This window comes from Exiguobacterium sp. KKT215, assembly GCF_055635335.1.
The window spans coordinates 485318-1395364 of record NZ_CM145756.1; the positions used below are offsets into that span (position 1 = coordinate 485318).

904 protein-coding genes, 4 tRNA genes, 2 other RNA genes, 11 pseudogenes, 6 riboswitches and 3 other annotated features (2 of these 930 only partly in view) are annotated in these 910047 nt (G+C 52.6%); of the genes and pseudogenes, 675 read left to right on the plus strand and 246 right to left on the minus strand.

The features are described from left to right. From ACZ2GZ_RS02670 to gtfA, 6 genes are all read left to right on the plus strand, one after another. On the plus strand, positions 1 to 112 hold the 3' portion of the coding sequence (locus ACZ2GZ_RS02670; RefSeq protein WP_233004709.1) for a LacI family DNA-binding transcriptional regulator. It extends 917 nt beyond the left edge of the window; only the last 112 of its 1029 coding nucleotides appear in the window; its start codon lies beyond the left edge, outside the window; it ends in the stop codon at positions 110 to 112. Between the two features lie 110 nt (positions 113 to 222). Beyond that, a complete protein-coding gene (locus tag ACZ2GZ_RS02675) occupies positions 223 to 2433 on the plus strand; it encodes an alpha-galactosidase (protein ID WP_470295443.1) in 2211 nt (736 codons plus the stop codon). Beyond that, positions 2430 to 3677, plus strand: coding sequence for an extracellular solute-binding protein (locus ACZ2GZ_RS02680; protein ID WP_470295444.1), 1248 nt, complete (start codon positions 2430 to 2432; stop codon positions 3675 to 3677). Before ACZ2GZ_RS02675 ends, ACZ2GZ_RS02680 begins: the two co-directional genes overlap by 4 nt. A gap of 21 nt (positions 3678 to 3698) precedes the next feature. Next, positions 3699 to 4571, plus strand: coding sequence for a carbohydrate ABC transporter permease (locus tag ACZ2GZ_RS02685; protein ID WP_114167080.1), 873 nt, complete (start codon positions 3699 to 3701; stop codon positions 4569 to 4571). Between the two features lie 11 nt (positions 4572 to 4582). Further along, a complete protein-coding gene (locus tag ACZ2GZ_RS02690; protein WP_114167079.1) occupies positions 4583 to 5410 on the plus strand; it encodes a carbohydrate ABC transporter permease in 828 nt (275 codons plus the stop codon). A gap of 58 nt (positions 5411 to 5468) precedes the next feature. Then, positions 5469 to 6932 carry a sucrose phosphorylase gene (gene gtfA, locus ACZ2GZ_RS02695; RefSeq protein WP_470295445.1) on the plus strand — a complete coding sequence of 488 codons (1464 nt, stop codon included), beginning with the start codon at positions 5469 to 5471 and terminating at the stop codon, positions 6930 to 6932. A gap of 49 nt (positions 6933 to 6981) precedes the next feature. Here gtfA and ACZ2GZ_RS02700 read toward each other — a convergent pair whose 3' ends face one another. Continuing rightward, positions 6982 to 7407: a DUF1801 domain-containing protein gene (locus tag ACZ2GZ_RS02700; protein WP_470295446.1), complete on the minus strand. Its 426-nt coding sequence runs from the start codon at positions 7405 to 7407 to the stop codon at positions 6982 to 6984. Then, on the minus strand, positions 7407 to 7763 hold the full coding sequence (locus tag ACZ2GZ_RS02705) for a DUF2200 domain-containing protein (RefSeq protein WP_034779123.1): 357 nt from the start codon (positions 7761 to 7763) through the stop codon (positions 7407 to 7409). Before ACZ2GZ_RS02705 ends, ACZ2GZ_RS02700 begins: the two co-directional genes overlap by 1 nt. A gap of 142 nt (positions 7764 to 7905) precedes the next feature. Here ACZ2GZ_RS02705 and ACZ2GZ_RS02710 point away from each other — a divergent pair, with 142 nt between their 5' ends. Then, complete coding sequence (locus tag ACZ2GZ_RS02710) at positions 7906 to 8358, plus strand: MarR family winged helix-turn-helix transcriptional regulator (RefSeq protein WP_058764715.1); 453 nt, start codon at positions 7906 to 7908, stop codon at positions 8356 to 8358. An 8-nt stretch (positions 8359 to 8366) separates the two neighbouring features. Continuing rightward, positions 8367 to 8888 carry a spermidine/spermine N(1)-acetyltransferase gene (paiA, locus tag ACZ2GZ_RS02715; RefSeq protein WP_470295600.1) on the plus strand — a complete coding sequence of 174 codons (522 nt, stop codon included), beginning with the start codon at positions 8367 to 8369 and terminating at the stop codon, positions 8886 to 8888. On the opposite strand, the gene ACZ2GZ_RS02720 is transcribed toward paiA, so the two are convergent. Then, entirely contained in the window at positions 8863 to 9549 is a 687-nt protein-coding gene (locus ACZ2GZ_RS02720) for a haloacid dehalogenase type II (RefSeq protein ID WP_470295447.1), read from the minus strand. The genes paiA and ACZ2GZ_RS02720 overlap by 26 nt on opposite strands. A 107-nt stretch (positions 9550 to 9656) precedes the next feature. On the opposite strand from ACZ2GZ_RS02720, the gene ACZ2GZ_RS02725 reads away from it, so the two are divergent. From ACZ2GZ_RS02725 to ACZ2GZ_RS02745, 5 genes are all read left to right on the plus strand, one after another. Further along, positions 9657 to 10250: an FMN-binding negative transcriptional regulator gene (locus ACZ2GZ_RS02725; protein ID WP_470295448.1), complete on the plus strand. Its 594-nt coding sequence runs from the start codon at positions 9657 to 9659 to the stop codon at positions 10248 to 10250. Between the two features lie 105 nt (positions 10251 to 10355). Then, positions 10356 to 10853: a hypothetical protein gene (locus tag ACZ2GZ_RS02730; protein WP_470295449.1), complete on the plus strand. Its 498-nt coding sequence runs from the start codon at positions 10356 to 10358 to the stop codon at positions 10851 to 10853. Between the two features lie 168 nt (positions 10854 to 11021). Beyond that, positions 11022 to 12056: an iron-siderophore ABC transporter substrate-binding protein gene (locus ACZ2GZ_RS02735; RefSeq protein ID WP_470295450.1), complete on the plus strand. Its 1035-nt coding sequence runs from the start codon at positions 11022 to 11024 to the stop codon at positions 12054 to 12056. Between the two features lie 10 nt (positions 12057 to 12066). Next, entirely contained in the window at positions 12067 to 13080 is a 1014-nt protein-coding gene (locus ACZ2GZ_RS02740; RefSeq protein WP_470295451.1) for a FecCD family ABC transporter permease, read from the plus strand. Beyond that, complete coding sequence (locus tag ACZ2GZ_RS02745) at positions 13077 to 14108, plus strand: FecCD family ABC transporter permease (protein ID WP_029594756.1); 1032 nt, start codon at positions 13077 to 13079, stop codon at positions 14106 to 14108. Before ACZ2GZ_RS02740 ends, ACZ2GZ_RS02745 begins: the two co-directional genes overlap by 4 nt. Before the next feature lie 47 nt (positions 14109 to 14155). Here the strand turns inward: ACZ2GZ_RS02745 and ACZ2GZ_RS02750 are convergent, their stop codons facing one another. Next, positions 14156 to 14905: an SDR family oxidoreductase gene (locus tag ACZ2GZ_RS02750; protein ID WP_058764679.1), complete on the minus strand. Its 750-nt coding sequence runs from the start codon at positions 14903 to 14905 to the stop codon at positions 14156 to 14158. Between the two features lie 141 nt (positions 14906 to 15046). Between ACZ2GZ_RS02750 and ACZ2GZ_RS02755 the strand changes: the two genes are divergently transcribed. Further along, positions 15047 to 15616, plus strand: coding sequence for a TetR/AcrR family transcriptional regulator (locus ACZ2GZ_RS02755; protein ID WP_470295452.1), 570 nt, complete (start codon positions 15047 to 15049; stop codon positions 15614 to 15616). Here ACZ2GZ_RS02755 and ACZ2GZ_RS02760 read toward each other — a convergent pair. Beyond that, positions 15613 to 16491: a LysR family transcriptional regulator gene (locus tag ACZ2GZ_RS02760; protein WP_470295453.1), complete on the minus strand. Its 879-nt coding sequence runs from the start codon at positions 16489 to 16491 to the stop codon at positions 15613 to 15615. The genes ACZ2GZ_RS02755 and ACZ2GZ_RS02760 overlap by 4 nt on opposite strands. Positions 16492 to 16595: 104 nt before the next feature. Here ACZ2GZ_RS02760 and ACZ2GZ_RS02765 point away from each other — a divergent pair, with 104 nt between their 5' ends. The 4 genes from ACZ2GZ_RS02765 (at position 16596) to ACZ2GZ_RS02780 (ending at position 18847) form a co-directional block, all read left to right on the plus strand. Next, positions 16596 to 17327, plus strand: a complete 732-nt coding sequence (locus tag ACZ2GZ_RS02765) for an SDR family oxidoreductase (RefSeq protein WP_470295454.1) — start codon at positions 16596 to 16598, stop codon at positions 17325 to 17327. Then, positions 17327 to 17887 carry a DapH/DapD/GlmU-related protein gene (locus tag ACZ2GZ_RS02770; protein WP_214798882.1) on the plus strand — a complete coding sequence of 187 codons (561 nt, stop codon included), beginning with the start codon at positions 17327 to 17329 and terminating at the stop codon, positions 17885 to 17887. Before ACZ2GZ_RS02765 ends, ACZ2GZ_RS02770 begins: the two co-directional genes overlap by 1 nt. 101 nt (positions 17888 to 17988) lie before the next feature. After that, complete coding sequence (locus ACZ2GZ_RS02775) at positions 17989 to 18315, plus strand: cyclophilin-like fold protein (RefSeq protein WP_470295455.1); 327 nt, start codon at positions 17989 to 17991, stop codon at positions 18313 to 18315. Between the two features lie 133 nt (positions 18316 to 18448). Further along, positions 18449 to 18847, plus strand: coding sequence for a cytidine deaminase (locus ACZ2GZ_RS02780; protein ID WP_021066236.1), 399 nt, complete (start codon positions 18449 to 18451; stop codon positions 18845 to 18847). A gap of 51 nt (positions 18848 to 18898) precedes the next feature. On the opposite strand, the gene ACZ2GZ_RS02785 is transcribed toward ACZ2GZ_RS02780, so the two are convergent. From ACZ2GZ_RS02785 to ACZ2GZ_RS02795, 3 genes are all read right to left on the minus strand, one after another. After that, on the minus strand, positions 18899 to 19837 hold the full coding sequence (locus tag ACZ2GZ_RS02785) for a M23 family metallopeptidase (protein ID WP_470295456.1): 939 nt from the start codon (positions 19835 to 19837) through the stop codon (positions 18899 to 18901). 99 nt (positions 19838 to 19936) lie between these two features. After that, on the minus strand, positions 19937 to 20653 hold the full coding sequence (locus ACZ2GZ_RS02790) for a polysaccharide deacetylase family protein (protein WP_214802142.1): 717 nt from the start codon (positions 20651 to 20653) through the stop codon (positions 19937 to 19939). Between the two features lie 129 nt (positions 20654 to 20782). After that, positions 20783 to 21541 carry an MBL fold metallo-hydrolase gene (locus ACZ2GZ_RS02795; protein WP_470295457.1) on the minus strand — a complete coding sequence of 253 codons (759 nt, stop codon included), beginning with the start codon at positions 21539 to 21541 and terminating at the stop codon, positions 20783 to 20785. 118 nt (positions 21542 to 21659) lie between these two features. On the opposite strand from ACZ2GZ_RS02795, the gene ACZ2GZ_RS02800 reads away from it, so the two are divergent. After that, a complete protein-coding gene (locus ACZ2GZ_RS02800) occupies positions 21660 to 22067 on the plus strand; it encodes an Lrp/AsnC family transcriptional regulator (protein ID WP_029594764.1) in 408 nt (135 codons plus the stop codon). 37 nt (positions 22068 to 22104) lie between these two features. Here ACZ2GZ_RS02800 and ACZ2GZ_RS02805 read toward each other — a convergent pair whose 3' ends face one another. Then, complete coding sequence (locus ACZ2GZ_RS02805) at positions 22105 to 22824, minus strand: GntR family transcriptional regulator (protein WP_029594765.1); 720 nt, start codon at positions 22822 to 22824, stop codon at positions 22105 to 22107. Between the two features lie 146 nt (positions 22825 to 22970). On the opposite strand from ACZ2GZ_RS02805, the gene ACZ2GZ_RS02810 reads away from it, so the two are divergent. Both ACZ2GZ_RS02810 and ACZ2GZ_RS02815 read left to right on the plus strand, forming a co-directional pair. After that, positions 22971 to 24320, plus strand: coding sequence for a 6-phospho-alpha-glucosidase (locus ACZ2GZ_RS02810; protein WP_214802136.1), 1350 nt, complete (start codon positions 22971 to 22973; stop codon positions 24318 to 24320). Between the two features lie 115 nt (positions 24321 to 24435). Next, positions 24436 to 25944, plus strand: coding sequence for a PTS transporter subunit EIIC (locus tag ACZ2GZ_RS02815; RefSeq protein ID WP_470295458.1), 1509 nt, complete (start codon positions 24436 to 24438; stop codon positions 25942 to 25944). Positions 25945 to 25995: 51 nt separating this feature from the next. On the opposite strand, the gene ACZ2GZ_RS02820 is transcribed toward ACZ2GZ_RS02815, so the two are convergent. After that, entirely contained in the window at positions 25996 to 26265 is a 270-nt protein-coding gene (locus tag ACZ2GZ_RS02820; protein ID WP_034779086.1) for a hypothetical protein, read from the minus strand. 84 nt (positions 26266 to 26349) lie between these two features. Beyond that, positions 26350 to 27240 carry a helix-turn-helix transcriptional regulator gene (locus ACZ2GZ_RS02825; protein ID WP_470295459.1) on the minus strand — a complete coding sequence of 297 codons (891 nt, stop codon included), beginning with the start codon at positions 27238 to 27240 and terminating at the stop codon, positions 26350 to 26352. A gap of 75 nt (positions 27241 to 27315) precedes the next feature. Here ACZ2GZ_RS02825 and ACZ2GZ_RS02830 point away from each other — a divergent pair, with 75 nt between their 5' ends. Then, a complete protein-coding gene (locus ACZ2GZ_RS02830) occupies positions 27316 to 27834 on the plus strand; it encodes a dihydrofolate reductase family protein (protein ID WP_470295460.1) in 519 nt (172 codons plus the stop codon). Positions 27835 to 27953: 119 nt separating this feature from the next. Further along, positions 27954 to 28373 carry a hypothetical protein gene (locus ACZ2GZ_RS02835; protein ID WP_470295461.1) on the plus strand — a complete coding sequence of 140 codons (420 nt, stop codon included), beginning with the start codon at positions 27954 to 27956 and terminating at the stop codon, positions 28371 to 28373. Between the two features lie 36 nt (positions 28374 to 28409). On the opposite strand, the pseudogene ACZ2GZ_RS02840 reads toward ACZ2GZ_RS02835, so the two are convergent. Beyond that, positions 28410 to 28751, minus strand: a pseudogene (locus tag ACZ2GZ_RS02840) (FGGY-family carbohydrate kinase); the annotation flags it as partial. 99 nt (positions 28752 to 28850) lie between these two features. Here ACZ2GZ_RS02840 and ACZ2GZ_RS02845 point away from each other — a divergent pair. After that, positions 28851 to 30458, plus strand: a complete 1608-nt coding sequence (locus tag ACZ2GZ_RS02845; protein WP_470295462.1) for a hypothetical protein — start codon at positions 28851 to 28853, stop codon at positions 30456 to 30458. 333 nt (positions 30459 to 30791) lie between these two features. On the opposite strand, the gene gntK is transcribed toward ACZ2GZ_RS02845, so the two are convergent. The 6 genes from gntK to ACZ2GZ_RS02875 all read right to left on the minus strand — a co-directional run bounded on the left by gntK (position 30792) and on the right by ACZ2GZ_RS02875 (position 38765). Then, on the minus strand, positions 30792 to 32291 hold the full coding sequence (gene gntK / locus ACZ2GZ_RS02850) for a gluconokinase (RefSeq protein WP_470295463.1): 1500 nt from the start codon (positions 32289 to 32291) through the stop codon (positions 30792 to 30794). Positions 32292 to 32308: 17 nt separating this feature from the next. Continuing rightward, positions 32309 to 33652 (minus strand): GntT/GntP/DsdX family permease, encoded by a 1344-nt coding sequence (locus ACZ2GZ_RS02855; RefSeq protein WP_214720306.1) that lies wholly within the window; start codon positions 33650 to 33652, stop codon positions 32309 to 32311. Between the two features lie 82 nt (positions 33653 to 33734). Then, complete coding sequence (gene gnd / locus ACZ2GZ_RS02860) at positions 33735 to 34619, minus strand: phosphogluconate dehydrogenase (NAD(+)-dependent, decarboxylating) (protein ID WP_470295464.1); 885 nt, start codon at positions 34617 to 34619, stop codon at positions 33735 to 33737. A gap of 138 nt (positions 34620 to 34757) precedes the next feature. Continuing rightward, the gene (locus ACZ2GZ_RS02865) at positions 34758 to 37184 is read right to left on the minus strand and encodes an EAL domain-containing protein (RefSeq protein WP_470295465.1); all 2427 of its coding nucleotides are present in this window, start codon (positions 37182 to 37184) and stop codon (positions 34758 to 34760) included. A 236-nt stretch (positions 37185 to 37420) separates the two neighbouring features. Continuing rightward, entirely contained in the window at positions 37421 to 38014 is a 594-nt protein-coding gene (locus ACZ2GZ_RS02870; protein WP_021066253.1) for a hypothetical protein, read from the minus strand. Beyond that, positions 38001 to 38765, minus strand: a complete 765-nt coding sequence (locus tag ACZ2GZ_RS02875; protein WP_470295466.1) for a hypothetical protein — start codon at positions 38763 to 38765, stop codon at positions 38001 to 38003. The genes ACZ2GZ_RS02870 and ACZ2GZ_RS02875 overlap by 14 nt, the downstream gene beginning before the upstream one ends. A gap of 175 nt (positions 38766 to 38940) precedes the next feature. Here ACZ2GZ_RS02875 and ACZ2GZ_RS02880 point away from each other — a divergent pair, with 175 nt between their 5' ends. Beyond that, complete coding sequence (locus tag ACZ2GZ_RS02880) at positions 38941 to 39789, plus strand: MurR/RpiR family transcriptional regulator (RefSeq protein WP_470295467.1); 849 nt, start codon at positions 38941 to 38943, stop codon at positions 39787 to 39789. A gap of 588 nt (positions 39790 to 40377) precedes the next feature. Next, on the plus strand, positions 40378 to 41640 hold the full coding sequence (ltrA, locus tag ACZ2GZ_RS02885; protein WP_214798647.1) for a group II intron reverse transcriptase/maturase: 1263 nt from the start codon (positions 40378 to 40380) through the stop codon (positions 41638 to 41640). 65 nt (positions 41641 to 41705) lie between these two features. Here the strand turns inward: ltrA (ACZ2GZ_RS02885) and ACZ2GZ_RS02890 are convergent, their stop codons facing one another. Further along, the gene (locus ACZ2GZ_RS02890; protein WP_470295468.1) at positions 41706 to 42590 is read right to left on the minus strand and encodes a manganese catalase; all 885 of its coding nucleotides are present in this window, start codon (positions 42588 to 42590) and stop codon (positions 41706 to 41708) included. A gap of 202 nt (positions 42591 to 42792) precedes the next feature. Here ACZ2GZ_RS02890 and ACZ2GZ_RS02895 point away from each other — a divergent pair, with 202 nt between their 5' ends. The 6 genes from ACZ2GZ_RS02895 to ACZ2GZ_RS02920 all read left to right on the plus strand — a co-directional run bounded on the left by ACZ2GZ_RS02895 (position 42793) and on the right by ACZ2GZ_RS02920 (position 47608). Beyond that, positions 42793 to 43188, plus strand: coding sequence for a hypothetical protein (locus tag ACZ2GZ_RS02895; RefSeq protein WP_470295469.1), 396 nt, complete (start codon positions 42793 to 42795; stop codon positions 43186 to 43188). A 92-nt stretch (positions 43189 to 43280) separates the two neighbouring features. Continuing rightward, entirely contained in the window at positions 43281 to 44801 is a 1521-nt protein-coding gene (locus ACZ2GZ_RS02900) for an FAD-dependent oxidoreductase (protein ID WP_470295470.1), read from the plus strand. Between the two features lie 213 nt (positions 44802 to 45014). After that, positions 45015 to 45401, plus strand: a complete 387-nt coding sequence (locus tag ACZ2GZ_RS02905; RefSeq protein ID WP_470295471.1) for a DUF2512 family protein — start codon at positions 45015 to 45017, stop codon at positions 45399 to 45401. A gap of 15 nt (positions 45402 to 45416) precedes the next feature. Next, a complete protein-coding gene (locus tag ACZ2GZ_RS02910; RefSeq protein WP_029594786.1) occupies positions 45417 to 45617 on the plus strand; it encodes a hypothetical protein in 201 nt (66 codons plus the stop codon). Positions 45618 to 45630: 13 nt separating this feature from the next. After that, the gene (locus tag ACZ2GZ_RS02915; RefSeq protein ID WP_058764647.1) at positions 45631 to 45927 is read left to right on the plus strand and encodes a spore coat protein; all 297 of its coding nucleotides are present in this window, start codon (positions 45631 to 45633) and stop codon (positions 45925 to 45927) included. Positions 45928 to 46015: 88 nt separating this feature from the next. Then, positions 46016 to 47608 carry an FMN-binding glutamate synthase family protein gene (locus ACZ2GZ_RS02920; RefSeq protein ID WP_470295472.1) on the plus strand — a complete coding sequence of 531 codons (1593 nt, stop codon included), beginning with the start codon at positions 46016 to 46018 and terminating at the stop codon, positions 47606 to 47608. Between the two features lie 6 nt (positions 47609 to 47614). Here the strand turns inward: ACZ2GZ_RS02920 and ACZ2GZ_RS02925 are convergent, their stop codons facing one another. Further along, positions 47615 to 48814 carry an MDR family MFS transporter gene (locus tag ACZ2GZ_RS02925; RefSeq protein ID WP_470295473.1) on the minus strand — a complete coding sequence of 400 codons (1200 nt, stop codon included), beginning with the start codon at positions 48812 to 48814 and terminating at the stop codon, positions 47615 to 47617. 271 nt (positions 48815 to 49085) lie between these two features. Here ACZ2GZ_RS02925 and ACZ2GZ_RS02930 point away from each other — a divergent pair, with 271 nt between their 5' ends. Further along, entirely contained in the window at positions 49086 to 49700 is a 615-nt protein-coding gene (locus tag ACZ2GZ_RS02930; RefSeq protein WP_470295474.1) for a flavodoxin family protein, read from the plus strand. Between the two features lie 42 nt (positions 49701 to 49742). On the opposite strand, the gene ACZ2GZ_RS02935 is transcribed toward ACZ2GZ_RS02930, so the two are convergent. From ACZ2GZ_RS02935 to ACZ2GZ_RS02950, 4 genes are all read right to left on the minus strand, one after another. After that, positions 49743 to 50228 carry a hypothetical protein gene (locus tag ACZ2GZ_RS02935; protein WP_470295475.1) on the minus strand — a complete coding sequence of 162 codons (486 nt, stop codon included), beginning with the start codon at positions 50226 to 50228 and terminating at the stop codon, positions 49743 to 49745. A gap of 239 nt (positions 50229 to 50467) precedes the next feature. Next, the gene (locus ACZ2GZ_RS02940; protein ID WP_470295476.1) at positions 50468 to 50980 is read right to left on the minus strand and encodes a DUF1643 domain-containing protein; all 513 of its coding nucleotides are present in this window, start codon (positions 50978 to 50980) and stop codon (positions 50468 to 50470) included. A 148-nt stretch (positions 50981 to 51128) separates the two neighbouring features. Beyond that, positions 51129 to 52010, minus strand: a complete 882-nt coding sequence (gene gnd, locus ACZ2GZ_RS02945) for a phosphogluconate dehydrogenase (NAD(+)-dependent, decarboxylating) (RefSeq protein WP_470295477.1) — start codon at positions 52008 to 52010, stop codon at positions 51129 to 51131. 61 nt (positions 52011 to 52071) lie between these two features. Beyond that, positions 52072 to 52284 carry a hypothetical protein gene (locus tag ACZ2GZ_RS02950; RefSeq protein WP_029594793.1) on the minus strand — a complete coding sequence of 71 codons (213 nt, stop codon included), beginning with the start codon at positions 52282 to 52284 and terminating at the stop codon, positions 52072 to 52074. Positions 52285 to 52719: 435 nt separating this feature from the next. Here ACZ2GZ_RS02950 and ACZ2GZ_RS02955 point away from each other — a divergent pair, with 435 nt between their 5' ends. From ACZ2GZ_RS02955 to ACZ2GZ_RS02975, 5 genes are all read left to right on the plus strand, one after another. Beyond that, positions 52720 to 53673 (plus strand): LCP family glycopolymer transferase, encoded by a 954-nt coding sequence (locus tag ACZ2GZ_RS02955; protein ID WP_131471353.1) that lies wholly within the window; start codon positions 52720 to 52722, stop codon positions 53671 to 53673. Positions 53674 to 53743: 70 nt separating this feature from the next. Further along, positions 53744 to 54589: a YihY/virulence factor BrkB family protein gene (locus ACZ2GZ_RS02960; RefSeq protein WP_470295478.1), complete on the plus strand. Its 846-nt coding sequence runs from the start codon at positions 53744 to 53746 to the stop codon at positions 54587 to 54589. A gap of 103 nt (positions 54590 to 54692) precedes the next feature. Then, entirely contained in the window at positions 54693 to 55616 is a 924-nt protein-coding gene (locus ACZ2GZ_RS02965; RefSeq protein WP_470295479.1) for an LCP family glycopolymer transferase, read from the plus strand. A gap of 83 nt (positions 55617 to 55699) precedes the next feature. Beyond that, positions 55700 to 56899, plus strand: coding sequence for an alpha-amylase family glycosyl hydrolase (locus ACZ2GZ_RS02970; protein WP_470295480.1), 1200 nt, complete (start codon positions 55700 to 55702; stop codon positions 56897 to 56899). Between the two features lie 125 nt (positions 56900 to 57024). Beyond that, entirely contained in the window at positions 57025 to 57375 is a 351-nt protein-coding gene (locus ACZ2GZ_RS02975; RefSeq protein WP_470295481.1) for a hypothetical protein, read from the plus strand. 23 nt (positions 57376 to 57398) lie between these two features. Here ACZ2GZ_RS02975 and galE (ACZ2GZ_RS02980) read toward each other — a convergent pair whose 3' ends face one another. Then, complete coding sequence (gene galE, locus ACZ2GZ_RS02980) at positions 57399 to 58415, minus strand: UDP-glucose 4-epimerase GalE (protein WP_470295482.1); 1017 nt, start codon at positions 58413 to 58415, stop codon at positions 57399 to 57401. Between the two features lie 32 nt (positions 58416 to 58447). Continuing rightward, entirely contained in the window at positions 58448 to 59680 is a 1233-nt protein-coding gene (locus ACZ2GZ_RS02985) for a flagellar basal body-associated FliL family protein (RefSeq protein ID WP_470295483.1), read from the minus strand. A gap of 195 nt (positions 59681 to 59875) precedes the next feature. Here ACZ2GZ_RS02985 and ACZ2GZ_RS02990 point away from each other — a divergent pair, with 195 nt between their 5' ends. The 15 genes from ACZ2GZ_RS02990 to ACZ2GZ_RS03060 all read left to right on the plus strand — a co-directional run bounded on the left by ACZ2GZ_RS02990 (position 59876) and on the right by ACZ2GZ_RS03060 (position 75230). Then, positions 59876 to 60601 (plus strand): YveK family protein, encoded by a 726-nt coding sequence (locus ACZ2GZ_RS02990; protein WP_131471347.1) that lies wholly within the window; start codon positions 59876 to 59878, stop codon positions 60599 to 60601. Then, the gene (locus ACZ2GZ_RS02995) at positions 60594 to 61310 is read left to right on the plus strand and encodes a CpsD/CapB family tyrosine-protein kinase (RefSeq protein ID WP_470295484.1); all 717 of its coding nucleotides are present in this window, start codon (positions 60594 to 60596) and stop codon (positions 61308 to 61310) included. Before ACZ2GZ_RS02990 ends, ACZ2GZ_RS02995 begins: the two co-directional genes overlap by 8 nt. A gap of 14 nt (positions 61311 to 61324) precedes the next feature. Next, positions 61325 to 62092, plus strand: a complete 768-nt coding sequence (locus ACZ2GZ_RS03000) for a tyrosine-protein phosphatase (RefSeq protein WP_470295485.1) — start codon at positions 61325 to 61327, stop codon at positions 62090 to 62092. A 220-nt stretch (positions 62093 to 62312) separates the two neighbouring features. Further along, positions 62313 to 63212: a UTP--glucose-1-phosphate uridylyltransferase GalU gene (gene galU / locus ACZ2GZ_RS03005; protein WP_470295486.1), complete on the plus strand. Its 900-nt coding sequence runs from the start codon at positions 62313 to 62315 to the stop codon at positions 63210 to 63212. Between the two features lie 12 nt (positions 63213 to 63224). Beyond that, the gene (locus tag ACZ2GZ_RS03010) at positions 63225 to 65138 is read left to right on the plus strand and encodes a polysaccharide biosynthesis protein (RefSeq protein ID WP_470295487.1); all 1914 of its coding nucleotides are present in this window, start codon (positions 63225 to 63227) and stop codon (positions 65136 to 65138) included. Then, a complete protein-coding gene (locus ACZ2GZ_RS03015) occupies positions 65119 to 65718 on the plus strand; it encodes a sugar transferase (RefSeq protein WP_470295488.1) in 600 nt (199 codons plus the stop codon). The genes ACZ2GZ_RS03010 and ACZ2GZ_RS03015 overlap by 20 nt, the downstream gene beginning before the upstream one ends. A gap of 23 nt (positions 65719 to 65741) precedes the next feature. After that, entirely contained in the window at positions 65742 to 66581 is an 840-nt protein-coding gene (locus ACZ2GZ_RS03020; RefSeq protein ID WP_470295601.1) for an aldolase/citrate lyase family protein, read from the plus strand. Beyond that, positions 66553 to 67476, plus strand: coding sequence for an NAD(P)-dependent oxidoreductase (locus ACZ2GZ_RS03025; RefSeq protein WP_470295489.1), 924 nt, complete (start codon positions 66553 to 66555; stop codon positions 67474 to 67476). The genes ACZ2GZ_RS03020 and ACZ2GZ_RS03025 overlap by 29 nt, the downstream gene beginning before the upstream one ends. Continuing rightward, positions 67473 to 68672, plus strand: coding sequence for a glycosyltransferase family 4 protein (locus tag ACZ2GZ_RS03030; protein ID WP_470295490.1), 1200 nt, complete (start codon positions 67473 to 67475; stop codon positions 68670 to 68672). The genes ACZ2GZ_RS03025 and ACZ2GZ_RS03030 overlap by 4 nt, the downstream gene beginning before the upstream one ends. A 15-nt stretch (positions 68673 to 68687) precedes the next feature. Next, positions 68688 to 69677, plus strand: coding sequence for a glycosyltransferase family 2 protein (locus ACZ2GZ_RS03035; protein WP_470295491.1), 990 nt, complete (start codon positions 68688 to 68690; stop codon positions 69675 to 69677). Positions 69678 to 69685: 8 nt separating this feature from the next. Beyond that, positions 69686 to 70882 carry a hypothetical protein gene (locus tag ACZ2GZ_RS03040; protein ID WP_470295492.1) on the plus strand — a complete coding sequence of 399 codons (1197 nt, stop codon included), beginning with the start codon at positions 69686 to 69688 and terminating at the stop codon, positions 70880 to 70882. Beyond that, on the plus strand, positions 70879 to 71967 hold the full coding sequence (locus ACZ2GZ_RS03045; protein ID WP_470295493.1) for a glycosyltransferase family protein: 1089 nt from the start codon (positions 70879 to 70881) through the stop codon (positions 71965 to 71967). Before ACZ2GZ_RS03040 ends, ACZ2GZ_RS03045 begins: the two co-directional genes overlap by 4 nt. A 14-nt stretch (positions 71968 to 71981) precedes the next feature. Further along, positions 71982 to 73073, plus strand: coding sequence for a glycosyltransferase family 2 protein (locus ACZ2GZ_RS03050; RefSeq protein WP_470295494.1), 1092 nt, complete (start codon positions 71982 to 71984; stop codon positions 73071 to 73073). Then, a complete protein-coding gene (gene murJ / locus ACZ2GZ_RS03055) occupies positions 73070 to 74587 on the plus strand; it encodes a murein biosynthesis integral membrane protein MurJ (protein WP_470295495.1) in 1518 nt (505 codons plus the stop codon). Before ACZ2GZ_RS03050 ends, murJ begins: the two co-directional genes overlap by 4 nt. Position 74588: 1 nt before the next feature. Further along, complete coding sequence (locus tag ACZ2GZ_RS03060) at positions 74589 to 75230, plus strand: DUF1919 domain-containing protein (RefSeq protein ID WP_470295496.1); 642 nt, start codon at positions 74589 to 74591, stop codon at positions 75228 to 75230. 559 nt (positions 75231 to 75789) lie between these two features. Here the strand turns inward: ACZ2GZ_RS03060 and ACZ2GZ_RS03065 are convergent. Next, positions 75790 to 76026: pseudogene (locus tag ACZ2GZ_RS03065) on the minus strand (ATP-binding protein); the annotation flags it as partial. Positions 76027 to 76160: 134 nt separating this feature from the next. Between ACZ2GZ_RS03065 and istA (ACZ2GZ_RS03070) the strand changes: the two are divergent. Continuing rightward, complete coding sequence (gene istA, locus ACZ2GZ_RS03070; RefSeq protein WP_470295602.1) at positions 76161 to 77702, plus strand: IS21 family transposase; 1542 nt, start codon at positions 76161 to 76163, stop codon at positions 77700 to 77702. After that, positions 77699 to 78457, plus strand: coding sequence for an IS21-like element helper ATPase IstB (gene istB / locus ACZ2GZ_RS03075; protein ID WP_470295497.1), 759 nt, complete (start codon positions 77699 to 77701; stop codon positions 78455 to 78457). The genes istA (ACZ2GZ_RS03070) and istB (ACZ2GZ_RS03075) overlap by 4 nt, the downstream gene beginning before the upstream one ends. Before the next feature lie 39 nt (positions 78458 to 78496). Here the strand turns inward: istB (ACZ2GZ_RS03075) and ACZ2GZ_RS03080 are convergent, their stop codons facing one another. Next, positions 78497 to 78814, minus strand: a complete 318-nt coding sequence (locus tag ACZ2GZ_RS03080; protein WP_470295498.1) for an ATP-binding protein — start codon at positions 78812 to 78814, stop codon at positions 78497 to 78499. On the opposite strand from ACZ2GZ_RS03080, the pseudogene ACZ2GZ_RS03085 reads away from it, so the two are divergent. Continuing rightward, positions 78755 to 79186, plus strand: a pseudogene (locus tag ACZ2GZ_RS03085) (ATP-binding protein); the annotation flags it as partial. The gene ACZ2GZ_RS03080 and the pseudogene ACZ2GZ_RS03085 overlap by 60 nt on opposite strands. Positions 79187 to 79390: 204 nt before the next feature. Continuing rightward, positions 79391 to 79564, plus strand: a pseudogene (locus ACZ2GZ_RS03090) (ATP-binding protein); the annotation flags it as partial. Positions 79565 to 79651: 87 nt separating this feature from the next. On the opposite strand, the gene ACZ2GZ_RS03095 reads toward ACZ2GZ_RS03090, so the two are convergent. Continuing rightward, positions 79652 to 80521 carry a tyrosine-type recombinase/integrase gene (locus ACZ2GZ_RS03095; RefSeq protein WP_470295499.1) on the minus strand — a complete coding sequence of 290 codons (870 nt, stop codon included), beginning with the start codon at positions 80519 to 80521 and terminating at the stop codon, positions 79652 to 79654. A gap of 5 nt (positions 80522 to 80526) precedes the next feature. Beyond that, the gene (locus ACZ2GZ_RS03100; protein WP_470295500.1) at positions 80527 to 80979 is read right to left on the minus strand and encodes a sigma factor; all 453 of its coding nucleotides are present in this window, start codon (positions 80977 to 80979) and stop codon (positions 80527 to 80529) included. Positions 80980 to 81347: 368 nt separating this feature from the next. Here ACZ2GZ_RS03100 and ACZ2GZ_RS03105 point away from each other — a divergent pair, with 368 nt between their 5' ends. The 11 genes from ACZ2GZ_RS03105 to ACZ2GZ_RS03155 all read left to right on the plus strand — a co-directional run bounded on the left by ACZ2GZ_RS03105 (position 81348) and on the right by ACZ2GZ_RS03155 (position 95034). Continuing rightward, positions 81348 to 82499, plus strand: coding sequence for an ROK family transcriptional regulator (locus ACZ2GZ_RS03105; RefSeq protein WP_470295501.1), 1152 nt, complete (start codon positions 81348 to 81350; stop codon positions 82497 to 82499). A 168-nt stretch (positions 82500 to 82667) separates the two neighbouring features. Next, on the plus strand, positions 82668 to 83114 hold the full coding sequence (locus ACZ2GZ_RS03110; protein ID WP_470295502.1) for a hypothetical protein: 447 nt from the start codon (positions 82668 to 82670) through the stop codon (positions 83112 to 83114). A gap of 19 nt (positions 83115 to 83133) precedes the next feature. Continuing rightward, on the plus strand, positions 83134 to 84435 hold the full coding sequence (locus tag ACZ2GZ_RS03115; RefSeq protein ID WP_470295503.1) for an ABC transporter substrate-binding protein: 1302 nt from the start codon (positions 83134 to 83136) through the stop codon (positions 84433 to 84435). A 66-nt stretch (positions 84436 to 84501) separates the two neighbouring features. Further along, the gene (locus ACZ2GZ_RS03120; protein ID WP_214828741.1) at positions 84502 to 85455 is read left to right on the plus strand and encodes a carbohydrate ABC transporter permease; all 954 of its coding nucleotides are present in this window, start codon (positions 84502 to 84504) and stop codon (positions 85453 to 85455) included. 12 nt (positions 85456 to 85467) lie between these two features. After that, the gene (locus tag ACZ2GZ_RS03125) at positions 85468 to 86253 is read left to right on the plus strand and encodes a carbohydrate ABC transporter permease (RefSeq protein WP_214830215.1); all 786 of its coding nucleotides are present in this window, start codon (positions 85468 to 85470) and stop codon (positions 86251 to 86253) included. An 18-nt stretch (positions 86254 to 86271) separates the two neighbouring features. Next, positions 86272 to 88260: a beta-galactosidase gene (locus tag ACZ2GZ_RS03130; RefSeq protein ID WP_470295504.1), complete on the plus strand. Its 1989-nt coding sequence runs from the start codon at positions 86272 to 86274 to the stop codon at positions 88258 to 88260. Continuing rightward, positions 88257 to 90323: an alpha-galactosidase gene (locus tag ACZ2GZ_RS03135; RefSeq protein ID WP_470295505.1), complete on the plus strand. Its 2067-nt coding sequence runs from the start codon at positions 88257 to 88259 to the stop codon at positions 90321 to 90323. Before ACZ2GZ_RS03130 ends, ACZ2GZ_RS03135 begins: the two co-directional genes overlap by 4 nt. A gap of 22 nt (positions 90324 to 90345) precedes the next feature. Beyond that, entirely contained in the window at positions 90346 to 91530 is a 1185-nt protein-coding gene (locus ACZ2GZ_RS03140; protein WP_470295506.1) for a galactokinase, read from the plus strand. After that, positions 91527 to 92534: a UDP-glucose 4-epimerase GalE gene (galE, locus tag ACZ2GZ_RS03145; protein ID WP_470295507.1), complete on the plus strand. Its 1008-nt coding sequence runs from the start codon at positions 91527 to 91529 to the stop codon at positions 92532 to 92534. The genes ACZ2GZ_RS03140 and galE (ACZ2GZ_RS03145) overlap by 4 nt, the downstream gene beginning before the upstream one ends. Then, positions 92531 to 94045, plus strand: coding sequence for a UDP-glucose--hexose-1-phosphate uridylyltransferase (locus ACZ2GZ_RS03150; protein WP_470295508.1), 1515 nt, complete (start codon positions 92531 to 92533; stop codon positions 94043 to 94045). Before galE (ACZ2GZ_RS03145) ends, ACZ2GZ_RS03150 begins: the two co-directional genes overlap by 4 nt. Positions 94046 to 94068: 23 nt before the next feature. Continuing rightward, a complete protein-coding gene (locus tag ACZ2GZ_RS03155) occupies positions 94069 to 95034 on the plus strand; it encodes an aldose epimerase family protein (RefSeq protein ID WP_470295509.1) in 966 nt (321 codons plus the stop codon). A 77-nt stretch (positions 95035 to 95111) separates the two neighbouring features. Here the strand turns inward: ACZ2GZ_RS03155 and ACZ2GZ_RS03160 are convergent, their stop codons facing one another. From ACZ2GZ_RS03160 to ACZ2GZ_RS03175, 4 genes are all read right to left on the minus strand, one after another. Further along, a complete protein-coding gene (locus ACZ2GZ_RS03160; protein WP_214830207.1) occupies positions 95112 to 95942 on the minus strand; it encodes a carbohydrate ABC transporter permease in 831 nt (276 codons plus the stop codon). Then, entirely contained in the window at positions 95939 to 96955 is a 1017-nt protein-coding gene (locus ACZ2GZ_RS03165) for a carbohydrate ABC transporter permease (RefSeq protein WP_470295510.1), read from the minus strand. The genes ACZ2GZ_RS03160 and ACZ2GZ_RS03165 overlap by 4 nt, the downstream gene beginning before the upstream one ends. A 65-nt stretch (positions 96956 to 97020) precedes the next feature. Then, the gene (locus tag ACZ2GZ_RS03170) at positions 97021 to 98277 is read right to left on the minus strand and encodes an extracellular solute-binding protein (protein ID WP_470295511.1); all 1257 of its coding nucleotides are present in this window, start codon (positions 98275 to 98277) and stop codon (positions 97021 to 97023) included. Positions 98278 to 98553: 276 nt separating this feature from the next. After that, positions 98554 to 99888 (minus strand): PDDEXK-like family protein, encoded by a 1335-nt coding sequence (locus tag ACZ2GZ_RS03175; protein ID WP_470295512.1) that lies wholly within the window; start codon positions 99886 to 99888, stop codon positions 98554 to 98556. Between the two features lie 230 nt (positions 99889 to 100118). On the opposite strand from ACZ2GZ_RS03175, the gene ACZ2GZ_RS03180 reads away from it, so the two are divergent. Together ACZ2GZ_RS03180 and ACZ2GZ_RS03185 are read left to right on the plus strand one after the other, a co-directional pair. Further along, positions 100119 to 100958 carry a hypothetical protein gene (locus tag ACZ2GZ_RS03180; RefSeq protein ID WP_470295513.1) on the plus strand — a complete coding sequence of 280 codons (840 nt, stop codon included), beginning with the start codon at positions 100119 to 100121 and terminating at the stop codon, positions 100956 to 100958. Then, complete coding sequence (locus tag ACZ2GZ_RS03185) at positions 100955 to 102547, plus strand: hypothetical protein (protein ID WP_470295514.1); 1593 nt, start codon at positions 100955 to 100957, stop codon at positions 102545 to 102547. The genes ACZ2GZ_RS03180 and ACZ2GZ_RS03185 overlap by 4 nt, the downstream gene beginning before the upstream one ends. Positions 102548 to 102606: 59 nt before the next feature. Here the strand turns inward: ACZ2GZ_RS03185 and ACZ2GZ_RS03190 are convergent, their stop codons facing one another. From ACZ2GZ_RS03190 to ACZ2GZ_RS03200, 3 genes are read right to left on the minus strand one after another with little or no spacing between them, the layout of a single operon-like run. Further along, positions 102607 to 103299 (minus strand): N-acetylmannosamine-6-phosphate 2-epimerase, encoded by a 693-nt coding sequence (locus ACZ2GZ_RS03190; RefSeq protein WP_470295515.1) that lies wholly within the window; start codon positions 103297 to 103299, stop codon positions 102607 to 102609. Between the two features lie 2 nt (positions 103300 to 103301). Beyond that, complete coding sequence (locus ACZ2GZ_RS03195) at positions 103302 to 104108, minus strand: MurR/RpiR family transcriptional regulator (RefSeq protein WP_131438329.1); 807 nt, start codon at positions 104106 to 104108, stop codon at positions 103302 to 103304. Between the two features lie 24 nt (positions 104109 to 104132). Then, positions 104133 to 105674 carry a maltose/glucose-specific PTS transporter subunit IIC gene (locus ACZ2GZ_RS03200; RefSeq protein ID WP_470295516.1) on the minus strand — a complete coding sequence of 514 codons (1542 nt, stop codon included), beginning with the start codon at positions 105672 to 105674 and terminating at the stop codon, positions 104133 to 104135. 213 nt (positions 105675 to 105887) lie between these two features. Here ACZ2GZ_RS03200 and ACZ2GZ_RS03205 point away from each other — a divergent pair, with 213 nt between their 5' ends. Then, on the plus strand, positions 105888 to 106604 hold the full coding sequence (locus tag ACZ2GZ_RS03205; protein WP_470295517.1) for a DUF421 domain-containing protein: 717 nt from the start codon (positions 105888 to 105890) through the stop codon (positions 106602 to 106604). 82 nt (positions 106605 to 106686) lie between these two features. On the opposite strand, the gene ACZ2GZ_RS03210 is transcribed toward ACZ2GZ_RS03205, so the two are convergent. From ACZ2GZ_RS03210 to ACZ2GZ_RS03240, 7 genes are all read right to left on the minus strand, one after another. Then, positions 106687 to 108138 (minus strand): 6-phospho-beta-glucosidase, encoded by a 1452-nt coding sequence (locus ACZ2GZ_RS03210; protein WP_470295518.1) that lies wholly within the window; start codon positions 108136 to 108138, stop codon positions 106687 to 106689. A 37-nt stretch (positions 108139 to 108175) separates the two neighbouring features. Continuing rightward, positions 108176 to 110083 (minus strand): beta-glucoside-specific PTS transporter subunit IIABC, encoded by a 1908-nt coding sequence (locus ACZ2GZ_RS03215; protein WP_470295519.1) that lies wholly within the window; start codon positions 110081 to 110083, stop codon positions 108176 to 108178. A gap of 307 nt (positions 110084 to 110390) precedes the next feature. Continuing rightward, positions 110391 to 112436 (minus strand): hypothetical protein, encoded by a 2046-nt coding sequence (locus ACZ2GZ_RS03220; protein WP_470295520.1) that lies wholly within the window; start codon positions 112434 to 112436, stop codon positions 110391 to 110393. A gap of 13 nt (positions 112437 to 112449) precedes the next feature. Further along, entirely contained in the window at positions 112450 to 113697 is a 1248-nt protein-coding gene (locus ACZ2GZ_RS03225; protein ID WP_470295521.1) for a glycosyltransferase family 2 protein, read from the minus strand. A gap of 3 nt (positions 113698 to 113700) precedes the next feature. After that, complete coding sequence (locus ACZ2GZ_RS03230) at positions 113701 to 115398, minus strand: DUF2334 domain-containing protein (RefSeq protein ID WP_470295522.1); 1698 nt, start codon at positions 115396 to 115398, stop codon at positions 113701 to 113703. Beyond that, a complete protein-coding gene (locus tag ACZ2GZ_RS03235) occupies positions 115388 to 116245 on the minus strand; it encodes a GGDEF domain-containing protein (RefSeq protein WP_214796823.1) in 858 nt (285 codons plus the stop codon). The genes ACZ2GZ_RS03230 and ACZ2GZ_RS03235 overlap by 11 nt, the downstream gene beginning before the upstream one ends. After that, entirely contained in the window at positions 116226 to 117299 is a 1074-nt protein-coding gene (locus ACZ2GZ_RS03240; RefSeq protein WP_470295523.1) for a hypothetical protein, read from the minus strand. Before ACZ2GZ_RS03240 ends, ACZ2GZ_RS03235 begins: the two co-directional genes overlap by 20 nt. A gap of 267 nt (positions 117300 to 117566) precedes the next feature. On the opposite strand from ACZ2GZ_RS03240, the gene ACZ2GZ_RS03245 reads away from it, so the two are divergent. Further along, positions 117567 to 118022: a hypothetical protein gene (locus tag ACZ2GZ_RS03245; protein ID WP_470295524.1), complete on the plus strand. Its 456-nt coding sequence runs from the start codon at positions 117567 to 117569 to the stop codon at positions 118020 to 118022. Positions 118023 to 118064: 42 nt separating this feature from the next. On the opposite strand, the gene ACZ2GZ_RS03250 is transcribed toward ACZ2GZ_RS03245, so the two are convergent. Further along, on the minus strand, positions 118065 to 118712 hold the full coding sequence (locus ACZ2GZ_RS03250; RefSeq protein ID WP_470295525.1) for an acetyltransferase: 648 nt from the start codon (positions 118710 to 118712) through the stop codon (positions 118065 to 118067). Positions 118713 to 118994: 282 nt separating this feature from the next. Here ACZ2GZ_RS03250 and ACZ2GZ_RS03255 point away from each other — a divergent pair, with 282 nt between their 5' ends. The 11 genes from ACZ2GZ_RS03255 (at position 118995) to ACZ2GZ_RS03305 (ending at position 131200) form a co-directional block, all read left to right on the plus strand. Next, entirely contained in the window at positions 118995 to 119840 is an 846-nt protein-coding gene (locus ACZ2GZ_RS03255) for an aldolase/citrate lyase family protein (protein ID WP_470295526.1), read from the plus strand. Further along, the gene (locus ACZ2GZ_RS03260) at positions 119837 to 120742 is read left to right on the plus strand and encodes an NAD(P)-dependent oxidoreductase (protein WP_214799332.1); all 906 of its coding nucleotides are present in this window, start codon (positions 119837 to 119839) and stop codon (positions 120740 to 120742) included. The genes ACZ2GZ_RS03255 and ACZ2GZ_RS03260 overlap by 4 nt, the downstream gene beginning before the upstream one ends. A gap of 171 nt (positions 120743 to 120913) precedes the next feature. Then, positions 120914 to 121969, plus strand: a complete 1056-nt coding sequence (locus tag ACZ2GZ_RS03265; protein ID WP_470295527.1) for a glycosyltransferase family 2 protein — start codon at positions 120914 to 120916, stop codon at positions 121967 to 121969. Positions 121970 to 121981: 12 nt separating this feature from the next. Continuing rightward, entirely contained in the window at positions 121982 to 123136 is a 1155-nt protein-coding gene (locus tag ACZ2GZ_RS03270) for a glycosyltransferase family 4 protein (RefSeq protein ID WP_470295528.1), read from the plus strand. 17 nt (positions 123137 to 123153) lie between these two features. Next, on the plus strand, positions 123154 to 124344 hold the full coding sequence (locus ACZ2GZ_RS03275; RefSeq protein WP_470295529.1) for a hypothetical protein: 1191 nt from the start codon (positions 123154 to 123156) through the stop codon (positions 124342 to 124344). Between the two features lie 130 nt (positions 124345 to 124474). Beyond that, the gene (locus tag ACZ2GZ_RS03280) at positions 124475 to 125236 is read left to right on the plus strand and encodes a YveK family protein (RefSeq protein WP_051627686.1); all 762 of its coding nucleotides are present in this window, start codon (positions 124475 to 124477) and stop codon (positions 125234 to 125236) included. Next, positions 125205 to 125906 (plus strand): CpsD/CapB family tyrosine-protein kinase, encoded by a 702-nt coding sequence (locus ACZ2GZ_RS03285; RefSeq protein ID WP_029594848.1) that lies wholly within the window; start codon positions 125205 to 125207, stop codon positions 125904 to 125906. The genes ACZ2GZ_RS03280 and ACZ2GZ_RS03285 overlap by 32 nt, the downstream gene beginning before the upstream one ends. Positions 125907 to 125918: 12 nt before the next feature. After that, a complete protein-coding gene (locus ACZ2GZ_RS03290; RefSeq protein WP_470295530.1) occupies positions 125919 to 127472 on the plus strand; it encodes a lipopolysaccharide biosynthesis protein in 1554 nt (517 codons plus the stop codon). After that, the gene (locus tag ACZ2GZ_RS03295; protein ID WP_470295531.1) at positions 127472 to 128116 is read left to right on the plus strand and encodes a sugar transferase; all 645 of its coding nucleotides are present in this window, start codon (positions 127472 to 127474) and stop codon (positions 128114 to 128116) included. Before ACZ2GZ_RS03290 ends, ACZ2GZ_RS03295 begins: the two co-directional genes overlap by 1 nt. A 1542-nt stretch (positions 128117 to 129658) precedes the next feature. Beyond that, positions 129659 to 130417, plus strand: a complete 759-nt coding sequence (locus ACZ2GZ_RS03300) for an Ig-like domain-containing protein (protein WP_470295532.1) — start codon at positions 129659 to 129661, stop codon at positions 130415 to 130417. A gap of 138 nt (positions 130418 to 130555) precedes the next feature. Next, positions 130556 to 131200, plus strand: a complete 645-nt coding sequence (locus ACZ2GZ_RS03305; protein ID WP_470295533.1) for a thioredoxin domain-containing protein — start codon at positions 130556 to 130558, stop codon at positions 131198 to 131200. A 35-nt stretch (positions 131201 to 131235) separates the two neighbouring features. Here ACZ2GZ_RS03305 and ACZ2GZ_RS03310 read toward each other — a convergent pair whose 3' ends face one another. The 4 genes from ACZ2GZ_RS03310 to ACZ2GZ_RS03325 form a co-directional block, all read right to left on the minus strand. After that, positions 131236 to 132087, minus strand: coding sequence for a polysaccharide deacetylase family protein (locus tag ACZ2GZ_RS03310; protein ID WP_470295534.1), 852 nt, complete (start codon positions 132085 to 132087; stop codon positions 131236 to 131238). Then, positions 132087 to 132566 (minus strand): poly-beta-1,6-N-acetyl-D-glucosamine biosynthesis protein PgaD, encoded by a 480-nt coding sequence (gene pgaD / locus ACZ2GZ_RS03315; protein WP_470295535.1) that lies wholly within the window; start codon positions 132564 to 132566, stop codon positions 132087 to 132089. The genes ACZ2GZ_RS03310 and pgaD overlap by 1 nt, the downstream gene beginning before the upstream one ends. Next, positions 132524 to 133783, minus strand: a complete 1260-nt coding sequence (gene pgaC / locus ACZ2GZ_RS03320; RefSeq protein ID WP_021066357.1) for a poly-beta-1,6-N-acetyl-D-glucosamine synthase — start codon at positions 133781 to 133783, stop codon at positions 132524 to 132526. Before pgaC ends, pgaD begins: the two co-directional genes overlap by 43 nt. A 122-nt stretch (positions 133784 to 133905) precedes the next feature. Then, a complete protein-coding gene (locus ACZ2GZ_RS03325) occupies positions 133906 to 134151 on the minus strand; it encodes a hypothetical protein (protein WP_214714203.1) in 246 nt (81 codons plus the stop codon). 126 nt (positions 134152 to 134277) lie between these two features. Here ACZ2GZ_RS03325 and ACZ2GZ_RS03330 point away from each other — a divergent pair, with 126 nt between their 5' ends. After that, a complete protein-coding gene (locus tag ACZ2GZ_RS03330) occupies positions 134278 to 135519 on the plus strand; it encodes a UDP-glucose dehydrogenase family protein (protein ID WP_470295536.1) in 1242 nt (413 codons plus the stop codon). Between the two features lie 34 nt (positions 135520 to 135553). Here the strand turns inward: ACZ2GZ_RS03330 and ACZ2GZ_RS03335 are convergent, their stop codons facing one another. Further along, positions 135554 to 136027, minus strand: a complete 474-nt coding sequence (locus ACZ2GZ_RS03335) for a DinB family protein (RefSeq protein ID WP_408584035.1) — start codon at positions 136025 to 136027, stop codon at positions 135554 to 135556. 107 nt (positions 136028 to 136134) lie between these two features. Between ACZ2GZ_RS03335 and ACZ2GZ_RS03340 the strand changes: the two genes are divergently transcribed. After that, complete coding sequence (locus ACZ2GZ_RS03340) at positions 136135 to 136863, plus strand: DUF3784 domain-containing protein (protein ID WP_470295537.1); 729 nt, start codon at positions 136135 to 136137, stop codon at positions 136861 to 136863. Further along, on the plus strand, positions 136860 to 137126 hold the full coding sequence (locus tag ACZ2GZ_RS03345) for a hypothetical protein (protein WP_470295538.1): 267 nt from the start codon (positions 136860 to 136862) through the stop codon (positions 137124 to 137126). Before ACZ2GZ_RS03340 ends, ACZ2GZ_RS03345 begins: the two co-directional genes overlap by 4 nt. A 31-nt stretch (positions 137127 to 137157) precedes the next feature. On the opposite strand, the gene ACZ2GZ_RS03350 is transcribed toward ACZ2GZ_RS03345, so the two are convergent. Together ACZ2GZ_RS03350 and ACZ2GZ_RS03355 are read right to left on the minus strand one after the other, a co-directional pair. Further along, on the minus strand, positions 137158 to 139866 hold the full coding sequence (locus tag ACZ2GZ_RS03350) for an EAL domain-containing protein (RefSeq protein ID WP_470295539.1): 2709 nt from the start codon (positions 139864 to 139866) through the stop codon (positions 137158 to 137160). 115 nt (positions 139867 to 139981) lie between these two features. Continuing rightward, a complete protein-coding gene (locus ACZ2GZ_RS03355) occupies positions 139982 to 141589 on the minus strand; it encodes a C40 family peptidase (protein WP_251135242.1) in 1608 nt (535 codons plus the stop codon). A gap of 280 nt (positions 141590 to 141869) precedes the next feature. Between ACZ2GZ_RS03355 and ACZ2GZ_RS03360 the strand changes: the two genes are divergently transcribed. After that, a complete protein-coding gene (locus ACZ2GZ_RS03360) occupies positions 141870 to 143723 on the plus strand; it encodes a sensor domain-containing phosphodiesterase (RefSeq protein ID WP_470295540.1) in 1854 nt (617 codons plus the stop codon). A gap of 61 nt (positions 143724 to 143784) precedes the next feature. On the opposite strand, the gene ACZ2GZ_RS03365 is transcribed toward ACZ2GZ_RS03360, so the two are convergent. Then, entirely contained in the window at positions 143785 to 143985 is a 201-nt protein-coding gene (locus ACZ2GZ_RS03365; RefSeq protein WP_214763527.1) for a sensor histidine kinase, read from the minus strand. A 197-nt stretch (positions 143986 to 144182) separates the two neighbouring features. Between ACZ2GZ_RS03365 and ACZ2GZ_RS03370 the strand changes: the two genes are divergently transcribed. Beyond that, the gene (locus tag ACZ2GZ_RS03370; protein WP_470295541.1) at positions 144183 to 144938 is read left to right on the plus strand and encodes a Fic family protein; all 756 of its coding nucleotides are present in this window, start codon (positions 144183 to 144185) and stop codon (positions 144936 to 144938) included. Between the two features lie 29 nt (positions 144939 to 144967). Here ACZ2GZ_RS03370 and ACZ2GZ_RS03375 read toward each other — a convergent pair whose 3' ends face one another. Beyond that, positions 144968 to 145408, minus strand: a complete 441-nt coding sequence (locus ACZ2GZ_RS03375; protein ID WP_029594866.1) for a MerR family transcriptional regulator — start codon at positions 145406 to 145408, stop codon at positions 144968 to 144970. Between the two features lie 320 nt (positions 145409 to 145728). Between ACZ2GZ_RS03375 and ACZ2GZ_RS03380 the strand changes: the two genes are divergently transcribed. The 9 genes from ACZ2GZ_RS03380 (at position 145729) to ACZ2GZ_RS03420 (ending at position 154559) form a co-directional block, all read left to right on the plus strand. Then, positions 145729 to 145941: a hypothetical protein gene (locus ACZ2GZ_RS03380; RefSeq protein ID WP_029594867.1), complete on the plus strand. Its 213-nt coding sequence runs from the start codon at positions 145729 to 145731 to the stop codon at positions 145939 to 145941. A 68-nt stretch (positions 145942 to 146009) separates the two neighbouring features. Continuing rightward, entirely contained in the window at positions 146010 to 146150 is a 141-nt protein-coding gene (locus ACZ2GZ_RS03385) for a YvrJ family protein (protein WP_021066374.1), read from the plus strand. A 26-nt stretch (positions 146151 to 146176) separates the two neighbouring features. Next, entirely contained in the window at positions 146177 to 146389 is a 213-nt protein-coding gene (locus ACZ2GZ_RS03390) for a hypothetical protein (RefSeq protein ID WP_021066375.1), read from the plus strand. A gap of 29 nt (positions 146390 to 146418) precedes the next feature. Then, positions 146419 to 146631, plus strand: coding sequence for a DUF2922 domain-containing protein (locus ACZ2GZ_RS03395; protein ID WP_021066376.1), 213 nt, complete (start codon positions 146419 to 146421; stop codon positions 146629 to 146631). Positions 146632 to 146744: 113 nt separating this feature from the next. Next, positions 146745 to 149486: a hypothetical protein gene (locus tag ACZ2GZ_RS03400; RefSeq protein WP_470295542.1), complete on the plus strand. Its 2742-nt coding sequence runs from the start codon at positions 146745 to 146747 to the stop codon at positions 149484 to 149486. 120 nt (positions 149487 to 149606) lie between these two features. Further along, positions 149607 to 151430: a methyl-accepting chemotaxis protein gene (locus tag ACZ2GZ_RS03405; protein ID WP_470295543.1), complete on the plus strand. Its 1824-nt coding sequence runs from the start codon at positions 149607 to 149609 to the stop codon at positions 151428 to 151430. A 193-nt stretch (positions 151431 to 151623) separates the two neighbouring features. Beyond that, positions 151624 to 153330 carry a methyl-accepting chemotaxis protein gene (locus ACZ2GZ_RS03410; protein ID WP_470295544.1) on the plus strand — a complete coding sequence of 569 codons (1707 nt, stop codon included), beginning with the start codon at positions 151624 to 151626 and terminating at the stop codon, positions 153328 to 153330. 126 nt (positions 153331 to 153456) lie between these two features. After that, complete coding sequence (locus ACZ2GZ_RS03415; RefSeq protein WP_470295545.1) at positions 153457 to 154206, plus strand: SDR family NAD(P)-dependent oxidoreductase; 750 nt, start codon at positions 153457 to 153459, stop codon at positions 154204 to 154206. Positions 154207 to 154301: 95 nt separating this feature from the next. Next, positions 154302 to 154559 (plus strand): AbrB/MazE/SpoVT family DNA-binding domain-containing protein, encoded by a 258-nt coding sequence (locus tag ACZ2GZ_RS03420; RefSeq protein WP_029594872.1) that lies wholly within the window; start codon positions 154302 to 154304, stop codon positions 154557 to 154559. 125 nt (positions 154560 to 154684) lie between these two features. Here ACZ2GZ_RS03420 and ACZ2GZ_RS03425 read toward each other — a convergent pair whose 3' ends face one another. Further along, positions 154685 to 155569: a tetratricopeptide repeat protein gene (locus ACZ2GZ_RS03425; protein WP_470295546.1), complete on the minus strand. Its 885-nt coding sequence runs from the start codon at positions 155567 to 155569 to the stop codon at positions 154685 to 154687. 125 nt (positions 155570 to 155694) lie between these two features. Here ACZ2GZ_RS03425 and ACZ2GZ_RS03430 point away from each other — a divergent pair, with 125 nt between their 5' ends. Both ACZ2GZ_RS03430 and ACZ2GZ_RS03435 read left to right on the plus strand, forming a co-directional pair. After that, positions 155695 to 155922, plus strand: coding sequence for a DUF3221 domain-containing protein (locus ACZ2GZ_RS03430; RefSeq protein WP_214714170.1), 228 nt, complete (start codon positions 155695 to 155697; stop codon positions 155920 to 155922). Positions 155923 to 155941: 19 nt separating this feature from the next. Next, positions 155942 to 156106: a hypothetical protein gene (locus tag ACZ2GZ_RS03435; RefSeq protein ID WP_165569432.1), complete on the plus strand. Its 165-nt coding sequence runs from the start codon at positions 155942 to 155944 to the stop codon at positions 156104 to 156106. Between the two features lie 13 nt (positions 156107 to 156119). On the opposite strand, the gene ACZ2GZ_RS03440 is transcribed toward ACZ2GZ_RS03435, so the two are convergent. After that, the gene (locus ACZ2GZ_RS03440; protein ID WP_470295547.1) at positions 156120 to 157361 is read right to left on the minus strand and encodes a S1 family peptidase; all 1242 of its coding nucleotides are present in this window, start codon (positions 157359 to 157361) and stop codon (positions 156120 to 156122) included. Between the two features lie 270 nt (positions 157362 to 157631). Between ACZ2GZ_RS03440 and ACZ2GZ_RS03445 the strand changes: the two genes are divergently transcribed. The 8 genes and pseudogenes from ACZ2GZ_RS03445 (at position 157632) to ACZ2GZ_RS03480 (ending at position 162443) form a co-directional block, all read left to right on the plus strand. Further along, positions 157632 to 158192, plus strand: a complete 561-nt coding sequence (locus ACZ2GZ_RS03445; RefSeq protein WP_131471779.1) for an AAA family ATPase — start codon at positions 157632 to 157634, stop codon at positions 158190 to 158192. 351 nt (positions 158193 to 158543) lie between these two features. Continuing rightward, positions 158544 to 158828, plus strand: coding sequence for a hypothetical protein (locus ACZ2GZ_RS03450; protein ID WP_214830154.1), 285 nt, complete (start codon positions 158544 to 158546; stop codon positions 158826 to 158828). 767 nt (positions 158829 to 159595) lie between these two features. Beyond that, positions 159596 to 159712, plus strand: a pseudogene (locus tag ACZ2GZ_RS03455) (UTRA domain-containing protein); the annotation flags it as partial. Between the two features lie 130 nt (positions 159713 to 159842). Further along, complete coding sequence (locus tag ACZ2GZ_RS03460) at positions 159843 to 160061, plus strand: DUF6440 family protein (RefSeq protein ID WP_470295548.1); 219 nt, start codon at positions 159843 to 159845, stop codon at positions 160059 to 160061. Continuing rightward, positions 160061 to 160594 (plus strand): GNAT family N-acetyltransferase, encoded by a 534-nt coding sequence (locus tag ACZ2GZ_RS03465; protein WP_470295603.1) that lies wholly within the window; start codon positions 160061 to 160063, stop codon positions 160592 to 160594. The genes ACZ2GZ_RS03460 and ACZ2GZ_RS03465 overlap by 1 nt, the downstream gene beginning before the upstream one ends. A 15-nt stretch (positions 160595 to 160609) precedes the next feature. Continuing rightward, complete coding sequence (locus ACZ2GZ_RS03470) at positions 160610 to 161314, plus strand: ABC transporter ATP-binding protein (RefSeq protein ID WP_470295549.1); 705 nt, start codon at positions 160610 to 160612, stop codon at positions 161312 to 161314. Then, positions 161311 to 162084 carry an ABC transporter permease gene (locus ACZ2GZ_RS03475; protein ID WP_214751501.1) on the plus strand — a complete coding sequence of 258 codons (774 nt, stop codon included), beginning with the start codon at positions 161311 to 161313 and terminating at the stop codon, positions 162082 to 162084. Before ACZ2GZ_RS03470 ends, ACZ2GZ_RS03475 begins: the two co-directional genes overlap by 4 nt. Further along, the gene (locus ACZ2GZ_RS03480) at positions 162081 to 162443 is read left to right on the plus strand and encodes a VOC family protein (RefSeq protein WP_131471789.1); all 363 of its coding nucleotides are present in this window, start codon (positions 162081 to 162083) and stop codon (positions 162441 to 162443) included. Before ACZ2GZ_RS03475 ends, ACZ2GZ_RS03480 begins: the two co-directional genes overlap by 4 nt. A gap of 36 nt (positions 162444 to 162479) precedes the next feature. On the opposite strand, the gene ACZ2GZ_RS03485 is transcribed toward ACZ2GZ_RS03480, so the two are convergent. From ACZ2GZ_RS03485 to ACZ2GZ_RS03505, 5 genes are all read right to left on the minus strand, one after another. Beyond that, on the minus strand, positions 162480 to 162989 hold the full coding sequence (locus ACZ2GZ_RS03485) for a hypothetical protein (protein WP_470295550.1): 510 nt from the start codon (positions 162987 to 162989) through the stop codon (positions 162480 to 162482). A gap of 135 nt (positions 162990 to 163124) precedes the next feature. Further along, positions 163125 to 163472 (minus strand): nuclear transport factor 2 family protein, encoded by a 348-nt coding sequence (locus tag ACZ2GZ_RS03490; protein WP_214801004.1) that lies wholly within the window; start codon positions 163470 to 163472, stop codon positions 163125 to 163127. After that, a complete protein-coding gene (locus tag ACZ2GZ_RS03495) occupies positions 163462 to 163803 on the minus strand; it encodes a DMT family transporter (protein WP_214801007.1) in 342 nt (113 codons plus the stop codon). The genes ACZ2GZ_RS03490 and ACZ2GZ_RS03495 overlap by 11 nt, the downstream gene beginning before the upstream one ends. An 11-nt stretch (positions 163804 to 163814) precedes the next feature. Then, a complete protein-coding gene (locus ACZ2GZ_RS03500) occupies positions 163815 to 164123 on the minus strand; it encodes a DMT family transporter (protein ID WP_214710875.1) in 309 nt (102 codons plus the stop codon). A gap of 1 nt (position 164124) precedes the next feature. After that, entirely contained in the window at positions 164125 to 164652 is a 528-nt protein-coding gene (locus ACZ2GZ_RS03505; RefSeq protein ID WP_214796861.1) for a TetR/AcrR family transcriptional regulator, read from the minus strand. Positions 164653 to 164763: 111 nt separating this feature from the next. Here ACZ2GZ_RS03505 and ACZ2GZ_RS03510 point away from each other — a divergent pair, with 111 nt between their 5' ends. The 7 genes from ACZ2GZ_RS03510 to ACZ2GZ_RS03540 all read left to right on the plus strand — a co-directional run bounded on the left by ACZ2GZ_RS03510 (position 164764) and on the right by ACZ2GZ_RS03540 (position 170475). Continuing rightward, positions 164764 to 165336, plus strand: a complete 573-nt coding sequence (locus ACZ2GZ_RS03510; protein ID WP_470295551.1) for a zinc dependent phospholipase C family protein — start codon at positions 164764 to 164766, stop codon at positions 165334 to 165336. Further along, complete coding sequence (locus tag ACZ2GZ_RS03515) at positions 165333 to 165623, plus strand: hypothetical protein (protein ID WP_029594892.1); 291 nt, start codon at positions 165333 to 165335, stop codon at positions 165621 to 165623. Before ACZ2GZ_RS03510 ends, ACZ2GZ_RS03515 begins: the two co-directional genes overlap by 4 nt. Before the next feature lie 293 nt (positions 165624 to 165916). Then, the gene (locus ACZ2GZ_RS03520) at positions 165917 to 166918 is read left to right on the plus strand and encodes a siderophore ABC transporter substrate-binding protein (protein WP_470295552.1); all 1002 of its coding nucleotides are present in this window, start codon (positions 165917 to 165919) and stop codon (positions 166916 to 166918) included. Positions 166919 to 166942: 24 nt separating this feature from the next. Next, on the plus strand, positions 166943 to 167935 hold the full coding sequence (locus tag ACZ2GZ_RS03525; RefSeq protein WP_251136206.1) for an ABC transporter permease: 993 nt from the start codon (positions 166943 to 166945) through the stop codon (positions 167933 to 167935). Further along, the gene (locus ACZ2GZ_RS03530) at positions 167932 to 169008 is read left to right on the plus strand and encodes an iron chelate uptake ABC transporter family permease subunit (protein WP_470295553.1); all 1077 of its coding nucleotides are present in this window, start codon (positions 167932 to 167934) and stop codon (positions 169006 to 169008) included. Before ACZ2GZ_RS03525 ends, ACZ2GZ_RS03530 begins: the two co-directional genes overlap by 4 nt. Beyond that, a complete protein-coding gene (locus tag ACZ2GZ_RS03535) occupies positions 169005 to 169757 on the plus strand; it encodes an iron ABC transporter ATP-binding protein (protein ID WP_408584013.1) in 753 nt (250 codons plus the stop codon). The genes ACZ2GZ_RS03530 and ACZ2GZ_RS03535 overlap by 4 nt, the downstream gene beginning before the upstream one ends. Positions 169758 to 169776: 19 nt before the next feature. Further along, positions 169777 to 170475 (plus strand): ferredoxin--NADP reductase, encoded by a 699-nt coding sequence (locus ACZ2GZ_RS03540; protein WP_470295554.1) that lies wholly within the window; start codon positions 169777 to 169779, stop codon positions 170473 to 170475. A gap of 3 nt (positions 170476 to 170478) precedes the next feature. On the opposite strand, the gene ACZ2GZ_RS03545 is transcribed toward ACZ2GZ_RS03540, so the two are convergent. The 3 genes from ACZ2GZ_RS03545 to ACZ2GZ_RS03555 form a co-directional block, all read right to left on the minus strand. After that, entirely contained in the window at positions 170479 to 171057 is a 579-nt protein-coding gene (locus ACZ2GZ_RS03545; protein ID WP_470295555.1) for an anthranilate synthase component II, read from the minus strand. Further along, positions 171054 to 172385, minus strand: a complete 1332-nt coding sequence (gene trpE / locus ACZ2GZ_RS03550; protein WP_470295556.1) for an anthranilate synthase component I — start codon at positions 172383 to 172385, stop codon at positions 171054 to 171056. Before trpE ends, ACZ2GZ_RS03545 begins: the two co-directional genes overlap by 4 nt. A gap of 55 nt (positions 172386 to 172440) precedes the next feature. Then, positions 172441 to 172663, minus strand: a binding site (T-box leader). A gap of 73 nt (positions 172664 to 172736) precedes the next feature. Further along, a complete protein-coding gene (locus ACZ2GZ_RS03555) occupies positions 172737 to 173018 on the minus strand; it encodes a hypothetical protein (protein ID WP_470295557.1) in 282 nt (93 codons plus the stop codon). Between the two features lie 180 nt (positions 173019 to 173198). Here ACZ2GZ_RS03555 and ACZ2GZ_RS03560 point away from each other — a divergent pair, with 180 nt between their 5' ends. The 3 genes from ACZ2GZ_RS03560 to ACZ2GZ_RS03570 all read left to right on the plus strand — a co-directional run bounded on the left by ACZ2GZ_RS03560 (position 173199) and on the right by ACZ2GZ_RS03570 (position 178223). Further along, positions 173199 to 173573: a nuclear transport factor 2 family protein gene (locus ACZ2GZ_RS03560; RefSeq protein ID WP_470295558.1), complete on the plus strand. Its 375-nt coding sequence runs from the start codon at positions 173199 to 173201 to the stop codon at positions 173571 to 173573. A 153-nt stretch (positions 173574 to 173726) separates the two neighbouring features. Then, entirely contained in the window at positions 173727 to 175049 is a 1323-nt protein-coding gene (locus ACZ2GZ_RS03565; RefSeq protein ID WP_021066423.1) for an Ig-like domain-containing protein, read from the plus strand. A 762-nt stretch (positions 175050 to 175811) separates the two neighbouring features. After that, positions 175812 to 178223, plus strand: a complete 2412-nt coding sequence (locus tag ACZ2GZ_RS03570; protein ID WP_144060661.1) for an Ig-like domain-containing domain — start codon at positions 175812 to 175814, stop codon at positions 178221 to 178223. 275 nt (positions 178224 to 178498) lie between these two features. On the opposite strand, the gene ACZ2GZ_RS03575 is transcribed toward ACZ2GZ_RS03570, so the two are convergent. Beyond that, positions 178499 to 180322 (minus strand): hypothetical protein, encoded by a 1824-nt coding sequence (locus ACZ2GZ_RS03575; RefSeq protein WP_470295559.1) that lies wholly within the window; start codon positions 180320 to 180322, stop codon positions 178499 to 178501. 149 nt (positions 180323 to 180471) lie between these two features. Continuing rightward, positions 180472 to 180590 (minus strand): annotated as a pseudogene (locus ACZ2GZ_RS03580) (transposase); the annotation flags it as partial. Between the two features lie 300 nt (positions 180591 to 180890). Here ACZ2GZ_RS03580 and ACZ2GZ_RS03585 point away from each other — a divergent pair. The 15 genes and pseudogenes from ACZ2GZ_RS03585 to ACZ2GZ_RS03655 all read left to right on the plus strand — a co-directional run bounded on the left by ACZ2GZ_RS03585 (position 180891) and on the right by ACZ2GZ_RS03655 (position 202276). Then, the gene (locus ACZ2GZ_RS03585) at positions 180891 to 181316 is read left to right on the plus strand and encodes a hypothetical protein (protein WP_235045168.1); all 426 of its coding nucleotides are present in this window, start codon (positions 180891 to 180893) and stop codon (positions 181314 to 181316) included. Positions 181317 to 181387: 71 nt separating this feature from the next. Further along, positions 181388 to 183340 (plus strand): hypothetical protein, encoded by a 1953-nt coding sequence (locus tag ACZ2GZ_RS03590; RefSeq protein WP_470295560.1) that lies wholly within the window; start codon positions 181388 to 181390, stop codon positions 183338 to 183340. 263 nt (positions 183341 to 183603) lie between these two features. Then, a complete protein-coding gene (locus ACZ2GZ_RS03595) occupies positions 183604 to 185679 on the plus strand; it encodes a bifunctional metallophosphatase/5'-nucleotidase (protein WP_029594905.1) in 2076 nt (691 codons plus the stop codon). A 199-nt stretch (positions 185680 to 185878) separates the two neighbouring features. Next, positions 185879 to 188563: a glycosyltransferase gene (locus tag ACZ2GZ_RS03600; RefSeq protein ID WP_470295561.1), complete on the plus strand. Its 2685-nt coding sequence runs from the start codon at positions 185879 to 185881 to the stop codon at positions 188561 to 188563. A 9-nt stretch (positions 188564 to 188572) separates the two neighbouring features. Further along, positions 188573 to 188878: a hypothetical protein gene (locus tag ACZ2GZ_RS03605; protein WP_021066429.1), complete on the plus strand. Its 306-nt coding sequence runs from the start codon at positions 188573 to 188575 to the stop codon at positions 188876 to 188878. Positions 188879 to 188959: 81 nt separating this feature from the next. Further along, complete coding sequence (locus tag ACZ2GZ_RS03610) at positions 188960 to 192031, plus strand: CgeB family protein (protein WP_470295562.1); 3072 nt, start codon at positions 188960 to 188962, stop codon at positions 192029 to 192031. Then, complete coding sequence (locus ACZ2GZ_RS03615) at positions 192028 to 194202, plus strand: glycosyltransferase (protein WP_470295563.1); 2175 nt, start codon at positions 192028 to 192030, stop codon at positions 194200 to 194202. Before ACZ2GZ_RS03610 ends, ACZ2GZ_RS03615 begins: the two co-directional genes overlap by 4 nt. A 141-nt stretch (positions 194203 to 194343) precedes the next feature. Then, the gene (locus ACZ2GZ_RS03620; protein ID WP_021066432.1) at positions 194344 to 195633 is read left to right on the plus strand and encodes a nucleotide sugar dehydrogenase; all 1290 of its coding nucleotides are present in this window, start codon (positions 194344 to 194346) and stop codon (positions 195631 to 195633) included. Positions 195634 to 195649: 16 nt separating this feature from the next. Continuing rightward, a complete protein-coding gene (locus ACZ2GZ_RS03625; protein WP_021066433.1) occupies positions 195650 to 196447 on the plus strand; it encodes an ABC transporter permease in 798 nt (265 codons plus the stop codon). A 7-nt stretch (positions 196448 to 196454) separates the two neighbouring features. Then, positions 196455 to 197231, plus strand: a pseudogene (tagH, locus tag ACZ2GZ_RS03630) (teichoic acids export ABC transporter ATP-binding subunit TagH); the annotation flags it as partial. 80 nt (positions 197232 to 197311) lie between these two features. After that, positions 197312 to 198418, plus strand: a complete 1107-nt coding sequence (wecB, locus tag ACZ2GZ_RS03635) for a non-hydrolyzing UDP-N-acetylglucosamine 2-epimerase (RefSeq protein WP_470295564.1) — start codon at positions 197312 to 197314, stop codon at positions 198416 to 198418. Positions 198419 to 198495: 77 nt separating this feature from the next. Next, on the plus strand, positions 198496 to 198975 hold the full coding sequence (locus ACZ2GZ_RS03640; protein WP_029594910.1) for a hypothetical protein: 480 nt from the start codon (positions 198496 to 198498) through the stop codon (positions 198973 to 198975). A gap of 24 nt (positions 198976 to 198999) precedes the next feature. Continuing rightward, positions 199000 to 200433 carry an MBOAT family O-acyltransferase gene (locus tag ACZ2GZ_RS03645; RefSeq protein WP_029594911.1) on the plus strand — a complete coding sequence of 478 codons (1434 nt, stop codon included), beginning with the start codon at positions 199000 to 199002 and terminating at the stop codon, positions 200431 to 200433. 18 nt (positions 200434 to 200451) lie between these two features. Then, positions 200452 to 201693, plus strand: coding sequence for a DHHW family protein (locus tag ACZ2GZ_RS03650; RefSeq protein WP_470295565.1), 1242 nt, complete (start codon positions 200452 to 200454; stop codon positions 201691 to 201693). A gap of 79 nt (positions 201694 to 201772) precedes the next feature. Then, positions 201773 to 202276 (plus strand): YdcF family protein, encoded by a 504-nt coding sequence (locus tag ACZ2GZ_RS03655; RefSeq protein ID WP_214756252.1) that lies wholly within the window; start codon positions 201773 to 201775, stop codon positions 202274 to 202276. Positions 202277 to 202311: 35 nt separating this feature from the next. Here the strand turns inward: ACZ2GZ_RS03655 and chrA are convergent, their stop codons facing one another. Next, a complete protein-coding gene (gene chrA, locus ACZ2GZ_RS03660) occupies positions 202312 to 203496 on the minus strand; it encodes a chromate efflux transporter (protein ID WP_214756253.1) in 1185 nt (394 codons plus the stop codon). 5 nt (positions 203497 to 203501) lie between these two features. Next, positions 203502 to 203810 (minus strand): PadR family transcriptional regulator, encoded by a 309-nt coding sequence (locus tag ACZ2GZ_RS03665; RefSeq protein ID WP_021066441.1) that lies wholly within the window; start codon positions 203808 to 203810, stop codon positions 203502 to 203504. A gap of 202 nt (positions 203811 to 204012) precedes the next feature. On the opposite strand from ACZ2GZ_RS03665, the gene ACZ2GZ_RS03670 reads away from it, so the two are divergent. Next, complete coding sequence (locus ACZ2GZ_RS03670) at positions 204013 to 206697, plus strand: HD domain-containing phosphohydrolase (RefSeq protein ID WP_353049134.1); 2685 nt, start codon at positions 204013 to 204015, stop codon at positions 206695 to 206697. A gap of 42 nt (positions 206698 to 206739) precedes the next feature. Here ACZ2GZ_RS03670 and ACZ2GZ_RS03675 read toward each other — a convergent pair whose 3' ends face one another. The 3 genes from ACZ2GZ_RS03675 to ACZ2GZ_RS03685 are packed head-to-tail and all read right to left on the minus strand — an operon-like array spanning position 206740 to position 209904. Next, positions 206740 to 207840 (minus strand): ABC transporter permease, encoded by a 1101-nt coding sequence (locus ACZ2GZ_RS03675; protein WP_214801066.1) that lies wholly within the window; start codon positions 207838 to 207840, stop codon positions 206740 to 206742. Then, complete coding sequence (locus ACZ2GZ_RS03680) at positions 207827 to 208966, minus strand: ABC transporter permease (protein ID WP_470295566.1); 1140 nt, start codon at positions 208964 to 208966, stop codon at positions 207827 to 207829. The genes ACZ2GZ_RS03675 and ACZ2GZ_RS03680 overlap by 14 nt, the downstream gene beginning before the upstream one ends. A gap of 5 nt (positions 208967 to 208971) precedes the next feature. Continuing rightward, positions 208972 to 209904: an ABC transporter ATP-binding protein gene (locus tag ACZ2GZ_RS03685; protein ID WP_214756255.1), complete on the minus strand. Its 933-nt coding sequence runs from the start codon at positions 209902 to 209904 to the stop codon at positions 208972 to 208974. Between the two features lie 146 nt (positions 209905 to 210050). Between ACZ2GZ_RS03685 and ACZ2GZ_RS03690 the strand changes: the two genes are divergently transcribed. Together ACZ2GZ_RS03690 and ACZ2GZ_RS03695 are read left to right on the plus strand one after the other, a co-directional pair. Next, entirely contained in the window at positions 210051 to 210449 is a 399-nt protein-coding gene (locus ACZ2GZ_RS03690; RefSeq protein WP_214799265.1) for a hypothetical protein, read from the plus strand. A 55-nt stretch (positions 210450 to 210504) separates the two neighbouring features. Then, complete coding sequence (locus ACZ2GZ_RS03695; protein ID WP_021066447.1) at positions 210505 to 210702, plus strand: CsbD family protein; 198 nt, start codon at positions 210505 to 210507, stop codon at positions 210700 to 210702. A 41-nt stretch (positions 210703 to 210743) separates the two neighbouring features. Here the strand turns inward: ACZ2GZ_RS03695 and ACZ2GZ_RS03700 are convergent, their stop codons facing one another. The 8 genes from ACZ2GZ_RS03700 to ACZ2GZ_RS03735 all read right to left on the minus strand — a co-directional run bounded on the left by ACZ2GZ_RS03700 (position 210744) and on the right by ACZ2GZ_RS03735 (position 218840). After that, on the minus strand, positions 210744 to 211664 hold the full coding sequence (locus ACZ2GZ_RS03700; protein WP_214714126.1) for a CAP domain-containing protein: 921 nt from the start codon (positions 211662 to 211664) through the stop codon (positions 210744 to 210746). A 113-nt stretch (positions 211665 to 211777) separates the two neighbouring features. Then, positions 211778 to 213013 carry an exo-beta-N-acetylmuramidase NamZ family protein gene (locus ACZ2GZ_RS03705; protein ID WP_131471861.1) on the minus strand — a complete coding sequence of 412 codons (1236 nt, stop codon included), beginning with the start codon at positions 213011 to 213013 and terminating at the stop codon, positions 211778 to 211780. A 161-nt stretch (positions 213014 to 213174) separates the two neighbouring features. Then, positions 213175 to 214809, minus strand: a complete 1635-nt coding sequence (locus ACZ2GZ_RS03710) for a C39 family peptidase (protein ID WP_214801072.1) — start codon at positions 214807 to 214809, stop codon at positions 213175 to 213177. Between the two features lie 113 nt (positions 214810 to 214922). Then, positions 214923 to 215681 (minus strand): ABC transporter permease, encoded by a 759-nt coding sequence (locus ACZ2GZ_RS03715; RefSeq protein ID WP_021066451.1) that lies wholly within the window; start codon positions 215679 to 215681, stop codon positions 214923 to 214925. Continuing rightward, a complete protein-coding gene (locus ACZ2GZ_RS03720; RefSeq protein ID WP_131471867.1) occupies positions 215681 to 216529 on the minus strand; it encodes an ABC transporter ATP-binding protein in 849 nt (282 codons plus the stop codon). Before ACZ2GZ_RS03720 ends, ACZ2GZ_RS03715 begins: the two co-directional genes overlap by 1 nt. Beyond that, complete coding sequence (locus ACZ2GZ_RS03725) at positions 216526 to 216729, minus strand: PLD nuclease N-terminal domain-containing protein (protein WP_021066453.1); 204 nt, start codon at positions 216727 to 216729, stop codon at positions 216526 to 216528. Before ACZ2GZ_RS03725 ends, ACZ2GZ_RS03720 begins: the two co-directional genes overlap by 4 nt. A 106-nt stretch (positions 216730 to 216835) precedes the next feature. Next, positions 216836 to 217249, minus strand: a complete 414-nt coding sequence (locus ACZ2GZ_RS03730) for a universal stress protein (protein ID WP_214751611.1) — start codon at positions 217247 to 217249, stop codon at positions 216836 to 216838. Between the two features lie 109 nt (positions 217250 to 217358). Further along, positions 217359 to 218840, minus strand: a complete 1482-nt coding sequence (locus tag ACZ2GZ_RS03735) for a SulP family inorganic anion transporter (protein ID WP_029594923.1) — start codon at positions 218838 to 218840, stop codon at positions 217359 to 217361. Between the two features lie 225 nt (positions 218841 to 219065). Here ACZ2GZ_RS03735 and ACZ2GZ_RS03740 point away from each other — a divergent pair, with 225 nt between their 5' ends. The 7 genes and pseudogenes from ACZ2GZ_RS03740 (at position 219066) to ACZ2GZ_RS03770 (ending at position 225425) form a co-directional block, all read left to right on the plus strand. Continuing rightward, complete coding sequence (locus ACZ2GZ_RS03740; RefSeq protein WP_021066456.1) at positions 219066 to 219383, plus strand: ArsR/SmtB family transcription factor; 318 nt, start codon at positions 219066 to 219068, stop codon at positions 219381 to 219383. A 13-nt stretch (positions 219384 to 219396) separates the two neighbouring features. Continuing rightward, positions 219397 to 219756: an arsenite efflux transporter metallochaperone ArsD gene (gene arsD, locus ACZ2GZ_RS03745; protein WP_029594925.1), complete on the plus strand. Its 360-nt coding sequence runs from the start codon at positions 219397 to 219399 to the stop codon at positions 219754 to 219756. Positions 219757 to 219770: 14 nt separating this feature from the next. Further along, positions 219771 to 221528 (plus strand): annotated as a pseudogene (gene arsA, locus ACZ2GZ_RS03750) (arsenical pump-driving ATPase). Beyond that, positions 221525 to 221803 carry a Fe-S cluster assembly protein HesB gene (locus tag ACZ2GZ_RS03755; RefSeq protein WP_470295567.1) on the plus strand — a complete coding sequence of 93 codons (279 nt, stop codon included), beginning with the start codon at positions 221525 to 221527 and terminating at the stop codon, positions 221801 to 221803. The pseudogene arsA and the gene ACZ2GZ_RS03755 overlap by 4 nt, the downstream one beginning before the upstream one ends. 30 nt (positions 221804 to 221833) lie before the next feature. Further along, positions 221834 to 223120, plus strand: a complete 1287-nt coding sequence (locus ACZ2GZ_RS03760) for an arsenic transporter (protein ID WP_470295568.1) — start codon at positions 221834 to 221836, stop codon at positions 223118 to 223120. Between the two features lie 12 nt (positions 223121 to 223132). Then, positions 223133 to 224791, plus strand: a complete 1659-nt coding sequence (locus ACZ2GZ_RS03765; RefSeq protein ID WP_470295569.1) for an FAD-dependent oxidoreductase — start codon at positions 223133 to 223135, stop codon at positions 224789 to 224791. Between the two features lie 64 nt (positions 224792 to 224855). Then, entirely contained in the window at positions 224856 to 225425 is a 570-nt protein-coding gene (locus ACZ2GZ_RS03770) for a hypothetical protein (RefSeq protein WP_214835418.1), read from the plus strand. A 27-nt stretch (positions 225426 to 225452) separates the two neighbouring features. On the opposite strand, the gene ACZ2GZ_RS03775 is transcribed toward ACZ2GZ_RS03770, so the two are convergent. Further along, positions 225453 to 226583: a GGDEF domain-containing protein gene (locus ACZ2GZ_RS03775; protein WP_408583990.1), complete on the minus strand. Its 1131-nt coding sequence runs from the start codon at positions 226581 to 226583 to the stop codon at positions 225453 to 225455. Between the two features lie 214 nt (positions 226584 to 226797). Here ACZ2GZ_RS03775 and pulA (ACZ2GZ_RS03780) point away from each other — a divergent pair, with 214 nt between their 5' ends. The 8 genes from pulA (ACZ2GZ_RS03780) to ACZ2GZ_RS03815 all read left to right on the plus strand — a co-directional run bounded on the left by pulA (ACZ2GZ_RS03780) (position 226798) and on the right by ACZ2GZ_RS03815 (position 237852). Then, on the plus strand, positions 226798 to 229719 hold the full coding sequence (pulA, locus tag ACZ2GZ_RS03780; protein ID WP_029594931.1) for a type I pullulanase: 2922 nt from the start codon (positions 226798 to 226800) through the stop codon (positions 229717 to 229719). A gap of 225 nt (positions 229720 to 229944) precedes the next feature. Next, on the plus strand, positions 229945 to 232767 hold the full coding sequence (locus tag ACZ2GZ_RS03785) for a sensor domain-containing protein (RefSeq protein ID WP_029594932.1): 2823 nt from the start codon (positions 229945 to 229947) through the stop codon (positions 232765 to 232767). Positions 232768 to 232869: 102 nt separating this feature from the next. Further along, positions 232870 to 233943: a nitric oxide synthase oxygenase gene (locus ACZ2GZ_RS03790; protein WP_029594933.1), complete on the plus strand. Its 1074-nt coding sequence runs from the start codon at positions 232870 to 232872 to the stop codon at positions 233941 to 233943. Positions 233944 to 233961: 18 nt separating this feature from the next. Next, complete coding sequence (locus ACZ2GZ_RS03795) at positions 233962 to 234378, plus strand: RDD family protein (protein ID WP_241764573.1); 417 nt, start codon at positions 233962 to 233964, stop codon at positions 234376 to 234378. Between the two features lie 132 nt (positions 234379 to 234510). Next, on the plus strand, positions 234511 to 235362 hold the full coding sequence (locus ACZ2GZ_RS03800; RefSeq protein ID WP_029594935.1) for a DegV family protein: 852 nt from the start codon (positions 234511 to 234513) through the stop codon (positions 235360 to 235362). Between the two features lie 19 nt (positions 235363 to 235381). Continuing rightward, positions 235382 to 235705, plus strand: coding sequence for a thioredoxin family protein (locus ACZ2GZ_RS03805; RefSeq protein WP_029594936.1), 324 nt, complete (start codon positions 235382 to 235384; stop codon positions 235703 to 235705). 106 nt (positions 235706 to 235811) lie between these two features. Continuing rightward, the gene (locus tag ACZ2GZ_RS03810) at positions 235812 to 236615 is read left to right on the plus strand and encodes a DUF5996 family protein (protein WP_470295570.1); all 804 of its coding nucleotides are present in this window, start codon (positions 235812 to 235814) and stop codon (positions 236613 to 236615) included. Between the two features lie 74 nt (positions 236616 to 236689). Continuing rightward, positions 236690 to 237852, plus strand: a protein-coding gene (locus ACZ2GZ_RS03815; RefSeq protein WP_470295176.1) for an IS3 family transposase whose coding sequence is annotated in 2 segments (ribosomal slippage) — positions 236690 to 236966 and positions 236966 to 237852 — 1164 coding nt in all. Because the reading frame shifts where the segments join, the coding sequence is not laid out codon by codon here. Positions 237853 to 237912: 60 nt separating this feature from the next. On the opposite strand, the gene ACZ2GZ_RS03820 is transcribed toward ACZ2GZ_RS03815, so the two are convergent. From ACZ2GZ_RS03820 to ACZ2GZ_RS03830, 3 genes are all read right to left on the minus strand, one after another. Then, complete coding sequence (locus ACZ2GZ_RS03820) at positions 237913 to 238641, minus strand: DUF4261 domain-containing protein (RefSeq protein ID WP_241764574.1); 729 nt, start codon at positions 238639 to 238641, stop codon at positions 237913 to 237915. 86 nt (positions 238642 to 238727) lie between these two features. Continuing rightward, complete coding sequence (locus tag ACZ2GZ_RS03825) at positions 238728 to 241049, minus strand: ABC transporter permease (RefSeq protein ID WP_131471892.1); 2322 nt, start codon at positions 241047 to 241049, stop codon at positions 238728 to 238730. 5 nt (positions 241050 to 241054) lie between these two features. After that, complete coding sequence (locus tag ACZ2GZ_RS03830) at positions 241055 to 241753, minus strand: ABC transporter ATP-binding protein (protein ID WP_029594940.1); 699 nt, start codon at positions 241751 to 241753, stop codon at positions 241055 to 241057. 169 nt (positions 241754 to 241922) lie between these two features. Between ACZ2GZ_RS03830 and ACZ2GZ_RS03835 the strand changes: the two genes are divergently transcribed. Then, positions 241923 to 242753 (plus strand): DegV family protein, encoded by an 831-nt coding sequence (locus tag ACZ2GZ_RS03835; protein ID WP_021066472.1) that lies wholly within the window; start codon positions 241923 to 241925, stop codon positions 242751 to 242753. A 128-nt stretch (positions 242754 to 242881) separates the two neighbouring features. Next, on the plus strand, positions 242882 to 244564 hold the full coding sequence (locus ACZ2GZ_RS03840; RefSeq protein ID WP_029594941.1) for a GGDEF domain-containing protein: 1683 nt from the start codon (positions 242882 to 242884) through the stop codon (positions 244562 to 244564). A gap of 424 nt (positions 244565 to 244988) precedes the next feature. Here ACZ2GZ_RS03840 and ACZ2GZ_RS03845 read toward each other — a convergent pair whose 3' ends face one another. Further along, positions 244989 to 245630 (minus strand): homing endonuclease associated repeat-containing protein, encoded by a 642-nt coding sequence (locus tag ACZ2GZ_RS03845; protein ID WP_235045171.1) that lies wholly within the window; start codon positions 245628 to 245630, stop codon positions 244989 to 244991. 453 nt (positions 245631 to 246083) lie between these two features. On the opposite strand from ACZ2GZ_RS03845, the gene ACZ2GZ_RS03850 reads away from it, so the two are divergent. The 6 genes from ACZ2GZ_RS03850 to ACZ2GZ_RS03875 all read left to right on the plus strand — a co-directional run bounded on the left by ACZ2GZ_RS03850 (position 246084) and on the right by ACZ2GZ_RS03875 (position 251543). Then, a complete protein-coding gene (locus ACZ2GZ_RS03850) occupies positions 246084 to 246896 on the plus strand; it encodes an undecaprenyl-diphosphate phosphatase (RefSeq protein ID WP_029594943.1) in 813 nt (270 codons plus the stop codon). A gap of 94 nt (positions 246897 to 246990) precedes the next feature. After that, positions 246991 to 247133, plus strand: a riboswitch (FMN riboswitch). Between the two features lie 152 nt (positions 247134 to 247285). Continuing rightward, entirely contained in the window at positions 247286 to 248365 is a 1080-nt protein-coding gene (gene ribD, locus ACZ2GZ_RS03855) for a bifunctional diaminohydroxyphosphoribosylaminopyrimidine deaminase/5-amino-6-(5-phosphoribosylamino)uracil reductase RibD (protein WP_035385646.1), read from the plus strand. Continuing rightward, complete coding sequence (gene ribE / locus ACZ2GZ_RS03860) at positions 248346 to 248987, plus strand: riboflavin synthase (protein WP_029594945.1); 642 nt, start codon at positions 248346 to 248348, stop codon at positions 248985 to 248987. The genes ribD and ribE overlap by 20 nt, the downstream gene beginning before the upstream one ends. Next, a complete protein-coding gene (locus ACZ2GZ_RS03865; RefSeq protein ID WP_029594946.1) occupies positions 248987 to 250171 on the plus strand; it encodes a bifunctional 3,4-dihydroxy-2-butanone-4-phosphate synthase/GTP cyclohydrolase II in 1185 nt (394 codons plus the stop codon). The genes ribE and ACZ2GZ_RS03865 overlap by 1 nt, the downstream gene beginning before the upstream one ends. After that, a complete protein-coding gene (gene ribH, locus ACZ2GZ_RS03870) occupies positions 250168 to 250632 on the plus strand; it encodes a 6,7-dimethyl-8-ribityllumazine synthase (protein WP_029594947.1) in 465 nt (154 codons plus the stop codon). Before ACZ2GZ_RS03865 ends, ribH begins: the two co-directional genes overlap by 4 nt. A 95-nt stretch (positions 250633 to 250727) precedes the next feature. Then, entirely contained in the window at positions 250728 to 251543 is an 816-nt protein-coding gene (locus tag ACZ2GZ_RS03875; protein WP_029594948.1) for a ZIP family metal transporter, read from the plus strand. A 51-nt stretch (positions 251544 to 251594) separates the two neighbouring features. Here ACZ2GZ_RS03875 and ACZ2GZ_RS03880 read toward each other — a convergent pair whose 3' ends face one another. Beyond that, a complete protein-coding gene (locus tag ACZ2GZ_RS03880) occupies positions 251595 to 251963 on the minus strand; it encodes an iron chaperone (protein WP_029594949.1) in 369 nt (122 codons plus the stop codon). Positions 251964 to 252017: 54 nt separating this feature from the next. Further along, positions 252018 to 253562: an L-glutamate gamma-semialdehyde dehydrogenase gene (gene pruA / locus ACZ2GZ_RS03885; protein WP_021066482.1), complete on the minus strand. Its 1545-nt coding sequence runs from the start codon at positions 253560 to 253562 to the stop codon at positions 252018 to 252020. Positions 253563 to 253733: 171 nt separating this feature from the next. Here pruA and ACZ2GZ_RS03890 point away from each other — a divergent pair, with 171 nt between their 5' ends. From ACZ2GZ_RS03890 to ACZ2GZ_RS03900, 3 genes are all read left to right on the plus strand, one after another. Beyond that, positions 253734 to 254549, plus strand: a complete 816-nt coding sequence (locus ACZ2GZ_RS03890) for a nuclear transport factor 2 family protein (RefSeq protein ID WP_029594950.1) — start codon at positions 253734 to 253736, stop codon at positions 254547 to 254549. Between the two features lie 12 nt (positions 254550 to 254561). Then, positions 254562 to 254999 (plus strand): thioredoxin-dependent thiol peroxidase, encoded by a 438-nt coding sequence (bcp, locus tag ACZ2GZ_RS03895; RefSeq protein ID WP_021066484.1) that lies wholly within the window; start codon positions 254562 to 254564, stop codon positions 254997 to 254999. A gap of 231 nt (positions 255000 to 255230) precedes the next feature. Further along, entirely contained in the window at positions 255231 to 256607 is a 1377-nt protein-coding gene (locus ACZ2GZ_RS03900) for an alanine/glycine:cation symporter family protein (protein WP_029594951.1), read from the plus strand. Positions 256608 to 256646: 39 nt separating this feature from the next. Here the strand turns inward: ACZ2GZ_RS03900 and ACZ2GZ_RS03905 are convergent, their stop codons facing one another. Beyond that, complete coding sequence (locus ACZ2GZ_RS03905) at positions 256647 to 258350, minus strand: methyl-accepting chemotaxis protein (protein ID WP_029594952.1); 1704 nt, start codon at positions 258348 to 258350, stop codon at positions 256647 to 256649. Between the two features lie 217 nt (positions 258351 to 258567). On the opposite strand from ACZ2GZ_RS03905, the gene gatC reads away from it, so the two are divergent. From gatC to ACZ2GZ_RS03940, 7 genes are all read left to right on the plus strand, one after another. Further along, entirely contained in the window at positions 258568 to 258858 is a 291-nt protein-coding gene (gatC, locus tag ACZ2GZ_RS03910) for an Asp-tRNA(Asn)/Glu-tRNA(Gln) amidotransferase subunit GatC (RefSeq protein WP_021066487.1), read from the plus strand. Between the two features lie 11 nt (positions 258859 to 258869). Next, positions 258870 to 260312, plus strand: coding sequence for an Asp-tRNA(Asn)/Glu-tRNA(Gln) amidotransferase subunit GatA (gene gatA / locus ACZ2GZ_RS03915; protein WP_029594953.1), 1443 nt, complete (start codon positions 258870 to 258872; stop codon positions 260310 to 260312). 12 nt (positions 260313 to 260324) lie between these two features. Beyond that, complete coding sequence (gatB, locus tag ACZ2GZ_RS03920; RefSeq protein WP_021066489.1) at positions 260325 to 261755, plus strand: Asp-tRNA(Asn)/Glu-tRNA(Gln) amidotransferase subunit GatB; 1431 nt, start codon at positions 260325 to 260327, stop codon at positions 261753 to 261755. A gap of 61 nt (positions 261756 to 261816) precedes the next feature. Then, positions 261817 to 262818: a diacylglycerol kinase gene (locus ACZ2GZ_RS03925; protein ID WP_029594954.1), complete on the plus strand. Its 1002-nt coding sequence runs from the start codon at positions 261817 to 261819 to the stop codon at positions 262816 to 262818. Positions 262819 to 262914: 96 nt separating this feature from the next. After that, a complete protein-coding gene (rlmD, locus tag ACZ2GZ_RS03930) occupies positions 262915 to 264276 on the plus strand; it encodes a 23S rRNA (uracil(1939)-C(5))-methyltransferase RlmD (protein WP_029594955.1) in 1362 nt (453 codons plus the stop codon). Positions 264277 to 264352: 76 nt separating this feature from the next. Then, entirely contained in the window at positions 264353 to 264889 is a 537-nt protein-coding gene (locus tag ACZ2GZ_RS03935) for a GNAT family N-acetyltransferase (protein ID WP_029594956.1), read from the plus strand. 36 nt (positions 264890 to 264925) lie between these two features. Then, positions 264926 to 265456, plus strand: a complete 531-nt coding sequence (locus tag ACZ2GZ_RS03940) for a DM13 domain-containing protein (protein WP_029594957.1) — start codon at positions 264926 to 264928, stop codon at positions 265454 to 265456. 104 nt (positions 265457 to 265560) lie between these two features. Here the strand turns inward: ACZ2GZ_RS03940 and ACZ2GZ_RS03945 are convergent, their stop codons facing one another. From ACZ2GZ_RS03945 to ACZ2GZ_RS03955, 3 genes are all read right to left on the minus strand, one after another. Then, positions 265561 to 266280 (minus strand): Fic/DOC family protein, encoded by a 720-nt coding sequence (locus ACZ2GZ_RS03945; protein ID WP_029594958.1) that lies wholly within the window; start codon positions 266278 to 266280, stop codon positions 265561 to 265563. Continuing rightward, positions 266280 to 266468, minus strand: coding sequence for an antitoxin VbhA family protein (locus tag ACZ2GZ_RS03950; RefSeq protein ID WP_029594959.1), 189 nt, complete (start codon positions 266466 to 266468; stop codon positions 266280 to 266282). The genes ACZ2GZ_RS03945 and ACZ2GZ_RS03950 overlap by 1 nt, the downstream gene beginning before the upstream one ends. 147 nt (positions 266469 to 266615) lie before the next feature. Further along, entirely contained in the window at positions 266616 to 267575 is a 960-nt protein-coding gene (locus ACZ2GZ_RS03955) for a DUF5692 family protein (protein WP_029594960.1), read from the minus strand. A gap of 217 nt (positions 267576 to 267792) precedes the next feature. On the opposite strand from ACZ2GZ_RS03955, the gene ACZ2GZ_RS03960 reads away from it, so the two are divergent. From ACZ2GZ_RS03960 to ACZ2GZ_RS04070, 23 genes are all read left to right on the plus strand, one after another. Then, complete coding sequence (locus tag ACZ2GZ_RS03960; RefSeq protein WP_029594961.1) at positions 267793 to 268395, plus strand: TetR/AcrR family transcriptional regulator; 603 nt, start codon at positions 267793 to 267795, stop codon at positions 268393 to 268395. Between the two features lie 95 nt (positions 268396 to 268490). Further along, the gene (locus tag ACZ2GZ_RS03965; RefSeq protein ID WP_029594962.1) at positions 268491 to 269498 is read left to right on the plus strand and encodes a tRNA dihydrouridine synthase; all 1008 of its coding nucleotides are present in this window, start codon (positions 268491 to 268493) and stop codon (positions 269496 to 269498) included. 116 nt (positions 269499 to 269614) lie between these two features. Next, positions 269615 to 269785: a hypothetical protein gene (locus tag ACZ2GZ_RS03970; protein WP_158001039.1), complete on the plus strand. Its 171-nt coding sequence runs from the start codon at positions 269615 to 269617 to the stop codon at positions 269783 to 269785. Positions 269786 to 269819: 34 nt separating this feature from the next. Further along, complete coding sequence (locus ACZ2GZ_RS03975) at positions 269820 to 270311, plus strand: hypothetical protein (RefSeq protein WP_029594963.1); 492 nt, start codon at positions 269820 to 269822, stop codon at positions 270309 to 270311. A gap of 96 nt (positions 270312 to 270407) precedes the next feature. Next, entirely contained in the window at positions 270408 to 271088 is a 681-nt protein-coding gene (locus tag ACZ2GZ_RS03980; RefSeq protein ID WP_029594964.1) for a response regulator transcription factor, read from the plus strand. 1 nt (position 271089) lies between these two features. Beyond that, the gene (locus ACZ2GZ_RS03985) at positions 271090 to 272091 is read left to right on the plus strand and encodes a sensor histidine kinase (protein ID WP_029594965.1); all 1002 of its coding nucleotides are present in this window, start codon (positions 271090 to 271092) and stop codon (positions 272089 to 272091) included. Positions 272092 to 272185: 94 nt separating this feature from the next. Beyond that, positions 272186 to 272869, plus strand: a complete 684-nt coding sequence (locus ACZ2GZ_RS03990; RefSeq protein ID WP_029594966.1) for an ABC transporter ATP-binding protein — start codon at positions 272186 to 272188, stop codon at positions 272867 to 272869. Then, positions 272866 to 275436 carry an ABC transporter permease gene (locus ACZ2GZ_RS03995; protein ID WP_029594967.1) on the plus strand — a complete coding sequence of 857 codons (2571 nt, stop codon included), beginning with the start codon at positions 272866 to 272868 and terminating at the stop codon, positions 275434 to 275436. Before ACZ2GZ_RS03990 ends, ACZ2GZ_RS03995 begins: the two co-directional genes overlap by 4 nt. A gap of 73 nt (positions 275437 to 275509) precedes the next feature. Further along, positions 275510 to 276019 carry a HEAT repeat domain-containing protein gene (locus ACZ2GZ_RS04000; protein ID WP_029594968.1) on the plus strand — a complete coding sequence of 170 codons (510 nt, stop codon included), beginning with the start codon at positions 275510 to 275512 and terminating at the stop codon, positions 276017 to 276019. Positions 276020 to 276076: 57 nt separating this feature from the next. Then, on the plus strand, positions 276077 to 276622 hold the full coding sequence (locus ACZ2GZ_RS04005) for an RNA polymerase sigma factor (RefSeq protein ID WP_029594969.1): 546 nt from the start codon (positions 276077 to 276079) through the stop codon (positions 276620 to 276622). After that, on the plus strand, positions 276619 to 277353 hold the full coding sequence (locus ACZ2GZ_RS04010) for a hypothetical protein (RefSeq protein WP_029594970.1): 735 nt from the start codon (positions 276619 to 276621) through the stop codon (positions 277351 to 277353). Before ACZ2GZ_RS04005 ends, ACZ2GZ_RS04010 begins: the two co-directional genes overlap by 4 nt. Positions 277354 to 277386: 33 nt before the next feature. Beyond that, a complete protein-coding gene (locus ACZ2GZ_RS04015; protein ID WP_158001040.1) occupies positions 277387 to 277560 on the plus strand; it encodes a hypothetical protein in 174 nt (57 codons plus the stop codon). A gap of 151 nt (positions 277561 to 277711) precedes the next feature. Then, on the plus strand, positions 277712 to 278362 hold the full coding sequence (locus ACZ2GZ_RS04020) for an SIMPL domain-containing protein (RefSeq protein ID WP_029594971.1): 651 nt from the start codon (positions 277712 to 277714) through the stop codon (positions 278360 to 278362). Further along, the gene (locus ACZ2GZ_RS04025) at positions 278359 to 278787 is read left to right on the plus strand and encodes a hypothetical protein (protein WP_029594972.1); all 429 of its coding nucleotides are present in this window, start codon (positions 278359 to 278361) and stop codon (positions 278785 to 278787) included. Before ACZ2GZ_RS04020 ends, ACZ2GZ_RS04025 begins: the two co-directional genes overlap by 4 nt. Before the next feature lie 83 nt (positions 278788 to 278870). After that, positions 278871 to 279341 carry a flavodoxin family protein gene (locus ACZ2GZ_RS04030; protein ID WP_241764575.1) on the plus strand — a complete coding sequence of 157 codons (471 nt, stop codon included), beginning with the start codon at positions 278871 to 278873 and terminating at the stop codon, positions 279339 to 279341. A 110-nt stretch (positions 279342 to 279451) separates the two neighbouring features. Next, positions 279452 to 279853, plus strand: a complete 402-nt coding sequence (locus ACZ2GZ_RS04035; RefSeq protein WP_029594974.1) for a hypothetical protein — start codon at positions 279452 to 279454, stop codon at positions 279851 to 279853. A gap of 87 nt (positions 279854 to 279940) precedes the next feature. Then, positions 279941 to 281053, plus strand: coding sequence for a M14 family metallopeptidase (locus ACZ2GZ_RS04040; RefSeq protein WP_029594975.1), 1113 nt, complete (start codon positions 279941 to 279943; stop codon positions 281051 to 281053). Between the two features lie 85 nt (positions 281054 to 281138). Beyond that, entirely contained in the window at positions 281139 to 281939 is an 801-nt protein-coding gene (locus tag ACZ2GZ_RS04045) for an alpha/beta fold hydrolase (protein WP_029594976.1), read from the plus strand. Positions 281940 to 282329: 390 nt separating this feature from the next. Continuing rightward, positions 282330 to 282758: a CBS domain-containing protein gene (locus ACZ2GZ_RS04050; protein WP_021066516.1), complete on the plus strand. Its 429-nt coding sequence runs from the start codon at positions 282330 to 282332 to the stop codon at positions 282756 to 282758. Between the two features lie 76 nt (positions 282759 to 282834). Further along, the gene (locus ACZ2GZ_RS04055) at positions 282835 to 284088 is read left to right on the plus strand and encodes a hypothetical protein (RefSeq protein ID WP_470295572.1); all 1254 of its coding nucleotides are present in this window, start codon (positions 282835 to 282837) and stop codon (positions 284086 to 284088) included. Positions 284089 to 284283: 195 nt separating this feature from the next. After that, positions 284284 to 285018 (plus strand): pentapeptide repeat-containing protein, encoded by a 735-nt coding sequence (locus ACZ2GZ_RS04060; protein ID WP_198922691.1) that lies wholly within the window; start codon positions 284284 to 284286, stop codon positions 285016 to 285018. A 337-nt stretch (positions 285019 to 285355) separates the two neighbouring features. Beyond that, positions 285356 to 285859, plus strand: a complete 504-nt coding sequence (locus tag ACZ2GZ_RS04065) for a hypothetical protein (protein ID WP_029594979.1) — start codon at positions 285356 to 285358, stop codon at positions 285857 to 285859. After that, positions 285856 to 286746, plus strand: coding sequence for an aldo/keto reductase (locus ACZ2GZ_RS04070; RefSeq protein ID WP_029594980.1), 891 nt, complete (start codon positions 285856 to 285858; stop codon positions 286744 to 286746). The genes ACZ2GZ_RS04065 and ACZ2GZ_RS04070 overlap by 4 nt, the downstream gene beginning before the upstream one ends. A gap of 106 nt (positions 286747 to 286852) precedes the next feature. On the opposite strand, the gene ACZ2GZ_RS04075 is transcribed toward ACZ2GZ_RS04070, so the two are convergent. Beyond that, entirely contained in the window at positions 286853 to 288547 is a 1695-nt protein-coding gene (locus ACZ2GZ_RS04075; RefSeq protein ID WP_214714118.1) for a M3 family oligoendopeptidase, read from the minus strand. 206 nt (positions 288548 to 288753) lie between these two features. On the opposite strand from ACZ2GZ_RS04075, the gene ACZ2GZ_RS04080 reads away from it, so the two are divergent. Further along, the gene (locus ACZ2GZ_RS04080; protein WP_029594982.1) at positions 288754 to 289254 is read left to right on the plus strand and encodes a PTS sugar transporter subunit IIA; all 501 of its coding nucleotides are present in this window, start codon (positions 288754 to 288756) and stop codon (positions 289252 to 289254) included. An 86-nt stretch (positions 289255 to 289340) separates the two neighbouring features. Beyond that, positions 289341 to 289940 carry a helix-turn-helix domain-containing protein gene (locus ACZ2GZ_RS04085; protein ID WP_029594983.1) on the plus strand — a complete coding sequence of 200 codons (600 nt, stop codon included), beginning with the start codon at positions 289341 to 289343 and terminating at the stop codon, positions 289938 to 289940. A gap of 64 nt (positions 289941 to 290004) precedes the next feature. Here ACZ2GZ_RS04085 and ACZ2GZ_RS04090 read toward each other — a convergent pair whose 3' ends face one another. From ACZ2GZ_RS04090 to ACZ2GZ_RS04100, 3 genes are all read right to left on the minus strand, one after another. After that, entirely contained in the window at positions 290005 to 290430 is a 426-nt protein-coding gene (locus tag ACZ2GZ_RS04090; protein WP_214714116.1) for a hypothetical protein, read from the minus strand. Between the two features lie 63 nt (positions 290431 to 290493). After that, on the minus strand, positions 290494 to 291687 hold the full coding sequence (locus ACZ2GZ_RS04095) for an ABC transporter permease (RefSeq protein ID WP_214714114.1): 1194 nt from the start codon (positions 291685 to 291687) through the stop codon (positions 290494 to 290496). Continuing rightward, complete coding sequence (locus tag ACZ2GZ_RS04100) at positions 291677 to 292567, minus strand: ABC transporter ATP-binding protein (RefSeq protein ID WP_214714112.1); 891 nt, start codon at positions 292565 to 292567, stop codon at positions 291677 to 291679. The genes ACZ2GZ_RS04095 and ACZ2GZ_RS04100 overlap by 11 nt, the downstream gene beginning before the upstream one ends. 117 nt (positions 292568 to 292684) lie before the next feature. Between ACZ2GZ_RS04100 and ACZ2GZ_RS04105 the strand changes: the two genes are divergently transcribed. Both ACZ2GZ_RS04105 and ACZ2GZ_RS04110 read left to right on the plus strand, forming a co-directional pair. Next, a complete protein-coding gene (locus tag ACZ2GZ_RS04105; protein ID WP_214714110.1) occupies positions 292685 to 293629 on the plus strand; it encodes a ring-cleaving dioxygenase in 945 nt (314 codons plus the stop codon). Beyond that, on the plus strand, positions 293626 to 294225 hold the full coding sequence (locus ACZ2GZ_RS04110) for an alpha/beta hydrolase (RefSeq protein WP_214714108.1): 600 nt from the start codon (positions 293626 to 293628) through the stop codon (positions 294223 to 294225). Before ACZ2GZ_RS04105 ends, ACZ2GZ_RS04110 begins: the two co-directional genes overlap by 4 nt. On the opposite strand, the gene ACZ2GZ_RS04115 is transcribed toward ACZ2GZ_RS04110, so the two are convergent. Next, positions 294222 to 294710 (minus strand): hypothetical protein, encoded by a 489-nt coding sequence (locus tag ACZ2GZ_RS04115; RefSeq protein WP_029594986.1) that lies wholly within the window; start codon positions 294708 to 294710, stop codon positions 294222 to 294224. The two genes, ACZ2GZ_RS04110 and ACZ2GZ_RS04115, sit on opposite strands and share 4 nt — an antisense overlap. Before the next feature lie 277 nt (positions 294711 to 294987). Here ACZ2GZ_RS04115 and ACZ2GZ_RS04120 point away from each other — a divergent pair, with 277 nt between their 5' ends. From ACZ2GZ_RS04120 to ACZ2GZ_RS04140, 5 genes are all read left to right on the plus strand, one after another. Next, positions 294988 to 296043, plus strand: coding sequence for an acyltransferase family protein (locus ACZ2GZ_RS04120; RefSeq protein WP_029594987.1), 1056 nt, complete (start codon positions 294988 to 294990; stop codon positions 296041 to 296043). Between the two features lie 73 nt (positions 296044 to 296116). Beyond that, positions 296117 to 296452, plus strand: a complete 336-nt coding sequence (locus ACZ2GZ_RS04125) for an Asp23/Gls24 family envelope stress response protein (RefSeq protein WP_029594988.1) — start codon at positions 296117 to 296119, stop codon at positions 296450 to 296452. 200 nt (positions 296453 to 296652) lie between these two features. Further along, positions 296653 to 297318 (plus strand): beta-phosphoglucomutase, encoded by a 666-nt coding sequence (gene pgmB, locus ACZ2GZ_RS04130; RefSeq protein WP_021066537.1) that lies wholly within the window; start codon positions 296653 to 296655, stop codon positions 297316 to 297318. A 218-nt stretch (positions 297319 to 297536) separates the two neighbouring features. Further along, positions 297537 to 297950, plus strand: a complete 414-nt coding sequence (locus ACZ2GZ_RS04135) for a Rok-like winged helix domain-containing protein (RefSeq protein WP_214714107.1) — start codon at positions 297537 to 297539, stop codon at positions 297948 to 297950. Positions 297951 to 298076: 126 nt separating this feature from the next. Next, a complete protein-coding gene (locus ACZ2GZ_RS04140; RefSeq protein WP_021066539.1) occupies positions 298077 to 299129 on the plus strand; it encodes a glycosyltransferase family 4 protein in 1053 nt (350 codons plus the stop codon). A 48-nt stretch (positions 299130 to 299177) separates the two neighbouring features. Here ACZ2GZ_RS04140 and ACZ2GZ_RS04145 read toward each other — a convergent pair whose 3' ends face one another. Further along, positions 299178 to 300200 carry an LCP family protein gene (locus tag ACZ2GZ_RS04145; protein ID WP_214714105.1) on the minus strand — a complete coding sequence of 341 codons (1023 nt, stop codon included), beginning with the start codon at positions 300198 to 300200 and terminating at the stop codon, positions 299178 to 299180. Between the two features lie 41 nt (positions 300201 to 300241). Further along, complete coding sequence (locus tag ACZ2GZ_RS04150) at positions 300242 to 300883, minus strand: YigZ family protein (protein WP_214714103.1); 642 nt, start codon at positions 300881 to 300883, stop codon at positions 300242 to 300244. Between the two features lie 174 nt (positions 300884 to 301057). Between ACZ2GZ_RS04150 and ACZ2GZ_RS04155 the strand changes: the two genes are divergently transcribed. From ACZ2GZ_RS04155 to ACZ2GZ_RS04185, 7 genes are all read left to right on the plus strand, one after another. Further along, a complete protein-coding gene (locus ACZ2GZ_RS04155; protein WP_201455031.1) occupies positions 301058 to 302182 on the plus strand; it encodes a sensor histidine kinase in 1125 nt (374 codons plus the stop codon). A gap of 25 nt (positions 302183 to 302207) precedes the next feature. After that, positions 302208 to 302900, plus strand: coding sequence for a response regulator transcription factor (locus ACZ2GZ_RS04160; RefSeq protein ID WP_034778646.1), 693 nt, complete (start codon positions 302208 to 302210; stop codon positions 302898 to 302900). A gap of 94 nt (positions 302901 to 302994) precedes the next feature. Further along, entirely contained in the window at positions 302995 to 303843 is an 849-nt protein-coding gene (locus ACZ2GZ_RS04165; RefSeq protein WP_058764224.1) for a DegV family protein, read from the plus strand. Positions 303844 to 303934: 91 nt separating this feature from the next. Then, positions 303935 to 304600 (plus strand): trehalose operon repressor, encoded by a 666-nt coding sequence (treR, locus tag ACZ2GZ_RS04170; protein ID WP_058764564.1) that lies wholly within the window; start codon positions 303935 to 303937, stop codon positions 304598 to 304600. 203 nt (positions 304601 to 304803) lie between these two features. Next, on the plus strand, positions 304804 to 306252 hold the full coding sequence (gene treP / locus ACZ2GZ_RS04175) for a PTS system trehalose-specific EIIBC component (protein ID WP_058764222.1): 1449 nt from the start codon (positions 304804 to 304806) through the stop codon (positions 306250 to 306252). A gap of 83 nt (positions 306253 to 306335) precedes the next feature. Beyond that, positions 306336 to 307970 carry an alpha,alpha-phosphotrehalase gene (gene treC / locus ACZ2GZ_RS04180; RefSeq protein ID WP_214714101.1) on the plus strand — a complete coding sequence of 545 codons (1635 nt, stop codon included), beginning with the start codon at positions 306336 to 306338 and terminating at the stop codon, positions 307968 to 307970. 173 nt (positions 307971 to 308143) lie between these two features. After that, entirely contained in the window at positions 308144 to 309484 is a 1341-nt protein-coding gene (locus ACZ2GZ_RS04185; protein ID WP_251128608.1) for a hemolysin family protein, read from the plus strand. A gap of 36 nt (positions 309485 to 309520) precedes the next feature. On the opposite strand, the gene ACZ2GZ_RS04190 is transcribed toward ACZ2GZ_RS04185, so the two are convergent. Beyond that, positions 309521 to 310264 carry a hypothetical protein gene (locus ACZ2GZ_RS04190; RefSeq protein WP_214716464.1) on the minus strand — a complete coding sequence of 248 codons (744 nt, stop codon included), beginning with the start codon at positions 310262 to 310264 and terminating at the stop codon, positions 309521 to 309523. Between the two features lie 183 nt (positions 310265 to 310447). Between ACZ2GZ_RS04190 and ACZ2GZ_RS04195 the strand changes: the two genes are divergently transcribed. From ACZ2GZ_RS04195 to ACZ2GZ_RS04245, 11 genes are all read left to right on the plus strand, one after another. Further along, positions 310448 to 311605: a helicase-related protein gene (locus ACZ2GZ_RS04195; protein ID WP_214716466.1), complete on the plus strand. Its 1158-nt coding sequence runs from the start codon at positions 310448 to 310450 to the stop codon at positions 311603 to 311605. Further along, positions 311602 to 312270 (plus strand): ComF family protein, encoded by a 669-nt coding sequence (locus ACZ2GZ_RS04200; RefSeq protein ID WP_058764216.1) that lies wholly within the window; start codon positions 311602 to 311604, stop codon positions 312268 to 312270. The genes ACZ2GZ_RS04195 and ACZ2GZ_RS04200 overlap by 4 nt, the downstream gene beginning before the upstream one ends. A gap of 13 nt (positions 312271 to 312283) precedes the next feature. Further along, complete coding sequence (locus tag ACZ2GZ_RS04205) at positions 312284 to 312673, plus strand: flagellar protein (RefSeq protein ID WP_470295573.1); 390 nt, start codon at positions 312284 to 312286, stop codon at positions 312671 to 312673. A gap of 24 nt (positions 312674 to 312697) precedes the next feature. Next, positions 312698 to 312949, plus strand: a complete 252-nt coding sequence (locus ACZ2GZ_RS04210) for a flagellar biosynthesis anti-sigma factor FlgM (protein WP_021066556.1) — start codon at positions 312698 to 312700, stop codon at positions 312947 to 312949. A gap of 112 nt (positions 312950 to 313061) precedes the next feature. Beyond that, positions 313062 to 313418, plus strand: a complete 357-nt coding sequence (flgN, locus tag ACZ2GZ_RS04215; protein ID WP_029595003.1) for a flagellar export chaperone FlgN — start codon at positions 313062 to 313064, stop codon at positions 313416 to 313418. A gap of 12 nt (positions 313419 to 313430) precedes the next feature. Then, positions 313431 to 314924, plus strand: a complete 1494-nt coding sequence (gene flgK, locus ACZ2GZ_RS04220; RefSeq protein WP_131472894.1) for a flagellar hook-associated protein FlgK — start codon at positions 313431 to 313433, stop codon at positions 314922 to 314924. A 6-nt stretch (positions 314925 to 314930) separates the two neighbouring features. Beyond that, positions 314931 to 315860 (plus strand): flagellar hook-associated protein FlgL, encoded by a 930-nt coding sequence (gene flgL / locus ACZ2GZ_RS04225; protein WP_214716468.1) that lies wholly within the window; start codon positions 314931 to 314933, stop codon positions 315858 to 315860. Between the two features lie 3 nt (positions 315861 to 315863). After that, positions 315864 to 316439, plus strand: coding sequence for a DUF6470 family protein (locus tag ACZ2GZ_RS04230; RefSeq protein WP_131472892.1), 576 nt, complete (start codon positions 315864 to 315866; stop codon positions 316437 to 316439). Between the two features lie 15 nt (positions 316440 to 316454). Beyond that, a complete protein-coding gene (gene fliW, locus ACZ2GZ_RS04235) occupies positions 316455 to 316892 on the plus strand; it encodes a flagellar assembly protein FliW (protein ID WP_029595007.1) in 438 nt (145 codons plus the stop codon). Beyond that, positions 316892 to 317119, plus strand: coding sequence for a carbon storage regulator CsrA (gene csrA, locus ACZ2GZ_RS04240; protein WP_021066562.1), 228 nt, complete (start codon positions 316892 to 316894; stop codon positions 317117 to 317119). Before fliW ends, csrA begins: the two co-directional genes overlap by 1 nt. 99 nt (positions 317120 to 317218) lie before the next feature. Next, complete coding sequence (locus tag ACZ2GZ_RS04245) at positions 317219 to 318274, plus strand: GGDEF domain-containing protein (RefSeq protein WP_251128595.1); 1056 nt, start codon at positions 317219 to 317221, stop codon at positions 318272 to 318274. A 31-nt stretch (positions 318275 to 318305) separates the two neighbouring features. Here ACZ2GZ_RS04245 and ACZ2GZ_RS04250 read toward each other — a convergent pair whose 3' ends face one another. Then, positions 318306 to 319220, minus strand: a complete 915-nt coding sequence (locus ACZ2GZ_RS04250; protein WP_214716470.1) for a YitT family protein — start codon at positions 319218 to 319220, stop codon at positions 318306 to 318308. Positions 319221 to 319383: 163 nt separating this feature from the next. Here ACZ2GZ_RS04250 and ACZ2GZ_RS04255 point away from each other — a divergent pair, with 163 nt between their 5' ends. The 3 genes from ACZ2GZ_RS04255 to ACZ2GZ_RS04265 all read left to right on the plus strand — a co-directional run bounded on the left by ACZ2GZ_RS04255 (position 319384) and on the right by ACZ2GZ_RS04265 (position 321591). Next, positions 319384 to 320244 carry a YitT family protein gene (locus ACZ2GZ_RS04255; RefSeq protein ID WP_470295574.1) on the plus strand — a complete coding sequence of 287 codons (861 nt, stop codon included), beginning with the start codon at positions 319384 to 319386 and terminating at the stop codon, positions 320242 to 320244. A gap of 97 nt (positions 320245 to 320341) precedes the next feature. Continuing rightward, positions 320342 to 321295 carry a DMT family transporter gene (locus ACZ2GZ_RS04260; protein WP_214716473.1) on the plus strand — a complete coding sequence of 318 codons (954 nt, stop codon included), beginning with the start codon at positions 320342 to 320344 and terminating at the stop codon, positions 321293 to 321295. Between the two features lie 2 nt (positions 321296 to 321297). Continuing rightward, complete coding sequence (locus tag ACZ2GZ_RS04265; protein ID WP_035385647.1) at positions 321298 to 321591, plus strand: putative quinol monooxygenase; 294 nt, start codon at positions 321298 to 321300, stop codon at positions 321589 to 321591. Positions 321592 to 321623: 32 nt separating this feature from the next. On the opposite strand, the gene ACZ2GZ_RS04270 is transcribed toward ACZ2GZ_RS04265, so the two are convergent. Beyond that, positions 321624 to 322121 carry a hypothetical protein gene (locus ACZ2GZ_RS04270; protein WP_021066568.1) on the minus strand — a complete coding sequence of 166 codons (498 nt, stop codon included), beginning with the start codon at positions 322119 to 322121 and terminating at the stop codon, positions 321624 to 321626. A 156-nt stretch (positions 322122 to 322277) separates the two neighbouring features. On the opposite strand from ACZ2GZ_RS04270, the gene ACZ2GZ_RS04275 reads away from it, so the two are divergent. The 5 genes from ACZ2GZ_RS04275 to ACZ2GZ_RS04295 all read left to right on the plus strand — a co-directional run bounded on the left by ACZ2GZ_RS04275 (position 322278) and on the right by ACZ2GZ_RS04295 (position 325601). Then, the gene (locus ACZ2GZ_RS04275; protein WP_021066569.1) at positions 322278 to 322763 is read left to right on the plus strand and encodes a hypothetical protein; all 486 of its coding nucleotides are present in this window, start codon (positions 322278 to 322280) and stop codon (positions 322761 to 322763) included. A 58-nt stretch (positions 322764 to 322821) separates the two neighbouring features. After that, positions 322822 to 323649, plus strand: a complete 828-nt coding sequence (locus ACZ2GZ_RS04280; RefSeq protein ID WP_214716475.1) for a GNAT family N-acetyltransferase — start codon at positions 322822 to 322824, stop codon at positions 323647 to 323649. A 10-nt stretch (positions 323650 to 323659) separates the two neighbouring features. Further along, on the plus strand, positions 323660 to 323983 hold the full coding sequence (locus ACZ2GZ_RS04285) for a hypothetical protein (protein ID WP_214716477.1): 324 nt from the start codon (positions 323660 to 323662) through the stop codon (positions 323981 to 323983). 123 nt (positions 323984 to 324106) lie between these two features. Next, positions 324107 to 325399, plus strand: a complete 1293-nt coding sequence (locus tag ACZ2GZ_RS04290) for a methyl-accepting chemotaxis protein (RefSeq protein ID WP_214716478.1) — start codon at positions 324107 to 324109, stop codon at positions 325397 to 325399. Between the two features lie 64 nt (positions 325400 to 325463). Continuing rightward, positions 325464 to 325601, plus strand: coding sequence for a hypothetical protein (locus ACZ2GZ_RS04295; protein WP_214716480.1), 138 nt, complete (start codon positions 325464 to 325466; stop codon positions 325599 to 325601). Between the two features lie 271 nt (positions 325602 to 325872). Here ACZ2GZ_RS04295 and ACZ2GZ_RS04300 read toward each other — a convergent pair whose 3' ends face one another. Further along, positions 325873 to 326415 (minus strand): hypothetical protein, encoded by a 543-nt coding sequence (locus ACZ2GZ_RS04300; protein ID WP_214716482.1) that lies wholly within the window; start codon positions 326413 to 326415, stop codon positions 325873 to 325875. Between the two features lie 367 nt (positions 326416 to 326782). On the opposite strand from ACZ2GZ_RS04300, the gene ACZ2GZ_RS04305 reads away from it, so the two are divergent. From ACZ2GZ_RS04305 to hag (ACZ2GZ_RS04315), 3 genes are all read left to right on the plus strand, one after another. Further along, positions 326783 to 327718: an IS30 family transposase gene (locus tag ACZ2GZ_RS04305; protein WP_470295575.1), complete on the plus strand. Its 936-nt coding sequence runs from the start codon at positions 326783 to 326785 to the stop codon at positions 327716 to 327718. Between the two features lie 223 nt (positions 327719 to 327941). Beyond that, positions 327942 to 328784 (plus strand): flagellin Hag, encoded by an 843-nt coding sequence (gene hag / locus ACZ2GZ_RS04310; protein ID WP_214716014.1) that lies wholly within the window; start codon positions 327942 to 327944, stop codon positions 328782 to 328784. A gap of 60 nt (positions 328785 to 328844) precedes the next feature. Next, a complete protein-coding gene (gene hag, locus ACZ2GZ_RS04315) occupies positions 328845 to 329738 on the plus strand; it encodes a flagellin Hag (protein ID WP_214716007.1) in 894 nt (297 codons plus the stop codon). 82 nt (positions 329739 to 329820) lie between these two features. Here the strand turns inward: hag (ACZ2GZ_RS04315) and ACZ2GZ_RS04320 are convergent, their stop codons facing one another. After that, positions 329821 to 330696: a hypothetical protein gene (locus ACZ2GZ_RS04320; protein WP_214715999.1), complete on the minus strand. Its 876-nt coding sequence runs from the start codon at positions 330694 to 330696 to the stop codon at positions 329821 to 329823. 271 nt (positions 330697 to 330967) lie between these two features. Here ACZ2GZ_RS04320 and ACZ2GZ_RS04325 point away from each other — a divergent pair, with 271 nt between their 5' ends. From ACZ2GZ_RS04325 to ACZ2GZ_RS04340, 4 genes are read left to right on the plus strand one after another with little or no spacing between them, the layout of a single operon-like run. Continuing rightward, the gene (locus ACZ2GZ_RS04325; RefSeq protein ID WP_214715997.1) at positions 330968 to 331324 is read left to right on the plus strand and encodes a flagellar protein FlaG; all 357 of its coding nucleotides are present in this window, start codon (positions 330968 to 330970) and stop codon (positions 331322 to 331324) included. Between the two features lie 12 nt (positions 331325 to 331336). Continuing rightward, on the plus strand, positions 331337 to 333010 hold the full coding sequence (gene fliD / locus ACZ2GZ_RS04330) for a flagellar filament capping protein FliD (protein WP_214715995.1): 1674 nt from the start codon (positions 331337 to 331339) through the stop codon (positions 333008 to 333010). Between the two features lie 14 nt (positions 333011 to 333024). After that, on the plus strand, positions 333025 to 333399 hold the full coding sequence (fliS, locus tag ACZ2GZ_RS04335) for a flagellar export chaperone FliS (RefSeq protein ID WP_214715981.1): 375 nt from the start codon (positions 333025 to 333027) through the stop codon (positions 333397 to 333399). After that, entirely contained in the window at positions 333396 to 333749 is a 354-nt protein-coding gene (locus ACZ2GZ_RS04340; RefSeq protein ID WP_029595022.1) for a flagellar protein FliT, read from the plus strand. The genes fliS and ACZ2GZ_RS04340 overlap by 4 nt, the downstream gene beginning before the upstream one ends. 35 nt (positions 333750 to 333784) lie before the next feature. Here ACZ2GZ_RS04340 and ACZ2GZ_RS04345 read toward each other — a convergent pair whose 3' ends face one another. Further along, a complete protein-coding gene (locus ACZ2GZ_RS04345) occupies positions 333785 to 334162 on the minus strand; it encodes a DUF3021 family protein (RefSeq protein ID WP_214715973.1) in 378 nt (125 codons plus the stop codon). A gap of 192 nt (positions 334163 to 334354) precedes the next feature. Here ACZ2GZ_RS04345 and ACZ2GZ_RS04350 point away from each other — a divergent pair, with 192 nt between their 5' ends. Continuing rightward, a complete protein-coding gene (locus ACZ2GZ_RS04350; protein ID WP_214715971.1) occupies positions 334355 to 334540 on the plus strand; it encodes a hypothetical protein in 186 nt (61 codons plus the stop codon). 148 nt (positions 334541 to 334688) lie between these two features. After that, positions 334689 to 335318 carry a DUF4352 domain-containing protein gene (locus ACZ2GZ_RS04355; RefSeq protein WP_214715970.1) on the plus strand — a complete coding sequence of 210 codons (630 nt, stop codon included), beginning with the start codon at positions 334689 to 334691 and terminating at the stop codon, positions 335316 to 335318. A gap of 106 nt (positions 335319 to 335424) precedes the next feature. On the opposite strand, the gene ACZ2GZ_RS04360 is transcribed toward ACZ2GZ_RS04355, so the two are convergent. From ACZ2GZ_RS04360 to ACZ2GZ_RS04395, 8 genes are all read right to left on the minus strand, one after another. Next, positions 335425 to 335928 (minus strand): DUF1572 family protein, encoded by a 504-nt coding sequence (locus ACZ2GZ_RS04360; protein WP_214715968.1) that lies wholly within the window; start codon positions 335926 to 335928, stop codon positions 335425 to 335427. 280 nt (positions 335929 to 336208) lie between these two features. Next, complete coding sequence (locus ACZ2GZ_RS04365; RefSeq protein WP_131472870.1) at positions 336209 to 336874, minus strand: DUF2225 domain-containing protein; 666 nt, start codon at positions 336872 to 336874, stop codon at positions 336209 to 336211. Positions 336875 to 336883: 9 nt separating this feature from the next. Beyond that, positions 336884 to 337327, minus strand: a complete 444-nt coding sequence (locus ACZ2GZ_RS04370; protein ID WP_131472869.1) for a YaaR family protein — start codon at positions 337325 to 337327, stop codon at positions 336884 to 336886. Positions 337328 to 337348: 21 nt separating this feature from the next. Continuing rightward, positions 337349 to 338173, minus strand: coding sequence for a flagellin N-terminal helical domain-containing protein (locus ACZ2GZ_RS04375; RefSeq protein ID WP_131472868.1), 825 nt, complete (start codon positions 338171 to 338173; stop codon positions 337349 to 337351). Beyond that, positions 338157 to 338537: a flagellar protein FliS gene (locus ACZ2GZ_RS04380; RefSeq protein WP_214715966.1), complete on the minus strand. Its 381-nt coding sequence runs from the start codon at positions 338535 to 338537 to the stop codon at positions 338157 to 338159. Before ACZ2GZ_RS04380 ends, ACZ2GZ_RS04375 begins: the two co-directional genes overlap by 17 nt. Then, a complete protein-coding gene (locus tag ACZ2GZ_RS04385; RefSeq protein WP_131472867.1) occupies positions 338534 to 338824 on the minus strand; it encodes an EscU/YscU/HrcU family type III secretion system export apparatus switch protein in 291 nt (96 codons plus the stop codon). The genes ACZ2GZ_RS04380 and ACZ2GZ_RS04385 overlap by 4 nt, the downstream gene beginning before the upstream one ends. Before the next feature lie 9 nt (positions 338825 to 338833). After that, on the minus strand, positions 338834 to 340498 hold the full coding sequence (locus tag ACZ2GZ_RS04390) for a hypothetical protein (RefSeq protein ID WP_251135317.1): 1665 nt from the start codon (positions 340496 to 340498) through the stop codon (positions 338834 to 338836). A 90-nt stretch (positions 340499 to 340588) separates the two neighbouring features. Next, positions 340589 to 341083 carry a competence protein ComK gene (locus tag ACZ2GZ_RS04395; RefSeq protein ID WP_029595033.1) on the minus strand — a complete coding sequence of 165 codons (495 nt, stop codon included), beginning with the start codon at positions 341081 to 341083 and terminating at the stop codon, positions 340589 to 340591. A 273-nt stretch (positions 341084 to 341356) separates the two neighbouring features. On the opposite strand from ACZ2GZ_RS04395, the gene cspD reads away from it, so the two are divergent. From cspD to ACZ2GZ_RS04450, 11 genes are all read left to right on the plus strand, one after another. Next, entirely contained in the window at positions 341357 to 341554 is a 198-nt protein-coding gene (gene cspD, locus ACZ2GZ_RS04400; protein ID WP_021065411.1) for a cold-shock protein CspD, read from the plus strand. Between the two features lie 313 nt (positions 341555 to 341867). After that, a complete protein-coding gene (gene hpf, locus ACZ2GZ_RS04405; RefSeq protein ID WP_021065412.1) occupies positions 341868 to 342428 on the plus strand; it encodes a ribosome hibernation-promoting factor, HPF/YfiA family in 561 nt (186 codons plus the stop codon). A gap of 141 nt (positions 342429 to 342569) precedes the next feature. Next, a complete protein-coding gene (gene secA / locus ACZ2GZ_RS04410; RefSeq protein WP_131472865.1) occupies positions 342570 to 345092 on the plus strand; it encodes a preprotein translocase subunit SecA in 2523 nt (840 codons plus the stop codon). 54 nt (positions 345093 to 345146) lie between these two features. Next, positions 345147 to 346247 carry a peptide chain release factor 2 gene (gene prfB, locus ACZ2GZ_RS04415; RefSeq protein ID WP_021065414.1) on the plus strand — a complete coding sequence of 367 codons (1101 nt, stop codon included), beginning with the start codon at positions 345147 to 345149 and terminating at the stop codon, positions 346245 to 346247. Between the two features lie 61 nt (positions 346248 to 346308). Continuing rightward, positions 346309 to 347166: a YitT family protein gene (locus ACZ2GZ_RS04420; RefSeq protein WP_131472864.1), complete on the plus strand. Its 858-nt coding sequence runs from the start codon at positions 346309 to 346311 to the stop codon at positions 347164 to 347166. Positions 347167 to 347273: 107 nt separating this feature from the next. Next, the gene (gene cccB / locus ACZ2GZ_RS04425) at positions 347274 to 347606 is read left to right on the plus strand and encodes a cytochrome c551 (protein WP_029595036.1); all 333 of its coding nucleotides are present in this window, start codon (positions 347274 to 347276) and stop codon (positions 347604 to 347606) included. Positions 347607 to 348039: 433 nt separating this feature from the next. Then, on the plus strand, positions 348040 to 348726 hold the full coding sequence (gene ftsE, locus ACZ2GZ_RS04430) for a cell division ATP-binding protein FtsE (protein ID WP_021065417.1): 687 nt from the start codon (positions 348040 to 348042) through the stop codon (positions 348724 to 348726). Further along, positions 348716 to 349618, plus strand: a complete 903-nt coding sequence (gene ftsX, locus ACZ2GZ_RS04435; RefSeq protein WP_131472317.1) for a permease-like cell division protein FtsX — start codon at positions 348716 to 348718, stop codon at positions 349616 to 349618. Before ftsE ends, ftsX begins: the two co-directional genes overlap by 11 nt. A gap of 30 nt (positions 349619 to 349648) precedes the next feature. Continuing rightward, complete coding sequence (locus ACZ2GZ_RS04440; protein WP_214715963.1) at positions 349649 to 351022, plus strand: murein hydrolase activator EnvC family protein; 1374 nt, start codon at positions 349649 to 349651, stop codon at positions 351020 to 351022. 98 nt (positions 351023 to 351120) lie between these two features. Next, entirely contained in the window at positions 351121 to 352524 is a 1404-nt protein-coding gene (locus tag ACZ2GZ_RS04445) for a S41 family peptidase (protein ID WP_214715961.1), read from the plus strand. Positions 352525 to 352564: 40 nt separating this feature from the next. Continuing rightward, positions 352565 to 353701 (plus strand): PDZ domain-containing protein, encoded by a 1137-nt coding sequence (locus ACZ2GZ_RS04450; protein ID WP_214715954.1) that lies wholly within the window; start codon positions 352565 to 352567, stop codon positions 353699 to 353701. Positions 353702 to 353742: 41 nt separating this feature from the next. Here ACZ2GZ_RS04450 and glpK read toward each other — a convergent pair whose 3' ends face one another. The 3 genes from glpK to ACZ2GZ_RS04465 all read right to left on the minus strand — a co-directional run bounded on the left by glpK (position 353743) and on the right by ACZ2GZ_RS04465 (position 356984). Further along, a complete protein-coding gene (glpK, locus tag ACZ2GZ_RS04455; RefSeq protein WP_029595040.1) occupies positions 353743 to 355260 on the minus strand; it encodes a glycerol kinase GlpK in 1518 nt (505 codons plus the stop codon). 30 nt (positions 355261 to 355290) lie between these two features. Further along, positions 355291 to 355998, minus strand: a complete 708-nt coding sequence (locus ACZ2GZ_RS04460) for an MIP/aquaporin family protein (protein WP_029334585.1) — start codon at positions 355996 to 355998, stop codon at positions 355291 to 355293. A 101-nt stretch (positions 355999 to 356099) separates the two neighbouring features. Then, the gene (locus tag ACZ2GZ_RS04465) at positions 356100 to 356984 is read right to left on the minus strand and encodes a sulfite exporter TauE/SafE family protein (RefSeq protein WP_214715952.1); all 885 of its coding nucleotides are present in this window, start codon (positions 356982 to 356984) and stop codon (positions 356100 to 356102) included. A gap of 114 nt (positions 356985 to 357098) precedes the next feature. Here ACZ2GZ_RS04465 and uvrB point away from each other — a divergent pair, with 114 nt between their 5' ends. From uvrB to ACZ2GZ_RS04485, 4 genes are all read left to right on the plus strand, one after another. Then, entirely contained in the window at positions 357099 to 359075 is a 1977-nt protein-coding gene (gene uvrB / locus ACZ2GZ_RS04470) for an excinuclease ABC subunit UvrB (RefSeq protein ID WP_251135316.1), read from the plus strand. After that, the gene (gene uvrA, locus ACZ2GZ_RS04475; RefSeq protein ID WP_029595043.1) at positions 359076 to 361949 is read left to right on the plus strand and encodes an excinuclease ABC subunit UvrA; all 2874 of its coding nucleotides are present in this window, start codon (positions 359076 to 359078) and stop codon (positions 361947 to 361949) included. A 66-nt stretch (positions 361950 to 362015) separates the two neighbouring features. Further along, the gene (locus ACZ2GZ_RS04480) at positions 362016 to 363194 is read left to right on the plus strand and encodes a DUF4097 family beta strand repeat-containing protein (protein ID WP_029595044.1); all 1179 of its coding nucleotides are present in this window, start codon (positions 362016 to 362018) and stop codon (positions 363192 to 363194) included. 63 nt (positions 363195 to 363257) lie between these two features. After that, entirely contained in the window at positions 363258 to 363617 is a 360-nt protein-coding gene (locus tag ACZ2GZ_RS04485; RefSeq protein WP_029595045.1) for a hypothetical protein, read from the plus strand. A gap of 49 nt (positions 363618 to 363666) precedes the next feature. Here ACZ2GZ_RS04485 and ACZ2GZ_RS04490 read toward each other — a convergent pair whose 3' ends face one another. Further along, complete coding sequence (locus tag ACZ2GZ_RS04490; protein ID WP_029595046.1) at positions 363667 to 364023, minus strand: hypothetical protein; 357 nt, start codon at positions 364021 to 364023, stop codon at positions 363667 to 363669. 151 nt (positions 364024 to 364174) lie between these two features. Between ACZ2GZ_RS04490 and hprK the strand changes: the two genes are divergently transcribed. From hprK to ACZ2GZ_RS04550, 12 genes are all read left to right on the plus strand, one after another. Beyond that, positions 364175 to 365113, plus strand: a complete 939-nt coding sequence (hprK, locus tag ACZ2GZ_RS04495) for an HPr(Ser) kinase/phosphatase (RefSeq protein WP_021065430.1) — start codon at positions 364175 to 364177, stop codon at positions 365111 to 365113. Then, the gene (lgt, locus tag ACZ2GZ_RS04500) at positions 365113 to 365931 is read left to right on the plus strand and encodes a prolipoprotein diacylglyceryl transferase (RefSeq protein ID WP_214715950.1); all 819 of its coding nucleotides are present in this window, start codon (positions 365113 to 365115) and stop codon (positions 365929 to 365931) included. Before hprK ends, lgt begins: the two co-directional genes overlap by 1 nt. After that, entirely contained in the window at positions 365931 to 366581 is a 651-nt protein-coding gene (gene ppaX, locus ACZ2GZ_RS04505) for a pyrophosphatase PpaX (RefSeq protein ID WP_214715941.1), read from the plus strand. Before lgt ends, ppaX begins: the two co-directional genes overlap by 1 nt. After that, on the plus strand, positions 366574 to 367056 hold the full coding sequence (locus ACZ2GZ_RS04510) for an acyltransferase (protein WP_214715939.1): 483 nt from the start codon (positions 366574 to 366576) through the stop codon (positions 367054 to 367056). The genes ppaX and ACZ2GZ_RS04510 overlap by 8 nt, the downstream gene beginning before the upstream one ends. 295 nt (positions 367057 to 367351) lie before the next feature. Next, positions 367352 to 368824: a tetratricopeptide repeat protein gene (locus ACZ2GZ_RS04515; protein ID WP_251135315.1), complete on the plus strand. Its 1473-nt coding sequence runs from the start codon at positions 367352 to 367354 to the stop codon at positions 368822 to 368824. Between the two features lie 68 nt (positions 368825 to 368892). Beyond that, positions 368893 to 369846 carry a thioredoxin-disulfide reductase gene (gene trxB / locus ACZ2GZ_RS04520; protein ID WP_029595052.1) on the plus strand — a complete coding sequence of 318 codons (954 nt, stop codon included), beginning with the start codon at positions 368893 to 368895 and terminating at the stop codon, positions 369844 to 369846. 125 nt (positions 369847 to 369971) lie between these two features. Then, complete coding sequence (rapZ, locus tag ACZ2GZ_RS04525; RefSeq protein WP_029595053.1) at positions 369972 to 370844, plus strand: RNase adapter RapZ; 873 nt, start codon at positions 369972 to 369974, stop codon at positions 370842 to 370844. Between the two features lies 1 nt (position 370845). Further along, positions 370846 to 371841: a gluconeogenesis factor YvcK family protein gene (locus ACZ2GZ_RS04530; protein WP_029595054.1), complete on the plus strand. Its 996-nt coding sequence runs from the start codon at positions 370846 to 370848 to the stop codon at positions 371839 to 371841. 31 nt (positions 371842 to 371872) lie between these two features. Beyond that, on the plus strand, positions 371873 to 372826 hold the full coding sequence (gene whiA, locus ACZ2GZ_RS04535; protein ID WP_029595055.1) for a DNA-binding protein WhiA: 954 nt from the start codon (positions 371873 to 371875) through the stop codon (positions 372824 to 372826). An 87-nt stretch (positions 372827 to 372913) separates the two neighbouring features. Beyond that, entirely contained in the window at positions 372914 to 373150 is a 237-nt protein-coding gene (locus ACZ2GZ_RS04540; RefSeq protein WP_021065439.1) for a hypothetical protein, read from the plus strand. A 95-nt stretch (positions 373151 to 373245) separates the two neighbouring features. Further along, on the plus strand, positions 373246 to 373761 hold the full coding sequence (locus ACZ2GZ_RS04545) for a DUF2179 domain-containing protein (protein WP_021065440.1): 516 nt from the start codon (positions 373246 to 373248) through the stop codon (positions 373759 to 373761). 62 nt (positions 373762 to 373823) lie between these two features. Continuing rightward, entirely contained in the window at positions 373824 to 374264 is a 441-nt protein-coding gene (locus ACZ2GZ_RS04550) for a hypothetical protein (RefSeq protein WP_029595056.1), read from the plus strand. 39 nt (positions 374265 to 374303) lie between these two features. Here ACZ2GZ_RS04550 and clpP read toward each other — a convergent pair whose 3' ends face one another. Further along, positions 374304 to 374879, minus strand: coding sequence for an ATP-dependent Clp endopeptidase proteolytic subunit ClpP (clpP, locus tag ACZ2GZ_RS04555; RefSeq protein ID WP_021065442.1), 576 nt, complete (start codon positions 374877 to 374879; stop codon positions 374304 to 374306). Between the two features lie 154 nt (positions 374880 to 375033). Beyond that, positions 375034 to 375106, minus strand: a tRNA-Arg gene (locus ACZ2GZ_RS04560). 123 nt (positions 375107 to 375229) lie between these two features. Here ACZ2GZ_RS04560 and ACZ2GZ_RS04565 point away from each other — a divergent pair. The 24 genes from ACZ2GZ_RS04565 to ACZ2GZ_RS04680 all read left to right on the plus strand — a co-directional run bounded on the left by ACZ2GZ_RS04565 (position 375230) and on the right by ACZ2GZ_RS04680 (position 399376). After that, on the plus strand, positions 375230 to 376372 hold the full coding sequence (locus ACZ2GZ_RS04565; RefSeq protein WP_029595057.1) for an RNA polymerase factor sigma-54: 1143 nt from the start codon (positions 375230 to 375232) through the stop codon (positions 376370 to 376372). A 1-nt stretch (position 376373) separates the two neighbouring features. After that, the gene (locus ACZ2GZ_RS04570) at positions 376374 to 376631 is read left to right on the plus strand and encodes a glutaredoxin family protein (RefSeq protein WP_021065444.1); all 258 of its coding nucleotides are present in this window, start codon (positions 376374 to 376376) and stop codon (positions 376629 to 376631) included. A 109-nt stretch (positions 376632 to 376740) separates the two neighbouring features. After that, the gene (locus ACZ2GZ_RS04575; protein ID WP_021065445.1) at positions 376741 to 377769 is read left to right on the plus strand and encodes a sugar-binding transcriptional regulator; all 1029 of its coding nucleotides are present in this window, start codon (positions 376741 to 376743) and stop codon (positions 377767 to 377769) included. A 59-nt stretch (positions 377770 to 377828) separates the two neighbouring features. After that, complete coding sequence (gap, locus tag ACZ2GZ_RS04580) at positions 377829 to 378836, plus strand: type I glyceraldehyde-3-phosphate dehydrogenase (protein ID WP_021065446.1); 1008 nt, start codon at positions 377829 to 377831, stop codon at positions 378834 to 378836. 98 nt (positions 378837 to 378934) lie between these two features. Then, positions 378935 to 380119 (plus strand): phosphoglycerate kinase, encoded by a 1185-nt coding sequence (locus ACZ2GZ_RS04585; RefSeq protein ID WP_131472331.1) that lies wholly within the window; start codon positions 378935 to 378937, stop codon positions 380117 to 380119. Between the two features lie 18 nt (positions 380120 to 380137). Beyond that, positions 380138 to 380890: a triose-phosphate isomerase gene (gene tpiA, locus ACZ2GZ_RS04590; RefSeq protein WP_021065448.1), complete on the plus strand. Its 753-nt coding sequence runs from the start codon at positions 380138 to 380140 to the stop codon at positions 380888 to 380890. Then, positions 380891 to 382429, plus strand: a complete 1539-nt coding sequence (gpmI, locus tag ACZ2GZ_RS04595; protein ID WP_131472333.1) for a 2,3-bisphosphoglycerate-independent phosphoglycerate mutase — start codon at positions 380891 to 380893, stop codon at positions 382427 to 382429. 37 nt (positions 382430 to 382466) lie between these two features. Beyond that, entirely contained in the window at positions 382467 to 383759 is a 1293-nt protein-coding gene (gene eno / locus ACZ2GZ_RS04600) for a phosphopyruvate hydratase (protein WP_021065450.1), read from the plus strand. A gap of 383 nt (positions 383760 to 384142) precedes the next feature. Continuing rightward, positions 384143 to 384940 (plus strand): aminoglycoside phosphotransferase family protein, encoded by a 798-nt coding sequence (locus ACZ2GZ_RS04605; protein ID WP_131472335.1) that lies wholly within the window; start codon positions 384143 to 384145, stop codon positions 384938 to 384940. 254 nt (positions 384941 to 385194) lie between these two features. Continuing rightward, complete coding sequence (gene galU / locus ACZ2GZ_RS04610) at positions 385195 to 386076, plus strand: UTP--glucose-1-phosphate uridylyltransferase GalU (protein ID WP_021065453.1); 882 nt, start codon at positions 385195 to 385197, stop codon at positions 386074 to 386076. A 21-nt stretch (positions 386077 to 386097) separates the two neighbouring features. After that, complete coding sequence (locus ACZ2GZ_RS04615) at positions 386098 to 387306, plus strand: glycosyltransferase family 4 protein (RefSeq protein ID WP_029595061.1); 1209 nt, start codon at positions 386098 to 386100, stop codon at positions 387304 to 387306. Continuing rightward, positions 387303 to 388643: a glycosyltransferase gene (locus ACZ2GZ_RS04620; protein WP_035385649.1), complete on the plus strand. Its 1341-nt coding sequence runs from the start codon at positions 387303 to 387305 to the stop codon at positions 388641 to 388643. The genes ACZ2GZ_RS04615 and ACZ2GZ_RS04620 overlap by 4 nt, the downstream gene beginning before the upstream one ends. Before the next feature lie 55 nt (positions 388644 to 388698). Then, a complete protein-coding gene (locus ACZ2GZ_RS04625) occupies positions 388699 to 389586 on the plus strand; it encodes a YitT family protein (RefSeq protein ID WP_051627700.1) in 888 nt (295 codons plus the stop codon). Between the two features lie 73 nt (positions 389587 to 389659). Next, positions 389660 to 389884 (plus strand): preprotein translocase subunit SecG, encoded by a 225-nt coding sequence (gene secG, locus ACZ2GZ_RS04630; RefSeq protein ID WP_012726902.1) that lies wholly within the window; start codon positions 389660 to 389662, stop codon positions 389882 to 389884. Between the two features lie 102 nt (positions 389885 to 389986). After that, positions 389987 to 390727 carry an alpha/beta hydrolase gene (locus tag ACZ2GZ_RS04635; RefSeq protein ID WP_029595064.1) on the plus strand — a complete coding sequence of 247 codons (741 nt, stop codon included), beginning with the start codon at positions 389987 to 389989 and terminating at the stop codon, positions 390725 to 390727. Positions 390728 to 390742: 15 nt separating this feature from the next. Then, a complete protein-coding gene (rnr, locus tag ACZ2GZ_RS04640; RefSeq protein WP_029595065.1) occupies positions 390743 to 393145 on the plus strand; it encodes a ribonuclease R in 2403 nt (800 codons plus the stop codon). A gap of 49 nt (positions 393146 to 393194) precedes the next feature. Beyond that, the gene (gene smpB / locus ACZ2GZ_RS04645; RefSeq protein ID WP_029595066.1) at positions 393195 to 393665 is read left to right on the plus strand and encodes an SsrA-binding protein SmpB; all 471 of its coding nucleotides are present in this window, start codon (positions 393195 to 393197) and stop codon (positions 393663 to 393665) included. 49 nt (positions 393666 to 393714) lie between these two features. Continuing rightward, positions 393715 to 394070: a transfer-messenger RNA gene (ssrA, locus tag ACZ2GZ_RS04650) on the plus strand. A 126-nt stretch (positions 394071 to 394196) separates the two neighbouring features. Continuing rightward, positions 394197 to 394415 (plus strand): hypothetical protein, encoded by a 219-nt coding sequence (locus ACZ2GZ_RS04655; protein ID WP_470295576.1) that lies wholly within the window; start codon positions 394197 to 394199, stop codon positions 394413 to 394415. 90 nt (positions 394416 to 394505) lie between these two features. Beyond that, positions 394506 to 395933: an IS21 family transposase gene (istA, locus tag ACZ2GZ_RS04660; RefSeq protein ID WP_470295604.1), complete on the plus strand. Its 1428-nt coding sequence runs from the start codon at positions 394506 to 394508 to the stop codon at positions 395931 to 395933. Continuing rightward, positions 395930 to 396646 carry an IS21-like element helper ATPase IstB gene (gene istB, locus ACZ2GZ_RS04665; RefSeq protein WP_029595512.1) on the plus strand — a complete coding sequence of 239 codons (717 nt, stop codon included), beginning with the start codon at positions 395930 to 395932 and terminating at the stop codon, positions 396644 to 396646. Before istA (ACZ2GZ_RS04660) ends, istB (ACZ2GZ_RS04665) begins: the two co-directional genes overlap by 4 nt. 265 nt (positions 396647 to 396911) lie before the next feature. Further along, entirely contained in the window at positions 396912 to 397520 is a 609-nt protein-coding gene (locus ACZ2GZ_RS04670) for a hypothetical protein (protein WP_029595068.1), read from the plus strand. Between the two features lie 71 nt (positions 397521 to 397591). Beyond that, on the plus strand, positions 397592 to 398551 hold the full coding sequence (locus ACZ2GZ_RS04675; protein WP_029595069.1) for an HNH endonuclease signature motif containing protein: 960 nt from the start codon (positions 397592 to 397594) through the stop codon (positions 398549 to 398551). A gap of 177 nt (positions 398552 to 398728) precedes the next feature. Continuing rightward, positions 398729 to 399376, plus strand: a complete 648-nt coding sequence (locus tag ACZ2GZ_RS04680) for a hypothetical protein (RefSeq protein ID WP_214715935.1) — start codon at positions 398729 to 398731, stop codon at positions 399374 to 399376. Between the two features lie 48 nt (positions 399377 to 399424). Here ACZ2GZ_RS04680 and ACZ2GZ_RS04685 read toward each other — a convergent pair whose 3' ends face one another. Beyond that, positions 399425 to 399616: a hypothetical protein gene (locus ACZ2GZ_RS04685; protein WP_214712810.1), complete on the minus strand. Its 192-nt coding sequence runs from the start codon at positions 399614 to 399616 to the stop codon at positions 399425 to 399427. A 139-nt stretch (positions 399617 to 399755) separates the two neighbouring features. On the opposite strand from ACZ2GZ_RS04685, the gene ACZ2GZ_RS04690 reads away from it, so the two are divergent. Then, positions 399756 to 401168 (plus strand): NAD-dependent epimerase/dehydratase family protein, encoded by a 1413-nt coding sequence (locus ACZ2GZ_RS04690; RefSeq protein WP_214715933.1) that lies wholly within the window; start codon positions 399756 to 399758, stop codon positions 401166 to 401168. Positions 401169 to 401300: 132 nt separating this feature from the next. Next, positions 401301 to 402857 (plus strand): SulP family inorganic anion transporter, encoded by a 1557-nt coding sequence (locus ACZ2GZ_RS04695; protein WP_214715931.1) that lies wholly within the window; start codon positions 401301 to 401303, stop codon positions 402855 to 402857. Here the strand turns inward: ACZ2GZ_RS04695 and ACZ2GZ_RS04700 are convergent. Continuing rightward, positions 402854 to 403183 (minus strand): YolD-like family protein, encoded by a 330-nt coding sequence (locus ACZ2GZ_RS04700; RefSeq protein ID WP_021065472.1) that lies wholly within the window; start codon positions 403181 to 403183, stop codon positions 402854 to 402856. The two genes, ACZ2GZ_RS04695 and ACZ2GZ_RS04700, sit on opposite strands and share 4 nt — an antisense overlap. Continuing rightward, the gene (locus ACZ2GZ_RS04705; protein ID WP_131472360.1) at positions 403180 to 404475 is read right to left on the minus strand and encodes a Y-family DNA polymerase; all 1296 of its coding nucleotides are present in this window, start codon (positions 404473 to 404475) and stop codon (positions 403180 to 403182) included. The genes ACZ2GZ_RS04700 and ACZ2GZ_RS04705 overlap by 4 nt, the downstream gene beginning before the upstream one ends. 237 nt (positions 404476 to 404712) lie before the next feature. Between ACZ2GZ_RS04705 and secA2 the strand changes: the two genes are divergently transcribed. The 6 genes from secA2 (at position 404713) to ACZ2GZ_RS04735 (ending at position 414428) form a co-directional block, all read left to right on the plus strand. Beyond that, a complete protein-coding gene (secA2, locus tag ACZ2GZ_RS04710) occupies positions 404713 to 407082 on the plus strand; it encodes an accessory Sec system translocase SecA2 (RefSeq protein WP_131472362.1) in 2370 nt (789 codons plus the stop codon). 1 nt (position 407083) lies between these two features. Then, positions 407084 to 407905, plus strand: coding sequence for an SLAP domain-containing protein (locus ACZ2GZ_RS04715; protein ID WP_021065475.1), 822 nt, complete (start codon positions 407084 to 407086; stop codon positions 407903 to 407905). Positions 407906 to 408197: 292 nt separating this feature from the next. After that, positions 408198 to 410936 (plus strand): bifunctional 2',3'-cyclic-nucleotide 2'-phosphodiesterase/3'-nucleotidase, encoded by a 2739-nt coding sequence (locus ACZ2GZ_RS04720; RefSeq protein ID WP_214715924.1) that lies wholly within the window; start codon positions 408198 to 408200, stop codon positions 410934 to 410936. Between the two features lie 207 nt (positions 410937 to 411143). After that, positions 411144 to 412586 carry a carbon starvation CstA family protein gene (locus ACZ2GZ_RS04725; protein WP_021065477.1) on the plus strand — a complete coding sequence of 481 codons (1443 nt, stop codon included), beginning with the start codon at positions 411144 to 411146 and terminating at the stop codon, positions 412584 to 412586. 95 nt (positions 412587 to 412681) lie between these two features. After that, complete coding sequence (gene trhA, locus ACZ2GZ_RS04730) at positions 412682 to 413353, plus strand: PAQR family membrane homeostasis protein TrhA (RefSeq protein ID WP_214715917.1); 672 nt, start codon at positions 412682 to 412684, stop codon at positions 413351 to 413353. A gap of 157 nt (positions 413354 to 413510) precedes the next feature. Then, a complete protein-coding gene (locus tag ACZ2GZ_RS04735) occupies positions 413511 to 414428 on the plus strand; it encodes a proline dehydrogenase family protein (RefSeq protein ID WP_214715910.1) in 918 nt (305 codons plus the stop codon). Positions 414429 to 414443: 15 nt separating this feature from the next. Here the strand turns inward: ACZ2GZ_RS04735 and ACZ2GZ_RS04740 are convergent, their stop codons facing one another. From ACZ2GZ_RS04740 to ACZ2GZ_RS04750, 3 genes are all read right to left on the minus strand, one after another. Beyond that, positions 414444 to 415013: a YcxB family protein gene (locus ACZ2GZ_RS04740; RefSeq protein ID WP_214715908.1), complete on the minus strand. Its 570-nt coding sequence runs from the start codon at positions 415011 to 415013 to the stop codon at positions 414444 to 414446. A gap of 83 nt (positions 415014 to 415096) precedes the next feature. Further along, positions 415097 to 415651 carry a hypothetical protein gene (locus ACZ2GZ_RS04745; protein WP_021065481.1) on the minus strand — a complete coding sequence of 185 codons (555 nt, stop codon included), beginning with the start codon at positions 415649 to 415651 and terminating at the stop codon, positions 415097 to 415099. Positions 415652 to 415781: 130 nt separating this feature from the next. Further along, complete coding sequence (locus ACZ2GZ_RS04750) at positions 415782 to 416684, minus strand: SDR family oxidoreductase (RefSeq protein WP_214715906.1); 903 nt, start codon at positions 416682 to 416684, stop codon at positions 415782 to 415784. A gap of 214 nt (positions 416685 to 416898) precedes the next feature. Here ACZ2GZ_RS04750 and ACZ2GZ_RS04755 point away from each other — a divergent pair, with 214 nt between their 5' ends. From ACZ2GZ_RS04755 to gcvH, 6 genes are all read left to right on the plus strand, one after another. Then, a complete protein-coding gene (locus tag ACZ2GZ_RS04755; RefSeq protein WP_214715905.1) occupies positions 416899 to 419310 on the plus strand; it encodes a 3-hydroxyacyl-CoA dehydrogenase/enoyl-CoA hydratase family protein in 2412 nt (803 codons plus the stop codon). A gap of 19 nt (positions 419311 to 419329) precedes the next feature. Further along, positions 419330 to 420502, plus strand: a complete 1173-nt coding sequence (locus ACZ2GZ_RS04760; RefSeq protein ID WP_021065484.1) for an acetyl-CoA C-acetyltransferase — start codon at positions 419330 to 419332, stop codon at positions 420500 to 420502. A 13-nt stretch (positions 420503 to 420515) separates the two neighbouring features. Further along, entirely contained in the window at positions 420516 to 422300 is a 1785-nt protein-coding gene (locus ACZ2GZ_RS04765) for an acyl-CoA dehydrogenase family protein (protein WP_021065485.1), read from the plus strand. 87 nt (positions 422301 to 422387) lie between these two features. Beyond that, a complete protein-coding gene (locus ACZ2GZ_RS04770) occupies positions 422388 to 423116 on the plus strand; it encodes a hypothetical protein (protein WP_021065486.1) in 729 nt (242 codons plus the stop codon). Positions 423117 to 423161: 45 nt separating this feature from the next. Then, on the plus strand, positions 423162 to 423524 hold the full coding sequence (locus ACZ2GZ_RS04775) for an arsenate reductase family protein (protein ID WP_021065487.1): 363 nt from the start codon (positions 423162 to 423164) through the stop codon (positions 423522 to 423524). Between the two features lie 39 nt (positions 423525 to 423563). Beyond that, positions 423564 to 423947 carry a glycine cleavage system protein GcvH gene (gene gcvH, locus ACZ2GZ_RS04780; protein WP_021065488.1) on the plus strand — a complete coding sequence of 128 codons (384 nt, stop codon included), beginning with the start codon at positions 423564 to 423566 and terminating at the stop codon, positions 423945 to 423947. Positions 423948 to 423989: 42 nt separating this feature from the next. Here gcvH and ACZ2GZ_RS04785 read toward each other — a convergent pair whose 3' ends face one another. Further along, positions 423990 to 425042, minus strand: a complete 1053-nt coding sequence (locus ACZ2GZ_RS04785) for a PTS sugar transporter subunit IIC (protein WP_029595091.1) — start codon at positions 425040 to 425042, stop codon at positions 423990 to 423992. Between the two features lie 178 nt (positions 425043 to 425220). Between ACZ2GZ_RS04785 and ACZ2GZ_RS04790 the strand changes: the two genes are divergently transcribed. The 13 genes from ACZ2GZ_RS04790 (at position 425221) to ACZ2GZ_RS04850 (ending at position 437102) form a co-directional block, all read left to right on the plus strand. Further along, positions 425221 to 425487 carry a thioredoxin family protein gene (locus ACZ2GZ_RS04790; protein WP_353048054.1) on the plus strand — a complete coding sequence of 89 codons (267 nt, stop codon included), beginning with the start codon at positions 425221 to 425223 and terminating at the stop codon, positions 425485 to 425487. 453 nt (positions 425488 to 425940) lie between these two features. After that, positions 425941 to 426046: riboswitch (SAM riboswitch) on the plus strand. A gap of 77 nt (positions 426047 to 426123) precedes the next feature. Continuing rightward, positions 426124 to 427152 (plus strand): methionine ABC transporter ATP-binding protein, encoded by a 1029-nt coding sequence (locus tag ACZ2GZ_RS04795; protein WP_021065491.1) that lies wholly within the window; start codon positions 426124 to 426126, stop codon positions 427150 to 427152. Then, on the plus strand, positions 427142 to 427804 hold the full coding sequence (locus ACZ2GZ_RS04800; RefSeq protein WP_021065492.1) for a methionine ABC transporter permease: 663 nt from the start codon (positions 427142 to 427144) through the stop codon (positions 427802 to 427804). Before ACZ2GZ_RS04795 ends, ACZ2GZ_RS04800 begins: the two co-directional genes overlap by 11 nt. 30 nt (positions 427805 to 427834) lie before the next feature. Then, positions 427835 to 428668, plus strand: coding sequence for a MetQ/NlpA family ABC transporter substrate-binding protein (locus tag ACZ2GZ_RS04805; RefSeq protein WP_029595094.1), 834 nt, complete (start codon positions 427835 to 427837; stop codon positions 428666 to 428668). Between the two features lie 101 nt (positions 428669 to 428769). Then, positions 428770 to 429984 carry an MDR family MFS transporter gene (locus tag ACZ2GZ_RS04810; RefSeq protein WP_021065494.1) on the plus strand — a complete coding sequence of 405 codons (1215 nt, stop codon included), beginning with the start codon at positions 428770 to 428772 and terminating at the stop codon, positions 429982 to 429984. A gap of 172 nt (positions 429985 to 430156) precedes the next feature. Beyond that, positions 430157 to 430918 (plus strand): Fe-S cluster assembly ATPase SufC, encoded by a 762-nt coding sequence (sufC, locus tag ACZ2GZ_RS04815; RefSeq protein ID WP_087576453.1) that lies wholly within the window; start codon positions 430157 to 430159, stop codon positions 430916 to 430918. Between the two features lie 12 nt (positions 430919 to 430930). Continuing rightward, positions 430931 to 432199: a Fe-S cluster assembly protein SufD gene (gene sufD / locus ACZ2GZ_RS04820; RefSeq protein ID WP_021065496.1), complete on the plus strand. Its 1269-nt coding sequence runs from the start codon at positions 430931 to 430933 to the stop codon at positions 432197 to 432199. A 1-nt stretch (position 432200) separates the two neighbouring features. Beyond that, complete coding sequence (locus ACZ2GZ_RS04825; RefSeq protein WP_029595097.1) at positions 432201 to 433421, plus strand: cysteine desulfurase; 1221 nt, start codon at positions 432201 to 432203, stop codon at positions 433419 to 433421. Further along, the gene (gene sufU, locus ACZ2GZ_RS04830) at positions 433411 to 433845 is read left to right on the plus strand and encodes a Fe-S cluster assembly sulfur transfer protein SufU (RefSeq protein WP_024372279.1); all 435 of its coding nucleotides are present in this window, start codon (positions 433411 to 433413) and stop codon (positions 433843 to 433845) included. The genes ACZ2GZ_RS04825 and sufU overlap by 11 nt, the downstream gene beginning before the upstream one ends. A 19-nt stretch (positions 433846 to 433864) precedes the next feature. Next, positions 433865 to 435262 carry a Fe-S cluster assembly protein SufB gene (sufB, locus tag ACZ2GZ_RS04835; protein WP_029595099.1) on the plus strand — a complete coding sequence of 466 codons (1398 nt, stop codon included), beginning with the start codon at positions 433865 to 433867 and terminating at the stop codon, positions 435260 to 435262. Between the two features lie 247 nt (positions 435263 to 435509). Then, positions 435510 to 436178 carry a hypothetical protein gene (locus tag ACZ2GZ_RS04840; protein ID WP_214715899.1) on the plus strand — a complete coding sequence of 223 codons (669 nt, stop codon included), beginning with the start codon at positions 435510 to 435512 and terminating at the stop codon, positions 436176 to 436178. Between the two features lie 50 nt (positions 436179 to 436228). Then, positions 436229 to 436681, plus strand: a complete 453-nt coding sequence (locus tag ACZ2GZ_RS04845; RefSeq protein WP_214715897.1) for a hypothetical protein — start codon at positions 436229 to 436231, stop codon at positions 436679 to 436681. Between the two features lie 4 nt (positions 436682 to 436685). Then, positions 436686 to 437102, plus strand: coding sequence for a protein-export chaperone SecB (locus tag ACZ2GZ_RS04850; protein WP_214715895.1), 417 nt, complete (start codon positions 436686 to 436688; stop codon positions 437100 to 437102). 65 nt (positions 437103 to 437167) lie between these two features. Here the strand turns inward: ACZ2GZ_RS04850 and ACZ2GZ_RS04855 are convergent, their stop codons facing one another. The 6 genes from ACZ2GZ_RS04855 to ACZ2GZ_RS04880 form a co-directional block, all read right to left on the minus strand. Next, a complete protein-coding gene (locus ACZ2GZ_RS04855) occupies positions 437168 to 438100 on the minus strand; it encodes a hypothetical protein (RefSeq protein WP_214715888.1) in 933 nt (310 codons plus the stop codon). Positions 438101 to 438171: 71 nt separating this feature from the next. After that, positions 438172 to 438645, minus strand: a complete 474-nt coding sequence (locus ACZ2GZ_RS04860; RefSeq protein ID WP_214715886.1) for a tyrosine-type recombinase/integrase — start codon at positions 438643 to 438645, stop codon at positions 438172 to 438174. A 30-nt stretch (positions 438646 to 438675) separates the two neighbouring features. Next, positions 438676 to 439392 carry an IS21-like element helper ATPase IstB gene (gene istB, locus ACZ2GZ_RS04865; RefSeq protein WP_029595512.1) on the minus strand — a complete coding sequence of 239 codons (717 nt, stop codon included), beginning with the start codon at positions 439390 to 439392 and terminating at the stop codon, positions 438676 to 438678. Next, entirely contained in the window at positions 439389 to 440834 is a 1446-nt protein-coding gene (gene istA, locus ACZ2GZ_RS04870) for an IS21 family transposase (protein WP_470295344.1), read from the minus strand. The genes istB (ACZ2GZ_RS04865) and istA (ACZ2GZ_RS04870) overlap by 4 nt, the downstream gene beginning before the upstream one ends. Before the next feature lie 72 nt (positions 440835 to 440906). Beyond that, positions 440907 to 441698 carry a tyrosine-type recombinase/integrase gene (locus ACZ2GZ_RS04875; RefSeq protein ID WP_470295605.1) on the minus strand — a complete coding sequence of 264 codons (792 nt, stop codon included), beginning with the start codon at positions 441696 to 441698 and terminating at the stop codon, positions 440907 to 440909. A 153-nt stretch (positions 441699 to 441851) separates the two neighbouring features. Beyond that, positions 441852 to 443213, minus strand: a complete 1362-nt coding sequence (locus ACZ2GZ_RS04880; RefSeq protein ID WP_214714513.1) for an SNIPE associated domain-containing protein — start codon at positions 443211 to 443213, stop codon at positions 441852 to 441854. A 312-nt stretch (positions 443214 to 443525) separates the two neighbouring features. Between ACZ2GZ_RS04880 and ACZ2GZ_RS04885 the strand changes: the two genes are divergently transcribed. Further along, positions 443526 to 443900, plus strand: coding sequence for a YciI family protein (locus ACZ2GZ_RS04885; RefSeq protein ID WP_214714515.1), 375 nt, complete (start codon positions 443526 to 443528; stop codon positions 443898 to 443900). A 690-nt stretch (positions 443901 to 444590) separates the two neighbouring features. Beyond that, positions 444591 to 445565, plus strand: coding sequence for an L-lactate dehydrogenase (locus tag ACZ2GZ_RS04890; protein WP_214714517.1), 975 nt, complete (start codon positions 444591 to 444593; stop codon positions 445563 to 445565). A 36-nt stretch (positions 445566 to 445601) separates the two neighbouring features. Here the strand turns inward: ACZ2GZ_RS04890 and ACZ2GZ_RS04895 are convergent, their stop codons facing one another. Next, positions 445602 to 446984 carry an alanine/glycine:cation symporter family protein gene (locus tag ACZ2GZ_RS04895; protein WP_214714518.1) on the minus strand — a complete coding sequence of 461 codons (1383 nt, stop codon included), beginning with the start codon at positions 446982 to 446984 and terminating at the stop codon, positions 445602 to 445604. A gap of 92 nt (positions 446985 to 447076) precedes the next feature. On the opposite strand from ACZ2GZ_RS04895, the gene ACZ2GZ_RS04900 reads away from it, so the two are divergent. The 8 genes from ACZ2GZ_RS04900 (at position 447077) to ACZ2GZ_RS04935 (ending at position 454093) form a co-directional block, all read left to right on the plus strand. Further along, positions 447077 to 447349 (plus strand): acylphosphatase, encoded by a 273-nt coding sequence (locus ACZ2GZ_RS04900; protein WP_214714519.1) that lies wholly within the window; start codon positions 447077 to 447079, stop codon positions 447347 to 447349. 240 nt (positions 447350 to 447589) lie between these two features. Further along, positions 447590 to 448909, plus strand: a complete 1320-nt coding sequence (gene brnQ, locus ACZ2GZ_RS04905; RefSeq protein WP_214714520.1) for a branched-chain amino acid transport system II carrier protein — start codon at positions 447590 to 447592, stop codon at positions 448907 to 448909. A 114-nt stretch (positions 448910 to 449023) separates the two neighbouring features. Next, positions 449024 to 450205 (plus strand): MFS transporter, encoded by a 1182-nt coding sequence (locus tag ACZ2GZ_RS04910; RefSeq protein WP_214714521.1) that lies wholly within the window; start codon positions 449024 to 449026, stop codon positions 450203 to 450205. Positions 450206 to 450222: 17 nt separating this feature from the next. Beyond that, positions 450223 to 451068 carry a DUF72 domain-containing protein gene (locus tag ACZ2GZ_RS04915; protein WP_214714522.1) on the plus strand — a complete coding sequence of 282 codons (846 nt, stop codon included), beginning with the start codon at positions 450223 to 450225 and terminating at the stop codon, positions 451066 to 451068. Positions 451069 to 451082: 14 nt separating this feature from the next. Beyond that, positions 451083 to 452423 carry a bifunctional metallophosphatase/5'-nucleotidase gene (locus ACZ2GZ_RS04920; RefSeq protein ID WP_251135260.1) on the plus strand — a complete coding sequence of 447 codons (1341 nt, stop codon included), beginning with the start codon at positions 451083 to 451085 and terminating at the stop codon, positions 452421 to 452423. 48 nt (positions 452424 to 452471) lie between these two features. Then, complete coding sequence (locus ACZ2GZ_RS04925; protein WP_021065508.1) at positions 452472 to 452852, plus strand: YutD family protein; 381 nt, start codon at positions 452472 to 452474, stop codon at positions 452850 to 452852. Between the two features lie 165 nt (positions 452853 to 453017). Continuing rightward, the gene (locus ACZ2GZ_RS04930; protein ID WP_021065509.1) at positions 453018 to 453323 is read left to right on the plus strand and encodes a hypothetical protein; all 306 of its coding nucleotides are present in this window, start codon (positions 453018 to 453020) and stop codon (positions 453321 to 453323) included. A gap of 101 nt (positions 453324 to 453424) precedes the next feature. Further along, complete coding sequence (locus tag ACZ2GZ_RS04935) at positions 453425 to 454093, plus strand: DUF975 family protein (protein WP_214714523.1); 669 nt, start codon at positions 453425 to 453427, stop codon at positions 454091 to 454093. Positions 454094 to 454130: 37 nt separating this feature from the next. Here ACZ2GZ_RS04935 and glpX read toward each other — a convergent pair whose 3' ends face one another. Continuing rightward, a complete protein-coding gene (gene glpX / locus ACZ2GZ_RS04940; RefSeq protein ID WP_021065511.1) occupies positions 454131 to 455111 on the minus strand; it encodes a class II fructose-bisphosphatase in 981 nt (326 codons plus the stop codon). A gap of 158 nt (positions 455112 to 455269) precedes the next feature. Here glpX and ACZ2GZ_RS04945 point away from each other — a divergent pair, with 158 nt between their 5' ends. Both ACZ2GZ_RS04945 and ACZ2GZ_RS04950 read left to right on the plus strand, forming a co-directional pair. Further along, positions 455270 to 455713: a DUF86 domain-containing protein gene (locus ACZ2GZ_RS04945; RefSeq protein WP_131472395.1), complete on the plus strand. Its 444-nt coding sequence runs from the start codon at positions 455270 to 455272 to the stop codon at positions 455711 to 455713. A gap of 4 nt (positions 455714 to 455717) precedes the next feature. Then, a complete protein-coding gene (locus tag ACZ2GZ_RS04950; protein ID WP_021065513.1) occupies positions 455718 to 456488 on the plus strand; it encodes a TIGR01457 family HAD-type hydrolase in 771 nt (256 codons plus the stop codon). 34 nt (positions 456489 to 456522) lie between these two features. Here ACZ2GZ_RS04950 and ACZ2GZ_RS04955 read toward each other — a convergent pair whose 3' ends face one another. Next, positions 456523 to 456780 carry a NifU family protein gene (locus ACZ2GZ_RS04955; RefSeq protein ID WP_228617585.1) on the minus strand — a complete coding sequence of 86 codons (258 nt, stop codon included), beginning with the start codon at positions 456778 to 456780 and terminating at the stop codon, positions 456523 to 456525. A 96-nt stretch (positions 456781 to 456876) separates the two neighbouring features. On the opposite strand from ACZ2GZ_RS04955, the gene ACZ2GZ_RS04960 reads away from it, so the two are divergent. After that, on the plus strand, positions 456877 to 457170 hold the full coding sequence (locus ACZ2GZ_RS04960; protein WP_029595112.1) for a DUF1462 family protein: 294 nt from the start codon (positions 456877 to 456879) through the stop codon (positions 457168 to 457170). 38 nt (positions 457171 to 457208) lie between these two features. Here the strand turns inward: ACZ2GZ_RS04960 and ACZ2GZ_RS04965 are convergent, their stop codons facing one another. Further along, positions 457209 to 458639 (minus strand): S8 family serine peptidase, encoded by a 1431-nt coding sequence (locus ACZ2GZ_RS04965; protein WP_214714524.1) that lies wholly within the window; start codon positions 458637 to 458639, stop codon positions 457209 to 457211. Between the two features lie 238 nt (positions 458640 to 458877). Further along, positions 458878 to 459933, minus strand: a complete 1056-nt coding sequence (locus ACZ2GZ_RS04970) for an NAD(P)/FAD-dependent oxidoreductase (protein WP_021065516.1) — start codon at positions 459931 to 459933, stop codon at positions 458878 to 458880. A gap of 97 nt (positions 459934 to 460030) precedes the next feature. Between ACZ2GZ_RS04970 and ACZ2GZ_RS04975 the strand changes: the two genes are divergently transcribed. Together ACZ2GZ_RS04975 and ACZ2GZ_RS04980 are read left to right on the plus strand one after the other, a co-directional pair. Next, positions 460031 to 460267, plus strand: a complete 237-nt coding sequence (locus tag ACZ2GZ_RS04975) for a YuzB family protein (protein WP_021065517.1) — start codon at positions 460031 to 460033, stop codon at positions 460265 to 460267. Positions 460268 to 460477: 210 nt separating this feature from the next. Beyond that, a complete protein-coding gene (locus ACZ2GZ_RS04980; protein ID WP_058764061.1) occupies positions 460478 to 461689 on the plus strand; it encodes a NupC/NupG family nucleoside CNT transporter in 1212 nt (403 codons plus the stop codon). Positions 461690 to 461783: 94 nt separating this feature from the next. Here ACZ2GZ_RS04980 and ACZ2GZ_RS04985 read toward each other — a convergent pair whose 3' ends face one another. Together ACZ2GZ_RS04985 and ACZ2GZ_RS04990 are read right to left on the minus strand one after the other, a co-directional pair. Beyond that, positions 461784 to 462362: a nucleotidyltransferase family protein gene (locus ACZ2GZ_RS04985; RefSeq protein ID WP_251135261.1), complete on the minus strand. Its 579-nt coding sequence runs from the start codon at positions 462360 to 462362 to the stop codon at positions 461784 to 461786. Positions 462363 to 462440: 78 nt separating this feature from the next. Further along, a complete protein-coding gene (locus ACZ2GZ_RS04990) occupies positions 462441 to 463028 on the minus strand; it encodes an ECF transporter S component (protein WP_031199812.1) in 588 nt (195 codons plus the stop codon). A gap of 159 nt (positions 463029 to 463187) precedes the next feature. Further along, positions 463188 to 463329, minus strand: a riboswitch (FMN riboswitch). Between the two features lie 97 nt (positions 463330 to 463426). On the opposite strand from ACZ2GZ_RS04990, the gene ACZ2GZ_RS04995 reads away from it, so the two are divergent. Further along, positions 463427 to 463783, plus strand: coding sequence for a HesB/IscA family protein (locus ACZ2GZ_RS04995; RefSeq protein WP_021065521.1), 357 nt, complete (start codon positions 463427 to 463429; stop codon positions 463781 to 463783). Positions 463784 to 463823: 40 nt separating this feature from the next. On the opposite strand, the gene ACZ2GZ_RS05000 is transcribed toward ACZ2GZ_RS04995, so the two are convergent. Beyond that, positions 463824 to 464066 carry a hypothetical protein gene (locus tag ACZ2GZ_RS05000; protein ID WP_021065522.1) on the minus strand — a complete coding sequence of 81 codons (243 nt, stop codon included), beginning with the start codon at positions 464064 to 464066 and terminating at the stop codon, positions 463824 to 463826. Between the two features lie 128 nt (positions 464067 to 464194). Between ACZ2GZ_RS05000 and ACZ2GZ_RS05005 the strand changes: the two genes are divergently transcribed. Then, entirely contained in the window at positions 464195 to 465049 is an 855-nt protein-coding gene (locus ACZ2GZ_RS05005; protein WP_214714525.1) for an NAD-dependent epimerase/dehydratase family protein, read from the plus strand. A 36-nt stretch (positions 465050 to 465085) separates the two neighbouring features. Here ACZ2GZ_RS05005 and ACZ2GZ_RS05010 read toward each other — a convergent pair whose 3' ends face one another. Continuing rightward, positions 465086 to 466063, minus strand: a complete 978-nt coding sequence (locus tag ACZ2GZ_RS05010) for an NAD(P)/FAD-dependent oxidoreductase (RefSeq protein ID WP_021065524.1) — start codon at positions 466061 to 466063, stop codon at positions 465086 to 465088. 266 nt (positions 466064 to 466329) lie between these two features. Between ACZ2GZ_RS05010 and ACZ2GZ_RS05015 the strand changes: the two genes are divergently transcribed. From ACZ2GZ_RS05015 to ptsG (ACZ2GZ_RS05035), 5 genes and pseudogenes are all read left to right on the plus strand, one after another. Further along, positions 466330 to 467541 carry an NAD(P)/FAD-dependent oxidoreductase gene (locus ACZ2GZ_RS05015; RefSeq protein WP_021065525.1) on the plus strand — a complete coding sequence of 404 codons (1212 nt, stop codon included), beginning with the start codon at positions 466330 to 466332 and terminating at the stop codon, positions 467539 to 467541. Positions 467542 to 467667: 126 nt separating this feature from the next. Then, positions 467668 to 467985 carry a YuiB family protein gene (locus ACZ2GZ_RS05020; RefSeq protein ID WP_021065526.1) on the plus strand — a complete coding sequence of 106 codons (318 nt, stop codon included), beginning with the start codon at positions 467668 to 467670 and terminating at the stop codon, positions 467983 to 467985. A gap of 105 nt (positions 467986 to 468090) precedes the next feature. Further along, the gene (glcT, locus tag ACZ2GZ_RS05025; RefSeq protein WP_021065527.1) at positions 468091 to 468936 is read left to right on the plus strand and encodes a glucose PTS transporter transcription antiterminator GlcT; all 846 of its coding nucleotides are present in this window, start codon (positions 468091 to 468093) and stop codon (positions 468934 to 468936) included. Positions 468937 to 469153: 217 nt separating this feature from the next. Then, positions 469154 to 470653: pseudogene (ptsG, locus tag ACZ2GZ_RS05030) on the plus strand (glucose-specific PTS transporter subunit IIBC); the annotation flags it as partial. A 140-nt stretch (positions 470654 to 470793) separates the two neighbouring features. Further along, positions 470794 to 472731: pseudogene (gene ptsG, locus ACZ2GZ_RS05035) on the plus strand (glucose-specific PTS transporter subunit IIBC); the annotation flags it as partial. Between the two features lie 137 nt (positions 472732 to 472868). On the opposite strand, the gene ptsP reads toward ptsG (ACZ2GZ_RS05035), so the two are convergent. After that, a complete protein-coding gene (gene ptsP, locus ACZ2GZ_RS05040; protein WP_021065530.1) occupies positions 472869 to 474587 on the minus strand; it encodes a phosphoenolpyruvate--protein phosphotransferase in 1719 nt (572 codons plus the stop codon). 329 nt (positions 474588 to 474916) lie between these two features. Between ptsP and ACZ2GZ_RS05045 the strand changes: the two genes are divergently transcribed. Together ACZ2GZ_RS05045 and ACZ2GZ_RS05050 are read left to right on the plus strand one after the other, a co-directional pair. Then, positions 474917 to 476359, plus strand: coding sequence for a leucyl aminopeptidase (locus ACZ2GZ_RS05045; RefSeq protein WP_214714526.1), 1443 nt, complete (start codon positions 474917 to 474919; stop codon positions 476357 to 476359). A gap of 135 nt (positions 476360 to 476494) precedes the next feature. After that, complete coding sequence (locus ACZ2GZ_RS05050) at positions 476495 to 477154, plus strand: DUF429 domain-containing protein (RefSeq protein WP_058764053.1); 660 nt, start codon at positions 476495 to 476497, stop codon at positions 477152 to 477154. 4 nt (positions 477155 to 477158) lie between these two features. On the opposite strand, the gene ytvI is transcribed toward ACZ2GZ_RS05050, so the two are convergent. Next, positions 477159 to 478286, minus strand: a complete 1128-nt coding sequence (gene ytvI, locus ACZ2GZ_RS05055; RefSeq protein WP_214714527.1) for a sporulation integral membrane protein YtvI — start codon at positions 478284 to 478286, stop codon at positions 477159 to 477161. Between the two features lie 85 nt (positions 478287 to 478371). Here ytvI and ACZ2GZ_RS05060 point away from each other — a divergent pair, with 85 nt between their 5' ends. Further along, entirely contained in the window at positions 478372 to 479160 is a 789-nt protein-coding gene (locus tag ACZ2GZ_RS05060; protein WP_214714528.1) for a MazG nucleotide pyrophosphohydrolase domain-containing protein, read from the plus strand. A gap of 126 nt (positions 479161 to 479286) precedes the next feature. After that, the gene (locus ACZ2GZ_RS05065; RefSeq protein WP_214714529.1) at positions 479287 to 481230 is read left to right on the plus strand and encodes an N-acetylmuramoyl-L-alanine amidase; all 1944 of its coding nucleotides are present in this window, start codon (positions 479287 to 479289) and stop codon (positions 481228 to 481230) included. Between the two features lie 54 nt (positions 481231 to 481284). Here ACZ2GZ_RS05065 and ACZ2GZ_RS05070 read toward each other — a convergent pair whose 3' ends face one another. From ACZ2GZ_RS05070 to ACZ2GZ_RS05080, 3 genes are read right to left on the minus strand one after another with little or no spacing between them, the layout of a single operon-like run. Beyond that, positions 481285 to 482325: a ribonucleotide-diphosphate reductase subunit beta gene (locus tag ACZ2GZ_RS05070; protein ID WP_021065536.1), complete on the minus strand. Its 1041-nt coding sequence runs from the start codon at positions 482323 to 482325 to the stop codon at positions 481285 to 481287. Beyond that, the gene (locus tag ACZ2GZ_RS05075; protein ID WP_021065537.1) at positions 482282 to 482788 is read right to left on the minus strand and encodes a flavodoxin domain-containing protein; all 507 of its coding nucleotides are present in this window, start codon (positions 482786 to 482788) and stop codon (positions 482282 to 482284) included. Before ACZ2GZ_RS05075 ends, ACZ2GZ_RS05070 begins: the two co-directional genes overlap by 44 nt. A gap of 29 nt (positions 482789 to 482817) precedes the next feature. Then, complete coding sequence (locus ACZ2GZ_RS05080) at positions 482818 to 485085, minus strand: ribonucleoside-diphosphate reductase subunit alpha (protein WP_035385654.1); 2268 nt, start codon at positions 485083 to 485085, stop codon at positions 482818 to 482820. 509 nt (positions 485086 to 485594) lie between these two features. Here ACZ2GZ_RS05080 and ACZ2GZ_RS05085 point away from each other — a divergent pair. From ACZ2GZ_RS05085 to ACZ2GZ_RS05140, 12 genes are all read left to right on the plus strand, one after another. After that, positions 485595 to 485828 (plus strand): DUF1871 family protein, encoded by a 234-nt coding sequence (locus tag ACZ2GZ_RS05085; RefSeq protein WP_214714530.1) that lies wholly within the window; start codon positions 485595 to 485597, stop codon positions 485826 to 485828. Between the two features lie 13 nt (positions 485829 to 485841). Next, positions 485842 to 486090: a NifU N-terminal domain-containing protein gene (locus ACZ2GZ_RS05090; protein WP_021065540.1), complete on the plus strand. Its 249-nt coding sequence runs from the start codon at positions 485842 to 485844 to the stop codon at positions 486088 to 486090. Continuing rightward, positions 486087 to 486887, plus strand: a complete 801-nt coding sequence (locus ACZ2GZ_RS05095) for a glycosyltransferase family 2 protein (RefSeq protein ID WP_214714531.1) — start codon at positions 486087 to 486089, stop codon at positions 486885 to 486887. The genes ACZ2GZ_RS05090 and ACZ2GZ_RS05095 overlap by 4 nt, the downstream gene beginning before the upstream one ends. A 3-nt stretch (positions 486888 to 486890) precedes the next feature. After that, on the plus strand, positions 486891 to 487385 hold the full coding sequence (locus ACZ2GZ_RS05100) for an Lrp/AsnC family transcriptional regulator (protein WP_021065542.1): 495 nt from the start codon (positions 486891 to 486893) through the stop codon (positions 487383 to 487385). Beyond that, positions 487382 to 488572 (plus strand): aminotransferase, encoded by a 1191-nt coding sequence (locus ACZ2GZ_RS05105; RefSeq protein WP_214714532.1) that lies wholly within the window; start codon positions 487382 to 487384, stop codon positions 488570 to 488572. The genes ACZ2GZ_RS05100 and ACZ2GZ_RS05105 overlap by 4 nt, the downstream gene beginning before the upstream one ends. Positions 488573 to 488630: 58 nt before the next feature. Next, positions 488631 to 489875 carry a lysine N(6)-hydroxylase/L-ornithine N(5)-oxygenase family protein gene (locus tag ACZ2GZ_RS05110; protein WP_214714534.1) on the plus strand — a complete coding sequence of 415 codons (1245 nt, stop codon included), beginning with the start codon at positions 488631 to 488633 and terminating at the stop codon, positions 489873 to 489875. 194 nt (positions 489876 to 490069) lie between these two features. Continuing rightward, the gene (yugI, locus tag ACZ2GZ_RS05115; RefSeq protein ID WP_016509788.1) at positions 490070 to 490462 is read left to right on the plus strand and encodes a S1 domain-containing post-transcriptional regulator GSP13; all 393 of its coding nucleotides are present in this window, start codon (positions 490070 to 490072) and stop codon (positions 490460 to 490462) included. 94 nt (positions 490463 to 490556) lie between these two features. Further along, positions 490557 to 491555: a Gfo/Idh/MocA family protein gene (locus ACZ2GZ_RS05120; protein WP_214714536.1), complete on the plus strand. Its 999-nt coding sequence runs from the start codon at positions 490557 to 490559 to the stop codon at positions 491553 to 491555. Between the two features lie 68 nt (positions 491556 to 491623). Beyond that, positions 491624 to 492787: an iron-containing alcohol dehydrogenase gene (locus tag ACZ2GZ_RS05125; RefSeq protein WP_021065546.1), complete on the plus strand. Its 1164-nt coding sequence runs from the start codon at positions 491624 to 491626 to the stop codon at positions 492785 to 492787. A 106-nt stretch (positions 492788 to 492893) separates the two neighbouring features. Continuing rightward, a complete protein-coding gene (locus ACZ2GZ_RS05130) occupies positions 492894 to 494246 on the plus strand; it encodes a glucose-6-phosphate isomerase (protein WP_214801428.1) in 1353 nt (450 codons plus the stop codon). A 98-nt stretch (positions 494247 to 494344) separates the two neighbouring features. Continuing rightward, positions 494345 to 494818 carry an RNA deprotection pyrophosphohydrolase gene (ytkD, locus tag ACZ2GZ_RS05135; RefSeq protein WP_021065548.1) on the plus strand — a complete coding sequence of 158 codons (474 nt, stop codon included), beginning with the start codon at positions 494345 to 494347 and terminating at the stop codon, positions 494816 to 494818. Continuing rightward, entirely contained in the window at positions 494799 to 495554 is a 756-nt protein-coding gene (locus ACZ2GZ_RS05140; RefSeq protein ID WP_021065549.1) for an alpha/beta hydrolase family protein, read from the plus strand. Before ytkD ends, ACZ2GZ_RS05140 begins: the two co-directional genes overlap by 20 nt. Positions 495555 to 495588: 34 nt before the next feature. Here ACZ2GZ_RS05140 and pckA read toward each other — a convergent pair whose 3' ends face one another. Beyond that, positions 495589 to 497160: a phosphoenolpyruvate carboxykinase (ATP) gene (gene pckA / locus ACZ2GZ_RS05145; RefSeq protein ID WP_029595139.1), complete on the minus strand. Its 1572-nt coding sequence runs from the start codon at positions 497158 to 497160 to the stop codon at positions 495589 to 495591. 315 nt (positions 497161 to 497475) lie between these two features. Beyond that, positions 497476 to 497595: riboswitch (SAM riboswitch) on the plus strand. A gap of 132 nt (positions 497596 to 497727) precedes the next feature. Between pckA and metK the strand changes: the two genes are divergently transcribed. Further along, the gene (gene metK / locus ACZ2GZ_RS05150) at positions 497728 to 498936 is read left to right on the plus strand and encodes a methionine adenosyltransferase (protein WP_021065551.1); all 1209 of its coding nucleotides are present in this window, start codon (positions 497728 to 497730) and stop codon (positions 498934 to 498936) included. Positions 498937 to 498975: 39 nt separating this feature from the next. Here the strand turns inward: metK and ACZ2GZ_RS05155 are convergent, their stop codons facing one another. Then, the gene (locus ACZ2GZ_RS05155) at positions 498976 to 499473 is read right to left on the minus strand and encodes a hypothetical protein (protein ID WP_214714542.1); all 498 of its coding nucleotides are present in this window, start codon (positions 499471 to 499473) and stop codon (positions 498976 to 498978) included. 164 nt (positions 499474 to 499637) lie between these two features. Between ACZ2GZ_RS05155 and ACZ2GZ_RS05160 the strand changes: the two genes are divergently transcribed. Continuing rightward, on the plus strand, positions 499638 to 500108 hold the full coding sequence (locus ACZ2GZ_RS05160; RefSeq protein WP_029595141.1) for a GNAT family N-acetyltransferase: 471 nt from the start codon (positions 499638 to 499640) through the stop codon (positions 500106 to 500108). Positions 500109 to 500197: 89 nt separating this feature from the next. After that, positions 500198 to 500914 carry an alpha/beta fold hydrolase gene (locus ACZ2GZ_RS05165; protein WP_021065554.1) on the plus strand — a complete coding sequence of 239 codons (717 nt, stop codon included), beginning with the start codon at positions 500198 to 500200 and terminating at the stop codon, positions 500912 to 500914. 32 nt (positions 500915 to 500946) lie between these two features. Here the strand turns inward: ACZ2GZ_RS05165 and mnmM are convergent, their stop codons facing one another. Continuing rightward, entirely contained in the window at positions 500947 to 501519 is a 573-nt protein-coding gene (gene mnmM / locus ACZ2GZ_RS05170; protein ID WP_214714544.1) for a tRNA 5-(aminomethyl)-2-thiouridylate-methyltransferase MnmM, read from the minus strand. Beyond that, positions 501473 to 502450, minus strand: coding sequence for a tRNA modification radical SAM protein MnmL/YtqA (gene mnmL / locus ACZ2GZ_RS05175; RefSeq protein WP_029595143.1), 978 nt, complete (start codon positions 502448 to 502450; stop codon positions 501473 to 501475). The genes mnmM and mnmL overlap by 47 nt, the downstream gene beginning before the upstream one ends. Before the next feature lie 176 nt (positions 502451 to 502626). Between mnmL and ACZ2GZ_RS05180 the strand changes: the two genes are divergently transcribed. The 4 genes from ACZ2GZ_RS05180 to ACZ2GZ_RS05195 all read left to right on the plus strand — a co-directional run bounded on the left by ACZ2GZ_RS05180 (position 502627) and on the right by ACZ2GZ_RS05195 (position 508207). Next, positions 502627 to 503817: an MDR family MFS transporter gene (locus tag ACZ2GZ_RS05180; RefSeq protein WP_051627705.1), complete on the plus strand. Its 1191-nt coding sequence runs from the start codon at positions 502627 to 502629 to the stop codon at positions 503815 to 503817. Positions 503818 to 503859: 42 nt separating this feature from the next. Then, positions 503860 to 504078 (plus strand) — a binding site (T-box leader). Positions 504079 to 504116: 38 nt separating this feature from the next. Next, the gene (gene leuS, locus ACZ2GZ_RS05185) at positions 504117 to 506522 is read left to right on the plus strand and encodes a leucine--tRNA ligase (RefSeq protein ID WP_029595145.1); all 2406 of its coding nucleotides are present in this window, start codon (positions 504117 to 504119) and stop codon (positions 506520 to 506522) included. Between the two features lie 117 nt (positions 506523 to 506639). Further along, the gene (locus tag ACZ2GZ_RS05190) at positions 506640 to 507680 is read left to right on the plus strand and encodes a hypothetical protein (RefSeq protein ID WP_214714546.1); all 1041 of its coding nucleotides are present in this window, start codon (positions 506640 to 506642) and stop codon (positions 507678 to 507680) included. A gap of 14 nt (positions 507681 to 507694) precedes the next feature. Further along, the gene (locus ACZ2GZ_RS05195; RefSeq protein ID WP_214714548.1) at positions 507695 to 508207 is read left to right on the plus strand and encodes a pyrophosphohydrolase domain-containing protein; all 513 of its coding nucleotides are present in this window, start codon (positions 507695 to 507697) and stop codon (positions 508205 to 508207) included. 44 nt (positions 508208 to 508251) lie between these two features. On the opposite strand, the gene ACZ2GZ_RS05200 is transcribed toward ACZ2GZ_RS05195, so the two are convergent. Next, the gene (locus ACZ2GZ_RS05200; RefSeq protein WP_214714550.1) at positions 508252 to 509526 is read right to left on the minus strand and encodes a BaiN/RdsA family NAD(P)/FAD-dependent oxidoreductase; all 1275 of its coding nucleotides are present in this window, start codon (positions 509524 to 509526) and stop codon (positions 508252 to 508254) included. Positions 509527 to 509654: 128 nt separating this feature from the next. Here ACZ2GZ_RS05200 and ACZ2GZ_RS05205 point away from each other — a divergent pair, with 128 nt between their 5' ends. Together ACZ2GZ_RS05205 and ACZ2GZ_RS05210 are read left to right on the plus strand one after the other, a co-directional pair. Continuing rightward, complete coding sequence (locus tag ACZ2GZ_RS05205) at positions 509655 to 511352, plus strand: putative polysaccharide biosynthesis protein (protein ID WP_470295577.1); 1698 nt, start codon at positions 509655 to 509657, stop codon at positions 511350 to 511352. Beyond that, positions 511352 to 512062 (plus strand): pseudouridine synthase, encoded by a 711-nt coding sequence (locus ACZ2GZ_RS05210; protein ID WP_131471312.1) that lies wholly within the window; start codon positions 511352 to 511354, stop codon positions 512060 to 512062. The genes ACZ2GZ_RS05205 and ACZ2GZ_RS05210 overlap by 1 nt, the downstream gene beginning before the upstream one ends. 84 nt (positions 512063 to 512146) lie before the next feature. Here ACZ2GZ_RS05210 and ACZ2GZ_RS05215 read toward each other — a convergent pair whose 3' ends face one another. Beyond that, the gene (locus tag ACZ2GZ_RS05215) at positions 512147 to 512368 is read right to left on the minus strand and encodes a DeoR family transcriptional regulator (protein WP_081637897.1); all 222 of its coding nucleotides are present in this window, start codon (positions 512366 to 512368) and stop codon (positions 512147 to 512149) included. A gap of 306 nt (positions 512369 to 512674) precedes the next feature. Here ACZ2GZ_RS05215 and pepV point away from each other — a divergent pair, with 306 nt between their 5' ends. Genes pepV through ACZ2GZ_RS05245 form a run of 6 tightly spaced genes read left to right on the plus strand, consistent with a single transcriptional unit; the run spans position 512675 to position 519693 of the window. After that, positions 512675 to 514060 (plus strand): dipeptidase PepV, encoded by a 1386-nt coding sequence (gene pepV, locus ACZ2GZ_RS05220; protein WP_021065564.1) that lies wholly within the window; start codon positions 512675 to 512677, stop codon positions 514058 to 514060. 59 nt (positions 514061 to 514119) lie between these two features. Further along, positions 514120 to 515271, plus strand: a complete 1152-nt coding sequence (locus ACZ2GZ_RS05225) for an MFS transporter (RefSeq protein ID WP_214714554.1) — start codon at positions 514120 to 514122, stop codon at positions 515269 to 515271. Positions 515272 to 515276: 5 nt separating this feature from the next. Next, positions 515277 to 515852 carry an RNA 2',3'-cyclic phosphodiesterase gene (gene thpR, locus ACZ2GZ_RS05230; RefSeq protein WP_214714556.1) on the plus strand — a complete coding sequence of 192 codons (576 nt, stop codon included), beginning with the start codon at positions 515277 to 515279 and terminating at the stop codon, positions 515850 to 515852. After that, a complete protein-coding gene (locus tag ACZ2GZ_RS05235; protein ID WP_058764022.1) occupies positions 515822 to 516661 on the plus strand; it encodes an NERD domain-containing protein in 840 nt (279 codons plus the stop codon). The genes thpR and ACZ2GZ_RS05235 overlap by 31 nt, the downstream gene beginning before the upstream one ends. Before the next feature lie 21 nt (positions 516662 to 516682). Further along, positions 516683 to 518848 (plus strand): type I pullulanase, encoded by a 2166-nt coding sequence (pulA, locus tag ACZ2GZ_RS05240; RefSeq protein WP_214714558.1) that lies wholly within the window; start codon positions 516683 to 516685, stop codon positions 518846 to 518848. Positions 518849 to 518898: 50 nt separating this feature from the next. Next, positions 518899 to 519693, plus strand: a complete 795-nt coding sequence (locus ACZ2GZ_RS05245) for a phosphotransferase family protein (protein WP_029595153.1) — start codon at positions 518899 to 518901, stop codon at positions 519691 to 519693. Between the two features lie 45 nt (positions 519694 to 519738). Here ACZ2GZ_RS05245 and cydS read toward each other — a convergent pair whose 3' ends face one another. After that, positions 519739 to 519849, minus strand: coding sequence for a cytochrome bd oxidase small subunit CydS family protein (gene cydS, locus ACZ2GZ_RS05250; RefSeq protein ID WP_021065570.1), 111 nt, complete (start codon positions 519847 to 519849; stop codon positions 519739 to 519741). Between the two features lie 135 nt (positions 519850 to 519984). Between cydS and trmB the strand changes: the two genes are divergently transcribed. Next, positions 519985 to 520632 (plus strand): tRNA (guanosine(46)-N7)-methyltransferase TrmB, encoded by a 648-nt coding sequence (gene trmB / locus ACZ2GZ_RS05255; RefSeq protein WP_029595154.1) that lies wholly within the window; start codon positions 519985 to 519987, stop codon positions 520630 to 520632. 105 nt (positions 520633 to 520737) lie between these two features. After that, a complete protein-coding gene (locus tag ACZ2GZ_RS05260) occupies positions 520738 to 521247 on the plus strand; it encodes a hypothetical protein (RefSeq protein WP_021065572.1) in 510 nt (169 codons plus the stop codon). Positions 521248 to 521271: 24 nt separating this feature from the next. On the opposite strand, the gene dhaM is transcribed toward ACZ2GZ_RS05260, so the two are convergent. The 4 genes from dhaM to ACZ2GZ_RS05280 all read right to left on the minus strand — a co-directional run bounded on the left by dhaM (position 521272) and on the right by ACZ2GZ_RS05280 (position 523632). Then, complete coding sequence (dhaM, locus tag ACZ2GZ_RS05265) at positions 521272 to 521640, minus strand: dihydroxyacetone kinase phosphoryl donor subunit DhaM (protein ID WP_021065573.1); 369 nt, start codon at positions 521638 to 521640, stop codon at positions 521272 to 521274. Then, positions 521633 to 522223: a dihydroxyacetone kinase subunit DhaL gene (gene dhaL, locus ACZ2GZ_RS05270; RefSeq protein ID WP_021065574.1), complete on the minus strand. Its 591-nt coding sequence runs from the start codon at positions 522221 to 522223 to the stop codon at positions 521633 to 521635. The genes dhaM and dhaL overlap by 8 nt, the downstream gene beginning before the upstream one ends. Before the next feature lie 23 nt (positions 522224 to 522246). Further along, on the minus strand, positions 522247 to 523224 hold the full coding sequence (gene dhaK, locus ACZ2GZ_RS05275) for a dihydroxyacetone kinase subunit DhaK (RefSeq protein ID WP_029595158.1): 978 nt from the start codon (positions 523222 to 523224) through the stop codon (positions 522247 to 522249). A 105-nt stretch (positions 523225 to 523329) separates the two neighbouring features. Further along, a complete protein-coding gene (locus ACZ2GZ_RS05280) occupies positions 523330 to 523632 on the minus strand; it encodes a PepSY domain-containing protein (protein ID WP_021065576.1) in 303 nt (100 codons plus the stop codon). A 136-nt stretch (positions 523633 to 523768) separates the two neighbouring features. On the opposite strand from ACZ2GZ_RS05280, the gene ACZ2GZ_RS05285 reads away from it, so the two are divergent. Both ACZ2GZ_RS05285 and ACZ2GZ_RS05290 read left to right on the plus strand, forming a co-directional pair. Then, positions 523769 to 524842: a M42 family metallopeptidase gene (locus tag ACZ2GZ_RS05285; RefSeq protein ID WP_029595159.1), complete on the plus strand. Its 1074-nt coding sequence runs from the start codon at positions 523769 to 523771 to the stop codon at positions 524840 to 524842. Positions 524843 to 524970: 128 nt separating this feature from the next. Then, complete coding sequence (locus ACZ2GZ_RS05290) at positions 524971 to 525987, plus strand: PTS sugar transporter subunit IIC (RefSeq protein ID WP_021065578.1); 1017 nt, start codon at positions 524971 to 524973, stop codon at positions 525985 to 525987. A 49-nt stretch (positions 525988 to 526036) separates the two neighbouring features. Here ACZ2GZ_RS05290 and ACZ2GZ_RS05295 read toward each other — a convergent pair whose 3' ends face one another. After that, on the minus strand, positions 526037 to 526369 hold the full coding sequence (locus ACZ2GZ_RS05295) for a hypothetical protein (protein WP_021065579.1): 333 nt from the start codon (positions 526367 to 526369) through the stop codon (positions 526037 to 526039). 114 nt (positions 526370 to 526483) lie between these two features. Here ACZ2GZ_RS05295 and ACZ2GZ_RS05300 point away from each other — a divergent pair, with 114 nt between their 5' ends. From ACZ2GZ_RS05300 to ACZ2GZ_RS05325, 6 genes are all read left to right on the plus strand, one after another. After that, positions 526484 to 526795, plus strand: a complete 312-nt coding sequence (locus ACZ2GZ_RS05300) for a thioredoxin family protein (protein WP_021065580.1) — start codon at positions 526484 to 526486, stop codon at positions 526793 to 526795. 5 nt (positions 526796 to 526800) lie between these two features. Next, positions 526801 to 527592 carry a DUF1444 family protein gene (locus tag ACZ2GZ_RS05305; protein ID WP_029595160.1) on the plus strand — a complete coding sequence of 264 codons (792 nt, stop codon included), beginning with the start codon at positions 526801 to 526803 and terminating at the stop codon, positions 527590 to 527592. Positions 527593 to 527640: 48 nt separating this feature from the next. After that, positions 527641 to 528261 carry a YtpR family tRNA-binding protein gene (ytpR, locus tag ACZ2GZ_RS05310; protein WP_058764015.1) on the plus strand — a complete coding sequence of 207 codons (621 nt, stop codon included), beginning with the start codon at positions 527641 to 527643 and terminating at the stop codon, positions 528259 to 528261. Positions 528262 to 528314: 53 nt separating this feature from the next. Then, positions 528315 to 529226, plus strand: a complete 912-nt coding sequence (locus tag ACZ2GZ_RS05315) for a hypothetical protein (protein ID WP_214802803.1) — start codon at positions 528315 to 528317, stop codon at positions 529224 to 529226. Between the two features lie 88 nt (positions 529227 to 529314). Continuing rightward, entirely contained in the window at positions 529315 to 530622 is a 1308-nt protein-coding gene (gene murC / locus ACZ2GZ_RS05320; protein WP_021065584.1) for a UDP-N-acetylmuramate--L-alanine ligase, read from the plus strand. Between the two features lie 102 nt (positions 530623 to 530724). Beyond that, on the plus strand, positions 530725 to 531177 hold the full coding sequence (locus ACZ2GZ_RS05325) for a Dps family protein (protein WP_021065585.1): 453 nt from the start codon (positions 530725 to 530727) through the stop codon (positions 531175 to 531177). A gap of 40 nt (positions 531178 to 531217) precedes the next feature. On the opposite strand, the gene ACZ2GZ_RS05330 is transcribed toward ACZ2GZ_RS05325, so the two are convergent. Next, positions 531218 to 532330 carry an aminopeptidase gene (locus ACZ2GZ_RS05330; protein WP_029595163.1) on the minus strand — a complete coding sequence of 371 codons (1113 nt, stop codon included), beginning with the start codon at positions 532328 to 532330 and terminating at the stop codon, positions 531218 to 531220. 173 nt (positions 532331 to 532503) lie between these two features. Here ACZ2GZ_RS05330 and ACZ2GZ_RS05335 point away from each other — a divergent pair, with 173 nt between their 5' ends. From ACZ2GZ_RS05335 to ccpA, 4 genes are all read left to right on the plus strand, one after another. Then, positions 532504 to 533022 (plus strand): DUF948 domain-containing protein, encoded by a 519-nt coding sequence (locus ACZ2GZ_RS05335; protein WP_470295578.1) that lies wholly within the window; start codon positions 532504 to 532506, stop codon positions 533020 to 533022. Between the two features lie 22 nt (positions 533023 to 533044). After that, on the plus strand, positions 533045 to 533761 hold the full coding sequence (locus tag ACZ2GZ_RS05340) for a YtxH domain-containing protein (RefSeq protein WP_029595164.1): 717 nt from the start codon (positions 533045 to 533047) through the stop codon (positions 533759 to 533761). Between the two features lie 138 nt (positions 533762 to 533899). After that, complete coding sequence (locus ACZ2GZ_RS05345; protein ID WP_021065589.1) at positions 533900 to 534991, plus strand: bifunctional 3-deoxy-7-phosphoheptulonate synthase/chorismate mutase; 1092 nt, start codon at positions 533900 to 533902, stop codon at positions 534989 to 534991. Positions 534992 to 535117: 126 nt separating this feature from the next. Beyond that, positions 535118 to 536131: a catabolite control protein A gene (ccpA, locus tag ACZ2GZ_RS05350; RefSeq protein ID WP_021065590.1), complete on the plus strand. Its 1014-nt coding sequence runs from the start codon at positions 535118 to 535120 to the stop codon at positions 536129 to 536131. A gap of 49 nt (positions 536132 to 536180) precedes the next feature. On the opposite strand, the gene ACZ2GZ_RS05355 is transcribed toward ccpA, so the two are convergent. The 3 genes from ACZ2GZ_RS05355 to ACZ2GZ_RS05365 are packed head-to-tail and all read right to left on the minus strand — an operon-like array spanning position 536181 to position 538621. Next, entirely contained in the window at positions 536181 to 537350 is a 1170-nt protein-coding gene (locus tag ACZ2GZ_RS05355; protein ID WP_021065591.1) for an acetoin utilization protein AcuC, read from the minus strand. After that, positions 537347 to 537979, minus strand: coding sequence for an acetoin utilization AcuB family protein (locus ACZ2GZ_RS05360; RefSeq protein WP_021065592.1), 633 nt, complete (start codon positions 537977 to 537979; stop codon positions 537347 to 537349). The genes ACZ2GZ_RS05355 and ACZ2GZ_RS05360 overlap by 4 nt, the downstream gene beginning before the upstream one ends. Before the next feature lie 12 nt (positions 537980 to 537991). Continuing rightward, entirely contained in the window at positions 537992 to 538621 is a 630-nt protein-coding gene (locus ACZ2GZ_RS05365; protein ID WP_029595165.1) for a GNAT family N-acetyltransferase, read from the minus strand. A gap of 155 nt (positions 538622 to 538776) precedes the next feature. Here ACZ2GZ_RS05365 and acsA point away from each other — a divergent pair, with 155 nt between their 5' ends. Then, positions 538777 to 540483 carry an acetate--CoA ligase gene (acsA, locus tag ACZ2GZ_RS05370; protein ID WP_021065594.1) on the plus strand — a complete coding sequence of 569 codons (1707 nt, stop codon included), beginning with the start codon at positions 538777 to 538779 and terminating at the stop codon, positions 540481 to 540483. Positions 540484 to 540527: 44 nt separating this feature from the next. Here the strand turns inward: acsA and ACZ2GZ_RS05375 are convergent, their stop codons facing one another. Next, entirely contained in the window at positions 540528 to 542996 is a 2469-nt protein-coding gene (locus tag ACZ2GZ_RS05375) for a transglycosylase domain-containing protein (RefSeq protein WP_470295579.1), read from the minus strand. A gap of 167 nt (positions 542997 to 543163) precedes the next feature. Continuing rightward, positions 543164 to 543361 (plus strand) — a binding site (T-box leader). A gap of 47 nt (positions 543362 to 543408) precedes the next feature. Here ACZ2GZ_RS05375 and tyrS point away from each other — a divergent pair. Continuing rightward, on the plus strand, positions 543409 to 544656 hold the full coding sequence (tyrS, locus tag ACZ2GZ_RS05380) for a tyrosine--tRNA ligase (protein ID WP_214714563.1): 1248 nt from the start codon (positions 543409 to 543411) through the stop codon (positions 544654 to 544656). A gap of 107 nt (positions 544657 to 544763) precedes the next feature. After that, positions 544764 to 545390, plus strand: coding sequence for a GTP pyrophosphokinase (locus ACZ2GZ_RS05385; RefSeq protein ID WP_021065597.1), 627 nt, complete (start codon positions 544764 to 544766; stop codon positions 545388 to 545390). 43 nt (positions 545391 to 545433) lie between these two features. On the opposite strand, the gene rpsD is transcribed toward ACZ2GZ_RS05385, so the two are convergent. Then, positions 545434 to 546033, minus strand: coding sequence for a 30S ribosomal protein S4 (gene rpsD / locus ACZ2GZ_RS05390; RefSeq protein WP_029595169.1), 600 nt, complete (start codon positions 546031 to 546033; stop codon positions 545434 to 545436). Positions 546034 to 546255: 222 nt separating this feature from the next. Continuing rightward, positions 546256 to 546738, minus strand: a complete 483-nt coding sequence (locus ACZ2GZ_RS05395; RefSeq protein WP_021065599.1) for a GAF domain-containing protein — start codon at positions 546736 to 546738, stop codon at positions 546256 to 546258. Between the two features lie 236 nt (positions 546739 to 546974). Here ACZ2GZ_RS05395 and ezrA point away from each other — a divergent pair, with 236 nt between their 5' ends. Further along, the gene (ezrA, locus tag ACZ2GZ_RS05400; RefSeq protein WP_021065600.1) at positions 546975 to 548705 is read left to right on the plus strand and encodes a septation ring formation regulator EzrA; all 1731 of its coding nucleotides are present in this window, start codon (positions 546975 to 546977) and stop codon (positions 548703 to 548705) included. 74 nt (positions 548706 to 548779) lie between these two features. Then, positions 548780 to 550351, plus strand: coding sequence for an amidohydrolase (locus tag ACZ2GZ_RS05405; protein ID WP_214714565.1), 1572 nt, complete (start codon positions 548780 to 548782; stop codon positions 550349 to 550351). 45 nt (positions 550352 to 550396) lie between these two features. On the opposite strand, the gene ACZ2GZ_RS05410 is transcribed toward ACZ2GZ_RS05405, so the two are convergent. Further along, a complete protein-coding gene (locus ACZ2GZ_RS05410) occupies positions 550397 to 551215 on the minus strand; it encodes an NAD kinase (RefSeq protein WP_031199840.1) in 819 nt (272 codons plus the stop codon). A gap of 155 nt (positions 551216 to 551370) precedes the next feature. Between ACZ2GZ_RS05410 and tpx the strand changes: the two genes are divergently transcribed. The 4 genes from tpx (at position 551371) to ACZ2GZ_RS05430 (ending at position 555211) form a co-directional block, all read left to right on the plus strand. Further along, positions 551371 to 551859, plus strand: coding sequence for a thiol peroxidase (gene tpx, locus ACZ2GZ_RS05415; protein WP_021065603.1), 489 nt, complete (start codon positions 551371 to 551373; stop codon positions 551857 to 551859). A gap of 99 nt (positions 551860 to 551958) precedes the next feature. Next, on the plus strand, positions 551959 to 552846 hold the full coding sequence (locus tag ACZ2GZ_RS05420) for a class I SAM-dependent methyltransferase (RefSeq protein ID WP_214714567.1): 888 nt from the start codon (positions 551959 to 551961) through the stop codon (positions 552844 to 552846). 126 nt (positions 552847 to 552972) lie between these two features. Beyond that, entirely contained in the window at positions 552973 to 554184 is a 1212-nt protein-coding gene (locus tag ACZ2GZ_RS05425) for an acetate kinase (protein ID WP_021065605.1), read from the plus strand. A 433-nt stretch (positions 554185 to 554617) separates the two neighbouring features. Next, positions 554618 to 555211 carry a 3D domain-containing protein gene (locus ACZ2GZ_RS05430; protein ID WP_021065606.1) on the plus strand — a complete coding sequence of 198 codons (594 nt, stop codon included), beginning with the start codon at positions 554618 to 554620 and terminating at the stop codon, positions 555209 to 555211. 159 nt (positions 555212 to 555370) lie between these two features. Here ACZ2GZ_RS05430 and ACZ2GZ_RS05435 read toward each other — a convergent pair whose 3' ends face one another. Beyond that, positions 555371 to 555808 (minus strand): universal stress protein, encoded by a 438-nt coding sequence (locus tag ACZ2GZ_RS05435; RefSeq protein ID WP_021065608.1) that lies wholly within the window; start codon positions 555806 to 555808, stop codon positions 555371 to 555373. A gap of 183 nt (positions 555809 to 555991) precedes the next feature. On the opposite strand from ACZ2GZ_RS05435, the gene ACZ2GZ_RS05440 reads away from it, so the two are divergent. Together ACZ2GZ_RS05440 and ACZ2GZ_RS05445 are read left to right on the plus strand one after the other, a co-directional pair. Next, positions 555992 to 556717 carry an SDR family oxidoreductase gene (locus tag ACZ2GZ_RS05440; protein ID WP_021065609.1) on the plus strand — a complete coding sequence of 242 codons (726 nt, stop codon included), beginning with the start codon at positions 555992 to 555994 and terminating at the stop codon, positions 556715 to 556717. 12 nt (positions 556718 to 556729) lie between these two features. Continuing rightward, positions 556730 to 557452: a metallophosphoesterase family protein gene (locus ACZ2GZ_RS05445; protein WP_214714569.1), complete on the plus strand. Its 723-nt coding sequence runs from the start codon at positions 556730 to 556732 to the stop codon at positions 557450 to 557452. 43 nt (positions 557453 to 557495) lie between these two features. Here ACZ2GZ_RS05445 and ACZ2GZ_RS05450 read toward each other — a convergent pair whose 3' ends face one another. Beyond that, a complete protein-coding gene (locus ACZ2GZ_RS05450; protein ID WP_021065611.1) occupies positions 557496 to 558593 on the minus strand; it encodes a M24 family metallopeptidase in 1098 nt (365 codons plus the stop codon). Positions 558594 to 558754: 161 nt separating this feature from the next. On the opposite strand from ACZ2GZ_RS05450, the gene ACZ2GZ_RS05455 reads away from it, so the two are divergent. Continuing rightward, positions 558755 to 560065 (plus strand): DRTGG domain-containing protein, encoded by a 1311-nt coding sequence (locus ACZ2GZ_RS05455; RefSeq protein WP_021065612.1) that lies wholly within the window; start codon positions 558755 to 558757, stop codon positions 560063 to 560065. A gap of 44 nt (positions 560066 to 560109) precedes the next feature. On the opposite strand, the gene ACZ2GZ_RS05460 is transcribed toward ACZ2GZ_RS05455, so the two are convergent. After that, positions 560110 to 560424: a YtpI family protein gene (locus ACZ2GZ_RS05460; RefSeq protein WP_235045157.1), complete on the minus strand. Its 315-nt coding sequence runs from the start codon at positions 560422 to 560424 to the stop codon at positions 560110 to 560112. Between the two features lie 77 nt (positions 560425 to 560501). On the opposite strand from ACZ2GZ_RS05460, the gene ACZ2GZ_RS05465 reads away from it, so the two are divergent. Then, complete coding sequence (locus tag ACZ2GZ_RS05465; RefSeq protein WP_214714571.1) at positions 560502 to 561467, plus strand: DHH family phosphoesterase; 966 nt, start codon at positions 560502 to 560504, stop codon at positions 561465 to 561467. Between the two features lie 18 nt (positions 561468 to 561485). Here ACZ2GZ_RS05465 and ACZ2GZ_RS05470 read toward each other — a convergent pair whose 3' ends face one another. After that, the gene (locus tag ACZ2GZ_RS05470) at positions 561486 to 561677 is read right to left on the minus strand and encodes a YtzJ family protein (RefSeq protein ID WP_021065615.1); all 192 of its coding nucleotides are present in this window, start codon (positions 561675 to 561677) and stop codon (positions 561486 to 561488) included. A gap of 102 nt (positions 561678 to 561779) precedes the next feature. Between ACZ2GZ_RS05470 and dnaE the strand changes: the two genes are divergently transcribed. From dnaE to coaE, 15 genes are all read left to right on the plus strand, one after another. Further along, positions 561780 to 564950 carry a DNA polymerase III subunit alpha gene (gene dnaE, locus ACZ2GZ_RS05475; RefSeq protein ID WP_353048044.1) on the plus strand — a complete coding sequence of 1057 codons (3171 nt, stop codon included), beginning with the start codon at positions 561780 to 561782 and terminating at the stop codon, positions 564948 to 564950. 74 nt (positions 564951 to 565024) lie between these two features. Further along, the gene (locus ACZ2GZ_RS05480) at positions 565025 to 565579 is read left to right on the plus strand and encodes a FadR/GntR family transcriptional regulator (RefSeq protein ID WP_214802781.1); all 555 of its coding nucleotides are present in this window, start codon (positions 565025 to 565027) and stop codon (positions 565577 to 565579) included. Between the two features lie 14 nt (positions 565580 to 565593). Further along, positions 565594 to 566448: an acetyl-CoA carboxylase, carboxyltransferase subunit beta gene (gene accD / locus ACZ2GZ_RS05485; protein ID WP_029595180.1), complete on the plus strand. Its 855-nt coding sequence runs from the start codon at positions 565594 to 565596 to the stop codon at positions 566446 to 566448. Next, complete coding sequence (locus tag ACZ2GZ_RS05490; RefSeq protein WP_021065619.1) at positions 566441 to 567376, plus strand: acetyl-CoA carboxylase carboxyltransferase subunit alpha; 936 nt, start codon at positions 566441 to 566443, stop codon at positions 567374 to 567376. The genes accD and ACZ2GZ_RS05490 overlap by 8 nt, the downstream gene beginning before the upstream one ends. A 160-nt stretch (positions 567377 to 567536) precedes the next feature. After that, entirely contained in the window at positions 567537 to 568505 is a 969-nt protein-coding gene (gene pfkA / locus ACZ2GZ_RS05495) for a 6-phosphofructokinase (protein ID WP_029595181.1), read from the plus strand. Between the two features lie 95 nt (positions 568506 to 568600). Further along, entirely contained in the window at positions 568601 to 570343 is a 1743-nt protein-coding gene (pyk, locus tag ACZ2GZ_RS05500; protein ID WP_021065621.1) for a pyruvate kinase, read from the plus strand. Positions 570344 to 570410: 67 nt separating this feature from the next. Continuing rightward, positions 570411 to 570875, plus strand: coding sequence for a DUF441 domain-containing protein (locus ACZ2GZ_RS05505; protein WP_021065622.1), 465 nt, complete (start codon positions 570411 to 570413; stop codon positions 570873 to 570875). A 183-nt stretch (positions 570876 to 571058) separates the two neighbouring features. Then, positions 571059 to 572171, plus strand: a complete 1113-nt coding sequence (citZ, locus tag ACZ2GZ_RS05510) for a citrate synthase (protein ID WP_021065623.1) — start codon at positions 571059 to 571061, stop codon at positions 572169 to 572171. A gap of 118 nt (positions 572172 to 572289) precedes the next feature. Continuing rightward, positions 572290 to 573558 (plus strand): NADP-dependent isocitrate dehydrogenase, encoded by a 1269-nt coding sequence (icd, locus tag ACZ2GZ_RS05515; RefSeq protein ID WP_029595182.1) that lies wholly within the window; start codon positions 572290 to 572292, stop codon positions 573556 to 573558. 30 nt (positions 573559 to 573588) lie between these two features. Then, a complete protein-coding gene (gene mdh, locus ACZ2GZ_RS05520; protein WP_214714576.1) occupies positions 573589 to 574524 on the plus strand; it encodes a malate dehydrogenase in 936 nt (311 codons plus the stop codon). A gap of 185 nt (positions 574525 to 574709) precedes the next feature. Further along, a complete protein-coding gene (locus ACZ2GZ_RS05525; protein WP_214714578.1) occupies positions 574710 to 575414 on the plus strand; it encodes a response regulator transcription factor in 705 nt (234 codons plus the stop codon). Beyond that, positions 575411 to 577138 carry a two-component system histidine kinase PnpS gene (pnpS, locus tag ACZ2GZ_RS05530; RefSeq protein WP_021065627.1) on the plus strand — a complete coding sequence of 576 codons (1728 nt, stop codon included), beginning with the start codon at positions 575411 to 575413 and terminating at the stop codon, positions 577136 to 577138. Before ACZ2GZ_RS05525 ends, pnpS begins: the two co-directional genes overlap by 4 nt. A 207-nt stretch (positions 577139 to 577345) precedes the next feature. Continuing rightward, on the plus strand, positions 577346 to 579943 hold the full coding sequence (gene polA, locus ACZ2GZ_RS05535; RefSeq protein WP_214714581.1) for a DNA polymerase I: 2598 nt from the start codon (positions 577346 to 577348) through the stop codon (positions 579941 to 579943). 20 nt (positions 579944 to 579963) lie between these two features. Continuing rightward, positions 579964 to 580788 (plus strand): DNA-formamidopyrimidine glycosylase, encoded by an 825-nt coding sequence (gene mutM, locus ACZ2GZ_RS05540; protein ID WP_214714583.1) that lies wholly within the window; start codon positions 579964 to 579966, stop codon positions 580786 to 580788. Between the two features lie 12 nt (positions 580789 to 580800). Continuing rightward, complete coding sequence (gene coaE / locus ACZ2GZ_RS05545) at positions 580801 to 581406, plus strand: dephospho-CoA kinase (RefSeq protein WP_214714585.1); 606 nt, start codon at positions 580801 to 580803, stop codon at positions 581404 to 581406. Between the two features lie 17 nt (positions 581407 to 581423). On the opposite strand, the gene ACZ2GZ_RS05550 is transcribed toward coaE, so the two are convergent. Beyond that, complete coding sequence (locus tag ACZ2GZ_RS05550) at positions 581424 to 581906, minus strand: site-2 protease family protein (protein WP_214714587.1); 483 nt, start codon at positions 581904 to 581906, stop codon at positions 581424 to 581426. A 155-nt stretch (positions 581907 to 582061) separates the two neighbouring features. Here ACZ2GZ_RS05550 and ACZ2GZ_RS05555 point away from each other — a divergent pair, with 155 nt between their 5' ends. The 8 genes from ACZ2GZ_RS05555 to ACZ2GZ_RS05590 all read left to right on the plus strand — a co-directional run bounded on the left by ACZ2GZ_RS05555 (position 582062) and on the right by ACZ2GZ_RS05590 (position 590215). Next, complete coding sequence (locus ACZ2GZ_RS05555; protein WP_058763986.1) at positions 582062 to 583093, plus strand: glyceraldehyde-3-phosphate dehydrogenase; 1032 nt, start codon at positions 582062 to 582064, stop codon at positions 583091 to 583093. Between the two features lie 231 nt (positions 583094 to 583324). Beyond that, entirely contained in the window at positions 583325 to 583711 is a 387-nt protein-coding gene (speD, locus tag ACZ2GZ_RS05560) for an adenosylmethionine decarboxylase (RefSeq protein WP_029595188.1), read from the plus strand. Between the two features lie 111 nt (positions 583712 to 583822). Continuing rightward, on the plus strand, positions 583823 to 584194 hold the full coding sequence (locus ACZ2GZ_RS05565; RefSeq protein ID WP_214714589.1) for a hypothetical protein: 372 nt from the start codon (positions 583823 to 583825) through the stop codon (positions 584192 to 584194). Between the two features lie 12 nt (positions 584195 to 584206). Next, positions 584207 to 584674, plus strand: coding sequence for a transcriptional regulator NrdR (gene nrdR, locus ACZ2GZ_RS05570; RefSeq protein ID WP_021065634.1), 468 nt, complete (start codon positions 584207 to 584209; stop codon positions 584672 to 584674). A gap of 42 nt (positions 584675 to 584716) precedes the next feature. Next, positions 584717 to 586069, plus strand: coding sequence for a DnaD domain protein (locus ACZ2GZ_RS05575; RefSeq protein WP_021065635.1), 1353 nt, complete (start codon positions 584717 to 584719; stop codon positions 586067 to 586069). Between the two features lie 5 nt (positions 586070 to 586074). Further along, a complete protein-coding gene (gene dnaI, locus ACZ2GZ_RS05580; RefSeq protein WP_029595191.1) occupies positions 586075 to 586989 on the plus strand; it encodes a primosomal protein DnaI in 915 nt (304 codons plus the stop codon). Between the two features lie 312 nt (positions 586990 to 587301). Further along, the gene (gene thrS / locus ACZ2GZ_RS05585) at positions 587302 to 589239 is read left to right on the plus strand and encodes a threonine--tRNA ligase (RefSeq protein WP_470295580.1); all 1938 of its coding nucleotides are present in this window, start codon (positions 587302 to 587304) and stop codon (positions 589237 to 589239) included. Between the two features lie 112 nt (positions 589240 to 589351). Continuing rightward, entirely contained in the window at positions 589352 to 590215 is an 864-nt protein-coding gene (locus ACZ2GZ_RS05590; protein WP_031199847.1) for a DUF1002 domain-containing protein, read from the plus strand. A gap of 52 nt (positions 590216 to 590267) precedes the next feature. On the opposite strand, the gene ACZ2GZ_RS05595 is transcribed toward ACZ2GZ_RS05590, so the two are convergent. Beyond that, the gene (locus ACZ2GZ_RS05595) at positions 590268 to 590477 is read right to left on the minus strand and encodes a hypothetical protein (RefSeq protein WP_214714593.1); all 210 of its coding nucleotides are present in this window, start codon (positions 590475 to 590477) and stop codon (positions 590268 to 590270) included. Positions 590478 to 590815: 338 nt separating this feature from the next. Between ACZ2GZ_RS05595 and infC the strand changes: the two genes are divergently transcribed. From infC to pheT, 9 genes are all read left to right on the plus strand, one after another. Beyond that, positions 590816 to 591346: a translation initiation factor IF-3 gene (gene infC, locus ACZ2GZ_RS05600; protein ID WP_021065640.1), complete on the plus strand. Its 531-nt coding sequence runs from the start codon at positions 590816 to 590818 to the stop codon at positions 591344 to 591346. A gap of 30 nt (positions 591347 to 591376) precedes the next feature. Then, positions 591377 to 591571, plus strand: coding sequence for a 50S ribosomal protein L35 (gene rpmI / locus ACZ2GZ_RS05605; RefSeq protein WP_021065641.1), 195 nt, complete (start codon positions 591377 to 591379; stop codon positions 591569 to 591571). 28 nt (positions 591572 to 591599) lie between these two features. Continuing rightward, positions 591600 to 591959: a 50S ribosomal protein L20 gene (rplT, locus tag ACZ2GZ_RS05610; RefSeq protein WP_021065642.1), complete on the plus strand. Its 360-nt coding sequence runs from the start codon at positions 591600 to 591602 to the stop codon at positions 591957 to 591959. Positions 591960 to 592045: 86 nt separating this feature from the next. Continuing rightward, the gene (locus ACZ2GZ_RS05615) at positions 592046 to 592300 is read left to right on the plus strand and encodes a hypothetical protein (protein ID WP_021065643.1); all 255 of its coding nucleotides are present in this window, start codon (positions 592046 to 592048) and stop codon (positions 592298 to 592300) included. A gap of 23 nt (positions 592301 to 592323) precedes the next feature. Then, on the plus strand, positions 592324 to 592806 hold the full coding sequence (locus tag ACZ2GZ_RS05620) for a dUTP diphosphatase (RefSeq protein ID WP_029595195.1): 483 nt from the start codon (positions 592324 to 592326) through the stop codon (positions 592804 to 592806). A 23-nt stretch (positions 592807 to 592829) separates the two neighbouring features. Beyond that, positions 592830 to 593909 (plus strand): M42 family metallopeptidase, encoded by a 1080-nt coding sequence (locus ACZ2GZ_RS05625; protein WP_021065645.1) that lies wholly within the window; start codon positions 592830 to 592832, stop codon positions 593907 to 593909. Between the two features lies 1 nt (position 593910). After that, positions 593911 to 594657, plus strand: a complete 747-nt coding sequence (locus tag ACZ2GZ_RS05630; RefSeq protein WP_021065646.1) for a TrmH family RNA methyltransferase — start codon at positions 593911 to 593913, stop codon at positions 594655 to 594657. Between the two features lie 301 nt (positions 594658 to 594958). Beyond that, on the plus strand, positions 594959 to 595981 hold the full coding sequence (gene pheS, locus ACZ2GZ_RS05635) for a phenylalanine--tRNA ligase subunit alpha (RefSeq protein ID WP_131471292.1): 1023 nt from the start codon (positions 594959 to 594961) through the stop codon (positions 595979 to 595981). A gap of 12 nt (positions 595982 to 595993) precedes the next feature. Further along, on the plus strand, positions 595994 to 598369 hold the full coding sequence (gene pheT / locus ACZ2GZ_RS05640) for a phenylalanine--tRNA ligase subunit beta (RefSeq protein WP_131471291.1): 2376 nt from the start codon (positions 595994 to 595996) through the stop codon (positions 598367 to 598369). A 41-nt stretch (positions 598370 to 598410) separates the two neighbouring features. On the opposite strand, the gene ACZ2GZ_RS05645 is transcribed toward pheT, so the two are convergent. From ACZ2GZ_RS05645 to rnhC, 3 genes are all read right to left on the minus strand, one after another. After that, positions 598411 to 599433 carry a PTS sugar transporter subunit IIC gene (locus ACZ2GZ_RS05645; RefSeq protein WP_034796886.1) on the minus strand — a complete coding sequence of 341 codons (1023 nt, stop codon included), beginning with the start codon at positions 599431 to 599433 and terminating at the stop codon, positions 598411 to 598413. Positions 599434 to 599760: 327 nt separating this feature from the next. Continuing rightward, a complete protein-coding gene (locus ACZ2GZ_RS05650; RefSeq protein WP_021065650.1) occupies positions 599761 to 600573 on the minus strand; it encodes an alpha/beta fold hydrolase in 813 nt (270 codons plus the stop codon). A 72-nt stretch (positions 600574 to 600645) separates the two neighbouring features. After that, complete coding sequence (rnhC, locus tag ACZ2GZ_RS05655; RefSeq protein ID WP_131471290.1) at positions 600646 to 601557, minus strand: ribonuclease HIII; 912 nt, start codon at positions 601555 to 601557, stop codon at positions 600646 to 600648. A 123-nt stretch (positions 601558 to 601680) separates the two neighbouring features. On the opposite strand from rnhC, the gene ACZ2GZ_RS05660 reads away from it, so the two are divergent. From ACZ2GZ_RS05660 to ACZ2GZ_RS05690, 7 genes are all read left to right on the plus strand, one after another. Further along, positions 601681 to 602082 (plus strand): hypothetical protein, encoded by a 402-nt coding sequence (locus tag ACZ2GZ_RS05660; protein ID WP_021065652.1) that lies wholly within the window; start codon positions 601681 to 601683, stop codon positions 602080 to 602082. Next, positions 602082 to 602603, plus strand: a complete 522-nt coding sequence (locus ACZ2GZ_RS05665; RefSeq protein ID WP_021065653.1) for an NfeD family membrane protein — start codon at positions 602082 to 602084, stop codon at positions 602601 to 602603. Before ACZ2GZ_RS05660 ends, ACZ2GZ_RS05665 begins: the two co-directional genes overlap by 1 nt. 3 nt (positions 602604 to 602606) lie before the next feature. Further along, positions 602607 to 604121 (plus strand): flotillin family protein, encoded by a 1515-nt coding sequence (locus ACZ2GZ_RS05670; protein WP_021065654.1) that lies wholly within the window; start codon positions 602607 to 602609, stop codon positions 604119 to 604121. A gap of 143 nt (positions 604122 to 604264) precedes the next feature. Continuing rightward, on the plus strand, positions 604265 to 605236 hold the full coding sequence (locus tag ACZ2GZ_RS05675; RefSeq protein ID WP_021065655.1) for a BMP family lipoprotein: 972 nt from the start codon (positions 604265 to 604267) through the stop codon (positions 605234 to 605236). Beyond that, positions 605233 to 606876, plus strand: coding sequence for a methyl-accepting chemotaxis protein (locus ACZ2GZ_RS05680; protein WP_131471289.1), 1644 nt, complete (start codon positions 605233 to 605235; stop codon positions 606874 to 606876). The genes ACZ2GZ_RS05675 and ACZ2GZ_RS05680 overlap by 4 nt, the downstream gene beginning before the upstream one ends. A gap of 155 nt (positions 606877 to 607031) precedes the next feature. Then, positions 607032 to 607601, plus strand: coding sequence for a helix-hairpin-helix domain-containing protein (locus tag ACZ2GZ_RS05685; protein ID WP_021065657.1), 570 nt, complete (start codon positions 607032 to 607034; stop codon positions 607599 to 607601). A 1-nt stretch (position 607602) separates the two neighbouring features. Beyond that, on the plus strand, positions 607603 to 609735 hold the full coding sequence (locus tag ACZ2GZ_RS05690) for a ComEC/Rec2 family competence protein (RefSeq protein ID WP_131471288.1): 2133 nt from the start codon (positions 607603 to 607605) through the stop codon (positions 609733 to 609735). A gap of 59 nt (positions 609736 to 609794) precedes the next feature. Here ACZ2GZ_RS05690 and ACZ2GZ_RS05695 read toward each other — a convergent pair whose 3' ends face one another. After that, positions 609795 to 609959 carry a YqzM family protein gene (locus ACZ2GZ_RS05695; protein WP_016508105.1) on the minus strand — a complete coding sequence of 55 codons (165 nt, stop codon included), beginning with the start codon at positions 609957 to 609959 and terminating at the stop codon, positions 609795 to 609797. A 90-nt stretch (positions 609960 to 610049) separates the two neighbouring features. Here ACZ2GZ_RS05695 and holA point away from each other — a divergent pair, with 90 nt between their 5' ends. Further along, positions 610050 to 611060 carry a DNA polymerase III subunit delta gene (gene holA, locus ACZ2GZ_RS05700; RefSeq protein WP_235045161.1) on the plus strand — a complete coding sequence of 337 codons (1011 nt, stop codon included), beginning with the start codon at positions 610050 to 610052 and terminating at the stop codon, positions 611058 to 611060. Between the two features lie 9 nt (positions 611061 to 611069). Further along, the gene (locus ACZ2GZ_RS05705) at positions 611070 to 611504 is read left to right on the plus strand and encodes a GNAT family N-acetyltransferase (RefSeq protein WP_029595202.1); all 435 of its coding nucleotides are present in this window, start codon (positions 611070 to 611072) and stop codon (positions 611502 to 611504) included. 30 nt (positions 611505 to 611534) lie between these two features. Here the strand turns inward: ACZ2GZ_RS05705 and rpsT are convergent, their stop codons facing one another. After that, positions 611535 to 611795 (minus strand): 30S ribosomal protein S20, encoded by a 261-nt coding sequence (gene rpsT / locus ACZ2GZ_RS05710; RefSeq protein WP_021065661.1) that lies wholly within the window; start codon positions 611793 to 611795, stop codon positions 611535 to 611537. A 220-nt stretch (positions 611796 to 612015) separates the two neighbouring features. Here rpsT and lepA point away from each other — a divergent pair, with 220 nt between their 5' ends. The 5 genes from lepA to hemW all read left to right on the plus strand — a co-directional run bounded on the left by lepA (position 612016) and on the right by hemW (position 618587). Beyond that, positions 612016 to 613839: a translation elongation factor 4 gene (gene lepA, locus ACZ2GZ_RS05715; protein ID WP_021065662.1), complete on the plus strand. Its 1824-nt coding sequence runs from the start codon at positions 612016 to 612018 to the stop codon at positions 613837 to 613839. Between the two features lie 101 nt (positions 613840 to 613940). Beyond that, the gene (gene serC / locus ACZ2GZ_RS05720) at positions 613941 to 615017 is read left to right on the plus strand and encodes a 3-phosphoserine/phosphohydroxythreonine transaminase (protein ID WP_214714597.1); all 1077 of its coding nucleotides are present in this window, start codon (positions 613941 to 613943) and stop codon (positions 615015 to 615017) included. Further along, positions 614995 to 616158, plus strand: coding sequence for a 3-phosphoglycerate dehydrogenase family protein (locus ACZ2GZ_RS05725; protein ID WP_021065664.1), 1164 nt, complete (start codon positions 614995 to 614997; stop codon positions 616156 to 616158). The genes serC and ACZ2GZ_RS05725 overlap by 23 nt, the downstream gene beginning before the upstream one ends. Before the next feature lie 12 nt (positions 616159 to 616170). After that, positions 616171 to 617355 (plus strand): DUF1015 domain-containing protein, encoded by a 1185-nt coding sequence (locus ACZ2GZ_RS05730; protein WP_214714599.1) that lies wholly within the window; start codon positions 616171 to 616173, stop codon positions 617353 to 617355. 65 nt (positions 617356 to 617420) lie between these two features. Next, positions 617421 to 618587, plus strand: a complete 1167-nt coding sequence (gene hemW / locus ACZ2GZ_RS05735) for a radical SAM family heme chaperone HemW (RefSeq protein WP_029595207.1) — start codon at positions 617421 to 617423, stop codon at positions 618585 to 618587. Positions 618588 to 618630: 43 nt separating this feature from the next. On the opposite strand, the gene ACZ2GZ_RS05740 is transcribed toward hemW, so the two are convergent. Further along, positions 618631 to 619236 carry a DUF1054 domain-containing protein gene (locus ACZ2GZ_RS05740; RefSeq protein WP_029595208.1) on the minus strand — a complete coding sequence of 202 codons (606 nt, stop codon included), beginning with the start codon at positions 619234 to 619236 and terminating at the stop codon, positions 618631 to 618633. Between the two features lie 191 nt (positions 619237 to 619427). Here ACZ2GZ_RS05740 and hrcA point away from each other — a divergent pair, with 191 nt between their 5' ends. The 6 genes from hrcA to ACZ2GZ_RS05770 all read left to right on the plus strand — a co-directional run bounded on the left by hrcA (position 619428) and on the right by ACZ2GZ_RS05770 (position 625819). Beyond that, positions 619428 to 620450: a heat-inducible transcriptional repressor HrcA gene (hrcA, locus tag ACZ2GZ_RS05745; protein WP_029595209.1), complete on the plus strand. Its 1023-nt coding sequence runs from the start codon at positions 619428 to 619430 to the stop codon at positions 620448 to 620450. Between the two features lie 17 nt (positions 620451 to 620467). Next, positions 620468 to 621040: a nucleotide exchange factor GrpE gene (gene grpE, locus ACZ2GZ_RS05750; protein WP_029595210.1), complete on the plus strand. Its 573-nt coding sequence runs from the start codon at positions 620468 to 620470 to the stop codon at positions 621038 to 621040. A gap of 29 nt (positions 621041 to 621069) precedes the next feature. Beyond that, positions 621070 to 622893, plus strand: coding sequence for a molecular chaperone DnaK (dnaK, locus tag ACZ2GZ_RS05755; RefSeq protein WP_029595211.1), 1824 nt, complete (start codon positions 621070 to 621072; stop codon positions 622891 to 622893). A 109-nt stretch (positions 622894 to 623002) separates the two neighbouring features. Then, a complete protein-coding gene (dnaJ, locus tag ACZ2GZ_RS05760; protein ID WP_131471282.1) occupies positions 623003 to 624112 on the plus strand; it encodes a molecular chaperone DnaJ in 1110 nt (369 codons plus the stop codon). A gap of 18 nt (positions 624113 to 624130) precedes the next feature. Further along, entirely contained in the window at positions 624131 to 625069 is a 939-nt protein-coding gene (gene prmA / locus ACZ2GZ_RS05765) for a 50S ribosomal protein L11 methyltransferase (protein WP_029595213.1), read from the plus strand. Positions 625070 to 625072: 3 nt separating this feature from the next. After that, a complete protein-coding gene (locus ACZ2GZ_RS05770; protein WP_131471281.1) occupies positions 625073 to 625819 on the plus strand; it encodes a 16S rRNA (uracil(1498)-N(3))-methyltransferase in 747 nt (248 codons plus the stop codon). Between the two features lie 87 nt (positions 625820 to 625906). On the opposite strand, the gene ACZ2GZ_RS05775 is transcribed toward ACZ2GZ_RS05770, so the two are convergent. Further along, on the minus strand, positions 625907 to 629566 hold the full coding sequence (locus ACZ2GZ_RS05775; protein ID WP_214714602.1) for a S8 family serine peptidase: 3660 nt from the start codon (positions 629564 to 629566) through the stop codon (positions 625907 to 625909). A 339-nt stretch (positions 629567 to 629905) separates the two neighbouring features. On the opposite strand from ACZ2GZ_RS05775, the gene ACZ2GZ_RS05780 reads away from it, so the two are divergent. The 26 genes from ACZ2GZ_RS05780 to ACZ2GZ_RS05905 all read left to right on the plus strand — a co-directional run bounded on the left by ACZ2GZ_RS05780 (position 629906) and on the right by ACZ2GZ_RS05905 (position 653524). Beyond that, the gene (locus ACZ2GZ_RS05780; RefSeq protein ID WP_131471279.1) at positions 629906 to 630550 is read left to right on the plus strand and encodes a class I SAM-dependent methyltransferase; all 645 of its coding nucleotides are present in this window, start codon (positions 629906 to 629908) and stop codon (positions 630548 to 630550) included. Continuing rightward, positions 630547 to 631014 carry an S-ribosylhomocysteine lyase gene (locus ACZ2GZ_RS05785; protein WP_021065678.1) on the plus strand — a complete coding sequence of 156 codons (468 nt, stop codon included), beginning with the start codon at positions 630547 to 630549 and terminating at the stop codon, positions 631012 to 631014. Before ACZ2GZ_RS05780 ends, ACZ2GZ_RS05785 begins: the two co-directional genes overlap by 4 nt. After that, positions 631015 to 631953, plus strand: a complete 939-nt coding sequence (locus ACZ2GZ_RS05790) for a PLP-dependent cysteine synthase family protein (RefSeq protein ID WP_021065679.1) — start codon at positions 631015 to 631017, stop codon at positions 631951 to 631953. Continuing rightward, complete coding sequence (locus tag ACZ2GZ_RS05795; RefSeq protein ID WP_021065680.1) at positions 631919 to 633076, plus strand: bifunctional cystathionine gamma-lyase/homocysteine desulfhydrase; 1158 nt, start codon at positions 631919 to 631921, stop codon at positions 633074 to 633076. The genes ACZ2GZ_RS05790 and ACZ2GZ_RS05795 overlap by 35 nt, the downstream gene beginning before the upstream one ends. Before the next feature lie 132 nt (positions 633077 to 633208). Further along, complete coding sequence (gene rarD / locus ACZ2GZ_RS05800) at positions 633209 to 634087, plus strand: EamA family transporter RarD (RefSeq protein ID WP_021065681.1); 879 nt, start codon at positions 633209 to 633211, stop codon at positions 634085 to 634087. Between the two features lie 91 nt (positions 634088 to 634178). Then, a complete protein-coding gene (deoC, locus tag ACZ2GZ_RS05805; protein WP_021065682.1) occupies positions 634179 to 634844 on the plus strand; it encodes a deoxyribose-phosphate aldolase in 666 nt (221 codons plus the stop codon). Positions 634845 to 634921: 77 nt separating this feature from the next. Next, complete coding sequence (gene rpsU, locus ACZ2GZ_RS05810; RefSeq protein WP_029334745.1) at positions 634922 to 635116, plus strand: 30S ribosomal protein S21; 195 nt, start codon at positions 634922 to 634924, stop codon at positions 635114 to 635116. 33 nt (positions 635117 to 635149) lie between these two features. Beyond that, entirely contained in the window at positions 635150 to 635599 is a 450-nt protein-coding gene (locus ACZ2GZ_RS05815; RefSeq protein WP_021065683.1) for a GatB/YqeY domain-containing protein, read from the plus strand. A gap of 136 nt (positions 635600 to 635735) precedes the next feature. Continuing rightward, a complete protein-coding gene (locus tag ACZ2GZ_RS05820; RefSeq protein WP_021065684.1) occupies positions 635736 to 636248 on the plus strand; it encodes an NfeD family protein in 513 nt (170 codons plus the stop codon). Next, complete coding sequence (gene floA / locus ACZ2GZ_RS05825; RefSeq protein WP_021065685.1) at positions 636245 to 637225, plus strand: flotillin-like protein FloA; 981 nt, start codon at positions 636245 to 636247, stop codon at positions 637223 to 637225. Before ACZ2GZ_RS05820 ends, floA begins: the two co-directional genes overlap by 4 nt. A 5-nt stretch (positions 637226 to 637230) precedes the next feature. Further along, a complete protein-coding gene (locus ACZ2GZ_RS05830) occupies positions 637231 to 637665 on the plus strand; it encodes a hypothetical protein (RefSeq protein WP_021065686.1) in 435 nt (144 codons plus the stop codon). A gap of 134 nt (positions 637666 to 637799) precedes the next feature. After that, on the plus strand, positions 637800 to 638756 hold the full coding sequence (locus tag ACZ2GZ_RS05835; protein ID WP_031199860.1) for a PhoH family protein: 957 nt from the start codon (positions 637800 to 637802) through the stop codon (positions 638754 to 638756). 18 nt (positions 638757 to 638774) lie between these two features. After that, on the plus strand, positions 638775 to 640856 hold the full coding sequence (locus ACZ2GZ_RS05840) for an HD family phosphohydrolase (RefSeq protein ID WP_021065688.1): 2082 nt from the start codon (positions 638775 to 638777) through the stop codon (positions 640854 to 640856). Then, positions 640834 to 641310, plus strand: a complete 477-nt coding sequence (gene ybeY / locus ACZ2GZ_RS05845) for an rRNA maturation RNase YbeY (protein WP_029595223.1) — start codon at positions 640834 to 640836, stop codon at positions 641308 to 641310. Before ACZ2GZ_RS05840 ends, ybeY begins: the two co-directional genes overlap by 23 nt. Beyond that, the gene (locus ACZ2GZ_RS05850; RefSeq protein WP_029595224.1) at positions 641307 to 641657 is read left to right on the plus strand and encodes a diacylglycerol kinase family protein; all 351 of its coding nucleotides are present in this window, start codon (positions 641307 to 641309) and stop codon (positions 641655 to 641657) included. Before ybeY ends, ACZ2GZ_RS05850 begins: the two co-directional genes overlap by 4 nt. A gap of 35 nt (positions 641658 to 641692) precedes the next feature. Beyond that, positions 641693 to 642601 (plus strand): GTPase Era, encoded by a 909-nt coding sequence (gene era / locus ACZ2GZ_RS05855; protein WP_029595225.1) that lies wholly within the window; start codon positions 641693 to 641695, stop codon positions 642599 to 642601. A 3-nt stretch (positions 642602 to 642604) separates the two neighbouring features. Then, positions 642605 to 643354, plus strand: coding sequence for a DNA repair protein RecO (gene recO, locus ACZ2GZ_RS05860; protein WP_021065692.1), 750 nt, complete (start codon positions 642605 to 642607; stop codon positions 643352 to 643354). Between the two features lie 288 nt (positions 643355 to 643642). Then, a complete protein-coding gene (glyQ, locus tag ACZ2GZ_RS05865) occupies positions 643643 to 644536 on the plus strand; it encodes a glycine--tRNA ligase subunit alpha (RefSeq protein ID WP_370447070.1) in 894 nt (297 codons plus the stop codon). Beyond that, the gene (gene glyS / locus ACZ2GZ_RS05870) at positions 644529 to 646583 is read left to right on the plus strand and encodes a glycine--tRNA ligase subunit beta (RefSeq protein WP_214714604.1); all 2055 of its coding nucleotides are present in this window, start codon (positions 644529 to 644531) and stop codon (positions 646581 to 646583) included. The genes glyQ and glyS overlap by 8 nt, the downstream gene beginning before the upstream one ends. 21 nt (positions 646584 to 646604) lie before the next feature. Further along, on the plus strand, positions 646605 to 647234 hold the full coding sequence (locus ACZ2GZ_RS05875) for a helix-turn-helix transcriptional regulator (RefSeq protein WP_021065695.1): 630 nt from the start codon (positions 646605 to 646607) through the stop codon (positions 647232 to 647234). Further along, entirely contained in the window at positions 647221 to 648069 is an 849-nt protein-coding gene (locus ACZ2GZ_RS05880; protein WP_051627707.1) for a pyruvate, water dikinase regulatory protein, read from the plus strand. The genes ACZ2GZ_RS05875 and ACZ2GZ_RS05880 overlap by 14 nt, the downstream gene beginning before the upstream one ends. A gap of 107 nt (positions 648070 to 648176) precedes the next feature. Further along, positions 648177 to 649997, plus strand: a complete 1821-nt coding sequence (gene dnaG, locus ACZ2GZ_RS05885; protein ID WP_353048932.1) for a DNA primase — start codon at positions 648177 to 648179, stop codon at positions 649995 to 649997. A gap of 35 nt (positions 649998 to 650032) precedes the next feature. Further along, positions 650033 to 651127: an RNA polymerase sigma factor RpoD gene (gene rpoD, locus ACZ2GZ_RS05890; RefSeq protein ID WP_021065698.1), complete on the plus strand. Its 1095-nt coding sequence runs from the start codon at positions 650033 to 650035 to the stop codon at positions 651125 to 651127. A gap of 132 nt (positions 651128 to 651259) precedes the next feature. Next, the gene (cccA, locus tag ACZ2GZ_RS05895) at positions 651260 to 651598 is read left to right on the plus strand and encodes a cytochrome c550 (protein WP_021065699.1); all 339 of its coding nucleotides are present in this window, start codon (positions 651260 to 651262) and stop codon (positions 651596 to 651598) included. 97 nt (positions 651599 to 651695) lie between these two features. Continuing rightward, complete coding sequence (locus tag ACZ2GZ_RS05900) at positions 651696 to 652412, plus strand: tRNA (adenine(22)-N(1))-methyltransferase (RefSeq protein WP_021065700.1); 717 nt, start codon at positions 651696 to 651698, stop codon at positions 652410 to 652412. After that, complete coding sequence (locus ACZ2GZ_RS05905) at positions 652412 to 653524, plus strand: Nif3-like dinuclear metal center hexameric protein (protein WP_214756525.1); 1113 nt, start codon at positions 652412 to 652414, stop codon at positions 653522 to 653524. The genes ACZ2GZ_RS05900 and ACZ2GZ_RS05905 overlap by 1 nt, the downstream gene beginning before the upstream one ends. A 42-nt stretch (positions 653525 to 653566) precedes the next feature. Here ACZ2GZ_RS05905 and ACZ2GZ_RS05910 read toward each other — a convergent pair whose 3' ends face one another. Further along, positions 653567 to 654520, minus strand: a complete 954-nt coding sequence (locus ACZ2GZ_RS05910) for a 4-hydroxy-3-methylbut-2-enyl diphosphate reductase (RefSeq protein ID WP_029595228.1) — start codon at positions 654518 to 654520, stop codon at positions 653567 to 653569. A 120-nt stretch (positions 654521 to 654640) separates the two neighbouring features. On the opposite strand from ACZ2GZ_RS05910, the gene ACZ2GZ_RS05915 reads away from it, so the two are divergent. From ACZ2GZ_RS05915 to ACZ2GZ_RS05935, 5 genes are all read left to right on the plus strand, one after another. Continuing rightward, positions 654641 to 656404 (plus strand): ATP-binding protein, encoded by a 1764-nt coding sequence (locus tag ACZ2GZ_RS05915; RefSeq protein ID WP_131471275.1) that lies wholly within the window; start codon positions 654641 to 654643, stop codon positions 656402 to 656404. Further along, positions 656401 to 657339 (plus strand): sugar ABC transporter substrate-binding protein, encoded by a 939-nt coding sequence (locus ACZ2GZ_RS05920; protein ID WP_214802720.1) that lies wholly within the window; start codon positions 656401 to 656403, stop codon positions 657337 to 657339. The genes ACZ2GZ_RS05915 and ACZ2GZ_RS05920 overlap by 4 nt, the downstream gene beginning before the upstream one ends. A 52-nt stretch (positions 657340 to 657391) precedes the next feature. After that, a complete protein-coding gene (locus ACZ2GZ_RS05925; protein WP_031199865.1) occupies positions 657392 to 658744 on the plus strand; it encodes a DEAD/DEAH box helicase in 1353 nt (450 codons plus the stop codon). Between the two features lie 81 nt (positions 658745 to 658825). Continuing rightward, positions 658826 to 659728 carry a deoxyribonuclease IV gene (locus ACZ2GZ_RS05930; RefSeq protein WP_214802717.1) on the plus strand — a complete coding sequence of 301 codons (903 nt, stop codon included), beginning with the start codon at positions 658826 to 658828 and terminating at the stop codon, positions 659726 to 659728. Next, positions 659685 to 660293 (plus strand): hypothetical protein, encoded by a 609-nt coding sequence (locus ACZ2GZ_RS05935; RefSeq protein WP_251128647.1) that lies wholly within the window; start codon positions 659685 to 659687, stop codon positions 660291 to 660293. Before ACZ2GZ_RS05930 ends, ACZ2GZ_RS05935 begins: the two co-directional genes overlap by 44 nt. Positions 660294 to 660326: 33 nt before the next feature. Here ACZ2GZ_RS05935 and ACZ2GZ_RS05940 read toward each other — a convergent pair whose 3' ends face one another. From ACZ2GZ_RS05940 to ACZ2GZ_RS05950, 3 genes are all read right to left on the minus strand, one after another. Then, a complete protein-coding gene (locus ACZ2GZ_RS05940; RefSeq protein ID WP_021065708.1) occupies positions 660327 to 660497 on the minus strand; it encodes a DUF1427 family protein in 171 nt (56 codons plus the stop codon). Between the two features lie 92 nt (positions 660498 to 660589). Continuing rightward, the gene (locus ACZ2GZ_RS05945) at positions 660590 to 662755 is read right to left on the minus strand and encodes an RNA degradosome polyphosphate kinase (protein ID WP_058763938.1); all 2166 of its coding nucleotides are present in this window, start codon (positions 662753 to 662755) and stop codon (positions 660590 to 660592) included. Further along, positions 662752 to 664284, minus strand: coding sequence for a Ppx/GppA family phosphatase (locus ACZ2GZ_RS05950; protein WP_021065710.1), 1533 nt, complete (start codon positions 664282 to 664284; stop codon positions 662752 to 662754). Before ACZ2GZ_RS05950 ends, ACZ2GZ_RS05945 begins: the two co-directional genes overlap by 4 nt. 189 nt (positions 664285 to 664473) lie before the next feature. Here ACZ2GZ_RS05950 and ACZ2GZ_RS05955 point away from each other — a divergent pair, with 189 nt between their 5' ends. Genes ACZ2GZ_RS05955 through ACZ2GZ_RS05970 form a run of 4 tightly spaced genes read left to right on the plus strand, consistent with a single transcriptional unit; the run spans position 664474 to position 667945 of the window. Continuing rightward, positions 664474 to 665232: a metal ABC transporter ATP-binding protein gene (locus ACZ2GZ_RS05955; RefSeq protein WP_021065711.1), complete on the plus strand. Its 759-nt coding sequence runs from the start codon at positions 664474 to 664476 to the stop codon at positions 665230 to 665232. Further along, positions 665229 to 666092, plus strand: a complete 864-nt coding sequence (locus ACZ2GZ_RS05960; RefSeq protein ID WP_214802713.1) for a metal ABC transporter permease — start codon at positions 665229 to 665231, stop codon at positions 666090 to 666092. The genes ACZ2GZ_RS05955 and ACZ2GZ_RS05960 overlap by 4 nt, the downstream gene beginning before the upstream one ends. After that, positions 666079 to 666489 (plus strand): Fur family transcriptional regulator, encoded by a 411-nt coding sequence (locus ACZ2GZ_RS05965; RefSeq protein ID WP_021065713.1) that lies wholly within the window; start codon positions 666079 to 666081, stop codon positions 666487 to 666489. The genes ACZ2GZ_RS05960 and ACZ2GZ_RS05965 overlap by 14 nt, the downstream gene beginning before the upstream one ends. Before the next feature lie 58 nt (positions 666490 to 666547). Further along, positions 666548 to 667945 (plus strand): NAD(P)H-hydrate dehydratase, encoded by a 1398-nt coding sequence (locus tag ACZ2GZ_RS05970; protein WP_214802711.1) that lies wholly within the window; start codon positions 666548 to 666550, stop codon positions 667943 to 667945. A 69-nt stretch (positions 667946 to 668014) separates the two neighbouring features. Here the strand turns inward: ACZ2GZ_RS05970 and ACZ2GZ_RS05975 are convergent. The 3 genes from ACZ2GZ_RS05975 to ispG form a co-directional block, all read right to left on the minus strand. Continuing rightward, positions 668015 to 669177 (minus strand): IS3 family transposase gene (locus tag ACZ2GZ_RS05975; protein ID WP_470295176.1). Its coding sequence is split into 2 segments (ribosomal slippage): positions 668015 to 668901 and positions 668901 to 669177, totalling 1164 coding nucleotides; the frame shifts between segments, so codons are not numbered across the junction. Positions 669178 to 669292: 115 nt separating this feature from the next. Next, positions 669293 to 669874 (minus strand): hypothetical protein, encoded by a 582-nt coding sequence (locus ACZ2GZ_RS05980; protein WP_236355694.1) that lies wholly within the window; start codon positions 669872 to 669874, stop codon positions 669293 to 669295. A gap of 71 nt (positions 669875 to 669945) precedes the next feature. Next, the gene (gene ispG / locus ACZ2GZ_RS05985; protein ID WP_021065716.1) at positions 669946 to 671067 is read right to left on the minus strand and encodes a flavodoxin-dependent (E)-4-hydroxy-3-methylbut-2-enyl-diphosphate synthase; all 1122 of its coding nucleotides are present in this window, start codon (positions 671065 to 671067) and stop codon (positions 669946 to 669948) included. A gap of 217 nt (positions 671068 to 671284) precedes the next feature. Here ispG and ACZ2GZ_RS05990 point away from each other — a divergent pair, with 217 nt between their 5' ends. Beyond that, a complete protein-coding gene (locus tag ACZ2GZ_RS05990; RefSeq protein ID WP_214802708.1) occupies positions 671285 to 672970 on the plus strand; it encodes a methyl-accepting chemotaxis protein in 1686 nt (561 codons plus the stop codon). 43 nt (positions 672971 to 673013) lie between these two features. Here ACZ2GZ_RS05990 and ACZ2GZ_RS05995 read toward each other — a convergent pair whose 3' ends face one another. Then, positions 673014 to 673460, minus strand: coding sequence for a hypothetical protein (locus tag ACZ2GZ_RS05995; RefSeq protein ID WP_251136272.1), 447 nt, complete (start codon positions 673458 to 673460; stop codon positions 673014 to 673016). A 180-nt stretch (positions 673461 to 673640) separates the two neighbouring features. Between ACZ2GZ_RS05995 and ACZ2GZ_RS06000 the strand changes: the two genes are divergently transcribed. From ACZ2GZ_RS06000 to ACZ2GZ_RS06105, 22 genes are all read left to right on the plus strand, one after another. After that, positions 673641 to 675284 (plus strand): Na/Pi cotransporter family protein, encoded by a 1644-nt coding sequence (locus ACZ2GZ_RS06000; protein ID WP_214802705.1) that lies wholly within the window; start codon positions 673641 to 673643, stop codon positions 675282 to 675284. A 108-nt stretch (positions 675285 to 675392) separates the two neighbouring features. Next, positions 675393 to 675469, plus strand: a tRNA-Met gene (locus ACZ2GZ_RS06005). Between the two features lie 5 nt (positions 675470 to 675474). Then, positions 675475 to 675548: transfer RNA gene (locus ACZ2GZ_RS06010), tRNA-Ile, on the plus strand. A 125-nt stretch (positions 675549 to 675673) separates the two neighbouring features. Beyond that, positions 675674 to 677143: an alpha-amylase gene (locus ACZ2GZ_RS06015; RefSeq protein WP_214802702.1), complete on the plus strand. Its 1470-nt coding sequence runs from the start codon at positions 675674 to 675676 to the stop codon at positions 677141 to 677143. Between the two features lie 83 nt (positions 677144 to 677226). Next, complete coding sequence (locus ACZ2GZ_RS06020; protein WP_021065721.1) at positions 677227 to 677835, plus strand: superoxide dismutase; 609 nt, start codon at positions 677227 to 677229, stop codon at positions 677833 to 677835. Between the two features lie 166 nt (positions 677836 to 678001). After that, on the plus strand, positions 678002 to 680059 hold the full coding sequence (locus ACZ2GZ_RS06025) for a peptidoglycan D,D-transpeptidase FtsI family protein (protein ID WP_214802699.1): 2058 nt from the start codon (positions 678002 to 678004) through the stop codon (positions 680057 to 680059). A 153-nt stretch (positions 680060 to 680212) separates the two neighbouring features. After that, positions 680213 to 681151 (plus strand): PstS family phosphate ABC transporter substrate-binding protein, encoded by a 939-nt coding sequence (locus ACZ2GZ_RS06030; protein ID WP_214802696.1) that lies wholly within the window; start codon positions 680213 to 680215, stop codon positions 681149 to 681151. Positions 681152 to 681235: 84 nt separating this feature from the next. After that, positions 681236 to 682180 carry a phosphate ABC transporter permease subunit PstC gene (pstC, locus tag ACZ2GZ_RS06035; protein ID WP_214802693.1) on the plus strand — a complete coding sequence of 315 codons (945 nt, stop codon included), beginning with the start codon at positions 681236 to 681238 and terminating at the stop codon, positions 682178 to 682180. 1 nt (position 682181) lies between these two features. Beyond that, a complete protein-coding gene (gene pstA / locus ACZ2GZ_RS06040) occupies positions 682182 to 683093 on the plus strand; it encodes a phosphate ABC transporter permease PstA (RefSeq protein ID WP_214802690.1) in 912 nt (303 codons plus the stop codon). 103 nt (positions 683094 to 683196) lie between these two features. Next, entirely contained in the window at positions 683197 to 683958 is a 762-nt protein-coding gene (gene pstB / locus ACZ2GZ_RS06045; protein ID WP_251026185.1) for a phosphate ABC transporter ATP-binding protein PstB, read from the plus strand. Between the two features lie 15 nt (positions 683959 to 683973). Continuing rightward, entirely contained in the window at positions 683974 to 684636 is a 663-nt protein-coding gene (gene phoU, locus ACZ2GZ_RS06050) for a phosphate signaling complex protein PhoU (RefSeq protein ID WP_214714626.1), read from the plus strand. Between the two features lie 118 nt (positions 684637 to 684754). Further along, on the plus strand, positions 684755 to 685525 hold the full coding sequence (locus ACZ2GZ_RS06055) for a DUF4912 domain-containing protein (protein ID WP_214714628.1): 771 nt from the start codon (positions 684755 to 684757) through the stop codon (positions 685523 to 685525). Between the two features lie 14 nt (positions 685526 to 685539). Beyond that, complete coding sequence (locus ACZ2GZ_RS06060) at positions 685540 to 687741, plus strand: 1,4-alpha-glucan branching protein domain-containing protein (RefSeq protein WP_214714630.1); 2202 nt, start codon at positions 685540 to 685542, stop codon at positions 687739 to 687741. Positions 687742 to 687825: 84 nt separating this feature from the next. Then, complete coding sequence (rpmG, locus tag ACZ2GZ_RS06065; protein WP_255313299.1) at positions 687826 to 687990, plus strand: 50S ribosomal protein L33; 165 nt, start codon at positions 687826 to 687828, stop codon at positions 687988 to 687990. A gap of 55 nt (positions 687991 to 688045) precedes the next feature. Further along, the gene (locus ACZ2GZ_RS06070) at positions 688046 to 688600 is read left to right on the plus strand and encodes a 5-formyltetrahydrofolate cyclo-ligase (protein WP_131471269.1); all 555 of its coding nucleotides are present in this window, start codon (positions 688046 to 688048) and stop codon (positions 688598 to 688600) included. Beyond that, a complete protein-coding gene (locus ACZ2GZ_RS06075; protein ID WP_214714632.1) occupies positions 688579 to 689349 on the plus strand; it encodes a DUF92 domain-containing protein in 771 nt (256 codons plus the stop codon). The genes ACZ2GZ_RS06070 and ACZ2GZ_RS06075 overlap by 22 nt, the downstream gene beginning before the upstream one ends. Before the next feature lie 169 nt (positions 689350 to 689518). Continuing rightward, positions 689519 to 690475 carry an L-lactate dehydrogenase gene (locus ACZ2GZ_RS06080; protein WP_021065732.1) on the plus strand — a complete coding sequence of 319 codons (957 nt, stop codon included), beginning with the start codon at positions 689519 to 689521 and terminating at the stop codon, positions 690473 to 690475. Between the two features lie 155 nt (positions 690476 to 690630). Next, entirely contained in the window at positions 690631 to 691683 is a 1053-nt protein-coding gene (locus tag ACZ2GZ_RS06085; protein ID WP_131471267.1) for a rhomboid family intramembrane serine protease, read from the plus strand. A 15-nt stretch (positions 691684 to 691698) separates the two neighbouring features. Next, a complete protein-coding gene (locus tag ACZ2GZ_RS06090) occupies positions 691699 to 692721 on the plus strand; it encodes a M42 family metallopeptidase (protein WP_214714634.1) in 1023 nt (340 codons plus the stop codon). Then, positions 692718 to 692912, plus strand: coding sequence for a YqgQ family protein (locus ACZ2GZ_RS06095; RefSeq protein ID WP_021065735.1), 195 nt, complete (start codon positions 692718 to 692720; stop codon positions 692910 to 692912). Before ACZ2GZ_RS06090 ends, ACZ2GZ_RS06095 begins: the two co-directional genes overlap by 4 nt. A 93-nt stretch (positions 692913 to 693005) precedes the next feature. Further along, positions 693006 to 693968 carry an ROK family glucokinase gene (locus tag ACZ2GZ_RS06100; protein ID WP_214714636.1) on the plus strand — a complete coding sequence of 321 codons (963 nt, stop codon included), beginning with the start codon at positions 693006 to 693008 and terminating at the stop codon, positions 693966 to 693968. Positions 693969 to 694209: 241 nt separating this feature from the next. Next, a complete protein-coding gene (locus ACZ2GZ_RS06105) occupies positions 694210 to 696126 on the plus strand; it encodes an LTA synthase family protein (RefSeq protein ID WP_470295581.1) in 1917 nt (638 codons plus the stop codon). Between the two features lie 79 nt (positions 696127 to 696205). Here the strand turns inward: ACZ2GZ_RS06105 and ACZ2GZ_RS06110 are convergent, their stop codons facing one another. Further along, positions 696206 to 696385, minus strand: a complete 180-nt coding sequence (locus tag ACZ2GZ_RS06110) for a DUF2759 domain-containing protein (RefSeq protein ID WP_021067729.1) — start codon at positions 696383 to 696385, stop codon at positions 696206 to 696208. Positions 696386 to 696542: 157 nt separating this feature from the next. Here ACZ2GZ_RS06110 and ACZ2GZ_RS06115 point away from each other — a divergent pair, with 157 nt between their 5' ends. Then, positions 696543 to 697163, plus strand: a complete 621-nt coding sequence (locus ACZ2GZ_RS06115; protein WP_131471263.1) for an MBL fold metallo-hydrolase — start codon at positions 696543 to 696545, stop codon at positions 697161 to 697163. A 37-nt stretch (positions 697164 to 697200) separates the two neighbouring features. Here ACZ2GZ_RS06115 and ACZ2GZ_RS06120 read toward each other — a convergent pair whose 3' ends face one another. Further along, complete coding sequence (locus tag ACZ2GZ_RS06120; protein WP_021067727.1) at positions 697201 to 697464, minus strand: DUF2626 domain-containing protein; 264 nt, start codon at positions 697462 to 697464, stop codon at positions 697201 to 697203. A 249-nt stretch (positions 697465 to 697713) separates the two neighbouring features. Between ACZ2GZ_RS06120 and ACZ2GZ_RS06125 the strand changes: the two genes are divergently transcribed. From ACZ2GZ_RS06125 to gcvPB, 13 genes are all read left to right on the plus strand, one after another. Next, positions 697714 to 698100 (plus strand): Spx/MgsR family RNA polymerase-binding regulatory protein, encoded by a 387-nt coding sequence (locus tag ACZ2GZ_RS06125; RefSeq protein WP_021067726.1) that lies wholly within the window; start codon positions 697714 to 697716, stop codon positions 698098 to 698100. A gap of 61 nt (positions 698101 to 698161) precedes the next feature. Continuing rightward, the gene (locus tag ACZ2GZ_RS06130; RefSeq protein WP_470295582.1) at positions 698162 to 698965 is read left to right on the plus strand and encodes an ATPase, T2SS/T4P/T4SS family; all 804 of its coding nucleotides are present in this window, start codon (positions 698162 to 698164) and stop codon (positions 698963 to 698965) included. Continuing rightward, positions 698947 to 699924: a type II secretion system F family protein gene (locus ACZ2GZ_RS06135; protein ID WP_058763902.1), complete on the plus strand. Its 978-nt coding sequence runs from the start codon at positions 698947 to 698949 to the stop codon at positions 699922 to 699924. Before ACZ2GZ_RS06130 ends, ACZ2GZ_RS06135 begins: the two co-directional genes overlap by 19 nt. A 17-nt stretch (positions 699925 to 699941) precedes the next feature. Further along, positions 699942 to 700253, plus strand: coding sequence for a prepilin-type N-terminal cleavage/methylation domain-containing protein (locus ACZ2GZ_RS06140; RefSeq protein WP_021067723.1), 312 nt, complete (start codon positions 699942 to 699944; stop codon positions 700251 to 700253). Then, positions 700250 to 700687: a prepilin-type N-terminal cleavage/methylation domain-containing protein gene (locus tag ACZ2GZ_RS06145; RefSeq protein ID WP_214714644.1), complete on the plus strand. Its 438-nt coding sequence runs from the start codon at positions 700250 to 700252 to the stop codon at positions 700685 to 700687. Before ACZ2GZ_RS06140 ends, ACZ2GZ_RS06145 begins: the two co-directional genes overlap by 4 nt. Next, complete coding sequence (locus tag ACZ2GZ_RS06150; RefSeq protein ID WP_021067721.1) at positions 700674 to 700910, plus strand: hypothetical protein; 237 nt, start codon at positions 700674 to 700676, stop codon at positions 700908 to 700910. Before ACZ2GZ_RS06145 ends, ACZ2GZ_RS06150 begins: the two co-directional genes overlap by 14 nt. Further along, entirely contained in the window at positions 700846 to 701328 is a 483-nt protein-coding gene (locus tag ACZ2GZ_RS06155; RefSeq protein ID WP_470295583.1) for a prepilin-type N-terminal cleavage/methylation domain-containing protein, read from the plus strand. Before ACZ2GZ_RS06150 ends, ACZ2GZ_RS06155 begins: the two co-directional genes overlap by 65 nt. Further along, on the plus strand, positions 701328 to 701606 hold the full coding sequence (locus ACZ2GZ_RS06160; RefSeq protein WP_214714647.1) for a hypothetical protein: 279 nt from the start codon (positions 701328 to 701330) through the stop codon (positions 701604 to 701606). Before ACZ2GZ_RS06155 ends, ACZ2GZ_RS06160 begins: the two co-directional genes overlap by 1 nt. After that, positions 701599 to 702084 carry a shikimate kinase gene (locus tag ACZ2GZ_RS06165; RefSeq protein WP_236355692.1) on the plus strand — a complete coding sequence of 162 codons (486 nt, stop codon included), beginning with the start codon at positions 701599 to 701601 and terminating at the stop codon, positions 702082 to 702084. The genes ACZ2GZ_RS06160 and ACZ2GZ_RS06165 overlap by 8 nt, the downstream gene beginning before the upstream one ends. Further along, positions 702081 to 702419: a hypothetical protein gene (locus tag ACZ2GZ_RS06170; protein WP_021067717.1), complete on the plus strand. Its 339-nt coding sequence runs from the start codon at positions 702081 to 702083 to the stop codon at positions 702417 to 702419. Before ACZ2GZ_RS06165 ends, ACZ2GZ_RS06170 begins: the two co-directional genes overlap by 4 nt. A gap of 147 nt (positions 702420 to 702566) precedes the next feature. Continuing rightward, positions 702567 to 703640: a glycine cleavage system aminomethyltransferase GcvT gene (gene gcvT / locus ACZ2GZ_RS06175; protein WP_058763896.1), complete on the plus strand. Its 1074-nt coding sequence runs from the start codon at positions 702567 to 702569 to the stop codon at positions 703638 to 703640. Positions 703641 to 703665: 25 nt separating this feature from the next. After that, complete coding sequence (gene gcvPA, locus ACZ2GZ_RS06180) at positions 703666 to 705003, plus strand: aminomethyl-transferring glycine dehydrogenase subunit GcvPA (RefSeq protein ID WP_131471328.1); 1338 nt, start codon at positions 703666 to 703668, stop codon at positions 705001 to 705003. Continuing rightward, entirely contained in the window at positions 705003 to 706478 is a 1476-nt protein-coding gene (gcvPB, locus tag ACZ2GZ_RS06185; RefSeq protein ID WP_021067714.1) for an aminomethyl-transferring glycine dehydrogenase subunit GcvPB, read from the plus strand. Before gcvPA ends, gcvPB begins: the two co-directional genes overlap by 1 nt. 87 nt (positions 706479 to 706565) lie before the next feature. Here gcvPB and ACZ2GZ_RS06190 read toward each other — a convergent pair whose 3' ends face one another. Beyond that, positions 706566 to 706940, minus strand: coding sequence for a rhodanese-like domain-containing protein (locus ACZ2GZ_RS06190; RefSeq protein WP_081637957.1), 375 nt, complete (start codon positions 706938 to 706940; stop codon positions 706566 to 706568). A 170-nt stretch (positions 706941 to 707110) separates the two neighbouring features. Here ACZ2GZ_RS06190 and mntR point away from each other — a divergent pair, with 170 nt between their 5' ends. Then, positions 707111 to 707539 carry a transcriptional regulator MntR gene (gene mntR / locus ACZ2GZ_RS06195; protein WP_029595266.1) on the plus strand — a complete coding sequence of 143 codons (429 nt, stop codon included), beginning with the start codon at positions 707111 to 707113 and terminating at the stop codon, positions 707537 to 707539. A gap of 178 nt (positions 707540 to 707717) precedes the next feature. Further along, on the plus strand, positions 707718 to 708245 hold the full coding sequence (hpt, locus tag ACZ2GZ_RS06200; protein ID WP_029595267.1) for a hypoxanthine phosphoribosyltransferase: 528 nt from the start codon (positions 707718 to 707720) through the stop codon (positions 708243 to 708245). A gap of 35 nt (positions 708246 to 708280) precedes the next feature. Here hpt and ACZ2GZ_RS06205 read toward each other — a convergent pair whose 3' ends face one another. Then, positions 708281 to 708694, minus strand: a complete 414-nt coding sequence (locus ACZ2GZ_RS06205) for an SA1362 family protein (protein WP_021067710.1) — start codon at positions 708692 to 708694, stop codon at positions 708281 to 708283. A gap of 16 nt (positions 708695 to 708710) precedes the next feature. Further along, a complete protein-coding gene (locus tag ACZ2GZ_RS06210) occupies positions 708711 to 709655 on the minus strand; it encodes a DUF1385 domain-containing protein (protein WP_029595268.1) in 945 nt (314 codons plus the stop codon). A 142-nt stretch (positions 709656 to 709797) separates the two neighbouring features. On the opposite strand from ACZ2GZ_RS06210, the gene aroQ reads away from it, so the two are divergent. From aroQ to spo0A, 16 genes are all read left to right on the plus strand, one after another. Beyond that, on the plus strand, positions 709798 to 710235 hold the full coding sequence (aroQ, locus tag ACZ2GZ_RS06215; RefSeq protein ID WP_021067708.1) for a type II 3-dehydroquinate dehydratase: 438 nt from the start codon (positions 709798 to 709800) through the stop codon (positions 710233 to 710235). After that, positions 710231 to 711298: a M24 family metallopeptidase gene (locus ACZ2GZ_RS06220; RefSeq protein WP_031200299.1), complete on the plus strand. Its 1068-nt coding sequence runs from the start codon at positions 710231 to 710233 to the stop codon at positions 711296 to 711298. Before aroQ ends, ACZ2GZ_RS06220 begins: the two co-directional genes overlap by 5 nt. A 29-nt stretch (positions 711299 to 711327) precedes the next feature. Continuing rightward, positions 711328 to 711894, plus strand: a complete 567-nt coding sequence (gene efp, locus ACZ2GZ_RS06225) for an elongation factor P (protein WP_021067706.1) — start codon at positions 711328 to 711330, stop codon at positions 711892 to 711894. Between the two features lie 112 nt (positions 711895 to 712006). Further along, positions 712007 to 712462 (plus strand): acetyl-CoA carboxylase biotin carboxyl carrier protein, encoded by a 456-nt coding sequence (accB, locus tag ACZ2GZ_RS06230; RefSeq protein WP_214714649.1) that lies wholly within the window; start codon positions 712007 to 712009, stop codon positions 712460 to 712462. Between the two features lie 7 nt (positions 712463 to 712469). Next, positions 712470 to 713813 (plus strand): acetyl-CoA carboxylase biotin carboxylase subunit, encoded by a 1344-nt coding sequence (accC, locus tag ACZ2GZ_RS06235; RefSeq protein WP_021067704.1) that lies wholly within the window; start codon positions 712470 to 712472, stop codon positions 713811 to 713813. Positions 713814 to 713925: 112 nt separating this feature from the next. Next, positions 713926 to 714309, plus strand: a complete 384-nt coding sequence (gene nusB / locus ACZ2GZ_RS06240; RefSeq protein ID WP_021067703.1) for a transcription antitermination factor NusB — start codon at positions 713926 to 713928, stop codon at positions 714307 to 714309. A gap of 88 nt (positions 714310 to 714397) precedes the next feature. Next, positions 714398 to 715234, plus strand: a complete 837-nt coding sequence (gene folD / locus ACZ2GZ_RS06245) for a bifunctional methylenetetrahydrofolate dehydrogenase/methenyltetrahydrofolate cyclohydrolase FolD (RefSeq protein WP_021067702.1) — start codon at positions 714398 to 714400, stop codon at positions 715232 to 715234. Next, the gene (xseA, locus tag ACZ2GZ_RS06250) at positions 715227 to 716576 is read left to right on the plus strand and encodes an exodeoxyribonuclease VII large subunit (protein ID WP_058763891.1); all 1350 of its coding nucleotides are present in this window, start codon (positions 715227 to 715229) and stop codon (positions 716574 to 716576) included. The genes folD and xseA overlap by 8 nt, the downstream gene beginning before the upstream one ends. Further along, positions 716545 to 716775 carry an exodeoxyribonuclease VII small subunit gene (gene xseB / locus ACZ2GZ_RS06255; RefSeq protein WP_029595272.1) on the plus strand — a complete coding sequence of 77 codons (231 nt, stop codon included), beginning with the start codon at positions 716545 to 716547 and terminating at the stop codon, positions 716773 to 716775. The genes xseA and xseB overlap by 32 nt, the downstream gene beginning before the upstream one ends. Further along, positions 716772 to 717650, plus strand: coding sequence for a polyprenyl synthetase family protein (locus ACZ2GZ_RS06260; RefSeq protein WP_214714651.1), 879 nt, complete (start codon positions 716772 to 716774; stop codon positions 717648 to 717650). Before xseB ends, ACZ2GZ_RS06260 begins: the two co-directional genes overlap by 4 nt. A gap of 123 nt (positions 717651 to 717773) precedes the next feature. Beyond that, on the plus strand, positions 717774 to 719666 hold the full coding sequence (gene dxs / locus ACZ2GZ_RS06265; protein ID WP_214714653.1) for a 1-deoxy-D-xylulose-5-phosphate synthase: 1893 nt from the start codon (positions 717774 to 717776) through the stop codon (positions 719664 to 719666). 6 nt (positions 719667 to 719672) lie between these two features. Beyond that, complete coding sequence (locus ACZ2GZ_RS06270) at positions 719673 to 720494, plus strand: TlyA family RNA methyltransferase (RefSeq protein ID WP_029595275.1); 822 nt, start codon at positions 719673 to 719675, stop codon at positions 720492 to 720494. A 583-nt stretch (positions 720495 to 721077) separates the two neighbouring features. Continuing rightward, on the plus strand, positions 721078 to 722340 hold the full coding sequence (ltrA, locus tag ACZ2GZ_RS06275; RefSeq protein ID WP_214798647.1) for a group II intron reverse transcriptase/maturase: 1263 nt from the start codon (positions 721078 to 721080) through the stop codon (positions 722338 to 722340). A gap of 185 nt (positions 722341 to 722525) precedes the next feature. Beyond that, a complete protein-coding gene (ahrC, locus tag ACZ2GZ_RS06280) occupies positions 722526 to 722975 on the plus strand; it encodes a transcriptional regulator AhrC/ArgR (RefSeq protein ID WP_131471252.1) in 450 nt (149 codons plus the stop codon). 13 nt (positions 722976 to 722988) lie between these two features. After that, a complete protein-coding gene (gene recN / locus ACZ2GZ_RS06285) occupies positions 722989 to 724686 on the plus strand; it encodes a DNA repair protein RecN (protein ID WP_470295584.1) in 1698 nt (565 codons plus the stop codon). Further along, positions 724687 to 725418 (plus strand): sporulation transcription factor Spo0A, encoded by a 732-nt coding sequence (gene spo0A / locus ACZ2GZ_RS06290; RefSeq protein ID WP_214714657.1) that lies wholly within the window; start codon positions 724687 to 724689, stop codon positions 725416 to 725418. Positions 725419 to 726033: 615 nt separating this feature from the next. On the opposite strand, the gene ACZ2GZ_RS06295 is transcribed toward spo0A, so the two are convergent. Further along, positions 726034 to 726282 carry a DUF2627 family protein gene (locus ACZ2GZ_RS06295; protein WP_021067693.1) on the minus strand — a complete coding sequence of 83 codons (249 nt, stop codon included), beginning with the start codon at positions 726280 to 726282 and terminating at the stop codon, positions 726034 to 726036. A gap of 131 nt (positions 726283 to 726413) precedes the next feature. On the opposite strand from ACZ2GZ_RS06295, the gene ACZ2GZ_RS06300 reads away from it, so the two are divergent. The 8 genes from ACZ2GZ_RS06300 to ACZ2GZ_RS06335 all read left to right on the plus strand — a co-directional run bounded on the left by ACZ2GZ_RS06300 (position 726414) and on the right by ACZ2GZ_RS06335 (position 736025). Then, complete coding sequence (locus ACZ2GZ_RS06300; RefSeq protein WP_214714660.1) at positions 726414 to 728051, plus strand: sigma 54-interacting transcriptional regulator; 1638 nt, start codon at positions 726414 to 726416, stop codon at positions 728049 to 728051. A 122-nt stretch (positions 728052 to 728173) separates the two neighbouring features. Continuing rightward, on the plus strand, positions 728174 to 729070 hold the full coding sequence (gene yqiS / locus ACZ2GZ_RS06305; RefSeq protein ID WP_214714662.1) for a phosphate butyryltransferase: 897 nt from the start codon (positions 728174 to 728176) through the stop codon (positions 729068 to 729070). A 19-nt stretch (positions 729071 to 729089) separates the two neighbouring features. Further along, a complete protein-coding gene (locus ACZ2GZ_RS06310; RefSeq protein ID WP_021067690.1) occupies positions 729090 to 730211 on the plus strand; it encodes a Glu/Leu/Phe/Val family dehydrogenase in 1122 nt (373 codons plus the stop codon). A 1-nt stretch (position 730212) separates the two neighbouring features. Next, positions 730213 to 731304 carry a butyrate kinase gene (gene buk / locus ACZ2GZ_RS06315; protein WP_029595278.1) on the plus strand — a complete coding sequence of 364 codons (1092 nt, stop codon included), beginning with the start codon at positions 730213 to 730215 and terminating at the stop codon, positions 731302 to 731304. Continuing rightward, complete coding sequence (gene lpdA / locus ACZ2GZ_RS06320; protein WP_214714664.1) at positions 731288 to 732697, plus strand: dihydrolipoyl dehydrogenase; 1410 nt, start codon at positions 731288 to 731290, stop codon at positions 732695 to 732697. The genes buk and lpdA overlap by 17 nt, the downstream gene beginning before the upstream one ends. Positions 732698 to 732718: 21 nt before the next feature. Continuing rightward, positions 732719 to 733717, plus strand: a complete 999-nt coding sequence (locus tag ACZ2GZ_RS06325; RefSeq protein WP_131471327.1) for a thiamine pyrophosphate-dependent dehydrogenase E1 component subunit alpha — start codon at positions 732719 to 732721, stop codon at positions 733715 to 733717. Then, positions 733717 to 734694: an alpha-ketoacid dehydrogenase subunit beta gene (locus ACZ2GZ_RS06330; protein WP_029595281.1), complete on the plus strand. Its 978-nt coding sequence runs from the start codon at positions 733717 to 733719 to the stop codon at positions 734692 to 734694. The genes ACZ2GZ_RS06325 and ACZ2GZ_RS06330 overlap by 1 nt, the downstream gene beginning before the upstream one ends. Before the next feature lie 11 nt (positions 734695 to 734705). After that, on the plus strand, positions 734706 to 736025 hold the full coding sequence (locus tag ACZ2GZ_RS06335; protein ID WP_029595282.1) for a dihydrolipoamide acetyltransferase family protein: 1320 nt from the start codon (positions 734706 to 734708) through the stop codon (positions 736023 to 736025). Positions 736026 to 736106: 81 nt separating this feature from the next. Here ACZ2GZ_RS06335 and ACZ2GZ_RS06340 read toward each other — a convergent pair whose 3' ends face one another. Next, positions 736107 to 736883 carry a sporulation protein gene (locus ACZ2GZ_RS06340; protein WP_131471250.1) on the minus strand — a complete coding sequence of 259 codons (777 nt, stop codon included), beginning with the start codon at positions 736881 to 736883 and terminating at the stop codon, positions 736107 to 736109. Between the two features lie 99 nt (positions 736884 to 736982). On the opposite strand from ACZ2GZ_RS06340, the gene ACZ2GZ_RS06345 reads away from it, so the two are divergent. The 8 genes from ACZ2GZ_RS06345 (at position 736983) to ACZ2GZ_RS06380 (ending at position 742734) form a co-directional block, all read left to right on the plus strand. Beyond that, on the plus strand, positions 736983 to 738167 hold the full coding sequence (locus ACZ2GZ_RS06345) for a class I SAM-dependent methyltransferase (RefSeq protein WP_029595284.1): 1185 nt from the start codon (positions 736983 to 736985) through the stop codon (positions 738165 to 738167). A gap of 34 nt (positions 738168 to 738201) precedes the next feature. Further along, entirely contained in the window at positions 738202 to 738630 is a 429-nt protein-coding gene (locus tag ACZ2GZ_RS06350) for a BrxA/BrxB family bacilliredoxin (RefSeq protein WP_021067682.1), read from the plus strand. A gap of 55 nt (positions 738631 to 738685) precedes the next feature. Further along, on the plus strand, positions 738686 to 739027 hold the full coding sequence (locus tag ACZ2GZ_RS06355; protein WP_021067681.1) for a DUF952 domain-containing protein: 342 nt from the start codon (positions 738686 to 738688) through the stop codon (positions 739025 to 739027). 182 nt (positions 739028 to 739209) lie between these two features. Further along, positions 739210 to 739998 (plus strand): transporter substrate-binding domain-containing protein, encoded by a 789-nt coding sequence (locus tag ACZ2GZ_RS06360; RefSeq protein ID WP_029595285.1) that lies wholly within the window; start codon positions 739210 to 739212, stop codon positions 739996 to 739998. Between the two features lie 56 nt (positions 739999 to 740054). Next, complete coding sequence (locus ACZ2GZ_RS06365; protein WP_021067679.1) at positions 740055 to 740714, plus strand: amino acid ABC transporter permease; 660 nt, start codon at positions 740055 to 740057, stop codon at positions 740712 to 740714. After that, a complete protein-coding gene (locus ACZ2GZ_RS06370) occupies positions 740711 to 741433 on the plus strand; it encodes an amino acid ABC transporter ATP-binding protein (protein ID WP_029595286.1) in 723 nt (240 codons plus the stop codon). The genes ACZ2GZ_RS06365 and ACZ2GZ_RS06370 overlap by 4 nt, the downstream gene beginning before the upstream one ends. 39 nt (positions 741434 to 741472) lie before the next feature. Beyond that, positions 741473 to 742147, plus strand: coding sequence for a metal-dependent hydrolase (locus tag ACZ2GZ_RS06375; protein WP_021067677.1), 675 nt, complete (start codon positions 741473 to 741475; stop codon positions 742145 to 742147). Beyond that, positions 742147 to 742734 (plus strand): HD domain-containing protein, encoded by a 588-nt coding sequence (locus ACZ2GZ_RS06380; protein WP_029595287.1) that lies wholly within the window; start codon positions 742147 to 742149, stop codon positions 742732 to 742734. The genes ACZ2GZ_RS06375 and ACZ2GZ_RS06380 overlap by 1 nt, the downstream gene beginning before the upstream one ends. Positions 742735 to 742766: 32 nt before the next feature. Here the strand turns inward: ACZ2GZ_RS06380 and fadH are convergent, their stop codons facing one another. Further along, on the minus strand, positions 742767 to 743531 hold the full coding sequence (gene fadH, locus ACZ2GZ_RS06385; RefSeq protein ID WP_251135265.1) for a 2,4-dienoyl-CoA reductase: 765 nt from the start codon (positions 743529 to 743531) through the stop codon (positions 742767 to 742769). A gap of 93 nt (positions 743532 to 743624) precedes the next feature. Beyond that, positions 743625 to 744704: an N-acetylglucosaminidase gene (locus ACZ2GZ_RS06390; protein ID WP_353048046.1), complete on the minus strand. Its 1080-nt coding sequence runs from the start codon at positions 744702 to 744704 to the stop codon at positions 743625 to 743627. A 68-nt stretch (positions 744705 to 744772) separates the two neighbouring features. Between ACZ2GZ_RS06390 and ACZ2GZ_RS06395 the strand changes: the two genes are divergently transcribed. Continuing rightward, positions 744773 to 745762, plus strand: a complete 990-nt coding sequence (locus ACZ2GZ_RS06395; RefSeq protein ID WP_021067673.1) for an aromatic acid exporter family protein — start codon at positions 744773 to 744775, stop codon at positions 745760 to 745762. 179 nt (positions 745763 to 745941) lie between these two features. After that, entirely contained in the window at positions 745942 to 747072 is a 1131-nt protein-coding gene (locus ACZ2GZ_RS06400) for a M20/M25/M40 family metallo-hydrolase (protein WP_029595289.1), read from the plus strand. A 44-nt stretch (positions 747073 to 747116) separates the two neighbouring features. Here the strand turns inward: ACZ2GZ_RS06400 and ACZ2GZ_RS06405 are convergent, their stop codons facing one another. Beyond that, the gene (locus ACZ2GZ_RS06405; RefSeq protein WP_021067671.1) at positions 747117 to 747290 is read right to left on the minus strand and encodes a hypothetical protein; all 174 of its coding nucleotides are present in this window, start codon (positions 747288 to 747290) and stop codon (positions 747117 to 747119) included. Positions 747291 to 747365: 75 nt separating this feature from the next. On the opposite strand from ACZ2GZ_RS06405, the gene rnz reads away from it, so the two are divergent. From rnz to ACZ2GZ_RS06440, 7 genes are read left to right on the plus strand one after another with little or no spacing between them, the layout of a single operon-like run. Further along, positions 747366 to 748271, plus strand: coding sequence for a ribonuclease Z (gene rnz, locus ACZ2GZ_RS06410; RefSeq protein WP_131471245.1), 906 nt, complete (start codon positions 747366 to 747368; stop codon positions 748269 to 748271). A 1-nt stretch (position 748272) separates the two neighbouring features. Next, positions 748273 to 749163, plus strand: coding sequence for a hypothetical protein (locus tag ACZ2GZ_RS06415; RefSeq protein ID WP_470295585.1), 891 nt, complete (start codon positions 748273 to 748275; stop codon positions 749161 to 749163). Then, a complete protein-coding gene (locus ACZ2GZ_RS06420) occupies positions 749160 to 749570 on the plus strand; it encodes a DUF4430 domain-containing protein (protein WP_214756503.1) in 411 nt (136 codons plus the stop codon). Before ACZ2GZ_RS06415 ends, ACZ2GZ_RS06420 begins: the two co-directional genes overlap by 4 nt. Further along, the gene (locus ACZ2GZ_RS06425) at positions 749548 to 750216 is read left to right on the plus strand and encodes a hypothetical protein (RefSeq protein WP_131471244.1); all 669 of its coding nucleotides are present in this window, start codon (positions 749548 to 749550) and stop codon (positions 750214 to 750216) included. The genes ACZ2GZ_RS06420 and ACZ2GZ_RS06425 overlap by 23 nt, the downstream gene beginning before the upstream one ends. Continuing rightward, positions 750185 to 751144: an ATP-binding cassette domain-containing protein gene (locus tag ACZ2GZ_RS06430; protein WP_214830027.1), complete on the plus strand. Its 960-nt coding sequence runs from the start codon at positions 750185 to 750187 to the stop codon at positions 751142 to 751144. Before ACZ2GZ_RS06425 ends, ACZ2GZ_RS06430 begins: the two co-directional genes overlap by 32 nt. 17 nt (positions 751145 to 751161) lie before the next feature. Then, positions 751162 to 751665 (plus strand): hypothetical protein, encoded by a 504-nt coding sequence (locus ACZ2GZ_RS06435; protein ID WP_242678912.1) that lies wholly within the window; start codon positions 751162 to 751164, stop codon positions 751663 to 751665. Between the two features lie 34 nt (positions 751666 to 751699). Then, on the plus strand, positions 751700 to 752020 hold the full coding sequence (locus tag ACZ2GZ_RS06440; RefSeq protein ID WP_131471241.1) for a hypothetical protein: 321 nt from the start codon (positions 751700 to 751702) through the stop codon (positions 752018 to 752020). A 67-nt stretch (positions 752021 to 752087) separates the two neighbouring features. Here the strand turns inward: ACZ2GZ_RS06440 and ACZ2GZ_RS06445 are convergent, their stop codons facing one another. Then, positions 752088 to 752882 (minus strand): SDR family NAD(P)-dependent oxidoreductase, encoded by a 795-nt coding sequence (locus ACZ2GZ_RS06445; RefSeq protein WP_021067663.1) that lies wholly within the window; start codon positions 752880 to 752882, stop codon positions 752088 to 752090. A 150-nt stretch (positions 752883 to 753032) separates the two neighbouring features. On the opposite strand from ACZ2GZ_RS06445, the gene ACZ2GZ_RS06450 reads away from it, so the two are divergent. The 3 genes from ACZ2GZ_RS06450 (at position 753033) to ACZ2GZ_RS06460 (ending at position 756662) form a co-directional block, all read left to right on the plus strand. Further along, complete coding sequence (locus ACZ2GZ_RS06450) at positions 753033 to 753935, plus strand: peptidase U32 family protein (protein ID WP_470295586.1); 903 nt, start codon at positions 753033 to 753035, stop codon at positions 753933 to 753935. 9 nt (positions 753936 to 753944) lie between these two features. Next, entirely contained in the window at positions 753945 to 755198 is a 1254-nt protein-coding gene (locus ACZ2GZ_RS06455; protein WP_021067661.1) for a peptidase U32 family protein, read from the plus strand. Between the two features lie 81 nt (positions 755199 to 755279). Next, on the plus strand, positions 755280 to 756662 hold the full coding sequence (locus tag ACZ2GZ_RS06460; protein ID WP_470295587.1) for an MATE family efflux transporter: 1383 nt from the start codon (positions 755280 to 755282) through the stop codon (positions 756660 to 756662). Here the strand turns inward: ACZ2GZ_RS06460 and ACZ2GZ_RS06465 are convergent. Then, positions 756657 to 757526, minus strand: a complete 870-nt coding sequence (locus tag ACZ2GZ_RS06465) for a DMT family transporter (RefSeq protein WP_029595301.1) — start codon at positions 757524 to 757526, stop codon at positions 756657 to 756659. The two genes, ACZ2GZ_RS06460 and ACZ2GZ_RS06465, sit on opposite strands and share 6 nt — an antisense overlap. A 124-nt stretch (positions 757527 to 757650) precedes the next feature. On the opposite strand from ACZ2GZ_RS06465, the gene ACZ2GZ_RS06470 reads away from it, so the two are divergent. Beyond that, positions 757651 to 759777, plus strand: coding sequence for a DNA topoisomerase III (locus tag ACZ2GZ_RS06470; RefSeq protein WP_214714686.1), 2127 nt, complete (start codon positions 757651 to 757653; stop codon positions 759775 to 759777). A gap of 25 nt (positions 759778 to 759802) precedes the next feature. Here ACZ2GZ_RS06470 and ytzI read toward each other — a convergent pair whose 3' ends face one another. Next, positions 759803 to 759970, minus strand: coding sequence for a YtzI protein (gene ytzI / locus ACZ2GZ_RS06475; protein ID WP_021067657.1), 168 nt, complete (start codon positions 759968 to 759970; stop codon positions 759803 to 759805). Between the two features lie 161 nt (positions 759971 to 760131). On the opposite strand from ytzI, the gene ACZ2GZ_RS06480 reads away from it, so the two are divergent. Beyond that, entirely contained in the window at positions 760132 to 761244 is a 1113-nt protein-coding gene (locus ACZ2GZ_RS06480) for a PP2C family protein-serine/threonine phosphatase (RefSeq protein WP_029595303.1), read from the plus strand. A gap of 37 nt (positions 761245 to 761281) precedes the next feature. Here ACZ2GZ_RS06480 and ACZ2GZ_RS06485 read toward each other — a convergent pair whose 3' ends face one another. Beyond that, positions 761282 to 762217: a magnesium transporter CorA family protein gene (locus tag ACZ2GZ_RS06485; RefSeq protein ID WP_214714688.1), complete on the minus strand. Its 936-nt coding sequence runs from the start codon at positions 762215 to 762217 to the stop codon at positions 761282 to 761284. Positions 762218 to 762358: 141 nt separating this feature from the next. On the opposite strand from ACZ2GZ_RS06485, the gene ACZ2GZ_RS06490 reads away from it, so the two are divergent. Next, a complete protein-coding gene (locus ACZ2GZ_RS06490; RefSeq protein ID WP_214714698.1) occupies positions 762359 to 762736 on the plus strand; it encodes an Hpt domain-containing protein in 378 nt (125 codons plus the stop codon). A gap of 44 nt (positions 762737 to 762780) precedes the next feature. Here ACZ2GZ_RS06490 and ACZ2GZ_RS06495 read toward each other — a convergent pair whose 3' ends face one another. Continuing rightward, positions 762781 to 763656 (minus strand): chemotaxis protein CheV, encoded by an 876-nt coding sequence (locus ACZ2GZ_RS06495; protein ID WP_021067653.1) that lies wholly within the window; start codon positions 763654 to 763656, stop codon positions 762781 to 762783. 227 nt (positions 763657 to 763883) lie between these two features. On the opposite strand from ACZ2GZ_RS06495, the gene ACZ2GZ_RS06500 reads away from it, so the two are divergent. The 9 genes from ACZ2GZ_RS06500 (at position 763884) to ACZ2GZ_RS06540 (ending at position 772197) form a co-directional block, all read left to right on the plus strand. Next, the gene (locus ACZ2GZ_RS06500) at positions 763884 to 765320 is read left to right on the plus strand and encodes an NADP-dependent glyceraldehyde-3-phosphate dehydrogenase (RefSeq protein WP_214714927.1); all 1437 of its coding nucleotides are present in this window, start codon (positions 763884 to 763886) and stop codon (positions 765318 to 765320) included. A 101-nt stretch (positions 765321 to 765421) separates the two neighbouring features. Beyond that, positions 765422 to 766399 (plus strand): MBL fold metallo-hydrolase, encoded by a 978-nt coding sequence (locus tag ACZ2GZ_RS06505; RefSeq protein ID WP_214714709.1) that lies wholly within the window; start codon positions 765422 to 765424, stop codon positions 766397 to 766399. Then, a complete protein-coding gene (locus ACZ2GZ_RS06510) occupies positions 766396 to 767142 on the plus strand; it encodes an SDR family NAD(P)-dependent oxidoreductase (protein ID WP_214714711.1) in 747 nt (248 codons plus the stop codon). The genes ACZ2GZ_RS06505 and ACZ2GZ_RS06510 overlap by 4 nt, the downstream gene beginning before the upstream one ends. 36 nt (positions 767143 to 767178) lie before the next feature. Next, on the plus strand, positions 767179 to 768348 hold the full coding sequence (locus ACZ2GZ_RS06515) for an ABC transporter substrate-binding protein (RefSeq protein WP_214714713.1): 1170 nt from the start codon (positions 767179 to 767181) through the stop codon (positions 768346 to 768348). Then, complete coding sequence (locus tag ACZ2GZ_RS06520; RefSeq protein WP_214714715.1) at positions 768335 to 769108, plus strand: ABC transporter permease family protein; 774 nt, start codon at positions 768335 to 768337, stop codon at positions 769106 to 769108. Before ACZ2GZ_RS06515 ends, ACZ2GZ_RS06520 begins: the two co-directional genes overlap by 14 nt. Further along, on the plus strand, positions 769105 to 769806 hold the full coding sequence (locus ACZ2GZ_RS06525) for an ABC transporter permease subunit (protein WP_214714717.1): 702 nt from the start codon (positions 769105 to 769107) through the stop codon (positions 769804 to 769806). Before ACZ2GZ_RS06520 ends, ACZ2GZ_RS06525 begins: the two co-directional genes overlap by 4 nt. Beyond that, positions 769803 to 770690, plus strand: coding sequence for an ABC transporter ATP-binding protein (locus tag ACZ2GZ_RS06530; protein WP_214714720.1), 888 nt, complete (start codon positions 769803 to 769805; stop codon positions 770688 to 770690). Before ACZ2GZ_RS06525 ends, ACZ2GZ_RS06530 begins: the two co-directional genes overlap by 4 nt. Continuing rightward, positions 770690 to 771271, plus strand: coding sequence for a CDP-alcohol phosphatidyltransferase family protein (locus ACZ2GZ_RS06535; protein WP_214714722.1), 582 nt, complete (start codon positions 770690 to 770692; stop codon positions 771269 to 771271). The genes ACZ2GZ_RS06530 and ACZ2GZ_RS06535 overlap by 1 nt, the downstream gene beginning before the upstream one ends. Beyond that, on the plus strand, positions 771268 to 772197 hold the full coding sequence (locus tag ACZ2GZ_RS06540) for an NAD(P)/FAD-dependent oxidoreductase (protein ID WP_214714724.1): 930 nt from the start codon (positions 771268 to 771270) through the stop codon (positions 772195 to 772197). The genes ACZ2GZ_RS06535 and ACZ2GZ_RS06540 overlap by 4 nt, the downstream gene beginning before the upstream one ends. 39 nt (positions 772198 to 772236) lie before the next feature. Here ACZ2GZ_RS06540 and ACZ2GZ_RS06545 read toward each other — a convergent pair whose 3' ends face one another. Continuing rightward, a complete protein-coding gene (locus ACZ2GZ_RS06545) occupies positions 772237 to 772551 on the minus strand; it encodes a thioredoxin family protein (protein ID WP_029595313.1) in 315 nt (104 codons plus the stop codon). Positions 772552 to 772679: 128 nt separating this feature from the next. Between ACZ2GZ_RS06545 and ACZ2GZ_RS06550 the strand changes: the two genes are divergently transcribed. Further along, entirely contained in the window at positions 772680 to 773219 is a 540-nt protein-coding gene (locus tag ACZ2GZ_RS06550; RefSeq protein ID WP_021067642.1) for a PadR family transcriptional regulator, read from the plus strand. 3 nt (positions 773220 to 773222) lie between these two features. Here ACZ2GZ_RS06550 and ACZ2GZ_RS06555 read toward each other — a convergent pair whose 3' ends face one another. Then, a complete protein-coding gene (locus ACZ2GZ_RS06555; RefSeq protein WP_214714726.1) occupies positions 773223 to 774053 on the minus strand; it encodes an aldo/keto reductase in 831 nt (276 codons plus the stop codon). A 76-nt stretch (positions 774054 to 774129) separates the two neighbouring features. On the opposite strand from ACZ2GZ_RS06555, the gene ACZ2GZ_RS06560 reads away from it, so the two are divergent. Together ACZ2GZ_RS06560 and fur are read left to right on the plus strand one after the other, a co-directional pair. After that, complete coding sequence (locus ACZ2GZ_RS06560; protein WP_214714728.1) at positions 774130 to 774660, plus strand: NUDIX domain-containing protein; 531 nt, start codon at positions 774130 to 774132, stop codon at positions 774658 to 774660. A 112-nt stretch (positions 774661 to 774772) separates the two neighbouring features. Further along, positions 774773 to 775252, plus strand: coding sequence for a ferric iron uptake transcriptional regulator (gene fur, locus ACZ2GZ_RS06565; protein ID WP_016509373.1), 480 nt, complete (start codon positions 774773 to 774775; stop codon positions 775250 to 775252). 46 nt (positions 775253 to 775298) lie between these two features. On the opposite strand, the gene ACZ2GZ_RS06570 is transcribed toward fur, so the two are convergent. The 4 genes from ACZ2GZ_RS06570 to ACZ2GZ_RS06585 are packed head-to-tail and all read right to left on the minus strand — an operon-like array spanning position 775299 to position 778710. Further along, a complete protein-coding gene (locus ACZ2GZ_RS06570) occupies positions 775299 to 776135 on the minus strand; it encodes a Cof-type HAD-IIB family hydrolase (RefSeq protein WP_214714731.1) in 837 nt (278 codons plus the stop codon). 12 nt (positions 776136 to 776147) lie between these two features. Further along, positions 776148 to 776528: a VOC family protein gene (locus tag ACZ2GZ_RS06575; RefSeq protein ID WP_021067638.1), complete on the minus strand. Its 381-nt coding sequence runs from the start codon at positions 776526 to 776528 to the stop codon at positions 776148 to 776150. Further along, positions 776525 to 777706, minus strand: coding sequence for an MFS transporter (locus ACZ2GZ_RS06580; protein ID WP_214714734.1), 1182 nt, complete (start codon positions 777704 to 777706; stop codon positions 776525 to 776527). The genes ACZ2GZ_RS06575 and ACZ2GZ_RS06580 overlap by 4 nt, the downstream gene beginning before the upstream one ends. Positions 777707 to 777717: 11 nt before the next feature. After that, positions 777718 to 778710 (minus strand): ROK family transcriptional regulator, encoded by a 993-nt coding sequence (locus ACZ2GZ_RS06585; RefSeq protein ID WP_214714736.1) that lies wholly within the window; start codon positions 778708 to 778710, stop codon positions 777718 to 777720. A 225-nt stretch (positions 778711 to 778935) separates the two neighbouring features. On the opposite strand from ACZ2GZ_RS06585, the gene xerD reads away from it, so the two are divergent. The 6 genes from xerD to ACZ2GZ_RS06615 all read left to right on the plus strand — a co-directional run bounded on the left by xerD (position 778936) and on the right by ACZ2GZ_RS06615 (position 784164). Beyond that, positions 778936 to 779820: a site-specific tyrosine recombinase XerD gene (xerD, locus tag ACZ2GZ_RS06590; RefSeq protein WP_114166052.1), complete on the plus strand. Its 885-nt coding sequence runs from the start codon at positions 778936 to 778938 to the stop codon at positions 779818 to 779820. A gap of 23 nt (positions 779821 to 779843) precedes the next feature. After that, positions 779844 to 781010 carry a phosphopentomutase gene (gene deoB, locus ACZ2GZ_RS06595; RefSeq protein ID WP_131471227.1) on the plus strand — a complete coding sequence of 389 codons (1167 nt, stop codon included), beginning with the start codon at positions 779844 to 779846 and terminating at the stop codon, positions 781008 to 781010. A gap of 13 nt (positions 781011 to 781023) precedes the next feature. Continuing rightward, positions 781024 to 781833, plus strand: coding sequence for a purine-nucleoside phosphorylase (locus ACZ2GZ_RS06600; RefSeq protein ID WP_034777854.1), 810 nt, complete (start codon positions 781024 to 781026; stop codon positions 781831 to 781833). Between the two features lie 28 nt (positions 781834 to 781861). Then, complete coding sequence (locus ACZ2GZ_RS06605) at positions 781862 to 783163, plus strand: pyrimidine-nucleoside phosphorylase (RefSeq protein ID WP_131471226.1); 1302 nt, start codon at positions 781862 to 781864, stop codon at positions 783161 to 783163. Between the two features lie 114 nt (positions 783164 to 783277). Further along, a complete protein-coding gene (locus ACZ2GZ_RS06610) occupies positions 783278 to 783718 on the plus strand; it encodes a peptidylprolyl isomerase (RefSeq protein ID WP_029334855.1) in 441 nt (146 codons plus the stop codon). An 89-nt stretch (positions 783719 to 783807) separates the two neighbouring features. Continuing rightward, positions 783808 to 784164 (plus strand): GNAT family N-acetyltransferase, encoded by a 357-nt coding sequence (locus tag ACZ2GZ_RS06615; protein WP_034777852.1) that lies wholly within the window; start codon positions 783808 to 783810, stop codon positions 784162 to 784164. Between the two features lie 12 nt (positions 784165 to 784176). On the opposite strand, the gene ACZ2GZ_RS06620 is transcribed toward ACZ2GZ_RS06615, so the two are convergent. Continuing rightward, positions 784177 to 784647, minus strand: a complete 471-nt coding sequence (locus tag ACZ2GZ_RS06620; RefSeq protein ID WP_029595323.1) for a DUF309 domain-containing protein — start codon at positions 784645 to 784647, stop codon at positions 784177 to 784179. Positions 784648 to 784725: 78 nt separating this feature from the next. Between ACZ2GZ_RS06620 and ACZ2GZ_RS06625 the strand changes: the two genes are divergently transcribed. The 24 genes from ACZ2GZ_RS06625 to ACZ2GZ_RS06740 all read left to right on the plus strand — a co-directional run bounded on the left by ACZ2GZ_RS06625 (position 784726) and on the right by ACZ2GZ_RS06740 (position 807773). Next, positions 784726 to 785493 (plus strand): segregation and condensation protein A, encoded by a 768-nt coding sequence (locus tag ACZ2GZ_RS06625; protein WP_029595324.1) that lies wholly within the window; start codon positions 784726 to 784728, stop codon positions 785491 to 785493. Next, positions 785471 to 786064 carry an SMC-Scp complex subunit ScpB gene (gene scpB / locus ACZ2GZ_RS06630; RefSeq protein WP_029595325.1) on the plus strand — a complete coding sequence of 198 codons (594 nt, stop codon included), beginning with the start codon at positions 785471 to 785473 and terminating at the stop codon, positions 786062 to 786064. The genes ACZ2GZ_RS06625 and scpB overlap by 23 nt, the downstream gene beginning before the upstream one ends. After that, positions 786065 to 786823 (plus strand): pseudouridine synthase, encoded by a 759-nt coding sequence (locus ACZ2GZ_RS06635; protein WP_029595326.1) that lies wholly within the window; start codon positions 786065 to 786067, stop codon positions 786821 to 786823. A 136-nt stretch (positions 786824 to 786959) separates the two neighbouring features. Next, positions 786960 to 787541, plus strand: coding sequence for a redoxin domain-containing protein (locus ACZ2GZ_RS06640; RefSeq protein WP_029595327.1), 582 nt, complete (start codon positions 786960 to 786962; stop codon positions 787539 to 787541). Positions 787542 to 787560: 19 nt separating this feature from the next. Continuing rightward, positions 787561 to 789108, plus strand: coding sequence for a cytochrome c biogenesis protein ResB (resB, locus tag ACZ2GZ_RS06645; protein ID WP_232819540.1), 1548 nt, complete (start codon positions 787561 to 787563; stop codon positions 789106 to 789108). After that, entirely contained in the window at positions 789108 to 790292 is a 1185-nt protein-coding gene (ccsB, locus tag ACZ2GZ_RS06650) for a c-type cytochrome biogenesis protein CcsB (RefSeq protein ID WP_029595329.1), read from the plus strand. The genes resB and ccsB overlap by 1 nt, the downstream gene beginning before the upstream one ends. 158 nt (positions 790293 to 790450) lie before the next feature. Then, a complete protein-coding gene (locus ACZ2GZ_RS06655) occupies positions 790451 to 791167 on the plus strand; it encodes a response regulator transcription factor (protein ID WP_214714738.1) in 717 nt (238 codons plus the stop codon). After that, on the plus strand, positions 791167 to 792870 hold the full coding sequence (locus ACZ2GZ_RS06660; protein WP_470295588.1) for a sensor histidine kinase: 1704 nt from the start codon (positions 791167 to 791169) through the stop codon (positions 792868 to 792870). The genes ACZ2GZ_RS06655 and ACZ2GZ_RS06660 overlap by 1 nt, the downstream gene beginning before the upstream one ends. 53 nt (positions 792871 to 792923) lie before the next feature. Continuing rightward, complete coding sequence (locus ACZ2GZ_RS06665) at positions 792924 to 793475, plus strand: cob(I)yrinic acid a,c-diamide adenosyltransferase (RefSeq protein ID WP_029595332.1); 552 nt, start codon at positions 792924 to 792926, stop codon at positions 793473 to 793475. Between the two features lie 8 nt (positions 793476 to 793483). Next, positions 793484 to 794722, plus strand: a complete 1239-nt coding sequence (gene yfmF / locus ACZ2GZ_RS06670; RefSeq protein ID WP_138859321.1) for an EF-P 5-aminopentanol modification-associated protein YfmF — start codon at positions 793484 to 793486, stop codon at positions 794720 to 794722. Continuing rightward, entirely contained in the window at positions 794719 to 795978 is a 1260-nt protein-coding gene (gene yfmH / locus ACZ2GZ_RS06675) for an EF-P 5-aminopentanol modification-associated protein YfmH (protein ID WP_214753192.1), read from the plus strand. The genes yfmF and yfmH overlap by 4 nt, the downstream gene beginning before the upstream one ends. Then, complete coding sequence (gene ymfI, locus ACZ2GZ_RS06680; RefSeq protein ID WP_214714742.1) at positions 795975 to 796670, plus strand: elongation factor P 5-aminopentanone reductase; 696 nt, start codon at positions 795975 to 795977, stop codon at positions 796668 to 796670. Before yfmH ends, ymfI begins: the two co-directional genes overlap by 4 nt. Positions 796671 to 796767: 97 nt before the next feature. Continuing rightward, positions 796768 to 797544 (plus strand): YmfK family protein, encoded by a 777-nt coding sequence (locus ACZ2GZ_RS06685; RefSeq protein WP_034777827.1) that lies wholly within the window; start codon positions 796768 to 796770, stop codon positions 797542 to 797544. 27 nt (positions 797545 to 797571) lie between these two features. Further along, positions 797572 to 798444, plus strand: a complete 873-nt coding sequence (locus tag ACZ2GZ_RS06690) for a helix-turn-helix domain-containing protein (RefSeq protein WP_029595335.1) — start codon at positions 797572 to 797574, stop codon at positions 798442 to 798444. A gap of 31 nt (positions 798445 to 798475) precedes the next feature. Further along, a complete protein-coding gene (gene pgsA / locus ACZ2GZ_RS06695; RefSeq protein WP_021067614.1) occupies positions 798476 to 799054 on the plus strand; it encodes a CDP-diacylglycerol--glycerol-3-phosphate 3-phosphatidyltransferase in 579 nt (192 codons plus the stop codon). Between the two features lie 68 nt (positions 799055 to 799122). Next, on the plus strand, positions 799123 to 800349 hold the full coding sequence (locus ACZ2GZ_RS06700) for a competence/damage-inducible protein A (RefSeq protein ID WP_214714744.1): 1227 nt from the start codon (positions 799123 to 799125) through the stop codon (positions 800347 to 800349). A 76-nt stretch (positions 800350 to 800425) separates the two neighbouring features. Next, positions 800426 to 801475, plus strand: coding sequence for a recombinase RecA (recA, locus tag ACZ2GZ_RS06705; RefSeq protein ID WP_021067612.1), 1050 nt, complete (start codon positions 800426 to 800428; stop codon positions 801473 to 801475). Between the two features lie 187 nt (positions 801476 to 801662). Beyond that, positions 801663 to 803225, plus strand: coding sequence for a ribonuclease Y (gene rny / locus ACZ2GZ_RS06710; protein ID WP_029595337.1), 1563 nt, complete (start codon positions 801663 to 801665; stop codon positions 803223 to 803225). A gap of 48 nt (positions 803226 to 803273) precedes the next feature. Continuing rightward, entirely contained in the window at positions 803274 to 804068 is a 795-nt protein-coding gene (locus ACZ2GZ_RS06715; RefSeq protein WP_214714746.1) for a TIGR00282 family metallophosphoesterase, read from the plus strand. A gap of 26 nt (positions 804069 to 804094) precedes the next feature. Further along, positions 804095 to 804355 carry a stage V sporulation protein S gene (locus tag ACZ2GZ_RS06720; RefSeq protein WP_012726477.1) on the plus strand — a complete coding sequence of 87 codons (261 nt, stop codon included), beginning with the start codon at positions 804095 to 804097 and terminating at the stop codon, positions 804353 to 804355. Between the two features lie 169 nt (positions 804356 to 804524). Further along, on the plus strand, positions 804525 to 805601 hold the full coding sequence (gene tdh / locus ACZ2GZ_RS06725; protein ID WP_051627709.1) for an L-threonine 3-dehydrogenase: 1077 nt from the start codon (positions 804525 to 804527) through the stop codon (positions 805599 to 805601). 14 nt (positions 805602 to 805615) lie between these two features. Then, on the plus strand, positions 805616 to 806797 hold the full coding sequence (locus ACZ2GZ_RS06730) for a glycine C-acetyltransferase (protein WP_029595339.1): 1182 nt from the start codon (positions 805616 to 805618) through the stop codon (positions 806795 to 806797). A 320-nt stretch (positions 806798 to 807117) separates the two neighbouring features. Then, positions 807118 to 807291, plus strand: a complete 174-nt coding sequence (locus ACZ2GZ_RS06735) for a hypothetical protein (protein ID WP_214714748.1) — start codon at positions 807118 to 807120, stop codon at positions 807289 to 807291. Then, positions 807285 to 807773 carry a hypothetical protein gene (locus tag ACZ2GZ_RS06740; RefSeq protein WP_470295589.1) on the plus strand — a complete coding sequence of 163 codons (489 nt, stop codon included), beginning with the start codon at positions 807285 to 807287 and terminating at the stop codon, positions 807771 to 807773. The genes ACZ2GZ_RS06735 and ACZ2GZ_RS06740 overlap by 7 nt, the downstream gene beginning before the upstream one ends. Before the next feature lie 24 nt (positions 807774 to 807797). Here ACZ2GZ_RS06740 and ACZ2GZ_RS06745 read toward each other — a convergent pair whose 3' ends face one another. Both ACZ2GZ_RS06745 and ACZ2GZ_RS06750 read right to left on the minus strand, forming a co-directional pair. Next, entirely contained in the window at positions 807798 to 808346 is a 549-nt protein-coding gene (locus tag ACZ2GZ_RS06745) for a DUF4256 domain-containing protein (RefSeq protein WP_029595342.1), read from the minus strand. Positions 808347 to 808463: 117 nt separating this feature from the next. After that, on the minus strand, positions 808464 to 809621 hold the full coding sequence (locus tag ACZ2GZ_RS06750; RefSeq protein ID WP_214714752.1) for an MFS transporter: 1158 nt from the start codon (positions 809619 to 809621) through the stop codon (positions 808464 to 808466). Positions 809622 to 809766: 145 nt separating this feature from the next. Here ACZ2GZ_RS06750 and ACZ2GZ_RS06755 point away from each other — a divergent pair, with 145 nt between their 5' ends. Then, positions 809767 to 810315, plus strand: a complete 549-nt coding sequence (locus ACZ2GZ_RS06755; protein ID WP_214714754.1) for a GNAT family N-acetyltransferase — start codon at positions 809767 to 809769, stop codon at positions 810313 to 810315. Between the two features lie 18 nt (positions 810316 to 810333). Here the strand turns inward: ACZ2GZ_RS06755 and ACZ2GZ_RS06760 are convergent, their stop codons facing one another. Further along, positions 810334 to 811344, minus strand: coding sequence for a site-specific integrase (locus ACZ2GZ_RS06760; RefSeq protein WP_029595345.1), 1011 nt, complete (start codon positions 811342 to 811344; stop codon positions 810334 to 810336). Between the two features lie 102 nt (positions 811345 to 811446). Between ACZ2GZ_RS06760 and hflX the strand changes: the two genes are divergently transcribed. The 5 genes from hflX to ACZ2GZ_RS06785 all read left to right on the plus strand — a co-directional run bounded on the left by hflX (position 811447) and on the right by ACZ2GZ_RS06785 (position 817130). Then, complete coding sequence (gene hflX, locus ACZ2GZ_RS06765) at positions 811447 to 812691, plus strand: GTPase HflX (RefSeq protein ID WP_021067595.1); 1245 nt, start codon at positions 811447 to 811449, stop codon at positions 812689 to 812691. 7 nt (positions 812692 to 812698) lie between these two features. Beyond that, entirely contained in the window at positions 812699 to 813994 is a 1296-nt protein-coding gene (locus ACZ2GZ_RS06770; protein WP_058764531.1) for a methionine gamma-lyase family protein, read from the plus strand. Positions 813995 to 814087: 93 nt separating this feature from the next. Beyond that, positions 814088 to 814486, plus strand: coding sequence for a MerR family transcriptional regulator (locus tag ACZ2GZ_RS06775; RefSeq protein WP_029595347.1), 399 nt, complete (start codon positions 814088 to 814090; stop codon positions 814484 to 814486). A gap of 46 nt (positions 814487 to 814532) precedes the next feature. Continuing rightward, positions 814533 to 815873, plus strand: coding sequence for a type I glutamate--ammonia ligase (gene glnA, locus ACZ2GZ_RS06780; protein ID WP_021067592.1), 1341 nt, complete (start codon positions 814533 to 814535; stop codon positions 815871 to 815873). A gap of 156 nt (positions 815874 to 816029) precedes the next feature. Beyond that, positions 816030 to 817130, plus strand: coding sequence for a DNA alkylation repair protein (locus tag ACZ2GZ_RS06785; RefSeq protein WP_214714756.1), 1101 nt, complete (start codon positions 816030 to 816032; stop codon positions 817128 to 817130). 87 nt (positions 817131 to 817217) lie between these two features. On the opposite strand, the gene ACZ2GZ_RS06790 is transcribed toward ACZ2GZ_RS06785, so the two are convergent. Together ACZ2GZ_RS06790 and lexA are read right to left on the minus strand one after the other, a co-directional pair. Beyond that, the gene (locus ACZ2GZ_RS06790) at positions 817218 to 817658 is read right to left on the minus strand and encodes a metal-binding protein (RefSeq protein ID WP_214714758.1); all 441 of its coding nucleotides are present in this window, start codon (positions 817656 to 817658) and stop codon (positions 817218 to 817220) included. Then, a complete protein-coding gene (gene lexA, locus ACZ2GZ_RS06795; RefSeq protein WP_021067589.1) occupies positions 817658 to 818278 on the minus strand; it encodes a transcriptional repressor LexA in 621 nt (206 codons plus the stop codon). The genes ACZ2GZ_RS06790 and lexA overlap by 1 nt, the downstream gene beginning before the upstream one ends. A 205-nt stretch (positions 818279 to 818483) precedes the next feature. Here lexA and ACZ2GZ_RS06800 point away from each other — a divergent pair, with 205 nt between their 5' ends. From ACZ2GZ_RS06800 to ACZ2GZ_RS06830, 7 genes are all read left to right on the plus strand, one after another. Then, on the plus strand, positions 818484 to 818720 hold the full coding sequence (locus ACZ2GZ_RS06800; protein WP_021067588.1) for a hypothetical protein: 237 nt from the start codon (positions 818484 to 818486) through the stop codon (positions 818718 to 818720). Between the two features lie 72 nt (positions 818721 to 818792). Next, the gene (locus tag ACZ2GZ_RS06805; protein WP_214714760.1) at positions 818793 to 819437 is read left to right on the plus strand and encodes a YneB family resolvase-like protein; all 645 of its coding nucleotides are present in this window, start codon (positions 818793 to 818795) and stop codon (positions 819435 to 819437) included. Between the two features lie 60 nt (positions 819438 to 819497). Further along, positions 819498 to 819731 (plus strand): DUF896 domain-containing protein, encoded by a 234-nt coding sequence (locus tag ACZ2GZ_RS06810; protein ID WP_021067586.1) that lies wholly within the window; start codon positions 819498 to 819500, stop codon positions 819729 to 819731. Between the two features lie 198 nt (positions 819732 to 819929). Further along, positions 819930 to 821921: a transketolase gene (gene tkt / locus ACZ2GZ_RS06815; RefSeq protein WP_214714762.1), complete on the plus strand. Its 1992-nt coding sequence runs from the start codon at positions 819930 to 819932 to the stop codon at positions 821919 to 821921. A gap of 123 nt (positions 821922 to 822044) precedes the next feature. Beyond that, positions 822045 to 822275, plus strand: coding sequence for a YneF family protein (locus ACZ2GZ_RS06820; RefSeq protein ID WP_021067584.1), 231 nt, complete (start codon positions 822045 to 822047; stop codon positions 822273 to 822275). Positions 822276 to 822404: 129 nt separating this feature from the next. Further along, positions 822405 to 824159: an ABC transporter transmembrane domain-containing protein gene (locus tag ACZ2GZ_RS06825; RefSeq protein ID WP_470295606.1), complete on the plus strand. Its 1755-nt coding sequence runs from the start codon at positions 822405 to 822407 to the stop codon at positions 824157 to 824159. Continuing rightward, positions 824149 to 825912: an ABC transporter ATP-binding protein gene (locus ACZ2GZ_RS06830; RefSeq protein WP_021067582.1), complete on the plus strand. Its 1764-nt coding sequence runs from the start codon at positions 824149 to 824151 to the stop codon at positions 825910 to 825912. Before ACZ2GZ_RS06825 ends, ACZ2GZ_RS06830 begins: the two co-directional genes overlap by 11 nt. A gap of 82 nt (positions 825913 to 825994) precedes the next feature. On the opposite strand, the gene ACZ2GZ_RS06835 is transcribed toward ACZ2GZ_RS06830, so the two are convergent. Beyond that, positions 825995 to 826177 (minus strand): aspartyl-phosphate phosphatase Spo0E family protein, encoded by a 183-nt coding sequence (locus ACZ2GZ_RS06835; RefSeq protein ID WP_029595353.1) that lies wholly within the window; start codon positions 826175 to 826177, stop codon positions 825995 to 825997. A 192-nt stretch (positions 826178 to 826369) separates the two neighbouring features. Here ACZ2GZ_RS06835 and ACZ2GZ_RS06840 point away from each other — a divergent pair, with 192 nt between their 5' ends. Both ACZ2GZ_RS06840 and ACZ2GZ_RS06845 read left to right on the plus strand, forming a co-directional pair. Next, positions 826370 to 827068: a cytochrome c biogenesis CcdA family protein gene (locus tag ACZ2GZ_RS06840; protein ID WP_214714764.1), complete on the plus strand. Its 699-nt coding sequence runs from the start codon at positions 826370 to 826372 to the stop codon at positions 827066 to 827068. A 19-nt stretch (positions 827069 to 827087) separates the two neighbouring features. Continuing rightward, the gene (locus ACZ2GZ_RS06845; RefSeq protein ID WP_034797347.1) at positions 827088 to 827540 is read left to right on the plus strand and encodes a CcdC family protein; all 453 of its coding nucleotides are present in this window, start codon (positions 827088 to 827090) and stop codon (positions 827538 to 827540) included. Positions 827541 to 827574: 34 nt separating this feature from the next. Here ACZ2GZ_RS06845 and ACZ2GZ_RS06850 read toward each other — a convergent pair whose 3' ends face one another. From ACZ2GZ_RS06850 to ACZ2GZ_RS06860, 3 genes are all read right to left on the minus strand, one after another. Beyond that, positions 827575 to 829137: a solute symporter family protein gene (locus ACZ2GZ_RS06850; RefSeq protein ID WP_470295590.1), complete on the minus strand. Its 1563-nt coding sequence runs from the start codon at positions 829135 to 829137 to the stop codon at positions 827575 to 827577. Further along, positions 829134 to 829466, minus strand: coding sequence for a DUF485 domain-containing protein (locus ACZ2GZ_RS06855; protein WP_470295591.1), 333 nt, complete (start codon positions 829464 to 829466; stop codon positions 829134 to 829136). The genes ACZ2GZ_RS06850 and ACZ2GZ_RS06855 overlap by 4 nt, the downstream gene beginning before the upstream one ends. A 311-nt stretch (positions 829467 to 829777) precedes the next feature. Then, a complete protein-coding gene (locus ACZ2GZ_RS06860; RefSeq protein WP_021067576.1) occupies positions 829778 to 830209 on the minus strand; it encodes a DUF2621 domain-containing protein in 432 nt (143 codons plus the stop codon). A gap of 193 nt (positions 830210 to 830402) precedes the next feature. On the opposite strand from ACZ2GZ_RS06860, the gene ACZ2GZ_RS06865 reads away from it, so the two are divergent. From ACZ2GZ_RS06865 to ACZ2GZ_RS06920, 12 genes are all read left to right on the plus strand, one after another. After that, complete coding sequence (locus tag ACZ2GZ_RS06865; protein WP_058763801.1) at positions 830403 to 831998, plus strand: peptide chain release factor 3; 1596 nt, start codon at positions 830403 to 830405, stop codon at positions 831996 to 831998. Positions 831999 to 832195: 197 nt separating this feature from the next. Then, the gene (acnA, locus tag ACZ2GZ_RS06870) at positions 832196 to 834910 is read left to right on the plus strand and encodes an aconitate hydratase AcnA (protein WP_214714775.1); all 2715 of its coding nucleotides are present in this window, start codon (positions 832196 to 832198) and stop codon (positions 834908 to 834910) included. Between the two features lie 107 nt (positions 834911 to 835017). After that, positions 835018 to 835506 carry a DUF3939 domain-containing protein gene (locus ACZ2GZ_RS06875; protein ID WP_214714777.1) on the plus strand — a complete coding sequence of 163 codons (489 nt, stop codon included), beginning with the start codon at positions 835018 to 835020 and terminating at the stop codon, positions 835504 to 835506. 126 nt (positions 835507 to 835632) lie between these two features. Next, positions 835633 to 837201 (plus strand): BCCT family transporter, encoded by a 1569-nt coding sequence (locus ACZ2GZ_RS06880; protein WP_058763800.1) that lies wholly within the window; start codon positions 835633 to 835635, stop codon positions 837199 to 837201. 102 nt (positions 837202 to 837303) lie between these two features. Next, a complete protein-coding gene (locus ACZ2GZ_RS06885; RefSeq protein ID WP_214714779.1) occupies positions 837304 to 837987 on the plus strand; it encodes a hypothetical protein in 684 nt (227 codons plus the stop codon). Between the two features lie 57 nt (positions 837988 to 838044). Continuing rightward, positions 838045 to 840306 carry an AAA family ATPase gene (locus ACZ2GZ_RS06890; protein WP_214802516.1) on the plus strand — a complete coding sequence of 754 codons (2262 nt, stop codon included), beginning with the start codon at positions 838045 to 838047 and terminating at the stop codon, positions 840304 to 840306. A 30-nt stretch (positions 840307 to 840336) separates the two neighbouring features. Continuing rightward, a complete protein-coding gene (locus tag ACZ2GZ_RS06895; RefSeq protein WP_021067569.1) occupies positions 840337 to 840756 on the plus strand; it encodes an acyl-CoA thioesterase in 420 nt (139 codons plus the stop codon). Between the two features lie 75 nt (positions 840757 to 840831). Beyond that, positions 840832 to 841746: a M15 family metallopeptidase gene (locus tag ACZ2GZ_RS06900; RefSeq protein WP_214714795.1), complete on the plus strand. Its 915-nt coding sequence runs from the start codon at positions 840832 to 840834 to the stop codon at positions 841744 to 841746. Between the two features lie 11 nt (positions 841747 to 841757). Beyond that, positions 841758 to 842372: a glycerol-3-phosphate 1-O-acyltransferase PlsY gene (gene plsY / locus ACZ2GZ_RS06905; RefSeq protein WP_021067567.1), complete on the plus strand. Its 615-nt coding sequence runs from the start codon at positions 841758 to 841760 to the stop codon at positions 842370 to 842372. Positions 842373 to 842612: 240 nt separating this feature from the next. Continuing rightward, the gene (locus ACZ2GZ_RS06910) at positions 842613 to 843383 is read left to right on the plus strand and encodes a DeoR/GlpR family DNA-binding transcription regulator (RefSeq protein WP_021067566.1); all 771 of its coding nucleotides are present in this window, start codon (positions 842613 to 842615) and stop codon (positions 843381 to 843383) included. Positions 843384 to 843397: 14 nt separating this feature from the next. Further along, positions 843398 to 844060 (plus strand): copper homeostasis protein CutC, encoded by a 663-nt coding sequence (locus ACZ2GZ_RS06915; RefSeq protein ID WP_021067565.1) that lies wholly within the window; start codon positions 843398 to 843400, stop codon positions 844058 to 844060. Positions 844061 to 844119: 59 nt separating this feature from the next. Further along, entirely contained in the window at positions 844120 to 844770 is a 651-nt protein-coding gene (locus ACZ2GZ_RS06920; RefSeq protein WP_214714797.1) for a DUF975 family protein, read from the plus strand. Positions 844771 to 844785: 15 nt separating this feature from the next. Here ACZ2GZ_RS06920 and ACZ2GZ_RS06925 read toward each other — a convergent pair whose 3' ends face one another. Genes ACZ2GZ_RS06925 through ACZ2GZ_RS06935 form a run of 3 tightly spaced genes read right to left on the minus strand, consistent with a single transcriptional unit; the run spans position 844786 to position 847668 of the window. Continuing rightward, entirely contained in the window at positions 844786 to 845019 is a 234-nt protein-coding gene (locus ACZ2GZ_RS06925) for a DUF2188 domain-containing protein (protein ID WP_021067563.1), read from the minus strand. A gap of 46 nt (positions 845020 to 845065) precedes the next feature. Then, positions 845066 to 845938, minus strand: a complete 873-nt coding sequence (locus ACZ2GZ_RS06930) for an NAD(P)-dependent oxidoreductase (RefSeq protein WP_029595365.1) — start codon at positions 845936 to 845938, stop codon at positions 845066 to 845068. Further along, positions 845935 to 847668 (minus strand): ABC transporter ATP-binding protein, encoded by a 1734-nt coding sequence (locus tag ACZ2GZ_RS06935; RefSeq protein ID WP_470295592.1) that lies wholly within the window; start codon positions 847666 to 847668, stop codon positions 845935 to 845937. The genes ACZ2GZ_RS06930 and ACZ2GZ_RS06935 overlap by 4 nt, the downstream gene beginning before the upstream one ends. Before the next feature lie 105 nt (positions 847669 to 847773). On the opposite strand from ACZ2GZ_RS06935, the gene ACZ2GZ_RS06940 reads away from it, so the two are divergent. The 5 genes from ACZ2GZ_RS06940 to ACZ2GZ_RS06960 all read left to right on the plus strand — a co-directional run bounded on the left by ACZ2GZ_RS06940 (position 847774) and on the right by ACZ2GZ_RS06960 (position 854523). Further along, positions 847774 to 848880 carry an exonuclease SbcCD subunit D gene (locus ACZ2GZ_RS06940; protein ID WP_214714801.1) on the plus strand — a complete coding sequence of 369 codons (1107 nt, stop codon included), beginning with the start codon at positions 847774 to 847776 and terminating at the stop codon, positions 848878 to 848880. Continuing rightward, on the plus strand, positions 848877 to 851888 hold the full coding sequence (locus tag ACZ2GZ_RS06945; protein ID WP_214714803.1) for an AAA family ATPase: 3012 nt from the start codon (positions 848877 to 848879) through the stop codon (positions 851886 to 851888). The genes ACZ2GZ_RS06940 and ACZ2GZ_RS06945 overlap by 4 nt, the downstream gene beginning before the upstream one ends. A gap of 5 nt (positions 851889 to 851893) precedes the next feature. Continuing rightward, positions 851894 to 852676, plus strand: coding sequence for an AAC(3) family N-acetyltransferase (locus tag ACZ2GZ_RS06950; RefSeq protein WP_214714805.1), 783 nt, complete (start codon positions 851894 to 851896; stop codon positions 852674 to 852676). A 40-nt stretch (positions 852677 to 852716) separates the two neighbouring features. After that, the gene (locus ACZ2GZ_RS06955; RefSeq protein WP_214714807.1) at positions 852717 to 853604 is read left to right on the plus strand and encodes an alpha/beta hydrolase; all 888 of its coding nucleotides are present in this window, start codon (positions 852717 to 852719) and stop codon (positions 853602 to 853604) included. Positions 853605 to 853674: 70 nt separating this feature from the next. Next, positions 853675 to 854523 (plus strand): sulfite exporter TauE/SafE family protein, encoded by an 849-nt coding sequence (locus ACZ2GZ_RS06960; protein WP_214714809.1) that lies wholly within the window; start codon positions 853675 to 853677, stop codon positions 854521 to 854523. Between the two features lie 127 nt (positions 854524 to 854650). On the opposite strand, the gene ACZ2GZ_RS06965 is transcribed toward ACZ2GZ_RS06960, so the two are convergent. The 3 genes from ACZ2GZ_RS06965 to ACZ2GZ_RS06975 all read right to left on the minus strand — a co-directional run bounded on the left by ACZ2GZ_RS06965 (position 854651) and on the right by ACZ2GZ_RS06975 (position 856850). Continuing rightward, positions 854651 to 854839, minus strand: a complete 189-nt coding sequence (locus ACZ2GZ_RS06965; RefSeq protein ID WP_021067555.1) for a hypothetical protein — start codon at positions 854837 to 854839, stop codon at positions 854651 to 854653. A 63-nt stretch (positions 854840 to 854902) separates the two neighbouring features. After that, positions 854903 to 855433, minus strand: a complete 531-nt coding sequence (locus ACZ2GZ_RS06970) for a biotin transporter BioY (protein ID WP_214714812.1) — start codon at positions 855431 to 855433, stop codon at positions 854903 to 854905. Positions 855434 to 855653: 220 nt separating this feature from the next. After that, positions 855654 to 856850: a helix-turn-helix domain-containing protein gene (locus ACZ2GZ_RS06975; protein WP_214714814.1), complete on the minus strand. Its 1197-nt coding sequence runs from the start codon at positions 856848 to 856850 to the stop codon at positions 855654 to 855656. Between the two features lie 195 nt (positions 856851 to 857045). On the opposite strand from ACZ2GZ_RS06975, the gene ACZ2GZ_RS06980 reads away from it, so the two are divergent. Continuing rightward, positions 857046 to 858500 (plus strand): glycoside hydrolase family 1 protein, encoded by a 1455-nt coding sequence (locus ACZ2GZ_RS06980; RefSeq protein ID WP_214714816.1) that lies wholly within the window; start codon positions 857046 to 857048, stop codon positions 858498 to 858500. A gap of 68 nt (positions 858501 to 858568) precedes the next feature. Here the strand turns inward: ACZ2GZ_RS06980 and argH are convergent, their stop codons facing one another. From argH to ACZ2GZ_RS07005, 5 genes are all read right to left on the minus strand, one after another. Further along, positions 858569 to 859951 (minus strand): argininosuccinate lyase, encoded by a 1383-nt coding sequence (gene argH / locus ACZ2GZ_RS06985; protein WP_214714818.1) that lies wholly within the window; start codon positions 859949 to 859951, stop codon positions 858569 to 858571. Further along, positions 859944 to 861155: an argininosuccinate synthase gene (locus tag ACZ2GZ_RS06990; protein ID WP_214714819.1), complete on the minus strand. Its 1212-nt coding sequence runs from the start codon at positions 861153 to 861155 to the stop codon at positions 859944 to 859946. The genes argH and ACZ2GZ_RS06990 overlap by 8 nt, the downstream gene beginning before the upstream one ends. A gap of 126 nt (positions 861156 to 861281) precedes the next feature. Continuing rightward, positions 861282 to 862436: a CapA family protein gene (locus ACZ2GZ_RS06995; protein WP_021067549.1), complete on the minus strand. Its 1155-nt coding sequence runs from the start codon at positions 862434 to 862436 to the stop codon at positions 861282 to 861284. A 126-nt stretch (positions 862437 to 862562) separates the two neighbouring features. Beyond that, positions 862563 to 864050: a sodium/proline symporter PutP gene (gene putP / locus ACZ2GZ_RS07000; RefSeq protein WP_214714821.1), complete on the minus strand. Its 1488-nt coding sequence runs from the start codon at positions 864048 to 864050 to the stop codon at positions 862563 to 862565. A 123-nt stretch (positions 864051 to 864173) separates the two neighbouring features. Beyond that, a complete protein-coding gene (locus ACZ2GZ_RS07005) occupies positions 864174 to 864731 on the minus strand; it encodes a DNA-3-methyladenine glycosylase I (protein ID WP_214714823.1) in 558 nt (185 codons plus the stop codon). Positions 864732 to 864832: 101 nt separating this feature from the next. Between ACZ2GZ_RS07005 and ACZ2GZ_RS07010 the strand changes: the two genes are divergently transcribed. Next, on the plus strand, positions 864833 to 865453 hold the full coding sequence (locus ACZ2GZ_RS07010; protein WP_214714825.1) for a DedA family protein: 621 nt from the start codon (positions 864833 to 864835) through the stop codon (positions 865451 to 865453). Between the two features lie 48 nt (positions 865454 to 865501). On the opposite strand, the gene ACZ2GZ_RS07015 is transcribed toward ACZ2GZ_RS07010, so the two are convergent. Then, complete coding sequence (locus ACZ2GZ_RS07015; RefSeq protein WP_214714827.1) at positions 865502 to 866677, minus strand: cation:proton antiporter; 1176 nt, start codon at positions 866675 to 866677, stop codon at positions 865502 to 865504. Positions 866678 to 866717: 40 nt separating this feature from the next. Continuing rightward, a complete protein-coding gene (locus ACZ2GZ_RS07020) occupies positions 866718 to 867137 on the minus strand; it encodes a GNAT family N-acetyltransferase (protein WP_214714829.1) in 420 nt (139 codons plus the stop codon). A 126-nt stretch (positions 867138 to 867263) separates the two neighbouring features. Here ACZ2GZ_RS07020 and ACZ2GZ_RS07025 point away from each other — a divergent pair, with 126 nt between their 5' ends. From ACZ2GZ_RS07025 to ACZ2GZ_RS07045, 5 genes are all read left to right on the plus strand, one after another. Beyond that, positions 867264 to 867812 (plus strand): glycerol-3-phosphate responsive antiterminator, encoded by a 549-nt coding sequence (locus tag ACZ2GZ_RS07025; protein WP_214714831.1) that lies wholly within the window; start codon positions 867264 to 867266, stop codon positions 867810 to 867812. Between the two features lie 49 nt (positions 867813 to 867861). Beyond that, positions 867862 to 868566 carry an SDR family NAD(P)-dependent oxidoreductase gene (locus ACZ2GZ_RS07030; protein WP_214714833.1) on the plus strand — a complete coding sequence of 235 codons (705 nt, stop codon included), beginning with the start codon at positions 867862 to 867864 and terminating at the stop codon, positions 868564 to 868566. Between the two features lie 116 nt (positions 868567 to 868682). Further along, positions 868683 to 869537 carry an HD domain-containing protein gene (locus ACZ2GZ_RS07035; protein ID WP_214714834.1) on the plus strand — a complete coding sequence of 285 codons (855 nt, stop codon included), beginning with the start codon at positions 868683 to 868685 and terminating at the stop codon, positions 869535 to 869537. A gap of 208 nt (positions 869538 to 869745) precedes the next feature. Continuing rightward, entirely contained in the window at positions 869746 to 870747 is a 1002-nt protein-coding gene (locus ACZ2GZ_RS07040; protein ID WP_214714836.1) for a sodium:calcium antiporter, read from the plus strand. Between the two features lie 103 nt (positions 870748 to 870850). Continuing rightward, the gene (locus tag ACZ2GZ_RS07045) at positions 870851 to 871912 is read left to right on the plus strand and encodes a bifunctional glycosyltransferase family 2/GtrA family protein (RefSeq protein WP_214714838.1); all 1062 of its coding nucleotides are present in this window, start codon (positions 870851 to 870853) and stop codon (positions 871910 to 871912) included. A 43-nt stretch (positions 871913 to 871955) separates the two neighbouring features. Here the strand turns inward: ACZ2GZ_RS07045 and ACZ2GZ_RS07050 are convergent, their stop codons facing one another. The 3 genes from ACZ2GZ_RS07050 to ACZ2GZ_RS07060 form a co-directional block, all read right to left on the minus strand. Then, on the minus strand, positions 871956 to 872522 hold the full coding sequence (locus tag ACZ2GZ_RS07050) for a 3'-5' exonuclease (RefSeq protein ID WP_214714840.1): 567 nt from the start codon (positions 872520 to 872522) through the stop codon (positions 871956 to 871958). A 65-nt stretch (positions 872523 to 872587) separates the two neighbouring features. Beyond that, positions 872588 to 872920 (minus strand): four-helix bundle copper-binding protein, encoded by a 333-nt coding sequence (locus ACZ2GZ_RS07055; RefSeq protein ID WP_021067537.1) that lies wholly within the window; start codon positions 872918 to 872920, stop codon positions 872588 to 872590. Positions 872921 to 873033: 113 nt separating this feature from the next. Next, positions 873034 to 873106 (minus strand) — tRNA-Ala (locus tag ACZ2GZ_RS07060). Between the two features lie 134 nt (positions 873107 to 873240). Between ACZ2GZ_RS07060 and ACZ2GZ_RS07065 the strand changes: the two genes are divergently transcribed. Further along, positions 873241 to 874104, plus strand: a complete 864-nt coding sequence (locus ACZ2GZ_RS07065; protein WP_214714842.1) for a GRP family sugar transporter — start codon at positions 873241 to 873243, stop codon at positions 874102 to 874104. A gap of 29 nt (positions 874105 to 874133) precedes the next feature. Here the strand turns inward: ACZ2GZ_RS07065 and msrA are convergent, their stop codons facing one another. Together msrA and ACZ2GZ_RS07075 are read right to left on the minus strand one after the other, a co-directional pair. After that, the gene (gene msrA, locus ACZ2GZ_RS07070; protein ID WP_029595392.1) at positions 874134 to 874646 is read right to left on the minus strand and encodes a peptide-methionine (S)-S-oxide reductase MsrA; all 513 of its coding nucleotides are present in this window, start codon (positions 874644 to 874646) and stop codon (positions 874134 to 874136) included. Between the two features lie 63 nt (positions 874647 to 874709). Further along, positions 874710 to 874811: riboswitch (SAM riboswitch) on the minus strand. A gap of 44 nt (positions 874812 to 874855) precedes the next feature. Further along, the gene (locus ACZ2GZ_RS07075) at positions 874856 to 875017 is read right to left on the minus strand and encodes a hypothetical protein (RefSeq protein WP_029595393.1); all 162 of its coding nucleotides are present in this window, start codon (positions 875015 to 875017) and stop codon (positions 874856 to 874858) included. A gap of 111 nt (positions 875018 to 875128) precedes the next feature. On the opposite strand from ACZ2GZ_RS07075, the gene ACZ2GZ_RS07080 reads away from it, so the two are divergent. The 9 genes from ACZ2GZ_RS07080 to ACZ2GZ_RS07120 all read left to right on the plus strand — a co-directional run bounded on the left by ACZ2GZ_RS07080 (position 875129) and on the right by ACZ2GZ_RS07120 (position 883756). Then, positions 875129 to 876532, plus strand: a complete 1404-nt coding sequence (locus ACZ2GZ_RS07080; RefSeq protein ID WP_214714844.1) for an amidase family protein — start codon at positions 875129 to 875131, stop codon at positions 876530 to 876532. 69 nt (positions 876533 to 876601) lie between these two features. Then, on the plus strand, positions 876602 to 877663 hold the full coding sequence (gene rlmN, locus ACZ2GZ_RS07085) for a dual-specificity RNA methyltransferase RlmN (RefSeq protein WP_214714851.1): 1062 nt from the start codon (positions 876602 to 876604) through the stop codon (positions 877661 to 877663). 177 nt (positions 877664 to 877840) lie between these two features. Then, positions 877841 to 878722: an SMP-30/gluconolactonase/LRE family protein gene (locus tag ACZ2GZ_RS07090; protein WP_214714859.1), complete on the plus strand. Its 882-nt coding sequence runs from the start codon at positions 877841 to 877843 to the stop codon at positions 878720 to 878722. 12 nt (positions 878723 to 878734) lie between these two features. Then, positions 878735 to 878998: a hypothetical protein gene (locus ACZ2GZ_RS07095; RefSeq protein WP_021067530.1), complete on the plus strand. Its 264-nt coding sequence runs from the start codon at positions 878735 to 878737 to the stop codon at positions 878996 to 878998. A 104-nt stretch (positions 878999 to 879102) separates the two neighbouring features. After that, a complete protein-coding gene (locus ACZ2GZ_RS07100; RefSeq protein ID WP_214714862.1) occupies positions 879103 to 880296 on the plus strand; it encodes a GTP-binding protein in 1194 nt (397 codons plus the stop codon). 61 nt (positions 880297 to 880357) lie between these two features. Then, positions 880358 to 880458, plus strand: a riboswitch (TPP riboswitch). A gap of 81 nt (positions 880459 to 880539) precedes the next feature. Further along, a complete protein-coding gene (locus ACZ2GZ_RS07105; RefSeq protein ID WP_058763762.1) occupies positions 880540 to 881133 on the plus strand; it encodes a YkoF family thiamine/hydroxymethylpyrimidine-binding protein in 594 nt (197 codons plus the stop codon). Continuing rightward, complete coding sequence (locus tag ACZ2GZ_RS07110) at positions 881126 to 881701, plus strand: ECF transporter S component (RefSeq protein WP_214714864.1); 576 nt, start codon at positions 881126 to 881128, stop codon at positions 881699 to 881701. Before ACZ2GZ_RS07105 ends, ACZ2GZ_RS07110 begins: the two co-directional genes overlap by 8 nt. Continuing rightward, positions 881694 to 883022 carry an ABC transporter ATP-binding protein gene (locus ACZ2GZ_RS07115; RefSeq protein WP_214714866.1) on the plus strand — a complete coding sequence of 443 codons (1329 nt, stop codon included), beginning with the start codon at positions 881694 to 881696 and terminating at the stop codon, positions 883020 to 883022. Before ACZ2GZ_RS07110 ends, ACZ2GZ_RS07115 begins: the two co-directional genes overlap by 8 nt. Beyond that, on the plus strand, positions 883022 to 883756 hold the full coding sequence (locus tag ACZ2GZ_RS07120; RefSeq protein ID WP_251135267.1) for an energy-coupling factor transporter transmembrane component T family protein: 735 nt from the start codon (positions 883022 to 883024) through the stop codon (positions 883754 to 883756). Before ACZ2GZ_RS07115 ends, ACZ2GZ_RS07120 begins: the two co-directional genes overlap by 1 nt. Before the next feature lie 15 nt (positions 883757 to 883771). Here ACZ2GZ_RS07120 and ACZ2GZ_RS07125 read toward each other — a convergent pair whose 3' ends face one another. Further along, positions 883772 to 884359, minus strand: coding sequence for a hypothetical protein (locus tag ACZ2GZ_RS07125; protein WP_214714868.1), 588 nt, complete (start codon positions 884357 to 884359; stop codon positions 883772 to 883774). Positions 884360 to 884393: 34 nt separating this feature from the next. Next, positions 884394 to 885086, minus strand: coding sequence for a lytic transglycosylase domain-containing protein (locus ACZ2GZ_RS07130; RefSeq protein ID WP_251135268.1), 693 nt, complete (start codon positions 885084 to 885086; stop codon positions 884394 to 884396). 78 nt (positions 885087 to 885164) lie between these two features. Here ACZ2GZ_RS07130 and ACZ2GZ_RS07135 point away from each other — a divergent pair, with 78 nt between their 5' ends. Continuing rightward, positions 885165 to 885863: a CPBP family intramembrane glutamic endopeptidase gene (locus ACZ2GZ_RS07135; RefSeq protein ID WP_214714870.1), complete on the plus strand. Its 699-nt coding sequence runs from the start codon at positions 885165 to 885167 to the stop codon at positions 885861 to 885863. Here ACZ2GZ_RS07135 and ACZ2GZ_RS07140 read toward each other — a convergent pair. Then, positions 885820 to 886719 (minus strand): alpha/beta hydrolase, encoded by a 900-nt coding sequence (locus ACZ2GZ_RS07140; protein ID WP_214714872.1) that lies wholly within the window; start codon positions 886717 to 886719, stop codon positions 885820 to 885822. The two genes, ACZ2GZ_RS07135 and ACZ2GZ_RS07140, sit on opposite strands and share 44 nt — an antisense overlap. A 141-nt stretch (positions 886720 to 886860) precedes the next feature. Between ACZ2GZ_RS07140 and ACZ2GZ_RS07145 the strand changes: the two genes are divergently transcribed. After that, on the plus strand, positions 886861 to 887331 hold the full coding sequence (locus tag ACZ2GZ_RS07145; RefSeq protein WP_214714874.1) for a hypothetical protein: 471 nt from the start codon (positions 886861 to 886863) through the stop codon (positions 887329 to 887331). Positions 887332 to 887385: 54 nt separating this feature from the next. Here ACZ2GZ_RS07145 and ACZ2GZ_RS07150 read toward each other — a convergent pair whose 3' ends face one another. The 5 genes from ACZ2GZ_RS07150 to ACZ2GZ_RS07170 all read right to left on the minus strand — a co-directional run bounded on the left by ACZ2GZ_RS07150 (position 887386) and on the right by ACZ2GZ_RS07170 (position 892067). Beyond that, positions 887386 to 888033, minus strand: coding sequence for an ABC transporter ATP-binding protein (locus ACZ2GZ_RS07150; RefSeq protein WP_035385665.1), 648 nt, complete (start codon positions 888031 to 888033; stop codon positions 887386 to 887388). Then, positions 888030 to 889037, minus strand: a complete 1008-nt coding sequence (locus tag ACZ2GZ_RS07155) for an ABC transporter permease (protein WP_214714876.1) — start codon at positions 889035 to 889037, stop codon at positions 888030 to 888032. Before ACZ2GZ_RS07155 ends, ACZ2GZ_RS07150 begins: the two co-directional genes overlap by 4 nt. Positions 889038 to 889104: 67 nt before the next feature. Continuing rightward, the gene (locus tag ACZ2GZ_RS07160) at positions 889105 to 890451 is read right to left on the minus strand and encodes a sensor histidine kinase (RefSeq protein ID WP_214714878.1); all 1347 of its coding nucleotides are present in this window, start codon (positions 890449 to 890451) and stop codon (positions 889105 to 889107) included. Next, the gene (locus ACZ2GZ_RS07165) at positions 890448 to 891113 is read right to left on the minus strand and encodes a response regulator transcription factor (RefSeq protein ID WP_214714880.1); all 666 of its coding nucleotides are present in this window, start codon (positions 891111 to 891113) and stop codon (positions 890448 to 890450) included. The genes ACZ2GZ_RS07160 and ACZ2GZ_RS07165 overlap by 4 nt, the downstream gene beginning before the upstream one ends. A 63-nt stretch (positions 891114 to 891176) precedes the next feature. Beyond that, positions 891177 to 892067: a hypothetical protein gene (locus tag ACZ2GZ_RS07170; RefSeq protein WP_058763742.1), complete on the minus strand. Its 891-nt coding sequence runs from the start codon at positions 892065 to 892067 to the stop codon at positions 891177 to 891179. A 169-nt stretch (positions 892068 to 892236) separates the two neighbouring features. Between ACZ2GZ_RS07170 and ACZ2GZ_RS07175 the strand changes: the two genes are divergently transcribed. Together ACZ2GZ_RS07175 and ACZ2GZ_RS07180 are read left to right on the plus strand one after the other, a co-directional pair. After that, positions 892237 to 892644 (plus strand): hypothetical protein, encoded by a 408-nt coding sequence (locus tag ACZ2GZ_RS07175; protein WP_131471184.1) that lies wholly within the window; start codon positions 892237 to 892239, stop codon positions 892642 to 892644. A gap of 105 nt (positions 892645 to 892749) precedes the next feature. Further along, positions 892750 to 894204, plus strand: a complete 1455-nt coding sequence (locus ACZ2GZ_RS07180; protein WP_214714882.1) for a S8 family peptidase — start codon at positions 892750 to 892752, stop codon at positions 894202 to 894204. A gap of 38 nt (positions 894205 to 894242) precedes the next feature. Here ACZ2GZ_RS07180 and ACZ2GZ_RS07185 read toward each other — a convergent pair whose 3' ends face one another. After that, complete coding sequence (locus ACZ2GZ_RS07185; protein WP_021067512.1) at positions 894243 to 894647, minus strand: hypothetical protein; 405 nt, start codon at positions 894645 to 894647, stop codon at positions 894243 to 894245. 121 nt (positions 894648 to 894768) lie between these two features. Here ACZ2GZ_RS07185 and rnpB point away from each other — a divergent pair. From rnpB to ACZ2GZ_RS07210, 5 genes and pseudogenes are all read left to right on the plus strand, one after another. Continuing rightward, positions 894769 to 895136: RNase P RNA component class B (gene rnpB, locus ACZ2GZ_RS07190), an RNA gene on the plus strand. Positions 895137 to 895242: 106 nt separating this feature from the next. Continuing rightward, positions 895243 to 896409 carry a THUMP domain-containing class I SAM-dependent RNA methyltransferase gene (locus tag ACZ2GZ_RS07195; RefSeq protein WP_021067511.1) on the plus strand — a complete coding sequence of 389 codons (1167 nt, stop codon included), beginning with the start codon at positions 895243 to 895245 and terminating at the stop codon, positions 896407 to 896409. Positions 896410 to 896840: 431 nt separating this feature from the next. Next, positions 896841 to 897322 (plus strand): annotated as a pseudogene (locus tag ACZ2GZ_RS07200) (VOC family protein). A gap of 21 nt (positions 897323 to 897343) precedes the next feature. Beyond that, entirely contained in the window at positions 897344 to 897532 is a 189-nt protein-coding gene (locus tag ACZ2GZ_RS07205; protein ID WP_251135270.1) for an NUDIX domain-containing protein, read from the plus strand. 39 nt (positions 897533 to 897571) lie between these two features. Beyond that, positions 897572 to 897841, plus strand: a complete 270-nt coding sequence (locus ACZ2GZ_RS07210; protein WP_251135271.1) for an NUDIX hydrolase — start codon at positions 897572 to 897574, stop codon at positions 897839 to 897841. A 45-nt stretch (positions 897842 to 897886) separates the two neighbouring features. On the opposite strand, the gene ACZ2GZ_RS07215 is transcribed toward ACZ2GZ_RS07210, so the two are convergent. Continuing rightward, a complete protein-coding gene (locus ACZ2GZ_RS07215) occupies positions 897887 to 898753 on the minus strand; it encodes a DNA/RNA non-specific endonuclease (protein ID WP_214714884.1) in 867 nt (288 codons plus the stop codon). Between the two features lie 256 nt (positions 898754 to 899009). Between ACZ2GZ_RS07215 and ACZ2GZ_RS07220 the strand changes: the two genes are divergently transcribed. The 6 genes from ACZ2GZ_RS07220 to ACZ2GZ_RS07245 all read left to right on the plus strand — a co-directional run bounded on the left by ACZ2GZ_RS07220 (position 899010) and on the right by ACZ2GZ_RS07245 (position 903516). Then, the gene (locus tag ACZ2GZ_RS07220; RefSeq protein ID WP_021067507.1) at positions 899010 to 899192 is read left to right on the plus strand and encodes a hypothetical protein; all 183 of its coding nucleotides are present in this window, start codon (positions 899010 to 899012) and stop codon (positions 899190 to 899192) included. Between the two features lie 68 nt (positions 899193 to 899260). Beyond that, complete coding sequence (locus ACZ2GZ_RS07225) at positions 899261 to 900166, plus strand: Gfo/Idh/MocA family protein (RefSeq protein WP_029595415.1); 906 nt, start codon at positions 899261 to 899263, stop codon at positions 900164 to 900166. 59 nt (positions 900167 to 900225) lie between these two features. Then, positions 900226 to 901644 carry an alanine/glycine:cation symporter family protein gene (locus tag ACZ2GZ_RS07230; protein WP_029595416.1) on the plus strand — a complete coding sequence of 473 codons (1419 nt, stop codon included), beginning with the start codon at positions 900226 to 900228 and terminating at the stop codon, positions 901642 to 901644. 108 nt (positions 901645 to 901752) lie between these two features. Next, positions 901753 to 902574 carry a YihY/virulence factor BrkB family protein gene (locus ACZ2GZ_RS07235; RefSeq protein WP_470295593.1) on the plus strand — a complete coding sequence of 274 codons (822 nt, stop codon included), beginning with the start codon at positions 901753 to 901755 and terminating at the stop codon, positions 902572 to 902574. A gap of 79 nt (positions 902575 to 902653) precedes the next feature. Further along, positions 902654 to 903208, plus strand: a complete 555-nt coding sequence (locus tag ACZ2GZ_RS07240) for a hypothetical protein (RefSeq protein WP_029595418.1) — start codon at positions 902654 to 902656, stop codon at positions 903206 to 903208. Between the two features lie 83 nt (positions 903209 to 903291). Continuing rightward, complete coding sequence (locus tag ACZ2GZ_RS07245; protein ID WP_021067502.1) at positions 903292 to 903516, plus strand: hypothetical protein; 225 nt, start codon at positions 903292 to 903294, stop codon at positions 903514 to 903516. Positions 903517 to 903662: 146 nt separating this feature from the next. On the opposite strand, the gene putP (ACZ2GZ_RS07250) is transcribed toward ACZ2GZ_RS07245, so the two are convergent. Continuing rightward, positions 903663 to 905144 (minus strand): sodium/proline symporter PutP, encoded by a 1482-nt coding sequence (putP, locus tag ACZ2GZ_RS07250; protein WP_214714886.1) that lies wholly within the window; start codon positions 905142 to 905144, stop codon positions 903663 to 903665. Positions 905145 to 905502: 358 nt separating this feature from the next. Continuing rightward, entirely contained in the window at positions 905503 to 906519 is a 1017-nt protein-coding gene (locus ACZ2GZ_RS07255) for a D-alanyl-D-alanine carboxypeptidase family protein (RefSeq protein ID WP_029595421.1), read from the minus strand. A gap of 162 nt (positions 906520 to 906681) precedes the next feature. Here ACZ2GZ_RS07255 and ACZ2GZ_RS07260 point away from each other — a divergent pair, with 162 nt between their 5' ends. From ACZ2GZ_RS07260 to ACZ2GZ_RS07270, 3 genes are all read left to right on the plus strand, one after another. Further along, on the plus strand, positions 906682 to 908214 hold the full coding sequence (locus ACZ2GZ_RS07260; RefSeq protein ID WP_214714888.1) for an FAD-dependent oxidoreductase: 1533 nt from the start codon (positions 906682 to 906684) through the stop codon (positions 908212 to 908214). A 66-nt stretch (positions 908215 to 908280) separates the two neighbouring features. Further along, positions 908281 to 909747, plus strand: coding sequence for a carboxypeptidase M32 (locus tag ACZ2GZ_RS07265; RefSeq protein WP_029595423.1), 1467 nt, complete (start codon positions 908281 to 908283; stop codon positions 909745 to 909747). An 11-nt stretch (positions 909748 to 909758) separates the two neighbouring features. Beyond that, positions 909759 to 910047: the start of a glycerophosphodiester phosphodiesterase gene (locus ACZ2GZ_RS07270; RefSeq protein ID WP_214714890.1), read on the plus strand. 425 nt of this gene lie beyond the right edge of the window; the window shows 289 of its 714 coding nt (coding positions 1-289); the start codon lies at positions 909759 to 909761; the stop codon falls past the right edge of the window.

A 910047-nucleotide genomic window follows, 5' to 3' on the forward strand; every position in this document is an offset into this window, starting at 1 on the left:
ATTTGCCGTCAAGTTGGCGTTGGAACGGATCCGCGAAGAACGAGATATTCCCGTACGAGTCATGATTCCGGCCAAACTGATCAAGCGAGAAAGTGTCCAGTATAAAAATTGAATAAAAGCGATTGACAAAGTGTTTACTAAACGTTAAATTATAGATGTGTTTAGTAAACGCTTTTATTTTGAGTTTTAATGAAAGCGCAACCACTATTGGGAGGTTGAGCCATGAAGTTGATTCATGTTAATGAAACAGAGAGAGTATTCCATTTGTCTAATGCAGTGTTTAGCTATGTGCTCCGTATCGAAGAAGGCAACGTGTTGACCAACGAATATTTTGGTCAGGCGATTTCGACATATCGCGGAGGACGAAAGTATCCTCGGGTCGACCGTTCCTTTTCCCCGAACTTTCCGGAGGCGACGGATCGCCTTTATTCCCTCGATACGATCTTGCAAGAATATCCAGGTTACGGGACGGGAGATTATCGGACGCCGGCCCAAGTCATCCGCCACGAAGACGGATCGACTGTCACGGATTTCCGTTACAAGTCCTATGAGATTGTGACAGGAAAACCGCGTCTTGATGGCATGCCTTCGACGTATGTCGAACAGGATGAAGAAGCCGAGACGCTGATCATCACACTCGAAGATCCGAAAGAGCGACTGACTGCTCGTCTCGTCTATACCGTGTATCGTGACCGTCCGGTGTTGGCACGATCCGCTCGAATTGAAAATGAAGGAGCGGAGACCCATTACCTTCAAAAAGCAGCGAGCCTCTCATTGGACCTTCCGCTTCAAGAGCTCGAGGTCATCACGCTGAACGGGATGTGGGGCCGAGAACGAATGATGGAGCGTGAACCAGTAAAACGTGGCGTGAAAGTATTCGACAGCAAACGTGGCTCGAGTAGTCACCAAATGAACCCGTTTCTCGCTCTCGTTTCACCCGAGACGACGGAGTATGCGGGAGAAGCAGTCGGCTTCAGCCTTGTCTACAGCGGAAGTCATCAAATGTTGCTCGAACGAGACCCATACGGACAGACCCGTGTGCAACTCGGCATCAACGAATTTGGATTCGAGTGGCGCTTGGATCCAGGCGCATGTTTCCAAACGCCGGAAGTGAACATCGTCTATAGTGCGAACGGGACGATGGAAATGTCACAAGCATTCCACGCCTTGTATCGTGAACGGCTCGCACGCGGAACCTTCCGTGACGCAGGCCGACCAATTTTGATCAACAACTGGGAAGCGACTTATTTCGACTTCGACGAAGCCAAAATCAAATCGATCGTCGATGAGAGTGCCGCGCTCGGAATCGAGTTGTTCGTGCTGGACGATGGCTGGTTCGGACGTCGCGATGATGATTACACGTCACTAGGCGACTGGTTCGAATATGAGCAAAAGATTCCGAACGGATTGAAAGGACTCGCAGACTACATTCACACCAAAGGCATGAAATTCGGTCTATGGTTCGAACCGGAGATGATTTCGAGAGAGAGCGAACTCTTCGAACAGCATCCGGACTGGGCGATTCAAATCCCGGGACGCGGTCTATCCAAAGGACGAGATCAATATGTACTCGATTTCAGTCGGAAAGAAGTACGAGATAACATCGTGCAGCAGATGACCGAGGTGTTGGACCGCGTCCCGATCGATTATCTCAAATGGGACTTCAACCGTAACGTGACCGAAGTGTTCTCGACGTCACTACCGAGTGACTGTCAAGGAGAAGTGTTACACCGCTATGTCCTTGGACTATATGAAGTGCTCGAGACGATCACATCACGCTATCCGAACATCTTGTTCGAGAGCTGCTCCGGCGGCGGCGGTCGGTTCGATCCAGGCATGTTGTACTACATGCCTCAAACGTGGACGAGTGACAACACGGACGCCATCGCGCGTTTGAAAATTCAACATGGGACGAGCATGGTGTATCCCATCTCCTCGATGGGCGCACACGTCTCGGCTGTGCCAAACCACCAGACACACCGTGAGACGAGTCTCGAGATGCGGGGGAACGTCGCGATGGCTGGCGTGTTCGGTTATGAGCTCGATGTGACTGAGATGTCAGAAGACGAGAAGGCGATCGTCAAACAGCAAGTCGCATTCTATCAGGAGCATCGTCGTACGTTCCAATATGGGACGTTCTACCGGCTGGAGAGCGCATTCGACAGCAATCATCCTTCTTGGATGTTCGTATCGGAAGAGGAAGTCATCGTCTGTGACTATAGCGTGCTCAGCGAAACCGCACCGCTCATCCGTTTGTTGAAATTGAGAGGATTGGACACAACAGCCGTCTATGAAGTAGAGGGCCAGCGTTACGGCGGTGATGAGCTCATGCACGTCGGGCTTTACATCGAGCCGATTGTCAAAGGTGATTTTGTAAGTAAGTTGTACGTACTGAAAAAAGTAAACGAACTTTCAGGAGGCCAATCAAAATGAACAAGACAATGAAACTAGGCATGGTAGGACTCGTCGCATCATCTCTCGTACTCGCAGCTGGTTGCTCGGGCGGAGCGGAGTCGGACAAGACAGAAATCGAATTCTTCTCCCAAAAAGTCGAAATGAAAGGGACGCTCGATGAGATCATCGCTGACTTTGAAAAAGAGAATCCTGATATCGACGTCAAATTGACGAGCGTCAGCAATGCCGGGACCGTATTGAAAACACGGGTTGCCGGCGGTGACATCCCGGATATCGTGCACACGTACCCGCAAAACCCAGACTTTAAAGGGTGGGCGGCTGACGGTAAGTTCCTCGATCTGTCTGACGAAGATTTCTTGAGCAATTTGAAGCAAGGGGCGGCTGAATCGTACGCGGTCGACGGAGGGATTTACTCACTCCCGCTCAATTCGAACGCGTGGGGCTTCTTCTATAACAAGACAAAATTTGAAGAGCTAGGACTGGAGGCGCCGAAAACATGGTCCGAGTTTGAAGACGTCGTCAAAGAGATCAAGGATGCTGGCGAGACACCGTTTGCGGCAGCACTCACAACCGACGATTCCTGGACGATGAACGGCTACCACCAATTGGCTTGGGCGACGACAACAGGCGGTTTCGACCAAACGCAAGACGCGTTGAAAAACAGCCCGAAAGATGGCATCAAAGTCGGCAATGAAGATTTTGAGGCTGTGGCAGATGAGTTAAGCCTCGTCAGCGGTAACACGCAAAAGAATGCGAATGGGGCATCTTACAGCGATGCGGTCGCACTCTTCGCAAGGGAAGAAGCGTTGATTTTCCCGAACGGCATTTGGGCACTCCCGGTCATCCGTGACCAGCAACCTGATTTCGAAGTGAGCATGTTTGCCTTCCCAGGCCAAGAAGCAGGCCAAGAGATGACGGTCGGTGCGGCTGACTTGGCGCTCTCTGTGTCGAGCGCTGGATCGGAAGCGGAACAAGAAGCATCAAAAAAACTGCTCGCGTACATGACGGAAGGAGAAGTCATGCAGAAATACTATGACAAGGACGGTTCTCCGACGTCGGTCGAGGCAGTCGATACAGATGGTGCGTTCGAAGAGACGAAAGCTGTTTCGGACCTCGTGTTCACAGACAAACAAATCATCTGGCTCCATTCTGAATGGCCATCGGAAGAAGAGTTCTGGCACCTCACGGTCGATTATATGAACAAAGAAGATAAAGACCAACTCGCCAAGGATTTGAATGCCTTCTTCAACGGTATGAAATAAAAACATTAAAGGAGTTGCACCATGAGAGAGAAAGGGTTTGTCAACCGCTACTGGCCGTACCTGTTCATTCTTGTGCCGCTCTTGCTTCAAATCGTGTTCTTCTTCATACCGCTCGCACAAGGTGTGATCTACAGTTTCACGGACTGGACAGGGCTAACAAGTTCGTACAATTTCATCGGAATCGATAATTATTTGGCCATCTTCTCAGATGCGAAATTCTTATCGAGTATCGGCTTCACGTTACTCTTCACGATCGGTCTCGTCGTTGGACAAATCGTGTTAGGGATTGCGATCGCACTGCTATTGAATCAAAAAATCAAAGGGGTCGGGCTGTTCCGGACAGCCTACTTCTTCCCTGCGGTCATCAGCACCGTCACACTCGGCTTGATCTTTAAACAGTTCTTCAATTACGGGCTGGCGCCACTCGGTGAATTTTTAGGCATCGAATGGCTCTCGCAAAGTCTAATCGCGAACGAAGGGACGGCGTTCTGGGGCCTCCTCTTTGTCGCCCTCTGGCAAGGGGTCGCCATTCCGGTCGTCATCTTCTTGGCGAACTTACAAAGCATCCCGAACGAGATTCGGGAAGCGGCCTCGATTGACGGGGCGAACCGGTGGCAAACGTTCAAGAGCATCGAATTGCCGTTCTTATCACCAGCCATCAGCATCGTCCTCATCTTGGCGATGAAGGCGGGATTGACGGCGTTCGACCTCATCTACGCCTTGACGGGCGGGGGACCGAGCGGGTCGACGACGTCACTCGGACTGCTCGTATACAACTATGCGTTCAAAAATAACCAATTCGGATACGCCAGTGCGATCGCGATCGTCCTCTTCATCATCATCGCCATCGTCTCGGTCATCCAAATCAATTCTTCGAAAAAATTTGAAGTGTAAGGAGGGGCATCATGAAAAAGGACAAAATTCATATCCCGACGTATGTGTTTCTGACAGTAGGGCTCGTCTTGATCGCCCTTCCGATGTATTTGACCGTCTTGAACTCGTTCAAAGAAACACGGCAAATCACCGGCGGCTTCTTCGAATTGCCGGACCCGTTCACACTCGATAACTTTCAGCGTCTCTTAGACGACGGGGTCGTCCAATACTTTGCGAACTCGATGACGATCACTATCGCGTCCATCGCGCTCATCATCTTGATCGTCCCGATGGCAGCCTATGCGCTCGCACGGACGATGCCGCGCAATCGCGTCTTCCAAGGGATTTACATCATGTTGATTATCGGGATATTCGTCCCGTTCCAAGTCATCATGATCCCGATCACGTCGATGATGTCGGATTTGGGGTTATCGAGTAAACTCGGGTTGATCATCTTGTATCTGACGTACGCGGTCCCGCAGTCACTCTTCTTGTACGCGGGGTACGTCAAGACCGTAATCCCGAAAGAGTTGGATGAGGCGGCGGCCATCGACGGCAGCGGAAAGTTCAACACGTACTTTAAAATCATCTTCCCGATGATGAAGCCGATGCATGCGACGGTCCTCATCCTGAACGCACTCTGGATTTGGAACGACTTCTTGCTTCCGTTGCTTCTACTCAACCGAGATGAATCGACATGGACGCTCCCGTTGTTCCAATTCAACTATCAAGGACAGTATTTCAGTGATTTCGGACCTTCCTTCGCATCGTATGTTGTCGGGATCGTATCGATTCTCATCGTCTACTTGTTCTTCCAGCGCCACATCATCGATGGGATGGCCAACGGATCTGTCAAATAAACGAAGCTCCTACACGTGAAAGCAAGACGGGTAGGAGCTTTTTAAAAGGAGAATGAACATGAAATTGAAAAACGAAGTGATGTTGATCACCTATGCTGATAGTCTCGGTAAAAATTTGAAAGAACTTGATGAGATCACCCGCACGCATCTGGATGGGGTGATTGGCGGAATCCATTTGCTGCCGTTCTATCCTTCGTCAGGTGATCGCGGGTTTGCCCCGATGGATTATACGAAAGTGGACGAAGCGTTCGGGTCATGGGAAGATGTGCAACGCCTCAGTGAACGATATGATTTCATGATGGACTTCATGGTGAACCACATCTCGCGTCAATCGCCTTATTTCCAAGACTTCTTGGAGAAGAAGGACGAGTCCGCCTTCAAAGATTTCTTCATCCGCTATAGCGAGTTTTGGCCTGGCGGGGAACCTACCTCTGAACAAGTCGACCTGATTTATAAACGAAAACCGAGAGCGCCGTACGTAGAAGTCACGTTCGCCGATGGGACGACCGAGAAGGTGTGGTGTACGTTTGATGAAGAACAAATCGATTTAGATGTCACAAAGGACGCCACACGGTCGTTCATCAAGCAACAACTCGAATTCCTTGTAGGAAAAGGGGCGTCAATCATCCGTCTGGACGCGTTCGCCTACGCCAATAAAAAAATTGGGACGAATTGCTTCTTTGTCGAACCGGATATTTGGGAGATGCTCGAGTACTGTGAAGAGGTAGTTGCTGACAAAGGCGCGACGGTCCTGCCTGAAATCCACGAACATCATTCGATTCAAGAACGAATCGCGAAGGAAGGGTATTACGTCTATGACTTCGCTTTGCCGATGCTCGTCCTTCACGGCCTATATAGCGGACGGTCGGAGCGGCTGATTAACTGGATGGAACGTTGCCCGCGCAACCAGTTCACGACACTCGACACGCATGATGGTATCGGAGTGGTCGACGCCAAAGACCTATTGACCGACGACGAGATCGAGATGACGCGTGAGGCACTGTACAGCAAAGGCGCGAACGTGAAGAAAATCTACAGCTCAGAAGCGTATAACAACCTCGACATCTACCAAATCAACTGCACGTACTATAGTGCGCTCGGAAACGATGATGCGTCATACTTACTTGCCCGAGCCATTCAGCTGTTCGCCCCAGGGATTCCGCAAGTGTATTACGTCGGACTTTTAGCTGGTGAGAATGACATCGAGTTGTTAGAAGCGACGAAAGAAGGAAGAAACATCAATCGCCACTACTACTCGAAAGAAGAAGTCGCGAGCGAAGTCGAACGACCTGTGGTGCAGGAACTGTTCGATTTGTTCAAATTCCGTAACCGTTCAACGGCTTTTGATGGGGAGTTCGAAGTGCGGCAACCAACCGAGCGCTCACTAGAGATCACCTGGACACATGGATTAGTTAAAGCAACATTATCCGCCGACTTGTCGACGAAGGCATTTGAGATTCAAGAAACAAAGGAAGGCGAGATGTCGTATGAGTACGAATCACCGTTTTTAATAAACAAATGACACAAAGCCCACACTCAATCATCAAGAGTGTGGGCTTTGTGTCGACTTGTCAACGATTGTGTTCGTAAGCCGCAATCCATTGCTCCGGCGTCATCTTCGAGACGAGTTCACCCATCAACTCATATGGGATATGCTTCACGTTTTTGAAGCGGATACAGCTCTTGCCCATGTCGAGCTTCGTCGGCACTTGTGCGGCGTAGGACTCCTCGAACCAGTGGAGCAGTTCCGGGTCGCTATAGACGCCCATGTGATACACGGCGACATGATTCTTCTGGGCGATGACGCTCAAGAACGGGAGTGGGGTGCCCGGTGTGACGTGATACCCGGACGGATACGTCGACAGCGGGACAATATAATGGATGCCGTTCCCGTCGATCGTCTTCTCGAACCCGGCCGGTAAGTTCGCATCGATGACGTCAATCAAACGGATGAAAGCGTCGAGCCGCTTGTCGTCAACGAGTGTCGTATAGTCCATCAGACGTCGCCTCCTCGTAAAATCTTCGCCATCGCCTTGCCTTTGGCCAGTTCATCGACGAGTTTGTCCAAGTAACGAATCTCGCGCATGAGCGGCTCCTCGACATTCTCGACGCGGACGCCGCAGACGACGCCTTTGATGAGGGCGCGGTCTTCGTTCATTTTCGGTGCCGTGGCGAAGAACGTGTCAAAGTCGACCTCGGCTTCAAGTTGGCGCTCGAGCCCTGCCTCGTCATAACCGGTCAGCCAGCGGATAATCGTATCGACTTCGTCTTTCGTCCGGCCTTTCCGTTCGGCTTTCGCGACGTAAAGCGGATAGACGCTCGCAAAGCTCGTCGTGTAGATGCGGTGTGCCATGAAATCCCCTCGTTTCGTGGAATGATACCTTCATTTTCTCACATAATCAAAGCCCATATCCAAAATACTTTTTGTTGCAAATGCAACTAAATCAATTATACTGAATGTAACGTATTGTAAATACAACAATCAGGAGGATTGTATGAGAGACCAGTTGCGTGAAATCGGGATGATTGCCCGTGCCCTCGACTCGATCAGCAATATCGAGTTCAAAGAGCTCGAGCTGACGAAAGGGCAATATCTGTATTTGGTCCGGATTTGTGAGGAGCCGGGCATCATTCAAGAGAAGCTCGCCGAATTGATCAAAGTCGATCGGACGACGGCGGCGCGGGCGGTTCAAAAGTTGGAAACGAACGGGTTGATCACGAAGCAGGACGACCCGCACAACAAGAAAATCAAACGGCTCGTCCCGACTGAACGGGGCAAGGCGCTGTACCCGGTCATTATCCGCGAGCACGAGCATTCGACTAACGTCGCGCTCGCCGGGCTGAGCGACCAGGAAGCCGAGCAACTGCTCCGACTGTTGAAGCGGGTCCGCCACAATATCGAAGGGGACTGGGATGCCGTGAAAAAAGGGAAGAAACGAGACTACTAGGGGGAACAATCATGATCACCATCAAAGCTTGTACAATCGAAGACGTTGACGCACTTCGCACCATCAGCATCGAGACGTTCACGGAAACGTTCGAAGCCGAGAATGACCCGGCGCATCTGGCCGCGTATCTCGAGCGGGCGTACAACGTGGCGCAACTTGAACAGGAGCTTTCGAATCCGGACTCACAGTTCTTTTTCGCCATGCTCGATGGGGAAGTGGCCGGCTATCTAAAAGTGAACGCCAACAACGCCCAGACCGAGGCCATGGGCGAAGAGGCGTTCGAACTCGAACGAATTTACGTGCGACGTGCCTTCCAAGGAAGCGGTGTCGGCAAGGCGCTGTACGACCAGGCCATCACGTGCGCGGGTGAGCTGAAGAAGCGTGAAATCTGGCTCGGTGTGTGGGAACATAACCACAAGGCACTCGCCTTTTACCGAAAGCACGGCTTCGTCCAGACCGGGGCGCACACGTTTTATATGGGTGACGACGCTCAAGTCGATTTGATTATGGCCAAGCCGCTTCGTCCGTGACCCATTCCAGTATCCCGGACAAGTCCTCATAGACGGCGTCAGGGGCCAGGTCGGGCATGTCGAGCGGCTTGCCGTCACGGTTGATCCAAGCCGTGTGGAACCCGAAGTTCTTCGCACCGGCGATGTCCCAACCGTTCGAGGACAGGAACAGCACCTCGTCCCGCTTCAACCCGCTGTTCTTGAACCAATGCATGTAGGCGGCCGGTGACGGCTTGGCTTGTTTGATGCCGTCGATGCTGACGAGCTCATCGAACAGGTCGGTGAACCCGGCATTATGGATGAGTGCCTCGAGCATTGCGTCCGTCCCGTTCGAGAGGACGATGGTCTGTTTGTGATGCAGCTGGTGTAAGACGTCTTCGACCTCTTCATATGGCGACAGGTCGGCGTAGGTAGCAATCAATGCGTCCTCGGTCTCGGTCGTCCACGTCACGTCGGCTGTCGCCAAGGCGTACCGTAAGGCGTCGCGCGTGACGACAGAGAAATCCGTGTAACGCCCCATGATGTGGCGGGTGAAGAAGTAGTCGAGTTGTTTCGTCCGCCACGTCTGGCTGATTTGGTCACCTTTTCCGGGGAACTGTTCGTCACACGCCGCCTTTACGGAATGGACATCGAACAAGGTCCCGTAGACATCGAACACGAATGCTTTAACATGTGGTTTCATCATATCCCTCCTCAATCATTTAGCGTCATCTACTCTTTACCCTAGTTGGCGTGAATTATACGGAAGGGTCCAGTCAGTTGAACAACGAACAAGACAGGAGGAATTTGATGTACGTCCCGAAACTATACGCCGTGAATGACCCGAAAGAAGTCTACGCCTTTCTGAAGGCCCATCCGTTCGGCACCGTCGTCACGCATGACGGACAGAAGCCGATTGCGACGCACGTGCCGCTCCGTTTCCATGAGGAAGACGGCCGCGTCTGGTTCACGACACACATCGCCAAAAACAATCCACAGTGGCAAACGATTGAAGACCAGACCGTTCTCTTGATCGTCCAAGGCCCGGACGCCTATGTGTCGGCGTCGTGGTACGGACATGAGGATGTATCGACGTGGAACTATCAGGCCGTCCATGCATACGGACAGGCCACCATTTTAAATGCGGACCAACTCGAGGAAGACTTGGCCGGACTGCTTCAAGACCATGAAGGGGACCGGGAGCACGCCGTCGTCTGGGAGGAACTGTCCGAGCCGGTGCAGCGGCAGAAATATGGCGTCGTCGGGTTCCGCATCGACATTTCGGAGATGCAGGCGGCGTTCAAGCTTAGCCAGAATCGAAACGAAACGGATTATACGCGCATCGTCTCGGAGCTCGAGCGGGAAGGGTGTCCGATCGCGGATGTGATGCGTAGGCAACGATAATTTCGATTCATTGACCGGACGTTCGATTCTCGTCTACCCAAGGGAAGCAGTGAGGCGTATCATCAATCGTGGAATCAAATTCAATGATGAAGCGAGCGAAGACAGATGAACAAGAAACGGTTGATGAGGTTGCTAGGTTGGCTAATTGTGATTTTGGCTTTGGTTGAACTGGCGACGGATTGGCCAGACCCACCGAACCCACCGATTGAACACGCGTTTGAAGAACCGACGGCGTTCCCGTTTGAAATCACTCGGCGTTACACAGAAGTCGACATTCAAGTGCCGCATTATCTTCATAGTTTCGTATTTCATTATGTGAACGAAGAGACGACACAAGAGTTGCGCTACATCGTCCATAAAGTCATCGATGAACCTGAAGACATGGAGGAAATTTCGTCATACGGAGACCAATACGTACTTGCGGACGGGACCTCTGCTTTCTATGATGAGGCGGAATCGACGTCCCAAGGGTTATGGTGGATCAACAAAAACGGCTTCACTGCTCGAATCATCTACTACATCGATGGCAACTCCGTCGAACTTGACGACGAGACCCGCTTACCGGTCCAACAACTGATCAATTTGGCCAACCAAACGTTATGACTTCAGCCTGCATCTCACCATTTGAGAGATGCGGGCTGTTTCTATTTTTCAGAAGATATCTTGAAGTTCAGATTGACAGCGTTCGATGATTCGTCCTATACTCATAAATGATAATGATTATCAATGTCGACGTAAAACGTTGTCATAGAGAGAAAAGGGGATTCGAACATGAACTATAAGAAACTGCTACATATGTTCATCATCATGTCTGCTTTCGTGCTCGTGCTCGCAGGATGCGGCTCGAACAATGAAGATGCAGCCACGACAGATGAGTCTGCCGAAACGGCAGAAGGCTATCCAATCACCATCAAACACGCGTTAGGCGAGACGGTTATCGACAAGAAGCCAGAACGCGTCGCCACGGTCGGTTGGTCGAACCAAGACGTGGCGCTCGCGCTTGACGTCGTACCAGTCGGTTTCTCGGCTGCGAACTATGGTGTCCAAGACGGCAGCGGCATGTTGCCATGGACGGCTGACAAGTTGAAAGACCTCGGTGAAGAAAACCCGAACATCTATCAAGACACGGACGGCCTCGACTTTGAAGCGATCGCTGATTCACAGCCGGACGTCATTCTTGCCGCCTACTCAGGCATCACGCAAGAAGACTACGACACGTTGACAGAGATCGCACCGGTCGTCGCATACCAAGAGACGCCTTGGGTGTCATCATGGCAGGACACGGTTCGTTACGACTCAATGGCTATGGGCATGGAAGAAGAAGGCAAACAGTTGATTGAAGACACAGAGAAACTCATCGCCGACAAGGCAGCTGAAGTACCGGAGATGAAAGGGAAGAAAGCGGCATTCGTCGCGCTCAGCCCAGACGATCTCTCGAAGTTCTACATCTACACGACTGGTGACCCACGCGGTGCCTTCATCGAAGAACTCGGCATGGAGTACCCTGAGAACATCACAAGCCAAATCAAAGATGAGAACAGCTTCTACCTCGAGCTCAGCTCAGAGAACGCTGACATCTTGAACGACGTCGACATCTTCGTCGCCTACGGGAACGAAGAGACGTTGAAAGCACTTCAAGCTGACCCGCTCTACAGCAAAGTGCCGGCCATCAAACGCGGTTCGGTCGTCATGATCGAAGACAACACGCCACTCGCGGCTGCTGGGACACCATCACCACTCTCAATCGAATATACGATTGACGACTATGTGAAACTCGTGTCAGAAGCACTCGCGAAAGTCGAGTAATCAAATGAATATGCCGAAGAAGTTACACACGCCGAAACGGTTCGGGCTCCTCCTCGTAGGGTCGCTCGTCCTGCTCGTCGTCTGTATGCTCGCTTCGCTTGCTTTCGGCTCACGGACAGTCGGATGGGATGAACTGCTTGACGGTTTATTCCGTCCGGCTGTTCAGTCGTATGAAGCGGATATCGTCCGGCAGCGGGTCGTTCGGACGGTGTTCAGTTTCATGTGCGGGGCGGCACTCGGTGTCTCGGGCGCATTGATGCAGTCGGTGACGCGCAACCCGATCGCCGATCCGAGCATTCTCGGAGTCAACACGGGAGCGGCGCTGTTCGTCGTCGTCGGGATCGCCTTCTTCAACATCTCGACCGCGAGCGACTATATCTGGTTCGCGCTCGCCGGGGCACTCTTGACGGCGGCGTTCGTGTTCGGGATCGGGTCGCTCGGGCGGGGCGGTTCGACGCCACTCAAACTCGTCTTGGCTGGCGCGGCGACGAGTGCGGCCTTGTCGTCACTCGTCATGGCCATCATGATTCCGCGCTCGAACGTCATGGACCAGTTCCGGTTCTGGCAAGTCGGTAGCGTCGGGGCCGGGACGATGGATTCGATTATGACGTTCCTGCCGTTCTTTATCGGCGGTATCATTATCGCCATCTTGGCGGCACCGTCCCTCAACATCTTGGCGCTCGGGGAAGAGCTCGCCACAGGTCTTGGTGTCCGCATCGGCACGTTGAAATTGATTGCCTCGTTCGCCGGTGTGATCTTGTGCGGGGCGGCGACGGCACTGGCTGGACCAATCGGCTTTATCGGTCTCTTGGCGCCGCACCTCGTCCGCTTGGTCATCGGAGCGGATGAACGGTATATCATCCCGATGTCGGCACTCACCGGCGCGATTTTATTGACGTTCGCTGACGTGGCGGGGCGCTTGCTCGGCAGTCCCGGTGAACTCGAAGTCGGGATCGTCACGGCGTTCGTCGGGGCCCCGATTTTGATCGCCTTGACGATGAAAGTGAAGGTGCGTGGCGTATGACGAACCAATCGATTCAACCCATCATCCATAACAGTCGCAAGCGTCGGCAACGGACCGTCTTCGTGACGCTCGTCTTGTTCGCGTTGGCCCTTACGTTGAGCGCGACGATGCTCATGCTCGGCAACACGATTTATCCGGTCGCAGACGTCATCCGTGTCTTGTTCGGGGAACAAGTACCGGGCGCCTCGTTCGCCGTCGGCACGATCCGTCTGCCGCGCATGCTCGCCGGCGTCTTCGCCGGACTTGCGTTCGGGATCGCCGGGACGGTGTTCCAGACGATGCTCCGTAACCCGCTCGCCAACCCGAACGTCATCGGCATCACGACCGGGTCGAGTGCGGCGGCCGTGTTCGGCATCGTCGTCTTACAGGCGAGCGATACGTTCGTCTCCATCATCTCGATTATCGGCGGGCTGTTGACCGTCCTCGCCATCTACTTCTTGTCGAAAGGCGCCGCCTTCTCGATTGGCCGGCTCGTCTTAGTCGGCATCGGGATTCAGGCGATGCTGACAGCGGTCATCAACTATCTGTTGCTAATCAGCCGCCAAAACGATGTCGGGACGGCGATGCGCTGGTTGAGCGGTAGCTTGAACGGGGTGAAGATGGAGACGCTCCCGCCGCTCATGATCGCGGTCGCGCTCTGCCTCCCGGTCATCCTCCGACTCAGCCGACAGCTCCAGATTTTAGAGCTCGGGGAGATGACGGCGACGTCGCTCGGTGTCAAGACGAACCAGACGCGCGTCCTGCTCATCGTCGCCTCGGTGCTCATGCTCGCGCTCGCGACGGCGACGACCGGACCGATCGCGTTCGTCGCGTTCCTGGCGGGACCGATTGCGAAGCGGCTCGTCGGGGACGGGCGTTCGACAATCATTCCGGCGGCACTCGTCGGGGTCATCTTGGTACTCGCAGCCGATCTCATCGGTCAGTTCGCCTTCACGGCCCGCTACCCGGTCGGTGTCATCACCGGCATGGTCGGAGCGCCGTATTTGATTTATCTCTTAATCCGGATGAACCGGAGAGGGGAGCTATAACGAGAAATGAGCCACATCCCGCGTTTGGATGTGGCTCATTTTTTGGTTTAGTAGGCGGTCCAACCGCCGTCGATGGCGACGACTTGACCATTGATGAAACTCGATTCGTCCGAGCCGAGGAAGAGGGCGAGCTGAGCAATCTCTTCTGGTTGTCCGATGCGTGGGTTGATGGCCATCCCAAGTTGCTGGCGACCGAACCCGGCCTGACTCATGTTCGTCATCGTCGAGCCGATGTTCGTCGCGACCGCGCCCGGTGCGATTCCGTTACAACGGATGTTTTGGTCGGCATACATGAACGCCGTGTTCTTCGTCAATCCGACGACGGCGTGTTTTGACGCCGTATAGGCCGCGCCGGCCCGAGCGCCGTACAAGCCGCCGGCCGAGATATTGTTGACGATGACGCCGTGACCTTGCTTCGTGAACAAGTCGACGGCAATCCGCATCGATTTCATGACCGACACCGTGTTGACAGCAAAGATTTTCTCCCAGCGCTCGTTCGAGATCTCACCGACCGGTTCCATCCCGTCCATGATGCCGGCGTTGTTGACGAGGATGTCGACTTGACCGAACGTCTTCACCGTCTCATCGAACAACTGCTGCAACGCCTCTTCAGACGTGACGTCCGTCTGGATGGCGAACGCTTCGCCCGAAATCCCCTCGACGACGGCCTGTGCCCCATCGAGATTCATATCCGAGACGACGACGCGAGCTCCTTCTTTCGCGTAAAGCTCCGCGATTGCTTTCCCCATTCCTGATGCTGCACCTGTGACAATCGCCACTTTCCCCGATAACCGCATGACTGTCTCCTCCTTTAATTGAACATGTGTTCAATAACTATTATAATGAATGTTAGAAAGCGCTTACAATCATCAAAAAAGAGACGTTCTGTTGAGTAATCAACACTTCCAGCCATAACTGTTGAGAGGAATGTGCAAACTATGAAGCCGGACTTGCGTGTCATCAAAACAAAACGAGCGCTTCATGAGGCGCTCGTCGAATTATTGAGGAATCGTTCGCTCGAACAAGTGACGATTTCGGAACTTTGTCGTGTGGCAAATGTCAATCGGGGCACGTTTTATTTGCATTACGCACGGGTCGAGGACGTATTCGAGGAGTATTTCCAAGAAATCACCGCCGACCTCGCCAAGTCGTATGAGGAGCCGTATCGACATGTGAAGCTGCTCAATCCGCGTGAACTCGAACCGTCGACGATCCGCATCTTTCACCACGTCCAGACGTACGTCGACTTCTATCGCATCGTCTTTTCGAAAAACGTGCCGCTCGCGTACTATTACATGTTGTTCGACGAAGTGCGCAAGTTGCTCCTCCGCGACACGGCGGCGCACAAGCAAGACGAGATTGACCATGCGTTGTTCTGTTCGTATCAAGCGAACGCCATCGTCGGGATGATCATCCATTGGGCCGAACACGACTTTGCGGCCGCCCCGGACGAGATGAACGAGCAGTTGGCGCACATATTGCGCCTCGATTCCGGCCGCCGTGTTTAGGTGGTCGTTTCCCGATCATCGAACAGCTCTAAAAATGTTGAGGCGACGTTCGACAGGCGACTCCCGCTCTTCCAGATCAAATGGACGGAAGACGTGAGCGGGGGATGGAGCGGGACGAACACCAACTCGGTCCCTTGCGTGTTGATGATTCCGTCGAGACAGAGCGCGTGGCCGATGCCTTCCCGGACGAGGAGTGAGGCGTTATAGAGCAGGTTGTACGTCGCGACGACGTCCGTTTCAGTCAAATCGACGCCGAGCCGGGCCGACAAATGCCGGTCGACGAGCGACTGCTCTGACAAGATGAGCGGCAAGTCGAGCAAGTCCTCGGTCTCGATGGCATGCTTTTGTCCGATTGGGCTGTCGCGGCGCGTCATGATGCCCCAACGATCGACGTGGGGGAGCTCGCGCGAGGCGTACGTGGCCAGGTTGATCGGCTCGATGACGACCCCGAAATCGAGGATGCCTCGGTCCAGCTTGTCGATCACGTCGTCTCCGTTGCCGCTATACAGGCGCAACTTGACGTCGGGATGAAGCTGTTTCATCTGTCGGAACGTCTCGATGACCGAGGTGAGCGTCTCCGTCTCACCACCGCCGATGTACAGTTCTCCGCTGACGGGTGTCGCCGTGTTCAAGTTGATCGAGATCTTATCGGCCAGACGGACCATCTCTTTGGCGTGTTCGGCCAAATAGTAGCCTCGTTCCGTCAGCGTGACGCCGCCTTGGCTCCGCTCGAACAACGGTCCACCGAGACTGTCCTCGAGTTGATGGATTTGCCGTGACAGCGCCGGTTGCGACAGTCGTAAATGTTCGGCCGCGCGCGTGATGTTCCTTTCGCTCGCGACGGCGAGGAAGTACCGTAGTTGTTGTAGCTCCATGTCATCCCTCCATGCGTTTTCGTTATGGTTCTTAATCAAATAGTAGCATTAGACATGATGCTTGTCCGTTCCTATACTGAAGTCAATCAAAGGAGGAATGGATTATGACCATCAATAAAGTTGTCATCATCATGGGGGCGTCGAGCGGGATCGGCGAAGCGACGGCCCATCTATTGGCCGAACGGGGCGCGAAACTCGTGCTCGCCGCCCGTCGTCTCGACCGGTTGGAAGCCATCCAAGCGAAGCATCCCGAGGCCGACATCGTCATCCAGCAAGCCGATGTCACGGACTACGCAGCTGTCGACGCGGTGGTGAAGACGGCACTCGACACGTTCGGGACCATCGATGTCTTGTTCAATAACGCTGGCATCATGCCGACCGCGCCGCTCGTCGACGGGCGCCGTGACGAATGGCAGGCCATGCTCGATGTGAACGTGACCGGGGTGTTGAACGGGATTGCCGCCGTGCTTCCAATCATGGAACGTCAACAGTCGGGTCATATCATCGCGACCGATTCGGTGGCCGGCCACGTTGTCTATCCGGAGTCGGCCGTCTACTGCGGGACGAAGTTCGCGGTCCGCGCCATCATGGAAGGCTTGCGCCAAGAACAGCGCGAGAACAACGTCAAATCGACGATTATCTCGCCGGGAGCCGTCCAGACCGAGCTGTACAACACGATCAGCGACAAACAAGCCGCCCAGGCGCTCCATGAGGCGCAAACCGAGTGGGGATTGACGAGTGAGGACGTGGCTGAAGCGGTCGTCTATGCCATCGATACGCCGGACCGGGTCTCTGTCAGCAACCTCATCATCCGTCCGACGAAACAACAGGTGTGATGATGGGTAGCGGATTGAGAGAACGCGTGTCTGGCCGAACGATCGCTGCGGGTGAAGCCGTCTTTGAAGAGATTCATCACATTCAACGAGCCATCGAGCCGATACTCATGCGCCTGAATTATCAGTACTTGCCGAAAGACGAGTTCCAGCGGACGCTCTCGGAGCTGCTCGGGCAAGACGTCGCGGACTCGGTCACGGTGCTGCCGCCGCTCTATACCGATTTCGGGAAACACATCACGCTCGGGACAGACATCTTCATCAACCGCGGTGTCATGTTCACCGATCTCGGCGGCATCGACATCGAGGACCACGTCTTGATCGGCCCGTTCGCCAAGTTGCTGACGGTCAATCATCCGACCGACCCGACCGAACGGCGCGGCTTGATCACGAAGCCGATTCGCGTGAAACGTAACGCCTGGATTGGGGCCGGGGCGACGATTTTGCCGGGTGTCACCATCGGCGAGAACGCCATCGTCGCAGCTGACGCGACGGTGACAAAAGACGTCCCGGACAACGTGACGGTCGCCGGGACACCGGCCCGTATCGTTCAGACGTCATGAACGTCATCCGCCTCGGATTGGTCGCTTCCATGTTGTTTCTCGCTGGGTGTGGGGACGACACGGTGAGGAAGCCGGAGAATCAGGAAGGAGTGACGTCACAAGTGGAAGAACTAAACGTCTCAATACGTTTCGAAACCAACCCGACAGCCGAAGCGCTTCAAGCCCGTCTGCCACTCACGTTGTCGATGCAGGACTTGCATCAGAACGAGAAGTATTTCTATTTCGACGAACCGTTCCCGACGAACCCGGAACGTGTCAGCTCGATTCGGGCTGGGGATGTCATGCTGTATGGGGATGACTGTCTCGTCTTGTTTTATAAAAACGTCGAGACGAGCTATGCGTATACGCGCATCGGTCGGGTTGAGGACTTCTCCACGCTTGCACCGCTACTCGGGAGCGGGACGGTCGAGCTGACGTTTCAAAACTGACACAACAGTGTGACCGCTTTCAAAAATTCATTGACTTCTCTATCGCATGAGGTGTATGCTAAAAATCCTGCCCAAAAAAGAGAGGCCGGGAACTGGCATCAGTTCATTTCGAGTCAGAGAGGACAATGATCCCATGAACCAACAACAATTAGTCGAGCGTGCCCGCCAAGTGAAAGAGAACGCCTACTCGCCGTATTCGAACTTCCGCGTCGGAGCAGCGCTTCTCATGAAGGACGGTACGGTCATCGACGGCGTCAACGTCGAGAACGTCTCATTCGGTGCGACGAACTGTGCCGAGCGCACGGCCATCTTCACAGCGGTCGCGCAAGGGTATAAAAAAGGGGATTTCGAAGCCGTCGCGGTGTCAGGTGATACGGTCGACTTCTTGCCGCCATGCAGTATCTGCCGCCAAGTGCTCGTCGAGTTCGGCGACCCGGACTTCAAAGTGTTGCTCACGAACGGCAACGCCGACGTAAAAGAAGTGACGCTGGAAGAGCTCGTCCCGCTCGCGTTCACAGAACTCGAGATGTAACAGCAATGTCCCCACATCCATCGATGCGGGGACATTTTTTGTAGCTAACGATTACCGCCAAAAATTAAACAAGAGTCGCGGAACGGCGAGCGCGAGTTCGAATAAAAAGTCAGCGGCTAAGTCCGTGCGATTCGGTAAGTTGGATGGTTTCGGTCTGACGATTTGACCACAGACCGGCTTCTTTCTTCCTTTTAGACGAATCCGAAGTGAGGTGGCGGATGCCAAGTCGGGACTGTCCATCACTTGGAAGTGAAGGTGCGGTTCAGACGAATTACCCGAGTTGCCACAACGACCAATCAATTGGCGTGTCTTGACATGGTCCCCGACGTTGACGGCGATTGAGCCATCCTCGAGGTGAGCGAGGAGACTATACTCCCCGCCGGCGTGCTCCAAGATGACGTGATTGCCGAAAGGGCGACTCGAATCTGGAACGTCCGGTACATCATCGACAACCACCACAACCGTCCCATCCAACGGTGTGATGACGCGTTCCCCGAACGCATAAAACGAGTGGTTCCCGGACTTTGTCTTGTTGTATGACCAGTTGTTGTTCACTTTAATGAAATCGTAGGCGTATCGTTGCGCGCGTTCCGGATAATGCCGATTTTCACCAGGATGTGTACCGCCTGATACGACGAGCCAGTCATCCGTGAACGGAAGGTGGTATGTATGTTTCGTGAAGCGACGGTCGCCCCTCGAATCGGGTTGATGTGGCGTCATGAGTAGTTCCTCGATGAGGTCGTCCTGATTGAACATGACACTAAGCACGCGTTCCTTCCGGTCATCTATCCAGACGAGATGACGGCTTCCATTCAATTTCATGTCATTCACGACCCGATAGCGGCGAACACCTTCATTGAATGAAGTGGCGAGCCGGTAGAACGTGTCGAGCGAGGTCTGTTGTTTGAATGAGTCGGTCGTCTGGTTATAGATTGAATCGAATTGACCATCGAGAAATGATTTAGGAAACGTTCGGACGTTGGGTTGCATGTAGGTTCCACCTTTTCTGGTTGTTCCTATTGTATACGGCCTCAAGAAAGTAAAGTTTCGAGCAAACAAAAAGCTGAGCCCAGATGGACTCAGCATGTGTCATTCGTTCGGTTCCCACGGATTGAAAAAGTTGTACGGGGGATGTACCCCTTCTAACGTCCGGAACTCATAGTCGCGTTCTTTCGCGTAGCGGATGATTGTATCGAGCGCTTGCGGTGTCATCGAGTGATCGTGTGCCAAGATGATCGAGGCGATATTCATCTCGAAATTTGCCTCGAGCCGATTGAACACACGCTGCTCGATTGGCGCGTTGTCTTTCTTATAGATGTGATCGAGACTGCCGACGTTCCAGTCCCAAATCTCGAAACCGGCCTCGTCCATCGCTTGCCAATGCGCAGGCGTCATCCCTGCGTCGCTACCGTAAATCGTGCGGGCCATGTTCGTATGGATGCCTGTCAGTTCATATATGAGACGTTGTACGTCCTTCATTTGACGCACGGCCGTCATCGGCGACGCATAAAACTCCTCGCGCACGTGTGTCATCCCATGCAAGGCGATGAGATGGCCTTCGGCGACGATGCGTCGGATGAGGTGCTCATTGCCCTTGATATTCTTCCCAAGAATGAAGAAGGTCGCCTTCACCCGATGCTTCTTCAAGACATCGAGCAGCGCGCCCGTCTTCCGGTTCGGTCCGTCATCGAGCGTCAAATAGATGAGACTGCGGTCGTTATAAGCTTTCGGTTTCGGAATCGCTGCCTGTGACAGGGAGCTGATCAACAAAAAAATCGACATGAGCAAAATGACACGTTTCATCATCCAAACAAAACTCCCTCGAGGCAAAAAACGGGTGACATGGCATCGGTATGAAGCATAGAATACCACAAACAGGAGTCAAAAATGAAGCTAAAAATGCCCCTGACGTGGAAGGTCAGGGGCATCGTATCGTTAGCGTGAAATCGTCTCGCCGTCTTCTGGAACGATGAGTTGATCGGCGAAGCTGTGTGATGTCGCATAAGCACGTAAGTCAGGACGCGACAACTTCCAATGATTGACCGCTTCCATATGGACCGCGATAATCGTCGCGGCTGGAGCCGCCTCATGCACATGGCGTACGTCCTGTTCGTTCATGACGAGCGACCCGCCTTCGACGAATTGGTTGTCCCCGGCGTTGACGACGATGACTGCTGGTTGATGCGCTTGAATCGTCTTGGCGACTTCGTCATACCAGACCGTGTCCCCGGCGACATAGAGCGTCTGTTCCGTAGGGTGGGTGAAGACGACACCGCACACGAGACCGGCCATTTCTAAAATCGGACCGCGACCGTGCTCCCCAGCTGTCTTCGTGAGGTTGATTCCTTCGAATGCTGTCGTGTCGCTCAACACGGTCACGTTCGTGAAGCCGTCGCCTTCGATGACAGTCAAATCATCCTCGTTTTGAACGAACAGCGGGATCGCTTTCGGCAGAACTTGTTTCGCGACCTCGTCGTAGTGGTCGAGATGCAGGTGGGTCAAGATGACGGCATCGATGCCTGTCAGAATGTCGTCAATCGCGATTGGCAGGTCGGCCAATGGATTAGCGTCTTGCCGTTCCGAGTTCGGGAACGGGGGATAGGCGCCCTTCTCCCCGAGGAACGGGTCGATGAGGAACGTCTTTCCGGCGTATTCAACGCGGAGTGTGGCATTACGGATCAGTTGCACGTGCATAGAAAAATCTCTCCTTTTAGCTATAATGTATGTACAGTTTAACAAGCAGCCGTCGTTTCATACATAACACGAATCAAGTGTTTGGACGGATTGGCTTGAATCGTGAAAGGAGTCACCCATGCTCGATCCAACTGACCGCCTCATCATCGAGGCGCTACAGGCGAACAGCCGGATAACGATGAAAGAACTCGGGGCACACGTGCACTTGACCGGGCAGGCGACGGCGACGCGCGTCAAGAAGCTCGAAGACCTCGGCATCATCGAAGGGTATACGATTCGCGTGAACGAGGACAAGCTCGGGCTACCGGTCCACGCGATGATCACCATCTTTACGTCGAGCACGTTCCACGACCCGTACCTCATGTTCCTCGAGGAGCACCGGCCGTATGTCCGCAATAACTACAAGGTGAGCGGGGACGGCTGCTACGTCTTAGAGTGCCGATTCCCGTCGAACCAAGAGTTGAACGCCTTTTTGGACGGGCTCAGCAAGTACGTCAATTATAAGTTGTCGATTGTCATTAACTGACGAAGGACCTGTGAATCGTTTGATTCACAGGTCCTTTTTAATGTCTTCGTCCGGCGCGGATGATGAAGCGGTATTCTTCACTCTTGAAATACGTTTCTGTGAACTCAAACCGACTGCCATCCATAAGAAACGAATAGAGTTCGACTTTGAGTACGGGCGTTCGTTCACTCACTCCGAGCATCTCGGCAATCTCTTTTGTCGGGAGCACCGGGATGAACTCTTGGACGCTGTCCGCAATCTTGAACTGTTTGACTTCTTCGATATAGGCGTACTTCGATTGCGACATCACTTCGTACGTCAAGTCGGGGAACAGCTTTAGCGGCAAGTATGTGTCCTCGACGATGAGCGGTTCGCCGTCTGCGAATCGTTGGCGCCTCACGTAGAAGACGAGCTCGCCATCTTCGAGTTCGAGTGCCTCTCGCACTTTCTCACTCGGTGGCTGCAACGTGAAGGTGAGTACTTTGTTCGTCACTTCTTTCCCTTCTCGTTTCATGTCTTCCGTGAAGCTTTTTAATTCGTACATGTTGTGTTCAATCTTTTCGGACTGGACGTATGTGCCGCTGCCCTGTCGTTTCCATAAGAGACCTTCCTCTTGGAGCAATTTGACCGCCTGCCGGACAGTCACTCGACTGACGCTGAACTCTTCGACGAGTTGAGCCTCGGTCGGAATCGCCTCACCGGGCGCCCACGTGCCGGACTCGATAAACGTGCGCATTTTGTGGGCGACTTGTTGGTAGAGCGGTGATTTTGCTTTCATGACTGACCCTCCGATTTCGACCTGAATTCATACTTCTAGTATACACAAAGTAAAATGTTTTCAAAAATATTGTTGACGTTTAAAATAATATGTATTAAATTTGTATTGTAATCAATAAGATATGTATTCGAAAGGGGAACGCACACATGAAACAAGGACAACGCCTCGTCGTCGTCGGTGGCGGCAGCACGTACACAATCGGTATGATTATGAGCTTGATTGAAGAGAAAGCTCACTTCCCACTACGTTCAATCACGTTTTACGATACGGATGGTGAGCGCCAGGAGCGTGTCGCCAAAGCGACTGAAATCATCTTACGTGAGCATTACCCAGAGCTCGAGCTGTTCGAGTATACGACGGACAAAGAATACGCCTTCCGCGACAAGGACTTCTTCTTCGTTCAAATTCGAACGGGCGGCCTGGAGATGCGCGAGAAAGATGAACAGATTCCGCTCCGTCACGGCGTGGTTGGACAAGAGACGTGTGGACCGGGTGGGATGTCGTACGGGATGCGGTCGATTGGGGACATGATTGATCTCGTCGCAGACATCCGCCAAGGCTCACCGGACGGTTGGATCTTAAATTATACGAACCCGGCCGCAATCGTCGCCGAGGCGTTGAAGCGTGCCTACCCGAATGACAAAAAGATTTTGAATATCTGTGACATGCCGGCCGCAATCATGGTGAGCTACGCGAAGATTCTTGGCAAAGAAATTTGGGATCTCGTGCCGGAATACTTCGGCCTCAACCACTTCGGTTGGTTCACAGGCATCTATGACAAAGAAGGCAACGAATTGACGGAAGACATCAAGCGCGCCATCTTAGAGGACGGGTTTATCCCAGAAGACTCAGAGATCGCAAACGACCCATCTTGGATCAAGACGTTCAAGCAAGTCGAGAAGATGCTCACCGACTTCCCGGAATACTTGCCGAACACGTACCTTCAGTATTATTTGTATCCGTCCGACATGGCGGAGAAGGAAGACGTAGAGAACACGCGGGCCCGTCAAGTCATCAACGGCCGCCAACAACGTGTCTTCTCGACGTGCGATCAAATCATCGCTGACGACTCGCTCGAGAACGTGCATCTTGAAGTCGACATCCACGGTTGTTACATGATTCGCGTCGCAGCGTCACTCGCCTACAACAATGGCGACATCTTCATCGTCATGGTGAAGAACGACGGCATCATCGCTAACTTGCCGGATGATGCGATGGTCGAAGTGCCGGCGATGCTCACGAACCGTGGACCGAAACCGTTCGCTGTCGGACACATTCCTCGCTTCTACAAAGGGATGATTGAAGGACAGCTCGCCTACGAACAGCTCGTCGTCGACGCCTATTTCGAGAACAGCTATGAAAAGGCACTCCAGGCACTCACGCTCAACCGGACCGTCGTCGATGCGCCGGTCGCCCGTCAAATCCTTGACGATTTGATTAACGAGAACGAAAACTATTGGCCGGCCCTCAAACAACGGGAGACGGTCGCACGCTAAAGACGAAGGGGAGTCACTCCCCTTTGTTCGTTTTGAGAATTGATAACGCTTACACACGAGGAGTGAATCAAATGAGTCAATGGTTCGGGTATTTCAAAAATTCGGGAAGGCGCTCATGGTACCAGTCGCGCTCTTGCCGGCGGCCGGTATTTTACTTGGTCTCGGCGCGGCGCTAACAGGTCCGCTTGCAGAAAGTTGGACGTTTTTACAGAACGGGACGGTCGAAGTGATCAGTGCCGGGATGCTTCAAATCGGGTTGAGTATCTTCGCCAACTTGCCAATCATCTTTGCGATTGGTGTCGCGGTTGGTCTGTCCGGCGGGTCGGGAATTGCGGCACTTGCCGCACTCGTCGGCTACGTCATCATGAACACGACGATCTCGATTGCCCTTGGGATCACACCGGAAATGGCGGCTGAGAGCGGGGAGTACGGCATGTTGCTCGGTATCCCGTCACTTGAGACGGGTGTGCTCGGTGGGATCGCGGTCGGCTTGCTTGCGGTCTGGGTGTATAAAAAATTCCACACGTTCAACCCGCCAGAGATGCTCGGCTTTTTCGCCGGAGATCGTTCGGTCGGTATCGTCATGGTATTCTTCTCCATCTTGCTCGGTTTCTTTATGATGCTCATTTGGCCGCCGATTCAGACCGGCCTCACGGCGATAGCGAACGTCATCGCGAGTGATGCGACGAATCCGGCTTACGTCGGGTTATACGGAATGCTCGAACGGTTATTGATTCCGACCGGATTACATCACATCTGGTACGCACCGTTCTTATGGACGTCACTTGGCGGCACGGCGACGGTTGGCGGTTCGATTGTGAGCGGGGACCAATATATTTTCCTCGCTCAAATCGCAGAAGGTGTCGACGTGACGGCCGGACGCTTTATGGCCGGCAAGTTCCCGATCGTCATGTTCGGTCTTCTTGGAGCGGCGTTCGCCATGTACCGTCAGGCCGACCCGGACAAGCGTCCCGTCGTGCGTGGCCTCTTGCTCGCAGCGGCAGGGACGGCGTTCTTGACCGGGATCACCGAACCGATCGAGTTCACGTTCTTATTCATTGCACCACTTCTTTACGTCGTGCATAGTGTGTTGACAGGGGTGTCGTTTGCGCTCATGTACGCTCTTGACGCCCATATCGGCTGGGCCGGTGGCTCGGGATTGATTGACTATGTCTTGGTGAATGTGTTGCCAGGGACGCCGCGCTGGTGGATGAACCTCGTCGTTGGGGCCGGATTCTTCTTCGTCTATTACGGCATCTTCACGTTCGCGATTAAAAAATGGAACTTGGCGACGCCGGGCCGAGGGGGACAAGAGACGAAACTGTTTACCCGCAAAGACTACAATGAAAAGAAATCAGGAAAGACATCAATCCAAACGACGGCACTTGCCATTCAAGAGGCGCTCGGTGGCCGTGACAACATCATCGATATCGATGCCTGTTTCACACGTCTTCGTGTCGAATTGAAAGATGTGTCCCAAATCGATGAGGACGAGTTGAAGGCACTCGGGGCAGCCGGGGTCGTGAAAGTGAAAAATAACATCCAGGCCATCTTTGGAGGACGCTCGGATTTGTACAAGAATGAGTTGCTCAAACTGCATAAAGAGATGGACCAAGCGAATTGAAAAAAGAGCTCAACCGATTTACGGTTGGGCTCTTTGTCCGAGATGAGAAGGTTAGTTCGTAACCGACGAGGCACGATAAAATTGAGCGCCTTTGATGAGTGTCGAAGCGACGAGACCGATAGCGAGCGGCAGCGTGATGACGCCAATCCCTTGCTCGGTGACGATCATGTTGCCTTCCTCATAATAGCCTTTCAAGTAGAACAGCCCTGAACCGATCGTCTCGTTCAGTTCGAGCGTCGAGACGTTAAGGTACACCATGATAGCGAACAATGAGATGACACTGATTGAGACAAATAATTTTGAAAACGATAGCTTGGTCATGCGAACGCTCCTTTACATGTAGCAATATGGACTCATATTACTATATAAAGACAATTCTTACATGAGGACAAAGCATCGATTTGATTAACGATACCGGTTCCATAACCGCTCCGCCTGCTCTCGCATCATCTCCCGCAGTTCAGTCGGCTCGACGACCTCGACTTCCGCCCCGGCCGCGAGCAATTGCCGCGACAAGAAAGGCAACTCGGCTTCCGGTACGTCCCACTCATTCTTATCCCCGATATCGGGTAATACGTCTTCAAGCAGACGGCGGCCGAGCGGGGTGATGTTGAGCCGGACGGTCCCGCCGCTTCGGTCGTCACTCGCCTCGAGCAGCGTCGCCAAATCGTCCGCTTCGAACGTGTCATCAAGGAGACGCAGCGCTTCAATCCGGTCAATCCGATATTGGCGTAGCCCGTATTCCGAGAGACCATACACATACCATTTCGAATCGAGGAGCGCCATCCCGACCGGGGCGACGGTGAACGTGCGGCTGCCTTTCGTCGTCGCGTACGTCACCTCAATGTTGCGTCGTTGCTCGACCGCTTGAAACACGTCTTTCGTGAACGGCGCCGGTGGGACGGTCTTATTCCCGAGCCAAAGGATGTTCTTTTCGAGCTGTGCGATTTTCGTCTCGAGGTCGTGCGGCAATTCATTCACGTACCAGTCTGACAGCGTGTCCCTCATGTCCCCGAACGGCACGTCTGGAATCTGTTTCATCCATTTGAGGGTGAGGTAGAGCGCGACCGCTTCCTGTTCCCGGAGCTGGAGCGGGGGAAGCAGGCGGTTCGGCAACATCTCATAACCGCCGCCCGTGCCGGAGACGCTCCAAATCGGATAGCCGAGTTCCTCGAGCGTCAGCATATCGCGCTGAATCGTCCGGACCGAGGCACCCGTTTCAAGAGCAAGTTCATCCGCTGTGAACCGTCGACCCCGGTTCAATAGTCGAATCAAGTGCAAATGTCGTTTTTTCATCTCATTCATTCCCGTCATGTTTTGTCGTGTTTATCAAGTAAGCTGAATGTATCACGAATCAAGGAGGAATTCATCATGGCAAACGTCGTCTTATATATCGCGACAAGTTTAGATGGAAAAATTGCGCGCACGAACGATCAACTCGACTGGTTGTTCGCGGTCGAGGGGGAAGGGGACAACGGCTACGCCGACTTCTTCCAAACGGTCGGCGCGGTCATCATGGGACGGAAGACGTACGAGGAAGTGCTCCGGCTCGAGGACAATCATTACCCGTACGCAAACATCCCGAACTATATTCTGACGCGGAACCCGGACCGAGAAGCCGAGCACGTCACATTCACTGACGAGCCGATTGAGCAGCTAATCGAACGGTTGAAACAAGACGTCGACGGGGACATTTGGCTCGTCGGGGGAGGCGAGGTCATCAAAGCCGCGATGGAGCATGACTTGATTGACAGCTATGAAATCGCGATCGCCCCGGTCGTATTAGGTGAAGGGATTCCACTCTTCCCGGAAGGCACGAAAGAGACGAAGTTGAAACTGACGAGTCAACGCACGTCCGGACAGTTCGTCATGGTGACCTACAAAAAATAAGTGGTAGATGAGCGTAAATATTAATAATAAAATTCAAACAATAGAAACAGGAAAAGAAATACTCGACCTCTAATAAATACATTGTACAGATTCTGAATACATTTATTAGGAGGGTACGTATGTCTAATGTGGAAGCTTTTCGAGATCATATTAATGAGTTAGAAGTTTTTATGGAAGAAGTGAAATTAGAGAACGGAGATACAGGATTCCGTATGCAAGAAACAATTAAAGGCGGAGGAAATGTCCTATTTGGTATCATATTCAATGCAGAAGAAACGATTGTTGATATTAACGTATGGGGGCTTGCAGACATAACGAATCCAATGAAAAAAGAGGACTTGTTGTATCTTCTTAACACATTAAACCAAGATTACCGTTTCGCAAGATTCATCGAAAATGAGGGGCAAGTAAGTGTGAATTACTCGTATATCATTGATGATGGATACTTTAATCCTGGTAAAGTAATTCAACATTATGTTCTATTGTTGAATTGTTTAGAGAATGTTTATCCTAAATTTATGCGCCTCCAATGGGCGTAAACGAAAGACCAAGTTCGCAATGAACTTGGTCTTTTCTTATACATGCTTCCGCTGAAACGCGGCAATCGCTTCATACTCTTCCGCGAGATGATGAGAGAGCCGGATGTAAATCGGTAGCAACTCCCGGTAAATCGTAGTCGCTTCATGATTGGGCGTATGTTCATGCGGCACTTGCGGCACGGCGGTGAAGTCGTCGATGTCCCCGAACGCATACTCGCCGAGCATGACCGCACCTAAACACGAGCTCTCATGACTCTCCGGCACGACGACCGGCGTATCGAAAATGTCGGCCATCAACTGGTGCCACAGGCTTGACTGGGCGAACCCACCCGTCGCGTGAATCAGGTTCGGCGCGCCCTTCGATTCGTCGAGCGTCAATTTGAAATAATTACCCCTTCGTTAAAAAAAACACCACCTCCCTACTAAAAAACATTATATGATGGACAATGTTGGGAATTTGTAGAAAAGAGGGTATTTATGAAGAAAATATTAGCATTTATTCTAGGGGTTTTAATGTCAATCAGTGGATTGATGCAAGTCGACGCAGCAGTGACAACACCAAATGTTAGCAAATTATCACAGGCAATCACTGACGAGTTCAAAGTGGTGGGTGACAAACTTTATGGTATTGGTGATAGAGATGGACTTGTTTTGTATGATTTAAAGACTGGAACACTGTTACGTGATTATGAAACGTATAGCTCATACTCAAAGTTGGCCGTATCTGATGACGAGTCTCATGTTGTATTGATGTGGTCATACGGTATTCGATCGTTTAATACGTTTGGTGAAGTAAAAGAGGAAATTGAAAAAATTGAATTTGGCCCGTCAATGATGGAAAGTTTTGAAGGCGGCGGAGATTTTCTTCCGAACAGTTCCGTATTGATTCTATCTGGTGATGAAAAGTTAACGGCCTACGACATGACAACAAATGAAGTAAAATGGATGCGTGGAGCCGAGTCCGGCAACGTAACGACCTCAGAGCATTACATCCTTGTTAAAAATCAAAACAGTGGTCGATTATACACGCATGAAGGCGAATTCGTCCATGAATGGACCGATGTCAATGACATCTCAATAAGTCAAAGTGACAAAGTTGTCGTCGTTGGAGACAAAATGGTCAGCAGTTTCGGAGCAAATTCATATGACAAACCTATTCATTCGTTACAAGTACAAGCAACGATTGCAGATATTGAATCGAGCGGACAATTCGTCACCATCAATAACACACCCTATACGTTTGATTTAAAAAAGATTTACATGAATACAGACTTTGGAGGCAAATCAATTGATTTAACCGCGAGCGCAAAATATGTGTTAGCGACAGATTGGGACTATACATATGTGTACTTGGCAAATGGATTCATGGAACGTTCAATATCAGCTTATATTCCATCTACTCTTCAGAAATTGACAGCAGGGACTACGTATAATACGTCGCTCATGGTTAAAGTAGCATCTGGAAAAACAACTAGTGTGAAAAAAGGAGTTGTCTGGACCACGGACAAGCCTCAAATCGCTTACGTTAAAGACGGAAAAATTGTTGCAAAAAGTAAAGGAACCGTTACGTTAAAAGCAACTTACGAAGGACTAACGGCTAAACGCACGGTTACTGTGTTACCGGATCCGCGTCCATCTGACTATAGTTGGCTATTATCACAGAAAGCTCAGATGGTGAGAGGGACTTTCGTTGGAAGTCCTCATAAACTGTATGGTGATTATGCAAAAGTGAAAGGTTCAGCTGGAACGTTTGAAAGCGATTGGGGCTTTGGATATAAAGGTCGTCACCAAGGCGAGTTCATGTTCACTTCAAGTTCCAAACCTCAAAAAATTAACATTATCACCATGTCGCCGTCTCTTCAAAAACGCGATATTACGAAGTACGAGTTTCAAAAAGTGTTCGGAAAACCACGGAATTCTAATGGGGACTATTGGGAAACTTTTAAATTTACAAAAGCAGGGGAAAAATTAAGCGGATATTATATTGAAGAAGTAGCTGAATATAAAATCAACAACAAATTACCGATGTATGTATTCTATGATTCGAACTACCGTGTCCGCTACATTTCCCTTTACTCAAAATAATGCTAGTTCAATAGGTGATAATTCGTTTTTTTTGAACTGAAGCCTGAATGATAGACACTTGATAAAAAGTGCGCATTCAGGTTTTTTTTGCGTACAATCGAATTTATATAACGAGCCTATTTATTCAGACGGCGGAACACATCCATGAGTAAAATCATCCTCAACGAACATCAGATTAGGCAGCTCGAGTCAAATCCGAACTTCGAGTCGGTCTAGGAGCGACTAATCCAGTACACGGGCGATTTCAAGGTACGGGCCGTCCTCGAGAATCAGGAAGGAAAGGACACCCCTCAAATGACGAAAGACCAAGTTCGCAATGAACTTGGTCTTTTCTCATACATGCTTCCGTTGAAACGCGGCAATCGCTTCATACTCTTCCGCGAGATGGCGGGAGAGCCGGATGTAAATCGGCAGCAACTCCCGGTAAATCGTGGTCGCTTCATGATTGGGCGTATGTTCATGCGTCACTTGCGGCACGGCCGTGAAGTCGTCGATGTCCCCGAACGCATACTCGCCGAGCATGACCGCACCGAGACACGAGCTCTCATGGCTCTCCGGTACGACGACAGGCGTATCGAAAATGTCGGCCATCATCTGACGCCATAGGCTCGACTGGGCGAACCCGCCCGTCGCGTGAATCCGGTTCGGCGCGCCCGTCAATTCGTCGAGCGCCAGCATGACTGTATACAAGTTGAAGATGACGCCTTCTAATACGGAGCGGATGAAGTGCTCGCGCTTATGGTGGATACTCAAGCCGAAGAACGAACCGCGTGCGTTCGAGTCCCAGAGCGGGGCCCGTTCCCCCATCAAGTACGGGTGGAACAACAAACCGTCCGAGCCCGGCTTGACCGTCTCAGCGATGCGCGTCAACACATCATACGCGTCCATCCCGAGCCGTTTCGCCGTCTCGACCTCGCTCGCCGCGAACTCGTCGCGGAGCCAGCGCAAGATGATGCCGCCGTTATTGACCGGCCCACCGATGACCCAATGCTTGTCGGTCAAGGCGTAACAGAAGATGCGGCCTTTCGGGTCCTCGACCGGTTCGCGGACGACTGTGCGGATGGCACCGCTCGTCCCGATCGTGACGGCGACGACGCCTTGTTCGAATGCCCCGACCCCGAGGTTTGATAAGACCCCATCACTCGCCCCGATGACGAGCGGGAAGTCCCAACCGAGCGTCTCAACAACATCCGATTTAAGCATTAAAATCTCGGTCGTCGGCACGAGCTCGGACAGTTGCAGGGGCGTGACCCCCGCGACGTCGAGCGCCTCTGGATCCCAATCGCAGTTTTTCAAATTGAACAGTCCTGTCGCCGAGGCGATCGAGTGGTCAATTACAAAGCGACCGGTCAGGCGATAGAAGACGTACTCTTTAATGGAGACGAACTTGGCCGCGTGGTTGAACACGTCCGGATGCTCGGCTTTTAACCAACGCAGCTTCGACAGCGGCGCCATCGGATGGACCGGTGTGCCGGTACGCATATGGAGCGCACTCGCATCGAAGTTCCGTTTGATCTCTTGCGTATACGGGTTGGCCCGGCTGTCGGCCCACGTGATGCTGTGGGTGAGCGGGCGACCTGACGCATCGAGCGCGATCAGGCTGTGCATCGCCGAGCTGAACGAGGCGAAGCGGACCGGACCGTCGGCTTTGGCGCGAACGGCGGAAATCGCCTCGAGCACGGCCCCGTAGATGACGACCGGGTCTTGCTCGGCCGTCTCCGTGTCCGGGGTGAGAAGCGGGTACAACACGTTATGTACCGCGAGTTGTTGCTGGTTATGGAACAGGACGGCTTTCGTACTCGTCGTCCCGATATCGACGCCAATCGTGTACACACACATCACTTCCTAACTTAAATGATAAACAAGCTGATCAAGAAGACGACCGCGAAGCCGGTCAATCCGATAATCGTTTCCATGACGGTCCACGACTTGAGCGTGTCTTTCACGTCCAACCCGAAGTAGCGGTTGACGAGCCAGAAACCTGAGTCGTTGACGTGCGAGAGTACCGTCGCACCCGAGGCGATTGAGATAACGATGAGGCCGAGCGCGGCACCGGTGATATTTTGAAGTTCGAGAAGCGGCGTGATGAGTCCTGCCGCCGTGACCATCGAGACGGTCGCCGAACCTTGGGCGACACGGACGACGGCCGCAATCAAGAAGGCGAGCACAATCGCCGGGAGTGCTGAACCGGCCATCATTTCTCCGAGCACGTCACCGACACCTGAGTCGATCAACACTTGTTTGAACACGCCACCGGCACCCGTGACAAGGATGATAATCCCGGCCGGTTCGAGCGCTTTCGTCGCAATCTCTTGCACCTCGTCACGCGTATAGCCGCGGCGTGTGCCGAGGAAGATGAACGTGAGCAGCGTCGCGAGCGTCAAGGCGACGAACGGGTGACCCATGAACGTGAAGAACGTGCGGATGCCGTTGCCTTCTTCAAGCAAGACGGCGGACAACGTGTTGGCGAGAATCAACACGAGCGGAATCGAGATGAGCGAGACAATCATCTTGAAGCTCGGCAGTTCTTTCGACGTATCAATCTCTTCGAACTCCATATAGTCCGGGATAGTGACGTGAATTTTCTTGGCAATATACTTCGCAAAGATTGGCCCGGCGAGAATTGTTGCCGGAATCCCTGCGATGACCCCGAACAAGATGACCCAGCCGAGCTCGGCACCAATCAAGTTGGCGACGGCAATCGGACCCGGCGTCGGCGGGATGAAGCTGTGCGTGACGGCGAGACCCGCGAGGAGCGGAATCCCGTAGTACAAGAGCGAGCGGCCCGTCTTTTTGGCGAGGCCATAAACGATTGGAACGAGAATGATGAAGCCGACATCGAAGAAGACCGGGACGGCGACGATAAAGCCGGTGAGGGCGAGCGCCCATTGCGCCTTGTCCTCTCCAAACTTATTGACGAGCGTCTGGGCGAGGCGTTCCGCTCCACCCGATACTTCTAGCATCTTCCCGAACATGGCACCGAGACCGACGACGACGGCGACGAAGCCGAGCGTGCCGCCCATCCCGTTCTGGATCGAGGCGATGACGTCCCCGAGCGGCATACCGGCCGCGACCCCGACGAGTAAACTGACGAGGAGAAGTGAGACGAAGGCGTGGAGCTTCGTCCGCATGACTAAGAATAAGAGCAAGAAAATCCCTGCGACTGCGATTAAAATGAGTGTCGAACCCGACATATGTATTTCCCCCTTTACCGTATGTGTAACCGTTTACAAATATTTATAAAGGAAAAGGCCACCCCTGACCTTTTCCTTGCGGTTATTTCTTGACGACCGCGTGGCCACCGAACTCGTTGCGGAGCGCGGCGACGACTTTCCCTGAGAACGTGTCGTCCTCGAGCGAGCGGTAGCGCATCATGAGCGACATGGCGATGACCGGGGCCGCCGCCTGTAGCTCGAGCGCCGTCTCGACCGTCCATTTTCCTTCCCCTGAGGAATGCATGACGCCGCGGATGTCGTCGAGTTTCGCGTCTTTCGAGAACGCGTTCTCGGTCAACTCCATCAACCATGAGCGGACGACCGAGCCGTGGTTCCAGACACGGGCGACCTGTTCGTAGTCGTAATCGAACGGGCTCTTCTCCAAGATGTCGAACCCTTCGGCAATCGCCTGCATCATGCCGTATTCGATGCCGTTGTGGATCATCTTCAAGAAGTGGCCGCTGCCGGCCGGTCCCGTATACAAGTAACCGTTCTCGACCGAGAGATCTTTGAAGATCGGTTCGATCGTCGGCCAGGCGTCGGCGTCACCACCGACCATCGTGCAGGCGCCGTTGCGGGCACCTTCCGTGCCGCCGCTCGTCCCGCAGTCGAAGAAGGCGATGCCTTTGGCACTGAACTGTTCGGCGCGTGCGACCGATAACTTGTAGTTCGAGTTGCCGCCATCGATGACGATGTCACCCGGTTCGAGTTTTTCAAGCAGTTCTGCCAGTACGGCCTCGGTGATGTCACCGGCCGGCACCATTGCCCAGACGACGCGTGGTGTCTCGAGCGAGTTGACGACGTCCTCAAGCTTCGGAACGATTTCAAACTTCGATGTCGCCTCGACGTTCCCGACGTCCGTCCCGACGACGTTGTGACCGTGGTCGCTCAAGTTGAGCGCCAAGTTGTATCCCATCTTGCCTAATCCAATCAAACCGATTTGCATATCGTCACCTCTAAATCGAATTTTTTTCCATCTCTCCACTATAATATCAAATTAAATTCGATTTACAAGTCGAATGACGGAATTTTTTTCGAATAACAAAAAAAAGCGTCCCGACCTAACGAGTAGGCGGGACGAGGGTCAGACACTTTTCTTATATGGATACAGGAACGAGTCGAGCTCTTCGGCGGGCATCGGTTTGTTGTAATAGTAGCCTTGCGCCTGGTTGCAATCCTCGGCCTTGAGGAAGGCGACTTGCGCTTTCGTCTCGACACCTTCGGCGATGACGTTCAGCCCGAGCTCGTGCGCCATCCGGATGATCGTCTTGACGAGGGCGGCGTCCTTCGAATCCGTCTCGATGTTCTTCGTGAAGTGTTGGTCGATTTTCAGCGTGTCGATCGGGAACAGCTTCAAATAACTGAGCGACGAGTAGCCGGTGCCAAAGTCGTCAATCGACAAGTGGACGCCAATGGCGACGAGTTCCTCCATCGTCTCGATGGCACTTTGCGCGCTCTGGATGACGGTCTCGGTCAACTCGAGCTCGAGGTATTCCGGTGCGAGCCCGCTCGCCTCGAGCGCCTGGCTGACAATGTCCGGCAAATCTTTTTGCGCGAACTGGAGCGCCGAGATGTTGACGGCGACGCGGAACGGTTCGACGCCCGCATCCTGCCACGCCTTGTTCTGCTGGCACGCCTCATTCAAGACGTACTCGCCGAGACGATGGATGCTGCCGGTCTCCTCGGCGATCGGGATGAACTCGGCCGGGGAAATCATGCCGAGCTCGGGATGTGTCCAACGCACGAGCGCCTCGACACCGATGAGCACCTCGGTCTCGAGGTGCACTTGCGGCTGATAATGAATCGAGAACTCGCCGCGGCCGATGCCTTTTCGGAGCGCCATCGCGAGCTGTGACTTGCGCGCGACAGACTCGTTCATGTCTTTCGTGAAGAACTGGAACCCGTTCTTGCCGTCCTCTTTCGCCCGATACATGGCGATGTCGGCGTTCTTCAACAAGTCATCGGCGGTCCGCCCGTCGGACGGATAGAGGCTGATGCCAATCGAGAGGCTCGTGAACACGTCCTCACTTTCGAGCAAGAACGGTTGGTTCAACGCGTTCGTAATCTGTTGGGCGCGGTGGGCGGCTAAGTTGCTGCCGGTGTTCGGCGACAGGATGACGAACTCGTCCCCGCCGAGACGGGCGAGCGTGTCGCTCTTATTAATCGTCGTCAACAGCCGGTCCGTCACTTGGCGCAAGAAGACGTCGCCTGATGAGTGGCCGAATCGGTCGTTGATGACCTTGAAGTTGTCGAGATCGATATAAAACAACGAGAACGTCGACTCGCTGCCTTGGGAAAGCAAGGCGTCGAGTCGATCGTTGAACAGGCGTCGGTTCGGTAGGCCGGTCAGCGTGTCCAAATAGACGAGGTCGTTAATTTGTTCTTCGATTTGTTTCCGTTCACTAATATCTCGGATGATGCTGCTGAAGAAGAGGCCCTTCTCCGTCTCCCACGTCCCGAGTGACATCTCGAAGGGGAACTCGGTCCCGTCTTTTCGCAAGCCGACGAGCTCGACCGTGCGGCCGATGACGTTCGCTTCGCGGGTCTGACGATAGCGTTTCATGCCTTGCTCGTGTGCGACTTTAAAGCGCTCGGGCATGATGAGCGTAATCGATTCCCCGAGCACCTCGCTTGCGGCATATCCGAATAGGCGCTCGGCCCCGTGGTTCCATTGCACGATGCGCCGTTCGGCATCCGCGACGATGATGGCATCATTAGCCGACTCGATGACGGACTGGAATTTCGTTTCGAGTTCGATGGACTGACGCTCAAGCTGCTTCTCATTGCGAAGCGAGATCAGCATCAGCACGAACAGCGTCGTGACACTGCCACCGATCCAGAAGGCGAGGAGCGTACTGTCCATCGAGAAGCCGGTCAACGCTTGTGGCGTCGCGAGCGGGGTGAATTCGGCCGCACCCATGCCGATATAGTGCATCCCCGATACGGCGAGCCCAATCAACAGTGAACAGACGAGCTTCCGCCAGTGGAATCGTGACACGTCCGGGAGCGAGAACAAGAGATAGAGTCCGACGAGCGAGGCGACGAACGCGACGACGGCCGATAACAGCCACATGACCGGGTCGTACGTCAATACAGCGTTCATCTGCATCGCTTCCATACCGACGTAATGCATCGACACGATGCCGATGCTGATGAAGACGGCGCTGACGACGAGGTCGCGCGGTCGTGCCGTCTGCAGGCTGACGATATAGAAGGCGAACCCGGACGAGATGATGGCTGGAATGATCGAGGCGATGACGATACCGATATGATAGGATACGTCGGCCTCTAAATGGAATGCCAACATGCCGATGAAATGCATCGCCCAAATGCCGAGCCCGAGACTGAGGGCACCGGCGCTCACCCAACGGAGGCGCGACACCCGTTCGGCATACTTGAGCCGACTGCTAATATCGAGCGAGACGAAGGCCGAGAAGACAGCGACGGCGATCGATAACAAGACGAGGGGAAGACTGTATGTACTATGGAGGTGGTGTTCGATGGGGACCAAACCTTTCTTTAATAAAGTCGGGACAAATGGACGAAAACGGACAGTTTCTCAAAAATGAGCTTTCCTAGCGTAGCATATTTGTCTTGACGTGAAGGGAATATTTTCCACGGTGGGTCAATAGTTTGGCACATTAGAAGGATAAACCTATTATCAGCAGACATTGAAATCATATAAACGAAAAACCGTCCCGCTTCATGATTGAGAGGGACGGTCAAACATATGAAAAACGGGGGGGGTTAAAGGGAATCGAACGTCTTGAATATTTTGTCCACGACATTGTCAGCCGTGACATCCATCAAAGGGATTTGTTTACTGACGATATGTTGCACGCCCCAGTAATGACGATCGCTACTTTCTTGATTAATGGGAGTGATACGAGAATAACCATTGTCCAACTCAATGTTCATCAAATCAGCATTGCGTAATGGATAATAGAATCTCCAATGGTTTGACGGAGAGCACCCTTTCCCCCAGCTCTGCATCGTTTCATTGTCATATACAAATTTGGACAATCGAATACAAGGAAGCTGACTTTCTTTCAACTCTAATTCCTCATCATACAACTCAATCTCCATGACATATAACGGTCCGTCCCGCCATTCATTTTCAAACTCATTATGGTCTTTGTTTTGAAAGATAAGAATAAAATCACCGATGAACCAACCAGCAAAATCATTGTCTGATTTGTAGCGTAGAAACTTATCGACGACACTGACGTAATGACTTTTCTCCGGGGCGATAGTTTTCGTGTAGTCCATTAATTTATGTATGTTCTCGTATGTGTTATAGACGACATGGAAGGCGTTTCTTACGTTCTCAGTTGAATTCATAATATAGCTCCTTGTTGATTAGGGTATCGTTTTTAAAATCGATTGTTACTTTATTGGTTAAAATGTTGAAGTTGAATAATTGGTCTGAATGGATGAATGGTGCTCCGTTGATGTCCATATTGATAAAGTCCTCAAACCCTTTTCTCGTCAACAACTCGATTAAATCTTGGATGATAATCTGTTGAAACTGATCTAATCCATTTAATTGTTTTAATTCATGCAAAAAATCTTGCCAAGAAATGAACCCTAATTCGACACCGTTCTCAATTATTGAGTTGTTAGAGTTTTTAACACTCTGTTCTACAGCCTTACACATTTGTCGATCCGCAATGAAGAGAAGTACTCTATTCTTGTTAGTACCTTTACTTGAAACAATTCGAGATTCCCTTGCAAGTTGGTGTCTGCTTAACGTGTTCAAATCAATGTCAGCATCATCCACTGAAGAGAGACCGCTAATAAATTTCACCTCGATTCCGATAAGGGTGTCATCAAAAGTGAGTAGAGCATCTAGCTCACCTTCTTGGTCATATGGCCAAAATTCAATCTTATTTGCCCAAAAGTCGTCAGTGACTTCTTTAATGATTGATTCGACATTCGATGATTGAACTGAATTCGCTAATACTTTTCCAAGTCCGTCTGAAAAGGGAAGATAGCGTAGAGCACCGAAGACATTGCCTGTTAAATTGTCTTCTAAGCGTTCTGATAAGTTTGAACCGGTACGACTGACTTTTCCTTTAATCTCAGCTAACACAAATCGACCTCCTGATTCTTGAATTATGTAAGAATACATACAGTTATTCGTTAAAAGTAATTTTTTCCCTTTTCAAATCAACATCAATACTTCGTTGAAAATAAAATTGAAGGTCAGTCTTTGATTGCGGAATTTTTTTCGAAACGGTATCGTAAAAAGAAAAAGGGTGAGACATATGGAATCGATGAACGGCCTGGCCCGCATCCGTGGTGCCTATACGACACTCGGCAAGAAAGAGCAACGCATCGCCGACTATATCTTGAAGCAGCCTGAACGCATCATTCACCATACGATCAATCAAGTCGCCGACGACCTCGACGTCGCCGAGTCGACCGTGTTCCGTTTCTGTCAGCGCGTTGGTTTTAAAGGCTATCAGGCGCTGAAAATCGCGCTTGCCACCGACGTCGTCGCACCGCTCCAAGACATTCATGAGGACATCTCGCAAGAAGACACGCCACTTGAGATTGCGGAGAAAATCTTCACGTCGAACGTGAAGACACTCGAGGCGACACGACAAATCTTGGATGGGGCCTCACTCAATAAGTCGGTGGCGCTTCTGTTGTCGGCCCGTCGCATCGAGTTCTTTGGCAGCGGGGGCTCGGCCGTCATCGCGCTCGACGCGTATCATAAGTTCGTCCGGAGCGGATTGTTCGTCACGGCGAACTTGGAATCGCATATGCAGCTCATGTCGGCGTCACAGCTGACGACCGACGACGTCGCCGTCCTCATCTCGCACTCGGGCGCCTCGAAAGACACGCTCGACGTCGCGAAAGTGTTGAACGAGCGCGGCGTCCCGACGATCGCCATCACGAACTATGCGAAGTCACCGCTCTCGAAACTGTGTGACGTCGCCCTCTATACCGTGTCGCAAGAGACGGAGTTCCGTTCCGAGGCGCTCGCCTCGCGCATCGCCGAGCTCAGCCTGATTGACGCGTTGTTCACCGTCGTCATGATGCGGCGCGGGGAAGAAGGCAGGGAATCGCTCCAGAAAATGCGTGAAGCCATCTCGCTTCGACGCATGTGAAAAGGCTGACCCATTCTTGGGCCAGCCTTCTTTCAGTGTGCCCGGCATGGGCGTAATCTATAGGGTGCAAGTCCCGAACTGTGAAGGCAGAAGTAATAGTTAGCCAAGCGCAAGGGTGTCCACGGCGACGTGGAATCTGAAGGAAGCGGGCGGCAAACCTCCGGTCTGAGGTACACGAACTTCATACGAGGCTATGTGCGACTGGGTGAGCCTGCTGAACAAGGCAAAGCCCTTTCTGCCGAAGGTCGCATGCAGTAAATGGAGCAGATAGATGGAGGGAAAGATTGCGTCCTTACCCGGGGAGCTCTGATTGGAACGCCAAGTACCCTTGGTAACCCGCACAGTGATGGGCGGCTGAACAATCAGAAGTCAGCAGAGGCCATAGTACCACCTTGTCTCGAGACGAGTGGGAAGGGCCGAACAATTAAGAGAGAACAACATCTTGGCAGGCAGTCGCTGTGATGAACACAGACAACCCGTCAGGGCTTGCTTGAATGGAGGACGTGGTGAATTCCACTGGGGACATCAAGAGGGTGGAGCAGGGACTGGATAAAGAAGAAGCGTTGTTCACGGAAAGAGGCATAACGAATGTTAATGGAACAGATTCTGTCACGGGAAAATTTAATACGTGCCCTGAACCGAGTGGTTCGGAACAAAGGAAGCCACGGTGTCGACGGAATGCCCGTACAAAACCTGCGAGCGCATGTCATCGAACACTGGGACACCATGAAGGTGGAGCTTCTGTCGGGAACCTACCAGCCGCAACCGGTCCGCAGGGTCGAAATCCCGAAACCTGACGGCGGTGTGCGACTGCTCGGCATCCCTACCGTGATGGATCGCTTCATTCAACAGGCGATCGCCCAGGTGTTGTCGTCTATCTACGACCCCACGTTCTCTGACCACAGCTATGGATTCCGACCGAATCGGAGTGCCCACGGGGCGGTCAAGAAAGCAAAAGGGTACATCGCAGAGGGAAATCGCTGGGTGGTCGATATCGACCTGGAGAAATTCTTCGACCGGGTGAACCATGACAAGCTCATGGGGCTTCTGGCGAAGCGAATCGAGGACAAGTGTCTGCTCAAGCTCATCCACAAGTATCTGAAAACCGGAATCATGATAAACGGAGTCGTGACGGACAACGAGGAAGGCACTCCGCAAGGAGGCCCACTCAGCCCACTGCTCTCGAACATCGTCCTAGACGAACTGGACAAGGAACTCGAGAAGCGTGGACATCAGTTCGTCCGCTACGCCGATGACTGCAACATCTATGTGAAAACACCAAAAGCGGGAAATCGGGTCATGAGGTCGGTGACCTCCTATATCGAAGGGAAGCTGAAGCTGAAAGTGAACGGCAACAAGTCCGCCGTAGACCGCCCATGGAGACGAAAGTTCCTTGGGTTCAGCTTCACGAAGCACAGAGAACCGAAAATACGGATTGCCAAAGCCAGTGTGAACCGGATGAAAGATAAAATCCGCGACATCACATCGCGAAAGAGACCATACTCGATGGAGGTCCGTATCCAAAAGCTGAACCAATACCTGATGGGATGGTGCGGATACTTTGCGTTGGCAGACACACCGAGTGTGTTCAAGACCCTCGAGTCGTGGATTCGAAGAAGGCTACGCATGTGCGTGTGGAAGAGTTGGAAGAAGCCGAGCACAAAAGTGAGAAAGCTCACCGGACTGGGCATCCCGAAAGGGAAGGCCCATGAATGGGGCAACTCACGGAAGGGTTACTGGCGGATTTCAAAAAGTCCGATACTGCACAAAGCCCTCGGGAACTCCTACTGGAGTTCCCGAGGGCTCAAAAGTCTGGTATCACGTTATGAAACTTTGCGTCATACATCTTAATTGAACCGCCGTATACCGAACGGTACGTACGGTGGTGTGAGAGGTCGGGAGTTAATCACTCCCTCCTACTCGATTTTCCGTTTGATTTGGTCGGCGACTTTTTTGACAACTTTCTCGACACCACCCGGGGCATCCAAGTCATGATAGAGCGATTTGTCCGGAATGTCCATGACCGGCTTCTGGCCTTGCGGGGCCGGGTCGCTCAAATAGACGAAATCGCCGGCACCATCCGGCGCGCTGCCCGTCGCCCATTTGCCTTGGCTCGACTCATTGCCTTCCGACAAGTCCCAAAACTCGAGACCGTGTGGCTCAGCCTCTAGCTCATCCTTGGCAGTGAAGGTTGCTGGTACGATGACGCCGTTCTTCTGCTCAAGTTCATCGATGGCTGCCATCCATTGATATTGGTGATAGCGGTCACGGGCGAGCATCTTGCGGAATACTTTCCGGACACCTTCATCTTTCGTCATATGATAGAGACGGGCGACTTGGAGTCGTCCTTGCGTCTCGGCATGCAAGTTCGAGCGCATGTCGGCGAGCAAGTTCCCACTCGCGACGATATACGACCCGTTCCACGGCACCCCGTTCGAGTTCGTCGGCAGTCCGCCGAGCCCGCTGACAATCAAATGCTGGGGGTTCATCCCGCCAAGGATGGCTGCCGTCGCCGGGTCTTTAGCCGCCTCGGCCTGGTCGTCCGGTGACGCCCCGTCGAGCAGTTGCGAGATGAGGGCACAGAGCATCTCGACGTGGCCGATTTCCTCGGTCCCGATATCCATAAGCATGTCCTTATACTTCTCTTCCCCGCGACAGTTGAAGCCTTGGAACAAGTACTGCATCATGACGGTCATTTCCCCGAATTGACCGCCGAGCACTTCTTGGATTTGACGGGCGAGCTGCGGATCCGGACGGTCGACGTTCACTTCGAACTGTAATTCCTTCTGATGGCGAAACATAGAACTCCTCCTTTGTTTGAACAACTGGTAAATGCACGACAAAGGTATAGTTCCACTATCAATATGTATAAAAACCTGGAATTTGAAAAAAAATTACATATACAAGTAGGGGTATGGGTATCTTCTAAGGATTATAATTCACGAAAGGGTGGAATTAGTATACACAGATTGATTTTCGTCTATACAGAGAGGAACGACAGCTATGAACAACCTTGAATTCTTGACGACCGAACACTACGACGTGTTCAAACAGTTGGCCCAGCGCCTCAGTAATCCCGGTGACGTCAAGAAAGAGTATTTCTCCGCCCTATACGTGATCGCCGGGAATGAGCGAGTTCGGAATCTTCTGTTGCCGTACATGGACCTTGAGCAAGGGAAAATCAGCACGGCAACCATCATCGACGATAACACGTTCGAGAAGCAGGATTTCATCCTCGTCAAACTCGTCATCCATTTGTATAACAACAAGGAGTGGGTGCTCCCGACCGAGCTGATCACATTGCCGGAAGTGGACTACCAGCTTGCGATGCAAGCCATCACCCTTTGCCGTGACCAACAGTTCGATGAAATTGTCATCCCGAGCGACCAAGAGACCTGAGCCAGGTCTCTTTTTTTGTTTCTCGTTCTCGAATGAAGGGTAATTCATCCATGCATTCGAAACAGTTGAACTTTCTTGGAGGAGGGACACGTATGTTACAAGATTTTCCGAAATCGTATTGGCGCGACGTCAAGGTAAAGACGCTGAAACCGCTCAATGAAGACGTCCAGACCGAGGTTATCGTGGTCGGAGCCGGCATCGTCGGCGTACTTGCCGCATTGCAGTTGGCCGAACGAGGGAAGCAAGTCGTCTTGGTCGAAGCGGCCCGTTTCGCGACGGGCACGACTGGTTACACCACGGCCAAAGTCTCGGCCCAGCACGGCGTCGTTTATACGGAGCTCGTCAAATCGCTCGGTGAAGACAACGCCCGATTGTATTACGAGGCGAACATGGACGCGCTCCGTTTCCTCGAGGAACAAGTCGACACACTGAACATCGACTGTGACCTCGAGCGCCAGCACGCCTATATGTATTCTCTCTCGTCTTCGAGCTCGGCGAAACTACTCGAGAAAGAAGAAGAGGCGTATGAACAACTCGGGATTGACGGGGGTGACGCCACGGACGAAGTGAACGGTCTGTTGCCATACGACGTCAAGAAGGCGACCGTCATGCGCGACCAGCTCCAATTCCATCCGGTCAAATACTTACAAGGGCTGATGGACCGGTTCCTCGAGCTCGGTGGGACACTCTATGAGATGACTCGGGTGACCGGCATCGAATATGGGACGCCGCACCGTCTCGACACGATCACGGGCCACACAATCGAGGCACATGACGTCGTCGTCGCGACCCACTTCCCGTTCAACGACTTCAAAGGCCTCTATTTCGCGAAGATGGAAGTCGAGCGTTCATACGTCGTCTCGGCCGAGGTCGACATGTTCCCGGAAGGCATGTTCATCAGCGTCGACAAGCCGAGCCGTTCGCTCCGGCACGTCAAACTCGACAATGGCAAGAAACTGGCCATGTTCGGGGGCGAGAACCATTTGACGGGCCATAAGGAAGAGACGTTGTCTTGTTACGAGAAGCTCGGCGAGTTCGGTACACGACATTTCGGTACCGAGACGTTCACCCATCATTGGTCAGCCCAAGATTTGATCACGCTCGACAAAGTGCCATACATCGGGCGGATGACGAACGATACGCCGCATGTGTTTGTCGCGACCGGCTTCTCGAAATGGGGGATGAGCCAAGGCATCGTGGCGGCCCGTCTCATCGTTGATTTGATCTTGAACCGACCGAACCGCTACGAGGACCTATATGACCCGACACGTTCGAAATGGAAGCTTGCGGACGCGGCCCGATTCATCAAGACGAATGCCGATGTGGCCAAAGAACTCGTCAAAGGAAAATTGAAGCCGACGGACAAACGAGTGGATGAGCTCGGTCTCGATGAAGGTGCCATCGTCAAACATAATGGCGAACACGTCGCTGCCTACCGGGATCCCGACGGACACGTCTCGATGGTTGGGTCGGCCTGTACGCACATGGGCTGTACGGTCAATTGGAACCAAGCCGAGCGCTCGTGGGACTGTCCGTGTCATGGCTCGCGTTTCAAACCGAACGGGGAAGTCATCGAAGGGCCGGCCGTGAAATCACTTCCGCCCAAGTCATGACATCAAATTGTAAATATTTCTAGAAAATCATGCTTTTAAGTCATGAGCGAAGCCGATTCGACGTCAAGCGTGAGGACATCCCCTTTTCATTCTGATGCTTCGACGCTCATCATGTTCCTCCGATAATGACCGTGAAACTTTTCGTTTGAACAGTTATGGGAACGGAAAGAGGGTCCATGTACAAACGCCATCACGGAGAAAGGGGGAACATCGATGCAAGTCAATCACGGGAAAGCACTCAGTATCAAATTAGGGGCACTGCTAATCGTCTTCATCGCAATTTTGACGCTCGGGTTTGACGTGCCGTGGTACCACGCCGCCTGGATCTCGATTGCGGTCGGACTGATCGCCTATGGGGTGGGCGACATGTTCGTATTACGGAAATTCGGTAACTTGATTGCGACTTTGGCCGACTTTGGTCTCGTTTTCTTCTTGACGTGGTTCTTCCTGTGGATTTTAGATTTCGATATCGGCACGGAGACGAGTTTCGTCTTGCTCGCGCTTTACACGGCTCTTGTGACCGCCGTCGTCGAGTTTATCTTCCACGGATGGCTGCTCAAGCATAAACGAGAAGAAGCGCATGTCCATTCGACACGATGAAAAGGAGGAAGGAAGATGGCTAAAAACAAACTCGCGATTCATGAGGTGCTAGAGATTCATGAGATGTTGACCTTGAAACAAGCAGGGCTCGTCAAAGGGTATGTGAGCGAACCGCTCATCAAGGACGAAAAGCTTCAGAAGATCGCCCGGAAGCATTTGAAGAACACCGAACAAGCGATCAGTGAACTGAAACAATTGTTGCCGAATAAGGCGTAAGGAGGAGACACATATGGGAATCACCGAAAATTTGAAACGTGCCAGTAAGCAGCGGGACGAACTGATTGCGACCGATTTACTCATCACGGCGAAGTCGGCCGTTCGGGCCTATGCGGTTGCTGTGACCGAGACGGCGTCACCAGAAGTCCGGAAAGTGCTCATCCAGCAATTGAATCAAGCGATTGAAGATCATGCCGAGATTGCCGACTATATGATTAAAAACGACATGTATATGGCGTACGATATCGAAAAGCAGTTGAAGCACGACAAAGAAAAAGTCGACAAAGCGAGCAAATTGATCAAGAAGTGATGGCCGACGGAAACGTCGGTCTTTTTTCGTTTCAGGAATGGTGGCCCGTGGTATCGGATAAGGACTATACGTGAGGGAGGAGACACCCATGTCCGTGAATACGACGATGCTCGCCATCGTGCTCGTCCTGATGGTGTCGATGATTGCCGCCCCGTTCCTGTTCGTCTTCTATCTATGGCGCAAGGACCGCCATCAGCGTGAGCACTCCGTCCTCCGCAACTTCCCGATTCTCGGCAAGGTACGCTATATCTTGGAGAAGGTCGGGCCCGAGATGCGCCAATACTTGTTCTTGAACGACAACGAGGCGAAACCGTTCTCGCGGAACGACTATGAGGCGGCCGTTATTTCCGGGAAATATAAGTCGCGCATTATCGGGTTCGGCTCGGAGCGAGACTTCGAGCGGGGCGGGTTCTATCTGCAGAACGTGCTCTATCCGACGAACCGGAACGAGCTCCGCATCGATAACAGCGAGACCGTGACGACGCACCTCTATCAAGTCGAAGAGGATAACTTGTTCACCCGCAAGGAACGAATCGTCGAACGTGAGGTCGGACCGTACTTATTGACGGAAGAGGACAGCATCGTCATCGGGAAACAGACGTGTCGGGAGCCGTTCCATGTCCGCGGTCTCGTCGGTCAGTCGGCGATGAGTTTCGGTTCGCTTGGCGAGAACGCCATCACGGCGCTGTCGATTGGACTCGGTCGGGCCAAAGGGACGTGGATGAATACCGGCGAGGGTGGACTGTCGGACCATCATTTAAAAGGCGGGGTCGACCTCATCTGTCAAATCGGACCGGCGCTGTTCGGCGTCCGGACCGAGGACGGGGCGTTCTCCGAAGTGGCATTCAAAGCGAAGAGTGAGATTCCGCAAGTGCGTGCCTTTGAGTTGAAGCTCGCCCAAGGTGCGAAGACGAGGGGTGGCCATATCGATGGCGCGAAAGTGACGGAAGAAATCGCCCGTATCCGGAACGTCAAGGTCGGCGTGACGATTGACAGCCCGAACCGGTTCTCGGAATTCAAGACGGACAAGGAACTGCTCAGCTTCATCGATCGGCTGCGCGACATCGGTGACAAACCCGTCGGCATCAAGCTCGTCGTCGGACGTCTCGCAGACATCGAGGCACTCGTTCAAGAGATGGCTTCATCCGGGAAACACCCCGATTTCATAACGGTCGACGGTGGGGAAGGCGGGACCGGGGCGACATACCAAGAGCTCGCCGATTCGGTCGGACTGCCGTTGAAGGCGGCGCTCCCGTATGTGCATCAACTACTCTTGCAATATGGGATTCGTGACCGTATCACCTTGTTCGCCTCCGGCAAGCTCGTCACGGCAGACAAAATTGCCGTCGCGCTCGCACTCGGGGCCGACTGCATCAATATCGCCCGTGGGCTCATGTTCAACGTGGGCTGCATCCAAGCGCAAGTGTGCCATACGAACCGGTGCCCGGTCGGTGTGGCGACGACCGACCCGAAACTGCAGCACGCCCTTGTCGTCGACGAGAAGAGTTACCGCGTGACGAACTATATCATCTCGCTCCGCGAAGGACTCTATAACATGACGGCCGCCGCCGGTCTCGACACGCCGACGAAGCTGTCGCTCGAGCATGTCGCTTACAAGTATCCCGACGGTCGGGTGAAGCGGGGCGAGGAATTATTCGATGGACAGGCGAAAGACGGATGACCGCGGTCATCCGTCTTGTTGTGTGAGCTGGTGGAACAGTTTGGCATACAGTCCCATCCCAATGAGCGCCGACAGCAAGATGAGTGTGAACACGGCAATCGGGGCCACGAAGCCCGAGGCGAGCACCGTCACCGGCGCAAGGAACTTGCCGATCGTGTTTTGGAGCGTATCGGCTGCGAGGTATTGTCCGCGTGACGCCTCTGGGGCATAGCGGCTGACGAAGCTCTGGCTGACCGGGGAGCGGATCAACTCGCCGAATGTGAACACGGTCGTGACGACGAGCAAATACCAGATATTCGACGAGAAGGCGACGAGGAACGTCCCGAACCCGGCGAGGAACGTCGACAACAGGAAGACGCGGCGTTCGTCCCACGCCCGGAACACGCGCGTGACGGGAATGATGAAAACGACGAACAAGAGCCCGTTATAGGCGACGAGCCATCCGAACAGGACCGTGTTCGAGACGTCGAACGTGGCCGGGGCCTGTTCAATCAAATAGACTGGTACATACACGTCGAGCTGCATGATTGGAATCAAGGCGAACACCCCGGCAATCAAATAGAGGCGGAACAACGGATCGCGCAAAATCGTCGCATACGACCGCCCCTGCGTGCGGAATGTTTTGGCGACCGTCTTCTCAGGTGAGGCCGGCCGTGTCTCACGGGTGAGCGCCGCGAGCAGCACTCCGTATCCGAACAGGACGAGAGCGCAACCGAACAGGAGCGCCTGGCGATGCTCGAAGAAGAGGACTGCCCCGAGAATCGGACCGAGCACGGCGCCGATATTGTTCGACGCCATGAACGTCGCGAACACATCCCGTAAATGTTCGGTCGGCACGAGGTCGGCGACCATGGCCGAGCTCGCCGGTTTATAGATGGCGCCCATGAAACCGATGCCGATATAGGTGACATAGTCGACGTAGGCGTTCGTCGAGAAGGCGAAGGCGAGGAACAAGAACCCTTGCGTGAACGTCCCGACGAGCATGACGGGACGGCGTCCGATTTCGTCAGCGAGCGAACCGCCGATCAAACTGCCGATCAACAGGAACAGCGGAGGCACGGCCATGAGCAGACCGGCCAGCTCGACGCCGAGCGTCTGGGCAAAATAGACGGTGATGAACGGGAAGTACATCCAAAACAACAGGTTGAACAGGCCTTCACCGAACAAGCGGACCTTCAGGTTGAGGTCCCAGCGGTATGATTCCATCGTTGTGCTCCTTTCGAGAGTCTATCTCTACTTTAGGGAGTCTAGCTGAGAAAGAATAGACTTATGTTGCGGGATTTGCTACGCTAAGAATAGAAAAAGCGAATATATAGGCGCTTGTTTGCGCTGTACTATAAAACGAACATATGTTTGTTTAACCTTGTTAAAACGACCCGTCATCACATAGATGACGGGTCGTTTTTGACATACCATGACGAATATCCCTTCGTTAAACCGGGAACACCTAACTGTTGATCATCTAAGGAGGGATTCGATGAAAGCCTTATTCTTGAACTGTTCGTTGAAAGGCGAGGGGACGACCTCGCACACGGAAGGGCTCATGAAAGATATCATTCCGCACTTCGACAAACTCGGGGTCGACTCGGAGATTGTCCGTGTCGTCGACTACAACGTCGCGTTCGGAGTGACAGAAGATGAAGGGGGCGGGGACGAGTGGCCGCAGATCTTCGAGAAAGTGAAGACTGCCGACATCTTGATCATCGGGACACCGCTTTGGCTCGGTGAGAAGAGTAGTGTCGCCACGCAAGTCATCGAGCGGTTGTACGGTGGTAGCGCCTTGACGAACGAAAAAGGCCAGGCCATCTATTACAACAAAGTCGGCGGTGTCGTCGTGACGGGGAACGAGGACGGGGCGAAGCATGCCTGTGCGTCCATCTTATATGGGCTATCCCATATCGGCTTCACTGTCCCGCCGAACGTCGACACGTACTGGGTCGGTGAGGCCGGTCCGGGTGACTCCTATATCGATGCCGGCCGCGACAACGCCTTCACGAAAAAGAACGGTCGTGTCATGGCTTACAACCTCTACCATTTCGCGAACCTACTGAAGCAGACGCCAATCCCGGCGGAAGGCAACGTCATGGAGTGACGGACAGCGCGACAGCCCCTAGACATCTAGGGGCTGTTCACATTAGAACCTTGATCGGAGCTCGATCTTGCGGAACTCTTTCAGCAATAAAATCGAGATGTCGTCGATGAAATGATCCCCGACCCAGCATGGTTCAAAGTGGAGCCAATTCGAATACGAGTCCGGCTGGAGAATCAGAATCCCGTTCGACAGCCAGGCCGTTCGCGCCCGGGTCGCTACACCGTCAATATAAAACATGACGTAGATATCTTTCATTTCATGCAAATAAGTCACGTGCATCTCGACGCCGCGGCCATCCTCACACGTTCGTTTCAGCTTGAGCATGTGAATACGGGTGTGGACCAGAGCGTACGCCTCACATAAGAAGTACCCGCCATGCTCGAACGCATGGAACGCTTGGGCGACGAGTTTGTCAAAGCATGCCTCCATGTCCTGCCAGTTATGATTCCGTCTCCGGAACACGGGCCTGTCTCCTGGCTCATACAGCTCTTTCGGGATGTAGACGTTATAGTCGTGAAGTTTACGCATCATGCCGGCTCCTTCTGTGTCACAAGATATGCTGCTCTTTCATCATACGCCTGCTGAAGCGAAAAGAGTTTTACAGAAATTAGTACATTTTTAGAAAAAAATGTACGCGATTTCCATCGGTACCAACGTTTCTTTGATGAAGAGCAAGAGTGACAAATACTACAATAAAAAACCGACTTTAAAAAAATCGGTTTTAGACAACAAGATGAGTAAGGTCTGCAGAATAATAATGCGGATGTTCAATGATTAACAAAAGGGATAGGTGTTAAGTCTCTTCTTAAAAACAGAGGGTGTTTTGGATAAGTGCCACAATTCGTTTTAGCAAGACAGTATAGAGGTTTGTCCCTCAATAAGAATAGTGTTTCCTCCATACGGCTACGGGCAAGGTTTGATGTGATAGATTGACCCCAGGCGAGGACGACCATTTCTGAGTCCTTTGTATATGTTGAGATATAGTAATCATTTTCTGGACCGATTGGATCAGGCATGGAACTTAAGTTCTGAGGCTTAGTGGAAATCCCCGCAAACAAATTAACGACCCTAATGCCGTCATATCCCCAATCCTTAGCAAAATTGATACAGCGTTTTAAAGTCGGATCAGGTCGGTCTTGATTTCCAACACTCGGATTTAACATGATGAATGTGACGTAACGCTCTTTTAAACCCCACGTACACTCAAATAAGTATCGATATTGTTTTTGTTCATCTAACACTGCGCGTACCTTATAACTTGAATCCCATGCATTTGACATCCAATCGCCTCGCTTCAATGAAATAGTTTATTTTATTATATCCATTATGAGGAAAACTGCCTCGTAAAAAAAGATTATAGGTGGACGTTGACAAAGTGGACATACAAAAAACGTCGCCCGAGTTCGACTCGACCGACGCTTACCCCGATTATTTTTTCTCCACCGCATGACCGCCGAACTCGTTCCGCAGGGCGGCGACGACTTTCCCGGAGAACGTATCCTCTTCGAGTGATCGCTGCCGCATCATGAGCGACATAGCGATGACCGGTGCCGGTACCCCGTATTCGAGCGCCGTCTCGACCGTCCACTTGCCTTCGCCTGAGGCATGCATGACCCCTTTAATCTCGTCGAGCTTCGCATCCTTATGGAACGCGCTCTCGGTCAGCTCCATCAGCCACGAGCGGACGACCGAGCCGTGGTTCCAGACGCGGGCGACTTGCTCGTGGTCGTACTCGAACGGGCTCTTCTCGAGAATCTCGAACCCTTCGGCGATGGCCTGCATCATCCCGTACTCGATGCCGTTATGGATCATCTTCAAGAAATGGCCACTGCCACTCGGTCCGGCATACAAATAGCCGTTGTCCGTCGACACGTCGTGGAACAATTCCTCGATTTTGCCGAACGCCTCCAAATCTCCGCCGATCATCGTGCAGGCGCCGTGCCGTGCCCCTTCCATGCCGCCACTCGTCCCGACATCAAAGAAGTAGATGAGCTTGTCCTTGAAGTGCTCGGCCCGCCGCATCGATTCCTTATAGTTCGAGTTGCCGCCGTCGATGACGATATCCCCCGGAGACAACAACGCATGCAGGTCGTTCAAGACGTGCTCCGTCACGTCGCCCGCCGGTACCATCACCCAGACGACCCGTGGCGCTTTGAGCCCGTCGACGACTTCTTCGAGTGACTGTTTCGTCTCGAATTGGCTCGTCGACACATTGCCCGGGTCGTAGCCGAGGACGCGGTGCCCGCCTTCCGTCAAATTGAGCGCCAAGTTCAACCCCATCTTCCCAAGTCCGATCATCCCTAATTCCATATCGGTTCACCCCATTCGTTGATTTGGTTTCCTTATAAGGGTTACCCGATATGAGTGGACTTCAAAAGAGGGGCGGGATGTCATCGATTCGATAGGCGAGAATCGAACCGACCTTCACTTGCTTGCCGTCACTCAATTCGACATAGTCATTGAGCGGGCTCGCCTCCTTCAACGTCTTCTCGAACGTGAACGCTGCCTCATGTTTTGATCCCCCGTACACGATGAACGAACAAGGCTCTTCTTTCTCTAAAAAGCACGTGACGACATAACGCATCTGCCGATTCCTCCAACCAATGAATGGATTTAAATTTACATTTTCATTACGAACAATACAATTATTACAAAAAATCATCCATTTGTCCCATAAAGGTTTTTGAATATAAGGAAACATACCTAAAAAACAGCACATTCGACTAAATATTGACACGATTTCATACAGGTCCTAATCCAAAAGCAGGACCTTATGCGTATGACTGAAATGTGATAACGGTTTCACCTTTACAGAAGCGTGGTACTCTTACAAAGGAATGTCGACGAAACCCTAAACTTTTGATGAGGGAAATCCGATACTTAAAAACGAACGAATATTTCGACATCATTCGGCAATCATTTACCTTTTTTACAAATAATTTAAAAAGTCGAAATGTTTTGCGTGCTAAACTAAAACCTGGTCTATTTCATTCAAGGGTTCGAGGAAAGGTGTTATGTCATGGAAGAGCAAAAGAAAAAGAGAGTCAAGAAACGCCGTAGAAAGAGTTCCCCCGCTAAACGCATCGCGATCATCGCGGGAATCGTAGTAGGGTTGTTCCTGCTCATCGGAGTCGGGGTAGCTACATATCTATACAATCAAGTCGATTCGACCGTCGAACGGTTGAACGAGTCGACGGGCCTCAGCCCGGAACGAATGACGACGGAAGCGATCAACGACAAGAAGCCGATCTCGGTCCTTCTCCTCGGCGTCGACCGTCGTGCCGACGAGCAAGGTCGCAGCGACTCAATCATCGTCATGACGCTCAATCCGAACACGGATCAAAGCGCGATGCTCAGCATCCCGCGTGACACGAAGACGGAGATCGTCGGCAAAGAGACTTCTGATAAGATCAACCACGCTTACGCGTTCGGTGGAGCCGAGATGGCACTCGACACGGTCGAGAACTTGCTCGACATCCCGATCGATTACGTGGCCGAAGTTGATATGAAGGGCTTCCAAGACACCGTCGACCTACTCGGCGGCGTCAACGTGACGAACAACTTGGCGTTCACGTCAGGTGAGCATACGTTCGAACCGGGCGCACTCACACTCAATGGCCCAGAAGCACTCGCGTACACGCGTATGCGCTATGACGACCCGAGCGGGGACTTCGGTCGCCAAGAGCGCCAACGTGACGTCATCACGGCGCTCGTAAATAAAGGTAAAGACGACTTCTCGATCTCGAAGTTCAACAACATGCTCGACGTGCTCGGCAACAATGCCAAGACGAACATGACGTTCAAAGACATCCGGACGCTCTCGAGCGACTATATGGCTGCTTTCAAAAACCAGGACGTCCTTCGCCTCGAAGGAACGGGCGGGAAAGAAAGCGACGGCATCTATTACTGGAACCCGGACGCCGCTTCACTCGAAGACGTGAAGTCGTATCTCGGACAATTGATGGAACAGTGACGTACCGCCTCATCCAATCGGATGGGGCGGTTTGTTTTATGTCATAATAAATAGAAAAGGGGTGACCCGAGTGCTCGACCGCCTAATCCGCCTCGTCATCGACGTCCGTCATCGGTTCAAGGACCACCATATCAACGACTATAGCGCGACGCTCGCGTTCTTTTGGTTTCTCGCCATCTTCCCGACGTTCGTCCTCTTGTTTGCCGTCATGGCGTGGTTCGGGATCGACGATGCCTTGTTGATCGAACAGATTGAGATTCTCATCCCGGGTTCGAGTGTTCGGGACATGCTGTCGATTGTCTATGACGTCAGCGGCAACATCAACGCCGGCCTCGTCTCAATCGGGGCCATCATCGCCGTCTGGTCGGCATCGAACGGGACGGCCCGTCTCGTCAAACTGACCGTATTCGCCTACGGGGAGACGGAGGCCCGGAGCTACGTCGTTCGTCGCTTGATTGGTTTGCTTACGCTCATCGCCTTCAGCGTCGGTGCCGTCATCTTGATTGTGTTCCATATCTTTGGCCGTGAGTTCGTCGAGCTCATGTATACGTGGTTCCCACAGCTCGAGGATTTCGACCGATTGGCGACTTTAGCGCGCTATACGTTGTCGACGATCATCCTCATCTTCGCATTCTCGCTGTTCTATAAGATCGCCCCGCAACAACATGTCAAAATCACGGAAACGCTCCCGGGTGCCATCTTCGCCGTCATCTCTTGGCAGATGCTATCGACGGGCTATAGCGTCTACGTCGACCAGTTCTCGATGTTTGGCGATACGTACGGGACGATCGGCATCGTTATCTTGCTTCAAATTTGGCTCTACTTGACGGCGGCGACGATGCTGCTTGGGGCCGAAATCAACGCGGCCTGGCCCGACCATATGCGGCGCACCCGTTATAAGACGCATTTTCCATAAAAATTGAAAAGATATGGTTAGCATTTTTTTACAACGTGCTATAATACAACACGTGAAGCGGGAATTATATCCATATCTAACGATTTTGAAAGCAGGTGCACGCATGGCGAGACATAAGAAGAAATCACGCTGGAAAAAGGTGTTGGCGATCACGCTCGGCGTCCTGACGATTTTCCTCGTCGCCGGTGGTCTGTTCGTCTGGTCGATGTACCGGGACGTCAACGAGACGGTGACGAAAGTGAACGACAATCTCCAAATCAGTCCGGAACGGAAACAAGTCGAGACGATCGAACAGAAGGAATCGGTGTCGGTGTTGTTACTTGGGATTGACCGCCGTGACGGGGAGCAGGGACGGAGTGACTCGATCATCGTCATGACGCTCAACCCGACGACGGACGAAGGCGCGATGCTAAGCATCCCGCGCGATACGAAGACAGAAATCGTTGGCAAAGGCATGAACGATAAGATCAATCATGCCTATGCGTTCGGTGGGGCCGAGATGGCGATGAACACAGTCGAAGAGTTACTCGATATCCCAATCGATTACGTCGTCGAGGCGGACATGGAGGCGTTCACCGAGGTGGTCGACGCACTCGGCGGCATCACGGTGACGAACAACTTCGCGTTCTCGTCGGACGGCTACAACTATCCGATTGGACAAGTCGATTTGAATGGGGCCTCGGCGTTGTCATACGCCCGTATGCGCTATGACGACCCGAACGGGGACTTCGGTCGCCAAGAGCGGCAACGCGCCGTCGTCGCGGCCATCGTCGAGAAGGGACGTTCTGACTTCTCGGTCGACAAAGTGACGAAGCTGTTAGACGTCGCCGGCAACCGGGCTAAGACGAACATCGAGTTCAATGAGCTCGTGACGTTGTCGACAGACTATATGAAGGCGTTCCGTAACGCCAGCACGCTCCGCATCGAAGGGTCGGGCGGTCTGGAGTCAGACGGTATTTATTACTGGAACCCGGATGCGGCCTCGCTCGCTGATGTCCAAACTGAGCTGCAGCGCTTGATGAACTAAGCCATTCCTCATGGGATGGCTTTTTTTGCGTTTGAAAATCGTTTATCGGTGGGAGTGATAAAGAGACACTGAGGAGGGATCACATGCTTTGGGAAACTGTTGAACCGATCATCAATCAATTAGAGAACGACCATACATCGGAAGACTGGCAAGAGTTGTTCGCCAAGTGGGACGGCCATCATTGGCATGACGGGGAGAGTGTGAGCGAAAAGACAAGCGTCCTCATGATTGACGCCAACTCCATCACGACGGACGGGAGTCCGGACTTGGACGCGCTTCATGAGCTGTTGAAAGAACACGTCCAGGCATCGATCAGCGACTTATATCTCGTCTCGCTGTTCCCATATCCGGCCAAGCCGACCGACACGGCTATTAATCCGCGTATCCGTTTATATGAGGACCTCGGACGCTTCAAGAATGAGTTCGAGCTTATGTATGACACCGAGCCCGACGTCTATAACGAGCTACAGTTTAATTTACTCGAAGAGACGGACGCCTTCATCGAGCGGCTTGCTCAAGGCGCGACGAAGCTGCGTGTCCATGTCCAGTCGTTCCGCGGCATGTCCGAGGAAAGCATTCAACGCGTTGTCGAACTGTGGCACGCGGTGCTCCATCACTATAAACCGCACGGCCAGTTGGTTCTTGCCTATGAAGGAGACGTCCAGGCACTCGGCTCATACATCAGCGTTGCCGATGCGATTTGTCACTTCGACCTCGCCTCGCACACGATGCTCGCCTTTGCGCAAGGAGATGCCAAGAAGTTGTCCGACTGGGCGAATCGGATCGAGGCGCCAGGAGAAGGAAAGACGTACTTCAACTTCTTGTCGATTCATGAACGCGACCCGTTCGAGAAGAACTTGATCGATCCGAGCGTCGACATGATTCTCGCGGCTCACAGCATCCTGTTCTCGCTCCAAGGCATACCGACCGTTGATTATCGGACGCTGCTCGGTGTCCAGACACCGGTTGACCATGACGCGCTCATCCAAGAGCTGAAGACGGACCCGTATCGGTTGCAAGTGTTCTCTGGTATCATCAGCCAGTTGAACGTCAAACGGACACGCTCGGCGTTCTCACCTTACGCCGAGCAGCGCATCGACACGTCCGACAAACGCGTCTTCACGGTCGAACGGAAGAGTGAAGGAGAGACACTCATGTTGTATACGAACGTCAGTAATGAGCCAGTGACTGTGCAAGCGAGCGGGACAAATCTGTTTACGGGTGAACCGGTCGAGACGATTGACCTCGATGCGTATGGGTTTGTTTGGGTGAAATCTGAATAGGACTTTTGATTCAAAATTGAATTGTGTGATTTAGGTGTATTGACTCATGAATCATTTGGTAGGAGAATGGATATAGAAGGAATTTCCATGACAAAATCCTACATACACCTAAGGAGCGAATTCCGATGAATCAATCATTATTTGTCCATTTCTTGAGCCTGACGTTCCATTCATTCTCTTATTGGATGTTCGCGACGTTATTCATCGCATTAGCGGGTTTCGTATTTTTCTACATGTGGGACCGTGAGTTTGCAATCGAGTACCGGACGATTTGGCGCAAGTTTTACTACTTGATGTTCGCAGCGTTCGTCTTGTTCGGATTAATCGTCGGCGAGTTCACGTTCGACGCAGCGTGGGCGCTCGCCGGTATCGCGATTGTGATCGCCGTCCTTGACTTCGGAGTGCTCGTTACGCCAGGCAAGGAACCCGAAATCATTGAAGTTGACATGACAAAACCCCTTACCGAAGAACAGTGATGTTCTCGTGTAAGGGGTTTTTCTTATGTCCGGTAACCGTTCGGATTGTTCGATTGCCAGTTCCAAGCATCGCGGCACATGGCGCGGACGTCATGTTTCGCTTCCCAGCCGAGCACCTGTTTCGACTTCGATGGGTCAGCGAAGCACATGGCGATATCGCCCGGGCGGCGCGGTGTAACTTGATACGGAACAGCTTTTCCACTCTCGGCCTCGAACGCATGGACGAGGTCGAGGACGCTATAGCCGGTCCCGGTCCCTAAGTTGAACGCCTCGGCACCGGTATGGTCCATGACGTAGTCGAGTGCCTTCAAGTGGCCTTCGGCCAAGTCGACGACGTGGATGTAGTCGCGGACACCGGTCCCGTCTGGTGTGTCGTAATCGTCACCGAACACGCTCAATTCGTTCAAGCGGCCGACGGCGACTTGCGTGATGTACGGCATCAAGTTGTTCGGGATGTCGAACGGGTCTTCACCGATCTGACCCGACTCATGGGCTCCGATCGGGTTGAAGTAACGTAGGAGTGCGATGCTCCATGATGGGTCGGCGACAGCGAGGTCGCGCATGATATCTTCAATCATCAGCTTCGTCCGGCCGTATGGGTTCGTCGCGCTGAGCGGGAACGACTCGTCGATTGGTGTCCGTTCCGGCATACCGTATACGGTCGCCGATGAGCTGAAGACAATCCGTTTCACGTCAAACGCGTTCATCACTTCTAAAAGGACGGTCGTACCAACAACGTTGTTTTCGTAATAGCGGAGCGGTTCCGACACCGATTCGCCGACGGCTTTGAGCCCGGCAAAGTGGATGACGGCGTCAATCGTATGCGTCAAAAAGATTTGTTCAAGCAGTTCTCGGTCAAGAATGTCGCCGAGATGGAATGTGACCGATTTCCCTGTCAACGTTTCAACGCGCTCAAGTGCCTCGCGACGGCTGTTCGACAAGTTGTCGACGACGATGACGTCATGACCTATTTCAAGCAATTGTAAGACAGTATGGGTACCGATATAGCCGGCACCGCCTGTGACTAAAATGGTGTTCATATGAATGACCCCTTCCCAAAATCCTCTATCGATTACTTCTCCGTCAAGCGCACCCGGGTCTGTCCGTTTGTGCCTTCAAATAAGCGAAGTGAATATGTCTTACTCTCGTAAACTACTGCATCATCTGTCTCGAGAACTGGTTCGCCGAGTGGACTGAACGCCTCGCGTGTCGTTTGCGTGTTCGTCCAGTCGATGGCATGTACTTTATCCTGTTGAATGACGAAGAAACCACCGTTATAGAACGCATAGGCGTTCAACGCATCCGTCTCCCGACCGTAAGGCGCACCAAGCGTCTCCGTGAGCGCCGCCTCATTCATGGTGAAGAAATCGGGAATCGATTCGCCGAGCCAGTCGTTGTTTAAGTTCGTGATCACCCAATCGAGCAGAGCACTGTCCGTTAGGTCACGTTGTGGCCAGTCGGTTGTGACTGCGTCGAGCGGGGCCCACGCGGTCGTGCCATCCAAATTCACTTCGACATGGTCGTCTTGTTCCTTCACAATCTCGTAGCGGTCGCCGATATCTCCTATATAGGTGACGGTCGTGCCGTTCGGTTCCGAGACGAGGTTGACGTTCTTCGAGGCGAGCCAGACATAATTCGTTTCGGGCTCTTGGACGACTGGCTCAGGATCTGGTTTCGGTGTTTCCTCGACGACTTTGGCTTCTTGCTTTGGCTCCAACAAGTCCATAACATATGGATACCCGATATAGCCGCCTCCTATGAGTAAAGCGAGGAGGAAAAGGACACCGATCCATTTGCCGGATTTCCGGCGAGGGCGGGCTGGTTCGATTGTTCGTTGATACTTGGCTCGTTCCGCCCGTGACGGGACAGGAGCTTCCGGCATGTAGCGAGGTTTTGAAGCGGGTGCTTTATCTTCCGCCTTTGAAGTTTCAACTGCGGTTGGTTCAGGAATAGATACCGATGTCTTGTCCACGATCGGTGTCCCCTTGACGCCTGTCTTGTCAATTGGTGCGGATTGAGGAACCGTCGCTTCTTTGTTCAATACATTCTCATGCATCTCGAGTAAAGACACATAGTATGGAAGAAACGTGGCATCTTTCTTGCCGTCTTTGATCCAAGCAGCGAAGTCCGACCCCGATTTTTCTTCCGTCGATAGTGACTCTAACGTTGTACCCGTCAATTCTTCAAAGGACATGCTTAACGATTTTCCGTCCCCTAAATTTTGTTTAATTACATCTTGTAGTTTTGTACGTGTTGTCGCATTCGTGTCTGCGTACAACTGGAGTAGGCGCTCACTAACATGCACTATTGTCTCCTCCTTTTGTTAAGTTCTTCCTAACAAAGTTTATCAGATTTACATACCAAAAAACCCAAATTTTAAAAAATGGGTCATCAACTGTGAGGATTTTTGCTATAATGTTTTGGTATTGGCATTGTTAAATATTATCTGCGGAATTTTTCCAGTAGTGACTTTAAAGAACAGAGGAGAGAAAACACGAGCATGAAAGAAGAAACAATTTCCCTTGGAGAATTATTCTCCATCTTAAAACGGAGCAAGTGGCTTATTGCAAGTTTAGCAATCATCGCGGCGCTTATCGCCTTTTTACTTAGTTCGTTCGTGATTAGTCCGACATATGAGGCATCGACGCAAGTACTCGTCGCGCCGAAAGAGACACAGAACAATATGATTGATAGTAGCCAAGTTCAGTCGTCGGTCGCACTTGTCAACACATACCGGGTCATCATCCAAAGCCCGGCAATTTTAGAAGCTGTTCAACAGAATGTGATTGGTGCTCCGGAGAATATCAGTAACTTAATCACAGTCAATAGTGAACAAAACTCGCAAGTCATCAATATTAAAGTTCAACACACGAACCCGGTTCTAGCAACGGATATTGCCAATGAAATCAGCACGGTGTTTGCAGGTGAAGTACGCGAATTGATGAGTGGTGTGGATAACGTCAAGGTATTGTCTGATGCGTCAGTTCCAATGTCGCCTGTTAAGCCAAATATTTTACTGAACACAGCCATCGCTACAGTGCTTGGATTAATGATTGGTGTTGCCATCGCATTCTTGAAAGTCGTGTTGGATCGCCGCATTAAAACAGAACAGGACGTTGAAAATATTTTGGAACTCCCGGTTCTTGGATCGATTCCTGTAATCGATAAAGTGGAAATGATGAAACAACGTCAAGCTAACGTGAAAGGTGACCAAGTCCATGTTTAATTTCGGAAAAAAGAAAAGTAAGCATATCAAATATGATAAGACTGGTCGGGACTTAATCACACTGCACAAGCCAAAGTCACCGATTTCGGAGCAATATCGTACAATCCGGACAAACTTAGAATTCACGGCAGTTGACGACGATCTTCAAACAATGGTGATCACTTCTGCTTCATCGGGCGAAGGAAAGTCGACGACGTCGTCTAACCTCGCCGTTGTCTATGCCCAACAAGGAAAGAAAGTGTTGTTAGTCGATTGCGACATGCGTCGTCCGACAGCCCACTTCACGTTCCGTCTTTCGAACGGGATTGGTCTCTCAACAGTATTAGCGAAGAAGACGACCGTCGAAAAAGCCACACATTCGACTCAAGTCGAAAACCTCGATTTGATCGCGGCAGGCCCGATTCCACCAAACCCGTCAGAGCTATTGTCTTCGAAGATGATGGATCGCGTCTTGGAAGAACTACGAGCGAATTACGACATCATCATTTTAGATGCACCTCCGATGATGCAAGTGGCGGATACGCGCCTCTTAGCTCGAAAAGTTGACGGTGTCGTTCTTGTCGTCGGTTGCGATAAATCGGATCGTCAAATGGTCGTCAAAGCGAAAGAACAATTAACGCTCGCTGAAGCCCATATTCTCGGCGTTGTCTTAAACAAACGTGAGCCACAAGGCAGCGACGATTACTACTACTATTACGCATACGAATAAAAGGAGAGCGTGCCATGATTGATATCCATTGTCACTTATTGCCGGCCGTCGATGACGGTCCGGAAACAGTCGAACAAGCGGTCGAGATGGCGAAACGCGCCGTAAGTGAAGGGGTGACCGCAATCGTGGTCACCCCCCACGCGTTTCATCCGCAGTTTGACACAAGCCAGTTAGATGTACCGAACGCTGTAGCGAGGTTGCAGAATGTTTTGCGACAGGAAGGAATCAATCTCGATTTGTATGCAGGACAAGAGATTCGAATCTTTGGAGACCTTACGGAATCGTTAGAACAAGGTAAAGCGTTATCAATTGCTGGGTCACGTTATGTCCTTGTTGAATTCCCTAGTGATTCAGTACCTGCCTATGCGGAACAACTCTTCTTCGGCCTTCAAACGGAAGGCTATACGCCTGTGATCGCCCACCCTGAGCGCAATAAAGAGTTCGCAACCAATCCGAAACGATTGATGGACTTCGTCTCATCGGGTGCATTGTCTCAAATTACAACGAGTAGTTTGACCGGGGAGTTCGGTCAGAACGTAAAAGAACTCGCATTTGCTTTCCTTCGTAACGGGCTGAGCCATTTAATCGCATCAGATGCTCATAGTACCGGACGCCGAACATTTTATTGGACGGAAGTCGAGAAGGCTGTTCGAGAAGAGCTTGGTCAAGGTAAGTGGGAGAATTACGTAGTTAATTCGGAAGCAATTATAAAGGATGACTTCGTATTTATCGATCCGCCGACATTACCGACTAAAAACTGGCGAGGGAAATGGAAAAAATAATTACCTTATTATTAAAGGCTAAATATTGACAATTTATCTAAAAATATGATTCCTTTGTCGACAACTGTCGAACGATTTTAGGTTTATTTTACTCCTCGTATGTTTTTATATTAGGTCGAAAGTGATACCCTTAATTTATAATTTTGAAAGGATGTAAGTTACATCCTTTTTTCTATGAATCAGACAGATAATATATATTTATCCATAGAGGAGGAGCATCATGGCTAGTAAAATAGTGAAAAAAGCTGTGATTCCAGCTGCAGGATTAGGTACACGTTTTTTACCGGCGACAAAAGCAATGCCGAAAGAGATGCTGCCAATCGTCGATAAACCGACTATTCAATACATTATTGAAGAGGCAGTTGAATCAGGGATTGAAGATATTCTAATAGTCACGGGGAAAGGCAAGCGTGCCATCGAGGATCACTTTGATTCAGTTCCAGAACTTGAACAGATTTTAATTGAAAAAGGTAAATCGGAGTTTTTGAAGTTAGTTGAAGAAACTACGAATATCAACATTCATTTTATCCGTCAGTCAAAACCGATGGGACTTGGCCACGCGGTCTTGCAGGCAAAGGCGTTTGTCGGAAATGAGCCATTTGTCGTTATGCTTGGAGATGATATTGTTCAGGCGGAAATCCCTTGTACTAAACAATTGATTGAACAGTACGAGAAAACGCAGAGTTCGATTATCGGTGTTCAACCAGTTTCACGTGACGTTACTCACCGTTATGGAATTGTTGATCTCCGAGACTCACTTGAGGTTGGTTTACATAAAGTTGAATCCTTTGTTGAGAAACCGGCACCAGGTACAGAACCGTCAAATTTGGCTATTTTGGGCCGATATTTGTTTACTCCTCAAATATTTAACTTCTTAGAAACTCAGGTACCAGGAGCGGGTGGCGAAATACAATTGACAGATGCGATCACGCGCTTGAATGAAGTAGAGCTTGTACATGCTTATGAATTCAATGGAAAACGCTATGATGTTGGGGAAAAGCTAGGATTCATACAAACTACTCTTGAGTTTGCATTACAGCGTGATGATCTCAAGGACGATGTATTAAAAATGATAACAGAGCTGATGGAAGAACAGTCTTCTTTGAATCCAGTGAATTAAGGAGGAAAACAGATGTCTATTCCTGAATTAGGTCGAAAATCATTTCGTACAAGCGTACTAGTTGTGCTGGATATTGTCGCTATTTTATCTTCAATGTTCGTCACGTACTTCTTTTTATATCCCATTGAATTTATTGAAAATGTAGATCGCAATCATTTTGTAGAGTCTGCTTTACTATACAGTGCGCTATTTATTGTTATGGCTGGTATCAGTCGTCTTTATCGAGTCGCATGGCGCTTTGCGAGTATGTCAGAAGCGATTCGTCTTGCAGTAACTCTTGTGATGAGTACGTTGACTCTGTATGCCCTCCAATTTGCTGTTTATGGTGAAGCGATGGAAAGAATGCTGTTTCTTAGCTTTTGTTTATCTCTTTTATTATTAGGGGGTATTCGTCTAGGGTCACGGATTTACGTGACGTGGAAACAGGATCATCGCTTAGTATTAGGTAGTAGAAAAATGAAGCATCGTAAGTCTGAGAAGCGGACATTGATTGTTGGGGCTGGACAAGCTGGGCGCATGCTGGTTCGTCAAATCAATCAATCTGATAACCATAGAATGAACCCGGTTGGCTTTATTGATGACAATAATCACCTTCAAAATTTGACTGTAAATGGTGTGAAAGTACTAGGTACACTCACGGAGTTGGAAAGTGTTGTTGAAGAAAATACAATTGATAAAATTGTATTCGCTATTCCTTCAATGAATTATCAAGAACGTCTTAAACTTATAAAGAGAGCGAAAGCAATTTGTACAAATGTTCATACGTTGCCGATGATTGAAGAAGTTGCAGCTGGGAAAGTAGCAGTTAACCAAATGCGCCAAGTATCAATTGACGACTTATTAGGACGTGAACCTGTGGAACTTGATATTTCAGGGATTCAATCAGAAGTTGAGGGAAAAACCATACTCGTTACAGGTGCTGGGGGATCGATTGGTTCAGAGATTTGTCGACAAATTTTAAAATTTAGTCCTGGGCGTCTTCTCTTATTAGGTCACGGGGAAAATAGCATTTATTTAATTGAACGTGAACTCGGTGAACTTAGTTTAGACGTAGACTTGGTTCCAGTTATTGCTGATGTACAGGATATAGAACGGTTGCGTGAAGTATTTGTGAAATATTCACCGCATCTAGTCTTCCATGCAGCAGCCCATAAGCATGTACCTTTAATGGAAGCGAATCCTTTTGAAGCTGTAAAGAATAATATCTATGGTACTAAAAATGTAGCTGAAATGGCTCACGAATACGGAGCTATTCGATTTGTTATGATTTCAACAGATAAAGCGGTCAACCCGACAAATGTCATGGGGTCAACAAAACGTGTTGCTGAAATGGTAGTTCAAAATTTAGCAAAGACTAGCCAAACTAAATATGCAATTGTTCGTTTTGGCAACGTATTAGGTAGCCGTGGTTCAGTTATACCTTTGTTCAAGGAACAAATCGAAAAAGGGGGACCAATCACTGTAACGCATCCCGATATGACGCGATATTTTATGACGATACCTGAAGCTAGTCGTCTTGTTATCCAAGCGGGTATACTCGCTGATGGGGGAGAAGTATTTGTTCTTGATATGGGTGAACCGGTAAAGATTGTTGATCTTGCTAGAAACATGATTAAATTGAGTGGCTTTACAGAAGAACAGATTTCTATTAAATTCAATGGAATTCGTCCTGGCGAAAAAATGTTTGAAGAATTATTGAAAGAAGGAGAAATACATCCAGATGCCATATACCCTAAAATTTTCACTGGAATTGTAACTGAAGAAAATAAATTAAATGAGAAGCTAGAGAAGTTGAGTCAAATAAATAATAGTGAAAAATTAAGTTCTTATTTAGTGAATTGGGCAAATGACAAAGTTGAATTAGAAATGAATCAGGATGAAAAATCAAAGTTAATAGGAGACGAATATGAGCTACAAGTTAGGTAAGAGAATCATAGATATTATTATATCTTTAACCGCCATAATTATTTTAGCACCTATTTTTCTTATAGTTGGAATTTGTATAAGATTAGACTCTCCGGGACCAATAATATTCAAACAGAAAAGATTGGGTGTTAATGGAAAAGAATTTATAATGTATAAATTTAGATCAATGTGTTTAAATGCTGAAGAACAAGGTGTTTACGAATTGAAAGGAGATTACCGTGTTACACGAATAGGTAGATTTATTCGTAAAACTAGTATAGATGAGTTGCCACAATTATTAAATGTTTTAAAAGGCGATATGTCAATTGTTGGCCCTAGACCAGTTTTGATTTATCATCCGTGGCCTTACGAAAAGTACACGATACAACAAAAGAAAATGTTTGAAGTTAAACCCGGTCTGACTGGTTGGGCACAGGTTAATGGAAGAAAAGAAGTTGAATGGAATCGGAGAATTCAATTGAATGTTTATTATGTAGATAATATGTCTATTATCTTTGACACAAAAATTATTTGGATGACATTGTTTAAAGTATTGAAGATGGAAAATAACTATAATAAAAATGTAAAGACTGAAAAATGAAAGGGGGATTTTAATTGAAATTTATGTACATTACTAATAATGTTGACGTTGCAAAAATTGCAGAGAAAAATGGCGTTGACATGATTTTTATCGATTTAGAAATTAACGGTAAAGAAGAACGTCAAGGACATTTAGACACTGTTATTTCTAACCACCATATGGATGATATTAGAGAAATAAAAGAGGTGTTAACAAAATCAAAAGTATTGGTAAGAATAAATCCTTTACATGAAAATACTGAGATAGAGATAAATACTGCAATTATAAACGGAGCAGACATAATTATGTTACCGTTCTTTAAGACTAAATCAGAAGTAGAAAAATTTATTGAATTAGTCAATGGTCGAGTAGAGACAATGTTACTCTTGGAGACATCTGAAGCAGCAGAGGCTATTAGTGAAATTATCAAAATAAATGGAATTGATTATATCCACATAGGACTTAACGATTTACATTTAAGCTATAACTTGAAATTTATGTTTGAATTAATATCAAACGGGACTGTAGAAAAAATTGTAAATGAAATCAAAACAAAAAATATACCATTCGGTTTCGGCGGAATAGCTCAGCTTGGTAAAGGTGAATTATCATCAGAAATCATATTAGCAGAACATTTTAGACTTGGTTCAGAAATGACTATTTTATCAAGGTCATTTTGTGATACTAATAGAAAAAAAGATTTAAAAGAAATTTCTTCGATATTTGATATAGAAATAAATAAAATCAAAGAATATCAAAAATACATTAAAAGTCAGCCCGATACTTATTTAATAGAAAATTTAGAAACGTTAAAAAAAATAACTAGTCAAATAGTTAATCAGAAGGTAAACGTAAATGAAGACTTTACTATTAACAGGTATTGATGAATTAAAAGAGTCAGAAATTAAATTATTTAGTGAATTAGGTCTCCAAGTAAAGCATGTGCTAAATGAAGATTCGCAAATAGTAGCTGAACATTTTGACGCAGAGTATATAGTATGTAACAACCTATTTTCTTATCATAATATTAAAAATTTTAAGAATTTGAAATATGTTCATACAATTAGTTCGGGTACAAATCAATTGCCAATGAAGTTTATTAAATTTAATGACATTCAAGTAGATAATGCAAAAGGTGTATATAGTATTCCTATAGCAGAATGGGTAGTTCTTAAAATTTTAGAAATCCATAAAAAAAGTCATTTTTTTTATGGAAATCAAAAACAGAGAAAATGGGAAAAAAATAGAAATTTATCAGAGCTAACTAATAAGAATGTGCTGATTATAGGTTATGGAGATATAGGAATAGAAATAGCCAAACGCATTAAGGCGTTTGGAGTAAAGATTACCGGAGTTAACAGAACTCCACAATCACATTATTTACTAGATAAATCGATAGGTTTTAAAGATTTAGATCAAGAACTTTCAAACTCCGAAATCATTATATTAACAGTACCACTAACCTCTGAAACGACACATTTGTTAAATGGAGAGAGATTAAAACAACTGAAACAAGAAGCTACTTTGATAAACGTTTCCAGAGGGAAAGTTATTGATGAGAAGAGTCTAATTAAAGAAATTCAATGTGGAAAGTTTTTAGGGGTTGCATTAGACGTATTTGAGAATGAGCCGTTAGCTAACAATCCGCTATGGGATTTTGAAAATGTAATTGTTACTCCTCATAATTCATTCGTTTCTTCAATGAATCGCGAAAGATTAGTGAACTTAATATATACAAATTTATCAAAAAAAATAAAAAAATCAGAGGATGAAATATGAAAGATGTTTTATTAATCACAAACTATTGGCATTTTGAAGAGGAAAAAGAAAGTAGTCGGTATACTAGCTTAGTAAAAAAAATCAGTGAGGATAACTTCAAAGTAGAAGTAGTCACTTCTAATTTTTACCACGCTAACAAGCTACATAGAAAATCGGAATTCAAAAAAAATAATTATGTTGTTACATTGATAGAAGAACCAGGATATAAAAAAAATATATCACTTCAAAGAATTCAAAGTCACGCTTATTTCGCGAGAAATGTAATAAAATATCTTGAAAAAAGAAATAATCCTGATGTCATTTATTGCGTAATTCCGTCTCTTGAAGTCGCATATAAAGTTAGTAAATACGCCAAAAAGCATGGGATAAAAATAATTATTGATATCCAAGATCTGTGGCCAGAGGCTTTTAAAATAGCTTTAAATTTTGGTGTTTTAAATAATATTATTTTTTATCCGATGAGTAGAAAAGCTAATTTTGTATATAAAAATGCAAATGGTATAGTGGCAGTTTCTAAATCATACATGGATTATGCAAAGCGATTTAATGAAGGCGCCCCTTCTTGTTACGCTTATTTGGGAGTAGAGTTAGATCGATTTGATAAATATAAAAACAATATTTCAGATTTTATAACTAAAAAAGAGGAAGATGAAATTTTATTAGCATATGCCGGAACATTAGGACATAGCTATGATTTGACTTTTGTACTTGATGCTATTCATGAATTGAAAAGAAGTTATCGTCGTAAAATTCGTTTTATTGTTATGGGTGATGGGCCACTTAGAGAAAAATTTGAAAGATACGCGAAACAATATAATCTAAATGTTGAGTTCACTGGAAAACTTTCTTATCAAAATATGGTAAGTAATTTAAACTCCTGTGATATTGCGATTAACCCGATTGTGAGTGATTCTGTAGCGAGCATTATTAATAAACACGCAGATTATGCCGCTGCTGGCCTCCCGGTAATTAATACTCAAAATTCAAAAGAATATGTGCAGTTACTCGAAACTTATGATGCTGGAATAAGTGTTTTAAATGGATCCGTGAATGATTTGGCTAGCAGCATTAAATTTTTGAGTGAAAATAGTATACAACGGACGATCAAAGGAAAAGGTAGCCGGAAAATGGCAGAAGATTATTTTGACAGGAATAAGTCATACAAAAAAATAATTGATATGATTAAATATACTTAAAATTGGAGGAAAAACATGGAATTAAGTATTATTATCCCAATGTATAACGTAGAGGATTACATTGAAGAGTGTATGGATTCTGTTTTACCTGCCCTAAAAAGAAAATCTAATATAGAAGTTATTTTAATTAATGATGGCTCAACTGATAATAGTTTGAGTATAGCAAAAAGATACGAAGACATTGATGATAAAATCACTTTATACTCTCAAACCAATCAAGGATTAGCGGCTTCAAGAAATAAAGGGATTGCTAATGCTAAGGGTAAGTACTTAATATTTTTAGATAGTGATGACAAGATATCCATAGATAAACTTTTTAAGTTGTTAAATAAAGTGAAAAAGTACAATGTTGATGTCGGAAGAGGTAAATATATAAAATTTAATGATGGAGAATATAATTCGACTACTACTATTCCAGAAAAAAAAGAAACGTATAAGTTATTGAAAGGTACCGAATATGTTAGCCATTCAGTCCGTAATAAAGAGTATGAAATAGTAAGTTGCACCAGTATCTATAAAAAAGAATATTTAATGAAAAATGAAATTTATTTTAATGAGAATCTATATTTTGAAGATCATGATTTTACTATGAGAGTATTACTTGAAACCGAAAAAAAAATTATGGTCTCAGATATTGATTATTATTATTATCGACAAAGGGAAGGTTCTATAACGAAATCTGTAGACTACAAAAAAATACAGAGCTTTATTAAAGTTCTGCTCAATCAAAAAGAATATATAGAAAAAAAGAATCTAAAACATGTGAAAAAAGCAGGGTATCAAATATCTTCAATTACGATGGAACATTTGATTCAATTCGCATATAGAAACCTTGAATTAGAAGAAATAATGTTGATTCGAAAACAATTAGACAATAATAATCTTCTTTCATGGACATTTATTAATAAGATTATTTACTATACTAGAATCAAATCAATTTTAAAGGTTTTTCTATTTTGTTATTTCCCGACATTATTATTTAAAATATATAAAAAAAACAGATAGGAGTTTTTATGGAATTATACAACACTAAAGCATTTAAAACACATTATATATATGAAAAAATTTTAATGTCAACATTGTTTTTATCAATGATTTTACAAATGCCCTCTTTAATAAGTAACTCAGGTTTAAAGAATTTTTCGTACATACTATGGATCTTTGTGATGGGTATTAGTGTTTTAATTGCCAATCCGATTTTTAGTAAAAGATTTCTTTTGGTGTTTATATCATCATTTCCTATACTAATATATTTTTCTTTTTTAGACTTGGGATTTGGTAGAGAGGCCTTTTTTTATAGAGAAATTTTTATGGTGTTAGGAATTATTACTTTGGGGTATTTTTCAGGCTTCAATCATACCAACCTACTGTCAAATTTAATGAATGTATATATTCTTTCGACAATTATATTAGCTATTGACGCGTATTTTAACTATCTGCAAGGAAGTATTACTAGTGGATGGAATTATAACTATCCTTTTAAAAATAGCTTAGGAATAATAATAGTTAATTCTATTCTTTACCTTTTTCTAAAAAAAACTAGTTCTAATTTTGGGAAAATAATAAATGTTACTCTTATTATTCTATTTTTTATTGTTCTATTTGGTTTGCAAAACAGAACAGGAATTGTAGTGGTTGTTCTTACTATGATAATTGTTACTATTTATAAACTTAAAGTTTTTAAATCGGTAATTGCTTTTTCTACAGTAGTCTTTTCAATATTTGTATTCAATTTTTTGTTTTCTGAAGATAATTTCATTTCTCAAATCATCAAAAAAGGTTTGTTATTGGATGTCCTATCGAGTACAGGGATTGATGGCTGGAGTTCAAGTAGATCCGGAATGGTAAGTTATGGAATGAGTTTGTTTTATAATAATCCTATTTTAGGAACGAAAGTTGCACTTGAAAACGACACTTACATCGAATCATTTTACGTTCAAGTTATTAGTTCGTATGGAATTTTGGGCTTCATTTTAGTCATGATTTTTTTACTAACTGTTATTTATTTTGTGATTAATACATTGCTAAAAGCGACTAAGTCATTTTGGACATTCTATACCTTCATGCTAGTAATTGTTATGTTAATTGTAGGATTGACCGAGCAGATGGCTCCCTTCGGTCCAGGAACGGTGTATTTTTTAAATTGGTTCTTAATAGGTTTTATTTTAAATCCTAATTTCTATTCAAAATTAGAAGGAGTTACAAAATGAAAATAGGTATTATTGCGTTTTCTAATATAGAATATTTACCTTACTTATCAAGATATGAAAATATTCTCTTAAAACAAGAAATAGATTATGACGTAATTTATTGGCAACGTAAACAAATATCAAACGTACCTTCGGAAAAAAAATACAAAGGTTTTATTAACGAATCAGATTTAAATAAACCAAAGATATTAAAAATATTTGATTTTTTGAATTTTAGAAAGTTTGTTGTTTCACAGATTAACGATAATAAATATGATAAGTTAATAATACTTTCTACAATTCCGGGAGTTCTTATATTTGATAAACTATTTACTTCGTACAAAAATAAATACATTCTGGATGTAAGAGACCCTTCTTATGAAAAAAATTTTTTGTTTAGATTTTTATTGAAAATAATTATAAATCATTCAGTTTTTACTCCAATATCTTCAAAAGGATTTTTATCATTTTTACCTGGTAATAAGAATAAATTTGTTTTGATACATAACTATTTACCGGATGATAAGATCGAAGATAATTCTAATAACTTGTTTAGAAATGATATAAATAAAATAATTATACGTTTCTTAGGATTTTTGAGGCACTATGAGGCGAACATTGCATTAATTAACGCACTTAGTAATGACACAAGATTTGAATTGCATTATCATGGCGTAATCGATAGCAAGGACGGATTAAAGCTACAAAAAGAAGTGAAAATAAAAAACTCACACAATATTTTCTTTCATGGATTTTATGACAGAGAAGCAAAGAAAGAAATTATGCAAAAAACTCATATTATTCACAACATTTACAATAACGACTCTACAAAATTTGCTATGGGAAATAAATTATATGATGGAGCAAATTTTTACCTACCACAAATTCTAACACAGGGTTCAATCATGGGAGAATATGCTGACAAATATGGTCTAGGTTTATCTTTAAACATTGAAAGCATTTCTTCAGATGAGATTTATATATGGTATGAAAATTTAAATCTAGATAAGTTCAATGAAAACTGTGATCTTTTCTTGCAACATGTTAAAGAAGAAGAAGAAGAATTCAATGTCCGCTTTTTCTCGTTCATAAATTCCGAAAAATAAAAGGGAGTCCTTAAATGTTAATTAGTATTGTAATTCCTGTCTACAATGTAGAAGATTACATTTTAGAAATGTTAGTGTCTTTAAGAAATCAGAAAGAAAAAGAATTAGAATTTATATTGATAAATGATGGAAGTACTGATAAATCTAAAGAAATAATAGAAAATTTCATTGGGAATGATACGAGATTTAAATTGTTCAATAAGAGTAACTCTGGTGTGAGTGCAGCGAGGAACTTAGGGATAGAAAATGCAAATGGAGACTTTATCGGATTTTTGGATCCTGATGATTGGGTAAACGAGAATTTTTACTGTAGTGTAAAAAAGCATTTAAAAGATTGCGATATTTTAAGTACCGGGTACTATAAAATATACAAAAACGGGAAAATAATCGAAAAGCTTCCTTTTAAATCTGATTCTAATACAAAAATCTTAAATTTTACTAAAAATGGTATATCTTCTACTATTATTCCCATGTTATTTGGATACCATCTTTCAGATGAAGTTAATTTTGATTCTTATGTTTTTGTGGAAGGCATGGTATGGAGAAATTTGTATAACGCGAAATTGATTAAAGAAAATAATATTAAATTTGATGAAAATTTGAGTTACAAAGAGGATGAAATTTTTAACCTGCAATGCCACATGTATGCTGAACGAGTAACACTTTTGAATGAATCACATTATAATTATAGAATCCGTGATAACTCTCTCTGTACTGGATTCAAGAAAAACTTATTAGAACTAGAAAAAGGTATTTATTCTGAAAAAGTAAAATTATTAGAAAATGATAATAGAACCTTTGACTATTTATCGTCATTAACATCATTGAACAATAAATTTTCTAAAGATATGATTGGTATAATAAATAATTTTGCAAGGATAGACAGTGGATTAAATATTGTACAAATTAAAAACGCTATAAAAAATAGTATAAAAGATCCTATAGTAGAAGACATAGTTATAAAAAATAAGGGGTACAAGAAGAAAAATCTTTTTAGCTACGCAGAAAGAGTGTATTTACAGTGTATTAAGAATAAAAGAACAGAGACATTAACTCTATTAGCACTATGTTGGATGTTAAAAAATAGAATCCGTGATATAAAATGAAAAAAGTAATAGTCTACACGTTTATTATTACTATTTTTTCAAAAGTTTTAGGTTTTGGTCGAGAGATTGCTTTATCGTATTATTATGGAGTTTCAAATATTAGCGATGCATATTTAATTTCATTGACCATTCCAACAGTAGTTTTCGGATTCATTACTTCGAGTATAGTAGCTGGATACGTACCTATTTTTACTGAAATCCTTCATAAACATGGTCAAAAAAAAGCAATCGAGTTTACAAATTCATTGATGAATATTACGATTTTAATCAATTCATTCTTTGTTTTCTTTTCAATGATATTTGCAAAAGAAATTGTATTTTTATTTGCATCAGGTTTTGATGAAAATACAATTGAAATGGCAGCCGAGTTTAGTAGAATAACTGTAATTTCTATATACTTTGTATCATTGGTGTCAATATTCTCTGGATATCTACAAGTGAATAATGTACACAATGTGGTGGCGTTTTTAGGTGTTATACTCAATATTACTACAATATCTTTCGTCATTCTAAGTAAAGCTAATATAGTATTCTTACCATTAGGCTTTCTTGTGGCCACATTTTTTCAGTTTACAATAATGTATATTTATTCGCGAAGAAAAAAATATAAATATAAATTAACACTAGATTTGAGAAATGAACACCTAAAGCGGATTGGGATTCTAAGTATTCCAATTATTATTGGTGGGTCGGTAAACCAAATCAACACTTTAGTTGATCGTACTCTTGCATCACATTCAAGTGTAGGAGGAATTTCAGCATTAAATTATGCAAACACTTTAAATTTATTTGTTCAAGGGATTTTTGTCGTTACGATTATTTCAGTAATTTACCCTAAGATGTCTAAAGAAGCGTCTATAAATAATTTTATACAGTATAAAAGATATCTAAGAAAAGCCGTTATACTAATTTGTTATTTGGTGATGCCAATTTCGTTTATTTTTATATTTTATTCTAGTAGCATTATCTCAATTATTTTTCAACGCGGAAATTTTGATGAAAATGCTGTCAAGTTAACTTCTGAAGTTCTTCAAATGTATTCAATTGGGATCTTTGCGTTTGGAATAAGGGAGATGTTAGTGCGAGCTTTTTACTCAATACAAAATACTCGAACGCCAATGGTTAATGGAGTTTGGGGGATGCTATCGAATGTAGTATTTAGTTTTACTTTTGAATTTTTTTTGGGAGTGAAAGGTTTGGCATTAGGAACATCTTTAGCTGCTATTGTAATGGTTTTAACACTTTCGATTAGCCTACATAAGAAAATTGGTGACTATGGTGTGAAGCATATATATTTTTCTTTATTGAAACTAATACTCGTGTCGGCTTTAGCTGGTTTTTTATCATTAGGCTTGTATAACTCATCATTTTTCCCGACAATTACTAATTTGATATTTTCAATTATAATTTTCACTATAATTTACGTACTATTAAGTATGATGGTTAACATACCGGAAATTTCAGAAATTAGAGTGCAATTGCAGAAAAAAATTAAGTTAAAAAAGGATGAGTAAGATGATAAAAAGCTTTAATGACTTCTATAGAGCCTTTAATCGATTGAATCGAAATATATTTCATAATAATATCAACCGGAAAAAATTAAAAAATAAAGATTTCTCCATAATCTCGAATAATTGTTTAGGATCGTTAATTAGTCATGATTTAAATCAACAATTTAACACCCCTACAGTTAACTTATTTATGGGGACATCTGATTTTATTAAATTCGTTAAGGACTTAGAATATTATTTAAATGCAGATTTAAAAGAAATATTTAGTGAAGATTACGACTATCCACTTGGAAAGTTAGATGATAATATTGTAATACATTTTATGCACTATCCAAGCTTTGTCGAAGCAAAAAGGCAATGGGAAAGAAGAAAAACAAGAGTGAACTTCGAGAATATATTTATCCTCATGACAGATAATGATGGATGTAACTCTGAAGACAAGAGAGAGTTTTTAAATTTACCCTATAAAAATAAGGCTTTTTTAGCTAATAATGATTCTAATATTGATCAATCTGATTTTTATTACATTAAAGGATTTGAGTCGGAAAATCATTTAGGAGACTTGACAGTTTACACAGGGTTTTTCGGGAAAAAAATATATGACGATTTTAATTACATTTCATGGTTAAATAAATTTAATAAATAACAATCAGATTTGTCATTTATTTTAGTTTTTAATCACTATTTGTAAACATCTGTTTAAAAAACTCACCACTAATTAGGCTTTACAGTCCATTTTCAGATTCGTTTTTCTTTAATTCGAGGGATTTTAACAGCGTGGATTACACACCTACTAACTATCATCTATGAAATTTAGTGGTTGAGTGCAATAAATGACACAATTGACGACTGTCGTCTTTAAACACGCATCGCCAAATGTGACTCCATAGAGTGAACTCGATGTGTTATGAGAGAACTAAGATTTTTCGCTCGTAATAGAATACAAGTTTCATAGATTCTTTCGTAAGATAGGAGTGCAGAAATGTGTATGTTTTCAATACAAACTTCTGCACCCCTCTTTTACAATACCCACTAAATCTTTCGACTTTACTAGTGATTAGTTTAATACACTGATGGTTTCTTGATTCTGATTATTTGAGATGTGTAAATATAATTCAGTTGTCTCCTTCGATGAGTGACTGTCAACAGCGGTTTAAAATTCCCTCTTAATAACGGATTAAAAATCCCTTTTTTAAACGTTACTCTTAGAAACTATCGACACGGGTCGGCTGGATGCCGGCCCGTTTCTTTTCCCTCATTAGATATGAATTTTCCCGAATGTTAAAAGTTGTCGCATGATGAAGAAGCCGATCTAAAATTGCGGTTGCCAAAACCTCGTCCCCAAATATTTTTCCCCATTTAATATATGACTTGTTTGAAGTCAGGATGATTGAGCCTCTCTCATATCTCTGCGAGATGATTTGAAACAGCGCATTCGCACTGTGTGAACGCTAGAATAAAATTGACAGTTTTTGCTCGATACGATTTTACACTATTGCCGAAAAATCAGAACAGAACTCCGATAGATTAGTTGAGGCTATTTTATCTGGAGGGAATGGATTTGGAGGAAAAGTTAGTGCTACACATCAAGATTCATCAAATGTATCAGCAAAACATGAAAGTGGCTCAAATCGCCACAGCACTGAAGGTCTCGAGACCGACGGTATATAAGTACCTGAAGATGACATATGAAGATGCCCTACATGAATTTGACGGGAAATCCTGTTCACGAAAGAAGAAGCTCGATGCCTATCGAGACTGGATCATTGCATGGTTGGAGGAGTATCCGCATTTGAGCAGCGCACAAGTCCATGACTGGTTACTTGAAAGATATTCCGACCTCTCGGTCGGATCGAGCACGGTCAGGACATACGTGAAGGAAATCCGAGAAATCTATCAGATCGAAAAGAAAAGGATTGTCCGCCATTACGAGGCCATCCCAGAACAACCGATGGGCAAGCAAATACAGGTGGACTGGGGTGAGACCAGACAACGGACTAAAGATGGAAAAATGATAAAGCTTTATTTCATTGCGTTCGTACTTGCGCACTCTCGGATGAAGTATGTCGAATGGAGAGAACGACCGTTCACCACCAAGGATACCATTCACTGCCACGAAAATGCATTCCAATTCTATGGTGGGCGTCCTTCTGAAATCGTCTATGACCAGGATCACCTCATCGCAATCAACGAGAACGCAGGTGACGTCCTATTGACCAATGAGTTTCAAGCCTACGTGAACGAACGAAAGTTTAGAATCCACTTATGTCGTCGGGCCGACCCGGAGTTGAAGGGTATGATCGAGAACGTCGTGAAGTACATCAAACGGAACTTCGCGGACAGCCGAGTGTACCGGCATATCGAGGATTGGAACGACCGTTCCATGAGATGGTTGGAGAGGAAAGGAAATCATAACGTCCATCAGACAACGAAAAAAAGACCAGCTGAAGTGTTCTCCGTCGAAAAACAACACTTACAACCGATCTTATCGCTACTCTCTTTCGAAAGTATCCGTACCGAAAGTATAGCAAGGAACGTCAGCAAGGACAACACAATCCGTTATCGCTCAAACCGTTACACCGTCTCGATCGGGACCTACTCATCGGTCAAGAAGAAAGTGGTGTTCCTCGAGGTGACCGAACAGGACCGGTTATTGATTCGCGAATCTCCCGAGGGAGAAGTGATCGCAGACCACCGGGTCAGCAAAGAGAGCGGAAAACTGATTCAAAGCCGTGACCACCTTCGGGATCGTTCCAAAGGAATCGAAGAACTGAAGCAACAGGTCCTCACCTATTTCGAGAACAGAGAGGCGGCGTCCGATTATCTGGGTGAGCTCTCAAAGCGTTACCCGAGATACCGACGTGACCAGTTCAACATCATCAGGGACGTCGCGACCATGTATCCTAATCACTTAACGATGGTCCTGGAAAAGTGTTCGCAAGAGAGTCTGTTCAGCGCTAACGATTTCCGAGACGTGGTCCACTATCTCGCGATCCTCGCGGACGATCGGTGTGATACAAAACCCGATACTGAACGTCCGAAGAAATCCGGGATACGGGTCGCAACGAGACCGATCCAAGCCTACACCGACATCCTGAAAGGGGTGACGGCAAAATGAGTCAAAGCGTTTCCGAGTTACAACAGGACTTTGGGCAGCTTCGCCTCGCCGAGACGGCTGACGCTCTCCCGCAGATTTTGAGGGAGGCCGAAATGGCCTCCTGGACGTATATCGAATTTCTAAGTGCCATCACGAACCATGAACGCGCCAAACGAGACGCTAAAAGTTTGGAGAGACGAATGAAGTGGGCCCGATTCCCGTTCATTAAATCCCTCTCGGAGTTCAATTTAGAGGAACAGACCGCACTGACCGCCAGACAGCTGAAGCAGTTGAAACAGCTCAACTTGCTCGAACTACAGTACAACCTGATCCTCTTGGGCCCTCCGGGCGTCGGAAAGACGTTTTTGGCCGTGGGACTCGGAATCGAGGCGGTCAACCACGGGTTCAAAGTATACTTCGTCACGATGGGCGAACTCGTCCAACTGTTAAAAAGTGAAGAGTTCTCAAGCAAGTCGAAGATCCAGTTAAAAAGGTTGCGAGATTCGGACCTGGTCATCATCGATGACCTGATGTATATGGCCATGGACCAACGAGAAGCTAATCTCTTCTTCCATCTCGTCAACCATCTTTATGAGCGCAGCTCGATCATCCTGACCTCGAACAAAAGCCCTGATCAATGGGGCGAATTGATCGGGGACCAGGGCATCACGACTGCGATACTGGATCGCTTACTCCATCGCGTCGAAATCATACATAGTGATGACGACAGCCATCGGATGAGGAACCGGAAATCATTGTTTTCGGCAGAAGTGTAAAAGGCAAACGAGCAAAAAGTGTCAAAATCAACTTGACGTCTACACACTGATGGGGTCGAACGGAAAATAACCGATTTCATCTAGAATGAGTGGCTCGGATCGACAGTACCTTTTGATGATACGAGGAAGAAGACCAAGCTTCTCTGCTTTTTGACACTCCTCGATAAAATCGTTCGCGGTAATGAACGAAGTCCGATAACCTTTCGTGACAGCTTCCGCAGCGATTGAAATCGCCAAGTGTGTCTTCCCAACCCCCGGCGGGCCCAATAATAATACATTGAAGCCGTTGTCGATGAACCAACAGGTTCCGGGAAGACCTACCTCGCGACCGCCTTCGGGGTCTCGGCCTGCCGCCAATCGTTCAAGGTGAGATACATCCGTCTGCCTGAACTGTTGAACGAACTGACACTTGCGAAGCTCGCAGCCGACGGAAGCTATCGACGACTTCTCAAAAAGTATACAAAAGTCGACCTACACATCCTCGATGAATGGCTATTAACCGACTTGACGACTGACGAGGCGACGATTCTCCTCGAGATTTCCGAGTCGCGCCATAAGACCGTCTCCACCATCTACTGTTCGCAGATCGACCCGAGCGGATGGCATCTTCGATTAGGAAACGAGACCATCGCAGAAGCGATCCTCGACCGGATCATCCATGACTCTTATCAAATCATGATCGACGGTGAGATATCGATGAGGGAACGCTATGGCATATCAGCACGCTGACGTCCGAGCCATCCAAGTGATGGCTCTTTTCTTCGCACTAGGTGGCTCAGTCGTCCGCAATCGATGGCTCACAATGCCGCAATCCCTTGTCCAATGGACTATGAGTCACATGATGGTCGACATATGTCACCGAGTCGTACTTAACATGGCATTTGGTGGTAAATAAAATGTCAGAGGCGGTAAAAACTCGTGGCCGTAATCAGGTACGAGCGAAAGAGCCTGTTCATCACATCCAACCTTGAGTTTAGCCAGTGGAATCGCATCTTTGGCGACGCGCGCCTAACGGCGACACTCGTCGATCGCGTCATCCATCACGCTCACATATTAAAGTTCACAGGTGACAGTTATCGTGTCACGCATGCGTTGTCGAAACACTAAAACTCAGCTGGCAAAGTTCTGTACTTTTCGTTGCATTATTGTGCACATTTGTATTGCAAAATACAGTCAGGTGGCCTCTTTTCAGATTTATTCATTCAAGCTGTCAATTAACTTACGACTTTGCTCTCTAGATACATGAAGGTAGCGCTCAGTTGTATTAATTGATTTATGTCCGAGGAGTTCGGATACACCGAGAATATTTTGACTCTTATTGTATAATGTCGTCGCAAAACTATGACGCAGCATATGACTTGTCAGCTTCACGCCGAACTGTTCTTGTGCAATTTTCTTCAAATCACCATTCACAAATCCGGGTTGGACGACACGTCCGGTCGGCATCAAGAAAATACGATTCGAATCCCCAACCTTTGGTCGATGCGTGGTGATATACTTCTTCAATTCGGTGGTGAGTCGTGGCGTCATCGGCACATGACGTGTTTTATCGCCTTTTCCTTTTTGAACCGTCAACAATCGCTCCTCAAAATTGATATGAGTAATCTCTAAATTTAGAATCTCACTGATTCGTAATCCGGCATCCCCTCCGACGAGATAAATCGTATATAGGGTGTAGTTGCGGGCGTGGTACAGCACCGTGTTCAATTGGTCGCGGGTAATGATTGTTGGCGGTTCGCTGACGCCCTCCCGTGTGACGATGCGACCGAACGGATTATGTTGCATCCATTGTTGCTCGATGGCAAATGCGAACAGTCCACGGATGCGCATGATGTAGGATTTCACCGTATTGTCAGCCATCCCACTGATGTGTTTCTTGTACGGGATTGCATGGTTCGTCTCAGTGATGTCTTGGATGTGAACCACACCTTGCTCGGCAGCGTAGCGGGCGAAGCGCAGTAGAGAGTTACGCGTACTTTTCAGCGTCGTCTCGGGGGCTTCTTTTCGTTCTCTCATGTCTGTCAAGTACAGGTGAATCGCATCAGTTAATAAAACGTGTTTCATATCGTTCACTCCTTCAAGTTGATTGCCTCTTTCAGTTCGCGTTGGACGTCGGCCTTATATGCCCGTAAACGACTTGGCGAATAAGACAGCGTCTGTTCGGTCCCATCGATTAAGTGGCAGAGGAGTTCGAAATGGCGGGGCGACAGCAATAACCGTTGTTCATCGAGCCAGTCAAAGAGATTGCGCTCGGACGTCATGCATTGTTCCGGGAGCCGTTCGGCGGCGACCTCGTGCTTTAAATGTCTGGCATTCTTCTGTTGGTGGTTCAGGATGGCGCCCCGGATTCGCTGGAAGCAATACGTCTTGGACAGCGTGCAGCCGCGATTCAACGCTTCCCACAAGGCGATTCTTGCGATTTGGGCACAATCTTCCTGTTCGTTCGGGTGAATCGATAGGTGGCGGATGACATAGTGAATCATCGGTTCCCATTCGTGGATTTGATCGTCGATTTGAGTCATGTGGCAATTCTTTTCCGAGCGCTCTGTTGATTTTCCTAGGTTAATTCGAGTATAGTCATCGATATCCGAGATGGACTAGCGCCCTTATCGCACGTAAGCCTAGGGCTTAATTGAAATATCGGCTTACAATAACGATTGGAGTCGGAAGGCGAACGTACAGCAACAACCAATCGTCGAATATCGATGAATATCCGGCGAATATGAAACTATATGGATGAGGGTAGGAAGTTCGCACGTTTTCTCAGCTTGGTTCTATGGAGATACAAAGGTTTTGAGCACGATTGTAGTCAGTTTTTTTCAGCCAACCCATGACCGATTTCCCCGACATGCTATACTAAGAAAAAAGCAAAGAAATGGGTGGAACAGTTATGGGGAAGACGACACCACGGAACTCGAAATGGATGCGGACGTATAACCGCTCGCTCATCCTCCGGCTCATCCGGCTCCATCAGCCGGTGTCGCGGGTCGAGCTCGCCAAGGCGACGAGTCTGACGAAGCCGACGATTTCGAACATCGTCAACGAACTGAAAGAAGAAGGGCTGATCAACGAGCGCGAACTCGGTGTCTCGAGCGGGGGACGACGACCGATTATGCTCGAACTCGCGGCCAGTGACCGCTTCGTCATCGGCATCGACGCGACGCAACGACGACTGCACGGCGTCCTCACGAACATCCATGGGGAGATGTTAGGTGAGGCATGGCATGACGAGCGGTTCGATACGAACGAGGAGTTCATCGAGGCCATCGTGACGCTCTACATAGAACTGGCCGGCAAGGCCCAAGGCGACGTCATCGGGCTCGGCGTGTCCGTCCACGGGATGGTCGAGGCGGGGAATGGGATTGTCCTGTTTGCGCCGCGTTTCCACTTGCATGACATCCCGCTCAAACAAGAACTTGAACAACGCCTGAACCAGAACGTCTTCGTCGAGAATGACGTGCGGACGCTCGCCTTAGGGGAGCTCTATTTCGGCGAGGCGATCGGCATCGACGAGTTCTTCTACGTCTACGCCGGTTACGGGATCGGGGGCGCCTACGTCCACGGCGGCGAACTGATCGACGGGGAGCACCATATCGCCGGTGAGATCGGCCATATGCGCATCATGCTCGACGGGCCGATCTGCTCGTGCGGCAACCGCGGCTGCTTAGAGGCGGTCGCCGGGGAACGGGCCATCTTGAACGAGGCCCGGCAACTGAACCACGAACTCAATCTGAACAATCTTCGCGACGCCGTCGGGACGAACGTCGACATCCAGCAGCTGTATGAGCGAGCCGGGGAGTATATCGGCATCGCGACGCTCAACATGATTCACCTGCTCAACCCGAACCGGATTTTGCTCGGAGGGCCGCTGTTCAACTACGCGCCGAACGTCGTCGCCAACATCCAGGAGCGGGTCGCCCAGACGGCGCTGACGATGGATGCCCGCCAGACCGACATCCGCGTCGTCCCGTGGAATGCGAACCACGGTGCGCTCGGTGCGGCCGCCTTGATCACGAACCAACTGTTCGGCGAGATCCAATGATTCAATCGCTCTCACCTCGAGGGCGATTTTTTCGTGTCGAAAAATAATTTACATGAAACCGTTTACAACTCTAAAAAAGATATGCTATAGTCTGTTTGTAGTTAGATAATAAATTTAATTTACTAAGTAAGGGGTGACACTCTCAAACGGGAAAGTGGAGGGGTAGACATGGACATAGAGAGACCATTGCTAAAAGACAAGTTTCACGATATATTCGGTCGCTACGGGGCGACACGGCTGTTCACAAGGGACGGTTCTTCTTTCAATGAATTGGAAGCGTTATCAAAGGCGGACGGTGTCGTCGTTACCCGCTCACGGCGGGACGGCATCTTCCGGCTCTACGACGAGGAGGCCCGCGACATCCGCCTGTTCCGCGTCTCGGACTTGAACGAGGCCCGCACGAACGACTTCGACGGACTGTTCGAGATGCTTCTATGGCGGTTGAAGCAACAGGACGCGCTGCCGTTCGGGGCCGACCTGTACGTCGTCGGATCGTACATAGACGACCATTGGCAGTTTGATTTGGAACTGATCGCATACACACTCACCCGGCTCGGAGATCAACCGATGCCAGACCACTTGATTCGGGAGCTTTGCCTCAAGTTGGTCGCATAACATTCAAAGGAGAATGAACATGAAGAAAACGACAATCGCACTCGCATCATCGGTACTCGTCTTGTCATCACTGCTCGCCGCTTGCGGCGGCAAGGAAGAGGCGGCCGCGACGACGGAAGACGGCAAGCCGGTCATCAACTGGTGGGGCTGGGCGCCACAACCAGAGGTCGGGGAAGCCATGGCCAAGGCGTTCAACGAGTCGCAAGACGACTACGTCGTCAAGTTCAAACGTCTCGAGGACTATGAACAACAACTCCAAGTCGCCATGCTCGGTGGAGATGGCCCAGATGTCATCGGCCTCAAGGAACCGATGATTCCGCAATACAAGGACCGCCTCGTCCCGGCGAAAGACTACATGGACAAAGCGGCCGGCGCAGGCTGGAAAGAGAAGTTGATCGAGCTCGGCGTCGAACAGACGACGGTCGACGGCGAACAGATGGCGGTACCGGTCGGATTCACAGGCCAGGCGTACCTCATGTACAACAAGACGATGCTCGACAAATACGGCGTGACACCGCCGAAGACGTATGACGAGACGATCGCTGCAATCGACAAGATCAACGACTCGGGCGACAAGGTCATCCCGATGCAGCTCGGCGCGAAAGACGCCTGGGTCGGCACGGACGTCTTCAACGTCTTGAGCCATCAGGTCGCACCAGGGTACATCCAAAAAGTACTCGAGGGTGAGGCGAAGTGGACGGACAAAGAGATGGTCGAGACGGCCGAATTGTGGCAGCAACTGTTCGAAGACAAAGTGTTCCAAGAAGGTGCACTCGGTCTCGCGACATATATGGACGGCATGAACAACTTCTTCGACAAGAAAGCGGCGATGTGGGTCATCGGCTCGTGGGAAGCCCACTCGATGACGACGGTCGAGAAGCGTGACAAGTGGAACAACTTCGAAGACGAGATCGGTTTCGTCCCGCTCCCGAACCTCGCGGGCGGCACAGAACAACCGGTCATCGCCTCGATCGACATGGCGCTCGGCGTCAACAAAGAGTCGAAACAACAAGACGGCGCGGCCGCCTTCATCGCCTACATGACGCAAGGCGAAGGCCAAGCACTCTACATGGAGAAGTTCGAGATGGCTCCGGCCGTCAAAGACATCGAAGTGGCGTACGAGGACAAGTTCACGTCTGACGTGGAACGCGAGTCGTACAAAATCTTGAACGAGACGGTGAAGAACGCCGTCGCGGGCCGCGGCATCCGTGACCCGAAAGTATACGACACGCTCGGCAAAGAACTTCAAAACATCGCCGGCGGTCAAGACGCGAAAGAAGCGCTCGCGCGCATCCAAGCCATCGCCGATCAAGGTAAATAATCGAACGAGCGCCAGTGGCCAGCCTGACTGGCGCTCGATTTTTTGATAGGAAAGTGAGGGAACCTTATGCAACACGCAACCGAGTTACCGGAAGAACAGCCGAAGCTGTCGGCGGTCCCGCCGCAACGACCGGATTCGACGAAAAAGAAAGCGCAGCTGAAGAAGAACTTGATCGGCTGGGCGTTCGTCGCCCCGACCGTCCTGTTCGTCATCGCCTTCATCTATTACGGCATCTTCTATAACGCCTATCACTCGCTGTTCTCGTGGGACGGCATCTCGTTCGAGAAGACGTACATCGGTTTCGAGAACTTCGGCCGCATGTTCAGCGATCCGGAATTTTATAACGCGCTCAAGAACACGGGCATCTTCACTGTCTTGACCGTGACGATTCAAGCCGGGCTCGGGCTCGTCTTGGCGTATCTGCTCCACACGAAAGGCGTCGGCCGCACGTTCTTCAAGTCGGTGTTCTTCTTCCCGGTCGTGTTGAGCCCGGTCGTATTGGGCGCCGCGTTCTCACAAATCTTCGACTTCCAGTTCGGCTATATCAACGAGTTCCTCCGCATGGTCGGTCTCGGTGCGTTCGAACAGAACTGGCTCGGCGACCAGGACGTCGCCTTGTACGCCATCATCTTGATCAACATCTTCCAATGGACGGGCTCATCGATGATCATGTACTACATGGCGATGCTCGCCATCGAGCGTGAAGTGTTCGAGGCGGCGAATATCGACGGTGCCGGCTTCTGGCGCACGCTCTGGAGCGTCGTGTTCCCGAACTTGAAAGGGACGACGTTCACGCTGACGATCCTCGGGGTCATCGGCGGACTGAAGACGTTCGATATCGTCTGGATCTCGACGCAAGGCGGACCGGGTAACTCGACCGAGGTCATCTCGACGTACCTGTTCCGCAAATCGATGTTGCACCAAGAGGTCGGCTACGCCAGTGCCGTCGCCATCATCTTGCTGATCATCGCGCTCAGCATCACGTACTTCCAGACACGCGTACAGAAGAAAATGGACTGAGGAGGGATACCTATGGAAATCCAAACGAAAAAAGGAAGATGGCTCACCAATCTCGGCTTGTCGCTCATGGCAATCATTTGGTTGTTCCCGATCTTCGTCATGTTCAAAGAGAGTTTACGGGTCAACGGCTTCAGTAACTATATCGCGACGTTACAGAACCCGAACTTCCCTCAGTTCGTCTTCAACAGTTTCATCGTCGCGTTCTTCATGATCATCATCTCAATCTCGTTTCTCGCCTTCGCGGCGTTCGGCTTCTCGAAGCTCGAGTTCGCAGGGAAGCGATTGTTGTTCAACCTCGTCTTGGCCGGGCTCATGTTGCCGGTCGCGTCGCTCATCGTCCCGCTCTTCTTCACATTGCGCAACCTTGACGGCTTGAACAGCTACTGGGGCTTGATCGGAGCCGAGGTGGCGTTCTTCCTCCCGTTCGGTCTGATGCTCATCAAGAGCTACTTCGACGAGCTGCCGAACGAACTGATGGAAGCGGCCCATATCGACGGGGCGACGACGTTCCAAATCTTCTATAAGATCATGATGCCACTCGCCAAGCCGGCACTTGCGACGGCGACGATTTATGCGTTCCTCAACTCGTGGAACGAGTACTTGATGGTCCTCACGTTCATGACGGACCCGGCCTATCAGACGGTGACGATGGCCCCGACGTTCTTCACGGAAGCGCTCGGTGGTGACCCAGGTAAACTGTACGCCTCGCTCGTGTTGATCAGCTTGCCGACGATGGTGTTCTATATCTTCTTCCAACGCTTCTTACAGAAAGGCATGACTTCGGGAGCGGTCAAATAATCGATTGAGGTGAATCAAATGTATGTAGGTGTAGATTATTACCCAGAACAGACGGACCGCGCCCTGTGGGACGAGGACGTCCGCTTGATGAAAGAGCTTGGTGTCAACGTGATCCGCATGGCGGAGTTCGCGTGGACGATGATGGAACCGGCCGACGGCGAGTTCGATTTCTCGTTTTGGGACGAGGTCGTCGACACGTTCGGCAAGGACTTCGACGTCATCCTCGGCACGCCGACAGCGACGCCACCGGCCTGGTTGATCGAGAAATATCCGGACATCTTGCCGGTGACGGCGGACGGGGTCCGCATCAGTTTCGGCGCCCGCCGCCACTATACGGTCAACAGCCCGGTATACCGCGAGTATTGCGAGCGTATCACGCGGAAGATGGCGGAGCGTTACGGGAAGCATCCGGCCGTCATCGGCTGGCAGACCGACAACGAGTACGGCCACGAGAAATCGGACCGCTCGTATGGAGACGTCGACCAAGTCGCGTTCCAAGCCTGGCTACAAGACCGCTATGAGACGCTCGACGCGTTGAACGCGGCCTGGGGGACCGTCTTCTGGAGCCATACATACTCGGCATGGAGTCAGATTCCGGTCCCTCGCACCGTGTTCCAAGAGCACAACCCGTCGCTCCTCGTCGACTTCGACCGCTTCTGCTCGGACGCGTACCGTTCGTTCAACAAGCTCCAAGTCGACACGCTCCGTCCGCTCATCCATGACGACGCGTTCATCACACATAACCTCGTCTATAGCGACATGGCGATCAACCAGCAACAGATGGCCCAAGACCTCGATTACGTCTCGTTCGACAACTATCCGGTCTGGGGCGGGTTGCCGGAGCCGAACCGGTTCGAGAAGACGGCGCACGACCACGACTTATGCCGCTCGTCAAAACAAGGCAAAGGCTTCTGGGTGATGGAGCAGCTCAGTGGTGCGCAAGGCTGGAGCCGGATCGGCTACTTGCCGCGACCGGGCCACATCCGTCTGTGGACGCATCAGGCCGTCGCCCGCGGCGCCGAAGCCATCGTCTATTTCCGTTTCCGGGCCGCCCATTTTGGGACCGAGGAGTTCTGCCACGGCATTATCGACCACGATGGCAAGCCGAAACGGAAGTTCGATGAAGTGCAAGGCGTCATGAAAGAATTGACGACGCACGGCGATCTAATCAACGCGGCTGCATACAAGGCCGACGTCGCCGTCTACTTCGACCAAGAGAACCTGTGGGCGTGGACACATCAGCCGCACTCGGACGCGTTCAACTTCAAGCAAGAGTTCGTCCGCTTTTACGGGGCGGCCGTCCGCCAAGGCGTCAACACGGACATCGTCTTCCCAGGGGACGCGCTCGATCGCTACAAACTCGTCGTCGTGCCACTCTATTTCCTCGGAAATGACACGTTCGATGCGTCACTCATCGACTATATCGAGAACGGTGGCCACGTCATCTTCACGTACCGGACGGGCGTCAAAGACCCGATCAACCGCTGTCACGTCGACACGTTACCGGGCAAGTTCGCCAAATACGCCGGCATCGAGATCGATGAGTACGAGAGCTTACAGGCGGTCCAGTCGAACCAGGTCAGACTCGGCGACTATGTGTCCGAGGCGAACATCTGGTGCGATTTGATCACGCCGAAGGGTGCCGACGTGCTCGCGACGTATGAGCAGGCGTTCTATAAAGGGACGGCCGCCGTCACACGCCACACGTATAAAGGTGACGTGACGTACATCGGCTCATCGGTCGACGATGCGATGCTCGATGTGATTTACAACGAGGCGCTCACACGCGCCGGCATCGATGCCAACCGCCTCCCGGACGATGTCGAGAAAGTCGACCGCCACGGCGACGGCTATGTCATTCGCTTCTATATGAATCACTCGACGGACGTGACGTCGACGGTCGACGTGTCAGGCGACTGGCAGACGCTCGACGGGGATGCAGTGTCGGGCACGCTCGAGCTCAACCCGCTCGACGTCGTCATCTTGAAGCAGGAGGTGGGGGCATGATTTACCGCTTCGACAATCGCTTTGTATTAGAAGGGACGAACCTCGCTTACGTGTTCGATGTCGATGCACGCGGACGACTCGTCCATCAATACCTCGGTGGCGGGCTCCTTGAGTCGGATTATGCCGAGTTGCCGGACGCACGCATTTTGCATTCGTCATTCGAGACACCGGAAGGCGTCGCCGCGTACGAGTTCGCCTCGTTCGGCGACCTCGTCTATACGGAACCGACGTTGAAGAGCCGCACCGAAAGTGAACGGCTGCACGCCTTCACGTTCGAAGACGCGCGCATCGATGGCGACACGCTCGAAATCGACTTGCTCGATTCGATTCAACAGTTGACGGTGACGCTACACTTCAAGGTGTATGCGGCGTACGACATTATCGAACGCAAGATGACGATTCAGACAGGCGAGACGGTGACGCTCGAGAGCGCACAGTCGTTCAGCCTCGGCTTGACGGAACGCAAGCTTCGCCTCAGTCATTTCAGTGGGGCGTGGACGAGCGAGTTCCAGCTCCAGCAAGGCGAGTTGCTCCCGGGTAAGAAGACGATCGAGAGCCGCCGCGGTTTGACGAGCCACCAAAGCAATCCGTGGTTCGCCCTCGACCAGTCGGCGACAGAAACGAACGGTGAGGTCATTTACGGCTTCCTCGGTCACTCCGGCAACTGGGCGCTCCACTTCGAGCGCGACCAGTTCGGCTTCACACAAGTGACGGGCGGGCTCAATCCGTTCGACTTCGCGAAGAAACTCGAAGCGGGTGAATCGTTCACAACACCGACCGGCTATATCGGCTACACGCAACAGGGCTTTGGCGGCATGAGCCGGAACGCGCACGATTTTGAGCGCGACGTCATCATGCCGGAACGGGCGCGCGAGACGCTCCGGCCTGTCTTGTATAACTCGTGGGAGGCGACGTATTTCGATGTCAGCGAGGACGGGCAGAAACGGCTCGTCGATGAGGCAGCCGCGATCGGCTGCGAGCTGTTCGTCGTCGACGACGGCTGGTTTGGCGAACGGAACTCGGACGCGGCCGGTCTCGGGGATTGGCACGTCAACACGACGAAGTTCCCGAACGGGCTCGAGCCGCTCATCCGTTACGTCGAGGACAAAGGCCTCCAGTTCGGCCTCTGGGTCGAACCGGAGATGGTTAACCCGGATTCGGATTTGTATCGGGCGCATCCCGATTGGATTTACCAGACGGACGGACGCCCATCGACGACGTCGCGCAACCAGTTCGTGTTGAACTTGGCGCTCCCGGAAGTCGAGGCGCACGTGACCGGTCTATTTGACGAGCTGCTGTCGAAGCATGCGATCCGCTATATCAAGTGGGACATGAACCGCGCCTTCTCAGAGCCGGACAGCCCGCAATTACGCGACGCGAAAGAGCTGTGGCTCCGCCACACGGAAGCCGTCTATCGCATTCTCGATACGCTCCGGGCAAAACATCCGGACGTCGCTTTCGAGTCATGCGCTGGCGGTGGGGGACGGATCGACCTCGGTGTGCTCACGCGCGTCGAACAAGTCTGGACGAGCGACAATACCGATGCGCTCGACCGGCTCGAGATTCAGGAAGGCTTCTCGTACGCCTATAACGCCAAGATGATGAGCTGCTGGGTGACGGACGCACCGAACTGGTTGAACGGCCGCTCGCTCCCGCTCAGTTATCGCTTCGTCAGCGCGATGCAAGGGACGCTCGGCATCGGCGGCAACCTGCTCGAATGGAGCAAGGACGAGCTTGTTGAGGCGGCACAATGGATTAAGACGTACAAGTCGATCCGCCCGCTCGTTCAGCACGGCACGAGCTATCGCCTCGCCTCGCTCAAGACGGACGGGGTACATGCGATGGGTTACACGGACGGGGAGGATTATGTCGTCCTCGTCAACGCCGACCGTCGTCATTACGGTAAGAACCGATTGCGCGTCAAACTCGCCGGGCTCGACCCGGAGCGCGTTTACGTTTACGACGATCGACGCGTGAGCGGACGCTATTTGATGGAACAAGGCCTCACACTCACACAACAACAGGACTATGACGCGTATTGCCTGGTCATCTACCCGGCATGAGCAAAGAAAGGGATGGAGTCGTATGCTTTCATTTGATTCAGCACACCTGAACGAACAGTTCGAGACCGTGTTCTCGGTAAGCCCCGAGCGAAGCTTCTTCGCACCGGGCCGCATCAACTTGATCGGCGAACACACCGATTACAACGGAGGCCACGTCTTCCCATGTGCCATAACGTTCGGCACGTACGGGCTCGTCCGGAAGCGTGAGGATGAACTAATCCGCGTCTACTCGCTCAACTTCGAGGACGTCGGTGTCGTTATGTTCCCGGTGACGGATGGGACGTATGAGACGCAGCATGACTGGGCGAACTACGTCAAAGGTGTCGTCGCGCTCCTTCGCGCGGACGGGCACGCGGTCGGAGGATTCGATTTTCTCCTCGCCGGCAATATCCCGAACGGTGCCGGCTTGTCATCGTCGGCCTCGCTCGAACTCGTGACGGCGCTCATGATCAATGAGGTATACGGACTCGGTCTCGATCGGATTGACCTCGTCCATCTCGGACAGCGTGTCGAGAACGACTTCATCGGCGTCAACAGTGGCATCATGGACCAGTTCGCCATCGGCATGGGAAAAGCGGACCACGCCATCCTGCTCGACTGCGACACGCTCCATCACGACTACGCGCCAATCAAGCTCGACGGCTATGACATCTTGATCATGAACACGAACAAACGCCGTGAACTGGCCGACTCGAAATATAATGAACGCCGCACCGAGTGCGATACGGCACTTGGCCTGTTGCAACAGCATTTCGACATTGCCTCGCTCGGGCAATTATCGGTCGAGACGTTCGAGACGGTGGCGGACGAGCTCCCGGAGACGCTCCGCAAGCGGGCCCGTCACGCCATCTCGGAAAACGAGCGGACGAAGCTCGCCTTCACCGCCCTCGAAGCGGGTCAGCTCCAAGTGTTCGGTCAACTGATGAATGACTCGCATGCGTCACTGAAGCATGACTACGAAGTGACGGGCCGCGAGCTCGACACGCTCGTCGCCTCGACGCAAAGTTGCGACGGTGTCATCGGCAGCCGGATGACCGGTGCCGGCTTCGGCGGCTGTGCCATCGCCATCGTCGACAAGACGACGACGGAAGCGGTCATGCAGACCGTGTCGACCGTGTATGAAGCAGAGATCGGCTACACGCCGACATTTTATATCGCGTCCGTCGGGGACGGTGCGCGTGAACTTGTAGAGGAGGAAGTGAAATGAGTGTACTCGTCGTCGGAGGGGCCGGTTATATCGGCTCACATGCAGTCCGCGCCTTGCTCGCACGCGGGGAAGACGTCATCGTGATCGACAATCTGCAGACCGGTCACCTTGAATCGGTTCCGGAACAGGTCCGTTTCTATGAAGGGGATATCCGCGACCGTACCTTCATGGATCGGGCGTTCGCGAACGAATCGATCACCGAGGTGCTCCATTTCGCCGCCAACTCGCTCGTCGGTGAGTCGATGGAGGAGCCGCTCGCGTATTACGACAACAACGTCTTCGGGACACAAGTGTTACTCGAGACGATGCGCAAACACGGCGTGACCCGAATCGTCTTCTCCTCGACGGCCGCGACATATGGCGACCAGGACGAGATGCCGATCTGCGAGACGGCCGCGACGAACCCGACGAACACGTACGGGGCGACGAAGCTCGCGATGGAGACGATGATGAAGTGGTGCGACCGCGCCTTCGGTATCCGGTTCGTCGCGCTCCGTTACTTCAACGTCGCCGGTGCCGACCCGACCGGTGAAATCGGTGAGGACCATATGCCGGAGACGCACCTCATCCCGCTCGTGCTCGAAGTGGCGAACGGGAAGCGTGACGCCATCACCGTGTTCGGCGACGATTACCAGACGCCGGACGGGACGTGCATCCGCGATTACATCCACGTGCAGGACCTCGTCGACGCCCACGTACGTGCACTCGATTATTTGAAACAGGGCGGTGCGAGCGACGTGTTCAATCTCGGAACGGAGACGGGTCTATCGGTGCTCGAGATCATCGAAGAGGCCCGTCGCGTGACGGGACATGCCATCCCGGTGCAGATGGGCGTCCGTCGTGCCGGTGACCCGGCGATGCTGATCGCGTCACCGGACAAGGCGAAGCAAGTGCTCGGCTGGGTGCCGGAACGGTCGACAGTCGATGTCATTTTGGCCGACGCCTGGAACTGGCACAAGCATCATCCGGAAGGCTATAAACATGTCGAAGGGGTGAGACGATGATCGAATCTACGATTGAAGCGCTCGTCGAGGCAGCGATTCGGGAGGAACTGATTACGGAACAGGATCGCATCTATACGCGGAACCGTGTCCTCGCACGAATCAATCAGCTCGATTTCACGAAACCGACGTTCGTCCCGCACGACTCGATCCCGAATCTGCTCGAGACATTGACAGAACACGCGGTCGAACGCGGGCTCGTCGACGACTTGCTCGAAGAGAAGGACCAGTTCATGGCCGAGGTCATGGACGTGTTCGTCTCGAAACCGTCCGAGGTGACGCGCGCGTTCAACGCGCTTCGAGCTGCCGATGTTGAAGCGGCGACGGATTTCTTCTATAAGATGAGTCAGGCGTCGAACTATATCCAGACGAAACGGATTGCCAACAACATCACGTACAAGGCACCGACCCGCTACGGCACGCTCGATATCACGATCAACCTGTCGAAGCCGGAGAAGGACCCGCGCGAGATTGCACGGGCTCGCCTGCAACCGACGCCGGAAACGAACTATCCGAAAGGGTTGCTCGCGATTGAAAACGAGGGCTACGGCGGCCACTTGAAACATCCGGGCCGGGCCAACCATCGCATCATCCCGCTCACACTCGGCGGACAGGCATGGTCGTTCCAATACTCGCCCTATCTCTACTACAATGAGCACTCGATTTTGTTGTCGAATGAAGTGCGGGACATGGTCATCGACCGGGGCGCATTCGAACGACTGCTCGACTTCGTGTCACAGTTCCCGCATTACTTCGCTGGGTCAAACGCGGACTTGCCGATCGTTGGTGGGTCGATTTTGACGCACGACCATTACCAGGCCGGCCGCTACCGGTTTGCGATGGATGATGCCAAGGTCGTCTCGACGTATCGCTCGGACCGTTACGATCAAGTCGAAATCGAGACGCTCTATTGGCCGCTCTCGGTCGTCCGGCTCCGTTCACGCCAGAAAGAGCAGCTCGTCATGTTGGCGAATCAGTTGCTCGGTCACTGGCGCGAGTATGGTGACGGTGACATCGTCCCGTATTCAGGCGACGTGCGTCACAACACGGTGACGCCGATTGCGCGTCGCCGCGACGGACGCTATGAGCTCGACCTCGTCCTCCGCAACAACCGGACGAGCGACGAGCATCCGGACGGCATCTTCCATCCGCACGCCGACGTCCATCATATCAAGCGCGAGAATATCGGTTTGATCGAAGTGATGGGGCTCGCCGTGTTGCCGGCCCGATTGAAGACCGAACTCGAACAAGTCGTCCGCTATGTGGCCGGCGAAGACGTCGACGTCGCGGACATGCACCGCGCGTGGGCGGACGAGTTGAAGACGAAGTCAGGCGACGCGAAGACGATCGTCGACCAGGCTGTCGTCGACAAGTTCGTCAAAGGGCTCGAGGACGCGGGCGTGTTCAAACAGACGGTGGAAGGACAGGAACGTTTCACCACATTCATGAATGCGTTTTTGAGTCACGTCGATAAAGTGGAGTACGGGGCGACGACTACGGGAATGAACAGGTAAACGAATCGAAGTAGGTGAGCCAGTTGAGAGAAGCAACGATTGAAAACATGAATGGCATGCGTTTATCGGCCATTTCGTACGGATGTGCCATGACCGAGTTGACGGCACCGGACCGTGACGGGAACATGGACTCCGTCATTTTGAAATATGGCAGTCCCGAGCAATACCTCGAGAACCCGGTTTATCTCGGTTCCGTCGTCGGACGGATTGCCGGACGGATCCGCAATGCGGAGATTGATGGTGTGGCCTTGACCCCAAGCGAGGCCCCGCATCATATCCACGGCGGGGACGAGGGCATCACGGCCCGGCATTGGGACATGGACGTCGAGGGGCAGTCGATTACGTTTACTTATCTAAGTCCGGACGGGGAAGAAGGGTATCCCGGTAACGTCACGTTCAAGGTCGTCTATGAGTTGACGGACGATAATGAGCTCGTCGTCACGATGACGGCCCAGACGGACGAACGGACGTGGGTCAACTTGAACCATCACAACTATTTCAATCTCGGCGGACGGCCGACGATTCATGACCATGTGTTGACGCTGCCGGCCGACCATGTCGGGAAGCTTGATGACGAGTCGTTGCCGACGGGCGAGTTACTTGAAGTGGAAACGACACCGTTCGACTTCCGTGACGGGAAGCGAGTCGGTGAAGCGATTACGTCGGAGGACGAAGCGATTGTTAAGGCTGGGGGACTGGACCATCCGTTCCTCTTGAAGGACGGCGTTACCCGGCTGCATGACCCGGTGAGCGGACGCGTGATGGACGTCGAAACGAACCAACCGGTCATGGTCGTCTATTCGGCCAACTTCCTCAGTGAAGAGACACCGGTCACGCTTGAGGGACGGCAGAAACATAGTGCGATTTGTTTAGAAGCGCAAGCGTTTCCAGATGCACCGAACCATCCAGACATCGCCACATCGATCGAACTGAAACCCGAGGAGTTGTATCACTCGAGGACGGTTTATCGGTTTGGGGTAAAAGGCTAAATCAACAAAAAGAGTTGAGGAATCCATCCGGTCCTCAACTCTTTTTGTTGATTTAATTGTTAAAACAGTGAGTCTGATTATTTAATCCCCGAATTCGTGACGCCTTTGACGAAATATTTATTCGCCCAAAGGAAAATCAGAAGAGCCGGCACGGTTGCGACGACGGTCGAGGCCATCATGGCGGCGGGATTGACGAAGTTCGACCCTTGGACGAGCGTCGCAACACCAAGAGTGAGCGTCTTCATCTCATCGCTGTTCGTGACGAGCGAGGGCCAGAGAAAATCGTTATAAATGGCGAGGAACGTGACCACACCGAGTGTCGTGACGACTGGCTTGATGGACGGGAAGATGACTTTCGTCAGCACTTGCCACTGGGTCGCGCCATCAAGGTAGGCGGCTTCCTCGAGCTCTTGTGGGAAAGAGCGCAAGAAGTTATAAATGAGGAACACACCGAGCGTTCCTGCTGAATACGGCAAGATGAGCGGATAATACGTATCTAGCAAATTCACACTTTTAAACAAATAAAACGCAGGGAACAACGTCACAATCCCGGGCACGGTCAGCGCGATGATGACGATGGCCAAAATGATTTTTTTACCAGGAATATTCAACCGCGCCAGCGCATAGGCAGCGAGAACGTCGACGAAGATGACGATGACTGTTCCCATGAGTGTGACGACGGCTGTATTGATTGTCCATTGCACCATATTGGAGTCTGCCGAAGCAGAGAAGATAGTTTGATAGTGCTCGAGCGTCCACTCGTTCGGAAAGAGGCCGGCGCTTGAAAGTGATTCGCTAAGTGTCTTAAACGAGGTAAAGACCATCCAAACGAGTGGGAACAAGAATAAAATGGCAAGGATGGACGTGATTGTCACGAGGAAGATTGATTTGATTCGTTTCTTTTTCATGTGACCTTCCGCTCCTTTTTCTCAATCGTCGTGGCTGGACGTGAGCTGACATTGGTGGGACCGACATTTGTGGCACGAGTGAACCGTTTTTTCTCGGACTTTCCACTTCCCATTTCTTCTTTATTGTTGCGGTACGACATCCAATATTGGACGCCCGTGATGACCACCATGATGAGTCCCATCAAGAGCGCCATGGCAGAGCCGACACCGAGTTGATTGTTCCCGAACACGGTCGCATGAATCCCCATGATCAATGAACTCGTTGATTGACCCGGTCCTCCACGCGTGATGAGGAGGGACTGTCCGTATAAGTTGAATGAGGCGATGACGGTCGTGATCATGATGAAGATGGAAATGTTTCGAATATCGGGCAACGTGATGTAGCGGAACTTGTTCCACGAGGAAGCACCGTCCAAGTCGGCTGCCTCATACAAGTTGGGATCGACTTCATCGAGCGCATTGACGAACAACAGCATATTGAAGCCGATGGTCCACCAAACGGTCGCGATCACGATGACGAACCAGGCGTACGGCTGATCACCGGTCCAGTTGATGGGCGACGTAATCAGGCCCGTGTTCAATAGTAAATTGTTGATGAAACCGCCGTTGGCACCAAATAACCAAAGATAGAGGGCAGAGACGGCAGTGACAGAAATGGCATAGGACAAGAAAAAGACGGTTCGGAAAAATGTCTTCAACCGCTTCGGCAAGTTATCAATTAAGAGGGCCAAGCTGAGGCTGATCAAGATGAGCGGTGGTACGCTCAAGACGATAAACAGCAATGTGTTCTTCAATGAATTCATGAACACGTTGTTATAGAGCGTGTCCGGCGTGAGAATGTCGACATAGTTTTTTAATCCGATGAACCCGTTATTGCCCACAGACAGGCGAAAATCATGGAGACTGATCCAGACACCGTACAGTAAGGGTGTCAGCCAAAAGATGAGAAAACTGAGGAGAAATGGGATCACGAATAAAAAGCCGACCCATTTCGTTCGTTTCGTCATATACATCGCACGTCCTCCTTTCAAAATGATTGATCAGTGTAGGAGCACCCACACTGATCGAACGGTCATCTTTATTGTTGGGTGTCGGCGACTTGTTTCGATGCTTTTGTCGCTTTTTCGAGCTCGGCCATCAAGTCTTCTTTCGTCAGATTCGCTTCACCTGTCAATTTCGTGAAGACGACCTCGTTCATATAACGCATTTGCTCATCGAATTGATACACACGTGGGGCTGGCTCATACATTTCTAACTGCTCCTGGTTTTGATTGGCGAGTGCGTATTTCTCAGGATCTTCTGAAATCAATTCGAGGGTGGCGATGTGCGTCGGTGTCTGACCAGACTCGGCCCAGTTCGCTAAGTTTTCAGGCGTATACATGAACTTCAAGAACTCGGCAATGCCGTCTTTCGTTTCTTGATCGTCGACAGCGGCCGCGACTGAAATCGTGTGAGCGTTACCAGTTGTCGCTTCGGTCTCGAACAAAGTCGGCATTTTTCCGATTCCGAGTGCGTCTCCGTATTTTTCTTTCACGGCTTGGTAATACCAAGGACCAGTGAAGGTGACCGCGGTCTGTTTTGAACTGTCTTCTGCCGACTTCATGAATGCTTGGAACTCCCCGTCTAGACCTAGTTTCTCAGGCGAGGTCTTGTCTTCAAACACCATCGCATGATATTGCATCAACGCGTCGGCGTATGCACTATCAGTGAAATCCAAATAACCTTCTTTGGCTAAATCGATTCCATTTTGCGCGGCAGCGACGGTGAAGTAGAATGTTGTCAGTCCTGTCGATGGAAGTCCGAACGCGTACAAGTTTGAATCTTCAGCTTGAAGCGATTCTCCGAGCTGTTTCAACTGTTCGTAATCGGTCGGCGCTTCTTTGACCATGTCCATGTTATAGAACATCGTGAGCGGGTGAATGTCGAGCGGGACGCCGAACATTTTGTCATCGACTGAACCGGACTGAATCCCCGCCTCGTTAAAGTCACTCTCTGAAATTTCGGCTGCCTCCATGAACGGTCCGACGTCTTGAATCAATTGATCTTTTTGATACGTGTCGAGGTTCGTCTCATGCATGACGACCAGGTCGTAATCACCAGATTTAAACTTGGTGTAGTGTTCTTTTTCTTGGGACTGGACGACTTCATATGTGTCTTGGCTGGAGTTGAAATTATCGACGATTTTTGTCATGTAGTCGCCATCACCACCAGTGAAACCGTTGATAAATTTAATTTCCGTTTTCCCACTATCACTTGAATCGTTCGGAGTACAACCTGAAATCGAGAACGCCAATAAACTAGCTGATGCAAGTATTGCGTATTTTCGGTTAAACATCTCGTTCCTCCTTTTTAGTAAGCGCTTACAATTAACGATGGCGATTTAAAGTCTCGACTAAAATTGAACCAAAAGACGTGTTTCATTTTTTAAACATCTTTCAGCGCATTCACGGCACATGCATATATGATGTTCCCTAAATTGTCACATTTATAAACAAAATATAAATAAATGCTTATCTAACTGAAGTATAAACTCTAGTAAATAAATCGCCTCATCCCTACATTAAAATCATGTAAGATGAGGCGACTGAAAATGATTCAGTTAGGCTATCCTTTAAAGCTCAACTGGCGATTTGGTGTAAATGTTGCTTAAGACTTCGGTCACCGTCTTACTGAACGAGCGGAACGAAGGGTCGTCGATGAGTGATGTCATTGCATCTTTTACGACAGCTGCGTTTGTCCAATCGGAGACATCGGTCGTCTCCGTATAAATGCGCGTGAACTTCTTGCCTTCTTGTTTCCCAGACTTCCAAAACGAGATGTTTTTCGCTTCAAGTGCTTCTAGAAGCGGGAGACGTTCGGCATAATCAATCGGGCCGACTTCCACGTAAAGTTTGAGACGTGTACTGCCTTTCCGTTCAAACCAGATGATCAGTCCATAGTTGAGCCAATAGCGATTCAACCGGTCCATCTGATCCAAATATGGTAACCAGTCGTCCATGACGAAGTTCGGTACGCGAGTATGTGCAGAGTAGGTCGTAATCGCCTGCTCGTTCACAAATTCGAGGAACGCTTGGTGGACGATGTTGCCGCCGGTTTTGAAAATGTAGTCGATGGTTTGTCGCTTCCGGTTATAGATAAGCAGGAGATGTCGTTTCGTCTCCGCGTCGAACGTCTCAAGCGTTTTGACCGCTTGCCGTAGCTCGATTTGTTTATGCTTTGCCGGATTGGCGTTCGCGTAAAGTAAATGAATCGCAGAGGCATAATCTTGATACAGCTCAAGCGCCGTATTCATCGTATCCTCGTCATCGACGAGACGCTCCTCGAGTAGCGCGATATAATACGTCAGGAAATCGTAAATATTGTCGGCAATCGTCGCGCGGTTCAACTCGAGTTCTTGGGTGATCATGAGACGGACATCCTCATAGTCGAGGAACCAGTAATCGTCGTGAGACGGTGCATCACTCGAGAGCGTCAAATAGACCGGCAGGATGTTCCGATTTGGGAATGTCTCGTGGACGTGGTCAAAATAATGGCTGAGCTGTCCGGCCGACTCGCTCGAATGGAATTTGTTTTCGATGAGCAACATCAAGTTCAGGGATGGAATATCAATCAATAAGTCGATGGCGCCATTCCCGGTCCACCATTCGCGATGGACCGTGACGTCCGAGAGGGGGGCGTGCAGGAATGGTAAATAGTCGATGCCGACAATCTTCTCTTCGTTCTCCGGCTTCGTGATTAAGTTCATCAATACTTTCCGTAAAAAGAAGCTACCGAGCCGATGGTTCTCGTTCGGGTCGAACAGCCAAGCGAGGACGTTCGAGTGACGAATCTCGTACTGATCGACACGGAGCACTTTGAGCGGATTGAATTGATGGAACTGCTGATGGAGACGGTTGAATTCGGTCGAGTTTTCGAGTTGTAAGATGGTGTCCAGTGAGTAATGCATATAGGCCTCCTAAGAAGTGTTGTTATACGTAGTACACCATAAAACGTAAGCAGAGGTAGTTACAAAATTAGACGTGGTGTTAAACAATAAAGATGATATTTGAAATTTATCTCCCCCTTTAACAAAAAAGTACCTACATCAATCCTTTATAGTCCTTATACTAACAAAGTACATAAATAGATGGATTGAAATCCCAATCGAATGAGTTGGGAAGAGGAGTGGACTAAATTATGTTGAATCGCAAATTTCGAGAAGACTCGATTGAAACGTATAAGAAGGCAGAACGTAATTATGAAGCGACTAAAATCGATGTCGTCAAAGCATCAGAAACGTTGTTTGGTGAGCGGAAACGACTGAAATCCATCATTGGATTCAACTGGGATATCATCAATGAACTGAAACACAAGACGACTGAAATGGAATTAGAGATCGAAACAATCGAAGTCGAATATAAACGTTACGATACGTTCTTATTGGAAGTACAAACCGAGATTGCAGCCAACGAAAAAATGATGACAGCCGTCGAAACACTGACGATGGGTGCCGCTTCATTGAAAATGACGTCGACTACGGCTGCGGCGATTGCGACGACATTCCGTACCGTCTCGTCGGGAGCGGCGTTGAGCGGAGGTCTCGCTGCAAATGCGTCAATGGCATGGTTAGGCGGAGGGGCGTTTGTAGCAGGCGGCGGTCTAGCTGTAGGTGGTGGATTAATGGGATTGGCAGGGCCTGTTGGATGGACCCTCTTGATTGCAGCGAGCGTCTTCCAAAACGGGAAGAATAAAAAGCTTGGGCGTGAGGCGCTTGAAAAGGCGAGCCATCTCCAAAAAGAACGCGTCTTGCTTCGGGGAAATGAGACCGAAATTCTTGCGTTGAACGAGTTGACTGTACAAAACCGGGTCGGCTTGAACCGGTTGTTGAATGAAATCGAGCCAAGAATTGAACACTACGGCTGGGACATGCGGAAAATCGAACAAGATCAAGAGTTGCTAGAACGAATTGGCGTACTACTGAACACGTTGCAAAGTGCGTCTGAATTATTGAATAAGAAAGTGGGCGAAGCCACATGAGTCACGTGTTTTCAGAATCGCTGCAAACGAATTTTGATATCGATTTGAATCAATCACCTAAGTTGGAAGAATCTCATCTTCAAATTTTGATGAAGCAATATAAAGAGATTGCCTTCACAAAAGTGATTCAAGAGTTCGGGCTCGGTCCCTTTTTGAACGATTACAAAAAGGGTGGGAACGTGACGACGCTCCATAATGCGCAAGAAGGCGTTTTTGCGGATCAAGAAGTGGAAACACGGTTCTCCCGCGGCTATTCGCAAGAGGTGCGTGAAGAGATGTATGAAATAGACTTTGCGAAAATGCGAAAACGGGAGTTCAAACAGAACGATTCGATTACGGATGAATATACGGGCCAATCGTTAAATAAAGACGGACGGACCCACCGTGACCATGTCGTGTCGGCTTCGGAGATTCATCAAAACGATGAAGCTCGTTTGTATATGACCGATGAAGCACGAGGTAAGATGGCGGTTGATGAGCAGAACTTGGCATGGACGAATGGCAGTCTCAATCAGTCGAAAGGGGACAAAGATTTTAAAGTTTGGCTCGACTCACCGAACCCGAAAGACCCGACTCAGACGAACCGTGACCGCTATGGCGTAGATGAACAGGCGGCGATGGAAAAATATATCGAGGCCAAAAAGCATGTCAAAAAATCTGTCACGAAAGCGAAACACACCTACTATGCAAAGAATCTGGCGAAAACCGGAGCGAGCCAAGGACTGCGGGTCGGGGCGAAACAAGCGATTGGACTGTTTCTCTACGAGTTGCAACACATTTTGTTTAAAGAGCTAAAAGGCTTCTTCAAATCGTTTAAACAGTTCACGAATTGGGACGCGCGGATTGAAGCGTTCAAACAATGTCTAGAGCGTGTCTACGCTCATATGATGCAACAGATGAAGCGGTTTGCCACAGCGTTCAAAGATGGCTTCATCGGTGGGTTCATGGGGAATCTGTTGACGGTGTTCATCAACACGTTCATGACGACGTCGAAAAATTTGGCGCGTCTGATCAATGACGGCGTCACTGGACTTTGGAGTGCGTTCAAGCTACTGTGCCAACCACCTGAAGGCATGATGTCGCAGACGGCCATCAAAGAAGCGACGAAACTTGTCGTCGCAGCGGTGGCCACGACCCTCGGCGTACTGTTGACGGAGTCATTCGTGACGTATCTACAAACGACGCCGTTCGCAACGTTTGCCCAATTGATTGGTGGATTGATCGGCGGGATCCTCACCGGGATCGTCGTGGCCACGTTGATGTATGCGATTGACGAATTGGTCGCTTCGCTCCATAAATTGAATGAGTTGATGAATACGTTCAAAGAAGGGTTATACACGAATGCGGAGCAGGTGCGCGCCACATATGAGGCTGCCATCGCGATGATGAATGTGGAGTATCAGGCGGTGCTTCAAACCATCTTCCGACAGTATGAGGAGTATCGACGACTTTCAGCCATCGCCTTTGATGAAACTGAGCGAGTGAGCGTGCGTCTCGATGCGAGTGCCGAGTTGGCAGATTTACTCGACGTGCCGACGGATGATGTCATGCGGAACGCAGATGATGTCCGAAACTTTTTAAGAAGTTGATTTATGTATTTCTATAAAAAAGTGTCTCTTGTTTCAATTCGAAACAGGAGACACTCTTTTTAGTTTGTATTCAATGAAGAAGACATCGCTTCTTTAAACCGTGCCGTAATCTGTTGCGGCCGTGTGATGGCACCGCCGACGACGACGGCGTGCGTGCCGAGGTCCATGCAGCGTTTCGCCATCTCGGGCGTCAAGATGTTGCCTTCGGCGACGACTGGTTGCGTGACGTGGTCGAGCACGTCCTTCAAGAACTTGAAGTCGTCGTGGAAGAGGAGCGAGCCGTTCGTCTCGGCCGTATAGCCATGCAGCGTCGTCGAGATGTAGTCGAAACCGAGTCGATCTGCTTCGATACAGTCCTCAAGCGTCGCACAGTCGGCCATCAACAGTTGGTTAGGATAAATCGAACGGATGGCGTGGACGAGTTCTTGGAGCGCCATGTTGCCGGGACGCAAGCGTTGCGTCGCATCGAGGGCGATGACGTCGACGCCGACTTCAATCAATTCTTCGACTTCTTTCATCGTCGCGGTGATGAACACGTCACTGTCCGCATAGTCACGTTTGACGATCCCGATGATCGGGACGTTCACTTGCTGTTTGATTTCACGGATGTCTTTCGCCGAGTTGGCTCGGATGCCTTTGGCGCCGCCTTGAACGGCTGCGATGGCCATCCGGCCCATGATGTAGTCGCTATGGAGCGGTTCATCTTCGAGTGCTTGGCAGGAGACGATTAATCCGCTTGGTAAATCGGTCATCATTAATCACTTCTTTCCTTTAATCGGTCGAGCGCTTTCAGTGTTTTTAGATAATGCGCTTTTAAGTCTTCATTCGTTTCCATCAACGTCTTCGTCACCGCGTCCGCCGTGAACAGGAGCGGGAGCTGTGTGTTGATTAAGAACGCCTCGCCCGACGCACCGGCCGTCAACAGTCGATGGTCGACGAGCTCGGCGAGCGGGGAGTGCTGATAGCCGACGAAGGCGATGGTCGTGCAGCCCGATTCTTTCGCGAGCTGAACGGCTTGGACGACCTCACGGCTCTCACCACTGTTCGAGAAAGCGATAATCAAGTCGTCTTTCGTCGCGATTGAGGCGTCCATGACCATGCTGTGGCTATCGAACGCCGTCGTGGCGAGCAGTCCCATCCGTCGCAAGCGATACTCCATCTCTTGAGCGACGAGTCCGGCGTTCCCGAGTCCGTATAGATGGACCGAACGGCACCGTCGGATATGGTCACAGATGGCGAGTAGCTCCTCTTGGTCGATCAAGTGGGCGGTCGTCTGAATCAATTCGATATACGACCGCTGCATCGGTTCGAGCGACGTCGCCGTCTGGGGCAAGTTCGTTTCCGTCAATGTCTTTTGCATCATGAGCTTCAGTGCCGAATAGCTCCCGACCCCAATCGTTTTACAGAACCGGGTCACGGTCCCAGGTGACGTCTGGATGGCTTGCGCCAACTCGGTGATCGTCAACTCGATGGCGTCATTCATATTCGTCATGAGGTAATCGGCAATCTTTTTCTCACTGTCCGTCATCTCTGGATAGACGTCTTTCATTTGTTCCCACACGGCTGTTCCCTCCAACACAATTCGTTATTCGCCCCGGCCTAACGCCTCTTGGACTTCATTCTTAATAATTGTAACAGAAGGACCGTAAATTACTTGAATCCCATTTCCTTTTTGCACGACCCCGTGGGCGCCCGTCGCCTTCAACAAATCCTCACGGACGTGTTGGTGGTCGTTGACGGTAACGCGGAGGCGTGTCGCACAGCAGTCGACCGTGTCGATGTTGGCATCGCCACCGAGTGCTGCGATGATGGCCGTCGTGCGGTCTGATGCATCGACGTCGGCCGCCTTAACAGCTGTCTCGTCTGAACGTCCCGGCGTCATGAAGTTGAACTTCGTGATGAGGAAGCGGAACGTCACGTAGTAGAGCAAGAACCAGAAGGCACCGATGACCGGTACGAGCATCCAGTTCGTCTTGTTATTTCCCTGTAAAATCCCGAATAAGATAAAGTCGATGAACCCACCTGAGAACGTTTGACCAATCGTGATCTCAAAGATGTGGGCCATCATGAAGGCGAGCCCGTCAAAGATGGCGTGGACCAAGTAGAGGACCGGCGCCACGAACAAGAAGGCGAACTCGAGCGGTTCGGTGATTCCCGTCAAGAACGACGTGAGCGCCGCCGAGAACAAGAGACCGAAGACGACTTTCTTCTGTTCCGGTTTCGCACAGTGATACATGGCGAGTGCGGCACCGAGCAGACCGAACATCATCGTGATGAAGCGACCTGACATGAAGCGAGCCGTTCCTTCATAGAACTGGGTCGTGCTCGGGTCAGCGAGCTGGGCGAAGAAGATTTTCTGCGTCCCTTCGATCAACGTCCCGTCGATGACCATTGAGCCCCCGAGGCCGGTCGTCCAAAACGGGATGTAGAAGATGTGGTGCAACCCGAACGGTCCGAGCATCCGAAGCACGAAGCCGTAGATGAATGTCCCGACGTATCCTGTCTTGTCGACGAGTCCACCGAGCGAGAAGATACCGCTCTGGACTGTCGGCCAGATGAAGTAAAGCGCAATCCCGACACCGATGGCGACGAACGACGTGATGATCGGCACGAAGCGCGATCCGCTGAAGAAGCCGAGGAACTGCGGGAGCACTTGCTTGTTGTAACGGTTATGCAAGAGTGCCGTCACAATCCCGATGAGAATACCGCCGAAGACACCGGTCTCGAGCGTTTGAATCCCGAGCGCCATTCCTTGACCGGCACTGGCGAGATCCGTCTCCATCAACTCACCCGTGATTTGAAGCATGGCGTTGATGGTGGCGTTCATAATCAGATAGCCGAGCATGGCGGCGAGTCCGGCCGTCCCTTTATCCGACTTGGCGAGCCCGACCGCGACCCCAATCGCGAAGAGGACAGCTAAGTTGGCGAAGACGATCGACCCAGCGGCGGCCATGATGGTGAACAAATGCTGGAGCCAGGTGATGTCGAGGAATGGATACGCCTGGACCGTGTTCGGGTTCGAGAGCGCCCCTCCGATCCCGAGTAATAGTCCCGCTGCCGGTAAGACGGCGATGGGCAACATAAATGATTTCCCGAATTGTTGTGCCCGTTCGAATAGACGTGACATGAGACAAATCCTCCTTAAAATTATTTTCACCTGAATCATAATATGAAAATTATTTTTATGCAAGCGTTTACGGTAAAAATATTTTCGAATGTTTTGGTTCTTATACTTCGGGAAAGCCATTTGATAACGTCCTTGCTTATCTTTACTCAAGCTTTTCGTGTGATAGAATGCGCAGGTCAATTTAATTACTTGAGCCAAAGGAGGATTAACAGCATGACTTATCTTGAAATCGCCACTAAATTATTGTTTGGATTAATTGCGTTATTGATTGTCACCCGGTTCTTTGGAAAGAAAACAATCGCGCAACTCACGCCTTTTGACTTTATTCACTCGATTGTCTTAGGTGGTCTTCTTGAAGAAAGCGTATATGATACAAAAGTTTCTCCGTTTCAGTTATTGTTTGCAGTTTCTGTATGGAGTTTGATGCTGTATACGATTGAAGTACTATCACGAAAACATGACAAGGTACGAATTCTTCTTAAAGGTGAGGCATCAATCTTGATTAAAGATGGTTTTTTGAACGTTCAAGAATTAAATCGTAACCATATTGAAATGGAGCAATTAAGAATCATGCTACGACAGGAAGGTGTTTTCTCAATACGAGAAGTAAAAGACTTATACTTAGAGCCCGGTGGCACAATTAGTTTAAAAAAATATGCCAAATTAGATCAAGTGACTCCTAAAATGTTGAATCTAGATCCTCCAGATGAACCGATGAACTTTTTGTTTATTGATGAGGGAAAAATTAACGAACAAATTTTAGATTATGTAGGAAAAACGAAAGAATGGTTAGTCGAAGAAATCCGCAAACGAGGTTATCGTGAGGTCGACGACGTATTGTTTGCTGAATGGACGGAAGGGGACGGGTTTTATATCCGAAGCTACCAGGAAAATCAACATGAGGGACCAGTACCGGTCAAAGGGAATTGATTAGTTAGTTGTTTGGTATATGAAGAGAAAAAGTGATTAAACGAGAAATGGAGCCCGTGCTATACAGGCTCCACTTCAATATTCATCGGATTTTTGTATGAGGCAATACATCAGCCCCGTTCGTGGCAATGACTTGCTTGTACCAATCGAAGCTCTTCTTCTTCGAGCGGGTGAGGGACCCGTTACCTTCATTGTCTTTGTCGACGTAGATGAAGCCGTACCGTTTCTTCATCTCGCCGGTCGAGGCGCTGACCAAGTCGATTGGACCCCAGCTCGTATAGCCGAGAATCTCGACACCGTCCTGGATCGCCTCATGCATCTGTTCGATATGTTTCGCCATATAGTCGATGCGGTAACCGTCCTCGACGTAGCCGTTCGTATCCGGTGTATCGACGGCACCGAGTCCGTTCTCGACAACGAACAACGGTTTCTGGTAACGGTCGTACAGTTGGTTCGCCGTGATACGGAAGCCGGTCGGATCGATCGTCCAGCCCCACTCCGACTTCTCGAGGAACGGGTTCTCGAGCGAGCTGAAGATGTTTCCTTCGGTCGATGCGTTGATTTCCGGGTCCGTGCTCGTCGTCCGGCTCGCGTAATAGCTGAAGCCGATATAGTCGACGGTGTGCTGTTTCAACAATTCGAGGTCGCCGTCTTCCATCTCGAGCGTGATGCCGTTTTCGTCGAGGAAACGCTTGGCATAGCCTGGGTATTCGCCACGCGACTGGACATCGATGAAGAAGAACGATTCACGATCCTTGTCCATCGCGTCCAAGACGTCGTCCGGGTTGCACGAGTAGGCGTACGTCTGACCGGCCGCGAGCATGCAGCCGACTTGCATGTCAGGATTGATGGCGTGCGCCGCTTTGACCGCTTTCGCGCTCGCGACGAGCTGATGGTGGGCCGCCTGATATTTCACTTGCTGCTTGTCCTCGCCGTCCGCAAAGACGAGACCGGCGCCGATGAACGGCAAGTGCAACAGCATATTGATCTCGTTGAACGTCATCCAATACTTCACTTTGCCGTTATAGCGGGTGAAGAGCGTCGTTGCGTACGTCTCAAAGAAGTCGACGACACGGCGGTCGCGCCAACTGCCATAGTTTTGGATGAGGCTGACCGGTACGTCGAAGTGGGCGATTGTGACGACCGGCTCGATGCCGTGCTTCAACAGTTCGTCGAAGACGTCGTCATAAAATTGTAGTCCTGCCTCGTTCGGCTCGGCGTCGTCACCGTTCGGGAAGATGCGGGCCCATGAAATTGACAGGCGGAGTGCCTTGAATCCCATCTCGGCGAACAGAGCGATATCTTCTTTATAACGGTGATAGAAGTCGATCGCTTCGTGTGACGGATAAAACTCGCCCGGCACCGGCTCAAGTGACGGCAAGTCACCGAACATGACGTCGAAGCGCTTCTTGCCGGTCGGCAACAAGTCGACCGTCGTCAAGCCTTTGCCACCTTCTAAGTACGCACCTTCAGCTTGGTTCGCGGCGATGGCGCCGCCCCATAAAAATCCGTTTGGAAAACTCATCAAATCCATCCTTTCTAAGATAGGGGAGGGACTTGCCCTCCCACATTTATTCGTTAATGACAAACAAGGCTTCGCCTGAGCGAACGTTTGTGGCGCGGCTCGGTGAAATCACTTTCCGATTCGTGACGATGACCGGCGTCGTGAGGGCCCGGCCTGAGCGTTTGATCGCGTCGAGGTCAAACTCGATCAACAGCTGTCCTTTCTCGACGAACTCTCCTTGCGTGACGTGTGCTTTAAAGTATTTGCCTTCGAGTTGAACCGTGTCCATACCGATATGGATGAGCACCTCAGCTCCCGTCTCGGTCGTGATGCCGATGGCGTGATGTGTTGGGAAGAGAGCGGACACTGTCCCAGCGACCGGGGCGACGAGCTTGCCTTCTGTCGGTTCGATGGCGACGCCTTGGCCGAGCGAGCCGGATGAGAAGGCGACGTCTGAGATGTCTTTCAAGTTGACGACGTTGCCGGCGAGTGGGCTGAGGATCTGTTCTTGGCCGACTTTTGTCGCTGAAACTTCCTGTGCGACCGGTGTGACTTCTGGTTGTGGCGTTGCGGCGACCGCTTTATTGACGCCACCGAACAAGTACGTCAAGACGAAACCGACGACGAAGGCGACGGCCGTCCCGATGAGTGATCCGTAGAAGCCGGTCGTGAGTCCTTCCGGTGAGATGTTCGACGGGTAACCGAAGACGCCGAGTCCGCCAATCATATACACTTGTGTACCCATGATGCCCATGATCCCACCACCGACGGCACCACCGATACAGCTCATGATGAACGGTTTTTTAAGTGGAAGCGTGACCCCGTAGATGGCCGGCTCGGTGACTCCGAAGATGCCTGAGATGAAGGCCGGGATCGAGAGCGTTTTAATTTTTTGATTTTTGATGCGAAGGAAGACTGCGAGTACGGCACCGATTTGCGCGAATGAGGCCGCGAAGACGAGTGCGAGTACAGGGTCTGACCCAAGCGACGTCAAGTTGTTGATGGCGACCGGGACGAGTCCCCAGTGCAAGCCGAAGATGACGAACACTTGCCATAAGCCACCGAGGAAGAGACCGGCGACGAGCGGGCTCAAGTTGTAAACGGCGACTGTGGCGCTACCGAGCAACATACCAGCCCATGTCGCGATTGGTCCGATTAAGATGAACGTGAGCGGCACGATGATGAGCAATGTCAATAACGGGACGATGAACATTTTGACGACGTCTGGGATGACCGTCTTCAAGAAGTTCTCAAGCTTCGCTGCGAAGAACGCCGCGATGATGATCGGAATGACCGATGTCGAGTATGTCATCAAGATGACCGGCACACCGAGGAACGTGATATGGATCGGTGACTCGAACATGGTGCCGGCGAAGACAGTATAGAGCGGGTCACCGGCCGTGAGCGTCGACAGCGTCGGATAGACGAGCGCCGCCCCGATGGCCATCCCGATGAACGGACTGCCGCCGAACTTCTTAATGGCCGTATAGCCAAGGAAGATTGGGAAGAAGTAGAACAACGAGTCGCCGATGGCGTTCAACAGCTGATACGTGCCGGATGTGGCGTCGAGCCAACCGAGGGCGACGAAGAGGGCGTTGAACCCTTTAATCATCCCGGTCGCGGCTAAGACGCCGAGGACAGGGGTAAAGATGCTAGAGATGATATCGATGAACCGGCTGAATAATGATCCTTTCGGGCCTTCCTCTTCTTCAATCGGTGACTGGTTCTGGAAACTGCCGACTTCGACGACCGCTTTATACACGTCGGGGACGTGGTTGCCGATGACGACCTGGTATTGACCGCCACTCTTCATGACGGTGACGACACCATCCATGTTTTTGAGGGCTTCCGTGTTGGCCTTGCTCTCATCTTTTAATTTGAAGCGCAAACGGGTGATACAGTGGACGACGCTGTTGACGTTCTCTTTGCCGCCGACTTGCTGGATAATGTCGCGTGCGAGCTGTTCATACTTCATGTCCATACCTTCCTTTTTCATTGGATTTTTGGTTTGCGTCAAATAAAAAACCTGACCCGTGTCAGATGAGATACGTGAAATCACGTCTACCATCTGACTCGAGTCAGGTTATGCCCACTAAAGGTAACATTCCTGCGCAGGAGACCGTTCAGTTGTTATTTGATACTTGAAATGTAGCACGTGCCAAAACGAAATGTCAACGCTTACATTTAGGAATTTTCAGATTTCTTTTATTGGACACAAATATAGAAGGAAGGATTAAATGTAGGCAATATAAAAACGAGTGAAGAATCTCACTCGTTTAGGCTTAGCTTGATTTTTTTCTACGACGCATCATGAGTAACAAACCGACAGTCAGAGCAATCAGGGTAGCGAATCCGACAAAGTACCAAATTGAATTCGTAGTCCGGATTTCGGCAACATCAGTATTTATTGAATCTGCCTGATCCGAGATTGTCGAACTGTTTGTAAAAATGGCACCGTTTTGATTTTTAACAGCTACGCTGAACGTCTCATTCGGGAACGCCAATGTTTGCATGAGAGACGAGTCGATCGAGTCCGTGGTTGCTATGACAACTAGCGCTCGATTGGTATTCCACGGAGAGGGTTGAATCCACGCATACTCTGCTGATGTCTCAGGGGTAAAGCCATACTGTGTTAGATCAATACCTTTGTCGCCTGAAACAATCCAATCTTCTTGTTTCTCTTTCAAGATAGCTGCGTCTTCTGGATTCCCGACAAACATTACGGACCGCTCTTCAAGAATCGATTCGTCCAATTCCGATGCCCGTACAACTTCGACCTGATGGGTGAGCGGGGTGACAGGCAGACCGCTGATGACCGTTGCGACGTTTTTCAGCGTTGCCGAACTGTCATCATCCGGCACGACGAGCACCACACCTTTTTCAGTAGCAAATAGACTCGCCATATTCAAAAAGACTTCGTTGTTTGTATTCCCGTTACTTGTTGGGAGCGTCACTTGACTATCCGATGACACATAAATCCAGCGATCGACATCATTATCCGTACAAGGGGCTTCAGAACGAAGACCTCTTGCCTCAAAGGAGACATCAAGGAAAGTGGCGCGTTCCAAAGTAGATGGAGCGACACGAATCTTATGGTGATAAAAACCCATGTCGTCCGGATCGTTATCCAATGGAATCGAATGTGGGACATTGTTAATCCAAGCAATCAATTCAGCGGATGGTTGCCCATCTTCTTTTACTGCTAGGCTCTCTGACAGTTTGTATGTGACATCGATTTCTACACTCGATGTCGTATCGATGACTGGGAGTGGATAAAAATAGTTTGTACTCTTCGTTTGCGCACCACTCAGGATTAAATCTGATGCACCGACCGTACGGAGCGATACGACATCTTCCGCTGCCTGTAGGGCGGGTGTACTCGACAAAATTAGTTTTTCCCCATCAAATTGTTGGCGGTGTCTTTCTAAGAGGAGATGATCTAATTTTCCTTCAAACGACTCTGAGTTGTTCGCTAGGACGAACAGGGCGTCCACGGAATTGCCTTTTTCGACCAAGTTCACGCGTTGCAACAACATCTCGTCATCTTCTAGAGATGTGTCGAGATCGTCAATGAGTGTGGCGACGGGACCGGTAAAGCCGTCCTGTTCCCCGATGAAAATATAGTTGCCTGTGAATGATTTTAGTTGTCGCTCGTATCGAATCAATACGTTATCTGAGTCGGACGCATCATTTTTTAATTGACGATATAGTAATAGGGCAGCTTCGTAAGAAGCTGCGTCAGGATGGTCTGGCAGCACGAGAGTCAATGTTTTGTTGAACGTTTGAGTAAACGTACTCGAGTATTCGTTCAAGGATAAGTTGGTTTTGTTGCCAATCGAAACAAAGCTGGAAGATCGAACCGTGAACCAACTCCCGGAAGTATTACCTGTGTCACACATTCGTCCACGCAGAATCCCGGTAAAGCGAACGGTGATTTCGTGAGTCCCTTTTGTCAAATGCTCATCCCGGAGTGGAATCGTCACACGATCTTCAGCAGATTTTTTTGACAATGCAATCGAACGGATTGGTTCCCCATCGATTTCAATTGTGACTGCTGAAGGAGGAATGAGTAATTCAGAGTGTGACCAATCCAAAGAGAGGAACTTGGATTTACTTGCAGGCTCAGCACGTAACACGGTGTACGTATACGTGCGAGATGATGTTTCTCCCGGTAAAATGTCATCGCTCATCGTCAAGGCACGTTCACTAATGGAGTCGGCGGATTTGATCGGTAGCGGAGAAGTGAGTTCGCCAGTTGCATGAACAGGTAGTGAAAACGCGGTAAAGAGCAGTATACTACTTAGTAAAATTGAGATTGAGAATTTCATGTCGTTTTTCCTTTCAACCAAAACGGTCTGTTTTATACCATTTAACTTCTTGTTTGAATAACACACGTTTGATTTCTAAGTAGAGTGAATAAATGACGAGTATAATCCATAATTGACTGTACGTGAAGTACATCAGGATGACGGTGAAAAAGTTTTGTGAGTTAAATTCGGAGCGTTCGATACTGAGTGTTACAAAAACTTCTGTCACGAATAGTAAGAAAGCGAGAATCCACAGCACGAGTGTGATATTGCCGACTTTAAGACCGATGTCGACGAATAAATTGATGACAAATAGACTGTTCGATAGGATGACCCCGAAGAAAAATAAAAAATACGTAAAAAAGAAATAGAAAATATCGAACACAATTTTTTTACGTTTTAACGAGAACAGTTGGCGCATAAACTTCAGCACGACGTATTGGTTGCCGCGAGCCCATCGTGTTCGTTGCTTCCACCAAACCTTTAACGTTTGGGGCTCCTGTTCCCACGTCACTGCGGCAGGGAAAAAGCGAATATGCCAGCCAAGTTCATATACACGAATTGTTAACTCGGTATCTTCAGCAAGGGCTTGTTCATCCCATCCCCCAAGTTCCTCGATAATCGAACGTCGAATAGCGAAGTTCGTACCAGGAATAGTAGCGATTTTGAACCATTTCCACCGACCCGCTTGTGCCATCCACTGAAAGCAAATCGTTTCAATGTTGATCAGTCGAGTGAGCAGAGTCTCATAAGCATTAATCACCCGAAACTTCCCGACGACAGCACCTGCTTTCGGATCGTTAAGTAATCCCATCACTAAATGATAGACGCCATCTTTTTCTGGCGTGTTGTCCGCGTCATATACGACGAGTACATCACCGGTTGATTGAGATAGACCGAAATTGAGAGCGGACGATTTTCCTTTCCCTGCGAAAGCAGGGGTTGTCTTCACCACGTGAATGAACGGAAACTTATCCGCAAATGTTTGAGCAATTTCGCCTGTACGATCGGAGGAATTGTCATTGATAAGTAGAATTTCGAGTTTGTCTTTTGGGTACTCGATGCGTGACATGGCACGAAGCGTCGCCGCGACGACTACTTCTTCGTTATGGGCCGGAATCAGGACGGATACTTTCGGTAAATCGTTCATATTTTTGGACCAATCCGTTATCGGTGCCTGATAGGTCATGAAGTGCCAAAATCCGCCTTGCATTAAAAACATATGATACAGCAGCATTGTCCAAATCATAATTAGCGAAAAGAGAAATAGACCATTTGCCATTGTTTATCCACGCTCCTTGAAAAGTCGTTTTTTACGTTGAGCGCGTAAAAAGAGGGTGTACGTCAAAAATGCGATGACGAAGAGCAAGGTTATCACTGCTAGTGCAGTTAGTGCCTGCTCTAAAAATGATTGAGGCATTAACAGACTGAGTCGATTCAGAATGTTACTGCGGTTGTCTTTTAGCACGAGCACTCCGTCTTCCGACTGAACGGAAACTTCATCAGTTCGGACACGCTCGTCGCTCGTTCGTAAATCAAACCATGTAAATCCAGGTACGGACTCCATTAACGCCACGACTTCCGGTAAATACTCTGTTCCAATATAAGGGTGATAGAATGCGCCAATCATCGATTCACGGACGATGAGTGTCTCCTCGAGAGCACGTCTCATTTCATCAACGGGTCGAGGAATATCGGTACGGACGTAACCAATCGTTTCTGGATAGAGCGTCATACCTTGAAGGAGAGACGGTTTTGAAACGTAAGGTGTACTCCCTAAGACTTCCCAATTGGAGTTGCTCCATTGCACTTGACCGAACACATTCGTGAAGTATTCGGACGTTAATGCGTAACCTGAATGAGACATTGCGTAGTGTGGTGCTTCAAAACCTAATGGATGAAGACCTAGTGAGACGAGTTCATGAATTGAATTTGATAGCTTCGAGTGAATGTACGTCGTCTCTTTTTCCAATAACGTATTCAAGTACGACGTATACGCAGATTCGCTTGCGAACGACTCACGCCCTTTTAATTTTGGTGGCATTTCATCCGGCGGAGATAGAACGGGTTGATTGTTTTCTACGTCCCAAAACTCGAAGCCCTCACCAGTTTCTGACGAACGATATTGATGCGTATAGCCGTGTGCGATTACAGTAGCCCCACGCGCTTCAAGTTCGCGTAGTGTGTCGATTAATTCGGGACGGTCCGTAAACCGGACGGTGTCTCCATTCGCGGCATCGGTATAAACCGGTATAACAGCGAGTATAATCGGAATCTCTCGATCTAATAAATACGTGCCGACTTCCTTGACGAGTTCAGGGTCTGAACTCGGATTGATATCTTCAAGGCGTATGTAGCCGACGTGGCCAAGAGAGGCTTCGACGTCGAAGAAATCGAATAGACTGTCCGCAATGAAGAGGGAAGGTCGGTTTAATAGATTTTCAATTCCCGCGTAAAAATTGTCTTTTGCCTGGATGAGAACGGGTAGTACTTTATCGTTACGAACAACACTCGCATGGGTAATCGATGAAGCCTCTGGTTTTACAGTCGTCACTACATCAGCGAATTCAAATGAAAGGCTTTGGTCCGTTCGAGCATGAAGAAATTTGGAGACTCCGGCGACTCGAGTCATCTCGAGTCCTTTGAATGGAGATAGTTGATTCGCATTTTGGCCGATTGCATATAATGGGATCGACGAATGATTCAGTAACTCACGGGTTGACTTAGGTAGTGTCGAAGTGGAGGCGCCATAATAAAAAATGTGGCTAACCTCTGACAGTGCATCAGTCCCTAAATCGATGTCCCGAATCAACTTGATTTCATCAGAGAAGCGAGACACGAGCGCTTCTAACTTATAGACGTCGGGCGGAGTCTCTACCTGTGAAGAACTGTAAACAATCACAACATGTGTAGGTTTTGCCGCATCAATCGGTGTCGGAAACAGTAGGAGTAGCAAGAGAATCATAAGGCACTTATAACGCATAGCTCTTCAACTCGTTTCCAATCAAATTGAGTATCTCTGTTGGAGACTCAATGTCAGTTTCTTTTGTGACCGTATAGTGTGCAATATGATTGGTAAACGTAACGATTTTTCCGGAATCGGTTTTATAGTCGCCCAACATATCGCGGAATCGATTTGTCAGAATGAACATATGTTCTTCAGAAGCATGCGGTAGAATCAAAGCAAACTCTTCTACCGATAGACGAAATTTTTTATCGGTCGTACGTGTCGAGTTATATAATTGCTTACTAAAATAGTTCAGGAAGTTTTCATATTCTCGTTGCCCATACAACTTTTTAAACTCCATCAAATAGTCGATTTTGTATAAGAAGACCGTAAACGCTTCACCGTGGCGTCTCGTCCGATCGATTTCAAGCTGTAACTCGAGGACAAATCTGTCTTGGTTGTCGAGTCCGGTTTCCGTGTCGATTGCAACGAGGCGACGTACTTGTTCGCTTAACGTTTGATTCAAATCACTGATTTCTTTTACTCGTTCATGAAGCGAGCCACTTGAGATTACGAGTGCTAGGAGACAGAAACCATAGTAAAGAAGGGTGGCTTCTGAAAACAACAACGACTGGTCTTCAGGACGGAAAAAGAGATTCCAAAAATAAAGGCTCCCTAAACAAAAGAGGATGACGAGTGAAGTGAACAAGCCGGCCCGTAATCCCGTGAACAGGCTCAACACGATTGCGAATGCAAGTAACATGATACTTTCAGTGTGAACTTGACCCATTTCCGGCATATATTGAACAAATAAAACAAGTAAGATCATAAACACACATACATGTATGCTGACCAGGCTCGTCTTACGGAACGATGTATCCATCGAGAAGTCTCCCTTCGGCTAATAAAGGCAACAAATTATCAAATGAGTGAGTATGTTGCGTCATCACATCAATAAACCCACCGTTATATTCGGAGGATTCATCTTGAACAGCTAAGTCTCGAAGCCGCTCCATCACGACCTCCGCAAACTCGTCTTCACCACGTTCAAGCAGATAAAAGACAGCGAGCGCATAAACAGCTTGTGATTCGTAGGTGACAGTCGGTGTTCCGGTGCTACGATTGTATCGACCATAAATCGGCCCCATCTCAAATGCTTCTTTAAAGAATGTATAGAAAAGGTCTGTGGCGAGATTGAACTGTTCATATCTCAAGGCGACGTACAGTTGATCAATCATATTGATTTCATCATCAAATGTATAAGTTTGATTTTGAATCGAATATGCTTTTGCAAAGAATGGCCCGTCTGTGGGTGCTTCAACAAGAAGGTTCTTACTATTGGAATAAAGGTTGGACGATGCAGGCATCAACTTGAGCGCAGCCTCATCTAAATAGCTGAGTGTAAGGATGTCACTCGATTCCTTTGTCTTCAAATCAACGTAATCGACAGGAAGACCCTCTTTTGTGGCAATCGTTGTCAGCGATTCGGAAATGTTGTTTGCGAGTTCTGCATAAGTCGGCTCATCGAATGATTTTGCAGCTAAATAGAGTGCATGGATAATCCGGGCATCATCAATCCAAGCGTTCACAGGACTGGTGAGTATCGCTTCATCCTTTTGCTCGAGGCGCCAGGCGACTAGATTCGATTCGTCCAAAAAATACTCGGTCAGGACGACTACTTGATCGGCGAATTCTCTTTCTCGATCACGTTCGACTAAAAAAAGTAAGTACAGGCCAAGCGATTCGGACAAAAATTCGTTTTGACGATCTGTGATGTTCGTACGAAGTAGTCCGGTTTCAATAAGAAGATGGGTTCGGATAAAGGCTTCGACTGGAAACTCGCTCTCATAGTCTTGAGGCGGTGCTTTAGGTTTTTCCTCCGAACATGCTGAGAGCAAGAGCAGACAGGAGAGGAAAAGTGGGAAGAAGTTGCGCATTGAAGTCTCCTAGATAATTGTGATGTGGTTCGTGATGGTTCCATGATGTACATCGGATGGAATAGGGAATCATTGAAGCGTGATAAAGAAATGATTTATAGACGTTAGAAAAATAGAATGAGGGCAGCGAAAAACACGCTAATTCGGATTTTCTCAATTTTGTATGAGGATGTCAATCATAAACCTGTAATATACAAAATGATTGAGAATTGGAACATATTCTTACTTTTATCCGTATACATGTAATGTAGAATAGGAGGGGTTTTGATGAGACGTGAACAACATATCCGGCGCCTTGTCGATTACGCACGGCAAGGAAATGCGAAGACATTCATCATTGGGGCCGCTTCGGCCATCATCACGGGAACGCTCGTCCAGTACGTGACTGAATTCGAACTCGTCGTGCTCGGCATCGGGTTTCTCGGCGTCATTCCGTTGGCCATTCGTGAATGGAAACTCGGAACAATCCGAGCCTCGTTCAACAACAATGCTACGTACCAGCGGCTCGTCCGGTTGCCGTTTTGGCTGACGCTATGCGGGTTGGTCATGCTGTACGCGCTTCTCGGCTGGTACGATTCCGGCTCGGCGGGTCCGTCCTTCTTTATCTTGTTCGCAGCGCTCTGCATGGGGATGTTTGGTCTCCAGCGTGCCTTCGACCGGGTTATCTTGAAACTCGAGCCAGACTATATCACTGACCGCGAACTGCATCGCGAGCTGAAATGAAAAAACGAGGTCACCCGGCGCGGGGAGACCTCATTTTTGTGTTCACAAGTAGCGTTCGTTCATGACCCGCCCCCGAATCGGTTTGGCCGGTGAGCCATAAGCGACGACGTGGTTCGGGATGTCCTTGACGACCGTGGCGCCGGCACCGATGACCGTGTCGTGCCCGATGTGGACGTTGTGGATCACCGTCGCGCTCATACCGACGAACGTTCGGGTTCCGACGTGGACGTTGCCGCCGAGATGTGCGCCCGGGGCGATTGAAGCGAACGGTTCGAGCACACAGTCGTGATCGACCGACGCCATCGTATTGATAATACTGTGTGGGCCGATGACGGCGTTCGGATTGATGACGCTCCCTGCCATGACGGCCGTGCCTTCACCGAGGATGACGTTCTTGCCGATGACGGCGCTTGGGTGGATGGCATTGACGAACTCGAAGTCTGGTGTCCGTCCGCGGATGGCGCGCTCGAGTGACTCGCGCTGGACGTTGTCACCGATACCGATGATGCCTTTTTTGGCGACGACGTTGGAATGGACGAGACCGAGCACGGGGTACCCGGCGACGAATTTACCGATTAAGGCTGGGTTGTCGTCATAAATTCCTGCGATCCGGTAGAGTCCCATCAACTCAAGAATATCGATGATGACTTGTGCGTGACCGCCTGCACCAAAAATCACAATCCATTCCATGATTGGTCACCCCTTTTTTGCCGAAAACTGTCGAAAATATTGTTCTGTACGTTAGTTATTTCCGATTCCCTATATTTGAAACAAAACAAAAAAGAAGTTGCGAGCATGATTTGATATCAAAGCATATTCGAGGACGGAACGTGTGACTTCCTATATAGGTATTTGTTCAAAAATCTGTAAACCTTCCATTTACAATCCAAAAGCATTCTCCGCATTTCCGTTTTGTTGTTTTTCGGACGGGCTATTTTCCTAAGGTAATCTACTGATGGGAGGAGTGCTCACATGCCTTTGAAACTGATGTATATCACGAACCAGCCGGAGATCGCGCTGCTCGCTGAACAGAACGGGGTCGATTGGGTGTTCATCGACTTGGAGTTGAACGGGAAGGTGGAACGACAAGGACATCTCGATACGGTCATCTCACGCCATGCGATCCGCGACGTGAGCCGGTTGCGCGCGGTCTTGAAGCATGCGGAGTTGCTCGTCCGCGTCAATCCTATTTTTCAAGGCTCGCGTTATGAGATCAATGAAGTCATCAATCGAGGGGCCGACGTCGTCATGTTGCCGTACTATAAGTCGGTCGACGAAGTCGCGACGTTCATCGAGCTCGTCGACAAGCGGGCGGGCGTCTGTCTGTTGTGCGAGACGAAAGAGGCCGTCGCCTGTATGCCGGACGTGCTCCAACTACCGGGCATCGACTACGTCCATATCGGATTGAACGACCTGCATCTCAGTTACGGGCAGAGCTTTTTATTCGAACCGCTCGCCGACGGGACGGTCGAGGCGGTGACACGTCAACTCCAGATAGCGGGCATCCCGTATGGGTTTGGCGGCATCGCCCGCATCGGAGAAGGGAGGCTCCCGGCTGAGAAAGTGCTTGGGGAGCATATCCGACTCGGCTCGTCGCTCGCCATCTTGTCGCGCAGCTTCTGTAATATCGGGGTGACCGGAAAATTTGACGCCAGACAGGCACAAATGTTCCAAGAAGGGGTATGGAAAATTAGGGTGTACGAGCAACAGCTCGAACACGCGACACCGGAGTGGTTGGAATTGAACCGGTTGAGCCTCGTCTCGACCGTCGATGCCATCGCGACGGAAATCCAGAACCGGAAAGGGATTTTGTCATGAATTTGCTGTCGACAGGAGTGCGGTTGACTCCTGAACAACGCGCCACACTCGAACGACTCGGCTATACGGTGACGACGCTCCGTGAAGAAGCGGACGTGACGGACATCGATGTCTCACAGGTCGAGGGACTGATTTGTAACAACTTGTTTCAATATCGCCAATGTGAGGATTTCAAACGGCTACGGTTCGTCCAGGCCATCAGTGCTGGACTCGATCGTCTGCCGCTCGAAGAACTCGAGAAACGAGACGTCCGCATCTATAATGCTGGCGATACGTATGCCGTACCGATGGCCGAATGGGTTGTCTGGCAATTGCTCGACTTCATGAAGCACGGGGCGGCGTTTCGGGAGAAGCAGGCGAATCGGCATTGGGAGAAGGAACGGCGGTTGCGCGAACTGACTGGGAAGACCGTTGCCTTGCTTGGCCTTGGTCACGTAGGAGAGGCGATCGCGAAGCGGCTCCGGGCGTTCGATATGACCATCATCGGCGTCGGACATCGTGAGAAGCAGGTCCCGTTCGTCGACCGTTACGTGTTGATGGATGAGTTGCACGACGTCTTGGCGGAGAGTGACGTCATCGTCATCGCCTTGCCGCTCACCGACGAGACGTATCATGTCATCGATGCGGAGGCGATTGCGTCCATGAAAGAAGACGCCGTCCTGTTGAACGTCGCACGTGGCGCCATCATCGACGAGACGGCGCTCATCGCGGCACTCGAGGAAGGCAAGTTCTTCGGCGTCGCCTTGGACGTCTTCGAGACCGAGCCGCTCCCGTCGGACCATGCGCTCTATAACTTCGAATGGGTGACGCTCACCCCGCACAATTCATACGTATCGGACCGGGTGAACGAGCGGCTGTTCGAGAACATCGTCCGCAATTTACGGCACGAACAACTTCAGTGACATGCGAAGCTGACCAAACGGTCGGCTTTTTTCGTTTTTTATAATTCACGAAAAGATTATCCACGACTCATTCCGTTTGTGAGTTACCGGGAAGGGCTTACGGGAACAACGAGGATAGACTCACAGCAATCACTCACATCATGAAACGACAACCTAGAAGGAGTGACCTACATGCCAAGCCTCACCCCGCTCGTCAGCCTCGTCGTCCCGGTCTACAATGCGAGCGCCTACGTCCGTCAGTGCCTCGACAGTTTGACACAACAGACGTACCCGCACGTCGAGATCATCTGCATCAACGACGGCAGCACCGACGATAGCCTTCACATCCTGATGGAATATATCCATGACCCGCGTGTCCAAGTGCTCGACCAGACGAATCGGGGCTGCGCCTTCAGCCGCACCCGAGGGCTCGGCATGGCGACAGGGGAGTACATCATGTTCATCGACAGCGATGACTGGCTCGACCTTGACGCGATCCGCATCCTCGTCGAGCACGCCGAACGGGAGCGTGCCGACGCGGTCATGGGCACGTACGTCCGGGAGTACAAGGGTCGGTCGTTACCGAAGAAGATCTTTGACGCGGATTTTTTGTCGTTCGACGCGGTCGAGACGAAACGCCACGTCCATCGTCGCCTGTTCGGACTGGTCGGCGAGGAGCTGGCCCACCCGGAAAACGTCGACGCGCTCAACTCGAACTGTTTCACTCTCTATCACCGCGACCTCGTCAAACATCTGACGTTCGGGGCCGGTCCATATGGCACGTTCAACGACCTCTATTTCCAAATCGAAGCGCTCGAGAATTGCCATCGTTTCGTCTATATCGATTACCCGGTCTACCATTACCGGAAGACGGACGCCGGTTCGATGTCGAGCGCGTATAAGCGAGACCTCGTGTCGTCACGGATGCAGTTCTTCCATATCTTGATGCGCTACATCGAGAAGCACCATCTCGGCGAGGAATACATGCGCGCCCTCTACAATCGCATCGCCCTCAGCATGATCGGCATCGGCTTGAACGAGCTGGCGGCACCGAAATCGCTCTTCGCCCAAGCCGAGTCATTGAAGCAAGTGCTCCGGCAAGACGAATACAAGCAAGCCTATTCGCAGATGGAGCTACAGCATTTCGACGTGAAATGGCGGACGTTCTTCCAGCTCTGTAAACATGAACGGACCGTCCCGCTCGTCTTGATGTTGCATGGGGTCGATTATCTTCGGAAACGTGTGTGAGGAGGAGAAATGATGAAACGAGTGCTCATGGTCGCCTCGGTCGTCTCGATGATCGAGAGCTTCAACCGCGACAATATCCGCATGCTGCAAGAGATGGGGTATCAAGTCGACGTCGCCACGAACTTCGAATGGGGCAGCATGTATTCGCCTGAGAAAATCATCCGCATCAAGCAAGACCTAGAGGCGAATGGGGTCGCGTTGTACCAAATCGATTTCGAACGCGACATCAAGAAGATGAATGGGCACGTCCGCGCCTATCAACAGTTGAAGGCCGTCATGACGGCGAACCGCTATCACTTCATCCACTGCCACTCGCCGATTGGCGGGGTCGTCGGCCGGCTCGTCGCGCGCCAGACGCACACGCCATGCATGTATACGGCGCACGGCTTCCATTTCTTTAAAGGCAGCCCGTCGCTCAACTGGATGCTGTATTATCCGGTCGAACGGACGCTCGCCCGATTGACCGATACGATCGTCACCATCAACGAGGAGGACTTCTCACGGGCACAGACGTTCAAGACGTCGCACACGTTCCGCATCCCCGGCATCGGCGTCGACACGAAACGGATCGAGGCGGTCACGATTGACCGACCGTTGAAACGTCGTGGCCTCGGCATCGACAGCGATACCGACTTCGTCTTGTTGTCAGTCGGCGAGTTGAACGAGAATAAGAACCACGAGACGATTATCCGCGCCATCGCCTCGCTGCATGAACCGACGCTCCGTTATTTGATTGCCGGGACGGGTGACAACAATGACCATCTCGAACGGCTCATCCGGGAGCTCGGGCTCGAGCGGCAAGTGACTTTGCTCGGCTTCCGGGACGACGTCATCGAAGTGATGAAGGCGTCGGACTGCTTCGTCTTCCCATCGAAACGGGAAGGGCTCGGCATGGCCGCGCTCGAGGCGATGGCCGCCGGGCTACCGCTCATCACGTCGAACGTGCACGGCATCAACGACTATTCGATTGACGGGGTGACCGGCTACAAATGTTCGCCGGAAGACGTGGCCGGATTCGCCCGGGCCATCCGGACGATGCAACTCGATTTCGATTTGTCCCACCAGATGGGGCTCCATAACAGTGAGTCGGTCAAGGCGTTCGACGTCGACCGCTCGAAGACGGAGATGCGACGCATCTACGAGAGTTTTGATCGACCGATTGCCTGAAGAGAGGAGGGAGACGCATGAAACTCGATACCGAGGTCGGCGTCGTCAAATATCTGGTGCTGTTCTATTATCTGCTCGCAACGACTGTCTTCTATGCGCTCGCGATTTACGCGACCGGGAACGGCGTGTCGTACCATTTGTTCGGGGAAGGGGATGACGGCGTCTTCTACTGGGAACAGGCGATGAACGTATTTTACGATTTGTCGTGGATCCGGACGTCCATCTATCCATGGGTCATCGGCAAGCTGATGCAGTTGATCGGCACCGAGAGCGTGTTCGCCATCCGATTGTTCAACTTCGTCGGGATGGCGCTCCTCATTCATTTTGCCTTGAAACTCGTCTCCATCCAGCTCGCGACGACGGAGCTCGGGGAGAAAGAGGAACGCATCCGCCATTACGCCTATCTGTACGCCCTGTTTTGCTTCATCGCCTATATCAGCCTGTTCATCAATATCACAACATCGATTTACCGGGACGTCTGGATTTACATGCTCTATATCGCGGCGACGTATCTCGCCATCCGCTGGTTGTTCGAGAAGAACTGGACGTACTTCCTGCTCTTGATTCCGACCGTCTGGTTGCTCGGCGAGTTCCGGACGTACGCGCTCCTGTCGTTCATCATGGCGACCGTCCTATGGCTGACGCTGCAAGCGGTGCGCAAAGTCGCCGGACCGTTCATCATCCTGACGCTCGCGCTCGTCATCTTCGGCGTCATCTATACGTTCTTCATGGATGTCCAAGTCCCGATCGTCGACAAGACGCTCCGCTCAGCGTTGCAGTATCGCTCCGACGGCATCGGCTTCCTCGCCGGTGGCAGTCAGATGGGCATCCGGCTCGACGCATCGAACTACTTCGGCTTCCTGTTCAATTACGTGCACAGTTATCTCGGCAACCTCGTCGGCCCGCTGCCGTGGGACGTCCGTGGCCTCACCATCTTGCTCGTCTTCTTCATCGAGGCGTTGCCGATGACGCTCATCCTGTTGTTCCTCTGGTCACGACGCGCCTACGTCACGAAAGTGCAACAGTTCATCTTGATGCAGGCGTTCGTCTGGAACGGCTTGATCGCCATCACGAACGATAATATCGGGACCGCCTTGCGGCTCCGTGCCATCGCCTATCTGTTGATCTTGCTCGTCTTTGTCGTCGCCTATAGCCGGCATCGGGCCGAGCATGTGAAACAGACCGTCCCGCCCGTCGTCACGACGTAGATAAATCTTTCAAAAAAATGATAGGCATCTCCTTCCTGTTTGCATTTGACGGGAAGCGGGACGGGGAAATGGTCATTATCCAACAACGCATACAACTTTGAGTCGCACCAATGAAGGAGGTTAGGTTGCCGTGAAAGACATCAACGCATCGATTCGCGATATTTGGTTCATCCTGAAAACGAAGAAGTGGGTCATCCTCTTCACCATGGTCCTAGTCGGGGGCATCGCCTACTCGCTCAGCCGCTACGTCATCCCACCGACGTACGAGGCGTCGACCCAAATTCTCGTCGTGCCGAAACAGACGGGGACGGAGACGCTCGACAGCACGCAGATTCAATCGTCCCAAGGACTCGTCAACACGTATCGGATCATCATGAAGAGTCCGATCATCTTGAACGAGGTGCGCGAGAATATCGCCAGCGCCCCGGAGAAACTCGAGGACCAAATCGTCATCGAGAGCGAGGAGAACTCGCAAGTCATCACCATCCGGGCGACGGCCGATTCGGCAGCCCTCGCGTCATCAATCGCCAATGAGCTCGGACGCGTCTTCTCGAACGAGGTACCAAAATTAATGAATATCGATAATACGCAAATCTTGTCGCCGGCGTTCATCCCGGCCGAACCGGTCGAACCGAACATTCCTCGCAACACGGCGCTCGGTGTCCTGGTCGGCTTCATCTTGAGCAGCGGTATCGTCCTCATGCGTTATTTGTTCAATAAACAGATTCGCTCCGAGGCCGAGGCCGAAGCCATCCTCGGTATCCCGGTCATCGCGTCAATCCCGTTGTTTGATCGTCAAATCGCGAAACCTGAGAAACGGAAGCCGCAGGAACCAAAAGTCGTAAAGGAGGGTGAACCGTATGTTCCGAAAACGCAACGAAAACTATCATAACCGGATGACGAAAAACTTGATCACGATTTACGAACCGAAGTCACCGATCTCGGAGCAATACCGGACGCTCCGGACGAATCTCGAGTTCACATCGCTCGGCTCGAAGTTGCAGACGCTTCTCATCACCTCGACGTCGATGGGGGAAGGCAAGTCGACGACCGCGAGCAACTTGGCCGTCGTCTACTCGCAACTCGGCAAGCGCGTCCTGCTCGTCGACTGTGACATGCGACGCCCGACGATCCATCAAATCTTCCATATCGACTCACGGATCGGGCTCTCAAACGTGCTCGCCAAGCGCTCGACGGCCGAGGCGGCCATTCAGCCGACGCAGCTCGACAATCTGTACGTCATGGTCGCGGGCGTCGTCCCGCCGAACCCGTCCGAGTTGCTCGCAGCCCCGGCGTTCCGGGAGATGCTCGATCACTTGAAGGACGACTTTGATATCATCCTGCTCGACGCACCGCCGATCATGCAGGTGGCAGACAGCCGGATTATTGCCCAGGAAGTCGACGGGGCGATCCTCGTCCTCAGCTGTGAATCGGCCGACCGGGATGAGGTCGTCAAAGCACGTGACCAACTGCTCATGACCGGGGCGAAGATTCTCGGCATCGTCTTGAATCGCCGCGAGTCGCGTCAAGGCAAGGACGCCTATTACTATACGTATCAATGAGGAGGCTCTCCCATGGCGACCAAATATGCCATCGAACCGGAACAGACGAGTTCGAATCAAATCAAATACGGCGCCTTGGTCTCGTACGGATCAATCGGGTTCAACATCATCTCGGGGCTCCTCTACACGCCGTGGATGATCAGCAAAATCGGACAAGGGGACTATGGGTTATACGTCCTGTCGTTCTCGATTATCGCCATCTTCGCGTTCAACCTCGGACTTGAAATCGTCGTCGCCCGTTTCCTCAGCAACTATCGGACGCACGGCGACCGAGCCGGGGAGATTCGTTTTCTCGGCATCGCCTATAAGCTGTTTTTCTTCTTGACGCTCATCCTGACCGTCGTCCTCGTCGCCCTCTATTTCCTGCTCGACGTCATTTATGGCAATTTGAGCGCAGGTGACATGGAGAAGTTGAAAGTCATGTATCCGATTGTCGGGTTTTACATCTTGATCACGTTGCTCGCCAAACCGATCGACGCCGTCTTTATCGTCAACGAGCGTTTCATCCAGCTGAACACGCTGCTCTTCCTCGAGAAAATCCTAATCGTCAGCTTCACAATCGGGGCGCTCGTCATGGGGTACGGGGTTTACGCCCTCGTCATCATCAACGCGGCGATGATTTTGCTGATCAACTTGTGTAAGTTGCTGTACGTCTGGAAAGGAACGGATACGGAGGTCGACTTCACCGCATCTGGGAAAGGGATGTATCGCGAGATTTTCGTCTTCGCCTCGTGGCAGACGACGGTGTCGGCGACGCAGAACTTCTTGATGCACATTATGCCGACCGTGCTTGTCATCTTCGCGAGCGGAGTCGCTGTCGCCATCTTCTCGATCGGGATGGTCATCGAAGGCTACGTCCTCTTGATCGCCACAGCCGTCAACTCGCTGTTCTTGCCGAAAGTGACCCGGCTCAACCACTCGGGCGGTTTGAAAGACATCGAGAACTTGATGATCCGGGTTGGTCGCATCCAACTGTACGTCATCGGGCTCATCACGATGGTATTCATCGCGATGGGAGCGGAGTTCATCCACTTCTGGGTCGGGGACGATTTCAAAGAGTCGTATGTCGTCGCGGCCTTGTTGATTGCGATGGGGATTATCACGTTGCCGCAAGAGATTGCCAACATCCATCTTGTTGCGACGAACCAGGTCCGCTACCGGGCGTACGGGATGGTGCTGTCGGCGGTAATCGCCTTGATTGTCTCAGCGTTCCTGAGCGGTCCATACGGGGCGACGGGAGCGGCGCTGTCGGTCATGATCGGATACTTGAGCGGCAATACGCTGTTCATGAACATCATCTACGCGAAAGTGTTGAAGCTCGACGTGTTCCGATTTTTCCGAGAGTGTCATGTGAAGCTCGCCCCGGGATTACTGTTCGTGCTCGGACTCGGCTTCATCGTCCAATATTGGTTTCCAGCTGACACGTTGCTCGGCTTCGTCTTCAAAGGAATGGGACTCGTCCTCGCCTACGCCATCTTCATGTGGGTGTTCACGGTCGATGCGTTCGAGAAAGACTTGGTCCGATCGATGATTCCAAGCAAGCGATTCGGGAAGGGGGAAGTGTGATGGGGATGTATGAGACGTACGTTAAACGGCCACAAGATGTGGTGCTCGCGTCGGCCGCGCTCGTCGTATTGAGTCCCGTCCTCATGACGGTTGCGGGTCTCATCAAGTGGAAGCTCGGGGGACCGGTGCTGTTCAAACAGAAACGTCCCGGGAAGGACGGCGTCATCTTCGAGATGGTGAAATTTCGGACGATGACCGACGAGCGAGATGAACACGGCGACCTGTTGCCGGACGAAGTGCGCTTGACCCCGTTCGGACAGACACTCCGGTCGCTCAGTCTCGATGAGCTGCCGAGTCTGCTCAACATCGTCAAGGGCGACATCGCCATCGTCGGACCGCGCCCGTTGCTCGTCGAGTATTTACAACGTTATAACGAGGAGCAACGCCGACGTCACGATGTACGTCCCGGACTGACGGGCCTCGCCCAAGTGAACGGACGGAACCGGTTGTCGTGGCCGGATCGCTTCGCGCTCGATGTGAAGTATGTCGACAACGTCACGTTCTTCAACGACTGGAAGATCATCTTGCAGACAGTTGGGAAAGTCGTGAAGAAGGACGGCATCTCGTCGGATACGGCGGCGACGATGGAGGCGTTTATGGGGAATGAGATCGTTGAGGCGGAGTATCGGATTGGGAGTAAATGATTGGTGATGACCAGGTTTTCGGTTGGACAAATCGTCTGACGGATACCTGGCATTTTTTATGTCGTGGTATCGAAAAACATACACCTTTTTATAAAAACAGGAGACAAAATTTAGAAGGTAGATGGTATATTGTTCTTTGGAAAATCTTAATGGATGTTACATATGATTGATAAAGGAAGCGACAGAATGAAAAAATGGGTCAGTTTAATTGTAGTGATGTTATTGGTATTTAGTTCGTTTGATTGGAGGGTATTGGGGGCTGAAGATTTAGAACCGCCGACAATTATTAGCCACTCCATTCAATCCGGCTCATTCACGATTGGAGACACGGTGAAAATTAGCGTGTCAGTTAAAGACAATCTATCACCCGACCCGAGGGTACGGATATTCCTCATAGAACCTAAGAGCAAAAATCCTGCTTTCCACGTTCCGTTAAAGTCATTAGGAGGCGGGCAGTATATTGGAGAGATAAAGATTGTAGAGGGGATGGAAGAAGGTCGATACGAGCTGAACTTTCTGGAGAGCTGGGATGATAATGGAAACAGTACCATGTTATGGGGTGAAGAGAGCGGACAAGGGTTCACTTTGATTAATATGAACGAAGATAAGGAAGCTCCTCAAATTTTGAATTTCACAATTGAATCTGGTCCTTTTACAGTTGGTGACAAGGTCAAAGTTGAAGTTAAGGTAAAAGACAACTTGTCTGTCGACCCGGGTGTACGTATTTTTCTTATCGAGCCGAAGAGCAAGAATTCTTCTTTTTATGTTCCACTAAAATCGTTAGGAGGTGGGCAATATATAGGAGAAATAAGAATTGTAGAGGGTATGGAGGAAGGTAGATATGATCTTAATTTCCTAGAAAGCTGGGATGATCACGGGAACAGCGCCATGCTATGGGGAGAAGAAAGTAATCAAGGGTTTACTGTTTATAATACAAACGAAGACATGGAAGCTCCTCAAATAGTAAATTTTAAAATTGATTCTGGTCCTTACACAGTAGGTGACAAGGTGCGTATCGAAATCGAAGTAAAAGATAATCTTTCGGTCGACCCGGATGTACGTATTTTTCTTATCGAGCCGAAGAGCAAGAATTCCTCCTTTTACGTTCCACTGAAGTCTTTAGGAAATGGTCGTTATACTAGCGAACTTACGATTAAAGAAGGAATGGAGGAAGGGCGATACGAGTTAAATTTTTTGGAAAGCTGGGATGATCATGGAAACAGTAACATGTTATGGGGAAAAGAGAACGAACAAGGATTTGAATTAAAGTATCCTTCAAATGATCTAACAAAACCGACATTTACTTCAATAGAAAAAAAAGAAATCATTTTAGATGAATATGTCACAAAGTCGCTTACGATTAATGCTGAGGATGATTTAAAACTTAAATCAGTGCAAGGGACTTTCACTCATGATAATGGGGAGACGGTCATTTTATCGAGTGATCAGGTGACGTCTACTGGTTTTGACTTCCCGATATCATATTATTCGTTTCGGACTCATCCAGGTCGGTGGAGATTATCTAGTCTTACGATTTCTGACTTGAATCAAAATACTTTAACCGTTACGGAAGGGTTTGATGTATCGATTCAAGTTTTACCAATCATCGACCGAACTCCACCGGTTATTTCAGGTATCAGTCAGGGCCAAGTCACGAATCAATCGGTGACGATTCAATACAATGAAGGAACGGCGACGTTGAACGGGAAACGGATTCGCAACAATTGGCCGGTCAAGAACTCGGGCGCTTACACGCTCCGCGTCACTGATCAAGCCGGAAACGTCACGTCACTCACGTTCACGATCGATAAAGTGGCTCCAACGAAACCGACCGTTTCGACGCTCACTAACAAGTCGACGTACGTGTCCGGGAAAGCCGAGAAAGGCGCGACCGTGTATATCACATATAACGGACGCACGTACACGACGAAAGCATCGAGTACAGGCTCATATCGCTACAACGTGAAGACGACGAAGCCAGGGGTGACCGTCTCGGTGCGTGTGAGAGACGCGGCCGGGAACACGTCGAGCAGTACTTCTGTGAAAGTCCTCAACACGTTCCGGACGTTCAGTGTCAACACGGTGAAGTCTACTTCTAACGTGATCATTGGAAAAGGGAACAAGGGGGCGACCGTCCAGGCGTATGTCGGGACGAAACTCGTCAGCAAGACCGCGAAAGTCGATTCGAAAGACAACTACAAGCTGACGATTTCACGTCAGAAACCAGGCGCGGTTGTTACCGTGAAGATGACGCAGAGCGGGTATCAAGAAATGAAGAAGACGACACGCGTCGTCAAATGAAGCGAGCGGGCTATGCGGTCCGCTCGTTTTCTTATGTGTCATTTTTTTTGACGCACTTCACCAGAACGTCACTCGAGTCTGACAGCTCACCATGGTATAACTAATTATGTGAACAATTGAGCAAATAGGAGGTTATATATGAAGCGATTTCTGTTCTTATTCGTCGGACTCATCTTGATTCTCACGGCCTGCAACCAAAGCGAGGCCGTCGATTCGACGAAGATTCATACATACACGACATACGAGCTACCGCTCGAGGATAAAGTCGCGCTCGGGGAAGGCGAGCACGAGATCGTGTTCGTCTTCGACTACAGTTGTCCGTGGTGCAAGAAGTGGATGGAAGAGGTACTACCGGAGATCGAGGAGCGCTGGATTGACAAGGGTGAGGCGACGTTCAAAGGACAGCCACTCGTCTTGTTGAACGAACAGTCGCAACTGCTCGCGAACGTGGATTATAACGTGGAACGGCTCATCCCGGACCGCTACTATGAAGTGCAGCGCGCCATCGGACACGACTCGGGGTCGGACGGCTTCGGGACGGAAGCCCATGTCCAAAAAATCGCCTCTGAGTTCAACCTGAATGTGGACGAACTGCTTGAGAACCACGTCGATATCGGCATCCAGAACTCACGGCTGTTCACGCGCGACTTTGGTGTCAAGTACGTGCCGACGGTGTATGTCGACGGTATCCAGCTCGTGGATGCGTTCAGTTTGGAGGAAATGGAACACATCATGAACGGCACCATCGAAGCGGGCGACGAAGTCGAGGTACCGGAAGACTAAAAATAACCCCTCGTCAGTGACGAGGGGGTGCATCATCAATTCTCGAAATACGGTTTGACGAACAGCTCGAACAGTTCGGCATCGAGCAAGTACCGGTTCGAATAGAACGGGTCGTTGTCCGGCGTGATCGGATTCGGGCTCAAGATGAACGCCTGTTCGAAGCCGAGGTCTTGCACCGTCTCGGTCACGGCGTCGCTCGTGTTGCCGAACGGATAGGCGATCGTCGTGACGCGCGTCCCGAGATTCTTTTCGATGGCGGCGACACTCGTCTCCAAATCTTGTCGGAGCTCATCTTGCATGTCTTCTGGCAAGAAGACGGCGCCTCCGTCTTTGACGTAATGCATGTCATGCGTATGCGTCCCGAAGTCGGCGAGTCCGCTCGCCTGCATGTCTTTCAATTCGGTCCACGGGGCGAGGTCCAAGTTTTGGAACGCCTCGCCGACGTGACCGGTGATGATGAACAGCGTGAACGGGATTTGCTTGTCTTTCAAGATCGGGAACGCGTTCTCATAGACGGTATGATCGACGTCATCGAACGAAATCCACACACATTTGTCCGGAATCGGCTCACCGGCGCGATAGCCGAGCAAGTCGGCCTGCGTCGCGAAGTGGACGCCTTCTTCTTGAAGCCACGTCATCTGTTGCTCGAACTTGTCGGCGTAGACGTTGTAGCGGACAAGTTCGGACGAGCCGGTCACGTTCTCGACGAGCTTGTTCCACGTGTTCGGCTGTTTGACGCGGTGATAGTTGAGACCGAGACAGACGTTCTCGGTCGGGAGGAGCGCCGCATCGGGCACGTCCTCATGTGTCGTCGAGGACACGTCGTACACTTTCCAAGCGATGCCGCCAATAATCAATAGAACGACCAGCCATTTCATGTAGCGCATCATTTCAACTCTTTCACTGGATTTTCTGTGAACACGATGACCTTGTCACGCTGAAGCCGCTCGATATCTTCCGGGTCCATCAAGTCGAGTTTGAGCCAATCGTCGAGCGTCGTGTCCGTCGGCATCTGCCGGCGGTTGAGCGGGCCGTACTTCCGCTTGTTGTACGTCCGCCACAGGAAGAGCAGCAGGGCGGCGACGAACGACGAGACGAGCCCGAAATAGAGCAGCTCGCGGATGTCGGCGTTCGTCACGTTCAAGGCGGTCTTGAGGATGGCGATATAGCGGTCGTTCACGTCGACGACGGCGCTCAAGAAGAACCACGTGACAATGAACGTATACAACCAGAACACGGCCGTGAGCAACAGCTCGATCCCTTTGCGGAACACGTTCTGTTTCGTCTTGACGAGAATCTCTTGTTCGTAATCGTATAACTCACTTACAGGCTGCTTCTCCGTGCCCCCCGGTCTGGTGAACTCCATGTCGCATAACCTCCTTTCACACGGGCTCTAATCGCTTTCGGCGTCGCCGCGATGACGACGAACGTGTTGAGCATCCAGTAGATGACCGGATACCAAGCGGCCCAGACATAATATTTAAACACTTTATCGTAACGGGCGTCGTTCCAGAGCGAGATGATCAGCTGGACGTGGCTGACGAGGACGAGCGCGAACGAGTTGTACGTGAACCAAATCAACATGTCCTGCCATGTGTCGGCCGTCGCGAACAGATACACCGTGACGATGAGCCAGGCATACGCCCAGAGGACGCTGACGACCTGTTCGATATAGACGGGCCAAATCCGGCGCTGGCGCCAGTCTTTGAAGATGTCGAAGTGACGTAAGACGACTTCCTGTCCGCCTTGCGACCAGCGCACGCGCTGTTTCCAAATGCCAGAGATTGACTCCGGGACGAGCATCCAGCAGAGGGCGCGTGGCTCATAGCGGATGTCCCAGAAATTCTTCTGGAGTTTCCACGAGACAGCGATGTCCTCGGTGATCATGTCGCGGTCCCAAAGACCGACCGACAGCAACGCTTTCTTGCGGAACATGACGATGACGCCGGAGACGGTCATGATTTTACCCATGACGCGCTGCGTCCGTTTGATGGAGCCGATAATGGACGAGTATTCGACGAGTTGCATCCGGCTGAGGAGCGTGTCGCGGTTACGGATACGCGGGTTGCCGGTGACAGCACCGACGCGCTCACCGCGATTCAAGAAGTGACGGACGAGGTAATACGGGGCCTCCTCGCTCAAGAACGCGTCCGAATCGACGCAGAGCAAATACTCGGAGCGGGCGGCGTGGGCGGCCATATGTAGCGCGTTCGCCTTGCCTCGGTTTTCATGACAGTCGATGACACGCAAGCGTTCGTACTCGTCGGCGAGTCCGACGAGAATGTCGCCGGTCTTGTCACGGCTGCCATCGTTGACGGCGATAATCTCAAAGTTCGGATAGGTGAGACGGTCCAAATATTCAATCGTCTCGGCAATCGTCTCTTCTTCGTTATAACAAGGAATCAAGATACTGATGAGCGGCCATTCCCGCTCGTTCAAATCGAGTTCTTCCTCTTTCTCACGCGTCAAGCTGAATAAGAGAGCGCCCGAGATCCAAAACAGCGCCATGAAGAACGGATACCAGAACACGAATTGGGCCAGTGGTTCGATCCAAGGTGCGATGTCGAGCCCGTAAAAATTCATAAAGTAGTCTCCCCTTATTATTCAATAAGATATGGTATGTAAGATACTAGTTGATATAGAATTATTATTTCATATTAATTGGGTGAAATATACATTTAATAAAAAAAGACATTCGACGTGTGTCAAATGTCTTGTTGCTTGTTCAGTTTCGTCCGTCTGTCTTTGCGCCATTTCCAAACGAACAAACCGATCAGCGCGAGGACAGGGGCCGCAACCCAAGGGCGGGCTTCGATGATGGAGACGAGTTCGAAAATCGAGAGCCATCCGCTGATCATGATGAGAATCAGCAGGAAAGTCTTGAGTCCACCTCGAATAGGAAACCAGTAGAACACGAAGAGCGTAATCAAAAAGAAAGCGAGCAATCCCATGCGGTTATTCCTTTCTAGCCTCATTTTGACTCATTATAGCAGAGAATATTCAGAGAGTGTTAGAGCCTTCCCTTGCATGCCGCTTTTCGGTACTGTTAATAGAAGACTATTGAAGGAGGAACTATCGTGAAATTTGGAATCATCGGCCTTGGCTATGTCGGGCTGGCCACCCTGTGTGGACTAGCAAAAGCGGGGCATGAGGTCATCGGTGTCGAGAAAGACCAACCGAGACTGCTCCGTCTCATGAACGGGGACGTCCCGTTCCACGAACCGGGCATGGCAGACGTGTTACGCGATCATCACGGTTCAATCACATTCACGGACTCGATGGCCGATACAGAAACGGTCGACTACCTCGTCCTCGCCGTCGGGACGCCGAGCAAGCAAGACGGCAGCTGTGACTTGACGTTCGTCGACGCGGCCTTGTCCGAGGTCGCGTCGAAACATAAAATCATCATCCGCAGCACGGTGCCGCCGGGGACGACCGACATGCTGTCGGTCATGTACCCGGCCCATACGTTCGCCGTCGTGCCGGAATTTCTTCAAGAGGGGCGCGCCCTCGCCGACGTGTTGAAACCGCACCGCGTCGTCATCGGCAGTGACAACCTCGAGATGTGTGAGGAACTTGCCGGTATCTACGGACGCCTCGGGGTGCCGATCGTCTGTACATCACCGATTGACGCCGAGTTCATCAAATACGCCTCGAACGCGTTCCTCGCCACAAAAATCAGTTTCATCAACGACTTGGCGCGTCTCGCCGACAAGGCGGGAGCGGACATCACGACGATCGCCGACGGGATGGGACTCGACCCGCGCATCGGACGTTCGTTCTTGAACGCCGGACTCGGTTACGGGGGCTCGTGCTTCCCGAAAGACATGCACGCGCTCTTGAACGTGGCGAACGAGAACGAGGTCGACTTACCGGTCATCCGAGCGGCCATGCACGCGAACGACGCCCAGATGGAGTACGTCGCCTCGAAAGTCGAACCGAAGAGCGATCTCAAAGTCGCCTTGCTTGGCCTCGCCTTCAAACCGGGGACGGACGACATGCGCGATGCGCCTTCAATGACGCTCGCTCAACTGTTGGAGATACGTGGAGTCGAAGTCATCGGTTACGACCCGCTCGCCAAGTGGGACTTCCCCCAAGCGGAGACGGTCGAAGCTGCGCTCGAGGGAGCGGACATCGCCATCCTCGTCACGGAATGGGACGAGCTCGTCGCGTTGAAACCGGAAGCGTTCGATGGGATGCGGACGAAGCGCTTGATCGATGCGCGCAACGCTTGGAAGTATGCACGCGACCCGGGTACCGTCCAGTACGAAGGGGTCGGTCGGATGCAAAACAAGGAGAATACACCGTCATCGATGTGACGAAAGGCGAGACCCCACGGGGCCTCGCCTTTTTTCACGCCTTCATCTGTTCTTTCGTCGGTCCCATGACGCCCGGGACCGTGAGTCCCGCCTGACGGAGGAGCACCGTCATCTGGCCGCGGTGGTGCGTCTGATGGTCGATCATCATGCGCAAGACGGCGCCACGCGGCTGTTTCGCACCGTGGACGTCGACTTCTTCTAACAGATAGTCTTCCGAGAACTGTTCGGCCGCCTGGCTAATCTCGTCGGCATAGCGCGCATACTGGTCGGCGATCGCCTTGGCGTCGTTCGGTTGCGTCAAACTCTTCAGCGCCGACAAGCGGAAGCCGAGCAAGTTCGTGAAATAGCCGAGCGCAGTCGTCACGTGCCAGCCGATCCAGCCAATCGAGTTGTGGCCCGGGACGATTTCTTGTCCGAGCGCCTCGTCGGTGACGGCGCGGAGCACGTCGAGCGTGCCAGTCGATGATTTGATCCAATCTTGTAGAAAATCTGCTTTCGTACGATACATCGAATTCCTCCTTGAGCGTTCTACCCTGATTATACGACGCAGATTCATGATTTTGAAACGTTTGTCCTCATTTTCACGTAGACTATAGAAGAAAGGGGGGCACCTCTATGTGGGGACTCGTGATTGCAGCACTCATTCTGTTCTTGCTCGGATTTGCCGTCCATCGCTTGGGTTGGCATTTCCTCATCTCGGGATACAACACGATGAAGCGCGAAGACAAAGCGCGCGTCAACATCAAGGCGGTGGCACGGTTAATCGGTTTCATGTGTTACGGCATCGCAACGATCTTTCTCGTCATCGTCGCCATTGACGTGTTTGGTCTCGACATTCCGCTCGAGCCGTTGTTTCTGCTCATCGTCGCGTTCGTCGTCGTGACGCTTTGGCGCGCCCAAAAGTATGACGGGAATATCTTTGATGAACATGGAAAACTTCAGCCTGGGGGCAAGAAGAAACTCATCCCGATCGTTCTCGTCCTGACGCTCATCTTGGGCTTTGTCGGTGGTCTTCTGTTCTGGTTCAGTCAGCCGACCGAGGTGATGCTCACCGAATCGGCACTCGTCATCGAGGGTAGCTACGGCGAGACGGTGCCGTATGATGAAATCGAGACCGTGACATTGACGTATCGGCCGAGCCTCGACCGCCGGACGAACGGTGCCGCCGTCGGTTCACGCTTGACCGGCCACTTCCGGACGACGGACAGGGAGGACGTGCTCGTCTACCTCGACCAAGACATCGAGGCCGCCGTCCGGATTGACTGGAGCGGCAAACCGATTTATGTGAACGTGGAGTCGAACGAGGCGACGGAAGCGTTATATGAGGAGGTACGACTGAAATGACACAACCTTGGTATACACGGCACATGCCGTTCTTTTTCTTGACGTTCTTGTTCGCACCGCTGACTTTGCTACTCCTCGTCTGGCGCTGGGATCAGTTCGACGGCCATGAGCGCGGCATCAAACTGTTCTTTGCCATCGGGATGACGGCGTTCATCATGTTCGGGCTGTTGCCGCGCGGGTCGCTGCCGGTCATCTTGCCGGTCATCGGACTGTTGATCGCACTGAAGCTCGTCTTTAATCTCATCAAACGAAAAACCGGCTGACATGTGTCAACCGGTCGGAGAGGGCGCTCGCTCAGGCGAGGTGCCCTCTTTTGTCGTTCACCCAGGCCTCGAACGTGGTCGCGTCAAGGGCAGGGGCGTAATAATAACCTTGTCCGAGTTCGACACCTTCCGCGATAATCCGCTCGAGGTCCTGTTTCGTCTCGATGCCCTCGGCGAGCGAGGTCAATTTCTGTTCACTCGCGAAGCGGGAGACGGCGCGGAGGAATGACGTGCTGTCCTTCGCTTTGCCGCTGACGTACATGCGGTCGATTTTCACTTCTTGAATCGGCAAGTGCCAAATCGCTTCGAACGAGGCGTAGCCGGTGCCGAAGTCGTCAATCGAGAGGCAATAGCCGAGGTCCGAGATGTCTTCGAGCCGCTCGAGCTCGTTCGTGTGCGACATGATGTCCGCCGACTCGGTCAGTTCGATTTTCAACCGGTCGGGCAGCCATGGATACGTCGTGATCAAGTCGCGCAGCTTGGTGACGATGGACGGGTCGACCGAATGGGCCGACAAGTTATACGACAACGAGATATCGGCGAATGGCGTGTCGCGCCAGGCGACGAGCTGCTCGACGACCAAATCGAGAATCGAGTGCGACAGCCAGAGAATCTGGTCCGAGCGTTCGGCGATGCGGATGAACTCGTTCGGTGGCACGTTGCCGATGTCCGGGTGCTGCCAGCGGGCGAGCGCCTCGGCCCCGACGACCCGGCCCGTCTTCAGCTCGACTTGCGGCTGATAGGCGACGGTGATATGTCCTTGCTCGATCGCCTCCGGGAGCGCCTGTTCAATCAAGGCGGCCCATTGAAGCTGGGCGAGGATGCTCGCGTCGTACCAGACGAACGGGGTCCGCGTCTCTTTGGCGTGCTGCAACGCCTTCGTCGCCTCGAACAGACAATCGTTAAAGCTCGGCGTCGTATGCGTCGCCCCGATTTGAAGGTGGACGGTCTGGCGTTTCTGGTTAATCAATAGCTCGGTCGGGAACAGCTCCAACAATTCGGTCTCGTCGACGTTGCGAAGCCCTTTCACATACAGCATGAGCGTGTCGTCCCGGTAACGGCCGAACAAATGATGCGCATACTTCTCTAGCCGGTCCTCGACGTGACGGGCGAACTCGGTCATGAGCAGGTCGGCGTACGTCGGATCGTACCAGTCAACGAGGTGATGGAAGTCGTTCAATTTAATCAAGAGGAACGTCCCATCGATGTCCTGTTTCTCCCACGCCCGCAGGAAGCCGTACTCGTTGTAGAGCTCGGTGGCGAGGTCGAATCGGACGAGCCGGTCGACCTTGCGCTCGCGTTCGACGCGCTCGGTCTCATCTTCGAGAATGAGGTAATACGTGAGCGTCTCACCGCGCTTGAGCGGGATGATTTTGACGTTCAAGAAGCGGACGTGCTCACCTTTCAAATGCAGAATGAACTGCGCGCTCGTGCCGTTCTCTGTTACCCCGGCGAGCGCCTCGCGCAACAGGCGGCGGCCCGTGTCGGTGAACAGCTGATTGATTTCATACAGGTTCCGTTCGCCGAAGAACTGGCGGAACACATCGTTTCGTTCGATAAAGTTGTACGTGTCATCAATCAAGGCGATGGCGAGCCCCGTCTCGGAGAAAAGGGACGACCAGCGCTCGTGATACCGGAGCAGGTCGTTTGATTTCGTCTCGAGCGTGTGTACCGTCGAATGGACACTGGCGGCAATCTCGCGGAGCTCGTCCTCGATGCCACGGAAGTCGTGGCTCGGCGGGAACGAATCCTCGACCGGTTCCGTGCTCGGGTCGATGGCTAGGGCGCGTGCCTTCAAATGGCTCAAGTCGTGGGCGTACATCTTGCGTGTCGAGCATAGGGCGAACAAGAGCGCGCCTGACAACAGGAGCGTGATGAACAGGACGGCGATGGCGAGTGTACCGTAACGGTCACGCTCGGTCATGAGCGTGTCGTCAGCCGCCGAGCGTACCGCTTGTAGCGCCGCGTGCGAATCCTCATAGAAGCTCGTCCCGTTGACGTAACGGGCCTCGAGCGTCGAATTGGCAGCCGTCACCCGACCGAGGGCGAGCGCGCTCTCAATCAAGTCGTCGACCGATTTCGTCCCGAGAGACGGGTCGGTCGCGACGATGTCCTCAATCAGACGGGCCTCGTTCGCAATCGTCGAGACCTCGAACTCGAGCTGGTCTTGATCCGGTGTCTCGGCGAGCAGGTTCGTGACACCTTCGACGAACGCCATCTGCATGCGCATGATGGCATCGGTCAATTCATAGGCCGTGTTCTCTTGGGCGGTCCGTTCGAGCCCTTGATAGAGCCAGCGCCGGTTGATCGACTCGATGACGTCGAACGGCACCGCTTGGAAGCGGCTCGATCCGTCCTCGTTCAATGTATCTTCAAGTTCTTCCGAGAAGCGAAGCAACGCCTCTCGTTCGCGCTCGTCGACCCCGGTCTCGAAGTCGTCGAGCAGTTGAAAATTGTATTGGAGCGCCCGTTCACGGTACGGGGCCGACAGTAACGCCGTCGGTTGCTCTGAGTTCGTCTCATAGAGCTTGGCCGCGTGATGCAAGACGAGATACGACTCGACGCCGGCCAAGTCGGAGGCGTGGTTCAAGTCGCGCACCGTCTCGTCGACGGCGACGTGTTTTTCTTTCCAGTAATAGCTCAGGCCGAGCCCGAACAACAATACGCCGATGAGACAAGCGACGGCGAGGGCCATCGTGTAAATCCGGTACGGAATTTTAGCGAATCGATTGCTTCCCATCGGACACCTCCTTCTTTCTCTTCCCATTCTATCTCTCGTGTTCGAGTCTTTCGAGGGAAATCCTGCCCCACGAAAAAAAACCCGACAAAGGTCGGGTCTTTCAATGCGCCGAAGGTCACGGTCGCTTGTAACCGATGACGCGTGATTTCCAGTATGGCTCTTTACTGATCGTGTTATAACCGAGTCCGTACGTCCCGGCGTGGATGAACGTGTCCGCGTTAATCATGATCCCCATGTGTGACGGGCCGGCCGTGTACGTGTTCTCGAAGAAGACGAGGTCGCCCGCTTTTGGGACGAACGTCTTGCTGAGCTGTGTTCCGAAATAAGACCCGGCCCAGTACGTGGCGACGTTCGTGCGTGGGACGCTGTAGCCTGCCTGATTGAAGGCATAATAGATGAGTCCAGAGCAGTCAAACCCACCGTTGGCCGGGTTCGAGGATGCCCAGATGTATGGGGTGCCGACGTATTTCTTGGCGACGGCGATGGCGGCGATCCCTGCCTCTGACGTGCCTGGAGCAGGACTTACTGCAGAGCCTTTCGGCACCGCTTTGACGTAAGACGCCGAGACGAAACCGGTCGTATTCCCGATATAGATTTGATGCCAACCGTTCGACGTCTGGACGATCCGGAGCGTCTGTCCGGCCGTGACGCGACCGATGATGGCCGAGCTCGTCGAGGCCGACGTGCGGACGTTGAGCGAGGGTGTATTCACGACGTAGTCGAACGAAGCATTGCCTGCACCGCCGTCTCCGGCGTTCGGTGTGACCGGCGCACTCGGTGCCGTCGTCGTCTGTTTCAAGTAACCGGTGCTGACGTAACCGCTCTTGCCGTTATACGTGACGTATACCCACGTGCCGCTCTGCTTCGTCGCTTTGACGGTCGTGCCGTTCGGGATGCTCGTGACGAGGGCGTAGCCGATGCCCGGGCCTTGACGGACGTTCAAGTTGGCGGTCGTGGTGTACGACTGGTTGATGCTCTGCTCTTGTGGAGCGGCCGGTTTTGTCGGCGTGCTCGGTGTAGTCGGTTTGACGGATGAGTTCGTCAAGTAACCGTTATGTACCCAACCCGTCTTCCCGCCGTAGCTGACTTTCGTCCAGGCGCCGCTCGTTTGAATCGGTTTGAGCGCTTGGCCTTTCGGAATCGTGACGAGTACGTCGTGCCACGTACCTGCGGCGACGCGCATATTCAAGTCTGCCGTCGTGACGGTGGCGTCGCTTGATGGTGCTGGAGCAGCAGGTTTGATTGGAGTCGGTGTGCTCGGTGTAGCTGGTTTGACAGATGAGGCCGTCAAATACCCGTTATGTACCCAACCGGTCTTCCCGCCATAGCTGACTTTCGTCCAGGCACCGCTCGTTTGAATCGGTGTGAGTGCTTGGCCTTTCGGGATCGTGACGAGTACGTCGTGCCACGTGCCTGCGGCGAGACGCATGTTCAACGCGGCCGTCGTGACAGTGCCCGTGCCTGATGTGGCAGCAGGTTTCACTGTGGTCGGGGCGCTCCCGTTCAATTTAAGCGTCTGCCCGATGGCGAGACGGTCTGAATTCAAGTTGTTGAAAGCTTTTAAATTGGCGAGTGACACGTTGTGCTGTTGGCTGATCGACCAGAGCGTGTCACCGGCACGGACGACGTGTGAGCTGGCTGCTGCGACTTCGTCGGCCTGGGCGATGATGCTTACGGCGGCGATGGCTGCGAATGAGTACATGAGGCCGGACTTAGGGGACATTGGGTCACTTCCTTCTCTAATGAGTGCTTTTGACAATTATCGACAGGTAAAGCAATACATGTTTATTGTAGGGTTTACACAAACGGCAAGCAATGGTGGAAATGGCTCAATCAGTGGATTCCGTTAAAAATGAGGTCAATATTTTCGGACACGGATGAGGCGGGAGTACTAAAGAAACAGGGGAATCGAAAATTGACTTTCTGTTGAATTTTGGAAACCTATCCATAGTTCTTTTCGTGCTATCATGAATGCAAAACGTTTGAATGAGAGTAGGGGACTTATGAACGAGGGGAACTTTTCAACACAATCATATCGCAAACATCAAGAGAAACTGTTCGAACTCGTCCGAATGCCAGAGGTGACGGAGGCTGCGGTACGGCAAGCGCTCTTATATATGTGCGAGGTCGTCTCCGATATGCTCGACGTCGACACGGTCTCGATTTGGCATTTCGACGAGACGTATGCCTCGATCAGTTGCCAAGTCGCCTATTCGAAAGAGACGGGACCGAGCGAACCGGTGTTGACAGTCATGCGTGGGGACGCACCTGTCTATTTCGACGCGTTGCGGACGAACCGGGTGCTCCCGTTCGAAGACGTCCGGACCCACGAGTGGGTGAAGGATTTATACCAGCAGCACTTCGTGGAAGGGCAACGGATTTACTCGATGCTCGACGCCCCAATCTATGCGAACAATCGGGCGAAAGGGGTCATCTGTTGCGAGACGTTCGCGCCACGGCAATGGACGTTCATCGAGGAGCTGATCGTCAGCACGCTGTCCGACTTTATCGCCATCCTCTATCTCCGGCTCGACCGCCGCGAGATTGATGAACACATCACGAAGCTCGCCTATACGGATGAACAGACCGGGCTCATGAACTTGAACGGGTTCATCGAGCGGGTGGACGCGCTCCGCGAACAGGCACCGCACCAGCTCGGCTCATTGATTTATCTCCGGGCGGACGAGTTCCGTTCCGTCGAGACGGCAATCGGCATCCAGCGCGCGGACGACATCGTCATCGAACTGTCGGAACGCCTCCAACAAGTCGTCGATGCGTCGCTCTTGGCGCGCGTCTCTCAATCTGGCTTTCTACTGTGGACGCCTTACGGCGACCGCATCAAAGTGAAGGCGCTCGCCGATTTGATTTGTGAGACGGTGACGAGCGAGCCGTTCGCGGTCGGGGAGCTCGACGTCGTCTTGACGATGAGCGCCTTCATCTCGATCGAGGACAAGTCACGCTCGACGCTCGAGATGATGGACACGACCCGAATCACGGCCAATGATCGCCACGTGCAGCGCGGGGGGATCGCCTTCTACGAGGAAGAGATGGGTGAGAAGGCGACGGCCCGTCTGACACTCGAGATGAATTTGCGAAAAGGGCTCGCCTTGAACGAGTTCACGCTCTATTACCAACCGAAGATTGAAGCGGCGACTGGCAAGTTAAAAGGATTCGAAGGGCTGATGCGCTGGATCCATCCGAAACAAGGATTGATTCCACCGCTCGACTTCATCCCGCTCGCCGAATCGACCGGCGTCATCATCGCGCTCGAAGAATGGGCGCTCGAGGCCGCGTGCCGCCAGTTGAAGACGTGGCACGACGATGGCCGGATGTATCAGCTCGCCTTGAACTTGTCAGCCCGTCATTTCCTATCGGACGGGGTCGTCGAAAAGTTGGGCCATATCGTCAAGGAGATGGGCGTCTGCCCGAACTACTTGACGTTCGAGATCACCGAGAGCGTCGGGATGGAGAATCAGCAGCACGTCATCGAGCGGTTCGTCGCGTTCCGGGAACAAGGCTTCTCGATCTCAATCGACGACTTCGGGACCGGCTTCTCGGCGTTCGTCTATTTGAAGCACTATCCGATTCATGAGATTAAAATCGATCGGCAGTTCATCCAAGTGACGGACAACGATCCGACCGGGAACGTCATCGTCCAGTCGATTATCGAGCTCGCCCGCGGGCTCGGCTTGAAGACGGTGTGCGAGGGCATCGAGACGACCGACCAGCGCGACACGCTCCGCTCGCTCGGCTGTGACGAGATGCAAGGCTACTTGTTCTCACGTCCGCTCCCGGTTGACGAGCTCGAGACGTGGATTGAGGATTATGACACGACGAAAAAGGATTCGCTCCGTTGAGCGAATCCTTTTGAATGGACCGCAGACATGTTACGTGTCTGCGTTTTTTTTGCCGCTCGCGTCAGGCCGGCAACTCGATGCGAATCGTCGTTCCAGACCCGCGCGCACTCGTCACCGTGACAGTGCCGCCGTGCGCTTTGATGATGTCCCGGGAAATCGCCATACCGAGGCCGCTGCCGAGTGCGTCGGTCGTGTTCGTGCCCCGGTAGTAGCGCTCGAAGATGTACGGCAGTTCGTTCGCGTCGATGCCGATACCGTTCATTGAGTCGGACGTGCACGATTCGGCCCCGGCGGCAATTCCTCTCCCACTTATCGTCGGGCTGTGCCCGGGACACGATTGAAGTAGGGGGTATCCTTGCCGATTAAAGATGAAATGAGGCGTTCACTCGAAATCGACTTGCTCAGGTAAACAAGCGTATAATTAAATCACGAACACTTGAGAGAAAGGAAGCGGGTTATATGTTTGAGCAACTGACGATGAAAAAAGAACAACTGGATCAAAATCGACCGCTGCCGACGTATACGCTTCAAAGTTTGAGAGCAAAACTCTTTTTAGAATGGACATACAACTCGAATGCCATTGAAGGAAATACGTTGACAATCAACGAGACAAAAGTGGTGCTGGAAGGTATAACGGTTGGCGGGAAGACGATGCGCGAGCATCTTGAAGTGATTAACCACCAGGACGCCATTTCTTATGTAGAAGAGATTGTCCAACGCGAAGAACCGCTGACGGAGTGGCAAATAAAAAATTTGCACCGTCTCGTCTTGAAAGGAATTGATGATGCGTATGCAGGCGTCTATCGGGACCAGCAAGTGTTTATTGCTGGATCCGTTCATATGCCGCCGCCTCCATACCTCATTCAAGAACAGATGGGGCAACTGATGAATTGGTATGAAACAGAGACGAATACGATGCACCCGGTTGAACGGGGCGCTTTGTTGCATGCTAAGTTCGTGGGGATTCACCCGTTCATTGATGGAAATGGTCGTACATCTCGGTTGTTGCTCAATTTAGAGTTGATGAAGTCCGGTTATCCGCCGATTGTCATCAAAGTCGAAAATCGCCTGAGTTATTACAATGCGTTAGATCGAGCGCATACGACAGGAATGTATGACGACTTTGTCGCCCTTGTCGTGACAGAGGTCGAAACATCGCTCGATTTGTACTTGAGCGCGATCGCCCCTCATCCATCCAAAAACAGCCCTTCCTGACGATTCAGGAAGGGCTGCCTCATGTCCGCTCATTCATGCGGGAGTTCGGTTTTCAATTCCAGTTGGAGTATGTACGCCAATTCTTTATGGGCTAGCTCGGAGAAGTTCGTCTTTTTGACGTGTGTCCGGGGCCGTAGTCCGCATTCCAATGCGATGTCGACGATTGTCCGAATCTGATTTTCCGTATAGAAGCGCTTGCGTCCCATCGTGAACGGGGTCGGTGGCAAGACGCCGTCGGTTTCCCATTTGATCAGCTGTTGCTGGCTACGGGGAATCCCGGCGACATGAAACGCACGGCTCAGTTCTTTGAGTGGATAGACGGTCAATGGGCGTTCGTTGTACAGGAGCGGCTTCGCGTTTTCCGGGCGATAAGCATCCCAGTCAGTCGCATAAAACGTCAGGTCGGTGTGGTCGAAGTCGAGTTGAGCGGAAGGAATAGAAGTGTTGAGTGCGAAGTCTAAGCTGTTCATCTAGAGTATCTCCTTCTTCAAGTCAAACTGGTCATTTCGAAAATGCCCTCCTCCGTATAGTAACCCATTTCTAAGCAATTAACTGCCAGTTTTTTCAAAGTGGGGAAATGAATTCGTGGGACTTTAGGCGTGTTTTCGAAATGCGATTGACGTCTATTAAGATACCCTAATTGGTATGAGAATTCAAGGAATAACGCCGATTTTTACCGATGAATGCGCCTTCATTCAGAATAGGTCTATAGTCGTTACGAAAAGGTTACAAGGAAATATGAGCAAACATTCACCAACTTCGGTTAATAGGGGCGAAGGAGGTGAGACATATGGCAGTGTATCGAGAATACGCAAGCGTCTTTTATCTGGACACGAAGCGGCTCGTTGACGGCAAGGAAAAGCGTCAGCTCGTCCGGTTCGGTCCACTCGGTGCGCGGATGGAGACCGAGGAGATCAAGCAGTTCGGTGATCTGTTGATTCCGCTTCTCGCGGTCGAATCCGCCGCATACGTCGTGTCGCGTGAATTCCACGTGACGTTCTAATTGGAGGAACCCCTGATGCGTGTACCGAAGCGTCCCGCCGGAGCCTTGTCCGATGAGCGGGTGGGCCCATGAGCTGGCCCGAACTCATCTCGAACCTCGGCTTCCCAATCGTCGTCTCGCTCTATCTGCTCCACCGGATTGAGACGCGCCTTGAGCGCATGATTCAACTGCTCGAACGTCTCGACTCGACCTATCCATCTGAATTGTAATCCATCCCCGAAAGGAGCCATCCCCCATGGCCGTATTGACTGAAAAGAAAGCCACGCTCGTCTTGACGACGCACCACGATTTGAACAGTTTGAAACCGACGAAGAAAACGCAGCGCTTCGGTCCGATCCGGGCGGCGCTCACGGCTGACAATGCCGAGGCGTTCGGTCACCTCATGCTCGATTTGACCGAGCAAGAAGATTTCACCGTGTCGGTCGTTCGCGAATACGACGTCGTCTAATCACACCCACATCCAAGGAGGACTAACCCATGACTGAGACTAAAGTAGAAATCGCATTTTTGGATATGTTCAATAAAGTATCGCGCTTCCGTTTGAATAATGTGAAACAACCGGTCGATGCGTTGAAAGTGCAAGCGCTCGCCGACTTCATGGTCGCCAACGACCCGCTCGGCAAGAGCGTCGTCAAATGGACCGAGATCAAGATGATCGAAGGCACACAAACCGTGTTGAACGTCCAATAATCCAAAGGCATCGTCTCTCAAAAAAAGAGACGGTGCTTTTTCCTGTTTTGCTTCTAAAAATCACAAATTGAAGGTATATTTTTAATATATTGAATAAAAGGCAGGTATTGTAAATGAAGAAATGGCACTATGCAATTTTATTCGTCGCGCTGTTGTTCGTGATGTTCCCGATGGATCAAGCGAACGCGACTCCGAAGTTCGAGCTGGGCACGCTGCTCGAGCAAGAAGTGAAGACAATTGAAGGGTCTCCCTTCTATTTGGACTATCAAGACGGAGCCACGCGGCTTCATGATGTAGAACGACAGACCGTCGTACCCATCGATTACAACGGCAATCTGACGGCGGATCGGTCGCATGATGAAGAGGGGTCATATGGAGATTTCTATACGTTCAAGCCGAGCTTAGACGGTGAATCATTCATGGCGACGCATCATCGGACGGGGGATATGATTCACGTTAACCGTGATGGGTCGACGCGTACATTCAGCCCTCCATTCGACACAGAGTCGATTCGACTGATTACGTACGATGCGAGTCGCGACATCATGTTGTGGGAGAACAAAGGCTCGAAGCAACTCGTGACGACTGATTCGGATGGCGTCACGAAGTGGGAGCGTACTCTCTCCGATCGTGAACAAGTGATATTGGCGACAAACGCGAACGAACTCGTCGTTGCGGACACGTACTCGGACGTCCTGCTCCATCTGAATCCAGATACAGGCGAGATAATCGAGACAATCAAGATGCCGAATACGGTGACAGCGGTATTTGCTGAACCTACGACAGATCACCTTCTGTTAGAAGGGGTTAGTGACTTACACGTGTATGATTGGAAGCAACGTACCATCACGACGCTTGATTTGAAAAATCAGTCGTTCTATGAAATCGAGTCGTTTACCTATCACAACGGCACGTACTACGCGATGACGGAGTTCGATTATTTGCTCACCATCGATTTAGCCACGAAGACATTGAACAAACTGCGACTGGATTCATTCAATTCACGGCTTGACTACAAACTGTTGCACGGAGGCTACTTGCTTCGAAACGACCAGCGCTTACTGGCGGCAGAGCGTGCCCACCTCATTCCAGGTCAGCTGTACACCTCGCCGAAAGCTACAAAACCGTCTGGAGCCGGCAATACCTGGTTAGGCGAGTCCTATCAACTGATGGCGACCGTCGTGACAATCGATCGCGTCTACCATGAAATCCCTGTCGCCGACTTGGGGTCAGACGCGGAAGTGGTCGATGCGACACGCTCATTCGAGGATGGATACATCGTTCCATCGTTCGATGAATCGTTCAGTTATGCGCTTCGATTCGGAAACCTCACGAGCAACAGAGTCACCTTGAATCCGGTGACGAAAGTGCCGCTTCAAATCGAAACATCATTTGATAACGGGCCGGTAGGGGATATCGTCGGTACGACAGCCCCAAACATGACGGTGTATGTGACTTGTGAAAACAACAAATACGCGAACTGTGACGGTTCGGTCACGGCCGATGAGACAGGACGTTTTACGTTCTCACGCGGTATTCTCTGGGGAAATCAAACCATCACGGTTTGGGTAGCAGACAACGCGACGTATAACCAAGCCACAACAGCATCGGTCAAACAGACGTTCCAAATGAATGAACCGACCGATACGAACATTGCCGAAGTGTTGAGCGAGACGGCGATGGAAGGTGTGACGATTCGGACAAAACCAAATGCCCGAGTCGAGGTGCGTCAATTGTTCTCACCGACAAACTATGAAGTTCGTGAAGTCCAAGCAGACGCATCGGGAGTCGCGAAGTTAACGGAGTACAATCGAGACAAGCCGATGTACTACCGTGTCATTTATCGCATTCTCGACACGAACAGTCAGTATGCGAATCTTTACGTATCAACAGATTATCCGGTGCCTGACGTCACGTGGACAAAACCACCGAAGACAGGTGATACGACTGTGACTGTTCATTATAACGGGACACTCTCTCCACTGCTCGCGGTGGCGCGAAATGGCCGAGATGAATCAGCAAAACGTCTCGTTCCTGGAACGAACGTCATCGCGTTGAAAGGACCACTCTGGGAAGGACAGACGATTCGACTCATCGCGAGTTTCCGTCCTGAGCTCAGTAAAACGTTCGAACAAAAAGTGACGAGTGACGCACCGAAGACACTCAGCATCAAAGATGTGCTCGTCACATCGTCTACTTCAGCGTTTACAGTGTTGAAAGATACACCGGCATACTTGAATTTCATCGTGAATGGGAAGCCAATCTCATACACTGAGGTTGGAAAAGACCGTTACCGGATCTCGGTGAAACCAGGCACGTCGGTCGTCGTCGAGTCGACGATTGGGTCGAAGAAGAAGCGGACGACGTACAAAGTCCCGACGGCTTCGTTGACGTCATTCGCGCCGTCTGACGAAGTGAGCACGTGGAAAGGGAAGACACTCCCGAACGCCACCGTCACCGTGAAGGCCGGGACGAAAGTGATTGGACGGACGAAGGCGAACTCGACCGGCAGCTATCAAGTGAAGTTTGCCCGTCAGCGTACCGGCACGAAACTCGTGTTCGAGGCGAAAGTGGGTGTGGCCCGTGACGCGAAGAGCGCGACCGTCAAAGCAGGTGTCCGCCCGACAGTGAGCACCGGCACGATTCGCTCGACGACGAAATCAATCGCCGTTCGCACGAACGTCCCGTACGGAACAGTAACGATTTATAACGGAAAGACGCTCGTCGCGAAGAAGACGATCACATCGACTTCGACGAACGTGTCCATCAAACCGCAAAAACGGGGGGCGAAGTTGACGATTAAAGTCGTGACGCCGGCCAACCGAAGCGGCCAAACTGTTAAGTCCGTTTTATAATGTAGAGACAAGGTGACTGATTTTTCAGTCATCTTTTTTTATTTTGGTCAATCCCCTTTAGATTCCTCGACGTCAAGACGATATAGGAAGAAACGTTGCATGCGAGAGGGGAATATACATATGTCAGTGAAACAGAAGTGGACAGCGTTACGGAACGGGTTAAACGTCCGGCGCTTTCAATGGAAACCGAAACGACGAAAGCCAAGCACGCGTGAAGAAAAACGAGTGACCGGAACGAACCTGACCATCCGTCAAAAGCTATGGGGACTCGTCATTCTCGCGCTCCTCATGGTCGCAGGTGTCGGTGGCTACTCGCTCTTGTCGCTCGCCGATGCGAATCGTCAAGGCGATGACATCGTCAACAACTGGAACAAAGGGCTCGACTACGCCCACGAGTTGAACACGCTCGCGGCGAACTATCGTGCGCTCGAGCTCGAACACATCGTGACGGATGACGCGGCCGCGAAAGAAGAATTGATGACCGCGATGAAAGAGATTCGGAAACGCATCAATGAGATTGCCCCGAAATATGAACAGACGGTGACGGGTGAGACGGACAAGGAGTTGTTCGCCAACTTCAGCAAGCAATGGGAGATGTATCAACGCGTGTCGGATAACATGCTGATTTTCAGCACGTCCGGCAACAACGGTATGGCTCGCTCGTATTACGATGCCCAGTCCCAATCGACATACGATAATTTCACGCAACGCCTGACCGAGCTCGTCGACTACAACTCGGAAGGTTCACAACGTGTCGGCGCCGACATGGAACGTGAGTTTCAACAGTCGCTCATCGCACTACTCGCGGTGACGATCGGTGCGGTCGTACTCCTGTTGTTCCTCGGACTGAGCTTATTGCGTTCCATCATCAAACCGATGCGGGTGCTCCAAGAGAAGTTTGACGAGTTGGCCTCACAAGGCGGCGACTTGACGATGGCCATCCCGGTCACATCGAACGACGAGATCGCGCAAGTGAGCCGTTCGTTCAACACGTTCCTCGCGACGCTACGCGACATCATGATTGACGTCGACAAGACGGCAAAAGTCGTCCTCGTCTCGTCAAAAGAAGTGGCGACGGAAGTGACCGAACTGAGTCGTTATATGGAAGAGACGTCAGGCACGGTCGAAGAATTGACGGCCGGTATGGAAGAGACGGCCGCGTCGTCGCAAGAGATGAGCGCGTCGACGGTCGAGATGGGCGGATCCATCGATACAATCGTCAACCTCTCGAACGACAGCGCCAAGACAGCGAGCGATGTCGAGCGTCGGGCCCATGCGCTCCGTGAGCAGGCTGTCGCCTCGAAGACAGAAGCGAACACCATCATCGACAAGAAGCGCATCGAGCTCGACGACGCCATCAAAGGGGCGCAGTCGGTCGAACAGATTCGCGTCTTGACGAGTGCCATCTTGACCATCGCCGACCAGACGAACTTGCTCGCCTTGAACGCATCGATCGAGGCGGCCCGGGCCGGGGATGCCGGGCGCGGCTTCGCCGTCGTCGCCTCGGAGATTCGTAAGCTCGCCGAGAACTCGCGCCAGACGGTGAACGAGATTCAAGCGGTATCGCATACGGTCATCGACTCGGTCGCCCGGCTCAACACGAGCTCGGCCGATATGTTGACATTCCTCGATACGAAAGTGCTCGCCGATTACGACCGGCTCGAGGAGTCGGCCACGCAATATGAAGCGGATGCGACCGTGTTCGGACAAACGGCAGAGACGTTCGAGACGAACGCGCTCCAACTTCGCCATATGACCGACAGCATCCTCCACGTCATCCAAGAAGTCGCGACGACGGTGACCGAAGGGGCGGACGGGACCCAATCGATTTCGGAGAAAGTCCAGCTTTCCGTCGAGCGGTTCAACGACGTCCAAACTCGGATGCAGGAGACCGAACAACGAGCGGTCGAACTTTCGAATCGTGTGTCACAGTTCAAGTTATGAAGCTAGATCGCAGCCATGATGGGCTGTGGTCTTTTTTTGTGACAATAAATGGAACATAAGACTCATAAATAAGGTCAATCCATTAATATAATTGGAAACAAATGTGGAAAACCGTTTGCACAAATCGATAGAAATCATGTGATTCCAAAATTTGATAGAAATAGAGGTGTGAGAGGACGAGTTCCTCGAGAAGATGAAAAAAAGGCTAAATCAACTCACATTGACGCAGAAACTGTTTGGCGGGATCGGAATGATTCTTTTACTCGTCGTAATCGGGATGGGTTACAATCTGATGGCGCTGAACGATGCGACGAGCCGATATGAAGAAATGATTTCATCAGATGTCATGCGGATGAAGGCGGCCGATGAACTATCGTTAGGGATGGTCCGTCAGGCGTATGGCCTGCGTGGTTATATTCTTGAACAAGAGCCGGCCCGGCTTGAAGCAGAGCAGCAAGGGTCAGAAGAGAAAAAAGAAGCAATCAATGCCTTGTTAGAACTTTCGCCTTCGACAGAAGGGACGAAAGAACTAGAGAACTTGATGTCATACGCATTAGGTTACGATGACTTAGCACAACAGTTGATTCAAGCAATCGACGCGGATGATCAAGAGACAGTGGACCGACTCGCGCTCCGGTTGTTGCCGGATGTGACGGCATCAATCATTGAGTCAGGAGAGACGATGCAAGCCGAATCGGAAGCCGCGATGTTGGCGAAGCAAGCGCAGCTTGAGAGTCGAGGTCAAAGTGCATTGATATACTCTGCAGTGATCGCCGTCATCATTTTCGTACTCACGCTCGGCGCCGGCTACTTCCTCCAACGCATGGTCACGGTCCCGCTTCGCCAACTATCGGACGAGGTCGGCATCGTCGCCGACGGTGATTTGACACGCGCTGACCTTCAAGCGCTCACGCGCGATGAAATCGGCGAGTTGATGCTTGGCTTCAACCAGATGAAAGGCAATCTCCGCGAACTCATCGACGAAGTGAGCCGGAACGCCCAAGAAATCACGGCGCAGTCGGAAGAACTGTACGCGAGCACAGAAGAGATGTCGTCGCAGACAGAGGAGACGACGCGGATGATTGAACAAGTCGTCGGTGAGACGGTCAACCAGGCGGCGGCTGCTTCGAAGAGCGGACAGGCGGTCGCGGCGGCCGATGAAGGCGTCGAACGAATCGCCACGTCGATCGGGACGATCAGCCAAGACGTCCAGACGAGTCTGAAGCTCGCCGAACGCGGGGAACAGACGATTCAACAAGCGAAACAAGAAGTGCTCGCCCTCGAATCGGAGACGGTCGTGACCGGTCAATCAATCACGGCGTTGAAACAACAGTCAGATGAGATTGCCCTCATTACCGAGGTCATCCAGTCGATCACCGACCAGACGAACCTGCTCGCCTTGAACGCGGCCATCGAAGCGGCCCGGGCCGGGGAACAAGGGAAAGGCTTCGCCGTCGTCGCCGAAGAAGTACGGAAACTCGCGGAACAGTCGAAACAATCGGCGTCCCAAATCGCCGGTTTGATCGAATCGATTCAGACGCAATCGAATGCGGTACTCGAACGTCACGCCATCAGTGCCCGCCGCGTCGAGACGAACACGGCGTTGCTTGAAGAAGCGACGGCGTCGTTCCAACAAATCGTCGGGCAATTGCACGCCTCGGTCGAGAACACGGAACAGATCCGGGTCGCCTCGAGCGAGATCGCGACGACGACGAAACAAGTCGCGACAGCGGCAATCCATATGGCGAGTGACAGTGAAGGCATGGCCGAGACGATGCGTAGCGTAGGTGAGACGGCCGACGCCCAGCTCGCGATGATTCAAGAGTTGAACGGTGTCGCCGAGTCGCTCGGCAATATGACCGGCGACTTGCAGACGCTCATCGGGCGTTTCCAAACATAAGACGGACCGTCCTTTCCTGTTCTAGGGAAAGGATAGTTTTTGCGTGTTGTCAGGATTGATGAGAGGGTGTTACGGGAATTGCGGGAGAGAGACAACATCTCGACTACAGTGAAAAGGGGGCACATCATGAAATATACCGTCATCACCGGAGCAAGTTCAGGTATTGGTTATGAAGCGGCGAAATTGCTCGCCAAGCAAGGGAAGTCACTCGTGCTCGTGGCACGGCGGCACGACGAACTCGAGAAGTTGCGGAGTGAAATCAAGGCGATCGCACCGAAGAGCGATGTCATCATCAAGGCGAAAGACTTGTCATACAGCGAGAACGTATACGGGCTGTATGAATCGCTCGCTGATCTCGACATCGAGACGTGGATCAACAACGCCGGGTTTGGCGATTCGAATTTCGTGAAGGACGTCGAGGTCGGGAAAATCGAGAACATGATTCGCTTGAACGTCGAGGCGTTGACGGTACTGTCGAGCCTATACGTCCGGGACTATCATAACGTCGAAGGGGCGACACTGTTGAACGTCGCATCGGTCGTCGGCTATCATATCGCCAAAAAAGGCGTCACGTATAGCGCGACCAAATTCTTCGTCAGTGCGTATACGGAAGGGCTTGCCCGCGAGCTCATGAACGATGGGGACAAACTGCGAGCGAAAGTGCTCGCGCCGGCCGCGACGGAGACGGGCTTTGCCAACCGCGCTCGCGAAGAAGACGACTTTGACTATAGCCAAAACGTTGAGAAGTACCATACGGCCGAAGAGATGGCCGGGTTCTTAGTGCAACTGCTCGAGAGCGATCAAGTCGTCGGCATCGTCAACCACGAGGACTACTCGTACGAGTTGCGCGGTCCGATTCATCCGTATATGGGGTAAACGTAAGTAAATAAAGTGATTGTGCTCTGAAGAGTCATGTGAGATATATTAGGCACATACCTTGTGTATTAGACGTGTTCAATAGGAGTGGTAGTATGGGAAAGCAAAATCAATATGAGAGAAAATTGATTAAGCATGGCGATTCTGTTTGCATCTCTATTCCAATGACTGTGTTGCGACAGTTGAAGTTAGGTGCGGGTGACGAGGTCTCGATAGTGCCGACAGACAAGGGCATCTTGATTCGACCGCTTGAGGATACAGTACAAACGGATATCGATTCAAAATTTTCTGAGGACATGGAAAAAATAATCGAGCAACACAACGATACGTTCAAAGGATTAGTGGAACGTTAATCTTTTTGAAGAATACGATACCAAGCTTGATTCGAATCAGAATGTGCAATCAAAACAATCATTTTGACAGGAAGTACAACAAACAGCCCGAACCCTTTTAAAGAGTTCGGGCTGTTTGTTTATGTTTACGACGAACGCATCGAATCCCCATAGCCCCCGGTCAAGCGGTGCGTGAGCCGGTGGTACCAATAGCGGAGACGCAAGCGGTATACATACAGTTTCGACGTGTTTGGCAAGACGACGTTGTCGATATAATCGGCGAACATGGCGCGGAACATCTGGTCCTCACTGTCGTCATATGTCGCACTCCACATGCCGTGCTCTTCGACCTCGAGCAACATCGCGATCGTTTCATCGTCGAGCTGATGGTTGTCTTCCGGCAATCGTTTGACGAGCATCTCGACCCGATGGCTGCAGATGGACGCATAGAGCGAGTGGGCGCGTGGATTGCGCGGGTTGGCGTTCAAGTATCCGATGGCCACCTTGAGGAGCTCATCGTTCATCTCGAGCGGAATCTCATCATACACTTGGAAGAATTCGAGCAACATCGGCACCGTCTCTTCGTTGAATCCGGCGAGTCGGACGTAATGCATCAAGTGGAGACCGGCCTCCCCATAAAACTTACGATTGAAGTAATGGACGGCGATCGTACGTTGGACGATTGGTACGTCGGGATAGCGTTCGACGGCGCGAAGGAAATGTTGTTCGGCCTCGAACAAGAAATTTGTATCGTCGCTCAAGATGCCGTGGAGGCAATGAATCATGTAATGGTCGCCCTTCGCGCTCGCGGCTTCGAGCACGTCGCGGGCCCGGCTGAACTCGCCTTCACGGATGAGCGGATACGCCCGCATCGCCGGAAAAAATGGGTCGTCCGGGAAGTTCGTCTCGCCACGGACGACGAGCGACTCGATCGCTTCGGCGTTATAGTCGTCAATCATTTCTTCAAGGAGCATCATCTCGAGGAAGGTGCGTTGAAAGTCTGGATGGTGTAAATCAATGGTGTGTTTCATGAGGGTCCCTCCCGGCGTAAATGAGTGTTGCTTCATTATACCGAGCAATCGAGCGAACGAGTAGAGTTATTTCAAAAAATGGGAAAAGAATAGGGAAGGATTTCCGAGGAAATGGAGGAATGGAGATGGTCACGTTCACAGGTTATATCGTCGAGCTCGAACCGACGCGGATGCGGGTCGCGCCGAATCTAGATGCCGAGCCGTTCGATGGCATCGTGTTTCACTGGGAAGAGCCACTTCGAGAGGATGAGACACCGCTCGCCGTCGGGCAACAGGTGCGCGTCGAGCACGATGAGAAGATGACCCGCTCGCTGCCGCCACAGGCGATGGCGCATCGAATTGATGTGCTATGATGAGACCGAGGTGAAACAAATGGGACAGTCGAATTTTTTGTGGATGGGTGTCGTCATCGCCATCAGTGCGCTGATTGTCTGGTTGTTGCAGGACGTGATGCCATTTTGGATGTTGTCGATTATCTTGCTCCTATTCGGGGCCGCGGTCGGCAACTTGCAGCGACGCTCTCGAAACGACACGTAAAAAAAGCACGTCATCATTCCGATGGCGTGCTTTCTTCATCTTCAGTTTCAACTGAAGCCGGTTCGTCTGTGGCTTCTTCGGTCGTGTCATCGGCGACCGGTTTCTCCTTGACGACGGGCGGCGTCTCTTTCTTGTCAGGTTTAGCGGTGGCTTTCGGCTTGTCTTGTTTCTTGACCGGTGCCGCCTCCGCTTCTTTTTCTTGAACTGCCGGCTGTTCCGGCTCGACCGGTTCGGCCGGTTCGGTCACGGGGACGTCAGGCTCGGTCGGTTGCTCCGTGACGGGAGGGGCCTCCGATTCTTCAGCAGGTTGTTCCGGTTCGGCCGTAGGCTCTTCCTCGACCGGTGCCGGTTCTTCAACTGGAGGCTCGGTCGGTTCCGGTGTGTCTGGTGCTGCCTCGGCTTCCGGTGCTGGTGTCGGTTCGGGCGCGGGTTCCGGTTCAGGAGCCGGAGCTGGTTCGACCGGGTCCTCACGTTTCGGTACCGGTGTAATCGGTGCGACCGGTGCGAGTTCAGCGGCCGGGGCACTGCGTTTTGTCGTCGGTGGCGGGGCCGGTGTATCCGACTCGAGGAACGACAGTACGTCTTGTTCGAACAAGGCGACCGGGAGCGTATTCGTCACCAAGTGAAGGCCGAGCACTCGTCCATTGGCCGTGACGATCGGGCTGCCGATGGCGCGGTTCGGTAAATCGAATTCGCGGCGATAGCTGTCTTCTTCGAACGTGATCGTTCCTTCAATCTGTTCGTCCGGTGCGAGTGTCAACACCGATTCGTCTGGTCCGACAATCGCGTGACTGAACGAGAACGGGGTCGCTTTTACTTTTTCGATGCGGATGACGGCGATGGCGTCAGTCCGGCCGATGACCGTTCCATTCACCGTCTTGTCCCCATGTTTCATCGTGACGCGGGTGATGCCGGCGACGTTATGGGCCGCCGTCAATACATCTTGCGGGCTAATCAGAAACCCGGTACCCGTGCCGACGGTATAGAGGCTATCTTGCAACGTCTCGAGGTCGACGGTGGTGGCACCATCGGCTGAGACCGTGTCTTTCGTGACGTTCAAATCGACTTTGTCGGCGAGTGAATCACTCGAGCGCGGGCTGTCGGTAAGATAGGCGTTCGTTAAAAACGAGACGAATGCGATGAGTGCAATGACGATGGGGACAGCAATCCATTTCAAGCGACGCGGGCGATGGCCACACGTCGGACAAATAGTGGTTTTCGAGCGGGTCTTCGCTCCGCAGCGTGGACAAGTCACGGGATGACACCTTCCTTCATACACATAGATGATATGCCTATTCCTCAAATGAGGATGGGGTAAACAATAATTGACCAGGTTTAGAAAGAGAAATGGGGAATTGGATGATGGGTACTTTCTTGAGATGACTAGGATGACTCTAAATTTATGAATATGAGGTGAATTCCCTTGATTATGAGATGTAGCCATTGCGGATATGAACAAGTTCCTATTGGACGAGTCGAGCGATATGATATGGTATTGAAAATGACAGTAGGGATGGGATTAGACATGAAGTTCGTCGTATTATTTGGTCCACAAGCCGTCGGCAAAATGACGGTCGGGCAAGAACTCGCCAGTATTACCGACTTAAAGCTGTTCCATAACCATATGACGATTGATCTCGTCAGTCCGTTCTTCAGTTACGGGACACCGGAAGGGCGTCGGCTCGTCCAGCTGTTCCGCCATGAGCTGTTCGGCGCGGTCGCGAAAAGTGATTTGGACGGGATGATCTTCACGTTCGTCTGGGCGTTCGATTTAGAAGAGGACTGGGCGTATATCAAACAAGTGACCGACCTGTTCGAGTCGAACGGGGCCGACATCTATTATGTCGAGCTCGAAGCGGACATCGAAGAGCGCCTCATTCGCAACCAAACGGAGAACCGGTTGACCCATAAGCCGACGAAGCGGGACATCGCCTGGTCGGAAGGTGAGTTGAAGCAGACGGCGACGCTATACCGATTGAACTCACAGGACGGGGAACTCGACGTCGACAACTACTTGCGCATCAACAACACATATCTCGATGCGGCGACGGTCGCCGAACGAATCAAACAACATTTCCAGCTATGACGAAAACGAGTCTATTAGGAAAGACGAGTGAGAATCATTGCCATGAATAGAATGATTTTCACTTTTCTTTCTTTTTTTCGGCTTAACCTCAAAAAATCTCTTTTTATCAAAAAACGGCGAAACTACGCCCGTTTCTAAGCGGTTTGGACGAGGACCCGGCGTAAGTGGGTAATGAATCGCCACGACCTTTTTTGGGTATAAATACCTAGAAAGTGTAGATGTGGGTAGTTCAATGCAATTACCGAATTTAAGACTAGGCAGTTTGCTATTCTAATGGTGATAGGAATGGATTAAACACATATTCATGAATTAGGATTCGATTGTTATTTATAAAAAAGAGGAGGGTTCACGTTGACATATTTTGTTGTGGAATTTCCAACGATATCAGAAATATATAAAAATAATGTGTTAAATAACCGTTTCGAAATTGGGCGTAACATCTACAACAGCCTTGCCAATATAACCCTCAAGCGTTACAAGGAAATGATTAAAACCCAACGTTATCGACAGGCACTAGAGCTGCATAAGACTAATAAACGTGAAGCGAATGAAGCCTTTAAAGAATTGTGTGAGGAATATCGTCTTTCAGAATATGAGTTCCACAAAGATGTTAAGCCTATGCAACATCACTTTTAAAAAAATATCGACTCCAACACTTCTCAGAAGATTGCTACTCGATTATGGAAAGCTTTTGATGAGTTATTGTATGGTAATGGGAAACAAATTCACTTCAAGAAATTCGGTGAATGTAATTCCTTAGAAGGAAAGACGAATAAAGCAGGCATCCGATACAAGGATGGGTATTTGTTATGGAATGGTTTATCACTTCAAGTCATTTATGATCAAAACAATTCTTACGAACTCGAGGCTTTTCAAAATGAAGAGAAATGTATCAGCCGTTTTGAAGAATTCCTTTCGAAACATCACATTGAGATTAAACGTTGTAAAAAAATGAATATTATCTAATAAGTAATAACAGGATGTTGACATGCGTCCTATGCCATCACAAAACCCTGCTCAGAGGTTTGATGGTGAAAGTCTAATGGAAAAGGGTTAGTCTCCTATACTTTCGAGTGTCGTTGGAAGCCCTTGTACTTTAGACCCTTACCACCTAGTGGTTAGAGTGTCAGAATAAAGGAAGAAGGATTCTATAAACTACGGCAGGATGTCACAAGAGAGAATTTTAGATAGTAATTCCAAAAAAAGTATTGTCTAGAATCAGTAGCAAATATTATGCAGAGACGAGAAAATTTCTAAGAGTATGAGTTGTGAGAGTAATTTGGTGTCAGTCGGACGGCTTAACAAGTGCACTCAATCAGATGACGGCGAAGGGTACTCATCCCTCAGTGAGGACTTGGCGCGTTTGATATTCAGGGAAAAACCGACAGATATAATCGTATACGCCGTGTTTCTATATCGAGACGGTGACCGAGGACGCCTCTGGACGTACGATTGAATATTCACGGTCCTACTTTAGAGGGGATAAGACGAGCTTCGTCATCGAGCGGAGCTATTCATGAACACGCCACAATCGGGCGTGTTTTTTTGTATGAATTAAAGGGGTTTCACATCCGGCAGTATGGATGCGTCTCATTCATTGAAACGAGAAGATATGTTGCGTACAGTTAGAAGTAGAAAGGTGGGGGTAGGATGTTATTCAAAAAGAAAATAGCAGAAGCAGCGGCAGGATCGAAACGGTTTCACGTCAAGTTGACGGAACAACTGCCGGAACTTGGACAAATCACCATCCTCGTCGATACGAACACCGGCGTGAACTATATCCAGACGTGGGTCGGGACAGGTGGAGGCATCACTCCGCTACTCGATGCGAATGGTGATGTTGTGGTCGAGGAAGGGTACCGATCGTGATGTCACTCAGCACCAATCGGCTGACGTTACGGCGGGTGATAGCGGACGATGCGCCACACCTGTTGGCATATTTATCGAAACCTGAGGTCGTCCGCCATATGGGACTCGACCCGTTCACGTCGTTAGAGGATGCGTTAGAAGAGATTGCCTGGTACGATTCGATTCTCGAGGAAGGGACAGGTGTCCGCTGGGGAATCACGTTGACCGGGCAAAACGAGGTCATCGGCAGTTGCGGATTTTTGAACGTGTCAGCGAAGCACCAGCGAGCCGAAATTGGGTTTGAGCTCAGCTCGGATTATTGGGGAAGAGGTATTGCCGGTGAGGCGCTCCGCGCGGTCGTTCGTCATGGGTTCGCACAACTCGGGTTCCATCGTATCGAGGCGCTCGTCGAGCCGGCGAATACCGCGTCACAACAGCTCCTCGAGCGGGTCGGATTTACGCGAGAAGGGTTGCTGCGGGGGTATGAGTTCACCCGTGGTAAGTACGACGATTTATATATGTATTCATTGCTTGAGACAGACAGCATGACATGATGGAGGACGACACCGATGCAGATTATCGAATTCAAAAACGTGAGTCATGGAGATATTTTACATAATGTGACGGGATATTTCCGGCAAGGACGCATCACGACGTTCGTCGGTCCGAGCGGTGCCGGCAAGACGACGTGCCTGAAGCACATCAATGGCCTGTTATCACCGGACGCCGGTGCGATTTATTTCAAAGGGGAGAATATCGATTCGATCGACGTCATCGAACTGCGCCAACGAATCGGCATGGCGTTCCAAAGCGCGCCGATGATTGACGGGACGGTGTACGACAACATGAACCTGCCGAAAGCCATCTTCGGCGAGACGCTCGAACGGGAACGGGCGGCGGACCTGTTGCAGAAAGTCGACTTGGGCGGGATCTCGCTCGACCAACCGATCAAGAAGTTGTCGGGCGGGGAACGGGGTCGTGTCGCCATTGCCCGGACGCTCGTCAACAAGCCGGACGTGCTGTTGTTGGACGAGATTACGGCGAGCCTCGACTATCGGACCGTGAAAGAGATCGAGCGGTTAATTGTGAGACTACAAAAAGATTTCGGGGTCACCGTCATCTGGATCACGCACGACTTAGATCAGGCCCGCCGTGTCAGTGATGACATGTGGTTCTTGCGAAACGGGGAATTGATTGAATTCGGTGACGCGACGTTCATCGACGAGTCGGACAATCCGATGATCGGTCGCTTCGTGAGGGGGGAGGAGCTATGACGTTCATAGAACTGATGACCTCCTTGATTTTCGTCGCCATCCCGCTCGGTTTGGCGCTGTTTTTAAAGCTCGGACTTGAACGCGACATCTTGATCGCGACGGTGCGGTCGATTGTCCAGTTGCTCATCATCGGCTATATTCTGACGTTCGTCTTCGAGAGCGACAGCCCGGTGTTCATGTTGCTCATGATTCTGTTGATGATTGGGGCGGCGACGCAGAACATCATCAAGAAAGGGGACGGCATCCCAGGCATCACGTGGATGATTCTGCTCACGCTCGTCACGGTCGAGACGTTGACGATGGGCCTCATGCTCGGGCTCGGCATCATCCCGTTCGAGCCGGAGAAAGTCATCCCGATCAGCGGCATGGTCATCGGGAACTGTATGGTGTTGTCGCTCCTGTTCTTGAACAAGTTCAAAGACGAGGTCGAGCGGAGCGATGAAGTGATTGAGCTCATCTTGTCGTTCGGCGGCACACCGAAAGCAGCGATCGAGCGCAGTTTGAAGAGCGCCATCCGCACGAGCATGATCCCGACCGTCGAGGCGCAGAAGACGATGGGGCTCGTCCAACTCCCGGGTATGATGAGCGGTCTCATCATCGGCGGGGCCGACCCGATGGAAGCAGTGCTCTATCAGTTGCTCATCTTGTTTCTCATTTTGACGACCGCGTCGATCTCGGCGGTCATGGTCGGTTATCTCGCGTATCCACGCCTGTTCAACCAAAAACTTCAGTTCGTCGGGTTGACGTATCGAAAGGGGAAAACGACATGATTCAAGGCATCCATCACGTGCAAATCACCATCCCGAAAGGGGAGGAAGCCCGTGCCCGTGCGTTTTATTGCGGCGTGCTCGGTCTTCTAGAAATCGAGAAGCCGGTGTCACTTCAAGGACGGGGCGGGTTTTGGCTCGAGGTCGGCGACCGTAGCGTCCACGTCGGGACCGAGGACGGGGTTGACCGGCTGTCGACGAAAGGACACGTCGCCTACGCCGTGACCGATTTGGCGGAATGGGGACAGAAGCTCGAGGCGGAAGGGATTGAGCGGCTAACGGGTATCCCGATTCCTGGATTCGACCGGTTCGAGTTCCGCGACCCGTTCGGCAATCGAGTCGAGATGATTCAAGCCCTCTGAATGGAGAGTGCCCGCTGTGGGTGCTCTTTTTTTCGTTCAAGAGATCCCGAACAGTTCGGTGACAGCTTTCCAATTGGAAGGATAGGCGTTGCTACCCCCATGCTGATGCAACAGTTTGCCGTGACGGTTCACAGTGAAGTTCCATTGCGTCCCATCCATCGTGAAGTACCCTTTTTCCTCGAATACTTCAGGCCAGCGATGTGAGACGAGCGACACGAATCGCTCATGGACGCGGAAAGCATCTGTTTCGTTGTACCAACCGGAACGGGGAATCGCCGTGCTTAAGTCGAACTCTTCACGCCAGATGACTTCTCGTTTGACCGCGCCATCTTCAAAAAACGTGATGGTGGACTCGTTATGGACGCCGAAGCCGCCGACCGTGAACGTGACGGTGATGGTTGGTCGTTTTTTACGGATGGCATCGAGCGGGATGGTCGGCTCGAACGTCAATTTCGCTTCCCGGGATGCCTTGATGGCCAGCTGTTCGTCTACGGAACGCCTCGGACGTACGGATTGAAGCCATTGCTTTTTTGTTTGTTGATCCATGTTCATCATCCTTTCATCTCATCGGATGGGTTGATTATAAGCAAAATGAACATGATGGGTGTGTACAAAAATGAATCAGGTACGACGAAAGGGAGTGTCGATTGGGACACTCCCTTTTTAGGTGACGATTTAGTTTCAAGAAGGCGGAACGATTGTCCCTTGATGGAAACGCATCTTCCATTGGCCATCAACGTTCACCCAAATCGAACTGCGCAAGGCGATGCGTCCGGTGGAGTGGTCTTCGGTCCGATACGTGGCCAGGACGACGTCGTCTTGAACGGTCTCCAGTGAGAAGTCGGATAGGGTGATTTGAATCTCGCCGAGGTCCATCGTGGCGGCAGATGCCGTCCGATATAACATGCGTCCGGAACTGCCGATTTCAAAAAAATCATCCGTGAGTAGACGGCGCAAATGCTCAGACGATGTGCGCACGTCGGTCGTCAGTAATGCCCGTTCCTGTTGTTCGATTAAGTCAGCCAGCATGTGGTTGCTCCTCCCGTTTTCCAAGATTCATGACGATGACGCCGAGCACGATGACAGTCAGGCCGATGCTGTTCAACGTCGACAGCACTTCCCCGTACACGAACACCCCAATCAGCCCGGTCGCGACCGTGCCGAGCCCGGCCCAGACGCTATAGGCAATGCTGAGCGGAATGGTCTTCAAGACGATGCCCATCAACGTGAACGAGATGGCGAAGCTGATTAAGAGAACGAGACTCGGGAACAGATTGGTAAATCCGTCCGACAGCTTCAACATCGACGTCCCGAGCACCTCGAACGCAATCGATACGAGTAAGATTCCATAGGATTTCATGATTTCCCTCCTCATAGTTTCATCAAGACGAGCCCGATGATGACAAGCCCGATGCCCATGACGGTCTGAATCCGGACTTGTTCCTTGAAGACGAGGAAGCCGATCAGCGCCGTCGCCGCCGTGCCGACCCCGCTCCAAAACGCATAGGCGAAACTGAGCGGGATGGAAAGAAGGGCGAGCGACAACAAGTAAAATGCCGTCACGTAACCGAAGGCGACACCAAGGACGGGCAGGCGGCTCGTTGTCGTCGCGTTCAGCTTCAACATGCTCGAACCGAACAGTTCAGAGACGATGGCACCGACGAGATAGACGAAGCCCATGTTACGATTCTCCTTTTGACAGCGCGTCGCACTTTTGTCGGATGATGCGGGCGGCCCGATCTTTGAACGCAGCGCTATAGCCATATGTCAATGCGAACCAAAACCCGTCACAGAGCAGTCGAAGTTCGAGCACGCGATCAGCGTCAGGACCATCCGCGGCGAACTGTTTATCCCATCGTTTGGCGGCGTCATTCCAAAGCTTTCCGCTCGCATCTTCTTGGGATGAGATGAAGACGGCAATCAAGTCGGCATCACCATCGCTATAATCGAGCGTCGCGAGGGCGTAGGCGCGTGTGAACGGATAAGGACCATCCAACCCGGTTTGATGATGGACGATCCGATTTTCAAATTCATCGAGTGCCATTCTATTCATCTGCTGCAACAGGTTGGCCTTGCTTTCAAAGTGGTATAAGACGCCACCTTTCGTGATACCGGCGCGTTTGGCTAAGTGGTCCATCGACAGTTGTTGAATGCCCTCGGTTTGAATGATTTGTGCGGCGGTCCGCAGTAACAATTGTTTTTTACTCATGTGTGTCCTCCTCACTATACTGAACGGTCAGTATAGTGAGCGTATCAGACTAGAGTTGGATTGTCGAGATGAATACATGAATGGGATAATTAGGAAAAGGGGGGAGGGATGATGGGTTCACATTTAATGCATCTTGTCATCGCGAATGAGGTGTTGGCACATTTGACAGATGTCGATCGCACGGCTTTTTTGTTGGGAAATCTTGCGCCCGATGCGACGACGTCTAAACAAAACACCCACTATTACGCGGGACGGCATGAGGATATGACAAGACGGCTCGACCTTGATCAATATTGGGTGGACAGTGCGGACGAGAATCAATCGTTCCGCCTCGGCTATTATTGCCATCTCGTCGCGGACGAGATTTGGTTGCAGGGGTTTTATAAAGCCTGGCTCAAGCAAGTCATTACGAAAGACCCAGAAAAGCAGGCGATGTATTATACCGATTTTGATTCATATAACGCTCGTTTAGTGCAGCGATTGGACGCCTTCGATTTCGACGTGTTAACCAATGCCGCACAAGGCGAGCTGCTGGCACTCATCCTCAAAATCAAGCAAGATGCGAAGGCGAAAGAGGAAGGGACGTATACGATGTTTTTGCCACACCAGTTCGATGGCTACGTCGAGACGTGCATCCTTCGATGCCGACAGATGGTCCAACAGAAGAGTGGGGTGATTATATGATTCAACGACGTTATGCACCGCTTTACGTGACGTTTGGACTTTCTATTTTGACAATCGTGGCGCTGTTCACTGTGAATGGCCGCTTTTTCCCGGATTTGAACTTGATTACGGCCATATGGGTCTACATTGTCCTAGATGTCGCCCTGATTGCCACATTGATTTGGGGTCTGTTCTCAAAAGACAAGACGGTGCGTGTGTTCAGTCTCGTCGGGAATCTTGGATTGATTGTGCCGCTATCGATTTGGATTTTTTTGTTGGTGCTCGCTAACGGGATTTCGGAAGCGTAATCGGACAAATGAGAGTGACCGAATGAACTCTATTTGCTTAGAAAGTGGACAGGCGTTCCGCTTTCTTTTTTTGTTGGCATTAGATAGAAAGAATAATATTTCCATTTCCAATTTGAAAATTTGGCATTGCGCAACCTATTTTTGTTTGTTATGCTTCTCAATGAAAACGACAATGATAATCATTATCAGTGAGAAAGCATCAGTATTCCTTACATAGAGCAGAAACGTGGACTAGTCGCGGACTCACTGAGAAGGTCGTCATTCAAAAACAGATACATAGGGAGATGGAAAGAATGGGGAAATGGAAAGCAGCAGTCATGCTCACATCACTCGTCTTCACGCTAGCCGCATGCGGTAGCACGGACGAAACGAAAGACGAAGGAAGTGCGGAAGCCGAGACGGCACCGAAGACAGTTGAAATCACAGACGCACATGGAACAATCGACGTACCGATCAATCCGGAGAAGGTCGTCGCGCTCGACAACCGAACGTTCGAGACGCTCTCAGATTGGGGAATCGACTTGGTCGCGGCACCAATCGGATTGATTCCAGCGGACTTGCCTTATAAAAATGATAAAGACATCGTAGACGTCGGGATGCACAATGAGCCGAACCTAGAAGCAATCGCCGGTGTAAATCCGGATGTCGTCATCGTCGGACAACGATTCGCCGATTACTACGACGACATCAAAAAATTGGTCCCAGAAGCAGCCGTCATCGATTTGAACATCGAGCTCCCGGAAGATGCGGGCACGCCAGGTGAAATCTTGGTCGAAGGTTTTGAGACGACGACGCGTTCACTCGGCCAAATCTTTGAAAAGGAAACGGAAGCGGATGCACTCATCGCTAGCTTTGAAGCATCAATCGATAGCGTAAAGGCGGCGTACGACAGTGAAGACACGGTGATGTCAGTCATCGTCTCAGGTGGCGACATCGGCTTCTCGGCACCGAACACCGGTCGTGTCTTCGGGCCGATGTATGACATCTTTGACTGGAAACCAGCCCTCGAGGTAGCGAAAACGACAGGTGACCACCAAGGGGATGAGGTTTCGGTCGAAGCGATTGCTGAGAGTGACCCGGACTGGTTGCTCGTCCTCGACCGTGATGCGGCCATTTCAAGCATGGAAGACGCTGTACCTGCAGCGGACGTGATTGATAACGCACCGGCACTCCAAAAAACGAAAGCCGTGACAGACGAAAAAATCGTGTATGCGCCGAACGATACGTACATCAACGAGTCGATTCAAACTTATTCTGAACTCTTCAACGACATCGCAGCCGCGCTTTCGAAATAAGGGAGTCACGTTGTGCAAAAACCAATGACAGCAAGGGTTGAGACATTGTCTCAGCCCTCCTTTTCTAACATATGGACGAAGTCCTTTATCGTAGCAATGCTTGTGGTGTTCATATTGGCGGGCCTTTCGCTCGTGACCGGCGTCTATGACATTCGTCAAGAAGGTGGGTCGGACATGTTTTGGATCACTCGCGTCCCGCGTACGATTGCAATCATGTTGACCGGTGCCGCCATGGCGATGTCGGGACTGGTCATGCAACTGATCACGCAAAACCGTCTCGTCGAACCGACGACGACCGGTACACTCGAATGGGCGGGGCTCGGCCTGCTCGCTGTGTATCTGCTTGTCCCGGCTCCGACGCTCATGATGCGGATGACGGGGGCGATCGTCTTTTCATTCATCGGAACGATGGTCTTCTTCTGGTTTCTGCGCTCGGTCAAACTCCGCTCGTCGTTGATTGTCCCAATTATCGGACTCATGCTCGGGGCGGTCGTCTCGGCCGTGTCAACGTTTCTCGGTCTATTCTTTCAAGCCAGCCAGACAATCGAAGGTTGGTTCGTCGGGTCGTTCGCATCGGTGCAGGTCGGACGTTATGAATACTTGTGGCTCATCATCCTCGTCACGTTCTTTATCTTCATCCTTGCGAATCGCTTGACGCTCGCTGGACTCGGAGAAGACATCGCGACGAGCCTCGGCGTCAACTATAACCGTCTCATCTTGATCGCGACGGGACTGATTGCCCTCGCGGTCGGTGTCGTGGCGACGGTCATCGGGAATCTGCCGTTCCTCGGACTGATCGTCCCGAATATCGTCTCGATGTTTCGCGGGGACGACCTGCGCAGCAACTTGCCGTGGGTATGCGTCATCGGGATGGGGACGGTGCTCGTCAGCGACTTGATTTCGCGGACGATCATCATGCCGTTCGAATTGCCGGTATCACTCATTCTCGGGACGGTCGGATCAATCGTGTTCATCGCGATTCTCATGAGACAACGGAAGACGGGAGGGGTACGATGAGCACACTTATTGAAAATAAGACGAAGCCACGGGAAGCGTATGATGTCGATGGTCGATCCGTGCATACAGAAGAACGGTGTGCGACGGCGTTCCGTTCGAAACGAGAACAGCGCCGCTACTGGCTATTCCTTGCCTTCTTCATCATCGGAGGATTGCTCTGTGCGTTCGGGTTGCTCGTCTACAACAATCCGGTCCCGCTCGACTCACCGTCGTTCATCCCGGTCGTCGAGCGCCGGGTCGTCGCCGTCATCACGATGGCGATTGCCGCGCTCTGTCAAAGCTTGGCGACGGTCGCGTTTCATTCGGTGACGAACAATCGCATCATCACGCCATCGTTGCTCGGGTTCGACGCGCTTTACTCGACGATTCAGACGAGCATGATTTTCTTCTTTGGGGCAGGGGCGTTAATCGGTTTTTCGGGAACCGGTGCCTTTTTGACGCAGGTCGGCCTCATGGTACTTATGAGCCTGCTGTTGTATGGCTGGCTCTTGTCAGGGAAATACGGGAACTTGCAACTCATGCTTCTCATCGGAATCATCATCGGGACCGGTTTGAACTCGGTGTCTTCGTTCATGCGTCGCATGCTCGCGCCGTCCGAGTTCGACGTCCTGCAGGCCCGCTTGTTCGGATCGGTCATGCATGCCGATGCCGCGTACTTCCCGATTGTCATTCCAATCGTGCTTGTCGTCGGGACGTTGTTGTATAGCTTCTCGAATCGCTTGAACGTCGTCGCGCTCGGGAAAGACGTGGCGACGTCGTTCGGAGTGAACCATCGCCGGAGCGTCATCTTTACGCTCATTCTGATTTCGCTGTTAATGTCAGTATCGACGGCACTGATTGGGCCGCTCACGTTCTTCGGATTCTTGGTGGCGACGCTCAGCTATCAAGTGGCAGCGACGTACGACCATAAGTACGTGTTTCCGATGGCATTCGCGCTCGGTTTCTTCGTGTTGACGAGCGCGTATTTCTTTATGTATCACATTCTCAATACACCGAGTGTCGTGTCCGTCATCATCGAACTGTTCGGCGGCGTGATTTTCTTAGCGGTGATTTTAAGGAAGAGGTCATTATGATTCAATTGGAACAAGTACAAAAATCGTATGCGGACGATGTCCGCATCGGCCCGATTACGCTCGATATCCCGAAAGCTGGGTTCACATCGTTGATTGGTCCGAACGGGGCCGGGAAGTCGACGACGCTCATGATGATTGGCCGACTGCTCGATTTGGATGAAGGTCAAATCCAAGTCGCCGGCATGGACGTGTCGAGCACGAAATCGAAGGACTTGGCGAAGATCATCACGATTTTACGGCAAGAGAATCACTTCGTGACACGTCTCACCGTCCGTCAGCTCGCAGGATTCGGACGCTTCCCGTACTCGAAAGGACGGTTGACGCAAGAGGATGAACGGATTATCTCGAAATATATCGACTTCCTCGATTTGACGGAGCTTGAGCATCGCTATCTCGATGAACTGTCGGGCGGACAGCGCCAACGGGCGTACGTCGCGATGGTGCTCTGTCAGGAGACCGAATACGTGCTTCTCGACGAGCCGCTCAACAACCTCGATATCGCTAGGTCGGTGCAGATGATGGAATACTTGCGCCATGTCGCCGACGAGTTCGGGCGGACGATCGTCACGGTGCTCCATGACATCAACTTCGCAGCCAAATACTCGGATCGGATTTGTGCGATGAAGGACGGGCAGATTGCCGCCTTCGGTACGGTCGAAGAGATTATGGATGCAGATGTCTTGTCCGATATTTTTGAGACGAACCTCGAAATCATTCAAGGACCGTACGGACCGATCGCGGTCTATTAATAGAAGGAGGGAATACGGCATGCAGATTTATTGGACGCCAATTCAGCAAGTCGTGCAGGAAGCACGGGATACATACACGTTCAAACTCGAGTTGCCCGAGGGCTTCACATGGGAAGAAGGCGCACACACACACTTTGCGCTTGAAGGGTTTAATAAAGAAGACAAACCGAACCGGACGTTGATTCGGCATATGTCGATTTCGACGCTACCGCATGAAGGCGCGATCGGTATCACGACCCGGGTCAAACCGGAATGCTCGACGTTCAAATCGATTTTGCGTGACATGAACATCGGGGACAAGGTCGCCATCTTCAAGACGCATTCGAACGTACCATTGAAGCGAGAAGGGAAGAACGTCTATCTGTTGTCGTCGGGTGTCGGCATCGCGACGTTCCGTCCGCTCGTGCTCGCGTATTTGGCGAATGGGGAAGGCGTGCCGCACCTTCATTCGTTGAACGTCGATTCCTCACAGGATTATCTGTTCAGCGATGTGTTCGCGTCAACAGCCGCCTTCACGGCCGAGTTCGTCGACAGTCGTCCGGATTATTATCAGCGTGTCGAGACGCTCGCTGCAGACAAAGATGGGTTGTTTTATGTGGTCGGTAGCGATGATTTCTTGCATGCAACAATTGCCGCGTTGCGTCAAAACGGTGTCACGTCGGACCAAATCATGCTCGACAAGCATGATTTTCAATTTGAAGATTTCTTGAAAGCCTGACGCTCAGACCGAGGACACGTTCCTCGGTCTTTTTGTATGGCAAATCTCAACGAAGCGCTCGAACAGGTCGCGTCCGTCCGGTGTGCCAATCGACTCGGGATGGTACTGGACGCCATACGTCGGGTGTTCGGGATGCTCGAGTGCCATGATGACACCGTCCGTCGTGCGAGCGGTCACGACGAGGTCCGTCTCTTGGACGACGAGCGAATGATAGCGCATGACCTCGCTCGGATTCCCATCGAACAAGACGCTCGGTATTGTCTCGATCACGGACGTCTTCCCATGCATGACCTGCTCGGCCCGTCCGACCGTCCCCCCGAACGCTTCGGCGATGACTTGATGACCGAGACAGACGCCGAGGATGGGGATGGTGCCAGACAAAGAGCGGACGACGTCGAGCGACACACCGGCATCCAGTGGGCCACCTGGACCCGGAGAGATGATGATGCCAGCCGGATTGAGGTCGCGGATCGCGTCGATTGTCAGTTCATCATTACGGATGACCGTCACGTCGCTGAACCGGGCGACATCTTGATACACGTTGTACGTGAACGAGTCGTAGTTATCGATAAGTAGAATCATGCGAACACCTCCAAAAGGGATTTGGCTTTATGCAACGTCTCTTCATATTCTGACACCGGGTCCGAATCGTAGACGATACCGGCGCCCGCTTGTACGTAGGCCGTATCTCCTTGAACGACCATCGTCCGGATGGCGAGAGCGAAATCATAGCCGCCCCGGACGTCGAGATACCCGACGGCCCCGGCATATACTTCGCGTTTCACTGTCTCCAGTTCGTCGATCAGCTGCATCGCCCGAATCTTCGGGGCGCCGGAGACGGTACCGGCCGGGAGACAGGCACGTAACGCATCAATCGGATTCAAGTCGTCACGCAGTTCGCCCTCGACCTCGGAGACGAGATGCATGACGTTTTTGAAGCGCTCGACTTCCATCTGTTTCGGAATCGTGACCGAGCCGACTTTGGCGACCCGGCCGATGTCGTTGCGACCGAGGTCGAGCAGCATGCGGTGCTCGGCGAGTTCTTTCTCGTCTTGAATGAGATCAGCGGCGTGACGCACATCCTCTTCGATTGTCTTGCCACGGGGGCGGGTGCCGGCGATCGGATTCGTCGAGACGCGATTGCCCTCGACGCGGACGAGACTCTCCGGGGACGCCCCGAGGACGATTGCCTCGCCTAGGTCGATATAAAATAAGTACGGACTCGGGTTCTGTTTCCGGAGCGTCCGATAGAAGTGGAACGGGTCGCCGGTGAACGTCGCGTCGATGCGTTGGGACAAGACGAGTTGGAACACCTCACCGGCGAGGATGGCTTCCTTCGCCTGCAGGACACGTTCGACAAATTCATCCTTGCTCGTCAACACCCGTTCACTCGTGCGGACGACAGGGGCGAGCTCGTGTGTCTTCGCCGTCTCGAGCGACCGTTTGACGTGGTGGAGTCGCTTCTCAGCATCAGCATCCCCGGTGTCGATCGCGATGACCTGCTCCTCGACGTGATCATAGAGAACGACCGTCTCATATCGTTGGAACAAGGCGTCCGGCAAACCGCGAGTCTCGCTAGGTGTGTTCGGAATCGGTTCATAGACGCGTTGCATGTCATAGCCGATATAACCGACGGCACCACCGATGAACGGATAGGGGGCATCCGGCGTGTCTCGCGAAACCAGTTCTGATAACAAGGCGAGCGGGTCGTCCGTTTGCATCGTGCCGGATGCGTCGGTCACTTCGTTGCCATTGGCGCGAATCGTCTCGACCGGATTGGAGGCGATAATCGAGTAACGGCCATGCTTGCCTTCGGCGCGGCTCTCAAGTAACACTTTCCGTTCGCCTTCTAATCGATGAAAGATGGCCACCGGTGTCAGTTCGTCGCCGTTGATGATGAGTTGTTTCATGTGATCTCCTCCTTGAAATAAAAAAAGTCCCCCGCCCGACATGTCTAAAAAAGACATGAAGGACGGGGGACCCGTGGTGCCACCTTCGTTGGGGGAGCTCCCCCCACTCATCGCGAACAATCATTCGCTATCCTCGGTAACGGGAGGACCCGTCAGAGCCTACGTATCGGTCTGAACGCTCAAAAGCCCATTCACGTGAGACACGTCGCCGGTTCGCATCGACCACCGGCTTTCTGGAGACAAATCTTCACGCTACTCTTCTTTCTCATCGCGAGTTCGTATGAATGTTATCGTTACTTTAACGGGCTGAAGTCAGAATGTCAATATTGAAACTGTCAGAATGATTAGGGCTCAGGAATGTTTTTCTGTCTGGCGCTCAGTTTTCCGTTTACTGAGAAACGTATAGGCTACGAGAAACGAGGGAATCGGGAAAAGCCAATTCCAAGACGATGGAGAAGTGAGCGTCCCGTAGTACGCGAGGCCCATCGTCATTTCAATTGCGAGATTGAGCACCAACGTGATGAGCGGGGCGATATAAGCCTTTTCGAATCGTAATGCAATAAGGACACCGGTCCCGACGGTGAGGATAGGGACGATGACGAGTTGCCAGATGAACGGGTCGATCAAATCCATAAGCATAGTCCTCTCGAAATGGGATTAACTGTATATTGATAAGTATACAGGGAATAGAGGATAAGAAAAAGAATACTACCGATGTGGTTACATTCAATCGAACAATGAAGATGACCATTACAAGTGAGACGACTCGAGCATACGAGTATGTTATGATGGACGCGAAAGGTAGGTACATCAATGGAAACCATCAACTTAAAACAACTTTCTGACGAACGGGCCGAACTTCAAGTCAAGGGCGACCTGGACGCGATGCGCGGCATCATGCATGACGAGTTTCGTTACGTCGACTCGAGCGGACGTCAGTTCGATAAAGAAACATTTTTAGACCAGTTCGTCGACCCGGCGTCTGTCCAGTGGATCACGCAGGAGACCGTCACGTTCGACGAGACGGTGGCTGGCGAGATCGCACTCGTGCAACTGTTGCTCGAGGAGCGTTTCATTCTCGGAACGAACGCTTACGAAGGCCGGTTCTGGGTGTTGCACGTCTATGTGAAACAAGAAGACACGTGGCTCTGGCAAGGCGGCCAGGCGACGATGATTCATGAGGTGTGAGAACCGTGAACTGCTTTGGGAAACTAAAGCAGTTTTTTTGTGAAATCATTTACCTGATTTATTAAAAATCCGTCATTGTATGAAGTCGAATTATTACAATAGAATTTGGTATTCGACCAATTAACTGTAAAACCTACATAATGGAGGAAAGTCATGAATCATTCATCGTATTTGAAATTGTTCTTAGCCGGTTCACTCATCGTCTCGCCACTCTTGCCGCTCCAAGCGCAAGCAGAAGGATCAACAGAAGAACCACCAGTCGTCGAGACGGTCGACGTCACAGCACCGCTCGCACCTGTCGTCTCGACGCCACTCCATACGTCGAAGTCACTTGTAATTGAAGGAGAGGCTGGCACGACAGCATTGATCGGCATCAACAGCAAAGTGTACACGCGTGTCGTCACGGAAGCGGGGACGGCTCAATTCAACATGAGCCCGCAATCGGTCGGCAAACGGATCTCGGTCAGCTTGCGTGATGCCGCGGGCAACGTCAGTGAGACGACGGAAGTCGTTGTCGCCGTCGATCCGGCCGCACGTCCGGCGACGCCGAAAATCGGAACGGTCAATAACTCGGCTCGTCAAATCGTCGTGACAGGAACGCCTGGCGCGAAAGTGACACTCCAAGTCGGTGCAGCTTCGTACACGGCGCGCTATGACGCGAAAGGCGTCTATCGCCGTGCGACGGTCGCCCTTCCAATCGGAACGGTCATCCGTGCGACGACGGTCGACGCGAAAGGCGCGACAAGCGTCACGCGTTCGACGAAAGTCATTAAAGACGGTGTGGCTCCAGCACGCCCGCGTGTCGCGCAGAGCGTGACGACGACATCGACATCGATCACAGGGACGGCCGAGGCGTATGCGACGGTCTATGCCCAAATCGGAACGAAACTTTACAAAGCGCCGGTCATGTCGACTGGAAAATTCGCGATTAAAATCCCAAAACAAAAACGAGGGCAAGCGATCTCGTTGTATGCGATTGACGGCGCTGGCAATAAAGGCGGCACGCTCAAACTCGGCGTCCAACATGCGCTCTATAACAAGTTCTATCGTTTCCCAGGTCCGGTGACGGTCCACCGTGAAGTGCTCGATAGCTATGGGGAGTTCCGTTATGCGGAGACGTTCGCGCCGGTCTTCTACGGTTCACCGTCGAAAGCGAGCATGCAGTTCTTCCTCAACATCGAATCGGAAGATGGTTTCCTTGAAATGGACACGCTCCGCCTGAAAGTCGGCAGCAAGTCGTATAAAGTGAACCTTGATCAAGACGACATCGAGTACATTGAATACGAGGATGGAACGGTCGCGGAATACGTTGAGTTCAAACCGGATGCGAAGCTCGTCCAATTCGTGAAAGCGAATGTTCGTCCCGAGAACCGAATCGTCGTGACGGTAGAAGGCAGTGAGGACGTCATCGAATGGCCACTCTATGCTGCGGAGAAACGTGCATTCATGGAATCACTCAGTTTCGTCGGTTATTAATCCCCATCAGTTTTAATCGCCCTTCATAGGAGAAGGGCGATTTTTTTTGTTCTCAAAAATAAGGAGCGTCGGTGTTGTGTGCAACAACAATCCCCGTAATTCAATATCCATTTACTGGATAAAATCAAACATTTCTGCGAAAAGCCCGTCATTTTTTTGTGTATCGTCCATTGGACTCACCTTCAAAAGTCCTATTCGAAAAGTGTAATCATTTATTTAAGAATCCAATAAAGAGATAACTGGTAACGAAATGGTTTATTAGAAAACGTTACTTACATAATTATTTGGTTATAAATGGTTATTATTTATCTTATGTTGTAAAAACCAATAAAATAATTGGTAATTATATTTTAATCGTCTAATTCATAAAAATCTAACCTGATGACAGAAGTCTGATCATAATTTCAAATGTTGGTAGCGCTTACTTTATTGATTTAATGAGATTTTATTACAATGGTAATTAATCGAACGCAGAATATTTATTCTAAATAAAATCATGAAAATGCATTATCATTTCCCTTTTTCACTAAAAATTCGCTTGTTTCAACTGGAAACGTTATGTATATTATGGATGTAAGCAATCTGGGACGATGCATAGGCTAAAAGTCAATGTATGGTTTTAGATACCTGTTTTTGTATGACTCGAGTCCTATCGATGCTATACATAACTCGGGCAGTAAGGGTGTCTGAGGAGTGATCGAGAGGACCGAGAAAGTCGAAGACGCAGAAATCGCATTTTACCAAAGGGAGGATTTAAACAAGATGGCAAACAAAAAACAATTTGTCACAGCAGCGGCAGCGTTTGCAGTGACAGCGGCAGCAGTCGCACCAGCAATGTCGGCTTCAGCAGCAATGCCCGTCGTCAAGCTAGGTTCAGATTATGTACGCCAAGGCAATTTGGATGCAGCGCTTGACAAGAAGTATCACGGATCAGAGATCCACTGGTACAAGTCTTCAGTCAACATGAACAAATTGGGAGTCTTCCAAACGGCGGTTGGTTTCGTCAAAGGAAAAGGGATTAAAGTCGAGAAACGCATTCGCGTCTTGAACTATGCCCAAGAAGTGGTCGGACCGAAAGAAATGCTCGTCTTCGAAAAAGGGGAAGCCGTTTCAGGAATCCGCACACAGCCGGTCAAGTTCGCAGATCGCGTCTATATGAAACCGGGTTCATGGTCTGGTATCGACACATCGAAAGTCGGCGAGTTCATGGCTACATTCACGTACACGAACAAAGCGTACGGAACGGTCTCAAAATCGTTCAAGTATAAAGTTGTCGAATCAGCTCCGATGGTATCGAGCGTCAAGTTGCTCAATGCGAAGGAACTTGAAATCAACTTCTCGAAACCAGTAGACGCGAGCACACTCCTTTATAACGGCATGCTCAAAGATGGAACGGTCGAAATCGATCACATTCCAGACGCGCAACGCCTCAAAGGACTTCGCGGCACGCTCTCGAAAGACGGCAAAACGCTCGTCGTTCGCGCCGAGAAGACATTCGACGGCCGCTACGCCGTGCTTGCTAGCTCGAAAATCGAAGGACTCGACGGTAAAGCGCTCGTCCCGTTCAAAGAAATCTACACGTTCGAAGACAACGTACGCCCGGTCCTTAACGACCCTGAGTACCTTGAAAACAACCGCGTGAAGTTCACGTTCTCTGAGCCGGTCAACGTTGACTCGGAAGATGAGCTCGAGAAGAAACTCGAATTGAAAGATGCTTCTGGCGCTGGCTACAAAGTAGATGTCGACAAACTCTCATGGGACGGCAAATCGTTCATCCTTGACTTGTCAGACGCGCAATTCGTCGCAGGCAAAGACTACAAGTTGACGCTCGTCGGTCTCCGTGACTTCGCTGGCAACTTCATCTCGCCAAACCCAGTGACGAAGATCGTTCAGAAGAAAGTCATCGACGCGGTCAACCCTTCAGTCGTCGGCATGTCTTCGTCGAAACCAGGCTACCTCACAGTCACATTCTCTGAGGCTGTCTACGTGGATCGTTACAACCACGTCGCGAAAATCACGCTCACAAACGGCGAAATCGAAGCTGACCTTGATGACAACGCATGGCTCGATGAGTCAGGCAAAGTCCTCACTGTCCGCGACCACTCGTTCATCGGTCAAATCGACGTGAAAGTTTCTCACTTCCGCGACCTTGCTGGCAACTACGGCGCTGCGTCAACGAAATTGGTTAACTTCACGAACGATGAGATGGCTCCGACTGTGACAGATGCGAAAGTGGAAGTCATCGACGGCAAGAACCACCTCGTCCTCACGTTCTCTGAAGAACTCAAGCATGGTGCTTACAGCGACGGTAAGATGTACGGTTCGTACATCACGCCGAACGGTGTCGAGAAGAAAGTGGCGGCATGGACTGACGCCTCGTATTACTCGAAGAACCAAATCAAGACGCCAATCTCGGATCTTGAGCTTGGAAACTACTCAGTCAAACTTCCGGCTAACCTCGTGAAGGATGTCGTCGGCAACGAGAGCCTTGAGCAATCGATCAAGTTCTCAATCGTCTCGAGCCCAATCGAGAAAGAGAAGCCAACTTTCGATGGCTACTACTTCCAAGAGAAGGACAACAGCACGCTTTACCTCAAGTTCAGCGAGAAGCTCGACCCATCGTCACTCAACTTGGGCAACTTCTTGATTGAAGGCAAGGCAATCGCTGAGAAAGCTGTCTTCACGGATGAAGATCGCGACGTCATCAAGTTGACGCTCAAAGAAGGCGCGATTCAAACGACTGGTAAATATGCGTTCGTCATCCAAAACATCAAGGATGTAGTGGGCAACGTCATGGATACAGTCTCGTTGAACGAGAAGTTCGCTGAGAACGACCTTCCAGGCTTGACGTCTGCGGTCCTCACGTCGAACAACGTATCGGGCGACTACGCGGTCATCACGCTCACGTTCGATGAGTCAATCGCGAAGTACTCAATCGAAGATGGCTACGAAGACTTCAAAGTCCTCGTTGGTGACAAAGATCTCTCGAAATCTGCGACAGTCACAGAAATCATGGGATCGCAGTCGAACCAAGTCCAAATCACGATTGATCGTGTGTTGACTCCGGCCGAGACAGCTCAAACGCTCACGCTCAAACCAGGCGCTGCGTTCGAAGTCCTCGACCTCGAGAACAACAAACACCCATTGTTCACTTCGGTGAACATCGCTAAGTAATTAGCGTTGACCTTCATTGACCCTCCCTTAGGGTTAAATAGAGCAAGGCCTTCGGGCTGCGCCATCTTGAAACCGGTAGCGTTTGACGCTACCGGTTTTACTATGTCTAGTTCATCATCGTAATGTGTGGTTGACCTCGGATTTTGAGAACAACTCCGTTAAAGTAAAACCGTCCGATTATACGATGATTGCGGGGCAGTTCTCGAACGCCTGAGTCACGATTATCAGCCAACCGAAATAAGACAAGGTCATCCCGCGCGCGAGATGACCTTGTCTTATTTTTGTTTTGCGTCTTGATAGCCGAATGCTTTGACGGTCAAAGTATCGTTCAATTTTCCGTCGAGTTGCGATAAGATAATTGTCTGTTTTGGGTCCCAGCCGGCGAGGTCGACTGCGTCCGAACTGAGTCGGCCATCTGCCCAGTAGTTTTTATTGACTTGTAACGTGTATCCATACACGCGCTTGAGCCATCGGTTGTCGTTTGAGCGGATCGCTAAATATGAATTGGAACCGCGCAACCCTTTTACGACTTTGACTTCGAATGCAGGCGGTACTTGATTGTAAGAGTCGAGCGTCTTATCGCCAATACGAACGAGTTCTTCCCTATTGAAATGGTTATGCTCGTCGTACGAATAGCGTCCCATCTCAATAACATACGTGAAGCCATTAATTTTCTTGCCATCAATCGAGACAACACGGAACGTTCCGGGACCGTGAGGGTGATTATAGATAAAGTAGCGACCCTGTTTTTCCAGTCGCGCAAACTCGCTGACAGATTGTTCTGGACCTTTGAACGAGATTGTGATGAGGCCGGATTTTCCAATTAGAGCATTCACGATACGCTTATGATAAATCGGATTAGCCCAAGAATTATACTGGATGTTCTTCATCTGAATTTGGATTCGATTCGATGGATTGTTCAATGTAACAAACGGTTCACTGAACTGATTGAATTCAAGCGTGCGATCGACCGCACTGACTACAAACGAGATGTCGGATTTTGTAGTGAAGAACAACTTGTTTGGTCCGGCTGTCTCGTTCAATTTAAATGCTTTCACGTAGTCATTCATATGATTTGATTTATGTTCGATGTTCATTTGTTTAAGTAGCTGAGTGAGTTTAGCGGCAGTCACATTTTGTAATGCTGTAGCAATCGCCCTTTCGTCTGCGCCCATTCGTTTACCTTGTATCACAAGGTTTGGTTTAGTGACACCAAGTAACCCGTTCGGTCCATCGAGGATATGCGTTTTCGTTGGAGCGGATACAGCTCTGACTTTAAAGGTTGATGTGCCGCGCAATACGACGTCTGCATGTTTAACGTTTAAGAAACCAATCTCTCCATTGTATGTGATAGGTAAATCGTAAGAATGTTGAGCCTGGTGGATGTCCCAACGATTAATTGTTCCTTTCCCCCGAAGCGTAAATCGCGTATTTGAGTGGAGTTGTTGAATCGAACCATTCAACGTGACGTTCCATTGTGACGTCTGTTTGTAGGGCTCGAAACCCCAGCCTTCTAGAATAACTTGCCGGAGCGGGGCGGCTGTCGTGATAGTGACTGGTCCTCCGGGCAACTTTAAACTCTGAATTCGTGCAGCGGCATTCCGATCAATAATAATTGGATTCTTGACCTGCACGAATTGGCCGAGTTTCAATTGTTCGAATCCGACGATTGTGTTATTTTGTACGATTGGCTTTGCGAGCGTACTTCGAAGCGCCGCAGCGTTCTGTTTAAAGAAAGGAAGCAACGCCGGAGAGATTTTCGCGCTCTTTCCGTTGACGCTGGCAATCTCAGTCCCTTTATATGTCATGACTTGATTCATGCCATGATCTTTGATTGGGATCTCAAGGGGCAGGATACTATTGAACGGGACGTATCCTCTCGTCTTACCGACTTGGACGTTAGCCCATCCGTTTTTTGTCGAGATGAGCGAGACGTTTGTGTTCGCTTTGAGAGTTTGGATTGTTTTAGCTTTAGAACTTGCGGACACCTTCAGTGGAGTCGACTCGAGCGTCTTGTATGGGGACGACGATGCCTCGGCGTTTCCTATAGTAAACGCGACGAGGGCAATGACAAAAATCATGAACCATTTTTTATACATAAGAATTCTCCTCCTTTAACAAAACCATTATATAGAAATGCGGAGATTTTTATTCCTAATGTTTATTAAAAATGGAAAATGAATTCTTGTTAACAGTGTAAAAGTTAGTTCATCACAATAAACCGTAGTTGACACTAGTTCGACCGATTTCAAATCTGAAGACTGTAGAAGAAACGTTCTAGGTTCCGGTAGCTATATGCACGCCGTTTGATGACCTTGATCTTATTGTTTGTCCTTTCATCTTCCTGTTTGATAGTCGTGAAAGGATCGTTCGTCTCCCCGCAATCGGACAGACGACGTGCAGGTCACGCATACGTTTTGATGATGGACGAGACATAGTAGAACCGATATCACAGAACTCTATTGGTTTTACTATGTATGAAGCTTCAATAAATACATATTAATCCCAATTTATTATGGAAATTTAAAACAAGTGCGGTATGATTATATTGTACTAGTTTTGGGTGAACACTTTATAATTTGGAGGGGGATTATGAGTCGATCACAACGAAAACAGAGGCAAAAGTTTCAAGTTTTCATCAGGACGTTCGTCCTGGTTTTTCTGGTCATGGCGGGCATCATTTACGAACAAAAACAAGAAGCCGAGGCCGATGAGGTGTTGCTTCCGTCCGTAACGGGAAGTGAATTAAGATTCAGCGGCATGGCGTTGCGGCTTGATCCGCAAGGGTTATACATACACGCGAACGGGAGCCATAAACCGCTTGGCTTCACCCAAGCCTATATTGAACCGACGCGGGGCTATATCGTTGTGCGACGCGATCGGGCCGATTCGGTCGTCTCCATTATCGCCGAACCGGATGAGACGCTCACGAAGCGGGGCATCACGATCGGGGCGTCCGGGGGTGGGACGGTGACGCATTTGTTTGTCTATCAGAACGGCGTCCAACTGAACATGGCTGATCCTGTCGATTATGCCAAGACGGCTGGCGTCTTCTCCAATATTTGGATGACCATTATCAGTCAGAGTCGATGAGTCGCCGGCACGACCGGTGCTCGTCCTTTTTAGAGTCAAAGAACGAATTTTCTATAGAATGAGGGGACAGCATGCAAGCTTATCAACGCGGATTTTTAATGACCGCTACCCGGCTACAACGTGAAGGATGGGAAACAATCACTTTGCCGAACGGCGATTTCTTTTATTATGACCCGCTCAGTCCGGTCGACTTGATTCAAGACGGTGCCCGCTGGCTCCTCGCTTTCGGGGACATCCTCGACATCCGAGCGCAACAGCGTGACCGACAGGGAGTGCTCGAACGATTGAACGGGCAAGACGTGGACGCATTTCATGAGGCGCTCGACTTCATGGGTGGCCGCTACGTGTTGATTCGGGGTGACGACACGTCAGTGCGCCTCTATCATGACGCGACCGGGATGCGAGGTGTCTACTTCACGACGGACGCACCGCTCCGAGCGGCGTCGCATCTCGAACTGTTACAAGAAGACGTCCAGTCCGAGGCGCACCCGCTCTGTTCGGACGAATTGCGACAACATAACCATTATCACTTGCCAGGTCATTTCACGATTTATGCGTCGATTCGGATTCTCGTCCCAAACCATTTCGTGGACGAGACGAACCGGATGACACGCTATTATCCACGGCGTCCGCTCGATGCGTTGCCGGTCGAGGCGGCCATCGAACCGCTTCGGGCGTGGTTCGACAATCAGTTGCATCAGCTGCTCGAGTCGGACGAACGCATGATTTTCTCGCTCACGGCCGGGATTGACAGTCGCCTGTCGTTGGCGCTTCTCAAACCGTTCCTCTCGAACATCGAAACGTTCACGTATCAGAACGTGGCGGCAGGTCATCACGTCGAATCGCTCGATATCGATGTCGAAGTCGCAGCGATGATGGCGCGTGACCTTCAGTTTCGCCATCGCGTCATCCCAGTCGATGACCGAGCGTTTGAACAAGCCGAGGAGACGCGGGCATTCCGTTCGATGTTGCGGAAAAGCGTGACATCCCGTCACGGCCATGCCCACGCGTACGAATATATGAAACTGTACAAAGACCGTCCGACGCGCCACTTGCGCTCGAACATCCTTGAAATCGGGCGAGCGTTTTATCGGAAGAACCGGACGCTGCCGGCCGAGTTGACCGTCGAAGGGGCGATTCGTTGCTATTCATGGAAATCGCGGGAAGACGAGCGTGTCGTCTCGCTTTGGACGTCCTACGTGGCCGCAGTCAATTTGACGACTGAGACGCTGCACGGCTACGATCCGTACGACTTGTTGTATTGGGAGTATCGGATGGGCGTCTGGCATCAGCAAGTACTCGCCGAGAGCGATGTCGCGTTTGAGACGTATATCCCGTTCAACGCGCGCGCCATCCTCGAACTGTTCTTGACACCTGATTATGGGGATCGGTTATACGCCAAACTATTTTATGAAGTGATTGGTCACGAATGGCCGGTGCTCGCGTTCTGGGGTGTGAACAAGCGGGACACGATGCGTGACTATATGCATCCAACGCTCGACCAAGGGTGGATGGCGCTCGATGGGGTCATCACGAGCGGCCGTTTGGACGAGACGACGATCCCGTTGACCGTCCGGCGCTTGACGACGAACGTGTCATACCACCTCGAGGCGAACACGATGCAAAAAGGCGATCACATGGCGTATTCACAAATCCTGACGACGAAACCGGGACAGACGTATCGTTTGAATTTGAATGTGATCAACCCGTTCGAGAAGCGGTCGTCGCTCGGCTTGGGGCGGATGCGCTATGAGATTTGGGTCGACGGTGTGCTCTATTTATCTGAAGACATCGCCGCCTGGGGTGGACCGAACCAAGTTTGGGTCGAGTTCGATGCGACGGCTGACGCGACGGAACTCATTGTCCGGACGGTTGCCCTTCGTGATTGTGGACCGAACAAGTGGGGCGCGGCCTCGAAGATGCAGCTCGAGGCGCTCCGTCTTCAAGAAATCGAGCACGGGCATTTGAAGGCAGGGGCGTCGAGTCCGTTCACCCAGCTTCATGAACTGATTGAAACCGAATAAGGTCTTTTTGCCTAACGTATTTAAATTTCCATGGAATCCCTCGATGTTGCAATCGGGGGATTTTTTGGAAAAGATACACGGAATTAACGAAAAATTAATTGTATTTACTAGTGGAATTGGATATGTTTAGAGAGGAAAGTGGTCTCTGAAACGATAGGTCTGAAGACGGAATAGGGAGCAAGGCCGATTATGATCCGTTAGACATTGTAAGCGCTATCATTCGTTTTAGTTCTGCTTCACCACATTTGAAAGGGGAAAATCAAATGCTCACACGTAAAACGAACAAGTTGTACGCTTCACTCGCTGTGGCGGCCATCACCGCTTCATCGATCGTTCCGGCAGCGACAGCTGACGCGGCACCAAAAGTTAAGACGGTCAAACTGAAAGCCGACTTCGTCCGCGGAGGCGACCTCGAAGCGTCACTCGATAAGACATATCAAGGTGCCAACATCCATTGGTACAAGTCATCGGTGAAGTTGAACAAACTCGGTACATATCAAACGGCGAAAGGGATCGTGGTCGGCAAGGGGATTAAAGTCGAGAAGCGTGTCCGCGTCTTGAACTATCCGGTTGCCATCGAACCGGGGGAAGCACTCTCGTTCAAACAAGGGGAGAACGTACCGAGCGCACTTCGTCTCGATGTTCGCTTCGCGAACGGTACGGTCGAGCGTCTCGTCCGTGTTCACGACATCGATACATCAAAAATCGGTTCGTTCACGGCTCATGCGAAATTTACGAGCAATGGCCGCACAATCGAAGCTGAACTTCCATATTCGGTCGGTGGGAACACGGTATCGTTCATGCACACGAACGACACGCACGCTTCACTCGACTTGGCGCCGAAACGCGCAACAGCGGTTAAACAAGTCCGCGCCGAGAAGCCGAACGCACTCTTGATTGACGCTGGGGACGTATTCTCAGGTTCACTTTACTTCAACAAGTTTGAAGGAATGGCTGACTTGAAACTCATGAACTACATGAAGTACGACTTGATGACACTCGGGAACCACGAGTTCGATCTCGGTGGCGACGAAGACGGCAACGCCGAACTTGCCAAGTTCATCCGCTACGCGAACTTCCCGTTCGTCAGCTCGAACCTCGACTTCTCAGCAGACACAGACTTGAACCCGCTCTTCCGTGACGCGGTGACAGACAAGCCATATAACGGTCGTCTGTATGAAGGCGTCATCAAAGAAGTAGACGGCGTCAAAGTCGGATTCTTCGGTCTCACGACAGAAGAAACGTCTGAAATCGCAAGCCCGGGCAACGCCCAGTTCCAAGACTACATCGCGGAAGCGAAAGCGGCTGTCGCAGCGTTCGAAGCAGCTGGCGTCAACCAAATCGTCGCCGTCACGCACTTAGGTTACGATGACAACCCAGCAGTCGACAACGACCAAATCCTCGCGGAAGAAGTCGAAGGCATCGACGTCATCATCGGCGGACACTCGCACTCGCTTCTCGCGAAGCCGGAAGTGAGAAACGCGGATACGGACAACCCGACGTTGATCGTCCAAGCGTATCAATATAGCCAATACCTTGGCACACTTGACGTCACGTTCGACCAAGACGGAAAAGTCGTCGCCCATGAGGGTGCTTTAATCGATGTGACGAAACTTGAAGCGGACGCGAAAGCGACTCAACTCCTCGCACCGTTCAAAGAAGAAGTCGATGAGTTGAAAAACCAACCGACTGGCGCCACGGCAACAGCTGCCCTTACAAACCCACGTACGAGCGACCCAGGCAACACGACTGGCGAGAGCGTCCGTAAGAATGAAACGGCACTCGGGAACTTGATCACGGACGGCATGCTCGCGAAAGCGAAGACGTTCAGCCCTGACGTCATCGGTGCGATTCAAAATGGTGGCGGCATCCGTGCAGCCATCAACGAAGATGAGATCACAATCGGTGAAGTGCTCACGACGCTTCCGTTCGGGAACACGCTCGCGATCGCTGACCTCACAGGGACAGAGATTTATCAAACGTTCGAACGCAGTGTCGGACCGCTTCCGAACGAGAACGGTGGGTTCCTTCACGTCGCTGGTTTGAGAGTGACGTACGATAGCTCGAAACCGTCAGGCGAACGCGTGACGAAAATCGAGTACATGAAAGACGGAGCACCGGTACTTGTGGAAAACGGACCAACGAAATATAAAGTTGCAACGAACGCCTTCACAGCGAAAGGCGGCGACGGTTTCGCGGAGCTCGGTGTTGCTTACACTGAAGGCCGAGTCCAAGACCTCGGTCTCTCGGACTGGGAAAACTTGCGCGACCACGTGGCAAGCCTTGTCACGGTCGAGCCGAAAGTGGAAGGTCGCATCGTCGACGTAGCAGCCGAATAAGCAGTCAAACTCTCCTGATGATTCAGGGGAGTTTTTTTGTTACAGGGAAGGAAAGTCGGGTATTACAAAAGAGGGGAATGGCAAGTCGTCCGATTGTCATCTGACTGAAATTGCTTGCCTATCTGATATTTGATACTATGACAGAGGGTGTAGGTGTGAAACCTACGATACGACATGATGAAAGAATGAGGCGAATTGAATGGATGTAAGACGATTATTGTCCGACGTTCAAGAGCACGCGAAATGGGTACGTGCAGAACGGGAACGGATTTCACAAAAAGAACCGCTAGATGAAGGCGATGTCATTCTCATCAATGACTTGCCGTCGTTGACGAAAAAAGCACAACTCCCATATTGGGATGACCAAAAGCTTGAGACGTATAACACCGGTCTCAAACAAGAATGGGATGCGGCGACCGCGCGTTTCCCGAACGACTTACCGGAATATCCGACATCGAACGGGAGTACTTACTATAAGAAGAAACTCATCGATGTGGCGTTCGTCGGACCGGTCGAACGGGCCGAGGTATGGAACAACGTCTGCAATATTCATACGTTCAAGACGGTCACCGAGTTTTTAGAACTCATCAACGCCGGAGTCAACATTGAATTCTTGATGATTAGCCCAATCCTTCCTGGAGAAGCGGCCACGAGTTTTGAACATATGGGCACACCGCGGTCGCACTCGCGCGAATGGCTTGAAAAGCTAGTCAAACAAGCGAACTATCGCGAGATTCCGACTGTATTCCATACGGAAATGGACACGAACCATTACGCACGTTTCGCCTCACTCGCAGCGAAATGTGACGTCGTCTTCACGGCCAATGAAGAGCGGGTACAAGACTATACGGAACTGTGCAAACATGACCGTGTCTTCGTCATCAAACCGTTCGTCAATCAGTTCGTCCATAACCCGATCGGCATGACGCGCGCCCGTTTGAAAGACGTGCTCGTCACGAATGAGTTCCCGATGCGAAAAGCGTTCTTGGAAGACGTCGACAAATTGATGGATGGCGTCTTAGAGACGGACCACCGTCTCCATGTCGTTAAATCGGACTGCGAGCAGAACGAAGAAGTCGGCGAAGCGCATCGTCAGTATCTCGTCGCGAGCGAGACCGACATGGACCGCTTGAAAAAGTCGGTCGATTGGGTCCTTCACGTCAACGAAGTGAAAAACAGTCCGAGTTACTGTGCGCAAGAGATTTACGATGCACAGGCGCGCGGCAACCTCGTCTTGACGAACTATAATATCGCCGTCAACAACGATTTCCCGAACGTGTTCATCGCCACGGGCCGTCTCGACGCGAAACAGATTTTGAACATGTTCAAGACTGAGGATGAAATGTATCGTCAACAGCTATCTGGCATCCGGACAATCATGTCAGGACACACGATGCACGACCGCTTCGAAGAGATGCTGTTCGCGCTCGGACTCGAGACGGAAACACTCGGGGCCCGTCCGGTCCTCGTCGTCGGATCAGGTGACGAGTCGCATCTTCAAGCCATGGTTGCTGACCAAACGTATGACAACGTTCGTTTCCGCATGGCCGACGCCGTAACGGAGACTGATTTGCAGGAAGCGGCGTTCGTCGCGTTCTTCGACTCGGCGTACACGTATGAAGCTTATTATTTAGAAGATTTGATTAACGCTTTCAAATATACGGACGTGTCGTTCGTGACAAAAGCGGCCTACTTCGACGGAGAGACGTTCGTCGAAGGGCCGGAACATGACTACGTGACCGACGTGACCGACGTGCACCGTTCCGTGTTCGTCGCCGAGCAGCTGTCACATAAAGAAGTCGTGACGCGGACGCTCAAGAGCCGGACGTTGCCGGGTTATGCCGTCGACCGGTTCGAACTCGTCAAAGGCGAGGTCGTCTTCCAACCGAACGCACCGCGCGACTACAAATTGTCTGTCGTCGTGCCGGTCTATAACAATGGTCGTTACTTGTACAACAAGTGCTTCTTCAGCTTGAAGCGGAGCACGATGTTTGACGATATGGAGATTTGGCTCGTGGATGACGGTTCGACCGACAACGAGACGAGCCGTTACGTCGAACGCTTGGCGCGCGAACATGCGAACGTCTACACGTACTCGTTCGCAGACGGCGGCAGCGGCAGTGCCTCACGCCCTCGTAACAAAGGTGTCGAGCTGGCGACGACTCCATATATCGCTTTCCTTGACCCGGACAACGAGGCGGTCAACGATGGTTATCATGAGCTGTATCAGTTGATGACGCGCGAACCGGGACTCGATCTCGCCGTCGGCAGCATGTTGAAGCTGTCGAACCGCGAAGCGATGATCGAACTTGAAGGGCTCGAGAAAGGCGGCATCCGCATGATTGAAGACCCGCGTGCCTACCTGCTCGAGCACAACTTCAAAGTGCAAAGCATCCAGGCGATGGTCATCCGTCGCGACTTCATCGTCGACAACGGCTTGAAACAAGTCATCGGGGCGGTCGGTCAAGATTCGCTCTTCTTCCAAGAGATGTTCTTATCGGCCGAACGTGTCGCACTCGTCGACTTGACGATTCACGACTATTACGCGGCCGTGGCGGGATCGACCGTCAACACGATCACCCGTCGTTACTTCGAGAAATGTGTGTTGCGCGAAACGGCCCGGGCGAAGGCGTTCGAGCGTGAAGGTGTACTCGATGTCTATCGTGAGACTCGCTTCGAACGGTTCTTTGAGCTATGGTATCTCCAGTTCATCCGCCGGTCGCGGGACGAGGACTTCTTCGGCAACGCCGATTTGTTATATGCCATCTACGAGCAGTTCAAGCCGCTCGAACCGAAGAGCCCCCGCTTTAAACAGTTCATCGATCTGTATGAGAGCGGTCAAAAAAATGAATTGAAACGTCTGTATTTCGACGTATTCCGTTGAGGTGACAACATGAGTGAACAATTGAAACAAGAAAAGAACCTTCTCGAGATGCAGCTCGCTGAACAAATCGAGGAAAATAAACGACTTCAACGTGAATACCGCATCACGAGCCAACAATATCAACGTCTGTTGCATCGGTACGCCGAACTGCTCTATACGGTGGAATGGATTTCAAAAGAAGTCGATAAGGCCGATAAACGCTATCGCCAACTTAATCGTAAATATCAAAGTTTGACCCAGTCGAAAGTCGGAAAAGGATTGCTCGCAGCGCGTGCCGTCCGAAGCCGTGTCGGCAAAATCGTCAAACGGAAATGACCAGCCGGGAGCGACATGTGATGTGTCGCTTCCTTATTAGTGAAATCGAGGGGAATACCCCGCAGTTTGGAGGAAAGACATATGGGTTGGCAAACGAAAGCACGTCGGGCGGCACATCTCGGTGTTCAACGCTCGCGTCGCGTCGGGAAACGCATCATCAACAAGGCGCTCAACCGCGTGACATCTCGTCAAGCGGGACCGATCGTCCCGAATTGGTACACCGCATCGGATGCGGTCCATCTAGAAGGGGCCGACGTCGTCATCTCACGCCCGGAAGCGGTCGTCTTGACGTATCGTCCGGACGAGAAAGAAGACACGATCGACATCAAAAAAGTTTTCTCGAAATCGAATCGGACGATGCACGTCCAGTTCCGCGCGAAGGCGGCCGGTGATGTCACACCTGCCATCAAAGTGTCGCTCTATCAACGGAACAAACATTCACGTGACGTGTTCGTCTACAATCAGACGCCGACCGATATCGCCTTGCTCGCGAACGAGACGAAAGTCCGCTTCACGGTCGAGACGGAAGGAAAAGGCTCGTATAGTGTCATCGAACTGAACGTCAACGGTGTCTCGCTCTGGGACGTCGAAGGAATGGCTTATCACATGCAGGATAGCGATTTCGACTATCGCATCGATTTGACGCCGAAACAGCTCGAATTGATTTCGGCCATCAACCGTGTCGTCGACTTTGAAGATGACAAACTGTTGCTGCACGGTGTTGGTGGCCAATACGTCCACTTCGGTGTCGGCGAATCGGCCCTCCCGCATGTGAACACGAAACGCGCCATCGACTTCCCGCTCGGGGATATGGACGATGACGTCTATCGTTTCTATTTAAAAGGGACGGTGACGGGCACGGCGAACGCCTCGCTGTTCGTCGTCACGTATACGGCCGATGGACAAGATCAAATGATCGAGGTCCCGCTCGGACTGAGTGGCATCATCCGTCTGACACCGAGTCATACGACGGTCCGTTATTTCGTCCGCTTGTCTGGCCACGGTGAACTACATGGTTTGAAACTCGGCATGGTCCGCGAGAAGAGCGTCCGCCGTGAAGAAATTTTATCGCTCAAACCATCGATGTGGACGGTGCCGACACCGGACACGATCAAACTGAAACATAAGCACGACCAGCTCGTCGTCAAGTTGAAAACCGGGGAAGGCAATCGCCGTTACATCTCGTATGCTGAGACGAACAACAGCTTCAAGCTGTTACCGGTCGACTTCTTGTTCGACGTCAAATCGAACAGCCGTTACCGGGTCACGCTCGACGGCGAGATGGGAGAAGGGACAAACGTCGTCCTCTATATCATCACGTACTCGACGGAAGGTCGCTTGAACATGCAGCAAGTCCAACTCGGCTCGGAGAAGATTTTCGAGTTTGAGAAAGAGGCGCGTCGTCTCCGCTTCGCGCTCCGTGTCGACGGCGACGGGGAAGCAGTCATCGACCGGATTCGCGTCACTGAAGAGATCATCAGCGACCGCACGCGTAGCCCGGAATGGCTCGATGTGCGCGAGGCCCGTCTCTTCCGTGCCGTGCCGCGTGAGTTGCACGAATTGAAAGTCGCGGCCATCTTTGATGAGTTCACGACCGCCTCGTACCGCCCAGAATGTGACTTGATCACGTTCACACCGGATAACTGGCCGGCCGTCCTCGCCGATGAACAACCGGACTTCTTGATGGTCGAGTCGGCGTGGAAAGGGAACGCCGGGGCGTGGGAGAAGAAGGTCGTCAAATACGGCACGAACACGTGGGAAGAGCTCGATGGCCTGCTTGAATGGTGCCGTCACAACAACATCCCGACCGTGTTCTGGAACAAAGAAGACCCGATTCACTACGACCGTTTCATCGAGACGGCGAAACGGTTCGACTACGTCTATACGACGGACGAGAACCGGGTCGAGGATTACATCCGCGACTGCGGACACGACCGTGTCGGCGCACTCCCGTTCGCGGCACAACCAAAAGAACACAACCCGATTCGTTTACCGGGGACACGTGAACCGTACGCCTCGTTCGCGGGCTCGTATTACGCGAACCGACACGAGTCACGTCGTCAAGACATGGACCGTTTGTTCGCCGCGGCGGACCGTTACGGCCTCGTCATCTATGACCGCAACTATGAGATGAACCAACGCGGCGAGACGGATCAGCTCCAATTCCCGGAACAGTTCCGTGACTCGATTCGCGGCAGTTTGAAATATAACCAAATCGCGAAAGCGTATAAAGGCTTCAAAGTCATGCTGAACGTCAACTCGGTCAACGACTCACCGACGATGTTCTCGCGTCGTGTGTTCGAAGGCCTCGCTTGTGCGACGCCGGTCGTCAGCACGCGCTCGATTGGTGTCAAACAGATGCTCGGCGATTATGTCTTCCTCGATGAGGGTGACGCCATGCTCGACGAGACGTTCAAGAAGCTGTTGACTGATGACGCGTTCTATGAGGACGTCGCCATGCGCGGGATGCGTCACGTGTTGACGTATCATACGTACACGCAACGTCTCGCCCAAGTCGTCGGGGCAATCGGTATCCCATACCGTGTCGACCACGCGCGGGTGGCCATGGTCGCCATCGTCCGCTCGAAAGAGGAGATGGAGCGGGTCGTATCGATTTATGAAACGCAAGACTACACGCATACACACCTCGTCGTGTTCCTCGATAAGTTCGACGGCTATATCGACGTCTATAACGAGTACAACACCGAGACGATCTCGACGTTCATGCTCAGTTATTTGACGCAATATAACGCCTTGTCTGAGATTTTGGACGGCTTCGAATGGATGGCGTTCGTGAACCGGGATGACTATTACGGCCCGTCGTACGTGTCCGACTATATTTTGGCGGCGCGTTATGCCGACGCCAACATCTTGACGAAAGGCGACCACTATACGTTTGATGGGAAGCTCGAGAAACAAGATGTGGATGCGAGCTATCGCTACGTGTTCGACGCCGTGCCGACGCGTTCGCTCGTCAAACCGGCGGCGCTCCGTTTCTACAGCATCCAAGAGGCACTCGACGTGCTGACGAACGATGCGTCGCTCCAAGAGTTGGCCCAGTCCGGCGAGCGGATCTTTAGCATCGACCCGTATCAATACGTCAAAGGCGGAGCCAATCTCTCCGACGAGATGGCCCAGGAGGTAACGTTATGACGAAAGCACCGCTTCGCGTCCTCGTCTATGGGGACGTGAACTTGAACTTGATTGACGGGTCGGCCATCTGGCTGACGTCCGTCGTCCATATGTTGAAACAAGACCCGTCGATTCACGTCGACGTCTTATTGAAACGCTCGATCGTCAAACCGGAAGTGACGGCGTCGATTCGTGAGTTGCCGAACGTCCGCTTCCTCGACGTATTTGGCGAGACGTCACCGAAGAAAGACGAACCGTACTATGAGAAGAAAGTACTCGAGCCGTCTGAAGCGGCCCAACTCATCCATGAGCTCATGATGAGCGGCTCGTACGACTTGGCCTTCATCCGTGGCTTCCAGCTCGCCTACAACTTGTCGGCGTATAAGGACACGATGGCGAAGACGTGGACGTATATCACCGACTTCACCCACGACCATACGCAGGCGTCGGACGAAGAATTGGCCCGCTTGAAGCAAATCGCCTCACGCTCGGCCCGCATGCTCTGCCAGACGTCGGCGATGAAAGATTATTTTGAGACGTTCCTCCCGACGGAGCGACCGTTCCTCATCTTGAACCCGATGATTCCGAACGTGAAAGAGGCGACGCCATCGTTCACGAAACCGAACGACCGCCTCGTCTATACAGGCAAGTTTGCGCCGCTCTGGTATTCGAGCGAGATTTTGACGGCGTTCGCAAAATTGCGCGCCGCACATCCGACGGCCGAGCTGCATGTCGCCGGTGACAAGTTCAATCAAGACCCGAACAACCCGAACTTCCGCAAAGACGTGACACATCGACTCGGTCACGATCCAGGCGTGACATGGCTGAAAGGAATCCCGCGTCGCGACGTCGAGACGTTAATCGAGTCGAGTGCGGTCGGAGTATCTTGGCGCCATCCGGAACTCGACGCCTCGCTCGAACTGTCGACGAAGCTACTCGAGTATGGTGCGCTCGGAAAGCCGGTGCTGCTCAACCGTAATCCGATGCATGAGCTCATCCTCGGGGCGGACTATCCGTTGTTCGTCAATTCAGAGTCAGAGTTCATCGACAAGGCGCGTCTCGCGCTCACGGACGCCACCATCTACCGTGAGGCCGCCAAGCGTCTGTATGACATGGCCCAGTATTATACGTTCACGAACACGCATGCGCGCCTCCGTGACGAGCTGTGGGCGATGAAGAAGTTGACGATCGTCTTCGCGGGCCACGACTTGAAGTTCTTGAAGCTGTTCATGCAGAAGTTCTCGGAGAACCCGCGCTTCAACGTGCTCGTCGACCAATGGGACGGCCATAAGATTCACAACGTCAATCACAGTAAGGCGTGCCTTGAGCAGGCCGATATCATCTTCTGTGAATGGGGACTTGGCAACGCCGTCTGGTACTCGGAGCACAAGTTGCCGCACCAGAAGCTGATCGTGCGGATTCACCGTCAAGAGAAAGAGACACCGTTCCCACGTCAGTACAACTTGCATAACATTGACAAAATCATCCTCGTCTCGCCGTATATGCTCGAAGAGATGTACCGTCTGTTCCGCATTCCGCGCCACAAGATGACGATGATTTATAACGCCGTCGACGGGAAACGCTTGGCTCAGCCGAAAGTGAAACAAGATTTGACGTTCCACCTCGGTATGATTGGCGTCAACCCGAAACTGAAGCGACTCGATTTGGCGCTCGATTTGCTCGAGCAGCTGTTGCAACAAGATCGTCGCTATAAACTCTTCATTAAAGGACATCATCCGAACGAGATTTATTGGATCAATAAACGGGAAGATGAAAGAGCGTATTACGACAAGTTGCTCGTCCGACTTGAAGAGCCGCAGTTTCAGTCGAGCGTCCAGTTCGACGGACACGGCGATGATGTCGCTGAATGGCTACAAAAGATTGGCTTCGTCCTCTCGATGAGCGATCTCGAGAGCTTCCATTTGGCACCTGCCGAAGCGATGACGTCGGGCACGTATCCGCTCATCCGTCACTGGACGGGGAGCGAGACGATTTATCCGGACGCGTTATTATTGGAAGATGTGTCCGACGCCGTCGGCATCATCCGTTCGTACGCCGACGATTCTGATCGTCTGCTCGAAGCGGCAAAACCGCTTCAAACCTATGCATTTGAGCACTTCGCGGTCGAAACACTTGCTAAAAAGCTGGAACAGCTTATACTAGAGGCGTTGTCCGAAACGGAAAAACATTGATTTGTCATTAAAATGTAATTGCCCGGCTGATTTGTTCAAGAGTATAATGAGTATTGTTTTATTGTCGAAACTGAAATAAAATGATGGACATGCTCGCATCGAGAAATCGCAGGGCACACACACACTTGGAGGTTACTACAAATGAAAGTATGTACAGTAGGTCTTGGGTATATTGGTTTGCCGACATCGGCAGTCTTCGCTAAATACGGCGTCGACGTCGTTGGGGTAGACATCTCTCAAAACGTCGTAGATAAATTGAACCGTGGTGAAATCCACATTGAAGAGCCAGGTCTCGGCGAAGTCGTCGCAGACGTCGTCGCGCAAGGCAAGTTCCGTGCGTCACTCTCACCGGAGAAAGCGGACGCATTCATCATCGCTGTCCCGACACCAAACAATGATGACGAGCACAAGTCGTGCGACCTCACATACGTCTTGGACGCGACACGTAAAGTCCTTCCATTCGTCGAGAAAGGCAACGTCATCATCGTCGAGTCGACGATCGCACCACGTACGATGGACGATTTCGTCAAGCCACTCGTCGAAGAAGCTGGATTCGTCGTCGGCGAAGACATCTTCCTCGTTCACTGCCCAGAGCGTGTCCTTCCTGGACAAATCTTGCATGAGCTCGTGCACAACAACCGCATCGTCGGCGGCATCACGCCTGCTTGTGCGGAAGCTGGCGCACGCGTCTACGGCACATTCGTCGAAGGCGAAATCGTCAAGACGGACGCGAAGACGGCTGAAATGTCTAAACTCATGGAGAACACGTTCCGTGACGTCAACATCGCCCTCGCGAACGAACTCGCTAAAGTTTGTAACGACCTCGATATCAACGTCCTCGACGTCATCGAAATGGCAAACAAACACCCGCGCGTCAACTTGCATAGCCCAGGTCCTGGCGTCGGTGGTCACTGCCTCGCGGTCGACCCATACTTCATCGTCGCGAAGTCACCTGACCTCGCTCAAATCATCAACTTGTCGCGTGAGACGAACGTCTCAATGCCAGCCTACGTGGCCGACAACGTTGAGAAGCTCGTTGCGGGCATCGAAGACGCGAAAGTTGCTGTCTTCGGCGTGACGTACAAAGGAAACGTCGACGACATGCGTGAAAGTCCAGCTGTCGACATCTGTGAGCTCTTGCTCGACCGTGGCGTGAACATCTCGGTTCATGACGGTCACGTCGAGAAGTCGACATCGAGCCGCTTCGACCTCGTCTCGAAAGAAGAAGCGATCGCAGGCGCGGACCTCGTCCTCGTCCTCGTCGACCACAACGAGTTCAAGACACTCGATTTCGCTGAACTCAGCGGAGCGATGCGTCGTCCGATGATCTTTGATACGCGCAACATCGTGAAGCCAGCTGGCGAAGATGTGGCAGTCGTTAACTACGGCAACTTGTACAAATTTACAAAGGAAACGAATCTCGTACGTTGATTCAAGGTGAATTCACATGTTTAAATCCGCGAAAGCTATTCTTTCAGAACTGCAGTCGAGTAAGTATCTGATCATGCGTCTCGCGACGTATGAGACGAAGAGCAACTATTCAATGCAGTACCTCGGATTTTTATGGGAATTCGTCACGCCATTGCTGCAAATCGCAGTCTATTGGTTTGTATTTGGATTTGGTATTCGAAGCGGCAGGCCGATTGATGGCGTGCCGTTTCTGCCATGGCTCGTTGCAGGGATTGTCGTCTGGTTCTTTATTGCCGCGGCAATCACTTCTACGGCTCGGTCTGTCTATTCGAAGATTGGGTTAGTTTCCAAGATGAGCTTTCCAATCTCAACGATTCCTGCTTACGTCCTGTTATCGTTGTTTTATCGCCATGCCATTTTAGTGGCGGTATCCTACGTGTTAATGTGGGCGTTCGGCTATCCGATGGGGCTCCATTCGCTTTGGTTCATATACTTGGCGATCAGTGCTCTTGCCTTACTTTACTCGCTAGCGTTAATCACGTCCGCACTGACGACCATCGTGCGCGACTTACAAAACTTACTGCAATCGCTCATGCGAATGCTCATGTACTTGACGCCGATTTTTTGGGTTCCGACCGGCCGTCTCGCAGAGGTTCTTCAAATCAACCCGTTGTACTATTTGATTGAAGGGTATCGTTCGATGTTCCTCGGGACCGATTGGCTCGCGAACAACTGGGCGTATGGTCTCTACTATTGGGCGATCGTGCTCGTCCTCTTCTTTGTCGGTTCGATGATCCATATGCGCTTCCGTCGATATTTCATCGATTACATTTGAGGAGGCTATCATGTACCAAGTTAAATTTGAGAACGTGTCAAAACGTTATACGTTATACAACAAGCCGACCGACAAATTGAAGGAGATTTTCCTCAATAAAACGAACGGCAAGCAATTCTACGCACTCCGGAACGTCACGTTTGAAGTGCCGCCGGGCGAAGTCGTCGGCATCATCGGCATCAACGGGTCAGGGAAATCGACGATGTCGAACCTGCTCGCGGATGTCATGCCGCCAACCCATGGTCAAATCGAGCTGAAAGGCAAGACGGCGCTCATCGCGATCTCGTCTGGCCTGAACGGGAACTTGACCGGGATGGAGAATATCGAATTAAAAGGGCTCATGCTCGGGATGACGAAACATGAGATTGCCGAGTTGACGCCAGAAATCATTGATTTCGCCGATATCGGTGACTTCATTCATCAACCCGTCAAGACGTATTCGAGCGGGATGAAATCACGCCTCGGATTTGCGATTTCGATTAACATCGATCCGGACATCCTCGTCATCGATGAGGCGCTCTCGGTCGGGGACCAAACGTTCACCGACAAGTGTCTCGCCAAGATGAACGAGTTCAAGGATCAAGGTAAGACGATTTTCTTCATCAGCCACTCCGTGTCTCAAGTCCGACAGTTCTGTACGCTCGGACTTTGGCTCGAGTTCGGCGAGGTCCGTGAGTACGGACCGGTCGAAGAAGTCGCGCGTGAATATAACAAGTTTTTAAAATGGTTCCGTAACTTATCAAAAGATCAGCAAGACGCGTTTAAAGCGGATAAGTTGAAACGCCGGACAACCGTTGTCGAATCTACAGAGCTCGGCGAGACGTATATCTTGCCGCCGCTCACAGAAGAGGAGTTAGCGAATCGATGAAAAAAGTAATGACTGTCTTCGGGACACGCCCAGAAGCGATTAAAATGGCACCACTCGTTCTTGAGTTAAAGAAACGTGAAGGGGTCGAACCAATCGTCGTCGTCACGGCGCAGCACCGTCAAATGCTTGACCAAGTGCTCGAGTTGTTCGAAATCAAGCCAGACTACGATTTGGATATCATGAAAGACAAACAAACGTTGTATGACGTGACGTCACGCGTCCTCAAAGGAATGGGAGAAGTCATCGCTGAAACGAAGCCGGACATCGTCCTCGTCCATGGTGACACGACGACGACGTTCGGGGCATCGCTCGCGGCGTTTTACAATCAAGTCGCGGTCGGGCACGTCGAAGCCGGTCTTCGCACGTACAACAAGTACTCGCCGTTCCCAGAAGAGATGAACCGTCAGCTCACAGGTGTCATGGCCGACCTTCACTTCGCACCGACGGAAACGTCGAAAGAGAATTTGCTTCGTGAAGGCAAGCCGGAAGACAAAATCTTCGTCACCGGCAACACGGCAATCGACGCACTCAAAACGACGGTCCGCGAGGACTACTCGAACGAGTTGCTCGATTCAATCCGTGAATCGGGACGCCGTCTCGTCTTGCTCACGGCCCACCGCCGCGAGAACCTCGGCGAGCCGATGCGCAACATGTTCCGCGCTGTGCGCCGTTTGATTGAGAAGTACGACGATATCGAAGTCGTCTATCCGGTCCACATGAACCCGGTCGTGCGCGAACTCGCCAACGAGATTTTGCACGATATCGACCGTGTCCACTTGATTGAACCGCTCGACGTCTTCGACTTCCATAACTATGCATCGATTTCGCACTTGATCCTCACGGACTCGGGCGGCGTGCAAGAAGAAGCACCATCACTCGGTGTTCCGGTCCTCGTCCTTCGTGACACGACGGAACGTCCGGAAGGCGTGGCCGCTGGTACATTGAAACTCGCTGGTGTCGAGGAAGAAGTCATCTTCGGACTTGCCGACGAACTTCTCTCGGACGCAACGGCTTACGAGAAGATGTCGAAAGCCTCGAACCCATACGGTGACGGGGAAGCGTCACGTCGCATCGTCGACGCCATTTTGGCAACAGACTTCTAATAACTTAATGTAAAAGAATAAGAGTTGTCTCGTACATGCGTACGGCAACTCTTTTCTTATAAAACGGAGGAAACGATATGGCAGTCAAAAGAATCCGCCCTGCGATTTATCATTATTATCCGCGCGGTTACCAGAAGGATCACTTACGGATGCGCGAAGAAGGGTATAAGACAGAGGTTACGTTCATGCCGGAGAGTGAGTCCGACTCGATTTACGTGCAACTGTTCGATTTGAAATTCGAGATTCCGCCGTCGCAAATGTTTTTACCGGACGCGCAGATGGACCCTTGCCAAACGATTGGCCTCGATACTCATATTCACGTGCTCAGTGACACGACCGTGAAGCTCGAGATGTATTTTATGCAGTATACGAAGAAAGAACGCGTCTCGAACAAACGTTTCAAGTTGACGCTCAACCCGGGCGACAACCATATCGAGGAGTCAATCCCTCAAGTCGAAGGGGCGGAGTACTTCAAACTCTCTTACAAATATGTGATTGAGACGACGGAGCCGCAGACGATTCGACTCGATGATCTATACCTCTCGTTTGAGGAGTAATCTTGTAGGAAGGGACTAACTGATATGCTATTTAGTTCAACCGTCTTTTTATTCTATTTCTTGCCGATTGTACTCGGCCTATACTTTATCTCACCGCGTCCCATCAAAAACACGATTTTGCTTGTCGCGAGTCTGTTTTTCTATGCTTGGGGTGAACCACGTTTTGTGTTGATTATGCTCGCGTCGATTGCGATGAACTACGTCTTCGGACTGCTCGTCGACCGCGACCGGCATCATGAGAAGAAACTGAAACTATGGATGACACTCATGGTGCTCGGGAACCTCGGGATGCTCGGAGTATTCAAATATACGAGTTTCTTTATCGAAAACGTCAACAGCGTCTTCGGTTTCTCGTTGAACGATCCGGAAATTCCGCTCCCGCTCGGTATCTCGTTCTTCACATTCCAAGCGATGAGTTACGTCATCGACGTGTACCGCAAGGATGGGCAAGTCCAGCGCAACATCTTTGACTTGGCCTTGTACGTCTCGTTCTTCCCACAATTGATTGCCGGACCGATTGTTCGCTATCAAACGGTCGCCGATGAGATTGTCGACCGCCGCGAGACGATTGATGACTTCGTGTCTGGGATTCAGCGCTTCGTCATCGGTCTCGGGAAGAAAATGATTTTAGCGAACAGCGCCGGCTACGTAGCTGACCAGATTTTTGGCATGCCGGCCGGAGAGATGTCGACGACACTCGCCTGGATTGGGATTATCGCCTATTCGCTTCAAATCTACTTCGATTTCTCAGGATATTCAGATATGGCCATTGGGCTAGGGCGTATGTTCGGGTTCCACTTCTTAGAGAACTTTAACTACCCGTATATCTCTCGTTCGGTTTCGGAGTTTTGGCGCAGATGGCATATGTCACTCGGTAGCTGGTTCCGTGACTACGTCTATATTCCCCTCGGCGGAAATCGTCAAGGTGAATGGAAGACGTACCGCAACTTGGCTGTCGTCTGGTTCTTGACCGGGATTTGGCACGGGGCGAGCTGGACGTTTATCGCCTGGGGTGTATACTATGGGGTATTCATCATGCTCGAACGTGCCTTCCTCGGGAAATGGTTGAAGGCGATGCCGTCATGGCTGTCGCTCTCATTCACGCTGTTCGTCGTCATCATCGGTTGGGTCTTCTTCCGAGCTGACGATTTCCCGTATGCGATCGCTTACTTGCAGACGATGTTCGGCCTTCATGGCGGACCGTTGTTTGACCAGCAAGCGCTCTATTACTTGGTCCAATATGGGGTCGTGCTCTTGGTCGCCATCATTGCGGCCACGCCGATTCCACGGATTGTCGTCGGGAAGTTCTTGAGTCAAGAACTCGATGACACGAAAACGATGACGACCCGCCGAATCGTCGGGCTCGTCCGGGTGAGCGGTGTGCTCGTGCTCTTCTTCTTGTCGATTTCGTATATCGTGTCGAGCACGTTCAATCCGTTCATCTACTTCCGCTTCTAAAGAGAAAGGAGCAATATGATGCAGAAGCCATTAGATTCTAGAAAACCTAGCCCGCGGCCGATTGAGCAAAAGCCGAAAGGGCTCGAGCAATCCTGGTTCGCCGATTTTCTGTTGCTCGGTGTCTTTTTAGGAGTGATTTTCCTCGGATTGGCCACGTATTGGTTCGGTCAAGATCGGGAAGTGTCGGTTCTAGAAGGGCGTCAGCTCGCGCAACAACCGGAAGCCTCGGTTAGTGCCGTGCGGGATGGTTCTTATATGGAGGAGTTCGAAAGCTACACGAGCGACCAAGTGTTCCAACGTGACCGTTGGATGGGTCTGCAGGCAGGCTTCCAAAAGAACGTCTTCCAACAAAAAATCAACAACGGGGTACTCGCCCTCGACAACGGGGTGCTCATCGGTCCGGATGAGCCTGTACGCGGGTTCGATAACATGAAGCGTCTGTTCCCTGAGTTCGGGGCAACGATGCAAGAACAGGATGTCCCGGTCTACTTCGCGTCCGCGCCGAGTAAGCCGGTCCATGCGGCGCAAAACGAGATGATTCCGGACTACGTTATCAGTGGCGACTTAGAGAGCCGAGGCAATCTCCATGACGCGGTCGAAGGAGCCGACTTTGAGCTAATCGACCTCGGAGAGACGCTCTTTGAGCAGCCGATGGAAGACATCTATTTCTATAACGATCACCACTGGAACGTGCAAGGCGCATTCCTCGGGTATCAGCAAATCATCGAACGGCTCCAACAGGACTATGAGGACGTGCCAAAATTAGAGGCGTCCGACATGGAGACGTTCAAAATCGAACAGCCTTACTACGGCTCATACGCTCGTGAGATTTCACTCCCGTACGTCGAGAAGCTCGATTACTTGGAGTGGATGGAACCGAAAGACGGTTTCACGACCGAGGTATGTCGGAACGGGGATGATTGCGGTCATTCGGTCATCGCCCGCGAAGAAGCGGAAGAGACGAACCGATTCGCCGATTTCTATAAAGTGTTCATGAAAGACAACTACGCACAGTTGCGCATCGAGCAGAAAGATCCGGTCAACGACTTGCATGTGCTCGTCTTGAAGGATTCATATGCGAACCCGGTGCTCGGCTTCCTCGGAGAGTCATTCGGAACGGTCTCGGCGATTGACGTCCGCTACGCGGAAGGCAAAGTCGATATCACGGACTACGTCGAAGAGAACGATGTCGACCTCGTCTTGTTCATGCATAACGACCGTATCTCCGGGATGTCTGGGGATTATGAAGATAGCTTTTAACAAACTGCCAATCATCCATGTGATGATTGGCTTTTTTTGATGAGAAGTCGTTATACTAACAAGTAGGCAGGTGAGAGAGATGAAACGACGAACCGCCGACGGGACGTATCGGTACGTCCTCGTCCTCGGCGCCAAAGTGAATGGCATCCAACCATCGAGCGCCTTGCGCTATCGGATTGAGGCGGCCGCTGACTATGCAAAGCGGTATCCGCACGTCGAACTGATTGCTAGCGGAGGACAAGGACCTGATGAAGGGATGGCGGAAGCAGACGTCATTGCCCGGGAATTAATGGCCCGAGGGATTGACGAGACCCGCATCCATATCGAGGCGGAGTCGACGTCGACGGTGGAGAATTTTCAGTTGAGCCGCTCGATTTGGGACGGCGCGCCCGGGCTGACGATCGTTACGAACGACTTTCACGTCAGACGGGCCCGACTCGTCGGGCGGCTATATTTTGGACTCTCGACCGACGCGCTCTATGCGAAGACGCCGACGGCCACGAAACTGAAATACGTCGTCCGCGAACAGCTGGCGTACGTGAAACTGTTCATCAACTATATGCGCTGGAAATGGCGAGCATGACAAAAGGGACTTCATCGAGAAGTCCCTTTTTCGTGTTATAGCGTACCGATGATCATCCCACCGATGACTCCGACGATGACGAGCGCCCAAGGCGGCATCTTCCAATACGCGATCATGGCGAACAAGAAGGCGGCGAAGACGAAATCGACCGCACCGTTGACGGTACTTGTGAAAATCGGCTGATAGAACGCCGCAATCAAAATCCCGACGACGGCGGCGTTAACTCCGATGAGTGCGCCCGCGACTTTCGGGTTGCGACGGAGCGCATCCCAAAACGGCAAGGCACCGAGAATCAACAGGAACGCTGGCAAGAAGATGGCGACCGTCGCGAGCAGTCCGCCCGGCACACCATTGATGACCGTCCCGAGGTAAGACGCGAACGTGAAGAGCGGTCCCGGTACGGCTTGGGCGGCCCCGTAACCAGCAAGGAACGCCTCTTCGCTCAAGAAACCGGTCGGTACGAGCTCACGCTCGAGCAGCGGCAAGACGACGTGACCGCCACCGAAGACGAGTGCACCGGCCCGGTAAAAGCTGTCGAACAGGGCAATCGATTGACTTTCAATCGTCTCACGTAAAATCGGCAAGATGACGAGCAACGCACCGAATAGACCGAGCAGCGTCGCCCCGAGTCGTTTCGAGAGCGGGAATGACGCCGATTTGACGTCCAGGTTGTTCGGTTTGAACAGCAAGAATCCGGCCAGACCGGCGAGCAAGATGACGAGCACCTGGCTATAGGCGGTTTGCCATAACAACACGCCGGCGAGCGCGAAGAACGCGATCGTGCGAGTCTTCGCATCCGGTGTCAATTTGCCGGCCATGCCGAGAATGGCGTGGGCGACGATGGCGACGGCGACGACTTTCAAGCCGTAGAGCCAGCCGGCATCGGAGACGTCGAGTCCCGAGACGAGCAAGGCGAACAAGATGAGGGCGATGACGGACGGTGATGTGAAGCCGATGAACGACGTGATCCCGCCGAGAATCCCGCCTCGGACGATGCCAATCCCAATCCCGACCTGACTACTGGCCGGACCGGGCAAGAACTGACAGAGGGCGACGAGGTCGGCGTAGGCACGTTCGTCCATCCATTTGCGGCGACGGACGTACTCCTCATGGAAATAACCGAGGTGGGCGACCGGTCCGCCGAACGACGTCAGTCCGAGTCGGGTCGAGACGAATAAAATCTCTAGTAACGTCTTAAACGTTACACGTTGTTTAGACATGTGATTCACTCCTTAATCTCTTTAAATAGTTCATACGCTTTTTGACGGGCTTCCGCCAATACGACGAGACCTTTTTCGGTCGTCGTATAGTTCTTCCGGATATGGCCTCCGACGAGCTCATTGGTCCGGACGAGCAGGCCATCCTGCTCCATCGTGTGTAAAATTGGATAGAGCGTGCCGGCACTGATTGAGTAGCCGTGCTCTCGAAGTTCTTCGACCATCCACGCGCCATATACCGGATGTTCGGCAGCATGATGCAAGATATGAATATGAATAAAGCCGAGGAACAGCTTGCGAAGGACGCGGTCTTCCACGTACATCATCTCCTTGAAATCGATTTTCGATATCGGATGTCGAAATCAGTGTAACAACCTAAGCAAATTTATGCAACCGACGAACGTCCACCTTTACAAAAACGTAATGTAACCGATTCATAAGAATCGAATCGGCAAATATAGGGAATTCATAAAAAATGAGGTAAACTGAATAATAGAAGTCAGCAGAGGAGGAAACGACGTGGCAGACCTAGACCATACAAAATTCCAATCCTTGTTGCGCCATATGCCCCAAGGCTACGTCGAATTTAAAGTGCTCTACGATGAGGCGGGGGAGCCCGTCGATTACGAGTTCCACGAAGTGAACGAGGCGTTCGAGCGCATCATGAAGGCGAAGCGCGAACACTTTCTCGGGGGACGCATCACCGACAAGTTGAAAGACTTTGAGTACAGCGAGCGGGAGTGGATCGTTCAAGTCGCTCGAGCCGTCGATAGCGGTGAAGCAATCACGTTCGAACATTTCTCACGTCGCAACAAGGCTTGGTATGAGCTGTCCGTGTTCAGTGAACGTCCGGGCTATGTGTCGACGTTGTTCCATGACATCACACCGCACGTCCAAGAGAACAATGCGCTGAAACAACTCGTTAACGTGTCGCACCGGTTTGTCACGACTGGGCGTGAACTGTTGATGAACCAACATTTCCTCGATCAGATTCGAGGTTTTACTGGAGCAAAGGCCGTGACGCTCAACTTGATGGATGATGACGGGAAGACGTATTCGACTGTGGCGTTGTCGGGGATGGATGAACTACTTGAACGGAGCCTCGACGTTCTCGGTTTTCACCCGGTCGGACGTAAATGGCCGATCAGTGCGAAACGTAAAGAGCTGTTAAAGGCACCAAGTCCAATCGTATTCGATGACATCATGCCACTCATCGATGGCATGTTGCCAAAACGACTCATCAAGAATATTTTGCGCATCTTCGACCTCGGTCAAGTCATCCTCTTTAAAATCGAGAAAGACGGTGTATTTTATGGAGATTTGACGATTGTGATGGACAAAAATAGACAGGCGAACCGGCTCGGTCTCGTTGATTTGTATATCGTCCATATCCTCGAACAGATGAAGAAAGCGGATCAACAAATTGGTGAGACGAAAGAATCGATGTTCGAAGGGTTCGCCAATGTTGATTTGGAATGCATCATGTCGTTGAAAACACATGAAATTTTTCATTTGAACGTGGCCTGGGAGCGTGTGCTCGGTTTTCCGCTTGAAGAACTGGAAAATATGGACTTCACGAGTCTCGTCCATCCCGACGATGTCATGAAGACAGAGGAAGCGTTCGCCTCGCTTGAAGAAGGACAAGAAATCTATCGATTCATCAACCGTTACCGCACGATTGATGGGGACTATCGTTCGATTGAATGGCACTCAAAAGTGCAAGGCAATTATATATACGCCGTCGCCAAAGATGTGACGGAGCGAGTCCAGCTCGAAGAAGAGCTGGCCGAACGAGATCGCTTACTCACGAAGCTGTCAGATCAAGTGCCCGGTGCCATCTATCAATTCGAGCGCCTCCCAGACGGTAGTTTCAACTTCCCGTTCTTTAGCCGGGGGTTCGAAGTGTTGACCGGGATCACGCTCGAGGAGATGAAGGACGATCCGGGTCTCGTCTTCTCGAAGATTCATCCTGATGACTATCCGAACGTGATGGCGAGCATCGAGGCGTCGTATGAGAATTTGACGATTTGGGATGCGGAGTTCCGCGTCATCACACCGGACGGAGGGACGACGTGGATTTTAGGATCATCGCGTCCAGAAAAGCTCGATGAAGGTCATGTCCTCTGGCATGGCTATATCGGTGACGTGACCGAGAAGAAGAAGTATGAGATGGAAATCGAATACTTGAGTTATCACGATCAACTGACCGGAGTGAAAAATCGTCGTTATTTCGATGAGGCACTGATCACATATGACGAACCATGCTATTATCCGCTCGCTTTGATTGTCGTTGATATTAACGGATTAAAGTTGACGAATGACGCGTTTGGTCATCTTGTCGGGGACCGTTTGTTGATTGAAGCGACGATGACGCTCAAGCGTGAAATTCGTGGCAAGGATACGGTCGCTCGAATCGGAGGCGATGAGTTCGTCATCATCATGCCGAACACGTCGCGCGACGAGGCAATTCTTTTATCAGAACGCTTGAGTCAGCTGTTTCACGATAAAGCAATCGAAGGCTTGCCAATCTCGGCGTCGTTTGGGGAAGCGGTGAAAGTCGACGACTCGCTTTCCATTTCCGAAGTGTTCAACTTGGCCGAAGATCGAATGTACCACCATAAGGTATCCGAGAAACAGAGCCGGCGACATTACTCGATTCAACTCATCATGCGGACGCTTTATGAGAAGATTCCGCGCGAGGAGGCCCATTCACAGCGCGTTGCCGAATTGTCACGACAACTGGGGCAAGCGATGAACTTCACGAGCGCCGAAGTGAACGAGCTCGTTACGGCCGCAACGCTTCACGATATCGGCAAGGTTGCGATTAGTAATGAGATTTTAGACAAGCCTGGGATGTTGACTGAGGCGGAATGGCGTGAAATCAAACGTCATCCCGAAGTGAGTTATAACATCTTGAGCACGGTGCCGGAGTATGGGCCACTATCCGAGATTGTACTCGCCCATCATGAGCGGTGGGACGGGAAAGGATATCCGAAAGGGATCAGCGGCGAGCAGATTCCGCTCGCGGCACGAATTATCTCGATTGCCGACACGTTCGACGTGATGGTGACGGGACGCCCGTACCGGAAAGCGAAGACGCTTGATGAGGCACTCGCGGTCATCGAAGAAGAAGCGGGCCGGCAGTTCGACCCTGAACTCGTCGAGGTGTTCTTCAAGAAAATCGTGCCGACGTTGCAGCGGTGATTGAAGCATTAGAAAAAGGAGAGCCATCGCGGCTCTCCTTTTTCATGTGAGCGGTCGCTTCTTCAACGCCCAGGCGATGAGGAGGAAGATGACGAGCGCCATCCCGAGCAATATGAGGACCGAGTTGACCGGGAAACGGTCCTCATACATCTGGGCGACCCCGTAGTTGAACCAATACGTCGGCAAGAAGCGCCCGACGACTTGGAGCGTCTCCGGAAGCCACGTCAGACTGATGAAGGCGCCTCCGGTGATGGCCGCTGCCATCGTCACGGACGTCTGCCAAATGTTCGCTTTCTCCCGATTCGTCGCGAGGATGGCGATGAGCGACCCGATGGCGAGACAGACGAACAAATAGACGATGAACAACAACGTCAGGACAGGCAGGTGAGCTAGAATGTCTTGTCGATAGAGCACGGCACTGAAGGCGAGCAACATGAGCACGTAGAGCAACCCGACCGCACAGAACGATACGAACAACAAACCGATGTAACGCCGCGGTGTGACCGGGGCGGCGAACAGGCGGGAATAGATTTTCTCGTCCTGGTCGTCGGCGACGAACAACGGGATGAACTGGAGAAAGGCCGACATCATGACGAACGACAGTAGACCGAGGAACGCCTGCGTTCGCGTCGTCGTCGCCACGCTCTGTTGAAACGGCTCGCTCGAGAGCGTATAGCCGTTCTCCGTCTCAAGATCGGCCAGTTCGTTGAAACGCTCTTCGTCAAAATCACTTGCAATCAGTAACTGCCGCTCACGAGACAGGTGCGAGTTGAGCGCTTGCTCGATCAACGCGGCGTCACTTCCTTCGGTCGCGCTGAACGAGAGACGCGGCGTCTCGCCATTCAAGAGCGCCTCGGTGAATCCGTCCGGAATCGTCAGGACGACGTCTTGTCCTTGCAGTAACGCTTCATCGGTCTCGTCCGTCTCGAGCGGTGTCACCGAACCGAACCGTCCCGCTTCTTCAATCACACGATTGGCGAGTGCCCCGCCATCCCGGTCGAGGATGCCGATGGAGGCGTTCAACGCCGACGTCGAGCTGAGGAAAGATAGAATCAAGGCGAAACCGAATACGGAGACGAACGTGAACACCCATAGCCCTTTTTTCCGCAGCATGCGCTTGGCGACATGTCTAAATAGCACCACGACGGTTCACCCCTTTCCAAAGCAAGAGACTGAGGACGGCGAACACGAGGAGATGCAAGGAGAGCCAACCAAGGCTCTGCCAAAACACGGTCGTATCCCCACCGCGCAGAAGCACCTGGAGCATGCCTTCCCGCATAAAGATCGGCATGAAGACGTATTGGGCCCACGGTGCCACGCTCAGCGTCACTTGATCGAAACCAGGGACGTAACCGCCGGAAAGGATCATGATGATGGCGACGAACCCGTTGACGATCGCATCTTTCGTACCGCGCGAGAGACGGGGCAGACTCGATACGAGAAAACCGAACGCGGTACCGTATAAGGCGAGGGCGAGCAAAGCGATAAACAAGAGCCCGAACTCGACATAATCGAGTGAGAAGCTGCGATAAACGAAGTGGCTGAACCAAAACACGAGCACGAGTTGCAGGAAGATGAGGGTGTATCGGCTCAAGCTGCGAGCCAGGCGATATTCGATCCGTTTGACGGGAGCGGCTTGAATCCGGAGATAACTCCCGGTCATCGGCTTCTCCTCACTGAGCATGCCGGTAATGTAGAATGCACCGAACAGTGCCGTCATGATGGAAATCGTGACGGTGAAATATTCGAGTGATGTCGGGGTCCGACCCGACAAATCGACGCTCTCGCTGTCGATGAACGTCGTGGGCTCGAACGGGGCGGAAACACCTGCCTCAGCGAGCATAATCTGCTGATTGGCGACGTCCGTATATTGCCGGAGAATGGCCTCGATGACGTCAAATTCGATTGTCGACGGTTCCTCGTACAGCAGACGGACGTCGGGACCGTCCAAATGGAGGATGACGTCGGCGTCGCCATCGTTCACGCCGGTTTCAGCAGCGGCGATACTATCGTACGGGACGAGATTGATGAATGCTTTGATGTCGTCGTCGGCGAGGAACGTCTCGAGCGGCACCCGGTAATCATCCGTCGACTGCTCGACGTAGGCGACATCCGTGACCGGGAGCGAGATGTTGCTATTGAAGATGGCCGACAGCATCGTCCCGAGCCCGAAGATGAGAATGATTGGGAAGATGAGCATCCAAAACAAGGTCGAGCGGTCCCGCAGTTGCTGTTTGACATCATATTTGATGAACGTCCATAGTTTCATCGTCATCACTCCCTAAGTGTCTTACCGGTCAGCGCCAGGAAGACGGTATTCAAGGACGGACGGTCGACCGTGATTGAGGTGAAGCGAACCCGCTCGTCATGGAGGACGTCGAGCAGCGGGGCGAGCGGGGTGTCTTTCTCGAGTGACACGTCGAGGAACGGTTCCTCGTAATCGACTTTCTTCACCCGCTCGAGTGATTCGAGTCGTTCCAAGAGGCCCGGAGTGAGGGCGTCGACTTTGATGCGGGCCGTCTCGAGCGTCATGACTTGATCTTTCAGCTCATCTTGCGTGCCCTCGGCGATAATTCGTCCCTCATCGACGATGGCGACACGGTCGCAGAGCATCTCGACTTCCTCCATATAGTGGGACGTATAGATGATCGTCGCCCCGCGTCGATTCAACTCACGGATGTTCTCGAGGATGGTGTTGCGTGACTGCGGGTCGATGGCGACGGTCGGTTCATCCATAAAGATGAGTTCTGGTTCATGCACGATGCCGCAGGCGATGTTGAGACGACGAAGGAGCCCCCCGGACAGTTCCGGCGGACGTTTCTTTTGGTGCGCGGTGAGTTCGACGAAGTCGAGGGCGGCCACGGTCTTTTGTTTGGCCTCGGCCGGTTTGAACCCGTACAGCTCGGCGAAAAATTGAATGTTCTCGAACACCGTCAGCTGGTCGTACACGGAGACATGCTGCGGGACGATACCGACGCGCCGTTTAATCGTCTGCTCGTCTTTTGGCATCGAGTGGTCGAAAATACGGATGGTACCGCTGTCGGCAGGATATAAGTTCAGCATGACAGAAATGGCGGTCGTCTTTCCGGCCCCATTCGGTCCGAGCAAGCCGAACAGTTCACCGGCCTCGACGTGAAGTGAAAAGTCGTTCAAGGCAATTGTCTCACCGAACCGTTTCGTGACATGGTCGAGCGCGATGATAGACACATGGACGCAACTCCTTTCAAATCAGGAACGTGAAAAAGCATACAATGTTTTGTTCCCGTTTGCAGGAACTTCCGAACCCAATGACGAATGAATTATAATAGTCGAATTATTCAGACAATTAATGGAAGTTGAAGTGAGGGATCGCGATGAAAGGGTGGCAGTTCAACAAAGAAGAGTCGAGCGAGAAGTTTCCAGATGAGATGACGTGGGCGTTGTTTTGTACGGTCGAGCCGAAACGGATGGATACGACACTCCCGTTTTATTATGACGAGTCGGTGTTCCGTTTCTCGAACGGGACGGAGTCATTTTATTTTAAAATCTCCCCGAGCTACCACGAGTTCGAGGTGAACGTCAAGGACGCGTCGGGGGAGTTGTTGTACTATCAGCTGCTGCGAACGGTCGGGAAAGTCGAGGTGCTCGAGGATCGCCGCGATCACGGCGAACTGTTGATCGTCATGAACGAGGACCGGAACCGCACGGTGACGACGATTGAGTTGACCGTCCGACCACGTTTCCGGGTTCTTGTCAAAGAGCATTACGTTTGAATTTTCCTCAGAGTGGTACATGAATTAGACATGATACCACGAGGAGGAGATTCACATGAAAGACGGACTAAACAAAAAAGTTGATGGTTTGATCGATAAAGCGGCAGGCAAAGCGAAAGAAGCGGTTGGCAAAGCGACGGACAATCAATCGCTCAAGCGTGAAGGCCAGAAAGATCAAGTGAAGGGTACGGCCAAAGAGAAGACCGGCCAAGCCCAACAAAACCTCGAAAGCCTGAAAGACGAACGCCGCTAATACAAAACGGGAAGTCGCGACAATAGCGACTTCCCGTTTTTTCATTTGGTCAAAAAGACTTGGACATGAATCGTCGAGCCTTGCGCGTTCTTGGCCTTGCCGACACCGAGGTGCGTGAAGTTCCCGTTCAAGATGTTGGCGCGGTGGCCGCTCGAGTTCATCCAGGCGTTCACCGCTGCGCCTGGGTCGTTCGACCCCATATAGATGTTCTCACCCCAACCACGATAGCTGACATCGTAGGCATCGAGCGTGTCCCCTGGGCTCCCGTTCTCACGGAGCTGATGCGAGAACTGGCCCGTCTGTGCCATCTCGTCGGCCCGGACTTGGGCGACACGGTTCGCTTCGCCCGACGCTGCGAGCGCCGATAAGCCAGCCGTCTGACGCTCTTCGTTCGTCTCGGCCAAGACACCGCTCGCCGGGGCTTTGAACGTGATGTGTTTCGCCAAAATATACCCCGTCTTCGTGCCGATGTTCACTTTATACCAACGCGTCGTGCCTGTGTAACGATACGAGATCGTCTCAAGCTTCATTCCTTGGCGCAAGAACACGACGTTCGACGAGGTCGTGAGCGGACGCGACTTTAAGTAGACGCTCGATGGGGCGACGTACGTCGCCTTCGTGAACGCGACTTCGGCTGTCGACAGCTTGATATACGTGGCCGGAACGTAACCGTACCCCGTGCCCCATTGGATTTTGTACCAGCGGGCCCCGTTCGTCGTAAATGACGTCCGGACCATTATCGTGCCGTCGCGAACAATTTTACCTACACTCGTCGCTGAGCTTGACGGTGTTTTTCGGACGTTGATTTGACTGATTCCCGTAACGGAACCTTTCGTGTTGACGGCCGTCTCACGATATGAGGCTTCGACCGTGATCGGATTGACGGTGAGCGGGGACGTCGGGGTAAATGTGAACGCGGTCGCTAAGGCGGCAGCGAGCAAGACTGAGGCAGATTTTTTCAAAATGGGAAGCTCCTTTTTCGATAATATAACCATATAATATATTGAATAGGGCGGGAATGGGTATTACCATTTGATTACAAAAAGAGGCAGACTCAAGTGAGCCTGCCTGCTCCTTATTTATACAACAAATACTCTTTCCGAATCGGCAAGAACGCATCGCGCTCGGCATCGACTTTCGTCATGATCGCCTCAAGCGACTCGCCGGCGAGAATCATGTCTTTCACGTAGGCGTTCCCGGTCAGCTTCGTGATGAAGTCGTTTGAGAGGAACTCGAACTCGTCCGGATACAGGTCGTGCGCCGTCTTGACCATGGCGATACCGGTCTTGACCGCTTCGAACTTCGTCGGCTCTGTGACGTACACCTCGACGCCGTGCGACAGTTTGCCCGCGTTCTTCGAGAACGTCGGCGTGAACGAGGCGGCACGGAACGTGACGCCCGGAAGCTCGAGCGCGTTCAGCGTCTTAGCATAGTCATGCGCCTTCACGTAAGGGGCGCCAATCAATTGGAACGGTTTCGTTGTGCCGCGTCCTTCTGACAGGTTCGTCCCTTCGAACAGACCGGTCGCCGGATAGACGTTGACCGTGTCCGTCGTCGGCATGTTCGGTGACGGCATGACGAACGGGAGTCCCGTATCCTCGTACAGCATCGAGCGCTTCCAACCCTTCATCTTGACGACTTCGAGGTCGGCTTGAATCTGATACTCCGAATTGAACAAGCGTGCGAGCTCACCGACGGTCATCCCATGCTTGAGCGGGATCGGATAGAGGCCGATGAAGCTCGAATAGGCCGGGTTGAGCACTGGACCTTCGACGCGGAGGCCACCTTGCGGGTTTGGACGATCAAGGACGACGAACGGGATGCCATTCTCGGCTGCGGCTTCCATCGCATACGCCATCGTATAGATGTACGTATAGAAGCGTGTGCCGACGTCCTGAATGTCGAAGACGAGCACATCGACGTCTTTGAGCATCTCGGCCGTCGGTTTTTTCGTCGCTCCATACAGACTATAGACGGGGAGTCCCGTCACTTCGTCGATATATGAACTGATCGTCGATCCGGCTTGCGCATCACCGCGGACACCGTGTTCTGGTCCGTACAGTGCCGTCAATTCGAAATCATCTGAGTTATGAAACAAGTCGACGATGCTCGTCATGTTGGCATCGATTCCGGTCGGATTCGTGATCAGTCCGACTCGTTTACCGGCCAAGATTTCAGGATTGTCCATCAACCGGTCGACCCCGAGTTCGACTTTCGGTTTCTTCGGCTCTGACTTGGCATCGGCATCGAGCAACATGACAGATGACGTGACGAGCGTGAGGGCGGCGAGGCCACCAATCCATTTCTTCATAACTTTTCCTCCTTCATGAATGTAAGCGCTTTACTACTTATTGGAAAGTGTACCATTCTGTATTTTTAATTCAATATAAAGTGAATAAAATAGGAAATTTTATTTCTGAATTTGATTCGTTGTACCTAAAAAGCCACCGGATTTCTCCGATGGCTGGTCGATTATCGTACGGCAAGTGCTTTCCATCCCGTCGCGCCCATGACAGAGCTAACTTGGCTTTTCGGGATGACAAGGCGACCGCGGTACGGGTCGTTGATATAGAGGTTGTTCTTGTCATAGCCCGTCGCGAGCATGACATGATAATTGACGAAACCGGTGAATTTTTTGTTCGAAGCGGTATACCAATTGAAGTGACCGTAAGGCTGTTTAAAGTCGACGCTTGCCCAGACGATGACCGGATTGCCGAGTGACAGCTCGCGCTCGATTGAAGATAATCCTTGGCCGGACAAGTCTTTCACAGGCCGGTATTTGCTCGAGAAATTGATCATGCCTTTCGGATAAATGCCGTAGTTGCGATATTTGCTGAGCTTGCCTTTCGGGTCGCCTGTGAACATGACGTTCGGGTCGACCCAGCGGTAGAGCCGATTCTCATAGCGGGCGTTCCACATGCTTTTCGGCATCTCCCGATATAGCGTCTCGGCGCTGACGACGCGTCCTTTTTTCTCGAGCGCCATCTTGAGCGAGAAGAACTCGCAGCCGGACGGGTAGCCCATAGCAAATTGACGATAGAGCGGCACGCTCATCTTATAGGTGGAGAGCGGGTTGCTATAGGCGCCCCGGGCATCGAACGCGGCGTTACCGATGCGTTTGTTCTTATACATGACGCCCGACAGATCGAAGAAATACCATTTGCCGTTGATGACTTGCCAATCTGTCTTCTTCGTCAAGGTCGGTGCAAAATATTCGTATTGCGTCGTATATTTCCAACCAGTCTCACGGACGCCGGTCGAGTGGAAGTAGTAATAGCGAGTCCCGACCTTGTGTTTTCCTTGCAAACGATAGCCGTAGACGGGATGGAACCCGTACACTTTGCCGTCAATCGTCTGCAGGCCGTAGCGACGTTTTCCGTCCGTCCCGAAATAGTAATAGCGAGAGGCGACTTTTTGAACGCCGGCCAACCGATAGCCGTACGTCTCGTGGAAACCGTAAACGGTCGTCCCAATCTTTTTCAGCCCGTGCTGGCGTACACCGCTTGTACCGAAGTAGTAGTGGCGCGTGCCGATTTGGTGCCAGCCGGTCGCGACCTGTCCGTCTTTCAAGAGCAAGTATTTCTTACCGTTGATCGTGTACATGCCCGACCGAATCGTTCCGTTTTCGAATATGTAATGCTTCACGCCGTTGACGGTTTGCCAACCGCTCAACCGTTTCCCTTCAAGAGAGAACAAGTAGCGTTTCCCGTCCACGGTCAAAAAGCCGGTCGCCATGACGCCATTCGATTTGAAGTAATAGAGACCGTTCGTGAGTTGTTGCCAGCCTTTCAGCTGCTTCCCGTCGGCGGCGAACAAGTAGATCGCCCCGTCAATCGAATAGCGCCCGGTGACGAGCACACCGTCCGTTTCAAAATAATATGTAGCGCCATCGATTGCTTGCCAACCGACGGCCATCGTCCCATCTGCCGCGAAATAGTACGTCTTGCCGTCAATCACTTGCCAGCCGGTCAGCACCGTGCCGTCTTCTGTCGTATAGACCGTTCCCGTCGTCGTCGTTTGAAACCCGGCCGCGGCATGGACGTGGTCGTTACTGAGGATGATGCTCATACTGATGGCCAAACCTGCAACTACATGACTCCACTTCATAGTCGTTCCTCCACAATCGAATTGCAAAATTGGAATTATTTTGTAAATTAAGTATACATGAGAAAAGCCGCCCTGACTCGGCGGCTAAAGGACTATTTTGAGAAGGTGTTACATCAGGACGAACGGCTTATGAACAACAACCGTTTCGAGGCGACGAAGAGCGTCGCGCCAATCAACAAGACGCTGCTGACGATCGGCCAAACGAGTAAACTCTCGCCCATGAGCACTTCGGCCGATAACGAGCCGAGCCGCCACGGCATCCAGTCCCACTCGAGCCACCCGAGAAGGAGTGACATGATGAAGTGGAGGGCGAGCGTGATGACAAGGGCGACGAGGCCGCTCTCGAGCAACGCTGCGAACAAGAAGAAAATCGATAGCTGGACGACGAAATGGAGCATGAGCAGCCCGGTCGCGATCAAGAAATCGGTGACGTCGAACGAATCGAACAAAACGATTGTATAGTAGGCGGCGCTCAATTGGGCGAGGCCGATGGCGACGACGGCGAGTAGCGAATAATGTCCCCATTTGCTGAGGACAATGCGCGTGCCCGGAATCTTGAGCGACTTGAGCCAGGCGAGCGTGCCGAGCGACCGTTCGTGACTGAACGTATGCATGGCGGATAACAGCACGACGAGCAGGCCGATTTGTCGCAACTGTTCGCTCGCCGACATGAGCACTTCTTCTGGTGACGGGGTCGGAATTTCGATGACCGCCCCGTCCGGCAGGTTGCCGCCCGAGGCCAAGATGTCCGGGAGGAAATAAAGCGTGAGCGGTTGCATCGCCGCAAGCAACATCAAGGCAATCGGTACCCAAATCATCCGTTTATTGCGCCATGACTCTTTCCACTCTTGTTTGAAGATGGCCAGTTTCATCAGGCGTTCACCTCCAAAAAGAGTGACTCGAGCGATGGATGCCCGACATGGAGCGATTGGAGTCTTAGACCGCGCTCCAGCAGCAGCTGCAGCAACGCTCGTTCCGTCACGTCTTTCGCGTCCGTCTCCAGTTCCCATGTCGTCCCGGAGCGGGTGACGTGGCTGACACCCGGGAGCGTTCGCCACTCATCCTCCGTCACGACGTCATTGAACAGACGGACTTGAATCGAGGACTTCGAGCCGAGTAAATCGGTCACGGTCCCTTCCATGAGCAGGCGACCTTGCCGGAGCAGGAGTACCCAGTCGCTCGCTTCCTCGGCATCGGGGAGCACGTGCGTCGAATAGAGAATCATCCGCTCTCGTTTCAAGTCGCTTAAGAGGTCGAGTACTTCCCGGCGGCCGCGCGGGTCGAGCGCCGAGACGGGTTCATCGAGCAGTAACAGCTCCGGGTCATGCACGAGCGCCTGGGCGATGCCGAGCCGTTGCCGCATGCCGCCGGACAAGTGTGCCGCCGGTCGATCGACGGGCTCGAGTCCGACCCGTTTCAACAGATGGACCGGGTCGACATTCGTGACGCCGGTCAACTCGGCCGCATAGCGAATCGTCTCGACCGGTGTGAGCGATGGATAGAGCGCCGGTCGCTGTGGCAGATAGCCGATGCGGATAGCGTCATGTCCGACGATCTGTCCGGACGTCGGTGTCGTCACGCGGGCAATCATATTGAGCAGTGTCGTCTTGCCGGCCCCGTTCTCACCAAGGAGCGAGGTACAGCCGGGGCGGAGCGAGAAGCTGACGTCGTCGAGCGCGGTGAACGTGCCGAATCGTTTCGTCAGTTGGGTGACGTTCATCGCTTCGTCCGTCCCCATAGGAAGTAGACGATCGGCCCGAGGATGTTGATGAATAGGATGACGAGAAGCCATACCCATTTCGGTCCATTCGTTTCTTGCCGTTTGAGCAAATCAATCAAGGCGACGACGAGCAAGATGAGTTGCAACACGAGCAATGGCAAGAGGATGAGCAATAAATTTGAGTCATTGGTAATGTCCAATTAGGTTCCTCCTTCATAAATGAGTTCACTATTCCATTCCACATATAGGACCTATTTCCTGTATGGAACAGAAAAAAGCCCTTTCTCCGTAAAGAAAGGGTGACGATCATTTGACGATGATGACCGGGGCGAGGGCGCGTTTGGCGAGCTTATGGCTGACGCTGCCGAGCACGAACTCTTGAAACGTGTTCAGTCCGCGTGAACCGACGACGACGTACTCGTACGGTTGATGGTTCGCATATTTGACGAGCTCGACGTCCGGCTCCCCGCGAAGTTCAATATATTCATACTCAAGCCCGGCTGCAACGATTTGATCGAAGAGCGGTTGCAACATCTGCTGGCGCTTCGTTTCAAGATCGATTTTTCCGGTCGAGTTGAGTGCGGCTTCTTTCGATTCTTTGGCGCTGACGACATGGACGATGTCGATGGATGCGTCTGATGCCTTGGCGAGCTGAATCGCTTTCTCAAGTGCCCGCTTCGAGTGGGCAGATCCGTCTGCCGCTAAAAATACCTTTCCCATTGAAACGTCCTCCTCTTTCACACAATCTACTTTTAGTATATGCGATTTACTAGAGCCATGGATATAAAAAAGGAAGCGAACGTGAATGTTCACTCCCGAAGAAATTGAATCAATGGCCGACGCTTGTTTCTTGTTGCTTCAAGTGCAGCGCGAGCGTATTGAGCAGTTTCTCTGAATCTTTGTTCAAGTTCAACAGTTCCGGCTCGATCCCGACTTCACGGTACTTGAAGACAACTTTATCGATGGCACCGATGGCCGAATCGTCCCATAGATGCGTGTTCGAGAAGTCGATTGTGACATGTTTGATCCCGGCTTCGGCGTCTTCGGTCACATCGAACTGATTGACGAACTCGGACGTCGAAGCGAAGAAGAGCTGACCGTTCACGACGTAGCGGGCACGGTCGGCGTCTACACTGCGGTCAAGTTCGACTTTCGAGATTTTTGCGGCGAACAGGATGGCTGCCGTCAAGATCCCGGCGAACACACCGAGTGACAAGTCGTGCGTGACGACCGTGACGAGCACCGTCACGAGCATGACGACCGTATCCGATTTTTGAGCGGTGCGCATCGCTTTGAGCGAGCCCCAGTCAAACGTCGCATACGAGACAAAGAACATGACACCGACAAGGGCGCCGACCGGGATGAGCATCAACACGTCACTCATCGTCATGATCATGATGAATAACGCGAGTCCGGCGACGAACGTCGACAGACGGCCGCGAGCACCGGACGAGACGTTGATGACCGATTGACCGATCATCGCACACCCTGGCATCCCGCCGAAGAGACCGGCGATGATGTTGGCGATACCTTGTCCTTTTGATTCTCGGTTCTTGTTCGAATCCGTGCCCGTCATGTCATCGACGATTTGTGCCGTCAACAGCGACTCGATCAATCCGACGAAGGCGAGGGAGATCGAGTAGGGAAGGATGATCATCAACGTCTCAAACGTCAACGGGACGTTCGGGAATAAAAATTCCGGGAGCGTTGCTGAAATCGTACCCATGTCGCTAATGTTTTTCGTCTCGAGTCCGAGCGTGACCGCCAGAATCGTCATGACGACGATGGCGACGAGCGGTGCCGGGATGACTTTGTTGATGCGTGGGAACAAGAAGATGATGGCGAGCGATCCAATGACGAGCGCCCAGATAATCCAGCTCTCACCTTCAAAGTTCGTCAATTGCGCCTGGAAGATCAAAATCGCCAAGGCATTGACGAAGCCGACCATGACGGCGCGCGGGATGAACTTCATCAAGCGGGCGATGCCGAAATAGCCGAGCGCAATTTGAATGATTCCGGCGAGAATCCCGGCAGCGAGTAAATACTGCAACCCGTAATCGGCGACGAGCGAGACGATGACGAGCGCCATCGCACCGGTCGCAGCCGAAATCATGGCCGGACGCCCACCGGCAATCGAGATGACCATCGCGATGATAAACGACGCATAGAGCCCGACCATCGGATCGACCCCAGCGATGAGCGAGAACGCAATCGCCTCAGGGATGAGGGCGAGTGCGACGACGAAGCCGGCTAGGACGTCGGCCCGGACGTTGCCGAGCCAATCTTGTTTAATCGTATTCAATTTTTCCAAAAGAACACACCTCTCTATATATTTTTTGACTTTGATCTCCGAGTCTCACGAAGATCAAACGCCGCATTATATGAGAGAAGTCGTTCGACCGACACATGTTTTCACAACGTGTTCCATCATACCGAACTTTTTACGAGAAGACAATTGCTCCGCATGAGAAACTATGGTATTTTCATAACGTAAAGGTTATATAACGGATTTGTTATACAGAGAAGGAGAATGACGATGCATACGGTAGATGATTTAAGTAAAGTGCTCAAAGTGCTCGCCGACCCGACCCGTTTGACGATGCTCAAACAAATGCAAGGCGGAGAGCAATGTGCCTGCAGTTTTGTTGATTGTTTCGACATTTCGCAACCGGCCATCAGCCGCCACTTGAAGATGATGCGGCAAGCAGGGCTCCTGTTAGAGCGCCGCGACAAGCAATGGATTCACTATCGATTGAACGAGACGAGCCCATTCTACTCAATCGTCATCGATTTGCTCGACAAAATCGAGACGGTCGAGGCGAATTGTGACTGCGAAACGGACTGTGCGATTTAAGGAGGAGTCAACGATGAAACTTGAAGTATTCGAACCAGCCATGTGCTGCCCGACCGGACTTTGTGGTCCTTCAATCGATCCGGAGCTGACGCGGATTGCGACCATCCATTACGTATTAAAACAACGCGGCTTTGATGTGGCCCGTTATAACCTTGCCTCCGAGCCGAACCGATTCGTCGAGAACGTCCATGTTCAAGCTGAAATCGCGAACGGCCTTGAGACGCTCCCACTTACGGTCGTCGACGGTGCCGTCGTCAAACGAGGCGCTTACATGACGAACGAGGAGATTGCCGAGTTGACAGGACTCCCTGTCGAAGCGTTCGCGAAACAAGATGGCGAAAAGCCGAAAGTCCGCATCACGCTTAAAAAATAAGGAGGCGGGTCATGATGAATCGCTTTGATTTCACGACAATCGAACCAACGCGCTATGTGTTTTTGACCGGTAAAGGCGGTGTCGGCAAGACGTCGACGGCTTCGAGCCTCGCGTTGACGCTTGCTGACCGCGGTAAGCGAGTCTTGCTCGTGTCGACCGACCCTGCGAGCAACCTTCAGGACGTGTTCGAGATGTAGCTCGACGAGACACCACGCCTCGTCCCGGGAACCGGTCTGTTCATCGCGAACTTCGACCCGGAAGAGGCGGCGAAGCAGTACATGGAACGGATGGTCGGCCCGTATCGCGGTGTCCTTCCGGACGTGGCCATCCAGTCGATGGAAGAGCAACTATCGGGGGCCTGCACGGTCGAGATCGCGGCGTTCGACCAGTTCACCGAGCTGTTGACGTCCGAGTCGGCACGTGAGACATACAATCACGTCATCTTTGATACAGCCCCGACCGGTCACACGTTGCGGTTGTTGACGTTGCCGAGTGCGTGGGATGAATTTTTAGAGACGAATACGACCGGTGCGTCGTGCCTCGGTCCGCTCGCTGGTCTGGCCGACAAGCAACTGCAATACAAACGGGCTGTCGAGACGCTCACCGACGGCAGCGAGACGACATTGTTGCTCGTCGCCCGTCCCGAGACATCGACGCTCGTCGAGGCGGCGCGTGCCGCGACCGAGCTTCACGCGATTGGCATCGAGCGGATGCAACTTGTCATCAACGGCGTCGTCGCATCAGACGAAGGGACGGACCGCTATACGAAACGGTTCATCGAGCGTCAACAACAGGCGCTCCACGAACTTCCGAAAGGTGTCGCCGACCTCGAGACGTTCACGCTGTCATATGCGTACGAGAACCTCGTCGGTGTCCCGGCGCTTCGACGCTGGGTAAACGGGGAGACGGCCACCGTCCCAACTACACGTTATGACACGAGTCATTATGGCTCAATCGACCGACTCGTCGATGAAATCGAGATGGATGGACCGAGCGTCATCATGACGATGGGGAAAGGTGGGGTCGGCAAGACGACGCTCGCCTCGCTTGTCGCCGTCGCGCTCAGTGAGCGAGGACACGCCGTCCATTTAACGACGACAGACCCGGCCGCACATGTGGCTTTCACAATCGGGTTAGATGTCCCAGATACGTTCACCGTCGATGCGATTGACCCAAAAGTCGAAATCGAGAAGTACCGGATGGACGTGTTCCGGGAAGCGGGGGATCTGAACGACGAGCAGCGCATGATGCTCGAAGAGGACTTGCGCTCCCCGTGCACCGAGGAGATTGCCGTCTTCCGCGCCTTCGCCGATCAAGTGGCGAAAGCGAAAGACCGCTTCGTCGTCATCGATACGGCGCCGACAGGTCATACGCTTCTTTTGTTGGATGCGACCGAGAGTTATCACCGCGAACTCGAACGATCGACCGGGGTCGTCCCGGAAGCGGTTCGCGAGCTTTTACCGAAACTGCGCGATCCGAAACAGACACACGTCATCATCACGACGCTGCCTGAAGCGACACCGGTGTATGAAGCCGAACGGCTCGTCGCTGACTTGGAACGGGCCGAGATTCAACCGTTCGCCTGGGTCGTCAACCAATCGTTCACACCGCTCGATGTGACAAGCAAGCTGCTGACGGCAAAAGTCGCGAGCGAGGCGCCATGGCTTGAGCGGGTGAACGCTTATCCGCGACCGACGTTACTCGCATGGCAAGAACAACTGCCGGTCGGTTATCCGGCACTGTCACAACTACTCAAGGAGGAAGTTACATGAACATCACGAATGAAGCCATCGATTTTATGAAAGACGCACTGGTTGAAGAGGAAATCAAATCAGTTCGTATCTGTACGGAAGCCGGGTGCTGTGGACCGACGCTCGGTCTCGTCGTCGCCGCTCCGGAAGCGACGGATGACGTCAAAGATTTCGACGGCCTCACGTTCGCCGTCGCGAACGACGCCGAAGCCATGGCGGAAAACGTCACGCTCGACGTCGAGTCGACAGAAGACGGCGTTAGCCTCGTGCTTCGCGGTTTGCAACAGACTTGCTAAACAAATAGAGAATTATTGGAGGAACTCATTGTGCAGTGGATTGCTAGTATTATCTTTTTGGTGACGCTCTTCCTCATCATCAAGCAACCGAAAGGCCTCGGCATCGGTTACTCGGCGATGGGGATGGCGGTCATCGCCCTTCTCACTGGGGTCGTCAATTTGGATGACGTCGGTACTGTCTGGGGAATCATTTGGAACGCGACGTTCACGTTCATCGCCATCATCATCATCTCGCTCATCTTGGACGAGATTGGATTCTTTGAATGGGCTGCCTTACATATGGCCCGCATCGCCAAAGGCGGCGGCGTCAAGCTGTTCGTCTATATCACGTTGCTCGGTGCGCTCGTCGCGGCGTTGTTCGCGAATGACGGGGCGGCGCTCATCTTGACGCCGATTGTCCTCGCCATGGTGCGGGCGCTCAAGCTTCCGGATGCGGTCGTCTTGGCATACGTCATGGCGTCTGGGTTCATCGCTGATACGGCGAGTCTGCCGTTCGTCGTCTCGAACCTCGTCAATATCGTCTCGGCCGACTTCTTCGGCATCGGTTTCGCCGAATATGCGGCGCGGATGGTGTTCGTCAACGTCTTCGCCGTCAGCGGAAGTTTACTTGTCTTGTATTTGTATTTCAAAAAGGACATTCCGAAGCAGTACGATTTATCGAAACTCGTCGAGCCGACCTCGGTCATCAAAGACCATAAAATGTTCCGTTTGTCGTGGGTCGTGCTCGCACTTCTCGTCATCGGATACTTCACAAGCGATATCGTCGGCATCCCGGTCTCGCTCGTCGCGGGGATTATTTCGTTATTCTTCCTCATCATGGCGAATCGTTCACCGGCCGTGCCGACCCGGTCCGTCCTACGCGGGGCGCCTTGGGCGATTGTCTTCTTCTCGCTCGGGATGTATATCGTCGTCTACGGTCTGCAAAACGCGGGACTGACGCAAGTGCTCGCCAACTTCATCGACTGGTTCGCCGTGAACGCCTTCAGCGCCACGTTCGGGATGGGCTTCTTGGCTGCCATCTTATCATCGGTCATGAACAATATGCCGACCGTCATGATTGACGCGCTCGCCATCGATTTGACGACTACGACCGGTCAGATTCGGGAAGCGCTCATCTATGCGAACGTCATCGGGTCCGATCTCGGTCCAAAGATTACACCGATCGGGTCGCTCGCGACGCTACTTTGGCTTCACGTGCTCCGTACGAAAGGGCTTAAAATCGGTTGGGGTCAATACTTTAAAGTCGGGATCATCTTGACGATTCCGACGCTCGCCATCACGTTGCTTGGACTATACATCAGCCTACTACTTTACTAAGGAGTGTTTATTATGAAATTGGTCATTATCGGTTCAGTTGCCGCCGGTACGTCGGTCGCGGCAAAGGCACGTCGTAACAACGAAGACGCACAGATTACGATTTACGACCGCGACTACGATATCTCTTACTCAGGTTGCGGCATTCCGTATTATGTCGGCGGTGAAGTCGAGTCGCGCGACGATTTGACGCCTCGCGATGCGGCGTTCTTCAAGAAGCGCTACAACATCGACGTCATGACACGTCATAACGTGACGGCAGTCGATGCCGACGCACAGACGGTCACGGTCGAGAACCTTGAGACGGGCGAATCGTTCACGGACAGCTATGATTCGTTGGTCCTCGCGACAGGTGCCTCGAGCATCATCCCGCCGATTCCGGGTGTCGATTCGGACAACGTGTTCCCAATCCGTAACATTCAGAACGCGGAAGCGACACGTAACTTCGTCGATGCGACGAACCCGAAACATGCAACCATCATCGGCGCCGGGTTCATCGGACTCGAGATGGCCGAGCAGCTCAAGCTACGTGGCGTCGATGTCACGGTCATCGAGCGCATCCCGCAAGTGATGCCACCACTCGACAAAGATATGGCTTGTCGCGTCGAGGATCACCTCGAGATGAACGGCATCGAGCTCATGCTCGGTGAGACGGTGACGGAACTCGTCGGTGATGGTCATGTCGAACGCGTTGTCACGGAAAGTGGCAAGACAATTGATACGGACCTTGTCATCCTCTCCGTCGGTGTCCGTCCGAACACGGAGCTGGCGAAATCAATCGGTGTCACAATCGGCGAGACGGGTGCGATCGCCATCAATGAGCGGATGGAGACGAACGTGAAGAACGTCTATGCGGCTGGCGATGTCGCTGAAAGTTTCTCGCTCGTCACGGGCAAACCGATTTGGCGTCCGCTCGGTTCGACGGCGAACAAGATGGGCCGTGCCCTTGGGGACCTCATCACAGGCGGCGACCTTGAACACCGTGGCATCCTCGGCACAGGCATCTTCAAGGTGTTCGGCCAAGCCGTTGCGCAGACCGGTCTATCGGAACGTGAGGCCCGCGAGCTCGGATACGACATCGAAGTGCTCCATAACACGAAACCGGACAAGCCGGCCTATATGGGCGGAAAAGACATGACGATTAAAGCAATCGGCGACCGAGCGACACGCCAACTGCTAGGCGTTCAAATTGTCGGCTTTGAAGGTGTCGACAAGCGCATCGACGTATTCGTCACGGCCATCACGTTCAAGGCGAAAGTCGATGATTTGTTCCATCTCGATCTCGCGTACGCGCCGCCGTTCTCGACGACGAAAGACCCGGTCATGTACACGGGCATGGCGCTCGCGAACAGTATGAATCAATCGGCGCGACTCATCACACCAGCCGAACTGCAGAAGCGGATCGATGCGGGTGAAGACATGCAGATTATCGATACGCGTAAAGCGGCACAGTTCGAGAAAGCGTGTGTCGACTGTGCGGTCAACATCCCGCTCGGTAACTTGCGCGAAGCCGCCAAGGACATGGACAAAGACAAGCCGACCGTCGTGTACTGCAATGGCGGGGTGACGGGGAACGCGGCCCAAAACGTGCTCCGTAACCTCGGTTTCACCGACGTTTACAACTTGTCAGGTGGGAACAAGAATTATCAACTCTTTAAAAAATACGGGAACTAACACAGACGGCGTCCGAACCATTCGGACGCCGTTTTTTGGTATGCTGAATCATGAGGTGAATCAGATGAACTATAAGCTGTTACATGAGAAGTTCGAACGGAGAAAGCAGTGGCTCATCTTTGAGAAGGAGGAGGTCGTCCGTCGAGTGATGGTCCGCTATAAGGCACGCGTCATCCCAAAAGCAGACATCATGGACTTGGTGAACGATGATCAGTTGTCGTATGACCATATCTTTTGTTGCTTAACGATTGATGACCCGCGTATGATTGATAAAATCTTTACGGAAAAGGAAAAAAAGGACCATCGCTGGGAACGAGACGATAACGCACGACGTGGGATGGTGTATAAACATAAGGACGAGGCGCATCGACGATACAATCAGTTGATCCTCGACGAGATGGAAGGGCGCCGACTCGACATCATATTCGAAAGTAAGGACGGAAAGTTCGTGACAGGTTTTCTGACGAGGGATATGTCAACACAAGTTGTCTCTTATATCTATGCACATACCGGCGCAGCAAAATTCACCGGGCTCATCCCGCGCTCGTTGTGGCCGCCGGATGTGACAGACGAAGAGTTCAAGCTGAGCTATCGTTGGTACTTAGAGGCGTTAGAAGAATGGAAGAAACTATAATGAACCCCTGATGCCGCGCATCAGGGGTTAGTTCGCTTTCTTTTCGTTCCACTTGCCGAGTCGGTTGCGTCCGCTCCGTTTGGCGACATATAAGCCGACGTCGGCTTTTTTAATCAGTTGGCTCGACGTGGCGATTTTGGACTCTGACGTGCTGGCGATGCCGATGGAGACGGTGACGTCAATGAAGGATCCGTCCGGCAATAAGAACGGCGTTTCGGCGATTTGCCGCAAATAGCGTTTGCCAATGACGAACCCTTGCGACAACGTGCAGTCAGCCAATAAAACCGAGAATTCTTCGCCGCCGTTGCGGCAGACCATGTCATCGGTCCGGGCCGTCTTCGTCAACCGGTTGCCTAATTCGACCAAGATGGCATCACCGGCATCATGGCCGTACGTATCGTTAATCGATTTGAAATGATCGATGTCGAGGAAGAGCAAGGCGACGTCTTGCGTTCCATTGAACACTTCCTCGTCGACGCGCTTCATCTCTTCTTCGAAGCGGCGGCGATTGCCAAGTCCGGTCAACGAGTCGGTGAAGGCCGCTTCTTTATATTTTGAAATGAGCCGTTCCGAGCGTTGGATTTTATGGATGCCCCCGTAGACGATATGGAGAAGGAATCCGGCCGAGTACCCGATGGTGATGAAGGCGAGGAGCGTCATCACATACGTTTCGATTTGATTATAAGTGCTGACGTTTAACAGCGAGAACAACGAGATGAATCCGAGGCTGATCGCATTGACGATTCGGATGTCCCGCGCCGGTTTGATTCGTTCACGGAACCATAGGAAAGCGACAGCAATCGATGCGGCGAGCGTGTAGTCGAGAAACGTGATCAACAAAAGCGTCTCGCTCAAGATGAACGGCAAAACGAGAATGCTCGCGACATACGTGATCCGTACACCCGGCAGGCCGAAGTAGAGCGCCGACATGATGATGGGGACAAATCCGTATTGAAAGTCGGCCTGCGCGTTCCACAACACGCCGTGCAGGGTGATCACAATCGATAGCCCGGCAAGTAAGAAGGAGATGGTGACTTGACGCCGGAGCGGGAGCTTCGTCGTCACGCCCAGCTTCGTGAGGCGCGAAATAATATAGAGACCGACCAGCAACAGACTGGCGTTGGCGATCAAGTTGTTAATGAGGTTCGTAAGTGACATATATTTAAAATTCCTCCTCTAACTTCTATATACAGTCCAATCGACCAATAATGCAATCGTTTTTCAAATGGAAAATAGAGGGGGTTTCCCAACCGATGGCGCAAAGTGGAAGGCGTTAGGTGTTTGTCTAGAAAAACATTGAATTCCGAAAAGGAAACGTTTACAATTTTTGTGTAAGCGTTTTCCTAAAATCATGCTACAAGGAGGGACCCACATGGTCAACAAGCGATGGAAACAGGCATGGGCAGTTGTGCTAACGTTTGCACTAGTGTTCTCAATGTTTCCGATGTCATCGTCCGCTCTCGATAAAGGCAAGTCGACGCTCGTCGTCGTTCACTATCAAGAGGCCCCGGACAATCAAACGGATTGGAACTTATGGCTTTGGGCGAATAACCCAGATTATTTCCCGAATAAAGCCTTCGCCTTCAACGGCGAGGACGATTTCGGAAAGGTGGCGGCCTACGAATTCCCGGTCGATTCACCTGAAAAGCTCGGTCTCATCGTCCGTACGGACAACTGGGAGAAAGATAAAGGGTCGGAGAACGACCGCTTCATCACGAGCGATATGATCAAAGACGGCGTTGCCGAAGTATGGATCAAGTCAGGGGACTCGAAAATCTATACGTCGAACCCAGACGGGGAGACGGCAGCAACGGACGTAGATATGAAAGTTCATTACTTCCGTTACGACAATACATACACGGACTGGGGTCTTTGGACATGGCCAGACGGTGGCGACGGTCAAAACATCAACTTCGATGAGACGGACGCCTTCGGCGGTGTCGCGAACGTGAAGTTTGCCAACCCGGACGCGAAGAAACTCATCGGACTCGTCACGAAAAAAGGCGAATGGGCCGAAAAAGACGGCACAGACCGTTTCGCGCTCAGCACGGCGAAAGAGATTTGGCTCGTCGAAGGGGATTCGACGATTTACTATTCAGAACCAGAAATCGATCGTTCACCGAAAATCGTCTCATTCGAGGCGGACACGTTCCGTCAAGCGGAGCTCACGCTCAACCGCGTCATCGACGAGAAGTTCTTGAGCGAATTGACGGTCGAAGGTGCGACCGTTGAATCGGTTGAGAAGTCAGGCGACAAGTCGGTCACCGTCCGTTTCAGTGCAGACATCGATTTGGCGGCGGTCATCACGGCGAAGCACCCGACGTTCGGAGATAAAGTACTCCAAGCGGGCGACGTCCTCCGGTCACCGGAGTTCGATGCGAAATACGCCTATGATGGCAAACTCGGCGTGACTTACAAGCAGTCAAAATCACAATTCGTCCTTTGGGCCCCGACGGCACAAGACGTGAAGCTCGAACTATGGAACATGCCGAAAACGCGTCCAGCTTCAGATAAAGACTTGAAGAAGACGATCTCGATGAAGCGTGGCGAGCGCGGCACATGGGTCGCGGACGTCCGTGGCGATTTGGACGGCATCGGCTACACGTACAACGTCAAGCACGCGTCCGGCAGCGTCCGCGCGGTCGATCCGTACGCGACAGCAGTCGGTGTGAACGGGGACCAAGGGGTCGTCGTCGACTTGAACGAGACGAAACCGAAACGTTGGAACTCGATGAAGCCGAAATTGGCGAAACGGACAGACGCCATCATCTATGAGACGCACGTTCGCGACTTGTCGATTTTCGACGTCACGTCAGACAAGTACGATTCAGGGATTAAAAACAAAGGCAAATATCTCGGTGTCGTCGAGCCAGGCACACGCCTCCTCGTCAACGGCAAGAAGACAGCCACAAAGACTGGCCTCGACCATATGAAAGACCTCGGTGTCACACACGTCCAGTTCATTCCGGTGTACGACTATAACACGGCCTCGGTCGATGAGACGAAACCGGATGCATCATACAACTGGGGGTATGACCCGAAAAACTATAACGCGCCGGAAGGCTCGTATTCGACGAATCCATATGATGCGAAAGTCCGGATTCGTGAGATGAAACAAATGATTCAAGGGCTCCATGACAACAACTTGCGCGCCGTCATGGACGTCGTCTATAACCACATGTTCGATGCGCAGGCGTCGAACTTGCATAAGATCGTCCCAGGTTACTACTACCGTTACACAGAGGGCGGCGACTTCGCGAACGGAACGGGCGTCGGCAACGACACTGCGTCTGAACGCAAGATGATGCAGAAGCTCATCGTCGACTCGGTCGTCTATTGGGCGCAAGAGTACCATTGGGACGGGTTCCGTTTCGATCTCATGGGCATCCATGACGTCAAGACGATGAACCAAGTCCGTTCGGCGTTGAACAAAGTGGATCCATCTATCCTCGTCTTCGGCGAAGGTTGGGACCTCAGCACGCCGCTCGACCCGGCGAAGAAAGCGAACCAGAAGAACGCATACAAGATGCCAGGCGTCGCACACTTCAACGACAACATCCGCGACGGCTTGAAAGGCAGTGTCTTCATCGACACGGACAACGGCTTCATCAACGGGAAAGCCGGCCTTGAGAACCGCATCAAGACAGGCATCGTCGGTGAAATCGATTATAGCGCCGACATCAAAGGCTTCACGAAAGAACCGACGCAAGCAATCACGTACGTCGAAGCGCACGACAACCACACGCTCTGGGACAAGCTTGAACTCACGAACCCAGAAACGTCGGAAGCGGACCGTACGAAGATGCACCGTCTCGCGTCGAGCATCCTCTTGACGAGCCAAGGAACAACGTTCATTCATGCAGGTCAAGAGTTCATGCGCACGAAAGAAGGCGACCACAACTCGTACAAATCGCCGGACCGCATTAACCAAATGGACTGGAAACGGGCCGCCGACCGTAAGGCGGACGTCCAGTACATGAAGGGCTTAATCGAAATGCGTAAAGATAACCCAGGTCTCCGCATGACGAAGGCGGTTGACGTGAAGAAAAACTTGAAATTCTACAAAGCCGAAGCGAACGTCATCAGCTACTCGATTGATGACAAAGCACCTGGCCAGAAGAAAGACTTGTTCATCACGCACAACGCCAACGCTAAGACGGTTAAAGTGAAATTGCCGAGCGGGCAATGGAACCTCATCGTCGATGGGAAACAAGCGGGCACGAAGACGATTAAACGCGTCTCGGGCACGGTCGATGTACCGGCCTACGGATCGGTCGTCGTGAAACAACGTTAAACGGGAGACCACGGACTCAATTGAGCCGTGGTCTTTTATGATGCTTGAAATAATGACATTAATTTCAAAATATGTACAAAAGAGAGATTATTCCCCTTATTTTCAAAAGTAGAAGCCTCCTTGACGGGTTCCATCTTATATAATCAAAGTAATACGACATTCATGTGACGTTCGTCACACCGGGGAGTGGTGGAAATAGGCTTCTTCCGACAATGGAAGCATGCATTGGAATCAAACGTTGAACAAATGGAACGTGGAGAACGAATCAATATCGATCCGCTCCTGTTAGATCAGTATCCAGATGCCGTCTATGTACTCGATCGAGAGTTAAGGCTCGTCGACTCGAATGAAAAACTGTCGCTTCTTTTTAACGGGGAAGAAGAGCGGTTCGTCCATCCGGCATCATGGTTGCCTGAGACAGAAAGTGAACGGGTCCAGACGTTCCATCAACGGTCGCTCCAAGGTGAAACCGTACATTATGAACTGCAAGCGCGGAACGAGGACGGTCGCTCGATACATCTGTCCATCACAAATACACCGCTCTATACAGGGCGGGTCATCACGGGCCTTTACGGCGTCGTCAAAGATTTGACGACACAGACGGAGTTGAGAGAACGTTACAATCGGATGAAAGTGAGCCGATCGCTATTCGAGCGGATCCCTGGACTCATCTTGATTGAACTCGACCTTGAAACGGGCACGTTCTACCACTCTCCGCAAACCGGACAACTGCTTGGTTTGACAAAACGACAGCTCGCTGAGATGAAGCGGGAAGATTTTCGAAAATTGATTCATGAAGACGATCGGGGTGCGTTCGCGGCGGCAATCGAAACGTTGCTTCAAGACACCGAACAATTTGAATACGAGACGCAACTTCGCGCTTTTAACCCGAAAGTGGAACAGTATTTGGAGTTGATTGTAAAAGTCGGTATATCGAAAGATCGCAAAGCCGTCACATGGGCGATGTTTGATGTGACGAATCTCGTCACGGCCGAGGAAGAATTGACGAGAGAACGGTCGAAAGTAAGGCAGCTTTGCGAGATTGTCGACTCAGTCATTTTTGAGCGCTATTTTGAGTCAAAACAATTCAAGTTTTTGACGCCGGGCTTCTCACTTATCTTTGGATATACGGAAGACCAATTCAACGCTCACCCGGATTACTGGCAAAAAGTTGTCGTTCCAGATGATATTCCAAAAATCAAACAAGCGCGGGAAGTGACACTGAACGGAAAACCATCGACGTTCTCGTATCGTATATTCGCCAAAGGGAACATCAAATGGATCGAAGAGAATCGGGAACCGATTTTTTCTGCGGGCGGGAACGTCATCGGATTCCGGACGCTCGTCAAAGACATCACGCAGTTGAAAGAGCAACAAGAAGAGATTTGGCGTCTTGCCTCGCTCGATCCGATTACAAACATGCCGAATCGTGAGTCGATCACGGAGTCGGTATATCATTTGACCCGCAAGCGGGACCCGTTCACGCTATTCTCGCTATCGTTCAATCGGATTGCCGAGATCAATCATACGTTCGGCTACGAACTTGGCGACGAGTGGCGTGTGGCGACGGTGAACCAATTGATTCGCCTATTGCCGAAAGACGCCATGCTCGGGCATTTAGATGCGGATAACGTGCTCATCGTCTTGCCGCGACGCATGGAAGATCCCGAAGTGCTCGCGCTCGGGAAAAAGCTCGGCACGCTCTCGACCCATCGCTTCCGCGTTGATGTCTATGACTTATTCGCCCGCATTTCGATTGGGGTGAGCCGATATCCGGAAGACGGGGTGCAGGCGAGTGAGCTAATTAAACACGCCTGTATTGCCATGAACCGAGCCGACAAGAAAATCGGGGCTCAACTTGAACTGTATTCCTCACAAATGGATATTGAGTCATTAAAGCGATATGAACTGCTGCGGGATATGCGTGGGGCGCTTCAAAACAAAGAGTTTTATTTAATGTATCAACCGAAAGTGAACGCGTGGACCGGACAAATCGTGGGGGCCGAGGCACTCATGCGTTGGACGCATCCGACGTGGGGATCGATTTCACCAGCCGAGTTCATCCCCCTCGCAGAGGAGAGCAGCCTTCATCTCGAGCTGACGAATTGGCTGATTGAAGAAGTGTGCCGCTATTTGATGACGCTCCCGAAAAAAGTGCCGATTTCAATCAACGTCTCAGCCAAATATTTATATCAAGAGCATTTCGAGCATGTGATCGAGGACACGCTCGCCCGTCACCATATCCCCGCGAGCTATCTCGAGGTCGAAATCTCGGAGACATCGCTGTTAGAAGACGCCCAACAAATCACGCAAGCGTTCGAACGATTGAATGATCTTGGCATCCCGATCGCGTTCGACGATTTCGGGAAAGGCTACTCGTCGCTCGCATACTTGCAGGCGTATAGCGCTCAGACGATTAAAATCGACCGGGTATTCGCCCACAACGTTAACCAAAGCCGGAAGGCCCAAGGAATCATTCGCAGTCTACTCCTCATCGCCGAGGAGTTCGGGATGAATGTCGTCGTCGAGGGTGTCGAGATGATGGACGACCTGCTCCGCCTCCGCGAATTTGGCTGTCACGTCATTCAAGGATTTATTTTCAGCCGTCCGCTCAAAGAGTCAGAGTTCGAACAAGCGCTCGAAGCTGGAACACTGACGCCGATCGAAGAGTATGTCGAGACGCTACCGTCGTCGAGTCGATTGATTCATGCGGGCATCACCATCACGCGCTTGCGCAATCGAGACGTCGCGGTTGGCACATCACCAATCGTCATCATGCGTCGCGGCTTCAAGGCCATCGCCTTTTACGGGTCAATCCGCTTACCGGTTGATAGTGATCTCAGCCTCGTCATCTTGCTTGACGATGGAATGGCACCATTCCCGATTCAAGTGAAGCGTTTGACCGAGCTTGCCAATGGCCTCTATCAATATGAGGCGTCATATGAACAGACGGTTGAACTTGAAAAACGATTGACTGCCTTGGAAAGCGAAAAACCACGAGGCTTTACGATTCAAAAAGCGAAAGACTTGATCGATCAGACAGACTGAAAGCGAGCCGATTGGCTCGCTTTTTCTGTACGCTAAAAGTAGAAACCCGTTATGATATTCTCTAAGATGAGAGGGACAGACTATATAGAGGAGATCGACAATATGGACATTCAGGTAGCCCGACACTTTTTCTCACAACTAGAAGGCGATCATTCGAAACGGCTACAGACGATTGCGGATGAGATTGAACGAACAGGATCGTATACGCTCACGACCGATGAGTTGACGGAAGGGGCAAAACTCGCCTGGCGCAACTCGAATCGATGTATCGGCCGTCTGTTTTGGCAGACGCTGAACGTTCGGGATGCCCGCGACGCAGAGACGTTCGACGACGTGTTCGAGGCGCTCGTCAGTCATTTACGGTATGCGACGAACGATGGCAAGATTCGCTCGACGATGACGGTGCTCCCGAATGAGTTTCGTTTGTTGAACGCGCAACTCATCCGGTACGCGGCGTATGAGACGGAGGACGGAATCATTGGCGACCCGCTATCCTTGACGATGACGCGACAGGCCGAACGACTCGGCTGGAGCGGGGCCGGGACCGAGTTTGACGTCTTGCCGCTGTTGATTACGGATGGTCGTGAGGTCCGGCTCTATGAACTACCAGATGATGCGGTGCTCGAAGTCGAGATTCGGCATGAGGCGTACGACTTGTTCGACGGACGCACAATCAAGTGGCACGCCGTCCCGGCTATCGCCGATATGGAGCTTGAAATCGGTGGCCAGCGCTTCACATCAATCCCGTTCAACGGCTGGTATATGGAGACCGAGATTGGGGCGCGTAACTTAGCCGATACGGACCGCTATAATCTCTTGCCGCTCGTCGGCGCGTCGCTCGGCCTCGACACGTCGAAAGAGCGGACGCTTTGGCGCGACCGGGCTCTCGTCGAATTGAACGTGGCTGTCTTGCAGTCGTTCGAGCGGGCCGGGGTGACGATTGTCGACCACCACACGGCGGCAAAACAGTTCAAACGGTTCGAGAAGAACGAACAGGACGCAGGGCGCGACGTGACCGGCCAATGGAGCTGGCTCATCCCGCCGCTGTCACCCGCCGCGACGCACGTGTTCCACCGCCATTATGATGACAAAATTGTGACGCCCAACTTGTTCGCGCGTTCGGGTTGTCCGTTTTCGGCGTTTCAAGCGAAGGCAAAAGAGGAATCTAAAGCCTAGAACCGAAACGAGAGGATGATGAACGTGGCAGTCCCAATTTGGAAACGTGCCGTTGCTAGTCAAATTGATCAACTCATTTTTCAAACCCCAGCGAAACTCGTCGAGAAGACGATTCGGCAAAAGTTGTTTCCTGGAAAAGAAGTGAAACGTTACTATTTGCCGACGCTCGTGACAATGGCCGGGGAAGTGTACTTCCTGCTCAACAAAAATGGCCAGACGATCGGTGACCAAGTCGTCGGGATTAAAGTCGTCAGTCAAGACGGTCGACCGCTCTCGCTCGAACAAGTCGTGAAGCGGACGTTGTATAAAGATGTCGTCTATCCGGCCACGCTCGGTCTCCCGTTGTTAAAAGCGTTGCAACAAATCAAGTCAGGCAAAGACATGGAATTGCCGCACGATGAGTTTGCCCATACAAAATTGATTTCGACACGATGAGTCGAAGCCGAAGACAGCGCGACGATGAGTCGGGCTGTCTTTTTCGTGCGAATCAGTCAGAAAGGAAGGATTTCGAAAAATAAGGTATAATGAGTTAGGAAAAAATTGAACGACCATTGGAGGATTTTTGTTATGACCAAAATCGCATGGATTACCGATAGTATGGCCAATTTCTCGAAAGAAGAGGCGGCCCGTCTCGGTGTCGATATCGTCCCGATTCAATTGATCGTCGACGGCAGCGGCTACAGCGAAGTGGACTTGTCGCTCGAAGACTTGCATCGCTATATGATCGACCAAAAGAAAGAAGCGAAGACGTCACAGCCGATCTTCGGTGACTTCATCGCCCGTTATGAACGTTTGAAAGAAGAAGGGTATGACTGCGCCATCGCCGTCCATTGCTCGAACGGCTTGAGCTCGACCGTGAAAAACTCGAGTGCGGCGGCCGAAGCGGCCGACTTCAAAGTGTACACGGTCGACTCGCACGCAGCGCTCGAGGAGCAGCAAGAACTCGTCCGTCTCGGTCTCGCCGCCGAGGCTGAAGGTAAGTCGGTCGAAGAAATCGTCGCCTTGCTCGAAGCGTGGCGTGACAAGAAGAACTTCTTCATGATTATCGGCAACATGGAAACGATGCGCCGCGGGGGTCGCGTCTCGTCAGGCGAGATGTTCCTTGCCAACATCCTTAACATCAAACCGATTATCACGCTCGATGAGACGGGGAAAGTCATCCCGTTCAAAAAAGCACGGTCGCTCAAGAAAGCCTACGCCGAGATGGTGACAGAGCTCGAACGTCGTCACGCCGCGAACGGCATTCATAACAACCGTGTCTTCGTTCAGACGGCGCTCGCTCCAGAGATGCAGGACAATATCGTCGCGCTCATCCAAGCGAAGTTGCCAGACATTGAAATCGTCAAGACGCGTTTCTGTCCGTCGATTGCGGTCCACGCAGGCTTTGAGACGGTCGGCATTCTCTGGCTCGACGCGTAACCATAAAGGAGGGAGTTTGATGGAAGCTGTCACCACACTCACGGCGTTACAAGACCGGATTGCGGACTCGGACCAATTGCTCGTCTACGTCTCGCATCCGACCTGTAGCGTCTGCCACTCGCTCAAACCGCAAGTCGAAGAGATGTTGACGGAGTTCCCCGATATCGAGGCGGTCGCCATCGATTCGGATCAGGTGCCGGAAATTGCCGGTGCCTACTCGATTTTCACCGTACCGGTCGTCCTGTTCTTCCTCGACGGCAAAGAGACGCTCCGTCGCGCCCGGTTCGTCCCGATCGGCGAGCTGACGCATCAACTCGAACGTCTCCAAGAGATGCGCAGCTAAGTCCACAGACATACGTCTGTGGACTTTTTTGATTGTTCGCGTTGGGGACGGGGAATCAGGATAGTAGTTGCGTCACTTGTACGAAAGAAGAAATGGGGAAACGCTCATGAATCTGATCCGCCACTCCGACTGGGCCGACACGAAGCTCACGCTCCATCTCGTCTCGCAAATTCTCGGGAAAATCAAACTCGGGCTGGCCCCGCAAGAGCCACAGTGGGCCCACGTCACGTTCCCGCTTGAGAACGGGAAAACGCTCAAAACGTATTACATGGAAATCATCGGTACGCTTCAAGCGTCCGGTGTTCGACTCGAGCTCAATCCGAAGACGCAGGAAATGCGAGAACTCAGATACTTGGACCGGGATGAGGCGCCGCTCGCTTACGATGCCGATGCCGCGCTGAAAGGGCTGCGTTTGTTCCAATATGCCGCACGGGAACAAGCGACGTTTCTCGCCCCGCTCCGATGCCGGAAAGTGAAACCGGCTTTGTTTTGGGGCACGTTCGACGTCTCGTCGATGATCGTCTATGGGAAGTCCGAGCCGTTCCTGGAAGACAAACTGATTGAGAAGGCGGCGTTCGATGAGCACATGATTGAGTTCGGGTTTTGGCTCGGGGATGCGTCCGTCGACGTGCCGACGTTCTTTATCTTGCCGTATCCGTTTCAATACTCCGAGCTCGCCTCGGAACGGCTTCAACCTGCGGACGCCTACTACGACGCCAACATGAGCGAATGTTTTCTGTCGCTGGAGAAAGTAGACCGGTCAAGTGACGTCCAAGCGTTCTTCCGGACATCGTTCGACCTGTTGAGTGAACAGCTCGGATGGGAAGGGTGCGCGCATTATTTCTTGCCGCTCGATATGCCGCCGCAACCAAAACAAGGGCCCACAGACGAAAGTCTTGGGCTAACCTAAATTTTTGAGACAATATAAAAACACCTTCGCAGTGGTACACTTTAAAAAAGTGCTAGCATCGGAGGTGTTTTTGCGTGGGCAAAAACGTATATTCAAGTGAAGTGAAATGGGCAGTGGTGAAAGACAAACTGAGCGGTGAGTTGACGAATAGAGAAATCATGGAGAAACACGGAATCAAAAGTGAGTCCCAGATCCACACATGGATGAGATGGTATCGGTCCAATGAAATCTATCGATTTGACCAGCCGATCGGGAAGCAGTACACCTACGGACTTGGTCCTGATTCCGCCAGCGAGGATGACAAGAAAGAGCGTCAACTATCCCACCTGAAGACGGAGAACGAAATCTTAAAAAAATTCATGGAGATCGAAAGAGAGTTGAGAAAGAAGTAATCCTAAAGACTGTAGAACTCCTGAAGAGGAAATATACGATCACGACGATCCTACGTGTCCTAGACGTGCCACGGGCAACCTATTACCGTTGGGTCAGAGAACCGGTGAAGCACCCTTCGGTGCTAGAGCAAGCAATCGTCGAAGTATGTAAGAATACGAAATATCGATATGGACATCGAAAGATAAAGGCCCTGTTAGAGCAAAACTATGAGTTAACAGCAAACCGGAACACCGTACAGAGAATCATGAAAAAGCACCATCTCCAGTGTCGGATCAAACCCAAACGAAAATGGAGGTCTCAGGGTGAGAGCATCATCATCGCACCTGACCTTCTCAAACGAGACTTCACGGCCAGTGAACCGAATAAGAAGTGGGTGACGGACATCACCTATATCCAATACGGGAGCACGACGAAATATCTTTCGACCATCATCGACCTATTCAACAATGAGATCGTTGCCTATAAGTTGTACGAGCATCAACAGACGCCCCTTGTCATCGATACGTTAAAGAAGGCGTTGGAAAGCCGGAACAACCCCGAAGGGGTCATCATCCATTCGGACCAAGGAAGTGTCTATACCTCATATGCCTTTCAAGATTTCGTTAAGAGGAGCCATCTGACGAGCAGCATGTCTCGAAGAGGCAACTGTTGGGATAATGCGGTGATCGAATCATTCCATTCGAACTTGAAGTCTGAGGGCTTCCAGTACGTCAAGTTCAACTCGTTAAGCGACCAGGAAGTGCATGAACGGGTGAACCATTACTTGACCTACTACAACGAAGAACGTATCCAAGAAAAATTAGGCTACCTCACACCGATAAAATACGGTGGGATGGCAGCCTAATCAAGGTGTTTTTATTAGTGTCTCATTTCGCTAGGTCAGTCTATCTGTGAGCCCTTGTTTTTATTCTGCTGCGACTTGTGGCACGAGGTAAATCAAGCCGAACGGGTTATGGAGCAAATTGTCGATTGACGTCCGCTCGTCTTCACCCATCTCGACCGTGAACGTCTTGCCGTCCTCGAACGTGAAGCTGTCTCCGTCTCCGAACATCGAACCACCCGATATGAGGTGGAAGTTGAACGAGTGGACGACGTGAATCGCGTCTTCAATCTCGAGCGTGGCCGGTACGGCGACGTCGGCGTGACCGAACGCTTTCATGCCCCACGAGACGTAGGCGTCTTCTTCTTCCGTGATGGCCGTCAGAAGTGAGTAGTCGAGGGCGAGATCTTCTTCTTTCGACTCCTGCCATTCGTCTTTCGAGTAGGCAACACCAGCCGTCTCGACCATGACGCCGAGGCCGCCGGCGTTCAAGATGGCGTTGGCTGCACGGCGCGCCGCCGCAATGTCTGACACGTCATTGACGTCGACAATCAAATAGACGATGTGCGTATGGCGGGCGAGCCCTTTCGCGATTTTCGGCGTGAAGCCACCTGAACTGGCGTGAATCATCGCCTCGGCGAGGGCAGGGTCGCGCTCGACGACTTCGACCGTGAATGCTTTCCCAGTCTCGTCTTCTAACAGCAATAGGCCTGCCATCGTGTAGCCTTCGCTATGTAAACTGATTTGTTCGCTGACTGCCTCGCCCGATGACCAGTTTCCTGGGATGGCGAGCAATACTTGTGTACGGTTCATAAGAATCATCCTCTTCTTCTAATAGTCAGGCCCCTCACAGGGAGAGGCCCGGTCTCTTCTCTTATTATGCCCTATTTGGCGACAAATTATTCTTGATATGTCTTCAATACTTCTTGTAACGGGATTTGATCGATTTTCCGACGACTGATGAACGTACTCGCGAAGAAGAGGAGCGTCACCGCGCCGAGCGTATACAGCACGTACACCCATTCAAATTCGAGCGGCAGGACGAGGCCGTAATCTTCTGCGAACACGACGATGATGACCCGCAAGATGAGGAGGGCGATCGGGATGCTGAGGAGCGCAGAGGCGAGCGCGTACATGAAATAGCTGTTCAAAATCATCGAACGGACCTCACGACGGTCATAGCCCATCACTTTCAACAGCGAGATGACGTAATAGTTTTTCTCGACCGTGAGCGCCGTCAAGACGAACAGGATACTGAAGGCGATCAATGCCGACCCGCCGATCATGACGTTCATCATCAAGTTCATATATTCATTGATGGACTGGGACTGCTCGATGAGGCCGCTCCGAGAGATGATGGTCGGATAGTCCGTCTCGTCCGGACGTTCGGTCGCGTAAATGCCGTTGAACAACTCGTCCGTCGTCCCGTCCGACAACTGTTCGCTGAGCGCCGCACGCGATAGATAGACCGTGTCCCCCATATACTCATCCGCGATGCCGCGAATTGGATACGACAGCGTCTCGTCTTCGAGTTCGATCTTGAGGGTGTCCCCGGTCTCGAGTCCGAGCTTCAAGGCGAGCGAGGCGCTCACGATGACCTCGTCTGCGGCGGGCGTCAAGTCATTCCCATCTTCGTCTATAAGCCGATCGAGCGTGTTCGTCGCATCGAGCCCTTTCAACGTGACGAGCTTGTCTTCGACGAACGCGAACGGATAGGTGAGGAACGGTTCTTGTCCGTCACGAAGCGTAGGCTGCGTCGTCGTATACGCCTCATACGCATAGTCGGCCTCATTCAATTCCCCGACGGTCATCCGGTCGACGGCCCCGTTCATCATGAGGGCGAAGACGATGAGAAGGGTGGAGAACAGGATGCCGAGGAAGAAGATGATGAAACTGCCCGTGCTTTTGACGGCGTATAAATATTTGAACTTCGTCTTGCCGCGTGTGTTGCGGAGCATGCGGCTGACGATCCGACTGAGGCGGTTGAGCGATACGTTGTCGCGAGGTGACAACAAAGCGAGCGCGCTCTCACCCATGATTTTATAGATGACCGCCCCTGCGACGAGGGCGAAGAAGAAGAGCGGGGCGAAGACGGCCGTGAGAAAGACGAGCGGGCTTTGAGCGATGGTGATGGACGGCAATAGATAGAAATCGAGATACAGGTTTTTGAGCGGTTCGGCGAAATAGAGCCCGAGAAAGTAGCCGATGACGAGCATGATCGTCGCGAACACCAAGATGAGCACCAGATACGGTATGGCAATTTGGCGTCGGTTATACCCGATTGCTTTCAATAGACCGATTTGTCCGCGTTCTGCCTCGAGCATGTTCGAAATCAAGATGGCGACGATGATGACGGCGATGGAGACGATGAATAAGCTCAAGCCGAGCGCCATCGCTTTACCGGACGAGATTTCGCTATAGATCGCGCCGCTACGCATGATGTTCTCCGTCTCCATGACCGAGATGACGAACGGGAGCTCAATGTCCGTCACGACTGTCCCGTCGGTGGCACCAGCCAAACGGAACGATTCCGTGCCGGTCACTTCCTCGTAAGCGTTGTCCGTCATGAGGAGAAGCGTCTGCGTGCCCGGGTCGAGGTTAAAGTAATTTTCATCAAACAGCGGCAACGTATAGTCCGGGAACAGGACGAACCCGCTCACCGTGAACGGGCTGCCGAGGTCAATCGTGTCGCCGATGGCAATGTCATTCTTCTCGGCGTATTTCGCGTTGATGGCGACCTCGTCGTCTCGCACGGGGCGCTTGCCCGCTTCGAGATACGAGAGGTTGATGGCGTCCGCTTCTTTCAAGACGAGTCCGCGGTGCTCACTCGAGCCGAAGGGATAGTTAATCAGTTTTGAAGCACGCAGTTCGAGCGTCGCGTTGCCCATGTCACGCTCGACGGCATCAATCCGCGCCGTGACCAACGCATCGAACGCCGCCTCGTCGACACGTTGCAAGTCCGATAGTGTATATCGACCTGAGGCGATGAAGTCGGCGAGGGCGGGGGCGGTTGCTTCTTCCGCGGTGACGCGGTTGAGCATCTCGACGGCAAAGTCTTCTTGATTCGATGACGCAAGATATTCCTCGGTCGGGACTTCGATGCCGCTGATGCCATAAAACATCATCGTGTACGTGAGCGAGCTCATGACGATGATGACGGCGATGGCGAGAAGCTGCATCCATTTACCGGCGAGCGTCTTCCATACATTTTTATAAAGCATCTGTCTCACCCCCAGTGGATGTCACGAGCAGATCGTTTAATCGGGTTGTGCGTCAATTCAATAATTCGACCCGAGTTCATTTTGATGACGTCATCGGCCATCTCGCTAATTCCCGTGTTATGGGTGATGACGACAATCGTCTTGTTGTACGTCGTGTTCAATCGTTCGAGTAGCTCGAGCACCCGTTTCGAGTTGTCCTCGTCGAGCGACCCCGTCGGTTCGTCACAGAAGACGATGGACGGATTTTTGGCGAGGCTGCGGGCGATGGAGACGCGCTGTTGCTCGCCCCCGGACAGTTGATACGGGTATTTGTCGCGGGCGGCCGTCAGTCCGACCTGCTCGAGCAACTCATCGATTGGGAGCGGGTTGTCAGATAAATCGGCCCCGATTTGAATGTTTTCATAGACGGTCAGGTTTTGGAGCAGATTATACTGTTGAAAGATAAAGCCGAGATGGTCGCGCCGAAACGCGGTCATTTGTTCCGGGGACAACTTGGTCAGGACGGTATCACCGAACGTAATCGTCCCGGACGTCACCGTGTCGAGGCCGCTGATGACGTTCAACAGTGTGCTCTTGCCGCTCCCGCTCGGTCCCAGGATCACGACGAACGCGCCGTCCTGAATCGTCAACTCGATGTCTTTAAGCGCCGCCGTCTCGACATCCCCGGTCTTATAGATTTTATTGACGTGCTCGATGTGAATCATGCCGATTCCTCCTTTGTCCGATGCTATCTTTTACCCGTTTCAGGCGTATTGTGGACGGGAATATGTGAAACTTCAAGGGAATTCGATTTTTGAAAAAATAGTGAAACCGCTTCACCTGTGATAAAATAATATTACCAGGTACTAATTTTGATTGAAGGAGAGCCCTAACATGAAAATTGCTTATATTACGGACAGCACCGTTGTCCTTCCAGATTCGATTCAGCACCACCCGGACATCCATATCGTCCCGCTCTACGTCGTCAAAGGAGATCAACCGTATAAAGATGGGGTCGAGGTCGATGCCAAGACCGTATACGAATGGATTGATGCGGGCGAACGCGTCTCGACGAGCCAACCGGCTATCGGCGACTTCGTCACGCTGTATGAAGGAATCAAAGATCAGTATGACATGGGCATCGCCGTCCACTTGTCATCCGACTTGAGCGGCACGTATTCGGCATCGGTCCAAGGCGCAGAGATTGCCGAGTTCAAACTGCTCGCGATTGACTCGCGGGCCGGGATTTATACGATGGGACTCATGCTCGAAGAGTTGATTGAACGTGTCGAACGCGGTGACGCGCTCGAGGACGTCGAAGCGTATATGAAACAACGTGTCGAGGATGTCCGCATCGAGTTGATTTTGCAAAATTTGACGCAGATGCAAAAGGGCGGACGTATCTCGAAGTCGAAAGCGCTCATCGGCAACATGTTGCAGTTGAAACCGGTGCTCCGTTTCGAAGACGGGCTCATCGTTCCATATCAGACGGTCCGGACGTATAAAAAAGCGCAGGCCCAGCTATTTGAGGCACTCCGTCAAGCCATCGATTCAGGCGAGTGCACGGACGTCTCCATTTTCCACGGAAACGTGCCAGAGCTGGCCGAGTCGTGGAAACGTGAGCTCGGCGATAAAGCCAAGATTCGGGTCGACACGCTCGCACCGCTCCTCGGAGCACACACCGGATCAGGCTCAATCGGCATCTCGTTTTTAAAAGCGAAGTGATGACAAGATCGTGACGAGAGTCACGGTCTTTTTTTCATTGTCAAAACTTTCAAACAACGGCTGGAATCTTCAACCAAGAACCTTCATACTGTGTAAGAATGATAACGGATAAGGAAAGGGGGGAGACGATGCGATTTCGGAAGTACCTCGTCAGGAGCTGGTTCTCGTGGTCGATCGTCTTCATGGGGATTCTCTCCTATATGTGGCTCGGTATCGGGACGTTTGATTGGTCGTTGTTTTGGTTCATCTTTACGCTCGGTGCCCTGTTCGTGATGAATCCGCTCAAGCGGCGGCACTTGCACTTCACGTTCCATGAGATGTTTGTCTTTATGACGTTCTTCTTGTACGGTCTGCTCCCGGCCTTATTGATGGGACAGCTCCTGCTGCTCACATTCCAGGCCCGGACGTTCGCCAACAAAGTCGGGCGGCGACGATTTTTACATTTCTATCCGCTCAATACGTTGATTGAGGCGATGTTGCTCGTCTTACCAGGACTCGTCTACTTGCGGCTCGGCGGACAAATTGGTCCGAACGTCCATCTGCTCGAGCAAGGTACGGCGCTACTCGGTTTCTTCGCGATCTTGTTCCTCGTCCTCGGATTCAGTTTCCTCATGTCGCGGTTCTTGATCGGGGAACGGATTCCGCTCCCGATCATGTGGCGTCTGCTCCGATTCGACTGGCTCGTCATCTCGCTCGAGCTATTGTTCACGATGGTCGCAATCGAGGCGTTCCAGTTGTTCGGCTATACCGGCCTGATGGCGACGTTCCTCATTCTGTCGCTCCTCAAGATGGGGCTGTCCAAAGCGACGGAGACCGAGGAGACGCAGTCGAAAATCGACCAAGTCGAGCGTTTGAAAGAACAGCTCTACCGAGTCGACAACGAACAACTGCTCATCGAGAAGTTTTGGAACGGGTTAAGAGAAGTCGTCGAACTCGAACGTGGCTGGTTACAAGTCAATCGAACCGGCGACCGCACGTTTTATGACGTCAGTGGACGAAAGTCAAAACCGATTGCCGACGCCTTTACGCTCGAACGGCATCGGGATGCGGAAGAGCCGTACTTCGTGTACGATTCGCTCCATGAGTGGCATCCCGACCTGCAGGCACAACAGACCGAGTTACATCATTCGGCCCTCGTCATCCAGCCCGTGTCGAGCACGACGAACGCGGTCAGTTGCATGATTTCGACGACTGCGAACGGCGCGTATGAAGGGGCAATCGCCGTCGAGATTCATCGACTGTTGAAAACCTTGTCCTGGTCACTCGAACGGATTGACGAGCGCAACCGGCTCCAGCATGAGAGCCTGACCGACCCGATGACCGGACTGCCGAACCAGCGGGCGCTCAAACGTTGGACGAAGGAGCGGTTGAACGACATCGCCTCGTATCCGTTGTCCGTGTTCTTGGTCGACTTGGATCATTTCAAGGCGATTAACGATACGTATGGCCATGCGTTCGGGGATGAAGTGTTAATCGAGGCCGGGGCGCTGTTCAGTCGTCTCGTCCGAAGCGGTGACCTCGTCACTCGATATGGCGGCGAGGAGTTCGTGTTCGTCTTCCCGCGCATGGATGAGGCGGCTGCCATCGTGACGGGGGAGAAGATCCGCCAAGCGCTCCGCGCCCATCCGTTCGGCTCCGAAGGGATCCGCGTCCAAGTGACGGCGAGCATCGGCATCGAGACGATCCACGAGTACGAAGACCTCGACACGCTACTCCGCCACGCCGACCGCGCCATGTACGTCGGTGCAAAATTCAACGGCCGGGACCGTGTCGCCCATTATCGTGATACGTCGACGGAACGGATTCAATGATGAAAGAGAACACCAATAAGCCGGTGTTCTTCTTTTTCGTCTAATCAACATGAACGATGTTCGACCGACGCCCTCCGTTCCTGGGGCGATGCGGATGACTCCGCAGCGCATGCCGCGCTTTACGGGGTCATCCTTGCATCGCTCTCCCCTAGGAGTTCGGGCACCGGCCAAGGCATCGTTCAACAAATATTGAACGAACTTCCATGTCTGACACGGGACATTGATGTACCGTGGCGCGTTCGATGCGCTCGTCCGTCGACGCCCCGACTCTTGCAGGATAGCAATCCGACGGAGACCCAGCAGCGTAAGCGATGCGGCTCCGGGATTGCCTGCAGAAAGCGTGGGCGTCGAAAGGACGATGACGCAACATCTACAAAATAAAGGAGGACACCGGATACCCGGCGTCCTCCTTATGAATGAAAGATTATAATTTCTGATTGAAAATTTCTGACTCGACCGCGTGAATCGCAGCCGACCATGAACCGTAACGATGAAGAATTGCTTTCGTGGATGGTTTGTTGTTCCGTTTTGCCCATTCGCGATACGCTTCGAAGGAAAGAGAGAAGCCCATCTCGTGAATCGCTTCACGGAGTGCGGTGGAGAGCTCTGATTTCGAGTACGTCACACTCGCTTCAAGTCCGGCTTCGGCGCAGGCGTCATGCCACGAACCGAACGTCTTGACGATATGGTAATGGCTCGGTGCTTTCGGATGGAGCTTGCGCCATTCCTGATACTTTTTGAGCGTGATAATCGATCCCATGTCGCGCGAGTAGAGGGCGAGTGTCTCGATGATATCTTCACGCGTGTACTTTGGCATTTTGTCCGGGAGATCGACAGTCGCCTCTCCGTGCCATTCATAGCCGGCGATTGCAAGCGCCTCGGCCCATGACCCGAACTGTCGGATAATCGACTCGGGAGATGGCCAGCTTTGTTCCATCGCGAAGCGACGATACACAGAGCGTCGTGGACGTTCCTTCAACAAGTCGCCGAGCAGTCGAATACAGTGAATCATCCTCTGCTGTTCGGTGGACAAGTGGTGGGATTTAGTGGATAGCGTTTGACTCAATGATGGTTCCTCCTTCCATGGACTCATATCTGAACCGACAAAGATGACGAAGTTGCTTCTACAATCATACTATCGGCCAGTTTTTACAATTTATAAGTGCATTGTTCAAGTTTTTTTAAACCGATTTTATGAACGGGTAGGTCTAAAGTCCTGTTTATACTTTGAAAAAATGGTAACAGTTCTATTACAAATTTAATATTAAATGGGTTCAATTGTAAACAAAAAGTTTTATCGTGGCTAATATGTAATAATCTGTACGAAAAAGTACCCAACTGGCCAATGGGGTCATCACCGTCGCACCAGTTGAGTACTCTTCTATAATAAATTTAATTTTCAGACTAATCAAATGAAAGTTTTGAAAATAACGATTTTTTTTTGAAAGGGTGGTCAGTGAAACGAACGGTCTGCTAAAATAATGGAATTGATGTAAATAAGAAAAGAGGATGTTACGATATGACAATATGGTTATTTTATCTCCTACTCGGCTTGATTCAAGGGTTCACCGAGCCGATTCCAATCTCATCAAGCGGTCACTTGGTCATCTTCCAAGAGCTGTTTGATATCGAGTTACCGGGGCTCTCCTTCGAGATTTTCGTGAACTTTGCCTCGTTGCTCGCCGTGTTAACGATTTATCGGCAGGACGTCGTCCGTCTCGTCGTCAGTCTGTGGACGTTCTTGTTTAAAAAGGACCGCAGTGACGAGACGATGGTCGACGTCAAGTTCATTGGTCTCTTGCTCGTCGCCACGGTCCCAGCCGGTGTGCTCGGCGTCCTGTTCGGCGATTGGATTGGCGAGAAGCTCAGCGGCGTCGCCACGGTCGGTTATACGCTTATCCTGACCGGGGTCGCGCTCTGGTTCATCCGGAATATGCGAGGGAATAAAGGAGACGGCGGCATCACGCTCCGCGACGCCATCTTAATCGGTCTCGCTCAAGCGGTCGCGCTCATCCCAGGGATCAGTCGCTCCGGGGCGACAATCGTCATGGCGATGTTGCTCGGCATCAAACAAGAGTCGGCGCTTCGCTTCTCGTTCTTCCTGTTCATCCCGATCAGTCTCGGGGTGACGATTTTAGAGGGACCGGAGTTGTTCACGAATCCAGAAACACGTGATTTGTTCGGACCGCTCATCTTGGCGTTCATCGCCTCGTATGCGCTCACGGCCATCTCGCTCAAATGGTTCCAGCACATCATGGCGAAAGGCGAGCTCAAATACTTCTCCTTCTATTGCTGGGTTGTCGGACTCCTCGTCGTTTTATTCTTGGCTTGATTTACAAAGCGTTGCTCACACGAGCGGCGCTTTTTTTGCGCATTTCGTTTTGCCATCCATTTATTTTTGCGCTAAAGTGGAGACGTACAAACAAATATTCCTTCGGGGTCGGGTGAAAGTCCCAACCGGCGGTGATGGGCGCGAGCCTTAAGTCCGTGACCCGGTCGCACGTGTGCGAACGGTGGATCTAGTGCGATTCTAGAGCCGACAGTATAGTCTGGATGGGAGAAGGAAACATGACAGGTCCACGCGACCTGTAGTTCGTCGTACGTTTTTCTGTAAAGAAAACGCTTATTTGGCTTGCCCAAATGACGACGGACGACTCCCACCGAGACCTTGAGGATCATTCCTTGAGGTCTTTTTGTTTGTACGAAACAAGGAGGGAGATTATGCAACAGTACATGCAACAAGCCATCCAATTGGCCAAATCCGCCTCTTCGACCGGCGTCAATCCGCGCGTCGGGGCCGTCGTCGTCAAGGACGGTCGGGTCGTCGGGTTCGGCGCCCACTTGAAGGCGGGGGAAGCGCACGCCGAAGTGCACGCCATCCGCATGGCCGGTGCTGCCGCCTATGGCGCCACGATGTATGTCACGCTCGAACCGTGCTCGCATTATGGCAAGACACCGCCGTGTGCCGATTTAGTCGTAGAGTCGGGCATCAAACGGGTCGTCATCGCGATGAGCGACCCGAATCCGCTCGTGTCAGGGCAAGGCATCGCTCGATTGAAAGCGGCCGGGATTGATGTCGAGGTCGGACTGCTCGAGAGTGAGGCACGAACGCTCAACGTGGCGTTCTTGCGCTCGCTCGAGACGAAACGGCCGTATGTCATCTTAAAGACGGCGACGAGCCTTGACGGCAAAGTCGCCCTCGATACCGGTGACAGCAAGTGGGTGACCGGAACCGAAGCGAGACGGGACGTCCATGAACTGCGGGCGTCGGTCGATGCGATTTTGACCGGTGTCGGCACTGTCCTCGCTGATGACCCGGCCCTCACCGTCCGGCTCGACCGCGAGACGACGGAACCGCTCCGGGTCGTGCTAGACCGAGAGTTACGCACGCCGCTGTCAAGTCAGCTCGTCCGGACGGCGAACGATGTGCCGGTGCTACTCTACACGACGTCCGACGATCAAACGAAGCGGGACGCGTTCATCGAGCGCGGCGTCGAACTCGCGGCGTACACGTCGCTCGACGCTGTGCTGCAAGACGTCTACGCACGCGGCATCGGTCGCCTGCTCGTCGAAGCGGGACCGACGCTCGTCACATCACTCTTGGACGGACGGTTCGTCGACGAGTGGGTCATGTACCAGTCACCGCGCGTGTTCGGCGGCAAGGGCGGATTTTACCGTTCGCATCATGACGGTCCGCTCGATGCAATCAATCGGTATGACGTGCAATCGATCGAGACGGTCGGCGCCGACATCAAACTCATCATGCGAGAGGGGGAGTCCGATGTTCACGGGAATCGTTGAAGAAATCGGTAGTGTCAAGGCAGTGAAACGCAACGGTCCGTCCCTCCGGCTCACGCTCGCCGGAAAAATCGTCCTCGAGGACGTGAAGCTCGGTGACAGTATCTCCGTCAACGGCACCTGTCTCACCGTGACGACGTTCGATCGTGACAGCTTCTCGGTCGATGTCATGCCGGAAACGCTGAAGGCGTCGAGTCTCGACGGGGTCCGCCCCGGCACGAACGTTAACTTGGAGCGGGCTATGCCCGCGAACGGACGCTTCGGTGGTCACTTCGTATCGGGTCACGTCGACGGGGTCGGGCGCATCGTCAAAAAACAATCGCTCGCGAACGCGGTCTATGTCGACATCAGCTGTGAGCCATCTCTCCTCCGTTATATCGTCCCGAAAGGTTCGATTTCGGTCGACGGGACGAGCTTGACGGTGTTTGATGTGACGGAACGCGGCTTCACGTTGTCGCTCATCCCGCACACGTACAGTGAGACAGTGCTCGGGATGAAACAGGCTGGGGATGCGGTCAATTTGGAATGTGACATGTTGGCTAAGTATATGGAAAAACTCGTAAGTCAAAAACCGATGACGCTCGAATCGCTGGCGTCACAAGGGTATGGAAAGGCGGGATGGTAATGTTTCACTCGATTAAAGAAGCAGTCGAAGAGTTGAAGATGGGACGTCCCATCATCGTCGTCGACGATGAGGACCGGGAGAACGAAGGGGACTTCGTCGTCCTCGCGGATAAAATGACAGCAGAGACGATGAATTTCCTCATCACGGAAGGCAAAGGGCTCGTCTGCGCTTCTCTCGCTGAAGAAGTGGCCGTCCGGCTCGACTTGCAGCCGATGGTCGCGAACAGTACCGACCCGCACGGCACGGCGTTCACGGTCAGTGTCGACCACGTCGATTCGACGACGGGCATCTCGGCGAGCGAGCGGGCCCATACGGTGCGCGAACTCGCGAATAGCAACGCCCGTCCGGCCGATTTCCAACGTCCTGGTCATATCTTCCCGCTCATCGCCAAAAAAGGTGGCGTCTCCGTCCGGCGCGGGCATACGGAAGCGTCGGTCGATTTGGCGCGACTTGCCGGAAGTGAACCAGTCGCCGTCATCTGTGAGATTATCCGTCCGGACGGCGAGATGGCCCGGTTGCCGGACCTTGAACGTGTCGCACAAGCGCATGATTTAAAATTCATCACGATTGAGGAATTAGTTCGCTATATGGAGACAGACCTCGTCGAACGAGAGGCGGACGTCTCGCTCCCCTCGGTGAAAGGGGACTTCCGATTGATCGGTTATCGGAACGTCCTCGACCGGGAAGAACACGTCGCGCTCGTCAAAGGTGAGATCGAACACGCACCGCTCGTCCGGATTCATTCCGAATGTCTGACCGGTGACGTCTTCGGGTCCCATCGTTGCGATTGCGGGCCACAACTGGACACAGCGATGGCGAAAGTGGAAGCCGAAGGCGGTGTCATCTTGTATATGAGACAAGAAGGGCGTGGCATCGGTCTGCTCAATAAATTGAAGGCGTACGAACTACAAGAACAAGGGCTTGATACGGTCGAGGCGAACGTTGCGCTCGGACTTCATGCCGATTTGCGCGATTACCGGGTCAGCGCGGCCATGCTTCGTGACCTCGGCGTCACGAACGTCCGGCTCATGACGAACAACCCGGAAAAAGTCGATGCGTTAGAAGCGTGCGGCATCACGGTCATCGAACGTGTCCCGATTCTCGTCGGCGCCCATGCGGCGAACGAGAAGTACCGAATGACGAAACAACAAAAAATGAATCACTTTGGAGGAGAAGAATCATGATGCATACATTTGAAGGAAACTTGGTCGGAAAAGGCTTGAAAGTCGGAATCGTCGTCGGACGGTTCAACGATCTCATCACGATGCGCTTGCTAGACGGGGCGAAGGATGCGTTGAAGCGCCACGGCGTCGAACAAGACGACGTCGAGATCGCATTCGTCCCTGGGGCGTTCGAACTCCCACTTGTCGCGAAGAAGATGGCGATGAGCAAGAAATATGATGCCGTCATCACACTCGGGGCCGTCATCCGTGGGGCGACACCACACTTCGACTACGTCTGTAACGAGGCGGCGAAAGGCATCGCCCAGGCGAGTTATCAGTCAGAAGTACCGGTCATTTTCGGTGTCTTGACGACCGAGACGATTGAGCAAGCGATCGAGCGAGCTGGAACGAAAGCCGGGAACAAAGGTTGGGAAGCGGCAACGGCGGCCATCGAAATGGCGAACTTAATGCGCGCATTTTAATTAGAAAAGGGGAGAGCGAAGCGGCTCTCTTCTTTTTTGTTGTTAGCGACGCATGTGTGACGGGAAAAGAATAGCGTGCAAAGGAGGCGACACGGATGTGGGAATGGGTGGCTCAATTGAGCCCGGCCATGCAGGCGTTGCTCGGGACGATGTTCACGTGGGGGATGACCGCGCTCGGGGCGGCCGTCGTCTTCATGACGAAGTCGATTCATGAGCGGTTGATGGACAGCATGCTCGGGTTTGCCGGTGGTGTCATGATTGCGGCCAGTTTTTGGTCACTCCTCGCCCCGGCCATCGAGATGGCGGAACAAGATGCGATGCCGGCTTGGTTGCCGGCCACCGTCGGTTTTTTAGCAGGCGGTCTGTTTTTAGCGGTCGTCGACAAACTGATTCCGCACGTGCATCCGACACCATCCCTAAAAGAAGTGGAAGGTTTCCATCCCCAAAAACGGAAACGGAGCACGTTGCTCGTCTTGGCGATCACGCTGCACAATATCCCGGAAGGACTGGCCATCGGTGTCGCCTTCGGGGCGGTCGCGGCCGATTTCCCGTCCGCCTCGCTGACAGGTGCCATCGCGTTGGCCATCGGTATCGGCATTCAAAACTTTCCGGAAGGTGCCGCCGTATCGCTCCCGCTCAGACGGGATGGGCTCTCCCGGCGCCGCAGTTTTTTCTACGGTCAGTTATCGGGCATGGTCGAACCGGCGGCCGCACTGGTCGGCGTTTGGGCCGTGCTTGTCATGGAGCCGCTCTTGCCGTTCGCGCTCAGCTTTGCCGCCGGGGCGATGATTTTTGTCGTCGTCGAAGAAGTGATCCCGGGCTCGCAAGAGAATGGGCATAAAGATATGGCGTCGATGGCGTTGATGCTCGGCTTCACCATCATGATGATTTTGGACGTGGCGTTAGGATAAGCCACAGAAAAGAAGCGATGACATGCGCGTCATCGCTCCTTTTTTGTCGGGTCAACGCCAAAACGACGTGTGACCGGCCTTATCTTCGATATTGAACGCGATGATGTCACGTAGCAAGTCGTAGTCGACGGCTTGGGTCCACTTGATGCGGAACAGCTGCTTCGTCTGCGTATAGCTCGCCTCCCGGATTCGCATCTGGAACACCTCGAGCGGGACGGCCTCCGGCGCGACGGCAAAGTGTGCTTTGGCCACACTGAAGGAGATGATGAACGTCCCGTGATCGGTGAACATCGGCTGATTCCAGGCGATGCGCTCCTCGAGGTGCGGGAATGTCTCCCGGACCCAAACGAATATGTCGTCCAGTTTGGCACGATGTTCGGGGTCGTCAATCGTTGCTAAAAAATCGTCAAACGTCTCCATGAGAATCCTCCTTTGGTGAAAGAAAGCCCGACTCAGATGAGCCGGGCTGATGGATTAAAACGTCTCAGACGTCGTTTTTGCTTGCATGTGGAGCTGGATGTAATCCGGTCCGCCTGCTTTCGAGTCTGTACCTGACATGTTGAACCCGCCGAACGGCTGATAGCCGACGATGGCGCCTGTGCAACCACGGTTGAAATACAAGTTCCCGACGTGGAAGTTCTGACGCGCGTACTCTTGGTTCGAGCGGTCACGCGTGAGGACGGCACCCGTCAAGCCGTATTCCGTGTTGTTGGCGATGTCGATTGCTTCTTTGAAGTCTTTCGCTTTCGTGAAGGCGACGATCGGTCCAAAGATTTCTTCTTGCATGAGACGTGCTTTCGGAGCGACGTCAGCGACGACCGTCGGCTCGATGAAGTAGCCTGTCGAGTCGTCGGCTTTACCACCGGCGACGATTTTGCCTTCTTCTTTGGCGACGTCGAAGTATGATGTGATCTTCTTGAACGCGGCCGCATCGATGACCGGTCCCATGAAGTGTTCGTTTTGCTCCGTGTTGCCGACCGAGAGTTCGTTCGTCAACTCGACGACGCGGTCGAGCACCGTGTCATACACGCTGTCGACGATGACGGCGCGCGAACAAGCCGAACATTTTTGACCAGAGAAGCCGAACGCCGATTTGACGATTGACTGGGCCGCGAGTTCGAGGTCCGCTGATTCGTCGACGACGATCGTATCTTTTCCGCCCATCTCTGCGATGACGCGTTTGAGCCAGATTTGGCCGTCGTTCAATTTAGAGGCACGCTCGTTGATGCGCAAGCCCACGTCACGTGAACCTGTGAAGCTGATGAAGCGTGTCTTCGGATGGTCGACGAGATAGTCACCGACTTCTGCGCCTGGTCCTGGGATGAAGTTGAGGACGCCTTTCGGAAGGCCTGCTTCTTCCATGACCTCGACGAATTTCGCAGCGACGATCGGTGTCGTCGATGCTGGTTTCAAGAGGATCGTGTTACCAGCAACGATAGCCGCGACGGCCGTCCCTGCCATGATCGCGAACGGGAAGTTCCAAGGGCTGATGACAATCCCGACCCCGAGTGGGATGTAGTCATAGCGGTTGTATTCGCCCGGACGGCTCTCGACTTTTTTACCTGGTTTGAGCTCGAGCATTTGACGTGCATAGTACTCCATGAAGTCGATCGCTTCCGCTGTATCCGCGTCCGCTTCGTTCCACGGCTTGCCTGCCTCTTTGACGAGGTAAGCTGAGAACTCGTGCTTGCGCTTGCGGACGATGTTCGCCGCCTTGAACAAGACGTCGGCACGGACGGCCGGGTCGACATGGCGCCATGAGTCGAACGCTGTGAGCGCTTCTTGCATCGCACGCTCAGCGAGCTCTTGGTTCGCTTTCGAGACGTGACCGATGACTTCTTCTTTATTGGCCGGGTTGTAAGACGTGATTTTGCCTTCCGTCGTAACTTTCTCCCCACCGATTACGAGCGGATAGTCTTTTCCGAGCTCACCGTTGACTTTCTCGATCGCCGCTTGGATGGCTGCGGCGTTCTCTTTGTTTGTAAAGTCTGTGAATGGTTCATGTTTGTATGGAATCATTCTCGTTCCCCCTTAAAAGTGATCGTATATTGAAGCGCTTACGTCTGTATTGTATCGAAAATCATGGTGAAATCCTAGTGAAACAATTTTCCAGAAAAGCGTGTCGTTTTCGCTCGAAATCGAGTCGTGGTAGGATGAGGGTACAGGACGACTTGCGAAGGGAATGATTGAATGAACAAGTGGATGATGCCGCTCGCGCTGACCGTGTTGCTCGCGGGATGCGGGACGGCGGACGAAACGCCGACGGAAGAGGCGGCCGAAGAGACGAAAACGCCGCTCCCGGAAGCGGTCGAGACCTTGTATACGTCATACCAACAAGCGCTCGAAAACGGTGATGCGGCGGCACTCAAAGCCATCGACTATGCGGGCGAGTTGACTGACATCCCGGCGACCGGTGCCGAGATGCGTGGCCTCACGCCGGGCGATATGTACGAGAGCTGGGTGAACGAGGACGGGGACGTCGCGTTCATCGTCCATGAGATGGAGGATGCGGACGGCAATGAACTGCCGAACCGACTTTCGAAAGTCGCTATCAAAGAAGGGGAGGACTGGAAACTCGTCGTCACCCCGGCTCTTATCCCGGCCGACGTGATTGGGGAAGTTGGCGACATGTTGACGGGAATCGAGGCGAACGAGTACGGCGTGAATGCAGAAGCGAACGCCCGTCTCGCCGAAGTGCCGGAAGACGAGGCTGGCCCGATTTATGACCAAGTGAACGCCCAGACCGACTACGTCGCGCTCGAGGCCGACAATAACGTCTTCTTGCTCATGGCCGAGACGCTCACGGTGCCGGAAAACCAAGACACGATGGCCGACTACTTCGAGGCGTACCGGACGTGGTATACCGACAATGAGGCGGCACTTAAAAAGGCCGCTGCAACAGAAGATCCGGTCGAGTATCTCGAAGTGCTCGAACCGCTCAAACAAAAATTAGAACAAGCGATCGACGGTTATGACGAGAATCTCGTCGACCCGTCGTTCGGATAAGGAGGAAATAACATGTTAGCACCGACATTCACATTACCGAACCAAAACGGGGACATGATCTCGCTCGAGGACTACCGGGGCCAGAAAGTCGTGCTTTATTTTTACCCGAAGGACGCGACACCGGGTTGTACGACCGAGGCATGTGACTTCCGCGATGCGACACCGCGATTGAACGGGGCCGTCGTCCTCGGCATCTCGGCCGACAGCCAGAAGAAGCACCAAAACTTCATCGCCAAACATGAGCTGCCGTTCGATTTGCTCGTTGACGACACGCATGAGGTGTCGGAGCTATACGGCGTTTGGCAATTGAAAAAGAATTACGGGAAAGAGTACTATGGCATCGTCCGTTCGACGTTCCTCATCAACGAGGACGGCTATATCGAACAGGAATGGCGCAGTGTGAAAGTGAACGGACACGTCGACGAGGTCGTCGCGGCGCTCACGACATGAAACGAGACGGCTTCCAAAACGGGGGCCGTTTTTTTGTGCGCCTCGCATTACAATTTTATTTCAAATACTAAATTCAGAATTAGGGTAAGATAAAGCGGAAAAGTGGTATATTACAAAAATATTACACGACATCGGACCGGATTAATGCCTTGTCAACTTGACGAAGTTGAGAATGTTCTGAAAAATATGAAGGAACGGTGAACACCAGATTTACATAGGGGGCAGAGTAGCATGGAAAAGTTTGAAGCGGTCCTGACGAGTTTATCGAACCTCGTCTGGGGGCCACACTTATTGATTCTATTGATTGGGACAGGCGTCTATTTGACGTTCCGGCTCGGCTTTATCCAAGTGACGCGGCTCGGATACGGTTTGAAAGAGGCGTTCCTCCCGAAACAGAAAACGGGAGCGGAAGCAGAGAAACAGAAAAAGCAACGCGGTGACATCTCTCACTTCCAAGCGCTCATGACAGCGCTCGCGGCCACGGTCGGGACCGGGAACATGGTCGGCGTTGCGACGGCGGTCGTCCTCGGGGGACCGGGCGCCATCGTCTGGATGTGGCTCTCCGGTTTCATCGGGATGGCGACGAAGTACGCCGAGGCGATTCTCGCCGTCAAATATCGTGTCGTCGATGAGCGGGGCGAGATTGCCGGCGGACCGATGTATTACTTGGAGCACGGCTTGAAGAAGAAGTGGCTCGGCATGACGTTCGCCTTGTTCGCTGCGATTGCCGCGTTCGGCATCGGCAACGGCGTCCAGACGAACTCAATCAGTATGGCACTCAACACGTCATTCGGGATCCCGATGCTCGTGACGGGCATCGGGCTCATGGTGCTGACTGGATTCGTTATCCTCGGGGGCGTCAAATCGATTGGGAAAGTCGTCGGCGTGTTCGTGCCCGTTATGATCATCGGCTATGTCGGTGGGGGTCTCGTCATCCTCGTCATGAACTTCGAGTTGATTCCGTCGGCGTTCGCGACCATCTTCTCGAGCACGTTCAGTGCGGAAGCTATCGGCGGTGGGGCGCTCGGTGCCGCGATTCGATACGGGGTCGCACGCGGCGTGTTCTCGAATGAGGCGGGCCTCGGCTCGGCGCCAATCGCAGCGGCAGCCGCGAAGACCGATTTCCCGGGACGACAGGCGCTCGTCTCGATGACGCAAGTGTTGATCGATACGCTCATCGTCTGTTCGATCACCGGGTTGACGATTGTCATGAGTGGTCAGTATACGAGCGGTCTGCAAGGCATCGAGTTGACGCAAGCGTCATTCGCGTACTTCCTCGGTCCGATTGGGGAACTGATCGTCACAATCTCGCTCGTCTTCTTCGCGTTTTCGACAGTGATCGGCTGGTGTTATTATGGGGAACGGTCGGTCTATTACTTGCTCGGGGAGAAAGCCATCATGCCGTATCGGATGATGTATATCGTCGTCGCCGGACTTGGTGCGATGACGACGAACTTGAACTTGATTTGGGCCATCTCGGACGTCTTCAACGGCCTGATGGCGATTCCAAACTTGATTGGTCTCTTGTTCTTGTCAGGTGTCGTCGTCGCCGAGACGAAGCGTTTCGAGCTCGAACGGAAAAAAGAACTGCGGCAAGCGGCCGCTTAACCAAAAGGAAGCGCCCTCGCATGAGGACGCTTCCTTTTGTCATACTTTGAATTGACCGATCAACGTGTTCAATTCGTCCATCTTCTGTTGCGAGATCTCGGTGACACGGTTCAACTCGCTGAAGCGGTCGACAGACATCGTCACTTTCTCAGCGATTTCCTGCGTGCCGAGCGCACCGTTGTTGACCGTGACGGCCACGTCTTGGATGACCCTGATCATGTTCGACGTCAACTGTTCGAGTTCGATGGCGGCCTCGGCGAACTCGGAGGCGGTCGCTTCGAACCGGCCGGCGTCTTCGCTGTAATGCTCGGCCGCTTCCTCGAGTTGGTCATAGTCTTTCAACACGTTCGTATCGAGGAAATGGAGCATCTCGCTCGACGTGTCGTTCAAATGGTCGACGGAGTGGAGCACGGTCGTCGAGATGGCTTGAATCCGTTCGACGGTCGTCCGGCTCGTCTCGGCCAGTTTCCGAATCTCATCGGCGACGACGGCGAACCCGCGTCCCGCTTCACCGGCCCGAGCGGCTTCAATCGAGGCGTTCAATGACAACAGGTTCGTCTGGGCAGCGATGTCCAAAATGTCGTTCGTGAGCGTCGCAATCTCGCGGACGGCTTTGGCGTCTTGCATTGCCTGCTCCAAGTTGACGCGCGTCGACGACAGGACGTGGAGCGCGGACGCTTTCGCCTCGACGGCATGGTCGCGCAAGGCGACGGCGCGGGTATCGACTTGCTCGGCCTCGGCTTTTCGCTCGGCGGCCATCGTCACGATGTTGTGCAGCGTCCGTTCCATATCAGAGGCGGACGCGTTCATTTCTTGGGCGCTCGCGGCCGTCTGTTGCATCCCGGCCGTCAAGTCCTCGGTCGTGGCGGCCGTCGTCGTCATATACGTGTCGAGCTCGCGCAACTCGTCATACATGTGTGCCGACTGTTCGGTCACCCCGTGAGACACACCGTTCACTTGCAAAATCAATTGCCGCAGATTGGCGAGGAACTGGTTGAAGTCGCGGGCGAGTCCCGAGAACTCGTCGCGGCGCTTCACCGGGATGGCCGTCGTCAAATCACCTTCGCTCGTGGCCAACTCCCGCATCTTCACTTTGAACTCCTTGAGCGGCTCGAAAATCGAGCGGAAGATGAACACCATCATAAGCACGGTGAAGATGACGGCCGCGGCCATGATGACGATGAGCGTGAGCTGGACTTGTTCGAACAGCGCCGCACCGGATTCCGTGTCAGACCGAATCTCATCGCGGTTCAAGTTGACGAGCAGACCGAGCGTGTTCGAGAGGGCGTCGGCGGCCGGTGTCGCCGTGTCCCGGATATAGGCGTCGGCCGCGGCTTGACCGTCCTCGTTCGAGATGCGGACGAGCTCCTCGATGTTCGTTTTAAATGTCGCCCATTGATCCGTCGCTTGATCGAACAGCTCTTGATCGGCTTTCGTGATGATGGTCGATGAATAACCGCTCATTTGTTGTTCGAGAATCGTGATGCCCGTGTTGAGGTTCGTTTCGACATTTTGCTTCGTCACCTCGTCCTCGATCAAGGCGTGACGCATCATCTGTTGACGAATCTCAAGCAGCTGTTTATCGACGAGATGAATTTGGTCCATCCCCGGTACCCACGAGACGGTCATATCTTGTTGGGCGGCCTTGGATGCATTCAACGCATAAAACGAGTAGCCGCTCACCCCGAGCAACAACACGAGCAAGACGGTGAACGCGACGATCAGTTTATTACGAATTGACATAGGAATCCCCCTCGAAAAAATAATGCTTCTTTCTAAGCATAATGAGATTAGGGGACGGACCGAATAGGCGTTTTTGGAAACGAGTCAATATTACGAGGACATTCCCTAAGTTTTCAAAAAAGACATCAAGATTGGCGAGATGGGATTTTCTTTTTTGTCTTATAAAAAAGTGGTATGATAATGGACGATGTATTGAAAACTGTTGGAGGTGGAACCTTTGGCTCGAATCACAGAAGCTGAAGTTCGGCACGTCGCCGGACTCGCCCGACTTGCGATCACAGAAGATGAAGTGACGCACTTCACGGAGCAATTGACAAAAATCCTCGAGTTCGCCGAGCAACTCGATGAATTGGATACGACGGGCGTCATCCCGACGACCCATGCCCTAGATTTGAAAAACGTACTACGCAAAGACGAGGTTCGTCCTTCACTTCCACGCGAGGAAGTCGAACGGATGGCACCTGATTGGGAGAACGGCCAAGTCCGTGTCCCAGCGGTCTTTGAATAAGGAGGCCCTTCATGAGTTTATTTGATCACGGTGTAGCCAAGCTGCATACGCTTATAAAAGAAGGCGAAGTCACGGTATCCGACCTCGTCAAAGAATCATTTGACCGCATCGAGGCGACCGACGAGAAAATCGGTGCCTTCTTGACGCTCAACGAAGACGCGTTCGAACAGGCGAAACGGATGGACGAGCTCGCCAAGACCTCGGACAACCCGCTCTTCGGTTTGCCGATCGGCGTCAAAGACAACATCGTCACGAAAGGGACACGCACGACGTGTGCCTCGAAGTTCCTCGAGAACTTTGTCCCGGCCCATGATGCGACTGTCGTCGAGCGTCTCCATGACGCCGGTGCCGTCACAATCGGGAAGTTGAACATGGACGAGTTCGCGATGGGTTCATCGAACGAGAACTCGGCGTTCAAAGTCGTCCGTAACCCGTGGGACCCAACGCGCGTACCAGGCGGTTCGTCAGGCGGTTCAGCAGCAACGGTCGCGGCCGGACAAGTCCTGTTCAGCCTCGGCTCGGATACGGGTGGCTCGATTCGTCAGCCGGCAGCCTATTGTGGCGTCGTCGGGATGAAACCGACGTACGGTCTCGTCTCACGGTACGGCCTCGTCGCATTCGCCTCGTCGCTCGACCAAATCGGTCCGCTCACACGTACGGTCGAAGATAACGCCTACTTGTTGAACGCGATTGCCGGTCATTGCGACATGGACTCGACGTCAGCAACGGTCGACCTTCCGGATTACACGAAATCGCTTCACGGCGACATCAAAGGCATGAAGCTCGCACTTCCAAAAGAGTTCATGGCCGAAGGCGTGTCAGACGGTGTCCGCAAACAAATTGAAGAAGCGGTCGAGACGCTCAAATCGCTCGGTGCGACGGTCGAGGAGGTCTCGCTCCCGACAGTGAAATACGCGCTCCCGACATACTACTTGCTCGCGTCATCAGAAGCATCTTCGAACCTCGCCCGGTTTGACGGCATCCGTTACGGACGTCGCGCCGAGGCCGATGCGCTCGAAGAAGTGTTCACGTATTCGCGCGAACAAGGTTTCGGGGAAGAAGTGAAACGCCGCATCATGCTCGGGACGTACGCACTCAGCTCGGGTTATTACGATGCGTTCTACAAGAAATCGCAACAGGTCCGCACGCTCATGAAGCAAGACTTCGCGAACGTGTTCGCCGACTACGACGCGATTATCGGACCGACTGCGCCGACGGTCGCGTTCAAACTCGGTGACCAGCTCGAAGATCCGCTCACGATGTATGCCAACGATATTATGACGATTCCGGTCAACTTGGCGGGCATCCCGGCCATCTCGGTACCGGCTGGCTTGTCAGAAGGCCTCCCGGTCGGTTTACAGATCATCGGGAACCATTTCAGTGAACCAACACTCTACCGCGTGGCCCATGCTTTTGAACAAGCAAACGGCGGTTTCAAGATGCCACAGCTCTAAGGAGGACGTACGATGAACTTTGAAACGATCATCGGGATCGAGGTGCACGCCGAGCTGAGCACGAAGTCGAAGATTTGGTGTGGCTGCTCGCGCACATACGGTGCCGAAACGAATACACAGACGTGTCCGATTTGTCTCGGACACCCGGGCGTCTTGCCTAAATTGAACGAAGAGGCGGTCAATCTCGCCATCAAGGCCGCGATGGCACTCAACTGCGAAATCGCGACCGATACGAAATTTGACCGCAAGAACTACTTCTATCCGGATACGCCGAAAGCGTACCAAATCTCGCAGTTCGACCAGCCGATCGGTTTCAACGGCCACGTCGACGTCGAAGTCGACGGTGAGATGAAACGGTTCCGCATCGAACGCGTCCATCTCGAAGAAGATGCCGGGAAGATGAACCACACGGGCGAGAAACACTCGGTCGTCGACTTCAACCGGACCGGGTCACCCCTCATCGAAATCGTCAGTGAGGCTGACATGCGTTCACCGAAAGACGCCGTCGCTTATCTTGAGCGCTTGAAAGAAGTGCTCTCGTTCGCGGGCGTCTCGGACGTCAAGATGGAAGAAGGGTCGCTCCGTTGCGACTGTAACATCTCGGTCCGTCCGTTCGGTCAAGAGCCGTTCGGCACGAAGACGGAGCTCAAAAACTTGAACTCGTTCTCGAACGTCTTGAAGGCGCTCGAGTATGAGGAAGACCGTCACCGTAAACTGCTCATCACGGGCGGCGTCATGCGTCAAGAGACGCTCCGTTTTGACGAGGCGGCGAAGAAGACGATCCTCATGCGTGTCAAAGAAGGAGCGGCCGATTACCGCTACTTCCCAGAGCCGGACCTCGTCCGTCTCGAAATCGATGAGGAATGGAAAGAACGCATCCGCGCCACGCTTCCGGAACTTCCGGTCGCACGTCGCGAACGTTATATGAACAACTACGGCTTGTCGGCTTATGACGCCAAGGCGCTCACGTCGACGCGGGAGTTCTCGGACTTCTTCGAAGCGACGACTGCGGCCGGTGCCGAACCGAAAGCGGCAGCGAACTGGCTCATGGGCGAAGTGCTCGGCCACTTGAACAAATCGGACGATACGATCGAGACGATGAAATTGACGCCGAGCTCGCTCGCGGAGTTGATTCGTTTGATTGGAGAAGGTACAATTTCTTCGAAGATCGCCAAACGCGTGTTCACAGCCATGATCGAAGAAGGCGCCGAGCCGAAGGCGTACGTCGAAGCGAACGGTCTCGCCCAAATCTCGGACGAGAACTTGCTCCGCGGCTACATCCTTGACTTGTTCGAAGCGCATCCGCAGATGATTGAAGACTTTAAGAACGGGAAAGACCGTGCCAAAGGCTTTATCATCGGACAGATCATGAAGCAGACGAAAGGGATGGCGAACCCGGCACTCCTCGATGGCTTGTTCCACGAAGAGATCGCCAAACGCTAAACAAGCGGCGAGGCACTTGTGTCTCGCTTTTCGCTCGACTTGAGCATGGGGAGAGAATAGTATGCAACGAAAACGCGCACGGGTCATCTATAACCCGACATCTGGAAAAGAAGTGATCAAACGGGAACTCCCGTACATTTTGAACCGCCTCGAGGATGCGGGTTATGAGACGTCGACGTACGCGACGAAAGCAATCGGCGACGCGACGCTCGAAGCCGTTCGAGCCGCGGAGGCCGAGTTCGACTTGATTATCGCGGCTGGTGGGGACGGGACGCTGAACGAGGTTATCTCGGGACTCGCCCCGCTCGACACGCGTCCGACGATCGGACTCATCCCAGTCGGAACGACGAACGACTTTGCCCGAGCGATGCGGATTCCGCTCAACGTCGTCGGTGCCCTCGACGTCATCTGTGACGGTTTCGAGATGCCGGTCGACCTCGGTGAGATTGAAGGGGAGACAGGGGATATCCACTACTTCATCAATATCGCCGGTGGCGGCATCATGACGGAGCTGTCGTACGAGGTGCCGTCGAAACTGAAGACGGCGCTCGGTCAGCTCGCCTATTACGTCAAAGGGATGGAGAAGCTTCCACTCATCAAGCCGACGTATATCGAGCTCGAGCACGACGAGGGCACGTTCAGCGGCGAGGTCATGATTTTCCTCACGTCGAACTCGAACTCGGTCGGTGGCTTCGAGAAGATTTCACCACACGCCTCACTGAACGACGGACTGTTCGACTTGTTCATCTTGCGCAAGTGTAACTTGTTCGAGTTCATCCACGTCGTCGGTTTGTTGCTCCGTGGTGAGCACTTGTCGAGTCCGCTCGTCGAGCACGTCAAGACGGGACGCGTCAAGATGAAGACGACGACGGAACGGATGAGTCTCAATATCGACGGCGAATACGGCGGCGAATGCACGGGCGAGATGCGAAACTTGTTCCGTCACTTGACGGTGCTCGCACCGAACGCGCGCATCCGTGAGATGGAAGACTTGAACGCCCAGTATGAACGCGAGCAGATGATCAAACAGCTGTTCAACGTGTCAAACGAGAAAGCAGAATGATTCGGCTCGGCGTGGCGCACACGCCGAGCTTTTCGTTCGCTTGGAACGGGTATGAACCAATACACACTATTTTTTGAATCGGGAAAGGAGAGACTCATGTTACCAGTCCAAAAAAATGACCGTCTCGACGTCCACATCCACGACCTCACGCATGAGGGCGCGGGCGTGGCACGCGTCGACGGTTATACGTTGTTCGTCCCGAACGCACTTCCGGGAGAGACCGTGGAGATCGTCGTGACGAAGACGAATAAACAGTACGGGTTCGCCCGCTTGATCGATGTGAAAGAAGCGAGTGCGGACCGCGTTGAGCCACCGTGCCCGATTTTCTATCAGTGCGGGGGCTGTCAGCTCCAACACTTCAGCTACGACGGCCAGCTCCGTCAAAAACGGGACCGTGTCGTCGATGCGTTGAAGCGACTTGGCCAATTCGATGTGCCTGTCCACGAGACGATCGGCATGCCGGAACCATGGCGTTACCGCAACAAGGCGCAAGTGCCGTTCAAAGACGAGGCCGGCCGCCTCGTCGCCGGTTTTTATCGTCCACGTTCGCACGACATCGTCGAGATGAAGGAATGTCTCATCCAAGACGAGCGCAACGATGAGGCCGTCCAAGTCGTCCGTGACGTGCTCGCGGCGCACGGTGTGCCGGCGTACGATGAGAAGACCGGGCGCGGCGTCATCCGCCACGTCATGGCCCGTTACGGCTACCATTCGGGTGAATTGATGATCGTCCTCATCACGAAGACGACGAAAATCAAAGGCGTGAATGAGATTGTCGCCGACATCTTGAAACGTCTGCCGGACGTGACGTCGATCATGCAAAACGTCAACCCGGACAAGACGAACGTCATCTTAGGGTCGACGAACAAATTGTTGTATGGCCATGAGACGATTGAGGACAAAATCGGCGGACTGACGTTCACGATTTCCCCGCACTCGTTCTTCCAAGTCAACCCGATCCAGACGGAGAAGCTGTACGGCAAGGCGCTTGAATACGCGCAACTCACCGGGACCGAGCAAGTCGTCGACGCCTATTGCGGCATCGGGACGATCAGTCTGTTCCTTGCCCGGAAAGCGGCGCACGTATACGGCGTCGAAGTCGTACCGGAAGCGATTGAGGACGCGAAACAGAACGCGCTCGTCAATGAGATCGACAATGTGACGTACGCGTGTGGCGCAGCGGAAGATGTGTTACCGCAGTGGAAGAAGGATGGCATCAATCCTGACGTCATCGTCGTCGATCCACCACGTAAAGGCTGTGCCGAGTCGTTCCTTGAGACGATGGTCGAGATGGCACCGAAGCGGATTGTCTACGTGTCGTGTAACGTCGCGACGCAGGCGCGCGATATGCGTTACCTCGCCGACCGCGGCTACCGACTCGTTGAAGTCACACCGGTCGACATGTTCCCGCATACGGCGCATGTGGAGACGGTGGCGTGGTTAGAGAAAGTGGAATAAGATGAATACAGATGAACCTTCGATTTTGTTTGAAATCGGAGGTTTTTTTAGGATCAAGACGATAAGGAGCGTGTGGATGAAGATTCAGCGTTATGTAGAGTTAGAACTTGATGAGACATTGAGTAATGAAATCAGTGAGTTGTTGGTGGTGTCATTTGAACCGCTCTATCCGAATCGTCGATATTTCAAGCAATTGCCTCACCTCCGTCTTCTCGCTTTTGGGGACGAAGGTCAAGTCGTTGGTCATGTCGGACTAGACTATCGAGTGATGAATTTGAACGGGGAACCGATTCAAGTTCTTGGTGTGATTGATTTATGCGTCAAAAAAGAGATGCAGGGCGACGGTATTGGTAAGGCGTTATTGGATGAGGTCATTGGTGTAGGAGAGACGAATCAAGTCGATTTCCTCTTATTGTTTGCGGACCGACCTGATCTTTATTTACGAGCGGGATTCAACCATGTCAACAACACGTGTACGTGGCTCAAAATCGACGATGAACGGCAGATGACACGTGGAATTGGGGAAGCATCCTTTGATGAGTTGATGATTCGGCCTGTAGGGAATAAAGCATGGTCGGACGGTCATTTGGATTTAGTAGGTTACTTGTACTGAGAACTGAAGATTTTCTCATGAAAAGGAGTGAAGAGGATGCGAAACGTGACAAAAGTGATCCTAGGTATAGTGGGAGTAGCCGTCCTGTTGATTGGGTGGTGGCTCATTTCTCCTATTTTCTTGGACGAGACGGTTGATGAGGGACTTCCGCCGACGTCAATTGACGCAACTGTAGACGAGGAGGGCGAAGCCGAGGAAGCGACGGAACCCCCGTCGTCTGAGGATGACGGCACCGCTAAGGAGTTTGCCGACTTGGCAGGAGTGTTCATGGATGGAGAAAAGAACTATGAAACGTCAGGGAACATTCAAACGATCCGTGCAGAAGACGGCGTGTACCTGCGCTTCGAAGATTTCCAAACGACAAATGGGCCCGACTTGTTCGTCTATTTGATTCAGCCGGAGATGGAGACGACAGAAGGAATTCGTCTAGGCGCATTAAAGGGCAATACCGGGAACCAAAATTATTTGATTCCTGAAGATGTTGATTTCACGCAATACACGACCGTCGTGATCTGGTGTCGGGCGTTCGATGCAACGTTTGGTACGGGAGAGTTAAGTCCACAATAACGCGAATACATTAAAAGTTAAGGCCTTCATCTAATGACATAAGAAAAACAACAACCTTAGTGTGACCGATGAACGGTTTCTCTAAGGTTGTCTGTTTTTTTGAATTATGATTCATGAGGGTCTGTAGAGAACGGATTCTCTTCGTAACTAGAAACGTTATATGAACCAATTGTGCGATACTTTTCAGAAGAAGCGTCACTATCTGACAAGCTATTAGAGACATCAATAGATAAAGCATCATTTATGATTTTGTATAAATAGGTCGGATCTGGCACTTCATTGATGGCAGCCATGACGAGGGCATTTCTAAGGTAACCAGCGTTATTAGAAAGCAATTCTGCATTAAAAGACAAATTATGATGTTGAGCGAAAAGTTTCATGAAAACAGAAACGGTACGGGTATTCCCTTCGCGAAAAGGATGAACCCGCCACAAATCTGTCATTAGCTTAGCGAAATAGATGGGCAGTCGTATATTTTGATGGGTCCATGTGATTTTTTGTTTCCAATCAAAGATAGATGCTAAGTCCGTTTGAATCTGCAAAGAATCACTGTAAATCACAGATATACCGCCCAAAATTCGCTCATTTTTATAGATATTGATTGAGCGAAAATCGCCGGCCCATTCATATAGTTCGTTGAATAGATGTCGATGGATTTGTTGTAGAGAATGATAACTATCGAAGTCTACTTTCGAAATGAGCGATTCGATTTCTAATAAGTTTGCAATGATAAGTTGCGCTTCAACAGTAATCAGTTGTTGCTCGTCAGTTATCCCAAGCTTATTTATAAGCACACTTGTATTGGGGTAAACGTAAGGATCCATTAGGATTGCTGTGCTTTCGCATACTGCTCCATAATGGCTTGTTTAAACTGAGCTGAAGTGATCTCGCCATTTTCATATCGACTTAGCAATTTTTGTGTGAAAGGACTTGGTTTTCCCCCATCGATTGCAGCCATACCAACTGCAAATTTCACTTGTTTTTGACGTTCGATATATGAATTCTTATCCACTTTTCTCACCCTTTTCACTTTGATCAAATTATTTACAATTATATCATACACGGAAAATCTTTTTTGAAGAGGCAACTTATTTTCAGCTGCTCTCAAAGCTATCTAAATGCACGTAACAAAAGACGGGCATTGAGGCCCGTCTTTTGTTTACAATGCTTTACCGATGACAGCTTCCCGTTCAGGAGCAGTGTCTTCGCGCATCGCATCAATTTCTTTATATTCGTTCGTATCTTTCCACAACTCATCTTTCAACGGATTGAGTTTGTATTTGACAATCCGTATCACTTGCCAGACGGCGAGGACGACGTTCAGTGCCAAACTGAGCAGGGCGATCGTCCAGTTCGCTGCCGGGTTGTATGACACACTCACATTGAACGTGCTACCGACAGCAAAGAAGTAAGGGAACGTCATGACCCACATCATCCAAAACGAAAGCGTCTGGGCACGGTTTTGCATCCATGTACCTTTTGCCCATAAGAGTACGGGCACTGTCGCAGCGATGTTCAAAGCGAAGCCTGAGTAAAAAGCGTTACCCGGTGCACATGAATAGACGTAGGCGATGTTCCAAACACCATAGGCGATAATCCATAGCTTCGTCTGGTCGGGCCAGAGCATGTCTTTCTTTTTACCAGATGTCGCGAAGATCCCGACCCAGCCGCAGATGAGGACCAAGTTCAAAATTCCCGCGACGGCGTTCACATAGTTCCAACCGCCCGAGATGTAGTACATTCCATCGACCATCCCTTCGAATCCCATGATCCCGACTTGGAACTCTCGAACGACGGCCTCGGCGATGTTAAGTGCCAAAATACCTGGGACAAGCATCAAATACCATGGATGCTTCTTATGGTAATCGGTGAAGCGGATGACCATGTAAATCAAGCTTCCGGCCAATGCTGAATACACTTTCACCCAATGGAACCATGAGGTGATTTCAGGATCGGCGGTGAAAAACCAAATCGGGGTCAAGGCGATTGGTACGGCCATGAACATGAAGATACTTGCTTTTTTGTTAGATCGTACGATTTCATTCAACCCGATCAATAGACCGAAGACGACGAACCACATCACGACATTGTACCAAGGGATAGACTCAAAGAAGAACATACGATAACGCCCCTTTCATTTTTAAAGGATAGTGATGAAGCAACGATGAAAAGATAATGTCTTTAAACATACCGAACGTTCGTTATGTTTATGTGAAAAGTGTAACAAACTAATAAAAGCGATGTCAATACGGTTTGGTACGTCACAGGGACATGTCATAAATCTGACAAATCATTATGATATAATTAGCCATTATTACGTGAGGAGCGTCGGGCATATGATGAACGAAGGAAAACAAAAGATATTAGAAGCGGCGCGAGCGACGATTATCGAACACGGGATTCAAGGTACGACGCTTCGGGGAATCGCAAAAAAAGCAGGCTTTAGCACGGGCGCGATCTATCATTATTACAGTTCGAAAGAGGCTATTCTGTATGACGTGATGGACGAAGGATTAGGTGAGATTCGACGAATCGCGACCATCTCGATTGAAGATAAGAAAGAGGCCCGCGAAATCATTCAAGAAATCTTTGATGGGATGCAAGACCGACTCAAAAAAGATGCGGAAAGCCGGTTGCAGTTTTATTTGGCTCACGAGGCGATGCTCGGGAATGTGGAGTTACAAAATAAGTTTAAAGAAAAATACGAGGATTGGATCAATCGCGTCGAAGCCATCTTTGTGAGAGCGTACGGCGTTGAACGCGGACCCTCGACGAGAGCGGTCGCCGCGTGGACGATGGCAGCAATTGATGGGATGGTCCTCCAAACGTTATTGAATGTTCAAGTTGTCGAATCTGAGCATACGAATCGTATATTAGAGTATTTGCTGCAGGACGGGTTTACACACTTCTTTAAAGTCATCGAAAATGAACAACGCTGAGCTTTTTAAAGTATTGTCAGTTGATACATTCCCCCGTCCATAATAAGATAGATAAAGTGATTTTATTGGATTGACTACGAAAGGGAATGATTTTGATGAAAGAAAACTTCTGGCGCGATCTGCCGCGTCCATTCTTTATACTTGCCCCGATGGAAGACGTGACCGATGTCGTCTTCCGTCACGTCGTCGCCCATGCCGGCCGACCTGACGTCTTTTTCACCGAGTTCGCGAACTCGGACAGCTATTGCCATCCAGAAGGGAAAGGCAGCCTGCGCGGACGTTTGACGTTCACCGAGGACGAGCAGCCGATGGTCGCTCACATTTGGGGTGACAACCCGGACTATTTCCGCGAGATGAGCATCGGTATGGCCGAGATGGGCTATAAAGGCCTCGACATCAATATGGGTTGCCCGGTACCGAACGTGGCCAAACGCGGAAAAGGGAGCGGACTCATCCTTCGTCCTGACGTCGCAGCGGAACTCATCCAAGCGGCGAAAGCCGGCGGAATCCCGGTCAGCGTCAAGACGCGTCTCGGATTCGCGAAGCTTGACGAGTGGCGTGACTGGTTGACACATCTCTTGAAGCAAGACATCGCCAACTTGTCGATTCACTTGCGCACACGCAACGAGATGAGTAAAGTCGACGCGCACTGGGAGATGATCCCGGATATCGTGAAACTGCGTGACGAGATTGCACCGGACACGCTCATCACGATTAACGGCGATATCCTCGACCGTCAGATGGGATTAGAACTCGTCGAGAAATATGGCGTCGACGGCGTCATGATCGGCCGCGGGATTTTCAAGAACCCGTTCGCATTCGAGAAAGAGCCGCGTGAGCACTCGATGGAAGAGCACCTCGACTTGCTTCGTCTACAACTCGATTTGCAAGATAAGTTCCAAGAAGAGGTGCCGCGTTCAATCTCGAACTTGCACCGCTTCTTCAAGATTTACGTGAAAGGGTTCCGCGGGGCGAGCGACCTCCGTGTGAAGCTCATGGACACGAAATCGACAGACGAAGTGAGGGAGCACCTTGATGCGTTCGTCGAGAACTATCATAAAGAAGAAGCTGCGCTTGCCGAAGCGGCGTCGACAGTCGAATAATGTTTTACCGGGATTCAGTGTATACTGGGTCCCTTTTTGTATGAAAAATAGTAGATGGGCGATGAAACGTTTGGTCGGGCTACTTCGTATGAAGTGGATGGAAGGGGAGGCTAAACATGAACGAATGGCGTGAATCAGCGGTCGGTCTTGGGCTTGTGTTTGGAACGGCTGGCGGACTACTCATCTCTGTCTTACTCGATTTTCCGTCCATGTATGGCATTGTCATCGGTTCAATCATTGGGTATTGGATTGGACTGATTATCTCGATCCGTGCGATGAAACGATAACGACCCATTATTAATACAGGAGGAGTGTTTCTATATGAGTGAATTCCAATTTATTGCGAGCAATCACCCACTAAAAGAAGTCGAAAATCCATATATCGAGTTCTTATCGATCAACGAGGCTATCAAAAAAGGTGTCATCTTGCCTGACATGCTCACAGACGATGAGGACCTCGACCGTGACGAAAAGATTTTGATGAATGTCGAGTCGGAAGAGCAGCTCGACGAGATTGAGATCAAGCGCGACTTGTACTATGACGTGGAGAATGTTGAGGCGTACTCGGAAAAACCACACGTCGTGGAATTACGTTGGCGTTATACGGATGCGAGAGCCGAACAGCTCGTTGAGTATATCGTCGACCAACTCGAGACAGCAGATGAGGTTGAGATTTGGAAAGTGTGGGTCGATGAACAGACCGAACCAAGCGTCAAGTCAATCACGCGCGACGAGTTGACGATTGATGCGCTACGTTTTTTAGGTGCAGATGGGTTCGATCGGCCGGAATGCCTTCGCGTGACAAAAGCATAACCTGACCGAACGAGATGTCTCGTTCGGTTTTTTGTTTTGTCTCCTCACTTGAAAAAGACTGCTATATTATGAAGAGAAGAGTCAGGAGGGAATCAGATGCACATTTTAATCGTTGAAGACGACCGGACAATCGCCTCCGGTCTCCAATATTCGCTCGAACAAGAACAATTCACGACGACGTTGTGCCAGAACGCGACCGACGCGACACGTTTGATTAAACAACAGTTACATACGATCGACCTGTGTCTATTCGATTTGTCGTTGCCGGACGGGAGCGGCTATGAGTTGTGTCGGCTCGTAAAACAAAAACAGGATACACCTGTCATCTTTTTGACAGCGTTCGATGATGAAGTGAACGTCGTCATGGGACTCGATATGGGGGCGGACGACTACATCACGAAACCGTTCCGGGTCCGTGAACTCATCTCACGGATTCACTCGGTGTTGCGCCGCTGCAATAAACAAGCCAGCTCGCCCGTTTTGACAATCGGGGCGGTTGAAATCAATACCCAAGACGCCAAAGTCAAAAAAGATGGAAGCGAGATCCTGTTGACGGCGCTCGAGTATCGTTTACTGCTCATCTTCGGGAAACATACGGGCCAAGTGTTGTCCCGGGCCCAGTTGCTCGACCAGATTTGGGACATGGGCGGGGACTTCGTGAATGACAATACGTTGACCGTCTATATTAAACGGTTACGTGAGAAGCTCGAGGACGACCCGCAGCGGCCAACGTTGATTAAGACGGTTCGTGGCATCGGCTATAAGGTGGAACGCTGACATGTTGCGAAATAAAGAAATTCGAATTTATTTGCTAAGCGTCTTTGCAATCATCAGCTTGGCCGTAGGGGTGGCGCTGTTCATCTCGCGCGAAGCGATGCTCCTCGTCATCATCCTATCAATTGCACTCTTGATGGCGACCTATCGCTTCACGGTGTGGCGCTATCGGGAGATTGATCAGCTGTCGAGCTACCTCCAAGAAATCAGCAACGGTAACTATAAACTCGATGTCCGCGACAACCGTGAAGGCGAGCTCAGTCTATTGAAGAGCCAAATCTATAAAGTGACGAAGATGCTGTCGGAACAAGGGACGCATCTCGAAGAAGACAAGCAGAAGTTGACGGATGCCATCTCCGACATCTCCCATCAGTTGAAGACCCCGCTCACCTCGATGACCGTCATGGCGGATTTACTCAGTGACCCGCGGCTGTCGGATGACAAGCGTCAAGAGTTCACGCATAACGTGCAGGTGCAGCTCGAGCGGATGGAATGGCTCGTCTCGTCACTGCTCAAGCTGTCTAAAATCGATGCCGGGACGATTCATTTCAAACGGGAACCGGTGTCCGTCCCCGTGCTCGTTCAAGCCGTGACGGAACCGATGCTCGTGCCGATCGATATTAAAATGCAAAGGCTCCAAATCGCGGGTGAGGGCGACGTCACGTTCGAAGGCGATTTAAAGTGGACGACCGAGGCGCTCATCAACATCTTAAAGAATTGCGTCGAGCATACACCGGAACAAGGCGAGCTGTTCATCGATTACAGTGAGAACACACTGTATACGGAAATCGTCATTCGCGACACGGGGAGCGGCATCGCCAAGCAAGACATCCCGTATATTTTCCAACGTTTTTATAAGGGTATGAATGCGAGTGACGACAGCGTCGGCATCGGGCTCGCCATGGCTCACAGCATCATCACGAGCCAGCAAGGTGGACTGACCGTCCGCAGTGAACGCGGAGCTGGGACTGCGTTTCAAATTCGATTCTACAAAGCAATCGTCTAATCGCTTAAGTGACGAAACAGTCACTTTCGAGTCACGGACGTGTCACACTCGCTCGGTACACTCAAAGTAGATCAAGTTACTGGAGGGTGCAACCATGAATATATTAGAAGTGCAAAATTTATCAAAAGTATACGGGAAAGACGAGATGGAAGTCCGGGCGCTCGATGACGTGTCGTTCACCGTGAAAAAAGGTGAGTTCGTCTGTATCGTCGGACCGTCGGGCTCGGGAAAGTCGACGTTGTTACATTTGCTCGGCGGCGTCGATGTCCCGACGAGTGGACAGGTGTTGATCGACAACACGGATATTTATAAATTGGACGAGACGCAGCTCGCCATCTTCCGTCGCCGTCAAATCGGTTTGATTTATCAATTTTACAACTTGATCCCGATCTTGACGGTCGAGGAGAACATTACGTTGCCGATGTTGTTGGACGAACAAAAAGTCGACGCCGCCCATTTGGAGCGCATCATCGGCATCCTTGGTCTGTCGAACCGATTGACGCATCTGCCGAACCAACTGTCTGGCGGGCAGCAGCAACGGGTCTCCATAGGTCGGGCGCTCATCAGCAACCCGGCCATCATCTTGGCCGATGAGCCGACGGGGAACCTGGACAGTCAAAACAGTGAAGAGATCATGAGCCTCCTGAAACTGTTCAACAAGAAGTTCAATCAGACGCTCATCATCATCACGCATGACGAACGGATCGCCTTGCAGGCGGACCGGATCATCTCAATCGAGGATGGGAAGATTGCGAAGAACGAGGTCGTCCGCTCATGAACATCATCAATAAAATGACGCTTCGACACTTGCGCGAGAACAAGCGGCGCTCGCTCGTCACTATCATCGGGGTCATCATCTCGGTGGCGATGATTACGGCCGTGACAACACTGGGTTCGTCGTTCCTGGACTTGATGATCCGTCAAGACATCGCGGACAATGGGGAATGGCACGTCCAATACATCAACACGAATGAGGAGCAGGTCGAGGCGATTCGAAATGATGCATCGACGAAGGACGTCATCCTATCAAGTGACGGCTATGCGGAATTAAACGAATCGCAGAATGCGTATAAACCGTACTTATACGTCCGGAACTATAACACGTCGGGGCTGAAAAACTTTCCCATCGACTTGACGGACGGGCGTTTGCCGAACAAAGAAGGCGAAGTCGTCATTTCCGAGGCCATCCGTCAAAATGCGCAAGTCACGTACAACATCGGTGATCAATTGACGCTTGATGTCGGTGAGCGCGTGGACGAGTCGTCCGGTCGGGTGTTGACCCAAAACGATGGATTGATCCGCGAAGGGGAGACAATTCTTGAACAGTTGAAGGTTGAAGATACGGTAACGTTGACCGTCGTCGGCACAATGACGCGCCCGGCCTGGGAGCCGACTTGGTCGCCAGGTTATACGGTCGTCGGATACATTGACGACAAAGCGTTGAACGGTGCGACCGTCGATACGTTCGTTGCCTTGAACGATGTCGATAACTCGATTTACTCGGATACGGAACGAGTGATGAACGAACAGAAAATTGAAGGGGTCGCCTATAACTCATCGTTGCTTCGCTATTACGGAGTGACAGACGACGGCGGATTGCGTAAGACGTTGTATGGTTTCGTCGGGATCATCATGACGGTCATCGTCATCGGCTCGATTTCGCTCATCTATAACGCGTTCGCCATCAGCGTATCTGAGCGCTCCCGTTATCTCGGGATGCTCGCGAGTGTCGGGGCGACGAAACGGCAAAAACGAAACTCGGTCTTCTTTGAAGGATTGATTATCGGAGGGATTAGCATCCCAATCGGTATCATCGCCGGGGTGACCGGAATCGGAGTCACGTTCTTGTTCATCAATGCCTTTGCTGAGAAAGCGCTCAATGTGACGGAGAAGTTTGAGGTCGTCGTCACACCAATCACGCTCCTGTTGACGGTGCTCATTTCGAGCGTAACAATCTTCATTTCCTGCTACCTGCCGGCCCGCCGCGCATCTAAGATTTCGGCGATTGATGCGATTCGTCAAACCCAGGACGTGCGACTGACGTCGAAGAACGTGAAGACCTCGAAACTCGTGCGACGGATCTTCGGATTGGAAGCGGAGATTGGGCTGAAAAACACAAAACGCAACCGGAAACGGTATTTGGCGACGGTGTTCTCGCTCGTCATCAGTATCGTGCTGTTTTTAGTCGTCAGTTACTTCACGGATCGACTCGAACAGTCACTCGAGATGTCACAAGGCACGTACGAGTTCGACATTCTCGTGAACGGGTCGAATCTCAGTAAAGATGACTTACGTCGCTATGAGACGTTGGATCATGTGACGAGCGGGACGTACTTCGAGAATACGACCGTCCAGACGGTGGTTGACGAAGCGCGGTTACCGAGCGCGGTCACCGAGAATGAAGACTTGGTGTCCACGTTCGTCGATGGGAAATTTGTGTACTACGTTTCTCTTTATCAATTAGATGATGAAAGTTTCGATGCGTACTTGAAGCAGATCGGGGCAGCCGCCAGCAATTTTGAAGACGGAGAGATACCGGGTGCCGTCTTGATTGATGAAATTTCATATCAAGACGTCGACAAGAAGAAATTTGTGAATTCGAAGACGATTGAGACCAAAATCGGTGATACGCTCGAACTCCGGGACGAGAACGCAACGGACGAGGCGGCACCACTTAAAACGATCAAAATCGGAGCCATGACCGACGTTGCCCCGACCGGTGTGATGACGAGTTCACTCGGATGGCTCGATGTGATTGTTCGGGAAGGGACGTTCGAAGAGGATGCGATTGGTCAATTGATGAAGCAATCGAGTCCATCAATCGCTTTGAACACGAGTAATCCCGAAGCGACGCAACAAGTGATTGAAGCGGAACAAAATATGGACCAATATATCTTCAACGTGTCGGAGCAACGTGAACAACAAGAGCAGGTGTTGTTGCTGTTATCGATTTTCGTCTATGGGTTCATCGTCTTGATTTCGCTCATCTCGGTGGCGAACATCTTCAACACAATCTCGACGAGCGTCTCACTCCGCCGCCGCGAATTCGCGATGCTACGGTCGGTTGGGATGACACCGAAAGGGTTCAACAAGATGGTGTACTATGAGAGCATTTTCTACGGCATGAAAGCATTGGCGTATGGGGTGCCGATCAGTGTTCTGATCATGTACCTGATTTACCGGGCGCAGATCAACACGTTCGAAGCACCGTTCACGTTGCCGTGGGGCGATATCTTGTTCGTCACGGTCATAATTTTCCTGATCGTTGGTTCTTCGATGGTATACGCGATTTCGAAAGTGAAGTCGGATAATATCATCGACCGTTTGAAGCAAGAGAATAACTAATATGCATGGAAAGGGATTCAGTGTCTACTGAGTCCCTTTTTTGTAAACTAAGAATGAGAAAAGAGGTGGGAGAATGGACATCCGAGAAGTATTGAGTGGCGGAGATTTGCGCTCGGTCGGCCACGTCGATGAGGTCGTCGCCTACGTCGGGAACGACCCGGACCGATTCAACGAATTGATGACCGGCTTGACCGATGACCGTCCCGTCGTTCGGATGCGGAGCGCAGACGCGATGGAGAAAGTGACACGCCGTCATCCAAAGTTGCTTCAAGCGCATCAAGCGTCCTTGTTCCAACAGTTACATCGTGCCACTCAACAAGAAGTGAGGTGGCACTTGGCGCAACTCATGCCACGGCTGATGTGGACGGAAGACGAGGCGGCCGACGTCGTTCATATGCTCACCGATTGGATTGCTACGGAGACTAGCGCCATCGTCATCGTCAACTCCTTGCAGGCGATCTTCGACTTGAGCGCCGAGCATTCACGCTTCCGTGACGACCTGAAAACCTTGCTCGAATCGCAATTCGAGACGGGGAGTCCAGCCGTGAAGAGCCGCTCAAAAAAACTATTAAAGAAGTTGTGACCGATGGACTTCATTTCCGGTCTATAAAGATGTAAGTACATCGAGAGGGGGATTCGATTGGACGATCAAGCGATTATCGATTTGTATTGGAGGCGTTCCGAGCGAGCGATTGAGGCGACGGCGCAAAAGTACGGCGGCTATTGTCATACGATTTCCTATAACATTTTGCATAGCCGGGAGGACGCGGACGAGTGCGTCAATGACACGTACATGAAGGCGTGGCAAGCAATTCCGCCGACACGTCCAGCGCGGTTCGCTGCCTACTTGGCAAAGCTGGTCCGGAACGTCGCGCTCCACAAGTATGAGAAAGCGAACGCCAAGAAGCGTGGAGCGGGGCAAGTCCCGCTTATCGCGAGCGAGCTCGAGCACTGTCTCGCCGCCTCCGCCGCGACCGATTCGGAAATCGTCGAGTTGTTGAACGACTTTTTGGCCCAGTTGCCGCAAGAGACCCGGCAGATTTTCATGGGGCGTTACTTTCACTTTCAGTCGATCAAGGATATCGTGAAGATACGCAACGTGAGCGAGAGCAAGGTGAAAATGGTGCTGCTTCGGACACGGAACGACTTGAAGCAAGTACTCGAAGCGGAAGGGGTGGCGCTATGAGGCTCACACGTTTGATGGGGGACGTCGATGACCGTTTCGTCGAGGAATCGATGGAAGTCGAGGGAGAGAAACGGAGACATAGGCGTTGGATGGGCGATCTCATCGCTGTCGCTGCCGTCACACTCTTTGCCGTGACATGGGATGGGTTTAAAGAACAGATCCCGCTGTCGGACAGCTCGAGCAATATGTCGGTCGCGTATATCGATGAAAAGGACATCGATGTCGGGATGTCGTCGGCAAACCTGATCGAGATGAGTGAAGATGAACTGTTCTCGAAATGGGAGCCTGTCGTGGTGCGAGGCGTCGTCAAACAGATTGACCACATCGAGCTCGATTTCAACGGACAAGAGGAATATCAGTCGATCGTGACGATCGGCGTGACAGACGTCTATCGGGGCGAGGTTGAGCCGGGGAGTGAGATGAAAGTACTCACCGTTGCAGGTGTCGGTTCGAAAGTGCTTCAGTCGGATGCGGACATCATCTCCGAGCTTCGCCTCGGCATGGAAGGGATTTTTATGCCGAGACTGCATGACACTTCCCACGTCTGGTCACAAAACGGGGCCACGCTTCAAGTCATGGATGTGAGTGATTACGGCTTTCCGGACGGTGAGCGATACATGTTCCTGAACACGGACGAAGGGCTCGTCTTCAGTCGAGACGCCTATCCGTCGCTACGTGGGGCTGAAACACTCGATGACGTAGAGGCGTTCATGATGGACCGGTTCCGTTAACGGGAAGGGATATATAGGAGAGGGGAGACTACGATGACAGAACAGAGTTGGCGAGCGTCGGGTGTAGGACTCGGACTAGTGTTTGGAGCGGGGATTGGCATCATCAGTTCGCTCCTACTCGGATTTGAATTGGTGTATGGGATTGCGACAGGAACAGCACTCGGCTATCTCATCGGACTCGTGGTGTCATTGACAACTCGGGCGTGAGAAGTGAAAAGCGTAAAAATAATCAACCTCACCGATGATGGGAGATTGATGAATTCTATGAAGATTAAAGCTGAAACTTACTTACACGAATGAGGCTCCATCAATTGGTCTAAAAAATCACATGATTTTAAACTCAGAAGGGGGAAATCATATGGACCGCACCATCACCGTGAAAGGCACAGGGAAAGTATCGGCCAAGCCTGATTTGATTGTCGTGAGAATGGATTTAACGTCACGAGCTGTCCGCTATGAGGAGACGATGAACGGGGCGGCACTCGCCGTCACGCGGCTGCAAAAGGCAGTCGAGCAGGCCGGATTCGAGAAGGCAGCGCTCAAAACGACCGACTTCTCGATCGACACCGACTATGAGAGCTACCGCGACAAACAAGGCAACTACAAGTCTCGGTTCCGGGGTTACGTCTGTCAGCAGAAGACGAAGCTCGAGTTTCCGCTCGATACGAAACAGTTGTCCGCGGTCATCGAACACGTCAGCAACTCGTTAGCCGAACCGAAGCTGTCCATCTCGTTCACGATCAAGGATGCGGATTCGGTTCAAGATGAACTGCTCGCGAGCGCGGCGGCGAACGCGCGCCATCGGGCCGAACTGTTGGCGAAAGGGGCCGGGGCGACGCTAGGCGATTTGCTTCAAATCGACTATACGTGGGGCGAGCTCCATCTTTATTCGCCGACGCGTCTCACACTTCATGACGAGGTGCTCTTCTCGGAGGCGGCGATGCCGGAACTCGAACCGGACGAGATTGACTTGAGCGACTCGGCGACGTTCGTGTGGGCGATTCGATGAGACGTGTCATCGGATTGGTGCTATTGTTTCTATCCATCTCCTTGTCGGCCCAAGCTTTGTCGTGGGCGTATGCGTTCGTCGTGTTGGACGGACGGGTGTATGAGGTGATGGATGTCGCCGTATTGGAGGGCGACTTAGGTGAGGTCGTCGGTGAAGTGAGGACGATGGCCGACGATATGGACGGCAGCTATCACGGGGACGCCTCGAACATGTATCCGATCGGGACGACCTATCGGAAAGTGAACGGGGAAGCGATTGAGGACGTGCTCGCGGTCGAGGACGAGGCTGGGTGGAAGCGGGCCGAGTATCGGCATGACGCTCCGTTCAGCATGCGTGACCATTTGGATAAGGTGGCGTATGGGGCGCTTGCTGTCGGTGTGATCGTCTTTGTGTCTATACGTGTGAAGAAAAGACATGAAAATTAAATGAATCCATGATGAGGTTCGGTTCATTAAGGGAACAGTCAACTGTAGACGTGTCGTGTTTTCGTGTAATGGAGGGATTCCCTATGAAAATCCTCATCATCTTTGACTCGATGTACGGGTGTACCGAAAAAGTCGCATATGCCATCAAGGACGGGTTCGGCGACTTACACCGCGTCGACATCATGCAGATCAGCCACGTCGGATACGGCGACCTCGCCAACCTTGATTTGTTCATCGTTGGTTCGCCGACGCATGGCGGGCGCGAGACTGAGGACGTGAAAACCTTTTTAGACGGCCTGTCGGATCATGCGCTCCGAGGCATCCGTGCTGCGGCGTTTGATACGAGCATGGCTGAAGAAGACCAAGGCTTTTTCGTCGGTAAAATCGTCAAATGGTTCGGCCACGCCTCGACCCGGATCGAGCAGCTCTTGTTGGACAAAGGAGCAGAACCGGTGTTGAAAGAATCGTTCATCGTCCTTGATAAAGAAGGTCCACTCAAAGACGGAGAGCTCGAGCGGGCGACCGAATGGGCTCGTCACTTGATGGACAAATAATCTGGCGTGTTCCTTATGGGACGCGTCTTTTTTGACGCGGAATTGTCCGAAGCGTTCGCAAAACGGGTAAATATAAGGGTAGCTCTTTTGTATGGAACGGAGGGAGAATGATGAAAAAATGGGAACGTGACGTCCTCATGGGTTGGATTGTCGTCTTGTTGGTGCTCGTTGCGCATTATGTGATCACGGTATCGCTCGGAAACACGTATTTTGCCGAGTCGACGATGAATCGGATGCTTTGGCTCAGTAGCTTCCCGGCCTTTTTGATTGCCTTTCTCGCAGCCCTCTTCCAAAAAACGAACACGCTCATGCTCGCCGTGCGTCGTGGCGTCATCTGGACGGCCGAACTTGTCGTCGGCTTCTCGCTCGTCGCCTGGTTTTTCCGGGCGTTCGAGACGCTGTTCGTGTCTCCGGGCGCGTATTGGGTGTTCGGAGCGGTCCTACTCGCACCGCTCGTCTATTTGTTCGAGTTCCGCCGTCAGAACCGGGGCACGAAGGCCGGTGCCCACTAAGCGTAGAAAACGTCTCCTCAAGGGGGCGTTTTTAGTCTGGCCAGGAATGGGAATGGGATACAGAAGATTAGAATGGAGGGAGTCACTATGAGTCAGTATTTTTCATCATCATACGAAGAGTCGCGTGAGAAGTTTCTCGCCCTGCTCGACCGCGTCAAACCCTATTATCCGACGGCCCGCGTGATGTCCCACTCAATCGGCGAGGATACGATTGATGTCATCATCGGTGAACCTGCGGGATCACGCGAAGCGGTGCTTCTCATGACAGTCGGGGAGCACGGCATCGAAGGGTACGCCGGGGCCGCCGTGACACACCAGTTCGTCGAGACGCAACTTGAAAACCTTCGGCACGAGTCGACCGGCATCTGTCTCATCCATGCCGTCAATCCGTGGGGAATGAAACACTTCCGCCGCGTCAATGAACATAACGTCGACTTGAACCGAAACTATGTCATCGACCGGGAATCACTCCCGCGTAACGTCAATAAAGAGTATGAAGTCATGCGGCACTTGTTTGTCCCGGACGGCGTCATCGATGACTACCATGAATCGCGCGAACATATCTACTCGTTCCTCGGTTCTGGTATCAAGCTCGACGGGTTTGACGCGATGACCGAGGCGAAAGGCATGGGACAGTATCAGTTCCCGAAAGGTGTCTATTACGGCGGCGAGTCAGATGAACCGTCCGCCATCTTTTTAAAGGAGTTTCAGCACGATTTGCTCGACCGCTACGACCGCGTCATCCACATGGATTGGCACACGGCGCTCGGTCCGACGAACGAGGTGACGATGGTCATCAGTGAACGGGACGGGCGTGATGCGGACGAACTGAAGCGGACATACGGATTGAAAAATATCCAGACGTATGACCCGACCGACGTCCTCGGAGACTCGACGAACCATTTTTATTACGTACGGGACACGCACTATCCGGGCAAACAACTCGTCTCGGCGTTGTTCGAGTTCGGGACATTCGGGACGTCGACGAAAGCGACGATTCGCGAGTTTTTGACGATTATTCTCGAGAACCGGCTCTACTTTGAAGGAACGAAAGACCCGGAAGCCCGCAACGGCATTCGAAAAGAATTCATGGCCATGTTTTATCCGGAAGATGAGTCGTGGCGGACGTCCGTATTACGCGAAGGAGCGGCGGCGATTGAGCATGTCTTGAAAGCCGAATCGCTCTGGCGCGACAGTTGACAGGTTTCCACTTCGGTCAAACGGGAAAAAGTGGGTTGTGGGCAAACACGCACGCCGCTCAACAATCCAACTGGGGGTTTGACCAATGGGGAACTATATTACAGCACATGATGGAACGAGCATTTACGTGGAAGACGTCGGGACAGGCGATGCCGTCGTATTCTTGCACGGCTGGCCGGCAAACAACAACATGTTCGAGTATCAAAAGAATGCGTTGCTCGAAGCAGGCTACCGTTACGTCGGGATCGACTATCGTGGCTACGGCAAGTCGGATGCACCGGCGACAGGTTATGACTATGCGACGATGGCGTCGGACGTGCACATGGTCGTTGACGGTCTTGGCATCAAAGATTTCACGCTCGTCGGCTTCTCGATGGGTGGGGCAATCGCCATCCGTTACGCCGTCGACTTCCCGGATGACGGGTTGAAGAAACTTGTCCTGTCAGGTGCTGCGGCACCGGTGTTCACGCAACGTCCGGACTATCCGTACGGTATGACGCAAGCTGAGGTCGATGCGTTGATTGAAGACACGTTGAAAGACCGACCGAAGATGCTCGAAGGGTTCGGTGAGATTTTCTTCGAGAAAGAACATTCGAAACCGATGCAAAACTGGTTCCATCATCTGTCGCTCGTCGCGTCGAGTCACGGGACAATCGCTTCGGCGAAAGCACTCCGAGATGAAGATTTGCGCGAAGACTTGCCGAAAGTCAATGTCGAGACGCTTATCATCCATGGCGTGCATGACAAGATTTGTCCGTTCGAGTTCGCGCTCGAGATGGAAAAAGGGATCCCGAACTCCCGCATCGAGCGGTTCGAGGAGAGCGGTCACGGTACCGTCCTCGACGAGATGGCCAAGTTCAACAAGACGTTGCTCGAATTTATTTGAGTGTGTGACAAGCCTAGGACGTTCCTAGGCTTTTTTTGATGGCCATCTGTAGCATGTTTGTTACGGTTTTTGAGGCTAGAATGACTTCTAGTCGGGTATAGCTACAGTGAAGCCGTTTCGGGTGATTCCGTTTAGATTGGTCAACAATATATGTGAGACAAGAGGTTTGAATCACGGTCAAGATTGGCTTTGTAGAAGCCGCTCCGGGCCGTGCCTGTTTGTGTGTTGTCACACAATGCGAATAGCTTGTCTGGAAACGCTTCATCAGAAAAATGAAATGAACCTCCTTTTGACAGAACAGATGCAGATTAGATGGTCAATTTGTGCTGACTAGACCCTAATACATGGTACAATGAAGAGGTGGATTTTTAGATTGAGGAGAGATTGTACATGAATATCGCTTTCTTTTTATATCCGAAAGAAGACGTCAAATATCTAGACCCGGAATCGACGGTGCGTCAAGCGCTCGAGAAGATGAAGCATCATCGCTTCACCTCGGTGCCGCTCGTATCCGAGAACGGCTTTTACGCCGGGACGATGACGGAAGGGGATTTGCTCTGGGCACTCGCCGAACAGCTTCGCGGGGAAGAAGACTACGAAAAAGTGCTCCGGACACGGTTGAAAGATATCAAGCAACGCGTACGGTATAAGCCGGTCGCCATCACGGCGCAAATCGAGGAGCTCGTCGATGCGATCACGGATCAAAACTTCGTGCCGGTCGTCGATGACGGGAAGTATTTCATCGGTATCATCCGGCGCCGCGACATCATCGAGTACTACTCGACGAAGTTGCAACAGCTCGAGAATAAAGTGAACTGAACGAACGGACCAACCTGTGTGAAAGCAGGTTGGTTTTTGTATGTGTGAGTACAAGCAACGGGGAGGCGAGCTATAGATGGAAGCGCGAGTCATTGAATCGATTGAACTATGGTTTCAAGAGGCAGGGTCTGAGGAAGCGGTGAACTTCATCGATTTCATGCTGTTTATGAATGAGTCCGCCTATTCTTTGCTTCATCAAGACACGTTACATGGCATCTTCACCTATCAGGTCCGCTACCAAGACGGGACCTCTCAGTCCGTCTCGTACGATAAAGACGAGTGGGTCGCCCATGAACGGAATGAATGGCAAACCGGTATGAACGGCGGTGAGTGGGTATGGTGGCTCATCGAACGATGGCGTTTTGTCGTGGAGTGGCGCAGTGGTCGGGACTTCCGGTCGGGTGACGAGATAGAAGAGAACTTCTATGGGATGATCCCATACGGTGAAATTCAAGACCTCGATATTCTTCTATATAAGATTATTGAAAATGATGCCCTCAACACAAAAGCATTGATCAAAGAGGGGTATTACCATGACCCGCTGCTGCATGAATGGATTGTCATTCCCGAGTCGACGGAGAGCTTACGGCCGCTCGTCTTGGCCGTCTGTTACAACGAAGGAATCACCGAGACACCCCTAACTATCGAGCGGATTGAAGTGACGTTCACCGATGTGACGACAGGAGCGGTCCAATCACTTGCGAGTGCACTCGAAGCGTATGAGAAACCGGCAGATCTCGAATTAGATGATATGAGGTATCGCCATGACATGTTTTATCGCGACGAGTCCATTCAAGGGACGATTCGTTATGAGGTGACGTATCAAGGCGGAAGGGTCCAATTCGTCGAGCATGACAAATCAGAAATGTTCATGGATTGGGACATGGCGTTGATCAATTGGTTTTTCGAGCATTGGCGAAAACTGTACGAAGCTTATGCCGAAAAATCGTTTCCATCAGGTCGACCGTTGCAACGCTTTGAATCGGGCTATGATTATTGGAAAGCCAGACTGTCACCGGAAGCGTGGGACGAGCTCATTCATTCAACAGACCCTTTTGACCAGCGGCTTTTAACGGATCGGAAACCGCATGACGAGATTCAAAGAGCAAAAGAACAGTTTGAGATGATGTTCCATCAAACAGCGGAACTCCATCTCGAAAATTTGCGTCACGGATTCTATGTTGATCACCTATTGGAACAACGCATCGACGTCGAAAGTTCGTTCGATGCTGTGATTGCGCTTTACGAAGAAATATCCGAGGCAGAGCAGAAAAGGCGAACGAGGGAGCAACTGCTTTATGGGGAAAAGGATGAAGGCAAACTTGATTGATTGAATAAAGGCTATGGAAAAATAGGGACATTCCTTATACTTGTACGTATAGAGTCAAGACATACAATGAAGGAGTGACAATGAATGGCGATGCCCGATCTGCATATGCTGCGTGAATCGCTCAAACCGGATTGTGCGAATTGTTTCGGTCTCTGTTGTGTGGCGTTCCACTACTTGAAATCTGAGGATTTCCCCATGGATAAACCCGCAGGACAGCCGTGTGTCCATTTGGCAGATTCGTATGCCTGCAACATCCATTCCGAACTGCGTGAGCGGGGCTTCAAAGGATGTACGGTGTACGACTGTCTCGGGGCCGGGCAGTTCGTGTCACAAGTGACGTTTCACGGACGAAGCTGGCGGGAGGGGGAGGTCGATGGGACGCGCATGTTCGCGACGGTGCCAATCATGAGCCAAGTCCATGAGCTGTTGCTCTACATCACTGACATCCTGACCCGGGAGATCCCTGAGCACGATGCTCGGTTACTCGAGACGTTATTGGAAGAGCTACTGGCTTTCCGTGAGTTGCCGCCTGAACAGTTGACCGGGACGGCGCTGATGGCATTCCGACAACAAGTCCGCCCGTTGTTCGTCCGACTCAGTCAGCACATACGTGCGGAAGGATTGAAACAGGACGGCCTGACGTTGACGTCACGACACGAGCAAGATCGGGCCGATTTGATTGGACGAAACGTGAGTCAGCGTGACGTGAGAGGCACGTGTTATCGAGGCGCCTTGTTGATTGGTGCTAACTTACGTGGGAAAGACCTGTCCTATGTCGATTTCATGGGGGCAGACGTGCGAGATTTGGACGTGCGAGGAGCAACGTTGACTGATAGTCTGTTTTTGACACAGATGCAAGTGAACGCGATGAAAGGGGACCGGCAGACAAGACTGGCACCCGTTTACACGCGACCGAGCCACTGGCTGTAACGCAAGAGACGACTTCCATGTAGGAAAGTCGTCTTTTTTGAGTACATGAGTATTACGAAAGCGGTGGGAAATGGGGGAGCACATATTCACCAAGCTCCTCGATGACCTCGTCTGGGTCATACCCCAAATTGACATTGAGTCTGACCTGAATCGTGCCAATCACTGAGCACTTGTTGCTGGGAAAATGGGGACTGGGATAATACTTCCAACCGATTTTGGATATGATGTGTGCCTGGGGAAGACGTGATCTCCTGACGAAACGGTTGCTCGTGCCGAGCAGCCGTTTTTTGTTGCCTTATGTCGGGTACAGTCTCAAGAGACAAAGGAGGGGGCAACTATGGATATGTTGACATATCGATTTGAAGATGACGGCTCGATTCCGAACAATCCAGATTTTCCGGTGCTGTTATATCGGGGCGTGTTCGACGAGACGGACGGCATGCAGGCGACGTTTGAACATAACGGCTGGGGGAACAGCTGGGTGAACGGCGTGTTCGATTACCATCACTACCACAGTAATACGCATGAAGTGCTGGGCGTGAAGTCGGGCCGGGCGACGGTCCAACTCGGCGGTGCGACGGGAGACCTCGTTTCACTTGAAATGGGAGACGTCTTGATTTTACCGGCCGGGACGGGACATCGCCGTCTCGAGGCGAGTGCAGACTTCGCCATCGTCGGTGCGTATCCGGACGGGCGCGACTACGATACGTTGACCGGGAAACCGGGAGAACGACCGGACAATATCCTACGCATCGAACGAGTCGACAAACCGGCGACCGATCCTGTTTTCGGGACGACCGGACCGTTACATGAACAATGGACGAAGGAGGAGATGGCATGAACCGCATACCACACACATTGATTTTGGCGGCACTGAAACAACACGTGGCTGAACTGCCGGACGGCCGTGAAATGAGAGTCCTTGGGCAAGGCACGTGGCGCATGGGGGAAGACGAATCGAAACGGGATGCCGAGATCGAGGCACTCCGGACGGGACTCGACTGCGGATTACACGTCATCGATACGGCGGAGATGTACGGGGAAGGAAAATCGGAGGCGCTCGTCGGCGAAGCAATCCAAGACCGGCGGGAAGACGTGTTCCTCGTGTCGAAAGTGTATCCACATAACGCCGGGGGCGACAAACTGGTCCAGGCGTGTGACGCCACGCTCGAACGGCTAGGTACCGATTATCTCGACCTCTATTTGCTCCATTGGCGCGGGAACATCCCGCTCGAGGAGACGGTCGATGGGCTCGAACAGTTGAAGGCGGACGGGAAGATCCGGGCGTGGGGCGTGTCGAACTTTGATGTCGACGATATGAAGGAGTTGCTCGCCTTGCCGAACGGGAAACATTGCGCCGTCAACCAAGTGCTGTATCATCTCGGCAGCCGCGGCGTCGAATACGACTTGTTGCCATTTTTACAGGAGCAAGGCATCCCGATGATGGCTTACGCCCCACTCGCCGAAGGAAGCGATGTGAAAGAGAAAGTCTTCAACGATGAGACGGTAAACCAGATCGCCAAAGCGTACAGTGCGACACCGGCCCAAACCTTGCTCGCGTGGACAGTGCGGAGTGGCAACGTCATCGCCATCCCGAAAGCAGGGCAGAAAGCCCACGTCGAAGAGAACGGCGCGGCGATGCTTCTCAACCTGAGCGAGGATGACTTCAATGCGCTCGACGAGGCGTTCCCGCCACCGAGTGGGAAAGAACCGTTAGATGTGATTTGAAGACCACAGGCGAGCTCACTGGCTCAACTGTTGTTGCGCCTTCATCTGAATGTATTCCTAAGCAAGCACGAGAAAACCCACTCACACTGACGTGAGTGGGTTCGTTTTAGTTCGCTAACGGATGCTTCAACAGGTAGTCTTCAATCTGTCCAATCGTCTGTTTCAACACGCCGTCCTCAAACGGCGACTTGAGTCCGGCCAACTCGACGAGCTCGAGGAACGAGCGGCTGCCGCCGGCTTGGCAGAGCGTGAGGTAATCGCTCCACGCTGCTTCACGGTCTTCATGCATGCGCACCCAGAACTGGAAGGCACACACTTGCGCGAGCGTGTAGTCGATATAGTAGAACGGGCTTTGGAAGATGTGCCCTTGTTGGTGCCACCAAGCTCCTGACTCGAGATAACCGTTCGTCTCATAGTCACGGTGCGGGAGGTACACTTTTTCAAGGTCACGCCATGCCTGGCGACGCTCAGCGGCCGTCATTTCTGGGTTGCGGTAGACGACGTGCTGGAACTCATCGACGAGGACGCCGTATGGCAAGAATGTGATGCTTCCGGCCAAGTGATTGAACTTGTACTTGTCGACTTGGTCGCCGAAGAATAGCTCCATCCACGGCCAGCAGAAGAATTCCATCGACATCGAGTGAATCTCGCACGCCTCGTATGTCGGGAACGCGTATTCTGGCGTCGTCAAATGACGGCTCTCGTACACTTGGAAGGCGTGACCGACCTCATGTGTGAGCACGTCGATGTCGCCGGCCGTCCCGTTGAAGTTCGAGAAGATGAACGGGAGACCTTCTGACGGGAGGTACGTGCAGTACCCGCCACCGGACTTGCCCGGTTTCGCCGTAAGATCGAGAGCGCCGCGCTGTTGCATGAACTGGAAGAACTCGTCCGTCTCTTTCGAGAGTTCGCGGTACATCGTGTTCCCGCCCTCGATGATAAACGCCTCGTCGCCTTTCGGTGTCGCGTTGCCGTCCGGGAAGACGAACGACTCGTCGTAGTACGTGAGCGTGTCGACACCGATCCGTTTCGCCTGCTTCTCTTTTAACGTCGTCGCGAGCGGGACGATGATGTCGCGCACTTGCTTGCGGAAGTTGTCGACGTTTGACTCGTCATAGCCGACACGTTGCATCCGGGCGTAACCGAGCTCAACGAACGACGGGAAGCCGAGCGTGTGAGCGATGTCGGTCCGGACGCGTACGAGTTCACCATAAATGCGGTCGAGTTCGTCGCCGTTGTCGGCGAGATATGTATAACGGGCCTCGGACGCCGCTTTTCGAACTGAACGGTCAGGAGATTGCAGATACGGGCCGAACTGGGACAAGTTGAGCGTCTTGCCATCGAATTCGATTTGGGCCGCCGACATGACCTTCTGATAAGCGGTCGTCAATCGGTTCTCTTCCTGTAGTTTCGGGATGAGCGACTCTTCGAACGTCTTGAGCGCGCGCTCGGCGAGTTCGAATAACTGGCTGCCCCATTCCTGTTCGAGTTGGCTGCGGAGGTCGTGCTCGGTCAAGACGCGATAATACGCTTGTACTTCTTTCTCGTACACCGGCAAGGCATCGTCAAAAAACGTCTGCTCGGCCTCGTAGAACGCATCGCGCGTGTCGATCGAGTGGCGGATCGAGACGAGCTGACTTTGCGTCTCGAATTCGTTCCGTTCCTGGTTGATTTGGCGAATCAATTCGTTCGCTTCCTCGAGTGTGCTGGCTTGTTGCAATTCGACTGAATAGTCCGACAATCGGCTGTTTAGAGCCTCCAAATTGGGCCGTTCATATGACAATTTTGTGAAAGTCGTCATTGTAAGCGCCTCCATCGTGTGAAATTTTTATAAAGTGTAAAAAGGGCTTGCAAAAGCGGTTGCACACTCGTATTCTTACGATGTGTAAACGAATTCGCACTACCTTATTACAACTATACCGTTTCTAGGGTAGGGATTGAAGAGGAAGCTTTTCGGGTATAAAAGCTAAGACTTTGATTAACAGAACATGTTGGAGGGATTAAGCTATGGGATTCTTTAAAAAACTATTCGGTGGTAAAGAAGAACAACTTAACGCGGTTTCACCGCTTACAGGGAAGGTCATTGACATCACAAACGTTCCTGACCAAGTGTTCTCGCAAAAAATGATGGGTGACGGTATCGCCGTCGAACCGACAGATGGTAAAGTCGTTTCGCCGGTCAACGGTACAATCGCGACTGTCTTCCCGACAAAACACGCGATTGGGATCAACGCTGACAACGGTGCCGAGTACTTGATTCACATCGGTCTCGACACGGTCAACCTTAAAGGTGAAGGCTTCGAAACGCACGTGACAGAAGGTCAAGCGGTTAAAGCTGGCGACACGCTCGTCACATTCGACCTCGACTTCATCAAAGCGAACGCGCCGTCGACGATCACACCAGTGATCATCACGAACCACGACAGCTTTGGCGTCAACAAACTCGTTGCTGAAGGCGACACGGTCACAGCCGGTTCTTCAGAAGTCGTCGAATTGACGAAAAAATAAGTTGCACATTTTACTCGGAGGCATACGCTTCTGAGTATTTTTTTATGGATTCGGGAACTATACTAAGAAGAGAGGGGGAGAGACACATGGATGGAAAGAACGCACCGTATCGGGGGTATGGGGATCGGATTCGAATTTTACGTGAGCGGGCCGGCATCTCGGTCGAGGCACTCGCCGACCGCATCGGCGTCGCCCCGTACTTTATTCGCCGGACCGAGCTGAGTGAAGTCTACCCGACGATGCCTTACATAGAGGCGCTCGCCGAGGCGCTCAAGATCGACGCGAACTATTTGGCCCGCCATATTTGGACGGGTGAGTCGCTCAAAGTGCTCATGAAAGGAACGGTCCCGGAGCTCGAACAGATGAAGCTCGCCTACGATGAGGCGATGCACGGCAAGTCGACCGAGGACATGCAACGTCAGCTCGAGGCGCGCATGCGCATCTTCGACTTGATGCACGAGGAAGAACTCCGTCGCATCTTTGCCGAAGACGAGGAACCGACGTCACATCAAGCGCTCGAGGCGCTCGTCGATGCTGTGCTCGACCTAGGCCGCTCGCACGAACCGACGCAACGGATTGTTCCGTTCGCTCGCTATATCGAGCAGCTCGTACCGGACCAGTTCGTCGACAACTCGTTCCAATACACGGAGTTCGGGGTCATCGCTAAATCGTATAAATTGCAGTGACAGCCGTGGGAGACCACGGTTTTTGCATACAAAAACAGCCGCTCCGAGGAACGGCTGTTTTCTGTTAACGCGCCATGCGCGCGTCGTAGCGTACTTTCGGTCGTGTCCCGGCAAGTAGGAAGCCGAGCACGATATTGAGAATCGTGAGCACCCAACCGACGTAACCGAACGTGTAGGCGAGGCTCGCGAGCATCGTCTGCCAGTCGAGTAAGGACGCGGCGTCACCACGAACGCTGAAGCGGATCGCGGTGAATCCGATGAGCGTCGTCGCCGTGATCAAGATGCCGATCCACGCGCCGCCGAAACGGGACGTCTCCGGACGACGGCTGACCGGATACCAAAAAGCGAGCGTCCCGAGGAACGTGCTTCCTGCGTATGCGAGCAAGACTTGCCACAGCGCATCGGCGTCCAAGAAGACGGTATAACAGATGAACGTCGTGAGCGTCGTCATGAAAGTAAAGATTAAAGCTGCGAGTAATCGTGATCGCATAGTTCGTTTCCTCCTCATTTTGCACATTCTTTAGAGTATACGAAAACGAAAATGCTGTAAACGTTATTGTCGATTCTGTAATATTTGTCGCCATTGTTTAATCGCATTGTTGCCGTAGAACAAGACACCGCCGCGATAAAATTTCGAGCCGACCCACAAAATCACACCGATCGTGGCGATCATGATGCCAATCGATAACGCGACTTCCCACACAGGCACGTCGACGAGCATGACGCGAAGGAACATGAGCATCGGCGTGAAGAACGGCACGTACGACAGGATTGTGACGATCGGAGCCTCCGGATTGTTCAAGCCGAACATAGCGGCGAGGAACCCGGCGACGAGCAGCATGATAACTGGCATCGTCATCTGTTGCGACTCCTCGACCCGGCTGACGAGCGATCCGAGCACGGCGAACATGGCCGCATAGAGCAGGTAGCCGAGCGTGAAGAAAGTCAACAGATAGACGACGGCGCGGACGTTGCCGGCGTTGTCGATGACGGACTGGGCCATCTCGTTGCTACGAGCGCTGAAGTAACCGAAGCCGAGGAAGATGGCGATTTGGAGCAGGGCGAGCGTCCCGATAGCCGAGATTTTAGCGAGCATGTGCGTCACCGGATGTGTCGTCGAGATGATGAGCTCCATGACACGCGACGATTTCTCGGTCGTGACCTCGGTCGAGATCATCGATCCGTACGTGATGATTGAGATGTAGAGCAACATGAGCATGACGTAGACGAAGGCGAACGACGAGAACAGCTCGTCCGAGTTTTCTCCGCCGCGGCCGAGATACGATTCCTCGACCGTCACGGGTTCATTCAACGCCGCGAGGACGGTTGGGTCGATGTTCGACGCCTCAATCAGCTCGGCGTTCCGGACTTCCCGCAGCGCCGTCTGTAGTACCGTCGTGAAATCCGGTTCCGGCCGTTCCGAGAGGACGCGGGCCGAGTCCTCTTCGATGAAGGCGACGATCTCATAGTCCCCGTTATCGAGCCCGGCACGTGCCTCGGACTCGCTGATGGACGCCGACTCGATATCTTCATAGCCGAGAGACTGCATGAGCGTCGTCAGTTCGTTATTGTCGGTGACGAGGATGGCTTGCGCCTGGTCAGTGTCCTCGAAGTTCGCGAGCAAGCGGTCGATGTTCGTAAAACCGAAGATGAACAGGATTGTCAACAGCGTCGAGATGAGGAACGCCTTCGAGCGCAGTTTCGAGCGTAACGTGAACGAGTAGAGTGGTCCGAAGTTATGAAACATGTTGGCCGACCTCCTTGATGAAGATGTCGTTTAATGAAACGGGCTGGCGCATGAACGTCTTGATGGCGGCCCCGTTCACCACGAGGGCACCGAGCACCGCGTCGCTGTCGTCGAACGAGTCGAGGCGGACGAAGTGGCCATCTTTATATGGCTCGACCGCCCGGACGACCGGGAGGGCTTGCAGCAGGTCCGGTCGATCGGTTTCAATGAACAGTACCGGCTCCTCATAGCGTGTCTTGATTGTAGGTACGTCGCCGCTGACGACGGCACGTCCACCTTTCAAGATGCCGATATGTTGGCACAACTCCTCGACGTGCTCCATCCGATGGCTCGAGAAGACGATTGTCGTCCCGGCGTCACGGAGGGCGAGCACTTCACGCTTTAAAATCTCGACGTTGACCGGGTCGAGTCCGCTGAACGGTTCATCGAGAATGAGCAGCTCCGGGTTGTGGAGCAGGGCGGCCACGAGTTGAATCTTTTGTTGGTTCCCTTTGGACAGTTGTTCGACGCGCATCGTTTCATACTGCGGGATTTCGAGCCGTTCGAGCCACGTCTTGACGGCTCGTTTCGCCTCGGCCTGCCGCATGCCTTTCAAGCTTGCTAAGAAGACGAGCTGGTCACGAACGGGTGACTTTGGATACAGGCCTCGTTCTTCCGGCAGATAGCCGACGATGCGATGGTCGACGTTGCGGCCATCCCACGTAATCGTTCCGGCACTCGGTTTGAGGATATCGAGAATCATGCGGAACGTCGTCGTCTTCCCGGCGCCGTTCGCCCCGAGCAGGCCGAACATCTCACCTTTCGGGACGTGGAAGCTCAAGTCATCGACGGCCGTGAAGTCGCCGAATTGTTTCGAGACACGATCGATTTGTAACGTCATCATATGTACCTCCTTATAAGTGTCTACTATTAGCGTACGCCATGCTGAGCAAAAAGTTTCACATTTCTTCGAAAATGATTTATCTTGAAATCAAGATAATAATAAGGAGGACATGACATGACAAAGCAATCAGCGGGCATCCATCACATTTCAGCGATGGTGAAAGACCCACAACGCACCATCGATTTTTACGGGAATGTCCTCGGACTTCGATTCGTTAAACAGACGGTCAACTTCGACGACCCGGGCACATACCACCTCTATTTCGGGGACGAGCAAGGCTCACCAGGGACGGTCATCACGTTCTTCCCGATCCCAGGGATCGGCAAGGGCAGCGTCGGCAGCGGACAGGTCGGTGTCACGGCCTATCTCGTGCCAGCAGGCAGCCTCTTGTTCTGGGAGAAACGATTGAACGACCATGGCGTTGGAACGGTCGCGACCGAACGATTCGGTGAACCGTCACTCTTGTTTGAAGACCCGGACGGACTCGTCGTCGAGCTTGTCGCCCGGAAAAGTTCGAAACAGACGAGTTGGGTCGTGCCGGGTGTGACGTCAAGCGAGGCGATCACCGGCTTCGCGGGGGCGACGCTGTTGTCGAAAGACCCAGAAGCGACGGTTCGCCTGTTGACCGGACTGTTTGGTTTTGAGACGGTAGGGGAAGATTCGGAGTGGATTCGGCTCGAGGCGGCGGCCGACTACGGCAACGTCATCGACGTGAAAAAGAGCATCCTGCCGAACGGGGTACCTGGTTCGGGAACGGTCCATCATATCGCCTGGCGCATCAACGACGGGGAAGACTACGCCTCGTGGCAAGACGCCATCTTCGAGCTCGGGCTGCGGCCGACCGAAGTGAAAGAGCGTCATTATTTCCGCTCGGTCTATTTCCATGACGGCGGCCGAATTTTGCATGAACTGGCGACCGATGCCCCTGGCTTTTTGGTCGATGAGAGCTTGGAGGGCCTCGGCTCGACGCTCAAGCTCCCGGCTTGGTTCGAACAAGACCGTGAGACGATCACCCGCACGTTACCGACGATTACAATACCGAGAGGAGACATGACATGATTCATCAATTCATCAAAGGTACGACCGAGACGACACTCGTTTTATTGCACGGCACAGGAGGGACGGAACAGGACTTGATTCCGCTCGCTCGAATCCTCGCCCCGGAGGCAAACATTTTGACGCTGCGCGGTGACGTCCTCGAGAACGGCATGTCCCGTTTCTTCCGCCGTCACGCGGAAGGCGTACTCGACCTCGAGGACTTGAAGAAACAGACGGAACGGTTCTTGACGTTCTTGGATGACGCCACGACAGAGTACGGCATCGACCGGGACAAGATGATTCCGCTCGGTTATTCGAACGGCGCCAACTTGATCGGCTCGGCGCTGTACCGACAAAACGCATTCCACGCGTCGCTCTTATTCCACCCGATGGTCCCGGACCGCTCGCTCACGCTGCCGGACCTCGCTGGTGCGAACGTGTTTATCTCGGCCGGAGAACGTGACCCGATTTGCCCGAAAACAGAAACAGAAGAGCTCACGTCGACGCTACGGGTTGCCGGAGCGGACGTCGAACTCTTCTATCACGGAGGTGGGCACGAGCTGCGCATGGAAGAAGTCGAGGCAGCTCGGGCATGGCTAGAACCGTTCCTCGGTTAAGCCATCTTCTTCGGTTTCGGTGGTCTCGAATAGACGACGAGCACACCTCGATCAATCAAATAGGCGGCGAACAGACGTTTCGCCTCTTCAGAACGAACGGTTCGGTCGATTTGGATATACAATCGGCCGAGCTTTTTTTGTGACGTGCGGGTCAATAACCAGATGGAGTCAAGCGTGTACTGCCAACCGCGGAGCGTATCCGCGCCGATGTACATATACCGGTTCGATGTGCGCTCAAGCAGATAATTAAGCCACCAGACGTCCCGGGCGAGCTTCATGGCGACACCGATGAAGAACGAGATGAACACGAACGACAGGGCAGACAGAATCGGATGGATGGCGGTAAATCGTTCCCGGATGGGTTCGAAGGCGACGATGAGCAGTCCGACGGAAAAGGCGCCGGTGAACCACCAAAATCCGAAGTTAGAGAATGAACGTTTCGGGTCATGCACCATATGATGACGGTTACGGATGACGGAAGCCATTCTCCACACCTCCTTTTATTAGAATATTCTGATTATTTAGTAAGACTACTATACTATACTGTACCCACTCTCGTCTATTTGAATACGCGCGAAACGTGCTCTAGCTTGAAGATTTCTTGACGTTTCGGCTTGCAGAGGGCAAATCCGGGGAATGATGACAGTGAAGTCATCATTTTTTTGTGGAATCGTAATTTCATCAGCTCAAAAAATCGGCTATGATGGATGAGGCAAAAAAGAGAGAACATCAGAAAACTAATAAAGAACTAGAGGGAAAGACATGCGAAATCATTGGTACGATAATATTAAAGGCGTGCTCGTCTTGCTCGTCGTGTTCGGTCACTTGTTGACCGACGTACGCGGCGCGTATGATGACATCCTGCCGAAATGGGTCTATTTATTTTTATACACGTTCCACATGCCGTTGTTCATCATGTTGAGCGGTTACTTCTTCCGGGAGAACCGTTATTTGCGCGTCATCCAGTTGTTCGTCGTCTACGTCATCTGGCAAGTGATTCTCGGCTCGTGGTTCGCCTTCACCGAGGGCATCCCGCTCTTATCACTCGAGAACCCTGCACTGAACATCTTGACGCCGTATTGGGCGCTCTGGTATTTGATGGCGATTATCATCTGGTACGTCATCACCCCGTACGTGACACAATTGAAAGGATACGTGCTGTTCGCGCTCTTGTTCGCGCTCCTGTTCGGCTTCCAAGCTGAGTCGACCGGGTTCTTCGCGCTCCGGAAAGTCATCATGTTCTACCCGTTCTTCTTGATCGGGAACTGGATGAGCGAACGGAACACGTTGAACTTCTTTGAATTGCCGAAGCGGGCCGAGCAGCGCAACCGTTACCGGATTGGCGGTTTTGCCGTCTTCACGACGCTCACGCTCGGGCTACTCGCCTCGATGAGTTTCCAACAGGAGGGTACGTTCTATCATATCGGTAACTTGTTCAAATTCCGGTTCGCTTATGAGTCGGCGGTGCCGGAGGCGATTTGGAGCGGGCCGTTCGCTTTCTTGATCGTCTACACGGTGTCGATTCTTATGGCGATCAGCTTCGCCTTGATGATTCCAGGGCGTGAACTGCCGGTGTTCACCCGGGCCGGGAAGTATAGCCTCTATGTCTATTTGGTGCACGTCTTCCTCGTCGTCGCCTGGAAGGCGTTCATCCCAGCCGGTTTCATGCCGACGTCGTGGCTCCAATTGCTCGTCTTGTTCGGCGTCGCCTTCTTGATCGTCCTGGTCATTATCAGCCCGCCGGTCGTCAAGCTGTTGAAGCCGCTCGTTGAGATTGACGTTCGCCGTGCCCAAGATATGAAGGACGTGAAATCGTAAACCCTTTTCTAAATGGCGGTTTTCCGCTACACTTTAAGATGGGAAGCGAAACTAGAGTTAAGGAAGTGACACCATGCCATACGAAAATGGAATGCACAGCACTGAAGGAGACGTCAACGTCTCACGCCACGTCGTGGAAATGATCGCCGCTGTCGTGGTCAAAGAGACGAAATACGTGTCGTTCACACAAGAAGATACGAAATTGTCAGAGCGCGCGCTCATGAAGCACGTCAAAGTCGACGAGTCGTCAGAAGGCGTCACAATCAACTTGTCACTTTACATCGCGTACGGTCAATCGATCGTCAAGACGGTGACGGCCGTGCAAGAACGCATCACGCAAGACATGGACACGATGCTTGCCATGACACCGTTATCGGTGAACGTGAAAGTCGTCGGAATCCAATTATAAGTCGTGGGAGAAGCACCTGCTTCTCCTGCTTTTTTATTTTTTTGCGAAAGCGGTTGCATGATGATGGCTTTTTCATTTATAATAGAAATCGAACAAGTGCAACCGTTTGCATCAATGACCAATCGTGCAACGGGTACTTGTCAAGTTCCCTTAATGTAGTCTGACGACAGAAGCATTAGAAGGAAAGGCGGAAAGCATGTATGTCGACGATTGAAGCAGTCATTTTTGATTTGGACGGTGTCATCACTGACACCGCGGAGTACCATTACCTCGCTTGGAAACAACTTGGAGAAGAGCTCGATATTCCGTTTGACCGCGAGTTCAATGAGACGCTAAAAGGCGTGAGTCGGACGGACTCGCTCGAGCGCATCCTCGCGCTCGGTGGAAGACAGGACGATTTCACACCGGATGAAAAAGCGGAACTCGCACAGAAGAAGAACGAGCATTACGTTGAACTCATTCAACACATCTCTTCAGCCGACTTGTTGCCGGGCATCATTTCATTCCTCGATGAAATTAAAGAGGCTGGTCTCAAAATCGGAATGGCTTCGGCTTCTAAAAACGCATTCGCGGTCGTAGACGCACTTGGTGTCCGTCATTACTTCGATCACATTGTCGATGCAGCAACTGTCGCCGAATCAAAACCACATCCCGAAGTGTTTTTGAAGGCTGCCTCTGCCCTTGGCGTGAAACCCGAACATGCCATCGGCGTTGAAGACGCAGCTGCAGGCGTAACTGCAATCAAAGCGGCAAACATGTTTGCTGTCGCCGTCGGGGAAGAGTCGATGCTCGGTCATGCAGACCTCATCGTTTCTTCGACCGATGAACTCTCGCTCGCACGCATCCTCGAACGCGTCGGCGCGTAAAGACTACGATCATCTTCCGTGAGATGACGACTGCCCCGAACAGTCGTCATCTTTTTGTGTTGGTCCAAAAGACCTAAAATAGATAGAAATGCCTAAAAATAGATGACAAGTACATTACAAAACCGTTACACTTTTATATGGGAACAAGTAATAACTGGTAATAATTGATGAATTTGGGTGATGGGGAACATCAATTAGGTGTAGAGGAGGATTTGTGCATGGAATCTACAAACGTGAATGAAAATATTTATCGGGAACTGATGGAGATCGAAGAGTCGTATCGCCAGCTGCAACGCCGGGCCGAGTATTTGATTTCGGAACTGAACCGGAACAAGCGGGAAGAAGAATCGCTACTCGATCCGTCAAAACGAATGCGCCCACGTCGCGTCAATCAACGTTATCCGCTCGAGGTCTATGTCCATCAGGTAACAGACCTGTTGAAGGAACGGAAGACGATGAGCGTGCGGGACATTCAAATGGAGCTCGAGTTGCGTTATCGTCACCACATTAGCAATATTTACCAATTGATGGTGAAAATCGAATCGGTCAATCCTGACATCAAAAAGATTGGCCGCGGCTTGTATACATACGAGGCCACGGATGACGTGACGACGCATCCGGCCCACGCCTGAACGTGACCCGACGAGACGACCTCGTCGGGATTTTTTCGTTGTAACATTTCTGATACGTCTCGCCTCAAGGGAAATATGCTATAATTCGCCAGAGTCTATTTTTTTATGAGAGAGGAACGTTGGCCCATGTTATGGATTGCCATGTTGGTCAGTTTTGTGATGGCCATCTTGATCACGCCGCTCGTTCGCCGGTTTGCTTTTCTGATCGGAGCGGTCGATCACCCGAACGCCCGAAAAGTACATTTACGGACGATGCCACGGATCGGCGGCCTCGCCATCTTCATCGCTTTCTTTATCGGCTATGCGCTCCTATTGCCGACGAGCCGTTATAACGATGCCATCTTGATTGGGGCGGTCGTCATCCTGTTGACCGGTTTGATTGATGATCGCTTCCAACTGACGGCCCGCGTCAAACTGATGGGCCAGATGATCGCGACGGTCATCGTCTTGAACTCAGGCATGCGCATCGAATTGATTAACCTGCCGTTCGACCAACAGCTGTATCTCGGTTCGTGGAGCATCCCGGTGACGGTGCTCTGGCTGATCGGCATCACGAACGCCATCAACTTGATCGACGGTCTCGACGGACTCGCCGCCGGGGTCTCGAGCATCGCCCTCGGGACGATCGCGCTGCTCGCAATCATCCAAGGGAACGTTTATTTGACGATGATGGCGCTGTTGCTCCTGGCGAGCACGCTCGGCTTTCTCGTCCATAACTTCTATCCAGCGAAGATATTCATGGGCGACACCGGGGCGCTCTTCCTCGGCTATATGCTCGCCGTCTTCTCCTTGATCGGATTCAAGAACGTGACGCTGTTCTCGCTCGTCGTCCCGGTCCTCTTGCTCGGTCTGCCGATCTCGGACACGATTTTTGCGATCGTCCGTCGGCTCGTGCAAGGGCGTCCGCCGATGTCGCCTGATAAGTCGCATATGCATCACCAGTTGATCGATATGGGCTTCACGACGCGGCAAGCCGTCCTGCTCATGTATGGGATGACGTTCTTCTTCGGCATCGCCTCGATTCTGTTCGCGAAGACGACGATGCTCGGAGCCATCATCACGTTCGTCATCGTCCTGATCGTCATCGAGCTGATCGTCGAGTCGACCGAGTTGATTCACCCGAACTATAAGCCGATTATCCAGACGTCCCGGCGTCTGCTCGGACGACCGAAGACGTGAAGCATCAACAAAAGCCCAAGGACATCGTGTCCTTGGGCTTTTGTTTGGTCAGTAGGTCGTCGTTTCGCTGAAACCGTCTTCTGTTTCATTCAAACCGTCGCCGGTCCCGTTGTCACGATCTTCCGCCGTGAGCGGGAGGCCGAGCTCGGTCTTCAAGAGCGAGCGCTTCTCACTCAAGTCGGCCGGGTCGAGTTCATAGTAATACACACCGCCGAGCGTCAAGTCACCGCCTGCGAGCGTCTCTTGGTTGAACGACCGGAGCGACTTCGTGTACGGCTGCAGCTGTGACGCCTCGGACAAGGACATATTCGTTCGGATGTTATCGCCGACCGCATTCATGATCCGGTTGAGCTTCGTGAACGAATTGATCGTCGTCGCCTCGTTGATGATGGCCTCGAGCACCTGCTGTTGACGTTTCGCCCGTCCGACGTCACCCTCGGGGTCGTCTTTGCGCATGCGCGCGTAGGCGAGTGCTTCTTTTCCATCTAACATTTGGACGCCGGGTTCGAGCTCGACGTTACCGGTCGCCCGGCCCGAGATTGGGACGAGCACATCGACCTCGACGCCGCCGACCGCATCGACGAGATCCTCGATGCCGTCAAAGTTGATCGTCGCGTAGTAGTCAATCGGAATGTCGAACAGCTTCTCGACCGTCGCAATCGTCGTGTCGATGCCGCCGTAGGCGTAGGCATGGTTGATTTTGTCTTTGAACTCACCGTCAGTCGTGACGATATCGACGTACGAGTCGCGCGGGATGCTGACGAGCGTCACTTGGCGCGATTCCTTGTTGAACGTCGCCACCATGAGCGAGTCGGTCCGTCCTTCTTCGAGCGAGGCGCCGCCATCGACGCCGGCGAGTAAGACGGAGAAGTGATCTTTCGTCAAATCGACCGTCTCTTCCCGACGGTCCGACTTGTCACCTCGTGTCAGCTCGCTGTTCGTGTTCTCCGCCGTCTCGTTCGCCTTAAAGACGAAGTAGCCGAAGGCCGACCCGCCAATCAACAGGACGAGGCCGAGCACGAGCAGGACGATCTTCCACACGGGGCGTTTCTTGCGGGAGTCTTGTTCCATGTCGTCTCCTCATTTCATTCGTTTCCTTTAGTATACGTGACCTACCGCACAAAATCACGTTCGATGATGCGTTGGTCCTGGGTCTCGAGTCCCCCTTGTCCGTTCGTCAAATCGACGAGCCATGCCATCGCGGCCTCGGTCTCTTCGACCGGCACCGAGATGTGGAACGTGACGGTGTCCGCGTAGACGATGTCGTCGAGGAGGTACGATGATTGCCGCAGTTCGTTCTCGACCTTGCCGATCCAGCCGTAATCGACCGTGAGCGTCAAGCGTTGCATCGGGATGCGCTCGACGATGCCGACCGCGTCGAGCCCTTCGCTCACCGTGCCGCCGTATGCGCGAATCAGTCCGCCGCCGCCGAGCTTGATGCCGCCGAAGTAGCGGGTGACGACGACGACCGTGTCTTTCAACTCGCGTTTCCGGAGCACTTCGAGCATCGGCAGCCCGGCCGTCCCGCTCGGCTCGCCGTCATCGTTCGCTTTTTGGAACTCGTTCCGCTCGCCGATGATATAGGCCGAACAGTTATGATTGGCATTCCAATGCGCCTTCTTGATGGCTTGGATGAACGCCTGCGCCTCCTCTTCGGACGTGACCCGTTTGAAGTGGGCGATAAATTTTGACTTTTGAATGACGACCTCGTATTCTCCGTCTTGTTTTATAGTATAATTTTGTTCAGCAGACATTTCTGAAAATTCTCCTTTCTATTTTTGAATATTTTTTTTAAAATTCAAGTAGGCGTCAACGCCAGTTGCGGCGAAAGGGAAGGAGAGCCTCCAAGTTTTACTGTAAACGAACGTTCCGCAGACGATAATAGGAATAGATGAGGACTTACTACCGAATTATTAGGGGATGGCATCGTGAATCATATTACCGATCGTACAGCTTTAGAACATATCATAACAAATATGATTGATACGGTGACGGAAAGTAAAGAGGAGATCGTCCGGATTACCGAGAGTTCGGCCAACGAATATTCGTTGATTCAGAACGAACTGAAAGAGTTGACGCAAAAGATTGAGTTTTACATCGAGGAGTCGGAACGGCTCGACCTGCTCGTGAAAGCGGCGAAGAACAAACTCGTCCAAGTGAGCAAGAAGTTTCATATACATAGCGAGCAAGAGATTCGGGAGGCATACGAACGCGCCAACCAAATGCAGCTCGAGCGTTTTCTCATCCAAAAAGAAGAGATGGCCGGCCAACAGCGTCGCAACGACCTTGAACGCCGCCTGCTCATTCTCGAGGACACGATTGAGCGGGCCGATAAGCTCGTCAGCCGCGTCTCCGTCGTGCTGAACTTCCTGCGGGACGACCTGCAACAAGAGTACTCGGACATGATGAAGAAGCAAGAGATGGCAATCAGCGTCTTTGAGGCGGCCGAACGTGAACGTCGTCACCTCGCCCGTGAAATGCACGACGGACCAGCGCAATCGCTTGCCCACATCTTGATTCGGGCCGACTTGATCGAGAAGACGTTCGACAAGCGGGGGAAAGACGAGGCGTTCGCCGAACTGCACGAGCTGAAACGCCTCATCCGCGGCGCGCTCGTCGACGTCCGGCGTCTCATCTACGACCTTCGTCCGATGTCGCTTGACGACCTCGGTTTCTTGCCGACGCTCGAACGGTATCTCCATCAGACTGAGGAATACACGGCCATCAAGACCCGGCTCAACTACCGGGGCTCGCGGGCCCGACTGCCTGAGAAATTGGAGATCAACGTGTTCCGGCTCGTCCAAGAGGCAGTCCAAAACGCGATCAAACATTCGAAGACGGCGGAGATTATCGTCAACGTCGAGCAAGCGCATGATGCGATACATATTCATGTACGCGACCATGGGGTCGGATTCGTGCCGAGTTCGATTGGCGAAGAGTCATTCGGGATCGTTGGGATGCGAGAACGGATCGAGCTTGTGAACGGAAGCATGACCATTGATTCGGAAGTCGGCAAAGGGACGGTCGTCCGCATGTCGATTCCGATCACGTAAGACAAGAACAAGGGGGAGTATCCAGATGGAACAATTACAAACACGCATCGCGATTGTGGATGACCATGAGCTGTTTCGAGAAGGCTTGAAACGGATTTTTGATTTAGAGGACGAGTTCACGGTCGTCGCCGAAGGACGGACCGGGACGGAGGCGATTCGCATCGCCGCGGACCACAAGCCGGAAATCTTGATTCTCGATATCAACATGCCTGAATTGAACGGGATTGAGGCGACGAAACAGTTGTCGGTGCTCTCACCAGAGACGCGCGTCCTCATCTTGTCGATTCACGACGATGAGTCGTACATCACGCATGCACTCGAAGCCGGAGCATCTGGGTTCTTACTCAAAGAAGTCGCATCGACCGAGCTGATCTCGGCCGTGCGCTCGGTCGCGAAGGACGGGGCATACTTGCACCCGAAAGTGACGACGAACGTCTTGAAAGAGTACCGTCGCTTGCTCCAATTCAAAGGGGAGCAGGCCGGCCGTAACGTCGAGAACCGCACGGATGATCCGGTCTACCAATTGTTGTCGCGTCGTGAAGTCGAAGTGTTGCACTTGCTCGCCGAGGGCCGCTCGAACCGCGACATCAGCGACATGTTGTTCATCAGCGAGAAGACGGTCAAGAACCACGTCTCGTCGGTGCTCCGCAAGATGGAAGTGAACGACCGGACGCAAGCCGTCGTCGATGCCATCCGCCGCGGATGGGTTGAGATTTGACCTCTACCGATGCAATACATCGTTTTTATGCTACAATATGGAATGGAATCCACATTCAATTGGAAAACGAAACGATGTAAAGTGAGGATATAGCATGGGAAACATAGCCATTTTGACCGACAGTACTGCCTATTTGCCGGCCGAATTTTGTGAGCGCCACGACGTCCACGTCGCACCGCTCAGCGTGATTTTTGACGGGGAGTCGTTCCGCGAAGCCGTCGATATCACGACCGAGGCTTTTTATGACCGGATCGAGGCAGGGAACTTGCCGACGACGTCCCAGCCGAGCATCGGTGAAACGATTGAACTGATTGAGCGTCTCCCGAACGAGGTGACGGACGTGATCGCGATCACGCTCTCGAGCGGCATCAGCGGGACGTATCAATCGATGATCGCCTTGAACGACATGGTCGACGTCAACGTTCACGCATTCGATTCGGAGATCTCATGTATGCCTCAAGCGTTCCTCGTCGAGGAAGCGATTCATTTACGCGATGCAGGCGCGTCGGCGCAAGAAATCATGGCTCACCTTGAAAAGATGCGCGAGTTGATTCGGGCGTACTTCGTCGTCGATGACCTCGACCACCTCCAACGAGGCGGCCGACTCAGCGCGGCGCAAGCGCTCGTCGGGTCGTTCCTTCAAATCAAACCGGTGCTGCATTTCCAAGACCGGATGATCGTCCCGTTCGAGAAGATTCGGACGTACAAGAAGGCGGTCCGTCGCATCGAAGAGATGATGGAACAGTCGATTCAAGGCGACGGGACAGGCTACTGTATCGGCATCATCCACGCCAACTGCCCGGAACGTCAGGCCGAGGAAATCGCCTCGATGAAACAGAAGTTTCCGCAGGCGCATGTCACGGGCGGTCATTTCGGACCGGTCATCGGGACACACCTTGGGCCAGGCGCAATCGGCATCACGTGGTATCGCCGCGAATGGTAAACAAAAGACGGCCATCTGGTCGTCTTTTTCGATAGAGAGGAGTGAGCCTGTGGCCAAATATCGTCAAATCTATGAGCGCCTCGCCGAGCGGATGAAGACGGGCGAGTATGCGGCGGAGTCGAAACTGCCGTCCGAGACCGAACTCATGCACGAGTACGAGGCGAGCCGAGGGACGGTCCGGAAAGCGCTCGATTTGCTCCAAGAGCACGGCTACGTCCGGAAGCATCACGGGAAAGGCGTGTTCGTGCTGCGGCGCGATCAAATCGAGTTCCAGTTCAACGGCATCGTCAGTTTCTCCGAAGTGTACGCCAGCATGCTCGGTCGCTCGATTCAGACATCGGTCGCCTCGTTCGAGGACATCGAGGCGCCGGCGTGGCTCGCCGACCGAATGAATTTGACGCCGGGGACACGGATGTACCGGATTGAGCGGGTCCGCAACTTCGATGGTGAGAACGTCATCTTAGACGTGAACTATTTCGTCAAAGACCTCGTGCCCGGCCTGACAGAAGAAATCGCCGCGCAATCGATTTACGCCTATGTCGAGCACGAGCTCGGGATGCAAATCAGTTACGCCAAACGGAAGATCGCGGCCGAGGACGTGACCGAGCTCGACCGCTTGCGGCTCGACCTGCACGATTATGAATACGTCATCGTCATCACGAACGACACGTTCCTCTATGAGGGCAGACAGTTCGAATATACCGAGTCCCGCCACCGGCTCGACAAGTTCCAGTTCAGCGATGTGGCGCGCCGGTAAGGCTCCTTTTTCGAAAGGAGTCTTTTTTTTCGTTTTGAATCAAGGCAAGAGGGAACAAAAATAGTGAACGCCTGTCACATAGTTGTCACACCTAACTTATATAGATAAGTTGTTGACATGACTTATCTATATAAGTTAAACTTTGTTTGTACTCATAAGTAACCGTTTTCAACAAACGCTTTCAAACAAAGGAGGCCTACAATATGAAGGCAGATTATCGTCAAATCGCCGCGGATATCCTTGAAGCCATCGGGGGCAAGGATAATGTCGACAAAGCGGCACACTGTGTCACGCGGCTCCGTCTTTCGTTGAAAGACCAGTCGCTCGTCAATGAAGCAAAAGTGAAAGAAGCCGATCTCGTCAAAGGCGCATTCGAAAACTCGGGTGTGTATCAGGTCGTCATCGGGGCCGGGGACGTCGAGCGTGTCTACGCCGAGTTCATCAAACTCGCTGGGCTTGAAGCGGCGACGGTCGCCGAGGTCAAATCGTCGGGCGGTAAGAAGATGAACCCGCTCCAGAAGCTCGTCAAAGTGTTCTCGGACGTGTTCATGCCGATCATCCCGGCCATCATCGTTGCCGGTCTATTGATGGGGATTAACAACTTGCTCGCCTCAGAAGGACTGTTCGTCGAAGGTGCGACGTTGATTGAGGAATATCCGAACCTACAAGGGTTATGGGATCTCGTCAACATGATGGCGAACACGGCGTTCGTCTTCCTCCCGGCACTCGTCGGTTGGTCGGCGACGAAACGGTTCGGCGGCAGCGAAGTGCTCGGGATCGTCATGGGTCTCTTGCTCGTCCACCCGGATCTCTTGAATGCATGGGGTTACGGACAAGCAGCGCTGGAGGGCGACGTTCCGACGTTCAATATCCTCGGCTTGTTCGAGATCGAGAAAGTTGGCTACCAAGGTCAGATTCTTCCGATTTTGGCCGCGGCCTTCATTTTGAGCCATATTGAGATTTTCTTGAAAAAACATGTACCGAATGCGATTCAATTGCTCGTCGTGCCAATCACGACAATCGTCATCACTGGTTTCCTTGCGCTTTCGATTGTCGGACCGCTCACACGTGGCCTCGGTAACTTGATTGCAACGGGAATCGTCAACGTGTTTGAAGCGGTACCGGTCGTCGGGGCACTCCTGTTCGGTCTGCTCTACGCACCGCTCGTCGTTACCGGGATGCACCACTTGTTCCTCGCCATCGACTTGCAGCTCATCGCGGAGACGAACGGGACGTTCCTCTGGCCGATGCTCGCTTTGTCGAACATCGCCCAAGGTGCAGCCGCACTCGCGATGTTCCTCGTGTTCAAACACGACGCCAAACAAAAGAGTATGGCTTCGACGTCATCGATCTCGGCATTCTTCGGGATTACCGAGCCGGCCATGTTCGGGGTGAACTTGCCGAACAAGTTCCCATTCTACTCGGCGATGATCGGGTCGGCCGTCGCGGCGGTGTTCATCACATTGAACGACGTCCAGGCGTTCGCTGTCGGGGTCGGGGGTCTTCCTGGATTCCTGTCAATCTTCACCGATAAGATTCTTATCTTCATCGTCGGGATGGTCATCGCCCTCGTCATTCCGTTCGTGTTGACGCTCGCCCTGTCGAAACGTTACATGAAAAAAGGCGAGATCGAGAAAAACAAAGTCGCATAAGAAGATTACTGACAAGGGGAGGGACGGAGGTTCTTCCCCTTTTCCTATCGAAATGAAAACTCTTACAAAAGGAGACTACATCTATGACACAACCAAACTGGCGTAAATCCGTCGTCTATCAAATCTATCCGAAAAGCTTCTATAGCCCGGAAGGCAATGCCACCGGCTCAATCAAAGGGGTGACGGCGAAGCTCGATTACTTGGCCGAGCTCGGCATCGAATACATTTGGATGACCCCGGTGTACAAGTCGCCGCAAAACGACAACGGCTATGACGTCAGCGACTATTACGCGATCGATCCATCATACGGGACGATGGACGATCTCGACGAGCTCGTCCGCGAGGCCGAGGCGCGTGGCATCGGGCTCATGATGGATATCGTCGTCAACCACTCCTCGACCGAGCATGAATGGTTCCAGAAGTCGCTCGCCGGGGACGAACGGTATCGCGACTACTACATCTGGCGCGACGAACCGACGAACTGGGAGTCGAAGTTCGGCGGCAACGCCTGGAAATATGACGAAGCGAGCGGTCAGTACTACCTTCACTTGTTCGACGTGACCCAGGCCGACTTGAACTGGGAGAACGAGCAGATGCGCGAGGACGTCTATGAGATGATGCGCTTTTGGCGCGATAAAGGCATCAAAGGGTTCCGCCTCGACGTCATCAACCTGATCTCGAAGCAGCAGGACTTCCCAGAAGACGATTCGGACGGCCGCAAATTCTATACGGACGGACCGCGCATCCATGAATATTTGAAAGAGATGAACCGCGAGGTGTTCGATGGCCACGACGTCATCACGGTCGGCGAGATGTCGTCGACGACGCTCGACCATTGCGTCCGCTACTCGAGTCCGGACGAGCGCGAGCTCAGCATGACGTTCAGCTTCCATCACTTGAAAGTCGATTATCCGAACGGCGAGAAGTTCGTCGCCGCACCGTTCGACTTTGTGCAATTGAAAGACATCATGTCGACGTGGCAGGAAGGGATGCACGGCAAGGGCTGGAACGCCATCTTCTGGTGCAACCACGACCAGCCGCGCGTCGTCAGCCGCTTCGGTAACGACACCGACCACCGCGTCGAGAGCGCGAAGATGCTCGCGACGGTGCTCCATGGCCTGCAAGGGACGCCGTACATCTATCAAGGCGAGGAAATCGGGATGACGAATCCGGGCTTTGACTCGCTCGACGAGTATCGTGACATCGAGACGCTCAACGCCTATAACTTGAAACGCGAACAGGGCGTGTCGCACGAGGACATGATGGCCGCCATCAAACAGAAGTCGCGCGACAACTCGCGGACGCCGATGCAGTGGGACGCGACGCCGCACGCCGGCTTCACGAGCGGGACGCCGTGGATCAACGTGGCGCCGAACTATACCGATGTCAACGTCGAGACGGCGCTCGACGACCCGAACTCGGTGTTCTACCACTACAAGAACTTGATCTCGCTCCGCAAAGAGTTCGACGTGTTGACGGACGGGGACTATACGCTCCTCACACCGGACGCGCTCGACGTCTGGGCGTACACGCGGAAGACGGAAGACGAGGAAGTGCTCGTCGTCGCCAACTTCTACGGCCCTGAGACGACGTATGAGATCCCGGCAGGTTTCTCGCAGGCCGAGGTCGTCAGCCACAACTATGACGTGCCGCAGCTCGACGGGACGACGTTGTCGCTCCGGGCGTATGAGGCGATCATGTTCTATAAGCAAAACTAAGTGTCCGGAGGCGTTCCATGTGAGCGCCTCCTTTTAGTTGCCGAGAGGCGGGCTATCATGGTAGGTTATTCATTAGGCGAGGAACACAGTCGTGTGACCTTGTAAACTATTTATATGGAGTGACCCTCGAGTCTCTCGAGGAACATGTGGACAGGATCTACTCTACACACGTAATGGCTGCCGGTGGCGGTGGCGGAGAAGTGGAAGGCCCGATTTGGGTATTGTTGTCGTTGGTGGCGCTATTGATCGCGCTCACCGCATTCTTTGTCGGATCGGAGTTCGCGGTCGTCAAAGTGCGGATGTCGCGGCTTGATCAATTGGTGGCGGAAGGGAACAAGTCGGCGATTCTCGCGAAAAAGGTCGCGTCTGACCTCGACTATTACTTATCGGCGTGTCAGCTCGGGATCACGGTGACGGCGCTCGGACTCGGTTTCCTCGGGGAACCGTCGGTCGTGCGATTGCTCACCCCGCTGTTTAACGAGTTCGATATCCTGGCGTCGCTCGCATCGATTATCTCGTTCGCCGTCGCGTTCGCGATCGTGACGTTCTTGCACGTCGTCATCGGGGAACTCGCACCGAAGACGCTCGCGATTCAATATGCGGAACGGATGACGCTCATCTTCGCCCGACCGTTGTTCTGGTTCGGACGGGTCATGTTCCCGTTTATCTGGTTGTTGAACGGATCGGCCCGATTGCTGCTCGGATTGTTCGGCGTCAAACCGGCCGGACATGAGCAAGCGCACTCGGAAGAAGAGTTGAAGATCATCATGGCGCAAAGTTTCCAAAGCGGTGAAATCAACCAGACGGAACTCGCGATGATGCAAAACATCTTCTCGTTCGACCAACACGTCACGAAAGACGTGATGGTGCCACGGACGAAAGTCGAGGCGATTGATATCGAAGCGACGCGGGCCGAAGTGCTCGAGACGTTCGCGGACAGTCAATACACCCGTTACCCGATCACGGAGGACGGCGACAAGGACAACTTGATCGGCTATATCAACGTCAAAGAGGTATTGATGGGACTCGCGGTCAGCCCGTCCATCAATCTCACCACTTATGTGAAAGAGCTTCCGGTCGTGCATGAAATGACGCCTTTGGAAGATACATTGAAACAGATGCGTGAGGCCCGGACCCACATCGCCATCGTCTTGGACGAATACGGCGGGACGGCCGGTCTCATCACGCTCGAAGACTTGCTCGAAGAGATTGTCGGGGAAATCCGTGACGAGTTCGACGAGGACGAGGTCGACCCGATTCATACGGTCGACGACATGACGTACGAAATCGATACGCGCGTCTTGCTCGAAGAACTCGAGGAACGGTTCGGCATCACGTTCGAACGTTCAGAAGGCATCGATACGCTCGGCGGTTGGCTCCAAGTCCACCGCGAGACGCACGAGGTCGGAGACACGCTCGAGTTCGACCGTTACGTCTTGACCGTCATCGAGATGACGGAGAATCACGTGGAGCGGGTACGACTCGTCGTCCGCCCTGACATTCAAGAGGCATAAGAAAAAGGTTCATCCGTTACTACCGGATGAGCCTTTTTAGTCGTTCATGCGTTGTTTTAGTCGTGCCGACAGATGAGGCGAATCGAGGTCGCTGTATCGAATCCCTTCCGCATAACGTTTGATGCCATCGATCGTGATTTGCAGCTTGAGGGAATGGAAGGGAACCCTATTCTCGTCGGCGACACGTTTCACGTCACGCAGTAAAACCATCACGTCTTCGTATGTATAGGAGTCGTCTTCCGCATGAAGGAAGAGGATGCCGTAGCGAGCTCCGTAAAACTCGAGGTCGACGGCTTGATCGAGTTGCAAGTGAGTGACATCATCACCGTGTGCCACATCGTCGCGCCAGGCTGAATCAGACAATTCGGTCATCACATCGATGCGGTCTGAAAAGGTTGGTGCGATTGACTGTTGAACGGCAGCATCATAAGCCTCGCTGATGCGTCGGTATGTGTTTTCCTTTGAGACGACGTCATCTTCATAGCTGTCATCGACGACATGGCCGCCTCGGGTGATTCGTACCACGAACTCGGTATCGACGCTTGTGTCAGAAGCCATCGTCACGTGGTATTTCGGATCGTAGAGTGATAAATACATGACGTCCGCTACATGAAGAGACAGATCCGGGTAAGTGACGTTGACATACTCCTGTGCCGTCTCAATTGCGCGTTGCTCCGCTTTGTCGCTCCCGTCAAAGACATACCAGCCCCACCATCCTACAAAGAAGACGCCGAGCATGCCTAAACCGGTCAAGATGTTGTGGATGGGTCGTTTGAACATCATAGTTGCCTCATTTCCAATAACTGGTCTATTTCTAGTATAGTCGGTCGTTTGCACTTTCACCTCCGTCTACAGCATGAAATGAAGGGACGTCTTTCCGTTAGCCGTCCCTGTTCCATCAACGAACATGACATGTGGATGTGAGGGTTGTATGCTAGCGTCAACAGAAAAAGGACTGATCTTATGGGCCAACTCATCCTAGCACCCGTTGGAACTCCCGCCATCCGATTCGGCGTCTGCCAGCGCTGTCTGAGCACGGACACGCGTGCTTACACATGCCATCACGGGCAGTGCCGCTATTGCCGCAACTGCCTTCATCTCGGTCGCGTCTGTCAATGCGACCGTCTTGCTGAAACAGACATCACGGCGCCGCTGGAAACGACCGACCTCGTCATGCCGTTCGAACTGTCGGGTGACCAGCAGCACGTCAGCCGACAGCTCCTGGCCTGGTGGGCATCTCGGACGAGCGGGCTCGTCCATGCCGTCTGCGGGGCCGGGAAGACGGAGATGACGTTCCCCGTCATCGCGAGTGCCGTCAATGACGGGAAGCGTGTCCTCATCGTCTCACCGCGACGTGACGTCGCCATCGAGTGGGCCGATCGGCTCGAGGCGGCCTTCTCTGTTCCCATCACCCGACGCTACGGAGGTGGGGACAAGGACACGATTGGGATGATCACCGTCGCGACGGCGCCGCTGCTCGTGAACTTGCGACATGTGTTCGATTACGTTCTCGTCGATGAGTCCGACGCCTTCCCGTTCGCTTTCGACCTCGCGCTCTGGTGGACGCTCCGCCGGGCCGGGAAAGGATTGTTTTTATTCGTGACGGCGACGCCGACCGTCTGGCAACGCCAGTTCCCGACCGTTCATCTGTCCCGGCGCTATCATGGCCACGATTTGCCCGTGCCCCGGCTCGTCCGTGAGACAGAGCCAGCCATCCTCGACTTCTGTCGCCGGTACGGGGCGTCACCCCGTCTGTTGTTCGTCCCGACGAAACCGGACCTCGTCCGTTATGGGGAACTGCTCGCGGCGAACGGGTTCGCCTACCAGGCCGTCTCGGCCGACACGGACGAGCGGACGGACGTGCTCGATTGGCTCGAGGCGACGAACGGGATCGTGCTCGCGACATCGATTTGGGAGCGAGGCATGACCGTGACCGGGGTTCACGTCGCCGTCCTCGACAGCAGTCACACCTTGTTCTCGTCCCGCGCCCTCGTCCAGATGGCGGGCCGGGCCGGGCGCAAACCGACCGCGCCGACCGGGGACGTCGTCTTCTTTTACGACGAGCGCACGTTCCGCCAAGATAAAGCCATTCGCGAGATTGAAGAGGCGAACCGGCGATGAATTGTCTCGTCTGCCGGAAACCGTTCACCGTCCCGTGGAGCCCGGCGACGTTGTTGAAGCGAGACTGGGTCTGTCCGGACTGTGAGGGGATGTTGACGCCGCTCGTCGCGGGTTGTCCGCGCTGCGGTCACCCGACCACGGACGGGGCGACGTGTCCTGACTGTATCCGTTGGCTCGCCCTTGGTCTCGACTTGACCGTCCGTTCGCTCTTCGCTTATGACGAGTCGGGCGCGAATTGGCTCCACCGTTATAAGTTCGGCGGCGACGTCGTTCTGGCGCGACAGCTACGCAATGTGCTGCGAGCGACGCGAGAACCAGGGGTCGTCTACGTCCCGATTCCGCTCAGTGAGGAGCGGATGCGGACACGGCGTTTCAATCAGGCGGAGCTGCTCGCAAGGATGATTGGACCGACGGAGCAGGTGCTCGTCAAATCCGAGGTTTCGAGTCAGCGTGAACTTGGGAAAGAAGAAAGGCGGCACCGTACGAATCCGTTCGCTGTACAGCAGTTGCCACGCTGTGGCAAAATTGTCCTCGTCGACGACGTCTATACGACGGGGACGACGCTCCATCAGGCGGCGCTCACCTTGCGCTGGGCCGGGGTGGAACAAGTTTCTGCCGTTTGCCTGTTCCGGACGCTAAACAAATTAAAAATGCGTCCGATATAAAGGGCAGAGGTGAATGACTGTGGAAGCAACAACTTGTCAAACGTGCGGACGGCTGTTCATGAAACAAAGCCGCTCGCCATACTGCCCATCCTGCGCGGAAGTCGATTTCCAAAACTTCTTGAAAGTCCGGGACTTCATCCGCGAACCCGCCAACAAACAGACGACGATCGGAGCCCTCGTCGAAGCGACAGGCGTCTCCGAACTTGATATCACGCGATACATCCATGAAGGACGCCTGATCATCAAGGACAATCCGTCACTGAACATCGCCTGCGTGCGTTGCGGCAATCTGACGAACCAAGGAAAGGTATGCGCGGACTGTCAGACCGACATGCAGCAAGAACTGAAAGGGCTACAAGCCAGCGTCACGAAACAGAGCGTTCGCGCTTATCGTTTGGATTAACAACTGAGAAGAGGGGGGACACGTATGCGCATCGATTCTGCAAAGTGGGTACACTTACCGAACACTTACGAGAAGAAAACGCAACCTGAGACGAAGCCCGAGCTGACACGCCAAACGGACCAATTATCGATATCGGCCGAAGCCCGCGCCCGGTTTGAAGAACCGGTGAAACACCCGGAGCGTCTGGAAAAAATCAACGCCTTGAAGGCGGAGATTAACGCCGGGACGTATTCACGGGACGCGCGCGACATCGCCAAACGCTTTCTACAAGGATGAATGAAAGCGGGGTCCGAGGGAGACCTTCGCATAAATAAGATGGCACGGAAGCTGACTAAACAAGGGACACCCTTTCTTTAGTCGGCTCTTTTTTTGGACAAAGGAGAGACTTATGCTCACATTACATACACGTTTACTCGAACTGGCTTATGACAAAGAACGACTGCTCGTCAACGGAGACATGCCCGCTTTTAGCGCACTCGTCAAGGAAGAGGCGACGATTCTCCGACAAATCAAACAAAAAGAAGCGGAACGACTTCAAGGAACGCTCGTTTTGGACGATGAAGAGAAGGAAGCGTTACGACCGGTCGTCCTCGAGCTGAAACGGCAGAATGAACTGAACGCCGTCCTGCTCGAACAGTCGCTCCGGTATATCGAATGGCATTTGGACATGCTCATGCCAGAGGCAGATGATTTCACGTACGGTCAACAGGCGCTCGAGACGCGCTCGTTCAGCCGGGATGTATAAGGAGGAAGTTTGATGGGCTCAACATTTATGGGATTAGAAACGGCGCGACGCAGTTTAACGACGCACCAATGGGCGCTCCAGGCGACGGGGAATAACGTCGCCAACGCCTCGAATCCGGGTTACTCGCGCCAACGCTTGTCACTCGGCATGACCGAACAACTCAGCGTCAACTTCGGGGGAACGAAGGCCGGGCAGTTCGGGACTGGTGTCCGCGGCGAGACGCTCGCCCGAATCCGCGATTTGATGATCGACCAGCAATACCGCGACGAGTCGGTGAAGAACGCCTACTACGCGACGAAAGAGGCGGCGTTCGGTCGGATGGAGGATATCGTCAACGAGCCTTCCGAGACAGGGCTCGCCAAATCGCTCGACTTGTTCTGGGCCTCGCTCCAAGACTTGTCGGTCAACCCGGATGACGCCGGCGCGCGCAGTGTCGTGCGCCAACGGGCGATGACGCTCGCTGAGACGTTCAACTACATGTCGTCCTCGCTCCAAAAAGTGCAGGCCGACCTCGCCTCAGAAGGTGACGTCGTCGTCAAGAAAGTGAACGACTTGATGACGAAAATCAGTCAGGTCAACCGTCAAATCGGGGATGCGGAGCCGCTCGGCGTGCTTCCGAATGAACTGTATGACGAGCGTGACCGCTATATGGACGAGCTCGCCCAATACATGGACTTCACACGCGTCCCGGTCGACTATACGAACGGGGAGTCGCGCGGTAACTCACAAAAAGTCGCTGAGGGCCGCATCGACATCGTCGTCTCGATCAATGGCGTCGACCACAAACTCGTTGACGGCATCAACGGCACGGTCGGATCGTTCGACGGTCTCGATATGACCGATGCGAGCGGAGCGGACGTGGCACTCACGCACGCCACGATGCCGAACGGCAAATGGAAAGCGCTCGTCGAGATGTACGGCACGGACACGCCAGAATCAGGTAGCGTGAACGGCGTCTACGCGACGATGTTGAAAGACTTGGACGAGATGGCCGGCAAGTTCGCCTCGGCGTTCAACACCGCCCATAGCACAAACATGGACGCCAAAGGCAACGCCGGCACGGCGAACTTCTTTGAAGGAACGGCGAGCGCAGCGACAATTAAAGTGAGCGACGCCGTCATGAACAACCTCGATTTGATCGCCGCTTCTCAAGACGGCAACATCGGGGACGGCAGCGGGGCCCTCGCTTTGGCAAACTTGAAGTCGGCCACGCTCAGTTTCGACGGGTCGGTCCAGACGGATACGTCAATCGGAAAATACTATCAGAACGTCATCGGCAACATGGCCGTCGCTGCCGACCAGAGCGGACGCCTCGCCCAGAGCACATTCGCGCTCATGGCGAGCTCAGACCAGCGCCGCCAAGCGGTGAGCGCCGTGTCGCTCGACGAAGAAATGACGATGATGATTCAATATCAACACGCCTATAATGCGGCGGCCCGCAACATCACGGCTGTCGACGAGATGCTCGACAAAATCATCAACGGCATGGGTGTCGTAGGGAGGTAATGCTTGATGCGAGTCACACAGACGATGCTCACACAGACGAACTTGAAACATTTATCGAGCAGTTATAACAAGCTCGCCCAAGTCCAGGAACAGCTCATCAGCGGGAAACGGATTCAGAAGGCGTCCGAGGACCCGGTCGTCGCCATGCAGGGCATGCGCTACCGGACCGAGGTGCGCGAGGTCGACCAGTTCCGCCGCAACGTCAGTGAAGCGACGAGCTGGATGGACTTGACCGATTCGACATTGAACGAAGTGACGGAAGCCGTCAAACGGATTCGTGAATTGACGACACAGGCGGCAAACGACACATACGAGTCGTCACAGCGTCAAATCATCCAGAGTGAGGTCAATCAGTTGATTGAACACATCGGCTCGCTCGCGAACGCGAAGTCGGGCGAGAAATATATTTACAACGGCACGAAGACGGACCAGCCGCTCGTCGACATGGACGCCTTGAAAGCGTTCCTTGCCGACCCGAACGGGGACGTCAACAGCATCTACCCAGGCGGGGCACCGGCCGCGAGCGGGAAAGTCGCCTTCGAAGTATCGAAAGGCATCACCGTTCAAGTGAACATGCAGCCGGAGACGGTGTTCGGCAGCGACGTGTTCGCCGGACTGCACGACCTCGTCTCGAAATTGGCCGACCCGAACACGACTGGTGAAGTGCTCTCGAACGAGCTCGCCGACCTCGACGTCATCGCCCAAAACTTGATCACGGAGCGGGCCGAGCTCGGCGCGCGTGCCAACCGGTTAGAACTTGTCGACAACCGCCTGCAAGAACATGAGATTATCGCCAAGACGATCATGTCCGATAACGAGGACATCGACATCGAAAAAGTCATCATGGAGCTCAAGTCTCACGAGACGGTGCACCGGGCCGCGCTATCGGCCGGGGCCCGGATCATCCAACCGACGCTCCTCGACTTCCTCCGGTAAGCGATGAATATCGCCCGGCTTGAGATGCGGCAGACGCAGGCCGCCATCCAAATCACGTCGAACCGGCCCCACCTCGAGATGCGGCAAGGCCGGGCCGATGTGTCGATGACGCAAGGCAAGGTCGAGATGACCCAACAGACGACAGGTGGTACGCTCGAGGTCGACTCGTCGGTCGCGCGCAGTGAAAGCAACTTGAAGGCGGCGCTCGAGCTCGGGCGCCATTTCGGTCAGCTCGGGGAACAGGCGGCCCGGGAAGCGACATCGACCACGGCCCGGGACGGGGACCGGCTCATGCGCATCGAGAACGGCAACCCGATCGCCGCGATGGCCGCTGAGAAGACGAGCGCCCCGTACCCGGTCGTCGACATGGACTTCATGCCGAAGTCGCTCGACCGCGTGAAGTTGACGTATACGCCGGCGGATGTCAAAATCGAGTGGAACCTGACGCCGGCACAGATTGATGTATCACTCACCCCGGCCGACATCTCGTTCACGCCATGGACGACGGACATCTCGCTCCGTCAACAGGCATCGCTCGAGATGTGGCCGGTCGGTGGCATGTATGATGAGACGCGTTGAAAGTGAGGACAACCCATGTTCATTGAGACAGACTATTTTGGCAAGATTGAAGTAAATGAAGACGAGACGATCTCGTTCGTCAGCGAGATTCCCGGGTTCCCAGAATCGAAGACGTTCGCCCTCATCCCGTACGGCGACGAGCTCCCGTTCTGGTCGCTCCAGTCGCTCGAGGATCCGGCCTGCGCCTTCGTCGTGACGAACCCGTTCTGGCACAAGTCGGACTATGCGTTCGAGTTGACCGACGGCGCGAAAGAGCAGCTCGGCATCGATGAGGCGGAACACGTCTCGGTGTATGCCATCGTGACGCTCCGCGATCCGTTCGACGCCTCGACGCTCAACTTGAAGGCCCCGATCGTCATCGAGACGAAAGAGCGGCGTGGGAAGCAGGTCATCTTGGATGACGTCTACCCGGCTCGGTTCCCGCTCGGCGGTCAGAAAGAAGAGGTGCGCTGATGCTCGTATTGAAACGAAAACAAGGCGAGGCCATCCATATCGGGGACGATGTGACGCTCACCGTGCTCGCCATCGAAGGCGACCAGGTCAAGCTCGGCATCGATGCCCCGCGCCATATCGATATTCATCGCCACGAGGTGTACGTCCAGATGCAGGCCGAGAACGAATCGGCCCGCGACAGCGCCAACTTGATGAAACAGATGATGCAAAACAAGTCGGAAGCGTGAGCTTCCGGCTTTTTAGCTGTCCTAAAATTTGGATAGGGTGACATGTGTCACTTTTGTACGATAGGATAGGAGGAAATAAATGGCGGGAGAGGACAAGGCTTGGGTCAAGTCATCAACATTTTTTTCATCAATGTCAGTATCATCTATCTCGTTTTATCGCTGGCCCTGTATCTCATGCGCCAGCTGTTGCCGATTCAGGCAGGTTCTCCTTATGCGGTCCGCATCTGGTTCGGTCTCGCCATGGGGCTCGCGGCCGTACTGTTGACGGTCAACTCGTTTCAAGTCGGAGAGGCAAGAGTCGACCTCCGGATTATCCCGCTCGCGCTCTCGGGCGCCTATGCCGGACCGGTCGGAGTCGCCGTCACGATGGGGTTGACTCTTCTCGGTCGCTTCGGTCTCGACGGCATGACCGACCAATTCATCCGCTCGTTCGGCACGCTCGGCTTGTTCTTCGTGTTGTCGCTCGTGTTAAATCGACTGGTGATGCGACGCGGTCACTTGTATTCGGCCTATCTCGTGTTCGGGGCCGTGCTCGTCTTGTTTCGAATTGCTGGCAACGTCCCGATTCAGGCGTTCACGACCGTGTTCTTGCCGTATTTCGTCATGACGTTCCTCGGTGGCTGGATGTGTTACTGGGTCGCGAAACAGATTGAGACGCACCTGCGCATGTTCCGGCTGCACGCGCAGCGGGCGACGATTGACGAGCTGACGGGTCTCCCGAACCGCTATATGACGCTCGAACGTTTGAACGAGGTCGAGATGTCGGGTCTCCCTTGGGCGCTGTTCGTCATCGATGTCGACCGGTTCAAGCAGTTGAACGATACATATGGTCATCGGGCCGGTGACGCAGCGCTTCACCACATCGGTCAAACGTTACAGGCGAACTGTCCGCCGGACGGCTTCGTCGGGCGCTACGGCGGGGAAGAGTTTCTGATGGTGCTCGAGGATGCCGGTGACGTCCGGTTGATCGCGGACGATATCGTCAAGGTCATCCGCGACACCCCGTTCTCGTTCGAAGGGATGCACATCCCGATGACGGTTTCGCTCGGGGCATCGCTCGCCGGGGCCGAGCCGGGCACGGTCGTGTTCGAACGGGCCGACGCCGCCCTTTACGCGGCGAAGACGAGCGGGCGCGATCAAGCAAAAATCGGATAAACAAAAAATCGGTCCCGGGGGGCCGATTTTTTTAGTGGATATTTTTCTTTTTGAACTGGCCGCCTCGGACGTCATGGATATTGCCGATGGCGAGGAACGCCTTCTCGTCATAGTCGTCGAGGATGTCCTTCAATTTCGTTTCTTCTAATCGACTGATGACGGTGAAGACGACTTTCTTTCCGTCGCCCGTATAGGCCCCTTCACCGTGCAGATACGTCACACCCCGGCCGAGCCGGTCCATGATGGCCTGACCGATGTCGTCCGGCGCCGTCGTGATGATCCACGCCGCCTTCGACTGGTCGAGCCCCTCGAGCACAATATCGATCGTCTTGAAGGCAACGAAGTACGTGATGAGCGAGTACATCGCCCGGTCCCAGCTGAAGACGAAGCCGGCCGTCCCGAGGATGAAGATGTTGAAGAACATGACGATCTCACCGACGGAGAACGGGAGCCGGTCCGTGAACGACACGGCTAAAATCTCGGTCCCGTCGAGCGACCCACCGGCCCGGATGACGAGGCCGATGCCGGCTCCGAGCAGGAAGCCGCCGAACACGGTCGACAATAGCAGGTCGTCCGTGAACGGCTCGATTGTATGAAGCAAAATCGTAAAGCCGGACATGAGCATGATGGCGATCAACGTGACGATGGCGAACGTCTTTCCGATTTGGCGATAGCCGAAGAAGATGAACGGCAAGTTGAACATGACGAGCCAGATGGCGAGCTTCGTCTCCGTCAAATAGGACGTGATGATCGAGACGCCGACGATACCGCCGTCGATGATTTGGTTCGGGACCAGGAACGCCTCGAGCCCGATGGCGAAGATGAACGACCCAATCAACAGGAGTAGCCCCTTGGCGAGGAGTTCGGTCGGTTTGATGGGATTATGGACACGTTTCAAACGGAGCACTTCCTCCGGGGACGGGGAAGGCATCGGTGGACGCTGCATCGGGGGTCACTCCTTTTTCTTTTCAGTATAGCAAACCTCACACGGGATGAAGCAGAAGCGGCAGACAATCTGACACAAGTTTTTCATCGACACCGAAGATGTTATTCTACTATTTTTTTATGTTAGACTAGGAAAGTTGATTCAAAAAAGGAAGACGTTACTCATGAAACGTGACAATCGAGCCTGGCTCATGGGCTTTCAAATCATCATGAACATCATCGGCGGGATGATCGCGGCGTACGGCCTCGAATCGGTGTTGATCCCGAACAGCGTATCGGACGGGGGCATCACCGGCATCAGCATCGTCGGCTCCCAACTGACGGGTGTCCCGCTCGGGGTGTTCCTCGGAATTCTCAATCTCCCGTTCGTCTATCTCGGCTATAAACAAATCGGGAAGAGCTTTGCCATCCTATCGGTCACGGGCATCGCCTCGCTCTCGGTCGGGACGCTCATCATGCACCGCGTCCCGACGATTATCGATGGGGACACGCTCCTCGTCACCGTCGTCGGCGGGATCATTCTCGGACTCGGGATGGGGCTGTGGCTCCGGAACGGGGGCGCGCTCGATGGCATCGACATGTTGGCCGTCCTGTTATCGAAGAAGTTGCCGTTCGGGACGAGCGACTTGATTCTCTTCTTGAACGTGTTCGTCTTCATCGTCGTCTCGACGGTGTTCGGCCTGCAAGGAGCGGTCCTGTCGGCCATCGCCTACTTCATCGCCTCGAAAGTGATTCATATCGTCGAGGAAGGACTGAGCGGGGCGAAGACGTTCAAAATCATCACGAGCGTACCGGACGTCATGGTCGAGACGGTGCGGGACCGGCTCGGACGGAGCGCCACGCTCAACCAGATTCAAGGCGCGTACTCAAAAGAGTGCTATTACGAGATCACGTGCGTCATCAACCGGCTCGAGGAGCGGAAGATGAAAGAAATCATCAACCAAGTCGACCCCGAGGCGTTCGTCGTCGTGTACGAGGTGTCCGAGGTCAAAGGTGGGAATTTCCGAAAACGCGATATTCATTGAGACGAATCAAGCAGCCAGCGCTGCTTGATTTTTTGGTGGAGGCAGGGAAATGCGGGATGGATAGGGAACAAGTGGGGATTCAGAAAGGAGAGAACGTATGCGTCCATTGTTATTAGGTGTGCTCGCCGCCTTGTTTTTTGCGAGCACGTTCGTCTTGAATGAATCGATGCAGGTCGGCGGGGGGAGTTGGGCGTATAGCGCCTCGCTCCGCTTCCTGTTCATGATTCCACTGCTCATGCTCGTCGTGGCCGTCCGGGGTGGCATGACGCGGGTGCGCCGCGCCATCGTCGATCAGCCATGGCCGTGGCTCGTCTGGGGGACGGTCGGCTTCGGTCTGTTTTACGTCCCAATCTGTCTCGCCGCCGAGGTCGCCCCGCCTTGGCTCATCGCCGGCACGTGGCAAGTGACGATCATCGCCGGGGCGCTGTTGTCGCCGCTGTTCCGTCGGAGTGACGGGACGCGGGAGCGGATTCCGTGGACGGCGCTCCGCTTCTCGGGACTCATCCTGTTCGGCGTCGTCTTGATGCAAGTCGAGTTCCTCGCCGACTTTGAGCCGCGTTTCCTATGGATTGGGGTGGTGCCGGTATTGATTGCCGCGTTCGCCTATCCGCTCGGCAACCGGAAGATGATGGCCCACACCGACCTCGACGTGTTCGAGCGTATCCTTGGTATGTGTATCGGTTCGCTCCCGGTCTGGCTCCTCCTGTTCGGTTACGGGTTGACGACGGGGGCGCCATCGAGCTCGCAACTGACGCAGACGCTACTCGTCGCACTGTTATCGGGCGTCGTCGCGACAGTGCTCTTCTTCAAGGCGACCGACCTCGTCAAACACGATATGGGGAAACTGGCCACGGTCGAGGCGACCCAGGCGCTCGAGGTGCTGTTCGCGCTCATCGGCGAGTTGATTTTTCTCCAAGCGCATCTGCCGTCCGGACTGTCGCTCATCGGCATCTCGCTCGTCATGGTCGGGGTCGTGCTGCATAGCCGTAGCCAGTTCAAGGTGGAGGAAAAGCCGCACGTTGCGGCGAATCGATACGGGAAGGAGGGATGAACATGTCCTATGGATTGATTGGGAAACTGACGGCCGTACCAGGTGAGCGCGAGACGCTACTCGCGATTTTGCTCGAGGCCGCTACGGCGATGGAACGAGAGCCGACGTGCGCGGCGTACCGGGTGAACATCTCGCTCGACGATGAGTCGATTGTCGTCTATGAGGTGTGGGCAAGTATGGAGGCGCATCAACAATCGCTGTCGCTTGAGACGACGCAGACGTTGATTGGGAAGGCGAAACCGATTTTGGCCAATATCGAGCGTCTCGCCGTGTTCGAGCCAAGGAACGGTCATTAAAAAAATCCACGTCCGAGGACGTGGATGGCGGGTCATGCTTTCGTTAAGCTGCCTTTGACTTGCTCATAAAACTCGTCCATCATCCCAGTCCGGCTACCGAGCTGGCAGATGAGTTCGAGCGTCTCTTTATAGAACTTTTTGACGAGTCCTTTGTTTTTGATGTTGTCCATCGACGCCATCGTCTTGTCGAGGTTTTGGAGAATCTCTTCGATCTGGTCGTCCGAGTCCGGTTTGACGACTGTCATATTGTCCGGGATTTTGACGACTTTGTCTTGCTCCTGATGACGGAACGACGCGCCGAAGCCAAGGTTCTCGATGAACAAGTGCGGCATCACTTTCTGACCGAAGAACTGCTTATGCCATTCTGTCGCTTTCATCGTGTCCATGTCCTGTTTGAACGTGGACGCAGTCGAGACGTACTTTCTGAACAGGTCGGTCATGAACTTCTCAATGACCGGGATTTGAAGGGCGAAGACGTTCTTTAAGAGCGCGTCGAGCTGTGCGCGTGACAATTGTTGTTCGTTTGACATATCAGTTCCTCTTTTCTATAATACGATATCTTCATCGTATGGGATTGACGGACGTGCGTCAACGCATCCCTAAACATTTTTTCAGAATATTTAATGATTTACGGTCATTTTGTGCGATAATCGTCTCATGGCTAGACCAAAGAGGAGTGAATCCATATGAACAAAACAATGAAGTGGGCGGTCGCGCTCGGCGTGACGGGTGCCCTCGTCGCAACGGTCGGTGTCGTTTCGTCCAGAGGGCGGACTGACGACACGACGCAGACGATCCGTGACCGTGAGCTCGGGTACGAGATCATTCTCCCGTCGAAAATTGTCGAGGCGATTGAGCGGGGGGACGTCTATATCGAGAAGGCGCAGGACGTCGTCGATGTCGGCGACAAGAACAGCTACGGCACGTTCGACCTCTACTATAACGTCGAGGACGGCGACGACCAATTGTTGTTCCATTTGGACTTGATTGACCGTGAACTATCGGAAGAGGCGTTCGCCCAGGAAGTCGGCTACGGCAACTACCTCGGTGCGAGCGACAAGACGTTCTTCTGGGTCGAACCGACCGAGGCCGTTCCAGGTGCCGAGGCGCACACGGACGAGATTGCGGAGCTCCTCGAGACGCTCCCAGAGCTCGAATTCCGGACGTTATGAGTCCGCCCGCTACGGCGGGCTTTTTCGATTGTGCTACAATATGACGTGAGGTGATTTCATGAATTGGACAGTAGAAGAAGTAAGACAGGCAGACCAGGTCGCAGCGCTCGAAGCAGCGGTCAACACGTTTGACAAAATCGATGTGAAAATCGGTCACGTGACGGTCGGACAGAACGACTACGCCGTCTATGACGGTGACGCGCTCGTCGGCTATATGGTGCTCTTCCCGTATCTCCCGAACGAGTATGAAGTGAACGCGCTCGTGCATCCGGACTATCGGAAACAAGGCGTCTTCAAGGCGCTCTTTGAAACGGCGAAACAGGACGCGAAACAGAATGGCTGTGAAGCGTTCACGTTCGTCATCGATCGCAAATCGAAGGACGGCAAGGCGGTCATCGACCATCTTGGCGCGGCGTACCAGTTCTCAGAATATAACTTGGTGCTGAAAAAAGCCGAGCTGTTCTTGAAGCCGGACGAAGTGTCGCTCCGCGAGGCGACGGACGCCGACCGTTCGCTCATCATCGAGACGCTCTCTGAAGCGTTCGGCGACCCCGTAGACGTGACAGAGAACATCTATCAACAGATCGATACGCCGGACCGCGTGACGTACATCGGTGAGGTCGACGGTCGTCCGGTCGGGGTCATTCGTGCCCTCCTTTCGGGCGAAGATGCCGGTAGCATCCATGCGTTCGGCGTCAAGGCGGCCGAGCAAGGCAAGGGCTACGGCACGAAGATGTTGAAGCAGATGGTCCAGCAACTGTTCCGCATGGGCCGGACGAAGCTCGAGCTCGACGTCGAGACGGAGAACAAGGCCGCGCTCGAGATTTACAAGCGGGCCGGGTTCGCTGAAAACGGCGGCTATGAGTTCTATCTATTAGAACTGTGAGGTGAGACGAATGGTTCGGAATTTGAAATGGCTCGGTGCCGCGTTCGAGGCGTTCCTCGGCATCCCGGCAATCGGTGGGCTGTTCATCATCAGTATGGGCTACACACCGCTCGGGTTCATGCTCGTGTTCCATATCATCTTGCTCGTCTTATCGGTGTCGCGGCTGAAACGAATTTCAGTCGGGGCAATCGTCGGCATCACGGCTTCGGTACTCGGGGTCATCCCGCTCATCGGCATGGTGCTACACTGGGCAGCCGCGATTGCGCTCGCGCTGGATGCACTTATGACGACGCATAACGAAGAACGTAAGACAAGTGAAGATGACCGTTTTTAATCAAGACGCTCTCGGTGACGAGGGCGTTTTTTCATTGACCAAAACTTCAACTGAAAACGCTATACAAAAGCTGGGATTTGGACGATATAGTAGGTGATGAATTACACAGAGGAGGAACTCATAGTGAAGCTATTCAAAAACTTTACGACCCAACTGCTCGCTTGGATTTTGGTCACATCCTTTATCACGGGCGGAGCGGTCGGCTGGATCACGCTCTTATTACTCACGGAGCTTGAGATGGCGAAAGGTCAGGTCATGCTCGTCGGGACGGCCGTGGCCTTGCTTATTTCAGTGATTGGTGGCGCCGTCATCTACTTGATCGCCCGTCGTCCGCTCAAAGCCATCGAATTGGCGTCGGACAAGGCAGTCGAGGTCGGCAACGGCGATTTGACGGTCGCGTTCGCGGACGAGACGACGACAGACCGTTCGGAGATGGGGCGTCTGCTCCTCTCGATGGACAACATGGTCGGACACCTACGTGAACAAGGGACGAACATGCGCTATACGGCGGACCAGCTCACAGGTTCGGCACAAGAGATTGCGGCAGCGGTCCAAGAAGGCAATATCGCCGGCGAGAACATCCGTCAAGCGATGGACGCCTTGAACAAGATGCTCGAGGATAACGTCAGCGCGACGTACAGCTCGATGGATTTGCTCGGTGCCGTCGCTCGGACGATGGAGAAGATCCGCAACGAGATGGGCTCAGCGCTTGAATCAGCGAGTGAGATGCAACAAGAGGCGGAGAGCGGCAAAGGCCTCGCCTCGTCGTCGGTCGATGCGATGCATGCGATTGCTGGCAAAGTTGAGCAATCGTCGACGCTCAACAGCAAGTTGACAGAGATGACGGGCGAAATTTCGCGCATCACGGACGTTATCAGCGACATCTCGGCGCAGACGAACTTGCTCGCCTTGAACGCGTCGATTGAAGCGGCACGGGCTGGCGAACATGGGCGCGGCTTCGCGGTCGTTGCGGCCGAGGTCAAGAAGCTCGCTGAACAGACGGCGAACTCGACGCAAGAGATCACGGATTTGATTGTCGACGTCAAACGTCTCGTCGGCGATACGTCGTCCTCGATGGCGAACGTGAAAGCGGAAGTGGAGACGGGCGTCGGTCTCGTCGAGAAGGCGGGCGGTGCGTTCGCATCAATCCACAACTCGGCAAACGAAGTGTACAGCCACGTCCATTCGGTCGATGCGCTCTTGGATGAGTCACGCGGACAGATCGACTCGGTCGTCACGAACTCGGCCGGAATTGTCGGCATGGTCGAAGAGGCGTCACGCTACGCGACGGAAGTCACGTCGGCGGCGAGCCAACAGGCGGCCAGTCTCGGTGAAGTGAACGGCGCGATGACGGAGCTCGTCCGTGTCGCGGAGAGTTTGCAGAATGAGACGGAGCAAGTGAAGGTAGAAGCGTAATCCTTAAAGCGTATGCGAGAGCATGCGCTTTTTTGCTCCACCACAGCTAGAAGGATGTCTCATTGTGGGAGACGTGGTGATGGACAAGGACCGGGCGAGCGAGTTGATCGCCTATGAACTCAACTTCGACGTGATGTTTGTTTTGACGGCAGTCGATGAGGAGATGGTCGATTTCGGAAAATCAACGCAACGCGGCCTATAGCAGAGGTCAGTGGCTTAGATAAAAATCAAAGACAGACAATTCCCAGCCGGCAGCAGGTTTCCGAAAGTCGAATCTGTCGTTCGGGATGTCACGTCTAGAGTGTGAGGCAATCATTAAGATGCTTGAGCTAGCGATTGTAGGAAAGACGGAGACGGGGTTTGTGGAGAAATTGATGGTGAAGTGAAAAGTGATCTCTGAAATGATAAATGAGTGATTAATTCAGAAAGGCGGGTGGCTAGATCAATAACAACCCTTGTACCCACCTTTTGTATTACATATTGACTTTTAGCTTTTTCGGGACCATTGGGTATGCTAATAACTCTTCACGCAAGACGTTACTTGCGAAGTCATTCGCTTCTTTTTCATAATTTCTGTCTTGGTAATGAACTGATTGATTTTCGGAAGAAGCGATAGTCTCGAATGTCAAATCACCGCTTAATAGTTGCATGAAATGTTTAAATTCGTGAAGAAGAATAAATTTATAAAAGAGAATTTGTTCTTTTTCTGAGTTTTTAATTAATTGATTTTTTAAATTTAGCGAATGAACTTTGTTTTCATTATTACATTCCGCTCCGAAACGATTCTCGTAAATGAAGAATCTCATAACAAATTTATTTTCATTTTTAGCTAAAGTTGCGATACTCCCCATCTCAGACAATTTTTCTCGTGTATCGAAGTAACCAATTCTTTCGAACTTTTTCTTTAGCATGAAACCAAGCCCTGATATCTGGAAAAAAATTGAATACTCATTCGGTACAGGTGATGATAATAAAGAATCATGCGCCTTTCTTACAATTTCTTCGATTGTCTTCATAAAAATCCTCCTGCTAGCTTTTATTCAGCACATCAGCTAACTACCTCGGCCTACATCAATATTATCGTATTAGGCAGTATAGTAAAAAAGCGGTCTGTCCTCTAAAAACAGGGTTCTCCTTTGATTTTCTGCCTTCTAGAGGGGGGAAGAAGGGGGGGATTGCGGGTCGATACATATTATTAGTGTATTCTCTAACTAATGCGATATTTTTTCTGAACATTAGTTTTAAACAATTGCGGCTCATGTTTTTTGTTTGATGAATTATAAAATTAAGTGCAACATCTGAACGTGAACGCAAAAAAAGCCCACAGCGATGGCCTCGTTTAGAATGAAGTTACGACACAAACATTCATACGGAGGAATCGCTATGAGCTACACCCATCTTACCACAACGGAGCGCGTGAAAATAGAGACCTATCTGGAGCTCGGGATGTCCATCCGGTCCATCGCGAGACGGATCGGGCGACAGCCCTCGACCGTCTCGCGGGAGATCAGACGGAACCCCGGCTACGAGTCAGGACGTGCGCAGAAACGCTACGAGAAGGCGAAAACCCATTGCGGCGTCAAGACGAAGCTCGACGACACGATGCGCCGGACGATCGTCGAGAAGCTGCGTGCGACCTGGTCACCAGAACAGATCGTCGGCCGCCTCTACGCAGGAAAAATTGCCTTCTCCACCATCTACCGCTGGATCTATGCGGGACGGATCGACGTGCCCGTGACCGTGCTCCGCCAGAAGGGGAAACGTCAAAAGCCGACCGAGACGCGCGGTCGCATCAACGTCGGTCTCCCCATCTCGAAACGACCTCCAGAGGTCAGGGGTCGCCGGACATTCGGGCATTGGGAGCTCGACACCGTCGTCTCCGGACGTGGGAAATCGAAGGCGTGCGTCGCGACGTTCGTCGAGCGGAAGAGCCGGTTCTATCTCGCCCTGCCAATCGCGGACCGCACCGCGGCCTCGATGGAGGGGGCAATCCATGCGGTGCACGGTGCCTTCCCGGAAGGCACGTTCGAGACGGCGACGACGGACCGGGGCAAGGAGTTCAGCGGTCACGAGCGCATCCAGGCGTCGCTCGGCGTGCCGATGTATTTCGCCGACCCGTACTCATCGTGGCAACGGGGGAGCAACGAGAACGCCAACGGGCTCCTCCGCGAGTTCTTCCCGAAAGGAACGGACTTCGCGCAGGTCGGTGACGGTGAACTCGCGGATGCGCTGGCCAAGATCAACGGGCGACCGAGAAAGTGCCTGGACTGGAAAACCACACACGAGGCCTTCACCGAGGAAGTGTTGCGCTTAATTTGACAAACCGTCGTTTGATATTAAGAAATGTAACAAAATTTATAAAGTGCCAATAATATATGAATTCAAAAAAGGATTAAACATTCAGTAGACTACTCCGATATAGAGTATGGAAACGATAAAACGTTCCAACTAATACAAGGTGAGGGGCCGGCTAAGCCTTGTATGCTCGGACAAATGGATTTGGAAGAGCGGAAAAAACTCAAACCTATGGAGGGAAATTACAATGATTATTAATCACAACCTTAACTCGATGAACGCACACCGCAACATGTCATTCAACACAGCACAAACTGGTAAAGCAATGGAGAAATTATCTTCAGGACTTCGCATCAACCGTGCTGGTGATGATGCTGCTGGTCTTGCAATCTCTGAAAAAATGCGCGGACAGATTCGTGGTCTTGATATGGCTTCGAAAAACGCGCAAGATGGTATCTCAATGATTCAAACAGCTGAAGGTGCTTTGAATGAAACACACTCAATCCTTCAACGGATGCGTGAACTTGCAGTCCAATCTTCAACAGATACAAACACTGATAAAGATCGTGTAGAGATTCAAAAAGAGGTTACTCAACTCGCTAAAGAAATTACAAGAATTTCTGCAACGACAGAGTTCAACTCACAAAAACTATTAGATGGTTCAGATAATGATGGGAAAGTATTCCAAATCGGGGCGAACGCTAGTCAAAGCCTCACTTTAGTTATTGGTAAAATGGATGCTACAACTTTAGGTGTCGGTACTGGTACTAATGAAGCAGATACGGCTGGAATTAGTGTGGCTAACCAGGCAGATGCAAACACTGCTATAACAGAAATTAGTGATGCTATTGAAACAGTCTCAGGCGAACGTTCAAAACTCGGCGCTACTCAAAACCGTCTTGAGCACACAATTAACAACTTGAGCACGTCTGCTGAAAACCTTCAAGCAGCTGAGTCACGTATCCGTGACGTTGACATGGCAAAAGAAATGATGAACTTCACGAAGAACAATATCCTTAACCAAGCTGCGCAGGCAATGATGGCCCAATCGAACCAACAGCCGCAAGCGGTACTTCAGCTTCTTCGTTAAAAATTAAATTAAAATGACCAAAAGGACTTGGTCATATCATATCTATGGAGGGAAATTACAATGATTATTAACCATAACCTTAACTCGATGAATGCGCACCGCAACATGTCATTCAACACAGCACAGACGGGCAAAGCAATGGAGAAATTATCTTCAGGACTTCGCATCAACCGTGCTGGTGATGATGCTGCTGGCCTTGCAATCTCAGAAAAGATGCGCGGACAGATTCGTGGTCTTGATATGGCATCAAAAAACGCGCAGGATGGAATTTCTCTCATTCAAACAGCTGAAGGAGCATTGAATGAGACGCATTCAATCCTTCAACGTATGCGTGAACTCGCTGTTCAAGGTTCGAATGATACAAACACGCTGACTGACCGTAAAGAACTACAAAAAGAATTCAACGAATTAATTACGGAAATTGATCGTATTTCTACAGATACTGAATTCAACACGAAGAAACTCCTGAACGGTGAAGCTGACGCGGCTTCTGGAGTTGCTGATGCTGCTAATCTAAATTTCCACATTGGGGCAAATGCTGGTCAAACATTAGTTTTGAGTATCTCTCAGATGGACAGCTCAACTTTAGGTAGTACTGCTGCTGGTAGTAAGCTTACAGATTTAAAAGTTGCTGATGTGAGTCTTCCTGCTACCAATTCAGGTGGATTGCTAGATGACGCTGACGGTTCAATTACAATTGTGAATGACGCTATTGAAATGGTTTCGGCTGAACGTTCGAAACTAGGTGCAAACCAAAACCGTCTCGAGCACACAATCAACAACTTAAGCACGTCGGCTGAAAACCTTCAAGCCGCAGAATCACGTATCCGTGACGTCGACATGGCAAAAGAGATGATGAACTTTACAAAGAACAACATCTTGAACCAGGCAGCCCAGGCAATGATGGCCCAATCGAACCAACAGCCGCAAGCGGTTCTTCAACTTCTCCGTTAAGATTTACTTTGCTCTTAACCAACATACACTAGAACTAACCTATGAAAATGTTCGTCTCTCAGTTTTGAGGGACGGACATTTTTTAATATACATAGGCGACTATATCTTCCTTCAAATAATTCTTTTTGATATCTTGCCATTTATACACCACCGACCAGTAAGTACGACCTATCTGCTGGGCAATCGTGGCGTCTGTCATTCCGATCTGCTTTGATCGAATGATAAACTCAATCTCATCTGTCGTATAATCATTTTTTGCTTTTGAAGAAATGACGTTCATATCCGGGTGTTGTTCTCGTTCAATCTGTAATCGATAATCCCAATCAAGTTTTTTACGCATGGATGGAATGGCATACGCATAAGGAGTGAACTCATTTAAGAAACGAATCGCTTCTTCTGTTTTTTGAATACGAAGTGTATAGAAGTGACCATCAGAACGGCGACTCAATACGAAACGATGATGGAAGGTTCGCGCTATAAATGCACTTAATACTTCAAGTTCCTCAGGATAAAAGGCTTGGAGATGAAGATAGATATGTGGAGTGATGATCATTTGATTCAATTTGGATCGCGTAGATTTTGTCAGTGATAGACTACCGTCGTCTAAATACAGAGCCAGTAAAAAAACGGGATGAACACAGTCTTCTAATAAGTGTACCGGAATCTGCTTTTTTCGGTCGTCATAACATTGTTCTCGTAACCAAGTAAATAACTGATCTTTACTTGAATACAGTTCTGCACTTGTTCCTGTCTTTCTCACTTTAATTCCTTCGAATACTCGAGGGACGCTCTTTAATTTCCACTCACGATACTCCATTTGTTTGACTGAAAAATGTTCGCGATACTGTAGTCCATTCTTCGGGGCTACTTTTGCATTTGTTCGTGTAATGGTCCCATCTCCTAATAATGTTCCTAACAATAAACTTTTCTCAAACACGGTCAATTCGTCCCATTCCATCATGCATCCTCCTCGATTCTCTTCAAATTACTACTCTATATTATTTGTTCCCGATTTTATTTTTGATAGTCGGAATACCAATGTAGAAAAAGTAGAGGGTTTAATGTAATTTATGGTTTAAGAAGATGAAAAGTAAATTCGACTAGAACATAATGTTTAAATATTCATTTATATTACTGCATAGTTTTTTAACCCATCAATAAAACTGAAAAATATAGTGTGGTGAACCGATATAGTATGTGAGAACAATGAAAATGAGGAGTAGAAGTTTATGAATCCGATTATGTCTGAAGTCCGGCTTCACCTACCTTCTTCTGTCTTGCCGTATGAACAAACAAAAAACGTGTTCGTCGAAGCGAATCAAAAAGCGCTCGCAGACGAAGGGATTGTCATTCTTCCGACGCCTCAACACGTTACAAAACTAGAGGCGGCTGTCGAGAAGGCGAATCTTGTACTAGAGCAACAACGTACCGGTTTAAAGTTCATGAAACATGAGAAATTGAATGACTTCTATATTCAAATCGTAGATACGAACAACGAAGTCATCCGGGAGATTCCAAGTAAGAAGTCGCTCGATTTTTTTGCGGCATTTATGGAATTCAATCAACTCTTCGATGAACGTATTTAAAGGAGGTATATTATGACGTCACCAATCCGATTTGGCGGACTCGCCAGTGGAATTGATACCGATTCAATTATCAAGCAATTGATGCAAGCTGAACGTATGCCAGTCGATAAACTTGAACAACAAAAACAGACGACCGAATGGAAACGAGATGCGTACCGCGAAATCAACCGTTCGCTCATGACCCTTCGAAACAGTGCGGTCGATCTCATGTTCAGTCGCAATTTTTACGCCAAAACGTCTAGCTCATCTGATGAATCACGTGTCTCTGTCGTAGCAGGACCATCTAGTGGAAACACGGCAATACGTATCGAATCTGTCAGTCAGCTCGCAACAGCTGCTACCCAAGTCGTTGAGCCTAAAGATAAGAATGGAGTTGCAGTAACGAAGACGACAAAAGTTGCGGATATGAACTTACAAGCGGCTGTACAAGAAGTGAAGTTGTCTGCTGATACGAAGGAATGGACGCTTTCTCCTAAACCAAAAGTCGGAGCGACTATTTCGCTGAAAGACGCAACGAATACACTCATTGGTGCCTCAAGTTATACTTATGATGAAGCAACTGGAAAAGTAACGATGAATGACAGTTCTGATATACCGACAGGCACCACGGCCACTTATACTTCTGGTTATCAGATTGAAATTCGGTCCGTTGAAGGCGGAGACTTTCAGACGATCAAGGTAGCGGAAGACGCCACAATGGAGAACCTAGTTACTGCTTTGAATGGAAAAGAATCAGGGGTGTCTGCATTTTTCGAACCGATTTCTGGCAAGCTGTCCATTACTCAAAAGCAGACCGGTGAAAATGCAATCATAGAATTTGACGCAACAACGAAGGCTGCTTTTGGTATCGCTCCTGGAAATCTACCGAAAACAGGAACAGATGCAAGCTTCACAGTGAACGGTATTCCGATGACACAGAGCTCAAACACCGTCACGATTGATAACATGACCGTCACGTTAAAATCAGAGTTCGCGTCTGGTGCAGTGACGCTTTCTGCTGCAACCGACACACAAAAAATCTTTGATAACATCAAAGGATTTGTCGATAAGTATAACGAGACGATTGATCTTATGAATAAGAAAGTCCGTGAAGAACGGTTCCGTTCGTTTGCACCGCTCACACAAGCCCAACGCGATGAACTTTCTGATGACGAAATTAAGAAATGGGAAGAAAAAGCGATGAGTGGAATGCTTCGTGGCGATACGATTGTCCGTAGCGCGATGGATACGATGCGAGGCAAGTGGTCAAGCGCGACGTCGAGTACTAATGAAGATGGGATGAAACAACTCTTCCAAATCGGGCTCTCAACCGGTGCGGATTTTACCAATGGTGGGAAAATTGAGCTGAACGAAGAAAAGCTTAAAGCTGCCATTGAAAAAGACCCGGATCAAGTGTATCAACTCTTCACGAACGCAGAAAGTGGGCTACTTCCACAAATTCGTGATGCAGCGACTAACTCACGATCGTCCATTACTCGGATTGCCGGTGCTGATGGTTCGGGTGCTCCGACGTACTCGATGGGACGTGAGATGACGCAAATCGATACACGGATCAAGCGTTTGAACGATTTGTTAGTCGATAAAGAAAATGCCTACTACCGTCGCTTCGCAGCGATGGAGACGGCAATGAACCAGGCGAACTCGCAAGCCGCCTCACTGCAACAGTTCTTAGGCGGAGGCATGTAAGAGGAGGAATTTAAATGGTAGCCAACCCATATGCAGCATATCAAAACAATGCGGTCACGACCGCGAACCCACAGGAATTGACGCTCATGCTGTACGACGGGGCGCTCAAGTTCATGCGCCTCGCCAAACTCGCCATCGAGCAAGGGAATGTAGATTTAAAGAATACGAATATTCAAAAGACACAAGCCATCTTTCAAGAGATGCGCCTGACTTTGAACAAGGATGTTGCCATCTCGGCGAACTTAGACTCGCTTTATGAATACATGTGGCGTCGTCTCGTCGATGCGAATGTCAAAAACGACACGACCATCCTCGACGAAGTGCTCGACTTTACGACCGAGCTTCGCGACACGTGGAAGGAAGCGATGAAACTCGCGAAGCAAGCATGAGACCCATCGATGAGATCATTTTCAAAACACAACGTTTAAAAGACCTGCTAGCTAAAGTGCCGGAAGAGCCGACGTATGACACGTGGATGGATCAAATCCATGAGTTGCTCGACGATCGCGAGCAGTTGCTTGCGGCGCACGGACCGGACTTAAAGGACGCCGACCAGACGGTGATTCGTCAGCTCGTCGATGACAGCCAACAGATTGCCCGATTAATCGAGGCCGAACATCAACGGCTCGGGATGACGCTCGGGACGGCGCGTCAAGAACGGAAGACGGTCAAGTCGTACGTCGACCCGTACGAGGATGTCGACTCGAACTTCTCGGGATTGTTTGATCAACAGACATAAAACAGCTCGAAGGCGCGCCTTCGAGCTGTTTTCGTTCATAAAGTTTTAACTTGCCGTCGCGCCTTTTGTATTACATAGGATGCGCTAAATAAGAACAACCCGCTCACATTAAACTTCAAGTAAACCATCAGGGCATCTTGAAGTGACGACACCGGCAGAAAACCAGTGAATATGACGAGCGGCAGAATCGTCACATGCATCGTGACCCAATGAATCAAGATCTGTTTCGGGAATGACCAACGTTTCACTTCGTAGATGACGCTCGTCAGACCAAGGAAAAATGCCATCCCGCCATAGACGAGCATATTATGTACACCTTCCATATTTCCGCTCCACCATTGATACATCGCAAGCAACCCAAATAGCATAAACCACTTTACGCCACGAACCAATCCTGTTTTCAATAACATCATCTATATCGTCCCCTCATCTATTCATTATCATCATTTACGACCCAACTACTAAAAAAATTTCATTTCATTTGATAGGGATGCAAAGACGTCTGATTTCATTTACAATCGACTCAATACCATTTAAACCGGTAGAAAACCGGGTAAATACCACTGTAACCGTTGCTTCTGTTCTGGAAAGAGGAGGGAAACGAGATGAGTGAGAAAAAGGTAAAGCCTAAGTCATCGAAAGATCGTCGTTACTTCGTCTATGGTCCAGAAGGGGCGTATGATGAATATGTGGAACGTGACCCTAAACTTGAAGCGTACATCGAAGAAGATACGCCAATCGAGGACGGTCCCGATCCGTATGAAGAAGAAGAGCTTAGATCACGAGGATAAAACATGCGAAGTCAAGGTCCCATTGCGGACCTTGACTTTTATTTACTTAGGATGACGACCCTGCGCATTTTCTTACAACGGTCAGGCTAGACAATCCAGTATGCTCATCTTATCAACTACCACTCACACGAAAAGGGAGAGAATGAAGATGAACATGAAACGATACGGATTGATCCTCGCTTTACCTTTAACACTGCTTGTAGGCTGCGGGGAAGCCGATGAACTGAAGACGACGGCAACCGATACGGAGGAAGTCGTCGAGGCTGAAACGACGGAAGAACCGGTGGCAGAATCAACAGAAGATGCAGAAGTGCAGGAGAGCGAACTCGGGTCGAACCATATCTATATGAAGAACAAAGCGCTCGATATCAAAGAGACGTTCGGCTCCGTGAACTTCGCCATCGATAAAGTCCAGACGTCACGACTGACGGTCAATGAGACGTATCGAGATTCGTTTGACGGACAGGAAGAAGTGACGGTTGTCGCGATGAATGTCATCGTCGAGAATACGATTGATGACACCATCAGTTTCCATCCGAACCAAGCGACGCTCGTGACAAATACGGGAGAACAAGTGTCAGCCGACTTGTGGTTCTCGGATGACGTTGGCGGCGAGTTCCTCGGAAAAGTGAAAAAGGAAGGTAACGTCCTCTTCTTCGTCAAGGCAATGCCAGAAGAGTTGGCTGACGTGAAAGTCGTCATTGACGGACCGGCGGACGCGAACTATGAGTCGATTGGGGAATCCCGCTACGAATATACGATCAACGTCGAGAAATAAAGGATGGCCACTCCAGGGAACTGGTGCGGCCATTTATGTGTGTGAAATCCATGGTGATTGTAGCGTGTGGAATCATCCTTGCCATCGTCGTCTTGTTCACGAGACGTCAGTCGTTACGCTGGTGCGGCAACGGAATCGTCAACACGTTCCAGTTCTCGCCGGCGAATATTTTCGCGAGAAAGACAATCTGTCCGACATGATAGCTGTAGTGCGACACTTGCTTCTCGATCGCCCAGATGACGGTCTTCTCTTCGCCGCGGATGAAGACGGTCTTGCCGAGGTCTTCCGGCGTGAGGCTGACTAAGACGTCGTCCAACAGTTGCCAACGTTCGTCCCATGTCGCCATCAGTTCGGCGCGTGACTGTTGTTGGTCCTCGAACTCGGCGTCACGGTTCCGGTCCGGCTTCTCGCCGTCCGTCGTCAAAAAATCGGTCCAGCGTGACTTCATGTTGTTCGAGATGTGTTGCACGATGACCGCGAGCGAGAGCGTGTCTTTCGCGAGCACGCGATGTATGTCCTCATCGTTCACTTGCTTCAACGCGTCTTCGGCGAGCTGTTTCTGTTCCTGAAAAATCGAGCGTACCGTTTCGATATAGCGGGCTTCAAACATGGGATGACCTCTTTTGGATTCCTACTAACCATACCCCAATCTGTACGTGATAAAAATAATAGTAAAATAGCGAAATCCGAATTATAATGAAAATGAACCGTGCAAGACGCCACCGCGCGATCGGTTCTTGGATGCCCTGTTTAGGTTTTGACATGATTCATGTCGCGTATATCTCCTTTCGGTTTGGGGGTTCATCCGTAACAGAACCGACCGCGTTTGTCCGTGAGTGGATGAGCGCGGTTTTTTTGTATGCGAAAAGGGAGAGCCGCGGCTCTCCCTTTTAAGCGTGTTCGATTCGAAAATCTTCCCAGTGTGACCGGGCCTGGGTCCGGATCCGCTCCGACACTTCCTTGCTGCCGAGCAAGATGCCGTACCAACGCCGTGCGTCCTCATACAGACCGAGCGCGGCCGACAAGTCGGCAATCCGCAGCATGAGCTGGTCGTACGGGAGGCCGGTCCGGATTTGATCCGTGTACGCCTCCTGCACCTCGTTGTACTTGTCGAGCGTCCGCTTCATCCATTCCTTCTCAGACGCCTCGTTCCCCGTCAGGCGATACATCCAGACGAGCCGCATGCCGAGCATGGCGACGACGGACGGCTTCTGGCCGCTCAATTGGGCCGTCACGACGGCGAACTTATAGAGCCGGATGACGTGCTCGGCCGAACGGTCACCGTTGAGCGCCTCGGCGTTGACGCGGTCGAAGTAGCCCGACTCGAGCGCCTCGCGATTGTTTTTCCGTACCTTGTCAAACGAGTCATGGAAGACGAGATGACAATGACTGCAGACGGTCGGCTCATAAAAGTACGGGTTGGCGCCATCGTACGTCGTATAGCCGTCCTTCGCGACTTCCTGCGGCCGGATGTGGCGCGACAGCACGCGCGGCGTCTCGCTCTGTTTCAAACAATACGGACACTTCACTTTTTTCGAAAAGATATGTTCTGCCATTGTCTCACCTCACACGTATACGTTGACGAGCAGGCCGCGAATCTCACCGACTTGGTCGAGGAGCGACAAACGTGACGCCTCGCCCGAGATGACTTGATCGGTCAAGGCGAGCAGCTTCTGGTCGACCTGTTCGACAATCTTATAAATCTTGGCGCGGCCGCGGCGGTTGAAGCCGCGTTTGTCCTCGAGGCGGAGTGCCGCGTCGACGGCGTCTTTCATAAAGTCTTTAATGAGTTGCTTATATTCAGCGAGCGACTCGACCGTCTGGCTCTCGGCGAGGAGCTCGCCTTTCTCGTGGATGGCCGCGATTTGGCGTTGGAAGCGCTCGTGCTCGCGGTCCTCCCGCTTTTGACCGATGACGTTCTGGAACGAGACGCCGGGCTCGGTGTCAGGGCGTTTCGCCTTACTGGCGCCGTGAAGCGACTGCGTCTCCATGATGCGACGAATGTCCATAGGGATCCGTCCTTCCTTAAGTTAGTTCAACAATTGTAGCACGCCTTGCGGCAACGCGTTCGATTGGGCGATCATCGCCATGCCGGATTGGTTCAAGATGTTGAGTCGGGCGAAGTCCATCATCTCACGTGCCATGTCGGCGTCGCGGATGCGTGACTCGGAAGCCGTCAAGTTCTCAGACCCGATCGTGACGACGCTCACATTCGCCTCGAGCCGGTTTTGGATGGCGCCGAGTTTCGAACGTTCGAGCGAGACTTTTTGAATCGCGGCATCGAACTTGGCGATGGCGTCATTGGCGCCACCTTGCGTCGTCACGTCAAGACCATCAATTCCGAGCGCGCCGGCGCGCATGTCGTCGACGTTCAAGACGACGCCTTCGCCGCTGCCGGCCCCGAGTTGGAAGAAGAGTGTCTCATTGCCGGCGATAAAGTCACCGTTCATGATCTTCTTCGAGTTGAACTCGGTCGTCTCGGCGATCCGGGTCACTTCATCCGTGAGGGCAGCAATCTCGTCTTGAATCGCCTTGGCGTCATCACCGCTCAGCGTCCCGTTCGACGCTTGGACCGACAGCTCGCGCATCCGTTGCAGGAGGGAATGGGTCTCGCTCATCCCGCCTTCGAGCGTCTGCGTGAGCGAGATGCCGTCGAGGGTGTTGCGTTCGGCCATCGACAGCGAGTCGAGACGGATGCGCATCTTCTCAGAGATGGCGAGCCCGGCCGCGTCGTCGGACGCCTTGTTGATGCGGACACCGCTCGAGAGGCGATCCATCGTCTTCTTCATCGTCGCCTGGTTGACCGTGAGCGACGAGTAGGCTTTCAGTGCTTGCACGTTATTGGTAATTTTCATAGCGGTTTCCTCCTGCCGGTACGGGCTTTAAACGAGCATTCTCGATTGCCTGGCCCCATGTCTGGTCGAGCTCGGTCGCGAGGCCGTGGAGCTCCTCGATTTTGTCCATATCTTGTTCGATTAACGCTTCAAGGCTCGATTTCGCCATATACAAGTAAAGCTCGTCGAGTTGGGCCGAGATGATACCGCCGCCGTCGTGAAGTCCTTGGTGGAGCTTCGCGAGCAGTTCGCGAGCTTGACGTAAATGGCGATTTCGTTCGGCAATCGTCGCCGTCCTGGCGTTTGCATAATGATAGACGAGCGCGTGGAGCATCGCTTGGGTCAGCTCTTCCGGGCTCATTTCGTATAGTCGATTCGAATTCATGATGGGTCTCCTTTGATGGTGTCGAGTTCTTCAATCAGTAATAGCACTTCGGCCATGACGTCATACAGTTGGGGCGGAATCGCGTCCCCGAGGTCGAGGTCGAGCAGGTGGCCAAGGAGCGAATGGTCATGTTCGATGGCGACGCCGCGTGATCTCGCCTCATCTAAGATTTTATCGGCGACGGCGCCCGTTCCGCGGGCGACAACGACCGGAGCGCGGTCAATCGTCTCATCATAGCGGACGACGGCGGCCGTCTTGCGTTTCGTCAAATCCATGCGTTGATACATAACAGCCTCCTAGATGCGGAAATCATAGCCGGTCGTCTCGAGCGTAGGACGCTCGGTCTCCGGTCGGTCCGCCTTCGTCAATGGGCGGAACTGGGTTGTGACACTGCGATAACCGATCGCCTCGAGCGTTGTCTCGATGTTGCCGAGTAGGGGACGCGCGAGTGCCTCGACGGTCGGGTCATCGTGTTCGAGCGTGAGCCGAAGATTCCGGTCGATCGCTTCGAGCTTGACGCCAATCTCGCCGAGCCGCGGCGTCTCGAGCCGGATATAGAGCACGCTGTTCTCCCAGTCGACGACGTCCCCGGCCTCCCGGTTTTGGATATGGACGTGAATGCCAGTGTCAATCTCTTGGACTTTCGCCGGCAAGGCGAGTATGAGCTGATGGAGCTGCCCACCGTCCAACCGGTTTAACGTCTGTTGGACTTGGAAGAACGAGGCGAGCCGTTGCGCTTCAGGTGTCGCCGCGTCGGGTTTCAATGACAACGTCGACGCCTGGACGCGCTGCGTCGTCTCTTGGATGACGCGGCCCGATAGGTTCGGGTCGACTTTGAACGGCGTGACGCGCGGCAGTTCGCCGGCGCGGGTCGCCTGGTGCGGGATATATTCGAGCCGGACGTGGTTCGGCACGTAGCGGAACTCGTTCAAGCTGGCGCGCACTTCTTTGATGAGCGCGGCGCTCTCGGCCGGTTTCGTCGACAGCAGCCCGAGGGCGACGTCGAGCTTCGCCGTCATCGCGACGAGCGCCTTCTCTTGGGTCGCGCTCGTATGTAACAAGGCGTCCGTCTTTTGGATGAGTTGCGTCAAGCGGGTCGACACCGTCTCGAGTGCGGGGCGTGCCTGATGCGGGTTCGTCTCGACGAGGGCGGCGACTTGGCCGAGCTGTTTCGTGACCGTCACTTGTTCGCTTCTAAACGTGTTCGTCACGTTCGCGAGATGTGACGTCACTTCTTTGACGAGCACCGGTCGTCCGAGGACGGGCGGTAACGCCTCGCGCGGTTCGATTCGCGTCGGGCGCGGCTCCGGCAACTCGTTGATGAGCCGGTCGACCGTCTCCGGTGTCGGCGTCAAACGTTCGCTGACGGGACGCGACAGATTGACGTGCTCGATGAACCGTTCTTTCTGCGGGTACGGCGCGCCAGGTGGCGGTGGTTTCATTTGTTGTCTCGCTTCATCTAATGACGCGACGGCGAGGTCGCGCGCGACATCACGCGGGAGCGTCGGCGCCTCGACCGTCTTCAGCCAGAGGACGGCATCGCGCATGTCGCCTTTAAAGACGGTCTCGAGCAGACGCACCGTGTCCTCGTTCATCGGCAGCCGTCCTGATTGGAGCAAACGGCTGACGGCACTCCGGACCTCGGGCGGGAGCGATGCGAGCAACGCCTGAATCTTCGTATCGAGTTTCACCGGTTGACCGCTCGGCATGTCCGGCGTCTCGGGTTCAGGTTTGACGACGATCGTCGCGATGAGCTGACCGTCTTGTTCGGCGAGCGTCAGTTGGAACGGGTTCGTCTTCGGGAGCCCGCCCTCGAACGTGACCTCGACTTGCTCGCCATTGATTTTGACGATCCCGGAGTCGGGGCCGGTCTGTTTGACGAGCTCGGCTTTATAGATGCGATTCGTCTGGATACCGGCTGTGACCGCGACGGCTGCGGTCATGGGGGCTTGGATTTGCATAGTTGTCACCTCGAACAATATATCGACCTCTTTTTCAAAAAGTGAAGCGAAACCGGCAGAAAAAAACCTCCCGTCGAATCGACGGAAGGGTCAAGAGTTGAGCGTTGCGCTCTGGTTTAATTGTTGGAACCGAGCGACGAGTTCGCCCGTCGCTTTCAATTGATTGCGGAGGACGTATGAGGTCGCGTTCGTGGTGATCCGGTGACCGTTCTGGGTGACGACCAAGCCTTTCGACTCGATTGGGTCACTCGTGATGTCACGGACGTGCGACCAGGCGTACCATTCACACTCAGGTCGCTTCGGGGACATCGTCGGGAAAAAGACGAGACCGGACGTCGGTTCGATGACGACTGGCACTTTGCCTTTGATGCCGGCGACACGCTTGGCGACGAAGATGCGCTCCTCAATCGAACTGCTGTACTGGCGGCATGAGAGCTGCAGGAGCTGGTAGGGCCGGAGTGGGGTCGTAATCTCGGAGCCGTCCTCGAGAATGACGCGCGATTGCGCGGACATCTCATAACAAGGCAGGATGGCCACCGTCCGCTTTGTAATACGGTACTTTTCCTCGGAATGGTAGGGGCGCATATGGCTGCACCGTCCTTTTCGTATTAGATTTTCAGGCTCGGCTCGCCCAAATGGCGTACAAACCTAAATCATCCCTTCCATGATATATCACAAAATATGTAAATTCAATATCTCTATATGAAAAGTAGGGAAATATAATTCCAATGTAAGCCAAAAGACGATTCATTTACAAAAATATGAGAAAGTGTTTGTCACGCTTCTAAGAAGGTGGTAAGATTACCGATAGAGGGAAAGCCTCTGTATTCTTCAATGGTGAAAGGAATGGATTTACACATGGTAGGTAAAGTAAAATGGTTTAACTCAGAAAAAGGTTTTGGATTCATCGAAGTAGAAGGCGGCAAAGACGTATTCGTACACTTCTCTGCAATCCAAACTGACGGCTACAAATCACTTGACGAAGGTCAAGAGGTAGAATTTGAAATCGTTGATGGCGAGCGTGGCCCACAAGCGGCTAACGTTACAAAATTATAATTTCAAGCCGTAAGCTGGTTCCCTCGTGGAGCCGGCTTTTTATTTTTCTTACATAGCGTCCTTCGAATCAAAATCGCGTTTAAGAACGGGCAGAACGGGTAGTTTCTTTTTATACCGCCGATTCAAGTTGAAGACGACGCAATCGGAACAAAATTGTCATTATTTTCTGATGATAACGTTTTCAAACGATTTGAATTCGGGGTATACTATAAATGAGCCACCTGGTTCCACTTTCTTTTCAGAAATGAAGCAGGAGATTCGGTCCAAATCGACGAATCATTGGGTCAAGCGGTTATTTTAAGGAGGAGTTCAGATGATTTATAACATTCGCGGCGAAAACATTGAAGTCACACCAGCTATTCAAGACTATGTCGAGAAAAAGTTGGACAAATTGACTCGGTATTTCACAACTCCTACGGATGCACAGACGGCTTACGTCAACTTGAAAGTGTACAACGAGAAGCAAAAGGTGGAAGTGACGATCCCGATGCCGAACTTGTTGCTCCGTGCTGAGGAAACAAACCTCGACATGTACGCGGCAATCGACCTCGTCGTCGATAAATTGGAGCGTCAAATCCGTAAGCACAAAACGAAACTCAACCGTAAATCACGTGCCAAAGATGGCGGTATCGGCGAGTACTTCAAGTCACTCGAAGGTCCTGAGGACGTGGTCGTCTACGACGAGGACGAGGCAGAACTCGAACTCGTGCGGACGAAGCGTTTCACGCTCAAACCGATGGATACGGAAGAAGCGATTCTTCAGATGGACATGCTCGGCCACAGCTTCTTCGTCTTCTCAGACGCAGAAACGGGCAACACGAACGTCGTCTATCGTCGTAAAGACGGGAAATACGGCTTGATCGAACCAGAATAATTCAACCTTGAAACCACACGGCCCTCCAATTCGGAGGGCCGTTTCGTTTGGCCTTTCCTTGAAAGCGAGGGTCACTTCGGTTAAACTGTACATTAGGGAAAAAACATGCATTTTTCAGTGAATGCAGAGGAGATAAAGCGTATGGCGAACTTTTTGAAAGATTTATTTGCTCCACAGAAACGAGTATTGAAAAAAGCAGAAAAAGCGGCCGACCTCGTCGAGTCGTTCGCCGAACCGATTAAGGCATTGTCTGACGAAGCACTTCAGGCGAAGTCGATTGAGTTCCGGGAGCGTTTGGACAAGGGTGAGACGCTTGATGATATCTTGCCAGAAGCGTTTGCGGTCTGTCGCGAGGCGTCTGAGCGTGTGCTCGGCATGCGCCACTACCGCGTCCAACTCATCGGGGGCTACGTGCTCCATAACGGTGACATCGCTGAGATGAAGACCGGGGAAGGGAAGACCCTCGTCGCAACTCTTCCGGTATATTTGAACGCGCTCACGGGCCGCGGCGTCCACGTCGTGACGGTCAACGAATATTTGGCCCGCCGTGACAAAGAACTCATGGAACCGCTCTACTTTGCACTCGGTCTTTCGGTCGGCCTCAACGTGTCGAACATGGACCGTGTCGAGAAGCAGGCGGCGTATAACTGTGACATCACCTACTCGACGAACAACGAGCTCGGTTTCGACTACTTGCGTGACAACATGGTCCTTTATAAAGAAGACCGTGTCCAACGCGAGCTCTACTTCACAATCGTCGATGAAGTCGACTCGATTCTCGTCGATGAAGCCCGGACCCCGCTCATCATCTCGGGTTCGGCCCAAAAATCGACAGAGCTTTACACACGGGCCGATGCTTTCGTCCGCACGCTCAAAATCGAGGACGACTACACGGTCGACGTGAAGACGAAGTCGGTTCTCCTCACGGACAAAGGGGTCGACCTCGCCGAGAAGTTCTTTGGCATCGACAACTTGTTCGCGATCGAGCACGTCTCGGTCAACCACCACGTCGGGCTCGCCCTTCGTGCCAACGCCGTCATGCATCATGACGTCGACTACATGGTCCGTGACGGCCAAGTCATGATCATCGACCAGTTCACCGGTCGGGTCATGGACGGACGCCGCTACTCGGAAGGGTTGCACCAGGCGATCGAAGCGAAAGAAGGCGTCGAGATTCAGCGTGAATCGATGACGCTCGCGACGATCACGTACCAGAACTACTTCCGTATGTATGAGAAGCTGGCCGGGATGACCGGAACGGCGAAGACAGAGGAAGAAGAGTTCCGTAACATTTACAACATGCAGGTCGTGACGATCCCGACGAACAAACCGATCCTTCGGGAAGATCGTTCGGATCTCATCTTCAAGTCGATGGACGGCAAGTTCAAAGCCGTCGTCGAAGAAATCATGGCAGCCCACGCGACGGGACAACCGGTCCTCGTCGGGACGGTCGCCGTCGAGACGTCGGAGCATTTGAGCAAGCTTCTCTCGAAGAAGAAAATCAAACACGAAGTCTTGAACGCGAAGAACCACGCCCGTGAGGCCGAAATCGTCGAGAACGCCGGCCAAAAAGGCTCGGTCACGATCGCGACGAACATGGCTGGACGCGGAACCGACATCAAGCTCGGCGAAGGCGTCATCGAACTCGGTGGCTTATATATCGTCGGGACCGAGCGCCACGAGTCGCGCCGGATCGACAACCAGCTCCGGGGACGGGCCGGACGTCAAGGAGACCCGGGTAAATCCCAGTTCTACTTGTCACTCGAAGATGAGCTCATGCGCCGCTTCGGGACGGACAGCCTCCAGAACATGATGGAGCGCCTCGGCATGGACGACACGCAACCGATCGAGAGCCGCATGGTCTCGAAAGCGGTCGAGTCGGCCCAGAAACGTGTCGAAGGGAACAACTATGACGCTCGGAAACAGCTCCTCGGTTACGATAACGTCATGGCCGACCAACGGAAAGTCATGTACAAAGACCGGGCCAGCATCCTCGAGAATGAATCGGTCACGGACATCGTCCGTTCGATGATTCAAGAGACGGTCGAGACGGGCGTCGCGCAATATACGCCGCTCGAGCTCGTGCCGGAAGAGTGGAACATCGATGAGCTCGCGCACTGGGCCAACCAGACGCTCGCCCTCGAGCAGCCGGTCGAAGGCAAGGACTTCTACGGCAAAGAGCGCGAAGAGATCATCGAGCTCTTGAACGAACGCACGACCGCGCAGTATGAGGCGAAACGCCAACTCGCGCCGCCGGAACGCTTCAACGAGTTCGAGAAGATCATCGTGCTCCGTGCCGTCGATTCACACTGGATGGCACACATCGACCACATGGACCAACTCCGTCAAGGGATTCACTTGCGTGCCTACGGACAGAACGACCCGCTCCGCGAGTATCAGGCGGAAGGCGTCAACATGTTCGATGCGATGAACGTGGCCATCTCCGAAGAAGTGACCGGCTTCGTGCTTCGTGCCGAAGTCGGTGACAACCTCCGACGCGAGAAAGTCGTCGAGGAGGAAGTGGCGGTGTCTGGCAAGGACGACACGCCGCTCAAGAAAAAGCCGGTCCGTCGCACGGAAGACCAACGGCTCGGGCGCAATGACCCGTGCTGGTGTGGTTCAGGCAAGAAGTTCAAAAACTGCCACGGCAAACAACAGGCTTAATTTTGAAAGAGGCGAGTCCGCTCGCCTCTTTCCTACGGAAAGGTGACCTACACTATGGAAATTTCAGATATTCGCAACGAACTCGAGGCGATGGCGAAACGCCTCGAGAATTATCGCCAATCGCTCAACCTGACAGAGAAGCAGGCCCGCATCGCCGAGCTCGAGAACGAGATGACGTACCCAGACTTCTGGGACAGCCAAGAGAAGGCTCAGAAAGTCATCGACGAGTCGAACGCGCTCAAAGCGATGGTCGACAAATACCAAGAGCTCGCCGATGGGCATGAAGACGGCGAAGTCACGCTCGAACTGATCAAAGAAGAGCCGGACGCCGAGATGCAAGGTGAATTAGGAGAGATGGTCACGGCGCTCAAGGCCGATTTCGACGCGTTCGAACTCGAAATCCTCTTGAACGGACCGTACGACGCCAACAACGCAATCCTCGAGCTTCACCCGGGGGCGGGCGGTACCGAGTCTCAAGACTGGGCCTCGCTCCTGCTTCGGATGTACCAACGCTTCGCGGACAAGCAAGGCTGGAAAGTCGAGACGGTCGACTATCTGCCGGGCGAAGAAGCCGGCGTCAAGTCGGTCACGCTCCGCATCGTCGGGCATAACGCCTACGGCTACTTGAAGGCGGAGAAAGGGATTCACCGTCTCGTTCGCATCTCGCCGTTCGATTCGTCGGGCCGCCGCCATACGTCGTTCGTCTCGTGTGACGTCATGCCGGAATTCAATGACGACATCGAAATCGAAGTGAAGACCGAAGACCTCCGGATCGATACGTACCGCGCGTCAGGCGCCGGCGGTCAGCACATTAACACGACTGACTCGGCCGTCCGGATCACGCACGTGCCGACGGGCGTCGTCGTCTCGTGTCAAGCTGAGCGTTCGCAAATCAAGAACCGCGAAGCAGCGATGAAGATGCTCAAGGCAAAACTGTATCAACGTGAACTCGACGAGCAGCAACGCAAGCTCGATGAGATTCGCGGCGAGAAGACAGACATCGGTTGGGGCAGCCAAATCCGTTCTTACGTCTTCCACCCGTACGCGATGGTCAAGGACCACCGCACGAGTTATGAAGTCGGGAACACGAGCGGCGTCATGGATGGCGACATCATGGGCTTCATCGACGCTTACCTCCGCAAGACAAATATGTGATGCAAGTGGCTCAAGGACTGACGTCTTTGGGCCACGTTGTATGTAGAGGAGAAAACCTTTAATGAAGCAAATCGTCAAAGACTATATCTATTTACTGACCGGGTCCGTCTTCGTCGCCACGGCGTTCAGTTTGTTCCTATTGCCGAACAACCTCGCCTCGGGCGGCGTCAGCGGGATCTCAATCATCACGTACGAGCTGTTCAACATCTCGCCAGGGGCGTTCCAGCTCGTGTCGAACGTGTTGCTCCTCCTCGTCGGCTGGATGATTCTCGGGCTAGGCTTCGGCGTGAAGTCACTCGTCGGGTCGATTTTTTTACCGGGCGTGATCTTATTTTATGAAGCGATTGACGCGGGTGCGGCCGTCAATGACACGCTGCTCGCGGCCATTTTTGGCGGGGCGGGCGTCGGCATCGGTCTCGGGCTCATCTTCCGGGGACGGGCCTCGACCGGGGGAATGGATTTGCTCGCGCAAATCTTACATAAGTTCACCCACATCCCGCTCTACCTCTGTATCGCCATCCTCGACGGGGCGGTCGTCCTCGTCGCTGCTGTCACGTTCTCGTTCACGACGGGACTGTATGCACTTATCGCCTTGTTCATCACGATCAAGATGATCGACTTCGTCCAGCTCGGCTTCACGCAGGACAAGATGGCGTATGTCATCTCAGAGAAACGGGACGTCATCACGCGCGCCGTCTTCGATGAGCTCGATCGGGGCGCGACGGAGATTCAAGCAATCGGGGCGTACTCGCGACTCGAGCGTCCGATGCTCCTCGTCGTCGTCCGCCAGAACGAAGTGAGCCGGCTGAAAGAAATCATTCGCCGCATCGATCCTGATGCGTTCCTCATCTTCAGTGAGGCGCACGAGGTGATGGGGCAAGGGTTCACGTCGGACAAACGCTATATCAACGTTCCCTAAGTTGTGGAATCTTTGTGTATTTTTCGTGAGTTAGGTTAGAAAGCGGTTCATAACGGCTATAATGGTAAAAGTAGGTTATTTCTACAACTTAGGAGGGGAACCCTATTATGAAGAAATGGATGATGGCGATTGGACTTGGCGCCATGCTCACGCTCGGTGCGTGCGGCGGTGGCGATGAAGAAGAGTCGACGAGCAACGGGGACGGCGCCAACACGGCGTCGGTCGACGCGGAAGCGGTCTACGCACAAAACTGTGCGGCATGTCACGGTGCGAATCTAGAAGGAATGAGCGGTCCGAAACTAGCGGACGTCGGTTCACGTCTATCAGCTAGTGAAATTGAAGAAGTCATCAAAAACGGGAAAGGCGCTATGCCTGCGAACGTGATTGAGGACGAAGAAGAAATCACGGCTGTCGCCGCTTGGCTCGCCGAGAAAAAATAATCATGGGGAACCACGAGGAGACTCGTGGTTTTTTTGTTTCCTTCAATCTCGACTGAATCTGGATCGTCAGTGATTGAAGCAAGGGAGTCGTGAACGCGGATAGCTTTTGAATGTGCGTTTCATTATCTGTGTCCGAGTCGTGAAATCTGTCTTCAACACGACAATTTCACACCGAACTCAATCCAACTGAAACATTCCTGTAATGGTTATTTAAAAGTCCGATTGCTATAATTGAAGGCGCTTGAACTATATTGCCTGTCGCCTTTTTGGGTCAGGTTGGCACGAACAGGGTCCCTTGACAGGACGAGTGCTTATCGTGTAGAACAGAGGCTAGACGAAAATATTCACTTAACTAACTAATCCAGTCTTCGTCATAGATGCATGAAACGTGATAGATGCATAAAAAATATATAAAAAGGGTAGGGAATACGTTATGATCTCGATGCAAAAAGTCAGCAAAGTATATCCAAACGGCGTCGTCGCCGTCGATGACCTCGAGTTAGAGATTCAAGACGGCGAGTTCTTATACGTCGTCGGACCATCCGGCGCCGGGAAATCGACGTTTATGAAGATGATTTATCGGGAGGAGAAACCGTCGAGCGGTCTTCTTTTGATTGACGGGATTGACGTCGGCAAGTTGAAAAACCGCCACGTCCCGAAATTACGCCGTCAACTCGGCGTCATCTTCCAAGACTATAAGTTGTTACCGTCACTCACGGTATATGAGAACGTCGCGTTCGCTCTCGAAGTCGTACAGGCCGACACGAACACGATGCGCAAGCAGGTCATGGACGTGTTGAACCTTGTCGGACTGAAACACAAGGCGCGCAACTATCCGGATGAACTATCGGGTGGGGAGCAACAGCGTGTGTCGATCGCTCGTGCCATCGTCAATAAGCCAAAGCTCATCATCGCCGACGAGCCGACGGGTAACTTAGACCCGGACACGGCTTGGGGCATCATGGAAGTGTTCCAAGAGATTCACCGTCGCGGTGCAACCATCGTCATGGCGACCCACAACCGTGATATCGTCGACAAGATCCGCCATCGCGTCATCGCGATCGAGAACGGGAAAGTCGTACGCGATGAAGAGAAAGGAGCATATGGCTATGATATTTAAAAGTGGATTACGTCATCTGCGCGAAGGGTTCAAGGGAACACTACGCAACGGTTGGATGACATTCGCGGCCATCAGTGCCGTTACCATCACCTTGTTACTCGTCGGGGTATTCGCCCTCGTCATGTTCAACGTCAATGAGATTTCAGAGAACGTCGAGAGCGACGTCGAGATTCAAGTATTCGTTACCCGGACCGCGGAGGAAGCGAACGTCGAGAAGCTCGGTGAGAACTTAGAGCAGATTCCAGGCGTCGAATCGGTCACGTTCAGCTCGAAAGAGGATGAACTGGAGAACTTCCGCAACCAACTTGGGGAAGATGCGAACGCCTACGGGACGGTCGAGAAGGACAACCCGCTCCACGACCGCTATATCGTCAAAGCGTCAGACCCGCTCAATACGGAGAAGGTCGCTAATTCGGTGCAGTCACTTGATAACGTCGATAAGGTCACATATGGACAGGACTATATCGACAAGATGTTCGCCTTCTTCAACGGGATTCGCATCGGCGGACTTGCGTTGATCGTCGGTCTCACGCTCATGGCGATGTTCCTCATCTCGAACACGATCAAGATGACGATCTTCTCACGCCGTCGCGAAATCGAGATCATGCGTCTCGTCGGAGCGAAAAACAGCTTCATTCGCTGGCCGTTCTTCATCGAAGGACTTCTCCTCGGTGTATTCGGTGCGCTCATCCCGATCGCCGTCATCTACTTCGGTTATGACGTCGCATATAGTGCTTTACAACCATCGCTAGATCAACTGAATAGTGATATATTTAAATTGATTGATCCATCGATTTTGACGACGCAAGTGTCACTCGTCCTCTTAGCGCTCGGTGCCTTCATCGGGATCTGGGGTTCGACGACATCGCTCGGTCGATTCTTGAAAGTCTAATCTAATTTAAATATGAGGAGGAGTTGGCGGATGAAACGTTCGCTTGCGCTTGGATTAAGTTTGACGCTACTTGCCTCGCCTGTATGGGCGACGGAGAAAGACACGCTGAAAGCACGACAAGATCGTTTATCCAATCAATTGGAGGAATCCAAGAAAGCGCAAGACGAGACGGACGCCGAGCTCGAAGTCACCGAGGCGGAACGTGACGCGGTCACGACAGAAATCCGTGCGGTCAATGAACGTCTCGAAGGCTTAAGTGAACAGATCGCCGTCCAACAGGAAGAAGCGGACGCGGCGCGCACCGAGCTCGAGGAAACCCGTGATCAACTCACTGCCCAAGGGCAGTACCTCGAAAGCCAGAAGGCGCTCCTTAGTGAGCGTCTTCGTGTGCTTCAAGTACATGAGGACCAGTCCTATCTCCAAGTCGTCTTCGAGTCCCGTTCATTCGGAGACTTCGTAACGCGGCTCTTGACCGCGCAGACGATCGCCGATCAGGACCGGGACCTCATACATAGTTACATGAGTGAAGTCGAGCGGCTCGAAGCGCTCGAAGCACGGCAGCGGACCCAGCTCTCGTTCCTTAAACAGAAAGAGCGGGAACTCGTCGTGACGAAACAGGCGCTCGACGTCGCCGCCGAACAAAAGCAGGGTTTGTTGTCGGAACTGAACGAACAAGTCGAACTACTGGAGCTTGAGAAGATGAGCCGTGAAGAAGAACAGGCGCTCATGAGTGAGCAGAGCCGGATCATCGCCGGTCAACTCGAAGCAATCGCCCAAGCGGAGCGGGAAGCCGCCGCCCGCGCCGAGGCCGAAGCGAAGGCCAAGGCACAAGCAGAAGCGCAGGCAAAAGCCGAGGCAGAGGCGAGAGCACGAGCTGATGCCAAAGCGGAAGCGGACAAGCGGGCAGACGACAAAGCGCCAACCGCCCCAGCGCCTGCTCCAACAACCCCACCGCCTGCGGAAACCCCGACGAACGTGACGGGACCGGCGACCTCGTTCGTGCGGCCGGTATCCGGCTACGTGTCGAGCCCTTTCGGCCCGCGGCAAAACCCGCTCACGGGCGTGGCGGAGTCGCACCGTGGCATCGATCTCGTCAATGCGACCGGGACACCGATCGTCGCGGCGGCACCAGGCATCGTCATCAAGGCGGCCCGGGCGACCGGTTACGGCAACGTCGTCTTCGTGTCCCATATCGTCGGCGGGGAAGTATGGACGACCGTCTATGCCCATCTCGACGCGATTACGGTCACGTCGGGGCAAACGGTCGGAGCCGGACAGACCGTCGGCACGCTCGGCAGCACGGGCTGGTCGACAGGCCCGCATCTCCACTTCGAATTACATCGCGGACAATGGGCGCCAGGGCAACCGAATGCGGTCGACCCGGGTCCATACATCGGTTACTGATGAGACGGACGTGTTCCAAATTTCTGGAACACGTCCGTTTTTCTGAACTTTTTGCTATACTGGATGAAAGACTGACAAAGAGAAATGAGGGACTACCCGTGAAAAATACAACCGCAGGATTACTAGCCGGTGCCACGTTCGTCGCCGGTGCCGGTGCTGGGCTCGCGACGATGGCGTTCACCGATGCGCCGTTACCGCTCCAACCGAAAGCGGAAGGCTGGGACAAAGTCGACCAAGTCCGACAATTGATCGAGACGCATTCGTTAAAGGATATCTCGGAAGAAGACTTGTTGACCGGTGCCCTCGACGGGATGACGGGAGCGCTCGACGACCCGTACTCGGACTTCCTCGACGCCGAAGAGACGTCACAGTTCACTGACTCGATCGAGTCGAGCTTTGAAGGAATCGGCGCGACTTTGGAGAAGAAAGGAGAAGACATCTTAATCGTCGCTCCAATCAAAGGCGCACCAGCCGAAGCAGCGGGTCTCCGGGCCGGAGACGTCATCACGGCGGTCGACGGGGAGTCGATTGAAGGGATGGCCGTCGAAGAGGCGGTCCAACTCATCCGGGGCGAGAAAGGGACCGTCGTCACGCTCACGATCCGTCGCGGGGGCCAAGAGGCCGACTATGAGATCACACGTGACACGATTCCGATCGAGACCGTCAACTCGGAAGTGAAAGAACAGGACGGCCAGAAAATCGGCTATATCGAGGTGACCCAGTTCTCTGAGCCGACGGCCGATGAGTTTTTGGAGCAGCTTGAGACGCTCGAGTCAGAAGACATCGATAGCCTTATCATCGACGTGCGCGGGAACCCGGGTGGCTTGCTTCCTGCCGTCATCGAGATGACCGAAGGGTTCGTCCCGACGAATAAACCGGTCGTCCAAATCGAGAACGCGGACGGGGAACGCGAGTCGCAGAGCGGCCGCGCCCGAGAAGCGAAGCCGTACGACTTGTTCGTCTTGACGGACGAAGGATCGGCGTCGGCATCTGAGATTTTGGCCGGGGCGCTCAAAGAAGGGGCCGGTGCCACGATTATCGGCAACAAGACGTTCGGAAAAGGGGTCGTCCAGACGGCGTTCGATTTAGAGGACGGCAGCAACTTGAAGCTGACGACGAGCAAATGGCTCACGCCGGACGGCAATTGGATTAACGAGAAAGGCATCGAGCCGGACGTCGAGGTCAATCAACCGGATTACTTCGGGGTGAACCGCATCCTCGCCGACACGGACTCGCTCAAAGTCGGCGACTACGGCGAGGCGGTGTCGAATCTGCACACGGTCTTGTCGGGCATCGGCTATGAGCCGGGCGGACAGCCAGGATATTACGGCGACACGATGGCCCGCGCCGTCAGCGACTTCCAAGCCGACAACAATTTACCGGAAGACGGGGTCGTCAATGAGGCGACGGCGTCGGCGCTCGAGTCACGCTTGCTCGAGGTGATTCAAGATGAGGCGAACGATGCCCAATTGAACCGTGCGCTCGAAGAAGCTGCAAAATAAGGATTAGGGAAAGGATTGGACAAGTGTGGACGTTCTACGAATGAGTTTTACTGCTTTGTTGACCTTGATCGGTAGTCCGCTACTCTGGGCGACGCTCGTCGCCCTCGCTTACATATCAATGACGCGCATCAAACGGGAGCGGGGCATGTTCCGCTCACGGCGACGTTCGCCGAAGTCGGACTGGCGCCATTTTGTATGGCCGAGCCTGTTGCTCGCCGTCATCGGTTCAGCCGCATTGATTTTGCTCGAGACGACCGTCAACTGGGAATGGCTCGTGACGTTCAGCGTGCTGTATGCGCTCATCGTCTTGACGATGCACCCACGTTTCAGCAGCCCGGCGTTCCCGTTTTTGATCATGCTGACGGCAGTCGCGCTTCGTGACGTCATCGAGTATGGCGGACTGACAGGGTGGATGGATCGATTGGCCGAGGTCGACTGGCCGGTGTATGCGCTCGTATTCGGTGTCGTGACGCTCGCGGAAGCGATTCTCTTACGGTGGAACGGTCCGGTCGAGACGTCACCGACGCTCATCTTGTCCAAACGAGGCCAATTCATCGGCGGACACGTCGTCAAACGGCTTTGGTTCTTCCCGCTTGTCATCTTCTTACCCCCGTCCTTCGGTCTCGACGGTCCAGTACCGGTCATCTTGCCGATTCCAATCGGGGTCAGCCTGTTATCGACCGGGGCCTTGCCAGGGACGCTCCTCGGTCGCCTGAGCCTGTATCGCGGCTTGCTCGCGCTCGTCGCCCTCGGTTTGTTCGGGGCTTCCTACGCCATCGACGTGCCGTATGCGGCCTACATCTTGCTCGGTCTGTTCGTGTTGTATGAGTTGGCGCTACAACTCATCAAGCGAGAGAACTGCGGGACGACACCAGTGTTCATCAACGGCAACCGAGGAGCGGTCATCATCGATACGCTCCCGGGCTCACCGGGCGAGGCGATGCAGCTCATTCCGGGCGAATCGATCTACAAAGTGAACGGGACCATCATCACGGGCGGGAGCAGCTTCTATGAGGCGCTCCAGTTGCATAAACCGTACATCAAGCTCGAGGTGCTCAACTTGAACGGAGATATCCGTTTCGTGCAACGGGCGATGTACGAGACCGATCCGCACGAGCTCGGCATCTTGTTCGTCGCTGAGCCGGCGAGCCCTCGTCTGCGGTTACGGAAACTATAAAAGGGAGCATCCTTGGCGGATGCTCCCTTTCGTGCGTTCAATTAAAGTTCAAGTTTTGATGGTTTGAAGCCCATTGTCGCTTCGACGGCGTGTTGCCAGCCTTTATACAGATTTTCGCGGTGTGCTTCGTCCATCTTCGGTTCGAACTGATGGTCGAGTTTCCACTGCTGTTTGATCTCTGCTTGGTCTTTCCAGAACCCGACGGCGAGACCGGCGAGATAGGCGGCACCGAGAGCCGTCGTCTCGCTCACTTCAGGCCGTTCGACCGGCACGTCCAAGATGTCCGCTTGGAACTGCATGAGGAAGTTGTTGTTGACCGCACCGCCATCGACGCGGAGTGTCTTCAACTCGATGCCAGAATCTTGTTCCATCGCCGTCAAGACATCGCGTGTCTGATAGGCGAGTGACTCGAGCGTCGCCCGGACGAAATGTTCTTTCTCCGTCCCGCGCGTGAGGCCGAAGATGGCACCACGGACGTCCGAGTTCCAATACGGGGCACCAAGTCCGACGAAGGCAGGGACGACGTAGACGCCGTCTGTCGTTTCGACGCGGTTGGCGTACTGTTCCGTGTCTTTCGCCGACTTGAGCATACGGAGTCCGTCACGGAGCCATTGGATGGCCGAACCGGCGACGAAGATTGAACCTTCGAGCGCATATTCGACTTTACCGTTGTATCCCCACGCGATCGTCGTGAGCAGACCATGGTCCGACTTGACGGCTTCTTCGCCCGTGTTCATGAGCATGAAGCAACCTGTTCCGTACGTGTTCTTACCTTCTCCTGACTCGAAGCAGGCTTGACCGAAGAGGGCAGCCTGTTGGTCACCGGCCGCACCGGCGATCGGAACTTCGAAGCCGAAGAAGTGATACGGGATCGTGTTGGCGTACACTTCACTCGACGGTTTGACTTCCGGGAGCATCGACTTTGGTACCGTCAAGATCTCGAGCAACTCATCGTCCCATTTTTGCTCATAGATGTTGTACATGAGCGTACGTGACGCGTTCGAGTAGTCCGTGACGTGGGCGTGGCCGCCTGACAGTTTCCAGATGAGCCAAGTGTCGATCGTTCCGAAGAGGAGGTCACCGGCTTCGGCTTTCTCACGGGCGCCTTCGACGTTGTCGAGGATCCATTTGACTTTCGTGCCTGAGAAGTAGGCGTCGATCAAGAGACCAGTTTTATCGCGGAACAAGTCGGCATGACCGGCTTCCTTCAACTCATCACAAATACCGGCTGTTTGACGCGATTGCCAGACGACGGCGTTATAGACCGGACGTCCTGTCGACTTCTCCCAGACGACAGCCGTTTCCCGTTGGTTCGTGATTCCGATGGCCGCGATCTCTTTTGGATCGATATCAGCCGACCCGAACGCCTCGGCCATGACGGCGAGGACAGAACCCCAAATCTCGTTAGCGTTATGCTCGACCCAGCCCGGTTTCGGGAAGTATTGTTTGAACTCACGTTGCGCGACTGTGACGATTTTCCCGTCATGGTCGAAGATGATGGCCCGTGAGCTTGTCGTTCCTTGATCAAGTGCTAAGATATAACGTTTTTCTTTCTCCATATGAGAGTGCCTCCTTAGAAATTAGAAAGATTATGGGACAAGAATGCCGTAAACCAATGCGGCGATGACCGCCCCGATGATTGGTCCGACGACCGGGATCCATGAATAGCCCCAGTCCGACGTCCCTTTGCCTTTGATTGGAAGAATCGCATGCGCAATCCGCGGCCCGAGGTCACGTGCCGGGTTGATGGCATATCCCGTTGTACCACCAAGCGAGAGACCGATCGAGACAACGAGGAAACCGACGATGAGCGGATTCAAGCCGTCCGTGAACGTGTTGGCCCCGAATGACAAAATTCCGAAGACGAGGACGAACGTACCAATGATTTCCCCGATCAAGTTGAACGGCGTGCTACGAATCCCTGGTGCGGTCGAGAAGGTGGCCAGTTTGGCACCTGGATCGTCGGTCACATCATAGTGCGGTTTGTAGTGCACGAACACGAGGACGGCCCCGATGAACGCCCCGATAAACTGTGCCAAGATGTAGGCTGGCACATCAGCCCAAGGGAATGAGCCTGCTGTCGCGAGCCCGACCGTGACGGCAGGGTTCAAGTGCGCCCCTCCGTAGATTCCGGCTGCGTATACCCCGATCATAACGGCGAAGCCCCAACCGAACGTGATGACGACCCAACCTGCGTTCTCCGCTTTCGAATGACGGAGCACGACGCCGGCGACGACACCGTTACCGAGCAAGATGAGTAGCATTGTACCAATAATTTCGCTGACGAATGCTGACATGTGATACTCCCTTCCTTCCATATTAAATTTGGCTTACCACTTCATTATATGCCCCAAATGTAAGCGTTTCAAAACCGTATATGCAAAAAAAGCCACTTTTCTTATGAAAAGTGGTTTTGATTGACAATACGCCGTCTGAAGTCGAGTCCAATCCCGACAAGAAAAGCGAGCAGGACCGCCAAACTGACGTACGCGAGCGGCGCATAGACGGCGGCACCAAGATCGAGCGCGATCGAGGTGATGACGGCCATATATAACCAGGCGAGTCGGTTAGAGATCTCTTTATCGTGATAGCGATTCGTGAGCGTGGCGCCGAACGGGGCTCCGATGAAAGCGCCGATGACCAACGCGAGCGGCGTCACGTAGTCGAGCGACAGCGACGGGAGATAACCGACGAGTCCGCCGAGCGAGATGAACAGGACGGCAGCCAGGCTCGTTCCGACCCCGTGATGTGTCGAGAATCCAAGCCAACTGACGAGGAGCGGGACGATGATGAAACCGCCACCGATACCGAGTAGCGCCGACAACAGCCCGGCCATCATCCCGATGACGAGGGCGGCAAGTAGCGATGATTTTTTCGGCTTCTGCGGTTTCGATGTTTTCTTTAATAGCGTAACGGCAAAATAAGATAGGATAGCCAGATAAAATAGATTGAGCAACCAGTCGTACGTGCCCGAGATCGAGAGGACGAGCCGGCTCGACAGCTGAGCCGTGACGGCACCGGCCAAGCCGACCGTGATGCCTGTCAACCAGGACACGTTGCCGAGCGACGTATGTTTCTTGGCGCCGGACAGGCTCGTCCCGACGACGAATAGGAGCGACGTGGCGACGGCCTCGGCCGCCGAATATCCACTAAAGAGCAACACTGGGACGATGATGACCCCGCCGCCGATGCCGAAGAAGCCGGACAAGGCGCCGACGACGGCACCGAGCGGGATAAAGAGAAGCGACCACATGACGACCAACTCGTTTCTGTTTAGATTCACTCTCCATGATAACGAAAAGCGGAACGATTTGGGAAGCGTGTCAGAAGCGAATATTTGTTCGTGTATGTGATATAATCAAGCCAATATGCAAGGTAAAGAAAGCGAGGAATATACATGGATAAGATTAGCGTTCCGTTCGACTTACATTCAGAATATAAGCCGGCCGGCGACCAACCGGAAGCGATTCGTCAGCTCGTCGAAGGAATCAATCGCGGCGACCGGTATCAGACGTTGCTCGGTGCGACCGGCACCGGGAAGACGTTCACCGTATCGAACGTCATCCAAGAAGTGAAGAAGCCGACGCTCGTCTTGGCCCACAACAAGACGCTCGCCGGACAGCTGTATTCGGAGTTCAAAGAGTTCTTCCCGAACAACGCCGTCGAATATTTCGTCAGCTATTACGACTATTACCAGCCGGAGGCGTACGTGCCGTCGACCGACACGTTCATCGAGAAAGACGCCTCGATCAACGATGAGATCGATAAACTCCGCCACTCGGCGACATCGGCCTTGTTCGAGCGCGACGACGTCATCATCGTCGCTTCCGTCTCCTGTATTTACGGTCTCGGTAACCCGGAAGAATATAACAGTCTCGTCATAAGTCTCCGTGTCGGGAAAGAGATGGGGCGCGACCAGATGCTTCGCAAACTGATCGACATCCAATATGAACGGAACGATATCGATTTCCAGCGCGGCCGTTTCCGTGTCCGCGGCGATGTCGTCGAGATTTTCCCGGCGTCACGCGACGAACAATGCTTGCGCGTCGAGTTCTTCGGAGACGAAATCGATCGCATCCGCGAGATGGACCCGCTCACCGGCGAGATCATCGCCGACCGCGAGCACGTCTCAATCTTCCCGGCGTCCCACTTCGTCACCCGCGACGAGAAGCTGCAAAAAGCGATCGTCAACATCGAGGCCGAGCTCGAACAACAGCTCGCGAAGTTCCGCGAGGAAGGCAAACTGCTTGAAGCCCAGCGTCTCGAACAGCGGACGAACTATGACCTCGAGATGATGCGTGAGATGGGCTACTGTTCAGGCATCGAAAACTATTCGCGTCATTTGAACTTGACCGAGGCAGGGGCGACGCCTTACACGCTCATCGACTACTTCCCGAAAGACTTCCTACTCGTCGCCGATGAGTCGCACGTGACGCTCCCGCAAGTACGCGGCATGTATAACGGTGACCAGGCCCGGAAGCAAGTGCTCGTCGACCACGGGTTCCGCCTGCCTTCAGCTAAAGATAACCGTCCGCTCAAGTTCGACGAGTTCGAGAAGAAGTTGTCGCAAGCGATCTTTATCTCGGCGACACCAGGTCCGTTCGAGCTCGAGCATACCCCGCACATGATCGAACAGATCATCCGGCCGACAGGACTGCTCGACCCGACGATCGAGATTCATCCGATCAAAGGACAAATCGACTACTTGATGGACCAAATTCGCGACCGCATCAAACAGGACGAACGCGTCCTCGTGACGACGCTCACGAAAAAGATGGCCGAGGATTTATCGGACTATCTGCGTGAAGCGGGCATCAAGGTCAACTATATGCACTCTGAAATCAAGACGCTCGAGCGGATTGAGATCATCCGTGACCTGCGTCTCGGAAAATACGACGTCCTCGTCGGAATCAACTTACTGCGGGAAGGACTAGACATCCCGGAAGTGAGTCTCGTCACGATTCTAGACGCCGACAAGGAAGGGTTCCTCCGTTCGGACCGATCGCTCATTCAGACGATTGGGCGGGCGGCGCGGAACTCGAACGGGCACGTCATCTTGTTCGCTGATAAGATGACCGACTCGATGACACGGGCGATTGAAGAGACCGATCGTCGTCGCTCGATTCAAGAAGCTTATAATGAAGAACACGGCATCACGCCGCAGACGATCCGTAAAGAAGTACGCGGCGTCATCCGCGCGACGGTCGACGCCGAGGAGGATGTGCTCGAATCACTCAGCTCGATGAAGCCGGCTGAACGTGAGGAAGCCATCGCCAAGCTAGAAGAAGAAATGAAACAAGCGGCCCGCGACCTCCAGTTCGAACGGGCGGCCGAATTGCGTGACTTAATCTTGGAGTTGAAGGTAGGGAATTAAATGGCTGAAAAGAAAAATGCGATCGTCATCAAAGGGGCGCGCGTCAACAACTTGAAAAACATTGATATCGATATTCCACGGGACCAGCTCGTCGTCTTGACGGGCTTGTCCGGTTCCGGTAAATCGTCACTCGCGTTCGACACCATCTACGCCGAGGGGCAGCGCCGTTACGTCGAGAGTCTATCGGCCTACGCCCGTCAATTCCTCGGACAGATGGACAAACCGGACGTCGATACGATTGAAGGGCTGAGCCCGGCCATCTCGATCGACCAGAAGACGACGAGCCGTAACCCGCGCTCGACCGTCGGAACGGTGACGGAAATCTATGACTACTTACGTCTTTTGTTCGCTCGCATCGGGAAACCGGTCTGTCCGCGTCACGGTATCGAAATCTCGAGCCAGACCATCTCACAGATGGTCGACCAAGTGATGGAACTGCCGGAGAAGACGCGCCTGCAAATCCTGGCGCCAATCGTCTCGGGCCGCAAAGGGACGCACGTCAAAGTGTTCGACTCGCTCAAAAAGGAAGGGTTCGTCCGCGTTCGTGTCAATGGCGAGACGATCGAACTGACCGATGAGATCGAGCTTGATAAGAATAAGAAACATTCGATCGAAGTCGTCGTCGATCGCCTCGTCGTCCGCGCTGACGTCGAAGGTCGTCTTGCCGACTCGCTCGAGACGGCGCTTCGCCTTGCCGACGGCCGAGCCATCATCGACAAGATGGACGGCACCGAGCTCCTGTTCAGCGAACATCACGCTTGTCCGATTTGTGGCTTCTCCATTGGCGAACTCGAGCCGCGTATGTTCTCGTTCAACTCGCCGTTCGGTGCCTGTCCGACGTGTGACGGGCTCGGTACGAAGCTTGATGTCGACCCGGAACTCGTTATCCCGGACCCGTCGAAGACGCTGAAGGAAGGCGCCGTCGTCGCCTGGCAGCCGACAAGCTCGCAATATTATCCGCAACTGCTCGCCTCGATGTGCAAACACTTTGACATCGACATGGACGTGCCGTTCGAACGTCTGTCGAAGCGTGACCAAGACCTCGTCTTGCACGGGACGGACGAAGAGTCGTTCTTGTTCCGTTACGAGAACGATTTCGGACAAGTCCGGACGAACACGATCTTCTTCGAAGGGGTGCTCCGCAACATCGAGCGCCGCTATAAAGAGACGACGTCCGATTATATCCGTGAACAGATGGAGACGTACATGGCGACACACGCTTGTCCGACATGTAGCGGTTATCGGTTGAAAGAAGAGACGCTCGCCGTCAAAATCACGGGCCACCATATCGGGCAAGTGACCTCACTGTCCGTCGTCAACGCCATCAAGTTGTTCGACTCGATCATGACAGAGTTGAGCGAGAAAGATATCGCCATCGCCCGTCTCATCTTGCAAGAGATTTGTGAGCGGCTCAGCTTCTTGAACAACGTCGGTCTCGACTATTTGACGTTGTCACGCGCCGCCGGGACGCTCTCGGGTGGAGAAGCGCAGCGGATTCGTCTCGCGACGCAAATCGGCTCACGGCTCACGGGCGTCCTATACGTCCTCGATGAACCGTCGATTGGATTGCATCAGCGTGACAACGACCGCTTGATCGCGACGCTCAAACAGATGCGTGACATCGGTAACACGCTCATCGTCGTCGAGCACGACGAGGACACGATGATGGCAGCCGATTATTTGATCGACATCGGACCGGGTGCCGGCGAACACGGCGGAGAAGTCATCGCCGCCGGGACGCCGAAACAGCTCATGAAGAACAGAAAATCGCTAACAGGCCAATACTTGTCTGGTAAGAAGTTCATCCCGCTCCCGGCCGAACGGAAAGTGCCGGACGAGCGTTTCTTGAAGATTTTGAAGGCGGAAGAGAACAACTTGAAAGGGGTCGACGTCTCGATTCCGCTCGGTATGTTCATCGCCGTCACCGGCGTCTCCGGTTCCGGGAAATCGACGCTCATCAACGAGATTCTGTATAAATCGCTCGCTCATCACATCAACCGGGCCAAGGCGAAACCAGGGAAGCATAAGAAGATTGAAGGACTCGACCATATCGACAAAGTCATCGATATCGACCAGTCACCGATCGGACGGACGCCGCGGTCGAACCCGGCGACATATACCGGTGTATTCGATGATATCCGTGACGTGTTCGCGTCGACGAACGAGGCGAAGATGCGCGGCTATAAGAAAGGGCGCTTCAGTTTCAACGTCAAGGGCGGACGCTGTGAGGCGTGCCGCGGGGACGGGATCATCAAGATCGAGATGCACTTCTTGCCGGACGTCTACGTCCCGTGTGAAGTGTGTCACGGGAAACGCTATAACCGTGAGACGCTCGAAGTGAAGTACAAAGGTAAGACGATCGCCGACGTGCTCGATATGACGATTGAGGAAGGGCTCGACTTCTTTGACAAGATTCCGAAAATCAAGCGCAAGATCCAGACGATCTTTGACGTCGGTCTCGGTTATATGAAACTCGGACAACCGGCGACGGAACTGTCCGGCGGGGAAGCGCAGCGCGTCAAGCTCGCCTCCGAGCTCCATAAACGTTCGACCGGGAAGACGATTTACATCTTGGACGAGCCGACGACGGGTCTTCACGTCGACGACATCGCTCGTCTGTTGAAAGTGCTGCAACGCCTCGTCGAGAACGGGGACACGGTGCTCGTCATCGAGCATAACCTCGACGTCATCAAATCGGCCGACTACTTGATCGACCTTGGACCGGAAGGCGGGGACGGCGGCGGTACGATCGTCGCGACCGGGACGCCGGAAGAAGTCGCCGAAGTCGCCGCGTCGTACACCGGCAAGTATTTGAAACCGGTGTTAGAACGGGATGCAGCCCGAGCGAAACCGAAAGCAGGAAAACGTAAGTAAGGTATAGAAATGATGAGAAACGGGAACATGATTGACGTGTGACCAAATCGAAGGGGGAAACGAACAGTGAAACAAGAAATGCGTGAACTGATTCTCCAGCAAGTGAAAGACGGGAAGTTGACGATTGAAGAAGGCATGACCCAGCTCGAACGGCTCGAGAAGTTGGAGCCGGAGCGTGTCCAAGCGCTCGAGGAACGTCAAGAGACGGAGAAAGTCGATGCCTACTCGGTCGAGTCGCTCACGACGAAACTGACGTCGGCGGTCGAAGGGCTCGTGACGAAACTTCGTGACAGCGACTTCACGTTCAGCTCGAACTTCGGGCCGGAAGTGACGTATTCGAAATCTTTCCCGTTCACCGGGAAAGATATCTCGCTCGACTTGTTCAACGCCTCGGCGACGATCGTCTCGTCGGACAACGACGAGTGTGAACTGATTGTCACCGGACGTCCGCTCCGTCAGCAGGACGCGGACAAGGCGCTCGAACAGCTCCAGTCAGCCGTCAAGCATTCGGTCATCGGTGACCGTCTCGTCGTGTCACTCCGCGACAAGCTCGTCCGGGCGCACGTCGAACTGTACGTCCCGCATCATCATTTCGATCACCTACACGTACAGACGCTCAACGGTGAGGTCCGTGCCGACGGCCTAGACGTCGAGAGCGTTCGTATCCAGACGGCGAACGGCCGGGTCGTACTTCATGAAGTACATGCCTCGGAGCTGCTCCTCAACACGGGGAACGGAACGGTCGAAGTCGAAGCGGTCGAATCGGAACTCGTCCACGTCCGGACCGGCAACGGAGCCGTCATCGTGAACGGCAAATACGACAAGGCGTCGCTCAAGACCGGCAACGGGAACATCCGCGCCGAACTCGCGACGGCACGTCCGGCCAAGTTCGAGCTCGCCTCGCTCGCCGGAAACGTCCGTCTCGTCTTGCCGCACGGCGTCGAGGTCGAAGGAGAACTCGAGACGAACTTCGGTGGTCTCCACTGTAATTTAGACGAGCTCGAGATCATCCGCGACCGGAAAGACGTCGCCCAACGCCGACTCGAATTCTTGTCGGGCCGTGGCCAGACACCGCGGATCGAAGTCGAGGCCGGGACGCGTACCGGCACGATCGACCTCGAACACGGTTCGCTCCACACACCGTCGACGTTCCTCGAAGAGGACAAACACGAGCCGGTGGAACCAATCGATCCAGTCGACCCGGTCAATCCGGCTGACTTGAACAACCCGTTCCATCAGCAATGACCGACAACCCGAAGGCCTCTCGCCTTCGGGTTTCTTTTAACTTGAGAGACGAGGAGGGACGGGATGAAGCGATTTGTGTCAGCGTACGGATGGATGATGATTGCGGTGCTGGTGCTTGGCGGATGTGCCGACGAACAGCGCATCGTCAATGAGAACGAGCCGGCTGGCGACGAAGCGATTGCTGTCGCCTGGGCGTATGTGACCGCGCGGAACTGGCAGGAGCCCGCAATCGATGCGGGAGCAAGTGCCGAGGTACATCGTGTCACGGTCGATGATGGTTATGAACTGTTGGACGATGCGTATGCCGGGACCGAGGCGCTCGCCGTCTCGTTCGAAGCGGACCCGAACAGTAGCGTCGACGTACCGACGATCTTGGTCGCACCGGAGTCGAACACCGTGGTCGGCTATGTACCGGGCGAATGAGACATCCATGACAAAACCCGAAGGCGGTTGCCTCCGGGTTTTTGTCATGTCATAGATTCATTTGATACTCCATTTGTTCCCAATCCATCATTTGACCGTCATACAGCGTGAATGAGCCGATGATGAACAGGATGAACAGGACCGGTCCGGCGATGAGTAAGAAAATCCCGAGGTTCCGCATCGTCTTCGACCGTTTCCAATAGAAGATGATGGCGACGATCATCGATAACAGCGACCCGGACAAGAACAAGCCGACGATGTTCAAGATGAACAACAGCAACACCGTCTCGTTTTTCGTCGCGGCATATTCGCGCCACATGTCAAACAGTGATTTGACCAAGTAGACGAGCGCCGCAATCCCGACGATAAAAATAAAGACAATGGCAATCCAAAATAGTGAATTCATGTGATTTCACCTCCCTAATCCTCTATACCCGTTCTACGGAATCGCCACGAATTAGTTTCATCTCTTTTTTTCGACACGTTTCGCTCACTTTCGTTGACGCTTCTCCAGAAGAGCTATGATACAATAATGAGCGTGAAAGGGGCAGATACTCATGCAAAATATCGTACGCACGGCTCAACTCGTTGAGCGCTTCAAACTTCAAGTCATCGCCGGGGAAGAGGGACTCCATCGTCCCGTCGCCACACCGGACCTCAGTCGACCGGGACTCGTCCTTGCCGGCTACTATACCCACTATGCGAAAAATCGGCTGCAAGTGCTCGGGAAGACCGAGCTCACGTTCTACGCGAGCTTGTCGGAAGAGAGCCGCCGCGAGCGGGCGAAGATTTTATGCACGGAATTGACACCGGGCATCCTCATCACGCGCGGCTTCGACATCCCGAAAGAGATTGAACAAGAAGCCGAGGCGGCGAACGTTCCGCTCATGCGCACGAACGCGGTCACGACGTCAATCGAGTCACAAATCACGAACTTCCTCGAGATGGAACTCGCACCGATGACGGCGATGCACGGCGTGCTCGTCGACATCTACGGCGTCGGCGTGCTCATCAAAGGGCAGAGCGGCGTCGGGAAATCCGAGACCGCCCTCGAACTCGTCAAGCGGGGCCACCGTCTCGTCGCCGATGATTCGGTCGAGATTCGCCAGACCGGGGACCAATTGCTCGTCGGTTCAGCGCCGAAGCTGATTCGCCACTTGCTCGAGATTCGCGGAATCGGCATCATCGATGTCATGACGTTGTTCGGCGCCGGTGCCGTCCGTTCGCACAAGAAAATCAGCTTGATCATCAACCTCGAGAACTGGGATGCGGGCAAAGTATATGACCGCGTCGGGCTCGATCACAACACGATGAAAATCATCGACAGTGAAGTGCCGATTTTGACGATTCCGGTCCGTCCGGGACGTAACTTGGCTGTCATCGTCGAAGTCGCGGCGATGAACTACCGTCTGCAGAACATGGGCATCAATACGGCCGAAGAGTTCGCGGAGCGGCTCGCGAACGCCATCCATGACAACGAAGGAGACATGGAATAATGGTAGAGCCAACATTTGACCGCGTCGCGTTTGAGATCGGGTCACTCCCGATTTATTGGTACGGCATGATTATCGCCTTCGGGGCGATGCTCGGCCTCGTTCTCGCCTTGTTCGAGGCGAAGCGCCTCAATTATGATTCAGAACGGGTCGTCGACGTCATCATCTGGTCGATTCCGATCAGCATCGTTTTCGCCCGGATTTACTACGTCATCTTCCAATGGGACTACTATAGTCAGAACCTCGGCCAAATCATCGACATCCGTCAAGGCGGCATCGCCATTCACGGGGCCATCTTCGGGGCGCTGCTCGTCGTCGTCATCTATTGCATGCGCAAGTCGATGTCGTTCTGGAAGATCACGGACATCCTCGCACCGTCCCTCTTGCTCGGACAGGCGGTCGGACGCTGGGGCAACTTCATGAACCAAGAGGCGCACGGTGCCGAGACGACGAGTCGTTTCTTGAAAGAGACGCTGTTCCTCCCGGACTGGATCGTCAATCAGATGTATATCGACGGGGCCTACTATTTGCCGACGTTCTTGTTCGAGAGCGTCTGGAACATCATCGGCGTCATCTTGCTCGTCGTATGGCGTATGGTCGGTAACCCGCCGCGCGGCTATATCTTCTTGTCGTATCTCGTCTGGTACTCAATCGGTCGCTTCTATATCGAAGGACTGCGGACCGATAGCTTGATGGCCGGTGATCTCCGGACGGCACAACTCGTCTCGATCGCGATGATCGTGTTCGGTATCGTCATGATGATTATCCGCCGCAAAGCGAAACGATACGACGACCCTTCAGAGAAAGGACTGTTTGATTGATGGACACACTTCTATTCGATTTGGATGGCACGTTGCTCGATACGAACCCGCTCATCATCGCGAGCTTCCGTCACACGCTCGGGTATTACTTCCCAAACGAGACGTATCGCGATGAGGACATTTTCCCGTTCATCGGACCGACGCTCGAGAAGTCGTTCAAAGCGCTCAATGAGCCGGAATGGAAAGAGATGCAGGCGTTCTATCGCAGCTTCAACATCGCGATGCACGACCAGCTCGTCGCCGAATATCCGGGTGTGATCGAAGGGCTGTACCGCCTTCACGCCAAAGGCTTCAAGATGGGCGTCGTCACGTCGAAAGGCCGTCCCGTCGTCGAGCAAGGATTGCGCTTGTTCAACATCGACCACTTGTTCGACGTCGTCATCACGGCCGACGATGTCATTCATGAGAAACCGCACGCCGAACCGGTCGAGCGGGCGCTCCACGCGCTCGGGTCGACGGCGGACCGCGCCGTCATGGTCGGAGACAACGACACGGACATCTTCAGCGGCAAAAACGCCGGCACGAAGACAGTCGCCGTCGGATGGGCGCTCAAAGGCCGTGCGTTCTTAGAAGCGCTCGAGCCGGACGTCATTATCGACTCGATGGAACATTTCGAGGCGTGGCTCGACGAGGTCACGGTCCATGCGTAAGACGGAACGGTTTCGTCTCGATGGGCCGAACCCGCTCTGGCAGATGTATCGGACGATCCGATTCCTGCGCGTCTTTAAAAACACGACCGTCGTCTTGATCGGCCGCTACTTCCCATCCGTCAAAGCGAAACGCTGGTTGTACCGGACGTTCCTCGGCATTGAAATCGGCGAGTATAGCGCGCTCGCCCTCATGGTGACACCGGACGTCATGTTCCCGGAGCGAATCTCGATCGGCCGTAATACGGTCATCGGGTTCAATTCGACGATTCTCTGTCACGAGTACCTCGTGGACGAGTACCGGATCGGGGATGTCCGCATCGGGGACGAGGTGTTGATCGGGGCGAACGTGACGATTCTTCCTGGCGTCACGATTGGCGACCGGGCCGTCATCGGTGCCGGTGCCGTCGTGCATCGCGACGTCCTGCCCGGAGAGCGCGTCGTTGGCGCAAAGCTCCAAACCGTCGACACAAAATAGACACAATTTAGCGCGAAATCATTTTGAGGTCAAGACATGTCCGTCCTCATAAAATTACTAGAGCGGTATCACTTTTTTTAAAGGGGATGCCGCTTTTTTGTGTCTGTGGGCGCTGACACAAAACCCTCATATTTTTGTCAAAAAGCATTTAGTGGACCTAGCAAAATATATTCATTATAGAAGGAATATAGTCTCGATTTTTTTTAAGTTTTTCAGTTGCCCTCACTGAATGAGTGCGGTATTCTTAACCCTGCAACTAAAAAAAGATTTAGAGATGATGTGGAGGATTTAGAATATGGAAGCGAACTATGAAGCAGTAATGACGCTACCCGAACCAGAATCTCCGCTCGCCGCGGAGCTCCACTACTATAGAGGTCGTCGTGCGTTACGTGAAGGTCGCCTAGATGAAGCGACTTTTTTCATGGCTGAAGCCACTGCCGCTGCAGCCCACCGCGTCGACTATCACAAACAGTACGCTGAACTGTTATTTGAAGTAGGGGAGATCTACCACGCCAATGACGTGTGGAAACGGGTGCTTGAACTCGATGAAACGTCAACAGAGGCCTTATATCACCTTGCGAGCAACTGCGCCTATATCTCTTTATATGAAGAAGCAGCGATGTATGCAAACCGCTACCTCGAAGTCGAGGCACACGGACGCTACGCGGACTCGGTCCAATCCCTGTTAGAACTGATTGAACTCGAACAAGAACTCGAGGAAGACGAGGAAGACGAGCTGATCACGTGGCACACCGAGGCCCAACAGCATATCGACAAAGGCCGCCTGTTCGCAGCCAAGTCGACGCTCGAACGGTTAATCGATCGCTATCCGCGCTTTTGGCCGGCGTTCAACAACTTGGCCGTCGTCAATTTTTATCTCGGCAACGATGAAGCGGCGTTCGAGACGCTCGAGTACGTGCTCGATGAGAACCCGGGCAACTTGCATGCGCTCTTGAACACGATTCTGTTGCTGCATGAAGCCGGACAATCGGACGCGGCGCTCCAACTGTCGGTCCCGCTGACACGTGTCCGTCCGCTCCAGTTCGATTTACGCTACAAACTCGCCACGACGCTCGCGCTCGTTGGTCAATATGACCGCGCGTACGAAGAACTTCGCCTGTTGAAGGAACGCGGATTCCGTGGGGATTCACTGTTAGGGCATTGGCTCAGCGTATCCGCCTACAAGACCGGGCGTCTTGAAGAAGCGGCTACCTATTTGAACAGTGACGAGTTGAAACGATTCGAAGAGAAGAGCCCGTACGACATCCGCGACAATCTCGAGTTCCGTTCGGCGCTCGTTCAAGGATTGCGCCAAGAAGAAGACGCGGCTCGAATCGAGATTATCCGAATCATCTCGAAGCTCGCCGATGACGAGGCGTTCGAAGCGCTCGCATTGACGAGCGGCATCACCGACAACGAGACGGTGATCGCGTTCGCCGAGAAGTGCCGCGCCGAGATTTGCCAGGCCCCGTTCACAGGCGACGTCCGCATCGCTCGGGCGTATGACGCGCTCTTGCTTGCCGAGACGGAAGTGACGGAAGCGGAACAGATGAGCCTCGACGGCGACTTCTATGAACGGTTCTCACTCCTGCTCCTTGCCGGGGTATCGTTCGAGGACGTCACGGCATCGGCCGCGGCCCTCGTCTGGATGTTCTATGCGAAACGGGATGCCCTCATCCTCGACGACTGCGCCGACACGTTCGGAATCGACGTCGCGACGCTCACGGGCACGATCCGTTCGTTCAAACAGACACTCGAACAAGCATAAAGATAGACGATACCTCCCTAGGTTTCTTATACTGAAGTCAATCAATTTCATGCAGAGGTGGAATCATTATGACAGAAGAAAAAATCTATGACGTCATTATCATCGGGGCCGGCCCAGCCGGAATGACGGCTGCACTTTACGCGTCGCGTGCCAACTTATCGACACTTATGATCGAACGCGGTATCCCAGGTGGACAGATGGCGAACACGGAAGATATCGAAAACTATCCGGGCTATGACAGCATCCTCGGCCCAGACTTGTCTCAAAAAATGTTCGACCACTCGAAAGCATTCGGGGCGGAGTACGCTTATGGCGACGTCCAAAGCATCTCGGACGAGACGGAATATAAAGTCGTCCACGCGCACAACCGTGACTATAAAGCACGGGCGATCATCCTCGCTTCTGGCGCACAATACAAGAAAATCGGTGTCCCGGGCGAAGAAGAGCTCGGCGGCCGCGGTGTATCGTATTGTGCGGTCTGTGACGGGGCGTTCTTCAAAGGGAAGAACTTGTTCGTCATCGGCGGCGGCGACTCAGCTGTCGAGGAAGGCGTGTTCTTGACACGTTTTGCTGACAAGGTGACAATCGTTCACCGTCGCGACGAGCTTCGCGCGCAGAAGATTCTTCAAAAACGGGCGTTCGACAACCCGAAAATCGACTTCATCTGGAACCACACGCTCAAAGAGATCGTGGAAGCCGATGGTAAAGTCGGTGGGGCACGTCTCGTCAGCACGGTCGATGGGACCGAGTCGGACCACGAAATCGACGGTGTGTTCATCTATATTGGTATGAACCCGATCACTGGTTTCGTCAAAGACCTCGGCATCACGAACGAGCAAGGCTATATCGTCACGAACGAAGCGATGGAGACGAAGATCCCAGGGATTTTCGCAGCCGGCGACGTACGCGACAAGACGCTCCGTCAAGTCGTCACCGCGACGAACGACGGATCGATTGCCGCTCAAAACGCGCAACACTATATCGAGGGGCTCCTCGAGGCGTTGCACGAACAAAACGCGTGACATGAGGCAGAAGGGATTGCGGGCGACCGCAATCCCTTCTCTTTTTTTCGGACGTTCGTTATACTAAGGACAGAAGAGAGCTGCACACACGGCTCGGTTGTCAATTTTAAGGGGGCGTCAGTGACATGGAAGACTTTAAAGGATTAGAAGAATTGATCATCATCAGCGGGATGAGCGGGGCCGGGAAATCGGTCGCAATGAATAGCTTTGAGGATCTCGGCTATTTTTGCGTCGATAACTTGCCGCCGGTGCTCTTGCCGCAATTGATCGATGTCATCAGCTCGGTCCGGCCGAAGATCGCCGTCGCGATCGACACACGGACGCGCGACTTCATCGACAGCCTGTTCATCGTCATCGACGACTTGGAACAGAAGAACGTGCACCCGCACTTGTTGTATCTCGACACACGGGACGAAGTGCTCGTGCGCCGCTACAAGGAGACGCGCCGGTCGCATCCGCTCGCCCCGGAAGACGCACCGCTCGTCGGCATCGGGATGGAGCGCTCGTTGCTCGAAGGGTTCCGTGACCGGGCCCATACGCTCTACGATACGAGCGACTTGAAGCCGCAGATGCTCAAAGACCGCATCTTGCTCCAGTTCAACGAGGAACGGATCCCGTTCACGGTCAACTTCATGTCGTTCGGGTTCAAACACGGCGTCCCGCTCGACATCGACCTGTTGTTCGACGTCCGCTTCATCACGAACCCGTTCTATATCCCGGAACTCCGTCCGCTCACTGGGCAGACGGAAGAAGTTCAGAACTACGTCATGTCGCACCCCGAGGCGCGGGCGTTCTATAAAAAATTGATCGACATGCTCGAATTCCTGTTGCCGCAGTACAAGCGCGAAGGGAAGACGCAAGTCGTCGTCGCCTTCGGCTGTACGGGCGGGAAGCACCGTTCGATCACGTTCGCCGAGAAAGTGTCGGCCCATTTCGCCGAGCGCTATAACGTCAAGACCGTCCATCGCGACCTCGCGCATGCGACGAAGGAGAAGTAAGATGAGACGCGAAAGGAAAGTTGTGGCCATCGGTGGCGGTACGGGCCTCTCGACGCTCGTACGGGGCTTGAAGCACTATCCGCTCGATATAACGGCCATCGTCACGGTCGGGGACGACGGGGGCAGCTCGGGACGCCTCCGTGACGAGTTCCACATGTTACCGCCGGGCGATATCCGGAACGTCATCCTCGCTTTGTCCGAGGTCGAGCCGCTCATGGACAAGATTCTGCAATATCGGTTCGACAGCGGCTTTGGGCTCGAAGGCCACTCGCTCGGCAACCTCATGCTGACGGCGGCGACGCACATCTGTGAAGGCTCGTTCGTCAAGGCGGTCGACGTCTTGTCGCAGCTGTTGAACGCCCAGGGCAAGGTGCTCCCGGTGACGGAGACGCTCATGACGCTCGCGGCCGAGTTCGAGGACGGGACGATCGTCAAAGGCGAATCGAAAATCCCGCTCGTCGAAAAACCGATCAAACGCCTATTTTTGCTCGAAGAGGGCATCAAGCCGGCGGCCGGTGTCGTCGAGGCGATCGAGGGCGCGGATTTGATTGTGCTTGGACCAGGGAGCTTATATACGAGCATCATCCCGAACCTGTTGATTCCGGAAGTGCGCGACGCCATCGTCCGCTCCGGGAAGCCGGTCGTCTATATTTGCAACGTCATGACGCAACCGGGCGAGACGAAAGGGTACGACGCGATGAAGCATTTGAAATCGATTGAGGCGTATCTCGGCAAGTCGACGGTCGACACGATCGTCGTCAATAACGAGCCGATCGAGGACATCTATTTAGAGCGTTACCTCGAGGACGGCTCGGAAGAGGTCCGTTTCGATCGCAAGAAGCTTCGGAACTATGGCACGAATGTGCTCGCCGGTGACATCGTCGACTATAATCGCGATTACATCCGCCACGACTCGGACGCCATCGCCGGCCTCGTCATGCAGCGCGTGCTGCGCATCAAGAAACCACGCTCGTTCCAAGAGCTCGAGCTGAAATAAGTTGTGATTGAACAGAAAGGAGGGGACTGACATGAGCTTTGCCTCTGACGTCAAAAAAGAACTGACGCAACTCGAAGTGACCGATGCCGAGGCGAAAGCGGAACTGTCCGCGCTCGTCCGGATGAACGGGGTCATCTCGCTCGCCTTAGGGCGGGGGATGACGCTCGACGTCTCGACCGAGAACGCCGCCATCGCACGCCGAATCTATTCCCTCATGAAACGGCTGTACGACCATCATCTTGATTTGTTCGTACGGAAGAAAATGCGGTTAAAGAAGAACAACGTCTATATCGTCCGGGTCGCCCAGCGCGCCGAGACGATGTTGAAGGACCTCGAGATTCTCGGGGAGAATTACGAGATGATTCGGACGCTCAACTCGGATATGACGCGCGACGAGAACCTCGCCCGAGCGTATTTGCGCGGGTCGTTCCTTGCCGGCGGGTCGATCAACCATCCGAAGACGTCGTCGTATCACCTCGAGGTGTACAGCCTGTACGAGAACCATAACCAGGCGCTCCGGGACCTCGCCAACCGCTTCGGCTTGAACGCGAAGACGCTCGAGCGGAAGAAAGGGCATATTCTCTACATTAAAGAGAGCGAGAAAATCTCGGACTTTCTGAAACTTGTCGGGGCGACGCGCGGCATGCTCGACTTCGAGGACGCGCGCATCATCAAGGACATGCGCAACTCCGTCAACCGGCTCGTCAACTGTGAGACGGCGAACTTGAACAAGACCGTCGGGGCGGCACTCCGCCAAGTCGAGAACATCAAGTTCCTCGAGCGCACGGTCGGACTCGAAATCTTGCCGGTCAAACTCCGGGAAATTGCCGAGCTACGGGTCACCCATCAAGACGTCTCGCTCCAAGAACTCGGCGAGATGCTCGAGACGGGACCGATCTCGAAGTCAGGAATCAACCACCGGCTCCGTAAAATCGATCAGATCGCGGACAAGGTGCGCAACGGTGAAGAAATCAGCTCATCGTGACGTTGGTTGCGCCAAAACCATTCTTCCTATATAATTAGCAATTGTGTATAGGACTTTAGAAATGTAACTTAAAGGAGCTTCATGATTATGTCGAATGCAAAGAAAAGAATCTCGCTCACGATTGACGCTGACTTAGACCAGGTCATCACGGAGCGTGCGAAACAAATCGGGATCCCGAAAAGCGCCCTCGTCACGTTCGCGACAAGCCTCTTCCTCAACCAATTGCGGGCGGAAGAAGTACTGTCAGGCGACACGAATGCCATCTATCAGGTCATCCGTAAAGACTATGAACTGCTCACGAGCGTTGATAACTTAGACAAATAATTGCGAAAGGCTGACTCCGGTCAGCCTTTTTTGGTTGCATCCGGCCCTGAAATTTGAAATAGTGGTTGTATTGAATTCGAATGGAGGTCGTTCCAATGGGGCAAATCTTGCTCATCCTAGTATTACAACTCGTCTATGTACCGGTGCTGACGCTTCGTACCATCATGCTCGTCAAAGGAAAAACGATGATTGCGGGGCTGTTCGGTACGCTTGAGACGCTTATCTATATCTTCGCGCTCGGCATCGTGTTCCAAGATTTGACGACGCTCGGGATGATCGTCTATGCGGTCGGCTTCGGACTTGGGATTCTCGTCGGCGGTTACGTCGAGCGGAAACTTGCGATCGGCTACAATATGATTCAAGTCCACACACAAGAGTTCCCGGCCGAGCTCATCCAGAAGATGCGCGACAGCGGCTACGGGGTGACGCACTACCAAGGGCAGGGACGTGACGGCATCCGCTATCGTCTCGATGTCTTGGCAGCGCGGACACGGATGAAGGATTTGCGCCAGATGGTCGAGGAGTATGAGCCGAAGGCGTTCCTCGTCGCATTCGATCCGATTGACTTTAAAGGCGGCTATATGATGAAAGGGCTCCGACGCCCGAAATGAACGGGACGACTCACGGAAGTGGGTCGTTTTTTCGTGGAACGGGGAATACAAGAACAAAGGAGATGAGCGGGTTGAGACGAAAAGGGTTATGGATCGTCGTGGTTGGGTTGATTCTCGTCGGCGGCGCGTTGTTGGCCACCTCGTTTTGGAAGTCGGAGTCCTCGATCAAACCGCCGCTCCCGACGGTCCGGGTCGGGTCGGTGACGGCCGAAGTGAAGCAGTCGACGTTCTGCTGGTCCAATGGGGGCGAGGCGGTATGTGAAGACCACGGGTTGCCGGAAGCGGACGACTTGCAGCTCGTGCCCGTCGAACCGGGTGCCGAGATTGATGTCGAGTTCCATGCCGAGCCGTCGAACGTCTCGTTCCATCAAATCATCGACGGGGAGCTCGTACGGTCTGAACCCGTCGTGCCTGACGAACCGGGCGTTTATGTATTCGAGACGGGCGGGGATTGGCCGCAAGGCGATAGCCGCTATGTATTCGGGGTCGAGGTCAAAGAGTAAACAAAAACCCCATTCTCCGAGGAGAATGGGGTTGCGTCATTAACGCGTCATGACTTTGTCGATGAGACCGTAGTCTTTCGCTTGTTCAGCTGACATGAAGTAGTCGCGCTCTGTGTCGCGCTCGATCACTTCAAGCGGCTGGCCAGTGTTGTCGGCCATGATTTGGTTCAATTTCTCACGCATCTTGATGATGCGCTCGGCATGGATTTTGATATCCGATGCTTGACCTTGCGTACCGCCGAGCGGTTGGTGAATCATGATTTCCGCGTTTGGAAGCGCGAAGCGTTTGCCTTGTTCACCGGCTTGGAGCAAGAAGGCACCCATCGATGCGGCCATTCCGATACAAATCGTCGACACGTTCGGCTTGATGAAGTTCATCGTGTCATAAATCGCCATTCCGGAAGTGATCGAACCACCCGGGCTGTTGATGTAAAGTGAGATGTCCTTATCTGGGTCCTCGGCTGCAAGGAAGAGAAGCTGGGCGACAATCGAGTTGGCGACGTTGTCGTCGATTGCACTTCCGAGCAAGATGATGCGGTCCTTGAGCAAGCGTGAGTAAATATCGTACGCGCGTTCCCCGCGACCTGTTTGTTCGATAACTGTTGGAATTAACATTGAATCTGCCTCCTTTATGTAGGTTGTAAACATATCATACCGCTATAGTCAATGTTGGTCAAACGATAGTCATCGTTTTTGACCTATTCCACGGTTTGACGATTCTAAAACGACAAAAGAGGCCAGGCATATGTTGCCTGACCTCTTGCTATGATACACCCGGAGAGATTCGAACTCCCGACACCTGGCACCGGAAACCAGTGCTCTATCCCCTGAGCTACGGGTGCATGTTCTCTGACACGATTTATTATACATTTGTTTTTTTAAAAAAGCAATCCTGTTCGGCTCACTTTTTTTTGAGCGCGATTTCCCGCTGTTCGTTACAATAAGAAGCGAGAGGGGTGTGACCGATGCAACGGCAAGAACAGCAACAACTTCAAACACAACAGCTGACCCAGGACATGGTTCGGCGGCTGCCGATTCTCGAGGCGGACCGGACCGCGATCGCCTTTCAGCTCGGCCGGTTGGCTCGACGCAATCCATGCATCGCCACGGGGAGCGGTGCGGTCGAATGGGTAGCCGATACGGCGAGTGGGTTCGAGGAGCGATTGTTCGAGCAAATCGAGGAAGGGAGCGGGACTGAGGCCCAGCGCGCGCTCCAGAAACGGCTCGTCCTCGCGCTCGACCATCGTGGTCTGCTACCGGAGAGCGACTTCGTGCTCGCCCATCGTTTCGAGGTCGATGTGGCGGACATTGAGGCGGCGCGCCAGGCGCTCTTGTTTCTAGAACCGACAGGGATTGGGGCGAAGAATGAGCGCGACTGCCAATATCGGCATGCGATTGAACATGACGACCCACTCGTCTTGGACGTGTTCGAGGCGCTCGACGCGAACCTTGATGACATCCCGGGACGACTCGACATCTCGGTTGCTGAGTACGAACGGGCGACGCGTATCGTGGCGACACTCCCGAAGACGCCATTATTATATGAAGGAACCGAACCCGTCGTCCCGGAACTTGAAGTCGTCCGTCGTGACGGTGAGCTCGTGACGACATGGTTCAGCCCGACGCTCGATGCGGCTCGGGTCGGGGACGATCGCGAGGCGAAATGGTGGCACGAGACGCTCGAGATGCGGAACGCGACGCTTAAATCGGTGTGGGCCGTCATCGCCGAACGCCAACGCGATTGGTTGGACGGGAAGCTCGTCTTGCATCCGTTGACGCGAAAAGAAGTCGCCGAACAAATCGGCAAGCACGAGTCGACCGTCGGCCGGGCGATTCAAGGCAAGTACGTGACGACCGAAGGCGGCGTGATGGCGTGGCGTCACTTTTTCGTCCGGGCGACGCACGGGCAATCGCCGTTCATGGTGAAGAAGGCGCTCGCCGAACTGATTCAACAAGAGACGTCGCCGCTGAGCGATGCCGCACTCATGCGCGAGCTGGACCGGCTCGGCTATACGGTGACACGACGGACCGTGGCGAACTATCGGGAGGCGCTCGGTTTTGGAAACTCGCGGGAGCGGGAACGACAACTATGGAAAGGAGGGGACTGACATGGTCCTGACGTTATACCGCCGCGCCAACTGTTCGCTCTGCGAGGAGGCACTCGTCATGCTCGAATGGCTCATGGAAGACTATCCGTTCGAGCTCGAGCAGATCGACATCACCGGCAACGAAGAACTTGAGGCGAAGTACTTGTTTGAGATCCCTGTCGTCTTACACGAGGGGCGTGTCATTAGTCAAGGTCGATACGATGACAGTAAAGTTGAAGATTTTGTTAAGTATACGCTTACATCGAAAAAAAACGTTTGAAGGGGTTGCAAGACGGAAAGGTGATTGATAAGATGAAGTCGTAGCGGTGGGACGCAAATATAAAAGTGGGACGAAAATTGTCCATGCTTTAAGTCGAGGGGGAATGAGTATGATCCAGCAGCTGATTCAAGTTCAGAAGCAAATCGTTCCCGACATGCTCGATACGCTCCGACATCGTTACGATATCTTACATTATGTCCGTTTGATGCAGCCGATCGGCCGCAGGACATTGGCCACAAGCCTCGGGCTGACGGAACGAATCCTAAGACGAGAAGTCGACTTCTTGAAAGACCAAGGTCTATTGATGGTCGCTACTCAAGGTATTTCCCTTACGGAATCGGGCCGAAACGTTCTCCGGGACTTGCACGAGGTCATGGGAGAGATCCTAGGCATCTCGGAAGTCGCACGAGAACTCGAGCGCAAACTAGGCGTTCGCCAAGTCGTCATCGTACCGGGTGATTCCGACGAGACGTTCTGGGTCCAGCGAGATATCGGTCGGGCCGCCGTCACGCAACTGAAAGCGCGACTGGCACCGGACGACAATATCATCGCGGTCACAGGCGGGACGACGATGGCATCGGTTGCGGCCATGATGTCGCCCGATAAAAAAGAACGGCCGATGCATTTCGTGCCAGCACGCGGCGGACTCGGAGAAACGCTCGAGTTACAGGCGAACACCGTCTGTTCTCGGATGGCCGACCGGGCCCATGCCGACTATCATTTACTCCACATTCCGGACGAGGTATCGCAAGAGACGTTCGAGCGGATGGTGGAGGAACCTAGCATTAAAAATGTACTGGAAATGATTAGAGCGGCGCGAATTGTGGTACATGGAATTGGTGAGGCGGAAACGATGGCGAAACGCCGTCATGCGTCACCAGAGCATTTGCGGATGATCGAACGGCACGATGCCGTCGCCGAAGCGTTCGGATATTATTTCAACGCGGAAGGTGAAATCGTGCACCGGGTCAAGACGGTCGGGATTCAATTGGAGGAGCTCGACGACATGGACACCGTCATCGCTGTCGCCGGAGGAAAGTCGAAGGCACAGGCGATCGCCGCATATGCGAAACACACGCCGAACATCATCCTCGTCACAGACGAAGGTGCGGCGACAGAATTATTAACTCGTTATTAAAGAGTTGACCCCCGTTGGCTCTTCAATAAATAGCTTCTACCCTAAGGAGGAAATTAACTATGGCAGTAAAAGTTGGTATTAACGGATTTGGACGTATTGGTCGTTTGGCATTCCGCGAGATCATCAAAAACGAAGGAATCGAAGTTGTTGCAATCAACGACTTGACTGACACGAAGATGCTTGCTCACCTTCTCAAGTACGACACGACTCAAGGTCGTTTCGACGGAGACGTTGAAGTACACGACGATCACTTCCTCGTAAACGGCGAGAAAGTCATCACACTTGCTAACCGTAACCCAGAAGAACTTCCATGGGGCGAGCTCGGTGTTGACATCGTACTCGAATGTACTGGATTCTTCACAGACAAAGAAAAAGCGGAGCTTCACTTGAAAGCTGGCGCGAAAAAAGTTGTCATCTCGGCTCCAGCTACAGGTGATATGAAGACTGTCGTTTATAACACAAACCACGACATCCTCGATGGTACAGAGACAGTAATCTCTGGTGCTTCATGTACGACAAACTGCTTGGCGCCAATGGCTAAAGTTCTCCAAGACCAGTTCGGAATCATCGAAGGTCTTATGACAACAATCCACGCTTACACAGGCGACCAAAACACGCTTGACGCTCCACACCCGAAAGGCGACTTCCGTCGTGCGCGTGCGGCAGCAGCTAACATCGTACCGAACACAACTGGTGCGGCTAAAGCAATCGGCCTCGTTATCCCAGAACTTCAAGGTAAACTTGACGGTGCGGCACAACGTGTACCAGTTGCTACAGGTTCACTCACAGAGCTCGTAACAGTTCTTGAGAAAACTGTATCTGTTGACGAAATCAACGCAGCAATGAAAGCAGCAGCGAACGAGTCTTACGGTTACACTGAAGACGAAATCGTATCTTCTGACATCGTCGGAATCACTTACGGTTCACTCTTCGATGCAACACAAACTAAAGTAATGACAGTTGGCGACAAGCAACTCGTTAAGACAGTTTCTTGGTACGACAACGAAATGTCTTACACTGCACAATTGGTTCGCACACTCAAGCACTTCGCTGAAATCGCGAAGTAAGTTCGTGAACTAAATAGAATCAAATAGGAGCGGAAACAAGAGATTGTTCTCCGCTCTATTTATGAAATTGACACGCACGACATATGGAGGCGAAGGTTATGAACAAACAGTCTATTCGTGACATCGATGTAAAAGGGAAACGCGTCTTTTGCCGCGTTGACTTCAACGTTCCACTCAAAGATGGCGTCATTCAAGATGAAACGCGGATTCAAGCGGCACTTCCAACGATCAAGCACTTGATCGACGGCGGCGCGAAAGTCATTTTGGCGAGCCACCTCGGCCGTCCAAAAGGCGAGAAGAACCTCGAGTTCTCACTCGCACCGGTCGCTACACGTCTCGCTGAACTTCTCGGCAAAGAAGTACCCCTCGTCGAAGAGGCGTACGGTCCAGTCGCAGAAGAAGCCGTTTCAAAACTTGGTGAAGGTGACGTCGTCGTTCTCGAGAACGTCCGTTTCTACCCTGGTGAAACGAAAAACGATCCAGAACTCGCGAAAGGTTTCGCGGCACTCGCTGATATCTTCGTCAACGACGCGTTCGGTGCGGCTCACCGTGCCCACGCTTCGACAGAAGGCATCGCGCACCACGTCGACCACGCGGTTGCTGGTTTCTTGATGGAGAAAGAACTTGAAGTCCTCGGCAAGGCACTCTCGAATCCAGACCGTCCGTTCACGGCGATTATCGGCGGATCGAAAGTTGCTGACAAGATTGGGGTCATCGACCACCTTCTTGACATCGTTGACACACTCATCATCGGTGGCGGTCTCTCGTACACGTTCTCGAAAGCACTCGGGCACGAAGTCGGAACGTCACTCCTTGAAGAAGACAAGCTCGACCTCGCTCGTCAATTCATGAAAAAAGCAGAAGACAAAGGCGTGAAGTTCTTGATGCCGGTCGACTGTGTCATTGCGAAAGAATTCGGCGAAGAGACATACGTCGGACCAGTCGATATCGACTCGATCCCTGCGGATCACATGGGTCTTGATATCGGACCGAAGACAGTCGAAATTTACGCGGAAGCGATTCGCGAATCGAAACTTGTCGTTTGGAACGGACCGATGGGCGTATTCGAACTCGATAAGTACGCTAACGGAACGAAAGGTGTCGCTCAAGCACTCGCAGACAGCGACGCATACTCAATCATCGGTGGTGGTGACTCAGCCGCGGCAGCAGCCAAGTTCGGCCTTGCTGACCAAATGAGCCACATCTCGACTGGTGGCGGCGCTTCACTCGAATTCATGGAAGGCAAGAAACTTCCAGGCGTCGAAGCGTTGAACGACAAGTAAAACAGAGGAGGGTTATCGATGCGTAAACCGATTATTGCAGGTAACTGGAAAATGAACAAAACACTCTCGGAAGCCGTCGCTTTCGTAGAGGAAGTTAAAAACAATATCCCGTCAACGGACAAAGTTGACGCGGCGATTGGTGCACCAGCAGTATTCTTGGCCCCAATGGTAGAAGCGGCTAAAGGATCGAACTTGAAACTCAGTGCACAAAACATGTACGACAAAGACAGCGGGGCATACACAGGCGAAATCAGCCCGGCCATGGTCGCTGACCTCGGCGTGACATATGTCATCCTTGGACACTCAGAGCGTCGCGAATACTTCGGCGAATCAGATGCATTCATCAACAGCAAAACGAAAAAAGCGTTCGAACACGGTCTTACGCCAATCGTTTGTGTCGGTGAGACATTGGAAGAGCGCGAAGGCGGCAAGTTCGAAGAAGTCATCAAGACGCAAGTCGAAGGTGGCCTCGCGGACCTCTCAGCTGACCAAGTCAAACAACTCGTCATCGCGTATGAGCCAGTTTGGGCAATCGGCACTGGTAAATCAGCGGACGAAGCAGATGCGCAAAGCTCATGCAAATATGTTCGTGACGTGGTAAAAGGTCTTTACGGTGAAGACGTGGCGGCTGCGGTTCGCATCCAATACGGCGGTTCTGTAAAACCTGAGAACATCAAGGAGTATATGGCACAAGAAGACATCGACGGCGCACTCGTCGGCGGTGCTTCACTTGAAGCTGCTTCGTTCCTCAAGTTGTTGGAGGCGATTTAAATGGCAAGACCAGTCGCCCTCATCATCTTGGATGGTTTTGGAATGCGGAACGAGACGTTCGGTAATGCGGTCGCTGCGGCGAACAAACCGAACTTCGACCGCTTCTGGGAGCAGTATCCACATACGCTCTTGAACGCGAAAGGCGAGTACGTCGGCCTTCCGGAAGGTCAGATGGGGAACTCGGAAGTCGGTCACTTGAACATCGGTGCCGGCCGGGTCGTCTATCAGTCACTTTCACGCGTCAACAACGCCATCAAAGACCGTTCACTCTTCGACCGCCAAGCGATGAATCACTTGGCCGGACATGTGAAAAAGTATGATTCGAGCCTCCACATCATGGGCCTCGTCTCAGACGGTGGGATTCACTCTCACATCAACCACATGTACGCCATCGTCGAGTTCGCAAAACTCCACGGCATTGAAAAAGTTTACATTCACGCTTTCACGGACGGCCGTGACTGTGATCCGAAATCAGGCGCTGGCTTCCTCGAACAGACGGAAGCGAAGCTCGCTGAACTCGGACTCGGTCAAGTCGCTAGCGTGTCTGGACGTTACTATGCCATGGACCGCGACAACCGTTGGGAACGCGTCGAGAAAGTATACGACGTGCTCGTCAACGCGAAAGGCGAAGTCGGCACGAATGCAGTCGACGTTCTTAAACAGTCGTATGCAGACGGCTTGACGGATGAATTCGTCTTACCGACGGTCATCGAAAAAGACGGTCAGCCGATTGCGACGATTAAAGACAACGACGCAATCATGTTCTTCAACTTCCGTCCGGACCGGGCGATCGAACTTGCGAAAGTGTTCAAAGAGAAGACCGGCTTCAAAGGCTTCGAACTTTCGAGCGCACATCCAGAGAACATCTTGCTCGTCTCGATGACGAAATTCTCGGATGAAATCGACACGGATATCGTCTTCCCACCAGAAGATTTGAAAAACACGCTCGGTGAGACTCTCGCCGCGCAAGGGTACAAACAGCTCCGCGCTGCGGAAACTGAGAAATACCCGCACGTCACGTTCTTCTTGAACGGACAACAAGAAACACCGTTCGAAGGTGAAGATCGTTTCCTCGTACCGTCACCAAAAGTGGCGACGTACGACTTGAAGCCGGAAATGAGCGCATACGAGCTCACGGAAGGTCTTCTCGAACGCATCGAATCGGACACGTATGACGCGTATATCATCAACTACGCGAACCCGGACATGGTCGGCCATTCCGGTATGCTCGAACCGACGAAGAAAGCTGTCGAAGTTGTCGACGAATGCCTCGGTAAAGTAGTGGACGCACTCATTGCCAAAGGCGGCGCGGCGATCATCACGGCGGACCACGGGAACGCTGACCTTGTCACGAACCCGGACGGCTCACCGATGACAGCCCACACGACGGAACCAGTACCATGTATCGTCACGAAAGAAGGGGTGGAACTGAAACCAGTTCTAGAAGGCGCTTTGTGCGACCTCGCCCCGACGCTCCTTCACCTTCTCGGTGGAGAGCAACCGGCAGAAATGACCGGCACATCAATCGTCACGAAGTAACTCAAATAACTTTCCAAACAAAAAGGAGCGAATTTTCATGTCAATGATTACAGAAATTTACGCACGCGAGATTTTGGATTCACGCGGTAACCCAACAATCGAAGTAGAAGTCTTCACAGAAGACGGCGGTTTCGGCCGTGCCCTCGTCCCATCAGGCGCATCAACTGGTGAGCACGAAGCAGTTGAACTCCGTGATGGCGACAAGTCACGTTACCTTGGTAAAGGCGTACTCAAAGCCGTTGCTAACGTAAACGACACAATCGCACCAGAACTCATCGGCTACGATGTATTCGACCAAAACGCACTCGATAAGAAAATGATCGAGCTCGACGGTACGAAAAACAAAGGTAAACTCGGCGCAAACGCAATCCTTGGTGTCTCTATGGCAGCAGCACACGCAGCAGCAGACGAGCTCGGCCTTCCACTTTACACGTACCTCGGTGGATTCAACGCGAAGACGCTTCCAACTCCAATGATGAACATCATCAACGGTGGTTCGCACGCTGACAACAACGTTGACTTCCAAGAGTTCATGATCATGCCTGTTGGCGCGCCAACGTTCCGCGAAGCGCTCCGCATGGGTGCAGAAGTATTCCACGCCCTCAAATCAGTTCTTTCTGGTATGGGTCTTAACACAGCTGTCGGTGACGAAGGTGGTTTCGCACCAAACCTTAAGTCTAACGAAGAAGCGATCACAGTTATCCTTGAAGCGATCGAAAAAGCTGGTTACAAAGCTGGCGAAGACATCTACCTCGCAATGGACGTTGCGTCTTCTGAGTTCTACGACAAGTCAACTGGCAAGTACGAACTCGCTGGCGAAGGCAAGTCAATGACAACTGCTGAGCTCGTAGACTTCTACGCTGAGCTCGTAAGCAAGTACCCAATCATCTCAATCGAAGACGGTTGCGACGAAAACGACTGGGACGGCTTCAAATTGCTCACTGACAAAATCGGTGACAAAGTTCAGCTCGTTGGGGATGACCTCTTCGTAACGAACACTGAGAAATTGGCTGAAGGTATCGAAAAAGGAATCTCGAACTCGATCCTCATCAAAGTTAACCAAATCGGTACGCTCACAGAAACATTCGACGCGATCGAAATGGCTAAAAAAGCTGGTTACACAGCTGTTATCTCACACCGTTCTGGTGAAACAGAAGATGCGACGATCGCGGACATCGCTGTTGCGACAAACGCTGGTCAAATCAAAACTGGTTCGCTCTCGCGTACAGACCGTATCGCGAAGTACAACCAACTTCTCCGCATCGAAGACATGCTCGGCGATGTAGCGAAATACGACGGTATCAAGTCGTTCTACAACCTCAAAAAATAATTGATTGTTTCAGGTCCGCTCGTGCGGGCCTGTTTTTTTTTGTTGGTGGATCAGACGTTCATCAGACGGTGGGACGCTTTCCTGGGGTGATGCGGATGCCTCCGCAGCGCATGCGCGCTTTACGGGGTCATCCTTGCATCACTCTCCCCAAGGAGTCGCCCACCGTCTGATTCAGTCGCGCGCCAATCTATCGTCTTGCAGGATTCGACAATGGGTGTATGTATATTCCGAGATTCGCCTGTCCGCGCGGCAGCGATGCTTTCTGCAGGGAATCTACAGTGCCGCTTGGACGGGGCGCGAACGCTCCGTGTCGAGGCTCATGGTCATCGGTACCCCTTGTTGCGGTATACTGAACGTGACTGATGAAGAGTAGGGGGGATTAGATGGACCGATCAAATGAGCAAGAGGAAAGATTGAGCGGCGGGAACGTATCGATCGTCTATAAAAAGGGGAATCACGTCTATCGGACGCAGAAAGAGGGGAGTGCGAATGTCCATCGCTTGTTAAAGCACTTAGAGGCGAAGGGGATATCGGGCGTGCCGCGATTTATCGGGGTGGATGAACAGGGCCGAGAGGTCTTGACGTACCTCGAAGGCGAGACGGCTGATTATCCGTTGAAAGCCTATATGTGGTCCGATGAGGCGATTCAGGATGCCGCTCGGCTGATGCGCCGGCTGCATGACGCGACGGCGGATGTCGCATGGCCATCGGACTGGCAACCGCTCGACGATACGCCAGAACCGTTTGACGTGATTTGCCACAACGACTTTGCCGTCTACAATACGATTTTCCATGACGGCAAAATGGAAGGGGTCATCGACTTTGATTTGGCGGCACCTGGACCACGTGCCTGGGATATCGTCTACGCGCTCTATACGTTCGTTCCGCTCAGCCGGCGTCATCAAGCCGAGTCGGGAGAGGTCGTCCACTATGAGGCGGAGCGCGATGATGTGAGATACAAACGACGAGTCGCGCTCTTCTTAGAAGCGTACGGCTGGGAAGGTTCGACATCGGAGTTGTTGGACATGCTGCTATTGCGGATTGAGGCGCTCTATCGGTTAATCGAACGAAACGCCTCAGAAAGGGACGTCGCTTTCCAAACGATGATGGATGAAGGGCACCACACGCATTATCAAGAAGAATATCGTTTTATCGAGGCGAACGGCAAGAAATGGTTTTGAGAAAGGATGGCAGACGAGGGCTTGCCGACCGTTCATTCCGGGAATAGAGTAGTGTAGGTGAAAGGAGGCGTTCGTCATGATGGTCAGCGGTTTTCTCCTTCTTCTCATTGCGCTCGGTGTCGGTGGTTACTTCCTGTATAAGTATATGGAAGACCGGAAATGGTCGTGACGTGCGTCACGGCCGTTTTTTTGAGTGCGTGAACGCTTGAAAATTGGGTATAATCAGATACAGACTACAAAAAGGAGAGACGTCCATGACACGCGTACGGAAAGCCATCATCCCGGCCGCCGGGCTCGGCACCCGCTTCTTGCCGGCGACGAAAGCGATGCCGAAAGAGATGCTCCCGATCGTCAACAAACCGACGATCCAATTTATCGTGGAAGAAGCCGTCGCTTCCGGCATCGAGGACATCATCATCGTGACCGGGAAGAACAAGCGCGCCATCGAGGACCATTTCGACCGGGCCATCGAACTCGAACAGAACCTTGAGTCAAAAGGCAAGACCGAACTCCTCGAGTCGGTGCGCCACTCATCGAACCTCGCCAATATCCACTACATACGGCAACAAGAGCCGAAAGGGCTCGGTCACGCGATTTGGTGTGCCCGCAAGTTCATCGGCGACGAACCGTTCGCCGTCCTGCTCGGGGACGATATCATCGAGGCGGACGTGCCGGCGACGAAGCAATTGATTGACCAGTACGAGCAGTATGAGCGTTCGATTATCGGGGTACAGCGCGTCCCGTATGAAATGACGAATCGATATGGTATAATTGACCCGCTTGCCGTCGAAGGGAAGCTGATCCCGGTCCGGACGTTCGTTGAGAAACCGGCCGTCGGAGAAGCCCCATCGAACCTCGCCATCCTCGGCCGCTACATTTTGACGCCGGACGTCTTCGAGGCGTTGTCGGCGCAAGAAATCGGGACGGGCGGCGAGATCCAACTGACGGACGCCATCGCCCGCTTGAACGAGGTGGAGACCGTCTTCGCCTATGAATTTGACGGGCGTCGCTATGACGTTGGGGAACCGATCGGCTTCATCGAAGCGACGATTGCCCATGCGCTCTGCGACCCAGATTTAAAAGCCAACGTCCACACGCTCTTGAAGCGCTTCGTGGACGAACTCGAACAACAGTAAGGTGTGTTATTTTTGAAAACAATGTTAATGGTCTGTCAAAACTATTATCCGGAAATCGGCAGTGCCGGTAACCGGATGCAAAATATTACGCATCTCATGAAAGAACGCGGTTACGAGGTGGAGGTCATCACGGCCGCCCCGTCGTATCCGAACTTCAACTTGTATAAAGACGACCGCTTCTGGAACGACAAGGCGCTCAACAACCAGCCGTTCATCAAGCGTCTCATCACGAAGAAACGCAAGCATACGTCGAACATGGTGAGCCGGCTCGCTTTGTTTTTGGAACAGATGATTAAAGGCGTCGCTGCCGTCCAAAAGCTCGACTCGAAACCGGATGTCGTCTTTGCGACGACCCCGTCTTTTTTTATGGCGTTCGTCGGTGTGTATGCGAAACGGAAGTATGGCGTCCCGTTCATCTTGGACGTCCGTGACCTCTGGCCGGAGTCGGTGAAAGGCGTCGGCGTGTTCAAACACGACTGGATGCTCGCCCCGGCGTTTTGGTTTGAGAAGCGGCTCTATAAGGCGGCCGATGAAATCATCATCAACTCGGAAGGGTTCCGTAGCTATTTGCGCCAACGTGGCGTCGACAACGACATGATTCACTATATGCCGAACTCGATTCGCGAGAGCGAGCGCAACCTCGAGCGGACCGTCCCTGAGGACGACCGGATGGAGATTCTGTACGCCGGGAACATGGGCCTCGCCCAAGATGTATCGCTCTTGCTCGAGCTTGCGGAGCGGTTCCGTGACGAGCCGCGCGTCCATTTCAAATTGATTGGCTACGGATACCGGAAGAACGAGTTGAAAGACATGATTAAAGCCCGCGGTTTCAAGAACTTCCTCTTCCTCGAGGCGATGCCTCGGACGGAGGCGTTCCAAGCCATCAAGAACGCGGATGTCGCGTTCGTCAGCCTGATCGAGCAAGAAGTGTTCGATACGGTCATCCCGGGTAAATTGATTGATTATATGGCGGTCGGTAAACCGATCGTCGCGGCGGTGTCAGGCCATGCGGCGAATGTCATCGAAGCGGCCGAGGTCGGTTACGTGTCACGGAAGCGTGACATCAACGAGATCGAGCTCATGCTCCGGAAACTGCTCGAACGTCCCGAGTTGCGTGAGAAGTACGGCGTGAACGGGATCCGTTATGTGAAAGACAATCTGTGTTGGGAAAACAACATACACGTCCTCGAAGACGTGATAGAAAAAGTAACGATGGAGGAAACACGATGAAGTCAGTATGTATGTTTGTATGGAACCATTTTACGAATGATGCGCGCGTCTTGCGCGAATGCTCGGCGCTCGCCGAAGCGGGCTATGAAGTCGATTTGATCGCGCTCCAAGACCCGAAAAATCCGTCACTCCCGAAAGAGGAGATGCGTCCGGAAGGATTCCGCGTCATCCGCGTCAAACGTCAGCCGTCGATTCTCGCCAACGGGATGAAGGCGCTCAAGTCGGTCCGCACATGGGTCAGCGCGAAGAAGACGCGTCAACTCGGTGCGGGACTCGTCGGCGCGGGACTGCTCGTCCTCGCACCACTGACGATGATTGGACTCGGTGTGGCAGCGGGTGCGATTTTGTTCCCACCGGTGCGTAAAAACATCGTCAACGCGAGCGCGATGCTCGAGATGGTGTTCACTTCGACGAAGAAGTCGTACGATTTCTATCACGCCAACGACTTGAACACGCTCCCGCAGGCGTTGATCGCCGGGAAACTCGTCAACAAAGGCAAAATCGTCTACGATTCGCACGAAGTCCAGACGGACCGGACCGGTTACGGTTATATCCAAAGTAATCTCGAAGGCTGGCTCTTGCCATACGTCGACTCGATGATGGTCGAGAACCACACGCGCGCGGCGCACAACGAGGAACTCTACGGCTTCTATCCGTACGTGCTCCACAACTATCCGTTCTATCGTCCGCTCGACTTCACGCTCCGCAAAGACTTGCATGCGCTCCTCGACTTGCCGAAAGATGAAAAGATTCTCTTGTATCAAGGCGGCATTCAAGCCGGCCGCGGACTCGAGCAACTCATCCTCGCCGTCAAGGACTTCAACGAAGGCACGCTCGTCATGATCGGGGACGGGAAACTCAAGCCGGTGATTAAACAGATGATCGAGGACGAAGGCGTCAGCGACCGCGTCAAGATGATTGACAAAGTACCGGTCGAGGCGTTACCGTACTATACGATGAACGCGTATCTCGGTTTCCAAGTGTTGAACAACGTCTGCTTCAACCACTACTCGGCGTCATCGAACAAGCTGTTCGAATATTTGATGGCCGAAGTACCGGTCGTCTCATGTGACTTCCCGGAAATCGAACGTGTCGTCGCCGGCAACGACGTCGGTGTCGTCGTCGATTCGCACGACCCACAATCGATCGCCGAAGGCGTCAACCGCCTGCTCGACGATCAAGCACTCTACGCCCGTGTCAAAGAGAACACGAAGACGGCGCGTGAGCAATATAACTGGGATTTGGAAAAAGAGGCACTCTTGAACGTCTACACGAACGTCGTGGACCGCAAGTTGCCGATTATGAAAGACGGTGCGCCAAAGCCAGTTCAACAGTAAGACTTAGACTGCGGCTTTGTGCCGCGGTCTTTTTTATATGGAAGGGGGACAAATGATGAAACGTCAGCAACAACATCTATTGCGTCAACAAGTCTGGAAGAAGCTCCAATCGATTTCCTTGAAGGATATCGCCTGGATCGTCGCCGGCTCATTCATTCTCTCGTTCGGGGTGAACTACTTCACCGTCCCGAACGACTTCTCGGAAGGCGGCCTGCTCGGGGTCACCATCATCCTGTACTATATGTTCGGCTGGGACCTCGGGGTCACGTCGATTATCGGGAACGGGATTTTATTCATCGTCGGCTATAAGCTGCTCGACCGCCGGACGATGGTATACTCGGTCGTCGCCGTCATCGCAACGTCGTTCTTCCTCAGTTTGACCCATGACTGGGGCAGCCCGGCCGAGGACAAACTGCTTGCGGCCGTGTACGCCGGGATTATGATCGGGGTCGGCATCGGTATGGTGCTCCGCGTCGGCGGGACGACCGGGGGCGGGGTCATCATCGCCCGCCTCATGGAGCGCTACTTGCACATGAGCGTCGCCGTGTCGATGTTCATCATCGATGCGATCGTCGTCGGGGCGTCGGGCTTCATCCTCGGGGAGCAGGTCGTGCTCTATACGTTGATCGCCATCATCATCGGCTCGTGGGTCATCGACCTCGTCGCCGAAGGGCTCAACATCCGCAAGGCCGTCACCATCATCAGTGACAAGCAAGAAGAGCTCGCCGTCGTGTTGACGGAGACGCTCGGCCGCTCGGCGACGATTATCCACGGTCACGGCTACTATACGAAGCAAGATAAGAACATGTTGTATATGATCGTCGACAAGCGTCAAATCGGTCCGCTCAAGCGAATCGTCGAAGTGACCGACCCGCGTGCCTTCGTCGTCATCCACCAAGTGAAAGAGGTTATCGGGGAAGGGTTCAGCTACCCATCCCGATAATTTGAACGCTGGCGTTTTGACGCCAACTTCTATATAATAAGAAGCGTGTAAAAAGAAGGAGGAACTGACTACTATGCAAACGATCGCTACAATCAGCCTGCTCGTCGTGGCTGTTTTATTGATTGTCGTCGTACTGCTCATGTCAGGTCGGTCGCAAGGTCTTGGGGCGATTGCAGGTGGCGCGGAGCAGTTGTTCGGCCGCCAGAAAGCGCGCGGCTTCGACGCTGTTTTGAACCGAACTGCAGCTGTACTAGGCACATTGTTTTTCATTTTAGGATTACTAGTCGCATCATTATGATGAAAGGCTGATCGTTCTCGATTTTTACGTGAGGCGGTCGGCTTTTGTTTTTTTCAATTATTTTTTGGGAATAATGGATTGTATGAGGAGATGACGTTAGCAATGAAGATTACAGCACCGAAACCGTTCTTCTTTGAAGGCGGACCACGTGCCGTGTTGATGTTACATGGCTTTACCGGATCGAGCGCGGATGTCCGCATGCTCGGTCGTTTCCTGCAAAAAGAAGGCTATACGTGTATGGGTCCCCAGTACCGGGGCCATGCCGTCCCGCCGGAAGAATTGCTTCAGTACGGACCGGCGGACTGGTGGGAAGACGTCATGAACGCCTACCAGTCGTTGAAAGAGAAAGGCTATGAGGAGATTGCCGTCTGTGGCCTCTCGCTCGGCGGCGTCATGTCGCTTCGCCTCGCTTCGGAGGAAAACGTCAAAGGCGTCATCCCGATGTGTGCCCCGACCGGAATCGATGCCGAAGATCGGTTATACAAAGGAGTCAAAGCCTACGCTCGAGAATATAAATCTCGAGAAGACAAATCACCTGAACAGATCGAACAGGAGATGGCGGACTTCAAACCGATGCCGACGCTCAAGGACCTCCGTGCCTTCGTCCGTGACACGACGACAAAACTCGAAGATATTTTCGTCCCGGCGCTCGTCGTCCAAGGGGCGAAAGATCAAATGGTCGATCCTGAATCTGCACACGAAATTTACGAGGCGATCAACGCGTTCCAAAAAGAACTGCTCATGTATGAGGAGTCGGGACACGTGATCACACTCGATAAAGAAAAAGAGAAACTGCACCAGGACGTGCTCGATTTTCTCGAAACGTTAGACTGGTCAGTCTAAAAAGGAGGTGTCACGTTGAATTTACGTGACCAACTACTAGAAATCATCCAAGCCAGTGACAAAGCACTGACGGTGGACCAATTGACCGAGCGTCTTGCGCTCGAGTCGACGGATGCCTTTAAAGAGCTCATCCGCACCTTGAACACCCTCGAAGAAGAGGGCTTAATCGGCCGCACACGGACGAACCGTTACGGGACGCTCGCCGTGCTCGGCCAAGCAGCGGGAATCATCTCGATTCACCAACGCGGCTTCGGCTTCTTATCGGTCGAAGGGGAGACGGAGGACGTGTTCCTTCCGCCCGACCAATTGAAAGACGTCTACCACGGGGACACGATCCTCGTCAAAAAACGCGAGGACAACCGCGGCAAGACCGAAGGCGTGCTCCTCAAAGTCTTGAAGCGTGGCTTGTCGGAGTTCGTCGGGACGTATACGCTCCCGAGCGGACGCCTCGACCAGTTCGCCTTCATCGAGCCGGACGACAAGCGCATCAACTTCTGGCCGGTCGTCAACCCGGACAAATCGCTCGGTGCCGTCGATGGCCATAAAGTCGTCGTCCGCATCACGAAATATCCGGACGGACGTTTCGCCGGAGCTTGTGACGTCGTCCGTATCATCGGACACAAGAACGACCCAGGCGTCGACATCTTGTCAATCGTCTATAAGCACGGCATCCCGACGGAGTTCCCGGAAGATGTCATCGACCAGGCGAACGCCGTACCGGACGAGGCCGACGAGAAAGACTTCATGGGGCGTGTCGACCTTCGTAACGAGACGATCTTCACGATTGACGGCGAAGACGCGAAAGACTTGGACGATGCCGTCCACGTCAAGAAACTCGACAACGGTAACTATGAGCTCGGCGTCCATATCGCCGACGTGTCACATTACGTGACGGAAGGGTCACCGCTCGACGTCGAGGCGTTCGAACGGGGAACGAGTGTGTATCTCGTCGACCGCGTCATCCCGATGTTGCCGCACCGTCTCTCGAACGGGATTTGTTCGCTCAACCCGCACGTCAACCGGTTGACGCTCAGCTGCGTCATGGAGATCTCCCCGCAAAACGGGAAGGTCGTCAGCCATGAGCTGTTCCCGAGTGTCATCAAGACGACGGAGCGGATGACTTATACGAACGTCCGTGAGATCATCGAACGTGACGACGAAGCGACGCTCGAACGTTACGAGCCGTATATCCCGTTGTTCGACTTGATGGCCGAACTCGCGGAAGTGCTCCGCAAGCGCCGTAACTCGCGCGGTGCCATCAACTTCGATTTCGCCGAGGCGAAAGTCGTCGTCGACGAGGAAGGCAAACCGGCCGACATCGTCTTGCGTCCGCGCTCGGTCGCCGAAAAGTTGATCGAAGAGTTCATGCTCGCGGCCAACGAGACGGTCGCCGAACACTTCCACAAGATGGACGTGCCGTTCATCTACCGTGTGCACGATAACCCGAAATCGGACAAGCTCGATTTCTTCTTCGACTTCGTCGCGAACTTCGGCGTGCATATCGAACGGTTCAAAGGCCAGAAGGTCGAACCGAAGACGCTTCAGAAGATTTTGAAGGCAATCTCGGGTGAACCGGAAGAGCCGGTCATCAGCACGATTATGCTCCGTTCGATGCAGCAGGCGAAGTACGATGATGTCTCGCTCGGTCACTTTGGCCTCGCGACCGACTTCTATACGCACTTCACGTCACCGATCCGCCGCTATCCGGACTTGATTGTCCACCGTCTCATGCGCACGTATGCTTTCAACGGCGACGTGTCAGAGAAGACGATCGCCAAGTACGAGGACCGTCTCGGTTCGATCGCCGAACAGGCGTCGAAACGTGAGCGTCGTTCGGTCGATGCCGAACGTGAGACGCAAGCCTTGAAGAAAGCCGAGTACATGGAATCACGTCTCGGTGAAGAGTTCGACGGCGTCGTCAGCGGTGTCACGAACTTCGGGATGTTCATCGAGCTTCCGAACACGATCGAAGGACTCGTTCGTCTCCAGTCGATGGATGACTACTACCACTTCGACGAGTCGCAGCTCATGTTGCTCGGCGAACGGACGAAACGTCAGTTCCGCATCGGTGACGCGGTGCGCGTCAAGGTCGACGCCGTCAACTTGGACGAGCGCACGATCGACTTCACTGTCGTCGGCATGCCGAAACGGGAACAGTCGCGCCGTCGCCAACCGACGACGATTAAAGCGACGGAAGGCCGTCCAAAGAAAGACGACAAAAAAGGCCGCGGCCGTGACGACAAACGTCCGAAGCGCGGCAAGCCGGGTAAACCAGGGAAACCAGGTCAAGCCGGCAAACCGTCCAAACCAGGCGAGAAGCCGAAGACGTCGCAAGGACGTTCGGCACTCGACTTGAAAAAGAAAGAAGGTCAAAAACGAACAGGCGACGCCAAACGCGGAGCGAAGAAGCGTCGCTGACGGGAGGGGGCGACCCCTCCTCCATATTGAAGTAAAGGACTGAATGTCTATGGCCAAGAAGAAAGATTCGAACGCGCTCGCGCAAAACCGAAAAGCGTCCTTCGATTATGCGATCGAAGATACGATTGAAGCCGGCATGGTGTTGACGGGGACCGAGATTAAATCAGTGCGCCAGTCGAAGATCAACATCGCCGACGCCTATGTCCGCTTTGACGGTGGCGAGGCGACGCTTCACAACTGTCATATCAGCCCGTTCGAGCAAGGGAACCGGTTCAACCATGAGCCGCTTCGTGTCCGAAAGCTATTGTTGCATAAGAAGCAAATCAATCAGCTCATCGGCGCGCAAGGGCGTGACGGTTATACGATCATCCCGCTCAAGGTGTATCTCAAGAACGGCTTCGCCAAATGTCTCCTCGGCATCGGGCGCGGGAAGAAGAAGTATGACAAGCGCGACGACTTGAAGAAGAAAGACGCGAAGCGTGACGTCGACCGGGCACTCCGGGACCGGCAAAAATACTGACAGCGAGACCTGATTGTGGTATAGTTGTTGTAGTACCAATTACCACCTCGGGGACGTTATGGATTCGACGGGGGTAGGTCGGTCGTATGTGGCGTGTCGAGGGGTCGGCCTCGTTAAAACGCAAACGCCTATAACTGGCAAAACTAACACACAACTCGCAGCAGCCTAAGTGCCCTGCGGATCCTGACATCCATCGCTTGTGTGGATGACTTTCAGGGTCTCAAACTAAGCAAGCTACGCTTCAACCTCGCCGTCTGAGGGCGCGAAGAAGAGATGAATCAGACTGGATGCGACAACGCCTGTTTATCGGCAGTGTCACATTGAGATTCAATAGATAAACTACACACGTAGAAGCATGCGTTACGATGCCTTCGGACGCGGGTTCGACTCCCGCCGTCTCCATTTTTAAGCAGTCTGCAACGACTGCAATCAATGATTTTTAATGAAGACCTTCTAATTTCATTGAGATTAGAAGGTCTTTTGATTTTATGGAGCAACTCAATCACAATGAAATGAAAGCAGGTGAATCAAATGGGAAAATATCAATTAGATACGAAAAGTAAAGTGGCTGCTGCCAAGTATCAAGATGGCAAAAAACCAGCTATTTCGAATAAAAAAGATAAAATCAATCAGATTCGAGAAGCATATTTGCAGAAGCAACAAGAGAAGAAAGAAGCTGGGTGTGTAATGCAAAATAGGAGTGCAGAAGTGTGCAACGGAAACGTACACAACTCTGCACTCCTATTTTAGAAAAGAAAAAGGACTTGCCAGCAACCATAATCTCACCCTAACGTTTAAGTTGCGACACAAGAACGTTAGGAGATGGAAGGAATGCTAGCAATGTCCGATATCAATTGTATCAAATATCTGAGAAACCACAAATCACATTCGATCAATCGAATCGCTAAAAATCTAGACCTCAACTGGAGGACGGTAAAAAAATACGCGGATTCAGCTCAACTGCCGAGTGAAACCATTCGCCCCAAGAGAGGCATGATGTACGGAACGAAATGGGGCGAGATGGTCGAGGATTGGTTGACCGAGGATCAAATGCTTCAGAAAAAGTTAAGACGAACGAATAAAAAGCTTTATGAAACGCTGGTGGCGAACGGATTCGAGGGTTCTTACCGGACGGTCTGCAATTTCATCAAGAGCTGGCATATGACGAGCGAGGAGGAAAACGACACAAGGCAAGAACGATTGCAACACCCTCCGGGTGAGGCACAGGTAGATTTCGGGACGATGGAAGTCGTCAAAGATAGTCATGCGGTCGATGTAAAATGCCTCGTCATGAGCCTGCCCTTCAGTAACCGCACAGCAGCTGTCGCCCTGCCCGCAGAAAACCAAGAGTGCTTTTTGACGGGACTCAAAATGCTTTTTGAAGAAATCGGTGGTGTACCGCAACAGCTCAGAATCGATAATCTCCCCGCCGCAGTCATCCAACCACGAACGACAAAAGAAGAGGCGATCTATACAGATGCTTTCCTGCAGTTCATGGCACATTACGGCTTCCAAGTTCAAAGCTGTAATCCTTACAGAGGTAACGAGAAAGGAAGTGTCGAGAACAAGGTAGGATACGTTCGGTACAATTTTCTTGTCCCAGCCCCTGTCATGCATGATTACGATTCGACGAACCGGCAACTCGCAGCTTCCCTACGGGATGACATGGAGAGAGTGCATTACGAAAAGCATGTGCTGATCCGTGAGTTGTTCGAAGAAGAGCAGAGACATCTATTGCGATTGCCGCAAGAAGACTTCCCCGTCTTCAAAGAAGAACTGTTCAAGGTGAACAAGTACGGCGAAATAACGATCGATAAGACGAAAGTCTTGATCCCTTCAGGGGCTCGTCATGGGCAAGTACGCGCCATCTTAAGGTGGGATTCGATGAAGATTCTCTCACTTCACGGAGAAATCCTCTACGAAGAAAAACGTCCCTACATGATGACAAAGCGTGCGCTCCCATGGGAAAACATCATCAGCACTTGGCACAAGAAGCCGAGAAGCTTCGGGCACTCCCGTTATTCCGAATATCTGCCGGGTAGAATCAAAGAGTACCTGGGCGTACCCAACTTACTCGTTCGGCAGGAAAGACTGGCCTGGATCCGAGCCAAGCTCGCACTCTATCCAATCCTCGAGATCAATGAACGCCTATACGAGCTACTGAGCGAGGACGACGATCCAGCCGTGGTTGAGGACCATCCTTATGATGTGGATTGGAGCAAGTACGATAGCCTGAATCGGCCTTGGGGAGAAGGTGGTGCAGTATGAGCCTAAAAGAAATGTGCAAATCGCTCCGCCTTGCCTATGTCGCTGAAATCTATGAATCGATTCCAACGGAATCCCCTGAAAAGTTTCTCACGGAGCTTTTCTCGATGGAAATGCGCCTCCGCGAGGAAGCGAAAGCGCAACGGTTAATCAAAAAGGCAAAATTCATCAACAATAAGTCACTAGACGACTATCATTGGGGCAATCACATCTACTTCCCAAAGCATTTAGATAAGGACGAACTGACCTCACTGAATTTCGTCGAGCACTCACAGAACGTCGTTCTGACAGGGTCCCCGGGTACAGGAAAGACCCATTTGGCCATCGGGCTCGGGAGAGAAGCTTGTCACAAAGGTTATGAGGTGAGGTTCTTCCGGGTCTCTGAACTCGTCGAGCAACTTAACAAGGCCTGGCGGGATGGAAAACTAGGCAACTTCCATTCTCGTCTCGAGTCGGCAGATATGATTATTTTAGATGAGATGGGATATCTCCCTCTCACAAAAGAATCTGCGGAACTTCTGTTTCATCTCATCACCGACTGGTACGAGCGAAAGAGCCTGATCATCACATCCAACCTTGAGTTCAGCCAATGGAATCGCATCTTTGGCGACGCGCGCTTGACTGCGGCACTCGTCGATCGCGTCATCCATCACGCTCACATACTAAACTTTACAGGTGACAGTTATCGTGTCACGCATGCGTTGTCGAAACACTAAAACCCAGCTGGCAAAGTTCTGTACTTTTCGTTGCATTATTGTGCACATTTGTATTGCAAAATACACTGGGGAATGATCAGGAAACATTATAGCAAAAGGATTATTGAGTGTTTGCTCAATAATCCTTTCTTTGTGAATGGACAACACCATTATTTGGACTTTTAAACGGAATCAAAGGATTGAATATTGCTTTGTTGAATATATACTATGAGCTGTTTTTGAAAAAACGTCACGAGAATATATAACCATCATAGGAGGAATCCTCATGTCAAAAAAATCTACGGAATTAATTATCAATGGAGTCAAGAAGTATGGTCCGGCAGTAGGAAAGTTTGCACTTGAACATAAAAAAGAAATTGTTGGAGCAATTGGTGCATTTGGTGTAACGGAACGACTTAAAAATCGTTCGAATAAAGAATCGAATCCTAAAAAACCAAAAGACAAAATCATGCATCCTCGAAAGAAGAGATATCAATATTATTTAACAGAGGTTGTTCCTGCATTAAACACTCAAAATCGAGACGAATTGTTCCAGTATAAGATGGAAGTGGAGCAATGCATTCAACAAATCAAATTCGAGCAGGCGCATGACATCGTCATCAAAAAACAGATTCATGAGAGTCGGATAAAAGAGTGGGATGCAATCTTGTCTCAAATCGTGAGCCAGATGACTGTAAAAGATTATATGGAGTATCTAAAGCTCTTTAACAATCCTGATTATCAAAGTGAGTACTTTAAAGACTTTGAAGGAGATGTTGAGAAATTTAAAAAGCTAAATACTGTCGAACAGTATGATACGTTAGTCCATTATATCCATGAAAAAACAAATATCGATATAGAACAAATCAAAAAAGAGTTTTCGGCTCCTGTTTGATTCACCTTGATCCGTTCTTGTTCCTCATTCGTTATAATCGATGATGTAACGAATGAGTGGGGGTGAGGTCATTGGGGTGGGATTTAAGTGTTGCTGAGGCAAAAAACGTCTACTTAACAGAAACTGACTTATGGCGCTATACACAACAATTTTTAATGAATGCGACACATACGACGACGTACAAGCATATGCTTATGAAGGCGTTGCTCGAATGCACGACCGAACTAAGTGATTCCGGTGTAGTGACGTTCCAGCAAATTTCAAGACACGTGACGAAGATGTATTGGAATTTGATTGTGAAACACGGATTGCGACAAGTGAATCAACTTGAGAAATTGAGCTCGGTCGAAAAAACGATGCTCACGTTTCAAGCGACACATGAAATTCCGTCCACTTGGAACTTTGATCGTCTGCCGGTTCAGCAGCAACAACAATTGATTCGAAACGTGAATCAGTTCTATAAGAAGTACGTGTACGGATCGTTCTATACCTCGTTCGAGGGAACCGTCTATTCATTCAATCGGAAAGAAGAGTGGGTCAAACTTGTGCCGAGCTACGTCATCTTTTTTGAGAAATATAAACGGGTCTTGATGAATGTTACGAATTATCAACTCGCCGTCTTTCTGGAAAAATACAATACACGCGAAGCGATGGAGCGAATCTTGAACAAAATCGAATTCGTCTCGGCTCGTCAATCGCTCGACGAGTTCAAACAAATTTTGCTGAGCCATGGTCATTCCGTCTGTTTTTATTGTATGAAGCCGCTCAAACAGATCCATGTCGACCATTTTATCCCGTGGTCTTACATACAGAATGATGTTCTATGGAATTTTGTCCTCGCTTGTCCGACTTGTAATACGAGCAAGAACAATCGGATGGCGAAGATTGATTATCTTTACGCTCTTCTGGAACGAAATCATGAGTTGCGCGTGGCAGAACAGATGGAGACATACAAAGAAACGAAATTGATTCACCTGTATGACTATGCGGTGCAGAATGGGTTTGAAGCCAATTGGGCACCGAGGGCATAGGTTTGTGGGATAGGTGATGTTCAAAAATTCGGGACCTTAGAAAACTAGAAACTCATTACCCTTAAAACTATACCTTTGAATAAAATAAACCCTTCCATAAATTGTCTGATACACTGATAGAAAGAAGCTGAGATACTTTTTTTGGTGGTACATAGACGGTTTAGAGGAGGTATTGGTGTGGAGCGCTTTTGGAAATGGGCATTAATTGCGATTGGGGTGCTTGTCGTCGGGATGGGAGGCCTCGTTTTTGTGTTCAATCAGTCGATGAAGTCCGACCCCAATGAAGAAGCAAAAGCAATCCAACTCGCTGAGCCGTATGTAGCGGAGCGTTTCGACAATGCCGAATTGACGACAGAGGTCACGTTCGACAACATGGGAAATTTCCCGTTCGAATATGCGGCAACCGCAGTTGATTCCGTGACAGGGACCGAGTTTTTCGTTTATGCGGATGAGACGACAGGGGAAGTCGTCGACACGTTCCTGGCATCGAAATGGGAAGATGACGTGACGGATGTCATCGAGGATTCGGTCATGACGGCGTTTGGCCGTGATGTCACGTACGATGTTTTTTACGATGAAGTAGCCGTACGAGAACTCGACGCTTCGGCGGCGAACCCGCTCGCCTATAAAACAGCCGACGTCGTACCGACAATCTTGGTGACGATTCCTCGGATGCCGGAGTCAGGGGATGAGGCACTCGTCCGCACCTGGATGGCAGCGCTACAAGAGAGCGACATGTTACGCCATGCGGATGTTCATGTCGACTATATCGCTAAAAACGGAGAAATTCTCAATGACGGGACCCCGTTAATTCTATCGTTCTAATGAAAAAACACTTTCTGCGAGCAGGAAGTGTTTTTGTTCAGTTTATCGTCACCACAAGTTAAACAAATCCGCTACAATCGCATCACTTCCGTCTTGGAACATGAACAAACCGAGTGCGATTAACAGACCGCCGATGACGAGGCTTCCGAAGCGTATCAGCCCGCTTGTGTTCTTTTTGAATAGGCCGCGAATCACGAGCCCTCCACCGATCAATAGCATCAAGAAATACCAAAACCCCATAGTCATTCCTCCTCCGCTTGTAGTTGGCTTTAGTTTACATATATTTTCCAGTACATACTGTAGGGCGCGGGACTGATTTAATCTCAGCCTAAGACGGGTACAGTACCTTTATGTGTAAATAAAGGGGAGAGTGACCACTATGCGGAAAACCATCGTCATCGCGGGCGCGAGCGGTTATATCGGCTCGAACGTGATGGACCATTTAAAAGAAGAATACGACATCATCGCCTTATCCCGCTCGACGAAGAACAAAGAAGACGAGGACCACATCACGTGGCGGTCGTGCGATTTGTTCTCGTATGAACAGACACGCGAGGCGTGCGAGGGAGCGGACTACGCCATGTTCCTCGTCCACTCGATGATTCCGGACGGCGGATTGACGCAGGCGACGTTCGAAGACATGGACGCGCTCATCGCCGATAACTTCGCCCGGGCGACGAAAGCGAATGACATCGAACAAATCGTCTACTTGAGCGGCATCATTCCGAAAGAATCGAAGACGTTGTCACGTCACTTGAAGAGCCGGCTCGAGGTCGAACGGATTCTCGGTGGGCAAGGGGTGCCGGTGACGACGATTCGGGCCGGACTCATCATCGGTCCAGAAGGTTCGTCGTTCCCGATTCTCGCGAAACTCGTCAAACGGTTGCCGGTTATGATCCTCCCGAACTGGACGAAGACGGAGACGCATCCGATCGACTTGCGTGAAGCCGTCCAAGCGCTCATCTCGGTCGTCGGGACCGAGGCGCTGTACGACCATCATATCGATATCGGCGGCCCAGAAGTGATGACGTATCGGAAGATGATTGAAGATACGGCTGAGGTCATGGGCAAACGCCGCGTCATGATCGACTTCCCGTTCCCGACAATCAAGCTATCCCGCCTCTGGGTCATGGCGGTGACGGGTGAGCCGAAAGACACCGTCTATCCGCTTGTCGAAAGCATGGGCCACGCCATGGTCGCGAAAGACACGACCGGCGTCAAGCAAGGGGAAATCCCGTTCAAGGAAGCGGTCGAGCACGCGCTCGAGGAAGAAGAGAAACAGAAGTCAGGTGGCGGCAAGAAGAAAAAAGCGCCGCAACAGTATACCGTCCGCTCGATTCAACGGTTCGGTCTGCCAGAGAACAAATCGGCGCTATGGATGGCCGACACGTACTTCGAGTGGCTCGGCCGGCTCGCGTATCCGCTCATCCAAACGACGAAAGAAGACGATGACTGGGAGATTGCGCTCCTCCGTCCGTCATTCGTCGCGCTCCATCTGTCGCTCGAGGACGAGGCGACGGATGATATGGCATCGTATGAAATCGATGGTGGTCTGTTCACGAAACTGAGTGAGGACGACAAGACGGGACGACTCGAGTTCAGACGGCTCCCCGAGTCGGACGAAGGGCTCGTCGCCATCCATGAGTTCGTACCGGCGCTGCCGTGGTGGTTCTATACGAAGACGCAGGCGAAAGCCCACCTCGTCGTCATGTGGTTGTTCGGCCGTCACGTCCGTCTGCTTGGGGAAGATGCGGATGAGGGCGATCAAGTCGTCGAGGCACCGACGAATTAACGAAGACGCATCCATCGCGATGCGTCTTTGTTTTGTCGATTATGTTAACGTTTTGACGGAGTCGTTTACAAAGGGCAGGGACAGGCGTACACTGAACTCGTTTTCGACATAATGGAAAGAAGGAATGCAAGAATGGACAACTTCATGACATCACGCCAAGGATGGCAAAAAGACATCTCGGCCGGGATCACCGTCGGGGTCGTCGCCGTGCCGCTCGCGATGGCGTTTGCGATCGCCTCAGGTGTCGGACCGGTGTACGGCCTGTATACGGCCATCATCGCCGGCATCCTCGTCAGCCTGTTCGGGGGCTCGACGTTCCAAATTGCCGGACCGACCGGCGCCTTCATCCCAATCGTCTCGGGCGTCATGCTCGCGCATGGCTACGAAGGGTTGCTCGTGACGACATTCCTCGCCGGGATTCTATTGTTCCTCATGAGCATGCTCCGTGTCGGACGGCTCATCCGCTTCATGCCACGTGCTGTCACGATCGGCTTTACGGCCGGGATTGCCGTCGTCATCTTCGTCGACCAACTCGACGAACTGTTCGGCATCACGTTCGAGAAGGCGCCGCACTTCCACGAGAACTTCCTTCAGCTCGTGACGTCATTGCCGGAGGCGAGTCTTTGGCCCGTCTTCATTGCCGCCATTGGTTTCTTGACGCTCTGGCTCGTACCGAAGCTGCCCGTCAAGTTGCCGCTCCTGTTGATGGCGATGCTCGTGCCGACGTTCGTCAGTCTCGTCATTCCTGGCGAAGTCGCGACGATCGGCAGCGCTTATGGCGGTATCCCGAGCGGACTGCCTGACTTCAACTGGCTCGCCATCGACCTCAATTTGATTGCGACGTTGCTTCCGTCGGCGTTCGCCATCGCCTTCCTCGGGGCGCTCGAGTCACTGTTGTCGGGTGCGGTCGCGGACGGGATGGCGGGGACGAAGATGAGCCCGGACAAGGAACTGTTCGGGCAAGGGCTCGCCAACGTCGTCGTCCCGTTCTTCGGGGGGATCCCAGCGACCGGTGCCATCGCCCGGACGGCGACGAACATCCAAGCGGGTGCCGTCAGTCGTCGTGCCGGCGTCATTCACGGTTTGACGGTTCTCCTTGCTGTGCTCGTGTTGGCACCGCTCGCGAGCTACGTCCCACTGGCCGCACTTGCACCGATTTTGATGCGTGTGGCCTGGAACATGTCGGAGCGGCATCACGTCTTCGAGATGCTCCGGCATCGTTCGGCCGAGTCGCTCGTCTTGCTCATCACGCTCGGACTGACCGTCTTTGTCGATCTCGTCGTCGCCGTCGAGGTCGGGGTCATCTGTGCGCTCGCCTTGTTCGCGAAACGGATGGCCGACACGATCGACGTCCGCGAACAGACGGAACGGTATGTGACGCGGGACGGCCAGGTCGTCTTCAGCGTCGAGGGGCCGCTCTTTTTCGGCGCGATCGAGATGTTTGAGCACGTCCTGCATCATATCCATGACGAGCCCGACGTGTTCATCTTCAACTTCCATCGCTGTCCGGTCATCGATGTGACGGCCGTCGAAGAGATTCGCCGTGTCGTCCGGGAGCTGAAAGCGGCCGATCGTCGTGTCGTTTTCGCGCACTTGTCGGCACCGGTGCGGCAGACACTCGCGCATTACGGCGTCCTCGATGACGTCGATACGTTCGATACGACGCAGGAAGCAATTGACGCGTCTTAACGGACGGACAGAATCTGACCGAACGGGATGCGAAGCACCTCGGTGTCGAACAGCTCGACTTCACGCTCGGCGTAATAGATGGCGTGGACGTAGCCGCGCACCGTATGGGTCATGCCGTTGTCGAACAGCGTCAGCTCGACGGCGTCGCCTTCACGGATGGCGCGTTCGAGCTCGGTCTGCCATAAATAGAGCAACTGCTCATCCAAGTCGGGTAGCTCGATCTTTTGGACGTGGGCGTAATATTTCTTCAGGAGCGCCACGTGCTCGGGCATGAGGAACGGAATCCATTTCAATTCACCGCGGTCTTTGTAGCGGGTCTGACTCATGACGATTCACCTCCTTGTTTATGTCCGCCGATTAACCGCTGGCGGGTACGGAGCGGACTGTCTTTCAGTAAACTCGACGCCGGGCGGATCGTGCCGCGCCCGAAGCGGACGTTCAAGCTATCGACGAGATCGAGGAAGTCGAACCGGCGCGCCCGGGCCCACTCGTCCTCGAAGAATGACAGCTGAACGTGGTCACTCCGGGGCTCGAGCTTGCCGAGGGCGACCGAGACATACCGGACCGCCTCCGTCTCGTCCCACGCGTCGAGGAAGAGCGTCAACAATACCGGCAAGAACTCGCGCTCGTCCGCTGTGAAGCGGGCGAGCTTTTTTTGTTTGCTGAAGCCGCGCCGCTCGCTCGTCCGGGTGTAGCGAACGCCGAGATGGACGCTGCCGCCGACGAGACCGGCCTGTCGCGTCCGCATCCCGACCTCCACGGCGATGGCCTGTAAGACGAGCCGGATGGCCGCGTACGTCGTATAGTCTTTCATGAGCGTGATGCCGTGGCCGATCGTCCGGGGCCGCTGCCGTTTCGCCCCGAACAACGAGCTCGGCGGAAGGATTGTCGGCGATTCGTCGATGCCCCAGGCGTGATGCCACAGCTCGGCGCCGATGACGCCGAACTTCTCATGGAGCGTCTCGAGCGGATAGCGGGCGAGGTCGCCGATCGTGTCGATGCCGAGCCGCCGAAGATGGACTTCCATCTTCGCACCGACGCCCCACATCTTGCCGATTGGGGCCGGGTGGATCAATCGTTCGACGTCGTGGAGGAAACAGCTGGCGACACCCGTCTTCTTCCCATGAAGGTCGAGGACGAGCTTGGCGAGGACGTTGTTCGGACCGATGCCGATCGTGACCGGGATGCCGGTATAGCGGAACACGGTCGAGCGGATGAGGCGGGCGACGTGCGCATCGTTCCCGAACAGCCGCTCCGTCCCGGTCAAGTCGACGAGCGTCTCATCGACTGAGTAGACGCGGATTGCCTCGGGGGGTGCGAACTGATGCAAGATGTGGACGATTTGCACGGACACGTTCAAATAGTGGCTCATCCGGGCCTCGGCGTAGATGATGTGCCGCCGCTCGTGCCACGGCAACCGGTCGATGTGGAAGCGCCGGGAGCCGGTCTTGATGCCGAGCTGCTTCATCGGAGGTGTCGCGGCGAGGACGAGGGCGCCGTGATCTTGGAGGTTTGATAAGACGACGAGCTTCGTCTTGTACGGGTTCAACTTGCGGGCGGCGCACTCGCAACTGGCATAGAATGAGACGCTATCGATACAAAAAATCCGACGTCGCATAGCCACCTCTCCTTTTTTACGAACAAGCGTTCTGTTTTTCTCATCGTATCACGGTCTCACGCCGTCTCAAATAGAAAAATGAAAACAAATTTTGAAAAGAGTCAAAAAAAGGATGGATGGTGAATAAAATTCCATCTTTTTGGAATTTACCGAAATAATAAAGCGAGGCGGAAACAAAATCCGTTATAATGAGAGGGTAGCTAGACAAATATGGTTTCGGACGATGGAGGCTATCCTGTGATTGATTTTGTGAAGCAATTGACCAATGATCAGGCACGACGATTGAAAACCTATAAGAAACAAGTCGAACGCATCAACGCGTATGAGGAGACGATGCAAGCTTTGGACGATGCAGCGCTTCGCCAGTACGCGCTCGAACTGAAACAGCGGCTTACGGACGGTGCGGATGTCCGCGCCATCACGGAGGAAGGGTTCGCCCTCGTTCGTGAGGCATCCGTCCGGACGATTGGGCTCCGTCACTATGACGTCCAGCTTATCGGCGGTCTCGCCCTGCTCGAAGGAAATATCGCCGAGATGCCGACCGGGGAAGGGAAGACGCTCGTCGCGGCATTGCCGGCGTTCGTCAAAGCACTCGAAGGAAAAGGCGTCCACGTCATCACGGTGAACGACTATTTGGCGCAACGTGACGCCGAGCAAATTGGCAAGATTCACACGTTCCTCGGACTCACGGTCGGGTTGAACGTGCCGGAGATGGAGCTCGCTGACAAACAAGCGGCGTATACGGCCGATATTACATACGGGGTCGGGACCGAGTTCGGCTTCGACTATCTTCGGGACCACTTGGTCGGCTCGCCGGAAGAACGGGTCCAGCGTCCGTTCCATTTCGCGTTGCTCGATGAAGTCGACAGCGTCTTGATTGACGAGGCGAAGACGCCGCTCATCATCGCCCAGAAGGACGAGTCACACGTCCGTTTGAAACGTCTCGCCCAAACCGTGTTCGGTCAATTGACGGAAGACGACTATACGGTCGACCTCGAGGCGCGCGCCGTCATGTTCTCGGATAAGGGCATCGAGAAGATTGAAGCGTTGTTCTCGGTCGACAACTTGTTTTCCGCCGAGCACCACGTCCTCTATCACTACATGATGCAGGCGCTCCGGGCGAACGTATTGTTCGAGCGGGACGTCGACTATATCGTCCAAGAAGGCAAAATCGAGTTAATCGATTTGTTCACGGGGCGGGTCATGGAAGGACGCAGCCTGTCGGAAGGCCTCCATCAGGCGCTCGAGGCGAAAGAACAGCTCGACATCACCGAAGAGAACAAGACGACGGCTGAAATCACGATTCAACACTACTTCCGGATGTATCCGCTCCTCGGTGGCATGACCGGGACAGCCCAGACGTCACGCGAAGAGTTCATGAAGACGTATCAAATGGACGTCGTCCAAGTGCCGACGAACCGGCCACGTCTGCGTGAAGACTTGCCGGACCGCGTCTTTGATACAATCGCCCACAAGTATGCGGCGGTCGGACAAGAAGTGGCGGCCATCCACGCGACGGGACAACCGATTTTGATCGGGACGACCTCGATCGCCCAGTCGGAGGCCGTCAGCGAACAGCTCGAGCGACAGGGCATCAAGCATGAGCTGTTGAACGCGAAGACGGTCGCCCAAGAAGCCGAGATTATCGCCGAGGCGGGACGGCTCGGACACGTGACGATTGCGACGAACATGGCCGGACGCGGGACCGATATCGTCTTAGACGAGACGGCGCGCGAACGCGGCGGCTTGTATGTCATCGGGACGGAACGACACGAGTCGCTCCGCGTCGACAATCAGCTCCGTGGACGGTCGGGACGCCAAGGCGACCCAGGCATGTCACGTTTCTTCGTCTCGCTCGAGGACGACCTCGTCAAACGATATGCCGCCGAGCGGTTGAAACGTGTCGAGCACAAACTGAAGCCGGACGAGCACGGGGAGATTCGCCATAAGGAAGCAGGCGTGATCATCGAATACGCCCAGACGACGATTGAAGGCGTCGGCGTATCGGTCCGTGACTACATGTTCAAACTCGACGACGTCTTGAACGAACAGCGCCGCATCATCTACTCGATTCGCGATGAGGCGGTCGACGCCAATGCGACGGCCATCTTGAACAACGTGCTCGCCATGATGCGCCTCGCGCTCAACGAGACGCTCGACCGTCATATCGACGCCGAACTCGTCCCGGAAGAGTGGGCGACTGACGCGCTTATCGAGGACTATATGTATTTGACGCAACAGGCGCCGACATGGGACGACACGGTCGGAGACAAAGACGAGTTGAAACGAGCACTCGCACCATGGATCGACGGCATCGTCGCGATGGCGCAAGAGCGTATCGAGGGTTATCCGGAAGTCATCGCCTTCGCGCGGCAACAACTGCTCAGCCACCTTGATATCCGCTGGACGAACCATTTGACGACGATGAACGCCTTGAAAGAGGGCATCGGACTCCGCAGCTACGGCCAGGAAGACCCGAGTCGTCAGTTCGGCAAGGAAGGGCTCGAGATTTTCCAAGAGACGTATCTCGATATCGCCCGCGACGTGACGATTCAACTGTGCCAGCTTGATCTATACTTTGCGCAACGGGAAGAGGAGGGGCTGTGACATGTTCGGACTGTTGAAACGAAAGAAAGTCGAGACGATCATCCGCCAAGACGACGAGCGGGCGCTCCGCCTCGTGTTCGATGAAGGGATGGATATCTCGAAAGAAGATGAGTACGTGTTCCGTTATCATGCGACGACGCTGCCGCCGCTCGCGGACAACCAGTTGTCGATTGAACTGCTCAGTGCGACGAAGAACCCGGGAGGCCTGTCCGTGGTCGCCTTATTCCGCAACACGGTCGCGACCGAGTTCTCGCTCGACGAGATCCCGGTGCTCTTGTTGAACGAACGCCGCGAACCGCTCGGCCAGAAGATGCTCAGCCGGATGGACTTGCCGTCGTTTGAGGCGATGACGAGTAAGCCCGTCTATCTCGACTTTTTCGAAGAGGAACTGTTCACCGATGTCGACGAACTCGACACCGAGTCGATTCAGCTCGCCTTCCAAATGAACCCGACGGCACCGCTCCAAGATGTGACCGACGCCGAACGGGACGCGTTCCCAGACGTGGCGTGGCACCGCCTGAAGCGGATGAACGTCCTCAGCCGTCCGGTCGCCGAAGGCCAGTTCGATTTGTTGCTCGTCCATCTCGACGTGACCGACACGGAAATCGGCGCCTCACTCCTCGTCCGGAACGGCTATTCCGAGCAGGCGCTCCAAATCCCGCGCCTCCCACTCGAGTTGATGCAGCGAGACGAGGTCGTCGGCCGGGCCGATGCCGTGCTCGCCGAGCCAATCTTGCCGAAACACGACTATCCGCTCCACGTCCGCTTCCCGCGGCCGGAAGGCGACAACGACGGACCGATCTCGATTCGCATCCGTTCGTGACGATATGACCATCCCCGATACGCGTCGGGGATGGTTTTTTAGGTCTAACGAACTGCTTGTGCGAAGTCTAGCCTCTGTACAAGTTCGACCAAAAAAATCTCGTGAAGCGAAGTCGTCTGTTCGGTTCCATCATACGGATTCGGACCTTTTCCATGTTCTCGGAAAGTCGTCTGAGACTAGACCTTTCTTTACCAAATTTTAAAGGAAATAGGGCGTTAGATTCATTAAATTGAGAGTCCGGCTATGGTATATTTAGTCCGCAATGCACACCACATGAATGGGGAGAAAAATCATGTCTAAATTTACGAAGATGGCCATTGCTACGTCGCTCATCGTCCCAACACTTATCCCGCTCCAACACGCGGCAGCGGAAGACGAGGACGTCGTCAAACTGCGCTTCTTGGAGACGACCGACCTACATACGAACATTACGAACTACGATTACTTCCAGGACAAAATCGATAACACGATCGGGTTGACGAAAGTCGCGACGTTGATTCAGCAACATCGCACGGACGCCGGAAAGCCGAACACGTTCCTATTCGATAACGGGGATACGCTTCAAGGGACGCCGTTCGGGGATTACGTCCGCGAGCAACACCAAAAAGCACCAGGCGCGTTCGAGCATCCGATGTATCAAGCGATGTCGGCGCTCGAGTTCGACGCCGTCACACTCGGGAACCACGAGTTCAACTTTGGGCTCCAGTTCTTGTATGACGCGATGCAAGGGTCGAAAGGCAAGCTTCGCTTCGTCAACTCGAACGTGAAGGACTTGTCAGGCGAGCCGATCGTCTCGAAATACAATGAAGACGGACAAGAAGTCCAAATCATTGAACGCCAAGTCGTCGACGGGGACGGCGAGACACATACAATCAAAGTCGGTGTCTTCGGTGTCGTGCCGCCAAAAATCATGTCGTGGGATTCAGGGAACCTCCAAGGCAAGGTGACGGCAGATGATATGGTACCGGCAGCAAAAGCGGCCGTCGCCAAATTGAAAGAGCAAGGTGCGGACGTCGTCGTCGCGCTCGCGCACTCAGGGATCGGGGAAAGTGCGGCACTTGCGGATGAGCAATTAGACGGGGAAGAGAACGTCGGCTACACGCTCACGAAAATCGAAGGGCTCGACATGGTCATGACCGGTCACCAGCACGGCCGTTTCCCGGACGCGAACGGCATGTTCAAAGATTTCCCGCATGTGAACATGGACAAAGGCACAATCAACGGCAAGCCGGTCGTCATGGCGAACAACCAAGGGAAAGATCTCGGGGTCATCGACCTCGACCTCGAGCTCGTCGACGGCAAGTGGAGCGTGCTCGACGCGAACGCGAAACTCGACACGGTCAAGGCGGACACACCGGTAGACCCGACGATCGCCTCGCTCATCGATGCGGACCATAAGGCGACAATCGAATACATCAACCGCCCAGTCGGTGAGATTCAAGACGATATCCAAAGCTACTTCGCGCTCGTCCGTGACGACGCATCGGTCCAGTTCGTGACGAACGCGCAGAAATGGTACGTCGAGAGAGAACTCGCGACGAACCCAGAACTCGCGGCATATAAAGAGCTTCCAATCCTCTCGGCGGGGGCTCCGTTCAAAGCCGGTAACCGTCAGTTGACGGACGCGAGCTATTACACGAACATCCCGAAAGGCTCGATCGCGTTAAAGAACGTGGCCGACCTGTACGTCTTCCCGAACACGCTCGAAGTCGTCAAAGTGACGGGTGCGGACGTGATGGACTGGCTCGAGATGTCAGCCGGGGCGTACAAACAAGTCTCGGATACGAACGATGAGTTGCTTAACTTGGAGTTCCGCAGCTACAACTTCGATATCCTCGACGGCCTCACGTATGAGATTGATGTGACTGGTCCTGCCAAGTTCGATATCGGTGGAACACTGAAAAACAAAGATGCGAACCGCGTCAAGAACGTGAAGTATAACGGCAAGCCGATCACACTCGACCAAGAGTTCCTCGTCGCGACGAACAACTATCGCGCTGGCTCGACATCGTTCCCGGGTCTCGGTGGCGGGAAGAACATCGTTTACCGTTCAGCGTATGAGACACGGAACGTGATTTCGGACTATATCGTCTCAGGCAAGCTCGAATACAAAGCGGACGACAACTGGAAAATCGTTGCCGACGCGAAGCGGACAGCCAAGTTCGAGACGGCCGATGCCGGCAAACAGTACGTCGACCTGTATGAAGGCATCGAAGCGACCGAGACGACACGTCCGGATGCGGCGAATCGCTTGTTCCGCACATACACGATCGAACTCGATCAAGCGGCAGTCGAACTCGCCCTCACGGTGAACACGATCAAGCCGGGCGCAAAAGCGGTGACAGGGACGACGACACCGAACGCGAACGTCACGTTGAAAGATGGCGACAAAGTGCTCGCGACAGCGAAAGCGGATCAAGACGGTGCGTATACGCTCGTGACGAAACCGCTCAAGCTCCGTCAATCGCTCACCATCGTCTCTGAACTCGATGGCGCTTCGGTCACGGAAACGAAAGTCGTCGGTGCTGGCTTCGTCGGCACACCGGCGCTTGCGTCGAAGTTGACGTACGCCAACACGAACGTCATTACCGGAAAAGCGACACCGGAGACGAAGTTGACGCTCAAGCGTGACGGCAAAACGATCGCGTATGCGACGGCTGACAAGAACGGATTGTTCGAATTCACGAAACGGGCCGGCTTCATCTATGGCGACTATGAAGTCGTCGCCAAAGATGTGACGGGAACGGTCGTCAAAGCGAAGGCGTTTACGCTCAAGAAAGCGGCCATCGCGACACCGAAGAACACGAAAGGTGTCAAAGCCGGCACGAAAGCAATCATCGGGAAAACGACACCGGGAGCCGTCGTCGTCTTGAAAGACGCGAAAGGCAAACAAGTCGCCAAAGTGAAAGCGAGCTGGGCCGGAACGTATACATTCACATTCAAAAAAGGTCTCGCCAAAGGAAGCTACGCGGTCATCGCGAGCGACTATACGGGCGCAGGGGCGAAGCAAGCGAAGTTCGCCTTGAAATAAGCGATTCAACCGAGACGGCGTCCTGCGGGGCGCCGTTTTTTCGTGTTCGAAAAAGTGTCAAAAAAATGAACGAAACCCCTTACAAAAAAGTGGTAACTGCTGTATAATCAGTCACGTAAGCGTTTACATTATACGTGTAAAACAACGGGATTCATTTTTCGGGGCCGACCGGGATCGGCTACATATGCACAAAAGGGGACAGCACACATGATTACATTCTTTATTGCCTTGGCGATTTTATTCGTCGGGTACAAAGTGTACGGCAGCTATGTCGAGAAGACGTTCGGCATCAAAGAAGAACGCACGACGCCTGCCTATGCGTCACAGGACGGCATCGACTACGTGCCGATGGGGAAAAAACGGAACTCGATGATTCAGTTGTTGAACATCGCCGGCGTCGGACCGATTTTCGGACCGATCATGGGGGCGCTATACGGACCGGTCGCTTTCCTCTGGATCGTCTTCGGGTCGATTTTCGCGGGAGCGGTACACGACTATTTGACGGGCATGATCTCGCTTCGTAACAACGGAGCGCACTTGCCGCAACTCGCTGAGAAGTTCCTCGGCCGCTCGCTCCGCCACGTCGTCAACGGGTTCGCACTCTTGCTTTTACTCTTGGTCGGGACAGTATTCGTCACGTCACCGAGTAATATGATCAACAACTTGTTCGACGGCAATGCGACGACGCTCACGATCGTCATCTTCGCCGTGTTCGCCTACTACATCTTGGCGACGCTCCTTCCGGTCGATAAAATCATCGGACGCATCTATCCGTTCTTCGGGGCGCTCCTCATGATCAGCGCCGTCGGGATCGCTGTCAGCCTGTTCGCACAAGGCTACCAGATTCCAGAGATGACACTCACGAACATGCATCCGGATGGCTTGCCGATTTGGCCGCTCCTCTTCTTCACCATCTCATGTGGGGCGTTGTCTGGTTTCCACGCCACGCAGTCACCGATCATCTCGCGGACGACGATGAAAGAAAGCAATGGCCGTGAAATCTTCTACGGCATGATGATCGTCGAAGCGGTCATCGCCATGATTTGGGCCGCGGCAGCCATGGCCATCTTTGAGCCAGGCGAATTGCTCGGGTTGATTCAAACGGGTACACCGGCACTCGTCGTTCAAGAAGTGGCGACACTCATGCTCGGCAGCATCGGCGGCACACTCGCCATCCTCGGTGTCATCGTCTTGCCAATCACGTCAGGTGACACGGCATTCCGTAGCGCGCGGATGATTATCGCCGACTACATGAGCATCGCGCAGAAGAAATTCTCGTCACGCCTTTGGATCGCACTTCCACTCTTCGTGATCTCATACGCGCTCACGAACATGGACTTCCAGATGCTCTGGCAATACTTCAACTGGGCCAACCAGACGACGGCGGTCATCGCCTTGTTCGTCGGGGCGATGTACTTGTACATCAAAGGGCGCAACCACTATATCGCGCTCATCCCAGGGACGTTCATGTTGTATGCCGTCTGGTTCTACATTTTGACGGCACCTATCGGCTTCAAGATGGATGGGGTCATCCCGTACGTCATCGCCACCATCGGGACAATCACGTTGCTCGTCTTGTTCCACATGCGCGCGAAAGCGATGCGAGCACAAAATATGGAATGTGACGTTCCGGTGAAGGAAGTCGCATAATTCACAGACATGGGTCGCTTCGGCCCATGTTTTTATTTGCGTTGAAATCGGGAAATGACCATACTAGAGGAATAGATTTGAAAGGTGGGACCTGAATGGATCAAGAGAAGCTAAAAGACATGCTCCATGCCGATACGCTTGGAGAAGAGATTGCGAGCGCCATCACCCACGGGCTTGGCGTCATCTTCAGCATCGTCGCATTCGTTCTGCTTGTCATGACGGCAACCGAGACGGGAAGCACAGGTAATGTCATCACGGTGAGCGTGTTCGGGGCATCGATGATTTTACTGTATCTGTTCTCGACACTCATGCATGCGATTCCGCACCCACGGGCGAAGCGCGTGCTCCAAGTGTTCGACCATGCCGGGATTTACTTACTCATTGCGGGGAGTTATACGCCGTTCGCGCTCGTGTCGCTCAAAGGGACGCTCGGCTGGACGTTGTTCGGGATCGTTTGGGGCGTCGCCGTGCTAGGTATTGTCTGGAAGTTGTTCTCGACGGGGAAATACATGTGGGTGTCGAACGTGACCTATCTCGGCCTCGGCTGGATTTGTCTCATCGCCATCCGCCCGCTGTACGAGTCGCTCGGTCATAACGGCTTCATGTTGCTCCTCGCCGGAGGGATCGCCTATTCGGTCGGGATCATCTTCTACGTATGGCAGAAGTTGCCGTTCAACCATGCGATTTGGCACTTGTTCGTCCTAGCCGGAAGCGTGTTCGTTTTCCTTAGTATCTTGCTCTATGTGGCACCGAATACGGGCCTGTGAAACGGACGTCCTGCGGGGCGTCTGTTTTTTCTGAATAGAGGGAAATGAAATCCTGAAAACGATTACAAAATTACAGACGAATTGACGTTTGTATGTCATAATAATTTCAGACATCGTCATAGAGATAGATGGGTGTAAACGTAAGGGGGAAAATCAGATGGAAAAAGTGTTGCGCGATGGATTTATCTACATGTCTCAAAACAAAACACTCAACAGTTTGGCTAAAAAATACGGGCTTCGGTTCGGGGCTTCGCGCTTTGTGGCGGGGGAAGATTTTAAGACGTCGGTACCGACGATTCGCGAGTTGAACGCGAAAGGATTATCGGTCACGGTCGACCATTTAGGGGAGTTCATCACGACGGTCGCGGAAGCGAACGAGAACCGCGATGAAATTATCCGGGCGATTGAAATTATGGCAGAAGAGAAACTCGACGCCTACATGTCACTCAAACTGACGTCACTCGGATTCGACATCTCGGACGAGTTGATTGAAGACAACATGCGTCAAATCTTGACGACGGCTCAAGCGGTCGGTGTGTTCGTTGCTATCGACATGGAAGACGAGACACGCTGCGAGAAGACGCTCGACTTGTTCAAGAAGTTGAAAGCTGACTTCGAAGGACTCGGGACGGTCATCCAGTCGTACTTGTACCGCTCGGAAGACGACATCAATCATCTCGCACCGCTCAAGCCGAACCTCCGGATCGTTAAAGGGGCATACAAAGAGCCGGCGACGGTCGCATTCCCCGAAAAGGAAGACGTCGACCACAACTACTTGAAGCTCGTCAAACTCCATCTTGCGAACGGGAACTACGCCTCTATCGCGACACATGACGACCACATGATCGATGCGGTCATCGAACATGTGAAACTGAACAATATCCCACTCGACCAGTTCGAGTTCCAAATGCTGTACGGCATCCGGGTCGAGCGTCAACTCGAGCTCGTCCGCCAAGGTTATAAAGTCCGCGTCTACGTGCCATACGGCCGTGACTGGTATGGCTACTTCATGCGCCGCCTCGCAGAACGTCCGGCGAACGTCGCATTCGTGTTAAAAGGAATGGTGAAGAAATGAAACAAGCACACGAGTTCAACTTGAACTCGTGTGCTTTTCTGTGTTCATATATTTGTCGAGGATCCGCTCGATTTCACTCTGTTCGACTTCAGTGACTCCATTTTTCATTTTCGGGATAATCAACGCCTCATCCTCTTCGTAATAAAGGAAGCGATGCGTCTCGTTCTCGTTCACTTTGAGAATGGATGCCCATGGGACTTGAGTTGTTCGATGGATGTTGCCACGAATGGCCTGCATTTCGATGTGCGTATCAGAAAGTTGAAGCGTGATGTCTGTTGGCCAGGCACTGTCTTTATTAACTAGACGAAATTGCCGAAGGACGAATGGTGCATATAAATCTTTAAGGAGGGGTCTGAGCAACAGCGCGAACAAAATACCTACACCGATTACAGTGAGTAAAAATAAAACGATTGACTCGGACCGGGGTAGAATAAAGGTTGTTGCTAAATATCCGAGTAGGAATGCGGGGATACTCATGACAGTCAACCATATTTTGCGGCTCTTCTTATGTTGAGGTGAATGGTAAATCATGTCTTGTTGAAATGATAGAACATCTTCAAGCGTCATTTTATATGCGGTGATCATTTGAGGTACTCCTTTCTGATTAAATCATATACGTGTACGTTCAGAAACATCGGACCATGTCTGTCTTCAGATCACATAGAAAATCAGAGTGTGATATTTAAGTGTTTTTGTAACAGGTCATTAATCTTAATTTGTTCCGTCTCGCTCAGCATATGGTGTTGCTTCGGGACAACAATCGTATCTCTTGCTTCCACATATAGATAATGATTTTTCTCATCGCCACTTACTCGTTCAATCGCTTCCCATGCGACTTGAAGCCGTTTATTCACATTGTTGTGAAGCGAGTTGCGCTCAATCCCGTGCTCATTGATGTACAAGGTGATGTCACGTGGCCATTTCGTCTCTTGGTTCAGTAGATAGCGGAATTGCCAAAGTGTGATGTTTACATACGCTTTTTTTAAGAAGGGAAACAATAGAAGCGCTAGGAACAAACTTGAACCGATGGCGAGTCCGAGAAATAGAGGGACAGAAATCGTTTGAGGTAACAAAAAAATTGCGAGCAAGAATCCCCATAATACTGTAAGCAACATCAATACAATCGTGACGCGTCTCGCTCTTCCTTTATGATAATCGGAATTTTCGATGAAGTTTTTTTGTAAGGCGAAAAAATCATCTTTTGTCAATTGAAAATGAATCATCAAGCGTTGGCTCCTTTCTTCCGTATAATCGTCTAAATGACAAGTTGACGCCTGCAAATTACGCTAACATAGGATGGATGAATTTTCCATACAAAAGGCCCAGTGACTGAACACTGGGCCTGCGACAATATTATCCGTTGATGACCGTACCACCGTTGACGTGCATGACCTGCCCGCTGACGTATGTCGAGTCGTCGCTCGCGAGATAGACGTAAGCCGGGGCGAGTTCCGCTGGTTGGCCCGGACGTTTCATCTCGGCCGAGTCACCGAACGAGGCGACTTTTTCTGCCGGGAACGTCGCTGGGATGAGCGGCGTCCAAATCGGACCTGGTGCGACGCCATTGACGCGAATTTTCTTCTCTGCCAAGTTCTTGGCGAGCGAACGCGTGAACGCTGTGATCGCACCTTTCGTCGACGCATAGTCAATCAATTGGTCGTTACCTTCATACGCCGTGATTGACGTCGTATTGATGATGCTCGCGCCTTCGTTCAAGTATGGAAGGGCGGCTTTCGTCAAATAGAACATGCTGAAGATGTTCGTCCGGAACGTGCGCTCGAGTTGGTCGTCCGAGATGTCGAGGAGCGACTCTTGTGGATGTTGCTCGGCGGCATTGTTGACGAGGATGTCCAAATGTCCGAACGTCTCAAGCGTCTGTTTGACGACGTCTTGGCAGAAGGCCGAGTCGCCGATGTCCCCTTGTAGCAACAGACAGGCTTGGCCGAGTTCCTCGATGCGCTCTTTCGTCGCCTCGGCATCCTCGAGCTCGTTTTGATCTTTATAGACGATGACCGTGTTCGCGCCTTCGTGGGCGAAGAAGATGGCGACCGATTTTCCGATACCCGAGTCGCCGCCTGTGATGATGGCCACTTTATCTTTTAGTTTATCGCTTCCTTTATAGCCTTCACGCTCATAGATTGGGAACGGCTCCATCTTCGAGTCGATCCCCGGTTGATGGGCCTGCTCTTGGCCGTCCTTCTTGAACGATTCAAAATCATGTCGGTTCCCCACTGTGTTTAAACGATTATCACTCATGTATACATTCCCCTTTCTAAAATTGACTCTTTGTGTCTATACCACAGTGACCGAGAAATAAATCGTCCTCAGTGAAATTGGAACGAATTTGAAAAATGAACGCTTGCGAATGAATTGTCATTCATTTATGATAGAAGAGTAAACACGATGGTGATTGCGATTTTTTTTACGCTTGAAATGAATCACTATTCATTCTCATTGAGGGGGGAACAATATGACGAGTCACATCGAACAATCAGCCGACCTCCGTTTGACGAGCAATATCCGTTTTGCGGTCGTCATCGGTTCAGGAGTAATGGGGGCGGGGATTGCGGCTCACTTGGCGAACGCGGGGATTCGTTCGCTCATGCTCGACATCGTACCACGTGAATTGACGGCGAAAGAAGAAGCGAAAGGGCTCACGCTCGAATCACCAGAAGTGCGGAACCGCATCGCTTCCGAGAACCGTCAGAAGCTATTGAAACAGAACCCGGCACCACTCGCGACAGCGGAGCACTTGAACTTCATCGACGTGGGGAACTTAGAAGATGATCTCGAGCGCTTGAAGGAAGCGGACTGGGTCATCGAGGTCGTCGTCGAACGGCTCGACGTGAAACAACAGCTGTTCGAGAAAATCGCTCCTTACATCCGTGAAGACGCGATTCTCAGCTCGAACACGTCTGGCATCTCGATTGAAGCGATGGCGAGCGTGTTGCCGGAAGGCTTGAAAACACGTTTCCTCGGGACACACTTCTTCAACCCGCCACGTTATTTGAAACTGCTCGAACTCATCCCGACGGAGCAGACGGCACGCCCGGTCATCGACTTCATGGCCCGCTTCGCGGAAGACCGTCTCGGGAAAGGCGTCGTCGAAGCGAAAGACACACCGAACTTCATCGGCAACCGCATCGGTACGTACGGACTCCTCGTCACATTCGAAGAGATGCTCAAGCAGAACGCCTCGATTGGCGAGATGGACTCGATCACCGGACCGCTCATCGGCCGGCCAAAATCGGCGACATTCCGTACGCTCGACGTCGTCGGCATCGATACGTTCGTTCACGTCGCTGGTAACGTCTATGAGACACTCGACGCAGGTGAAGAGAAGGACACGTTCGACGTCCCAACTGAAATGAAGACGCTCGTCGAGAAGGGCTGGATCGGTCAAAAGGCCGGACAAGGCTTCTATAAGAAAGACGGCAGAGTCATCCAAGAACTCAACCTTCACACGTTCGAGTACGAACAATTGAAAGCGATTACAGGTCCGGAGCTCGATCAAGTCAAATCGCTCCCGGGCTCGAAAGCGAAGTTGAAAGGTGCCATCTTGAACAAGGGACGCATCGGACAACTGCTCTGGCCGGTCACGGCGAAGACGCTCGTCTACTCGGCTCGTCTCACAGGCGAAATCAGTGATTCAATCGTCGCCATCGATGACGCGATGAAGTGGGGCTTCGGCTGGAAGTTCGGACCGTTCGAGACGTGGGACGCACTCGGTGTCGAGAAATCGGTCGCCCGCATGAAAGCGGAAGGTTATGACGTCCCGGCGTGGATCGACGAGATGCTCGCTGCCGGACACACATCTTTCTATAAGGGAGACCAGTATTACGACCAAGCGTCACAGACGTACGTTGAGAAGACCGTCAACCCGAAAGAAGTGAAACTCGCGCCGCTCGCCAAGTCGAACGGCATCGTGCTCGAGAACGGTGGGGCCCGCCTCATCGATATCGGAGACGACGTCGTCGCCCTCGAGTTCACGTCACCGAACAACGCAATCGGTGTCGATATCATGCAGATGATTGAACAGTCAATTGACCTCGTCGAGACAGACTTCAAAGGACTCGTCCTCGCCAACGACGGCAAGAACTTCTGTGTCGGCGCCAACCTCGCGATGATGCTCATGGAAGCGGAAGACGAGAACTGGTACGAACTCGACTGGATCATCAACAAGTTCCAACAAGTCGTCCAGAAGATTCGCTATGCGGGTCGCCCGGTCGTCGTCGCGCCTTACGGCATGACACTCGGCGGTGGGACAGAAATCAGCTTGCCGGCCGCACGCATGCAGGCGGCGCTCGAGACATATATGGGTCTCGTCGAAGTCGGTGTCGGCCTCATCCCAGGTGGGGGCGGAAACGTCAACACGTACCGTCGACTCCTCGAGCAGACGCCGAAGTCGATGCAAAACATCGAGAAAGCGGCGCAACAGACGTTCGAAAACATTGCCATGGCGAAAGTATCGAAATCGGCCTATGACGCGAAAGCGCTCGGCTATCACCGTCCGATCGACGGCATCTCGATGAACCGCGACCACTTGACGTTCGATGCGAAACAGACGGTACTCGGTCTCGCTGACGGCTATACGGCACCGGTTCGTGAGAAGTTGCCGGTCGTCGGTCGAACGGGGAAAGCGACGCTCGAACTCGCGGCGTACGAGATGTTCTACGGTGGCTATATCTCTGAACACGATTTGAAGATTGCGAAAAAACTTGCCCACGTCATCAGCGGCGGCGATTTGGCATACGGTACGATGGTCGACGAGCAGTACTTCCTCGACATCGAGCGCGAGGCGTTCCTAAGCCTCATCGGGGAACCAAAATCGCAGCAACGGATGCAACATATGCTCGTCAAAGGCAAGCCACTTCGGAACTGACAAAAGGGGGACTTAACAGATGAGAGAAGCAGTCATCGTGGCCGGCGCACGAACGCCGGTCGGAAAAGCAAAACGCGGTTCGTTCCGAAATGTTCGCTCGGACGAACTCGCGGGTCATGCGATTAAAGCGACGCTCGAGCGGTCTGGCTACACGGGACCAATCGACGACGTCATCATGGGATGCGCCATGCCGGAAGCGGAACAAGGGATGAACATCGCCCGCTACGCGGCCGTCCGGGGCGGCTTGTCGCACGAAGTACCAGCCATCACGATCAACCGTTATTGCTCGTCAGGCCTCCAAGCCATCGCCGACGCGGCAGCGAAAATCATGATCGGCCAAGCGACGGCGGTCATCGCCGGCGGTATGGAATCGATGAGTCTCGTCCCAATGGGCGGACACGTCATCCGTCCGAACCCGACAATCATGGAGACGGCTCCGGAATACTATATGAGCATGGGCCACACGGCAGAACGTGTCGCGGCCGAATATAACATCTCGCGCGAAGACCAAGACTTGTTCGCGATCGACAGCCACCAAAAAGCGGCGGCGGCGATTGCGGGCGGCAAGTTCGAAGAAGAGATCGTCCCGGTCACGGTCGTCGAGCAAGTGCTCGGCGAAGACGGGAAAGTCGCGGAACGTGAATTCGTCGTCAAACATGACGAAGGTGTCCGTGCCGACTCGACGCTCGAGGCGCTCGGTAAACTGCGCCCGGCGTTTAAAATCAAGGGCTCAGTGACGGCGGGGAACGCGTCACAAGTGTCAGACGGCGCAGCGGCCGTGCTCGTCATGGAGCGCGAAGAAGCCGAACGTCAAGGCTTGAAACCGATGGCGAAATTCCTCTCGTTCGCGGTCGGTGGTGTCCGTCCGGAAGTGATGGGAATCGGGCCAGTCGTCGCCATTCCGAAAGCGCTCGAGATGGCCGGCGTGAAGCTTGAAGAAGTCGGATTGTTCGAATTGAACGAGGCGTTCGCGAGCCAATCGCTCGGCGTCATCCGTGAACTCGGGATCGACCCGTCGAAAGTGAACGTCAATGGCGGCGCGATCGCTCTCGGGCATCCGCTCGGTTGCACGGGCGCGAAACTCGCGGTCTCGATCTTGCATGAGATGAAACGACGCAATGAAAAGTATGGGGTTGTGACGATGTGCATCGGTGGCGGTATGGGTGCTGCTGGCGTCTTCGAATTACTATAAGGGGGAATTGACAATGGAACGTACAGAACACGAATTGATTAAAGGCGGTAGCTTCGTCATCGACGCACTCGACGCGGATCGTTTGTTCACACCGGAAGACTTCTCAGATGAGCACAAAATGATTGGCGACACGACGGCGAGCTTCGTCGACGACCGTGTCATGCCTGTCCTTGGACGCATCGAGAAACACGAGTTCGATCTCTCGGTCGAACTGTTGAAAGAAGCGGGCGAGCTCGGCCTCCTCGGCGCGGACGTGCCAGAAGAGTATGGCGGTTATCAGCTCGATAAAATCTCGTCATCGATCATCACAGAGCGATTCGCCAAAGCGCGTTCATTCGCCCTCAGCTACGGCGCCCACGTCGGCATCGGGACGCTCCCGATCGTCTTCTTCGGGACAGAAGAGCAAAAGCATAAGTACTTGCCGAAACTCGCAACTGGCGAATGGATTGCCGCCTACGCGCTCACAGAGCCAGGCTCAGGCTCGGACGCGCTCGGTGCGAAAGCGACGGCCGTCTTGAACGAGGCCGGCACACACTACGTCTTGAACGGGGAGAAACAATGGATCACGAACGCTGGTTTCGCGAACGTGTTCGTCGTCTACGCGAAAATCGACGGCGACAAGTTCAGCGCCTTCATCGTCGAGCGTGAATTCAAAGGTGTCTCGACAGGCGCCGAAGAACAGAAGATGGGCATTAAAGGCTCATCGACACGGACGCTCATCTTAGAAGACGTCGAAGTCCCAGTCGACAATCTCCTCGGAGAAATCGGCAAAGGCCACGTCATCGCCTTCAACATCTTGAACGTCGGTCGTTACAAACTTGCGGTCGGTGCGGTCGGTTCGTCGAAACGTGCGTTCGATCTTTCGGTCCAGTACGCGAACGAGCGCAAACAGTTCAAGACACCGATCAGTCAGTTCCCGCTCATCCAAGAGAAACTCGCGACGATGGCTGCGAACATTTATGCGATGGAGAGCTCGGTCTACCGGACGGGCGGTCTGTTCCAAGACAGCCTCGACGCGCTGGGCGACGACAACATGCGTGACGGTTCGAAAGTTGCCCAAGCCATCGCCGAATACGCGATTGAATGTTCACTCAACAAAGTGTTCGCCTCGGAGACGTTTGACTACGTCGTCGACGAAGCGGTCCAAATCCACGGCGGCTACGGCTTCATGACTGAATATGAAGTCGAGAACTTGTACCGTGACTCACGCATCAACCGCATCTTCGAAGGAACGAACGAAATCAACCGCTTAATCGTACCGAGCACGCTCCTCAAGAAAGCGATGAAAGGTGACTTGCCGCTCCTCGCCGAAGCACAGAAGCTCCAAAAAGAGCTCATGAGCTACATGCCACAAGAACTTGACGGTACGCCGCTCGCACGTGAGAAGATGCTTCTGTCGAACATGAAGAAAATCAACTTGATGATTGCCGGAACGGCCGTCCAGAAATATCAGCAGGCCCTCCAGAACGAGCAAGAAATCCTTGCGAAGATTGCCGACATCATCAGCGCCATCTATGCGCTTGAAGCGGCCATCGCGCGGACGGAGAAAGCCATCGCCCGCACAGGCGCTGAGAAGAACCAGCAGAAAGTTCGCTATACAGAAATCTTCGCCGAGCAAGTGTTCAAGCAAGTCGAACTCATGGCGAAAGAAGTCTTGTATGCGGCCGCATCGGGCGACGAGCAGCGCATGCTCTTGTCGGCGATGAAGAAGTTCAGCCGCTATCAGCCGATCAACGTCATCGGCACGAAGCGCGAAGTCGCAGCGAGCCTCATCAAAGCGAACAAGTTCATCGTATAAGCAAGCGAGAGAAAGGGTGGCCGGACGCGGTCGGCCCTTTCTTTTTGCTGTCTGCGGACGATACAATGGACGAAGGAGGGGATACGCATGAAACGAGATGACTTATTAGAACGGATGGATGCAATCGGCCGCTCGGTCGCCAAGCATGAGGGCACGCTCATGCTCCTCGCGCTCGGTTCAATTGGACTTGAGATGGATCGGCTCGACGACTATTCGGACCTCGATTTCTTTTTGATCGTCGAGGACGGGCATAAGGCCCGCTTCATCGACAATTTGGACTGGCTCGCGGTCGAGCCGTTGGCGTACCAGTTCCAAAACACGAAAGACGGGCACAAGGTCATGTATGAGGACGGCATTTACGCCGAGTTCGCCGTGTTCGAGATCGTAGAGATGCCTGGAATCGCTTATACACCGGGTCGTGTCGTTTGGCAGCGTGACGAGGCGCTCGATACGTTTGCGACGCCGAAGCTTGTTACACGCCCTTCAGACGCCGCACATCGCTACGAGGAGGCACTGACGAACCTATACGTCGGACTGCTCCGGGAACGGCGCGGTGAACAGCTCGCTGGCTTCGAACTCATTCAAGTCGCGGCTGTCAACAACGTGTTAATCGCGTACGGGGAGACGAGCGACCCGTTCAACCCGACGCGACGGGTCGAAGGGACACATCCGGAGCTCGTCGCACGTCTACAGGAGTGGTTACCCGGTTACGGAAAATCGGTCGAGGCGGCCGCAGCCATCCTCCGCCACATCGAGGCGCACCACTCGGTCAATCCGGCGCTCAAGCAAGAGATTGTGCGCTTGCTTGAAACGTGAACCGACGAATCGGAATATGCTACAGTAACAGGAGAGGTGATGAACATGGTGACACTATATGGCTATCCGCCATGCAGTACGTGTAAAAAAGCAGAGAAGTGGTTGAAAGAGAACGGCATCGACTATACATATATCCATATCGTCGAGGCGACGCCGTCGAAAGACGAGTTGGCTGAACTATGGAAACAGTCGGGTCTCCCGCTTAAAAAATTCTTCAATACGAGCGGACAAGTGTATCGGAACGAAGGCATTAAAGACAAGCTACCAAATCTATCAGAAGACGAACAACTCGAGCTTCTTGCGAGCAATGGTATGCTTTTAAAGCGCCCAATCGTGACAGATGGTCAAAAATCAACTGTCGGATTTTCAGAAAAGTCGTTTACAGACGTTTGGGGCGAAGTGCTATAATACTCGTGTGAGTCTAATTCATTTGAGGGGGAAGTTAAGATGAGCAAAGTACCTGCCAATCTACGTTATTCAAAAGAGCACGAATGGGTGGAAGTGAACGGAAGCGTCGCCCGCATCGGGATCACGGATTTCGCACAAAGCGAACTAGGGGATATCGTCTTTGTCGAACTTCCTGAAGTCGGTGGCACGATCTTACTCGATGAGCCATTCGGTTCGGTTGAATCGGTCAAGACCGTATCAGAGCTTTACGCACCGATCTCTGGGAAAATCACAGCAGTGAACGAATCACTTGCCGATTCACCAGAACTCGTCAACGAAGCACCGTTTGAAGGCGCTTGGATGATCGAAGTCGAGTTGAACGACGCGTCAGACGTCGACAAGCTCATGTCAGCCGAAGAATACGAAGCGATGATTCAAGGCTAAACAAAACCCGGTTTCTCTTTACGAGAAGCCGGGTCTTTTTGATTAATCGAAGTCGAGACGGTAATGATCAGGCTCGATGAGCGACGTCCGGTTGAACAAGCGATAGAACAGTATCCCGAGTGCGATCGGGATGAGTCCGAATAAGACGACGACGAGCATGACGTTCCAGAGTGCGAAGCCTCCCGGCATCAAGTGCAAGGCGTTGACCGGGCCGATGAGACCGGAGACGCCGAAACCGGCACTGATTGGTGTGCCTTCGATGCGAAGGATACCTGCGAGCGCTCCAAGGATGGCCGCATTGGCGAGTACCGGCAACATCATAATCGGACGACGGACGAAGTTCGCCATTTGAATCTTCGGTGAGCCGAGGAAGTGGGCGATCGACGTTCCGGTCGCGTTCATCTGCCAGCCAGCGATGGCGAGACCGAAGCCGGCAGCGACGACGCCAAGGTTGGCGGCCCCGGCAGCGACACCAGACAGGCTGATGGCTGTGGCAATTCCGACCGTCGAGATTGGCGATACGATGATGAGCGAGAACGCCATCGCGATTAACATGCCCATCACGATCGGTTGCAGTTCAGTCATCGTCATGATGATCGTTCCGACGTACGTCGTAATCTGTGAGATGTAAGTGAGTAGGAACGCGCCGATGCCTCCCGCGACGACGATGACCGTCATCGGCAAGACGAGCACCGTGTATGTCTTCAGGCGTGGCGACAACTGCATGACGAGGAACGTCGCGAGAGCGGCCGTCACACCGGCCGTGATGACGTCACCGATTCCGGCCATGAGGAACGCGCCTTCCTCGATGCGGATGGCGCCACTTCCGACCTGAGTCGCGATGCCGATCGTCCCGGCCTCGAGCGCCGATCGTCCGAACTGCATGGCGACAGCGACACCGATGATGACCGGTAAGAGGCGCATCGCAATCGTCGTCGCATCTAAGATGAACTGCAAGGACGGAAAATACGGCAAGATGGCTTTCGTTAATTCACCGAGCAAAGCGCTCGGGATGAGGGCGATGAGAATGGCAAGACTGAGGCCGTTCAAGACGTTCATTAAAAATTGTTTTCCGGTAAGCTTCTCTTCCGTCATTGGGGATTCACCTGTCCTTTTCTACTGGTTTGCTGTTATGTACAAAAGCGATAAAGTTAATGACCATACTATGCCTCTTTCTGCCGAGCGTCAACAAGAAATGTTGAAATGTTCAGAATTTTCCATTTGAGCACAACTTTTGAACCGATTGGCCCGGATTCATATACTTAAAAGAGAGGTGAGCAAAATGATGACAGACGGATTCTTATATATATACGCCCCAATGTGCGGTACATGCGCCGTGGCCGAGCGGATGCTCTCGGTCGTCGAGGCGGTCGACCCAGAATTGAAAATTGAAAAACGCGATGCCAACTTTATCCCGAACGAACTCGAGGCGTATCAGGTCATGAGCGTTCCGGCACTATTGAAGCTGGAAAATGGCCAAGTTCGCGATCGTTTGTACGCATTTCAAAACGTCCAGCACGTCCTATCTTTCGTTAAGTGAGATAGGATGATTAGAATAATCTGAAAATTTTAAATAATCAGTTGACACAGAAAGTTCACGAATGATATATTCATTACAACATCTTACTTGAACACAACATAGGACGAGATTTTCCCGTCATCAAGACGTTTTCGAACAACCGCTGCATGAGCTTACGCGATTTCAGGTGGACCTTCCCTTCGATTGTCCCCCAAAAAAATCAAGCGTCGGGGCACCGGTCGCGTAATTGCATGGTCCGTTCGAAGACCGAGTGATGGTTGGGTAAAAGTCCCCCATATAAGGATGAATGCTCTGATCGGGCAAAAGAGGTTCATCTATGGGTTGTCCTTCAGTGACTCAAGGTGCTACGTTCTGTGTCATCCTCGGATGGCACCTTTTTTTATTTTGCTGAAAAAAATAGTTTGACATGAAAATAATGTGTCGCTATGATAAAGCTAATCAAATACGCAACCACTCTTATCAAGAGAGGCTGAGGGACTGGCCCTATGACGCCCAGCAACCGCGGAGCAATCCGAAATGGTGCTAATTCCAGCAAGGTGTATACCTTGGAAGATGAGAGCAATCGTTGTCCGTACGATAAAGTACGCACGTTTGCTCAAACGTGCGTACTTTTTTTGTTGTCAGGAGGGAAATGGATTGATTCAATTACGCAATGTGGCCAAATGGTTCGACACGAAAAACGGTCGGGTCCAGGCGGTCGATGATGTGTCGCTTACAATCGAAAGCGGCGAAATTTTTGGAATAATCGGATATTCAGGGGCGGGGAAGTCGACGCTCATCCGCTTGCTCAACCGACTCGAGGCACCGTCAAGTGGTGAAATCGTGGTCGCCGGCAGCGAGCTGACGAAACTCACACCAAAGGAACTACGCGGGGTACGTAAAAACGTCTCGATGGTGTTCCAACACTTCAACTTATTATGGTCGCGCACGGTCGCTGAGAATATCAGCTTCCCTCTCGAACTCATCGGGGTACCGGCGAGCGAGCGCAAACGCCGCGTCCAAGAACTCGTCGAGCTCGTCGGCCTCGCCGGACGAGAAGACAGCTATCCGTCACAACTATCAGGCGGCCAAAAGCAGCGAGTCGGGATAGCCCGTGCGCTCGCTACGAATCCAGAAGTGCTCCTCTGCGATGAAGCGACGAGCGCACTCGACCCGAAGACGACGGATTCGATTCTCGAACTGCTCGTCAGCATCAACAAGAAACTCGGTTTGACAATCGTCCTCATCACCCATGAGATGCACGTCATCCAAAAGATTTGTCACCGTGTCGCCGTCATGGAGGCCGGAAAGGTCGTCGAGACCGGACAAGTCGCCGACGTGTTCCAACACCCGGAACAGCCAATCACGAAAGAGTTCGTCAAGCAGATCGGCGCGGTCGAAGACATGTCGCTCACGTTCGAACATTTGAAAGCTCGTTATCCGAGCGGTCAAATCGTCAAGCTCAAATTCTTGAACGAGACGGCCGAACAACCGATTCTGTCGGAAGTGTTGAAGCAGCATGACATCGGCTTCAACATCATCGGCGGAAACGTGACGCAGTCACAAGTCGGTGCCCTCGGGACATTATTCATCCAATTGATCGGAGAGCCGGCTGAAGTCGAGCGGGCCATCGCCTCAATCCGATCACAGGCAGTGGAAGTGGAGGTAGAAAGCGATGTTTCCTAATGTAGATTGGCAAGTCATGTTAGAACAGACGTGGGAGACGCTCTATATGACGCTCGTCGCCGGAGCCGCGACGTTCGTCATCGGTCTCGCCCTCGGGATGCTCCTATATGTCACAAACGAGCCGCTCATGATGAAGAACCGTCCGATTTACACGGTCATCAGCGCGGTCGTCAACATCTTCCGGTCGATCCCGTTCATCATTTTGATTATCTTGCTCATCCCGTTCACGTTACTCGTCGTCGGGACGATGCTCGGGTCAACGGCAGCACTGCCGGCACTGATCATCGGTGCGGCCCCGTTCTATGCGCGGATGGTCGAGCTCGCGCTTCGCGAAGTCGACCGCGGCGTCATCGAGGCGGCTGAGTCGATGGGTGCGACAAAATGGCAGATCGTCTATAAAGTATTGTTCCCAGAAGCATTGCCGGCCATCGTGTCAGGCATCACGGTCACGATCGTCGCGATCGTCGGTTACACGGCGATGGCAGGGGTCGTCGGCGGTGGAGGACTCGGGAACTTGGCGTTCCTCGAAGGATTCCAGCGTTCACAAAGTGACGTCACGTTCGTCGCGACCGTCTTAATCTTGGTCATCGTCTTCGTCATTCAGTTCATCGGCGATCGACTCGTATCTGTAATTGATAAGCGTTCTGCTTAATCTAAATAGAAAATTTGGAGGGGTTTTATAATGAAATCATGGAAAACAGTACTCGGTTTAACGGCAGCTTCAGCACTTACGATTCTCGCGGCTTGCGGCGGTGGGGATTCAGAATCAGGTTCAGGCGATGACAAGACACTCGTCGTCGGCGCATCAAACGTCCCGCACGCTGAGATTTTAGAGCACGTCCAAGACGAATACGAAGAGAAGGGCTATACGCTCGAAATCAAGAAGTTCCAAGACTACGTCCTCCCGAACAAGACGCTCGCAGACGGTGAATTGGACGCGAACTACTTCCAACATGAGCCGTACCTCGAGTCGCAAATGGCTGAAAACAAAGACTACAAATTCGCTTCAGCCGGCGGCGTTCACATCGAGCCGATCGGTGTGTACTCGAAAGACTACGCGTCACTCGATGAGCTCCCAGAAGGCGCTGAAATCATCATGAGCTCGTCGGTCGCTGACCACGGACGTATCCTCACGATGCTTCAATCTGAAGGCTTGCTTACACTCGCGGAAGGCAAGACAACGGACGCGACGGTTTCAGACATCGTCGACAACCCGAAAAATTTGGAGTTCAAGACGGACGTCGAAGCGGCACTTCTCCCGCAAGCGTTCAACAACGGTGAAGGGGACGCGGTCCTCATCAACACGAACTACGCGATTGATGCCGGCCTCAACCCACTCGAAGACGCAATCGCTCTCGAAGGCGAAGATTCACCTTACGTCAACTTGATCGTCACACGTGAAGGCGATGAAGATGATGAGCGCGTCAAAGCACTCCTTGAAGTCCTCACGTCAGAAGAGACACAACAGTGGATCTTGGATGAGTACAAAGGTGCGGTCGTACCGGTCAAACAATAATTTCGTCAAGGCCCGGGCTATCCCGGGCCTTTTTTATTTGGAGTAGTTTTGGTTCATTAATAGAAGTACACTACATATATGTAGGAAAAGGGGGGATCCGGATGAACATACGACACATTCATCCGCTGACGCTGGGTGTCTTGTTTGGCACATTTTTTGCCCGGCTGTCGACATTTTTTGTTATGCCGTTTTTTGCGATTTATCTCGCGACGCTCGGTTTCTCGGCGAGTGTCATCGGGACGGTGTTCGCCATCTCGGCGCTATCGGGTCTGTTCATGAGCTTTTTCGGGGGAACGCTGTCTGACCGATACGGGCGCAAACAGTTGATGCTGATCGGCATCGTCTTGAACGCCTTGACGTTCAGCGGCTTCGCGCTCGTGACAGAATTATTTTGGTTTTACATATTTTCGGTACTCATGGGTGTGTCGCGGTCGTTCCTCGAACCGGCGTCTCGCGCGCTCATCAGCGATACGACGCAGCCGGACCAGCGCGTCATCGTCTATAACGTCCGCTACTTTTTAATCAATATCGCGGCGGCGATTGGGCCATTGCTCGCGGTCGTCTTGTCGCTCACCGGCGCAAAGAGCGCCTTCTTCGTCGTGACGGGCGTTTACGTGATGTACGGACTCGTCATTTCGACGCTGTTCCGAAAGTATCCGTTCGAGGAAGGGGACGGCGTCAAAGTCCGGCCGCGCTTGACGGAGACGTTCCGTGTGTTACAACAAGATAAGACGTTCCGCTTCGTCATCATCGGGATGATTTTTGCCATCATCGGCTATAGTCAGTTCAATGCGACGTTGCCACAGTTCATCGCTTTCCATGACGGATTCAGTGACGGCTCACGTTTGTTCGCCTATCTATTGACGGTCAATGCGATCACCGTCCTTGTCGTCCAATATCCGATTATGCGATTCGGGATGCGGGTCTCACCGATCAAGTCACTCTTCTTCGGTGTCGCCACGCTGTCGTCGGGACTCCTCCTGATCGGCTTCGCGACCGAGACGTGGATTTTATTCGTCGCGATGGTCATCTTCACGGTCGGCGAGGTGCTCATGTTCACGATGACGGACGTGTTGACGGACGAATTGGCACCGGCCCATCTGCGCGGGACGTATTTCGGGGCGATGGGGTTGACGGCGCTCGGTCAGACGATTGGCCCCGTCATCGGAGGAGTGTTGCTTGATGGATTCGACAATGCAGCGTTGCCAGTGTTTGGAAGCTTGGCCGTATTGACGGCGTGTGGCGCCTTCTTCTTCACCGGCGCCTTGAAAGAACGGAAAGCAAGTTTGGCGTTAACCGAGGAAAAAGTTGGATAATGTCTTGATTTCCCGATATTCTCATTCTCAACATTTATGTTTTATTGAGAATGAATAATAAGGTGAGTCGCTTGAAATAAAAAATTGCCTAGATTAAGATTAGAATATATCTAATCTACGCCAAAAATGGCGAGAAAACGGAAGGGGTATCCGAATGTCTAACGTACCACACATGAAAATTGATGACCTCCGCGTCTCAATCGAAGGAAAAGAGATCGTCAAAGGTCTTAATCTTGAAATTAAAGGTGGCGAAATTCACGCCATCATGGGTCCTAACGGGACGGGTAAATCAACACTCGCATCGGCACTTATGGGTCATCCATTGTATGAAGTAACAGGCGGAAGCGTCGATTTGAACGGTGAAGACGTACTCGAGATGGAAGTCGACGAGCGCGCGCAAGCCGGAATGTTCCTCGCGATGCAGTATCCTGCTGAAATCAGTGGTGTCACGAATGCCGATTTCTTGCGTTCAGCAATCAACTCGCGCCGTGAAGAAGGCCAAGAAATCTCGCTCATGAAGTTCATCCGTGAACTCGATGCGAAGATGGACGTCCTTGAAATCCCTTCAGCAATGGCACACCGCTATTTAAACGAAGGTTTCTCAGGCGGAGAGAAAAAACGTAACGAGATTCTTCAGATGATGATGATCAAACCGAACATCGCCATCCTCGATGAGATTGACTCAGGTCTTGACATCGATGCGCTCAAAGTCGTCGCGAAAGGCGTCAACGAAATGCGCAATGAAGAGTTCGGCTGCTTGATCATCACGCACTATCAACGTCTCCTCAACTATATCGAGCCAGATTTTGTTCACATCATGATGGACGGGAAAATCGTCATGTCAGGTGGCAAAGAGCTTGCACAACGACTCGAAGCAGAAGGTTACGACTGGGTGAAGCAAGATCTTGGAATGACAGTAGACACAGAAGCGTAAGGAGGCTGTACGATGACCGTACAATTTGAATTGGATGCACAAGCAGTAGCGGCACGTGCAGAGGCGCTCGGTGGACCTTCATGGATGGTCAACCGTCGCAAAGAAGCAGCAGAACTTGCGCCGACTCTCGCCTTGCCAAAAGTTGAAAAGATCAAGATTGATAAATGGGACTTCGTCTCTGGAGACGTCGAGCTCACGAAGCATGACGGCTTGACGCCTGAAATCGAAGCACTTCTTGGAGACCACCGTACAAACGTGCTCGTTGAACGCAACGGTCATGTCGTCTACAACGAACTTGCGACGCCAGAAGGTGTCCTCTTCATGGGCATCAACGAAGCGATGGAACAACATCCGGACCTCGTTGAGAAATACTTCATGACGGAAGGTGTCCGCGTGGACGAAGAACGTTTGTCTGCGTTGAACGCTGCCCTCATGAACGGCGGTGCGTTCTTATACGTACCGAAGAACGTTCAGTTGAAAGACCCGCTCCAAGCCATCTTCACGATGGAACAAGCGAACGGCGCGCTCTATCACCACACGATCATCGTCGCAGACGAAGGCAGTGAATTGACGTACGTCGAGAGCTTCCTCTCGAACACGAACGAGCCGCACACGGTCAACGCAGTGACGGAAGTGTTCGCTGGCGCGAACGCGAAAGTCGTCTTCGGTGGCGTCGACCAGCTTGCTGAGTCGGCTCTATCGTTCATGAACCGCCGCGGTGTCGTCTATGAGAACGCACGCCTCGAATGGGCGCTCGGTCACATGAATGACGGCAACTCGGTCGTCGAGACGAAAACGCACCTCGTCGGAGACAACACGTTCTCAGACACGAAAGCGGTCACGATCGGTCGTGGCGCACAGAAACAAAACTTCAACATCCGGACGGACCATTTCGGGAAGTCTTCAGAAGGTTTCATTTTGATTCACGGTGTCCAAAAAGATTCGGCCACGGCCATCTTCAGCGGGACATCGATGATTCACCATGGCGCTTCGAAATCGAACGGCGTTCAAACGGAACGTGTGCTCATGTTGTCTGAAAAGGCACGTGGGGATGCGAACCCGATTCTCCTCATCGATGAGGACGACGTCATGGCAGGTCACGCCGCTTCGGTCGGACGCGTCGACGATGTACAGCTCTACTACTTGATGAGCCGCGGTCTGTCACGTAAAGAAGCCGAACGGTTGATCATTCACGGATTCTTGAACCCGGTCGTCGAGCAACTCGCGATCGAGTCGGTCAAAGACCGTCTCCGTGAAGTCATCGAAGGGAAAGTACGTTAAGATGATTGATGCCTCGATTCGTAAACAGTTCCCGATTTTAGATCAGGAAATCAACGGTCATCCGCTCGTCTATCTCGACAGCGCGGCGAGCTCCCAAAAACCGCTTGCTGTCATCGAGGCGATCGAGGATTACTATCGCCGCATCCACTCGAACGTGCACCGGGGCGTCCATACGCTCGGGACGCACGCGACGGATGCGTATGAAGGGGCGCGGGAGCGCGTCCGTTCATTCATCAACGCCGCCGTCCCAGAAGAAATCATCTTCACACGCGGGACGACGACGGCGATTAACCTCGTCGCGTCAAGCTACGGGGACGCCAATGTCGGCGCGGGGGACGAGATCGTCCTCACACCGATGGAGCACCACGCCAACTTGATTCCATGGCAACAGCTCGCCAAGCGTAAAGGGGCCACGCTCCGTTACGTCGAATTGACGCCGGACGGTCGGGTCACGCTCGACGCGGTCCGTGCCGTCTTGTCGGACCGGACGAAAATCGTCGCCATGAGTCACGTCTCGAACGTACTCGGCACGATCAACCCGATCGCCGATGTGGCGAAGCTCGCCCATGAAAAAGGCGCGGTCATGGTCGTCGATGCGGCGCAAAGCGCACCGCACCGGAAACTTGACGTGCAAGCACTCGATTGCGACTTCCTCGCCTTCTCAGGCCATAAGATGCTCGGTCCGACCGGGATCGGTGTCTTATACGGGAAGAAGCAGTTGCTCAAAAACATGGAACCGGTCGAATTCGGTGGCGAGATGATCGATTACGTCGACTTGTATGAGTCGACATGGAAAGATATCCCGTACCGATTCGAAGCAGGGACGCCGATTATCGCCGGCGCCGTCGGTTTGGCAGCGGCCATCGACTTTTTAGAAGACCTCGGTCTCGAGAACGTCGAAGCCCACGAACGGGCGCTCGCGACGTACGCCATCGAACAGATGCGTACGATTGAAGGCATTGAGATTTACGGACCAGAGGAACGGGTCGGACTCGTCACGTTTAATTTAGGCGACGTGCACGCCCACGACTTAGCGACCGTCTTGGATATGCAAGGCATCGCGGTCCGGGCCGGCCACCACTGTGCCCAGCCGCTCATGCGTCTCCTGAAGCAATCATCGACAGCCCGAGCGAGCTTCTACTTGTATAATACGAAAGAAGAAGTTGACCGCTTCATCGAAGGGCTACGTCAAACGAAGGAGTATTTCAATTATGAGTTTTAACAATCTCGACATGTTGTACCGACAGGTCATCATGGATCATTATAAAAACCCAAGAAACCGTGGCGTCATCGAAGATGGCGTGACGGTCGACTTGAACAACCCGACATGCGGGGATTCACTCCGACTCCAACTCCAAGTCGAGGACGGAATCGTGAAAGATGCCAAGTTCGAAGGTGAAGGCTGTTCAATCAGTCTCGCGTCGGCATCGATGATGACTCAAATCGTGAAGGGCAAGTCTGTTGACGAGGCACTCCAATTGGCCACCATCTTCTCGGAGATGGTCCAAGGGAAAGACTATGATACAGACACGTTCGACCTAGGCGACATCGAAGCGTTGTCTGGCGTCTCAAAGTTTCCGGCTCGCATCAAGTGCGCCACACTCGCGTGGAAAGCGCTTGAAAAGGGAGTCGACGAGGAAGCGTAAGTAGAAGGAGGAGACCGATATGGCGAAAAACATGCCTGACATTGGCGATTATAAATATGGCTTCCATGACCGAGACATCTCGATTTTCCGTTCAGGCCGCGGCTTGACGAATGAAATCGTAGAGACGATCTCGCGCATGAAAGAAGAACCGGCATGGATGCTCGAGTTCCGCTTGAAATCACTCGAACAGTTCCGCAAAATGCCGATGCCGACATGGGGCGGGGATCTCACGGCACTCGATTTCGATGAGATCACGTATTATGTCAAACCGTCTGAAAAGACAGAGCACTCGTGGGACGAGGTTCCTGAAGAAATCAAACGTACGTTTGACAAGCTCGGAATCCCGGAAGCGGAGCAAAAATACTTGGCAGGCGTCTCGGCTCAGTATGAGTCTGAGGTTGTCTATCACAGCATGCAAGAAGACTTTGAAGCGAAAGGTGTCATCTTCAAAGATACAGACACGGCGCTCAAAGAAAACGAAGACCTCTTCCGTGAGTACTTCGGAAAATTGATTCCGCCGACGGACAACAAGTTCTCGGCGCTCAACTCGGCTGTTTGGTCAGGTGGCTCGTTCATCTACGTACCAAAAGGCGTGAAGCTCGAGCAACCGCTCCAAGCTTACTTCCGCATCAACTCGGAGAACATGGGTCAGTTCGAGCGGACGCTCATCATCGTCGACGAGGGCGCTTCTGTCCATTACGTCGAAGGATGTACAGCACCGGTCTACACGACGAACTCACTCCACTCAGCGGTCGTTGAGATTTTCGTCAACAAAGACGCATATTGCCGCTATACGACGATCCAGAACTGGGCGAACAACGTCTACAACTTGGTCACGAAGCGTGCTGTCTGTGAAGCGGGTGGATCGATGGAATGGATCGATGGCAACATCGGTTCGAAACTCACGATGAAATACCCGGCCGTCATCTTGAAAGGTGAAGGCTCACGCGGTATGACGCTCTCAATCGCTCTCGGCGGTAAAGGGCAGCACCAAGACGCGGGCGCGAAAATGATTCACCTCGCACCGAACACGTCGTCGTCAATCGTCTCGAAGTCGATTTCGAAACAAGGCGGAAAAGTCTCGTATCGCGGAATCGTCCACTTCGGTCGTAAAGCGAAAGGTGCACGTTCGAATATCGAATGTGACACACTCATCATGGATAACGAGTCAACGTCGGACACGATCCCGTACAACGAGATCTTGAACGACCAAGTCTCACTCGAGCACGAAGCGAAAGTCTCTAAAGTGTCAGAAGAGCAACTCTTCTACCTCATGAGCCGTGGAATCTCGGAAGAAGAAGCGACGGAGATGATCGTCATGGGCTTCATCGAGCCGTTCACGAAAGAATTGCCAATGGAATATGCCGTCGAAATGAACCGTCTCATCAAGTTTGAGATGGAAGGATCGATTGGATAATTTCATAATACCAGTGTTTTGAGAGGTGGTTTTTAGTCTGTGACAGTGTCAGCCCTCAATCAGCCCTCAAAGTTGACGGCGGAGCATCCATAGGATGCTCCGCTTTCTTTAATCAATAGTCAACCACGAGTCACTTTTTGTCGAACGAAACTTGTGGAAACCACCACATTAAGTAGTGGTTACTTATACCAATTAAGTTGCCGCTTCGGTACAATTATATAAGATTGATTGCAAGTGGGGGTTGAGAATGGGAGTAAAATCATTTAAGAAATCTAAAATCCATATAGAAGCCTATCATGGAACTATCAAATTACATGTTAAATTAATCGAAACTGAAGGATTCAAAACGTCTAACAAGATACAAAGTTGGCTCGGTGATGGAGTTTATTTTTTTCGCGAAGATCAAGCACAAGCGGAAATATTTGCAAAGAGAACAAGTACCACAAGGCTAAAGGAACTAAAAGAACACGTGCAAACTGAAGAATTGGATAAATCAGAGTATGGACCTTGTATTATACAATGGTGTGACCAACTTGAAAAAGAAGAGTTTTTAAATCTTGATTCCAGAGAAGATGCAATTTTCTTCCACTATCATATTACGACTTTTAAAAAGATGTTGCAGGAAAAAGGTTACGAAGTTGAAACGGCACTTTGGGAATGGAATAACAAATTATTTAACTCTCTACCATCAGCATACACAGTTATTCAACGAACTTTTCCTGTTCCTAGTCATAAATATGGGAAGCATGCTGAGGCGCTATTTAATACTGTTATGTTTTTTCCGATATTAAAAGGGAATAAGGATGTAAGTGCAGAAGTAGAGTATACTACAACCCAGTTGATTCAAGGAACGATGATTTCAGTTAGAAATGCTGAAAGACTTTCTTTGGAAAAAATTTGTTGGAAAGATTGTTGATAGAGGCGTTCTATTTCCATATGCGTTAATAGAACAAGGAGGAATGAGTAATGAATGAGCAAGAATACATGGACTACTTAGAAATTAAATTTTTAGAACTAGCAGAAGAAAGCGGCGTTTCATATAAAAAAGTGGAACCTGGACAAGGAAAAGTTATTATTAAAGAAAATGGCGTTATTCTCGGAGAACTTGGGGATTCGTATCCTACTGAGGACGTTTTGAAAATGCTTGTTAAGGAACCTGAAGCAGTGGAAATTGAATACACAAGTACATTTAAACTTGGAGAATTAGACTTTATCTATTCGGATAATGGTACACTCTATGATGGTATTCAAACAGATAATCATTTAAAAGTACATTTTGAGTCCCTCGTAACGCTCTATGAGAACTTAAATTCTAACGCCAAAAAAACACACAATATCGAATCGCACACTATAACAACACCAACTGATCAAGTATCATTTGATGAATGTTCAACACAAGTGCTGTTGGAGGCTTCTTAATATAATGAAAAAACTTAAATTTGGTCATTACAAAGTAGAGAAACTATCATTTACTCAAGAAGAGGACTTTTACGACGAAGAGAGTATAAACGTTTCTATGGGGTCACGTGTAGAAATGATAAACTCAGATAGTGCGGTTGTGTCAATCATTTGTAATTTAGAAACAGAAGATGAAAAGTTTAATTTATTTATTCATGTTTCTGGTGAATTTTTAGTTGAAGAAGACGGAAGTGCAGAAAATATTACTGGCATTACAAATGAAATGTTGTTAAGCCGTAACAGTATTTCAATTCTGTTCCCTTATGTAAGAGCAGCAGTTTCTCAAGTAACCTCAATCGGTTATAATAATCCTATTGTTTTACCACCGATTAATGTATTAGATTTTATCCAAAAAAGCAAAGAGGAGGAACCCGAAAAATAATCGGTCCTCCTCTTTTTATTTGAGCAATTTATTTTTTTACATAAAACAATGATGTTTAGTTTATCTCATTGGTTGTTTTGTTCAAGAAAAACCTTTATAGCCTCTTCCCGCCTAGATATCGCATCTTCCGATCCCACCACTTTACCAGAAGTCGTTAGTAAGTAATTAAATTCCCACGTTCCATTTTCCATGAACAAAAACTGTGTTTTTTGAGAGTCGAATAGCTGATGAAGTTGAGTAGCTTCATCAAAATGTTCGCTCATTTTTTTTGTAGCTTCTGCAATAATTGAAGGATTTTCTGTTTTTACAACAAATTCAATGACTGGAGTTTCTGAAATAACGAATATATAGGTAACTGGTCGATTTCTTGGAATACAACGCTTGGCGTATTTGATTGCCATAGTTCGAAGTATGGAATATAGATTGGCGATATCGTTGCTGACATCATCTGTTATCTTTTTCCCTACAGTTTTAAAAAGTTTTTGTGCGATTAACAACTGAATTGCACTCTCGGACAAATTGATGATTAACTGTGGATCAGGAATATATGACTTTCTAACAATAATTCTTGGGTTAAATGACAATTCTTTCGGGACTTCATCTTGAAAATTTTTGATATCATCATTCGACTTAAAATTCACCAAATCAAATGAAATTTCAATTGAAGAAGGAATCTCATTTTTTTCTACTATAAATGGTTTATTATCACTCCAAGTATCAATAAAACCTTTTTTTCCTGTGGGTAGAGTTACTTCTTGAGTATCTTCCTGATTAAATAAAATAGATTCGCCAATTACTCCATACTCTCCATCGGGTAATTCTTCTAAATACGCTTTGGTGACTTTTCCAAAAAAGGGTAACGTTAAATCATGTTCTATTGTCATCCCTAGAGCGGATGATTCGTTGATTTGATTTGCCAGTCCTTCTAAGGCTTCTTTAGCAAATCTTTGATTGTGTGAATCTAGATGTGTTGTGGCCATCACCTGAGTTATTTTCATTGATAAATCATCCTTTTCTTTTGATTTTTAAAATGTACGCTTTAATTAAAAAAGAGAATATAATTATGGTATTAAGTAGTATTCTCTTTTGAAGGTTGAATCATATATTTACTTTTTAAATGTCTTTCGTATAAAATCAGCGAATCTTGTTCAATCTTTTTCGATACATGAAGATAAATGTTCAGTGTAATTTTCGTGTCAGAATGACCTAGACAATCCACCACGTATTTCACGTCTGCCCCGGCCTCCAATAAATGGATGGCGTGGGTATGGCGAAGGACGTGCGGGCTTATGTGCTGAACACCGCTCTTCTTGCAGGCATCCCTTAGATAATCCCTCACGATGCTCGTCCGGAGCCGCGTTCCGTTCGGGCTGTGGAAAACAAGGGGAAGTTCAGGCTTCTTATAGTTTGGGTACGCGAGATACACTTCTTTCTTACTTATCCCATGCCGTCGCATAAGTTCATTGGTTTGGGAATCGATACGTAGAGTTCGATTTGCTTTCTTCGTCTGTATTTTGCAATACAAATGTGCACAATAATGCAACGAAAAGTACAGAACTTTGCCAGCTGGGTTTTAGTGTTTCGACAACGCATGCGTGACACGATAACTGTCACCTGTAAAGTTTAGTATGTGAGCGTGATGGATGACGCGATCGACGAGTGCCGCAGTCAAGCGCGCGTCGCCAAAGATGCGATTCCATTGGCTGAACTCAAGGTTGGATGTGATGATCAGGCTCTTTCGCTCGTACCAGTCGGTGATGAGATGAAACAGAAGTTCCGCAGATTCTTTTGTGAGAGGGAGATATCCCATCTCATCTAAAATAATCATATCTGCCGACTCGAGACGAGAATGGAAGTTGCCTAGTTTTCCATCCCGCCAGGCCTTGTTAAGTTGCTCGACGAGTTCAGAGACCCGGAAGAACCTCACCTCATAACCTTTGTGACAAGCTTCTCTCCCGAGCCCGATGGCCAAATGGGTCTTTCCTGTACCCGGGGACCCTGTCAGAACGACGTTCTGTGAGTGCTCGACGAAATTCAGTGAGGTCAGTTCGTCCTTATCTAAATGCTTTGGGAAGTAGATGTGATTGCCCCAATGATAGTCGTCTAGTGACTTATTGTTGATGAATTTTGCCTTTTTGATTAACCGTTGCGCTTTCGCTTCCTCGCGGAGGCGCATTTCCATCGAGAAAAGCTCCGTGAGAAACTTTTCAGGGGATTCCGTTGGAATCGATTCATAGATTTCAGCGACATAGGCAAGGCGGAGCGATTTGCACATTTCTTTTAGGCTCATACTGCACCACCTTCTCCCCAAGGCCGATTCAGGCTATCGTACTTGCTCCAATCCACATCATAAGGATGGTCCTCAACCACGGCTGGATCGTCGTCCTCGCTCAGTAGCTCGTATAGGCGTTCATTGATCTCGAGGATTGGATAGAGTGCGAGCTTGGCTCGGATCCAGGCCAGTCTTTCCTGCCGAACGAGTAAGTTGGGTACGCCCAGGTACTCTTTGATTCTACCCGGCAGATATTCGGAATAACGGGAGTGCCCGAAGCTTCTCGGCTTCTTGTGCCAAGTGCTGATGATGTTTTCCCATGGGAGCGCACGCTTTGTCATCATGTAGGGACGTTTTTCTTCGTAGAGGATTTCTCCGTGAAGTGAGAGAATCTTCATCGAATCCCACCTTAAGATGGCGCGTACTTGCCCATGACGAGCCCCTGAAGGGATCAAGACTTTCGTCTTATCGATCGTTATTTCGCCGTACTTGTTCACCTTGAACAGTTCTTCTTTGAAGACGGGGAAGTCTTCTTGCGGCAATCGCAATAGATGTCTCTGCTCTTCTTCGAACAACTCACGGATCAGCACATGCTTTTCGTAATGCACTCTCTCCATGTCATCCCGTAGGGAAGCTGCGAGTTGCCGGTTCGTCGAATCGTAATCATGCATGACAGGGGCTGGGACAAGAAAATTGTACCGAACGTATCCTACCTTGTTCTCGACACTTCCTTTCTCGTTACCTCTGTAAGGATTACAGCTTTGAACTTGGAAGCCGTAATGTGCCATGAACTGCAGGAAAGCATCTGTATAGATCGCCTCTTCTTTTGTCGTTCGTGGTTGGATGACTGCGGCGGGGAGATTATCGATTCTGAGCTGTTGCGGTACACCACCGATTTCTTCAAAAAGCATTTTGAGTCCCGTCAAAAAGCACTCTTGGTTTTCTGCGGGCAGGGCGACAGCTGCTGTGCGGTTACTGAAGGGCAGGCTCATGACGAGGCATTTTACATCGACCGCATGACTATCTTTGACGACTTCCATCGTCCCGAAATCTACCTGTGCCTCACCCGGAGGGTGTTGCAATCGTTCTTGCCTTGTGTCGTTTTCCTCCTCGCTCGTCATATGCCAGCTCTTGATGAAATTGCAGACCGTCCGGTAAGAACCCTCGAATCCGTTCGCCACCAGCGTTTCATAAAGCTTTTTATTCGTTCGTCTTAACTTTTTCTGAAGCATTTGATCCTCGGTCAACCAATCCTCGACCATCTCGCCCCATTTCGTTCCGTACATCATGCCTCTCTTGGGGCGAATGGTTTCACTCGGCAGTTGAGCTGAATCCGCGTATTTTTTTACCGTCCTCCAGTTGAGGTCTAGATTTTTAGCGATTCGATTGATCGAATGTGATTTGTGGTTTCTCAGATATTTGATACAATTGATATCGGACATTGCTAGCATTCCTTCCATCTCCTAACGTTCTTGTGTCGCAACTTAAACGTTAGGGTGAGATTATGGTTGCTGGCAAGTCCTTTTTCTTTTCTAAAATAGGAGTGCAGAGTTGTGTACGTTTCCGTTGCACACTTCTGCACTCCTATTTTGCATTACACACTTCGTCTTCGGTTTCGTCACCTTGAGCTCTAGTTTTGAACCGAATGAAAGAGTCTTGTTCACACGGACGGTACCGGCATCCAAATTAATATCCTCCCATTCGATCGCCAATGCCTCACCGACACGAAGACCGGTACGGGCAATCAGCGTGAAGAGGGAAAGATACTGGATGGATTGTTTGTACTTTCCATGTGGAGTCTGTTCCAGGTAGTCTAGCAGACGATTGAGCTCGTCCATCTCGAGAAACTCCAAAACATCCTCGTCCTCATCCGGTGTGTCGTCCCGCTTGGATATCTGTATACGATGGGCCGGGTTCTTCTCGATGAGGTTCATGTCGAGCAATGCATGGTCGAGGATGCTCGAGAACGTCGAGTGGAACGAACGGACGGTGCCTAGGCTGTAAGTCTCGACCTTTTCGTTGATCCACTTCTGGTACATGACCCGATTGATATCGATTAATCGATATTCATCGAACTGGGGGATGAGATGATTGTTGACGGTACGACTTATACGGTCATAGGTCGACTCTTTGACATGTGGTCGCTTAAACGTTTCGAGCCATTCAAGAGCGAACTGGTCGAAGCGAACACTTCGGTCCATGACGAACGTATTGTTTAATAATTTCGACTCCTCTTTAGCTGCAGCCATCTGGGCTTCACGTTTCGTCGTGAAACTGCTCCGTGATCGTTCCCGTCGCTTCCCGCCCTCACCATAAAAATAAATACGGTATTGCTACTTTCCGTTCCGCTTACGGAAGATTGCCATGTCGTTCACTCCTTTACATCTGTTGGCACCCTCATTATAAACGAGATTTAGAACGATATGTTTTCTATTCGATTCATACTAAAAAAGACGCCGAGTGGCGCCTCGTTGTATTTAATTGGAGATAGCGGCTTCGTTTTCCGACAAAATTTGAAGGGTGCGATTATATTCTTCAGCCTGAGCAAGTTTCGTAATCTCCAACGTCTGATCAAATTCCTGTTTGATGACATTGGCGACTTCGTCGATGTTGACTTTAAAGAATTCTTTTCGGAAGTTGACCTGGTTCACACGACGATCAGCAAAACGTTTGTGGAGCTTGTTCTCGAGATTAGGTGCGTCTTCAGAGAAAATAAGAGCGTGGATGTCAAAGGTGAACGGAACCGATGCGCTCCCGAGCTCACGGATCCGATCGAGCGGCTCGAGACGGCGCGTCATGCCAATTTTGTAGACATGTTCCCCGAATGACCCGATATTCGAGATGACATAGACGTAACCGGCCCGAGTATTGCGCTCACGGTTCTCGATATCGCCTTTGATCTCCTCGACTTCTTGAAGTTTCGCCTCGAGCTCCGCTATTTTCGCTTCGAGTGACGAACGCTCAGATTCACTCGCATTCTCGAATTTGGTACGTGCAGCGAGTAGGGCGGCCTTGAAGTGAGTCTCTTCTTTCTCGACCTTCTTCCGAGCTTCCTCAATCTCTTTCAAGACACGGGCCTCTTCGCGCATCTGCTCTTTGATAGCCTGTTGCTCTTCCTTCTCTTCCTGTTTCTTAACACGGTATTTATGCATGATTTGAAGCTCTTGAAGTTTCAGTCTGAGGTACTCGTCCGTCATGAAGACAGACTGCATGTCGGTCAACGAGTTCAATTGCTTGAAGCTCTTCGCGATTTTGTCGATTGAACGGTCATGGTTCGTATGCTTCACGCCAGCGATGATGACGTCACATTCGTTGTTGAATGCTCGTAAAATCAACTTGATCGTGTCATTCACGAACTCTTTGCCTTTCTTCTTGTCCCCGTCGACCGTATACCCGGCCGGATGTGTAGTGGCTCGTTTTTCCTTGATCAATAGCTTCTGTTTCGAGCGCACCGCGTCCAGCTTCACCTTCAACATCTCGGATGTGTCGTCGTCCGTCAGGTAGCGAGGAGGGGAGAAGAGGCCGTGCTCGAGTGCGGACAACCGCCCTTCATACGCATTGATGCTCAGACCGAGCTGATCACGTGTGCGTTTGAGTGTCTCAACTTCCTTTTCAAGTGATGCACGTTCTTTCTCGATGCTTTTCTTGAACTTGTCCAGTTCAGCGCGGAGCTGTTCTTGTTTAGCCTCGTTATGCTTCTCGATGCTTTCGATTTCTTTCTTGAGGTCGATATAACGTACCTCTTCCTTTGTCAGCTCAATCCGTTTAATCTCTTTCGTCAAACGCTCGACTTCCTCTCGGTTCTGCCGGGCGTTTATGATATCTTGCCACCAACCCATGTAATTCATCTCCCTCCAAAGTTTTACTGAACATGAAAAAGTGGCAGGACGATTGTTTCGCCTTGCCACTTTATTACTTGCTAAATCAATAGGACATTGCGTCTATGTAATTATCCAAATACAAAATAATTGTACCATTCAGAATGTAGAGCACCCATATTTTTCAAATGAGAATCATTCGACAAAAAATGCTATTTTTGGTACTTTGTCGAACATCCCAGATTGTCTCAGTAGGTAGGATATGTCTGTAAACAGGGAATAGGGAATGGGATAAGATGATGCGTGACTGTAGATTCGAGAGGAGAAGATCACATGATGTTCTTGGTAACGGGATATTTCAACGCTGACAAAATGAACGAAAAGACCGACCTGGAAATCGATCAAATCATGGCTACGTGTGAACCATACTTACAGGAGCTATATGCAAGTGAACAAGTGTTGTTGGACATGGGGCTTGAAGCGAGCATGAAACAACTCAAGCGGGAGTCACATCAGATTTCGATTACGGATGGGCCTGTTACTGAATCGAAGGAAGTCATGGGAAGTGCATTCGTGATTGAAGCGTTAGATATGGAGGACGCAGTCAGAATCGCTTCCATCCATCCGACGACCCAAGTACCCGAAGCGGAAGCGTTAGGATGGCGGCTCGAGATTCGGCCGGTTCACTATTATCGGGAGCGAGAATGAAAAAAATATTATACTCGAGTTGAGAAGATTGATGTGTCATTCAATACTGCAACCAGCGAAGCTCGACTTCGTTGGTTTTTTGTATAATAAAACGAGGGGGCGATGTCGTGACCAATCGATTTTCATTACAAAGTCGAGAACTTGAAACGTTTATGGGTCGGATGTTCGTGATTTGTCCACGTTGTGGGGGACGAGCGGACGTTTTTGAGAAGGATGATAAGGTACGACTGAGTTGTTTCCATTGCGGTCATCTGCAATTCAAGCAGAATGGTACAACATATATCGGTGGAGCCTTCGATGCTCATTTCGGATTGCAGCTCTATTTACAAACGGGTTGTTGTGGTCATGTATTATGGGCGTACAACAGAGAACATCTCGACTACATGAAGTGTTACATCTAGGCGACGATTCGGACGAGCAAAGGCATAAATCGAAGTCTCGAAAGTCGATTGCCTGAATGGATGAAACGAAAGCAGAATCGGGATGAAGTATCACGGACGATTGAACAATTGTGTCGAAAATGCGAGTGAAGTATTAAGGAAAGATAAACAAGTTGATAGGATGAAAAACCTTCACAGTGAACTTCTCAATCCCAGAATCCATTTACGAAGCAGTTTATATTTTTGTCGTGAAACGAACGCCAGTCGGGTATGCTAAGTAAGAGAACACGTTTAGAAAGGGATGAAGCATATGGATCACTTGAACACGATTGACCCAGAAGACATCACCCGCATCGCCGTCGTCGGCGCTGGATGGGTCGGTGTCAGTTTCGCCTATCAACTGTCGATGGCCGCGCTCTGTGAAGAGCTCGTCTTGATTGACTCGAATCACGCCAAGGCTGAAGGGGAGGCGATGGACCTCAATCACGGGATATCATTCGCCCCGACCCCGGTCCGAATTTGGGCAGGTGACTACTCGGACTGCCGCGACGCCGATATCGTCGTCATCACGGCTGGTGCCGCTCAAAAGCTCGGTCAGACCCAGATGGACCTCGCCGAACAAAATGCGGTCGTTGTCCGTGACGTCACAAAACAAATCATGGCGAGCGGATTCGACGGCATCATCGTCGTCGCGACGAACCCGGTCAATGTTATGGCTCATGTCGCCTGGAAGGCGTCCGGCTTGCCGAAACATCGCGTCATCGGTTCAGGTACCGTTCTCGATACGGCCCGACTCCGTTATAAGGTCGGCGAGTACTTCGACTTGTCGTCGCGGAACTGCCACGTCTATTATATGGGCGAGCATGGTGCCGGGGGCTTCGTCGCCTGGGACAACGCCCGCATTTACGGGAAGTCGATGAAGCAGTTACTTGAGGAGAATGAATCGTATCGCCAAGAAGATTTGGACGCCATCTATCAAGGGGTCCGCGATGCGGCGAATCAAATCATCGAATATAAGAGCGCGGCGTACTACGCGATCGGGCTTGGCTTACTTCGAATCGTCCGTGCCATCGTCCGGAATGAGAACTCCGTCGTGACGATCGGTGCCCACCTCGATGGCGAATACGGTGCCTCAGGTCTCCATATCGGCGTACCGGCCTTGATTGACCGGACCGGCATCCGCCAAATCATCGAGATTGAACTGACGGACGAGGAACAGGGACAGTTCGATGCCTCGGTCGAACGGATTCGCCAAGCGATTGACAAGATTGAATCGGCATCATAAAAAAAGACCCGGCTGCCCATACAGCCGGGTTTGTCGTTACGACGCCTTCTTCTCGGCGACGTCTTTCTTATAGTAGTTCTCGGACGTGAAGAACTCGGTCGTCAAGCGCTTCACTTCACCGCTCAACATCAAGACGGCGATCATGTTCGGGATAAGAATCATCGCGAGCATCAAATCAAGGAAGTTCCAAATCATTTGGGCCCCACCGATTGCACCGATGACGATTGAGCCGATATAGACGACTTTCATCATGAAGCCGGCCTTCAAACCAAACAAGTACTCGGCTTGGCGCGACCCGTAGAAGATGATGACGATAATCGTCGACAAGACGAAGAAGATGAGCGAGATCGTTACGAGCAGGCTACCCGTGTAACCGAAGTACTGTTGGAACGCGATTGTTGTTAGGGCTGCTGGATCGTTCATCGCATCGGCCCGTGTCCATACCCCGGACGACAAGACAACGAACGCCGTCGTGCTACAGATGATGAGCGTATCGATGACGATCCCGATTACGGCCCAGAAGCCTTGCCGGACCGGATGATCCGTTTGCGCAGCGGCGTGGGCAATCGGTGCCGTCCCGAGTCCTGCTTCGTTCGAATAAAGACCACGGGCGAAGCCCCAACGAATCGTCTCGGCGATGGCGGCACCAGCGAAACCACCGAGCGCGGCCATCGGTTGGAATGCGTATGAGAAGATGAGCCCGAGTACTTCCGGGATTTGTGAGAAATTCATCAAGACGATGACGAAGCCGGCACCGACATAGACGAGGGCCATCGCCGGGACGATGACTTCCGTCACTTTCGCGATGCGTTTCATACCGCCGAAGACAACGAGGGCGACGAGCCCGGCGACGATAATCCCGGTCACAAGGGTATTGCCGTTGAACGTCTCTCGGACGGCCGAACTGACGGCGTTTCCTTGAACCATGATACTCGGGATGAGTTCGATCATGAGAGCGAAGGCGAACCATGAGGCGAGCCATTTCAGCTTCAAGCCTTTCGCCATATAGTAGACGGGACCGCCGACAAATTCACCGGCCTCGTTCTTCTCGCGGTAACGGACGGCGAGGACGCTCTCCGAGAACTTGATGGCCATGCCGACGACGGCGATGACCCACATCCAAAAGATGGCGCCCGGCCCGCCGAACATGATGGCGGCCGGTACCCCGATTATATTGGCGGCACCGATCGTCGAAGATAAGGCTGACGTCAACGCCTGGCGGGGACTGATGTCACCTTCACCTTTTGGTTTTTTAAAGACACTGCCTAACGTTTGTTGCATTATGTAGATGGGGTATCGGAATTGGAAGAATCCTAAACGAATCGTCAAATAGAGTCCAGACAAAACGAGTAACGAGATGATTGGCACACCCCATAGCCAATCTGAAATTGTCGTCACCACAGTCACAAGTTGTTCCACATCACCACTCCTATCCAGTATTTTACTTATATATTGTTGCCTAACGAGACAGAGGCTAAACCCATTCTTTCAAATTAGAGGAGGAGACTTATATGAAACAGGCACAGCATCTTATCGTATCAGGCCGGGTCCAAGGGGTCGGCTTCCGTTACTTCGCGCAAGCGACTGCCCTTGAATACGGCATCACAGGTTGGGTCCGGAATTTGAATGATGGGACGGTTGAACTTCAAATCGAAGGAGACGCGGAGAGACTCGAATCCTATAAACGCGCCCTCTATAACGGGAATCGTTTTGTCGGGGTCGAACGGATTGAAGCGGAAGACACGACGGTCGAATCATTCCGGAAGTTTGATATCCGTTATTGACCATTTTTCTCATTTACAGCTAGTCAGTGAGTGCGACCAACCGATAATTTGTAAATTAAGGGAACGGTTCCATACAATAAATCCACATTTTAAAAAAATAAACATCATTTTTATGGATAGGGTGGTCAAAAAAATGAAAGTGTGTATAATGGAATAGACCAAGCGGTTTATTGTCAGAAAATTTAGTCATTTGATTCATTGGTAACACGGAAGGTATTACATGTATGTGGAGGTAGTTGTATGAAAAAATCGACATTATTCCCGTTAGCATTCACGATTTTCGCATTATTCTTCGGGGCCGGGAACTTGCTGTTCCCACCGATGCTAGGTGCGATGGCAGGACAGAACCTCGTCCCAGCCCTAGTCGGCTTCGTCATTACCGGCGTCGGGCTACCATTACTCGCGCTCTTCGCAGTCGCGCGGGTAGGCGGTGGATCTGACCAAATCGCTCGGTATATTCCGAAGCGACTTGCGCTCGTCTTGACGGGATTAATGTACGTGGCGATTGGACCGTTCTTCGGGATTCCACGGACGGCAGCAGTCACGTATGAGATGGGAGTCGTACCGTTCCTCGGTGCGCCATCTACACTCACGCTCGCAATCAGTTCAACTGTCTTCTTCGGTTTGACGTTCTTCTTGACGTTACGCGCTCAGAAATTGATTGAAGTCATCGGACGCATCATTACACCGATTCTCTTGCTCTTGCTTGCGGCAATCGGAATCACGAACCTCGTGGCGCCACTCGGGAAGCCGGTCGCACCAGCAGAAGGATATGAGACGTGGATTGGCGCTCTCGGGGAGGGCTTCAAACAAGGCTACTTGACGATGGACGTCTTCGGCGCTCTCGTCTTCGGTGCCATCGTGCTCGTCACGCTTAAAGCGAACGGGATGACGGACCAGAAAGAAGCATCTTCACTTCTTCGGACGTCTGGAATGCTCGCTGTCACGTGTTTGATGCTCGTCTATATCTCGCTCGGGTCGATTGGAGCGAACATGACAGGCCAAACAGGAACGACAGACGGAGCAAGCTTGCTTCAAGCGTTTGCAGGTTCATCTTTCGGACAAGTCGGAATGCTCGTACTCGGGGCTGCGGTCTTCCTCGCTTGTTTGACGACAGCGGTCGGACTCATCACTGAGTTCTCACGCTTCATCAGCAACACGTTCGAATCACTCAAGTATTACCAAGTCGTCATCGCGACGACATTGTTCGGCTTCATGATTTCACTCGTCGGACTTGGTATGTTGATTGAAATCGCAGTACCGCTCCTCACGCTCTTGTATCCGGTCATGATCGCACTCGTACTCGTCTCGATTACGGAGCGGATTCAACGCAACCCGCATGTCGCCATGAAGGCGACTGTATATACGGCCCTCGTTCTCTCGCTCTTCGAGACGACACACGGATTGGCGCCGTCAGCAGCAACAGCTTGGATCACGAACTTGCCGATGGCTGAGATCGGACTTGCTTGGGCAGTTCCAACATTAATCGTGTATGTGATCACACTGTTTTTACCGAAAAATCGTTCCAACCAAGCACTCGCTCAATCACGCATCTCATAAGCAAGTGTTTGAACACCCATCCTCTGGTCAAGGATGGGTGTTTTGCTGTCTTATCGTTTGCTCATTTCATTCATCAACAAGTAAAATGAAAGGATGAAAAGGAAGTGACATACATTGACGACTAAACAAAAGAAACAATTGGCGATTCTCATGTTGAACATGTTCATCGCTGTAGCAGGATTCGGGATTATCATACCGATTATTCCTGATTATTTGAAGATGATTGGAGAAGGCGGCACCGCTGCCGGACTCATGATTTCTGTCTTTGCCGGGGCCCAGCTGCTCATGTCGCCGATTGCCGGGAAATGGGCGGATGTTTACGGGCGCAGGCTCATGATCATCCTCGGGCTCATCGGCTTTACCATCTCGATGGGCGTCTTTTACTTATCAGACAACTTGACCGTCCTGTTGATTTCACGGGCAATCGGCGGCGTCGGGGCCGCTCTCTTGATTCCGGCCATCTTTGCTTACGTGGCCGATATCACGACGCTCAAACAACGGGCGAAAGGGAACAGTTATATTTCCGCGGCAATGTCGCTCGGGATTGTCATCGGCCCAGGAATCGGTGGTTTCTTCGCCGAATTCGGGTTGAAGGCACCGCTCTTGTTATCGGCGATCGTATCATTCGTTGCCGTCATCTCGTCAATCATTTTATTGAAAGAACCGGACCGTGAACCGTATGTCCAAACGAGTGAGAGTGAATCGTTACCGCGTCAACTCGTGTCGTCGACACGGAAACCGTATTTCTTCGTGCTCGTCATCAACTTGGTCATGGCGTTCGGTTTGATGGCATACGAGTCGGTCCTCGGTCTGTTCGTCAGTGAGACGTTCAGCGCAACGCCGCAACAGATTGCGGTCATGATCACCGGGACGGGAATCGTCAGCGTCATCGTCCAGCTGTTCGCGGTCGACCGTCTTGTCTCGCTGCTCGGTGAGATTAAAGTCGTGCTCATCTTTATCATGCTCGCTGCGCTCAGCTTCTTGTTCTCACTGTTTGCAGGGTCTTACACGATTTTCTTCGCGGTCACGTTGATTATCTTCTTGTCGACGTCAATTTTACGACCGGTATTGAATACGCTCGTATCGAAAATGGCAGATAAAGAGCAAGGGTTTGCGATGGGGATGAACAATGCTTATATGAGCATCGGGAATATTGTCGGACCGACGCTTGCCGGAATCGCCTTCGATATCGATATGCGCTATCCGTTTGTGATGGGGCTCGTCCTGTTGCTCGTGACGTTCGCGGGAACGTTGAATTGGTCGAAACGGAACACGGCGGCCACGTTCGAACAATAAGTTGAGGAGGGAATGTGATGATTTATGTCGGTGTGACGGGGTGGGGAGACCATGATTTACTGTATACGACCCCAGAAGAACGAAAACATAAACTGTCGACCTATGCGGGGCATTTCCCGACCGTTGAAATCGATTCCTCGTTTTATGCGATTCAACCGGTAAAGAATTACGAGAAATGGAACCAGGAAACGCCGGAAACGTTCCAATTCATCGTCAAAGTTTCCAGGGAAATGAGCGGGCATGACCGGGAACCGAAGCTGCCCCTCTCCGAGCTGTTCGAGAGGTATCGAACGTCCGTCGAACCGCTGAAACAGGCCGGGAAGCTACGAGCCGTGCTCGTCCAACTCCCGCCCTGGTTTGATGTCTCGAAGCCACATCTCGATTATTTACGGACGATCCGTGACGAGTTGCGCGACTATGACATCGCCATCGAGTTCCGGAACCCGACGTGGTTCTCCGAGGCATTCCGGGAGCGGACGCTCGCGTTCTTGGCGGAACAACGTTTCATCAATACGATTTGTGATGAGCCGCAAACGAAAGAGAGCAGCATCCCGTTCGTCCCGGTCGTGACCAATCCGGATGTGGCCGTCGTGCGCTTGCACGGACGCAACACCGCCGGCTGGCTCCGAAAGCCGGGCATGACGAGCCAAGAATGGCGTCACGTCCGCTGCCTGTATCGCTATAGTGAGGATGAACTGCAGGAGCTCGCTGCGGCCCTCAAACAAGTCGACGAAACAGCGAAGTCGGTGTACGTCTACTTCAACAACAACTCGGCCGGCGACGCGGTACCGAACGCAAAACGGTTGATTGAGATACTCGGTGCCGAATATGAACTTGCCCCGAGCCAAATCAGCCTGTTCTAGGAAGGGGGATCGTCTTGAGAACGATTACGATGTTCCATTATAATGACTTACATTCGAAATTCCATAACTGGCCGCGGCTCGTCTCGTTTTTGAATGAGCATCGGACGGACGAGACGCTCGTCTTCGATCTCGGCGACCATGCCGACCGCACCCATCCGGCGACAGAAGTGACGCGCGGACAAGTGAACGTCCGACTGCTCAACCGGATTCGACCGACGGCGGTCACGATCGGCAATAATGAAGGCATCACGTTCCCGCACGACTGGCTCGCCCATCTGTATGACGAGGCCGCGTTCCCAGTCCTATTAGGGAACGTCTATCAAGCAGCTGGTGAACGGCCAGAATGGGCGTCGGAGACGCTCATCGTCGAACGAGAGGGAATTCAGATCGGGCTGTTCGGGGTGACCGCGCCGTATGAAGAGCTTTATCCTGAACTCGGTTGGGCCATCGAAGCACCACACGGGGCAACGGCGCGTGCCCTCGAGACACTTCGAGACTGCGACGTCATCATCGCGCTCAGCCATCTCGGCTTTTACGCCGACGAGCGGCTCGCCGAGGCGTTCCCAGAAATCGATGTCATCCTCGGAGCCCATACCCACCACGTACTCGATGAAGGTGTCGTCACGAACGGCGTCCTGATCGCGCAGGCCGGTAAATACGGACAGTACGTCGGGCAAATCGAGTTGACCATCGAAGGAAAGCGGGTCATCGAGAAACGGGCTTGTCTCCACGATGTATCGGAGCGCGAACCTGATGAAGCGACGGTCGCGGTCCTAGCCGCAGAGTATGGTCAAGCAGAGCGTCTGCTCGATGTGACGATTGCCGAGACACCAGGTTATGAAAGTGACTGGTTCGGTCCGTCAGCCATCGGAGACCTATTGGCGAGCGGACTTGCGGACTGGTGTGACGCCGAGTTGAGTATCATCCCATCCGGTGTCTTGTTAGAAGGTTTGCGCCCGGGCCACGTCACGCTCAATATGTTGCACCGGATTTGTCCGCATCCGATCAACCCTTGTCTCTTGACGCTTGACGGGGCGACCCTCGTCCGATTCTTGAACGACGTCCAAGAAGATGCGTTCACGACAATGCATGTCCGTGGTCTCGGTTTTCGCGGGACGGTGCTCGGTAGCCCGATCCTCCATGGAATCGACAGCCGACACGGTCGCTATTCGATCAAGGGTGAGGAAATCAAGCTAGACGGGACGTATCGTGTCGCCACGGTCGACATGTTCACGTTCGGACCGCTCCTTCCGTATTTGGCCGATCAGCCGAAGCGTTACTTTATGCCGGAACTGCTGCGTGACGTGTTACGCGAGACGATCGTGACCCGTCATAATGCCATCCGAAAAGGATAGGGACGGGACCGGTCGGCATGCTATGATAGAACAGTGGAGGTGTGAAACATGATTAGAGTGAATCGCCACGGCTATACCGTCATCGAAGAGAAACGTGACGGTTTTGACGAGGAAGCGTTCATCGCACGCTATAGCGACGTGCTCGATAAATACGATTATATCGTCGGGGATTGGGGCCACGGACAGCTTCGGTTGAAAGGGTTCTATGAGACGAAGTCCAAGTTCGCGACGTATGATAATCGAATCGATCACGTGATGGATTACGTGTATGAATACTGTAACTTTGGGTGCCCGTTCTTTGTACTCAAAAAAGAGACGGAAATCGATGAGGCGGAAGACGGTCCAGTCTTCGGTGGCACGAAACAACCGCTCAAACTGAAACGCAAATTCAATAAATCGGAAGAAGCCGAGCCTTCGACCGGTACATGACGCGCTGATGACATCAGCGCTTTTTTGTTACATTTATTTTCCAAATGTTTCTTTTAGGTGAAAAGACGGTGTGACAGGTTTAGGGATAGGAAAATTGTGATAACTTATATTTAAGGTTATTGTTTCTGTTCGGGTTTTTGTGGGTTTTGGAAGTGAGGTGGAAGTATGCAACACGTACAAACGGCGACCGTCGGTGACCGCGATGACGTCCATAATCGAATCCATAATTTCGGCTTGGGCGTACTGGCGATGTTGTTCTTCGGGTTCGGGAGTATCATGACGTTTTACTTCACCGCCGCAGTCCTGATTTATGAGGTTGTCCACGTTTTGCTAATCCGCCGCTTTGAATATCGTCAGGCGTTTTTGAGAAGCCGCCTCTTTAAAATTATTTCGTTGGCGGCAGTGGCCACAGGTGTGCTCTTATTTATCGTATCGATGTCCCAGTTTTTCATGGGCAACGTCATGTATTGAAGGGAAAGGAAAAACCTTTTCCCTTTTTTCGTGTTTTTTTGAAACTTTTCGTGAAGTGATGACGTACACTGAAGAGAGAACTCAAAAAAAGGATGATGAAAATGACTGCACAACTTAAGCAACATGCACAACAAATGTTAACTGGAAAGCGTTGGTTACTCGCCGGCCTTTTGATTTTATTCGTCGTCTTGAACGGGATTCCACAATCGTTCGCGCCTCCTGTAGATCCAGAAGCGGTCCCAACAGCAGCGGACACGGGACTTACGTTCTTGTCGCTCCTCCTCACATTATTGATCGCACCGCTCGCCATCGGTTGGTCTTGGCTCGTCCTATCTGTATCGCGCGGTGACAAGCCGGTCGTCGCGACATTGTTCGAGCCGTTCCAAAAGGGATACGTCAAGCACGTGCTCGCCCCATTCTTCATGGGATTGTTTATCTTCCTTTGGTCGCTGCTCCTCGTGATTCCGGGAATCATCAAAAGTTTCTCGTACTCACTCACGTATTACATCTTACGTGACCAGCCGGAATTATCGGCCCTCGAGGCGATTACCGAATCACGCCGGATGATGGACGGCCATAAGATGGACGCGTTCAAACTCGTTCTCTCGTTCATCGGTTGGTTCCTTCTCGGGGTCATTACACTCGGCATCGGTTTCTTGTACGTCTATCCGTACTTTACGACGACGTATGCGACGTTCTACGATTCACTTCGGAAAGCAGAACAACCGCAGACGAACCATGTCGGGACAGATTTTGAACAAGGATTCTAAACGAAAACCTCCGCTCATCGAGAGCGGAGGTTTTGTATTAGGCGTTGACTTCTTGTTTTTGGAGGTAGGGCTTGAGCGACAACGTGTGCTCGGCGACGACTTTACGAATCGTCTTCGTCTTCGATCGCATGACGAGCGACGTCGTCTCGACGATATCGTCCGTCAAGAATTTTACGCCGTCCAGCAATTCGCCCGATGTGACGCCTGTCGCCGCAAAGATGCAGTCGTCGCTCTTGACGAGGTCGTCAAGCGTGAGCAATTGGAGCGGGTCCTCGATGCCCATCGAGATGACACGTGCCGTCTCTTCTTCATTCATCGGGTGGAGGCGTGCCTGCATGTCGCCGCCGAGCGCTTTGACGGCCGCTGCCGTGATGACGCCTTCTGGTGCGCCGCCCGTACTGATGAAGATATCGATCGGGTTCGACTTGACGGCCGCTGCGATTCCGGCCGAGACGTCGCCGTCTTCGAACAGCTTGACACGTGCACCCATGTTCATCGCCGCTTGACGGAAATGTTCATGACGATCACGGTCTTGCATGATGACGGTCACTTCCTCGATACGCTTGCCGTTATAAAGGGCGGCTTTCTCGATAATCGACTCGAGCGGTTCGTCGAGTGAGACTTTGCCTTTTAAATTCGGGCCGACGACGAGCTTATCCATATACATATCTGGTGCGTGGAGGAGAGCGCCTTTATCCGCGACCGCGATGACGACCATGGCGTCCCCGAGTCCTTTGGCGACGATCGACGTCCCTTCGAGCGGGTCAACGGCGATATCGACTTCTGGTCCGAACGTCGTCCCGAGGCGTTCACCGATATAAAGCATCGGTGCCTCATCGAGTTCACCTTCACCAATGACGACAGTTGCATCCATATTGATCGTGCCGAGTACTTCACGCATGGCCGATGTCGCTGCGTCATCCGCTTCGTTCTTTTGCCCACGACCGATCCATTTCGATGAGGCCAATGCTGCTGCCTCGGTTGCTCGTACGATCTCTAACGCTAATTCTCGTTCCATAGTGTTGTACCCTCCACATGATATCTATTTAATGTGACATACTAATAGTTGTGTTAATCCGTGGATTAGTGTATCACAATTACGTAAATGATGTAAATAGGAGAGATTCTTTTCTCGAACGAGAAAAAGGATTACTATAGGAGGCAGGGGGGATTGCGATGTATTTTGTAAACAGAGAAAAGATTAACGAGACGTTGACCCATATGGAGACGATGCTCAGTCGACTCGACCAATTAGAGGGGGACGCGTTCACCATCGAGCTGGCGAAACAACGTTTGGCCGTTCACTTGATGGAGGGCGTGATTGACGTCGGCAACTCGATGATTGACGGGTTCATCATGCGTGACCCGGGCAGTTATGAGGATATTGTCGACATCTTGCTCGACGAGCGTGTGCTCGACGCCGAGACGGCGGAAGCGACGAAAGCGCTCGTCGGATTACGGGCGCACTATGTCAGGGAGTTCGTCACGGCAGATTCGGCCCGGTTCGACGTCTGGGTCGACCGTGATAAATCAACGTTCGAGGCATTCCCAGAGCAGGTCCGACGCTATCTCGAGGTGGAGCTCGGTCCTGTATCAGCATTTTTACCAGAAAGCGAGTGATTAGATGAATCCGATTAAAGGATACTTATTTGATTTAGATGGCACGATGTATGCGGGGACGGCCCCGATTCAAGCAGCGGTCGATTTTGTGAATCGACTCGAGGCGACCGGCTTCCCATACTTATTCGTCACGAACAACGCGTCGATGACGCCGGAGCAAGTGGCGGATAAACTTGTCTCGATGGGTGTGCATGTGACGCCTGAGCACGTATTGACGAGTGCGATGGCGACGGCCCGTTATATCGAGAAGATGACGCCAGGGGCGACGATTTACATGATCGGTGAAGATGGCCTGCGCCTGGCGCTCGAAGAACGCGGTTTCCATGTGACGGAAGAGGCGAAGGCGGATTACGTCGTCGTCGGGCTCGACCGACACATCACATACGAAAAGTTGGCGAAAGGCGCGCTCGCGATCCGTTCCGGCGCTCGTTTCATCTCGACGAACGGCGATATCGCCATTCCGACCGAACGCGGCTTTTTACCAGGGAACGGTGCACTCACGTCCGTCTTGACGGTAACGACGGAAAAAGATCCGTTCTTTATCGGCAAACCAGAACCGGTCATGGTCGATATCGCGCTTGAGATGATTGGTCTCACGAAAGAAGAAGTCGTCATGGTCGGGGATAACTACCATACCGACATCTTGTTCGGGATCAACGGCGGGATTCGGACGCTCCACGTCAACTCAGGCGTACATGGTCCGGCTTTCATTCAGGAACAAGAAAAACTCCCAACCTATATGGTCGAGAGCTTGGACGAATGGACACATGCATGAAAAAAAGGGATGACATGATTGTCTCCCTTTTTGTTTAGAATACTTGTTCGACTTCAACGATGCCAGGTACTTCTTCAATGAGCGCGCGCTCAATCCCGGCTTTCAATGTAATTGTTGAAGATGGGCAGCTGCCGCATGCACCCATCAAACGAAGTTTGACGATGCCTTCTTCTACATCAACGAGTTCGACGTCACCGCCGTCGCGAAGCAAGAACGGGCGTAATTTATCGAGTACTTCTTGGACTTGATCAAACATTTCCATGGTATCTACCCCTTTCTGGTTCTCTTTCATTCTAGCAAGTTTGAGATTGTTTCTCAATCATTAACGCTGAGCGTTTTGTGACGATGCAGCTTCTTGATTTTTGTATAATAGGAAAGAAGAGGGGGAATGGATATGAAAATCACGGTATATGGGGCCGAAGTACAGTGTGCGAGCTGTGTCGGGGCGCCGAGTTCGATTGAGACATACGAATGGTTGCAAAGCGCATTGGCACGGAAATATCCGAATCAGGCGTTCGAGTTCGAGTATATCGATTTTGAGACGGCGGACGATGACATCGCCGAAGCGATCAAGCAGGACGAGTGGTTCTATCCGCTCGTGCTCATCGATGGGGAAGTGGTGGACGAAGGGGTCGTCCAACTACGGAAAGTCTATTCGGCCATTGAACAGACGACAGCATGAAAAGAGTCGAGCGACGATTGTCGTTCGACTCTTTTGCGTTATAGAAGCTGGAACGACGACGTCGCCGAACCTGCCGTGTAACCAGTGAGCGTCGCATCAGATTTTACTTGATACGTCCCACGTTGTGACGAAGAGCTTGTCGAGAGCGTGAACGTGATGGCGCCCGTTGAACTTGTCTTGCCTGTTCCTGTGAGCGTCGCGCCGTTTGGCTGTGTGACCGTCACACGGACGTCGGCGTTCGCGACCGCTTGGCCGTTCGAATTCCGGACTGTTGAAGAAATCGAGACGACTTCACCAGCGTAGTAAGTTGATTTCGATGTCGATACTGTCGTCGTGAGCGCTTGGACCGGTTGCGTCGTGCCGCCAGACGTCGGTGCTTGCACGAGTCCGTTCCCGAACCAGGTGTCACGGCCGGCCGTTCCGAGGTCGATCGAATCTTGTGACAGTTTCGTGCGGAGTTGCGAGCTCGACAACGTCGGGAACGCTTGCTTCATGAGTGCGAGGTTACCGGCGACGTAAGGTGTCGCCATCGATGTCCCGCTCATTTGACCGTAGCCTCCGTTCGCGAGTGTCGAGTTGATGCTCACACCTGGTGCCGCGACTTCGACCGTGCTACCTGTCGCCGAGAACGAGGCGCGGTTGTTGTTGATGTCCGTCGCCGCGACGGCGATGGCCGAGCTGTAACGGGCTGGGTAGTTGACGAGGTCACCTGTACCGTCAGCGCGTCCGTTGTTACCGGCTGCCGCGACGACGAGGATACCCGCGTTATTGGCGCGATCGACGACTTGTTGGAGCGTCGTCGATGGACTTGTCGTCCCGAGACTCAAGTTGATGACGTCCATATCGTTCGTGATCGACCAGTCAATCCCGGCGATGATACTCGAGAGGCTACCACTACCGTTGGCTTCGAGTGCTTTAACGGCATAGATGCTCGCCTCATGGGCAATCCCGACCGTTCCGATGCTGTTGTTGCGGGCACCGATAATCCCGGCGACGTGCGTACCGTGACCGTTGTCATCCGCGTATGAGCTCGTGACTGTACTGAACGAGGCACCACCAGCAATCGTCAAATCAGGGTGCGGCGAGATTCCGGTATCAACGACCGATACTTTCACGCCTTTCCCGGTGTAGCCACTCTGCCAAGCTGATGGAGCTTTCAACTTCGGAATGCCCCAGTCTTGCGTCTGATTTTCGATTTGTACCGTTTGATCGACTTCCACGTGGGCGACGTTCGGGTTGTTCTTCAAGCCATTCAAGGCAGCCTTCGGTACTTCGAGCGCTGCGGCCGGAATGTTTTTGTACTGTTGGCGAACTTCCATGCCTTCAATCGAGAGCGGGATGTTTTTCGCCGATTCCTTGAAGACGACGATGACACGTTCTTTCTCTTTGTTCGGGGCGGCTTCTGCGCCTCCTGGAACGGTTGACAAGACGAGCAGTGAGGCGAGGACAGTGCTGCAAACTTTTTTCAACTTGTTTCCTCCTTCGGGTTATGTAGGCGAGGTGACGCGATGTCGAACTGCCGTGCCCATAGAGTAACAAGTTTTCCCATCGGGTAGAATATGTCAATGGAATTAAAAATCTGAATATTTAGATAAGGATACAGGGGATTCAGATACAAGACTTTTGACTCAAGGAGATGGCCGCAGAACGGGAAATCAAGCACATTACACAAAAAAACGGGTGACCGTAAAGGTCGACCCGTTCATGTTATTTAATGACTTTATGTTTCCAAAGAATTCCGGACTTGAGCAGTCGAGCGACTTTTCCGGTGAGGGACTGTTTGCCCATGAAGACACCGAAGCCGGCCTTCTTCCCGAGCGAGCCGAGCGTTCCTCGGAGTTTGATATCCGGTAAATCCGGATAACTGACGCCTTTCCATTTACAGAGCAACACTTGGACGATCTGTTCCGCTTGCGCTTCAGCGAGCTGACCGGAAGGTGCATACGGAAGGCTGGCGTTGTCTCCGACGACGAAGATGTCCGGCTGTTCCGGGACGTAATGGTGCGGTGTCAATTTGACGCGCCCGCCGCCATCGAGTTCCCACCCTTGATTTCGGACGACGGCGACCGGTTGAATCCCAGCCGTCCAAACCGTCAAATCAGACGGGAAGTGTTGCTCATGATTCCATAGGCCGTCGGCGTCGACCCGGACGATATTCGACTGGTTGATGACCTCGACGCCGTGCTCTTCGAACCAAGACTGGACATACATCGAGACGCGGCTCGATAGGAACGATAAGACCGACGGGCCACGGTCGAACAAACGGACCGTCAAATCAGGACGGCTCTCGCGCAGCTCGCTGGCGAGTTCGACACCCGATAATCCAGCACCGACGATTGAGACGATTGAACCGGGCGACAGACCGTTGATGGCTTGTTGGGTCTTACGTGATTCTTCTAACGTTTGGATGCTGTACGTGAACTCGGCGGCGCCAGGCACGTTGTGATACTTGTCCTCGCATCCGAGTCCGATGACGAGGTCGTCATACGGTACTTTTTCACCGCTCGCGAGCAGAACCATCTTGTCGCCTGCGTCGATATCGGTGACTTGACCGTATATGTAATCGATCTCTTCTGGAAAATCGATACGGATATCGCGATCCGATACGGTCCCCGCCGCAAGTGCGTAATACTCTGTTTTTAACCCATGGTAAGGTAGACGATCGATGAGTGTGATCGATACGTCCTTCAGCTGATGGCCGAGGACGCGTTCGATTACACGCATACCCCCGTAACCGCCTCCCAAGACGACTAATTTGCGCATAAAAATCCCCCTTTGTTACACTTCAACTGTATCATGTTATAATACGCCGTAGAAGAACCATTTTCCTGTTTTGAGGGAAAGGGGAAGGGTGAATGACATGATGAATCCGATCATTGAGTTCTGTGCCTCCAATTTGGCGATGGGCTCACAAATCGCCCGGGCCAAACTAGAGTCCGATCCAGACCTAGATGTCGTTGAATACGGCTGTACAGGCTACTGTGGCGTCTGTTCGCTCGACTTGTTTTGCCTAGTCGATGGCGAGGTCGTGACGGGAGATACGCCAGAGCAACTCGTGACGAACGTATATGAAAAAATTGAAGAAATGGCTTGGTGAAAAAGTTTGAAGCAACTTCAAACTTTTTTTATTTTGACTGTTTTGACCCGTTGCATTTTTAAAAAGGGTCTGTTATATTCAAAGAGGTTCGAATGTAGGTTGTCTGACGTTTAACAACATAAAAAGAAAGCGTTTCAAACGGTAGGACACATCTCGATTCGGGTATATCACAATATCAGGTTTCCCCAATATGAAAGGAGCACAACACCAATGAATATCATGAGCGTGGTTGGTATTTTGGCACTAATTGGAATCGCTTACATCTTTTCAACCAACCGTAAAGCCATCAAATGGCGTACCGTTCTTGCCGCTTTCGCGGTACAGTTTACGTTCGCTTTCCTCGTCCTCTTCACATCAGCAGGACGTAGCGCGTTAGAATGGATCTCAGGAGGCGTTCAGAACGTCTTGAACACAGCAAATGACGGAATCGCCTTCGTTTTCGGTACAGCTGTAGGAGGGGACAACTTCGTCTTCGCATTCCAAGTGTTGCCGATTATCATTTTTATGTCTTCTTTAATCGCTTTGCTTTACTACCTCGGTGTCATGCAGTGGGTCATCCGTATTCTCGGGACAGCCCTTGCGAAAGCTCTCGGCACATCACGTAAAGAGTCGCTCTCAGCGACGGCAAACATCTTCGTCGGTCAAACGGAAGCACCACTTGTCATCAAGCCTTACCTTCCGACAATGACACAATCGGAGCTCTTCGCCGTTATGGTCGGGGGACTCGCGTCGGTTGCCGGTTCGGTTCTCGCTGGATACGCTGCCCTTGGTGTACCGCTTGAGTACTTGCTCGCAGCGAGTTTCATGGCTGCACCTGCTGGTCTCTTGTTCGCGAAAATCATCGTTCCTGAAACAGAAGAGTATAATGATGATATCGAAATTGCTGAAGATGAAGAGGACAAAGCAGCGAACTTCGTCGATGCGGCCGCTCGCGGTGCGTCTGACGGTCTCTTCCTTGCATTGAATGTCGGTGCGATGCTTCTCGCGTTCGTTTCATTGATTGCACTCGTCAACTTGATTCTTGGTGGAATCGGCGGCTTGGTCGGATTCGACGGTCTCTCGCTCGAATTGATTCTTGGTTATGTGTTCGCACCACTCGCATTTGTCATCGGTGTACCGTGGGCTGATGCCGTTCAGTTCGGTAGCTTCCTCGGTCAGAAACTCGTCTTGAACGAATTCGTTGCCTTCTCAGAGTTCGCACCAATAATTGGAACGGGTGAGCTCTCAGCACGTACGGAAGCGATGATCGCCTTCGCACTCTGTGGATTCGCTAACATCTCGTCACTCGCGATCCTTCTCGGTGGTCTTGGTGGAATGGCACCGAACCGTCGGAACGATATCGCGCGCATGGGTGTCCTCGCGATTCTCGCAGGTACGCTTGCTAACTTGATGTCAGCCACGCTTGCTGGTCTGCTTCTCTAATCAAATGCGATATACTCAGAGTGATCACTTCGGTGGTCACTCTTTTTTTGTAGATGAATGAATAGCAAAACCCGACCGTATCGGCGGTCGGGTTCTACAGTCCGTGACGAGTCACGTCCACTTCTTGAAGTTTCGGCCAAGTGGCTTGCCAATTTTTATTTTGGATCCGTGCTTGATAAATGTGGTGATGCGGGGATCCGTCTGCAAATGCTGGGGTCGGTCGCAATTTCAATCCAATGATGTCGTCAATGCCGTAAGGGGCAGCCAACTTCAACCGTCCGCTGTTGTCGAGGCTGACACCGATGGCCGTGACGGTCTCGGGGAAGTGGGCCAAGGCGTCGGTCGCAGACTGATAGGGTGGCAATTGATTGACCAGGTGCATGCGGGCTTGGTTTTTGACCGACCAAGGGACGTTTGGTAACAGAGCGTATAGTTGTGCCTCATACTCTTTTTCGATTGCTTCGTCGTTGTGAGATTGGTCAAAGTAGATGACGTCGACATCTTCGGTCGGCGTCGGTACTGGATAGCCGTGCACGTCATCCCATATCTTCGCCCGTACGTATCCGGCACAGATCCACCAGTCGGGTAAATTGAGCGAAGCGACGGTCGTCAATAGACGCATCAATTCATCATCATTTTCTAAAAAAAGGGTCACCTCTTCAGTCGTGTTCAATCCATCTCCTCCAATCCTCTCCTAAGCATAACGTATCCAAATAAAAAGCACCTCGATCGAAATCGAGGTGCATGTCAGTTACGCTTGAAGTTGCATCCGCTGGCGTTCGATCCACGGCTTCAACTTGAGGAAGAGTGGGACGAACAAGGCGCTGATCAACAACGCTTTAATAAGGTTGAACGGCAAGATGCCATAGAGGACGAGGTCCGTTTTGACTGCCGGTTGCGCCATCTCGGTCATGCCGAAGAAGAACGCGTATGCTGGTAAGATGAGCAAATAGTTCAAAATCGCCAAGCTGAGTGCCATCGTGATTGTGCCGGCCACGAGGCCTGAAGCGAGCGCTTTATTCGTTTTACGTTTATGGTAGAACCATGCGACCGGATACATGAAAGCGACACCTGCAAAGAAGTTTGCGACTTCACCGACCGGAACGCCGCCACCGTTAAAGACATAGTAGAGGACGTTTTTTAGAGCGACGACCACGACGCCTGCGAGTGGGGAGAACACGATTCCGGCGACGAGCGCGGGAATGTCACTAAAGTCCACTTTTAGGAATGGTGGTAGGAATGGCAGCGGGAAGTTAAAGAGCATGAGGACAAAAGAAATGGCCCCGAGCATCGATAGCGTCACCAGTGTTGTCAATCGTTTGTTGCGCGTTGTTTTCATCAAAATCTCTCCTTTTGTCGCTCCTTGATGAATGGCACCCGTCGCATAGAAAAACCCGATTGTATCAAACAATCGGGAGAGTTTACGCGCATACGAAATAGATGTTCTCGTCGGCGTTTAGACCACGCCAAAGAAAACATCCGGATATCGGTCGGATGCCGCCATCTTCTCCCATCCAGACTATACTGTCGGCTTTCGAATCTCACGAAATCAGCAAGCAACGCCTTGCTCGCTCACGGGCTGAGAAGATCATGTCTTCAATACCGCCGGTCGGGAATTTCACCCTGCCCCGAAGATGGAACGATTTAATTTTTTTTGTTACAGTTTAGTTATACAAGATATTTCACAAAATCTCAAGTCAGTTGACTTGAAGTTAAGATAATGAAGGAGGAGTTCAGATGATTCATTTGACAGAGTCAGCTGCATTGCAAGTCATCGATATGATGAAACAGACAGAACACCCCGAAAATCAGTACTTGCGCATCAAGGTACAAGGTGGGGGATGCACCGGCCTCTCGTACGGGATGGGGTTTGATGAAGACAAGACGGATCGAGATATCCAGTTCGACCATCACGGCGTCCGTGTCATCGTTGCTGAAGCCGATCATGGCGTCGTCGATGGCCTCGAGATTGACTATAAGCAGTCGATGCTCGGTGGCGGGTTTACGATTAAAAACCCGAACGCCATCGCCACGTGCGGATGCGGTTCGAGTTTCCGGACGGCGTCGAACGCCGGGACACCTGGAGATTGCTAAACGAAAGGCCAATCATATGGACGATTGGCCTTTTTTTGGTTCAGTCGTTTTCTTCCATCAAAATCAAGCGAATCACTTTTGACGTCGCATCCAATTCGATGTGATGTTGCCAAGGGCGGAACGCCGTGATTTTACACGTGTCGGTCGTGATTTGGAATGAACAGACGCTCTCTTCTTCTTGGTCAAGGACCGAGTAGCGGCTGAAATCCGATAAACTTTGGTAGATGGCGTATTGCTTCGGTAACTCACACGTCCATCCTTTTTCTAACATGATTTGATGCATGGGCCTCGCCTCTTTCTTTTCTATATATATAAGAATAACAAAAAAATTCAAGGAAGTGGAAGATTAGGCGAGAGGATGCAAGGGAAAATGAAAAGAGATGTCATTTTTATGTAGGAGGGGTAGGGACGATGAGAAAAGTATTGATATTCGGCGGGTCACGTTATTTCGGAAAGCGATTGGCACTTCGGTTGGCGGAAGCCGGGGATGATGTGACGATTGTGACGCGAGGACAACTCCAAGTGCCCGAGGCGGAAGGAATCCGTTCGATCAAAGGAGACCGACAATCGGTGGCGACGATGAAAGACTTATCGCGCGATCATTATGATGTCGTCTATGACAATATTTGTTTCAACCCATATCAAGCGAAAATCGCCTCGGACGCCTTCATGGACCAAGTCGGCAAATATGTGCTCACGTCGACGATGTCCGTCTATGCACCGGGTGCCGATTTGAAAGAAAGTGACTTCAATCCGCTCCACCACGACTATCATCTTGAATCCGAACATGACTATGGTCAAGGGAAGCGGGAAGCCGAGTCCTACTTCTTCCATCGCGCCTCATTCCCGGTCGCGACCGTCCGTTTGCCAATCGTCTTAGGCCCGGACGACTATACGGACCGTCTCAAGTTTTATATCGATGCTGTCCGTCGAGAAGAGCCGGTCGTCCTGCATCATCCCGAAGCGAAGATGGGCTTTATCTCAAGTTTTGAGGCAGCGGCCTTTTTGGAATGGGTCGGTCGGGCCAACGTGTCCGGACCGTTCAATGCGGCGAGTGAAGGGATCATCTCACTTGGGGCGCTCCTGGAACGGATTGGCCATCACTTAAATAAACCCGTCCAAATCATCAAAGACGGCGAGTCGTCGCCGTACGATACGGACGTCGACTATTACATGTCAATCGCCGAGGCGAAGAAGGCCGGCTTCGTCTTTACCCAACTCGATGACTGGCTCGACCGGGTCATCCTCCAAACAATCCGTAAATGAAAAATGGCCCTCATCGCGATGATGAGGGCCGCATCTTTATTTCCCGGCGAATACCGAAGTCGAATGTTGCGGGTGACGCGCTGTCGGGTCGACGAGCTGCTTCACTTGGTTGATGGCAATCGGAGCTTCTCCGAAGCCTGTCGCAATCAATTTTACTTTTCCTTCGTACGTGGCGATGTCACCACACGCGAAGATGCCGGCGACCGTCGTCTCCATCCGCGAGTCGACGCGGATCGTGTTCTTCTCGAACTCCATGCCCCAGTTTTTGATTGGGCCGAGCGATGAGACGAAACCGTAGTTACAGATGAGGTCATCGATCTCGACGAATTTCGATTCGCCGTCCTTGTCTGTCAATTCGACCGACTCGATGTGCGTCTCACCTGAAAGTGATTCGATGTTATATGGCGTCCAGACGTTAATCGTCGACGCTTTCATCTGTTCGACCGTATGCTCGTGGGCACGGAACCGGTCGCGACGGTGGACGATATGGACTTCTTTGGCAATTCCTTCGAGCATGAGTGCCCAGTCGACAGCCGAGTCGCCGCCGCCGGCGATCATCACGCGTCGATCACGGAATTTCTCCATGTTGTCGACGAAGTAATGAAGGTTCGCATAGTCTTCACAACCATCGAGACCGAGTGGTCGTGCGGCGAATGCCCCGTTCCCAGCCGTGATGATGATCGCTTTCGTATGGTACTCGTCTTTATTCGTCGTAATCTGGAACGTGCCGTCCTCGAGACGCTCGACTGTTTCAACTGTCTCCCCGAGGCGGTAGTCCTGTTCGAACTGATCGGCTTGGGCTTTCAATTGGTCAATCAAATCTTGGGCTTTCACTTTCGGGAAGCCGGCGATGTCGTAAATATATTTTTCTGGATACAGTGTCGACAATTGTCCGCCGAGTTGTGGCAAACTTTCAATCAACGCCGTATCGAGTTGGCGCATACCTGCATAAAATGCGGTGAACAGTCCGATTGGGCCGCCACCGATGATGATCACATCTTTCGTCGATTTCATCGAATTCCTCCTCAAAACGTATACATCTATTATAGTGACAATCGTGAATTAAATCCATTCTGTACAAACATGCTACACATTCAAAAAAATTTCAAGAAGATATGCTTTTCCATTGAGAAAACAAAACAAACAGCGTACAATGAACGAGAAGCAATTGTGAACATTGGTTGAACAAGGTTTAGGCTTTATTGTGAACACTCATGTGAAAAAACACACAACATGGTTGTTCAAGAAAACAAAACTATCAAAACAAGGTGGAAATGAACATGAAACGACCTAACATTGTTATTCTTGGCGCAGGTTTCGGTGGACTCATCACAGCGGTCAACCTCCAGAAGACGCTCTCAGCTGGCGACGCGAACATCACGCTCATCAACAAGCATGATTACCATTACCAGACGACGTGGCTTCATGAGCCAGCGGCCGGAACGATGAAACCGGATCAAGCTCGCATCTACATCAACGACGTCGTGAACCCGTCACGTGTGAAATTTGTCAAAGGGATCGTCGATCGCGTCGATACTACGGCAAAACAAGTCTTGCTCGTAGACGGTTCAGCCGTTGAATATGATTATGTCGTGTTCGCACTCGGCGGCGTACCTGAAACATTCGGTATCCCTGGCCTTAAAGAGAACGCGATGACAATCAGTTCATTGAACAGCGTCCGTAAAATCAAAGAACATATCGAGTACTCGTTCGCTCAATATAAAACGAACGGTTCAGCTGACCGCTCGTACGTGACGATCGTTGTCGGTGGCGCAGGATTCACAGGAATCGAGTTCCTCGGTGAGCTCGTCAACCGTGTGCCTGAGCTTTGCAAACAGTATGACGTGCCACGTGAAGCGGTTCGCATCGTGAACATCGAAGCCGCTCCGACTGTACTTCCTGGTTTCGACCCAGAACTCACGACGTACGCGCAGAAATGGCTCGAGCGCAACGGCGTCGAGATGAAACTCGGCAACGGCATCAAAGGCGTTGAGCCTGGTGTCGTCACATTCGGTCCACTCCAAGGCGACACGACAGAGACGATTGAAGCGAACACGATTCTCTGGACAGGTGGCGTCAGCGGTAGCCCGATCGTTGAGAAGTCTGGCTTTGAAGCGGTCCGTAACCGTGTCATGGTCGAGGCGGACAACCGTGCCCCTGGTCACGACAACGTCTTCATCATCGGTGACTGCTCGGCTGTCATGGATCCGGTCTCAAACCGTCCATACCCGCCGACTGCGCAAATCGCGACACAACAAGCGCACAACGTGGCGAAAAACATCGCAGCACTCATCAACGGGAAATCAACTTCGAAATTCACGTATGAGAGCAAAGGGACAGTCGCATCACTTGGCCATAACGATGGCATCGGCATCGTCATGGGCAAAAAGATCTTCGGTCGTAACGCTTCATTCATGAAGAAAGTGATCGACAACAAACACTTCCTCGAATTGAAGAAGTACGGTCTCGTCCTCAAAAAAGGTAAATTCTAAGCCATATATCTGAGTGGCCCGCTCATAGGAGCGGGTCACTTTTTTATTGTCGGTGGCGTACGGTTCACCTTTGACCTAAGCGCAAACGATTCGGTATAATAGACAACGGGAAAAGGGGGCAATCGCATGCATATTATCCAGGCTGTCATTGGGGCGATTCTTTATTTGGTCATCTTCTTCAGCATCGGCTTCATTTTGAACATGCTGCTTAAAAAAACATGGACGCTCGTGTTCATCTATCCGATTTTCGTCATTATGATGATTGATAACGTCAAGCTCTCGAGTTACATCACTGAGACATCGACTGCGCTCGCCAACGTTTACGAACGCGTGCTCGGCCTTCAGTTTCTGGATGTGTTCATGCTCGGTTTCGGGTTGCTCGGTGCGATTTTGGCTGGGGTCACGATTCGCTACTTGCGCAAGAGTGGTTATTCAATGTTTTAAAGACGACAGAAATGTTCGTCTTTTTTGTTTTCCGCCTACTTTTTTGGGGGATGAACCGATATACTTAGTACGAAACGATTATAGTGAGTAAGGGATGCGATACGAATGACATTACCGATGTATACGATCAAGAAAGTGTTGAATAATAGCGTTGTCATTTGCCAACATGATCCGGAACCGGAAGTCATTCTACTCGGGAAAGGGATTGGCTTCGGCAAGAAAGCGGGCGATCTCGTCGACCCGGCCAGTGTCCCGGAGAAAGTGTATCAACTGACGGACAAAGAAGAGCAATCGCAATATCGTGAACTCGTCAAACACGTCGACGAGGACTTTATTGCTTTCATGCAAGAAATCGTCGGCTTTATCGAGAACAACACCGGTAAAAAAGTCGACCAACATATTCATATCGGTTTGACCGACCACTTGTTCTTCACGATGAAGCGGATTGAACAAGGGATGGAAGTCACGAATCCGTTCTTGCTTGAGACCGAATCGCTCTATCCGAACGAGTACGCGCTCGCCGAACGTATCGTCGATATGATTCACGAGCGGCTTGACGTGTTATTGCCGGACGCGGAGATCGGTTTCATCGCGCTCCACATCCATTCGGCGACGACGTTCAAAAACGTCCTCGAGGTCAATCGACACAACCAAATTATCGGGCAGATCGTTCAGACGATTGAGAGTCGTTTGAACGTCAAAATGGACCGGAGTTCACTCGATTATAAGCGCTTACTTCGGCACTTAAGGTACGCCGTTGAGCGGGTTGCGACGGGTGAGATGGTGGAGGCCCCACAAAAAATTGAAAAGGTATTGCGCGAAGAATATCCGCTATGCTATAGTACTGCTTGGGAGCTGATGGGCATCATGGAACGCGAATTAAAGCGTCCGGTCCCGCGAGGTGAAGCGACATATTTGACGATGCATCTCCAGCGCCTAACAAGTAGATAACTGATACCACGTATCTTACGTGTTACTGATTCGATCAGGCATGAGTAAGGAGTGGAACGCAACGATTTCTCTATTAGGAGAGGTCTACGTTCTATACCTTATTCATGCCTGTTTCTGTTTTTATAAACGTTTATTATGAAAACGTTTAGATACGTCGGTTGTCTGACATCTACAGTCGTCTTTCCGCACGAAACAATCACAAAAAGGAGGATTTATCATGTTTAAGCAGATCTTTGGTGTTCTTCAAAAAGTCGGTAAAGCACTTATGCTTCCTGTTGCGATTTTGCCGGCAGCCGGTCTTCTTCTTGCATTCGGTAACGCGATGCAAAACCCGGCCCTTACATCACGCGCTGGTTGGTTAACGAACGAAGGCGTTGTGAAATTCGCTCAGCTCATGGAGCAAGCGGGTGGCATTATCTTCTCGAACTTAGCACTCTTATTCGCAGTCGGTGTCGCAATCGGTTTAGCAGGGGACGGCGTTGCCGGACTCGCAGCCATCGTCGGATTCCTCATCATGAACAAAGTTATGGGTGTTTGGCTCGAACTCACACCTGAAATCATCGCACAAGGTGATCCGGCTTACGCATCAGTACTCGGGATTCCAACGCTCCAAACTGGGGTATTCGGAGGGATCATCGTCGGTCTGATCGCCGCCTGGGCATATAATAAGTACTTCAACATCGAGTTGCCGCAATTCCTTGGCTTCTTCGCTGGTAAGCGTTTCGTCCCAATCGTTACTGCGGTATTGGCAGTTGTCGCTGGTTTCGTCATGCTTCTCATCTGGCCACCAGTTCAGCACGGCTTGAACACGTTCTCAAACTTCATGTTGACTGAAAACCGCACGTTCGCGGCATTCATCTTCGGTTTGATCGAACGTTCATTGATTCCATTCGGTCTTCACCACATCTTCTACTCACCATTCTGGTTCGAGTTCGGCTCGTACACGGATGCAGCGGGTAACATCGTTCGTGGTGACCAAGCGATCTTCTTCGCACAAATTCGTGATGGCGCTGAGCTCACAGCCGGTACGTTCATGACTGGTAAGTACCCGTTCATGATGTTCGGTCTTCCAGCAGCAGCACTCGCAATGTACCACGAAGCACGTCCTGAACGTAAAGCAGTCGTCGGTGGTCTCTTGGCTTCGGCAGCACTTACATCGTTCTTGACTGGTATCACTGAGCCGATCGAGTTCTCATTCTTGTTCGTTGCTCCACTCTTGTTCGCAGTACACGCAGTCTTCGCGGGCCTTTCATTCATGGTCATGCACATCTTGAACGTCAAAATCGGGATGACGTTCTCGGGCGGTTTGATCGACTACCTTCTCTTCGGTGTACTTCCTAACCGTACAGACTGGTGGCTCGTCATTCCAGTCGGTCTCGTGTTCGCAGTTGTTTACTACTTCGGATTCCGCTTCGTTATCCGTAAGTTCAACCTTAAAACACCGGGCCGTGAAGATGAAGTCGTTGAGCAATCAACTGCTACAGGTTCGGAACTTGCACAAGATATCCTCGTTGGTTTCGGTGGTTCACAAAACATCAAACACCTTGACGCATGTATCACACGTCTCCGCGTCGAAGTAAAAGATAAGAGCCAAGTCAACAAAGAAGAGTTGAAACGCCTTGGAGCAGCTGGTGTCCTTGAAGTCGGTAACAACATTCAAGCCATCTTCGGACCACGTTCGGATGCGTTGAAATCAGAAATGCAAGCGGTCATCGCTTCAGGTAACGAAAAGAAAGCTAACTAATTGAAGCTATAAGCCAATCCATTATGGGTTGGCTTTTTTTGTATGGGTGAAACGGTTTCAGCCTACTGGCAGATGGGGAAAAGTAAGTATTCTGACAAAAGGAGGGAACCATGATGTGGAAGAAAGTGTTTGGTGTTTTGCAGCGAATCGGGAAGGCACTCATGCTTCCGGTTGCGATTCTACCGGCAGCCGGTCTATTACTCGCATTTGGTACCGCGTTCCAAAACCCTGATCTCGTTTCGCTCTTACCTTTCTTGGCAAACGATTCACTCGTCCTCGTCTGGCAAGTTATGACAGATGCCGGGGATATCGTGTTTGCCAATCTAGGTCTTCTGTTCGCCGTCGGTGTCGCCATCGGGCTAGCCAACGGGGACGGTGTTGCCGGGTTAGCAGCTATCGTTGGTTATTTGATTATGAACAAGGTTATCAGCACGTGGAACGGTATTACCGCGGAAATAGCTCAAGGAGACCCGGCCTATGCCACGGTACTCGGGATTCCGACGCTCCAAATGGGGGTATTCGGGGGTATCATTGCCGGTTTGATTGCCGCATTCGCGTACAACAAGTACTTCAACATCAAGTTGCCGGATTTCTTAGGGTTCTTTGCAGGGAAACGATTCGTGCCAATCGCGACCGCCGCGTTCAGCTTATTGATCGGGATTGCCCTCGCCTATATTTGGCCGCCAATCGGTTCAGCGATCAACACGTTCTCGAGCACGATCATTGAAGCGAACGTCGCGGTCTCCGCCTTCGTCTTCGGTTTGGTCGAACGTTCACTAATCCCGTTCGGTCTGCATCACATCTGGTACTCTCCGTTTTGGTTCCAGTTCGGGGAATATACGAACCAAGCGGGGGATCTCGTCCAAGGGGACCAACGGATCTTCTTCGCCCAGCTTCGTGACGGGGTCGAATTTACAGCCGGTACGTATATGACCGGCAAATTCCCGTTCATGATGTTCGGATTACCTGCCGCTTGTCTCGCCATGTTCCATACTGTCCCGAAAGAACGTCGCAAAGACGTTGAAGGACTTTACTTCTCAGCAGCCCTCACTTCATTCTTGACGGGAATCACCGAGCCGGTCGAATTCTCGTTCGTCTTCGTTGCACCTCTTCTCTTTGGTATTCATGCCGTCTTTGCTGGACTTTCCTTTATGACCATGCACTTGCTCAATGTTAAAATCGGGATGACATTCTCGGGCGGACTCATCGACTATCTCTTGTTCGGGGTATTACCGAACCGGACAGCCTGGTGGCTCGTCATTCCAGTCGGTCTCGTCTTCGCGGTCATCTATTACTTTGGGTTCCGTTTCGCAATCACGAAGTTCGACTTGAAAGTACCGGGACGTGAAACCGTCGCCGAAGGCAAAGGCGCCCGCGCCGTCGTCGGAGATGATTTACCGTATGAGGTGCTCGTTGGACTCGGTGGACCGGATAACATCAAACACCTCGATGCTTGTATCACACGCTTGCGTGTCACTGTGAACGATGTCAAACAAGTCGATAAAGACTTGCTGAAAGATTTGGGAGCGGCCGGAGTGCTCGAGGTCGGGGATAACATTCAAGCCATCTTCGGTCCGAAATCGGATACGCTCAAATCGCAAATCGCGGCCATCATCGAAGGCGGCGAATATAAACCGAAAGAAAAAGCTGTCATCACACCGGAAGCGGCTGAACATGCCGACCATCGATTCCTTGCCCCGATGTCGGGTGTCATCTTATCGCTTGACGATGTGCCGGACCAAGTCTTCTCGGGCCGGATGATGGGTGAAGGATTTGCCATCGAGCCGAGCTCGGGACAAGTCGTTGCGCCGGTCACCGGTCAAATCACCACGTTCTTCCCGACGAAACATGCAATCGGCCTACTCGCGGACGACGGACGAGAGATTCTCATCCACGTCGGACTCGACACGGTCAACCTGAAAGGGGAGGGCTTCGTCGCCAAAGTGAAAGAAGGCGACCGGGTCGAAGCAGGGGACGTCTTGCTCGATGTCGACCTCAACTTGATTCGTGACAAAGTCCCATCGCTCATCACGCCGATCATCTGGACGAACGGAGACGGCAAAATCGTCGTCGTCCCATTCGGAGAGACGGTCGTCGCCGGGGAAGCGCTCGACTTCAGAACGGATGACAAAGGAGCCGAGTAAACAAAAAAGAAGCTCTCGCAACCGCGAGAACTTCTTTTTTTGTGTTACTTCTTAATATCGAATTTTTCACTGAGGAAGTTCACGACTTCTTCAGCTGTATCCATGTTGAGGACGTCGTTGACGATTGCTTCTGTTTCCGACTTCGTCAAACGCTTCACGAGGCTACGTGCGCGAAGGACGCTTGAAGCCGACATCGAGAATTCGTCAAGACCGAGTCCGAGCAGGATTGGAATCGCAAGCTCTTCTCCAGCCATCTCTCCACACATACCGACCCATTTACCGGCTTTGTGTGCTTCTGTGATGACGTTGTGGAGCAAGTTCAAGATGGCCGGGTTGAACGGTTGGTACAAGTACGAGACTTTCTCGTTCATGCGGTCCGCTGCCATCGTGTATTGAATCAAGTCGTTCGTGCCGACTGAGAAGAAGTCGACTTCTTTCGCGAATTGCTTCGCCATGACGGCAGTCGATGGAATCTCGACCATCATCCCAGTTTCGTAGTTACCGACAGCGATTCCTTCTGTCTTCAATTTTGCTTCTTCTTCGAGCAAGATGGCTTTCGCAGCACGGAACTCTTCAAGCGTCGCGATCATTGGGAACATGATGGCGAGGTCACCGTGCGCTGAGGCACGGAGAAGCGCGCGAAGCTGTGTGCGGAACAAGTCCGTCTCTTCGAGGCAAAGGCGAATCGCACGATAGCCGAGGAACGGGTTCATCTCTTTTGGAAGGTCGAGGTAAGACAATTCTTTATCTCCACCGATATCGAGCGTACGGATGACGACTTGTTTGCCGTCCATACCTTCGATGACTGCTTTATAAGCTGTATACTGCTCTTCTTCCGTCGGGAACGTTTCCGAGTCCATGTAGAGGAACTCGGTCCGGTAAAGACCGATGGCGTCAGCGCCGTTTTTCAATACGCCTTCGAGGTCGTTCGGTGTACCGATGTTCGCTGCAAGTTTGACCTTGTGGCCGTCGGCTGTGATCGACTCTTCGTTGACGAGTTGTTTCAACTCTTCTTTATACGCTTCGAATGCAGCGCGTTTTTCGTTATATTCGTTGACGAGTTCTTCAGACGGGTTGACGAACACGTCGCCCTCTGTCCCGTCGATGACGACGAGATCGCCATTTTTGATTTCTTCGAGTGCTACTTTTGTACCGACGACGGCAGGGATCTCGAGTGAACGAGACATGATTGCCGAGTGAGATGTACGTCCACCGATGTTTGTCGCGAATCCTTTGACGTACTTACGGTTGAGCTGAGCTGTATCAGACGGCGTCAAATCTTCAGCGATGATGATGACTTCTTCTGAGATTGAGGCTGGCGTCATGAACGTGACACCGAGAATGTGCGCCATGACACGTTTCGTGACGTCACGAACGTCTGCTGCGCGCTCACGCATGTACTCGTTATCCATCGATTCAAAGATCATGACCATCATTTGAGCGACTTCATCGAGCGCCTTCGCAGCGTTCATGTGTTCGCTTTCAATTTTGTCGTTCACTTGTGAGACGATCTCAGGATCCTCGACGATGAGCAAGTGAGCCGAGAAAATCTCAGCCTTGTCTTCACCGAGCTCACGAAGCGTGATTTGACGGATTTCTTCGAGTTCTGTTTTTGACTGAGCGATGGCCGCTTGGAAACGGGCTTTCTCAGCTGCTACGTCCTCGATTTTGTTTGTCGGGATGTCGAATGAAGGTGTCTCCATGACGAATGCTTTCGCAACTGCGATTCCTGCAGATGCGCCAATACCTTTAATGTGTGACATAAGCGTAGTCCCTCTCTTCAAAGAAATAGTGGTTTCCAATGTTATCTCGTTAGTTCTTACCCGAAATGAAAAAGGAACTAACGAAAACCTGGAAGATTAAAGTAGCAACGGTCTACTACTAGGGGAAGCCTCGACCGAACAAAATGGCCTCGCCTCAACAGTGAGGGATGCCTGATTGCGTACTTTCTTATCCTATCATAAAATAAATCATCGTCACAACGAGGAGTTAACGCCTGAATTCGAAGAATTCATGACTCTTACGCATACTGTTTCATTATTTCGCCGAAGTTCGTTATGCTAACCATATATAAAGAAGGGAAGTGGCAAACATGTATCAAGTGAAGGATTTAGATTGGAACGGTTCATATGACACGATCGTCGTCGGAATCGGTGCTGCCGACACGATTGACGAAGGACTCGATACGTTGTTTAACGGGCGCGTCAAGTCGCTCATCCAAGCGTCGGACATCTCGACGAAAACAGGGGAAGTGTCCATCGTCCCGACGTTTGAAGGAACGGTCAAACGCATCCTATTCGTCGGTCTCGGACAACGCAACGAGAATACGCCTGAGAATGTGCGCAATTGGTTCGGGAAAGTCGCGAAACAAATTAAAGCACGCGCCTTCACGAACGTCGCGGTCGCGCTCGACACGTTCGGACCGAACACGGCGAAACTGTTTGCCGAAGCGTATGAAATGGCGACATATGAGCACCCTACATACAAATCTGAACCGAAGCCGGCGAAGTCAGACGTGACGATCACGTTGCTCGGTGCTGGTGTAGAGGAAGAGGCGTTGACGGGTGCCGCTTACGGACGCGGTGTCAATGTCGCACGGACGCTCACGATGATGCCGGCCAATATTTTGACGTCGGAAACACTCGCGGACTATGCGGTCGAATTGGCCGAACGTCATGGATTCAGCCATCGCATCTTGGAGAAGGAAGAGATGGAGGCGCTCGGGATGGGGGCGCTGCTCGCCGTCAATCAAGGGTCGACTATCCCGCCGAAATTGATTGTCCTCGAATACCACGGTGCAGGCGATGCAGCGCCCGTCGCCGTCGTCGGAAAAGGAATCACGTTTGATACGGGTGGTTACTCAATCAAGCCGAAAGACGGCATCGTCGGCATGAAAGGCGACATGGGAGGAGCTGCGACCGTGCTCGGTCTATTCGAGACGCTTGCGACGACGAAACCGAACGTGAACGTCATCGGCGTCATCCCATCGACGGACAACATGATCTCAGGGGACGCGTTCAAACCGGATGATGTCATCACGGCGATGAGCGGGAAGACGATTGAAGTACTCAATACCGACGCAGAAGGTCGTCTCGTCCTCGCTGACGCAGTCACGTTTGCCAAGACGTATGAACCACAAGCCATCATCGATGTGGCGACGCTCACGGGCGGTGTGCTCGTCGCACTCGGCACAGAAGTGACTGGTTGCCTGACGAACGATGCGTCGCTCTACGGCGCCTTAGAAGCTGCGAGCCGAGAGACGAATGAACTCGTCTGGCAAATGCCATACTTCGACGTCTTCATTAAACAAGTCCGGAAATCAGAAGTCGCAGATTTGAACAACTCGCCGGGCCGTTATGGGCATATGATCTTTGGTGGCGCGTTCGTCGGTGAGTTTGTCGGCGACACGCCTTGGCTCCACCTCGATATCGCCGGGACGAGTGAACGTTCGGCGGCAAGCGATCTCGGACCAAAAGGACCGACTGGGGTCATGGTGCGCACGCTCGCATTGATGCTCGAAGAGTGGAAACGTTGAAGTCAGGATTGTTATTGATTGGCTTAGCCGTCGTCTCCGGACTCGGATACACGGCTTGGCCGAGTCAATGGTTGTTGGGAGTGACCGTCTTATGCGCGGTGCTCGGAATATTGTTTTTGATGCAGGAGGGACGACGTGGTCGGAGTAGGAATTGATGGCGCGCGCGGGAGCTGGGTACGAATCACGTACGACAGCATCTCGCTCTGTTTGACCATCTCAGAAAAGTTGGAAGATTTATTGATTGAAGGGGCCGTCCATTTTGTCGACATGCCGAAAGACTTGGCGACGATTGATGCGCCGGACCGGTCGTGTGATGCCTGGATGCGGTCACAACTGAAGCAGCGGAAGTCGTCCATCTTCACGCCGCCGATTCAAGACGTGCTCATGGAGGCGTCCTATGCCGAGGCGAATGCGAAGAGCCGGGAACTGGTCGGAAAAGGGATCAGTAAACAGGCGTGGAACTTGGTGCCGCGTATCCGTGAGTTTCAAACGATCACGGATGCGGATGTCTACGAGTCGCATCCTGAAGTGTGTTTTGCCGTCATGACGGGGAACGAGGCGGCCTTCAGCAAGAAGACCGAGGCGGGAGAACTCGAACGGATCGAGTTGTTGCGCCGTTATTCGAACAGCTCGCCATGGAAATGGAAGATGTCGAACGTGCAAGTCGATGATATCATCGACGCCTGTATTTTGGCCGTTGCCGCCTATGAGGCGGGCACGACCGGGATGGTGACGCATCCGGACCAAACTGAAGGGGCACCGTTCGTGGCGGTGCCGAAGACAAAAGAGCGATGACGTGTCATCGCTCTTTTGGTGTCGTCGGCCCGATGACGAACTTCCACATATAGTGGAACACTTGGGCGTTATAGAGGGCTTTGAGCAAGACGGCCAATACCGGCCCTAAAATGAAGCCGAGTACACCGAACAGCTGGAGCCCGACAAAAATCGAGATGAGGGCGGCGAGCGGGTCGAGGCCGATGTGAGAGCCGACGATTTTCGGTTCGGCCAGATTGCGTTGCACGATAACGACGATATAGAGGACGACGAGCCCAATCGCGAGGAACCATTCGCCCGTGACGGCGGCATAGGCGGCCCACGGCAATAACAGCGTCCCGACACCGAGGTACGGCAACAAGTCAAAGATGGCCGCGAGCAGGGCGAACGAGAACGGATTGTCGACACGAAGGATGAACATGCCGATTAAGACGATTCCGAACGTGATCGAGATGAGCGTCAATTGCGCGCGGACGTAACCGAACAGTGCTGAGCGTAAATTCGTCATGACGAGCTCGAACTCCTTGAAGCCTTTTCGTTCATTCAAGCGAGCGATGGACTTCATATAATTCGGCCAGTCTTTCGTGATGAAGAACCAGGCGAGCACGATGACGATGAACAAGAGCAAGACGAGCGGCAACGCGCTCAAGATGTCCTGCAACAAGCCGGCGACACCTCGGGACAAGACGCCGATCGCGGCGCCGAGTTGGACACCGATTTCGGTGATGCCGCCTTCGAGCGAGTTCGCCTGTTCGGGGTTCAGCCGTTGGATGCTGTCGTACGCATCGTTGACCAACGGGGCGAGTTTTTCATTGAATAGGCGTTGTATGTATTCGGTGAACGTTTCAATCTGGGCAGGCAGTTTTTCGGCGGCGATCGTCAAGTAGCGAATGAGTTGCGTCACGACGATGGCGATGATTCCGCTGACGACGCTCATGACAATCAACAAAGAAACGAGTGTGCCGAGGGCGCGTGGTAACTTGGTCTCACGCTCGAACCAATTGACGAGTGGAACCGTCAACAAGGATAACAAGAGAGCGAACACGAATGGATACGTGTACGTGAAGAGGACACTCAGTCCCCAGATGACGAAGACGAGGCCGATGATGACGAGCAGGAAACGAAGTAATTGCCATAGTCTGGCTGGCGACAAGATGCATAGCCCCTTTCTTAACAATTTGATTGAGCATAGTATACCACGCAGGCGGTAAATAAAGAGGATGGATAGGTGATTAAATATGAAGGAATTACAACGACGAATCGATCAAATGATTATTCATTTAGGTGGCTATTGGCGGCCACTATCGGGGTTGGCCCGACTGCTAGAAGAAGTCGGTGAAGTCGGCGGAGCATTGTATGCGAACGACCAATCGGCGCTACGGGAAGAACTGATGGACGTGTTCGTCATTTCGACGTGTCTGGCGAACCAGTACGCCATCACGCTTCAGCGTCAAGAGGCCGGAAATGGTCAGGAGGCGCAGGACAAGACGTACTATCGGCTCGTTCGTGAGGCCGGGGAAGTCGGACGGATTTTAAACGCCTATGAAGGGGACAAAAAACTGAAGGCGTCCGCGACGCCGGGTTCGTTGCAGCGACATATCGAGGCTGTCCAACGAGCGGTCCTCGACCTTGCGTCCCAAAACGACTTTGATTTATATGCAGCGATTGGCTCACTCATCGAAGACAAGTCATCCCGGGACTTCGGACGTTTCGACCATACCCCGGACCCGATCACGGAAGCGTCGGTCCGCGTCTATTCGGAACACGTCCAAGGACGGTATTGGGGTGGGGTGGCGGCTAAACCTTTCGAGGAGGCGAGCCGATATAGAGAGCGAGAAGGGCATTTGACGCGATTTTTAAAAATTGCCGAAGTGGAAGGGCTTGATGGATTCGTGATCCGTCAGCCAGAGCCTCCGCTCCAAACAAACGGCTCGTTGACTGCAGCTTTCCAGCTCCCGGACTCTTTCGTGGTCGAGACCGAGCGGCATGGTGCCGATTCGTTCTTGATTGTTCGAAAACAAGGGTAAAAACATTCCCCTTTTTTGTAAAAAGTATTCATCATTTTTTCAAATATTTACTTTTTTAATAAAAGCAATGTGCTACTATGAAGGTGTTGTCAGTTGCGATGCGCGTAGAAGAAAGGAATATTTTGGATGAATATGAAGCTTTTTAAACTTGCCCTCATCATGATTGTCTTGTTGTTTTCAATCCAAATACCGTCAGCTGAAGCGGCTACTTTGGAAGGAGAAACAACTGTCAATCTGAATGTGCGCGCTACACCGAGCACGAACGGGAAATTGATTCAAACGCTAAAAAAGGGAACAAAAGTAAAATATGGAACTTATAACAAAGAGTGGAGCAAAATATATTTAAACAGTCGTACGTATTATGCTTCAGCACAGTATATCAAGCGAATCGCTACACCATCTTCGACCGTAACGAAGCAAGCGGCCACTTCGACAGGCGTGACCACGGTCAACTTGAATATCCGTGTGTCCGCCCATAGCAAAGCGACTGTCTATCGGACGCTCAAAAAAGGCACGACCGTCCAATATGCGGTCCACAACTCGTCTTGGGCAAAAGTGTATATCGGCGGCAAAACGTATTATGCGGCCAAAGCATACATTGCCCCGAAAGTCGTCGCCTCGACACCGACCGTGACGAAAGAGGATGGTTATGCCAACCGATCGTTGAAGCTGTTCGGTGAACGAAATCAACGGTCGACCGTATTGAAGGTGCTTCCGGTCAAGTCGAAAGTCGTCTCGAGCAAGTACAACACGAGCTGGTCAATCGTCTATCTCGGCAATGAGACGTTCTTCACGCCGACCGCTTGGATTACGTCGGGAGCGCCAGCCACTCCTCCGGCGACGACAAAACCGCCAGTAGTGAAAACGGATGGTTACGCGAATCGTGAGTTGAAGCTGTTCGGTCAGCGCAATCAACGTTCAACGGTGTTGAAGGTATTGCCGATTAAGTCGAAGGTCGTCTCGAGCAAGTACAACACGAGCTGGTCGGTCGTCTATCTCGGGAACGAGACGTATTACACGCCGACAGTTGGGATCACGACGGGTGCGCCTCCGGTAGCAAAACCGCCGGTAGCGAAGCCACCGGTCATTCAAAAAGTACAAGGCTATGCGAATCGGAATGCGAACCTCTACAAGAAAACGCTTCAGTCTTCACCGGTCGCTCGCGTATTGCCGAAGTATACGACCGTGACTTACAGTAAACATAATTCGAGCTGGTCGGTCGTCTATATCGGAACGGAGACGTTCTATACGCCAACGTCTTGGCTGACGGCTGGAAAGGCCCCGGCCGCCCCTGCGGCCACGCCGAAAGGGAAAGTGTACACGAATACACCAGGAGACGTGTTGAACGTTCGGGCGAGCGCTTCGGCGAGCTCGGCGGTTCTCGGTCGCCTCGCGCACGGGACTCAAGTCGACCATTACGGTTCGGCGAACGGTTTCTATAAAATCAAGTACAATGGCCGCGATGGCTACATCTCAACGGCTTACGCGATGACGCTTAAACCGAATGCAACGAGTGGCGCCGTCATCGTCCTCGATGCGGGCCATGGAGGCGGTGACCCGGGAGCGGTCAATGGATCACTCTATGAGAAGACGATCGTCCTCGACGTGACGAAGCGGGTCGAGACGTATCTTCGGTCGAAATATGGATATCAAGTCCGGTTAACGCGCTCGACGGACGTCTATTTGACGCTCGATCAACGCGTTCAGACCGCTAAGACACTTCGCGGCAACTTGTTCGTCAGCTTGCATACAAACGCAGCGACGACGCCTGCGGCCAAAGGGGTCGAAACATTCTATTCGTCTTATTCGGCCCATAGCGCCAAGAGCCGTGTCCTGGCGACGAATATCCAATCCAACTTGATGGGGAAAATGTCCGGGATGACGAACCGTGGCGTCAAGACGGCGAACTATTATGTCATCAGTTATAATACGATGCCATCGGCCCTCGTCGAACTCGGCTTCATTTCATCTCCGCAAGACGTCACACATTTACGAAATAACACCTCACGTCAACGGATGGCGGAAGGTGTCGCAGAAGGAATTGCCCAATACGTACGCGCTTATCATTAAGCTTCATCCATTATAAAAATCCCCCGACTCACGATGAGTCGGGGGATTTTGTGCTTACAGGTCGTCGAAGCCGTTGGCGTCGGTGACTTTCGCGTACGAACGTGATTTTTGTTCAAAGAAGTCTGACTTGGTCGCGTTCAAAGAATCATCTGAATAAGCGCGAATCCAAGGCATGACATCCTCATTGAACCCTTCATACAGATCGTTCAAGCCGATGACACGGAGACGCTTGTTGGCGAGATATTTGACGTAGTCGCGCATCTCGCTGACGTCGAGTCCATCGAGATCACGCAACACATACTCACACCATTCGATTTCAAGGTCGACGGCTTCGGCCATCGTGTCGTAGACGAACTGACTGAAGCTACCGTCCGCGTCAATCTCCGGATTTTCCGTCAAGACGGCCCGGAGCAACTGGCTGACGAAATAGGAGTGCTGCATCTCGTCGCGCTGGATGTAACTGATCATCGTCGACGTGCCGACCATCTTCTGATGGCGCGCCAAGTTATAGAAGTAGGCGAAACCGGAATAGAAGTTGATGCCTTCGAGAATGATTGAGGCGACGAGCGATTTGGCAAACGTCTCGGCCGTTTGATCGGCGCGGAAGTCCTCATATAAGTCCAAGATGAATTGATTGCGTTTCATGACCATCTCATCGTCCTTGGCGATATCGAAAATACGATTTTGTTCGCTGAGCGGGACGAGGCTCGAGAGGACGTAGCTATACGATTGGTTATGGACGACTTCTTGCTGAGCGATGACGGCGAGCACGGCGTGCACCGACGAGTCGGATGAGAACATTGATGACTCGAGGATGTAACGCGTCTGCACCGAGTCAAGGATTGACAGCAGACCGATGATGCGTTTGAAGGCATCCTGCTCGCGCTCCGTCAACTGTGGCCATTGCTGCATGTCTTTGGACATCGAAATCTCATCCGGGATCCAAAAGTTCGAGAGCAGTTGCTTATAGATGGTATAAAACTGTGGATAGGCGATGTCGTTCCAATTCACGATGGAACTCGTCTCGCCCCCGATAATGGCTGTCGCCCGGTTAGGATGTTTGGGCGACAGTAGTTTGATCTTTTGAATGTTCATGGACATATACTCCTTCTTCGGCGTTTCTAGCCAACCGTTCGGCCCAATGACGGACGTTGTACGGTTGATTGCGCGGTGATTGCTCGATTTTCAACGTTTCACCGGCGAGCGGGATCCCGTATTTCGAAAGGTGGTACGCCATCTCATCGACCGCTCGACAGAAGTGGACGAACATCTTGTCCCCGGTCCCGAATACGGCGGCTTGGCGAAGCGGCACGTCGAGCTCTTTCAAGACGAGCCGGAACGTGTCTTTCATCTCGTCCGGCAAGACGCCGTCGGCCCACGTGTACGACCCGAAATAGACGAGGTCGTACGTGGCGAGCGATCGGGCTTCGCGATGGCCGATGCGGTCCGCTTCGAACAAGACGACGCGGTCGCCCCGATTAACGTGGCTTTCCTGAATCAGCTCGGCGACTTCTTCTGTATTCCCACTCATGGAACTATAGACGATGGCGATGTGCATGGTCGTTCCCACCTTTCTGTTACGTGACGTTATGAAGCACACGATTCACATTCGTCGACTTCAACGGTCGTCGAACGCGTGTAGTAGATTGATTTCATTCCGAGCGACCACGCCTCGAGGTGCATCGAGAGGAGTTCGGTCGCTTTGACGTCGTTTTTGACGTACAGGTTGAAGCTGATTGCTTGGTCGATGTGACGCTGGCGCGCCGCGTTTTGACGGATGCTCCAGAGTTGATCGACTTCGAACGCTGATTTATAGAACCAGTTCGTCTCCGAGTTGAGGTCAGGGACCGTCACCGGAATCTTATAGTTTTTCTTCTCTTCCGAGTAGACCTTCTTATAGACCGGGTCGATTGACGCGGTGCTGCCAGCGATGATGGCCGTCGACGAGTTCGGAGCGACCGCCATCATATAGGCGTTGCGGACACCGTTTTGATGGACCGCTGCGGCGAGACCGTCCCAATCGAGTTCGTCGTGTGAGCGGTAGTTGCGGCGCTTGAAGTACTCACCCGTGTGCCATTCCGATCCTTCGAAGACCCCGAACGCGCCTTTTTCTTTGGCGAGTTCCATCGAGGCTTGAATCGTCAAGTAGGCGATTTTCTCGTACAGCTTCTCCGCGTACTGGACGGCATCGACCGATTCCCAACGGATGCCTTCAAGTGCGAGCAAGTGATGCCAGCCGAACGTGCCGAGTCCGACGGCGCGGTATTTCTGGTTCGTGATCATCGCTTGTGGCACTTCAATCGTGTTCAAGTCGATGACGTTGTCGAGCATCCGCATTTGAATCGGGATGAGTCGCTCGAGGACGTCCGATTTGACGGCCCGGGCGAGGGCGATTGAGCTCAAGTTACAGACGACGAAGTCACCAGGGGTCTTCGTAATGACGATTTTTCCGTCTTCCGTGTACTCTTCATCGATTGTCGTCGGCGACATGTTTTGCGCAATCTCTGAGCAGAGGTTCGAGCTGTAAATCATGCCGGCGTGTTTGTTCGGGTTGGCGCGGTTCACGGCGTCGCGGAAGAACATGTAAGGCGTTCCTGTCTCGAGCTGTGAGCGCATATACCGTTTGACGAGGTCGATGGCCGGTACCGTGACGCGAGTCAGTTCAGGCGTATTGACGCACGCCATGTATTTCTCCGTGAATGAACCGCCGTTCTCTGTCTCATCATAGAAGTCTTCGAGGCTGAAGCCCATGACCGTCCGGATCTCGTGCGGGTCGAACAAGTGCCAGTCACCGCGGGCTTCGACCGTACGCATGAACAAGTCTGGCAAACAGACGCCCGTGAACAAATCGTGGGTCCGGAGACGCTCGTCCCCGTTATTCAATTTCGCATCGAGGAACTCGAAGATGTCCTTATGCCAAATGTCGAGGTAGACGGCAATCGAGCCTTGACGCATGCCGAGCTGGTCGACCGAGACGGCCGTGTTGTTCAACTGTTTCATCCAAGGGAGCGCGCCGCTCGAGACACCTTTGAAGCCTTTGATGTCACTGCCGCGTGAGCGGATCTTGCCGAGATAGACGCCGATCCCGCCGCCGCCTTTCGAGAGCGTGGCCACGTCCGTGTTCGAATCGTAGATGCCGCGGAGTGAGTCATCGACCGTATCGATGAAGCATGAGCTGAGCTGCCCGTACGATTTCCCGGCGTTCGAGAGCGTCGGTGTGGCAACCGTCATATAGAGGTTCGAGAGTGCCCAGTACGCTTCTTCGACGAGTTTGACGCGCTGGTCGGCGTTCTCCTTTTGCATGAGCGTCATGGCGATGACCATGAACCGCTCTTGCGGTAACTCGTATAGGTTCTTGACATGGTCACGGCCGAGATAACGGTCCGACAACGTCCGGAGACCGATGTAAGTGAACATGCGGTCGCGTGACGGGTCAATCAACGTCTCCAAGTAGGCAATGTCTTCTTTTGAGTACGTATCGAGTAGGGCCGACGTGAAGATGCCTTTTGTCGTGAGCGTCTCAATCATCGGATAGAGCGCACCGTAACGCATCGAGGCGTCATAGCCACGGTTTCGTGCCGCTTCTAAATAGAGGCGGTTTAAGTACATCTCAGTGGCAACGAACGTCCAGTCCGGCTCTTCTGCCTGCAACATGTCGAGGGCGTGCATCGTCAAGAGTTCATATACTACATCTTGTGTCAGTGTCTTTCCTTCGAGCGCCCGAACGGCCCGTTCTTCATATCGTTCAACACTGAGCTGTGGGTAGCGTTGTTTAAGGGATTGGATCAATGTCGAGACGTCAGCGAGCGTTGGCGTCGCAGCCAACAGCGTCTCGTGGTGGATAGGGGATGTCAAAACGATCACTCCTTCTTCGGATGTAGATATTATAAAGGTATAGCGGAACTTGTCCGATACGACGTCAATGTGAGCTGAACGTGATAAATATCCGTTAACTATATATTGACGTTTTCTTGTCTTTTTAATCATAAATCACCTATATTTAGTTTTGCAATCTTGACATTCGGCAAACTGCAGACGCTTGAATTACTTTTACTCAAAAACGGCGCTGTCATCCGATTTGAGATGAGATTTGAGATAGAAAAAAGTTTGAACGACGGTTAAACGACAGCACATTCATTTTTATGTAAGCGGTCAATCGAGAAGCGAACGACCTCATTCGGCAGTCGCCTTCGTTATTTTTCGAGAAAATCCTGCTTCTTTTCACTGTTGATTCATTACTATATATAGTGGTCGCTTGTTTTTGAAAACGAGGGAAATTCGAACGCTCACTAGCATCGGATTGAAAAGTGAGGTAGATTGAGGGAGTACGATTTGAAATCAAGGTAAAAAGAAGGGTTTAACAAATGAGAGCAGAAGACTTATTATTAGCATGGGACCCACTCGGTTACGGGCTTGGGTCGTATGGACCAGAGTTTGATGATATCGCCTTGGCGCTCATCCACATCGACACAATCGATGAGTTGGATGAAACGATTCGCCGGATTTTGACAGACGCGTTCGGCGTCTGTCCGACCGAATCGGAAACACGGGCCATGGCGGCACACTTACTCGCGTCTTCAGAATCTTGTCACTTATAAGGGGGGAACCACGATGTTACGTATCGATCCAACACCGAATCCAAATGCAATGAAAATCACACTTCCTGAGAACGTCTTCGGCGCAAAAAGCCAAAGCGTAAAAGCTGGCGAAGAGACGGACCAACCGCTTCTCGCGAAACTCGTCGCCATCGAAGGCGTGGAGAGCGTATTCGCCTATGGCGATTTCGTCACGGTATCAAAAGAGAATGGCGTGAGCTGGGAAACAATCTTGCCACACGTCGAAACTGCTTACCGCGGATGAACCCGCTCGTTTCCATCGTCATCCCGGTCTATTCACGGGAGACAGAACTGACCGAACTGCTGGAAAGCCTGGTCGTCCAGACGTTTCAACAGTTCGAAGTACTTGTAATCAATAATGACGGGCCGCCAAAACAGCATCTTTTGGCGCCTTTTTTGAATCGATTGTCGATTCGTTATATCGAACTTGGCGAGAACCATCACGTCAAAGCCCGCAATCTCGGCGTGCAAGAGGCGAACGGCGAGTATGTCTTGTTGCTCGACGATGACGATCTGCTCATGCCGACACATCTCGAGCAGGCGCTCGAGGACATCCGCGCGGCCGACCTCGTCTTCACGGATGCGGAACTGTTCCGCTTCATATGGGAAGACGGACGCCGACGCGTCACCGACTGGGAGGCGTTTGCCTACGACCTCGATTTGGAACGACTCCGTCAAGACTCGACGTTCATCCCGTCCGGCACGCTGTATCGAAAACAGCTCCACGAGACGATTGGACCGTTCGACGAGGATGTCTATAACTACTGGGACTGGGATTTCATTCTACGTGTCAGCGAAGTCGGGACGATTCGGCATCCCGCGCGCGCGACCGTGCTATACGCGTTCAACGGCACGGACAATCTGTCGGCCAAACAAGATGAGACGCGTCGTCGTTACTTTGATCGGTTCTGTCACAAGCACGGCCTCGTCGATATGGAGATGAAAAACTTCCATATCGTTCAAGCCGAGCGACGGGACTACGTGAGACAGACAGAGAGAACGTTCACAGGGGCGTTCCCCGGTAGAACGGAAGGAGAATAAATTATGTACACATCGAAAGAATTAGAACTGCTCGAGTTGCTCGAAGAGAAAGGCTACCTCGAGACGAAATTGTTGGCGAACTTGCTGGCGACCGATGAGGCGACCGTTGAGGCGATGCTCGAGAAGTTCAAGGCGGACGGGATTTTGCTCGGTTTCCGAGCGATGGTCAACTGGCAAAAAATCAACCGGCACGACGTCACGGCGTTCATCGACGTCAAAGTCACACCGAAACGTGGCCGCGGCTTCGACGAGGTCGCCGAGCGGATTTATCGCTTCCCGGAAGTGACGGCGCTCTATTTAATGTCAGGGGCTTACGATTTGCAAGTCGTCATTCGGGCGAACTCACTCCAAGACGTCGCGTCGTTCGTGTCGGATAAACTGTCACCGCTCGATTCGGTCGTCTCGACGACGACGCACTTCAAACTGAAGACGTATAAACACGATGGCATCTTGTTCACCCCACAAGTCGAAGACAAACGGTTGAACATCACGCCATGAAGTCACTATCTCAACAAGTCGTCTCGATGAAGCCGTCCGGCATCCGCCGCTTCTTCGATTTGGCGCAAACGATGGAAAACGTCGTCTCTCTCGGGGTGGGGGAGCCAGATTTCATCACGCCATGGAATGTGCGCGAGGCGAGCTATGCAGCGCTCGAGCAAGGTTATACGGCTTATAGCGCCAACGCAGGACTCCTCGAGTTGCGACAAGAAATCGCGAGTTACATGACGGACCGGTTCGGGGCGACGTATGATCCGGCGACGGAATTGATTGTCACGACGGGCGCCTCGCAAGCGCTCGATATCGCGTTCCGGGCGCTGCTCAACCCGGGTGACGAGGTCATCGTCGTCGAGCCGGCCTTCGTCTCGTACGGACCGCTCATCGAACTCGCCGGCGGGACGGTCGTTCCTGTCGCCTGTCGTCCGGAGAACGGGTTCCGTTTGAACCGGGACGATGTCGAGGCGGCCATCACCGAACGGACGAAGGCGATGCTCCTCTGTTTTCCATCGAATCCGACCGGGGCCACGATGACGGGCGAAGAGCTCACCGAAATTGCGGAACTCGCGACGAAACACGATCTTTGGGTCGTCAGCGATGAGATTTATGCCGAGCTGTCTTACGATGAGCCGTTCACGAGTTTCGCGACGCTCCACGATATGCGCGAGCGGACGATTGTCGTCAACGGGTTCTCGAAGGCGTTCGCGATGACGGGCTGGCGGCTCGGTTTCACATGCGCGCCGGAAGTCGTGACGCGAGAGATGCTCAAAGTCCATCAGTACGGCATGATGTGTGCCCCGACACTCGTCCAATTCGGCGGTCTCGAGGCGCTCCGTAGCCGCGACCAACATGTACCGAAGATGGTGAAGAGCTATCGGCAGCGCCGTAACTACTTCATCCAGGCCCTTAATGACGCCGGATTACCGACGCACGTGCCGGGAGGCGCATTCTATGCCTTCCCGTCAATCCGTCACACGGGCTTGACGAGCGAAGAGTTCGCCGAGCGTCTCTTGCTCGAGGAACGGGTCGCGGTCGTACCGGGCAACGCGTTCGGTGCGAGTGGCGAAGGTTTCGTCCGTGCCAGTTACGCGACGTCGGTCGAACAGTTACAAGAAGCGATTCGTCGCATCGATCGGTTTATGAAACAGTTCGAGGTGACGACAACAACAACAACAGACTCTCAGCGATGAGGGTCTGTTTACGTTTTAGCGGTATAATAGGTGGGAAAAGACGAGCGAGGTGAAGCCAATGGAACAAGTGGATTTTGTAGCAATCGGCTGTGGGCCGTACAATCTCGGATTGATGGCGCTCAGTGAAGCGACTTCATTGAAGGGTGTCTGTTTTGAGGAACGGGACGACTTCAAGTGGCACGAAGGCATGCTGCTCGAGTCGGCGACGATGCAGACGCATTACTTATATGATCTCGTGACGCTTGCCGATCCGACGAACCGTCACAGTTATTTGAACTATTTGAAACAGAACGGCCGCTTGCAGACATTCATCGTCCAGGAGAGCCCGACAATTCCCCGGACGGAGTTCAACCGGTATTTACAATCGGTCGCCGCCTCGCTCGACACGATCAAGTTCTCACACCGGGTCACCGATGTCCGTCCGGCGGCGGATGGGTTTCTCGTCACGGTCGAGACACCGGATGGGGAAACGGTGCTGTCGTCACGTCACGTCGTCATCGGTACGGGAGCAGAACCGCTTGTCCCGGACGCCTTCCAAGATGTCGTCCATACGAGTTCGTATCGGATGGAGCGGGAGCGCTTGCTTGAAACCGATCGCATCGTCATCATCGGTAGCGGTCAAAGCGCGGCTGAAGTGTATCTCGACTTATTGACCCGGTCCGATAAAATGCGCCAACGCATCGATTGGGTGACGCGCTCGGATGTGTTCGAATCACTAGAGAGCGGTAAGCTCGGCGAGGAAATTTTCAGCTTGCCGTATGTCGACTATTTCAATCAATTGCCCTATGCGGAGCGGGAGCAGCTCGGGAAAGCGTTCGAGCGGTTCCGGAACGGGGTCAATCCTGAGACGCTTCGGGCGATTTATGGATTTTTGTATCATCGGACGGCGGACGGAAGTGATCAAGCGACGAACCTGTACACTCAGATTGAAATCGAGCACATCGCACACGAAATCGTTTATACTGTCGAAGGGACGCAACAATATACGGGGCAATCGTTTACGGGTGAATATGATGCGGTCGTGGCGGCGACCGGATATCGACCGCGCATCCCGACATGGGTCGAACGGTTCGACATCGAATGGGAGGCGGACCAGCAGTGGCGTGTCAACAATCGCTATCAGATTGCGACGAAGACGACATTGGCGGGAAGTTTATTTACCCATACGAATTTAGAACATTCGCACGGTCCGGCAGCGACGAATTTGGGGATGGCAGTGTATCGAAACGCAATCATGTTGAATGAAATGATGGGGGAAACGGTGTTTGATGTGGCCGCGCAGCAACCGTTTATAAGTTTTTGAACAAAAAAAGGGCTAGGCGTTAGCCTAGCGGAATCAGGGGGGAATACTTGAAGTCTTGCTTGATTTGTATTTACCCGACCCGTCGACTTTGAAACACAAAAACAATCCCAAATAATCTTTTTTACTAATTTGTACACTTTATCGAAAAAAGTATGTTATAGTAAGTTGATGAATTTAGCATAGGAGTGTTTGTAATGGCAAAATACGAAAAAGATCAAGTTTTAAAAGGTAAAGTAACAGGAATCCAACCTTTCGGTGCGTTCGTCGCACTCGACGACGAGACTCAAGGTCTTGTCCACATCTCTGAAATCTCACACGACTACGTGAAAGACGTGAACGAGTACGTTCAAGTCGGTCAAGAAGTTGAAGTGAAAATTCTTGATGTTGATGAAGCATCTAAGAAAATCAAGCTTTCAATGAAAGCGACACAAGAAGCTCCAAAACGCGAGAAGTCGGCTAAGCCAGCTCGTCGTGGCGCACCACGCCGCAACGAAGCTTCAAACTTCAAGCAAGAAGAAGCACCAGGCTTCACTGTCCTCAAGGACAAGCTCGAAGACTGGATCAAAAACACGAACTTCAAAAAGTAAGTGATTGAGACGACCTGCCCTGTGCAGGTCGTCTTTTTTTTGTACAGGAAATGTCCCACACGTTCACGAACAGTACAGAAAAGGAGTGAGGACCATGAAAATCGGAATCATCGGTACGGGCGGGATTGCCAAGACCGCCCACATCCCGCAATACATCGCAGCAGGCGCAGACGTCGTCGCCGTCATGAATAGGACACGCGAACGCGGGGCGGCGGTGGCGAAGCAGTTCGGAATCGAACGGGTGTACGAGACGGTCGAGGAGATGCTCGCCGAAGAGACACTCGATGCGGTCAGCATCTGTACACCGAACGCCTTACATAAACAACAAGTCATTGCCGCACTCGAGGCCGGCTGTCACGTCCTCTGCGAGAAACCGCCGGCCATCTCGGCTTACGAGGCGAACGAGATGCTAGAAGCGGCCAGACGAGCTGAGCGAACCCTTCATTATGGCTTCCATTACCGGCATCGGTCGGATACCCAACTATTGAAGCGGATGATCGAGGCGGGTGAACTCGGACACATCTATGCCGCGACCGCGCTCGCCCTTCGGCGCCGTGGCATCCCGGGATGGGGCGTGTTCACGAATAAAGAGTTGCAGGGCGGCGGCGCACTGCTCGATATCGGGGTGCATATGCTCGACCTTGCCCTCTATTTGATGGATTATCCGAAGCCGGTCGATGTGGTCGGTCACGTCGGTCAATATCTCGGAACACGACCTGGTGTCGGGCTGATGGGCGATTGGGACGCGGACGCGTTTTCGGTCGAAGACACGGCGCGGGCGATGGTCACGTTCGATAATGGGGCATCCTTGTTCTTAGACGCGAGTTTCATGGCCAACGTCGACGCGGCGGACACGATGCGGGTCGAACTGCGTGGAACGAACGGTGGCGCGTCGCTGTTCCCACTCGTCATCCATACGGAAGAGCACGGGGCGTTGTTCGATAAGACACCGGCTCACCTCGCGCTCGAAGACCCGTATGCGAGACAGATTCACACGTTTCTCGAGGCGTGTCGTCAGGAGCCGTCGTACCAGCAAGCGGAACAGGCGGTGACGCTCCATACAATCATCGACCGCATCTACGCTCAGGCCTGATTGCTTTTCAATCACAAAAAACAGGGTATATAGTGTAGGTGTTACATATTTTCGAAGGAGGATGAATTATGCACAACTTTGAATACAAAAACCCGACGAAACTTATTTTCGGGACTCATCAAATCGAAAAACTCGCGAGCGAGTTACAGGCGCTTGACGCCAAGAAAGTGATGCTCGTCTATGGAGGCGGGAGCATCAAAAAGAACGGCACGTACGAAGAAGTCGTGGCCGAGTTAAACAATGCTGGGATCGATTACGTCGACTTCTCAGGCGTCGAGCCGAACCCGCGCATCGAGACGGTACGTCGCGCGGTCAAACAAGCACGCGAAGAGAACATCGACGCGTTGCTCGCGGTTGGCGGTGGTTCGGTCATCGATTGTACGAAACTCATCTCGGCGGCCATCCCGTATGAAGGCGATGCTTGGGATATCGTGCTTCGCGACCACATCCCGACAGAAGCGGTCCCGTTCGGTACGGTGCTCACGCTAGCGGCGACTGGTTCTGAAATGAACTCGGGCTCGGTCATCACGAACTGGGAGACGCAAGAGAAATATGGTTGGGGTCACCCGCTCGTCTATCCGACGTTCTCGATTCTCGATCCGCGTTATACGGTATCGGTACCGAAAGATCAAACGATTTACGGTATCGTCGACATGATGAGCCATTGCTTCGAGCAATACTTCCACCCGAACCATGCGCCGGTCCAAGAGCGTATGACGGAAGGTGTGTTGAAAGCGGTCGTCGAATCGGCACCGAAACTCGTCAATGACTTGGAGAACGTCGACTTGCGCGCCATCATCTTGTTCGCCGGAACAATCGCCTTGAACGGTGTGCTCCAAATGGGCGCCTCGGGCGACTGGGCGTCACACAACATCGAGCATGCGGTCTCGGCTGTCCATGACATTCCACACGCAGGCGGACTCGCAATCTTGTTCCCGCGCTGGATGGAGCATGTGCTTGAAGAAGACAACGCTGCTCGATTTGCACGCCTCGGGACGGAAGTGTTCAACGTTGAACCGGCCAGTAACGATCTTGAGACGGCGAAACGGACGATTGCAGCTGTCCGCGCCTTCTTCGACGAGCTCGGTGCACCAAGCTCACTCCGTGACTATGACATCGATGAATCGACATTTGACGCCATCCTCGACTCGGCGATGAAACGAGGCGCATTCGGTCGCTTCCGTACGCTCGAACGTGAAGACGTCGCAGCGATTCTTGAACTGAGCAAATAAGGCGATTTCATGCCTATTTTGCAATAATGATTGAACGAATCCGACGTTTCCGTTTATGATGGGTCATGTATGGCTCTTCAATGAGCGATTTAAAGGAGGAAATGACATGTCAACAGTACGTTTCGATTATTCAAACGCCCTGTCTTTCGTCGGGGAACATGAAGTCGATCAATTGCAAGAAACCGTGAAAGCAATGCATTCGGTCATTCATGACCGCAGTGGGGCAGGTAGCGATTTCCTTGGGTGGGTCGACCTTCCAACAAACTACGATACGGATGAGTTTGCTCGCATCAAAGCGGCTGCGGAACGAATCCGTGAAAATTCGGACGTCCTCGTCGTCGTCGGAATCGGTGGATCATACCTCGGCGCACGCGCGGCAATCGAGATGCTCCAACATTCATTCTTCAACGTGTTATCTAAGGAAGAACGCAACGCACCACAAGTCTTCTTCGCCGGCCACAACATCTCGTCGACATACTTGACGGAGTTGCTCCAAGTGCTCGAAGGCAAGGACGTCTCAGTCAACGTCATCTCGAAATCGGGAACGACGACTGAACCGGCCATCGCGTTCCGTGTCCTCAAACAGTTCATGGAAGACAAGTATGGTCAAGATGGCGCACGTGAACGCATTTATGCGACGACAGACCGTGCCCGTGGCGCCTTGAAGACGCTCGCGGATGCAGAAGGCTACGAGACGTTCGTGATTCCAGATGACGTTGGAGGTCGTTTCTCGGTGCTCACACCGGTCGGACTCCTTCCGATCGCGGCAGCAGGCATCGACATCGACGCCCTCATGGAAGGTGCACGCGATGCCCAAACGGCTTACTCGTCTCCGAACTTGGCGGAAAACGAAGCGTACCAGTACGCGGTCGTCCGTAACGCTTTATATGCGAAAGGCAAGTCGATCGAGTTGCTCGTCAACTACGAACCAGCCTTGCATTACGTATCGGAGTGGTGGAAACAGCTTTATGGCGAGTCAGAAGGGAAAGACAACAAAGGGATTTTCCCGGCGGCAGTCGACTTCTCGACGGATCTCCACTCGATGGGACAATACATTCAGGAAGGTCGTCGTGACTTGTTCGAGACGGTTATCCGTGTCACGAACGTCCGTCACGCGATGAACGTGCCGGAAGATTCACAAGACCTCGATGGCTTGAACTTCCTCGCTGGTGAGACGATTCAATTCGTCAACGACAAGGCAGCTGAAGGAACACTCCTCGCCCACACGGACGGAGAAGTCCCGAACCTCGTCGTCGAATTGCCAGAGATGACGCCGTACCACCTCGGTTACTTGTTCTACTTCTTCGAGAAGGCATGCGCGATGAGCGGATACATCCTCGGAGTGAATCCGTTCAACCAACCAGGCGTTGAAGCGTATAAAGCGAACATGTTCGCGTTGCTTGGAAAACCAGGTTACGAAGAGCAAAAAGCTGAGCTTGAAAAGCGCTTGAACCAATAATTTTGAGTAGGTCCGCTCCGGCGGGCCTATTTTTTTGTTTGAAACTAGTGGAAGACAAGGTAAAGTGAGAGTAGACAGGGGAAAGAAAGGGATGGACTATGTTGACATTCACGGACTACTATCACAATAAAGTCGAGTTGAGCTTTGCGCACTATCCATTTTCGGATACACCGCTCCACGTCTGGGTCGTCGCTCGCTTTGAAAATCAATGGGTGCTGACGAAGCACAAGCAGCGCGGGCTCGAGTTTCCGGGTGGGAAAGTCGAACCCGGCGAACACGAGGATGACGCCGCGATTCGGGAAGTGTATGAAGAGACGGGCGGTGTCGTGAAGACGCTCCATTATCTCGGCCAATATCGCGTGCTTGGGCGTGGCGACACGGTCATTAAAAATATTTATTTCGCCGAAATCGAACGTTTCGACGATCATCCGGCGGTCGACGAGACCGATGGGGCCGTCCTTATGAAGGAATTGCCGACGAATCTGCTCCGGAACAATCGGTACAGCTTCATGATGAAAGACCGGGTGCTCCCGGAAACGATGAAGGTGCTCTATGAAAAACAATTGGTTTGACAAGGTCGAGGTCCTGCCGCCGTACGCCGGTTATCCGGTCCATCGTGGCTGGTATGCGACGCGTGACGGTGAGGACGTCGTCGCCTATACGATCACACCGAAACGGCCGAACGGACATGTCCTGTTCTATCTGCGCGGCGGAACAGGACGCATCGGGGATGTGCGTTTGCCCCGGTTGATGCAGTTCGCTGCCAAAGGTTTTCACGTCGTGGCGCCCGTTTACCGGGGTAACCATGGCGGGAGCGGGAAAGAGGACTTCGGCGGCGCCGATCTAGAGGACGTCCTGTCTCTCTACGATCGTGTCCGTCGAACGGATACGTTCATTCATGCCCTTGGTTTCTCGCGCGGGGGCATGATGGCGTTGTCGCTCGCCGCGGAACGACCGCTCACGTCCGTCACGTCATGGGCGGGTGTGACCAATCTCGAGTGGACGTATGAAGAACAGCGTTCGATGCGGAAGATGTTGCGCCGTATGACCGGGGGCGACCCGGAAGCGGCCCGTGCCGCTTATGTTGAGCGCTCGCCGCTCTACAAGGAATGGGATGCACCGACGTTGTTGATTCACGGCACCGATGATGAACAAGTCCGCCTGCGCCATGCGACGGCGGTAGCGGAACGGATGGGGGAGCGGGCCGAACTTTGGGTCGTCCCGTTCGCCCATCAACTCCCGTTTTGGGAAAAATGGAAGACGACCGATGCGGCGATGGAATGGATGCTCGCCAACTCAAAAAAATGAGACGCTGCCGAATCGGCAATCGTCTCATTTTTCGTTATACGATGATTGGTCCGGCCGCAACGACCGCCTCACTCGCTTTCGTGAATCGTTTGAAATTGTCCTGGAACTTCCGGGCGAGCGCCGTTGCTTCGGCATCGTAGCGCGCTCCGTCTTTCCATGTGTCCCGCGGATTGAGCACGTCGCCTGGCACGCCGTCAATGTGGCGTGGAATCTCGACATTGAAAATGTCGTGGCGCGTCGTCTCGACGTCACGCAATTTGCCGTTGACCGCCGCGTTCACCATCGCCCGTGTATAGGCGAGCTTCATCCGTGATCCTTCTCCGTACGCGCCGCCGGTCCAACCCGTGTTGACGAGATAGACGTCGACGTCGTGCTTCTCAATCAGCGTACCGAGCATGTCCGCATAGCGCTCCGGTGCGAGCGGCAAGAACGGTGACCCGAAGCAGGTCGAGAACGTCGCCTGTGGTTCAGTGACGCCGCGCTCCGTGCCGGCGAGTTTTGACGTATACCCTGACAAGAAGTGGTACATCGCCTGCTCTTTCGTCAATTTGCTGATTGGAGGCAATACCCCGTATGCATCGGCCGTCAAGAAGACGATCGTGTTCGGATGACCGGCCCGTGACGGAAGCATCGCGTTATCGATGAATTGAATCGGATAGGCGGCCCGTGTGTTCTCGGTGAGCGAGATATTCTTATAATCCGGTGCCCGGTTCTCGTCTAAGACGACGTTCTCAATCAATGAGCCGAAACGGATGGCATCGTAGATTTCCGGCTCGTTCTCGCGCGACAAATTGATCGTCTTCGCGTAGCAACCGCCCTCGATATTGAAGACGCCGTCGGGTGACCAACCGTGCTCGTCATCCCCAATCAAATGGCGTTCCGGGTCGGCCGACAGTGTCGTCTTCCCAGTTCCCGATAGACCGAAGAAAAGGGCCGTCTCGCCGGCGTCCGATACGTTCGCCGAGCAGTGCATCGATAACACATGTTGTTCCGGCAACAGGAAGTTCATGACCGAGAAAATCGATTTTTTAATCTCGCCGCCGTATTCTGTTCCCCCGATCAGAATGGTCCGCTTGGCGAATGAGACGAGAATGAACGTTTCGGAGTTCGTCCCGTCGATGACTGGATCGGCCTTATAACTCGGTGCATAGATGACCGTGAAGGGCTCGAAGGCACCTTTCGTCGGCCATTCACGCAAGAACAACTGTTTGGCGAACAAATTGTGCCACGCGTATTCCGTGATGGCACGGACCGGGAGCGTATAGTGCTCGTCTGCCCCCGCAGACGCCTCGAGATAATAGAGCTTGTCTTTCGTTTCGAGGTGCGTCAACACTTTGTCGAGTAGCGCGGTGAACTTCTCTTCCGCGATCGGTTGGTTGACTGGACCCCAGTCTACTAAATGATTGCTGACTTCATCTTGCACGACGAATTTGTCTTTCGGTGACCGTCCTGTGAATTTCCCAGTACTGACCGATAAAGCCCCGTCTTTCGTCAGTACGCCCTCACCGTTGCGAATGGCTTCTTCCACCAGTTCTGGAACCGTCAAGTTCCGCATCATGTCGGCACCTTTAATTAATTCTTCGATTTTCAGGAGCGTTGTCGCCATCCTGAATCCCACCTTTCCCCTAAATAGATGTGGATGAAATCCGCATACTTCCGCGTTTAATCAGTATGACGTTTTTATTATATGTGACATACTAATCAAAAACAAGCATTTTTTACCCTTTAAAGTAAGCGCTTTCTTACATTGTCATTCTAACATATTCTGTATCAGGTCATAGTACAAAAACCAAAACGGACAAAAAAATGTTTGATATTTCACAAACATAACTATTTGACCGTTTGTGAAAAGTTTGACGAATTCGGTCGATACGCTTGACAGAACGGGGTGTCATTTATATGATGGTCTTCGTAACGGATACTCTTATTCTGAGCGGTGGAGGGAACAAGGCCCTACGAAGCCCAGCAACCGTCCGAGTTTTCATTGTTATTCGGAAAAGGTGCTATCCTGAAGCGAAGCGTAAGCTTCGAACGATAAGAGGGTAAGGAAGAACGATTCAACCTTTCCCATTTGAACATGGCGAGAGGTTTTTTTCATTACCGTCCCAAAGCAACGCGTAAGGGGAACGAGTACCGTCCACACATCACCCTTTATTATAGGAGGTTTTTCGAAATGGCAAACTTGAACCGTCGACTTTTCACTTCGGAGTCCGTCACGGAAGGACATCCGGATAAAATTTGTGACCAAATCTCAGATGCGATTTTGGATGCAATTTTAGCTGAAGATCCAAACGCCCGCGTTGCGGCTGAGACGTCTGTCACAACAGGTCTCGTGCTCGTAGCAGGTGAAATCACAACATCAACTTACGTGGATATCCCGAAAGTTGTTCGTGAAACTGTTCGTGAGATCGGCTACACACGTGCGAAATATGGTTTCGATGCAGAGACTTGTGCTGTCCTCACATCGATCGATGAGCAATCGGTAGACATCGCGCAAGGTGTTGACCAAGCGCTCGAAGCTCGTGAAGGACAAATGACTGAAGAAGAAATCGATGCAATCGGTGCTGGTGACCAAGGTCTCATGTTCGGTTACGCAACAAAAGAGACGCCGGAACTCATGCCGCTCCCGATTTCACTCGCTCACAAATTGTCACGTCGTTTGGCAGAAGTTCGTAAGAACGGCACGCTCGCTTACCTTCGCCCAGACGGTAAGACACAAGTGACAGTCGAATACGACGAAGCGAACAACCCAGTTCGCATCGACACAATCGTCATCTCGACACAACACGCGGAAGACATCACGCTCGAGCAAATCCAAGCTGATTTGAAAGAGCACGTCATCGATGCAGTCATCCCGGCTGAACTCATCGACGCGGACACGAAATACTTCATCAACCCGACTGGCCGCTTCGTAATCGGTGGACCACAAGGGGATGCAGGTCTCACAGGACGCAAAATCATCGTCGATACGTACGGTGGATACGCTCGTCACGGCGGCGGCGCGTTCTCAGGTAAAGATCCTACCAAAGTTGACCGTTCAGCAGCGTATGCAGCTCGTTACGTGGCGAAAAACCTCGTTGCAGCGGGACTTGCTGACAAAGCAGAAGTTCAACTTGCTTACGCAATCGGTGTTGCTCACCCGGTATCGATCGCGGTTGATACGTTCGGCACAGGCAAATTGAGCGAGACTGAGCTCGTCGAACTCATTCGTGAGAACTTCGACCTCCGTCCGGCCGGCATCATCAAGATGCTCGACCTTCGTCGCCCAATCTACAAGCAGACAGCAGCTTACGGCCACTTCGGTCGTACAGACGTTGAACTCCCATGGGAGCAAACGGACAAAGCGGCAGTGCTCGAAGAAGGCGCGAAACGTTTCGCATAAGCATAGAAAAACGACCTTTCACTCGAAAGGTCGTTTTTTTTAGGCTTGCGGCTTGTCTTCAGTTGTTGAGTTCTCTTTGCCAAGTGCCGTATCTTTCGCTTCGACGACTTTCTCGCCAATCGATTGTAAATCCGATTTCGCTTCTTGTGCCGTCCCGACGACTTTGTTCACGTCTTGTTTGACCGTGTCGACTTCACCGGCGACTTTTTCATAGACGTTTTGCACGTCGGTCGCGACGTCTTGAATGACCTCGGTCGCTGCTTTCACTTGACCGATGACTTGTGACGCCGTTCCGGCCGGGTCTTGTTTGACCGTGTCGACGAGACCGCCGACCGATGACTTCGCGCTCGAGAACGATTGTTTCGTGTTCTCACGGTTTGACGTGCTAAGTAAGGCGAGTAGGCCGCCGACGAGGGCGCCGAGGAGCATCCCGGTCACGACTGTGATTTTTGGGCCTCCTGTGTTCGTCTGTTCAAACTGACGGTTCGGATGATTGGCTTGCTCGACTTGTGGATCGTGTTGTAGTTTCGGTTCCATGGTAACACTCCTTTTTATAAGTTGGCATTGATACTCTTATACCCGACACAAAATGGAAAATAACGTCTTCCTTCATTTCGACATCAAAAAGTAATGAACGGGCAGGATATTTTTTTGCCGATGGGGAATGTTACTACTAGATTGGCCAAAAGGGGGATGCCGTTATGAAGATTCGAGAAGCCGTGCCAGAAGATGCCGCCACCATCCGCGACATTGCGCTCGCGACGGTCAGTGAACGAGACGAGGTTCGTTCGAAAGTAATGGAACGCGCCTATCAACAAGAAGAGATCGTCCGCGCCATCAGTTCAAGCGAGGAAGCGAAAGAGCAGTTGTTCATTGTCGGTGAGGCCGAAGGCGACGTCATCGGCTTCTATCACGCCATCGACCGCGGGGACACATGGGAAGTACTCCGTCTCTATCTTCATCCGGCTCATCACCGCCAAGGCCTAGGGACGGCACTGTTGTCGCATCTACGGGAACGGAAAGTCCAACCGATCGAGCTGTACGTCGAAAGCTCGAACGAGCAAGCCATCGCTTTTTTGAGTCATGAGGCGTTCATCGAACTGAATCGAATCCAAGAAGAAGTATACGATCAACCGATGGAACTGATTCATTTACGGTACGACCCGCGCTAAGACCCTAGACGGATTTTCAACCAAACATCAGTCTCGGCTGATGTTTTTTGTTAGTATAAAGATATGTGATAACAAAATGAGGTGACAGCATGGCTTATGAAGAAGAATCACGAAAAGGGGTCATCGTGATCGTGTATCCGCTCCAGTTCACGTCGCGTTTGAGTGAGGCGTTTTTAGGACGGTTGCGGGACGAGTATGAAGTCCTCGTCGTGACCGGCCAGACGGTCGGTTTGACGGCGGAAGACCATAAATTGTTAATCAAGAACACGTTACGTGAGGCGAGTCAGTACAAGCTGCCGATTCACGTCATCGCGTTCAGTCTCGGGGCGTTGTTGACGAACCGCTTGCTCCAGGAATATGACGTGCCGCTCGGCAGTCTGACGTACATCTCACCGCTGTTCGACTGGCATCCGTCCCGCCAAATCGGCGGACTGAAACAAGTCGTGGCCAGTGCGGTCGACCGTTTCCGTCCTGACCTTCCGCTCGGCATGATGACGTTCATGGGTGGCGGGGAAGAGTCGTCGCGCTTCGGGGAGATCACGTACGGTCAATACCGTGAAATCGAAGAGGAAATCGTCGAGCATCAAGAAGAGAAGAAACATCTGCCGCGTCTGCCGCTCGCTTGTTTCTACGCACCGGACGATCGCTTCGCCGATGTGAAATTGACACTCAACGTCTGCCGGAAAATCGGCGGCGACCAAGTGTATATTCGTCGGCTCGAAGGGTTCCCGCACTTCGGCTATGAACGATTGAATACGAAGTTCGCGGAGACGCTCATCACGTTTTATGAATTGATTCGAGAATGAAATCAGGCGACTCGCATGAGTCGCCTGTTTTTTTATGCTCGTTTTTCAATCGCCACGATGAACGGGGGATGATTGATTTGATTGATGAAGCCGTAACGGAGGACGCCGGCCCGTTTTTGATCGATTGATTCGACATAGGCTAGCACTTCGTCGCGCTCGACTTTGCCGCTCTCATGGCCGTGATAGATGACGACGACGATGACGCCGCCGACGGCCATGACATCGAGCAGTTGCTCGAGGGCGTCGATGGTCGTATTGCCGGTCGTCGTGACCGACTTGTCGCTTCCCGGTAAATAGCCGAGATTGAACACGGCCGCTGTGATTGGGCGTGTCTCGTCTGCCACGATGTCCCGGACCGTGTCGTGGCTATCATGAATGACGGTGACACGGTCCGTCAATGTTGCTTCCTCGATACGAGTCCGTGTTGCCTCGACCGCCGCGGCTTGAACGTCGAACGCATAGACATGTCCCGTCGCTTCGACGAGTTCGGCTAAAAACAATGTGTCGTGCCCGTTGCCGGCCGTCATATCGATGGCGACGGCACCTGGCGTCACATGTTCACGAAGTAGGTATTTCGCGAACGGTAAAACTCTCATTAATCCCATGGCTCTCATCCTTCTTTTTTCCTTGGAAAGAATCACGACGCATTAATTCGGCATCGATGGCGTTTAGGACGGCCATCTTGTGCCGGCTCCACGTCGGACCGATCAACAGATCGGGTGGACCGTCACCGGTCAGACGATGGATGACCATCTCGGGCGGTAATACTTCCAATTGATCACAGACGAGCGAGACGTAAGTCGTCTCGTCCATGAGCTCGAGCAGTCCTTTTTCGTATTGTCTGGCGAGCGGGGTCTGCTTCAAGACGTGGAGCAAATGGATCTTGATTCCTTGTACGTCCATTTTAGCAACTTCTCGCGCCGTGTCGAGCATCATCTCCGTCGTCTCGCCCGGCAGGCCGTTGATGATATGGACAACGACGCTGATTTGGCGTCGCCGGAGTTTGTCGAGTCCTTCCAAGAACGTCTTGTAGTCGTGACCACGATTGATTTTCCTCGCCGTCGCATCGTGAATCGTCTGCAGGCCGAGTTCGACCGTGAGAGATGTCCGTTCATTCAACTCGGCGAGATAGTCGACGACGTCGTCTGGCAGACAGTCCGGTCGGGTCGCAATCGATAGACCGACGACACCGTCCTCCGCGAGGGCGGGCTCAAACAATTCCCGGAGCCGGGCGACGGGGGCATACGTGTTGCTGAACGCTTGGAAGTAGGCAATGTAACGGGCGTGTTTCCATTTTCGGTGCAGCCGCGCCTTCACTTCGGCGAATTGGACCGAAATCGGATCACAGGCATTGCCTGCGAAGTCGCCACTTCCGTCATCCGAGCAGAACGTACACCCGCCCTTCGAGACGAGCCCGTCCCGGTTCGGACAAGTGAAGCCGCCGTCGAGCGGTACTTTGAACACTTTTCCGCCGAACTCGCGGCGATATGCTTCATTTAATTTGTGATATTTGGCTTCGCCAAACGGGTTTTGCATGAATATCCTCTCCTTCTTTGCTCATGCTATCACAAAGATAAGTCACCGTTATTTCATAATAAGTAATTTTTCTTGACAGTTATGAGGCGTTCCGTTAGCTTGGAGGAGGACTTATTTTTGATTCGGCCGTCGTGCCGAATTTTTATCGTTTAACGGGTAGGAAAGGAGTAACTGGTATGAACAACAAAATGCCGATTTCGGTATGGATTTTGGTCATCGCGATGGCGCTCAATACGACGGCGGCGTCTTTTTTATGGCCATTTAACACACTCTATATAAATGGATATTTAGGCGAGTCAATGACGCTCGCAGGGATGGCGTTGCTCGTTAACTCGGCGCTCGCCATTGCCGGGAACTATATCGGGGGGACGCTGTTTGACCGGATCGGCGGGAAGCGGACGCTCATCCTCTCGGTCGGCCTATTGCTCGTGAGCTCGCTCGGGTTCTTGTTGTTCCATGCCACGTTCCTCGGCTACTTGGGCTGGCTCGGCTTAATCGGGTTCTCCGGCGGTCTCGTCTTCCCGACGGTATACGCCTTTGCCGGCTTGATTTGGCCGGAAGGTGGACGCCGTTCGTTCAACGCGATTTACGTCGCTCAAAACGTCGGGGTCGCCCTCGGGACAGCGATGAGCGGACAGATTGCGCGCATCGATATCGAGTTGATTTTCTACGCCAACTTCTTCTTATCGGTCTTATTCGTCGTCGTCCTCTTATTCGGGCTCCGTTATTTGAAAGACCCGGCACGTCCGGTCGTCCAGTCGCAGCTTGAGGCTGCGGCGACGACGTTATCGAGTGCGACGATGAAATCGATGTGGTTCGTCGCCATCGGCTACGCGGCCCTTTGGTTCGTTTACGTGCAGTGGCAAGGGACAATCGCCGTCCATTCGAAAGACCTTGGCGTGACAATCAGCCAGTATTCACTCCTTTGGACGGTGAACGGAGCCTTGATCGTGTTCGCTCAACCGCTCCTCAACCGGGCGCTTCGTTACTTTGAAGATGATTTGAAGAAGCAACTCATCGTCGGCGCCGTCATTTTCCTCGCTGCCTTCGCGGTCGTCCCGTTCGCGGGGGGCTTCACGATGTTCATGGTCGCGATGATCGTCATGACGATCGGGGAGATGTTCATTTGGCCGGCCGTTCCGACGATTGCCGCGAAACTCGCACCGCCGGGGAAAGCAGGTCAGTTCCAAGGACTCGTCAATATCGCGGCCTCGGTCGGTCGGATGATCGGTCCGACCGTGTCGGGTCTCGTCTATGACGTATTCGGCATCGGTGCCGTCTTTACAATGCTATTCTTGCTCACGGCCATCGCGCTCGCGTTCTTCATTTTCATGAAGGACATCCGAGTACCTGAAAAATCAAGTTGACGCTCTAAAACAGATTGGGCTAAAATGAACGAGTGAGATCATACACATGCGTAGAAGAGGAATAGTATCGTGACGTCTGTATTTGTAGAGAGCCGGTGGGTGGTGTGAACCGGTATATGGACCGCGAGAACTCGCCTTGGAGCAGTTCGCCTGAACGAACAGTAGGGTGAACCGGAGTTACGCCTCGTTACCGGCGTCTCAAGTGGCAGAAATGCAACATGGGTGGTACCGCGGAAAGCTTTCAAGCCTTTCGTCCCATTACCGGGGCGGAAGGCTTTTTATTATGCAGAGGAGGATGAATGTTGGACTATTTTAAACATCAAGACATCGAGCCGAAATGGCAAAAGCGTTGGGACGAGAAAGATGCATTCCGGACGACAGAAGACCCGGACAAGGAGTGTTTCTACGTCCTTGACATGTTCCCTTATCCATCAGGAGCCGGACTTCACGTCGGTCACCCGGAAGGTTACACGGCGACGGACATCATCGCCCGCATGAAACGGATGCAAGGCTTCAACGTCCTCCATCCAATGGGTTGGGACGCGTTCGGTCTTCCGGCCGAGCAATATGCCCTCGACACAGGGAACGACCCGCGCGAGTTCACAGAGCGCAACATCGGCACATTCCGCCGCCAATTGAAAGAGCTCGGTTTCTCATACGATTGGGATCGTGAAATCAGCACGACCGACCCGAAATACTACAAGTGGACGCAATGGATCTTCACACAACTCCATGACCGCGGACTCGCCTACGTCGACGAAGTCGCCGTCAACTGGTGCCCGGCCCTCGGGACGGTACTCGCCAACGAAGAAGTCATCGACGGATTGTCGGAGCGGGGAAGCCACCCGGTTTACCGTGTGCCGATGAAGCAGTGGGTGCTTCGTATCACAGAATACGCCGAGCGGTTGCTCGATGATTTAGAAGGGCTTGACTGGCCAGACAGCGTCAAAGAGATGCAACGCAACTGGATCGGCAAGTCGGTCGGGGCCGAAGTCGATTTCAAAGTCGACGGTCACGATAAAGTCGTGACGGTGTTCACAACACGTCCGGACACACTTTACGGCGCGACATACGTCACGCTCGCACCGGAGCACCCGTTTGTGAAAGCAATCGCGACACCGGAACAAGTCGTCGCCATCGAAGCGTACGTCGAAGAAGTCTCGAAAAAGACAGACCTCGAACGGACGGATCTCGCCAAGGAGAAGACGGGTGTATTTACCGGCGCTTACGCCATCAACCCGGTCAACGGGGAGAAGCTTCCGATTTGGATCGCTGACTACGTGTTGTCGACATACGGCACGGGCGCGGTCATGGCCGTACCTGGACATGATGAGCGCGACTATGAGTTCGCGAAGACGTTCGACCTTCCGATCCGTGAAGTCGTCACAGGCGGCAACTTGGATGAGGCGGCTTACGTCGAGGACGGCGTCCACGTCAACTCAGGCAGCTTGGACGGCCTCAATAAAGCCGACGCGATCGCCAAAATCATCGAAGAACTCGAACTCGCCGGCACTGGCCGTGCGAAGACGACGTATCGTCTCCGCGATTGGTTGTTCAGCCGTCAACGCTATTGGGGCGAGCCGATTCCAATCATTCATATGGAAGACGGTACGCTCAAGACCGTTGCGATTGAAGAGCTTCCGCTCGAACTCCCGATTATCGATGAAATCAAGCCGTCGGGTACGGGAGAATCACCGCTTGCGAACGCCGACGAGTGGTTGACGTACACGGATCCTGTGACCGGTGAGAAGGGGCGTCGCGAGACGAACACGATGCCGCAATGGGCCGGTAGCTGCTGGTACTACATTCGCTTCATCGATCCGCACAATGAAGACATGATTGCGGATCCAGAGAAGTTGAAGCGTTGGCTTCCGGTCGACTTATATATCGGTGGTACGGAGCACGCGGTCCTACACTTGCTCTACGCTCGCTTCTGGCATAAAGTGCTCTATGATATCGGCATCGTTCCAACGAACGAGCCATTCCAAAAGCTCTATAACCAAGGGATGATTCTCGGTGAGAACAACGAAAAGATGTCGAAGTCAAAAGGGAACGTCGTCAACCCGGACGATATTATCAAATCGCACGGTGCTGACACGCTTCGCCTTTACGAGATGTTCATGGGACCGCTCGACGCAGCCATCGCTTGGTCGACGAACGGCCTTGACGGCGCTCGTCGCTTCCTTGACCGCGTCTGGCGCTTGTTCGACCAGACGGAGCTCACGGACGGCGCTCCGACGGCCGACTTCGAACGGACGTACCATCAGACGGTGAAGAAAGTGACAGAAGACTACGAGGCGCTCCGTTTCAACACGGCAATCTCGCAACTCATGGTCTTCATCAACGAGGCGTACAAACAAGACACGCTTCCAAAACAAGAGATGGTCAACTTCATCAAGATGCTGTCCCCAGTCGCGCCACACTTGGCCGAAGAGTTATGGGAACGTCTCGGCATGACAGAAGACTTGACGTACGCGGCATGGCCGACGTTCGATGAGTCGAAACTCGTCAGCGACACGATTGAAGTCGTCATCCAAGTGAACGGGAAGCTTCGTGCGAAGATGCACGTGGCCCGCGACGCTTCGAAAGAAGCGCTCGAGGCCGATGCGCTTGCGAACGAACGCGTTCAAGAGTTCACGGAAGGAAAGACGGTCCGCAAAGTGATCGTCGTTCCAGGAAAACTCGTCAATATCGTCGTTGGATAAGCAAAGGAATGTGTGACATTGTCACACGTTCCTTTCTTTTTCGTCATGTCGTTTTCTTTTCGGGTCGGGTTTGTTACACTAAAGGGCGATACTGCATATAAAGGGGACGAAACGTCCATGAAACGTTCATACGTACTATATACGACGCTATTTGCCGTCGTCGTCGGAGTGATTTTATGCTATGTGTTCGTCTTTTCGGACGAGGACATCCAAAGCCAAATCGCCTCGACGTTTGAGAAAATCGATATTCAAACGAGCCATCAATCGACTTCGGTACCTCCCGTCGAGGCCTCGCCGGACGAGGAGGACATCGATACGACCGATGCCCTCGAACAGATTCAAGAGATTGATGAAGTGTACTATAGTGACACGATCGGATCGTATCTCGTCTTGACGAAAAATAAAGAGTTCTTCGAAGTGAGCGGGAACGCCAATCGCGTGAATGCGTCGCTCATATTGGAGAACGAAGGGCAACCCTATCGGTTCGGCGAGTTCATCGGCATGCGCATGATTTCCGAGGAAAAGATATATGCCGTCACGGCGAACGGGGTTCTCGTGACAATCGAGCGGGTAGAAGGCCGTTGGACGGAACAACGACGCAAATTGATTAAAGGAATCGCCTCGACAGATCGGTTGTTCGGCCTCGGTTACGATGAAGAGACGAAACGATTGATTATCATGAGCCGTTTGGAGGACACGCCGGATGTAGAACTGTTGTACGTCCAAGAGCGGACGCTCGAGGAAGAGACGGTCGACGACAGTGGGGCGGAAACGGATACATCGTCGGAAACCGATTCAGACGACGATTCGACATCGACGACAGATGAAGCAGATGCTGAAGCAGCACCGGAACCGAAGACGGAATGGGCTGTCGAGTCGAGAAAACCGCTCACGACCGAAGGAATGAGCGCCTCGATTCAACAGAAGTTCGAGAACTTCCGCGGTGTCGGCCTCGTCGAACGCCAAGGGCGCATTTACGTCCTTGATTCGGAAGAACTCGTCCTCTATACGGTCAACCCGGACGAAGGGACGATGAACGGGCAGATGGTGACACCCCGCGTCTACGGCTCGACCGGCATGTTCCTGCAAGACAATGAGATATTCGCCATCGTGCGACCAGATGTGTTCGACCTTGACGATTTCGTCTCGGTCGACTGATAGGAGAGAATGAGATGAGCAAACGTTACTTTTATGAAGAGGTTCGCCAGTTCCACGAGACGTTCGGACACCCGGAGGCGAGTGCACCGCAACCGCTTAGCTTAGACCGTGCTGTCAAACGTTCGGTCTGGACGGCAGAAGAAGCTGTCGTCGAATTTTTACATCAATCGGCACGGAATGAAGAAGAGTTCCTCGCTGCCGTCGCCACGTTCCAACAAGGATTCGAACAGGCGGTTCAAAAATCGCTCCAAGACGCACCGCCGACGGACGACGTCGCGCGTCTCGTTGGACAAGGTGATGCGCTTACGGACGCCCTCTATTTCGTGATGGGCAGTTTCGTCGAACTCGGGCTCGACCCGGTTCCGTTGTTTGAAATCGTGCAGCGTGCCAATATGGCGAAGCTCGGACCAGACGGTAAGCCGATTCTCCGTGCGTCAGACAATAAAGTCATGAAGCCGGAAGGCTGGTTGCCACCCGAGCCAGAGCTCGAGGCGGAAGTAAGACGTCAACTTGAAGCAAAACAGTGACACTAAAAAGAGAGCCGATCGCACGTGCGATCGACTCTCTTTGTTTATACGGTCGTCTGTTCCGCGAACTGTGCCGCGTGTGAACCGGCACAGTGTCCGGTCGTGAAGGCGGCCGTGATGTTATAACCACCCGTATAGCCGTGAATATCGAGCACTTCGCCGGCGAAGAACAAGCCGTCTGCTTTCTTCGACATCATCGTTTGTGGGGCGATTTCTTTGACGGAAACGCCGCCGCCCGTGACGAACGCTTTATCGAAATCGAGCGTTCCGGTGGCGTGCAACTCGAACGTCTTCAATCGGGTCGCGAAATCGATGACCGATTGTTTCTTCAGTTGGCTCGCGTCCTCTTCGCCGAACGCGAGGTCGGCCAACAACAAGTCGAGCATCCGTTCTGGGATGAACCCTTTCCAGACGTTCTTGACGGCCCGCTTCGGTTGGTCTTGCACTTGGTTCCAAAGCTCTTGATACAGCTCGTCACGTGCCATGTCCGGGAACAAGTCGAGCGAGAGGGCGACGACGCGCTCTTTGCTACGTTTGCGTTCTTTAATCGTATATTGACTGCACCGGAGGGCAATCGGACCCGAAATCCCGAAATGCGTGAAAATCATGTCGCCGCGGTGTGTCTTAATCGGCTTGCCTTTCTTGCCGTGTACGGTGAGGGCGACATCACGGAGTGACAGCCCCTGCAGCTGTTTCGTGCCGATGAACGCATCGTTCAACAAAATCGGTACTTCAGTCGGGAACAGCTCGGTGATCGTATGGCCGGCTTTCTCGGCCCATGGATAGCCGTCCCCGGTCGAGCCGGTGTGAGGGACAGATTGTCCACCGACGGCGATGACGCAAGCGCCGGCCTCAATCCGCTCGCCGTCCTCGAGTTCGACCGCTTCGAACTCATTTGCTTCATTAAAATGGAGCGTCTTCACTTTCGCATTTTTGCGAATCTCGACACCGAGTTGGTCGATGGCCCTGAGGAGCGTGTTGACGACGTCTTGCGCTTTATCCGTCACCGGGAACATCCGGCCATTATCTTCCTCTTTTAAAGGGATGCCGAACCCGGTGAACAAGTCGATAATCGACTGGTTGTCGAACTGGGCGAGGGCGCTATATAAGAAGCGTCCGTTCCCCGGGATGAATTGAATCAACTCGTCGACGGGCTTGCGGTTCGTCACGTTACAGCGTCCTCCGCCAGAAATGGCGAGCTTGCGTCCGAGCTTCGAACCTTTATCAATTAGGAGCGTGTTCGCTCCGGCTTTAGCGGCGGCATAGGTCGCCATCAGACCGCTTGGGCCTCCTCCGATGACGATTACATCTTTCCTCATGGTATCCCTCGTTTCTCTTTCAAATCAAATTCGTAACTTTATTATCTGCAACAGTAAGAGTATAATGAGAAACGGTCGTTTTGTAAAATTAGGTACATTAGTTGTGAAACAATAGATGGAGGTATCTCATGTCATCAAGCGTCAAACAAGATTCAGGACGAGAGTCCTTCGTCAAAGGCACGCTGCTGCTGTCAGCCGGAAATTTGATTTCACGTGCACTCGGACTGCTCTATACGTTCCCGTTCCAAGCGATGGTCGGGATTGCCGGTGTCACGCTCTATCAGGCGGCGTACACCTATTATGCGCTCATGATCGCCATTTCGACGGCGGGGATTCCCGTGGCCGTATCGAAATTCATCGCCAAGTATAATGCGCTCGGCGAATATGGCACGAGTCAGCGCTTGTTCCGCCAAGGGATGAAGCTGATGCTCGTGACCGGAGTCGTCGCTTTTTTATTACTGTTCTTCTCAGCACCGTGGTTATCGGAACTCATGGTCCGCAACTCGGAGAACAATCAGCAATATATCGACTCGTTGACGCTCGTCACGCGTAGCGTCAGTTTCGCTCTCCTGCTCATCCCAGCGATGAGTATGGTGCGCGGCTATTTCCAAGGACATCAGGACATGGCCCCGACGGCCATCTCCCAGGTCATCGAACAGATCGTCCGCATCATGTTCCTCCTCAGTGGGACGATGCTCGTCTTGTTCGTCTTCTCGGACTCGGCACTCATTCGTCCGCTCGCTGACTCGCTCGGTGGCACCGCTGCCGTGGCGACGACCGAGTTGAACGGTTTGAAAGTGCTCGCCGTCACGATTGCGACGTTCAGCGCCTTTATCGGTGCGATTGGGAGTATCGTCGTGCTCGCCATGTACTGGCGCAAACGGAAAGACATCCATCGTCAAACCGATAATCCGGCCGGCACACCGGTCCGTTCGATGAAATCACTATTGCTCGAGTTGCTCAGCTATTCGATTCCAATCGTCATGGTCGGTCTGTCGACGCCGCTCTATCAGTTCGTCGACCAGTTGACGATGGTCAATGCGTTGCTCAACTCTGGGAAGTCGGTCGCCGAAGCGACGTCCGCGTTCGGATTCTTGACGGGGAACGCCCATAAAATCGTGTTGATTCCGGTATCGATTGCGGCGAGTGTGTCGATGGCGACCATCCCGCTCGTGACAAAATCGTTCACGCACGGCGATATGAACAAAGTTCGCAATCAAGTGAACCATATTTTCCAAGTATCGTTCTTTGTCACCATCCCGGCCGTCATCGGATTGGTCGCGCTCGCGGAGCCGTTGTTCGGGACGTTGTTCCCAGGTGACCGCGAAGGGTGGGTCTACCTGCTCCACTACGCACCGAGTGCGTTCTTCCTCGCTTATTACTCGGTGGCGGCGGCCATCCTGCAAGGGATCAACCGTCAATATTTCACCATCTTCGCGACGGCGATGGGTCTCATCACGAAAGCTGTGCTCAACGTACCTTTCGTGTATGCACTCGGCGGGATCGGCGCTGGTTATGCGACGATCGCCGGTTATATCGTCGCGATTATCCTCATGGTTTGGAAAATCCAACGGGCGCTCCAGTTTCCGTATAAGCAACTGTTGCGTCGGACGATGCTCATGTTTGCCATGGGTGGCGCGATGTTTATCGCCGTGTATGGTTCGCTGTTCGTCACGCTCCGGAATGAACCGAGTTGGGGCAATGATATCGTTGCCACGATCGTCGGTTTCGGAATCGGTCTCGTCGTATACGGCTATCTCGGTTGGAGAAGCCACTTGGCCGGAAAACTATTAGGGAAACGATTCCAGTATCGGAGGAAAGCTTAATGCGAATTGATAAATTATTGGCGAACATGGGATACGGTTCGCGCAAAGACGTCAAGATTTTACTGAAACAAGGGGTTGTCCGTGTCGATGACCAACCTGTCAAAGACGCGAAACGTCAAGTCAACCTTGAAACGGAACGGGTGACCGTGCAAGGCGAGGTCGTCGAGTACAAACCGTTCGTCTACTTGATGATGAACAAGCCGGCAGGTGTCATCAGTGCGACCGAGGATAAGGTCGAATCGACGGTCGTCGATTTGATTGACCCGTCCTACGCCCATTACGAGTTGTTCCCGGTCGGACGTCTCGACAAGGACACGACCGGTCTGTTGCTTCTCACAAACGATGGGGCGTTCAATCATGCGCTCATGTCACCGCGTAAGCATGTCGACAAAGTGTATGTCGCCGAAGTTGACGGGGAGATGACGACAGACGATGTCCGTCACTTCGCCGAGGGTGTCGAGCTTGAGGACGGCTATACGACGAAACCGGCCCGACTTGAGCTCATCAGCAAATCCGGACGTCGTTCGACGGTCCGTCTGACGCTCTCGGAAGGGAAGTATCATCAAGTAAAACGGATGATTGCCGCGGTCGGGAAACACGTCGAGCAGCTCGAACGGGTCCAAATCGGCGCACTCGAGCTCGACCCGACGCTCGAACCCGGGGCGTATCGGGAGTTGAGCGAAGAGGAAGTCGACTTGTTCTTCACATGAAATGAAGGCACGTGTCAGCCGACACGTGCCTTTTTGGGCGCAAAAAAAAGGGACCCGTTGCCGGAATCCCTCGTAACTTGTTATTTAATTTGCCGTCTTGAGCGAACGTTTTGATGATGTCCACGTTCCGCGACTCGGACTTTCAACCAGATTGTTGTATTCAAGCACGTTCAAATCACGCTGTACGGTGCGTGATGTGATCCCGAACTCCTCTACTAGTTCAGAAGTGGTGACGCATTCCCTTTCGTTAATGAACAAATAAATGGACTTGATGCGGGTTAGCATACGATCTGTTGAACCTTTCATTGGATAACCTCCCAATGCGTAGAATGATGAAAGACAAAACCTACGGACGACAAATGAAATATGAAATTGTTATTTTCTAAAATTACACCTTTAGTATACCGCTCCTGCATAGAATTGCAAGGGAAAAGAACGAACAATCGAAATGTAAAGAAACGATTATGAACGTAAATATCGAATGAAGGATATGTAAAGACGTAGACAAAAGGCTAAAAGACGAACGAAAAAATATTTTCGAAATGAATGTTCGTCTTTCTAACATTTGGATATACTAATAAGGGAGAGAACATTCGCAAAGGGGAGATCCATATGAATTGGAGACAAGAAGTCGACGCACGAAAAGACGCATTTTTAGAAGATTTAACAGGGTTATTGCAAATCCCAAGCGTGCTTGATGAGACGAAGACCGGCCCGAACGAACCGTTTGGACCTGAAGTCCGCCGAGCTCTCGATTACATGTTTGCACTCGGAGAGCGAGACGGGTTCGCTACGAAAGACGTCGCCGGATACGCGGGGCATTTAGAATACGGGTCAGGGGAAGAAATCGTTGGCATCCTCTGTCACTTAGACGTGGTGCCGGCTGGGGAGGGATGGACGTATGGGGCGTTCAATCCTACCATCGCCGACGGGAAAATATTCGCCCGTGGCAGCAATGACGATAAAGGACCGACGATGGCTGCTTATTACGGACTGCGCATCGTGAAGGAACTTGGATTGCCGCTATCGAAACGCGTCCGCCTGATTGCAGGTTGCGACGAGGAGAGCGAATGGCGTTGTGTCCGCGAATACTTCAAACAAGAGGCGATGCCGACATATGGCTTCGCACCGGACGCTGACTTTCCAATTATCAATGCTGAAAAGGGGCTATACGATGGCGTCTTGAAGCAGCTCCCAATTCAACGGGTGCCAGGCTCGAAACATCACTTGGTCTCGTTCGTGAGCGGAGAACGGCCGAACATGGTCCCGGACTTTGCGACAGCGGTACTCGAGACAGAAGACGTTCTCGAAGAAAAGTTTGAAGCGTATCTCGAAAAATATGAAGCGGACGGCACGTGCACATGGGACCAAGGGACGTATACGTTCACGATGAAAGGTGTGGCCGCCCACGCCATGGAACCAGATAACGGAGTCAACGCGGCCTACGTCCTCGCCGGCTTCTTGTTGACGCTCCCGCTCGACATTCAAGGAGAGCGCTACATCGAGTTCATTCGTCACGTGTTCGCCGATTCACGCGGGATTTCACTCGGTATCGAAGCGAGTGATGAGACGGGTGATTTGACGATTAACGGTGGCGTGTTCCGCTATCAAGGGGACGAACGGACGGCGACGGTGAATATCCGTTATCCATACACCGCGAAATTCGAGGAACGGTTGCAAAACTTGAAAGAGATCGCCTTGTCGTTCGGGTTCGAACTGTCGACGCGTCATCATATGCCGCCGCACCATGTGGCCGAAGACCATCCGCTCGTGAAAACGTTGGCAGGCGTCTATGAGCGTCAGACCGGCGAGTCAGCGCACTTGATGGCCATCGGCGGAGGGACGTATGCGCGCTCGCTCGAGGCTGGTGTCGCTTTTGGGGCGCTGTTCCCTGGAGCGAAAGACGTCGCCCACCAAGTCGATGAATACATGGAAATTGAAGATTTACTTCGCGCCGCCGCCATCTATGCGGAAGCGATTTATGAGCTCGCTAAATAATAACCCGTGAGAGCTGACTGATTCGGTCGGCTCTCTGTCTGTTAGGAAGGAAGTTTACTGTGAACCAACAAAAAATATCGTTTCAATCGATTTACGTCGCCATTTTCTTTGCCCAAGGAGCCCTCATTCCTTACATGGCACTTTTCTTCTCGCAGTCACGTTTTGATTTGTCTCCGGGTCAGGTCGGAACAATCGTCGCCATCATGCCGATCCTCTCAATCGGTGTCCAACCGCTATGGGGCATGCTCGCCGACCGGACGGGACGGGTTCGGGCTTGGCTGATTATCGCAATGCTCGGGGCGGCCGCCTTATCGCTCACGTTCTTATTCGCGACGTCTTACGTATGGATTATTGTATTGATGATCGCCTGGTCCATCTTCCAATGTGCACACATCCCGCTCGTCGATATGATGACTCTCGAGTATACGTCACGCGCCAAAATCGACTACGGGGCCATTCGGCTGTTCGGGTCGGCCGGGTTTGCGATTGCGGTGTTCGTCATGGGTCGCATCTCGGACACGACGTGGGGCCTCGCGAGTACGTTCTTACTTAGTGCGGTCATGCTGACAATCGGGACGCTGTTCGTGCGGAGCGTATCTGAACAGGAACCGAAGCAAGTGCACACGACGGCCCCGTTCCAATGGTCGGCCGTCTGGAATGGGCCGTTCATCGCCTTTTTGATTGGGGGAATGCTCGTCTTCGGCCCGATTTACGCGAATAACTATTACTTCGGAATTTATGTGACGAGCATCGGAGGCTCAACGACGCTCGTCGGGACACTGTTCCTTGTCGCGGTATTATGCGAAATTCCATTCATGAAAGTGGCTTACCAAATCGTCTCACGTCTAGGTACGGTCAACGTGCTGGCGGGAGCCGCCTTGATTTCGGCGCTTCGCAACGGCTGGTTAGCACTTGAGCCCCCGATTTGGGTCGTTTGGATTCTTGCCATCGTTCAAGGACTGGTCGTCGGATTATTGATTCCGGTCGCACTTCAATTTGTCCGCAGCCTTGTCAGTCGCAACGTCGTCTCGACGGCGATTGGCGTCTATATGGCCATCACGTCAGGACTAGCGACGGCCGGTTTCAACTTACTTAGTGGATTTATCATTGAATATAAAAGCATCATCGGTGTATTTTGGATGTACACGGTGGTCAGCATCGTAGGAGCGGTCCTCTTCTTTGGACTGAGACGTTTTCGAGTGAAAGGATGATGGTCATGTCGACACATTATTTTTTGGCGCTACCCATCGAGGACGAAAAGTTCGAACATGTACAGCGGGACATCTTGCCGTTTTATTCGTATCGTCGGACGTATCGTCCGGAGGAATTTCATTTGACACTTCAGTTTCTCGGTTCATTGGACGATGATGAAGTCGAGGCAGTGAAAGAACTCACACGTGAAGTGACAACGTCGACGGCCCCGTTCGCGCTGACGTTCCAGCAAATCGACCACTTCGGTAGACCGGATCGTCCGCGTGTCTTGACGATCGTCCCGGAACCGTCCGTGGACTTGACGGCGCTTACCGGGACGCTTCGACGAAAGTTATCCGAAGAGATTCCAGCACTCGACCGTAAACCGTTCGTCCCCCACGTCACACTCGCGAAGAAGTGGGACATAGGCACACGAATCCCGTACATCGCCCCGACGTTTACCATCGAGGAGCCGATTGAAACGGTTGTACTTTATCGAATCAATCCAAACCATACCCCTGCCTATGAGGCAGTCGAAGTATTTCCGTTACAGCGGTCAGAGGAGGACACATGGCGATCCCGATTAAAATTTTTGACGTAACATCTAAATATGAACGAAACATGCTCGACCAGTTCAATCGCTTTCAAGAGTATGTCGAGTCCGATGTCGCTCGCATGCGTCGTCTTCACGATTCCAATCGGTTGAATCCTCCCGAAATCATGGAGTTTGAGAACCCGTGGTGGAAATTTTGGCGCCGTACGGAACGCATCGAGCTCGAACCGACACCGCTCTCGGAGTCGCAGTTCCAGACGTTGCTCACGAACCGCCGTCATATCCAAAAACTGCAGTACGCCTGTGAAGGGGCGACCGAGGCGGACGTCCCGTTGTTGCCGTTTTTGCGAGAATACGGATATCGCAAGATGGTATCCGAATGGAACGACCAACACTTCTTCATGTATCGTCCGGTCGTCGAATGGAACGGGGCGACGGTCGAACTGAGCCATCTCATCATCGGACCATCGCATATTTACCTGGTCGAATGGCTCGACGGCGACCGCAGCATCTATCACATATCGAAGCAGAAGACGTGGATTCATCAACCGCTCAAAGGGGAAAATAAACGTGTAGTCAACCCGCTCATCGCGTTGACGCGCACCGAAGAAATCGTTCGACAGTTTCTTCCGTCCTATGACGGGGTCATCCAAAAAGTGACGGTGGCCCCACAAGGCTATTTCGATCATGTGCCTGAAATTCGGTCGACTCAGTTCATCTCACGCGCGGATTATGAACCGTGGATGAAACAAGTGAACACGAGGGCGCCGATCGTCAAAGCCCAACAAATTCGAGATGTGGCGAAACTACTAGATGCGACAGCCCAGATGCCGTTTCGACAATTTTTGGACCAGTAGGTAGGAGAGGATGGAACGCGTATGCATCACACACCAAATCAGCAAACGACGTCTCATGTGACGATTGAACGGGCTTCCTTGCTCTCATTCGAGACGATTCGACTCGAGGTCATTGCCGAATATGAATCCGTACCGGTACAAATCGAACAAAACGGTCGACCGGTCGATTACGTGTTGCTCAACGAATGGACGACAGAGGCGGGCACGATTGAACGAGATATCCAATTGACGCGCCCGGTTACGCTCGAAGCGGTCTATACCGTGTTTCACCCTGGACATAAGACGATTGTCGTCGTGCCCCGCGAAATTGTGCATACGGACGAGTTTGAACGTCGCTATGCCTATGACGGACCGCTCGGCCTTTCATTTTCCGGGCAATCGATTGAGGCATATGTCTGGTCGCCCGTCGCGTTTTCGATTTGGTTCGTCATCCATGATCCCGAAACGCATCGTGAGATTGAACGGTTTCGCATGTCTCGGAGCGGTCGAGGCGTCTGGCATGCCGATGTTCCTAGACTGTACGAAGGCTATTTTTATCGACTGTACGTCAAGACACCTGTCGAAACGAACGAGGTCGTCGATCCTTACGCCAAAGCCGTCAGCCTAAATGGCGAATTTGGCGTATTGATCGATGTTGAGACAGCCGTCGCTGAGCACGTGGAGCCGGCAGAACGCCCGCCTCTCCGCAAAGCGACAGATGCCGTCATCTATGAACTGCATATCCGTGACTTCACGAGCCACCCTGCGTCGACGAGTCGACGGCAAGGGCTGTACGCCAGCATCGTCGAGACCGGGCTTGAAACCCGGGCGGGGAACAGTGCCGGTTTCGATTATTTGAAAGAACTTGGGGTCACGCACCTGCAGTTATTGCCGGTCCATGATTTTGGAAGCGTCGACGAAGCGACCCGGATGCCCTACAACTGGGGTTATGATCCAATCCATTGGTTCGGGTTGGAAGGCAGTTACGCCTCGAAACCTGACGAGCCGCTATCACGCATTCTAGAGTATGCCGAAATGGTCGATGCCTTGCATCGCCATGACATGCGCGTCGTCGTCGATGTCGTCATGAACCATATCTTCATCCGTGAGCAATCGTCGCTCGAAGCACTCGTCCCGTACTATTATTTCCGTTATGAACATGACGGGACGGTCGCGAACGGGACCGGCGTCGGAAACGACACGGCCTCAGAACGGTATATGATGCGAAGGATGATTGTCGATTGTGTGACGTACTTTGCCGAGACGTATCACGTCGACGGTTTCCGGTTCGACTTGATGGGCATTCATGACGTCGAGACGATGAATCAAATACGGGCCGCACTCGATAAAATCGATCGCTCGATTTTGATTTACGGGGAAGGATGGGATTTGGCAACACCGCTCAGCCCGTCATTGAAAGCCTCGTCGCATAACGCGGCCTTCATGCCCCGAATCGGTCATTTCAATGACATGATGCGGGACGCCTTGAAAGGGTCGACGTTCAATGACCGGGAGCGCGGGTTCGTCTCCGGGAACGAGTGGCGGGAGTGGGAGCTTCGTGAATGCCTCACCGGAGCGGTCCAAATCCCGAACGTCACCGTCGGGCGTTTCCCGAGCCCGCAGTATACGATCAACTACGTCGAAGCACATGACAATTATACGACGTACGATAAATTGCTCTTGTCGTGTGAAGATATGGACGAGACGATGCGGTTGCGGATGCAACGGTTCGCCACAGCCATCGTCATCACGTCGCAAGGCGTCCCGTTCCTTCACGCCGGCCAAGAGTTTGGTCGGACAAAACAAGGGGTTGAGAACAGCTATAATGCACCGGACCGAATCAATCACTTCGATTGGGACTTACGTGACGAGCGGCAAAGTGAGGTCGAGTTTGTGAAGACCCTACTCAAGTTACGGCGCCGTCACACGTGTTTCCGCTACGATACCCGGCAAAAAGTCATCGAACAGTTCAAGTTCCTCCCGTCGCCCCCGGGCGTGATTGCATACGAGCTGACGGCGAGCCATTCTTATGATGCCTGGCAGCGCGTCCGCGTCTATCTGAACGGAACGTTCCACGATGTGACATTCCAAGCGGAGGGGGACTGGAACGTCTACGTACAAGGGGAAACGGCGAGCCTCGTCCCGATTGAACGAAATCCGAGCCAGATTCAAGTCGAGTCGTTGTCAATGACGATTATCGCGTGTTAATATGGTGATTGTATCTTTGTAATTCTTAATGAGATTTGAGCGTGATGAATATGTATTCAGATATAATCGGTGCGCTCGGTGAAGAGTGGACGGTGGCTTCCGCAGGCGGGATTACAGGCGAAGCGTACGTAGCGACGACGCGCCAACAAAAAATCTTTGTCAAACGAAACTCGTCCCCGTTTTTAGCCATTCTTTCCGCCGAAGGCATCGTCCCCAAATTGCTGTGGACGAAACGGATGTTTAACGGTGACGTCCTCAGTGCCCAACAGTTCATCGAAGGTCGTGAGCTCTCGCCAGCCGATATGAAACGGGCTGATGTGGCGGCACAGCTTGGGAAGATTCATCATTCGAAAGAGCTATTATTCATGTTGCAGCAGTTGAATCATACACCGGTCACGTCCTCACTGTTGCTCCGGCAATGTGCCGCTTACGAGCAAGACGAGGCGGACGTGACGATTGATGAGGCAATCCGTTGGTTGTCGGTCCATCAGCCGATTGATGACGAACGTGAACTCGTCGTCTGCCATTCAGACTTGAACCATAACAATTGGATTGAGGATGAGACCGGTCTGTTATATTTGACCGACTGGGATGACGCCATCATCGCCGACCGTGCCTTTGATTTGGCCATGGTCGTCTACAGCTACGTCGACGAGGTGGACTGGGAGACGTGGTTCAGCCATTACGGCATCCGTTTCACCTCCGAGTTACACTATCGAATGCACTGGTATGCGATTGCCCAGACGGTTCTGACCTTATATGGGGAACAGAACGGCATCGCCCGAGCAGAAGGATTGACCGTGCTCCGGGAATTGCTCGATGAAGCAGAGGAACGGACACAATGAAAAAAGGGATGGATCACGAGTGTGAGCCATCCCTTTCCATATGCATCAGACATCATCAGGTTTCATGAAATACGCCCATACGAACGTCGCGATGACGGCGCCGAAGAACGTCAACGGAGCCGCGTAAAAAATAAGAAATTGATCTAACGTGCTCATCGATATAACCTCCTTGTGAAGGATGATTCATGTTCATTAAACAATGATTTCGTGTATAATCGCAAGGGGACTGCTCGCGCGAAGCGGCTAGTCAGCTGAAACTTGAACATTTCTTGAACGAAAGGTTGGAAAAACATGCGTTTACGTCACAAGCCTTGGGCTAAAGAATACATGGAAGCTCAAGAACACGTCTTTATCACTCATCCCGAAACGTTAAAAGGGAACTGGACATCAGAATTTAAGAACGACAATCCGCTCTTCATCGAAGTCGGGTCGGGGAAAGGGCAATTCATTTTAGGGATGGCCCAGCAGTTCCCGGACGTCAACTTCATCGCTATCGAGTTGTTCGAGAGCGTCGCCGTGTCGATCGTGCAAAAGCTCGTCGAAACGCCGATGCCGAACGTCCGCGTCTTGACTGTGGATGCCAAGCAACTCGTCGACTATTTCGAAGCCGGCGAAGTCGACCGCGTCTATTTGAACTTCTCAGATCCATGGCCGAAGACCCGACATGCGAAACGTCGTTTGACGTATAAGACATTCCTCGCCACGTACGAGGCTGTGTTGCCACGCGGAGGCGAGATTCACTTCAAGACGGATAACCGCGGACTGTTCGAATATTCACTCGAAAGCATGAGTCAATACGGCATGTACTTCACAGATATTTCACTTGATCTTCACGCGAACGAACCGGCAGATAACGTCCGTACCGAGTACGAAGAGCGCTTCAGCGCCATGGGACAACCGATTTATCGGATGGAGGCCGCGTTCCGCCCGAAAATTTGACACGCTTTTTTCTTATTTTAATAGCATTTTCTTCACACTTTTTTCTTTCTTCTTGGTACAATAGGAATGACGCTAAACTGGAATTAGAGAAGGGGGAACATGGGGATGTTGAAAAAAGCATGGGCAAGCCTGCTTGCACTAATCTTCATTCTAACAATCGCACCACTTAATACCTCGGCAAATGAGGCGTTCTTGGACGCCCTTGAAGAGGATTTGAAGGCCACGCACTATGATTACAAAGAAGGAACGGCTGAAATCGTAAAAGAAGAGACGCTCCGTCATTCGAATGGCAACGAAGTCATCGCGGCGGTCGTTGAAATTGATACGGTCCGTGACGGCATCTTCATCACACGTAAGACGGAGTTCCATTACTATGATGCGACGGACAACAAAATCCTCGCAACAGCTGACCTTGCAGAAGTCGAAGGCGCGACTGAATTTGCAGACGCAAATATCGACATGCTCGGACAACAAATCGTCTATTGGTTGCCTGTCTTGATCTTGTTACTTTTGATCGCGATTCCGGCTGTCATCTTGTTCGTTGTCGTGCCACGTTTCTACTCGACGACTGAATACATGAACCCGATTTACGAGAAAAACGATAACCCACGTTAAAAAAAGAGCCGCGAGGCTCTTTTTTTATGCCATCTTTAACTGTTCGACGATTTGAGCAACGTCCATGCCGTTACCGGCTGAGACGGAAGCGACGAAGGCGCTCTCGACGATCGGGCCGTCATAAAACTGGACGGTCTTCTCGCCTTCATACATATCGACGGCCAGTTCGGCGTTCATCGTGGCCGAACCGATATCCGATAAGATGAGTGCCTCTTTGTCGACGGCTTCAATGGCTTCAAGGATTCGGGTCACATCAGTCCCGATGCTGCCGTCTTCAAGCCCGCTCGCTAAATGAATCGGAACGGATGGGGCCATCTCTTTCATCAAGTCTTGAATCCCTTCAGCGATTTTGGCGCTATGGGATACGATGATGAGCTCTACGATATCACTCAACCTCCTTCATAATCGCTTTTAAGACGATTGAACTCGAGAGTGCCCCAGGGTCGACGGTGCCGCGAGAGTTCTCACCGAAATAAGACGCCCGTCCTTTCGTGGCGACCATATCCTCGGTCGCACCGACGAGTTGATCAAGTTTCGCGTCAAAGTCGTCGGACTCGTTCAAGTCACTCAAGAACGGGTCCCACACATCGACCATCGTCTTTTGGCCAACTTCCGATTTCCCGCGCGCCTTGATTGCTGTCGCTGCTTCGACGAGCGCTTCTTTGACGAGATTGAAATCGGCTTCGGTCGCGTCACCAAACTTAGGCGCTGCCTTGACGAAGGCGGAACCGTAAAGTGGACCGGCTGCACCACCGACTTTCGACATGAGCGTCATCCCGACTTTCTTACTCAAGTCGCCGAGAGTTGCGTAGTCATCATCGAGGACAGCGACAACCGCTTCAAAGCCACGTGACATATTGATGCCGTGATCTCCGTCGCCGATAGCGCGGTCGAGATCGGTCAATGTATCCTTGTTCGCCTCAATCTCTGATTGGGCGTGCCGTAATGCTTGCTTGAATCCTTCAATCGTCAACATTGCATGAACACCTCATTCGTAGATTAGAGTTTGAAACCGAGTGCCGCCGATGGTGCATCGAGATAGCCCGTCAACTCTTCATCGAGCGGCAAGAGTGTGATCGAGAAGCCGTGCATCTCGAGTGACGTCATATAGTTGCCGACGTATTTCCGTTTCAATGAATAGCCGGCATCTTCCAATTTTTTCGCGACGAAGTGATACGTCACGTACAGTTCAGATAGAGGCGTTCCGCCCATACCGTTGACCATGACGGCGACTTCGCCGGGGCTGACTTCTTTTTTCAAATGATCGAGCAAGTCATCGACAATCGCATCGACGTTCGTCGTCGGTTTCCGTTCGACGCCGCGTTCTCCGTGAATCCCGATTCCAATTTCCATTTCTTCTTCGTTCAAATCGAATCCAGGTTTACCGCTCACTGGCATATAGCAAGGTTCGACGGCCATCCCCATTGAGCGGACATTGGCCGCAACTTTCTCTGCAAGCGCTTTCACTTCATCGAGCGACTTCCCGCTCGCTGCGGCTGCACCGGCAATCTTGTGGACGAACACGGTACCGGCGACACCGCGACGGTCTTCTTTGTTCGTGATAGCGACATCATCGGCGACGACGACGTGGTCGACTTTAATGCCTTCGGCGTCCGCGAGCTCGGCGGCGAGTTCGAAGTTCATGACGTCACCTGCGTAGTTTTTGACGACGAGCAATACGCCGTTGCCGCCATCGGCCGCTTTGATGCCTTCGAGTACCATGTCCGGTGTCGGGGACGTGAACACTTCACCGCATACGGCGGCATCGAGCATCCCATCGCCTACATAACCGGCGTGCGCTGGTTCGTGACCGCTCCCTCCACCTGAGACGAGTCCGACTTTCCCGGACTTGGCCCCGTCGGCACGACAGAGGACATTGAATCCTTCCACACGACCGTACAGTTCAGGGTGGGCGTGGACCATACCTTCGACCATTTGTGACACGAGCTCGTTTGCTTCACCGATCAGTTTCTTCACGTGGGATCACTCCTTTTTGAGTTTGAAAAGTACCATATTCAATTTTCCACTCTTTTGGGTGAATTAAACAAAAAAAAGTCGGCGAAAATGTTCGCCGACCTCATCTCATGCATATTCAAGTAGAGCGCCAGTCTCTGAATCGACTGTGAATTGGTACGTCTTCTCTTCGTCGTTCTCGAGAACCGAGATGCCGCCTTTGAAGACATCGTACTCGCGTCCGTCATACGTGTAAATCTCAGGTGATGCCGAGATCCATGCCCCTTGGACGTGACCTTTGGCTGAAAATGCACGCTTCGTGTACTCAAGCGCATCCTCGGCCGATAAGCTTCGTTCATCTAACACTTTTTTCGTCATAAGTGCGGCTGCGATGGCAACCCCGATTCCAACTAACCAATATCTTTTCTTCATATGACTACCTCCCCTTGAACTATGGCTATCATGTACATCGTACCAAAACCTGTACCCCATTGGAACGAAAACCATTCGCATCTGTCGAAAAGTTCTGTATATAATGAAACAAGAACGGTTGAAGGGATGGATGGAAATGGAACAAAAAACGAGAGACTTATTCAAGACGTTGACAGAGCTTCCGGGCGCGCCCGGGTTTGAATCAGAGGTCCGCCGGTTTGTTCGTGACCGAATCACACCGCACGTCGATGAAGTCATGACGGATGGCATCGGCTCGATCTTTGGGAAACGAGTCGGCGATGAGGCGGGACCACGCATCATGGTTGCCGGTCATATGGACGAAGTCGCATTCATGGTCACCCGAATCACAGAAAACGGGATGCTGTACATACAACCGCTCGGCGGATGGTGGAGCCAAGTGCTCATGGCACAACGATTTGACATCGTGACGGCGGATGGATTGATTCCAGGGGTCGTCGCATCGACGCCGCCGCACTTGCTTGGACCGGAGGCGATGAACAAGCCGATGGACATGAAGCAAATGTTTATCGATATCGGGGCCGACACGAAAGAAGAGGCCGAATCGTGGGGCGTACGTCCAGGTCTACCGGCTGTGCCGACGAGCGAGTTCACGCCGCTCAAACATCCGAAAAAAATTATGGCCAAGGCATGGGACAACCGCTACGGCGTCGGGCTCGCCGTCGAGTTGCTCGAAGAGACGACAAAAGCCGATCACCCGAACATCTTGTTCGCCGGGGCGACCGTACAAGAAGAAGTCGGTCTCCGTGGTGCCCAAACAGCAGCCGAAATGATTCGTCCGGATGTCGCGCTTGTCCTCGACGCATCACCAGCCAACGATGCATCAGGCAATAAGACAGAGTTCGGACAGCTCGGGGAAGGGGCACTCATTCGTATCCTCGATCGAGTCATGGTCATGTCTCCTGAGATGCGTGACTTCCTGCTCGATACGGCATCTGATGAAAACATTAAGACCCAGTATTTCGTCTCGCCAGGTGGCACGGATGCGGGTCGCATCCACATGAGCGGGGAAGGGGTGCCGACGGCCGTCATCGGTGTCGCGGCGCGTTATATCCACACGCATGCCTCGATTTTGCATACGGACGACTACGACGCGGCGAAAGCGCTCCTGAAGGCACTCGTCAAACGACTCGATCGATCGACGATGGAGACGCTCCGGGCTTCACGCTAATTGAACGAAGAACGTCACTCGTGGAGTGGCGTTTTTTTTCATATTGAAATTTCACGAGAAAAGCTTATACTGATAAAAGTGTGAAGACAGAAACTTTACGACTGACAAGACAGAAAAGAGGAATTTCCATGCTTAAGAAAAAAGGGATTACGCTCAGTCCGTCGCTCTATTTCGTGACGGCTCTCAGTTATATGGCACTCGGATTATTCAGTACGCTCATTATCGGCTTGATTATGAAGACGGCCGGAGGACAGTTGCTCGAGACGAGCCTGTCTGGATTTGGTTCGACGCTCATCGAGATTGGTGACGTGGCCATCGGCTTGACCGGGCCTGCCATCGGAATCGCCATCGCCTATGCGCTCCAGGCACCACCGCTCATCTTGTTCTCGGCACTCGTCGTCGGGGCGTTCGGCTATGAGTTCGGACCGGCCGGCAGTTATGTGGCGACGTTGCTCGCCGTCGAAGTCGCCAAACTCGTCTCGAAGTCGACGAAACTCGATATTTTGGTCACGCCGTTCACGACGATCGGCATCGGTTATTTAAGTGCGACCTATATCGGTAAGTACGTCGGGTTGTTCATGACACAGCTCGGCACATGGATCGAATGGGGAACGGAACAGCAGCCACTGTTCATGGGCGTCGTCGTCGCGACGTTGATGGGGCTCGCGCTCACGGCTCCGATCTCGAGCGCGGCCATCGCCCTCATGCTCGGTTTGAGCGGGATTGCCGCCGGCGCGGCGACGGTCGGGTGTGCTGCCCAAATGGTCGGGTTTGCCATCACGAGCTATCGGGACAATGGCATCGGAGGCGCCATCGCCCAAGGCATCGGTACATCTATGCTCCAAGTCGGCAATATTGTCAAAAACCCATGGATTCTGTTGCCGCCGACCGTGGCCGGCGCTGTGCTCGCGCCGATTGCGATTCTGTTGTTTGAACTCGAGAGCGTCGCGGCAGGCGCTGGCATGGGAACAAGTGGACTCGTCGGACCGATCGTCATGCTCGAAACGATGGGCTTCAGTTGGTATACGTTCATCGTCGTCTTCGGCTTTTTAATCGTCGGGCCAGCGGTGCTCAGTTACGCCGTCTATCAAGTGTTGGTCCGGATGAACCGGATTCGACCGAACGACATGAAAATCGAATATTGAACATACGAAAGAGAGCGTCCCGTCAAATAAGCGGGACGCTCTCATTCGTTCACCACCCAAAAAAATTCCGGACGATTTCGACCGTTTCCCGCGGGACGCGGAAGCTCGCGAGGAATAGTACGAGCAGGACGGCATAGACGGGGAGTAAAAAACGTTTTCGAATGATGGGCAGCCTGCGCACAAGACGCTTGCCGACGCGTTCAAGTATGTAAATCACGGCGAATCCGACGACGAGCCAAATGAAAATCTCGCCTCGTGATTTGTCCGTATCGATGAACAAATAACCGTAGCGCAGAATCGCCAACATGCCGATGACGCCGACGAGTTGTTCAAGTGGATGCTTCATTTCTGGATTCAACTGTTCGCGTGTCCATTTTGTCATGACTTCACCTTTTTCACGTAGTCTTCACTCCCGACTATCATAAAACACGAGAGCGGAATGTGACAACGGACTTATGCTATCATGAATGAGGAAAAAAGAACAGGAGTGGTGAAGATGAAACAACTGACAACGATGAACGAATATACAGCAGCGAAACAAGGGAAGAGCGTCCTCATGTTTTCAGCAACGTGGTGCGGCGATTGCCGTTTCCTCGACCCATTCATGCCGGACATTGAAGCGAAGTTCTCAGACTGGTCATTTTATTACGTCGATCGTGATGAATGGATGGAGCTTGCGCAAGAACTCGACATTTTTGGAATTCCAAGCTTCGTCGCTTTCAACGGCGGACAAGAAGTCGACCGCTATGTCGGACGCGAACGGAAGACGCCGGAGCAAGTCGAAGCCTTCCTTCATGGGTTAGGGTGATTTAAATGGAGCGGAATGAATTACGTCGTCATCTCGAAAGTAAGTTCACTGACGGATACCGGACCTCGTACGACCGCGAGAATGAGGTGTTGCGCATCGAACGGGCGACCGATCGTTTCGGCGTCAACATCCGTCTCGCCCCGCTCGTAGCGAAAACAAAAGTTCGAGGGGAAATCGCTGTCGATGAGGTCGTAGACTACATCAAGACAGCGCTCACCGCGGATGATGACATCACATTAGCGGGTAATGAGGCCAATCTTTATCCTGTCATCCGTTCTGCTTCGTTCTCGACCGAGACGAAACGGGGCGAGACATTGGCGATGACGCCGCATACAGCTGAGACCGCCGTCTTTTACGCCCTAGATTTGGGTAACGGCTATCGCTTGATCGAAGAGCGTCATTTGGGCGGGATGACGCTCGAACGCCTTGATGAGTTGGCGCGGGATAACGTCAAAAAATTACCGACCGATTTAAAAGAAGATACCGTTGCCGGCAACACGTTCTATTTCCTGGCGGCACGGGACGGCTACGAGGCGTCACGTATCTTGAACGATGACTTTTTACGAGTTATGGAACGGCGCATCGAAGGCGATATGCTCGTCGGAGTGCCGCACCAAGACGTCATGATTATCGCGGACATCCGTAACGATCAGGGTTATGATGCGATGCAACAGCTCATGTTCGACTTTTTCACGAACGGTCGGATTCCGGTGACGGCTCTTTCTTTCCATTATGAGGCTGGCGTACTCGAGCCAATTTTCATTGTCGGAAAAAAGAACCCACCAACCGACGCATAATCTGCTAAACTATTTGTGTCTAGTTTGAAAGAAGGGGCGTTTTTACGTATGCAAATCAATGCTTTTTATAACCGTGAAGGAATCGGCGATGTCCTCATGGTCCTGTTAAGAGAAGGCGATCGCCATCATCAAGTTGTTGAACGGAAAGACGATGTCGCCATCGTTAAGTCGACGACAGGGAAAGTCAATGGCTACAACGTGTTCAACGCGAGCAACTATTTTGATGTCAGCGATTGGCATGGACCGGTCGAATTGACGGCCGAATTGATTGAGACGCTCGGTGTCATCTTGCGTAAACAAAATATCGAAGCCGAGTTGTCGGGCGTGGACTTTACCCCGAAATTCGTCGTCGGCTATGTCAAAGAAGCTGAGAAACACCCGGATGCCGATAAATTGTCGATTTGTCAGGTCGAGACTGACCAAGGTATGGTCCAAATCGTCTGTGGCGCACCGAACGTCGCGGCCGGCCAAAAAGTCGTCGTCGCGAAACCGGGTGCGGTCATGCCATCAGGTTTGATCATTCGCCCGTCTAAATTACGTGGTGAGAGCTCACACGGGATGATCTGTTCGGCGCGTGAATTGAACTTGCCTGATGCACCGCAAGAAAAAGGAATTCTCGTATTAGATGACGAATATGAAGTAGGTAAAGCATTTGAAATCGGTCGCTAAACTCGACCGATTTTTTGCTAAATAGGATTGAGTGAAAAAGCGAGGAATCAAGTATGGATGCATATGAACGTTCATTAAAACAGCAAGCAGACCGAATTCGACGCGAACTATCCCAAGAAGGGAAGAAAGGTGCGCCTGCACCGAAGCCCGAGCCGAAGGATGAATTTGTGCCGTCGGATGTACCGTCTCCGATTTATGGATACGCCCGACCGAAACCGAAAATCATCCTGCCGACTGAACATTCTCCGGAGACGCGAGACGATTCAGCGATGCGCCAAGCGAAGCGAGTGGCCGTCCCAGTTGAGGGAATGTCAGAGGTGGTGCCACCAAGCGTAACGTCTGAGCCTGAGAACGAACCGGTAATTGATTCTGTAGATGAATCGGTGATGGAGTCAGTAGACGAATCGGCGCCGGACACGGACGAAGCGACGACACCACAGTCTGACTTTGATGTCATAGCGGACGAAGCGCCAGTAGCGGAGACGCTTGAGGAAATGGTGGCCGAGCAAACAGATTCACCAATCGAAGCGTCGATTATTTCCGCGGAAACATCGCAACCGATTGACGAGAGTCAGACCGTCTTGGAAGATGAGCCGGATGAATCAGATACAAAACCGCTTCTCGGGGAAGTCTCGATTGTAGAGAGCGGATTTGCATCGGTCTTCATGGGGTCGACCGATTTGAAATCGTCAAAGATTGCCGTTCGTGAAGAAAAACAAGATGTGACCGAACCATCGTTGCCGACTGAAGCATCGGTCGAGAGGGTGGCACCGATTGTTGAGGATGTTGCGAAAACATTACAGTCGGACGAACCGGTCGATGTGCCTGATGAAGAAACATTGACGCCCGCCATGGGCGTGTCATACAAAGCGGATGGCCCTCCGCTCAACGTCATGATGACGCCGCAAGACCGGATGGCGATGTACAAGAGTCGCCGATTGGCTAAAAAAAACAATAATCTGTAATAGCATGACTCCGGTAGTTTTGCTATAATGACAAAGGTTTGTCGCATTTTTGAAACAGACCGCAATGAATTAGGGGGGCTATTTACAGATGAACCGTTATCACTTCGTCGGAATTAAAGGAACGGGCATGAGTCCTTTAGCTCAAATTTTAAATGACATGAATAATGAGGTCCGAGGTTCGGACGTTGACAAAGCATTTTTTACTGAAGAAGCATTGAACCGTAAAGGAATTGAAATCCTTCCGTTTGACCCTGAAAACATTACGGAAGGGCAAATCGTCGTCCAAGGTAACGCCTTCACAGACGATCACCCTGAAGTTGTTCGGGCACGCGAACTCGGATTGACGATATACAAGTACTATGAGTTTCTAGGCGAGTTGGCTGACCACTATACTAGTGTCGCCATCACTGGATCTCACGGGAAAACATCGACGACAGGTCTGTTGGCCCACGTCATGCGTGGCATCGAGCCGACATCATTCTTGATCGGCGATGGTACGGGTGAAGGTGTCGAAGACTCGAAAAACTTCGTCTTCGAGGCTTGTGAGTATAAGCGTCACTTCTTATACTATCGTCCGGACTATGCCATCATGACGAACATCGACTTTGATCATTCTGATTACTTCTCAGGACTCGATGACGTCATCGACGCATTCCAAGAGATGGCCAAGCAAGTGAAGAAAGGCATCATCGCTTGCGGGGATGATGAAAATCTTCAACACATTCAAGCGAACGTGCCAATCGTCTATTACGGTTTTGGCGCTCATAACGACTTCCGCGCCGAGAACGTGAACTCGACGGATAACGGGACGACGTTTGACGTGTATTTGCGTGACGACTTCTATGGGACGTTCCGGATTCCAGGATACGGGAACCATAGCGTCTTGAACGCACTTGCCGTCATCGCGACATGTGACTACGAGAACTTACCGAAAGAGTTGGTCAAAGACCGCCTCGAGACGTTCAACGGCGTGAAACGTCGTTTCAGCGAATCGACGCTCGGAAGCCAAGTGTTAGTGGATGATTATGCCCACCATCCACGGGAAATCAGTGCGACAGTGGAAGCGGCGCGTAAAAAATACGTCGGCCGTGAAGTTGTAGCTATCTTCCAACCGCACACGTACACGCGTCTTAAATCATTCATGGATGATTTCGCTGCGGCATTAGCCGAAGCGGATGCCGTTTACTTGTGTGACATCTTCGGTTCGGCTCGCGAACAAGAAGGTACAGTTACGATTGAAGACCTGCAATCGCGCATCGAAGGCGCGAACGTGTTGAAGCGCGGCGGAACGCAAGTGCTCCAGGCACATGACAATGCCGTCCTCCTGTTCATGGGGGCTGGGGACATCCAGACTTATCAACGCGAATATGAGAAACACGTCCAACTTGAAGCGTGAATCGAGAGCGAACGGCTGATGCCGTTCGTTTTTTTTGTGTTTAACATCGAGCTAAGACGGTAATAATACTAGCGACTGAATTTGGAAAAGGAGATGTTAAGGATGGCAAGCCAAGGCGCATTAAACACATTGAACAAAGAGGTAGCCAACTATGGCCTCTTATTCGTCAAACTGCACAACTACCATTGGTACATTAGCGGCCCTCACTTCTTCACGTATCATGAAAAATTAGAGGAACTGTATAATCTCGTCGCCGAACTGTACGATGACGTGGCGGAACGTCTATTGATGAACGATGGCGAACCGTATGCGACGATGAAGGAGTATCTCGAACATTCGACGTTGCAAGAAGGGGACCGCCACGCGGATACCGAGCAGATGATTAAAGATGTCATCAGTGACTTCAAACAGATTCGCCAAGAGATGCAAGACGCGATGGAGAACTTCGAAGACGGGGACGAAGCCATCGAGGACACATTCGTGTCTCATATCGAACGACTCGAAAAAGAGATTTGGATGATGTCGGCTGCGCTCGGTAAAAAGACGAAGCTGTAACGAAAAAACAAGCGTGCCGTCATCGGCACGCTTGTTTTTGTTATTTCAAGTTCTCTGGGTTGAGTGGCAAGAGCGAGTCGATGACGAAACGCCCGTCCTTACGAATCAAGACATCATCGAACCAAATCTCGCCGCCGCCGTAATCAGGGCGTTGGATATTGACGAGGTCCCAATGGATTGACGAGTTGTTGCCGTTATAGGCGTCGTCATACGCCTGACCCGGTGTAAAGTGGAAACTGCCGTCGATTTTCTCATCGAACAAGATATCCTTCATCGGATGTTGGATGTACGGGTTGACGCCGATGGCGAACTCGCCGACGAAACGTGCCCCTTCGTCCGTATTGAACACTTCATTGATTCGGTCTGTGTCGTTCGCTGTCGCATCGACAATCTTTCCATCTTTGAACGTCAACGACACGTTCTCGAACGTGAAGCCGTGATACGGTGACGGCGTGTTGTACGTGATGACACCGTTGATCGAATCTTTGACCGGCGCTGTGAACACTTCACCGTCCGGAATGTTCATTTGGCCAGAACACTTGATGGCCGGAATGTCTTTAATTGAGAACGTGAGGTCCGTCCCTGGTCCTTTGATTGTGACACGGTCGGTCTCATTCATGAGGCTGACGAGCGCGTCCATGGCCCGGTCCATCTTACCGTAGTCGAGTGTGCAGACGTTGAAGTAGAAGTCTTCGAACGCCTCAGTCGATTTGCCAGCGAGTTGTGCCATCGACGGCGATGGATAACGGAGCACGACCCATCTCGTTCCTTTGACGCGGTCCTCGGTATGCATTTTACCGATAGTGGCCCCGACGAGTTTTTGTTGCTCGGCCGGCACGTCTGACAGTTCGTTGATGTTGTCACCGGCACGAAGGCCGATGTAAGCGTCCATCGCTTGCATCTGTTTGCGTTCGATGTCGGCCATGAGTTCGAGCTGTTCCCGGCTCGCTCCCGTATAAAGTTTGCGCAAGATGCGGCTCTCTTTCAATAAGACGAACGGATGCCCCCCAGCCTCATACGCCTTTTCGACGAGCGCTTCGACAAGCGATTCCTCGACGCCGAAATTTTCAATGAGAACGCGTTCCCCCGGTTTCAATTCGACTGAATAATTGATTAATCCATCAGCGAGTTGCGTGATTCTTGGATCTCTCATACGAACACCCCTTTTAACTTTTTTAAATTTATTTCTATTTTAGTGTAATCGAAAACATAAAAACGGGTAAAGGAATAATCAGACCGGATGGCGAAAACGGTTGTGACAAATCTTTTGAGTCATAATGGTGCTATAATGAAACCACCACATTATCGAATAGGAGGAATGGATGCATGGAAATCACATTAGGAGGCATTGCAGGGCTCGTCGCAGCACTCGCATTTGTCGTACTCGTATTTTTCTTGGCACGTGTCTTGTCGAACGTCAATCGGACACTCGGCAGCGTCGCCAACACAACTGAAAACTTAGAACGTCAATTAGACGGAATCACAATGGAAGTGACGGCGCTCTTACATAAGACGAACCGTCTCGTGGATAACGTCGAGGAGAAAATAGAATTGCTCGCACCGGTGGCACACGCCCTTGATGAGCTCGGCACGTCACTCAACGAAGTGACAGAGTCGGTACGGACGGTTTCTTCTTCTGTTCACGTAGCAGCAGACGAGAATAAAGAGCAGATTGCCCAAGCGGTACGTTGGGGATCGGTCGCTGTAGAATTATTTAAGAAAAACAAAACAGAAACGTCTTCAGACGAACGACCATCACGTCGTCGCGGCCGTCGGGACCGTAAACAAGAACCGACTACGGTTTCACCAGGGTTGATTGCGACAGACGATACAATCAAATCATAACTATCACAAGGAGGAAGTAACGATGACATACGACAAGAACAAGACATATACGAATGAACAGCAATCAAGCGGTGGGTTTTTAGCAGGTGTCGTCCTCGGCGGCGTGATTGGTGCAGCAGTAGCACTCCTCACATCACCGAAGAGCGGACGTGAAGTACGGACATACCTCGACGAGAAAACGGCGACGTCGCGTGAGCGATTGACCGTCAAGTCGAAAGAAGTTCGTGAAAAAGCAGAACCGGTCGTCGGCGAATGGATTAAAGTAGCGAGCGATAAAGCGGCTCCGGTCTTAAACCTCGTCAAAGACAAGGCCCGTGAAGCGGCTGAATTGAAACAACAAGTCGATGAAGACGAATTGTCAATCGAAGAAGCGATGGAGAAAGCTGATCAACTCGTAGCGGAGGCGGAAGCCGAAGTGAAAGAGCAACTCGATAAGGCTTCAGAAGAGCAGTCGAACGAAGCAAAAGATTCGAATGAAGCGAAAGCCTCAAATGAGTCAAACGAGTCGTCGAAGTCAGAAGCGTCGACAGACAAACCGAAACAATCAGACAATAAGCCGAACGCGAACAAATCGAACGCGACGAAATCGGCTGCAAACAAACAAAAAACAACGAGCAGCCGTGACCAATCGGAAGACTATGAGTCAGACTTCGAGGCACCTGTGAAAGACTTGCTCGACGATGAGTCGAAACAAGAATTGAACAACTTGAAGCAAGACCTTAAAAACGGCAACAAATAAGTGATGACGCGTCCGGGACTAGCCGGGCGCTTTTTTTTGTTGATTTTGTGTCGTCAGCCCATTTCCCTATGACAAAGCGATTAAAGTTCGTTATAATTAGGAATCTGGAAAGAACGGCTTAGAAATGAGAGGGTAATTATGAGTCCACAAGATCAGTTGAATCGATTACGTCGCGAGATGGATGAGTTGAATCGTGAGATGCTCGACTTGCTCAGCCGCCGTGGCACACTCGCTGTTGAGATTGGAAAAGTAAAACGTCTGCAAGGTGTGGAGCGATACGATCCGGTACGTGAACGTGAGATGCTCGACTTCATCGCGGCAGAGAATCCGGGTCCGTTCGAGACGGCTCGCTTGCAACATCTGTTCAAAGAGATGTTTAAAGCTTCGGCCGAACTGCAAGGCGAAGACCGTGACAAGACGCTACTCGTTTCACGGAAACGCCAAGCCGAAGACACGATCGTCACGCTCGATGATGTCAAAATCGGCAATGGACGTCCGCAACTGATTGCGGGACCATGTGCGGTCGAATCGTTTGAGCAAGTGAACGCCGTCGCTGAGAAATTGGCGCTGTCCGGAGTGAAAATCTTGCGGGGCGGGGCGTACAAGCCACGTACTTCACCATACGACTTCCAAGGTCTCGGCTTCGAGGGATTGAAACTGCTGAAGCAAGCGGCAGATCGTCATGACTTACGGGTCATCTCTGAAATCATGACGCCTGGTGCGGTCGAATCGGCACTTCCATACGTGGACATCATCCAAGTCGGTGCGCGCAACATGCAAAACTTCGACTTGCTGAAAGAAGTCGGGAAGACGGATAAACCGGTGCTCTTGAAGCGTGGCTTATCGGCTACGATTGAAGAGTTCATCTATGCGGCCGAGTACATCATGGCGAGCGGCAACAGCCAAGTCATCTTGTGCGAACGCGGCATCCGGACATATGAACGGGCGACACGCAACACGCTCGACATCACCGCGGTCCCGATTTTGAAACAAGAGACGCATTTGCCGGTCATGGTCGACGTGACGCACTCGACAGGACGACGCGACTTGTTACTGCCAGCGGCCAAAGCGGCGCTTGCAGTCGGAGCGGACGGGGTCATGGTGGAAGTACACCCGAACCCGGCCATCGCCTTATCGGATGCCCAGCAACAACTCGATTTCGATCAGTTCGATCAATTCGTGGACGGGCTAACGGCCCAGTTCCCTCAACTTGATTTGGTGAAAAAGTAAGCTTTCCAATTGGAAACGTTTTATATAGCGTGAAGACAGGGTAAAATGATGACAGATACCTGTCTTCCTTTTTTGACACGTTTTTTGAAAATCGTTTGAAAATCATTGCTTGTAGGAGGAGTTTTAATGAATAGTAACAATGTAACCATCTATGATGTCGCACGAGAAGCCGGGGTGTCGATGGCAACCGTCTCACGCGTCGTCAACGGAAACCCGAACGTCAAACCGACGACCCGCAAGAAAGTCCAGGATGCGATTGACCGTCTCGGCTATCGTCCGAACGCTGTCGCACGTGGACTGGCCAGTAAGAAGACGACGACGGTCGGCGTCATCGTCCCAGATATCTCGAACATCTTCTTCGCAGACCTTGCCCGCGGAATCGAGGACGTCGCGACGATGTACAAGTACAACATCATCCTCGGGAACTCGGACTCGAACCGTGACAAAGAGATCCATTTGTTGAACACATTGCTCGGGAAACAAGTCGACGGCATCATTTTCATGGGCGGTCGTCTACATGAAGACCTCGTCAACGAGTTTAAAAAGTCACCCGTCCCAATCGTCCTCGCGGCGACACTCAACCAAGGGTATGACCTCCCTGCGGTCAACATCGATTATGAGCAAGCGGCATACGACGCGACCGAAATGTTGATTGGCCACGGTCATAAACAAGTCGGCTTCATCACAGGTCCACTCGAGCAACAAATCAACGGCGAGAAGAAATTCTCTGGCTACCGCCGTGCCCTTGACGACGCCGGACTCCCGTTCCGTGAGAGTGACGTCGTCCTTGGGAATTACACATACGCATCAGGCCTTGAGGCGATGCAGAAGATGCTCGAACGTGACGATTGCCCGAAAGCGATTTTCGCCGGTACGGATGAGATGGCACTCGGTGTCATTCACGCGATTCAAGACGCCGGTTTCTCGGTCCCGAACGATTTTGAAGTCGTCGGCCATGATAACACGCGTCTCGCTACGATGATTCGTCCGAAATTGACGACGGTCGTCCAACCGATGTATGACATCGGTGCCGTTGCCATGCGTCTCTTGACGAAAATCTTGAATGCGGAAGAAGTCGAAGAGAAGAACGTTGTCTTGCCGCACCGCATCGAACGTCGCGATTCGGTACGTCAAGACTGAATAAAAATCCCCTCGCCTGTCGGAGTCACTCCGCGGACGAGGGGATTTTTTAGACATATAGTGATTTGCGATCGTGCGAAATGAACGGCCAGAACGCCCGTTTCGTCACTTCCCAATTTTTCTCCTCAATTTGTTGGCGTCGGGGAATATGTTGGAACGTGTACGGATGGTCATCCCAGCGTGTCGGCAAGGCTAAATCCGCTTTGTCCTGCCACTGCTCGATCCATTCGGGCGGAATGTCGCCGCTGTACGGCGCCTCGCGCGTCAGTCCGGCCCACACTTGCGCCCAAGCCCGGGGTACGGTCCGATACCAATCATAGCCGCCACCGCCGAGGGCGACGAGTCTTCCTTCCGTATACTCGTCGGCAAGTCGAGAGGCGATTTGAGGAATCTGTTCGAACGTCCGAATCGTCGAGGCAAGGTGCGTCAACGGATCAAAGGCATGGGCGTCGGCCCCGTTCTGCGTCACGATGATATCCGGCTTGAACCATTCGCACGCTTCCCGGAACACTGTCTCGTAACAGCGCAAGAACGACTCGTCTTGGGTGAACGCATCGACCGGGACGTTCCAGCTATAGCCGTACCCATTCCCGTTGCCGCGCTCTGTGACGGCTCCTGTCCCCGGGAACAGGTAGCGGCCGGTCTCGTGGATGGATAACGTCATCACATCGTCATCGTCATAAAACAGCCATTGTACGCCGTCTCCGTGGTGGGCGTCAGTATCGACATAGAGGACCCGGCTGCCGTACGCTTTACGGACGTGGGCGATGGCAACCGCTGCGTCGTTATACACGCAAAATCCGGACGCTTTCCGCCTCATCCCGTGATGGAGGCCGCCCCCGACGTGAAAGGCGCGCTCCAGTTTACCGCTCGCGACCAAATCGAGTGCGTGAACGGTGCCCCCGACGAGCCGGGCCGCCCCTTCATGGATGGTTGGGAAAATCGGCGTGTCTTCAGTGCCGAGGCCGAACTTGTTCGCTTTCAATGTCGACAGCTCACCGGCCGCCGCCGCTTGAACCGCTTCGATATAATCAAGGTCATGGACGAGCGCGAGCGACTCGACCGAGGCGAGGGGCGGGGCGATGCACTCGGAGGCCTGAAGTTTACCTGAGGCGATGAGCAGGGACGTCGTCAGCTCCAGGCGGACCGGATTGAACGGATGATCCGCATGGAAGCGGTACGAGTTCTCGTTCTCCCCGAATATGTAGGCCGGTCTCATTGGGACATCTCCGGACCGAGCACGTCATAACCTTCGCGTTTCAACCGTTCGATGATGCGGAGCGGATTCATCGTCTGGACGCGGAACGAGATGATGCGTTTATACGGGTCGGGCGTCGGGTGAACGAACACGTTGATGATGTTGACGTTCGTCTTGGCGAGGAGCCGGGTCACTTTCTCGAGCGTCCCCGTCGTGTTCTCGACCAAGAGCTCAATCTGAGAGCTCGGCTCGAGCGCGCCCGTCAATTGGACGAAGTAACGCAATAAGTCTGTCTCGGTCAAGACGCCGACGAGTTTGCCTTGTTCGACAATCGGCAGGCAGGTCAGGCGATACTCATAAAACAGAGCGGCCGCATCTTCGAAGAAGTCGTACGGATGTGCCGTCGTCACATCTTGACGCATGATGCTCGAAACGGGGTTTTTGAAGTCGGCGCTCTCGCTCTCCGGATGGAACACGCTCGTCGCTCCGCTCATCTCGAACTGGCCGACGATTCCGACGACTTGTCGGGCCGGGTTGGTGACGATGAGATGGCGCACTTTATGATCACGCATGAGCTTGGCCGCATGGGCGATCGTGTTGGTCGGTTGAATCGTCACGACATGACGGTTCATCATTTGTTCAATCAACATCCAGGTCCCTCCTTAGTCATACATGAACCGGCGCCGCAGCCGGAGCGAATCGAAATGGTCGATCGTTTCTTGCCGGACGTTCTTGCCAATCCGTGCCATGAGACAGTTGGCCGGATGCGAGGCAATCTCCGGGTCATCGGTCGGGAAGAAGACGAGTCCGCCGTGGTTCATCATCTTTTCCATCACTTTCCGATAGTCCCAGATAGAGAGCCCGCTCCCTTTCAAGTCCCAGTGCCAATAATATTCGGTCGTCAAAATCAAGAAGTCATCCATATGCGCGTCCATCATTGACACTTCGAGCAGTTGCTTGCCGATCCGTTGGCCACGGAAGCGCGGGCTCACTTCGATCGCGCCGAGCTCGAGGATATAGGGGTCGTTCCCTTCACTCCAACGTTCATATGGGTCCGGATATAAATACGTGACATAACCGATGACGAGGTCATCGACGCGGGCCACGATGATGCGGCCTTCTTTCAAGTCAGCGATTTCGACGAGCGCCTTGTGTTGGTCCTCAGGTTCACGAAATGCGGTCAATCCCTCATCGAGCCGATACGTGGCCAACACGTCGCTCTCGATCGGTCCATCGATGATTACGGCTCCGAGTGAGGTTTCCCACACCTTTGAATGATATTGTTTTTCCATGGAGTCACCACCTTTTCCACCTTCTATTATAGCGCTTTCATTTAGCTTGTTTCACACTCTTTTGGAGATTTTGGAAATTCATTGATTTGTCATAATATTAACACTATACTGAAAGTGGTTATACCATTCATTACAGGGGAGGCGAATCTTTAGCGATGGAAAAATTGAAAGCGTTATCAGGGGAACATCAATTGGCGTCGTATGAAGATGCTTGTCAGTCGTTCGAGTGGACACAAGCAGAAGCATTATTTTCTTGGAATTTGACGGGGAACGTCAACATGGCGTACGAAGCAATCGACCGTCACGCAGAAGGTGAACTCGCCACGAAGCTGGCGTTGCTCTATTTCGATGGGGAACGAGAAGAGCGCTACACGTATGAGGACATGAAACGAGAAAGCAATCGGGCCGGAAACGTTCTGAAATCGGTTGGAGTGGAGAAAGGCGACCGCGTCTTCATCTTCATGCCACGGAGTCCAGAACTTTATTTTATTTTGCTCGGTACACTCAAGCTCGGGGCGATTGTCGGTCCGTTGTTTGAGGCGTTCATGGAGCAAGCCGTCCACGACCGTCTGCTCGACTCGGAAGCGAAAGTCATCGTCACGACCGAGGCGCTCCTACCGCGTATCCCGGTCGATCAACTCCCGCACTTGGAGACGATTTTAATCGTCGGTGACGAGGTAAAAGAGGCAGGGAAAATCATCGACTACCGCAAATTGGCGGGTGATGCCTCGACCGATCTCGACATCACATGGGTCGACCGCGAAGACGGCATGATTTTGCATTATACGTCAGGGTCGACCGGGAAACCGAAAGGTGTCTTGCATGTCCATAACGCCATGGTGCAGCATTTGATGACCGGCAAATGGGTGCTCGACTTGCAACCGGATGACATTTACTGGTGCACAGCCGATCCAGGTTGGGTGACGGGGACGAGCTATGGGATTTTCGCACCGTTCTTGAACGGGGCGACGAACGTAATCGTCGGGGGACGATTCAATCCTGAGTTCTGGTATTCGGTCATCGAACGGTTCGGTGTCACGGTCTGGTACAGCGCGCCGACAGCGTTCCGGATGCTCATGGGTGCCGGAGAAGAGGCGTTTGAAAAATATGATTTGTCGTCACTCCGCCATATCCTGTCGGTCGGAGAACCGCTCAATCCGGAAGTCATTCGTTGGGGGAACGAATCGTTCGGATTACGGATTCATGACACGTGGTGGATGACAGAGACCGGCGCGATGATGATTTGTAACTATCCGACGATGGATATCAAACCGGGGTCGATGGGCAAAGCCATCCCGGGTTGTGAAGCGGCCATCTTAGACGACCGCGGTCAACCACTCCCGCCGCACCGGATGGGCAACTTGGCACTCAAGACGCCATGGCCGTCGATGATGCGGAAAATTTGGAAGAATGACGCCAAGTATGAGAGTTACTTCTGGGGAGACTGGTACGTCTCGGGTGACTCGGCGTATATGGACGAGGACGGTTACTTCTGGTTCCAAGGCCGCGTCGATGACGTCATCATGACGGCAGGGGAGCGGGTCGGTCCGTTCGAAGTCGAGAGTCGTCTCGTCGAGCACCCAGCTGTCGCCGAGGCAGGGGTCATCGGGAAACCGGACCCGGTCCGCGGGGAGATCATCAAGGCGTTCATCGCGCTCCGTAAAGGCTATGAGCCGTCGGACGAGTTGAAGGCGGAGATTCAAAAGTTCGTCAAAGAAGGACTCGCGGCTCACGCGGCTCCGCGTGAGATCGAGTTCAAAGACAAATTGCCGAAAACGCGAAGCGGGAAAATCATGCGTCGTGTCTTGAAAGCATGGGAGTTGAACCTCGAGACGGGTGACTTATCGACAATGGAAGATTGAACGACAAAAGGTCGACACGCGATGTGTCGACCTTTCTTGTCGGATTAGGCGCCGTCTGCAGCTTCGGCGTCTTCTTTCTTCTTGTCTTCCTCAGCCTTTTTCTCAGCTTCGGCTTTCTTCTTTGCTTCTTCTTCAGCTTTCTTCTTGTCAGCTTCCGCTTTTTTCTTTGCGTCGGCTTCTGCTTTCGCTTTTGCGTCAGCCGCTGCCTTTTCCTTCGCAGCAGCGTCAGCTTCTTGTTTCTCTTCTTCAGCTTCCTGTTTCTGTTCTTCAGCCTCTTGTTTCTTCTCTTCGGCTTTCTTCTTCGCTTCCTCTTCCTTCTTCTTCTCTTCAACTTTTTTCTTCTCAGAGAATGAACCAGAGTCACCGAAGTCGCCAGCTCTTACGCTAGCCGGTTGTACGAAGCGAGCGTTCGAATTGAACACTTCTGGACGATCGAGATAGACGTTGTTGGCAATCTTTGACCACATACCTTGCGTCCGTTGGAAGTAGCGGCCGAAACCTTCACCGTCACTCAATGGATACTCTTTATCATAGCCCGTCCAGACGGCAAGCGTGACACCTGGCGTCGAACCAACCAAGTACGAGTCGCGAATATCTTGGGTCGTACCAGTTTTACCCATCCAGTCGCCAGGGACGTTCAAGAGCGAGTTGGCATACGTCGCTGTTCCTGACGTGTAGACGTCACGGAGCATATCGACAATCAAGTAGGCCGTACGATCCGAATAGATGCGTGTCTTCTTCGGATTCTTCTCGTAAATGACTTCGCCTTGGTACTCGACACGGTCGATGATATACGGTTCGACGTGTTCACCGCCGTTGGCGAGCATGGCGTAACCTGAGGCGAGCGACGCGAGTGAGACCGAGCTGACACCGAGTGCCATTGATGGCGCGTCGCGTGTATCGTCAGGGACGTTCATGCCCATCTGCAGCAATTTCTCAGTATCACTTCTAAAGTCGCCTTGCTCTTCGTAAATTTTCACGGCCGGGACGTTTCGCGATAGTTTCAACGCGTCACGTGCCGTCATCGGTCCACGGTATCCGCGGTCTTCGTTTCGGACCGGGATTGTATTCGGGTTTGTTCCGTTTTGATACTTGTACTCCTCGTCGACGATGACCGTATCCGTCGTGATAAGACCTTTTTCGATTGCGTTCGCATAAACGAGTAGCGGTTTCGCCGTCGACCCGATTTGGCGCTCCATTAAGCGGGCACGGTTGAAATCATCGGCTTTGCCGTTCACATAACGACCACCGACGAATCCGAGGATGCGACCGGTCTTGTTGTCGAGCATGATGGCTGCCGTTTGTTCCGGACCTTGGTCAGGATCGACATTTTTGTCCGGATTTCGAGGTCCGAAGTTATTGACGTTACGGGCCGGCTGTTGCATCGATTCATGGACTTGTTTATCAAGCGACAAATGAATCTTGTATCCACCTTGACGGAGTGCGTTGTGGGCGCGACGTCCGTACGTGCTCGTAATTTCTTTACGTTCTTCTGCACTCAATTCGTTCACGTTCACGCCATCTAGTTTAAGCATGTGGTCACGGACGATAATGAGAGCATCTTCTTCAGCCCATTGCACAACATACGGATAGCGGTCACGCGGCTTCGATTGCGTCTTCATGAAGTCTTTTGTGATGTCGTAGTTGTATGCAGCGTCATAGTCTTTTTTCGTGATCTTCCCGGCGACGTACATCCGGTTGAGTACCGTCTTCATCCGGTTGATGGCCGGTGCTACGTCCTCTTTAATGACACCGCCTTGGTAATACGGTGTATAAAGGAACGGGTTTTTCGGAATCCCGGCGAGGAAAGCGGCTTGTGGTAACGTCAACTTCTCAGCCGATGTGTTAAAGACACCGCGAGCGGCTGCTTCAATCCCTGAGATGTTGCGTCCCATCGAGTTTCGTCCGAATGAGACGACGTTCAAGTACGCGTTCAAGATCTCATCTTTGTTCATTGCTTTCTCGAGGCGAAGGGCGAGTAAAATCTCTTTCGCTTTTCGTTCGAACGACACTTCGTTCGTCAGCATTTGGTTCTTGATGAGCTGTTGTGTGAGCGTAGAGCCACCGGTCCGATCTTCCGATCCGGTCGCTTCTTGTAAGATGGCACGGAGCGTCGCTTTCGGGACGACACCATCGTGTTCGTAAAACTCGACGTCCTCTGTGGCGAGTAACGCGTCGACGACGAACGGAGAAACTTTGTCGACGGCGACGGGAATCCGTACTTCATCCGTCGTATAGTTTCCGATTCGTTCACCGCTTCCAAAATAAATGTCAGAAGTCGATGAGTACGTGTTGATTTGTGACGTCATCGTCTTATAAGCGGGTGCCGGCATATCCTTGACGAGTGAAGCGAAATAACCCGCTCCGATCCCGGCGCCTAAAAATCCAATGAGAACGACCGATATAATCGTTAGGAGCAGAACGTTCCAGGATACATCGTAAAATACATTGGCATAACGGCGGGCTTTCAAGGACTTTGGTTGGTTCCATGTGTCTCGAATCTTTTGCAGCATGACAGCCTCCTTAATATGGTGTAAAACTATTTTGGACAGTAATATATACGATTATAGCACAAGTCATTGCCGACCTTCCTCACAATCAACTGTCGGCTGCAAGTTTCCATCTTCCAGTTGACAATTTGGAAATAGAACTTATAAAATGTAAAGCATAGTCCATAAACAAAGATGCTATGAAGAAAGCGAAGTAGTCGACTGACCGCTTGTCCAGAAAGCTAGTGGGTGCTGTGAACTAGCCAATGTCAATCGATGAATTACACTTTTGGAGCGTGCCGTTCGGCCGGGTCGAGACCGTTATCTCTCGCTACAAGTGGCCACAGCTGTGGCAATTAGGGTGGTACCGCGGAATCTCCGTCCCTTCTCATATGAGAAGGGACGTTTTTTTATGTCAATCGAAGGAGTGGAACAGATGGAATTATTGAAGGATTTAGAATTTCGAGGTCTCGTCAACCAAATGACGGACGAAGCAGGATTGAAAGAACAGTTGAACAATCCGACGACGCTTTACACCGGGTTCGACCCGACGGCGGACTCGCTTCATATCGGGCACTTGCTCCCGATTTTAACACTCAAACGTTTCCAAGAGGCGGGACACCACGTCATCGCCCTCGTCGGTGGCGCGACTGGGATGATCGGTGACCCATCAGGTCGTTCGGACGAGCGTTCGCTCAACACGCTCGACACGGTCAAACAGTTCTCGGATCGAATCAAAGACCAATTGAGCCGTTTCCTCCCGCTCGAAGGTGAGAATCCAATCTCTATCCGCAACAACTACGAATGGACGGAAGAGTTATCGATTATCGATTTCTTACGTGATATCGGGAAACACTTCCCGATCAGCTACATGCTCGCCAAAGACTCGGTCGACTCACGTTTGGAGAACGGAATCTCGTACACGGAATTCTCATACATGTTGTTGCAATCGTTCGACTTCTTGAAGTTGTACGAAAACGAGAACTGCCGCCTTCAAGTCGGGGGCAGCGACCAGTGGGGCAACATCACGGCTGGACTCGAACTCATCCGCCGCTTCGGTCACTCAGAGAAGGCGTTCGGGTTGACGGTGCCGCTCGTGACGAAGTCGGACGGTCAAAAATTCGGGAAGACGGCCGGTGGTGCAGTCTGGCTCGACGCCGATAAGACGACGCCTTACGAGTTTTACCAGTTCTGGATTAACGTCGACGACGCTGACGTCATCAAGTTCATCAAATACTTCACGTTCATGTCGCACGAAGACATCTTGGCGCTCGAAGCAGAAGTGGTCGCTGCACCGGAGAAGCGTGTCGCCCAACGTCGTCTCGCTGAAGAGATGACAAAACTCGTCCACGGAGAAGCGGGTCTTGATCAAGCGCAACGCATCACGACTGCCTTCTTTAGTGGCGACTTAAAAACGCTCAAACCAGAAGACATGGATGCCGCATTCAAAGGCATGCCACAGTTCGAGCTCGAAGGCGAGCGCAACCTTGTCGACCTTCTCGTCGAAGCGAAGATTGCACCATCGAAACGTCAAGCCCGTGAAGACGTTCAAAACGGGGCGATTTACTTGAACGGGGAGCGGGAGCAGTCGCTCGATAAGACGGTGACACGCGCCGATACGCTCGGTGAGTTCACCATCATCCGTCGCGGTAAGAAAAAATACTTCGTGATCCGTCACGTCTGATGCATGCGTCCATGTCCGCCAATGTTGCGAACATGGACGTTTTTTTCTGACTCAACATCGATTCGGTCTGCTACGATAGCAAGTATAGACGACAAGGAGGCTTTGTTATGGACATTGAAGAATTTTTTGGCGAGCAGTTCCATCAATGGCGGGAGCGATTCCGGTACTACGAGATGGCGATCACTGAACTCGAGAGCGATCTCGGCATCATCGACCTCGATTGGCAGACGCGGCTCGGCTATTCGCCGATTGAACACGTGAAGACGAGGATGAAGACGTTGCCATCTATCATTCGGAAGATGAATCAAAAAGGGCTTCCCCTCGAAGTGGAAGCGCTGTGGGACAATATATCTGACGTCGCCGGAGTGCGAATCGTCACGAGTTTTCGTGATGACATCTACGCCATCCTCGATCATTTGAAAAAACGGGACGATTTAGAAATTGATGAGATTAAGGATTACATCCAACATCCGAAACCGAGCGGCTATCGGAGCCTGCATCTCATCGTCCGAACGAAAGTGTATTTGGCGGAACGCGTCATCTGGGTGCCAGCCGAGATTCAAATTCGCACGCTCGCCATGGACTTTTGGGCGGCGACGGAGCATAAACTTCATTATAAATACCAGCACGTCGTCCCGGAGGCGTCGAAACTCGAGTTGATTGAAGCGGCGAAGATGGCGGATGCGCTCGATACCCAGATGGGCCGGATTCGTGAACAGATTTTAAAGAAATAAAAAAATCCCCTTTCCTGCCGAGGCAGGGAAGGGGATAAAAGCATTAACGTGAGTAGTACTCAACGATGAGTTGCTCTTTGATTTGGTCGTTCAATTCAGCGCGCTCAGGAAGACGTACGAATGTACCTTCGAGCTTCTCAGCATCGAATGTGACGTAGTCTTTTGTAGCTGGTGCTACTTCGAGAGCTTCAGCGATCGCTTTGAAGTTTTTAGACTTCTCGCGAACTGAAATGACTTGACCTGGTTTTACACGGTAAGACGCGATGTCTACACGTGAACCGTCAACTTGGATGTGACCGTGGTTGACGAGTTGGCGCGCTCCGCGACGTGTGCGAGCGAGACCCATACGGTAAACGAGGTTGTCAAGGCGTGACTCGAGCAAGAACATGAAGTTCTCACCGTGGATACCTTGCATTTTCCCAGCATCGTTGAAGATGCGACGGAATTGCTTCTCGTTGATTCCGTACATGTGACGGAGTGCTTGCTTCGCTTGAAGCTGAAGACCGTATTCAGAGATTTTACGACGACCATTTCCGTGTTGACCTGGTGCGTAAGGACGTTTTGCTAATTCTTTACCCGTTTCGCTAAGCGAGATGCCTAAGCGACGCGAGAGTTTCCAAGCTGGACCTGTGTAACGAGCCATGTTTGGACTCCTCCTTGTTGTTCATGTATTTTGCACAAAAGAACAACGGTGTCAAAGACGGGTGACGCCCCTTTCTAGGTTCAAGCACCTTCACTTGATAGCGAAGCTACGAGATGCTCCTCCGACTCAGTCGAGGCCCGAAAGGTGGATACGTCTGTCAATGACTGCTATCGTCATTTCATGCACAAAAATCAGTATACGACGAAACGATTCGCTTGTCAATCAGATGAAGCGAAGTAATGTCTGGCAAAATTGCTCGAGCCCTTGGCGATCGACATCTGAGAAGCGGTCGAACTCGGGGCTGTCGATATCGAGGACACCGATCGTCTTGCCGTCGCGAACGAGCGGGACGACGATTTCTGAGTTAGAAGCCGCGTCACAAGCGATATGGCCCGGGAATTGATGGACGTCTGCGATGAGTTGCGTCTCTTGCGTCGAGGCCGCCGTGCCGCAAACTCCTTTACCGAACGCGATATGGACACAAGCCGGAAGGCCTTGGAACGGCCCGAGGATGAGGGCGTCTTCTCCCTCTGTTAAATAGAAGCCGACCCAGTTGATGCGGTCGAGGAACTGGTTGAGCAATGCGCTCGCGTTCGATAGGTTGGCGACACGGTTCGTCTCGCCTTCTAAAAGTGCTGCCAGCTGTTTATTGAGCATGTCGTACCCAGCGGCCAAATCGCCGGTGTAAGTCGTTGTTTGAAACATTTGATTCCCTCCTATGAATGAATGCATGATGAATTAGCATTATGGTACACGCATTTTTTCGGTTTGTCTTCTCAAAAGATTCGCGTGGAAAATAACATTCTCTCCCTAAACCGTTGGAAAACCTATGCAAATCATTGGTTCTATAATATGATTAGTATTATCTATACTCATAAAATACTTCATTTATTCATTTAGATACATAAGTCCACGAAAGCGGCTTGGAGGTTGTGACAGAGATGGATTACGGAATCTACGGAATTTTAATTGGAATCATTGTCATCGCATTAGGGGCCATGCTGGGAAGCATGCTCGTGCGAAGGAATTTTTACCAGAAAATTGATGATTTAGACATGCGCAAACAAAGTGTGCTCAGCGCCAGTGTGCCGGCTGAACTGCAGAAGTTCAAACAATGGCCGATGGAAGGCGAGACGAAAGAGAAGTTCGAACGGTGGCATCAGTCGTGGGACGAACTCGTCAGCGTACATACGGGACAAATCGATGAGGCGCTCTATCATGCCGAAGAAGATTTGGACAAATATCGCTTCCTTAAAGTGAAATCCGATTTGAACGCGACGGAACAGTTGATTGAAGAGCTCGAGTCGATGGTACACGCCATGCTCGATGAGATGGATGAGTTCAATCAACACCATTCGTCGCTTCTCGATATCGTCAAAAAAGACGAGAAAGAGTTGTATCAATTCCGGAAGACGCTCGTCGCCCAAAACAGTGCGTTTGGCCCGACATACGAGCTCGTCGAGTCTGAAATCGCGGCAGCGGAAGCGAAGCGGACCGAGATGATCACGTTGAAGCAGGAAGGACAAGTGTCGGAGGCGTATATCGCCGGCCAAGTCTTGTCTGAGAAAGTGACGAAGATTCGTGAACTCGTCGGCGTCATCCCGCAGTTCGTGCGCACGGTGCAAATCGATTTGAAACAACAGCTCAACCAGTTGCGTTCGGGTCATAAAGAGATGCAAATGGACGGCTACGCGCTTGAGCCGCTCGGTTTAATGGAAGAGATCGAGCAAGCGGAAGATCGCCGGGCCGCGCTCATGGACCGGATTGAACAACTCGACTTCGATCATTTCGAGATGGACATGCAACAGCTCAGCTCGGACATCGATCAGCTGTTCGAAGCGTTCCGGACCGAAGTCGATGCACGCCAATACGTGAAAAAAGAATTCGCGACCGTGAAAGAACGTGACCGCCAGACGAGTGAAGTCATGGCTCGTCTCCATCAAGAGATGACCCGCCTCGTCAGCAATTACGAGATTAATGCCCGTGTCGGCGAAGAGTTTGAACAGCTCGAAAGGGAGCGTGCGACGCTCACAGCGAACGTACTCGACATCGAACAGGCGCTCGTCGCCCAGATGATTCCGTTCAGCATGATTAAATCAAAAGTACAAGAAGCGAAACGTTCGCTCGATCAGTTCAGTGCGATGCATGAACGGTTCATCGAGAACACGAACTCCCTTCGCAAAGAAGAACTCGAAGTCCGCAACAAACTCGAGTCATGGAAGCGCGAACTGTCTGCCCATCGCCGTTTGCTCGCGAAGAGCGCCATGCCGGTCGTTCCGACTGATTTGACGAGCGATATGCGCCAGTTGCAAAAAGGCGTGCAATCGTTGGATGAACAGTTCGAGAAAGCACCGTTTAATATGACGTATATCGTCGGCCTCAGCCACGACGTCGAAGAGACGATGGACAACTTCCGGGACCGGGTCAAAGCGCTCTTGCGCCAAGTCACGTACGCCGAACAGCTTCTGCAGTATGCGAACCGCTATCGCCGTCGCGACAACGAGGTGCATATCGCCTTGACGCTCGCCGAGAACAAGTTTTTACATGGTGAGTATGGGACGGCCGTCGAAATTGGCGAGCGTGTCCTCGGACGTTTCGATGAAGGAGCGGCCCGTGAGATTCGCCAACGCGTCGAAAAAGGATTGGAACAGCAAGAGCTATTACGAAAATAATGATGCATGAAGATTGACGTAAACGGGAATTAACGTGTACGTCAATCTTTTTTGAATCGAGGAGGAATTTTGTGATGGGAACGCTATGGGTTAACGGAAAGATTTATACGATGAACAAAGAGCATGAACAAGCTCGTGCCATGTACGTGGAGCACGGCCGGATCTTGAAGATGGGGGAAGAAGGCCACCTTCGTCGTACATACGCCGGAAGAATCAAGCAAATTGTGAATCTTGAAGGGAAGAGCGTCTATCCGGCGTTCACCGACTCACACATCCACTTGATCGGGTACGGGGAAGCGCTCGACCGGATCGATGCGACCGAGACGACGGACTTGCAAGCTCTGCTCGAATCGATGAAGCAAAAGGGTGGAAACGACGATTGGATCGTCGCGGAAGGGTTCAATGACCGTCTGCTTGGCGAGATGCCGACGCGTGAGATGATTGATGCCGTCATTCCGGACCGCCCCGTCGTCTTGAAACGGGTCTGTCGCCACGTTGCCGTCGTCAACTCGAAAGGGTTGGAACGGCTCGGCTTGATTCATCATACCGTCATCGAAGGCGGGAAGCTCGGACGCGATGCGGACGGCAAGTTGAACGGGGTACTGTACGATGCGGCGCTCGACCTGCTCCACAAAGAGCTGGGCGGGAATCGCGAGAAAAATGTCGCCTCGCTCCACCGGGCCATCGACTCTCTGTTCGCCCACGGCATCGTCAATGCCCATACGGAAGACTTGTTCTATCACGGTGACCCGCTCGAGACGATTCAAGCGTATGAAGACGTGTTGGCGGACCTCCCGTTCCACGCGCATCTGCTCGTCCATGAACAAGTCGTCGATACGTTGATTCGTCACGATGCGCTCGCCAAGCGCCCGCGTTTTGATTTCGGGGCGATGAAATTGTTCGTCGACGGATCGTTCGGGGGACGGACGGCACTCTTGTTGGAACCGTACACGGATGATCCGGCACAGCGGGGAATCGAGGTCCATCGTCCGGATCATCTCGAGGCGCTTGTCAAAAAGGCGCGGTCCTACGGGATGAACGTGGCGGCCCACGTGATTGGGGACGCCGCCGCCGAACAGTTCATCACGCTGCTTGAGAAATATCCGGCCAAGCGCGGGACGAGAGACCGAATCATTCACGCTTCACTCTTGAACGACGCGCTCTTGAAACGGATTCAAGCGTTGCCGGTGTTGATTGATGCCCAACCGATTTTCTTGTCGGACGACATGAACTTGTTGTTCGACCGGCTCGGCAACGACCGCGTCGATGACGCCTACCGCTTCAAATCGATGCTCGATACGGGAGCGCTCGTCCTTGGAGGCAGTGACGCCCCGATTTCTACCGTCGATGTACGGAAAGGTTTGTATGCGGCGGTCACCCGTCAGTCATTTGAGGAGTCAGGGGCGCTCAACCCGCCGGAACGCCTATCGATGTATGAGGCGCTCCGTAGCTTCACGTATGCACCACGTGTCGCCACAGGCACACACGGACGCGACGGCTTGTTGATTCAGAGCTATAACGCGACGTTCACAGTGTGGGAAGAGGACTTCTTCGACTTGCGTGGACGCGACATCCTCGACAACCGACTCGTCATGACGGTCGTCGACGGGGCTCCGGTATACGAGGCCGACGTCGTCAACACGTAATAAAAAAAGGCTAGCCATCCACGAGGACGGCTAGCCTTTTGTCGTTTAGAAGAATGAGCGTTGGACTTTGTGCCAGAACGAGTTGTTTTTCAGTTTGACCGTCTTGATGACCTGGTCAGACAGTTCGATATCGATGCGGTCTGTATACTTCAAGCTGAGCGCCTCGTTGTCCATGCCGATAATCGGATAGTCGTTCCCGTCCTCAACGATGCGGAGCGAGAGTTTGCGTGAGTCGTGCACGATGAACGACGAGCCGAGCGTGCGGTAACGATTATTGTTCACCGAGGCGATCTCGCTCACTTGCATACATGGGATGAGCGGGTCGACGATGGCGCCGTCGAGTGATTTGTTGTACGCTGTCGAGCCGGTCGGTGTCGAGACGACCATGCCGTCACCGCGGAACGTCTCGAAATGGAGGTCGTCGATGTACACTTCGATGGCGAGCGATTTGATGATACTCGATTTGATTGAGGCTTCGTTCAAACAAAGCATCGGAGTCGATTCATTGATGGATGCCGACAAGAGCGGGTATTTCCGCACTTCGAGACCGGCTTCGATACGGGCGCTGTTGTCCGAGAACAAGCGATCGACTTCGTCGAGTTTATGTATATCGAAGTCGCAATAAAACTCGTTCAAGCCGCGGCCAAACCCGACGTAGATAGCATCTTGACGGAATCCTGTATAGCGGACGGCCTGCAAGAACGCGCCATCTCCCCCGATGGCGACGATGATGTTGGCGTCTTCAGGACGATTGACGACGTTGAAGCCGTATTTCTCACCGATTTCGATTAATTTCTTTACTTCTTTTGTAAAGTCGTTGACGTTACGATGGTACAAAAAAACGTTGTTTCTCATCCTAGTCATCCCCTTTGTCAATTGAGTCTCTTTCATTATACAGCGTTTTAGACGCTCGATATAGGGAAAATCACAATCAGGCCGTCTGAGGCAGGATGCTTGTCATCGAGACGGCGCCATCGCTATGATGAAGAAGTATAAATCATGCAAAAGGGGATGAAACGATGCCAACATTTAAAGGCAATACCGTTACACTGCAAGGGAACCCGGTCAAAGTCGGAGATACTGCACCGGACTTTACAGCGCTCACGACGGCACTTGAAGAGGTGACGCTCGCGTCATACCCAGGCAAGAAATTGATTAGTGTCGTTCCATCGATCGACACAGGTGTCTGTGACACGCAAACACGCGCATTCAACGAGAAGGCGTCATCGCTCGGCGGTACCGTCTTGACGGTGTCAAACGACTTACCGTTCGCACAGCGTCGCTGGTGTGCGGCGTCAGGACTTGATAATGTCGTCATGTTATCGGATCACCGCGACCAATCGTTCGCGAAATCGTACGGCGTATTGATGGAAGAACTCCGTCTTCTCGCACGTTCGGTATTCGTCATCGACTCGGCCGGTACGGTCCAGTACGTCCAGTACATGGATGAGATGACTGAGGAAGTTGATTTCGATGCGGCGCTCGAGGCGTTTGACGCTGCGAACTGATTCGCTTGGCGAAACGACCACGAATCGCTTACACTAATAGAAGTGAACCGACCGGCTCTCCACAAGAGGGCCGGTTTTGTATGGAAAGGATGATCGAAGATGGAACGATTTGAACAACTGTATCGGGATTGGAAGAAAGAAGCGAAGAAGCTGACGACAGACCTTGACTTATTGCCGCTCGAGGCATTGATTGAAGTGTTTGAGCGAGTCAATATCGAACAGGAGAAAACGGATGATGTCCGCAAAGCCGTCAGTCTGCTCGTCCTCGAGGAGACGACGACACTCCCGCCGAACCATCAACCGACGCCGGACGCCGTCAGCCTGTTCATCGGGTACTTGGCGACGAAACTCGTCAAGGACGGGGCGAACGTGCTCGAGCTCGGTAGCGGGACGGGGACACTCGTCCACGCCGTGTTGACACAATTGAAAGATGCCACCGCACAGGCGGTCGAAGTCGATGAGACGATGCTGCGTCTGTCTTACGCAATCAGCAACCTGCTCGGGAAGCCGGTATCGTACTTCCATCAAGACGCACTCGCACCGCTGTTCGTCGAGCCGAGCGACTTGGCACTCGTCGATTTGCCGATCGGCTATTATCCGAACGATGACATGGCGTCTGGCTACGCCTTGAAACGGGATGAAGGCCATTCTTACTCGCACTTCTTGTTGATCGAGCAGGCGATGCGTCACTTGAAACCAGGCGGTCACGGGATTTTTGTCATCCCGAACAATTTGTTTGAACAGGATGACGAAGGGAAATTAAAACAGTGGATGGACCGTGAGGCTGTCGTCAAAGGTGTTCTTCAATTACCGACGACGATGTTCAAAGACGAGCGATATGCGAAAAGCCTATTGATGTTACAAAAGCTTGGGGAAGGCGTCAAACGCCCGAAACAAGCACTCCTCGTCGAGTTGCCATCGTTCACGGATGTGCGTGCTGTTGCCAATATTGTGAAACAGATTGACGATTGGTTTAAAACAACATAATTTTTATTGGGCAAAAGACTTGAAAAACGTATGCCATATCAAGTATCTTCATTATGATACAGTTATCGGTTTTTAAGAGAACAGATAAAGACTCGTGTTTAAATCGAAAGGTAAGAGGTGTATGACATGACAAAAATTATGGCAGTCAACGCAGGTAGTTCGTCATTAAAGTTCCAACTTCTCGAAATGCCATCTGAGAAGATGCTCGCCGTCGGGCTCGTCGAGCGTGTCGGAAAAGAAGATGCGATCTTCACGATTAAATATGGCGAAGGACAAAAGTTCCATATCGTCACACCGCTTCATTCACATAAAGAAGCGGTCGAGCTCTCGCTCGAAAAATTGATTGACCTTGATATCATTCAGTCGTTCGACGAAATCGCAGGCGTCGGTCACCGTGTCCTTCACGGAAAAGAGTTGTACGCGGATTCGGTCGTTATCGACGATGAAGTCATGAAGAACATCGAATCGTTCGTCGAACTCGGACCGCTCCACATCCCGCCAAACTTGACGGGGATTCGTGCGTTCCAAACGATTTTACCGAACGTACCGCAAGTCGCGGTCTTCGACACGGCGTTCCACCAGTCGATGCCGGAAGAGAACTTCTTGTACAGCCTTCCGTACGAGTACTACACGGAGCACGGCGTCCGGAAGTACGGTTTCCACGGAACGAGCCACAAGTACGTCACGCAACGTGCGGCAGAGCTTCTCGGTCGTCCGCTTGAAGACCTTCGTTTAATCTCATGCCACCTCGGTAGCGGTGCATCAATCGCAGCGGTTGCCGGCGGTCGTTCGATCGACACGACGATGGGCTTCACGCCACTCGAAGGAATCACGATGGGAACGCGCTCGGGATCACTTGACCCGGCCCTCATCCCGTTCTTGATGCAGAAGACTGGCAAGTCGGCTGAAGACGTATTGAACGTCATGAACAAAGAGTCAGGTGTCTACGGTCTCTCGGGTATCTCGAGTGACTTGCGTGACATCGAGCAAGCAGCGGCTGAAGGCAACCACCGTGCCGAAGTCTCGCTCAAAATCTTCTCGAACCGCATCCACGGCTATATCGGTCAATATGCGGCAGAGATGAACGGTGTCGATGCGATCATCTTCACAGCTGGTGTCGGAGAAAACTCTGACGTCATCCGTGAGCGCATCCTTCGTGGCCTTGAGTTCATGGGCGTCTACTGGGATCCATCACTCAACAACGGAGCACGCGGCAAAGAGTTGTTCATCAACTACCCGCACTCACCGGTCAAAGTCATCATCATCCCGACGAATGAAGAATTGGTCATCGCACGCGATACTGTTCGCATCGCCAACCTCGTCGAATCACACGTTTAAGCTGTTACAACGTCCGTTCCGTACTCATACGGGACGGACGTTTTTTTAGTGCTTTTGGCATACGGCACGAGATGGTTTTGTGACGATGGGCCGAATCGAAAGTGCTCGTTTGTAACATTTGACGTAAGGAAACATGGTTTTCGTAACAAAGCAGATATATTAATCCCTTTAATTGGAAATTAATATGACGAAACCTAAAGATTTTTATCAAATCCGTCATCTAGGCTTAAAGGATGATGGTTTTGTAATGTAATCGTAACTTAGCTGACACTCAAATGAATTTTAGTTGTAAACGCACGGTCATACGATTCGTCATATAGTTATCTGGACGAAACATTCCGTAATCGATACGACATGTTTCAACTGGAACAGCACCACAGATTCGACAACACGAACTTACAACGAACAAACCGACTAGGAGAGGACAAACCACATGCTCAAAAAAATTGGAACGGTCTTACTACTGACGGTCATGACACTCGCTATGCTCTTACCCCAACAACAAGTTGAGGCGTCTTCAAAAGTTTACGTACAAAGCCAAGTCAACGGATTAAACGTCCGCTCGGCAGGGACGCTCAGCGGTAAAGTGATTGGGAAAATCAATAAAGGACAACAACTTCAACGCACTGGCTCAAAAGGAGCTTGGATTCGCGTCAACTACAAAGGCAAGTCAGGTTGGATCGCTACAAAGTACTTACGCACCGTGAAGAAAACGGTCGCGAAGGCTAGTGTGAAAACATATACGATGAACGCATCGGCTTACACACCGTACTGCAAAGGATGTTCAGGCGTTACGGCATTAGGCTGGAACGTACGGGCACAAAAACGTAACGTCGTCGCTGTCGACCCGCGCGTCATTCCGCTCGGTAAGAAAGTACAAGTGTACGTCGGCGGGAAGTTGATGGGCACATACACAGCGGCTGACACAGGCGGCGCCATCAAAGGTAACAAAATCGACATCTTAATGTACTCACAAAGTGCGGCCCTCAACTTCGGTCGTAAGACAGTAACTGTCAAAGTATTATAATATGTGAACGACAAAGGGCCATCGCATCTGCGGTGGCCCTTTGTTCGCGTATGAAAACGATGGTGGCTGAAACGGTTGGCTCCACAATCGGACCAATAAGATCCGCGCCTTAACCAAAAGCAAGGGCCATCGCGATTGCGATGGCCCTTGGATTGTACGTTATTGGCGGACGATGAGAACGTCACACTTCGAGTAGCGGACGATGCTTTCAGAGACGCTACCGATGAAGAAGCGTTCGACGGCGTTCAACCCGGTCGCTCCACAGATGATGAGATCAATGTCGTGATTCGGTGCGATTTTTTTAGCGATTGTCACTTTCGGAGAGCCGTACTCGATGACCGTCTCTACTTCTTTGACACCTCGTTCTTTCGCGCGATTGACGTAGTCCTCGAGCAGTTCTTTCGCATACGTCTCGGCACGCTCGGTAATCGTCCGGTCGTACGCTTCAACCGTGGCGAATGTCCGTGTATCGATGACGTGTCCGATATACAGTTTGCCATCGTTTCGAAGTGCGACGTCGATTGCTGTTTCAAATGCACGTTCGGCCTCTTTCGAGCCGTCGACGGCAGATAGAATATGTTTGTAGACAATTGCCATGTAAATCCCAACCTTTCGCTTGAAATGTACGTGCGGCTTACATGTATAGTATACCACTTCTGCTTCAATTCACGCCCGGTTCTTTCAGAAATGTGTGAAATTTTCACAACTTTCTGATGGAACAGGTTGAAGTTTGGAAATGGGCAAGCGGAACGGGTAAGATGATACAGAGGAGGGATGACGATGAAACATGTAGTCATCACGGCCGGTGCGAAAGGGATCGGCCGCATTGTGACGGAACGATTATTGGAGGAAGGTTGGCACGTCAGTGTATTGCAGCGGAAGCCGATCGATTGGCAACATGAACGGTTACATATGGTCGAGGCCCCGTTGACGGACCGCGAAGCTGTCCTGAGTGGCTATGAAGAGGCGGTGGCCAAATTCGGAGAGCCGGACGCGCTCATCTTGAACGCCGGGCCTTACATCTTCGAACGGAAGTGTCTCGTCGATTTGACGGACGAGGAGTGGGACGAGGTCATCAGCGGCAATTTGTCAGCCTCGTTTTGGCTGATGCGCCGGGCTATCCCGAGTATGCGGGCAAAACGATTCGGCCGCATCATCACATATGGCTTCCCGGAGAGTGGGACGGCACCAGGCTGGGTTCATCGGTCGGCTTTCGCGGCCGCCAAAACCGGGCTCGTCAGTTTGACGAAATCGGTCGCACTCGAGGAAGCGGCACACGGCATCACAGCCAATATGATTAACCCGGGCAATATCGTCGGCGCGCAAAAAGAAATGCGAATCGAAGCGGCCGAACCGGACGACCAGACCCCGGTCGGACGACACGGGACGGGCGAAGACATCGCCCGCATGATTCTATTCCTGCTCGCCCGTGATTCCGATATGGTCACAGGTGCCATCATCGATGTGACCGGAGGTGTCAACGTCGTCCATCAATACCGAAAATAAGGAGGAAACCGCATGAAATTGGCCATGTTGACCGATATCCATGGAAACGTCCAAGCGCTCGACGCGGTGCTGGCCGAGCTCGATCGCCAGCAGGTCGACGAGATTTGGAGTTTGGGCGATATGATCGCGATGGGGCCCGACTCGAACGAAGTGATGGCACGTCTGCTCGACCGTGGTGTACACATGATTACCGGCAACCATGATGAGGCCGTCTTGTCGCTTTTGGCCGGGACGGGTCACCCCGACAGTTATGCCCATACCCGTCCGCATCACGAGTGGGTGGCGCGCACGCTTAGGCCAAACTATGCGGACGCGCTCTTCAAGTTGCCCCGTACGATTGAACGCGTTGTCGAGGGTACGCGAGTATATGGGATTCATTATCATATCCCGAGCGAGAAGCGGGACGTGCCGATCACCGAGGAGCCGTTCCATGATATCGTCGAGGCGACACTTTCGAACATGCAGTCGCTGTATGGATCTTATGAAGCGGACGTCATCTGTTTCGGGCATCATCATCCGGAGCATGTGTTCCATGACGACACGAAACATTATTTCAATCCCGGTGCGCTCGGTGTCGCCCGTGACGACTTGGCCCGTTACGGCATCCTCGAGTGGGATGAGACAGGGTTCGCCATCCATCCGCAGTCGGTCCGTTATGACAAGCGGGCATTTCTAGAGGCGATGGAACGGAATGATGTGCCGCAACGTGACGTCATGTTCCGACTCTTTTATTGACCATGAAAAAGACCAGCCGCGTGCGGCTGGTCTTTGTTGTGACTCAATTGATTTCTTGGAGCGTCTTCGGGTAACTCGTCAACAAAATCGGACCACTCTCGGTCATGACGATATCGTCCTCGATGCGGACCCCGCCGACGCCAGGGAGATAAATTCCTGGTTCGACGGTGAACGTCATCCCGACTTGGGCCGTCATATCATTGTTGGCTGCCATCGACGGGAATTCGTGAACCTCGATGCCGATTCCGTGTCCGACGCGATGCGTGAAGTATTCGCCGTAGCCGGCCGACGTGATGACTTGGCGAGCCGCGATGTCGATGGATCCGAGCGTCGTCCCGACGTTCGCCATCTCGATGGCGGCTTCTTCGGCCTTAAGGACGGTCTCGTAAATCTCACGTTGCTTCGTGCTCGCTTCGCCGTAGACGACGGTGCGCGTGATATCCGAGGCGTAGCCTTGCCAAATGACACCGAGGTCGAACAAGGCGAAGTCGCCTTTCTTCAAGCGATTGTTACCAGGTACGCCGTGCGGATCGGCACTGTTCTCGCCGAACAAGACGAGCGTGTCGAACGACATCTCGCGGACACCTTGTTTCTTCATCGCATATTCGATTTCGGCGATGACCTCGAGCTCGGTCACGCCTTCACGCAAGGCGCGAATCCCTGCCTCAATCGCCATATCAGCGAGTTCGGCGGCGCGTTTCATCAGGCGGACCTCGTCCGGGGACTTAATCATGCGAAGCGCCTGAAGCTCTTCGGTCAAGTCGATGATCGAGAGACCGGCAAAGCCGGCGCGGAGCTGTTCGACGCGGTTGTAGGTCAAATGCTCGCCTTCAATCCCGATGCGCTCGGGGATAATCTGTTGGTCGAGGAACAGTTTGACGACTTTGTCCCATGGATTTTCGTGGTCCATGTACGTGACGATATCGCCATTCCAGTCGCTCGCCTCGACGATGCCTTTTTCAAGTGCCGGACAGACGAGAGCGGTCGTGCCGTTCTTCAAGACGAGGATGGCGATGAGCCGCTCATGTGCCTCGGCATATACTCCCGAAAAATAAAAGACCGATGCTTTCGACGTGACAAAAGCAGCGTCTAACCCTTTAGTGGCCAAAGATTGTGCAATATGGTTGGTTCGTTGATTCAACTCGTTTCCCTTCCTTCTCGTTCATTGGCGTTCTGTTTCATTATACCGTTTTCCAAAACGGAAAGGAAATGTCACATTTTCAGTAGTACAGTTTGAAGAAGGAAGACTGATACAGTATACTGAAGATGACAGAAAATGTATTGAGGAAAGGGACTCGTGACATGACAACAAAACATGAACAGATCATAGCACATATCGAGTCGCTCGATGTCGGATCTAAAATTTCGGTCCGCCAAATCGCGAAGGAATTGGCAGTATCAGAAGGAACGGCGTATCGGGCCATCAAGGAAGCGGAGAATTTAGGCTTTGTCTCGACGATTGAACGGGTCGGAACCATTCGTATCAAACGTAAACATAAAGAGAATATTGAGAAGCTGACGTTCGCAGAAGTCGTCAATATCGTCGACGGGCAAGTGCTCGGTGGCCGAGACGGGCTCCATAAAACGCTCTCGAAGTTCGTCATCGGGGCGATGAAGCTTGAGGCGATGATGCGTTATATCGACGTCGACTCACTCGTCATCATCGGAAACCGGGAAAAGGCGCATGAACTTGTGCTCCAGTCCGGTGGAGCCGTGTTGATCACGGGGGGATTCGACACGACCGATGAAGTGAAACGGATGGCCGATAAGTATCACATGCCGGTCATCTCGACGTCGTATGACAGTTTCACCGTCGCGACGATGATCAACCGGGCCATCTATGACCGCTTGATAAAAAAAGAGATTCTACTCGTCTCGGATATCGTCATCCCGCTGCACGACACGTTCTATTTGAAAGTGGACGATACGGTCAAACGGTGGCACGAACTGAACGAACGGACGAAACATAACCGCTATCCCGTCATCGACGAGCAGATGAAAGTCGTCGGCGTCATCACGGCGAAAGACTTGCTCGACCGTCCGCACGACACTGAAATCGAGAAAGTGATGACGAAGAGCCCGATCACGGTCGGTGTTCAGACGAGCGTCACCAATGCGGCGCACCAAATGGTTTGGGAAGGCATCGAGATGTTGCCGGTCGTCGACAACTATGGCCGCCTGCTCGGCATCATCAGCCGCCAAGACGTGTTGAAGGCGCTCCAACTCGCCAACCGCCAACCGCAAGTCGGCGAGACGTTCGACAATATGATCACGAACCAGTTGAAAGAAGATCCGGCTTCGAACGGGACGGCGTTCACCGTCGAGGTCGCGCCACAGATGACGAGCCACATGGGGACGGCATCTTCAGGGGTGTTGACGACGTTGCTCGTCGAAGGAGCGACCCGCAGTCTGCGCCATATGAAAAAAGGCGACCTCGTCGTCGAAAATATTACGGTCTACTTTATGAAACCGATTCAAATCGAGAGTCAAATTCGCGTCTCGGCCAACGTGTTCGACCTTGGCCGGAAGTTCGGGAAAGTCGATGTCGAGATGACACAAGGCACCCAACTCGTCGCCAAGGCGCTTGTCACGGCGCAATTGATTGACCGCTAACAAAAAAACGAGCTGATGCCATCATCAGCTCGTTTCTATTTCTCTTATGATTGGTTGATTGGCTCTTCGCTAGCGAGCGGATAGATTTTACGATAGCGAATGAACCCGACGATGGCGTTGCCGACACCCAAGACGAGCATAGCGATGCTGACGATCCAACCGATCGTCGAGCCGAGTCCGAGTCCGCCAACCATTTGGTTGACGGCGAAGAGTGCGAGAAACATGCTCAGCCAGATGAGCGCTTGCGTGTTGAACAGTGCTTTCCGGTACGGTGTCTTCGTCAAATAAGCGCGTCGTTTGGAAACGAAGTAGGCGCCTAACGAAAACAGAATGAGTCCGATCATAACTAATTGACCCAAGTGAAGAAACCCCTTTCAGACGTGTAATCTGTTATCATCATACCATAGAATAGTGTTCAAGAAAGCGAGGAATGGCAATGGCACATTGGCCAGAGGCAGCAACGATATTGAAATTGATTGAAGCGGCGGACACGATTATGATTCATCGACACGTCCGTCCCGACCCTGACGCGCTCGGGAGTCAGCTCGGATTAAAGCGGATTCTTGAAGTCGCCTATCCGGAAAAGCAGGTCTATGTCGTCGGCGGCATCGTCCGTGATTTAGAGTTTTTAGGTAAGATGGAGCATGTCGAACCGGAGATGTATCAAGAGGCGCTCGTCATCGTGCTCGATACGGCTAACCATGAACGAATCGATGGGCCGCACGCCTTGACCGGCAAAACGGTCGTCAAGATTGATCACCACCCTGACGAAGATGCGTATGCGACCCATCAAATCGTCGACACGACGGTCAGTTCCACCTCAGAGATGATTGCTGAACTTGCAGGGATTTGGGGGCTTGAACTTGACGAGGCGTCCGCATTCTTGTTGTTCGCCGGAATCGTCGGCGACACGGGACGGTTCCAGTTTCGCAACGCGACGCCACGTACGTTCGAAGTCGCGGCCGAACTGATTAACCATGGTATCGATACGAACCGGTTGTATCGTCAAATGTATAAGACGAATTTGGCGACGTTGCAACTCCAAGGCTATGTCTTACAAAACGTCAATGTGACCGACGCGGGTGTCGGCTACGTCAAAATCGATGCAGACGTCTTGCGCACGTTCCATGCGACACCGGAAGCGGCGTCGCTGCTCGTCAACAGTTTCTCTGGCCTTGAAGGGCTGAAGTGTTGGGTCATGTTCGTCGAGAACAAGGACGAGATTCGTGTCCGGATCCGTTCGAAAGGACCGGTCATCAATGAAGTGGCGAAACGCTATCGCGGCGGTGGTCATCCGATGGCCGCCGGTGCCACGATCGATAAATGGGAAGAGATGGACGAGGTGATCATGGCGCTCGATGAAGTCGCGGCCCCGTTCACGTTCGAAACAGAAGAGAGCTGACCCGTTGGTCAGCTCTCTTCAGCGTTTATCCTCTTCTTGTGGAATGAACCACGTACCACGGTCGGTCACATCCTCGACGACATCGAGTTGATACTCGGTGATATAACGACGGAGTCGTTCGATAATCTCCGGACTATCGGCGAAGACGGTCTGGCCGTTCTGTAAATTCTCTAGCTTGTCACGTGCGATTTTACCCCGATTAATAATCATACGGTTTATACCCCCTTTTAGGAGAAGTTTTGTCTATAATTATTGTATCAGACAAGTGCCAAAATGAGTTTGACAATTGTGAAAAAAGAAAGGGGGACTCTTGTGATCCACTTAAATGTACGATCGGCTTATAGCTTGATGCAAAGTACGATTCGGCTCGAACAGTATGTCGCCCAGATGGCCGAACGGGGGAGTCGAGCAGTCGCTTTGGCCGACGATGCGTTATACGGCTTGCCGCAATTCGTCCGGTTATGTGAACGCTATGCGGTTAAACCCGTTATTGGATTACGGACGACGCTGCGAATGGATGGATTCGACGTCTCCGTTCTCGTCTATGCGTTGACCGATGAACAAGTGCCCGAACTGTATCGCATCGTCCAGGCCGATGGCTTGACCGAAGCGACCGAACTGGCGGTGCTCATCTTACCGGAGAACTGGAAAGCGAACGACCCGGTTCACCGTCGCCGTCTCTATAACCATTTGCTCGGTTATGTGAATGAAGACAGACTGTGGCTCGGGTTGCCGGCGCCGCAGTCGACGGAACAGACGCTGATGCTCCGGCAATTACGCGAGATGCGTGACGAACTGGGGACACGACTCGTACCGGCCCCGGACACGTGTTACATGAGACCGGAGGATTTCGAGGCGTATCGCGCCATCGTCGCCATCGGTGAAGGCGAGCTCATCTCACAAGAAGATGTGCATCGGAAAGGAAAGTACGTAAGACTGCCGAGCGAAATGAACGATTGGTTCGACCCGATCGAGCTTGAGGCGTTGGACGAGTTCGAATCCCTCATCTCGGTCACACGCTTGCCGGAGGCGACCTCGTCGATTCCAGAGATTGAACATGCGATCGACCGACTGAAGCGTCTCGTCGCCGAACGATTAAAGGCGCTCGACTTGTTCCAAGAGGAATATATCGAACGAGCCCGCTATGAACTCGACGTCATTGCGCGGACCGGTTTCGCCTCGTATTTCCTCATCGTCGAGGACATCGTCCGCTACGCTAGGGAGCAAGGCATTGAAGTCGGTCCGGGGCGTGGGTCCGCGGCCGGATCACTCGTCAGTTTCGCGCTTCACATCACCGAGGTCGACCCGGTCCGGTTCGAGCTGTTATTCGAACGCTTTTTGAACCCGGAACGAATCACGATGCCGGATATCGATTTAGACTTCGAAGACGAGCGGCGCGACGAGGTCGTCCGCTATGTCCTCGATAAATACGGGGCCAACCACGCCGCCCAAATCGGGACGCTCGCGACGTTCGGCGCGAAAGCGGCGCTACGTGATGTCGCGCGGGCGCTCGGGCTGACGCTTGAAGAAGGACAGGCGGCCAGCAAACAAGTGAAAGACGACGGGTTGGCCGGGATTTTGGCCAATCCGACGAAGATGAAATGGTTCGCCGGCAGTCAGAAGCGGTCGCAACTGTTACACATCGCCGCCCAGCTCGAAGGATTGCCCCGTCAAGCCTCGATCCACGCGGCCGGACTCGTACTCAGTCGTGACGCGCTTGATGACGTCACCCCGTTACAGCCGACAGCAGGGGAGCAAGTGACCCAATATAATATGAAGGATCTCGAAGCGCTCGGCCTGTTGAAAATCGATTTGCTCGGCCTGCGCAACTTGACGAGACTCCGTCAGATGGAGACGCTCATTCGCGAGACGGATGAACTGTTCTCGCTGAAGACGATTCCATTGAATGACGCAAAGACGTTGCGGGTGCTCGCTCGCGGTGACACGGACGGGATTTTTCAGTTCGAATCGGAAGGGATGAAACAAGCGCTCCGGCAAGTGAAGCCGACCACGTTCGAGGATATCGTCGTCACGATGTCGCTCTATCGTCCAGGTCCGATGCAGTTTATCGATACGTATGCGAAGCGAAAGCATGGCATGCCGCATCAGCCGGTCCACCCGGTCGTCGGTGAGATTATGCGTACGACGAACGGCGTGCTCGTCTATCAGGAGCAAGTCATGCGCCTCCTGCGAGAACTTGCCGGCTACTCGTATGCCGAGGCCGATTTGATTCGCCGTGCCATCGCCAAGAAAGATGTAGCGGCCATCGACGTCGAGAAGAGTCGATTCTTGGAACGTTCGTCGGAGCTGTTCGACAGCGACTCGATGCGACAAGTATTCTCGTGGATTGAGAAGTTCGCGGGCTACGGTTTCAACCGTTCGCACGCGGTGGCCTACAGTTTAATCAGTTATCGCTTGGCTTTCGTGAAGGCGCACTTCGAGCGGATTTTTTATCTCGTTACGTACGACAAGACGAACCAACTCGTTCGCATGCTGCGAAAAGGGAAAATTCCCGTCTATCCGCCGGACGTCCTTCATGGCCAAGCCGGGGCCTTTTTAGAAGGGCCAGGGGTCCGTCTCGGGTTGAAGGCGGTCCAAGGCTTGACGAAACGCGACGTCGAACGGTTGATTGAACACCATTCCGAATTCACCGACGTAAAACGTCTGCTCGAACTGATGGAGTGGGGCTCGAAAGACCAGCCGAAGTTGCGGCGCCTGCTCGGAGCCGGTGCCCTCGACCGGATGTATCACGGCGATCGCCACCGTGCGTTCGAGGCCGTTGAACGGCTTCGCGAGGAGACAGAGACGCATCTGCTCCCAGATGAGCTGTCCGCACTCGGTTTGAAGCGCTCGGCACCAATCGAGCCGAATTGGTCCGAAGAAGAACGGGAAGCACTCGGGACGTGGATCGTCCACTCGCCGTTGACGACGGTCGCCCCGCTCTCGATTGAGACGGTGACGATCGATGAAGTGTTGAACGGCGAACGGGGATTCATCGTCGTCTATGTCGATGCGATTCGTACGTTCAAGACGAAAAAGAATGAAGAGATGGGTGTTGTCATGGTCGATGACGGCGTCTCGCAAGACGAGGTCGTGATTTTTCCACGCGTGTTCACCCAATTCTCTCGTTCACTTTACGTCGGGAACGTCCTCTTGCTCGAGGTACATCCGAATGAACGGGACGGGCGTCGCCAACTCGTCGTCGAACGCGTCCGGCCTCTCCACGGCCAAGCGTTGTTTGTCCGATTGCGTCTGGAGTCGTTCGCCGACCTTGAAGAACTATTGCGAACAGCGCCAGGGGATGTCCCTGTCATTTGCCGATTCTCTGATTCGAAAGAAGTGAAACAACTCGCCTCGACATATGCCGTCAATCCGACAGAAGCATTGTTGCAAGGATTGAGGCAGCGGTTCGGCGATACGGATGTCGTGTTGAAACGGGTCGACTCGAAATTGCCCGGCACGGGAACTAGTACCAAGTCATAAAAAGTGGTATAATCTGTTTAATTGGTCTGACCACTTTAGAGATAATGCCATCCAAAAGGGAGTTGAACGGTCAGATGCATGGAAAACACGCATCCTCATTTCACGAAAACATTTCTAAAATCAGAACGTTAATCGTCCAGGCCGCACTCGAGCCGGGCGACCGTCTCCCATCAGAACGGGAACTCGCTGAAACGCTGTCCATCAGCCGTGCGTCAGTCCGTGAAGCATTACGGGCTCTCAGCTTCCTTGGGATTGTTGAGACGAAACACGGCGGCGGCACGTTTTTGTGCGAACAGGATCGGCACCGTTACATTGAAATCTTGTCAGAGTTCATCGTCACGAAACAGACGAAGGTGTCGGACATCGTCGATATGTTGCGTTTGCTTGAGCGCTTGGCGTTGACGGAGGTCGAACCGACCCCGGAACGCATCGCGTTGCTCGAGTCGAGCGTTGAGACGGACCGCGCCTTCAGGCAAAACCTCATCTTCGGATTAAAGAATGAACTGTTCATTCGAATCTGGAGCGAAGTGAACCGGTTTTATGACGGCACGGACGCAGGCGACCTATATACGGAAGACGAACGTAGACGATTGTTGGAGATGTGGCGTGGGGCGGGGATGCCGGAATGAACGAGGGGGAAGCGATGACTGCTTTTTTCAAGAAACCTAAACGATATATGCCATTGCGTCAACGAGAACCAAAGATTGATGCACCACAAGGCTTGATGACGAAATGTCCATCTTGTAAATATATGCATTACACGAAACAGTTAAACGAGAATCATAAAGTGTGTGATTGCGGCTACCATTTCCCGCTCAGTGCAGATGAGCGGATTCACATGTTGGTCGATGGTCAGTCGTTTGAAAAATTTGCGGGACCGCTCGTCAAAGAGAACCCGCTTGATTTTCCAGATTATGAAGATAAATTGAAAAAAGACAGGGAACGAACTGGGATTGAGGAAGCGATTGTTTGCGGTCGTGCCACAATCGATGGGCTCCCGGTCGTCGTCTGCGTCATGGATGCCCGTTTCCGTATGGGGTCGATGGGCGCCTACGTCGGAGAAGCGATCGCCTCGGCGGTCCGGACCGCGACGAAAGACGGATTGCCGGTCGTCTTGTTCACGGCCTCGGGCGGTGCCCGCATGCAAGAAGGCATGGTCAGCTTGATGCAGATGGCCAATACGTCAATCGCCTTGAAAGAACATGACGAGGCGGGTCTTCTGTATGTCGCCTACTTGACGCATCCGACAACAGGTGGCGTGTCGGCGAGTTTCGCGATGCTTGGTGATGTGAACGTCGCCGAACCTGGAGCGTTGATCGGCTTTGCCGGTCGTCGCATCATCGAACAGACGATTCGTGAAAAATTGCCAGACAACTTCCAAACTGCCGAGTTTCTATTAGAAGCGGGTCAATTGGACGCCGTCGTTCATCGTGAACAGATGCGTTCGTTCTTGAAGAAGATGATCGTGTTACACGGCGGGGAGGTCCATCATGTTTGATCCAATCAAAGAAGTAAATGAACAGCTCGGGAAGTTGCGTGAGACGGCGGAGACGAAAGGAATCGATTTATCCCGTGAAATCCGTCACCTTGAAGCGAAGCTTCATCGATTAGAAAAAGACATTTATGGGAATATGAAACCGTGGGATCGCGTGCAGCTGGCGCGAAATCCGAAACGCCCGACGACGCTCGATTATATAGATCGCCTGTTCCCGGATTTCATCGAATTGCACGGTGACCGTCACGGCTATGATGACGCTGCGATTGTAGCGGGATTGGCCACACTCGACGGCGTCCCGGTGACGATTATCGGTCATCAACGTGGGCGGAACACGAAAGAGAACATGAAACGCAACTTCGGGATGCCACATCCAGAAGGCTATCGCAAAGCGCTTCGTTTCATGAAGCAAGCAGAGAAGTTCAATCGTCCGGTCATCACGTTCATCGATACAAAAGGCGCCTACCCTGGGAAAGCGGCCGAAGAGCGTGGACAAAGCGAAGCGATTGCCCGCAACTTGTTTGAAATGGCGACGTTGAAAGTTCCGATTATCTCGATTGTCATCGGGGAAGGCGGATCGGGCGGTGCGCTCGGGATTGGTGTTTGCGACCGGTTGCTCATGCTTGAAAACAGCACGTACTCGGTCATTTCACCAGAAGGCGCGGCTGCCCTGCTTTGGAAAGACGCGAAGCTTGCGGAACGCGCTGCGGAAACGATGAAGATTACGGCACAAGATTTGTTGAATTTAGGGATTGTCGATGAAGTCGTCACCGAGGTGTTTGGTGGGGCCCATATCGATGTGTCATTACAGTCATCACTCTTAAAGCCTGTATTAGCACAACACATGACTGAGTTGCGAGGACGGACTCAAAACGAGTTGTTGCAAGGGCGCGCTGCCAAATATCATGAAATTGGCACAATTGGCTCGTGAAAACGTTAACAATCGCTTTGCGTTCACGTTAAATCACTCACGAGTTGACTGCTTTCGAGCATACCCCATGCTTTTTTTTCACATACTTGTGTTGTAAAACAAAGGTCAGACATGGTATTTTATTTTCAGATTTCGTTAAAACACATAAGAGGTGAGTGACGTGAATTTAAAACGTATTGCGGTATTGACAAGTGGGGGAGACGCCCCCGGAATGAACGCTGCAGTCCGTGCCGTGACCCGAAAAGCGATTTTCGAAGGTCTAGAAGTGTACGGTGTGTATAACGGCTATCAAGGTCTAATCGAAGGAGATCTCGTTGAATTGAACCTCGGTTCTGTCGGTGACATCATCCAGCGTGGAGGAACATTCTTACGTTCTGCCCGTTGCCCTGAGTTTAGAACGGAAGAGGGCCGTGCCAAAGCGGTCGAGCAGTTGAAGAAATTCAATATCGACGCGCTTGTAGTCATCGGGGGCGACGGTTCTTACCGTGGCGCCCAGAAGTTGACGGAACTTGGATTCCCGACAATCGGGCTTCCAGGAACGATCGACAACGATATCCCAGGAACGGATGCAACAATCGGGTTCGATACGGCGCTCAATACGGCGCTTGACGCGATTGATAAAATCCGTGACACGGCGTCGTCGCATGAGCGGACGTACGTCATCGAAGTAATGGGTCGTGATGCAGGTGACATCGCACTTTATGCCGGTCTTGCCGGTGGTGCCGAGTCAATCCTCGTCCCAGAACGTCCAGAAGATTTGAGTGCCATCGTCGACCGCATCAACCATGGTGTGGCGCGCGGTAAGAAACATTCGATCGTCGTTGTCGCCGAAGGCGCAGGCAGTGCCGAAGAAATCGGAAAAATGATCGCTGAGAAGACAAACTCAGAGACGCGTGTAACGATTCTTGGACATATCCAACGCGGCGGTTCCCCGACTGCTGCTGACCGTGTGCTTGCGAGCCGCATGGGTGCGTATGCCGTTGAGATTTTACTCGAAGGCAAAGCCGGACGTGTTGTCGGTATCCGCGGCGGTAAGATGATGGATCTTGATATCGATGAAGCGCTCGACCATAACAAACATTCGATTGATATGCAGTTGATTGATCTTTCGAACCAACTTTCGATTTAACGAGTAGTAGTGAACTCCACAGAGACGGGATCAGGTCGGTCGACCCCCCGTTTTCTGTGTGTAAATGTAATACATCCCCTAGGAGGTTTTTATTTATGCGTAGAACGAAAATTGTATGTACGATTGGACCAGCTTCAGAGAAACGTCTTCCAGAAATGATTGAAGCCGGAATGAACGTCGCTCGTCTCAACTTCTCACACGGTGACTATGAAGAGCACGGCGCACGTATCCGTGACATTCGCGAAGCATCAAAAGCTGCCGGTAAAGTCGTGACGGTACTTCTTGACACGAAAGGTCCTGAAATTCGTACACATACGTTTGAAGAAGGAAAAGCACTCCTCGAAAAAGGCAAAGAAGTCATCATCGTCTCGACAGAAGAAATCGTCGGAACGAAAGATCGTTTCTCAGTCACGTACGAAGGCTTGTACGAAGACGTTGAAGTCGGTTCACGCATCATGCTCGACGACGGACTCATTGGTCTCCTTGTCGTTGAGAAACTCCCGAACCGTGACCTTCGCTGCGTCATCGAAAACGAAGGCGTCATCAAGACGAAGAAAGGTGTCAACTTGCCTAACGTCAAAGTGAACCTTCCTGCCCTTACAGACAAAGACATCGCCGACATCGAGTTCGGTATTTCTCAAGACATCGATGTCATCGCGGCATCGTTCGTACGCCGTGCGTCTGACGTCGTTGAGATTCGTCAACTTCTCGAGCGCAACAACGCGTCACACATCAAAATCTATCCAAAAATCGAAAACCAAGAAGGTGTCGACAACATCGACGAAATCTTGGCGATTTCTGACGGTTTGATGGTCGCTCGTGGTGACCTCGGAATCGAGATCCCAACAGAAGAAGTCACACCAGTTCAAAAAGAATTGATCAAGAAGTGTAACGACCTCGGGAAACCGGTCATCACGGCTACACAAATGCTTGATTCAATGCAACGCAACCCGCGTCCAACACGTGCGGAAGCATCTGACGTTGCCAACGCCATCCTCGATGGTACGGACGCAGTCATGCTTTCAGGTGAGACGGCAGCAGGGGACTACCCAATCGAGTCAGTTCAAATGCAAGCAGCAATCGCTGTTCGTACTGAGCAAATGCTCGACTACAAAAACTTGCTCAAAGATCGTCAGAAGCGCAGTGAGCACACGGTAACGGATGCGATCTCACAAGCGGTTGCCCACACGGCAATCAACTTGAACGCGAAAGCGATCTTGACACCGACACAATCAGGTTACACGGCTGCTCGTACAGCGAAGTATCGTCCAGAGGCGAACATCATCGCGGTCACAGAGTCAGAGCGTGTGGCACGTCAATTGAACCTCGTTTGGGGCGTGTACCCAATCGTGGCTGACACGATGCCAAACAACACGGATGAGATGTTGGTACAAGCTTCAGAAGCAGCTCGTCACGCTGGATTCGTTACAGACGGTGACCTCGTCGTCATCTCGGCTGGTATCCCGGCTGCGACTGCTGGTACGACAAACATGATGAAAGTTCATATCGTCGGTCACGCCCTCGCAAACGGACGTGGGATCGGTGAGCGTGGTCTCGTCGGTGAAGTCGTCGTTGCGAACAATGCAGACGAAGCGAATGCGAAAGCGAAAGAGGGCATGATCCTCGTCGCACCATTCACAGATAAAGAAATGATGCCAGCGATTGAAAAAGCGGCTGGAATCATCACAGAAGACGGTGGATTGACGAGCCATGCCGGTATCGTTGGACCATCACTCCGCAAGCCGGTTATCGTCGGTGTCGAATCAGCGACATCAACGTTCCGCGACGGACAGATGATTTCAATCGACCCACTTACTGGTAAAATCTACAACGCGTAATCGAATGCCAATCGAACCGACCTTTTCATGAGGTCGGTTCTTTTTCCATTCAGAAAGAGAGTGTGTGATGAGTGCCTATTTATTCTTGCTGTTGCTCGTATTGATTGGGGTTATCTCCCATAACCAGTCGGTCATCATCGCCAGCAGCGTCCTCTTGATTATTAAAGCGGTCGGATTCGGCGACCAATTGTTCCCGACGCTCGCCTCAAAAGGCATCCATTGGGGGGTAACGATTATTACAATTGCCGTCCTCGTGCCGATTGCGACCGGCGACATCGGATTCCGGGAATTGTGGAATAGTATTAAAGGTCCAGTCGGCATCATCGCGTTCGCCTCTGGAATCTTCGTCGCGCTTGCCGCCGGCCAAGGGGTCCAACTGATGCGGGTCGACCCCGTCGTCACGACGGCATTGCTCGCTGGGACCATCCTGGCCGTCGGTTTCATGAAAGGCGTGCCGGTCGGACCGCTCGTCGGAGCCGGCATCGCCGCCTTGATTTTAGGTGGATTTAGCCTGTTACAAAAATGGTTCTGACATTTTTTGACGGCTGGATACGCTTACATTTCTTTTTTTCAGTAAATTGTTTATACTAGATAAAGGACAGGGTGGAGCGAGCTCGAAACGGATTGGGGAGAGTCTTCGACTCCTCGCCCTTATTCCCTACACACAGACTGTATATGCGGTCGATCACTTTTAAAGACTGAGGGGGAGTTATTGATGTCAACGACAAAAGGTTTAGAAGGAATTGTGGCAGCGGCCTCAAAAGTCAGTTCGATTATCGACGGACAATTGACTTACGGAGGATACACGATTGACGATTTGGCAGACCACGCCACATTCGAAGAGGTTGTTTTCCTATTATGGAACGACCGCCTTCCGAAAGAAGATGAATTAACTGAGCTCTCAGCAGCGCTCGTGAAAGAAGCCAAATTGCCAGAAGACGTCATCGCGACGCTCGAACGGGCACCGAAATCGGCCAATGCGATGGCGACGATTCGGACTGCACTTTCACAGCTCGCGCTTTATGATGAAGAGTCTGAAGATATGAGTCCGGAAGCGAACATGCGCAAAGCGATTCGTCTCCAAGCGCAAATCGCCACGATTGTGACGGCATTCGCTCGTCTTCGTAAAGGCGAACAACCGGTTGCACCAAAACAGGGCTTGTCTTATGCGGGCAACTTCTTGTACATGTTGAATGGAGAAGAGCCGAGCGAGGTCGCCGAGAAGACGATTGACAAGGCACTCATCCTTCACGCCGACCATGAATTGAACGCTTCGACGTTCACGGCCCGCGTCTGCGTTGCCACATTGTCGGATATTTATTCTGGTGTGACGGCGGCGATGGGCGCCCTTAAAGGCCCGCTCCACGGTGGTGCGAACGAGGCGGTCATGAAGATGCTTCATGAAATCGGATCGGTCGACAAAGTCGAAGACTACGTCCGCGGCAAGTTCGAACGCCGTGAGAAGATCATGGGCTTCGGTCACCGTGTCTATAAGGACGGCGACCCACGCGCGAAACACTTGAAAGAGATGAGCCGCCAATTGACGGCCCAAATCGGCGAACCGGAATGGTACGAGATGTCTGAGAAAATCGATCATCTCGTCGAGACGGAAAAAGGCTTGAAACCGAACGTCGATTTCTATTCGGCGTCAACATATTACGCGCTCGGCCTCGACGAAGAGTTGTTCACGCCGATCTTTGCTGTCTCACGCATGTCGGGCTGGATTGCCCACATCCTCGAGCAGTACGCGGACAACCGTTTGATCCGTCCTCGCGCTGAATACATCGGCGAGACGAACCGGTCATACGTCCCGGTGAACGAGCGTTAATTGACGCCGAACGAGAAGTTCGAGTCACAATTTAGACATAAACTTTGGTAAACTAACAATTGACGTAGGTCGGCGCTCGCGTCGGCCTACATAAATGTACTTAGGGGGATTCATTATGTTGACACAAAACGAAAAGATTACAGTTGAGAACGGTGTATTAAACGTACCAAACGTACCGACGATTCCATTTATCATCGGCGACGGCACAGGACCTGATATTTGGAACGCTTCAGTGCGCGTCTTCGATGCGGCTGTCGAAAAAGCATATGGCGGCGAGAAGAAAATCGAATGGATGGAAGTGTACGCTGGGGAGAAGGCCTACAACCAAAAAGGCGAATGGCTTCCAAACGAGACACTCGATCAAATCCGTGAATATTTGATTGCCATCAAAGGTCCATTGACGACACCGGTCGGCGGCGGAATCCGTTCACTCAACGTAGCACTCCGTCAAGAACTTGACTTGTACACGTGCTTGCGCCCGGTCCGTTACTTCACAGGCGTCCCTTCACCGGTCAAACGCCCAGAGGATACAGACATGGTCATCTTCCGTGAGAACACAGAAGATATCTACGCAGGAATCGAATACGCGTCAGGTAGCGACGAAGTGAAGAAGTTGATCTCATTCTTGAAAGAAGAGATGAACGTCAACAAAATCCGTTTCCCAGAAACGTCTGGAATCGGAATCAAGCCAATCTCGTCTGAAGGAACAAAACGTCTTGTTCGTGCGGCGCTCGAGTACGCCATCGCGAACAACCGTAAATCGCTCACGCTCGTTCATAAAGGAAACATCATGAAGTTCACAGAAGGCGCCTTCAAAAACTGGGGCTATGAGCTTGCAGAAGAAGAGTACGGCGACAAAGTCTTCACATGGGCGCAGTATGACCGTATCAAAGAAGAATCAGGCGAAGCGGCTGCGAATGAAGCGCAATCGAAAGCAGAAGCAGAAGGCAAAATCATCGTAAAAGATTCAATCGCTGATATCTTCTTGCAACAGATTTTGACACGTCCGCGTGAGTTCGATGTCGTGGCAACGATGAACTTGAACGGTGACTACATCTCGGATGCGCTCGCTGCCCAAGTCGGCGGAATCGGGATCGCCCCTGGAGCGAACATCAACTACGTGACGGGCCATGCTATCTTCGAAGCGACACACGGTACGGCACCGAAGTATGCCGGCCTCGACAAGGTCAACCCGTCATCGGTCATCTTGTCTGGTGAAATGATGCTTCGTCATATGAACTGGAACGAAGCGGCTGACCTCATCATCAACTCGATGGAGAAGACGATCGCCTCGAAAGTCGTCACATACGATTTCGCTCGTCTCATGGACGGCGCGACAGAAGTGAAGTGTTCAGAGTTTGCGGATGAATTAATTAAAAACATGTAAGACATCAGCTAAACCAAGGGGGAGAGCACAATGATTCGTCGCAATAAAATCTCGGTTATCGGTAGCGGATTCACGGGGGCCACGACGGCACTGTATTTGGCTCAAAAAGAACTCGGTAACGTCGTCTTGCTCGATATCAAAGAAAGCGAGAACCCGACGAAAGGAAAAGCGCTCGATATGCAAGAGACGGCGCCGATTCAAGGGTTTGACTCGTGGATTACAGGGACGTCGGACTATGCCGAAACGGCGGACTCGGATATCGTCGTCATCACAGCGGGAATCGCGCGCAAGCCAGGCATGAGCCGGGACGACCTCGTCTCGACGAACGCCAAAGTGATGCGGGCGGTCACGAAAGAAGTGGCCCGTTACTCGCCGGACGCGATTATCATCGTCTTGACGAACCCGGTCGACGCGATGACGTATGCCGCCTTCAAAGAGTCGGGCTTCCCGAAAGAGCGTGTTATTGGTCAATCCGGTGTGCTTGATACGGCCCGGTTCCGGACGTTCGTCGCTGCGGAGTTGAATATATCCGTGAAGGACGTTTCTGGATTCGTGCTCGGCGGGCACGGGGATGACATGGTCCCGCTCATCCGCTACTCGTATGCGGGGGGAATCCCGCTCGAGAAACTGTTGCCGACCGACCGCATCGAAGCAATCGTCAATCGGACCCGTAAAGGCGGCGGTGAGATCGTCCAACTGCTCGGGAACGGATCGGCCTACTATGCGCCGGCTGCGGCCATCGTCGAGATGGTCGAAGCGATTCTCAAAGATCAACGGCGTATTTTACCGGCCATCGCGTATCTCGACGGCGAATACGGTTTCCACGACTTGTATCTCGGTGTTCCGACGATTCTTGGTGCGAACGGGATCGAACGTGTGCTCGAACTTGAATTGACGGAAGCCGAAACGGCGGCGCTACAGCGTTCAGCCGACTCGGTCCGCTCCGTCCTGAACGTCCTCAACTGAGGGCTTACCTCGTCTGCCATGGCAGACGAGGTTTTTTGTATGCGTGGCGCATGCTACACTGAAAGCAGAACGTGGATTTGTTTTGTTTTTGTAAAGATTTGCTTTGAGGTTGGTCGTAGGTGGCATTGATTTGTAAAATAGGTAGTGTACATGACTGAACAGATAGATTAGAGGAGGAACTAAGCGTGGCTGATAAAGTAATTGTTGTCGATGACGAGGTGTCGATTGCGACGTTATTAAAGTTTAATTTAGAACAAGCCGGGTTCGAAGTCGAGACGGCGCACGATGGAAAGACCGGACTTGAACTGGCCGAGAAACAAGATGCCGTCTTGATTGTCCTCGACTTGATGTTGCCTGAGATGGACGGTCTTGAGGTTTGTAAACGGCTCCGCCAACAAAAAGTGAACACACCGATTCTCATGTTGACGGCGAAAGATGATGAGTTCGATAAAGTGCTCGGCCTCGAACTCGGTGCCGATGACTATTTGACGAAACCGTTCAGCCCACGAGAAGTCGTGGCCCGGGTCAAAGCCATCCTGCGCCGTTCGGCCCCACAAGAAGCGCCGGCGACGGACACGGACGTCATTGAGATTGGTGACGTGAAAATCATCGCGTCGAACTATGAAGTGTTCAAGAACGGCGAACGGCTCGAGTTGACACCGAAAGAGTTCGAACTGTTGGCCTACTTAGCCAAGAACAAAGGACGCGTCTTGACGCGCGACCAGCTCTTGTCGGCGATATGGAATTACGACTTCGTCGGAGATACGCGCATCGTGGACGTCCACATCAGCCACCTCCGGGAGAAGATTGAACCGGTGACAAAAAAACCGACCTATATCAAGACGATTCGCGGCCTCGGCTATAAGATGGAAGAGCCGATGGCCGAATGAAGACGTACCGCTCGCGGTTTTTGACGACGCTCATCCTGCTCGTGACGGGCGTCTTATTAACCCTCGGAATCGTGCTCGGTCAATTATTCAAAGATTTCTATTTGGATTCTGAACGCGACCGCTTGAAAGAAGACGCTGAGTTGGCGGCGCTCTATTTAGACGGAGGCGACCTTGCGGACATCCAAGACTACGTCGGTCAAATCGATGATGAGAGCAGTTTCGATATCTTGCTCCTCAATCGTCGGATGGAAGTCATCGCCGGGACACCGTTTCGGGTCGGTTCTTTTGATTTCCGGATGGATGCCTCGTCGATCCCGGAAGGCGGGACGTTCGGTAACGAGACACGCGAGGACTTGATTCAGTTCACAAAGCCGATCGAACTGTCATCCGGGGACACGGTGTACTTGAGTTTTATCCGCTACGTCTCCGATTTGGAAGGGGTGTATGACCGGATTTGGCTGACCATCGCGCTAGCCTTGATTTTCTCGTTCTTCTTAATTCTTTTCGTGTTACACAACCTGACGAACCAGTTCATCCGACCGATCGACGAGGCGACCATCGTCTTGCGGGAACTGGCGGACGGGAACTATCGGGCCCGCGTCTACGAGTTGCGAAACGATGAGGAGACGGGTAGCCTGGCCGGGTCGATTAACGTGCTCGCCCGTAACTTGGAGACGATCTCACTCGGGGAATCGGTTCAACGGGCAAGGCTTGAGTCGCTCATCGAGTATATGGGGGCAGGGTTACTTTTGGTCGACGAACGTGGCATCGTGACGCTCGTCAACCGCTCGTATCGCGACATGTTCCAATATGATGAGTTGATGATCGGTCAGTTTTATCATGGAATTTTGCCGAGCCCGGACGTTGAGACGCTGATTGAAGACGTCTATTTGACAGAGGAGCCGCATCGCCGACAACTATCGATTCGGTCCGGTTTCAACCAAAAGACGTATATGGTATCGGCCGCACCGATTTTCAGTGATACAGGCATGTTGCGCGGGACGACGCTTCTCTTTAACGACATCAGCGAGTTGAAGCGACTTGAGAAGATGCGCAAGGATTTCGTCGCGAACGTCAGTCATGAACTGAAGACGCCGCTCACGTCGATTCGTGGTTTCAGCGAGACGCTGCTCGACGGGGCGAAAGAAGTGCCGGAACTACGCGATCAATTCTTGGATATCATTCAAAAGGAAGCGACGCGCATGCAGATGCTCGTCGAGGACTTGCTCGAACTGTCGCGGCTCGAACGGGAAGACTTCCATTTGGAGTTCACCCCGGTCCAACTCAATCAGCTCGTCGAGGAAGTCTGTCTCGTGCTCAGTCAAAAAGCGGAACAGAAATCGATTCACTTGGAGTCGCGTCATGATGGGGAAGTCGTCTTGCAGGCGGACATGAACCGAATCAAACAAGTCATCTTGAATCTCGTCGCCAATGCGATCAACTACTCGCCGGAAGGTAGCCAGGTCGAGATTGCGGTCGAGAAGAGACCGGACGGCTCTTATTTGATCGTCAAAGACAACGGCATCGGCATCGCGCCGAAAGAAGTGGGCCGAATCTTTGAACGGTTCTACCGGGTCGATAAGGCGCGGAGCCGAAACTCCGGCGGGACGGGTCTTGGTCTTGCCATCGTTAAGCATATCGTCGATCTCCATCACGCGACGATTCAAGTCGATAGCGTCGAAGGCGAAGGAACGACGTTCACCATCAAATTCCCGAGTGCTTAACAAGGAATTCATGGTGAATTCATACCGGCTTTACAAAGCGATGCTACTCTATGGATGAGACCTCTTCATCATCTCGTGTCCCGATTGGTGCTCATCTCCACTCGATCGGGAAGATCGACCCTTTTCTAGTACCTAGAAAAGGGTCTTTTTTTTCGAACGCATGTACCCGTATGATATGATGGAACCAGATAGAATGGAGGTTGTCCAATGAATAAACTACTACTCCTTGACGGAAACTCACTCACGTATCGTGCCTTTTTCGCGTTGCCTCCGATGACGGATGCGAGCGGTCGAAACACGAACGCCGTGTACGGGTTCACGATGATGTTATTGAAGCTGATGGAAGACGAACAGCCGACACATTTCGCGGTCGCGTTCGATGCGTCGAAAAAGACGTTCCGCCACGACACGTATGCCGACTATAAAGGTGGACGGCAAAAGACACCGGGTGAGCTCCGCGAGCAATTCCCGATCGTCCGTGAGATTTGCGAGGCGTTCGGTATCAAAGTGCTTGAGCTCGACCAGTACGAGGCCGATGACATCATCGGGACGCTTTCAAAAAATACCGCGTTCGACCAAGTGACGGTCGTCACGGGTGATAAGGATTTACTGCAGTTGATTGACGACCGTGTCACCGTCTATTTGACAAAGCGCGGCATCACTGACGTCGAGACGATGGACGCAGCGGCGTTCCACGAGCGGTATGAGGGACTGAGTCCACTTCAAATGATTGATTTGAAAGGTCTGATGGGCGATAAATCCGATAACATCCCGGGCATCCCCGGTGTCGGTGAGAAGACGGCCCTCAAATTGCTCACAGCTTACGGTTCTGTGGAAGGCCTATATGAACATACGCATGAACTGAAAGGGAAACAAAAAGAGAAGGTCGAGGCGAACGAGCGGGAAGCGCTCATGTCGAAACAATTGGCGACGATTTATACCGACGTGCCGATTGACGTCACCATGGACGAGCTCACGTTCCATCCGTATGACGCTGGAAAAGTGAAGCCGTTGTTCATGAGCCTGCAGTTCAAGTCGCTTCTCGGGAAACTGAGTCTCGACGCGTCGAGCGAGGAAGCCGTGGAAGTACGTGATGTGAACCATATCGGGATTGACGAGCAAGATTTGACAGAAGCGGTCCTCTTCCTCGAGCAACTTCGCGACGATTATTTCGAAGAATCGGTCATTGGCGTGGCCATCGCTTCAAAAGCCGGGGTGACCGTCGGTGACGTGTCGCTCTTAGACGTGCCGGCTGTCCGCGAATGGCTGGCGGATGAAAACCGGGCCACGATTTGTCTCGATGCGAAACAGACGATCATTCAATTGAAACGCCACGGCGTGTCGCTCCGAGGCTACGAGGACTTGCTCGTCGCTGGCTATTTGCTCAACTTGTCGGGCGGGACGACGCTCGACTCGATTGCCGCTCATTTCGAATACGCGTTGCCGGAAGATGAGGCCGTGTATGGAAAAGGGGCAAAACTGCACGTGCCGGAACAAGACGTCCTCGAGCAACACCTCGGGGAGAAGGCGATGGCCATTTTGACGTTGTTCGTGAACGTCAGTAACGAGCTCGTCCAAAACGAACAGACATCGCTGTATGAAGATTTGGAACGGCCGCTCGCCTCGGTGCTCGCTGAGATGGAGTGGGCCGGGATTCACGTCGACGTGGCGACATTGAAGGTGATGGAAGACGATCTCCGCGAACGCTTGCTTCAACTCGAGACCGAAATTCACAGCCTCGCTGGCGAAGCGTTCAATATCAATTCACCGAAGCAACTCGGCGTCATCCTATTCGAGAAGTTGGCGTTGCCGCCGGTTAAGAAGACGAAGACGGGATACTCGACGGCGGCGGACGTGCTGGAAAAACTCGCACCGCTTCACCCGATCGTCGAACATATCATGCATTACCGTGAACTCGGAAAGTTGCAGTCGACGTACGTCGAAGGGCTACAAAAAGTCATCAAGGACGACGGGAAAATCCATACCCGTTACACGCAGACGTTGACGCAGACGGGACGGTTATCTTCGGTCAACCCGAACTTGCAAAATATCCCGATTCGCTTGGAAGAAGGACGTCGCATTCGTAAAGCGTTCACAGCGAGCGAGGCAGACTGGGTACTCTATGCGGTCGACTACTCGCAAATCGAGCTCCGCATCATGGCCCACATGTCACAAGATGAGAAAATGCTCGAGGCGTTCCTGCATGACGAGGATATTCATACGTCGACGGCAGCCAACGTGTTCCGGGTCGCCAAAGAAGAAGTGACGTCGCTCATGCGTCGTCAAGCGAAAGCGGTCAACTTCGGGATTATCTACGGCATCAGTGATTATGGGCTGTCGCAAAACCTCGGTATCAGCCGAAAAGAAGCGCAGGCGTTCATCGATACGTACTTCGAGCAATTCCCAGGAGTGAAACGGTTCATGGATGCCGCCATCGAACGGGCCCGGGAACACGGCTACGTCGAGACGATGTTGAAACGCCGCCGCAATATCCCGGACATCCATTCCCGCAACTTCAACTTGCGCGGTTTCGCCGAACGGACGGCCATCAATACGCCGATTCAAGGGACGGCAGCCGATATTATCAAGAAAGCGATGATTGACGTCGACGTGGCGCTCCGAGAGTCGGGACTTAAGTCGAAACTATTGCTTCAAGTCCACGATGAACTCATCTTCGAAGGGCCGAAAGAAGAGACGGAAGCGCTCGAAAAAATCGTCAAACAAGCGATGGAGCACACAATCACATTGGACGTCCCGCTCCGCGCGGACGGTTCGTTCGGTGAGACGTGGTTCGACACGAAATAAGATCGAGAAAGGAAATCAATATGCCTGAATTACCAGAAGTGGAGACGGTCTGTCGCCGATTGCGACCGTTCGTCTCCGGAAAAACGATTGCAAATGTCGAGGTGCTCGACGCGAAAATCATTCGGGGACACGAACCGGAGATTTGGAAACAACAGTTGCTCGACGAGACGATTCAAGACGTCGAGCGGCGTGGGAAATTTATTTTGTTCAAATTGACGAACGGATATCTCGTTTCGCATCTCCGAATGGAAGGGAAATTCTTCCCACATGACGAAATGGTCAATCCGGTCAAACATACGCACGTCGTCTTCACATTCACGGACGGGACGACGCTTCATTACAATGATGTCAGGAAGTTCGGCACGATGGAACTGAAGACGAATGACGACTTGTATGTGACACCGCCGCTGTCGTTGCTCGCACTTGAACCGTTCGATCCGGGAGTGACGGCAGAGACGCTCCACACCCGCTTGAAGCGGATGAATGTCCGTGCCATCAAGACGGCACTCCTCGACCAGTCGATTTTCGTCGGCCTCGGCAACATTTACGTCGATGAGACATTGTTCCGGGCCGGGGTCCATCCGACTCGTCCGGCGGCCTCGCTCTCGCTTGACGAGGTGCGCTTGGTGCATCAAGAAGCTGTGGCCGTGCTGTCAGAAGCGATTGAGCGCGGCGGGAGCACGATCCGAAGCTATACGAATCCGGATGGGGCGAGCGGAACGTATCAAGAGACGCTCTACGTGTATGGACAGACCGGTGAGCCGTGTAAACGATGCGGCCGACCGATTGAAAAGATGAAATTGGGCGGACGGGGCACGCACTACTGTCCGCACTGCCAACAGTAAGAGGTGGACATGATGTTGAAGATTGGTTTGACAGGTGGAATTGCGACAGGGAAGTCGACCGTATCCCGTCTGTTTCGAAAACAAGGAATCCCGATTATCGATGCCGATAAAATGGCACGGATCGTCATCGAGCCGGGAGGCAAGGCGTTCACGGCCGTTCGTGAGGCGTTCCCACAATGCTTCTCGGGCGACTCGTTGAACCGTCAGGCGCTCGGACGTGAGATTTTTCATGATGACGCCAAACGTCAGTTGCTGAATCAGCTCATGCATCCGGCCATCCGTGAGGAGATGCTCGAGGAGATGCGTGGCTATGAGACGGCAGGGGAAACGGTCGTCATATTCGACATCCCGCTCTTGTTCGAAGGGACGATGCGGGACCTCGTCGATTATACGGTCGTCGTCTATTGCCGGGAAGAGATTCAGTTGATGCGCCTCATGGAGCGGAACGGCTTGACGAAAGCTGAAGCGCTCGCGCGCATCCATGCCCAAATGCCGATTGAAGAGAAGAAGCAACAGGCTGATTTTTTAATCAACAACAACGGTGCCTTAGGCGATTTGTCGGCCCAAGTGGCCCGCCTCGTCGAACAATTTGAAGACATGAAAAAAGAAGGCGACTGAGCGCCTTCTTTTTTTGTTCAGTTCAACGGGTCTGAGTCTGGTCGGCCTTTCTTCCATGTATCGAAGATGGCTCGGCCGTCACTCGGATGACCGTTCGAATAATAAATCGGATAGAGCGAGAAGAAGACGTAATAAAACGAGAAGTACGCGAATTGATACGTATAAAGCGTCGGTTCAATCTCCCGCATCAAGATGAAGGCGTTCACAATCAAGATGCTCGATAGGTTGAAGATGGATCCGCCCGCGTAGACGATACTGCGGGTCAATCGGTTACTATATTTCAAATCGCTGAACTGACACCACGCGTCATAGAAGTAGACACGGTTGAATTGCAGGCGCCCGACTTTGAATAATTTTTTACCGGTCCCAATCTCCATATCGAGCGACCCCCCAAATAGTTTCGCAAAGAAGAAATGGCCGAATTGATGGATAATCGTCACTATCGGCAAAATGATGAAAAACGAGATGACAAATTTGTCTAAATCGGTCCAATCGAACATGCTGTCCTAGCTCCTTTCCAAGCTCTACACCAAATTTCCCTCTTTTTCAAATCTGAAACTGTAAAAAAGTGAAAGAAATGTGACGATTCATAGTGAAAACGCTTCCATTTTTCCGTTATAATGGTGTCGTAACGCAGAAAAAAGGGGGACTTTACATGGGGACGAAAGTTGCAATCAATGGATTTGGTCGAATCGGTAGAATGGTATTCCGAAAATTGATGCTCGAAGGGCGTCACGACGTTGTCGCCATCAATGCGAGTTATCCGGCGGAGACGCTCGCCCACTTGATTAAGCACGACACGGTCCACGGACCGTTCACACTCACGGTCCGGGCGCATGGGGATGCGCTTGAAGTTGATGGGAAGCGAATCATGCTCGTCTCCGAGCGTGATCCGGAGCGGTTGCCGTGGAATGAGCTCGGGGTTGAAATCGTCATCGAGGCGACTGGTAAATTCAATTCAGATGTCGGGGCGAAAAAACATTTGACGGCCGGTGCGAAGAAAGTTATTTTGACGGCACCAGGAAAAGGGGAGCTGCGGACGATTGTCATGGGGGTAAACGATCGTGATTATTTACCTGAGCACGATCACGTCATTTCGAACGCCTCGTGCACGACGAACTGCCTCGGTCCGGTCGTTAAAGTATTGGACTCGACGTTCGGAATCGAGACGGGGCTCGTCACGACCGTGCATGCCTATACGAATGATCAAAACAATATCGACAATCCGCATAAAGACCTACGGCGCGCTCGCGCTTGTGGTAGTTCCATTATACCGACTTCGACTGGGGCTGCCAAAGCCATCGGACTCGTCTTGCCTGAATTGCAAGGGAAGTTGAACGGGATGGCACTTCGCGTACCGACACCGAACGTCTCACTCGTCGACCTCGTCGTCGAGTTGCACCGTGACGTGACGGTCGATGAAGTGAATCAGGCGTTCGAGCGTGCCGCACATGGAGAGATGACGGGTATTCTCGGTGTCTCGAACGAACCGCTCGTCTCCATCGACTTCAACGGGGATGAACGTTCATCGATTATCGATGCCGATTCGACGATGGTGCTCGGGGGCAATCACGTCAAAGTACTCGCTTGGTACGATAACGAATGGGGCTATTCGTGCCGTGTCGTCGACTTGTTGGACATGGTCGCGAGCTACTTACAAATCGGACAACAAGAAACCCACGTCTGAAAAAATATATTTACACAAAAATATTTTTAAAGAATTGAAACAAATGTCTTGTATCGACGTCCCAAACGCGATACACTCTAACTCGTGAACTTCAATTGGTCTGACAAACGCAACTTAAAGGGTTAGGACCTCTTAGGACTAACTTGCCCCCGTGGTTGTGGGCGATTCAGGCACAAAGTGAGTGATCATCAACTACTTTGAGACCATTGATGTAAAGGGGGATCCACTAATATGGATACTATGGGACGTCACATTATTACAGAACTTTGGGAGTGCAATCCCGACAAATTGAACGATATCGACTACATCGAGCGCTTGTTCGTCGATGCAGCACTTCGTTCGGGCGCTGAAGTCCGCGAAGTCGCTTTCCACAAATTTGCGCCACACGGTGTAAGTGGAGTCGTTATCATCTCAGAATCACACTTAACGATTCACAGTTTCCCAGAGCATGGCTACGCATCAGTCGATGTGTTCACATGTGGGGACCGAATCGATCCGGCCACAGCTTCGCAGTACATCGCGGAAGGCTTGGAAGCAAAAGTTCGTGAGGATGTGAAACTTGATCGCGGAATGGGACCGATTCGTGTTCCGGAAGCACAAGTTGCAATCAGCAAATAATCAGATTGACCTTTTGAGGCTGGCCGAATTTCGGTCAGCCCTTTTAATTGTTTTGTTAACCGCTTAATTTTGATATGCTTAACCTATATAAATAAGGTGTCGAGGTGGATAATGGGATTATTGGATAAGTTTCAAACACATGTCCAGACGGACGATTCGCATAAAAATGAGGCGCTGCGCACACGTTATGTGGCGGCTTCGCCGACCGCCGTGCTCACGTGGCTCCGCGATCGGATTCAAACAGAAGGACAAACGGTTCGCCGTGTCGATCCAGACCGGGGCGAAGTGGCGTTTAATGGCGATGGCTGGGATGCACTGGCGACAGTCATTCAAGTGGATGGCGGACGCACGGCTGTCGACTTCACGTTGAACCGTGACCAGATGCTCGGGCCGGACCTTGGTCAAATCGTTACCACATACTATGAGGCGCTGCAAGTGAAGTTCCCGCTCCGCGCCATCGGGAATCAATCTGTCGAACGATAAGGAGGGCTGAGCATGCGTTGTCCTAAATGCGATCATAATGGAACGAGAGTGCTCGACTCCCGACCAGTACAAGATTTCTATTCGATTCGTCGCCGTCGCGAATGCGAGGAGTGCGGCTATCGCTTCACCACGTTTGAAACGGTCGAACAGACCCCGCTCATCATCGTTAAAAAAGACGGGAATCGGGAAGAGTTCAGCCGGGAGAAAGTACTTCGCGGGATTATTCGGGCGTGTGAGAAACGACCGGTCACGCTAGAGCAACTCGAAGGCGTGGTCACGAAAGTCGAACAACAGTTACGCGCGCTCGGTCAGTCCGAGATTCCGAGTGAGCAAGTCGGTGAGCTCGTGATGAATGAATTGGCACGTGTCGATGAAGTGGCCTACGTCCGCTTCGCGTCCGTCTATCGCCAGTTCAAAGATATCTCTGTGTTCTTTAAAGAACTTGAAGATTTAATGAAGCAAGAAAAATCGACCAACTAGAGTGGCGGCCTGCTGGTCGCCTTTTTTCAGGGGAGACCTATCATGGAAAAAGAACGAATCTTGTACGGGACTGACGAACTGTTGATTATGAGCACTGGGCTCATCGATCGCGAGTCGTATCAGTCGTTGTACCACTTATATCAGCCGGTCATCGGTGTGAAGGCACTTGCGATGTATCAGACGCTTTGGAGCGAGCTGAAGCCCGGGAAGATGAAATCGAATTATATGTCGCACAGCGCGCTCTGTGAAATGCTCGATTACTCGATTAACGAGCTGACGGACTGTCTGTTCCGGCTCGAGGCGATCGGTCTCGTCCGGACGTATAAGACGAAAGATGAGCGTTTGACCCAGTACGTATATCAACTGCGTGTCCCGCTCGCACCCCATACGTTCTTGAACGACGGACTGTTGTCGAGTTTTCTCTTCTATAAAGTCGGGGAAGTTCGCTTTAAACAGTTACAAGGACGATTCACGATCGATCCATTGCCGGCCGGGATTATCGAGGTGACGAAAGACTTTAATGAAGTGTTCGACGTCAAAGGCGTCAATCATATGGCGTTCACCCAAAAGAACTACGAGAAACCTGACCGCGCAAAAATCGAGATCAACTATACGTTCGATATGGAAATCGTCAAAAAACTGACGAACTTCCCCGTCGGCTTCTTTACGAAGAAGCTCGATGAGACAATCACGAAGCTTGCCTACGTCTCACAAATCGATGAAGAGACGATGGCCGAGATGTTGAAGGAGTATTTCGTCCACGAGGCGTATCTACCACTCAGCGAGCAAGAGAAACGCGACGGCTGCCGCCAAATGGTGTTGCAGTTGAAGAAGAAACAAACGCGCCATCGGAAAGTGAAGTCGGACGAGACGGTAAAAGCAGAAATCGGTGATTTGCATGACGTGACGGTCATGGAAGAAGCGCATCCGCATCAATACGTGTCGACGTTACGGAAGACGCCACAACTGTCGAAGAGTGACGAGCAACTCATTATCGATCTCGTCGATACGCTCGGGCTCGCGCCAAGTGTCATCAATGCATTGTTCTATTACTGTATCGAAGTGAAGAAGCAGACGCGGCTCAGTGAGAACTATGTCATGCGGATCGCGACGAGTTGGAAGACGGCGGGCTATTTAAACGCCAAAGACGCGTTGGAACAAGAAGCGACACAAGATGCGCTCATCGAGAAGAAACAGCAGAAACGGGAGAACGTGCAACAGCGGACGACCGTCGGCTCGAGACGCAAAGACAAGACCGAGATGCCAAAATGGCTCGAAGACGAGGCGAAAGAGCAACGGACGTACGATCAAAAACGAAAACAAGAGCTCGAGGCATCGGTCCCAGACGACGCGGAACTCGTTAAGCTGTTGAATGAATTGAAAGAGAAAGGATGAGGGACATGGAACGCATCAATCAAACGCTCGCCCAAATGATGAACCGGAAAGAAGTGCGGGAAGCGTACGAATCGATTCGCCGGCGCACCCTCGAACATCCAGAAGTCGTCGCTTTTTTAAAGGCACATCCGGAGTTAGACGAGACGGCGGTCGAGGTCGGCTTTACGAAGCTCAGTGAATATGCGGAACAGATGGACGGTAAGAAGCTCATCGAGGAGCAAGCCGTCATCCCGGGCCATCAGCCAGTGCTCTATGTCGACCTCGGTCAAATCGCAATCCGTTATGAAGAGACGGTGAAGCATCGTCAAGCACGGCGCCAAAAAGAGATGGACCGGAAGTTCAAGAGCCTATTCTTGCCGGAAGAAGTGCGAGAGGCGAGCTTTGAATCGTTCGACTGGTCCGATGACGCCCGTAAAATCGCACTCCGTGAATCGATGCGGTTCGTCTCAGGCATGAAGACCCGCCAAAAAGTGAACGGTTTATACCTTCACGGTAGCTTCGGCGTCGGGAAGACGTACTTGCTCGCGGCGATCGCCAACGAACTGAAAGTGGCGGACATCGAGACGATCCTTGTCCACGCCCCGGGATTCGTCTCGGAAGCGAAACGGAAAATCCGGACCGACTCGTTCGATTCGTTTTTGACGTCATTCCAACACGTGCCGGTGCTATTGATTGATGACATCGGGGCCGAGGCGATCAGTCCGTGGGTACGGGATGAACTGTTCGGGATCATCTTGCAGTATCGCATGATGCATCGCTTGCCGACGCTTTACAGCTCGAACTTCAGCGGAGAAGAGCTCGAGACCCACTTCTCGATCGACGGTTCGCCACAGAACAAAATGAAGGCGCAGCGGCTCATGCAACGCATCTCGACGACGACGACGCAAATCGAGTTAAAAGGTGAGAATCGACGGCGGTAAAGGGATTGTATTTCTGGAACGAGTTGACTATACTAATAAGCATATAACCGATGCATTGAAGAGGACATGAGACGTCGTAACGGGTTTCAAAGCGAGGGAAGGCTGGTGAGAGCTTCCTAAACACGCCGATCGCCTTACTCCCTCAGAGCACCGTACGGGTCAATCGTGCGGCGATTCACACTCGTTATCGTGTGTTCGAGCCAAGCGGATCGCTTGGGAACGAGGGTGGTACCACGAGAATCAAAGCTCGTCCCTTTCATAGGGATGGGCTTTTTTTATTTTCTTTTAAATGTAGAGAGGGGAAGTTGACACATGATTCAATTGACATTTCCAGATGGGGCCGTCAAGGAGTTTGAGGCCGGCATCACAGCAGAAGAAGTAGCGGGTTCAATCAGTCCAGGACTTCGTAAAAAAGCAATCGCCGCCAAAATCGATGGTGAGATGATCGATTACCGTCGTCCGATTGAACACGACGGTAAAATCGAGCTCGTCATGCCCGACTCAGAAGACGGCATCGATTTGATGCGCCACTCGTCAGCCCACTTGATGGCCCAAGCCATCAAACGGTTGTACGGCGAAGAAGGTAGCATCTACCTCGGCATCGGACCGACAATCGAGAACGGGTTCTATTACGACATCGAGATGGATCGCCGCATCAACGAGGAAGACCTTCCAGAAATCGAGAAGATGATGAAACGAATCGTCGACGAGAACTTGGACATCACACGCGAAGTCGTCTCGCGCGACGAAGCGCTCGAGCGCTACAAACAGCTCGGGGACCCACTCAAAATCGAATTGATTGAAGATATCCCGGCGAGCGAGACGCTCACGATTTACCATCAAGGCGAATTCTTCGACTTGTGCCGCGGACCGCACGTCCCGTCGACATCGAAATTGAAAGTGTTCAAGTTGATGAGTGTGGCCGGTGCTTACTGGCGCGGCGACTCGGACAACAAAATGCTCCAGCGGATTTACGGAACGGCGTTCGCGACGAAAGAACAACTCGCGGAGCACCTGCGTCTATTGGAAGAAGCGAAAGAGCGCGATCACCGCAAGCTCGGGAAAGAACTCGATCTCTTCTTCGTGTCGCAAGAAGTCGGCCAAGGTTTGCCGATGTGGCTTCCGAAAGGTGCCTCGATTCGTCGTACGGTCGAACGTTATATCGTCGACAAAGAGCTCGAACTCGGGTATCAGCACGTCTACACACCGGTCCTCGGTTCGGTCGACCTGTATAAGACATCGGGGCACTGGGATCACTATCAAGACGATATGTTCCCGAAAATGGAGATGGACAACGAAGAACTCGTCCTTCGTCCGATGAACTGTCCGCACCACATGACGATCTATAAACATGAGCCGCGCTCATACCGCGAACTCCCGCTTCGTATCGCCGAGCTCGGCGGTATGCACCGTTACGAGATGTCAGGGGCGCTCACAGGCCTCCAACGCGTCCGTTACATGGTGTTAAACGACGGGCATACGTTCGTCACACCGGAGCAGATGAAACAAGAGTTCAAAGATATCGTCCATTTGATTCAAGAAGTGTACGCTGACTTTGGCATCAAGGATTATCGCTTCCGCTTGTCGTACCGTGACCCGGCCGATAAAGAGAAGTACTTCGACAACGATGCGATTTGGGAAACAGCCCAACGTCAATTGAAAGAGACGATGGATGAGCTCGGTCTCCCGTATTTCGAAGCGGAAGGCGAAGCGGCGTTCTACGGACCGAAGCTTGACGTCCAAGTCCGCACAGCGCTCGGCAAAGAAGAGACGTTGTCGACGGTCCAACTCGACTTCTTGCTCCCTGAGCGATTCGACTTGACGTACACAGGACCAGACGGCAAAGACCATCGCCCGATCGTCCTTCACCGTGGTGTCGTCTCGACGATGGAGCGTTTCGTCGCTTACTTGATCGAAGAGTATAAAGGAGCGTTCCCGACATGGCTCGCCCCGGTTCAAGTCAAATTGATTCCTGTCTCGCACGTTCACGACGAATATGTCTCAGAAGTGAAGGCAGAGCTCGTCAAGCGCGGTGTCCGTGTCGAAACGGACCTCCGTGACGAGAAGCTCGGCTATAAGATCCGAGAAGCACAGATGAAGAAAATCCCGATGACACTCGTCCTCGGTGATAAAGAGCGCGATGAGCGTGCGGTCAACATCCGCCGCTATGGACAGCAAGAACAAGTATCGGCCACACTCGATGCGTTCTTGGCATCCCTCACAGAAGAAATCGCGAACCGTTCACGTTAATCGGTCGACCATCCTTCGCCGGAAGGGTGGTCGTTTTTTCGGTCTCAAGACGGATGCGGAACGGATGATGGAAACGTAAGGTAGAAGAAAGGAGTGATTCATTTTGAATTATATGAAACCATTAGTGGCGTTGACGATCGGTTCGGTCGTCGCGACAAGCATGATTCCAAAAGTAAACGCAGAAGCCATCGTCGATGACACGATTGTCACACTCGGTGAATCATTATCAGCCAGCCAACGGGATTGGGTGCTCGAACGAGTTGAGGCACCGGCTGGAATTGAACCGATCATCACGACCGCGGCCGATGAAGATAAGTACTTAGGGGATGCCGTCCCACAAGCACAACGCGGCGGGGGTATGTATTCATCAGCCCGTATCAAACTGACTGACGGGACTGGACTCGATATCAAAACGGAAAACGTGACATGGGTCACCGAAGATATGTATGCGAACGCGCTCGTGACCGCCGGTGTCACCGATGCCGACATATACATCACATCTCCGATTCGTGTCACCGGGACGTCGGCCTTGACGGGCATCATGAAAGCGTACGATCAGACAGCGGAAGAGACAGGCATTCAATTGTCCGAAGAGCGGAAAGACTTGGCGCAGGAAGAACTGGCTGTCACGTCTGAAATCGGGAAGACAGTTGGTCAAGAAGATGTGGCCGGTCTCATGAACGAGATTAAAGCTGAGATTGCGAACAAGGCACCGGAGACGAACATCGAGATTCGCGATATCGTCATCCAAGTGTTGAATCAAAACAACGTCCAATTGTCTGATACGCAGTTGACGCAATTGACGACGCTGTTCGAGAACATGCAGCAAGCGAACCTGGACTGGGGAGCGATCAGCAACGGGCTACAAGGGGCCGGACAAGACGTCCAGGCGTTCCTCGAGACCGAGGAAGTTCAAGGTTTCTTCGCCCGCTTGTTCGAAGCACTCAGCAACTTCTTCAAATCATTAACGAATTGATCGACGTTGACCACGTGACAGATGGTATTGAAAAAAGGGCGAGCGCCCTTTTTCAATACCATCGTTTATGGATATAGTCGCGAGCGGACTCATGGTCGTCGACAATCTTCAACGTGATTCGGTTCATTTCTTCTAATAAGTCCGTCAAAATCGCTTCGAGCTTGGCATCACTCACCTCATGGTGGCGCATCGTCTCTTGTACGATGTGTTTGATTTGGTCGTGATAATCATGGTCGCCTTTCACTTGCTTTCTCCAAGACACGGTCCATCCCTCCTTTTTTATTTTATTCCCTTGGAAAAGGTATTGCGAAACAGCGAAATGACTGTTATCATCATAAAAGTGTGAGCTACCAATTATTCATGCGCGAATTCTTGACATCTTAATCCTATTGGTGTTAAGATGACATAGTGATTAAATACAACAAAGCAGAAGCGCCCGCTTCTCACCTCGTCCGAACAGATTCGGTCAGGTCCATCATGTACGTGAAGCAGTCGAGCCTTGGTCTCTACTGTCTCCGAAATGATGTGTGGGCGGGAAACTGCCGACGCTTTTTTTATTGCCATGTTGTCTTATCAATCTAAAACTCGTGCAACCGCACGATGGAGGTGCTAACCATTAGCAAAGAGCTCTTTATCAACGAAAACATTCGTGCCCGTGAAGTTCGCTTAATTGGAGCGGACGGTGCACAACTCGGTGTGCAATCGCGTAATGAAGCATTACGTTTAGCAGAAGAGGCTGAACTCGATCTCGTCTTGGTCGCCGATAAAGCTAACCCACCGGTCGCTAAAATTATGGACTATGGGAAATACCGTTTCGAACTCCAGAAAAAGGAGAAAGAAGCGCGTAAAAACCAAAAAGTCATCCAATTGAAAGAAGTGCGCCTCAGCCCGACAATCGAGGAAAACGATTTCCAAACGAAATTGCGTAACGCTCGCAAATTCCTTGAAAATGGTAACAAAGTGAAAGCGTCGATCCGTTTCCGCGGACGCGCCATCACACACTCGGAAATCGGCCGACGCGTCATGGAGAAATTGGCGGCGGAATGTGCCGACTTGGCAACAGTTGAGCAAAAGCCGAAGATGGAAGGACGCAGCATGTTCTTAGTGCTGGCTCCGAAGAAAGAAGATTAATCATCGAGTCATAGTGGGGAGGAAATACTCATGCCGAAAATGAAATCGCACCGTGGTGCTTCTAAACGTTTCAAACGTACTGCATCAGGTAAACTCAAGCGTTCACACGCTTACACAAGTCACTTGTTTGGTAACAAATCGACTAAAGCGAAACGTAAGCTCCGTAAAGGTGCTATCGTCTCAGCTGGAGACTTCAAACGCATTCGCAACATGATCGCGAAGTAATACAGAAAGAATTTAGGAGGGAAACCATATGCCACGCGTAAAAGGCGGTTATACGACTCGTCAACGTCGTAAAAAGCAAATCAAGCTTGCCAAAGGTTATTTTGGCTCGAAACACATTCTATTTAAAGTAGCAAAACAACAAGTCATGAAGTCACTCATGTACGCTTACCGTGACCGTCGTCAAAAGAAACGTGATTTCCGTCGTCTTTGGATCACACGTATCAATGCGGCAGCACGCACAAACGGTCTTTCATACAGCCGTATGATGCACGGCCTCAAGCTTGCAGGAATCGACATCAACCGTAAGATGCTTGCTGAGCTTGCTGTGACAGATGCACAGGCATTCGCGTCACTTGCTGATACAGCTAAATCAAAATTGAACGCGTAATCGTTCAATCGACAGCGCCGAGACCTTATCTCGGCGCTTTCTTTTTTCTGATTTATTCCTTAAACTTAAGATAAGGAGGGCGGACTATGAATCCATCTGTTTTGGCCATCGTCGCGTTGGCACTCATCGTCTTGAACGTCTACACCTATTTGCAGGCGAAACGGTACACGCTCGGCGAAGGTGATTTCAACGTCTTATATGCTTATGCCGGCGGTGCGATCGGTGCTCTGTTCGGGCTTCATTTGACGCGGAAAAAGGCGGTTCATGCCCCAAAAAGCGTTCAAATACAAGTATTGATTTTGGCAGTCGGCTGGTCTTTAATGATTTTAGTACTGCTTTGAATGCAGAATAGGAGGAGCAACCGGTGAACTGGACAACATTATTTGATCGGCAGCGTGAATTAGATGAGCGGATCAAAGAAGAACATCAACTATCCGGGAACCAATTTGATGAGCGGCTACTCGCTTTGCTCGTCGAACTCGGTGAACTCGCCAATGAGACCCGTAGCTTTAAATTTTGGTCAACGAAGGGCCCGTCGCCTCAAGACGTGATCTTAGAAGAGTATGTCGACGGCATTCATTTCTTATTGTCGCTCGGTCTTGCCCTCGGGTATGAACGCGATTCGTTCCCAGCAGGTAGCTCGTATCTTGATGCGACTGACGCTTTTTTAGACGTGTTCCGCAAAGTGACGAACTTTGGTTTGTCGAAGACGGAACCGATGTACGAGACGCTGATGGCGGCTTATCTCGAACTTGGCTATACGCTCGGCATCAACGAAGAGTTGATGGTGATGGCGTATATGGCAAAAAATGAAAAGAACCATGAGCGACAAAATCAAGGTTACTAATCGAAACGAAGGAGCGATGTCCCATGAACGAATCATTACATATGCTGAAACGCTTGACGGATGCCACCGGTGTCCCGGGAAATGAAGGAGAAGTCCGCTCATTGATGCGCGAATACTTGGAGCCTCACGTGGAAGCGTTCGAACAAGACGGGTTAGGCAGTCTGTTTGGACGGGTGACGGGCAACGCGGATGGACCGCGTGTCATGATTGCCGGCCATATGGATGAAGTCGGCTTCATGGTGACACGAATCGAAGAAGGGGGCTTCTTACGTTTCCAAGCGCTCGGTGGCTGGTGGAACCAAGTATTGCTCGCGCAACGCATGGACGTCGTCACACGCTCAGGCGAAAAAATCCCTGGAGTCATCGGTGCGAAACCGCCGCACGTGCTTCCGCTCGAGGCGCGCAAGAAACCTGTCGAGATTAAAGACATGTTCCTCGATATCGGTGCGACGTCGAAAGATCAAGTCGCGGAGTGGGGCATTCGCCCGGGCGATACGGTCGTCCCACACTGTGAGTTCACGGTCATGAAAAATGAAGACTTCTTGATGGCCAAAGCGTGGGATAACCGAATCGGTTGTGCCATCGCCATCGAGGCGGCGAAACGATTGAAAGACGACGAAGTTCCGGGTGTTGTCTTTACTGGAGCGACGGTCCAAGAAGAAGTCGGGTTGCGCGGTGCCGTCACGGCTGCCAACTTGGTCAAACCGGACGTCGCCATCGCCGTCGATACGGGTATTCCTGGAGATACACCAGGGATGACACCGGCAGAAGGATTGTCGAAACTCGGGGAAGGCGTTCAAGTCATCTTCTTCGATGCGACGACCATCACGAACCCGCGCCTCATCGATTTGATCGTCGAAGTGGCGAAAGAGAACGACATCAAGTACCAATTGGATTTGACGCCGGGCGGTGGAACGGACGCTGGCCGCTTCCATTTGGCAGGTGTCGGGATGCCGGCCGTCGCGCTCACGGTACCGGTCCGTTATTTGCATACGAATGTCTCAATCATTCACAAAGCAGATTATGAAGCAGCCGTCGATTTGGTCGTAGCGCTCACGAAACGACTCGATCACGAAACGGTTCAATGGTTGAAAGAGGGATAATATGACGAAAATCACGTCTACGAAAAGTGAGACGATTAAGCGCTTAAAGCGTTTGATGACGAAAAAAGGCAGACAAGAGTCCGGACAATTTTTGGTCGAAGGCGAGCATTTGGTCGACGAGGCCATCCGTGCCGGACGTCTCGTCCAGCTGATTATGGGGGAGTCGTATACCCCGAAAGGATCATGGCGCCTTGATGAGATGCCTGTCCTCGAACTATCCGACCATGTGGCTGACTTATTGTCAGAGACAGAGAAAACGCAAGGTGTGTTCGCTGTCGTCAAGATGGCCCCGGTCGAACGAAAGATGAAACATGTGCTTGTCCTCGATCGCATCCAAGACCCAGGTAACCTCGGGACGATGATTCGGACGGCGGACGCGGCCGGCTTTGATACGGTCCTTCTCGGCAAAGGGACGGTCGACCCGTTCAATGCCAAAGTCGTGCGCGCGACACAAGGTTCCTTGTTCCACGTCAACGTGAGCTCGGTCGATTTGCTCGAGACGTTGCCTGAATTGAAGAGCGAAGGCTTCCAGATTTACGGCACGGCTCTCGCGAAAGCGACATCGTACGAGCAAGTCGATTTTAGTGAGAAGGTCGCGCTCGTCATCGGCAACGAGGCACAAGGCGTACATCAAGACGTGCTCGACTTGTGTGACACGCGTGTCCATATCCCGGTTCTCGGCGATGCCGAATCGTTGAACGCGGCCGTCGCGGCCGGTATTCTCATGTATCGGATTGCGCTACAATAACCTTGTCAGCACTGACGAATCGTGATAGGTTAATTACATCGAACAAAATAATGAATAGACGTTGAAAGAGCATAGTACGCGAACTACCGAACGAGTACAGGGAGCATGGGCCGAGACTGCGAGCCGATGCCTTGGGCGGCGCTGAATTCACTCTCGAGTCGTGTTGGAGACAACACCGAAGTAGCATCCCGATACCGATGCTCTCAAGTGGGCCGATTTCGGCCAAGTAGGGTGGTACCGCGATTATTCGTCCCTTCAGTCATCGACTGAAGGGACTTTTTTTGTAGAGGAGGAAACAAGAATGAAAGAACAGTTGGAACAATTACAACAAGAGGCGTTGCAGGAGATTCAAGCGTCGTCGTCACAAAAAGAGTTGAACGATGTCCGCATCAAATATTTAGGGAAAAAAGGACCGATGACCGAGGTGCTCCGCGGGATGGGGAAACTCTCACCTGAAGAACGACCAGTCGTGGGTGAACTCGTCAACACGGTCCGGACGACAATCCAAGACACGTTAGAGGCACGGATCGAGGAAGTGAAGGCAGTCGAGCTCGAGGCGAAACTGGCAGCGGAAACGATTGATGTCACGCTCCCAGGTCGGACGTCACTGCCAGGTCATACCCACTTGCTCCAACAAATTGTCGATGAGATGGAAGATTTGTTCGTCGGTCTAGGCTATACGATTGCCGAAGGTCCGGAAGTCGAGACGGATTTATACAATTTCGAGATGCTCAACCTCCCGAAAGATCACCCGGCCCGTGATATGCAGGATTCGTTCTATATCACAGACGAGACGCTCCTCCGGACACATACGTCGCCTGTTCAAGCACGGACGATGCTCCAAGCAGAAGGGAAGCCGATTCGCATCATCTGCCCGGGTAAAGTATACCGTCGTGATGAGGATGACGCGACACATTCGCATCAGTTCATGCAAATCGAAGGACTCGTCGTCGATGAGCATATCTCGATGGCCGATTTGAAAGGCACGCTCGAAGTGTTCGTCAAACAGTTGTTCGGTGAGACGCGTGAGATTCGTCTCCGTCCGAGCTTCTTCCCGTTCACAGAGCCGTCGGTCGAAGTCGATATCTCTTGTTTCAAGTGCGGCGGCAAAGGCTGCAACGTCTGTAAGAAGACAGGCTGGATTGAGATTCTCGGAGGCGGAATGGTGCATCCACGCGTGCTTGAGATGGCAGGCTATGATTCGACGAAGATGTCCGGATTTGCATTCGGAATCGGTGTCGAACGGATGGCGATGTTAAAACATGGGGTGGACGATATTCGTCACTTCTATACAAACGACTTACGCTTCATCGAGCAATTCTAAGGGGGATCACACATGTTATTATCAAAAAAATGGTTGAATCAATATATTGACGTATCCGATTTGAGCGGACAAACGCTCGGTGACTTAATCACGAAAAACGGGATTGAAGTCGAGAGCGTCGTCAGCCGGTCGGAAGGCTTGTCGGGACTCGTCGTCGGGCATGTCCTCGCTTGCGAGAAGCATCCTGAGGCAGACAAATTGAACGTGACGACGGTCGATATCGGTGCGGATAGCCCGGTTCAAATCGTCTGTGGCGCGCCGAACGTCGCCGCTGGTCAACACGTCATCGTGGCGACGGTCGGAGCTCGTCTCCCAGGCCTTAAAATTAAGAAAGCGAAGCTGCGCGGCGTCGAGTCGCAAGGGATGATTTGCTCGCTCGAGGAACTCGGGTTCGAGAAGAAACAAATTCGTGAAGACGAGCAGGATGGCATTCACACGTTCCGCGAACCGGTCGAAGTCGGTGCGGACGTCATCCGTCTGTTAGACCTCGACGATGAAGTGATCGAGCTCGGATTGACACCGAACCGTTCAGATTGCTTAAGCCTTTACGGGATCATTCATGAAGTCGCGGCCATCCTTGAGCGCCCATACACATTACCGACTGCCGACGTGACGACAAATGTCGCGAACACGGTCAGCGTTCGTCTCGAGACAGACAACTGTCCGTACTATGCGACACGCCGTGTCGACGGCGTCGTCATCGGTGACTCGCCACAATGGTTGAAAAATATTTTGATCGCAGAAGGCGTCCGCCCAATCAACAACGTCGTCGATGTGACGAACTACGTCATGCTCGAGCTCGGTCAACCGCTTCATGCGTTCGATACGGCGAAACTCGGAACGACGATTGCTGTTCGCCAAGCGTATGACGGGGAAGAAATCGTCACGCTCGATGACGTGACGCGCACGCTCGATGCCTCGATGATGGTCATCACGGACGGCGAGCAGCCTGTCGCCATCGCCGGCGTCATGGGTGGAGCGAACACCGAAGTCGATGCGACGACGTCGAGTATCATCCTCGAGTCGGCCTACTTCGCACCGGCATCGGTCCGTAAGACGAGCCGTACGCTCGGTTTACGCTCGGATTCGAGTGCCCGCTTTGAAAAAGGGGTCGACCCGGAACGGTTACAATTGGCCCTTGACCGTGCGGCCGAACTCATCGTCGAAGTGAGCGGTGGCACAATTAGCGACATCGTCATCGCTGGGGACAAAGACTCTGCGGCTCGGACGATTGATGTCTCGGTCGCTTATATCAACCATCGACTCGGAATGGACCTCGAGCAAGAGACGATTGTCCGCATCTTGGAACGTCTCGGTCTCGATGTGACCGGGGACGAGACGTTGACGGTCCACGTACCGTCGCGTCGCCCTGACTTGGAGTTGCCGGCTGACATCACGGAAGAAGTGGCACGCCTCTATGGCTATGACAGTCTTCCGTCGAGCCTTCCGGCGTCACACTCGAAAGGGTACCTCCCGAAAGAAAACGTGTTGCGCCGTCGCGTCCGTCGCATCCTCCAAGGCGCAGGATTGTCGCAAGCGATCACGTACTCGCTCACGAGCGTCGGGAACGCCTCACGCTTCAGTGGAGCCGACTTGACGCAAGTGAACTTGGCAATGCCGATGAGCGAAGAGCGTTCGGTACTCCGGACATCGCTCATCCCAGGTCTGTTGGAGGCGGCTCGTTACAATACGTCGCGTCAACAAGCGAACGTGCGATTGTATGAGACAGGACGCGTCTATGTTGAACAAGGCGAGACGTTGCCACGTGAAACGGAGCGCGTCGCCGGCGTATTGACGGGACTTTGGTACGATCACCGTTCACAAGGTACGCGTGTCCCGGTCGACTATTTCGTCGCCAAAGGAGCCGTTGAGACGCTCTTGTCTGCGCTACGTGTCGAAGCGACGTATGAGGCGGCCGTGATTGCCGATATGCACCCAGGTCGTACCGCAAACGTGCTCATCGACGGACGTGTCATCGGTTACGTCGGACAAGTCCATCCAGGCGTGTCGAAAGACGTGTATGGATTGAAAGAAGTGTACGTGTTCGAACTCGACTTGGACGTGTTGCAACAGTCAGCCGAGCTCATCTATGAAGACGTACCACGTTTCCCATCCATCACACGTGATTTGGCGCTCGTGTTGAAACGGGACATCCCGGCCGGTCAAGTCGAAGCGACCATCAAACAGGCGGCAGGACCGCTCTTGATTGACCTCGCCTTGTTCGATGTCTATATCGGGGAGAACGTAGGGGACGATGAGAAATCAATCGCCTTCTCGCTCAAGTATCAAGATCCGACCCGCACCCTTCAAGATGAAGAAGTGACGGCGTCGTATGAAGCGATTCTCACTGCCGTTCAAGCGGCACACGGTGCGGAAGTTCGCGCATAACCTAAAAAGGTGTCCACCACGTGTGGACACCTTTTTTGAGTTTACTGGACTTCAAGAGCCAAGTCGCCGAACTTTGTCCAACCGACGAGGCATGTCACTTTATACAAGACGAGCGTGATGACGGCCGGAAGGACAACTCCCGTTCCAACGAAGATGAGGAACGCGTCCATTCCTTGCGCGGCAAGGATGTTGAGCGGCGCAATCAATGAGTTGAGCCCGAGTCCCGCGATTTCATAAGGGACTTCGAGTGAGAAGACGAGCGTCGCAATCGGCGCGCTGATCATCGCCGCGATGAAAGGCGGCATGACGACGCGAGGGTTTTTGACGACGTTCGGAAACTGGACTTTCGGTGTGACGAAGAACGAGGCGACCAAACCGCCTGGATCTGTTTGACGATATGCCATGAGCGTGAAGCCGACGAACTGGGCCGTACATCCGATCAACGCGGCGGCACTGGCGACCGGGTCGAGTTGAAGCGCGATGGCGAGTGCGGCCGACGAAGCAGGTGACATGAGCATGACACTAAATACGAGCGCGATGACGAGCGATGTCGCGATTGGAGACGTATTGACCGAAGCGGTGATGCTGGCGCTGATTGAGTTGATGAGCGGTGTCGTGACGGCTGCTGCGCCGACTCCGACGATGCCGCCTCCAAGGACAGCGGTGACCGGGACGACCATCATATCAAATTTCGTTTTCCCGAGGACACGTTTGCCTAACCAGACCGCAGCTGCTGCTGCAATCAAGGCGCTGATCGGTTGACCGGGCACGAGGACGAGCCCGCTCTCGGTCGCTTGGAGCGCCGCACCACCAACGGTTGCCGCAATCATCGAGCTGAACAAAATGAGCGTATTGCCGCCGAGCTGATAAGCGACACCGGCACCGAGTGCCGGGGCGAGCAATGATTTCGCGACTTGCCCGATCAAGACGAGTGTCTCGATGCCGGCCATCTTCCCAATCGTTTCAATCAAGAGTCCAACCCCGAGCGTGACGAGGACGGCGCTTGCCATTCCTGCTGATATTTTGATCATTCGGTCCATTGCGTACTGTTTCACTTCCATCATCTCCTCTATGTGTGTCAATCCAATAAAAAAACCTATCCGGATGGGATAGGCGCGTCGGTCATACCATGAGCGCCTCGTCCGAAACCATCGAAACAAGGGCCCAAAAATTCGTCTCGGTCATCGAGTCGATTTTCAGTCCCTCAGTCGAATAATAATCAGTAGGCCGTGTTGCGCATGGGTTTTCATCATTGCCAGCTCCTCCGTTTGTTAAGATTTGTCTAAGAGTAACACGATATTTTTCAATAATCAATATTTTCTGAAAATTAATTTGAAAAAAATTGAAAACCGCTCAAAAAGAAAAACGACCCAATGAAGGATCGTCTCGTATTAAGACGTGCTGGCTGCAAGTGAGCCAACTTGTTGATCGATGAATGCCATCGAGATTGAATTGAAATGATCGGGTTGGTCGACATTGACGACATGGCCCGAGTCAGTGACGACTTGGACACGAGCCGTCGGCTGATGTTTCGCAGTCCGTTCGACGGCTTCGAGGAACATGTAGTCCTCGTCACCCATAATATAGAGAATCGGTACGTTCGTCTCGATCGAAGAGAAATGACGAAGCAACGGATTCATATTCTCGGTCATCTTGAACCAGCGGATGAACTCGCGTTGACACAGGTTGGCCGCATCGCGGACGAACATCATGCGTGATTTCTTATGACGCTTCTTCGGTAATAAAATCCACGCGAACAGCTGATATAGCCACATGTACGGCACGAAGCTCTGTACGAGACTACCGAGGCGAATCAACAACGTCGAGCGGACGTTGAACTTGACGATGGCCCCGCCGAGCACGACTGAAGCGATTCGTTCCGGATGGTGCTCGAACATCGCTTGAATGACAATCGTCCCGAGCGATAGGCCGACCATGTGGCCTTTTTCAATCTGTAAGTGGTCCATGACCTCGACGACGTCTTCGACAACGACATCGAGCGTATACGCGTTCAGCGGTTGATTCAACGACTGTTCTGCGTTGTAAGAGCCGCCATGTCCGCGTAGGTCGAGCAGGAGCACGTTATATTTCTTTTTGAACGGCCGAATTTGACGATACCAATGCGACAGACTTCCACCCGCGCCATGGATGAAGATGACCCAAGGATGGTCGTCGCTTAATGTGTACGTTTTATAATGCAACATGAACGCTATCCTCCAAAAATTTTTAAGTTCATTAAACCCTAAAAATAATATACCATATCTACAAATGTAGGACTATCGTTTCAACTCGCTCAACCGGATTGCTTTTTTCGTGTTGGCGAAGTGAACTTTCGCGACCTCGTTCAAACGGGATTGACCATAACGAAGAATCAAATCGGCCGCGACTTGGTCGACTTTGGCGCCGGCGCCTTTCGGTAACGTGACCCCGAGTGTCGCACTTAACTTGTCCATTTCTTTTAAGAACAAGGCGCGAGCGAGAATCGAGGCGGCGGCCACGGCGACATGCAATCCTTCCGCTTTCGTCGAGAAATAGACGTCATCTTTGACGACTGCTTTTTCGGAACGAAGGTGGTTATAGTAGATGTTCTTTTCAGCGAACTGATCGATTAAAATGGCGTCCGGTGTCGCATCGAGCTTCTGCAATAAGGCCGACAAGGCGGCGTTATGGGCGATGGCCGTCATTTTGCCTTGCGTCATCGTCCGTTGCATTTTATTATACGCCGGATTGTGCAACGTCGCCTTCTGATAGGTGATGGTGACGTGCAAGTCTTTGGCGATTCGGACGATTTCTGTGTCCGACAGCAGTTTGGAGTCTTTGACCCCGAGCTCTTTGACGAGAGCGATTTTCTCTTTTGGCACGTAGGCGGCGACGACGACGAGCGGTCCGAAATAATCACCTTTTCCGACTTCGTCGCTCCCGATGACAGACCAGTCCGAAAAGCCTTCCGGCAGAACATTTTTCGGAACGCTAGGTTCTTTTTTAATGCTCGTTCCCCATTTGGCGGCTTCCGTGTCGGCATCACGTCCTTGGAACATGACTTTACCCGAATTGTAGACCGTAATCACACACTGAGGTGTTTTAGCACTGAATCGTGCGTGTGGCGGAGGATTGACTGAATGGGCCCGATAACTCGCGATGAGTTCCTCCTGGGCGGTAGCTGATAATTTAATGACTTGATTGCCCAATGTGAGCACTTCCTTTCTAACGCTAGCAAATCAATCTTACATTTTTTTTAGTTATTTTGAAACCAAAGTTTCGCTCTAAACGTATAGACAAGTGAGTAAAGAAAGAAGCGAGGTGAGTCGGAGATGTGGTGGCGCGATGACACGGATGAAGATGAGGCAGAATCTCTCTATAAACATATTCTCGAGCTAGAAGCTCGGATTGCAAAACTGATCGCCCATCAAGTCAGGGTGCGTCGCTTGCTCATGCAGGAATCGTCGGAAGCGGCGACCGAGCAAATCATTGCGTTACAAGCGGAAGTCGATCACTATTTGTCACTTCTGCGACAAGAACGGATGGAGGCGGTCGACCGCTATGATCGCTTACGTCTCGAGCAGACGTTAGGACGGGTCCGACAGTCGGTCAATCAACCGACCCGACCGTTGGCAGAGTGGGACACGATTGAACAGGCGCTCGCGCTCGAAGTCGAACATTTGCGCCGCGTCCTTTCGTACGAACGACAGCGTCGCGCCGAGGAGGAGTGGTAATGGAATCGTTAGATCAGCTGTATTGGTGGGTACTCATCATCGCGGGTCTCGGTACATTCGTGTACATGATTTTTTCAGATGCGTTCGATGTATTTGATGGTTGGTTCAATCCCGCCGTCATCTTATCCTTTTTAGCGCTCGGTGCGGGAATCGGATTGATTTTAAATGCGCTTGCCCACGTGTCGCCAATGATAGGGCTTGCCGTCGCCCTCGTCGGTTCATTCGCGCTCACGACGCTCCTGTACTTATTTGTCCTCTTGCCGCTATCGAACGCGGAAGAATCGATCGGAATGACCGATGAATCCCTCGTCGGCCTGATTGGTCGATTGACGGTCCCGGTCCCAGAAGGTGGGTTTGGCGAAGTGCTCGTCGAATCGGTAACGGGATCCGTACTAAAAACGGCCAAGAGTGTCGACGGAAAAGCCATCGATACGACACAACGCGTCGTCATCATCGAAGTCGAACGAAACATTGCGGTCGTCATGGAGTATGACGAACCGACAATCCGAAAGGAGTTTTAACGTATGAACACAGCTATTTTAGCCAGTATTATCGTCGGAGTGATTTTGCTCGCCTTAATTTTCGTCTTCGTGTTGAAGTATCGCACGGTCGGACCAGATGAGGCGCTCATCGTTACCGGCAGCTACTTAGGGAAAAAGAACGTCCATAGCGACGCGTCAGGCAACCGCGTGAAGATTATCCGTGGGGGCGGAACGTTCGTCTTGCCGGTGTTCCAGCAGGCAGAACCACTCAGTCTTCTCTCGAGCAAGCTCGAGGTGACGACGCCGGAAGTGTATACCGAGCAAGGTGTACCGGTCATGGCGGACGGGACGGCCATCATCAAAATCGGCGGCTCAATCAGTGAGATTGCCACGGCGGCCGAACAATTCCTCGGCAAACCGAAAATCGAACGCGAGAACGAGGCGAAAGAAGTGCTCGAAGGTCACCTCCGTTCAATCCTCGGTTCAATGACAGTTGAAGAGATTTATAAGAACCGTGATAAGTTCTCGCAAGAAGTGCAACGCGTCGCCTCACAAGACTTGGCCAAGATGGGTCTCGTTATCGTCTCGTTCACCATCAAAGATGTTCGTGACAAGAACGGCTATCTTGAATCGCTCGGGAAGCCACGAATCGCGCAAGTGAAGCGAGATGCCGATATCGCCACGGCCGAAGCGGACAAAGAGACGCGCATCAAACAAGCAGAAGCGATGAAGGACGCGAAGAAAGCGGAACTTGAACGTGCTTCAGAAATCGCGGAAGCCGAGAAAGAGAACCAGCTTCGTATCGCGGCGTATCGCCGTGAACAAGACGTCGCCAAGGCCCGCGCCGACCAAGCGTATGAGCTCGAAGAAGCGAAAGCGAAGCAAGAAGTCACCGAGCAACAGATGCAGGTCCAAATCATCGAACGTCAAAAGCAAATCGAGCTCGAAGAGAAAGAAATCATGCGTCGTGAGAAACAGTACGATTCTGAAGTGAAGAAGAAAGCCGACGCCGACCGCTATGCGATCGAGCAGTCAGCCGAAGCCGACAAGGCACGTCAAATCGCCGCAGCCGACGCTGAGAAGTACCGCATCGAAGCGGAAGCGAAAGCCGACGCCGAACGGGTCCGCCTCGCCGGTGTGGCCGAGGCCGATTCGGAACGGGCCAAAGGGGAAGCCGAAGCTGACATTATCCGCTTGACGGGTCTCGCCGAAGCCGAAGCGAAACAAAAGATTGCCGAAGCGTTCGAGCAGTATGGTCAAGCCGCCATCCTCGACATGGTCGTCAAGATGCTTCCGGATTATGCGAAACAAATCGCAGCACCGCTTGGCAATATCGACAAGATTACGGTCGTCGATACGGGCAGCGGCAAAGACGGCGGAGCCGGCAAAGTCACGGGTTACGCCACCGACTTGATGGCATCGCTGCAACAGACGCTCAAAGCGTCGTCAGGAATCGATATGAAAGATTTACTCGACAACTTTGCTGGAAAAGGCAACGTTCAGCCGAGTGCGAATCGCGAGTTGAGCGAGTCAACGTTCGCCGCGACGGAAGAATAAGTAGGGAGCCACAGACAAGTCATCGTCTGTGGCTTTTTTTGTTTTACTCAAATTCCCCTAAATTTGAAACGAAAGGCTTCAAACTCGATCGGTTTCTGACGATAAGTGAGATGTCAGACCATTAGAGAGAGGAAGTAGCGATTATGAAGAAATCACTCATCATCGGCTTGTTGGCCGCATGTGTGACTTGGTTACCAGGTTGTCAGTCTGTGATTGACCAACCGGAAGCAACCGTTGAAACCCGTCAATCGATGGGCGTTGTGTTGTCTGATGTTGGTCTCGGGGACCAGTCATTCAGCGATGCGGCGATGCGCGGCATGGGACAACTCCGTGAGACGGGGGAATGGTTCGTCGATTACCGCGAGTTGGATGAGACGGAAACGTACAAGGCCGGGTTCGAACAGCTCGTCGCCGACGGACATGACGTCATCATCGGGCTCGGGTTCGCTTGTCAAGAGGACTTGGAAGCGGTAGCGGCCGAACATCCGGAGCAACAGTTCGCGTTGATCGATGCCGTATCGACATTACCGAACGTCATGTCCGTGACGTTCAAAGAGACGGAAGGAAGTGCGCTAGCCGGTGCAGTCGCGGGGCTCGAGACGGAATCGAACAAAATCGGATTTATCGGGGGCGTCGACAACGAACTGATTCAAAAGTTTGGGACTGGCTTCGAACTCGGAGCGAAAAGTGTCAACGATGACGTGACGATGCTCGTCGACTATGCGAACGATTTTGCATCACCTGAAATCGGGCGCGAATTGGCAGAGAAACAGATTGAAGCCGGAGCGGACGTGTTATACGCCGCTGCAGGACTGACAGGGGTCGGAGTTCTAGAGGCGGCTGAGCGGAACGGTGTGAAGGCCATCGGGGTCGACAGTGATCAATCGATGATTGCACCGGACGCGGTCATCACGTCGATGTTGAAACAAGTTGATTTGGCCATCGTTGAAATCGCGAATCGACTCGAGAACGAGGCGTTCAATACCCACGTCGAACTCGGAATCGATCAAAACGGTGTCGGTTTGGCCGCTCTTCGTCGTGTCCAGTGGGATGACGAAGAGACAAAACAGTTTGAGGCGTTTCAGAAACAGTTGATGGAGGGGACGCTGAAATGAGTTTACGGAAACGGTTTATCTTTTCGACCGTGTTCACGGTCTTGTTGATTGTGTTGATGATGAGTTACGTTTTGACGACACTCAATCGTCTGCAGACGTACAATGAACAGTATGGGACGCAAATGATCGAGCTGTCACAGCTCGAGACGTCGCTCTTGCAAGAACAGTCACTTTGGACATCGCTCGGCGAGCAGATGAGTCAATCGACGCTGACGCAACTCGAGCGCATCCGGGCGACGAACGGAGAAACGTTTGCGATGCTCGAACAGACATATCTGATTCCAGAGTTCGCGACGCACCTTGAACGGGCGACAACGAAGTATGAACGGATTGAAGCTGAAGTGGAGACGGCCGAGGCCGGCGGAATTGCGGCCCGGATTCAAGCCGCCAAACTCGAAGGAGTATTGAACGATGTGAACACACTCCTCTTGAAAAATGGTACGTTCTATGAGGCGCTACAGGCCGAGGCGGCGAGCGAGACGAAACGTCTCCTGCTCGTATCGGTATTGTTGACGGTCTTCGTCATCGGCGCACTCAGTGTCTATAACTTCTTCTTCGCCCGCTCGATCACCCATCCGCTCGAGCGAAACGTTGAGGCGGCGGAAGCAATCGCGGCCGGCCGGTTAATCACGTTGCCGGATTCGACGCGCCGTGATGAAATCGGACGGTTAGAGCGGGCCATGCAAGAGATGACGATGTCGCTCCAGACGGTCATCGGGTCCATTCGCGTCACTTCGATGAAAGTGAACGATATGACGGAGACAGCGGCCGCCGAGAACGAGGCCGTGGTCAGCACGACGTCGAACATCACGAATGCAGTCGATGAGATGGCGAACGGGGCACAGTCGATTGCAACGGAACTGCAAGAGACGCTCGAATCGGTCGGCATCATGGCGACCTCGTTCGAGACGAGTTTGAACCAGACGAAGCAGACGACTGAACAGACGACCGAGATGACTCGTGAAGTCGCGGCCGGTATCGAGACGCTGACGGACCAGGAAGAGATTCTAGAGCGCTCGAGCGCGCGCAACGCATCACTCGTCAATCGGATGGATGACTTCGCCCGGAAGACCGAAGAGATTGAAAAAATGGCAAAACTCGTGGAAGACGTCGCCGCCCAAACGAACCTGCTCGCCTTGAACGCCGCCATCGAGGCTGCACGGGCTGGGGAGGCCGGACGAGGGTTTGCAGTCGTCGCCAGCGAAGTCAAGAAGCTGGCTGAAGAAAGTAACGTGGCGACACGTTCGATTTTCGGAGTCGTCCAGACGATTCGCGATGAGGTCGCCCGCTTGACGGATATGGTCGAAGAGTCGAGTCGTGAGCAGACGGCACAGCTCGAGGCGTTCGGATTGACGAAGCAGGCGTTCAGTCGAATCCATGACCGGACCGATCACGTCGCCTCGTTCGTCGGGACGATCGAGCGCGAGATGGTCGCATCGAGCACGGAAGTCACGAACGTCTTGAAACGGGTCGAGGAAGTGAGCGGCGTGACCGAGGAACTCGCGGCGGGCAATGAAGAAGTCGCGGCCTCGATGAAAGAGCAACAAGCGAGCTTCGATCAAATTTTCGCCTTGATGCAGGAGTTAGAAGGGCAGGCCGCCGCACTCGCGAGCCAAGTCCAACATTTTGAAGAGCACTGAGACAAGTTTCGGCTTGTCTCTTTTTTGTCGTCTCGAAGCGGATGCGACACACGCCTATCAGGGTCATAAGCGCATCAGAAACGTCAAAGGCGGAACGGGCGCACCGATGTCTATTTGCTCATACTAGAGGGAAGACTCACGCGAGGAGGAGACGTATGGAAAAGTGGAGACGGTATGTCGTCGTGCTGCTCGTCGGATTATTCATTGGGGTGGGCTATATGTTTTACTCGAAAGAACCGGAGACGCCGATGGTCGAACAGTTCGTGGCGACACCCGAGCCGGAAATCGAGCCGAGCGTCCCGACCGAAATCGTCGTCTATGTGACCGGGGCTGTCGAGGCGCCCGATATGTATACGATGCCGCAAGGGGCCCGTGTTGGGGATGTGTTGTCTCTCGCCGTCTTGACGGCCGAGGCTGATCCCGAACAATTGAATTTGGCCCAATTGCTCGTCGATGGGACGAAAGTGAGCGTCCCGAAAAAAGGGGAGACGGTCGTTGTGCCTGCCGCTGAAGAAGCGGGCGGGGGGACGAACGGGGTCCATGTTAACAGTGCGACGAAGGACGAATTGATGACAGTACCGGGCATCGGTCCGGCCAAAGCCGAGGCGATTCTCAATCATTTGAAACAGCATGGGCCGTTCAAGTCATATGAAGAGATCGGCAACGTCAAAGGGTTCGGGGAGAAGACGTTAGAAAGCATGGAAGGTTATCTCTTGGTTCCATGACATGCCACTGTATCCATTGTTGCCAATCAGCCTATTCATTGCCGGGATACACGGATCAGTCGCCCTCTGCCTCCTGTTGTCTGTCGCCATCGCCTTCACTTGGCGTGGTCAATCCGTCTATGCGCACGTTGGTGCCGTCCTGCTCGTCCTGTTCGTGTTCGTACGTCCTGACGCCGAACCGTTGCCGGTGGACGGACCCTATCTGTTCGCCATCGAGAGCCGGCGGGACAATGGCCAATCGGCGCGGCTGTATGGACAAATCGACGGAAAGGAGGGTGTATTGACCGGCCGTGACCTCTCGCTCGGTCGTCCCGGAGAGACGTGCCTCGTCACGTTCACGCAGACCCCGTTCGCACCGTTGCGCAATACAGGTGGGTTCGACGAGGCGGCTTGGGCGTATGGGGCCGGACTTGCGTTCAAAGGGAGTGACGTCGCCATCGAGGCGTGTCGTCCGAGTGACGGCATGAGTGGACGGATGCTCCGTTGGAAGGAACGACAGCTCGCGAGAATCGAGACGACGTATCGGCCGGATGTGGCGCTTTATATGGAGGCGTTATTGTTCGGGGAGAGTCGGTTGCTCGATGAGGATACCTCGTTTTCTTACCGGGTGACCGGTCTGCTCCATCTGCTCGTCATCTCCGGTTCACATATCGCGCTCCTCGTGCTCGGATTGCGTTGGACGACGCGGCCGTTGCCGTTGCGACGAGAGACGAAGACAATGTTGATTCTCGTTGTGGTCACGTTGTTCGGATGGTTGACCGGGTTTTCGCCGCCAGTGGCGCGGGCCGTGCTCGTCGCCGACGTGTTGCTCGGGCTGTCACTGTTTGGTTACCGTGTCCGCGACCCGATTCGGTTGCTCAGTTGGTGCGCGGCGTTCTTGCTCGCCTTGCAACCGTACTTGCTATGGAATTTAGGGTTTCAGTTGACGGTTGCGATGACGTTGTTCTTGCTCGTGACTCGCCCGATTTGGACAGGACCGTTCGGGCTGGCCGTATATGCTCAATGGTTCGGGCTCATCTTGTTATGGCCCGTTCAACCGATTATATCGGTGTTGGCACCCGTGTATAACGTCGTCGGCGCTTTCTTAATTTCCTGGATCGTCATTCCGCTCGCCCTGTTCGCGTATATCGTGCCGACCGCTGAAAAGCTCCTGCATCCGATCCTCGATGGCCTGAATGGGACGTTCGCCCTGCATCACGATTGGCGGCCTTGGCTTCCGCTGCATGAGTTTACGTTTTGGCACGCTCTTGGCCTCGCTGTCGTCCTGTGGGGCGGATTGATGCTCCTTGAGTGGAAACGATGGAGCGGTTGGGGGCTTGCCGTGATTGCGCTCTTGCTCATGCATGGCGTCCTTGAATGGGGCGAAGAGCCGCGCGTCACGTTTTTAGACGTCGGACAAGGCGATGCCGTCGTCGTCGAGTACGGCGAGGTCACGGGAGTCATCGATGTCGGCGGAGTGTTTCAAGACCCGAAAGAATCGAAACGGTCCACCTATGACCCGGGAGCGGACGTCGTCGCCCCGTACATATGGAAGCGAGGGGAGACGCGCCTCGACTTCTTATTGCTTACCCATGCCGATCATGATCACGTCGGCGGACTGTCCGGTTTGCTCTCGTCCATCGAAGTCGATGAGGTGTGGCTCTCGGCGGAAGTAGCGGATCAAGGCAAACGAGACGAGTTACTGGCCGAGCTGGAGACCTATCAAGTCCCGGTCAGGCTCCTGTCGAGCGGGGATAGGCCGTATCCATGGATGTGGGTCGTCGCACCGGGAAAGGCGGGCGAGGACGAGAATGCGAACTCGGTGTCGCTGTTCATGCAGGTCGGGGCGCTCACGTATTTATTGACTGGGGATTTGCCGGACACGCGGGAAGAGATGATTCCGACCGTTGACGTCGATGTGTTCAAATTAGGGCATCATGGGTCGAACACATCGTCGAGTGAGGCGCTGTTGAACCGAATCAATCCGGAATGGGTCATCATCAGTGTCGGAAGGAACAATCGTTACGGACATCCGCATCTTGACACGCTACAACGTCTCGAGGGAAAGCGGGTATTACGGACGGACGAGGACGGGATGGTCGTCTGTGAACGAAATCGGTGTCGCGGGATTGTGACGAAGGCAGTACCGCCATGAAAAACTATGATAAACTAAAAAAGCGATTGCTCCCCCGGGGCAATCGCTTTCTGACTGACTTATAAGCTCAAGAACTTGATGAGGACACCAATCGCGAAGATGGTGAAGAAAAAGCCGAACGGGACGATGAAGCCGATTGCTGAATCGATGGCATCGTTACGTTTGCACTGTACGTCGTTCTCGAACGGGTTTTCGCTTTGTGGGCGAACAGAGTTAATATGCATAGTGAGTCCCTCCTTGAAATGGTTCCGTCCTAAGTATAGCGAATCAGTGAAGGATAATCTATGTTTAGATAAGAATAAATTGTGAAAGTGGTGTGTGTTTTGAATGAACCGTGGCTGCATAACGGAAAGTTGTCGAACGTGTACGTCCTGTTTGGGACAGAAAAATATTTGCTAGAGACGTGGGAGCGGGCCATCATCAAAGCGGCCAACCCATCTGGTGACCACTTTGATGTCATGCAGCTCGACTTGCACGAGACGTCACTCGACACGGCGCTCGATGAGGCGGAGACGGTACCGTTCTTTAGCGAGTATCGGACCGTCATCGTCAAACAAGCGCAGTTCTTGACGGGGGCAAAAGAGAAGCAAAAGCAAAACGTCGAGCGATTGACCGAATACGCGTTACAACCAGCGCCTTATTCCGTACTCGTCTTTATTATCGAAGCGGAGAAGCTCGACGAACGGAAAAAAGTCGTCAAGCGCTTAAAAGAGCGGGCCATCGTGCTCGAAGCGAAAAAACCGAGCCAGTCGGAGCTGATGCGCTACGTCGGCGACGAGCTGAACCGGCGCGGCCAAAAAATGGAGCGGGCGACCGTCGAACGGCTGTTGTTCCTCTGTCAGGATGATTGGGGCAAACTCGTCCGCGAGCTCGAGAAGTTGCAACTGTACGCGAGTGAAGGGGCAGAGATTCCGATTGATATCGTCAACGATCTCGTCCCGCGGACACTCGAAGACAACGTGTTCCAACTGTCCGAATTCTTAGTGGCCCGTCGTGCGGATGCGGCGCTTCGGCTCGTCCGTGATTTAGAGAAGCAAGGTCAAGAGCTGATCGGTTTGTTAGCACTCCTCGCGCGACAGTACCGGAATATGTATCTCGCGAAACAGCTGACGGAGAAGGGGTATGGCGAGAAGCAAATCGCCTCGAAAATCGGGGCGCATCCGTATACGGTGAAACTGGCCTCGCAAGCGAGCCGGAATTTCTCCGAGGCTCAGCTCGGACGGGCACTGACATTGATTGCCGACGCGGATGAGGCAATGAAGACGGGACGGGGTGACAAGCAGATCGTGTTTGATACGCTCGTCTGCCAATTGACATTACTGTGAGGTGAGGACATGGGGTTACAGGAAGTAGGGTTAGAAGCGGTGATTCCGCTTCGGCATGAAGTGTTGCGGCCCGGTTTGCCGGTGGAGACGTGTTATTTTGAAGGGGATGACGCGGAGACGACGCGTCACTTCGCCTGGGTCGAAGATGGACGTGTCGTGTCCATCGCGACCGTGATGGAAGTGGGGCGTGACTTCGATGGTCAGACGGTGCCGTACCAACTCAGAGGGATGGCGACTGACCCGACATCTACTGGTCAAGGGATTGGCTCGTCGTTTTTACAGGCGTTGCATGAAGCGGTCAATGAGTCGTGGTGGTGCAACGCCCGAGAAGTGGCAGTCCGTTTTTATGAGCGGAACGGGCTAGTCGTCGTGGGCGAACCGTTCGAGATTCCTGAAATCGGGACCCATTACGTCATGCGAACCCAAAAAACAGCCGGCTCCTAATGGAGGCGGCTGTTTCGTTTTAGTCTCTAATTAGAGAGCTGCGATGCGAGCTGCAAGACGTGATTTGTCACGGCCAGCTTTGTTTTGGTGGATAAGACCTTTTGCTGCAGCTTTGTCGATTTTCTTCGTAGCGAGGACGAAAGCTTCTTGAGCAGCTTCTTTGTTTCCTTCGAGTACGAGAGCGTCAACACGTTTCACTGCTGTACGCATTGCTGCTTTCTCTTGCGAGTTCGCGACGCGACGCTTTTCAGAAGTTTTTGCACGTTTGATTGCTGATTTGATGTTTGCCATTGTTTTGTCACCCCCTGAAACAAGAAAGTGTATGTTCTTATTACTTCAAGTAATCATTCAACAGAACAAGCACAATTGTAGCAAACGCTTATTCGAAAAGCAACCACTTGATGATTATTCTGAAAACTATATGTGGTATTGTTGAAGTAGGTCGTACACATTAACTTAGGATTTTGATATAATGACACGGTATGCATGAGAAGGATAGGTGAACCCATATATGAACAAACAAGAATTAGAGAATCGTCAGAAGAAGATTCGGAACTTTTCCATCATCGCTCACATCGATCATGGGAAGTCGACGCTCGCTGACCGGATTCTCGAGAGAACTGGTGCGCTCACGGCGCGTGAAATGAAAGAACAGACGCTCGATGCGATGGATCTCGAACGGGAACGTGGGATTACAATCAAGTTGAACGCCGTTAAATTGAACTATACCGCAAAAGACGGAGAAGAGTACATCCTTCACTTGATCGATACACCGGGACACGTCGACTTCACGTATGAAGTGTCACGTTCACTCGCAGCATGTGAAGGGGCTGTCCTCGTCGTCGATGCGGCGCAAGGCATCGAGGCCCAGACGCTCGCGAACGTTTATCTCGCGCTTGATAACGACCTTGAAATCATCCCGGTCATCAACAAGATCGACTTGCCGTCTGCGGACGTCGAACGCGTCCGTCAAGAGATTGAGGACGTCATCGGTTTGGATGCGAGTGATGCCGTACCGGCTTCGGCCAAAGCGGGAATCGGGATTGAAGAGATTCTCGAACAGATCGTCGAACTCGTCCCAGCACCGACGGGAGATCCGTCAGCGCCACTTCAGGCGTTGATTTTCGACTCGTATTATGACGCTTATCGCGGCGTCGTCGCTTCGATTCGAATCGTTAACGGTTCGGTCAAAGTCGGAGACAAGGTACAAATGATGTCGACGGGCAAATCGTTTGAAGTCACGGACCTCGGCGTCTCGACACCGAAACCGTTATCGGTGAAAGAATTGAATGTCGGCGACGTTGGGACGCTCTCGGCGTCGATTAAAACGGTCGGCGACGTTCGTGTCGGTGATACGATCACACTCGCCAAAAACCCTTCGACGGAACAACTCCCGGGTTACCGGAAGATGAACCCGATGGTATACTGCGGTCTCTATCCGATTGACGCGGCGAAGTACAACGATTTGCGTGAAGCACTTGAACGGCTTCAGTTGTCGGACGCGGCGCTCGAGTTCGAGCCGGAGACGTCACAGGCACTCGGATTCGGATTCCGGAGCGGATTCCTCGGCATGCTCCACATGGAAATCATTCAAGAGCGAATCGAGCGTGAATTCGGCATTGATTTGATTACGACGGCACCGTCGGTTATCTATCACGTCACGACGACAGCAGGGGACGTCATCCACGTCGACAACCCGTCGAAGATGCCAGAACAGCAAAAAGTTGAATTGATTGAAGAGCCATACGTCAAAGCGGCCATCATGACACCGAACGATTATGTCGGTGCCATCATGGAGCTCTGTCAGAAGAAACGCGGTAGCTTCATCGATATGCAGTATATCGACACGACCCGCGTCAAAATCACGTACGACATCCCGCTCAGTGAGATCGTCTACGACTTCTTCGACCAGTTGAAGTCGAGCACGAAAGGCTATGCGTCGCTCGATTACGACTTGATCGGCTATCGTCCGTCGCGACTCGTCAAGATGGATATCCTCCTCAACAACGAGCTCGTCGATGCCTTGAGCTTCATCGTGCACCGTGATTTCGCCTACGAACGTGGGAAGGTCATCGTCGAGAAGCTGAAAGCACTCATCCCGCGGATGCAGTTCGAAGTGCCGATTCAAGCAGCAGTCGGAACGAAAATTGTGGCCCGCTCGACAATCAAGGCACTCCGTAAGAACGTTCTCGCCAAATGTTACGGTGGTGACATCTCGCGGAAACGTAAATTGCTCGAGAAGCAAAAAGAAGGTAAAAAGCGCATGAAAATGGTTGGTTCCGTCGAAGTGCCACAAGAAGCATTCATGTCCGTCTTGTCGATGGACGAAGAATAATCGTTCGCCCTTATCTCCGGATAAGGGCGATTTTTGTCATTTGGCAGGATTCGGCACGTCAGGCACGGAATAGTACGTACTTACAGAGAAATAGAGGAGGAGTGGCGGTGATCTATAATTTTTCAGCCGGGCCGGGCGTCTTGCCGGAACCGGTCTTACGTGAAGTGCAAGCCGAGTTTCTTTCCTATAAACAAGGGGTGTCCATCGTCGAAATGAGTCACCGTTCCGACACGTTCGCCACAATCGTCGAGCAGCTCGAGGCGAGACTGCGGCGATTGATGCAGATTCCTGACGACTATGCCGTCCTGTTTCTACAAGGCGGTGCCACCCTACAATTCTCGATGGTGCCGATGAACCTGCGCGAGTCGGGGCGCTTCGCCTATCTCGACAGCGGGATTTGGTCGAAAAAAGCGATTGCTGATGCGAAACACTACGGTGACGTCGTCGTCGCCGGCAGTTCGGCAGCGGTCAAGTATCGAGACCTTCCCGCATGGCCAGAGACGATTTCAGACGTCGACTATCTTCATGTGACGTTGAACAACACGATTGAAGGGACGCGCTATACGAAACTGCCGGACACGGACGTCCCGATCGTCGCCGACGTCTCGTCGAACATCTTGGCGGAAACGATTGACGTCAAGCGCTATGGGCTATTATATGCCGGTGCCCAAAAAAATATCGGGCCGGCCGGATTGACGCTCGTCATCATCCGTCGCGATTTGATTGTCGACCGTGACTTGCCGTCATACCTCGCGTACAGCAAGCACGTCGATACGCTGCTCAACACTCCATCGACGTTCAGTCTATACGTCGCCGAGCGCGTGCTCGCCTGGGTCGAGGGAGAAGGCGGGGTCGAGGCGATGGAACGTCGCAACGTCGAGAAGAGTGGTCTATTTTACGACGCCTTGGATGCATCGCCAATGTTTCATGCCGTCGTCTTGGGCAAGCAGCGGTCGCTGACGAACATCCCGTTCACGACCGGGGATGCCGAGACGGACCGGGCGTTTCAACGATTCGCCGAGGCACGCGGATTAATCGAGCTCGGGGGTCACCGTTCGGTCGGCGGCCTGCGAGCCAGTCTATACAACGCGATGCCGCTCGAAGGCGTGAAGCGTCTCATCGATGTGATGCATGAGTTTGAACAGGAGGGACAAGATGTTTCATATAAAAACGTATAATCAAATCGCAGAAGACGGGTTACGGCGTTTCGAGCCGAGCGAGTATGCCGTAAATGACGCCGAACAAGCGGACGCCTGGGTCATTCGGAGCCATGACGTCCATCAGGCGGACATCCCGCCTTACTTGCTCGCCATCGCCCGGGCCGGTGCCGGCGTGAACAATATCCCGCTCGACCGGCTCGCCCGTCAAGGGGTCGTCGTGTTCCATACGCCGGGCGCGAATGCGAACGCGGTCAAAGAACTCGTGCTCGCCAGCATGCTGTTATCGGTCCGTCCGATTTTGGAAGGGGCGAACTGGGTCAACAATCATACGTTTGCCGATCAGACATCGCTCGAAGAAGCGATGGAACAACAGAAACGGCGTTTCGTCGGGTCCGAACTGCGAGGCAAGCGCGTCGGCATCGTCGGTCTCGGTGCAATCGGGGCGTCGCTCGCGAACGATTTGCTCCATCTCGGCATCGACGTCATCGGATACGACCCGCACTTATCGGTCGACGGGGCCTGGAATATCTCACAACAAGTAAAACGGGCGAAGCAGTTGAGCGAGTTGCTCGCCGACGTCGACATCCTGACGATTCATATGCCGCTTACGGATGACACGCGCCACATGATTGATGCGACATGGTTCAAGCAGATGAAACCGGGCGCCACCGTTTTGAATTTCGCGCGGGGTGAACTCGTGAATGACGCCGATTTGTTAGAAGCGCTCGATGACAACGTGGCGACATACATCACCGACTTCCCGAAACAAGTGCTGCTCGGACATCCGCAAGTCGTCGCGTTCCCGCACCTCGGCGCCTCGACCCACGAGTCTGAGGTGAACTGTGCAATCCAAGCCGTCGATACGCTCAAACTGTATCTCGAGACCGGTAGTATCCGAAACTCGGCCAATTTCCCGAACACGGAACTCCCTTACGTCGGCAAGCGGCGTTTGGCCGTGCTCCATTTGAACGTCCCGAACATGGTCGGTCAAATCGCCAGCCGGCTCGCCGAGAACGGAATCAATATAGATAACATGGTCAACCGGAGCCGCAACGACGTGGCCTATACGTTGATCGACATCGACAACCATAAACATGAGACGCTATCTGTGCACGCCCTGTACGACATCGAGGGCGTCATGCGCGTCCGCGAATTTTAAGGAGGAATAATTATGGTCGTATTCAAACCGTTTGCCCCATACATGCCAACCCATCCCGAGAACGTCGCAGCCGACCCGTACGATATCGTCAGCGTCGAACAAGCACGTGAAGACGTCAAACTGCGTCCCGACTCGTTCCTTGCGGTCGATAAACCAGAAGTGTTCACGGCGGACATGCCGCTCGAGGCGTGGGGACAACGAGCCCGTCATGAGCTCGAACGGCTTTACGAGAGCGAGTTGACCGAACGGACCCACGGATTTTATGTTTACCGGCTCACCGATCAAGGGCGTGTCCAGACAGGGCTCGTCGCCACATTCTCGGTGACCGATTATGAGGCCGGTCGCATCAAGATTCATGAGCACACCCGTGCCGCGAAAGAACGCGAACGCGTCGAGCACGTATCGGCGACGAAAGCGCACACTGGCCCGATTTTGATGAGCCACGCGCCGGACGAAGGGTTGCGTCGCATCTTGGACGATGCGACGACAGGAGAGGCGTTGTTCGCCTTCACGGACAGTGAAGGTGTCATCCATGAAGGCTATGCCGTGCCATCCAAGCATCAAGCACGCGTCATCATGCTCGGGGCCAGCATTCCGGCCATCTATATCGCCGATGGGCATCACCGGGCCAAAGCCGCAGCCGTCGTCGCACGGAGCCCGATTCATGAAGGGGAATCGAAACAAGAGCGGGATCACTTCCTCGGCGTCTTGTTCCCGAGCGATGAGCTGACGATTTTGCCATATCACCGGATCCTGAATCAAGTGGACACAGAAGAAGTGATGGTACTGCTCGAAAATCTGGATTTATCGTATGACCTCGAGTCGGTCCCTGCTTTGTATGTCCCGAACGAGCGGGGCACGTTCGGTTTGTCTTACCGGGGCGAGCATTTCATGCTCAAAAAACTGCAGACGACGACGTCGCTCGACGTCGCGACGCTGCAACGGGATGTGCTCGAACCGTATTTTCACGTCACGGACGTTCGCACCGATCACCGAATCGATTTCATCGGCGGCAAAGACGCACCGAAACGTCTCGCCGACTTGGCTGAACGTGATGACGTCGTCGTATTGACGTGTCATGCCACGGCGATGGAAGAGCTGATGCGCGTCGCCGACGAGAACGGTCAAATGCCGCCAAAATCGACGTGGTTCGAACCGAAACTGAAGAGCGGTCTGTTCATTCATCGGTTCGATTGAACGTGCAGAGTGGCGTCTCGGCGTGAAAAGCGTTATAAATGGAAGAGAAGAAAGGGGTGGCCGCCATGGCTAAAGCCGTATATCTTCACATTCCATTTTGTGAACATATTTGTTATTACTGTGATTTCAACAAGGTGTTCTTAAAGAACCAACCGGTTGATGACTATTTAGATGCACTTGAACGGGAAATCATCCTCTCGCTCGAACAATACCCGACCGATACGATCGAGACGATCTTTATCGGCGGTGGGACACCGACGGCGCTCAATGAGGCGCAGATGAAACGACTCATGGACATGGTCGCACGTCATCTGCTCCCGCTCGCGTCTCCGAATTTGGAGTATTCGGTCGAGGCGAACCCGAACTTCGTCAGTGCGGAGAAACTCGACACGATGAAGCAAGGAGGAGTCAACCGCGTCAGTTTCGGCGTCCAAACGTTCGACGACGGCGGACTCGAGCGCATCGGACGGACGCACCGGGCCGATGACGTGTTTGCGACCGTGACGGAAGCTGCGAAGCGATTCGATAACATCTCGATCGACTTGATGTTCGGGTTGCCGGAACAGACGCTCGAGCAGATTGAGCGCGACCTCGACTTGGCGTTCGAGCTCCCGATTCAACACGTGTCTTCCTATTCGTTGATTCTCGAGCCGCACACCGTGTTCGCGATTCAAGAGCGAAAAGGGAAGTTGCGCCTTCCGGGCGAAGATATCGAAGTCGCGATGTATTTAAAAGTGATGGAGACGCTCGAACGGCGTGGATTGAAACAATATGAGATTTCAAACTATAGCCTTGAAGGACGGGAGAGCCGTCATAACCAAGTGTACTGGCGCAACGAAGAGTATTACGGCTTCGGCGCCGGCGCGCACAGTTATTTGAACGGGGAACGTCGGGCGAACATCGCACCGATTCCGCACTATATCAAAGCGGAGGGGTTACCGGTCCGCAATACGACGACGCTCGAGACGTTCGAGAAGATGGAAGAAGAGCTGTTCCTCGGACTACGGATGCGCCAAGGCGTGTCGTTTGCGACGTTCGAGTCGAAGTACGGTGTATCGATGCGTTCGGTGTTCGGGCACGTCCTGACGGAGCTCGAGGCGAAGCGGTTGATTGAGACGACGGACACACACGTCCGCTTGACCGAGTCGGGACTCCCGCTCGCCAATGAGGCATTCGCGGCCTTCATCGGTGAAGCGAAATGGAACGACTCGCAAGCGCAAGTATCTAACTGAACAACAAAAGGGCGAACCCAATGCGGGTTCGCCCTTAATTCGGTTATAACACGAGGTCACGATAAATCGGCATGAGCCGGCTGAACGTATCCTCGACGAGCGCCAAGAAGGCGGCTTCGTTTTGAAGAATCGACGCATCGGCCGGAAGTTGGCGGCCGATTAAGAAGTCAGCTTTTTTCACGGTCGCGAAGCGTTCCGTCATCGTCTCAATCGATTCGGATGACATATCCTCGATTAAAAACGCGTCTTTCTTCATATGGTCCCCGGCGATATGGAAGTCAGGGAAATCCGATTTGAAGTCGAGTGCCATAAGCCGGCGGCCGATTGCTTCCTTGTTCGGCATCTCATAGATGAAGGCGAGCCAGACGAAGACGCGGTCGTCGAATAAGCCGACCTGGAAATGGGGATGTTTCTTATAGCCGCGTTTGTCATGGCAAATCGCCATCCACGTGTCCTTCGGCGGATTGACCGTCCGGCGGGCATGCTTGGCGACATGTAAATAGAGCGGGATGCCGACGTCGGCTTCGAGCTGAGGCCCGACCTCGTCATAAATCCGGTGAAACAGCGGTTGAATCTCTGAGCGGATCCCGGCCATCCGGGCGTCGAGTCCGTCTTGCGTGAATACGTCGAATTGTTGTGTTGTAAACATCTAATCACCTCATTTCGTATCATACCGAATGTTGACGAAACATGCATATCCGAACGCTTGAACGGACTGGAAAAAATGAGCCAAATGAATTGACAAATAAGGAGAACATGATAATATTTGAAGTGTGATTAGCACTCAGTAAATATGAGTGCTAATAAAGCGAGGCCAATCCTTCAGAGAGGAGTGATGTTGTGCTGACAGAGAGACAATTGCTCATTTTACGAGCGATCATCGATGATTATATTCAGACGGCTCAACCGGTCGGGTCGCGGACGTTATCGAAGCGGGATGACTTATCATTCAGTTCGGCGACGATCCGTAACGACATGGCCGATTTAGAAGACATGGGTTTGATTGAAAAGCCGCATACGTCGGCCGGACGAATCCCGTCCGAAATCGGCTATCGGTATTATGTCGACCATCTCGTCGAGACGAAAATCATCGACGAGCGCGAGACGTATCGTCTCGGTGAACGACTGCGCGCTTCGGCCCAAGAGTCGGAAGTGCTCATCCGTCAAGCCGCTGACCTGCTCTCTGATTTGACCAACTATACGACGGTGGCACTCGGTCCGAACAGCCAGATGAATCGCCTGGCCCGAATCGACTTGATGCCGCTCGACGAACGGCGCGGCGTCGTCTTGATCGTGACCGATCAAGGCCACGTCGAACATCGGACGGTCGTATTCGACTCTCCGATGGCGCCTGACTTGGTCGAACAGACGATTCGTTTCTTGAACGATCGTCTCAAAGGGACTCCACTCGGTCAGCTAAAGTTCCGAATCGGGGAAGAAGTGGCCAAACTTCGACTCGCGCACCAGGAACAATTTGAGTTCATGATGCAACTCATTCAATCGACCGTCGAAGTCCAACATCCTGCTTCGCTATATCTAGGGGGGAAGAAGAACATCTTCAACCAACCTGAGTTTCAGACGCTCGACACGTTGCGTCCGTTCCTCGAATGGATCGATGAACAGGAACGGTTGACCGACTGGCTCGAATCGTTGCCAAACCGCGAGATTTATGTGAGCATTGGTAGCGAGAATGGCATCGTCGCGCTTCAAAATTGTAGCGTCATCACGTCCGACTATACGCTCGACGGGAAGACGTTCGGGACAATCGCCATGATTGGACCGACCCGGATGGACTATCGACACGGTGTCCAAATGATGGGACAAATCATTGAGGCGTTAAGGCGAACGAAATTAGAAGAGTGATGGAAAGGAGCCTCATTATGACAACTGACAAACAAAACGGGCCTGAACCAGAAGAAGTGCTCGAAGAAAAAGATTTTGATCCGAAACAGACAGAGGCTGTCGAAGCAGAAGAGGTTTCAAATGTTGAGTTTGTGGAAGAAACTTCTGAAGGGACGGATTTACAAAAAGAAATCGACGCACTCAAAGCGAGCGAGCTCCGCATCCGTGCGGACTTTGATAACTTCCGTCGTCGGACGAACGAAGAGAACGCGAAACGCGTGAAGTTCGCGTCACAGACGGTCGTCGAGAAGTTGATTCCGCTCATCGATAACTTCGAGCGCGCGCTCCAAGTCGAGGCGACTTCGGACGACGCCAAGCAGATTCAAGCGGGCGTCGACATGATTCACCGCCAGTTACTCGACGTCTTGAACGGTGAGAACGTCGAAGTGATTGAAGCGGTTGGCCAACCGTTCGACCCGAACTATCATCAAGCGGTCATGCAAGAGCCGAGCGATGAGTTCGAATCGGGCATCGTGACGATGGAGCTTCAAAAAGGGTACACGATGCACGGACGCGTCATTCGTCCGAGCATGGTAAAAGTCTCAGAATAACATTACTTAATTAGATGGAGGAATAGACAATGGGTAAAATTATCGGAATTGACTTAGGTACAACGAACTCATGTGTGGCAGTCATGGAAGGTGGCGAAGCAGTCGTCATCTCGAACGCAGAAGGGAACCGTACGACACCATCTGTCGTCGCATTCAAAGGCGAAGAGCGTCAAGTCGGAGAAGTAGCGAAACGTCAAGCGATCACGAACCCGAACACGATTCAATCGATTAAGCGTCACATGGGAACGTCGCATACGGTCGAAGTTGACGGCAAGAAATTCACGCCGCAAGAGATCTCGGCAATCATTTTGCAGAAATTGAAAAAAGATGCAGAAGACTACCTCGGTGAAACGGTGACGGAAGCAGTCATCACTGTTCCTGCCTACTTCAACGATGCGGAGCGTCAAGCGACGAAAGATGCAGGGAAAATCGCTGGTCTCGACGTCAAACGAATCATCAACGAGCCGACGGCAGCTGCACTCGCTTACGGTCTCGATAAAGGTGAAGACCACACGATCTTGATTTATGACCTCGGTGGCGGTACGTTCGACGTCTCGATTCTCGAACTTGGCGACGGCGTCTTCGAAGTTGTCGCAACAGCAGGGGACAACCGTCTCGGTGGTGACGACTTTGACCAAAAAGTCATCGACTATCTCGTGGCAGAATTCAAAAAAGAGAACGGCATCGACCTCGCTCAAGACAAGATGGCGCTTCAACGTTTGAAAGATGCAGCCGAGAAAGCGAAGAAAGACCTTTCTGGTGTGACGAGCGCGCACATCAGCCTTCCGTTCATCACGGCCGGAGCAGCTGGTCCGCTTCACCTTGAAACGACACTCACACGTGCGAAATTCGAAGAGTTGACAGCCGACCTCGTCGAGCGCACGATGGAGCCGACACGCCGCGCGTTGAAAGACTCAGGTCTTACACCGTCTGACCTCGACAAGATCATCCTCGTCGGTGGTTCGACACGTATCCCAGCGGTTCAAAAAGCGATTCACGACTTCACGAAGAAAGAGCCGTTCAAAGGCGTGAACCCGGATGAAGTCGTCGCCCTCGGTGCCGCAATCCAAGGTGGCGTCCTTGCCGGTGACGTCAAAGACGTCGTCCTTCTCGACGTGACTCCGCTCTCGCTCGGTATCGAGACGATGGGTGGCGTGATGACGAAGTTGATCGATCGCAACACGACGATCCCGACTTCGAAATCACAAGTCTTCTCGACGGCGGCTGACAGCCAGCCAGCGGTAGACATCCACGTCCTCCAAGGGGAACGTCCGATGGCACCAGACAACAAGACACTCGGTCGCTTCCAGTTGACGGACATTCCGCCGGCACCACGTGGCGTGCCACAAATCGAAGTCAAATTCGACATCGATGCGAACGGAATCGTTCACGTATCGGCGAAAGACCTCGGTACGAACAAAGAACAGTCCATCACGATTCAATCGTCTTCAGGGATCGACGAGGCTGAAATCGAGCGTATGGTAAAAGAAGCGGAAGCGAACGCGGAAGCTGACAAACAACGTAAAGAAGAAGCTGAACTCCGCAACGAGACAGACCAACTCGTCTTCGCAACGGACAAGGCGATCAAAGACCTCGGCGACAAAGTCGACGCTACGGACAAAGAGCGCGCTGAAGCTGCGAAAGAAAAAGCGAAAACGGCACTCGAAGGCACAGACCTCGAAGCCCTCCGTACGGCGAAAGACGAATTGTCGAACGTCGTGCAAGAGTTGACGCAAAAAGTATATGCGAACATGGCTGAACAGCAAGGTGCTGAAGGTGCAGAGACGCAGACGGAAGCGAAAGACGACAACGTCGTTGACGCTGAGTTTGAAGATCTCGACGATCGCAAATAAGGCAACCGATAGAGAGGAGAGCGCCAAAGCAGGTTTCTGCTTTGGCTCTTTCCATGTTAAGGTAGATTCGGTAGAATTTTAGTTTAGACAGTGTAGAGGAGAGAGTAACGTGGCGAAACGAGATTATTATGAAGTGCTTGGCCTAGATAAATCGGCCTCGGCACAAGACATCAAACGTGCTTATCGCAAGCTGGCACGCCAGTATCACCCTGACATCAACCAAGAGCCGGATGCGGCCGACAAGTTCAAAGAGCTCGGTGAAGCATACGAAGTATTGTCAGACGAACAGAAACGGGCCCAATACGACCGTTTCGGTTTTGAAGGGGCCAGCCAATTCGGCGGCGGTGGCGACTTCCAAGGCGGTTTCGGTGACATCTTCGACATGTTCTTCGGTGGCGGTGGGGGACGTCGTCAAGACCCGAACGCTCCACGACGCGGGGAAGACTATCAATACGTCGTCGACCTCGATTTCATGGAGAGTGTGACCGGCAAGACGGAAATCATCGACCTTGAGATTGAAGTCGAATGCGACACGTGCATGGGCAGCGGCGCCAAACCGGGAACAAAACCGGATACGTGCAGCCGTTGTGGCGGCAGCGGTGTCGAGACGGTCGAACAGAACACGATTCTCGGCCGGATGGTCAATCAACGGACGTGTAGCCAATGTCACGGAAGCGGGAAGACGATTAAAGAAAAATGTGAGACGTGTCACGGCTCTGGCCATGTGAAGAAACAGAAGCAAGTCGAAGTCAAGATTCCAGCTGGAATCGACAACGGCCAACAAATCCGTCTATCAGGCAAAGGTGGTCCTGGCTTTAACGGCGGCCCAGCCGGCGACCTGTATATTGTCGTTCGCGTCCGGGCGCATGAAATCTTTGAACGGGTCGACCAACATATCACGATGGAGATGCCGGTCACGTTCGCCCAGGCCGCACTCGGCGCGGAACTCGAAGTTCCGACCGTCCACGGCAAAGTGAGTTTGAAAGTTCCAGCCGGCACGCAGACCGGTTCGCGATTCCGGTTGCGCGGCAAAGGGATGCCGAGCGTCCGCGGCGGCGGCAATGGCGACCAGTACGTCAATATCGTCATCATGACGCCGACGAATATGACCGACCGTCAAAAAGAATTGCTCCGTGAATTCGAAGAGATTAGCGGAGAAGCAGGCGTCGAAGAACAACACGGCCTGTTCCAAAAGATGAAGAAGTTTTTTAGCCAGTAAAAGGAGCGTGTTCAAACAATGAAATGGTCTGAAATTTGTGTCCACACGACACAGCAGGCAGTCGAAGCCGTATCGAATTTACTACATGAAGTGGGGGCACAAGGGGTCGTCATCGAGGACGTCGAAGATTACGACCAGATGATGGCCGAAGACCATTTCGGCGAGATTTGGGACGTGTCGGGCCGTGAATCGTATCCGACGTCCGGTGTTTATGTGAAAGCATACGTACCGGCCTCAGGTGATTTTCAAGACACGCTCGCTGCGTTCAAAAAAGAAGTGGATGGCTTGCGTCATGTGCTCGATATCGGCACCGGTGACGTGACGGTCGTCGAGATGGACGAAGAGGACTGGGCCCATTCGTGGAAGCAGTACTACAAGCCCGTCAAAATCTCACAACATTTGACGATCGTTCCGCTTTGGGAAGATTATGAGCCACAACCGGAAGAGAACGTCATCTTACTCGATCCGGGTATGGCGTTCGGGACGGGGACGCATCCGACGACGATGCTCTGCATTCAGGCGATCGAGAACTATATCCGACCGGGTGACCGATTGATTGATGTCGGCACGGGTTCAGGTGTCCTCGCCATCGCTGCTGCGAAGCTTGGGGCCGAACGAGTCGAGGCACTCGATTTGGATGCGGTCGCCGTCGAATCGGCGCGTCAAAACGTCGAGACGAACGGTGTCGGCAACGTCATCGACGTGAAGACGGGTGACTTGTTGAAAGGGATGACGGGGGAGTATGACCTCGTCGTCGCCAATATTTTGGCCGACGTCATCATGCTGTTCATCGATGATGCATATGCGCGCGTCAAACCGGGCGGCTACTTCATCACGTCGGGTATTATCGGACAGAAGCGGGCCGAGGTGACAGAGGCGCTCAAGGCGTCCGGATTCGCGATTGAAGAGACACGGGTCATGGAAGACTGGGTCGCCATCATCGCGAAGAAAGGATGAGCCATGCAACGATACTTTTTACCGCGTGAGTCATTTGTTAATGACACGGCCACGTTACCGGCCGACGTCGTCCATCATATCGGGACAGTGCTCCGGGAGACGCCCGGTTATCGCATGGTGCTTTTAGACGGTACCGGCCTCGAATATGAGGCTGAGGTCGTGACGCTCGAGAAGAAGACGGGCACGGCCCGGGTGCTCGAACGCCGTCAAGCGACGACCGAACTTCCCGTCGACGTGACGCTCGCCTATGCGCTTCCGAAAGGCGATAAAGTCGAACTCGTCGCCCAAAAAGGGACTGAGCTCGGCATGCATCACTTCTGGGTGTTCGAATCGAAGCGCTCGGTCGCCAAATGGGACGCCAAAAAGGCACCGAAAAAAGTCGAACGGCTCCAGAAAATCATGCAGGAAGCGGCCGAACAGTCGTACCGCGCCGTCGTTCCGATGTGCCAACACATCACACCACGGGAACTGACGGACCGCATCGATTCGTTCGATGCCGTCGTCATCGCCTATGAAGAACAAGCGAAGCAAGGGGAGCAAGCAGCGTTTGCGACGGTGTTGAAAGCACTTCGACCTGGGGCGAAGCTCCTGCTCATCGTCGGGCCGGAAGGCGGCTTTGACGAAAGTGAAGTGAATGAGTGGACGGAACGCGGGGCACAGGCCTGTGCTTTCGGACCACGCATCTTGCGTTCGGAGACGGCGCCGCTCTATGCGCTCGCCGCTGTCTCTTATGCGCTCGAATTGAATTAACACATCAAACGGCTCTCGCGGATGCGGGAGCCGTTTTTGTACCTAGAAAAAACAGGCTCGCGATTTGGGCGCGAGCCTGTCGAATTATTATTTGACGAGTGTGATCGTCTTCGTCGTCACGTTGCCGGCGAGGTCGGTCGCCTCGAACGTGAACGTGTTCTCACCTGACGTCACAGGAAGCGTGACCGTCTGTGTTTTCGCGAATGAACGCATCTCATACGGTTCTTTCAGCGCTTGGCTGAATTTCAAGTCGCCGTTGACGAGAAGTTTCACTTCGTCGAAGTTGTCTTTCACCGTTACAGAGACGTTGACCGTCGATTGTTTTTTACCGATTTTTTTCGGTAGTTTTCCAAGTTCGATGCTGGCTGGTGTCGTATCCACAAAAATCGCACGTTGGAAGTTGGTCACGTTTCCAGCCGCATCCTCGGCGACGAACCGTAACTTATGGACACCGTCCGCGAACGTCCGCGTCGTGTCGAAGATGTGTTCTTTCTTCGCATCGTCCCATGTGAGCGGAACGTCAACACCGTCGACTTGGAACGACTGGATCGCAGATGCGTCTTGAATCGTTCCAGCGACCGGGACAACCGATGTCGCGTATGGCGTCAAAGCGAGCGGGGCGTTCACGAACACTCCAGGCTTATCCGCGTCTGTCGAGTAAGCGACCGTCTTCGTTGTGCTGTTGCCAGCGTGATCGACGACGCGAACGCTGACTTGATCGGCGTCACTGACGCCTGTGAACGTATAGGCCTTGCCATCAGCTTGCTTGGCGACGGATTTTCCGTTCAAGAAATATTCGACCGAATGGATGCCTGAGAACTCATCTTTCGCTTGGACCGCCAAGCTCTCCCCTTGCCATTTCGTCGTGAACGTCGGGTCCGTGTAATCGACTTTGACTGGGAAGCGAAGCGTCTGGGCTTGTTTTTTCATGTAATCGATGCTTCCTTCGATTTCATAGAAGTATTTGCCGGCCGGGGCTGGTTTGCCATTCAACTGACCATCCCATGTGTAAGCGGCCGAGTAGTAATAAGGTGTGTTGGCACCGCCGTCAAAGTAGTTCTTGCGAAGTTCTTCGTCTTGGAACAACGTCCGGACGACATTGCCGGCCTCGTCGACGATGCGATACTTGACGTCCTTGGCGTTACGGAGCAACGAGAACACCGGTACAGCGACATCTTTTGAGCCATCTTTGTCTGGTGAGAAGGCGATTGCGTCGGCAGAGACCGATTCGTCAAGGTTCGAACCGAGATAGTTCCCTGTTTGATCGACCATACCTGATACTTCGTAGAACGAGCCGTCTTCATAGATGGAGGCATCGAAGATTGGCGCCTTGCCCCAGTCTCCTTCGAAACCGACGAACGGTACGACGAGTGACGGGTTGCCCTCAGGACCGTTGACGTCCGTCAAGCGGACGAATCCATCAACGAAGTAACCGTTCTCGAAGACGTCTTTCGCCGGTACGAGGCCGTCGAGCGTTTTCGGATTGAGCACTTTCGCTTTCGAGACGTCAAGTGCGACTTTGAGTTCTACTTTCGCGTTCGGTTTTACTTTGACCGTACTGACTTTCTTCCCGTTGACGGTCACTTTTGCATTCTCGAGCGCTTGGGCTTCCATCGCGTTCTGAACGAGTCCAGCCGTCTGCTCGATAGCGAGATCGGTCTGGAGTGACGAAGACACGTTATACGACACAGCCTTGTCCGACAAGTTCTCGACGACAAGCGTGAACGTCGCCTTGCTGCGGTTCAATTCCTTGAGCGCGACTTTCGCTTCTTTCGTCTTCTTCTCGTACGCGATTGTCGGTGTCGAGACGGCAGCATGCAATTGCATGAGACCAGCTCCACCACGACGCGGCGTGTAAGGGAGGTTTTGTTGTAACTGTTTGTTGAGCGGTCCGATATCCGTGACAGCTTTCGATGTGTTGATGAGCAAGTTCTTCGCCATCGTGACGCGTGCTGTTCCTGTCAAATTGAAGTCGCGGTCGACGCGTTCGAGGACGAGGGCAGCTCCGCCGGCCACGTGTGGGGCAGCCATCGATGTACCACTCATCAAGCCGTACTGGTTATCGTTTAACGTCGAGAAGATCTGTCCGCCCGGTGCTGAAATCTCTGGCTTGAAGTCGAGGTTTGGCGTCATGCCCCACGACGTGAAGTTCGAGAGCTGACCGGCCGCGCCGTTCGTGACACTGAGGCGATCGCCGGCAAAGCCGATTGTCATCTGTTCACCAGCGAGGAGACGTTGTTGCAACGTGTTCCCGTCTTTGATGCTAAGCGAGGCCATCGGGATTTTCGGGTTGGCCAATGCCATGCTCACATAATCGCCGTGACCGACAGCTCCACGGACAATGACGCCAGCTGCGCCGTTCGCTTCGGCTGTCTGTTGAATGTTTGAATAGAAGTAACTGCCGTCGCGAACCGCGAGGACGATTTTTCCTTTAACGTCTTTTCCGACGTATTGGCTCGGTTGGCCGTCGCCGACGTAAACGAGGTCGTAATTGCCTTGCGTGAAGGCAGGACCGTCTTGTTTTTTCCAACCGATTTTGTCAGTGGCGTCACCCGACTTGACTGAGAACGCGTCCAATTGAATTTGATCGTTCTCGAGCGAAGCGACGGATGTCGACGCCGAGCTGACACTCGGGGCACCGACGACGCCCGTGTCCGGATTATCGGCGTACGGAAGGTCGTAACCGTTGCCGAAGTAAGCCGAGTTTCCAGCCGAAATCGACATGAAGACACCGTTATCGACGGCACGTTGGACGGCTTGTTGTTCCGGTGAGTCGGCATCGACGAATCCGGCCGTTGAGCCGAGACTCATGTTGATGACGTCCGCACCGAGTTTGATGGCGTCATCGATGGCTTTAATGTAGATATCGCCGTATGTCGAAGCATAGTTCGGGTCGTTACTGAATACTTTGAGCCCGAGCACTTGTGCCTCAGGAGCGACACCTTTCAAGCCACCGGCCGCTTCATCCCCGTTGGCGGCGACAGTACCCGAGACGTGCATCCCGTGCATCGAGGCGCCAGGTGAATCGTCACGGATATCATCGTTCTCATCATAATAGTTATAAGCGTATGGGACTTTCTCGTTTATGTAAGCTCCAGGCATGCCGAACGTGCTGACGGCCGTCTCGACTTCTGTTTGAGACAACTCGGCTTTTGAATCATCCGTAAGACGGAAGTCACGGTGGTCGGCGTCAACGCCTGTATCGATGACAGCGACGATCGTCCCTTCGCCCGTGAACCCGTAATCGCCCCACGTCTGCTGTGATTGGACCATGCCATTACTCGTGACCATGTCCGGTTTGACTTCTGGACGTTCGTACTTGTTGACGACGTGGACGCTTGCGACTTCAGGCAACGCCTCGACCTTTTTGACGTCGGTCGCTGTGAGCATCGTACTGAAACCGTTGAAGACGGTCGTGAACTCTTCGAGCGTCACGGCCTTGACGCCTTTTTTCGAGATGGCAGCTTTCGCTTTCTTTTGTTCGGCTTTGACGAGCTTTTGAGCGCTGTCTTTCTCCGTTTTCGTCAACTCGTTAAACTTTTTACCCTTTTTCTTTGCTTGTTCGATTGCTGGGGCACCGACAAGTTCGACGACGACGCGCAATTTCTCATGTTTGTCGGTCGAGCTCACGCTTTGTTTGACAGATGGCTTGGCTAGGACAGGTTCTGCGCCGAGGCCGAGTAGGCCGGGCGTCAACGCGAGGCAAGTCGCGAGGGAGACGTTCAAATAAAATTTCGGTTGTGGCAATTTAGTATCCTCCAATCGTTTTTTGAAAAAATAAATCCATTTGTGGAAAATGATAGCGAATTTCAAACCAAAATTCTTCCTATTTTTTAAACGATAGGGTAATGAATTTGAACAAATTAAAAGATTCTGACAATTACTTTGGACCTATCCACGTTAAAATGTGGATAGGTCTTTTCTCATTTCCTGACTCTTTCATCGGATTAACAATAAATAATTCATCTCTCTCAAACAATATGGGCAATTCGCTTGAGATTTTAATCTAAAGTTGATACAGTCTGTAGTAGATAAATCATATAAAACTTATCGATATAGTCGGAATAAAGATGATGGGGTGACAACATGGGATTACAATTCATGGACATTTTTAAGGAATGGGCGTCAGAATATGACGCGACCGTGACCGGACATGACGAACAGTATCGTGAAGTGTTCGCCGGGTACGAGACGATGCTCAACGAGGTCGTCGACCAATTAGAAGGCCGGGTCATGGAATTCGGAAGCGGGACAGGGAACTTGAGTGCAAAAATCTTGGAGCGCCACGAATTGATTTCGGTCGAACCGTCTCCGGAAATGCGGGCCGTCGCGGCCGAGAAGTTACAGCTCGATATCGTCGACGGTGACTTTCTCAACTATCCGACGGATCAACAGGTCGATACAATCGTGTCATCCTATGCGTTCCATCATTTGACGGATGATGAGAAACGGACGGCGATTCGAAGTTACGTCGAACACCTCGACGCCCCGCGCTTCGTCTTGCTCGATACGATGTTCGCCTCGCAAACAGCGAAACGGGACATCTTGGACTGGGCCGAAGCGAACGGCTATACCGATTTACTCGAGGATTTGAATCGAGAGTTTTATCCATATACCCAGACGATTCAAGCGATGCTCGAAGCAAACGGCTATACGGTTACGCTCACGCAAAAAAATAAATTCGTCTGGCTCGTCGTGGCCACGAAACAATCAGGAGGAACTCAATCATGAAAAGTTATAAAGTCGAAAGCTTTAATTTAGACCATACAAAAGTACAAGCGCCTTACGTCCGTTTAGCTGGAGTGAAGAAAGGGACGGCCGATACGATTTATAAATATGACATTCGCTTCATTCAACCGAACGAAGGGCTTATGCCGATGCGCGCCGTCCATTCGCTCGAGCACTTGATTGCCGAGAACAGCCGTAGCCACTCGAATCAAATCATTGACGTCTCGCCGATGGGTTGCCAGACAGGCTTCTATTGGACGATGTTGAACGACGGGGATTACGAAGCGATGCTCGACCTCGTTGAAGCGACACTCCGCGATGCAGCAAATGCGACAGAACTTCCAGCGCAAAACCCGATTCAATGCGGCAGCGCGAACCATCACGATTTCGAGGGTGCGAAGAAGCTCGCGGCCGACATGCTTGCTAAGCGTGACGAGTGGCACATCATCTTCAAGGACGAAGCGTAAATGATTGTCCAAAGCGTCTATGAATTGATCGGGGAGACGCCTCTTCTCGAATTGCGGACGTTACCGGTTCCTCCGGGTGTCAAAGTGTACGGCAAGCTCGAGATGATGAACCCGGGCGGTAGTGTCAAGGATCGGCTCGGTCTGCAATTGATTGAACGGGCGCTTGAACGTGGGCAACTCGCACGCGGGGGAACGGTCGTCGAACCGACGGCCGGGAACACCGGGATCGGGCTCGCACTCGCCTGTCAACGTCACGGCATCAAGTTGATGACCGTCACTCCGGAGAAGTTCAGTCAAGAGAAGCAAGCGCTCATGGCGCTTCTCGGGGCGACCGTTGTCAACACGCCGACGGAGCTCGGGATGAAAGGGGCCATCGCGCGGGCGAAAGAGCTCGCCATCGAACATGACGCCTATGTGCCGGAACAGTTCTCGAATCCGGATAATCCGGACGCATACGTCGACACGCTCGCGCTCGAGCTTCAGGCCGACCTGCCGAACATCGATGTGTTCATCGCCGGGGCCGGCTCAGGGGGGACGTTTACAGGTGTCGCGAGCAAGTTGCGGCCGAACGGGACGAAGACGATCGTCGTCGAGCCGGAAGGGTCGATTTTGAACGGTGGAGCACCAGGGCCGCACAAGACAGAAGGCATCGGCGTCGAGGCGTGGCCGGCGTTCTTGCCGCGCGAGCTCGTCGACGGGATTTACACGATTACGGACGAAGAGGCGTTCTATTATGTCGCCCACCTCGCCAAACAAGAAGGTTTGCTCGTCGGAAGTTCATCCGGAGCGGCCATCGCGGCATGCGTACAAGAAGCGGCTCAGATGACAGAAGGCGTCATCGTGACGATTTTACCGGACAGCGTTGAACGTTATTTAAGTCAAGGAATAGTCAAGGAGGCAGAATATGCGTACAAAAACAGCACTCATTCACGGCGGTAAAACAACGGACCCGTTGACGGGAGCCGTCACACCACCGATTTATCAGACGAGCACGTATAAGCAAGACGGCATCGGCAATCTCCGCGAAGGGTATGAATATTCGCGGACGGCCAACCCGACACGGACGGCACTTGAGACGCTCATCGCCGATATCGAGGGCGGTGCCAGCGGGTTTGCGTTCGGTTCTGGGATGGCAGCCATCTCGACGATTTTAATGTTAATGAAATCAGGGGACCACGTCATCGTCGGTTCTGACGTATATGGGGGAACGTACCGTGTATTCAATCGAGTATTTCAATCACTTGGCTTGGAGGCAACTTTTGTCGATACGGCCGATACGCAAGCGGTCCGTGAAGCGCTCCAGCCGAACACGAAAATGATTTACGTCGAGACACCGACAAACCCGTTGTTGAACGTGACGGACATGCGCCTCATCCGCGCCATCGCCGACGAGGCGGACGTCCTGTTCGTCGTCGACAACACGTTCATGACACCGTACTTCCAAAACCCGATCGAATTGGGGGCGGACTACGTGCTTCATAGCGCCACAAAATATTTAGGCGGCCATAGCGACGTCGTCGCCGGTCTCGTCGTCGCCCGCACGGAAGAGCTGGGAGAGCGTTTGGCGTTCTTGCAAAACTCAGTCGGCGCGGTACTTGGACCACAAGACAGCTTCCTCGTTGTTCGCGGCATCAAGACGCTCGCGGTCCGCATGGAAGCGATTGAAGCGAACGCGCTCGCGCTCGTCGACTACTTGACGAAGCATGAAGCCGTCAGCCGTGTCTTGCATCCGAGTGTCGGCAGCGAAGAAGCGAAGCGGGTCCACTTGTCCCAGGCACGTGGTTTCGGTGGAATGATCGCCTTCGACGTCGGTTCAGCCGAAGCGGCCGAACTCGTCGTCGCGAAGACGAAGTACTTCACACTCGCCGAAAGTCTCGGCGCGGTCGAGAGCTTGATTAGCGTCCCGGCTCGGATGACGCATGCGTCAATTCCTGCGGAACGCCGTCTCGAACTCGGGATTACGGACGGACTCGTCCGCATCTCGGTCGGCCTTGAAGATGTACAAGATTTGATTGAAGATTTGGAGCAGGCGCTCGCGACCGTGGCGACGATTCCGAACTAAGTTGCATAGCGATACGAGGTGCGCTCGCGAGCGTGCCTCTTTTTGTCGTGTGCAAGGTGAAAGAATTCGCTTGAATGTCCTAATCGCATCGACTACACTGACGATAATTGATTACGAGAGCGGGTGAACAGAGTGAACAAAGGCGTCATGCCAACGGTCGGGGCCTACGTCATGTGGGGCGTCCTACCGATTTATTGGAAGTTTTTGCAGGAAATACCGAGCGGTCAAATCTTGGCCCATCGCATCGTCTGGTCGTTCCTCTTCATCTTACTTGTCTTGAAATGGACGAAACAGTGGACCGAGTTCAACTATGCGCTTCGGCACCGGGCGACAAGGAACGCCTTTATGTTGAACGGATTTATCGTCAGTGCCAACTGGTTCGTCTACATATGGGCGGTCAATCACGGCTATATCATCGAAGCGTCACTCGGCTATTACATCAATCCGCTCGTGAGCATGGTGTTAGGTGTGCTTGTTTTTCGGGAATCATTAAATCGAGTACAATGGCTGGCGGTGACCGTGGCGGCAATCGGCGTGCTCGTCTTGACGTTCGGCTATGGGTCGTTCCCGTGGATCGCGTTCATTTTGGCCAGTACGTTCGGGTTTTACGGGATGGTGAAGAAACGCCGTCCACTTGCCTCGACGGTTAGCCTCGGCATCGAGACGCTCGCGGTCGTTCCGGTCGCTATCATTTTCTTGGGTTGGCAAACGTCTCAGGGAGGATTGACGATGACGACCGAACCGGTCATTTGGGTCGCGTTGGTCGGGACAGGCGTGATGACGGCGCTACCCCTTCTTTTGTTCGGGTACGGGGCGCAACATATCCCGTTCACGCTCGTCGGGTTTCTTCAGTTCATCGCACCGACGCTCAGTCTCGCAATCGGGGTCATTCTCTATAATGAACCGTTCACGGGCTATCACGTTTTTGCGTTCACATGTATATGGATTGCCATTTTCTTCTTTAGTTGGAACAGTTGGATCCAGACGCGGAAACGCCGTCAACTCGTCTGAATTGAAAGCTGTTACATTTCAAGAAAACATGATAATATGTTAGATGTCAGACCTATATGTCAGACCGATACATCAGAGGAGGAATTTTACGATGGAATTAGCACGTTATATCGACCACACAGCCTTGAAGGCAGAAACAACGAAAGATCAAGTCACAAAACTTTGTGCCGAGGCGCTCGAATACAAATTCGCAAGCGTCTGTGTCAACCCGACATGGGTGAAGTACGCGGCGGAACAACTCAAATCAGATGACGACGTCAAAGTATGTACGGTCATCGGCTTCCCACTCGGAGCTAACACGCCAGAAGTGAAAGCGTTCGAAACTAAAGACGCGATTGCAAACGGCGCAGGCGAAATCGATATGGTCATCAACATCGGTGCCATGAAAGACGGCGATTTCGATCTCGTTGAGCGCGATATCCGCGCTGTCGTCGAAGCGGCAAACGGAACGCTCGTTAAAGTCATCTTTGAGACGTGCCTCCTTACGAAAGAAGAAATCAAAAAAGCGGCTGAGCTTTCAGTCAAAGCAGGCGCAGACTTCGTGAAAACGTCGACTGGCTTCTCGACAGGCGGTGCGACAGTAGAAGATATCCGCCTCATGCGTGAGACGGTCGGACCAGATCTCGGCGTTAAAGCTTCAGGCGGCGTACGTGATTTCGAAGGCGCACAAGCTATGATTGATGCCGGCGCGACGCGCATCGGCGCATCAGCTGGAATCGCCATCGTTACAGGCGGACGTTCAGACAGCGACTATTAATAACTAGTGGTTGACCGCACGACTTACTTTCACTATAATATGTTATGACGTGTGAAACACGTTTCCTTAGTCGTGTAATTCGGAGGGAGGGAAAACTAGTGGAAACTCGTGTCCGTAAAAACGAATCGCTTGAAGACGCTCTTCGTCGTTTCAAACGCGGTGTTTCGAAAGATGGCACTCTTGCCGAAGTTCGCAAACGTCGTCACTACGAAAAGCCAAGCGTAAAACGTAAATTGAAATCAGAAGCTGCGCGTAAGCGTAAGAAATTCTAATTTCAGTTTCATTTGTAGAGAGGGTGTTAGCTCATGAGTCTTCAAGAACGCTTGACGGACGACATGAAGCAAGCCATGCGCGCGAAACAAAAAGATCGTCTCACGACGATCCGGATGGTCAAAGCGTCGCTCCAAAATGAGGCCATCAAATTTGGTCGACAAGATCTAACTGAGGAAGAGGAACTCACGGTGCTCAACCGAGAGATGAAACAGCGCAGAGACTCCCTCCGAGAATTCGAAAGCGCTGGTCGTGAAGACCTTGCTTCTAAAGTAGCTGACGAGATTGTCGTACTAGAGGCCTATATGCCTGAACAACTTTCTGAAGATGAAGTCACGGCGATCGTGAAAGCAGCTATTGCTCAAACGAATGCTACAGGCCCGTCGGATATGGGTAAGGTGATGGGCGTCGTCATGCCTCAAGTTAAAGGCAAGGCAGACGGTGGTCTTGTGAACCGCATTGTCAAACAACAATTGACGAATTAATGAGAGAGACAGGGATTTTTGGGTCAAACCAAAAGTTTCTGTCTTTTTTTGCGTATTCCGAAACCAAAAGCGAACTTGTTTCGTATACACTAGAGATAAGAGGTAGCTTGTGAACTCGGAAGGGGGTTGCAATACGATGACATTTGGTCTCGGAGTGATTCTAACGGTGTTTTTTGTCGGGATCGTCCTTCTAGGAATTGAAGTGTTCGTTGCCGGTTTTGGATTGTTCGGCGTGCTAGGGATTGGGGCGGTCGTCGCCAGTTTGATTATGGCGGGTGCCACAATCGGACAACTGTGGTTGTCGCTTGGTTTAGCCACGGCCATCGTCGCTGGACTCGGATTTTGGGCATATCGTCGCCTACAGTCCAATCGATCGCTCATGTATAAAGGGTTGATTTTGACCGATTCGACGTCAACAGACAAAGGGTATTTGTCCCACGATGACCGCAAACGGTTGCTCGGGAAAGTCGGGGTCACGTTGACGCCGCTTCGCCCGGCGGGTACCGCTGAGATTGACGGAGAACGGATTGATGTCGTGACAGAAGGTAGCTATCTCGATTCGCAAACGAAAATTCAGGTGTATAAAGTCGATTCAGGACGCGTTGTCGTCCGCAACTTTATAGAGCCGAAGGAGGATGTAACAGAATGACACCAGAACTATTGACCACGTTACTCATCTCGGGTGGAGGATTGATTGCGCTCGCCGTATTCTTCACGTTCGTACCGGTCGGGCTGTGGATCAGCTCGTTCGCCGCTGGCGTCCACGTCTCGATCTTCACACTAATCGGGATGCGACTCCGTCGCGTCGTCCCATCGAAAATCGTCAACCCGCTCATCAAAGCGGTCAAAGCCGGCATCGGCTTGAACACGAACCAGCTCGAGAGTCACTTCTTGGCCGGGGGTAACGTCGACCGCGTCGTCAACGCCTTGATTGCGGCCCACCGTGCCGATATCGAATTATCGTTTGAACGTGCCGCAGCAATCGATCTTGCTGGCCGTAACGTGTTAGAGGCGGTTCAAATGTCCGTTAACCCGAAAGTCATCGAAACGCCGTTCATCGCCGGTGTGGCCATGGACGGGATTGAAGTGAAGGCGAAAGCCCGCATCACGGTCCGTGCCAACATCGACCGTCTTGTCGGGGGTGCCGGGGAAGAGACGATTATCGCCCGTGTCGGTGAAGGGGTCGTCTCGACGATCGGTTCACAACACAACCATAAGCACGTCTTGGAGAACCCTGATATGATTTCACGTACCGTATTGACGAAAGGTCTCGATTCAGGGACCGCGTTTGAAATCCTATCAATCGATATCGCCGACATCGATATCGGTAAAAACATCGGGGCGGTCCTCCAGACCGACCAAGCCGAAGCTGATAAGAAAATCGCGCAAGCGAAAGCGGAAGAACGCCGCGCGATGGCGATCGCCCGTGAGCAAGAGATGAAATCATCGGTCGAAGAGATGCGCGCCAAAGTCGTCGCGGCCGAGGCGGAAGTCCCGCTCGCGATGGCCGACGCACTTCGAAATGGCAAACTCGGGGTCATGGATTACGTCAACTACTTGAACGTCCAAGCCGATACAGAAATGCGTAAAGCGATCGGTCATCCTGTCGAATCTGATAGAGAGTAACGGACATGGATGGACTCTGGGTACTACTCTTAGCCGCTTTCGGGATTGCCTCGGCGGTCATGAAGCGGATGGAGAAACCATCATCTACTGGAGAACGACCACCGAGTACGGATTTGAAACGTTATCTCGATACGGTCGGTGACATGATGAAAGAAGTCGAGGCGACGTTCGATGAGCCGCGCAACAAGCAAGACAAACCGGCTCCTCAGAAACTACGTCGCCGTGTCGCCGCACCGGCCGAAACGACAGACCGACATGCACCGCGTCGACGTGAAGAGCTACCGCACGTGAGTGCCCAGTTCGAACAGACGGTCAAAATTCCACCGATTTCCGAGTCGACCGAGTCGCGGCCACAACCGCGCATCTCGATGAAGCAAGTTCGGCAAGCGGTCGTGTGGAGTGAAATTTTGCAACCGCCGGTGTCGAAACGCCGTCGTTAAACCTGAGGCAGTGACTCCGTGTCACTGCTTCTTTTTGTTGGAGGAATGGACGGTCTTTCTTTCACGAACGGCTTGATAGTGCTAAAGTAAAGAAGGAACAATCTACTGATGGGGAGGAGAAACAACCATTGATTATGACTGATAAAATTCCGTTCGTCATGGAACATGCGAACGAAGCGCAGGCGCTCCTCGGACCGAAGGACGAGGTATTTCAAGCTATCGAAGCAGAACTCGCGGTCGCACTCACTCCTCGTGGAGAAGAATTAATCATTCAGGCCGATACGGCCGATACGCTCGAATTGACGAAGGCCGTTATCAAGACGTTGCAACAACTCGTTAAAAAAGGGGCTCGCTTGAACGAAAGCGATGCCATCAGTGTGATTCAACACATCAAGGTCGGCAAGGGCGACGAGTTGCTCGAGCATTATGAGCGAGTCGTCTTCACGACGAACAAAGGGAAACCGATTCGGGCGAAAACGGTCGGGCAGAGCCGATATGTCCGGGCCATCGAAAAACGTGACCTCGTGTTCGGAATCGGACCGGCGGGGACCGGGAAGACATATTTGGCCGTCGTCTTGGCAGCGCGTGCGCTGAAAGAAGGCCAAGTCAAACGAATCATTTTGACGCGTCCGGCGGTCGAAGCGGGTGAAAACTTGGGCTTCTTGCCGGGGGACTTGAAAGAGAAGGTCGACCCGTACTTGCGTCCGTTGTACGACGCCTTGTTTGACGTCTATGGCGTCGAACAGACGAACCGATTGCTCGAACGCGGCACAATCGAAGTCGCGCCGCTCGCTTACATGCGCGGCCGGACGCTTGAAGATGCGTTCGTCATTTTAGACGAGGCGCAGAATACGACGAAAGAACAGATGAAGATGTTTTTGACGCGACTCGGGTTCGGCTCGAAAATGGTCGTCACCGGCGATTTGACGCAAGTCGATTTGCCGAAAGGTAAAGCGTCAGGATTGCAAGAAGCGTTACATCTGCTTGAAGGTGTCGATGGGATTCATTTTGAACATTTCACGTCGTCCGACGTCGTTCGCCATCCGCTCGTCAAGAAAATCATTAACGCCTATAGTACCGAACTCACATAACCAAAAGGGGGGGCACTGATGCAGCAAGCACGTCATTGGACGGTCGCGACAATCTCCGTCCTCTTTTTTCTCATTTTAGGCGCGATTCTATACTTTACGGTGCGCCCATCCATCATTAGTGTCGAGCCGCTCGGGATTGCCGAACAGGACATTCGCTCGCCGGTCACGATTGAAGACCGGACGGCGACGGAGCGGTTACGACAAGATGCGATCAATAGCGTCGGCAGTCAGTTCTCGTTGCGGCGTGAGTTTGCCGATCAACAGATCGCCAAAGTCGAGCAACTGTTCGCAGCGTTCGAAGAGACGGAAGATGACACCGAGCTATCAGACATCAAAAATCGCTTGAATTCGACCGAGGTGAACGGATTCCTCGGTGATGATGAACTGAACCTTCTGCTCGAGGCGAGCGAGAACACCCGTCGTACGGTCGAAGACGTCACCGTGACGGCGCTCCAAGAAGTGATGGGTAACCGCATCGACACGAGCTCACAGTCCATCTCAGAAGCGAGAGATCGGGCTGAGACACTTGTCGACCAATCACCGCTCTCACTCGAGTTCCGGGCGATCGCTAACAGCCTGAGCGATCAATTGATCGTACCGAACTACGTGTTCGACTCTGAAGCGACACGTGAGAAAGAACAGCAGGCGGTCGATGCGGTCGAACCGGTCATCATTCAAGAAGGCCAGTTGCTCGTCAACCAAGGCGAGGTCGTGACGCGCGAAATCTACCGCAAACTCGAATTGACAGGGGCTATCGATCCAAATCGTTCGTTCGCACCGCTGTTTGGGGCTTACTTACTGAGCGGACTGTTGACGATCGGTTTTCTGTTCATGTTAATCCGTTCGAAAATTCAACAACTGTTACTCCGCCCTAAAATCTTGATTACTGTCTATGGATTATTATTGTTACAGCTCGGCATCTTCTTTGGTGTCGGTTATATCGGTATCGAGTTCACGACATATGCGTACGTGCTCGCACCGACGGCATTCGTCGTCCTGTTGCTGCGTATCCTCGTCGATGAACGGGTCGCGCTCGCCTCGGCGTTGATCACGATGATTGCCGGGTCGATTGTGGCGAGTTTCGGGCAAAACACGAGCTTCATGACCGTCGTCTATTTCGCGACCGGAAGTTTCTTGGCCGTCTTCCTCGTCGAACCGAAGATTCAGCGCAAACGACTATTCTTGTCCGGTGTGTTGCTCGGCATTATCAATATCATCATGGTGCTCGCGCTCTTGTTCTTGCGCAACACGCAAGTGACGTGGGAGATGGTCGCCTACTTATCCGGTTTCGCCATCACGAGCGCGCTGTTGTCCATCGTGCTCACGTTCGGCTTCTTGCCGTTCCTCGAACCGTGGTTCGGCGTCCTATCGTCGGGTCGCCTCATCGAATTGATGAGTCCGACGCATCCGCTGTTACGCAAGTTGTTGATGGAGGCCCCGGGGACGTATCATCACAGCATGATGGTCGCCAACTTGGCCGAATCGGCTTGCGAGGCGATTGGTGCCGACGGACTGCTCGCCCGGGTCGCCAGTTATTATCATGACCTCGGTAAGACCGAGCGTCCGCTCCATTTCATCGAGAATCAGCAGAACGGCGTCAACCCGCACGACCGGCTCACACCGGAGGAATCAGCCGACATCATCATGGCCCATCCATATGACGGGGCCGATCTGTTGAGTCGTTATAAGTTGCCAAAAGAGATTATCGATATCGCCGAGCAACATCACGGCACATCGCTCTTGAAGTTCTTTTATGTGAAAGCGAAAGAGACGCGTGACGTCAATGAATCACGGTTCCGCTACCCGGGACCGAAGCCGCAGACACGCGAGGCGGCGGTCGTCATGATCGTCGATTCAATCGAGGCGGCGGTCCGGTCACAGAAGCAACCGACACCAGAACGGATTCGTCAGCTCGTCAGTGCGATTATTCGTGATAAGCTACAAGACGGGCAATTCGAAGACTGCGAGTTGACGACGAAAGAAGTATGGCGCGTCGGGGAAAGCGCGTGTGAGACGCTGACCGGCCTGTTCCATGAACGAATCGAGTATCCAGAACTGAAGAAAGAAGGAGACTTACATGCAAATCATTTCGAACGATGAGCACGGCTTATTGTCGGATGCTCAAATCGAGCTCGTTGAATCCATATTGGTCCATGCGGCGATGGAAGAAGACGTCGAAGAACCGAGTGAGCTATCGGTCACGTTCTTGACGAACGATGAGATTCAAGCCATCAACCGCGAATGGCGCGGGAAAGATACGGCGACCGACGTCATCAGTTTCGCCTTCGATGAGATGGGAGAAGACGAGATGGACTTCATGCTCGATGAAGACGAGCCCCGTCTCTTAGGGGACTTGCTCATCTCGGTCGAACGTTGTCGCGAACAGGCGGCCGATTATGGCCACTCGTTCGAACGGGAACTCGGGTTCTTGGCGATTCACGGATTCCTCCACTTGCTCGGGTATGACCATATGACGCCCGAGGAAGAAGCAGAGATGACGGCGCGCCAAGAACAAGTGCTCGCTCACTTCGAGCTGAAACGAGGCGAAGTGTGAAACCGTTCTGGTTCGCCTTGCACGGCATCGTGCACGCAGTGCGGACCGAACGCAACATGCTGATTCATCTCGTATCGAGCCTGCTCGTCGTCGTGTTTGCCTGGTGGCTCCCGACGACGAAACTCGAGAACTTGATTCTGTTCGGCTGGGTCGTGCTCGTCATCGCGCTCGAGCTGATGAACACGGCGGTCGAACGCACGGTCGACCTCGTCACGAAAGACATCCACCCCCTCGCGAAGCAAGCGAAAGACGTCGCGGCCGGGTCGGTCCTCGTCGCAGCGATCGGGGCCGCCATCACGGCCCTATTCATTTTTGGCCCTTATATAATCGACAAATTCGTTATATGATTGAACGTATTGGAAATTTAGAAAGCAGGTGCACTATGTATCAAGAAGATTTTAAATCAGGTTTTGTGTCCATCATCGGTCGTCCGAACGTCGGGAAATCGACGTTCTTGAATCGGGTCATCGGACAAAAGATTGCCATCATGTCAGACAAGCCGCAGACGACGCGCAATAAGGTCCAAGGTGTGTATACGACGGATGATTCGCAAATCATCTTTATCGACACGCCAGGGATTCATAAGCCGAAACACCGTCTCGGCGATTTCATGATGAAAGTCGCGACGAACGCACTCCGTGAAGTCGACGCGATCCTCTTCATGGTCAACGTCACGGAACCGCGCGGCGCCGGCGATGAGTTCATCATCGAGAAGTTGAAAGGGCTCGACACGCCAATCATTCTCGTTATGAACAAAATCGATTTGATTCATCCGGACGAGATTCCGGCTGTCATCGAGCAGTATACGAACCAACTCGATTTCGCGGCGTACGTCCCGATTTCGGCACTTCAAGGCAACAACGTCGAACCGCTCCTTAAAGAAATCAAAAAGTTGCTCCCGGAAGGACCGATGTATTATCCGGCCGACCAAGTGACCGACCACCCGGAACGGTTCATCATCTCTGAATTGATTCGCGAGAAAGTGCTCCATAAGACGCGTGATGAAGTGCCGCACTCAATCGCGGTCGCCATCGAATCGATCAAGAAACGGGAAAACTCGGAAATGATTGATGTCGAGGCCGTGATCATGGTCGAGCGTGATTCTCAAAAAGGAATCGTCATCGGCAAAAAAGGTGCGATGCTCCGCGAAATCGGGACAGAAGCGCGCCACGACATCGAGGCGCTCCTCGGGACGAAAGTGTATTTGAACCTATGGGTGAAAGTGCAAAAAGATTGGCGTAACAAGATGGGCCAACTCCGCGACCTCGGTTTCCGCGACGATGAGTATTAAGCCATGTTGCAAAAGGTCACGGGAATCGTCATTCGGACCGTCAATTACGGAGAGTCGAACAAAGTCGTCACCTTGTTCACCGAAGAGCTCGGAAAAGTTGCCGTCATGGCACGAGGGGCGAAGAAGCCGGGCAGCCGTCTGCATTCATCGAGTCAGCCGTTCGTCGAAGCGGTATATATCTTTCCGGCGAGTCGCGGCCTCGGCCAATTGAAATCGTCGGATGTGATCACGTCTTATCCGGAAATCCGAAAAGACGTCGAGCGGATGGCATACGCCATGTATTGGCTCGAACTCGTCGACCGGACGGTAGAGGACCGCGTCCCGAACCGTCCGCTCTATCGCATCTTGAACGACGCCCTGCAGGCGCTCAATGCAGGGATGGATCCGGAAGTGATCACGCATCACTTCGAACTGCGCATTTTGCACTTGCTCGGGGTCGCACCGGTCTTGACCGGCTGCATCCGGTGCAACGATGTGACCGACCCGATGTACTTCTCGGTGACGGCCGGCGGCTTCCTCTGCGCCCGGCACCAAGAAGAAGGATCGATTCGCATGAGCGAGCGTCTGGCAAAGTTGCTCTATTTGATGAGCCGGCACGAACTGTCCGAATTCAGTAACGTTCCGCTCACGAAAGAGACACGGATTCTGCTCCGACAGCTGTTTGATGCGTATATGGACTCCTATAGCGGTCTGCGGCTGAAGACGAAACGGGTCCTCGACCAAATGCAGCGATTGTACTTGAACGATGATTGACTTTTTCGACAAGATTCGATACCATAATCTACGATTAGACAAATGAAATAGCGTGCGCAATGAAGGAAAACAAGTAGCTTTTTTACCGTGGGTGCAGCGAGTTCGGGAAGGTGGAAGCCGAACGCCAGGTTGAAGTGAATGGCAATTCCAGAGCGCCCACAATCCAAAGAGTGGCCTCATCTCGAGGCAAGTAGGGTGGAACCGCGGGTAATCCCGTCCCTATGTGCATGGCACATAGGGGCGCTTTTTGTCGTTTCAATACTTTTGGAGGTGTCACATATGAAGCACATGACCGTGCAAGAAATTATTTTGACGTTACAAAATTTCTGGGCGTCGAAAGGCTGTTTGACAATGCAAGCGTATGACGTTGAGAAAGGGGCCGGCACGATGAACCCGATGACGTTCCTACGGAGTCTCGGACCCGAGCCGTGGAACGTCTGTTACACAGAGCCATCACGTCGTCCGGCGGATGGACGGTACGGAGAAAACCCGAACCGCTTGTATCAGCATCACCAATTCCAAGTCATCATGAAGCCGTCGCCAAGCAACATCCAAGAGCTTTACTTAGAGAGCTTAGAGTTGATCGGGATCAATCCGCTCGAGCACGACATCCGTTTCGTCGAAGACAACTGGGAGAACCCGACGTTCGGTGCGGCCGGACTCGGTTGGGAAGTCTGGTTGAACGGGATGGAAATCACTCAGTTCACGTATTTCCAACAAGTCGGTGGCATCGAGTGCGATCCGATCGCCGTCGAGATCACGTACGGTCTTGAACGTCTTGCGTCATATATCCAAGAAGTCGAAAGCGTGTTTGACCTCGTCTGGACAGACGGATTCAAATATGGCGATATCTTCTATCAGCCGGAATTCGAACATTCAAAATATACGTTCGAGCTCTCGGACGTCGATATGTTGTTCACATTGTTCGATACGTATGAAAAAGAAGCGAAGCGTGCCTTGGACGAAAACCTCGTCTTCCCGGCTTACGACTATATCCTTAAATGTTCGCATACGTTCAACCTTCTCGATGCGAAAGGCGCCATCTCGGTGACAGAACGGACTGGTTTCATCCAACGCGTCCGTAACATGTCCCGTGCATGTGCCGCCAAATTTATCGAAGAGCGGGAACGTCTCGGTTTCCCACTTTTGAACCAACAGAAAGCAGGTGCCCTTGATGCGTGACCTTTTATTAGAAATCGGACTTGAAGAATTACCAGCCCAATACGTCCTCCGTTCAGAAAAACAATTGGCGGAACGCGTAACTACCTTCTTGACGGAAGCCCGTGTCCAATTCGGTGCCATCACCGTTTATTCGACACCGCGCCGCCTCGCCGTTCTCGTCAAAGACGTGGAAGAGAACCAACAAGATTTGACGGAGACGCTTCGCGGACCAGCGAAAAAGATTGCTCAAGATGCTGAAGGAAACTGGTCGAAAGCAGCCGCCGGCTTTGCCCGTGGCCGCGGCCTATCGGTCGACGACTTGTACTTCGCCGAAGAGAAAGGTGTCGAGTACGTCTTCGCCGACCGTCATGAATCAGGTCAACCGACGAGCACGTTGCTCCCAGCACTCGAAGACGTCGTCCGTGGCATGACGTTCCCGAAAAACATGAAGTGGGGCACGAGCAGCCTACGCTATATGCGTCCGATTCGTTGGCTCGTCGCCTTGTTCGGTACCGAACAAATCGATTTCGAAATCGAAGGCGTGAAGACGGGGAACGTGACGCGTGGTCACCGTTTCTTGAGTAAGGGTGACGTCGTCATCACGGAACCGGCTGCCTATGCTGAGACGCTTGAACGCGAGTTCGTTGTCGCTTCGTACGAAGACCGGAAAGGGCGCATCGAACGTCAAATCGAGGAGTTGGCTTCAGAACAGGGTTGGACCGTCCCGCTCGATGCCTCGTTGCTCGAAGAAGTGACGAACCTCGTCGAGTGGCCGACAGCGCTATTCGGTGAATTCGATGCCCGTTATCTCGAACTTCCAGAAGAAGTCTTGATTACGACGATGAAAGAACATCAGCGCTATTTCCCGGTTTATATCGGTGAAACGCTCAAAAACTATTTCGTGACCGTCCGTAACGGAAATGCTGAACACCTTCAAAACGTTGCCAAAGGGAACGAGAAGGTCATCCGGGCCCGCTTGGCAGATGCCGTCTTCTTCTATGAGGAAGACCAAAAGACGAAGATTGACGAACAACTCGTCCGTCTCGACCGCATCGTCTTCCATGAGAAGTTGGGCACGACGGGAGATAAGGTCCGTCGCGTCGAACAGCTCGCAGGAACGCTTGCGCCATTGTTCAATGCGGATGCAGCCAAAGTGGCGCGTGCCGGTGCCATCCATAAGTTCGACCTCGTCAGCCAAATGGTGTATGAGTTCACAGAACTTCAAGGAGTGATGGGTGAGAAGTATGCGCTCCAACAAGGTGAGGACGCGGAAGTGGCCGCGGCGATCCGTGAGCACTACATGCCGCGCTTTGCTGGTGATGCCTCGCCGGCGACATCGACGGGTGCCGTACTCGCACTCGCCGATAAACTGGATTCGATTGCTGCCTTCTTCGGAATCGGCATGATCCCGAGCGGTTCACAAGATCCGTTTGCGCTCCGTCGTCAAGCCCAAGGGGTCGTTCAAATTTTGGCGGATTGGAAGATTGCCTTGCCACTCGACAAATTACTTTCACAAGTTGTCGATTCGCAACTTCAGGCAGGACTTTACGATGCCGATAAAGAACAAGTCAAGGCGCAACTCGAGGACTTCTTCATGCTTCGCTTGAAGTATCGTCTGCAAGAGCGACAAGTCCGTTATGACGTCATTGACGCCGTCTTGACGACTGGCCTTGCGATCGACCGACTCGATGCGAGAGCGGATGCGGTTCAAGCCATGCTCGCGAGCGAGGCGAAACTGCTCATCGAACAATTGACACGCGTCGTCAACATCGCTAAAAAAGGCGAGGCCGGGGACGTCGATCCGTCATTGTTTGAAAATACGGAGGAGAAAGATCTCCACGCTGCCATCGAAGCGACGTTACCGGAGACGGAACGCGCGGTCGAGGCGGGCGACTATCATCAAGCAATCACATCATTGCGCGCCCTAGAACATCCGATTAGCACTTATTTTGAAAATACAATGGTCATGAGCGATGTCGAAGCGATTCGCGAGAACCGTCTGCGCGAGATGAAACGACTCGCTGCGACAATCGAGAATGTCGCCGATTTTAGCGCGCTCGTACTCTGACCAAACTTGAGGGGGTTGGCTATGCAGCTGAATGAACGCCAACAGAAGATCGTTGAAATCGTAAGGGTCAACGGACCGATCACGGGGGAGCAGATCGCCCAAGAGCTATCGCTCACCCGGGCCACGCTCCGACCGGACCTTGCCATTTTGACGATGACTGGAATACTAGAAGCCCGACCGCGTGTCGGCTACACGTTCGTCGGCAAACGAAACTCATCCCTGCTTCGGGAAAAGCTTGACTCGTTGACGGTCGGAGACTTCATGTCGTCGGCGAAAGTCGTCAGTAACGAGATGACGGTGTATGACGCTGTCGTGACGTTGTTCTTGGAAGACGTCGGCTCGCTGTTTGTCGTCGGGAAAGACAATGAGCTCGTCGGCGTCCTATCGCGTAAAGACTTACTCCGGGCTGCCATCGGTAATCAAGATCTCGATCAGTTGCCGGTCAACGTCATCATGACCCGGATGCCGAACATCACGGTATGTGAGAAGGGTGAGACGTTGATTCGGGCCGGAATGAAGTTGATCGAGAAGCAAATCGATGCCATGCCGGTCGTTGAAGAGAAGGATGGCAAGCTGATTGTGCTCGGTCGCATGACGAAGACGAACATGACGAAAGTATTGATCGCGCTCGCTAACGATGAGTCGTTCTGAGGAGGAATCTGGTTTGACACTGACACAAAAACAACTCGTATTTGTCGTGAGCGATTCAGTCGGCGAGACGTGTGAACTCGTCGTCCGGGCCGCGAGCATCCAATTCCATGAGAATGCGATTGAGACGCTCCGCATCCCGTTCGTCGAAGATGAACAGACGATTCACGACGTCGTGACACAAGCGCGTGCCCAAGGAGCGGTCATCGCCTTCACGTTGGTCAATGAAGAACATCGGTCATTGCTCGTCCGTCTCGGACAAGAGTACGGTGTGAAGACGGTCGATTTGCTCGGGGATTTGCTCGATGTGCTCGCTGGTCAACTCGGTGAGAGTCCGCGTGAAAAACCAGGACTCATCTATCGTTTGGACGAAGATTATTTTCGGAAAATCGAAGCGATGGAGTTCGCGGTCAAGTACGATGACGGACGTGATCCGCGCGGGTTGAAAAAGGCGGACATCGTCCTCGTCGGCGTCTCACGGACATCGAAGACACCGCTCTCGCAGTATTTGGCCCTGAAGCGCTATAAGGTCGCGAACGTGCCGCTCGTGCCGGAGTCACGCCCGCCGGAAGAACTGTTTGAATTGCCGCCTGACAAGTGTGTCGGCTTGATTATCTCCCCTGACAAATTGATTTCGATTCGGATGGAACGGTTGAAGTCGCTCGGATTAAAACCCGAGGCCGATTACGCCCAACTCGAACGGATTAACCGGGAGCTCGAATACGCCCGTGGGATTTACGAGCGGATCGGTTGCGAGGTCATCGATGTGACGAACAAGGCCGTCGAAGAGACGGCTGGCATCATTTTGCGGATGCTCGATCAATCAAAAGAGGATTGAGCACTCGGATTAGTAATCGACTGGTGATAACGGTATAATAGAGTACTGACATGACATTGAAACGGAACGTGGTGAACGTTCCGTTTCGTTGCGAGTTTGGATAGGGAGTGGTCAAGTTGCCGCGCATACCGGATGAAGTCATTGCGGAAGTAAAACAAGCCACAGATATCGTTGATTTAATTAGTGAACGCGTTGAATTGAAGAAGCAAGGACATCGTCTCGTCGGGCTTTGCCCGTTCCACTCGGAGAACAGCCCATCGTTCTCCGTGTCCCCGGAGAAAGGGATGTATCACTGTTTCGGATGCGGCGCCGGCGGGAACGTGTTCACGTTCGTTATGGAGACGGAAGGACTATCGTTTCCAGAGACGATTGAACGCCTCGCCACGCGAGCGAATATCGCAATCGAAGGTGGCGTGTCGGGCGACGAGGAATTATCGCGAGACCAAGTCCTCCGTAAACAGATGCGCGATGCGCATCGGGTCGTGGCCGACTTGTATCACGAGGTGTTGATGAAGACCGAGGCGGGCGAAGTCGGATTGACGTATTTGCAGCAGCGCGGTTTAGAGGAGTCGACGATCGGTCAGTATAAGATCGGTTACGCGCCCGACCATCGCCGATTCACCGTGGATTCATTAGAACGAAGAGGTTTCGACCTCGAGGTCATGGTAGAAGCGGGATTGATTTCTAAGTCTAGATCCGGTGAATATTTCGACCGGTTCGAAGGCAGAGTCGTCTTTCCGATTGCGGATCGAGACGGCACCATCGTCGGATTTAGCGGACGGGCGATCGATGAGCGACAGCCAAAGTACGTCAATACGGCGGATACTCCGTTATTTAATAAGAGTGAACTCTTATTCGGGTTCTCACAGGCCCGCGCCACGATGCGCAAACAAAAACGTGTCTTGCTCGTCGAAGGAAACGTCGACGTCTTACAAGTCGCGCAAGCCGGGACGAAAGAAGTCGTCGCCTCGCTCGGGACGGCGTTCTCGTCCCAACATGCCCGCGCCTTGGCCCGCATGGTCGAAGAAGTCATCATCTGTTACGACGGCGATACGGCCGGACAGGAAGCGACGATGAAAGTCGTCCGCTTGCTCGAAGGCTATCCGCTCGACGTGCAAGTGTTGATGTTACCTGAGAAGACCGACCCGGACGACTACATTCGGACGAACGGGGCGGAACAGTGGCGTAAATTGGTCGAATCGGAACGGTTGTCCGTCCTCGATTTCATGAACCGCACGCTCCGGCGTGGGAAAAACATGAATCGAGAAGGAGAACGGATACGGTTTATTGAATCTATGCTTGTGGAAATTAGTAAAACGGATAACTCGATTCGCCGTGACCTGTACTTGAAGAAGCTGGCCAACGAATTTGAGATTCCGGTCGAGACGTTATTGTCGCGGATGCCGAAGACGTCTTCGAAAGAAGCCGTCCCACAGCCCGTCCGCGAACCGGAGCCGGTCCGCCGGCGTTCGTCTAAAGCAAACGAGCCACGCTACGTCAAAGCGGAGAAGTTATTGCTGCGGGCGATGTTGAGTGGTCCGGAACGGGTTCGTTTCGTCCGGGACCGCCTCGGTCTGTCCTACCAGGACGAGGTGCACCGGATGTTGGCGACGGCATTGTATGAAATCGTCTCCGAGGACATGACACACGAGGAGTTCGAACAGGTCGCCCCTCCGTTCATGGAACGATATTGTGACCAACGTCCGGACTATGCGAATCGTTATGCCGAGATTCGACTCATGGCCGCACCGGATGAACTGACCGAAGAGGTTTTAGATGAATACATTAAGGTCATAAACAGTTATGAGGAACAGCGTCAAATCGAGCGGGCGAAAAGGGAAATCGGACAAGATGCCGAAAGTATAGTAGACCAGGCATCCAAGTTACAAGAATTGATTACCCGGAGTCGTCGGCTTCGTGAACGATGAACGTGGAGGAAGTTTGGAAGGAGTTGAACTGCTAGATGGCAGAGAAGAAAAAAGAGGATTTATTTAACGCCATAGAGGAACTTGAGAAATTAGGGAAGAAAAAAGGCGTCGTATCGATGCAGGAGATTCAAGATCGCCTCAGCCATTTCGAGGTGGACTCAGACTTTATCGATAACTTCATCGAAGATTTAGAAGGTAAAGATATCCGCGTCACAGAAGATGCGGCCGATGCCGAAGAGACGCCATCGAAAAAAGAAGACGAAGAGGTCGATTTGAACGACCTATCTGTCCCACCGGGCATTAAAATCAATGACCCGGTCCGCATGTACTTGAAAGAAATCGGACGCGTCGATCTTCTTAGCGCGAAAGATGAGACTGAACTCGCGAAGCGGATTGAACAAGGCGATGAAGAGGCGAAGAAACGCCTTGCCGAAGCCAACCTCCGTCTCGTCGTCTCGATTGCGAAACGTTATGTCGGGCGCGGCATGCTCTTCCTCGACTTGATTCAAGAAGGAAACATGGGCCTCATTAAAGCCGTCGAGAAGTTCGACTATATGAAAGGGTTCAAGTTCTCGACATATGCGACGTGGTGGATTCGTCAAGCAATCACACGTGCCATCGCGGACCAAGCCCGGACAATCCGGATTCCGGTTCACATGGTCGAGACCATTAACAAATTGATTCGTGTTCAACGTCAATTGTTGCAAGACCTCGGACGCGAACCGTCGCCTGAAGAGATTGCCAAAGAGATGGAGCTCACACCTGAGAAGGTGCGTGAAATCTTGAAAATCGCTCAAGAACCGGTGTCACTTGAGACGCCGATTGGTGAAGAAGACGATTCACACCTCGGTGATTTCATTGAAGACCAAGATGCGATGGCTCCACAAGATGCCGCCGCGTATGAATTGCTCAAAGAACAACTCGAAGACGTGCTCGACACGCTCACGGACCGTGAAGAGAACGTACTCCGTCTCCGCTTCGGACTCGATGACGGCCGCACGCGTACGCTTGAAGAAGTCGGTAAAGTGTTCGGCGTCACCCGTGAGCGGATTCGTCAAATCGAGGCGAAGGCACTTCGGAAACTTCGTCACCCGAGCCGTTCGAAACGCTTGAAAGACTTCCTCGATTAATTGTGTTTTTGAATAAAATGTGAAGTTTTAGAAGAAAGGAAGGAAAATGAGTGATTTTCCTTCCTTCTTTATTATTTTTTGAGTAAAATAGTGATGGGTAGAAATTTGGAATGAACATGAGGGGGAAATGCAATGCGTAATCCATTGTTACCGTTTGCAGCGATTGCGATCGTCGCAATCATTGCCATGGTCTCATTATCGTATTTTGGCGTAAACCAAGCACAACAAGCTGCTGAAGGTCCGTCTGTCACTGAGATGAACCCAGAAGACTTGTATGCGGCTAAAGGCTGCACAGGTTGCCACGGTGGAAATCTCGAAGGAGGCGTCGGTCCTGCCTTGACTGGTGTCGGCGAACGTTTATCGGCTGAAGAAATCACGAACATCATCGTCAACGGTAAAGGTGCGATGCCAGCTGGCCTCGCGACTGCCGAAGAGGCGGACGTGCTCGCGACTTGGTTGCTCGAACAATAAGAGGGAAACGTACTCCTAACGGGGTACGTTTTTTATTGTCCTGGCTATCAATATTCGTTACCCTAATAGTGAAGAAGTAGAAAAAGGAGTTGTCCCTATGCAAGAACAAGTGACGTTAGACCGGCGGCTGAAGCAAGTCGTCGATTTCATCCCGAAAGGTAGCGTAGTGGCGGACATTGGATCTGACCACGCTTACGTGCCGTGCTACCTCGTCCAACAAGGCATCGTCAATCGAGCCATCGCCGGCGAAGTGAACCGCGGACCGATGGAGGCGGCAAAAGCGCAAGTCGCGTTGATTGGCGCGACTGAACAGATTGACGTCCGTCTCGGGGACGGACTCGCCGTCCTCGAAGCAGATGAGGCGACCTGTATTTCAATATGCGGGATGGGAGGAAGTTTGATTCGATCGATTTTAGAGAGTGGCCGTGACAAGTTAGGCGCGGTCGAACGACTCGTCTTGCAACCGAACGTGGATGGACAACACGTCCGCGAATGGTTGCTCGACGCAGGTTTCGTGTTGATCGCCGAGTCCATCGTCGAAGAGAACGATAAAGTATATGAGATTCTCGTCGGAGAACGTGGTACGGAGACCCGCTATAGTTCGGATGAAACGGAACGGGCTTGGCAGCTCATGTTCGGACCTTACTTGCTCGAGACACGGCCTGAGGCGTTCAAGCTGAAATGGGGACGCGAAGCGGACAAGCTCGATTATGTGCTCGGTCAAATGGCCGAGGGGGCACAGACCGAGGCGCTCATCCAGAAACAGGAGGAGTTCAAGACGTTACGTGACAAAATGAGAGAGGTGAGCAACTAATGGCGAACGGAAACCATGTCATCCAATTGTTTGACGAATTTGCCCCGAAACATCTTGCCGTCGAGGGCGATAAAATCGGTCTCCAAATCGGTACGTTGAATAAACCGGTACATCGGGTCATGGTGACGCTCGACGTGCTCGAATCGGTCGTCGATGAGGCCATCGAACGAGACGTCGACTTGATTATCGCCCATCATCCACCGATTTTCAGTGCTCTCGAACAAGTGAACGACCGCAGTGCGGCAGGGCGCATCGTCATGAAATGCATTCGGCATGACATCGCCGTCTATGTGGCCCACACGAACTTGGACGTCTGCGAGGGCGGGGTCAACGACTGGATGAGTGAGGCACTCGGGTTGGTCGATCCGACGGTGCTCATCCCGACGTATGAAGAACCGGTGTATAAACTGTCCGTGTTCGTCCCGACGACGCATCGACAAGCCGTGTCGGATGCGCTCGGCCGGGCCGGAGCCGGTCGTCTCGGAGATTATGGGGACTGTCAGTTCACCGTCTCGGGAGAGGGTCAGTTCACACCACTCGAAGGGTCGGACCCCTATCTAGGCCAACACGGCAAGATGGAACATGTCGAGGAAGTGAAAATCGAGACGATTGTCACGGAGAGCCAAAAGAAACGAGTACTCAAGGCGATGACGGACGCACATCCATATGAAGAGGTCGCCTATGATTTGATTCGGGACGACATCGAGGGGCGTGTGTTCGGTCTCGGGCGCATTGGTCGTCTGTCGACCCCGCTCACACTCGCTGCGTTCGCAGAGCACGTCAAGGCGAGCTTTGGCGTCGAGGCGGTGCGTATCGTTGGCAATCCGAACCGGACAATCGAGAAAGTGGCCGTCCTCGGTGGTGATGGGAACAAATACGTGTCGGCCGCCCATTTCAAAGGCGCGGACGTGTATGTGACGGGTGACTTGTATTTCCATGTGGCGCACGACGCGATGGCTCTCGGTCTTTCGGTCGTCGACCCGGGTCATCATGTCGAGAGTGTCATGAAGCAGGGTGTCGTCGACGTCATGCGGCAAAAAGGAGAACGTGCGAAGCTCGATGTCGAATTCTTCGTGTCCGAAGCCGATACGAATCCGTTTCGTTTCTATTGATGATGTGAAAACCCCGTCCTCTCACGAGGACGGGGTTTGATGTCACTTACGGAGCGCCTTCACTTTCGGGAGGATGCTACGGAGTTCAAGATAAGGGGTCTTGTCATGTGTGCTCAAATCGAGCGGGTCATATTGGCTCAAGAAGTCGATCACTTTCTTTGTGATCGGCGTCGGTGTCGACGCGCCTGACGTGACGGCGACCGTCTCGACACCATCGAGCCAAGCCAGGTCGAGCTCGCTCAAATCACCAATGCGATAGGCATTCGTGCCGGCAATCTCTTTAGAGACTTGGGCCAGGCGGTTCGAGTTATTCGATTTCGGGTCGCCGACGACGATTAACAGTTCGCAATCGCCGGCTTGTTCGGCCACCGCTTCTTGACGGACTTGTGTCGCGTTACAGATCTCATTATGCACTTCGACGTGTGGATAACGCTCTTGAATCATTTCGATCAAGGCCGAGACGTCCCATTGACTCATCGTCGTCTGGTTCGTGACGAGGATTTTCGTCTCATAGAGATGGGCCGGCAACGCCTCGAAATCCCGTTCATATTGTACGAGATGAACTTTGCCCGGGGCGACGCCCATGGCACCCTCTGGTTCCGGGTGTCCGTGCTTCCCGATATAGATGACCTCATAGTCGAGGGCCGTCTTTTCACGAATCAAATCGTGCGTGACCAAGACGTCCGGGCACGAGGCATCGACAATCGTCAATCCTTTCTCGATGGCACGTTTACGTACGAGCGGCGAGATGCCGTGAGCGGTAAAGACGACCGTTCCGCGGTCGATGGTCTCGAGTGCTTTCATGCGATCCTCGCCGTCGACCGTCTTGACGCCGAGGTCCTCGAACGCTTGGGTGACATGTCGGTTATGGACGATCATGCCGAGTATATGGATAGGACGCGGTAAATCTGGGTTGGCCACCGCTTCGTTGGCGAGCTTCATGGCATCGACGACGCCGTAGCAGTATCCGCGTGGACTGATTTTTTTAACTTTCATTTTGTAAGGAACGCTCCTTTCGCGATGCTTTCATACGTATTAGTCTAACATTGTTTCGAAAATACGAAAAGAATTGCGTGTATTCATGCTATAATCTTAAGGTTAGAAAGGAGGGACACCGTGGAACGCTTGAGAACATTGCTTGAAGTTCGAAAATCGTACTTCTTTCAGATTACATTTATTATCTTCATTATACTAGGACTTGTCATCTCTTCACTAGCGTTCTCTGCCGATCGTGTGACGGTGTCCCGGGCGGAAGAGCTAGCGAAAGAACAATTTGATTATGCGATTGACGGAAGTATCGAGAACCTAGAGACGCGACTCGGTAAACTGTATGAAGACTTGGTCTATCTCGGCGCCTACGTCGGAAACGAGACGTATATCGAAGAACGGATTCGAACCGGCTATTTGAATCAGCGCACGAGCTTTACCTCGATTTTTTATTACGATTTACGGGACGATGCCTTTAAATGGTACTCGCAACGTCAAGTGCCGGCTACGACGCTGAAAGCCGATGCAAAGTTTAACGAAGTGCTCAACGGTGGAGGCAACGACTTATTCATGAGTGAACCGATTTCCATCTCCGGTGACGTCGGGACATTTTTGTACGTACCGGTCCTTGAGGATAACCGGTTGGTCGGGATGTTCGGCGGCAGCATCAGCGTGCTCAACTCCGATTTATATCGACGCATGCTCGAATCGGCGAACGACGATATGATTCTTTACTTGTTGAACGAGCGGGGCGAGGTGTTATCGACGTCGTTCAATCTCGTCACGGACGCGGAACGTCGTCTGCCTCGCTCGATTATCGAGGCGACGGACGACTATGCGGTCCGGACGATTTTCAGCACTAAGGATGACGTCATCATGTATGAACCGGACGCCCGCGTCGCCGGCTGGAGCGTCCTCGCCAAACATAGTACTGATTCTGTGTACGAGGCGGTCTATGCGACGCGCTGGCAATATTTAATGATTACGCTCGTCACGTTCTTTTTAAGTATCATGGTCGGTTTGCTCTTGTCGAAGACGTTGACGAGCCCGCTCCTCGAGCTCGTGCAAAACATCAAGAAGCAGCAGTCGCTCGAACCGATTCAACTAGAACGGACCGGCTCCAAAGAAGTCGAGACGTTGCTTGATACGTATAACGACTATTCCCGCCGCATGGAGACGGCACGACGGGAACAGCTTAGCCAGCAACAACTGTTGCTTCAGCAAGAGAAGCTCGCCTCGCTCGGACAGCTTGCGGCCGGAATCGCTCATGAGATCCGCAACCCGCTCACACCGGTCCAAATCACGTTACAGATGGTGAAAGAGGGGCATAGCAGCCAAGAAATGCTTGACCTCGCCCTCTCAGAGCTCGACCGGGCCAACCATTTGATTACGACGATGCTCACGCTCGCCAAGCCAGATCAGGCGAAACTGCAAGAAGAATGGCTCGATATGACAGAGTTTGCGAGTCGCCTTGAATTCTTGCTCGACGCCGAGTGTTATAAACGGGTCACGAATTGGGAGTTGAACTTCCCGAACGACATGCCGCCGTTTTACTGCTCGAGCGACATGCTCATTCAAATCATTTACAACTTGTTCAAAAATGCGGTCGAAGCCGTCGACTCGAAAGGGGCCGACGGGAATGTGACGGTCACCATTCAGTTCACGGAGCGGGATTATCGCTTTTTGATTGAGGATAACGGCATCGGCATGACCGAGGCTCAAGTCAAATCGGTCGGATCGGCGTTTTACACGACGAAAGAGAACGGCAACGGCTTAGGTCTCTACATGATTCGCGAATACTTGAAAGCCGTGAACGGTGACATGAACATCGAGAGCGTTGAAGGAGAAGGTACGGCCATGATGATTAAAATCCCAAGGCGGTCGCACCCATGACGAAAGGATTCAAACATTACTGGTTATGGCTACCTGTCGTCTGGGCGTTGACGATTTTACTGATCACCTCGATTCAATTGCCGGAACGTTCGAGTGAGAACAACGAAGTCGGTTTCGTCTTCGTCAGTGAAAAGCATGAGCACGCCAATAAATTGTTGGCTGCTTTCGTCAGGACGGCGAATCAAAAAGGGTTCATCCCTGTCCCGACGACGAGCGAGGACTCACGGGTGTTAGAGAAAGAGAAGTTGGACGCCTTGATTGACCGCGGGGTCGAAGCGATTTTTGTGACGACGCTCGACGAGGCGTTCATTCGTCCGTCGCTCGAGCGTGCCAAGCGGGAAGGGATCCCAATTATCGCGATTGACCGCATGATTGACCATGAGAGCGTCTTGACGTCCGTCATGTCCGACAACGTCGAGATCGGCCGCATGGCGGCGAACCATATCGCCGCCCAACACGCGGGGCTCGACCGTCCGATTCGAGTCGTCGAAGTGCGCGGGACGGCCAAAGTCCGCTCGACGATTGACCGGAGTCTCGGATTGACGGAATATGATAAGGCGAACGACAACCTTCAAGTCGTCGCTTCCATCACCGGAAACTATGATACGTTCCAAGCGGAGATTGAGATGTCACGTTGGCTCGAGGCTGATATCCCGTTCGATGCCGTCTTCTCGCATAACGATGACAATACGTTCGGTGTCGTCCGCGCCCTTGAAAGTCATGGGCTCAGCGACAAAACGCTCGTGTCGGTTGACGGGGTGACAGAAATTTATCCGCTCATCCACAACGGCAAAGTGAATGCGACGGTCGTCCAATCTCCGAACGAGATGATCGAGGTCGGATTTAAAGCGCTCGAACTACATTTGAGCGGCAAAAAAATCGCACCACACTACTACACATCGAGCTATTTATATGAAGGGCTCGCAAAAGATTAATTGACAAATGATTAGATTCCGCTATGCTAGGAAAAGTGGAAAGAAACAGGAGGTGTATCGATTGAACAGCTTCCAACAGTTCAAATTGTTACCGTTTATCGTCGATGCCTTGACAGAAAAGCGCATCACAGTACCGACGGACATTCAGGCCCGGATTATTCCGGCTGCGATGAATGGCCGCGATATCATTGGGAAATCACAAACCGGGACGGGGAAGACGCTTGCGTTCCTCTTACCTATTTTAGAAGCAATCGATCCGAAAGAAGAATCGGTCCAAGCCATCGTCGTCGCACCGACGCGCGAACTCGCTTGGCAGATTCACGAAGAGTTGAAAACACTCCTCGTCAAACAGCCGGACTATATTAAGACAAGTCTGATTGTCGGAGGAACTGACCGGGAACGACAAATCGACAAGATGAAAAACCCACCACAACTGATCATCGGGACACCAGGTCGTTTGCTCGACTTGATGAAAGTCCAAGCGTTATTCCCGCACAAAGTCACGCACTTCGTCGTCGATGAAGCTGACCAAATGCTTGACATGGGCTTCTTGCCTGAAGTCGACCGCATCGCGCAGTCGTTGCCAGAGAAACTTCAAACGATGGTCTTCTCAGCGACAATCCCTGAGAAGTTACAGCCGTTCTTGAAGAAATACTTGCACGACCCACGCTACGCGGAAGCGAGTGAAGAGCACCGTGTCGTTCCGAAAATCAAGCATCACGTCATCCCGGTCCGTCACCGTGACCGTAAGGCGTTGACGGTCGAAATCGCAAAAACGATTAACCCGTTCGTCTGTCTCGTGTTCACAAACACGAAACAAGATGCAGATGAGTTGGAGACGTCGTTCCGCGAGGCGGGACTCAACGTCGGCACGCTTCATGGGGACATGCAAGCTCGTCGCCGGAAGCAAGCCATCAAAGACATTAACGACGCGAAATATCAGTTCGTCATCGCCACCGACTTGGCGGCGCGCGGCATCGATATTAAAGGTGTGTCGCACATCATCAACTTCGGGATTCCAAAAGACCTTGACTTCTATACGCACCGCGTCGGCCGGACGGGCCGCGCCGGTGAGACGGGTGAAGCGTACACGTTGTATGAAGATCACGAGAACGGTCCGATCAATCGACTCGAAGAGCGTGGTTTCACGTTCAAGCACGTCGATGTGAAGAACGGGTCACTTCAAGAGATTAAGACACGCAAACGCCGAACGACCGACCGGAAGATGAAAGTCTCGCAAACGGCGCACAGCCGGATGGCGGGCGAAATCAAGAAGGCGAAGAAAAAGGTCAAGCCTGGTTACAAGAAGAAGTTCAAGTATAAGTTGAAAGAGACGGCCTCACGTGAACATATGCAGAGCCAACGTCAGGAACGTCGCGAAGTTCGTAAGAAGAACCGTCGCTAACCAAAAGAAGAATCGACTTCGTGGAGTCGATTCTTCTTTTTGTGTACACTAAAGACAGATGAGAATGAAGGAGAAATGACTATGTTAAAAATTGGTTCCCACGTTTCAGTTTCCGGTAAGAAGATGTTGCTCGCAGGAAGTGAAGAGGCCGTATCTTACGGTGCCAACACGATGATGGTGTATACGGGTGCGCCCCAAAACACACGTCGCAAACCGATTGAAGACTTGAATATCGAGGCGGCGCTCGTTCATATGGCGGCACACGACATCGAGGAAATCGTTGTCCATGCCCCTTATATCATCAACTTGGGCAATACGACGAAACCCGAGACGTTTGAACTCGCCGTGTCGTTCTTAGCAGCCGAGATTAAACGGGCCGAGGCGCTCCAAGTCGCGCGCCATGTCGTGCTCCATCCCGGGGCCCACGTCGGTGCCGGTGAAGACGTCGGACTCGCTCGCATCATCGAGGGCTTGAACGAAGTGCTCACTGGCGATGAGACGGTTAAAATCGCGCTCGAGACGATGGCTGGGAAAGGCAGCGAGCTCGGCAAGACGTTCGAGGAGCTAGCGACCATCATCAATGGAGTGACGCATAACGATCGTCTCTCGGTCTGCTTCGATACGTGTCACGTCCATGACGCAGGTTACGACCTCGTCGGTGATTTGGACGGCGTCATCGAACAGTTCGACCGAATCGTCGGATTGGATCGGCTCGGTGTCATCCACGTCAACGACTCGAAGAACGTCCGTGGCGCGAAGAAAGACCGGCACGAGAATATCGGATACGGGGAGATCGGCTTTGATACGTTGAACCGCATCATCCATCACGAGGCGTTCACCCACTTGCCGAAGATTTTAGAGACGCCATATATTCCAATCAGTGAGAAGACGAAAGTGGCACCATACAAGCAGGAAATCGAGATGTTCCGGGCGAACCGCTTTGACGCCGAGTGGCGCGAACAGTTCACGCTCGCGCACCAATAAGATGAGCGTCATCCGAATCAACCCGAACGTATATGACGTCTGGTCTGCGCTTCCGACATATTTTCAAGAAGCGAGCCCGTTTTATGTGGAAGGGCAGATTGACGAGGCGACAGCGTGGATTGAGATTCTCGGATATGGAATCGTGGCCGAAGTCGAAGTCATGCTCGTCGAGAAGACGCAGCGCCCGTTCGACCGCTATTGGCGGACGGAGGCAACGCCCGAGGTGACGGCGTATAGTCTCGTCGATGTGATCGGCCTCGACTTTCATCATCCGCTGCTGCGAACGGGCCTGTATGAAGGGGACACGGACGTCGAGATTCGTGATAAGTGGGAGCGGGGGTACCGCGTCCCTTCTGCGAAGTGGACCCGGGAGACGTTCCGCGCCCATTTGGCGGACGAGCAGGCAAGGTTACAACTCGCCCCGACGACTGTCTGTGAGGCATGCGGGGATGACTTGAGCCGTTTTGGAGCATTTGGGGTTCGTCTGATGGAGTATCATCTCGAAGCAGGAAGCGGTACATGGCTTTGCCCGACGTGTCACAAAGCAAGACATTACGATATGTAAAAAAAACGAAGCCCGCGGGCTTCGTTTTTTGAATTAAAATGGCCAGTTCGCGAGTGCGAATTGATATACTTTCATCCCAAGAAACACACCGAAGATGCCGATGACACCAGGTAAAACGGGTGGGGCAGGGAGCGGCAACTTCAAAGCGGTGAAAATCATGCCACAAATAAGACCAGCGAGCAATGACAATAGGATTTCTTGCATGAATGATTCCTCCATAATCGAAATGAAAACGCTTTATTAACAGGTAACCGAATTCATTATACAATGTTCATTCTCGTTTGAGAAGTCTAACATCAGTCATCTGTCATTTTCTCATTTTCAGCTCGTAAGCGAAGGACTTCCCGTTCGGCCCAGTTCGAAGGTTCCCGTTCAAACACGCTCGGAATGTTGTTCCAGCGGCCGCCCGTGTATTGATGGATGATGATTTGTGATTGAATTTGTTCTTGTCCGGCTTCTTGTTTCAAATACACATAACTGCCGTCAGCACGCTGGATTCTGGCTTTCACGTTATCGACGAGTTGTAGCGCGAGCATGTCTTTAATATACGACTTATGTCCCGCATCGAGGATTGGGAATAGAATCTCAATCCGTTTGCGCATGTTACGGGTCATCCAGTCGGCAGAGGAACAATATAAGTCTTCTTTCCCGTTTTGATAGAAGTAGAAGATACGCGAGTGTTCCAAATAGCGATCAATGATGGAGATGACACGGATGTTTTCCGAGATGCCTTTAATGCCCGGACGCAGACAACAGATGCCGCGGATGATTAAATCGATTTTGACGCCGGCCTGTGAGGCGTCGTATAGTTTCGTGATAATTGGCTTGTCGGTAATCGAGTTCATCTTGGCGACGATGCGGCCGTTGCCGTATTTCTCGTGCAGTTTAATTTCGTCCTCAATCTTTTGAAGGAAGAAGTCGTGCATGTCGTCCGGTGACGTCTCGAATTTATGCCACGACGGACGTTCTCCGTACCCCGAGAGCCAGTTGAAGAAGTTGGTCGCGTCTTCGGCGAGCTCTTCGTTCGTTGTCAACAAGCCGATGTCCGTGTACAGCTTGGCGGTCGAGTCGTTATAGTTGCCGGTACCGAGATGGACGAACCGTTGCAAGACGCCGCCTTCAAGAATACGGACGACGAGCGTAATTTTCGAGTGCGTCTTTAACTCTTTATAGCCATAAATGACGTGGGCGCCGGCTTTCTCGAGCTGTTTTGCCCATTGAATATTCTTCTCCTCATCGAACCTGGCCTTCAATTCGACGAGCACCGTCACTTGCTTCCCGCTCTCGGCGGCATCGGTCAGCGCCTTGATAATCGGCGAGTCACCGGACACCCGATATAACGTCTGCTTGATGGCGAGGACGTTCGGGTCTTTGGCCGCCTGGGCGATGAAGCGGACGACCGGGTCGAACGAATGGTACGGATGGTGGAGCAAGTAATCTTTTTTCAGTACCGCTTGGAACAAATCTTTCCCCGGTTCAAGTCCTTCCGGGACGAACGGAATGAGCGTCTCGTTAATCATCTCATCATACTCGATCCCGATTTTATTATAGACCCCGAACAAGAACGTCAAATCGATTGGACCATCGACGAGGAAGATGTCCCGGTCATGAAGGTCGAGCACGTCCTGGAGCATGAACAACAGCTCTTTACTGAGTGACCGTTGCTGCACCTCGAGCCGAATCGCGACCCCGTAGCGTCGTTTCTTCAACTCTTTCTCGATTTGTTTCAAGACGTCGCGGCTGCCTTCCTCATGGAACGGCATATCGGCGTTTCGGGTGATTCGGAACGGCATCGTCGACTCGACTTCGAACCCTTTGAACAACGAGTCGATGAACTGGATGATGACATCCTCGAGCAACATCAAGTCGGTATGGTCCTCATCCTCGGTCGGTAGCTCGAGATAGCGTGGCAAGACGGCCGGCACTTGGACGAGAGCGAGCCGTTTCTTGCCTTCATCGGTCGAGGCGATCTCGACGGCGATATTCAGTGATTTAGACAACAACATCGGGAACGGCCGGTAGGCGTCGACGGCAATCGGCGTCAAGACAGGGAAGACATGCGTCCGGAAATAGAGTTTGACGAACTCGAGTTGCGTCTTATTCAAATGTTTCGGCCGCAAGAAACGGACGTTCTCCGCGGCGAGCTGCTTGAGGATTTTCTTATATGTCGCGTACTGGACCTCGACGAGCTCTTGCGCCTTGATGGAGATGGCTTTGATTTGCTGCTTCGGCGTCAGACCGGCCTTGTCTTCCGGACGGTTGAAGCCGGCGAGCACCTCGTCTTTCAATCCGCCGAAACGGACCATATAAAACTCATCGAGGTTCGAGCTGAAGATGCCGAGAAACTTCAGCCGTTCCATGAGCGGATTGCGTTCGTCCATCGCTTCTTGCAAGACGCGTTCGTTGAAGCTCAGCCAGCTGAGCTCACGGTTATTGAAATGTTCGGGTAAGTAGATGGTCATGAATCTCTCTCCTCTACGCGTAACTCGATTGATTGGTCAATCGCACGTTCCAAATGTTTTTTATGGCGGATGCCGCGTTGCAGTTCAAAGCGCGGGGATGTGTGCGTATGAAGCGTGAAGACAAGTCCTTCCTCGGTCGAGGATACGTCGACGTTCTCTACGACTTGACGTTCGGTCAAATCGAGCGCGTCGACGAGCTTGACGATGGAGCCGAGCAGCTCTAAGCTCTTCAACATCTTCGAGTCGAACCATTCGGGGAAGCCTTCGATATGTTGTTCGAGCAGGCGTCGTGATTTATAGGACGTCACCAAGGCGAGGGCGAGCCTGTCCTCGTTGTTCATCCCTTTAAAATCGTTCGTCGTAATCAAGTGGAACGTGTGGTCGCTCTTGTTATTATGGTCGATATATTCCCCGACATAAGCGAGCCGGCACGCCCCTTCTAAAAGACCGGGTTCGAACGGTTTCGGCTTAATCGTCTTCGTCTCAATCAAGCCGGTGTAAATTTGGCGGGCGAGATGAATCAAGTGTTGATGACGGACCGGGTCGACGGCATACTGCTTCTCGAAATGACGGAAACTTTCTTCTTTGACGTCACCGAAACGGACCCGATTGTTTTCCTTTAAGTAGTACTCATAGAACAAGCCCTCGCGTAGTCCGTTGTTGCTCATCATGAACTCAGGAACTTTCAAATACTTCGCCAGTTCATCGATGGCGGTCACGGCCGGGGCGATGATGTCCATCCGGTCCTTCGACAAACCGTCGAGACGCCCAAGTTGTTTCGGCGACATTTGTATGAGTTCGTCGACGACATCATGCAGGCGGTCGGCCCCGAGCGTGTATTGATGAATTCCCTCGAGTGGGAACAAGGACATCGACTGTTCGACCCGAACGAGGTTTCGAGCCGTGCCTCCGACACCGACGAGCGGTATACCGTGCGGCTCGAGCCAGTCGATCTCTTTGAACGACTTTTTCAAGAACGTCGTCAATTGTTTACGCTCGTCTTTCGTGAGCGTGTCACCCTTCATGAAGTCCTCGGTCAATGTGACGGCTCCGAACGGGAAGCTGTGATAGAAGACGAGTTCACGATCTTTGAAGTAGGTCACTTCCATTGAACCACCACCGATATCGACTGAATAGCCGTCCTCGATATACGTCGAGTTGATGATGGCCGAGTAGCCGTAAAACGCCTCCTCATAGTCGCTCAACAACCGAATCTCCATGCCGGTCGCTTGCCGGACTTCTTCTAAAATGGCCTCGGAATTGCTGGCGTTGCGGATGGCGGCCGTCGCGACGGGCAACACTTCTTTCACTTCGTGATGCTCGTTCAAGCGATTAAAGTGATTCAGCGTCTCGATGAGCGCCTCGATGCCAGACTCGGACAGTTCATTGTCATCGGTGATATGGCTCGACAGCCGTGCCACTTCTTTCACGTTCAACCGTTCAAAATACTGACCGTGGCCGTTCACTTCAAAAATGACGTTACGAATCGAGTTGGACCCGATATCGATGACTGCTAGTTTTTTCTCCACGGAAAAACCCCCTCTGCGTTATCTCTAGTGTACAACGAAGATCATAAAATTACATACGGATTTCAGTTCGTGCGCCGCCAATCGGCTCGCATTGCCTCTATACTTGAAGCATGGACTGATATTCTGTATAATACAGACGCCAAGCAAGTAGAAATGATTACGATTTATAACACGAGAGAAGGGTAGCTTATGACGACATCCGTCGTAAAATTAAATCATGTTTCCTATCATTACGATGGGACCGCCGCGCTACAGGACGTGTCCATCGATATTAAACAAGGCGACTTTGTCGCCGTCGTCGGGGAGAACGGTTCCGGCAAATCGACGCTGATTCGGACGATTCTCGGATTGTTATCGCCGCAAACCGGATCGGTCGAACTGTTCGGCCGTCCCCAAGGACAGTTCAAAGACAAGTCTCGTATCAGTTACGTTTCCCAAAAAGCCGCGTCGTTTAACTCTGGATTTCCGGTGACGGTCGAGGAAGTCGTCGCCATGGGCCGCTATGGACGCCTCGGTCTATTCAAACGATTGAATATCGAAGACAAGGCGGCCATTCAAAATGCACTCGAGACGGTCAATATGTGGCAGTTTCGACATCGGAAAATCGGCAGCCTGTCCGGCGGTCAGCAACAGCGCGTCTTTATTGCTCGAGCGATCGTCAACCAACCGGACTTGCTCATCTTGGATGAGCCGACGGTCGGGGTCGACCAAAAACATTTGCGTGATTTTTATGAGGTGCTCCATCTGTTGCGCGAGCACACGTCATGTACGTTCATTCTCGTTACCCATGACTTGAACGTCGTCACCGACCTCGTCACGAAAGTCGTCCATCTCGATCACGGACGTATGGCATGCAACTGTGGATTAAAAGAATATAGTGAACTCGGCGAATTGACGGCGATTAAGCCGTACCCGGTCAAAGTGCTCGTCCATGAAGGTACGTCATGATCACGGATCTGTTCACGTACAGCTTTTTACGTTATGCGTTCATCGCAGCCGTCGTCATCGGGTTCACCGCGCCGCTCATCGGCTCGTTCGTCGTTGTCAGACGGATGAGCTTAATTGCCGACGCATTGTCCCATATGACGCTTGCCGGAATCTCGTTCAGTCTGTTCCTCGGACAGTATATTCTGCTGTTCAGCGACTTGAACCCGCTTTACTTGGGGACGCTCGTCTCCGTGCTCGCCGCGCTCGGCCTCAATTGGCTCCGCGGAAAATACGTCCATTTCCAAGAGTTGTCGATTCCGATCATGATGTCGGCCGGGATGGGACTCAGTGCGATCTTCATCTCGTTGTCGCGCGGGTTTTCCATCGATTTGTCGACGCTCCTGTTCGGGTCAATCTCAGCGGTCAGTCTATCAGACATCTGGATGATTTTGGCGGTGGCGGGTTTCACGCTACTCGTCATTATCGTGTTCTATAAACAGCTGTTGTTCTTGTCGTTCGATGAAGAACAGGCGAAAGTGTCGGGTCTGCCGAGTACGATGCTCCACGTGCTGTTCATGTTCGTCGTCGCGCTCGTCATCGCCGTCAGCATGCGCATCGTCGGCACACTGCTCGTCTCGAGTCTGATCACATTACCGGTCGCGGCTGCGCTCCGGTTCACGAGCAGCTTCAAGCAAACGATTCTCTGGTCAATCGTGTTCGGAGAAGTCGCGACGATTGGCGGACTCATCCTCGCCTATGAGCTCGATGTCGCCCCGGGTGGTGTCATCGTTCTGCTCGCCGTTATGATTTTAGCCGTCGTCATGTTGGCCGAACGATTCGGACTCGCTCGGAAGAAGGAGGTTCGTTATGAAGGAAACTGAACAATTGACCCGTCTGCAATCGTCGTCGCTCAAAGTGACACCGAAACGGATTGAGATGTTTGCCTTTCTCGCGGCGGAAGAGCGTTACGTCAGTGCCAAGGACGTGCTCGACTATATGCGCGCGAAACATCCGACGATGAGTTTTGACACCGTGTACCGCAACTTGAAGTCATTCGCCGAGGAAGGATTGCTCGAAGCGACCGAATTGAATGGAGAGAAGGCGTTCCGCGTCACGTGCGGGTCGAATCATCATCATCACCATTTGATTTGCCGCGGTTGCGGTAAGACGAAGCTGCTCGAGCTCTGCCCGATGCGCTATGTCGAGACGCTCGATCCTGATTTTGAGGTCGTCGATCATAAATTCGAAATTTACGGGTATTGTAAACAATGTAAGTGACGAGAAGGGATTGTGGATGCAATCCCTTTTTTGTCGAATCAAGAGAGGGGGAGTCGAGATGATTTACACCGCAGCCGAAATCAAACAAGCCGATGCGACGGCGCTCCGGCAAGGGATGCCGGCCGACGTGTTAATGGAACGGGCAGCATCGGCCGTGGCGGCCCGTCTGACCTTCCGGCCACGCTCGTCGGTGCTCGTCATCTGCGGCACCGGCAATAACGGTGGGGACGGCTGGGTCGTGGCTCGAGAATCGGCACAGCGAGGGTGTGACGTCTTTGTCTATGCCCCATTTGGCGAACCGAAGTCGTCGGAAGGGGAACGGCATGCAGCATATGCGCGCCGTTTCGTCACCATCGTTGAGGAGCCTCGAGACGCCGATTATGTCGTCGACGCCTTGTTCGGGGTCGGATTTCATGGTCCGGTCACCGGAAAGGCGAGGAACGTCATCACTTGGATTCGTGAACAGTCGGCGCCGGTCATAGCGATCGATGTGCCGTCCGGTGTCCCAAGTGATGAGGCGTCAGAATTTGACGGACATGCGGTTAAGGCAGATTCGACGTTTTCGCTACACGGCTATAAGCGGAGTGCCTTTTTAACAGAGACGGCCCCATACTATGGGACGGTCGAGGTAGTCGAGATCGGACTGCCTCACACGTCTGAATGGCGCGTGTTGACCGAGTCAGACTTTGATCGGGGCTTGCTCGAGCGCGACCCGTACGGTCATAAGAATCGATATGGACATGGATGTTTGATTGGCGGCAGCCGTCATTTGATTGGAGCCCCGTTTTTGGCGGCCCGGGCGGCGCTACGGACTGGCATTGGCTTACTGGACCTGGCCATCCCATCGGAGGCGCACATCATGGCATCGAGTTTACCTGAGGCGATGTATTACGACATCGATGAATTGCCGGACAAGGAGTATGCAGCTACGGCGATTGGGCCAGGTCTCGTCGACGATGAACGGTCGGACCATTTATGGCAAACCGTCCGTCGTCAATCGAAACCGCTGATCGTCGATGCGGGCGCCTTGACGACGGAACATCTCGAAGCAGAAGGTCCTCTCACGTTGACGCCGCACCCGGGAGAGTTCGCTCGCTTGACGGGACGATCCGTCGCCGAGATTGAAGCGGACCGGTTCCATATCGCGTCAGACTTCGCACGGCAACATGGGATTCACCTCATCTTGAAAGGGACGCATACGCTCATTGTCAAACCAGACGGGACGGGGGCGGTCAATACGGTTCAAGCCGCGGCGCTCTCGAAAGGAGGGAGCGGCGACGTCTTGACCGGAATGTTGCTCGCGCTCTGGGCGCGGACGGACCGAATCGACACCGAGTCGTCCCCGAACGAACAAGCCGTCCTATGGCACGCCTTGGCGGCACAAGCCGCGAGTCGGCAGATGCATCCGGCGAGTGTCCTCGCAACGGACGTCATCGAAGCAATCGGACGCATATAAAAAAGCCCCGTATACAGTGGATATTCTAGACTGACCTAGCGAAATGAGACACTAATAAAAACACCTTGATTAGGCTGCCATCCCACCGTATTTTATCGGTGTGAGGTAGCCTAATTTTTCTTGGATACGTTCTTCGTTGTAGTAGGTCAAGTAATGGTTCACCCGTTCATGCACTTCCTGGTCGCTTAACGAGTTGAACTTGACGTACTGGAAGCCCTCAGACTTCAAGTTCGAATGGAATGATTCGATCACCGCATTATCCCAACAGTTGCCTCTTCGAGACATGCTGCTCGTCAGATGGCTCCTCTTAACGAAATCTTGAAAGGCATATGAGGTATAGACACTTCCTTGGTCCGAATGGATGATGACCCCTTCGGGGTTGTTCCGGCTTTCCAACGCCTTCTTTAACGTATCGATGACAAGGGGCGTCTGTTGATGCTCGTACAACTTATAGGCAACGATCTCATTGTTGAATAGGTCGATGATGGTCGAAAGATATTTCGTCGTGCTCCCGTATTGGATATAGGTGATGTCCGTCACCCACTTCTTATTCGGTTCACTGGCCGTGAAGTCTCGTTTGAGAAGGTCAGGTGCGATGATGATGCTCTCACCCTGAGACCTCCATTTTCGTTTGGGTTTGATCCGACACTGGAGATGGTGCTTTTTCATGATTCTCTGTACGGTGTTCCGGTTTGCTGTTAACTCATAGTTTTGCTCTAACAGGGCCTTTATCTTTCGATGTCCATATCGATATTTCGTATTCTTACATACTTCGACGATTGCTTGCTCTAGCACCGAAGGGTGCTTCACCGGTTCTCTGACCCAACGGTAATAGGTTGCCCGTGGCACGTCTAGGACACGTAGGATCGTCGTGATCGTATATTTCCTCTTCAGGAGTTCTACAGTCTTTAGGATTACTTCTTTCTCAACTCTCTTTCGATCTCCATGAATTTTTTTAAGATTTCGTTCTCCGTCTTCAGGTGGGATAGTTGACGCTCTTTCTTGTCATCCTCGCTGGCGGAATCAGGACCAAGTCCGTAGGTGTACTGCTTCCCGATCGGCTGGTCAAATCGATAGATTTCATTGGACCGATACCATCTCATCCATGTGTGGATCTGGGACTCACTTTTGATTCCGTGTTTCTCCATGATTTCTCTATTCGTCAACTCACCGCTCAGTTTGTCTTTCACCACTGCCCATTTCACTTCACTTGAATATACGTTTTTGCCCACGCAAAAACACCTCCGATGCTAGCACTTTTTTAAAGTGTACCACTGCGAAGGTGTTTTTATATTGTCTCAAAAATTTAGGTTAGCCCATTCCTATCCAACGTATATGGGGCTTTTTTTAAATGGTGATGGACTTGGTCGTCTCGAAGCGATTGACGATGTGGAGCGCCTCGTTCCAAGATGTGATCCGTTTCACCCCGTCCGGTAACGGTTTGCGGTTATACGGCGCATCGAACAACAGGACCGGAATGGTCGTCTGTTCATGGATCGAGATCGCGTTCTCATAACGGTCCTCCATGAATAGGTCGAGTTCGAGCTGTTTGACGACGCCGACCTTGTCATGGCTCCCTGTCATGATGAGCGAGTCGAGTGGGAGTTCATGCTGCCGAATCCACTCCTCTGTGACGGCGCGGACGGCTTCGCTGCGGGCCGTGACGTAATGGAGACGGTGTGCTTTTCGCATGTGCCAAAGGACGTCGTTCACTTCAGAGTGGGGAAGTGAGCGACGATAAATCGCTTCCTCGTGGCCTTGCTCAATCATGAAGCGCCAAAACGCTTCTTGCGTCATATCGGTATACGTATGCAACTCGTATTCGGTCGCTTGATGATAATCGATGGCGTACCCGAGTGCGTCGTTCATATAGTGAAAACAACTTTGCGGATCCGTGACGGTTCCGTCGAGGTCTATTCCAATGTGCATCTTCGTCCCTCCTTGCTCATAACCCTTATTGTACCAAAAGCCCGCTCGGTTGCAACCGAGCGGGCGAAGGATTAGTTAGATTGGTTGGCGAGTTCTTGCTCCTCGAGTTCGCGAGCGGCAAGTTTCTCGGCGACAATGGCGTCGATTTCTTTCTTCAACTCTTCGACCATCGTGGCTTCAGGCACTTTACGGATGATTTTCCCGTGACGGAAGAGCAGGCCTTCGTTGCGGGCACCGGCGATGCCGATATCGGCTTCACGTGCTTCACCCGGTCCGTTGACCGCACAGCCGAGCACAGCGACCTTGATGTTGACGTTAATGTTTTGGATATACTCTTCCACTTCTTTCGCAATCGAAATCAAGTCGATTTCGATGCGTCCACATGTCGGGCATGAGATGAGCGTCGCCGCGTTGGCCGCGAGACCGAACGATTTGAGCACTTCTTTGGCGACTTTGATTTCTTCGACCGGGTCGTCAGATAGTGAGACACGGACCGTCGAACCGATACCGAGCGAAAGGATTGCCCCGAGGCCGGCAGCAGACTTGAGTGATCCCGAGAAGAGCGGGCCTGATTCCGTGATTCCGACGTGGAGCGGGTAATCGAACGTCTTGGCTGCGAGCGTATACGCTTCGAGGGCCAAGTTTACGTCAGATGCCTTAAGCGAGATGATTGTGTTATAGAAACCGAGGTCTTCTAAGATTTTGACGTGGTGCATGGCACTCTCGACCATTCCTTGAGCCGTCGGATAACCGTACTTTTCAAGGAATTGCTTTTCGAGTGAGCCGGCGTTGACACCGATGCGAATCGGGATGCCTTTTGCTTTAGCGGCGTTGACGACCGCTTCGACTTTCTCGCGACGACCGATGTTACCCGGGTTGATTCGAATCTTATCGACACCGCTCTCGATGGCTTTGAGCGCCAATTTGTAGTCGAAGTGAATATCGACGACGAGCGGGATATTGATGCGGCTCTTAATCTCAGCGAGGGCATCGGCAGCGCGCTCATCCGGACAAGCGACGCGGACGACTTGGCAGCCTGCTTCTTCAAGACGCAAAATTTCGGCGACGGTCGCTTCGACGTCATGTGTTTTCGTTGTCGTCATCGACTGGATGACGACCTCATTCGATCCCCCAATGATGAGGTTGCCGACACGAATCGGACGGGTTAATGAACGATGCAAAATTTCTGACATATACGTAATCTCCTTCTTTTGGAAAGGTTCCAATCGATTTAAGATGAGTGGTTTCCTTATTATCATAACGAAATGTTTGTGAAAAAGCACCCGGCAAGCGCTTGCGAGATGTGCTCTTACGAAACGCTAACGTTATCTTAACAGATGCTTCATAATTTTCCACCGTCTGAAGACCGATATATTCAATGAAATGACGTGTGAAGAGGTGGAATGAAGGATGTTGAAGCGATTTAAACGATTGAAGAGGATGAAGCGTCGAAACGAATGGACGATGGCAAGTCGGTTGACTTGGACGTTGATGCCAATCATGCTCATATCATTTTCAATTGTATTCGGTTGGTTCGCCATGAAAGCCGAACAGTTGATGACCGACGAAATCGAAAAACGGTTGCATCGAGAAGCGACTGTGATGCGGGAGACAATCAAGACGACGTATGGTGCGTATGTCGCGAACGAAAAGATGTTAACCCGTTCTTTAAAATCGACGTATATGCAACAGGCTTCGATCCTAGCTGCAGACGGACTCGAAGCGAGTCAGTATTTGGTGACCAATGATAATATCGAAAAATTGAGTGGGAAAAAAGTTGAAGACCGGTTTAGCAATCGCCTAGATGAGATTTTAGTGGAAGACGTGAGTGTCAGTGATCAACATGATGAGTTTATCGTTGCGACGCCGATTCCTGAACTTCAGGCTCATTACGTCATTGTTGTGACGAAACAGTCGGTACTCGGTTCGATGTGGGCACTACGAGAAATCGTCTTCGTTGGCCTGATCAGTATGCTCGTGTTCATGATTGGCTTGTTTGCCGTCATGATTCGTCGTGAGGTCAAGCCGTTGACGCAGTTTGCCGAACGATTGCGTGAGTCGGTGGCGACGCGCTCATTCACAGCAGTTACATTAGACGCCAACTCAATTGAAATGCGAAGTCTAGAGCAGGCATACAATACGTTAATTGGATTATGGACGCGCTCGCTCGTGACGATGACCGAGACGTCAACAGCATTCGAATCAAGCTTGCCGCTGTTCAGAAGACAACTGGAGGCGAATGAACAGCAAATCGTGGGCTTTAAGGAAGTAGCGGCAACGGTCGCGCTGACAAGTCAGTCTTACCAGTCGTTCACGACCGAGTCGACCCATCGGTTTACCGATATCGCTGCCCACGTTCGTTCATTCGAAAAAGATATCGCTGCAATCGATCAACGGACAGAGTTACTAAATCGAACGATTGCTTTAGAAATGGAATCGTTCTCGAGCGTCAAAGGAGCGAGTGAATCGTTTGCCATCAAAGCGGCAGCGGTCCAGCAACGATTATTAGACAGCGAGGCGACATCAGAGCGAGCGGATGATGCGCTAAAGAAAATCCTTTCTGTCGCGGCTGCGACGAAAATGTTAGCGCTCAACGCCTCGATTGAAGCAGCACGTGCCGGTGAACATGGCAAAGGATTTGCCGTTGTCGCCAGCGAGGTCGGACAGTTGGCGAAAGTGACGAACGAATCGACGTTATCCGCTGTGGCTACGATTGAAGCCATTCGGCAAGAACGAAGCGAAGTGTTCATGGAAATGGAACGCTTCGAATCCGACATTAAATCATTAGGGGCAGCGTTACGTGACGTCGAAGCGGGGATCGAGAAAATTGATCACGAGGTCACAAAACAAATGAGCCAATTCCAAGCGATCACGGAACAGACATCGCAAACCGGACAGCAGTTGCTTGAAATGGCGGAAGCGAATGGTCAATTGACCGAAATCGGAATGATGCTCGAGCAAAAACTGCATGACTTACAAGACGGTGTCGAAGAATGGACGGATACACAACGAGCTTTACAAACGGCAGGAACCCATCTCGGCAATCAAAGCGAACGTCTTCACGACGTCTTGCATGATTTGGCACCACTCCAATAAACAAGGCCGGACGAGCGCATAGAAGCGTTCATCCGGCCTTGTTTTATGATGTTCGTTTAATCGGGATTCGCGATAATGGGAAGACTAGATAAATGAATAATAGAAGAATCCCGAACCACGACGCGGACGGAGAAACGTGATACAGGACGACGAGACTGACTGTCGGAATGAGCGACATCGCGACCGCATACGGCCATGCTTGTCGATACGGCCACATCTTTTTCGTGCGCCATTTCGTGACGAGTTGGACGAGGAGGGCACTGAGGGCGACGAGTCCCATATAGAAGAAGAAAATCGCAAACGCATGTAAGAACAACCACATCGGCCAAAAGAAATTTGGTTGTAACACGATGTAATCGAGTACCGTGACGGTCAACGTCAACACTAAACTCGCCATCATATAGGCGTGAAGCGGGGCCAAGCGGAGACGTAACGCCTGCTTGGACGGGTAAAGGCTATGGAGGATAAACTGAATCGTTGTCTTGAACATAAATGGAACTCCAATCTGTTATAGTACAAAACTAGAAAAACAAACAAAAATCATACAGTGGTTTAATAAAACCTTAACATTAAACCTGTTTACATCGAATGGGTGATGCGGGCATAATGAGTAGGGCATTAAAAACCAAGCAAACACAACTAATTCATAATCAAAAGGAGTACAAAAATCGTGGAATACAATTTGCAAGAAATGTTATTCATGTTTTTTGGAGGATTAGGGATCTTCCTCTTCGGTATCAAATCGATGGGAGACGGCCTCCAAAAGTCAGCAGGTAACCGCCTGCGTGACATCCTTGATAAGTATACATCGAATCCGTTCCTCGGAGTACTAGCTGGTATCATTGTAACAGTCTTAATTCAGTCATCGTCAGGTACGACTGTCATCACGGTCGGTCTTGTCAGCGCCGGGTTCATGACGCTCCGTCAAGCAATCGGGGTCATCATGGGGGCGAACATCGGTACGACAGTGACCGCGTTCATCATCGGTTTCGATGTCGGCGCCTACGCGTTGCCTGTTATCGCCGTTGGTGCGGTGTTGATTTTCTTCTTTAAAAAAGAAAAGTTGCAACATTTGGGTCAAATCTTCTTCGGTTTCGGGATGCTGTTTTACGGTCTTGAGCTCATGGGAGAAGGTATGAAGCCGCTCCGTTCGAGCGAATACTTCATCGACTTGACGCAATCAATGAGTGATAACCCGTTCCTCGGTGTCGTCGTCGGTACGGTATTCACTGTCATCGTCCAATCGTCATCAGCAACGATCGGGATTTTGCAAGAATTGTATGCCGGTGGATCAATCGACTTGGACGCGGCACTTCCAGTCTTGTTCGGAGACAACATCGGGACAACGATTACAGCGGTACTCGCTTCAATCGGTGCTTCGGTAGCAGCCCGTCGTGCGGCAGCAGCCCACGTCATCTTTAACATTGTCGGGACAATCTTATTCATGATTGCACTCGTACCGTTTACAGCATATATTTACTGGATCACAGATGTTTTAGCGATTGAAGACAAGATGCAAATCGCCTTCGCCCACGGGACGTTCAACGTCGTCAACACGTTCATCCAATTCTGGTTCATCGGAACGATTGCTTGGATCGTGACGAAAATGGTTCCTGGTGAAGATTCAATCGTCGATACGAAAGCACAGCATTTGGATCCAATCTTCATCCAACAGTCACCATCGATCGCCGTCGAACAAGCGAAGTTTGAAGTCATCCGCATGGGCGACTTCGCAAAACTTGGACTTGATGAAGCGCGCAACTATATGACGACTGGCGATAAGAAACATGCCGAGAAGTCAGCGCACATTGAAGAGGCGCTCAACTCGCTTAACTCAAAAATCACAGATTACCTCGTGAAACTCGCTGCCGTTGATTTGACGGAGCAAGAATCACAAGAACATAAGACACTCATGCATGCCATCAACGATATCGAGCGAATCGGTGACCACGTCGAGAATATTATCGAATTGATCGATTATAAGACGGCGACACGTGTCACACTATCGACCGGTGCTCAGAAAGAGTTGACGGAAATGTACGATTTGACACGGGCCACGCTCGAGAAGTCACTTCAAACGTTGGCGAGCGGAGACATGGTCGAAGCGCGTCAAGTCATCGAGATGGAAGCGAAACTCGATATGCTGGAGCGTCAGTTCCGTAAAAATCACGTCGTCCGCTTGAATACAGGTGAGTGTGACGGCCAAGCCGGTATGTTCTTCGTCGATATGCTCTCGAACTTGGAGCGCATCGGTGATCACGCCATGAACATCACAGAAATCACGCTTGAAGATAGAAACGAAGCAACAGTCTAATCCAACGGTCCTTCCGGCTCATTTGAGACGGAGGGACTTTTTGGTTCAATGTGACTTTTGATTGACAGTGACGCGTTCATTCAGTATATTATTACTGTATAACAACGTGGCGGTGTAGCTCAGCTGGCTAGAGCGTACGGTTCATACCCGTGAGGTCGTGGGTTCGACTCCCTCCGCCGCTACCAATAAAGGACCCTTAGCTCAGCTGGTTAGAGCAGACGGCTCATAACCGTCCGGTCGTAGGTTCAAGTCCTACAGGGTCCATTTTGTGAACAGCTTTCTGATGAAAGCTGTTTTTTGTTTTCATTTTTAGTTTTCAAACTCGAAGTCCTGGGTAAATATCCGTTAGCATTTTGTTTTTTGAAAAATATGAAATGAGGCGAAGCGAGATGGAACGAAATCATACGATGATGCAATTTTTTGAATGGCACGTCCCGGCTGATCAGAAACATTGGAAGCGATTGAAAGAACGAGCTTCTGAATTGAAGGAAGTCGGAATTACCGCATTATGGTTGCCCCCTGTCACGAAAGGACAGAGCGACGAGGATACGGGATATGGCGTGTACGATTTGTATGATTTAGGGGAGTTTGACCAAAAAGGAACGGTCGCGACCAAATACGGAACAAAAGAGGAATTACTCGAGGCGACGAAGCATGCCCAAGAACTTGGAATGCAAGTCTATATGGATGTCGTCTTAAACCATAAAGCCGGGGCCGATGCGACCGAGAAGTTCGATGTGCTCGAAGTCGACCCGGAAGATCGCACGAAAGTGCTGTCAGAAGAGCCGTTCGAGATTGAAGGCTGGACCAAGTTTGATTTCGAAGGTCGAAACGACAAACATTCCTCTTTCAAATGGAACTTCCATCACTTTAACGGTACAGATTATGACGCTGCGAACGACCATAGCGGTATCTTCTTCATCCTCGGTGAAAACAAAAAATGGAACGACAACGTCGATGACGAGTTCGGTGTCTATGACTATTTGATGTTCGCCAATATCGATTATCACCACCCAGAAGTCCGTGAAGAAGTTCTTAGCTGGGGCAAGTGGTTTATCGAAGAGACGCAGTGCGACGGGTTCCGACTCGATGCCATCAAACACATCAACTATGATTTCGTTAAAGAGTTCAGCCAGAAAATGAAAGCTGAAAAAGGCGACAACTTCTACTTGGTCGGTGAGTTCTGGAAGTCAGAGCTCGATGCATGCCGTGAGTTCCTCGACAACATCGATTATCACGTCGATTTGTTCGACGTGCCGCTCCATTACAACTTGCAGCGTGCCTCGACAGAAGGAGAATCGTTCGATATGCGGACGATCTTTGACGATACGCTCGTCCAGTCCCACCCGCTCCACTCAGTGACGTTCGTCGATAACCACGATTCACAACCGGCGGAAGCACTCGAGTCATGGGTCGAAGATTGGTTCAAACAAATCGCCTACGGTTTAATCTTGCTTCGCCAAGACGGGTACCCTTGTGTGTTCTATGGGGACTACTACGGCATCAACGGACCGCACCCGGCCGATGGGAAGAAAGTGGCAATCGATCCGCTCCTTTATGCACGCCGGGAGAAAGCGTACGGTCAACAGGACGACTACTTCGATGACGAACACGTCATCGGTTGGGTCCGTCAAGGTGTCGAGGAGATCGAGCGTTCGGGTTGTGCTGTCCTCATCTCGAACAGTGAAGCAGCCGAGAAACAGATGTTCGTCGGCGAGCACCGTGCCGGCGAGAAATGGGTCGATTTGACACAGACCGTCGATGAGGTCATTGAGATTGATGAAGACGGACATGGGGTATTTAAAGTAGCGGCAGGTTCGATTTCGGTTTGGGCGTTACCTGAACAAGACGTCGAGTGAAGCATTACAATTGAGTCGACCGTCACAAATCTGTTACATTTAAAACGAACGTTGTTCAAACCAATTTAAGGGGGATTTTAGTTATGGCTAAATTTGAATTACCACAACTTGATTACGCATACGATGCACTTGAACCACACATTGACGCACGCACGATGGAAATCCACCACACGAAACACCACAACACTTACGTCACGAACGTAAATAATGCACTCGAAGGAAAAGACGTGAACTACTCTTCACTCGAAGAGTTGCTTCAAAACCTCGATTCACTTCCTGCTGACATTCAAACAGCGGTCCGCAACAACGGTGGCGGTCACTGGAACCACTCATTCTTCTGGAAATTGTTGAAGAAGAACGAGAACGGTGCTCCGACGGGCGAACTCGCTTCTGCAATCGACGAAGCGTTCGGCAGCTTCGACGCGTTCAAAGAGGAGTTCACGAAAGCAGCGACAACACGCTTCGGCTCTGGTTGGGCTTGGCTCGTCGTGAAAAACGGCAAACTCGAAGTCACATCGACTCCAAACCAAGATTCACCGATCATGGAAGGCGTTCAGCCAATCCTCGGTCTCGATGTTTGGGAGCATGCGTACTACTTGAACTACCAAAACCGTCGTCCGGATTACATTCAAGCGTTCTTCCATGTCATCGACTGGGATTACGTCGCTAAGCTCTACGCAGACGCAAAATAATGACACAGTCCCGGGATTCGATTGAATCTCGGGATTTTTTCTACATTTCATTATTTTGTAAACAAATTATGATATAGTGAAAATCGAGTCGAAAAATAGAAATAACACTGACATATAGGTCACCTATACTTATAGAAGGAATTGAATCAGAAAGGAGACAACTGAATTGGCCAGAAACCGTGTGAAAGTGCCGAAGAAACGGCGCAACCACCTTCCGTTGCGATTGAACTTATTGTTCTTTATCGTCTTCATCTTATTCGCGACACTCATTTTCCGTTTAGGCGTCGTCCAAATCGTCAACGGTGAGTTGATTGCCCGTGAAGTTCAGAAGACCGAATCAAGCAAAATCAAGTACGAGGTACCGCGCGGTAAAATCTATGACCGCAACGGCCAAGTGCTCGCCGACACCATCTCGAACTACTCGGTCATGTATCGCCGGTCGCAAGTGACGAAGACGGAAGAGCGGCTCGAAGTCGCCATCAAGCTCGCGGAAATCGTCGACGTGCCGGAGAAGGACCGTAAAGTGACGGAGCGGGACCGCAAGGATTATTGGATTGCCATCGATCCGGAGCGCTCGCAAGAACGGGTCCAAAACCTGTTGGCTGATTTATCGGAAGAAGAACGGGCCGCCATGTCGAACCAAGACGTCGACCAGTTGTTGCTCGATTCCATCACGGACGCGGAAATCACGTTTGATGATGCGACCGAAGAAATCATCGCTATCAAACATAACATGGAGTCAGGCTATGCGCTCGACCCACAAGTCATTAAAATCGGGGCGTCTCCAAAAGAAATGGCACTGATTGAAGAAAACTTGGAACTGCTCCCTGGCGTCAGTGTTGAACCGTATTATCAGCGGGATTATCCGTTCGGTGAGACGTTCCAAAGCTTCCTCGGAAGTTATCGTCAAATCCCAGCCGAGCAGCGCGCTTCGTATCAAGCGAAGGGGTATGGCTTGAATGATCGGGTCGGAACGTCTTATCTCGAACAACAGTATGAGGACGTGCTACGCGGGACCCCGGCCTATGACGTCTTCACGACGTATAAAGGGGAACCGGTCGGAGAACCGACTCGCGTTAGCGGGAACCCAGGGAAAGATATCATCTTGTCGACGGACATCGAATTCCAAAAAGAAATCGATGAGATTTTGAAGAAAGCGATTCGAGCCGGCCGCTCGGGCAGCCCGCACTTTGACCGTGCCTTCGCCGTCGTCATGAACCCGCAAACGGGTGAATTGCTCGCCCTCTCGGGACAAGAGCTCGACTATGAAACGAACGAATTCAAAGACGTCTCGACCGGGACGGTCCTGCGGGCGAGTCAAATCGGCTCGACAATCAAGGGAGCGACGGTCGCGTTCGGACTTGAAGAAGAAGTCATCCAACCGGGTGAATATATTTATGACACGCCGATTCGTATCGGTTCGTCACTTAAGTCGTCGTACCGGAACATGGGGAACATCAACGACCTTGATGCCCTCGCGTTATCATCGAACATTTATATGTTCCAAATTGCCCTGCGGCTCGCCGATTACTACTCGACCGGCCAAATCGTCGGAGAGAACGTGACCGAGGCATTCAATACGATGGAACATTACTATAAGCAGTTCGGACTCGGAATTGAGACAGGGATCGACCTCCCATATGAATCAATCGGATTCCGTAGCGTACCGGACCGTGTTACGCTCCTCATGGATATGTCGATCGGTCAGTTCATCTCATACACGCCGATTCAATTGGCGCAGTATACGTCGACGCTTGCGAACGGCGGATACCGGATTCAACCGCATCTCTTGAAAGAAATCATCGAACCTGGCTCGCTCGACGAAGCGAACAAGCAAGTCGTCAGCACGTTCCAACCGAACGCGCTCAATAAAGTCGATATTCGTGATGAATTTCTTCAACGGGCGCGCCAAGGATTCCGGCAAGGGGTCGAGAGTGGAACGTCTCGTATCCTGCAACAGACGGGAATCACGGCGGCCGGTAAGACCGGTACCGCTCAAGCGATCGCGGAAGGGCCAGATGGTCAAGCGAAGCGAAACGCGAACGGTGAACCGATTAAGACACTCAACTCGAACCACGTCGGCTGGGCGCCATATGATGACCCGGAAATCGCTTGGGCCATCATCATGCCAGGCCTCGAGGCGGAAGGGATCAACACCCGTGTCGCGCACGACATCATGAAGGCGTATTTCGACTTAGAAGACGTCCAAGCACAGATTCAATAAAGAAGTCACTTCGGTGGCTTCTTTTTTTCGTCTTTACAATTCTTTTACGTTCCGTTTATTTCTCGTTAATAGTAGTTTATTAGGATGTTAATTGTAGGACAGAACAACGAAGCCACAACACAAATCAAAGCAAACTCAAGGAGGACGTCAGAAATGTCTTGGATGAAAAAATCAGCTTTAGTCGCTTCAATCACTTCGGTGGCCATCATCGGTGCCGCGTGTGGGAATAATGAAGAAGGTGGCGGCGCAGCCGACGGTGAAGGACTTTCAGGTAAAGTCGTCATGGACGGTTCGTCAACAGTCTTCCCGATTATGGAAGCCGTAGCCGAAGAATATTCAGCTGAACAGCCAGACGTTGAAGTCACGGTCGGTGTCTCAGGTACGGGTGGCGGATTTAAACGTTTCGTAACAGGCGAGACAGACTTCTCGAACGCGTCACGTGAAATCAAAGAAGAAGAAGCGGCTGAAGCCGAGAAGAACGGTGTCGAGTATACACAACTCGCTGTCGCTCTCGATGGTCTCTCGCTCGTCGTCAACCCAGAGAACGATTGGGCTCAAGACATCACAATCGACGAACTCAACAAGATGTGGACTGACCCTAACGTGAAGACATGGAAAGACGTACGCTCAGACTGGCCAGACGAAGAAATCTCATTCTTCTCACCAGGTAAAGACTCAGGAACGTTCGACTTCTTCAATGAAGCCGTCCTTGAAGACACGGACATTCGTGAAGACGCGCAATTGTCAGAAGATGATAACGTCCTCGTGACAGGGGTCGCCGGTACGAAAGGTGCGATCGGATTCTTCGGTTATGCGTACTACATTGAAAACCAAGATACGCTTCGTGCGATGAACGTCGAAGGCGTCGAACCGACGACAGAGACGATCAACGATCTTTCATACCCGCTCTCACGTGAGATTTACACATACGTGAACAACGCGTCATTGAAAGATAAGCCACAAGTCGCTGACTACACACGCTTCATGAACGAAAATGCAGCAGCACTTTCTGAAGAAGTCGGATATGTCGGCATGGAGCAAGCCCGTTACGATGAGAATGCCAAAATGATCGACGAGATCGCTGGCGAGTAAATAGCGCAGATGGCAGAAGGTGAGACTCGGTCTCGCCTTCTCGCCGTGCTTTCTAGTATGAAGAGGTAGGGAGCGATACACGAGATGAATCAACCAAACAAAGGGTTTTCAATTCGAGAGATGATTGAAATCAATAAGAAAAAGAAATATAGTACGACGAACGTGTTTGATAAAATCATGCCGTTCTTATTATTCTTGAGCGCATTCGTTTCGGTCGTCACGACGGTCGGCATCGCGTTCACACTCGGTTTTGAACTGTTCAAGTTTTTCGAGCGTGTACCGGTCGCCGAATTTTTAGGCTCAACCGAATGGTATCCGCTTAGTGCCGATCAACGGTTCGGCGTCTGGGCCCTCGTCATGGGGACTCTACAGATTACCGTCATTGCCATGATTGTTGCTGTACCGCTTGGTTTGGCGTCAGCGATTTATTTGAGCGAATATGCGTCTGAACGTGCTCGCACGATTTTGAAGCCGATTCTTGAAGTACTCGCCGGTGTTCCGACGATCGTCTTCGGATTTTTCGCCTTGTCGTTCGTCACACCAATCTTGCAAGCGCTCATTCCTGGATTAAAGATTTATAACGCGCTTAGTCCAGGGATTGTCGTCGGGATTATGATTATCCCAATGATTGCATCGATTTCGGAAGACGCGATGAGTGCTGTTCCGAAAAAGATTCGGGAAGGGGCGCTCGGACTTGGCGCGACACGTCTCGAGGTCGCCATCAAAGTCGTCATGCCAGCTGCTCTATCCGGGATTATCGCCTCGATCGTCCTTGGGATGAGCCGGGCCATCGGTGAGACGATGATTGTGACAATCGCAGGTGGGTCGCAACCGAACTTCGAGTTCAACCCACTTAACGCGATTCAAACGATGACGGCTTATATCGTCCAAATCGCCAAAGGTGATGCAGGATATGGAACAATCGAATACTACAGTATCTATGCGGTCGGTGCGCTGTTGTTCGTCTTCACCCTAGTGATGAACTTGTTCGCGAACTGGGTGACGCGCCGCTTCAGAGAGGAGTACTAATATGGCATTGCCGAACAGTGAGTTCAAGAATACGAAGAACTTGATGGACCGTGATTCCGTTTCACAACGAATCAAGCGTCGTCTCCAATTAAATGAAATCTTTAAGTACGTCTTTTTAGCAGGACTTGTCTTTGCCCTGCTCGTCCTATCGACATTGATTTATGATGTCGTCTCTAAAGGTGGCGGTTGGGTGAACTTGGACTTCCTCCGCAACTTCCCGTCGCGCCGTCCGGAACAGGCCGGATTGTATCCAGCCCTGATCGGGACGCTCTGGTTGATGGTGCTCATCGTCCCGATGGTCTTCATCGTCGGTGTCGGTGCTGCCATCTATTTAGAGGAGTACGCACCGAAAAACCGGATCACGTCGTTCATTGAAGTGAATATCTCGAACTTGGCCGGTGTCCCGTCAATCGTCTTCGGATTGCTCGGTTTGACGATTTTTGTTCGCATTATGGAACTTGGGAACTCCATCATGGCCGGTGCGTTGACGCTCGGGTTGATGAGCTTACCAATCGTCATCGTCGCCTCACAAGAAGCGCTCCGTTCCGTCAAGATGGAATTGCGCCACGCGTCACTTGCACTCGGAGCCTCGAAGTGGCAGACGACGTTCAACGTCGTCTTGCCGTCAGCGATTCCAGGGATTATCACGGGGATCATCTTGGCCGTATCACGTGCCATCGGTGAAACGGCCCCATTGATTATGGTCGGTGCGGCGACGTTCATTTCGACGACGCCAAGTAGCGTGTTCTCTGATTTCACGGCGCTTCCGATTCAAATCTACAACTGGACGAGCCGTCCACAAGCTGAATTCCAAAACTTAGCAGCTGCCGGAATCATCGTATTGATGACGATGTTGATCATCATGAACTCGGCTGCCATCTATATCCGTAACAAGTACACGAACCGACATTAAGTCGTAGCAGGTAACGAGGAGGACTCTCGAGATGATGAAACAAAAAGAACTCAAAGGAGATCATGAAGTGAATACAACGACGACTCAACCAACCGGAACGGTGATGCAAAAAGACAGTGCCTATGTCGTGAACAACTTGAATTTATGGTACGGCGACGATCAGGCATTGATCGACGTCAACCTCGACATCAAGAAAAATGAAGTGACGGCCATCATCGGACCGTCTGGTTGTGGGAAGTCTACGTTCATCAAGACGTTGAACCGGATGGTCGAGCTCGTGCCGTCTGTCCGTACGAATGGTGAAATCTTGTATCATGGCCGCAACATCTTCGATCGTGACTATAAAGTGGAAGATCTTCGGACATCGGTCGGCATGGTGTTCCAACAACCGAACCCATTCCCGAAATCGGTATATGACAACGTGGCATACGGGCCACGCACGCACGGCATTAAAAACAAAAAAGTGCTTGACGAGATTGTCGAGCGCTCGCTTCGCGGCGCTGCAATCTGGGATGAAGTAAAAGATCGCTTGAATGAGAATGCCTATGGCCTCTCGGGTGGACAGCAGCAACGTCTCTGTATCGCCCGGACACTTGCCATCGAACCGGACGTCATCCTTATGGATGAACCAACGTCGGCCCTTGACCCAATCTCGACTCTCAAAGTCGAAGAGCTCGTCCAAGAGTTAAAAGAGCAGTACTCGATTATCATCGTTACACACAACATGCAGCAAGCGGCCCGTGTCTCGGATAAGACAGCGTTCTTCTTGAACGGAGAAGTCGTCGAATTCGATGCGACTGACAAAATCTTCTCGAATCCAACGGACAAACGGACTGAAGACTATATTTCTGGCCGGTTCGGTTAAGAAGGGGAGACTACCATGGCACAAAATCGCACATTTTTTGATATCAAGTTAACTGAACTAGAAGATAAAGTCGTTCGCTTAGCGAATTTGACGATGCGTCAAACGGCTACGGCCATCGAAGTGCTCGAAAAACACGATCTCGAGCTCGCCCAGACGGTCATTGACAACGACAATGAACTCGATGATCTCGAGCTCGAAATCAATGACGAGGCGATTCTATTGATCGCGAAACAACAACCGGTCGCGACTGACCTGCGTCGCTTGATTGTGACGATGAAATCGGCGACAGACCTTGAGCGCATCGCGGACTATGCGACAAACATTGCCAAAGCCGTGACCCGCATCGAACACGTCCCGTACGTGTTGGATATCAAGCCGCTTAAGCAAATGGCCGAGCAGTTGATTGACATGCTCGAGCTGGCGACGCGTGCTTATCGAAAAGGCGAGGTCAGCCGAGTCCGTGACTTGAACGAGATGGACAAAGTCATCGATGACTTGAACTTACAAACAATTAAGCAATACATGGGCTCTGTGCCGACGATGGCTGTCGGGACGAACGACGTCTATGAATTTTCGAACATCGCCCGCTACTTAGAACGGATGGGCGATCACGTGACCAATTTCGGCGAACACCTCATTTTCCTCGAAAAAGGGAAACATTATGATTTAAACCAGTAAGAAGAGTGGTAAAGAACAACAGACCAGTTGTTCTTTACTTTTTTTTGTGCAGGAATTCACGGGTTGGAGGCGAATAGTAGAACACATGGATTTTTTTTAGGAAGGGAGCCACAAATAGATGGAAGAGAAAATCGTTTCCTTGAAGCAACAAGGACTAACGTTAAAACAGATTGCAGAACAATTAGACATGCCAGTCGGGAAAGTGCAGTACGCTTGGCGTAAATGGCGTTCCCAACACGGCGAACCAGCCAAACCGGTAGCCGCCGCTCCAAAACGAAAGACCGAAGGGAAGAAAGCAATGAGTCCGAAACCGAAGCAAGTACCCGCCTCATCTGGGACGCAGGTCGCTTCGACGCTGCAACATGAGCTGCCAGTCCAATCACCACTGTTAGATAAAGGCCCAGACGGGTTCTGGAAGCTTCCAGACCGCTATGATCAAGATTTGATGCATGCGGTCGTCCAATCGCCGAACGCCGTCTACGTCTTTTGGGAAGTGTCTGACAGCGTCAAAGAGACGTTATCGATGCAGTTCATGCGTCCGTGGGAAGATTTGCCGAAGGCGTTCCGGATCCTTGACATCACGTTGCTCGATTACGCGAGCGGTCATGCGAACCGGTCGTATACGTTCGAATTGCCGGAGATGACGAACAGTTGGTTCGTTCGGCCACTCGACCCGAACACGACGTATGTGTTCGAGTTTGGCATTCGGACGATGGAAGGGGAGTTCCTTCCGTTGCTCGCGTCTTCACCGATTGATACGCCACGGGCAGAGCCGGCCGGCCATGGTCGTTTCGCTGAACCGGTACGACGTTGGCAATACGGGGAAGTCGAGTCTCCTGAACTTCTCGACACGCTACCTAAATATTCTGCATATCGATTCGTGCGCTGAGGAGGATTTATTTGATGAAACCAGGTTATTTTTCACTCGTCCTTCATGCCCACCTTCCGTACGTGCGACATGAAGAGAAACACCGCTTAGAAGAGAGATGGGTGTATGAAGCCATCTCCGAGACATATATCCCGATTCTGTGGCAAGTCGACCGTCTGCAGAGACCGCTCCATTGGACGGTCAGTATCTCACCGCCCGTCGTCGAGATGCTCGCCGACCCGCTCGTCCAGGACCGTTACGTGGAGCACTTGGATGAGATGCTTGAATTGATTGACATCGAGCTCGCCGAAGGGCGAAGCGAACCGGAAGTCGAGACGCTTCATTTTTATCGTCAGCGCTACAATGACTTAAAAACGACGTTTCTTCATTGGGAGAAAAACTTGAACCATGCGTTCCGTACATATCGTGAGCAAGGGTTCATCGATATGGTCACATGTACGGCGACGCACGGCTTCAACCCGCACTTGTTCACGGAGCAGGCCGCCCGCGCGGAAATCCGTACCGGTTTGAACTGTTTCGAGCGTCATTACGGGTTCCGCCCGACCGGTATTTGGTTGCCGGAGTGTGCCTATACGCCGGGTGTCGACCGCATCTTGTACGAGGAAGGCGTTCGTTATACGTTCGTCGATGAGCACGCTTTACTCGATGCCGACCCTACTCCGGACAAGGGGATTGGCGCACCGGTCTACTCGCCGCATGGCGTCGCCTTGTTCCCGCGTGACCAAATCATCTCCGGGAAGATTTGGAGCTCGATGATCGGGTATCCGGGCCATCCTGACTATCGCGAGTTTTATCGTGACCTCGCCTATGACCGCGACTGGGCGTATATTGAAAAGTTCATGCACCCAGAAGGGATTCGATTCGATACCGGTCTGAAGATGCACCGCATCACGGGCGACTCGGATGAGAAAGACTATTATGTCCGCGCCTGGGCCGAACATCAAATCGACAACCACGCCCTCGATTTTGCGCAGACGCTCGAAGGGCATCTCGAGGCCCATGGTGGACAAATGTTCCCGCCGTTCCTCGTGACGGCACCGTTCGATGCCGAGTTGTTCGGACATTGGTGGTTTGAAGGACCTGAATTCCTCGGCAAGGTCGCCGAGCGGCTCGAAGAGTTCGGAATCGAGACGATTACGCCGGCCCTGTTCCTCGAGCGCCACTTCCAAGACCTCGAGACAGTACACGTCTCGATGAACACGTGGGGGCGTAAAGGTTATGGTGACGTGTGGATCAACGAGCGCAACGAATGGATGCTCCGCCACTTGCACATGATGGAGACACAACTCGTCAAAGACGTGGCCGATTATCGTCACGCCTCACCGCTCGTCGATCGTGCGCTCATTCAACTCGTGCGACATTACGTCCTCGCCGTATCGAGTGACTGGGCCTTCATCCTCGACGGACAGACGACGGCTCAATATGCAGCCGAACGCTTCCGCGAGCACACACGCCTGTTCGCTGAGCTCGAGACGGCACTGTATCAAGACAAGTTATCGGATGAACTGCTCGCCGACCATTATCGCGCGTATCCGTTCCTTGATGATGTGGACATTGACATCGACACGTTCCTGTCTCCGCACGACTATTACGTGACTGAGGAACGTGACAGTGAAGGCGAGGCGATTCTCGTCTTGACGCCAGAATATACAGGCAACGTCGTCGGTGATCTCGGACGCCGTGTCATCGACGAGGTCGAAGCCCGGGCGGCGGAAGGCGAGACGGTGTACGTCTTGACCCCGTTCAAGGAAGGGTTACCGGAGTATGAACGTCACAACCACGTCCACGTGTACCGCGTTCGTCTGACGAGCCCGTTCTTGGAGCACGTGATGAACCAAGTCGCGGCCCAAAACGTGGCGTACGTCAAACTTGCGCATGAGCTCGTGGCCAAAGTTCCGTTCAAAGCGATCCATCAATTTGATTGGATGACGATTCCTGCGGCACGTTCGCTTGCGAAAGCACTACAAGTTCCGTTATACTCAACTATGTTGTCCTTTGAAACGACCCGCAATCCGCACGGACACGGCGGTCTGTTCGACGCGATTCACCGAATCGAGAACAGCGTCCTCGCTGAAGCCGACACGGTGTACATCTGCGAACAACTATCGACTGAGGAAGTCGGAATGCGCTATGCGATTGGTGATAACGTAAAAACCTGCCTGCCGCTCGATGCTTCGCCATACGGGCAAAAACGTTTGAAAAAGAACACGAAATAACCTTGCTTTTTCAAATAAAAATTGGTAGGATAATTGAGTATGCTTAGACTGTAAAGCAAAAGCACTTGATACAACATTAGTAAGATGGGAGTGAAAGAAATGCGCGTTAAAATCACACTAGCTTGCACAGAAACAGGCGATCGCACGTACATCACGAAGAAAAACAAACGTAACAACCCAGAGCGCCTCGAATTGCGCAAATACAACCCACGTCTCCGTCGTCACACGCTTTACCGCGAAGTGAAATAATGAGACTGGCCGTCACTCATGTGGCGGCCTTTTTTTTGAACAAGGGGGAATTGAAATGATTGAAAAGAAACAACTTCGGCAAGCCGTACATCGTCAAATCCGTGAACTCGACGACCGGTCGGACCGGGACCGCGTCATCATACATACATTGACCGAACTGAAGGCGTGGCAAGAGGCGGACACGGTGGCTGTCACGCTCGCCCTCGATTTAGAGATTGATACGTTGCCGCTCATCCGCTTAGCATGGAAGGCAGGAAAATCGGTGTTTGTGCCGAAAGTTACGAAACAGGGACTCACGTTCCATGAGATTCATTCGCTAGAAGACCTCGAGCCGGGCGTCATGAATATATTGGAGCCGACGACTGAAGCGACGATGCGCTCGATTGACGTCTGTATCGTCCCCGGCCGCGTGTTTGACCGGTCCGGCTATCGAATCGGATGGGGAGGCGGCTATTATGATCGCTACCTCGCCACGTACAAAGGGACGACCATCGCGTTGGCCTATGACGTTCAACTGCTCGATGAGATCCCGATTGAGCCACACGACATTCCTGTCGAATTCATCGTGACGGAAAGGGAAACGATTTTATGTTCGCCATCTTCCTTGTAACTTGTTTGGTGGCCTTTGCCGGCTATCGATTGCGCTCGTTGACCCGCTCCGGTGCCGTCTTGACGGTCGTGACGGGGACGGTCATCGGCTACGGTTTCGGTTGGTTCGGGCTCTATTTACTCGGTGTCTTCTTCTCGACATCGTCGCTCGCCTCGAAATATCGTGCCCGGGACAAGGCGCCTGTCGATGAGATTGTTGAGAAATCGGGTCCCCGTGATTTCGTACAAGTGCTCGCCAACGGGGGCGTCGGCATGGTAACGGCGCTTGGAATGATTTTTGCGCCAAACGACGCCTGGTTATTCGCTTATGTCGCCTCGATTGCCGCGGCGACGAGTGATACGTGGGGATCTGAGTTCGGCGTCCTCGCCAAGCAGAAACCGCGCTCGATTCGGACGTTCCGTGAAGTCGAACCGGGAACGAGTGGTGGGGTGTCCGTGTTCGGTACGGTCATGTCGATCGTCGGGGCCACGGTCATCATCCTCGCCGCGCTTCCATTTATCGAGATTGATGTGACGTTCGCGCTCGTCTTGATCGCCCTCGGATTGAGCGGCAGCGTCGTCGACACATTGTTAGGGGCCACGGTGCAAAGGAAATACCGATGCCGTGTGTGCGGCAAGTTGACCGAGAAGAAAATGCATCATCGTGAGCCGACGGCTTATGTGTCGGGCTGGCGTTTTCTCGGCAATGACGCCGTCAACTTTTTGTCGATTGCCGCGGCCGCGACGATTAGTTTCCTCTTGTTACGATGAGGGTAGTACAGAAAATGTAGATGTTTCAAACGAATGTGAATTTTGTCACAATATCGCCAAAGTGAAAACGGTTTCCTTAGTAGTGAGTGTTTGTGAATGATGTTACAATCTTTATGTAACAGACATAACAAAAACATGAAACAGATTGTTCGAAGGGTGGAGAATCAATATGGAAACATTAAATCATGCAAAAGTAACACGCGTCGCGCTCGTCGGGGCCGGAGCGGTCGGTGCCAGCTTTGCGTACCAATTGACGACAGCAAGTCTTTGTGAGGAACTCGTCATTATCGACATCAACAAATCGAAGGCGGAAGGCGAAGCGATGGACTTGAACCACGGCGTCTCGTTCGCTTCTTCACCGATGCGCGTCTGGGCAGGGGACTATACGGACTGTGGTGCAGCAGATATCGTCGTCATCACTGCCGGTGCTCCGCAAAAACCGGGTGAAACTCGCCTCGACCTCGTCGAGAAGAACGCCAAAATCATGAAATCGATGATTGGGGACATCATGGCATCTGGATTCGACGGCATCATCATCATCGCCTCGAACCCGGTCGACATCATGACACATTTGGCTTGGAAATACTCAGGTTTACCGAAACACCGCGTGTTCGGATCAGGAACGGTACTCGATACGTCACGTCTCCGTTACATGCTCGGTGACTATTTCAACGTCGATCCACGCAACTGCCACGCCTACATCATGGGTGAGCACGGAGACACGGAATTCGCGGCCTGGAGCAACGCCCGCATCTACGGGAAGTCGGTCGAGCAGTTGCTTGAAGAGAACGACGAATATACATGGGAAGACCTCGAAGACATCTACGTCAACGTTCGGGACGCGGCGTACCACATCATCGAGCGCAAAGGCGCGACGTACTACGCCATCGGCCTCGGTTTGCTCCGTCTCGTCAAGGCTGTGCTCCGTAACGAGAACACGTTGTTGACGGTCGGCGCACATTTAGATGGTGAATACGGCTTGAACGATATCCATATCGGTGTACCGGCCATCATCAACCGCCAAGGAGTCCGTCAAGTCGTGGAAATCGAGTTGTCAGACGAAGAAAAACAAAAGATGCATCATTCGGCAGAAGTGTTATTGAAAACGATGCAACCTGTCTTATAAGAACGATTACTCGTTCTGTCATGACCGTAGTTGGCTCCCGCCACTACGGTTTTTTTGTGGACCGACGGAAGAGCGGGGCAGATTGGGGCGATGCTCGATTTTGTCGTCCTGCCTAAATTCCTTTAGAATGAAAGTATAGAAGGAGGTGAGCCAACATGACAGAACCAGCTTGTTTTTGGGAAGATGTATATCGTGCCGTCGAAGCAGGAGGACGCATCGAGGGCGTCTTAGAGCCGTCGCGGGCACTTTTATTGTTCGACACGAAAGCGGGGGATGTCTATCACCTCTACATACGGACAGATAAGGCGTGGGCGAACCATGTCGCCTTGGACGTCGAGGCGGTCATGAACTCGTTTCGCTTGGCCCGAATCGGCCGCGAGAAGCTCCATGTCCACATTTATGGTGACCCGCTCGTCGATGAAGAGCGTCTGTCGTCGCTCACGTTCCCGATTGCGGCAAAAGTGAAGCTCGAGATGCGGCCGTGCGCCGAAACGGAAACGTCATATCGCCCGCGTGCCGTCGCCCTCGACCAACAACGGAAAAATGAACTGAAGCAACGGTTCGCCTTTGGGAAGCCTCAGTTCGTCTATGCGCTCATGTTCGTGACGTTCCTCGTCATGTGGTTCGCCGAATCAATCGGCTCGACGCTCGATCCGAACACGCTCATCCGCTTCGGTGCGAAAGTGAATCCTCTCATCGACGAAGGAGAATGGTGGCGTCTGATCACACCGATGTTCCTTCATATCGGTTGGTTCCATTTCGCCATCAACATGTTCGCGCTCTGGTCACTCGGCCCGCTCGTGGAACGGATGTACGGGTCGACGCGTTTCGCCACCATTTATCTGTTGGCAGGTGTCATCGCCACGGTCGCCTCGTATGCGTTCAGCGAAGCCATCTCGGCCGGCGCGTCCGGGGCATTGTTTGGGCTTGTCGGCGCACTGCTCTATTTCGGACTGCGCGACCGCTCCTTATTTATGAAGACACTCGGCCCTCCACTGTTTATTATGTTAGGATTAAACGTGGGACTCGCTTTCGTCCTTGGCGCTAGTTTGGACCATTCCGCACACGCGGGTGGACTCGTCGGGGGCTTTCTGATGGCGGGAGTGGTCGGCTTACCGGATGAACACGTGAAGAAACGTCGCCTGCTATTTGCGGGGCTCGTGTTCGTGGCGTCCGGCATATTATTTTGGCTCGGCTACAATCGATGACAAAGGAGTAAGGGTATGATTGAAACGTTGAAGCAATTGGTTGAAATTCCAAGTCCGTCCGGGATGACGGACGAGGCGATCGGATTCGTCGAACAAGAACTGACGGCACTCGGGATCCCCACGAAACGCTTGAACAAAGGGGCGCTTCTGGCGACATTTGAGGGCAAATCGAATCGAGCCCGCCTGTTGACGGCCCATGTCGATACGCTGGGCGCGATGGTGAAAGAAATCTTGCCGAGCGGCCGCTTGCGCTTGACGCAAGTCGGTGGATACGCCTGGACCGCAATCGAAGGGGAGAACTGTCTGGTTCATGCCGAGACGGGTGCGCCGATTGAAGGAACGATTCTCATTCATCAATCGAGCGTCCATGTCTATAAGGATACGAATAGCGCCGAACGGACGGCGTCAACGATTGAAGTGCGCTTGGACGCGGACGTCCATACAGCCGAAGACGTAAGGGCCCTCGGTATCGAGGTCGGGGACTTCGTCTCATTCGACCCGCGCTTCCGTCAGACCGACGCCGGTTATATCAAATCACGTCATCTCGATGACAAGGCGTCCGTTGCCATCTTGCTCGATTTGGCGAAAGATCTGGTCGAGGCGGAGTTGCCACACCCGGTCCATTACTTGATCTCGAACTATGAAGAGGTCGGGTTCGGGGGCAACGCCGGAATTCCCGAAGCGGTGACTGAATATATCGCTGTCGATATGGGTGCGCTCGGGGACGGGCAACACTCGGACGAGTATACAGTTTCGATTTGTGCGAAAGATTCGTCAGGCCCGTATGATCTCGGGTTGCGCCGTCAATTCACCGCGCTATGCCGGGAACATGACATCGCCCATAAAGTCGATATCTATCCGTACTATGGATCGGACGCCTCGGCTGCAATCGGAGCCGGCTACGATGTGCGCCACGCGCTCGTCGGACCAGGCATCGAGTCGAGCCATAGCTATGAGCGGACGCATCTCAAATCGCTCGAAGCGACGCGGGAACTGCTGTACCGTTTCGTGCTCACCGCGATGGAGGACGAACGATGAAAAATTTTTATGACGTCCAGCAATTTTTGAAATCGTTCGGCACGATCATTTATATCGGGGAGCGCGATGCCGAGATCGGGCTCATGATGATGGAACTCGATGAGTTGCATGCGGGCGGAATGATTGAACAACGGGAATATGATACGGCCAAGATTATTTTGACCCATGAACTGAAAAATTCAAGAGATTGACAGAAAAACCCCTAGTGCAAAGGTTTGCACTAGGGGTTTAATAGTGTAAACTATGGGATGAAAGCGATTTAATCGAGACGAGGAGTGGAACACATGAAGTGGTTATTAGGAATCGACATTGGTGGAACGACGGTGAAGATGGCCGTCCTCGATATGAACGGGATTATTTCTGACAAGTGGGAGATTACAACGGATATTCGTGAGAACGGGGTACATATTCCGACTGATATTGCCGCTTCATTCGAAGCCTATTTAGAAACGTCGGGCAAAGCGAAGCAAGATTTCGCAGGAGCGGGCATCGGGGCACCAGGCTTTATCAACTTTTCAGAAGGTGTGGTCGAATATTCACCAAATATCGGCTGGAAAAACTTTGCGCTCGTCAGCGAGTTCGAGAAAGCGGTCGGTTTGCCGGCCGTCTTAGAGAATGACGCCAATGCTGCCGCACTCGGTGAAATGTGGAAAGGGGCAGGCGAAGGCGCGTCAGAACTGCTCGCCATCACGCTCGGCACAGGCGTCGGCGGCGGTGTCATCACGAACGGCAATATCGTCCACGGGGCTGCTGGTATGGCTGGGGAGATTGGCCATATCACGGTTGAACGTGACGAGTCGAAAGCCGTCATGTGTGGCTGCGGCCGTAAAGGTTGCATCGAGACGATTGCTTCGGCTACAGGGGTCGCTCGTCTGGCGCTCCAAAAACGTAAAGGTCGGACGACGTCCTTGAACGAACTGAACGAAGTGACGGCACGCGACGTGTTCGAAGCGTATAAAGCGAACGATGTCGTCGCGACAGAAGTCGTGAACGAGATGACCGAATATCTCGGATTGACGATTTCGAATATCGCCAACACGTTGAACCCGAAGATGATCGTCATCGGCGGAGGCGTCTCGAAAGCACGCGAAGCACTCCTCGAGCCGCTCGACGAGCAGTTCAAACGGTTCGCCCTCGAGCGCGTCTATGCGTCGACGGCGTTCAAAATCGCGGAACTCGAGAACGATGCGGGTGTCATCGGTTGTGCGTGGCTCGCTCGTAAACACTTTATCCCGACTCGTGTATAACGTTTGTCCATGTACGCCTGCGATTTGACGCAGGCGTGTTTTTTATTTGGAACGGGTATGGGATAATGTAAAATTTGTAATGACGGAGTTGATTTTTTGTTAAAAAAGGGGTAAGATTTGGACTTGATACCGGACTGTTATCGTACGTGAAATGGATAACAAGCCAATTGGACTTATAAAAAATAGGGGGACGCGAATCAGTTGGTCTCGTCGCCCGTTGAACAGAGGAGGAGGCCGTCAGATGAAGTCATCTCAGAGCTTCTCGAAGCTTACTATGCGACTGAATGATACGGTCCGCGCTTCGTTTCATGAATATCGGTTATTTTGGATTTTCTCGCTATTACTTTGGACGAAGACGTACGTAGTTTACCAATTTTTCTTCAATATCCCGATTGAAAACACCGCTCAGGCATTCATTCTGCTGATCAGCCCGATCAGCTCCACTCTATTCCTATTCGCGTTCAGTTTCTTCTTTAAAGGAAATAAGCAGAAATGGGTCTTGTACATGCTGTATGCCGCAGCATCGTTCATCTTGTTTGCGGATGCCGTCTATTACCGCGAGTTTACCGACTACTTGACGATGCCGGTCATCTTGCAACCGTCGAACATGGAGACGTTGTCGACATCGTTCACGTCACTGTTGGAATGGAAAGATTTGATTATCCTCGGGGACGTTCTCATCTTGCCGTTCATCCTATGGCGCATCAACGCGACAGCGACGGCTGCCTCTCATCGGAGAGCGCTCGTGACGTTCGCGACGGCCGTCGTCGTGTTCTTGTTCAACTTGTCGCTCGCTGAAACAGAGCGTCCGGAACTGTTGACTCGTTCGTTCGACCGGGAACTGTTGGTCAAGAATATCGGGACGTTCAACTTCCACGTCTACGATGCGATGCTTCAAACGAAAACGTCGGCCCAGAAGGCGATGGCTGACGGGTCAGAACTCGCCAAAATCGAGAAGTACACCCGTCAACACTATGCAGCACCGAACCCGGATTACTTCGGGAAATATAAAGGCAAGAACGTGGTCGTCGTCTCGTTCGAGTCGGCCCAAAACTTCACGCACAACATGAAAGCGTCGAATGGCGAGTACATCACACCGAACTTGAACAAACTGATCGAAGAGTCCCACTACTGGCCGAACTATTACCATACGGTCGGTCAAGGGAAGACGTCGGATGCCGAGTTCGCACTCGACAACTCGCTATACGGACTTCCGCGTGGTGCCGTCTACTTCACGAACGCCGATAACGAGTATCAGGCACTCCCTGAATTGATTAAGGAAGATAATTACTACTCGGCCGTGTTTCATGCGAACAACAAATCGTTCTGGAACCGAGACTTGATGTATAAAAACATCGGCGTCGACCAGTTCTTCGATGAGAAGAGCTATGACCTTGGCAACCCCGAGGACATGACGGAATGGGGACTGCTCGATGACAGTTTCTTCGAACAGTCGATTCCGATGCTCGAGGAGCTACCGGAACCGTTCTATGCGAAGTTCATCACGCTCACGAACCACTTCCCGTACACGATGCCGAGCGAGGACTACGAACTCGTGCCGAAATTCGAGACGAGTTCGACGACACTCAACAACTTCCCACAAGCGCTCGCGTATCAAGATTATGCGCTCGGCTTGTTCATCGATGAGTTGAAGGCGAACGGCATGTGGGACGACACGATTTTCGTCGTCTACGGTGACCATTACGGGATCTCGACGAACCATAATGACGCCATGGCTGATCTGCTCGGGAAAGACGAGTTGACGCCATACGACGTCGCCAAGCTCCAGTCCGTCCCGTTCGCGGTTCATCTACCGGGACAAGACAAGGGTGAAGTGCACGAGACGATCGGCAGTCATATCGATATGAAGCCGACGATCTTGCACTTGCTCGGGATCGACACGTCGGACACGGTAGGCTTCGGAAGTGACTTGTTATCGGAAGACCGGACGAGCCGCGCCATCTTCCGGGATGGCACCGTCATCACCGACGAATACGTGTGGACGCAATCGACATGCTATGACGCTTCGAGCGGTGAAGTCGTCGAGGACGTCTCGCTCTGTGGACCGGATAGTGCAGAAGCAGAGAAGATTCTCCAAATGAACGATGATTTGATTTACTCAGATTTGCTCCGCTTCAAAGAGCAGACCGAACAATAACAAATAGCGCCGTCCCGCTTAGCCGGGACGGCGCTATTTGTTATACAAAAAAAGACGACCAGAGTCGTCTTCGTGCTCATTAGCTTGGGATTCCACCGTAAATCAATGTCGCGACGCCGAAAAATCCGAATACGAGTACAGTGACCGCGGCGAAAGCAAGTGGAAAGAATTGGCGCTTCTTAAACGAACGGGCCATTCCCCAGATTGCAACGAGTGCAACGATGAGCGAGATCCATCCAAATGGTTCATACAAATGCATGACGAGTTCCCCCTTTATTATACGTCATGAAATTCATAAAAATTTCACTGAAATATCATTATTATTTTATCCGATAATGTAGACGCTGTCGAGAAAAGAAAGCCTCCGCTACAATTTTGCCACAATATCGATTAGAATGATGGGGGAGGTGTTCTGGATGAACATAGTAAGAATCACATCGGGCCTGGCCCAAGAGAACGGATACGTACTCGAAAAAGAAGGCACGGTCCTCATCGTCGACCCGGGCACGGATGACCCGAAATTCTTCGAGGCAGTGGAACGATTCGGTGGCTTGAACGCCATTCTGTTGACACATGCCCACTTTGACCATATCGGGGGAATCGATGCCTTGCGTGACCGTTACAACGTCCCGGTCTACGTCCATGAAGCGGAACGGACGTGGCTGATGGACGACGAGAAGAACGGGGCGGCGAAGTTTCATCTGCCAAGTGCGGCGATGCGACCGGCCGAACGGATCTATCAAGGCAAGACGCTCGAAATCGGTGCGTTCTCCATCGAGTTGCATCACACGCCGGGTCATTCGCCGGGCAGCGTCACGCTTCACTTCCCGACCGAACGCATCGCCTTCTGTGGGGATTTGATTTTCAAACAGTCGGTCGGACGGACCGATTTGTACGGTGGTGACCAAGCGACGTTGCTTGGATCGATCGATCGCATGCGTCAGTTATTACCGGGTGAAACGGTGCTCTATTCAGGTCACGGGCCGAAGACGACGCTCGAGGCCGAGATTCGGACGAATCCGTTTTTCGACAGATAACTAAAAAAAGATTGTCTCACGAGGAGACAATCTTTTTTTACATTTGGAAGTTACTCCAATACGTGAAGACGACGAAGAAGACAGTCAAATAAGCGCCGAACACGTATACATACGTTTTTTCAGTGAGTTTCAAGTAGCCTAGTGCGACGAAGAAAATAGTTTGAGCTAAAAAGACAAGACCCATTACGACGAAGTCACCACTATGTTCGCTACTGCTTTGATCTCCACCGAGTGCGCCTACGAAAGCAAGCGCCGCGATCAACCCAGTCCAAAAGCCTAGGACACGGAACATTCTCGCCATGTTAATCCCCCCATACGTGCATTATTCCATTCTCATTCACTATTTTACCAACACATTCAGAAAAATGCTATGAAAACGTGTGAATTGAGCAAAATAATCGTGAAAAATATGTGAAATAAAAACGTTGGACAAGGTTGTACAAAAAAATAAAAAAACTTGTACAAACTATGTACAAAACAGGTATAAGGTTGTATAATCAACTTACACACATCGAACGAATCGTTCCACACAATATGAGGAGGTATTGAAATGGCAAATGAATTGATGTTCTACACGTACCCGAGCTGTACTTCATGCCGTAAGACGAAAGCGTTTTTACAGGAGCAGCACCTTGAGGTTAGCGAGCGCCATATCTTCCGCAACGCCCCGACCGTGGACGAATTGAAGACGCTATTGGCACTGAGTGAAAACGGAGTCGACTCGCTTCTTGCCACGAGAAGTCAGGCGTTCAAGCAATTAGACATTGACGTCGAAGATTTAAAGCTGAGCGAGTTGCTCAAGTTGATGAGCGAAAATCCGAAACTATTGAAACGCCCGATTTTGACGGATGGCAACGAAGTCATTGTCGGTTATGATAAGGCGACAATCGAGGCGTATGCCCGCCGTTTCGAATCGACAACTGCAAACGTTTCATGACGCAAGTCCACTTTCCAACGAGTGGGCTTTTTTTTATGCTCATGTTGAGGTGGCGGAGATGATGCGAATAATTGAGCGAGTGATTGATGCGGCACGTACGTTGCAGGCAAGTGATGTCCATTTCATGCCGTTAGGGGACGAGGTGATGATTCAAGTACGGCATGGGGCACACTTGCAACGATTGGAGATGATGACACATACAGACTATGAACGATTGACCTTACATATGAAGTATTGGTGCTCGTTGACGGAAACAGATCATCGCGTGCCCCAGTCCGGTATGTACGCCGGGTCAGTTGAGGCAATCCGGGTCACTTTCCTACCATCGTTCGACCGTACGCTCATGTCGTGGCGGCTTCCGAACGCCTCGTTCCACTTAGCGGAGTTGTTAGATGACAAGGACGTCCATCGGTTCAACGAATGGTCGACGTTTCGGCAAGGTCTGCTCTTAATCGGGGGCGCGACCGGGGCGGGGAAGACGACCGTCCTATATGCGTTCTTACAAAGTTTGGCCGGTCGACGCATCGTCACGATTGAGAACCCTCCGGAGAAGCAAGTGCCGGGCGTGATTCAACTCGAAGTCAATCCGAAAGCGGGACTCGACCATCGCACGTTGCTGAAAGAGACGCTCCGGGCCGATCCGGATGTGATTGTCATCGGAGAGATCAGGACGAGTGAGGAGTTGAGGGTGGCGCATGATGCGGCACTCAGCGGTCATATGACGATTGCGACGTTCCATACGGCGAGTGTGACCGATGGCGAACGGCGACTCGAACAGCTCACGGGGAAGATGGAAGTCACACGGCATTGGTGCATCCTGCACCGGGAAGACGAGGTGAGCTGTACGTGGTCCGAGACCAATTGAGCAAGGAGTTGGCCATCATTCGCCGCTTCCTCAGACTCCAGTCACGTGGAGTCGGGTTGAAGAAGACGTTCGAGACGCTCGAACTGCATGAACGTGGAAAAATGAAACTAGTCATCCGTGAGATGCGGAATCAACTTGAGCAAGGACGTCCGCTCGCCAACGTGTTCGAGGGACTCGTCACCGACCCGAGGATGCGAGAGATGCTCGTCACGGCCGAACGGGGTCATCATTTTTTGGAAGGGCTTGAGCAAGTGCTCGTCTTATCGACGATGCGCCGCAATCTACGGCAAGAACTCAGCCAGTTGGCACGGTACCCGCTCGTGATTTTGACGATGCTGCTCGGGCTCGGTGCGATTTACGCCCTGTATATCTTCCCAAAGCTGTTGACGATGGTAGAGGTCGATACGCTCGATGGGCTGAACGCGATTCTTCTGTCGCGTTGGTTTTTCCCAGGTCTGTTCGTCGGATTGCTCGTGACTGGGGCCGGCCTCTATTGGAACGGCCGACGCGGCCGACTCGTGCCGCTACGTGTCGTCGAGAGAGGCAGACGGCTGTACGTGACGTACTTGTTCGTCAGTGAGTTAGCCTTGTTGAGTGAAGGACAGGGTTCGGTCCGTCACATCATCGAGCGGCTGTCACGAGGCGACGGTGAAGTGGCGAGCATCGCGAGACGGATGCATGAGCGTATGTCGGCTGGGTGCGAACTCGAGGCGGCGGCGCGGCAAGAGCGTTTGCTCGAACATGAAGTCGTCAGTCTGTTCGGCGTCGGGACGGTGAGCGGGGAGCTCGGATCAATCATGATGATTCATCGGGATCTCGTGTTCGAAGAGATGGAGCTGTATTGGAAGCAGCTGATCGCCAAGGCCGAACCGATGTTATACGGATTTTTAACGGTGATGGTCACGATGATCTTTTATACGATTTATTTGCCGGTCAAACTAATCATGTCTCAACTATGACAAGGAGGAATCTGATTATGACACGCTTCAAATCAGAACAAGGATTCACGCTCGTCGAAATGGCCGCCGTCTTACTAATTATCTCGGTGTTGCTCTTGCTTCTCGTCCCGTCGATGTCAGACGGGAAGTCACGAGCGGACAGTGTCAGTTGTGAGGGCAGTGTGCGCATCGTCGAGTCTGAAATCAATTTGTATTACGCGGAACATAAAGCGTACCCTGAGACGTTAGTGGCGATCGACCGTGCCACGACTGAGAGTCCGCTCGAATACAGTTGTCAGTCGCTCGTGTACACGTATGCGCCGACGACCGGTACGTTGACGAAACAGTGAGGGAAGACGGCTATACGTTAATCGAGACGGCGGCCGTCCTCGTCATTTTGGCACTCCTGCTCCTCATGGCGACCCCGGTCGTCCGGTCGATGGACCGCTTGGCATTATTCGACTTCACGGAGGCGCTCGTGAGTGATATCGCCGAAGTGGGACAAGCGCCCTACGTCGCCGCCGACGGCTCGTGTGTGCCGCGTTTACGTTGGTATCTCAAAGAACGACGCTACCAAATCGCTTGCGGGACGACACCGATCGTGTCCCGCGTGGTGCCGGAAGGGGTCAATCTGAGTTTGCCGACCAATAGTGAAATCGTCTTTTCACGCACGGCAGCGACGTATGCGGGACAGTGGAAGTTCTATTCAGGAACGACGATGGTGACGTTGAAATTCAGGATGGGGACGTACGAGCCGGAGGTGTTGCGCGTTGAAGGGAAATGAGCAAGGAGTCACATTTTGGGAGATTTGCCTCAGTCTGGCGCTCTTACTGGCTTGGGTCGGTGTCGTTGCCCCATTCATCGAGGCGGCGACGGAACGGGTCGAGCGCCTCGAGACGACCGTCCGTACGTATGAACGGCTCCAAGGGGAGGTGTTGCGCGATGCCGCGAACCCGAGCGGGCGCCAAACAATCTGTGACGGCGACCTTTGCCTACCGACGCTTTGATTCGGGCTTCACCTTGCTCGAAGTGAGTCTCACGATGTTGATCATCCCGCTCTTCATCGGGCTGATGGTCCACTTCCTCGTCCTCGGACAAGCATTTTATGAACAACCTCGGGCGAAAGTTCAGACGACGCCGCAACTGATGGTGCGGAAACTGTTCGAGAGCCGCGATTGTAACGTCGTGTCGGGCCGTCTCGTCGGTACGCATGTGCGCCCGGACGGGACGACATGGACGTGGACGCTCAAACAAATCGACCGGAACTTGGTCATGGTCGGAGACGGGGGAGGGAATTTGCTATTTTTAAGAGGAATCGAGGCGTACCGGGTCGAACCGGTAGGAGAAGGTTTTCGAATTCAATGGAACGATGCGACCGGGCCGCGCGAGAAGAACGTGATGTGCATGCGCGCGGATACTTTGTGATGTCGACGTTAATCGTATTGACGTGGTTACTCGGCGGGGCGATGTTTTGGTATACTGATATCGAACGAAGCACTGAACAATTGGCGCTCGATGCCTTGGCGATTCGCTTCGAGGCTCACGTGATGGTGGCGGAGCGGATGTGCGGGTCGACCGCGGTCGCGTTGACGAGACCGACCGGCACGATCCAGTGCCGTCCGCTCGGCACTGGGACGATTGAGGTCGACGTACGCCTTCAGACCGGTGAACGACATAAAGAGGTGATTTATTTCGATGACTAAACCGTTTTACATCATTGGATTTATGGGTACAGGTAAATCAAGCTTAAAACAATATCTTGCAAAATCGAATCACGTCATCGATTTGGACGAGTTGTTTGAAACACATACCGGTATGGACATCCCGGCATATTTCGATCGTTACGGCGAAGCAGCGTTTCGGCTCCAAGAGAGTCGACTGTTACAAAATGCGCGCGCTGACTATATCGTGACGGGCGGAGGGATTGTTGAACGGGAAGCGAATATGGAATGGATGCGAGAGCAAGGTGTCATCATCACGCTCGACTTGCCGTTTGAAGCTTGTTGGGAACGGATTAAAGACTCGGACCGTCCACTCGTTCGTAACGGAAAAGCGGCCGTTCATGCATTGTACGAACGTCGTCGACCGCTCTATGCGCGCGCAAATCACGTGCTTGACGCTTCGCTCTGCACAGAGGCCATCGCGCATACATTGAATCAGTTGAAGGAGGTAGAAGGATGATTTGGATTAATCTTGGGATTATCGTACTCGCACTTGTCGGGCTCGGCTTGTATGGCTTCTTATTGTACCGTAATAAAATGAAGGCAGACCTTCGTCGCGTGAAGCGCTTGACGGAACGGTTCCAAATCCGTGCCGACGTCATCCAAGGGCTCGTCAATGAGATTAAACAACACGTGGATACGGTCAATGCATCGGTGAAACAGATGAAAGCCTATTCGGTGAAAGTGAAGGACGAGACGATGGAGCTGAAACAAGCGACCGTCGGCTTGACGAAAGAAATTAAACGGACCGCTGGAATCGAACGCCCAGACGTTTCCACTGAGACTAAAATATGAAATAATGAGGATGAAAACGTTTTCGTTTTCCATCCTCTTTATTTTTGCCCATTTTGGCTAGGCAGAGCCGCAAAAAATTGATAAAGTGGAATAGAAAACGAAATATTTCACGAAATACATTATTTACGTTCGGGATTGGGGGATAATATGGAGAAAGTATCGTTAAAACGTACGCCTTTATATGATTTGATTTCCGTAAAGGCGAAGATGGTGGATTTTGCGGGGTTTGAGATGCCGATCATGTTCTCATCGATTAAAGAAGAGCATCAAGCGGTTCGCAACAACGTCGGGATGTTCGATGTGTCACACATGGGGGAGATTCGCATCGAAGGACCGGATGCGCTCGAGAACGTGCAACGTCTTGTCACGAACGATGTGTCAAAATTACAGATCGGTCAGGCGCAGTATAATCTGTTCTGTTTACCGAATGGCGGTGTCGTCGACGACCTGCTCGTCTATCGACTTGATGAAGATGCATTTTGGCTCGTCGTCAACGCCTCGAATATCGAAAAAGATGTGGCGCACGTCCGTGAATATGTCACAGGGGACGTCACAGTGACGGATGAGTCGAACGCCTATGGTCAAATCGCCATCCAAGGACCGATGGCTGAACAAGTGCTCGGCCGTTTGACGGATTTGCCGCTGGCCGACATCAAGTTTTTCCGGTTCATGACCGGCGACGTGGCCGGCGTGTCGACCATCGTTTCACGCAGTGGCTATACGGGGGAGGACGGGTTTGAATTGTATGCCCGCGCCGAAGACGTAGCCGCAATTTGGTCAGCGTTAGAAGCTGAAGGCGTCACGCCATGCGGGCTCGGCTCGCGTGACACGCTCCGATTTGAAGCGTGCCTCCCGCTCTATGGGCACGAGCTCGATGAGACGGTCACTCCGTTCGAGGCGAACTTGAACTTTGCCGTCAAACTCGATACTGAGTTCATCGGTAAGGACGCCCTCGTGAAGCAAAAAGAAGACATCCCGCGCCGATTGATCGGCTTGCGTCTGCTCGGGCGTGGTATCGCGCGTCAAGGCGCGACGGTCGAAGTTGACGGAGAGACGATTGGTGTTGTCACGACTGGTACGATGCCGCCGACGGTGAACGAATCAATTGCCTGGGCGCGCGTCGATCGCCGTTTCGCGGAGGCGACACACTTTATCGTTGAAGTTCGGGGTAAAAAAATAGAAGCCGAACGTGTACCGACACCGTTTTATAAACGTAAATGAAACAGGGGGATTCAGCATGAATAGAATGGAGTTTCGTTATTTACCGATGACAGAGCAAGATGAGCGTGACATGTTGCAGACGATTGGCGTAGAGTCGATTGAAAACCTACTCGAGGATATTCCAGCATCGCTCCGGGAGACGGCTTCTTTAGCGGCCATCGGTGCGCCGCTTCCGGAAGTTGACCTCGTTCGTCATATGACGAAGTTGGCTGAGAAAAACATGCACACGAAATCGACTCCGAGTTTCCTCGGGGCCGGGATGTACGATCACCTCTCTCCGAGCGTCATGAACCATATGCTTCTCCGTTCCGAGTTCTATACTGCTTATACGCCATATCAACCTGAAATCTCGCAAGGTGAACTCCAAGCGATGTTCGAGTTCCAAACGATGATTTGCGAATTGACGGGGATGGACGTGGCCAACTCGTCAATGTATGACGGAATCACTGCCCTCGCTGAAGCAACGTATCTGGCGAGTGCCCATACGAAGAAAAAACGTGTCGTCGTATCAGGAGCGGTCCATCCGGAAGCGAAGGATGTCATCCGAACATACGCCGGTGGGCCAGGGCTCACGGTCGAATATACGGACGTGAGTGCGGGAGTGACCGATATATCTGACATCGATTTGACGGACGCCTCGTGTCTCGTCGTCCAATATCCGAACTTCTTCGGTCGTGTCGAGGACTTGTCAGCCCTCGCGAAAGCAGCGCACGACGCCGGCGCCTTGTTCGTCGTGTCGAGCAATCCGCTCGCGCTCGGTATTCTGGAATCACCGGGTGCGCTCGGTGCCGACATCACAGTCGGTGACGCCCAACCGTTCGGAATCCCGCAAAGCTTCGGCGGTCCTTCATGTGGATACTTCGCCGTCAAACAAGCACTCATGCGCAAACTTCCAGGCCGCCTCGTCGGTCAAACGGTCGATGAGGATGGGAAGCGCGGTTTCGTCTTGACGCTTCAGGCCCGTGAACAACACATCCGTCGTGACAAAGCGACGTCAAACATCTGCTCGAACCAGGCGCTCAATGCGCTCGCGGCATCAATCACGATGTCTGCCCTCGGGAAGTACGGGATTCGTGACATGGCCGTCCGTAACATTCAAACGGCCCATTACATGAAAGAAGCACTCAAGACTGCCGGATACACGGTAATCGATGAAGGGCCGATGTTCAATGAGTTCGTCGTCGACTTCGGAGTCGATGCGGAAGATGTGTCGCGTCATCTGCTCGAGGCCGGCATCATCGGCGGCTTGCCACTCGGCTCGTATGAGACAGAACGGCAGACGCAAATGTTGCTCTGCGCGACGGAGCTTCGGACGAAAGAAGAAATCGATCAATTTGTTGAAGTGGTTGGGGGGATGAAGTGATGCAACACGAACAAACATTAATTTTCGAAGTGTCACGTGCAGGACGAACGGGCTATAACTTGCCGACACCGACCGTGCCGGAAGTCGATTTGGACACGCTCTTACCGGCTTCGATGATCCGTCAAGAAGCGGCCGAGCTTCCGGAAGTATCGGAACTTGATGTCGTCCGCCATTATACGTCGCTGTCGACACGCAACCACGGTGTCGATTCCGGCTTCTATCCGCTCGGCTCGTGCACGATGAAATATAACCCGAAAGTGAATGAAGATATGGCCCGCCTCCCTGGCTTCGCCCATATCCACCCGTTGCAGCCGGTCGAGTCAATTCAAGGGGCGCTCGAGCTCATGGTCGACCTGCAAGAACAACTTGCCGAAATCACCGGCATGGACGAAGTGACGCTTCAACCGGCAGCCGGGGCCCATGGAGAATGGACCGGTCTCATGCTCATCAAGGCGTTCCACCATCACAACGGTGATATGGAACGGACAAAAGTACTCGTGCCGGATTCGGCACACGGAACGAACCCGGCCTCGGCCGTCGTCGCCGGTTTCGAGACGGTGACCGTCAAATCAGATGAGCGTGGGCTCGTCGATTTGGAAGACTTGAAGTCAAAAGTCGGGGCCGATACGGCAGCGCTCATGCTGACGAACCCGAATACACTCGGTTTGTTCGAGGCCGACATTTTGGAGATTGCCAAAGTCGTCCACGAGGCCGGCGGCAAACTTTATTACGACGGAGCCAACTCGAATGCGATTTTAGGGATCGCCCGTCCTGGGGATATGGGCTTCGACGTCGTCCACTTGAACTTGCATAAGACGTTCACGGGCCCGCACGGTGGTGGCGGTCCAGGATCTGGACCGGTCGGAGTGAAGCGCGATTTGATTCCGTACTTGCCGACGCCGATTGCGCGCCGTGCCGAAACGGGCTTCACGCTCGATTATGATCGTCCGCAATCGATTGGCCGCATCAAACCGTTCTATGGCAACTTCGGGATTAACGTCCGCGCCTACAGCTACATCAAAACGATGGGTGCGGAAGGGTTGACGCGTGTCTCACGCGAAGCGGTATTGAACGCCAACTATATGTTCGCCCGCTTGAAAGATGCGTTCGATGTGCCGTACGATACGTTCTGCAAGCATGAGTTCGTCTTGTCTGGAAAACGTCAAAAAGCGCTCGGCGTGCGTACGCTCGATATCGCCAAACGATTGCTCGATTTCGGCTACCATCCGCCGACGATTTACTTCCCGCTCAACGTCGAGGAGTGCATCATGGTCGAACCAACGGAGACGGAATCGAAAGAGACGCTCGACGCATTCTGCGACGCGATGCTCCAAATCGTCAAAGAGGCAGAAGAGAATCCGGAAATCGTTCAGACGGCCCCGCATACCACGGTCGTCAAACGACTCGACGAGACGCTCGCTGCTCGCAAGCCGGTGCTCAAATACGAACGACGCCAACCGTCGTCCATCAATTGAAACCGAACCCGTTCGCTATAAGCGAGCGGGTTTTTTGGCGCAAAAAAACGTCCATCTCCGCTAGAAGGAGTGGACGTAGTGAGCGGGTCAGTCTTTTTTGACTTTCCCTTTCCAGTTTTTGAAGCCGCCGTCGAGCATGTAGATGTCCGTATAACCATTTTTCATGAGCAGCTTGGCCGCTTGGTTCGTACGTGACTTGCCTTGGCAATACATGAGGATCGGTTGATCTTTGCGAAGTTCTTTCATGCGCAGTTTCATTTGTCCGACCGGAATGTTACGGGCGCCGACGATGTGGCCTCCCTTGTACTCGTTCGGTTCACGGACGTCGATCAATTGACCTTTACGGAGCGATGCACGGAACTCTTCTTGCTTCATTTTCTTCAAACCGCGAGCCGGCAAGAAACGCCAGACGATGTATGCGATGAGCGCAGCCCATAGGATGATGACGAGGATAGTTTCGATTCCCATTGATGTTCTCCCTTTCTCTATTAAGTTTCACCAACATCCATTATAAAGAATTTAAGGTCATGAGACAATGATTGACTGATGGATTTCCCCGTTCTGCTTTCGGTTTCTAAATGGTTGCGTTAAAATAGAGATTGCAGAACGGAACATAAGGGGAGGCTATGCCCATGCCGACACCGAGTATGGAAGATTACTTAGAACGAATTTATTTGCTGATGGTGGAGAAAGGATACGCTCGCGTATCCGATATCGCCGAACATTTAGGGGTGCATCCCTCCTCTGTCACGAAAATGGTGCAAAAGCTCGACCGGGAAGATTATTTGATTTATGAGAAATATAGAGGTCTCATGCTGACGAACAAAGGCCAAAAAATCGGGAAACGGCTTGTCGAACGGCATGCGATGCTCGAGTCATTCCTACGCTTGATTGGCGTCGACGAAGCTCACGTCTATGAGGATGTCGAAGGTATTGAACACCACTTAAGCTCAAATACGCTCGACTGTATGACCCAATTCGTCGAATTTTTCGAAGACAAACCGGAACTGATGGCACAGTTTCGTGCGTTTCAAGACGTGAACCGCTCTGAAGACGAGTGAATGTAAACGACCGCGACCGATGAATCGAATCGGAAGCGGTCGTTTTTACATAAATCTAACCTAAACCCGAACGATGACTTCATATTTTTTAAGTAAAGTCTATTTTTAAGCCGTTTTTATGATAGAATGGGTGCTGGTAAGAAAGATAAGGGGGTGACGGCGAACAATCGCCGACATTATGGATATTCAAATCAAAGGGAAACTGTTTGACGAAGCGCAGATTAAACAACGTGTGGCGGAACTCGCCCAACAAATCGAACGCGATGCGGCAGGGACACCGATCGTCCTCGTGGCCGTCTTGAAAGGGTCGCTCGTCTTCGCAGCCGACTTGATGCGCGAGATGACGGGCAGTGTCCAACTCGACACGGTCGCGACGTCGTCATACGGGAAGAAATCGGTCTCGAGTGGGAACGTCCAACTCCGTAAAGATTTAGATCTCGATGTCGAAGGAAAGTACGTCGTCATCATCGAGGACATCATCGATACGGGACAGACGCTCAAATTTTTATGCCAGCACATGACGTTACATCAACCGGGAGAATTGAAGATTTGTACACTTCTCGATAAACCGGCCCGCCGGCTCGTCACGTTGGATGCGGACTATGTCGGTTTCGAGATTCCAGATGAATTCGTCATCGGGTATGGCATCGATTATGCCGAACAGTACCGCAATCTGCCGTACATCGGCTTCGTCGAGACAGAATGAAAAACGAACCAGGCCGGATATGGCCTGGTTCGTTTTCACATATTGGCTTTCTTTTTCTTCTTGCCTTTCTTGCCTTCGATGACGGTCAAGTGAGGGGCGTCACTGCGATGGGCCGAGCGGGTCGGACGCTTCGACAGTTTCGTCACGTTCGAACTGGGCTTCACTTTCTTCTTGGCCGCAGTGGACGGCTTGACTTTCGGATTCGCACCTGGGCGTTGCATCCGTTTTTTCGAGGCTTGAGCGGTCTTCCGGTAACGCATATCCTCAGCCGAGATTTTCGGCGCCATGAACACTCGATAAATCACATAGAAAATCAACCCGAAAATCCCGATGAAGAGCAACTGTCTGAACAATCGACCAGGGTCGGTCGCGAGCATATGTCCGACACCGATGAAGCCTAAGATGAACACGATCGTGGCTGCGGTCGAGCCGATTCTTTGTCTGATCATGGTGCTTTCCTCCTCTTTATCCCTCTCTTTGCACGGCCGGTTGACCTAGTTCTGAACGTTCCCATGTCTCGAACGCCTCGATGGCGACACGGATTTGTTCGTCATTCGGTTCGCGCGTCGTCAACAATTGTAAAGACAACCCAGGCTTGCCGAGAACGGACAAGAAGCGATGTTCACGGAAGCGGTTTGTGAATTGGAGCACCTCGAACGAGATGCCGATGACCACTGGCAACAAAGCGATGCGGCTGACGAGTCGGACCCAGAGGGGGTCGATCGGGACGATCATGTAAACGCCGATGCCGACGAAAACGGTGAATAGGATGAAACTCGATCCACAGCGATAGTGGAGGCGTGAGCTTGCCCGAACGTTATCGACGGTAATCGGTCGTCCGGACTCATAACAGTTGATCACCTTGTGCTCGGCCCCGTGATATTGGAACACGCGCCGGATGAGTGGCGTCAAGGAAATCAAATAAAGGTAACTGAGCAACAATACTAATTTTATTCCCCCTTCGAGGAGGTTTTGAATCACATGACCGGACAATGCGGGCACGCTTTGGAACATGGCGGCGAGAAGGGCCGGGGTGACGTTGAAAATCAGCTTCCCGAACACGTATGAGATGACGCCGACGATGGCGATCATGACGACCATCAAGATGTTCTGTTTTTTCTCTTCTGGTTTCGTTGCCTCGTCCTCACTCGGGTCGACGTCATAACGATCGCTTGCGAACGTCATATGGGCCGAACCATTTTTGAGTGATTCGTATAGCGCGACCACACCACGCAGGAATGGGATTTTTTTTAACGATTGGACCCACGGGACGAGAATGCGGGGCTGCTGGAACGTCTCGATAGACCCGTCTTTCCGTCGAATCGCCGAAGCGCTTTCGGCGCGTCCTTGAAACATGACGCCTTCCACGAGCGCCTGGCCACCGACGGGAATCATTGGTTTAGTTTTCATGTCATTTCCTCGATTCCTACAGTTATATAGTTGAATTATACCGTGATTCACGTAAAAAACGAAACCTCACGAACGTCGATTGTCGCACGAACCGTTAAATTTGTTACAATAGAGGCGACTTGACGAACAGGGGGGAAGACTTGTGCATATACTCGTCTTAAATGGACCGAATTTGAATCTGCTCGGGAAGCGGGAACCGGACGTATACGGGGACGTCTCGTTGAAGGGATTGACGGCGGAGCTATTGCTCGCCGCCCCGGAGGATGTTCAGTTGACGTTCGTCCAATCCAACCATGAAGGCGAACTGATCGACGCGCTCCATGAAGCGTACGATTATGCGGGGGTCATCTTTAATGCGGGGGCGTACACGCATACGTCGATTGCGCTCCGTGATGCCATCGCCGCCATCAAAGCCCCGGTCGTCGAAGTACATATCTCGAACGTGCATGCACGGGAGTCGTTTCGTCATGAGTCGAAACTTGCCGCCGTTTGTCTCGGTGTCATCAGCGGTTTCGGCCTGACGAGCTATACGCTCGCGTTGCAGGCATTGCTCGTACATTGGAGGAATCGACATGATTGAACGGGTCAACAAACTGCAAGGTCAGCTAGAAGCGAACGGCATCGACGGATTGCTCGTGACGAAACGGGAAAACATCCGCTACTTATCTGGTTTCACCGGGTCGAGCGGTGTCCTCGTAATCACGGCGCAGTCGGCGAGCTTCATCACGGATTTCCGCTACACGGAACAAGCCGCTAGCCAAGTAAAAGGCTTCGACATCATCGAGCATAAGACGTCGCTCATCAAGTCGGTGGCGGAAGTCGTGACAGAGCAAGCGGTGAAGCGCCTCGGCATCGAACAAGATGACATGACGGTCGGCCAGTTCCGGACGTATGAAAAAGAAGTCGCAGCCGAGCTCGTCGAGACGTCAGGTATCGTCGAAAAGCTACGCTTGATTAAGGATGAGTCAGAGATTAAGATAATGAAGGAAGCCGCGGCGATTGCGGACGCGGCGTTTGCGCACATCCAGACGTTCATCCGTCCAGGGCGGACTGAAAAAGAAGTCGCGAATGAACTGGAAATGTTCATGCGGGCCCAAGGTGCGGACTCATCTTCGTTCGATATGATCGTTGCGTCAGGGCATCGTTCGGCATTGCCGCACGGTGTGGCCAGCGACAAGGTCATCGAGGCGGGAGAACTCGTGACGCTCGATTTCGGTGCCTACTATCAAGGATACTGCTCGGATATCACACGTACGCTCGCTATCGGGGACATCTCGGACGAGTTGCGCACGATTTACGATACGGTGCTCCGGGCTCAACTCGCAGGTGTCGAGGGCACGAAAGCTGGCATCACGGGAATCGAGGCGGACGCATTGACGCGTGACGTGATTAAAGACGCGGGCTACGGTGAGTACTTCGGACATTCGACAGGCCACGGTCTCGGCATGGAAGTGCATGAGGCACCAGGCTTGTCATTCCGTTCGGAGACGGTGCTCGAGCCGGGGATGGTCGTCACGATTGAACCGGGTATCTATATCGCCGGGATCGGCGGTTGCCGCATCGAGGATGATGTGGTCGTCACGGAGACGGGCAACATCCGTCTCACGCAGTCGCCAAAAGAGTTAATTACGATTGAGGCTTGAGTCTCAGCTCATTTTAGGAGGAAATCAACATGGTATCAGTAAACGATTTAAAAACAGGCTTAACGGTCAAGACGTCTGACGGTTCGATTTGGCAAGTCATCGAATTCCAACACGTCAAGCCAGGTAAAGGCGCGGCCTTCGTCCGCACGAAAATGCGTAACTTACGCACAGGCGCGATTCAAGAGACGACGTTCCGTGGTGGCGAGCGCATCGAACGTGCGCACATCGAACGGAAACGCATGCAGTACCTCTATCCGATGGGCGATACGTACGTGTTCATGGACACAGAGTCGTATGAACAGCTCGAATTGACGGGCGAGCAAGTGAAAGCGGCGCTCCCGTACATGCTCGAGAACATGGAAGTAAGTATCGCTGACTACGACGGTGAGATTCTCGGAATCGAGCTTCCGACGACGGTCGTCTTAACGATTGTCGAAGCCGATCCAGGCGTCAAAGGCGACACGGCATCGAACGTGAAGAAAAACGCGACGGTCGAAACGGGCCACATCATTCAAGTGCCGCTCTTCATCGAGCCAGGCGAAAAAGTAACGGTCGACACGCGCACAGGCGAGTTCACGGGCCGCTATAACGGGTAAACCAAGGGTGTCCATTCTTCGGAATGGGCCCTTTTTTTGTCGTTGCATTCACTGGTCTGACCAGTTATAGTAGAGTAGAGATTAGTACCAGGTATAAACAGGGGGTTATTTCATGCAAATCGAACACATTAAAGAGCTGATCACATTACTCGATCAGACGTCCGTTCACGAGATGGAACTCGAGACGCCGGAGTTTAAACTTTCATTGAAAAAAGAAGCGGCCCCGCAATTCGCCGCTACTCATACACCGATCGTGCACGCGGCCCCGGTCGCAGCACCTGTGCCAGTCGTCGAGACAGAACAAGAGGCGGCACCAACACCTGCGCCGAGCAACTTGCGCACGATCACGTCACCGATGGTCGGGACGTTCTATTCGCGTCCGGCACCGGACAAAGACGCTTACGTTCAAGTCGGCGACCGCGTCGAAGCCGGACAGGTCGTCTGTATTTTAGAAGCGATGAAATTGTTCAATGATGTCGAGACGGAAATCAGCGGGGAGATCGTCGAGATCCTCGTCGCAGATGGCGATTTAGTCGAATACGGCCAAGCGCTCTTCAGCGTGAAGTGAGGTATGTATGAAACTACTCATTGCTAACCGTGGAGAGATTGCGGTCCGCATCATCCGGGCCGCGAAAGAGTTGAATATCCCGACGGTCGCCGTCTTCTCGGAAGCGGACCGTGAGGCGCTGCACGTCCGTCTTGCCGATGAGGCATACTGCATCGGACCGAACCCGTCGAAAGACTCATATTTGAATATCCCTAACATCTTGTCGGTCGCTTGCGCGGTCGATGCGACGATGATTCATCCAGGTTATGGATTCTTAGCCGAGAACGCCGAGTTCGCCGAAATGAGCGAGGCGTGCGGCATCCAGTTCGTCGGACCGAGTAGCTATGCGATTCGGAAGATGGGCATCAAGGACGAGGCGAAACGAACGATGATCGAATCGGGCGTTCCGGTCGTCCCGGGGTCGAGTGGTGTCGTCACCGACGAGGAAGCAATCGAACTCGCCCGCGAGATTGGATATCCGGTCATCATCAAGGCGACGGCCGGAGGCGGAGGACGTGGAATCCGTGTCGCCTTCGACGAGTCTGAGCTCGTGAAAGGGCTCACCGACACACGTAAAGAAGCGAAGCAGGCGTTCGGCAACGGCGACGTCTATTTGGAGAAATACATTGAGTCGTTCCGCCACGTCGAGGTGCAAGTGCTCGCCGATCAATACGGCAACGTCATCCACCTCGGGGAGCGGGACTGTACGATTCAGCGCCGGATGCAGAAGTTGGTCGAAGAAGCGCCGTCTCCGGCAATCGATGAGACGACCCGTCAAGCGATGGGCGACGCAGCCGTGAAAGCGGCCAAAGCGATTCAGTATTCGGGTGCGGGTACAATCGAGTTCATTTACGTACCGGAAGTGAACGAGTTTTACTTCATGGAGATGAACACGCGAATCCAAGTCGAACACCCGGTCACCGAAATGATCACCGGCTTCGACCTCGTCCAAGCACAACTCGAAGTCGCGCTTGGACATCCGCTTGCCATCAGCCAGGCGGACATCAAATTTAGTGGTCACTCGATCGAATGTCGCATCAATGCGGAAGATCCGTTTGCAGATTTCCGTCCGATGGCCGGGAAAATCGATCAGTATATCGTTCCTGGCGGCATGGGCGTCCGGGTCGACAGCGGTCTCTATGCCGGTGCCGTCATCCCGCCGTTCTATGATTCGATGGTGGCGAAGCTGATCGTCCATGCCCCGACTCGGGAAGAGGCGATCGCGAAGATGCTTCGCGCCCTCGACGAGTTCACCGTATCGGGCATCCACACGACGATCCCGTTCCATCAACAAGTCATGGCCCATGAACGTTTTCGAACAGGGGCGTTCGACACGAAATTTGTCGAAAAAGAAATGACGCTCACGAAATGACCTTGACCAGGAAGCCCGAACATTATTTGGGCTTCCTGGTTTTTTGTACTGAATTTATGGAGGCTTTATGCTAAACTATCACAATGAAAGCATGCAAAAGGAGAGTATCTGAATGAAACGTCATGAAGCACGGGAAAAAGCGATTCAAACGCTTTTTCAAATCGAAGTATCAAAACTTGAGGTAGACGAGGCCATCGAATTTGCCCTCGATGGCATGGAGTCGGATCCATTCTACGAACAACTCGTCGTTGAGACGTTAGAAAAGAAAGATGAGATTGACGAATTGCTCATCGAAAACTTGAAAAACTGGAGACTCGATCGTCTTGGAAATGTCGAGCGGACGATTCTTCGCATGGCGACGTACGAGTTACTCTACGTCGAGACGATTCCGGACAAAGTGACGATCAACGAGGCGGTCGAACTCGCCAAATCATTCGCCGATGAAGAAGCGGCCAAGCTCGTCAACGGCGTGCTCGGTAACATCATCAAAGCGTAAGCGAAGACAAGCATTACGGTCTGTTAAACAAATAGAGAAGACACCACACCAACTACAGAGAAACCTAAGACAACGGGGGATGAGAGAGATGGCAGTAGTGATCGACGGGAAACAAATCGCAGCATCATATCGGGAGACGTTAAAGGAACGGGTCAGTGCGCTGCGCGCACGCGGCATCGTACCGAAACTGAAAGTCATTTTAATCGGGGATGATCCGGCGAGCCACAGCTACGTCCGGGGGAAAGAACGGGCAGCGGCTGACATCGGCATCGATTCGCAAGTGATTCGCTTCGATGACACGATTTCAGAACGTGAAGTGCTCGAACTGATTGATTCGATGAACGCGGACGACGAGTTGCACGGTATTCTCGTGCAGTTGCCGTTGCCGAAGCATATCGATGAGAATCGCGTCATTATGCGCATCTCACCGGACAAAGACGTGGATGGGTTCCATCCGACGAACGTCGGGAAGATGATGCTCGGTCTCGAGACGCTATTGCCATGTACACCGCACGGGATTCTGCACCTCGTCAAGACGCAGACCGACTTGGTCGGCAAGCACGTCGTCGTCGTCGGTCGCAGCCAAATCGTCGGGAAACCGGTCGGGATGCTGTTCTTGAACGAATCCGCGACCGTGACCTACTGCCATTCGAAGACGAATGATCTCGGGGCGATGACACGGCAGGCCGATATTTTGATTGTCGCCGTCGGTCGGGCCGGTCTCGTCACAGCTGACATGGTCAAACCTGGGGCGATCGTCATCGATGTCGGTGTCAACCGCGTCGACAGTCGTCTCGTCGGGGATGTCGACTTTGCAGGTGTCCGTGATGTCGCGAGCGCCATCACCCCTGTTCCGGGTGGTGTCGGCCCGATGACGATTACGATGCTCATGCACAACACGGTCGAGGTCGCCTCTCGTGGCTAATCCGATTCAAGTTTCCGAAGTCGTCCGCTACGTGAAGCGACAGCTCGACGATGACCCGATTCTGCAACAACTTGCCGTCATCGGCGAGATTTCGAACTTCAAACGGTACGCCTCCGGGCACTGTTATTTCACCCTCAAAGACGAATCGTCGCGGATGAAGGCGGTCATGTTCTCTCGTGACGCCCGGACGCTCAACTTCGAACCGAAAGACGGGATGAATGTGATCGTCGTCGCCCGCGTGACGATGTACGAGTCGACAGGCGACATCCAACTGTATGTCGAACTGATGCGACAGGACGGCATCGGGATGTTGTTCGAACGGTATGAGGCACGAAAACGTGAACTCGAGGCGAAGGGATGGTTCGCAGCGGAACGGAAACGTCCGCTGCCGGCCTTCCCGGAGCGAATCGGGATTATCACTTCGCCGAAAGGCGCGGCCCTCCACGATATCGCCACGACACTCAGACGACGTGCGCCGCACGTGGCCATCACGTTCGCGCCCGTCGCCGTCCAAGGCGATCAATCCGCCCCGCAAGTGGCGAGCGCGATTCGGTGGATGAACGAACGCACCGATTGCGACGTGTTAATCGTCGGCCGAGGTGGCGGGTCGATTGAAGAGTTATGGGCGTTCAACGAGGACGTCGTCGTCGAAGCGATTCACGAATCTAGGATTCCTGTCATCTCGGCCGTCGGGCACGAGACCGATTTCACGTTGGCTGACTTTGTCGCCGACGTGCGGGCCGCGACACCAACGGCGGCGGCAGAGCTCGCGACAGCGACGATCGAGGCGCAACGAAAAGACGTCGAACGGTTGACGGCCCAGTTGACCCGGTCCGTCACGAATCAGATGTCCTCGATTCGGGAACGGCTCGGTCGGGCGACGAACAGTTACGGCTTAAAGTCGCCCCGCTTCACGCTCACACAAAAGCGGGAGCGGTTCGAACAAGCCGAGATTCGGCTCGAACAAGGTGTCACGAAACAAGTGACACATGCCAAACATCGCCTTGCCCAGTCCCGACAACAGCTCGATGTCCGAAAGCTGGCGCAGACGCTTCGTCGCAACGAGGAGACACACCGACAATTCGACGGTCGCCTCAAGCGCATCCGCCCACTCGAACGACCGACGGACCGCTTTGCAGCCCAAGTCGGTCGCTTGAACGCGGTCAGTCCTCTCGCCGTGCTCGCTCGAGGATATACGTTGATTGAGCAGGATGGGACGTACGTGAAAGATGTCAAACAACTACATGACGGCCTGGTGACAATCCGGTTTCGGGATGGCCAAGCCGTTGCGGAAGTGAAGGAGAGACATGATGGCGAAACAACAAGCAGAACAGACGTTTGAAGCGGCACTCGCCCGCCTCGAGGAAATCGTGACGCAACTCGAGACAGGAGAAGTCGCCCTTGAAGAAGCGATGACCCTCTATGAGGAAGGTGTCCGCTTGTCGGCACTCTGTCAGGCCAAACTGACGGCCGCGGAACAGAAGATGGACGAGATTCTCGAACTCGACGGGACGCTCCGTGAAAAGGGTGGCACCGTATGAGCGCGCAAGCCTATCTTCAAGAGTGGAAACAGGAAGTCGAGACGGCGACACGCCGTCTCATTGACGCGTCGTCGATGCCGGACCGTTTGTTCCAATCGATGACGTACTCACTCGAGGCAGGGGGGAAACGGATTCGTCCGGCTCTCCTTTATGCCGTCCTCGATACATACGGACGTCCGCGGGCGCTCGGTCATGAAGCGGCCGTCGCTCTCGAGATGGTCCACACGTACTCCCTCATCCACGACGACCTTCCGGCGATGGATGATGACGACGTAAGGCGTGGGCGTCCGACGAATCACCGTCAGTTCGATGAGGCGACCGCGATTCTCGCAGGCGACGCCCTATTGACGGACGCGTTTCGGATTCTGGCCCATGCGGAGCTCGAACCAGTGAAGAGCGTCGCGCTCATCGCCCGCTTCAGTGAAGCGGCCGGTAGCGCCGGCATGGTCGGTGGTCAGCTCGATGACATGCTCGCCGAAAAACGCGCCGGCGTGTCGCTGTCGACCTTGCAATCGATTCATGAGCGAAAGACGGGGGCACTGCTCGTATATGCCCTCGAAGCAGGCGCGATTTTGGCGGACGCCCCATTGGCGGACCGACAGGCGCTCGTTCGCTTCGGGAAACATCTCGGTGTCGCCTTCCAAATCCAAGACGATATTTTAGACGTCGAAGGAGACGAGGCGCTCATCGGGAAGCGGGTCGGTTCGGACGAAGGCAACGATAAAGCGACGTATCCGAAACTGCTCGGGCTCGATGGGGCGAAGCAAGCGCTCGAACGGGAAGTCACGGAAAGTGAGGCCGCATTGGCCGAACTATCGGTCGAGGCCCCCCGTTTACGAGAGCTTCTCGACTTCGTCGTGCAGCGCAATCATTAATCTCGGTGACACGATGAGCACATCGTGTCACCTTTGTTTTTGTGAATGTATAGCATCTATGGACACATTCTTGTAAAATGTAAGGTACGAATCAGTAATAAGACAGGAGAAAGGATGGTCATCATGGACTTGACATCCATTCAAGACCCGTCATTCTTAAAAAAGATGTCGGTACCCGAGTTAGAAGCACTCGGCGCGGACATCAGACGGTTTTTGATTGAAAAATTGGCTGAAACGGGAGGGCACTTGGGACCAAACCTAGGGGTTGTCGAATTGACGCTTGCCTTGCACCGTGTATTTGACAGTCCGAAAGACCAACTCGTATGGGATGTGGGGCATCAAGCCTACGTCCACAAAATCTTGACAGGACGAACGAGTCAGTTCGACACGCTCCGTCAATACAACGGCTTATGCGGATTCCCGAAGCGTTGTGAGAGTGATCATGACGTCTGGGAGACGGGGCACAGCTCGACGTCCTTATCGGCCGCGATGGGAATCGCCATCGCGAACGAATTAAAAGGGCGCGCGAACGACCGGGCCATCGCCATCATTGGGGACGGGGCGCTCACAGGGGGAATGGCGCTCGAAGCACTCAACCATATCGGTGCCGAGAAACAAAACGTCATCGTCATCTTGAACGACAATGAGATGTCAATCGCCCCGAACGTCGGTGCCTTGCACAACATGCTCGGCCGGATGCGCTCGTCTCGTAAACTGAAACACGCCCGCGAGGAAGTCGAGACGCTCATCAAACATATCCCGATCGTCGGCAACTCGCTCGAACGGAGCGGGGAACGTGTGAAGGATATGTTAAAATCAGCGCTCATCCCGGGGACGTTCTTCGAAGAGCTCGGATTCACGTACTTCGGACCGACAGACGGTCACGATTTACGCGACCTGCTTGAGACGCTCGAATATGCCAAGAAAATCGATGGACCGGTCATCGTCCACGTCATCACGAAAAAAGGCAAGGGCTATCGCCCGGCCGAACTCGATGGTGTCGGCACGTGGCACGGCCTCGGACCGTATAAAATCGAGTCGGGAGAAGTCATCAAAGGCAAGGTCAAAGGACCGAGCTATTCGAAGGTCGTCGCTGAGACGATTACGAAAGTCGCCGAGACGGACGAGCGCGTGACACTCATCACACCCGCGATGAGCGTCGGCTCGAAACTCGATTGCTTCAACAAGCAATTCCCGGAGCGGATGTTTGACGTCGGCATCGCCGAACAGCATGCGGTCACATTGGCCGGAGGACAGGCGACACAAGGCTTGAAGCCGGTCGTCTCGATTTATTCGACGTTCTTCCAACGCGCCTATGATCAGCTCGTGCACGACATTTGCCGTCAAAACTTGAACGTCGTCTTCACAATCGATCGTTCTGGTCTCGTCGGAGCGGACGGGGAGACGCACCAAGGGGTATTCGATATCGCCTTTATGCGTCATGTCCCGAACATTCGCATCTTGATGGCGAAAGACGAGGAAGAGTTGCAACATCTCGTCTATTCGGCGCTCAAGTACGACGATGGTCCGATTGCCGTCCGCTTCCCGCGTGGTGAAGGAATCGGCACACCGATGAGCGAGACGCTCCGCGAATTGCCGCTCGACGTCTGGGAGACGGTTGCAGACGGGACGGACGTCGCCATCTTGACGTTCGGTCCACAAGTGCAAGACGCGCTCGAAGTACGCGCGCTGCTTGTAGGACAAGTGAGCGTCCGCGTCATCAACGCTCGGACGATTAAACCGCTCGACGATGTTATGCTCTCCGCTTTATATGCGGAAGGCATCCCGCTCGTCACGTTAGAGGAAGCGGCGCTCGCCGGTGGCTTCGGCAGCAGCGTGCTCGAACATGCGAGCGATGCGGGGCAGTTCCCGCGTGTGCTCCGACTCGGCATTCCGGACCGCTATATCGAACACGGCGGCGTCAATCAGCTACTCGAAGAAATCGGGCTCCGTCCGACGCAAATCGCTGACTCGGTTCAGCAGTTCGTTCAAGTGACAAATCGACAGAATGTGTGAGGAACTATGGAAAAACGAAAGAAAACTAGATTAGATGTGCTCCTCGTCGACCGCGGCTTAGCGGAGACGAGAGAGAAGGCGAAGCGGTCTGTCATGGCCGGGCTCGTCTATAGCGGGACCGAACGGCTCGACAAGGCGGGCGACAAAGTGTTCGACGACATTCCGCTCGAAGTGAAAGGCCAAGTGTTGCCATACGTCGGACGGGGCGGACTGAAGCTTGAAAAAGCGCTCCAAGTCTTCCCGTTCGATGTGGCTGGTAACATCGGCATCGATATCGGCTCATCGACAGGCGGTTTCACCGATTGTGCGCTCCAAAACGGGGCCACGCAAATGTATGCCGTCGACGTCGGCTATAACCAGTTGGCGTGGAAACTTCGGAGCGATGACCGTGTCGTCGTCATGGAGCGGATGAACTTCCGCCATGCGACCGCTGACCAGTTCCCGGTGACGCCGGATTTCGCGACGATCGATGTCTCGTTCATCTCACTTCGGCTCATGATTCCGCCGTTGAAGACGATCTTGAAGCCTAACGGCATCGTCATGGCGCTCGTCAAACCGCAATTTGAGGCAGGGAAGGCCGATGTCGGCAAAAAAGGCATCGTCCGGGACCGCGCCATCCATGAACGGGTCGTCGACGACATGGTCCGTTACTTCGCCTCGGAAGGATTCGAAGTCGCGGGACTCGACTTTTCACCGATTACCGGAGGGGATGGGAATATCGAATTCTTATTGTTCGCCCGTTTCACCGGTGTCGGCAGTGTCGACCCAGCCATCGACGTGGACGCGGTCATCGACGCCGCCCACGCGCAATTGAAGAAGAACGCTTGAGCTGCAGACGTTTCGTCTGCAGCTTTTTCAGTGTGCCCGGCATGGGCGTAATCTATAGGGTGCAAGTCCCGAACTGTGAAGGCAGAAGTAATAGTTAGCCAAGCGCAAGGGTGTCCACGGCGACGTGGAATCTGAAGGAAGCGGGCGGCAAACCTCCGGTCTGAGGTACACGAACTTCATACGAGGCTATGTGCGACTGGGTGAGCCTGCTGAACAAGGCAAAGCCCTTTCTGCCGAAGGTCGCATGCAGTAAATGGAGCAGATAGATGGAGGGAAAGATTGCGTCCTTACCCGGGGAGCTCTGATTGGAACGCCAAGTACCCTTGGTAACCCGCACAGTGATGGGCGGCTGAACAATCAGAAGTCAGCAGAGGCCATAGTACCACCTTGTCTCGAGACGAGTGGGAAGGGCCGAACAATTAAGAGAGAACAACATCTTGGCAGGCAGTCGCTGTGATGAACACAGACAACCCGTCAGGGCTTGCTTGAATGGAGGACGTGGTGAATTCCACTGGGGACATCAAGAGGGTGGAGCAGGGACTGGATAAAGAAGAAGCGTTGTTCACGGAAAGAGGCATAACGAATGTTAATGGAACAGATTCTGTCACGGGAAAATTTAATACGTGCCCTGAACCGAGTGGTTCGGAACAAAGGAAGCCACGGTGTCGACGGAATGCCCGTACAAAACCTGCGAGCGCATGTCATCGAACACTGGGACACCATGAAGGTGGAGCTTCTGTCGGGAACCTACCAGCCGCAACCGGTCCGCAGGGTCGAAATCCCGAAACCTGACGGCGGTGTGCGACTGCTCGGCATCCCTACCGTGATGGATCGCTTCATTCAACAGGCGATCGCCCAGGTGTTGTCGTCTATCTACGACCCCACGTTCTCTGACCACAGCTATGGATTCCGACCGAATCGGAGTGCCCACGGGGCGGTCAAGAAAGCAAAAGGGTACATCGCAGAGGGAAATCGCTGGGTGGTCGATATCGACCTGGAGAAATTCTTCGACCGGGTGAACCATGACAAGCTCATGGGGCTTCTGGCGAAGCGAATCGAGGACAAGTGTCTGCTCAAGCTCATCCACAAGTATCTGAAAACCGGAATCATGATAAACGGAGTCGTGACGGACAACGAGGAAGGCACTCCGCAAGGAGGCCCACTCAGCCCACTGCTCTCGAACATCGTCCTAGACGAACTGGACAAGGAACTCGAGAAGCGTGGACATCAGTTCGTCCGCTACGCCGATGACTGCAACATCTATGTGAAAACACCAAAAGCGGGAAATCGGGTCATGAGGTCGGTGACCTCCTATATCGAAGGGAAGCTGAAGCTGAAAGTGAACGGCAACAAGTCCGCCGTAGACCGCCCATGGAGACGAAAGTTCCTTGGGTTCAGCTTCACGAAGCACAGAGAACCGAAAATACGGATTGCCAAAGCCAGTGTGAACCGGATGAAAGATAAAATCCGCGACATCACATCGCGAAAGAGACCATACTCGATGGAGGTCCGTATCCAAAAGCTGAACCAATACCTGATGGGATGGTGCGGATACTTTGCGTTGGCAGACACACCGAGTGTGTTCAAGACCCTCGAGTCGTGGATTCGAAGAAGGCTACGCATGTGCGTGTGGAAGAGTTGGAAGAAGCCGAGCACAAAAGTGAGAAAGCTCACCGGACTGGGCATCCCGAAAGGGAAGGCCCATGAATGGGGCAACTCACGGAAGGGTTACTGGCGGATTTCAAAAAGTCCGATACTGCACAAAGCCCTCGGGAACTCCTACTGGAGTTCCCGAGGGCTCAAAAGTCTGGTATCACGTTATGAAACTTTGCGTCATACATCTTAATTGAACCGCCGTATACCGAACGGTACGTACGGTGGTGTGAGAGGTCGGGAGTTAATCACTCCCTCCTACTCGATTGCGCGAATGCGACCGACTGGGGAAATCATCCTGCGAATGCTAGACCTTTTTTCGACAATACTTTAGAATGATACTGAGTATGTGAAACATAAAATGAGGTGTCAGCGAGTATGAATAAAGGACAGCGCTTGATTAAGATTCGAGAAATCGTGACAAATCGTGAAATCGAGACGCAAGACGAGCTCGTCGACGAGTTGCATCGCTCTGGATATCCAGTGACACAGGCGACCGTGTCGCGGGACATCAAAGAGCTCCATCTCGTGAAAGTACCGCTCAACGACGGCCGCTATAAGTATAGTCTGCCGGCCGACCAGCGCTTTAACCCGTATGGGAAAATGAAACGGATTCTTGGCGACAGTTTCGTCTCGGTCGACTCGGCCCAAAACTTGGTCGTCATGAAAGTGTTGCCTGGCAACGCGGATGCGATCGGCGTGTTAATCGACCATTTGTCATGGGACGAATTGATTGGGACCGTATGTGGCGATGACACGATCTTGATGATCGCCCGGGACGAAGAGCAAGCGAAGCGAATCATCGAACGACTACTCGGAATGTTATGAGGTGAATTATCGTATGTTAGCAGAACTATCGATCAAACAATTTGCGATCATCGATGAACTGAATATCACGTTCAAGCGTGGGATGACCGTATTGACGGGTGAGACCGGGGCGGGGAAATCGATTCTGCTCGATGCGATCGGCCTGCTCGTCGGGGGCCGCGGCTCGAGCGAGTTCGTCCGCTATGGTCAAGGCAAGGCGGAGATCGAAGGGCTGTTCAACGTCGAACCGGATCATCCGATCATCGAGGCGGCGACCCAATACGGCATCGAGATTGAAGAAGGGACCGTCATTTTACGCCGCGACCTACATAGTAGCGGAAAGAGCGTCTGCCGTGTCAACGGCAAGATGATGCCGCTGTCGACGCTTCGTGAGCTCGGACGATTGCTCGTCGATATTCACGGCCAGCATGAGCACCAACACTTGATGGATGCCGAATACCATCTCGGCATTTTAGATAGTTTTGCCGAAGCCGAGCTCGCGCCGCTCCTCGAGCGTTACCGTGAGGCTTACGTCGATTGGAAGAACGTCGCCGACGAGTTGAAACGGTTGAGTCAAAGCGAACAAGAGCTGGCCCAGCGCATGGACCTGCTCGCGTTCCAGACGAATGAGATTGAGGCGGCCGAACTGAAGGTCGGGGAGGAGCAGGCGCTCACCGAGGAACGGAACGAGCTCGCCAATTTCGAGCGGATTCATCAGCACGTGCGGTTATCGTATGAGGCCGTCGCGGACGAGTCGAAAGGGCTCGACCAAATCGGGATTGCGATGCGCGAGATGGAGGAAGCCTCCTCCTTGTCGACATCGCTCGCGCCGATGGCCGAGACGATCTCGAACGCTTACTTCTTGCTCGAGGACGCCAAATTCCAGTTGCGTGATCAGCTCGATTCACTCGAATTCGACCCGATTCGGCTCGATGAGATTGAGACGAGGCTCGCCTTGTTCCAACAGTTGAAACGAAAATACGGAGCCACGATCGACGAGGTCATCACGTACGGGGAGAAAATCGCCGATGAGTTAAAATCGATGACGAATCGGGAAGAACACTTGCAAGAACTATCGGACCGGCTCGAGCGTCTCGAACAAAAAGTGCGCACGACCGGACTGGCGTTATCGGCAGCCCGTAAGCAAGCGGCGACCGAGCTCGAGAAGGCGATTCAGCGTGAATTGAAGGAATTGTATATGGAGAAGACCCAGTTCGAAGTCCGGTTCAAAGAAGGGCCGTTCAAAGCGGACGGGCTCGACCAAGTCGAGTTCTATATGATGACGAACGTCGGCGAACCGTTCAAGCCGCTCGCCAAAGTCGCCTCGGGCGGCGAACTGTCGCGTGTCATGCTCGCCTTGAAATCGATTTTCTCAAGGACGGTCGGTGTCGCGTCCATCATCTTCGACGAGGTCGATACTGGCGTGTCGGGACGGGTCGCCCAAGCGATGGGCGAGAAAATTTTCCGGTTGTCGGTCGGATCGCAAGTGCTCTGCATCACCCATTTGGCCCAAGTGGCCGCTATGGCGGACCAGCATTTGTATATCACGAAGACGGAAACGGATGAGCGCACGAAGACGAACGTGTCGACGCTCGGGCATGCCGAACGGGTCGATGAGCTCGGACGGATGATTGCCGGGGCGCAAATGACGGAATTGACGAAACAACATGTGGAGGAACTGCTCACCATGTCTCTCCAATTAAAACGGAAGTTTATCGAAGGAGTGTCTTAATTGATTACATTATGCATCGCGGACGACAATCGAGAAATCGTCGATTTGTTGACCCGCCAACTCGAGTCCGAAGACGATTTGAAAGTCGTCGGGACAGCCTACGACGGCGAGGCATGCTTAGACGTCGTCAAGACACACCAGCCGGACGTGCTCCTGCTCGACATCATCATGCCGCATCTAGACGGGATCGGCGTCCTCGAACGGTTACAGACGGAACTGGCGAACGCCAAACCGGAAGTGATCATGCTCAGCGCGTTCGGGAAAGATGAAGTCACGAAGCAGGCCGTTCAACTCGGCGCTTCTTACTTTTTAGTCAAGCCGTTCAACATTCAACAACTGATCACGAAAATCCGCGAACTCGCCGCCGGCTCGAGCCGAGACTTCGAGGCGATGTCACCGGAAGAACTCGATATCTCGCTCTTACTGCAACAACTCGGCATCTCGCCGCGGATCAAAGGGTTCAAATACATCCGCCAAGCCGTCGTCTACGTGCGGGAACGTCAGGAATTGCTCGGCTTGATTACGAAGGAGCTCTATCCGATGATTGCCAAGGAACATGAGACGACGTCGTCCCGTGTCGAGCGGGCGATGCGCCACGCCATCAAGACGGCGTGGGAGAACGGGATGCGCGATCATGAGATGTTCGACGGGCGCCCGGAACGCGAACGCAGTCCGAAAAACTCAGAATTTATCTCGTATTTCGTCACGTATCAGTCGTTCAAGCAGCAGTGATCGATCAGGAGGATTTCCTCCTGATTTTTCTTTTACTTTGTGAAAGAAAGCGCTTGCAAATTGGGCGAAACTTGTTATAATAAAGGTGTACCAAGTTACTTGGACGAGCGTCAGATGAACGCTTTCTAACGTGTTCCGGAACGGGTTAGAGCAAGAAATCATCTCGGACCGCTATCCGTCAATAGCTCAGAGGTGGGAACGACATCTCAAATCGTCATCGTCCCGACGAGAGGTCGCGACGTACGCTCATTCGCGAGGCGATTCCGGCATCGAGTTCGAAGCTAGGGACCGTGCCCGGGGAAAACGAATCGTTCAGTTGACCAAAAGGAGTGTTGTCAACCGTTGAACAGTTTATGGCAAGCGTTCGACTTCACGATGGATGGTTCGACATGACCCGATGATTAATCGTTAGTAACTCGAATGGGTACGTTTCCGTTCACGCAAGACGGCAGTTACTAATTTCTTTCAAACTTCTTCATTAAGAAGACCATTGGACCTCATGTCACAAGATTGTAGCAAGTAGGAGAGGAGATCATCCGTAGTGATCACAATTCAATACGAATAAAAAGGTTCCCCACTTGAAATGAAGTCAAGTTAGGGAACCTTTTTTTGTGTTCAAGAATCTATTCGTGGGACTTTGCCTGTTTTCTTATCACGATTGAAGATATAACCTGCCACGAAACCGATCCCGCCCATCGCAATCAACAGTCCGAACGTTCCTTGTAACATCGAGGCGGCTGCCACCGACTCGATCCAAGAGAACGGGACGCTCGTCTTGAGGAAGAAACTGTCGCGAAGTAACTTGATGCCATAGACACCGAAGAGGCCAGGGATGATTAAGATCAACAGTGCGATGATGCGCATAGGATCTCCTCCTTAACACTCATAAGTTTACCAGAAAATACATAGCTCGACACGGCCTTTTTTGTGAGGTTGCGAAATCAGTTCAGGTTCAGTAGCATGAATGCAGAACGGTAAAATTGGGGGATTTCAGAATGAATAAACGATTGATGATTGTCGGTGCGGGAAAAGGCGGGACCGAAGTGCTGAAAATGTTGCTCGACTCGCCGCTCGTCACCGTCGTCGCCGTCATCGACCCGGAACAGACGGCCGAAGGGATGCAACTCGCGCGGAACCAGGGGATTATGACGGCGGAGGATTGGCGGGCATGTGCCGACAAGCGTCCCGATTTCGTGATCGAGACGACGGGCCGCTCCGAGACGTTCGATGAATTGAAAGGACATTTCGCCGACGCGGTCGTCTTGCCTGGCGAGTTCATCCGCATCGTCGTCGAACGGCTGAAGCAAAATCAACAGATGCTCGAGGCGATTATCGACTGTACGAGCGAGGCCATCTCGGTCGCCGACCACAACGGGAACACGATTTTAATCAACCCGTCCTATACGCGACTGACGGGATTCAAGAAAGAAGACGTCGTCGACAAGCCGGCGACGGCCGACATCGGCATGCAGGAGAGTGTCCACTTGAAAGTGCTGTCGACCGGGCAAGGAGTCCGCGATATCCGGATGCAAATCGGGGCGACGCGGCGCGACATTCTCGTCAATGCCGAACCGATTATCGTCGAAGGGAAGTTGCGCGGGTCGGTCGGTGTCATCCGGGACGTGTCTCAAATCCGAGCGCTCCGTGACGAGCTGCAAGAAGCGAAGACACGCATCCGCAACCTCGAGGCAAAATACCAGTTCGCCGACATCATCGCGTCGAGCGACGCGATGCGCTTCGTCATCGAACAGGCCCGCCTCGCCGCGGTCACGCCGGTCACCGTCCTTATTCGCGGGGAGTCGGGGACGGGCAAGGAACTGTTCGCCCACGCCATTCATGGGGAGTCACCGCGCAAATATAAAAAGTTCGTCCGCGTCAATTGTGCGGCCATCTCCCCGACGCTGCTCGAGAGTGAATTGTTCGGCTACGAGGACGGCGCCTTCAGCGGGGCGAAACGCGGGGGGAAGGTCGGTTATTTCGAAGAGGCCGATGGCGGCTCTCTCTTCCTAGACGAGATCGGCGAACTCCCGGTCGATGTCCAAGTCAAACTCCTCCGTGTCCTGCAAGAGCATGAGATCGTCCGGGTCGGGGGCACGAATGCGATCCCGGTCGACGTCCGCATCATCGCGGCGACGAACGCCGACCTCGAACAGAAAGTGGCGGACGGCACGTTCCGTGAAGACTTATATTATCGAATCAACCGGATGCCGATTCACATCCCGCCGCTCCGGGACCGGCTCGAAGAAATCGAACCGCTCTGCGAACGCATCGTCCGCAAGTTGAACCAAGAGTACGGGCGTAGCGTGCGCGGGGTGAACCGCGAGGCGACCGAGCTGTTGAAGAATCAATATTGGAAAGGCAACGTCCGAGAGCTCGAGAACGTCCTCGGGCGGGCGATCATCTATATGGCGAGCACCGAGCAGTGGATCGCGCCGCACCACCTGCAACTGTCACCGCGCGTCTCGTCGGCCCGACCGACCGATGCGCTCTCGTTACAGGATGCCGTCTCACGTTATGAACGGGATTTGATTGAACGGGCCATCGAGGAGGCGGACGGCAACAAGTCAGAGGCGGCCCGGCGATTACACATTTCGATTCGGACGCTGTATAATAAACTCGAACGTATGCAATAAATTACCTGCATTTATTTTCATACCACGCAAAAAAATGCAGGGTGAGCGACCGGTTAAAGCGCTTTCAAAATTGGAAACAATCTTGCATGATATTGAATGAAGACAGGCAAGGGGGGACATGCATGAATTTTGAACGGATGCTCGAAAAGGCGAAACGATTGGACGGACGCACCGTCTCGATCGCCGGGGCCGGCGACGTGGAGGTCATCCGCGCCGTCAAGCTCGCGACCGACCACGGTCTATCCCGATTTAAATTGATTGGGGATGCCCGAGAGATTAAACGGTTGTGTGACGAGCATGGCATCGAAGAGGACGCGGTCGATATCATCCACGTCAAAGGCGATAAAGAGATTGCCAAGCGGGCGACGCTCGCGGTCAAGACCGGGGAAGCGGACGTGCTCATGAAAGGCATGGTCGCGACGTCGACGTTCATGAAGGCCGTGCTCAGCCGCGAGACGGGTCTCCGGACGAACCGGACGCTCAGCCATATCGCCTTGTTTCAAATCCCGAACCGGGAACGATTGATCGGGGTGACCGACGCGGCCATCCATATCGCGCCGACGCTCGAAGAGAAAGTGGACATCATCGCCAACGCCGTCGATGCGATGACAGACATCGGGTACGAGTTGCCGCGCGTCGCGGCCATCGCCGCCGTCGAAGTCGTCAATCCACAGATGGCCGCCACGACGGACGCCGCACTGCTCGCCCAAATGAACCGTCGCGGCCAAATCAAAGGGTGTGTCGTCGACGGACCGCTCGCGCTCGATAACGCCGTCGACATGGTCGCGGCCAAGCAGAAAGGCATCGATAGCGACGTCGCCGGACAAGCCGACCTATTGCTCGTCCCATACATAGAGGTCGGCAACGTCCTTTATAAATCGATGATGTACTTCGCCGGAGCGAGCGTGGCGGCGATCGTCGTCGGCGCAGCCGCACCGGTCGTCTTGACGAGCCGGGCCGACACGGCCGAGGCCAAACTGTATTCACTCGCGTTCGCGCTCTTGCACGCTAAAAAATAAACTTATGGAGGAATCATCAATGATGGAAACAAACATGGAACCACGCTTTCGAATTTTCGACGTCTTGCAGGCCGAGGACTATGAGCAAATCGTCTTTTGCCAAGACCAGGCGTCAGGGCTGAAGGCGATTATCGCGATTCATGACACGACACTCGGACCAGCTCTCGGGGGGCTGCGGATGTGGAACTATGCGTCGGAAGAAGAAGCGCTCACGGACGTGCTCCGTCTCGCGAAAGGGATGACGTACAAAAACGCGGCAGCGGGACTCAACCTTGGTGGCGGGAAGGCCGTCATCATCGGCAATGCGAAGACGGACAAATCAGAGGCGTTGTTCCGTGCATTCGGTCGTTACGTGCAATCGCTCAGCGGACGCTATATCACGGCCGAGGACGTCAATACGTCGGTCGCCGACATGGACTTCATCCACATGGAAACGGATTACGTGACCGGCGTCAGCCCGGCGTTCGGATCGAGCGGCAACCCATCGCCGGTGACGGCGTATGGCGTGTATCGCGGCATGAAGGCGGCAGCGAAATGGAAGTTCGGTTCGGATTCGCTCGCCGGCAAGACGGTCGCTGTCCAAGGGGTCGGCAACGTCGCCTACAACTTGTGCCGTCACTTACATGAAGAAGGGGCCCACTTGGTCGTCACCGACATTAACGAAGAGGCGCTCAAACGCGCGGAGACGGACTTCGGCGCGACGGTCGTCAAACCGGACGAGATTTATGCGGTCGATTGTGACATCTTCGCCCCGTGTGCGCTCGGTGCGATCATCAATGACAAGACGATCCCGCTACTCAAGGCTCAAATCGTCGCCGGTGCGGCCAATAACCAGCTCGCTGAGGATCGTCACGGGGACGTGCTCGAGGAGCGCGGCATTCTGTATGCGCCGGACTTCGTCATCAACGCGGGCGGTGTCATCAACGTGGCCGACGAGCTCGAAGGCTATAACCGTGAGCGGGCGATGAAGAAAGTCGAACTCATCTATGACAACATGCAGCGCGTCTTCGAGATTGCCGAGCGCGACGGGGTACCGACGCATGTCGCCGCCGAGAAGATGGCAGAGGAGCGGATTCAGATGATGTCGCGTTCGCGCAGCCAGTTCTTGAAAGTCGAAAAGAGCTTACTCGGTGGGCGCTGAGATGACACGACAGCTCATTCTCGCCATCAACCCGGGTTCGACTTCGACGAAGGTCGGCTTGTTTGACGGAGCGGACGAGATTTTATCTCGTACCGTCCGTCACGAGGCCGACGTCACAGGATTGTCACTTCCGGAGCAACTCCCGCATCGAGAACGTGAAGTGCGGGACTTATTGGCCGAAACGGGCATTGCGGGCGAGGACTTGTCCGCAATCGTCGGTCGCGGGGGATTGCTGGCCCCGATGACATCGGGGACGTACGCTGTCAACCCGCTCATGCGTGAAGATTTGGCGAGCGGTCGTTTCGGGATGCATGCCTCGAACTTGGGCGGACTACTCGCTTATAAACTCGGTGAATTATTTCAGGTACCGAATTTCATCGTCGATCCAGTCGTCGTCGATGAGCTCGGCCCGCTCGCGCGTGCGACGGGAATGCCGGAGATCAATCGTCGCAGCATCTTCCACGCCTTGAATCAAAAGGCGGTCGCAAAACGTTTCGCGGCCGAAAATGGAAGCGATTACAAACAGCTTAACTTGATTATCGCCCACCTCGGAGGAGGTATCACAGTCGGTGCCCACGCCAAAGGGGCAGTCATCGATGTGAACAACGGACTCGACGGCGACGGGCCGCTCGCACCGGAACGGGCAGGCTCGATTCCTGTTGGACAGGTAGTAGAACTATGTTATAGTACCAGGTATAAAGAGTCGGAAATGAAACAGAAAATCGTCGGACGAGGCGGGCTTTTTGCCCACCTCGGAACGTTCGACGCGATCGAGATCGAACAGCGCATGGCAGATGGCGATGAACAGGCCGCTCTTCTTTACGAGACGATGGCATACCGCGTCGCCCAGGAAATCGCCAAACATGGCGCCACGCTTCGCGGCGACGTCGACGCGATTCTGTTGACGGGTGGCATCGCCTATTCGACTTGGCTGACCGAGCAAATCAGTGCGCGCGTCGGCTATTTGGCGCCGGTTCACATCTATCCGGGCGAAGATGAGCTGAAGGCACTCGCCGAAGGCGCACTCCGGGCCATCCGACATGAAGAAGCAGTTCGAGAATATGAGGGGGATACACATGGCACGAGAATATGAGATCGTCGTCATCGGCGGCGGTCCTGGCGGATATGTCGCAGCCATCAAGGCGGCCCAAGCCGGGAAAACTGTCGCAATCGTGGAGGCCGAGAAACTCGGCGGGACATGTCTACATAAAGGCTGCATCCCGACGAAGGCGTTGTTGAAAGCGGCCCACGTCTATCAGACGGCAAAACACGGGAGCACGTACGGTGTTGAGACGGGATCCGTTTCGTTCAACATGGAGCGGGCCCAGTCGTTCAAACGCGACTTGGTCGCGGGACTAGAAAAAGGTATTGAGCACTTGATGAAGCAAGGTAAAATCGAGGTGTTTCGCGGAAAGGCATCGATTTTGGGACCGAGCATCTTCTCGCCGCAGCCGGGAACGGTCGCGGTTGAAGACGAATCCGGTGAGTCCGAGCTCATCTTGCCGAACCAGCTTATCATCGCGACAGGGTCGATTCCGCGCGAACTGCCAGGCCTGCCGTTTGACCATACACGCATCTTGAACTCGGACGACCTGCTCCAGTTCGAACGGTTGCCAGAATCCATCGCCATCGTCGGCGGTGGGGTCATCGGTGTCGAATGGGCCTCGATGCTTATCGACCTTGATGTCGCGGTCACGCTGATTGAAGTCGGGGAGCGTCTGTTGCCGCTCGAAGACAAGGCGGTGTCACGGGAAGTCGAGCGACTCCTGAAAAAGCGGGGCGTCCGTGTGTTGAAGAACGTCACCGTCGACCCGGAGCGTACAGAAGTAGCAACCGATGCCGTCTCGCTCGCGGTCGGCGAAGAGACGATCTCGGTCGAGTGTGTACTCGTCTCGGTCGGACGGGTCGCCAATACGGAACATCTCGGCTTACAGAACACATCGATTGTCGTCGAGAACGGTGTCATCCAAGTCGATGAACAGTATCGGACGAAAGAACGTCACATCTTCGCCATCGGAGACTGCATCGGCAAACTTCAACTCGCCCATGTCGCCTCGGCGGAAGGTGTGAAGGCGGTCGAGACGATTCTCGGTCACGAGCCGACTCCGCTCGACTACGCCTTGATCCCGCGTTGTGTCTATGGGGTCCCGGAAGTCGCATCGGTCGGCATGACCGAAGAAGGTGCCAAAGCAGCCGGGCATGAAGTCAAAACGGGCACGTATCGTTTCAACGGCCTCGGCAAGGCCCGTATCGAAGGGCAAGCGGATGGATTCGTCAAACTCGTGTCGGACAAGACGACGGACGACCTGCTCGGTGTACACATCGTCGGGCCGAAAGCGACGGAATTAATCACAGAAGGCGGACTCGCTCTCGTCTTGAACGCCACGGCATGGGAAATGGGCCAACTCGTCCATCCTCACCCGGCGCTGAGCGAAGCGTTCCAAGAAGCGGCACTGGCCGTTGACGGATTACCGATTCACGCCTAAGGAGGAAACAGAATGGAACAGATGACTGTGAATTCATATGAGGAATTAGGATTGACGAAACAAGACCTCGGTGCGATGTACGAGACGATGGTCCGTGCCCGTAAAATCGATGAGCGCATGTGGAAATTGAACCGTGCCGGAAAAATCCCGTTCGTCGTCTCGTGTCAAGGACAAGAGGCGGCCCAAGTCGGGGCGGCGTTCGCGCTCGAAAAAGGGACGGACTATATTCTTCCGTATTACCGCGATGTCGCCGTTGTCCTCCACTTCGGACAGACGGCTCGCGATTTAATGTTGTCGGCGTTCGCCAAGGCGGAAGACCCAAACTCAGGCGGCCGTCAAATGCCGGGCCATTTCGGTTCGAAACAGCATCGCATCGTGACGGGCTCGTCTCCGGTGACGACACAAGTGCCGCATGCGGTCGGTGTGGCGCTCGCCGCCAAACTGAAAAAAGAAGAGCTCGTCACGTTCGTCTCGTTCGGAGAAGGCTCGTCGAACCAAGGTGACTTCCACGAAGGTGCGAACTTCGCGGGCGTGCATAAGTTGCCTGTGATTTTGTTCTGTGAGAACAACAAATACGCCATCTCGGTACCGCTCTCGAAGCAACTCGCTTGCGAGCGCGTATCGGACCGCGCCAAAGGTTACGGGATGCCAGGCGTCACGGTCGATGGGACAGATCCGATTGCCGTTTATGTCGCCGTGAAAGAAGCCCGCGCCCGCGCCCTTCGCGGCGAAGGCCCGACGCTCATCGAAGCCGAAGTCGAACGTCTCGTACCGCACTCGTCGGATGACGATGACAAAGCGTATCGCTCGGTCGAAGAGTTGGCCGACCTTAAGTATCGTGACGGGAATCAATTGTTCCGGAAGCGTTTGATTGAAGATGGCGTCATGACCGAGGAAGAACTCGCAGAGATCGAGGCGAACGTCGATCGTGAAGTCAATGAGGCGACTGCTTACGCCGATAAGGCACCGTATGCGTCTCCTGAATCGACGATGGACCATGTGTACGAGGGGGAAATGTGATGAAAACGTTTATTGAAGCGATCAATGAAGCGATCCATGAAGAAATGGAACGCGATGAGAACGTCTTCGTGCTCGGGGAAGATGTCGGCGTCCGAGGCGGTGTGTTCCGCGCGACGCAAGGCTTGATTGAGAAGTACGGCGAGGACCGCGTCATCGATGCGCCGCTCGCCGAGAGCGCGATCGCAGGTGTCGGGATTGGGGCGGCCATGTATGGCATGCGTCCGATCGCCGAAATGCAATTCGCCGACTTCATCATGCCAGCGGTCAACCAAATCGTCTCCGAAGCGGCAAAAATCCGCTACCGTTCAAATAACGATTGGACGTGCCCGATGGTCATCCGTGCACCGTTCGGCGGCGGGATTCATGGCGCACTCTATCACTCCCAATCGGTCGAGGCGATGTTCAACTCGACGCCTGGACTCAAAGTCGTCATCCCATCTGACCCGGTCGATGCGAAAGGGTTGCTCAAGGCAGCCATCCGCTCGAACGACCCGGTCCTCTTCTTCGAACATAAACGGGCGTACCGCCTCTTGAAAGCCGACCTTCCGACCGACGACTATACGGTCGAAATCGGCAAGGCCGCCGTCAAGCGGGAAGGGGACGACATCACAATCATCACGTACGGTCTGTGCGTCCACATGGCCCAGGAAGCGGCGAAAACGCTCGAAGCCGAAGGCATCAGCACGCACATCCTCGATTTGCGCACGATCTATCCGCTCGACCAAGAAGGGATCGTCGAAGCCGTCAAGAAGACCGGGAAAGTGCTCCTCGTCACCGAGGACAATAAGGAAGGCAGCATCATCGGGGAAGTCGCGGCCATCATCGCGGAGAAAGCGCTGTTCGAACTCGATGCGCCGATCGAGCGTCTGGCGGGACCGGACGTTCCGTCGATGCCGTATGCACCACCGATGGAGAAGTTCTTCATCGTATCCCCTGAAAAAATCGCGGAGCGGGCACGTCAGCTCGCCGCCTTTTAAGGAGGGGTCATATGGAACAGACAATTAAAATGCCACAGCTCGGGGAAAGTGTCACTGAGGGGACGATCACAACGTTTCTCGTCAAACCAGGTGACCGCGTCGAGGAGTATGAGCCGCTCGCCGAGGTCATGACCGATAAAGTAACCGCTGAGATTCCGGCGACGAGTGCCGGTGTCGTGAAACAGATTTTAATCAGTGAAGGCGACACGGTCGCCGTCGGCACACCGGTCCTCGTCATGGAAGTCGAAGGTGCCGATTCGGCGCCAGCGAAAGCAGAAGTGGTAGCAGAACCGGCACAAGTCGAAGCGGCCCCGGTCGAGACGAAGCAAGCGGTCACTGTAGCGTCGGCCGCGCCACGAAAACAGAATAACGGTCGTTTCTCGCCGGCCGTCATCCGACTCGCCAATGAGAACGCGATCGACTTGAACGAACTCGACGGCAGTGGCCTCGGTGGTCGCATCACGCGCAAAGATGTCCTCCGCTACTTATCGGAAGGCCGTCCGGTCAAGCCGGAAGCGGCGACGCAAGTGCCGCTTCAAGAGACGATGACAAAAACGAAGCTCGACGTACCTGAGTCGGCCGCGGCACCTTCCGTGTCACCATCTGTGCCGGCAACCGACGGGTCGTCGGACCGAGTCGAATTCATTCCGACGGCAGGTGTCCGTCAAGCGATTGCCAACAACATGGTCCGCTCGAAACATGAGGCCCCGCATGCGTGGCTCATGATCGAGGTCGATGTGACAAACCTCGTCACGGCTCGGGCCAAGTTGAAAGACGAGTTCTTCAAACGGGAAGGTGTCAAACTGACGTTTATGCCGTTCTTTATGAAAGCGGCGATCGAGGCGCTCAAAAAACATCCGATGATGAACTCGGAATGGGCGGGCGATCACATCAAAGTCCATCAAGACATCCATCTATCGGTCGCCGTCGCGGCGAACGACGCCCTCTACGTCCCGGTCATCAAGCACGCGGACGAGAAGAACATCAAAGGTCTTGCCGTCGCACTTCAAGACGTCGCGGCCCGTGCCCGCGGCAACCGCTTGAAAGCGGACGAGATGCGCGGCGGCACGTTCACGATCAACAATACGGGTGCGTTCGGTTCGATTCAGTCGGCACCGATTCTGAATTACCCGCAAGCGGCGATCTTGTCGGTCGAGTCGATCGTGAAGCGCCCAGTTTGGGTGAACGGGATGTTCGCGGCGCGTGACATGGTCAACTTGTGCATGTCGGTCGACCACCGTGTCCTCGACGGTCTCGTCGCCGGTCAGTTCTTGCAGGCGATCAAACAGTCGCTCGAGTCCATCGACCCGGACACGTATACGCTCTATTGATTCACGTCCTGCCTTCGACCGAGGGCAGGATTTTTCATATGGAAAATAAAAAAGCCACGGAATTGTCCGTGGCAACATGGTTCAGATGGAACGTTCAATCAACGCTTCGATATCGCGGCGAATTCGTTCGGGCGAAGTGAGCTCGGCGTTCGTGTAGCTGAGGCGGTGTGTCGATTCGTCGGTCCCGGTCAAGTCGGCGAACAGGCTGCCGAGATTGCGGACGCTCTTGTCGACTTGAATCAATAAATCTAACGACGATTCTGTTTGGAGCATGACGACTTCGAGCTCATCGAGTTTACGTCCGTAGCTCGTCCCGTTCGGCGAGTATTCGAGCTCTTGGGCAATCGGGAGACGGCCGGAACGATGGCGGGCCGGAAGCATCTCCGTATCGGCCTTCTTCAAGCGGAAGCCGATGTCGTCGAGCACGTCGAGGACGACCTGCTGGGCCTGGTTCGGTTTGACGAGAATCGAGTCCTCGTCTTTCGGGTCGACGGCCTGGGCGATATCGAGACCGGTCTCGATCCACGATTTCGATTGGCTGACCGAAATCGGCGTGTTGAACGGCACGTCAATCGTGAACGGGATTTCCTTCACTTCTTCGGGATCGATCATGAACGGCGCTTCGTTCAACAAAATCTTCTCGATCGTGAACGTCGAATACGTCGTCTTGTCGTTCACCTCATGCTTATAGAGCGTGTTGAAGAAGATGTAAATCCGGCCGACCGATTGCTCGGTGCTGCCGCCCTTGATATGGACGACACCATTCAGTGTCCCGCCTGGCACACAGGCACTCTCTTCGAGTCGCGTATCCACCGTCGCGGCGCCGATTCCAATCGATGATAATAACTTTTTGAACATACAATGATCCTCCTTTGACGTTTGCACGTGTTCGTGTAATAGTATGTACGAATACACGTGAACAAAAGTTTCGAAACTATTGAAAAAAGGATGAACGCAGTGGAATATACAGCATTAACCGAACGGCTGGCTGATGTGATTCGCCAGAACGAGCTCGTCACAGCGACAATCAGTCAACCGCGTCAAAAGTCGAACGATTTACGCCGGGTCAAATTGAAGCCGGTCCTGTTGAAAGGCGAGTACCATATACAATTCGAATACCAATTTGAACGGGTAATGAAACATAAAAATCTCACACCGGACGAGGCGGTCATCGAACTCGATGAATTGCTCGAGACGTTCCGCCAAGGACAGTTCCAGTTGAAGGCGTCCGAGTTCCACTTTCAACTGTCTAAAAAGTTCAAAGTGACGTTCAAGGAGCGCGAGACGGCCGTCAAACAAGTGAAGCTGAGTCATAACCGCGAGAAGCAGTACCTGTTGCCGCTCGATGAGCCGGTACCGTTCCTCATCCGACTCGGCGTCCAGTCCGAGGATGGGAAAGTGAAACGCCAAAAGTATGACAAGTTCAAGCAAATCAACCGCTTCCTCGAATTTATCGAAGACTCGATCAAACATTTACCGACCGACCGGACCATCCGGATTCTCGATTTCGGCTCCGGGAAGTCGTATTTGACGTTCGCCCTCTATCACTTCTTGCATGAGATGAAAGGCTATGACGTCCATATCACCGGGCTCGATTTGAAGAAAGAAGTCATCGAGGAATGTGCCGGGATTGCGCGCGACCTTGGGTATGAACGTCTCGAGTTCCTCGTCGGTGACATCAATGAGTTCGAAGGGGAGACGGCGGTCGATATGGTCGTCACACTTCATGCGTGCGACGTCGCAACGGATATGGCGCTCGCTCGGGCCGTGCGTTGGGGGGCGAAAGTCATCTTGAGCGTGCCGTGTTGTCAAAAAGAATTGAACCGTCAACTTGAGGCACCGAGCCTTGACGTCATGTTGCAGCATGGACTCATCAAAGAACGGTTCGCGGCGCTCGCCACCGATTCGATTCGGGCCGAATTACTTGGACTCGTCGGCTATGAGGCGCAACTCCTCGAGTTCATCGATATGGAGCACACGCCGAAGAACATCCTCATCCGGGCCTATTTGACGAACCGGGAAGCGACCGCTGAAGCGCGGGCCCGCTATGTGGCCTTCAAGACGCTGTTGAACGCGACACCGTTCCTCGAAGGACAATTGAGCGATAGACTTGTCCTAACCGATCCACTAGACGTAAAATAAGAAAGAACAGACGCAAGTCGAAAGGGGAAACAATATGGATTTTCAATTATACTTTCAAGATGTAGTCGAACAAGCTCGCAATGAGGTACGCTCTGCAGGTTACACAGAACTCACCACACCGGAAGAAGTCGACGCGGCGTTAACGAAAGAAGGCAAAACGCTCGTGCTCGTCAACTCGGTATGTGGCTGTGCCGGTGGCATCGCTCGTCCGGCAGCAGCGTACGTGAATAAGATGGAAGGCGTCAAACCGGACCAGTTCGTGACTGTGTTCGCGGGTCAAGACCGTGAAGCGACTGACCGCGCCCGTGAATACTTCGAAGGTTACGCCCCGTCGTCACCATCGATCGCGCTGTTAGAAGACGGCAATATCGTCACGATGGTCGAACGGAGCACAATCGAGTCATCAACGGCCGAAGAGCTCGTCGAGCAGTTACAGACGTTGTTCGATATTTACTACGCCTAAGAAGTGAGCGCAGAGGCATTGCCTTTGCGCTTTTCCTTAAGAAGGGATCGATGAGATGGAACCAGTCGTCAAAATCATGAGCGAGGCCGAATATACGATTGCTTTGTCGCGCGGCGAGATCAACGAGCCGACCCTCCAAACGGAAGGGTACATTCGTTGTTGCACCCCGCAACAGATCGGGAAATTCGTGCGTCGACATTATCATGGGGAGCGAGTCGTGCTCGTCTCGTTCCATGTCGGACGTCTCGGCAGCCTGCTCCACTATGAGTTTGACGAGGACGGGGAACGCTATCCCCACGTGTATAGCGCCATTCCCATCGCTTCGGTCAAACGAGTGCAGCCCTACGGCTCTCGGGACAATGGTACGGTCACTTATTTTGCTTACGAGCGAATGTGACCGTATTTTTTTAGATTTTATGCATGAATATACTTTACAAGTAATAATTATGTGTATATAGTGGTTGAAGAACAAGTCGGACATATGATGAGTCAGAGAACAGTTGAGCAACATTCACATATATGTCATAATTTTGTTAAAGTTCTGATAATTTCATCCTATTGAAGAAAGGGACGATGAACATGAAAAAAGGTTTTCTAGCATTATGTATCGCAAGCCTAGCCGCTTTTACTGTAGCCTGTGGGGCAGACGTGAACGAAGGAGGTTCGACATCGACCGATGAAGATGACAAAGTCATCGTCATGGGGACGAGTGCGGACTACTTCCCATATGAATTCGTCGATACGGCGAACGGGGATGAGATTGTCGGATTCGATATCGATATCGCCAAGCAAGTGGCCGAGAACATGGGCTACGAATTGAAAATTGAAGACATGGACTTCGGGAGCCTGCTCGGGGCGCTCAACGCCGGTCGTGTCGATTTCGTCATGGCGGGTATGACACCGACAGAAGAACGGAAAGAGAACGCCGATTTCTCAGACATCTACTTCACGGCGAAGAACTTGATTTTGTCAAAAGGGGATGCCATCCAGTCGCTTGAGGACTTGGACGGGAAACAAGTCGGGGTCCAACTCGGATCGATTCAAGAAGGGATTGCCAAAGAGCAAATCCCGGGTGCTGAAATCGTCGCCTTGAACAAGATTCCAGAGATTATTCAAGAAATCAAGACCGGCCGCATCGATGCGATGGTCATCGAGGACACGGTCGCGAAGAAATATCTCGATCAAGACAGCGAACTCACGACGTTTGAAATCGTCGACGAGGAAGAGGCCGGTTCAGCCGCTGCCTTCCGTAAGGACGACGAGCTCCGTGATCAGTTCAATGAAGAGTTGAACAAGATGATCGATTCAGGAGAAATCGAGAAGTTGGCTCAAAAATGGTTCGAACAAGAAGCTGCACCAGCTGAATAAAGATTGTAGAAGGCTGACTGAAAGCATCAGTCAGCCTTTTTTAGGAGGAACTCACAATGGATTTTAGTCGGATTTATGATTCTATCCCGTATATTCTCGAAGGGATTCCCGTCATGTTCCAAGTCGTGCTCGTCTCGGCCTTGTTCGGGATTACGCTTGGCGTCGTCGTCGCCACATTCAAAATCGTCCCAAACCGTCTCGTCAACTTCATCGGGCACGCCTATACGGCCGTGTTCCGCGGAACCCCGCTCATCTTGCAACTCGCGATCATCCACTTCGGATTGCCGCAGTTGACCGGATATATCACGACGCCATACCAATCGGCCGTCATCGCCTTCTCACTGAACTCGGCGGCGTATATCTCGGAAATCATTCGGGCCGGGATTCAAGCGGTCGATAAAGGCCAGTGGGAAGCGTCGGATGCCCTTGGCGTCCCGTACGTCAAACAACTGCGATCAATCATCTTGCCGCAGGCGTTCAAAAACATCTTGCCGGCCCTCGTCAACGAGATGATCACGCTCACGAAAGAATCGGCGCTCGTCTCGACGGTCGGTGTGCTCGACATCATGCGCCGGGCGCAAATCGTCGGTGGGCAAAAGGCGATCTACTTTGAACCGCTCCTGTTTGCCGGTGTGATATACTTTACAATAGTGATGGTGTTGACGTATCTTGGTCAACGTCTAGAAAAACGGCTTAGAAAGAGTGATGGCAGATGATACAAGTAAACGATTTATACAAACAATTTGGTGACCTCGAGGTCCTCAAAGGCATTACGACATCGATTGAGAAAGGGGAGGTCGTCGCCGTCATCGGTCCGTCCGGTTCGGGGAAATCGACGTTCCTCCGTTGCTTGAACATGCTCGAGGTGCCGACGTCTGGAACGGTCAGCGTCGCCGGCTATGAGCTCACGAAAAAAGGGGCGAACGTCTCGAAAGCACGCCAAAATATCGGGATGGTGTTTCAACAGTTCAACTTGTTCCCGCATATGAGCGTGCTCGACAATTTGATATACGCGCCGATCAACGTCTTGAAAGTGAGCAAGGCCGAGGCGATTGAACGGGCGAAAAAGCTCCTCGAACGGGTCGGATTGTCCGAGAAAATCGACGCCTATCCGAGTCAACTGTCGGGTGGACAAAAACAACGTGTCGCGATCGCCCGGGCGCTCGCCATGGAGCCGAACGTCATGTTGTTCGATGAGCCGACGTCAGCGCTCGACCCAGAGATGGTCAACGAAGTGCTCGATGTCATGAAAGGGCTCGCCGAGTCTGGGATGACGATGGTCGTCGTCACGCACGAGATGGGCTTTGCCCGTGAAGTGGCGGACCGTGTCCTCTTCCTCGACGAAGGCATCTTGATGGAGGAAGGCAAACCGGCCGACTTGCTTCTCAACCCGCAAACCGACCGCGCAAAACGCTTCTTAGAAAAAGTCTTATAACTGAAACGATCCATCTGACACCAGAAAGGGAGGATTTCTATGAAGATCACCTACTATGGCCACGCGACCGTGCAACTCGATATCGACGGGACATCCGTCTTAATCGATCCGTTCCTGACGAGCAATCCGCATACGGACGTCGACCCGGCGAGTGTCAAAGCAGACTATATCTTGCTCACCCACGCCCATTTTGACCATATCGAAGACGTCGAATTGATTGCGAAACAGACGGGCGCAACGATCGTCGCGACACACGAGCTGGCGACATATTATGAGAAGAAGGGTTTTTCGGTCCACGGCATGAACATCGGGGGCGGCCATTCGTTCGCGTTCGGCCGCGTCACGATGACGCAGGCGTTCCATAGCTCGAGTCTCGACATGGGCGACATCCCGGTTTATATGGGAATGCCGGGCGGGTTCATCATCGAGACGAACGCACTCACGGTGTACCATGCCGGGGACACGGCGCTATTTTCGGATATGAAACTGTACGGCGAACGCTTCGAGATTGACGTCGCCTTCCTCCCGATCGGGGATAACTTCACGATGGGACCGGTCGACGCACTCGATGCGGCGCACTGGCTCCAAGCGAAACGAGTCGTCCCAATCCATTTTGATACGTTCCCGCCCATCAAACAAGACGCACGGGCGTTCTGCGATCAATTGCACCAACGTGGTCTCTTGATTGAGCCGAACACGACGATTGAGATTTGATGATGCATCCAGCGGTGCTCGAGACCGAACGGTACGTGGCGAAGCTGCATGCCGGAGACCATACCGGCCATGATATGGCCCATCTCGACCGAGTGCGCCGTTTGACGACGCATCTCGCGGAAGGCGAAGCGGTCGACGGTCTCGCTTTGACGCTCGCGGCGCTCTTGCATGATGTCGAGGATGAGAAGCTTGGACGTGATAAAGGTCTCGTCGCACGTCACCTTGACACGTTACCGATCGACCCCGAACAACGGGCTCACGTCCTGACGATGATTGAAGAGTCGTCCTTTTCAAAAGGACGGTCCCCGTCGTCACGTGAGAGCGCGATGCTGCAAGACGCCGACCGGCTCGACGCGATTGGGGCAATCGGCATCGCCCGGACGTTCCAATTTGCCGGCGCACGTGGCAATAGCCTCCACGGCGAGGGTGACTCGAAAAGCGCGATCGCTCATTTCGAGGAGAAGTTGCTCCGGCTCGCGAATCAAATGCATACGGAACTGGCGAGACGAATCGCCCGGGACCGCCACGCGTTCATGGTTACTTTTTTGGACCGGTTCGAAGCGGAATGGACAGGGCAAGACATATGAAACGGCCGAGGAATCCCTCGGCCGTTTTTTGGTTAAAACGGATGTTTATTTAGCCAATGGCCACCGTCGAGGGAAATGCATTCCCCGTTCAAATAGCGCATCTCGTCCGACGCCATCCAATAGGCGAGGTCGGCAATCTCTTCCGGTGTCCCGAACCGTCCGAGCGGCACATTGCGGCGGATGCGCTCGACTTCTTTGACGTGGACGGCTAGTTTGTCGGCTCCACCTGTCCGCTCGATTGGACCCGGGCTAATCGCGTTCACACGCGCCCCGAACTGATATCCCCATTCGACGGCGAGCGTTCGCGTCAAATTGAGCACGCCGGCCTTGGCGGCCGCGCTCGGTGCGACACCGGCGCCCGCTTGCCAGGCATACGACGCGACCATGTTGATGATGGAGCCGTCACGCAGTTGCTCCCGTTCCCAATGCTTGCCGAGCACGTGGGTGCAGTTGAACGTCCCGTTCAAGACGATGTCGATGACGCTCGTCCATCCGTTCGGCGTCAAGTCGAGCGTCGGGCAGACGAAATTACCGGCCGCGTTGTTAACGAGCGCGTGCACTGGACCGAACCGTTCAATGATTTGATCGAGCGCATCGGCACACCCCTCATAGTCACGCACATCGTGTTGCACGGCTATCGCCGCTCCGGCCCCGATGGTCTCCAGTTCGCCCATCGCTTCTTGTAGCCGCTCCTCGTTGCGGCCGCTGATGGCGACGTTCCAGCCCTCGGTCTTGAATTTTAGCGCCATCGCCTTGCCCATCCCCGATGAGCCACCTGTGATCCAAATCGTTTTCATACAAATCCCCCTTTGGAATGAATGGTCGTTCAGTTTATGTATTCGCTCAGCGAAGAGGGGATTCCTGCAAAAAAAGTGACGGCCGTTGGGCCATCACTTCAACTGCTCTAAATAGGTCAATCCGAGTTCACGGTCGATGCGATACATCGTCCCGGCGACTTTCTCGCCCCAATACGGGTCCGAGGCGTAATTGACGTTGACGCCTTCTTGTTTATTGCCAGGGAACGGTCCTCGGTCATAGGCGCCCGTCACGTACTTTTCGGCGAATAAACGAGCCGCCGCATCGATGCTCGCCTCGACAGACGGGTAGGAGGCTGCATTTCCGCTCGGGTCGTTGTCAGTCGCTTGGAAGCCGAACAAGTTATTCTTTTCCCGGGCGATGGCTGACGTACCGAACCCGGACTCGTGTCCGGCGACGGCCATGAGGAACAAGGCGTTGATGCCGAACTCTGCCTCGGCATCTTTGAAGGCGTCGCCTTTACCGGTGAGCGGGCTGTCGTCGAGTGAGCCGAGGAAGGCGTCGAGCTCGCGAGCCGAATACGGTGCCTTCGACGCGATCGAGGCGAACTGGTATGGCGAATCGAACACGTCGCGCACGTCCTCCGTGTAATAGCGGTCGGACGACTGTTGCGGCGCCGGTCCGACGAGGAACGTCCCGGCCAAGTTGCCGTTCGCCTCGACGGTATGGAACACTTGTCCGTCCCGCATCTGATAGAAGCCGCGACGCTCGACGACGGCGTCCGGATAAAGCGTCATGTCGGCCGGCTTCACGTAGACGTCGGCGCCGGAAATGTTCACCAACAAATGCTTGTCGGCCGTCTGCACGAGACGGAGGCGGGTCCCGCCGGCGACATACGACTGCCGTTTCTTAAACTCGGCGTCTTGATACAAGTTCGTGATTCGGTCGGTCGGGGTGACGGCGATACCGGTACCTATGAAGTCGATGACGTCGCCTGACGCATCGAGCAGGGCCCGGTTGCCCCCACGTTCCATATAGGCCCGCGCCTCGTCGAGTGACTCAAATGATCGGGTCGAGACGTCCCCGCTGTCATAGGTCTGAACGGTATACGAGCCGCTCGGACGGTCTTGGAGCCAAAGGAAACCTAAAACGGCGAGGGCGAGCGTGAGCAGCGTGGGAATCACGCCACGTTTTTTTCTTTTCAATACGATCACTTCCAAACATATGGATTGCCAAACGGAACAAACTAGTGAACAATTTTGTGAGAGAGGAGGAGATATTTATGAAAATCGGATCACGCACGCTCAAGACTGCGGCGGCAGCCGGGATCGCCATGCTCATCTCCGAGACGATTCATCTCGATTACTACGTCTTCGCAGCCATCATCGCCATCCTCAGTATTCAGGAGACACGGAAAAAGTCGTTTCGGGCTTCCTATGAGCGGGTCATGGCCAGCCTGATTGCAATCGGCATGGGGGCATTGATGTTCACCTTGCTCGGTTATTCACCGGCGACGCTCACACTTTATTTTGTCATGTTCATCCCGCTCGTTCAACAGCTCAAACTGCAGGACGGCATGATCACGAGTGTCGTCATCTTGACCCATCTATATACGGAAGGGCAGTTCTCGCTCGATTTGTTCGTGAACGAGCTGTTATTGATCGCCATCGGCGTCGGGGTCGGACTCGTCGTCAACATGTATATGCCGACACTTGATAAAGAGATCGAGCGCATCAAAGACAATATCGACCGGGCCCTCGCCGTTCACTTTTATGATGTGGCCGCCTGTGTCGAGACGGGCGTCTATAACGACCATTCGATGATGCTCTTGAAGACGCGGGATTATTTGAAACAAGGGAAAGACCTCGCGCTCCGTCGCATGGGGAACTCGATTGGGAAGCGGAACGAGGACATGGATTACCTGTACTTCCGAATGCGGGAGCGGCAATATGACATCTTGAAGCGCATCGCCGAGAACTCACGGGAGATCACGATGGTCGTCAATGAGGCCAAACCGGTCGCGACGTTCCTTCGGCGCGTCGGCGACAACGTCAACCAACGGGCCGACGCTTCGACGTTCCTACGGGAGCTCGAAGAGACGATTGAGCATTATCGAAAAAACGTACCCCTCCCCACGTCGCGTGAGGAATTTGAGGTACGTTCATCGTTATTAAATATTTTGTCGGACGTGAAGAGCTACTTGATTTTAAAAGAGCGGTATATCCTGCTGTTACAGGAACATGGCCACCCCGGACAAAAACGTGCTCAATAAAAAGATGGATACGATGACGACGACACCGATTTGAATGATGCGTTGACGCTTTTTCTGTTTCTTACTCATGACGTTCCTCCAAATGTGTTTGTCCTCATTGTACAGAATGGAAAAGGTTCGTGCAAACGGCACGAGTTTGTTATAATAACCTAGAAATGTTTGGATGGAGGGATGTTTTCATGGTAAACGAGAAACGAGTGCTTGACACATTTTTACAACTGGTCGGGATCGACTCAGAGACGAAAGAAGAAGCAGTCATCTGTGAGCATTTAAAGGCGGTCTTCACAGAGCTCGGATGCGACGTCTATGAAGACGATGCGTCGACGAAAACGGCTCATTCAGGTAACAACTTGATTATTACGCTACCGGCGACGAAACAAGGCGTCGACCCGATCTATTTCACGGCGCATATGGATACGGTCACACCTGGTAAAGGGATCAAGACGAGTATTCAAGACGGTTACGTCGTGACGGATGGGACGACCATCCTCGGGGCGGATGATAAAACCGGATTGACGGCGATGATCGAACTCGTTCGCGTGTTGACGGAACAAGCGATTCCACACGGTCAAATCCAGTTCGTGATCACAGTCGGAGAAGAATCTGGGCTCGTCGGGGCAAAAGTGCTCGATCTTTCGAAAATTGATGCGAAGTTTGGATTCGCGCTCGATTCGGATGGCCCGGTCGGCGACATTATCGTCGCAGCACCGACTCAGGCGAAAGTGAACGCCAAAATCTATGGCAAGACGGCTCATGCCGGTGTAGCCCCGGAAAAAGGTGTATCGGCGATTCAAATCGCGGCGAAAGCAATCGCGAAGATGAAGTTAGGTCGCATCGATGATGAGACGACGGCAAACATCGGACGCTTCGAAGGCGGCCGTGCCACGAACATCGTCTGCGACTACGTCGAAGTCCTCGCCGAGGCGCGTTCATTGATTCATGAAAAAATGGAAGCACAAGCCGAAGCGATGAAACAAGCGTATCTTGACGCAGCTGAAGAACATGGCGGACGTGCGGAAGTCGACATCGACATCATGTACCCAGGCTTTAAGTTCGAAGAAGGGGACGAAGTCGTCGAAGTGGCGAAAGCAGCCGCGACAGCGATTGGCCGTCCAATTCGAATCTTGCATTCGGGCGGCGGTTCTGACGCCAACGTGATTGCCGGCGGTGGGATTCCGACCGTCAACCTTGCTGTCGGATATGAAGAAATTCATACGACGAACGAGCGTATGCCACTCGTCGAACTGTACAAGTTGGTTGAATATGTCGTTCAAATTGTCGAGCTCGTCGCGACACCTAAAACGAAATGAAAAAGAGCCGACGTGATGTCGGCTCTTCCTATGTGTTCGAGCTATTATGCGGCGAACTCCAACGATTCTAAAACGAGTTCGTCTGAACAGTGAAGTTCCATCGCTATGTCGTGAATGAGGATTGAGGTGCCTAATTCTTGTTGGTGTTTGCGATTCATTGAAGTCGCCCGTTCCCGGATCTGTTGATAGATCGAGTCGGAATGTTCAACTTTCTTCATCACGGATCACATCCTTTTTCAACGATTGCCTACAGTATAGCATGGAATGGACGACAAGAAAGGACAATATTATTTATGAAGTTACAATTTTTAGGAACTGGCTCCGGTATGCCGTCGAAACAACGGAACGTCTCGGGGTTGGCACTTACGCTTGCGAAACAGACGTGGCTTATCGATTGTGGCGAGGCGACCCAGCACCAAATGTTGCATACGAAAGTCAAGCCGCGCAAAGTCTCAGCCGTCTGGGTGACACACCTTCACGGGGATCACGTCTTCGGTCTGCCCGGGTTTCTGTCGACGCGCTCGGCGCTCGACGGATCGAGCCCGCTCACCTTGTATGGACCGAAAGGCATCAAGAAATGGCTCGAGTTGACGATGAAAGTAACCGGTTCTTATCTCGGCTATGATTTGACGATTGTCGAGTACGAGGACGGCGATACGTTCGAACAGGACGGGCACATCGTCACGGTCAGACGGCTTGAACATCGCTTTCCGTCTTATGGATTCCGCATCGAAGCGCCGGAACGACCGGGCGCATTGCTCGTCGAAAAAGTGAAGGCGCTCGGCATCCCGAGCGGACCGATTTATCGGACGATCAAGCAGTCTGACACGTTCGAGTTTGAAGGGAAAACGTACGCCTCTAAAGAATACGTCACTGACGCGGTTCCCGGACCGGTCGTGGCGATTCTAGGCGATACGGTCCCTTGTCCGAACGCAGCCATCCTCGCCACTGGCGTCGACGTGCTCGTTCATGAAGCGACGTTCATGCAAGCAGAGGCGAAACTCGCCCGTCAATACGGCCACTCGACGACAGTTGAGGCGGCAACGCTCGCAAAAACGGCGCAAGTTGGCCGTTTGATTGTCACGCATATCTCGGCCCGCTATCAAGGTCGAGACGAGGCGTTTGTGGATGAAGTGCGCACCGTGTTTCCAGACAGCCATGTAGCGACTGACTTCTTCGAGTTTACAGTGGGGGATTAACGTGACAGTACAACTATACGTATGGCTAGGCTTTTTCGTCATCAGTACGTTGCTAGGTTTACGCTTAAATCAACTGAAAGAACCGGAACCAAACTTTCTTATCAAATTTTTATTTTTCTCATTGCTCGGGATCGTTTCATTCCCGATTGGTGGCTTTCATATTCCAATCGGATTCCTGATGTCGTTCTTATTCTTCCCGAAACGCAATAGCCGCTATAAATGGTACGGGGCGCTCGTCGGATTCTTTTTCTTCATCGTCCTCTTGTTCGTCCCACTCTTTGATCAATCCGAATTCCGGGCCGAGTCACAACAGATTGGAACGGTGTCGATTCAAGACGAGACGTTTGACGAGATGACGGACAACATTCTGCGCCGAATCAACAGTGAGTCCATCAAACTCGACCGAAGCAAAATGATTTTCAGCGAGGACGGTGAACTCCGTTCGCTCGAATATTTGCTCATGGTCGAACGCGCAAATTCGTATCAACAGATTCGAATCAACTACGACGAATCGGGCGAGCTGACGTATCGTCAAGTCGATGAATTGAATAAGGACTCGGGAAGTGCGTTCTTCGAGAAACTCGTCGACTTTGAACATATGCTCGACGCGATCCGGAAACCGGCCTGGTCTGAATTCACGACACAAGTCGATGCCCCGTTCCTCCAGTTCTCATTCGATGGGCTGTACGACATGTACACGTTCGAGAATGAGTCGATGCTCATGATCAATCGGGATAATCGCCTCGTCAAGTTCTGGTTGCAACGCGAGCCGGTGCTCGCCAACAGCATTCAATTGTCGGGATTGAGCGAGCAAGGGCGGACGACGGGTGAGAAATACACGATTCTATACAACTACTCTATCCATCAACGAGAGGATTTGACTGATTTATGAAAAAATTGCTTCTGATGAGTTTACTTGTCCCGCTTTTGACCGCATGCGGAGGAGATACGACATCGACCGAGGAAGCGGCTTGTGATGTCGAGCCGACGATTTCTGTTTACAATGCGGCGACCGAAGAGACGCTGTTCAATGAGAAGAGTGTCTGCTTAGAAGAAGGGGCGACGGTACTCGATGCCCTTGAAGCGACCGAGCTTGACATTGAATCGGTCGGCGACGGAGACATGACTTATGTCACGGCCGTTGACGGGATTGAAGAGAAGTCGGCCGGACAATCCTCAGGCTGGGTTTACGCCTTCAATGGTAGCCCGGGCGATGAAGGCGCCGGAGCCAAAAAAGTCGAATCGACCGACATCATTCAATGGCGGTTCGAAGAAGATGCGATTTCTTTCTTCGAATGAGGCAGATTGGGAGCGCAGACATCCGGTCACGCTCCTTTTCTTCTTACTCGTCCATTTGTACGTGTTGACATACTTGAATGACTCGATTTGGCTCCTCCTCGGTCTGTTCGGTTTGTTACTCATGGAACGACGGTTTCCACTGGCGATGCTCGGTGTTATCCTCGCGTTCTTATTGATTTCACTTGCCCCGTTCGTTCTCGGGTGGCGGATTTCGCTCGGTGGTGTCACAAATCAATTGATTCCACTCGCGACTTTTTTGTTCGGTATGATTTGGGTCAATCGATTCATGCGCCTCGAGCGCTTATTGCCGTTCTTGAACAAATGGCCCCGTTCGACAAGGTTGCTATACGGCGGTTGGGCGCTCGTCCCGACGATGGAACGGGCGGTCCGTTTATCGTTGGCCAGTCATCCGCGACGTGACTGGCAAGAGGCCGTCGTCGTCGGTATCGACAGCCAACGCCTCGAGCCGGTATATGTGACGAATCGGATGAGACGCTTCGAACGACATGACTGGGGCCAATGCCTCGTCCTCGCTAGTTTCGGGGCGACTGCGGCTATGGTCACACCGGTTGTTTGGCTTCTGTATCCATATTTGACGAAGGGAGGGGTGCGCGATGCGTTGGTTATCCTTGGCAGACGGACATGATGAATTCGAGGAGTGGGTGAGGGAAGAACAAGCGCGAGTCGTTCGCCTCGACACTCCGCTTGCTGGGAAAGTCGCAACACTCATTTCTGGGAGTGACGCCCTGCGAGGAGCCGAACTGGCTGCCATTCTTCAAATCGATCATCTATTTCATAAGCGATTCGACGAGTGCTCAAGTGGGGAACGGCAACTCGTCCGAATCGCTCACGCCCTGGCCGATTCATCCGAGGCGATCGTCTTAATCGAGCCGTTTCGACATTTGGATCGGTTTCGGGTCGAGCATTTGACGATGTTGCTCAGCAGGTTGACCGGGCTCGGCGTTCGGATTGCATACACGGACAGGGCGCGCGAACATACCCCATCCGACCCGTTTCACGTCAATCCGACCATGAATCAGCCCCAACTTGTCGTGACGGACGTGTCCTATCGCCATCCGTTGCAGGCTTCCTATGCGGTCGAGCATGTGTCATACGAGGCGAAGCAGGCAGGACTGACCATCTGTATCGGAACGAACGGGAGCGGGAAATCGACGTTGCTCGAATTGATTGCCAAAAGCGTGCGTCCCTTGTATGGGAAGGTTAAATGGGCCGAGCGGCCGGTTTATTTACCGGCCGAGCAAGAGTACGGCCCGTTCCCGCATGCGGCGAATCGTCGCGTCGCTCAACTGCAGGCCGTCTTCGATTCCGAAGCTTCGCTGTTCTTGTTGGATGAGCCAAGCGTGGGCTTGACCGAGCAAGAGCGCTCTCAGTTTGAACGAGCGTTAACCGAGAAAGCCATGACAGCACATGTTTTGTGTGCGACGCATGATGAGCAACTGATTCAGGCGGCAGACCGCATCCTTTGCCTGTCGAACGGTACGATTGTTTTCGATGGCGATTTAGCCGAGTATAGGAAACGGAGTGCGCTATGGTCACATACGTCCTCATCCTAATCATTGCGGCGGGGATCATGTCAAGATTTGAGCGGACGGACATCCCGATTGCCGTTCTGACACAGATTCTCGCGCTTGCCGTCATCGGGCGCTGGTTATTCGTGGCCATCCCGAACGTGCAACCGTCGACGGCGTTGCTCATGTTGACGGCCTTGTATTTCGGGTTCACGAGCGCCGCGATGCTGGCGTTGTTCGTCCCGATTTTATCGGGACTGTTGCTCGGACTCGGTCCGTTCGTCTTGTTTCAATTTTTAGGATGGCTTCTCGTCGTACTCGTCGTCATTTTACTTAAACCACTGCTTCGTCACTCGCGGTGGCTCCTAGCTTTCGTAGGTCTGGGGGCCGGTTTTCTCTTCGGCTGGACGGCCAATCTTTCGTTCGCGGAGGTCATCGGGGCCGACTTCGTCAAACTGCTCGTGCTCAGTCTACCGTTCGATGTGGCCCACGGCATCGGGAACGCCGTCTTCCTCGTCTTGTTGCATGACTTGTTCGTTCGCATATTTGTGCGGGAAGACGGGTAACAAGTAGGTATCACACGAGTGAGGTGACACGTGCATGAGCGGATACGTCAATCTGGTTGAAATCGGTTGGTTTCTTTTCATCGGACTGTTGTTTATGGGGCTCAATCTGTTTTTGATGTCACGTCGGCTGCTACGGACGCGCTACGGGATGCTCAGTATCCTCGGGGCCAGCGTTTGGCCGGCACTCATGATCGTCTTGACCGTCCAAGGTGGAAGCGTCCTCGGCGGGCTGACGGAACGGGCGCTCACCCTCGAAAGCACCTTGGCTTGGTCGGTCGTCGTGGCGACGACACTGATGGTGTGTATTCCAGGCATAACACTCATCCGGCGCATGATTCAGTTGGCGCGGTCATAATCAAATCACATAAAGCAGGAGGAAGTCCCCCGGGGGACCTCCTCCTTTTTTAACGTGCATACATGGGTTAAATCGTCGAGACGTCTTCCGATCCAGCATCTGATGGTTTTTGGAAGCGGCGCAAAATCTCAAGGCTGACTGCGCGTGGCATGAGCTTGGCCGCGGCGACAAGCAGTTGGTTCGACACACCCGGCACGATGACGCGTTTGTTGGTCATGACGCCTTTATAGCCGAAGAAAGCGACGAGATGAGACGGCATTTTTGACACCATCATCTCGCTGCCGGCCCGATTGAAGAATCCGGTATCGGTTGGACCTGGACAGAGGACACTCACGTGCACGCCTGTTCCTTTCACTTCGGCATGGAGCGCCTCGGTGAGCGATAACACGTAGGCCTTCGTCGCGTAGTAGACCGCCATATACGGACCAGGTTGGAAGGCGGCGACCGATGCGACGTTCAACACATAGCCATGATTCCGTTCCACCATGCCCGGCAAATAAGCTTTCGTCAATTCGGTCAAGGCGTTGACGTTCAAACGGACCTCTTCGGCCTCGGTCTCGGCATCGAGCTCGATAAACTCGCCGGCCGTTCCGAAACCGGCATTGTTGATTAAAAAGTCGACCGTCAGTCCGGCATCGGCGATTGCACTCGTCAATCGTTTTACGGCTTGGTGTTCAGACAAATCGAGGGCGAAGACGTGTACGCTGACACGGTAACGTTTCTCCAGTACTTTTTTTAATTCGTGCAACCGAGGCTCGTTGCGAGACACGAGGATACAATCAAATCCATCCCGGGCCGCTAACACGGCAAGATCGAGTCCGATTCCTGTCGAGGCTCCAGTAATTAAGGCTGTTTTTGTCAAAATCGTCCACTCCTTCGATATAAAAAGTCATACATTGTTACTGATTTCTTCACGAGTTGTTAAATTCCTGCTCGGCCGCGACGTCAAAACGTATGCTAGAGTATAGCAAGAATATGTGATTAGACTCACAAAGTGAGGAGAAGAAACCAGATGATGATACAGCTAGTGACTACAGCACAGGGCGTCGAGCAAGCAGAAGCGCTGATTATGGCGGGCTCTGACCGCATCTATATCGGAGAAGCAACATACGGGTTACGCCAGAAGGGAGACTGGTCGTTGGAGGCTGTGCGAGAAGTCACAGCGATTGCCCACCGTTATGGCAAAGAAGTGACCGTCGCCGTCAATAATTTGATGCACAATCATCAGATTGAGACGCTGCCTGACTATTTATCGGCTTTAAAAACAATCGGGGTTGACAGTGTGACGGCCGGTGACCCGGGCGCCATCCGCTTAATCCGTAATGCAAATATCCCCTATTGGTATGATGCTCAAACGCTCGTCACGTCGGCACGACACATTCAATTTTGGGGCAAACGCGATGCAATCGGGGCAATCGCGGCCCGTGAAGTGACGTTGACTGAACTCGGGCTGATTCAACAGCAAATCGGATTGCCGGTCGAAGTCCAAGTGTACGGACCGACGTGTATCCATCATTCGAAACGTCCGCTCTTGACGAACTACTTCAATGAGATTGGCCGATCGAACACGTTGGCAGAAGCACGCGAATACTATGTGAGCGAACCATCGGATGCGGACAGCCGCTATCCGGTGTATGAAGACGAAAACGGGACGCATGTGTTCTCTGAGGATTTGACGCTTATGGGACAACTGCCCACTTTAATAACAGGCGGCCTACACACGTGGAAGCTCGAGGGTTGGCACGCGGGTGATGCATTCGTTGATATCGTCCGCTTGTTCGATAAGGCCCGCTCAGATTTATTGAACGGTCGATTCGACCGTCTCGTCATGGAACGGCGTCTCGCCGAACTGCAGCCGGAACAATTCCGGCTCGGGACGGGACTATTGTTACGAAATCCAGAAGAGATCAAGTGAGGGATTGAGATGAAAAAACGTCCAGAATTATTAGCACCGGCCGGCAACTTAGAAAAATTGAAGATGGCGATTTTGTATGGGGCCGATGCGGTCTTTATCGGGGGACAACAGTTCGGACTCCGCTCTCGGGCCGGCAATTTTGGGTATGACGAGATGGCCGAAGGCGTCGCGTTCGCCCATGCGCGCGGGGCAAAAGTGTATGTCGCCGCGAATATGGTGACCCATGAAGGCGATATCGATGGCGCGGGCGAGTTCTTTTGCAAGCTTCGCGATATCGGCATTGATGCCGTCATCGTGTCCGACCCGGCCATGATTGAGGTATGCCTCACGGATGCGCCGGGACTTCCGGTCCATTTGTCGACGCAGGCGTCAGCGACGAACTATGAGACGCTCCGCTTTTGGCAAGAGGAAGGATTGGAGCGAATCGTTCTCGCCCGCGAAGTATCGATGGAAGAAATCAAAGAGATGAAACGGCAAGTCGATGTCGAAATCGAGACGTTCGTCCATGGGGCGATGTGCATCTCGTACTCGGGACGTTGCACCTTATCGAACCATATGGCGCTCCGCGATGCGAACCGGGGTGGCTGTGCCCAGTCGTGCCGTTGGAAGTACGGATTCTTTGAGGCGGACGAACTGTTGACTGACGAGATGGCAGCACGCGACGAGGAACCGTTCTCGATGAGCTCGGTCGACTTGGCGATGGTACGTCACATTCCGGACTTGGTCGACGCTGGCGTCGACAGCTTGAAAATTGAGGGACGGATGAAATCGATTCACTATGTGGCGACCGTTTGTAACGTCTATCGTCAAGTCATCGACGCGTACTGTAATGACCCCGAGGGCTTCGAGTTTAATCCGGCGTGGGAAGAAGAAATCTGGAAAGCGGCACAACGAGAACTCGCGACCGGATTCTATTACGGCGTCCCGACCGAGAACGAGCAACTATTCGGTAAGCCGCGCGCCATCCCGCAATATGCATTCGCGGCACGCGTCATCGCGTATGAACCGACGACAAAAATAGCGACACTCGAGCAACGAAACCATTTTCGGCGCGGGGAAGAAGTCGAGTTCTTCGGTCCCGGCTTCGTCCGTTTCTCGCAGCGCATCGATGAGCTGTACGATGAGTCGGGAGAAAGCCTCGAGACGGCGAACCAGGCGATGATGACGGTACGTGTCAAGGTCGAGCAACCGGTCGCGACCGATTTCATCATGCGCAAGCGAAAAGCCGGCGTCGTGAACACACCTGTGCCGAGCCCGGTCTGACACATCCGGCAAGACAACATAGTCGACCGTTCCATCCAATCTTGCTAACCTGTTAACATAGACGACAAAGGGGATGGAAGCATGAATCAGAATACGGAGCAGCTCCGGACCGATCCAATCGGACGCCTGCTGTTCAAACTGTCGCTACCGGCAATGATCGGGATGCTGGTGACGGCACTGTACAATATCATTGATACAATCTTCGTCGCCCGTGGCATCGGGTCGACTGCCGTGGCTGCCATCGGGATCGCCTTTCCGATTCAAATGATTCTTATGGCCGTCTCGAGCGCTGTCGGGTTGAGCGGGGCATCCATCAGTTCAAGGAAACTCGGCAAAGGCGACGATGCCGGTGCCGCCGTCACGTTTTTGAACGTGCTCGTCCTCGTCGGTGTGTTCGCCGCTTTTGCGGTCAGTTCCGCCTTTTTCATGTTGGATGACATCTTGAAAGTGTTCGGAGCGACGTCGGCCATCATGGAACTGAGCCGACAATACTTATCGGTCGTGCTCATTAGCTCTCCGTTCTTCATGTTCACACTCGCGGCGAGCGCGATGGTACGGGCTGAAGGACAGGCGCCTTATCAGATGAAAGTGATGCTCACGACCGTTGTCGTCAACTTGGTGACGACGCCGCTATTCATCTTCACGTTCGGCTGGGGCATTTACGGGGCCGCTTGGTCGACGGCACTCGCTCAAGTCGTCGGGTCTGTGCTCATGCTCCGTTTCTTCTTCTCAAAAAATCGCCGCACCGAGCTCGATTTCCAATGGCGGAAGTTTCGATTACGGTTCGGCGAATTGAAGGAGATTATGGCGATCGGCTCATCTTCGTTCATCATGATGGTCTCCCAGTCGATTTTATTCGTCGGGGTCAACGTCATGCTCGGAACGTACGGCGGGACCGAGGAACTTGCCATCTTTGCGATTATCAATAAATTCATGGCGCTCGTCGGGATGCCGATTATGGGTATCGTCCAAGGCATGCAGCCGATTGTCGGTTACAATTTCGGCGCCAAACAATTCGACCGGATGAGGGAAACGATTTGGACGGCAATGCGGGCTGGAATTGCCATCGCCGTCATCATCTGGTTGACGCTCCAGTTGATTCCGGAACAACTGATTCGCATGTTCACGACCGACGCCAACTTGATTGCCGGCGGTGTGACGGCGATTCATGTGTTGTTCGCCGTCTCGTTCCTCCCGAGTGTGCAAATGCTCGTCAACGGCATCTACCAATCACTCGGGAAGGCTCGGGTCGCGATGTTCTTGTCGCTGTCGCGGCAGACGCTCTATACGATTCCACTCGTCTTCATCCTGCCGAACTTCTTCGGCGTATTCGGTGTCTGGCTCGCGTTCCCAATCGCTGATGCGATGACCTTCCTGACAGCGGTCGGGATGGCTGTTTGGGATCGCAAGCTCTTATTCCGCCCGTCAGAAGACGAAATCGAAGCGAAAGCAACCAATTTATGAAGCGACGTCCGTTCTTGTGGAGCGGGCGTCTTCTTTTAGGAACAAGTAAATTCCGCCGAGCAGGACGGCCGCACCGACCCATTGCATCACGCCGAGACGCTCGTCGAAGAAGACGAACCCGAAAAGCATGCCCCACAATGCCTCGCCAAGGATGGTGATGCTGACAACGGTCGCACTGACACGGGCGAGCGCATAGTTGAACAAGTTATGTCCTAAAATCGTCGGGAAGAAGGCGAGGGCGAGGAAATACCACCAGTTGACTGATTCGAACGCGGTGAACGTCGTCCCCCGGACGAGAAGCATGAAACAGAGGACGACCGCTGCGACGAGATAGACGCTGAACGAGTATGTATTCGTGTTCATCTCGGTCCGGACGTGTTGGCCGACGAGCCAATAGCCGGCGATGAGCAGAGCGGCGATTAAAGCGAGCAAGTCCCCGAACAGCGCTTCACGTCCGAGTTGAATGTCGCCTGCCGCGACAAGCATACCTCCGAAGACAGCGATGAGCGCGAAGGCTAACCCTTTCCGGGTCGGATTCTTTTTAAAAATCAAGGCGTTCCCGATTAAGACAAAAATCGGGCTCGAAGTGACGAACAGCGTCGAGCTGGCGACGGTTGTATAATCGAGCGATAAAAACCAGAGCCAAAAATGGAACGCGAGCAACGTCCCGCTGAGGAGCAAGGCATATCGAGTCATGAGTCGTGTCCCGAGGAGCGACTTGAAATCGACGAAGGGCAACAACATCAGGCACGTGATCAGCATACGGTAAAACGCGGCCGTCTCGGCCGGTGCGGACGTCCATTTGACGAACAAGACGCTCGTCGATAAGAAGAAGACGGCGGCGAATAAGATAAGATAAGACAAGAGACATCCCCCTTTATGTTTTACATACTCTTCTAATGATATTATAGAATAGATAAGAAAATACATTCTTTCTCGAAAGTGTCTTTCCGACGAGATTTCGGATGACTGTGAAAGTAGGGATCCTATGAGATTAATTATTGCGGAGAAACCGTCGCAGGCCCAAAAACTGGCTGCGCCGTATCCATCAAAAAAGAAAAAAGACGAGATTGAGATCGCTTCATGTGACCGGTTCCCAGAAGGCGCCATCGTCGTCTGGGCGGTCGGTCACTTATGCGAGCTGCAAGAACCGTCCCATTATAAGCCGGAATGGAAGTCGTGGAAATATGAGTCGCTCCCAATCGTGCCGGACCGATTCGACTATCGCATCTCGAAAGGCAAGTCGAAACCGTTCCAGACGATTAAGAAATGGCTGCACGACCGGTCCATCACCGACGTCATCATCGCATCCGATGCCGAGCGGGAAGGAGAAGCCATCGTCCGTCTCATTTTACGGCTCGCCGGCAATCAAAAACCTTTGTCGCGCCTATGGATCTCGAGTTTGACCGAGCAGGCGGTCGACCGTGGATTCGCCGCACTGCTACCAGGCGACCAGACGGTCCCGTACTATCACGAAGCAATGAGTCGCGCCTGTGCCGACTGGCTCGTCGGCATGAACGCATCAAGAGCGTATACAACGCTGTTGAAGACGATCGGCGTCGAGGACGTGTTTTCACTAGGCCGTGTCCAGACTCCGACGCTCGCTTTGATTGTCAATCGCGAACGTGAGATTAAACAGTTCGTCCCAGAGCCGTATTTTGAGGTCGAGGCGACGCTTCAAAAAGGACGCGGCACGTTCAAAGCGAAATACACGCTCGGTAAGACGACGAAACTAAAGACTCGCGAACAAGCCGACGCGGTCGTCAGCCGAGCGACCGGAACAGCGGTCGTTCAATCGATCGATAAGGAAGAGAAGACGGAACACCCACCATTCTGGTTCAGTTTATCGGGTTTGCAGGCCGAAGCCGGCAAGCGGTTCGGCTTCGGGGCGAAGAAGACGCTCGACATCGCTCAAAAGCTATATACGAAAGGATGGATCAGTTATCCGCGAACTGACTCAAGTTTCGTCACACCGGACGAGGCGACGTTGTTCCCACAGACGAAAGCAAGGCTATTGAAGTCGGCGGCCTATGCCGAGTTGAAAGACGTGTTGACCGAGAACCCGTCCCGGAACAGCCGCTACGTCAACGCGAAAAAGGTCAGTGATCACTATGCGATCATCCCGACCGAGGCGTGTGGCGATGTGGCCCGACTTAGCGGGGATGAGGCGAAACTATATGATTTAATCAATCGACGTTTTCTCGCTGCTTTCGCTCCACCGGCCAAGCTTGAGAAAACGACGGTCGACCTTATGGACGGCGACGACCTGTACCGGGCAAAAGGGACGGTCGTCGTCAGTGCCGGCTATCGTCAAGTCGTCGAGATGAAGTCCAAAGACGTCGAACTCCCGGCGCTCACACTCGGGGAGCCGTTGACGGAAAAGAAAGTCGAAGTATTATCGAAACAAACGGAGCCACCGAAACGGTATACAGAAGGCGCGCTCATCATGGCGATGAAGGTGGCCGGTAAGCAGCTCGATGATGAAGAACTGATTCACATCATGAAAGAAGTCGAAGGGCTTGGAACCGAGGCGACACGAGCCAATATTATCGACGGACTGAAGAAGCGGGGTTATGTCGACCTGCAAAAGAAAGAGCTCGTCCCGACCGATAAAGGACGCTTGTTGATTGACGTGCTCGGTGACAGTATCCTTGCTTCACCGGCCATGACGGCCAAATGGGAGAAACGTCTCAACGAAATCGGGCAGGCATCGGCTTCGGCCGCCGAATTTATCGACCAGGCGAAAAAGATGTCGATTCATCTCGTCGAAGAGGCGAAAGCGCGAGTCGAGACGGCGAACCCGGAAGGCTATACGATTGAAGCACGACGTTTCGGGAAGAAGTCGGCGGCGCGGCCGAAAGCATCGTTCGGCGTCTGCCCGAGCTGTGGCAAAGGACTCGTCGAGCATGCGAAATTCATCGGTTGTAGCGGCTATCGCGAAGGTTGCAAGTTTACGATGTCGAAACAAGTACTCGGCGTCGGAATTGCCAAAGATGAACTGAAACAGATGATTAACGGCGGGCAATCGAACGTGCACACGTTCAAAAAAGGGGACAAGACGTTCGATGCCGCGCTCTATCTTGAAAAAGGGGCACTTCGATTCGAATTTAAATAAAAAATAGAGCCATCCGCCGATGGCTCTATTTTTTCTGCTGTTCTTCTTCAGTGATGCGGCGATTGATTTCATCGTAATCGAGCACGATGTCGTCTTTGTTGTCTTTATAGGCATATCCTTTTTGAATGACGACGATTGACGCGATTAAGACGAGCAAAATAATCAAACCGCTCACAGCGAATATCCATCCCATGCGGCATTCCTCGCTTTCGTACTTCCAGTATGCCAAAAACGAACGAGATTCTCCATCTTTGAACCACTTCGAACTGTCACAGCATTGAAATACCTAATGAAGCGATTAGATATGATACAATAATATGCAGAAGAACACTGACAGAGAAAGTAGGGATGACTATGGCGATTTTGATTGTGGACGACGAACCGGTCAATACAATGGTTCTCGAACAATTATTGCATCAACATGATTATGAGACGATTTCAGTCTCGAGTGGTGAAGATGCGCTCGCGCTCCTGATGGACCCGCAAGCCCCGTCGCTATACGACCTTGTCCTGCTTGATGTCGAGATGCCAGGAATCTCTGGAATCGAGACGTGCAAACGGATTCGACAGATGAGCGGCTATGAGGAACTTCCTGTGATTATGGTCTCGGGTCGCACCGAGGAAAAGCAAATCGCGGAAGGTCTCGATGCTGAAGCGTCCGACTATACGACGAAACCGATTAAAATCACGGAACTGCTCGCGCGCATCCGCTCCGCACTCCGTTACAAAGCGGCCGTCGATGAACGCAAAAAATATGAGGCGCGGCTCCAATATGACCTCGATCTCGCGCAAAAGATTCAACAGAGCGCGTTGACCCCGCCCATCAGCAACGATGAGATTGACGTCCGGGCCCTCTACTTGCCGTCCAAAAAACTGGCCGGGGATATGTATGCCTGGTTCCAGGTCGCACCGGATCGCTATGGGGTCATCATCTTCGACGTGATGGGGCATGGTGTCTCGTCGGCGTTGATTACGATGGGGATTCGGTCGATTTTGCCCGGTCTCGTCAGCAACGTCCAATACCCGGTCGATGTGATGAGTGAATTGAACCGTCAGATGACGTTCTTGTTCTCGGGAGAGGACATGCAGAGCTATTTCACGGCCGTCTATTGTTATATCGACACGACGAAACGCCAAATCGAGTACGTCAACGCCGGTCATCCGCCGGTCATCGTGACGTCGGACTCGGGTGTGGCCCGTCTCGAGACGACTGGTGTCCCGGTCGGCATGTTCGAGGAACCGAATTATGAATCGAACGTCATCGACATCGAACCGGGGATGACGATGCATATGTATACAGATGGATTGATGGAATGTTACAGCAAAGACATCGACGACGGCATCCGCTGGCTCGAGAAGGACGTCGCATCCTACGGGCTCGATTATGCGCGTCACGTTGCCGAACAGCTCGTCCCTAAAATCGAGATTGACGACGATTTGTGCCTCGTCACGGTCAAACTGATGTAAAAAGATGGTGTTGCCATAACGGCGACACCATCTTTTTTTAGAAATATCGTTTGCGCCATAAAATGTAAAACGCGAGGCTTGAGAAACCGACCATCATCGTGATCGCAAATACGAAGCCAATCGGTTGACCTTCCCAAGGGACTTGGACGTTCATCCCGAATATTCCAGAGATCATCGTCGGAATACTAAGTACGATTGTGATCGAGGCCAAGAACTTCATGACGAAGTTGACGTTGTTCGAGATGATCGAACCGAAGGCGTCCATCTTGATGCTGATGATGTCATTGTAAATCGATGCCATCTCCATCGCCTGGCGGTGCTCGACGAACACGTCTTCGAGCAGTTCCTCGTCTTCCTCGTGCTTCTCGAGACTCGGTGTCTTGACGATGCGGTCGAGGACGCTATCGTTCGCTTTGAGCGACGTCATGAAGTAGACGAGCGACTTCTGTAAGTTCATCAATTGAAAGATTTCCTGATTTCGCATCGAACGCTGCAACTCTTGCTCGAGCTCGTCCATGCGCCGATCGATTTGGCGAAGGAAGCGCAAGTACGTCATGCTGACTCGGTGCAAAATCTGGAAGACGAACCGGCTCCGATAGTTCGTCCGGAACAAGCGAGCTTTGCCGTTGGCGAACAAATTGAGCACGTCGAGGTCACGCGAACAGACGGTGATGAAGTGTCGTCCCGTGACGATGATCCCGAGTGGAATCGTATTATAAGCGCGTCCCGTGTCGTCTTCTTCGACGTATGGGACGTCAATGATCATGAGGAGCCCCTCATCATCTTTTTCAAAACGTGGTTTCTCTTCAATATCAAGCGGGTCATAGACGAAATCTTCAGGAATGCCGGAGGCGGCGATGACTTGATCGGCCTCATCTTTCGTCGGGTTGACGAGTTGAATCCAGCTCCCTTTATCGAAGTCTTCGATTTCGTCGACACGCCCAGATGCGTCGGTACGGTAAATCGTTAGCATAATGTTCCTCCTACCTTAGCTCAACCTAATTATAGGTAGGCGAATGAGAGAGTGCAATCGGAAAAAGAGGAGTTTTTTTGTTTTTTCTCGAAAACATGCTACAGTGGGTAGGAATGTTAGTAGGATTGAGGTAAAGGAGGGATGGAGTTGTCACAAACGCCCCATAACGCTCTGTTTAACGAAGAAAAGTTGGCGGAGCTCCATCAAATCGCTAGCGGAAATAAAGATTTCTTAAAAAAGATTGCCGAGACATATAGCCGCCAATTTGAGGCGAAATTCCCGGAATTGAGACGCGTGGTGCTAGAACGCGATCATGAACAGATCGAACAGCTCGCCCACTTGTTGAAAGGGGCCTCTTATTCTGTCGGACTCGACGAGACGGCCGCGCGGTTCCATCGGCTCGAAATGGCCGGTGAGACGAACGCGATTGAGAACCTCGAACCGATTCTCGACGAGATCGAAGCCGATATGCGTCGCTTCGACCAGGAATGGGATGCACATTTGAACGAATTATCATAAATAAAACGGGATTTCGCCACGATGCGAAGTCCCGTTTTTTTGGATTAGGCTAAAAATTCATCGAGCGTGGCGATCAACATGCCGATCTCTGGCTTCGTGATTTGGGCGTTCGCCCCGACCGCGTCGCCTTTATGTTTCAAGTCGTCCGAGATGAGCGACGAGAAGATGATGATCGGCAGGTCAGCAAAACGATCCATCTCCCGGAGCCGTTTCGTCAAATGCAAGCCGTCCATTTGCGGCATCTCGATATCGGTGATCAGCAAGTCGCAATGGACGTCGCTCTGTTCGAACGCATCGAGCGCTTCCTTCCCGTTGTTGAAAATCGTCGTGTTGAAATAGCCGGCATCGTCGAGCGTATCGATGATGAGCGTCCGCAGCATCTCCGAGTCTTCCGCGATCCAGACGTGTTTGTTCGACCGCTCCCGGGCACCGAGTCGTTTGACCGATTCGCGGGCCATGATGTCTTTCCGGGACAGTTCGAGGGCGATGCGCTCGTAGTCGAGAAGGATAATCATCTGGTCGCCCGTCTTGACGACCCCGTTCGTGATTCCTTGCATGCCGCGCGCGAGATCGGACGGCGTGTCGATCTGTTCCCAAGAGATACGCTTAATCTCTGTCACTTGATCGACGCGGAGCACCGATTTCTCTCCGTTGAACTCACAGACGATCAAGCGGTCGTTGTCCCCGACGTCACGCGGATGTCCGATGACCATCGGTAAATCGATGACCGTCATGACCTCACCGCGGAGTTCAATCAATCCCATGATCGCTTCCGGCGTGCCCGGGAGCGGGGTGAGGGGAAGCATCGTGATAATCTCACGAACCTTCATGACGTTAATCCCGAAAATGAACGGGCCTGACTGGAAAATGACGATCTCTAACTCGTTCGTACCTGCCTCAAGTAAAATATTATGATCCATGCTCACTGGTGGTCCCTCCTAGTTCACGTACTCTCATCTCTTCTATCGGTCGATTTGATGAACATCTTCAGTTGAAAGTGGCAAAGTCGAGGCGGAATTGACAAAAAATTGACGAGTAACCGTTTACATTACATAAACTGAATCTTTATAGTTGTTCAACCGATTTGATTTTGCATACAATGGGGGTGGCAACGAGATATCAAAGCTTACTCAGGAGGCAGATAGAGATTATGAGTATGAACACGTATCCATATTTAATTAATGGACAATGGCAGGAATCGACAACGAACGAAACAATCGAACTCGTTTCACCTTATACAGATGAAGTCGTCGGGCACGTCCAGGCGATGTCTCGCGACGAAGTCGACGAGGCGATTCACGGCGCGAAAAGCGCACAACAGGAATGGGCGGCGCTTCCGGTCAACAAGCGTGCCGAACTGTTGTACGCTTGGGCGGACAAACTCGAAGAACGCGTTGATGAGATCGGTCAAATCATCATGCGCGAAGTCGGGAAGAACTTGAGCGACGCGAAGAAAGAAGTCGTCCGGACGGCGGAAATCATCCGCTATACGGCCGAAGAAGGTCTTCGCTTCACGGGCGGGTTCATGCAAGGGGACTCATTCCCTGGCGGTTCGAAAAACAAGATGGCGATCATCAAGAAAGAAGCACTCGGTGTCGTCCTCGCGATTTCACCGTTCAACTACCCGGTCAACTTGGCAGCCGCCAAAATTGCACCGGCGCTCATCACAGGCAACGCGGTCGTGTTCAAACCGGCGACGCAAGGCGCCATCAGCGGTGTGAAGATGGTCGAGGCGCTCCAAGACGCAGGTCTTCCGAGCGGACTCTTGAACCTCGTCACAGGACGCGGGTCGGTCATCGGTGACTACTTGACGTCACACCCTGGAATCGACATGATCACGTTCACAGGTGGTACTGGGACGGGGCAACACTTGTCACAACAGGCATCGATGGTACCGGTCGTGCTCGAGCTCGGCGGTAAAGACCCGGCGCTCGTCCTCGAAGATGCGGACCTCACGCTCGCGGCCGATCAAATCGTCAGCGGAGCGTTCTCATATTCAGGACAACGCTGTACGGCCATCAAGCGCGTGTTCGTGCTCGAACACCAAGCGGACGAGCTCGTCGGCATGTTGAAAGAGCGCGTCGAGAAGCTTTCGGTCGGGTCACCGGTCGACAACAGCTTCATCGTCCCACTCATCGACAAGAAGTCGGCGGATTACGTCCAAGGCTTGATTGACGATGCCGTCAACAAGCAAGCGACGGTCGTCCACGGAAACGAGCGCGACGGCAACCTGTTGCATCCGACGCTACTCGACCACGTCACGCGTGACATGCGCGTCGCTTGGGAAGAGCCGTTCGGACCGGTCCTGCCGGTCATCCGTGTCAACTCGCTCGATGAGATGATTGAACTGACGAACGAGTCTGAGTTCGGTCTTCAAGCGAGCGTGTTCACACAAAACGTGAACAGCGCCTTCACTGTCGCCGACAAGCTCGAAGTCGGTACGGTTCAAGTGAACGGCCGCACGGAACGTGGCCCAGACCACTTCCCGTTCATCGGCGTGAAGCAGTCAGGCCTCGGCGTTCAAGGGATTGGACGCAGCCTCGAGACGATGACACGCGACAAAGTCACCGTCATCAACCTATAAGCCATCGGAGAGGAGAAATCCTCTCCTTTTTTTGTGTGATTGAAATCCATTCTTTCAGACAGGTATAATGAGTGAAGATAGGTGGAAGGGGTTGTGGGGACGTGGCGAACTGGATTTCAAGCCAACTGGCAAGACTCGATATACCGACGCCGTTCGAGGTCGGCAACGTGAACGTCTATATCGTCGAACATATGAACCGTTTCTTTATGGTCGATTGCGGACCGGACACGGAAGAGGCGTGGACTTCATTGACGACACAATTGGCCGAGCTCGAGTTGACGCTCGCGGACATTGATTTTTTATTTTTGACACACCATCATGCCGACCATGCGGGTCAGGCGTGGCGTCTGCGTGACGCCTCGATTCCCGTGTACGGGCATGAGAAGCTCGTCCGTTACTTGGAACAGACACCGAACTTCATCAAACGGGGCAACCAATTTTTGCACGACCTGGCGCACTGGTTCGGGACACCGGAGACGATTGTGAACAAACTGCCTGATTATCGGGAGGCGTTGCGTTGGATCGGTCCGACGACCGTGACGATGACGTTCGAGGACGGGCAGGACGTGACGAGCGACGGGGCGTGGAAGACGATTCATCTGCCTGGGCATGCGAGTGACCAGCTCGGCCTGCTCGGTCCGGGTGGCGTGCTGATTGCGGGCGACCATCTCATTGACGCGGTCGAACCGAACCCGCTCATCGAACAGCCGTACGAAGAGGAAGGGTTTGCCTCGCCGGTCGTCCTCTATCTCGATTCGCTACGGAAACTGCAAGCGGTCGACTTGAAACTCGTCGTGAGCGGGCACGGGGAACCGATTCATAAACCGCTTCCGTTGATCGAGGCGCGCATCAGTCAGCGCTATGAGCGGAGTGAACTGCTCCTCAACGACTGGGTCGACGGCTTGAGCGTGTTCGATTGGTCGATGCGGCTGTATGGACGCAAGATGCGGCGAGCGATGCCGCTCGTCTTCAGTGAAGTGTTCGCCCGTTTGACGTTGCTCGAGGAACGTGGACGCATCGTCAAACAGCTGACGGACGGAAAATGGATTTATATGAGAGCGGAGGAAATCGTAGAATGAGACATATTGTCATCACGGGTGCGTCGAGCGGCTTTGGGGCCGCGCTGGCGCATTCTTTTTATGAGTCGGGTGCCAAATTGACGTTGATTGCTCGGAACGAGGAGCGGTTGCGTGAACTCGGGTCTACGTTATCGGCCGATTGGATGGTGGCCGACGTCTGTACCGACTATGACACGCTCGTGGCACAAGTCGAACGTACATATGGCGCAATCGACGTCTGGGTGAACAATGCCGGGATCGGCGAGTTCGACCGGGTCGTCGACCAAACGAACGACGTCATCGAGGAGACGATGCGCTTGAACGCGACCGCCCCGATGTTGCTGGCGCGTGACTGTGCACGGACGATGCGCCGCGGCAGTACGATCATCAACGTCTGCTCGCAAGCGGCGAAAGTGCCGACCCCGAAATCGGCGGTCTATGCCGGTTCGAAGGCGGCGCTGCTCCAATTCTCGAACGCGCTTCGGTTGGAGCTGAAACCGGCGGGGATTCATGTGTTGACCGTGAATCCGGGACCGATCGCGACGCCGTTCTTTCTCCGGGCCGATAAGAGCGGACGTTACGAGGCGAGTGTGAAATCGATCATGCTCGACCCGAATCGTCTCGCGAAACGCGTCGTCGCGGCGTGTGAGGCGTCGAAACGTGAAGTGAACGCACCGTGGTGGATGGAGCTCGGTGCCAAACTGTACGCAATGTGCCCGGTCATGTTCGAACGGCTGGCAAAACGGGGATTTGACAAAAAGTAAATGTGTCAGTACACAGAGAAAAAAGGGGGAGACACGATGCGCCGATTGAAACAGTTCGGTTTGATGCTGTCACTCATCTTCCTCGCTGCCTGCGGGACGACGCGCGCCGAAATCGCACCGACGTTCGAACAGGCGGCCGAAGAAGCGAAACAGTCGACGGTCAATTTTTATATGTGGGGAGGCGATGACGGCATCAATCGCTATATCGATGAGTATGTCGCACCCCGTCTGAAAGAGACGTATGACGTGGGGTTGAACCGCGTCCCGATGGACACGGCCGAGTTCGTGCGCCAATTGTCGCTCGACAAGCGGGCGAATCGAGAAGAAGGCACGATCGACCTGATGTGGATTAACGGGGACAACTTCCGTAACGCCGCCGAGGCGGACTTGTTGCAGGGTGACCTGCTCGACAAAATCCCGAACGCCGCACTGTTGAACGAGGAAGCGCAAGCGACTGATGCGGGCACGCCGACGAATGGGCTTGAGGTCGCGTGGGGGAACGTCCAGTTCGTCATGCACTATGATGCGGACAAAGTCAAAAATCCGCCGACGACGTTCGACGAATTACATCGTTGGACCGAAGAAAATCCTGGCCGTTTCACGTATCCTGAAGTGACAGACTTCACTGGGAACGCGTTCGTCCGTCATTTGCTTTACGCCGAATATGGGGCTGCGGCCGGTGATGGTGAGATTCCGGACGATTTTTGGGAGAAGCTCGCGACGTGGTCGCCGTCTTTCTGGAAACAAGGGACGACGTATCCGAAGTCGCTCGCCCAGCTCGACCAGTTGTACGCCGCAGGTGACGTCTGGATGACGATGGGCTTCAATGAGCGCCGCGCCGAGGCAGAACGCAATGACGGCGTGTTCCCGAGCGGCACACGGTCGCTCGTGCTCGAGCATTCGATTGCCTCGACGCACTTCCTCGCCGTACCGTTCAATGCCAAAAATCCGAACGGTGCCCTCGTCGTCATCAATGAGTTACTGTCACCGGAAGCCCAGCTCGCCAAACAAGACGCGACATACTGGGGGGACGGGACGTCGCTTGATTTGACGAAACTCGATGCGGCCGACCGTGACGCTTTCTTGAAGCTCGATGAGGGTGTCACTTATCCCGATCCGGAACGTCTCGCCGAACGATCGATTCCCGACTACGGGCCGGCCGTGATTGACGCGATTCGCGAGGAGTGGGACCGTGTCGCGCAGTAGTCTCTGGCTCAGTTTGTTCGTTCTGGCCTTGCCGTTCACCGGTGTCGCCTTCTTGATATACGAGACCGTCGGCTTCGACTGGTCTGAGTTGAACGATGCGGCCTGGCGTGCCAGTCTCGCCGTGACGCTGTATGTGACGCTCGTCTCGACGGTCATCTCGCTCGTGATCGGCACATGGCTTGCCCGCTCGGTGTATCGGCGCCAGTCGACATGGCTCGCGTCACTGCTTAGATGGCCGATGTTCGTACCGCACGTCGCGGCCGCGTATTTATTTTATGTATTGTTCTCGGGCGGCTTCCCGGTCTATGGGTTCGTGGAAGCGAATGAACGCCACCATCTCGTCGTCATCTTGACGTACGTCTGGAAAGAGGTGCCGTTCGTGTTTTTGATGGTGATTGGGACGTATGTCCAATTGAACCGGGGCTACGTGGATATGGCGAAGACGCTTCAACTGACGCCGTTCGAACAGTTTAAGGTGGCCGAATGGCCGTTCCTCGTCAAACCGCTCCTCGATTCGTTCTGGGTGCTCGTCGCCTTCATTTCGTTCGCTTATGAAGTGCCGGCCTTGTTAGGGGTCACGTACCCCGAGCTGCTCGGGGTACTCGCCTATGAACGATTGACGACCGGGCTGTTCTTGAATGCGGTCGAGTCATATGCGGTCGCCCTCGTCTGGACGCTGTTCATCTTTATCGGTGTCATCGGCTCCTATACGGTGACGGCTAAACGACGGCGGCGCATCGAACGGGGGGTGAGGCGATGAGTCGGCTTCTCATTGCGGGTTTGATCCTGTTCCCGTTCATCGGGCTGTTTTTGGCATTCCCGGCCACTTTCAGCTGGGACGAGGCGATTGGGAATACGGTCCTCTATGTCATCGTCCTCGGGTTCGTCAACGTCTGGCTCGGCATCGGGACGGCGTGGTGGCTCATGTTCACCGACTCGAGATGGAAGACTACAGTCGAATGGTTCACGTTCCTGCCGTTGTTCATCCCGGTCCTGGCCAGCATGTTCGGCATGTATATCGCCGTGGCGCAACTCGGTCTTGTCGGCACGCACATCGGCGTCGGGCTCGTCCTGCTCGTCACGACGCTGCCTTACTCGATTCGGTTGGCGTATAACGCCATGTACGTGATCGGTCGACCGCTCCTCGAACAGACGTTGACGCTCGCCCCGTGGAGCCGGTTCGGCCTCGTGTTGTTCCCGCTTTTAAAAGAAACGATTCGGACGATTGTCTTGTTCTCGACCGTCATCGTCTTGAGTCAATTCGTGCTCGTCCAATTGATGGGGGCCGGACTCATCCCGACGGTCACGTCACAGCTCTATCAGGCGTATGCAGGCAATGACGTCTCCTTGGCGTTACAGAATACATGGGTGCTCATCCTCGTTCCGGTCCTCCTCTATCTTGGGCTCGGCGGACTGTTCGGCATCTGGATCAGATTGGTGAAAGGGCGGTTGCAATGAGTTTAGTGTTAGCAGGCGTTCAAAAACGCTTTAAAGACCGCGACGTGTTACGCGGCATCGATCTTGAAATCCCGAACGGCGAGATTCACGCGCTGGTCGGTGTGAGCGGGTCCGGGAAGTCGACGTTGCTCCGCATCGTCGCCGGTCTGGAGACGTTAGACGCTGGTACGGTGACGTGGGACGAGACCCCGCTCGACGGGGTGCCGCCTCACTTGCGCCGAATCACGATGTTGTCGCAATCCGCGCTCTTGTTCCCACATTTGACGGTCGGGGAGAACGTGACGCTGGCGACGCCGAAGCGGTCACGAGAAGAAGCGGAGGCGTGGCTCGCCCGCGTCCGGCTACCGGGTCGCTATGACGCTGAGATTCACGAGCTCTCCGGCGGAGAACAACAACGTGTCAGCTTTGCCCGGGCGCTAGCGGCTTCCCCGCGACTCATTCTGCTCGATGAGCCGTTCACGAACCTCGACCCTGAGCTCAAGTACGAGTTGCAACGCTTGATCCGCGACCTCGTCCGCGAACTCGGATTGACGGCGCTCCTCGTGACGCATGACCGGGAGGAAGCGATGCTCGTCGCTGACCGGGTGACGCTGCTCGAAGCAGGACGCGTCCGCGCGACCGGCACCCCACAAACGTTAGCCGAGACGGAATCGACGTTCGGCGACTTTATCGAACTGGGTGGCAGGTCGTATCCTTCGCTTCACATCGAAGTGACGGAAACCCCGACGGACGAGACGGTCAAGCTCGTCCGGTCGTTCACGCGTTTCGGGCATCGTCTCGGCGAGTATCGCCGCGAGCGAGGGGACTATGTCATCTTGCCGCGGCATGAATCGTTCCGAGACGGGGAGACGTATTATTTACGGAAGAGACAAGGAGGAATTTGATGTTAGACACATACGGTAGCCGGTTCGTCCGTCCCGTCATCGAACGCGGGGCCGATCGGCTCTTGAAATGGAAGTTCACCCCGAATGAGGTGACCGTCCTCGGGGGCATCATCGGCGTCTCGGTCGGCCTCTTTATTTATAACGACATGCTATGGACGGCCGTCTTGCTGTTATGGGTGTCGGGCCTGTTCGACGTCCTCGATGGGACGATGGCGCGTCGCTCGCAAAAAACTAGCTTCGGGACGGTGCTCGACCTCGTGTTCGATCGCATCGTCGAGATCGCCGTCGTCATCGCGCTCGCCTTGCGCCATCCCGAGCATATGCCGATCTTTCTGCTGTTGCTCGGGTCGTTCGTCGTGGCGATGACGTTGTTCCTCGCCGTCGGGGCGAGCAGCTCCCGCCGGTCGGAGAAGTCGTTCTATTACCAACCGGGGATTTTGGAGCGGACGGAATGCTTCATCTTGTTCACGCTCATGATTATATTCCCGACATGGATTGGCGTCATCGCGACGATTTTCCTCGTCCTTGAAGTGTCGACCATTTTACAGCGGTTGTTCGAAGCGCGGCGGATTTTACGATGAAGCCGCGTCTCGTCCTTGTCGGGCTCGGTCACGGGCAACTTGAAATTCTCGCTCGGCTCGACGTGCTCCATGAACGGTATGACGTCCAGTATATCGGGGGACGCGAAACGATATACACGGGCGCGTTCCCGCAAGTGATCGCCGGGGAGATGGAATCGGCGACGACTCGGCTCCGGTCCGACGTCACACCGATCGCCCATCGCCTCATCGGGCTCGACCCGGATGCCCGGATCGTCGAGACCGAACGCGGCCAAGTCGGCTATGATGTCCTCGTGCTCGCGACCGGTGCGAAAAGTCGTGGGCTCGGAAAAGAGTTGAAGCCGATGACGACAAACTTGTTGGACGAGATTTTACAGAGTGATGCGATCACGATCGTCGGCGGCGGCAAGGCCGGCGTCGAGCTCGCCTTCGCGTGCATCCGCCAACAACGACGGGTGACGCTCTATGCCCGGAACATCTTGCCCGAACTTCCCCGTGATGTCGGTCGACGTATGGCACGTCGTCTCGTCCGGAGCGGCGTGACGATCATCCTGGCCCCGTTCCAACCTGGACAAGAGGACGGACTCGTCTTGGATGCGACCGGTGTCGTCGCCGACGACTGGTGGTCAGCGGCCGGACTGGCGGAAGAAGCGGCGTTCATCGAGACCGAAGACGATTTGCGGCACCCGGTCTATCGCGATATCTTTGTTACGGGCGATATGGCGGCCCGGTTGAACGGAGGCGTCGATGCCGTCCGCTCGGGGCGACACGTCGCACGTCTGCTGCTGGGCACAAAGCGGCCGTTCAAATCACGGACATCGCTCAACATCTTGCTGACGACTCCGGGACAAGCACTCTTGACGTACGGGAAGTTGACGTGGCACGGGCGGTTACCGTTTTGGTTGAAACGGACAATCGACCGACGCTACGTCGAACGATTTACTTGAAAGAACGAAAAAAGACGACCATGACGGTCGTCTTTTTGTTTAGTCGTTCAACGTATCGAGGAACGAGCGGATTTGCATCTCTGTCTTGGCGTTCGCCGAGTGGAGATGCTCTTGTTTGACGCCTTCTTTATAGAAGAGAAGCGAGGGAATGCCCCGTACTTCTTGCGCGTCCGACAGTTCCGGCAATTCGTCGCGGTCGACGACGTACCAGTTGAACTGTGGGTAGTCTTTGACGAGCTCGTCGACGTACATGTCGAGTCGACGGCAGTCAGGGCACCATGACGTCGTGAAGACGACCATGCCTTTATCTTGAATGGCTTCTTGGAATTGCTGATCGGATTGAATCGGTTTCATAAAAAATCTCTCCCTTCACGTATATTGTCTGTGTAATCGCAATGGGCGTCAACCGATTGGCATTCTCGGTCGCGCTGCAATATGTGATACACTAATAAAAATAGAACCGCAAGGGATAGGTGATGGTTATGGCGTTACGTCATGCACTACTCGGGTTATTGACCCATCAACCCGCTACCGGCTATGCCTTGAACGCGACGTTCAAAGCGCAAATGATTCATTTTTGGCACGCCCATCATACACAGATTTACCGTGAACTGTTAAAAATGGAAGACGAAGCACTCGTCTCCTCTGAGCATGTGGCCCAACATGATTTACCGGACAAAAAGATTTACTCGATCACCGACACGGGACGTCAAGAGTTGATCGACTGGTTGCGGCAACCGACCTCGTACCAACCGAAAATGAAAGACGAGAACTTGCTCCGGGTCAGCCTGTTGCAGTTGCTCCCGCTCGACGAGGCGATTCGCTACGTCGAAGAGACGAAAGCGCATCACGAGCAAGTCGCCCATCAAATCCGGGCGTTTCAAGCGGCCCATCAGTCCGAGGCCGATACGCTCGGCTATTTACTGACGAGCGAGTATGCGATTCGGATGATGGAAAACTACGCCGGTTGGGCCGATTGGGCCATCGAACAAATGAAACAACGTGACACCGATGCGACCTGACGTTCAGGTCGCATGTTTTGTGTAGGGGTGAATAGGCAGCCGTGCCAACAGCTCATCAAGTTTGTCCGAATCGACGTCGGCTTGATTGGCGGCAATCAATTCGTTCAATTGATCGACCGAAGAGGCACCCGGCAGGACGACGGCACACGTTCGTTTCGCGGCGGCAAGGGCGTAAGCTTGAATCGGCGTCGGGATCGTCGGCAACACGTCGCGTAACTCTGATGCAGTCCATGCTTCGAAGCCTTTGTCCGTCAAGCGCTCGGACCACTCGGCGGTCAATAGTCCTTTGGCGAGCGGTCCGCGCCCGACAATCGGGATGTCGAGGTCGAGTGATTCGACGCGACGATCGAGCAACGAATATGGTGTCATCAAGACGTCGAGTTCACCGTGCTCGAGCCAATAGTGAATGACGTTCGGACGAATCGAGGACAGTCCGATTTGTCGGACGACCCCGGCTTGTTTTTGCCGGCGCATGAAGGCGATTGTCTCATCGAGGTCGTCCTCGATCGTGCCGCCATGGACGTAATATAAATCCAAATAGTCAGTCTGGAGACGTTCGAGCGAATCGGCGAGCGCCTGCTCCAAATACGCGGCGCTCGGATTCCAGCGCATCCCATCCTCCGTTCGCACGTTCCCGCCCTTGCTCGTCAAGAACAGTTCGTCCCGGCGTCCGGCAAACGTCGAACCGACTAGACGTTCCACCTTGAAGTGATCGTAGACGTCGGCCGTATCGAAATGCCGAATCCCAGCGTCGTAGGCGGCCTCTAGAATCCGACGACCTTCTGCTTCCCCGTGTTTTAAAATCGACATGGTTCCTAATCCTAACTCTGCCATTGATAATTCCTCCTTGTTCCGTCTGACGATATGAATCATAATCACAGTATATAGGAAAAGTGAGGGGTACATACAAATGGAAGAGAAAACGATTGAACGGGAAGTCATTTACGAAGGAAAGATCTTTAACGTTGAGAAACACGTCGTCTCGCTCCCGAACGGAGGGACCTCGGTCCGTGAACTCGTCTACCATAACGGGGCCGTCGCCGTCCTCGTCGTCGATGAAGACGATCGCATCGTCCTCGTCGAGCAGTACCGGAAAGCGTTTGAATCGATGTCACTCGAGATTCCGGCCGGTAAATTAGAAGTCGGTGAGGAACCGCTCGCGAGCGCGAATCGCGAACTCGAAGAAGAGACCGGTTATACGGCCGAGACGCTCGAAAAAATCTTCTCATTTTACGGGGCACCCGGTTTTTGTAGTGAACGGGTCGATGTCTATGTCGCCCACGGCTTGACGGCCGGTACGATGAACCTTGATGAGGACGAGTTTTTACAAGTCCAACGCTTCACGTTCGACGAGGCGGTCGACTTGCTGGCGAGTGGACGCATCACTGACGCGAAGACGATTATGGCGATTCAGTGGTGGCAATTATCTAAATTGAAATGATTCTAAACTAGAGTGAGTTATGTTACACTTACATAGGAATCATTTTAATTTGAAAAACCGGACGAACTTCGGTATGCTTTGAATAGTGAATTATGCTAAGAGGGGGCGCCTTATGGAAACGCGAATTGAACGGATCAAACAGCAATTGAGCGCCAAAGGATATAAATTGACACCGCAACGAGAATCAACTGTCCGGATTCTACTTGAGAATGAGACGGACCATTTGAGCGCAGAGAACGTGTTCATGCTCGTCAAAAGCATCGCACCGGAAATCGGGCTCGCGACCGTCTATCGGACGCTGGAGCTATTGACGGAGCTCGGTGTCGTCGACAAAGTCAACTTCGGTGACGGCGTCGCCCGTTTCGACCTCAGACCAGAAGGCGCGAACCATTCGCACCATCATCTCGTCTGTGTCGAGTGCGGTTCGGTCGAGGAGATCATGGAAGACTTGCTCGTCGACGTCGAGAAGAAAGTCGAAAGCAAATACGAATTTTTAATCAAAGATCATCGCTTGACGTTTCACGGCATCTGTAAAGTTTGCCAAGCCAAAGGCGTCACGCTCGAGGGTCATAAAGCAGTCATCAACGGATAAAGCAAGACAGGCAGCCCCTCAAAGGCTGCCTGTCTTTTGTATGTCGTCACGTCGTCAAGTAACGGGACAAGACGGTGGCGATCCCGTCTTCATTGTTCGATGTCGTCACTTCCGTGGCAATGGTCAAGATGTCCTCGACGGCGTTGCCCATGGCGACGCCGATGCCGGCATACTCGATGATCGACCGGTCGTTATGCCCGTCACCGAACGCGATGACATGCTCGCGGTCAATCCCAATCTCCCGGAACACATGATTAAGTGCCCGGGCCTTGTCGATTCCGAGATCCGTGAACTCATAGTACATGGCGGCCGTGAACATGCCCGTTACGCGGTCCGTGAACGGTGCGGCGAGCGACGCGGCATGGGCCTGTAGATAGTCAGGTTGTCCCGCGACGAGAATCTTATAGACGGGGAAATGGATGGCGTCGGCGAGACGGGGTGCTTCCCGCAATTGGAATCGTCCACCGCGCGACTCATATTCGATGATATTGAACGGCTTACCATTTAACTCGAGCATGCCGTTGAAGACGTCATTGACATACATATACGTCTCGTCATTGATCATCGGAATGACGTCGAAGCCGGTCAAATGATCCAAAATGGCACGAGCGTCGTTCGGATGAATCGCCTGTTCGAACAATGTTTCATTCGTCGCAGCATCCGTGACGCACGCCCCGTTCGAGGAGACGATGAGTCCCCCGTATTCATGCAGTCTGAGCTCTTCGGCGAACGGTTCGATGCCCCGTTTCGGCCGGCCGGAGGCGAGTACGACTTTTTTGCCTTCCGCCTGGAGGTCGAGCAATATCTGTTTCGTGCGCGATGAAATCATCTTCTGGTCGGTCAATAACGTTCCGTCAAGGTCGAGTAAAATCGCCTGAATCATCGTCTCATCTCCTTAAATCGTCAATTCAAGTTTATTTTGTTCGGGGTCGAGCAGGACACTTTCATAATAACCGTCTCCCGTCGTCCGCGGTCCGTCGATGAGCGGATACCCGTCGACTTCGAGTCGTCGTGTCAACGCATCGACCGCCTCTTTGCTACCGAGCGCGAACGCGATATGCGCGTAGCCAATCGTTTCGCGTGGTGTGCCTTGGACGTCCGGGCGTCGCATCAACTCGAGCCGGCATGTCGAATCAGGGAACGTCAAAAAATAGGATTCGAACTGTTTTTGTTCGTTCGTATACTTGTCGTTCGCAGTTGCCCCGAGGTACGTCTCGTAGAAGCGGCGCATCGGTTCGAGGTCGTTCACCCATATGGCGATGTGTTCGATTTTCATGTGAGTTCCTCCTTTGATGGTTGGTGCATGATCAAGTTCAAGCGTTCCGTGTTCAAGAGCATCCCGAGCATGATCAAGACGGTCACGAGCGGGAATAGGCCGAGCGACGTCTGAGACACGATGAGTCCGAATAGCGGTGGCAGGAACGTGCTGCCCGTGTAGGCGAACGCCATCTGGAAGCCCATCAACCGTTTTGCCCGTTCCTTCCCGAACCGCTGCGGCGTCTCATGGAGCATGCTCGGGTAAATCGGGGCCAAGCCTAGCCCGATACAAATCAATCCGATCAACATCGCTCCGGTCGCCGGAATGAGAAACACGAGGCTACCGATTAAAGCGAAGGTTTGCCCGAGCCGAATCATTTGTCGATTCGTGAAGCGGAACGAGAGGAACCCGCTCAGGAAGCGACCGAGCGTGATGCTGCCGTAATAGATTGAAACCCACGTCGCGGCCGTCGCGACAGAGAACTGTTTCATCTGGACGAGATAACTGCTGGCCCACAGGCCGATGAGCGCCTCAATCCCACAATAGAGCAGGAACGTGGCCAGCGCATACGAGAGGCCTTTCGGCATCTTTCGTTCGAGCGCGGCCGCAGCCGTCTCTTGTCGTTCGAGCGTGGAGGGCTCCGTTTTGATTTCGCGCTTCCAAAGCGGGAACGACAGGAGCAGGAGGAAGGCGAGCGCGAACTGAATCAACGCGACGATTAAATAGCCGTCACGCCAACCGCTCTCCGTCAAGACACCGGCCATGACGAGCGGTCCGCCCGTCGCTCCGACGCCCCAGAAACAATGGAGCCAGTTCATATGGTGCGCCTGATAGTTTTCTGCGACGTAATGGTTGAGCGCGGCATCGACCGCCCCGGCACCAAGTCCGAGTGGAATCGATAGGACGAACAGCCAAATCAAGGACGGGGCCGCGTAAAAGCCGAGCAGGCACATTGCCGTCACGAGTCCGGAGCCGAACGTGACTTGCTTCGTATCGAAACGTTCGAGCAACCTACCGCTGAGTAGGCTCGATAAAATCGTGCCTGCAGCAATGGTCATAAAAATCCATCCGGCCATCGAGATCGGGGCGTTGAACTCGACGTGCATCAACGGCCAACTGACACCGAGCAAGGCGTCGGGCAGGCCAAGACTGATAAAGGCAATGTAAATCACGGTCAATAATAAAAATCCTGTCATAATTCACCTCTTCAAATCGATTCAAGGATCAACCCGACGCAACGTCGAGCTAAGCCTGCGAAATAATCTTCCTCCCATATGCCGATCAATAAATCTGGGGTGTGAGCCGCCGGAATATGACGCTGGCAGGCGTGCCGAATCCCCTCCAACTCGGTATCGACGAGATCGACGTCCGAAAAAATGATGGCGTTCGGATTCAGCGTCGCGGTGAACGTCGCGACAAGCCGACCGAGCGCATCGAAAGCGGAATCCGAAAGCGGGGCCGCTCGCTCGCTCTCCATCCGATTATGAAACGTCGAGTCGTCGTAAAGGGGTAAAAACGAGATTTCCCCGCTGAATCCCGTCTTGCCGCGGATGAGCTGTCCGTTGATGAGAATCCCGGCACCGGGTCCGTTCTTTCCTAAATAGATGTAGACGATAGATTGGTCACCGGCGAGTTCGTGCGTGTGTCCGTATCCATAGACGGCAGCGTTCATATCGTTCTCGATGACGGCAAGGCGATTGGAACGCGACTCGACCCAACTTTTCAAGTCGAGGTGTGCGAACGTCGGATAGTCCGGGGCGAAGATGACCGTCCCATCTGCGACGGCCGCTGCGACACCGATGGAGATCGCGCTCATATCGGGGGTTCGGTCCAACTGTCGGTCGAGCACCGAGCCGAGCGCACCGAGGTGGTCCCCGTTTAGAATCTCCTGCGTCCCGTCGTCGATCATCGTACCGATGCTATCGATGACACGATAGCGGACGACCGACTTCTCGACGTATAGCGTCAATCCGTGCGTGAACCGTTCATTATAGATGTAACGTTTGGCTGGGCGACCACCGCGTGAATCCTCAAAACCTTGTTCAAACACTTCACCGGCCTCCATCAACTGCTCCAACTGCTTCTTGACGGTCGGAAAACTGAGCCGGGTCGCTTCTGAGATGGCGGCGATGGTCGAATGACCGGATAAGACGAGTTGACGTCTGACGGCGACCGTCAGATTAGTAATGGTCTGGTTCATGGACGACTCCTTTTAAACTTTTTAAATCATTTTAATAAGTCGACTTGAGTGTACCAAATCATGATGAGATTTGTAAGCCCTCAATCGAAATATATGCGTGAAAACCTCACCAATTCCTGTCACAAAAAAGCTTTAAAAAAAATGAGGTCAGACGTCTTCACAACGGTTTACATAAGTGATATGATGTAAGCGTATTCAGGTGTAGCGAGGAAGGAGGGGGATGTCATGCGTTCGCAAGTCGAGTTATTTTTGCAGTATATGACGGTTGAGAAACGAATGTCCACGAACACGAGACAAGCCTATGCGAGCGATTTGACCCAGTACTTATCGACACTTACCCAACTCGGGGTGACAGAATGGAATGAAGTCACGCGGGCACACATCGTCAAACATATGGAAGAGTTATCGCAAGCCGGTCGGGCTGCTTCATCACTCCGACGGGCCGTCAGTTCGATTCGGACGTTCCATCATCATTTGAAGATGACAGGTGGTGCAACGACTGACCCGGCACTTTATTTGGAGACGCCGAAAGCGGAACGGCATCTGCCTGACACGTGGTCTCAAGATGAAGTTGAACGGTTGCTCGACAGTGTGCCGACGTCAGACCCGCTCGCGCTCCGCGATCGGGCCATGCTCGAACTGCTCTACGGAACGGGCATGCGCGTCAGCGAACTTCTTGGGCTTGATTTGGATGATTTACAGTTCGAATTGGGGTATCTACAGTGTGAAGGCAAAGGCGAGAGCGCCCGGATCATCCCGGTGTCGTCTGTCGCCCAAGGTTTTGTCGAACGCTATATCCAACAGGCCCGTAACGGGCTCGGCGGTCGGGAGACCGAGGCGTTGTTCTTGAACGGGCGCGGCGGAAGGCTCAGCCGTCAAGGGTTCTGGAAGATGATCAAACGACGGGCCAAAGAGGCCGGCATCCAAAAAGAGATCACGCCACACGTGCTCCGTCATTCGTTCGCGACACACTTGCTCGAGAACGGGGCCGATCTTCGGGCCATCCAACAGATGCTTGGGCATGCCGATCTCTCCACGACTCAAATCTACACACATGTCAATAAGGCACGACTCCACGATGTCTATCGAAAACATCATCCGCGTGCGTAAAGACACTAAAGGAGGAACTTTTTGTGAAGAAATTTAAACGTATTTTCTTGGTCGTCATGGACTCGGTCGGGATTGGGGAAGCCCCAGATGCCGACCAGTTCGGAGACGTCGGTTCAGACACGCTCGGGCATATCGCTCGTGAACACGGTGGGTTGAACATGCCGAACATGGGCCGCCTCGGGCTGTCGAACATCAAGCCGATTGACGGCATCGAAGTGTCGACGACACCGAGCGCCTACGGACGCATGGAAGAAATCTCGGCCGGGAAAGACACGATGACTGGCCACTGGGAGATCATGGGCCTTCATATCGATACGCCTTTCCGCGTGTTCGAAGAATTCCCGGACGATTTGATCGACCGGCTCAAAGAGTTCAGCGGCCGTGACATCATCGGCAACAAGCCGGCATCAGGGACAGAGATCTTGGATGAGCTCGGCGAAGAGCATGTCAAAACAGGTGCCTTGATCGTCTATACATCAGCTGACTCGGTGCTCCAAATCGCGGCGCACGAAGAAGTCGTCCCGCTCGACGAGTTGTACCGCATCTGCGAATACGCCCGTGAAATCACGCGCGAAGACCCGTACATGCTCGGCCGCATCATCGCCCGACCGTTCCTCGGAACGCCTGGCGCGTGGGTCCGGACATCTAATCGTCACGACTATGCGCTCAAGCCGTTCGGCAAGACGGTCATGAACACGCTCGAGACGGCAGGGAAAGATGTGATCGCTCTCGGGAAAATCAGCGACATCTATGACGGCGAAGGTGTCACGAAAGCGATTCGGACAAAATCGAACATGGATGGCATGGACAAACTCGTCGAATCGCTCGATGAAGAGTTCGAAGGTCTCTGCTTCTTGAACCTCGTCGACTTCGATGCGCTCTTCGGTCACCGCCGTGACCCAGAAGGCTATGCGATCGCGCTTGAAGAGTATGACGCCCGTCTACCGGAAGTAATGGAGAAGTTGCGTGAAGACGACTTGCTCATCATTACGGCCGACCACGGGAACGACCCGACGGCACCGGGAACGGACCATACGCGTGAATATGTGCCGCTCATCGTCCATCATCACGGTTCGACAGCGGTCGACCTCGGCATCCGCGGAACGTTCGCCGATATCGGCGCCACAGTGGCCGATAACTTCGACGTCGATGCACCAGCACACGGAAAGAGTTTCTTAAACGAAATTTGAGGAGGCATTACTCATGGTAAATTGGAACGAAACAAAGGCATTTTTACAGGAACGCATGAACGGAACACCAGAAATCGGACTCATTCTCGGCTCAGGTCTCGGCGTCCTCGCGGATGAAATCGAGAACGCGGTGAAAATCCCTTATGAGGATATCCCGCACTTCCCGGTATCGACCGTCGAAGGCCACGCCGGCCAACTCGTCTTCGGGGACCTCGAAGGAAAACGCGTCGTCGCGATGCAAGGACGGTTCCACTTCTATGAAGGCTACTCAATGGAACAAGTGACGTTCCCGGTCCGCGTCCTCAAATTGATCGGTGTCGAAACGCTCATCGTCACGAATGCGGCTGGTGCTTGCAACGAGTCGTTCAACCCGGGGGACTTGATGATCATTACGGATCACATCAACTTCTTCGGTACGAGCCCACTCATCGGTAAGAACGCGAGCGACTTCGGAACACGTTTCCCGGACATGTCAGAAGCGTACGATAAGGAGCTCGTCACATTGACGGAAGGCGTCGCCACAAAACTTGGACTTTCTGTTCAAAAAGGCGTCTACTTCGGGAACACGGGTCCGACGTATGAGACACCGGCCGAAGTGAAGATGGCTCGCCTGCTCGGAGGCGACGTTGTCGGCATGTCGACGGTGCCTGAAGTCATCGTGGCCCGTCACTCAGATATGCGAGTGCTCGGCATCTCGTGCGTATCGAACATGGCAGCCGGGATTTTAGATCAACCGCTCAACCATGAAGAAGTCATCGAGACGACAGAACGCGTCCGCCAAGACTTCCTTTCACTCGTACGCGGCACGATTCAGAGCATGTAACCACTACCCAATTAGGAGGACGAAACTTATGCGCATGGTCGATTTGATTTTGAAAAAACGTAACGGTGGCGAATTGAACGAAGAGGAGATTCGCTTCATCATCGAAGGCTTCACGAACGAGACGATTCCTGATTATCAGATGTCGGCCCTTTCGATGGCGATTTACTTTAACGGCATGACAGAGAAAGAGACGGCGGCCTTGACGATGGAGATGGTCAAGTCTGGTGACGTCATCGATTTGTCGAACATTCAAGGTAAAAAAGTTGATAAACACTCGACTGGCGGCGTCGGTGACAAAATCAGCTTAATCGTCGCTCCGCTCGTCGCGTCAATCGGAATTCCGGTCGCGAAGATGAGCGGTCGCGGTCTCGGCCACACGGGCGGGACGATCGATAAGCTTGAATCGTTCCCTGGCTTCAACGTCGAGTTGACGGAAGAACAGTTCACGAAGCAAGTAAACGATATCAAGATGTCAATCATCGGTCAGACGGGCAACTTGACGCCTGCCGACAAACGTCTTTACGCACTCCGTGACGTGACGGCGACGGTCGATTCAATCCCGCTCATCGCGAGCTCGATCATGTCGAAGAAAATCGCGGCCGGTGCCGACAGCATCGTCCTCGACGTCAAGACGGGTTCAGGCGCGTTCATGAAGTCGTTCGACGACGCGAAAGCGCTCGCTGAAGAGATGGTCGCCATCGGTAAGAACGTCGGCCGTAAGACGGTCGCCGTCATCACGGATATGGATCAGCCGCTCGGTTTCGAAATCGGGAACGCCAATGAAGTGAAAGAAGCGATTGAAGTCCTCTCGGGCAAAGACGTGACCGACTTGAAGACGATTGCCCTCACGATTGCCGGTCATATGGCGGTACTCGGCGAGTTCTATCAGACGTTCGAGGAAGCGTACGCTGACCTTGAGAAACGGATGGCCGACGGTCATGCCCTCGAAGTGTTCCGTCAGTTCGTAGCGGCACAAGGTGGCGACGCGTCGCTCGTCGATGACTTGTCGAAACTTCCGCAAGCGAAGTATGAGACGACGTTCGTCGCGAAACAAGCAGGTTACGTCGAGTCGATTATCGCTGACGAAGTCGGTGTGGCAGCGATGCTCCTCGGCGCAGGTCGGGCGACAAAAGATGATCAGCTCGACTTCGCGGCCGGTATCACGCTCGAGAAGAAAGTCGGTGACAAGGTCGAGGCCGGTGACGTGATCGCCGTGCTCCGTTCGAACAAAGAAGACATGACATCTGCGCTCGAGCGGATGGACCACGCGTACACGATCGGTGCGACAGAGCCGACGGCGCGTCCACTCGTCCACGCTGTCATCCAGTAAGCGGCAAGTCAGAACGTCTGTTTCCACAAAATAGTGGAGACAGACGGTTTTTTTTGATAGAATGGGCAATGTGTGAGTGAGAATGACAATATGAACATAAAGGGGTAACTTTTCATGAAAAAAGGATCTATGAAATTAGAGAACGGCGAAATGATCGAATTCGACTTGTTCCACGATGCGGCACCGATCACGGTCGACAACTTCGAGGAGCTCGCGAACAGCGGCTTCTATAACGGTTTGACGTTCCACCGGGTCATCCCAGGTTTCGTCAGCCAAGGCGGTTGCCCAGACGGGACAGGCATGGGTGGTTCAGGCAAGACGATCCCATGTGAGACATCGACATCGTTCCCATACAAACATGAAGCGGGTTCGCTTTCAATGGCACACGCCGGACGCAACACGGGCTCGTCACAGTTCTTCATCGTCCATGAGCCACAACCACATCTCGACGGTGTCCACACGGTCTTCGGAAAAGTGACGTCTGGCCTTGAGCACGCGGTCAAACTTCGTCAAGGCACGAAGATGGCCGAAGTTAAAGTTTGGGACGAGAATTGATTTCTGCCTGAACGTTATGGCACAATGAGCCATGTCTCTCACGTGTTCACTTAGTGAAACATGAATGACTAAAGGTGGTGAAACCAGCAATGCTGGTGAAATACAAACAATCGTACGAAAAGACGGCGATGGGCTTGCTCGCGTTCTCATGTAGCGACAAATCTCCGCTCGCCTTGCTCGAACTCGTCCGGTCCTACGAAGAAGACCCTGCCAAATTCCTCTATCTGTGGAGAGTCGGGGAAGACTTCGTCGGGATCATCGGGATGGAGCAACAAGAGACGACGATGTTCATCCATCATATCGCGCTGTCTCCGTCGTTCCGCGGCGAGAAGCGTTCTTACGAATTGCTCGATGAGACCCGGAACTTATTGCCGCTCGACTTGACGCTTGTCGGTCAAGGCAAAACCGGTGACTTGCTCGATAAATGGAACCAAGTCGTCATTTAAAAAAAGCTAGGCTCAGCGCCTAGCTTTTTTACGTGCCTCAAGCGCCCGGAGCCGTTCGGTGACGACGGGTGTCCGGTCTCGATACATATGTTTATGGACGAGCTCGTCAAACGTCAAAGTGGTCGGTTCGAAGGCGGGCTTCAAACGCTCGATGCGTTGTCGTGTCGCTTCATTGAGCGGAAGCGCCTCCGGGAGCGGCCAACGCTCCAAGTCACGGGCAAACGTCGCGGTATCGATTCCGAGGGCTTCGAGTTCGGTCACGGCCAACGTGAGCTTCTGCTGTAACGCTGCGATACTCTTTTTTGCACCGGGCGTGTTACCGCGACGGGCATGGTAGTGGGCAACGGCGTATTGAATCAAGGCAGCGTAACCGAGATCCTCTCGCCCCCCGTCCTGCCATGCTTCTTCAAGCACTTCGTGGCACTCGAAATAATCGGCATGACATTCAAATAAGAGCGTATACTGGATAAAAGGCGTCGACATCAAATTTCTCCTTTCGTGGTCACGGTACTACAAAACATGTTATACTAAAGCGCAAAAATGTAAATGGCAGGTGTCTCTATGGAAGCGTACAACGTCAAAATCGATACGTTCGAAGGCCCGCTTGACCTGTTGCTCCACTTGATTGGAAAAATGGAGCTCGACATCGCAGACATCTCTGTCTCCGAGGTCACGGATCAGTATGTCGCCTATATCCGGACGATGCAAAAATTTGAACTCGATGTGGCCAGTGAATATTTGGTCATGGCGGCGACGTTGCTCCAATTGAAGAGCAAGCAACTGTTGCCACCGGTTCCAGTTGAAGAAGATGACATTCCCGACTTTGGGGAAGAACCGACCCGAGAAGGGTTGATTCGACAGTTGATTGAATATAAGGCGTATAAAGAAGCGGTCGTATTCATGCGCGAGCAAGAAGAGTCTCGCCTCGAACTGTATAGCCGTCCCGGTGAGGATTTGACGCGCTACATGTCCGACCTCGTCCAGCCGTATGACGGTCCACTCAACTTTGCGGACTTATTACACGCCTATTCGAAAATGGTCGAACGCAAGCGGTGGAAAGAGCGTCGCAAAAAGACGATCAAACGTGAAGAACGGACGCTTGAAGAACAGATGACACGGTTGCACGATCACGTCTCGGCAAAGCGGACAACATCGTTCTTCTCGTTTTTTGAGGAACGTCCCGATGTGTCGGACCTTGTCGTCACGTTCATGGCGCTACTCGAATTGATCAAGTTGCGCGTCGTTACGACTAAACAGGAAGAGCGAGACATTCAAATCTCGTTCGTCGAATCGTCAAAGGAAAGGGATGAAGCCGTTGCTGTCTTATGAAACGATTATTGAGAGTCTATTGTTCGTCGTCGGCGAAGAAGGAATGGAAGTGCGGGCCCTCGCGGACACGCTCGACATTTCGGAAGCCGCTGCACGCGAACAGTTGAGCAAACTAGAAGCATCGTTCAAAGATTCGGGTCGTCCGTTCCAACTGATTGAATCCGCGGGCGTGTATAAGCTCGTGACGATTCCTGAAGTGTCGGAGTACATTCAACGCTACGTCGGCACGATGGCCGAACAGGCGTTATCACGTGCCGCGATGGAGACGCTCGTCATCATCGCGTACAAGCAACCGGTCACCCGGGCTGATATCGAGGAAGTCCGGGGCGTTAAAGTCGAACGTGTCATCCATACGCTGTTGTCTAAAGGATTGATTGAAGCGGCCGGCCGGGCCAAGACAATCGGCCGGGCCAAGTTATACCGGACGACCGAACATTTCCTGGACCATTTTGGATTCAATTCACTCGATGAATTGCCCCCATTAACGTTTGAAGACGAGCTCTCGGACGAAGGCGATTTGTTCTTCGGCCAGCCGTCTGCGATTACGCAAGATAGATTGGAGAATGAATAAATGGAACGTTTACAAAAAGTGATTGCCCAAGCAGGTGTCGCCTCACGGCGTAAAGCCGAAGAAATGATTTTAGATGGACGGGTGCGCGTCAACGGGAAAGTCGTGCGCGAACTCGGTACGAAAGTCGGTCCAAAGTCTGAAGTCGAGGTCGACGGTGTGAAAATCGAACAAGAAGAGCATGTTTATTATGTGCTCTACAAGCCGAGCGGTTACGTCTCGACGGTCGAAGACGATAAAGGACGGAAAGTCATCACCGATCTCGTACCGCCTGGATCGCGTGTCTTCCCGGTTGGACGTCTCGACTATAACACGACGGGACTCATCATTTTAACGAATGACGGTGAGTTCTCGAATATGATGACCCATCCGAAGTTCAAGATCCCAAAACGTTATGTCGCGAAAGTGAAGAACATTCCTTCGTATATCGCGATTAAACAACTCGAGTCGGGTGTCGAACTCGATGACGGCTACAAGACGGGTAGCGCCCAAGTGAAGATGAAGACGGTCGACCATAAGAAAAACTCGGCCATCTTAGAAATCGTCATCTCGGAAGGCCATAACCGTCAAATCCGTCGCATGCTCGAAGCAGTCGGTTCAGAAGTCATCAAACTGAAACGCGAACAGTTCGGTTTCTTGACGCTCGACGGTCTCACGACGGGCGAATGGCGTGAACTGTCACGCAAGGAAGTATCGAAGCTACGTGAGCTTGCCAACCCGACCGTACCACCCGTACAACGGGGCAAGAAAAAGAAAAAATAACAACTAAAAAATCGTCCTGAGATAGGATGATTTTTTATTTTGTGGAGATTGTGTGACAAAAAGATGAAAAAAGTCTGTTAATGTGCGTTTTTGGTGTTTTTTCAGTACAATAACAACTAAAGGATGGTGTGAACTCATGACGAAAGAAACAAAGTCGGGTGATCGCATGAACCAGGCGATGGCCCATAAGAAAAAACGGTCATTTTGGCGGCTCATGATTATGACGATGGTCCTGTTCGCAGGAGCGGTCGTTATCATGCAATTGTTTGAACAAGCCGGCAACGACGGACGTATCGAGGCCGGTGACGATGCGCCGAACTTCAAGCTCGTCAGTCTTGACGGGACGACGATGGTCGAGCGTGACACATACGACGGTAAAGGGTTGCTCTTGAACTTCTGGGGCACATTCTGTGAACCGTGTGAGAAAGAGATGCCGGTCGTCCAGGATAACTATGCCGCACTCCAAGACATGGGCGTCGATTTTTGGGCGGTCAACGTCGGCGAGACACCGCTTCGGGTCGATAATTTCGTGAACGGCCTCGGCGTCAAGCTCGACTATCCGATTTTGATGGACACGCGCAGCGAAGTCGAGAAGGCGTACGGGATTTATAACTTGCCGGTCACGTTCGTCATCGATGCCGACGGCAAAGTGATTGAAAAGTACGAAGGTGAACTCACGAAAGAGAAACTGATGGAGTTGGCCGAGAAGTCATTGTAAGCGAACGGGGGGCGCACAAATGCTAGATATGAAATACGACGGCGCCGATTTACGATCGAAGCGTCGTCCACGGTCATGGATTGACCGGGTGTGGAGCTTTTTTGCATCGGTCAAGGTCGGTCTATGGCTCATCGGGCTTATCATCGTCGGGTCGGCGATCGGAACGATTTTCCCGCAAGAGATGTATATTCCGCAACAGTTGCCGGCGAACCAGTATTACACGGACGAGTACGGGACACCGGGTACGATTTACTACACGCTAGGATTCCACAACCTCTATACATCGTGGTGGTACATCACGTTGATCGTGATGCTGACGTTATCGCTCATCGTTGTATCGATTGATCGATTTTTCCCGCTGTATAAAGCGTTGAAATTTCAACCGGTCCGACGTACCGATCGCTTCATGCGCGGACAACGTTTGATTGGTGAGGGAAAAGGGACGGACGAGCAAATCGATGCGTTCGGAGAGGCTTTAAAAGCCAAGCGTTATCAAGTGAAGCGTGATGGGGATGCCTTACTCGCCGAGAAATATCGATTCGGTCGCTGGGGTCCATACGTCAATCACATTGGGCTCGTCATCTTCTTCATCGGGGCGATGCTTCGCGTTTTCCCGGCATTCCATACGGATACGCTCGAATGGGTGCGCGAAGGCGATACGGTTCCGCTCGAAGCGACGGATGATGAATATTATCTTCGCAACGATCAGTTCATCTTAGAGATATATGATCCGGAAAATAACGCGGAAGATGCGAAATTTGCCAAGGCGATCGAGAAAGCGGGCGCAGTCCCGAAAAACTATGAGACGGAATTGACGCTGTTCAAGAAGACCGGGACGAACGAGGACGGATCGCCGCAACTCGAGGAAGTCGATACCGGTTCGACGAAAGTGAACCACCCGTTCAAGTTTGAAAAGTACGAAGTGTATCAAGAACAGTATTCGAGTCGCCTGGAATTCTTGTCGATGTCCTTTAACGTTGCCGATAAAGAGACAGGTGATGTGTATGGACCGTTCACGGTCGATTTGACGAACCCGGAGACGACGTATGACCTCGGAGACGTCACGGTCAAACTGAACGACCTGTATCCTGACTTTGAGGTCAAGGACGGCCAACCGAACACGAAATCGCCACGGGCACTCAACCCGGCCTTCTTCATGGCGATTGACACACCAGACGGCACGACGGAATCGAATTTGATTGGAATTCGTTTAAACGTGGCCGATGAAGATAATCGCTATGTGTTCCAGTTCGCTGGTACGGAGATGGCAAGTACGAGTGGTCTACGCGTCAAGAGTGACTCGACGTATCCGATTTTGATTGTCGGTGGAGTCATCTTCATGATTGGAATTGTCATGGGGATGTATTGGCCGCACCGTCGTATCTGGATTCGCCGACACAATGAGACGGACGTGCTCGTCGCTGGTTTCACCAACAAGAACCCGTCCTCGCTCAATCGCGAAATCACACCGCTCCTAGAGAAAAATGGCCTGCCGATCTGGGAAGATCAGGCACGGTTTGAAAAAAAGACGGACGACAACTCAACCAATGAAAGAGGGGAATCATAATGGAGTGGATTCAGTGGAGCAGTCGTTTGCTCTTTATCGCGTTCATCCTTTACGCTGTCGCGACCGTGTTATTCACGATCGCGGTCAGCGGGATGCGCAAAGGCCGAAACGTCAACCGTATCGCCTACGGCAAATATGCGTTCATTTTGGCCGTCATCGGCTTCATCGCTCAAATGACATATTTTATTTTACGTTGGGTCGGGGTCGGTTATGCACCGGTATCGAACCTGTACGAATACACGACGTTCTTCGGCATGATGATGGTGTTCGGGTTCCTCGTCGTGTACGGGATTTATAAAAATGACGTGCTTGGCTTGTTCGCCATGCCGGTGGCGCTTCTCGTCATCGCTTTCGCTTCGATGTTCTCGAGCGAAGTGGCACCGCTTATCCCGGCCTTGAACAGTGTCTGGTTGAAAATTCACGTCACGACGGCCGCGCTCGGCCAAGGAATTCTCGCCATCAGCTTCGCCTCAGGTCTCATTTTCTTATTGAATGAGACGTCGATGCGGGAACAGTCGAAGTCACGAACGTGGCTTGAGATTACGATGTTCGTCCTCATGTGCACGCTCGGCTTCATTCTCGTCTCGATGCTCTTCAAGGCGATCGGTGCCGGTGGCGTGGTCGAGTTCACGAACGACCGCGGGACACAAGAGTCGTATGAATACTTCATGCCGATGTTGTTCGTGCCGGAAGGGGCTCAGCTTCTCTCTGGTTCGGGCGGACTGTCACTTGAGTTACCGACGTTCATCAATACATTGAAGTTGAACACGCTCATTTGGTCGGTCATCGCCGGCGTCGTGATTTATGTACTGCTTCGTTTCGTCATCTTGCGAAAACGGATTGCCGAGGCGCTTCAACCGCTCGCGAAAAAAGTCGACCTTGATCTCGCCGACGAGATCAGTTACCGGTCGATCGCCATCGGCTTGCCGGTGTTCATCCTCGGTGGACTCATCTTCGCGATGATTTGGGCACAAATCGCCTGGAACCGTTTCTGGGGCTGGGACCCGAAAGAAGTGTGGGCGCTCATCACGATGCTCATCTATATCTACTATTTGCATATGCGCATCCAACGTGGTTGGACGGGAACAAAAGCCGCTTGGTTATGTGTCGGCGGCTTCGCCGTCATCATGTTCAACTTGGTGTTCGTCAACCTCGTCATCGCAGGTTTGCACTCATATGCGTAAAAAAAGAAGTCACTTCGGTGGCTTCTTTTTTTACGCCGCTGTCAACTGACCGTTGTGAAGCCAAATAATAGAGTGGTATAGTTATGAAAGAGAGCGAAATGTTCACAATTGTGCAACATTCGCTACATCTTGTAATGGTTCTTTAGGAGGTTTAGTGGATGGCTAATAAAACTAAAATTTTAGTGGTCGACGACGAGGAAAGAATTCGCCGCCTATTAAAAATGTATTTGGAACGGGAACAATATGTGATCGTCGAAGCGACGAACGGGGAAGAGGCGCTTCAGCTCGCCCTTGAGCACAATTTTGATGTCATCCTGCTTGATTTGATGATGCCGAAAATGGACGGGGTCGAAGTATGTACCGAGCTTCGGAAATCGAAGGCGACACCGGTCATCATGCTGACGGCGAAAGGCGAAGAAGTCGATCGTGTCCAAGGTTTCGAAGTCGGAGCGGACGATTATATCGTCAAACCGTTCAGTCCGCGTGAGGTCGTCTTGCGCGTCAAGGCACTCCTTCGCCGCTCGGGCTCGACGAAATATTTGCGTACGGCCGAAAAATCAAAAGACTTGATCGTCTTCGCGCATTTGACGATCGACAACGATGCGCACCGCGTCACGGTCGACGGAGAAGAAATCGCGCTCACGCCGAAAGAGTATGAGCTCTTGTTCTTCTTGGCCAAACAAGTCGACAAAGTATTTTCACGGGAGCAACTGTTGAAAGAAGTTTGGAACTATGAATTCTTTGGAGACCTTCGAACGGTCGACACACACGTGAAACGACTCCGGGAGAAGTTGAACCGGGTCTCTCCAAAAGCCGCGCAAATGATCACGACGGTATGGGGTGTCGGGTACAAGTTCGAAGTCGTCAGTAAGTGATGATTCGCCGGAATAGCATCGTCACAAAACTATGGTTGACGATTCTCGTATTGGTCAGTCTCATCTTGTTCATCGTCTCTGTGTTGATGCTCGAGTTTTTCAACTCGTTCCATATCGACCAGGAACGCGGCCACTTGGCCAAGCTCGGCGGGCAGGTCCAGTCGGTGTTGCTTCAAGAAGGGGACGCGTCACGGACGGTCGACCAAATCATTGAAGTGTACGGTGCGAACTATATATTAGAGAACGGGACGGTCCGTTCGAACTTTGGAACGGAAGTCGACGGTCTCATGACGGAGCTCGGCCGTCAGGATTGGGAAACGTATCAGGCAGTCGGGGAGACCGCGATTGGAAACTTTTCGTCATTTGACGATCAGGCGGCACTCGCGTATCGGACGACATTCTCACTCGAGACAGGGGAATACACGCTCTATTTGATCGAACCGCTCGACGCGATCTCGAGTGCGAACGAAGGGGCCCGGACGATCATCTTTTGGACGGTCGCGTCGGCCATCATCGTCACGACCGTATTTGCCTTCTTCTTATCGACTCGGATTACGGCACCGCTCCGCGAGATGCGTGACGCGGTCAATAAGACAGGAGAAGGACAATTCGACCTCCGTCTCGTCCAGAAGTCGAACGATGAGATTGGGGAGTTGGCCGGGTCGTTCAATGCGATGAGCAGCCAACTGTCGACATACGTGAATGCGCTCGATCGAGAACGGCTCCAACTCGCCTCGATTTTACGATCGATGGCCGACGGGGTCATCACGCTCGATCGTCATGCGAACGTCATCGTCACGAACCCGCAAGCCCAACCGCTCCTCATCGACGAACAGCCGCATGAAGTCGTCCTGTCTCTCTATGAGGACGTCGTTGCCGGGGCACCGGAGAAGACGATCGAAGTGAAACAAGACGATCATTATTATACGTTGACGGTGACACCGCTTCTCGGCGAGGACGATTTTGAAGGTGCGGTTGTCGTCATCCGTGACACGACCGAGAGCCATCGTCTTGACAAGATGCGAACCGATTTTGTTGCCAACGTCAGCCACGAGCTACGCACACCGCTCGTGACGCTTCAAGGGTATTCCGAGGCGATTATCGACGGCATGACCGAAAGTGATGACGCGACGAAAGAGTTCGCTTCCATCATCTACGATGAATCGCTTCGATTGGCCCGTCTCGTCAACGATTTGCTCGACCTGGCACGAATCGAGTCAGGCAAAGAGACGATGCAGTTCACGACGTTCGACCTCGGTGAATTCCTTCCGCGCGTCATGCGCAAATTCAACCAAATGGCGAACGAAAAAGGCATTACGCTGTTAACGGAGGCCCCGCGTCATGCCATCGAGGCGGACGGGGACCGATTGGAACAAGTGTTCACGAACTTGATCGGCAATGCCATCGCCCATACCGAGTCGGGATCAATCCGGCTCGAGGCGAGTGAAGAGGAGGCCGGCTTCGTGATCCGTTTGTCGGATACGGGCAGCGGTATCCCGAAAGAAGATTTGCCGTTCGTGTTCGAACGGTTCTACAAAGCGGATAAAGCGCGGACGAGCGGCGGCAAGACGGGTACCGGCATCGGTCTCGCCATCGTCAAAAACGTCATCGATGCCCATCAAGGCACGGTCGACGTCTCGAGCACGCACGGGGAAGGAACAACGTTCACGATTCATCTTCCGTACACACAACCGCACGCATAACGACAATGGTGACTCCTATGGGTCACCATTTGTGGCATCAAGGAGGAAATGACATGAAACTGTACACACGAGGCGGGGACAAAGGGGAAACATCACTCATCGGCGGACGTGTCTTAAAGATTCATCCGCACATCCAGGCGATGGGGCTGTTAGATGAATTGAACAGTCAGATCGGTCTCGCGCTCGTCCATCAGACAGACGAGACGCTCCGGTCCCAGCTGACGAAGATTCAACATGATCTATTCGATCTCGGTTCCGAGCTCATGTATACTGAGACGCCGCCACAACAAGTCGATTTGACAATCGTCACCGAGCTCGAGACGTGGATTGACGAACTTGAACCGAAATGTCCGGAGCTCGTCCGCTTCATCTTGCCGGGTGGCAGTGTCGGTGCGGCGAGCCTGCACGTCTCACGTACCGTCTGTCGCCGTGTCGAGCGAGAGCTCGTCAACGTCGACGCCGCCGCTCGTCAGCTCCCGTACTATAACCGGCTGAGCGACTATTTGTTCACCGCGGCCCGTTACGCCAATGTCGTGGCCGGAGTTCCCGATCAAGAATACGCCCGCGGTGCGGACGTGTTCAAAACGAAAAAGAAAAAGGAGTAGATCAACTTATGAAAGGAATCGAACAATTCCAACAACGACTGCATTATTCGGTCTACCCGACCCAAAAATTTAAAACGACGACATGCCTCGTCTCATTTGCGGCCCCACTGTCGGCTGAGACGATTGCCGACCGGGCTTTACTGCCGTATGTGATGGAGAAAGCGACCGAAGCCTATCCGTCGATCGAACTGTTTCATACGCCGCTCGAACAATTATATGACGCGAGCCTTTACGCCGGAGCGTCGAAAGTCGGCAAAGAACATGTCATCCAGTTCCAACTCGAAGTCGTGAGCGATGCGCTCGTCGGCGAACCGGTGCTCAGTGAGGCGATCAAGCTGCTCGAAGAAGTACTCCTTCGTCCGAACGCCTATGACGGGGCGTTCCAACCGCTCATCGTCGAACAGGAGGCCCGTCTCCAGCGTCAGCGCATCGAATCGGTATACGATGACAAGATGCGCTTCGCCCAGCAACGTCTTCAAGAACTGCTCGGCGGCGAACTCGCCATCCAGTCGCTCGGTACACTCGAACAGTTGGAGCACGTGACGCCTAAGACGCTCTTTGATGCCTATACCTCGATGATCCGTCACGATCGTGTCGACGTCTACGTCGTCGGCGACGTGAGTCGTGAGCAAGTGACTGCCGCGTTCGCGCCGCTCGAAGGGCTCGGGGAACGACTCGTCCGTGAGTATCCACAGCCGGTCGACCGTGAGTTTCAGCGTCTCGAGGAACATCAAACGATCAATCAGAGCAAATTGCACCTCGCCTATCAAGTCGACGTCGACCCGCGCAGTGAAGACGCTGTCCGGATGCAAGTCGTCAACGGCCTGTTCGGCGGCTTCCCGCACTCGAAACTGTTCATGAACGTCCGGGAGAAAGAGAGTTTGGCCTACTATGCCGCCTCGCAGTACAGCTCACTCAGCCGGATGTTATTCGTCTATGCCGGGATCGATGCCTCGAACCAGGCGAAGACCGAGGCGATCATCGCCGACCAACTCGCCGACCTCCAGGCCGGGACGTTCGAGGACGAGACACTCGAACAGACGAAAGCGATGCTGTACCATCAACGTCGTCAACTCGGGGATAACCCGCGCCAATTGATCGCTTGGATGAGCGGCTCGGACATCCGTCCGTTCTCGCTCGAGGAAGAGATGGCCATCATCGAGCGGACCTCGCGGGATGATGTGGCCGCGCTCGCCAAGGGCCTGGATTTACAGGCTGTCTATTGTTTAAAGGGGGGAACTGTATGAAACTCGATTTTCCAAACGTCGGAGAAACGCTCCATCACACCGTCCTCGAGAACGGATTGACGGTCTATTTATTGAAGAAGACCGGTTATGAGAAGACGTATGCCACGTTCACGACGAAATATGGTTCGATCGACCGTCGCTTTAAAACGGAAGATTGGGTCGACGTGCCGGACGGGATCGCCCATTTCCTTGAGCATAAGATGTTCGAGAAAGAAGACGGCGACGTGTTCCAACAGTTCGGACGCCTCGGCGCGTCGGCGAACGCGTTCACGTCGTTCACCCGGACGGCATACTTGTTCGGTGCGACGTCGAACGTCAGTGAGAACTTGAAGACGTTGATCGACTTTGTCCAAGCGCCGTACTTCACGGAGGCCTCGGTCGAGAAAGAGAAAGGGATCATCGGCCAAGAGATTCAAATGTATCAGGACAATCCGGGCTGGCGCCTCTACTTCGGTTTGATTGAGGCGATGTATGCCGAACATCCGGTCAAAATTGATATCGCCGGAACGATCGAATCGATTAGCGCCATCACGGCCGACGATTTATATCGCTGTCACGAGGCGTTTTACCATCCGAGCAATATGGTGCTGTTCGTCGTCGGCAATATCGACCCTGACGCTGTCCTTGCCGAGATTACCGCCAATCAGGCGGCGAAGACGTTTGATGCGCCGCTATTGACGGCGCGTGAGGTGGTCGAGGAGCCCGAGACGGTCCATATGACGGAACGGGTCATCGAGATGGACGTCTCGGTCCCGAAAGTGATGATCGGCTATAAAGATACGCCACGCCCCGGCAAAGAGGGCATGAAGCAAGAGCTCATCGTCGAGCTCCTCATGCACGCCTTGTTCGACACGACGGCACCGCTCTATGCGGAACTGTACGCCGAAGGATTGATTGATGACGCGTTCTCGTTCGACTATACGTCAGAAGAGACGTTCGCCTTCGCCGTCCTGTCAATGGAGACGCCACACGTCGAGACGTTCGTCGACCGGATCACGTCCGCTCTCGAGCGTCCGCTCGAACTCGGCGGCGAGACACTCGATCGCAAGAAGCGCATGATGAAAGGACAGTTTTTGAAGGCGCTCAACTCACCAGAGTTTATCGCCAACCAGTTCTCACGCTACGCACTCAGCGGCGGCAACATGTTCGACATCCCGGACTTGCTCGATGCGATTACGCTTGACGACCTGTACGCGGCGTACGACCGTCTGTTCCAAGCCGATCATCGGACGGTCTGTGTCGTCAAGAAACCGTGACGACGCTCATCACGGGAGCGAGCGGAGCGATTGGCCGTGCCGTCGCGCTAGCGTTTCGAGACGATGCACTCATTTTGCAGGCGCATTCGCAAACGGAGTCGCTTCGTGCGTTCGTTTCACACGAACAGTTGACGGCAGAAGTCGTCACGTGTGACCTCGACGATGAGGCAGGACTCGAAGCTTGGCTCGAGACGCTCGGACCGGTCGACCGCCTCATCCATGTCGCCGGTAATCATGCCTACGGTCTGCTCGTCGATCAGTCACTCCTCGAGCTCGATCGGCTGTATCGCATCCATGTCCGCTCGATGGTCCGTCTCGTCCAGCACGTCGTCGGGCAGAAACCTTATGACCGCCCGCTCGACATCGTCGTCGTCTCGAGTGTCTGGGGCGAGGTCGGTGCGGCCGGAGAAGTCCTCTATTCAACGGTCAAGGCCGCCCAGCTTGGATTCGTCAAAGCGTTCGCGCGCGAGGCCGGACCGTTTCACGTCCGCATCAACGCGGTCACGCCGGGGTGGATTGACACCCCGATGAATGATACGGTAGAAGAGACGAAACAAGACGTTCGGGATGAGATTCCGCTCGGCCGGTTAGGGGGCCCAGGGGAAGTAGCGGAGACAATCCGCTTCCTCTGCTCTCCGGCAGCCGCATACATGACCGGCACCGTGCTTCGGATCGACGGCGGTTGGGTGTGAAACTTTGTTGGCTCGGTTGAAACGAGTTCTTTTCAATTCTTCTAAAATAATTTAGAATGAACAAGGTAGCGAGCACACATCAGAAAGGGTGGACGAGATGGATCATAAGTTCGAAGAATGGTATCTCGAATATGAACTTTGCCAAAATCGACCCGGTATCCTCGGGGATATCGCCTCACTGATGGGGATGCTTCAAATCTCAATCGTGACGATCAACGGCGTCGATCTACAGCGCCGCGGCATGCTGTTAAAGGCACCGGCGGCCGATCACGTCCATCGTTTGGAACATATTTTGCGCAAGATGGAAGCCATCGTCGTCATCAAGCTCCGGCGCCCGAAACTCCGGGACCGGATCGCAATTCGACACGGACGTTACATCGAGCACGATAACGATGACAAGAAGACGTTTCGTTTCGTGCGTGAGGACCTGGGTGTCCTCGTCGATTTCGTCGCCGAACTGATGAAAGAAGAGCGGCATTTGTTGATCGGCGTGCGCGGCAACCCGCGTGTCGGAAAGACCGAGTCGATTGTTGCGGCGAGCGTCTGTGCGAACAAGCGCTGGCTGTTCCTGTCATCGACGCTCATGAAGCAAACGGTGCGGACCTCGCTGTTCGAAGAAGAACGCGAAGGGGACCACGTCTATATCATCGACGGTGCCGTCTCGACGCGGACGATGGATGAACGCCATCGTCAATTGATTCGAGAAGTCATGCGGTTGCCGTCCGTGAAAGTCATCGAGCATCCGGACCTATACGTGCGCAACACCGATTGCGTGTTCGAAGACTTTGATTACATCATCGAACTGAGGAACTCACAAGATGAGGAGATTATCATTCCTCAAGAGACACATCGTGAGGCAGAATGGTTTGAATAACTACTTGAATGGAAGGTGTGGACCCCTGTGACAGAACTAGGGACTTTTTTGAAACAAAGGCGTGAGGCGAGCGGTTTGACGCTCGACCAAATCCAGCAGACGACGAAGATTCAAAAACGCTATATCATCGCGATCGAGGAAGGTGATTACAAAAATCTCCCTGGCTCGTTCTATGCACGGGCGTTCATTAAAACGTATGCGGAATCGTTAGGACTTGATGTCGATGAACTGTACGAGACGTATGCGAAAGACTTGCCGAAAATCGAGCCGCAACCGACCGTTCAATTATCGCGAAAGCAAACCTATTCGAAAGCGTCCGAGACGTCGAGCCGTGTCTCGCGTTGGGTACCGAAAGTCATGCTCGTGCTCGTCGCGTTCCTGTTGATGACGGCCGTCTATTACGTCGTCCGAAACCTTGATTTCGGCGACCAAAACGCGTCACCGACTGAACAGACGAACTCGGGTGTAACCATTGATCAAAACAAGGACGTGCCGGAAGAAGAGCCGGTCGAAGAAGAACCGCCGGCTGAAGAACCGGTCGAAGAAGAACCGGCAGAAGAGACGGGACCGATTGCGGTCGCGTCGACGAACGGGGCAGACCTCACATATGAGATCGCGACGGCCGATAAACTGACGACGGAGATTCATGTGAAAGAGTCGCCGGCGACATATGTCGGTGTTCGGGACACCTCACTCGAGGGAGCGTTCCTCGCTCCGGAATATCCGAACCAATCGAAACAAAACCCGATTGTCATCGAGGACGCGGAGACGGATACGCTTCGCATCCGAATCGGCTTGATCGGTGGGGTCGAGAAAATTGTTGTCAATGGCCGGGAGCTTGAATTAGCCGACTCGCCGGTCACACAAAATATATTTGTAAAGAGAGTCGACGCAGAATAAGTTGACTCTCCTTCTAGAGGAGGAGTTCTCGATGAACCTACCTAACCGTTTGACGATGTTACGGGTGTTGCTCATCCCCGTGTTCGTCGTCTTACTCGCCGTAGATTTTGATTGGGGAGACATCGCTTTCCTCGGGGCGGACGTACCGCTCCATCAATTCATCGCCGCGGTCATCTTTACGATTGCCGCTATCACTGACTGGCTTGACGGGCATCTCGCCCGGAAGCACAACTTGGTCACCAACTTTGGGAAATTCATGGATCCGCTCGCTGACAAATTACTCGTCACGGCGGCACTTGTCCTGCTCGTCGAGATGGATCTCGTCGCGGCATGGGTCGTCGTCGTCATTCTCTCGCGTGAGTTCGCGGTGACGGGACTTCGTCTCGTGGCGGCCGATGAAGGAATCGTCGTCGCGGCCGGGAAGTCGGGCAAAGCGAAGACATGGGTCCAACTCTTTGCCATCATCTTCCTGCTGTTCGGCAACCCGATTTTCAGCTATGTCGGCATCCCGTTCGGCGAATGGGCCATGTGGCTCGCGCTCGTCTTGACGATTTACTCAGGGGCCGAATATTTCGCACAAAACTATAAGATCATTGTAAAGTCGATGTAACCATCGGCATAGACGAGTTGTTCAGCTTGGCCGAACAGCTCGTTTTTTTATTGGGAGGAGGAATTTGGATGAAACGCACCGAAATCATTGCGGTAGGCTCTGAACTGCTCTTAGGGGAAATCACGAACACGAACGCCCGTTACTTATCAGAACAGCTATCGAAATATGGGTTGTCCGTGCTGTATCATGTAGTCGTCGGAGATAATCAGGAACGTTTGCGAGCGACACTCGAACAAGCGCGATCACGAAGTGAATTCGTCATCGTCACTGGCGGCCTTGGGCCGACGGCGGATGATATCACGAAGACGACACTCGCCGAGGTGCTCGGCCGTCCACTCATCCGTGACGAAGCATCGCTCGAGACGATCCATCGCTTCGTCGCCTCGCGCGGACGCGAGCCGAACGAAGGGGACGCGCGGCAAGCCGACGTCTTAACCGGGGCCGAAGTGCTCACCAACCCGGTCGGTCTCGCGCCCGGGATGTGGATCGAGGACGAACCGACATGGCTGTTGTTACCGGGTGTCCCGTGGGAGATGAAAGCGATCGTCGACGCCACGTTCCCAGAAAAATTCGGCGGGATGACCATCGTCTCTGAATCGTTGCGCTTTTATGAAATCGGTGAGTCGGCGCTCGACGCGGCCGTCGTCGATTTGATGACCGGGTCGAACCCAACGGTCGCCCCATACGCCGAGTCGGGCGAGGCACGACTGCGCATCAGCGCCCGCGCCGATACCGAGACCGTGGCGCGGGAGATGATTGAACGGGTCAAACAGGATATTTTGGCGCGGGTCGGTCACTATTACTTCGGTTCAGACGAGGATACGCTCGCCGCACGGCTGATTCACGAGTTACAAGCGCGCAAGGCGACGCTGTCGATTGCCGAGTCGCTCACGGGCGGTCAAGCCCAAGCGATGCTCACGGCCGTTCCAGGAGCATCCTCGGTGTTCAAGGGCGGGGTCGTCACGTACTCCGACGAGCTAAAAAATAGGTTTTTAGGGGTGTCCCTTGATACAATTGATTCACACTCGGTCGTCTCAAAAGAAGTCGCCTTTGAAATGATCCTCGGTCTGACGCGTCAGACCGGAACGGATTATGGGCTGGCGTTCACCGGCGAGGCCGGTCCGACGTCAAATTCGGGTCAGCCGGTCGGAAAAGTGTTCATCGGCATCCGGTCACCGGACGGGATTGACGTGATCGAACGTGATTACCCGCATCAAGAGCGGCATGTCATTCAAGCCCGGGCTACGAAAGACGGAATGTGGGCGCTCCTGCAACAAATGAAAAAAGGCGAATAAACGTTCGCAAAAAACTTGTGTATCGTCTTCGCTTCGCTTATAATGAAAGTATCAATCAAAGGAGGCTCATTAATCTATGAGTGATCGTAAACAAGCGTTAGAAATGGCATTACGCCAAATTGAGAAACAATTCGGTAAAGGCTCAATCATGCGCCTCGGTGAAAATACAGATCAGCAAGTTTCGGTGACCCCGTCAGGCTCAATCGCCCTCGACATCGCCCTCGGTGCAGGTGGTTATCCACGTGGTCGTGTCATCGAAGTGTACGGACCTGAATCGTCAGGTAAGACGACGGTAGCGCTTCATGCCATCGCTGAAGTTCAAAAGCGCGGCGGACAAGCTGCCTTCGTCGACGCCGAGCACGCGCTCGACCCGAAATACGCACAAAACTTGGGCGTCAACATCGATGAGTTGCTCTTATCACAACCGGATACAGGGGAACAAGCCCTTGAGATCGCGGAAGCCCTCGTCCGCTCTGGTGCGGTCGATATCCTCGTCGTCGACTCGGTTGCGGCACTCGTTCCGAAAGCCGAGATTGAAGGGGAGATGGGAGACTCACACGTCGGTCTTCAAGCCCGCCTCATGAGCCAAGCGCTCCGTAAATTGTCTGGTGCGACGAACAAGTCGAAGACAATCGTCATCTTCATCAACCAAATCCGTGAGAAAATCGGAATCATGTTCGGTAACCCGGAAACGACACCTGGTGGTCGTGCCCTCAAGTTCTATTCGTCGGTCCGTCTCGAAGTCCGTCGTGCTGAAACGCTCAAACAAGGCCAAGACATGGTCGGGAACCGGACGAAAATCAAAGTCGTCAAAAACAAGATCGCGCCACCGTTCAAGACGGCAGAAGTCGATATCATGTACGGCGAAGGAATCTCGCGTGAAGGCGAGCTCATCGACATCGGGGCCGACCTCGATATCGTTCAAAAGAGCGGCGCGTGGTACTCGTACAACGAGGAGCGTCTCGGTCAAGGCCGTGAGAACGCGAAGCAGTATATGAAAGAGAACCCGTCGGTGGCCGCATCGGTCGAAGAACGGATTCGCGACCACTACGGTCTCAACGGTGAAAAGACGGTCACAGTCGAAGCTGACAACGATGACGTCCTCTCACTTTTAGACGAAGAGTAAGTAACGTTTCTCGCCTGACATGGTTCAGGCGAGATTTTTTTAGTATAATTTTTTTGATGAATTGGTAGTTCTATCCTGTCCGTGCATTGCATTCTAACAGGTAAATAAGTACAATAAAGCTATACGCGGGCTCGCTCGCGTTTTCATTCATGAAAAAATAAAATAACCTTGCGAAAGGGAGGTGAACATGATGGAATGGCTATTAGAGCTTATTCTGATCCTCCTTTTGCCGATAGCTTTTGTTGCAGGTTTTTTTGTGCGTAAATCGATCGCCGAAGCGAAGATTCAAGGTGCCGAGACGGAAGCGACCAAGATTGTAGAGCAAGCGCGACAACAATCGGAAGCGATGCAAAAAGAAGCACGGCTTGAAGTAAAAGAAGAGATGATTCAACTTCGCAATGAAACCGAACAAGAATTGCGCGAACGACGTGAAGAGCAGAAAGTGAAAGAAAATCGTTTCGTCCAAAAGGAAGAGCTTCTCGACCGGAAAGCAGACATGCTTGAACGGAAAGAAGACGCGTTGGATGAACGTGAGGCTGCACTCGCGAAACGGAAGCGTGAAGCGGAAACGCTCGAGAGCAAAGTGGAGGAATTATATGAGGAGGCACGCCAAGAACTAGTACGCGTGGCAGCCTTGTCGAAAGAAGAAGCACGGACCATCATCATGGACGAAGCGAAGCAGGAAGCGCTTCACGATGCTGCTCTCCTTCAAAAAGAAATCGAGCAAAAAGCAAAATTAGAAGCTGATAAAAAAGCGAAACACCTCTTGTCTCTCACGATGCAACGTTATGCGGCCGAACACGTCGCCGAGACGACCGTATCAGTCGTCAACTTGCCGAGTGATGAGATGAAAGGGCGGATTATCGGACGTGAAGGACGTAACATCCGCACGCTCGAGACACTCACCGGCATCGACCTCATCATCGATGACACGCCGGAAGCGGTCATCCTGTCTGGATTTGACCCGGTCCGTCGTGAAATCGCCAAGATGACGCTTGAAAAACTCGTTCAAGACGGTCGGATCCATCCGGCCCGCATTGAAGAGATGGTCGAGAAATCACGTCGTGAAGTCGATGAGCGCATCCGTGAATACGGGGAAGAAGCGACATTCTCAGCCGGCATCCACGGCGTCCACCCGGACCTCGTCAAGACGCTCGGTCGAATGCGTTACCGGACGAGTTACGGTCAAAACGTGCTCGCCCATTCGGTCGAAGTAGCCCACCTCGCCGGCATGATGGCCGCCGAGCTCGGGGAAGACGTCACGCTCGCCAAGCGAGCGGGTCTCCTCCACGATATCGGGAAAGCCATCGACCATGAAGTCGAAGGCAGCCACGTCGAGATTGGTGTCGAGCTCGCCACGAAGTACAAAGAGCATCCGGTCGTCATCAACTCGATTGCCTCGCACCATGGGGACGTCGAAGCGACATCGACGATCGCGGTTCTCGTCGCAGCGGCGGACGCCTTGTCAGCGGCGCGTCCAGGAGCCCGTCAAGAGACGCTCGAAAGCTATATCCGACGCCTTGAGCGCCTCGAAGCGATCTGTGAGTCGTTCGAAGGAGTCGAGAAGTCATATGCCATCCAAGCGGGACGTGAAGTCCGGATCATCGTCCGCCCAGACGTCGTCGATGACGTCGTGGCGAACAAGATGGCCCGCGACATCTGTAAACGGATCGAAGATGAGCTTGACTATCCAGGCCAAATCAAAGTGACGGTCATTCGCGAAACGCGTGCCGTCGATTATGCGAAGTAACAAGAGCGGAGACATTCTCCGCTTTTTCTATTGGAGGAGGACAAGACTATGAAAATCTTATTTATCGGCGACGTGGTCGGAAAACCAGGTCGCGACATCTTGAGCGCCCAAATCGGACGCTTAAAAAGCAAATATAGCCCGACGTTCATGCTCGTCAACGGTGAAAACGCAGCCAACGGACGTGGTATCACAAAAAAAATCTATCAACAATTTCTCGAGCTTGGATTTCACGGCGTGACGATGGGGAATCATACTTGGGACAACCGTGACATCTTTGACTGGATTGATGATGCCGACCGCATCGTCCGCCCGGCCAACTATCCTACCGGTACGCCCGGTGTCGGGATGATGGTGTTGAAACAAGGCGGGAAGAAGCTCGCCGTCATCAACGCGATGGGGACGGTGTTCCTGCCGTCGCTCGACTGTCCGTTCCGCTCCGTCGACGCGCTCGTCGAAGAGATTCGCGGCGAGGTCGATGCGATTTTCGTCGACATGCACGCCGAGGCGACAAGTGAGAAGATTGCGATGGGGTATCATCTTGACGGACGCGTCCAAGCCGTCGTCGGCACCCATACGCACGTCCAGACGGCTGACAACCGCATCCTACAAAACGGTACGGCGTACATCACCGACGTCGGGATGACGGGTCCGCTCGACGGGGTGCTCGGCATGGATGCCGAGGTCGTCTTAAGAAAATTCATCACCCAGCTCCCGGTCCGGTTTGAAGTTGCCGAGGGACGGGAACAACTAAATGGAGTTTTAATCACAATCGATGACCAATCGAAACGAGCCACGAAAATCGAACGCATACACCTAGATGATCAGACCGTATGGTTTGATTGAACAACCTACCCGAGGGGGAAACAAGAATGGACGTACTCAAAGTTTCGGCAAAATCGAATCCTAACTCCGTGGCGGGTGCACTCGCTGGCGTACTTCGTGAAAAAGGAACGTGTGAGATTCAAGCAATCGGCGCTGGAGCGCTCAATCAATCCATCAAAGCGGTCGCGATTGCGCGTGGTTTCGTCGCGCCGAGCGGGCTGGATTTGATTTGCATCCCGGCGTTCACCGATATTATGATTGACGGAGAAGAACGAACGGCAATCAAGCTCATCATCGAACCAAGATGAGCTTGCGGTCGGGACATAGGTCCTATTCTTGTAAGAGAAGCCATCGGCGCGGATGGCTTCTCTTTTTTGTCTGGAAAATCGACGTTCTATCTTCTCAGGTTCGTCATTTTATGACAAGATGAAAGAGAACGTGAAGTTCGATTAAGAGATGAAGAGGGGGACGTTTTCAATGGAACAGCTCGTGTCTACGACAGAGAAGGAAGCAACGACACCTGTGATGAAAGCGATTCAAAAACATACGGCCGGATTCGGGGCCCAATTGGTCGAAGTGCCAATCCCGACACCAGGAGCCGGGGAAGTGTTAATCAAAGTGAAAGCGACATCGATTTGCGGGACCGATGTCCACATTTATGAGTGGGACGACTGGGCAAAGAGCCGGGTCAAACCGCCATACGTGTTCGGTCACGAGTTCGCGGGGGAAGTCGTGGCGCTCGGGGAAGGAACGAAACGCATCCAAATCGGACAGACCGTATCGGCCGAGACGCATATCGTCTGTCACCAATGTAAACAGTGTTTGCGCGGGCAGTATCACATCTGTAAGAACACGAAAATCATCGGTGTCGACACGCAAGGCTGTTTCGCTGAATATGTCGTCATGCCCGAAGAGAACTTGTGGGTCAACCCAGAGTCGATGCCGGCCAAGCTCGCCTCGATTCAAGAGCCGCTCGGAAACGCCGTTCACACGGTGCTCGCGAGTGACGTGTCGGCCAAGTCGGTCGCTATCGTCGGCTGCGGCCCGATTGGCCTCATGGCTGTAGGAGTCGCCAAGGCGGCCGGTGCGAGCCGCGTCTATGCGATTGACGTCAACCCGTACCGGTTGAAGCTCGCCGAAGACATGGGGGCGGACGTCGTCATCAATAGCCTCGAGCAAAATCCGCTCGAGCTGATCATGGATCAGACGGACGGGGACGGCATCGATGTCGTCTGTGAGATGAGCGGGCATCCGGTCGCCATCGACCAAGCGTTCAAGATGGTCACGGCTGGCGGGGACGTCAATGTGTTGTCACTCCCAGCCAAGCCGGTCGCAATCGACTTGACGCGTGACGTCGTCTTCAAAGGGGTGCGTGTTCAGGGCATCACTGGACGCAAGATGTATGAGACGTGGGGTCAAGTGTCGACGCTACTCGCGACAGGTCAATTGAACGTAGAACCGATTATCACGCACGTGTTCAAGCTCGAGGAGTTCGAGCAAGGTTTCGAGCTCATGCGGGCCGGGAAGTGTGGAAAGGTCGTCTTAATACCATAACAGGGGGAATCGATATGGCATTTGAACATATTACAGAAGCAGTCAATGAAATGAAACAAGCGGGCACGTTCCGCTCGCTCGTACCGCTCGAGTCGGCGCAAGGAAACGAGGTCACGATCGACGGCAAGTCGCTCGTCCAGCTGTCGTCGAACAACTATCTCGGGCTTGCCAACCATCCGCGCCTGAAACAAGCGGCGATTGAAGCGGTCGAACAGTTCGGGGCCGGCACAGGCTCGGTCCGGACGATCGCCGGGACGTTCGAGATGCACGAGGCGTTCGAACGCGAGCTCGCCGAGTTCAAACATACGGAAGCGGCGCTCGTGTTCCAGTCGGGCTTCGCGACGAATCTCGGCGTCTTGTCGGCGTTGCTCGGTCCGGAAGACGTCGTCATCAGTGACGCGCTCAACCACGCCTCGATTATCGACGGCATCCGGTTGACGAAAGCGGCCCGCCGCATCTATAAGCACGTCGACCTCGCCGATTTAGAGGCGGCGTTGAAAGAGACGCAGGACTACCGGACGCGTCTCGTCGTCACGGACGGCGTCTTCTCGATGGACGGCAACATCGCGCCGCTCCCAGAAATCGTCGAGCTCGCCGAGAAGTATGACGCGGCGGTCATGGTCGACGATGCCCACGCCTCGGGCGTGCTGGGCAAAAACGGCCGCGGTACGGTCAACCACTTCGGGCTCGACGGCCGGGTCGCGCTCCAAGTCGGGACGTTGTCGAAAGCGATTGGTGTCCTCGGCGGCTACGTCGCCTGCTCGAACGACATTCGTGACTTCTTGATTCAAAAAGGACGTCCGTTCTTGTTCTCGACGTCACACCCGCCAGCGGTCGTCGCGGCGAACCGTGAGGCGATCCGTGTCATGAAAGAAGAAGAGGAACTGTTCGATAAGCTTTGGGCGAACACCGAGTTCTTCAAGACGGGTCTTCGTGATCTCGGCTTCGATATCGGCCATGCGACGACGCCGATCACACCGGTCATGCTCGGTGAAGAGACGCTCGCGCACACATTCTCGGATAAGCTGAAAGACCACGGCGTGTTCGCACAGAGCATCGCCTTCCCGACGGTCGAGAAAGGCAAGGCCCGGATTCGGACGATCGTGACGGCGGAACATACCCGTGACGACCTCGAACGTGCGCTCGCTGCCTTCAAGGCGGTCGCCGAAGAATTGAACGTCACACTCCACGCGTAAGATTGAACTGCAGACAAATCGTCTGCAGTTTTTTTATTGGGGCGATGTGGTCGTGAGATAAACAATCATGCCCATTCGTTCATTCATTTGAAATTTTTGGTAGACATATAGGAAGGCAGGCTCTAAAATTTGAACAGGTAACTCATAGTTTTTAGATATTTATTATTTCACATACCGTATTTTCATACATAAAGGTGTTTAAAAGAAAGATGTTAGCGACTGTTCTATTTTTAAGCGTCTGTCTAGGTATCATTTTATCAACCGCCGGCATGTATTTGCTGATCAAGCCGAAACGAATTGTATCAGGGGATAGTACGACTGTGGACAGCATTATTGGTACGCTCGTGCTTCATGTCATCATCGTCTGCATGACGACAAAGCACATAGGAGCACTTCTGTTGCTCCTCGGGATTGGCATGGGGATGGGGATGGGACTATACGTTGAATTGTATGATGAGCTATTACCGCACGTGAATGAAGTGAGAACGTGGTGATGGAGCAAAACACGAATTTAGCGGTCGGAACAATCATGTCCGCCGAAACATTTTCTATCCTGACGATTTCACCCCCATTCATTATCAACGTCATCTTTAGCGTGTTGATTTTAATTGGTGTGTTTTATTTTCGGAGTGAGAGTTGGAAAGGGCTGTTACTTAATATTGCTCTGACGCTGTGGTCACTGCTTTTCATATCGATGTATATAATCGCCTGGTATGTGCGGTTGAAGTACGATATCACGCCGGACTTTGCGGCCTCGTTTGCGCCGGGTCTACTTCCAGGATGGAAAGAAATTATTGCGCAAGGGATGGAAGAACCAGATGTTACTGGGAATGCAGTCACATATAGTGCGTTGATCTTTTTCACTCGAAAATATAACGGATGGTATATGTGGGTGTTTAGAGCATTTGCCATCGTCCCGGTGAGTCTATTTTTCGTCAAGTATGTCCCCATCGTCTTCAATTGGCTCTTCACATAAAAAAAGCAAGGCACGTGGCCCTGCTTAAAGGATGAACATTCCGCGGAATCCTCGGGCCGCATAATACGAATCGGCACCATTATGATAGACGAAGATCTGGTCGTAACGCCGGTCGCAGAATAAGGCGCCGCCTTTTTGACGAATCGATTCCGGGGTGGCAATCCAGCTCGACGTCTTCAAGTCGAACGTGCCGAGCGTCTGCAGATGGCGATACGTTGCTTCGTCGAGTAGCTCGATTCCCATCTTCTCAGCTGATGCGACGGCACTCCCATCCGGTTTGTTTTTTTTTCGTGCCGCTAACGCCGCATCGTCATAGCAGAGGCTGCGTCGGCCACTCGGGCTTTCAGGTGAGCAGTCGCAAAAAGCTAAGGCACCATTCGGAAGTCGAATGACATCTGGCTCACCGCTGGTCCGTTCCATCTCGGCAAGCACGCCGAGTTTCTGGTCGTTTGCTTGAAGACGCGTCAAGACGTCGTGCCAAGTGAAATCAGGATGCCGTTCCGGGTGGTCATTAAATCGAACATGCAGAGTTTGCAATATCTCGTCTTTTTCATGATTTGATAACGTATTCATATTTAGCTTCCTCCCAATCAGCGTTTTCTTTTAGTATACGCGATGCAGAATGAATCTGAAGCAACCGAAATAAGTTTAAAAACAGGCGCCCTCTCAAAGAGAGAAGGCGCCGTCTTATTATGCAGATTGAATCACATCTTCCGTCAAATCGATTTGTCGACCTAGCCAGATGAGCGGGACGGTCAGACCTGCGCCAATCAAATAGACGATGGCGATCGGCAATCCGTCCGCGAGCATTCCAAACGTCAGGCTGCCGATGCTGAAGGCGAGGGTATAAGCCGTCTGTTGGACGCTATAGACGTACGGAAGTTGCGAGGCAGGTGTCGTTTCTTGGAGCACCGTGTTCGTCTGGATGATGCGGAGTTGGGTGGCGTATCCTTGAATTGCGAGCGCAATGAGTGCGAACACGATATGAGACGTCACACCGAACAACAAGGCAGCCCCGACCGACAGTAGGGAGCTGACAGCAAGCGAACTGGTCCGTTGAGCGCGATACAAGTATGCACTGGCCAGAATCATGCTGATCAAGTAGCTCGCGTTCATCGTCCCCCACCAGCCCGTATCGATGTAGAGGTGTCGTTCCAGATAGACGAGCAAAAGCGCCGAAATCCAGAGCGTGCTGACGAAAGACTCGAACGTGACGAATACCGTGATTAATCGAGCATGAGGTACTGTTCGCACGATGGCGAGGCTGTCTCTAAGGGAAATGTCTGATTCACCATCTTCTACCGTCACGTCGCGGTCGAGTGAACGGACGAAGCGAAGCGTGACGAGCGTCGAGAGCATGAATAACATCAACGCGACGGTCAAGGCAATCGCGCTTGAAAACGAAGCGACGACCATCGTACCGAGCGGCCACATCGCCAGCTGGATGAACTGGTTCGACCCTTGGACGAGACTGTTCGCTTGTTGGCGATTCGTCGTCAGCCGGGGGATGAACGACGCTTGGACCGGACGGGCGAACCCATCCAAGAAGGCGATGAGCACGACGAGGCCGAGGACGAGAATCGACTCCGACCAAATGACGGCCCCGAGCAAGGTTGTCTTCAACAGTTGCGTGACGAGCAGCGTCTGACCGAGGGTGAACCGAGATAAGACGCGGGCAAAGAACAGACCGCTCACGGTCATGCCGATCGTGACGGCAATCGGGAAACTGGCCGCAGCCAGGGCGGAACCGGTCTGTTGATATAACAAAGCGATCAAGGCGACGATATAAAGCACATCACCAATATTGGCCAGCCATTGACTGACCAGCAGCAGGTAAAACGACTTCATCATGACTCTCCTCCAGAACTATTCAATTTTGGGTGGATGACATGATGTCGACTTACATACTTTCACCGCTTTCAAATTATTTACAAATAGTTTACGATAAAATGATGAAGAACACAATAATTGGAAAGTAAGAGGGGGAAACGACATGTTACACTATGACATCAATGACCAGCTTCAACTACGAATGTTCACCATCGATGACGCGGAGGCGTTGTTCCAGTTGACGATGGCGTCGAAGCCATACCTTCGCGAGTGGCTCGGTTGGCTCGATTACACCGAGACGGTCGAGGATTCACGACAAAACATCGAAGGGCGAATTAAAGGATTGATGGAGACGGGCGGCTATCCGAAATCGTTCGCGATTGTGTATCAGGGTGAGCTCGCCGGGACAATCGGCTTCAACGATATCGACCGAGGCATCAAGTGCGGCACGGTCGGCTATTGGCTCGGCCAAGATTTTCAAGGGAAGGGCATTATGAGTCAAGCGCTCGAGACGGTCATTGATTACGGGTTCCGTGACTTGAAACTTGATAAAATTGAGATTCGGGTCGCGACCGGAAACGTGAAGAGTCGGGCCTTGCCGGAACGGTTCGGCTTCCTCGAAGAAGGGGTGCTCCGCAATGCGGAGTGGCTCTATGACCGCTACGTCGACCACGTCGTGTACGGGCTGTTGCGAGATGAATGGGCCCATTAACATACAAAACCCCGTCCTTTACAAGGCGGGGTTTTCGTTTGGGATTTGTTCGCCGAAGAGTTCGCTACCGAACTCGGCATACGCCTGCTCATAGCGCCGGAGCGATGACTCTTTATGCATACATGTAACGTTCATCCGTTCAAGTGACGTCATGTCGATCGCATACGTCTTCAAGACGTGGGCGTTCCGGAGCATCGACGGTGTGACCGAACGGCTGAGACCGCTGCGTTCATTCAATTGGCGCATCATCTTCGTAATCATGACGATCGTCAGCTGTTTCGGCTGGTTCTTCGCATACACCCAACGGAACGTCATCCGGGAGAAGTCGAACGAGACGAAGACGGGATCGTCCGAGTACCAACGCGGACGGACCGGCGTCGGGATGTCAGCCAAATAGTTCATAAGGAGTGTCTGGTCCTCTTGACTGAGTTTCAACGTGAACCGGTTGCCGAGCCGGTCATAGACGTCGAATTCATGGCTCGCGAGATGCAGGTCGTTCATCCGAAGACGGATGATATGGTGCACCCGGAGTCCATATTTATAGAACAACGTGACGATTAGCTCGTTCCGATTGACGAGATACGGATGCGCCTGAAGCTGGTTCTCACTCAGCCCGCTTGTCGAACGGATCGTCCGGACGAGCTTGCTGAACTCGGTCGGCAAGGCAATCTGGTCGACGGTGAGCGTATGAGCCGGTTGGGCATAGGCGAGCATCTTTTTCCGGAGCGGATTCAAGAAGACGGTCAGGCTATTGATGACGGTGACGATTCGGGCGACCGTCGCCTGTTGGTATTGCTTCTCTTCGATGAGGAAGTCGTTGACGAACGTCTTCCACGATTCGAGCGGGACGGCGAGCCACGCCTCCGGGGCATCGAGCTCGACGTTATGGTCATGAAAGTATTTGTGCACATCGATCAAGTCGTATCGATAGCGTTTCAGCGTCGACGGTTGACGGCCGCTCGCGCCGAGATGGAACAAGTACGCCTCGATATATTCAGGCAATGGATACTCTTTTCTACGTTTCGTCATGGACGTTCCTCCTTCTCCTCATAGCGTACCACAAACGGACGTTCTCCATTCGCCGTTTCGTGGTAAGATGGAGGATGAGACTTATAGGAATGAGGGATTTTTATGCAACGAGAGAAAGTCATTATCGTCGGATGTCAATTACCGACTGTCGACGATTGGACATATGAACAATCGATGGGGGAACTCGTCGAATTGGTCGATACGGCACGAGGTGAGGTCGTCGCCCGTCTCGATCAGAAACGGCAACAAGTCGACCGCCGCACGTTCATCGGGAAAGGGAAAGTCGAGGAGCTCGCGGTGCTCATCGAACAGTTCGAGCCGGACATCGTCATCTTCAACGCCGAGCTGTCGCCAGCCCAGTCAAAGAACATCCGCATCTCGCTGAACGACCCGGACGAGATGAAACTGATTGACCGGACGCAATTGATTCTAGACATCTTTGCCGGACGGGCCCAATCGAAAGAAGGGAAACTCCAAGTCGAACTCGCCCAAATGAACTACCTGCTCCCGCGTTTAATCGGACAAGGCACGCAACTGTCACGTCTCGGTGGCGGAATCGGGACACGGGGACCGGGTGAAACGAAACTCGAGTCGGACCGCCGGCACATCAAGCGCCGCATCGATGAGATTAAGAAAAATCTCGAAGGCACCGTCGCGCACCGTGACCGTTACCGCGAACGTCGGAAAGAGAACCGTGTGTTCCAAGTCGCGCTCGTCGGATATACGAACGCCGGAAAATCAACGATTTTCAACCGCTTGACGGACGCCGATACGTACGAACAGGACGAATTGTTCGCGACGCTCGATCCGCTCACGCGTGAGCTCGAATTGCCGCGCGGCGGGAAAGTGCTCATCACGGATACGGTCGGATTTATTCGCGACTTGCCGACGAAACTCGTCGCCGCGTTCCGCTCGACGCTCGAGGAAGTGCTCGGGGCTGACCTCGTCTTGCACGTCATCGATTCGTCAAACCCGCACTACATGAACCAAATCGACACGACCAACTCGGTCTTAACGGAACTCGGCGCGAGTGAGTTGCCGCAGCTCGAGGTATACAATAAGAAAGACCGGTTGACCGAAGACTTCGTCGGCGGACCGCTCGTCATCTCGGCGCTCGACTCGAACGATATCGAGACGCTCATCGGCGCGATCGAAGATAAGATTGCGGATGTGTTGACGAAAGTACACGTCATCTTGCCGGTCCGCTCGTTCGAGCATTACCATCCGGCCAAAGATTCGATGTATCGTCTCGAGGAGAAGTTCCTCGATGACGGTTCGGTCGAACTCGTTGGATATATGAGAGAAGACACGCGTCTATATGCGACGCTGAAACAATTTGAGGTGTGAAACAATGATGTGGCAAGAAAAGATTGCGTATTATGATGAATTGGCCCCGTTCGTGACCGAGGCGGAAGCGCGGGTAAAACCATATTTTGAAACGATCGAGGCGACAGCGGAGTTCAACCAATACCGTGTCCTCGAGTCGTTTAAGAAGCATAAAGTGTCGGACTTTCATTTCAATCCGACGACCGGGTACGGCTATGACGATATTGGACGCGACACGCTCGAGTCGATTTATGCTGACGTGTTCGGGGCGGACCTCGCCCTATGCCGCCCGCAAATCATCTCTGGGACGCACGCCATCGGGATCGCCTTGTTCGGTGTGTTGTTGCCAGGGGATGAACTGCTTTATATTACCGGCAAGCCGTACGACACGCTCGAAGAGATTGTCGGGATTCGGGGAGACGGCCGTGGGTCGCTCAAAGAACTTGGTGTCGGCTACGACACGGTCGAGTTGAAAGACGACCAGATCGATGTCGAGACCGTCATCGCACGGATTCGCCCTGAGACGAAGCTCGTTGGCATCCAGCGCTCGAAAGGTTACGCCAACCGACGCAGCATTCCGGTCCAAGAAATCGGGGAGGCAATCGCGAAAATCAAAGCGGCACACCCGCACGTCTTCGTCTTCGTCGACAACTGTTACGGTGAGTTCGTCGAGACGATTGAACCGACCCACGTCGGGGCTGATCTCATGGCCGGCTCACTCATCAAAAACCCGGGTGGCGGCTTGGCGAAGACGGGTGGCTATATCGCCGGGACGAAAGAACTCGTCGAACGCTGCTCGTTCCGCATGACGACACCTGGCATCGGAAGCGAGGCCGGTCCGTCACTCTATTCGCTCCAAGAGATGTATCAAGGGTTTTATATGGCGCCGCACACAGTCGCCCAAGCCTTGAAAGGGGCGCACTTGACGGCGAGCCTGCTCGGATTGCTCGGTTTCGAGACCGATCCGCATTATACGACGCCTCGGACCGATTTGATTCAATCGGTGACGTTCCGCGACCGCGACAAGATGATTGCGTTCTGTCAGAGCATCCAGATGGCGTCGCCGGTCAATGCGCATGCGTTGCCGGTACCGGCCTATATGCCGGGGTATGAGGATGACGTTATCATGGCAGCCGGGACGTTCATTCAAGGCTCGTCGATTGAATTGTCGGCCGACGGTCCGCTCCGCGCGCCTTACACGGCCTACGTTCAAGGCGGATTAACTTACGCCCACGTCAAGGTCGCGCTCATGCTTGCCTTGAGCCAATTGCGGACGAAAGAGCTCGTCACATTTGACCGTGACAATATCTCACAGAAGTTGTAACCGAAATGTCATGTTAACTTTCTTAACATCTATTGACAGGTAAGTTGTCATGTATTATTCTCACAGTGTGAGACAGAAAAGGAGGGGTAAGAGATGGCCGATCAATTTCGTCGCTCCAACCCGTTGTTTCCGATTGGAATCGTTCAAGATTTGACCCAGCTGACAGGTAGGCAGATTCGGTACTATGAAGAACAGGGTCTGATTTCGCCTAGTCGGACGGAATCGAAACGACGGCTCTATTCCTTTAATGATGTCGAACGTCTACTCACGATCAAGGATTTTATCGATCAAGGCTTCAATTTGGCGGCGATTCGTCATATGCTCGATAACAGCGACGCTAAAGACGCGGAATCACTAAAGGCGCCGGTCGATGAAGCACCGAAGATCTCTGAACAAGAGTTACACAAATTATTGAAAACACAGCTTCAAGAAGCTGGCCGTTTCAATAAGACGTCGCTCATTCAAGGTGAGCTGTCACGTTTTTATCGATGACGCCAGTACATTAACCATTACACAATGTGAGAGGGGACATTTCACCATGGCCAGAAAAACGTTCACGAAAGAAGACATCAAACGCATCGCACAAGAAGAGGACGTACGCTTTATTCGTCTTCAATTCACGGATATCCTCGGTACGATTAAAAACGTCGAGGTTCCGATCAGCCAATTGGACAAAGCACTTGATAACAAGATGATGTTCGATGGTTCTTCAATCGAAGGGTTCGTACGCATCGAGGAATCAGACATGAACCTCTATCCAGACCTTGACACATGGGTTGTCTTCCCGTGGACAGACGGCAGCGGTAAAGTCGCTCGCTTGATTTGTGATATTTATACTCCGGACGGAAAACCGTTCAGCGGTGACCCGCGCGGCAATTTGAAGCGTAACCTCGAGCGCATGCAGAAGCTCGGTTTCACAGCATTCAACGTCGGACCAGAGCCTGAGTTCTTCCTCTTCAAGAAAGACTTGAACGGCCAACCGACACTCGAACTTAACGACCAAGGCGGTTACTTCGACTTGGCACCGGTCGACCTCGGCGAGAACTGCCGTAAAGAGATCGTCATCGAGCTCGAAAACATGGGCTTCGAAATCGAAGCATCACACCACGAAGTCGCACCAGGTCAGCACGAGATCGACTTCAAATACGCAGATGCGGTCACGACGGCTGATAACATCCAAACGTTCAAACTCGTCGTCAAGACGATTGCAGCGAAATATGGTCTTCACGCGACGTTCATGCCGAAGCCGCTCTTCGGTGTCAACGGTTCAGGGATGCACGCCAACATGTCGCTCTTCAAAGGTGACACGAACGTCTTCTACGATCCGAACGGCGAAATGGAACTCTCTGACACGGCTCGCGCCTTCACGGCAGGGATTCTCGAGCATGCCCGTGCATTCACGGCTGTTTGTAACCCGACTGTCAACTCGTACAAGCGTCTCGTTCCTGGTTATGAAGCACCTTGCTACGTAGCATGGAGCGCGCGCAACCGTTCACCACTCGTTCGTGTACCAGCGGCCCGTGGTCTCTCGACTCGAATCGAAGTACGTTCGGTCGACCCGGCAGCAAACCCGTACCTCGCTTTGGCCACACTATTGGCTGCAGGTCTCGATGGAATTGAGAAAGACATGACAGCACCGAAGCCAATCGACAGCAACATCTACGTCATGGACAAGCCAGAACGTGTTGCTAACGGGATTGACGATCTTCCGGCTACGCTCTTCGACGCGCTCGAAGTACTCCGTACTGACAAAGTCGTCATGGAATCGCTTGGCGAGCATATCGGTGAGCACTTCCTCGAGTTGAAAGAAATCGAGTGGGATATGTTCCGCACGCAAGTGACGGAGTGGGAACGCGATCAGTACATGACGCTCTACTAAGTAGATGAACTGGGGACGTTAACCCTACCAATCAGAGTCCTGAAGGAGTCTTCGCAAGAAGAACTCCTTCAGGACTCTTTTTCTATCGTTCTATATAATGAGGAAGAATGTATGGCTGGATGAGCGGACTAGACGAAACTGAAGGAGATGGAAGACGTGGCCACACCGTTGAAAGAGGTATATCATGAGGATTTTTTGCTAGGATTTGGACGACGTATTCAATCCGTTTACCCATCGTTTGATATACAAGCATTTGTCGCATCGATTGGAGATGAGTCATGGGAAGCGTTAGCGCTGAAAGGGCGTATGCGCCGTATTTCGACAAAGCTCGGGGAGTACTTACCTCAAAACTACGAGTCAGCTATAGATGTATTGGTTGAAATTGCAGACGATTGTGTCGGCTTTCCATATTTATTTTTTCCCGACTTCGTAGAAGTGTATGGACAGGCGGAAGAACATTGGGAACGCTCGATGTCAGCACTCGAACTCTTCACGCAGAAATCGTCTTCTGAATTCGCAATCAGACCTTTTCTGCTTCGTGATTCGACGCGAGTAATGGATCGCATGATGGCATGGGCCAAGCATCCGAATGAGCATGTGCGAAGATTGGCAAGTGAAGGCTGTCGTCCTCGTCTTCCGTGGGCGGAGTCATTACCGATGTTCAGAGAAAATCCGGCTCCCGTGTTTGCGGTTTTAGAGTTATTGAAAGAAGACCCATCATTATATGTAAGGAAAAGTGTCGCCAACAATCTCAACGATATCTCGAAAGATCACCCGGAAGCCGTGCTCGAAGTCTCGCGTCGATGGCAAGGCGAACATCCTCATACCGACTGGGTCATCAGACATGCGTGCCGAACGTTAATTAAATCCGCACACCCGGACGCGTTAACTTTGTTTGGTTATACGCAAGAAACGGATTTGACCGTCAACTCATCGATTACTATACATCCGAATGTGCTCAGCATAGGTGAGGCGTGCGAGATTCAGTATGATTTGTCGATTCGTCCAGGAGATGCCGCCTATATTCGGGTCGAATACGCCATCGATTTCATAAAAGCGAACGGGAAAGCGAGTCGTAAAGCATTTCTGCTAGCGAACAAACTCGTCCCCGGGGGTGCGCGACTTGTAGCGAACAGGATGCACAGTTGGGCAGATTTGACGACTCGTCGGCATTATTCAGGGGAGCATCGTGTCGTTTTGCTGGTCAATGGACGAGAAGTGGCAGAACATCATGTCATGTTGCATAAAAGTTATTGAGCTTCTATATAATAAATAGTTCAAAAAGGGCAACCCAGTCTCTACTAGACGGGTTGCCCTTTTAGGTGTATGGCATAAATGTTTGGCTTAAAAGGCACGTTTGAAGAACGTGGACGCATAATCGAGCGTCGTATGTAACGTCGTCGCGAAGACGAGTCCGAAGAAACATGCGGCCCCGTTTAGGTCGAGCCATGATCTGGCAGCTTCCTCATACGGCGTGAACGTGAGCACGAGCGTGAGCGGGAAGCCAAGATAGATGACCCGGATCAGATCGCTCAAGAGCGGCAAATGCGAGAATAACGACCGATGGGGCATAATCTTCACGTAAGGGAGCCAAAAGCCTCGGAGTGGTCCCCATCGATAATAGGCGTCCGACTTTAAGTCAAGGTCCGGGGAGAGCCAGAACGTCCCGATTAGGGCGCCGAATAGGAACATGGTCGGAACATCGATGTCAATAAAAGGCGTGGCAATCGCAAGAGCACCGATTGCCACGAGATTCGTACGGGTATGTGTCTTGCCACTAGCCATTAGTGAATCGTGCGGTATACACCGATGACCTTCCCTAAAATCGACACGTTATCGAAATACATCGCTTCGAGCTCGTCGTTCTCTGGTTGAAGACGGACTTTCGAAGCTTCTTTATAAATCCGCTTCACCGTCGCTTCGCCTTCATCCGTCATGGCGACGACAATCTCTCCATTGTCGGCCGTGTTCTGTTGGCGGACGAGGACACGGTCCCCGTCCAAGATGCCGGCGTTAATCATCGAGTCTCCCGATACCGAGAGCATGTAGACGTTGTCGGAACCGACGACGTGGGCCGGGAGCGGGAAGTGCTCTTCCACGTTCTCGATTGCCGTGATTGGCGTACCGGCCGTGACTTTCCCGATGACCGGCACGTACATGACGGCATCATGGTCTTCCACGACTGACATCTCTTCATCTAAAATTTCGATGGCACGTGGCTTCGTCTTGTCACGTCGAATCAATCCACGCTTCTCTAGACGGTCCAAGTGGCCGTGGACGGTCGAGCTCGATGCGAGTCCGACTGCCTCTCCGATTTCACGAACGGAAGGTGGATACCCTTTCGCCCGGACCTCGGCTTTTATAAAATCAAGAATCTGTTGTTGTCTTGCTGACATTTTTTTCAATGGATTTCACCTCGATTATGTCGAATAACCTGCGAACGCATCCTATTCTTTATGGGTTTAGTTTAACACAAGAACACATGAGCGCACAAACATTCGTTCGTTTTTTTCTACTTGACCGAACAGAAGTTCTTGTTTTATGATGAGAACAGATAAACGAACAGACGTTCTCAAGAACGTGTATTCTTATTCCCAGGAGGTAATCGTTATGAGAGACACAATCAATGGAATCATTTTAGTCGGCATGTTGGCACTTGGAATGTTCGCGTTTTATATGGTCGGGGAGATGCGCCACGACGTCGATGTCGTCGCGACCGAACCGGTGATCGAGCATAGCGTCGAAGAAGAAGTCGCCTTGACGGAGGCCGAGTCGCTCGAGGCACAGCTTCTCGCCGAACGCGCTGAGAAAGAAGACGACAAGACGACGTGGTTCGCCGCCGAATAATCTTTTCTGATTGCGAACAGCCCCCGAACCTGTGTATCGTAGAGGGCGAATGGAAAGAAAGGAAGTGACGGGATGCGAGTCGTCATTTATTGTCGCGTGTCGACGAACAAGTCCACGCAAGAGACGTCACTCGGTCGCCAAGCGGACGAACTGACGCGGATGGCGAAACGTCTTAACGCCGAAATCGTCGATGTGATCAGTGAGCAAGAGAGTGGGTATGAGGTCAATCGGACGGGGTTGCTCGATTTGTTGGAGCACGTCTCGACGTCTAATCTCGATGCCGTGCTCGTGAGCGATGACAGCCGCCTCGGACGAGGGAACGCGAAAATCGCCATCTTGCATACGCTCATGAAACATAACGTCCGCTTGTTGACGATGCAATCGTCCGATGAATACGTCGTCTCGGATGCCGAGAAGATGGTGCTTGAAATCGTCAGTGTCGTCGAGGAGTACCAGCGTAAAATCCATAATGCGAAAATCTCACGCGGCATGCGTCGGGCGGTCGCGAACGGGTTCAACCCGCACCGCAACATCCAACATCACGATCAAGGCGGTCGGAGCCGAATCGAAGTCCCGATCGAAGAGATCGTCCAACTGCGCGAGCGCGGACTGACGTTCGCTGAAATTGCCGCCACGCTACGTGGTTTTGGCTATGAGGTGTCGAAAGCGACCGTGAACCGTCGTTATTTGGAGCACGTATCAGTGCCAGAAACTTGATTCCTGCTCGCTGATTTTGTACAGTAGAAGAACAAATTCAGTAGAGAGGGGGCGAGCCTGATGCTAGCACCTGAACAGTTGGAGCGAATCAATTTTCTCGCCAACAAAGCCAAGACAGATGGATTGTCATCAGAAGAGATGGACGAGCAGCAAGCGCTGCGCCAACAATATTTGCAAGCGTTCCGCCAATCATTCAAATCACAAATGATGGGGATGAAGGTCGTCGATCCGGACGGGAACGATGTAACGCCTGAAAAATTGAAAGACGAGCAGAAACGACATCGCTCGGAGTGACCACGAATGCACATCCTATTTCATATAGGGTGTGCATGTTTGTTATACGCGAACGGGGATCAGGGGGACTTATTGGACTGATTTTGGACGAAAGGAAGTAAACGATTCCATTCAATGTGTTATACTAATTAATTAGTTGTGACACACGAATGAGTATGCTAAAATATGACGGGTAGAAACTTTGTAACAACAGAGAGGATGAAATTAGTGGAAACAACTACTAAAGAATTATTAGCGATTAACTCGATTCGGACGCTCTCGATTGATGCGGTCCAAAAAGCGAACTCTGGTCACCCGGGGATGCCGATGGGTGCGGCTCCGATGGCGTTCACACTTTGGACGGATAAGATGCGTCACAACCCGAAAAACCCGAACTGGTTCAACCGCGATCGGTTCGTTCTTTCAGCGGGACACGGTTCGATGCTCTTGTACTCGCTTCTTCACTTATCTGGTTACGACCTTTCACTCGACGACCTCAAATCGTTCCGTCAAATGGATTCGAAGACGCCTGGACACCCAGAGTACCGTCACACGGCTGGTGTCGACGCGACGACTGGACCGCTTGGCCAAGGGATTGCCATGGCAGTCGGTATGGCGATGGCTGAAAAGCATTTGGAAGCGACTTACAACCGTGATGAGTTCAAAGTGGTTGACCACTTCACATACGGGATTTGCGGAGACGGTGACTTGATGGAAGGCGTGTCGGCAGAAGCTGCCTCACTCGCTGGTCACTTGAAACTCGGAAAGCTCGTCGTCCTTTATGATTCAAACGACATCTCACTCGATGGCGACCTTCACAAGTCGTTCTCAGAAAGTGTCGAAGATCGTTTCAACGCTTACGGCTGGCAAGTGATTCGCGTTGAAGATGGCACGGACATCGATACAATCGCGAAAGCAATCGACGAAGCGAAAGCAGAAACGTCGAAACCGACCCTCATCGAAGTGAAGACGGTGATCGGCTTCGGTTCACCGAACAAGTCAGGGAAATCGGCCTCACACGGCGCGCCGCTCGGCGAAGCTGAAATCGAGCTCACGAAGCAGTTCTATAAGTGGGAAGGCGAAAACTTCTACGTACCGACCGAAGTGTACGACTTGTTCAACGAGAAAGTCGTTGAGCCAGGTGCCAAAGCGGAAGCGGACTGGAACGAACTCGTCGCGGCTTACAAGTCGTCACACCCTGAACTCGGTGCCCAGTTCGAGCGTGCAGTGAACAACGAGCTCCCAGAAGGTTGGGACAGCGAGTTGCCGACGTTCGAAATCGGTTCGAAGAAAGCAACACGTCAAACGAGCGGTGAAGTATTGAACGCAATCGCTAAAGCGGTGCCGACACTCTTCGGTGGTTCGGCTGACCTCGCGGGCTCGAACAACACGATGATTAAAGGTGCTGCAGACTTCGATGAAGATCCAGCAGGCCGCAACATCTGGTTCGGCGTCCGTGAATTCGCAATGGCAGCTGCCGTCAACGGTATGGCACTCCACGGTGGGGTCCTTCCTTACGGCGCGACATTCTTCGTCTTCTCAGACTATTTGCGTCCAGCGGTACGACTCGCGGCCCTCATGGGAATCCCATCGACGTTCGTCTTGACACACGATTCAATCGCGGTCGGCGAAGACGGCCCGACACACGAACCGGTCGAGCACTTGATGAGCTTCCGTGCGATGCCAAACTTGTCTGTTCTCCGTCCGGCTGATGGAAAAGAGACGATTGCGGCTTGGAAGCAAGCAATCACGACGAAATCATCACCGTCACTTCTCGTCTTGACGCGTCAAGCGTTGCCAGAACTCGAGGGCACGTCGATTGAAGAAGCGGCCAAAGGTGGCTACGTCGTCGCCGGTAACTCGAACGAGGCGGACGTCCTCCTTCTCGGTACAGGTTCTGAAGTACACGTCCTCGTCGAAGCTCGCGAAGCACTCGCGGCTGACGGCGTGAACGCGGCTGTCGTCTCGATGCCTTCGTGGGAATTGTTCGAAGCACAGTCAGCAGAATACAAAGAGTCGGTCCTTCCTTCGTCAATCACGAAGCGTGTCTCGCTTGAAGCGGGCGCGACACTCGGCTGGTACAAATACGTCGGATTCGGCGGTAAAGTACTCGGAATCGACAAGTTCGGTGCCTCTGCCCCTGGGGATCTCCTCATGAAAGAATATGGCATGTCGGTCGACAACGTCGTCGCTGCTGTCAAATCACTTTAATCGCTTACTATCAGTGGTGGCCCGGAGTTTTGGGTCACCACTTTTTTTACAGACGACTAGCGAATTAGCGTAATATAGTGTATAGTAAAAAACGATGTTTCATATGGTAGAGGAGGTTAAGCCTTGAGTACATTATTCTGGATTCTTCTGATCGTGGCAGCACTAATCGGGGGTATTGCGATCGGTTTCTTTATCGCTCGTAAATACATGATGAACTACCTCGAACAGAACCCACCGATCAACGAAGATATGATTCGTACATTGATGATGCAAATGGGTCAAAAGCCGTCACAGAAGAAAGTCAACCAAGTGATGCGCGCCATGAACGTTCAAATGAAGAACGAAAAGAAATAAACCGGATCGACCGAAGCACTTTGCGCCCGCAAAGTGCTTTTTGTATCCATTTTTTGTTAGACAATCGAACAAACTTTCGCTAATCTAAAAGAATAGTCTGAATTCAAGACAACATAGGGGGTGTTTCAGATTCGTGTATTCAAACAATTGGCTTGGTTCTTCAAGCTCGAATGGCGGACGTATGCGCTCGGTATCGTCCTACTCATGTTCGTTGCGGCGCTCGAACTCGTGCCGCCACGCATCATCGGCCGAATCGTCGATGAGATCAACCGAGAATCGCTCGAAACAGATTTATTGTGGATGTTGCTCGGCGGGCTCGCGGCCGTCGGCATCGGAAACTATGTGGCCCGCTTCTTCTGGCGGTACTTCATCTTTGGGGCTTCAATTCGGCTCGGTCGGATGTTGCGGAGTCAGCTCTATCGCCATTTCACCGATTTAGATCAACGTTTTTATAAGAAGTCGCGGGTCGGGGATTTGATGGCCCATGCGACGAACGATGTCCAAGCCGTCTCGACGACGGCGGGTGCGGGGATTTTGACGCTCGTCGACAGCATTACCATGGGGACGTTCGTCATCATCACGATGGTGACGACGATTAGTTGGAAGTTGACGGTCGTAGCGCTGTTGCCGCTGCCAATCATGGTCGCGTTAACGACACGATACGGCAAACTATTACATAATCGGTTCGGGGTCGCTCAGGCGGCGTTCTCCGAACTGAATGACAAAGTCCAAGAGAGCGTCAGCGGTGTTCGGGTATTGAAATCGGCCGGAGAAGTCGGCCGCGACGTCGACTCGTTCGAGAAGTTATCCGACGAGGTCATGGCGAAGAACGTCCGCGTCGCCAAAATCGATGCCCTATACGACCCGACCATCTTCGGAATCGTCGGCCTCTCGTATATCCTATCGATTGGCTATGGGGCCTATTTGATTGAACAAGGCGAGCTGACAATCGGTCAAATCGTCAGTTTCACGGCGTATCTCAGTTTGCTCACTTGGCCGATGCTCGCGTTCGGCTGGCTGTTCAATATCGTCGAACGCGGTCGTGCGTCTTATGACCGAATCGAGCGAATGCTCGCCGTCAAACCTGAGATTCAAGATGACCCGATGGCGGCGACGAAACTTGCCCATTCGGAGATTGAGGCAGACATTCATGCTTTCCGCTATGATGAGACACCCGTCTTACAAGACGTGTCGTTCCGGATCGAACGCGGGCGCACGCTCGGAATTGTCGGACGGACAGGCTCCGGTAAAACGACAATCGTTCGGCTGTTGACGCGGGAGTATGACGTCCATGACGGCACGATTAAAATCGGGGGCATCAATATCCGACAGGTGAAAAAGTCACTTCTGCTCGACAAGGTCGCCGTCGTCCCGCAAGACCACTTCTTGTTCAGCGACTTGATTGCAAACAATATCGCGTTCGGCAAACCGGAAGCGAAACTTGACGAGATTATGGAGGCGGCTAAAATCGCCGAAGTGCATGATGACATCATGCGGTTACCAGAAGGTTATGCCACGCTTGTAGGCGAACGGGGAGTCACGCTATCGGGCGGCCAAAAACAACGGATCTCGATTGCGCGTGCGCTCATGATTGAGGCGGACGTATTGATTCTAGACGATGCCCTCTCCGCCGTCGATGCGAAGACGGAAGAAGCAATCATCGAGCATTTCCGGGCCGGGAATCCCGATCAATCTCGGTTGATTGTCGCGCACCGACTGTCTGCGGTCGAGCACGCCGACGAGATTCTCGTTCTCGAAGACGGTCGTATCATCCAACGGGGCCGGCATCAGGACTTGATTCGCGAACCGGGATGGTACAAAGATACGTATGATCGTCAACAGCTCGAAGCAATCGTAGAAGGGGGTGGCCACCATGAAGCATGACGTTCAGGAATGGGCGGTCATCAAACGTCTATTGGCGTATACGAATCGTTACTCACGCCCACTCAGTCTCGCTTTCGTCTTCTTGCTGCTCGCCACCGGTGCGAAGCTCGCGGGACCGTTTTTAATCAAGGTCTTTATTGATGAGTTCGTGACGCCAGGCGTCTATCCGACGAACTGGGTCGTCACATTGCTCGTCGTTTATTTGGTCTTGCATGTGTCGGCGATCATCTTCGACTATTTACAGTCAATTTCATTCCAAAAGATTGCCTTAAAAATCGTTCAAAACATTCGGATGGATATTTTCCGTCACGTCATGGGCATGCGGCTCGCCTATTTCGACCGGACGCCAGCAGGCGTACTCGTCTCGCGGATTACGAACGACACCGAGGCGGTCAAGGAGCTGTACGTCGGGGTGATGAGCACGTTCGTCCAATCGGCCGTGCAGCTGCTCGGGACATACGTGTTTCTCTATATCCTCGAACCGACGCTCGCAACGATGGGGCTTGTGCTCGTGCCGTTGTTCTGGCTCATCATCTGGGTGTATCGTCGCTACTCGACAAAGTACTTCGCGCAAGTGCGTGATCTGCTGTCACAATTGAACGGACAGTTGAATGAGTCGATTAACGGGATGGGAATCGTTCAACAGTTTCGTCAAGAAGAGCGGCTTGTCCGCCAATTCGAAGAGACGAACGAAGCCCACCAAGAAGCACGTTATCGGAACTTGAAGCTCGACAGTATGTTGTTGCGACCGATCATCGAATTGTTGCTAGCCTTCTCCATCATCGGGCTGCTCGGCTATTACGGCGTCTTGTCAACTACCGAGCAAGTACAAGTCGGGGTCGTCTACGCCTTTATCAGCTATATCGAACGAATCTTCCGTCCCGTGCTCGATATCATGCAACGATTGAGTGAATTTCAACAGGCGGTCGTTTCGGCGGACCGAGTCTTCAAAGTCTTGGACACGGATGAACCGGCCCCAGGAAAGAGCTTGGAGGGAACGGCTGAAATTGGCTCCGGGGAAGTGCGCTTCGAGAACGTCACGTTCAGCTACGACGGGGAAGTCGACGTATTGAAACACATCTCGTTCGTCGCCAAGCCGGGCGAGACGGTCGCCCTCGTCGGTCATACCGGGAGCGGGAAGAGTTCAATCATCAACTTGTTGACTCGGTTCTATCCGTATCAATCAGGACAAATCACGATTGATGGGCATCCGATCGAGCAGTTCGAGGAAGCCGAGCTTCGAGCCAAAGTCGGCCTTGTGCTCCAAGACCCGTTCTTGTTCACGGGGACGATCGAGGACAACTTAAAACTATTTAACCCGACAATCGACTCGGACAAAGTCCGGGAAGCGGCTGAGTTCGTCCAAGCCCATACGTTCGTCGAGAAACTCGAGGCCGGCTACGGGCATACGGTCGGTGAACGGGGGGCGACGTTCTCGAGCGGGGAACGGCAATTGCTCGCGTTCGCCCGGACGGTCGCCCGGGATCCGAAAATCTTGATTTTGGATGAGGCGACGAGTTCGATTGATACCGAGACCGAGGAGCGCGTTCAACTCGCCCTCGAGCGGATGAGACGTGGTCGGACGACGATTGCCATCGCACACCGACTCTCGACAATTCAAGATGCCGACTTGATACTCGTCCTCCATCGAGGTGAAATCGTCGAACGAGGTAATCATCAATCGTTATTGAAACAAGACGGGCTCTACAAAAAGATGTATGAACTTCAATCAGGCCAACGTCTGATGTCATAAATTACAAAAAAAGACGCCAATACCGGCGTCTTTTTTTCCATGGAAAAGGCTCTCCACAAATGTGATGCGGAGAGCCGTTCATTTAAAAATTTAGGTGTTCTGAAGCATGTATAGCCAGGACGTGACGTGTGATCAGCTTGTCTAACTCTTGGCTGACGTGAATCACTTCAGGAGACGTCCAACTGTGCTGTGAAGCGATTTCGTACAGTTCATCGCGTTTCTGTTCAATGGCATAATGTAAGTTTTCAGCTGTGATGACCGCCACGGTGTTTCCCCCATCATTATAAAGTCAAAAGTGTTACTTAGGAATATCCAAATCTTAGCATCTAACACTACTGTTTACAAGTTTCATTTCCATTTCAAAGATTACAATTTCTATCAAACAATCGTTGCAGAAAAAGATGCGAGCATTTTGAAAAGGTTTTCGCTATAATGGGGCTGAAAGGTGGAAGATCGCATGGAAGTTACCCTTTGGCTCGCATTTGGGGCGGGCGTCTTGTCATTTTTGTCTCCGTGCACGCTACCGTTGTATCCAGTCTTTTTATCGTATATCACTGGGGTCTCTGTCTCTGATTTGAAGAGCGAAGGACTGCGGCAGCGCACGGCATGGTTTCATACGTTCTCATTCCTCTTCGGTTTCTCTATCGTCTTTCTCGTGCTCGGTTTGTCGACCTCGCTGATTGCCGACGTGTTCATTCAATACAAAGATAGTTTGCGCATGTTCGGTGCCATCCTTATCTTCGTATTTGGTGTCTTCTTGGCAGGTCTCTGGCAACCACGTTTTATGATGCGCGAGAAAAAACTCGCATTAGGAGAGCGCAAGAGCGGCTATTTTGGGACGGCACTCATCGGAATCGGATTCGCAGCAGGGTGGACACCTTGTACCGGACCGATTCTTGCTGGCGTCATCGCCCTCGCGGCGTCGAACCCGAGTCAGGGAATGGGCTATATGTTGGCGTACGTCATCGGCTTTGCCATCCCATTCCTCGTTATGGCCGGTTTTGTCGGCAAAATCAAGTACTTGGCACGCAATAGCGCCAAGGTAGCAAGACTCGGAGGCTATTTGATGATGGCTTTCGGCGTCGTATTATATTTTGATGGAATGAACCGCTTCGCTGCTTGGATGAGCGAATTAGTAGGATTCACCGGATTTTAAAGGGGTTGACCGAATGTCGATATTTTGGGGATCGACCCTCGTCGCACTGATGATGGGCTTGATTGCGAGCTTCGTTCGCGTCAAAGCGTCAGCACGTCCGACGAATGCGAAAAAGATTTTGATTCCGCCGCTGGCGATGTCGACGGGCATGTTACAATTTCTCGTCCCGGCGTTTCGGCTGACTTGGCTCGAGGTCGGAGAGGCGCTGATCGTCGGATTGATTTTCAGCGTGTTCCTCATCAAGACGTCGAATTTCGAGAAACGTGACGGGGAAGTTTATCTATCCCGTTCGAAAGCGTTCTTTATCGTCGTGTTTGTCTTATTGGCCATCCGGACGGTCATGAAGGCGTTTCTCGGGGACGAGGTAAACATATTTGCGACGGGCGGCCTGTTCTATTTGATCGCCTGGGGCATGATTGTCCCGTGGCGCATCGCCATGTATCAAAAGTACAAACAAATCGTAGCATCATAAACGGCGTCCCTTGCGAGGGACGCCGTTTTGTCGATTAAGAAGATTTTTTGGTCATGGCTGCTTCGGTCTCGGCATCGATTCCGGTGTTGGCCTTGACGAGAATCCGTTCGAAGTTTCCGGCGACTTCATCTGACTTCGTCACGTACGTCCCGACGATAGCGGCGAAGAAACCGAGCGGGATCGACACGATGCCCGGATTCGTGAGCGGGAACAGAGCCTCACCGATAAAGATGGCGGAACCGTCCGGCGCCCATACGTTCGGGCTGATGGCGACGAGGAAGAGTGACGAGAACAAGCCGACAATCATGCCGAACACGGCTCCTCCGGTGTTAAACCGTCTCCAGTAAATCGTGAACAAGATGACCGGCAAGTTCGCACTGGCGGCCACGGCGAAAGCGAGCGAGACGAGGAAAGCGACGTTCATCGACTGTGCGAAAAACGCGAGTCCCATCGAGACGAGGGCGACAGCGATCGAAGCGATGCGGGCAGCCGTGACTTGTTCTTTCTCAGTCGCTTCCCCCTTACGGACGATATGTCCATAAAAGTCGTGGGCGAATGCCGAGGCGGCCGAAAGGACGAGGCCGGCGACGACGGCAAGGATCGTGGCAAATGCGATCGCCGCGACAAAGGCGAACAACAAGTCGCCGCCGAGCACTTGGGCCAGGAGCGGTGCGGCCATGTTGCCGGCCGGGTTGGCGGCGATAATGGCATCCGAGCCGACGAATGCGGCAGCCCCGAATCCGAGGAAGATTGTCAATATGTAGAACGCACCGATGATCCATGTCGCATAGACGACCGATTGGCGTGCTGTCGGTGCATCTTTGACCGTGAAGAAACGGATAAGGATGTGGGGCAGCCCCGCCGTCCCGAGGACGAGTGCCAAGTTGAGCGAGATCGTGTCGAGCGGGAGCTTGAACTTGTTGCCTGGGTTCAAGAAACTGTCGCCGAGCGGCGTCGCCTTGCTCACTTCGGAGAACATGGTGAAGACAGAGAAGTCAAAGCGAGCGAACACGAGAAACGAGATGATGGCGGTCCCGATCATCAATAGCACAGCTTTCGTGATCTGTACCCATGACGTTGCGGTCATCCCTCCGAAGACGACGTACACCGTCATCAAAATCCCGACGACGACGACACTCGTCGTGTATGGGATGCCGAGCAATAACTCGATGAGCGCGCCGGCCCCGACGAGCTGGGCGATCATATAGAAAATCGAGATGACGATGGCGTTCATGGCGGCGACACCGCGCACGCGCGGTTTGTTGAATCGAGCCGCAATCATATCGGCCATCGTATACTTGCCAAGGTTACGGAGCGGCTCGGCCACGAGGTAGAGCACAACGAGATAAGCCACCAAGAAGCCGATTGAATAGAAGAAACCGTCAAATCCGGCGAGGGCAATCATCCCGGCAATCCCGAGGAAAGAAGCTGCCGACATATAGTCCCCAGCGATGGCGAGCCCATTTTGGAAACCGGTCAACCCTCCATCGGCCGTATAAAAGTCGCTCGCGGTCTTCGTTTTACGAGCGGCGAAGAACGTGATGACGAGCGTGAGCCCGACAATCGCGAGGAATAATAAAATAGCGGTCCAGTTCATCGGTCGTCCTCCTCTTGTTTGATGGCGGTGACGAGTTCGTCAAACCGACGGGCCCGGCGGCTGTACATCACACAGAACGTCCAGGTCATAAAGAATTGGGCGAAGGCGAGCACCCGGGCCCATGTGATGTCTCCGGCGACCGGGATATTCAAAAAGGTGAAGTAACTTGTCGAGATTGGCAACGTGAAGTAGAAGATAAGGGAGAAGATGATGGATGGAACAATGAACCGATTCTTTTCTCGCATCAGTTTGTGAAACGTCTGGCTCTCGACAATCGCTTCGGCGGAGCGGGTACTGTCGGTTTGCGTGACATGTGTGACATCATGCATATAAAAACCTCCTTCGGCATCAAGATACGTATATTATAGAAATGTAAATAAAGGAAAAGCTATCCATTTTTTATTGCGGAAAACGAAATTGTTATACTAATATTGGTCATACCACTTTAATGTAATCGTTTCCAATATTGTCTATATTATGAACATTATCTTTAGATAGTTATCACTCGTGAAAAGGGTACTTTTGACCTATTAGTCGTATGGCACAATTTCGTAAGCAGGAGACATAACCAGTCGGCTACGATGAGTCGACATCAAGGGGTGAACAAAAAGACGCCAGGCACATGTCCTGACGTCTCGTCTCATTGTTGGAAGTAATGTTGATACACTTTCCAGTCGATTTGCTCTTCTTCAAGTGCCTTCTTTAAGAACTTATGGTCCCGCTTCGGTGTTGCGGCGATATAGCCTTTGACGACGAGCTCGGTCGTCATTTCACGTGCCCGGGTCTCGAGGGCGAATTGTCCAATCTTACCGGCGATCTTGCGGATGGCGACGTCGCGGAACAGCTCTGGTACCGGCGTGACGAGGCGGTCGAGCAACGTTCGCGTCTCCGGTGTCCATAAGTGGCGTGTCTTGTCGATGTAGTCATCCTCGATGTCGAGGAGTGAGCGTCCATCTTCTTTTGGCATTCGTTTCAAAAATTTACGGAACATAAAGTAACCGCCGATCGACATTAACCCGATCATCACGAATCCCCAGAAGACAATGAAATACATCATCAAGTTTTCTGGCATCGTCTTTCCCCCGTTCTGTCATTTCACGATCATTCAAGCTAAGTATACAAAAAAGGGGCGCGATACAAAAGCTACAGCTATCCGTTCCCTACTATAAAGATGGACGAAACGGGCCGGCTTCGTTAGAATAGATAGCGTTGCAGTGAGCAAGACATCGTATAAATCGTATTGTCCAGAAAGGAAAGAGCCATACATGAATCAATTAAAACAAGAAGTTGAGAAGCGTCGTATTTTCGGCATCATCTCGCACCCGGATGCCGGTAAGACGACGCTGACGGAGAAGTTGCTCCTCCACGGAGGCGCCATCCGTGAGGCGGGGACGGTCAAAGCCCGCAAAAATTCCAAACATGCCAAGTCGGACTGGATGGAAATCGAGAAACAACGTGGGATCTCGGTCACCTCGTCGGTCATGCAGTTCGTCTATCAAGATAAGGTCGTCTCAATCATGGACACGCCCGGACACAACGATTTCGGGGAAGACACGTACCGTGTGTTGACGTCGGTCGATAGCGCCGTCATGGTCATCGATGCGGCCAAAGGGATTGAGACGCAGACGAAGAAATTGTTCCAAGTCTGTCGGATGCGGGGGATTCCAATCTTCACGTTCATGAACAAATTGGACCGCCAAGCGAAAGACCCGCTCGAACTCATGGAAGAGCTCGAAGAAGTGCTCGGGATGCCTTCGGTCGCCGTCACGTGGCCGATCGGGAGCGGGATGCAGTTCGAAGGGGTGTACGACCGCCTGAAGAACGAAGTCCACTTGTTCCGGGGTGAGAAAGGGACGCTCACGTTGAACGAGGACGGCGTCAATGACCCGATTCTCGCCGATTATTTAACGGAAGAGAACTTGACGAACCTTCGAGATGAAATCGATCTTCTCGACGGTGCCGGCAATGAAATCGAAGTCGATGCGATTCAGCACGGGAAATTGACTCCGGTCTTTTTCGGGACGGCCCTCGTCGACTTCGGCGTGACATCGTTCTTGAACCACTATCTCGCCATGTCACCGGCCCCTGAGGCCCGTAAGTCGAATGTCGGTCCAATCGACCCGACGTCAGAAGACTTCAGCGGCTTCGTCTTCAAGATTCAAGCGAACATGAACCCGGCCCACCGTGACCGCATCGCCTTCGTCCGCATCTGTTCGGGCGTGTTCGAGCGCGGCATGGACGTCACACTCACGCGGACAGGGAAGAAAATCAAATTGAGTCAATCGACGCAGCTCATGGCCAACGACCGGGAAACGGTCGATCAGGCGTTCGCTGGAGACGTGATCGGGATTTACGATTCGGGGACATACCAAATCGGCGACACGATCACGACGTCGAAACAGAAAATCGCGTTTGAGGCGTTGCCGACGTTCCCGCCTGAACTGTTCATGCGCGTCTCGCCAATCAACTCGCTCAAGTCGAAGCATTTCCACAAAGGTGTGGAGCAGCTCGCCCAAGAGGGAGCAATTCAAGTGTATCGCAACGAATACAACGAGATTTATCTCGGTGCGGTCGGTCAACTCCAATTCGAAGTGTTCGAGTATCGCTTGAACAACGAATACGGCGTCGACATCCGTATGGAGCCGGTCTCGTACAGCGTCGCACGTTGGGTGAAGGACAAGGAATTGAAGGCGCTCAAGCCCTTCCAGGACTCACGCAACATGCTCGTGACGGATCGTTGGGAGCGTCCTGTGTTCTTATTCGCCAACGAGTTCACGTTCGATCGCTTCAAAGAACGGTATGAAGATGAGCTCACGCTCGTCGACGCCCTCGACGTCAACGTCGAGATTGGCGCAGAATAATGATTGAAGACGGCTCTTGTCCAAGGGCCGTCTTTTCATGTTTCAGTGAGTCTGACGCTATTGATAAGTTTTACTTATGACTAATTTGTGACGGAATGTATTTTACGTCACGCTATAGTTGTATTATGATAAACATGTGATAAGTAAGCGATTACGGCACGTGCCGGCATCGCCGCTTTCAAAAAGGGGGATATCGTATGGAACAGACGAACGTATTAGACGCTTTCAAATCTCGGACGAAGTTCGAGGTCAATGGACAAGCGTACGATTATTACCGGCTTAAAAAGCTTGAAGAAGAAGGGGTGACGGAACTTAGTCGACTTCCGTACTCGATTCGCGTATTGCTCGAATCTGTGCTTCGCCAACAGGATGGCCGTGCCATCACGAAAGAACATGTCGAGAACTTGGCTAAATGGGGTACTGCCGAAGTTTCGAAAGACATCGATGTTCCGTTCAAACCGGCTCGTGTCGTTCTTCAGGACTTTACGGGTGTACCGACGGTCGTTGACCTCGCCTCACTTCGCAAGGCGATGGCTGATCTTGGTGGAGACCCGAACAAAATCAATCCTGAAATCCCGGTTGACCTCGTCGTCGACCACTCGGTTCAAGTCGATGCGTACGGTTTTGCCGGCGCACTCATGAAAAACATGGACATCGAGTTCGAGCGTAACGAAGAGCGCTACAAGTTCTTGCGTTGGGCTCAGACGGCGTTCGACAACTATCGCGCCGTTCCGCCTGCGACAGGAATCGTTCACCAAGTCAACTTGGAGTACTTGGCTTCGGTCGTCCTCGAGAAGAATGACGGAACGGGCAATGTCGTCTATCCAGACTCGCTCGTCGGAACTGACTCGCACACGACGATGATCAACGGTCTCGGCGTCCTCGGTTGGGGTGTCGGTGGAATCGAAGCCGAGGCGAGCATGCTCGGACAACCGTCTTATTTCCCGGTACCAGACGTCGTCGGCGTCAAAATCATCGGTGAAGTCAATCCGGGTGTCACGGCGACAGACGTCGCGCTCGTCGTCACAGAAATGCTCCGTAACGAGAAAGTCGTCGGCAAGTTCGTCGAGTTCTTCGGTCCATCGCTTCACACGATGCCGCTCTCAGACCGGGCAACGATTGCCAACATGGCGCCTGAGTATGGTGCGACTTGTGGCTTCTTCCCAGTCGATACAGAGACGCTCAACTATATGCGCACGACAGGTCGCCCAGAAGAATTGATCGACCTCGTCGAAGCCTACTCGAAAGCGAATGACTTGTTCTACACACCAGATCAAGCGGACCCGTCGTTCACGAAGACGCTCACGCTCGACTTGTCGAAAGTACAACCGTCGCTTGCTGGACCGAAACGTCCACAAGACCGAATCAACTTATCAGACCTTCAGACAGCGTTCGTCGATAGCGTGACGGCACCAGCCGGACACAGCGGCTTCGGTCTTGAAAAATCCGAGCTTGAGAAGAAAGCAGCTATCAACTATGCAGACGGCTCTGTCGACATGCGCACAGGTGACGTGGCGATCGCAGCGATCACAAGCTGTACGAACACATCAAACCCATACGTCATGGTCGGAGCAGGTCTCGTCGCGAAGAAAGCTGTCGAACGCGGTCTCACGGTTCCAAAATTCGTGAAGACGTCGCTCGCACCGGGCTCGAAAGTCGTTACCGACTACCTCGACAAAGCCGGTCTCACGCCATACCTCGACCAACTCGGTTTCAACACCGTTGGGTACGGATGTACGACATGTATCGGAAACTCGGGTCCACTCGACCGCGAAGTCGAAGAAGCGATAACATCGAACGATTTGCTCGTCTCATCGGTCCTCTCGGGGAACCGTAACTTCGAAGGCCGCGTCCATCCGCTCGTCAAAGCGAACTTCTTGGCGTCACCGCCACTCGTCGTCGCTTACGCGCTCGCCGGATCGGTCAACTTCGACATCATGAACGAGTCGTTCGGAACGGACAAAGATGGCAACGAGGTCTTCTTCAAAGACATCTGGCCATCAAACGATGAAATTAAGATGGTCGTTCAAGATGTCGTCTCACCAGAAGCGTTCCGGAAAGAGTACGACACGGTGTTCACAGGGAATGAGCGTTGGAATGCCCTCGACGTGCCAGAAGGCAACTTGTATGACTTCTCGGACGATTCGACGTATATCCAAAACCCACCGTTCTTCGAAAACCTCGAGCCAGAAGCGGGAGAAGTACATGCGTTGAACGGACTCCGCGTCATCGGGAAGTTTGCTGATTCGGTCACGACCGATCACATCTCACCAGCTGGAGCATTCTCGAAAACGACACCAGCCGGCCAATACCTTCAATCGAAAGGTGTCGCACCGCTCGACTTCAACTCGTATGGCTCACGCCGCGGGAACCACGAAGTCATGATGCGCGGTACGTTCGCGAACATCCGTATCCGTAACCAAGTCGCACCTGGCACTGAAGGCGGCTTCACGACGTACTGGCCGACTGGCGAAATCATGCCGATGTACGATGCAGCCATGAAGTACAAAGAGCAAGGCACAGGCCTTGTCGTCTTCGCTGGAAACGACTACGGTATGGGCTCGTCACGTGACTGGGCAGCCAAAGGGACGAATTTGCTCGGCATCCGTGCTGTCATCGCGCAAAGCTTCGAACGGATTCACCGCTCGAACCTCGTCATGATGGGCGTATTGCCACTTCAGTTCATGGACGGGGAGTCAGCTGACTCACTCGGACTCACAGGCGAAGAAGCGATCGACATCCAAGTCGACGAGTCAGTCCGCCCACGTGATATCCTGAACGTCAAAGCAACACACGAGAACGGCACAGTGACCGAGTTCAAAGTCATCGCGCGCTTCGATTCAGAAGTCGAGATCGATTATTACCGTCACGGTGGCATCTTGCAGATGGTTCTCCGCAACAAATTGAAATAAGCAACATAGCCTTCCTTTGCAAAAAGGAAGGTTTTTTTTGTGAATATGCGAATAAAAGGTGAGAGGATGACTCATATCGGGAAGAGAATGGGGAGAGGGGGGAGTGTATGGAACGACAGACGAAATCAGGTAAAAACTGGTGGCAACGGCTGACGCAAAAAGAGGAAGTGCCGGAGGAAGAGTTTGACCTCACGCTTCCGCAGCTGCGCGAAGCCATCCATGAATATGAACAGACGTTACCGAAAGGCGTCAATCGTACGGTCTTGCTCGACGAGACGCAAGAAATCGATTTGGCTCGACTGAAAAAACACTTGCCCGGTAAACCGAGACAGCGGTTCTATATGTCAAAAGAGACGTTTCATATCGTCCCCGAGGACGAACGAGAATTGGTCTATGAGATGGATCAAGTGCAACGGGCGCTCGATTTATACTTTGAACAAGAAAAAAAAATACCGTTTCGAAAATTTCAACAGACACTGCAATTGGATTTGACTCGATTACGTGAAGGCGGCTACTTGAAAGTACTGCCGAAACGGCCCTATTACGTCGTTGACGAGACGTTAATCGTGTCCTTGGAACCGAAACCGCCAGAGTGACGACACGCCATCGTCACTTTTTTTGACATGGTCGTCCGAGCACGTCGCGGGGTTGAGTCTGGTTTACAAACTATGTTACGGTGGAAAACGTATATGAAAATAAGAAAATTGAATAGGAGTGAGATTATGGAAAGGAAAAGCCAAGTGACGACCGTTTTTCTCGTTTCAGCCATCATTACGGTCTTATTCACGATCTGGGGTGTCATCCCAGAGAGCGTCCTCGGTAACGCCAGTCTCTTGAACGTGACGACGAAACTGCAGGGCTGGCTCTCGAACGGCTTTGGCTGGTTTTATTTACTCAGTGCGACTGGAATTCTACTCGTCGCCATCTTTTTAATCTTCTCGAGGTTCGGGTCAATTCGACTCGGGAAAGACACGGATCGTCCTGAATTCGGGTATCTGTCATGGTTCGCCATGTTGTTCAGCGCCGGGATGGGGATCGGACTCGTCTTCTGGGGAGCAGCCGAACCGCTATCACATTTTCACGCGCCGCCATTCGACTCGGGTACACCTGAGGGCGATGCCCGTACGGCGATGCAATATTCGTTTTTCCACTGGGGCTTGCACCCATGGGCGATTTACGCGATGATCGCGCTCGCCATCGCTTACTCAACGTTCCGGAAAGGGCGTCCGGCGACGATCGGGGAGACCATCGGCTCACTCGTCAAAGACCGCTACGAAATACGGGTCAAACGGACGGTCGATGTGTTGGCCATCATCGCGACCGCGTTCGGTGTGGCGACTTCGCTCGGCTTCGGGGCCCAGCAAATTGCCGGCGGGATTCACTTCTTGATTCCGAACGTACCAAACGCGTTCTCGACCCAATTGATTATCATCGCCGTCGTAACGGTACTCTATATGATCAGTGCATCGACGGGACTCGAGAAAGGGATTCGTATTTTAAGTAATACGAACATCTTTCTCGCCATCGTTCTCTTGATCGCAACGCTCATGGTCGGACCGAGTGCATTCATCCTCGATTTGTTCACGCAGACGATCGGGACATATTTGCAACAGTTACCGTCGATGAGTTTCCGGACGGCAGCGTTTGAGCCGGTGGAACGCGAATGGATTAACGGATGGACGATTTTCTATTGGGCTTGGTGGATTTCATGGTCACCGTTCGTCGGGACGTTCATCGCTCGTGTCTCGAAAGGACGTACGATTCGTGAATTCATCATCGGGATTCTACTCGTGCCGACCTCGTTCGGTCTGCTCTGGTTCTCCGTCTTTGGCGGTGCGGCCATCTGGGCTGATTTGAACGGTGGGGCAAACTTGATTGCAACGGTTAACGAGATTGGCACGGAAGTCGGTCTGTTCGCCTTGTTCGAGACGTTTGGTGGGTTTGGCACGATCCTTAGTGTCGTCGCCATTTTCTTAGTCTCTGTCTTCTTCATCACGTCAGCGGACTCGGCAACATACGTGCTCGGCATGTTGTCGACGAACGGAAAACTCGTGCCGCCGATGAGAATCAAGCTCATCTGGGGTCTCATTCAGTCATCGATTGCCGCCGTGCTCTTATACGTCGGTGGACTTGGAGCGCTACAAGCGGTCGCCATCCTGGTCGCTTTCCCGTTCATCTTCGTGTTAATTTTGATGATTGTCGCCTTGTTCAAAGATTTGTCTGATGAACCAGACGAACGGGACAAGTATATTGAAGCGTATAAGCAGGAAGAAGAAGATAAGCTCGGATAAAAGGAAAGGGTCTCGGTTGAGGCCCTTTTTTGGTTGTAAATGTTTTGCAGGACCCTCTCGCTAGTGTAGGATAGTAAGTGAAGAAGATTGGGAGGGCATTCTATGAAACAACATGTTAAAAAGCGATTGAGTTGGGTGATTTTTGCGGGAATCCTCATTGTCGGCGCCCTGCTCGCCTATAACTTTTACTCGATCATGAACTTGAATGACGACGAGGGCCGCGTCAACCGGGCCGAACCGTTTTATACATCCGTCGTAATCGGCTATGAAGAGAAAAAATTGCCGGAAAACGGCGAGACGTTGGAAGTTCGTGAATATGAAGTGACATACGATGAGGACGGTCACTTCGTGTCCGAGGTCGTGGAGGGCCCTAACGTTGGTGCCCGGGCCGAGTGGGACGGAACCGTTTATCGTGAGTTCAACCCGGACGGCGAGGAGACAAACAGTCAAGAGACGAGCTCCGGTGCTGTGGCTCCGCACCCATTCTTGTCGCGCGCGACGAATGAACAGATTCGTAAATGGCTCGACGATGGGACGCTCGGTTCGAGCGAAGGTGATGTCGATATCATCGGACGGACCGCGCAAGCGTTCGTCAAGAAAGAGTCACCTGAAGCTGTCCCGGCAGAATGGGTCGAAAAGTACCCAGCGATATTCAGTGAAGACGACAATGAAGAAGCGGTCACGTATTACGTCGACGCGAACGAGCGAATCTTGCTCGCTGCCGAATCACGAAACAACGGGAAGTTGTTCCATTCGATTCGGATGACTTCTTTTGAATCACGATAATCCGGCGAGGAGCAGACTAAAACGTCGGCTCCTTTGTCGTCTAAAAAGGAGAATACTATGAAACAGATCACCTTGGATCAAGTGCAATCGGACTTGACGGCGTGGGAAGCGGGTGGACGCATCGAGGAAGCGGCGCTATTGTCTTACGCCCATTGGTCGCGCGCGACCGGCCACCGTCAAGAGTTGATTCGCACCTTGACCCTCCTCGCAACGAAACGGTTCGAAGCGCGTCAGAACATCGACCCGTTATTACATCGTTGGGTCAAGGAATTGGAGTCACTCAACGCATTACCGCCAGCGCTCCGCGTCAGTCAATTATACGAAGTCTTGCGACGTCATAAACAACATTTGCACGTCGAATGGCCGAAATTACGTGAGGCGGATTACGCGTCGATGAAAGTCCAAATTTTAACCGAATACGAAGCGAAGACGTCGGAACTGCTCGAGCAACTTGAACAGCTTCACGACGAGATTGACCGTGCCAAATCCGACCTTCGGGACTCGGAATTCAAAGGACAGCTCGAGCGGTTATTCCTTGTCGTCATCGAGGCGATGCAAGAAGTGGCCGCACTCGAAGATGACACGGCCTCGCTCTTGGCATCGATGCAAGGCAATTACTTCAGCCGTGAGGCGTTCCACCGTTTCGGTGAGCGGGTCGGGCTCGTCAAACAGCGACTCGCCATGATCGTCGAACATTTGCCGGAACAGACGGAACAAGTTCGGTCGAGCGCGATTGAATCACTCGAGGCGATGATCGGGCTCACGGACGTGAAGCAACGTGTCAAAGCGTGGTACCGCTTCCTCTTGTTCCAAAAAGAACGGGAGAAGGCAGGCTTCTCGTCCAAACACCAACCTTCGCTCCATCTCGTGTTCACGGGAAACCCAGGCACCGGTAAGACGACGCTCGCGCGTCTCATGGCCGAGATATATTTTGAGCTCGGTCTACTCGCTCGTCCCGACGTCGTCGAGGCGGATCGGTCGAGTCTCGTCGGCGCGTTCGTCGGACAGACGGAAGAGCAAGTCATGAACAAAGTGAAAGAAGCCGAGGGCGGAGTCCTGTTCATCGATGAGGCGTATGCGCTCAAACGTCAGGATGCGAGCGGGAGTGACTATGGGCAGGCAGCCATCGATACGCTCGTCGCCGCGATGACGAGTGGCGAGTACGCCGGGAAATTCGTTGTCATCCTCGCCGGTTATCCGGAAGAGATGCGTCACTTTCTATTGGCCAATCCGGGACTACGTTCGCGTTTCCCAGAATCAAACCATTACGAGTTGCCGAACTACAGTGATGACGAACTCGTCGCCATCGGCGAGAAAGTGGCCGCGGAGAACAATTACGTCCTGACGGTTGAGGCGAAGCGCGCCTTGATTGCGCGGATCGACCGGGAACGGGTTGACGCCACGTTCGGGAACGCGCGCACGGTGCATAATATTTTGCTCGACGCCATGTTCAAAAAAGGGTCCCGCTTCGGTGCCGATGCCCCGCTCGACGAGATGGCCCTGTTGACGGAGCTCGATTTCGAGATGGATGCGACCGAGGACACGTCAGCCCCGACGCTCGACGACTTGGTCGGGATGGAAGAGGCGAAACGTCAACTACGTGAAATCGAGGCGCTCGTCACGATTCAAAAACGGCGCCGCGAACTTGGATTGAAGACGGCTCCGGTCCAACTTCATGCCGCACTCGTCGGCAACAGCGGAACAGGGAAGACGACGTTCGCTCACCTTTATGCCCAACTGTTGAAGAAGACCGGTTACTTGAAACGCGGACACTTAAAAGTCGTCAGCCGAGCCGATCTCGTCAGCGGTTATGTCGGTCAGACGGCACAAAAGACGAAGGCTGCCATCCGCGATGCGCTCGGCGGAGTGTTGTTGATTGACGAGGCTTATAGTTTGAACGGCGGACCAAACGATTACGGTCGTGAAGCAATCGATACGCTCGTCGACGAGATGCCGAAGCACGGGGACAACCTCGTCGTCGTCATGGCGGGATACGAGGCGCCGATGCGGCGATTGATCGAGTCGAATCCTGGACTGAGTAGTCGGATTAAGCGCACCATCCAGTTCGAGGATTACTCGACCGACCAACTCGTCGAGATTGCCAAGACGTATGCCGGAAAATTTGGCTATACGTATGACGAGACGGTAGAGCAAGCGCTTAAAGAGCGATTGTCTGGTATCGACCGGCCAAACGCGAGGACGGCGCTGTCGTTGATTGATGAAGCCATTGCGAGACAGTCATACCGTTTGATTGAAGGACAGGCTGAAACTGACGACTTGAATCATATTTTAGTAGTAGATATTAAGACCAAGTTATAATATAATGACCTTGAAAGCGAGGACGATTTAATGCATACGATTCAGATTCCGGTCCGCTACCAAGAGACCGACATGATGGGCATCGTCTATCATGCGAACTATTTAGTGTATCTCGAAATCGCTCGTACTGAATTATTGCGCGAGCTCGGGGTCGAATATAAAGACATGGAACAGGCGGGCTTTGTCTCTCCGGTGACGAACGTCTCGGTCGACTATAAGAAGAGCGTCACATTCGGCGATACGGTCCACGTCCGGGTATGGGTCGACAGCTATTCCAAGATCCGGACCGTCTATGGCTATGAGTTGACCGATCAAGACGGACATCTCGTCGGTTCGGCGAAGACGACCCACGTCGTCGTCAAACAGGGCGACTTCAAGCCGGTCCGTCTCGACCGCGAGTTTCCAGAATGGCATGACATGTATATGCGTGTCATGAGTCCCGTCACATAACAGTGGTTCTTTTGTACCGTCAGTATGGTATCATATCTTGACGGTATTTTTTGTACAAAGAAAGGGGAAGATCGCATGCGAAAACCATCTCTGTTGATGGTATGCTGCGCCTTGACGCTCACATTGGTGGGCTGTACTACAAGCGACCAAAGCAAAACGGAAGAAGCCGAGAACAAACCGGCCGAAACCGAACAACAAACAGAAACTCCGGCCGATGCGCCGAAGGATACAGAAGACGAAGTAGTTGAAGAAGCTCCGGCGCCTGAAGCCGAGCCCCCGGCAGCAGACGAGCCTGCGGAAGAACCGGCAGTAGACGAACCTGAGGCCGAAGAAGCACCTGTTGTGGAAGCACCGCCTGTAGAAGAACCGGTCCAAACGCCGAGCCAGCCGCTCGAACAAAACGGGACGGCGAACGTGAAACTCGATACGCTCATCCTCGTCAATAAACAAATCGCCTTGCCGGCCGGTTACAAACCGACCGACCTCGTGACGGCGAATATCGATTTTGTCGACACGGCGTCCGGGGAGCGGAGAATGCTCCGTAAAGAAGCGGCACAGGCAATCGAAAAATTGATGGCCGGTGCGAAAGCGGCCGGAATCGATTTGAAAGGGACGAGCGCGTTCCGTTCATACGACTATCAAGTGCAATTGTTCAACGCCTATGTCGCCAAAGACGGAAAAGAACAAGCGATGAAGTATTCGGCGCCGCCGGGTCATTCAGAACATCAGACGGGACTCGCCATCGACGTCTCGAGCGCCTCGGTCGGGTATCAATTGACACAGAGCCTTGAGCAGACGAAAGAAGGCAAGTGGTTGGCCGACAATGCCCATACGTATGGGTTCATCGTCCGCTATCAACGCGCCTATGAGGCGGAGACGGGTTATATGTTTGAACCGTGGCACTTACGCTACATCGGGGTGGAGCATGCGACGAACGTTCATAAGACGAACGTCCCGTTTGAACGCTATCTCGAGCAATCCATGAATTAAGGGGAATCGCGATGCCTTATTTGACAGAAATCATCATTATCATCATCAGCTATCTACTCGGTTCAATCCCGTTCGCCCTCCTCGTCGGTAAGCTCGGCTATAAAGTCGATGTCCGCGAGCACGGGAGCGGGAACTTGGGCACGACGAACACGTTTCGCGTGCTTGGGAAGAAAGCGGGTACGATCGTCCTATTAGGGGATATGGGGAAAGGCTTGGTCGCGGCATTATTGCCGCTTCTATTCGGGAGCGAAATGAGTCTGCTCCTCGCTGGGATTCCGGCCATCATCGGCCACTCTTATCCCATCTTCGCCAAATTCAAGGGCGGAAAATCGGTAGCGACGAGCGCGGGGATCCTGCTTGCTGCGTTCCCATGGTTTTTCGTCGTCGTCGTCGGCACGTTCATCGTGACGTTGCTTATTTCAAAGATGGTGTCGCTCTCGTCGATGGCCGCCTCTGTCGTCGGACTCGTGACCGTCGTCGCCTATGGCATCATCGCCAAAGACTGGTTGCCGCTCATCGTCATCGTCCCGCTCGCCTTGTTCATCATTATCAAGCACCGCTCGAACTGGCAACGAATCCGTGCCGGCACGGAACCGAAAGTGCCGCTGTTCCAAAAGCGAAAGTAACGATCGATGACCATCCTGCTCGATATACAGAGAAGGATGGTCATTTTTTCATGTAAAAAACGAGAAGTTGAAACCTCAACCCTCATGATGAGGCTGTCTTTTTGTGGATTTCCGTTGATTTTTGCCGAAAAGTTCGAAAAAAGTGTTGGATTTGCCCGTTCTTTACTTTCTGTTTACGTTAAATTTACATCCGTTCGCTACACTGAAAAAGGAAGCGATATTTGCGGAGGAGGCAGGGAAGTGTCTTTAATTGGAGAAGAACGTAAACAAAAGATTGTTGAATGGATTGAGCGGGAAGGCAAAGTGAAGACGAGCGAGTTGATCGAACGGTTGAACGTCTCGGGGGAGTCGATTCGCCGCTACTTAGAAGAGCTTGAGAAAGAGCATCGCATCAAGCGGGTGTATGGCGGGGCGGTGCTCCATCAGAGCGTCTCGTTCCAACCGATGATGATCTCGAACATGGACGGGATTCGTCGCATCGCCTATACGGCGTTTCAGCTCGTCGAGGATGACATGTTGCTGTATATCGGACACGGCGTCGCCCCAGAGCAAGTCGCGGCCAGACTTCGCGGACGCAATTTGACCGTCGTCACTCCGTCGCTCATGGTCGCCAAGGCGCTCTTTGAGCAACGCGCCAAGGGCGTGTTTACTGGCGATATCCAATTGCTCGGTGGGACGATTGATCCGAAACATCTCGTCACCGTCGGCGAGCACGTCCTGCAGCAACTGAAGGCGTATGTGTTCGATATGGCCATCCTGTCGGTCGAGGGCGTCGATGCCTCACTCGGATTGACGTGTGATGCCCATGGTCTCTCGACCGTGACGCAGGCGGTCCTCGATCAATCGCGTCAATGTTATTTGCTCGCCGACCATACCCAGTTCAATCAACAAAAACGCTATCGGGTCTCCGACTTTTCAAAGGTGACGACCATCATCTCTGATTTTCCGGAACCGACGGATTGGAAGCGCGCCTTGGCGGAGCATGAGGTCGAGTGGCGCTTCGCACCATAAGGAGGAGGGATTTCATGATTGAAGTGATTGTGACGACATTGACCGAAGCCAAAACGGCGGAGCGGTTCGGGGCGGATCGGCTCGAATTGATTGCCGATTTGCCGGCCGGCGGGACGACACCGAGTTTTGGGACGATTCGTAACGTGCTCGAACAGGCTACCATTCCTGTCCACGTCATGATTCGGCCCCATGCGGACTCGTTCGTCTATAACGAGGAAGATGCAGAGACGATTTTGGCGGATATCGGTCTTTGCCGTGAACTCGGGGCCGATGGCATCGTCTTCGGAGCCTTGACGAGCGAAGGGCGTATCGATGAGGCGCTACTCGGAGAAGTGATTAAACATAAAGGCGAGATGGTGCTCACGTTCCATCGGGCCATCGATGACGCGGTCGACTTGATGGACGCAATCACGGTGCTAAACGACTTCCCAGAAGTTGACCACGTCTTGACGTCCGGAGGACAAGCGACGGCACTTGAAGGCATAGACCGATTAAGTGCGATGCATGAGGTGGCGGAGATGAACATCCTCCCGGGTGCCGGCATCACGGCCGACAATGTGGCGCAACTGATCGACCGGCTAGGCGTTGATTTCGTCCATGTCGGAAGCGGGGTACGGACCGAGGGCCGCTTGGATGAGCACAAGTTCAAGGCAATCAAACAACAGATGGCACGCTAAAAACAGTCGGCTGACTGTTTTTTTGCTATAATGAAGAAAACGATACTGTAGGTGAAGTCATGCAATCATCAGTCTATAAACAATTTGCCCTTCGGATGTTGTCCGGCAACTGGGGCATCTCGCTGCTTGCGGTCGTGGCGACGATGCTCGTTCAGGCGGTCATCACGACGCAGCTCGATTTGGAATCGACCGACCCGAGCATCCTGTTCGTGTCAATCGGTCTGCTGTACGGTGCGACCGTCTTGCTCGCCCCTCTCGAACTTGGCCGCAACTGGGTGTTCCTCGATATCGCCAAAGCCGAGAAACCTTCATTCGGGCTCTTGTTCGATGCATTCGGTTCGCTCAAAGATTACATCCGGGCGGTCACGTATTATGCCGTCTTTTATCTCGGGTTGAACGTGCTCATGTTGTTCTTGATCGTCCCGGGCGTCTGGTTCTATTTGACGTATCGGATTGTCCCGTTCGTGCTACGAGACCAACCGGAACTGTCTGCGTTTCAGGCGATGCGAGAAAGCCGGCGTCTCATGCGCGGCCATAAACGGACGATGCTGCGCTTGTATGCGAGTTTCATCGGCTGGTATGTCCTCGTCTTGTTCACGGGCGGATTGGCCTATATTTTCGTACAGCCTTATATCAACACGGCGCTCGCCGGGTTATATGTTGAAATCAAGGTAGCGACAGACGCAAACGAACAACCGGTCGGCTCATGAGCCGACCGGTTGTTTTTATGTTCCGTGCCGATCCGACTTTTGTGGGTCAGGAGCGTCACGAAACTCAGATTTCTCTTCTTTTGAGGCATGTTCATGCCATTTCTTCGCTTGTTCCGTGGCGATTGGAATCGCCTTTTGATCGGAGTAACCTTGGGCGAGCAAGGCGTTGGCGATATCGATGGCTTTCTTTTTGACGAGTGGGTCGAAGTTCTTCAGTGATTCCGGATAGTCTTTCATATTCCATGGCATCTGTAATCGCTCCCTTCTGTACTACTAATTCCACGAGCGGGACGATTCAAACGTCCTGATGCATGTAGTATTCGATGAGCGCCTGCGTCCCGTTCTCGCCGTAGCCGTTCTCTTCGAGGATGGAGTACAGTTTATACGCCAACTCGAGGCTCGGTAGTTTGATGTTCAACTGTTCGGCGCTCTCGAGGGCGAGTTTCATGTCCTTCAGGAAATGCTTGATGAAGAAACCAGGAGCATAGTCCTCGACAATCATCCGGGGAACAAGGTTCTCGAGCGTCCAGCTGCCCGCGGCACCGCCCCGAATCGTCTGGCGCAATTGATCGGGATTGAGCCCGGCCCGTTTCGTGAAGGCGAGCATTTCGGCGTTGCCCATCATGATGCCGGCGATTGCGATCTGATTGGCGAGTTTCCCATATTGGCCGCTTCCGGCATACCCCATCCGTTCAATCGATTGGCCCATCGCCTCGAATAGCGGGCGCGCCTTCGTGAAGGCGTATTCGCCGCCGCCGACGAGAATCGACAACGTCCCGTTCTTGGCACCGACGTCACCGCCCGTGACCGGTGCGTCGAGCGGGAGCAAGCTGCGATCGATTGCGGCATCAGCGATCCGTTCGGCCAGGAGTGGCGAAGACGTCGTCATATCAATGACGAGCGTTCCTGGCTCAGCCGATTGCAAAATCATACCGTCCCCGAAATAAAGACTCTCGACGTCAGACGGATAGCCGACGATGGTGATGACGGCATCGGCGTTTTGACAGACGGCTTCGACCGAATCACACCAACGGACACCTTCCGCCAATAAATCAGCCGCTTTCTCTTTCGTCCGCGTATACGCTTGGACTTCGAATCCCGCCTTCATTAAGTTTCTGACCATCGATTGACCCATCACACCGAGTCCGATAAATCCGACTGTCTTCATAGTTGATTGCCTCCTAAAAGTTGTTGTTTCACGAGTCGTTCATAGAGCACGTTTTCCCGAAGCAACTCTTGATGTGTCCCAAGCCCGCTGATGCCACCGTCCTCGAGCACGACGATTTGATCGGCATGTTGGACGGTCGAGAGCCGATGGGCGATGACGAGTGTCGTCCGTCCTGTCATGAGACGGTCGAGTGCTTCTTGGACGACACGCTCGGATTCCGAGTCAAGGCTTGATGTCGCCTCGTCGAGCAATAAGATTTGCGGGTCACGTAACAGCGCCCGAGCGATGGCGAGCCGTTGGCGCTGTCCACCAGATAGCCGGACGCCGCGCTCGCCGATTTCCGTATCGAGCCCGTCCGGCATCGCCTCGATGAACGACCAGGCGTTGGCCATATCACAGGCGTGACGAATCTCATCCTCGGTCGCGGTCCGGGTCAAGCCGTATAAGATATTTTGCCGCACCGTCCCGGATAAGACGGGCGAATCTTGGGCGACGTAGCCGATGACTTGCCGCCATTCGTTGCGGCCGTAGGTTGAGATGTCCCGGTCCCCGTAATGGATGTGTCCGCTCGACGGAAGGTAGAACTGCTCGACGAGGGCGAACAGTGTCGTCTTGCCGGCACCGCTGCGTCCGACGATGGCTGTCGTGGCACCGAACGGGACAGTGAGGGTCACGTCGTCAATCACGGGTTGGTCGCCATAGCGGAACGTCAGGCCCTCGAACGAGAGCGACGACTGTCGAATCGTCGACGGCTCATCCGTGTACGGTTCCGGCTCGATGGCGAGCAGTTCCGAGATTCGTTCGGTGGCCCCGCGTGCTTTTTGGAGCCAAGTGATAAACTCCGTCATCGTGATGAGCGGCGTGATGATTTGGAACAAGTACAGCATGAACGCGAGCAACGAACCGGTCGACAAGGCACCGGTCGAGACGCGATAAGCCCCGAAGCCAAGAATGGCGATCAGCATCGCCGTCAACGTGACGTTCAAGAGCGGAATCAAAATCGCTTGAATCCGTCCCTCGCGCACACCGAGGCCGAAGAGACGCTCAATGCGTCGTTTTCCTTCTGCGACCTCGACTGATTCGGTCGCTTGTGATTTGACGAGCCGGATCTCTCCGAGCAGTTCGGCGAAAAACCCGGACAAGTCACCGAGCTCATGTTGCGTCGCCTTGGCGATTTTCCGAAGTTTACGCCCGAGTGGGATGACGATAAGAAGTGTCGTCGGCACGGAGAACAAGATGACGAGCGTCATCTGCCAATCGAGCGTGAACAAGATACCAACGGCGCCGATGACCGAAACGAACGACGTCAAGAGACGGACGCTCTGTTCGGACAAGAGCTGCTGCAACGTCGTCGTGTCGTTATTTAACCGTGAGACGAGATCCCCTGATTTGACGCCGTCATAGAACGGGATTGGGAGGGCGACGAGATGCTCCCATAACGTCGTCCGCAAATTGGCGACGACCCGTTGTCCGACGATATGTAGCCAATAAATCGAAATCGCACTCGAGACGACTTGGATGAGAAACGCCGTCACGAAGATGGCGACGAGGCGGGCGTCGAGCGCGGCCTCGCTCCAATTGTCGACGACGCGTTGCAAGATGAGCGGGATGGCGAGTGAAGCCATCGCTTGAAGCAATGAAATCAATACGGCACCGATAAACAGACCTTTCGGTGGTTGAGCGACACGGAACAAGCGCAGAAAGGCTTGCCATGTAGATGTGGACTCCATGATACGTCCCCCTTTCCTATTAACTTTCGCTGTTTCGAAAACAAGTGTCAAGACGTCGAATCGTACACCGGAATAATGCTAGAATGGAATCAGAGGTGAAGTCGCATGAAATGGATACATACGGCCGATTGGCATTTAGGTAAAATCGTCCACGGCCGCCATATGACAGAAGAACAACAAATCATTTTATTTGAGTCTTTTTTACACATCGTCGACGAGGAGAAGCCTGATGCCATCGTCGTCGCCGGTGATTTATATGATCGGGCCGTGCCTCCTGTCGAGGCCGTCGATCTGCTCGATGAGATGTGGCGCGCGCTCGTCCTCGAGCGGGGCATCCCCGTGCTCGCCATCGCCGGCAATCATGATTCGGCCGAGCGGCTCCAATACAGCTCCAAACTATTGACGAAAGTCGGTCTCCATATCGTCGGGAAGGTTGACCCGGGCACAGGGCCGATTGTCGTGAACGACATCCCATTTTATTTGATGCCGTTCCTTGAGCCGGCGCGCATCCGTTATGCGTTCGGCGACGAGTCGATTCGGACCCATCATGACGCACTCGCCGCAGTCATCGACTCATACGGGGCGATTGAGGCACGTGCGGTCGCCGTCGGCCACAGTTTCGTCGCCGGTGGACTCGAGACCGATTCCGAACGGCAGCTGTCCGTCGGGACGGCAGGGCAAGTCGCCAAAGGACTATACGCGCCGTTCGGCTATACGGCACTCGGACACTTGCATAACCGTGACGCCATCCGCGACGACCGGGTTGCGTACAGCGGCTCGCTCATGAAATATTCGTTCTCCGAGGCGTCCCATGTGAAATCGGTCGACGTCATCGAATGGGACGGGACATGGACACGCCGTCGGCGCCCGCTAAAAGCGCGACGAGATTTGCGCATTTTGACCGGGACGCTGAACGAGCTACTCGACCCGTCGTTTTATCAAGATGAGGCCGTCGACGACTATTTGAAAATCGTCTTGACCGATGAACGTGCGTTATTCGACCCGATGGCGAAATTACGGACCGTCTATCCGAACATCTTACACCTCGAACTCGAGTTGTTGCGTCGCCAAGACCAGACGTCCCGCTTCGAACGTGAGAAGCTCGAGCGGCAATCGGTCGAGGATGTATATATGGACTTCTTTAAAGCCGTCCACGGCCGCGATGTCGATGCGACGGTGCAACGCTTCTTAAAAGGGGAGGAATCGATTTGAGACCGGAACAATTAACCATCACCGCCTTTGGTCCTTACGCCGAGACGGAACAAATCGATTTTACGCAGCTTGAAGGACGTTCGATGTTCGTCATCAGCGGCCGGACCGGTGCCGGAAAGACGACCATTTTTGACGCGATGACGTTCGCACTCTATGGCCGGGCCAGCGGGGCACTCCGGAACGCCAGCGATTTCCGAAGCCAATATGCGGACCCGGAACGGAAGACTGAAATCGACTTCACGTTCACGATTCGTGATGAACGGTATCGGATCGTTCGTCAGCCGCAACAACCGCATCCGAAAAACAAGACGCCGATTCCGCACGAGGCGGTGCTCTATGAATGGAAAGAAACATGGAAACCGTTGGCAACGAAAGTGAACGACGTCGAACAGACGATTGAATCGTTGTTGCAGCTAAGCTATGAGCAGTTCAGTCAAATCTTGCTGTTGCCGCAGAACCAGTTCCGTCAGCTCCTCGATTCCGATTCGACGAAGAAGCAACAGATTCTGCAATCAATCTTCAAGACGGAGGCGTACCGCGCCTTTCAGGAGGATTGGATCGAACGTTACGGCAAGTACCGCAAACGAGTCGAATGGGCGGTCGAGACGACGCGTTTAAAACTGTTGGAACTCGAAGACGAGTCCGTCGAGGACATGTCGACCCGCAACTTGCCTGAAATCGTGACGTGGCTCGACGCCCGGGAGGAGCGACTCTTGGCGGCGCGGGACACGTTACAGACTCAGCGCCGGACTGGTGAGGAACGACTCGAGACGCTGCGCCGAGAAGTGAATCAGGCGACCGCGCTCGCCGAGTTGATGGATGAGCGGGACGTGCGCGCGACCGCGCTCCAAGCATTCCGCCAAGCGGCACAAGCACGCGAAGAACGCCAGGCGCTCATCTTGCGACTTGAACAAGTGGCGAGCGTCAGCCCGCTCTATCAACGTACCGAAACGGTGCGTCATGATATCGAACGGTTGACCCGTGAACGCGATGTATCCCGTCAACGAGACGAAGGCTACACGAGACAGTTGGAGGAGTTGAAGTCAGAAGCAGAGGCCATCACGACCATGCGCCAGGAGGCAGACCAAGCCACAAGTCGCGTCAATGCGATTGACGAGATGTTGCCCTATGTCGATGAATGGCACCGGGCCACTAGACGTCGGGATGACTTGAAACGCCGGTTGGAGCCGCTCAGTCTGTTCTCAGAAGAAGCGCGTCTCCAGGAGCTCCAAGCGACCGAAGGCGAACTTGCGGCTAAACTGGAACACGCACCGGCCCCAGACCAACTCGTCGAGGCCGAACGACTGTATAGTCAGCTCCAACATCAGGTTCGACTCGAGTCGAAAGTGGCAGAGGTCACGGAACGACTCGGTGCCTGTGAACGCAACGGGAAGGAAGTCCAACGACAATTCACCGCCCAGACGAAACAGGTCGACCAATTCGTCGAGGCCGAGCATGCGCTCATGGCCGACACGCTACGCGAGCATCTCGAAGCGGGGGAACCTTGTCCGGTCTGCGGTTCATTGACCCACGGACACGTCGAGCGAACGGGGACGTCCATCGACCAAGCCGGTCATCGCTCAGCCGTTGAGACACTGAAACGGATTGAGGCCGACCTCCATGAAGCTCGGGCGGATTATCGGGCGCTCAAACGCCAACTCGATGAACTGATCCGTGAACGCGATCTCGCTCGACTTGAGTTGAAGCTCGATGGTGCGGCTGACACTGCGATGCAACACCAAGACGCCCGCATCCGTCAGTTGCGTCAAGAAGCCGAAGAACGACAACGGATGGAGCGTCTCCTGCGGTCGACCACAACCGAATTGAAGCAACTCGAGACGGCGAAGCGTGTGCAGGCTGAAGAACGACAGAAGTTGTTCGAACAGCTCCAAACTGTCCAAGAGAAGCTTCAGTCGATGCGTCAACCGGATGGGACGACGTTAGAGATGTTGCAGACCGAGCGGAATCAGCTCGCGACGCGACTCGCTCACATCGAACGAAACGTGGAGACGTATGAACGTCGGCTTGAAGAATTGAATCGATTGAAGTGGGGGGAAGCGGAGCGACTCCGTCTCCTTGGCGAACAACTCGAGTTCGAACATGCTCGTCTTTCCGAAGCGACGGCTGAACTGGAGGCCGCTTTCGAGAGAATTGAGTTGACTGAAGCTGTGTTCAAGGAGTATCGCTTGCGCGTCGAGCAACTGCCCGAACTACGCGAGCGCCAAGCGACTGAGCTTGAGGAAGGTTTCCGGCTCGAACACGCCGTCAAGGCGCTGAACGAGAAAATCGGGGACCGTCCGCGACCAGACCTTGAACGGCTCCAGGAGAAGTTGCACGAAGAGGGCCGTTCGTTCGAAACGCTGTCCGAACAACTCGTGACGGCGGACGGACAATTGAAACGCCATCGTCACATCGTCGCCGAATGGAACGCGTTACGGGAGAAGACGGATGAGGATCAGCGGAATCTGGAGACGGTCAAATTGATTGCCGACACCGGACGGGGCCTGAATCCGCAAAAATTGACGTTCGAGACGTACGTGCAGACGGCGTTCTTCGATCAAATTCTCCATGCGGCCAACGTCCATCTCGATCAAATGACGAGCGGACAGTTCCAATTAGAGCGAAAAATTGAGACGGCGAAAGGAAATGCCAAGTCCGGTCTCGAATTATTAGTCTTTGACGCCTATACCGGCCAGTCACGCCGGGTCCAAAACTTATCGGGCGGCGAAGGGTTCAAGGCATCGCTCTCGCTCGCCCTCGGATTGGCCGAGGTCGTCCAGCAGTTGAGTGGTGGGGTCAGTCTCGAGACGATGCTGATCGATGAAGGCTTCGGGACGCTCGACGCCGAATCGCTCGATCAAGCGATTGAATTGCTCATGTCGCTGCAATCGAGCGGCCGGCTCGTCGGGGTCATCAGCCACGTCCAAGAATTGAAAGACCGGGTCGACGCCCGGATTGAAGTCAAGAAATCAAGGAGCGGATCAACGATCCAGCTCATCGTGGAGTGAGATCGATGAAACATATGGAAACGAAAACAACGTTAGTGGCCCATCTGCAAGAGGCGGGCATTCGACGAGGGGACGCACTATTCGTCCACACGTCGCTATCAAAACTTGGCTGGGTGTGCGGCGGGCCCCAGACGGTCATCGAGGCGCTCCAAGAAGCGGTCGGACCGGACGGGCTCATCATGATGGCGACCCAGAGCGGGGATAATTCAAATCCCGCTGAATGGGAAGCCCCACCGGTCCCGGTCGAATGGTGGCAGACCATCCGTGATGAGATGCCAGCGTATGACCCGGCGAAAACAGCGACCCGAGGGATGGGGCGTGTCCCAGAGCTGTTCCGCTCGTATCCGGAAGTGTTCCGGAGCGATCACCCGATGTGGTCGGTCGCCGCGTGGGGACGGGACGCCGAACACATCGTGGCTGGACATACGCTCGACGTCGGCTTCGGGCCAGGATCGCCGATTGAACGGATGATTGACCGCGATGCGAAAATATTACATCTCGGTTCGCCGCTCGATGCGACAACGTTATGGCATTATGCCGAATACGGGATTGAGGGTCCGGTGAAGCCGTTCGAATGTGCGTTAGTGGAGAACGGTCAACGGGTGTGGAAGTCGTTCGAGCATACCGACGTCAACAGTGACCCGTTCGGTGCCATTGGCGAGAATATTGTCAAACGGGCCGACGTCAAGACGTTCACGATTCATGAGGCGACATGTTACGTCATCCCGTCTGAGACGTGGGAGCCGGTGCAACATGCGCTCGTCGCCTTACGGAGCTGGCTCCGGTGAGACGGCTGATGCGAACTATACTTAGGAGAGGGGCACTGCGATGAATCGCTGGGTCAAATATATGGGAATCGCCGTCGGGGTGTTGGTTCTCGTCGCGTTTCTTGCCGTCGTGGGCATCTCGGCCCACATCGGGGATCAATTGACGTCACCTGAACGGGAGACGTTGACGTTCACCCCGAAGACGCTAGGCGTCAAGTATGAGAACATCACGATCGAATCAGAGGATCAACAGGATTTATACGGCTGGTGGATCCCGCACCCGACGCCGCGTGCGACGATTGTCTTCGCGCATGGCTACGGGAAGAATCGTGAACAATCCGATTTGCCGCTCAAAGAATTGATTCCGGAATTCCATGAGCAAGGGTATCAGTTTTTGACGTTCGACTTTCGCGGCTCCGGAATTTCAGAAGGGGATCGCGTGACGGTCGGGGCGAAGGAGCAATCTGACCTTGCTGCCGCCATCGATTACGCGAAAGAGCGCTCGGACGGGCCCATCGTCTTATATGGTGTTTCGATGGGTGCCGCGACGGCACTCGCGACGGCTGACGAGACCGATGTCGCCGCCGTCATCGCCGATAGCCCGTTTAGTGACCTCCGCGGCTATCTCGAGACGAATCTGCCGGTATGGAGCGATTTGCCGAACTTCCCGTTCACACCGGTCATCATGACAGTGACGCCTTGGTTTACGGGGCTCGACGCGGATGTGGTCAAACCGATTGACGATATGGCCCAAATCGATGCACCGGTGTTATTGATTCATAGTCAAGGTGACGATGCCATTCCCGTAAGCGAGAGCGAGCAATTGGCCAAAGCCGGCGAGGATGTCGAACTGTGGGTGACCGAGAATGATGGGCACGTGCAGTCGCATCGCTCGTTCCAAACCGAATATCGCCGGACGGTATTCGAATTTTTAGAGCGTGTGTTGTAAGTGAGGGGCGCAACATGCGCTCCTTTTTTGTTATGATTAGTTATGAAAAGGAAAGAAAGAAGGTTTGTTCATGGACGTCACAGCATTACTATCGTTTCTTTTGCTCGGAACGCTCATCGGAATTTTGAGCGGATTCTTCGGCATCGGGGGCGGGATTTTACTCACGCCGCTCTTGCTCGTCTTCGGATACGAGGCGAGCGCGGCCATCGCCCTCAGTCTCATGCTCACGCTCGGGTCGACGACGGCCGGCACGATCTCCCACATCAAATTAAAGAACGTCAATCCGAAACACGCCCTCTTGATTGGCGCGTTCGGGGTCGTCGGGACGTGGGTGGCGACGCCGCTCGTATTTTATCTAGAGACACTCGACGGCGCGAAGCCGGTCATCTCGCTCGCCTATATCGCACTGTTGACGTATTTCGCCGTCTCGTTCTTCCGGTCGAAACAGCACGAAGAGGGTAGCGTCGGTTCGGAGTCGGTCCCACGCCTCGGGTTCATCGGGTTGTTCGGCGGATTCATCTCGTCACTTATGGGTGTCAGCGGTGGGTTCGTATTGACGCCACTTCAAGTTAAGTTACTCAACACCGAGATGAAACGGGCCGTCGGGACGAGTATCGCCGCGGCGTTCCTCATCGTCGTCTCGGGCGTGATCAACTATGCCGTCGCCGGAGCCGATGCGAACTATTGGCACGGCTTGGCGCTCATCGCCGGTGCGATGATTGGTTCACCGATTGGGGCGAAACAGTTGCAGCGGTTCACTTCGCAACTCGTCAAAAAGGCGCTCGGTGGCTTCTATGTCGCCGTCGCCATCAGTGTCGCCCTCAATTTGCTCGGTTATAACGATATCTCGCTCGGACTGCTCGTCGTGCTCGCGCTCTCGTTCATCGTCGCGCTGTTCATCCGACCGCGTTCGAAGTGATCCCAAACCCTCGTCTACGGACGGGGGTTTGTTTGTGGGGATATACTAAGGCTATTCGATCGATGCGACGTACCAAGCATTCTTAACCAGTTCAGCACAGTAAAAAACCCCGTCCGAGGACGAGGTTTTAACGTCTGGCAATATGGTCAATGTTTTCTTGAATCTCTCCGACTTTACTTTTCGCTTCCCGCAGACGTCGTTCGAACGCCTCGATATCGCGCTTCTCGTGCCGCGTCTCGTCTTTCCCGCGTCGTTGTCCTTTCGGAAAGCGATGGGTCGCTTTAGCCAAACGTTTTTTAAACGTCGAATCGCTCATAAGGACACCCCCTTCCATACTATATACGTTCCACCTATACTTTCCGCTGAAACGTTTGAACCTTTAAGAGGCGAGGGTTTTGCGCATTTGAGGGTTGGTGGACACTTTATAAGCGATAGCTGCCGCCAACACTGCTTTGATTAAGTCGCCGATGATGAACGGAATGTTCACTTTGAGCGCATCGATGAACGTCATGCCAAACACGGCTTGCAAGCCAAGACTGCCGAGCAAATAGACAAGACCGAGTCCAAATAAGACGTTGTAGCCGATGAAGGCAGGGAACGAACGATGCCGTTCCGATGACCAGCCAATCAAAAAGGCCGCGATTGGGAAGGCGAGCAAGTATCCGACCGTCGGACCGACGAACGGGGCAAGTCCGCCCGAACCGCTGAGTACTGGAAGGCCGATTAAGCCGAGCAAGAGATAGACGACGACGGCGAGCCCGCCTTTTTTGGCACCTAGGACGGAAGCGACCGTCATGATACCGAGCATTTGTAGGGTAATTGGAACCGGACCGATTGGGATGGCAATCGAACCGATGCTAGCGAGCAGCGCGGCACCGATAGCAATTTGTGTCATATCATGAATTTTCACAATGTAAACTCCTTTTCTGTTAACGTTGACTAAAGTTAGGTTAACATCATCGTAAGAAGTTGGCAAGTACTAAACTAAGTACCTGGTCGTATACAGCTTGAGCCTACAAATTCAGCTTTAGGCAGACACTCCAAACCTCGGCGTATTGAGGATGTTTTTACGCCTACGGACATTTTTAACGTTGAGCGTGAAACTAATTCCATATGTTGGAGATTCAAATTCACATCGTTGGCATGTGCTCGTGTTGCTTGAATTGTTTGGGAGTCGTGCCCGTGTAGGTTTTAAAGACTTTTGTGAAATGGCTCTGGTCGTGGAAATTAAGCCATGTGTAAATTTCAGAAAGAGAGGAATCGGTGTACTTTAACAGTTTTTTGGCTTCCGCTATTTTTTCTCGCAACACATACTCTGTGAACGAAAGCCCGACTTCTTTCTTAAACAGGGACGACAAATAGTTGGGATGAAGATTCACGAATCGAGCGACGTCTTGTAAGGAGATGGCGTCATACAGATGTTTAAAGACGTACGACTGGCATTTGATGATTGGGGCGCTATGTCGAAGCTGTTTTGATTTGTTGACTTGATCCGTGAATTCACATAACGCCTCTTTGGTGTAACGTTGTACAGCTTCAATCGTTCGAAGTTCTTCGGCCCCTTGGATATAGTGATCGCTCATCGTATATGCCGTTTCCGGATGAAGTCCTCCTTCAATCGCATAACGTGTCGCTAACGTGATGGTAGAAATATGGAGGTTTTTTTCATTTCGCAAAGTGCTCTGTTTGGAGAGCACCCCGATTCGTCCATCTCGGTCGGGTGATGCCAGTCGCTGAAGTAACTCTTCCTTCTGACCTTCCTTGACACACCGTAACGTCATCCGTTCCGATTGATACGTCGCGTGGAATGCAATGTCTTGTCTGTTTTTAAACAGCTCTCGTTCATAGGTTTTCGTATCCTCGGTTGTCGTGCGACGCTTGGACGAATCCTCGTCTAGGACGACATCGGACGTAGAGAGTCGTCTCGTAGTCAAAATCGAGGTCGCGAGCACGGCTACATGCAGTAGGTCTTGTCGCGAAAAAACAGGCAAGCCATTCGTAAAACTGTTCGGTTCCACTTCTGCCGAATCCAGACACGGACCGAGAATGAAAAGGCCAATCGGCTGCTCGTTGTCGGTGATGACCAACGTCACGACCTGTTCGTTCGAATTGAGACGACGCCAAACCGGTATGTTAGAAGGCTCATTTAAGAGAGTTAACCGCTCCAGAAGTTGACGTAAAGAAGGGGGAATGAATGATGTTTCTGGATACGCCATCTGTAACGATAATCGGTCATTGTAAAATAACACGGAAAGATGGGTAGTCTGATGCAACAACCGGCACCAATACGTGTAATCCTGATTCGTGTCTCTCTGATTCACATCCATCAAATCATCTCTCCTATCGATTAGGTGTATCTGCAAATTGTATTATAAATCTACTAAAAATGATAAATAAGTACAAAAAAATCCGAATGGGAATGAGTACACTACAAGCAAGCAGAAATGCAAACGGTTACAGGTTCGAACATGGACTGCTAGACCGTATTTAAAAAGTGTTCAATGAAGAGAGGAGTATTACATATGAGTACACATCGATTTCCAGAAGGCTTTTTATGGGGTGGCGCAACGGCGGCCAATCAATTAGAAGGAGCTTACAAAGAAGGAGGGAAAGGTCTATCCATTTTCGATATGGTGACATTCGTCCCTAAAGAAGCGCGTACAGCTGAAATCGAGATGGACGTGAAGAGTGAAGCCGAACTTGAGCGACTGTTAGCGGCTGATGATGGGGCGAATTTCCCAAAACGTCGCGGAATCGATTTTTATCATCGCTATGAAGAAGACATCGCTCTCTTCGCCGAGATGGGTTTTAAGACGTTCCGGATGTCGATTTCATGGCCTCGGATTTTCCCGAACGGGGATGAGCTCGAACCAAACGAAGAAGGGCTAGCGTTTTATGACCGCGTCTTTGATGAGCTGCTCAAGTACGGGATCGAGCCGCTTGTGACATTGTCGCATTATGAATTGCCGCTCACACTCGTCAAAAAATATAACGGCTGGGCGGACCGTCGGCTCGTTGACTTGTTTGTCCATTACGCAGAGACCGTCTTCACTCGTTACAAGGATAAAGTAAAGTATTGGCTGACGTTCAATGAGATTAACGTCTCGACGATGTCACCATACATCGGGAGTGGGATTTTAGTCGATCGCGTCGAGAATGTGGAGGCGACTGTGTACCAAGCGCTTCATCATCAATTCGTGGCGAGTGCTCGTGCCGTACGCGCATGTCATGAGATCATTCCAAATTCGCAAATCGGCTGTATGCTCGCCCGAATGGAAGTGTACCCGGAAACGAGTAATCCAGACGATGTGTTAGCTGCGCTCGAAGAAGATCAAAAGAACTTGTTCTTTACCGACGTGCAAGCGCGCGGATATTATCCGAGCTTCATGTTAAGCTATTTCGACAAACATGATATCTCGATTGAAGTGCTGCCAGGAGATGAAGAGATTTTGTCACACCACACCGTCGACTTCATCTCCTTCAGCTATTATATGTCGATGGTCGCCAGCGGTGCCCCTGAGAAGGCGAAACAAAAAGGAAACTTCTTCAGTGGCATCAAGAATCCTTATTTGGAGGCGTCCGATTGGGGATGGCAGATTGATCCGAAAGGGTTACGCATCACCTTGAAGAAGATGTATGACCGTTATCAGATGCCGTTGTTCATCGTCGAGAATGGATTGGGCGCATACGATGTCGTCGAAGCAGACGGTACAATCAACGATGACTACCGGATCGAATACTTGCGGGCCCATATCGAGCAAATGGGACAAGCGATTGAAGAAGGTGTCGACTTGATCGGGTATACGAGCTGGGGATGCATCGATCTCATCAGCGCAAGTACGTCGGAGATGTCAAAACGTTACGGCTTTATCTATGTCGATCAAGACGACTATGGCAACGGCACGCTCGAGCGAAAGAAGAAAAAGTCATTTGATTGGTATAAGCAAGTGATCACATCGAATGGTGAACAATTGTAATCAACGGAGTCATCAACATGAACAAGCGTCCATTCCTCGCGGAACGGACGCTTGTTTTGATTTATTCGTTACACGTTGGTCGGTAACTTGGCTTTTGCTTCGCTCAATTGCGTACGGACGGAGTCGAACCCTGTTCCGCCGTAGCTGTTGCGACGTTTGACGGCCGTCACCGGAGAGAGTGCCTCGTACACGTCCTGTTCAATCAATCCAGAGTGGGCATGATACGTCTCAATCGGCAGCTCCGCCAAATACAGACGATGATCGATACAGTATCGGACGAGTGTCCCCGTCACTTCATGCGCCTCCCGGAAAGGCATGCCTTTCGCCGTCAAATAGTCGGCGAGCTCGGTTGCGTTCGAAAAATCGCGCTCGGTCGCTTGTTTCATCATGTCCGTGTGGAACGTCATGTCTTGAATCATGCCGGCCATGATGCTGAGGCTCCCTTGAAGCGTCTTGACGGTGTCAAACATGCCTTCCTTGTCTTCTTGCAGGTCTTTGTTATAGGCGAGCGGCAAGCCTTTCATGATGGTCAGCAGCCCCATCAGATTGCCGACGACCCGTCCCGACTTCCCGCGGACGAGTTCGGCCATGTCCGGGTTCTTCTTCTGAGGCATCATGCTCGATCCCGTCGAGAACACGTCAGAGATCGTGATGAACCGATACTCTTCACTGCTCCAAAGAATCAACTCCTCGCAGAACCGTGACAAGTGCATCATGAGGAGCGACGCGTTCGATAAAAATTCCAAGATGAAATCACGGTCGCTGACGGCGTCCAGGCTGTTCGGATACACGTTTGCGAAGCCAAGCAACTCGGCCGAACGGTGGCGGTCGATCGGGAACGTCGTCCCGGCGAGAGCCCCGGCACCGAGTGGGCTCATGTCGATCCGTTTCAAGCTGTCACTGAAACGCTCCTTGTCGCGCTCGAGCATCCAGAAGTAAGCGAGCAAGTGATGGGCGAGCGAGACTGGCTGGGCCCGTTGCAAGTGCGTATAGCCCGGCATAATCGACTCGACGTTTTGAGCGGCGTGGTCATAGAGTGCCGTCTGCACGGCTTCAATCCCTTCGATTGTCTCGAGGACGCGGCGCTTCAAATAGAGGTGCATATCGGTCGCGACCTGATCGTTCCGGCTGCGGGCCGTGTGCATCTTGCCAGCGACCGACCCGATCTCTTCATGCAACAACGCCTCGAGGTTCATATGAATGTCTTCATGGAAGACGTTGAACGTCAATTCGTTCGCTTGTGCCTTCTTGGCTAGCGTCTTCAAACCAGCGACGATTTGCTTGACTTCGTCCGTCGTCAAGATATGTTGCTCCCCGAGCATCGTCACGTGGGCGATGCTCCCTTCGATATCTTCTAACACGAGCTGGGCGTCGAAATGAATCGAGGCCCCGAACTCGTCGACCCATTCACTGGCCGTCTGTTCGAACCGGCCGCCCCATAGTTTACTCATGCACCATCGTTCCTTTCTCTGCGAGCACTTCCGCTTGCACTTTCGTCGGCAGCCCCCAAAGTTTGATGAAGCCGACGGCCGCTTGCTGGTCGAACGTGTCGGCTGACGTGTATGTCGCGAGGTGCTCGTCATAGAGCGAGATCGGTGACTTCCGTCCGTCGACGATGGCCTGTCCTTTGAATAGTTTCATCCGGACCGTACCGGTCACCGTCTGTTGCGTCTCATCGATGAAGGCGAGGAGTGCTTTCGTCAATGGTGAGTACCAGAGACCGTTATAAATCGTCTCTGTCAACTTCTGTTCGACGATCGGTTTAAAATGGGCGACTTCCCGGACGAGTGTGAGCGCCTCGAGCGCCTGGTGTGCGGTGATGAGCGTCATCGCGCCCGGTGCCTCGTACACTTCCCGCGATTTGATGCCGACGACCCGGTTCTCGATATGGTCGATTTTCCCGATGCCGTGGGCCCCGGCGACGATGTTCAACTGCTCAAGAATGGCTGTGAACGTCGCCGCTTGTCCATTGATGGCGACCGGTACACCGGCGTTGAATTCGATTTCGACATAGGTCGGTTCGTTCGGTGTGTCTTCGAGTTGCGCCGTCAATTCATAGGCGCTCGCTGGTGGAGCGGCCCAAGGGTCTTCGAGGATGCCGCATTCGACAGCCCGGCCCCAAATGTTATGGTCGATCGAGAACGGTTCTTCTTGGACGATTGGGATTGGGATACCGTGCTCGGCCGCATAGGCGATCTCTTCTTCCCGCGACCATTTCCACTCCCGGACCGGGGCGATGATTTCAAGCGACGGATCGAGCGCATGGATCGACACTTCGAACCGGACTTGGTCGTTCCCTTTCCCCGTGCATCCGTGAGCGACGGCGATGGCACCTTCGGCTTGTGCGACCTCGACTAGCTTCTTCGAGATGAGCGGGCGCGATAGGGCAGAGACGAGCGGATAGACGCCTTCATACATAGTATGTGCCTGCATCGAGTAACGGGCGAAATCGTTGACGAATTCATCGACCGCATCGATGACGACCGATTTGACGGCCCCGACTTTGAGTGCTTTCTGTTGAATGCGTTCCAAGTCTTTTCCTTCGCCGACGTTCAAACAGCAGGCGATGACGTCATACCCTTGTTCATCCAACCATTTGATTGCGACCGATGTATCAAGTCCACCTGAATAAGCTAATATGAGTTTTTGTTTCATTTCCTTACACCCCTTATACATAATTATTCATCTGTATTTATAAATATACGAATTACTCTAACGTATGCTTCGCCGTAAAGCAACCTTTTTGGCGAAAAAAAAAGAATCACTTGTGAAAGTGATCCTTCATTGGACGATTTCGAGCTCTGGCATCCACTGCGACATATGTTGGCTCGTGGCCTCGAACAGCTCCGGCTTGGCCGACTGTAACGGGACGACCTCGAACGGACCGTCGGCACTTGTGCGGCGGGTGAACGTCGGATAGAACATCGGGTTGGCGAGTTCGAACGTCGTCTCATCCGCCTCGACCGTCTTGACGACATCGATGCCGACGATGCCACCTGTATTCCGGTCGTCCCCTTGTTGTCCGGACAGGAAGTTGCCGAGCGAGTAGGCGACGAACGTCCGATTGCCTTCGGCGCCATCCACCCAGGCGACCGGTTGGAGGACGTGGGGATGGTGGCCGATGATGAGATCGACCCCGAGGTCGGACAGTTGTTGGACGAGCGTCTGTTGCGCCTCGTTCGGGACCGTCTCGTATTCGTTACCGAAATGAAGCGAGACAACCGTGATATCGGCCGCTTGTTCGGCCGCTTCGATTTCAGGGGTCATCGCCTCGAGATCAATGTAATTGACGTGATACGGTTGTTTCGGAACGACTCCATTCGTCCCGTACGTATAGGCGAGAAAGGCAAATGAGATGTCATTCTCGGTCAGCGTCCGAAGCTCGGACTTGTCCGCCTCCGATAAGAATGAACCGGTGTACGGCATGCCGATCTCGTTCCAGTGCGCGATTGAATTCTCGATGGCCGTGACACCCCGGTCGAGCGTATGGTTGTTCGCCGTCGTTACCAAGTCGACGCCAGCGTCTTGGAGCGCATCGCCGACCTCATACGGACTGTTGAAGGCGGGATAACTCGATAAACCGATTTCACTGCCCCCAATCATGCTCTCTTGGTTGGCGATGGCGATGTCGGCCTCGGTCAAAATCGGAGCGATCGGTTCGAAGGCGGCGGTGAAATCATAGCCGTCTCCGCGCTTGGCGGCATTATACACGCTGTCGTGCAATAAGATATCGCCAATCGCATAGAGCGACGTCGTCGTCACGACGGGTTCTGGCTCTTCAGGAACAGGGGCCGGGGCTTCCGCCTCCGCCTCTGTCTCTGGTGCCGGAGTCTCCGTTTGCTCCGTAGACGTCTCGACGTCAGCGGTCGCACAGCCGAACAGAAAGAGGAGGGGCAAGGTCAACATGGCTTGTTTATACGGGATTACTCGTTTCAACGGACGAGTCACTTCCTTTCGTGTGATCCAAACTGGTCTACTCAAGTCATTCGCCATGGAAGAAGAATGTCCTTGTCAGGGCACAAGAAAAAAGTGCCAGGCTATAGTAGCATGGCACTCCGAGTGTTAAATCCGTTCTGTCTTCAAGATGTGTTCCATTTCCTCGAACTCGTTCGTGATCGTCGTGCTCGGTGGCGGTGTCAGCAAACTGACGACATAAATGGCGAGGCTCGACAAGAAGAAGGCAGGAATCATCTCATATAGCTCGCCGAAGGTCCCGAACCAATCGGCAGCAACGTTTTTCCAGACGATGACGATGAACGCACCGGTCAACATCCCGGCCAGCGCGCCTTGACGCGTCGTCCGTTTCCAGAACAGGCTGAACAGGATGAGTGGACCGAACGATGAGCCGAATCCGGCCCAGGCATATCCGACCAAGTTCAAAATCGTGTCATCCGCCCCGAACGCGAGCCAAATCGAAATGAGCGAGACGAGGATGACGGTAATCCGTCCGACCATGACGAGTTCGCGGTCGCCGGCGTCTTTGCGGAAGAACTTCTGATAGAAATCAGTCGTCGCCGCACTCGATGAGACGAGGAGCTGTGACGAGATCGTCGACATGATGGCTGCAAGCAAGGCTGCGAGCAACACGCCGGTGATGAGATCGACGAACAACAAGTCAGATAGATTGATGAATACATTTTCTGGGTTGTCAATCTCAAGCCCGCGCTGGGTGTAGTAGGCGAGTCCGAACAATCCGGTCGCCATGGCCCCGACGACGGTGAACAACATCCACGAGATGCCGATGCGTCGAGCCTTCTTAATGTCTTGCAGCTTCTCGATGGCCATAAAACGGACGATGATATGCGGTTGCCCGAAGTAACCGAGCCCCCAAGCGAAGAGCGAGATGATGCCGATGAGCGATTGACCCGTCAATGGATCGAGCAACGCCTCATCAATATCACCGATCGTCCGAAACGCGGCACTCACCCCGTCAGTCGCCGTGATGGCGATGGCCGGTACGAGGATGAGGGCGAACAACATGATAAGTCCTTGGACGAAGTCGGTCCAACTGACGGCCAAGAAGCCACCGATGAACGTGTACAAGATGATGATCGAAGCCAAAATCAAGACACCCGTCCCAAAGTTGATATCGAAGACCGCTTCGAACAAGCGACCGCCGGCCACGAACCCGCTCGTCGCATAGAGTGTGAAAAAGACGAGTGTGACGGCCGCGGAGAACGTCCGCAACGTCCCGCGTGAATCCTTGAATCGTTTCTCAAAGAAATCTGGAATCGTGATGGCATCCTCGGATAAATATGAGTATGTCCGCAAGCGAGGTGCGACGAGCAACCAGTTCAAGTAAGCGCCGATCGTCAACCCGATGACGATCCATCCGCTCGAGAGTCCCGTCGCGAACATCGCGCCCGGCAATCCCATCAATAGCCAACCACTCATATCGGAGGCACCAGCCGATAAGGCCGCCACGGCCGGACCAAGACCGCGTCCTCCGAGCATATAGTCGCCGATGCTCTCAGTTCGCCGATAGGCGATGACACCGAGTAACACCATGAGCGCCATATACACTGTAATCGAAATCAATACACCGTTCATATAACATCCCCCTCGTTCATAATGAAAACGCTTTCAAACTTTATGGATTGCACCATGAAAAAATTTTGTCACAAAAATGAATGAAGTGCACGATTTTGTTTGAGGATTGACCAAATAATCAAATTATTTGGCGAAGCAAGTTGTGAGGTGGTCATTGACGAGGCCGGTCGCTTGCAGATGGGCATAGATGGTCGTCGGGCCTAAAAATTTGAACCCGCGGCGCTTCAAGTCTTTGCTCACTTGATGGGACAGTTCGGTCGTGGCGGGGATATCGTCAGTTGATGCCCATTCGTTATAAATCACCGAATTGTCGACGAATGACCAAATGTAGGCATCGAACGTCCCGAACTCTTGTTGAATCTCCATGAAACGCTTGGCATTATTGATGGACGCCTCGATTTTACGACGGTTTCGAACCAGGCCTGGATTGGTCATCAATCGTTCCACATCCGTCTCATCGAACGAGGCGACGGTCATGACGTCAAAATCGGCATAGGCGTCTCGATAATGCTCGCGCTTCCGTAAGATGGTGATCCAGCTGAGGCCGGCCTGGGCGCTCTCGAGCGTCAAACACTCGAAATGCTTTCCATCATCATGGACGGGCTTGCCCCATTCTTCATCGTGATAACGAACGTACAACGGGTCAGTGCCGCACCATGGGCAACGTGTAACTTCAGTCATGTCATGTCCTCCATTTCCTTCTAATATTCCATTTTAACATGTTAGTGCGGTTTTTGAGCAGGCGTGACGGGTATAGAAGGAACTATTGGAGGGTGAAGCAAATGAGAGACTGGATGATCCAGGTCATTGAACAGTTCGGTTACTTTGGCATCGCGTTCATGATTTTCATTGAGAACGTGTTCCCGCCGATTCCTTCGGAGGTCGTGCTCTTGTTCGGCGGGTTTTTCGCGGTGAAGACCGATTTGATTGTCCCGCTTGTCATCTTCGCAGCGACGGCAGGCGCCATCTTAGGAGCGGTATTATTGTACGGCATCGGATTGTATTTGGACGTCGAGCAGATTGAGAAGTGGACGAAACGATACGGCAAATGGATTCGGCTCGATATCGCCGACGTGCATCGGGCTGACGCTTGGTTTGATAAATACGGGGGATGGATGGTGTTCTTTGGCCGTTTGATGCCCGTCGTTCGGAGTTTGATTTCAATCCCGGCCGGTATGTCGAACATGCCGTTCTTGAAATTTTTGTTGCTCAGTACGGCGGGGACGGTGATTTGGAATACCATTCTCATCTATATCGGCATCCGCGTCGGCGAGAATTGGGAATCAATTTTAAGCTATTTGGATGTGTACTCGTATGCCATTTACGGTCTGATGGCAGCCGGGCTGGTCGTATTTTTCATTTGGCGCAAAAAGCGGAAGAAGAAACAGGCCTCTTCATTCTAAACAGAAAGGACCGATCTTCGGGAGAAGATCGGTCCTTTCTGTCACGGTTCATTCGTTCGAACCGTTCTTGTTCTCGTCGGGCAAAACTTTTTCTAGTTTTTCTTCCGTCTTGGCCGCTAAAATCTCAGAGAAGCGGAACAAGACGATCCCGATGATGGCCGAGACGAAAATATACAGCCCGACGAACAAGTTGATCGCCCCGTTCGATAAGGCGGTGAAGAGAATCGAGAACTCACCGCGCGGAGCGAGCGAGAAGCCGGCCTCGTTCGCCTGAACCCTTGTCAGGCCATACATGCGGCCGCCGATGCGCCCGACAATCCATTTCGATAGGACACCCCAGACAATGAGAACGAAGAAGAGCGTGTTGACGAAAACGCCTTGATCCAGATTGATTGAGATCCCGAACGAGATGAAGAAGATTGGCAAAAACAAATCACGAACGGGGACCGTCAACCGTTTCAACGGACGGACGTCGTGAATGCCCGCGAGCATGATGCCGGCGATGAACGCCCCGAGAATCTCGGACAGTCCGAATACCATTCCGATTCCGGCGAAAAAGAGAATCAACCCGATCAAGCCAATGCTCGCATCGTCTTGCCGCAGCAGATGTTTGGCAATCTTCGGCTGTTTCTTGACGAAGCGCGATCCGATAAAGAGCAACACGCCGAAGATGAGGAAGCCGGCGAACACTTTCCCGATATCAGACACATGAATCGGTTCGTCCTGGATGATGAACGGGGCGACGGTCAAGATGAGCGGAGCAACCATGTCTTCAAAAATCAGGAGTGCCAAAACGAACTCTTTCACATCTTCATGCTTGTCCGCGTGCCACTCGAGCAGACGTGCCGAAATCGACGAACTCGTCGCAAACAAGACGGCACCGATTAAAAACGATTGTGAGAAGTCGAGTCCGAACAGCATGGCGATTCCGATCGTGACCCCGAAGGCGAGCACGATGTCGAGGACACCTGCCTTCCATACCTGCTTGAGGCGCTTCATCAACTCTCCGAGCGGGAACTTTAACCCGAGTAAAAAGAATAAGAGGATAATCCCGATTTCGCCGGCGATTTTAAAGACCTCGTTTCCATTCCAGAAGAAACCGACGGCGACGCCGATGGCGATAAAAGCGAGAATACTTGGAAAGAATAACCGCTCGATAATGAGGCTGAGCACGGAGATGGCGGCAAGCGCCAGGCCGAGCAAGACGATCATGTTCAGTTCCATACGTCACCCCTTGAATTCGAAAGGTATATTGGTCGACGGGTCAGTCCCGGTTCCATTGGTACTCCATCCCGACCGATTCCGGGCGCGAATAGTCAAACCCGAATTGCCGGTACAATCCATCGGCCGGTATATCCGCAATAAGACTGATGATGGCCGTCTCGTCAGCTTCCTGTAAAATCCAGTCCATCAACTGCGCGACAATCAATTTTCCGAGTCCGAGCCCCTGACATTCCGGGTCGACGACGATATCGACAAGGTGGAACACCATCCCGCCGTCTCCGACGACACGACCCATCCCGACCATGTGTTCATCTTTATACAGGCAGACGCCATATAGCGTGTTGGCCAGTCCTTTCACCGTCCCCGAGTCGGAACGTTTCGGCATTCCGGCTATGACGCGTAGGCGCTGATGCTCCTCCGGTGTCGGTGTCTCGTTCCGTACTTCCACTTCATTGACCATATCGCTACTTCCTCTCTGTGCATAAGTTAAAATTATTTTCCCGCTATATTGAATCAGTAAACCTTGATTTCCGTTGCACGTTATTCAGATAATGGAAGCATGATCGACAGAAAAGGACGTGTCCATATGATAGAAGGTCAAACCATTTTACCCGCGCTCCACGACATGCGGGACCTCGAGAAATTCGTGACGGGACCGTTTCGTGTCGGGGTATTGCTCGAAGTACACGTCGCCCGTCTCGATGCTGTGTTTCAGTTGTTGGCGGCCCATGACAAACATGTCTTCGTCCATCTCGACTTGATTCAAGGGTTGAAGGCGGATGAATATGCGACCGAATATATTTGCCAGACGTATCGTCCGTACGGCATCATCTCGACAAAAGGCAGCGTCATTTTAAAGGCGAAACAAAAACAGGTCAAGACGGTCCAACGTCTATTTTTAATCGATTCAAGCTCGCTCGAGCGCAGTTATCGCCTCATCAAACGGACACAACCGGACTATATTGAAGTGTTGCCGGGTCTCGTCCCGAAGTATATCCGGTCCGTAAGAGCGGAGACGGGAATCCCGGTCTTCGCCGGCGGCTTGATTTCATCGCCTGAAGAAGTCGAGGCCGCTCTCGAGGCGGGTGCGACGGTCGTGACGACGTCTGACCAACGCCTCTGGACAATCGAATAGGACTCGTTTTCATCGAATCGGGGTATGTGACACTGCAGGAGGGATGTATATGAGACAGGTTATGATTATCACGGGCGTCAGCCAAGGGATCGGACATGAGTTGGCACGTCATTTCCGTGACACGTATCACGTCATCGGAGTCGACAAAGGAAACGATCCGCAGCTGGACGAGGTGACGTTTTATGAGATGGATTTGGGGGACCATGAGGCGATCGCTCGCGTGTTCGCCGACATTCAGCGCCAAGTCGGCGTCGCCCACGTGCTGATTAACAACGGTGGCGTCTCGTCACTCGTCAAACCTTTGGCTGAACTTGACGTCGAGACGTTTAAACAAGTGATCGACGTCAACCTCGTCGGAACGTTCGCTTGTGCCAAGGCGTTCTTAACGTTGAACGAGGGGGCGGGATATGGGCGCATCATCAATCTGGCCTCGACGCGCTCCCTTCAAAATGAACCTGATTGGGAAGCGTACGGAGCGTCAAAAGGTGGTATCGTGTCATTGACCCAGTCGATGGCGGTCTCGCTAGCGGAGCGTCCGATCACGGTAAATGCAATCAGTCCGGGCTGGATTCATACGTCGGATGAGCCGCTCCGTGACATCGACCATGCGCAACATCCGTCGGGCCGGGTCGGGAAGCCGGACGATATCGTCCGAGCGGTCGCTTATTTGATTGATGAGCAGAACGATTTCATCAACGGGCATAATCTCGTCGTCGACGGCGGAATGACGAAGAAGATGATTTATGAACCGTGAGTCGCTCAATCGGGACCATTACCCTATATTTTAACGTGCGATATGAGTAGATGGGACTAGACACGGGTAAAGGATGGGAAAGCTCTAGGATCCCATTTATTTAAGGAGGAATCGTCGTGCACCAGCTGATTGAAGAGGCACTCCGATTCGCGGCCGTCCGTCACGATGGACAGTTTCGAAAAGGAACGAATATTCCCTACTTGACCCATCCCGTCGCCGTATCGATGTTGCTCGTCGAAGACCGGCAACCGGTCCCGGTCGTGGCTGCCGGCCTGCTCCATGATTTGCTCGAAGACACGTTGACGACCGCTGAAGAAATTGAGGAACGGTTTGGCAGTGAAGTGAGACGACTTGTTCAGGCTGTATCGGAACCAAACAAGCACTTATCGTGGGAAGAACGAAAACGGATGACGATTCAACACGTGCACACGATGCAGTATGACGAAGTGGCGATTTTGGCGGCAGACAAGTTACATAACCTTCGTTCGATTCGACTCGACGTCGAGTCTGCCGGTAAGCAAATATGGGATCGCTTCAGACGACCCCTCCGCGATCAGTCGTGGTATTATCATGAGCTGCTCCAGGCGTTGACACCGTTCAGACAGACGACGACGCTCATCGAGTCGTTCGAGACCGAGTTGAACTTGTTATTCTATGGTGTCACCGAGGAGCGTTCCGATAAGCTCGAAAAATTGTTCGACGTCATTCAGCACGGGTTTCACGAAGAGGACTGGCTCCAAGAGACATCGACGCTCTGTCAGACGGCCTATGAGTTACATGAGGCGATGCGCGAAGGGTATCGTCACGGCACGGACGTCAATCAACCGGAGCTTGACGCCTTGTCCGCACAATTGAAAGAAGCAGGGCTATGGGAACGTTTACCGCTCCCGATGCTCCAAGCGATTGATGAACTGTCCTACCGGACGGCGATGCCAGTCGATGACGTCGTCGCCCATTTAAGGTTCAATTGATTGTCAAATGACCTTCAATGTGATATATTCGTCGTGAACATAAGAGGGGGAGTAGCGACCACAACCGTGGTCGGTGGGTCGTCATTACGGTGCAATGCACTCGGTCCACCGAGCTTCTTACCAAGTCCGCAAGACCTTTTTATGGATGCTTTTTTGGCGTCCATAAAGAGGTCTTTTTGAATTCATGAAAAAGGGGAGACTTATTCAAATGGTATTTATTTATTTCATCTTGGCCGCAGCCATCACCGTTTACGCTGCCATGAAACTCTCGACTTACGCTGACGTCATCAGTGAGAAGTCGACGATGAGCGGGATGCTCGTCGGGACGGTATTGCTGGCCGGTGCGACATCGCTGCCGGAAGTGACGACGAGCGTCTCGGCCGTCATGATCAACAACCCGGATATCGCCATCGGGAACATGCTCGGATCGAACTTGTTCAACATTTTCATCTTGGCGATGTTCGATCTCTTCTATCGTCAGAAACGCTTGTTCAATGAAGCGAGCCGAGATCATCTCTATACGGCCGGTCTCGGGCTCATGTTGACGCTCGTCACGATGATTGCTCTCATCGTGCGCATCGATTTCACGATTCTCGGCATCGGAATTGACGCCTTGTTGATCGCGGTATTGTATGGGATCGGGATTTACTATATCGGAAAACGCCCGCAACAACCTGCCGTTGAGCGGGAAGCTGCCCACGAGGCGGTTCAAAAAGTCGGTGCCAGTGCGACGAGTTCGATCACGGTCAAACGTGCGATCGTCGGTTTCATCATCGCCGCACTCGTCATCATGGCGGCAGGGACGGCGCTATCTGTGTTAGGTGATCAAATCGCCGTCGTCACCGGCCTCGGTTCAAGCTTTGTCGGCAGTTTCTTGATTGCCGCGACGACTTCGCTTCCAGAGGCGGTATCGGTATTTGTCGCCTTGAAACTCCGTAACGTCAACTTGGCGTTCGGTTCGATTTTAGGAAGTAACGTCTTCAACATGCTCATTATCGCCATGTCAGACGTGTTTTACCGAAACGGCTCGATTTTGGCCGACGTAGCTGCGTCTCACTTGGTGACGGCAATCGGAATCACGATTTTGTCGGTGTTGGTCATGTATACGCTTCTTCGCAAAGATGTGACGTCGAAACTGCGTTACATCTTGCCATCGGCGCTTGTCGTGCTCGTCTACTTCGCTTCGTCTTACTTCATCTTCATCGGTTAATCTGGCACGGTGTCCTCCGAGACACCGTGTTTTTTTGTTTACCGCGGTCCGAGGAATCACTTTTCATCGTCTTGGGTATAGAAGGAGGGAAGGAGGGGTGGCGATGCAAATGCATTCCGTAGAACGTTTAGATGAGTATGTCGTTTTAATCCCAGCCTATAATCCGGATCAAGCGCTCGTCACACTTGTGCGCGAGCTGAAAGAGACGGGATTTGTCCATGTCATCGTCGTGAACGATGGGAGTGTCGAGCCATCCCAAACTGTCTTCGATGAGGTCGGGAAGTGGGTGACGACTGTTCTCGTCCATGAACGGAATCAAGGCAAGGGTGCGGCGTTGAAGACGGGGATTCGTCACGTCGTCGAACGATTCCCCGGTACGCATGGTGTCATCACCGTCGATGCGGACGGACAACATCTGCCGGAGGATGTAAAAAGCTTGTATGAAGCAGGGGTTCAACGGCCGCACCATCTGGTCATGGGATGTCGTGATTTTTCTGGTGCGCATATTCCGTTCCGAAGCCGATTCGGGAACCAGATGACACGTGGTGTCATGCTCGTCGGCAGCGGGCTTCGACTGAAAGACACCCAGACCGGTCTGCGGGCCGTTCCGTTGCGCTATGCGGAACAGTTGCTCGACGTGCCCGGGAACCGCTATGAGTTCGAGATGAACATGTTGACGTTCACGAAACGTTGGCAAGTCCCGATTCAACAGATTCCGATTCAAACCGTGTATGTGGCCGAGAACGCCTCATCCCATTTTCGCCCGGTCATCGACTCGATTCTGATTTATCGCATGTTTTTAGCCTATTCGTTATCCTCGGTCGCCTCATTTTTATTAGATATCGGCGCCTATGCCTTGTTCATCTTTTTATTGAATCCGTGGTTCGAGACGACTCATGTCTTGATTGCGACGGTATTGGCCCGCATCATCTCGTCCTTATTCAATTACGTGGTGAATCGAAAAGTCGTATTCGAGTCGAAAGCGAGACGGGCGATGCCGAAATACTTCGGTCTCGTCGGCTTGCAGATGGCGTTGTCGGCCGGTCTCGTCTATGTATTGTTCCTGTTGTTTCGGGACGGGGAAGTGTGGATTAAAGTGTTTGTCGACAGCCTTTTGTTCGTCGTCAGTTATTATGTCCAAAAAAGATGGATCTTTAAACGGTAACAGGCCAAGACGAGTGTCTTGGCCTGTCTGGCATGCATATGGTTCAATAGGCGAGCTTCCCGATCTTGACCGATGTATAGCGGTGCAGTTCACGCGGGTCATGTATCCCGGTCTTTTGCATCATGTCGCGCATGAGCAATGCGCAGACACGGGCATCTTCAGCCGCATCGTGATGGATGAACGGGACGTTCAAATATTCCGCCATCGTGTTCAGCTTGTGATTCGGCAGTCCAGGATACAGTTTTCTCGACAGCTTGACGGTACAGCCGTACTCGATCGTCGGAAACGTATATAAATCATATTTGGCGATCGCTTTCTTGAAAGCGCCCATATCAAATGAGGCATTGTGCGCCATGACGAGGTCGACATCCCGCAGCGTCGGATAGAGCTGTTCAAGCACCTCGGGTAAGGCTGGAGCGTCCCAGACGTCGCTCGGCCGGATGCCGTGGACGCGGATATTGCCTGCGTCAAAGTCTTCTTCTGGATTGACGAGTAGTTGGTTCGTCTCGATGATTTCACCGTCGACGAGTAGGCTCCAGCCGACAGAGCAGATGCTGCGACTATCGCGGTTGGCCGTCTCGACGTCGATGGCAAGAATTGAATGTGACATAATCGGTCCCTTTCTCATAAAACAAGTATAAAAAAAGTCTAACATATCGTTAGACTAAAAAGCGATTATGCGGCCACGAGGTTGCGACACGCCTCGGCACAGCGGAGACACGCTTCGGAACAACGTTGGCAATGGTCATGCAAATGGCGGCCACATTCGACGGCGCACGTGTCGCACACCTGGGCGCAGAGTGCAGCAATCGGTTTGGTGAAAGCCGAATCGGTCTCGAGCGCGTTCAAGGCGAGCGCACACACTTCCGAACATTCTTTCGTCAGCCGGATACACTCGGCGACCATCAATAAATCCTCTTCTTGTAAACATTTTGAGAAACAGTGATTGCTTGCCCGCATACAGTCGATGACGGCTAAAATGGTCTCTTCGACAGAGGCACGATCCATAGTAAGTCCCCCTTAGAATAATGATGTCTTACAATCATTACCCGCTACCAGGTGACTTAAACCGGGCGGAGACGCAAAAAAGTCACCCCTCAAATGAGTGGTGACTTCCATAATGGAGCATAGCGGGCTCGAACCGCTGACCTCCACGCTGCCAGCGTGGCGCTCTCCCAGCTGAGCTAATGCCCCGTTCGAAAATTATTATATCATCCTAGTAAAACATTTGGCAATGGGTATTTTTAAATTTTTTTGAACAAAGTTTAATCGGGCGTAAACGTGGGAAAATCATGGGTAATGTTATTCTACGAAAGCAGGTGTTATCTATGGAAATGATTTTACTCGCACTCTTACCTGCCTTGATGTGGGGGAGTATCCCACTCATCGTCTCGAAAGTCGGCGGCAAGCCGATTCAACAGTTAATCGGGACGACGATTGGGGCGATGGTGATGGCGGTCATCATCGCACTCGTCTTCAATCCGGAGTTCACGACGCTCGCAATCGTGACCGGCTTCATATCTGGTGTGTTCTGGGCACTCGGGCAATATTTACAGTTCCAGTCGTTCCAAATTTTAAGTGTATCGAAAGCGATGCCGATCAGCACCGGGATGCAACTCGTCGGGACGTCGTTGTTCGGGGTCATCGTGCTCGGCGATTGGAAGACGACGACCGAGTTGTGGCTCGGCTTTTCTGCGCTCGTGTTGATTATCATCGGGGCGGCACTGACGTCATACCAACAACAAAAAGATGGCGATAGCAGCAGCGCCTTGAAGAAAGGTTTGCTCGTCCTGCTCGTGTCGAGTATCGGTTATGTGACGTATGCCGTCTTGACGAACTATTTCGAGGTCGACGGCATCACGGCCATCTTGCCGCAGTCGGTCGGGATGTTCGTCGCGGCGCTCTTGTTCAGCCTGCGTGAGAAAGATGTGAAGAAGTTCGATCCGAAGACGTTCAAAAACATTTTGGCCGGTCTCGCTTGGGGGATCGGGAACTTCGGGCTGTTCGTGTCAAGCGGTGAAGTCGGCATCGCGACGTCATTCGCCTTGTCCCAATTGAACGTCGTCGTGGCGACGCTCGGCGGGATTTATCTATTGAAAGAAGAGAAGACGACGAAAGAACGTGTCTTCGTCTTTATGGGAATCGGGCTCATCGTCGTGGCCGGATTCATGCTCGGGATTGCCAAGAGCTAAAAAGACGGGTCAGACGACCCGTCTTTTGTTTACCAGGCTTGCTCGATGAATGCGTCGCGCCCAGATTTCTTCCGGTCCTCTTTATAGTGGGCCGGATTTTTTTTATGGAAGTCTTGATGATATTCCTCGGCCGGATAGAACGTGTCGGCCGGTAGAATCTTCGTGACAATCGGCTGTTTGAAGCGTCCGCTCGCCGCGAGCGCGTCGCGACTCTGTTCTGCTTTCACGCGTTGGTCTTCCGTATGATAGAAGATGGCCGGCGCATATTGGCTGCCGCGGTCTTGGAACTGGCCGCCGTCATCGGTCGGGTCGGTCTGAATCCAATACAGTTCGAGCAGTCGTTCATAAGCGAACAGCGTCGGGTCGAACGTGATCTCGACGACCTCATAGTGTCCCGTCGTCCCTGTCTTCACTTGTTCATACGTCGGGTCATTGACGTGACCTCCCGTATAACCGGATACGATTGACTCGATGCCAGGTTGTTCCTCGAACGGCGTCACCATGCACCAAAAACAGCCGCCTGCGAATGTTGCTTTTTCCATTAGTAATTCCCCCTCGATCAATTTCCAAAAAAAAGCGCCCATGTCATCGACATGAGCGCTCTGTCATATCGGCCAAGGCAAACTGCCTTGCTGGAAGTAGCACCTTGCCGAAGCAGGTTGCTGTGAAGTCATAGAGCCAGGTCTCTCGTTCACTCGAGATATCGATATGTAGTTGGTGAGAGCATCATACCATCAGATTTGAAGCGGCGTCAACGGTTTGGCTTGCGTCGAAGTTGGACCAAGGTGGCGCCGAGAATCAAGATGACGAGGACGATGGAGAGCGGTAGCGTATACGGGGCGTCCCCGGCATATAACTGTAAGAAGAACAAGGCAAAAACGGACAATAAGACGAGTACGTACGAACGGTTCATAGTAACCTCCCTTTTCTTTCAGTGTACCAAGTTACATATTCGTTGGCGAACGAAAACAGGAAATCATGTGGCGATAGCGAATACCATCGAGTGACCAAAGGAGGAATCTATATGACTGAACCAAACACATGTTTCGAACTCGATATCGAGACCGCCCATCGCGGATATAAAGAAGGAACGTTCACGGCGCGTGACGTGACGGCCTACTATTTGACCCGAATCGCCCAGTTGAACGATAAACTGAGAGCGGTCATTCAAGTGAACCCGGACGCCTTGTTCGAGGCCGAGGCGGCGGATCGCGCCTATCAACGAGGTGAGCGATTACCGTTGCTCGGCATCCCGGTGCTGATCAAAGACAATGTCGAGACGGCCGGATTGATGAAGACGACGGCCGGGGCCGTCGCCCTCGCGCATCACTTCGCCGGCCGGGACGCCCATCTCGTCCAAAGCTTGCGCGCGAGCGGGGCCATCATCCTCGGGAAAGCGAACTTGTCCGAATGGGCCAACTTTTTGACCGAGGGCATGCCAAACGGCTGGAGTGGGGTCGGTGGCCAGACGCTCAATCCGTATGGGGACAAGCTCGATGTCGGAGGGTCGAGTTCAGGTTCAGCGTCAGCGGTCGCAGCCAACTTGACGTTGCTCGCCGTCGGCAGCGAGACGAGCGGCTCGATTATCCACCCGAGCGTCCATAACGGAATCGTTGGCATCAAACCGACCGTCGGGTTGATTAGCCGCAGCGGCATCATTCCGATCTCCCGGTCGCAAGACACGGCCGGCCCGATGGCACGGACACTCCGGGATGCGGTGCTCGCCCTTGAGGCGATGGTCGGGGAAGATCCAGCTGACCCAGCGACGACGCATCTTCCGGCCGGTCCGCCTTACCGGACTTGTCTCGATGAGCGGCAAGCAGTCGGGATGCGTGTCGGCGTCGTCAAGACCGATCTGTCGGAAGAAGAGCAGGTGCTCTACGACGAAGCGATCGCATTGCTGAAACAGAGCGGCATCGAGATCGTCACCGTCGAACTGCCGACGAAAGCAGGGCTCGACCAAGGGGATATCCTGTACCATGAGTTCAAGCTCGGAGTCGAGGCGTATCTCGCCTCGACGACGCTCCCGTATGAGACGTTGTCGGATTTGATTAACTGGAACAACAGTCATCCGGAGACGATTCCGCACGGACAGAAGACGTTCGAGAAAGCGAACGAACAATCGGGCCGCTTGATTGAGGACGCCTATTTGACGCGCCGCCTCGACGACGTCTATCACGCCAAGACAGACGGCATCGACCGATTGTTGGCCGAGCAGGAACTTCATGCGCTCGTATTGCCGCATGACCACAATTATGACATGGCGGCGAAAGCCGGCCATCCGACTCTCACGATCCCGTATCGCTTGAAGGCGAGCGGGGCCCCGTTCGGTCTATCGTTCACCGGGACGAGCTATGCCGAACGCGACTTGATTCGTCTCGCCTATGCGTTCGAGCGTCACGTGACACGTCCCGTCCCACCGTTATAAGAACGTTGCACCGGTCGTCCACGTCCGCTACAATGGTACGTATGCGGATTGAAGAAAGGACAGATAGCAATGAAACCATCTATATACGGGCTGACATTCGATCAGCTGACGGAAGCGTGCGTCTCTTGGGGATACAGCGCCTTCCACGCTAGACAAATCTGGGACTCGCTCTATATCGACCGAGTCAAACACATCGAGGAGATCTCGGTACGGGCCGAGGTACGTGAGGCGCTCGCCGCCGAATACGTCATCTCGACGCAAGACCTGTTCGTCAAACAAGAAGCGGGCGACGGGACGGTCAAATTTTTACTTAAATTGCATGACGGACACTATATCGAGACGGTGCTCATGCGTCACAAATACGGACGTTCGGTCTGTGTGACGACGCAAGTCGGCTGCAACATCGGCTGTAGCTTCTGTGCGAGCGGCCTCTTGAAGAAGACGCGCGATTTGACGGCCGGCGAAGTCGTCGAACAGATCATGACCGTGCAACATTACTTGGATGAGGTCGGAGAAGGTGCCCGCGTCAGCCATATCGTCGTCATGGGAATCGGGGAACCGTTCGATAACTTCGATAACTTGATCGATTTCCTCCGTGTCGTCAAAGACGAGCGCGGACTCGCCATCGCACCGCGTAAAATCAACGTGTCGACGAGCGGTCTCGCCGACAAGATTTATAAGTTCGCGGACCTCGATCTTCGCATCAATTTGGCGCTGTCACTCCACGCCCCGAACGATGCGTTGCGGACGCAAATCATGAAAATCAACCGGGCGTTCCCGCTCGACAAGCTCATGCCGGCCATCCGGTATTACGTCGAGAAGACGAACAAACGGATCACGTTCGAATATATTCTTTTATCGAAAGTGAACGATTTGCCGGAGCACGCCGAGGAACTCGCCGACTTGATTGACGATATTAAAGACAAGTCATACGTCAACTTGATTCCGTACAATCCGGTCAACGAGCATATTCAGTATGAGCGGAGCACGTCTGAGGACATCATGGCGTTTTACGACGTCTTGAAGAAGCGGGGCATCAATACCGGTGTCCGCCTCGAGCACGGGACTGATATCGATGCGGCCTGTGGCCAGTTGCGCAGCAAGCATATGAATGTCGAAGGCGCAAAATGACAGAGACTCCTTGAATCTCCTGATTCAAGGAGTTTTTTTGTCTTCTGCCCTAGATGGATTGCCGGCCTGGTTCAGTATTTTTCGTCCGAGCGGTTGCTATTTTGGGAAATGTTGAATAGAGAGTGCCCCCTCAGGGAATAGTCACTTGAAATCAATGTAGAGAGTGGAGGCAATTCAATGGAGACAGTAAACGCTGCGTTATGGATTCGAGTTCGAAATACGCTTGGGGAAGGCCCGTGTTGGGATGCGGAACTGAAACGCTTCTATTGGGTCGATATCGAGGGACATACACTTTGGTGGTACGATGAGAAAGAAGATGAACTGTCGTCGTTCGATATGGGACAACAGATCGGGTTCGCGGTCCCGAAAGTGACGGACGGCGTCGTCGTCGGCTTGAAAGACGGAATCTATGAGTGGGACGAGACGTCAAAAGAGCTCGATAAAATCGTCGAACTCGACGACCCGGAAGAAAAGCTCCGCTTCAATGACGGAAAAGCCGACCCGTACGGCCGCATCTTCGCCGGCACGCTCCATCTTGAAGACGAGGCGGAACAAGCGACGCTATACCGGTTGAATCGCGACGGCACGACCGAGGTCATGTTGAGCGAGTTGACATTATCGAACGGACTGACATGGTCACCCGACCATTCGACGTTCTATCATATCGATACACCGACCGAGACGGTCCGTAAATACGCCTTTGACTTGAAGACGGGAACGCTCGGCGAAGGGGAGGCCATCATCGATTTCACCGTCGAGGAAGGATTCCCGGACGGCATGACGTCCGATGAGGAAGGGTTCTTATGGATTGCACACTTTGCTGGCGGCCGCGTCTCGCGCTGGAACCCGGAGACGGGTGAAAAAGTGCTCGAGGTGCTCGTGCCGGCCCCGAACGTCACATCGTGTTGTTTTGTCGGCGACGAATTGAACCAACTCGCCATCACGACGGCTCGTGAAGGGATGGATGACGAGGCGCTCAAAGCCCATCCGGACGCAGGGTCGGTTTTTAAAATCGATACAGACGTGAAAGGGATGCCGCTCTATCGGTTTGGACGATAAGGAGGTAAAGAGATGGTGAAGCGATTGCTCGTTCGTGCAGGCATCGGTTTGGCACTCGCGGCAGTGGCCCGGGTCGGGATTCAAAAACTATTGGATGCGAACCGGGAAGACGACCACACGTATTTGAATCCGCGCTGGGATGAGGCCCCGAGTGTCGATGCCGATAAGGATGAGGATGAGGTCGGTCTGACGCAGCTCGATTCGATTTATCGGGCCGAGTGGCAGGCGAACACGTATCCCCGCTCCGAGGCGGAACGCAAGGCGTTGGAAGAATAGGGAAAGGAACACGTCCGGGAACGGGCGTGTTTTTTTTCTTGACAAGACAATGGTGACCCGTCATTATCTAAAAAGTAATGATTACGATTTAGGAGTGGGGATACATGAAACGAATTCCAATCACGGTGCTGTCCGGTTATTTAGGGAGCGGCAAGACGACGTTGATGAATCATCTGTTGAACAATCGGTCCGGCAAGAAATATGCGGTCATCGTCAACGACATGAGCGAGTTGAACATCGACGAACGATTGATCGAGCAGAACGGCTTCTCGCGGACGGACGAAAAATTGGTCGAGCTATTGAACGGCTGCATCTGTTGCACGCTCCGTGAGGACCTGCTCGAAGCGGTACAGGAGATCACGAACGACCGTGAGCTCGACGGGATTATCATCGAGTCATCTGGCATCTCAGAACCGATTCCGGTCGCCCAAACGTTTACATACGCCGATGACGCCCTTGGCATCGACTTGACGAGCCGTGTCTATATCGATGCGATGGTGACGGTCGTCGATGCGTATCGGTTCTTGAAAGATTTCAACTCGGGCGAGTCGCTTCATGAACGGAAGCAGGCCATCGATGAGACGGACGTCCGCGAAGTCGTCGACCTGCTTGTCGACCAAATCGAGTTCGCGGACATCATCGTCTTGAACAAGGCGGACCGCGTGACCGAGACAGAACTCGGTGAGATGGCCGGGCTGTTGAAGGCGCTCAATCCAACCGCCAAACTGTTGACGTCAGTTTACGCGAACGTGGAGTTGACGGAGCTGTTGGACGTCAATCTTTTCGATTTCGAGCAGGCGATGCACGCCGCCGGCTGGATTCAAGAACTAGAGGCCGAGACACACACACCAGAGACGGAGGAATACGGCATCAGTTCGTTCGTCTATCGCCGCCGCCGTCCGTTTCATCCGGAGCGGCTCCACGCCTGGATCGAGGCGTTCCCGGATCAAGTCGTCCGCGCCAAAGGTTTCTTATGGATCGCCTCCCGGAACGACATCGCCTGCCTGTTCTCGCAAGCGGGGTACGCATCGACGCTCGAACACGCGGGACGTTGGCTCGCGACGCTGCCGGAGGAAGAGCGGAGTCTCATGTTCACGGCAGAACCTGAGCTCGCCGCCGACTACGTCGAGCCGAACGGGGACCGTCAGACGGAGCTCGTCTTGATCGGGCAGCGGATGGAGCGTGCGGTCATCGAGGCCGGACTCGACGCGTGTCTGTTGACGGATGAGGAGATGGCGCTCGATTGGACGACGTTGCAGGACACGCTTCCGGGGAACGGTATCGTGACTTTCACATAAACCGTTTACAAATTCGGAGCGGTCGTCTATACTTCTCGTTGCATAGATAACCGCATACATTGGACTACACTAGGGGTGCTTCGGCTGAGATGTGAGCATGGCTCCAATCCCTTATGACTCGATCCGGGTAATACCGGCGTGAGGAAGTGTGGCACTTTTTCTAATGGATTTTTACATTGGACGAGTGGCCGCATTCTCATGGATGCGGCTTTTTTGTGTACATACAATAAGGGGGAATAGAACATGAACAACCAATGTGGTACGAGTCCGATTGTCGGATTCCGCTTTACGCTGAGCCCAATGACATCTGATTTTGTGAGTGTCATCAAAGGGGCATTGAAAGAGACGAACTTGCAAAACGTTTGGCGGCATACCGATGACGTCTCGACGGTCATCCGGGGACGCAGTCAGCATGTGTTCGACGTGGCCAAAGCCGTCTTGTCACATGCAACGAAGACCGGGGAACATGTGTCGATGAGCGGGACGTTCTCGGTCGGGTGCCCAGGCGACACGGCAGGAGACAATCTGCTCGACGTGACGACTGATCCTGTGAACGGTCCTGTATCGACCCAGTACGTCTCTTCTCAGTTCGCCCTCTATCCGCTCGGGGACGCGAAGTATATGGACATCATCTACGAAGAAATTGCGTTTGCGAAAGAGCGTGGCGTCTTCAATGACTCGATGCATTACGCCTCGGGCATTCACGGCGACATCGAACCGGTGTTTTCATTTTACGAGGCGACGTTCGACCGGGTCCGTGCGAAGACGAGCCACGTCGTCATGACGGTGACGTTCAGCGTGAACAGCCCGTCACACGAGGGACGTAACGATGCTTAAGTCGTGGAAGTTAAAAGAAATCGTCTTGTTGGCCATTTTATCGGTCGTATTCGCTGTCGTCTATTTGGCGTTCGTCCATGTCGGGAATCTATGGGCTGGCTTGATCGGACCGATCGCGTACGAATGGATTTTCGGCATCTGGTTCATCGTCTCGATTATTGCGGCTTATATCATCCGCCGACCTGGCGCCGCATTCTTGTCCGAAGTGCTTGCGGCGACGATTGAGATGATGATTGGGAACGCGATTGGACCTCGTATGATTTTAGTCGGGATCATTCAAGGACTTGGTGCTGAAGCGGCGTTTGCGGTCACGGGCTACAAGCGATATGACCTTTGGGTGCTCATGCTGGCCGGATTTGGTGCAGCTGCGACGAGTTTCGCGTATACGTACGTCATGGGTGGACTTGCTGCCCTCAGTCCGACATACGTGGCGACGATGTTCGCGTTACGAGCGACGAGCGGGATGATCATTGCCGGTCTGGGAGGTAAGATTTTAAGCGACTTGTTGCTTCGGACGGGTGCGCTCGAAGGGTATGCCATCGCGCGTCAGGGACGTGTGCATGGTTGAGGCAGAACAGCTGTCATTCCGCTATCCGGAAAAACAGAGCAAAGTATTGACGGACATCACGCTTCAATTAACGGCTGGGAGGACTCTCATTACAGGGGCGAGCGGGTCGGGGAAATCGACATTGTTCTCTTTGTTGAATCGTCTGTATCCAGAGAACTGCGATGGAATCGTGACGGGCAAACTATATTTGTTTGACCGCTCTTATGATACGTATGCAGCTGGTGAGGTGAATCGTCGTGTCGGAACGGTGTTTCAAGATCCTGACAGTCAGTTCGTCATGCAGACGGTCGAGGAGGAATTGATTTTCACACTCGAAAATTTTGCCGTGGCGAGGGACGAGATGATGACGCGTGTGGCCAATATTTTAGCGGAATTGCAGTTGACCGATTATCGTGACCGAGTCATTCATGACCTTTCAGGTGGAGAAAAGCAACAAATCGCTGTCGCCTGCGCCTTGATCGGGAAGCCAGAATGGCTACTGCTCGATGAGCCGCTCGCGCACCTTGATCCCGAGACATCAACCCGTTTCGTTCAGTGGCTCGACAACGTCGCACAGACGGTAAACGTTGTCGTCATCGAACATCGACCCTTCCTATGGGGCGGGTTCTTCGACAGAGAAGTGGAACTCGTGAACGGACGCATCAACTATGATGGACCGTTCGTTGCCCGCCCGGATTATACGTTCTCTCCGGTTGAGGTGACAAAAGGAGATGATTTTTTATTTCACGTACCGCAATTAAACAAAAAAACATTCAATTTAGCAGCGAGCAAGCTGACCGTCGCCGAGGGTGATCTCATTGCCGTACTCGGTCGAAACGGCAGTGGCAAATCGACTTGGCTCAAGAGCCTTGCCCGCGAACATCAAGAAGTCGGACTCGTCCCACAATCTCCGGCTCATCTGTTTATCACGAGTGATGTGTCATGTGAGCTCGCATATGGCCATAATCGTCCGATTGGGGACATCATGAACCGGCTCGGACTTGGACCGTTTCGTAACGACCACCCACTCTCGCTTAGTCACGGGCAAAAACGAAGGCTCGCCATCGGCGTGATGATGCTCTCGAATAAACGGCTCATCGCGTTCGATGAACCGACTGCTGGACAAGATGAGGTATCGCTTCGTGCGCTTTATGAATTGATGGTTGAACGAATCCGCGCCGGCCAGACGGTTCTGTTTGTGACACACGACCTTAGTTTCGCCCGAATCGCGAACACCTATTACTTGATGCATGAAGGTTACTTGAGTGGGCCATATGATGCATCGCTCTGGAATGAGACAGAGCTACTACAAGCTCACGGTTTATTGCTGGAGGAATCGTGATGACGTTTCAAGAGATGAATCCGACGATCAAATTTATGACCGTGACGTGTCTCATGTTCGGTCTTGCCTTTATGTACAATCCATGGACGCCGCTTACGGTATTCATCGGAACGCTTATACTTCAAATTCTTTTTTCTAACGTGAACTGGAAGCGGTGGGGGCTATTCATGATTCCGTTTTTATTCACCGCGCTCGGGACATTGTGGACGACGCTCGTCTTTGGAAAAGAGACGGGCGGGGAGGTCATGTTCACGCTGTTCGGCAACGACGTCACCGTCGAAAATGTGATACTAGCAGCGACGCTCTCCTTACGGGTATTAGCATTCACCGCGTTGTCACTCCTGTTCACGTTGACGACGGACCCCAAACGGTTCGTCTACAGCTTGATGCAACAAGGGAAGTTGTCGCCTAAAATCGCTTACAGTGTCTTCGTCGGCTTTCGTTTCTTTCCGATTTTGAAGCATGAACTGATGCAGCTGTATGAAACGCATGCTTTGCGAGGCGTTCGTTTAGAGACGCGACTCGAACGCATTCGGCACGTTCCGAATTTAATCATCCCGCTTCTGGCCGGATCAATCCGACAAGCGGAACGCATCGCGTTCTCGATGGAGGCACGCGGGTTCACGGGGGAGCCTCGAGCTACCTATGAAGTGGTTCCCGTCACGCGGAGTGACTTTCTGATGGCGTCGCTCTTGATTGTATTGTTCGGAGTGAGCGTATGGATTGGCATATAAACGAAACAAGACGACTCACTCGGAGTCGTCTTGTTTCGTTTCTTTCACGATTCTAAACTTCGGTTTGACCGATTCGTTATTGAACGCCTCGAGCACCGTGTTCTCGTTGGCCATACGAATCTGTTGCGGCTCGCCTTTGGACGTCGTACCGATACAGAACATATGAGCCTCGTGGTCGGCGAAAAGCGTCTTATACGGAGTCGCATGGTGCATCAAGCGACCTGGCGAGCCCCAACCGACGATTGCCATCCCACCGCTCGCCTCGACCTCGTCGAGCGTTTCCTCCACGTAATGAAAGTTGACCTCGTCGAGCTGTGACTCGACGTAAGGCAGGTTGTCATTGATGGCGAGCGTCGGGACGAGACTGATGACGCGCATCTCACGAATCGGTTGTGCGAGATGGTTCCGCATGAGCATATACGCCCGTTGCGTGGTCGTGCCGGACAAGAAGGCATCGCTCATCCGTGGCGAATAGATGATGACGGCACAGATGACGCCGTCGACGACATCGGTGAACTCGTACGTTCGCATATATCGTTTCGTCTTATCTTCATTGAAGACGGACTTGACGCGAATCGTCACTTCCTCGATATGGGTGTTCATAATGTTTCCTCACTTTTGCTCAAATAGTGCCAGGTCAGACCCAGCCAGCGAACCATTCCAAATAGCGGATTGTATAGCGGGCAACTTGTTGCGTCGCCGACGCCTTGTCATCCGGTAAATAAGACACGTCGGTTTGATATGACTCATAAAACGACATCACATCGTTGACATACTGCTCGCTTCGGTTGTATTCGAAGATGGCGTTCCGAATCGAATCAGTCGAATCTGCCGTCGTCCCACCGTGCTCGCTTAAATAATAAGCGGCTGCATGGGCCGAATCGACGAGACTGTGCGGGTCGGCCTGGCCATCGTTGTTACCGTCGCGTCCGAGACCGCCATACTGTTCGATCAGCGCGAGGTCTGTCAAATCGACCTCGTCCTCAGGCACGTCACCTTTTTGGTCGTCGGTGTCGTACTGCCAACCGAGCCACGTCCGCGGCATGAATTGGAACGGACCGATCGCCCCGACTGATGAACGCATCGATGAGCTATGGGAGAAAATCGTCTCGACGCGATGGACCGCGGCAAGAAGCCGCCAATCGACGTCATACGTCGCCGCCGCATCTTCATACACGTCACGATGGACAGCAGGGATGCCGTGATCCCCGTAATAGGCCCGGTAAAGACCGTTGTTCACTTTATCATGTTGACCAAACCAGCCGATTGCGCCGAGGCACAGCACGATCACAAGCATGAGACCGGTCAGTCGCAAAATCAATCGTTTCAAGATTCCGCCTCCTAGCTTTCTAGACAATACCCGAATAGTGTAGCATATAGCTAACAGGAAGGACAGGAGTGGATATCCATGCTCGAACAGGCCGTCTTTACCATCATTCTCGTGTATTTATTGATTGTCCAATTGTTCAACGCCCGGTTGATGAAACCGATGATTGAAACGCTCGGACGAAGCCGCGTGTACGATCAGACCATCAAATCGGCGTGGGGGCTCTGTTTGCTGTTGCTCGCCCTCGTCTTTTTGTTCCAGGTCCCGCCTGAAGCGGTCGGGCTCGGCTTCGCCCCGGCCGAGGGGGATTTGCGCGCCTGGCAGTTCTTCTTTTTGACGAGCGTCCTCATCTCCGCATTGATCGCGTTCTATCTGCTCGTGAAAACGTCTCCGGGTTTGCGGCGCCGGTTACGGCCATATTATGAGCTCGAGATTGAACGGTTGCTGTTGCCTCAGACGATTCAGGAGGCGAGAGCGTGGGGCGCCGTGTCTTGGACGGCTGGAGTGACCGAAGAGTTCATCTTCCGTGGCGTGCTGCTCTACACGGTCACATTGTGGGTGGACGTCTCGCCCCCGATGCTCGCCTTGATCGGCGGAGCGTTATTCGGGTTGGCCCACGCTTATCAAGGTGTCCGAGGCATCCTCGTGACCGGTCTCGTCGGGTGGGGGCTCGGTTATTTATATGTGGCGATGGGTATCCTCTGGCCGGTGATGGTCGTTCATGCCTTGCTCGATCTTATTGCTGGACCGATTCACGTCGTCGATTCAGAAACTGACTGACGGCCGCCTCATACGCGGGCTGGTCTTTCAAAATACAGTTCGTATGTTCCGCGCCGTGGATGAGGGCGATCTCATTTTTGCGGTTGAGCGCATTCATCTCGACGGACATCCAGGTCGGGACGAAATCGTCCTCTGTCCCATGGATGAACAAGACCGGCACAGCGATTGCCGCGAGCGCTCGTTTCGGTCGGACTTGGTGCATCCGGAATCCGGCTCGCGTCCAAAGGAAGTAATTGATTCCCGGCAACAACAAATCACCAGGCAGTCGGTGTATGACGTTCAACTGATGGCGCATGAGTTGTCTCATGTCATCGAACGGGCACTCGGCAATCAAAAAATCGACATCTGTCAATGGACCGGCCTGTAAAATCGAGGCGGCGCCCATCGACACGCCATGCAGCCCGACCTCGGAGACGGATTCATTAACCCGCAACCAGTCGACCCAATCCACGATGTCATGTTTCTCATGATAGCCGTACGAGGCGTACACGCCCTCGGATTCGCCGTGGGACCGCAAATCGACGGCGAGCAGATTGTAGCCGAGGCGATGGAACATCGCCAAATGCGGGGCCATGAAGCTGTGGGACGCCGTATAGCCGTGCACGAAGACGATCCACTTCGATGAGCCTTCGTTTCGGTAGACACGCCCATAGAGGCGATATCCGTCTTGCGAGCGGAGCGAGACGTGCTCAAACGGCACGTCGTGATAAAAGGATTGATCTTCCTTCGTGTAGGGGGCCAACAGCATCTCGGGCGTCTTGCGTTTCCCTCGTGTCATGCGTTTGAACGCATAGTAGCTGATGGCATAATAGCCAGTGAATAATGTTGCGAGTCCAACCTTCCATCTCTTCTGCATATGAACCGCTCCTTTCCCCATTATTGTACCCGAAAACGCGTTCCCAATTCACGCGCCATATGGGTCATGGTGTGTTTTCAATGACGGAACGCCAAGGCTTATGTTAGATAAGACACATTGTGCCGAATAGAGTTGCCACATATGATGGTAGCGAATAGTCAGCAAGTGGGAGGATATGAACCGATGGAGCGACAGGCGATGTATCAATTTTTACAGGCATGTTTGATGGGACAGACGGATTATACGACGACTGAGGGAGTGACGTTCTATCGCGCTCCGACGAGCGGGGAACGGCAACATGGAATCGTCTTGGACGTGTTAATTGACCGCTACTTATGTCAGCCTGGGCAGGCAATCGAATTATCGGTCCCGGACATCGCCGTTTCCATTGACGTGTCGGCCGATGAAATCGTCCGGTCCGTACTCGCACTCGCCCGCATCACTCTCGTCTCGCAACATATCGAGGAGAGATTGATTCGTGTCGTCTCGGCGGGCATCAATGAAGCGGGTCGATTGACGCTCGTCATCGGTTTCAACGCTTGGCTGACGCATCATTTGGGCCATCTATCGGGCGAGTGGGTCGAGCTGCCGGCTCGCGTGCACGCCATGTGACAAACCTTGAACAACAAAAAGGGAAGGCCGCGATGGACGCGGTCTTCCCTTTTTTTAATGTCGGGGCGAGGGTTGAAGCTGACCGTCCTGAAGCAATAGGACCCGGTCGCAGACGTCTAGCATGCGTTCATCGTGAGTGATGACAAGGACTCGACGTCCGTGATTACGCGCCTCAGCGACGAGCAACTCCATGACCCGGCGCCCGTTCTCGAAATCGAGGCTCGCCGTCGGTTCATCGGCCAACAAGAGTCGAGGCCGATTGATGAGGGCTCGGGCAACGGCGACGCGCTGCCGTTCGCCGCCCGACAAGTGCTTCGGCAGTTGATTGAGGCGATGACTCAGACCGAGGACGTCGAGCAGGTGGAGCGGGTCTTGTTTAGATTCGCTTTCGGCCTGGACGAGCTCGAGTTGTTCTCGAACCGTCAAATATGGAACGAGGTGGGCTTGCTGAAATACGAAGCCGATTTCATTCAAGCGAAGCAAGCGTCGTTCTTCTTCACTCGCAGCGAGCAACTCCCGTCCCTCGAGCTCGATGAGCCCAACGTCAGGTCGTTTCAATAAACCAAGAATTTGGAGCAGCGTGCTCTTCCCGCTACCGCTCGGTCCGATGATGCCGATACATTCCCCGGGCTCGACCTGTAAATCGATGCCACGCAAAATGGGTTGTCCGTCATACGTATGGCAAATATTCGTCAATTTCATTGTCCAATTCCTCCTAGCGCGTCGGCGGCGTCAAGCCGGCGCAATTTCCAAAGCGGCAACAATGTCCCGATGAGTGAGAGGGCGGCCATGACCGCACCATATGCGAGCACGTTGCCCAAGTCGAACCGGAACGGGATGGCGTCTGGGACGAACGTGCCGGTGAACCCTGTCAGCACCGTGGCTAGCAGGCTCGCCGTGAGCACCGTGGCCATGACCTGGATGACGAGAGCCGTGCCGATCACACGGGGACGAATCCCGATTGCTTTCAAAATCCCGAGCTCCGGGAGCTTTTGGAGTGTCAACATATAAAAGAAAGCGGTCAAGATGAATGCGCCGATGAACAGCAAGAAGCCGCGCATCATCGTGAATGTGCCTTGTTCTGCCGTATACCCAGGGACGGCCTTAACGACGTCTTGTTTCGTCATCGTAGCGAGTGAGGTGTCAGCCTTCCCGAGCCAGGCCGAGACGTAGGCGGGCTGACCGCTAGCCGTCTGGAACGCTTCCCACGTATCCTGTGTTGCCCAGATGACCGGGGCGTGGCTATAGCGACCGTCCGTCGTCCCGACGATGGTGAATGCATACCCGGACGCAAAATCGCGAACCGTGTCTCCGATTTCGACGTCACCGAGAAAACTTGGGTCGACGAGCACGTCCCCGACAGCGAGGTCAAGCTCGGGCCCGATTGTGGAATCTTTCGGCAGTGTGAATAATGTGGCATCCTGTTTTTTCGTCCCATGGACGAGCGTCATCGATTTGACGCCGAGCGGGGTGAGCGCATCGGGTGTCGGCAGTTCGATGAATGAGCGGGTCAATTGCCCGTCGGCATCATCGGACAGTTGAAACGACTCGACATCGAGTTCACGCAAGGTGGCCCCGTTATCATAAGCCAGGCCGTCCGCGAGTCCGGTGATCAATGTCGACAACAAGACGATAAGTAGCGTGATCACGAAGATGAGCGAAAATTTTCGTTTTTGCCGCCACATCTCTTTTAAACCTAAGATCATAAAAAAAGCCTCCTTCATAGCGATGAAGGAAGCATAACCGACCAAGATGAACGGAATATGAACATGACTACAACGTGACGTAAAAGACGGTACCCGTCCCGAGCTGAGATTCGACCGCCAACGTGCCGCCGTGAAGGTGGACGATATCTCGGGCGATGGCGAGTCCGAGCCCGGTGCCTCGTCCGGATCGTGAGGCGTCGCCTTTATAGAAACGCTCGAACAGCCGTGCCTTCGTCGCTTCATCCATGCCGACACCAACGTCTTGAATCGAGACGGTCGGGCGTTCGGCTTGATACGCCTTGATGGTGATGAGGCCACCGTCTGCAGAAGCGTGAATCGCGTTCGTCAGCAAGTTGGACCACACTTGTGCCAGCAATAGCGGGTCACCGGTCACGATGAGCGTCGAATCGAGTTCTGTGGCAACGGCGATCCCTTTCTCGTCGAGTTGGAACGTGTGCCGCCGGATGACATCCTCGATGGACGCACGCACATCGACCGGTGTCGTTAACGACACGTTGGCCTCGTCGAGCCGGGCGAGGAGCAGTAACTGTCTCGTCAGATCGGACAGGCGCGAAGCCTCGTCTCGAATGATGGCGGCATGCGCTTTCGCGTCACCGTCGGTCGTCGCGACGAGTTCCGAGGCGTAGCCTTTGATGGAAGTGAGCGGGGTCTGGAACTCATGGGAGACGCTCGAGACAAACCGTCTGCGCTCGCCTTCCGATTTTTCAAGCGAGTCGACCATATCGTTGAAGCGACGGGAGAGCGTGCCGATCTCATCGTTGCGCTCGAGCGGGAGGTCGCTCGGCCGACCCCCGGATGCGACCGAATCGGTCGCAGCGGTCAACGTCCGCAACGGGCGGACGAGTTGACTCGTCGACAAGGCAATCAAGATGAAGGCGAGCCCGGTCAACAAGGCGAAGAACAACCCGACGAATAAATGCAGCTCGCGGATTTGGGCACTCAAATCGGGACGGATGAAGACGGCATCCTCACCATCGATGCTAAACCCATACGTATTGACGACCTCGTTGTCGAACAGTCCGAGCAAAAACAAGTGGAACGGATAGGTGTGCATCCCGTCGTAGGTTTCACCGGACCGGACGGAGGCGATGACGTCGGTGTCGAGCCGCTCATCCCGGAACGCTCCGCCATAGCGTTCAATCGAATCGTCCGGTCGTACGACGAACAACTGATAGCCGGTCTGAGCGAGCAGTGTATAAAATGTGGACGTCTCACCATTGGTATGGGCCTCGAAGTACGCTTTCGCGGCTTCAGCCGTCTGTTCGGTCTTGTCGCTATAGGACGGTTGCCACCACACGTAGTAGGCGACGTTGCTGACGAACAGGGCGATAGCGCCCGACAACAATAAAATCATAAACACGGTCAAAACGATTCGCGTGTATAGCGTCTTCATGGCGTCACCTCGAGCGTATACCCGACGCCTCGTACCGTCCGAATCATGTTGCCTTCGTCACGGAGGCGAGCCCGCAATCGCTTGATGTGGACGTCGATCGTCCGGTCGTCGCCTTCGAACTCGAGGCCCCACACTTGCTCAATCAATTCATCACGGGTGAACACACGACTTGGAAACGCAGCCAACTGATAGAGCAGCTCGAACTCTTTTTTCGGCAAGTGGATCGTCTCCTCATGAAGTTCGAGCCGATAATCACGCAAGTCGAGTTTGAGCGGTCCGGCAGTGACGACCGTGGCCGCATTCTTGGCGTAACGTTTCGCGATGGCTTGGAGCCGGAAGAGCAGTTCTTCTGGAATGAACGGTTTCGTCATGTAATCGTCGGCCCCGTGCTCGAAACCGCTCCGTTTCTCCTCCCATTCCCCGAGGGCGGTCAATAGGATGACCGGGATATCCGTCAATCGTTTCAGCCGGGAACAGAGCGTTCGCCCGTCTTGGCCCGGCAACAGGATGTCAATCACGGCAGCATCTGCAGGTCGCTCTAAAAACAGTCGCTCGGCGACGTTTCCGTCCATGGCCGTGGTGACGGTGTGACCGGCCCGCTGTAACGTCGTTTCAATCAGATGCAGGATGGCCAGGTCGTCTTCAACAATCAGTACGTGCATGACCCTCTTCCTTTCTCATGAAGGACATCGAAAACAGGTGACCCATGTCAGGTCACCTGGCCGTTATGTCGCTTTGGTCAGTTCTTTGTGTAGCGCCCGGAGCGCCCGCAGGAAGGCATCTTTGAAATACTTGTCTTCTTGGGCCTCGAGCGTCTCGAGCGCGGTCGTATCGCCCGCGCTCGCTTTGACGAGCAGGTTGACGACCGTTCCCCAGCGCTTGACGTGCTCGGGCTTCGGATGGTTCATCGCGACGGTCAACGTGAACCAATACGGTTGGTCCCGACGCTGCAACGTGGCAATCATCTGCTTGGCCGTCTGTGCCTCCGCCTCGGACGGTAGCGTGGCCGTGGCGAACCAGCCGAGCAGTCCGGCACTCATTGCCTCGAGTCGCGCCTTGGCTTCTGGCTCAATCGGCTCACGTCCGAATTCGGAGATGTTGACGAAGACGAGACGGTCCTTGCGGTCGAGGTGGGTGATCCATCCTTTGACCGTCTTGAGCTTGTCTTTGTCTTTCGACTGGGCTTTGACCGTGTAACCGTTCAGTTTGCCGATGTAAATTCGGAACTGGCCACGGTCGAGTTGCTTATCGACTTTGAACTCGATGTCCTGACCGACCGTGAACGGTTGGTTCTGTTTGTTGAGCGTCTCGCCCTTTTTCAGTTCCGGACGACGGACGATGTAGCGGAGCGCTTCTTGTTCGGTCTTGTCGTCGAGCGTCCACAGATTGTTCGGTGTGACATTTTTAAAGCGATGCCGGCGGACAAAGATGTATTGATCGAGCGCCTCGACGGCGTCGGTGACGGAATTTTTTCCACTCAAATAATCATCGGCGATATCTCTTAGCGTGATTGATTCGAGCCGGTCGATATGCCCTATGTATGGGACGTGTCCGACGACGAACAGGGCGGTGGCAATCAATTCACTCTCGCGAGGGGTCAGAGGACGTTTGGCCATGTTGCACTTCCTTTCTTGCATTCATATCATTTAGTATACCAAAAACAAATTTCGACATGTTGTATGAATCAACCAGATGGAAAATTTTACAGGCATACAGGATTTCGTGGATTGATTGCGAATACTTGAATATGATAGAGCTATGCGGATGTTGAGATGAGGTGATGAGATGAAGCTATCGATAGAACCGGGGGATTATGTCGTGTTGATTGAAATCAACAAGGAAGTATTGAAATGTACGTCCCTCGATCAGGCCGACTATGTCGACCGAGACCGCTATGAACTGGTCGGCCGGATGAGTGAACGGCTCCCGGCCGAGGTGATCGTCCCTTCTATCATCGACTATATTCGGTTCGGTAGTGGATATATCGGCGACAATATCGTCTGGGACACAGAGACGGAATCGTTTTTCTGTCAGCAGTTCGAGACGATTGATGGATCTCCGCTCGGTGAGGACCTCGACGGATTCACACCCGATCCGTATCGGACGGAACTGGCGCGTTATTATACGTATTTGACCATCGGAAAGATTGTCGACTATGAGATGGATGAGCCTGACGAACCGAACTATTGGTGAGCGTCGAAAAAATGTCACAATCTATTTTTCGAAAAAAAGGGAAATTGATTCCGTAATTTGAGATAATGGGGGCATCTTAGGAAGTTTGGAATGGAGCGGTAGGCGATGAAAAAAATGATGCTTGTGGCGGCGCTCGCGCTGCTCATGCCTGCATCGGTGGACGCGGCGAAACCGGTTGTATTGGAGAAACACGGTTACATCGTGGCCGAGCCGAGGGTCGGGAACCAATACTATATCAAGCAAACAGGCACCGATTTGGCGTGGAACACGACGCGCGGCGCTTCAGACATCGTGATCGCTTTAATCGATTCGTCGGCCGATCGGCGGCATAAAGAACTATACAAGGTCCCTCGTGTCGTCAATTCGATGAAAGGGCCTTACAGCGTCGATTATCATGGGACGCATACGGCCGGCATCATGTCTGGGCGTCACAACAAGTTCGGGATGGCCGGACTTGCTCCGAACGTACGCTATCATTTTTATAATGTCTTCTACGGTAAAAACTCGGAGTACACGGATTCTTGGACCGTCGCCAAAGCGGTCGACACGGCGGTGGCGAAAGGGGCGAACATCATCAACCTGTCGCTCGGCGGGCAAGATTACGATCAAGTCCTCGCCGATTCGATTCGCCGGGCCCGGGCCAAAGGGGTCATCATCGTCGCCTCGGCAGGAAACGACGGGGAGAAGACCGTCTCGTTCCCGGCCAATATGAAAGAAGTCATCGCGGTCGGGGCGATTGACGCGAACCGTCGCGTCGCCGGTTTCAGCAATATGGCCGCTCAAGTCAAAATCGTCGCACCCGGGGTGAACATTTTGTCGCTCGGCCTGAATAACGGCTTCGTCTATATGGACGGGACGTCGATGGCCGCGCCGATGGTGTCGTCGGGTCTCGCGCTCGTCAAATCGGTCAATCCGTTTTTGACACCGGCCGATGTGGACGCCTTGATTCAAAAGATGCCACGGGCGAGCGGCAAGATTTATACGGAGCTGAACACGAAGCGGCTCCTCGATGCGACACCGCGTCCCGTGACGCTCTCGGTGCCGTCGACGCTCAAGAGCCGTTACGTCAAAGAAGCGAAACTGACGGTCATGAAAAAACCGAATTTGAAAACGACGTATACGTTATATCAAGGTACCCGTAAAGTGAAGACGCTGTCGGCAGGGAATTCGATGTTCACGATGTATGCCGGCGGCGATTGGCTGCCGAGTGGCTCGTACAAACTCCAAGCCGTCGTCACGGATGGGAAACATAAACGTACGGCCAGTCGGTCCTTCAAATACGTGAATCCCGTCAAGCCGGCGGTTGCGGTCAAAGCGTCCGACGGAGGCACGTTCGAATTGGCGACGACGCGAAAAGGGGTCGTCACCGTACTCGATGCGAACAAAAAAATCGTCTATGAGGCGCTTCACGTACCGTGCAAGTTCCCGGTCCGGAGCGACACGGGAGCTGCGTACACGGTCGTCTTGAAACCGACCGACGTCTCTGAGAAAGTGGTGACGGTCAAGTATGCGCCGCAACCGGTCCAAGCCGAGACGGACAAATCGGCGGAATCGACATGAAAAACACCCGGAGCCAGCGCTTGGCTCCGGGTGTTGATTTATGCTTTCGTGATGGCTTCACCGCTCCAACGAATGTTCGCTTCTAAGACGTTGCCGTTGTCGTCGATATGTTCAAAACTCAGTTTCCCGTCGACAATAATCTCACAGAGACCGACACGGACATCCTCGCTCCATGCGCGACGTGTCTGAGTCGACGCGTCGAACGTCGGAATCGATTCAGGAAAACGTTCCTGTAAGTGGGCCAAGTTATGATGGTCGAAGTGATACGGACGTTTGGACAGTTCATTCGGTGCTTTAATGTCAAACGGCTCGAATCCTCGGACGAGTCGATTATTCCGGTAGAAGGCGAACACGCCGTTGTTCGGGTGGAGCGCTTTAATGTCATCGATTTCAATCACATAGGTCAGTCGTTGAATCCAACCGTTTTTTGCATCTTGACGCATCAAAATCCCTCCTTGTTCAATGGAACACGCCTTATTTTAGCGCTGACGCCGGTGAAAATCAAGTTCAGGTTCTCGGTTGTCATTTCACGGGTTATCCGCTACAATGGGTAAAGTGACTATGAGGTCTGGGCAATCGCGGGACGCAAGTCTTGAGGAAAGTCCATGCTCGCACAGCCTGTGATGGCTGTAGTGATCGTGCTACACGAAAAGATAAGTGTAGGCAACGCAAGTTGACGGCAGAAGAAGCACCTAAGTCCTCGGATATGGTGCAAGCTTCTTGAAAGTGCCACAGTGACGGAGTCTGATCGGAAACGTTCAGAGTGGAACGAGGTAAACCCCACGAGCGAGAAACCCAAACTATGGTAGGGGAACTTCCTGACTGGAACCGAACGGGACGGAAGGCGCCAATCGGCGCAGATAGATGATTGTCACTCCATCGTGCCAGGGAGACCGTTATGAGCACCGGAGTACAGAACATGGCTTACAGGGCAGCATAGTCTCTCATTTAACATTGACCAGGAGTTCAAGCAATCCTACTTGAGCTCCTTTTTACATGACCATTTTAGGAGTAACACTTATAGAAAGTAGGGATAGTATGGCAAAACGAAAACTGATTGCCACCGCAGCGATGGGCATCGAAGCACTCGTCGCCAAAGAAGTGCGCGACCTCGGCTACACGTGTGAGGTCGAGAACGGACGCGTCTATATCGACGCAGAAATGGAAGACATTCCGCGATTGAACCTATGGCTCCGGACGGCAGACCGCGTCAAGCTCGTCGTCGCCGAGTTCAAAGCGACGACGTTCACGGAACTGTTTGACGGTGTCGTCGAACTGCCTTGGACGGATCTCATGCCGTGGGACGCTCGATTCATCGTCGACGGCCGCTCGGTCAAGTCGAAGTTGTTCTCGATCCGCGACTGTCAGAAAATCACGGAGAAGGCGATCGTCGACGCGATGCAACGCGGATACGATAAGCCGGGCGAGTGGCTGCCGAAGACGGGCGCCTACTATCCGATTGAAGTCGCCTTGTTGAAAGATGTGGCGACGATCACAATCGACACGTCAGGTGACGCGCTTCACCGTCGTGGTTACCGTGAGCTCCACTCACAGGCACCGCTCAAAGAGACGATGGCTGCGGCAATGATTCAGCTAACGAACTGGAAGCCGGACATGCCGTTCTACGACGTTTTCACCGGCTCAGGGACGCTCGCCATCGAGGCGGCGCTCATCGGTCGTAACATCGCGCCTGGTCTCAACCGTGAGTTCTGTTCACAAGACTGGCCGTGCGTACCGAAGAAAGCCTGGTATGATGCAATCAATGAAGCGAACGAGAAAGCGGAATGGGACAAACCGCTCAAAATCTACGGCATCGACCTCGACCCACGCATGGTCAAGCTCGCCAAGGATAACGCCGAGCTTGCCGACGTCCGTGACGCCATCACGTTCGTCCATAGTGACGCGGCTGCCTTGAAGCCGAAAGAAGAGTACGGTGTCATCATCGGCAACCCGCCATACGGCGAACGGTTGCAGACCGAAGAAGAGATTATCGACCTGTACGAGCGGATCGGCCAGCAGTTCGCCAAATATCCGGGCTATAGCGTCTATATGTTGACGAGCTATGAGGATTTCGAGAAAGCGTACGGCCGTCCGGCGACGAAACGCCGTAAGCTATACAACGGGAACATCGAGACGCAGTATTACCAGTTCTTCGGTAAACGTCCACCGAGACGTTCAGCTGAGCCGACTTCTGATACGAAATAAGTCTTCATTGCACACTTTTTGTTTGTGATACTGAAGACAAGCGAAAACTGCTCCTAGGAGCAGTTTTTTTGCTTGCCGTGGTTTTTTTCGCCCTTGTAGGTGACGGAATGAATGTATGTGCAAGATAGTCGGACCAGTCCTCATAAATGGGCATGGCCCGTCCTAAGTCCGTCTGTTCAAGAATCGATTGCGCGTTCTTCTTGTCTTTCTAATACGTGACGACGAGACGTTCGAATAGCCTCCCTGGAGTCGGACGGCAGTGAAGGGCCATACAAGTTTTTAAACATTGCGTAATCGCATCCTGTAACACATTACATCACTCACTTTCCTATACATCGCTCTACCGTTCAACATTCAAGCTATTATAACTTACATTTCCATATATAAGGATTATACTCATAATATGGCAAAGATAGGGAGATGAAGAATGGATGATAAGAGGTATATATGAGGCACACTTGCCGGTAAGTGATTTGACGGTGTCGATTCCGTTTTATGAAAAACTCGGAATGAAGCTGGCCTTCCAAAACGAGTCCTGGCGTTTCTATGGATCATCGAAGGAGAGAGTTGGCTCGGTTTGTGGGAGAGCGATCGCGTCGAGGTGCCGTACCATCCATCGATTCGTCATGTGGCGTTTCGAATCGACCCCGAAAGCCTTGAAACGGTGAAGAAGTGGCTCAATGAACGGGATATCGAAGTACGGACCGCATTCAAGATGACGCCTGCAGAACAGCCGTTAGTCCTGCCGAACTTCCCGCACGCACATGCCGCTATCTATTTCGACGATCCGGACGGGAATTCGCTCGAACTGATCACGTTTCTTGAGACGGACCCGACCGCTGCGTTTCAAATGATGTCTTTCGCTAACTGGTCAGAAGAGAAGCGGATGCAAGGGTCACAACATACTGAATGAGACAAGGCAGGGGGTAGGGCGATGTATCGGTATACGTTATGTCTATTGAAATCAGAAAATGAAGTCTTACTGTTGAATCGTGAGAAGTCGCCAGCGATGGGACTATGGAACGGCGTAGGTGGGAAAATCGAGTCGGGCGAGACGGTTGAAGCGTCGGTCTGTCGAGAAGTATTCGAAGAGACCGGATATAAGATTGAGCATCCTCTGTAAAAAGGGGAGGTCATCCTGCATGGAGAACAGCAGGTCGGGATGCATCTGTTCGTCGTGGAAGTCACGAAACATGAAGCCGCTGACAAGGTACAGAGGACACGTGAAGGGATTTTGGAATGGAAGCGAATCGACTGGGTGCTTCATCCTGACAATATGGGAATCATCAGCAACTTGAAGCAGTATTTACAGCCGATGCTAGACCATCCTATGCCTCGGCGCCATACGTTCCGTTATAACGGGCATGAGTTGTTGACGTACACGCACGACCAACTGGATGAAGCTTCAAGCATTGTACATAAAACGAGATGATTGGCCCCATCGGCCAACCATCTCGTTTTTGATTCAGATATTGGATCACTCGCCAACCATCCCGTCGCCATCGTTATCACGCATATGCGGATAGAGCCAATGGACGCTCGTGATCGGCATGGTGAAGCCGGCGTCCTTCGCCTCTTGAATCGTCACTTGGCCGTTGCCGTTCGTATCGACGCGCGTGACGTCACCGCTTGCTTCGGTGGCCGATGGTGCGCTCTCCGTCAATCCAAGTTCTTCATTCACCTCATCCGGGTTGACGTTGTCGAACGAGTCGGTAACGACATTTCCTTTGACAGTGTATGTGTACTCATAGTGTGAAGGGATATGAGTATTCGTATCCGGATATGTGATGAGCGCCTCGAAGTCGGTCGCGCCGCCTGCGCTCCGGATCACGCTCTCCATATACGCCTGGTCGCCGTGGCGATTGAGCGTGCTGTTTTGGGGCGTAATGTTGAAGGCGTTCGAGACGCCGCCGAGCGAATCGGCGATGACGTGCCCTTCGTCGAGGTCGCGGTGTTCGACCCCAGGCACTTTCGCCTCGTCAGCGTAGTATCGACCATCCGACGTCACGTCTTCTCGGTCGTCATCTTGCAGCACAATCTCGTCCGCAATCACTTTCACGAGTTGACCGTGCTCGTTCGTGAACGCCCAATATTCGCGGTCGCCGTATCCGATATCGACGACGACATTACTCTCGCGTTCACCTGACAACTCTCCACCCTCGACTTCAATCAAGTCATAACCGGTGAAGCGGTCCTCTGTCTGCGGTTCGGGTGGCGCCGTCGTCTCGACGGCGGACTGTTCTGGGGTGTCCGTCACAGTGGTGGTCCCGGCTTCTTCGCTCGTACAACCTGCCAATAGCAGAGTCGAGAGCGGGAATGCTAAATAAGTAATGTTTAATTTCATTTCAAGTCTCCTATGTGTGAGGCATACTTGTTCATTCTAGGAATCTTCGACACGATTGACAAGCAATCGGATTGGGACGTGTTTCGGTCGTGCTTGTCATAAACGAGCCAGAAATTGTCACGATTCGATGACGCGCCTCCGTTGGGACTAGTGGTACAATGGATGGGAACGGTCCGGCGGTCGAGCGGGTTATGGCGTTTCAATCGTTTCGTTTCAGGCTATACATACGTATACATCGCTTGAGAGGAGACGTATCATGCAGACATATACCATCGAATATGCGTTCCAGGACAAAGAGCAGACGACGCGGACGTGTGAGGTCGTTCTCGACCGGACGCCCGATTTACATGATAACGAGCAATTGGCCGACTTGTATCAAATCGTGTCAGATGCGATTCGTAAACCGATCACCAGTTTTGAAATTGTAGCGGTCCATTAAACGAACCTTTGACCCCGGGCACACGCCTTGGGGTTTTGTTCAGTCTTAGGAAGAGGAGAGATGTACACATGAAGATTGTCGTTGTTGGGTTAGGGGACGTCGCGAAGAAGGCGTATTTGCCGGTCTATGCCGGTTTAGAAGGGGTCGACGTTTATCTCGTCTCGAGAGACGCGGCGAAAGCGGGTCAACTCGTCGAGAAGTATCGTTTTGCCGGTCAGTATGCATCACTCGAAGACGTCCCGTTCGAGATGATGGACGGTGCGTTGATTCACTCGACGACATCGGTCCATGCCGACCAGGTCGGTTACGTGCTCGCGCAAGGTGTGCCCGTCTTCATCGATAAGCCGGTCACGTTCATGCTCGAGGACACGGAGCGGCTCGTACGCCTCGCTGCCGAGCAGGGCGTCGAGCTCATCACCGGGTTCAACCGCCGTTTCGCGACGGCGACGGCTGCCTTAAAAGAAGTGTCCGACCCGAATCTGATTTTGATTCAAAAGAATCGGACGTATCAACCGGCGACGCTGCGTGAGTTCATCATCGAAGACTTCGTCCACGTCGTCGATACGCTCCGCTATTTGACAGGGCTCGCCCCTGTCGAGAATTTGGCCGTGCGGACGCGCCATGAGGCCGGGACGTTGAAACAGCTCCAGATTCAATTCACGGCCGGAGGGGTCGAAGCGATCGGCATCATGAACCGGGACAACGGCTGTACGGAAGAAGTGATGGAAGTGATGTCGCCTCGTCTGAAGCGGGTGTCGCGCGACGTTGAGCGTGTGTATGATTTCACCCGTGACGGCATGCTCGAGCGGGCACTGAATCCGTGGGAGTCGAATTTGACGCGTCGCGGCTTCACGACCATGCTCGACGAGTTCCTGAAGCTCCTCGCAGGTGAACCGAATGACTCGGTGCGGGCAGAGGACAGTTTGACGACGCACGCGCTCTGTGAGCGCATACTAGAGGAGGCTTCGCGTTGACCGTGTCGTTTCTGTGGCCCATCGGGCGGGTATTAACTCCGTAAAAGGAGGGGATGCGCATGGATATTCGTGAGCTCGTCATGCAGGTGAACGACCTGTTATGGACGTACGTACTCATTTTCGTTTTGATTGCCGGAGGGTTGTATTTCACCATCCGGATGGGATTCGTCCAGTTCCGCATGTTGCCGGAGATGTTCAAGTTGCTGTTCGTCAAAGGAATCAAACACGAGAAAGGGCAAGTTTCATCGTTCCAGGCGTTCGCCATCGGAACGGCCGCACGGGTTGGGACAGGGAATATCGCTGGCGTCTCGACGGCCATCGCACTCGGTGGACCGGGCGCCGTTTTCTGGATGTGGCTCATCGCCTTGATCGGTTCGGCTTCTGCCTTCGTCGAGAGCACGCTCGCCCAAGTGTATAAAGTGCACGACGGGAAGGCGTGGCGCGGTGGACCCGCCTACTATATCGAGCGGGCACTCGGTCAACGGTGGCTCGGCATCGTGTTTGCGATTTTAATCACGTTCGCGTTTGGCTTCGCGTTCAACTCGGTACAGGCCAATACGATTGCTTTATCAATCAATAACGTCTTCGAAGTCGATACGCTCTGGGTCGGCATCGTCTTGGCTCTCGTGACGGCCGTCGTCATCTTCGGCGGGATTCGCTCGATTTCAACGTTGTCGGGGATTATCGTCCCGATTATGGCCGGCGGCTATATCCTGCTCGCCCTCTGGGTCGTGTTCACAAACCTAGAGGCCATCCCGGCCGTAATTTCGGCCATCTTCTCAGAAGGGATTCTCGGCTTCCGACAACTGCTCGGCGGTGCAGTCGGTGCGGCCGTCCTGCAAGGGATTCGCCGCGGCTTGTTCTCGAACGAGGCGGGGATGGGGTCGGCACCGAATGCGGCCGCGACCGCGGAGGTCAGCCACCCGGTCAAACAAGGCTTGATTCAATCGCTCAGCGTCTTCGTCGATACGCTCTTTATCTGTACGGCGACGGCGATGATTGTCCTCATCTCGGGAGTTCCGGGTTCAGAGGACTTCCAAGGCATCGAGTTGGCGCAAGAGGCGCTCTTGACAGAGATTGGGCCGCTCGCGACGACACTCATGACGATTGCCATCCTATTGTTCGCGTTCAGTTCGATTTTGGCGAATTACTATTATGGGGAAACGAACATCGAGTTCATCTCCGAACGAAAAGTGTATCTGGTCATCTACCGGATTGCGGTCGTCGGGATGGTCTTGTTCGGCTCGGTTCGATCGGCGGGGTTGGTCTGGTCGATCGCCGATATCTTTATGGGCTTGATGGCGCTCGTCAATATGTATGCCATCTTCCGACTCAGTAAGGTCGCCAAAGCTTTGCTCGACGATTATGTGGCGCAGAAGCGAGCCGGACGTGATCCGGTGTTCAATCGTGATGATGTGGATTTACCTGGTAAAGAACATGTCGAGGCGTGGGAAGAGAAACGAGAGAACATCAGTTAAGATCGGGGCAAGAATCGGACGCGTCGCGCCATTCTTGCCTTTCCTTTATCAAATTTCTTATTTCAAATACCGCATTTATTTAATAAATTATAGAAAAGAGTACACGAAATGATACAACCATTCCTTCATACATTCAAACGATTTTTTGCCGAACGATTTTTCGACCAAGCCGCCATGTTGGCCTATTATTTCATCTTATCGACGTTCCCGTTCTTACTGTTCGTCCTCGGGATCGTCGGGTGGCTGCCGTTCTCGAGCGGGGACGTGATTTCCGCGCTCGCCCTGGTCATGCCTGAAGCCAGTTATCGGTTGCTGGAAGGGAACATCGAGGCGATTTTTGATGATTCACGGTTGCGCATCGCCTCACTCAGCATCTTGCCGGCGCTCTGGATTTCATCGATGGCGGTCCAATCGCTCGTGCGATCGCTCAATGATGCCTATCGCCTGATTAGGAACAAGGCGTTCTGGCGGGGCGTGTTGCAAGACATCGCCGTGACGCTCGCGCTTATGTTCGTCTTGCCGTTCTCGCTACTGATCCCGGTCATCGAGACCGCGCTTCGGGAGTTGGCGACGCATATCATCTTTATCGACGACATCGTCGAGCGCTATGCGCAAATCTGGTTCTATTTCCGCTGGATCGTGGGTACGCTCGTCCTGTTCAGCGTTTTCTTGCTCGTCTATAAGTGGTTGCCGAGCCATCGCGGCACGTTCCGCGACAGTTGGGCCGGGGCGGCGTTTGCTACCATCGGCATCTTGACAGTTTCGAACGTGTTCAGCTACTATTCACAGTATGCAAACTATGAACAGTTTTACGGTCAACTCGGTGCTTTCATCATCTTGCTGATCTGGTTCTATTTGGCGGCCTCGGTCATCCTTCTCGGGGGGCTGTTTAACGCCACGCTTATCGAACGAAAAGAAATATCCGGTTGACGTGTAAATGCTTGTTATCATTCTTTGATTCAGGGAATGATACGGTTAAGGTCACATCTTTTAATCGGAGGTGGGAAACATGGATATGCAACGGCTCGTACACAATCGTCGTTTCATCGATCAAACATTGTTTTACCTCGCCTTACAATTATGGAAGTGGGTTATGTTACTACCGGTCTTGTTCTATCTAGACGTTTCGATGAGCAGTGCCCCGTTTTCCCAGTATGTGGCGGTCAGTCTGTTGCTGTATGTGGCGTTTCGTGTCATGCAGTACGTGATTGCCAGCCGGGCTTCGTTGATGGAGTTACTCGAATTCGGCTATGCGGTGCTATCGCTCGTCCTCGTTTTCTCCTTACTGCTTGAACTCTCAGCATCGCCAGGAGCCATTGCCTTTGTGCTCGGTGTGTTCTTGGTCCATCCATCGCTCGCCTTGCACCATTACCGTGACTTCACAGAACGGAAGTGGTTGAACAAGCAGTTCCAATTGTTCAGTCCGATGCTTCGAAAAGGTGAGATTCCGGTTCACGTGCTCGTGTTGACAGAGGATGAGATTATCATCACGGCAGAGAGTGGAAAAGAGTACACGTATCGGCATATCTACTGGGGCGGATTCTATATCGAAAATGTCTCATGAAGGTGGTCTAATCATTGAATAGTGTGATTGTGATGGTATTTTGGATAGTAACATTTATTGTGTTCTTCAAAGGGGCGTTCGATATGTGGCGAGAATGGCGTGCCACGAGACAGCGCTCGGTTCTATATTTCTTTATCGTCTTGTTGCTCACTTGGTTCTGGTTCAACCCTTACCAGCTGACGGCGCTCCATCCGTTCGTCTTGATGGCGTATTATTGGAACCGGAACCGTCGGATGCGCAACGCGATGCTCGTGCTCGTCCTCGTGCCATTCTTCATTCAACTTTGGTTCATGGCGAGAGCGATGTAATTTATTCAGACCACAGACAAGATGTCTGTGGTTTTTTCTTTAATCCTTTGTCACGGCCATTTATAAAACAAGCCGCGTTAGAGTAAGGATACGCGACCGTGCGCAACAAAAAACGCGAGCCGTTCGGCCCGCGTTTTTGATTAATGTTATTCTTTTTTCGCAACGGCGAGTTCAGCTTCCATTTCACTGAATTCACGGTTGATCCGTTTCTGCTCACGTTGGCTCGTGAACGTGCTGACGAGCACGATAGCAAGCATACTGAGGAAGAAGCCTGGTACCATCTCATAGATGACGGCCGAGAGTCCAGTCACGATCCAAAGGATGACCGTGATGGCACCGACGAGGATACCGGCAAGTGCACCTTGGCGCGTCATCTTGTTCCAGTAAAGCGACAAGAGAATCGCTGGACCGAACGCTGAACCGAATCCGGCCCACGCATAACCGACGAGCGTCAAAATCGTGTTCGACGGGCTGAGCGACATGAGTGTCGCGACAAGTCCGACCGTTAGGACACCGATTCGACCGGCGAGGACCATTGTTTTCTCACTGGCATCTTTATTGAAGAACTTACGATAGAAGTCTTCTGTCAATGCCGACGATGTCACGAGAAGCTGTGACGAAACTGTCGACATGACCGCTGCCAAAATCGCAGCAAGCAAGAATCCAGTGATGAACGGGTGGAACAACACTTCTGAGAAGCGGATGAACACTGTCTCCGGGTCAGCGAGAGGATTCCCTTGACCACGGAAATAGGCGATTCCGACAAGTCCCGTCATGACAGCACCGATGATTGAGACTGTCATCCAGCCCATACCGATGCGACGTGCCGTTTTCAATGATTTCACATCACGAATCGCCATAAAGCGGACGATGATGTGTGGCTGACCGAAGTACCCAAGTCCCCAAGCGAGGAGACCGATAATTCCGAGCGTCGACGTTCCTTCAAACAGGTCGAACAATTCGGTATTGATTGTGGTAGCCGTATCGACGGCGTTTGATACACCACCGACGTCCGTCAAGGCGACGACTGGGACAAGGACGAGAGCGAGGAACATGATGACACCTTGCGCAAAGTCCGTCCAACTGACGGCTGTGAAACCGCCGAACAGTGTATATAGTGCGACGACGCTAATCGTCACGATGACACCTATCTGATAGTCGAGCCCGAATGAGCTTTCAAACAACTTCCCGCCAGAGACAAGTCCGGCTGACGTATAGAACGTGAAGAAGATGATGATGACGGATGCAGACAGGATCCGTAGCCAGTTCGAGTGATCTCGGAACCGATTCTCTAAAAAGTCAGGAATCGTGATCGAGTCATTTGCCATCTCTGTGAAGACACGTAGACGGGGAGCGACTAACAAGTAGTTCAAGTAAGCTCCGATGACCAATCCAACGGCTAACCAAATCGCTGATAATCCCGTGGCATACATTGCACCCGGAAGTCCCATTAACATCCAACCACTCATATCCGAAGCTCCGGCTGACATGGCGGTAACACCTGGCCCCATCTTGCGGCCACCTAACATATAATCTGATGAATCGGTCGTCCGTTTATAAGCGACGTATCCGATGAGGAGCATCATCACGAGGTAAAGCGCGATGGATACCCATTCTTGCCATAACATTTGATTACCTCCTGTTTGCTTTCAATTGTGTCGATTCAATCAATCACGGTTCAATCATGTGTGTGTCTCACACAAATGAGTCAAAATTGAATGACTAGGCGAACTTGTGACTAACCATAACGGACCACGGAAATCATTGCAAACTGTCATCTTTTCATAAAAACGGCTCTAAAGCGCATAGTATCAACGGGTGAGCGCAACATTTTTCATGATTAAAGTTTAAATGTTCTGACAATTAGTTATGCGTGTGACACTTCTGCGTCATCTGTTTGTCATATAATTCGTCATATTTTATGTCTTTAAACGCAAACGACGGCTTCTCCCTTTACAGAGAGAAACCGTCGTTTGATTGCTTAAATCACTCGGTGGTGAGATTGAACGCGATTTTTTCGACAGAACGCATCGTCGGGAACGTCTGCCCGGATTTGGCTTGCATCGTCACCAAGGCATATTGTTTCCCATCCCGCTCCATCAAGAACACCATCGTATAGCCCGATTCGTCGGTATAGCCGGTCTTGGTCGCTGTGACGAGTTTCGAGTAATGGATACTCCGTTCATTGACGGCAGATCCGAGATGATACCACCAGCGTCGCTTTTGATTTCCAGCAGCGTCTTTAAACTTTGCCTCATATTCATACGTCCCGGCAATCTCGACGAGTTCAGGATAAGTGCCGAACGCATACGTGATGCGAGCCATGTCGAGCGCGGTCGTATAATGATTCGGGTCGGAGTAGCCATGGGCATTCCGGAACTGGGTCCCGGTCAGTCCGAGCACTTGGGCGCGTGCGTTCATCAGTTCGACGAACTCATTCGTCGAGCCGCTCACGTATTCGGCTAGACTATTGGCCGCGTCATTTCCTGATTCGAGCAATGTCGCGTACAAGGCCTGGCGAACGGTCAAGCGGTCACCGACCGCGAGGTGGACGATATGGCTGTCCCATGGGATATCTAAAGTAGATTTTTTGACGATGACCACGTTTTGATCGAGTTCTTTCTCGGCGACGGCCTTCTCATAAGCGAGAAGTGCGGTCATCAGTTTGGTCGTACTGGCCGGGAAGACGCGGTCCGCACCATTCTTGTCAATCAGCACCTGGCCATCTGTTAAATTGACGAAAGCCATCGATCCGACGAGAAGTTCGGCCGTGTCGGGCGACACGAGCGGTTGCGTCGTCCATGGTTTGATTGGAATCTCGGGGAACGACGGTCCTTGTTTGACCGGTACGGCGGCCGCGGCCGGCGCAACAGGTTTCGGTTCTACTTCTTGTTTAAAGCCGATCAATGCAGGGATGATGGCAAGTAATCCAATCATGGCGAGGCCGACAAAGAGTCGCCTCATGATGAACGTGTTTCTTCGATGTCTGCGGTTTCGTTTCACTAGATAATCGCTCCTTCATTGTTTACTTTTCTACCATAATGGATGAGGCCTCCTGAAATCGTCTTCAAAATCAAGAATCAGGTCAATAATTGAGGCGTATGAAATGAATCGGAAGGGGTATACACAGTAACAGACACTTATCTTATTAGAGGAGGTACGTTTATGCATCGTCATCCGTTCACCAATTCACTCTGGCGTCAGCACAATGCGGCAACACCTTATCCGCGACTTGAGAGCTCTGTTTCGTGTGATATCGTCGTCATCGGGGCAGGAATCGCCGGGCTCGTCACGGCATATGAGTTGCAACAGCGCGGCAAGCAAGTCGTCTTGCTCGAAGCGGCCGAGATCGGCCGGGGGACGACCGGGCACACGACCGCAAAATGTTCCGTTCAGCATGGCGCCATCTATTCCAAATTGATTCGGACGTTCAATCAAGAGACGGCGCGTCACTATTACGAGTTCAACGAGCAGGGACTCGCCTATTTGCGGCGTCAGGTCGAGGACGGCTTCGATATCGATTTCGAGACGAAAGATTCATACTTATACTCAATCGACGGGTCGAGCCAACTCGTCGCAGAGCGCGAAGCGTATGCGCAACTCGAGCTGCCGGGAGGTGACGCGACCGAGGAAGTGAAGGCCGTCCTCCCGTTCGAGGTCAAACAAGCGATCGTCATTCGCGACCAGGCTCAGATGCATCCGGTCAAATACTTACACGAGCTCGCCAACCGTTTCGTCGCGGCCGGGGGGAGACTGCACGAGAAGACACGGGCGTCCGAGATCAGTTCAGGGCCACGTCCGATCGTCACGACGTCGACGGGCCGACGGGTTCAGGCGAATCAGGTCGTAGTCGCCACCCATTACCCGTTCAACGACATCCGCGGGCTATACTTCTCGAAGTTCGAGGTCGAGCGCTCCTATATCGTCGCCTGTGAGACGGAACAGCCCGTCCCGGACGGCATGTATTTGAGTGTGGATCAACCGAGCCGATCGTTCCGGACGTTCCAGGAAGGCGACAAGACGTATATGCTCGTCGGAGGCGAAGGGCACTTGAGCGGGCACGTCACCGAGACCCGCTCGCGCTATGATCGCCTGGACCGCTTCGCCCATGAAACGTTCGGGTCCAAGAAGGCGAGTTTCCGTTGGTCGTCCCAAGACTTGATCACATTGGACCATCTCCCGTACGTCGGGCAGATGTTCAGTCGGGAACCGGACGTGTTCGTCGCCACCGGGTTCGCCAAATGGGGGATGACGAACGGGATTGCCGCCGGACTGTTGCTTGCCGACCTCTTGACCGGACAGCCGAATCGATTCAACGACTTGTTGGACCCGCAACGTTCGAAATTGAAACCGGCCGATGTCGGGCAATTCTTAAAGACGAACCTCGACACGGCCGTTCAATTCGTCAAAGGGTCACTGGAAAGACCGGGTACACTCGACGACCTGCAACTTGATGAAGGCGGGATCGTCCAGGTCGACGGCAAGAAGGTCGGCGCGTACCGTGACCTCGACAACGAATGCCATCTCGTCTCGACACGATGCACCCATATGGGATGTACCGTCAATTGGAACGATGCGGAACGCTCATGGGATTGTCCGTGCCACGGTTCACGGTTCGACACGAAAGGAAACGTGTTGGAAGGACCGGCGACACAACCGCTCGCCTATGAGCGGAAAATCGATGTGCCGAAACAATAGGCAACGCGGGTCGTCTATATTAAAGTAAAGAAGTAACGATATAACTGTCATAGGGGTGGAATCAGAATGGAACTAACAAAGCAGTGGCGTGACCATTTCAAACAATTGCGTGCCTTCGACGAGGCGATTTCTTTACTGTATTGGGACATGCGTACCCAGATGCCGGAACAGTCGGCACCGCTACGGGCCGAGACGATTGGTTATCTGTCGACCGAGGCGTTCAAACGCCAGACGAGCGAATCGTTCAAGGCGCTGTTGGCCGAGATGACCGAGACGGAGGACTTGACACCGATCGAGTTGCGTTCGGTCGCGGTCGCCAAAACCCAATATGAACGGAATGCCAAAATTCCGTCCTCAGAATATCAGGCGTATGTGACGCTCGTCTCTGAGGCTGAGACGGCGTGGGAGAAAGCGAAGGATCAGAATGACTGGCACATGTTCGCTCCATATCTTGAGAAGATCATCGGATTTCAGCGGAAGTTCGCCGACTATTTCGGCTACGAATCGCATCCGTATGACGCCCTCCTTTACGATTATGAGCCAGGGATGACCGTCGACCAGCTCGATGAATTGTTCCGGACGCTTCGCGACGAGCTCGTACCGCTGATCCGTCAGCTGCCTGAACCGGTCCAAGGGCTCGACTGGTCGATGGACAAGGCCGTTCAGCAACGACTGTGTGAGGACTGGATGCGTGTCGTCGACTATGATTTGACGCGCGGCCGTCTCGATGCCACGGTGCATCCGTTCGAGATCACGATCAACCGTCGCGATGTGCGCATCACGACGAAATATGATGAGACCGATTTCCGTAACGCCTTGTTCGGTACGATGCACGAGGCCGGGCACGCGACGTACGAACAGCAAATCGACTCGGAACTCGACGAACTCGGTCTCGGGGGCGGTGCCTCGATGGGCATCCATGAGTCACAGTCCCTCTTCTTTGAAAACTTTGTCGGACGAAGCGAGGCATTTTTGAAAAGCGTCTATCCGCGCCTTCAATCCGAGCATCCACAGTTGCAGAATATAGATTTTGATACGTTCTATGCCGGCGTGAACGAGGCGAAACCGTCGCTCATCCGGATCGAGGCGGACGAACTGACATATTGCCTGCATATCATCATCCGCTATGAGCTTGAAAAGCAACTCATCCAAGGAGATTTGTCGGTCGAGGATTTACCAGCGGCATGGAACGCGCTCTATAAGGAATATCTAGGTGTCGATGTGCCGAGTGATGCGAAAGGCGTCCTACAAGATGTTCACTGGGCCGGCGGGTCGTTCGGTTACTTCCCGAGTTACGCCCTCGGTCTGATTTACGCCGCTCAATTGACGGAATCACTCAAGAACGAGCATCCTGACTTCGAGTCGCTCGTCAGCACGGGCACGTTCGGTCCAATCAAACAATGGCTCGAGGACAATGTCCACCGCCATGGTAAAGCGCTGACCCCGAACGAACTCATCAAGCAAGTGACCGGAGAGGACATCTCGGTCCGCCCGCTCATCCGCTATTTGACGAACAAATACAAAACGAACTGAGGCGGAAACGAATGAAACTTTTCGCGCACCGAGGGGTGATGGCCCATCACCCGGAGAATACGATGACGGCGTTCCGGGCAGCTCTCGAAGCACAAAGCGATGGGATTGAGGCGGACGTGCACATGACAAAGGACGGAAAGCTCGTCCTTATCCACGATGAGACGATCAATCGGACGACAGATGGGCGTGGACGTGTCGCCGATATGACTCTATCGGAGCTGCGAGGCTATAATGCCGGTGTCACGTTCGCTATCCAAGAACAGATTCCGACGCTAGACGAACTGATCGATCTGTGCCGAG

Excerpts from the sequence above, each read along its gene's own strand:
- ACZ2GZ_RS04845 (WP_214715897.1), top strand. The coding sequence starts at position 436,229 with ATGAATGAGCAAGAATACATGGACTACTTAGAAATTAAATTTTTAGAA.
- ACZ2GZ_RS05295 (WP_021065579.1), bottom strand. The coding sequence starts at position 526,369 with ATGACAAAATGGACACGCGAACAGTTGAATCCAGAAATGAAGCATCCA.
- ACZ2GZ_RS04305 (WP_470295575.1), top strand. The coding sequence starts at position 326,783 with ATGAGCTACACCCATCTTACCACAACGGAGCGCGTGAAAATAGAGACC.
- galE (WP_470295482.1), bottom strand. The coding sequence starts at position 58,415 with ATGAACACCATTTTAGTCACAGGCGGTGCCGGCTATATCGGTACCCAT.
- ACZ2GZ_RS03095 (WP_470295499.1), bottom strand. The coding sequence starts at position 80,521 with ATGAAACACGTTTTATTAACTGATGCGATTCACCTGTACTTGACAGAC.
- ACZ2GZ_RS06380 (WP_029595287.1), top strand. The coding sequence starts at position 742,147 with ATGATGCATCCAGCGGTGCTCGAGACCGAACGGTACGTGGCGAAGCTG.
- ACZ2GZ_RS07235 (WP_470295593.1), top strand. The coding sequence starts at position 901,753 with ATGATACAACCATTCCTTCATACATTCAAACGATTTTTTGCCGAACGA.
- ACZ2GZ_RS03390 (WP_021066375.1), top strand. The coding sequence starts at position 146,177 with ATGGCCGTATTGACTGAAAAGAAAGCCACGCTCGTCTTGACGACGCAC.
- ACZ2GZ_RS05190 (WP_214714546.1), top strand. The coding sequence starts at position 506,640 with ATGAAACGTTCATACGTACTATATACGACGCTATTTGCCGTCGTCGTC.
- ccsB (WP_029595329.1), top strand. The coding sequence starts at position 789,108 with ATGGAGTGGATTCAGTGGAGCAGTCGTTTGCTCTTTATCGCGTTCATC.
- glcT (WP_021065527.1), top strand. The coding sequence starts at position 468,091 with ATGACATTACCGATGTATACGATCAAGAAAGTGTTGAATAATAGCGTT.
- ACZ2GZ_RS06270 (WP_029595275.1), top strand. The coding sequence starts at position 719,673 with ATGGAAAAACGAAAGAAAACTAGATTAGATGTGCTCCTCGTCGACCGC.
- ACZ2GZ_RS03965 (WP_029594962.1), top strand. The coding sequence starts at position 268,491 with ATGAAAGAAAACTTCTGGCGCGATCTGCCGCGTCCATTCTTTATACTT.
- ACZ2GZ_RS06890 (WP_214802516.1), top strand. The coding sequence starts at position 838,045 with ATGAAACAGATCACCTTGGATCAAGTGCAATCGGACTTGACGGCGTGG.
- ACZ2GZ_RS06720 (WP_012726477.1), top strand. The coding sequence starts at position 804,095 with ATGGACGTACTCAAAGTTTCGGCAAAATCGAATCCTAACTCCGTGGCG.
- ACZ2GZ_RS04510 (WP_214715939.1), top strand. The coding sequence starts at position 366,574 with ATGCGTAAGACGGAACGGTTTCGTCTCGATGGGCCGAACCCGCTCTGG.
- chrA (WP_214756253.1), bottom strand. The coding sequence starts at position 203,496 with ATGTCTAAACAACGTGTAACGTTTAAGACGTTACTAGAGATTTTATTC.
- era (WP_029595225.1), top strand. The coding sequence starts at position 641,693 with ATGTATCAAGAAGATTTTAAATCAGGTTTTGTGTCCATCATCGGTCGT.
- ACZ2GZ_RS07240 (WP_029595418.1), top strand. The coding sequence starts at position 902,654 with ATGGATATGCAACGGCTCGTACACAATCGTCGTTTCATCGATCAAACA.
- uvrA (WP_029595043.1), top strand. The coding sequence starts at position 359,076 with ATGGCTGAAAAGAAAAATGCGATCGTCATCAAAGGGGCGCGCGTCAAC.
- mdh (WP_214714576.1), top strand. The coding sequence starts at position 573,589 with ATGATTCGTCGCAATAAAATCTCGGTTATCGGTAGCGGATTCACGGGG.
- plsY (WP_021067567.1), top strand. The coding sequence starts at position 841,758 with ATGCCTTATTTGACAGAAATCATCATTATCATCATCAGCTATCTACTC.
- ACZ2GZ_RS06830 (WP_021067582.1), top strand. The coding sequence starts at position 824,149 with ATGAAGCATGACGTTCAGGAATGGGCGGTCATCAAACGTCTATTGGCG.
- ACZ2GZ_RS06075 (WP_214714632.1), top strand. The coding sequence starts at position 688,579 with ATGTTCGCCATCTTCCTTGTAACTTGTTTGGTGGCCTTTGCCGGCTAT.
- ACZ2GZ_RS05435 (WP_021065608.1), bottom strand. The coding sequence starts at position 555,808 with ATGGCAATTGTCTACAAACATATTCTATCTGCCGTCGACGGCTCGAAA.
- ACZ2GZ_RS03790 (WP_029594933.1), top strand. The coding sequence starts at position 232,870 with ATGGACATTCAGGTAGCCCGACACTTTTTCTCACAACTAGAAGGCGAT.
- ACZ2GZ_RS06450 (WP_470295586.1), top strand. The coding sequence starts at position 753,033 with ATGATGATACAGCTAGTGACTACAGCACAGGGCGTCGAGCAAGCAGAA.
- ACZ2GZ_RS04260 (WP_214716473.1), top strand. The coding sequence starts at position 320,342 with ATGCGTCCATTGTTATTAGGTGTGCTCGCCGCCTTGTTTTTTGCGAGC.
- ACZ2GZ_RS06770 (WP_058764531.1), top strand. The coding sequence starts at position 812,699 with ATGTGGCAAGAAAAGATTGCGTATTATGATGAATTGGCCCCGTTCGTG.
- ACZ2GZ_RS06490 (WP_214714698.1), top strand. The coding sequence starts at position 762,359 with ATGGAGTTGTCACAAACGCCCCATAACGCTCTGTTTAACGAAGAAAAG.
- ACZ2GZ_RS03380 (WP_029594867.1), top strand. The coding sequence starts at position 145,729 with ATGGCAGTGTATCGAGAATACGCAAGCGTCTTTTATCTGGACACGAAG.
- ACZ2GZ_RS03990 (WP_029594966.1), top strand. The coding sequence starts at position 272,186 with ATGAATATATTAGAAGTGCAAAATTTATCAAAAGTATACGGGAAAGAC.
- ACZ2GZ_RS06855 (WP_470295591.1), bottom strand. The coding sequence starts at position 829,466 with ATGCATGATGTCACACATGTCACGCAAACCGACAGTACCCGCTCCGCC.
- ACZ2GZ_RS03245 (WP_470295524.1), top strand. The coding sequence starts at position 117,567 with ATGAGACGTGAACAACATATCCGGCGCCTTGTCGATTACGCACGGCAA.
- ftsX (WP_131472317.1), top strand. The coding sequence starts at position 348,716 with ATGATATTTAAAAGTGGATTACGTCATCTGCGCGAAGGGTTCAAGGGA.
- ACZ2GZ_RS06100 (WP_214714636.1), top strand. The coding sequence starts at position 693,006 with ATGAAGTGGTTATTAGGAATCGACATTGGTGGAACGACGGTGAAGATG.
- ACZ2GZ_RS04255 (WP_470295574.1), top strand. The coding sequence starts at position 319,384 with ATGAAACGTGACAATCGAGCCTGGCTCATGGGCTTTCAAATCATCATG.
- ACZ2GZ_RS06660 (WP_470295588.1), top strand. The coding sequence starts at position 791,167 with ATGATTCGCCGGAATAGCATCGTCACAAAACTATGGTTGACGATTCTC.
- ACZ2GZ_RS03405 (WP_470295543.1), top strand. The coding sequence starts at position 149,607 with ATGTCAGTGAAACAGAAGTGGACAGCGTTACGGAACGGGTTAAACGTC.
- ACZ2GZ_RS04570 (WP_021065444.1), top strand. The coding sequence starts at position 376,374 with ATGGTCCTGACGTTATACCGCCGCGCCAACTGTTCGCTCTGCGAGGAG.
- ACZ2GZ_RS03240 (WP_470295523.1), bottom strand. The coding sequence starts at position 117,299 with ATGCGCAACTTCTTCCCACTTTTCCTCTCCTGTCTGCTCTTGCTCTCA.
- ytpR (WP_058764015.1), top strand. The coding sequence starts at position 527,641 with ATGCAAATCAATGCTTTTTATAACCGTGAAGGAATCGGCGATGTCCTC.
- ACZ2GZ_RS03260 (WP_214799332.1), top strand. The coding sequence starts at position 119,837 with ATGAATTTGCTGTCGACAGGAGTGCGGTTGACTCCTGAACAACGCGCC.
- ybeY (WP_029595223.1), top strand. The coding sequence starts at position 640,834 with ATGCAAATCATTTCGAACGATGAGCACGGCTTATTGTCGGATGCTCAA.
- ACZ2GZ_RS05235 (WP_058764022.1), top strand. The coding sequence starts at position 515,822 with ATGGCGATCCCGATTAAAATTTTTGACGTAACATCTAAATATGAACGA.
- ACZ2GZ_RS03690 (WP_214799265.1), top strand. The coding sequence starts at position 210,051 with ATGAAAGGGTGGCAGTTCAACAAAGAAGAGTCGAGCGAGAAGTTTCCA.
- ACZ2GZ_RS06155 (WP_470295583.1), top strand. The coding sequence starts at position 700,846 with ATGCCGCGAACCCGAGCGGGCGCCAAACAATCTGTGACGGCGACCTTT.
- ACZ2GZ_RS03435 (WP_165569432.1), top strand. The coding sequence starts at position 155,942 with ATGGGACAGTCGAATTTTTTGTGGATGGGTGTCGTCATCGCCATCAGT.
- ACZ2GZ_RS04825 (WP_029595097.1), top strand. The coding sequence starts at position 432,201 with ATGATTGATGCCTCGATTCGTAAACAGTTCCCGATTTTAGATCAGGAA.
- ACZ2GZ_RS07170 (WP_058763742.1), bottom strand. The coding sequence starts at position 892,067 with ATGGCCAAACGTCCTCTGACCCCTCGCGAGAGTGAATTGATTGCCACC.
- ACZ2GZ_RS05690 (WP_131471288.1), top strand. The coding sequence starts at position 607,603 with ATGCCACTGTATCCATTGTTGCCAATCAGCCTATTCATTGCCGGGATA.
- ACZ2GZ_RS03015 (WP_470295488.1), top strand. The coding sequence starts at position 65,119 with ATGAGCTACAAGTTAGGTAAGAGAATCATAGATATTATTATATCTTTA.
- prfB (WP_021065414.1), top strand. The coding sequence starts at position 345,147 with ATGGAAATTTCAGATATTCGCAACGAACTCGAGGCGATGGCGAAACGC.
- ACZ2GZ_RS02750 (WP_058764679.1), bottom strand. The coding sequence starts at position 14,905 with ATGCGGTTATCGGGGAAAGTGGCGATTGTCACAGGTGCAGCATCAGGA.
- flgL (WP_214716468.1), top strand. The coding sequence starts at position 314,931 with ATGCGAGTCACACAGACGATGCTCACACAGACGAACTTGAAACATTTA.
- ACZ2GZ_RS03980 (WP_029594964.1), top strand. The coding sequence starts at position 270,408 with ATGCACATTTTAATCGTTGAAGACGACCGGACAATCGCCTCCGGTCTC.
- ACZ2GZ_RS04765 (WP_021065485.1), top strand. The coding sequence starts at position 420,516 with ATGGAACGTACAGAACACGAATTGATTAAAGGCGGTAGCTTCGTCATC.
- ACZ2GZ_RS02870 (WP_021066253.1), bottom strand. The coding sequence starts at position 38,014 with ATGAATTCAACTGAGAACGTAAGAAACGCCTTCCATGTCGTCTATAAC.
- ACZ2GZ_RS07125 (WP_214714868.1), bottom strand. The coding sequence starts at position 884,359 with ATGAACACCCATATCGAGGAAGTGACGATTCGCGTCAAGTCCGTCTTC.
- ACZ2GZ_RS03680 (WP_470295566.1), bottom strand. The coding sequence starts at position 208,966 with ATGAAACTATGGACGTTCATCAAATATGATGTCAAACAGCAACTGCGG.
- ACZ2GZ_RS03350 (WP_470295539.1), bottom strand. The coding sequence starts at position 139,866 with ATGGGAAGCAATCGATTCGCTAAAATTCCGTACCGGATTTACACGATG.
- flgN (WP_029595003.1), top strand. The coding sequence starts at position 313,062 with ATGCTCACATTACATACACGTTTACTCGAACTGGCTTATGACAAAGAA.
- ACZ2GZ_RS06370 (WP_029595286.1), top strand. The coding sequence starts at position 740,711 with ATGATACAAGTAAACGATTTATACAAACAATTTGGTGACCTCGAGGTC.
- ACZ2GZ_RS05725 (WP_021065664.1), top strand. The coding sequence starts at position 614,995 with ATGTTTCATATAAAAACGTATAATCAAATCGCAGAAGACGGGTTACGG.
- ACZ2GZ_RS06480 (WP_029595303.1), top strand. The coding sequence starts at position 760,132 with ATGGCGATTTTGATTGTGGACGACGAACCGGTCAATACAATGGTTCTC.
- ACZ2GZ_RS03365 (WP_214763527.1), bottom strand. The coding sequence starts at position 143,985 with ATGAACGGTATCGGCATCGACGCGAACGAACTGCCGTACATCTTCGAG.
- mnmM (WP_214714544.1), bottom strand. The coding sequence starts at position 501,519 with ATGGGATTAATGAGAGTTTTACCGTTCGCGAAATACCTACTTCGTGAA.
- putP (WP_214714886.1), bottom strand. The coding sequence starts at position 905,144 with ATGTTATGGCAAGAATGGGTATCCATCGCGCTTTACCTCGTGATGATG.
- ptsP (WP_021065530.1), bottom strand. The coding sequence starts at position 474,587 with ATGTCACACATTAAAGGTATTGGCGCATCTGCAGGAATCGCAGTTGCG.
- ACZ2GZ_RS03275 (WP_470295529.1), top strand. The coding sequence starts at position 123,154 with ATGAAACTCGATACCGAGGTCGGCGTCGTCAAATATCTGGTGCTGTTC.
- ftsE (WP_021065417.1), top strand. The coding sequence starts at position 348,040 with ATGATCTCGATGCAAAAAGTCAGCAAAGTATATCCAAACGGCGTCGTC.
- rplT (WP_021065642.1), top strand. The coding sequence starts at position 591,600 with ATGCCACGCGTAAAAGGCGGTTATACGACTCGTCAACGTCGTAAAAAG.
- ACZ2GZ_RS02690 (WP_114167079.1), top strand. The coding sequence starts at position 4,583 with ATGAAAAAGGACAAAATTCATATCCCGACGTATGTGTTTCTGACAGTA.
- ACZ2GZ_RS07045 (WP_214714838.1), top strand. The coding sequence starts at position 870,851 with ATGCAAATGCATTCCGTAGAACGTTTAGATGAGTATGTCGTTTTAATC.
- ACZ2GZ_RS03445 (WP_131471779.1), top strand. The coding sequence starts at position 157,632 with ATGAAGTTCGTCGTATTATTTGGTCCACAAGCCGTCGGCAAAATGACG.
- ACZ2GZ_RS05305 (WP_029595160.1), top strand. The coding sequence starts at position 526,801 with ATGGAGCGGAATGAATTACGTCGTCATCTCGAAAGTAAGTTCACTGAC.
- ACZ2GZ_RS06655 (WP_214714738.1), top strand. The coding sequence starts at position 790,451 with ATGGCTAATAAAACTAAAATTTTAGTGGTCGACGACGAGGAAAGAATT.
- ccpA (WP_021065590.1), top strand. The coding sequence starts at position 535,118 with ATGAATAGTAACAATGTAACCATCTATGATGTCGCACGAGAAGCCGGG.
- ytzI (WP_021067657.1), bottom strand. The coding sequence starts at position 759,970 with ATGGGATGGATATTCGCTGTGAGCGGTTTGATTATTTTGCTCGTCTTA.
- csrA (WP_021066562.1), top strand. The coding sequence starts at position 316,892 with ATGCTCGTATTGAAACGAAAACAAGGCGAGGCCATCCATATCGGGGAC.
- dhaL (WP_021065574.1), bottom strand. The coding sequence starts at position 522,223 with ATGTTGACGATTGAAGGATTCAAGCAAGCATTACGGCACGCCCAATCA.
- ACZ2GZ_RS07050 (WP_214714840.1), bottom strand. The coding sequence starts at position 872,522 with ATGTCACATTCAATTCTTGCCATCGACGTCGAGACGGCCAACCGCGAT.
- acnA (WP_214714775.1), top strand. The coding sequence starts at position 832,196 with ATGGAACAGACGAACGTATTAGACGCTTTCAAATCTCGGACGAAGTTC.
- istA (WP_470295344.1), bottom strand. The coding sequence starts at position 440,834 with ATGGAAGGAATGCTAGCAATGTCCGATATCAATTGTATCAAATATCTG.
- ACZ2GZ_RS04185 (WP_251128608.1), top strand. The coding sequence starts at position 308,144 with ATGGCTGCCGGTGGCGGTGGCGGAGAAGTGGAAGGCCCGATTTGGGTA.
- ACZ2GZ_RS05365 (WP_029595165.1), bottom strand. The coding sequence starts at position 538,621 with ATGGAAAAACAATATCATTCAAAGGTGTGGGAAACCTCACTCGGAGCC.
- rlmN (WP_214714851.1), top strand. The coding sequence starts at position 876,602 with ATGAAACCATCTATATACGGGCTGACATTCGATCAGCTGACGGAAGCG.
- leuS (WP_029595145.1), top strand. The coding sequence starts at position 504,117 with ATGTTGGACTATTTTAAACATCAAGACATCGAGCCGAAATGGCAAAAG.
- ACZ2GZ_RS04065 (WP_029594979.1), top strand. The coding sequence starts at position 285,356 with ATGGATATGTTGACATATCGATTTGAAGATGACGGCTCGATTCCGAAC.
- ACZ2GZ_RS04165 (WP_058764224.1), top strand. The coding sequence starts at position 302,995 with ATGGGAAACATAGCCATTTTGACCGACAGTACTGCCTATTTGCCGGCC.
- ACZ2GZ_RS06165 (WP_236355692.1), top strand. The coding sequence starts at position 701,599 with ATGACTAAACCGTTTTACATCATTGGATTTATGGGTACAGGTAAATCA.
- ACZ2GZ_RS03960 (WP_029594961.1), top strand. The coding sequence starts at position 267,793 with ATGATGAACGAAGGAAAACAAAAGATATTAGAAGCGGCGCGAGCGACG.
- ACZ2GZ_RS02740 (WP_470295451.1), top strand. The coding sequence starts at position 12,067 with ATGCCGAAGAAGTTACACACGCCGAAACGGTTCGGGCTCCTCCTCGTA.
- ACZ2GZ_RS06940 (WP_214714801.1), top strand. The coding sequence starts at position 847,774 with ATGAAATGGATACATACGGCCGATTGGCATTTAGGTAAAATCGTCCAC.
- ACZ2GZ_RS06840 (WP_214714764.1), top strand. The coding sequence starts at position 826,370 with ATGGAAGTTACCCTTTGGCTCGCATTTGGGGCGGGCGTCTTGTCATTT.
- ACZ2GZ_RS06360 (WP_029595285.1), top strand. The coding sequence starts at position 739,210 with ATGAAAAAAGGTTTTCTAGCATTATGTATCGCAAGCCTAGCCGCTTTT.
- ACZ2GZ_RS02825 (WP_470295459.1), bottom strand. The coding sequence starts at position 27,240 with ATGAAAAAACGACATTTGCACTTGATTCGACTATTGAACCGGGGTCGA.
- ACZ2GZ_RS02705 (WP_034779123.1), bottom strand. The coding sequence starts at position 7,763 with ATGGCACACCGCATCTACACGACGAGCTTTGCGAGCGTCTATCCGCTT.
- pstA (WP_214802690.1), top strand. The coding sequence starts at position 682,182 with ATGGCATTGCCGAACAGTGAGTTCAAGAATACGAAGAACTTGATGGAC.
- ACZ2GZ_RS06955 (WP_214714807.1), top strand. The coding sequence starts at position 852,717 with ATGAATCGCTGGGTCAAATATATGGGAATCGCCGTCGGGGTGTTGGTT.
- ACZ2GZ_RS05665 (WP_021065653.1), top strand. The coding sequence starts at position 602,082 with ATGGAATCGTTAGATCAGCTGTATTGGTGGGTACTCATCATCGCGGGT.
- pyk (WP_021065621.1), top strand. The coding sequence starts at position 568,601 with ATGCGTAGAACGAAAATTGTATGTACGATTGGACCAGCTTCAGAGAAA.
- ACZ2GZ_RS04395 (WP_029595033.1), bottom strand. The coding sequence starts at position 341,083 with ATGCGCCCCTACCATTCCGAGGAAAAGTACCGTATTACAAAGCGGACG.
- ACZ2GZ_RS03035 (WP_470295491.1), top strand. The coding sequence starts at position 68,688 with ATGGAATTAAGTATTATTATCCCAATGTATAACGTAGAGGATTACATT.
- ACZ2GZ_RS03805 (WP_029594936.1), top strand. The coding sequence starts at position 235,382 with ATGGAAGCTGTCACCACACTCACGGCGTTACAAGACCGGATTGCGGAC.
- ACZ2GZ_RS05955 (WP_021065711.1), top strand. The coding sequence starts at position 664,474 with ATGACGACATCCGTCGTAAAATTAAATCATGTTTCCTATCATTACGAT.
- ACZ2GZ_RS03955 (WP_029594960.1), bottom strand. The coding sequence starts at position 267,575 with ATGTTCTTCTTTGAGTCTATCCCTTGGTACAATGTCGTGATGTGGTTC.
- ACZ2GZ_RS05210 (WP_131471312.1), top strand. The coding sequence starts at position 511,352 with ATGCGAATTGATAAATTATTGGCGAACATGGGATACGGTTCGCGCAAA.
- ACZ2GZ_RS03890 (WP_029594950.1), top strand. The coding sequence starts at position 253,734 with ATGAACAAGTGGATGATGCCGCTCGCGCTGACCGTGTTGCTCGCGGGA.
- ACZ2GZ_RS05565 (WP_214714589.1), top strand. The coding sequence starts at position 583,823 with ATGGGATTATTGGATAAGTTTCAAACACATGTCCAGACGGACGATTCG.
- ACZ2GZ_RS03375 (WP_029594866.1), bottom strand. The coding sequence starts at position 145,408 with ATGAACAGCTTAGACTTCGCACTCAACACTTCTATTCCTTCCGCTCAA.
- ACZ2GZ_RS02975 (WP_470295481.1), top strand. The coding sequence starts at position 57,025 with ATGAATCAATCATTATTTGTCCATTTCTTGAGCCTGACGTTCCATTCA.
- ACZ2GZ_RS06095 (WP_021065735.1), top strand. The coding sequence starts at position 692,718 with ATGAAAAATTTTTATGACGTCCAGCAATTTTTGAAATCGTTCGGCACG.
- accC (WP_021067704.1), top strand. The coding sequence starts at position 712,470 with ATGAAACTACTCATTGCTAACCGTGGAGAGATTGCGGTCCGCATCATC.
- ACZ2GZ_RS05395 (WP_021065599.1), bottom strand. The coding sequence starts at position 546,738 with ATGTTTCAAACAACGACTTACACCGGCGATTTGGCCGCTGGGTACGAC.
- ACZ2GZ_RS05680 (WP_131471289.1), top strand. The coding sequence starts at position 605,233 with ATGAGTTTACGGAAACGGTTTATCTTTTCGACCGTGTTCACGGTCTTG.
- ACZ2GZ_RS06685 (WP_034777827.1), top strand. The coding sequence starts at position 796,768 with ATGGATCATAAGTTCGAAGAATGGTATCTCGAATATGAACTTTGCCAA.
- ACZ2GZ_RS03060 (WP_470295496.1), top strand. The coding sequence starts at position 74,589 with ATGATAAAAAGCTTTAATGACTTCTATAGAGCCTTTAATCGATTGAAT.
- ACZ2GZ_RS07220 (WP_021067507.1), top strand. The coding sequence starts at position 899,010 with ATGCAGACATATACCATCGAATATGCGTTCCAGGACAAAGAGCAGACG.
- ACZ2GZ_RS07115 (WP_214714866.1), top strand. The coding sequence starts at position 881,694 with ATGGTTGAGGCAGAACAGCTGTCATTCCGCTATCCGGAAAAACAGAGC.
- ACZ2GZ_RS03335 (WP_408584035.1), bottom strand. The coding sequence starts at position 136,027 with ATGTATCGTACGAAAGCAGATTTTCTACAAGATTGGATCAAATCATCG.
- ACZ2GZ_RS06110 (WP_021067729.1), bottom strand. The coding sequence starts at position 696,385 with ATGCATTTGTATGAACCATTTGGATGGATCTCGCTCATCGTTGCACTC.
- ACZ2GZ_RS03460 (WP_470295548.1), top strand. The coding sequence starts at position 159,843 with ATGTTATTCAAAAAGAAAATAGCAGAAGCAGCGGCAGGATCGAAACGG.
- resB (WP_232819540.1), top strand. The coding sequence starts at position 787,561 with ATGCTAGATATGAAATACGACGGCGCCGATTTACGATCGAAGCGTCGT.
- ACZ2GZ_RS04095 (WP_214714114.1), bottom strand. The coding sequence starts at position 291,687 with ATGTTTCATAACTTCGGACCACTCTACTCGTTCACGTTACGCTCGAAA.
- ACZ2GZ_RS05550 (WP_214714587.1), bottom strand. The coding sequence starts at position 581,906 with ATGTTCGATTGGACCGATTTAGACAAATTTGTCATCTCGTTTTTCATC.
- ACZ2GZ_RS03480 (WP_131471789.1), top strand. The coding sequence starts at position 162,081 with ATGATTCAAGGCATCCATCACGTGCAAATCACCATCCCGAAAGGGGAG.
- ACZ2GZ_RS04075 (WP_214714118.1), bottom strand. The coding sequence starts at position 288,547 with ATGACGACTTTCACAAAATTGTCATATGAACGGCCCAATTTGGAGGCT.
- ACZ2GZ_RS04115 (WP_029594986.1), bottom strand. The coding sequence starts at position 294,710 with ATGGCTTCCGTCATCCGTAACCGTCATCATATGGTGCATGACCCGAAA.
- ACZ2GZ_RS06080 (WP_021065732.1), top strand. The coding sequence starts at position 689,519 with ATGGAAACATTAAATCATGCAAAAGTAACACGCGTCGCGCTCGTCGGG.
- ACZ2GZ_RS06560 (WP_214714728.1), top strand. The coding sequence starts at position 774,130 with ATGGAAGAGAAAACGATTGAACGGGAAGTCATTTACGAAGGAAAGATC.
- ACZ2GZ_RS02685 (WP_114167080.1), top strand. The coding sequence starts at position 3,699 with ATGAGAGAGAAAGGGTTTGTCAACCGCTACTGGCCGTACCTGTTCATT.
- ACZ2GZ_RS05315 (WP_214802803.1), top strand. The coding sequence starts at position 528,315 with ATGGATGCATATGAACGTTCATTAAAACAGCAAGCAGACCGAATTCGA.
- ACZ2GZ_RS06125 (WP_021067726.1), top strand. The coding sequence starts at position 697,714 with ATGGCAAATGAATTGATGTTCTACACGTACCCGAGCTGTACTTCATGC.
- ACZ2GZ_RS04140 (WP_021066539.1), top strand. The coding sequence starts at position 298,077 with ATGTTATGGATTGCCATGTTGGTCAGTTTTGTGATGGCCATCTTGATC.
- ACZ2GZ_RS06395 (WP_021067673.1), top strand. The coding sequence starts at position 744,773 with ATGAAAATCGGATCACGCACGCTCAAGACTGCGGCGGCAGCCGGGATC.
- ACZ2GZ_RS03905 (WP_029594952.1), bottom strand. The coding sequence starts at position 258,350 with ATGTCAATTCGTAATAAACTGATCGTCGCGTTCACCGTCTTGCTCGTG.
- ACZ2GZ_RS04900 (WP_214714519.1), top strand. The coding sequence starts at position 447,077 with ATGAAACAGGCACAGCATCTTATCGTATCAGGCCGGGTCCAAGGGGTC.
- ACZ2GZ_RS02970 (WP_470295480.1), top strand. The coding sequence starts at position 55,700 with ATGCTTTGGGAAACTGTTGAACCGATCATCAATCAATTAGAGAACGAC.
- ACZ2GZ_RS02720 (WP_470295447.1), bottom strand. The coding sequence starts at position 9,549 with ATGAAACCACATGTTAAAGCATTCGTGTTCGATGTCTACGGGACCTTG.
- citZ (WP_021065623.1), top strand. The coding sequence starts at position 571,059 with ATGTCAACGACAAAAGGTTTAGAAGGAATTGTGGCAGCGGCCTCAAAA.
- istB (WP_470295497.1), top strand. The coding sequence starts at position 77,699 with ATGAGTCAAAGCGTTTCCGAGTTACAACAGGACTTTGGGCAGCTTCGC.
- ACZ2GZ_RS06085 (WP_131471267.1), top strand. The coding sequence starts at position 690,631 with ATGACAGAACCAGCTTGTTTTTGGGAAGATGTATATCGTGCCGTCGAA.
- grpE (WP_029595210.1), top strand. The coding sequence starts at position 620,468 with ATGACAACTGACAAACAAAACGGGCCTGAACCAGAAGAAGTGCTCGAA.
- glpK (WP_029595040.1), bottom strand. The coding sequence starts at position 355,260 with ATGGAGAAAGAAAAACGTTATATCTTAGCACTTGATCAAGGAACGACA.
- ACZ2GZ_RS03465 (WP_470295603.1), top strand. The coding sequence starts at position 160,061 with ATGTCACTCAGCACCAATCGGCTGACGTTACGGCGGGTGATAGCGGAC.
- ACZ2GZ_RS03345 (WP_470295538.1), top strand. The coding sequence starts at position 136,860 with ATGACACAACCTTGGTATACACGGCACATGCCGTTCTTTTTCTTGACG.
- ACZ2GZ_RS04015 (WP_158001040.1), top strand. The coding sequence starts at position 277,387 with ATGACAGAACAGAGTTGGCGAGCGTCGGGTGTAGGACTCGGACTAGTG.
- tyrS (WP_214714563.1), top strand. The coding sequence starts at position 543,409 with ATGGAATTATTGAAGGATTTAGAATTTCGAGGTCTCGTCAACCAAATG.
- uvrB (WP_251135316.1), top strand. The coding sequence starts at position 357,099 with ATGGATAAGATTAGCGTTCCGTTCGACTTACATTCAGAATATAAGCCG.
- speD (WP_029595188.1), top strand. The coding sequence starts at position 583,325 with ATGGATACTATGGGACGTCACATTATTACAGAACTTTGGGAGTGCAAT.
- ACZ2GZ_RS04325 (WP_214715997.1), top strand. The coding sequence starts at position 330,968 with ATGAATCCGATTATGTCTGAAGTCCGGCTTCACCTACCTTCTTCTGTC.
- arsD (WP_029594925.1), top strand. The coding sequence starts at position 219,397 with ATGAAACTTGAAGTATTCGAACCAGCCATGTGCTGCCCGACCGGACTT.
- ACZ2GZ_RS02910 (WP_029594786.1), top strand. The coding sequence starts at position 45,417 with ATGGCTAAAAACAAACTCGCGATTCATGAGGTGCTAGAGATTCATGAG.
- treR (WP_058764564.1), top strand. The coding sequence starts at position 303,935 with ATGAAGACGGGCGAGTATGCGGCGGAGTCGAAACTGCCGTCCGAGACC.
- ACZ2GZ_RS04775 (WP_021065487.1), top strand. The coding sequence starts at position 423,162 with ATGGTGACACTATATGGCTATCCGCCATGCAGTACGTGTAAAAAAGCA.
- gtfA (WP_470295445.1), top strand. The coding sequence starts at position 5,469 with ATGAAATTGAAAAACGAAGTGATGTTGATCACCTATGCTGATAGTCTC.
- ACZ2GZ_RS06580 (WP_214714734.1), bottom strand. The coding sequence starts at position 777,706 with ATGACAGGATTTTTATTATTGACCGTGATTTACATTGCCTTTATCAGT.
- ACZ2GZ_RS06885 (WP_214714779.1), top strand. The coding sequence starts at position 837,304 with ATGAAACAACATGTTAAAAAGCGATTGAGTTGGGTGATTTTTGCGGGA.
- ACZ2GZ_RS03840 (WP_029594941.1), top strand. The coding sequence starts at position 242,882 with ATGCGATTTCGGAAGTACCTCGTCAGGAGCTGGTTCTCGTGGTCGATC.
- ACZ2GZ_RS07195 (WP_021067511.1), top strand. The coding sequence starts at position 895,243 with ATGGCAAAACGAAAACTGATTGCCACCGCAGCGATGGGCATCGAAGCA.
- ACZ2GZ_RS06525 (WP_214714717.1), top strand. The coding sequence starts at position 769,105 with ATGAGTCGGCTTCTCATTGCGGGTTTGATCCTGTTCCCGTTCATCGGG.
- ACZ2GZ_RS07205 (WP_251135270.1), top strand. The coding sequence starts at position 897,344 with ATGTATCGGTATACGTTATGTCTATTGAAATCAGAAAATGAAGTCTTA.
- ACZ2GZ_RS06310 (WP_021067690.1), top strand. The coding sequence starts at position 729,090 with ATGATGGAAACAAACATGGAACCACGCTTTCGAATTTTCGACGTCTTG.
- ACZ2GZ_RS03130 (WP_470295504.1), top strand. The coding sequence starts at position 86,272 with ATGTATGTAGGTGTAGATTATTACCCAGAACAGACGGACCGCGCCCTG.
- ACZ2GZ_RS03420 (WP_029594872.1), top strand. The coding sequence starts at position 154,302 with ATGGGAAAGCAAAATCAATATGAGAGAAAATTGATTAAGCATGGCGAT.
- ACZ2GZ_RS05110 (WP_214714534.1), top strand. The coding sequence starts at position 488,631 with ATGGAACAAGTGGATTTTGTAGCAATCGGCTGTGGGCCGTACAATCTC.
- tpx (WP_021065603.1), top strand. The coding sequence starts at position 551,371 with ATGCCAACATTTAAAGGCAATACCGTTACACTGCAAGGGAACCCGGTC.
- ACZ2GZ_RS06965 (WP_021067555.1), bottom strand. The coding sequence starts at position 854,839 with ATGAGCGATTCGACGTTTAAAAAACGTTTGGCTAAAGCGACCCATCGC.
- ACZ2GZ_RS06205 (WP_021067710.1), bottom strand. The coding sequence starts at position 708,694 with ATGATCAGACAAAGAATCGGCTCGACCGCAGCCACGATCGTGTTCATC.
- ACZ2GZ_RS04000 (WP_029594968.1), top strand. The coding sequence starts at position 275,510 with ATGGACATCCGAGAAGTATTGAGTGGCGGAGATTTGCGCTCGGTCGGC.
- ACZ2GZ_RS05455 (WP_021065612.1), top strand. The coding sequence starts at position 558,755 with ATGACAACAAAACATGAACAGATCATAGCACATATCGAGTCGCTCGAT.
- ACZ2GZ_RS04280 (WP_214716475.1), top strand. The coding sequence starts at position 322,822 with ATGAATTGGACAGTAGAAGAAGTAAGACAGGCAGACCAGGTCGCAGCG.
- ACZ2GZ_RS05705 (WP_029595202.1), top strand. The coding sequence starts at position 611,070 with ATGGGGTTACAGGAAGTAGGGTTAGAAGCGGTGATTCCGCTTCGGCAT.
- ACZ2GZ_RS02760 (WP_470295453.1), bottom strand. The coding sequence starts at position 16,491 with ATGGAGCTACAACAACTACGGTACTTCCTCGCCGTCGCGAGCGAAAGG.
- ACZ2GZ_RS04745 (WP_021065481.1), bottom strand. The coding sequence starts at position 415,651 with ATGATTCATTTTCAATTGACAAAAGATGATTTTTTCGCCTTACAAAAA.
- ACZ2GZ_RS03285 (WP_029594848.1), top strand. The coding sequence starts at position 125,205 with ATGTTCCGAAAACGCAACGAAAACTATCATAACCGGATGACGAAAAAC.
- ACZ2GZ_RS03410 (WP_470295544.1), top strand. The coding sequence starts at position 151,624 with ATGAAAAAAAGGCTAAATCAACTCACATTGACGCAGAAACTGTTTGGC.
- ACZ2GZ_RS05165 (WP_021065554.1), top strand. The coding sequence starts at position 500,198 with ATGGCTTATGAAGAAGAATCACGAAAAGGGGTCATCGTGATCGTGTAT.
- ACZ2GZ_RS05445 (WP_214714569.1), top strand. The coding sequence starts at position 556,730 with ATGAAATTGGCCATGTTGACCGATATCCATGGAAACGTCCAAGCGCTC.
- ACZ2GZ_RS05685 (WP_021065657.1), top strand. The coding sequence starts at position 607,032 with ATGGAAAAGTGGAGACGGTATGTCGTCGTGCTGCTCGTCGGATTATTC.
- ACZ2GZ_RS03305 (WP_470295533.1), top strand. The coding sequence starts at position 130,556 with ATGAAGCGATTTCTGTTCTTATTCGTCGGACTCATCTTGATTCTCACG.
- recA (WP_021067612.1), top strand. The coding sequence starts at position 800,426 with ATGAGTGATCGTAAACAAGCGTTAGAAATGGCATTACGCCAAATTGAG.
- ACZ2GZ_RS04420 (WP_131472864.1), top strand. The coding sequence starts at position 346,309 with ATGAAGCAAATCGTCAAAGACTATATCTATTTACTGACCGGGTCCGTC.
- ACZ2GZ_RS05205 (WP_470295577.1), top strand. The coding sequence starts at position 509,655 with ATGTCATCAAGCGTCAAACAAGATTCAGGACGAGAGTCCTTCGTCAAA.
- istA (WP_470295604.1), top strand. The coding sequence starts at position 394,506 with ATGTCCGATATCAATTGTATCAAATATCTGAGAAACCACAAATCACAT.
- ACZ2GZ_RS05000 (WP_021065522.1), bottom strand. The coding sequence starts at position 464,066 with ATGCATCAAATCATGTTAGAAAAAGGATGGACGTGTGAGTTACCGAAG.
- pckA (WP_029595139.1), bottom strand. The coding sequence starts at position 497,160 with ATGGCGACAACGCTCCTGAAAATCGAAGAATTAATTAAAGGTGCCGAC.
- ACZ2GZ_RS03730 (WP_214751611.1), bottom strand. The coding sequence starts at position 217,249 with ATGGGAAAGGTATTTTTAGCGGCAGACGGATCTGCCCACTCGAAGCGG.
- ACZ2GZ_RS02935 (WP_470295475.1), bottom strand. The coding sequence starts at position 50,228 with ATGCGTAAACTTCACGACTATAACGTCTACATCCCGAAAGAGCTGTAT.
- istB (WP_029595512.1), bottom strand. The coding sequence starts at position 439,392 with ATGAGCCTAAAAGAAATGTGCAAATCGCTCCGCCTTGCCTATGTCGCT.
- secA (WP_131472865.1), top strand. The coding sequence starts at position 342,570 with ATGGCGAACTTTTTGAAAGATTTATTTGCTCCACAGAAACGAGTATTG.
- ACZ2GZ_RS04625 (WP_051627700.1), top strand. The coding sequence starts at position 388,699 with ATGAAACGTCAGCAACAACATCTATTGCGTCAACAAGTCTGGAAGAAG.
- ACZ2GZ_RS02810 (WP_214802136.1), top strand. The coding sequence starts at position 22,971 with ATGAAACAAGGACAACGCCTCGTCGTCGTCGGTGGCGGCAGCACGTAC.
- ACZ2GZ_RS02895 (WP_470295469.1), top strand. The coding sequence starts at position 42,793 with ATGAACAACCTTGAATTCTTGACGACCGAACACTACGACGTGTTCAAA.
- ACZ2GZ_RS03010 (WP_470295487.1), top strand. The coding sequence starts at position 63,225 with ATGTCTATTCCTGAATTAGGTCGAAAATCATTTCGTACAAGCGTACTA.
- ACZ2GZ_RS02680 (WP_470295444.1), top strand. The coding sequence starts at position 2,430 with ATGAACAAGACAATGAAACTAGGCATGGTAGGACTCGTCGCATCATCT.
- ACZ2GZ_RS04915 (WP_214714522.1), top strand. The coding sequence starts at position 450,223 with ATGATTTATGTCGGTGTGACGGGGTGGGGAGACCATGATTTACTGTAT.
- ACZ2GZ_RS05440 (WP_021065609.1), top strand. The coding sequence starts at position 555,992 with ATGAAACATGTAGTCATCACGGCCGGTGCGAAAGGGATCGGCCGCATT.
- ACZ2GZ_RS03190 (WP_470295515.1), bottom strand. The coding sequence starts at position 103,299 with ATGACCGATTTACCAAGCGGATTAATCGTCTCCTGCCAAGCACTCGAA.
- ACZ2GZ_RS05130 (WP_214801428.1), top strand. The coding sequence starts at position 492,894 with ATGTCAACAGTACGTTTCGATTATTCAAACGCCCTGTCTTTCGTCGGG.
- ACZ2GZ_RS02900 (WP_470295470.1), top strand. The coding sequence starts at position 43,281 with ATGTTACAAGATTTTCCGAAATCGTATTGGCGCGACGTCAAGGTAAAG.
- ACZ2GZ_RS05780 (WP_131471279.1), top strand. The coding sequence starts at position 629,906 with ATGGGATTACAATTCATGGACATTTTTAAGGAATGGGCGTCAGAATAT.
- ACZ2GZ_RS02795 (WP_470295457.1), bottom strand. The coding sequence starts at position 21,541 with ATGCACGTGCAACTGATCCGTAATGCCACACTCCGCGTTGAATACGCC.
- ACZ2GZ_RS03515 (WP_029594892.1), top strand. The coding sequence starts at position 165,333 with ATGATTCAACGACGTTATGCACCGCTTTACGTGACGTTTGGACTTTCT.
- ACZ2GZ_RS05355 (WP_021065591.1), bottom strand. The coding sequence starts at position 537,350 with ATGAGACCGGCCTACATATTCGGGGAGAACGAGAACTCGTACCGCTTC.
- ACZ2GZ_RS06925 (WP_021067563.1), bottom strand. The coding sequence starts at position 845,019 with ATGCCATGGAATATGAAAGACTATCCGGAATCACTGAAGAACTTCGAC.
- ACZ2GZ_RS04120 (WP_029594987.1), top strand. The coding sequence starts at position 294,988 with ATGCGAAATCATTGGTACGATAATATTAAAGGCGTGCTCGTCTTGCTC.
- ACZ2GZ_RS05280 (WP_021065576.1), bottom strand. The coding sequence starts at position 523,632 with ATGAAGAAAAGATATTGGTTAGTTGGAATCGGGGTTGCCATCGCAGCC.
- ACZ2GZ_RS06090 (WP_214714634.1), top strand. The coding sequence starts at position 691,699 with ATGATTGAAACGTTGAAGCAATTGGTTGAAATTCCAAGTCCGTCCGGG.
- ltrA (WP_214798647.1), top strand. The coding sequence starts at position 721,078 with ATGTTAATGGAACAGATTCTGTCACGGGAAAATTTAATACGTGCCCTG.
- ACZ2GZ_RS04700 (WP_021065472.1), bottom strand. The coding sequence starts at position 403,183 with ATGAGTCAGACCCGCTACAAAGACCGCGGTGAATTGAAATGGATTCCG.
- ACZ2GZ_RS05375 (WP_470295579.1), bottom strand. The coding sequence starts at position 542,996 with ATGCTGCAAAAGATTCGAGACACATGGAACCAACCAAAGTCCTTGAAA.
- ACZ2GZ_RS06950 (WP_214714805.1), top strand. The coding sequence starts at position 851,894 with ATGAAACATATGGAAACGAAAACAACGTTAGTGGCCCATCTGCAAGAG.
- lgt (WP_214715950.1), top strand. The coding sequence starts at position 365,113 with ATGGTAGAGCCAACATTTGACCGCGTCGCGTTTGAGATCGGGTCACTC.
- ACZ2GZ_RS04735 (WP_214715910.1), top strand. The coding sequence starts at position 413,511 with ATGGAAAAAGTGTTGCGCGATGGATTTATCTACATGTCTCAAAACAAA.
- metK (WP_021065551.1), top strand. The coding sequence starts at position 497,728 with ATGGCAAACTTGAACCGTCGACTTTTCACTTCGGAGTCCGTCACGGAA.
- ACZ2GZ_RS03940 (WP_029594957.1), top strand. The coding sequence starts at position 264,926 with ATGCGAAACGTGACAAAAGTGATCCTAGGTATAGTGGGAGTAGCCGTC.
- ACZ2GZ_RS02955 (WP_131471353.1), top strand. The coding sequence starts at position 52,720 with ATGGAAGAGCAAAAGAAAAAGAGAGTCAAGAAACGCCGTAGAAAGAGT.
- ACZ2GZ_RS06055 (WP_214714628.1), top strand. The coding sequence starts at position 684,755 with ATGGAAGAGAAAATCGTTTCCTTGAAGCAACAAGGACTAACGTTAAAA.
- ACZ2GZ_RS03175 (WP_470295512.1), bottom strand. The coding sequence starts at position 99,888 with ATGCATTACTCACTGGACACCATCTTACAACTCGAAAACTCGACCGAA.
- ACZ2GZ_RS03040 (WP_470295492.1), top strand. The coding sequence starts at position 69,686 with ATGGAATTATACAACACTAAAGCATTTAAAACACATTATATATATGAA.
- ACZ2GZ_RS06105 (WP_470295581.1), top strand. The coding sequence starts at position 694,210 with ATGAAGTCATCTCAGAGCTTCTCGAAGCTTACTATGCGACTGAATGAT.
- ACZ2GZ_RS05930 (WP_214802717.1), top strand. The coding sequence starts at position 658,826 with ATGTTAAAAATTGGTTCCCACGTTTCAGTTTCCGGTAAGAAGATGTTG.
- ACZ2GZ_RS04670 (WP_029595068.1), top strand. The coding sequence starts at position 396,912 with ATGTCAAAAAAATCTACGGAATTAATTATCAATGGAGTCAAGAAGTAT.
- ACZ2GZ_RS06260 (WP_214714651.1), top strand. The coding sequence starts at position 716,772 with ATGAGCGCGCAAGCCTATCTTCAAGAGTGGAAACAGGAAGTCGAGACG.
- ACZ2GZ_RS05730 (WP_214714599.1), top strand. The coding sequence starts at position 616,171 with ATGGTCGTATTCAAACCGTTTGCCCCATACATGCCAACCCATCCCGAG.
- murC (WP_021065584.1), top strand. The coding sequence starts at position 529,315 with ATGAACCGTTATCACTTCGTCGGAATTAAAGGAACGGGCATGAGTCCT.
- ACZ2GZ_RS06760 (WP_029595345.1), bottom strand. The coding sequence starts at position 811,344 with ATGACGAAACGTAGAAAAGAGTATCCATTGCCTGAATATATCGAGGCG.
- ACZ2GZ_RS04620 (WP_035385649.1), top strand. The coding sequence starts at position 387,303 with ATGAAGTCAGTATGTATGTTTGTATGGAACCATTTTACGAATGATGCG.
- ACZ2GZ_RS04135 (WP_214714107.1), top strand. The coding sequence starts at position 297,537 with ATGGAATCTACAAACGTGAATGAAAATATTTATCGGGAACTGATGGAG.
- ACZ2GZ_RS05840 (WP_021065688.1), top strand. The coding sequence starts at position 638,775 with ATGCAGCAAGCACGTCATTGGACGGTCGCGACAATCTCCGTCCTCTTT.
- ltrA (WP_214798647.1), top strand. The coding sequence starts at position 40,378 with ATGTTAATGGAACAGATTCTGTCACGGGAAAATTTAATACGTGCCCTG.
- whiA (WP_029595055.1), top strand. The coding sequence starts at position 371,873 with ATGAGCTTTGCCTCTGACGTCAAAAAAGAACTGACGCAACTCGAAGTG.
- tkt (WP_214714762.1), top strand. The coding sequence starts at position 819,930 with ATGAAATTAGTGGAAACAACTACTAAAGAATTATTAGCGATTAACTCG.
- ACZ2GZ_RS03865 (WP_029594946.1), top strand. The coding sequence starts at position 248,987 with ATGTTTCACTCGATTAAAGAAGCAGTCGAAGAGTTGAAGATGGGACGT.
- ACZ2GZ_RS05965 (WP_021065713.1), top strand. The coding sequence starts at position 666,079 with ATGAAGGAAACTGAACAATTGACCCGTCTGCAATCGTCGTCGCTCAAA.
- ACZ2GZ_RS06935 (WP_470295592.1), bottom strand. The coding sequence starts at position 847,668 with ATGGAGTCCACATCTACATGGCAAGCCTTTCTGCGCTTGTTCCGTGTC.
- ACZ2GZ_RS04975 (WP_021065517.1), top strand. The coding sequence starts at position 460,031 with ATGATGAATCCGATCATTGAGTTCTGTGCCTCCAATTTGGCGATGGGC.
- ACZ2GZ_RS05160 (WP_029595141.1), top strand. The coding sequence starts at position 499,638 with ATGAAGATTCGAGAAGCCGTGCCAGAAGATGCCGCCACCATCCGCGAC.
- secG (WP_012726902.1), top strand. The coding sequence starts at position 389,660 with ATGCAAACGATCGCTACAATCAGCCTGCTCGTCGTGGCTGTTTTATTG.
- ACZ2GZ_RS05945 (WP_058763938.1), bottom strand. The coding sequence starts at position 662,755 with ATGACCATCTACTTACCCGAACATTTCAATAACCGTGAGCTCAGCTGG.
- ACZ2GZ_RS04770 (WP_021065486.1), top strand. The coding sequence starts at position 422,388 with ATGAAACGAGATGACTTATTAGAACGGATGGATGCAATCGGCCGCTCG.
- ACZ2GZ_RS06340 (WP_131471250.1), bottom strand. The coding sequence starts at position 736,883 with ATGTTCAAAAAGTTATTATCATCGATTGGAATCGGCGCCGCGACGGTG.
- ACZ2GZ_RS06420 (WP_214756503.1), top strand. The coding sequence starts at position 749,160 with ATGAAAAAATTGCTTCTGATGAGTTTACTTGTCCCGCTTTTGACCGCA.
- pheS (WP_131471292.1), top strand. The coding sequence starts at position 594,959 with ATGAAAGAACAGTTGGAACAATTACAACAAGAGGCGTTGCAGGAGATT.
- hprK (WP_021065430.1), top strand. The coding sequence starts at position 364,175 with ATGCAAAATATCGTACGCACGGCTCAACTCGTTGAGCGCTTCAAACTT.
- ACZ2GZ_RS03140 (WP_470295506.1), top strand. The coding sequence starts at position 90,346 with ATGCTTTCATTTGATTCAGCACACCTGAACGAACAGTTCGAGACCGTG.
- ACZ2GZ_RS03490 (WP_214801004.1), bottom strand. The coding sequence starts at position 163,472 with ATGCTGGCTGACTTAATCGAACAACAGGAACGGGCATTACTGACGACC.
- ACZ2GZ_RS03170 (WP_470295511.1), bottom strand. The coding sequence starts at position 98,277 with ATGTTTAACCGAAAATACGCAATACTTGCATCAGCTAGTTTATTGGCG.
- pruA (WP_021066482.1), bottom strand. The coding sequence starts at position 253,562 with ATGATTCCATACAAACATGAACCATTCACAGACTTTACAAACAAAGAG.
- ACZ2GZ_RS04810 (WP_021065494.1), top strand. The coding sequence starts at position 428,770 with ATGAACATACGACACATTCATCCGCTGACGCTGGGTGTCTTGTTTGGC.
- ribD (WP_035385646.1), top strand. The coding sequence starts at position 247,286 with ATGCAACAGTACATGCAACAAGCCATCCAATTGGCCAAATCCGCCTCT.
- ACZ2GZ_RS06460 (WP_470295587.1), top strand. The coding sequence starts at position 755,280 with ATGAATCAGAATACGGAGCAGCTCCGGACCGATCCAATCGGACGCCTG.
- ACZ2GZ_RS06330 (WP_029595281.1), top strand. The coding sequence starts at position 733,717 with ATGAAAACGTTTATTGAAGCGATCAATGAAGCGATCCATGAAGAAATG.
- ACZ2GZ_RS05675 (WP_021065655.1), top strand. The coding sequence starts at position 604,265 with ATGAAGAAATCACTCATCATCGGCTTGTTGGCCGCATGTGTGACTTGG.
- xseB (WP_029595272.1), top strand. The coding sequence starts at position 716,545 with ATGGCGAAACAACAAGCAGAACAGACGTTTGAAGCGGCACTCGCCCGC.
- ACZ2GZ_RS03565 (WP_021066423.1), top strand. The coding sequence starts at position 173,727 with ATGAATCATTCATCGTATTTGAAATTGTTCTTAGCCGGTTCACTCATC.
- ACZ2GZ_RS05105 (WP_214714532.1), top strand. The coding sequence starts at position 487,382 with ATGAAGTCACTATCTCAACAAGTCGTCTCGATGAAGCCGTCCGGCATC.
- ACZ2GZ_RS03150 (WP_470295508.1), top strand. The coding sequence starts at position 92,531 with ATGATCGAATCTACGATTGAAGCGCTCGTCGAGGCAGCGATTCGGGAG.
- ACZ2GZ_RS04355 (WP_214715970.1), top strand. The coding sequence starts at position 334,689 with ATGAACATGAAACGATACGGATTGATCCTCGCTTTACCTTTAACACTG.
- acsA (WP_021065594.1), top strand. The coding sequence starts at position 538,777 with ATGGAAAAATTGAAAGCGTTATCAGGGGAACATCAATTGGCGTCGTAT.
- ACZ2GZ_RS04515 (WP_251135315.1), top strand. The coding sequence starts at position 367,352 with ATGGAAGCGAACTATGAAGCAGTAATGACGCTACCCGAACCAGAATCT.
- ACZ2GZ_RS05555 (WP_058763986.1), top strand. The coding sequence starts at position 582,062 with ATGGGGACGAAAGTTGCAATCAATGGATTTGGTCGAATCGGTAGAATG.
- ACZ2GZ_RS05505 (WP_021065622.1), top strand. The coding sequence starts at position 570,411 with ATGAGTGCCTATTTATTCTTGCTGTTGCTCGTATTGATTGGGGTTATC.
- yfmH (WP_214753192.1), top strand. The coding sequence starts at position 794,719 with ATGAAACTCGATTTTCCAAACGTCGGAGAAACGCTCCATCACACCGTC.
- ACZ2GZ_RS07010 (WP_214714825.1), top strand. The coding sequence starts at position 864,833 with ATGAGAGACTGGATGATCCAGGTCATTGAACAGTTCGGTTACTTTGGC.
- ACZ2GZ_RS04885 (WP_214714515.1), top strand. The coding sequence starts at position 443,526 with ATGATGTTCTTGGTAACGGGATATTTCAACGCTGACAAAATGAACGAA.
- ACZ2GZ_RS03475 (WP_214751501.1), top strand. The coding sequence starts at position 161,311 with ATGACGTTCATAGAACTGATGACCTCCTTGATTTTCGTCGCCATCCCG.
- ACZ2GZ_RS04390 (WP_251135317.1), bottom strand. The coding sequence starts at position 340,498 with ATGCAAATCCAAGCCCCCATGACCGCAGCCGTCGCGGTCACAGCCGGT.
- ACZ2GZ_RS04025 (WP_029594972.1), top strand. The coding sequence starts at position 278,359 with ATGAGACGTGTCATCGGATTGGTGCTATTGTTTCTATCCATCTCCTTG.
- wecB (WP_470295564.1), top strand. The coding sequence starts at position 197,312 with ATGAAAAAAGTAATGACTGTCTTCGGGACACGCCCAGAAGCGATTAAA.
- accD (WP_029595180.1), top strand. The coding sequence starts at position 565,594 with ATGACTGCTTTTTTCAAGAAACCTAAACGATATATGCCATTGCGTCAA.
- ACZ2GZ_RS06455 (WP_021067661.1), top strand. The coding sequence starts at position 753,945 with ATGAAAAAACGTCCAGAATTATTAGCACCGGCCGGCAACTTAGAAAAA.
- ACZ2GZ_RS05245 (WP_029595153.1), top strand. The coding sequence starts at position 518,899 with ATGTATTCAGATATAATCGGTGCGCTCGGTGAAGAGTGGACGGTGGCT.
- ACZ2GZ_RS05420 (WP_214714567.1), top strand. The coding sequence starts at position 551,959 with ATGGAACGATTTGAACAACTGTATCGGGATTGGAAGAAAGAAGCGAAG.
- ACZ2GZ_RS06115 (WP_131471263.1), top strand. The coding sequence starts at position 696,543 with ATGAACATAGTAAGAATCACATCGGGCCTGGCCCAAGAGAACGGATAC.
- ACZ2GZ_RS07265 (WP_029595423.1), top strand. The coding sequence starts at position 908,281 with ATGGAACTAACAAAGCAGTGGCGTGACCATTTCAAACAATTGCGTGCC.
- ACZ2GZ_RS04545 (WP_021065440.1), top strand. The coding sequence starts at position 373,246 with ATGGGGCAAATCTTGCTCATCCTAGTATTACAACTCGTCTATGTACCG.
- ACZ2GZ_RS03590 (WP_470295560.1), top strand. The coding sequence starts at position 181,388 with ATGCAAGCTTATCAACGCGGATTTTTAATGACCGCTACCCGGCTACAA.
- ACZ2GZ_RS04950 (WP_021065513.1), top strand. The coding sequence starts at position 455,718 with ATGAATCCGATTAAAGGATACTTATTTGATTTAGATGGCACGATGTAT.
- ACZ2GZ_RS04930 (WP_021065509.1), top strand. The coding sequence starts at position 453,018 with ATGCAACACGTACAAACGGCGACCGTCGGTGACCGCGATGACGTCCAT.
- rnz (WP_131471245.1), top strand. The coding sequence starts at position 747,366 with ATGAAGTTACAATTTTTAGGAACTGGCTCCGGTATGCCGTCGAAACAA.
- ACZ2GZ_RS04375 (WP_131472868.1), bottom strand. The coding sequence starts at position 338,173 with ATGAAAATTACCAATAACGTGCAAGCACTGAAAGCCTACTCGTCGCTC.
- ACZ2GZ_RS02930 (WP_470295474.1), top strand. The coding sequence starts at position 49,086 with ATGAAAGCCTTATTCTTGAACTGTTCGTTGAAAGGCGAGGGGACGACC.
- treP (WP_058764222.1), top strand. The coding sequence starts at position 304,804 with ATGAAGGCAGATTATCGTCAAATCGCCGCGGATATCCTTGAAGCCATC.
- ACZ2GZ_RS03770 (WP_214835418.1), top strand. The coding sequence starts at position 224,856 with ATGAACTATAAGCTGTTACATGAGAAGTTCGAACGGAGAAAGCAGTGG.
- ACZ2GZ_RS06745 (WP_029595342.1), bottom strand. The coding sequence starts at position 808,346 with ATGAATACGTTATCAAATCATGAAAAAGACGAGATATTGCAAACTCTG.
- ACZ2GZ_RS07065 (WP_214714842.1), top strand. The coding sequence starts at position 873,241 with ATGGAAATGATTTTACTCGCACTCTTACCTGCCTTGATGTGGGGGAGT.
- ACZ2GZ_RS05490 (WP_021065619.1), top strand. The coding sequence starts at position 566,441 with ATGTTTGATCCAATCAAAGAAGTAAATGAACAGCTCGGGAAGTTGCGT.
- ACZ2GZ_RS03250 (WP_470295525.1), bottom strand. The coding sequence starts at position 118,712 with ATGGAATGGATTGTGATTTTTGGTGCAGGCGGTCACGCACAAGTCATC.
- ACZ2GZ_RS03765 (WP_470295569.1), top strand. The coding sequence starts at position 223,133 with ATGAAATTGGTCATTATCGGTTCAGTTGCCGCCGGTACGTCGGTCGCG.
- ACZ2GZ_RS07095 (WP_021067530.1), top strand. The coding sequence starts at position 878,735 with ATGGTGAAGCGATTGCTCGTTCGTGCAGGCATCGGTTTGGCACTCGCG.
- ACZ2GZ_RS04125 (WP_029594988.1), top strand. The coding sequence starts at position 296,117 with ATGCCATACGAAAATGGAATGCACAGCACTGAAGGAGACGTCAACGTC.
- rpmG (WP_255313299.1), top strand. The coding sequence starts at position 687,826 with ATGGGAGTGAAAGAAATGCGCGTTAAAATCACACTAGCTTGCACAGAA.
- ACZ2GZ_RS05120 (WP_214714536.1), top strand. The coding sequence starts at position 490,557 with ATGAAAATCGGAATCATCGGTACGGGCGGGATTGCCAAGACCGCCCAC.
- bcp (WP_021066484.1), top strand. The coding sequence starts at position 254,562 with ATGTTAGCACCGACATTCACATTACCGAACCAAAACGGGGACATGATC.
- phoU (WP_214714626.1), top strand. The coding sequence starts at position 683,974 with ATGGCACAAAATCGCACATTTTTTGATATCAAGTTAACTGAACTAGAA.
- ACZ2GZ_RS07260 (WP_214714888.1), top strand. The coding sequence starts at position 906,682 with ATGCATCGTCATCCGTTCACCAATTCACTCTGGCGTCAGCACAATGCG.
- ACZ2GZ_RS02815 (WP_470295458.1), top strand. The coding sequence starts at position 24,436 with ATGGTACCAGTCGCGCTCTTGCCGGCGGCCGGTATTTTACTTGGTCTC.
- ACZ2GZ_RS06850 (WP_470295590.1), bottom strand. The coding sequence starts at position 829,137 with ATGAACTGGACCGCTATTTTATTATTCCTCGCGATTGTCGGGCTCACG.
- ACZ2GZ_RS04200 (WP_058764216.1), top strand. The coding sequence starts at position 311,602 with ATGAATTGTCTCGTCTGCCGGAAACCGTTCACCGTCCCGTGGAGCCCG.
- trxB (WP_029595052.1), top strand. The coding sequence starts at position 368,893 with ATGACAGAAGAAAAAATCTATGACGTCATTATCATCGGGGCCGGCCCA.
- ytkD (WP_021065548.1), top strand. The coding sequence starts at position 494,345 with ATGTTGACATTCACGGACTACTATCACAATAAAGTCGAGTTGAGCTTT.
- ACZ2GZ_RS06920 (WP_214714797.1), top strand. The coding sequence starts at position 844,120 with ATGCAATCATCAGTCTATAAACAATTTGCCCTTCGGATGTTGTCCGGC.
- ACZ2GZ_RS02765 (WP_470295454.1), top strand. The coding sequence starts at position 16,596 with ATGACCATCAATAAAGTTGTCATCATCATGGGGGCGTCGAGCGGGATC.
- ACZ2GZ_RS04960 (WP_029595112.1), top strand. The coding sequence starts at position 456,877 with ATGGATATGAAAATCACGGTATATGGGGCCGAAGTACAGTGTGCGAGC.
- murJ (WP_470295495.1), top strand. The coding sequence starts at position 73,070 with ATGAAAAAAGTAATAGTCTACACGTTTATTATTACTATTTTTTCAAAA.
- glyS (WP_214714604.1), top strand. The coding sequence starts at position 644,529 with ATGCGTGACCTTTTATTAGAAATCGGACTTGAAGAATTACCAGCCCAA.
- ACZ2GZ_RS04540 (WP_021065439.1), top strand. The coding sequence starts at position 372,914 with ATGTCGAATGCAAAGAAAAGAATCTCGCTCACGATTGACGCTGACTTA.
- ACZ2GZ_RS04805 (WP_029595094.1), top strand. The coding sequence starts at position 427,835 with ATGAAATCATGGAAAACAGTACTCGGTTTAACGGCAGCTTCAGCACTT.
- gatB (WP_021066489.1), top strand. The coding sequence starts at position 260,325 with ATGAACTTTGAAACGATCATCGGGATCGAGGTGCACGCCGAGCTGAGC.
- ACZ2GZ_RS06620 (WP_029595323.1), bottom strand. The coding sequence starts at position 784,647 with ATGTCGACGCCTTTTATCCAGTATACGCTCTTATTTGAATGTCATGCC.
- ACZ2GZ_RS06865 (WP_058763801.1), top strand. The coding sequence starts at position 830,403 with ATGAATCAATTAAAACAAGAAGTTGAGAAGCGTCGTATTTTCGGCATC.
- ACZ2GZ_RS04840 (WP_214715899.1), top strand. The coding sequence starts at position 435,510 with ATGGGAGTAAAATCATTTAAGAAATCTAAAATCCATATAGAAGCCTAT.
- ACZ2GZ_RS06485 (WP_214714688.1), bottom strand. The coding sequence starts at position 762,217 with ATGCTAACGATTTACCGTACCGACGCATCTGGGCGTGTCGACGAAATC.
- ACZ2GZ_RS03105 (WP_470295501.1), top strand. The coding sequence starts at position 81,348 with ATGGGGAAGACGACACCACGGAACTCGAAATGGATGCGGACGTATAAC.
- ACZ2GZ_RS06140 (WP_021067723.1), top strand. The coding sequence starts at position 699,942 with ATGACACGCTTCAAATCAGAACAAGGATTCACGCTCGTCGAAATGGCC.
- ezrA (WP_021065600.1), top strand. The coding sequence starts at position 546,975 with ATGGATTACGGAATCTACGGAATTTTAATTGGAATCATTGTCATCGCA.
- ACZ2GZ_RS05060 (WP_214714528.1), top strand. The coding sequence starts at position 478,372 with ATGAAGGAATTACAACGACGAATCGATCAAATGATTATTCATTTAGGT.
- ACZ2GZ_RS05095 (WP_214714531.1), top strand. The coding sequence starts at position 486,087 with ATGAACCCGCTCGTTTCCATCGTCATCCCGGTCTATTCACGGGAGACA.
- ACZ2GZ_RS06470 (WP_214714686.1), top strand. The coding sequence starts at position 757,651 with ATGAGATTAATTATTGCGGAGAAACCGTCGCAGGCCCAAAAACTGGCT.
- ACZ2GZ_RS04725 (WP_021065477.1), top strand. The coding sequence starts at position 411,144 with ATGATTACATTCTTTATTGCCTTGGCGATTTTATTCGTCGGGTACAAA.
- ACZ2GZ_RS03225 (WP_470295521.1), bottom strand. The coding sequence starts at position 113,697 with ATGGCAAATGGTCTATTTCTCTTTTCGCTAATTATGATTTGGACAATG.
- ACZ2GZ_RS07090 (WP_214714859.1), top strand. The coding sequence starts at position 877,841 with ATGGAGACAGTAAACGCTGCGTTATGGATTCGAGTTCGAAATACGCTT.
- ACZ2GZ_RS05470 (WP_021065615.1), bottom strand. The coding sequence starts at position 561,677 with ATGATTATTAATCGGGGTAAAATCGCACGTGACAAGCTAGAGAATTTA.
- gcvPA (WP_131471328.1), top strand. The coding sequence starts at position 703,666 with ATGGAGTTTCGTTATTTACCGATGACAGAGCAAGATGAGCGTGACATG.
- ACZ2GZ_RS07120 (WP_251135267.1), top strand. The coding sequence starts at position 883,022 with ATGACGTTTCAAGAGATGAATCCGACGATCAAATTTATGACCGTGACG.
- ACZ2GZ_RS04740 (WP_214715908.1), bottom strand. The coding sequence starts at position 415,013 with ATGATCACCGCATATAAAATGACGCTTGAAGATGTTCTATCATTTCAA.
- ACZ2GZ_RS06295 (WP_021067693.1), bottom strand. The coding sequence starts at position 726,282 with ATGCGCATCATCGCACTGTTGATCTTAATCATCCCTGGCCTCTTCGGT.
- ACZ2GZ_RS04105 (WP_214714110.1), top strand. The coding sequence starts at position 292,685 with ATGACAAAGCAATCAGCGGGCATCCATCACATTTCAGCGATGGTGAAA.
- ACZ2GZ_RS06635 (WP_029595326.1), top strand. The coding sequence starts at position 786,065 with ATGGAACGTTTACAAAAAGTGATTGCCCAAGCAGGTGTCGCCTCACGG.
- ACZ2GZ_RS07105 (WP_058763762.1), top strand. The coding sequence starts at position 880,540 with ATGAACAACCAATGTGGTACGAGTCCGATTGTCGGATTCCGCTTTACG.
- ACZ2GZ_RS03875 (WP_029594948.1), top strand. The coding sequence starts at position 250,728 with ATGTGGGAATGGGTGGCTCAATTGAGCCCGGCCATGCAGGCGTTGCTC.
- ACZ2GZ_RS06120 (WP_021067727.1), bottom strand. The coding sequence starts at position 697,464 with ATGGCGAGAATGTTCCGTGTCCTAGGCTTTTGGACTGGGTTGATCGCG.
- ACZ2GZ_RS03795 (WP_241764573.1), top strand. The coding sequence starts at position 233,962 with ATGAACGTGGCAGTCCCAATTTGGAAACGTGCCGTTGCTAGTCAAATT.
- rpmI (WP_021065641.1), top strand. The coding sequence starts at position 591,377 with ATGCCGAAAATGAAATCGCACCGTGGTGCTTCTAAACGTTTCAAACGT.
- ACZ2GZ_RS04695 (WP_214715931.1), top strand. The coding sequence starts at position 401,301 with ATGGACAACTTCATGACATCACGCCAAGGATGGCAAAAAGACATCTCG.
- glnA (WP_021067592.1), top strand. The coding sequence starts at position 814,533 with ATGGCCAGAAAAACGTTCACGAAAGAAGACATCAAACGCATCGCACAA.
- ACZ2GZ_RS05995 (WP_251136272.1), bottom strand. The coding sequence starts at position 673,460 with ATGTTCAAGACAACGATTCAGTTTATCCTCCATAGCCTTTACCCGTCC.
- ACZ2GZ_RS05625 (WP_021065645.1), top strand. The coding sequence starts at position 592,830 with ATGAACGAATCATTACATATGCTGAAACGCTTGACGGATGCCACCGGT.
- ACZ2GZ_RS02745 (WP_029594756.1), top strand. The coding sequence starts at position 13,077 with ATGACGAACCAATCGATTCAACCCATCATCCATAACAGTCGCAAGCGT.
- ACZ2GZ_RS03115 (WP_470295503.1), top strand. The coding sequence starts at position 83,134 with ATGAAGAAAACGACAATCGCACTCGCATCATCGGTACTCGTCTTGTCA.
- ACZ2GZ_RS03970 (WP_158001039.1), top strand. The coding sequence starts at position 269,615 with ATGAACGAATGGCGTGAATCAGCGGTCGGTCTTGGGCTTGTGTTTGGA.
- ACZ2GZ_RS04720 (WP_214715924.1), top strand. The coding sequence starts at position 408,198 with ATGTCTAAATTTACGAAGATGGCCATTGCTACGTCGCTCATCGTCCCA.
- ACZ2GZ_RS02820 (WP_034779086.1), bottom strand. The coding sequence starts at position 26,265 with ATGACCAAGCTATCGTTTTCAAAATTATTTGTCTCAATCAGTGTCATC.
- ACZ2GZ_RS03210 (WP_470295518.1), bottom strand. The coding sequence starts at position 108,138 with ATGGATTTGATGAGTTTTCCAAACGGATTTTTATGGGGCGGCGCCATC.
- ACZ2GZ_RS03180 (WP_470295513.1), top strand. The coding sequence starts at position 100,119 with ATGTTGAATCGCAAATTTCGAGAAGACTCGATTGAAACGTATAAGAAG.
- ACZ2GZ_RS06665 (WP_029595332.1), top strand. The coding sequence starts at position 792,924 with ATGAAACTGTACACACGAGGCGGGGACAAAGGGGAAACATCACTCATC.
- ACZ2GZ_RS05075 (WP_021065537.1), bottom strand. The coding sequence starts at position 482,788 with ATGCACATCGCCATCGTCTATAGTTCCATGAGTGGGAATACAGAAGAA.
- ACZ2GZ_RS04085 (WP_029594983.1), top strand. The coding sequence starts at position 289,341 with ATGGATGGAAAGAACGCACCGTATCGGGGGTATGGGGATCGGATTCGA.
- ACZ2GZ_RS03215 (WP_470295519.1), bottom strand. The coding sequence starts at position 110,083 with ATGAAGTATGAACAGCTCGCACGCGACATTATCCAGCAAGTCGGCGGC.
- ACZ2GZ_RS03200 (WP_470295516.1), bottom strand. The coding sequence starts at position 105,674 with ATGTCACGTCTATTCGAACGGGCACAACAATTCGGGAAATCATTTATG.
- ACZ2GZ_RS03295 (WP_470295531.1), top strand. The coding sequence starts at position 127,472 with ATGGGGATGTATGAGACGTACGTTAAACGGCCACAAGATGTGGTGCTC.
- ACZ2GZ_RS06860 (WP_021067576.1), bottom strand. The coding sequence starts at position 830,209 with ATGCCAGAAAACTTGATGATGTATTTCATTGTCTTCTGGGGATTCGTG.
- ribH (WP_029594947.1), top strand. The coding sequence starts at position 250,168 with ATGATGCATACATTTGAAGGAAACTTGGTCGGAAAAGGCTTGAAAGTC.
- ACZ2GZ_RS05410 (WP_031199840.1), bottom strand. The coding sequence starts at position 551,215 with ATGACTAGGATGAGAAACAACGTTTTTTTGTACCATCGTAACGTCAAC.
- ACZ2GZ_RS05970 (WP_214802711.1), top strand. The coding sequence starts at position 666,548 with ATGATTTACACCGCAGCCGAAATCAAACAAGCCGATGCGACGGCGCTC.
- ACZ2GZ_RS06325 (WP_131471327.1), top strand. The coding sequence starts at position 732,719 with ATGACTGTGAATTCATATGAGGAATTAGGATTGACGAAACAAGACCTC.
- rny (WP_029595337.1), top strand. The coding sequence starts at position 801,663 with ATGATGGAATGGCTATTAGAGCTTATTCTGATCCTCCTTTTGCCGATA.
- ACZ2GZ_RS03340 (WP_470295537.1), top strand. The coding sequence starts at position 136,135 with ATGTGGGGACTCGTGATTGCAGCACTCATTCTGTTCTTGCTCGGATTT.
- ACZ2GZ_RS03695 (WP_021066447.1), top strand. The coding sequence starts at position 210,505 with ATGAAAGACGGACTAAACAAAAAAGTTGATGGTTTGATCGATAAAGCG.
- ACZ2GZ_RS03830 (WP_029594940.1), bottom strand. The coding sequence starts at position 241,753 with ATGATTCACATCGAGCACGTCAATAAAATCTATAAGACCGGGGATGTC.
- ACZ2GZ_RS03165 (WP_470295510.1), bottom strand. The coding sequence starts at position 96,955 with ATGTATATGACGAAACGAACGAAATGGGTCGGCTTTTTATTCGTGATC.
- ACZ2GZ_RS06555 (WP_214714726.1), bottom strand. The coding sequence starts at position 774,053 with ATGGCAGAGTTAGGATTAGGAACCATGTCGATTTTAAAACACGGGGAA.
- ACZ2GZ_RS04205 (WP_470295573.1), top strand. The coding sequence starts at position 312,284 with ATGACTGTGGAAGCAACAACTTGTCAAACGTGCGGACGGCTGTTCATG.
- gcvPB (WP_021067714.1), top strand. The coding sequence starts at position 705,003 with ATGCAACACGAACAAACATTAATTTTCGAAGTGTCACGTGCAGGACGA.
- ACZ2GZ_RS03395 (WP_021066376.1), top strand. The coding sequence starts at position 146,419 with ATGACTGAGACTAAAGTAGAAATCGCATTTTTGGATATGTTCAATAAA.
- ACZ2GZ_RS02730 (WP_470295449.1), top strand. The coding sequence starts at position 10,356 with ATGAACAAGAAACGGTTGATGAGGTTGCTAGGTTGGCTAATTGTGATT.
- ACZ2GZ_RS06960 (WP_214714809.1), top strand. The coding sequence starts at position 853,675 with ATGGACGTCACAGCATTACTATCGTTTCTTTTGCTCGGAACGCTCATC.
- tpiA (WP_021065448.1), top strand. The coding sequence starts at position 380,138 with ATGCGTAAACCGATTATTGCAGGTAACTGGAAAATGAACAAAACACTC.
- ACZ2GZ_RS06880 (WP_058763800.1), top strand. The coding sequence starts at position 835,633 with ATGGAAAGGAAAAGCCAAGTGACGACCGTTTTTCTCGTTTCAGCCATC.
- ACZ2GZ_RS04935 (WP_214714523.1), top strand. The coding sequence starts at position 453,425 with ATGACTGCACAACTTAAGCAACATGCACAACAAATGTTAACTGGAAAG.
- rpoD (WP_021065698.1), top strand. The coding sequence starts at position 650,033 with ATGGCAGAGAAGAAAAAAGAGGATTTATTTAACGCCATAGAGGAACTT.
- ACZ2GZ_RS04060 (WP_198922691.1), top strand. The coding sequence starts at position 284,284 with ATGGATAAACCCGCAGGACAGCCGTGTGTCCATTTGGCAGATTCGTAT.
- msrA (WP_029595392.1), bottom strand. The coding sequence starts at position 874,646 with ATGGAAAAAGCAACATTCGCAGGCGGCTGTTTTTGGTGCATGGTGACG.
- ACZ2GZ_RS06800 (WP_021067588.1), top strand. The coding sequence starts at position 818,484 with ATGAGAGACACAATCAATGGAATCATTTTAGTCGGCATGTTGGCACTT.
- dnaI (WP_029595191.1), top strand. The coding sequence starts at position 586,075 with ATGGAACGCATCAATCAAACGCTCGCCCAAATGATGAACCGGAAAGAA.
- ACZ2GZ_RS06030 (WP_214802696.1), top strand. The coding sequence starts at position 680,213 with ATGTCTTGGATGAAAAAATCAGCTTTAGTCGCTTCAATCACTTCGGTG.
- galU (WP_470295486.1), top strand. The coding sequence starts at position 62,313 with ATGGCTAGTAAAATAGTGAAAAAAGCTGTGATTCCAGCTGCAGGATTA.
- ACZ2GZ_RS04450 (WP_214715954.1), top strand. The coding sequence starts at position 352,565 with ATGAGTTTTACTGCTTTGTTGACCTTGATCGGTAGTCCGCTACTCTGG.
- ACZ2GZ_RS02735 (WP_470295450.1), top strand. The coding sequence starts at position 11,022 with ATGAACTATAAGAAACTGCTACATATGTTCATCATCATGTCTGCTTTC.
- yfmF (WP_138859321.1), top strand. The coding sequence starts at position 793,484 with ATGAAAGGAATCGAACAATTCCAACAACGACTGCATTATTCGGTCTAC.
- ACZ2GZ_RS03525 (WP_251136206.1), top strand. The coding sequence starts at position 166,943 with ATGACAGCAAGGGTTGAGACATTGTCTCAGCCCTCCTTTTCTAACATA.
- ACZ2GZ_RS04655 (WP_470295576.1), top strand. The coding sequence starts at position 394,197 with ATGGGAAAATATCAATTAGATACGAAAAGTAAAGTGGCTGCTGCCAAG.
- pnpS (WP_021065627.1), top strand. The coding sequence starts at position 575,411 with ATGAAGACGTACCGCTCGCGGTTTTTGACGACGCTCATCCTGCTCGTG.
- ACZ2GZ_RS06540 (WP_214714724.1), top strand. The coding sequence starts at position 771,268 with ATGAAGCCGCGTCTCGTCCTTGTCGGGCTCGGTCACGGGCAACTTGAA.
- ACZ2GZ_RS04320 (WP_214715999.1), bottom strand. The coding sequence starts at position 330,696 with ATGGAATGGGACGAATTGACCGTGTTTGAGAAAAGTTTATTGTTAGGA.
- ACZ2GZ_RS03520 (WP_470295552.1), top strand. The coding sequence starts at position 165,917 with ATGGGGAAATGGAAAGCAGCAGTCATGCTCACATCACTCGTCTTCACG.
- mntR (WP_029595266.1), top strand. The coding sequence starts at position 707,111 with ATGCCGACACCGAGTATGGAAGATTACTTAGAACGAATTTATTTGCTG.
- ACZ2GZ_RS07145 (WP_214714874.1), top strand. The coding sequence starts at position 886,861 with ATGATGGTAGCGAATAGTCAGCAAGTGGGAGGATATGAACCGATGGAG.
- ACZ2GZ_RS03705 (WP_131471861.1), bottom strand. The coding sequence starts at position 213,013 with ATGAAGAAATGGATTGGTGGCCTCGCCGCCCTCACGCTCGTCACGTCA.
- ACZ2GZ_RS04195 (WP_214716466.1), top strand. The coding sequence starts at position 310,448 with ATGGGCCAACTCATCCTAGCACCCGTTGGAACTCCCGCCATCCGATTC.
- thrS (WP_470295580.1), top strand. The coding sequence starts at position 587,302 with ATGATTCAATTGACATTTCCAGATGGGGCCGTCAAGGAGTTTGAGGCC.
- ACZ2GZ_RS04925 (WP_021065508.1), top strand. The coding sequence starts at position 452,472 with ATGATTAGAGTGAATCGCCACGGCTATACCGTCATCGAAGAGAAACGT.
- ACZ2GZ_RS02800 (WP_029594764.1), top strand. The coding sequence starts at position 21,660 with ATGCTCGATCCAACTGACCGCCTCATCATCGAGGCGCTACAGGCGAAC.
- gnd (WP_470295477.1), bottom strand. The coding sequence starts at position 52,010 with ATGGAATTAGGGATGATCGGACTTGGGAAGATGGGGTTGAACTTGGCG.
- glyQ (WP_370447070.1), top strand. The coding sequence starts at position 643,643 with ATGACCGTGCAAGAAATTATTTTGACGTTACAAAATTTCTGGGCGTCG.
- ACZ2GZ_RS03125 (WP_214830215.1), top strand. The coding sequence starts at position 85,468 with ATGGAAATCCAAACGAAAAAAGGAAGATGGCTCACCAATCTCGGCTTG.
- ACZ2GZ_RS05905 (WP_214756525.1), top strand. The coding sequence starts at position 652,412 with ATGGCGAACGGAAACCATGTCATCCAATTGTTTGACGAATTTGCCCCG.
- ACZ2GZ_RS04090 (WP_214714116.1), bottom strand. The coding sequence starts at position 290,430 with ATGCGATCACGATTACTCGCAGCTTTAATCTTTACTTTCATGACGACG.
- ACZ2GZ_RS06775 (WP_029595347.1), top strand. The coding sequence starts at position 814,088 with ATGGCCGATCAATTTCGTCGCTCCAACCCGTTGTTTCCGATTGGAATC.
- ACZ2GZ_RS06605 (WP_131471226.1), top strand. The coding sequence starts at position 781,862 with ATGCGCATGGTCGATTTGATTTTGAAAAAACGTAACGGTGGCGAATTG.
- flgK (WP_131472894.1), top strand. The coding sequence starts at position 313,431 with ATGGGCTCAACATTTATGGGATTAGAAACGGCGCGACGCAGTTTAACG.
- ACZ2GZ_RS05645 (WP_034796886.1), bottom strand. The coding sequence starts at position 599,433 with ATGATGGAAGTGAAACAGTACGCAATGGACCGAATGATCAAAATATCA.
- ACZ2GZ_RS02710 (WP_058764715.1), top strand. The coding sequence starts at position 7,906 with ATGAGAGACCAGTTGCGTGAAATCGGGATGATTGCCCGTGCCCTCGAC.
- ACZ2GZ_RS03570 (WP_144060661.1), top strand. The coding sequence starts at position 175,812 with ATGGCAAACAAAAAACAATTTGTCACAGCAGCGGCAGCGTTTGCAGTG.
- ACZ2GZ_RS07175 (WP_131471184.1), top strand. The coding sequence starts at position 892,237 with ATGAAGCTATCGATAGAACCGGGGGATTATGTCGTGTTGATTGAAATC.
- yqiS (WP_214714662.1), top strand. The coding sequence starts at position 728,174 with ATGAATTTTGAACGGATGCTCGAAAAGGCGAAACGATTGGACGGACGC.
- ACZ2GZ_RS03325 (WP_214714203.1), bottom strand. The coding sequence starts at position 134,151 with ATGGGATTGCTCGCTTTCTTTTTGATTACGCTCTTCGTGTTCTACTGG.
- ACZ2GZ_RS03850 (WP_029594943.1), top strand. The coding sequence starts at position 246,084 with ATGACAATATGGTTATTTTATCTCCTACTCGGCTTGATTCAAGGGTTC.
- clpP (WP_021065442.1), bottom strand. The coding sequence starts at position 374,879 with ATGTTAATTCCAACAGTTATCGAACAAACAGGTCGCGGGGAACGCGCG.
- ACZ2GZ_RS05660 (WP_021065652.1), top strand. The coding sequence starts at position 601,681 with ATGTGGTGGCGCGATGACACGGATGAAGATGAGGCAGAATCTCTCTAT.
- ACZ2GZ_RS04715 (WP_021065475.1), top strand. The coding sequence starts at position 407,084 with ATGTTCGGACTGTTGAAACGAAAGAAAGTCGAGACGATCATCCGCCAA.
- ACZ2GZ_RS06130 (WP_470295582.1), top strand. The coding sequence starts at position 698,162 with ATGCGAATAATTGAGCGAGTGATTGATGCGGCACGTACGTTGCAGGCA.
- ACZ2GZ_RS02940 (WP_470295476.1), bottom strand. The coding sequence starts at position 50,980 with ATGTCAAATGCATGGGATTCAAGTTATAAGGTACGCGCAGTGTTAGAT.
- sufC (WP_087576453.1), top strand. The coding sequence starts at position 430,157 with ATGAAAATTGATGACCTCCGCGTCTCAATCGAAGGAAAAGAGATCGTC.
- ACZ2GZ_RS02845 (WP_470295462.1), top strand. The coding sequence starts at position 28,851 with ATGAAGAAAATATTAGCATTTATTCTAGGGGTTTTAATGTCAATCAGT.
- ACZ2GZ_RS02770 (WP_214798882.1), top strand. The coding sequence starts at position 17,327 with ATGATGGGTAGCGGATTGAGAGAACGCGTGTCTGGCCGAACGATCGCT.
- ACZ2GZ_RS07040 (WP_214714836.1), top strand. The coding sequence starts at position 869,746 with ATGGTATTTATTTATTTCATCTTGGCCGCAGCCATCACCGTTTACGCT.
- ACZ2GZ_RS02725 (WP_470295448.1), top strand. The coding sequence starts at position 9,657 with ATGTACGTCCCGAAACTATACGCCGTGAATGACCCGAAAGAAGTCTAC.
- ACZ2GZ_RS04385 (WP_131472867.1), bottom strand. The coding sequence starts at position 338,824 with ATGTATCAACGCATGGATTTGACGAAACGCAAGACGGCCGCCGTCGTC.
- ACZ2GZ_RS06495 (WP_021067653.1), bottom strand. The coding sequence starts at position 763,656 with ATGGATCATAATATTTTACTTGAGGCAGGTACGAACGAGTTAGAGATC.
- ACZ2GZ_RS06070 (WP_131471269.1), top strand. The coding sequence starts at position 688,046 with ATGATTGAAAAGAAACAACTTCGGCAAGCCGTACATCGTCAAATCCGT.
- galU (WP_021065453.1), top strand. The coding sequence starts at position 385,195 with ATGACACGCGTACGGAAAGCCATCATCCCGGCCGCCGGGCTCGGCACC.
- ACZ2GZ_RS05070 (WP_021065536.1), bottom strand. The coding sequence starts at position 482,325 with ATGAACATTCAAAAGATCAAACTACTGTCGCCCAAACATCCTAACCGG.
- trmB (WP_029595154.1), top strand. The coding sequence starts at position 519,985 with ATGCGTTTACGTCACAAGCCTTGGGCTAAAGAATACATGGAAGCTCAA.
- ACZ2GZ_RS03925 (WP_029594954.1), top strand. The coding sequence starts at position 261,817 with ATGCAACGAAAACGCGCACGGGTCATCTATAACCCGACATCTGGAAAA.
- ACZ2GZ_RS03530 (WP_470295553.1), top strand. The coding sequence starts at position 167,932 with ATGAGCACACTTATTGAAAATAAGACGAAGCCACGGGAAGCGTATGAT.
- ACZ2GZ_RS03655 (WP_214756252.1), top strand. The coding sequence starts at position 201,773 with ATGAAACGACGAACCGCCGACGGGACGTATCGGTACGTCCTCGTCCTC.
- fliW (WP_029595007.1), top strand. The coding sequence starts at position 316,455 with ATGTTCATTGAGACAGACTATTTTGGCAAGATTGAAGTAAATGAAGAC.
- ACZ2GZ_RS07020 (WP_214714829.1), bottom strand. The coding sequence starts at position 867,137 with ATGGTCAATGAAGTGGAAGTACGGAACGAGACACCGACACCGGAGGAG.
- ACZ2GZ_RS05005 (WP_214714525.1), top strand. The coding sequence starts at position 464,195 with ATGAGAAAAGTATTGATATTCGGCGGGTCACGTTATTTCGGAAAGCGA.
- gpmI (WP_131472333.1), top strand. The coding sequence starts at position 380,891 with ATGGCAAGACCAGTCGCCCTCATCATCTTGGATGGTTTTGGAATGCGG.
- accB (WP_214714649.1), top strand. The coding sequence starts at position 712,007 with ATGCAAATCGAACACATTAAAGAGCTGATCACATTACTCGATCAGACG.
- ACZ2GZ_RS05195 (WP_214714548.1), top strand. The coding sequence starts at position 507,695 with ATGAGCAAACGTTACTTTTATGAAGAGGTTCGCCAGTTCCACGAGACG.
- ACZ2GZ_RS05795 (WP_021065680.1), top strand. The coding sequence starts at position 631,919 with ATGCGTACAAAAACAGCACTCATTCACGGCGGTAAAACAACGGACCCG.
- ACZ2GZ_RS04785 (WP_029595091.1), bottom strand. The coding sequence starts at position 425,042 with ATGACGGAAGAGAAGCTTACCGGAAAACAATTTTTAATGAACGTCTTG.
- pgaD (WP_470295535.1), bottom strand. The coding sequence starts at position 132,566 with ATGGAGTTCACCAGACCGGGGGGCACGGAGAAGCAGCCTGTAAGTGAG.
- ACZ2GZ_RS06430 (WP_214830027.1), top strand. The coding sequence starts at position 750,185 with ATGCGTTGGTTATCCTTGGCAGACGGACATGATGAATTCGAGGAGTGG.
- ACZ2GZ_RS05140 (WP_021065549.1), top strand. The coding sequence starts at position 494,799 with ATGAAAAACAATTGGTTTGACAAGGTCGAGGTCCTGCCGCCGTACGCC.
- buk (WP_029595278.1), top strand. The coding sequence starts at position 730,213 with ATGACACGACAGCTCATTCTCGCCATCAACCCGGGTTCGACTTCGACG.
- ACZ2GZ_RS03615 (WP_470295563.1), top strand. The coding sequence starts at position 192,028 with ATGACGAAAGCACCGCTTCGCGTCCTCGTCTATGGGGACGTGAACTTG.
- ACZ2GZ_RS06575 (WP_021067638.1), bottom strand. The coding sequence starts at position 776,528 with ATGAAAATCGAACACATCGCCATATGGGTGAACGACCTCGAACCGATG.
- ACZ2GZ_RS04440 (WP_214715963.1), top strand. The coding sequence starts at position 349,649 with ATGAAACGTTCGCTTGCGCTTGGATTAAGTTTGACGCTACTTGCCTCG.
- ACZ2GZ_RS03775 (WP_408583990.1), bottom strand. The coding sequence starts at position 226,583 with ATGTCACTTACGAACCTCATTAACAACTTGATCGCCAACGCCAGTCTG.
- recO (WP_021065692.1), top strand. The coding sequence starts at position 642,605 with ATGTTGCAAAAGGTCACGGGAATCGTCATTCGGACCGTCAATTACGGA.
- ACZ2GZ_RS03720 (WP_131471867.1), bottom strand. The coding sequence starts at position 216,529 with ATGAACGTCACCCAACTGACGAAACGATTCGGCACGTTCACCGCGCTC.
- ACZ2GZ_RS03810 (WP_470295570.1), top strand. The coding sequence starts at position 235,812 with ATGAATCTGATCCGCCACTCCGACTGGGCCGACACGAAGCTCACGCTC.
- ACZ2GZ_RS05015 (WP_021065525.1), top strand. The coding sequence starts at position 466,330 with ATGAAACGACCTAACATTGTTATTCTTGGCGCAGGTTTCGGTGGACTC.
- ACZ2GZ_RS03800 (WP_029594935.1), top strand. The coding sequence starts at position 234,511 with ATGACCAAAATCGCATGGATTACCGATAGTATGGCCAATTTCTCGAAA.
- ACZ2GZ_RS03715 (WP_021066451.1), bottom strand. The coding sequence starts at position 215,681 with ATGAAACTGGCCATCTTCAAACAAGAGTGGAAAGAGTCATGGCGCAAT.
- hag (WP_214716007.1), top strand. The coding sequence starts at position 328,845 with ATGATTATTAACCATAACCTTAACTCGATGAATGCGCACCGCAACATG.
- ACZ2GZ_RS03205 (WP_470295517.1), top strand. The coding sequence starts at position 105,888 with ATGACTTATCTTGAAATCGCCACTAAATTATTGTTTGGATTAATTGCG.
- ACZ2GZ_RS04145 (WP_214714105.1), bottom strand. The coding sequence starts at position 300,200 with ATGGAACAAGACTCCCGCAAGAAACGCCCCGTGTGGAAGATCGTCCTG.
- trpE (WP_470295556.1), bottom strand. The coding sequence starts at position 172,385 with ATGAAACAACTCATCATCAACGGCGACGAACTGACACCGGTGGCCATC.
- ACZ2GZ_RS02925 (WP_470295473.1), bottom strand. The coding sequence starts at position 48,814 with ATGGAATCATACCGCTGGGACCTCAACCTGAAGGTCCGCTTGTTCGGT.
- ACZ2GZ_RS03290 (WP_470295530.1), top strand. The coding sequence starts at position 125,919 with ATGGCGACCAAATATGCCATCGAACCGGAACAGACGAGTTCGAATCAA.
- ACZ2GZ_RS03050 (WP_470295494.1), top strand. The coding sequence starts at position 71,982 with ATGTTAATTAGTATTGTAATTCCTGTCTACAATGTAGAAGATTACATT.
- ACZ2GZ_RS03265 (WP_470295527.1), top strand. The coding sequence starts at position 120,914 with ATGCCAAGCCTCACCCCGCTCGTCAGCCTCGTCGTCCCGGTCTACAAT.
- ACZ2GZ_RS05300 (WP_021065580.1), top strand. The coding sequence starts at position 526,484 with ATGAAACAACTGACAACGATGAACGAATATACAGCAGCGAAACAAGGG.
- ACZ2GZ_RS05090 (WP_021065540.1), top strand. The coding sequence starts at position 485,842 with ATGTTACGTATCGATCCAACACCGAATCCAAATGCAATGAAAATCACA.
- ispG (WP_021065716.1), bottom strand. The coding sequence starts at position 671,067 with ATGTCAGAAATTTTGCATCGTTCATTAACCCGTCCGATTCGTGTCGGC.
- ACZ2GZ_RS04100 (WP_214714112.1), bottom strand. The coding sequence starts at position 292,567 with ATGACGTTACAAATCGATCGTGTCTCGAAACAATTCGGCGACTTCACG.
- fliD (WP_214715995.1), top strand. The coding sequence starts at position 331,337 with ATGACGTCACCAATCCGATTTGGCGGACTCGCCAGTGGAATTGATACC.
- ppaX (WP_214715941.1), top strand. The coding sequence starts at position 365,931 with ATGGACACACTTCTATTCGATTTGGATGGCACGTTGCTCGATACGAAC.
- ACZ2GZ_RS03555 (WP_470295557.1), bottom strand. The coding sequence starts at position 173,018 with ATGGATTTGATCGACCCGTTCATCTGGCAACTCGTCATCGTCCCTATC.
- ACZ2GZ_RS02990 (WP_131471347.1), top strand. The coding sequence starts at position 59,876 with ATGAAAGAAGAAACAATTTCCCTTGGAGAATTATTCTCCATCTTAAAA.
- ACZ2GZ_RS04080 (WP_029594982.1), top strand. The coding sequence starts at position 288,754 with ATGGGATTCTTTAAAAAACTATTCGGTGGTAAAGAAGAACAACTTAAC.
- tdh (WP_051627709.1), top strand. The coding sequence starts at position 804,525 with ATGGAACAGCTCGTGTCTACGACAGAGAAGGAAGCAACGACACCTGTG.
- hflX (WP_021067595.1), top strand. The coding sequence starts at position 811,447 with ATGCAACGAGAGAAAGTCATTATCGTCGGATGTCAATTACCGACTGTC.
- ACZ2GZ_RS06585 (WP_214714736.1), bottom strand. The coding sequence starts at position 778,710 with ATGAACCAGACCATTACTAATCTGACGGTCGCCGTCAGACGTCAACTC.
- ACZ2GZ_RS03025 (WP_470295489.1), top strand. The coding sequence starts at position 66,553 with ATGAAGACTTTACTATTAACAGGTATTGATGAATTAAAAGAGTCAGAA.
- ACZ2GZ_RS04635 (WP_029595064.1), top strand. The coding sequence starts at position 389,987 with ATGAAGATTACAGCACCGAAACCGTTCTTCTTTGAAGGCGGACCACGT.
- ACZ2GZ_RS06755 (WP_214714754.1), top strand. The coding sequence starts at position 809,767 with ATGTTACACTATGACATCAATGACCAGCTTCAACTACGAATGTTCACC.
- ACZ2GZ_RS05425 (WP_021065605.1), top strand. The coding sequence starts at position 552,973 with ATGACAAAAATTATGGCAGTCAACGCAGGTAGTTCGTCATTAAAGTTC.
- ACZ2GZ_RS03135 (WP_470295505.1), top strand. The coding sequence starts at position 88,257 with ATGATTTACCGCTTCGACAATCGCTTTGTATTAGAAGGGACGAACCTC.
- ACZ2GZ_RS06700 (WP_214714744.1), top strand. The coding sequence starts at position 799,123 with ATGAAACGCACCGAAATCATTGCGGTAGGCTCTGAACTGCTCTTAGGG.
- ACZ2GZ_RS07080 (WP_214714844.1), top strand. The coding sequence starts at position 875,129 with ATGACTGAACCAAACACATGTTTCGAACTCGATATCGAGACCGCCCAT.
- ACZ2GZ_RS05330 (WP_029595163.1), bottom strand. The coding sequence starts at position 532,330 with ATGAGAGATCCAAGAATCACGCAACTCGCTGATGGATTAATCAATTAT.
- ACZ2GZ_RS03650 (WP_470295565.1), top strand. The coding sequence starts at position 200,452 with ATGCAGAAGCCATTAGATTCTAGAAAACCTAGCCCGCGGCCGATTGAG.
- ACZ2GZ_RS06990 (WP_214714819.1), bottom strand. The coding sequence starts at position 861,155 with ATGAAACAAAAACTCATATTAGCTTATTCAGGTGGACTTGATACATCG.
- efp (WP_021067706.1), top strand. The coding sequence starts at position 711,328 with ATGGTATCAGTAAACGATTTAAAAACAGGCTTAACGGTCAAGACGTCT.
- sufB (WP_029595099.1), top strand. The coding sequence starts at position 433,865 with ATGGCGAAAAACATGCCTGACATTGGCGATTATAAATATGGCTTCCAT.
- pstC (WP_214802693.1), top strand. The coding sequence starts at position 681,236 with ATGAATCAACCAAACAAAGGGTTTTCAATTCGAGAGATGATTGAAATC.
- ACZ2GZ_RS06060 (WP_214714630.1), top strand. The coding sequence starts at position 685,540 with ATGAAACCAGGTTATTTTTCACTCGTCCTTCATGCCCACCTTCCGTAC.
- ACZ2GZ_RS05480 (WP_214802781.1), top strand. The coding sequence starts at position 565,025 with ATGCATGGAAAACACGCATCCTCATTTCACGAAAACATTTCTAAAATC.
- ACZ2GZ_RS04995 (WP_021065521.1), top strand. The coding sequence starts at position 463,427 with ATGATTCATTTGACAGAGTCAGCTGCATTGCAAGTCATCGATATGATG.
- ACZ2GZ_RS04615 (WP_029595061.1), top strand. The coding sequence starts at position 386,098 with ATGTTAATGGTCTGTCAAAACTATTATCCGGAAATCGGCAGTGCCGGT.
- ACZ2GZ_RS05835 (WP_031199860.1), top strand. The coding sequence starts at position 637,800 with ATGACTGATAAAATTCCGTTCGTCATGGAACATGCGAACGAAGCGCAG.
- ACZ2GZ_RS04955 (WP_228617585.1), bottom strand. The coding sequence starts at position 456,780 with ATGAAAGAGAACCAGAAAGGGGTAGATACCATGGAAATGTTTGATCAA.
- ACZ2GZ_RS04460 (WP_029334585.1), bottom strand. The coding sequence starts at position 355,998 with ATGTCAGCATTCGTCAGCGAAATTATTGGTACAATGCTACTCATCTTG.
- ACZ2GZ_RS03400 (WP_470295542.1), top strand. The coding sequence starts at position 146,745 with ATGAAGAAATGGCACTATGCAATTTTATTCGTCGCGCTGTTGTTCGTG.
- ACZ2GZ_RS03710 (WP_214801072.1), bottom strand. The coding sequence starts at position 214,809 with ATGAAGTGGAGTCATGTAGTTGCAGGTTTGGCCATCAGTATGAGCATC.
- ACZ2GZ_RS02890 (WP_470295468.1), bottom strand. The coding sequence starts at position 42,590 with ATGTTTCGCCATCAGAAGGAATTACAGTTCGAAGTGAACGTCGACCGT.
- ACZ2GZ_RS06615 (WP_034777852.1), top strand. The coding sequence starts at position 783,808 with ATGCTGGTGAAATACAAACAATCGTACGAAAAGACGGCGATGGGCTTG.
- ACZ2GZ_RS05260 (WP_021065572.1), top strand. The coding sequence starts at position 520,738 with ATGTTGAAAAAAGCATGGGCAAGCCTGCTTGCACTAATCTTCATTCTA.
- ACZ2GZ_RS05345 (WP_021065589.1), top strand. The coding sequence starts at position 533,900 with ATGAGTCCACAAGATCAGTTGAATCGATTACGTCGCGAGATGGATGAG.
- ACZ2GZ_RS06515 (WP_214714713.1), top strand. The coding sequence starts at position 767,179 with ATGCGCCGATTGAAACAGTTCGGTTTGATGCTGTCACTCATCTTCCTC.
- putP (WP_214714821.1), bottom strand. The coding sequence starts at position 864,050 with ATGAACGGTGTATTGATTTCGATTACAGTGTATATGGCGCTCATGGTG.
- ACZ2GZ_RS04370 (WP_131472869.1), bottom strand. The coding sequence starts at position 337,327 with ATGGACATTCGTCGCATCATGGAGACGCAGTCGCTTCACGGCGCCAGT.
- ACZ2GZ_RS05045 (WP_214714526.1), top strand. The coding sequence starts at position 474,917 with ATGTATCAAGTGAAGGATTTAGATTGGAACGGTTCATATGACACGATC.
- pepV (WP_021065564.1), top strand. The coding sequence starts at position 512,675 with ATGAATTGGAGACAAGAAGTCGACGCACGAAAAGACGCATTTTTAGAA.
- ACZ2GZ_RS02700 (WP_470295446.1), bottom strand. The coding sequence starts at position 7,407 with ATGGACTATACGACACTCGTTGACGACAAGCGGCTCGACGCTTTCATC.
- ACZ2GZ_RS04340 (WP_029595022.1), top strand. The coding sequence starts at position 333,396 with ATGAGACCCATCGATGAGATCATTTTCAAAACACAACGTTTAAAAGAC.
- ACZ2GZ_RS05875 (WP_021065695.1), top strand. The coding sequence starts at position 646,605 with ATGCAGCTGAATGAACGCCAACAGAAGATCGTTGAAATCGTAAGGGTC.
- ACZ2GZ_RS04020 (WP_029594971.1), top strand. The coding sequence starts at position 277,712 with ATGGACCGCACCATCACCGTGAAAGGCACAGGGAAAGTATCGGCCAAG.
- ACZ2GZ_RS04970 (WP_021065516.1), bottom strand. The coding sequence starts at position 459,933 with ATGCGCAAATTAGTCGTCTTGGGAGGCGGTTACGGGGGTATGCGTGTA.
- ACZ2GZ_RS06875 (WP_214714777.1), top strand. The coding sequence starts at position 835,018 with ATGGAACGACAGACGAAATCAGGTAAAAACTGGTGGCAACGGCTGACG.
- ACZ2GZ_RS03620 (WP_021066432.1), top strand. The coding sequence starts at position 194,344 with ATGAAAGTATGTACAGTAGGTCTTGGGTATATTGGTTTGCCGACATCG.
- ACZ2GZ_RS05200 (WP_214714550.1), bottom strand. The coding sequence starts at position 509,526 with ATGAGGAAAGATGTAATCGTCATCGGAGGAGGCCCAAGCGGTCTGATG.
- ACZ2GZ_RS06610 (WP_029334855.1), top strand. The coding sequence starts at position 783,278 with ATGAAAAAAGGATCTATGAAATTAGAGAACGGCGAAATGATCGAATTC.
- ACZ2GZ_RS06440 (WP_131471241.1), top strand. The coding sequence starts at position 751,700 with ATGAGCGGATACGTCAATCTGGTTGAAATCGGTTGGTTTCTTTTCATC.
- ACZ2GZ_RS05285 (WP_029595159.1), top strand. The coding sequence starts at position 523,769 with ATGGAACAAAAAACGAGAGACTTATTCAAGACGTTGACAGAGCTTCCG.
- ACZ2GZ_RS05340 (WP_029595164.1), top strand. The coding sequence starts at position 533,045 with ATGACATACGACAAGAACAAGACATATACGAATGAACAGCAATCAAGC.
- mutM (WP_214714583.1), top strand. The coding sequence starts at position 579,964 with ATGCCTGAATTACCAGAAGTGGAGACGGTCTGTCGCCGATTGCGACCG.
- ACZ2GZ_RS04855 (WP_214715888.1), bottom strand. The coding sequence starts at position 438,100 with ATGAAAATAACTCAGGTGATGGCCACAACACATCTAGATTCACACAAT.
- trhA (WP_214715917.1), top strand. The coding sequence starts at position 412,682 with ATGGATCAAGAGAAGCTAAAAGACATGCTCCATGCCGATACGCTTGGA.
- ACZ2GZ_RS05790 (WP_021065679.1), top strand. The coding sequence starts at position 631,015 with ATGATTGTCCAAAGCGTCTATGAATTGATCGGGGAGACGCCTCTTCTC.
- ACZ2GZ_RS02785 (WP_470295456.1), bottom strand. The coding sequence starts at position 19,837 with ATGCAACCCAACGTCCGAACGTTTCCTAAATCATTTCTCGATGGTCAA.
- ACZ2GZ_RS04040 (WP_029594975.1), top strand. The coding sequence starts at position 279,941 with ATGAGTCAGTATTTTTCATCATCATACGAAGAGTCGCGTGAGAAGTTT.
- ACZ2GZ_RS06435 (WP_242678912.1), top strand. The coding sequence starts at position 751,162 with ATGTCAAGATTTGAGCGGACGGACATCCCGATTGCCGTTCTGACACAG.
- ACZ2GZ_RS03185 (WP_470295514.1), top strand. The coding sequence starts at position 100,955 with ATGAGTCACGTGTTTTCAGAATCGCTGCAAACGAATTTTGATATCGAT.
- ACZ2GZ_RS02950 (WP_029594793.1), bottom strand. The coding sequence starts at position 52,284 with ATGCGTTATGTCGTCACGTGCTTTTTAGAGAAAGAAGAGCCTTGTTCG.
- ACZ2GZ_RS06900 (WP_214714795.1), top strand. The coding sequence starts at position 840,832 with ATGCGAAAACCATCTCTGTTGATGGTATGCTGCGCCTTGACGCTCACA.
- ACZ2GZ_RS03385 (WP_021066374.1), top strand. The coding sequence starts at position 146,010 with ATGAGCTGGCCCGAACTCATCTCGAACCTCGGCTTCCCAATCGTCGTC.
- pgsA (WP_021067614.1), top strand. The coding sequence starts at position 798,476 with ATGAACCTACCTAACCGTTTGACGATGTTACGGGTGTTGCTCATCCCC.
- ACZ2GZ_RS06405 (WP_021067671.1), bottom strand. The coding sequence starts at position 747,290 with ATGAAGAAAGTTGAACATTCCGACTCGATCTATCAACAGATCCGGGAA.
- pulA (WP_029594931.1), top strand. The coding sequence starts at position 226,798 with ATGGTCAACAAGCGATGGAAACAGGCATGGGCAGTTGTGCTAACGTTT.
- ACZ2GZ_RS04265 (WP_035385647.1), top strand. The coding sequence starts at position 321,298 with ATGTCCTATGGATTGATTGGGAAACTGACGGCCGTACCAGGTGAGCGC.
- ACZ2GZ_RS05830 (WP_021065686.1), top strand. The coding sequence starts at position 637,231 with ATGGATGGACTCTGGGTACTACTCTTAGCCGCTTTCGGGATTGCCTCG.
- ACZ2GZ_RS04990 (WP_031199812.1), bottom strand. The coding sequence starts at position 463,028 with ATGAAAACAACGCGCAACAAACGATTGACAACACTGGTGACGCTATCG.
- polA (WP_214714581.1), top strand. The coding sequence starts at position 577,346 with ATGAATAAACTACTACTCCTTGACGGAAACTCACTCACGTATCGTGCC.
- eno (WP_021065450.1), top strand. The coding sequence starts at position 382,467 with ATGTCAATGATTACAGAAATTTACGCACGCGAGATTTTGGATTCACGC.
- ACZ2GZ_RS07160 (WP_214714878.1), bottom strand. The coding sequence starts at position 890,451 with ATGAAGACGCTATACACGCGAATCGTTTTGACCGTGTTTATGATTTTA.
- ACZ2GZ_RS04010 (WP_029594970.1), top strand. The coding sequence starts at position 276,619 with ATGAGGCTCACACGTTTGATGGGGGACGTCGATGACCGTTTCGTCGAG.
- ACZ2GZ_RS06545 (WP_029595313.1), bottom strand. The coding sequence starts at position 772,551 with ATGAAACCGATTCAATCCGATCAGCAATTCCAAGAAGCCATTCAAGAT.
- mnmL (WP_029595143.1), bottom strand. The coding sequence starts at position 502,450 with ATGCAAAACCCGTTTGGCGAAGCCAAATATCACAAATTAAATGAAGCA.
- ACZ2GZ_RS03045 (WP_470295493.1), top strand. The coding sequence starts at position 70,879 with ATGAAAATAGGTATTATTGCGTTTTCTAATATAGAATATTTACCTTAC.
- gnd (WP_470295464.1), bottom strand. The coding sequence starts at position 34,619 with ATGCAAATCGGTTTGATTGGATTAGGCAAGATGGGATACAACTTGGCG.
- ACZ2GZ_RS06915 (WP_021067565.1), top strand. The coding sequence starts at position 843,398 with ATGATTGAAGTGATTGTGACGACATTGACCGAAGCCAAAACGGCGGAG.
- ACZ2GZ_RS07135 (WP_214714870.1), top strand. The coding sequence starts at position 885,165 with ATGCTCGAACAGGCCGTCTTTACCATCATTCTCGTGTATTTATTGATT.
- ACZ2GZ_RS03820 (WP_241764574.1), bottom strand. The coding sequence starts at position 238,641 with ATGAACCGTACACAAGTATTGCTCGCCATCCCAGGAAACTGGTCATCG.
- ACZ2GZ_RS07075 (WP_029595393.1), bottom strand. The coding sequence starts at position 875,017 with ATGAACCGTTCGTACGTACTCGTCTTATTGTCCGTTTTTGCCTTGTTC.
- ACZ2GZ_RS04055 (WP_470295572.1), top strand. The coding sequence starts at position 282,835 with ATGGAAGCGCGAGTCATTGAATCGATTGAACTATGGTTTCAAGAGGCA.
- ACZ2GZ_RS07180 (WP_214714882.1), top strand. The coding sequence starts at position 892,750 with ATGAAAAAAATGATGCTTGTGGCGGCGCTCGCGCTGCTCATGCCTGCA.
- ACZ2GZ_RS04050 (WP_021066516.1), top strand. The coding sequence starts at position 282,330 with ATGAATATCGCTTTCTTTTTATATCCGAAAGAAGACGTCAAATATCTA.
- ACZ2GZ_RS06015 (WP_214802702.1), top strand. The coding sequence starts at position 675,674 with ATGGAACGAAATCATACGATGATGCAATTTTTTGAATGGCACGTCCCG.
- pheT (WP_131471291.1), top strand. The coding sequence starts at position 595,994 with ATGTTATTATCAAAAAAATGGTTGAATCAATATATTGACGTATCCGAT.
- ACZ2GZ_RS05785 (WP_021065678.1), top strand. The coding sequence starts at position 630,547 with ATGAAAAGTTATAAAGTCGAAAGCTTTAATTTAGACCATACAAAAGTA.
- ACZ2GZ_RS03880 (WP_029594949.1), bottom strand. The coding sequence starts at position 251,963 with ATGGAGACGTTTGACGATTTTTTAGCAACGATTGACGACCCCGAACAT.
- ACZ2GZ_RS03220 (WP_470295520.1), bottom strand. The coding sequence starts at position 112,436 with ATGAAATTCTCAATCTCAATTTTACTAAGTAGTATACTGCTCTTTACC.
- ACZ2GZ_RS06160 (WP_214714647.1), top strand. The coding sequence starts at position 701,328 with ATGTCGACGTTAATCGTATTGACGTGGTTACTCGGCGGGGCGATGTTT.
- brnQ (WP_214714520.1), top strand. The coding sequence starts at position 447,590 with ATGAAAAAATCGACATTATTCCCGTTAGCATTCACGATTTTCGCATTA.
- ACZ2GZ_RS05065 (WP_214714529.1), top strand. The coding sequence starts at position 479,287 with ATGAATATGAAGCTTTTTAAACTTGCCCTCATCATGATTGTCTTGTTG.
- ACZ2GZ_RS03355 (WP_251135242.1), bottom strand. The coding sequence starts at position 141,589 with ATGTCCCCTAAGTCCGGCCTCATGTACTCATTCGCAGCCATCGCCGCC.
- folD (WP_021067702.1), top strand. The coding sequence starts at position 714,398 with ATGGCAGTAGTGATCGACGGGAAACAAATCGCAGCATCATATCGGGAG.
- ACZ2GZ_RS03755 (WP_470295567.1), top strand. The coding sequence starts at position 221,525 with ATGAACATCACGAATGAAGCCATCGATTTTATGAAAGACGCACTGGTT.
- ACZ2GZ_RS03560 (WP_470295558.1), top strand. The coding sequence starts at position 173,199 with ATGGAAACCATCAACTTAAAACAACTTTCTGACGAACGGGCCGAACTT.
- ACZ2GZ_RS06975 (WP_214714814.1), bottom strand. The coding sequence starts at position 856,850 with ATGGATGTGAATCAGAGAGACACGAATCAGGATTACACGTATTGGTGC.
- ACZ2GZ_RS03120 (WP_214828741.1), top strand. The coding sequence starts at position 84,502 with ATGCAACACGCAACCGAGTTACCGGAAGAACAGCCGAAGCTGTCGGCG.
- ACZ2GZ_RS06530 (WP_214714720.1), top strand. The coding sequence starts at position 769,803 with ATGAGTTTAGTGTTAGCAGGCGTTCAAAAACGCTTTAAAGACCGCGAC.
- ACZ2GZ_RS05590 (WP_031199847.1), top strand. The coding sequence starts at position 589,352 with ATGAAACCATTAGTGGCGTTGACGATCGGTTCGGTCGTCGCGACAAGC.
- ACZ2GZ_RS03610 (WP_470295562.1), top strand. The coding sequence starts at position 188,960 with ATGGGTTGGCAAACGAAAGCACGTCGGGCGGCACATCTCGGTGTTCAA.
- ACZ2GZ_RS03500 (WP_214710875.1), bottom strand. The coding sequence starts at position 164,123 with ATGGGCTTCGTCTATCTCGTCGGTGCCATCGTCTCTGAACTGTTCGGT.
- ACZ2GZ_RS03540 (WP_470295554.1), top strand. The coding sequence starts at position 169,777 with ATGCAGATTTATTGGACGCCAATTCAGCAAGTCGTGCAGGAAGCACGG.
- ACZ2GZ_RS03995 (WP_029594967.1), top strand. The coding sequence starts at position 272,866 with ATGAACATCATCAATAAAATGACGCTTCGACACTTGCGCGAGAACAAG.
- ACZ2GZ_RS04275 (WP_021066569.1), top strand. The coding sequence starts at position 322,278 with ATGAACAAAACAATGAAGTGGGCGGTCGCGCTCGGCGTGACGGGTGCC.
- ACZ2GZ_RS03000 (WP_470295485.1), top strand. The coding sequence starts at position 61,325 with ATGATTGATATCCATTGTCACTTATTGCCGGCCGTCGATGACGGTCCG.
- cydS (WP_021065570.1), bottom strand. The coding sequence starts at position 519,849 with ATGAGCACGTTAGATCAATTTCTTATTTTTTACGCGGCTCCGTTGACG.
- ACZ2GZ_RS06355 (WP_021067681.1), top strand. The coding sequence starts at position 738,686 with ATGGAACCAGTCGTCAAAATCATGAGCGAGGCCGAATATACGATTGCT.
- ACZ2GZ_RS06300 (WP_214714660.1), top strand. The coding sequence starts at position 726,414 with ATGAATAAACGATTGATGATTGTCGGTGCGGGAAAAGGCGGGACCGAA.
- ACZ2GZ_RS04685 (WP_214712810.1), bottom strand. The coding sequence starts at position 399,616 with ATGGGGTTTTGGTATTTCTTGATGCTATTGATCGGTGGAGGGCTCGTG.
- ACZ2GZ_RS03470 (WP_470295549.1), top strand. The coding sequence starts at position 160,610 with ATGCAGATTATCGAATTCAAAAACGTGAGTCATGGAGATATTTTACAT.
- ACZ2GZ_RS04250 (WP_214716470.1), bottom strand. The coding sequence starts at position 319,220 with ATGCAGCGTCCACCGATGCCTTCCCCGTCCCCGGAGGAAGTGCTCCGT.
- ACZ2GZ_RS02675 (WP_470295443.1), top strand. The coding sequence starts at position 223 with ATGAAGTTGATTCATGTTAATGAAACAGAGAGAGTATTCCATTTGTCT.
- gatA (WP_029594953.1), top strand. The coding sequence starts at position 258,870 with ATGAGTTTATTTGATCACGGTGTAGCCAAGCTGCATACGCTTATAAAA.
- ACZ2GZ_RS07110 (WP_214714864.1), top strand. The coding sequence starts at position 881,126 with ATGCTTAAGTCGTGGAAGTTAAAAGAAATCGTCTTGTTGGCCATTTTA.
- ACZ2GZ_RS03835 (WP_021066472.1), top strand. The coding sequence starts at position 241,923 with ATGAAAATTGCTTATATTACGGACAGCACCGTTGTCCTTCCAGATTCG.
- ACZ2GZ_RS02905 (WP_470295471.1), top strand. The coding sequence starts at position 45,015 with ATGCAAGTCAATCACGGGAAAGCACTCAGTATCAAATTAGGGGCACTG.
- ACZ2GZ_RS05940 (WP_021065708.1), bottom strand. The coding sequence starts at position 660,497 with ATGCAAGAAATCCTATTGTCATTGCTCGCTGGTCTTATTTGTGGCATG.
- ACZ2GZ_RS05085 (WP_214714530.1), top strand. The coding sequence starts at position 485,595 with ATGAGAGCAGAAGACTTATTATTAGCATGGGACCCACTCGGTTACGGG.
- ACZ2GZ_RS04850 (WP_214715895.1), top strand. The coding sequence starts at position 436,686 with ATGAAAAAACTTAAATTTGGTCATTACAAAGTAGAGAAACTATCATTT.
- ACZ2GZ_RS02805 (WP_029594765.1), bottom strand. The coding sequence starts at position 22,824 with ATGAAAGCAAAATCACCGCTCTACCAACAAGTCGCCCACAAAATGCGC.
- cccB (WP_029595036.1), top strand. The coding sequence starts at position 347,274 with ATGAAGAAATGGATGATGGCGATTGGACTTGGCGCCATGCTCACGCTC.
- ACZ2GZ_RS04190 (WP_214716464.1), bottom strand. The coding sequence starts at position 310,264 with ATGTTCAAACGACCCATCCACAACATCTTGACCGGTTTAGGCATGCTC.
- ACZ2GZ_RS03535 (WP_408584013.1), top strand. The coding sequence starts at position 169,005 with ATGATTCAATTGGAACAAGTACAAAAATCGTATGCGGACGATGTCCGC.
- ACZ2GZ_RS03415 (WP_470295545.1), top strand. The coding sequence starts at position 153,457 with ATGAAATATACCGTCATCACCGGAGCAAGTTCAGGTATTGGTTATGAA.
- ACZ2GZ_RS03505 (WP_214796861.1), bottom strand. The coding sequence starts at position 164,652 with ATGAGTAAAAAACAATTGTTACTGCGGACCGCCGCACAAATCATTCAA.
- ACZ2GZ_RS05020 (WP_021065526.1), top strand. The coding sequence starts at position 467,668 with ATGCATATTATCCAGGCTGTCATTGGGGCGATTCTTTATTTGGTCATC.
- ACZ2GZ_RS05980 (WP_236355694.1), bottom strand. The coding sequence starts at position 669,874 with ATGCACATTGGAATAGACCTCGACGGAACCGTCACGGATCCGCAAAGT.
- ACZ2GZ_RS04030 (WP_241764575.1), top strand. The coding sequence starts at position 278,871 with ATGAAAATCCTCATCATCTTTGACTCGATGTACGGGTGTACCGAAAAA.
- ACZ2GZ_RS02755 (WP_470295452.1), top strand. The coding sequence starts at position 15,047 with ATGAAGCCGGACTTGCGTGTCATCAAAACAAAACGAGCGCTTCATGAG.
- ACZ2GZ_RS05900 (WP_021065700.1), top strand. The coding sequence starts at position 651,696 with ATGCAAGAACAAGTGACGTTAGACCGGCGGCTGAAGCAAGTCGTCGAT.
- ACZ2GZ_RS06930 (WP_029595365.1), bottom strand. The coding sequence starts at position 845,938 with ATGAAGACAGTCGGATTTATCGGACTCGGTGTGATGGGTCAATCGATG.
- ACZ2GZ_RS05290 (WP_021065578.1), top strand. The coding sequence starts at position 524,971 with ATGCTTAAGAAAAAAGGGATTACGCTCAGTCCGTCGCTCTATTTCGTG.
- sufD (WP_021065496.1), top strand. The coding sequence starts at position 430,931 with ATGACCGTACAATTTGAATTGGATGCACAAGCAGTAGCGGCACGTGCA.
- ACZ2GZ_RS05155 (WP_214714542.1), bottom strand. The coding sequence starts at position 499,473 with ATGGAACCGAAACTACAACACGATCCACAAGTCGAGCAAGCCAATCAT.
- ACZ2GZ_RS04285 (WP_214716477.1), top strand. The coding sequence starts at position 323,660 with ATGGTTCGGAATTTGAAATGGCTCGGTGCCGCGTTCGAGGCGTTCCTC.
- ACZ2GZ_RS04755 (WP_214715905.1), top strand. The coding sequence starts at position 416,899 with ATGACGAGTCACATCGAACAATCAGCCGACCTCCGTTTGACGAGCAAT.
- fliS (WP_214715981.1), top strand. The coding sequence starts at position 333,025 with ATGGTAGCCAACCCATATGCAGCATATCAAAACAATGCGGTCACGACC.
- ACZ2GZ_RS05385 (WP_021065597.1), top strand. The coding sequence starts at position 544,764 with ATGGACATTGAAGAATTTTTTGGCGAGCAGTTCCATCAATGGCGGGAG.
- prmA (WP_029595213.1), top strand. The coding sequence starts at position 624,131 with ATGAAATGGTCTGAAATTTGTGTCCACACGACACAGCAGGCAGTCGAA.
- ACZ2GZ_RS07225 (WP_029595415.1), top strand. The coding sequence starts at position 899,261 with ATGAAGATTGTCGTTGTTGGGTTAGGGGACGTCGCGAAGAAGGCGTAT.
- ACZ2GZ_RS04800 (WP_021065492.1), top strand. The coding sequence starts at position 427,142 with ATGTTTCCTAATGTAGATTGGCAAGTCATGTTAGAACAGACGTGGGAG.
- ACZ2GZ_RS05325 (WP_021065585.1), top strand. The coding sequence starts at position 530,725 with ATGGCAAGCCAAGGCGCATTAAACACATTGAACAAAGAGGTAGCCAAC.
- ACZ2GZ_RS02855 (WP_214720306.1), bottom strand. The coding sequence starts at position 33,652 with ATGTCGGGTTCGACACTCATTTTAATCGCAGTCGCAGGGATTTTCTTG.
- fadH (WP_251135265.1), bottom strand. The coding sequence starts at position 743,531 with ATGAAAACGATTTGGATCACAGGTGGCTCATCGGGGATGGGCAAGGCG.
- ACZ2GZ_RS05670 (WP_021065654.1), top strand. The coding sequence starts at position 602,607 with ATGAACACAGCTATTTTAGCCAGTATTATCGTCGGAGTGATTTTGCTC.
- ACZ2GZ_RS04150 (WP_214714103.1), bottom strand. The coding sequence starts at position 300,883 with ATGTCTGCTGAACAAAATTATACTATAAAACAAGACGGAGAATACGAG.
- ACZ2GZ_RS06535 (WP_214714722.1), top strand. The coding sequence starts at position 770,690 with ATGTTAGACACATACGGTAGCCGGTTCGTCCGTCCCGTCATCGAACGC.
- ACZ2GZ_RS04345 (WP_214715973.1), bottom strand. The coding sequence starts at position 334,162 with ATGATGTTATTGAAAACAGGATTGGTTCGTGGCGTAAAGTGGTTTATG.
- hpf (WP_021065412.1), top strand. The coding sequence starts at position 341,868 with ATGATTTATAACATTCGCGGCGAAAACATTGAAGTCACACCAGCTATT.
- ACZ2GZ_RS04605 (WP_131472335.1), top strand. The coding sequence starts at position 384,143 with ATGGACCGATCAAATGAGCAAGAGGAAAGATTGAGCGGCGGGAACGTA.
- ACZ2GZ_RS06335 (WP_029595282.1), top strand. The coding sequence starts at position 734,706 with ATGGAACAGACAATTAAAATGCCACAGCTCGGGGAAAGTGTCACTGAG.
- fur (WP_016509373.1), top strand. The coding sequence starts at position 774,773 with ATGGAAACGCGAATTGAACGGATCAAACAGCAATTGAGCGCCAAAGGA.
- coaE (WP_214714585.1), top strand. The coding sequence starts at position 580,801 with ATGTTGAAGATTGGTTTGACAGGTGGAATTGCGACAGGGAAGTCGACC.
- infC (WP_021065640.1), top strand. The coding sequence starts at position 590,816 with ATGGAGGTGCTAACCATTAGCAAAGAGCTCTTTATCAACGAAAACATT.
- argH (WP_214714818.1), bottom strand. The coding sequence starts at position 859,951 with ATGAGTAAACTATGGGGCGGCCGGTTCGAACAGACGGCCAGTGAATGG.
- thpR (WP_214714556.1), top strand. The coding sequence starts at position 515,277 with ATGTCGACACATTATTTTTTGGCGCTACCCATCGAGGACGAAAAGTTC.
- ACZ2GZ_RS06570 (WP_214714731.1), bottom strand. The coding sequence starts at position 776,135 with ATGATTCAGGCGATTTTACTCGACCTTGACGGAACGTTATTGACCGAC.
- ACZ2GZ_RS06750 (WP_214714752.1), bottom strand. The coding sequence starts at position 809,621 with ATGAAGTCGTTTTACCTGCTGCTGGTCAGTCAATGGCTGGCCAATATT.
- ACZ2GZ_RS04035 (WP_029594974.1), top strand. The coding sequence starts at position 279,452 with ATGAAAAAATGGGAACGTGACGTCCTCATGGGTTGGATTGTCGTCTTG.
- cspD (WP_021065411.1), top strand. The coding sequence starts at position 341,357 with ATGGTAGGTAAAGTAAAATGGTTTAACTCAGAAAAAGGTTTTGGATTC.
- ACZ2GZ_RS03270 (WP_470295528.1), top strand. The coding sequence starts at position 121,982 with ATGAAACGAGTGCTCATGGTCGCCTCGGTCGTCTCGATGATCGAGAGC.
- ACZ2GZ_RS03625 (WP_021066433.1), top strand. The coding sequence starts at position 195,650 with ATGTTTAAATCCGCGAAAGCTATTCTTTCAGAACTGCAGTCGAGTAAG.
- ACZ2GZ_RS03020 (WP_470295601.1), top strand. The coding sequence starts at position 65,742 with ATGTACATTACTAATAATGTTGACGTTGCAAAAATTGCAGAGAAAAAT.
- rapZ (WP_029595053.1), top strand. The coding sequence starts at position 369,972 with ATGGAAGACTTTAAAGGATTAGAAGAATTGATCATCATCAGCGGGATG.
- ACZ2GZ_RS05960 (WP_214802713.1), top strand. The coding sequence starts at position 665,229 with ATGATCACGGATCTGTTCACGTACAGCTTTTTACGTTATGCGTTCATC.
- ACZ2GZ_RS03230 (WP_470295522.1), bottom strand. The coding sequence starts at position 115,398 with ATGCGTTATAAGTGCCTTATGATTCTCTTGCTACTCCTACTGTTTCCG.
- ACZ2GZ_RS02995 (WP_470295484.1), top strand. The coding sequence starts at position 60,594 with ATGTTTAATTTCGGAAAAAAGAAAAGTAAGCATATCAAATATGATAAG.
- ACZ2GZ_RS07055 (WP_021067537.1), bottom strand. The coding sequence starts at position 872,920 with ATGGATCGTGCCTCTGTCGAAGAGACCATTTTAGCCGTCATCGACTGT.
- ACZ2GZ_RS04880 (WP_214714513.1), bottom strand. The coding sequence starts at position 443,213 with ATGGGTTGGTGGCAAGATATCATAAACGCCCGGCAGAACCGAGAGGAA.
- ACZ2GZ_RS02965 (WP_470295479.1), top strand. The coding sequence starts at position 54,693 with ATGGCGAGACATAAGAAGAAATCACGCTGGAAAAAGGTGTTGGCGATC.
- ACZ2GZ_RS03945 (WP_029594958.1), bottom strand. The coding sequence starts at position 266,280 with ATGGATCCTTACGTTTACCCCAATACAAGTGTGCTTATAAATAAGCTT.
- ACZ2GZ_RS03495 (WP_214801007.1), bottom strand. The coding sequence starts at position 163,803 with ATGAAATCCTATGGAATCTTACTCGTATCGATTGCGTTCGAGGTGCTC.
- ACZ2GZ_RS06600 (WP_034777854.1), top strand. The coding sequence starts at position 781,024 with ATGGTAAATTGGAACGAAACAAAGGCATTTTTACAGGAACGCATGAAC.
- hemW (WP_029595207.1), top strand. The coding sequence starts at position 617,421 with ATGGCTAAAGCCGTATATCTTCACATTCCATTTTGTGAACATATTTGT.
- gcvH (WP_021065488.1), top strand. The coding sequence starts at position 423,564 with ATGAGCAAAGTACCTGCCAATCTACGTTATTCAAAAGAGCACGAATGG.
- ACZ2GZ_RS04380 (WP_214715966.1), bottom strand. The coding sequence starts at position 338,537 with ATGAATTCGAATCGACTATACGAAATGAGCCCGGAAGAGCTGACCCAA.
- ACZ2GZ_RS02780 (WP_021066236.1), top strand. The coding sequence starts at position 18,449 with ATGAACCAACAACAATTAGTCGAGCGTGCCCGCCAAGTGAAAGAGAAC.
- ACZ2GZ_RS05815 (WP_021065683.1), top strand. The coding sequence starts at position 635,150 with ATGAGTCTTCAAGAACGCTTGACGGACGACATGAAGCAAGCCATGCGC.
- ACZ2GZ_RS06510 (WP_214714711.1), top strand. The coding sequence starts at position 766,396 with ATGAGACATATTGTCATCACGGGTGCGTCGAGCGGCTTTGGGGCCGCG.
- ACZ2GZ_RS06375 (WP_021067677.1), top strand. The coding sequence starts at position 741,473 with ATGAAGATCACCTACTATGGCCACGCGACCGTGCAACTCGATATCGAC.
- scpB (WP_029595325.1), top strand. The coding sequence starts at position 785,471 with ATGAAGCCGTTGCTGTCTTATGAAACGATTATTGAGAGTCTATTGTTC.
- ACZ2GZ_RS06365 (WP_021067679.1), top strand. The coding sequence starts at position 740,055 with ATGGATTTTAGTCGGATTTATGATTCTATCCCGTATATTCTCGAAGGG.
- ACZ2GZ_RS07015 (WP_214714827.1), bottom strand. The coding sequence starts at position 866,677 with ATGGAACTGAACATGATCGTCTTGCTCGGCCTGGCGCTTGCCGCCATC.
- ACZ2GZ_RS02880 (WP_470295467.1), top strand. The coding sequence starts at position 38,941 with ATGGAATCGATGAACGGCCTGGCCCGCATCCGTGGTGCCTATACGACA.
- xerD (WP_114166052.1), top strand. The coding sequence starts at position 778,936 with ATGCGTTCGCAAGTCGAGTTATTTTTGCAGTATATGACGGTTGAGAAA.
- lepA (WP_021065662.1), top strand. The coding sequence starts at position 612,016 with ATGAACAAACAAGAATTAGAGAATCGTCAGAAGAAGATTCGGAACTTT.
- ACZ2GZ_RS07230 (WP_029595416.1), top strand. The coding sequence starts at position 900,226 with ATGGATATTCGTGAGCTCGTCATGCAGGTGAACGACCTGTTATGGACG.
- ACZ2GZ_RS02790 (WP_214802142.1), bottom strand. The coding sequence starts at position 20,653 with ATGATGAAACGTGTCATTTTGCTCATGTCGATTTTTTTGTTGATCAGC.
- ACZ2GZ_RS02835 (WP_470295461.1), top strand. The coding sequence starts at position 27,954 with ATGTCTAATGTGGAAGCTTTTCGAGATCATATTAATGAGTTAGAAGTT.
- pulA (WP_214714558.1), top strand. The coding sequence starts at position 516,683 with ATGCATCACACACCAAATCAGCAAACGACGTCTCATGTGACGATTGAA.
- glpX (WP_021065511.1), bottom strand. The coding sequence starts at position 455,111 with ATGGAACGAGAATTAGCGTTAGAGATCGTACGAGCAACCGAGGCAGCA.
- galE (WP_470295507.1), top strand. The coding sequence starts at position 91,527 with ATGAGTGTACTCGTCGTCGGAGGGGCCGGTTATATCGGCTCACATGCA.
- ACZ2GZ_RS04365 (WP_131472870.1), bottom strand. The coding sequence starts at position 336,874 with ATGGCAGAACATATCTTTTCGAAAAAAGTGAAGTGTCCGTATTGTTTG.
- ACZ2GZ_RS05740 (WP_029595208.1), bottom strand. The coding sequence starts at position 619,236 with ATGTTTACAACACAACAATTCGACGTATTCACGCAAGACGGACTCGAC.
- lpdA (WP_214714664.1), top strand. The coding sequence starts at position 731,288 with ATGGCACGAGAATATGAGATCGTCGTCATCGGCGGCGGTCCTGGCGGA.
- ACZ2GZ_RS05430 (WP_021065606.1), top strand. The coding sequence starts at position 554,618 with ATGCTCAAAAAAATTGGAACGGTCTTACTACTGACGGTCATGACACTC.
- ACZ2GZ_RS05820 (WP_021065684.1), top strand. The coding sequence starts at position 635,736 with ATGACATTTGGTCTCGGAGTGATTCTAACGGTGTTTTTTGTCGGGATC.
- nusB (WP_021067703.1), top strand. The coding sequence starts at position 713,926 with ATGAAACGTCATGAAGCACGGGAAAAAGCGATTCAAACGCTTTTTCAA.
- ACZ2GZ_RS07140 (WP_214714872.1), bottom strand. The coding sequence starts at position 886,719 with ATGCAGAAGAGATGGAAGGTTGGACTCGCAACATTATTCACTGGCTAT.
- ACZ2GZ_RS07100 (WP_214714862.1), top strand. The coding sequence starts at position 879,103 with ATGAAACGAATTCCAATCACGGTGCTGTCCGGTTATTTAGGGAGCGGC.
- ACZ2GZ_RS05010 (WP_021065524.1), bottom strand. The coding sequence starts at position 466,063 with ATGAAATCGACGAAAGATGTGATCATCATCGGTGGCGGCCCAATCGGA.
- ACZ2GZ_RS04360 (WP_214715968.1), bottom strand. The coding sequence starts at position 335,928 with ATGTTTGAAGCCCGCTATATCGAAACGGTACGCTCGATTTTTCAGGAA.
- hag (WP_214716014.1), top strand. The coding sequence starts at position 327,942 with ATGATTATTAATCACAACCTTAACTCGATGAACGCACACCGCAACATG.
- ACZ2GZ_RS05920 (WP_214802720.1), top strand. The coding sequence starts at position 656,401 with ATGACGAAAGGATTCAAACATTACTGGTTATGGCTACCTGTCGTCTGG.
- ACZ2GZ_RS04980 (WP_058764061.1), top strand. The coding sequence starts at position 460,478 with ATGAATATCATGAGCGTGGTTGGTATTTTGGCACTAATTGGAATCGCT.
- ACZ2GZ_RS06400 (WP_029595289.1), top strand. The coding sequence starts at position 745,942 with ATGGTAAACGAGAAACGAGTGCTTGACACATTTTTACAACTGGTCGGG.
- ribE (WP_029594945.1), top strand. The coding sequence starts at position 248,346 with ATGTTCACGGGAATCGTTGAAGAAATCGGTAGTGTCAAGGCAGTGAAA.
- ACZ2GZ_RS06425 (WP_131471244.1), top strand. The coding sequence starts at position 749,548 with ATGCGATTTCTTTCTTCGAATGAGGCAGATTGGGAGCGCAGACATCCG.
- ACZ2GZ_RS03425 (WP_470295546.1), bottom strand. The coding sequence starts at position 155,569 with ATGAAACACACCATTGATTTACACCATCCAGACTTTCAACGCACCTTC.
- ACZ2GZ_RS04690 (WP_214715933.1), top strand. The coding sequence starts at position 399,756 with ATGCGGAAAACCATCGTCATCGCGGGCGCGAGCGGTTATATCGGCTCG.
- ACZ2GZ_RS06715 (WP_214714746.1), top strand. The coding sequence starts at position 803,274 with ATGAAAATCTTATTTATCGGCGACGTGGTCGGAAAACCAGGTCGCGAC.
- ACZ2GZ_RS03100 (WP_470295500.1), bottom strand. The coding sequence starts at position 80,979 with ATGACTCAAATCGACGATCAAATCCACGAATGGGAACCGATGATTCAC.
- treC (WP_214714101.1), top strand. The coding sequence starts at position 306,336 with ATGACACAACCAAACTGGCGTAAATCCGTCGTCTATCAAATCTATCCG.
- ACZ2GZ_RS07245 (WP_021067502.1), top strand. The coding sequence starts at position 903,292 with ATGTGGCGAGAATGGCGTGCCACGAGACAGCGCTCGGTTCTATATTTC.
- istB (WP_029595512.1), top strand. The coding sequence starts at position 395,930 with ATGAGCCTAAAAGAAATGTGCAAATCGCTCCGCCTTGCCTATGTCGCT.
- ACZ2GZ_RS04070 (WP_029594980.1), top strand. The coding sequence starts at position 285,856 with ATGAACCGCATACCACACACATTGATTTTGGCGGCACTGAAACAACAC.
- ACZ2GZ_RS05180 (WP_051627705.1), top strand. The coding sequence starts at position 502,627 with ATGAACAACAAAATGCCGATTTCGGTATGGATTTTGGTCATCGCGATG.
- ACZ2GZ_RS04270 (WP_021066568.1), bottom strand. The coding sequence starts at position 322,121 with ATGTCAAACGAACAACAATTGTCACGCGCACAGCTCGACGCGCTCTTA.
- ACZ2GZ_RS03595 (WP_029594905.1), top strand. The coding sequence starts at position 183,604 with ATGCTCACACGTAAAACGAACAAGTTGTACGCTTCACTCGCTGTGGCG.
- ACZ2GZ_RS04945 (WP_131472395.1), top strand. The coding sequence starts at position 455,270 with ATGTATTTTGTAAACAGAGAAAAGATTAACGAGACGTTGACCCATATG.
- ACZ2GZ_RS03900 (WP_029594951.1), top strand. The coding sequence starts at position 255,231 with ATGGAAAAGTTTGAAGCGGTCCTGACGAGTTTATCGAACCTCGTCTGG.
- gap (WP_021065446.1), top strand. The coding sequence starts at position 377,829 with ATGGCAGTAAAAGTTGGTATTAACGGATTTGGACGTATTGGTCGTTTG.
- ACZ2GZ_RS03575 (WP_470295559.1), bottom strand. The coding sequence starts at position 180,322 with ATGTATAAAAAATGGTTCATGATTTTTGTCATTGCCCTCGTCGCGTTT.
- ACZ2GZ_RS03585 (WP_235045168.1), top strand. The coding sequence starts at position 180,891 with ATGGCGGGCATCATTTACGAACAAAAACAAGAAGCCGAGGCCGATGAG.
- ACZ2GZ_RS03605 (WP_021066429.1), top strand. The coding sequence starts at position 188,573 with ATGAGTGAACAATTGAAACAAGAAAAGAACCTTCTCGAGATGCAGCTC.
- ACZ2GZ_RS06625 (WP_029595324.1), top strand. The coding sequence starts at position 784,726 with ATGGAAGCGTACAACGTCAAAATCGATACGTTCGAAGGCCCGCTTGAC.
- ACZ2GZ_RS05100 (WP_021065542.1), top strand. The coding sequence starts at position 486,891 with ATGTACACATCGAAAGAATTAGAACTGCTCGAGTTGCTCGAAGAGAAA.
- ACZ2GZ_RS06810 (WP_021067586.1), top strand. The coding sequence starts at position 819,498 with ATGCTAGCACCTGAACAGTTGGAGCGAATCAATTTTCTCGCCAACAAA.
- ACZ2GZ_RS03310 (WP_470295534.1), bottom strand. The coding sequence starts at position 132,087 with ATGCGCTACATGAAATGGCTGGTCGTTCTATTGATTATTGGCGGCATC.
- dxs (WP_214714653.1), top strand. The coding sequence starts at position 717,774 with ATGGACTTGACATCCATTCAAGACCCGTCATTCTTAAAAAAGATGTCG.
- ACZ2GZ_RS03110 (WP_470295502.1), top strand. The coding sequence starts at position 82,668 with ATGGACATAGAGAGACCATTGCTAAAAGACAAGTTTCACGATATATTC.
- ACZ2GZ_RS04210 (WP_021066556.1), top strand. The coding sequence starts at position 312,698 with ATGCGCATCGATTCTGCAAAGTGGGTACACTTACCGAACACTTACGAG.
- ACZ2GZ_RS06550 (WP_021067642.1), top strand. The coding sequence starts at position 772,680 with ATGGCGTTACGTCATGCACTACTCGGGTTATTGACCCATCAACCCGCT.
- ACZ2GZ_RS05695 (WP_016508105.1), bottom strand. The coding sequence starts at position 609,959 with ATGCATATTAACTCTGTTCGCCCACAAAGCGAAAACCCGTTCGAGAAC.
- gcvT (WP_058763896.1), top strand. The coding sequence starts at position 702,567 with ATGGAGAAAGTATCGTTAAAACGTACGCCTTTATATGATTTGATTTCC.
- ACZ2GZ_RS03975 (WP_029594963.1), top strand. The coding sequence starts at position 269,820 with ATGAGTGAATTCCAATTTATTGCGAGCAATCACCCACTAAAAGAAGTC.
- rpsT (WP_021065661.1), bottom strand. The coding sequence starts at position 611,795 with ATGGCAAACATCAAATCAGCAATCAAACGTGCAAAAACTTCTGAAAAG.
- ACZ2GZ_RS05910 (WP_029595228.1), bottom strand. The coding sequence starts at position 654,520 with ATGAAAGTTAAAAAAATCAGTCCACGCGGATACTGCTACGGCGTCGTC.
- ACZ2GZ_RS04705 (WP_131472360.1), bottom strand. The coding sequence starts at position 404,475 with ATGCGACGTCGGATTTTTTGTATCGATAGCGTCTCATTCTATGCCAGT.
- nrdR (WP_021065634.1), top strand. The coding sequence starts at position 584,207 with ATGCGTTGTCCTAAATGCGATCATAATGGAACGAGAGTGCTCGACTCC.
- ACZ2GZ_RS05630 (WP_021065646.1), top strand. The coding sequence starts at position 593,911 with ATGACGAAAATCACGTCTACGAAAAGTGAGACGATTAAGCGCTTAAAG.
- ACZ2GZ_RS03360 (WP_470295540.1), top strand. The coding sequence starts at position 141,870 with ATGAACGAGGGGAACTTTTCAACACAATCATATCGCAAACATCAAGAG.
- ACZ2GZ_RS06980 (WP_214714816.1), top strand. The coding sequence starts at position 857,046 with ATGAGTACACATCGATTTCCAGAAGGCTTTTTATGGGGTGGCGCAACG.
- ACZ2GZ_RS02830 (WP_470295460.1), top strand. The coding sequence starts at position 27,316 with ATGGCAAACGTCGTCTTATATATCGCGACAAGTTTAGATGGAAAAATT.
- ACZ2GZ_RS04230 (WP_131472892.1), top strand. The coding sequence starts at position 315,864 with ATGAATATCGCCCGGCTTGAGATGCGGCAGACGCAGGCCGCCATCCAA.
- ACZ2GZ_RS04350 (WP_214715971.1), top strand. The coding sequence starts at position 334,355 with ATGAGTGAGAAAAAGGTAAAGCCTAAGTCATCGAAAGATCGTCGTTAC.
- ACZ2GZ_RS03510 (WP_470295551.1), top strand. The coding sequence starts at position 164,764 with ATGGGTTCACATTTAATGCATCTTGTCATCGCGAATGAGGTGTTGGCA.
- ACZ2GZ_RS06730 (WP_029595339.1), top strand. The coding sequence starts at position 805,616 with ATGGCATTTGAACATATTACAGAAGCAGTCAATGAAATGAAACAAGCG.
- ACZ2GZ_RS03935 (WP_029594956.1), top strand. The coding sequence starts at position 264,353 with ATGAAGATTCAGCGTTATGTAGAGTTAGAACTTGATGAGACATTGAGT.
- ACZ2GZ_RS03160 (WP_214830207.1), bottom strand. The coding sequence starts at position 95,942 with ATGAAAAAGAAACGAATCAAATCAATCTTCCTCGTGACAATCACGTCC.
- ACZ2GZ_RS06790 (WP_214714758.1), bottom strand. The coding sequence starts at position 817,658 with ATGGCTAGTGGCAAGACACATACCCGTACGAATCTCGTGGCAATCGGT.
- ACZ2GZ_RS03645 (WP_029594911.1), top strand. The coding sequence starts at position 199,000 with ATGCTATTTAGTTCAACCGTCTTTTTATTCTATTTCTTGCCGATTGTA.
- ACZ2GZ_RS04760 (WP_021065484.1), top strand. The coding sequence starts at position 419,330 with ATGAGAGAAGCAGTCATCGTGGCCGGCGCACGAACGCCGGTCGGAAAA.
- ACZ2GZ_RS05650 (WP_021065650.1), bottom strand. The coding sequence starts at position 600,573 with ATGTTGCATTATAAAACGTACACATTAAGCGACGACCATCCTTGGGTC.
- pstB (WP_251026185.1), top strand. The coding sequence starts at position 683,197 with ATGCAAAAAGACAGTGCCTATGTCGTGAACAACTTGAATTTATGGTAC.
- ACZ2GZ_RS07005 (WP_214714823.1), bottom strand. The coding sequence starts at position 864,731 with ATGACTGAAGTTACACGTTGCCCATGGTGCGGCACTGACCCGTTGTAC.
- ACZ2GZ_RS07210 (WP_251135271.1), top strand. The coding sequence starts at position 897,572 with ATGCATCTGTTCGTCGTGGAAGTCACGAAACATGAAGCCGCTGACAAG.
- ACZ2GZ_RS07025 (WP_214714831.1), top strand. The coding sequence starts at position 867,264 with ATGATAGAAGGTCAAACCATTTTACCCGCGCTCCACGACATGCGGGAC.
- ACZ2GZ_RS05125 (WP_021065546.1), top strand. The coding sequence starts at position 491,624 with ATGCACAACTTTGAATACAAAAACCCGACGAAACTTATTTTCGGGACT.
- ACZ2GZ_RS04530 (WP_029595054.1), top strand. The coding sequence starts at position 370,846 with ATGAGACGCGAAAGGAAAGTTGTGGCCATCGGTGGCGGTACGGGCCTC.
- ACZ2GZ_RS05615 (WP_021065643.1), top strand. The coding sequence starts at position 592,046 with ATGAATCCATCTGTTTTGGCCATCGTCGCGTTGGCACTCATCGTCTTG.
- ACZ2GZ_RS07215 (WP_214714884.1), bottom strand. The coding sequence starts at position 898,753 with ATGAAATTAAACATTACTTATTTAGCATTCCCGCTCTCGACTCTGCTA.
- yugI (WP_016509788.1), top strand. The coding sequence starts at position 490,070 with ATGGCAAAATACGAAAAAGATCAAGTTTTAAAAGGTAAAGTAACAGGA.
- ACZ2GZ_RS05575 (WP_021065635.1), top strand. The coding sequence starts at position 584,717 with ATGGAAAAAGAACGAATCTTGTACGGGACTGACGAACTGTTGATTATG.
- ACZ2GZ_RS04045 (WP_029594976.1), top strand. The coding sequence starts at position 281,139 with ATGGGGAACTATATTACAGCACATGATGGAACGAGCATTTACGTGGAA.
- ACZ2GZ_RS05405 (WP_214714565.1), top strand. The coding sequence starts at position 548,780 with ATGGGAACGCTATGGGTTAACGGAAAGATTTATACGATGAACAAAGAG.
- ACZ2GZ_RS03985 (WP_029594965.1), top strand. The coding sequence starts at position 271,090 with ATGTTGCGAAATAAAGAAATTCGAATTTATTTGCTAAGCGTCTTTGCA.
- pgmB (WP_021066537.1), top strand. The coding sequence starts at position 296,653 with ATGTCGACGATTGAAGCAGTCATTTTTGATTTGGACGGTGTCATCACT.
- ACZ2GZ_RS06805 (WP_214714760.1), top strand. The coding sequence starts at position 818,793 with ATGCGAGTCGTCATTTATTGTCGCGTGTCGACGAACAAGTCCACGCAA.
- ACZ2GZ_RS05465 (WP_214714571.1), top strand. The coding sequence starts at position 560,502 with ATGGCACATTGGCCAGAGGCAGCAACGATATTGAAATTGATTGAAGCG.
- ACZ2GZ_RS07165 (WP_214714880.1), bottom strand. The coding sequence starts at position 891,113 with ATGCACGTACTGATTGTTGAAGACGACCTGGCCATCCTGCATCTGATT.
- sufU (WP_024372279.1), top strand. The coding sequence starts at position 433,411 with ATGAGTTTTAACAATCTCGACATGTTGTACCGACAGGTCATCATGGAT.
- ACZ2GZ_RS05215 (WP_081637897.1), bottom strand. The coding sequence starts at position 512,368 with ATGAAAGGTTCAACAGATCGTATGCTAACCCGCATCAAGTCCATTTAT.
- ACZ2GZ_RS06350 (WP_021067682.1), top strand. The coding sequence starts at position 738,202 with ATGGATTTTCAATTATACTTTCAAGATGTAGTCGAACAAGCTCGCAAT.
- floA (WP_021065685.1), top strand. The coding sequence starts at position 636,245 with ATGACACCAGAACTATTGACCACGTTACTCATCTCGGGTGGAGGATTG.
- ACZ2GZ_RS03255 (WP_470295526.1), top strand. The coding sequence starts at position 118,995 with ATGCCTTTGAAACTGATGTATATCACGAACCAGCCGGAGATCGCGCTG.
- ACZ2GZ_RS02915 (WP_058764647.1), top strand. The coding sequence starts at position 45,631 with ATGGGAATCACCGAAAATTTGAAACGTGCCAGTAAGCAGCGGGACGAA.
- ACZ2GZ_RS06895 (WP_021067569.1), top strand. The coding sequence starts at position 840,337 with ATGCATACGATTCAGATTCCGGTCCGCTACCAAGAGACCGACATGATG.
- ACZ2GZ_RS07155 (WP_214714876.1), bottom strand. The coding sequence starts at position 889,037 with ATGATCTTAGGTTTAAAAGAGATGTGGCGGCAAAAACGAAAATTTTCG.
- ACZ2GZ_RS03030 (WP_470295490.1), top strand. The coding sequence starts at position 67,473 with ATGAAAGATGTTTTATTAATCACAAACTATTGGCATTTTGAAGAGGAA.
- ACZ2GZ_RS04300 (WP_214716482.1), bottom strand. The coding sequence starts at position 326,415 with ATGAAGACAATCGAAGAAATTGTAAGAAAGGCGCATGATTCTTTATTA.
- ACZ2GZ_RS04890 (WP_214714517.1), top strand. The coding sequence starts at position 444,591 with ATGGATCACTTGAACACGATTGACCCAGAAGACATCACCCGCATCGCC.
- ACZ2GZ_RS04160 (WP_034778646.1), top strand. The coding sequence starts at position 302,208 with ATGGAACAATTACAAACACGCATCGCGATTGTGGATGACCATGAGCTG.
- cccA (WP_021065699.1), top strand. The coding sequence starts at position 651,260 with ATGCGTAATCCATTGTTACCGTTTGCAGCGATTGCGATCGTCGCAATC.
- ACZ2GZ_RS05360 (WP_021065592.1), bottom strand. The coding sequence starts at position 537,979 with ATGTTGATTGAACAAATGATGAACCGTCATGTCGTGACGATTCAACCG.
- ACZ2GZ_RS05880 (WP_051627707.1), top strand. The coding sequence starts at position 647,221 with ATGAGTCGTTCTGAGGAGGAATCTGGTTTGACACTGACACAAAAACAA.
- recN (WP_470295584.1), top strand. The coding sequence starts at position 722,989 with ATGTTAGCAGAACTATCGATCAAACAATTTGCGATCATCGATGAACTG.
- ACZ2GZ_RS04575 (WP_021065445.1), top strand. The coding sequence starts at position 376,741 with ATGATCCAGCAGCTGATTCAAGTTCAGAAGCAAATCGTTCCCGACATG.
- ACZ2GZ_RS07030 (WP_214714833.1), top strand. The coding sequence starts at position 867,862 with ATGAGACAGGTTATGATTATCACGGGCGTCAGCCAAGGGATCGGACAT.
- ACZ2GZ_RS05990 (WP_214802708.1), top strand. The coding sequence starts at position 671,285 with ATGTTGAAGCGATTTAAACGATTGAAGAGGATGAAGCGTCGAAACGAA.
- dnaK (WP_029595211.1), top strand. The coding sequence starts at position 621,070 with ATGGGTAAAATTATCGGAATTGACTTAGGTACAACGAACTCATGTGTG.
- ACZ2GZ_RS03640 (WP_029594910.1), top strand. The coding sequence starts at position 198,496 with ATGGCAGTCAAAAGAATCCGCCCTGCGATTTATCATTATTATCCGCGC.
- ACZ2GZ_RS03485 (WP_470295550.1), bottom strand. The coding sequence starts at position 162,989 with ATGGATCAACAAACAAAAAAGCAATGGCTTCAATCCGTACGTCCGAGG.
- ACZ2GZ_RS06640 (WP_029595327.1), top strand. The coding sequence starts at position 786,960 with ATGACGAAAGAAACAAAGTCGGGTGATCGCATGAACCAGGCGATGGCC.
- ACZ2GZ_RS04550 (WP_029595056.1), top strand. The coding sequence starts at position 373,824 with ATGAGCGGGTTGAGACGAAAAGGGTTATGGATCGTCGTGGTTGGGTTG.
- ACZ2GZ_RS05770 (WP_131471281.1), top strand. The coding sequence starts at position 625,073 with ATGCAACGATACTTTTTACCGCGTGAGTCATTTGTTAATGACACGGCC.
- ACZ2GZ_RS03430 (WP_214714170.1), top strand. The coding sequence starts at position 155,695 with ATGGTCACGTTCACAGGTTATATCGTCGAGCTCGAACCGACGCGGATG.
- deoC (WP_021065682.1), top strand. The coding sequence starts at position 634,179 with ATGGAATTAGCACGTTATATCGACCACACAGCCTTGAAGGCAGAAACA.
- ACZ2GZ_RS03370 (WP_470295541.1), top strand. The coding sequence starts at position 144,183 with ATGTTTGAGCAACTGACGATGAAAAAAGAACAACTGGATCAAAATCGA.
- ACZ2GZ_RS03740 (WP_021066456.1), top strand. The coding sequence starts at position 219,066 with ATGCATACGGTAGATGATTTAAGTAAAGTGCTCAAAGTGCTCGCCGAC.
- ACZ2GZ_RS03235 (WP_214796823.1), bottom strand. The coding sequence starts at position 116,245 with ATGGATACATCGTTCCGTAAGACGAGCCTGGTCAGCATACATGTATGT.
- ACZ2GZ_RS03600 (WP_470295561.1), top strand. The coding sequence starts at position 185,879 with ATGGATGTAAGACGATTATTGTCCGACGTTCAAGAGCACGCGAAATGG.
- ACZ2GZ_RS07150 (WP_035385665.1), bottom strand. The coding sequence starts at position 888,033 with ATGAAATTGACGAATATTTGCCATACGTATGACGGACAACCCATTTTG.
- ACZ2GZ_RS04485 (WP_029595045.1), top strand. The coding sequence starts at position 363,258 with ATGAAGCGATTTGTGTCAGCGTACGGATGGATGATGATTGCGGTGCTG.
- ACZ2GZ_RS02920 (WP_470295472.1), top strand. The coding sequence starts at position 46,016 with ATGTCCGTGAATACGACGATGCTCGCCATCGTGCTCGTCCTGATGGTG.
- ACZ2GZ_RS06210 (WP_029595268.1), bottom strand. The coding sequence starts at position 709,655 with ATGAAAACTAAACCAATGATTCCCGTCGGTGGCCAGGCGCTCGTGGAA.
- pgaC (WP_021066357.1), bottom strand. The coding sequence starts at position 133,783 with ATGAATTTTTACGGGCTCGACATCGCACCTTGGATCGAACCACTGGCC.
- hpt (WP_029595267.1), top strand. The coding sequence starts at position 707,718 with ATGGATATTCAAATCAAAGGGAAACTGTTTGACGAAGCGCAGATTAAA.
- rpsD (WP_029595169.1), bottom strand. The coding sequence starts at position 546,033 with ATGGCTCGTTACACAGGTCCAGCTTGGAAACTCTCGCGTCGCTTAGGC.
- ACZ2GZ_RS04490 (WP_029595046.1), bottom strand. The coding sequence starts at position 364,023 with ATGAATTCACTATTTTGGATTGCCATTGTCTTTATTTTTATCGTCGGG.
- ACZ2GZ_RS03825 (WP_131471892.1), bottom strand. The coding sequence starts at position 241,049 with ATGCTTTATAAAAATGTATGGAAGACGCTCGCCGGTAAATGGATGCAG.
- ACZ2GZ_RS03545 (WP_470295555.1), bottom strand. The coding sequence starts at position 171,057 with ATGATTCTACTTATCGATAACTACGACTCGTTCACGTACAACGTGTAT.
- rlmD (WP_029594955.1), top strand. The coding sequence starts at position 262,915 with ATGTTACCAGTCCAAAAAAATGACCGTCTCGACGTCCACATCCACGAC.
- ACZ2GZ_RS04110 (WP_214714108.1), top strand. The coding sequence starts at position 293,626 with ATGATTCATCAATTCATCAAAGGTACGACCGAGACGACACTCGTTTTA.
- ACZ2GZ_RS04585 (WP_131472331.1), top strand. The coding sequence starts at position 378,935 with ATGAACAAACAGTCTATTCGTGACATCGATGTAAAAGGGAAACGCGTC.
- ACZ2GZ_RS05335 (WP_470295578.1), top strand. The coding sequence starts at position 532,504 with ATGGAAATCACATTAGGAGGCATTGCAGGGCTCGTCGCAGCACTCGCA.
- ACZ2GZ_RS07185 (WP_021067512.1), bottom strand. The coding sequence starts at position 894,647 with ATGCGTCAAGATGCAAAAAACGGTTGGATTCAACGACTGACCTATGTG.
- smpB (WP_029595066.1), top strand. The coding sequence starts at position 393,195 with ATGGCCAAGAAGAAAGATTCGAACGCGCTCGCGCAAAACCGAAAAGCG.
- ACZ2GZ_RS04750 (WP_214715906.1), bottom strand. The coding sequence starts at position 416,684 with ATGAGTGATAATCGTTTAAACACAGTGGGGAACCGACATGATTTTGAA.
- ACZ2GZ_RS06020 (WP_021065721.1), top strand. The coding sequence starts at position 677,227 with ATGGCTAAATTTGAATTACCACAACTTGATTACGCATACGATGCACTT.
- ahrC (WP_131471252.1), top strand. The coding sequence starts at position 722,526 with ATGAATAAAGGACAGCGCTTGATTAAGATTCGAGAAATCGTGACAAAT.
- ACZ2GZ_RS04565 (WP_029595057.1), top strand. The coding sequence starts at position 375,230 with ATGCAACGGCAAGAACAGCAACAACTTCAAACACAACAGCTGACCCAG.
- ACZ2GZ_RS06170 (WP_021067717.1), top strand. The coding sequence starts at position 702,081 with ATGATTTGGATTAATCTTGGGATTATCGTACTCGCACTTGTCGGGCTC.